This is a genomic window from Prevotella melaninogenica, assembly GCF_013267595.1.
Taxonomy (GTDB): Bacteria; Bacteroidota; Bacteroidia; order Bacteroidales; family Bacteroidaceae; genus Prevotella; species Prevotella melaninogenica_D.
On sequence record NZ_CP054011.1, the window covers coordinates 461,372 to 1,384,117 of the forward strand.

724 protein-coding genes, 15 tRNA genes, 3 rRNA genes, 2 other RNA genes, 33 pseudogenes and 2 riboswitches (2 of these 779 only partly in view) are annotated in these 922,746 nt (G+C 40.4%); of the genes and pseudogenes, 362 read left to right on the top strand and 415 right to left on the bottom strand.

Features of this window, described 5'->3' with window-relative positions; genetic code table 11:
* The 3 genes from gldE to serB all read left to right on the top strand — a co-directional run.
* Window positions 1-409 carry the 3' portion of a gliding motility-associated protein GldE gene (gene gldE, locus FIU21_RS07120; RefSeq protein WP_172891346.1) on the top strand. Its footprint begins 911 nt before the window's first position, so the window shows 409 of its 1,320 coding nt (coding positions 912-1,320); its start codon lies off the left edge, out of view; it ends in the stop codon at window positions 407-409.
* The gene (locus tag FIU21_RS07125; RefSeq protein ID WP_036886632.1) at window positions 390-896 is read left to right on the top strand and encodes a 4'-phosphopantetheinyl transferase family protein; all 507 of its coding nucleotides are present in this window, start codon (window positions 390-392) and stop codon (window positions 894-896) included. The genes gldE and FIU21_RS07125 overlap by 20 nt, the downstream gene beginning before the upstream one ends.
* 590 nt (window positions 897-1,486) lie before the next feature.
* Window positions 1,487-2,734, top strand: a complete 1,248-nt coding sequence (gene serB / locus FIU21_RS07130; protein WP_004360856.1) for a phosphoserine phosphatase SerB — start codon at window positions 1,487-1,489, stop codon at window positions 2,732-2,734.
* Window positions 2,735-3,111: 377 nt separating this feature from the next.
* On the opposite strand, the gene FIU21_RS07135 is transcribed toward serB, so the two are convergent.
* From FIU21_RS07135 to rfbA, 4 genes are all read right to left on the bottom strand, one after another.
* Window positions 3,112-4,992 carry an IS1634 family transposase gene (locus FIU21_RS07135; protein WP_172891347.1) on the bottom strand — a complete coding sequence of 627 codons (1,881 nt, stop codon included), beginning with the start codon at window positions 4,990-4,992 and terminating at the stop codon, window positions 3,112-3,114.
* Between the two features lie 357 nt (window positions 4,993-5,349).
* Window positions 5,350-5,775 (bottom strand): BT0820 family HAD-type phosphatase, encoded by a 426-nt coding sequence (locus FIU21_RS07140; RefSeq protein WP_004360857.1) that lies wholly within the window; start codon window positions 5,773-5,775, stop codon window positions 5,350-5,352.
* Between the two features lie 11 nt (window positions 5,776-5,786).
* Window positions 5,787-8,300 carry a GumC family protein gene (locus FIU21_RS07145; RefSeq protein ID WP_172891348.1) on the bottom strand — a complete coding sequence of 838 codons (2,514 nt, stop codon included), beginning with the start codon at window positions 8,298-8,300 and terminating at the stop codon, window positions 5,787-5,789.
* Window positions 8,301-8,333: 33 nt separating this feature from the next.
* Complete coding sequence (rfbA, locus tag FIU21_RS07150) at window positions 8,334-9,224, bottom strand: glucose-1-phosphate thymidylyltransferase RfbA (RefSeq protein ID WP_004360859.1); 891 nt, start codon at window positions 9,222-9,224, stop codon at window positions 8,334-8,336.
* Between the two features lie 380 nt (window positions 9,225-9,604).
* On the opposite strand from rfbA, the gene FIU21_RS07155 reads away from it, so the two are divergent.
* From FIU21_RS07155 to rny, 4 genes are all read left to right on the top strand, one after another.
* Entirely contained in the window at window positions 9,605-10,237 is a 633-nt protein-coding gene (locus FIU21_RS07155) for a DUF8491 family protein (protein WP_004360860.1), read from the top strand.
* A gap of 66 nt (window positions 10,238-10,303) precedes the next feature.
* Window positions 10,304-10,597 carry a coiled-coil domain-containing protein gene (locus FIU21_RS07160; protein ID WP_004360861.1) on the top strand — a complete coding sequence of 98 codons (294 nt, stop codon included), beginning with the start codon at window positions 10,304-10,306 and terminating at the stop codon, window positions 10,595-10,597.
* A gap of 11 nt (window positions 10,598-10,608) precedes the next feature.
* Window positions 10,609-10,899, top strand: a complete 291-nt coding sequence (locus FIU21_RS07165) for a cell division protein ZapA (RefSeq protein WP_004360862.1) — start codon at window positions 10,609-10,611, stop codon at window positions 10,897-10,899.
* Between the two features lie 37 nt (window positions 10,900-10,936).
* Window positions 10,937-12,478, top strand: a complete 1,542-nt coding sequence (gene rny, locus FIU21_RS07170) for a ribonuclease Y (RefSeq protein WP_004360863.1) — start codon at window positions 10,937-10,939, stop codon at window positions 12,476-12,478.
* Window positions 12,479-12,808: 330 nt separating this feature from the next.
* On the opposite strand, the gene FIU21_RS07175 is transcribed toward rny, so the two are convergent.
* Together FIU21_RS07175 and FIU21_RS07180 are read right to left on the bottom strand one after the other, a co-directional pair.
* Window positions 12,809-13,105: a hypothetical protein gene (locus tag FIU21_RS07175; RefSeq protein ID WP_004360864.1), complete on the bottom strand. Its 297-nt coding sequence runs from the start codon at window positions 13,103-13,105 to the stop codon at window positions 12,809-12,811.
* Between the two features lie 64 nt (window positions 13,106-13,169).
* Entirely contained in the window at window positions 13,170-13,400 is a 231-nt protein-coding gene (locus tag FIU21_RS07180) for a YecH family metal-binding protein (protein ID WP_004360865.1), read from the bottom strand.
* 266 nt (window positions 13,401-13,666) lie between these two features.
* On the opposite strand from FIU21_RS07180, the gene FIU21_RS07185 reads away from it, so the two are divergent.
* Complete coding sequence (locus tag FIU21_RS07185) at window positions 13,667-14,125, top strand: hypothetical protein (RefSeq protein WP_004360866.1); 459 nt, start codon at window positions 13,667-13,669, stop codon at window positions 14,123-14,125.
* Between the two features lie 285 nt (window positions 14,126-14,410).
* Here the strand turns inward: FIU21_RS07185 and FIU21_RS07190 are convergent.
* Together FIU21_RS07190 and FIU21_RS07195 are read right to left on the bottom strand one after the other, a co-directional pair.
* Window positions 14,411-14,481: transfer RNA gene (locus tag FIU21_RS07190), tRNA-Gly, on the bottom strand.
* Window positions 14,482-14,484: 3 nt separating this feature from the next.
* Window positions 14,485-14,560, bottom strand: a tRNA-Thr gene (locus FIU21_RS07195).
* Window positions 14,561-15,009: 449 nt separating this feature from the next.
* Between FIU21_RS07195 and FIU21_RS07200 the strand changes: the two genes are divergently transcribed.
* Window positions 15,010-16,311 carry a M64 family metallopeptidase gene (locus FIU21_RS07200; protein WP_004360867.1) on the top strand — a complete coding sequence of 434 codons (1,302 nt, stop codon included), beginning with the start codon at window positions 15,010-15,012 and terminating at the stop codon, window positions 16,309-16,311.
* Between the two features lie 403 nt (window positions 16,312-16,714).
* On the opposite strand, the gene glyA is transcribed toward FIU21_RS07200, so the two are convergent.
* Complete coding sequence (glyA, locus tag FIU21_RS07205; protein ID WP_004360868.1) at window positions 16,715-17,995, bottom strand: serine hydroxymethyltransferase; 1,281 nt, start codon at window positions 17,993-17,995, stop codon at window positions 16,715-16,717.
* Window positions 17,996-18,190: 195 nt separating this feature from the next.
* Here glyA and FIU21_RS07210 point away from each other — a divergent pair, with 195 nt between their 5' ends.
* Entirely contained in the window at window positions 18,191-18,571 is a 381-nt protein-coding gene (locus tag FIU21_RS07210) for a hypothetical protein (RefSeq protein WP_004360869.1), read from the top strand.
* 293 nt (window positions 18,572-18,864) lie between these two features.
* Here FIU21_RS07210 and FIU21_RS07215 read toward each other — a convergent pair whose 3' ends face one another.
* From FIU21_RS07215 to FIU21_RS07235, 5 genes and pseudogenes are all read right to left on the bottom strand, one after another.
* Window positions 18,865-19,188, bottom strand: a complete 324-nt coding sequence (locus tag FIU21_RS07215) for a cupin domain-containing protein (RefSeq protein ID WP_004360870.1) — start codon at window positions 19,186-19,188, stop codon at window positions 18,865-18,867.
* A 452-nt stretch (window positions 19,189-19,640) separates the two neighbouring features.
* Window positions 19,641-20,633, bottom strand: coding sequence for a tRNA epoxyqueuosine(34) reductase QueG (gene queG, locus FIU21_RS07220; protein WP_004360872.1), 993 nt, complete (start codon window positions 20,631-20,633; stop codon window positions 19,641-19,643).
* Window positions 20,634-20,749: 116 nt separating this feature from the next.
* On the bottom strand, window positions 20,750-21,382 hold the full coding sequence (locus FIU21_RS07225; protein ID WP_004360873.1) for a polysaccharide deacetylase family protein: 633 nt from the start codon (window positions 21,380-21,382) through the stop codon (window positions 20,750-20,752).
* Between the two features lie 205 nt (window positions 21,383-21,587).
* The gene (locus FIU21_RS07230) at window positions 21,588-24,908 is read right to left on the bottom strand and encodes a glycosyltransferase family 117 protein (protein WP_004360874.1); all 3,321 of its coding nucleotides are present in this window, start codon (window positions 24,906-24,908) and stop codon (window positions 21,588-21,590) included.
* A 697-nt stretch (window positions 24,909-25,605) separates the two neighbouring features.
* Window positions 25,606-25,880: pseudogene (locus FIU21_RS07235) on the bottom strand (RNA-binding protein); the annotation flags it as partial.
* 132 nt (window positions 25,881-26,012) lie between these two features.
* Between FIU21_RS07235 and FIU21_RS07240 the strand changes: the two are divergent.
* The gene (locus FIU21_RS07240) at window positions 26,013-26,369 is read left to right on the top strand and encodes a hypothetical protein (protein WP_004360875.1); all 357 of its coding nucleotides are present in this window, start codon (window positions 26,013-26,015) and stop codon (window positions 26,367-26,369) included.
* A gap of 823 nt (window positions 26,370-27,192) precedes the next feature.
* Here FIU21_RS07240 and FIU21_RS07245 read toward each other — a convergent pair.
* Both FIU21_RS07245 and nrdD read right to left on the bottom strand, forming a co-directional pair.
* Window positions 27,193-27,564: pseudogene (locus FIU21_RS07245) on the bottom strand (IS4 family transposase); the annotation flags it as partial.
* A gap of 350 nt (window positions 27,565-27,914) precedes the next feature.
* The gene (gene nrdD, locus FIU21_RS07250; RefSeq protein ID WP_036886637.1) at window positions 27,915-30,074 is read right to left on the bottom strand and encodes an anaerobic ribonucleoside-triphosphate reductase; all 2,160 of its coding nucleotides are present in this window, start codon (window positions 30,072-30,074) and stop codon (window positions 27,915-27,917) included.
* Window positions 30,075-30,614: 540 nt separating this feature from the next.
* Here nrdD and FIU21_RS07255 point away from each other — a divergent pair.
* Both FIU21_RS07255 and FIU21_RS07260 read left to right on the top strand, forming a co-directional pair.
* On the top strand, window positions 30,615-31,304 hold the full coding sequence (locus FIU21_RS07255) for an HAD family hydrolase (RefSeq protein ID WP_004360879.1): 690 nt from the start codon (window positions 30,615-30,617) through the stop codon (window positions 31,302-31,304).
* Window positions 31,305-31,429: 125 nt separating this feature from the next.
* Window positions 31,430-31,630 (top strand): hypothetical protein, encoded by a 201-nt coding sequence (locus FIU21_RS07260; protein ID WP_004360880.1) that lies wholly within the window; start codon window positions 31,430-31,432, stop codon window positions 31,628-31,630.
* A gap of 359 nt (window positions 31,631-31,989) precedes the next feature.
* Here FIU21_RS07260 and FIU21_RS07265 read toward each other — a convergent pair.
* A tRNA-Thr gene (locus tag FIU21_RS07265) sits at window positions 31,990-32,063 on the bottom strand.
* A 259-nt stretch (window positions 32,064-32,322) separates the two neighbouring features.
* On the opposite strand from FIU21_RS07265, the gene FIU21_RS07275 reads away from it, so the two are divergent.
* From FIU21_RS07275 to FIU21_RS07320, 10 genes are all read left to right on the top strand, one after another.
* Complete coding sequence (locus FIU21_RS07275) at window positions 32,323-32,862, top strand: DUF4199 domain-containing protein (RefSeq protein ID WP_004360881.1); 540 nt, start codon at window positions 32,323-32,325, stop codon at window positions 32,860-32,862.
* Between the two features lie 52 nt (window positions 32,863-32,914).
* Complete coding sequence (locus FIU21_RS07280; RefSeq protein ID WP_004360882.1) at window positions 32,915-33,868, top strand: glycosyltransferase family 2 protein; 954 nt, start codon at window positions 32,915-32,917, stop codon at window positions 33,866-33,868.
* 141 nt (window positions 33,869-34,009) lie between these two features.
* Window positions 34,010-34,513 (top strand): DUF6452 family protein, encoded by a 504-nt coding sequence (locus FIU21_RS07285; protein ID WP_036886639.1) that lies wholly within the window; start codon window positions 34,010-34,012, stop codon window positions 34,511-34,513.
* Window positions 34,467-35,159: a DUF6048 family protein gene (locus FIU21_RS07290; protein WP_155812514.1), complete on the top strand. Its 693-nt coding sequence runs from the start codon at window positions 34,467-34,469 to the stop codon at window positions 35,157-35,159. The genes FIU21_RS07285 and FIU21_RS07290 overlap by 47 nt, the downstream gene beginning before the upstream one ends.
* 150 nt (window positions 35,160-35,309) lie before the next feature.
* Window positions 35,310-36,326 carry an FAD:protein FMN transferase gene (locus FIU21_RS07295; protein WP_004360885.1) on the top strand — a complete coding sequence of 339 codons (1,017 nt, stop codon included), beginning with the start codon at window positions 35,310-35,312 and terminating at the stop codon, window positions 36,324-36,326.
* A 54-nt stretch (window positions 36,327-36,380) separates the two neighbouring features.
* Window positions 36,381-37,046 carry a Crp/Fnr family transcriptional regulator gene (locus FIU21_RS07300; protein WP_004360886.1) on the top strand — a complete coding sequence of 222 codons (666 nt, stop codon included), beginning with the start codon at window positions 36,381-36,383 and terminating at the stop codon, window positions 37,044-37,046.
* A 491-nt stretch (window positions 37,047-37,537) separates the two neighbouring features.
* Entirely contained in the window at window positions 37,538-39,625 is a 2,088-nt protein-coding gene (locus FIU21_RS07305; RefSeq protein WP_004360887.1) for a M3 family metallopeptidase, read from the top strand.
* Between the two features lie 85 nt (window positions 39,626-39,710).
* Complete coding sequence (locus FIU21_RS07310) at window positions 39,711-40,211, top strand: deoxycytidylate deaminase (protein ID WP_004360888.1); 501 nt, start codon at window positions 39,711-39,713, stop codon at window positions 40,209-40,211.
* A 159-nt stretch (window positions 40,212-40,370) separates the two neighbouring features.
* On the top strand, window positions 40,371-42,050 hold the full coding sequence (locus FIU21_RS07315) for a S41 family peptidase (RefSeq protein WP_004360889.1): 1,680 nt from the start codon (window positions 40,371-40,373) through the stop codon (window positions 42,048-42,050).
* Window positions 42,047-42,589, top strand: a complete 543-nt coding sequence (locus tag FIU21_RS07320) for a 5-formyltetrahydrofolate cyclo-ligase (RefSeq protein ID WP_004360890.1) — start codon at window positions 42,047-42,049, stop codon at window positions 42,587-42,589. The genes FIU21_RS07315 and FIU21_RS07320 overlap by 4 nt, the downstream gene beginning before the upstream one ends.
* Before the next feature lie 428 nt (window positions 42,590-43,017).
* On the opposite strand, the gene FIU21_RS07325 is transcribed toward FIU21_RS07320, so the two are convergent.
* The 3 genes from FIU21_RS07325 to FIU21_RS07335 all read right to left on the bottom strand — a co-directional run bounded on the left by FIU21_RS07325 (window position 43,018) and on the right by FIU21_RS07335 (window position 46,049).
* The gene (locus tag FIU21_RS07325; protein WP_004360891.1) at window positions 43,018-43,719 is read right to left on the bottom strand and encodes a hypothetical protein; all 702 of its coding nucleotides are present in this window, start codon (window positions 43,717-43,719) and stop codon (window positions 43,018-43,020) included.
* A 14-nt stretch (window positions 43,720-43,733) separates the two neighbouring features.
* Entirely contained in the window at window positions 43,734-44,786 is a 1,053-nt protein-coding gene (locus FIU21_RS07330) for a hypothetical protein (RefSeq protein WP_004360892.1), read from the bottom strand.
* A 114-nt stretch (window positions 44,787-44,900) separates the two neighbouring features.
* Window positions 44,901-46,049: a replication initiation protein gene (locus tag FIU21_RS07335; RefSeq protein ID WP_004360893.1), complete on the bottom strand. Its 1,149-nt coding sequence runs from the start codon at window positions 46,047-46,049 to the stop codon at window positions 44,901-44,903.
* Between the two features lie 474 nt (window positions 46,050-46,523).
* Here FIU21_RS07335 and FIU21_RS07340 point away from each other — a divergent pair, with 474 nt between their 5' ends.
* A complete protein-coding gene (locus FIU21_RS07340) occupies window positions 46,524-47,480 on the top strand; it encodes a LuxR C-terminal-related transcriptional regulator (protein WP_013264377.1) in 957 nt (318 codons plus the stop codon).
* Between the two features lie 53 nt (window positions 47,481-47,533).
* Window positions 47,534-48,148: a response regulator transcription factor gene (locus tag FIU21_RS07345; protein WP_036886645.1), complete on the top strand. Its 615-nt coding sequence runs from the start codon at window positions 47,534-47,536 to the stop codon at window positions 48,146-48,148.
* A gap of 27 nt (window positions 48,149-48,175) precedes the next feature.
* Here FIU21_RS07345 and FIU21_RS07350 read toward each other — a convergent pair whose 3' ends face one another.
* The 3 genes from FIU21_RS07350 to kdsA form a co-directional block, all read right to left on the bottom strand.
* Window positions 48,176-49,471: a phospholipase D-like domain-containing protein gene (locus FIU21_RS07350; RefSeq protein WP_155812516.1), complete on the bottom strand. Its 1,296-nt coding sequence runs from the start codon at window positions 49,469-49,471 to the stop codon at window positions 48,176-48,178.
* Between the two features lie 138 nt (window positions 49,472-49,609).
* On the bottom strand, window positions 49,610-50,581 hold the full coding sequence (locus FIU21_RS07355) for a KpsF/GutQ family sugar-phosphate isomerase (RefSeq protein WP_036886646.1): 972 nt from the start codon (window positions 50,579-50,581) through the stop codon (window positions 49,610-49,612).
* Window positions 50,578-51,336: a 3-deoxy-8-phosphooctulonate synthase gene (gene kdsA / locus FIU21_RS07360; RefSeq protein WP_004360898.1), complete on the bottom strand. Its 759-nt coding sequence runs from the start codon at window positions 51,334-51,336 to the stop codon at window positions 50,578-50,580. Before kdsA ends, FIU21_RS07355 begins: the two co-directional genes overlap by 4 nt.
* Window positions 51,337-51,604: 268 nt before the next feature.
* On the opposite strand from kdsA, the gene FIU21_RS07365 reads away from it, so the two are divergent.
* Window positions 51,605-52,156, top strand: a complete 552-nt coding sequence (locus FIU21_RS07365) for an outer membrane beta-barrel protein (RefSeq protein WP_004360899.1) — start codon at window positions 51,605-51,607, stop codon at window positions 52,154-52,156.
* A 723-nt stretch (window positions 52,157-52,879) separates the two neighbouring features.
* Window positions 52,880-53,797, top strand: a complete 918-nt coding sequence (locus FIU21_RS07370) for an IS982 family transposase (RefSeq protein ID WP_172891349.1) — start codon at window positions 52,880-52,882, stop codon at window positions 53,795-53,797.
* A gap of 116 nt (window positions 53,798-53,913) precedes the next feature.
* Here FIU21_RS07370 and FIU21_RS07375 read toward each other — a convergent pair whose 3' ends face one another.
* Window positions 53,914-56,277 (bottom strand): mechanosensitive ion channel family protein, encoded by a 2,364-nt coding sequence (locus FIU21_RS07375; protein WP_036886647.1) that lies wholly within the window; start codon window positions 56,275-56,277, stop codon window positions 53,914-53,916.
* A 184-nt stretch (window positions 56,278-56,461) separates the two neighbouring features.
* Here FIU21_RS07375 and FIU21_RS07380 point away from each other — a divergent pair, with 184 nt between their 5' ends.
* The 11 genes from FIU21_RS07380 to FIU21_RS07430 all read left to right on the top strand — a co-directional run bounded on the left by FIU21_RS07380 (window position 56,462) and on the right by FIU21_RS07430 (window position 68,071).
* Window positions 56,462-57,352: a hypothetical protein gene (locus tag FIU21_RS07380; protein WP_004360901.1), complete on the top strand. Its 891-nt coding sequence runs from the start codon at window positions 56,462-56,464 to the stop codon at window positions 57,350-57,352.
* A 281-nt stretch (window positions 57,353-57,633) separates the two neighbouring features.
* The gene (locus tag FIU21_RS07385; RefSeq protein WP_004360902.1) at window positions 57,634-57,984 is read left to right on the top strand and encodes an NADH-quinone oxidoreductase subunit A; all 351 of its coding nucleotides are present in this window, start codon (window positions 57,634-57,636) and stop codon (window positions 57,982-57,984) included.
* Window positions 57,975-58,901 carry an NADH-quinone oxidoreductase subunit B gene (locus tag FIU21_RS07390; RefSeq protein ID WP_004360903.1) on the top strand — a complete coding sequence of 309 codons (927 nt, stop codon included), beginning with the start codon at window positions 57,975-57,977 and terminating at the stop codon, window positions 58,899-58,901. Before FIU21_RS07385 ends, FIU21_RS07390 begins: the two co-directional genes overlap by 10 nt.
* A gap of 18 nt (window positions 58,902-58,919) precedes the next feature.
* Window positions 58,920-60,494 carry an NADH-quinone oxidoreductase subunit D-related protein gene (locus FIU21_RS07395; protein WP_004360904.1) on the top strand — a complete coding sequence of 525 codons (1,575 nt, stop codon included), beginning with the start codon at window positions 58,920-58,922 and terminating at the stop codon, window positions 60,492-60,494.
* Window positions 60,495-60,538: 44 nt separating this feature from the next.
* Window positions 60,539-61,630, top strand: coding sequence for an NADH-quinone oxidoreductase subunit NuoH (gene nuoH / locus FIU21_RS07400; RefSeq protein WP_004360905.1), 1,092 nt, complete (start codon window positions 60,539-60,541; stop codon window positions 61,628-61,630).
* 12 nt (window positions 61,631-61,642) lie between these two features.
* A complete protein-coding gene (locus tag FIU21_RS07405; RefSeq protein WP_004360906.1) occupies window positions 61,643-62,179 on the top strand; it encodes a 4Fe-4S dicluster domain-containing protein in 537 nt (178 codons plus the stop codon).
* A gap of 12 nt (window positions 62,180-62,191) precedes the next feature.
* Window positions 62,192-62,731: an NADH-quinone oxidoreductase subunit J family protein gene (locus tag FIU21_RS07410; protein WP_036886648.1), complete on the top strand. Its 540-nt coding sequence runs from the start codon at window positions 62,192-62,194 to the stop codon at window positions 62,729-62,731.
* Entirely contained in the window at window positions 62,728-63,036 is a 309-nt protein-coding gene (gene nuoK / locus FIU21_RS07415; protein ID WP_004360908.1) for an NADH-quinone oxidoreductase subunit NuoK, read from the top strand. The genes FIU21_RS07410 and nuoK overlap by 4 nt, the downstream gene beginning before the upstream one ends.
* 12 nt (window positions 63,037-63,048) lie before the next feature.
* Window positions 63,049-65,103 carry an NADH-quinone oxidoreductase subunit 5 family protein gene (locus FIU21_RS07420; protein ID WP_036886649.1) on the top strand — a complete coding sequence of 685 codons (2,055 nt, stop codon included), beginning with the start codon at window positions 63,049-63,051 and terminating at the stop codon, window positions 65,101-65,103.
* Window positions 65,104-65,107: 4 nt separating this feature from the next.
* Window positions 65,108-66,619 (top strand): complex I subunit 4 family protein, encoded by a 1,512-nt coding sequence (locus tag FIU21_RS07425; protein WP_036886650.1) that lies wholly within the window; start codon window positions 65,108-65,110, stop codon window positions 66,617-66,619.
* A 12-nt stretch (window positions 66,620-66,631) separates the two neighbouring features.
* The gene (locus FIU21_RS07430) at window positions 66,632-68,071 is read left to right on the top strand and encodes an NADH-quinone oxidoreductase subunit N (protein WP_004360914.1); all 1,440 of its coding nucleotides are present in this window, start codon (window positions 66,632-66,634) and stop codon (window positions 68,069-68,071) included.
* 633 nt (window positions 68,072-68,704) lie between these two features.
* On the opposite strand, the gene FIU21_RS07435 is transcribed toward FIU21_RS07430, so the two are convergent.
* Window positions 68,705-69,871, bottom strand: coding sequence for an IS4 family transposase (locus FIU21_RS07435; protein WP_254361451.1), 1,167 nt, complete (start codon window positions 69,869-69,871; stop codon window positions 68,705-68,707).
* A gap of 366 nt (window positions 69,872-70,237) precedes the next feature.
* On the opposite strand from FIU21_RS07435, the gene FIU21_RS07440 reads away from it, so the two are divergent.
* The gene (locus tag FIU21_RS07440) at window positions 70,238-70,588 is read left to right on the top strand and encodes a DNA glycosylase AlkZ-like family protein (RefSeq protein WP_496109403.1); all 351 of its coding nucleotides are present in this window, start codon (window positions 70,238-70,240) and stop codon (window positions 70,586-70,588) included.
* A 20-nt stretch (window positions 70,589-70,608) separates the two neighbouring features.
* Here FIU21_RS07440 and FIU21_RS07445 read toward each other — a convergent pair whose 3' ends face one another.
* The 5 genes from FIU21_RS07445 to FIU21_RS07465 are packed head-to-tail and all read right to left on the bottom strand — an operon-like array spanning window position 70,609 to window position 76,007.
* Window positions 70,609-72,306 carry a bifunctional alpha/beta hydrolase/class I SAM-dependent methyltransferase gene (locus tag FIU21_RS07445; protein ID WP_004360920.1) on the bottom strand — a complete coding sequence of 566 codons (1,698 nt, stop codon included), beginning with the start codon at window positions 72,304-72,306 and terminating at the stop codon, window positions 70,609-70,611.
* The gene (locus FIU21_RS07450) at window positions 72,287-73,579 is read right to left on the bottom strand and encodes a phosphatase (RefSeq protein ID WP_036886654.1); all 1,293 of its coding nucleotides are present in this window, start codon (window positions 73,577-73,579) and stop codon (window positions 72,287-72,289) included. The genes FIU21_RS07445 and FIU21_RS07450 overlap by 20 nt, the downstream gene beginning before the upstream one ends.
* Window positions 73,561-74,316 carry an SDR family NAD(P)-dependent oxidoreductase gene (locus tag FIU21_RS07455; protein WP_004360923.1) on the bottom strand — a complete coding sequence of 252 codons (756 nt, stop codon included), beginning with the start codon at window positions 74,314-74,316 and terminating at the stop codon, window positions 73,561-73,563. The genes FIU21_RS07450 and FIU21_RS07455 overlap by 19 nt, the downstream gene beginning before the upstream one ends.
* On the bottom strand, window positions 74,313-75,353 hold the full coding sequence (locus tag FIU21_RS07460; RefSeq protein WP_004360925.1) for a patatin-like phospholipase family protein: 1,041 nt from the start codon (window positions 75,351-75,353) through the stop codon (window positions 74,313-74,315). The genes FIU21_RS07455 and FIU21_RS07460 overlap by 4 nt, the downstream gene beginning before the upstream one ends.
* Window positions 75,354-75,380: 27 nt before the next feature.
* Window positions 75,381-76,007: a CDP-alcohol phosphatidyltransferase family protein gene (locus FIU21_RS07465; RefSeq protein ID WP_004360929.1), complete on the bottom strand. Its 627-nt coding sequence runs from the start codon at window positions 76,005-76,007 to the stop codon at window positions 75,381-75,383.
* A gap of 158 nt (window positions 76,008-76,165) precedes the next feature.
* On the opposite strand from FIU21_RS07465, the pseudogene FIU21_RS07470 reads away from it, so the two are divergent.
* Window positions 76,166-77,065: pseudogene (locus FIU21_RS07470) on the top strand (IS1380 family transposase); the annotation flags it as partial.
* Window positions 77,066-77,161: 96 nt separating this feature from the next.
* On the opposite strand, the gene FIU21_RS07475 reads toward FIU21_RS07470, so the two are convergent.
* On the bottom strand, window positions 77,162-78,394 hold the full coding sequence (locus tag FIU21_RS07475; protein WP_172891309.1) for an IS4 family transposase: 1,233 nt from the start codon (window positions 78,392-78,394) through the stop codon (window positions 77,162-77,164).
* A gap of 136 nt (window positions 78,395-78,530) precedes the next feature.
* Here FIU21_RS07475 and FIU21_RS13545 point away from each other — a divergent pair.
* A pseudogene (locus tag FIU21_RS13545) lies at window positions 78,531-78,746 on the top strand (hypothetical protein).
* Between the two features lie 126 nt (window positions 78,747-78,872).
* Here FIU21_RS13545 and FIU21_RS07480 read toward each other — a convergent pair.
* Window positions 78,873-79,274, bottom strand: coding sequence for a DUF3127 domain-containing protein (locus FIU21_RS07480; RefSeq protein WP_004360933.1), 402 nt, complete (start codon window positions 79,272-79,274; stop codon window positions 78,873-78,875).
* Window positions 79,275-79,486: 212 nt separating this feature from the next.
* Here FIU21_RS07480 and dnaN point away from each other — a divergent pair, with 212 nt between their 5' ends.
* The 19 genes and pseudogenes from dnaN (at window position 79,487) to FIU21_RS07570 (ending at window position 103,060) form a co-directional block, all read left to right on the top strand.
* Window positions 79,487-80,611 (top strand): DNA polymerase III subunit beta, encoded by a 1,125-nt coding sequence (gene dnaN, locus FIU21_RS07485; RefSeq protein ID WP_004360935.1) that lies wholly within the window; start codon window positions 79,487-79,489, stop codon window positions 80,609-80,611.
* A 95-nt stretch (window positions 80,612-80,706) separates the two neighbouring features.
* Window positions 80,707-81,561 (top strand): 3'-5' exonuclease, encoded by an 855-nt coding sequence (locus tag FIU21_RS07490; RefSeq protein WP_004360937.1) that lies wholly within the window; start codon window positions 80,707-80,709, stop codon window positions 81,559-81,561.
* 4 nt (window positions 81,562-81,565) lie between these two features.
* Entirely contained in the window at window positions 81,566-82,777 is a 1,212-nt protein-coding gene (coaBC, locus tag FIU21_RS07495; RefSeq protein ID WP_004360939.1) for a bifunctional phosphopantothenoylcysteine decarboxylase/phosphopantothenate--cysteine ligase CoaBC, read from the top strand.
* Entirely contained in the window at window positions 82,713-83,639 is a 927-nt protein-coding gene (porD, locus tag FIU21_RS07500) for a type IX secretion system protein PorD (protein WP_050759763.1), read from the top strand. The genes coaBC and porD overlap by 65 nt, the downstream gene beginning before the upstream one ends.
* Window positions 83,640-83,702: 63 nt before the next feature.
* Window positions 83,703-85,373: a DNA repair protein RecN gene (gene recN, locus FIU21_RS07505; RefSeq protein WP_004360943.1), complete on the top strand. Its 1,671-nt coding sequence runs from the start codon at window positions 83,703-83,705 to the stop codon at window positions 85,371-85,373.
* A 23-nt stretch (window positions 85,374-85,396) separates the two neighbouring features.
* Window positions 85,397-87,085: a tetratricopeptide repeat protein gene (locus FIU21_RS07510; RefSeq protein ID WP_004360944.1), complete on the top strand. Its 1,689-nt coding sequence runs from the start codon at window positions 85,397-85,399 to the stop codon at window positions 87,083-87,085.
* An 88-nt stretch (window positions 87,086-87,173) separates the two neighbouring features.
* Window positions 87,174-87,248 (top strand) — tRNA-Arg (locus FIU21_RS07515).
* An 880-nt stretch (window positions 87,249-88,128) separates the two neighbouring features.
* Window positions 88,129-88,527 carry a type VI secretion system tube protein TssD gene (gene tssD, locus FIU21_RS07520; RefSeq protein WP_004383461.1) on the top strand — a complete coding sequence of 133 codons (399 nt, stop codon included), beginning with the start codon at window positions 88,129-88,131 and terminating at the stop codon, window positions 88,525-88,527.
* Between the two features lie 175 nt (window positions 88,528-88,702).
* Complete coding sequence (locus FIU21_RS07525) at window positions 88,703-90,514, top strand: type VI secretion system Vgr family protein (protein WP_172891350.1); 1,812 nt, start codon at window positions 88,703-88,705, stop codon at window positions 90,512-90,514.
* Between the two features lie 7 nt (window positions 90,515-90,521).
* On the top strand, window positions 90,522-91,826 hold the full coding sequence (locus tag FIU21_RS07530) for a tetratricopeptide repeat protein (protein ID WP_172891351.1): 1,305 nt from the start codon (window positions 90,522-90,524) through the stop codon (window positions 91,824-91,826).
* Window positions 91,823-96,112 (top strand): RHS repeat-associated core domain-containing protein, encoded by a 4,290-nt coding sequence (locus FIU21_RS07535; protein ID WP_302051686.1) that lies wholly within the window; start codon window positions 91,823-91,825, stop codon window positions 96,110-96,112. Before FIU21_RS07530 ends, FIU21_RS07535 begins: the two co-directional genes overlap by 4 nt.
* Window positions 96,113-96,114: 2 nt before the next feature.
* On the top strand, window positions 96,115-96,579 hold the full coding sequence (locus FIU21_RS07540; protein WP_004360949.1) for a hypothetical protein: 465 nt from the start codon (window positions 96,115-96,117) through the stop codon (window positions 96,577-96,579).
* A 595-nt stretch (window positions 96,580-97,174) separates the two neighbouring features.
* A complete protein-coding gene (locus FIU21_RS13405; RefSeq protein WP_496109404.1) occupies window positions 97,175-98,467 on the top strand; it encodes an RHS repeat domain-containing protein in 1,293 nt (430 codons plus the stop codon).
* Window positions 98,468-98,469: 2 nt separating this feature from the next.
* A complete protein-coding gene (locus tag FIU21_RS07550) occupies window positions 98,470-99,027 on the top strand; it encodes a hypothetical protein (RefSeq protein ID WP_004360951.1) in 558 nt (185 codons plus the stop codon).
* A gap of 108 nt (window positions 99,028-99,135) precedes the next feature.
* Window positions 99,136-100,023: an RHS repeat-associated core domain-containing protein gene (locus FIU21_RS13410; RefSeq protein ID WP_004360952.1), complete on the top strand. Its 888-nt coding sequence runs from the start codon at window positions 99,136-99,138 to the stop codon at window positions 100,021-100,023.
* A 10-nt stretch (window positions 100,024-100,033) separates the two neighbouring features.
* Complete coding sequence (locus tag FIU21_RS07560) at window positions 100,034-100,453, top strand: SMI1/KNR4 family protein (RefSeq protein ID WP_036886665.1); 420 nt, start codon at window positions 100,034-100,036, stop codon at window positions 100,451-100,453.
* 250 nt (window positions 100,454-100,703) lie between these two features.
* A pseudogene (locus FIU21_RS13415) lies at window positions 100,704-100,754 on the top strand (hypothetical protein); the annotation flags it as partial.
* A gap of 18 nt (window positions 100,755-100,772) precedes the next feature.
* Window positions 100,773-101,027, top strand: a complete 255-nt coding sequence (locus FIU21_RS07565) for a hypothetical protein (RefSeq protein ID WP_254361452.1) — start codon at window positions 100,773-100,775, stop codon at window positions 101,025-101,027.
* A gap of 152 nt (window positions 101,028-101,179) precedes the next feature.
* Window positions 101,180-103,060: an IS1634 family transposase gene (locus tag FIU21_RS07570; protein ID WP_172891352.1), complete on the top strand. Its 1,881-nt coding sequence runs from the start codon at window positions 101,180-101,182 to the stop codon at window positions 103,058-103,060.
* A 427-nt stretch (window positions 103,061-103,487) separates the two neighbouring features.
* Here the strand turns inward: FIU21_RS07570 and FIU21_RS07575 are convergent, their stop codons facing one another.
* From FIU21_RS07575 to FIU21_RS07585, 3 genes are all read right to left on the bottom strand, one after another.
* The gene (locus FIU21_RS07575; RefSeq protein WP_436972088.1) at window positions 103,488-104,474 is read right to left on the bottom strand and encodes an ISAon1 family transposase; all 987 of its coding nucleotides are present in this window, start codon (window positions 104,472-104,474) and stop codon (window positions 103,488-103,490) included.
* A 1-nt stretch (window position 104,475) separates the two neighbouring features.
* The gene (locus FIU21_RS07580) at window positions 104,476-104,820 is read right to left on the bottom strand and encodes an ISAon1 family transposase N-terminal region protein (RefSeq protein WP_172891354.1); all 345 of its coding nucleotides are present in this window, start codon (window positions 104,818-104,820) and stop codon (window positions 104,476-104,478) included.
* Window positions 104,821-105,021: 201 nt separating this feature from the next.
* Window positions 105,022-105,094, bottom strand: a tRNA-Lys gene (locus FIU21_RS07585).
* A 1,014-nt stretch (window positions 105,095-106,108) separates the two neighbouring features.
* Between FIU21_RS07585 and FIU21_RS07590 the strand changes: the two genes are divergently transcribed.
* A complete protein-coding gene (locus tag FIU21_RS07590; RefSeq protein WP_004361076.1) occupies window positions 106,109-107,404 on the top strand; it encodes an alanine/glycine:cation symporter family protein in 1,296 nt (431 codons plus the stop codon).
* 556 nt (window positions 107,405-107,960) lie between these two features.
* Here the strand turns inward: FIU21_RS07590 and FIU21_RS07595 are convergent.
* The 8 genes from FIU21_RS07595 to sppA form a co-directional block, all read right to left on the bottom strand.
* On the bottom strand, window positions 107,961-109,523 hold the full coding sequence (locus FIU21_RS07595; RefSeq protein WP_004361077.1) for a sulfatase: 1,563 nt from the start codon (window positions 109,521-109,523) through the stop codon (window positions 107,961-107,963).
* 137 nt (window positions 109,524-109,660) lie between these two features.
* Complete coding sequence (locus FIU21_RS07600; protein ID WP_172891355.1) at window positions 109,661-111,541, bottom strand: IS1634 family transposase; 1,881 nt, start codon at window positions 111,539-111,541, stop codon at window positions 109,661-109,663.
* A gap of 395 nt (window positions 111,542-111,936) precedes the next feature.
* Window positions 111,937-114,018, bottom strand: coding sequence for a GDSL-type esterase/lipase family protein (locus FIU21_RS07605; RefSeq protein WP_004361078.1), 2,082 nt, complete (start codon window positions 114,016-114,018; stop codon window positions 111,937-111,939).
* Between the two features lie 789 nt (window positions 114,019-114,807).
* A tRNA-Phe gene (locus FIU21_RS07610) sits at window positions 114,808-114,880 on the bottom strand.
* 133 nt (window positions 114,881-115,013) lie between these two features.
* Window positions 115,014-116,123, bottom strand: coding sequence for a thiamine-phosphate kinase (locus FIU21_RS07615; RefSeq protein WP_004361079.1), 1,110 nt, complete (start codon window positions 116,121-116,123; stop codon window positions 115,014-115,016).
* A gap of 99 nt (window positions 116,124-116,222) precedes the next feature.
* Window positions 116,223-117,032, bottom strand: coding sequence for a purine-nucleoside phosphorylase (locus FIU21_RS07620; RefSeq protein ID WP_081439540.1), 810 nt, complete (start codon window positions 117,030-117,032; stop codon window positions 116,223-116,225).
* Window positions 116,914-118,095 (bottom strand): tetraacyldisaccharide 4'-kinase, encoded by a 1,182-nt coding sequence (gene lpxK, locus FIU21_RS07625; RefSeq protein ID WP_036886732.1) that lies wholly within the window; start codon window positions 118,093-118,095, stop codon window positions 116,914-116,916. Before lpxK ends, FIU21_RS07620 begins: the two co-directional genes overlap by 119 nt.
* 6 nt (window positions 118,096-118,101) lie before the next feature.
* The gene (gene sppA / locus FIU21_RS07630) at window positions 118,102-119,880 is read right to left on the bottom strand and encodes a signal peptide peptidase SppA (protein WP_004361082.1); all 1,779 of its coding nucleotides are present in this window, start codon (window positions 119,878-119,880) and stop codon (window positions 118,102-118,104) included.
* Window positions 119,881-119,975: 95 nt separating this feature from the next.
* On the opposite strand from sppA, the gene FIU21_RS07635 reads away from it, so the two are divergent.
* A complete protein-coding gene (locus FIU21_RS07635) occupies window positions 119,976-121,028 on the top strand; it encodes a glycerate kinase family protein (protein WP_004361083.1) in 1,053 nt (350 codons plus the stop codon).
* Window positions 121,029-121,163: 135 nt separating this feature from the next.
* Window positions 121,164-121,457 (top strand): annotated as a pseudogene (locus FIU21_RS13330) (helix-turn-helix domain-containing protein).
* A 388-nt stretch (window positions 121,458-121,845) separates the two neighbouring features.
* Here the strand turns inward: FIU21_RS13330 and FIU21_RS07640 are convergent.
* Window positions 121,846-122,559, bottom strand: a complete 714-nt coding sequence (locus FIU21_RS07640) for a hypothetical protein (RefSeq protein WP_155812522.1) — start codon at window positions 122,557-122,559, stop codon at window positions 121,846-121,848.
* A gap of 775 nt (window positions 122,560-123,334) precedes the next feature.
* On the opposite strand from FIU21_RS07640, the gene FIU21_RS07645 reads away from it, so the two are divergent.
* From FIU21_RS07645 to FIU21_RS07680, 8 genes are all read left to right on the top strand, one after another.
* Complete coding sequence (locus FIU21_RS07645; protein ID WP_013263860.1) at window positions 123,335-124,750, top strand: threonine/serine exporter family protein; 1,416 nt, start codon at window positions 123,335-123,337, stop codon at window positions 124,748-124,750.
* Between the two features lie 519 nt (window positions 124,751-125,269).
* A tRNA-Lys gene (locus FIU21_RS07650) sits at window positions 125,270-125,342 on the top strand.
* Window positions 125,343-125,381: 39 nt separating this feature from the next.
* Window positions 125,382-125,454, top strand: a tRNA-Lys gene (locus FIU21_RS07655).
* 97 nt (window positions 125,455-125,551) lie between these two features.
* Window positions 125,552-126,973, top strand: a complete 1,422-nt coding sequence (locus FIU21_RS07660; RefSeq protein ID WP_036886734.1) for a S8 family peptidase — start codon at window positions 125,552-125,554, stop codon at window positions 126,971-126,973.
* A 28-nt stretch (window positions 126,974-127,001) separates the two neighbouring features.
* Entirely contained in the window at window positions 127,002-128,306 is a 1,305-nt protein-coding gene (gene xseA, locus FIU21_RS07665) for an exodeoxyribonuclease VII large subunit (protein ID WP_004361087.1), read from the top strand.
* A gap of 40 nt (window positions 128,307-128,346) precedes the next feature.
* On the top strand, window positions 128,347-128,535 hold the full coding sequence (gene xseB, locus FIU21_RS07670; RefSeq protein WP_004361088.1) for an exodeoxyribonuclease VII small subunit: 189 nt from the start codon (window positions 128,347-128,349) through the stop codon (window positions 128,533-128,535).
* Between the two features lie 127 nt (window positions 128,536-128,662).
* Window positions 128,663-129,679 (top strand): branched-chain amino acid aminotransferase, encoded by a 1,017-nt coding sequence (locus FIU21_RS07675; protein WP_004361089.1) that lies wholly within the window; start codon window positions 128,663-128,665, stop codon window positions 129,677-129,679.
* Window positions 129,680-130,144: 465 nt separating this feature from the next.
* Window positions 130,145-130,630: a ferritin gene (locus FIU21_RS07680; RefSeq protein ID WP_004361090.1), complete on the top strand. Its 486-nt coding sequence runs from the start codon at window positions 130,145-130,147 to the stop codon at window positions 130,628-130,630.
* A 154-nt stretch (window positions 130,631-130,784) separates the two neighbouring features.
* Here the strand turns inward: FIU21_RS07680 and FIU21_RS07685 are convergent, their stop codons facing one another.
* The 8 genes from FIU21_RS07685 to FIU21_RS07720 all read right to left on the bottom strand — a co-directional run bounded on the left by FIU21_RS07685 (window position 130,785) and on the right by FIU21_RS07720 (window position 141,514).
* The gene (locus FIU21_RS07685; RefSeq protein ID WP_004361091.1) at window positions 130,785-131,318 is read right to left on the bottom strand and encodes a hypothetical protein; all 534 of its coding nucleotides are present in this window, start codon (window positions 131,316-131,318) and stop codon (window positions 130,785-130,787) included.
* Window positions 131,318-133,093: an ATP-dependent DNA helicase gene (locus FIU21_RS07690; RefSeq protein WP_004361092.1), complete on the bottom strand. Its 1,776-nt coding sequence runs from the start codon at window positions 133,091-133,093 to the stop codon at window positions 131,318-131,320. The genes FIU21_RS07685 and FIU21_RS07690 overlap by 1 nt, the downstream gene beginning before the upstream one ends.
* A gap of 297 nt (window positions 133,094-133,390) precedes the next feature.
* A complete protein-coding gene (locus tag FIU21_RS07695) occupies window positions 133,391-135,916 on the bottom strand; it encodes a transglycosylase domain-containing protein (protein ID WP_036886738.1) in 2,526 nt (841 codons plus the stop codon).
* Between the two features lie 77 nt (window positions 135,917-135,993).
* Window positions 135,994-136,905, bottom strand: a complete 912-nt coding sequence (miaA, locus tag FIU21_RS07700; RefSeq protein WP_004361094.1) for a tRNA (adenosine(37)-N6)-dimethylallyltransferase MiaA — start codon at window positions 136,903-136,905, stop codon at window positions 135,994-135,996.
* A 114-nt stretch (window positions 136,906-137,019) separates the two neighbouring features.
* Complete coding sequence (lpxA, locus tag FIU21_RS07705) at window positions 137,020-137,790, bottom strand: acyl-ACP--UDP-N-acetylglucosamine O-acyltransferase (protein ID WP_004361095.1); 771 nt, start codon at window positions 137,788-137,790, stop codon at window positions 137,020-137,022.
* 18 nt (window positions 137,791-137,808) lie between these two features.
* Window positions 137,809-139,197 (bottom strand): bifunctional UDP-3-O-[3-hydroxymyristoyl] N-acetylglucosamine deacetylase/3-hydroxyacyl-ACP dehydratase, encoded by a 1,389-nt coding sequence (locus tag FIU21_RS07710; protein ID WP_004361096.1) that lies wholly within the window; start codon window positions 139,195-139,197, stop codon window positions 137,809-137,811.
* Window positions 139,198-139,202: 5 nt separating this feature from the next.
* Window positions 139,203-140,243: a UDP-3-O-(3-hydroxymyristoyl)glucosamine N-acyltransferase gene (gene lpxD / locus FIU21_RS07715; RefSeq protein ID WP_004361097.1), complete on the bottom strand. Its 1,041-nt coding sequence runs from the start codon at window positions 140,241-140,243 to the stop codon at window positions 139,203-139,205.
* A 50-nt stretch (window positions 140,244-140,293) separates the two neighbouring features.
* On the bottom strand, window positions 140,294-141,514 hold the full coding sequence (locus FIU21_RS07720) for an HD domain-containing protein (RefSeq protein WP_004361098.1): 1,221 nt from the start codon (window positions 141,512-141,514) through the stop codon (window positions 140,294-140,296).
* A 250-nt stretch (window positions 141,515-141,764) separates the two neighbouring features.
* Between FIU21_RS07720 and FIU21_RS07725 the strand changes: the two genes are divergently transcribed.
* Window positions 141,765-141,974 (top strand): hypothetical protein, encoded by a 210-nt coding sequence (locus tag FIU21_RS07725; RefSeq protein WP_004361099.1) that lies wholly within the window; start codon window positions 141,765-141,767, stop codon window positions 141,972-141,974.
* A 123-nt stretch (window positions 141,975-142,097) separates the two neighbouring features.
* Window positions 142,098-143,639 (top strand): RapZ C-terminal domain-containing protein, encoded by a 1,542-nt coding sequence (locus FIU21_RS07730; RefSeq protein WP_004361100.1) that lies wholly within the window; start codon window positions 142,098-142,100, stop codon window positions 143,637-143,639.
* A 156-nt stretch (window positions 143,640-143,795) separates the two neighbouring features.
* On the opposite strand, the gene FIU21_RS07735 is transcribed toward FIU21_RS07730, so the two are convergent.
* Window positions 143,796-144,152 carry a MarR family transcriptional regulator gene (locus FIU21_RS07735; protein ID WP_004361101.1) on the bottom strand — a complete coding sequence of 119 codons (357 nt, stop codon included), beginning with the start codon at window positions 144,150-144,152 and terminating at the stop codon, window positions 143,796-143,798.
* 9 nt (window positions 144,153-144,161) lie between these two features.
* Entirely contained in the window at window positions 144,162-144,671 is a 510-nt protein-coding gene (trxA, locus tag FIU21_RS07740) for a thioredoxin (RefSeq protein ID WP_036886740.1), read from the bottom strand.
* Between the two features lie 782 nt (window positions 144,672-145,453).
* Between trxA and FIU21_RS07745 the strand changes: the two genes are divergently transcribed.
* The gene (locus FIU21_RS07745; protein WP_004361103.1) at window positions 145,454-146,656 is read left to right on the top strand and encodes an esterase; all 1,203 of its coding nucleotides are present in this window, start codon (window positions 145,454-145,456) and stop codon (window positions 146,654-146,656) included.
* Between the two features lie 242 nt (window positions 146,657-146,898).
* Here FIU21_RS07745 and sucD read toward each other — a convergent pair whose 3' ends face one another.
* The 4 genes from sucD to FIU21_RS07765 form a co-directional block, all read right to left on the bottom strand.
* Complete coding sequence (sucD, locus tag FIU21_RS07750) at window positions 146,899-147,771, bottom strand: succinate--CoA ligase subunit alpha (protein ID WP_004361104.1); 873 nt, start codon at window positions 147,769-147,771, stop codon at window positions 146,899-146,901.
* Between the two features lie 12 nt (window positions 147,772-147,783).
* Window positions 147,784-148,923, bottom strand: a complete 1,140-nt coding sequence (gene sucC / locus FIU21_RS07755) for an ADP-forming succinate--CoA ligase subunit beta (RefSeq protein ID WP_004361105.1) — start codon at window positions 148,921-148,923, stop codon at window positions 147,784-147,786.
* A 65-nt stretch (window positions 148,924-148,988) separates the two neighbouring features.
* A complete protein-coding gene (gene buk / locus FIU21_RS07760) occupies window positions 148,989-150,053 on the bottom strand; it encodes a butyrate kinase (RefSeq protein WP_004361106.1) in 1,065 nt (354 codons plus the stop codon).
* A gap of 30 nt (window positions 150,054-150,083) precedes the next feature.
* A complete protein-coding gene (locus tag FIU21_RS07765) occupies window positions 150,084-150,995 on the bottom strand; it encodes a phosphate acyltransferase (RefSeq protein WP_004361107.1) in 912 nt (303 codons plus the stop codon).
* A 149-nt stretch (window positions 150,996-151,144) separates the two neighbouring features.
* On the opposite strand from FIU21_RS07765, the gene FIU21_RS07770 reads away from it, so the two are divergent.
* The 3 genes from FIU21_RS07770 (at window position 151,145) to FIU21_RS07780 (ending at window position 155,774) form a co-directional block, all read left to right on the top strand.
* Window positions 151,145-152,527, top strand: a complete 1,383-nt coding sequence (locus tag FIU21_RS07770) for a toxin-antitoxin system YwqK family antitoxin (protein WP_004361108.1) — start codon at window positions 151,145-151,147, stop codon at window positions 152,525-152,527.
* Window positions 152,528-152,693: 166 nt separating this feature from the next.
* Window positions 152,694-154,610 carry a polysaccharide biosynthesis protein gene (locus FIU21_RS07775; protein WP_004361109.1) on the top strand — a complete coding sequence of 639 codons (1,917 nt, stop codon included), beginning with the start codon at window positions 152,694-152,696 and terminating at the stop codon, window positions 154,608-154,610.
* Window positions 154,611-154,646: 36 nt separating this feature from the next.
* Window positions 154,647-155,774: a nucleotidyltransferase family protein gene (locus FIU21_RS07780; protein WP_004361110.1), complete on the top strand. Its 1,128-nt coding sequence runs from the start codon at window positions 154,647-154,649 to the stop codon at window positions 155,772-155,774.
* A gap of 225 nt (window positions 155,775-155,999) precedes the next feature.
* Here FIU21_RS07780 and FIU21_RS07785 read toward each other — a convergent pair.
* The 4 genes and pseudogenes from FIU21_RS07785 to FIU21_RS07800 all read right to left on the bottom strand — a co-directional run bounded on the left by FIU21_RS07785 (window position 156,000) and on the right by FIU21_RS07800 (window position 160,282).
* Window positions 156,000-156,874 (bottom strand): annotated as a pseudogene (locus tag FIU21_RS07785) (endonuclease/exonuclease/phosphatase family protein).
* A gap of 169 nt (window positions 156,875-157,043) precedes the next feature.
* Window positions 157,044-158,402, bottom strand: coding sequence for a histidine--tRNA ligase (gene hisS, locus FIU21_RS07790; protein ID WP_004361112.1), 1,359 nt, complete (start codon window positions 158,400-158,402; stop codon window positions 157,044-157,046).
* 102 nt (window positions 158,403-158,504) lie between these two features.
* Window positions 158,505-159,779: an adenylosuccinate synthase gene (locus FIU21_RS07795; protein WP_004361113.1), complete on the bottom strand. Its 1,275-nt coding sequence runs from the start codon at window positions 159,777-159,779 to the stop codon at window positions 158,505-158,507.
* The gene (locus FIU21_RS07800) at window positions 159,776-160,282 is read right to left on the bottom strand and encodes a Fur family transcriptional regulator (RefSeq protein WP_013263943.1); all 507 of its coding nucleotides are present in this window, start codon (window positions 160,280-160,282) and stop codon (window positions 159,776-159,778) included. Before FIU21_RS07800 ends, FIU21_RS07795 begins: the two co-directional genes overlap by 4 nt.
* A 1,027-nt stretch (window positions 160,283-161,309) precedes the next feature.
* Between FIU21_RS07800 and nrfH the strand changes: the two genes are divergently transcribed.
* The 5 genes from nrfH to pncB all read left to right on the top strand — a co-directional run bounded on the left by nrfH (window position 161,310) and on the right by pncB (window position 167,156).
* A complete protein-coding gene (gene nrfH, locus FIU21_RS07805) occupies window positions 161,310-161,942 on the top strand; it encodes a cytochrome c nitrite reductase small subunit (RefSeq protein WP_036886741.1) in 633 nt (210 codons plus the stop codon).
* Window positions 161,943-161,961: 19 nt separating this feature from the next.
* Entirely contained in the window at window positions 161,962-163,458 is a 1,497-nt protein-coding gene (nrfA, locus tag FIU21_RS07810) for an ammonia-forming cytochrome c nitrite reductase (RefSeq protein ID WP_004361116.1), read from the top strand.
* 195 nt (window positions 163,459-163,653) lie between these two features.
* Complete coding sequence (locus FIU21_RS07815; RefSeq protein ID WP_004361117.1) at window positions 163,654-164,991, top strand: cytochrome c biogenesis ResB family protein; 1,338 nt, start codon at window positions 163,654-163,656, stop codon at window positions 164,989-164,991.
* The gene (gene ccsA / locus FIU21_RS07820; RefSeq protein ID WP_004361118.1) at window positions 164,988-165,776 is read left to right on the top strand and encodes a cytochrome c biogenesis protein CcsA; all 789 of its coding nucleotides are present in this window, start codon (window positions 164,988-164,990) and stop codon (window positions 165,774-165,776) included. Before FIU21_RS07815 ends, ccsA begins: the two co-directional genes overlap by 4 nt.
* Before the next feature lie 174 nt (window positions 165,777-165,950).
* Window positions 165,951-167,156 carry a nicotinate phosphoribosyltransferase gene (pncB, locus tag FIU21_RS07825; protein WP_004361119.1) on the top strand — a complete coding sequence of 402 codons (1,206 nt, stop codon included), beginning with the start codon at window positions 165,951-165,953 and terminating at the stop codon, window positions 167,154-167,156.
* A gap of 197 nt (window positions 167,157-167,353) precedes the next feature.
* Here the strand turns inward: pncB and FIU21_RS07830 are convergent, their stop codons facing one another.
* From FIU21_RS07830 to thiD, 8 genes are all read right to left on the bottom strand, one after another.
* Window positions 167,354-168,712, bottom strand: coding sequence for an MATE family efflux transporter (locus FIU21_RS07830; RefSeq protein WP_004361120.1), 1,359 nt, complete (start codon window positions 168,710-168,712; stop codon window positions 167,354-167,356).
* 444 nt (window positions 168,713-169,156) lie between these two features.
* A complete protein-coding gene (locus tag FIU21_RS07835; RefSeq protein WP_004361123.1) occupies window positions 169,157-169,732 on the bottom strand; it encodes a porin family protein in 576 nt (191 codons plus the stop codon).
* Window positions 169,733-170,039: 307 nt separating this feature from the next.
* The gene (locus FIU21_RS07840) at window positions 170,040-171,029 is read right to left on the bottom strand and encodes a 2-hydroxyacid dehydrogenase (RefSeq protein ID WP_004361125.1); all 990 of its coding nucleotides are present in this window, start codon (window positions 171,027-171,029) and stop codon (window positions 170,040-170,042) included.
* Between the two features lie 723 nt (window positions 171,030-171,752).
* On the bottom strand, window positions 171,753-172,340 hold the full coding sequence (locus FIU21_RS07845) for a thiamine phosphate synthase (protein WP_004361127.1): 588 nt from the start codon (window positions 172,338-172,340) through the stop codon (window positions 171,753-171,755).
* Between the two features lie 10 nt (window positions 172,341-172,350).
* A complete protein-coding gene (locus FIU21_RS07850) occupies window positions 172,351-173,124 on the bottom strand; it encodes a sulfide-dependent adenosine diphosphate thiazole synthase (RefSeq protein ID WP_004361129.1) in 774 nt (257 codons plus the stop codon).
* A 38-nt stretch (window positions 173,125-173,162) separates the two neighbouring features.
* Window positions 173,163-174,740, bottom strand: coding sequence for a phosphomethylpyrimidine synthase ThiC (gene thiC / locus FIU21_RS07855; RefSeq protein ID WP_004361131.1), 1,578 nt, complete (start codon window positions 174,738-174,740; stop codon window positions 173,163-173,165).
* Window positions 174,737-175,372, bottom strand: a complete 636-nt coding sequence (locus tag FIU21_RS07860) for a thiamine phosphate synthase (protein WP_036886745.1) — start codon at window positions 175,370-175,372, stop codon at window positions 174,737-174,739. The genes thiC and FIU21_RS07860 overlap by 4 nt, the downstream gene beginning before the upstream one ends.
* Complete coding sequence (thiD, locus tag FIU21_RS07865; protein WP_004361133.1) at window positions 175,369-176,184, bottom strand: bifunctional hydroxymethylpyrimidine kinase/phosphomethylpyrimidine kinase; 816 nt, start codon at window positions 176,182-176,184, stop codon at window positions 175,369-175,371. The genes FIU21_RS07860 and thiD overlap by 4 nt, the downstream gene beginning before the upstream one ends.
* 92 nt (window positions 176,185-176,276) lie before the next feature.
* Window positions 176,277-176,375, bottom strand: a riboswitch (TPP riboswitch).
* Window positions 176,376-176,735: 360 nt separating this feature from the next.
* On the opposite strand from thiD, the gene FIU21_RS07870 reads away from it, so the two are divergent.
* The 4 genes from FIU21_RS07870 to FIU21_RS07885 all read left to right on the top strand — a co-directional run bounded on the left by FIU21_RS07870 (window position 176,736) and on the right by FIU21_RS07885 (window position 180,074).
* Window positions 176,736-177,659, top strand: a complete 924-nt coding sequence (locus tag FIU21_RS07870) for a DMT family transporter (protein ID WP_036886749.1) — start codon at window positions 176,736-176,738, stop codon at window positions 177,657-177,659.
* Window positions 177,640-178,521, top strand: coding sequence for a DMT family transporter (locus FIU21_RS07875; RefSeq protein ID WP_004361137.1), 882 nt, complete (start codon window positions 177,640-177,642; stop codon window positions 178,519-178,521). Before FIU21_RS07870 ends, FIU21_RS07875 begins: the two co-directional genes overlap by 20 nt.
* A 115-nt stretch (window positions 178,522-178,636) precedes the next feature.
* On the top strand, window positions 178,637-179,401 hold the full coding sequence (locus FIU21_RS07880) for an SDR family oxidoreductase (protein WP_004361140.1): 765 nt from the start codon (window positions 178,637-178,639) through the stop codon (window positions 179,399-179,401).
* A 184-nt stretch (window positions 179,402-179,585) separates the two neighbouring features.
* Window positions 179,586-180,074: a hypothetical protein gene (locus FIU21_RS07885; RefSeq protein WP_004361142.1), complete on the top strand. Its 489-nt coding sequence runs from the start codon at window positions 179,586-179,588 to the stop codon at window positions 180,072-180,074.
* Between the two features lie 783 nt (window positions 180,075-180,857).
* Here FIU21_RS07885 and FIU21_RS07890 read toward each other — a convergent pair.
* The 5 genes from FIU21_RS07890 to FIU21_RS07910 all read right to left on the bottom strand — a co-directional run bounded on the left by FIU21_RS07890 (window position 180,858) and on the right by FIU21_RS07910 (window position 187,651).
* Window positions 180,858-181,949 carry a competence protein CoiA family protein gene (locus tag FIU21_RS07890; protein ID WP_004361144.1) on the bottom strand — a complete coding sequence of 364 codons (1,092 nt, stop codon included), beginning with the start codon at window positions 181,947-181,949 and terminating at the stop codon, window positions 180,858-180,860.
* A 131-nt stretch (window positions 181,950-182,080) separates the two neighbouring features.
* Window positions 182,081-183,379, bottom strand: a complete 1,299-nt coding sequence (locus FIU21_RS07895; RefSeq protein WP_050759766.1) for an ABC transporter permease — start codon at window positions 183,377-183,379, stop codon at window positions 182,081-182,083.
* Between the two features lie 155 nt (window positions 183,380-183,534).
* Window positions 183,535-184,716, bottom strand: a complete 1,182-nt coding sequence (locus FIU21_RS07900; protein ID WP_036886754.1) for an ABC transporter permease — start codon at window positions 184,714-184,716, stop codon at window positions 183,535-183,537.
* Between the two features lie 322 nt (window positions 184,717-185,038).
* Entirely contained in the window at window positions 185,039-186,025 is a 987-nt protein-coding gene (locus FIU21_RS07905) for an HlyD family secretion protein (RefSeq protein ID WP_004361150.1), read from the bottom strand.
* 120 nt (window positions 186,026-186,145) lie between these two features.
* Window positions 186,146-187,651 carry a TolC family protein gene (locus FIU21_RS07910; RefSeq protein WP_004361152.1) on the bottom strand — a complete coding sequence of 502 codons (1,506 nt, stop codon included), beginning with the start codon at window positions 187,649-187,651 and terminating at the stop codon, window positions 186,146-186,148.
* Window positions 187,652-187,844: 193 nt separating this feature from the next.
* On the opposite strand from FIU21_RS07910, the gene FIU21_RS07915 reads away from it, so the two are divergent.
* From FIU21_RS07915 to FIU21_RS07930, 4 genes are all read left to right on the top strand, one after another.
* The gene (locus FIU21_RS07915) at window positions 187,845-188,060 is read left to right on the top strand and encodes a DUF4492 domain-containing protein (protein ID WP_004361154.1); all 216 of its coding nucleotides are present in this window, start codon (window positions 187,845-187,847) and stop codon (window positions 188,058-188,060) included.
* A 79-nt stretch (window positions 188,061-188,139) separates the two neighbouring features.
* Window positions 188,140-189,675: a cytochrome ubiquinol oxidase subunit I gene (locus tag FIU21_RS07920; RefSeq protein WP_004361156.1), complete on the top strand. Its 1,536-nt coding sequence runs from the start codon at window positions 188,140-188,142 to the stop codon at window positions 189,673-189,675.
* A complete protein-coding gene (locus FIU21_RS07925) occupies window positions 189,672-190,814 on the top strand; it encodes a cytochrome d ubiquinol oxidase subunit II (RefSeq protein WP_004361158.1) in 1,143 nt (380 codons plus the stop codon). Before FIU21_RS07920 ends, FIU21_RS07925 begins: the two co-directional genes overlap by 4 nt.
* A gap of 861 nt (window positions 190,815-191,675) precedes the next feature.
* Entirely contained in the window at window positions 191,676-192,101 is a 426-nt protein-coding gene (locus tag FIU21_RS07930) for a hypothetical protein (RefSeq protein ID WP_254361453.1), read from the top strand.
* A 303-nt stretch (window positions 192,102-192,404) separates the two neighbouring features.
* Here the strand turns inward: FIU21_RS07930 and FIU21_RS07935 are convergent, their stop codons facing one another.
* The gene (locus tag FIU21_RS07935; RefSeq protein WP_004361160.1) at window positions 192,405-194,273 is read right to left on the bottom strand and encodes a DNA topoisomerase 3; all 1,869 of its coding nucleotides are present in this window, start codon (window positions 194,271-194,273) and stop codon (window positions 192,405-192,407) included.
* Window positions 194,274-194,442: 169 nt separating this feature from the next.
* Between FIU21_RS07935 and FIU21_RS07940 the strand changes: the two genes are divergently transcribed.
* From FIU21_RS07940 to eno, 4 genes are all read left to right on the top strand, one after another.
* Entirely contained in the window at window positions 194,443-195,174 is a 732-nt protein-coding gene (locus FIU21_RS07940) for a (Fe-S)-binding protein (protein ID WP_004361162.1), read from the top strand.
* A gap of 34 nt (window positions 195,175-195,208) precedes the next feature.
* Window positions 195,209-196,591 (top strand): lactate utilization protein B, encoded by a 1,383-nt coding sequence (locus FIU21_RS07945; protein ID WP_004361164.1) that lies wholly within the window; start codon window positions 195,209-195,211, stop codon window positions 196,589-196,591.
* Complete coding sequence (locus FIU21_RS07950) at window positions 196,584-197,159, top strand: LutC/YkgG family protein (protein ID WP_004361166.1); 576 nt, start codon at window positions 196,584-196,586, stop codon at window positions 197,157-197,159. Before FIU21_RS07945 ends, FIU21_RS07950 begins: the two co-directional genes overlap by 8 nt.
* Before the next feature lie 124 nt (window positions 197,160-197,283).
* Entirely contained in the window at window positions 197,284-198,591 is a 1,308-nt protein-coding gene (eno, locus tag FIU21_RS07955; protein ID WP_004361169.1) for a phosphopyruvate hydratase, read from the top strand.
* A 1,248-nt stretch (window positions 198,592-199,839) separates the two neighbouring features.
* Here eno and FIU21_RS07960 read toward each other — a convergent pair.
* The 4 genes and pseudogenes from FIU21_RS07960 to FIU21_RS07975 form a co-directional block, all read right to left on the bottom strand.
* Complete coding sequence (locus tag FIU21_RS07960; protein ID WP_004361171.1) at window positions 199,840-200,295, bottom strand: DIP1984 family protein; 456 nt, start codon at window positions 200,293-200,295, stop codon at window positions 199,840-199,842.
* 20 nt (window positions 200,296-200,315) lie between these two features.
* The gene (locus FIU21_RS07965) at window positions 200,316-201,710 is read right to left on the bottom strand and encodes a DUF2130 domain-containing protein (RefSeq protein WP_004361174.1); all 1,395 of its coding nucleotides are present in this window, start codon (window positions 201,708-201,710) and stop codon (window positions 200,316-200,318) included.
* A 517-nt stretch (window positions 201,711-202,227) separates the two neighbouring features.
* Window positions 202,228-203,436: an L-serine ammonia-lyase gene (locus FIU21_RS07970; protein ID WP_036886762.1), complete on the bottom strand. Its 1,209-nt coding sequence runs from the start codon at window positions 203,434-203,436 to the stop codon at window positions 202,228-202,230.
* 899 nt (window positions 203,437-204,335) lie between these two features.
* Window positions 204,336-206,213 (bottom strand): annotated as a pseudogene (locus FIU21_RS07975) (IS1634 family transposase).
* 319 nt (window positions 206,214-206,532) lie between these two features.
* Here FIU21_RS07975 and FIU21_RS07980 point away from each other — a divergent pair.
* Genes FIU21_RS07980 through FIU21_RS07990 form a run of 3 tightly spaced genes read left to right on the top strand, consistent with a single transcriptional unit; the run spans window position 206,533 to window position 209,299 of the window.
* Window positions 206,533-207,201, top strand: a complete 669-nt coding sequence (locus FIU21_RS07980; RefSeq protein WP_004361180.1) for a DUF4230 domain-containing protein — start codon at window positions 206,533-206,535, stop codon at window positions 207,199-207,201.
* Window positions 207,202-207,203: 2 nt separating this feature from the next.
* Window positions 207,204-207,881, top strand: a complete 678-nt coding sequence (locus tag FIU21_RS07985; RefSeq protein WP_004361183.1) for a DUF4230 domain-containing protein — start codon at window positions 207,204-207,206, stop codon at window positions 207,879-207,881.
* A 56-nt stretch (window positions 207,882-207,937) separates the two neighbouring features.
* A complete protein-coding gene (locus FIU21_RS07990; RefSeq protein WP_172891356.1) occupies window positions 207,938-209,299 on the top strand; it encodes an MATE family efflux transporter in 1,362 nt (453 codons plus the stop codon).
* Here FIU21_RS07990 and FIU21_RS07995 read toward each other — a convergent pair.
* Together FIU21_RS07995 and FIU21_RS08000 are read right to left on the bottom strand one after the other, a co-directional pair.
* Entirely contained in the window at window positions 209,279-209,527 is a 249-nt protein-coding gene (locus FIU21_RS07995) for a hypothetical protein (protein ID WP_004361186.1), read from the bottom strand. The two genes, FIU21_RS07990 and FIU21_RS07995, sit on opposite strands and share 21 nt — an antisense overlap.
* A 31-nt stretch (window positions 209,528-209,558) precedes the next feature.
* Window positions 209,559-210,125 carry an NUDIX hydrolase gene (locus tag FIU21_RS08000; protein WP_004361187.1) on the bottom strand — a complete coding sequence of 189 codons (567 nt, stop codon included), beginning with the start codon at window positions 210,123-210,125 and terminating at the stop codon, window positions 209,559-209,561.
* Window positions 210,126-210,956: 831 nt separating this feature from the next.
* Between FIU21_RS08000 and rplU the strand changes: the two genes are divergently transcribed.
* From rplU to FIU21_RS08015, 3 genes are all read left to right on the top strand, one after another.
* Window positions 210,957-211,274: a 50S ribosomal protein L21 gene (gene rplU / locus FIU21_RS08005; RefSeq protein ID WP_013263975.1), complete on the top strand. Its 318-nt coding sequence runs from the start codon at window positions 210,957-210,959 to the stop codon at window positions 211,272-211,274.
* Window positions 211,275-211,290: 16 nt separating this feature from the next.
* The gene (gene rpmA, locus FIU21_RS08010) at window positions 211,291-211,581 is read left to right on the top strand and encodes a 50S ribosomal protein L27 (RefSeq protein WP_004361192.1); all 291 of its coding nucleotides are present in this window, start codon (window positions 211,291-211,293) and stop codon (window positions 211,579-211,581) included.
* A 640-nt stretch (window positions 211,582-212,221) separates the two neighbouring features.
* Window positions 212,222-212,626, top strand: coding sequence for an OsmC family protein (locus tag FIU21_RS08015; RefSeq protein WP_004361193.1), 405 nt, complete (start codon window positions 212,222-212,224; stop codon window positions 212,624-212,626).
* A gap of 176 nt (window positions 212,627-212,802) precedes the next feature.
* Here FIU21_RS08015 and FIU21_RS08020 read toward each other — a convergent pair whose 3' ends face one another.
* Together FIU21_RS08020 and FIU21_RS08025 are read right to left on the bottom strand one after the other, a co-directional pair.
* A complete protein-coding gene (locus tag FIU21_RS08020; protein WP_004361194.1) occupies window positions 212,803-213,531 on the bottom strand; it encodes an HAD family hydrolase in 729 nt (242 codons plus the stop codon).
* Window positions 213,532-214,104: 573 nt separating this feature from the next.
* A pseudogene (locus FIU21_RS08025) lies at window positions 214,105-215,021 on the bottom strand (IS982 family transposase).
* A gap of 121 nt (window positions 215,022-215,142) precedes the next feature.
* Here FIU21_RS08025 and FIU21_RS08030 point away from each other — a divergent pair.
* The 7 genes and pseudogenes from FIU21_RS08030 to FIU21_RS08060 form a co-directional block, all read left to right on the top strand.
* On the top strand, window positions 215,143-216,684 hold the full coding sequence (locus FIU21_RS08030; RefSeq protein ID WP_004361195.1) for a sulfatase-like hydrolase/transferase: 1,542 nt from the start codon (window positions 215,143-215,145) through the stop codon (window positions 216,682-216,684).
* Between the two features lie 261 nt (window positions 216,685-216,945).
* Window positions 216,946-218,380: pseudogene (gene tnpC / locus FIU21_RS08035) on the top strand (IS66 family transposase).
* 293 nt (window positions 218,381-218,673) lie between these two features.
* Window positions 218,674-219,189: a HutD family protein gene (locus FIU21_RS08040; protein ID WP_004361198.1), complete on the top strand. Its 516-nt coding sequence runs from the start codon at window positions 218,674-218,676 to the stop codon at window positions 219,187-219,189.
* Between the two features lie 390 nt (window positions 219,190-219,579).
* Window positions 219,580-219,798, top strand: a pseudogene (locus FIU21_RS08045) (transposase); the annotation flags it as partial.
* A gap of 746 nt (window positions 219,799-220,544) precedes the next feature.
* Window positions 220,545-220,748 carry a hypothetical protein gene (locus FIU21_RS08050; RefSeq protein ID WP_004361199.1) on the top strand — a complete coding sequence of 68 codons (204 nt, stop codon included), beginning with the start codon at window positions 220,545-220,547 and terminating at the stop codon, window positions 220,746-220,748.
* Window positions 220,749-220,957: 209 nt separating this feature from the next.
* Complete coding sequence (locus FIU21_RS08055; RefSeq protein WP_254361455.1) at window positions 220,958-222,376, top strand: fimbrillin family protein; 1,419 nt, start codon at window positions 220,958-220,960, stop codon at window positions 222,374-222,376.
* Window positions 222,377-222,572: 196 nt separating this feature from the next.
* Window positions 222,573-222,775: pseudogene (locus tag FIU21_RS08060) on the top strand (HU family DNA-binding protein); the annotation flags it as partial.
* Window positions 222,776-222,812: 37 nt separating this feature from the next.
* Here the strand turns inward: FIU21_RS08060 and FIU21_RS08065 are convergent.
* The 4 genes and pseudogenes from FIU21_RS08065 to FIU21_RS08080 form a co-directional block, all read right to left on the bottom strand.
* Window positions 222,813-223,418, bottom strand: a pseudogene (locus tag FIU21_RS08065) (transposase); the annotation flags it as partial.
* A 104-nt stretch (window positions 223,419-223,522) separates the two neighbouring features.
* The gene (locus tag FIU21_RS08070) at window positions 223,523-225,403 is read right to left on the bottom strand and encodes an IS1634 family transposase (protein WP_172891357.1); all 1,881 of its coding nucleotides are present in this window, start codon (window positions 225,401-225,403) and stop codon (window positions 223,523-223,525) included.
* A gap of 327 nt (window positions 225,404-225,730) precedes the next feature.
* The gene (gene groL / locus FIU21_RS08075) at window positions 225,731-227,356 is read right to left on the bottom strand and encodes a chaperonin GroEL (RefSeq protein ID WP_004361203.1); all 1,626 of its coding nucleotides are present in this window, start codon (window positions 227,354-227,356) and stop codon (window positions 225,731-225,733) included.
* Window positions 227,357-227,508: 152 nt separating this feature from the next.
* Window positions 227,509-227,778, bottom strand: coding sequence for a co-chaperone GroES (locus tag FIU21_RS08080; RefSeq protein WP_004361204.1), 270 nt, complete (start codon window positions 227,776-227,778; stop codon window positions 227,509-227,511).
* A gap of 200 nt (window positions 227,779-227,978) precedes the next feature.
* Here FIU21_RS08080 and FIU21_RS08085 point away from each other — a divergent pair, with 200 nt between their 5' ends.
* From FIU21_RS08085 to FIU21_RS08110, 6 genes are all read left to right on the top strand, one after another.
* The gene (locus FIU21_RS08085; RefSeq protein ID WP_004361205.1) at window positions 227,979-228,686 is read left to right on the top strand and encodes a DNA alkylation repair protein; all 708 of its coding nucleotides are present in this window, start codon (window positions 227,979-227,981) and stop codon (window positions 228,684-228,686) included.
* A 650-nt stretch (window positions 228,687-229,336) separates the two neighbouring features.
* On the top strand, window positions 229,337-230,248 hold the full coding sequence (locus FIU21_RS08090) for a sugar phosphate nucleotidyltransferase (protein WP_004361206.1): 912 nt from the start codon (window positions 229,337-229,339) through the stop codon (window positions 230,246-230,248).
* 159 nt (window positions 230,249-230,407) lie between these two features.
* Window positions 230,408-231,445 (top strand): DHH family phosphoesterase, encoded by a 1,038-nt coding sequence (locus tag FIU21_RS08095; RefSeq protein ID WP_004361207.1) that lies wholly within the window; start codon window positions 230,408-230,410, stop codon window positions 231,443-231,445.
* A gap of 82 nt (window positions 231,446-231,527) precedes the next feature.
* On the top strand, window positions 231,528-232,037 hold the full coding sequence (locus FIU21_RS08100; RefSeq protein WP_004361208.1) for a nitroreductase family protein: 510 nt from the start codon (window positions 231,528-231,530) through the stop codon (window positions 232,035-232,037).
* 295 nt (window positions 232,038-232,332) lie between these two features.
* Window positions 232,333-232,710 carry a YccF domain-containing protein gene (locus FIU21_RS08105; RefSeq protein WP_004361209.1) on the top strand — a complete coding sequence of 126 codons (378 nt, stop codon included), beginning with the start codon at window positions 232,333-232,335 and terminating at the stop codon, window positions 232,708-232,710.
* Between the two features lie 113 nt (window positions 232,711-232,823).
* Window positions 232,824-233,489, top strand: a complete 666-nt coding sequence (locus tag FIU21_RS08110; RefSeq protein ID WP_004361210.1) for a hypothetical protein — start codon at window positions 232,824-232,826, stop codon at window positions 233,487-233,489.
* 64 nt (window positions 233,490-233,553) lie between these two features.
* On the opposite strand, the gene FIU21_RS08115 is transcribed toward FIU21_RS08110, so the two are convergent.
* On the bottom strand, window positions 233,554-233,958 hold the full coding sequence (locus tag FIU21_RS08115) for a hypothetical protein (protein WP_004361211.1): 405 nt from the start codon (window positions 233,956-233,958) through the stop codon (window positions 233,554-233,556).
* A gap of 153 nt (window positions 233,959-234,111) precedes the next feature.
* Between FIU21_RS08115 and uvrA (FIU21_RS08120) the strand changes: the two genes are divergently transcribed.
* Window positions 234,112-236,988 carry an excinuclease ABC subunit UvrA gene (gene uvrA, locus FIU21_RS08120; RefSeq protein ID WP_172891358.1) on the top strand — a complete coding sequence of 959 codons (2,877 nt, stop codon included), beginning with the start codon at window positions 234,112-234,114 and terminating at the stop codon, window positions 236,986-236,988.
* A 387-nt stretch (window positions 236,989-237,375) separates the two neighbouring features.
* Here uvrA (FIU21_RS08120) and FIU21_RS08125 read toward each other — a convergent pair whose 3' ends face one another.
* From FIU21_RS08125 to FIU21_RS08135, 3 genes are read right to left on the bottom strand one after another with little or no spacing between them, the layout of a single operon-like run.
* Entirely contained in the window at window positions 237,376-238,905 is a 1,530-nt protein-coding gene (locus FIU21_RS08125; protein WP_004361213.1) for a peptide MFS transporter, read from the bottom strand.
* Between the two features lie 24 nt (window positions 238,906-238,929).
* On the bottom strand, window positions 238,930-239,679 hold the full coding sequence (locus tag FIU21_RS08130) for a porin family protein (protein WP_036886785.1): 750 nt from the start codon (window positions 239,677-239,679) through the stop codon (window positions 238,930-238,932).
* A 26-nt stretch (window positions 239,680-239,705) separates the two neighbouring features.
* The gene (locus FIU21_RS08135; RefSeq protein ID WP_036886816.1) at window positions 239,706-241,097 is read right to left on the bottom strand and encodes an amino acid ABC transporter substrate-binding protein; all 1,392 of its coding nucleotides are present in this window, start codon (window positions 241,095-241,097) and stop codon (window positions 239,706-239,708) included.
* A 587-nt stretch (window positions 241,098-241,684) separates the two neighbouring features.
* Between FIU21_RS08135 and FIU21_RS08140 the strand changes: the two genes are divergently transcribed.
* From FIU21_RS08140 to FIU21_RS08150, 3 genes are all read left to right on the top strand, one after another.
* The gene (locus tag FIU21_RS08140) at window positions 241,685-242,368 is read left to right on the top strand and encodes a T9SS type B sorting domain-containing protein (protein ID WP_004361216.1); all 684 of its coding nucleotides are present in this window, start codon (window positions 241,685-241,687) and stop codon (window positions 242,366-242,368) included.
* Between the two features lie 178 nt (window positions 242,369-242,546).
* Window positions 242,547-245,375: an excinuclease ABC subunit UvrA gene (gene uvrA, locus FIU21_RS08145; RefSeq protein WP_004361218.1), complete on the top strand. Its 2,829-nt coding sequence runs from the start codon at window positions 242,547-242,549 to the stop codon at window positions 245,373-245,375.
* Window positions 245,376-245,554: 179 nt separating this feature from the next.
* Complete coding sequence (locus tag FIU21_RS08150; protein WP_004361219.1) at window positions 245,555-246,742, top strand: AGE family epimerase/isomerase; 1,188 nt, start codon at window positions 245,555-245,557, stop codon at window positions 246,740-246,742.
* Window positions 246,743-247,009: 267 nt separating this feature from the next.
* Here FIU21_RS08150 and FIU21_RS08155 read toward each other — a convergent pair whose 3' ends face one another.
* From FIU21_RS08155 to FIU21_RS08210, 12 genes are all read right to left on the bottom strand, one after another.
* Window positions 247,010-247,501 carry a low molecular weight protein-tyrosine-phosphatase gene (locus tag FIU21_RS08155; protein ID WP_036886788.1) on the bottom strand — a complete coding sequence of 164 codons (492 nt, stop codon included), beginning with the start codon at window positions 247,499-247,501 and terminating at the stop codon, window positions 247,010-247,012.
* A 107-nt stretch (window positions 247,502-247,608) separates the two neighbouring features.
* Window positions 247,609-248,784 carry a phospholipase D family protein gene (locus tag FIU21_RS08160; RefSeq protein WP_004361221.1) on the bottom strand — a complete coding sequence of 392 codons (1,176 nt, stop codon included), beginning with the start codon at window positions 248,782-248,784 and terminating at the stop codon, window positions 247,609-247,611.
* Window positions 248,785-248,814: 30 nt separating this feature from the next.
* Window positions 248,815-249,675, bottom strand: coding sequence for a patatin-like phospholipase family protein (locus tag FIU21_RS08165; RefSeq protein ID WP_004361222.1), 861 nt, complete (start codon window positions 249,673-249,675; stop codon window positions 248,815-248,817).
* 107 nt (window positions 249,676-249,782) lie between these two features.
* Window positions 249,783-250,370 (bottom strand): hypothetical protein, encoded by a 588-nt coding sequence (locus tag FIU21_RS08170; protein ID WP_004361223.1) that lies wholly within the window; start codon window positions 250,368-250,370, stop codon window positions 249,783-249,785.
* A gap of 167 nt (window positions 250,371-250,537) precedes the next feature.
* Window positions 250,538-253,762, bottom strand: a complete 3,225-nt coding sequence (gene carB, locus FIU21_RS08175) for a carbamoyl-phosphate synthase (glutamine-hydrolyzing) large subunit (RefSeq protein WP_004361224.1) — start codon at window positions 253,760-253,762, stop codon at window positions 250,538-250,540.
* Window positions 253,762-254,838 (bottom strand): glutamine-hydrolyzing carbamoyl-phosphate synthase small subunit, encoded by a 1,077-nt coding sequence (carA, locus tag FIU21_RS08180; protein ID WP_172891359.1) that lies wholly within the window; start codon window positions 254,836-254,838, stop codon window positions 253,762-253,764. Before carA ends, carB begins: the two co-directional genes overlap by 1 nt.
* Before the next feature lie 128 nt (window positions 254,839-254,966).
* Window positions 254,967-256,868, bottom strand: a complete 1,902-nt coding sequence (locus FIU21_RS08185; RefSeq protein ID WP_004361226.1) for an amidophosphoribosyltransferase — start codon at window positions 256,866-256,868, stop codon at window positions 254,967-254,969.
* Window positions 256,869-257,059: 191 nt separating this feature from the next.
* Window positions 257,060-258,907 (bottom strand): glutamine--fructose-6-phosphate transaminase (isomerizing), encoded by a 1,848-nt coding sequence (gene glmS, locus FIU21_RS08190; RefSeq protein ID WP_004361227.1) that lies wholly within the window; start codon window positions 258,905-258,907, stop codon window positions 257,060-257,062.
* A 168-nt stretch (window positions 258,908-259,075) separates the two neighbouring features.
* On the bottom strand, window positions 259,076-259,876 hold the full coding sequence (locus FIU21_RS08195; RefSeq protein WP_004361228.1) for a polysaccharide biosynthesis/export family protein: 801 nt from the start codon (window positions 259,874-259,876) through the stop codon (window positions 259,076-259,078).
* A 591-nt stretch (window positions 259,877-260,467) separates the two neighbouring features.
* The gene (locus tag FIU21_RS08200; RefSeq protein ID WP_004361229.1) at window positions 260,468-261,571 is read right to left on the bottom strand and encodes a metallophosphoesterase; all 1,104 of its coding nucleotides are present in this window, start codon (window positions 261,569-261,571) and stop codon (window positions 260,468-260,470) included.
* A 17-nt stretch (window positions 261,572-261,588) separates the two neighbouring features.
* Window positions 261,589-262,941, bottom strand: a complete 1,353-nt coding sequence (locus FIU21_RS08205) for an MATE family efflux transporter (protein ID WP_172891360.1) — start codon at window positions 262,939-262,941, stop codon at window positions 261,589-261,591.
* Between the two features lie 4 nt (window positions 262,942-262,945).
* The gene (locus FIU21_RS08210; RefSeq protein WP_004361231.1) at window positions 262,946-263,086 is read right to left on the bottom strand and encodes a hypothetical protein; all 141 of its coding nucleotides are present in this window, start codon (window positions 263,084-263,086) and stop codon (window positions 262,946-262,948) included.
* Window positions 263,087-263,202: 116 nt separating this feature from the next.
* Between FIU21_RS08210 and bamJ (FIU21_RS08215) the strand changes: the two genes are divergently transcribed.
* Both bamJ (FIU21_RS08215) and FIU21_RS08220 read left to right on the top strand, forming a co-directional pair.
* A complete protein-coding gene (gene bamJ, locus FIU21_RS08215) occupies window positions 263,203-263,604 on the top strand; it encodes a BamJ family beta-barrel-assembly machinery protein (protein WP_004361232.1) in 402 nt (133 codons plus the stop codon).
* 210 nt (window positions 263,605-263,814) lie between these two features.
* Window positions 263,815-265,071, top strand: a complete 1,257-nt coding sequence (locus FIU21_RS08220; protein ID WP_004361233.1) for a GTP-binding protein — start codon at window positions 263,815-263,817, stop codon at window positions 265,069-265,071.
* 573 nt (window positions 265,072-265,644) lie between these two features.
* Here FIU21_RS08220 and FIU21_RS08225 read toward each other — a convergent pair.
* Window positions 265,645-266,598 carry a glucosaminidase domain-containing protein gene (locus FIU21_RS08225; RefSeq protein WP_036886794.1) on the bottom strand — a complete coding sequence of 318 codons (954 nt, stop codon included), beginning with the start codon at window positions 266,596-266,598 and terminating at the stop codon, window positions 265,645-265,647.
* Window positions 266,599-266,712: 114 nt separating this feature from the next.
* On the opposite strand from FIU21_RS08225, the gene FIU21_RS08230 reads away from it, so the two are divergent.
* Window positions 266,713-267,039, top strand: coding sequence for a 2-amino-4-hydroxy-6-hydroxymethyldihydropteridine diphosphokinase (locus tag FIU21_RS08230; RefSeq protein WP_004361235.1), 327 nt, complete (start codon window positions 266,713-266,715; stop codon window positions 267,037-267,039).
* Window positions 267,030-267,812, top strand: a complete 783-nt coding sequence (locus tag FIU21_RS08235; protein WP_004361236.1) for a tetratricopeptide repeat protein — start codon at window positions 267,030-267,032, stop codon at window positions 267,810-267,812. Before FIU21_RS08230 ends, FIU21_RS08235 begins: the two co-directional genes overlap by 10 nt.
* A gap of 496 nt (window positions 267,813-268,308) precedes the next feature.
* On the opposite strand, the gene FIU21_RS08240 is transcribed toward FIU21_RS08235, so the two are convergent.
* From FIU21_RS08240 to FIU21_RS08315, 16 genes are all read right to left on the bottom strand, one after another.
* Complete coding sequence (locus tag FIU21_RS08240; protein ID WP_036886797.1) at window positions 268,309-269,670, bottom strand: aminotransferase class I/II-fold pyridoxal phosphate-dependent enzyme; 1,362 nt, start codon at window positions 269,668-269,670, stop codon at window positions 268,309-268,311.
* Window positions 269,671-269,678: 8 nt separating this feature from the next.
* Window positions 269,679-270,314, bottom strand: a complete 636-nt coding sequence (locus FIU21_RS08245) for a sugar transferase (RefSeq protein WP_004361238.1) — start codon at window positions 270,312-270,314, stop codon at window positions 269,679-269,681.
* Between the two features lie 58 nt (window positions 270,315-270,372).
* Window positions 270,373-271,008, bottom strand: coding sequence for a GNAT family N-acetyltransferase (locus FIU21_RS08250; protein WP_004361239.1), 636 nt, complete (start codon window positions 271,006-271,008; stop codon window positions 270,373-270,375).
* Complete coding sequence (locus tag FIU21_RS08255; protein ID WP_004361240.1) at window positions 270,998-272,110, bottom strand: glycosyltransferase family 4 protein; 1,113 nt, start codon at window positions 272,108-272,110, stop codon at window positions 270,998-271,000. Before FIU21_RS08255 ends, FIU21_RS08250 begins: the two co-directional genes overlap by 11 nt.
* 3 nt (window positions 272,111-272,113) lie before the next feature.
* Window positions 272,114-273,028, bottom strand: coding sequence for an O-fucosyltransferase family protein (locus FIU21_RS08260; RefSeq protein ID WP_050759768.1), 915 nt, complete (start codon window positions 273,026-273,028; stop codon window positions 272,114-272,116).
* Between the two features lie 164 nt (window positions 273,029-273,192).
* Entirely contained in the window at window positions 273,193-274,296 is a 1,104-nt protein-coding gene (locus FIU21_RS08265) for a glycosyltransferase family 4 protein (RefSeq protein WP_036886802.1), read from the bottom strand.
* A gap of 5 nt (window positions 274,297-274,301) precedes the next feature.
* Window positions 274,302-275,228 (bottom strand): glucosamine inositolphosphorylceramide transferase family protein, encoded by a 927-nt coding sequence (locus tag FIU21_RS08270; RefSeq protein ID WP_004361243.1) that lies wholly within the window; start codon window positions 275,226-275,228, stop codon window positions 274,302-274,304.
* A 211-nt stretch (window positions 275,229-275,439) separates the two neighbouring features.
* Window positions 275,440-276,309: a glycosyltransferase family A protein gene (locus tag FIU21_RS08275; RefSeq protein ID WP_036886804.1), complete on the bottom strand. Its 870-nt coding sequence runs from the start codon at window positions 276,307-276,309 to the stop codon at window positions 275,440-275,442.
* Window positions 276,309-277,454, bottom strand: a complete 1,146-nt coding sequence (locus FIU21_RS08280; protein WP_172891361.1) for an EpsG family protein — start codon at window positions 277,452-277,454, stop codon at window positions 276,309-276,311. Before FIU21_RS08280 ends, FIU21_RS08275 begins: the two co-directional genes overlap by 1 nt.
* A gap of 26 nt (window positions 277,455-277,480) precedes the next feature.
* Window positions 277,481-278,680 carry a glycosyltransferase gene (locus FIU21_RS08285; RefSeq protein ID WP_004361246.1) on the bottom strand — a complete coding sequence of 400 codons (1,200 nt, stop codon included), beginning with the start codon at window positions 278,678-278,680 and terminating at the stop codon, window positions 277,481-277,483.
* A gap of 33 nt (window positions 278,681-278,713) precedes the next feature.
* Window positions 278,714-279,703: a glycosyltransferase gene (locus tag FIU21_RS08290; protein ID WP_036886806.1), complete on the bottom strand. Its 990-nt coding sequence runs from the start codon at window positions 279,701-279,703 to the stop codon at window positions 278,714-278,716.
* Complete coding sequence (locus FIU21_RS08295) at window positions 279,690-280,964, bottom strand: nucleotide sugar dehydrogenase (protein WP_004361248.1); 1,275 nt, start codon at window positions 280,962-280,964, stop codon at window positions 279,690-279,692. Before FIU21_RS08295 ends, FIU21_RS08290 begins: the two co-directional genes overlap by 14 nt.
* 32 nt (window positions 280,965-280,996) lie before the next feature.
* Window positions 280,997-282,106: a glycosyltransferase WbsX family protein gene (locus tag FIU21_RS08300; RefSeq protein WP_004361249.1), complete on the bottom strand. Its 1,110-nt coding sequence runs from the start codon at window positions 282,104-282,106 to the stop codon at window positions 280,997-280,999.
* A gap of 27 nt (window positions 282,107-282,133) precedes the next feature.
* Window positions 282,134-283,648 (bottom strand): MATE family efflux transporter, encoded by a 1,515-nt coding sequence (locus tag FIU21_RS08305; protein ID WP_004361251.1) that lies wholly within the window; start codon window positions 283,646-283,648, stop codon window positions 282,134-282,136.
* Entirely contained in the window at window positions 283,635-284,618 is a 984-nt protein-coding gene (locus tag FIU21_RS08310) for an acyltransferase family protein (RefSeq protein ID WP_004361252.1), read from the bottom strand. The genes FIU21_RS08305 and FIU21_RS08310 overlap by 14 nt, the downstream gene beginning before the upstream one ends.
* A 193-nt stretch (window positions 284,619-284,811) precedes the next feature.
* Entirely contained in the window at window positions 284,812-285,273 is a 462-nt protein-coding gene (locus FIU21_RS08315; protein ID WP_004361254.1) for a DUF6078 family protein, read from the bottom strand.
* 778 nt (window positions 285,274-286,051) lie between these two features.
* On the opposite strand from FIU21_RS08315, the gene FIU21_RS08320 reads away from it, so the two are divergent.
* Both FIU21_RS08320 and FIU21_RS08325 read left to right on the top strand, forming a co-directional pair.
* Window positions 286,052-286,801: an outer membrane beta-barrel protein gene (locus tag FIU21_RS08320; protein WP_004361256.1), complete on the top strand. Its 750-nt coding sequence runs from the start codon at window positions 286,052-286,054 to the stop codon at window positions 286,799-286,801.
* A gap of 16 nt (window positions 286,802-286,817) precedes the next feature.
* Window positions 286,818-288,062, top strand: coding sequence for an acyloxyacyl hydrolase (locus FIU21_RS08325; protein WP_004361258.1), 1,245 nt, complete (start codon window positions 286,818-286,820; stop codon window positions 288,060-288,062).
* 270 nt (window positions 288,063-288,332) lie between these two features.
* Here FIU21_RS08325 and fmt read toward each other — a convergent pair whose 3' ends face one another.
* The 4 genes from fmt to FIU21_RS08345 all read right to left on the bottom strand — a co-directional run bounded on the left by fmt (window position 288,333) and on the right by FIU21_RS08345 (window position 293,397).
* Window positions 288,333-289,355, bottom strand: a complete 1,023-nt coding sequence (fmt, locus tag FIU21_RS08330) for a methionyl-tRNA formyltransferase (protein ID WP_004361260.1) — start codon at window positions 289,353-289,355, stop codon at window positions 288,333-288,335.
* 58 nt (window positions 289,356-289,413) lie between these two features.
* Window positions 289,414-291,210, bottom strand: coding sequence for a chloride channel protein (locus tag FIU21_RS08335; RefSeq protein ID WP_004361262.1), 1,797 nt, complete (start codon window positions 291,208-291,210; stop codon window positions 289,414-289,416).
* 12 nt (window positions 291,211-291,222) lie between these two features.
* The gene (locus FIU21_RS08340; RefSeq protein ID WP_004361264.1) at window positions 291,223-291,792 is read right to left on the bottom strand and encodes an L-threonylcarbamoyladenylate synthase; all 570 of its coding nucleotides are present in this window, start codon (window positions 291,790-291,792) and stop codon (window positions 291,223-291,225) included.
* 603 nt (window positions 291,793-292,395) lie between these two features.
* Window positions 292,396-293,397: an ROK family protein gene (locus FIU21_RS08345; protein WP_036886809.1), complete on the bottom strand. Its 1,002-nt coding sequence runs from the start codon at window positions 293,395-293,397 to the stop codon at window positions 292,396-292,398.
* Between the two features lie 131 nt (window positions 293,398-293,528).
* Between FIU21_RS08345 and FIU21_RS08350 the strand changes: the two genes are divergently transcribed.
* The 4 genes from FIU21_RS08350 (at window position 293,529) to FIU21_RS08365 (ending at window position 297,428) form a co-directional block, all read left to right on the top strand.
* Entirely contained in the window at window positions 293,529-294,215 is a 687-nt protein-coding gene (locus tag FIU21_RS08350) for a LysE family translocator (RefSeq protein ID WP_004361268.1), read from the top strand.
* Window positions 294,216-294,224: 9 nt separating this feature from the next.
* Window positions 294,225-294,833 (top strand): DUF4924 family protein, encoded by a 609-nt coding sequence (locus FIU21_RS08355; RefSeq protein ID WP_004361270.1) that lies wholly within the window; start codon window positions 294,225-294,227, stop codon window positions 294,831-294,833.
* A gap of 12 nt (window positions 294,834-294,845) precedes the next feature.
* The gene (gene rfbD, locus FIU21_RS08360; RefSeq protein WP_004361272.1) at window positions 294,846-295,730 is read left to right on the top strand and encodes a dTDP-4-dehydrorhamnose reductase; all 885 of its coding nucleotides are present in this window, start codon (window positions 294,846-294,848) and stop codon (window positions 295,728-295,730) included.
* Between the two features lie 129 nt (window positions 295,731-295,859).
* Entirely contained in the window at window positions 295,860-297,428 is a 1,569-nt protein-coding gene (locus FIU21_RS08365; protein WP_004361274.1) for a peptide chain release factor 3, read from the top strand.
* A 451-nt stretch (window positions 297,429-297,879) separates the two neighbouring features.
* Here FIU21_RS08365 and FIU21_RS13460 read toward each other — a convergent pair whose 3' ends face one another.
* Complete coding sequence (locus tag FIU21_RS13460) at window positions 297,880-298,143, bottom strand: hypothetical protein (protein ID WP_004361276.1); 264 nt, start codon at window positions 298,141-298,143, stop codon at window positions 297,880-297,882.
* 117 nt (window positions 298,144-298,260) lie between these two features.
* Window positions 298,261-298,449, bottom strand: coding sequence for a hypothetical protein (locus FIU21_RS13465; protein WP_004361278.1), 189 nt, complete (start codon window positions 298,447-298,449; stop codon window positions 298,261-298,263).
* Window positions 298,450-299,195: 746 nt separating this feature from the next.
* Between FIU21_RS13465 and FIU21_RS08375 the strand changes: the two genes are divergently transcribed.
* The gene (locus tag FIU21_RS08375) at window positions 299,196-299,681 is read left to right on the top strand and encodes a DUF6359 domain-containing protein (protein WP_004361279.1); all 486 of its coding nucleotides are present in this window, start codon (window positions 299,196-299,198) and stop codon (window positions 299,679-299,681) included.
* A gap of 120 nt (window positions 299,682-299,801) precedes the next feature.
* Window positions 299,802-300,398 carry a sigma-70 family RNA polymerase sigma factor gene (locus FIU21_RS08380; RefSeq protein WP_004361282.1) on the top strand — a complete coding sequence of 199 codons (597 nt, stop codon included), beginning with the start codon at window positions 299,802-299,804 and terminating at the stop codon, window positions 300,396-300,398.
* 96 nt (window positions 300,399-300,494) lie between these two features.
* Here the strand turns inward: FIU21_RS08380 and rpe are convergent, their stop codons facing one another.
* On the bottom strand, window positions 300,495-301,151 hold the full coding sequence (gene rpe / locus FIU21_RS08385; RefSeq protein ID WP_004361284.1) for a ribulose-phosphate 3-epimerase: 657 nt from the start codon (window positions 301,149-301,151) through the stop codon (window positions 300,495-300,497).
* 7 nt (window positions 301,152-301,158) lie between these two features.
* Window positions 301,159-301,287 carry a hypothetical protein gene (locus FIU21_RS13420; RefSeq protein ID WP_004361286.1) on the bottom strand — a complete coding sequence of 43 codons (129 nt, stop codon included), beginning with the start codon at window positions 301,285-301,287 and terminating at the stop codon, window positions 301,159-301,161.
* Between the two features lie 241 nt (window positions 301,288-301,528).
* On the opposite strand from FIU21_RS13420, the gene FIU21_RS08390 reads away from it, so the two are divergent.
* Genes FIU21_RS08390 through FIU21_RS08400 form a run of 3 tightly spaced genes read left to right on the top strand, consistent with a single transcriptional unit; the run spans window position 301,529 to window position 303,386 of the window.
* Window positions 301,529-302,194 (top strand): phosphoribosylanthranilate isomerase, encoded by a 666-nt coding sequence (locus FIU21_RS08390; RefSeq protein WP_036886812.1) that lies wholly within the window; start codon window positions 301,529-301,531, stop codon window positions 302,192-302,194.
* Window positions 302,195-302,222: 28 nt separating this feature from the next.
* Window positions 302,223-302,792, top strand: coding sequence for an anthranilate synthase component II (locus tag FIU21_RS08395; protein WP_004361290.1), 570 nt, complete (start codon window positions 302,223-302,225; stop codon window positions 302,790-302,792).
* A gap of 24 nt (window positions 302,793-302,816) precedes the next feature.
* Window positions 302,817-303,386 (top strand): UpxY family transcription antiterminator, encoded by a 570-nt coding sequence (locus FIU21_RS08400; protein WP_004361291.1) that lies wholly within the window; start codon window positions 302,817-302,819, stop codon window positions 303,384-303,386.
* Window positions 303,387-303,520: 134 nt separating this feature from the next.
* On the opposite strand, the gene FIU21_RS08405 is transcribed toward FIU21_RS08400, so the two are convergent.
* The 8 genes and pseudogenes from FIU21_RS08405 to gap all read right to left on the bottom strand — a co-directional run bounded on the left by FIU21_RS08405 (window position 303,521) and on the right by gap (window position 313,968).
* On the bottom strand, window positions 303,521-304,564 hold the full coding sequence (locus FIU21_RS08405) for an IS1595 family transposase (protein ID WP_004361292.1): 1,044 nt from the start codon (window positions 304,562-304,564) through the stop codon (window positions 303,521-303,523).
* A gap of 152 nt (window positions 304,565-304,716) precedes the next feature.
* A pseudogene (locus FIU21_RS08410) lies at window positions 304,717-304,935 on the bottom strand (transposase); the annotation flags it as partial.
* A 447-nt stretch (window positions 304,936-305,382) separates the two neighbouring features.
* Entirely contained in the window at window positions 305,383-306,828 is a 1,446-nt protein-coding gene (locus FIU21_RS08415; protein WP_004361293.1) for an alpha-amylase, read from the bottom strand.
* A 48-nt stretch (window positions 306,829-306,876) separates the two neighbouring features.
* Window positions 306,877-308,145 carry a glycosyltransferase family 4 protein gene (locus FIU21_RS08420; protein WP_004361294.1) on the bottom strand — a complete coding sequence of 423 codons (1,269 nt, stop codon included), beginning with the start codon at window positions 308,143-308,145 and terminating at the stop codon, window positions 306,877-306,879.
* 14 nt (window positions 308,146-308,159) lie between these two features.
* On the bottom strand, window positions 308,160-310,103 hold the full coding sequence (locus tag FIU21_RS08425) for a glycogen debranching enzyme N-terminal domain-containing protein (protein WP_004361295.1): 1,944 nt from the start codon (window positions 310,101-310,103) through the stop codon (window positions 308,160-308,162).
* Between the two features lie 825 nt (window positions 310,104-310,928).
* On the bottom strand, window positions 310,929-311,867 hold the full coding sequence (locus tag FIU21_RS08430) for a diacylglycerol/lipid kinase family protein (RefSeq protein ID WP_004361296.1): 939 nt from the start codon (window positions 311,865-311,867) through the stop codon (window positions 310,929-310,931).
* Window positions 311,861-312,829, bottom strand: a complete 969-nt coding sequence (gene miaA, locus FIU21_RS08435; RefSeq protein ID WP_081445999.1) for a tRNA (adenosine(37)-N6)-dimethylallyltransferase MiaA — start codon at window positions 312,827-312,829, stop codon at window positions 311,861-311,863. The genes FIU21_RS08430 and miaA (FIU21_RS08435) overlap by 7 nt, the downstream gene beginning before the upstream one ends.
* A 110-nt stretch (window positions 312,830-312,939) precedes the next feature.
* Entirely contained in the window at window positions 312,940-313,968 is a 1,029-nt protein-coding gene (gap, locus tag FIU21_RS08440) for a type I glyceraldehyde-3-phosphate dehydrogenase (protein ID WP_004361298.1), read from the bottom strand.
* A 275-nt stretch (window positions 313,969-314,243) separates the two neighbouring features.
* On the opposite strand from gap, the gene mscL reads away from it, so the two are divergent.
* Window positions 314,244-314,669: a large-conductance mechanosensitive channel protein MscL gene (gene mscL, locus FIU21_RS08445; protein WP_004361299.1), complete on the top strand. Its 426-nt coding sequence runs from the start codon at window positions 314,244-314,246 to the stop codon at window positions 314,667-314,669.
* A gap of 503 nt (window positions 314,670-315,172) precedes the next feature.
* On the opposite strand, the gene guaA is transcribed toward mscL, so the two are convergent.
* The 5 genes from guaA to FIU21_RS08470 form a co-directional block, all read right to left on the bottom strand.
* Entirely contained in the window at window positions 315,173-316,717 is a 1,545-nt protein-coding gene (gene guaA, locus FIU21_RS08450; protein WP_004361300.1) for a glutamine-hydrolyzing GMP synthase, read from the bottom strand.
* Window positions 316,718-316,740: 23 nt separating this feature from the next.
* Window positions 316,741-317,547, bottom strand: coding sequence for a nucleotidyltransferase family protein (locus tag FIU21_RS08455; RefSeq protein WP_036886814.1), 807 nt, complete (start codon window positions 317,545-317,547; stop codon window positions 316,741-316,743).
* A gap of 767 nt (window positions 317,548-318,314) precedes the next feature.
* Window positions 318,315-318,626: an MGMT family protein gene (locus FIU21_RS08460; protein ID WP_004361302.1), complete on the bottom strand. Its 312-nt coding sequence runs from the start codon at window positions 318,624-318,626 to the stop codon at window positions 318,315-318,317.
* Between the two features lie 186 nt (window positions 318,627-318,812).
* The gene (locus FIU21_RS08465) at window positions 318,813-319,361 is read right to left on the bottom strand and encodes a glutathione peroxidase (RefSeq protein WP_004361303.1); all 549 of its coding nucleotides are present in this window, start codon (window positions 319,359-319,361) and stop codon (window positions 318,813-318,815) included.
* 150 nt (window positions 319,362-319,511) lie between these two features.
* Window positions 319,512-319,937 carry a DoxX family protein gene (locus tag FIU21_RS08470; protein WP_004361304.1) on the bottom strand — a complete coding sequence of 142 codons (426 nt, stop codon included), beginning with the start codon at window positions 319,935-319,937 and terminating at the stop codon, window positions 319,512-319,514.
* Between the two features lie 650 nt (window positions 319,938-320,587).
* Here FIU21_RS08470 and FIU21_RS08475 point away from each other — a divergent pair.
* Window positions 320,588-321,775: a transposase gene (locus FIU21_RS08475; RefSeq protein WP_254361422.1), complete on the top strand. Its 1,188-nt coding sequence runs from the start codon at window positions 320,588-320,590 to the stop codon at window positions 321,773-321,775.
* Between the two features lie 185 nt (window positions 321,776-321,960).
* Here FIU21_RS08475 and FIU21_RS08480 read toward each other — a convergent pair whose 3' ends face one another.
* The gene (locus FIU21_RS08480; RefSeq protein WP_231291372.1) at window positions 321,961-323,085 is read right to left on the bottom strand and encodes an HNH endonuclease family protein; all 1,125 of its coding nucleotides are present in this window, start codon (window positions 323,083-323,085) and stop codon (window positions 321,961-321,963) included.
* Between the two features lie 54 nt (window positions 323,086-323,139).
* On the bottom strand, window positions 323,140-324,207 hold the full coding sequence (locus FIU21_RS08485; protein WP_004361306.1) for an adenine-specific methyltransferase EcoRI family protein: 1,068 nt from the start codon (window positions 324,205-324,207) through the stop codon (window positions 323,140-323,142).
* A gap of 805 nt (window positions 324,208-325,012) precedes the next feature.
* Between FIU21_RS08485 and rlmN the strand changes: the two genes are divergently transcribed.
* The 11 genes from rlmN (at window position 325,013) to FIU21_RS08540 (ending at window position 335,757) form a co-directional block, all read left to right on the top strand.
* Window positions 325,013-326,065: a dual-specificity RNA methyltransferase RlmN gene (gene rlmN / locus FIU21_RS08490; RefSeq protein ID WP_004361307.1), complete on the top strand. Its 1,053-nt coding sequence runs from the start codon at window positions 325,013-325,015 to the stop codon at window positions 326,063-326,065.
* A 95-nt stretch (window positions 326,066-326,160) separates the two neighbouring features.
* On the top strand, window positions 326,161-327,297 hold the full coding sequence (locus FIU21_RS08495) for a PdxA family dehydrogenase (protein ID WP_004361308.1): 1,137 nt from the start codon (window positions 326,161-326,163) through the stop codon (window positions 327,295-327,297).
* 46 nt (window positions 327,298-327,343) lie between these two features.
* The gene (locus tag FIU21_RS08500; RefSeq protein ID WP_004361309.1) at window positions 327,344-328,345 is read left to right on the top strand and encodes a lysylphosphatidylglycerol synthase transmembrane domain-containing protein; all 1,002 of its coding nucleotides are present in this window, start codon (window positions 327,344-327,346) and stop codon (window positions 328,343-328,345) included.
* Between the two features lie 186 nt (window positions 328,346-328,531).
* Window positions 328,532-329,773 (top strand): sigma-54 interaction domain-containing protein, encoded by a 1,242-nt coding sequence (locus tag FIU21_RS08505; protein ID WP_004361310.1) that lies wholly within the window; start codon window positions 328,532-328,534, stop codon window positions 329,771-329,773.
* Window positions 329,774-329,810: 37 nt separating this feature from the next.
* Window positions 329,811-330,347, top strand: a complete 537-nt coding sequence (locus FIU21_RS08510; protein WP_004361311.1) for an LptE family protein — start codon at window positions 329,811-329,813, stop codon at window positions 330,345-330,347.
* Window positions 330,348-330,417: 70 nt separating this feature from the next.
* Complete coding sequence (locus FIU21_RS08515) at window positions 330,418-331,182, top strand: DUF8458 domain-containing protein (protein WP_004361312.1); 765 nt, start codon at window positions 330,418-330,420, stop codon at window positions 331,180-331,182.
* 9 nt (window positions 331,183-331,191) lie between these two features.
* Window positions 331,192-331,572 (top strand): preprotein translocase subunit SecG, encoded by a 381-nt coding sequence (gene secG / locus FIU21_RS08520; protein ID WP_004361313.1) that lies wholly within the window; start codon window positions 331,192-331,194, stop codon window positions 331,570-331,572.
* An 89-nt stretch (window positions 331,573-331,661) separates the two neighbouring features.
* A tRNA-His gene (locus FIU21_RS08525) sits at window positions 331,662-331,735 on the top strand.
* 413 nt (window positions 331,736-332,148) lie between these two features.
* On the top strand, window positions 332,149-334,029 hold the full coding sequence (locus FIU21_RS08530) for an IS1634 family transposase (protein WP_172891362.1): 1,881 nt from the start codon (window positions 332,149-332,151) through the stop codon (window positions 334,027-334,029).
* Between the two features lie 292 nt (window positions 334,030-334,321).
* Window positions 334,322-335,449: a porin gene (locus FIU21_RS08535; RefSeq protein WP_004360224.1), complete on the top strand. Its 1,128-nt coding sequence runs from the start codon at window positions 334,322-334,324 to the stop codon at window positions 335,447-335,449.
* 146 nt (window positions 335,450-335,595) lie between these two features.
* Complete coding sequence (locus FIU21_RS08540) at window positions 335,596-335,757, top strand: hypothetical protein (RefSeq protein WP_155812492.1); 162 nt, start codon at window positions 335,596-335,598, stop codon at window positions 335,755-335,757.
* Between the two features lie 375 nt (window positions 335,758-336,132).
* Here FIU21_RS08540 and FIU21_RS08545 read toward each other — a convergent pair whose 3' ends face one another.
* Window positions 336,133-337,197: an ATP-grasp domain-containing protein gene (locus FIU21_RS08545; RefSeq protein WP_004360222.1), complete on the bottom strand. Its 1,065-nt coding sequence runs from the start codon at window positions 337,195-337,197 to the stop codon at window positions 336,133-336,135.
* Window positions 337,198-337,351: 154 nt separating this feature from the next.
* Here FIU21_RS08545 and FIU21_RS08550 point away from each other — a divergent pair, with 154 nt between their 5' ends.
* The 8 genes from FIU21_RS08550 (at window position 337,352) to FIU21_RS08585 (ending at window position 350,804) form a co-directional block, all read left to right on the top strand.
* The gene (locus FIU21_RS08550; RefSeq protein WP_004360220.1) at window positions 337,352-338,536 is read left to right on the top strand and encodes an ATP-binding protein; all 1,185 of its coding nucleotides are present in this window, start codon (window positions 337,352-337,354) and stop codon (window positions 338,534-338,536) included.
* Window positions 338,537-338,582: 46 nt separating this feature from the next.
* Window positions 338,583-342,158, top strand: a complete 3,576-nt coding sequence (gene nifJ / locus FIU21_RS08555; protein WP_004360218.1) for a pyruvate:ferredoxin (flavodoxin) oxidoreductase — start codon at window positions 338,583-338,585, stop codon at window positions 342,156-342,158.
* Between the two features lie 649 nt (window positions 342,159-342,807).
* Complete coding sequence (locus tag FIU21_RS08560) at window positions 342,808-343,224, top strand: DUF1648 domain-containing protein (protein WP_081445977.1); 417 nt, start codon at window positions 342,808-342,810, stop codon at window positions 343,222-343,224.
* A gap of 52 nt (window positions 343,225-343,276) precedes the next feature.
* Complete coding sequence (locus FIU21_RS08565; protein ID WP_004360215.1) at window positions 343,277-343,897, top strand: DUF6621 family protein; 621 nt, start codon at window positions 343,277-343,279, stop codon at window positions 343,895-343,897.
* A 111-nt stretch (window positions 343,898-344,008) separates the two neighbouring features.
* Window positions 344,009-345,247, top strand: a complete 1,239-nt coding sequence (locus FIU21_RS08570; RefSeq protein ID WP_036886222.1) for a saccharopine dehydrogenase family protein — start codon at window positions 344,009-344,011, stop codon at window positions 345,245-345,247.
* A gap of 4 nt (window positions 345,248-345,251) precedes the next feature.
* The gene (locus FIU21_RS08575) at window positions 345,252-345,572 is read left to right on the top strand and encodes a TfoX/Sxy family protein (RefSeq protein ID WP_004360211.1); all 321 of its coding nucleotides are present in this window, start codon (window positions 345,252-345,254) and stop codon (window positions 345,570-345,572) included.
* Between the two features lie 32 nt (window positions 345,573-345,604).
* Complete coding sequence (gene recA / locus FIU21_RS08580) at window positions 345,605-346,630, top strand: recombinase RecA (RefSeq protein ID WP_004360210.1); 1,026 nt, start codon at window positions 345,605-345,607, stop codon at window positions 346,628-346,630.
* 142 nt (window positions 346,631-346,772) lie between these two features.
* Window positions 346,773-350,804 carry a DEAD/DEAH box helicase gene (locus FIU21_RS08585; RefSeq protein WP_004360209.1) on the top strand — a complete coding sequence of 1,344 codons (4,032 nt, stop codon included), beginning with the start codon at window positions 346,773-346,775 and terminating at the stop codon, window positions 350,802-350,804.
* Between the two features lie 274 nt (window positions 350,805-351,078).
* Here FIU21_RS08585 and FIU21_RS08590 read toward each other — a convergent pair whose 3' ends face one another.
* Genes FIU21_RS08590 through FIU21_RS08605 form a run of 4 tightly spaced genes read right to left on the bottom strand, consistent with a single transcriptional unit; the run spans window position 351,079 to window position 353,981 of the window.
* The gene (locus FIU21_RS08590) at window positions 351,079-351,438 is read right to left on the bottom strand and encodes a GntR family transcriptional regulator (RefSeq protein WP_004360208.1); all 360 of its coding nucleotides are present in this window, start codon (window positions 351,436-351,438) and stop codon (window positions 351,079-351,081) included.
* A gap of 27 nt (window positions 351,439-351,465) precedes the next feature.
* Window positions 351,466-352,269, bottom strand: coding sequence for a hypothetical protein (locus FIU21_RS08595; protein WP_036886237.1), 804 nt, complete (start codon window positions 352,267-352,269; stop codon window positions 351,466-351,468).
* Between the two features lie 19 nt (window positions 352,270-352,288).
* Complete coding sequence (locus FIU21_RS08600; protein WP_004360206.1) at window positions 352,289-353,140, bottom strand: GIN domain-containing protein; 852 nt, start codon at window positions 353,138-353,140, stop codon at window positions 352,289-352,291.
* Between the two features lie 19 nt (window positions 353,141-353,159).
* Window positions 353,160-353,981, bottom strand: a complete 822-nt coding sequence (locus FIU21_RS08605; RefSeq protein ID WP_004360205.1) for an ABC transporter ATP-binding protein — start codon at window positions 353,979-353,981, stop codon at window positions 353,160-353,162.
* Window positions 353,982-354,809: 828 nt separating this feature from the next.
* On the opposite strand from FIU21_RS08605, the gene FIU21_RS08610 reads away from it, so the two are divergent.
* The 6 genes from FIU21_RS08610 to FIU21_RS08635 all read left to right on the top strand — a co-directional run bounded on the left by FIU21_RS08610 (window position 354,810) and on the right by FIU21_RS08635 (window position 362,598).
* Entirely contained in the window at window positions 354,810-355,694 is an 885-nt protein-coding gene (locus FIU21_RS08610) for a DNA/RNA non-specific endonuclease (protein ID WP_004360204.1), read from the top strand.
* Window positions 355,695-355,717: 23 nt separating this feature from the next.
* Window positions 355,718-357,250 (top strand): ATP-dependent DNA helicase, encoded by a 1,533-nt coding sequence (locus FIU21_RS08615; RefSeq protein WP_036886220.1) that lies wholly within the window; start codon window positions 355,718-355,720, stop codon window positions 357,248-357,250.
* Between the two features lie 629 nt (window positions 357,251-357,879).
* Window positions 357,880-358,461, top strand: a complete 582-nt coding sequence (locus FIU21_RS08620) for a hypothetical protein (RefSeq protein WP_004360202.1) — start codon at window positions 357,880-357,882, stop codon at window positions 358,459-358,461.
* Between the two features lie 119 nt (window positions 358,462-358,580).
* Window positions 358,581-359,150 (top strand): GNAT family N-acetyltransferase, encoded by a 570-nt coding sequence (locus FIU21_RS08625; protein ID WP_004360201.1) that lies wholly within the window; start codon window positions 358,581-358,583, stop codon window positions 359,148-359,150.
* 80 nt (window positions 359,151-359,230) lie between these two features.
* A riboswitch (cobalamin riboswitch) is annotated at window positions 359,231-359,421 on the top strand.
* A gap of 48 nt (window positions 359,422-359,469) precedes the next feature.
* Window positions 359,470-361,449 (top strand): TonB-dependent receptor plug domain-containing protein, encoded by a 1,980-nt coding sequence (locus tag FIU21_RS08630; protein ID WP_004360200.1) that lies wholly within the window; start codon window positions 359,470-359,472, stop codon window positions 361,447-361,449.
* A gap of 99 nt (window positions 361,450-361,548) precedes the next feature.
* A complete protein-coding gene (locus FIU21_RS08635) occupies window positions 361,549-362,598 on the top strand; it encodes a YncE family protein (RefSeq protein WP_004360199.1) in 1,050 nt (349 codons plus the stop codon).
* A gap of 735 nt (window positions 362,599-363,333) precedes the next feature.
* Here FIU21_RS08635 and nhaD read toward each other — a convergent pair.
* On the bottom strand, window positions 363,334-364,719 hold the full coding sequence (gene nhaD / locus FIU21_RS08640; protein ID WP_004360198.1) for a sodium:proton antiporter NhaD: 1,386 nt from the start codon (window positions 364,717-364,719) through the stop codon (window positions 363,334-363,336).
* A gap of 176 nt (window positions 364,720-364,895) precedes the next feature.
* On the opposite strand from nhaD, the gene FIU21_RS08645 reads away from it, so the two are divergent.
* Both FIU21_RS08645 and ligA read left to right on the top strand, forming a co-directional pair.
* On the top strand, window positions 364,896-365,291 hold the full coding sequence (locus FIU21_RS08645) for a (deoxy)nucleoside triphosphate pyrophosphohydrolase (RefSeq protein ID WP_004360197.1): 396 nt from the start codon (window positions 364,896-364,898) through the stop codon (window positions 365,289-365,291).
* Between the two features lie 79 nt (window positions 365,292-365,370).
* Window positions 365,371-367,392: an NAD-dependent DNA ligase LigA gene (ligA, locus tag FIU21_RS08650; RefSeq protein WP_004360196.1), complete on the top strand. Its 2,022-nt coding sequence runs from the start codon at window positions 365,371-365,373 to the stop codon at window positions 367,390-367,392.
* A gap of 197 nt (window positions 367,393-367,589) precedes the next feature.
* Here ligA and FIU21_RS08655 read toward each other — a convergent pair whose 3' ends face one another.
* Window positions 367,590-368,057, bottom strand: a complete 468-nt coding sequence (locus FIU21_RS08655) for an HU family DNA-binding protein (RefSeq protein ID WP_004360195.1) — start codon at window positions 368,055-368,057, stop codon at window positions 367,590-367,592.
* Between the two features lie 551 nt (window positions 368,058-368,608).
* Here FIU21_RS08655 and FIU21_RS08660 point away from each other — a divergent pair.
* Both FIU21_RS08660 and FIU21_RS08665 read left to right on the top strand, forming a co-directional pair.
* Window positions 368,609-369,274 (top strand): type II restriction-modification system restriction endonuclease, encoded by a 666-nt coding sequence (locus tag FIU21_RS08660; RefSeq protein ID WP_004360194.1) that lies wholly within the window; start codon window positions 368,609-368,611, stop codon window positions 369,272-369,274.
* On the top strand, window positions 369,261-370,934 hold the full coding sequence (locus FIU21_RS08665; RefSeq protein ID WP_004360193.1) for an N-6 DNA methylase family protein: 1,674 nt from the start codon (window positions 369,261-369,263) through the stop codon (window positions 370,932-370,934). Before FIU21_RS08660 ends, FIU21_RS08665 begins: the two co-directional genes overlap by 14 nt.
* Window positions 370,935-370,939: 5 nt before the next feature.
* On the opposite strand, the pseudogene FIU21_RS08670 reads toward FIU21_RS08665, so the two are convergent.
* Window positions 370,940-371,182 (bottom strand): annotated as a pseudogene (locus FIU21_RS08670) (molybdenum ABC transporter ATP-binding protein); the annotation flags it as partial.
* Window positions 371,183-371,431: 249 nt separating this feature from the next.
* On the bottom strand, window positions 371,432-372,181 hold the full coding sequence (locus FIU21_RS08675) for a nucleoside-specific channel-forming Tsx family protein (RefSeq protein WP_036886217.1): 750 nt from the start codon (window positions 372,179-372,181) through the stop codon (window positions 371,432-371,434).
* 98 nt (window positions 372,182-372,279) lie between these two features.
* Here FIU21_RS08675 and trmD point away from each other — a divergent pair, with 98 nt between their 5' ends.
* Window positions 372,280-372,966 carry a tRNA (guanosine(37)-N1)-methyltransferase TrmD gene (gene trmD, locus FIU21_RS08680; RefSeq protein ID WP_004360191.1) on the top strand — a complete coding sequence of 229 codons (687 nt, stop codon included), beginning with the start codon at window positions 372,280-372,282 and terminating at the stop codon, window positions 372,964-372,966.
* 284 nt (window positions 372,967-373,250) lie between these two features.
* Complete coding sequence (locus FIU21_RS08685; protein WP_004360190.1) at window positions 373,251-375,560, top strand: TonB-dependent siderophore receptor; 2,310 nt, start codon at window positions 373,251-373,253, stop codon at window positions 375,558-375,560.
* A 978-nt stretch (window positions 375,561-376,538) separates the two neighbouring features.
* Here the strand turns inward: FIU21_RS08685 and FIU21_RS08690 are convergent.
* The 4 genes from FIU21_RS08690 to FIU21_RS08705 form a co-directional block, all read right to left on the bottom strand.
* Complete coding sequence (locus FIU21_RS08690; RefSeq protein WP_036886212.1) at window positions 376,539-378,602, bottom strand: RagB/SusD family nutrient uptake outer membrane protein; 2,064 nt, start codon at window positions 378,600-378,602, stop codon at window positions 376,539-376,541.
* Window positions 378,603-378,614: 12 nt separating this feature from the next.
* On the bottom strand, window positions 378,615-381,842 hold the full coding sequence (locus FIU21_RS08695; protein ID WP_004360188.1) for a SusC/RagA family TonB-linked outer membrane protein: 3,228 nt from the start codon (window positions 381,840-381,842) through the stop codon (window positions 378,615-378,617).
* A 327-nt stretch (window positions 381,843-382,169) separates the two neighbouring features.
* Window positions 382,170-383,099, bottom strand: coding sequence for a hypothetical protein (locus FIU21_RS08700; protein WP_004360187.1), 930 nt, complete (start codon window positions 383,097-383,099; stop codon window positions 382,170-382,172).
* 47 nt (window positions 383,100-383,146) lie between these two features.
* Window positions 383,147-383,704, bottom strand: a complete 558-nt coding sequence (locus tag FIU21_RS08705) for a sugar O-acetyltransferase (protein WP_036886210.1) — start codon at window positions 383,702-383,704, stop codon at window positions 383,147-383,149.
* Between the two features lie 164 nt (window positions 383,705-383,868).
* On the opposite strand from FIU21_RS08705, the gene FIU21_RS08710 reads away from it, so the two are divergent.
* On the top strand, window positions 383,869-384,543 hold the full coding sequence (locus tag FIU21_RS08710; RefSeq protein WP_004360185.1) for an MgtC/SapB family protein: 675 nt from the start codon (window positions 383,869-383,871) through the stop codon (window positions 384,541-384,543).
* Window positions 384,544-385,165: 622 nt separating this feature from the next.
* On the opposite strand, the gene FIU21_RS08715 is transcribed toward FIU21_RS08710, so the two are convergent.
* Window positions 385,166-385,687 (bottom strand): GNAT family acetyltransferase, encoded by a 522-nt coding sequence (locus tag FIU21_RS08715; protein WP_036886208.1) that lies wholly within the window; start codon window positions 385,685-385,687, stop codon window positions 385,166-385,168.
* 215 nt (window positions 385,688-385,902) lie between these two features.
* Here FIU21_RS08715 and FIU21_RS08720 point away from each other — a divergent pair, with 215 nt between their 5' ends.
* From FIU21_RS08720 to FIU21_RS08735, 4 genes are all read left to right on the top strand, one after another.
* A complete protein-coding gene (locus tag FIU21_RS08720; RefSeq protein WP_004360183.1) occupies window positions 385,903-387,408 on the top strand; it encodes a glutamine synthetase family protein in 1,506 nt (501 codons plus the stop codon).
* Window positions 387,409-387,629: 221 nt separating this feature from the next.
* Window positions 387,630-388,355 (top strand): nitroreductase family protein, encoded by a 726-nt coding sequence (locus FIU21_RS08725; protein ID WP_004360182.1) that lies wholly within the window; start codon window positions 387,630-387,632, stop codon window positions 388,353-388,355.
* Window positions 388,356-388,511: 156 nt separating this feature from the next.
* A complete protein-coding gene (locus FIU21_RS08730; protein WP_004360181.1) occupies window positions 388,512-389,771 on the top strand; it encodes a nucleotide sugar dehydrogenase in 1,260 nt (419 codons plus the stop codon).
* A gap of 1,112 nt (window positions 389,772-390,883) precedes the next feature.
* Complete coding sequence (locus tag FIU21_RS08735) at window positions 390,884-391,378, top strand: hypothetical protein (RefSeq protein ID WP_004360180.1); 495 nt, start codon at window positions 390,884-390,886, stop codon at window positions 391,376-391,378.
* Between the two features lie 574 nt (window positions 391,379-391,952).
* Here the strand turns inward: FIU21_RS08735 and FIU21_RS08740 are convergent.
* From FIU21_RS08740 to FIU21_RS08755, 4 genes are all read right to left on the bottom strand, one after another.
* The gene (locus FIU21_RS08740) at window positions 391,953-392,312 is read right to left on the bottom strand and encodes a DUF2023 family protein (protein ID WP_004360179.1); all 360 of its coding nucleotides are present in this window, start codon (window positions 392,310-392,312) and stop codon (window positions 391,953-391,955) included.
* A 56-nt stretch (window positions 392,313-392,368) separates the two neighbouring features.
* The gene (fldA, locus tag FIU21_RS08745) at window positions 392,369-392,857 is read right to left on the bottom strand and encodes a flavodoxin FldA (RefSeq protein WP_004360178.1); all 489 of its coding nucleotides are present in this window, start codon (window positions 392,855-392,857) and stop codon (window positions 392,369-392,371) included.
* Between the two features lie 130 nt (window positions 392,858-392,987).
* Entirely contained in the window at window positions 392,988-395,075 is a 2,088-nt protein-coding gene (locus FIU21_RS08750) for a S8 family serine peptidase (protein ID WP_036886204.1), read from the bottom strand.
* Between the two features lie 660 nt (window positions 395,076-395,735).
* Entirely contained in the window at window positions 395,736-396,110 is a 375-nt protein-coding gene (locus FIU21_RS08755; protein ID WP_004360176.1) for a hypothetical protein, read from the bottom strand.
* A 336-nt stretch (window positions 396,111-396,446) separates the two neighbouring features.
* On the opposite strand from FIU21_RS08755, the gene FIU21_RS08760 reads away from it, so the two are divergent.
* Both FIU21_RS08760 and aroC read left to right on the top strand, forming a co-directional pair.
* Entirely contained in the window at window positions 396,447-397,049 is a 603-nt protein-coding gene (locus FIU21_RS08760; protein WP_004360175.1) for an FKBP-type peptidyl-prolyl cis-trans isomerase, read from the top strand.
* Between the two features lie 133 nt (window positions 397,050-397,182).
* Entirely contained in the window at window positions 397,183-398,271 is a 1,089-nt protein-coding gene (aroC, locus tag FIU21_RS08765; protein ID WP_004360174.1) for a chorismate synthase, read from the top strand.
* Between the two features lie 192 nt (window positions 398,272-398,463).
* Here the strand turns inward: aroC and FIU21_RS08770 are convergent, their stop codons facing one another.
* Together FIU21_RS08770 and FIU21_RS08775 are read right to left on the bottom strand one after the other, a co-directional pair.
* A complete protein-coding gene (locus FIU21_RS08770; RefSeq protein ID WP_004360173.1) occupies window positions 398,464-399,012 on the bottom strand; it encodes an isochorismatase family protein in 549 nt (182 codons plus the stop codon).
* Window positions 399,013-399,197: 185 nt separating this feature from the next.
* Window positions 399,198-399,907: pseudogene (locus FIU21_RS08775) on the bottom strand (DUF421 domain-containing protein).
* Window positions 399,908-400,216: 309 nt separating this feature from the next.
* Between FIU21_RS08775 and FIU21_RS08780 the strand changes: the two are divergent.
* The gene (locus tag FIU21_RS08780) at window positions 400,217-401,083 is read left to right on the top strand and encodes a DUF4339 domain-containing protein (protein ID WP_004360170.1); all 867 of its coding nucleotides are present in this window, start codon (window positions 400,217-400,219) and stop codon (window positions 401,081-401,083) included.
* A gap of 175 nt (window positions 401,084-401,258) precedes the next feature.
* Window positions 401,259-401,681, top strand: a complete 423-nt coding sequence (locus FIU21_RS08785) for a hypothetical protein (protein WP_004360168.1) — start codon at window positions 401,259-401,261, stop codon at window positions 401,679-401,681.
* A gap of 171 nt (window positions 401,682-401,852) precedes the next feature.
* Here FIU21_RS08785 and FIU21_RS08790 read toward each other — a convergent pair whose 3' ends face one another.
* From FIU21_RS08790 to FIU21_RS08815, 6 genes and pseudogenes are all read right to left on the bottom strand, one after another.
* Entirely contained in the window at window positions 401,853-402,827 is a 975-nt protein-coding gene (locus FIU21_RS08790; RefSeq protein ID WP_004360166.1) for an endonuclease/exonuclease/phosphatase family protein, read from the bottom strand.
* A 177-nt stretch (window positions 402,828-403,004) separates the two neighbouring features.
* Complete coding sequence (locus FIU21_RS08795; protein ID WP_036886231.1) at window positions 403,005-404,069, bottom strand: bifunctional 3-deoxy-7-phosphoheptulonate synthase/chorismate mutase type II; 1,065 nt, start codon at window positions 404,067-404,069, stop codon at window positions 403,005-403,007.
* Between the two features lie 74 nt (window positions 404,070-404,143).
* Window positions 404,144-404,308, bottom strand: a pseudogene (locus FIU21_RS08800) (aminotransferase); the annotation flags it as partial.
* Window positions 404,309-404,804: 496 nt separating this feature from the next.
* Window positions 404,805-406,196, bottom strand: a complete 1,392-nt coding sequence (gene glmM / locus FIU21_RS08805; RefSeq protein WP_004360161.1) for a phosphoglucosamine mutase — start codon at window positions 406,194-406,196, stop codon at window positions 404,805-404,807.
* A gap of 96 nt (window positions 406,197-406,292) precedes the next feature.
* On the bottom strand, window positions 406,293-406,931 hold the full coding sequence (gene bamK, locus FIU21_RS08810; RefSeq protein ID WP_004360160.1) for a BamK family beta-barrel-assembly machinery protein: 639 nt from the start codon (window positions 406,929-406,931) through the stop codon (window positions 406,293-406,295).
* Window positions 406,932-407,643: 712 nt separating this feature from the next.
* Window positions 407,644-408,510, bottom strand: coding sequence for a patatin-like phospholipase family protein (locus tag FIU21_RS08815; protein WP_004360158.1), 867 nt, complete (start codon window positions 408,508-408,510; stop codon window positions 407,644-407,646).
* A gap of 87 nt (window positions 408,511-408,597) precedes the next feature.
* Between FIU21_RS08815 and FIU21_RS08820 the strand changes: the two genes are divergently transcribed.
* The 4 genes from FIU21_RS08820 (at window position 408,598) to FIU21_RS08835 (ending at window position 415,340) form a co-directional block, all read left to right on the top strand.
* Window positions 408,598-410,001 (top strand): aminopeptidase P family protein, encoded by a 1,404-nt coding sequence (locus FIU21_RS08820; RefSeq protein ID WP_004360155.1) that lies wholly within the window; start codon window positions 408,598-408,600, stop codon window positions 409,999-410,001.
* A 90-nt stretch (window positions 410,002-410,091) separates the two neighbouring features.
* Window positions 410,092-411,294 carry a C1 family peptidase gene (locus FIU21_RS08825; RefSeq protein ID WP_004360154.1) on the top strand — a complete coding sequence of 401 codons (1,203 nt, stop codon included), beginning with the start codon at window positions 410,092-410,094 and terminating at the stop codon, window positions 411,292-411,294.
* Between the two features lie 246 nt (window positions 411,295-411,540).
* On the top strand, window positions 411,541-413,265 hold the full coding sequence (gene recJ / locus FIU21_RS08830; RefSeq protein ID WP_004360152.1) for a single-stranded-DNA-specific exonuclease RecJ: 1,725 nt from the start codon (window positions 411,541-411,543) through the stop codon (window positions 413,263-413,265).
* Window positions 413,266-413,447: 182 nt separating this feature from the next.
* Window positions 413,448-415,340 (top strand): RecQ family ATP-dependent DNA helicase, encoded by a 1,893-nt coding sequence (locus FIU21_RS08835; RefSeq protein ID WP_004360150.1) that lies wholly within the window; start codon window positions 413,448-413,450, stop codon window positions 415,338-415,340.
* A gap of 294 nt (window positions 415,341-415,634) precedes the next feature.
* Here the strand turns inward: FIU21_RS08835 and FIU21_RS08840 are convergent, their stop codons facing one another.
* The 12 genes from FIU21_RS08840 to FIU21_RS08895 form a co-directional block, all read right to left on the bottom strand.
* Window positions 415,635-416,399, bottom strand: a complete 765-nt coding sequence (locus FIU21_RS08840; protein WP_004360148.1) for an acyl-[acyl-carrier-protein] thioesterase — start codon at window positions 416,397-416,399, stop codon at window positions 415,635-415,637.
* 240 nt (window positions 416,400-416,639) lie between these two features.
* Window positions 416,640-417,788, bottom strand: a complete 1,149-nt coding sequence (locus FIU21_RS08845; protein ID WP_004360146.1) for an OmpA family protein — start codon at window positions 417,786-417,788, stop codon at window positions 416,640-416,642.
* A gap of 678 nt (window positions 417,789-418,466) precedes the next feature.
* Window positions 418,467-419,009, bottom strand: a complete 543-nt coding sequence (locus FIU21_RS08850) for a 2-oxoacid:ferredoxin oxidoreductase subunit gamma family protein (RefSeq protein WP_004360144.1) — start codon at window positions 419,007-419,009, stop codon at window positions 418,467-418,469.
* Between the two features lie 29 nt (window positions 419,010-419,038).
* Entirely contained in the window at window positions 419,039-419,806 is a 768-nt protein-coding gene (locus tag FIU21_RS08855; RefSeq protein WP_004360138.1) for a thiamine pyrophosphate-dependent enzyme, read from the bottom strand.
* Window positions 419,807-419,824: 18 nt separating this feature from the next.
* The gene (locus FIU21_RS08860) at window positions 419,825-420,910 is read right to left on the bottom strand and encodes a 3-methyl-2-oxobutanoate dehydrogenase subunit VorB (protein ID WP_004360127.1); all 1,086 of its coding nucleotides are present in this window, start codon (window positions 420,908-420,910) and stop codon (window positions 419,825-419,827) included.
* Window positions 420,911-420,912: 2 nt separating this feature from the next.
* Window positions 420,913-421,146, bottom strand: a complete 234-nt coding sequence (locus FIU21_RS08865; protein ID WP_004360126.1) for a 4Fe-4S dicluster domain-containing protein — start codon at window positions 421,144-421,146, stop codon at window positions 420,913-420,915.
* 12 nt (window positions 421,147-421,158) lie between these two features.
* Window positions 421,159-421,338, bottom strand: coding sequence for a tetratricopeptide repeat protein (locus tag FIU21_RS08870; RefSeq protein WP_004360124.1), 180 nt, complete (start codon window positions 421,336-421,338; stop codon window positions 421,159-421,161).
* Window positions 421,339-422,223 carry a bifunctional methylenetetrahydrofolate dehydrogenase/methenyltetrahydrofolate cyclohydrolase FolD gene (gene folD, locus FIU21_RS08875; RefSeq protein WP_004360121.1) on the bottom strand — a complete coding sequence of 295 codons (885 nt, stop codon included), beginning with the start codon at window positions 422,221-422,223 and terminating at the stop codon, window positions 421,339-421,341.
* Window positions 422,224-422,255: 32 nt separating this feature from the next.
* Window positions 422,256-423,608: a signal recognition particle protein gene (gene ffh, locus FIU21_RS08880; RefSeq protein ID WP_004360120.1), complete on the bottom strand. Its 1,353-nt coding sequence runs from the start codon at window positions 423,606-423,608 to the stop codon at window positions 422,256-422,258.
* Between the two features lie 707 nt (window positions 423,609-424,315).
* Complete coding sequence (locus tag FIU21_RS08885) at window positions 424,316-424,702, bottom strand: hypothetical protein (RefSeq protein ID WP_036886200.1); 387 nt, start codon at window positions 424,700-424,702, stop codon at window positions 424,316-424,318.
* A gap of 15 nt (window positions 424,703-424,717) precedes the next feature.
* Window positions 424,718-425,626: a dihydroorotate dehydrogenase gene (locus tag FIU21_RS08890; RefSeq protein ID WP_004360119.1), complete on the bottom strand. Its 909-nt coding sequence runs from the start codon at window positions 425,624-425,626 to the stop codon at window positions 424,718-424,720.
* A gap of 117 nt (window positions 425,627-425,743) precedes the next feature.
* Window positions 425,744-426,520, bottom strand: coding sequence for a dihydroorotate dehydrogenase electron transfer subunit (locus tag FIU21_RS08895; protein WP_004360118.1), 777 nt, complete (start codon window positions 426,518-426,520; stop codon window positions 425,744-425,746).
* 772 nt (window positions 426,521-427,292) lie between these two features.
* Between FIU21_RS08895 and FIU21_RS08900 the strand changes: the two genes are divergently transcribed.
* Together FIU21_RS08900 and FIU21_RS08905 are read left to right on the top strand one after the other, a co-directional pair.
* Complete coding sequence (locus FIU21_RS08900) at window positions 427,293-428,129, top strand: YwqG family protein (protein WP_036886198.1); 837 nt, start codon at window positions 427,293-427,295, stop codon at window positions 428,127-428,129.
* 287 nt (window positions 428,130-428,416) lie between these two features.
* Window positions 428,417-428,830, top strand: a complete 414-nt coding sequence (locus FIU21_RS08905) for a hypothetical protein (protein ID WP_004360116.1) — start codon at window positions 428,417-428,419, stop codon at window positions 428,828-428,830.
* An 894-nt stretch (window positions 428,831-429,724) separates the two neighbouring features.
* Here the strand turns inward: FIU21_RS08905 and FIU21_RS08910 are convergent.
* Window positions 429,725-430,195, bottom strand: a complete 471-nt coding sequence (locus FIU21_RS08910) for a helix-turn-helix domain-containing protein (RefSeq protein ID WP_172891363.1) — start codon at window positions 430,193-430,195, stop codon at window positions 429,725-429,727.
* Between the two features lie 837 nt (window positions 430,196-431,032).
* Window positions 431,033-432,058, bottom strand: a complete 1,026-nt coding sequence (gene holA, locus FIU21_RS08915) for a DNA polymerase III subunit delta (protein WP_004360114.1) — start codon at window positions 432,056-432,058, stop codon at window positions 431,033-431,035.
* 223 nt (window positions 432,059-432,281) lie between these two features.
* Between holA and FIU21_RS08920 the strand changes: the two genes are divergently transcribed.
* The 3 genes from FIU21_RS08920 (at window position 432,282) to FIU21_RS08930 (ending at window position 434,513) form a co-directional block, all read left to right on the top strand.
* Complete coding sequence (locus FIU21_RS08920; RefSeq protein ID WP_004360113.1) at window positions 432,282-432,731, top strand: type I restriction enzyme HsdR N-terminal domain-containing protein; 450 nt, start codon at window positions 432,282-432,284, stop codon at window positions 432,729-432,731.
* A gap of 138 nt (window positions 432,732-432,869) precedes the next feature.
* Window positions 432,870-433,679, top strand: coding sequence for a DnaJ domain-containing protein (locus FIU21_RS08925; protein ID WP_004360112.1), 810 nt, complete (start codon window positions 432,870-432,872; stop codon window positions 433,677-433,679).
* Between the two features lie 87 nt (window positions 433,680-433,766).
* The gene (locus FIU21_RS08930; protein WP_004360111.1) at window positions 433,767-434,513 is read left to right on the top strand and encodes a peptidylprolyl isomerase; all 747 of its coding nucleotides are present in this window, start codon (window positions 433,767-433,769) and stop codon (window positions 434,511-434,513) included.
* 105 nt (window positions 434,514-434,618) lie between these two features.
* Here the strand turns inward: FIU21_RS08930 and FIU21_RS08935 are convergent, their stop codons facing one another.
* From FIU21_RS08935 to FIU21_RS08945, 3 genes are read right to left on the bottom strand one after another with little or no spacing between them, the layout of a single operon-like run.
* Complete coding sequence (locus FIU21_RS08935) at window positions 434,619-434,960, bottom strand: TM2 domain-containing protein (RefSeq protein WP_004360110.1); 342 nt, start codon at window positions 434,958-434,960, stop codon at window positions 434,619-434,621.
* A gap of 60 nt (window positions 434,961-435,020) precedes the next feature.
* Window positions 435,021-435,401: a DUF2752 domain-containing protein gene (locus FIU21_RS13470; protein WP_316905116.1), complete on the bottom strand. Its 381-nt coding sequence runs from the start codon at window positions 435,399-435,401 to the stop codon at window positions 435,021-435,023.
* Between the two features lie 4 nt (window positions 435,402-435,405).
* A complete protein-coding gene (locus FIU21_RS08945) occupies window positions 435,406-435,684 on the bottom strand; it encodes a CD225/dispanin family protein (protein WP_004360109.1) in 279 nt (92 codons plus the stop codon).
* 950 nt (window positions 435,685-436,634) lie between these two features.
* Between FIU21_RS08945 and FIU21_RS08950 the strand changes: the two genes are divergently transcribed.
* Complete coding sequence (locus FIU21_RS08950; RefSeq protein ID WP_004360108.1) at window positions 436,635-437,702, top strand: agmatine deiminase family protein; 1,068 nt, start codon at window positions 436,635-436,637, stop codon at window positions 437,700-437,702.
* A gap of 87 nt (window positions 437,703-437,789) precedes the next feature.
* Entirely contained in the window at window positions 437,790-438,674 is an 885-nt protein-coding gene (locus FIU21_RS08955) for a carbon-nitrogen hydrolase (protein WP_004360107.1), read from the top strand.
* A gap of 207 nt (window positions 438,675-438,881) precedes the next feature.
* On the opposite strand, the gene FIU21_RS13425 is transcribed toward FIU21_RS08955, so the two are convergent.
* Together FIU21_RS13425 and asnA are read right to left on the bottom strand one after the other, a co-directional pair.
* Window positions 438,882-439,010 (bottom strand): hypothetical protein, encoded by a 129-nt coding sequence (locus tag FIU21_RS13425; protein WP_257880887.1) that lies wholly within the window; start codon window positions 439,008-439,010, stop codon window positions 438,882-438,884.
* Between the two features lie 165 nt (window positions 439,011-439,175).
* A complete protein-coding gene (gene asnA / locus FIU21_RS08960; RefSeq protein WP_004360106.1) occupies window positions 439,176-440,213 on the bottom strand; it encodes an aspartate--ammonia ligase in 1,038 nt (345 codons plus the stop codon).
* A gap of 280 nt (window positions 440,214-440,493) precedes the next feature.
* Between asnA and FIU21_RS08965 the strand changes: the two genes are divergently transcribed.
* From FIU21_RS08965 to FIU21_RS08980, 4 genes are all read left to right on the top strand, one after another.
* Window positions 440,494-440,567, top strand: a tRNA-Arg gene (locus FIU21_RS08965).
* Window positions 440,568-440,941: 374 nt separating this feature from the next.
* Window positions 440,942-442,129: a dicarboxylate/amino acid:cation symporter gene (locus tag FIU21_RS08970; protein WP_004360104.1), complete on the top strand. Its 1,188-nt coding sequence runs from the start codon at window positions 440,942-440,944 to the stop codon at window positions 442,127-442,129.
* 324 nt (window positions 442,130-442,453) lie between these two features.
* Window positions 442,454-443,677, top strand: coding sequence for a peptidase T (pepT, locus tag FIU21_RS08975; RefSeq protein WP_004360103.1), 1,224 nt, complete (start codon window positions 442,454-442,456; stop codon window positions 443,675-443,677).
* A gap of 217 nt (window positions 443,678-443,894) precedes the next feature.
* Window positions 443,895-446,165 (top strand): cation:proton antiporter domain-containing protein, encoded by a 2,271-nt coding sequence (locus FIU21_RS08980; RefSeq protein WP_004360102.1) that lies wholly within the window; start codon window positions 443,895-443,897, stop codon window positions 446,163-446,165.
* Window positions 446,166-446,435: 270 nt separating this feature from the next.
* Here the strand turns inward: FIU21_RS08980 and FIU21_RS08985 are convergent, their stop codons facing one another.
* Entirely contained in the window at window positions 446,436-449,150 is a 2,715-nt protein-coding gene (locus FIU21_RS08985; RefSeq protein WP_004360101.1) for an AAA domain-containing protein, read from the bottom strand.
* A 584-nt stretch (window positions 449,151-449,734) separates the two neighbouring features.
* Between FIU21_RS08985 and tnpC (FIU21_RS08990) the strand changes: the two genes are divergently transcribed.
* The 5 genes from tnpC (FIU21_RS08990) to FIU21_RS09010 all read left to right on the top strand — a co-directional run bounded on the left by tnpC (FIU21_RS08990) (window position 449,735) and on the right by FIU21_RS09010 (window position 455,148).
* Complete coding sequence (tnpC, locus tag FIU21_RS08990; protein ID WP_172891364.1) at window positions 449,735-451,168, top strand: IS66 family transposase; 1,434 nt, start codon at window positions 449,735-449,737, stop codon at window positions 451,166-451,168.
* A gap of 89 nt (window positions 451,169-451,257) precedes the next feature.
* Entirely contained in the window at window positions 451,258-452,205 is a 948-nt protein-coding gene (locus tag FIU21_RS08995) for a DUF4595 domain-containing protein (RefSeq protein WP_004360100.1), read from the top strand.
* Window positions 452,206-452,347: 142 nt separating this feature from the next.
* Complete coding sequence (locus FIU21_RS09000; protein WP_004360099.1) at window positions 452,348-453,256, top strand: Cbp1 family collagen-binding glycoprotein adhesin; 909 nt, start codon at window positions 452,348-452,350, stop codon at window positions 453,254-453,256.
* A gap of 86 nt (window positions 453,257-453,342) precedes the next feature.
* The gene (locus FIU21_RS09005) at window positions 453,343-454,158 is read left to right on the top strand and encodes a Nif3-like dinuclear metal center hexameric protein (RefSeq protein ID WP_036886190.1); all 816 of its coding nucleotides are present in this window, start codon (window positions 453,343-453,345) and stop codon (window positions 454,156-454,158) included.
* A 168-nt stretch (window positions 454,159-454,326) separates the two neighbouring features.
* Complete coding sequence (locus FIU21_RS09010; protein WP_004360097.1) at window positions 454,327-455,148, top strand: zinc ribbon domain-containing protein; 822 nt, start codon at window positions 454,327-454,329, stop codon at window positions 455,146-455,148.
* Between the two features lie 409 nt (window positions 455,149-455,557).
* Here FIU21_RS09010 and FIU21_RS09015 read toward each other — a convergent pair whose 3' ends face one another.
* The 4 genes from FIU21_RS09015 to FIU21_RS09030 form a co-directional block, all read right to left on the bottom strand.
* Complete coding sequence (locus FIU21_RS09015) at window positions 455,558-456,073, bottom strand: nitroreductase (RefSeq protein WP_004360096.1); 516 nt, start codon at window positions 456,071-456,073, stop codon at window positions 455,558-455,560.
* Window positions 456,074-456,085: 12 nt separating this feature from the next.
* Complete coding sequence (locus FIU21_RS09020) at window positions 456,086-457,267, bottom strand: MalY/PatB family protein (RefSeq protein ID WP_004360095.1); 1,182 nt, start codon at window positions 457,265-457,267, stop codon at window positions 456,086-456,088.
* Entirely contained in the window at window positions 457,264-458,439 is a 1,176-nt protein-coding gene (locus tag FIU21_RS09025) for a trans-sulfuration enzyme family protein (RefSeq protein WP_036886188.1), read from the bottom strand. Before FIU21_RS09025 ends, FIU21_RS09020 begins: the two co-directional genes overlap by 4 nt.
* 90 nt (window positions 458,440-458,529) lie before the next feature.
* Window positions 458,530-461,376 (bottom strand): putative LPS assembly protein LptD, encoded by a 2,847-nt coding sequence (locus FIU21_RS09030; RefSeq protein ID WP_036886186.1) that lies wholly within the window; start codon window positions 461,374-461,376, stop codon window positions 458,530-458,532.
* A gap of 557 nt (window positions 461,377-461,933) precedes the next feature.
* On the opposite strand from FIU21_RS09030, the pseudogene FIU21_RS13475 reads away from it, so the two are divergent.
* Window positions 461,934-462,638, top strand: a pseudogene (locus FIU21_RS13475) (transposase family protein).
* Window positions 462,639-463,301: 663 nt separating this feature from the next.
* On the opposite strand, the gene FIU21_RS09040 reads toward FIU21_RS13475, so the two are convergent.
* Together FIU21_RS09040 and FIU21_RS09045 are read right to left on the bottom strand one after the other, a co-directional pair.
* Entirely contained in the window at window positions 463,302-465,128 is a 1,827-nt protein-coding gene (locus tag FIU21_RS09040; RefSeq protein ID WP_004360091.1) for a P-loop NTPase fold protein, read from the bottom strand.
* Between the two features lie 18 nt (window positions 465,129-465,146).
* Window positions 465,147-467,036, bottom strand: a complete 1,890-nt coding sequence (locus FIU21_RS09045) for a hypothetical protein (protein WP_004360090.1) — start codon at window positions 467,034-467,036, stop codon at window positions 465,147-465,149.
* Window positions 467,037-467,224: 188 nt separating this feature from the next.
* Between FIU21_RS09045 and FIU21_RS09050 the strand changes: the two genes are divergently transcribed.
* Window positions 467,225-467,512, top strand: coding sequence for a hypothetical protein (locus tag FIU21_RS09050; RefSeq protein ID WP_004360089.1), 288 nt, complete (start codon window positions 467,225-467,227; stop codon window positions 467,510-467,512).
* 39 nt (window positions 467,513-467,551) lie between these two features.
* Here FIU21_RS09050 and FIU21_RS09055 read toward each other — a convergent pair whose 3' ends face one another.
* On the bottom strand, window positions 467,552-469,363 hold the full coding sequence (locus tag FIU21_RS09055; protein WP_004360088.1) for a DNA polymerase III subunit gamma/tau: 1,812 nt from the start codon (window positions 469,361-469,363) through the stop codon (window positions 467,552-467,554).
* A 155-nt stretch (window positions 469,364-469,518) separates the two neighbouring features.
* Between FIU21_RS09055 and FIU21_RS09060 the strand changes: the two genes are divergently transcribed.
* The 8 genes from FIU21_RS09060 (at window position 469,519) to FIU21_RS09095 (ending at window position 476,575) form a co-directional block, all read left to right on the top strand.
* Window positions 469,519-469,863, top strand: coding sequence for an FtsB family cell division protein (locus tag FIU21_RS09060; protein WP_036886228.1), 345 nt, complete (start codon window positions 469,519-469,521; stop codon window positions 469,861-469,863).
* A complete protein-coding gene (locus tag FIU21_RS09065; RefSeq protein ID WP_013264999.1) occupies window positions 469,847-470,281 on the top strand; it encodes a hypothetical protein in 435 nt (144 codons plus the stop codon). Before FIU21_RS09060 ends, FIU21_RS09065 begins: the two co-directional genes overlap by 17 nt.
* A 108-nt stretch (window positions 470,282-470,389) precedes the next feature.
* Window positions 470,390-471,238, top strand: coding sequence for a DUF4369 domain-containing protein (locus tag FIU21_RS09070; RefSeq protein WP_036886177.1), 849 nt, complete (start codon window positions 470,390-470,392; stop codon window positions 471,236-471,238).
* 327 nt (window positions 471,239-471,565) lie between these two features.
* A complete protein-coding gene (locus FIU21_RS09075) occupies window positions 471,566-472,915 on the top strand; it encodes a dihydroorotase (RefSeq protein ID WP_004360083.1) in 1,350 nt (449 codons plus the stop codon).
* A 6-nt stretch (window positions 472,916-472,921) separates the two neighbouring features.
* Window positions 472,922-473,761, top strand: a complete 840-nt coding sequence (locus FIU21_RS09080) for a vitamin B12 dependent-methionine synthase activation domain-containing protein (protein ID WP_004360082.1) — start codon at window positions 472,922-472,924, stop codon at window positions 473,759-473,761.
* Entirely contained in the window at window positions 473,758-474,930 is a 1,173-nt protein-coding gene (locus FIU21_RS09085; protein ID WP_036886174.1) for a metallophosphoesterase, read from the top strand. The genes FIU21_RS09080 and FIU21_RS09085 overlap by 4 nt, the downstream gene beginning before the upstream one ends.
* A 20-nt stretch (window positions 474,931-474,950) precedes the next feature.
* Window positions 474,951-475,763, top strand: coding sequence for a lysophospholipid acyltransferase family protein (locus FIU21_RS09090; RefSeq protein WP_172891365.1), 813 nt, complete (start codon window positions 474,951-474,953; stop codon window positions 475,761-475,763).
* A gap of 65 nt (window positions 475,764-475,828) precedes the next feature.
* On the top strand, window positions 475,829-476,575 hold the full coding sequence (locus tag FIU21_RS09095) for a polyprenol monophosphomannose synthase (RefSeq protein WP_004360078.1): 747 nt from the start codon (window positions 475,829-475,831) through the stop codon (window positions 476,573-476,575).
* 158 nt (window positions 476,576-476,733) lie between these two features.
* On the opposite strand, the gene FIU21_RS09100 is transcribed toward FIU21_RS09095, so the two are convergent.
* The 5 genes from FIU21_RS09100 to mfd all read right to left on the bottom strand — a co-directional run bounded on the left by FIU21_RS09100 (window position 476,734) and on the right by mfd (window position 483,542).
* Complete coding sequence (locus tag FIU21_RS09100) at window positions 476,734-477,090, bottom strand: hypothetical protein (RefSeq protein ID WP_004360077.1); 357 nt, start codon at window positions 477,088-477,090, stop codon at window positions 476,734-476,736.
* Between the two features lie 290 nt (window positions 477,091-477,380).
* Window positions 477,381-478,742, bottom strand: coding sequence for a dipeptidase (locus tag FIU21_RS09105; RefSeq protein ID WP_172891366.1), 1,362 nt, complete (start codon window positions 478,740-478,742; stop codon window positions 477,381-477,383).
* Window positions 478,743-478,773: 31 nt separating this feature from the next.
* The gene (locus tag FIU21_RS09110) at window positions 478,774-479,172 is read right to left on the bottom strand and encodes a HEPN domain-containing protein (protein ID WP_013264089.1); all 399 of its coding nucleotides are present in this window, start codon (window positions 479,170-479,172) and stop codon (window positions 478,774-478,776) included.
* The gene (locus tag FIU21_RS09115; protein ID WP_004360074.1) at window positions 479,166-479,495 is read right to left on the bottom strand and encodes a nucleotidyltransferase domain-containing protein; all 330 of its coding nucleotides are present in this window, start codon (window positions 479,493-479,495) and stop codon (window positions 479,166-479,168) included. Before FIU21_RS09115 ends, FIU21_RS09110 begins: the two co-directional genes overlap by 7 nt.
* 516 nt (window positions 479,496-480,011) lie before the next feature.
* A complete protein-coding gene (mfd, locus tag FIU21_RS09120) occupies window positions 480,012-483,542 on the bottom strand; it encodes a transcription-repair coupling factor (protein WP_172891367.1) in 3,531 nt (1,176 codons plus the stop codon).
* Between the two features lie 209 nt (window positions 483,543-483,751).
* Between mfd and ssrA (FIU21_RS09125) the strand changes: the two genes are divergently transcribed.
* The 10 genes and pseudogenes from ssrA (FIU21_RS09125) to FIU21_RS09170 all read left to right on the top strand — a co-directional run bounded on the left by ssrA (FIU21_RS09125) (window position 483,752) and on the right by FIU21_RS09170 (window position 490,286).
* Window positions 483,752-484,152: a transfer-messenger RNA gene (ssrA, locus tag FIU21_RS09125) on the top strand.
* A gap of 343 nt (window positions 484,153-484,495) precedes the next feature.
* Complete coding sequence (locus FIU21_RS09130) at window positions 484,496-485,782, top strand: site-specific integrase (protein ID WP_004362773.1); 1,287 nt, start codon at window positions 484,496-484,498, stop codon at window positions 485,780-485,782.
* 5 nt (window positions 485,783-485,787) lie between these two features.
* Window positions 485,788-486,255, top strand: a complete 468-nt coding sequence (locus FIU21_RS09135; RefSeq protein WP_004360071.1) for a DUF1896 domain-containing protein — start codon at window positions 485,788-485,790, stop codon at window positions 486,253-486,255.
* A gap of 139 nt (window positions 486,256-486,394) precedes the next feature.
* Window positions 486,395-486,742 carry a hypothetical protein gene (locus FIU21_RS13360; protein ID WP_004360070.1) on the top strand — a complete coding sequence of 116 codons (348 nt, stop codon included), beginning with the start codon at window positions 486,395-486,397 and terminating at the stop codon, window positions 486,740-486,742.
* 357 nt (window positions 486,743-487,099) lie between these two features.
* Window positions 487,100-487,531 carry a hypothetical protein gene (locus tag FIU21_RS09145; RefSeq protein ID WP_004362771.1) on the top strand — a complete coding sequence of 144 codons (432 nt, stop codon included), beginning with the start codon at window positions 487,100-487,102 and terminating at the stop codon, window positions 487,529-487,531.
* A 6-nt stretch (window positions 487,532-487,537) separates the two neighbouring features.
* Window positions 487,538-487,954, top strand: a complete 417-nt coding sequence (locus tag FIU21_RS09150) for a PcfK-like family protein (RefSeq protein ID WP_004360068.1) — start codon at window positions 487,538-487,540, stop codon at window positions 487,952-487,954.
* A 12-nt stretch (window positions 487,955-487,966) separates the two neighbouring features.
* A complete protein-coding gene (locus tag FIU21_RS09155; RefSeq protein WP_004360067.1) occupies window positions 487,967-488,497 on the top strand; it encodes an antirestriction protein ArdA in 531 nt (176 codons plus the stop codon).
* Between the two features lie 17 nt (window positions 488,498-488,514).
* The gene (locus FIU21_RS09160; RefSeq protein WP_004360066.1) at window positions 488,515-489,786 is read left to right on the top strand and encodes a PcfJ domain-containing protein; all 1,272 of its coding nucleotides are present in this window, start codon (window positions 488,515-488,517) and stop codon (window positions 489,784-489,786) included.
* A 23-nt stretch (window positions 489,787-489,809) separates the two neighbouring features.
* Entirely contained in the window at window positions 489,810-490,064 is a 255-nt protein-coding gene (locus FIU21_RS09165) for a DUF8466 domain-containing protein (RefSeq protein WP_004360065.1), read from the top strand.
* Between the two features lie 4 nt (window positions 490,065-490,068).
* Window positions 490,069-490,286, top strand: a pseudogene (locus FIU21_RS09170) (hypothetical protein).
* 117 nt (window positions 490,287-490,403) lie between these two features.
* Here the strand turns inward: FIU21_RS09170 and FIU21_RS09175 are convergent.
* On the bottom strand, window positions 490,404-491,510 hold the full coding sequence (locus tag FIU21_RS09175) for a PIN domain-containing protein (RefSeq protein ID WP_004360063.1): 1,107 nt from the start codon (window positions 491,508-491,510) through the stop codon (window positions 490,404-490,406).
* Between the two features lie 114 nt (window positions 491,511-491,624).
* A pseudogene (locus FIU21_RS13365) lies at window positions 491,625-491,982 on the bottom strand (glycoside hydrolase family protein).
* A 1,131-nt stretch (window positions 491,983-493,113) separates the two neighbouring features.
* On the opposite strand from FIU21_RS13365, the gene FIU21_RS09180 reads away from it, so the two are divergent.
* Window positions 493,114-493,815, top strand: coding sequence for a class I SAM-dependent methyltransferase (locus FIU21_RS09180; RefSeq protein WP_004360062.1), 702 nt, complete (start codon window positions 493,114-493,116; stop codon window positions 493,813-493,815).
* Window positions 493,816-494,076: 261 nt separating this feature from the next.
* Here FIU21_RS09180 and FIU21_RS09185 read toward each other — a convergent pair whose 3' ends face one another.
* The 16 genes from FIU21_RS09185 to FIU21_RS09260 all read right to left on the bottom strand — a co-directional run bounded on the left by FIU21_RS09185 (window position 494,077) and on the right by FIU21_RS09260 (window position 506,406).
* Window positions 494,077-494,586 carry a lysozyme gene (locus tag FIU21_RS09185; RefSeq protein WP_004360061.1) on the bottom strand — a complete coding sequence of 170 codons (510 nt, stop codon included), beginning with the start codon at window positions 494,584-494,586 and terminating at the stop codon, window positions 494,077-494,079.
* On the bottom strand, window positions 494,583-495,053 hold the full coding sequence (locus tag FIU21_RS09190) for a DUF3872 domain-containing protein (protein ID WP_004360060.1): 471 nt from the start codon (window positions 495,051-495,053) through the stop codon (window positions 494,583-494,585). The genes FIU21_RS09185 and FIU21_RS09190 overlap by 4 nt, the downstream gene beginning before the upstream one ends.
* A 12-nt stretch (window positions 495,054-495,065) precedes the next feature.
* Complete coding sequence (locus FIU21_RS09195) at window positions 495,066-495,644, bottom strand: conjugal transfer protein TraO (protein ID WP_004360059.1); 579 nt, start codon at window positions 495,642-495,644, stop codon at window positions 495,066-495,068.
* A complete protein-coding gene (traN, locus tag FIU21_RS09200; RefSeq protein WP_004360058.1) occupies window positions 495,638-496,588 on the bottom strand; it encodes a conjugative transposon protein TraN in 951 nt (316 codons plus the stop codon). The genes FIU21_RS09195 and traN overlap by 7 nt, the downstream gene beginning before the upstream one ends.
* Window positions 496,589-496,632: 44 nt before the next feature.
* Window positions 496,633-497,892: a conjugative transposon protein TraM gene (gene traM / locus FIU21_RS09205; RefSeq protein WP_036881604.1), complete on the bottom strand. Its 1,260-nt coding sequence runs from the start codon at window positions 497,890-497,892 to the stop codon at window positions 496,633-496,635.
* Window positions 497,885-498,175: a hypothetical protein gene (locus FIU21_RS13370; protein ID WP_139051427.1), complete on the bottom strand. Its 291-nt coding sequence runs from the start codon at window positions 498,173-498,175 to the stop codon at window positions 497,885-497,887. Before FIU21_RS13370 ends, traM begins: the two co-directional genes overlap by 8 nt.
* A 4-nt stretch (window positions 498,176-498,179) precedes the next feature.
* Window positions 498,180-498,803 (bottom strand): conjugative transposon protein TraK, encoded by a 624-nt coding sequence (traK, locus tag FIU21_RS09215; protein ID WP_004360055.1) that lies wholly within the window; start codon window positions 498,801-498,803, stop codon window positions 498,180-498,182.
* Between the two features lie 17 nt (window positions 498,804-498,820).
* Window positions 498,821-499,858 carry a conjugative transposon protein TraJ gene (gene traJ, locus FIU21_RS09220; RefSeq protein ID WP_004360054.1) on the bottom strand — a complete coding sequence of 346 codons (1,038 nt, stop codon included), beginning with the start codon at window positions 499,856-499,858 and terminating at the stop codon, window positions 498,821-498,823.
* A gap of 12 nt (window positions 499,859-499,870) precedes the next feature.
* The gene (locus FIU21_RS09225) at window positions 499,871-500,500 is read right to left on the bottom strand and encodes a DUF4141 domain-containing protein (protein ID WP_004360053.1); all 630 of its coding nucleotides are present in this window, start codon (window positions 500,498-500,500) and stop codon (window positions 499,871-499,873) included.
* Window positions 500,501-500,527: 27 nt separating this feature from the next.
* Window positions 500,528-503,050, bottom strand: coding sequence for a TraG family conjugative transposon ATPase (locus tag FIU21_RS09230; protein ID WP_004360052.1), 2,523 nt, complete (start codon window positions 503,048-503,050; stop codon window positions 500,528-500,530).
* On the bottom strand, window positions 503,050-503,382 hold the full coding sequence (locus tag FIU21_RS09235; RefSeq protein ID WP_004338355.1) for a DUF4133 domain-containing protein: 333 nt from the start codon (window positions 503,380-503,382) through the stop codon (window positions 503,050-503,052). The genes FIU21_RS09230 and FIU21_RS09235 overlap by 1 nt, the downstream gene beginning before the upstream one ends.
* Window positions 503,383-503,385: 3 nt before the next feature.
* On the bottom strand, window positions 503,386-503,688 hold the full coding sequence (locus tag FIU21_RS09240) for a DUF4134 domain-containing protein (protein ID WP_004352587.1): 303 nt from the start codon (window positions 503,686-503,688) through the stop codon (window positions 503,386-503,388).
* A 133-nt stretch (window positions 503,689-503,821) separates the two neighbouring features.
* Entirely contained in the window at window positions 503,822-504,601 is a 780-nt protein-coding gene (locus FIU21_RS09245; RefSeq protein WP_004360051.1) for a hypothetical protein, read from the bottom strand.
* Window positions 504,598-505,086, bottom strand: coding sequence for a DUF3408 domain-containing protein (locus tag FIU21_RS09250; RefSeq protein ID WP_004362764.1), 489 nt, complete (start codon window positions 505,084-505,086; stop codon window positions 504,598-504,600). The genes FIU21_RS09245 and FIU21_RS09250 overlap by 4 nt, the downstream gene beginning before the upstream one ends.
* 11 nt (window positions 505,087-505,097) lie before the next feature.
* Window positions 505,098-505,616: a DUF3408 domain-containing protein gene (locus FIU21_RS09255; protein WP_004352581.1), complete on the bottom strand. Its 519-nt coding sequence runs from the start codon at window positions 505,614-505,616 to the stop codon at window positions 505,098-505,100.
* Window positions 505,603-506,406 carry a ParA family protein gene (locus tag FIU21_RS09260; RefSeq protein ID WP_004360049.1) on the bottom strand — a complete coding sequence of 268 codons (804 nt, stop codon included), beginning with the start codon at window positions 506,404-506,406 and terminating at the stop codon, window positions 505,603-505,605. Before FIU21_RS09260 ends, FIU21_RS09255 begins: the two co-directional genes overlap by 14 nt.
* Window positions 506,407-506,995: 589 nt before the next feature.
* Between FIU21_RS09260 and FIU21_RS09265 the strand changes: the two genes are divergently transcribed.
* The 3 genes from FIU21_RS09265 (at window position 506,996) to mobC (ending at window position 510,832) form a co-directional block, all read left to right on the top strand.
* Window positions 506,996-507,409, top strand: coding sequence for a plasmid mobilization protein (locus tag FIU21_RS09265; RefSeq protein ID WP_004377575.1), 414 nt, complete (start codon window positions 506,996-506,998; stop codon window positions 507,407-507,409).
* Window positions 507,406-508,680, top strand: a complete 1,275-nt coding sequence (gene mobB / locus FIU21_RS09270) for a conjugal transfer protein MobB (RefSeq protein WP_004360047.1) — start codon at window positions 507,406-507,408, stop codon at window positions 508,678-508,680. Before FIU21_RS09265 ends, mobB begins: the two co-directional genes overlap by 4 nt.
* Window positions 508,681-508,828: 148 nt before the next feature.
* Complete coding sequence (gene mobC / locus FIU21_RS09275; RefSeq protein ID WP_004360046.1) at window positions 508,829-510,832, top strand: conjugal transfer protein MobC; 2,004 nt, start codon at window positions 508,829-508,831, stop codon at window positions 510,830-510,832.
* Window positions 510,833-510,853: 21 nt separating this feature from the next.
* Here the strand turns inward: mobC and FIU21_RS09280 are convergent, their stop codons facing one another.
* The 9 genes from FIU21_RS09280 to FIU21_RS09320 all read right to left on the bottom strand — a co-directional run bounded on the left by FIU21_RS09280 (window position 510,854) and on the right by FIU21_RS09320 (window position 524,350).
* Window positions 510,854-512,158 carry a DUF1302 family protein gene (locus FIU21_RS09280; protein ID WP_004362762.1) on the bottom strand — a complete coding sequence of 435 codons (1,305 nt, stop codon included), beginning with the start codon at window positions 512,156-512,158 and terminating at the stop codon, window positions 510,854-510,856.
* A gap of 2 nt (window positions 512,159-512,160) precedes the next feature.
* A complete protein-coding gene (locus FIU21_RS09285) occupies window positions 512,161-512,940 on the bottom strand; it encodes an outer membrane lipoprotein-sorting protein (RefSeq protein WP_004360044.1) in 780 nt (259 codons plus the stop codon).
* Between the two features lie 45 nt (window positions 512,941-512,985).
* Window positions 512,986-515,346 (bottom strand): efflux RND transporter permease subunit, encoded by a 2,361-nt coding sequence (locus FIU21_RS09290; RefSeq protein WP_004360043.1) that lies wholly within the window; start codon window positions 515,344-515,346, stop codon window positions 512,986-512,988.
* A gap of 6 nt (window positions 515,347-515,352) precedes the next feature.
* Window positions 515,353-517,086, bottom strand: a complete 1,734-nt coding sequence (locus tag FIU21_RS09295) for an ABC transporter ATP-binding protein (protein ID WP_004360042.1) — start codon at window positions 517,084-517,086, stop codon at window positions 515,353-515,355.
* Window positions 517,087-517,107: 21 nt separating this feature from the next.
* Window positions 517,108-518,862, bottom strand: coding sequence for an ABC transporter ATP-binding protein (locus FIU21_RS09300; protein ID WP_004360041.1), 1,755 nt, complete (start codon window positions 518,860-518,862; stop codon window positions 517,108-517,110).
* Between the two features lie 26 nt (window positions 518,863-518,888).
* Window positions 518,889-519,503, bottom strand: a complete 615-nt coding sequence (locus FIU21_RS09305) for a TetR/AcrR family transcriptional regulator (RefSeq protein ID WP_036886161.1) — start codon at window positions 519,501-519,503, stop codon at window positions 518,889-518,891.
* Between the two features lie 586 nt (window positions 519,504-520,089).
* Window positions 520,090-521,283, bottom strand: coding sequence for a YncE family protein (locus tag FIU21_RS09310; RefSeq protein WP_004360039.1), 1,194 nt, complete (start codon window positions 521,281-521,283; stop codon window positions 520,090-520,092).
* Window positions 521,284-521,316: 33 nt separating this feature from the next.
* Window positions 521,317-523,731 carry a TonB-dependent receptor gene (locus tag FIU21_RS09315; RefSeq protein ID WP_004360038.1) on the bottom strand — a complete coding sequence of 805 codons (2,415 nt, stop codon included), beginning with the start codon at window positions 523,729-523,731 and terminating at the stop codon, window positions 521,317-521,319.
* Between the two features lie 4 nt (window positions 523,732-523,735).
* The gene (locus FIU21_RS09320) at window positions 523,736-524,350 is read right to left on the bottom strand and encodes a TetR/AcrR family transcriptional regulator (protein WP_004360037.1); all 615 of its coding nucleotides are present in this window, start codon (window positions 524,348-524,350) and stop codon (window positions 523,736-523,738) included.
* Between the two features lie 340 nt (window positions 524,351-524,690).
* Here FIU21_RS09320 and FIU21_RS09325 point away from each other — a divergent pair, with 340 nt between their 5' ends.
* From FIU21_RS09325 to ssrA (FIU21_RS09340), 4 genes are all read left to right on the top strand, one after another.
* The gene (locus FIU21_RS09325; RefSeq protein WP_004360035.1) at window positions 524,691-526,091 is read left to right on the top strand and encodes a DUF3945 domain-containing protein; all 1,401 of its coding nucleotides are present in this window, start codon (window positions 524,691-524,693) and stop codon (window positions 526,089-526,091) included.
* A gap of 21 nt (window positions 526,092-526,112) precedes the next feature.
* Window positions 526,113-528,197 carry a type IA DNA topoisomerase gene (locus tag FIU21_RS09330; protein ID WP_004360034.1) on the top strand — a complete coding sequence of 695 codons (2,085 nt, stop codon included), beginning with the start codon at window positions 526,113-526,115 and terminating at the stop codon, window positions 528,195-528,197.
* A 111-nt stretch (window positions 528,198-528,308) separates the two neighbouring features.
* Complete coding sequence (locus FIU21_RS09335) at window positions 528,309-534,512, top strand: helicase-like domain-containing protein (protein WP_004360033.1); 6,204 nt, start codon at window positions 528,309-528,311, stop codon at window positions 534,510-534,512.
* Between the two features lie 85 nt (window positions 534,513-534,597).
* Window positions 534,598-534,996, top strand: a transfer-messenger RNA (tmRNA) gene (ssrA, locus tag FIU21_RS09340).
* A 221-nt stretch (window positions 534,997-535,217) separates the two neighbouring features.
* On the opposite strand, the gene FIU21_RS09345 is transcribed toward ssrA (FIU21_RS09340), so the two are convergent.
* The 7 genes and pseudogenes from FIU21_RS09345 to FIU21_RS09375 form a co-directional block, all read right to left on the bottom strand.
* Entirely contained in the window at window positions 535,218-536,129 is a 912-nt protein-coding gene (locus tag FIU21_RS09345) for a nucleotidyl transferase AbiEii/AbiGii toxin family protein (RefSeq protein WP_004360032.1), read from the bottom strand.
* Complete coding sequence (locus FIU21_RS09350; protein ID WP_004360031.1) at window positions 536,122-536,886, bottom strand: type IV toxin-antitoxin system AbiEi family antitoxin domain-containing protein; 765 nt, start codon at window positions 536,884-536,886, stop codon at window positions 536,122-536,124. Before FIU21_RS09350 ends, FIU21_RS09345 begins: the two co-directional genes overlap by 8 nt.
* A gap of 198 nt (window positions 536,887-537,084) precedes the next feature.
* Window positions 537,085-537,393: a helix-turn-helix domain-containing protein gene (locus FIU21_RS09355; protein WP_004360030.1), complete on the bottom strand. Its 309-nt coding sequence runs from the start codon at window positions 537,391-537,393 to the stop codon at window positions 537,085-537,087.
* Window positions 537,381-539,447 carry a bifunctional DNA primase/helicase gene (locus FIU21_RS09360; protein WP_004360029.1) on the bottom strand — a complete coding sequence of 689 codons (2,067 nt, stop codon included), beginning with the start codon at window positions 539,445-539,447 and terminating at the stop codon, window positions 537,381-537,383. Before FIU21_RS09360 ends, FIU21_RS09355 begins: the two co-directional genes overlap by 13 nt.
* Window positions 539,444-539,836 carry a hypothetical protein gene (locus FIU21_RS09365; protein WP_036881467.1) on the bottom strand — a complete coding sequence of 131 codons (393 nt, stop codon included), beginning with the start codon at window positions 539,834-539,836 and terminating at the stop codon, window positions 539,444-539,446. The genes FIU21_RS09360 and FIU21_RS09365 overlap by 4 nt, the downstream gene beginning before the upstream one ends.
* Window positions 539,823-540,302 (bottom strand): hypothetical protein, encoded by a 480-nt coding sequence (locus tag FIU21_RS09370; RefSeq protein WP_004361979.1) that lies wholly within the window; start codon window positions 540,300-540,302, stop codon window positions 539,823-539,825. The genes FIU21_RS09365 and FIU21_RS09370 overlap by 14 nt, the downstream gene beginning before the upstream one ends.
* 771 nt (window positions 540,303-541,073) lie before the next feature.
* Window positions 541,074-542,174 (bottom strand): annotated as a pseudogene (locus tag FIU21_RS09375) (BPL-N domain-containing protein).
* A gap of 449 nt (window positions 542,175-542,623) precedes the next feature.
* Here FIU21_RS09375 and FIU21_RS09380 point away from each other — a divergent pair.
* A complete protein-coding gene (locus FIU21_RS09380) occupies window positions 542,624-543,919 on the top strand; it encodes a histidine-type phosphatase (RefSeq protein WP_004360020.1) in 1,296 nt (431 codons plus the stop codon).
* Window positions 543,920-544,179: 260 nt separating this feature from the next.
* Here FIU21_RS09380 and queF read toward each other — a convergent pair whose 3' ends face one another.
* The gene (queF, locus tag FIU21_RS09385) at window positions 544,180-544,635 is read right to left on the bottom strand and encodes a preQ(1) synthase (RefSeq protein WP_036886226.1); all 456 of its coding nucleotides are present in this window, start codon (window positions 544,633-544,635) and stop codon (window positions 544,180-544,182) included.
* Window positions 544,636-544,721: 86 nt separating this feature from the next.
* Window positions 544,722-545,312: a helix-turn-helix domain-containing protein gene (locus FIU21_RS09390; protein WP_231291326.1), complete on the bottom strand. Its 591-nt coding sequence runs from the start codon at window positions 545,310-545,312 to the stop codon at window positions 544,722-544,724.
* A gap of 98 nt (window positions 545,313-545,410) precedes the next feature.
* Between FIU21_RS09390 and FIU21_RS09395 the strand changes: the two genes are divergently transcribed.
* The 13 genes and pseudogenes from FIU21_RS09395 to FIU21_RS09455 all read left to right on the top strand — a co-directional run bounded on the left by FIU21_RS09395 (window position 545,411) and on the right by FIU21_RS09455 (window position 556,485).
* Window positions 545,411-546,865, top strand: coding sequence for an IS4 family transposase (locus FIU21_RS09395; protein ID WP_036886159.1), 1,455 nt, complete (start codon window positions 545,411-545,413; stop codon window positions 546,863-546,865).
* Window positions 546,866-547,505: 640 nt separating this feature from the next.
* Window positions 547,506-547,809: pseudogene (locus tag FIU21_RS09405) on the top strand (IS30 family transposase); the annotation flags it as partial.
* Window positions 547,806-548,015: a hypothetical protein gene (locus FIU21_RS09410; protein WP_004360011.1), complete on the top strand. Its 210-nt coding sequence runs from the start codon at window positions 547,806-547,808 to the stop codon at window positions 548,013-548,015. The pseudogene FIU21_RS09405 and the gene FIU21_RS09410, both read left to right, overlap by 4 nt.
* Window positions 548,005-548,721, top strand: a complete 717-nt coding sequence (locus FIU21_RS09415) for a DUF8188 family protein (protein ID WP_004360009.1) — start codon at window positions 548,005-548,007, stop codon at window positions 548,719-548,721. The genes FIU21_RS09410 and FIU21_RS09415 overlap by 11 nt, the downstream gene beginning before the upstream one ends.
* Before the next feature lie 14 nt (window positions 548,722-548,735).
* Window positions 548,736-549,454 (top strand): annotated as a pseudogene (locus FIU21_RS13375) (DUF8188 family protein).
* 128 nt (window positions 549,455-549,582) lie between these two features.
* The gene (locus FIU21_RS09430) at window positions 549,583-550,164 is read left to right on the top strand and encodes a hypothetical protein (protein WP_231291325.1); all 582 of its coding nucleotides are present in this window, start codon (window positions 549,583-549,585) and stop codon (window positions 550,162-550,164) included.
* A 224-nt stretch (window positions 550,165-550,388) separates the two neighbouring features.
* A pseudogene (locus FIU21_RS09435) lies at window positions 550,389-550,931 on the top strand (IS1634 family transposase); the annotation flags it as partial.
* Between the two features lie 242 nt (window positions 550,932-551,173).
* Window positions 551,174-552,511 (top strand): annotated as a pseudogene (locus tag FIU21_RS09440) (IS1634 family transposase); the annotation flags it as partial.
* A 62-nt stretch (window positions 552,512-552,573) separates the two neighbouring features.
* A pseudogene (locus tag FIU21_RS09445) lies at window positions 552,574-553,077 on the top strand (IS982 family transposase); the annotation flags it as partial.
* A 126-nt stretch (window positions 553,078-553,203) separates the two neighbouring features.
* Entirely contained in the window at window positions 553,204-554,580 is a 1,377-nt protein-coding gene (locus tag FIU21_RS13380; RefSeq protein ID WP_254361439.1) for an efflux RND transporter permease subunit, read from the top strand.
* Window positions 554,577-554,765 carry an efflux RND transporter permease subunit gene (locus FIU21_RS13385; protein WP_254361440.1) on the top strand — a complete coding sequence of 63 codons (189 nt, stop codon included), beginning with the start codon at window positions 554,577-554,579 and terminating at the stop codon, window positions 554,763-554,765. Before FIU21_RS13380 ends, FIU21_RS13385 begins: the two co-directional genes overlap by 4 nt.
* Window positions 554,756-554,938 (top strand): hypothetical protein, encoded by a 183-nt coding sequence (locus tag FIU21_RS13390; protein WP_231291373.1) that lies wholly within the window; start codon window positions 554,756-554,758, stop codon window positions 554,936-554,938. The genes FIU21_RS13385 and FIU21_RS13390 overlap by 10 nt, the downstream gene beginning before the upstream one ends.
* A gap of 209 nt (window positions 554,939-555,147) precedes the next feature.
* Window positions 555,148-556,485 (top strand): TolC family protein, encoded by a 1,338-nt coding sequence (locus FIU21_RS09455; RefSeq protein ID WP_036886823.1) that lies wholly within the window; start codon window positions 555,148-555,150, stop codon window positions 556,483-556,485.
* A gap of 69 nt (window positions 556,486-556,554) precedes the next feature.
* On the opposite strand, the gene FIU21_RS09460 is transcribed toward FIU21_RS09455, so the two are convergent.
* The 3 genes from FIU21_RS09460 to FIU21_RS09470 all read right to left on the bottom strand — a co-directional run bounded on the left by FIU21_RS09460 (window position 556,555) and on the right by FIU21_RS09470 (window position 559,378).
* A complete protein-coding gene (locus tag FIU21_RS09460) occupies window positions 556,555-557,247 on the bottom strand; it encodes a queuosine precursor transporter (RefSeq protein ID WP_004361316.1) in 693 nt (230 codons plus the stop codon).
* A 229-nt stretch (window positions 557,248-557,476) separates the two neighbouring features.
* Window positions 557,477-557,689, bottom strand: a complete 213-nt coding sequence (locus tag FIU21_RS09465; RefSeq protein ID WP_004361317.1) for a hypothetical protein — start codon at window positions 557,687-557,689, stop codon at window positions 557,477-557,479.
* Window positions 557,690-557,704: 15 nt separating this feature from the next.
* A complete protein-coding gene (locus FIU21_RS09470; RefSeq protein ID WP_036886846.1) occupies window positions 557,705-559,378 on the bottom strand; it encodes a hypothetical protein in 1,674 nt (557 codons plus the stop codon).
* 395 nt (window positions 559,379-559,773) lie between these two features.
* On the opposite strand from FIU21_RS09470, the gene FIU21_RS09475 reads away from it, so the two are divergent.
* Window positions 559,774-560,610, top strand: a complete 837-nt coding sequence (locus tag FIU21_RS09475; RefSeq protein ID WP_036886849.1) for a peroxiredoxin family protein — start codon at window positions 559,774-559,776, stop codon at window positions 560,608-560,610.
* Between the two features lie 450 nt (window positions 560,611-561,060).
* Here FIU21_RS09475 and FIU21_RS09480 read toward each other — a convergent pair whose 3' ends face one another.
* Together FIU21_RS09480 and FIU21_RS09485 are read right to left on the bottom strand one after the other, a co-directional pair.
* A complete protein-coding gene (locus tag FIU21_RS09480; protein WP_004361320.1) occupies window positions 561,061-561,996 on the bottom strand; it encodes a calcium/sodium antiporter in 936 nt (311 codons plus the stop codon).
* A 49-nt stretch (window positions 561,997-562,045) separates the two neighbouring features.
* The gene (locus tag FIU21_RS09485) at window positions 562,046-562,717 is read right to left on the bottom strand and encodes a Crp/Fnr family transcriptional regulator (protein WP_217269415.1); all 672 of its coding nucleotides are present in this window, start codon (window positions 562,715-562,717) and stop codon (window positions 562,046-562,048) included.
* A gap of 145 nt (window positions 562,718-562,862) precedes the next feature.
* Here FIU21_RS09485 and FIU21_RS09490 point away from each other — a divergent pair, with 145 nt between their 5' ends.
* Together FIU21_RS09490 and FIU21_RS09495 are read left to right on the top strand one after the other, a co-directional pair.
* Entirely contained in the window at window positions 562,863-563,387 is a 525-nt protein-coding gene (locus tag FIU21_RS09490; protein ID WP_004361322.1) for a hemerythrin domain-containing protein, read from the top strand.
* 4 nt (window positions 563,388-563,391) lie between these two features.
* Window positions 563,392-563,733: a DUF488 domain-containing protein gene (locus FIU21_RS09495; RefSeq protein ID WP_004361323.1), complete on the top strand. Its 342-nt coding sequence runs from the start codon at window positions 563,392-563,394 to the stop codon at window positions 563,731-563,733.
* A 138-nt stretch (window positions 563,734-563,871) separates the two neighbouring features.
* Here the strand turns inward: FIU21_RS09495 and FIU21_RS09500 are convergent, their stop codons facing one another.
* On the bottom strand, window positions 563,872-566,712 hold the full coding sequence (locus FIU21_RS09500; protein ID WP_036886825.1) for a choice-of-anchor J domain-containing protein: 2,841 nt from the start codon (window positions 566,710-566,712) through the stop codon (window positions 563,872-563,874).
* 310 nt (window positions 566,713-567,022) lie between these two features.
* Between FIU21_RS09500 and FIU21_RS09505 the strand changes: the two genes are divergently transcribed.
* Together FIU21_RS09505 and FIU21_RS09510 are read left to right on the top strand one after the other, a co-directional pair.
* Entirely contained in the window at window positions 567,023-567,430 is a 408-nt protein-coding gene (locus FIU21_RS09505; protein WP_004361325.1) for an Hsp20/alpha crystallin family protein, read from the top strand.
* Window positions 567,431-568,099: 669 nt separating this feature from the next.
* Window positions 568,100-568,930, top strand: coding sequence for a DUF4846 domain-containing protein (locus FIU21_RS09510; protein ID WP_004361326.1), 831 nt, complete (start codon window positions 568,100-568,102; stop codon window positions 568,928-568,930).
* 95 nt (window positions 568,931-569,025) lie between these two features.
* Here the strand turns inward: FIU21_RS09510 and FIU21_RS09515 are convergent, their stop codons facing one another.
* The 5 genes from FIU21_RS09515 to nusB form a co-directional block, all read right to left on the bottom strand.
* The gene (locus FIU21_RS09515; RefSeq protein WP_004361327.1) at window positions 569,026-569,463 is read right to left on the bottom strand and encodes a DUF5606 family protein; all 438 of its coding nucleotides are present in this window, start codon (window positions 569,461-569,463) and stop codon (window positions 569,026-569,028) included.
* A 27-nt stretch (window positions 569,464-569,490) separates the two neighbouring features.
* Window positions 569,491-570,054, bottom strand: coding sequence for a dephospho-CoA kinase (gene coaE / locus FIU21_RS09520; RefSeq protein WP_004361328.1), 564 nt, complete (start codon window positions 570,052-570,054; stop codon window positions 569,491-569,493).
* On the bottom strand, window positions 570,051-571,061 hold the full coding sequence (locus FIU21_RS09525; protein WP_036886827.1) for a CdaR family protein: 1,011 nt from the start codon (window positions 571,059-571,061) through the stop codon (window positions 570,051-570,053). The genes coaE and FIU21_RS09525 overlap by 4 nt, the downstream gene beginning before the upstream one ends.
* A gap of 32 nt (window positions 571,062-571,093) precedes the next feature.
* The gene (gene yajC / locus FIU21_RS09530) at window positions 571,094-571,423 is read right to left on the bottom strand and encodes a preprotein translocase subunit YajC (protein ID WP_004361330.1); all 330 of its coding nucleotides are present in this window, start codon (window positions 571,421-571,423) and stop codon (window positions 571,094-571,096) included.
* A gap of 150 nt (window positions 571,424-571,573) precedes the next feature.
* Entirely contained in the window at window positions 571,574-572,650 is a 1,077-nt protein-coding gene (gene nusB / locus FIU21_RS09535; RefSeq protein WP_036886854.1) for a transcription antitermination factor NusB, read from the bottom strand.
* Window positions 572,651-572,913: 263 nt separating this feature from the next.
* Between nusB and FIU21_RS09540 the strand changes: the two genes are divergently transcribed.
* The 4 genes from FIU21_RS09540 to FIU21_RS09555 all read left to right on the top strand — a co-directional run bounded on the left by FIU21_RS09540 (window position 572,914) and on the right by FIU21_RS09555 (window position 575,829).
* Window positions 572,914-573,519: a 50S ribosomal protein L25/general stress protein Ctc gene (locus tag FIU21_RS09540; RefSeq protein WP_004361332.1), complete on the top strand. Its 606-nt coding sequence runs from the start codon at window positions 572,914-572,916 to the stop codon at window positions 573,517-573,519.
* A gap of 32 nt (window positions 573,520-573,551) precedes the next feature.
* Entirely contained in the window at window positions 573,552-574,124 is a 573-nt protein-coding gene (gene pth, locus FIU21_RS09545) for an aminoacyl-tRNA hydrolase (RefSeq protein WP_036886830.1), read from the top strand.
* Window positions 574,125-574,155: 31 nt separating this feature from the next.
* Window positions 574,156-574,578, top strand: coding sequence for an RNA-binding S4 domain-containing protein (locus tag FIU21_RS09550; protein ID WP_004361334.1), 423 nt, complete (start codon window positions 574,156-574,158; stop codon window positions 574,576-574,578).
* A 672-nt stretch (window positions 574,579-575,250) separates the two neighbouring features.
* The gene (locus tag FIU21_RS09555; RefSeq protein ID WP_004361335.1) at window positions 575,251-575,829 is read left to right on the top strand and encodes a hypothetical protein; all 579 of its coding nucleotides are present in this window, start codon (window positions 575,251-575,253) and stop codon (window positions 575,827-575,829) included.
* Window positions 575,830-575,905: 76 nt separating this feature from the next.
* Here the strand turns inward: FIU21_RS09555 and FIU21_RS09560 are convergent, their stop codons facing one another.
* From FIU21_RS09560 to FIU21_RS09570, 3 genes are all read right to left on the bottom strand, one after another.
* Window positions 575,906-576,772, bottom strand: coding sequence for a hypothetical protein (locus FIU21_RS09560; RefSeq protein WP_004361336.1), 867 nt, complete (start codon window positions 576,770-576,772; stop codon window positions 575,906-575,908).
* A 209-nt stretch (window positions 576,773-576,981) separates the two neighbouring features.
* Entirely contained in the window at window positions 576,982-578,436 is a 1,455-nt protein-coding gene (locus tag FIU21_RS09565; RefSeq protein ID WP_004361337.1) for an aminoacyl-histidine dipeptidase, read from the bottom strand.
* A 65-nt stretch (window positions 578,437-578,501) separates the two neighbouring features.
* Entirely contained in the window at window positions 578,502-579,530 is a 1,029-nt protein-coding gene (locus FIU21_RS09570; RefSeq protein WP_036886833.1) for a lysylphosphatidylglycerol synthase transmembrane domain-containing protein, read from the bottom strand.
* A gap of 78 nt (window positions 579,531-579,608) precedes the next feature.
* Between FIU21_RS09570 and rsmA the strand changes: the two genes are divergently transcribed.
* The 4 genes from rsmA to rsgA all read left to right on the top strand — a co-directional run bounded on the left by rsmA (window position 579,609) and on the right by rsgA (window position 582,677).
* Entirely contained in the window at window positions 579,609-580,412 is an 804-nt protein-coding gene (rsmA, locus tag FIU21_RS09575) for a 16S rRNA (adenine(1518)-N(6)/adenine(1519)-N(6))-dimethyltransferase RsmA (RefSeq protein WP_004361339.1), read from the top strand.
* 22 nt (window positions 580,413-580,434) lie between these two features.
* Window positions 580,435-580,914, top strand: a complete 480-nt coding sequence (locus tag FIU21_RS09580) for a GAF domain-containing protein (RefSeq protein ID WP_004361340.1) — start codon at window positions 580,435-580,437, stop codon at window positions 580,912-580,914.
* A gap of 103 nt (window positions 580,915-581,017) precedes the next feature.
* Entirely contained in the window at window positions 581,018-581,578 is a 561-nt protein-coding gene (frr, locus tag FIU21_RS09585) for a ribosome recycling factor (RefSeq protein WP_004361341.1), read from the top strand.
* A 154-nt stretch (window positions 581,579-581,732) separates the two neighbouring features.
* Window positions 581,733-582,677 carry a ribosome small subunit-dependent GTPase A gene (rsgA, locus tag FIU21_RS09590; RefSeq protein WP_004361342.1) on the top strand — a complete coding sequence of 315 codons (945 nt, stop codon included), beginning with the start codon at window positions 581,733-581,735 and terminating at the stop codon, window positions 582,675-582,677.
* A 349-nt stretch (window positions 582,678-583,026) separates the two neighbouring features.
* Here rsgA and FIU21_RS09595 read toward each other — a convergent pair whose 3' ends face one another.
* From FIU21_RS09595 to lysS, 6 genes are all read right to left on the bottom strand, one after another.
* On the bottom strand, window positions 583,027-584,598 hold the full coding sequence (locus FIU21_RS09595) for a fimbrillin family protein (RefSeq protein WP_004361343.1): 1,572 nt from the start codon (window positions 584,596-584,598) through the stop codon (window positions 583,027-583,029).
* A gap of 23 nt (window positions 584,599-584,621) precedes the next feature.
* Entirely contained in the window at window positions 584,622-584,834 is a 213-nt protein-coding gene (locus FIU21_RS09600) for a hypothetical protein (protein WP_004361344.1), read from the bottom strand.
* A gap of 541 nt (window positions 584,835-585,375) precedes the next feature.
* Window positions 585,376-586,110 carry an inorganic diphosphatase gene (locus FIU21_RS09605; RefSeq protein ID WP_004361345.1) on the bottom strand — a complete coding sequence of 245 codons (735 nt, stop codon included), beginning with the start codon at window positions 586,108-586,110 and terminating at the stop codon, window positions 585,376-585,378.
* Between the two features lie 212 nt (window positions 586,111-586,322).
* Window positions 586,323-587,678, bottom strand: coding sequence for a glucose-6-phosphate isomerase (locus FIU21_RS09610; protein WP_004361347.1), 1,356 nt, complete (start codon window positions 587,676-587,678; stop codon window positions 586,323-586,325).
* A 6-nt stretch (window positions 587,679-587,684) separates the two neighbouring features.
* Window positions 587,685-588,680 carry an NAD(P)H-dependent glycerol-3-phosphate dehydrogenase gene (locus FIU21_RS09615; protein ID WP_004361349.1) on the bottom strand — a complete coding sequence of 332 codons (996 nt, stop codon included), beginning with the start codon at window positions 588,678-588,680 and terminating at the stop codon, window positions 587,685-587,687.
* Between the two features lie 150 nt (window positions 588,681-588,830).
* A complete protein-coding gene (lysS, locus tag FIU21_RS09620; RefSeq protein ID WP_004361351.1) occupies window positions 588,831-590,567 on the bottom strand; it encodes a lysine--tRNA ligase in 1,737 nt (578 codons plus the stop codon).
* A 430-nt stretch (window positions 590,568-590,997) separates the two neighbouring features.
* Here lysS and FIU21_RS09625 point away from each other — a divergent pair, with 430 nt between their 5' ends.
* The 4 genes from FIU21_RS09625 to menB all read left to right on the top strand — a co-directional run bounded on the left by FIU21_RS09625 (window position 590,998) and on the right by menB (window position 595,172).
* Window positions 590,998-591,414, top strand: a complete 417-nt coding sequence (locus FIU21_RS09625) for a PaaI family thioesterase (RefSeq protein WP_004361353.1) — start codon at window positions 590,998-591,000, stop codon at window positions 591,412-591,414.
* Window positions 591,415-592,461 carry an isochorismate synthase gene (locus tag FIU21_RS09630; protein ID WP_004361355.1) on the top strand — a complete coding sequence of 349 codons (1,047 nt, stop codon included), beginning with the start codon at window positions 591,415-591,417 and terminating at the stop codon, window positions 592,459-592,461.
* Between the two features lie 94 nt (window positions 592,462-592,555).
* Window positions 592,556-594,217, top strand: coding sequence for a 2-succinyl-5-enolpyruvyl-6-hydroxy-3-cyclohexene-1-carboxylic-acid synthase (gene menD / locus FIU21_RS09635; RefSeq protein WP_004361357.1), 1,662 nt, complete (start codon window positions 592,556-592,558; stop codon window positions 594,215-594,217).
* Between the two features lie 127 nt (window positions 594,218-594,344).
* Window positions 594,345-595,172 (top strand): 1,4-dihydroxy-2-naphthoyl-CoA synthase, encoded by an 828-nt coding sequence (menB, locus tag FIU21_RS09640; protein WP_004361359.1) that lies wholly within the window; start codon window positions 594,345-594,347, stop codon window positions 595,170-595,172.
* Between the two features lie 353 nt (window positions 595,173-595,525).
* On the opposite strand, the gene FIU21_RS09645 is transcribed toward menB, so the two are convergent.
* Window positions 595,526-596,443 (bottom strand): IS982 family transposase, encoded by a 918-nt coding sequence (locus tag FIU21_RS09645; RefSeq protein WP_172891369.1) that lies wholly within the window; start codon window positions 596,441-596,443, stop codon window positions 595,526-595,528.
* 58 nt (window positions 596,444-596,501) lie between these two features.
* On the opposite strand from FIU21_RS09645, the gene FIU21_RS09650 reads away from it, so the two are divergent.
* The 5 genes from FIU21_RS09650 (at window position 596,502) to FIU21_RS09670 (ending at window position 602,674) form a co-directional block, all read left to right on the top strand.
* Entirely contained in the window at window positions 596,502-597,011 is a 510-nt protein-coding gene (locus tag FIU21_RS09650) for a four helix bundle suffix domain-containing protein (RefSeq protein ID WP_436972089.1), read from the top strand.
* A gap of 10 nt (window positions 597,012-597,021) precedes the next feature.
* On the top strand, window positions 597,022-598,059 hold the full coding sequence (locus tag FIU21_RS09655) for an o-succinylbenzoate synthase (RefSeq protein WP_004361363.1): 1,038 nt from the start codon (window positions 597,022-597,024) through the stop codon (window positions 598,057-598,059).
* 67 nt (window positions 598,060-598,126) lie between these two features.
* Window positions 598,127-599,158, top strand: a complete 1,032-nt coding sequence (locus FIU21_RS09660) for an AMP-binding protein (RefSeq protein WP_004361365.1) — start codon at window positions 598,127-598,129, stop codon at window positions 599,156-599,158.
* A 541-nt stretch (window positions 599,159-599,699) separates the two neighbouring features.
* Window positions 599,700-600,626, top strand: coding sequence for a magnesium transporter CorA family protein (locus FIU21_RS09665; RefSeq protein ID WP_004361368.1), 927 nt, complete (start codon window positions 599,700-599,702; stop codon window positions 600,624-600,626).
* A gap of 158 nt (window positions 600,627-600,784) precedes the next feature.
* Window positions 600,785-602,674, top strand: coding sequence for a DUF349 domain-containing protein (locus tag FIU21_RS09670; RefSeq protein WP_036886839.1), 1,890 nt, complete (start codon window positions 600,785-600,787; stop codon window positions 602,672-602,674).
* A 740-nt stretch (window positions 602,675-603,414) separates the two neighbouring features.
* Here FIU21_RS09670 and FIU21_RS09675 read toward each other — a convergent pair.
* Together FIU21_RS09675 and FIU21_RS09680 are read right to left on the bottom strand one after the other, a co-directional pair.
* Window positions 603,415-603,801, bottom strand: a complete 387-nt coding sequence (locus tag FIU21_RS09675; protein WP_004361372.1) for a rhodanese-like domain-containing protein — start codon at window positions 603,799-603,801, stop codon at window positions 603,415-603,417.
* A gap of 74 nt (window positions 603,802-603,875) precedes the next feature.
* Window positions 603,876-603,946, bottom strand: a tRNA-Gln gene (locus tag FIU21_RS09680).
* Between the two features lie 238 nt (window positions 603,947-604,184).
* Here FIU21_RS09680 and rsfS point away from each other — a divergent pair.
* The 4 genes from rsfS (at window position 604,185) to FIU21_RS09700 (ending at window position 608,240) form a co-directional block, all read left to right on the top strand.
* The gene (gene rsfS, locus FIU21_RS09685; protein ID WP_004361374.1) at window positions 604,185-604,544 is read left to right on the top strand and encodes a ribosome silencing factor; all 360 of its coding nucleotides are present in this window, start codon (window positions 604,185-604,187) and stop codon (window positions 604,542-604,544) included.
* Between the two features lie 48 nt (window positions 604,545-604,592).
* The gene (gene ftsH / locus FIU21_RS09690; RefSeq protein ID WP_004361376.1) at window positions 604,593-606,623 is read left to right on the top strand and encodes an ATP-dependent zinc metalloprotease FtsH; all 2,031 of its coding nucleotides are present in this window, start codon (window positions 604,593-604,595) and stop codon (window positions 606,621-606,623) included.
* 14 nt (window positions 606,624-606,637) lie between these two features.
* The gene (locus tag FIU21_RS09695) at window positions 606,638-607,504 is read left to right on the top strand and encodes a phosphatidate cytidylyltransferase (protein WP_004361378.1); all 867 of its coding nucleotides are present in this window, start codon (window positions 606,638-606,640) and stop codon (window positions 607,502-607,504) included.
* A gap of 88 nt (window positions 607,505-607,592) precedes the next feature.
* Window positions 607,593-608,240: a SprT-like domain-containing protein gene (locus FIU21_RS09700; protein WP_004361380.1), complete on the top strand. Its 648-nt coding sequence runs from the start codon at window positions 607,593-607,595 to the stop codon at window positions 608,238-608,240.
* Window positions 608,241-608,512: 272 nt separating this feature from the next.
* On the opposite strand, the gene FIU21_RS09705 is transcribed toward FIU21_RS09700, so the two are convergent.
* The 14 genes and pseudogenes from FIU21_RS09705 to FIU21_RS09770 all read right to left on the bottom strand — a co-directional run bounded on the left by FIU21_RS09705 (window position 608,513) and on the right by FIU21_RS09770 (window position 619,739).
* The gene (locus tag FIU21_RS09705) at window positions 608,513-608,677 is read right to left on the bottom strand and encodes a hypothetical protein (protein ID WP_231291375.1); all 165 of its coding nucleotides are present in this window, start codon (window positions 608,675-608,677) and stop codon (window positions 608,513-608,515) included.
* Window positions 608,678-608,711: 34 nt separating this feature from the next.
* Complete coding sequence (locus FIU21_RS09710; RefSeq protein ID WP_172891371.1) at window positions 608,712-609,332, bottom strand: DUF8188 family protein; 621 nt, start codon at window positions 609,330-609,332, stop codon at window positions 608,712-608,714.
* 2 nt (window positions 609,333-609,334) lie between these two features.
* Entirely contained in the window at window positions 609,335-609,757 is a 423-nt protein-coding gene (locus FIU21_RS09715) for a hypothetical protein (protein WP_172891372.1), read from the bottom strand.
* A pseudogene (locus tag FIU21_RS13550) lies at window positions 609,729-610,351 on the bottom strand (DUF8188 family protein). The gene FIU21_RS09715 and the pseudogene FIU21_RS13550 overlap by 29 nt, the downstream one beginning before the upstream one ends.
* Before the next feature lie 3 nt (window positions 610,352-610,354).
* Window positions 610,355-610,978, bottom strand: coding sequence for a DUF8188 family protein (locus FIU21_RS09725; protein WP_004361387.1), 624 nt, complete (start codon window positions 610,976-610,978; stop codon window positions 610,355-610,357).
* Window positions 610,979-610,981: 3 nt separating this feature from the next.
* Window positions 610,982-611,605 carry a DUF8188 family protein gene (locus FIU21_RS09730; protein WP_004361388.1) on the bottom strand — a complete coding sequence of 208 codons (624 nt, stop codon included), beginning with the start codon at window positions 611,603-611,605 and terminating at the stop codon, window positions 610,982-610,984.
* Window positions 611,602-611,928, bottom strand: a complete 327-nt coding sequence (locus tag FIU21_RS09735; RefSeq protein WP_004361389.1) for a hypothetical protein — start codon at window positions 611,926-611,928, stop codon at window positions 611,602-611,604. The genes FIU21_RS09730 and FIU21_RS09735 overlap by 4 nt, the downstream gene beginning before the upstream one ends.
* 64 nt (window positions 611,929-611,992) lie before the next feature.
* Window positions 611,993-612,613: a DUF8188 family protein gene (locus tag FIU21_RS09740; RefSeq protein ID WP_004361390.1), complete on the bottom strand. Its 621-nt coding sequence runs from the start codon at window positions 612,611-612,613 to the stop codon at window positions 611,993-611,995.
* Window positions 612,614-612,639: 26 nt separating this feature from the next.
* Window positions 612,640-613,038, bottom strand: coding sequence for a hypothetical protein (locus tag FIU21_RS09745; RefSeq protein WP_004361391.1), 399 nt, complete (start codon window positions 613,036-613,038; stop codon window positions 612,640-612,642).
* Window positions 613,010-613,630, bottom strand: a complete 621-nt coding sequence (locus tag FIU21_RS09750; protein WP_172891373.1) for a DUF8188 family protein — start codon at window positions 613,628-613,630, stop codon at window positions 613,010-613,012. Before FIU21_RS09750 ends, FIU21_RS09745 begins: the two co-directional genes overlap by 29 nt.
* A gap of 2 nt (window positions 613,631-613,632) precedes the next feature.
* Complete coding sequence (locus tag FIU21_RS09755) at window positions 613,633-614,922, bottom strand: PAAR-like protein (protein WP_172891374.1); 1,290 nt, start codon at window positions 614,920-614,922, stop codon at window positions 613,633-613,635.
* Window positions 614,923-614,924: 2 nt separating this feature from the next.
* Window positions 614,925-615,113 (bottom strand): hypothetical protein, encoded by a 189-nt coding sequence (locus FIU21_RS09760; protein ID WP_172891375.1) that lies wholly within the window; start codon window positions 615,111-615,113, stop codon window positions 614,925-614,927.
* 75 nt (window positions 615,114-615,188) lie between these two features.
* Window positions 615,189-615,842, bottom strand: coding sequence for a hypothetical protein (locus FIU21_RS09765; protein WP_172891376.1), 654 nt, complete (start codon window positions 615,840-615,842; stop codon window positions 615,189-615,191).
* Between the two features lie 729 nt (window positions 615,843-616,571).
* Window positions 616,572-619,739 carry a glycoside hydrolase family 2 TIM barrel-domain containing protein gene (locus FIU21_RS09770; protein WP_036886581.1) on the bottom strand — a complete coding sequence of 1,056 codons (3,168 nt, stop codon included), beginning with the start codon at window positions 619,737-619,739 and terminating at the stop codon, window positions 616,572-616,574.
* A gap of 169 nt (window positions 619,740-619,908) precedes the next feature.
* On the opposite strand from FIU21_RS09770, the gene FIU21_RS09775 reads away from it, so the two are divergent.
* Entirely contained in the window at window positions 619,909-622,644 is a 2,736-nt protein-coding gene (locus FIU21_RS09775; RefSeq protein WP_004360816.1) for a SusC/RagA family TonB-linked outer membrane protein, read from the top strand.
* 32 nt (window positions 622,645-622,676) lie between these two features.
* Window positions 622,677-624,296, top strand: a complete 1,620-nt coding sequence (locus tag FIU21_RS09780; protein ID WP_004360815.1) for a RagB/SusD family nutrient uptake outer membrane protein — start codon at window positions 622,677-622,679, stop codon at window positions 624,294-624,296.
* Window positions 624,297-625,002: 706 nt separating this feature from the next.
* Here FIU21_RS09780 and FIU21_RS09785 read toward each other — a convergent pair.
* Entirely contained in the window at window positions 625,003-626,406 is a 1,404-nt protein-coding gene (locus tag FIU21_RS09785; RefSeq protein ID WP_036886579.1) for a C1 family peptidase, read from the bottom strand.
* A gap of 474 nt (window positions 626,407-626,880) precedes the next feature.
* Here FIU21_RS09785 and FIU21_RS09790 point away from each other — a divergent pair, with 474 nt between their 5' ends.
* The 3 genes from FIU21_RS09790 (at window position 626,881) to FIU21_RS09800 (ending at window position 631,066) form a co-directional block, all read left to right on the top strand.
* Entirely contained in the window at window positions 626,881-629,478 is a 2,598-nt protein-coding gene (locus FIU21_RS09790) for a transglutaminase-like domain-containing protein (RefSeq protein WP_004360813.1), read from the top strand.
* Window positions 629,479-629,637: 159 nt separating this feature from the next.
* Complete coding sequence (locus FIU21_RS09795; RefSeq protein WP_004360812.1) at window positions 629,638-630,399, top strand: copper homeostasis protein CutC; 762 nt, start codon at window positions 629,638-629,640, stop codon at window positions 630,397-630,399.
* Window positions 630,400-630,484: 85 nt separating this feature from the next.
* Window positions 630,485-631,066 carry a DUF6642 family protein gene (locus tag FIU21_RS09800; RefSeq protein ID WP_004360811.1) on the top strand — a complete coding sequence of 194 codons (582 nt, stop codon included), beginning with the start codon at window positions 630,485-630,487 and terminating at the stop codon, window positions 631,064-631,066.
* 596 nt (window positions 631,067-631,662) lie between these two features.
* Here FIU21_RS09800 and FIU21_RS09805 read toward each other — a convergent pair.
* On the bottom strand, window positions 631,663-632,001 hold the full coding sequence (locus tag FIU21_RS09805) for a MerR family transcriptional regulator (RefSeq protein WP_004360810.1): 339 nt from the start codon (window positions 631,999-632,001) through the stop codon (window positions 631,663-631,665).
* 177 nt (window positions 632,002-632,178) lie between these two features.
* On the opposite strand from FIU21_RS09805, the gene alaS reads away from it, so the two are divergent.
* Entirely contained in the window at window positions 632,179-634,845 is a 2,667-nt protein-coding gene (alaS, locus tag FIU21_RS09810; RefSeq protein WP_036886577.1) for an alanine--tRNA ligase, read from the top strand.
* A gap of 317 nt (window positions 634,846-635,162) precedes the next feature.
* Here the strand turns inward: alaS and FIU21_RS09815 are convergent, their stop codons facing one another.
* The 3 genes from FIU21_RS09815 to surE all read right to left on the bottom strand — a co-directional run bounded on the left by FIU21_RS09815 (window position 635,163) and on the right by surE (window position 638,193).
* Window positions 635,163-636,080, bottom strand: coding sequence for an IS982 family transposase (locus FIU21_RS09815; protein ID WP_172891283.1), 918 nt, complete (start codon window positions 636,078-636,080; stop codon window positions 635,163-635,165).
* A 127-nt stretch (window positions 636,081-636,207) separates the two neighbouring features.
* Window positions 636,208-637,407, bottom strand: a complete 1,200-nt coding sequence (gene lpxB, locus FIU21_RS09820) for a lipid-A-disaccharide synthase (protein ID WP_004360808.1) — start codon at window positions 637,405-637,407, stop codon at window positions 636,208-636,210.
* Window positions 637,408-637,419: 12 nt separating this feature from the next.
* Window positions 637,420-638,193 carry a 5'/3'-nucleotidase SurE gene (gene surE, locus FIU21_RS09825; RefSeq protein ID WP_004360807.1) on the bottom strand — a complete coding sequence of 258 codons (774 nt, stop codon included), beginning with the start codon at window positions 638,191-638,193 and terminating at the stop codon, window positions 637,420-637,422.
* Window positions 638,194-638,307: 114 nt separating this feature from the next.
* On the opposite strand from surE, the gene FIU21_RS09830 reads away from it, so the two are divergent.
* The 14 genes from FIU21_RS09830 to FIU21_RS09895 all read left to right on the top strand — a co-directional run bounded on the left by FIU21_RS09830 (window position 638,308) and on the right by FIU21_RS09895 (window position 656,982).
* Window positions 638,308-639,075, top strand: coding sequence for a ParA family protein (locus FIU21_RS09830; protein WP_004360806.1), 768 nt, complete (start codon window positions 638,308-638,310; stop codon window positions 639,073-639,075).
* Window positions 639,076-639,284: 209 nt separating this feature from the next.
* Window positions 639,285-640,190, top strand: coding sequence for a ParB/RepB/Spo0J family partition protein (locus FIU21_RS09835; RefSeq protein WP_004360805.1), 906 nt, complete (start codon window positions 639,285-639,287; stop codon window positions 640,188-640,190).
* 170 nt (window positions 640,191-640,360) lie between these two features.
* The gene (locus FIU21_RS09840; RefSeq protein ID WP_036886575.1) at window positions 640,361-641,140 is read left to right on the top strand and encodes a DUF5683 domain-containing protein; all 780 of its coding nucleotides are present in this window, start codon (window positions 640,361-640,363) and stop codon (window positions 641,138-641,140) included.
* A 40-nt stretch (window positions 641,141-641,180) separates the two neighbouring features.
* Complete coding sequence (locus FIU21_RS09845) at window positions 641,181-642,317, top strand: lytic transglycosylase domain-containing protein (RefSeq protein WP_004360803.1); 1,137 nt, start codon at window positions 641,181-641,183, stop codon at window positions 642,315-642,317.
* Between the two features lie 40 nt (window positions 642,318-642,357).
* Window positions 642,358-644,652: a RelA/SpoT family protein gene (locus tag FIU21_RS09850; RefSeq protein WP_004360802.1), complete on the top strand. Its 2,295-nt coding sequence runs from the start codon at window positions 642,358-642,360 to the stop codon at window positions 644,650-644,652.
* A gap of 366 nt (window positions 644,653-645,018) precedes the next feature.
* The gene (locus FIU21_RS09855; RefSeq protein ID WP_004360801.1) at window positions 645,019-645,597 is read left to right on the top strand and encodes a hypothetical protein; all 579 of its coding nucleotides are present in this window, start codon (window positions 645,019-645,021) and stop codon (window positions 645,595-645,597) included.
* Between the two features lie 44 nt (window positions 645,598-645,641).
* Window positions 645,642-646,226 carry a hypothetical protein gene (locus FIU21_RS09860; RefSeq protein WP_004360800.1) on the top strand — a complete coding sequence of 195 codons (585 nt, stop codon included), beginning with the start codon at window positions 645,642-645,644 and terminating at the stop codon, window positions 646,224-646,226.
* Window positions 646,227-646,366: 140 nt separating this feature from the next.
* Window positions 646,367-646,933 carry a hypothetical protein gene (locus FIU21_RS09865; protein ID WP_172891377.1) on the top strand — a complete coding sequence of 189 codons (567 nt, stop codon included), beginning with the start codon at window positions 646,367-646,369 and terminating at the stop codon, window positions 646,931-646,933.
* A gap of 358 nt (window positions 646,934-647,291) precedes the next feature.
* Complete coding sequence (locus FIU21_RS09870) at window positions 647,292-650,246, top strand: TonB-dependent receptor (protein WP_004360798.1); 2,955 nt, start codon at window positions 647,292-647,294, stop codon at window positions 650,244-650,246.
* Window positions 650,246-650,626, top strand: a complete 381-nt coding sequence (locus FIU21_RS09875) for a hypothetical protein (RefSeq protein WP_004360797.1) — start codon at window positions 650,246-650,248, stop codon at window positions 650,624-650,626. The genes FIU21_RS09870 and FIU21_RS09875 overlap by 1 nt, the downstream gene beginning before the upstream one ends.
* A 38-nt stretch (window positions 650,627-650,664) precedes the next feature.
* Complete coding sequence (locus FIU21_RS09880; RefSeq protein ID WP_036886601.1) at window positions 650,665-651,180, top strand: T9SS type A sorting domain-containing protein; 516 nt, start codon at window positions 650,665-650,667, stop codon at window positions 651,178-651,180.
* A 31-nt stretch (window positions 651,181-651,211) separates the two neighbouring features.
* The gene (locus FIU21_RS09885) at window positions 651,212-652,333 is read left to right on the top strand and encodes a DUF4876 domain-containing protein (protein ID WP_004360795.1); all 1,122 of its coding nucleotides are present in this window, start codon (window positions 651,212-651,214) and stop codon (window positions 652,331-652,333) included.
* 45 nt (window positions 652,334-652,378) lie between these two features.
* Window positions 652,379-653,980 (top strand): DUF6850 family outer membrane beta-barrel protein, encoded by a 1,602-nt coding sequence (locus tag FIU21_RS09890; RefSeq protein WP_231291361.1) that lies wholly within the window; start codon window positions 652,379-652,381, stop codon window positions 653,978-653,980.
* 179 nt (window positions 653,981-654,159) lie between these two features.
* Complete coding sequence (locus FIU21_RS09895; RefSeq protein ID WP_004360791.1) at window positions 654,160-656,982, top strand: M16 family metallopeptidase; 2,823 nt, start codon at window positions 654,160-654,162, stop codon at window positions 656,980-656,982.
* A gap of 262 nt (window positions 656,983-657,244) precedes the next feature.
* On the opposite strand, the gene FIU21_RS09900 is transcribed toward FIU21_RS09895, so the two are convergent.
* The 4 genes from FIU21_RS09900 to FIU21_RS09915 form a co-directional block, all read right to left on the bottom strand.
* On the bottom strand, window positions 657,245-658,432 hold the full coding sequence (locus FIU21_RS09900; protein ID WP_254361422.1) for a transposase: 1,188 nt from the start codon (window positions 658,430-658,432) through the stop codon (window positions 657,245-657,247).
* A gap of 704 nt (window positions 658,433-659,136) precedes the next feature.
* The gene (locus tag FIU21_RS09905) at window positions 659,137-660,666 is read right to left on the bottom strand and encodes an ADP-ribosylglycohydrolase family protein (RefSeq protein ID WP_004360790.1); all 1,530 of its coding nucleotides are present in this window, start codon (window positions 660,664-660,666) and stop codon (window positions 659,137-659,139) included.
* Window positions 660,663-661,325 carry a DarT ssDNA thymidine ADP-ribosyltransferase family protein gene (locus FIU21_RS09910; RefSeq protein WP_004360788.1) on the bottom strand — a complete coding sequence of 221 codons (663 nt, stop codon included), beginning with the start codon at window positions 661,323-661,325 and terminating at the stop codon, window positions 660,663-660,665. The genes FIU21_RS09905 and FIU21_RS09910 overlap by 4 nt, the downstream gene beginning before the upstream one ends.
* Before the next feature lie 2 nt (window positions 661,326-661,327).
* Window positions 661,328-662,836, bottom strand: a complete 1,509-nt coding sequence (locus tag FIU21_RS09915) for a 3'-5' exonuclease (RefSeq protein ID WP_004360786.1) — start codon at window positions 662,834-662,836, stop codon at window positions 661,328-661,330.
* Between the two features lie 148 nt (window positions 662,837-662,984).
* Between FIU21_RS09915 and FIU21_RS09920 the strand changes: the two genes are divergently transcribed.
* The 9 genes from FIU21_RS09920 to FIU21_RS09965 all read left to right on the top strand — a co-directional run bounded on the left by FIU21_RS09920 (window position 662,985) and on the right by FIU21_RS09965 (window position 676,985).
* Window positions 662,985-664,286 carry an IS1380 family transposase gene (locus tag FIU21_RS09920; RefSeq protein ID WP_172891378.1) on the top strand — a complete coding sequence of 434 codons (1,302 nt, stop codon included), beginning with the start codon at window positions 662,985-662,987 and terminating at the stop codon, window positions 664,284-664,286.
* A gap of 336 nt (window positions 664,287-664,622) precedes the next feature.
* Window positions 664,623-665,690 carry a Fic family protein gene (locus FIU21_RS09925; RefSeq protein WP_004360780.1) on the top strand — a complete coding sequence of 356 codons (1,068 nt, stop codon included), beginning with the start codon at window positions 664,623-664,625 and terminating at the stop codon, window positions 665,688-665,690.
* 667 nt (window positions 665,691-666,357) lie between these two features.
* Entirely contained in the window at window positions 666,358-667,008 is a 651-nt protein-coding gene (locus tag FIU21_RS09935; RefSeq protein WP_254361441.1) for a transposase, read from the top strand.
* A 423-nt stretch (window positions 667,009-667,431) separates the two neighbouring features.
* Window positions 667,432-668,565 carry a hypothetical protein gene (locus FIU21_RS09940; protein WP_004360778.1) on the top strand — a complete coding sequence of 378 codons (1,134 nt, stop codon included), beginning with the start codon at window positions 667,432-667,434 and terminating at the stop codon, window positions 668,563-668,565.
* Between the two features lie 958 nt (window positions 668,566-669,523).
* Window positions 669,524-671,473, top strand: coding sequence for a DNA primase (dnaG, locus tag FIU21_RS09945; protein WP_172891379.1), 1,950 nt, complete (start codon window positions 669,524-669,526; stop codon window positions 671,471-671,473).
* A 5-nt stretch (window positions 671,474-671,478) separates the two neighbouring features.
* Window positions 671,479-673,149 carry a hypothetical protein gene (locus tag FIU21_RS09950; RefSeq protein WP_231291360.1) on the top strand — a complete coding sequence of 557 codons (1,671 nt, stop codon included), beginning with the start codon at window positions 671,479-671,481 and terminating at the stop codon, window positions 673,147-673,149.
* A 17-nt stretch (window positions 673,150-673,166) separates the two neighbouring features.
* Window positions 673,167-674,588 carry a cardiolipin synthase gene (cls, locus tag FIU21_RS09955; RefSeq protein WP_004360770.1) on the top strand — a complete coding sequence of 474 codons (1,422 nt, stop codon included), beginning with the start codon at window positions 673,167-673,169 and terminating at the stop codon, window positions 674,586-674,588.
* A 653-nt stretch (window positions 674,589-675,241) separates the two neighbouring features.
* Entirely contained in the window at window positions 675,242-675,379 is a 138-nt protein-coding gene (locus FIU21_RS13395) for a hypothetical protein (protein WP_254361442.1), read from the top strand.
* Between the two features lie 31 nt (window positions 675,380-675,410).
* The gene (locus FIU21_RS09965) at window positions 675,411-676,985 is read left to right on the top strand and encodes a hypothetical protein (RefSeq protein WP_004360766.1); all 1,575 of its coding nucleotides are present in this window, start codon (window positions 675,411-675,413) and stop codon (window positions 676,983-676,985) included.
* 458 nt (window positions 676,986-677,443) lie between these two features.
* Here the strand turns inward: FIU21_RS09965 and rsmD are convergent, their stop codons facing one another.
* Window positions 677,444-677,974, bottom strand: coding sequence for a 16S rRNA (guanine(966)-N(2))-methyltransferase RsmD (gene rsmD / locus FIU21_RS09970; RefSeq protein WP_004360765.1), 531 nt, complete (start codon window positions 677,972-677,974; stop codon window positions 677,444-677,446).
* A 127-nt stretch (window positions 677,975-678,101) separates the two neighbouring features.
* Window positions 678,102-678,914, bottom strand: coding sequence for a DUF3822 family protein (locus FIU21_RS09975; RefSeq protein ID WP_004360763.1), 813 nt, complete (start codon window positions 678,912-678,914; stop codon window positions 678,102-678,104).
* A gap of 225 nt (window positions 678,915-679,139) precedes the next feature.
* Here FIU21_RS09975 and FIU21_RS09980 point away from each other — a divergent pair, with 225 nt between their 5' ends.
* Together FIU21_RS09980 and FIU21_RS09985 are read left to right on the top strand one after the other, a co-directional pair.
* Window positions 679,140-679,643 carry a CidA/LrgA family protein gene (locus tag FIU21_RS09980; protein WP_004360760.1) on the top strand — a complete coding sequence of 168 codons (504 nt, stop codon included), beginning with the start codon at window positions 679,140-679,142 and terminating at the stop codon, window positions 679,641-679,643.
* Window positions 679,643-680,392: an LrgB family protein gene (locus FIU21_RS09985; RefSeq protein ID WP_004360757.1), complete on the top strand. Its 750-nt coding sequence runs from the start codon at window positions 679,643-679,645 to the stop codon at window positions 680,390-680,392. Before FIU21_RS09980 ends, FIU21_RS09985 begins: the two co-directional genes overlap by 1 nt.
* A gap of 287 nt (window positions 680,393-680,679) precedes the next feature.
* Here FIU21_RS09985 and tnpC (FIU21_RS09990) read toward each other — a convergent pair whose 3' ends face one another.
* Window positions 680,680-682,059, bottom strand: a complete 1,380-nt coding sequence (gene tnpC, locus FIU21_RS09990; protein WP_172891412.1) for an IS66 family transposase — start codon at window positions 682,057-682,059, stop codon at window positions 680,680-680,682.
* Between the two features lie 127 nt (window positions 682,060-682,186).
* Window positions 682,187-683,062 (bottom strand): DUF4135 domain-containing protein, encoded by an 876-nt coding sequence (locus FIU21_RS09995; RefSeq protein WP_172891413.1) that lies wholly within the window; start codon window positions 683,060-683,062, stop codon window positions 682,187-682,189.
* A gap of 296 nt (window positions 683,063-683,358) precedes the next feature.
* Between FIU21_RS09995 and FIU21_RS13200 the strand changes: the two are divergent.
* The 3 genes and pseudogenes from FIU21_RS13200 (at window position 683,359) to FIU21_RS10015 (ending at window position 687,188) form a co-directional block, all read left to right on the top strand.
* A pseudogene (locus tag FIU21_RS13200) lies at window positions 683,359-684,341 on the top strand (ISAon1 family transposase).
* A gap of 327 nt (window positions 684,342-684,668) precedes the next feature.
* Window positions 684,669-685,586: an IS982 family transposase gene (locus tag FIU21_RS10010; protein WP_172891381.1), complete on the top strand. Its 918-nt coding sequence runs from the start codon at window positions 684,669-684,671 to the stop codon at window positions 685,584-685,586.
* Window positions 685,587-685,949: 363 nt separating this feature from the next.
* Window positions 685,950-687,188: a TonB-dependent receptor gene (locus FIU21_RS10015; protein WP_231291359.1), complete on the top strand. Its 1,239-nt coding sequence runs from the start codon at window positions 685,950-685,952 to the stop codon at window positions 687,186-687,188.
* Window positions 687,189-687,201: 13 nt separating this feature from the next.
* Here FIU21_RS10015 and FIU21_RS10020 read toward each other — a convergent pair whose 3' ends face one another.
* The 3 genes from FIU21_RS10020 to FIU21_RS10030 all read right to left on the bottom strand — a co-directional run bounded on the left by FIU21_RS10020 (window position 687,202) and on the right by FIU21_RS10030 (window position 688,597).
* The gene (locus tag FIU21_RS10020; protein WP_172891415.1) at window positions 687,202-687,882 is read right to left on the bottom strand and encodes an IS630 family transposase; all 681 of its coding nucleotides are present in this window, start codon (window positions 687,880-687,882) and stop codon (window positions 687,202-687,204) included.
* On the bottom strand, window positions 687,798-688,241 hold the full coding sequence (locus tag FIU21_RS10025; RefSeq protein ID WP_231291358.1) for a helix-turn-helix domain-containing protein: 444 nt from the start codon (window positions 688,239-688,241) through the stop codon (window positions 687,798-687,800). Before FIU21_RS10025 ends, FIU21_RS10020 begins: the two co-directional genes overlap by 85 nt.
* Window positions 688,242-688,357: 116 nt before the next feature.
* On the bottom strand, window positions 688,358-688,597 hold the full coding sequence (locus tag FIU21_RS10030) for a hypothetical protein (RefSeq protein WP_004360750.1): 240 nt from the start codon (window positions 688,595-688,597) through the stop codon (window positions 688,358-688,360).
* A 342-nt stretch (window positions 688,598-688,939) separates the two neighbouring features.
* Between FIU21_RS10030 and FIU21_RS10035 the strand changes: the two genes are divergently transcribed.
* The 5 genes from FIU21_RS10035 to FIU21_RS10055 all read left to right on the top strand — a co-directional run bounded on the left by FIU21_RS10035 (window position 688,940) and on the right by FIU21_RS10055 (window position 694,133).
* The gene (locus FIU21_RS10035; RefSeq protein WP_004360749.1) at window positions 688,940-689,809 is read left to right on the top strand and encodes an electron transfer flavoprotein subunit beta/FixA family protein; all 870 of its coding nucleotides are present in this window, start codon (window positions 688,940-688,942) and stop codon (window positions 689,807-689,809) included.
* 266 nt (window positions 689,810-690,075) lie between these two features.
* Window positions 690,076-691,098: an electron transfer flavoprotein subunit alpha/FixB family protein gene (locus FIU21_RS10040; protein WP_004360748.1), complete on the top strand. Its 1,023-nt coding sequence runs from the start codon at window positions 690,076-690,078 to the stop codon at window positions 691,096-691,098.
* Between the two features lie 135 nt (window positions 691,099-691,233).
* Entirely contained in the window at window positions 691,234-691,629 is a 396-nt protein-coding gene (locus FIU21_RS10045; RefSeq protein ID WP_004360747.1) for an endonuclease domain-containing protein, read from the top strand.
* 92 nt (window positions 691,630-691,721) lie between these two features.
* Window positions 691,722-693,455, top strand: a complete 1,734-nt coding sequence (locus FIU21_RS10050) for an acyl-CoA dehydrogenase family protein (protein ID WP_004360746.1) — start codon at window positions 691,722-691,724, stop codon at window positions 693,453-693,455.
* A gap of 294 nt (window positions 693,456-693,749) precedes the next feature.
* On the top strand, window positions 693,750-694,133 hold the full coding sequence (locus tag FIU21_RS10055) for a hypothetical protein (protein WP_004360745.1): 384 nt from the start codon (window positions 693,750-693,752) through the stop codon (window positions 694,131-694,133).
* Window positions 694,134-694,280: 147 nt separating this feature from the next.
* Here FIU21_RS10055 and FIU21_RS10060 read toward each other — a convergent pair whose 3' ends face one another.
* From FIU21_RS10060 to FIU21_RS10080, 5 genes are all read right to left on the bottom strand, one after another.
* Window positions 694,281-694,802, bottom strand: coding sequence for a hypothetical protein (locus FIU21_RS10060; protein WP_036886566.1), 522 nt, complete (start codon window positions 694,800-694,802; stop codon window positions 694,281-694,283).
* Between the two features lie 479 nt (window positions 694,803-695,281).
* Window positions 695,282-696,487: a mechanosensitive ion channel family protein gene (locus tag FIU21_RS10065; RefSeq protein ID WP_004360743.1), complete on the bottom strand. Its 1,206-nt coding sequence runs from the start codon at window positions 696,485-696,487 to the stop codon at window positions 695,282-695,284.
* 94 nt (window positions 696,488-696,581) lie between these two features.
* Window positions 696,582-697,910, bottom strand: coding sequence for a D-alanyl-D-alanine carboxypeptidase/D-alanyl-D-alanine endopeptidase (gene dacB, locus FIU21_RS10070; RefSeq protein ID WP_036886563.1), 1,329 nt, complete (start codon window positions 697,908-697,910; stop codon window positions 696,582-696,584).
* Window positions 697,907-698,314, bottom strand: a complete 408-nt coding sequence (locus FIU21_RS10075) for a PH domain-containing protein (RefSeq protein WP_004360741.1) — start codon at window positions 698,312-698,314, stop codon at window positions 697,907-697,909. The genes dacB and FIU21_RS10075 overlap by 4 nt, the downstream gene beginning before the upstream one ends.
* 150 nt (window positions 698,315-698,464) lie before the next feature.
* Entirely contained in the window at window positions 698,465-699,364 is a 900-nt protein-coding gene (locus tag FIU21_RS10080; protein ID WP_004360740.1) for a diaminopimelate dehydrogenase, read from the bottom strand.
* Window positions 699,365-699,843: 479 nt separating this feature from the next.
* Here FIU21_RS10080 and ruvA point away from each other — a divergent pair, with 479 nt between their 5' ends.
* Complete coding sequence (gene ruvA / locus FIU21_RS10085; protein WP_004360739.1) at window positions 699,844-700,461, top strand: Holliday junction branch migration protein RuvA; 618 nt, start codon at window positions 699,844-699,846, stop codon at window positions 700,459-700,461.
* Between the two features lie 163 nt (window positions 700,462-700,624).
* Entirely contained in the window at window positions 700,625-708,187 is a 7,563-nt protein-coding gene (gene sov, locus FIU21_RS10090) for a T9SS outer membrane translocon Sov/SprA (protein ID WP_036886588.1), read from the top strand.
* A gap of 126 nt (window positions 708,188-708,313) precedes the next feature.
* Here sov and FIU21_RS10095 read toward each other — a convergent pair whose 3' ends face one another.
* Entirely contained in the window at window positions 708,314-709,501 is a 1,188-nt protein-coding gene (locus FIU21_RS10095; protein ID WP_254361444.1) for a transposase, read from the bottom strand.
* Between the two features lie 313 nt (window positions 709,502-709,814).
* Window positions 709,815-710,555, bottom strand: coding sequence for a hypothetical protein (locus tag FIU21_RS10100; RefSeq protein ID WP_004360737.1), 741 nt, complete (start codon window positions 710,553-710,555; stop codon window positions 709,815-709,817).
* A gap of 474 nt (window positions 710,556-711,029) precedes the next feature.
* Here FIU21_RS10100 and FIU21_RS10105 point away from each other — a divergent pair, with 474 nt between their 5' ends.
* Entirely contained in the window at window positions 711,030-711,281 is a 252-nt protein-coding gene (locus tag FIU21_RS10105; protein WP_302051688.1) for a DUF1016 N-terminal domain-containing protein, read from the top strand.
* A 337-nt stretch (window positions 711,282-711,618) separates the two neighbouring features.
* Here the strand turns inward: FIU21_RS10105 and cysK are convergent, their stop codons facing one another.
* Window positions 711,619-712,566 (bottom strand): cysteine synthase A, encoded by a 948-nt coding sequence (cysK, locus tag FIU21_RS10110; protein ID WP_004360736.1) that lies wholly within the window; start codon window positions 712,564-712,566, stop codon window positions 711,619-711,621.
* Between the two features lie 193 nt (window positions 712,567-712,759).
* Here cysK and FIU21_RS10115 point away from each other — a divergent pair, with 193 nt between their 5' ends.
* The 3 genes from FIU21_RS10115 (at window position 712,760) to FIU21_RS10125 (ending at window position 716,020) form a co-directional block, all read left to right on the top strand.
* Window positions 712,760-713,578 (top strand): AAA family ATPase, encoded by an 819-nt coding sequence (locus FIU21_RS10115; protein WP_004360735.1) that lies wholly within the window; start codon window positions 712,760-712,762, stop codon window positions 713,576-713,578.
* 19 nt (window positions 713,579-713,597) lie between these two features.
* Entirely contained in the window at window positions 713,598-714,611 is a 1,014-nt protein-coding gene (locus tag FIU21_RS10120) for a DUF4435 domain-containing protein (RefSeq protein WP_004360734.1), read from the top strand.
* A gap of 107 nt (window positions 714,612-714,718) precedes the next feature.
* Entirely contained in the window at window positions 714,719-716,020 is a 1,302-nt protein-coding gene (locus FIU21_RS10125) for an alpha-L-fucosidase (protein WP_004360733.1), read from the top strand.
* Window positions 716,021-716,228: 208 nt separating this feature from the next.
* Here FIU21_RS10125 and FIU21_RS10130 read toward each other — a convergent pair whose 3' ends face one another.
* The 18 genes from FIU21_RS10130 to FIU21_RS10215 all read right to left on the bottom strand — a co-directional run bounded on the left by FIU21_RS10130 (window position 716,229) and on the right by FIU21_RS10215 (window position 741,193).
* The gene (locus tag FIU21_RS10130; protein ID WP_036886561.1) at window positions 716,229-718,439 is read right to left on the bottom strand and encodes an AAA family ATPase; all 2,211 of its coding nucleotides are present in this window, start codon (window positions 718,437-718,439) and stop codon (window positions 716,229-716,231) included.
* A gap of 116 nt (window positions 718,440-718,555) precedes the next feature.
* Window positions 718,556-719,515 carry a Fic/DOC family protein gene (locus tag FIU21_RS10135; RefSeq protein WP_036886560.1) on the bottom strand — a complete coding sequence of 320 codons (960 nt, stop codon included), beginning with the start codon at window positions 719,513-719,515 and terminating at the stop codon, window positions 718,556-718,558.
* A gap of 6 nt (window positions 719,516-719,521) precedes the next feature.
* Window positions 719,522-719,812: a hypothetical protein gene (locus FIU21_RS10140; protein ID WP_004360730.1), complete on the bottom strand. Its 291-nt coding sequence runs from the start codon at window positions 719,810-719,812 to the stop codon at window positions 719,522-719,524.
* 14 nt (window positions 719,813-719,826) lie between these two features.
* Entirely contained in the window at window positions 719,827-720,906 is a 1,080-nt protein-coding gene (locus FIU21_RS10145) for a Fic family protein (RefSeq protein ID WP_004360729.1), read from the bottom strand.
* A 338-nt stretch (window positions 720,907-721,244) separates the two neighbouring features.
* A complete protein-coding gene (locus tag FIU21_RS10150; protein WP_004360728.1) occupies window positions 721,245-722,462 on the bottom strand; it encodes a VapE domain-containing protein in 1,218 nt (405 codons plus the stop codon).
* 531 nt (window positions 722,463-722,993) lie between these two features.
* The gene (locus FIU21_RS10155) at window positions 722,994-723,416 is read right to left on the bottom strand and encodes a DUF6078 family protein (RefSeq protein WP_004360727.1); all 423 of its coding nucleotides are present in this window, start codon (window positions 723,414-723,416) and stop codon (window positions 722,994-722,996) included.
* 525 nt (window positions 723,417-723,941) lie between these two features.
* The gene (locus FIU21_RS10160; RefSeq protein ID WP_004360726.1) at window positions 723,942-725,186 is read right to left on the bottom strand and encodes a PDDEXK-like family protein; all 1,245 of its coding nucleotides are present in this window, start codon (window positions 725,184-725,186) and stop codon (window positions 723,942-723,944) included.
* Window positions 725,187-725,468: 282 nt separating this feature from the next.
* On the bottom strand, window positions 725,469-726,266 hold the full coding sequence (locus tag FIU21_RS10165; RefSeq protein WP_004360725.1) for a RipA family octameric membrane protein: 798 nt from the start codon (window positions 726,264-726,266) through the stop codon (window positions 725,469-725,471).
* 67 nt (window positions 726,267-726,333) lie between these two features.
* On the bottom strand, window positions 726,334-728,238 hold the full coding sequence (gene dnaK, locus FIU21_RS10170) for a molecular chaperone DnaK (RefSeq protein WP_004360724.1): 1,905 nt from the start codon (window positions 728,236-728,238) through the stop codon (window positions 726,334-726,336).
* Between the two features lie 301 nt (window positions 728,239-728,539).
* Window positions 728,540-729,106 (bottom strand): hypothetical protein, encoded by a 567-nt coding sequence (locus tag FIU21_RS10175; protein WP_004360723.1) that lies wholly within the window; start codon window positions 729,104-729,106, stop codon window positions 728,540-728,542.
* A 330-nt stretch (window positions 729,107-729,436) separates the two neighbouring features.
* A complete protein-coding gene (locus FIU21_RS10180; protein WP_004360722.1) occupies window positions 729,437-730,054 on the bottom strand; it encodes a DUF4840 domain-containing protein in 618 nt (205 codons plus the stop codon).
* Between the two features lie 419 nt (window positions 730,055-730,473).
* Complete coding sequence (locus FIU21_RS10185) at window positions 730,474-731,931, bottom strand: TrkH family potassium uptake protein (protein WP_004360721.1); 1,458 nt, start codon at window positions 731,929-731,931, stop codon at window positions 730,474-730,476.
* 2 nt (window positions 731,932-731,933) lie between these two features.
* Window positions 731,934-733,274 carry a Trk system potassium transporter TrkA gene (gene trkA / locus FIU21_RS10190; RefSeq protein ID WP_004360720.1) on the bottom strand — a complete coding sequence of 447 codons (1,341 nt, stop codon included), beginning with the start codon at window positions 733,272-733,274 and terminating at the stop codon, window positions 731,934-731,936.
* A gap of 42 nt (window positions 733,275-733,316) precedes the next feature.
* Complete coding sequence (gene dxs, locus FIU21_RS10195) at window positions 733,317-735,236, bottom strand: 1-deoxy-D-xylulose-5-phosphate synthase (RefSeq protein ID WP_004360719.1); 1,920 nt, start codon at window positions 735,234-735,236, stop codon at window positions 733,317-733,319.
* A 271-nt stretch (window positions 735,237-735,507) separates the two neighbouring features.
* Window positions 735,508-736,590 carry an OmpA family protein gene (locus tag FIU21_RS10200; RefSeq protein ID WP_004360718.1) on the bottom strand — a complete coding sequence of 361 codons (1,083 nt, stop codon included), beginning with the start codon at window positions 736,588-736,590 and terminating at the stop codon, window positions 735,508-735,510.
* A 590-nt stretch (window positions 736,591-737,180) separates the two neighbouring features.
* Complete coding sequence (locus FIU21_RS10205) at window positions 737,181-738,602, bottom strand: MATE family efflux transporter (RefSeq protein WP_004360717.1); 1,422 nt, start codon at window positions 738,600-738,602, stop codon at window positions 737,181-737,183.
* 236 nt (window positions 738,603-738,838) lie between these two features.
* Window positions 738,839-739,534 (bottom strand): BamJ family beta-barrel-assembly machinery protein, encoded by a 696-nt coding sequence (bamJ, locus tag FIU21_RS10210; protein WP_081445990.1) that lies wholly within the window; start codon window positions 739,532-739,534, stop codon window positions 738,839-738,841.
* A gap of 111 nt (window positions 739,535-739,645) precedes the next feature.
* Entirely contained in the window at window positions 739,646-741,193 is a 1,548-nt protein-coding gene (locus FIU21_RS10215) for a glycine--tRNA ligase (protein WP_004360715.1), read from the bottom strand.
* A 493-nt stretch (window positions 741,194-741,686) separates the two neighbouring features.
* On the opposite strand from FIU21_RS10215, the gene FIU21_RS10220 reads away from it, so the two are divergent.
* The 3 genes from FIU21_RS10220 to FIU21_RS10230 all read left to right on the top strand — a co-directional run bounded on the left by FIU21_RS10220 (window position 741,687) and on the right by FIU21_RS10230 (window position 746,440).
* Window positions 741,687-744,413, top strand: a complete 2,727-nt coding sequence (locus tag FIU21_RS10220; protein ID WP_004360714.1) for a DNA gyrase/topoisomerase IV subunit A — start codon at window positions 741,687-741,689, stop codon at window positions 744,411-744,413.
* Window positions 744,414-744,569: 156 nt separating this feature from the next.
* A complete protein-coding gene (locus FIU21_RS10225) occupies window positions 744,570-745,406 on the top strand; it encodes a DUF3316 domain-containing protein (RefSeq protein WP_004360713.1) in 837 nt (278 codons plus the stop codon).
* Window positions 745,403-746,440: a S41 family peptidase gene (locus FIU21_RS10230; protein ID WP_004360712.1), complete on the top strand. Its 1,038-nt coding sequence runs from the start codon at window positions 745,403-745,405 to the stop codon at window positions 746,438-746,440. Before FIU21_RS10225 ends, FIU21_RS10230 begins: the two co-directional genes overlap by 4 nt.
* A gap of 37 nt (window positions 746,441-746,477) precedes the next feature.
* Here the strand turns inward: FIU21_RS10230 and FIU21_RS10235 are convergent, their stop codons facing one another.
* Window positions 746,478-746,975, bottom strand: coding sequence for a hypothetical protein (locus FIU21_RS10235; RefSeq protein ID WP_231291357.1), 498 nt, complete (start codon window positions 746,973-746,975; stop codon window positions 746,478-746,480).
* A gap of 292 nt (window positions 746,976-747,267) precedes the next feature.
* Between FIU21_RS10235 and FIU21_RS10240 the strand changes: the two genes are divergently transcribed.
* Window positions 747,268-747,349 (top strand) — tRNA-Leu (locus tag FIU21_RS10240).
* Window positions 747,350-747,421: 72 nt separating this feature from the next.
* A complete protein-coding gene (locus FIU21_RS10245; protein ID WP_004360710.1) occupies window positions 747,422-747,859 on the top strand; it encodes a hypothetical protein in 438 nt (145 codons plus the stop codon).
* A 140-nt stretch (window positions 747,860-747,999) separates the two neighbouring features.
* On the opposite strand, the gene FIU21_RS10250 is transcribed toward FIU21_RS10245, so the two are convergent.
* Both FIU21_RS10250 and FIU21_RS10255 read right to left on the bottom strand, forming a co-directional pair.
* Entirely contained in the window at window positions 748,000-748,488 is a 489-nt protein-coding gene (locus FIU21_RS10250) for a porin family protein (protein ID WP_004360709.1), read from the bottom strand.
* 549 nt (window positions 748,489-749,037) lie between these two features.
* Complete coding sequence (locus FIU21_RS10255) at window positions 749,038-749,472, bottom strand: HU family DNA-binding protein (protein ID WP_004360708.1); 435 nt, start codon at window positions 749,470-749,472, stop codon at window positions 749,038-749,040.
* Between the two features lie 975 nt (window positions 749,473-750,447).
* Between FIU21_RS10255 and FIU21_RS10260 the strand changes: the two genes are divergently transcribed.
* The 7 genes from FIU21_RS10260 (at window position 750,448) to FIU21_RS10290 (ending at window position 757,574) form a co-directional block, all read left to right on the top strand.
* Window positions 750,448-750,525, top strand: a tRNA-Val gene (locus tag FIU21_RS10260).
* Between the two features lie 46 nt (window positions 750,526-750,571).
* Window positions 750,572-750,646, top strand: a tRNA-Val gene (locus tag FIU21_RS10265).
* Window positions 750,647-750,803: 157 nt separating this feature from the next.
* Window positions 750,804-752,150, top strand: coding sequence for an adenylosuccinate lyase (gene purB, locus FIU21_RS10270; RefSeq protein WP_004360707.1), 1,347 nt, complete (start codon window positions 750,804-750,806; stop codon window positions 752,148-752,150).
* A 139-nt stretch (window positions 752,151-752,289) separates the two neighbouring features.
* On the top strand, window positions 752,290-753,834 hold the full coding sequence (locus FIU21_RS10275; RefSeq protein WP_004360706.1) for a pseudouridine synthase: 1,545 nt from the start codon (window positions 752,290-752,292) through the stop codon (window positions 753,832-753,834).
* Between the two features lie 140 nt (window positions 753,835-753,974).
* A complete protein-coding gene (gene asnS, locus FIU21_RS10280; RefSeq protein WP_004360705.1) occupies window positions 753,975-755,366 on the top strand; it encodes an asparagine--tRNA ligase in 1,392 nt (463 codons plus the stop codon).
* Between the two features lie 308 nt (window positions 755,367-755,674).
* On the top strand, window positions 755,675-756,346 hold the full coding sequence (locus FIU21_RS10285) for a YiiX/YebB-like N1pC/P60 family cysteine hydrolase (RefSeq protein ID WP_036886554.1): 672 nt from the start codon (window positions 755,675-755,677) through the stop codon (window positions 756,344-756,346).
* A gap of 682 nt (window positions 756,347-757,028) precedes the next feature.
* A complete protein-coding gene (locus FIU21_RS10290; RefSeq protein ID WP_231291356.1) occupies window positions 757,029-757,574 on the top strand; it encodes a hypothetical protein in 546 nt (181 codons plus the stop codon).
* A 535-nt stretch (window positions 757,575-758,109) separates the two neighbouring features.
* On the opposite strand, the gene FIU21_RS10295 is transcribed toward FIU21_RS10290, so the two are convergent.
* The 7 genes from FIU21_RS10295 to FIU21_RS10325 all read right to left on the bottom strand — a co-directional run bounded on the left by FIU21_RS10295 (window position 758,110) and on the right by FIU21_RS10325 (window position 765,462).
* On the bottom strand, window positions 758,110-759,138 hold the full coding sequence (locus FIU21_RS10295) for an Acg family FMN-binding oxidoreductase (RefSeq protein WP_036886552.1): 1,029 nt from the start codon (window positions 759,136-759,138) through the stop codon (window positions 758,110-758,112).
* Window positions 759,135-759,728: a TetR/AcrR family transcriptional regulator gene (locus tag FIU21_RS10300; protein ID WP_004360701.1), complete on the bottom strand. Its 594-nt coding sequence runs from the start codon at window positions 759,726-759,728 to the stop codon at window positions 759,135-759,137. The genes FIU21_RS10295 and FIU21_RS10300 overlap by 4 nt, the downstream gene beginning before the upstream one ends.
* 483 nt (window positions 759,729-760,211) lie before the next feature.
* Complete coding sequence (locus FIU21_RS10305) at window positions 760,212-761,096, bottom strand: tRNA threonylcarbamoyladenosine dehydratase (RefSeq protein ID WP_004360700.1); 885 nt, start codon at window positions 761,094-761,096, stop codon at window positions 760,212-760,214.
* Between the two features lie 66 nt (window positions 761,097-761,162).
* Window positions 761,163-762,023 carry a CvfB family protein gene (locus FIU21_RS10310; RefSeq protein WP_004360699.1) on the bottom strand — a complete coding sequence of 287 codons (861 nt, stop codon included), beginning with the start codon at window positions 762,021-762,023 and terminating at the stop codon, window positions 761,163-761,165.
* Window positions 762,024-762,117: 94 nt separating this feature from the next.
* Complete coding sequence (locus FIU21_RS10315) at window positions 762,118-762,501, bottom strand: GxxExxY protein (protein WP_004360698.1); 384 nt, start codon at window positions 762,499-762,501, stop codon at window positions 762,118-762,120.
* A gap of 102 nt (window positions 762,502-762,603) precedes the next feature.
* Window positions 762,604-763,278, bottom strand: a complete 675-nt coding sequence (locus tag FIU21_RS10320; protein WP_004360697.1) for an ABC transporter ATP-binding protein — start codon at window positions 763,276-763,278, stop codon at window positions 762,604-762,606.
* 66 nt (window positions 763,279-763,344) lie between these two features.
* A complete protein-coding gene (locus tag FIU21_RS10325; protein WP_004360696.1) occupies window positions 763,345-765,462 on the bottom strand; it encodes a cation:proton antiporter in 2,118 nt (705 codons plus the stop codon).
* 739 nt (window positions 765,463-766,201) lie between these two features.
* Between FIU21_RS10325 and FIU21_RS10330 the strand changes: the two genes are divergently transcribed.
* Window positions 766,202-767,215: an aspartate-semialdehyde dehydrogenase gene (locus FIU21_RS10330; RefSeq protein WP_004360695.1), complete on the top strand. Its 1,014-nt coding sequence runs from the start codon at window positions 766,202-766,204 to the stop codon at window positions 767,213-767,215.
* Between the two features lie 204 nt (window positions 767,216-767,419).
* On the opposite strand, the gene FIU21_RS10335 is transcribed toward FIU21_RS10330, so the two are convergent.
* A complete protein-coding gene (locus tag FIU21_RS10335; RefSeq protein WP_004360694.1) occupies window positions 767,420-767,704 on the bottom strand; it encodes a putative quinol monooxygenase in 285 nt (94 codons plus the stop codon).
* Window positions 767,705-767,732: 28 nt separating this feature from the next.
* Entirely contained in the window at window positions 767,733-768,140 is a 408-nt protein-coding gene (locus tag FIU21_RS10340; protein ID WP_004360692.1) for an FMN-binding protein, read from the bottom strand.
* A 222-nt stretch (window positions 768,141-768,362) separates the two neighbouring features.
* Between FIU21_RS10340 and lplA the strand changes: the two genes are divergently transcribed.
* Complete coding sequence (gene lplA, locus FIU21_RS10345; RefSeq protein ID WP_081445989.1) at window positions 768,363-770,186, top strand: bifunctional lipoate--protein ligase/lipoyl synthase; 1,824 nt, start codon at window positions 768,363-768,365, stop codon at window positions 770,184-770,186.
* Between the two features lie 174 nt (window positions 770,187-770,360).
* Here lplA and FIU21_RS10350 read toward each other — a convergent pair whose 3' ends face one another.
* From FIU21_RS10350 to FIU21_RS10370, 5 genes and pseudogenes are all read right to left on the bottom strand, one after another.
* Entirely contained in the window at window positions 770,361-771,524 is a 1,164-nt protein-coding gene (locus FIU21_RS10350; RefSeq protein ID WP_004360690.1) for an OmpA family protein, read from the bottom strand.
* Between the two features lie 1,120 nt (window positions 771,525-772,644).
* Window positions 772,645-773,259, bottom strand: a complete 615-nt coding sequence (locus tag FIU21_RS10355; RefSeq protein ID WP_004360689.1) for a DUF8188 family protein — start codon at window positions 773,257-773,259, stop codon at window positions 772,645-772,647.
* A gap of 68 nt (window positions 773,260-773,327) precedes the next feature.
* On the bottom strand, window positions 773,328-773,939 hold the full coding sequence (locus tag FIU21_RS10360; protein WP_004360687.1) for a DUF8188 family protein: 612 nt from the start codon (window positions 773,937-773,939) through the stop codon (window positions 773,328-773,330).
* Window positions 773,940-773,987: 48 nt separating this feature from the next.
* Window positions 773,988-774,593, bottom strand: coding sequence for a DUF8188 family protein (locus FIU21_RS10365; RefSeq protein ID WP_004360686.1), 606 nt, complete (start codon window positions 774,591-774,593; stop codon window positions 773,988-773,990).
* 68 nt (window positions 774,594-774,661) lie between these two features.
* Window positions 774,662-774,901: pseudogene (locus FIU21_RS10370) on the bottom strand (DUF8188 family protein); the annotation flags it as partial.
* A gap of 265 nt (window positions 774,902-775,166) precedes the next feature.
* On the opposite strand from FIU21_RS10370, the gene FIU21_RS10375 reads away from it, so the two are divergent.
* On the top strand, window positions 775,167-776,354 hold the full coding sequence (locus FIU21_RS10375; protein WP_254361422.1) for a transposase: 1,188 nt from the start codon (window positions 775,167-775,169) through the stop codon (window positions 776,352-776,354).
* Between the two features lie 3 nt (window positions 776,355-776,357).
* On the opposite strand, the gene FIU21_RS10380 is transcribed toward FIU21_RS10375, so the two are convergent.
* The 20 genes from FIU21_RS10380 to guaB all read right to left on the bottom strand — a co-directional run bounded on the left by FIU21_RS10380 (window position 776,358) and on the right by guaB (window position 794,956).
* Window positions 776,358-776,711, bottom strand: coding sequence for a DUF8188 family protein (locus tag FIU21_RS10380; protein WP_254361445.1), 354 nt, complete (start codon window positions 776,709-776,711; stop codon window positions 776,358-776,360).
* 68 nt (window positions 776,712-776,779) lie between these two features.
* The gene (locus FIU21_RS10385) at window positions 776,780-777,394 is read right to left on the bottom strand and encodes a DUF8188 family protein (protein ID WP_172891383.1); all 615 of its coding nucleotides are present in this window, start codon (window positions 777,392-777,394) and stop codon (window positions 776,780-776,782) included.
* 68 nt (window positions 777,395-777,462) lie between these two features.
* Window positions 777,463-778,077: a DUF8188 family protein gene (locus FIU21_RS10390; RefSeq protein WP_004361701.1), complete on the bottom strand. Its 615-nt coding sequence runs from the start codon at window positions 778,075-778,077 to the stop codon at window positions 777,463-777,465.
* 69 nt (window positions 778,078-778,146) lie between these two features.
* Window positions 778,147-778,761, bottom strand: coding sequence for a DUF8188 family protein (locus FIU21_RS10395; protein WP_172891384.1), 615 nt, complete (start codon window positions 778,759-778,761; stop codon window positions 778,147-778,149).
* Window positions 778,762-778,829: 68 nt separating this feature from the next.
* Window positions 778,830-779,444: a DUF8188 family protein gene (locus FIU21_RS10400; protein ID WP_172891385.1), complete on the bottom strand. Its 615-nt coding sequence runs from the start codon at window positions 779,442-779,444 to the stop codon at window positions 778,830-778,832.
* Between the two features lie 68 nt (window positions 779,445-779,512).
* Window positions 779,513-780,127, bottom strand: a complete 615-nt coding sequence (locus FIU21_RS10405) for a DUF8188 family protein (RefSeq protein ID WP_172891386.1) — start codon at window positions 780,125-780,127, stop codon at window positions 779,513-779,515.
* A gap of 68 nt (window positions 780,128-780,195) precedes the next feature.
* The gene (locus FIU21_RS10410) at window positions 780,196-780,819 is read right to left on the bottom strand and encodes a DUF8188 family protein (protein ID WP_004361525.1); all 624 of its coding nucleotides are present in this window, start codon (window positions 780,817-780,819) and stop codon (window positions 780,196-780,198) included.
* A 3-nt stretch (window positions 780,820-780,822) separates the two neighbouring features.
* Window positions 780,823-781,446, bottom strand: coding sequence for a DUF8188 family protein (locus FIU21_RS10415; RefSeq protein ID WP_036886929.1), 624 nt, complete (start codon window positions 781,444-781,446; stop codon window positions 780,823-780,825).
* Window positions 781,447-781,449: 3 nt separating this feature from the next.
* Window positions 781,450-782,073, bottom strand: coding sequence for a DUF8188 family protein (locus FIU21_RS10420; protein ID WP_004361527.1), 624 nt, complete (start codon window positions 782,071-782,073; stop codon window positions 781,450-781,452).
* Window positions 782,073-782,699 (bottom strand): DUF8188 family protein, encoded by a 627-nt coding sequence (locus FIU21_RS10425; RefSeq protein WP_004361528.1) that lies wholly within the window; start codon window positions 782,697-782,699, stop codon window positions 782,073-782,075. Before FIU21_RS10425 ends, FIU21_RS10420 begins: the two co-directional genes overlap by 1 nt.
* A 3-nt stretch (window positions 782,700-782,702) precedes the next feature.
* Window positions 782,703-783,326: a DUF8188 family protein gene (locus tag FIU21_RS10430; RefSeq protein ID WP_004361529.1), complete on the bottom strand. Its 624-nt coding sequence runs from the start codon at window positions 783,324-783,326 to the stop codon at window positions 782,703-782,705.
* Between the two features lie 3 nt (window positions 783,327-783,329).
* Window positions 783,330-783,944, bottom strand: coding sequence for a DUF8188 family protein (locus FIU21_RS10435; protein WP_004361530.1), 615 nt, complete (start codon window positions 783,942-783,944; stop codon window positions 783,330-783,332).
* A complete protein-coding gene (locus FIU21_RS10440; RefSeq protein WP_172891387.1) occupies window positions 783,941-785,143 on the bottom strand; it encodes a DUF4280 domain-containing protein in 1,203 nt (400 codons plus the stop codon). Before FIU21_RS10440 ends, FIU21_RS10435 begins: the two co-directional genes overlap by 4 nt.
* A gap of 2 nt (window positions 785,144-785,145) precedes the next feature.
* Window positions 785,146-785,862: a hypothetical protein gene (locus tag FIU21_RS10445; protein WP_172891388.1), complete on the bottom strand. Its 717-nt coding sequence runs from the start codon at window positions 785,860-785,862 to the stop codon at window positions 785,146-785,148.
* Between the two features lie 468 nt (window positions 785,863-786,330).
* Window positions 786,331-788,223, bottom strand: coding sequence for a DNA mismatch repair endonuclease MutL (mutL, locus tag FIU21_RS10450; protein WP_004361532.1), 1,893 nt, complete (start codon window positions 788,221-788,223; stop codon window positions 786,331-786,333).
* An 8-nt stretch (window positions 788,224-788,231) separates the two neighbouring features.
* A complete protein-coding gene (locus tag FIU21_RS10455; protein WP_004361533.1) occupies window positions 788,232-788,522 on the bottom strand; it encodes a hypothetical protein in 291 nt (96 codons plus the stop codon).
* A 62-nt stretch (window positions 788,523-788,584) separates the two neighbouring features.
* Window positions 788,585-790,459: an OstA-like protein gene (locus FIU21_RS10460; protein WP_004361534.1), complete on the bottom strand. Its 1,875-nt coding sequence runs from the start codon at window positions 790,457-790,459 to the stop codon at window positions 788,585-788,587.
* A 53-nt stretch (window positions 790,460-790,512) separates the two neighbouring features.
* Window positions 790,513-791,955, bottom strand: a complete 1,443-nt coding sequence (locus FIU21_RS10465) for a peptidylprolyl isomerase (protein WP_036886932.1) — start codon at window positions 791,953-791,955, stop codon at window positions 790,513-790,515.
* A gap of 17 nt (window positions 791,956-791,972) precedes the next feature.
* The gene (locus FIU21_RS10470; RefSeq protein ID WP_036886934.1) at window positions 791,973-793,397 is read right to left on the bottom strand and encodes a peptidylprolyl isomerase; all 1,425 of its coding nucleotides are present in this window, start codon (window positions 793,395-793,397) and stop codon (window positions 791,973-791,975) included.
* Between the two features lie 74 nt (window positions 793,398-793,471).
* Window positions 793,472-794,956, bottom strand: a complete 1,485-nt coding sequence (guaB, locus tag FIU21_RS10475; protein ID WP_004361537.1) for an IMP dehydrogenase — start codon at window positions 794,954-794,956, stop codon at window positions 793,472-793,474.
* Window positions 794,957-795,288: 332 nt separating this feature from the next.
* On the opposite strand from guaB, the gene FIU21_RS10480 reads away from it, so the two are divergent.
* Entirely contained in the window at window positions 795,289-795,777 is a 489-nt protein-coding gene (locus FIU21_RS10480; protein ID WP_004361538.1) for a Dps family protein, read from the top strand.
* A 421-nt stretch (window positions 795,778-796,198) separates the two neighbouring features.
* On the opposite strand, the gene FIU21_RS10485 is transcribed toward FIU21_RS10480, so the two are convergent.
* The 8 genes from FIU21_RS10485 to FIU21_RS10520 all read right to left on the bottom strand — a co-directional run bounded on the left by FIU21_RS10485 (window position 796,199) and on the right by FIU21_RS10520 (window position 805,428).
* The gene (locus FIU21_RS10485; protein ID WP_004361539.1) at window positions 796,199-796,510 is read right to left on the bottom strand and encodes a helix-turn-helix domain-containing protein; all 312 of its coding nucleotides are present in this window, start codon (window positions 796,508-796,510) and stop codon (window positions 796,199-796,201) included.
* Window positions 796,497-796,856 carry a type II toxin-antitoxin system RelE/ParE family toxin gene (locus FIU21_RS10490; protein ID WP_036886937.1) on the bottom strand — a complete coding sequence of 120 codons (360 nt, stop codon included), beginning with the start codon at window positions 796,854-796,856 and terminating at the stop codon, window positions 796,497-796,499. Before FIU21_RS10490 ends, FIU21_RS10485 begins: the two co-directional genes overlap by 14 nt.
* Window positions 796,857-797,080: 224 nt before the next feature.
* Window positions 797,081-799,264: a DNA helicase RecQ gene (gene recQ / locus FIU21_RS10495; RefSeq protein WP_004361541.1), complete on the bottom strand. Its 2,184-nt coding sequence runs from the start codon at window positions 799,262-799,264 to the stop codon at window positions 797,081-797,083.
* A 102-nt stretch (window positions 799,265-799,366) separates the two neighbouring features.
* The gene (gene clpX / locus FIU21_RS10500; RefSeq protein ID WP_004361542.1) at window positions 799,367-800,605 is read right to left on the bottom strand and encodes an ATP-dependent Clp protease ATP-binding subunit ClpX; all 1,239 of its coding nucleotides are present in this window, start codon (window positions 800,603-800,605) and stop codon (window positions 799,367-799,369) included.
* Between the two features lie 9 nt (window positions 800,606-800,614).
* Complete coding sequence (gene clpP / locus FIU21_RS10505) at window positions 800,615-801,307, bottom strand: ATP-dependent Clp endopeptidase proteolytic subunit ClpP (protein ID WP_004361543.1); 693 nt, start codon at window positions 801,305-801,307, stop codon at window positions 800,615-800,617.
* Window positions 801,308-801,484: 177 nt separating this feature from the next.
* The gene (gene tig / locus FIU21_RS10510; protein WP_004361544.1) at window positions 801,485-802,849 is read right to left on the bottom strand and encodes a trigger factor; all 1,365 of its coding nucleotides are present in this window, start codon (window positions 802,847-802,849) and stop codon (window positions 801,485-801,487) included.
* A 441-nt stretch (window positions 802,850-803,290) separates the two neighbouring features.
* Window positions 803,291-804,118: an LPS export ABC transporter ATP-binding protein gene (lptB, locus tag FIU21_RS10515; RefSeq protein ID WP_004361545.1), complete on the bottom strand. Its 828-nt coding sequence runs from the start codon at window positions 804,116-804,118 to the stop codon at window positions 803,291-803,293.
* Between the two features lie 176 nt (window positions 804,119-804,294).
* Window positions 804,295-805,428, bottom strand: coding sequence for a transposase (locus FIU21_RS10520; RefSeq protein WP_036886940.1), 1,134 nt, complete (start codon window positions 805,426-805,428; stop codon window positions 804,295-804,297).
* A 187-nt stretch (window positions 805,429-805,615) separates the two neighbouring features.
* Between FIU21_RS10520 and FIU21_RS10525 the strand changes: the two genes are divergently transcribed.
* Together FIU21_RS10525 and FIU21_RS10530 are read left to right on the top strand one after the other, a co-directional pair.
* Complete coding sequence (locus FIU21_RS10525) at window positions 805,616-806,362, top strand: MlaE family ABC transporter permease (RefSeq protein WP_004361547.1); 747 nt, start codon at window positions 805,616-805,618, stop codon at window positions 806,360-806,362.
* A 146-nt stretch (window positions 806,363-806,508) separates the two neighbouring features.
* Window positions 806,509-807,279 carry an ABC transporter ATP-binding protein gene (locus FIU21_RS10530; protein ID WP_004361548.1) on the top strand — a complete coding sequence of 257 codons (771 nt, stop codon included), beginning with the start codon at window positions 806,509-806,511 and terminating at the stop codon, window positions 807,277-807,279.
* A 602-nt stretch (window positions 807,280-807,881) separates the two neighbouring features.
* On the opposite strand, the gene FIU21_RS10535 is transcribed toward FIU21_RS10530, so the two are convergent.
* The 14 genes from FIU21_RS10535 to FIU21_RS10600 all read right to left on the bottom strand — a co-directional run bounded on the left by FIU21_RS10535 (window position 807,882) and on the right by FIU21_RS10600 (window position 824,818).
* Window positions 807,882-809,132 carry a hypothetical protein gene (locus FIU21_RS10535; RefSeq protein WP_036886942.1) on the bottom strand — a complete coding sequence of 417 codons (1,251 nt, stop codon included), beginning with the start codon at window positions 809,130-809,132 and terminating at the stop codon, window positions 807,882-807,884.
* A gap of 148 nt (window positions 809,133-809,280) precedes the next feature.
* Window positions 809,281-809,670 (bottom strand): hypothetical protein, encoded by a 390-nt coding sequence (locus tag FIU21_RS10540; RefSeq protein WP_004361550.1) that lies wholly within the window; start codon window positions 809,668-809,670, stop codon window positions 809,281-809,283.
* Between the two features lie 29 nt (window positions 809,671-809,699).
* The gene (der, locus tag FIU21_RS10545) at window positions 809,700-811,013 is read right to left on the bottom strand and encodes a ribosome biogenesis GTPase Der (RefSeq protein ID WP_004361551.1); all 1,314 of its coding nucleotides are present in this window, start codon (window positions 811,011-811,013) and stop codon (window positions 809,700-809,702) included.
* Window positions 811,014-811,326: 313 nt separating this feature from the next.
* Window positions 811,327-812,208 (bottom strand): GTPase Era, encoded by an 882-nt coding sequence (gene era / locus FIU21_RS10550; RefSeq protein ID WP_004361552.1) that lies wholly within the window; start codon window positions 812,206-812,208, stop codon window positions 811,327-811,329.
* Window positions 812,209-812,395: 187 nt separating this feature from the next.
* On the bottom strand, window positions 812,396-813,415 hold the full coding sequence (locus FIU21_RS10555) for a beta-ketoacyl-ACP synthase III (RefSeq protein WP_004361553.1): 1,020 nt from the start codon (window positions 813,413-813,415) through the stop codon (window positions 812,396-812,398).
* Between the two features lie 2 nt (window positions 813,416-813,417).
* Entirely contained in the window at window positions 813,418-813,603 is a 186-nt protein-coding gene (gene rpmF / locus FIU21_RS10560) for a 50S ribosomal protein L32 (protein ID WP_004361554.1), read from the bottom strand.
* A gap of 22 nt (window positions 813,604-813,625) precedes the next feature.
* Window positions 813,626-814,144: a YceD family protein gene (locus FIU21_RS10565; protein WP_004361555.1), complete on the bottom strand. Its 519-nt coding sequence runs from the start codon at window positions 814,142-814,144 to the stop codon at window positions 813,626-813,628.
* A gap of 353 nt (window positions 814,145-814,497) precedes the next feature.
* Window positions 814,498-815,664, bottom strand: a complete 1,167-nt coding sequence (locus tag FIU21_RS10570; protein ID WP_004361556.1) for a sensor histidine kinase — start codon at window positions 815,662-815,664, stop codon at window positions 814,498-814,500.
* A gap of 246 nt (window positions 815,665-815,910) precedes the next feature.
* Window positions 815,911-816,023: ribosomal RNA gene (rrf, locus tag FIU21_RS10575) — 5S ribosomal RNA — on the bottom strand.
* Between the two features lie 290 nt (window positions 816,024-816,313).
* Window positions 816,314-819,215: ribosomal RNA gene (locus FIU21_RS10580) — 23S ribosomal RNA — on the bottom strand.
* A gap of 416 nt (window positions 819,216-819,631) precedes the next feature.
* Window positions 819,632-821,162 (bottom strand): 16S ribosomal RNA (locus tag FIU21_RS10585).
* The 16S, 23S and 5S rRNA genes sit together here, the layout of an rRNA operon.
* 488 nt (window positions 821,163-821,650) lie before the next feature.
* Complete coding sequence (locus tag FIU21_RS10590) at window positions 821,651-823,321, bottom strand: AMP-binding protein (protein ID WP_004361667.1); 1,671 nt, start codon at window positions 823,319-823,321, stop codon at window positions 821,651-821,653.
* A 140-nt stretch (window positions 823,322-823,461) separates the two neighbouring features.
* Window positions 823,462-824,016 (bottom strand): helix-turn-helix domain-containing protein, encoded by a 555-nt coding sequence (locus FIU21_RS10595; RefSeq protein ID WP_004361666.1) that lies wholly within the window; start codon window positions 824,014-824,016, stop codon window positions 823,462-823,464.
* 325 nt (window positions 824,017-824,341) lie between these two features.
* On the bottom strand, window positions 824,342-824,818 hold the full coding sequence (locus FIU21_RS10600) for an arginine repressor (RefSeq protein ID WP_004361664.1): 477 nt from the start codon (window positions 824,816-824,818) through the stop codon (window positions 824,342-824,344).
* 323 nt (window positions 824,819-825,141) lie between these two features.
* Here FIU21_RS10600 and FIU21_RS10605 point away from each other — a divergent pair, with 323 nt between their 5' ends.
* Both FIU21_RS10605 and FIU21_RS10610 read left to right on the top strand, forming a co-directional pair.
* The gene (locus tag FIU21_RS10605; protein ID WP_081446006.1) at window positions 825,142-825,870 is read left to right on the top strand and encodes a Bax inhibitor-1/YccA family protein; all 729 of its coding nucleotides are present in this window, start codon (window positions 825,142-825,144) and stop codon (window positions 825,868-825,870) included.
* Between the two features lie 454 nt (window positions 825,871-826,324).
* Window positions 826,325-827,296, top strand: coding sequence for a M48 family metallopeptidase (locus FIU21_RS10610; protein ID WP_004361660.1), 972 nt, complete (start codon window positions 826,325-826,327; stop codon window positions 827,294-827,296).
* Between the two features lie 123 nt (window positions 827,297-827,419).
* Here the strand turns inward: FIU21_RS10610 and FIU21_RS10615 are convergent, their stop codons facing one another.
* The 4 genes from FIU21_RS10615 to rpmH form a co-directional block, all read right to left on the bottom strand.
* Window positions 827,420-828,418, bottom strand: a complete 999-nt coding sequence (locus FIU21_RS10615; RefSeq protein ID WP_004361659.1) for a D-alanine--D-alanine ligase — start codon at window positions 828,416-828,418, stop codon at window positions 827,420-827,422.
* Window positions 828,419-828,589: 171 nt separating this feature from the next.
* Complete coding sequence (locus tag FIU21_RS10620; RefSeq protein ID WP_004361657.1) at window positions 828,590-829,687, bottom strand: RluA family pseudouridine synthase; 1,098 nt, start codon at window positions 829,685-829,687, stop codon at window positions 828,590-828,592.
* Between the two features lie 6 nt (window positions 829,688-829,693).
* Window positions 829,694-830,473: a PASTA domain-containing protein gene (locus FIU21_RS10625; RefSeq protein ID WP_004361655.1), complete on the bottom strand. Its 780-nt coding sequence runs from the start codon at window positions 830,471-830,473 to the stop codon at window positions 829,694-829,696.
* Between the two features lie 217 nt (window positions 830,474-830,690).
* Window positions 830,691-830,846: a 50S ribosomal protein L34 gene (gene rpmH / locus FIU21_RS10630; protein ID WP_004361653.1), complete on the bottom strand. Its 156-nt coding sequence runs from the start codon at window positions 830,844-830,846 to the stop codon at window positions 830,691-830,693.
* A gap of 217 nt (window positions 830,847-831,063) precedes the next feature.
* On the opposite strand from rpmH, the gene efp reads away from it, so the two are divergent.
* The 3 genes from efp to cdaA all read left to right on the top strand — a co-directional run bounded on the left by efp (window position 831,064) and on the right by cdaA (window position 833,926).
* Window positions 831,064-831,630, top strand: a complete 567-nt coding sequence (gene efp / locus FIU21_RS10635) for an elongation factor P (RefSeq protein ID WP_004361650.1) — start codon at window positions 831,064-831,066, stop codon at window positions 831,628-831,630.
* 556 nt (window positions 831,631-832,186) lie between these two features.
* Window positions 832,187-833,029, top strand: coding sequence for a dihydropteroate synthase (folP, locus tag FIU21_RS10640; protein ID WP_004361648.1), 843 nt, complete (start codon window positions 832,187-832,189; stop codon window positions 833,027-833,029).
* A 120-nt stretch (window positions 833,030-833,149) separates the two neighbouring features.
* Complete coding sequence (cdaA, locus tag FIU21_RS10645) at window positions 833,150-833,926, top strand: diadenylate cyclase CdaA (RefSeq protein WP_004361646.1); 777 nt, start codon at window positions 833,150-833,152, stop codon at window positions 833,924-833,926.
* A 382-nt stretch (window positions 833,927-834,308) separates the two neighbouring features.
* On the opposite strand, the gene FIU21_RS10650 is transcribed toward cdaA, so the two are convergent.
* Window positions 834,309-836,054, bottom strand: a complete 1,746-nt coding sequence (locus FIU21_RS10650; protein ID WP_004361644.1) for a GNAT family N-acetyltransferase — start codon at window positions 836,052-836,054, stop codon at window positions 834,309-834,311.
* Window positions 836,055-836,509: 455 nt separating this feature from the next.
* On the opposite strand from FIU21_RS10650, the gene pta reads away from it, so the two are divergent.
* On the top strand, window positions 836,510-837,553 hold the full coding sequence (gene pta / locus FIU21_RS10655; protein WP_036886971.1) for a phosphate acetyltransferase: 1,044 nt from the start codon (window positions 836,510-836,512) through the stop codon (window positions 837,551-837,553).
* A gap of 118 nt (window positions 837,554-837,671) precedes the next feature.
* Window positions 837,672-838,877 (top strand): acetate kinase, encoded by a 1,206-nt coding sequence (locus FIU21_RS10660; RefSeq protein WP_004361642.1) that lies wholly within the window; start codon window positions 837,672-837,674, stop codon window positions 838,875-838,877.
* 382 nt (window positions 838,878-839,259) lie between these two features.
* Here FIU21_RS10660 and FIU21_RS10665 read toward each other — a convergent pair whose 3' ends face one another.
* Window positions 839,260-840,024, bottom strand: coding sequence for a UDP-2,3-diacylglucosamine diphosphatase (locus tag FIU21_RS10665; protein WP_004361641.1), 765 nt, complete (start codon window positions 840,022-840,024; stop codon window positions 839,260-839,262).
* A 153-nt stretch (window positions 840,025-840,177) separates the two neighbouring features.
* Complete coding sequence (locus FIU21_RS10670) at window positions 840,178-840,498, bottom strand: metal-sulfur cluster assembly factor (RefSeq protein WP_004361640.1); 321 nt, start codon at window positions 840,496-840,498, stop codon at window positions 840,178-840,180.
* Window positions 840,499-840,712: 214 nt separating this feature from the next.
* Here FIU21_RS10670 and FIU21_RS10675 point away from each other — a divergent pair, with 214 nt between their 5' ends.
* Window positions 840,713-841,591 (top strand): hypothetical protein, encoded by an 879-nt coding sequence (locus tag FIU21_RS10675; protein WP_004361639.1) that lies wholly within the window; start codon window positions 840,713-840,715, stop codon window positions 841,589-841,591.
* A gap of 167 nt (window positions 841,592-841,758) precedes the next feature.
* Here the strand turns inward: FIU21_RS10675 and FIU21_RS10680 are convergent.
* The 5 genes and pseudogenes from FIU21_RS10680 to FIU21_RS10700 form a co-directional block, all read right to left on the bottom strand.
* Window positions 841,759-842,301, bottom strand: a pseudogene (locus FIU21_RS10680) (JAB domain-containing protein); the annotation flags it as partial.
* A gap of 60 nt (window positions 842,302-842,361) precedes the next feature.
* Window positions 842,362-844,242, bottom strand: a complete 1,881-nt coding sequence (locus FIU21_RS10685) for an IS1634 family transposase (RefSeq protein WP_172891330.1) — start codon at window positions 844,240-844,242, stop codon at window positions 842,362-842,364.
* Between the two features lie 164 nt (window positions 844,243-844,406).
* Window positions 844,407-844,565: pseudogene (locus tag FIU21_RS10690) on the bottom strand (UPF0758 domain-containing protein); the annotation flags it as partial.
* A 163-nt stretch (window positions 844,566-844,728) separates the two neighbouring features.
* A complete protein-coding gene (locus FIU21_RS10695) occupies window positions 844,729-845,115 on the bottom strand; it encodes a four helix bundle protein (RefSeq protein WP_004361393.1) in 387 nt (128 codons plus the stop codon).
* Window positions 845,116-845,250: 135 nt separating this feature from the next.
* Window positions 845,251-846,291, bottom strand: coding sequence for a glycosyltransferase family 2 protein (locus FIU21_RS10700; protein ID WP_004361394.1), 1,041 nt, complete (start codon window positions 846,289-846,291; stop codon window positions 845,251-845,253).
* Between the two features lie 881 nt (window positions 846,292-847,172).
* Here FIU21_RS10700 and FIU21_RS10705 point away from each other — a divergent pair.
* From FIU21_RS10705 to FIU21_RS10720, 4 genes are all read left to right on the top strand, one after another.
* Window positions 847,173-847,940, top strand: coding sequence for a DeoR/GlpR family DNA-binding transcription regulator (locus tag FIU21_RS10705; RefSeq protein WP_004361395.1), 768 nt, complete (start codon window positions 847,173-847,175; stop codon window positions 847,938-847,940).
* A 46-nt stretch (window positions 847,941-847,986) separates the two neighbouring features.
* A complete protein-coding gene (locus FIU21_RS10710; RefSeq protein ID WP_004361396.1) occupies window positions 847,987-849,186 on the top strand; it encodes a 1-acyl-sn-glycerol-3-phosphate acyltransferase in 1,200 nt (399 codons plus the stop codon).
* A 45-nt stretch (window positions 849,187-849,231) separates the two neighbouring features.
* Window positions 849,232-849,882, top strand: a complete 651-nt coding sequence (locus FIU21_RS10715; protein WP_004361397.1) for a NigD1/NigD2 family lipoprotein — start codon at window positions 849,232-849,234, stop codon at window positions 849,880-849,882.
* Between the two features lie 708 nt (window positions 849,883-850,590).
* The gene (locus tag FIU21_RS10720; protein WP_004361398.1) at window positions 850,591-853,233 is read left to right on the top strand and encodes a C10 family peptidase; all 2,643 of its coding nucleotides are present in this window, start codon (window positions 850,591-850,593) and stop codon (window positions 853,231-853,233) included.
* 165 nt (window positions 853,234-853,398) lie between these two features.
* Here FIU21_RS10720 and kbl read toward each other — a convergent pair whose 3' ends face one another.
* Window positions 853,399-854,586 carry a glycine C-acetyltransferase gene (kbl, locus tag FIU21_RS10725; RefSeq protein ID WP_004361399.1) on the bottom strand — a complete coding sequence of 396 codons (1,188 nt, stop codon included), beginning with the start codon at window positions 854,584-854,586 and terminating at the stop codon, window positions 853,399-853,401.
* Between the two features lie 179 nt (window positions 854,587-854,765).
* Between kbl and FIU21_RS10730 the strand changes: the two genes are divergently transcribed.
* On the top strand, window positions 854,766-855,719 hold the full coding sequence (locus tag FIU21_RS10730) for an NAD-dependent epimerase/dehydratase family protein (protein WP_004361400.1): 954 nt from the start codon (window positions 854,766-854,768) through the stop codon (window positions 855,717-855,719).
* Between the two features lie 478 nt (window positions 855,720-856,197).
* On the opposite strand, the gene FIU21_RS10735 is transcribed toward FIU21_RS10730, so the two are convergent.
* Together FIU21_RS10735 and FIU21_RS10740 are read right to left on the bottom strand one after the other, a co-directional pair.
* Window positions 856,198-856,578: a hypothetical protein gene (locus FIU21_RS10735; RefSeq protein ID WP_172891389.1), complete on the bottom strand. Its 381-nt coding sequence runs from the start codon at window positions 856,576-856,578 to the stop codon at window positions 856,198-856,200.
* Between the two features lie 45 nt (window positions 856,579-856,623).
* Window positions 856,624-857,457, bottom strand: a complete 834-nt coding sequence (locus FIU21_RS10740) for an SPFH domain-containing protein (RefSeq protein ID WP_004361401.1) — start codon at window positions 857,455-857,457, stop codon at window positions 856,624-856,626.
* Window positions 857,458-858,308: 851 nt separating this feature from the next.
* Between FIU21_RS10740 and glpA the strand changes: the two genes are divergently transcribed.
* From glpA to FIU21_RS10770, 6 genes are all read left to right on the top strand, one after another.
* Window positions 858,309-859,910 carry an anaerobic glycerol-3-phosphate dehydrogenase subunit A gene (gene glpA, locus FIU21_RS10745; RefSeq protein WP_004361402.1) on the top strand — a complete coding sequence of 534 codons (1,602 nt, stop codon included), beginning with the start codon at window positions 858,309-858,311 and terminating at the stop codon, window positions 859,908-859,910.
* Between the two features lie 113 nt (window positions 859,911-860,023).
* A complete protein-coding gene (glpB, locus tag FIU21_RS10750) occupies window positions 860,024-861,274 on the top strand; it encodes a glycerol-3-phosphate dehydrogenase subunit GlpB (RefSeq protein ID WP_004361403.1) in 1,251 nt (416 codons plus the stop codon).
* A 4-nt stretch (window positions 861,275-861,278) separates the two neighbouring features.
* Complete coding sequence (gene glpC, locus FIU21_RS10755; RefSeq protein ID WP_004361404.1) at window positions 861,279-862,535, top strand: anaerobic glycerol-3-phosphate dehydrogenase subunit GlpC; 1,257 nt, start codon at window positions 861,279-861,281, stop codon at window positions 862,533-862,535.
* A 65-nt stretch (window positions 862,536-862,600) separates the two neighbouring features.
* Window positions 862,601-864,091 (top strand): glycerol kinase GlpK, encoded by a 1,491-nt coding sequence (glpK, locus tag FIU21_RS10760; protein WP_004361405.1) that lies wholly within the window; start codon window positions 862,601-862,603, stop codon window positions 864,089-864,091.
* Window positions 864,092-864,127: 36 nt separating this feature from the next.
* The gene (locus tag FIU21_RS10765; RefSeq protein WP_036886869.1) at window positions 864,128-864,874 is read left to right on the top strand and encodes an MIP/aquaporin family protein; all 747 of its coding nucleotides are present in this window, start codon (window positions 864,128-864,130) and stop codon (window positions 864,872-864,874) included.
* Window positions 864,875-864,920: 46 nt separating this feature from the next.
* A complete protein-coding gene (locus tag FIU21_RS10770; RefSeq protein ID WP_036886871.1) occupies window positions 864,921-865,874 on the top strand; it encodes an HAD family hydrolase in 954 nt (317 codons plus the stop codon).
* Window positions 865,875-866,036: 162 nt separating this feature from the next.
* On the opposite strand, the gene FIU21_RS10775 is transcribed toward FIU21_RS10770, so the two are convergent.
* Window positions 866,037-866,939, bottom strand: coding sequence for a hydrogen peroxide-inducible genes activator (locus FIU21_RS10775; protein ID WP_004361408.1), 903 nt, complete (start codon window positions 866,937-866,939; stop codon window positions 866,037-866,039).
* A 647-nt stretch (window positions 866,940-867,586) separates the two neighbouring features.
* On the opposite strand from FIU21_RS10775, the gene ahpC reads away from it, so the two are divergent.
* On the top strand, window positions 867,587-868,153 hold the full coding sequence (ahpC, locus tag FIU21_RS10780) for an alkyl hydroperoxide reductase subunit C (protein ID WP_004361409.1): 567 nt from the start codon (window positions 867,587-867,589) through the stop codon (window positions 868,151-868,153).
* A 117-nt stretch (window positions 868,154-868,270) separates the two neighbouring features.
* Window positions 868,271-869,824: an alkyl hydroperoxide reductase subunit F gene (gene ahpF / locus FIU21_RS10785; RefSeq protein ID WP_004361410.1), complete on the top strand. Its 1,554-nt coding sequence runs from the start codon at window positions 868,271-868,273 to the stop codon at window positions 869,822-869,824.
* 258 nt (window positions 869,825-870,082) lie between these two features.
* Here the strand turns inward: ahpF and FIU21_RS10790 are convergent, their stop codons facing one another.
* The 7 genes from FIU21_RS10790 to FIU21_RS10820 all read right to left on the bottom strand — a co-directional run bounded on the left by FIU21_RS10790 (window position 870,083) and on the right by FIU21_RS10820 (window position 874,815).
* Complete coding sequence (locus FIU21_RS10790) at window positions 870,083-870,283, bottom strand: helix-turn-helix transcriptional regulator (RefSeq protein ID WP_004361411.1); 201 nt, start codon at window positions 870,281-870,283, stop codon at window positions 870,083-870,085.
* On the bottom strand, window positions 870,273-870,764 hold the full coding sequence (locus FIU21_RS10795; RefSeq protein WP_004361412.1) for a hypothetical protein: 492 nt from the start codon (window positions 870,762-870,764) through the stop codon (window positions 870,273-870,275). The genes FIU21_RS10790 and FIU21_RS10795 overlap by 11 nt, the downstream gene beginning before the upstream one ends.
* A gap of 136 nt (window positions 870,765-870,900) precedes the next feature.
* On the bottom strand, window positions 870,901-871,494 hold the full coding sequence (locus tag FIU21_RS10800; RefSeq protein ID WP_036886874.1) for a hypothetical protein: 594 nt from the start codon (window positions 871,492-871,494) through the stop codon (window positions 870,901-870,903).
* A 405-nt stretch (window positions 871,495-871,899) separates the two neighbouring features.
* Window positions 871,900-873,777, bottom strand: a complete 1,878-nt coding sequence (locus FIU21_RS10805) for a heavy metal translocating P-type ATPase (protein WP_004361414.1) — start codon at window positions 873,775-873,777, stop codon at window positions 871,900-871,902.
* A 113-nt stretch (window positions 873,778-873,890) separates the two neighbouring features.
* Window positions 873,891-874,127: a hypothetical protein gene (locus tag FIU21_RS10810; protein WP_004361415.1), complete on the bottom strand. Its 237-nt coding sequence runs from the start codon at window positions 874,125-874,127 to the stop codon at window positions 873,891-873,893.
* Window positions 874,127-874,600, bottom strand: coding sequence for a DUF3990 domain-containing protein (locus tag FIU21_RS10815; protein ID WP_004361416.1), 474 nt, complete (start codon window positions 874,598-874,600; stop codon window positions 874,127-874,129). The genes FIU21_RS10810 and FIU21_RS10815 overlap by 1 nt, the downstream gene beginning before the upstream one ends.
* Window positions 874,597-874,815, bottom strand: a complete 219-nt coding sequence (locus tag FIU21_RS10820) for a DUF3791 domain-containing protein (protein WP_004361417.1) — start codon at window positions 874,813-874,815, stop codon at window positions 874,597-874,599. The genes FIU21_RS10815 and FIU21_RS10820 overlap by 4 nt, the downstream gene beginning before the upstream one ends.
* Before the next feature lie 792 nt (window positions 874,816-875,607).
* Here FIU21_RS10820 and dusB point away from each other — a divergent pair.
* A complete protein-coding gene (dusB, locus tag FIU21_RS10825) occupies window positions 875,608-876,567 on the top strand; it encodes a tRNA dihydrouridine synthase DusB (RefSeq protein WP_004361418.1) in 960 nt (319 codons plus the stop codon).
* 95 nt (window positions 876,568-876,662) lie between these two features.
* On the opposite strand, the gene FIU21_RS10830 is transcribed toward dusB, so the two are convergent.
* From FIU21_RS10830 to FIU21_RS10845, 4 genes are all read right to left on the bottom strand, one after another.
* A tRNA-Pro gene (locus FIU21_RS10830) sits at window positions 876,663-876,735 on the bottom strand.
* Window positions 876,736-876,810: 75 nt separating this feature from the next.
* Window positions 876,811-878,133: a UDP-N-acetylmuramoyl-tripeptide--D-alanyl-D-alanine ligase gene (locus tag FIU21_RS10835; RefSeq protein ID WP_004361419.1), complete on the bottom strand. Its 1,323-nt coding sequence runs from the start codon at window positions 878,131-878,133 to the stop codon at window positions 876,811-876,813.
* Between the two features lie 266 nt (window positions 878,134-878,399).
* A complete protein-coding gene (locus tag FIU21_RS10840; RefSeq protein ID WP_036886876.1) occupies window positions 878,400-879,371 on the bottom strand; it encodes a ComEA family DNA-binding protein in 972 nt (323 codons plus the stop codon).
* Between the two features lie 239 nt (window positions 879,372-879,610).
* The gene (locus FIU21_RS10845; RefSeq protein ID WP_004361421.1) at window positions 879,611-880,972 is read right to left on the bottom strand and encodes a sodium-dependent transporter; all 1,362 of its coding nucleotides are present in this window, start codon (window positions 880,970-880,972) and stop codon (window positions 879,611-879,613) included.
* Between the two features lie 150 nt (window positions 880,973-881,122).
* Between FIU21_RS10845 and FIU21_RS10850 the strand changes: the two genes are divergently transcribed.
* Window positions 881,123-881,437 (top strand): VanZ family protein, encoded by a 315-nt coding sequence (locus tag FIU21_RS10850; RefSeq protein WP_308359116.1) that lies wholly within the window; start codon window positions 881,123-881,125, stop codon window positions 881,435-881,437.
* Here FIU21_RS10850 and FIU21_RS10855 read toward each other — a convergent pair.
* From FIU21_RS10855 to dut, 8 genes are all read right to left on the bottom strand, one after another.
* The gene (locus tag FIU21_RS10855) at window positions 881,397-881,894 is read right to left on the bottom strand and encodes a CYTH domain-containing protein (RefSeq protein WP_004361423.1); all 498 of its coding nucleotides are present in this window, start codon (window positions 881,892-881,894) and stop codon (window positions 881,397-881,399) included. The two genes, FIU21_RS10850 and FIU21_RS10855, sit on opposite strands and share 41 nt — an antisense overlap.
* 81 nt (window positions 881,895-881,975) lie before the next feature.
* On the bottom strand, window positions 881,976-882,113 hold the full coding sequence (locus tag FIU21_RS10860; protein WP_172891390.1) for a hypothetical protein: 138 nt from the start codon (window positions 882,111-882,113) through the stop codon (window positions 881,976-881,978).
* A 185-nt stretch (window positions 882,114-882,298) separates the two neighbouring features.
* The gene (gene prfB / locus FIU21_RS10865) at window positions 882,299-883,414 is read right to left on the bottom strand and encodes a peptide chain release factor 2 (protein WP_004361424.1); all 1,116 of its coding nucleotides are present in this window, start codon (window positions 883,412-883,414) and stop codon (window positions 882,299-882,301) included.
* A 171-nt stretch (window positions 883,415-883,585) separates the two neighbouring features.
* Entirely contained in the window at window positions 883,586-885,394 is a 1,809-nt protein-coding gene (locus tag FIU21_RS10870; RefSeq protein WP_004361425.1) for an AMP-dependent synthetase/ligase, read from the bottom strand.
* A 698-nt stretch (window positions 885,395-886,092) separates the two neighbouring features.
* Window positions 886,093-888,138, bottom strand: coding sequence for a murein hydrolase activator EnvC family protein (locus FIU21_RS10875; protein WP_036886878.1), 2,046 nt, complete (start codon window positions 888,136-888,138; stop codon window positions 886,093-886,095).
* Window positions 888,139-889,050 carry a lipoprotein insertase outer membrane protein LolB1 gene (lolB1, locus tag FIU21_RS10880; RefSeq protein ID WP_036886880.1) on the bottom strand — a complete coding sequence of 304 codons (912 nt, stop codon included), beginning with the start codon at window positions 889,048-889,050 and terminating at the stop codon, window positions 888,139-888,141.
* Complete coding sequence (locus FIU21_RS10885) at window positions 889,047-890,783, bottom strand: tetratricopeptide repeat protein (protein WP_004361428.1); 1,737 nt, start codon at window positions 890,781-890,783, stop codon at window positions 889,047-889,049. The genes lolB1 and FIU21_RS10885 overlap by 4 nt, the downstream gene beginning before the upstream one ends.
* 21 nt (window positions 890,784-890,804) lie before the next feature.
* Window positions 890,805-891,242: a dUTP diphosphatase gene (gene dut / locus FIU21_RS10890; protein ID WP_004361429.1), complete on the bottom strand. Its 438-nt coding sequence runs from the start codon at window positions 891,240-891,242 to the stop codon at window positions 890,805-890,807.
* 247 nt (window positions 891,243-891,489) lie between these two features.
* Here dut and dgt point away from each other — a divergent pair, with 247 nt between their 5' ends.
* From dgt to FIU21_RS10905, 3 genes are all read left to right on the top strand, one after another.
* Window positions 891,490-892,827 (top strand): dGTP triphosphohydrolase, encoded by a 1,338-nt coding sequence (gene dgt, locus FIU21_RS10895; RefSeq protein WP_004361430.1) that lies wholly within the window; start codon window positions 891,490-891,492, stop codon window positions 892,825-892,827.
* 274 nt (window positions 892,828-893,101) lie between these two features.
* The gene (locus FIU21_RS10900) at window positions 893,102-894,097 is read left to right on the top strand and encodes a YqiA/YcfP family alpha/beta fold hydrolase (protein ID WP_004361431.1); all 996 of its coding nucleotides are present in this window, start codon (window positions 893,102-893,104) and stop codon (window positions 894,095-894,097) included.
* A 266-nt stretch (window positions 894,098-894,363) separates the two neighbouring features.
* Window positions 894,364-897,813 (top strand): DEAD/DEAH box helicase, encoded by a 3,450-nt coding sequence (locus FIU21_RS10905; RefSeq protein WP_004361432.1) that lies wholly within the window; start codon window positions 894,364-894,366, stop codon window positions 897,811-897,813.
* A gap of 381 nt (window positions 897,814-898,194) precedes the next feature.
* Here FIU21_RS10905 and FIU21_RS10910 read toward each other — a convergent pair whose 3' ends face one another.
* The gene (locus FIU21_RS10910; RefSeq protein WP_004361433.1) at window positions 898,195-898,683 is read right to left on the bottom strand and encodes a hypothetical protein; all 489 of its coding nucleotides are present in this window, start codon (window positions 898,681-898,683) and stop codon (window positions 898,195-898,197) included.
* 621 nt (window positions 898,684-899,304) lie between these two features.
* Between FIU21_RS10910 and argS the strand changes: the two genes are divergently transcribed.
* Window positions 899,305-901,125 (top strand): arginine--tRNA ligase, encoded by a 1,821-nt coding sequence (argS, locus tag FIU21_RS10915; protein WP_004361434.1) that lies wholly within the window; start codon window positions 899,305-899,307, stop codon window positions 901,123-901,125.
* A 128-nt stretch (window positions 901,126-901,253) separates the two neighbouring features.
* Window positions 901,254-902,153 carry a DUF559 domain-containing protein gene (locus FIU21_RS10920; protein ID WP_172891391.1) on the top strand — a complete coding sequence of 300 codons (900 nt, stop codon included), beginning with the start codon at window positions 901,254-901,256 and terminating at the stop codon, window positions 902,151-902,153.
* A gap of 369 nt (window positions 902,154-902,522) precedes the next feature.
* Here FIU21_RS10920 and FIU21_RS10925 read toward each other — a convergent pair whose 3' ends face one another.
* Window positions 902,523-903,380 (bottom strand): enoyl-ACP reductase FabI, encoded by an 858-nt coding sequence (locus FIU21_RS10925; RefSeq protein WP_004361696.1) that lies wholly within the window; start codon window positions 903,378-903,380, stop codon window positions 902,523-902,525.
* Between the two features lie 499 nt (window positions 903,381-903,879).
* Between FIU21_RS10925 and FIU21_RS10930 the strand changes: the two are divergent.
* The 3 genes and pseudogenes from FIU21_RS10930 to FIU21_RS10940 form a co-directional block, all read left to right on the top strand.
* Window positions 903,880-904,188, top strand: a pseudogene (locus FIU21_RS10930) (IS4 family transposase); the annotation flags it as partial.
* A 162-nt stretch (window positions 904,189-904,350) separates the two neighbouring features.
* Window positions 904,351-906,231, top strand: a complete 1,881-nt coding sequence (locus FIU21_RS10935; protein WP_172891330.1) for an IS1634 family transposase — start codon at window positions 904,351-904,353, stop codon at window positions 906,229-906,231.
* A 155-nt stretch (window positions 906,232-906,386) separates the two neighbouring features.
* A complete protein-coding gene (locus tag FIU21_RS10940; RefSeq protein ID WP_172891393.1) occupies window positions 906,387-907,445 on the top strand; it encodes an IS4 family transposase in 1,059 nt (352 codons plus the stop codon).
* Window positions 907,446-907,586: 141 nt separating this feature from the next.
* On the opposite strand, the gene FIU21_RS10945 is transcribed toward FIU21_RS10940, so the two are convergent.
* Window positions 907,587-910,829, bottom strand: coding sequence for a sacsin N-terminal ATP-binding-like domain-containing protein (locus FIU21_RS10945; RefSeq protein ID WP_004360954.1), 3,243 nt, complete (start codon window positions 910,827-910,829; stop codon window positions 907,587-907,589).
* Window positions 910,830-911,133: 304 nt separating this feature from the next.
* A complete protein-coding gene (locus FIU21_RS10950) occupies window positions 911,134-911,754 on the bottom strand; it encodes a DUF2238 domain-containing protein (protein ID WP_004360955.1) in 621 nt (206 codons plus the stop codon).
* 453 nt (window positions 911,755-912,207) lie between these two features.
* Between FIU21_RS10950 and FIU21_RS10955 the strand changes: the two genes are divergently transcribed.
* The 6 genes and pseudogenes from FIU21_RS10955 to FIU21_RS10980 all read left to right on the top strand — a co-directional run.
* A complete protein-coding gene (locus tag FIU21_RS10955; protein ID WP_231291366.1) occupies window positions 912,208-915,633 on the top strand; it encodes a helicase-related protein in 3,426 nt (1,141 codons plus the stop codon).
* A 3-nt stretch (window positions 915,634-915,636) separates the two neighbouring features.
* Entirely contained in the window at window positions 915,637-918,921 is a 3,285-nt protein-coding gene (locus tag FIU21_RS10960; RefSeq protein WP_004360958.1) for an Eco57I restriction-modification methylase domain-containing protein, read from the top strand.
* Between the two features lie 15 nt (window positions 918,922-918,936).
* Window positions 918,937-919,590 carry a DUF4145 domain-containing protein gene (locus FIU21_RS10965; RefSeq protein WP_004360959.1) on the top strand — a complete coding sequence of 218 codons (654 nt, stop codon included), beginning with the start codon at window positions 918,937-918,939 and terminating at the stop codon, window positions 919,588-919,590.
* Between the two features lie 3 nt (window positions 919,591-919,593).
* On the top strand, window positions 919,594-921,348 hold the full coding sequence (locus tag FIU21_RS10970; RefSeq protein ID WP_004360960.1) for an RNA/DNA-binding domain-containing protein: 1,755 nt from the start codon (window positions 919,594-919,596) through the stop codon (window positions 921,346-921,348).
* A gap of 186 nt (window positions 921,349-921,534) precedes the next feature.
* Window positions 921,535-922,580: pseudogene (locus FIU21_RS10975) on the top strand (virulence RhuM family protein).
* Window positions 922,577-922,746: the 5' portion of a DNA-processing protein DprA gene (locus FIU21_RS10980; RefSeq protein WP_004360962.1), read on the top strand. 295 nt of this gene lie beyond the right edge of the window; only the first 170 of its 465 coding nucleotides appear in the window; its start codon is at window positions 922,577-922,579; the stop codon falls past the right edge of the window. The pseudogene FIU21_RS10975 and the gene FIU21_RS10980 overlap by 4 nt, the downstream one beginning before the upstream one ends.

Sequence of the window (922,746 nt, forward strand, 5' to 3'; positions counted from 1 at the left end):
TGACTTCCAAGAGAATAAAGTTCATATAGCTATTGTCGTTGATGAGTTTGGCGGTACGAGTGGTATTGTTACTTTAGAGGACATTCTTGAAGAAATTGTCGGAGAGATTAATGACGAGTTTGATGAAGAAGAGCGTAACTATACAAAGTTAGGTTCTAATATCTACATATTTGAGGGTAAAACTCTCTTGAAAGACTTCTCTAAGATTCTTAATCTCCCAGATGATGAGTTTGATGAGATAGAAGGCGATGCTGATTCTGTAGCAGGTTTACTATTAGAAATCAAGGGAGATTTCCCTGCAGTACATGAGATGCTGGACTATAAGAACTATAAGTTTGAAGTCTTAGCTATTGAAGAGCGTCGTATTAGTAAAGTTAAAGTTACTGTTTGTGGTAAGGATAACGAATGATGTTGAGGGTAAGGTCGTCATTGGTCTGTTGGAGATAGAGAAAGGAAGACAGGCTGAGAATGATGGGGTACATTATGTCTTAACGGAAATGTTGGGCTATGAGCCTTTAGTAGAACATAATGAGGATGGTAAACCAATGATAGAGGGCTATCATATAAGTATATCTCATACTCTTGGTTATGTTGCTGTTATTCTTTCTCGTGACTATGAAGTTGGTGTTGATATAGAATACGTTTCTGATAGAGTAAACCGTATATCATCACGTTTCCTAAGAGATGATGAGCTCTTTGCTGATACAAAAGATAAGCTTATTGTTTGGTGTGCCAAGGAAACTATGTATAAGCTCTTTTCTTCTGAACATTTAGCTTTAAAAGATATAAAAGTAGACCCGCAGTTAAGCTTAGTAACTAATATGAAGCGTAATATCACGCTTAAGTTTCAATGTGAGTGTTCTTCAAAGTACATTTTGACTTACACTTGGTATTAAGTATTATTTTATTTCTTCTTTACTGGTACATCTTAATCACAGATAATAGTTTTGATATCATAAATGAATATAATTGTATAAAAAATTCATTATGCAGTAAAAAATGTTTAAATAATTAATTAATTCAGTGTTTAACTTGCTTTTTATTTTCATTTTACCTATATTTGTATCAGTCATTTAGCGGATAACGTAATATATTTACCATTTAGTCTAATTAATAGGAGGTATAAACATGAAAGAAAGCAAAACACGAGAGTTCTTCGAAAATTATGATTTCGAGAATCAGAACAGTCAGGAACATACCGATGCGAATGAAACGCTTGGTGGTGAAATTTGGTACAACTAATGTTGTATGAGTTTAGATTATATATTTTATAATTGATTTTAGGAACGCACTTGCTCTATGAGTTTAAGTGCGTTTTTTTATTTTGTTTAAATGTTTCGTATTATCCCAATAGAGCAATTATACTGGTTTCATACTTATTTTAGTGATTCTTACTTATAGTAACCGGTAGCGTATGTATAAATGATAATTGCTATTTGTTTACTTCGTCAGAAATGATTACTTTTGTATCTGTAAAAAACATATTATGAACGAAGCAAACGTAAAAAGGGAGGAACTAATACTTATACGTATAACAGGACAAGATAGACCAGGATTGACAACAGCGGTGATGTCTATTCTGGCTTGTTATAATGCCCATGTTTTAGATATTGGTCAAGCTGATATCCATTCGACTTTATCACTTGGTATTCTTATTCGTATTAATGAGCAGGGTGCTGGGCAGGTAATGAAAGAACTGTTATTCAAGGCTACGGAACTTGGTGTAAATATCGGTTTTGCTCCTGTAACAGATGATGAATACGAAGATTGGGTTAATAGACAAGGGAAAAATCGTTATATTCTCACAATTATTGGTAGGTCTTTATCAGCTCGTAATATCGAGGAGGCTACTCGGGTGATTACAGAACAAGGTGTGAATATAGATTCTATTCTTCGCTTGACAGGGCGTCAGAGTATTCGCAAAAGTAATCAAAATGTCAGAGCATGTATAGAGTTTTCATTGCGTGGCACTCCTAAAGACTATAGACAGATGCAGGCTGACCTCATGCAGATGAGTCACGAGCAAGGAATTGATTTTTCTTTGCAGAAAGACAATATGTACAGGCGTATGCGCCGTCTAATATGTTTTGATATGGACTCTACACTTATTCAGACAGAATGTATTGACGAATTAGCAAAACGTGCTGGGGTAGGAGAGCAGGTTGCTGCTATTACTGAACGTGCAATGCGTGGTGAAATTGATTTTAAGAAAAGCTTTACAGATCGAGTTGCTTTGTTGAAGGGGCTCGATGCTGATGTCATGAAGGATATTGCCGAAACAATGCCTATAACAGAGGGCGTTGATCGCTTAATGACTGTTTTGAAGCAGTGTGGATATAAGATAGCCATATTAAGTGGTGGCTTTACTTATTTTGGAGAGTATCTACAGCGCAAGTATGGTATTGATTATGTATATGCTAATGAACTTGAGATAGATGAGAATAATAAACTTACAGGGCGCTATCTTGGTGATATTGTTGATGGTAAACGTAAGGCTGAGTTATTGAAGTTATTAGCACAAGTAGAGAAGGTTAATCTCGCTCAGACTATAGCTGTTGGTGATGGTGCTAACGATCTTCCTATGCTTTCTGAAGCTGGCTTGGGTATTGCCTTTCATGCTAAACCACGTGTACAAGCTAATGCTGAACAAAATATTACTACTATCGGTTTAGATGGTGTACTTTACTTTCTTGGTTTTAAGGATAGTTATTTGGGTGAAGCTGGTAAACTTTAATCAAAATAGGTTTATCAAAACCTGAACATATTCCAAAAAGGGATGTATCAAATATATTGTAATTCTATGAATATATTTGATACATCTTTTTTATTGAAACTTATTATTGTTTGGCAAGTTCTTACTGTATAGGCTTGGTTTAACCCAAATCGGTCATTAGACCACAATATGTATAATTCTTATTACTATGGTATTGTTTCCTAACATCTTTTATTTTCTTATCGGCATCTTGTCCGTCTTTTTAACTTGACGTAGCCCGCTACGCCTGCGTTATAAAGCCAAACAATCTGCTCGATAATAAAACAAAATATGTTTAGCCCAAGTTTAACACCCACCTTCGCCTAATTGTTACTGTTACCGTACTTTCCTCGTTTTTCTTATGGGCTCTGTGTCCTACAAATTTTATTCTTTTTGAATGGTGAGTGTTTTAAGTTCAACTTATCGTATATCTGTTTTGCTTGCTTCGAAGGACTACTACATTGGCGCATCTCGATGGTTTCACCTAATGGATTCTTCCCTTTTGTGGTGACGAGCTTTTGAGTGCTCATACGTCGTACTATCTCGGTCCAGTAACAGGATTCTCCTTCTCGTTTTAATTGACAACGGATAGTGTTTACCACCCAGTAGGCTAATAAACCGAAGAAGAGGTGTGCGTCGCTTCGCTCATCTTTCTGATGATAGATAGGACGGAGGTTGAGATCATTCTTTAGTTGTCTGTTCGTACATTCTATCTCACGAATGAGATTGTAGTATTCCCATGTTACACGCTCAGAAAGTGTCCTGACATTGCTGCGGAGGAAATAGACTCCATGCCCAGATTCCATTGCCGAGAGGTCTTTTATCTCCCAGTCTACACGTAGCATCTGCTTGGGTTTCTTCTCATTTTTTATGTAGCTTATCTGGTAGAACTTCGCTATAGAAGGGTACTTCTGTATGGCACGTCCTGTACGTTCAACAACCTTTTCATAGGTTTTTGTTCCGCCTTTCTTGGAGATTCCTTCGTTTATCCTCTGCAGTTCCATCTCAAAACGCTCTCTCCAAACCCTGTTCATGGACGACTCTGTCATAGCTTTCGAAGGAGATGTTATTTCGAGATAATAATCCTTATCATCCTCTGTCTTAACCTCTTTCAGCGTTATCTTTTGCCGACGGGCATCCATTACTGTAACACTCTTGTTATCATCACTGAGCGTATAGTCCTTCATTTTCGTACGGGATACGCAGAGATAATTGTAACCCTTTTTCTTTATTAGCTCCAAGTTCTCTTTCGTGGCAACACCTGCATCCATGACAACAAGCGTATCCTTGGTTCGTGAGGGATTCCTCTTTGCCAGCGTATCAATCATATTGGGTAGAGACTTGGGATCTGCTGTATTACCCTCCAAGATAGAAGAATAACGTATAAAACCTTCTTTATTGATACATAATGCAAGTACAAGTAGCTTACAGTCAGAGCGTTTTTCTTTTGAACGACCGAACTTGGCTTTATCGCTATTACGCTTACTACCCTCGAAATAGAAGTTGGTTAAGTCGAAGAGCATCAACTTGTTGTCTATATTAAAGAGATTGTCAGTAACGCTGCACAGATGACGCTCTAACTGTTCCTTTAGTTCATATAATTTGTCAGTGATTTTATACAGAGAATTGATTCCTGGTATCCAGCCAGGAACTCCACTATAAAGTTCAGCGGCAGCCGAGTTATCGCGCAAATAATAATAAGATGAACGTTCAGAAACTGCATATACCGTGCGAACAATCAATGCTGACAAAGCCGTGTGTATCGCATTTTCCGTCCACCCGTTTTTGCGCAGAAAATCCTCTAATTGCAGCTTGTCTATTGTCTGCTTGCAGAGCCACTCTGTACCAACATTCCTTGCGTCAGTATAGTTTGCCGTCTCAAGGTCTATGTAGTTCTCGTATTTTCTCAGCGACTTCTGCTCTTCCTTATTAAACCGATCGATTCCACCTTCTTTCTCCATACGGATCCACCATTCGTCAGCCTTTGCCTGTTCAATAGGAGTAAGTCCGTCAAGATGTTTTTTAAAAAGCGAGGGTGTACTTCTGTTTTTGAAGCGTTCGGTAAGAGCGTATGCAATTTTTCGAACCTGTACGGCAGTAAGTGAAGGTTCGAACCCGATGTTCAATAGAATTAGCGAATGTACATGACCCTGCACGTCACGATATGACTCCTTGATGCGATAATAAGGAGCCATGTCGCCTGTTGCAGGGTTGAATCGTGTCTGTACATTTGCGTGCATGAGTGCAAAGTAACAAAATAATTTTGATATGACGGTGTCCTACAAATCAGATTTTACTCCTCGTTACAATACCCTATGCTTGATTATCAATCATTTATAAAATTGATACTACACAAAGCATCCCGAAAATTTATGAAAAATAATTTTGCCGGTTAAACTTGGGTTAGGCTCTAATGACCGATTTGGGTTAATGTTTTCCAATATATTCTTTTGCTATAATGTCCCCCATAATTTGTTCTTTATGCATTGTGTTAATGCTCCGCACATGTTGTGCTGATGCTCCGCACACGTAGTGTTGTTGGTAAGTTATAGTACAAATAAAATAGGATACCCTTGTAGAGTATCCTATTTAATTTGTTAGAAATTCCACCAGTGCTTTTTCTTAGGTGGTTTATGATCTTCAAACGAACGATGCGCAAAGTTACGACTTTCCCATGTTTCGTTATTGGTAATCATTTGATAGATAGTTCCCCAGTCTGGTAAGCCACCAAGATTACGGTCATCGATAAACATTTCTACCTTTAGCTTTCTTGAAAAATGATTGTTCTTCTCTTTTTCTTCTTCAGGATAATCCTTGTTTACAGCCCAAAAATCTACCCCACGTTCATGGCACCAATCAACAGCCTCTTGGAGTAGTTCGCCTTCTCTGACGCTCCATAAGATAAGTTGGTGGCCATCTTTAATCAGCATTTTAAGCGTATCGGTAGCGAAAGGAATTTCGCTACCGATTTTAGGATATTTATGTTCTACGATGGTTCCATCGAAGTCAACTGCAATAATCATTGTCTGTTAGTTTATCGCTTTATAGAGTCATCGTGCTTATTGCCATAGTGGCTGTTAGCATAGTTACCATAATTGCCATAGTTTCCATACTGTCCATAGCTTGTACCGTAGCTTGCTCTACCATATCTACCATACTTGCCATAACCGCCATAGCCATAGTAATAGCTATATTTTCTCTTAGACATGTCAATACCATTGAGAACAATAGCCATGTTAGGGAACTTCTTCTCGTTTGTAAGTGCATTAATCAAGTTGAAGCTTGACTTTGGAGTATAGTCTGCACGACACATATAGATAGAAGCATCTGCAACGCGCGCAATCTGAAGAGTATCTGTAACAAGACCGACTGGTGCGGTATCAATCATGATATAATCATATTTCTCCTTCAAGAGATTAATGATAATATCTAATGAATTACGTGCAATAAGCTCTGCTGGATTTGGAGGAATTGGACCTGACATGAGGAGATCAAGATTCTTATTTACTCCTGAAGGCAAAATCTGCTCCTGTATATCTTCTATCGTTGGATTATCCTTTACAAGAAGGTTTGTAATACCATGCTTGTGATCGTTGATACCGAACAACTCTGCCAAACGTGGACGACGAATATCAAGACCAATCAAGATAACTTTCTTGCCTAAGAGACCGAAACTAACAGAAAGGTTTGCTGCGTTAAAGGTCTTACCCTCACCAGAAGTAGATGAAGTGAAGAGTACAACCTTCTGTCCTTCCTTAAGCATAAACTGAAGGTTGGTACGCATTGAACGGAAGATTTCTTCCATCTGGTTGTTCTGGTTTTCATGTACAACGATATCTGCTTTACCCTTCGCCTTATTACTTGCAATAGCAACGTCTGCAATGATTGGTAACTTGGTAAGGCGAGCAACATCGTCATGGCCCTCAATCTTATAACGGAAGAATTGTAAGATAAGGATTACCAATACTGGAAGTGCTAAGCCAATTAGTAAAGCAACAAGCATAATTGATGTTGACTTTGGACTAATCTTACCTAACAACTGTGGGTCATCAATAAGTTTACCTTTATCGGCTGTTGCTGCCAAAGAAATGTTGTTTTCCTCACGCTTTTGGAGTAACATCAGGTACAAACCAGACTTTACTTCCTGCTGACGGTCAATCTGTGTCAGCATTCGTTCCTGCTGTGGAGTCTCAGCAACCTGTTCATTAAACTTATTAACTTGTGACAAAACTGCATCACGTTGAATCTGTAGGTTCTGACGTGCAGCACCAATCGCACGACGAATGTTACCATTCAGCTCACGAATTTGTGCTGTAAGTGGCTCTACAACAGGAGAACTTTCTGAAGCACTACGGAGTAAACGATTACGCTCAAGTACTAACTCGTTATATTTGTTAATCAGAGATGTAGAACTTTGGTCATCCAAACCTACATTAGAAGGAATTACTTGAGAAAGATTACGAGATGAACTCTCGACCTCTCTTGCAATTGTATTGAACAATTCAATCTGTGTCTCAACCTCTGCAAGCTTTAATTCTGAGCTATTCTGATTTGCTACAGAGTTACCTGCATTCATTTTCAACTCTACAATACCATTTTGCTGTTTATAGTTCTGCAACTGACCTTCGGTCTTGCCCAGTTCGGTATTAATCTTACCCAAACGGTCATTGATGAACTTGTCTGTACGAAGTGCAATGGTATTCTTGTCCTCATTTGCTTGACGGTTATATACAATTGCTAACTGCTTCAAGTAATTAAGAGAACGCTGTGGTACTTCGTCTGTAAACTGCAGCTGCGCAATAGAGGTTGACTTTGCTGTCTGTGCAACTTGAAGTTCGTTGACATACTTATTAGATGCCATTCTTGGTGAGAGAATGCTTACATTAAGTACATCTGCATTCTTAAATGAATGTCCATAATTAGAACTAATAGTAATAATACCAGCACGAGTAGCTATTGTTGCAGGAAGGCTGGTGAACTTTCTATTAATAGAGTATGGGCCTTCATTTGAGTTGTCGTTAGTTGGTACATAGTAAGTTCCAGTAACAGTATATGTTAAACTGTCTCTTGTTATGCTCAAGTTAATGGGAGCATTCAATCTCTCAAGATGAGCCTGGTCTACATCAACGTTAAGAGGTTGATTGCGATAAAGAATAATGTCTTTTACTCTTCCCTTTGTTGAGTAGTTAACATATAACTTCAAGTCTCTAATAGCATCTTCAGCAATAGAGTGTGATGTCAGAATCTCCATCTCGTTATCAATACCTGTTGAGTTTGAGATAATACCAAGATTTGACATATTCTGTAAAGAGGAACCACGTCTATTGCTATTACTTTCGTCCTTAATCAGCAACTTTGCAGTAGACTGATACATTGGTGTGGCATATCTAAGATAGATTGCTCCTAAGCTCCCGAAAATAATTAATGACAGTACGAACCAGTACCAGTTGAGTACGATGGTTCGATACAAGGTGGCAAAATCAAAGGAGGAGTTACCTTCATTAACTTCAAGTTCCTTCCCTTGCTCTAATTTAGTTGTTTCTTCCATATTTATTACTTTTCTTATTATTCAGTAAGGAATTTATTTTGGGTTACTCTTCTCCTCAGCAAGCTGAAGGAGATATTTACCATAGTTGTTCTTAATCATTGGTTGTGCTTCTTCTCGAAGCTTTTCTGTGGTTATCCAGCCTTTTTTGTATGCTATTTCTTCCAAGCATGCAACCTTAAGTCCTTGTCGTTTCTCGATACATTCAATGAAAGTACTTGCCTCCGACAAACTGTTATGTGTCCCAGTGTCAAGCCATGCAAAACCACGTTGTAGAGTCTGTACCATTAAATTATCTTCTTTAAGATAGCACTGATTGACAGTTGTTATCTCTAACTCTCCTCGTGGAGATGGTTTAATATTCTTCGCAATCTCAACAACACTATTAGGGTAGAAGTAAAGTCCTACAACAGCGTAGTTACTCTTTGGATGTTCGGGCTTTTCTTCTATGCTAAGACATTTTCCAGTCTTATCAAATTCAGCAACACCATATCTCTCAGGATCATTTACATAATAGCCAAATACTGTAGCTTTGTTCTCTCTTTCAGCCATTTGTACGCTATTTTGTAATAATGAACTGAAGCCTGCTCCATAGAAAATATTATCTCCCAAGACCAAGCAAACAGAATCATTGCCAATAAACTTCTCGCCTATGATAAATGCTTGCGCAAGGCCATCTGGTGAAGGTTGTTCTGCGTATTCAAAGCGTACTCCAAAGCTACTTCCATCTCCTAAAAGACGTTTAAAGCCTGGTAAGTCAAATGGGGTAGAGATGATTAGAATCTCTTTAATTCCAGCCAGCATCAAAACTGATACTGGATAGTAAATCATTGGTTTATCGTAAATTGGTATAAGCTGCTTGCTTATTCCTTTTGTGATAGGGTAGAGGCGTGTGCCTGAACCGCCAGCGAGAACTATTCCTTTCATAATAGTGTATAATAGTGTGGTTTGATATCTGTTTTTAAATTAGTAGTTATTGTTTATCTTTATATGCTTTAACGCTAAATACCTATAGTCGTATCCTACCATATGTGCTTTAAGTGCAAATATGGGTGGTAATAGGACTGTACTCAATATGAACAAGTCATTGAGGACAACCAATCCTTTCGTTAAGTATTTGTCGTTACACGCTTTCATTTGCAATATTGCTATCTTGATTGCAAAGGTAATGAATTTAATTTAATTAAAAGCTGTGAAAATGAGAAATCATTTACTTAATAGGTGAATTTCATGTTTTTTTATTAACTTTGCAATCGAGTAAAAATTAAAAGTTCATCTTAATAACTTTAAAACTTTAAACAAAAGATATGGGATTCTTATCAAAACTCTTTGGGAAGAATGATGCTACACAGTCAAAGACTGGTGGTATGGAGGACTATATGACACTTGTTCGAGTTTATTTTCAAGCAGTGCTTGCAACTCGTTTGGGTATCAATAATTTAGCAATGCTTCCAGATTTACGTACCTACAAGCAGACTTTTCGTGTCCCTACGTTGAATAATAAGTTGGGACCTGGCGAAAAAGCAAGTGTGCGAAAGACTATGAAAAATATTTATAATGTTGATGATAACTTCTTTGATGAGATAGATGCAAGCATCAAAAAGAATTGTAAGAAGATGCAGGATATCCAGCCTTATCTTTATCAGTTCCAAGGTTTCACACAAGATTTGATGATGCTTGTGGGTAATTTGATGAAGTTTAAGTTGCGGGTTCCTGGCTTTTTCAAGAAAGCCATCTATACGATGACAGAGAAGACTGTAAATGACATATACGATAAGAATAGTTTCTCTGACCCAGGTGTTATAAAGGCTGTTATGTCTGTTCGTCAGTATAATCAGCGTCTTGGATTTAGTCGTAAATGGACTACAGACTTCGTTTATCAAGTAGTTTCACTTGCTAAGAAGGAACCTAAACCTGCAGAAGAGGCAGAGTCAAAATAATTAAGCATATATTTGCTTAAATAGAAACTTTAATGTAATTTTGTAGCCAAAACGAATAGATTAGCTATGAATGCAAATGAGAAGATTCTGAATACGTTTGCGACGCGTGTTCGTCAGATGATCCTTCAGTACGAAGCACTGAAGAAGGAAAATGACGAGTTATATGCACTTGTCGGCCAACGTGAACAGGATATAAAGCAATTGCAGGGTGAGTTATCTCAAGCAGAAGCTGATTATAACTCGTTGAAGATGGCTAAAATGCTTGAAGTTACGGATGGTGATATGGAAACTGCACAAAAGCGTGTTGCCAAACTTATCCGAGATGTAAATAAGTGTATTACACTTCTAAGTGAGAAATAAAACAGAATATAATGGCAGACGATAAGTTACATATAAGATTGCATGTCTATGATGCAGAACTCTCCGTAAACGTTCCACGAGAGGATGAGGAGTATTATCGTTCGGCAGCCAAGCTTATTACCGACACAATTAATACTTATTCAACTCTTTTTAAGGGTAAGAAGGGGGATAAGGACATTATATATATGGCTATGTTGGATATAGCATTGCGATATAAGAAAGAAGGTGTACGTAATGATACTGCTCCATTTAATGATATTCTCAGTAAACTCACTTCAGAAATTGAAGATGCACTGAAGTAATAGTGAGAATATTTAATTTAAATCATAAAAAGAATCAATGAGTCCAATAGTAACAGTTATAATAGCTGTGGTATGCCTTTCGGCAGGATGTGCTGGTGGATTTGCTATTTTCCGTTATATCTTAACTGGAAAATACAAAGATACAATGGATAAAGCAGAGAAAGCTGCAGAGGTAATTAAAGAAAAGAAACTTCTTGAAGTTAAGGAGAAGTTTCTTAATAAGAAAAGTGAACTCGAGAAAGAGGTTCAACAGCGCACATTGAAGATTCAGCAGGGTGAGAATCGCTTGAAGCAGCGTGAGGTTGCATTGAATCAACGTCAAGAAGAGATTAATCGTCGTAAGCAGGATGTTGATCAGCAGCAGCAGCGTGTTGATAATGAGAAGAAGCTACTGCAGATTAAGCAGCAGGATCTTGAGAAGATGCAGGAGCAGGAGCGAATGAAACTCGAGGAACTCTCTGGTCTTAGTTCTGAAGAAGCTAAGAAGCGTTTGATTGAAAGTTTGAAGGATCAAGCAAAGCTTGACGCAGCCTCATATATTAATGAGATTGTTGATGAAGCAAAGCTCAATGCTAATCAGCAGGCTAAGAGAATAGTCATCCAGACCATCCAGCGTGTTGCAACCGAAACAGCTATTGAGAATTCAGTAAGTGTTTTCCATATTGATAGTGATGAGGTTAAGGGACGTATTATTGGTCGTGAAGGTCGTAATATCCGTGCTTTGGAGGCTGCAACAGGTGTTGAGATTGTTGTTGATGATACTCCAGAAGCTATTGTTATTTCAGCTTTTGATCCTGTTCGTCGTGAGATTTGTCGTTTGGCACTTCATCAGCTTGTTGCTGATGGACGAATTCACCCAGCACGTATTGAAGAAGTTGTTGCTAAGGTTAAGAAACAACTTGATAATGAGATCATTGAAACAGGTAAGCGTACAGCTATTGACCTTGGAATTCATGGTCTTCATCCAGAGCTGATTCGTATTGTTGGTAAGATGAAATATCGTTCTTCATATGGTCAGAACCTTTTGCAGCATGCCCGTGAAACAGCAAATCTTTGTGCTGTTATGGCAAGTGAGTTAGGTTTGAATCCAAAGAAGGCAAAGCGTGCAGGCTTATTGCATGATATCGGTAAGGTACCAGACGAAGAGACTGATTTACCACATGCGCTTTATGGAGGTAAGATTGCTGAGAAGTATAAAGAGAAACCAGATATTTGCAATGCCATTGCAGCTCACCACGATGAGGTTGAGATGACTACACTTCTTGCACCAATCGTTCAGGTATGTGATGCCATCTCTGGTGCTCGTCCAGGTGCTCGTCGTGAGATTGTGGAAGCTTATATCAAGCGTCTGAATGATCTTGAAGCGATTGCAATGAGTTATCCAGGTGTAACAAAGACTTATGCTATTCAGGCTGGTCGCGAACTCCGTGTAATCGTTGGTGCTGATAAGATGGATGATGCAGAAAGCGAGAAGCTCAGTTCTGAGATTGCAGAGAAGATACAGAATGAAATGACCTATCCAGGACAGGTTAAGATTACGGTTATTCGTGAGATTCGTTCTGTTGCTTATGCAAAGTAAAGTTTGATTTTATTTGAATTATTATAGAAAGAGGGTGTGTCAAAATGCAAATTAATAACTTGACAACTTTCAATCTATAAGTAGGATTCTTCTAAAGGCAAAGAAAAGACCATTTCTTTACTCAAAATCGAGTATAGAAATGGTCATTTTTTATTGGATTGTTTCGAACTGTAAAATCATCAAAATGATATTTGCATTTTGACACACCCTCTTTTTTGTTTTACTATTCATATATTTGAAGTAATTTATATGAATAGCAAAGACCCTCGCAATGCATGGAGTTATTTCCATGGATTGTCGAGGGTTTTTATTCTATTTTTATCTACTCTATTAGCATCCAGAACCATCAAGGCGACAAGATGCTGCTGGAGCCTCATTAAGGTTGATACCTGCTTCTTCAGGTGACAGTGTTACAGTACCATCCTCAAGGACAAAGCAAGGAACTCCAGCATATCCGTGCTTCTTAGCTTCATCAAACACTACATTGTTATCACGAAGACGGAGGAATTCTTTAAGATACTTTATATGTGAGCCAATATCAATTACCTCGTAACGGTTGTCACCTTCTACATGCTTGTCAACTGCAATACAGTCTGGACAAGTATTCATTCCATATATTTTAATCATAATCAAATGTTTTTAGATTCAACTCTAAAGTTTATTATATTTTTTACCTCAATTTTTTACTGTCTTAGTGATTACAAATCTTAGTTGTATCAACAGTGAATCCCCCCTTAGCAGGCATAAACTTACCACGTTCTGTCAAGAAATCTACTAATTCCTCAGCGTTCATTCCGTCTACAGAACAAGTATGAAAACGCTCCTCTTCACCGAAGTGCTCTATAATTGCCTTTACTAAATCTTCTTTTGTTTCATAACTATTACCCTCCATCATATGGAGTACATCATGTCCATGTGCCATATTTTATTCTATTTTGTTAATAAATTCGTACATTGAATCATTCTTTGCACAATCTTATACAAGCAAAAGATGTGCCATGTGTTAAATTAACTAATTTTAATTGCTTAAAAGTGATAATATGACATAATTTAATTACTTTTGTCTTTGCTGACAGATATTATTGGTGAAATGTCAGTCACAATTGATGTAAAAACTACTTAAGTGACTCTTTCATATTCACTTAGAGAAGTATAGTGTTTATAAAAATATTTGATAGTAATTATATTATGATGAAGAAACTTTTGCTTGCTTTTGCAGCTACAATGTTGTTGTTATCTTCATGTGGCACTTCTAAAATGGGGGTAGAGAAATCTAATATTGTAAGTTATACAGAAGCTCGTAATTATTTTCATATTGGTAATGAGACCAAACCGATAATAAAGAAGATTACTTCACAGGAGACTCTTGTAAAAGAGTTTGGTGAGGCAGCTTTTATGGGTAAGGGCGGTGAACCAACCAAGATTGATTTTAATAAGAACTTTGCAATTGCTTATATTCTCCCGCAAACAAATCGGAAGACAGACTTGGCACCTCTTTCATTGACTTTAAAGAAGAAGCGTCTTGAATTGCAATACAAGTTAGAACAAGGAAAGGTACAAACTTACTTTACACAACCATTTTTCATTATCGTCGTTGATAAGAAATATGTTGATTATAATATTGTAGAAATTAAAGGTTGGGATTAGTAGTAGTGTCTAATGGAAGCAGCATGTTTTAACCAAAAATCACGGTTTAGCTGCTTCTGAATCTTATAATAATAAATAAGAGGGTGTGTCAAAATGCAAATTAATAACTTGACAACTTTCAATCTATAAGTAGGATTCTTTTAAAGGCAAAGAAAAGACCATTTCTTTACTCAAAATCGAGTATAGAAATGGTCATTTTTTATTGGATTGTTTCAAACTGTAAAATCATCAAAATGATATTTGCATTTTGACACACCCTCTTATTTTTATATCTAATAACCGGTGAGCGGAATACGGGAATCGAACCCGCCTCCCAGGCTTGGGAAGCCCGTGCACTACCGATGTGCTAATTCCGCAAATGGAGCCGATACCCGGACTCGAACCGGGGACCTACGCATTACGAATGCGTTGCTCTACCAACTGAGCCATATCGGCGGTATTGCGTTGCAAAGTTACATTAAAAAAAACAAACAGCCAAATTTTTAATTTATGTTTTTGTTATTAGTTTTGTAGTTAAGCGATATATATTTAGGTTATAAGGATAGTAAATTATATTATTAGTTTTTAAAGCCAAATCGCTTATTAGGTAACATACCATAGTAATAAGAACTATACATTTTGTGGCTAATGAACGATTTAGGTTAAATGCAGACTTTATTCTGGCTGAGACGGTTCTTTGTTGTTTATTGTTTTATAATTTATGTGTTTTTCAGTTGTGATTTATGGTATTTCGTTTTGACTTTTTCATTATTATTGATAACTTTGTATTCGATAATATATGGTATGATATTTATCTAATTGAGAATAGGTGTAAAGCTATTCAAATACCTGTTCATGATTGATGTAATAGATCATAATGTAGAAACCTAATTCATTATAACCTTATGAAAAAAATTATCACGCTCTTGTTCTTGGCTGTCACGCTAACTGCCGCAGCACAGGATTTTAATCATTACTTTGAGGATGCAACGCTTCGTCTTGATTACATTTTTTCAGGTAATGCTAAGCATCAAACCATTGCTGTAGACGAATTATCACGCATACCACGATGGTATGGTAAGCATGAACGATTGGCAGAGGTGCCTGTCGAAGGAAATGGTCAAGTTATTGTTCGTGACCATCGTACACAAAATGTTATTTATCGAAATTCATTCTCAACACTTTTTCAGGAATGGTTGACGTATGATGAGGCAAAGAAACCTTCTGGTAAAGCATTTGAAAATGTCTTTCTCGTTCCTTTCCCAAAGGATTCTGTAGATATAACAGTTGAACTAAGGAACAACCGTCGTGAGGTAACAGTATCTATGAGTCATACTGTTAATCCAAAGGATATTCTCATTCGTCACATTGGTGAACGTTCTGTAACACCTTACGAAACCTTGCAGAAGGCTGCAGACACGACACGCTGTATTCATATTGCTTATGTTGCAGAGGGATATACAGAGGTGGAGATGGCAAATTTTATAGAAGATTGTCGCACTGCTAACGAAGCCCTTTTTGCACATGAACCATTTAAGTCACTACGTCAACGCTTTAATGTTGTAGCTGTTAAGTCGCCATCTATGGAGAGTGGTACGTCTGAACCGTCAAAGGGTATTTGGAAAAATACAGCCCTTCACTCACATTTTGATACATTCTACAGTGACCGTTATCTGACAACGTTGCATCTGAAGGAATTACATGACTGGTTGGCTGGTACCCCTTATGAGCATATTATCGTACTTGTAAATACAGAGAAGTATGGTGGCGGTGGTATTCTGAATTCTTATAACCTTTCAATGGTGCGTAATCCTTATTTCAAGCCAGTTGTTGTACATGAGTTTGGACATTCCTTTGCTGGTCTGGGTGATGAATATGCATACGAAAAGGAGCAGATTAATATGTATCCAACTGACGTAGAACCTTGGGAGCCAAACCTTACAACTTTAGTTGACTTCCATGGAAAATGGGAGAATCTTATTAATAAGAAGACACCTATTCCAACTCCTCAACCAGCTGACCTTGATAAACCCAATGCGCGTTATGATAAGTGGAAGGTGGGAGTGTATGAACCTGCAGGCTATTCTCAGCATGGAGTTTATCGCGCATACCCAGACTGCCGTATGCGTACAAATATGCACCCAGAATTCTGTCCTGCTTGCAATTTAGGACTTACAAAACTTATTAAGTTCTATACGGGAGAGTAGGGGAATGTTAGTTTAGTTCACATTCCATTTAATTGGACTGTATTAATAAACTCATAAAATACGGCTTATGTATTACTTCAGTATTATTCTGAGAATACATAAGCCGTTTGGTATGTAAGAAGTTGCTTACATCGTGTATTGTGTTTAGCGCTTAGCACCATTGGTGTTTACCCACCGCACGACATGTGCTGGGCATCAACACGATGTGTGCTGAGCAATAGTATAATGATTGAAGATGGGAATTTAGGGGATATTATACCCGCTTTATTGAATATTGTAAAATACTAATGGATAATGTGGGATACTGAGAAACCTTAATTTCGGATATGGTAATTTTACGAATAGAGGTGTACCAAATGATTGGTACACCTCTATTGTATAATATCTTTTATAAATCTTGTGTTTAGTAAGCGAAGAGAGGATAGTCCTTCATCGTCTCATTCACTTTCTCACGTACACGCTTAATAACCTGCTCGTTCTCTGGGTCTGATAAGACCTCATCAATAAGGTCAGCACAGAGTAACATCATATCTTCCTTACAGCCACGTGTTGTCATTGCAGCTGTTCCAAGTCGCAAACCGCTGGTCTGGAACGCAGAACGCTCATCGTATGGTACCTTATTCTTATTGGCGGTGATGTCGGCAGCAACAAGTGCATTCTCAGCAACCTTACCAGTAAGGTCTGGATACTTCTGACGTAGGTCGAGCAGCATAGAATGGTTGTCTGTGCCACCGCTAACAATGCTGAAACCTTTCTCAACAAGTGCTTGAGCAAGAACAGAAGCATTCTTCTTCACCTGTGTTGCATATTCCTTCCAGCTTGGTAGGAGGTTCTCACCAAAGCCAACAGCCTTAGCTGCAATAACATGTTCCAATGGACCACCCTGGTTACCTGGGAATACAGCAGAATTGAAGAGCATAGACATTGGTTTCAAATCACCCTTCTTGGTTGTTAAACCCCAAGGATTATCGAAGTCCTTACCCATAAGGATAATACCGCCACGAGGACCACGGAGTGTCTTGTGAGTTGTAGTGGTAACAATATGAGCATATTTTACAGGGTTATCGAGCAGACTTGCAGCAATAAGACCAGCAGGATGAGCCATGTCAACCATTAACAAAGCGCCTACCTCGTCAGCAATCTTGCGCATGCGCTTATAATCCCACTCACGGCTGTAAGCAGAACCACCACCGATGATAAGCTTTGGCTTGTGCTCACGTGCGAGACGCTCCATCTCGTCATAGTCAACACGACCAGTCTCACGGTTCAATGTATAACCAACATGGTTATAAAGGATACCAGATGTATTTACCTCACTACCATGAGAGAGATGACCGCCTTGGTCAAGGTCAAGTCCCATGAATGTGTCGCCTGGTTTCAGCACGGCAAGCAACACAGCTTGGTTAGCCTGCGCACCAGAGTGAGGCTGCACATTGGCATATTCAGCACCAAAGAGTTGCTTTACGCGCTCAATGGCAAGTGTCTCAACTTGGTCAACCACTTGACAACCACCATAATAGCGTTTGCCTGGGTAACCTTCAGCATACTTGTTTGTTAGGTAAGATCCCATGGCCTGCATAACTTCGTCACTGACGAAATTCTCTGATGCAATCAGCTCCATACCTTTGAGCTGGCGTTTGTGTTCCATCTCAATAAGGTCAAAAATTTCTTGGTCTCTTCTCATGTGTATTGAATGTTTATGGGGAATCATTTTCTATAAATGACCCCCTGGTTAGTGATACGCTGCAAATATACGAATTAATGTTCTAACTTGCAAGTGTATCAAAAAAATAATGTAACTTTGCATTTATAATGGTTCGTCTGCATCATTGCAATGGTGTGTCGAAAGTATTAATTGATAATATATTACACATTATCTATGAAGCTAAAAGAGTTATTTCAAGCTTACGAGTTTGATGAAATTTATCCACAGATAGGACTTATGTTTCCTAAAGGTCGCCATTTGCGTGTGCAGTTTGGTAATGCATACAATTTATTGTTAACGCTTAACCCTGTTGCATCAAAGAAACAGATTCGTTATCAGTTAATGGAAGACCCAGATTCTAACGAGATGTTCTATGGAGCAGATGACCATGACTTTAATGGTCCGTGGGAAGTTCTTCTTGGTAAGGAAGTTAAGAAAGAACCTAAGGTTGACCTTACAAATGAAGAATTGGTTGCTAACTGTTTATTGAATACTGTTTTAATAGGTCGCCATCCTCGTTCATTTGAAAAGGATTTTCAAGCTATTGTGAAGTAGAAGATAGTTGACAATTTGATAAGTAGCGAGTGGACAAGTTAACAAGTAAACGAGTTGACAAGTTGTTTGATAGAAAGGATTCAATCCCCTTTAATCATTTCAACTTGCCAACTCGTTTTATTAACCAACTAAAAAGTTCTTATAAATTTTATTATTAAGTAACTTGTCAACTCATTGCCTATATCTTATCAAGCAACTTGTTTACTCGTTAACTTGTCAACTCGTCAACTAATTAACTATTCTATCAAGCAACTTGTTTACTCGTCAACTCGTTAACTGGTAAACTATCAACCCTACCCTCTAATCATTGTTATAATCATCTTGAATCGTTCAGGTGCGTTCACAGAGTGAGGTGCACCACTTGGAATGATAAAACTTTCGCCAGCGCTAATCACATGCTTTATGTTTTCAACGGTCAATTCCATTTTTCCATCAACAACCTGAATGAAAGCATCGAATGGTGCGGTATGCTCTGAAAGTCCTTGGCCAGCATCGAAGCTAAACAAGGTAACACTACCAGCATTGCTGTGTACCAATTCTTTACTTACTACGCCACCTTCTGCATAATCAATCACACTGTTTGAAGTGAAAACAATTCCTTTTTCTACTTTAGCCATGTTTGTATCTCCTTTATTTGATTTATAATATTTTGTTTTATTTCTCTATATTAAATGCTACAAAGTTGATGCCAAGTTAGAAAGTGGGAACAAATGTTACTATTAAAGTCGTTGGTGGTAGATATAATGGTAGCTTATTCTCTCTTGCTCACTTCTTTTGTGAGTTTTGCAAAATTCTTAATTGTTTTCGTATCCTTTTTCTTAAACTTTTGATAGCTCTGAAATAAGTAATACACTTTACCACTGAGTACTGATAAAAAGGTGTTTTTTCTTAAAACTAATTTTACTGTCACTTCTGTCATTCAATGTTGTCATATAATGCCTTGGCTTACAGTATAGATACATGAAGTGTTAAAAGTGACAGCAAATTAAAAATAAACTTATTCTTGTAGGAAGTATAGTAATATCTCTTGTTAGAGAGCCTTTGTTACTACATATATCTAAGGAATTATTTATTTTTCCTTTACCGTAATATTTCTTTTCAGACCCTCGTATTTAACTCGCTTAACAGCAGATCCTTTAAATAATCGTTGATAATCTTCAACGGTTAGATTATGCCACTTCTCTTTGCTCATACTGAGAAGCTCAGGCTTAGGTTGGAGAGCTGGTTCTGTATTTGGTGTTGCAAAGCGATTCCAAGGACATGCAGTTTGGCATCGATCACAGCCATATATTGTATCACCCATATGGCTTTTTGCTTCGTCAGATAGTTCTCCACGATTTTCAATCAGTTGATATGAAAGACATCGTTCGGCATGGAAATCTTCATCAGGGATGATTGCACGAGTAGGGCAGGCATCAATACAACGATGGCAACTTCCACATCGGTTTGATATTGCTTCATCGTATACATCAACATCAAAAGGTAAGAAAATCTCACCCAAAAAGAACATAGAACCTGCATGAGGAATGATGAGCTGATGATTGCGTCCTACCCATCCAAGTCCTGCCTTCTGTGCCCAATAGCGTTCAAGGACAGGAGCAGTGTCACAGAAGCAACGTACTGAGGGTTCTTCGCCTTCTTCTTGTTTGGGGAGTTGCCACCGTTCTATTATCTTTATCGCTAATTCCCTCATCTTTTGCTTCATTAGGTCATGATAATCTAAACCAAGTGCGTAAGCTGCTATTTGATACTCGCCTTTAGGTAGCTGTTGAGCTGGAGCATAGTTGAGAGCAAGTGAAATGATACTCCGTACACCAGGAACGAGAAGTCGTGGATCAAGTCGTTTCTCTAAGTAGTTTGTCATATATGCCATTGAAGCCTCTTCTCCATTCTCCAACCATTTACGATATTTCTGTGCTACTGCTTCATCAACAGGTGCTGCCTTTGCTATGCCACAAGCAAAGAATCCCATGGAGTGTGCTAAAGATTTTATTGTTGATGATTGGACAACAATTGAATCTTTCTTATTTACGTTAGGGCTTAAAGCATCTATTGATGACATATAATGAGTTTAAATTTCCTTATAGAAAGAAAGGGGGTAATTAGATGATAGTAAAAGGAGATACATGAACTAATACTGCAATATTTTTATTTTTTATACCATAGAGGAATGTGTGATTAAAAGGTTTCGGCAGGGTCATCAGGGAAGACTTTAAACTCATAACCTTGGTTTTTAAGCCATTGCAATGATTCTGGGAGTGCTGTACGAAGCTTGTCAATACTTTTGAGAGAGTCATGAAATGTGATGATAGACCCATTACGAGCATATCGCTTTACATTGTTTACAACATCTGCAGCTGATAACCATTTAGAATAATCACGTGTTACAAGGTCCCACATAACAACACGATAATTTTGTTTTACCCACCAATATACTGTATGGCGTAACCATCCGTGGGGTGGACGGAAATAAGGAGTGTTGAGAAGTGCATCTGCCTTAGTAACATCTACAGCATAGGTTAGTGTCCAGTGTCTGAAAGAACCAAGATGATGATAAGTATGATTTCCCACTTTATGTCCACGACGTATTACTTCCTCATAGATTTCTGGATGTTTTCTTACATTGTCAGCAACCATGAAGAACATTGCCTTTGCATTGAATTGGTCAAGTATGTCGAGAATAAATGGTGTTGCTTCGGGTATTGGTCCATCATCAAATGTGAGATAAACGGAGTGATCGTTCTTGTCCATACGCCAAAGAGCGTGTGGATAAAAGATACGTAGCCAGCGTGCAGGTTGTTCTATTAGCATATTATTGGATACTCCCTAAACTTTTTTCTCAATGACTGAGAAAGAATCTGTACTTTAATATTATTATCGTCTATTCAACTAAGAGCTTGTTTGTGTAAAGCTAAGAGTGGATAGTGTAAAGCAAAAAGCCAGAGTTTGGCTGTCTTTAAGGACAACCAGATTCTGGCTTTTAGTTTTGAATCTCTTTAATAGGATTATAGTAATCCTACATCAATGCACCACCTCTATTTTTGAATCTTACAAAAAGATTGTCAAGCTGGGTTGCATGTTTGTTTGCCCATTCACGATCAGCTTGTTCATTCTCGTTAACAAGATTCATCATAATCTGGAAATTCATCTTACATGAACTCTGAGACATATTGAAGAGACGAGGATTAAGACTCAAATAGTAGTTTACATACTGAAGTGAAATCTTCCACAAATCATCATACATCTGGCGTGCCTTTACTTTCTGACCAAGTAATGCGTATGCACGTGCCATATCTGATGAACCACTCATGTAGCTGATTGGCACGTTATAGCTTGGTATTTCCTTCTCAGCCTTCTGTAATACTTTCAACGCTTTAGCCTTCTCACCCTTTGCAATGAGGTGAAGTGCAAGGTCAGCCATCTCACGGCGATGTGTATAGCACATACGAGCTACAGTTTCATCGATGTAAAGTCCTGGCTTGCTAAGACCACCCCATTTGAAGCGATTCATCATGACATCATAAGTCTTCTCTGTATCGAAGTTACGCATATTGATGCCAGTAGAATTTGCATTGTCCATTGTAGAGAATGGAGTAATACGATTTACGAGACCTTCTTGAATGAAGTTTTCACCTAAGTTCATAAAGTTCTCAGCTCCAACGGTTACAGCTACATAGAGAGGACGTGTCCAGTTACAGTTAGCAATCATCTCAAGCATCATCAAGTCATTCTTGTATAAAGCTTGTTTTCCTGCCAATGAGATAACCATTCGATCTGGAATAGAATCACCTGGACGCATCATACCACTGCGACGAACAGCCTCCTTATCGATAGTCATGTAGATGGTATCAGTAGGGATAACATGGCTGTCAGCATTCTTTGAGCGTACCCAATACTTGAGAATATTCTTTAATTCAAATGGGTCGTCACCAAATTGTGCCTTTGCTGAAACAGGATCCTGCTTATAGAACTCTCGTATTTGTTCCTTGAATTCTGGTTGAATCTGTACATACTCATTTGTTCCACTTACATAATCAAGGCGTGGCCATGATATAGGTACACTTGGTGAGTTGTATGCTGGACGGCGCATTTGATCGATGTACCAGTCTGTCTGCAGATAAGAAAGGTTACAAACACGTGTATCTGTACGCACTCCCTCAACCTCTTGGTTATACCAAAGTGGGAAGGTATCGTTGTCACCATTCGTAAAGATAATAGGATTACCCTTCTGCTGTAATGAATTAAGATAGTTCTGACCAAAGTCACGGCAAGTATATCGACCTGAGCGATCGTGGTCATCCCATGTTTGAGATGCCATCTGGATAGGGACAAGCAGACAAACAAGTGAGATGACAGAGGCTGATAATACTGGTGCAACCTTGAGTTTACGTGCCCAGTCGTAGAGTGCCAATACTCCTAATCCACACCAGATAGCGTATGCATAGAATGAAGCAGCATAAGCATAGTCACGTTCACGTGGCTGACTTGGTGTCTGATTCAGGTAGATAACAATGGCAAGACCAGTCATAAAGAACAAGAAGAATACGACCCAGAACTGTTGTATACCACGTTTTCCACGCCATGCCTGCCAGAAAAGACCGATTAATCCGAGCAATAATGGTAGACAATAGAAGACGTTGTGTCCCTTGTTTGCTTTCAACTCATCTGGTAACAAGTTTTGGTCACCATAAAGCGAATTGTCAATGAATGATATACCTGTAATCCAGTTACCATGTTCTGGTTCACCGTTACCTTGAATATCGTTCTGTCGTCCTGCAAAGTTCCACATGAAGTAACGCCAGTACATGAAGTTACACTGGTAAGAAAGGAAGAACTTTAAGTTTTCCCATTGTGTAGGCATCTTTACGCCATCAACATCATGTCCAGTAATACCACCCATCCACTGTTCGTATAGACCAGCAGAACCAGGGTTGTACATACGTGGGAATAACATATTCTGTTCAAAAACCTGTGTTGCTTTATGACGAACAATGAAGTAAGAGTCTTTCTCGTCTTTAGACGCTTTCTCCTTACGTTCATAGACCGGAGCACCCTCATCAAACTTATAGTGCATACCGTCTTCTGCAACTGCAGGCTGACTTGAATATGCCTGTCCGTAGAGTAATGGATGGTCACCATACTGGTCACGACTCAGATAACTACCCAAAGTAAAGATATCCTCTGGTGAATTCTGATCCATTGGTGGATTGGCTGTTGAGCGTATAACGATTACAGCATATGAAGAGTAGCCGATAAACAACATCAGCATACAAAGCAAAGCTGTATTCTTTATGCGTGAAGAAACAAGTGCAACACGCTGCTTCTTGCCATCTTTGTTAAATGGACGCTGCCACTGAAGCAGTACGTAAACGAGTGCAAGTACGACAAGTCCAGTAAAGAATGCTGTCCATCCATAGCCATAGAATGGAATACCAATCAATCCCAGTGCTGCCAAGAATGCTATATTCTGACGGCGTGGGTTCTTATCCTGATATGTCTCATAAATGCCCCAAATAAAAGAAGCAATGAGTAAGGCAATATAAATAATGGTACCCGTGTTGAATGGCATGCCAAGTGTATTCGTGAAGAACAACTCAAACCAACCACCTACTGTGATAATACCTGGAACAACACCATACAGAACGGCTGCAACGAGGACTACAGAGAGGAGCAAGGCAAAGAGTGAACCCTTCAAGTTTGCATCTGGCACCTTCTTATAATAGTAAACCAGTGCAATGGCTGGAATACAAAGGAGGTTGAGTAGGTGCACACCAATAGACAGACCAGTCATATAGGTAATCAGTATCAACCAACGGTCAGAATGAGGTTTGTCTGCATTATCTTCCCATTTCAATATAAGCCAGAAAACAACAGCTGTAAACGCTGATGAATAGGCATATACCTCGCCCTCAACTGCTGAGAACCAGAAAGTGTCACTGAAAGTATAAATCAGTGCACCAACAAGGCCTGCACCTTCGATGGCGATATTTTTTGCAAGTGAAGGAGCTTCACCATCACGCACAATCAGTCTACGTGAGAGGTGGGTAATGGTCCAAAACAGGAACATGATACACGTTGCCGAAAGCAATGCGCTCATGGTGTTAACCATACGTGCTACCTCTGTTGGGTCGCTTGCAAAATGTGAGAAGAGATTGGCTGTAAGCATAAAGAATGGTGCCCCAGGAGGGTGTCCAATCTCCAGTTTATAGCCTGTTGTAATGAATTCGGGACAGTCCCAGAAACTGGCTGTCGGTTCAATTGTGGAACAGTAGACGAAGGCTGCAATAAAGAATGCAAGCCATCCGACGATGTTGTCCACCAGTCTGAATTGTTTCATTTATACGATTAGAATTTACTGTCTACTCATCTTTCTCGGATAAGCAGAGATATTTATTTCGAAATAATCACTGCAAAGATAATAATATTAATCAAAACAACATAAAGAGAGTGGAGAAATTATAATAAAATGTGATGAAAAGAACATGACTAACGTTTTGAATTGACTTTATTTGCTTGGGTTAAAGCATAAAGGTAAGATTATGTAAGTGTGTTTTTATGAAGTTTTACACTCGAATAGAAGGATTATTTTACACATCTTACAAGAGTATTTTTTATTTTAAGTTGCTGTCACTTTTAACATTTCATGTAATACCACTGTAAACTAATAAGTTATATGATGATTTTGGATGACAGTAGTGACAGCAAAATTATTTTTAGAGAAATACTTTGTTCTCTGAATACTGAAGTTGGGCGCATTAAAGTGCATTCGGTTAATATAGATATACCAATAAGTTTTAGGGAAGCACAAATGATTGTGTTTAAGAAGGATGACTAAACTATTCGAAAGTTTGATATGAGTATTCATTCTTTTTCATCTTGATATAAGTTTGCATATAGAAACTTTAAAATACTTGTAGTGTTGCTTAGCACATATTGTGCTGTTGGTAAGCACCATTGGTGCGAACTACTAACACCAATGGGATGGAGTACTTTTCACTTAGCTATAAGTTGTCAAATTGGACTGGAATGATAAAAAAAACAAAGGGTATGGTTGTCTTGCTGTCAAAGGATACACGAAGTAGCAGTTTGTTGCCCAATACACATCTGCCTCTTACATGATTGAAAACACGACTAATACCCTGCATTCTCACGCTATTCTCCCCAAGCATGGTGTCATCTATAATGAAAGGCGAGATAACAAGTGACTGATGCCAAACTTGCCAAAAAGATGAAATAAATCATCACTCATTCGAGTTTTAACATTCAAAAGTTTGGATAACTCGCTTATTTTCTTTATTTTTGCTTCCATAATAGTTTTATTGTTTTGTCTTTAAAATCAGTTCTTTAGCGATTACTAATTTACAAAGGAAATTCGACAAACTGTTTTTTCTATCTTATTTATTAGGGTGGGAAACTTTAGATAAGCAAACAAACAAATGCAATGCAAACAGCCAATGCTGCTGTTATAAATGCATTTACACCAGGTTCTATAGATTATAGCAATGGAGCAGATCAATGGGATGGTTCAGAACAAGCAATGATTCCTAAGGAGTTTCAGAATAAGCCATCAAATGGTACTTTTATGTATAAAATGAACGTCATGGGGTGGAGTATGCATGGGGTGGAGTATGCATCGTGGAAGAATGCTGTAAATAAAAAAAATGGTAATGGATTATTTAATGTTCCGCAGAAAAAAACTGCAGGATACAATTATGGAGGTATGAAGAATAAGGGAAGAATTAGGCTTACTTCCACTGCACAATATGGATTAACTATTTTTTGGAGGACTCTAAAATGATTTTATTTTCAAATTTATGGCTTCGAAGAGTATTTTTTTGCATTTTATTTTCTTCTTGTCTGGTAGATAATAAAGCTCAAAATGTCTGGAAACTTTATTACAATACAAAAGAAGTCCAGATTAGGAGTTATACATCTAAAGGACAGTTGAGACATCTTGTGCAAAGCGATAGCGATGGGAATAAGGCCGATTCTGTAATTTATAAAAAGAATATTTATGTTTATTCTTTTGCAAAAACAAAAGTGTACAAGAACTCTGATCTTCGTGTCATAAATTTCTATTCTAAATTTAAACTGCATAAGGAGACTTTTTTGTCTCCTTATGTTAAACATGCATTCCTATTAGAGGAGTATATTTCTGATTTGCAAGACATCTATGAATCCATTCTTCCGAATGGTGATGAAGTTTCAGATCATATATCGATTTCTATAAATAAAAATAGCACCCATATAACATTTCGTAATCTGAATTGTCGTTTTAATGTTTTATTTAGTCCTGTAATATTACAATCTTATTTGTCCTACGATATAATAAAAGACATAAAGCTATATACTAAATTCGGAAGGCTCTCGAAAATAAGTTATATTTTGGAAGGGCATATTCTCAATATCTTTTTTAATTATAAACATAATTCAATTAAGATAGTAATAGAATCATTATCATCCTATGATGATAGAAAAGATGAATATATTTATGAATGGAAAAGAGATACGTAGGGTCTTGCTAATTTAATATAACTAAAGTTTCCCACCCCTTAAAACACTAACTTTTCTCATTTTCCTTTGTCTGTCGTCCTTCATATCCATTGCCTTTTAACACATGACTAACTGAGGTTATGCAGTGTTCCATATACATCATCCCATTTTTCCAATGCTTCAGCCATTACAAGGATTTTGCTCAACTCTTTGTCGTTGCCGCTGATTGTAGGTATAAGGTGTTGGAGCGTCACCCCAAGCGTTTCTCCTAAAACACGAAGAATGTGTTCAATACAGGCAAGAGCTCTCTTCCATAACATGAGTGCCATGAGGTCGTCCTCCATATCTGAAAAGAGTTCGTCCATGGTTTGATATTCTGTGAATCTCTTTTCCAAAGCCATGACGGTATATGTAAGGTAACACAGCGTTGCGTCGGCTATCTGACCATTGAAGTCGCAACCTTGATAACCACCTAATCCGAGATACAGCTTAGTTTCCTTTTTCCCCTTTTTCTGATGCAGTGAAAAATCACAGGGGATGGTTGTCTTGCCGTCAAAGAAGCAGAAAGTAACAGTTTGTAGCCCAATACGAACCTGTCTTTTACATTGTCGAAAACTTTAGGTATGTGATTTTATTGGTAAGTAGGGCGAGTTTTTTAACAGCGTTGTGTGTCAAATATGTTTTGTGGATACTTAGATTTATTTTTGAATGTTGCAGCATGAAATCTATGAAGAATAATATAAACAAATACGGACACACATAAGCGTGTGTCCGTAAATGATTTTAAGGTGTTAGACGTGAAGTCTGTCAACCCTATTAGTAAGTTAAAGCGTTTTTACAATAATGTCTGTTATGCGTTCTTGGTTTCAGTAACCGTTTCTTTACATAACTTCTCATTTGTTGTATTAACTGTATATTTATCTTCTCCTGCATAGAAACGGCGGTGTGCTTCCTCTTGGCGAGGTACAGAGAAGTTACTAATACGTTTCATGTAACCAATGATGCGAGTGAGATAATCAACATTCTTAGAATGGCAATGTGGACATTCGTGCATATAACGTTTGTCGATATGACCGCAGTCATTGCAGATAGTGTTTGGAATGTTGAATGTGAAGTAGTTGCAACCTTCCTGTGCAGCGACACGCAACAACTGACGATACTGTGGCTCAGAGAGGTGCTCTTCGAGGTTCATGTGAAGTGCAGAACCACCAGTTAGATGTTCTATATAAGGTGCTCCGTGTAGTTTGAACTTGTCAAGAATCGTCAACGAGTTGTCCTCAACGCGATAGAAATAGCTGTTATAGCAATTGCGTGGAACAAAATACCCATCTTCAGAGTCCCATTTAGCATGTTTTACTCCGACATTCTCTGCAGGAATCATCTCGCAGTTGAACATAGCTTCCTTTGTACGGAAAGCCTTATTCTGTGTTTCTATCAATCCAAGTACAGTCTGTACGAACTTCTTATAATCTTCATTCGGTGTGATGTCAAGTCCCATGAATTCTGCTGCTTCTACAAGACCATTGATACCAATAGTGAGATACTGGCGATCAATGTTGATGTATCCAGCATCAAAGAGTGGAAGCATGTGATTACGCAGCAACTCCTTGAGGTTTTCATTGTATGCTAATTGTACCTTATGACATAACTCGATAATATGCGTCAGATACTCCTTGTAATCAAGGTTGTTGTTGACTGCATACTGAATACAGCGATTGAGGTTGATTGTCAATACACTCTTTGATCCAGTTGAGACACCACCAGCACCGAGTGTATAAGAGAAGCCGTTATCTTGAATCTCATTACGTAGACGGCAGCATGAACTGAGTGAGTCAGCATTATCGCTCATGTATGTGAAGAAACTATGTCCCTCAGAATACATCTTAGCGGCAAAGTCACCCCATTCCTTATCCTTGCAGTCACCATTCTCTGCTAACAAAGCCATTGTTTCTACAGGGAAGGTGAGAACAGTCTTTAGACGCTCTTGGTTAAACCAAATCATAAAGCGTTTCTGTAACCACGAAAGACTCTCCCAATCTGGCTGTGATCCATCTGGGAAATAGAAGTTTCCGAAGAGTGACTCGAAGTATGGGCGGTCATAATAAGAAATGTTCCAGAATACTGCTTGATAGTTGCGAGCACCTGTAGGCTGGTTCAGTGAATAAACTATCTGTTCAAAGTAATCAGTAATTACCTTATCAATCGTACGCTTTCTTAGGCTAAGATCAACAACTTCATCAGCACGCTCCCAGTAGTCTTTACCATATTCCTTTTGGATAAAGTAGTTCATGTACATCAAGAATTCTGGCGTAGCGCAAGCTCCAGCGAGCATAGATGACACCATGAATACCATATTAATAAAGCCACCACAGAAACTTTTCAGATTTGTTGGCGCTGTCGAATTGCCACCAATTGAATTTGTACCTCCAATAAGCCAAGGGTACATAGTGATGGATGCACAATAGTTGGCGAGGTTTGTCTCGTCATTCTTATATATAAAATGGTGGTTTAGAAGGTCAATGTACTCATCAGCCAAGTCCTTACCATACATCTTCTTAATACGATCAACAAGTAGTCTGCGGTTGAGACGAATAAATCCTTGCTTAGGAAGTTCGCCAATAAGTGTTGCAATGTTCTTATGTTCAACATTTGCATTGGCATCAAATTTTGACCCCGTAGCAGCATTTGATGCAACACAATAGTCAGAAAGAAACTTCATCTTTTCAAGAGTTTCACGGTCTTCTGTGTGTTGCTGACGATAGACGATGAAACTTTTTGCTACTTGATAATAGCCTTCTTTCATAAGTGCCAACTCAACCTGATTCTGGATGTCTTCTACCTTGATGTCGTTTTGAATATTCAAGTTAGCGATGATTTTTGATAAAGTACCCAAATCAGTAGGTTCGTTGACGCTTTCGAATGCCTTGAGAATAGCATTCATAATTTTGTCGAGGGAGAACCGATCCTTTGACCCATCACGTTTTGTGATTGTAAAGTTCTTCATTTCCATTGCTTATTTTATCTTTTTAGGTGTTTATAACTCTGTTGTTACTGTCTATCAGAAGGTGTAATTTTAATACACTATATTTGTGTGAAAGTTGTCAGTTTTGGATAACTTTTTTATTTTTTTTCTTCAAAAGTTTTCCATTTTGATAAACTTTCTGTTGCAAATTTATATAAAACTATTCATTTGGCAAAAATTATTTGGGCTAAAAAATATTGGATAAATTACTAATTTTCTGTACTTTTATGCTTGGAATCTTGGTGGAGAAAGGGATTGATGTTTATTTCATTTTGAAGAAATATTTTTTGAGGGAAGTATTCTAAAGTCTAAGAAAATAAAAGATGTTCGGAAACAATACCATAGTAATAAGAATTATACATATTGTAATCTAATGACCGATTTGGGTTTAAGTTAAGTCTATAATGATCTTTTTAGAATGACGCTTACATCATTAAGGTAGTTAGTTAAATATAGATATTATTTCGTGGCTGTTATTTGTGTTACACATATAAATAATGTAATTTTGCAGGTGGAAACAATAAAGTTATGAAAGATATATCATTAATAGCCTTTGATGCAGATGATACTCTGTGGGAGTGTCAAACTTATTTTGAGGCGGTAGAGAAAGAGTATTGTGAGCTATTAAAGTCATACGCCTCAGCCGATGAAATTTCTAAAGCTCTTTTTGCTGTTGAAACAGCAAATATGCCACTTCTGGGTTATGGGAGTAAGGCTTTCTTATTATCTTTATTGGAGAATGCAATAGAGGTAAGTGGGGGAAGGTTAAAAGCAGATGAGGTTGAGAAGATTATAAAATTAGGTAAAGAACTTCTCCAATTACCAGGCAAGCCAATGGATGGAGTTGAAGAAACTTTGAAGGTTTTACGTGAGAGAGGAGAATACCATTTAGTTGTCTTTACAAAAGGTGAACTGCTTGATCAAGAAAACAAGTTTCATCGTTCAGGCTTAAAGCCATATTTTGATGATATTATAGTTGTTTCAGATAAGACAGAGGCATCTTATTACCAATTGTGTGAGAGGTTTTCCATTAATGTTGAGCAGTTATTGATGGTAGGTAATTCTTTTCGTTCGGATATAGAACCCGTATTAAAACTTGGTGGTTGGGCAGCTCATATACCTTTTCATACAACATGGCAGCATGAAGTTGTAGAGGAGTATAAACACTCTCATTTGTTAAAGTTGGAGTATTTTACACAGTTGAAGCAAGTTTTGTAAACTTGTTTTGCTTTTACTTGCTGAAACTTTTGTAATTATTTCATTATATGTCGAATATTTTGTGTAAGTTTGCAGATCGATTATTATGAGGAGATAAAATACTTTTTAAACAAATAGTAAGTTAGATGTTAGCACCACAAATAGAATATTCAGACCGAGAAGAGCGAATTGAGTTTATTCAAGAACGTTTCCATTGTAAGGCACCTTCGTGTGGCGGTTGTGGCTCATGTAATCTTCCTGATGGTGTACCAGCAGCAGAATATTTTGCTGATTACATTGATGGTAAGGTTGAATTTATCAAACTCGCTGCGAAGATTTGGGAGTAGGGGGCTTTCTCCTACTTGACAATGTAATACCAAGATAAATATAGTCTTGATAGTTTAAGGTTCTTACAGAAGTCTTTTTAAATTATTTTAGAACCTCCATTAAAATCCAATTGACCATTAGAGCTAAACATGTTTTGTTCTTATCGAGCAAATTGTATGTCCTTTGGACGCAGGCGTAGCGGGCTACGTCAAGGCGCAAAGGCGGACAAGGCGTCGATAAGAAAATAAAAGATGATAGGAATAATGGGTCAGTCCTATTGTTGCCTAATTATCAGGAACTTCTTTTGTGCCTTATAATGCAAAAAAGGTATGCCTCACGACATACCTTCTTCTGTGTTCTTAGTCATTCTATTAATTTGAGCCTCTTGTCGGATTCGAACCAACGACCCCGAGATTACAAATCACGTGCTCTGGCCAACTGAGCTAAAGAGGCGGGGTGGACAAGCGATTCCTATCGCACCGCTACAACCTTCTGCCCTTGCTACGTTCCCGTCCTGGGGGATTCAAAGGGAGCTGGTCGTAAGAGACTTGCCCGTCTAATGCTTTACCATTGCTGTTAAAGCGGGTGCAAAGATACATAAATTATTTATTTCTGACAAAGAGAAATCAAAACTTTTTCTGTTTTTAACAAAAAAACATAAATTTGGCAGTGTACTACATTATTTATAATAAATATTCCGTACTTTTGTATCATGATTTACGAAGATTTTAAACAACTGACAGCTTATACCCGTTATGATGGTATTTATCTTGCTATCATTTGGGCAGCAAGTTTCGCATGCTTGTTGGGTATAACCATTCTGCCAGTTTTGGCACAATTTAGTTTTTTACTCTCTATTTCAACTCCTTTCTTTGTTGCTTATCGATTGAAGATTTTTCGTGAGGAGGGACGTAATGGAGTTATATCTTTTCGTTGTAGTCTTTTTTATTGTGTACGTGTTTTCTTTAATGCTGCAATTATCTTTAGCTTGCTGCAATGGCTTTATATGCACTATCTTGATAATGGGAAATTACTCATGATGGTTACTAATCTCTATTCCAGTAACGAGGGAAAAAGCACTCTCGCAGCTATAGGTGTTCCATATGACCAATTTATTGCAGCGTTGCCAGAGGCTTTTCAACCCTACTCGTTAGCCTCAAGCACTTTTGTTACTGCCGTAATGTTAGGTGGCTTATGCTCTCTATTTATTGCAGCTATTATGTCTAAGAAAGGCAAGAGACAGATGTCTTAAATTTAAACTTAATAAACTCCTCATTTCTAATAGAAAACTCCTAATACAGAATATGGATATATCAGTAATTATTCCTCTTTACAATGAGGAAGAAAGTTTACCAGAATTACACGCGTGGATTCAGCGCGTGATGAACGCTAATGGCTTCACGTATGAAATAATATTTATCAATGACGGCTCTAAAGATAAGAGCTGGGATGTCATAGAGGATTTACATCATAAAGATGAGGAACATGTTCATGCGATAAAGTTCCGTCGTAACTATGGTAAGAGTCCTGCGCTCTACTGTGGCTTTAATGCTGCTCAAGGTGATGTTGTTATTACGATGGATGCAGACTTGCAGGATTCTCCTGACGAGATACCAGAACTTTATCGTATGATAATGGAGGAGAAGTACGACCTTGTTAGTGGTTATAAGCAGAAACGTTATGATCCATTGACAAAGACTATACCAACAAAACTTTTCAATGCTACGGCACGTAAGATTAGTGGTGTACATAATTTGCATGACTTTAATTGTGGTTTGAAAGCCTATCGTCGTGATGTAGTGAAGAATATTGAGGTATATGGTGAGATGCACCGTTATATCCCTTATCTTGCAAAAGAGGTAGGCTTCGCACGTATAGGTGAGAAGGTTGTACAGCATCAAGCACGTAAATATGGTAAATCAAAGTTTGGAATTAATCGTTTCTTCAATGGTTATCTTGACTTATTGACACTCTGGTTTCTCACCAACTTTGGTAAGAAGCCAATGCATGTCTTTGGCTTGATGGGCTCGTTTATGTTCTTCATTGGTTTTATAGCATTCCTTTGGCTGATTGTAGAAAAGGTTATTATGCTTGTTAATGGTGTATATGGTGACCTACTCTCTGACCATGCTTCCTTCTTTATTGCTCTTGTTGCGATGGTAATGGGTACACAGCTTTTCCTTGCTGGTTTTATTGGCGACCTTATCAGTCGCAGTAATCCACGCAGAAATGATTATCAGATAGAGAAAGAAATGTAGGAGAAGTCTTCTTTTCTGTAGGTTTTGATAGATGTTTACAGCAACAGTCCCTTTATATGTCATACTTAATGGAGAACTGTGAGGATAAGTTTGAAAACTCTTATCAACTGACGTTACTTTATTTATAGAATTCAATAGGAAATGAACTATAGCAAGATTAAACATATAGTAAGTAAAACTCTCTTGATTACTCTTCTCTTTGGAGGAGCAATCTGGATGGGTTCTTGTTCCGACATAGACTGTCCTGTAACCAATGGTGTATGGGCTAATTATGTTGTACAGGGCGATACTTTACACGACACACTTACTATCTCGGCAATACGTGAGAACAAAACAGATACGATTTTGTTAAATAAACAAGTTAACACGACAAAGTTTAGTTTGCCAATGAGCTATAGTGGCGATAGTGACAAGTTACGTTTTGTCTTCACAAATAAGGCTGGGGTAACAACTGTTGATACTGTTACGGTGTCAAAGACGAATATAAGTCATTTTGAGAGTGTTGACTGTCCGCCAGCATGCTTTCATACCCTTACTGCCGTATCAGCAAAGGGTACACGAGTGAGTCAGGTTGAAATCAGTAATCCTAATGTTGATTATGATGGTACGAAAGAACATATACTTATCACTTTTACTAATCCTTAATGTATTATTCCTGTTGTGCCCAACTACAGCTAATGCGCAACACCGACCATCTTTGCCAAAGGTAAAGGAGGATAGTATTCCTTTCTTTAGGGGAGCAGCAGTGGGTGTAGATCTCGTTGGACCTGCTATGCGTTGGCTTGCATCATATGGTCAGTATGAAGCTTTGCTACGAGTAAATCTCAAGGATAGATATTTCCCTGTAGTTGAAGTAGGTGTAGGACAGGCTGATAAGACTGATGAAACAACAGGAACGAACTTTAAGACGAGTGCACCTTATGGACGAGTGGGCTGCGACTTTAATATGCTTAAGAATAAGCATGACGATTATCGCTTCATGGTGGGTGGTAGAGTAGGCTACACTTCGTTTAAGTATGATGTTCTTAGTCCAGGACTTGCTGACCCTATTTGGGGAACACAATCCTCTTATGGTGCTCTTGGTAATAAGGGAAGTCAACTTTGGGCAGAACTCGTTGGTAGTGTTGATGCTAAGATTTTAGGCCCTATTCGTATGGGTTGGAGTGTTCGTTATAAACTCCGTGTAGCTCATAAGATGGGAGAAATAGGTGAAGCTTGGTATGTTCCTGGCTATGGTCGTGGTGGGTCATCACAGCTTGGTGCCACCTTTAATGTACTTTTTGAACTATAATGAGATAGTTATTTAGAAGTCAGAGAAAACTTGTTGTTAGTTTCTCTAATAGTTTTTACTAATGGACGTACTGCCTGTGCGTCCTAACTGTAAAAGTTATTCCATTCTAAATCTAACTTTCTCTTAACTCTTAATAAATAAAAACATTATATGAATAAGAAAAAACTATATTGGCAAATTCCTTTTCTTCTTGTGTTGATAATCGGTTCAATAGCTATTGTTCGTTGTCAGCGTTCAATGCCATATCAGCATAACAAGGGATTTATCTTTGGTACAGTTTATAATATTACCTATCAAAGCAATGAAGATCTTCAGCCGCAGATAGAAGCAGAATTGAAGAAGGTAAATCAAACCTTCTCTACTTTTGAAGCTAATTCGTTGATTTCACAGATTAATCAAAACAAACCTGTGAAGGTGAATGAGATGTTTCGTGAGGTGTTTACACTCGCTGAGTCTATTTCTAAAGAAACTGATGGAGCTTTCGATGTCACAGTTGCTCCAATGGTAAATATGTGGGGCTTTGGTTTTAAGACTGGTCAGCATCCTTCTAAGCAGGCTATAGATAGCTTGCATCAGGTTGTAGGATATCATAAGGTGAAGCTTGTTGGTAACACAATTCAGAAGACAGATAAGCGTGTTATGCTTGATTGTTCTGCAATTGCTAAGGGCTATGGCTCTGATATTGTTGCTCGTTTCTTACGTCGTAATGGTATTAAAAACTTTATGGTGGAGATTGGTGGTGAGATTGTTACGATGGGTAATAGTGAACAGCGTCTGCCTTGGAAGATTGGTGTTACAAAGCCAACAGATGATAGCGTGAAGGTTAATCAAGAGATACAGACGGTATTGAATGTTACGGATAAGGCTATGGCAACGAGTGGTAACTACCGTAATTTCTATTATAAAGGTGGAAAGAAATATGCTCATACCATTGATCCAAAGACTGGATATCCTGTACAGCATTCACTCCTTTCTGCAACAGTCTTAGCTAAAAACTGTGCTACAGCTGATGCTTATGCTACTTCGTTTATGGTAATGGGTATCGAGAAAGCACGTAAATTACTCGAACGTCATCCAGAGTTGATGGCTTACTTCATCTATTCTGATGCGAAAGGTAATTTGCAAGTATGGTATAGCCCTTCAATGAAAGGAAAAGTTGTTAAATAAAAGTATAGCCGCTTTCTCTCTTGAGAAGGCGGCTATATATGTTTTTTTATTACTATGCTCCAACTCTACGATAAACTTCTCGAACTCCCACTTTTCATCGGTATTAGTACGGATGAATTGTCAGATATCGTAGGGCAAACAAAGTTTGGCTTTCATAAACTTATTGCAGACAAACCGCTTGTAAGCATGGATGATAAATGTACACAGCTATTCTTTCTAATGAATGGTACACTTCGTGTGATAAGTCATGCTGACAACCATCGTTATCGTATAGAGGAAGAATTGTCGGCACCAGCAGTTATTCAGCCCGAACACTTCTTCGGACTTATGCAACGCTATACAAAGGATTTTATAGCGCAGACAGATTGTAGTCTGCTTTCGTTGGATAAGTCAGAGGTGTTACGTCTACTTGATAATTATCTTATTTTCCGCCTTAATCTTCTCAATAGTATTTCTATGCAAGCACAGCGAATGAGTCATATCCCATGGAGGCAACAGCCCAGTGACATTCGCCAGCAGTTTGTTAATTTTTTACGTCTTCGCTGTCTTACACAAGCAGGTCGTAAAGTGTTAAGGATAACGATGGAAGACCTTGCTCAAGAGTTACATCAAAGTCGTCTTAATATCTCTCGTTTGCTCAATGCTTTACAATGTGATGGGCTGTTAACAATGAGTAGGGGAATTATTACTATTCCGCAGTTGGAAACCTTAAGAGGATAGATGTCTTCTCTTATATTATTTTACTAATATTTAATTTGATATTAGTACTATTCAGTTACTTTTTCTATATTAATTTGTTATTAATTCCTTATTGTTTAAGTGCAACAATGAGTTTCTTTTACTCCCTTTTTTACACGTGTTGATAATTAGCACATATGGTGCTGGGGCTTAGCACATCTCGTGCTGATGGTAAACACCAATCGTGTTGGGCGTTAATCAGCTTATTATTTCTTAATGTTTTTTATCATCTTGTCGGCATCTTGTATTGTCTTTGTAAATATGACGTAGCTCGCTATGCCTTCGTTACAAAGACAGACAAAAACAGAATCAGATTAGTTTCTAATGAGTCAATTTGGGTTTAAGTTGTAGAGACTTATTACTCTACATGTAATATAGAAACAAAATTGCGTTAAATTCCACCTCTTTATATAGTATATTTCCTTTTTTTGAGTTATCTTTGTAAATTAAATTAAGAGAAAGTAGAAAAAGAAATGATAGATAATATAACAGGGGAGAAAGAGCGTATAAATCCTTTCTTCCTACCTTATGATACACCGCATTACACGGTACCTTTCAACCGTATTACTCTTGCTGATTATGAAGAGGCAATGATGGAAGGTATTCGCCGTGAGGACGAGCAGATTGAGAAGATTATTAATAACCCCGATGAACCAACCTTTGAGAATACGATTATACCAGAGGATGAGGTTAAAGGACGTAAGCATTACTATGATCTTCTGAGTCGTGTGGAGAGTGTATTCTTTAATATGCTCAGTGCTGAAACAAATGATGAAATGGACGCTTTGGCACAGAAGATGAGTCCTATTCTCACTAAGCATGGTAATGATGTTAGTTTAAATCCTAAGATTTTCGAACGTGTCAAGTATGTCTATGAACATCATGGAGAGTTGACACCAGAGGAAAATTGTCTGTTGGAGAAAAGTTATGAGGGCTTCGTGCGTAGTGGTGCCTTGTTGGATGAAGCTGGAAAGGACCGTTTGCGCAAGCTTACTGAGGAAGCCTCAATGCTATCACTGCAGTTCTCACAGAATGTTTTGAAGGAGAATAAAGCATATACTCTGCACATTACTGATGAGCAACAGCTTGATGGACTTCCTAATACCGCACGTGAAGCGGCACACGAAGCTGCAAAAGAACATGGACTAAAAGGCTGGGTATTTACTTTGGATGCCCCAAGTTATGGCCCATTTATGATGTATAGTACTCAGCGTGAACTGCGTAAAGAGCTTTATATGGCGCGCAACACGCTCTGTATAAAAGACAACGACACAAACAACCTTGAACTTTGTAAGCGTCTGATAAATCTTCGTAGAGAGATGGCTCAACTTCTTGGTTATGATACCTTTGCTGACTATGTGATGAAACATCGCATGGCTACGAAGGTTGAGAATGTGTATAAACTTCTTAATGACCTTATTGAGGCTTATAAACCAAAGGCTATTGAGGAGCGTGAGGAAGTAGAAGCTTTAGCTAAGGAAGAAGAGGGTGCCGCCTTTAAGATGGAGCCTTGGGATTTAGCTTATTATAGTCAGTTACTGAAGAAGAAGAAATACGACCTTGATCCCGAGATGCTTCGCCCTTACTTGGAGTTAGGCAATGTAATCAAGGGAGTCTTTGGCTTGGCTACACGTCTTTATGGTATTACCTTCAAAGAGAACAAGGATATACCTGTTTATCATCCAGATGTAAAACCTTATGAGGTTTACGACAAGGACGGTAGTTATTTGGCTGTACTCTATGTTGACTTCCACCCACGTAAAGGAAAGCGTGATGGAGCATGGATGACAGAGTTCCAAGGTCAGTGGATTGAGCGTGATGGTACAAATGTACGCCCACATGCCTCTCTTGTTATGAACTTCTCTAAGCCTACAGAGGATAAGCCTGCATTGTTAAGATTAGGTGAGGTTGAGACCTTCTTGCATGAGTTTGGTCATTCGCTTCACGGTATATTTGCTAACACGCGTTTCGAGAGTCTATCAGGAACCAATGTTTGGTGGGACTTTGTAGAACTTCCTTCTCAGTTTATGGAGAACTTTGCTGTAGAAAAAGAATTCCTCCGTACCTTTGCTTTCCATTATCAGACAGGTGAACCAATGCCCGACGAGTTGATAGAAAAGGTAATAGCCAGCCGTAATTATGGAGTTGCAACAGCATGTTTGAGACAGGTAAGTTTCGGACTCTTAGATATGGCTTATTACACACACAAAGAAGAGTTCACCGAGGATATCATCTCCTTTGAGAAGAAAGCATGGGCACCAGCAATTATTGATGAGCAACGTATGGATACATGTATGACTGTACAATTCTCTCATATTATGGCAGGAGGTTATGCTGCTGGCTATTATAGCTATAAGTGGGCAGAGGTCCTTGATGCTGATGCTTTCAGTGTATTTAAGAAAGAAGGAATCTTTAATCAAGCTACTGCACAGCGTTTCCGAGATAATATTCTCTCACGTGGTGGTACAGAACATCCTATGACTCTCTACAAACGTTTCCGTGGACAAGAGCCAACTATTGATGCGTTGAAAGAGAGAGATGGACTTACGAAAGGGCTGTAATAGTTTTGAAAATCGGATAATAGATAAAGGATAATAGCTATTTTGCTGTTTGTTTCCATGTTTATTTATAAAATCTATCAATAGAATGAATAACGAACATATATCAAAACACTCATCAGCATCTTCTTCTTTAGAGGGAAGAGGTAAGGCTGCTGTTGACTATCGTTACCTTCGTATGGCACGTATTTGGGCTGAGAATTCTTATTGCAAACGACGTCAGGTTGGTGCCTTGGTTGTGAAGGATAAGATGATTATTAGCGATGGCTATAACGGTACACCGAGTGGTTTTGAAAATATATGTGAGGATGAATCTGGCGTAACAAAGCCATACGTCCTCCACGCTGAAGCCAATGCTATTACGAAACTTGCCCGAAGTGGTAATAATAGTGAAGGTTCAACGCTTTACGTAACAGCTTCTCCTTGTATTGAATGTGCAAAGCTCATTATTCAGGCAGGTATTCGACGAGTTGTTTATGCAGAGAAGTATCGTCTTACAGATGGTATAGACTTACTGACAAGAGCTGGAGTTGAAGTAGAGTATATAAGTCTTGAGGATGGCAGTAGTTCTTCTTCAGCGTCTTTATAAACAAGAATAAGAATTTGAGTAAACTGTTGGAGTATAATCAAATAGGTCTCATACCTAATATAGTTTATCCCCACTGTTAATAAAACAAAGTATAACAAGTATTTATCGAATCCCTCTTGGTGCTTTCATCTTATCTGGAAGAGTGGGGGTTAGGCTTTTATGAATCAGAGTAAAAACAATCATTTCATGCCGTTACTGATGGCACTATGTGTTGTCGTCGGTATTCTTATTGGTACTTTCTATGCCAATCATTTCTCAGGTAATCGTCTAAATATCATTAATAGTGGTAGTAGTCGACTTAGTAATCTGTTGCATATCATCGATGATCAGTATGTTGATTCTGTTAATATCGATGAACTTGTTGATAAGGCTATTCCTGAGATTCTGTCAGAGCTTGACCCACATTCTGTCTATATCAGTGCAAAGGATGTGCAGCTGGCTACGGATGACTTGAAGGGCTCTTTCTCAGGTGTTGGAATTGAATTTACTATTCGTCAAGATACATTGCGTATACAGAATGTTATCAAGGATGGACCTGCAGACAAGGCTGGTTTGTTAGCGGGTGACAAGGTTGTTAGTATCAATGGTAAATCGTTTGTTGGTAAAGATGTTACAAATGAGGAAGCTATGCACCGTCTTAAGGGTCCAAAGGATTCGAAGGTAAAGATTGGTGTTAAGCGATATGGTGAAAAGGGAGTAAAGATGTTCACGGTAACACGTGGTGATATTGCTGTGAAGAGTGTCTCTGCTGCATATATGCTTAATGATACAACAGGCTATATTCGTATCAAGAGTTTTGGTGAAAGAACTTATGCGGAGATGTTAGCAGCTTTGCAAACTCTCAATATTCGGGGTGCAGATCACTTGGTTATTGACCTTCGTGATAATGGAGGTGGTATCTTGGAGTCTGCTGTACAGATGGCTAATGAGTTCCTTCCAAAGAATCGTCTGATTGTATATACACAAGGTAGAAAGAGTCCTCGTGTTAATTATCGTAGTGATGGTAAGGGAAGCTATCAGCATATTCCAATGGTTGTACTTATCAATGAGGGTTCGGCTTCTGCTGCAGAGATCTTCGCTGGTGCTATGCAAGATAACGATCGTGCAACGATTGTTGGTCGTCGTTCCTTTGGTAAGGGATTGGTACAGCAGCAAATTCAGTTTAATGATGGCAGTTTGATTCGATTGACGATAGCACGTTATTATACTCCTTCAGGACGTTGTATCCAAAAGCCATTCAAGCCTGGTGATAATGCTGACTATGAGAATGATATTCTCACACGTTATCAGCATGGTGAGTTCTTCTCTCAGGATAGTATCAAACATGCGGGACCAGCTTATCATACAGTAAACGGACGCACCGTATATGGTGGCGGTGGTATTACGCCAGACATCTTTGTGCCAGAGGATACATCAAAGGTAACTTCTTATTATAAGGAAGCTGTGATGAGTGGACTTATCCTTCAGTATGCTTTCAATTATACTGATAGTAACAGGAAAAAACTCAGTAGCTTTGGGGAAATAAAACCATTGGCAAACTACTTGGAGCATCAGAACCTTGTAGGTGACTTCGTTAACTTTGCAGAAAAGAACGGATTGCGCAGACGTAATTTGATGATTATGCGTTCACACTCACTTCTGCAGGATTATCTTAACAGTCGCATCATTTATAATATACTTGATGAGCAGGCTTGGATAGAGTATGTGAACCGTGACGATGCAACTGTAAAAGAGGCTATCAGAGTGTTCCATATGCCTTCTCTACTTTTGCTTAAACCAAAGCAGAAGGCTCTGAAGCATTCAGATTCCCTACGTAAAACAATCCCTCTACGTCGATGATACAGTTTGATAAAAAGTCCTTACGGAAAGAAGTGAGGACACGAAAGAAACTGTTTTCTACAGAAGAGTTGATAAAGGAGTCACGTCCACTTATCCAGCGAGTACTCAATCACCCACGTCTTCAAAGTGCTAAGACAGTTCTTCTGTATAATTCGCTGCCTGATGAGGTTTATACTCATGACCTCATCAAGCAACTTCATAATGAAGGAAGGACTATTCTTCTTCCTGTTGTCATCAGTGATACCGAAATGGAACTTCGACTCTATCGTAATCCAAATTCCTTTGAAACGAGTAGTTATGGAATACTTGAGCCTATAGGTGAAGCTTTTACGGATTTCTCTTCTATAGAATTTGCGCTCATTCCAGGCATGGCTTTTGATAAGGAACGGAATCGTCTTGGACGTGGAAAAGGTTATTATGACCGTTTTCTTCCTTTGCTCACAAATGCATATAAGGTTGGTATCTGTTTTCCTTTTCAGTTCCTTCCAAACATACCAACTGAAGAGACAGATATAAAGGTAGATGAATGTATCTACTAAGATTATGAGAATCTGTGGAAAAATCACTTTACTATAAGTCAAAAAGATAGTGTATTGTATCTTTAGAATTTATAGATAATGTCAAAAAATATTCTTGCAATAAAAGTAGTTAGTGCTTAATTGGATTCCAATTAAGCACTAATTGTATTGTAAAAGGTGCCCTTTTGAGGTCTAACTAACGCCCTTTTGAAAGCCAACTAAGCACTTTTTCTTATGCTGCATTGTAAGATATTGAATTACAGTTGGTTACAGGTGTGTTAAAGAAAGCCGTTTTATATCGTCTTCTAACAGGCTTTGTAGAATAAAATGTAAAATAAATTCTAACTTTAAAAGCCGTAAAAGTGAGGTTGTATAGCTGCTTTATGGTGACAGATGATATAGTGTTTCAGTGCTACCTCTCTAAAGTCTTTGTTTCGAAAATATTTGTATTAAACCAAGTCTTCGTATGCTTGGTTCATTTCATTCATGAGATGTTCAAAGTTATCAGAGTTTAATGATACCTTTCTGAACATCATTTCCAAATTCTCCTCTTCAAACTTTACAGGCTCTTCATGCAGAAGTGTCATCATTCCAGCAATCATCAAACGGTATACAGTTGCCTGGTGCAATCCATTAATCTCTGTCTTTGCTTGTGTTACTCCAGCTGCATAGGCTTGCATTTGTACACGAACGATAGAGCGGATAGCCAGTGAAACAGGAACGTTGTTTTCATGTGCTAAAGTAGGGCAATCAGCAAAATAGTCTTCAGCAGACTGTAAATGTCCGTCAAGCAGAGCAAACATCTGTTTTTGATATTCGGCTGTTACAAGGTCATATAACTCCTTACTCCCACAGGCATAACGCAATAAAATCTTTGCAGAAGTTGTCTCAGAGAAATGACGTCGCTTCATATCTTCTGCCACAGTATCAAGGTCTGAGTAGTTCAGACGGATAAGGACAGGAAAGAGTACAGATACGAAATGACCTGAAAGGTTATCAAAATTGTTAACTAATAATTGCTTGTATTCCTTTGGTTCTAATCTTTTCTTCCCTGGATATAAGGCATCAGCCAGTCCCGAGAAGAAAGCATGAAAGTAGCCCCTGACCATTACAGAGGCTACTCTTGAGCGGTTTATTTCCGTTATTTTCATATATTATTTTTCTACTATCTATGTCCACCGAATCGACTATTATTCGTTGGTGCATCTGAACGGGTTGAACCTGATGATGACTGATTCGAATTCATTGGAACACTTGGTGCTGATGAGCGAGAAGCATTACCAAATGAAGACTGATTCGAATTCATTGGAGTACTTGGTACTGATGAACGAGAAGCACCGCCAAATGAAGACTGATTAGAGTTCATTGGAGCACTTGGTGCTGATGAACGAGAAGCACTTCCAAATGAAGACCTGCTACCTGATGGCTGTGGAGGAGTAGAATACTGCTGCTGTTGAGGTTGATAAGTCTGTCTTTCAGACTGTGGTATTGCTCCTCCAAATTGCTGGTTATAAGATCTACTTGGTGCAGTGTTCATATTCTCTCTTCTTGCATTACCAAAGCTGCTATAGCCATTATTCTGCTGAGGAGTATTCCATGAGCCACCATTCTGATAAACCTCTTGACTCGATCTTGTGCGGTTGGTTACCGTAGGTGGATTACGTCGAGCGCCAAAGCGTCCTGCGTAATAGCTGTCATTGTATCTGTTTCGTCCACCACGATAGGTGTAGTATTCTGCTGGGCGTGAGCGATAATAATAATTGCGGTCGATATAACGATTGTAAACCCTATAAGCATAATTATTATTGTACCAATAAACTGGACGGTAGAAGTAATCTTCACCTATGTAATAGTTATATTGGCGAGCATTCAATACATAGAACAAATCGCTGTTACGACGTGTCCAATAGTCTCCATAGAGTGACCGTTCACCCTGCATATTAAGGAGATAGTCAAGATTTATCTCATACACAGCTTGATACTGTGCGTCGCTCAATCCAAGTTCATAAGCCATCTTGTCTGATAAGAAGAGTGCCTGTCGTCGCGCCTCTTCATATCCAATTCTGCCGTATGTACTGCTGTATCCAATATTATATCCATCGTCATATACAGAAACAGGACTACCATATCCACCCCCTGCAGAGAGGTATGCACCACATGAAGAAAGTGAAAGGCTTAAACAACCTAAAGCGAATGTATATAAAATATTCTTTTTCATATCTGTAACCTTTAAAAATGACTACTTATGTTATATCTCTATTGCAAAAGTAGTCGTTTGGTTTCAAATATCCAATAGGTAAATTCCTATTCCGTAAGGGAAAGTTCCTATATGTTATTCCACTTCCTCTACTATGGTGTTGGGAACTTCCTTCGACTTCAACATTTCGTCAAGACTCTTGAAAGTATAGGCAGCTTTGTCCTTAACGAATGTCTTTGCAAAACGATCGCGTAGGCTCATTAGTTTCTGTACAGCCTCCTGGTAGGTTTCGGCTGTAATACGATCAGCCATTGCTTGCGCATTTACTGGTGTGAAGTCAAAGTATTGTACAAGGTATTGCTGGAACTGTCGACGCTGGTTCTGTGTCATTTCCTGCAATTGTACATTCATCTTATCCTTAGTGCGGTGTATGATGAAGATAAGTTCATCTGGCTCACCACCACGTTGACCATGGTCATACTTCTTCTCATACTCAAAGTGACAATCACAGAAACCTTTCTCTGCAAGCTCCTTTAATTCCTGCATGGCAGGGTCAAGAACACGACGACAGAAGTCTGAGAACTTCTTATAGTTGTTCTCCAAACGAAGCATCTTACGGAACTCCAATGTCTTAATGACAGTACGACCTTTGTCCACCCATGACTCTATAAACATATAGATACGCTGGGTGTAGCGGTTTTTACATGCAAAGACAATCTGTTTGCCTAAGCGATGATAACCGAAGTCTAACGATACAAGACGCTCTGCAACACTATGATCAAGCTTCAAAATAGCATATTTGTTATAAGAGCGATCCTCTGGAATATATACGTCACAAAGGTTGGTTGCCTTGGTGTACTTTCTTCCTTCAGCTGTCTTATAGGGTATTTCTACAGGAATAGAAGCAAGCATCTTCAGTGAATTTCTCAACTGAGGATAGTGATTTGGGTCGACACCTAATTCCTTGAATGGCAGTTTTATAGGCATACGTCCGTCCTCATCCAACTCATCAGTGTGGAATAAGTCGAGCTGAAATCCTCGTTTGTTATTTAAAATACCATGTAAGATAGATTGCAAACTCTCAACAATAGACACCAGAATCCTCACCTGGATGAGCGAATAGTCATGACGCATCATCGTCACGGCGATAGGCTGAAGAAGCCATGTTTCTTCTTCAATAGGGATAAGGTCATTCGAGATAGTACGACTTTTCAACGGTGCCTTCTGTGCTTTTGCTCCACGTTTACGAGTAACCTTTCTAATGGCTGTTTTATCTGTTGTCATATCAGTTGTCTTAGCTTATCATGTATTTTATAACACTTTAGAAGTTACAAAGATACCGCTTTTATTTGGAACAAACCACTAAATAAACAAAAATAGTTTCCCCTTTGTCGTTTATAGTGTATTATGCGAAACGATTTTAGTAGCAGGTTGTTCTTTTATTTACAACATATAGTAAGGTGTTTAGTAGTCAACACCATTAGTGTTAACCAACAACACCATTGGTGCTAAGCTATCGCACGATATGTGCGGGGCATAAACACATTAGTAAAAAGGTGAGAATTACCTGCCACTATCGAGATAAACACATCGTAAGATTATAGGTTTAGGAGAATATTAGATGATTAAGTAGCTCTTTTATAGTGTAATTTTTTAGGATGATAATTAATGATAAAAAACTAAATACTTGACAACAACTATTGCATTATTGACTTTTTTTTTGTTATTTTGCATACGATATCATTACAACGTGACAAGATGAAGAATCAGAAAATGTACGAGCCCGATGATAAGATGATTTATCTTATCAGAGATAATTACGACCTGTTACAGAGCTTAGGGAGCTTTGGTATCAGCTTGGGCTTTGGTGATAAAACCGTGAGAGAGGTTTGTGATGAACAGAATGTAGACACTTATACATTCCTGGCTGTAGTTAATTTTACTATAAACGGATATAAGGCTTTTGATGATGTAGACAGATTGTCTATTCCAACACTTATGCAATACTTACGAGCAAGCCATACTTATTATCTTGAATATAAGTTACCTTTCATACGTAAAGAGTTGTGTGCTTCTTTGGATGAAACGGATAATCTTGCCCGTCTTATTCTCCGCCTCTATGATGAGTATGCTCATTCTATCCATAATCACATGCAATATGAGGAGAAGAATGTGTTTCCATATGTTGATAGCCTGCTGAAGGGTGAGGCAAATGATACATACGATGTTGAGACTTATTCTAAGCATCATAGCCAAACAGACGTGAAGTTACGTGAATTGAAGAGTATTATCATCAAGTATTTGCCTTCCGATGCGCATCATAACAATCGTCTTACTGCTACATTATATGACATATATAACTGCGAAGCATGGCTTGAACAGCATGCTTTGGTAGAAGAAGAAATCTTTATTCCAGTAATCAGACGCTTAGAACAAAAGAGTAAGCAAAATGATGTAAGTGTAAAGATTTCGAACATGATTACGCAGAATCCTGTGTCAAACGAGGTTCTTAGTGATCGTGAAAAGGATGTAATTGTGGCAGTTGCACAAGGAATGACAAACAAGGAAATAGCTGACCATCTGTGTATTTCAACTAACACGGTGATTACGCATCGACGTAATATCGCTCGTAAGTTGCAAATACATTCACCAGCAGGATTGACAATCTATGCAATTGTTAATAATCTTGTGGATATCAGTAGCGTGAAACTTTAATAGAAATCTGTTAATATGGTGGGTAGTCACCCTATTACTCTATAAACAAAACGATGGAGCATCCAGTTAATATGAATATGGGACGTCCCAAGATTGCGATAGTTGATGCTAACACACTTGTTGTGTTAGGATTGAAGCAGCTATTACAGAATGTTATGCCTATCATGACTGTTGATTCTTTTTCAAGCTTCCAGGAGTTCGAAAAGGCACAGCCAAATTCGTATTATCATTATTTTGTGTCACAAGTAATTGTCTTAGAAAATAGACAATTCTTCTCTCAATGTATCCACAAGACCATTGTTCTGACTATTACTAAGGACCCAAATGCACAGCTTTCTGGTTTCCATAGTTTTTGTATTAATGTTCCAGAGGATGAACTTGTTAAAGCTATTCTGAAGATAGTACAGTATGGTCACTCTGGTGGTAAGAACTTACCGGAACTCCCTCAAGTATTAAAGAATAAGATCTTAAGCAATCGTGAGATAGAGGTTTTGTCTTTGATAGTTCAAGGATTGATTAACAAAGAGATTGCTGAGAAGTTGAATATCAGTCTTACAACAGTTATTACTCACCGCAAGAATATTATGGATAAGCTTGGAATGAAGAGTGTGTCTGCCTTAACTATCTATGCCGTGATGCATGGTTATATTGATATCAATAAGATTTAATATGGCTAATTTGCTATTTTCTATCCGTTATAGGAATGGAGATAGCAGATGAGCAAACCAGCCACGGAAACGTTGCCATGGCGTACGCCACTGTTTCCACTTTGCTTCTGTAAGCTTAAAACTATCTTTCTTTTGGGCTTCAAAGAGTTCATCTAACTCATGTGTTGTACAAGCATCAACTATTACTGCATTCTCTTCACGATCCCATCGTAGACTTCTTGCATTTAGATTGGCTGACCCAACAGTACAGAATTGTCCGTCTACAGTAATAATTTTTGTGTGATGAAAACCTTTTTCATACATCCAGATTGTACAACCTTTCTTCATTAATTGATGTGCATTATAGAATCCACAATCAGGAGTTAGTGGGATATCACTCTTTACACTCAGTAGGATTTCTACTTTTACACCTCGTTTTACGGCATTTCTTAATGCTTTTTTCAAGGCTCTGCTCAGTGTAAAATATGGGTTGATAAGTTTTATACTGTCCTTTGCATCATTGATAGCATTCACATAGAAATAACGGATAATATCCTTAGAAATGTGTGGTTCACGGTTAATAATACCCACCATTTTACTTCCTGCACTTCCACAAGTGTCAGGCTTCAAGCCTTTTATGTAATCAGCGTTAGAGATTCCACGATAATATTTAGCACCATGTATTCTCTGTCCAGATGCTAAAAACCACATATTAAGAAAGATGTTCTGCAATGTATTTACCTCGTTTCCTTCGATTCTACAATGCATATCATGCCATGAACCAACAACTTCAGTACCATTAATATAATAGTCAGCCACATTCATTCCACCCGTATATGCAACCTTTCCATCTATAACAACAATCTTACGGTGGTCACGATTGAATATATCATGTAGCCAAGGGAACTCCATTGGCTTAAACTCATATATCTCAATGCCCTTTTCACGAATCGCTTTCAGGTGGCGTTTCCTCATGGGACGATTGTTACTTGCATTGCCAAAGCCATCAAAAACAGCTCTAACTTCAACTCCTTCTTTCGCTTTTGCCGCTAAATGTTGTATGAGTTCGTCATTGATAGAATCATTGCGAAAGTTGAAGTATTCCAAGTGAATACTCGAACGTGCTTGATCAATAGCCTTAAATAGATCATTAAACTTATCTTTACCAGTCGTAAGTAAAGTTACTGAGTTGTTATGAGAGAAGTGTACATTCTTCTTGCGCAGCTGATTCACAATCATAGAATCGGCTCTATTCGCAAGTATCTCATGCCCTTTAGTCACAGTGCTTTCTGTCTCTGTTTGTGCTAAAAGGTATGTTGGAAATAGTATGTAACATAATACCATCACCCATGTAATAGCTTTTTTTGTATTAAAGTTCACTTTTCTTTCTCTCATTTTCGTCAATGGCAAACAATAACCTATGGCAAACAAAGGTTATGTTGCCCAATATAAATATCGTAGATAAGATAATAAAAACTATCTTTACAGCATACAACTATAATGGTCAACAACACCTAAGAAGTGTCTTTCCTCATCGCATACTAACACTGTGTGTACCTTATTCTGCTGCATAATCTGTTGAATCTCTGTAATCTTCGTAGTTGGTAAGACTATCTTTGGTTCTCTTGTCATTATATCACTGACTGTATGATCAAAGAACTCAGCCTGCCAACGTTCCATAGCTCTGCGGATATCACCATCCGTTATCAAGCCTATCACCTTTCCATTATCAAGCGATACACCCAAGCCAAGCTTGCCCTTACTAACATGTATGATAGCTTCTCCTAAGTGTATATCCTTTGGAATGATAGGAAGTTCATCTGAACGCATTACATCTTGTGCTGTAGTTAATAAGCGTTTTCCTAATTCTCCACCAGGGTGGAACTGTGCAAAGTCCTGTGGCTTAAAGTTACGAACACGCATAAGCGCTATCGCTAAGGCATCACCCATGACAAGGGCTGCCGTTGTTGAACTTGTTGGAGCAAGGTTAAGAGGGCATGCTTCTTTCTCAACCCAAACCTTCAAATGAGCTGTAGAATATTTTGCCAATAATGAATTCGGATTAGCACTCATTCCAATAATAGGAATATTCATGTGAAGTACCATTGGAATGAAGCGGAGTAGCTCGTCTGTCTGTCCTGAATTAGATAATGCTAATACAACATCATCCTTTGTCATCACACCCAAATCGCCATGATAAACGTCCAGAGGGTTAACAAAGAATGCAGGTGTACCCGTAGAAGAAAGGGTTGCAGCAATCTTAGCACCTATATTTCCACTTTTGCCAACACCAGTAACGATAACCTTACCAGTACAATGGAACATTAGGCTAACAGCCTTATCAAAGTTCTCATCTAACTGGTTTATCAGATTAAGTGTAGCTTCAGCTTCTTCTTTGATACACTGTGTTGCATATGCTCTGACCTGTGTCAATCTTTGTTCTGCTTCGTTCATACCAGTTTTCCTATTAATTCATCTAACTTCTCAAGTTCCAACATATTAGCTGCATCTGATAGTCCTGCGTCTGGAGTAGGGTGAACTTCAAAGAAGTAGCCTGTAGCACCAAAGGCTTTAGCTGCTAATGCCATCGAAGGTACAAACTTACGATCGCCAACTGTCTTACCATCTCCTGCACTTGGACGCTGTACACTATGTGTACAATCCATAATAACATTCGAAACGATTTCTTTCATATCAGGGATATTACGGAAGTCAACAACGAGGTTGTTATATCCAAAACTATTTCCACGCTCAGTCAACCACACATCCTTAGCCCCACTTTCGTGACACTTTTGTACAGGATAACGCATATCTCTACCACTAAGAAACTGTGCTTTCTTGATGTTTACAATCTTACCAGTCTTTGCTGCAGCCACTAATAAGTCAGTCTGACGACAAAGGAAAGCAGGAATCTGAATAACGTCAATAACTTCTCCAACAGCCTCAGCTTGATAGCTTTCATGAATATCGGTTAGCAATCGTAATCCGTACTTCTCCTTGATAGTTTGAAGCATCATAAGTCCTTTGTCAAGCCCTGGACCACGGAAAGAGTGTATGCTTGTACGATTAGCCTTATCAAAGCTTGCTTTAAAAATGATATCTATATCGTATTTCTTATTAAGCCTAACTAACTCTTCTGCAACCGTGTTGAGTAGTTCTTGGCTTTCAATAACGCAGGGACCTGCAATGAAAGTAGGTTTATTCATCATAATTCAATAGTATATAATGCTCCTGTTACTACAAAAATATTGATATATTCTCCCAAGAGTTACTGCAAAGTTATATATAATAAGGTGAACAGACAAATGATTAACGTTCATTTAGATGTTTAAAGTAAAACTTATGCATAAAATTTGGTTGTTTAATAGAAAACCTTTTACTTTGCACCCAGAAAACAACGCTTATTACCCCTTTATGGGTGGTATGTAGCATAAGGTAAATAGATTTAGTTCAATATTAATTTAAAAGTTTTCTATTATGAAAAAGATTTTATTGTCATTTGCTGTAGCATGTGTATCACTTGCAGCAAGTGCACAGGGTTATGTTGGTGGTAGCGTAGGTATTGCTTCATCAAAGACAGATGGTTCTGATGCTGTTACAACTTATCAGTTCCTCCCAGAGATTGGTGTTAATCTCGACGAGAACTGGTCAATCGGTACAGTAGTTGGTTGGGGTAAAGGTAATCCTGTTCAGTATGAGGGCGAATCTCGTAACTATTTCAAGATTGCACCATACGCACGTTACACATTTGTGCGTTCTAAGTATGTAAATGCTTTCGTAGAGGGTGGTTTTGGTTATACTCATTACAACCACGCTCACACTGGTGGCGCTTCTATTAATGAGTGGGAAGCAGGTTTGAGACCAGGTCTCGCAGTTAACCTCAGTCCAAAGGTAAGTTTTGTAACTCGTGTTGGTTTCGTTGGATGGAAGTCTGCTAAGTATGACGTAAGTGGTGCTAAGGCAAATAACGTTTGGGGTGCATCTCTTAACGGTAATGATATCACTTTCGGTGTTTACTACAACTTCTAAAGAGTTTATCTGAAGAAACTTAATATATAAAAAGAGGGATGCATCTTGCATCCCTCTTTTTATATGGTAATTGGAGTGTTTTTTGTTTTATACTTGTCAATATTTCTCCTCTTCATGACATCTAACCAATCTTTATTATATTTCAATCTTCTAAAAGATATTCTTTTGCTCTCTTACTAACACTCTTTTAAATGCTGAATAAGTATCTTCTTCTTCAATGAGATGTTGGACTATTGATATGTTGATAGTTACAAGTGTCTTAAGAAAACGTGTTTTTGTTTATTTTATTGAGAGTTATATTGTTGTTCTGCAATTACTTATCAATACAATAGCTGCTGATATTTATAGAAAAGCAAGTAATAACTTTGTTATCATGTACTTGTATTCACTGTTCCTAACGTCAAGTTACTTTCTTTTCAACAATATATAAGCTTAGTGTTTATGCTCCGCACCATCAGTGCTAAGGCTTAACACCACATGTGTTAAGCATCAACACGCTCGCAGGAGAGAGCAAAAAGGGCTTATTATTGTCATCATATTATGATGGAACAAGCCTTTTTTACTAAATGGAAGAGGACTTTTTTCGATTCTAATCATCTCAAAGCTAAATAAATAGACTAATAACCTGAACTCGGGATAAGAAATGTCTGTAAAAAGTTGGTAATCTCATTATATTTTTGTAACTTTATAGTTGAAAATCAATTATTTACAATAAACATAACGATGATTACCAAGGACAAAATTACTGAAATTTTCTGTATTGCAGATGATTTCTGCAAAGAGTTTGAGTTAGAAACTGATAAAATAGGTCTCTCAGAAAAGAATAAAGGATGTCATCGCCATCGCAGGTGGCGTATGAGTAAGTCTGAAATCATAACGATTTTAATTTGCTTTCACTTTAATTCCTATCGTAATTTTCGTCACTATTATACCTTTTTCGTAAAAGAGCATTTAGCAGATTTATTTCCAAATCAATTGTCTTATAATCGTTTTCTTGAATTAGAGGCAAGAGTCTCTGTAGAGATGATGATGTTCCTGCAGATATGTTGTTTTGGGAGGTGTACTGGTATTAGTTTTATTGACTCAACTTGTATTCCAGTTTGTCATAATAAACGTATTTGTCGCAATAAGGTTTTTAGAAATTATGCAACAAGGGGTAAGAGTACAATGGGATGGTATTTTGGATTCAAACTACATCTTATCTGTAATGAAAGAGGTGAGATTCTAAACTTTATGCTCACTAAAGCAAATGTTGATGACCGAGACGAAAATGTATTTAACAGGTTGACAGACAATGTATTTGGTAAATTGTTTGCAGACAAAGGGTACATTTCTCAAGGATTATTTGAGCGATTGTTCAATGATGGAATAAATTTAGTTACGGGCATTAGGAGTAACATGAAAAATAAACTGATGCCACTTTATGATAGACTTCTTTTAAGGAAAAGATCTGTAATAGAGACTATCAATGATGAGCTAAAGAATGTAGCTCAATTAGTGCATTCAAGGCATAGAAGCATATTTAATTTCGCAATGAATGTTCTCTCTGCTATTGCAGCCTACAGCTTCTTTGAGAAGAAGCCAGCAGTGAACATAGACTTTGCTATAGAGCAACATTCGGGACAGCTTACATTATTCTAAAGTAATCTGTTTTATTATTATCTTTAGACCCAATCAAAAGATTGAGTCTAAAGAGCCGTTGTACTAAACCAAACAGAAGAGTGATATGATACTTATCCCGAGTTCAGGTTAATACTTTAGATCTCTTGTTGATGCTTAATAGTAATCTCACGTTGTGGGAATGGGATTTCAATACCATTATTGTTTAACGTATCATAGATACATTCCATAATAACCGCAATGTCATTTCCCTGTGTTAATACATTTAGCCAAACAAGAATCTTCAGTGTGATACAGCTATCATCGAAGCTTTGAAGTCTGACAATAATATCCTTTTTTTCATTAGTGATACCAAGTTTAGCGATAGCATCTTTAAGAAGTTCTCTTACTTCTTTTACATTCGTACCATATGCAACACCAACTTGAATAGTTCCCACCTCATAACCATCATTCTTGGTCATGTTTTTATAGTTCTTAGTGAAGAGTTGTGAGTTTTGGAAAGCAATCGTAGAACCATCAAGTGCATCAATCACTGTCGAGGTATAGTTTATGGAACTTACCTTACCACGTATACCGTCACAGATGATATAATCGCCAATCTTAATACGTCCAGCCATCAAAGAAATACCATAATAGATGTTTTCAAGAATATCCTTCATGGCGAAACCGATACCCGTTGACAAGCCACCTGTCACAACAACTAACCATGTGCTGCTGACTTTGAAGAAGCCAAGGGTAATCAATAACCAAGCTCCCCATACGATTACTTGTAATACGTTGATATACATCGTAGCACGCGCCTCGGCTGTAGATGGGTCATTGCGTTTGAGATATAACTTGATAGCATCTCGAATCGTTAGATTCAGATAATTAAAGATGAACCATAGGATAGTTACCACAGCTATTGAGTAAACACTAATCTGTATCTTATCAGAATCAATAAAGTTGGCACGGAATAAGTTCCATGTCAATCCACTAAGATTAAAGACATCAGTTGCCCAATAAATAGCAAGGATAAATGATATTACCAAAGCTGTTGGAATGAGAACAATGTCAACAAAACGAAGAAGCCACACCTTTGCTGGTGATAGTTTCTTTATTGGATGTTTCTCCCTGTACTGGTTGAGGTAGTCTTTGAAGAAAGCAATTGTAAGAATACAAGCCAACTGCATTGACCACCAAATGATTACCTGAACGGCAAACATTGTGTATCCTATCGATGCACTTATAAGTGAGAAGATGAATACAAATTGAGAGATATATGCAAAGTTTAAGTCGTAATGAGGTACAAGCTTATGATATTTGTGTATCATTCTTGCCTGCCACAATGTGTCTATGAATAATAAAGGTGTGAAGAGAAGAGTTACGACTGAGCTTGGTAGCATCACGATACGAAACGCAATGACAAAGAAGCCAATCATAATCAAGGGATAGTAAATACGGTAAGCATTATGTGTCTGTGAACCTTCTACACGTAGAAGCAATGATGCAAAAATGACAGATAGCATCCATGTGTACTCCAAAAGTAGGCTGCAAGCCATGTGTACGAAGTTAGAAGGCGAGAACAATCGGATAATGATAAGTACAATACTGAATGTAATGACAGAAGCAAGCATAATGATACAAGTACGCTTGGCAAGGAAACTTTGACTCTTCTGCTCGAAACGATTTGTCTTCATAACTCGTGTTACAAGGAATCGAATACTCAGATAATTAATGATAATGGCTATCAAACCATAAATCAGAATCATACTGAAGAGTGTGATAATCCATTTTACATCCCATTGAGATACTACAACAGTGTTTGGGGTATATTTTTCAGAGAGTGTCGTGTTCATCTGACTAAGACGAAAACGAACCGATTTAAGAACCTTGAAGTAGCTATCTCCTGTGTTTGTAAAGATGCCTGACTGAATCTCGGCATAGCGTTTTTGGGCATAGGCATCAAGTGCCTGCAACTGATGCTGGCTGTAATTGTAGTATTGTATATATTCTTGATAAGAATCATTGCGCTCCTTTAACATTCTTCGAATACTTACAGCAAGAGTAAGACATACGTTTCGGTCGGTCTTCATTTTTTGAGTAAGACCGAAGGTATACATCGTACTAAGCACATTGACAAGGGAGTCATAGCGCGCTATTTCTTCGTTACTTTCCGTGATAAGGTCATGAAAAGGACGTGTCTTTGTTTGGAAATCTTTCCATAATTCAGTTGCTTGTTGGCAAGCATAGGTAAGGTCAAAGATGTTGTCCGTCTTCTGTGAATAAAGCATCAATGATACTTGAGCTGACTTATCACCAATTTCTTTTAACTGATTTGTCACTTGTTCAGTTATGAATCTTGAATTATTCAGCTGCTTTGTTTGTTCAAGATGCTGTGCAATCAATTCATGGCGTAGCACTTGGAGTGAGTTTTTCAGTGAGTCCTCCTGCAGTACAGCATTTGCAGGAAGGGTCAGGATGAACAGCAATATGGTGATAAAGAATAGCTTTTTGCGCATATCTATTTGTTGTAAAGAATAGTTTTTATGATTGTTTTAATGTCTACAAAGGTACGCAAAGTTTGTCATTTAGACTTATATCGGAATGTAAAATGATACTAAAGATGTCTTTGTATGTGCTTTTCTTGGGTTATAATTCATATAAATGGATAAAAAATAGTAAGTTTGCACAAAAAAATATACTATGATATTAATTGCTGATAGCGGAGGATCTAAGACTGACTGGGCATTGATTAGCTTGCCCACAGATACAAGTAAGTATGTTCTGAAAGTTCGTACACAAGGAGTAAATCCTTTTCATCAGTCGAAGGAAGTTATTTTGAAGATTTTAGAGCAGGAGCTAAAGCCTGTACTATACAAGGCTGCAGAGCAAAATGATAGCTTTTTACCAAAGAAAGATATAGCAGAATATGTCTCACAGATAGCTTTTTATGGAGCAGGCTGTACAAAGAATCTTTCTTCAGTTGTGAGTGAAGCACTTACGGTTTCATTTCCTTCAGCGTTGATAAAGGTGGAGAGTGACTTGTTAGGGGCTGCACATGCTGTCTGTGGATACGATGCGGGTATTGCTTGTATTTTAGGTACTGGTGCCAATAGCTGTCAGTATGATGGCGAGAATATTGTGGCAAATGTTCCGCCTTTAGGTTATATTTTAGGGGATGAAGGTAGTGGAGCAGTACTTGGCAAGTTGCTACTCAATGGTATTTTTAAGGGTGATTTATCTACAGAGATACGCGATTTATATTTAGAGTGGAGTGGTTTAACCTATCCAGAAATCATTGATAAAGTTTATCGTCAACCGCTTGCGAATCGCTACTTAGGAGGTATTTCTAAGTTTATTAAAGAGAACTTACAATATGCTGAATTAGAATCTTTAGTAAGATTTAACTTCGATAATTTCTTTAAGAAAAATATCTTGAAGTATACAACAACCTCAGTTCGTAAAATTTCTGCTGTTGGCGGTATTGCGGCTGCTTTTGAAGAACAGTTAAGAATGAGTGCCAGTACTTTTAATTTTAAAGTTGGTAAGGTGATAGCTTCACCAATAGATGGATTGATAGAATATTATTCTTAATTTGTTTTCTTTCATGTAAGCTGTCGATAAGATATTTTCATGGACAACTTCATTAGTAACCTAATTGTCGTAAGAAGTAAACATGTCGTATTTGATAGACTTCGTATTATCGTCTTGTAAATCTGCCAATACATCGTTTGTAAAGTGGAGTTTGCAAAAAGTGGTGTGTTTTTCTGCTTAATTTGCACACGTTCTCAAATATTTTTGTATCTTTGCACACGTTTTGAAACATGTTTTCTTAGAGCAAGATTGAACAATTAAATTATAGCTATATAAAGTTTATGTATTTCACACTTTTTGTTACCGTTTTGATAACGGCCGCATTCTTGGTAGTAGCAGCTTATGCTATTGCTAAATGGATTGGTCCGCGTTCATATAATCCGGCGAAGGGTGAGCCTTATGAGTGTGGTATCCCGACTTACGGAACCTCTTGGTTGCCAGTGCATATCGGTTACTACTTCTTTGCCATTCTTTTCTTGATGTTTGACGTGGAAACCGTATTCCTTTATCCTTGGGCTGTTGTTGTAAAAACATTTGGACCTCTCGCACTTGCTACGATTGGTTTCTTTATGTTGGTATTAGTATTTGGTCTTGCGTATGCTTGGCGGAAAGGAGCACTTGAATGGAAATAAGAAAGCCAAAAATCAAGTCTCTTCCATACGATGAATGGAAAGACAATGACACGCTTAGCAAAATGGCAAGCGAATTGAACGATGGTGGAACAAACCTCGTTCTCGGTAACTTGGATCAACTTATCAACTGGGGGCGTAGTAACTCTCTCTGGTCACTTACCTTTGCAACATCATGTTGTGGTATTGAGTTTATGTCTGTTGGATGTGCGCGTTATGACTTCTCACGTTTCGGTTTTGAGGTAACACGTAACTCTCCACGTCAGGCTGACTTGATAATGTGTGCTGGTACTATCACAAACAAGATGGCTCCAGCTTTAAAGCGTTTGTATGACCAGATGGCTGAGCCTAAGTATGTAATTGCTGTTGGTGGTTGTGCTATCTCTGGTGGTCCATTCAAGGATAGTTATCATGTGATGCGTGGTATCGATGAGATTATCCCTGTGGATGTTTATATCCCAGGTTGCCCTCCACGTCCAGAGGCTATTATCTATGGTATGATGCAGCTTCAACGTAAGGTGAAGGTTGAGAAATTCTTTGGTGGTGTAAACCACAAGCAGTCTACTGAGGAGCGTGAGTTGGGCAAGAGTAATGCCGAACTTATCTTTAGTGAGAAGTTAGGTATCAACCCTGAAGAGATTAAGGAGAAGCGTGAAGCAGCTTGGAATGAAGCTAAAAATCCTGCTCCAAAGCCTGCACGTCCTGTTGTGAAGCCTACAGCTGCCGCTGTGAAACCAGCTGATGTTTCTGCTAAACCTGCAGAAGCTGCTACTACTTCTTCTGAGCCTGTTGCTCCAAAGAAAGATACGATTGTCGTTAACCAGCCAGTGACACAAGAAGATGTTGAGAAGTTGGGCAAGGAAATCGATCAGATTGATGCAACAAGTAAGGCTGCAGATGAGACAGCTACTAACAATTAATATATAAGGTACGCGAGAATGAAATTAGAAAATAAAGAATTCGGTTTTGATAGCTTTGCTTCAGAAATGGCAAAGCTGAAGAATGAGAAGCATTTCGATTACCTTGTAACTGTTGTCGGCGAAGACTTTGGTGCAGAGGAAGGTCTTGGATGTATTTATATTCTTGAGAATACAAATACACACGAGCGTTGTTCTGTAAAGCAGCTTGCAAAGAAGGTAGGAGAGGAGCATGTTATTCCTTCTGTCTACAATATTTGGGCTGATGCTGACTTGTTAGAGCGCGAGGTCTATGACTTCTATGGTGTTAAGTTCCTTGGTCACCCAGACATGCGTCGTCTCTACTTGAGAAACGACTTTAAGGGTTATCCACTCCGTAAGGATTATAACATGGATCCTGCTAAGAACATGTATACTACGGAGGATGATGTAGAACTTGATACAACTACAGAGTGGAATCTTAATAACAATGGTGAACTTGTTGGTACACAGCGTCCGCTGTTTACTGATGATAACTTCGTTGTGAATATTGGCCCTCAGCACCCTTCTACACACGGTGTGCTTCGTCTGCAGACGGTGTTAGATGGTGAGACGGTAACCAAGATCTATCCACACTTGGGTTATATTCATCGTGGTATCGAGAAACTGTGTGAACAGTTCACATATCCTCAGACCTTGGCATTGACTGATCGTATGAACTATTTGTCAGCAATGATGCACCGTCATGCGCTCGTTGGCGTTATTGAGGAAGGTATGGGCATTGAATTGTCAGAACGCATCCTCTACATCCGTACAATTATGGATGAGTTGCAGCGTATTGATAATCACCTCCTTTATACATCTTGTTGTGCTCAGGACTTGGGTGCACTCACTGCTTTCCTATATGGTATGCGAGATCGTGAGCATGTCTTGAACGTTATGGAGGAGACAACAGGTGGTCGTCTGATTCAGAACTACTATAGAATAGGTGGTTTGCAGGCTGATATTGATCCAGACTTTGTTTCAAATGTTAAGGAACTCTGCAAGTACCTACGTCCAATGGTTCAAGAGTATCTTGATGTCTTTGGTGATAATGTCATTACCCATGAGCGTTTCCGTAATGTTGGTGTTATGGATGAGCAGGATTGTATCAGCTATGGTGTGACTGGTCCTGCTGGTAGAGCAAGTGGTTGGAAGAATGATGTTCGTAAGAATCATCCATATGCTATGTATGATAAGGTTAACTTTGAGCAGATTACCTTGACTCATGGTGATTCTATGGATCGTTACTATTGCCATATTCAGGAGATTTATCAGAGTCTCAATATTATTGAGCAGTTGATTGACAATATTCCTGAGGGTGAGTTCTATATTAAGCAGAAGCCAATCATCAAGGTTCCTGAGGGACAGTGGTACTTTGCTGTTGAGGGTGCAAGTGGTGAGTTTGGTGCTTATCTGGATTCACGTGGTGACAAGACTGCATATCGTTTGAAGTTCCGTCCTATGGGTTTGACACTTGTTGGTGCTATGGATAAGATGTTGCGTGGTCAGAAGATTGCCGACTTGGTGACTACTGGTGCTGCGCTTGACTTCGTTATTCCAGATATTGACCGCTAACAAGGTTATCATTAAAGTAATCAATTAAGAATTAAAATCATACTATGTTCGATTTTAGAATAGTAACAACATGGTTCGATGAGTTACTCCGCGTCACTTGTGGCTTGAGTAATTTCTGGACCGTTCTGATTGAGTGCGTTGCGGTGGGACTGGCAATACTTCTTGCTTATGCTTTGCTTGCAATTGTGCTTATCTTTATGGAGCGTAAGGTCTGCGCCTACTTCCAGTGCCGTATTGGTCCTGTCAGAGTAGGATGGTGGGGTACCTTACAGGTCTTTGCTGACGTATTGAAGATGTTGATTAAGGAAATCTTTGCTGTTGATAAGGCTGATAAACTGCTTTATTACTTGGCGCCATTCCTTGTAATTATTGCATCTGTCGGTACATTCTCTTTCCTTCCTTGGAATAAGGGAGCTCATATCCTTGATTTCAATGTCGGTATTTTCCTTGTAACAGCCATTAGCTCTATTGGTGTTATTGGTGTGTTTATTGCAGGATGGGGTAGTAACAACAAGTATTCTGTTCTTTCTGCTATGCGTGGTGCCGTACAGATGATATCATACGAGTTGTCATTAGGTATCTGTTTGATTTCAGCAGTTATTCTGACTGGTACTATGCAGATCTCAGGTATTGTTGAAGCACAGACAGGTCCTTTGCAGTGGTTGATCGTACAGGGACATGTTCCTGCTACTTTGGCTTTCCTCGTATTCTGTGTTGCTGGTAATGCAGAGGCTAACCGTGGTCCATTTGACTTGGCAGAAGCTGAGAGTGAGTTGACTGCAGGTTACCATACAGAGTATAGTGGTATGGGATTTGGTTTTTATTACTTGGCAGAGTACCTTAATCTATTTGTTGTAGCAGGTATTGCAACTACTGTATTCTTAGGTGGTTGGGCTCCTTTGAACATTGGATTAGATGGCTTTGATGCTATTATGAATTATATTCCAGGTCTTGTTTGGTTCCTTGGTAAGACATTCACAGTAGTATTCTTGCTGATGTGGATTAAGTGGACATTCCCACGTCTCCGTATCGATCAGATTCTGAAATTAGAGTGGAAGTATCTTATGCCACTATCATTGGTTATCCTTGTGTTGATGACGGTGTGTGTTGCATTCGGTTGGACGATTCACTATTAATGGTTAAAGAGAATGGAAGATAAAAAACAATCATATTTTGGTGAGGTCGGGAGCGCACTCAAGACACTTGCTACGGGTATGAAGGTGACCATGAAGGAATACTTCACACCAAAGTCTACCGAGCAGTATCCTGAGAATCGCAAGACAACCCTTCACGTAGCCAAGCGTCACCGTGGCCGTTTGGTCTTCAAGCGTGACGAAGAAAAGAATCACAAGTGTACTGCTTGTACAATGTGTGAGAAGGCTTGTCCTAATGGTACTATCAAGATTCTTTCTGAGATGGTTACCAACGAAGAGACAGGTAAGAAGAAGAAACAGCTCGTTGATTATGAGTATGACTTAGGCGATTGCATGTTCTGTGAGTTGTGTGTTAATGCCTGCAACTTCGATGCAATTGAGTTTACGAATGATTTCGAGAATGCTGTCTTCGACCGTTCTAAGTTAATCCTTCACCTTGACAAGGAAGTATATGAAGGAGGTTCACTGCCAGGTCTTATCGACGGTGGTGCAGACTGGAAGGTAGGAACATTCAATACTAAAAAGAAATAAAGGTTTAGAGATATGGCAAGATTAATTATGTTTGCGGTTCTCGCCGTTATTATACTGGCTTCAGCCGTATTCTGCGTGTCGACGAAGCGTATCATGCGAGCTGCAACAGCATTGCTGTTTGTGCTCTTTGGCGTTGCAGGTCTCTACTTCCTGCTCGATTACACATTCCTTGGTGCTGCCCAAATCAGTATTTATGCTGGTGGTATCACAATGATGTACATTTTCGCTATTCAGTTAGTAAGTAAGCGTACATTGCAGGGTCTTTCTGAGCGTTGGTTAGGAAAGCGTACTTTCCTTGCAGCCTTCATTGCTTTAGTTGGTTTTGGTACAGTAATCCTTGTTCTGTTAAAGAATCAAGTTCTGCGTCACACTGTAGTGAACGGTGATTCTTTATCAAATGAAGTTACAATGGAAACCATCGGTCGTAATTTGATGACAGCCAATAAGTATGGTTATGTTCTCCCATTTGAGTTCATCTCTGTATTCCTTTTGGCTTGTATCATTGGTGGCTTAGTTATATTGAATAACAAAAAGAAGGAGGAAAGCAAATGATACCAGTAGGATATTTCTTTGTCCTTAGTGGACTATTGTTCTTTATCGGAGTGTTTGGTTTTGTAACCCGTCGCAACCTTGTTGCAATGCTTATCTCCGTAGAGTTAGTTCTCAATAGCGTAGATATTAACTTTGCTGCGTTCAACCGTCTACTTTTCCCTGATGGATATGAGGGTATGTTTTTTACGCTCTTCTCTATCGGTGTAAGTGCTGCTGAATCAGCTGTTGCACTCGCTATTATCATCAATGTTTACCGTCATTTCCACAGCGATCAGGTGAACAGTATTGAAAATATGAAATTATAAAGAGAAACAAATATGTTTGATTACGCATTTTTGATACTTCTTCTCCCGTTCCTAAGCGCTGTTGTGCTTGGCTTGTTCGGTATGAAGATGCCTCGCAAGGTCGCTGGTATAATCGGCACCTGTATGTTGGGAACACTATTTGTGCTTAGCCTCTACACTGCTTACCATTATTTCTTCTATACTGGTGAGTATACAGCTATGGGCGAGACCTTCAATGTAACTGATGGTCGTTTGGCAAATGGTACATACCCAACTGTTACAGTCTTCAACATTACATGGTTGAAGTTTACTGAACTTTTGACTTTTAACATTGGTTTCCGTCTTTCTCCAATCAGTGTGATGATGTTAATCGTCATTACGACTGTCAGCTTGATGGTTCACATCTATTCATTCGGTTATATGGCTGAACGTGATGAGAATTATAAGTTTGAGGAGTATGAGCACGGCTTCCAGCGTTTCTATGCCTACCTATCACTCTTTACGATGTCAATGCTTGGCCTTGTAGTGGCAACTAATATTTTCCAGATGTATCTCTTCTGGGAGTTGGTAGGTGTATGTTCATATCTGTTGATTGGATTCTATTATCCAAAGCATACTGCAGTTCATGCCAGCAAGAAGGCTTTTATTGTCACACGTTTTGCTGACTTGTTCTTCTTGATTGGTATTTTGTTCTTCAGCTTCTATGTTGGCACATTCAACTATGATCTTAATGTTAATCCAGGTCTTGCTGAGACACTGAATGGCTTGGCTAAGAACCCACATTTGACTTGGGTACTCCCAACAGCTCTTTTCTTGATGTTCATTGGTGGTGCAGGTAAGTCAGCAATGTTCCCATTGCATATCTGGTTGCCAGATGCTATGGAGGGCCCAACACCTGTATCTGCATTGATTCACGCAGCTACGATGGTTGTTGCTGGTGTATTCCAGGTTGCATCATTGTTACCAATCTATGTACAGTTTGGTGCACAGGAGCAACTCCATTGGATTGCTTGGATTGCAGCATTTACAGCCTTCTATGCAGCAGCAGTAGCTTGTGCTCAGCGTGATATTAAGCGTGGTTTGGCATTCTCTACTATCTCACAGATTGCTTATATGCTTGTTGCGCTTGGTGTTTGCTTCTATGAGAAGGAGCACGGTTCATTCTATAGTGCAGAATATCTCCACCATGGTGGTCTCGGCTATATGGCAGCAATGTTCCACCTCTTCACTCATGCAATGTTCAAGGCTCTGCTCTTCCTTTGCTCTGGTGCTATTATTGTTATCATTGGTAGCAACTTCAAGGAGTATATGGGTGGATTACACAAATACATGCCAATTACGAATATCTGTTTCTTGATTGGTTGCTTGGCAATTGCAGGTATTCCTCCATTTGCAGGTTTCTTCTCTAAGGATGAGATTATCTCAGCATGTAATGCACTTCCTGGTGTAGAAGGACAGGCTTTAAAGTGGATTATGACACTTGTAGCTGGTATGACAGCATTCTACATGTTCCGTCTCTACTACGTAATCTTCTGGGGTGAGTCTTACTATGAGCAGGACCCAGAGAACCGTCGTCGTCCACAGGAAGTTCCTTTCGTTATGTGGGGTCCATTGGTATTCCTCGCAATTATTTCTATCACTGCAGGTTGGATTCCATTTGGTCACTTTGTAAGTGCTAACGGTCTCAACTACGATATCCACCTTGATTGGAGCATCGCAACTACCAGTATTATTGCAGCAGTTATCGGTATCGCACTTGCAACTTGGATGTACATGGGCAAGAAGCAGCCTGTTGCTGATGCTTTGCAGCGTACATTCCCACGTTTGCACAAGGCTGCCCTCAACAGATTCTATATTGATAATGCATGGCAGTTCTTTACACACAAGATCGTATTCCGTTGCTTCTCTATTCCAATCGCATGGTTCGACCGCCACGTTATCGATGGTACGTTTAACTTCATGGCTTGGGGTACACAGGAGGCTGGTGAGTCTATCCGTTCATGGCAGAGTGGCGATGTTCGTCAGTATGCCGTATGGTTCATCACTGGTACTGTAGCATTAACATTAGTATTACTTTGCTTGATTTAAAGAAATGAGTTGGATATTAACTGTATTTGTAATTATCCCCGTCCTGATGCTTTTCGCTCTTTGGGTAGCGAAGAATGATAATCAGGTACGCGGTGTGATGGTAGCCGGCTCTACGGCACTTTTGGTAGGTGCAATCTGGCTGACTGTTTATTTCGTTCAACAGCGCAACGCAGGTAATCATGATGCGATGCTGTTGACAAACTCCGTAATGTGGTTTAAGCCTCTAAATATTGCCTTCTCGGTAGGTGTAGATGGTATCTCTGTCGTAATGATTCTGCTTTCTGCAATCATTGTCTTCACAGGTACTTTTGCCAGCTGGCAGCTTGAACCAATGAAGAAAGAATACTTCCTTTGGTTTGTACTCTTGTCTTCAGGTGTATTTGGCTTCTTTATCTCTACGGATATGTTCACCATGTTCATGTTCTATGAGGTTGCGCTGATTCCAATGTACCTCCTCATCGGTGTATGGGGTACTGGTCCTAAGGAGTATTCAGCAATGAAGCTTACCTTGATGTTGATGGGTGGTTCTGCTCTCTTAGTACTCGGTATCCTTGGTATCTACTACTTTAGTGGTGCTACCACAATGGATGTAATGGAGTTAGCACGTATGCATGCTATGCCTAAGAACATTCAGAACATCTTCTTCCCATTGGTGTTTATTGGTTTTGGTGTACTCGGTGCATTGTTCCCATTCCACACATGGTCTCCTGACGGTCACGCTTCAGCGCCTACAGCAGTATCAATGCTCCACGCTGGTGTATTGATGAAACTTGGTGGCTACGGTTGTTTGCGTATTGCAATGTTCCTTATGCCTGATGCATTGGAGATGTGGGCACCAGTATTCCTTGTGTTGACAACAATCTCTGTAGTATATGGTGCACTTTCAGCTTGTGTACAGACTGACTTGAAGTATATCAATGCTTATTCTTCAGTTTCACACTGTGGTATGGTACTCTTTGCTTTGGTTATGACCACGCAGACAGCTATCACAGGTGCAATCCTCCAGATGCTTTCACACGGTTTGATGACAGCCTTGTTCTTTGCATGTATCGGTATGATTTATCACCGTGCAGGAACACGTGATGTTCGTTACCTTGGTGGTCTTATGAAGGTTATTCCATTCTTGGCTGTATCTTATGTAGTAGCAGGTCTTGCTAACCTTGGTTTGCCAGGTTTCTCAGGCTTTGTTGCCGAGATGACAATCTTCGTAGGTTCATTTGAGAATACAGGTACATTCCATCGTGTAGCAACAATCATTGCTTGTACAGCAATTGTAATCACAGCTGTTTACATCTTACGAGTGGTAGGAAAGATTCTCTTCCAGAAAATTCCAAACAAGAAGTTCTATGAGTTACATGATGCTACATGGGACGAGCGATTCGCTATCGGCTGTCTAATCTTCTGCGTTGCAGGTTTAGGTCTCTGCCCACTCTTCTTTGAGAATATGATTATGGACGCAGTTCATCCTATCTTTGATCACATCTTCACATATATACCAAATTTGGGTAATCTTTAATAAACTGGCGAAATGAATTATAGTGATTTCTTTAAGATGATTCCGGAGGCAAGTCTCATTGCCATCCTGATTGTTTTGTTCGTTGCTGACTTTGCAACGGCAAAGACTGAAGAACGCAAGTGGTTCAATCCGCTGGCTTCTGTACTCTTGCTTTTGAACACCTTCGTGTGTCTTTATCCTATGGGCACACAGAGTCTGTTCGGTGGTATGTATGAAACAACACCTGCTGTTGATGTGATGAAGGCTATCCTCTCTATGGGTACCTTTATTGTTGTCGTTCAGAGTCGTGTTTGGGCTGCAAAGAGCGGTAAGGAAGCTGAGTTCTATATGCTTATCGTTTCAACATTGCTCGGTATGTTTACCATGATGAGCGCAGGCAACTTCCTGATGTTCTTCCTTGGTCTTGAAATGGCATCTGTACCTTTGTCATGTACTGTTGCCTTCGATATGTATCGTAAGAACTCTGCAGAGGGTGCAGCTAAGTTTATCTTGACAGCAACCTTCTCAAGTGGTGTAATGCTCTATGGTATCAGCTTCCTCTATGGTCAGTTTGGTACTCTCTACTTCGATGATATCGCTACAAAGATGCAGGCAACCCCATTGGTAATCATGGGGCTTGTGTTCTTCTTCAGTGGTCTTGGCTTCAAGATTTCTCTTGTTCCATTCCACTTCTGGACAGCTGATACCTATCAAGGCGCACCAACAACTGTTACTGGTTATTTGAGCGTAATCTCAAAGGGTGCTGCAGCCTTCACATTGTTGAGTATTCTCTTCCATGTCTTTGATGGCATGATGGAGTATTGGCACGTGTTGCTGATGATTGTAGTTGTTCTTTCAATAACCATCGCCAACCTTTTTGCTGTACGTCAGAATGAGTTGAAGCGTTTCATGGCTTTCAGTTCAATCTCTCAGGCTGGTTATATTATGTTGGCAGCTATTGGTAATAATTGGGCAAATTCAGTTGCTGCACTTAGTTACTACGTTCTGATTTATGTTGTTGCTAACATGGCAGTCTTCACAATTATCTCTGTTGTAGAACAGAATAATGGTGGTAAGACCAATATTGATGATTACAATGGTTTCTATCAGACTAATCCACGTCTGAGCTTCTTGATGACCTTAGCGATGTTCTCACTCGGTGGTATTCCTCCGTTTGCAGGTATGTTCTCTAAGTTCTTCATCTTCATGTCAGGTGTTAATGGTGCTGACATCAACACCACAATGGGAGCATGGGCTTACGGAGTTGTATTCATCGCTTTGCTCAACACTGTTATCTCACTCTACTACTATCTTAAGATTGTAAAGGCTATGTATATTGTTCGTACAGACAATCCATTGCCAACCTTCAAGAGTGACTGTAACACTAAGTTCGCTTTGGCTATCTGCATGGCAGGTATCCTCCTCTTCGGTGTTTGCAGCTTTGTATATGAGTGGATTGCAGCAGCAGTTTAATAGGCTACAGACTTATTAAATAAGTATATAAATCGCCCAAGGGTTTCAATAAATCCTTGGGCGATTTTTGCTGATTATAGGTTTTAATGAGATGAGATATAATACCGCTTTTTGTATCAGTTAGTCATTAATCTCTTATTATATGATGATTATAATGCCCTTTCCCTCTCATCTTTTTCTGATGTATTATCCCAAATCGCTCATTAGATCCTAAACATATTTTGTTTTATTATCGAGTAGATTGTTTGACTTTGTAATGCAGGCGTAGCGGGCTACGTCAAGTTATAAAGACAGACAAGATGCCGATAAGAAAATAAAAGATCTTAGGAAACAATACCATAGTAATAAGAATTATACATATTGTGGTCTGATAACCGATTTGGGATTATTATTTAGCACATATCGTGTTTGTGCCCAGCACGTGTTGTGCTGATAGTAAACACAAATGGTGCTGAGTGCAAATTAGCTTGCAATAGGTTATCAATTGCTCGCAATAATGTTTACATTAATATAGTCTTATAAGCTTCAAAAAAGTAATATTGCTGTCCGATAAAACCTCTACATGCTGCAATACTCTCTCTCAATCCTGCTGAAATAGGCATGATTAGTTCTAATTTCAAATTCCAAGCCCCCCTAGAATAATGACAACTCTTCTGGTGGGGCTTTTACCTGGGTAATCAATCTATCCCAGTCTCTATGTGGCTGCTCAAAGAATCTTTGTATTGAGACATAACTCATAAGTAGAATTCTTATCATTGTTGCCAAGCCTGAGAAGCTCCAAGGTCTCTTTATTTTGTTCTTTATTAGTGTTATAAGCAGATTGGCTATAAGCGTAATCCATATTTGTATTTTTATAGTATTCGCACTCTCTCCATAGAAGTATCTTAGCGGGAAATTCTGTTTTATTTGTTTAAATAAGGTTTCTATTTGCCATCGTCTCTTATAGATAGCTATAATATCTTCTGTCGACATCTGAGAATCATTGGTCAGCAGAGATATTAATCTGATTTTCCCTTTCTTAGTCTTATCCTGATATGTGATTTTTCTTGCTTTATGGTAGATATCTTTTTCCTTTGTATGCTTATGAAAGATAATGGTTTCTACACGTACAGCTCCATAATCTGTTGTCATCTCATAATCTGTATCAGCAATTCTTTCAAAGCTAAGATTACTTTTCATCTTAGTTACATATATAACGCCTCTTTGCGTGAGTTCAGAGAACTTTTCATAGTTTATATAGGCTCTGTCAAAAGCAATCAGTTCCTCATTGGCGTATCGTTCTGGGATAAGTGCAAATTGATCATGACTAGCTGCAGATGTGAACTTGATATCGCTTGGAACATTCTCATTGGCAAATATCTCTGTATGTACTTTTATTCCACCCTTTTTCTTACCAGTTTTGGGATTACGTCCTACTCCTTTAAAGACCAGGTTAGAAAACAGACTTATTGTCGTAGAATCTATTATCTTTAGATTCTTCAGCCATTTGGGCTGTCCACAATTTCGGCTGTCCGAGTAAAGTTCATGGCGGTATTTCTCATATAAGTTCATATAGATTGAACCGAATATCTCGGAATCTCGACGTTTGTTTGCATCTGACAAGGTACTTCGATAAGGAAAATGCTTTAAACCAAGATGATTAAAGCGATTAACATTAGCAAAGAGAGAGGCCTTTATCTCACGCAGAGAGTCTAAACGCATCATTACTGCATAAAGCATGACGACAAGATGATGCCATGCATCAAACTTCTTTATATAGTGTTCACCTCCCTGAGCTTGGCTCAGAGATGCAAGTTCCAAAACGAAGTGCAATAAAAGAGTGTCCCTCTCCGAGCAGATGTACGACACCGCGAACCAGCATATCTATGACATGTTGAGCGGCGGAAAGAGCCTTGCCAAACAGCAAATTACAGAACGAATGGCTGAAAAAGGCTTACCTTCGGACACTGTTTTTATGAACCTTTTTTGGAGAATGCCGAATGCGAGGCACTCATTTGCAGCGGCCCTGAAGTGGGAAACGCACATACCTACATGCTCTTAGACGAGCGAGTAGCCCCTATACCCTTACCCACAAAAGACGAGGCGTTGAGCATATTGGCACGCAATTACTTTAGAAGTCATGCCCCAGCAACGTTAGACGACTTTTGTTGGTGATCGGGATTGTCAGTGAAAGAGGCGCGATTGGGCGTTGAAATTATTGAAAAAGAGTTTCAAAAGGTCGTTTTCAACGATAAAACTTATCTGCTGCACGAATCTTCTTCAATCGACATCAAAGAGAAAGAAAGATTTATCTTTCTGTCTGCTTACGACGAATACATCATTGCCTACAAGTATCGCGGCGATGTTTTGCAAGCTTCTCACAACAGCAAAGCATTTACTAACGGTGTTTTCTTTCCCCTTATCCTACAAAATGGTAGGGCGACGGGTAATTGGAAAATGACTTTGACACGCCGAAACATCTCCATCAACACGTCTTACTTTGATAACAACGCCCCCAACAAATTTGTCTGCGGCTGAAGAAAAAGCCCGTTTGCAACTTATTTCGTTCCATAACTAACGGTAAAGATACCGAAGTTATCGAGTTTCATGCCATATTTGGTTAAGCCATAAAAGGCGAAAAGACTGTCTAGTTCGCGTTGCGAACGCCGCCGCATAATCCAATCACGCTCTTGATGGTTGTTTAATACGAAAGCAATCATTTTTAACTGAGGGTGCCAAGGCTGACCAGTATAGACCAAAAAGCCGCCCGGTTGCAGTGCGGATAAAGCACCAGAGATGGCCTTACAAACAAGCTCGTTATCACCAAACAGCTCAAATATACCAGAAATAATAACAATATTAGGTTCAAAATTCAGCTGTCGATATGAGTCTTTATTAAAACAATCAAGACGAGTAAACCGTATATTTTGAAGTCCTTGCTGTTGTATCTGTGCCTCGCCGAAAGCAATATTTGCTTCCGAAAAGTCGTTTATAACCACTTCTATTTCCGGAAACTTGCGTTTGATGTCGAACAAATAATTACCCGTCCCACCGGCAATATCGAGTATTTTCACGGGTTCATTGCGCTGTTTAAACGTTTCAATACGCTCTTCTACGGCTGCGATGAGATGCTCTCGTCGTATTCTTACTCCTCGCCAACCAATGGCGTTAAGATAGCCTTTGTCTATCCATCGCCCAATTGGTCCGCATCCCTGTGCTTGGTTGCGATAAACATAATCCAGAGACATACCCGAATCAAAACCATATTTTAGTCCCACACGCATTCCTTTACTAAGAAATCCCAAGTGATGGAGCATCCATTTCTGCATCCGAAAGCCCCAACGTTCAATTCGGGGAAGCATATTCAAAGTCATTTTGTTATACTCGTCAACTGTAAATTTATCAGGCATACAGGTCGCCGGCGGTTGTTCGAGTGAGAAACAGCGGTTAATAAACTCAGCAATAGGATTGTAAACCTGCTCACGTTGCGTTTCAAACAATAGCCCGTGATAAAACCCTTTAAGCTTGACAAACCGCTTTTGGGTGGAGCTGATGTCAACAAAAAACCGCTTTTGCATATCGTCTTTCACCACGTAGTCTTTACCGGCAGAGAGCAATAGCGTCGGTATGGTTATGGCAGCAGCATCTTCTACTATACGCTTTCCTGCTTTCAGCAAATCCAAGAGATAGTGCGCATCAATTTCTCTAGTAATTAGCGGGTCGGTGTCGTACGCCTTTTGCTGTTCCACATCATGTGTCAACACCTTCGATTTTACATAACTGGGCACTGTTAGGTGTTTGAAGAGCCGCGCTGCCAACGCAATTCCCGTCTTTGCAAAAGGCACATATAACTTAATGGTAAACGCAGGAGCAAGAAGTGCCATACCAGCAATACGGGGCGCAAAGTCGTGACACCACGCCGAAACAATTACACCTGCAATGCTGTTAGCCACCACAAAGATGTCTCTCTCAACAATTCCATACTGCTCATAGAGGTATTTTACGAAAGCATCCAAGTCGCGTACATAGTCCATAAAATGGGGCGAAACGGATTGCGAAGTATGCCCCAGTCCACGCATATCAAAGCCAAAGATGTTGAAATGCACAAATTGCTCGTTCTCGGCAAAGGCTTGCAAACGTCCCGAATGTTCGTGCCCGCGATGCAATATCACAATGGTTTTCTGCGAAGGGTTGTAATTCCACACCCTATAAAAAATATCTGCGTTGTCAAAACTCTTAAATGTTCCTGTTTCCATTTTTATCTTTGGTTAAATTTTTACTTATCATTAACTGCACCGTTTCACCTATTCGGCGACTCCGAAAACGGCCCATTGCACAATGAATATATAGCTTTCGAGGCACATCTTCGGCTTTCATCTTCTCTAAAACCGTATTTACAATACGCTCCTCACAGGCTTTGGGGATAGTGGCAATATCCAAAAGCGGAAAGCAATGGTAATCTGCCGATGTGCGAAAGTAGGCGTTTTCGGGTAATTCGGCTGAAAGGTCGAACACCGAAACCTCTCCCAACATGGCGAATTTCCGAGCAGAACGGCATGAAAGCAAGCCTCCAACGAAGATGTTGGGTGCAATTTCTACAGGTGCCTGACGAGAAAACACCCACAATATGCGATACACTGCGATATAGGGAAAATAGAAAATATAACGCAAAAAACCGATGCAACCGTGGTCGTCTTTAAGAAAATGTCGATTAGAGCGATAATAAGCACGGCCCAATAAAAGCAAGACGAGTATGCCCCACAATAAAAAAATACTTCCTAAAACCGAATGTTCGATGGCAAACAATAACGCCGTCAACCCCACAGCGGCAACAAAAAAGTAAACCGTTGCTATTTGTTGGTTGCGCTTTTTACGGTAAGGAAACATCCATAACGTCAGAAAACCTGCCATCAAACCGGTAGTAATATCGATGAAATGGTGCTGATACACCAAAAGGGTAGACAGCATTAACAACACCAACCACATTCTCAGTAAGTTTCTGAACCTGCTATTTCGCACCCCACTCCAAAAGATGCAGGCATAACCTATATGTAAAGACGGGACCTGATTAAAAGGTGTATCGTACGTATTGATGAAAGAAAACAAGATATGGGCTGTTTCCGGACGTACAAAACTTTGTTTTAACGGAAAGATAATAAAACAAATTCCCGATAAAACGGTTATAAAAACGATGCGTTTACTTAATGTCGACAGCTGCCGAAAAGTATTGCAGAGGAAGAAAACCCATATAAAAAACACCACACTACTGCTATAAAAATAGATGGCAAAAGGTACAAACGGTATGGCTTTTTCAAACGAAAAGCAAAGCGAAGACACCTCTTTAAGCGATGCCGCATAGCTTGCAGCAAAAGTATAAACAGCATAGAATACACCCCAACAAATAACAAGGGCGATGTATTTGCTTACTTGCAAGCATTTGTTATCTATACCGCAACGCTGCATCAAACCGTTTGGCAAGGGCCGCTTACACGTCCATACAGTTTTGTTGTTTATTTGGGAATGCTCCATAATGTCTTTCGGTGCATAAAAGCCGATAACAAACAAGTGGGTAAAAGCGAAAGAAAAGCGATGGAAAGGCGCATTTTTGGCGGAAACACCACCTGTTCTTTGCGCTGCGCTATGGCTTTTGTCATTGTTTCAACAGCCCGATTTAAGGGCATGCAGAACGGACATTTGGAAAGGTTATTACGGTATATCTCTCTCAATCGTGGCGTGTCTATGTAGCCCGGAACAAGTGTTGTAACCGTTATTTGATAGTCGGCAAAACTTCGGCGATAAGCATCGGCTATCTGTATCAATGCTCTTTTGCACTTGGCATATACGCTTGCGCACGGATAATGCAACAATCCTGCCACCGAAGCAATCACTACCAAATGTCCGCCGGATGCATTCATTGCTTCTCGTGCCACTTCCATCGCATTCAATGCACCCGCGATATTAACCTTCAACATTTGTGAAGTCTGCTCAAAATCCACTTCTTCAGTAACGCCGTTACGGTAATATCCAGCAGCAACAATCATCATGTCCAACCCCTTATCGGCACAAAACACTTCTACGGCAACGGTTAATGCGTCCTTATCACACACATCCAGCTGGTATGCAAGCAACAGTTTGTTAACCTCATCACTCCTGTCTATTCGTGCCGTATTTCGTCCGCACACCCCCACCCGATGGCCTTTGGCAGCATAAAACCGCGCCAAGGCCAAGCCGATACCCGATGTTCCGCCCGTAATAAAGATGTTCATACCTGTTTGTTTTTAAAATGTTGGGCAACCCTATCGTATCCGTATTGCCATTGAAAGTTCATATCTTTTACAAACTGAGCATAGGTTTTGGGCAGTTTCAGTTCTACCTGGAGCTTCAGAAGATTGATGTTTTTTTCGATGTAATGGCCCGAAAGTGCCTGGTTCATGTCGGCCGTGTCTACCCAATAGTTCACCGAATGCGTCATCACTTCTTGCAATCGGCGGTTTCCACTATATCCAAATACGGCTCTAATAAGTGCCTCGTCGATGGTGCCAAACCCCTTTTTCTTCTCAAAGATAATTGTTTCGCCAAGTTGTTCGGCCAGTTCTATGGGCATCAAATCAATAATTCCGCCCGCAAAATAGGCACCTTTGTAATGCACGGGCTGAACGTAGAACATATCCGAAACAGATATTCGGGTGGCAATGGGTAAGGGAACATCTTGAAACAGCTCAACTTGCGAGTCGATGGCACTACCCTCATAGCTTTTAAAATTGCAGTTAACAGCCAGCAAATCGATGTTTCTAGCTGTCTCGGCATCGGTAAAAAGCACCTTCCGATAAAGTTTTCTTCCGTTTCTTTCTTTACCGATGTCAGCCCTGTCAAACAACAATCGGGCACCTACTACGATGGTGGGAAGGGTTGGTCGAACAGCCAACGAGGGCAAAAGCGGGCGTATGTCGGTGGGCATGTCTACGATAAATTTATCGAAAATATTTTCTATATAAGGAGCATAGAATGTGTTTCGCACCTTGCGCTGGCAATAGACACCTATCTTATACAGCATTTTGAAACGTGTCATTCGGGTGTTTTGCACAAAGCGATACAGCTCTTCCGACTGTATAAAGGCCTTTCGCTGCTCGTCGGTAGCAAACGAGTTGATGATGTTGGCAGCGATACTGCCACCGCAAGCGGCAATCAGCAGGTCGGGCTTTACACCATAATGTTGCATCGCCGCATACATGCCGAGATACAAAGCATAACGTGTACCACCGCCAGAAAAAACCGCAACCGTTGGATAAGGTTTCTTTTTCATACTCCACTGCTTATCAATACCATCGGTTTACTCAGGCGTTTGCGAATTCCTGGTTACTTTTAACGTCTTCTTTATCCTAATCCACGTGCTGAGTACAAGCAACAAATCGATAACCCCAAAGATGTAAACGGAATATCCTGAAAGGTTTATACCAAACAAACAGACCACCCCGTAGAGGCCGAGAACGAAAGCACGGTCGCTCTTGCCCATCGGACCATCATACCGTCGTTCTGCCGACAGCACCTTTCCCATCACTCCTGCGTATTCATTAATAATGCTGAGGGCAATGAAAGCCACAATAAAATAAAGACTTTCGGGATGATACTTCAACAGCGGAAAATAAATAATGGTGTCCGAAACGACATCACCCACTTCGTTTAACAGCTCTCCCTTTCGGGTTATTTGATTGTAACGACGAGCCATCATGCCGTCTAAGGCATTCAGGGCCATACGTATCAGCAGTCCCACAGGCAGGCAAAGGTAGAGCCATGTACCCACATCGCCCGCAAACCAAAACAAAATGCCGATGACAAGTGAGAGGACACAAGCCCACAAGGTGATTTGGTTGGCAGTAACTTTTGCACGATGCAACAACTCTAAAATAGGCGTTAACACCCGTTGAAACTGCGGTTTGATGGAATAGACAGATATCATAAGTACTTTGTTTTACATGAACATTCTTAATTCCGCAACACTATTATAAATTAAACTTTTTAAGTACCAGAGCAACAAAAAGTTGCTCAGGATTTTGCCATGTCAGAGTTTTCACTTATCTTAGTGTTGCAAAAAAACAAGAGAATCCGACGATGGACATGGCAAAGATACAAATTAAATCTGAGAGACTCACTCCTTTTGGGGTGTTATTTTCAATCATGGAGCAATTTGACTCCACACATTATCATCTGTAATCGACTCAACCCTCGGTCTAAGGTGTAGATCGTTCGGTTATCAGTACAGCGAAATCATTCGTTCTCTCATGAGTATCTACTTCTGTGGCGGATCATGTACCCCAGGATGTCACTACTCATTTGATGAACCACCTCTCGCTTCATCTGACACTTCGCACTTGTAGCTCTGATACTATCCTCAGAGCGATAAAGGAGTTGACGCAAGAAAACATTTCATACACATCAGATATGGGCAAGACCTACGATTTCAATACGGCTGACACTCTCAATACTTTATTGCTCAATTGTATATTTGCATCTGGCCAACTGAAAGGGAGTGAGATGTATGATGTTGATTTCGACCATCAGATCATAGAGATAGAGAAGTATGATGCAAAGCCTACATACAAGAAGTTCTTTGGTTATCGCCCTGGCGTGTCGGTTATTGGTGATTTGATAGTCGGTATAGAGAATAGCAATGGTAACACAAATGTTCGTTTCCATCAGAAGAACACGCAGAAGAGGTTCTTTGAGAGATTTGAACAGAATGGGCTCATTATCAATCGCTTCAGAACTGATTGTGGAGCATGCTCCAAGGAAATCGTGGAGGAAATAGAAAAACACAGCAAGTCCTTCTATATCCGTGCTAACCGCTGCAGTTCGATCTACAATGACACCTTTGCTCTCAAAGGCTGGAAAACAGAGGAAATCAATAGCATTGAGTTTGAATTGAACTCTATCCTTGTTGAGAAGTGGAAGGGTAAAGCATACCGACTTGTGATTCAAAGACAGAAACGGATGGATGGTATGCAGGATTTTTGGGAATTATTGCTGTCCGATAAAACCTCCATATACTGCAATATCCTCTCTCAATCCTGCTGAAATAGGCATGATTAGTTCTAATTTCAAATTCCAAGCCCCCTAGAATAATGACAACTCTTCTGGTGGGGCTTTTACTTGGGTAATCAATCTATCCCAGTCTCTATGTGGCTGCTCAAAGAAACTTTGTATTGCGACATAACTCATAAGTAAAATTCTTATCATTGTTGCCAAGCCTGAGAAGCTCCAAGGTCTCTTTATTTTGTTCTTCACTAGGGTTATAAGCAGATTGGCTATAAGCGTAATCCATATTTGTATTTTTATAGCATTCGCACTCTCTCCATAGAAGTATCTTAGCGGGAAATTCTGTTTTATTTGTTTAAATAAGGTTTCTATTTGCCATCGTCTCTTATAGATAGCTATAATATCTTCTGCCGACATCTGAAAATCATTGGTCAGCAGTGATATGAATCTGATTTTCCCTTTCTTGGTCTTATCCTGATATGTGATTTTTCTTGCTTTATGGTAAATATCTTTTTCCTTTGTATGCTTATGGAAGAGAATGGTTTCTACGCGTACAACTCCATAATCTGTAGTCATCTGGTAATCCGTATCAGCAATCCTTTCAAAGCTAAGATTATTTTTCATCTTAGTTACATATATAACGCCTCTTTGAGTCAGTTCAGAGAACTTTTCATAGTTTATATAGGCTCTGTCAAAAGCAATCAGTTCCTCATTGGCGTATCGTTCTGGGATAAGTGCAAATTGATCATGACTAGCTGCAGATGTGAACTTGATATCGCTTGGAACATTCTCATTGGCAAATATCTCTGTATGTACTTTTATTCCACCCTTCTTCTTACCAGTTTTGGGATTACGTCCTACTCCTTTAAAGACCAGGTTAGAAAACAGACTGATTGTCGTAGAATCTATTATCTTTAGATTCTTCAGCCATTTGGGCTGTCCACAATTTCGGCTGTCCGAGTAAAGTTCATGGCGATATTTCTCATATAAGTTCATATAGATCGAACCGAATATCTCGGAATCTCGGCGTTTGTTTGCATCTGACAAGGTACTTCGACAAGGAAAATGCTTTAAACCAAGATGATTAAAGCGATTAACATTAGCAAAGAGAGAGGCCTTTATCTCACGCAGAGAGTCTAAACGCATCATTACTGCATAAAGCATGACGACAAGATGATGCCATGCATCAAACTTCTTTATATAGTGTTCACCTCCCTGAGCTTGGCTCAGAGAGAGAATTTTATCACGATTAAAATAGTTTAACAGTTGAACATATAGTGGCTGTCCGATAAAATGTGTACTTTTGTTCATCTTATTTCATTGTTTTATTTTGACAACTACAAAGGAAATAAGAAGGGCTGAATGTGCAAAACAATCAGCCCGTTTTTTTTATTATTCTGAATTAAAAAGATATGAACGCAAAAAAAGTTTTATCGGACACCAATATTTGGGAATAATGCTGCGTATTGCCTCAAGTCACATTGTGGGGTAAGGGGATATTGTAGGCAGAAGTGGGTGTTTCAATTTCAAATTATCTGCAAATTCAGTAATGAGAGGATGTGTAAATGCAATAAGGATGTTGAAAGGCTTAGTTGCGGATTTGAGGTACTATAAATTTGATAATAGGTTTTGCTTTTATAGACATTGTGTTTACAACTCATAGTATCACCATATAATAAGGTATAAAGCTAAGATTTTTAGTAATAAGAATATCTGTTAAAACAAAAAGACAGACTCTACTAAATCAGAGAGCCTGTCTTTATCTATATCGGAAAATAGTGTAATTCTATTAGAATGGTAAGTCATCTGTAGAATTTTCCTCTGGCTGTGCAGGAGGGAATGGAGTAGCCTGTGGCGCAGCAGGAGCTGGCTGAGGAGTGACTGGAGCGGCAGCAACAGGCGTACCAGCCATAGCAGCTGTAGCGTCTACACGCTGAACGTTCCATGCACGAATATTGTTAAACCAACGGCCGTTGTACTCATGTGCATCAATGTCAAAACTTACATTGAGTTCATCACCAGCCTTAATAGCGAATTGCTCAATTCTATCAGCACCAAAAACATTGAAAACCATCTTCTTTGGGTACTGGTCGTGTGTCTCAATCACATACTCCTGTGACTTCCATGGTCCTCGAGCTGAAGTTCCCTCACGTGCAGGAAGAACAGCAATTACTTTTCCTTGTAAATCCATTTATCTTACTTGTTTTGGTTATTTTAATACTTTATTCTGTTTGCGAAATTACTAAAATAGTTCTAAAAAGCGAAACTTTTATACTTAATTTTTGTTTTTCACGTCCCTTTTTTGTATTTTTGTACGATGAAGTTGAAAGATGGTAATGGACTTGTTTCAGCCGTCTGGATATATAATAAGTGTAACAGAATATTAACTAAAATAAGATACTAATGAGATTTAACCTTTCAAGCACTGCATTGAGCAGCCGGTTGTTGACTCTCTCTCGAGTAATTAATAGTAAGAATTCTCTGCCTATCTTGGATTGCTTCTTGTTTGAAGTTCATGATGGTCAACTTACAATTACTGCTTCAGATAGTGAGAATGTCATGCGCGGAACATTGAATCTTGAGAGTTGTGAAGGCGAGGGCAATTTTGCAGTGAACAATCATACGATTCTTGATGCTGTGAAAGAACTCCCAGAGCAACCATTGACATTGGATGTTAATCTGGATGAAATGAAGATTTATGTTACCTATCAGAATGGTTCTTATAACTTCCCGATTCTTGGTGCAGATGAGTATCCAAAGGCGCAGTCTGTATCAGATAATGCAACGACAATTACGCTTCAAGCTGAGAAGTTATCAGATAGTCTGACACGTTCACTCTTTGCAACAGCACAGGATGAGCTCCGCCCAGTGATGAATGGTGTTTATTTCGATTTGAAGGAAGATGGGTTAGCAATAGTTGCCAGTGATGGTCATAAGCTTGTAAGAAACAAGATCTTCTCTATTAAGAGTGATTCTCCTGCATCATTTGTCCTTCCAAAGAAGCCAGCTTCATTGTTGAAGAATGTTCTTTCAAAGGATGGTGGCGATGTTATCATTCGTTTCGATGAGCGTTCTGCAGAGATTTCTTTTGCTGAAGGCAACCTCGCATGTCGTTTGATAGAAGGTAAATATCCTAATTATAACAGTGTAATCCCACAGGATAATCCTAATCAGGTTACGATTGATCGTAAGTCATTGATTGGTGCTTTGCGTCGTGTATTACCTTTTGCAAGTGATTCTTCACAGTTGATTCGTTTCCATGTGTCAGCAGGTTTGTTAGAGTTGAATGCTGAAGATATTGATTTTGCAACAAGTGCAAAGGAGAGTGTTACCTGTGAGTATGGTGGCAACCCTATGAGCATTGGCTTCAAGGGCTCAAGCATGCTTGACATATTGAACAACCTGGAAAGTGATGATGTTGTCATTCAGTTGGCTGATCCATCACGTGCTGGTGTAATCGTGCCAGGTACTCAGCCAGAGAATGAGGATATTCTCATGCTGATTATGCCGATGCTGTTGAACGATTAAGAAACAAGTGAAATAGATTTTATCGGGAGGATGGCTGTGTATCTTCTATATAGCCATTCTCCTTTATGATTATATATAGGGTTATACACAGACGTATGAAACTGAATTTGACAAAGCCTTTGATAGTTTTCGACTTGGAAACGACTGGGCTTGACCTTGTAAACGACCGTATTATCCAAATTTCTTTTATCAAGGTTCATCCTGATGGAAAGGAAGAAAGAGAAAATATATTTATTAATCCTGAAAAGCCAATACCTGCAGAAGTAACGCTATTGACTGGTATTTCTGATGCTGATGTGGCTGATGCGCCAACCTTCAAGCAGAAGGCTAAGGATTTATCAGATAAGTTTGCTGGTTGTGACTTTGCTGGGTACAATTCTAATCGTTTTGATGTGCCAATGTTGGCAGAAGAGTTTCTGCGTGCAGGTGTTGACTTTGATTTCTCAAAGTGTCGTCTGATTGATGCACAGAATATCTATCATAAGATGGAGCGTCGTAATCTTGCTGCTGCCTATAAGTTCTACTGTGGTAGGAAGATGGAGGACGACTTTGAAGCACATAAGGCGGATCAGGATACTGAAGCTACATGGCGTGTGCTACAGGGTGAACTTGATATGTATGCTCCCGGCAATCAGGAAGAAGAGGATCGTGTGTTGAATAACGACATGGATGAACTTGCAGAGTTCTCTCGTATGAATGACTTTGTAGACTTCGCTGGTCGTATAGTATGGCGTGACATGACTGATAAGGATGGTAACCAATTGTTGGATGCTACAGGAAAGCCACGCCGTCATGAAGTATTCAACTTTGGTAAGTATAAAGGTTGGGATGTTGCAGAGGTTCTGCGTAAAGATCCAGGTTATTACAGTTGGATGCTTGCAAGTGATTTTACTTATAATACAAAGCAGGTATTGACACGTATTCGCCTGAGAGAGTTTAATAATAAGTAAGGTAATGCTGAAAGGAAAGAAAATAGTTTTAGGCATAACAGGCTCTATTGCAGCATATAAGAGTTGTCTTATTATCCGTGAGCTGATAAAGAGTGGGGCAGAAGTGCAGGTGGTTATTACGCCTGCTGGTAAGGAGTTTATTACTCCTATCACATTGTCTGCATTAACACATAAACCTGTTGTAAGTGAGTTTTTCTCACAAAAGGATGGTATGTGGAACTCTCATGTAGACCTCGGACTATGGGCGGATGCAATGGTTATTGCTCCTTGTACAGCTGCTACGCTGGGTAAGATGGCAAATGGAGTAGCTGACAATATGCTTATTACTACTTATCTTTCAATGAAAGCACCTGTCTTCATTGCGCCTGCAATGGACTTAGATATGTATAAGCACCCATCAACACAGAAGAATATTGAGACGTTACGTAGCTTCGGGAATCATATTATTGAGCCAGGTAGCGGTTTTCTTGCCAGTGGTTTGGAGGGTAAGGGAAGAATGGAAGAACCAGAGAATATTGTTAAGGCTTTGGCGGATTTCTTCTCTACTTCATCGGAGTCGCCATCTTATACAGAAGATTTAAAAGATAAAAAGATTCTTATAACAGCTGGTCCTACATACGAAAAGATTGACCCAGTACGTTTTATAGGAAACTATTCATCTGGTAAAATGGGGTTTGCTTTGGCAGAAGAGTGCAGTCGACGTGGTGCAAAGGTTGTGCTTGTTGCTGGTCCAGTGAGCCTTACTTGCTCTGATTGTATTCAGCGAGTTGATGTTGAAAGTTGTAGGGAGATGTATGAAGCTGCAGTAGGGGAGTTCCCTAATTGTGATGCAGTAATCCTTTGTGCAGCTGTTGCTGACTTCCGTCCAGAGACGATTGCTGAGCAAAAGATTAAGCGAGTGGGTGATGAACTACTCTTAAAACTGAAGCCAACACAGGATATTGCTGCAACTATCGGTAGTATGAAAGGAGAAGGACAACGCATTGTTGCTTTTGCATTAGAAACAAATGAAGAAGAAAGCAATGCCCAAAGAAAGTTGGAAAAGAAAAATGCTGACTTCATTGTTTTGAACTCAACGAGAATTCCTGGTACGACTTTCCAAGCAGATGATAACCAAATAACGATTATCAACAAAGAAGGTAAGAAGAGTTATGCTAAGAAACCAAAGACAGAAGTGGCTCGTGATATTATTGACGAGCTTGTTTCTATTCTCTAATGGAGAATTATCTGCACAAGAGCTAAATGCAAAGGTAACCGTGAATCATAATCAGATTCAGGGTACAGATGCTTCTGTCTTTGAGAATCTACAACAGACTTTAGAACAGTTTATTAATACACGGCAATGGACTCATTATCAGTTTCAAAGAAATGAACGTATAAACTGCAACTTTAATATTACTGTTAGCAAATATGACCCAGGTAGCAACCTCTTTACTTGTTCTGCTTTGATACAAGCAAACCGCCCAGTTTATAATGCTGCTTATAGTTCTACACTCTATAATAATCAAGATGGTGACTTTAACTTCACCTTTGCTCAATTCGATCAGATTGAGTTTAATGAGGAGAATATAGATAACCAACTAACGGCTCTGATAGCTTACTATGCTTATCTTATCATAGGGTTAGATTTGGATTCTTTCTCTCCTATGGGTGGTGAAGATATCTTACAACGCTGCATGGTTTTGACGAATAATGCACAGAATCTTAACTTTACGGGATGGAAAGCTTTTGATAATTCACGCAACCGCTTTGCTATTATCAACGATTATCTTGATGGTGCTATGAAACCTTTTCGTCAATTGCAGTACGACTATTACCGAACAGGTTTGGATGAAATGGCTAACAATGTAGAACGTGGTCGTACAAATATCACATCAGCTTTGGAGAATGGATTAAAGAAGGCACATGAGAATCGTCCAATAAGCATGTTACCACAAATATGGACAGACTATAAGAAGGACGAGTTGGCTAATATATATAAAGGCAAAGGAACACAAAAAGAAAAGGAATTGGTCTACGATATCCTCTTTAGTATCAATGCCAGTCAGAATATTACATGGGATAAAATAAAACAATAGTAATCTTTTTGTAGGAAACAGTTATCCTCTGCCTTAACTTCAATTATTATAATTGACAAATATATGCTGAAACATCTATATATTAAAAACTACACGTTGATTGATCAACTGGATATTGCTTTTCATTCTGGTTTCTCGGTTATTACTGGTGAAACGGGAGCGGGAAAGAGTATTATCCTGGGGGCAATCGGTTTGTTATTGGGCAATAGGGCTGATAGCAAACAGATAAAGCAAGGAGAAAAGAAATGTACGATTGAGGCACATTTTGACCTTTCTAACTATGGGTTTGAATCCTTCTTCGAGGAACAAGATGTTGATTTTGAACCTGAAGATACAATTGTTCGCCGTGAACTAACGGCTACAGGAAAGTCACGTGCCTTTATCAATGATACACCTGTATCGTTACAAATGATGCGTGTATTGGGTGAACAACTTATAGATATTCATTCACAGCATCAGAATCTTTTGTTACAGAAGGATGACTTCCAGTTGAATGTTGTGGATATTATCGCTCAAGACACAAAAGAACTGGCTGCTTATCGTTCGGCATACCAAGACTATAAAGAAACAGAAAGGCGTCTTTCTGACATGAGAGAGCAGATCTCTAAAGCACAGGAAAATGAAGAATTCATGCGTTTTCAGTTCAATGAGTTAGACAATGCTAATCTAATTGAAGGCAGACAAGAAGAACTTGAGCAAGAAAGTGAAACGCTCTCTCATTCAGAAGATATCAAAACAGCTTTCTACGAGGCTGATAATCTGTTGAGTGATGATGACAACGGAGTTCTTCGAAAGCTGGGACAAAGTCTGGATAGTCTTGGAAATATAGAGAAAGTATATCCTAAAGCACAAGAACTCATACAGCGTTTGTCATCAGTACATATAGAACTGAAAGATATTGCAGGTGAGATTGGTAGTGAAGTTGAGAATATCGACTTTGACCCCTCTCGTCTGGATAGCATAAACCAGCAACTTGACTTGCTGAATACACTTGAACAGAAGTATCATGTTTCCACAGAGAAAGAACTCATCGAGATACGTGATAACATTGCTAATCAGCTAAAGAATATTGATAATAGTGATGAAGAACAGGAAATACTTGAGCAAGAAGTAAAGACAAAACTTTCTACTTGTGAAAAGCAAGCAGAAAAGTTGACTACACTTAGACGTAAGGCTGCAAAGATTGTTGAGGAACAGATGAGTAGTCGACTTATTCCTTTGGGTATTCCGAATGTTAGGTTTAAGGTTGATTTGTCCCCAAAGCCTTTGACAATGGACGGTGCAGATAAGATTCAATTTCTTTTCTCTGCCAATACAAGTACGGCTATGGAACCTGTTGCACAGGTAGCTTCTGGTGGTGAGATTGCTCGTGTAATGTTATCGTTAAAGGCTATGGTAAGTGGTGCCGTGAAGTTACCAACAATCATCTTTGACGAGATTGATACGGGTGTTAGTGGTAAAATTGCTCAGAAGATGGCACTCATCATGCAAGAAATGGGTAATAATAATCGTCAAGTTATCTCTATCACACACCTTCCACAGATTGCTGCTTTGGGTACTTCACACTATAAAGTAGAGAAGGAGGAGACTGCAGAAGGGACACGCAGTCACATGCGTGAGTTGACTCAAGAGCAGCGTGTGAATGAGATAGCACAGATGCTTTCGGGTGCCGATGTTTCTGATGCAGCTTTACAGAATGCTCGAGAACTATTAGATTTAAGTAAGAAGAAATAGTAATACCTTACTAAAAATATACAATGAAAGAAATAATGAATATGAAACTGAAAACTTTAATTTTGACCATTGCCCTCATATTGGGTGCTTCTACTAACATTTTTGCTCAACCTGGTGCCGTTAAGAAGGCTGCAGATGCAGCTTTTACATTGACAACCTTTAAGGCAGATGGAAGTATATTAGCAACATCTAATGGTGTATGTATTAGTACTGATGGTGATGGTGTTGCTGTAAGCCCTTGGAAACCCTTTATAGGAGCAGATAAAGCTGTTATTGTTGATGCTAAAGGACAGAAACACGAGGTGGAGTGCCTGCTTGGGGCCAATGAGATTTATGATATAGTCAAGTTTCAAGTGAGCGGTAAGACTATTGCTGCTCCTTTGGCAACAACAGTTTCTGTAGGTGATGAAGCATGGATTACACCAATGCCAAAGAGTGGTAATGCTGAGAAGGCTGATGTTTCAAGTGTTGAAAAATTCATGGATAAGTATAATTATACGATTCTGAAATCTTCAGCTACTGACAAGTTGAATGGTGCTCCTGTATTTAATGTTAAAGGACAGGTTATCGGTTTGTTCAATTCTGCTGGTGAATCACAGAGTTCAACGGATGTAAACTATGCCAAGGACTTTGTTGTTAAGGGACTTTCACAGAATGATATCACTCTTCGACAGAGCAATATTCGAATAGGTTTACCAAACACAGTAGAGGAGGCTGTTGTTGCATTGATGCTCTCTTCTGAGAAACCTACTAATATACACGAAGCTATTGTCAACGAATTTATTACAAAATTCCCACAAGCAAATGATGGTTATTATGCTTTAGCGAATATACAAGTTGCAAAAGGTGACTTTGCTAATGCGGATAAAACAATGCAAACAGCTATTAGTAAGGTGACTGCAAAGGATGAAGCACATTATAACTTTGCTCGTCTTATTTATCGTAATGCGCTTATTCCAGAGTTTGCAGAAAAGACAAAGTCTGTGGGATGGACATTGGATAAGGCTTTGGATGAGATCAAAAAGGCTGAAACTACTAAGGCAAACGATGCTTATCGTCACCTTCAGGCACAGATTATCTATGCGAAAGGCGATTATGCAAAAGCTTATACTGAGTTTGAAGCATTGACAAAGACTAAGTTTAATAATCCAGAACTTTACTTAGAGATGGCACAGAGTCGTCAGCATTTGGGAGCTAATGATCAGGAGATTCTCGATTTGCTTAATAAGAGTATCGAACTTTGCGACACACCATATGTTTCTACTTCTGCACCATATTTCTATACACGTGGTCAGCAATTAGAGAAGATGGGAGAATATAGAAAGGCTGTACAGGATTATTATACATATGAATATTTTAACCAAGGACGTCTTGGTGCTGCTTTCTATTATATGCGTGAACAGTGCGAGGTGAAAGGACGTATGTGGCAGCAAGCTTTGCAGGATATTCTTATTGCATCACAACTTGATCCTAAGGAAGCCTTATACCCAACAGAAGCAGGTAGCCTTTTGTTACGTCTAAACAAAGTTGATGCTGCTATCAGTGCTGCTCAACAGGCAATTCAACTTGACGGCTCTCAGCCTGATGCCCATCTTATTCTTGGTATTGCACAATGTGAAAGTAAACAGAAGGAAGAAGGTCTTAAGAATATTCAAAAGGCTAAGGAACTTGGCAATACACAAGCTGATACTTTCTTGCAGAAGTATAAATAAATTTACCAGATAAGTTTATTGTCACGAAATTTGGGGGAATGGAATTTGGTAGAATCGAATTAAATCTGTACCTTTGCACCCACATGATGGTTCCGTAGCTCAGTTGGATTAGAGCAACAGCCTTCTAAGCTGTGGGTCTTGGGTTCGAACCCCAACGGAATCACTGAATGTTATAAGAGGAATATTCGTAAGGATATTCCTCTTATTGTTTTGATTATCAGTGTATTATATCGCAATGAGCTAAGGGGTTAATATTGTTAATGATAGAAATTTGTTTCATTAATCTTGCGTTTTCCGACTGATAGTTACTTTTATTTACCGATATATAACGTACTTTAATTATCCCGTGCACCCATAGTGATACCACTTGTGATACCACTTTTTTATTAATTGTGTGATACCAAAATAACGATTGCTGTATTGATGCTGTCTGATAAACATCTCTTATAAGGATTAGGCATTTGTATCATAATATGTTCATTATAACTCCATTATATCCCTTTCTCACTATCTTTAGTCTAAGTGCTTATCCTTAACACATGTCGTGCTAAGGGTAAGCACCAATGGTGTTAAGTACTTTTTAGGTTCTTATAGATGTCTTTTCCTAAAGAATTACTTCTCCATTTCCATTGAGTTTCTTAATCGATAAACTTATAGAAATTATACATTAGTCTTACTCTTGACAAGGGAATATGTTGTTAGAGTAAAATATTACTTTATGATAAAGCTTTATACTGAGCACTGTTATAGATACAATCTCGATTTACAACTCAATTTAATCGTTGCTTGTATTAAAACTTAAATATCTGTTATATATTGTTTTTATATTTGTTGTAATGAAAATATATTTCTAATTTTGTCATTATTAAAAACAACAGATTGTGAATCATCCTCTTCTTTTCAAGAGCAAGACTGTTTAACAGCCGTACAGAGGGGACTTCAAGAAGTTGTTGAGGTTTTCTCTTTTTTGTTTTCTGGTTAAGGAGATGATAAGGGTGCCTCGTTTATCATTTTTTTTCTAACAACTTAAAAAATTATCAATTATGAGTTCATTTAGAGCAACTTTGGAATTAGGTGGTAAGGAGTATGACGTACTCTATTCTAACTACGAGTTCAGCCGTACAACTGACAAGAAGGGTCAGCCTGCATCAAGCATCTCTGGCGGTCGTATCAGTGTAACTATCGAGTCAACTGATGACACTTCTACTATCGAGGCTATGCTTAACAGCCAGTTCAAGCCTGTTGAGGGTAAGATCGTTTACAAGAAGAGCGAAGAGGATGCTAAGATGAAGGAGATTTCTTTCAAGAATGCTTACATCGTTCATTACAAGGAGACACTCGACGTTAACAACGAGGCTCCTATGACCATCGCTATGACTTTCTCTGCTGAGAATATCACCGTGGGTAATGCAGAGCTTGACAACCGTTGGCCTCGCACATAAGTTTAGGAAACATTTGGACTATGCTGAGCTTTCGTACTTGGCATAGTCCTTTTTCGTTTCTTACTCAAGTGAGGGGGAACTTTACTATCCTACATACTCCGATTGCTTTCCCTTGAGATTCTAAATGTAATGCCGTATAAGCCAATTAGCTTTTAATCTTCAAAACAAACAACCCATGTCAATTCCTTTCAACCCCATTACTATCAGCGTAGGAAAGAAGTCTCTTTCTTCTTTTATTTCTCTACAAATCGAACAAAACATAGGTAAACACCACCGATTCCAAATGTCTGTTGAATTGGAAACGGGTAGTAATAGATATGTACATAATATCAATAGCAGCAAGGAATGGCTCGGAGAAAGCATCGTTGTGAAGGCTGCAAATACTCCTATCTTTGTTGGTGTGGTGACAAATGTACAATTACACAGAGAAGGAAGTGACTTTGGATGTATCATCGTTTCTGGCTACTCTGCTACTTACAGACTGGAAACGGCACATAGCTGCTTCTCATGGAATGATAGAACCATTGGGGATGTAGTGAAAAAGCTGTGCGAACAAGCTAAGGTGCAATTAGAGTTGAATCCTGCATTCAAGGAAACCAAAGACTTTATCTGCCAGTATGAAGAGTCGGATTTCGACTTTATCCGTCGTCTTGCTCATCAGTATCAAGAGTGGATGTATTTCGATGGAACTAAACTCATCTTTGGTAAACCAAGGAAATTGGCTGACCCTATAAGATTAGAATATGGAACAACACTGTCTTCACTTGACATTGGTTTACAGACCCTCGCACGCTCTGAGGAGGTATTCTCTTACCACTCTGGTGCTGACCATGAGATGCAGCGTATGACACCAGACTTGGCCTATGGTCATGACAAACTTGCGGGCGATGCTTTCCGTGCATCATTAGGTATGTTCTCAAAACCCGCACGACAGCATGCACTGCCACGTATCAGCGATGAGTCGGAACTTATTAATTACATGGGGCGTAAGCAGGCGGCTGAGACGGCAGAAACACATTACATCACGGCTGAGAGTCAGGTGCCTACCCTGCGTGTCGGTTCTGTCGTAAGTCTCTACAGCTCATTCTTGGAACGTGTAGGAAACATATCAAAAGAGAGTTTGGGTAACTTTATCATTATCGAGATAACCCATGAGGTGAGCCAAGGCAGCTACTACAAAAACCGCTTCAAGGCTATCCCTGCAACAATAAAGGCACTGCCAAGTCCAAAGGTACGTATGCCATTAGCAGAGACACAGATGGCAACCGTGCTTAGTAATGCTGACCCACAGGGCAAGGGTCGTGTGCGCGTACGAATGAACTGGCAGACGGATGGTATGCAGACAGGCTGGGTGCGTGTAATGACACCAGATGGCGGTAGTAGTAAGGACGTAAAGAGCAACCGTGGTTTTGTATTTATCCCAGAGGTAGGCGACCAAGTCCTCCTCGGCTTCCGTCATGGAGACCCTGCAAGACCATACGTTATGGGTAGTCTCTTTAACGGAACAACAGGTGGTGGCGGTGGTCAGGGTAACAACTGCAAGAGCCTTACCACTCGAAGCGGTAGTTCCTTGAAACTTGATGATTCCAAAGGAAGTGTTACATTAGCTGATCCTGGGAAAACAAGCATTCACATGGACGGTGCTGGTAATGCCACATTTGATTCGTCTGACAAAATAATCATCTCCTGTGGTAGTGCTTCCATTGAGTTACACAATGATGGTACAATAAAGATAAACGGTAAGGAGATATCAGTTGGAGGCACGGATGTCTCCATAGCAGGTACATCAAGTATTGTAGCTGGCGTGGGGGAAGGTGAGACTCCAAGTACTGGTATTGGTATGTCAACAACAGAACTTAATATAAGTTCTTCGAAAACATATATTGATGGATCCAGTGAAACTAGTGTAAGTTCAAGTGGTGGAACAACCTCTGTTACTGCATCAAGTGAGGTGATTGTAGGCGGAAGCAAAGTAAAACTAAACTAATAGTGGTATGAATCCAGTACGATTGGAATTACTAAAGATAGACAGACAATGGTATGAGCAAGTAAAAGCACATACCGATAAACCACTATTTGTATGCTTAGGCGAGAAGCACACTCTAAACATGTTTGATGTTTATTTTAAGAGTCATGGTGCAGATGAGGTAGAAAGTGACGACGTTTTCCTTGTGAATTATAAACCATTTGAGGATGCACAGCGGTATGGCGCAGAGCTATTAGAAGAACTACATTTGGTTTATAACTTGTGGAGAGAACATAATCTGATTTCTGTTCCATGTAAAGAATGGAATACGGACATTGTCGTTCCTAATGATAAAGTAAAGACTGATGCAGGGAATACAGCTAAGGCGCTAATAGGACTATATGAATCTTTTCCACCACTACGTGGACACAAGATATTTATTCTCTTATCACCACAACAGATAAGTAGTATACCTTTATATGAACAGTGGCTGTTTGATTGGTGTGCTAATATGAATAGCAGTGATGTCAAGATTGTAGTTCTTGAAAAACATGAAGGTCGGCTGTTAAAGAATCTGCCTGAAAACAGACATGAATTTGTACTTACTGGTACTGACATTGCTTCTTTGATGAACAATGTGGCTGCCCAGACTGCTGCAGATCCTAATGATGAAGAAAATGTCCTGCAACAACAAATGTTATTGGCAAACGTTCACTTTAGCAGGCACGAGTTTGATAATGCTCATGTTGCTTTGGCTAAAGCTATTGGCATAGCCAGCCGACACAATCTTAAAGACGTGCTATGTACGGCTCACCTCTTAGATGCTTATGTATGGCTTACACAAAATGAACAGGAGAAAGCACATGACACATTCCGTACTTTATTGAGTCTTACTGGTGAAGGTACTTTATTGTCCGCTCAGATGCATGTGAATTATGGTGGTTTCTTGCTTGCTATACGAAGAAAGGAGGATGCAATAGATGCGTTTGAGAAATCAGCTGAGATTGCAAAGAATATAAAGAATCCATTATTGGAGATGGAGTGTTATCGTATTATGGGTCAAATACAAGATGGTACATTTACAGATTCACAAACCATTGCTTATTATGAGAAGTGTATAGAGATAGGTATGACTATGAACAATGAGGAAAGACAACAAAGTTCATTAGCTTACATAGCTACTCTATTACTAAAGAAATATGGAAACTCTAAAAAGACAGAAGAACTTTGTAAACAAATGGAGCAATATTTAGGTGCAGATTGGCAAACTAACATACAAGTCCCCAACATGGATGACCTATATCATTCACCCTTAACAAGTGTATCCTCATGAAGATAATAGCAAAGAAAGCCAATGTAGCGAGTACTGCCGTACAGCATGTGGCCAAACATTTTGATTTGGTATTAGGCATAGACATTCACTGGACAAAGCTACCTATGCCTCCTTTTCCTCTTCCCTTACCACACCCTTTCATAGGAATTGTCTTTGACCCCATGGAGTATGCAGACTTCAGCATACCAGTCCCTTCCTTGTTGCAAAAGATGTTCAATCTCCCAGAGAAGATCCCTATGGGAGCATCAGTGTTTGTTCATGGCCGTATTAAGGCAACAACTACTACATCTGTCTTTGGATTTGGTTGTAATATAAAACCTAAAGGTGGTGCTGCAAGTATGTTAGGAGCAGCTATGGTTGGGAATATTATACCTATCAAACATATAACAGGTGGTCTACCTTTCTATAAAATCTTCTTAGGAGACTTGGAAGGTCCGCATGATGGTGAAATCTATTTTGGTTCGGAAAGTGTCATTATCAATGGTAGTGAGTGCAGTGGATCATTCCCTCAGCAGGTTCTAACTTGTTGGGGCATACCTTTCGGACACCAATATTTTCCTCCGGCATGGCTTGCTCTCTACCAGCATATATTAACAATGTATGTGCAAATAAATATCAAGCCACCTGTGCTGGTGGGTGGAACTTTTATCCCTCATAAGTACACACTCTCTGACATTTTGATGCGTGCAGCAGCTGTACTCTTCATGAAAGCACTGGGAGCTATTGCCAAAAAAGGATTGACCAAATTTAATCATTTCCTTCAGGGTAAATTCGGTAAGAACCCTATATCTAAATCATTGTGTTTCTTCGGTTTGGAACCAGTGAACTTTGCTACAGGAGCAATGAATTTCTCTTGGGACGACTTTGAGCTATTGGGAGAGCATACCATTCGTTGGACAAGTGCGTGGCAGAGTGACATTACCTATTCTGGAATCATGGGTAATGGAGTGATATGTAACTATGACCTGTTCATTATTCCTCAGGATGCAGATGGGGTAGCAGCTTACAATAATCCAAATGAGAATCAAGTATTCCCAATACCAATACCAGAAATAGGAGGCAAAGAGGAGTATTATCGTTCTCTAAAGTTATGGCAGCATAGACCAAACAAATCTAAATGGATTGTAAGAACAGAGACTGAAATCCGCACCTATCGTGCCTTCTCTGACAAGGAGTATGGTACAATATATCTTGCTGAAAGGATAGACTATGTGGGAGGTGGTTTCCTATTGTTAGATTATAGTGGGCGTAAGCACTTGCTTTCTACTATAGAAGATCACCTTGGACGTCTTATAATCTTTGGACAGGATGAGGAACGAGGTCTTATCCGTTCAGCAATGTATAAACATGGCGATGTCATAGACCAATTGGTGGCATACGATTATGATGAAAGGAGTAATCTTATACGTGTACGTGATCGATTTGGTAAGAGTATTGAGTTTGAATATGATGATGCTAATAGAGTGGTTCTACGTCGTAACCGCAACAATATGACGTATACATGGGAGTATGACGCTGAAGGACGTGTTATCCATACTACTGGTGAAGGTGGTATACAGGAAGGATATATATCTTACCATGACGGATATAACGAAGTAAAATACTCTGCCACAGGGGCTACGGAACAGTATTATTATGACGAAAACAACCTTGTATATAAAAAGGTGGATGCCATGGGTGGTGAGACCTGGTATGGTTATAATTCTTGGCATGAGCGAACATTGGTAGGTACACCAGAGGGTAAGGTCGTAGGATATGATTATGATGACCGTGGTAACCTTATAAGATTGACGGCTGCTGACAGAGCTGAGACTGTTTATGAGTATGATGAGCATAATCGCCTAATAGCACGTACGGATGCTGCTGGTAATAGAGAAGAATGGGTCTATGATAAAGAGACAGCATTGTTGCTGAAACATAAGGAAGCGGATGGTACTGTTGTTACTTATACATACGAGAAGGATAAGCAGCAGCCTTCTGCTATTGAGTATGGTGAAGAACTACGTGCTGTTCTACAATATGACACTTTAGGATTAATCTCAAATATTACGGACGGGCATGGCGTTTGTGAAACATTCGCTTACGATGACTATGGCCGTCCACTGAAGCACAGGCATGCTGACGGGAATAGTACAGAATGGCAGCGTGACCGACTTGGCCGTGTTACTCGCTACGCAACTCCTGGACAGAGCGTGATGCGCATCTCCTACGATGCCTACGACCTGCCTGTTGAAGTTACCAGCGGCAATGAAGTGTGGACTATGGAGTACACTCCTATGGGTAACCTGCGCCGTCAGACACGACGGACGAGCAGTATGCGCATGGTCAGTGCGCTGAACTATGAGTATGATTCCTATGACCAACTGAAGTTTGTCGAGAACGAACACGGTGAACGCTACTTCTTTGAACGTAACCTTAATGGTGAGGTGATTTGTGAAAGGGGCTTTGATGGATTAGAACGTCATTATATCCGTGACCTTGACGGCACGGTGATTACTACACAGCTTCCTGATGGTACGGCTGTGCATCATCAGCATGACCAGGCTGGACGGCTTACCTATAACAAGTACACCGATGGTAGTTGGGAGGCTTGGGAGTACGATAAGGCAGGACGGCTCACCAAAGCGTACAACAGAGACAGCGTGACGGAGTTCGTGCGTAATGCTTTGGGGCAGGTTATAAAGGAAACGCAGGACGGGCGTACAGTGGAGCATAAGTATGATGAGCGTTCCCGACTATCAAATATCGTCAGTGCATTAGGAGGAAGTATTACCTACGGATATGATATAAAAGGCACTGTCAACCACATATCAGCTGGTATGTCAGGAAAGAGGAAGCCTTGGGAAGCGAATATAGCATACGATAGGTTCGGGCGTGAAACTTCACGCATAATGTCTGGTTGTGTAGAGAATACTATGCAATATGACAATGTCGGTCGTCCTGCACATCAGCGTGTCCAGCATAATGGGCGAACACTGCTTGACAAGTCATACCTCTGGGGTGACAATCTTCGTCTTCTACAGGCGCTTGACACAATAAACCGCAGAAGTGTCCGTTACGATTATGATACCTTCGGTTCTCTGTCAGGGGCTGTTTATGGTGACGGTAGTTGTCAGTGGCGTAACCCAGATGCAATGGGTAATGTGTATGATAGCCCCGACCGAACGGACAGGAGTTATGGTCGTGGTGGACAGCTGCGTGAGGACAAGAAGTGGCGGTATTATTATGACAGCCATGGCAACCTTGTGCTGAAGACCATGCGCAGGTCGGGACCATCCCTTGATGCTGGGATGCGGGATAAGTTCCTTCAATGGCAGAGCGGTGACTATGCCTATACGTGGCAGGGCAATGGTATGCTTAGAAGTGTAACACGGGCTGACGGCAAAACTGTAACGTTCAAGTATGACGCTTTAGGCAGACGCATTGAGAAGGTCTTTGACGGACGAGTATATCGCTACCTCTGGGATGGTGATGTCATTCTGCACGAGTGGGACTATGCCGAGGCTGACCGCCCGAACACGATTGTTACCGAGACTGGTGAGGTCACACTCGACAGGCCAGAACCAGTTGAGAATCTCATCACATGGGTTTACGACAGTGACAGCTATGTCCCTACAGCCAAGATTGTCGGCGACAGGCATTACAGCATCATCAGCGACTACATCGGTCGTCCTGTCCAAGCGTACGATGATAATGGTAATGTTGTCTGGCAGGCAGACTATGACATCTATGGTAATCTCCGCAATCTCCACGGCAGCAGGAAGTTCATTCCTTTCCGCCAGTTAGGACAGTATGAGGACGAGGAAACTGGGCTCTATTACAACAGATTTAGATATTATGATCCAAGGATTGGCAATTACATCAGTCAAGACCCGATAAGGCTGGCAGGAACAGGTTTTAACCTATATGCCTATTCTAAAGATAGTAATATTGATTTTGATATTCTCGGCTTAGAATGCTGGAGTACAGCAAGAAAAAAGTTTTGGCAGCAAGAGGCAAAAAATAATCCTCATTTGTACTCTTCGAATAACTTAGCAAGAATGGAAAAGGGGAAAGCCCCCAGAATGACAATACAGGTCTTGAATCCCAAGACAGGTAAGATAAGTGTGAAGGATGTTTCTATGGAGTTACATCACAAGTTTCTTCCCCAACGAGGCGGAGGTCAGGCTGCAAACAAAGCATGGAATTTGACAAAAGCAACCCCATGGGGACACGCTTCGATGGATTCCTATAGACATACTGGATATAAATTAATAAAAGTGATTAAAGGAACAAACTCTTGGTAAATATGAATAAGTTAAATGAATTTATTAACGGGGAAAAATATGAATTTCTCCTGAGGAACATACAAAAAAAAAGTAATATAGAGATTGATAGTACCATCCCTTTTGTATTGTTAGATTATGACAAAGAAATGTTAATAGCCGCACGAATTGAAATAGAAGATTTAGAATCTTTACTTAACTCATACATGACGGAAATAGTTTCTTTTGTTGAAAGAAAAATGAAATATGATTTTGAGGATGAGGATGAATATCCTGAAGGGGAAGAGCTAAGTGATGACGAAAAGCCTAAAACCATTATTGAACTACCCTACTATAAAAATTTTTTGATTGCTTATCTAATAGAGTACTATTTGCTTAAAAAGCAGCCTGCAGAATTAGGTAAATATTTAAAGAGGATACACATTTCGCATGCAACTAAATACGAAAGAGATTTGAAGGATATATGGAGAGAAACTTTGGAGAGTTGAAGCGACTTAACTGAAATAAAGGTTCTTCCGTTAAATACTTTGACTTATTTCGTATAGATTTAGCGGAGGAACCGAGGTTATGCGTTAAACAAACAGATAGCCAAGACAGTCTTGACTGTCTGTTTTATTTATCCTCCGACACAGAATACCTTACCATTTTAACGCTTCGAAAATTTGGAGATAAGACATTGAAAAGTCATGACATTATTTCGAATAAAACGTCTAAAATAAAGTGGAAAAACACGTATAAACAGCAAGATTGCAACCAACAGAAAATCAATTGGTTATGAAGTCGTACAAGAAAAGGTGCTTGGTAAGGGTTCAAAAGGGCGTTAGTAAGACCTCAAAAGGGCACCTATTGCAAGTCAATCAGGCGTCTTTTCAAAGCCAAAAGAGCATATATCGATTTTGAGTCGTATGAAAATAGTTTACAAGTATCGGTTAGTATAGGGATAAGTTGTTTGTAGAAGACAGAAAGATATGATAATGGGTAGACATAGTATTTATTATCTGGGGTGATAATCTTCGTCTTCTGCAGACGCTTGACACAATAAACCGCAGAAGTGTCCGTTACGATTATGATACCTTCGGTTCTCTGTCAGGGGCTGTATATGGTGACGGTAGTTGTCAGTGGCGTAACCCAGATGCAATGGGTAACGTGTATGATAGCCCTGACCGAACGGACAGGAGTTATGGTCGTGGTGGACAGCTGCGTGAGGACAAGAAGTGGCGGTATTATTATGACAGCCATGGCAACCTTGTGCTGAAGACCATGCGCAGGTCGGGACCATCCCTTGATGCTGGGATGCGGGATGAGTTCCTTGCTTGGCAGAGTGGTGATTATGCCTATACGTGGCAGGGCAATGGTATGCTTAGGAGTGTAACACGGACGGACGGCAAAACCGTTACTTTTAGGTATGACGCTTTAGGCAGACGTATTGAGAAGGTCTTTGACGGACGAGTATATCGCTACCTCTGGGATGGTGATGTCATCCTGCACGAGTGGGACTATGCCGAAGCTGACCGTCCTAACACGGTTGTTACCGAGACTGGTGAGGTCACACTTGACAGCCCAGAACCTGTTGAGAATCTCATCACGTGGGTTTACGACAGTGACAGCTATGTCCCTACAGCCAAGATAGTTGGTGACAGGCATTACAGCATCATCAGCGACTACATTGGTCGTCCTGTACAGGCATACGATGATAAAGGTAATGTTGTCTGGCAGGCAGACTATGATATCTATGGTAACGTCCGCAACATTCACCGCAGCAGGAACTTTATCCCCTTCCGCCAATTAGGTCAGTATGAGGACGAGGAGACTGGACTGTATTACAACAGGTTTAGGTATTACGACCCAGGTTCGGGTACTTATATCAGTCAAGACCCAATTGGGTTGTTGGGAAGTAACCCAACACTGTATGTACATGTTAAAGATGTAAATACACAAGTAGACTCCTGGGGATTATTAAATGAATTTGGGATTGCTGGATATGGAACTTCACCACATATAAAAGATGGATTAAGTGCCCACGAATTATTACAAAATGCCTGGCTAAGAAATAATGGTGTCATTACAAGTAGAGCATCAGGAATTGCAAAGAATAATCCTGCTATGGCACTACAAGAGAAAATGATGCATAAAATAATATCTAAATTACAGGCACAGTATGGATTACATAATCCAAATGTGTTAAAGAAACAAACAGCATTACAAAATATAAATAGAAACACAGCATTAACCAGAAGAGGTATTTATGAAGATCTCGTAAAAAATAGAGGTTGGGAACCTTATAATGCTAAACAATTCGCAACAGAAAAAGCTATGAAGTTGAGGGAAGAAGCTATAGAGTTTGCGAAACAAAATGGTTTAATTAAATATAATTAATTATGAACAAAGTCGCCAAAATCAGTTTAGACTCATCATCCACAGAAATAGGTAGAATAGGAGGAAATATACCGACTTGTTTTCTGGAGAAAAAGGAAAATATAGAGGGATTTAAATTTTATATGACAATTCAAAATCCTGATAATTCAGACGAATATATATCTATCTTTGTACCAGATAGCTACGATACAATGGTGGATGAAAATATTTATCCCAATTGTTCAATAAAGGTTTTTACCCATTCGTTTTCTGTAGAGAGTAGTAATAACTTTTATACATTGAAAGAGCTTCATAAATCATCCCTTATGGGATACAAAGAAGTAGAAAATGAGGAATTTGATTTTGTCACAAAAACTCAGCATCCTCAGTTAATCCAGTATGAGGATTATTATTTAAAAAAATTAGATGAAGATGGGTTCACATTCTATTTGCAAATCGATGAAGATTATTATCCGGAAAATCTTCTTTCTGGGAATTATATATTGGGGTATGGTGCACTATATTTATACAAACATAAAATCACAGGTAATATAATAGTTGGCTTTTGGCAATATTCATAATTCGTTTTAACGCTATGTGTAAAAGAATGATGTCTCCTAATAACAACACTGCCACATTTAACTACAAAACATTTAATCTGATGAGTCGAGAAGGTCTTTGACGGACGTGTGTATCGCTACCTTTGGGATGGTGATGTCATCCTGCACGAGTGGGACTATGCCAAAGCTGACCGCCCGAACACGATTGTTACCGAGACTGGTGAGGTCACACTCGATAGGCCTGAACCAGTTGAGAATCTCATCACGTGGGTTTACGACAGTGACAGCTATGTCCCTACAGCCAAGATAGTTGGTGACAGGCATTACAGTATCATCAGTGACTACATCGGTCGTCCCGTCCAAGCATACGATGACAAAGGTAATGTCGTTTGGCAGGCAGAATATGACATCTATGGCAACCTCCGTAATCTCCATGGCAGCAAGAAGTTTATTCCTTTCCGTCAGTTAGGTCAGTATGAGGAAGAGGAGACTGGTCTGTATTACAACAGGTTTAGGTATTATGACCCAAGGATTGGTAATTATATCAGCCAAGATCCGATAAGGTTGGCAGGAGGAAACCCTACGATTTACGGATACGTTAAAGATTTAAATTCGTGGGTGGATTCTTTTGGGCTAGAAAATATTATTTTTACATCTTCTGACGGATTTACTTTGGAAGTTAGAAATGTGCAAGATTTAAGTCATTTATCAAATCGTGAAATACTAGATATCTATCATGCCAATAATAATCCAAAAGGATATGGGAAATCTCCCAAACATGCAAATGGCGATACAATTATTTTGCATCATCAAAATCAAAATCATTTAGGGCCAGTGATAGAGATGCCAAATAGTGGTCATGTTCGAGGTCTTGGAAATAAAAAGATGCATCCATATTTTCCAAATCCACATCCAACTAATCCTGTAGATAGAGACGTATTCAACAATTGGAAAAAAGAATATTGGAAATACCGAGCAGAAACTGAGATTAAGAAAAGAGGTTTATCTTATAATTAAAAGTATTTTTATGAAAACAGAGTTAATTGAAAGAATAAATAGTTACTTAAACAAGTATCAATCATTCAATCCACAACCGGCAAATGATAAAGATATTAAACAAGCAGAGGTAATGTTAAATGTAGTCTTTGATTCAGATTATAAGCAATTCATAAAAACCTTTGGGGGATGCTATGTTGGGGTGGATATTTATGGAATCAGAAGTTCAAATGACTTAAAAGAGAAGACAGTTGTTGATCTAACTAAGTTATACAAAGAAGCTGGTTGGGCTATTGCAGATGATTGTTATATTATTTCATTTGATTCATCAGGCAATCCAATCATGATGAATAAATCGGGAGAGGTTGTTCTTTTTGATCATGACAACGGAGACTCTGTTATTTTAGCAAACTCTTTTGAGGAATTAATTGAAGACAATCTTCCTGATTAAAATAAGATTACAGGCGACATTGCTATTAGAGTAGGAGACTTTCGCATATACCTATCAAGATTATAACCAACGGAGAGATTTTCGTCTTCGTTTCCTACAACCTCGATATACCCTGCAGGCATTTAATAACAATGGCAAAAAGGGATGAGAGTAGGAACTTGACGCATTCGGCAGAAAGAGGAAAGGCAACAATAATTCCTCCTTCATTCCATTTAAATATTAGGGTCAGTATGAGGATGAGGAGACTGGGCTGTATTACAACAGGTTCAGGTATTACAATCCAAAGATTGGTAATTATATCAGCCAAGACCCTATAAGGTTGGCAGGAGGAAGCCCTACGCTGTATGGTTATGTTAGAGATGTTAATATAGGACAGGATATATATGGGCTTGATATCTCCTATAAAGGTGATGTTTTACCATATCAAATAAGATATAATCCAACTTGCCCAGGTCGGCCCGATCCTAGGTATTCAATTACTACTACTTTTGATGGTGGAACACCTACAGCAAAAGGAGGGTTGATAGACAATAAACAATTTTGGAAAAAATGGGAAAACTTAACCCAAGTTTAACCGGCAAAATTATTTTTCATAAATTTTCGGGATGTTTTGTGTAGTATCAATTTGATAAATGATTGATAATCAAGTATAGGGTATTGTAACGAGGAGTAAAATCTGATTTGTAGGACACAGCCATATCAAAAATATTTTGTTACTTTGCACTCATGCACGCAAATGTACAGACACGATTCAACCCTGCCACAGGCGACATGGCTCCTTATTATCGCATCAAGGAGTCATATCGTGACGTGCAGGGTCATGTACATTCGCTAATTCTGTTGAACATAGGTTTTGAACCTTCACTTACTGCTGTACAGGTTCGAAAAATTGCATACGCTCTTACCGAACGCTTCAAAACCAGAAGTACACCCTCGCTTTTCAAAGAACGCCTTGAGGGACTTACTCCTATTGAACAGGCAAAGGCTGACGAATGGTGGAGCCGTATGGAGAAAGAAGGTGGAATCGATCGGTTTAATAAGGAAGAGCAGAAGTCGCTGAGAAAATATGAGAACTACATTGACCTCGAGACGGCAAACTATACTGACGCAAGGAATGTTGGTGCAGAGTGGCTCTGCAAGCAGACGATAGACAAGCTGCAGTTAGAGGGTTTTCTGCGCAAAAACGGCTGGACGGAGAATGCGATACACACGGCTTTGTCAGCATTGATTGTTCGCACGGTATATGCAGTCTCTGAACGTTCATCTTATTATTATTTGCGCGATAACTCAGCTGCTGGCGAACTTTACAGTGGAGTTCCTGGCTGGACACCAGGGATCAATTCTCTGTATAAAATCACCGACAAGTTATATGAACTAAAGGAACAGTTAGAGCGTCATCTGTGCAGCGTTACTGACGATCTCTTTAATATAGACAACAAGTTGATGCTCTTCGACTTAACCAACTTCTATTTCGAGGGTAGTAAGCGTAATAGCGATAAAGCCAAGTTCGGTCGTTCAAAAGAAAAACGCTCTGACTGTAAGCTACTTGTACTTGCATTATGTATCAATAAAGAAGGTTTTATACGTTATTCTTCTATCTTGGAGGGTAATACAGCAGATCCCAAGTCTCTACCCAATATGATTGATACGCTGGCAAAGAGGAATCCATCACGAACCAAGGATACGCTCGTTATCATGGATGCAGGTGTTGCCACGGAAGAGAACTTGGAGTTAATAAAGAAAAAGGGTTACAATTATCTCTGCGTATCTCGTACGAAAATGAAAGACTATACGCTCAGTGATGATAACAAGAGCGTTACAGTAATGGATGCCCGTCGGCAGAAGATAACGCTGAAAGAGGTTAAGACAGAGGATGATGAGGATTATTATCTCGAAATAACATCTCCTTCGAAAGCTATGACAGAGTCGTCCATGAACAGGGTTTGGAGAGAGCGTTTTAAGATGGACCTGCAGAGGATAAACGAAGGAATCTCCAAGAAAGGTGGAACGAAAACCTATGAAAAGGTTGTTGAACGTACAGGACGTGCCATACAGAAGTACCCTTCTATAGCGAAGTTCTACCAGATAAGCTACATAAAAAATGAGAAGAAACCCAAGGAGATGCTACGTGTAGACTGGGAGATAAAAGACCTCTCGGCAATGGAATCTGGTCACGGAGTCTATTTCCTCCGCAGCAATGTCAGGACACTTTCTGAGCGTGTGACATGGGAATACTACAATCTCATTCGTGAAATAGAATGTACGAACAGACAACTAAAGAATGATCTCAACCTCCGTCCTATCTATCATCAGAAAGATGAGCGAAGCGACGCACACCTCTTCTTCGGTTTATTAGCCTACTGGGTGGTAAACACTATCCGTTGTCAATTAAAACGAGAAGGAGAATCCTGTTACTGGACCGAGATAGTACGACGTATGAGTACCCAAAAGCTCGTCACCACAAAAGGGAAGAATCCATTAGGTGAGAACACCGAGATGCGCCAATGTAGTAGTCCTTCAAAGCAAGCAAAACAGATATACGATAAGTTGAACTTAAAACACTCACCATTCAAAAAGAATAAAATTTGTAGGACACAGAGCCCATAAGAAAAATGAGGAAAGTACGGTAACAGTAACAATTAGGCGAAGCTGGGTGTTAAACTTGGGCTAAGTGTTATAAGAGGAATATTCGCAAGGATATTCCTCTTTTTATTTTGATTATCAATGTGATATAGCGTTATAAATTATATTTTTAATGGGTTAGTCCTAAAACCCAGTTGCAAGCCTATCCTCTTAAGCACACAATTTCATAAGTCTATATAAAAATATTGGTGTCCGATAAAACTTTTTTGGAGTTATCTGTGTTAGTTAAAATAGACTTAAACTTATGATTTCATTAATTTATCTGGTTATTATAGGGCTTTCCTTGTCAATATAAGCACATTTTATAATGCTTACAGTTTGAAACTGAAAACCAAGCCCCCTGGATAAGTAAAACGGCTGTAACACCGATGAGTAAAGAGATACAGAGCTTTCATTTTATTTTTACCGGACAGCAATAATATAAAAAGAAAGGAATATCTGTCACTCCTCTGAACTGTGCCCTGAATGCCTTAACTTTAGCATTGAATGACTCGGCATTTGCATTCGTAGCTCTGTTTACAAAGAAATTGAGTATGGTTTGATAATGATTTTCAAACGTGTCAATCACTGTGTAGAAATTGTCCACTCCTAATTCTTCTACCTCATTAAACCATTTTGCTAACTTCAGCCTTGCGGCATCCTTGATGCTCTTGATGTTATAAATATCGGTAAGTTTCATAGCCAAATCATACGCCTTTTTCAGTGTTGGATAATGTTCAAAGATGATTTGTGCTCTGTCTTTCTGTGTTTCAGTCCACTTACTCTTGTGCTTGGTCAATATGAACTTTGCTCTGGCGAGCAACTGCTTACGCGTGTCACCATTGCTGTATCTAAATGGTATATATTCCTTTCCCTTGCTTTTAGCTTCTTTTATCTCCTCGTTCTCTTTATCTCTTGCCATCCATCGGTAAGCAATACGCATGTCATCCAGAGCATCATAAAATAGTTTCTGTACATGAAACCTATCATTGGTAATAAGTGCTTTGGGAAAAACGGCACGGGCTATGCGCATCATAGAAGATGACAAGTCGAGTGTTATCTCCTTGACTGTCTTCCGTTTAGAAAGGTTTATCTTCTTGAGAACCTGAATAACATCCTCTGCTTTGGTCCCTTTAACCACAGCTATCAAAGTCCCTTTTCTGCCCTTTCCCGCCTTGTTGGTCAGAAAAGTATAAACCTCGCCACTGCTTAGACAGGTCTCATCGATACTTAGATTCTCACCTATGTTATCTTCAAACAATAGCCAGTCTTGAGCATGATCCAACTGATCCCAGCTACGGTAATCACTGAAATATTCCTTGTACTGTGTGGATAACAGCTTACCATTTACGCCATAGTGCGCACCGATACTTGCGATGCTCTCTGCAGTGGACTCAATTCTATTCTTTTAAAAAAGAAACGAACTCGGGGGATAATTTACTGCCCTCGGCCGTCAAGTCATCATATGAATAAGTAAATATCTCTCCGTTGGAACTGTCACGCCACTTGCGACGGCGAACATGGAGGTAAACTGCTTTGCCACGGAGGGGGAAGTCCTGAATTACACGCTCGCTGGTAAAACCATAACTGCTTACAGTGCCTAACTTATGGTCTGACTTTTCCATAAAGTTACGCTCGTCAAGCCAAAAGTCAAACTGGCAAGCACTCTCTTGAATATCGACAACATCAAAGTAGTCGGCAAGTACATCTGGAAATATGCAACGTAATAATTGGTGACTCTTCATGATGCAAAGGTAATAAATACTTATGAAATTATGCGCTTAAGAGTATAGGCTTGGAACTGGGTTTTAGGACTGCCCCATTTTTGTATGCCTAAAGGTACAAAAACTTTAGGAAATAGCAAAGCCCTGGCTTGAGAAAGTCGGGGCTTTGTGCATAAAAAAGAGGATGTGGACATTTTGACACACCCTCCTTGTTGTTCCAAGTGATTCGCATGGGGCTCGAACCCATGACCCCAACATTAAAAGTGTTGTGCTCTACCAACTGAGCTAGCGAATCTCCCTATGCTTTTATAAAGCGAGTGCAAAGGTAACAAGAATTTCTGATAATTCCAAATTATTTATAACTTTTCTTGTGCCTTTTTATTAATACATGGCTATTTGATGAAATCTTTTAGTGTGAGACATGATGATTTCCAGCAGGATAAGAGTTAACCCCAAATCGGTTATGTATAATTCTTATTACTATAGTGTTGTTTCTAAACATCTTTTATTTTCTTATCGCCATCTTGTGTGTCTTTGTAACTTGACGTAGCCCGTTACGCCTGCGTTACAACGACAGGCAATCTGCTCGATAAGAAAACAAAAACTGTTTAGGCTCTAATGACCGATTTGGGTTAAACTAACATAGCATGCGATACAATCTTAGTTAGAGTAGTTTATTTTCTGTTTATTTTATATTTGTAAAATATTTTGAGTTATCTCGTTATTAATATTTGCTCTTTTAGCATTCAATTAACGCCCAATAGGCTTTCAAAAGACGCCCTTTTGAGGTCTTACTAACGCCCTTTAAGAAGCCTATTAAGCATCTTTTGAAATGCCTTGACTTAAGTTGTTGATTCCCTGTTGGTTAGACAGATGATATTTACGTGTTTTTTTTGTCTTTATTTTAATAGGTTCATTTAGATTTATGTAAAGTCTTTTCAATGCGGTATGTATAGTTGAAGTATTTCATGATGAGATTTTCAATGTAGGCAGATGAGAGATATAAATGGATTTATGAATGATAATTACACCATTAATTAGATCATAAAATAGCATCAGATTGAGCTCTGCATGATGAAAATGTTAATACAAAAGTAATTCTGTGATTAACTCAAAAAGTTGCTTTTATAGTTGCTTTGTAAAAGATAAAATACTATATTTGTGGCGTAAGATTGATTATTTAATCTGTTACTAAACAATCTAATGTGGTATTATCCACTAATCTATTACTAATATCTAAACTATGTAGCCGATGAATGTATTAGACTATGTAAAAGCGTTCAATGAGTTTTTGTAGAATAGTTTTCTCATGTACGCATTGTTAGGAGTAGGCATTTTCTATACTGTCTACCTTGGTTTCCCACAGATTCGCCATCTAAATTTGGCGTTTAAGTATGCTTTTGGTCCAATATTCAAGAAGCGAAAGCCTGGTGAAACAAAAGTTAATTCATTCCAAGCATTAGCCACAGCTGTAGCCGCTCAAGTTGGTACTGGTAATATTGGTGGTGTGGCAACAGCTATTGCAAGTGGTGGTATGGGAGCTATTTTCTGGATGTGGGTATCTGCATTGTTAGGAATGAGCACCATTTTCTCTGAGGCAGTACTTGCCCAGAAGTATAAGAAAGAGTATCATGGCGAGACGGTTGGAGGCTCAGCCTATTATCTTTATTATGGACTTGGTAGTAAGTGGCTTGCTGTTTGTTTTTCTGTTGCTATTGTTCTTGCGTTGGGATTCGTTGGAAATATGGTACAAGCAAACTCTATTTCAATAGCTTTGAATAATGCTTTCCATATACCTTCTTATATTATAGGTGTTGTTTTAGCAGCTGTTGTGGGTGTAGTAATTATTGGAGGACAACGCCGAATCACCGCTATTGCCGAACTTTTAGTCCCTTTCATGGCGATTGTGTATATCTTGGGTTCGCTTGTTATCATTTATATGTTTGCAGATCAGTTGCCTCATGTTATCCGTACAATCTTCCAGGATGCTTTCTCTATGAAGTCAGCAGCAGGTGGAGCCGCTGGTACGGTGATGAAATATGCCATTCGCTATGGTGTTGCTCGTGGTCTGTTTTCGAATGAGGCTGGTATGGGTTCAACACCTCATGCTCACGCTTTGGCTGATGTTAAAGACCCTTCTGAGCAGGGATTTATAGCTATGGCAGGTGTTTTTGTTGATACCGTTCTTATCTGTACATCAACAGCTTTTGTCATTATGCTGACAGGTTCTTTCCAAAATCTAAGCTTAAAATCGGTTGCTATTACGCAAGAAAGTTTCGAGATAGCTTTTGGAAATGGTGGAATTATCTTCCTTGCCATCAGTCTAATCTTCTTTGCTTTCACAACAATTATTGGGTGGTATATGTTTGCTGAGATGAATATCAAGTTTATGTTTGGTAAGAAGGGCATTCTTTCTTATCGTGCACTTGTTGTTCTCTTTGTCTTTCTTGGCTGCCTCTTTGCAGCAGATATGGTATGGGAATTGGCTGATACCTTCAATGGTCTGATGGTAATTCCTAACCTTATTGGTATTATTTTCCTTGCACCTCAGGTAAAGAAAATATACAAGAACTTCTTGGCAAACAGAAAAGAAAATAATTCTTAAGCCTTTTGTCAACTTCTATTGTTATTTTCTTTTGATGTTTCTTCTTATTATGTTGAAACCAATCAATTGAAGAATAAATAGCTATTTTGAGCGGTGAGCTACATGTTGGTATGTGCTCACCGTTCTTATGAATCAGGTAAGTAGTTATATAGAGAAGTTTGGAGTAAAAGATAATAGAAGTACGAGCTTTACTGATAAAGAGAAGCAGACTTTATAGAATACGATAATACAATGCTTAATAATGATTATGTATCGATAAAGAGTCATTCCGCACATAGCGTGTTGATGCTCCGCACATATTGTGTTGTTGGTTAACACCAATTGTGTTGAGCGCTAAACATCTTGCAAAATGTCACCAAAGTAGGTTCAACTTATTGTTATAAACAAGTTGTACTACAAAGAACTTACTTAGCCTGTTGGGTTAGTAGCTTATTTCGTAAAGTTGATAAGATAGCACTTCAAGGAGATACTATTCTCTCTTTTATCCTATAAGAGTAGAATGATGCAGTTGAAATAAAATCAATGAATAACTTATATCTACTTAAACTAACCACTCTTATTTTCTTTTTTCACCCTCCACGATTGGTTTCTGTGCATTCATTTTGTGTAATTTAGATGTGAGATGTCTGTAAAGGCGAGCAACGAGTTGAGGATGCGAAGAGGCAAGGTCGTTCTTCTCAGACAGGTCGTTTGATAGATCATATAGTTCTTTTTGACCAGTGAGATACGAATAAATCAATTTCCATTGCCCTTCACGAATGGCACAATTAAGACTGATTCCCAATCCCTCTCCATCCCAAATGTTAGGATAGTTCCATATCAGTTGTCGCTTCTTATCACCTTGTTGTTTACCACGAAGAATAGGTGTAATGTCTTGTCCGTCTATTTTTTGTGGTACATGATAGTTCTTAATTCCAGCCATGGAGAGTAAGGTAGGGTAGAGATCCTCTATGATGATAGGTGCATGAGAGCGAGTATTTGGTTTTACAATATTATTCCATTTTACAATAAAGGGAACTCTTATACCTCCTTCATACAGAGAACCTTTACCACTCTTGAGTGGTGCATTCTGCGTGTAAAGTTCTCCATCCCGCCAATAGGATGATGAGGCGAGTCCTCCATTATCGCTCATAAAGATGATGATAGTCTCTCGCTTAAGTCCTGCCTTTGCGACCCAATCCATGAGATCTCCCAAACTTTTATCCATTCCTGCAATCAATGAAGCGTAAGCAGCTTCCTTTTCCGAAAGACCACGTGCACGATACGTAGGGTAAAAACGCATATCTCGATCGATTGGTACGTGCACAGCGTAATGAGACATATAGAGATAGAAAGGTTGGTCGTATTTTTTAGCCTTCTCTAATGATGCTATTGCCTCTTGTGTAAGGGCTTCTGTGGCAAAGATACCAGTACCCCAATAACGTTCCAAGCCTGGGATAGCGAATGGAGATGTGGGTTTGCCATCTTTTGTAAAACCGTAGTTACGTTCGCTTAAATAGGTAGCTAATCCACCAGCTGCCGTACCTGTAATGTTCACGTCAAAGCCAAAATGGCACGGATTCTCACCCGGAGTGTCAATAGCTCCCCAGTGAGCTTTTCCGCAATGTATGGTGTGATAGCCTGCATTTTTTAGGAGTTGTACAAAGGATATTGCTTTTGTAGTATGTGCTACATTACCGCTTTGCGCAATACCATTATAATTCCAATCAGGTAATGTTACGCCATCTCGTTTCCCATCCGTCATCTTATCGCGATGTAAAGTCCAATTTGTTACCCGATGGCGAGCCATATTCATACCTGTCATCAGACTACATCTGGAGGGCGAACTGATAGGAGTTGCATAAGCATCTGTGAACATCATCCCCTCGGAAGCAAGTCTTTCCATGTTAGGTGTATCGTATTTCCGATTATTGGCAGTAATCGAATCGGCAAAGGGAAGGGATGTGTCTTGCCATCCCATGTCGTCTACCATGAACAGGATGATATTGGGTTGTGTATTTACTTGTTGTGCTTTGGCTGGGAGGGACACGCCAAGAACAGCTATTGATGTTGTAATCAATAGGGTCGAAGAGTGCTTTGAATTATATAAGGTATAGTTATTCATTGTTGTATCAATCATTGATAGGGGTTTTTAGATAGAGTACAAAGTTAAAAAGAAAGTTGCTAATCACCACATAAATATGATGAAGTTCTTAACCCAAGTTTAACACCCACTTTCGCCTAATTGTTACTGTCACCGTACTTTTCTCGTTTTTCTTATGGGCTCTGTGTCCTACAAATTTTATTCTTTTTGAATGGTGAGTGTTTTAAGTTCAACTTATCGTATATCTGTTTTGCTTGCTTCGAAGGACTACTACATTGGCGCATCTCGATGGTTTCACCTAATGGATTCTTCCCTTTTGTGGTGACGAGCTTTTGGGTACTCATACGTCGTACTATCTCGGTCCAGTAACAGGATTCTCCTTCTCGTTTTAATTGACAACGGATAGTGTTTACCACCCAGTAGGCTAATAAACCGAAGAAGAGGTGTGCGTCGCTTCGCTCATCTTTCTGATGATAGATAGGACGGAGGTTGAGTTCATTCTTTAGTTGTCTGTTCGTACATTCTATCTCACGAATGAGATTGTAGTATTCCCATGTCACACGCTCAGAAAGTGTCCTGACATTGCTGCGGAGGAAATAGACTCCGTGACCAGATTCCATTGCCGAGAGGTCTTTTATCTCCCAGTCTACACGCAGCATCTCCTTGAGTTTCTTCTCATTTTTTATGTAGCTTATCTGGTAGAATTTCGCTATAGAAGGGTACTTCTGTATGGCACGTCCTGTACGTTCAACAACCTTTTCATAGGTCTTTGTTCCACCTTTCTTGGAGATTCCATCGTTTATCCTCTGCAGTTCCATCTCAAAACGCTCTTTCCAAACCCTGTTCATGGACGACTCTGTCATAGCTTTCGAAGGAGATGTTATTTCGAGATAATAATCCTTATCATCCTCTGTCTTAACCTCTTTCAGCGTTATCTTTTGCCGACGGGCATCCATTACCGTAACGCTCTTATTATCATCACTGAGCGTATAGTCCTTCATTTGCGTACGGGATACGCAGAGATAATTGTAACCCTTTTTCTTTATTAACTCCAAGTTCTCTTCCGTGGCAACACCTGGATCCATGATAACGAGCGTATCCTTGGTTCGTGATGGATTCCTCTTTGCCAGTGTATCAATCATATTGGGTAGAGACTTGGGATCTGCTGTATTACCCTCTAAGATAGAAGAATAACGTATAAAACCTTCTTTATTGATACATAATGCAAGTACAAGTAGCTTACAGTCAGAGCGTTTTTCTTTTGAACGACCGAACTTGGCTTTATCGCTATTACGCTTACTACCCTCGAAATAGAAGTTGGTTAAGTCGAAGAGCATCAACTTGTTGTCTATATTAAAGAGATCGTCAGTAACGCTGCACAAATGACGCTCTAACTGTTCCTTTAGTTCATATAATTTGTCAGTGATTTTATACAGAGAATTGATTCCTGGTGTCCAGCTAAGAGCTCCACTATAAAGTTCAGCAGCAGCCGAGTTATCGCGCAAATAATAATAAGATGAACGTTCAGAAACTGCATATACCTTGCGAACAATCAATGCTGACAAAGCCGTGTGTATCGCATTTTCCGTCCACCCGTTTTTGCGCAGAAAACCCTCTAATTGCAGCTTGTCTATTGTCTGCTTGCAGAGCCACTCTGCACCAACATTCCTTGCGTCAGTATAGTTTGCCGTCTCAAGGTCAATATAGTTCTCATATTTTCTCAGCGACTTCTGCTCTTCCTTATTAAACCGATCGATTCCACCTTCTTTCTCCATACGGCTCCACCATTCGTCAGCCTTTGCCTGTTCAATAGGAGTAAGTCCCTCAAGGCGTTCTTTGAAAAGCGAGGGTGTACTTCTATTTTTGAAGCGTTCGGTAAGAGCGTATGCAATTTTTCGGACCTGTACAGCAGTAAGTGAAGGTTCGAACCCGATATTCAACAGAATTAGCGAATGTACATGACCCTGCACGTCACGATATGACTCCTTGATGCGATAATAAGGAGCCATGTCGCCTGTGGCAGGGTTGAATCGTGTCTGTACATTTGCGTGCATGAGTGCAAAGTAACAAAATATTTTTGATATGGCTGTGTCCTACAAATCAGATTTTACTCCTCGTTACAATACCCTATACTTGATTATCAATCATTTATCAAATTGATACTACACAAAACATCCCGAAAATTTATGAAAAATAATTTTGCCGGTTAAACTTGGGTTAAATTCTTTTGCTATAAAGTTATTGAGAGTGTCCTATAGTAGATGCATGATATGGTTAAACTACCAAATATATAGGGATATATCAAGGGGCATAAAGGGAGAAATGCTATTTGTGTAATATAGTAAATAGGATTCTGTCTGGAATGGTCTTAATAAAAAAAGTCAGACTGCGGACAGTCTGACTTAATTGTATCTTTTTTCTAAACAAAGAACGATGGTTATAAACACCTTTATTTCTTTACTGCCCATTGGAATGTACTACATGGTAATCCTACCTCATTCACAAGGTTGGCACGTGTAAAAGGTTGCCATCCATAACGAACATAGAGTGGGCGTGTTACAGATGACGATCTAACAAGAATTGTGTTAGATGATGTTATTTGTGCTTCTGCTGGATAATAGATGCCATCTGCACCTGCTACCTCAAAGCCAATAAGGCGGCTGCCCTTAGCTGATAGTGACTTTGCGTGAATAAACTGTAATTCAATTCCATTGTCTTTTGCTGATACAGAATGACAGATAGGGCCATCAGATTCTATGTTGTAGTCATAACTATGGTGTAAAGCCTGTAAGCCAAGTCGCTCACCGACAGGCTTTTTGTTCGTGTAATGTACATCTAAGGAATCACCTACATCTGTTGTAACAGCCATCCAGGTATTACGTAGTCTTGATGCTATACGACGCTGAGAATCACGGAAACGTGGCCATGAAGGACGATTCAGGCTGGAGAGCTGTACGAAATAAAATGGTAGCTCTGGGTCATGGAAGAAGTTACGCCAACTCTTCTGTAACATCGGGAAGAGACGTTCGTGTAGTTCCATGTTATGTGCATTGGACTCACCTTGGTACCAAACAATTCCCTTGATACTATATCCTTTTAGTGGAAGCATACCAGTCTCGAACATATAGGCTGGTGCATAAGGATGACGTTGCAGTGGGTTCTTACTTACGCTGATGTTTTGCAATGCTCGCTCACGTGCCCATTTCATACCGAAATCTCCATAATACCAATCACGAAGAATAGCTGGCATACGTTGTTCTAACGTATGGCGGTCAATCCATGACTCTGTAGTGGTACCACCAACAGCATTACAGATGATACCTACTGGGACCTGCAAACTGTCTGCTAACTTCTTTCCAAAGTGATAAGCTACAGCTGAGAAGTCACCCAAAGATTCTCGAGAGCAGTTACGCCATGGTCCAATATGGAGGTACTGATGACGATTTACAGAGTCGCAAGCATTAGCAGACCATGCTACGGCAGTCGTTGGGTAGATAGCTGACATATTAAAAAGATGTAAGTGTGTCTGACTTTCAGCCTCATTCAAGTCTTGTGTCCTGCTCTGTACAGCATTTACAGGTAACTCCATGTTTGATTGTCCTGAGCAAAGCCACACTTCACCAACGTATATGTCTTTAATAGTAAGCTTTTCTTTCTTCGTACTTATTTGGGCTTTATAAGGTCCGCCAGCTTTCTCAGCAGGGAAGGTGATCTTCCATTTTCCTGCATCATTTGTTATAGCTGAAAGCATATGTCCATTGAAGTTGACCTTAACAGTCTCACCTACATTTGCTTTTCCACGGAAAACAATAGGTTTGTTGCGCTGAATAACCATACCATCGGTATACAATGGAGACAGGGCAAGCCCACCATAGTTGCCTGTCAAGGCTCCATAGACCGTCTCTGCAATTATCTTTGCGCCCTCAGCATTCGGGTGAATAGCATCGGCAAGAAGGTCGGGACGACTATATAGAGGTGTATTTAAGTCAATGAGTGGAACTCGTGTCGCAGTCGCCACTTGTCGTATATGTTTCTGAATCTGCGCATGCCAGTCGCGTGTACCACTCTCAAAACGTGGATGACGCTCAAAGATAGGGGTCGTAAGACAAATCCAAATCTTTGCTTTAGGATTCGCCTGACGGAAACTATCAATCAGACGGATGTAATCAGCATTAAATTCTTCACTGTACTCAGGCCAGTTTCGTGGGTCGGTATCATTGAGTCCAAGATGGATAATGACAAGGTCTGCCTTGAAGTTCAAAGCGTCTTGGTACTCTTGTTGGTCGACATAGGGACGATGTCCATGTTGTAGTAGTGTAGTTCCAGAGTGTCCGAAGTTTCTGACTTCATATTTATCTCCTAACATCTTCTGTAGTTGTGCTGGATAACAATTCTTTTCTCTATCGATAATTGTCATTCCCCATGTCACACTATTTCCTACACATGCTACCTTGATTTTGCCGCCAGCAACAGCAGTCAAAACCATAAGGAGCATTCCAAACAACACGATTGTTCTTTTCTTCATAATCATTTATAAATGTAGTAATGGAAGGTTTTGCTTTTACTTAATATTTAACTTATACATAAATTCTTTGCAAAGTTAATTATAATCTATGAATAAAGGAGACACTATGGATACCAAAAGCATTTTAATGGATAAATTATTATACAAAAGGATCGGTAGTGTGATGAAAAAGTATAGACGCACAACTATTCATATAGCATTACAAAAGGCTATTAATATACAAGTGGAATAACTTAAATTTCTGAACTTTTAAATAACAAAAAACCTTATGAAACATGAGGTTTGAGACTTATTTCGTTAAAAATAGATTTTGCATAAACATGTGTCCGCACACATCATTATAATAAAAAAATAATCTACTAAAAGTTTGCATGTGACGCGAAAATAATATATCTTTGTGACTGTTATCCTGAAAACAATCTTTTACCTTTAAAAGACTAATACCTATTGAGTAAAGAAAGCGATCACCTGTGAAGGTCATCGCTTTTTCTTTTTAACCCAAATAGTTCATTAGAGCCTAAACATATTGTGTTTTATTATCGAGCATCTTGTTTTTTTTTGCGCAGACGTAGCGGGCTATGTCAAGTTGTAAAGACAATTTCTACTGAGCCGTTTTGGTGATTCTTCATGATGCAAAGGTAATAAACACTTATGAAATTATGCGTTTAAGAGTATAGACTTGCAACTGGGTTTTAGGACTGATCCCTTTTTAGGACAGTCTCCTTATAAGGAGGTTATAATGAGTAATAAAAAAAGAGCGGCCTCTTGCGAGAACCGCCCTGATGAAAGGAGGAGTGGTACCACCAGGAATCGAACCGGGGACACAAGGATTTTCAGTCCTTTGCTCTACCAACTGAGCTATGGCACCATCGTTATTTGCAATCAATTTTTGTAGCGTTTGTGTTGCTTTCTTAATTGCGATGCAAAGGTAGTACTTTTATTTTATTCCTCCAAGTTTTTCTAAAAAAAAATGTTCCTATTCACATCCTTTAACAGATTGACTATTTCTCGTTTATAGGCCAACCTTGTGCCTTTAACTCAAACTCGTTACCATCACGAGCAATAAGGAATGTGCCCAAGCTTTCCTTTGTTATATAACCTATCTGTCTGATATTCTCCATCTTATCAATCTTCTCATGATCACCGATAGGTACTGTAAAAAGAAGTTCATAGTCTTCTCCACCATTCAAAGCTGCTGTTGTAAGGTTCATATTGAATTCTTCGCAGGTTGCTGCAGTTTGATAATCGATAGGAATATTCTTTTCATAAATTCTACAACCGCAGTGACTTTTTTCGCAAATATGTTTTAACTCACTTGCCAATCCATCTGAAATATCAATCATAGAGGTTGGGTGTATACCTGCTGTGCTCAGTTGATTGAGAACATCACCACGTGCTTCAGGTTTCAACTGGCGGTCAATAAGATATTCTTTACCCGCAAAATCAGGCTGAAAATCCTCAATGGCTGAACGTTCTTGGCGCAAAGCTTCAAGTCGTTTCTCATCTTTATTACTTTGTGCTTCTTTTACCTTATTATTATATTCCTGGACCTGCTGATAGTAGACTGTCTTTTCGCGTTCGAGAATCTGTAAGCCCATGTAGGCAGAACCAAGGTCACCGGTAACGCAGATAAGGTCGGTCTCATTTGCTCCACTACGATAGACGATATCATCTTTAGCAGCTTCACCAATACAAGTGAGGTTAATAGCAAGTCCCGTATATGAAGAAGTCGTGTCACCTCCAACAATATCTACATTCCATTTAGTACAAGCTTTGTTCAAACCAGCATAGAACTGATCAAGGTCTTCTACTTTGAAACGTTTTCCAAGTCCTAATGAAACGATGAGTTGCCGTGGTTGTCCGTTCATAGCGAAGATGTTACTCATAGCTATCATAGCCACCTTGTAGGCAAGATGTTCCATGTCTATGTAAGTTAAATCGAACTGTACACCCTCCATGAACATCTGTGAAGAGACAAGTGTTTCTTTATCTGGATAATGTAAAACAGCAGCATCATCACCCACGCCCATAATGGTAGAGTTGTTGATTGGTTGTATATCTTTTGTGAGACGGTTGATTAGTCCGAATTCACCAAGGTCTTTTATTTCCATTTACTTTATTAATAGCTTATTGATATAATGTCTAAGACGTCCTTTATCTATGAATTATAGAATAAAGAACGCCTTAGTTTCTTTTTATATTTATATGCCTTATGAGCGTTTAATCATCTCACGCATAATCTCAGTCATACGTGGCTGTGCAGCGTTTGCAGCCTCCTGAACCTCTTCATGGCTAACCTTTACAGGAACGTCAAAGCCGCCAAGGTCTGTGATTACACTGATGCCGAACACCTTAATACCACTATGGCGAGCAACGATAACCTCTGGTACGGTACTCATGCCAACAGCATCACCTCCCATCTTGTGGTACATACGGTATTCTGCAGGTGTTTCAAAGGTTGGTCCTTGTACGCCCATGTAAACTCCATGCTGAACTTCGATGTTCTTCTCCTTAGCAATAGAGTCTGCTAAATCAACCAATTTATGGTCGTATGCCTCGTGCATATCAGGAAAACGAGGGCCTGTAGGGAAGTTACGACCACGTAGCGGATGTTCTGGGAACATATTAATATGATCTGTAATAATCATGAGGTCACCAATCTTGAACGATGGATTCATACCACCAGAAGCATTTGAAACAAATAATGTTTCAATGCCTAACTCGTGCATTACACGAATTGGGAAGGTAACATCCTTCATGTTATATCCTTCATAGAAGTGGAAGCGACCTTTCATAGCCATGATATCTTTACCACCAAGTCTTCCAAAGATAAGGCTACCAGCATGACCTTCTACTGTTGAAACTGGAAAATTTGGTATATCTTGATAAGAAAATGAGTAGCTATCGGTTATCTCTGAAGCTAATTGTCCGAGGCCTGTGCCCAGAATGATGGCTGTCTTTGGACTTGTGGTCATCCTCTCTTTTAGCCAAGATGCTGTTTCTTGAATTTTTTCGTACATAGGATATTATTTTTTGATTGAATATCTCTTCCTTGTCAAGCATAAAGCTTACCTTGATAGGAAGCGCATAAATATTTTCTTTTACTTCGTCTGACAATTTATCAATATCAACAAGACGTGCCTTATCTTTCTCTGTTGTGACAATCAATTTAGGCTCAGGCATTTTAGCAAAGGTCTCGTTAATACGATGAATATCCTTTGTTGTGAATGCATGATGATCTGGGAACGAGAGTGTTGTCAGTGCATTGTTTCCTGTGAAAGAGTTCAAATCCAATTCTAACTGCTTTGGTGACATGATACCAGCAAGCAACAAGATGTTTTTTCCTCTTATCTCAGTGAGTGGTATATTTCTTCCCTTACTGAAGATAGGTTCCAAATCACAATAGTCTAACGTCGTAAAATAAAGCTGTTGGAAAGGGTAGAGCTCCATAGCTTTACTCAATACACGATAGTCTATTGGGTTTAGACTCTTAGGACACTTTGTGATAATCACAATATCTGCACGATTTTTTCCTGAGAGTGGTTCACGTAATCTACCAGCAGGAAGTAGTTTGTCATAGATGATAAGCCGATGATAATCAACTAACAGAATATTGATACCAGGATGTACATATCGGTGCTGAAAAGCATCATCTAAAAGGATTACATCTGTATCTTTTGTTTCCTCATCAGATGTTAATCGGTCTATTCCCTCACATCGCTTCTTATCAACTGCAACACGAATATCAGGGAACTTTGTCTTCATTTGATAGGGCTCATCACCAATCTCCCGCATAGGAGTATTCTCGTTTGCTAATACGTATCCACGACTCTTACGTTTATAGCCACGTGAGAGGACAGCCACCTTCATTTTATCCTTCAGTAATCGGATAAGATATTCTACGTGGGGAGTTTTGCCAGAACCACCCACGGTAATATTACCAACAGATATGACTGGAATGTCAAACTGTCGGGATTTGAGAATGTTCAGTTCAAATAACTCATTGCGCAGTCTTACTCCAAGCCCATAGAGCCAGCTGAAAGGCAATAGCCATTTGTTTATTTTGATGTGGTCTCCTTCCATATATGATTAATGGATATTAGGATAAAATGGCAAACGTGCCTGAATTGCACTCTGTTGATCGATGGTCTTTAAGAGTTTGAATGGCTCATAATAGTCTCCTAAGTTAACACGTAACTGTTGGCTGAGGTAATTATTAGGATTGGTTTGCTCCACCATTTGCTCCAAGAAGTTAGGCTCCTTTGGATAAGCACATGTTCTATAATTTGGTAGTTTAGCAAGTTGTGCAGCTTTTGCTACAGCAACATCCAATCCACCAAGCTGATCAACAAGTCCTATCTTTTGTGCATCTTGACCTGTAAACACATGTCCCTGTGCTACCTTCTCAACCTGTTCTTCAGTCATCTTACGTCCTTCTGCCACACGGTGACGGAAGAGTTTATAGCCACGATTTATATATTGGCTAAGATATGACATTTCCTCTTCTGTGAAAGGACGAGCGCGTGTGCCAAAGTCTGCATATTTGTTGGTTTTCACCTCATCAAACTTTAAACCCAATTTTTCTCTTAGCAGACCGCTAACATCGGCGAACATACCAAAGATACCTATAGACCCTGTGATTGTAGTAGGCTCAGCAACAATCCAGTTGGCTGGAGCTGACATATAATAGCCACCAGAAGCAGCCATTCCACCCATACTAACCACGACAGGTTTCAGCTTCTTCAGTTCCATAATCTGATGCCAGATTTGCTCTGATGCATAAGCATCACCACCGCCAGAGTTGACACGTACGACAACAGCCTTAACATCTTTATCTTTTGCCAGCTTCTCCAAATCCTTGCAAACAACTTGTGCGTCAATCTGATGATCCTGTGAAAAAAGACCTCCTACAACACCATCAACAATGTCACCATAAGCATAGTAGACTGCAACTTCATTATCCTTATCACCTTGGTTTTTGTCCTCAGTGTTCACCATGTCAGCAATTGTAACCTGATTGATGTCTTTGTCAGTCTCAATACCTAACTGTTTTTTCACGATTTCCTTTATCTGGTCTGTATAAACTAAGCCATCAACGAGCTTTAATTTTACATATTCTTGTGGGTCAGCAAAGGTTATCATACTATCAGCGTATGCGTTCAGTTGTGCTACTGACAAACTTCTGCTTGCGCCAACTTCCTTTGTAATATTGCCCCAAATACTGTTTAAATAGGCTGATGTTTGTTCACGATTAGCATCACTCATCTTGTCGCCAGTGAACATCTCGGTTGCGCTCTTGTAAGCACCAACCTTTACTACCTGCATCTTTACACCGAACTTCGCTAAGAGGTCCTTAATGAAAACTGGTTTAGAAGCCAATCCGTGCCAGTCAATCTGTCCTTGTGGATTAAGATAAACCTTATCAGCAACAGATGACAAGTAGTATGTACCCTGTGTATAGGTGTCAGCGTAAGCAATAATCCACTTTCTACTCTTCTTAAAATCGAGTAGTGCTTTACGCAATGCCTGCATAGAAGCATATGAATCAGACGCAAACGCACCAGCTTCTATGTATATACCCTTTATTTTATCGTTGTCTTTAGCTTTTCTAATCCCTTCAAGCATATCGTCAAGACCCAAACTATTTATTTGAGAACCTTGTAGCTGACTAAGAAAATTGTTTTCACTTCTCTCTGACATCTGTCCTGAAAGATTCAATACAAGTACTGAGTTGTCTTCAGGTTCTTTGGTTGTATCCTGCGATGCAATCATACCAGCAATAGTAAACAGTGCAAAGAGTCCTGTAACGATGCTAAACAACATCATTCCAAAGAAAGAAGCAAAAACAAATTTGAAAAATTGTTTCATAAAGAGGTATATAATTACAGTTTATCTTGCAAAGATATATATAATAGATGTAAAAACCAAATTATTCACGAATTCTTAATAACTTTGCAGTCAATATGAAGCATATTATTTTAGCTATTGATAGTTTTAAAGGTTGCTTATCTTCTGTTGAAGCAGAAGATGCAGTAGAGCAAGGACTTCGTGAACGGTGGCAGGAAGTTAAGGTTGTAAAGGTTCCTGTCACGGATGGAGGAGATGGAATGTTAGAAGTCTTTTTACAGTTATTCGACTGTAAGGAGATTACTATTAATTGCCACGATGCACTCATGCGTCCCATCCAAGCAAGCTATGCCATATGTGCAGATAATACGGTCGTCATAGAGACGGCTTTGTCGTGTGGTATAAATCTTCTTAAGCAACAGGAGTTGAACCCTTTACGAGCTACCACTTATGGATTAGGTGAACTCTTTGCAGATGCACTTCAAAGAGGGTTTAGAAAGTTTATTATCGGACTTGGAGGGTCGGCTACAAGCGATTGCGGACTTGGTATGTTAGCTGCTTTGAAAGACATTCTTGGGAAGAACTGGCGTGATAAATTTCTACGAGATTTAGATATAACCTTAGCTTCAGATGTAAATAATCCTCTCTTTGGTGAACGTGGTGCTGCTGTCATTTTTGGTCCACAGAAGGGAGCGACACCAGAAATGATAGCTTGTTTGGATCGTCGAGCACGTACTTTTGCACGTATGGCTACTGCTCAGTTAGGTTTTGATTGTTCTTTGAATAACGGTGCTGGAGCTGCAGGTGGATTGGGGTATGCTTTTATGCAGTTTATGAATGCCAAGATGATGTCTGGTGCAGATGTTCTTTTAGAAGCTGTCAATTTTAATTCACTTATAGAAGATGCAGATTTGATTATAACAGGGGAGGGTAGTGCAGATAGTCAGACATTAATGGGAAAGATACCGATAAGGGTTTTAGAATATGGCCTTCGCAAGAATGTTCCTGTTATGCTTATAGCTGGGAAGGTAAAGGATGCGGCAGCTTTACTTAAAGCAGGTTTCTCACAAGTTCAATGTATTACACCAACGGATATGATGCTTACAGAAGCAATGAAACCTACCGTTGCAAAAGAGAATATTCGAAAAGCTATTATACAGTTAAATTAAGGTTTCCGATATGCGGAGTAATAAAGCAGACTAAAGTTAGTGATATAAGCATTGTTGTTTTAATTTTATTTTGCTGTCACTTTTAACACTTCATATAAAGGTACTGCAAATCAATGATTTATAGGCTCTTTTTGGATGACATCAGTGACAGGAAAATATATTTTTAATAAATTGTTTTGTTCTGCAAACTTTATTCATCGTATCGATTAATTCATCGGCAATCCGCTCAATGCGGAGGGCTGGCTTGATAACGAAGATTCATGTAAGCGTTTGATTATCAGTAAGTGTACCTTGTAATCATACTGAAATGTGGGTAAAATTCCTTACTCAATGATTGGACACAAGTGTTATTATAAGAAGAGAGACATTACGGATTTACTGAACACTAAAATACCTGTTTATTCCCGAAATCAATGCCTCTTAAAATGAAGAAGATTCCGATAATCTCAAAGAGATAATCGAAGTCAACTACCGTGAAGTAAAACAATAAATACTATTGCTGTAGATTTTTAGATTAAACGAATCAAAAAAGAGTCAATGTTTAGTAATCTTACTAAAGCCCAATCGGTCATTAGACCACAATATGTATAATTCTTATTACTATGGTATTGTTTCCTAACATCTTTTATTTTCTTATCGGCATCTTGTGTATCTTTGTAACTTGACGTAGCCCGTTACGCCTGCGTTACAAAGCCAAACAATCTGCTCAATAATAAAATATGTTTAGTCTCTAATGATCGATGTGGGTTAAAGGATGATAAGTAATAATTGCTATAAAATGTATCTCTGATAAACTTGAAAAAAATATTGTATATTCTTATTTGTTTTTTGATGTTTTTGCAATACTATGCTTAAATTGTTTCCAATCCTTCTTATTAGTCCAAGCCCACCTTTTCTTTTTAATTGGGAACAAAGATGGAGAAGGAAGTGTTTTAGCTGGAATAAATTCAAATATCCTGTTCCGAACACAAGTATCGTTTTCATTTTTATTTCCAGATATATAAGTTTCATCTAAAAGTAGTAGATGGCTGCAATCAATGATTTTATACCTCAGTAATACCAGTTCTGTGCGTAGTAAATAAAATATATACGTCGTTACACAGATAGTATCTTCTTTTAGTTTATAATACCCACTCCTCATAAGATATATGTTATTCAAAGGAGTACACTCCTTATCCAATTCCATATTAGCTCTCTTATAATGCTCATTGGCAGAAAAATCCTTTTCTACAGCATTAAAAAGAATATTTCCGTATGTTCCGTCCTCATAAAGGATAAAAGGATTATACCCTGCAAGCGTCGACGTGCCACTCTTGTTAATGATGGAATAACTTCCTACAGCAGCAGAATTGGTGCTATCATTAACTAAAGAATAGTAGCCTTTTATGTTCACTTTTGTAGCTATCCCTGTATTGGTGTTTGCTCGAAAACCATTGTATACAAGAGTTTTCTCGTACCGATTAGGGAAGAAACTCAAGCAACTCGTTAAAGTTACAGATGCTATAATGGCAGTAAAAACATATTTTCTCATAACGATATGAGCAAAAGTATATAACATTCTTGAGAAATCCAAAGAAATCGGAATTTATTTTGAAGATTATTTGTTTTATTGTACATCTTGCATTTTATAATTATTTGAGAAGCTTTATTTTCATAGTTACAACACTCTATTAAAATCGATTTATCCTACAGAAAGGTTTTGGTTACCAGAATGTTGTCGGTATTAACACCTCGATGAAAAACTGCTTTGAAGTGATTCCCTAACGAAGATGTAAGAAACTCAATGTTTATAGTTCGGATTCTTCTCGTCCACTTCGTTTTCTACGAGAAAATTGTTATCGTTGCGGCATTGATAGAAGATTCTTTGGGGCATTGAAGAATAAGGAGAGGGAAAGAAACCCGTTTGTTTTTATTCATCGACTCTTTGATATATACCTTCTCAAACTTCTATTAAACCGTATTTTACTGTTTGTGAAATGATTTGGTGCAGAGGGACAGCACATATTGTGCGGAGGGTTAGCACATCTTGTGCGGGCGGTGAACACCAATGGTGCGGACGGTTACGATGTACAGATTTACTAAGCATAAGAAAACTTGTTTATTACGAATAGGTCTAAAAGAGAGTAGGGGTTTGCGTCGTAAAAATCTATAGTAGTATTACTCGAAAAGTCTGATGAGCTTTTTACTATTGAGAACAAAGTTCTATAATTATTAAGCTAAAGATTTGATTTTTAGCAGCGTAATTTTCCTATACGGATAATAAATTGTACCTTTGCAAAAGTTTTAAAGTTTAAAGATTGTTTTGTATGGACGAAAAACAGATGGATTGTTCCAAGAAAACCCTTCGTAGAAAACTCGATTTGCTCCTTCGTACAGGGCAAATTCTTATGGAAAGTTCTGCTGATACGAGTCGTGTGAAGCGAAATATGGAGCGTACAGCAGCTTATTTGGGACTTCCCAAAGAGAATCTGCACATGAACATTGATTATTATATGTTGCAGGTGAATGTTAGTGACGAATATCATAGTTTTTCTAAGATGCAGCGTTGTGATAAGCATGTAATTAATATGCTTGCTATTCAGGAAGTTTCAAAACTCTCATGGCGTGCTATTCAAAAGGACTATTCGTTAGACAAGTATGAAGAGGAACTTGAAAAGATTGCTAATGGTAAACACTATTACAAGGATTGGATAATTGCTATTGGTGCAGGACTTGCTTGTGGTGGATTCTGTATTCAGTTCGGTTGTGATTGGACAGCTTTCTTCTATGCTTCTATTGCTGCTATATTGGGTAATCGTCTTCGTATGTTCTTGAATCATTCTGGTTCTAATCTTTATGCTAACTTTGCTGTTGCGGCTTTTGTTAGTACAATTCTTGCATGGTTGTCGTCTTTTCTCTCTACACCTACCGTTCAAGCAGCGCTACCAGAGTTCCTTCGTCCAATTCTGTTTACAGAAACTCCTTGGCATCCACTCTTAGCTTGTGCCCTTTATATTGTTCCAGGAGTCCCTTTAATAAACGCTGTTAATGACTTGTTAGACAATCATATAAACACGGGATTAGTCCGTGCAATGAACACGCTTCTTATTGTCATAGCAATGTCATTTGGTATTATGTTGGCAATTAAATGTGGTAGCTTTGATGGTTTTGCAAAAGACCTCCCTACTATTCCTCATCACTCTTTCTATGTCTATGCTGTTGCTGCTGCAATTTCTGCTATGGGCTTTGCAACTATTTATAATATTCCATATCGTTTAATGCCTTGGATTGCGGTTGGAGGTATAATCTGTGTTTGTACGCGTAACTTCGTTTTCCTTGACCCTTCAACAGGAAATGCTGGTCTTGGACTTGGAATAGTTGTTGGTTCACTTTGTGGCTCGGCATTGATATCTATCATTAATATTAAGGCTGTCCATATTCTCCATACACCACATCAGTGTATCACTATTCCTGCTGTTATCCCTATCGTTCCAGGTGTGTTAATGTATCGTGCACTTTATGGTTTTATGGGGATGCAGGGTGTTGTTGGAGAAGTAACGCATGCTATGTCTTTTGCAATCAATGGTTCGTTAGTCTTAGTTTGTATTGCTCTTGGTGTTGCTATTCCTAACATTTTTGCGAAGAAATGGATTGCGCCACATCGCAAGGCAAAGCTACAACGTATGATTGATGAGCGTCGCCAGCGTGGTAAGTTCGTTGATTTGCATCAGTATAATATATAATAGAGAAATCATTATAAAACGATATTATGAGGATGAAACTGTTGTAAGTTTCATCCTCATTTTGTTTAACCCAAATCGGTCATTAGACCACAATGTTTCAGGAATTCTTGTTTTGTGTTGTTTCCTAACATCTTTTATTTTCTTATCGGCATCTTGTCCGTCTTTTTAACTTGACGTAGCCCGCTACGCCTGCGTTCCAAAGCCAAACAATCTGTTCGATAATAAAACAAAATATGTTTAGGCTCTAATGATCGAATTGGGTTAAATTATATAAGTTGATTAGGCTTCAAAGGCGTCTGAATTTACTTATCTGGAGCGAAAGATAATTATAAAGACATAAAAATAATTGCTTCCTTTTAGAACCATGTCATTTTGTAATTCTCATATTATCATGTAGTTATACTAAACTTTCAGCCTGATGGCATAATATTATCGACTGATTTATAACTAAAAAAAAGATAGAAAAGTTTGGTTAATTCGCAAAAAAGTAATACCTTTGCACTCGCAAAAACGAAATGAGCACCCTTAGCTCAGTTGGTAGAGCAACTGACTCTTAATCAGTGGGTCTAGGGTTCGAGTCCCTAAGGGTGTACAAGAATTGATTTCTAACCCAAGTCTTTTCGTTTAGCATGCACCCTTAGCTCAGTTGGTAGAGCAACTGACTCTTAATCAGTGGGTCTAGGGTTCGAATCCCTAAGGGTGTACAAGAAGGATTTCCTAATAAAGGAAATCCTTTTTATTTATCTAATTTCTTTTTATATCTGCGGTATAATTCAATTATTTTGTGTAAGTTTGCAGATTATGAAACAAACTTATCTCAGAAATTATATTATATTCCTATTTATACTGGTCAGCGCTACTTTATTAGCTTCTAATAAGAGTGGTGGCTTGATAAGTTACCCAGGAGGAAAGTGTTATATGTTCCGTGTTACTTTAAAAGATAAGAATGGGACACCTTATTCCTTGGATAAACCAGAGAAATTTCTCTCAAAAGCTTCTCTTCTTCGACGTGAACGTCAGGGATTAAAGCTTGATTCGACAGACCTACCGGTATCACCTGATTATATTCAACAGATAAAGAAGAGAGGTGGTAAGGTTGTTGCTGTGAGTAAATGGAATAACTCTGTTCTTGTGCGTGGCAATAATCGCCAAACGTTAGAAGACTTAAAAGTATTGTCTTTTGTGAAAGATAGTAAGCTGGTATTTGTCTCTCCAGACTCTATCCGTCCACTTTCTCAACGTGTTCGTTATAATTCTGAACTTCAATCTCTTGATTCTACGGTTCACGACTACTATGGTATGGGTAAGGGGCAAATTGAGAGTTTGAATGGTAGAAAGCTGCACAACCTTGGTTTTATGGGACAAGGCATGACTATCGCAGTGTTGGATGCAGGATTTATGAATGTGGATAAGATTGCTGCCTTTAGGAATCTCAATATAAAAGGTACACATAACTTTGTTGCAGGGTACGATAATGATGTCTATAAAGAGATGGATCATGGTACTAAAACTTTGTCAACAATAGCGATGAATCAGCCTACGGTGTTTGTGGGTACTGCTCCTAAAGCCGATTTCTGGTTGCTTCGTACGGAAGACTATTCGACAGAAAGCCTTGCAGAAGAAGATTTTTGGATAGCTGCAGTTGAGTTTTCTGATTCTGTAGGTGTTGATATCATTAGTTCATCTTTGGGTTATCACGGCTTTGATGACATATCTATGAACTATCGTTACTCAGATTTAAATGGGCGAACTGCAGCAATTTCTCAAGCAGCATCACGTTTGGCAAGTAAGGGAATGATACTTGTAAATAGTGCAGGTAATGATGGTATGGGAACTTGGAAGAAGATTAATGTTCCTGCTGATGCACATGATATTCTTACCGTGGGAGCAGTTTCTCTTGATGAAGTTAATGCCCCTTTTTCATCAATAGGGCCTACAGCTGATGGGCGTATTAAGCCAGATGTAATGGCTTACGGATGTCCAACAAATGTCGTATCGGGTAGGGGATATATCATACCAGACAATGGAACGTCGTTCGCTTGTCCACTTATTGCAGGTATGGTAGCCTGTTTGTGGCAGGCATGCCCTAATAAATCTGCAAAAGAGATAATAGATATTGTTCGTCAATCGGGAAATAATTGTCAATCTCCTGACAATATAATGGGATATGGTATACCTGACTTTTGGTCAGCCTATCAGTCAGCAACTCGTTATAATCAGTAGTGGTTAGTGAAACATATATTTCTAAAAGATGACCAAAGCACTTTCGTTATTTGAATTAAACAGTCTTGTTGCAGATGTGATAGATGCAACTCTGTCACGTTCTTATTGGGTGGAAGCAGAATTGTCTGAAGCCCGTGAGAATCGTGGACACTGTTATATGGAGCTGATTGAGAAGAATGAAGGGAGCAATGTACCTATAGCACGTGCTTCAGCAAAGTGTTGGAGCAACATTTGGACACTTATTAAGCCTGCTTTTGTTCGTATTACAGGTCAGGAAATACGAGCAGGAATGAAGGTAATGTTACAAGTTCATGCTCAATTTCATCCTCAGTATGGCTTCTCTTGGATAGTTGATGATATCAATCCTGAGTATACGATGGGTGATATGATGCGTAAGCGGCAAGAGATTATCCGTCAATTAAAGGCTGAAGGAGTCTTTGATTTGCAAAAAGAACTTTGTCTTCCGATGTTTGCTCAGCGTATAGCTGTAATCTCTTCTGAGACCGCTGCTGGTTATGGTGACTTCTGTAATCAGTTGGAAACTAATGAGTATGGACTCTATTTCCACGTAGAATTGTTTCCTGCTATTATGCAGGGCGACTCTGTTGAACAGAGTATAATAAACGCTTTGAATCAAATCAATAGTCGTGAAGAAGATTTCGACTGTGTTGTTATTATTCGTGGTGGTGGCGCAACAGCCGACCTTAGCGGTTTTGATACCTTGAATCTTGCTGAGAATGTGGCAAACTTTCCATTACCAATTATAACAGGTATTGGGCACGAACGTGATGAAAGCATCTTGGATATGGTATCGTTTCAACGTGTGAAAACACCAACTGCCGTCGCTGCTTATCTCATAGATTATCTTGCTTCAACGTTGATGAGAGTAGAAAACGCACAAGTTGCGATAGTTGATGGTGTCAAGAAAGCTTTAGAGGTTGAGAAAATGCGTATTCAACATATTGGTTCACATATTCCAGTATTGTTTTCTGTGGTTCGTACTAAGCAGGAGGCTTGGCTTGAGGGCTTATCTCAACGTCTGGTGATGAGAATGAATGAAACTATCAAACAGGCTGATTTTCATGTAAGCACGTTACAAAATCGTCTGTTACCCACACTGCAAAATAAGTTGTCCAGTGAGCATCATCGACTCGATATACTTGAACAGCGGGCAAGGTTGCTTGACCCTTCTTTACTTTTAAAGCGTGGGTACAGTATTACTTTGTGTAATGGTAAAACAATTCGTAACGCTAAAGATTTAAAGATAGGTGATACGATAACAACACGTTTTGAGGCTGGCGAGGTAGAGAGTAAGGTAGAGCATTTATCTTAAAAGAGCATATTATTCCATATATTATTAATGTAAAAAGGCAATGAAAGAAATAAAATACGAAGAAGCAGTTCATAAATTGGAAGCTATTGTAGATAAAATGGAACGTGGAGAACTTGATATAGACTCTATGGCTGCCCAATTAAAAGAAGCTCAAGAGTTAGTAAAGCTCTGTAAACAAAAACTTAAGCGTACCGACAACGAGATTCAGAAGCTTTTAGGAAAGCAATAATTCTCTATTTTCTTATTTAGAAAACGAAATGTAAGTTTAATTAACTTGTTATTTGGTTGCATGGTAAGAATATTTTGTTTACTTTTGTAGATAATTGTCATGAATAATAACTTAACACGAAAATAATATGAAGGATATAGAATGGTCAAGTTTATCATTTGGCTATATGCCAACTGATTATAATGTTCGCTGTTACTATCGCAATGGAAAGTGGGGTGAGGTAGAAGTCAGTTCAGATGAGTATCTTAAACTTCACATGGCAGCAACTTGTCTTCACTATGGTCAAGAGGCTTTTGAGGGATTGAAGGCATATCGTTGTCCAGATGGTAAAGTGCGTGTTTTTCGTGTAGAGGAAAATGCAAAACGTTTGCAGAATACAAGTCGTGGTATTGTGATGCCAGAAGTACCAACAGAGTTGTTTGCAGAAATGGTTAAGAAGGTTGTTCGTCTTAATCAAGAATATATTCCACCTTACGAGAGTGGTGCCTCACTCTATATTCGTCCGTTGTTAATTGGTACATCTGCTCAGGTGGGTGTTCGTCCAGCAGAGGAATATTGCTTCTTAATCTTTGTTACCCCTGTTGGTCCTTACTTTAAGGGTGGCTTCTGTGCTAATCCTTATGTTATTGTTCGTGATGTTGACCGTGCTGCCCCATTGGGAACTGGTATGTATAAGGTAGGTGGTAACTATGCTGCATCACTTAGAGCAAATCGTCGTGCACATGAGCAAGGTTATGCATCAGAGTTCTATTTGGATGCAAAGGAGAAGAAGTATGTTGACGAGTGTGGTGCAGCCAACTTCTTTGGTATCAAGGATGATACTTACGTTACTCCTAAGTCAAGTTCTATCTTGCCATCTATAACGAACAAGAGTCTGATGCAGATTGCTGAAGACCTTGGAATGAAGGTAGAGCGTCGTCCTATTTCAGAAGATGAATTGGATAGCTTTGAGGAAGCTGGTGCTTGTGGTACAGCAGCTGTTATCTCTCCGATATCACATCTTGATGATACGGAGACGGGTAAGGTTTATAGTTTTGGTGACAAACCAGGACCATGGTCTACCAAGCTTTATGAAACCCTCCGTGGTATTCAGTATGGCACGATAGAAGACAAGCATGGTTGGACAACTGTAGTAATTGAATAATCTTTTGTAGAACGAGAATGCGTTTATAAAGATAAGTATAGAAAACAAAGATTTGTATCAAAGTTCAGGTTTACTTTTAGTAACCGCTTTGATGCAAATCTTTTTTGACATATAAAAGTACGATGAAATACGTTTGTATTCCCGTTTGGGTGTAGACCTCATCCCAATAATATAAAAATACACTTTTTCATAACAATATATAGCAACTTAATTAGTGCTCAGCACCATTGGTGTTTATCATCAGTACGACATGTGCGGGGCAATAACACATCATCTAAAAAGGAGTATAAATATAGCTGGGATGATAAAATAGATGTGTGATATGAGTTTAATAAGCATGTGAAAAAATCATATTTTTGGGCTGATAATTTGGAAAAATAACAATAATGTTGTAATTTTGCAGTCGGAATTATTATTAGTGACTAACGAAGTAAGTAATTAATTACTAATTAAAAAGAACAAGAAATGAATATATCAAAGAAGATGCAGGATGCGTTCAATGCGCAGATTGCAGCAGAAATGTGGTCATCAAATCTCTATTTACAGATGTCATGCTGGTTCCGTAAGGAAGGCTGGAAGGGCTTCTCAGGCTGGATGTACAAGCAGGCTGAAGAGGAGAGACAGCACGCAATGGATATGGCTCAGTTTGTTCTTCATCGTGGTGGTGAGGTTATCCTTACCAGTATCGACGCTGTTAAGACAAGTTGGACAGACGCTAAGGAGGCTTTTGTTGATACATTTGCTCATGAGCAGAAGGTTACAGAACTTATCAACAAGTTGGCAGATGTTGCTGATGAGGAGAAGGACCGCGCATCACAGAACTTCATTGCAAAGTATATTGATGAGCAAGTAGAGGAAGAGAAGAATGTTAAGGATATTCTCGATTCATTCGCTCACTTGGAAAGCCATGCTATTGCACATATTGATAGCAAGCTTGAGCAGGCTCGTTAAGACTTAAAAAGGATATAAAAAGTGTCAAAGCTACTTGCTTTGACACTTTTTTTTATGCTTTTATGAGGCCCAAATCAGTCATCAGACCACAATATGTATAATTCTTATTATTTTGGTATTGTTCCCTAACATCATTAAGGGAGTATTGTGATATTTATTTGTTCGGCTTCGTTTGATTCGTATTTTTTATCATGTCTTTATTCAGATGAGTGACAAATATCTGCTGTCCACCTTTACTAAATACGACTTTATACACACCTCCAGCTTTATCTTTTCTTTCGTAAGTATAAGCAAATTTGTTAATATCCCAACACGTATCATGCTGTGCTGCAAGGTCTATTCTCTGATAAAACTCTTTATTTGGAATCGTATCAAGAAGTAGTGTTGCTGAATAGTTGCCACTTTCTACCGATTCTTCGTCAGCCGCTAAACTAACAGAATCGGGTATAAAAGGTATTGCTTTTGCTGTCTTATACTTAGGAAAGCGAATAGAGGTAATGCTCTGTAAATCAACATTTAGTTTACCATTCTCAACATGTGGCATAAACTCTTTTGCGGCAACAGTATCTCCATTGTTACTGCCTTCTATAGTTTTGCTTTGATTACAAGACACAATAGCAATAATGATGAAAACAATACCAAAAACGATTGTTGCTATAATTTTTGAAAGACTCTTTTTCTTCTCCATTATTTATTATCTTTTTCGGTTGAATGTTTTAATTTCTTCAATCTTTTCTGTGCTGTTGGATTATCAGGATAGAGTGCAATAGCCTTCTCATAATTGGCAATAGCTGCCTCATTCATTTCTTCACGCTCGCACTCTTTACCCATCATAACATATTCTACTGACAGCTCTTTGAGATACTCATTCTTCTTAGCTTGTTGTCGCTTAAGTTCCTCATTTTCATTACGTAGCTGGTTAATGAGGTTCAGTTTTCGTCTGATATACCGCTTGGCTGCTGGTCGTTCAATATCATAACGGCTATGAATAGCAAGAAAAAAGCTACACAGGAAAGCATCAAAGTCTCCCTTGTCGAAAGCACATACAGCATCGTAGTATTCTTTATCAGCCTTGCTCTGTTTGAGTACTGTCGATATAATATTATTATCGTTGTAGTGTCTGGCAAAATGTGTTACTTCACTTCTTACAAAGACCTCATTTCTACGCAGTGGTTCCTTAAGTGTAATACCTTCAAGACTGGTACAGCGTGATAGAGCAACATATGCCTGACCACCAGCAAAGACACCGCCTGTAAAATCAATATTTACGTTCTTGAAAGTTAGTCCCTGACTCTTATGTACAGTGATAGCCCAAGCCAACTTAATGGGGAATTGTATATAAGTACCTATTTGTTCCTCTTCAATTCGTTGTTCTTCCTCATTGAATCGGTACCTTATATTCTCCCACATCTCATGTTGCACCTGTAAGTCATCTCCCTCTTCTGTATGGACATAGAGGATTCCAGCTTCCTCATCAATACCGATAATAATACCTAAGGTTCCATTAACCCATTGTTTTTCAATGTCATTTTTGATAAACATGATATGTGCTCCCACCTTGAGGTTTAACTCAATAGGAGTAGGGAGGCTACTCTCAGGAAACTCTCCTTTGATTTCACCTAAGAACATCACAGGGTCTCCATCAAGGCTATCAAGTCCTTCATTGTTTATCCAGTCTACTGTATCTCGCTTAGTCGATAGGGTAATGGTGAAATCTCCTTCCGGCTTGTTTGTATTCTCCAAACTTGCACCAACACGTTCATTGATATGGTTGAAATCTGTGTCAGTAACCTGATTCGTACGGATATGGTCAAGAATAGAAATAAAGTGAGGGTCGTTTTGACGGTAGACTTTATTGAGTTCAATACTCACAAGTGGATAATCTTGGAACACCTTTGCATCAAAGAAGTAGCTACTTGGGTAATAGGGTTGTAGGAGTCGACGATCCTCTTCCTTTAGAACAGGTTCTAACTGATAAATGTCGCCTACCAAGAGAAGCTGTTTCCCACCGAATGGCTCGCGCATATTACGATTGTATATGCGCAGTACTTTGTCGATGAAGTCGATGATGTCAGCTCTAACCATACTAATCTCATCAATAATGATTAGTTCGACTTCCCGCAAAAGTTTACACTTGTCACCATTGTATTTCATTGTGCTGCGTAGATTACGAGCAGAATAACGTTTGTCAGTTGGGACAAGAGGATAGAATGGAAGTTTGAAGAAGCTATGCAGTGTACTACCACCTGCATTGATAGCAGCTATACCTGTGGGTGCAAGAATAATATGTTTTTTCTTTGTTGTCGCAGCAATGTAACGTAGAAATGTAGACTTTCCTGTTCCTGCTTTTCCAGTGAGGAATAGGGAATTGTTTGTAAACTGAATAATCTGAAGTGCTTTTTGCAACTCTGTATTATCCAAGTCAATCGTATTTACGTCTATGTTTACCTTCTTTTGTGACATTGATTGGGGGGCTTTAGTTCCCTTTGCAGTTGGTAGTTATGTTTGATACTAAGTTATATTTATGCCTTGCGCCTTTTCTGTATAATTACAACGACCTATTGTTAAGTTTACTGACAAGAGGCTATAGATAAAACAAAAACCTTCATATATACTCACAGAGGTAAAAGTCTCTGTGAATATATAGAAGTTTGTTGTTTGAGGAAGAGAATTGATAGTTATTAATCAATTACCAAAGTATTCTGATTTCTTTATCAACCAAAAGTAATCATAAGTTCCATTTTAAGAATTACGAATTACTTAAATTTCCATATCTTCACTGCGTGGCTTCTTCGCCTTCTTTATAATTTGAGGCGATTCATTATTAGAACTATTGCCCTGCCGTTCTGGAGTAGGTTGTGGAGCTGGTTCTAATATAAAGCCACCCTCGTCTGTATTTTCGTGTCCGTCGATAGGTTCTTCCTCTTCCTCCTGATGACGTCTATGTCCTGTTGTAAAGTCACGCAAAGAATCAGGAGCAGCACGCCGAACTACTGTAGGTTGACAGTTGTACATTGAAGGGTCGATATCCTCGTCTGGATCTAACTGCCACTTAGCATGATACTTTTGGAAAGCCTTGTCGCGCATTAAGCTGTAAATAAACTCTCCACAGATAGGTAGTGCAGTCTTTGAACCCTGTCCTAAGGCTCCTGTACGGAAGTGGATGGAGCGATATTCACCACCAACCCATGCACCAACGACAAGTTTAGGGCTGACTGCCATAAACCAAGCATCAGAGTGGTTATTACTTGTACCAGTTTTTCCTCCCCAGTCTGTATCCCCAAAAGTATAATGGCGTAATGCTTGACTTGTACCACCACCTTCGTTCACACCAGCCTTCAACATTTCCTGCATGAGGAATGCAGTCTTGTAAGGTAATGCTCTCTCGTGGTCTTTTGGTGCTACATATACCTCGTTTCCGTCTTTATCTAAGATACGTGTAACGACAACTGGAACATGATGTTCACCATCATTTGCTACAGTACTATAGGCATTTACCAATTCTAATAAGTTTACGTCGCTTGAACCGAGTGCCAATGAAGGCTCATCATCCAACGGACTCTTAATACCCATCTCCTGAGCTGTACGGATAATATTCTTGATGCCCATCTCCTGTCCTAAGCGTACAGCAATGGAATTTATACTGCGAGCAAAAGCACTCTTCAGTGTAATAGAATCATTAGAGAATCTACCATTGGCATTGTGTGGTGTCCAAGTCTTCATCTGACCAGTCTTCTTATCAAGAACCTGCATACTGATATATTCATCACGACGTTTATCACAAGGGGTCAGTCCTTGATTGAATGCCTCTGAGTAGACGAATAGTTTGAAGGTTGAACCTGGTTGACGCTGTGCAACAACCTTATCATATTTCCATGTTTTGAAATCAATGTCACCCACCCAAGCTCTTACCGCACCAGTCTCTGGTTCCATAGCAACCATAGCACAGTGCATGAATTTAACCATATAACGGATAGAGTCCATTGATGACATTTCTTTCTCAATATGCCCCTTTTCATAGTCGAAGAGAGTCACCTTATGCGGTTTGTTGAGATAATAGAGAACGCTATCAGGCTGGTTAGGGTATTTCTGTAATAGCTTCTTATAGAAAGGCTGACGTTCAGCAATGCCCTCAATAAAGCCAGGAATCTCATTTCCCTTTGCATCGCGCCAAGGCTGCATACCTCTCCAGTGGTTATCAAAAGTTTGTTGAACCTTTTCCATCTGCTTTGTTGCAGCTTGCTCAGCATACTTCTGCATACGAGTGTCAATGGTGGTATAGATTTTTAAACCACTGCTATAGAGGTCGTAACCATTGTCTTTCATCCAATCTTTGAAGTATTCTGATATATACTCACGGAAGTACTGGGCTTGACCATCATAGTTTTCTTCCACGTGTATATCCAGCTTCATAGGTTGCTTAGAGTATAGTGCGTACTCATCATGTGGTAATACATTATGTGTAACCATATTATACAGCACAGTGTTACGACGACGAATAGAATTCTTTGGGTGCAAGATTGGATTATAATAAGTAGTAGCTTTCAACATACCTACTAACGTTGCAGCTTGATCAATAGATAACTTTGAAGGACTTGTATTAAAATAAGTCTTAGCAGCTGTCTTTACACCAAAGGAATTGTTGCCAAAGTCAACGGTGTTGGCATACATTGTCAGGATTTCTTTCTTTGAATAGATTAACTCTAACTTCACAGCAATAATCCATTCCTTACTCTTCATAATAAGCATTCGCAAGCCTGGTACATGACCTAATAGACCTGAAGAATATTGCGTACGAACACGGAACATATTCTTCGCCAACTGCTGTGTGATGGTTGATGCACCACGACCTCCACTACCTGTTACGGCATCCTTGATGGCACCACCGATACCCATAAAGTCTATACCATTATGGCTATAGAAGCGCTCGTCCTCTGTGCTGATGAGTGCATTCCAGAATGCAGGGGTTACCTCCTCATACTTTACTGGTGTACGATTCTCTTTATAGAATCTACCAATGAGGACAGAGTCTGCACTATAAATCTCTGATGCAGCATAGGTTGGAGGAGTTTTTATATCAATAAAACCTGGTGACTTGCCAAAGAGCCAAAGGAAGTTAATGTCTACCATTCCTAAATAGAGGAAGATAGCTACAAAGAAAGATACTGTTCCGACAGCCATCTTCGTGTACCAAGCACGACCTTTATATAGTTTTGCGTACCATGGGAAGAAATTGAAAATTCCTCGGAATATACTTCTAATGAATTTAAATATTTTCTTTATCATTGATTGACAACCTTCAAGTTTTAAAGCTACTTGCCTATGTTTATAATATTGCTATAATATGTTTAATACAAAAGTACTTATTTACTTGTATTTGATATCATTGTATGGACATAATTTAAGATTTCTTCAATGTTATCGGGATTAAACCATTGAAAAGCGGTATCTTTTTTATACCATGTGAGCTGTTTGCGAGCATATCTTCGAGTATTACTCTGTATTTTAAATATGGCTTCATCAAGTGTTGTTAAGCCATCAAGGTATTCAAATAGCTCCTTATATCCAACCGTGTTGAGTGAATTCAGAGTTCGTTTAGGATAAACTTGTAGTGCTTCTTCTATCATTCCCTTTTCAATCATGTCTAATACTCGCTGATTGATTCTATTATAGAGTTCGTCTCTATCACGGTTTAATCCAACCTTGATGATATTAAAAGGACGATCTTTAATAGTATTGGAACGGAAAGATGTATATGTTTTTCCAGTTTGGATACATATCTCAAGGGCATGGATAACACGACGTGGATTATTTCTGTCAACTATCTTCCAGTGCTCAGGGTCCAGTTCTCGTAACAGATTACACATCTGTTCTAATCCCTCTGCTTCTAAGCGTTTCATCATTTTCTCTCGTATTTCAGGAAGAATCGTTGGGATATCATCAATACCATTACATACAGCGTCAATATACATCATTGAACCACCTGAGAGTAACGAGATAGGTGTGTGCTGGCTGTTAATAATATTAAGTACATCTTGTTCGTATAGGCTTGCTGAATAGTAATCTTCCAAATGATGATTACCAACAAAATAGTGTTGTACACGCAGCTGCTGTTCTGCCGTTGGTGCTGCTGTTCCTATAGGAATCTCAGAGAATATTTGTCGGGAGTCAGCATTGATAACAGGTACATTAAAATGCTCTGCAATACGGAGGGTGGCCTCTGTCTTGCCAACGCCTGTTGGGCCAGTGATGACTATTAATGTTTTGTTTTTCAAGCTGATAAATGATTATAAATAATATTTTCCAACTTATTTAAGTTGTGGAATACTCAAGCTATTCGTTCGCTTTTAAAGATTCCCCTCCCTTTTGAGAGGGGGAGGGGATAGTCTTTATTTAATGATACCACGTTCAGATGATTCAACGAAGTCTATAATCTTCTGAATCTCTGGCGTAATCTGTAGTTCGTTCTTAATCTTCTGAATGTTCTCGGCACGTGTACCTGTTCCATAAAGGATACGGTAAGCATTGTGGATAAGTTCAATGAGTTCATTTGAAAAACCACGACGGCGAAGACCAATGAGGTTAATTCCCATATAGCGGGCAGGCTCTTTACCTACAATGATATATGGTGGAATATCCATAGAGAAACGGCTTCCACCCTGTATCATAACGTATCCACCAATATGGCAGAACTGATGACAGAGAATATTGGCAGATATGATAGCGTTATCATCAACTGTCACTTCGCCTGCAAATTTGGTTGCATTACCAATAATGTCATCAGAACCAATAACACAATCATGTGCAATATGTACACATTCCATCAGTAGGTTGTTGCTACCAACCTTTGTTGTACCCTTTGAAGCCGTACCACGTGAAATAGTAACATTCTCACGAATAGAGTTGTTATCACCAATCTCACAAAGTGTTTCCTCATTTCTAAACTTTAAGTCTTGAGGTTTTGTAGAGATACTGGCACCTGGGAATATTTCGTTGTTATTGCCTAAACGTGCACCAACATGGATGGTTACGCTGTTTTGGAACATATTATTATCACCGATAACAGTATTCTTATCGATATAACAGAATGGACCAATTATATTGTTATCACCAAGTTTTGCCTCTGGATGAACAAAGGCCAATGGGCTTATCTGGTTCATAATTGTCTTGTGTAATTATTACTTGTTCTTTACAATTTGGGCTGTGAATGTAGCCTCAGCAACAACACGCTCTCCAACAAACATATAACCCTTCATAGAACTGATACCATGACGTACAGGACCAAGAAGTTCAACACGGAACATAAGCGTGTCACCAGGAATAACCTTCTGGCGGAACTTAACATCATCAATCTTCAAGAAGTAAGTTGACCAACGCTCAGGCTCTTCAACCTGAGAAAGTACTAAGAGACCACCACATTGAGCCATAGCCTCAACCTGTAACACTCCTGGCATAACAGGCTCCTGTGGGAAGTGACCTTGGAAGAATGGTTCGTTGCTGGTTACATTCTTAATACCAATGATACTTGTTGAACCCATTGCAATGACCTTATCAACCAACTGCATTGGATAGCGGTGTGGTAAAAGTTCGCGGATGCGAATGTTATCCATCAATGGTTCATCATTTGGATCATACATTGGTGCTTGTATCTCATGTTTACGTATTTCTTTACGCATCAAGCGAGCAAACTTATTGTTTACAGTATGACCTGGACGAGTCGCAATAATACGGCCTTTGATAGGTTTACCAATCAATGCCATATCACCGATGATATCAAGGAGCTTATGGCGTGTACATTCGTTATCCCACTGTAAAGGCTTATGCTGAATATAACCAATGTTATTTGCATCCATACGTGGAACCTTCAAGAGGTCTGCCAATTGGTCAAGTTTCTCTTGTGAAACCTGTTGCTCATAGATAACAATTGCATTATCCAAGTCACCACCCTTAATCAGGTTAGCCTGCAAGAGTGGCATAATGTCACGTACAAAAACGAATGTACGTGCTGGAGCAATCTCGGTTGCATAAGTATTGATATCATCCAATGTAGCAAATTGACTGCTAATAAACTTAGAGTCAAAGTTACACATCGCAGTGATAGAGAACTGCTCGTCAGGGAGAATCGTGATTACAGAGCCATTTTCATCCTTAATCTCAATCTTCTTGCGAATGATATAGTAATCCTTTGGAGCATTCTGGTCAACGATACCAACCTCGTTGATTTTATCAACATACATTGTTGCAGAACCATCGAGGATAGGGAATTCAGGACCATTAATCTGTATAAGACAGTTATCAATACCCATTGCATAAAGGGCTGACATACCATGTTCAATCGTACTAACACGTGCCTCACCCTTAGCCAATACTGTTCCACGCTGTGTATCAACAACATTCTCAGCAACAGCATCAATAATAGGCTGTCCATCAAGATCAATTCTTTGTATCTTATAGCCAGTATTTTCTGGGGCAGGGTTGAATGTTACAGTAAGACTCAATCCTGTATGAAGTCCCTTTCCGAAGAGGGAAAAACTTCCCTTTAAAGTTTTCTGCTTAACTGTTTCCATGTATGTTATTTATTCTTTTTCAATTCTTCAATTTCTTTCTGCAGTGCATTCAACTGCTTGTACATCTCTGGTAAACGCTGGAAAATAGCTTGTGACTTAAAGTATGGACGCTGCTCCATAGGAGGAGTTCCAATGAGTTGCTGATTACTCTTTAGGCTACCAGGAACACCTGACTGTGCACCGAGGAATACCTTATCACCGATAGTGATATGACCAGCTATACCCACCTGTCCGCCAAACATACACCATTGACCAACTTTGGTTGAGCCTGCAATACCTACCTGAGCAGACATTACTGTATTCTCACCAATATCATTGTTGTGTGCTATTTGAACAAGGTTGTCAAGTTTCACTCCCTTACGAACGTATGTACTGCCCATGGTTGAGCGGTCAATACAAGTGTTGGCACCAATCTCTACGTTATCTTCTATTGTTACAATACCAATCTGAGGTATTTTATCGTAACTATTAGTTTCTGGATTAGGTGCAAAACCGAAACCATCCGCACCAATTACACAACCAGAATGAAGGATAACATTTTTGCCAATCTTACAACCATGATAAATGCTTGCATTTGGATAGACAATACAATTATTTCCCAGCTGCACACCATCCATGATTGTTGCATGAGGATAAATCTGACAGCCGTCACCCAAAGTTACACCATCACCTATATATGCAAATGCACCGATATAGACATCCTTGCCAATTGTTGCTTTCGAAGAAACAAAAGCAAGAGAATCAATGCCTTGCTTCTTAGGTTTCATACTTTCATAGAGTTGCAACAACTTAGCAACGCAATCTCGTGCATTCTTTACACGGATAAGAGTAGGCTTTACCTCCTTGTCCAGTTGAATGTCTTCATCTATAAGTACAATGCTTGACTCTGTTTCAAAGAGATAGTGTATATATTTAGGGTTTGCCAGAAAAGAGATTGCTCCTTTCTTACCTTCTTCAATCTTGGCGAAGGTATTAATGGTTACGTTTTCGTCACCTTCAATATGACCTTGTATAAATTGCGATATTTGTTTCGCAGAGAATTCCATTTATATTGCCTTTTATTGATTATAATTTGTGCAAAGATAGGGATTTTTTATTAGAAACGTTGATAAGATAGGTAATATTTACATATTTTTTTCGAGAGTAATTCAATGTTCAAAATCTCTGATGCTTCAGTTATATCTTTCAATGTTCCGTCTTTGTATAGAATGCTAATATGGTCATCAAAAGGATTGTACATATCTTTCTGTACCCGATTTACTCCAATGAGGTAATCACAATCAGCGAGACTTATCTCATATCGTTCAGAAATCTGTTGTTTAAGTTGATTGATTTCCTCTGTTGTTGGTTCCTCTTCTCGCACCTCTACTTTGAAGATTTTTCGATTAATCATGTTTGAAGATAGAAGTGAGAGTATCTTATCTTCATGTTGTTGCCATACTTTAATAGCACTCCATATATCGTTGTCATCCAATGCTATATAATTATCTAACGCCTTGTTGTCTGTGTGGAAAGTTTCAGCTGTTATATCATTGTAAAGGAAGTAACGGAGAGCAGGTGAAGCAAAAAGTTCAACTCCTTCTTTTGCTAATTGTTTTGCTCTATGTAAAGCATTGATAAGAACATTCTCGCATCCAACGGTTGTCTTATGCAGATATACTTGCCAATACATAAGACGACGTGAGGTAAGATAATTCTCGATAGTATAAATACCATTTGATTCGACTACCAAAGCATCATCGACAACGTTAAGCATCTTGATAATACGTGCAGAGCCAATATTGCCTTCTGTCACTCCCGTAAAGAAACTATCACGGCGGAGATAGTCAAGCCTATCCATGTCAAGTTGGCTGGAAATTAGCTGATGAAGGTAGGATTTGGGGTATTCATCCTTAAAGATACTAATAGCAAGGTTGAGTGCTCCATGCATATCTTGGTTGATACGGTCCATCATCATCAGCGATATTTCTTCATGTGTAATACCACTAATCAGTGTGTTTTCCAGCACATGAGAAAAAGGAGCATGTCCGATGTCATGCATTAGGATGGCAGCTTGTACCGCTTCAGCCTCACTATCAAAGACAAACACACCTTTTTGTTGTAGCGATATAAGTGCCTCACTCATAAGATGAAAGGCACCTAAAGAATGTTGAAAACGTGTGTGTTGTGCACCTGGATAAACCTCTTGTGTCAATCCTAATTGCTTGATGCGTGTTAATCGCTGCATAAGTGGGTGGCGTACTATGTCAAGTAACAATCCACGTGGCACCTTTATAAATCCGAAAACAGGGTCATTAATTATCTTTGCATCTGTCATCTTATCTATGTTATCTTGCTCTTTTATCATTAAAATACAAAGATAGTATATTTCCTTTAGACGACAGCCCTTTAATATAAATAATTCTAAGTGTTGATGTAAGAAAGCCTCTTGTTTCGCCAAAATAGAATATATTTGACTATAAGACAGCTATATGGTGATAGCCAGAAAATAATAAGATTAGAATAATTAAAATAAAAACTTCTCTGTTTTCATTCCTTATCTGTAATCTTTTCGTTAACTTTGTAGCATGAAACAATTGATTAACTGGAAAGAATTTGCCGTGCTCTTCATCGTTATTGGAGGCATATATTATATTACAAGGTCATGGCTTATTACTGGTGGTGTTCTTGCACTTCTACTGTTGGTAGATGGCTTACTACGTCAGTATGACCACAAGAAGCGTGGTGAGAAACAAGCTGAAGAAATAAAGAAAAAGCTTGAGGAGCAAGACGACTAACTTTTACATATACTTTATTGCAGCTTTCTTCATGTAAAGTTGTGATTTCTTATGTCTCATTATGTAGTGTAAAAACTATGGTTTAATAGTAGTTTACAAAGCATCTACATAAGTTAAAGAATTATGGAGCAACTATTAGAACTATATAAGAATTGGAAGGGTAGTAACCCTTCAAACGTAGAAAAGTTAGCAGGAGCAGGTAGTAACCGTGAGTATTACCGGATGTTTGACGAAGAGGATGATACTGTCATTGGTGTTATAGGAACAAGTCGTGATGAAAATCATGCCTTTATCTATCTTGCTAAACATTTCGAGAAACGACGTTTGCCAGTACCACATATCTATGCTGTATCTGCTGATGAGTTATGTTACCTACAATCCGACCTTGGTAACACGTCACTCTTTGATGCTATACGTGGTGGACGTGAGGCTTGTGGACGCTATAATCTTGCTGAGCAGAAGTTGTTACGCAATACCATAAGAGAATTACCAAATATTCAGTTGCGTGGCGCAAGAGAACTTGATTTTTCTAATTGTTACCCACAACCAGAATTCAATCAAGAGAGTGTACTCTTTGATTTGAATTATTTTAAGTATTGCTTTCTCAAAGCAACCGAACTCGACTTCCATGAATTAAAGCTCGAAGCAAACTTCCGTATGTTTGCAAAAGACCTGACAGCAGAGCAGATGGATTCCTTCCTTTATCGTGATTTTCAAGCACGAAATATTATGTTAGATAAGGAAGGGAAACCATATTTTATTGATTTCCAAGGTGGAAGAAAAGGTCCTTTCTATTATGACCTTGCTTCGTTCTTATGGCAAGCAAGCGCAAAGTATTCTTTCAAATTGCGTCGTGAATTGGTGTTTGAATACTATCAGAGCCTTAAGAATTATACGGAGGTACCTTCTAAACGTCATTTTGTCAACCGCTTGTCATTGTTTGTTCTCTTCCGTACATTGCAAGTTTTAGGTGCTTATGGATTCCGTGGTTACTTTGAACGTAAGAAGCATTTTATCGATTCTATTCCTCCTGCTATACAAAATCTGCGTGATCTCTTGGCATTAGGTGATGATGTCTTCCCATATCCCTACATGATGGATATGTTGAAACGTCTCACATTATTACCACAGTTTGCGCATATTGAGAAGCCTGCAGCTAACAGAACAGATGGACTTAAAATAGCAGAGAAAGATATTTATGAGGCTAATCCTTTAGATGGTCCTGCAACTTTCTCTAAATATGATGGTAAGGGTCCATTGGTGGTGCGTGTCTTTAGTTTCTCATTTAAGAAGGGTATTCCTGAAGATACATCTGGTAATGGAGGCGGTTATGTCTTTGATTGTAGAAGTACGCATAACCCAGGTCGATACGAACCTTATAAAAAGATTACGGGCTTAGATGAGCCTGTCATCCGCTTCCTTGAAGATGATGGTGAGATACTTGAGTTCTTGAAGCCTGTTTATAAGCTTGCTGACCATCATGTAGAACGTTATATGCAACGTGGCTTTACTGATTTAATGTTCTCATTTGGTTGTACCGGTGGACAGCATCGCTCTGTTTATAGTGCACAGCATCTTGCTGAACATCTTAATGAGAAGTATGGAATTGAGGTGCATATAAAGCACAGAGAACAAGGTGTTGAGCAAATATTAAAGGCGAAGTAACTATCTTGACTTCAAAAGAATTGAAGTCTTAAGAAAATAGATAAACAATAGGGACGTATAGTTTGCGAGTTATTAAAATGCTAATTGGCAACTCACACGCTATACGTCCCTATCTTTATTTACCTTTGTCTATTATCAGAAAGATAGCGATATATCTTATATGATTTCTTTTAACTCCTCTGGAACAGCTATGGAATCACAATGCAAATGGTCTAACTTCTCTAAACCATGTTTTGTAATGTGAAACCTTTGGCAACGTCCATCCTCTGAACAAGCACGGCGACGAATAAGAGAAGCCTGCTCCAATGAGGCGATTACCTTTGAAGTATTCGAACGTGTCAAGCTCATCTCTTCAGCTATTTCACCAGCCAACATAGGTTTTTCACTTTCTGAGAGTAGACACAACAGCATTGCTTCATTGATGTTTAAGCCTATTTGCTGTTGTAATTCACATTCAAAAGCTGTGATGACACGAAATATCTCGCGAATCTTACTGATACAATGATTGTCCATTATATGTTCTTACTTCAACAAGACAGACTTAATAACCTCCTCAAACTGAGCTTTGTTCATAGCTCCGTTTTGCATTGTTGGTTCGCCAGTCTTAGGGATGAAGAGTATTGATGGGATTGAACGAATACCAAAGAGGGCTGCTAACTCACGCTGCTTGTCAACATCAACCTTATAAACGTCAATCTGGCCTGCATAATCACTTGCTACTTCCTCGAGAATTGGCGCTGTTGCTTTACATGGACCACACCATGTTGCATAAAAGTCAATAATAGCAGGCTTATCACCCTTAAAGTTCCAAGTCTTTGGATTATTCTTAAAATCCATTACTTTCTGCTGGAACATCTCTGAGTTCATTTCTGTTACATTCATCTTTGTTTCCTTTCCTTCATTTTGATTATTTACTTCTGTTTGTTCGGTTGTCATGACACTGTTATCCTGCTTTTTAGGATTGTTATCTGCCTTACAAGCAGTCAGTGTTAAAGCCATAATAGCCACTACAAGTGTTGCTGTACGTTTCATTATATATGTAAATTTTAATTTACCGAAGTTCTTTTACTACTCGGTTTTGTTAATGTTTATTTTGTTTCCTAAGGAAAACGTTGCAAAGATAACTATTATTTTATTTCCCACCAAATTTCCAATGGAAAATTATTCGTTGTACTTTAACTTTTTATTAGATTGTAAGATGATGAAACTTTGTACTGATAATGTTTCCCTTTTCCCATCTTTATTTGATGTGCTTTTAGCCAACACACATCGTGTTGATGGTTAACACCATTGGTGCTAAGGGCCCGCACCAATGGTGCGGAGCACTAAACACACTGCAAAACCTTACCGAGTAGTGTCAATTTGTTGTTAAACACAAATCTCTTTAGCGCCTAAATATATGTTTAATTATAGACAAGAGGAAATAGACTTAAAGGAAAGTGTATGTGTTGTAATGGGGCGTACAGATATTCTTTAATTACACATAGCTTTTAGTTTTTTTTGTTTATGAATTTGAATTTATATGTTTTTTAATTACCTTTGCCAATGAGTTGTGAAGTTCCCAAAGACATAAACTGATGAAACTATAAAACGATTTAGGATTTACTGATTCTATGTGGTATCATAAGTAAACGGTATCTAAGGAAGTGGAGGAGCAGTCTTCATTTTTTATCTAAAACCTTTCTTACGCATTGGTAATAATGTTTTGGACTCTACAAAGTATATAATCATAATCGAATAAGTGTTTACACTTCGAATATTGATTGCACATAGATTAAGAATCAAGTTAATGATATAAATTAAAATACGAAATCATGAAAAGGTTTATTCTGTTTTTTGCTTGCCTTACAAGCATTTCATTAGTAGCAGCTCAGGAGGTTCTTAATTGGAAAGATGACGAGATAGTGTCTCCTGTGGTAAATGCAGATAATACTTTAACTATCAGTCTTTTTGCACCAAATGCAAAGAAGGTTGAACTTACAGGTAATTTTCTCTATGCAGGAAAAGAAACTCCAGATAAGTATGCAGATGGTGATTGGAGTCCACTGTTGATGAATAAGGATACAAATGGGCGGTGGACACTGACAACTGCACCTTTAAAGCCTGAGTTTTATAGTTATAATCTCATTGTTGATGGTGTAAAGATAACAGATCCAAAGAACATATATACGGTGCGTGATATTGGTAATACATATAGTGTTGCGCTTGTTGGTGGCGGTGTAGATGGTTTGTATGCAGTAAAGAATGTACCCCATGGAACGGTTAGAAAGGTGTGGTATGATAGTCCAACCGCAGGGCTTAAACGTCGTATGACGGTTTATACGCCAGCTGGTTACGAAACAAACAAGCGAAGCTATCCTGTTCTTTATTTACTTCATGGTATGGGAGGCGATGAGAATGCATGGGAAGAATTGGGTCGTGCCACACAAATTTTGGATAACCTTATTGCTGAGGGGAAAGCAGAACCAATGGTTGTAGTAATGCCAAATGGTAATATTTCGCAGGAAGCAGCACCTGGTGAGGGGTCTCGTGGATTTGTTACTGCTGCAATGCGATACCCTAAAACAATGGATGGAAACTTTGAAACGGCATTTCCTGATATCATTCGGTTTGTAGAAAAGGTTTATCGTGTTAAGAACGACAAGGCAAACAGAGCAATTGCTGGACTGTCTATGGGCGGTTTTCATTCGATTTATACTGCATTGAATAATCCTGATGCCTTTGATTATATTGGCTTATTTTCTGCTGCATTTAATCAAATGGTAAAGGATGGTGATAGTCTTTCTCCTATTTATAAGAACATTGACGAGAAGTTTAAGACGCTGTGTAAGAAATCTCCTAAGCTTATATGGATCGGTATTGGCAAGGATGATTTTCTTTCACACGACGATGAAAACCTCCGTGCAGCATTGGATAAAAAATCTTATAAATACGCTTATCTTAAGACGAAAGGTGGGCATACTTGGAGAAACTGGAGAGAATATTTAGCAACATTTGCACAAAAGCTTTTCAAGTAAGAAGACTTGATAAAACTTTCTACTAATTTTCTACATGTATATTACTGCTTTGGGATGTTGCTTTTATTAAGTGCTTTTTTCGAAGTGAAATCGTATTAAGATACATATGGAGAATTATAGAGAATTAAACCCAAATTCGGTCATTAGACCACAATGTTTCAGGAATTATAAAAAAAATAGAGGAATACCCTGAGTGGATATTCCTCTAAATCTTATAGAAAGTGGTTTAAATACCAAGCCTTTTACTTCTTTAATTGCTTCTTAAGGAGTTCTGGTATTTCACTTGTCTCACGTGCAACAGGTACACCTACAGCCTCAAAAGCTGCAATCTTTTCGCTTGCAGAACCAGAGCCACTTGAGATGATAGCACCAGCGTGTCCCATCTGTTTACCCGGAGGAGCTTGCTGACCAGAGATGAATACTGCTACAGGCTTTGTAACATGCTCCTTAATAAACTTAGCAGCGCGCTCTTCGGCGTCACCGCCAATCTCTCCAATGAGTGCAATACTGTCTGTCTCTGGGTCATCCTGGAACATACGGAGAAGTTCCTCGAAATAAAGTCCAACGACTGGGTCACCACCAACACCAACTGCTGTTGATTGTCCTAAACCTGCTTGTGTGAGGTTATACACAACTTCATAGGTCAGTGTACCACTACGGCTGATAACACCCGTATGTCCCTTCTTGAAGATATTAGTTGGCATAATACCAGCCATACTCTCCTCTGGAGAAATAAGTCCTGGACAGTTTGGACCAATTACCTTTACACCCTTAATCTTTGCGTAACGCTGTGCCGCGACTGCATCGAGTGTTGGCACGCCTTCAGTGATACAAATAACGAGTTTCACACCACCATCAATTGCTTCAAGCATTGCGTCTTTTGCGAATGGGGCAGGGACGAAGATAATAGATGCGTTGGCACCAGTTGCTGCAACAGCGTCTTTAACTGTGTTGAATACTGGGATGCCACATACTTCCTGACCAGCCTTGCCAGGAGATGTTCCACCAACCACGTTGGTGCCATATTCCTTCATCTTTGAAGCGTGAAAACTACCATCACGACCAGTAATGCCCTGTACGATTAACTTTGTATCTTTATTGATTAGAATACTCATAACTCCTGTGTTTTAAAGTTTTTTGCTCAGTTCTACAGCTTTATGTCCAGCATCTGCCATACTTGTGCCGACAGTGAAGTGGGTTCCTTCGAGGATAGCTCTACCTTCAGCCTCGTTGGTTCCTGTCAAGCGGATGACAATAGGAATATCTGTTTCGATAACCTTGAATGCTTCCAAGAGTCCGTTTGCAACATCATCACAGCGGGTGATACCACCGAAGATATTGATTAACACTACCTTTACATGCTTATCACTCAAGAGAAGTTTCATAGCTTCAACTATCTTCTCAGGGTTAGAACTACCACCAATATCGAGGAAGTTAGCTGGTTCGCCACCATATAACTTAATCATATCCATGGTTGCCATTGCAAGACCAGCACCATTTACCATGCAGCCGATGCTTCCTCCAAGGTTCACATAGCTGAATCCCTTGTCTTTAGCTTCACGCTCCTTGCGTTCTTCCTCTGTAGGTTCAAAAAGTTCGGCTACATCTGGGTGACGGAAAAGGGCATTATCGTCGAAGGTCATCTTGGCATCAATGGCCTTCAAAGAACCATCCTTCAACATGACTAATGGGTTGATTTCAGCCAATGAGGCATCCTTCTCTGTAAAGAGTTTATAAATATTCTTGAAGATTGGTACAGCTTGTTTAACCTGTGCCATGTCATCGAAAAGCTTGAAGGCTGCCTCACGTGCGAGATAGTCGCTCATTCCGATAACTGGGTCGATGACAATCTTCTCAATCTTCTCTGGTGTCTCCTTTGCTACCTGCTCGATATCCATACCACCTGCACGGCTCAGCATTAACATAGGACACTTTGACTTACGGTCAACAAGGATACTCATATAGTACTCTGAAGCGATGTCAACAGCTTCGCTGACAAGTACTCTGTCTACAATGAACCCCTTGATGTCCATACCTAAGATAGCTTCAGCATGCTGACGAATCTCTGCTTCATTACAGCCAAGTTTCACGCCACCAGCCTTACCACGTCCACCCGTGTGAACCTGAGCTTTCACTACGGCTTTCTCAATACCTAATTGCTTGTAGGCTTCAACAGCTTCATCAGGAGTACGGCAAATAATATTGCGGTCTACTGGAAGCCCATAACTTGCAAAGAATTTCTTTGCTTGGTATTCATGTACCTTCATAAGATTTAGTTTTGATTTATAAACTATGTATTAATTGTTTAGGGTTCTTGTACTTGTAGGGGTATTTAATACTCCTTTGCTTCGCGTTCACCTCGAAGAACTGCCAGTGCATTCTCTGTCAATGCTTGCATCTCATCTTGACCCGGATAAACGTGAATCGGTGCAAGATAGGAGAGGCGTTTCTTGAGACGTTCAATAATATAGTCTGACTTTGCCATACCACCAGTCAGCAGAATTGCATCAATGTTGCCACATAGCACTGCTCCTTCTGCTGCTATATTCTTTGCAATATGCCAAATCATGGCAGAAACGACGAGTTCAGCATGTTTGTCACCAGCCTTAATCCAATTTGTTATCTCTCGTAAATCATTTGTTCCGAGATGAGCAATTAGACCAGCCTGGCCACTCACTTTCTCCAACAATTGTTCCTCAGTATACTTCCCACTGAAGCAAAGATGGATCAAGTCAACTGCAGGTAATGTTCCTGCACGTTCTGGAGAAAATGGTCCTTCACCATCCAATGCGTTATTAGCATCAATAGCTCTACCTTGTGAATGTGCTGCAATAGAGATTCCTCCGCCTAAATGACATATAATTAGGTTAAGCTTTTCATATGTTGTACCCATGTCTTTGGCAAATCGTCTACCAATAGCTTTTTGGTTCAGGGCGTGCCAAATACACATACGTGGCATAAGAGGAGAACCTGACAAACGCGCTTCTGGTTCCATTTCGTCTACCACACCTGGGTCTGCAATAAAACTCTTACATCCTGGAATCTCTCGTGCAATCTCATCAGCAATCATACAGCCAAGGTCACAAGCATGCTGGTGAATAGCTCGTTGCTGGTCAATTATCATCTGTTCTGTGATTGTAAACACACCACTTGACACTGGTTTTGCAAGTCCACCACGTCCGATGACGGCATCAAAATCCAAAGGAATGTTCCTATTCTTTAACTCCTCAATAACAACTTGTTTGCGGAAATGATACTGATCGGATATACGCTTGAATTTACTCAGTTCCTTTCTTGAGTGTGCAATGTCAGCAACGAAGACAGGCTGATCATCATTGGCAAGTGATATCTTAGTTGATGTTGATCCAGGGTTAATAGCTAAAATCTTGTAAGCCATAATGTTTTCTTTATATACCTTATATATATACTATCTGGAGATAAGACTTGCAAGTGCAAGACTATAGTACTTAGATTCAATTGTATCGCCACGACTTGGGAGCACTACTGGAGCCATGGTACCTTGAAGAATAGCTGCTGTTTCTGCATGACAGAAAAGGGTAACAGTTTTATAAAACAAATTACCAGCTTCAATGTCTGGGAAAATTAATGCATCAGCTTCTCCATTGATGGGAGAGTTTATTTGTTTGATTTTCATTGCTTCGACTGAACAAGAAGTTATCAAATCTAATGGTCCATCTATTGTACATTTACCAAAGGCACCAGTTTCAGCTTCTGCTTTTAGTGCTTTGTATGAAACTGTATATGGGAAATGACGTTCGTCCACTTTCTCAGAACAATGGATAAGAACAATTTTAGGACATTCTATTTCAAAGGCATGACAGAAGTCTACAATATATTGTACTTGCGCTCTTCGCTGTTTGTCATTTGGAGCAGGAATAACAGCTGCATCGGTAAAGAAAAGTAATTTCGGATACTCGGGTAACTTTGCTACGGTTATATGTGTTAATACAGTATCTTTCGGTAAAATTCCAACTTCTTTATCAAGTATAGCACGTAGAAGGACGTCCGTATTAAGAAAGCCTTTCATTACAATGTCAGCTTCACCTCTTCTAACTAATTCGACAGCTTTGCGGGCTGCATCCTCTGGTGATTCTGCAATAATACATTGAAAAGCATTCTTCTTGGCATAGTCTTCCATAGTTTGTTTAGAGCATACTAATATGGGCTCAATGAAACCATCGTGTACAGCTTTACACACAGCTTCTTGTGTATGGCTTTCTTCAGGCCAAACAACTACTGTTCGTTTACAAATCTTCCTTTCTTTAAGAAGATGAATGAGCAACTTAAAGTCATTGATAGTCTTTCTTTCTCCAGGCATAGTTAATCGATTTTCAGTTACAGTTTTATATTGTGACAAAGATAATACTTTGTTTTGAAATATGCCCGATATTTAAAGAAAAAAACAGAAGAAAATTCTTTTTTTTGTATTGGTTGGTGTATATTTGCAAAAGAATTAGAGAATTATATATGAAACGTTTGTACTTTGTCTTACTTGTAAGTACTTTATTTACAGTTGCTACAGCTCAACGTGTAGCGCGTAGTTATATTCCTCATGGTGCTTTTTTCTATGATAGTCAGTGGAAAGGAGTTAGCAGTGCTGATAAAGCTGCTTACTATAGAGTTTTGGCTATTGATGATAAAGGACAGAAAATGTTTTATGATTATTATATTACAGGACAACTTCAAGCAGAGAAGCATTATATAAGTATAAACAGACAAAATGATAGAAATACGGTCTTAAATGGCGTGTGTAGAACTTTCCATAAGTCCGGTAGAGTAGAGTCTGTTTTACAATATAAGAATGGTAAAGCAAATGGTCGTGCTTTGTCATTCTTTCCAAGTGGTAACATTGGAATGAAGTTGTCATATCGCAATGGATTACTTGACGGTCCTTGTTATACTTATACAGAGAATGGTCGTTTAGAATTTACTACTATCTGGCGCAATGGTTCTAAAGTCAATGAGATTAAAGGTGGAAAGGATCATTACATTGATAAAAACACTAATGAAGATGAATTCTGTGAACGATATCGTCATGATGAAGCGTTAATAATGGCACAATCAAAAAGTATCTATAAAGCAAGAGAAAATAAAGAGCAAAAGGTTGGGGTTAAAGCTACCAAGAAATTAAATAGTAATCCTACAACTGAATCTAAAGAAACTCAGCCCGCACATGATGATTTGGCAAAGAAGGGACGTACTAATTCTATTAATAAGGTAAAAGAGGTTGCGTCCAGTCAAACATCCAAGGAGGATAAATATCTTGCTAATATAAAGTATCCAGATACTCCAAATGAAAAAACTGGAACTGTTAGTGATAAGATGTCTTCAGATGACATAATACCACAGAAAGGAAGGTTTAATTTTACTTATCTTCATAGTTTGCTTAGTAAAGAAAATGAAAGGTCAAAGAGTATAGACGTGTTAACAGGCATTAGTCATAAATTTCAGTTAAATTCTTCACAAATAATAGATGGGTTTGGAGCTCAGAAGGAAGTTGTTTTTCATCATAATATGATTTATGATGTACAGAATAGCAAGGATAAAGTTACAGGTAGTAAGCCAAAGCAAATAGGCTTCTTCGGCACAATTACTGGGAATAATCTTCTTATAGATCGTATTAATATTTTCACTTGGTCAGAAGAAGAAATGTATCTCATCGCTCAAGAAGCTATCAAGGCTGGTTATAAAACTCTTGGAGGTATAGACTATAAGTCAGCAGATGGAAATTTTATTCTTGAGCCAAAGATGAAACCTATGGATTATGGTGAGCGTGAAGTTATTGTCACCTTCACTCATCAGTCAAACCTTTATGCAGGACTTTATCATATTCAAATGGATATAAAATGATGCAATTTTTTTTTAGATTTATTAAATCAAATATTACCCGATTGATGTATATCATTTAGTTTTTTTTGAGTATATTTGCATCATAAAATTAATTTTCTGCTAAGAAGAGAACGAACAAGTTCATTATTCATAATGAGCAATCACCTGTAAACTATTTAAAGTGATTATGAAAGTATTTGACAAACTGTTGGATTGGTATCTTTCGAGGAATGCATTACCATATTGGGTCATATTGGCTATAGACATTGTCATCTGTTATCTTTCAGGTATCTTTGTCTTTTGGTTATATTATCATGGTGCTGTATCCCCTCAGCATATTGTATTGTTAAGTAAAACAATCTTTATGTACATGATATTTAACCTTATTGGTTTTAGAATTTTTCGTACATATTCAGGGATTATTCGTTACTCTTCCTTTGTTGATTTGCAACGAGTAGTATTGGCTATGCTTCTCTCTCTTATTGTTGCAGAGGCAATGCATTATGTTGTTTATCATTGGGATCTTGAATTTGTTCGTCTTCAAGGAAGACAAATTGCAGCAATGTATCTTGTTGCGACCATTGGTATGATGGTCTTTCGTATATTAACAAAGTCAGTTTATGATGTCTTATTTAATACAGATAAAGGTATTCGCACTTTCATCTATGGTGTAAAGGATGGTGGTGTTGACTTGGCAAAAAGTATTAGAAGTAATGTTTCACGTAAGTTCTTATTGAAGGGATTTATTGCACATGACCCAGATATCAAAGGTCGAATTCTCATGGGTGAGAAGATTTATCTTGTAGATGATAATCTTGCAGAACATATCAAAGCATTGAGAATAAAGGCTGTTTTAGTATCTCCACTGCAGAATGAGCGTTTCCGTAATGATGCAAAGTTACAGGATATACTTTTAAGTCTTGGTGTACAAATCTTTATGAGTTCAGCGGAGAAAGAATGGACTCAAAATGAAGATTATACGAAGGTTCAACTTAAGGAGATTAGTATTGAAGACTTGCTTCCACGTGATCAAATTAATGTTGACATGGATTCCATTGGTAATCTTTTACGTAATAAGAAGATTATGATTACTGGTTCTGCTGGTAGTATTGGTTCTGAGATGGTACGTCAGATTGCTGTCTATAAACCTGCAGAGCTAAATCTTATTGATCAGGCAGAGACACCTCAACATAACATTCGCTTGATGATGCAATTTGAATGGCCTAATATTAAGGCACATACTATTGTTGCAAGCATCTCTAATCAGGAAAGAATGGAGAAGATTTTCCAAACTTATAAGCCTGATTATGTATTCCACGCAGCTGCGTATAAGCATGTACCGATGATGGAAAATAATCCGTCTGAAAGTATACAAAATAACGTTTGGGGAACAAAAATTATTGCAGACCTTAGTGTTAAGTATGGTGTTAAGAAATTTGTTATGGTTTCAACAGATAAAGCTGTAAACCCAACAAATGTTATGGGTTGCTCAAAGCGTATCTGTGAGATATACTGTCAAAGCCTTAACAAAATGATTAATGAGCAGGCAAATGGTAAACCTACTACACAATTTGTTACTACTCGTTTTGGTAATGTATTAGGTTCAAATGGTTCTGTTATTCCTTTGTTCGAGAAGCAGATAAAGGCTGGAGGACCTGTTACTGTTACAGATCCTAACATCATTCGATTCTTCATGTTGATTCCTGAAGCATGTAAATTGGTACTTGAAGCTGGTACACACGGAGGTGGTGGAGAAATCTTCGTGTTCGATATGGGTAAACCTGTTAGAATAGCTGATCTTGCCAAACGAATGATTAAGCTTTCTGGTGCTAAGAATATTGAAATTAAATATACAGGGTTGCGTGCTGGCGAGAAACTATATGAAGAGGTGTTGAGTACAACTGAAAATACACTTCCAAGTTTCCACGAGAAGATTCGTATCGCAGAGGTACGTGAGTACGATTTTAATGGGGTAAACAAGCAAATAGAATCACTTATAGCTTTGAGTCACACCTACGACGATATGGCTATTGTTGAAAAAATGAAAGAGATTGTACCAGAGTATGTAAGTAATAATAGTAAATACTCTGTACTCGATAAATAATTCATTGGTCGAGTAGTGGATTTTTAATTACACTTAATGGAATATAAAAAAGAAGATTCTTTTGTCCTTTTCTTTGAGTTTCTGCGTTTTTGCTTAAAGGAGGATGCTAAGGTACCTGCTAATTTAGTAGAGATGGATTGGGATGCACTCTATAAGTTTGGAAAAAAACAAGCTATTCTTGGTGTCTTATTTCATGGTATAAAGAAGTTGTCAGAATCTCCATATCGTCCTAATAAGGAGCAAATATTTAAGTGGTATGGTGCTTACTCTTATATAGAGCAAGCTAATAAACAAACTTATAAAGATGCAGATGCACTTACAACATTATTACGTGAAAAGTATGGTGTACGTAGTTGTGTTTTAAAAGGGCAAACTAATGCATTGATGTATCCTGATCCCTATATGCGTACATCAGGCGATATAGACCTATGGACTGATGCAAAAACGTTAGATATTATACGTATTTCTCGTGAGTTAGATAGTAAAGGAGAAATCGGATATCATCACATTGAACTGAGTTATTTTAAAACACCAGTAGAAATTCACTTTTTCCCTTCATTTATGGGAAATTTGTGGCATGAATATAAGTTACGTCGATACTTTGATCAATGCAAAGAAAACCAGTTTAAATATCTAACTGAGTTACCAGATGGTTTAGGAAAGATTTATACTGTAACGGATGATTTCAATCGTGTGTTTCAGTTGACTCATTTGATGCACCATTTCTTTTTTGAAGGTATTGGTTTAAGACAAATGATAGATTATTATTATTTGTTGCTACGTGGCTTTAGCGAGAAGGAGCGTAAAGAAACTCTTCATGTACTGAAAGATGTCGGGATGTGCAAATTCACAGCAGCTGTAATGTATGTAATGAAAGAGATATTTGGTTTACAAGACAAGTATTTACTCTTGGAGCCTAATGATAGAATAGGTAAGATGCTTGTTTCTGAAATATTGATGGCAGGTAATTTTGGTTTTCATGATCATCGTTATTCATTTGCTGGTAAATCAGTTTATTCCCAATATTTTTTAGAAATATATCGAAATCTTCATTTTGCGATAGACTTTCCATCTGAAACCGTATGGGGGCGTCCTATCTCAAGGTGGTGGCATATGATATACAAGGCATATTTGCGTCGCCAACTGCGTCGGAGTTCGAAATAAGAGCTTTATTAATATAGAATAGAACTCTTTCCGATTGAAAATATAAGGCTGAATAGTTGTGCTATACGTGAGCACCAATGGTGCTGTGCTTAAACACTAATGGTGTTCAGTACTAACACGATTGGTGTTTCAGTCTTTTTCTTGTATCATCAAAGTTGAAATCGCGCTTGAGTAATTAGGTAATCCAGTTTAACTTCTATTGTATTAGTATAAAGGAGGTGGGTATCACTTTGTAAGAGTCTTATCTTGCGCGAATATAAGTTTTACCATGACGGGATAATGGTCTGAGATATTGCGACGCGACTTACCAAGCCAATAGCTGTTGGTAAAGATAGCATAATGTGGAACTTTAAAATCAGAAGAAACGAAAATATGGTCAATTCGGGCTTTACTGCGACTATCCTGCATAAAGTCATTCCATGTTCCAGTAGGTGTCATGCGTTGTAGAGCGTTAGTGTAACAATCACGTAGAACCCCAGAGTTAGAGAAGATTTGATAGATTTCATCTGTTTGGTCTACATTAAAATCGCCCGTCAGAATTGTAGGTAACCCTTTTGATAACTGATTAATACGTTTTAAAATTAATCGAGCACTCTCTCTCCGTGTGCCACAGTACCCACATGGTCCATGTGAGTATTGAAGAAATAAAATTGCTTACCCGATACCTTGTCTTGAAATTTTCCCCATGTGCAAATACGAATACACGCTGCATCCCATCCCAAAGAAGCTCTTTCAGGAGTAGGAGAGAGCTAGAAATTACCACTATCTAATAATCTAAGTTGATTTTTTTTATAAAAGATTGCTGCGTATTCTCCTTTTTCTTTACCATCGTCTCGTCCAACACCAATATAACCGTAACTATCTAATCCTTTCATTAAATCATGTAGTTGGTCTACAAGTACCTCTTGTGTACCAAATATTTCTGGCTGTTCAAAATTGATGAAGTCACACAAATGTGAACAACGTTGTGTCCATGCATTGCCTTCTTTTTCATCATTTGGGTTGTTATAACGGATATTATAAGTGCCTACATAGAGTCGTTGAGCCGAAAGGCTACAGCTCAGTAGCAATGCAAGGAATAGTGTCGTTAGTTTATTCATGATTTAAGTTCTTTATTGTTCCACAATCTGTAATATACTTTTACATACAGTTTTATGTTCAGTGGTAATATAGTTAGCTTCTGCTTGTGGCTTACTTACTAAGCAGACTAATAAAAGGTATCAATAAAAAAGAAGTCCCCTCTCCTTAGCAGGGGGAGGGGAGTGTCTTCTAAAATCTACTAATAATCTCCTCTGGCTTTACAAGTTCCTGTTCGCCAGTAGTCATATTCTTTAGTGTTATCTTACCTTCTTGCATTTCAGTTTCACCTGCAAGGGCAACAAAACCAATGTTCTTTGCATTGGCATAGCTCATTTGTTTCTTCATTTTAGCCTTGTCAGGGAACATTTCAGTGCGAATACCAGCCCTACGTGCAGCTGCAACAATTGGCAGACAGTAGGCAGTTTCCTTCTCTCCGAAGTTAATAAAGAGAAGCTGTGTACCCTGTACGCTCTCCTTTGGATAGAGGTCGAGCGTATTAAGAACATCATAAATGCGGTCAGCACCAAAGCTAATTCCGACACCAGAGATACCTGGCATACCAAAGATACCAGTTAGGTTGTCATAACGTCCACCACCTGTGATAGAACCAATCTGTACATCAAGGGCCTTAACCTCAAAGATAGCACCTGTGTAATAGTTCAATCCACGTGCCAAAGTAAGGTCGAGCTGTATCTCATTGTTTAGTCCAGAACCCTTCAATGTTTCAAGGATAAAACGCGTTTCTTCAACACCTTTTAGTCCAGTTTCACTCTCCTTCAAGACTTCTGCAATAACATCAAGTTTCTCTTCATTGGTTCCTTCTAACTTAATGATAGGTTGCAACTTCTCTATTGCTTCTTCAGAGATTCCATTATTACGCAGTTCTTCGTTTACATTATCAAGTCCTATCTTATCAAGTTTGTCGATAGCAACTGTGATGTCAACAATTTTATCCTTCTCACCAATTACTTCAGCTATACCTGTGAGAATCTTTCTATTGTTAATCTTTATCTGTACGCGAATGCCAAACTCTGTAAATACAGTGTCAATAATCTGCATTAACTCCACCTCGTTTAGTAATGAGTCAGAGCCTACTACATCGGCATCACACTGATAGAACTCACGATAACGACCCTTCTGTGGACGGTCTGCACGCCAAACTGGCTGTATTTGGTAACGCTTGAAAGGTAGCTGCAACTCATCACGATGCATCACCACGTAGCGAGCAAAAGGTACTGTAAGGTCATAACGCAATCCCTTTTCGCAGAGTTTTGTCTGCATCTTTAGTGTATTGCGCTCCTTAAGTTCTTCATCGCTAACAGCCTTCAAGTAATCTCCTGAATTCAGTATCTTAAAAAGAAGTTTATCTCCTTCTTCACCATACTTACCCATCAACGTCTGTAAGGTCTCCATAGAAGGTGTCTCTATCTGCTGAAAGCCATAGAGAGCGTAAACACGCTTGATGGTATCAAATATGTAATTTCGTTTTGCCATCTCATCTGGACCGAAGTCACGGGTACCCTTTGGGATGGAAGGTTTGTTTGCCATTTGTCTTGTATTTTTGTTTTACGAATGAAAAATATTAGGCTGTGAGAAACGAATATAAGCTTTTCTGAATGCTTATAACCGCCAGTCACAGCCTAAACAAGATTATAAAACGATCGTTTGTTCGCGGTCAGGACCAACAGAGATAATACCAATGCGGGTCTCAAGATAGTTCTCAAGGAAAGCTACATACTCACGGAACTCCTCTGGGAATTCATCCTGTGACTTACATTTTGTCATATCTTTCTTCCAACCGCGGAAATCCTTGTAGATTGGTTTCACATTATCAATCTCGTAAGGGAAGTCCTTTGTCTCTGTACCATCTGGCAACTCGTATGCAACGCATGCCTTGATAGTTTCGAAGCTATCAAGAACATCACTCTTCATCATAATAAGCTCAGTCACACCATTTACCATTACAGAGTAGCGAAGCTGAACAAGGTCAATCCAACCACAACGGCGCTCACGTCCGGTAACAGCTCCATACTCATGGCCGAGATCACGAATCGTCTTTCCGGTCTCGTCAAATAATTCTGTTGGGAATGGACCAGAGCCGACACGAGTACAGTAAGCCTTCATGATACCATAGACATTACCCACCTTATTAGGACCAATACCAAGTCCAGTACAAGCACCTGCACAAATTGTATTTGAAGAAGTTACGAAAGGATAAGAACCAAAGTCTACGTCCAACATTGTTCCTTGCGCACCTTCGCAAAGAATATGCTTACTTTCACGAAGGAGGCGGTTGATTTCATTTTCAGAATCAACAAACTTAAACTCCTTCATATATGCTATGCCTTCCATCCAAAGCTTCTCAGTCTCTTCTAAGCCTTCAAAGTCTGTCCAACCAAGTGCTGCAAGCATTTTCATATGACGATCCTTATGAGCAGCATACTTTTGTTCGAAGTCACAGAGGATATCACCAACACGTAAACCATTTCGACTGATCTTATCAGTATAAGTAGGACCAATACCCTTGCCAGTAGTTCCAACCTTGTCTTTACCCTTTGCTGCTTCGTAAGCACGGTCAAGGATACGATGTGTTGGCATGATAAGGTGGGCTTTCTTTGAGATATGTAGACGCTCCTTTAGAGGATGTCCACTCTTCTCAAGGTCTTTTGCTTCACCCATAAAGAGATCTGGAGCTAAAACGACTCCATTGCCAATGATGTTAACTTTGCCACCTTGGAAGATGCCTGATGGTATAGAACGCAGCACGTATTTCTGACCTTCGAACTCAAGAGTGTGTCCTGCGTTCGGACCTCCTTGGAAACGAGCTACTACATCGTAGCGTGGTGTGAGCACGTCTACAACCTTACCTTTTCCTTCATCACCCCATTGGAGACCCAACAGGACGTCTACTTTACCTGTGTTCATTTGCTTTTATGTGAGTTTTTTACTTGTTTCTGTGTAAGAAACTTGCTTCTCTGACGCGACAAGGCGGCTTGACAGCGTGAACATATGCCATATATATATAAGGAGAAACCATCTCGGCGAAAGCGGTGGAACTTTGTGTTCTTTATAGCATCCGCAATCTCTGGGGAATCAACCTCTGTCACTGTTCCGCATAGCGTACAGATCTGATGGATATGATCTTCATTGTTATAGCATGCCTCATACTTGGTTTGACCGATGAACCGATGTCTGACTACGAGACGTAATTCAATGAAAAGACGCATCGTATTGTAAAGTGTGGCACGAGAAACTCGAAAATTATTCTTTTCAAGTGCTGCACCCAATTCATCTAAGGAGAAATGTTCTCCCATGTCATACACCGCATCCAAAATGGCATATCGCTCTGATGTCTTGCGATGATTGTTAGCTTCGAGGTATTCATCCAGAATGTCTCGAACTCTTTTTTTGACTATATCTTTAGTCACAACTTACTGATTAAATTTGCACAAAGTTACTATTTTTAAACGATATAACTACTATACAGTAATAAAAAAAAGTTAAAAACATTGTGCTTGTATAATGGTATAAAAGCTGTCTTGTGATTCTTTTTACATGTTTATTACACTATGGTATTATTCTTTATACAAGTACTATATCGAATAATTTTTATGAAAAAAGGTTCTTCCGCTAAATGCGTAGATTGTTAATAGAATGAGATTAATCCATATACCATGGTATGATTACCCCCAATTAGGGGGGGTAAAATGGGTCATGCGAGCCTCTAACATTGTGTGCAGTGGGTATGATTACCCCCAATTAGGGGGGTAAAACGGGAGATAAACTACATGACAAATATAATTAGGTGCGATGTCTATCGGTCTTTTACAAACAAACTTACTCCCTCATTAGTTGAGCTTTGTAAATTATTTTCATTCTATACAAAACCAATACATGCTCTTTTAGCTTCTAAAAGACGCCCAATTGACTTGCAAAAGGTGCCCTTTAAGCCCCTTACTAACACCCTTTTGAAGTCCAATTAAGCACCTTTTACTTTACTACTTTATAACTAATTGATTTCTATATGGTTATGAACCTACATTTTGTATGTGTTTTTACCGTTATTTATAGATGTCTTGCTTGAAATTATGTAATGATTTTTTAATCTATTGTCTATAGATTATCGAAGTCTTAAAATGAAAAGGTTTTCAATGAAGTGGATGATAAAAGGATAGATAGTTGACAGTCTTAGCCATGTTTTTGTTTAATGATTAACTTCGTTTTTTCCTTTATAGTAATACGAAAAGCGTCCACACATTTAACGGAAGAACCCCAAAAAACATTTATCTTCATCGAAATAAGTAATTCTTGTCATGGAACATAAATTCTTTTCTTCACGATAAAAATATATTAGATTTAGTCTAAATCATAATTTATGATGATTTTTTCTTTTTTCTTTACTTGTCTAATGAAAAATAATACATATCTTTGTGCACGAAACAAGATATAAATCCTATGAAATTAAAAACCATATCTACCAAATTGAAAAGTATGATAGATAAGTTTCTATCATGCATCTCATATCGGCAAAAGGTTACATTATCTATTTTGTGCGGTGTGATAGTAGGATTAACAGGGTTATTCTTTTATCTTCTACGTATGCATACCTATATAATAGGTGATGACCCAGCGGCATGTATTAATTGCCATATCATGTCACCTTATTATGCTACGTGGTCACACTCTGCACATGCTCGTAACACCACATGTAACGATTGTCACGTTCCTAATGATAACGTTGCTACACACTATGCTTTTAAAGGTATGGATGGAATGAAGCATGTAGCTTATTTTGTTACATTTAATGAATCGCAAACTATTCAGGCAGAATCAGCATCCGCAGAAGTGATAATGGATAACTGCATCCGCTGCCATAAACAATTAAATCAAGAGTTTGTTAATACAGGCAGAATAGATTACATGGAGGCTCAGCGTGGTGAAGGTAAAGCCTGCTGGGATTGTCATCGTGATGTAGCACACATGAAGATGAATTCTCTCTCAAGTACTCCTGGTGCAGAATATGTGGAACCAATGCCACCTTCTCCTGTTCCAGATTGGTTGCAAAAAATGTTAGGAAAGAAAAAATAAGAACTAAAAATCGATAATTATGGCAAAGACATTAAAGAAATGGCAAGGCTGGCTACTCTTTGGAGGAGCAATGGTTCTCGTGTTCATTCTTGGACTGCTCTGTTCTTCAATGCTTGAAAGAAGAGCTGAGGTTGTAAGTGTGTTCAACAACAGACGTACACCGATGACTGACTCCATTGTATCTCAGAATGAGAAATTTGCAGCTGATTTCCCACGTGAATATCAGACGTGGGCAATGACAGAAGACACAAGTTTCGTGAGTAAGTACAATTCTTCCCAGGAAGTAGATGTACTGGCTGAGAGACCCGAAATGGTTATCCTATGGGCTGGCTATTCTTTCTCAAGAGGGTATAATACACCACGTGGACACCGTCATTGTATTGATGACTTACGTAAGATTATGCGTACAGGAAGTCCAGGTGTTGATGGACAAGATGACATACAGCCAGGAACCTGTTGGACCTGCAAGGGTCCTGATGTTCCACGTCTAATGCGTGAGAAAGGAACTGATAAATTCTATGCTGCCAAGTGGAGCGACTGGGGACCAGAGGTCATGAACACCGTCGGTTGCTCAGACTGCCATGATGCAAGGACGATGGAACTTCGTCCCGCTCGTCCTGCTCTCTATGAGGCATGGGCTCGTGTCGGTAAAGACGTGAGAAAAGCCAGCCATCAAGAGATGCGTAGCCTGGTCTGCGCACAGTGCCACACGGAATACTACTTCGAGAAAGAGAATGGCAACTATCTACATTTCCCTCAAGAAAAGGGTATGACGTGTGAGGCAGCAGAGGAATACTACGATAGTATTGGATTCTATGATTACATTAATCCGTTATCAAAGGCGAAGATTCTAAAGGCACAGCACCCTGGTTATGAATTGTATTTACAGGGAATCCATGGACAGCGTGGTGTTTCATGTGCTGATTGTCATATGCCTTATATCTCTGAGGGTGGTGTAAAATATACAGATCATCATATTACAAGTCCATTAGCAAACATCAGTCGTACTTGCCAGACTTGTCACCGTCAAGATGCTGAAACACTTCGTCAGAATGTATATGAGCGTCAACAGAAGATTTATGACTTCCGTACTCATGTCGAAAGAGAACTTGCTGCAGCACATATTGAAGCTAAATTTGCATGGGAAAAGGGCGCAACTGAGGCTGAGATGGAGCCTGTTTTGAAAGACCTTCGTAAGGGGCAGTGGCGTTGGGACTATGCCGTTGCCAGCCACGGCGCTGCTTTCCATGCTCCACAAGAAGTAATGCGACTCCTTGGAAGTGCAATGGAATATGCAAAGGATGCACGCTTACAGATCGCACGTGTAGTTGCTCGTCACGGCTTTACAGGACAGATTCCTCTTCCTGACGTTTCTACTAAGGCTAAGGCACAGTCTTACATTGGCTTAGATATGACTAAGCTTAATGCACAAAAGAAGCAGTTCCTCGACACTATCGTTCCGAAGTGGATAGAGCAGGCACGCAAGAATAAGCGGTTTATAACTAAACCGATGTAAACAAACTACAAGCAGGATTCCTTCCCATTAGGGGAGGAATCTTGTTCAGTAAAATAGGAATACTCTATTTGAAGAATATTCTTGTATCCTAATATTTTATATATCAAAACGAAATCATTTATCTGCTCGTACTTCACAAACATAAAATAAAGTTTTTCAAGACCTTATTAATAGTGGGGGAGAGCCTCTTTTACTATGTGGAATAAACCTTATACACTTAGAGAAGGTACAGCAATAGTTGTTGGTTTATTGGTTACAGGTGGATTATTACAGGTAACAATAGGTCCCTTAGAGTGGGGTATCTTTGCTTGGCCAGCCAACATTATTACAGTAATCTTACTCGTACTGGCACTTATCATAGTCTATGCACTTCGTAAGCGGTCTTATTTCTGTCGTTTCATGTCAACCATGCAAGCGGCGATTCCAGCTATTGCTACAGCTGCAATACTCACTCTTCTTATGGGACTTACCAAACAAGTGGCAGAGGGGAAAGCTCCTATTGACCCACTTGGTCTAACAAAGATGCTTAATTTCTGGCCGTTTATCCTTGTTTACCTATGGATGACAGCCATTGTTGGTGAAGTCACTTTGAATCAAATAGCACATTTCTCTTGGCGTCGCTTGCCAACACTAACGAGTCATGTCGGACTGTTCCTTGTTCTTACATGTGGTACACTTGGTAGTGCAGATATGCTTCGAGTAAAGATGTTTTGCGAGCAAGGACAGGTTGAGTGGCGTGGTCTTGATGCTTTTAGTGCTGTTCATCACCTCCCTGTTGCAATTCAACTGGAGAAGTTTACCATTGATGAATATCCACCTAAGCTCATGCTTATTGACAATATGGGACTTCCGCTTCCTAAGGGAAAACCTGAGAACATTCTTTTAGATAAGAATGTAAAGTCAGGTCAACTGTTAGATTGTAAGATTGAGGTACTCAAGCGTATTGATAATGCTATGCCAGTTATGCTCAGTAAGATGGTTGGTAAGATGCCTGGTGGTATGATGAGCAATATCCGTATGGACTCTTTAGGACAGGCACGTAATAAGGATGGCTATATAGCTTCGGATGCAACAGGTACTGCTTGTGCGATATTGGTAAAGGTAACAACTGGTGTAGATGCTAATGGAAGCAGTGACTCTGGTTTAATTAAAGGTCATAAAAGTACTGTAACTGGTTGGCTCACTTGTGGAAGCTATCTTTTCCCTTATCAGTCTTTGAAACTTAGTGATGGTAGAAGATTGGTTATGCCAAATCGTGAGCCACGTCGTTTCGCTTCACTTGTTGACATCTATACACAGGATGGAAAAAATATTCACACCGAGATAGAGGTTAACAAACCTTTTAGTATTGATGGATGGAAAATCTATCAGCTAAGTTACAATGAACAAATGGGCAAGTGGAGTAATCTAAGTATCTTTGAGATTGTAACAGACCCTTGGATGCCAGTTGTCTATGTAGGTATATTCATGTTGTTATTTGGAGCTGTTGGAATGTTCTTGACAGCAAGTCGTAAGAAGGAGGTTAAGCTATGATTTGGAGTTATTTTATCATATTTGCAGTCGTATCAGTAGTTTTATGGGCTATAGGTGCATGGGCTGCATGGCGTAACCGTCGTATCTTAGCGTTTGGCGCAACAGGTCTTGGACTTGTAATCTTCTTTTCCTACATTCTTATTATGTGGATAACATTGGAGCGTCCACCACTTCGAACGATGGGAGAAACGCGTTTATGGTATAGTTTTTTCCTTCCTTTGGCAGGTATTATTGTCTTTAGTCGTTGGCAGTATAAATGGATATTGAGCTTTTCAACACTTCTTGCAACAGTGTTTGTATGTGTTAATATCTTTAAGCCTGAGATTCATTCCAAGACGCTTATGCCAGCCTTGCAGAGTCCATGGTTTGCTCCTCATGTAATTGTGTATATGATGGCATATGCACTTTTGGGTGCAGCAGTAGTCATGTCGGTCTATCTTCTTTTCTTTAAGAAGGGAACTGATACGGATAAAGAGATGGAGATAACTGATAACCTTGCCTACGTTGGACTATCATTTATGACACTTGGTATGCTTATGGGTGCTTTGTGGGCAAAAGAGGCATGGGGACATTATTGGTCATGGGACCCAAAGGAGACATGGGCAGCTATTACTTGGCTTTCTTATTTGGTCTATGTCCATTATCGTCAGTATCGTCCTCACATTGTTCGTCCAGCCTTATGGGTCCTCATTATAGCCTTCATCTTACTGCAGATGTGCTGGTGGGGCATCAATTATCTGCCGTCAGCACAAGGCATGAGTGTACATACATATAACTTAAGTTAAAACACTTTATTTCAAATCGGTTCATTAGAAGGTTATTTCTTAATTCTAATGAACCGATTTTGTTTTACTCATATATCTTCTCTTGATATTATCATTAAGTCATATTTTTGACAAAACCCTTTGTTCTTCCATATCTTTTTTATACTTTTGACGACTGAATTCAACAATAATAAGATGAGACAGATTATTAATCACTTTACAGACGATGACCTTTATAAGCTTACAATGTGCTGTGCTGTCATTGACAACTATCCACGTGCACATGTTTGCTATCAGTTTGTTGACCGTGACGATACGGTCTATCCAGAAGGCTTTGCACGTGAAGTGGAACATCAAATAGAGTTACTTGAGACGGTTGTTATTACCGACGAAGAAATAAATTTTCTTCGACAGAAGTGCAATTATCTTCCAGAATGGTTCTTGACATACCTCCGCGGCTTTCGCTTTTCACGTGAGTGGGTGAAGGTATGGCAGGATGAGGATAGGCATCTTCATATTGAGTTTGAAGGATTATGGGCTGATACTATTCTGTTAGAGGTAAAGGTTCTTGCCATTATTTCAGAGCTATTCTATATGTTTAACGACCAAGCTCAGGAGTTTGACTATCAAGAACTCTATGATAAGACTTACCATAAGACAGAGCGATTACTTGAAGCCGGATGTGTATTCTCAGACTTTGGTACACGTCGTCGTGCCAGCCTTACAGCAGAAGATACTGCTGTTCGTGCCATGAAGGATTGCTACGACAGTCGCGAATGGAAAGGACGCTTTGTTGGAACAAGCAATATTCATCTTGCCATGAAGTATAATCTTATGCCTGTTGGTACGATGGCGCATGAGTTTATTTGCGCTATTGGTGGTATGTTTGGACCTCAGATGGCAAACTATATGGCTATGGAAGCATGGCGTAGAACTTATCGAGGTGCTTTGGGAACTTACCTTTACGATTCCTTTGGGTGGGATATATTCTCTTATAACTTCTCTGAAGATTTTGCTAATCAGTTCAAGGGGTTGCGCATAGACTCTGGTGATAACTTTGAGCAATTAGAGAAGATCATTGCAAAATATAATTCTTTCGGTATCGATGCACGTGATAAGCAGGTGTTATTCTCAAATGCTTTAGATACGGATAAGGCTATTGAGATACAGCGTTATGCTGAGAACCGAGTGAAGCCTTCATTTGGTATTGGTACTCACTTTACCAATGATTTCCCACATGTAAAACCAATGAACATTGTTATTAAGTTGGTCGCTGTAAAGATTACGGAGTCATGGCCATTCTATAACGAGACCTGTAAGATCTCAGAAGACAAAGGTAAGCATACGGGTAAGCCAGAGGTTATCAAGCGATTCATGGAGGCAATTAATTATAAAGAGTAGATTTCTATCTAATTTTTACCTCGAATATTACAGAGGGGAAACGTCAAAAGGCGATAATAAGTTGATGAATTAATGTCATTACTTATTATCGCCTTTTGAAGTTATATTGCTCTTAATCTATTATGAAGGTCATATTTAAAAAATAGCAAATAATGATAATCATAATTATGAAGTGTAGTAGTAATCATAATTATGAATTATATCTTTGCTCCAGACTCTATCTTGTTCAATCCCTTCTGATAGTAGATATAGTAAAGTACGCCTGACAGTGTTAAACCAAATGGGAAGGCAAACCAGACACCGACCAGCTGATAGTTCATAACGACTCCAAAGAGATAGCCTAAAGGAAGAGAAACAATGAAGAAAGATACAAACGCAATCCAGATTAGCGGACGAACATTAGCTGTGCCGCGCATTGCATTGGCATAATTACACTGTAAGCCATCACCAAACTGATAAATCATAAATGGAATAATCGTCATAGATACCATTGAAATAACGTTTACATTATCAGTGAAAAGTCCACCAATGATATGACGGCAAATGAAGATTGGCACAGAAGTTAGTATGGCAAGCAAGAAGACTAAATGAATTCCAGCCGTTGCTGTTCTTCTTACAGCAAGATAGTCACGTTGTCCCATGAAGTTACTAATACGTACTGCTACCGCTGCTGCCAAGCCATAGTAGATCATGTAGCCTAACTGTGAAATCGTCAACATAACCTGATGAGCCGCTAAGGATTCTGTATCGAACCAGCCAACCATCAAACTTGAAAGGCTAAAGGCAGCAGTTTCCATACCCATTTGTAATGCTAAAGGAATACCAAGAACAATAATCTGCTTGAAGTCTGCATATTTCACCTGACCTAAACTCCATCCCTTCTTGTATTCTTTATATTTCTTACTAAAGAAGAAGATGCCTACCATAATGAAAGCCATCACGATACGTGAAATCATTGTAGATAGTCCTGCACCAACCAGTCCCATCTCTGGAAGTCCTAAATGGCCATAAATCAGTATCCAGTTACCAAAGATATTCATCACATTTCCAGCAACAAGAATCCACATTGCCACCTTTGTGTCAGTGATACCATCGGTAAACTGGCGGAAAGTATTAAACCAACATACAAATGGGAGAGACACAAGTTGGATAAGGAAGTAAGGGCGAATGAGTGGTAATAACTCTTCTGGCTGTCCCAAACGATGAATATTCAAGTACAGAACAATCATAATGGCAGATAAAAGTATTGCCATACAGGTGTTTGCTGCCGTAGCACTCTTCATTACCTCACCAATACGATGAGTCTTATCCTGTCCGTATAGGATACCAACAAGTGCTGTAATAGCATATGTAAAGCCAATAGCAAAAATAATGACCAACGTAAACATATTGTTGACAAATGCCGCTGCAGCCAATTCTTCTGTACTATGATGTCCAATCATAAGCGTATCGGCAAAGTTAAGAATAAGGTTTCCTAATTGTCCGATAATGATTGGAACGCCTAAATAAGTAAGGTTACGATAGTGTGTTTCGTACTTTGAAAATTGATATGACATACTAATTTTTGCTATTTATTATCCTAAGTGTGATGCAAAGGTACGAAAAAATATTGTATTTTCATACAATTTTCATAAATTACTTTATCTTAGTTTATGATAAAAAAGAGAGGTATAGAGTAAGAAAAGACTACTTTATCTATTCTTAGGCGGTTTATTTATCGGGTGAAAAGAGTTTTTTTACAGGTAAGATAGTACACCTTTATTATATAAGAAACATAAAATCAACCCAAAGTCTTTTCATGAAATAATTAGGAGTAAAGCCCTCTAATATTATCGCTTTACCCGAATCGGTTAGGAAACAAAACCATAGTAAGAAGAACTATACATTTTGTGGTCTAATGACCGATTCGGATTTAATCATATTGAGGACGATAATGCACAAACGAAAAGAGGAGCCCCCCTATGGTCTCCTCAAAACAATATAGTATTTGTTTTAATGATTTACAAGTCAAACTTGTAGCCCAAAGTAATCTGGAATACGCTGTTCTTAGCATCTGTCAATTTGAAAGCCTTGCTAACACCCCAATTGTAACGAGCATCAAGCTGGAAATTGTTGTATTCGTAAGAAAGACCTACTGGAATAGAAACATCTACAGACTGTGCCTTTGCTGGATTTTCAACTGCATCAAGATTATTTACCTTAATTTTGTTGCTAACATTAAATCCAGGCTGAACACCCAATTTAACAGCAAGACCTTTAACAACATAAACGTTTGCCATGATAGGAACGTTAATGTAATCAAGGCGGTTTGTTGCATCAACTAAATTAGCGAAATTAGCTTTTGCACCCTGCATAGAGTAGAGTACACCTGCACTTACAGAGAAGATGTCACTTGCCTGATACTCACCCTCAACACCAGCTACAAGACCTACACGAGGGTCTGAGCCCTTAACCTCTGTAAGATTAGCAATACTAACACCAACCTTTGGCTGAAGGTTGAATGAACCAACTGCATGCTGTGCGAATGTAGATACTGATGAAAGCATCAGTGCTGCTACAACTAAAATCTTTTTCATAACTCTTTGTTTTTTATTAAGTATATTTTATTCTATAGTTATCCTTTTATTATACTCCTCGTTTATAAGCCTTTTAAAGCCTCCAATAGAGAAGTTTTATATTGAATATTTCGTTAATTATGTGCGCAAAGTTAAACGAAACTAATGTTACTTCAAAGGTTTTTGCGTTAAATATTATTTATATGACACAACAACAAAGAAAATACATAGAAAAAGATGGATTGAAAAATATTTTTCTTTCAATCCACCTTATTGTATACCTAATACTGACCTTATAATCTTTATGAGGATTATAAGATTCTAATATTTACTTCACCTGGCAACTAAGTTCCTTACCCTCTGATAGTTCTTTTACACTGCTAAGGGTTGAAACAGCGATATTGTAGAGCGCTTCCTTTGTAAAGAATGCTTGATGAGAGGTCAATACAACGTTTGGAACCATCAGTAAGCGAGCCAATACGTCATCGTCAATCATCTTGTCGCTCTTATCCTCATAGAAGTACTCCTTCTCCTCTTCATAAACGTCAAGACCAGCTGAACCCACCTGCTTTGTACGCAAGCCTTCGATAAGGTCTTCTGTGTGGATAAGCTGACCACGACCAGTATTGATAATCATCACACCCTTCTTCATTTTCGCAATACTTTCCTTATTGATAAGGAACTTTGTGTCTGGTGTCAATGGGCAGTGGAGGGAGATGATATCACTATTCGCATAAAGTTCGTCAAGCTGAACAACCTTCACATTATACTGCTTTGCAAACTCTTGATCTGGATAGAGATCGTATGCCATAATATTCATACCAAAGCCGTGAAGAATCTTTATAAGCTCTTTGGCAATACGACCCATACCAACAACACCTGCTGTCTTACCATGCATGTCGAAGCCTAACAAACCATGTAATGTGAAGTCTCCATCACGTGTACGGTTCACAGCACGATAAATCTTACGGTTAAGACTTAGCATCAGTGCTACAGCATACTCAGCAACAGCATGTGGAGAGTAAGCAGGTACGTGTGTCACCTTAATACGACCTTCAGCAGCCTTAAGGTCAACATTATTGAAACCAGCACATCGAAGAGCTACAAGTTTTACACCATTGTTCACTAATTCATCAATAACTCTTGCATCGCACTCTGCATTTACGAAAATACAAACCACGTCTGCACCCTTTGCCAAAGGCACAGTACTAATACTGAGACGCTCTTGATAATAGCGAATATCGAAATTATAATCCTTGTTTACTTCGTTGAAAGACTCGATGTCATACGACTTTGCGTCGAAAAATGCTATCCTCATTGCTATTTACCTAATTTAATTATTATAAGTGCTATAGATAATCCTTTATACGGTAAAAGGATTTCTTTATTTTTTCTGATTCCTCAGGTAATCTTTAATGTGTAAGTTATCCAACTTACTTAAGGCAATGCAAAGGTACACATAATTTGTAATTCTTGCAAATAATTATTTTTATAGTTGTTCTTTCTGAGATAGAATAGTTTGCCATTTTGCAGAAATGAAAGCTATAATACTATGATAGTTTTAATTTTATTTTGCTGTCACTTTTAACAGTTCGTGTAGACTTGTTATAAACCAACAAGTTACAACCTATAATCTGATGATGGGAGTGACAGGAAATCTATTTTAAAGAATTTGTGATGTTATAAGAAAGTAGAAATTTGGAATGAATTGATGAGGTATGTATAATGGTTCTGAATTACTCATGGTTAAAAGTACAATTTAGTCACTCTCACCGTTGATAACTTCCCTTATCAACAAGTCTCTTTTCTTCGCTTAGAAAAGAGTCATTATAATTTTTCTCCTCTTTCCTTATCTATGTTTAAAGTCCCAACAGATATGGTGCGAAGGCACAGCACCAATGGTGCGGATGGTAAACACCAATAGTGCGAAAGGTGAAGAGTGAAACAAGATGAAAGGTATTTTTATTTATTAGAGGAATAATAAAAGGTCAATTGAAGAATCTTTTTTGTTGAGTTTGAATTCATATTAGTCTGAACTTAATTAAAGAAGTGTTCGAATATGCATCAGATATTCATCTACTTGTGGGTCTGACATACGCTTCCATATATCTCCTAATAACGCAACGCCACCAAAGTGCCATTCTTTGACAAGTGGAATGTTATTAGCAGTTATACCTCCCAAGGCAATTACTTTCTCGTCAATTACATTCTCGATAGCTGCCTGCTTAAGTAAGGTAGGGGAGAAGGCTGCATGATATCCAACCTTAGAAATACTATCGAAGATAGGACTCAAGAATACATAGTCTTTTGAGTCTTTTTGTGTTATAACTTCCTCTATTGTATGACAAGAGCAAGAGATGCTTCCATGATAAGCATTGGGGGCCACAGAATAGCGCCGATTCAAATGAATACCATGAAGCTTATATTCTTCTGCCAATTCGAAATGTTCGTGCAGAACGATTCTACTGTGCCACTGTTCGGGTATTTGAAGAAGAAGCTGCTTGTAGGCTTCTAATGATGCTTCTGGCTTACGCAGATGCAATAAGTCAAGCCCTTGTGAAAAGAGTTTACTTATGAAAGTAGCCTCTCCCGATAAGAATTCGGGAGAGGTAATGGTTATCCATTTCATTAGATGATATTTATTTCTTTAGTTTCTCTATAATCAAATCGGCTACCTTCTTGCCTGATAGTAACATACCACCAAATATTGGACCCATTCTTGGAGTTCCTGCTACGGCTGAAGAAGCCATGCCACATACATAGAGTCCAGGGTAAATTTCACGTGTTCCTTCAACGACCATGCGTTCACCTTCAGCCACATCTAAGGACTTTTCACCCACAACTCCGCCTGTAGCAGTGTCAAGTTGGATACCATTCTTACGTGCCACAACTTTACATATCTCGCTGTCGTGACCGGTACCATCAATCACACATTTAGACATGATGTTTAATGGGTCGACATGTAGTCCTTCTCGAAGGACTGGAGTCCAATTGACAACAACACCACTTACAACATCATTCTTGAAGACAACATCTTCAACAGAATAGCAGTTGAAGATTGTTGCTCCAACATGTGCTGCATGATAAAGCAAAGAGGAGGTACTTTCAACGGAGTCAATGGTATAAAGTTCGTTTTCATAAGGCTGATAGCTGATATTGAAGTCCTTAACAATGTGCAATGCTTCTTCCTGTATAACAATTTGGTTGAACATCATTGCGCCACCCCACATACCTCCGCCTGGCGACAGCTTACGATCGAACAGAGCAGTTCTAAGCCCTGCTTTCGCCAGATAATACGCTGCTACAATACCAGAAGGGCCACCACCAACGATGGCAACATCGAGATCTAAATTACGCTGAAGTTTGTCGAAATAGGTACTAATAATACCTTTTGATACTTGTGTTTCAATCATAATAAATTTATATTTATGGATAATTGTTATTCTTTTGTTTATTCCTCACAGTTCTTGAGAGAATGACTAATACGTGCAGCACAGAAATGTGGGCCGCACATTGTACAATAGTTCGCATCAATAGAGTTGCTTGCTTTGTAATATTCAAGCGCACGTTCTGGGTCGAGTGCTAAGTTAAACTGGTCTTTCCAACGGAAGTCGTAACGTGCTTTACTCAATGCATTATCACGGATAGAAGCACTCGGATGTCCCTTTGCAAGGTCTGCTGCGTGGGCAGCTATCTTATAAGTGATGACACCAATACGTACATCTTCTTTCTCAGGTAGGGCAAGATGTTCCTTTGGTGTTACATAACATAGCATGGCAGTACCATACCATCCTATGAGAGATGCACCAATAGCAGACGTGATATGATCGTAAGCTGGTGCAATATCTGTGACGAGTGGACCTAATGTATAGAATGGCGCGCCATGGCACTTATTAATCTGTCGTTCCATATTCTCCTTGATTTTATGCATTGGAACATGACCAGGTCCTTCAATAAAGACCTGCACATTCTTTGCCCATGCACGCTCAACCAGTTCACCCATCGTGTCAAGTTCGGCAAATTGAGCCACATCATTCGCATCGTGTGTACAACCAGGACGAAGTCCATCTCCCAACGATATAGCAACATCATACCTTGCACAGATATCACATATATCATCAAAATGCTCATAGAGAAAATTCTCTCTTTGATGTTCCTTGCACCATTTAGAGATAATACTACCACCACGACTTACGATACCTGTCAATCGATTGTCAGCAAGATGTATATTCTTTAATCGTATGCCACAATGAATTGTAAAGTAATCCACTCCTTGTTCGCACTGTTCAATCAAGGTATCACGGAAGATTTCCCAGTTAAGAGCATCAATCTTTCCATTAACTTTCTCAAAAGCTTGATACATAGGTACTGTCCCAACTGGTACAGGACAGTTGCGAAGAATTTGTTCTCGTGTTTCATGAATATCCTTACCTGTAGATAAATCCATTAATGTATCGCAACCCCATTTACAACTCCAAACCGCCTTTTCAATCTCTTGTTCGATACCAGAAGATGTGGAGGAATTGCCGATATTGGCGTTTATCTTCACAAGAAAGTTCGTCCCAATAATCATCGGTTCAGATTCTGGATGCTTTTTGTTAGCAGGTATTACAGCCCTCCCTTCGGCAATTTCCTTGCATACAAACGCTGGAGTGATACGCGTACTGATACCCAACTCCTCACAATTCATATTCTCTCTGATGGCAACATATTCCATCTCCTCAGTTATAATACCCTGTTTGGCGAAATACATTTGGGTCTGTCTTTCCTTACGTTTTATGACCCAAGACTGTCGTAGTTTAGGCAGTCCGCACTCTAAGTTGATATCAATATTAGGATCACTGTAAGCTCCACTGGTATCATATATATACACAGGAGCATTGTTTTCCTCACATCTTTCTCCTTTCTTGATAGTAACAGTAGGAGTAAGATGTACTTTACGCATACCCACTTTGATCTCAGGATAGAGTCTTCCACTTAGGTAAACCTTCTCAGAGGAAGGATAACTAAACTTGAATTCTGTTTTCATTTATTGCTTGATTTAAGTTTATTGATAAATCTTTTCATTGTGGTAACTGGGTTGTCATCATTGTTAGCATTAAGGATAGCACCACTAATAGCTACGCCACTTACCCCTGTCTGCATTATATCCGATACATCTTGTAGAAGTATACCACCAATAGCAATGACAGGGATATTAATCCCGTAAGCGGTCATTTGCTCAATGATACGTCTATAGCCATCTAACCCTAAGATAGGAGATAGCTTTTTCTTGGTAGTAGTAAAACGGAAAGGGCCGCAACCAATGTAGTCTGCTCCAGCAAAAAAAATACGTTTGACATCCTCAAAAGTATTTGCTGTACCACCAATGATTTTATCCTTTCCCAGAAGACGACGTGCTTCATCGATAGGCATATCGTCCTTACCAAGATGCACACCATCAGCTCCCGACCTTTCTACCAGCTCTACATAATCATCAAGAAGGAAGACTGCATCATATTGTCTGCATAGTTTTCTCGTACTTTCTGCAGTCTTTAGAACCTCCTCTTCTGAAGCATCCTTCATTCGAAGTTGAATCCATCGGCATCCTCCTTCAAGTGCCATTCGAACGCCATCTAAGTAATCATAGCGATCATTGGCATGCGTAATAAATTGTATCATAAAGTTATTAGTTTCTCAGGATTAAACAAATGGTTAACAGGTCCGTGTCCTTCGCCTATATGAATATCCTTACCTGCCGCCAATGCTTGAGAAAGATACTTCTTTGCAGCCGCTATAGCATCAACTAAATCCAGTCCACGTGCTATATAAGAAGTGATAGCAGAGGATAGAGTGCAACCTGTTCCATGTGTATTTCGGGTGGCTATTGTCTTATGAGTGAAAGTTTGTACGCCTCCATTAGCCATATAAAGTCTGTCAACCTTTTCACCTCCATCTATGTGTCCTCCTTTCATCAGAACCGCATTACAGCCTAAACTCATTATCTTTTGTGCTGCTATATCCATATCATCGATGGTTTTTATTTTCATGTTAGACAATATTTCTGTCTCAGGAAGATTAGGAGTCAGCAGAGTAGACATTGGAAGCAAAGAATGACAAAATAGTTCCAAAGCATCTGGTTTCATAAGATTAAAGCCGCTTGTTGACACCATTATAGGATCAATCACTATCGGACACTTCGGATAATGCTTTAAAGTATCAGCTATGGCGTGTATAGTAGCACAATCATTTACCATCCCAATCTTTACAGCATCAGGTTTTAGATCGTCCATAACCGCCTTAATCTGATCTGCAACGATAAGAGGATTCACTCCATGAACAGCCTGTACACCCTTCGTATTTTGCACAGTAATAGATGTAATAGCAGTTGCTGCATAGACGCCCAAGGCTGACATAGTCTTTATGTCTGCTTGTATTCCAGCTCCACCGCTACAGTCAGAGCCTGCAATTGTCAATACACAAATATACCTCATTCAATATATCGGTTTGTAGAGGTACGTCTATTGCAGTTTTTCAAAAGATAATACGAGATAGAAAACAGTCCCATTAATGACAAACAAAGTGTAAGTATAGAATGAGACAATCCCTGCGGCTGCATTATCAGCGTCAGGTTCTATGGGTATAATCTCAGCAACACAATTGTGAAGCACCCCTTGTTTCTTAATTTATTTATTGGTTGACAAAAGTAAATGTTATTACTTAAATAGGAAATAGTTACCTAAGATTTAACTTATATTTAACGTTTAGTACGCCATATTATATAGTTCTCTCCCCAATTAAAAGACTATGTTTGCCAAGGAGTTGATGCTCCGCACATGTGGTGCTAATGGTAAACACCAATGGTGTTGGGTGCTAAATGCCTTGCAATACTTAGCCAAAATGAAAGCTATTTATTGTTGCCATACCTCAGATATAGTCATTATTCTCTATTCTTGACCTTTTTATAGGAGTTTTCGGTACATATATTACAGAAAAATATGTAAATTTGCATTTATATTAGCGTTAAACAACACACATATAAATCGTGAATAATTCTTCCACTATAAAGGGTTATGGCTATGCCAGCCTTTCTGCAATTACGTTTGGTACTATCCCGTTTTTCTCCATTCCTGTAATGGAATCGGGAATGTTATTGCCGTCAGTGTTAATCTATCGTTTTGCCTTCGGTTGCCTTTTTATGATGGCGATCCTCTTATGGCGTAAGCAAAATCTGCATATACGATGGGGAGATGGACTCCGTATCACATTCCTTTCGATTCTGTATGCTGTGTCGGCTGTATGTCTTTTCAGTAGTTACGAATATATGCCTGGTGGTATAGCTACCACCCTGCTATTCTCTTATCCGGTATGGACGGAGATTCTTCTCATTCTTTTCTTTAACGAAAAACTTACAATTCGCATATCCTTAGCTATTTTACTTGCTATTGCCGGTGTGGCTTTTCTTGGTGGAATAGGGCATACAGACGGTATTAAGTCGATGTGGGGTGTTACACTTGCAATGTCTTCAGGACTGCTGTATGCTATCTATATGGTACTTTTCCCTAACATGCGTATTCGTAAGTTGCCGGCGTTGAAGGTTAATTTCTACATCTTTTTTATGGCAATGTTGCTACTCATTCTTTATGCAACATTTACAACAGGAGGCGTACAGCGAATCTCTAACGCAGACTCTTTCCTTTCATTGATACTATTAGGTTTGATTCCAACCACTATCAGTAATGTAACGTTGGTACGTTCACTCACCTTGATTGATTCTGCCAGTGTTGCTATCTTAGGAGCCTTTGAGCCTCTCACTGCAATGACGATTGGTATCACACTCATGGGCGAACCACTCACAACATCTATTATTATTGGTTGTGTACTTATCATTACTTCCGTAATAATTCTTATCACAAAGGGCAAAACTTTACCTAATCCTCTAAGGAAATATGCCAAACATCAAGAATAAAAACATACTATGGCATCTTCTTGCCATTGCTATTGTTGCCGTATGGGGCACTACTTTTGTAAACACAAAAGTGCTTTATAACAGTGGACTAACACCGTTAGAAATATTCTTTCTGCGGTTTGTTATTGCCTATATTTGTATATGGTTTATCTCGCCACGTCAGCTCTTTTCTCGTACATGGCGTGATGAATTAATTATGGTTTTATTAGGTATAACGGGAGGTTCGGTGTTCTTCCTTGCAGAAAACTATGCCGTGGGACTTACTTATGTCAATAATGTTAGTTTCATTGTTTGTACTGCACCACTGCTTACTGTGCTAATTGGTATTACCTTTGTGAAGAGTATTAAAGCAAGTTGGTCATTGATTCTCGGTTCATTAATAGCCTTAATGGGTGTTGCCATTGTCATTTTTAATGGTAGTTTTGTCTTACATCTGAATCCTTGGGGCGACCTTCTCACCTTGTTGGCATCACTATGTTGGGCTGTTTATTCCTTACTAATGAAGAAGATATCAAACAGTTATTCAGCTGTTTTTATAACACGTAAGATTTTCTTCTACGGACTTGTAACAGTATTGCCAGCCTTTCTTTTTGACCCATGGACGGCAACCACTTCCATGCTTCTCACACCAAAAGTAATCTTAAACCTATTGTTCCTTGGACTTGTAGCATCTTTCCTTTGCTTTGTTCTGTGGACATTAGTCATTGCGAAGATTGGTGCCATGACATCATCTAACTATCTATACCTTAACCCTATCACTACAGTAGCAACCAGTGCTATCTTCCTCAACGAGCCGATGACAGCCATAGCGTATGTCGGGAGTGCGTTGATATTAATAGGTGTGGCGGTGTCGAATAAATAAAAGTAATGTTTTGTAGATACCAACTATTAGATAAGAAACCGATAGGAGGGTAAACTCACCTTTCTATTAGTCCGACTTAAACTATATTGTCTTTAAATAATAACTTAGTCATAATATGAAAAAAATAGCATTAATTACTGGTGCTACCAGTGGAATTGGCGAAGCCTGCGCACGTAAGTTTGCGCAAGGAGGATATGATGTTATCATTACTGGGCGTAGAGCACAACTTCTTGCTAACCTAAAGAAAGAACTCGAAGCAGAAGGAGTAAGAGTGTTAGCACTTGCTTTTGACGTACGCAATCGTAATGCAGCAACCGCAGCTATCAATAGCCTACCACTTGAATGGCAGCAGATAGATGTCTTAATAAACAATGCTGGTTTGGCTCTTGGATTAGAACCAGAATATGAGGGCAGCTTTGAGGATTGGGAAACGATGATTGATACCAATATCAAAGGACTCTTAACCATGACACGCCTTGTTGTTCCAAGAATGGTAAAACGTGATAGCGGACATGTTATTAACATCGGTTCTGTAGCTGGTGACGCAGCTTATGCAGGCGGTAATGTCTATTGTGGTACAAAGGCAGCTGTTAAGACGATTACCGACGGACTTCGTATTGACCTTGCACATACCTCTGTACGTGTGACGAATGTAAAACCAGGATTGGTAGAGACCCACTTCTCTAACGTACGTTTCCATGGCGATGATGCTCGTGCTGAAAAGGTATATGAGGGTGTTAAGCCACTCACTGGCGCCGATATAGCTGAGGTTGTGTTCTATGCTGCTTCTGCACCAGCCCATGTCCAGATTGCCGAAGTGCTCGTTCTTGCTACGCATCAGGCAAATGGAAGTGTGCTACATAGAGACACATCAAAGTAAATATCAACTTTCTTCGGTCACCTTGGATAGCTTTTAGCACATAAACAAAGTGTTTTTATTAGCAAAAAAGAGAAATAAAAAGTAATTATAGCGTGAGGATACAGGTTTATACGTTTATTATAGTTGGTCAGAAATAGACGTATGAACTCGTATCTCTACTTACTTTACTAAATATGCAGAAGAAATGAAACTTGAATTTATTGACCATAATACATATAAAGAATTAGATTATGAAGCCATTTTTGATGACCTTCATAATGATGTTTATCGGAAATATGGAAAAATAATAAATGCCAACTCATATATAAAAATTGCATGGTCAAGCGACCTATTACTACCTCAGTTTTTAGATTTATCCTCGAAAATATATGCAATAGGGATTGACCAAAATTTTGCCATTTATGATTTTGAAAAGAAACACAGAATTATGTATTTGGACTTGATGTTTCTTTTTTGTGAAATGGTAAAGGTTAACCAAAAATTATTTATTGCAACTGAATTAGAAGTTATTGTTGTAGATTTAGAAGACTATAACATTATTGATACCATATCATTACCAGATATGTACGATAAAATTGAGATTAATTGTGATCAAATTGACATTAATTGTGATCAAATTGACATTAATTGTTTGGAGAATATTCTTATAAAGTATTACACAAGGGATGATTAAAATAAGCAACGCCTTTCTTGTTGTGAAACGATAAAGTTAACCCAATATCTATTTGTTTACACTAATAAATTAAAGTAATGGGATTATATAGTATATCTGGACTTCTGATTATATGTTTGTCTTGCTATCTCTTTTATTGTTTGAGACATTTTCAAAAGATAAACACTTTGATTTCTTCAGTTGCATATATTTCTTTATGTGTTATTTTTACCTTAGGTCTTATAGGATTGTTTAATAAAGTCTTAGAGGGAACAAACTATATAATAGTAGGGATCATTATGATATGGATATGTTCTAAGGCTCATCATTCTGGAGGAGGTGGCGAATATATGTATATAAGAGGGTGGATAGGTGCTATCATCTCGTTGGTATATGGGATTTTTAAAAAACTAAATATGATATAAATGGGATGAATCTCATGCAATAATTCTTATTATATACTGCCATAAAAATAATCATACTGTTGCGAAATATATTTACATCAACCCTTAGTCTACTTGTAAAAATTAGGTAAAAAAGTACCATTTTATTCGCCTTTGTAACTATCTTGTTATTAAGTTATTACAAGATTGCATGATAAGAGGTGCTTAATAGGACTTTAAAAGGGCGTTAGTAAGACTTCAAAAGGGCACCTTTTGCAAGCCATTTAAGCCTCAGTTGAAGCGCTATTAATCGTTATGCAAAACGGATTGTATGATTTTATTTTTACATATATGTAATCACTTTTTTGTGGGTATGATCCTATAAGAAATAAAATATTATCTAATAGCATTATCTATTTTATCATTTACGTTTGAAATTCTTGCATGTTTTCGCACATGTTGGGGGTGTTTTTTGAGGTACATTTAGACTTTTCCATGCTCCACAATTAGCATAACCATTTTTATTAGCCCAAACAAGATTTGAACGACATTCAAAACAAGTTCTATCTGAGGGATTGTGTAAGGATTCCATTTCCTCTCTTCTACGTTTTTCCTCTTCTTCCTTTCTTTTAATATTTTCAAGTTTTTCTTGCAAATCTTGTCCGTAATCACAATAATTGGACATGTTTACACTTATAGATAAATCTTTATCATTCTCTATATGTTTATGTAGTTTAGCACCCGAAAACTGAGAATTTAATTTTTCTATCCTTTTGTGTAACTCTTTTTGTTTACATAAACGATATTTTTTTCCACTATGCTCTATAACCAATAGATCTAAACTATTCTTTTGTTTAACACCACAGCAATAATATTTAATCTTACAATTTGCACAAATAGATTCCTCTACGACTTTTATCTTTTTGCCATTATTTCTATATTTCTCCTCAATGCCTTTAAAATATATTTGATTATTAAGCCATTTACGTTCCTTGTCTGACTCTAAAAGAAAAGATTCTAATGACTCAAGAGTTTGGTTGGTTATATCTATCTCGAGACAAGTAAGATTCTTATAATCAATTTTTTCTTTATGCTGGACCTTAGAATTAAAGGTAAACTCTATAAGGTATTGTTTCCCATCTTCTGTTATTGCAATTACATCTGGTTGTTTATCTTCTCTATTATAATAACTATCAATTTTCACATCTACAAAGTAAATATCTGTTGCTGGAAAAATATCATAGTATGATGAAGTATGTATTTTCTTCTTATTTTTAATAATTTGTTCTGCAAGCTTATATAAGGTAACTTCATAGCAAATATTAAGATTAGCTCCGCGATTATCACTATGGTGAGCAAACCCATGTTCTCTCACATCCCCATGCCGTGCAAGTAAATTCTCGTGACAGCGAGGACAAATACAACCACACTGTTGCCCTCTTGGTACACTATCTACATGTACCATTTCTCCATTCGAATTCTCTGCCCATGAAAATACGTAATTAATATTCATTTCCTTATCTGATAATATTTATGATTTCTCTATGTGCCTACAGCAACACACGTAAACTCAAATGTAGACACAAGTCCTATATTATTTACAAAGATATATTATAGTATTGCGCTCATATTTATACTCATGAGTTATTTATCCTTAGACTTCTTCTCACGAGCAGTCTTAATTCTATCTTGAATCATCTGATAGTGTGAGATAGCATGTTTACGAGCATTGATAATCTGGAACCTATAGACAAAGCAGGTTGTAACAAAATATACAGCTGCTTGTATCCATAAGGCACGAACTTCTGGCAATACATCATCAATGGTCGCACCCATAGAGGCTATTCGTAGGTATCCACGAACACCAAATGTAGAAGGAATAAGCCAACTAACACCCTGCCAGCCACCAGGAATACTGGTCTGTGGCCATGATGCACCCGTAAGGAAGAGGAATGGAATAGACGTGAAAACCACTAAAAGCATCACATTCTCACGATAACGCACAAGACATGAGATGGTCATACCGAAGAAGATAACCGCTAACAGATATGGCAAAAGAAGCCAAAAGAGGTCAGCAGGACGGGCAAGCATAGTGAAGTTAAACAAATGGGGTACAACCATTGTTACGTATGCTGCCATAACACAATAAATCATGAAATAGCAAGAGGACTTGCCAAGTACTATCTTCATAATTCCATTGTAGTGCTTACCGATAGGGACAAGGTCTTGGAAACGGTTGTTTTCACGTGCTGTACCTGCTGATAAGCCAATTCCGAGAAGTAATGTTTGCTGTAGAATAAGAATCAATACACCAGGAAGAATAGCATTACCATAACCTCCCGTTGTGTTAAAGATAGGCTCTGCATCTACTATCATTGGTTCGGTGCTAACCTCTTCGTCTCTTTCTGTAAACGATAGAGAATGTTCTTTCTTTATGTCAGTACCCATTTCCATTGATACTGCCAATGCAGTCTGATAGATAGCCTTATAGGTAAGCATCAGACTCATGTCACAATACACACCCACATGAGCCTTTTCACCACGGTGCAAAGTGCGTTCAAAGTCACTTGGAAAGTAGAGTACACCATGTACAGCCTGTTTCCCTACTAATGCTTCAGCCTCCTGCAGGTTATTACAATAGTAGGCAGCACGTACATCAGGTGATGCATCAAAGTCTTGAATAAACTCACGTGAAGTTGAAGAGTGAGATAAATCGACAATAGCGACAGGAACTTCACGCACCACCTCATTATTATATATCCATGAGTAAAGCAGTGGGTAAGCCAAAGGTACAAGGAGAAAGAATATTAATACTCCTTCGTCTTTAATCGTACTCTTCGTTTCCAACCACCATATATAACAAAGAGAAGATAGAAAACTCAGCAGTCCTGAGCTTGTTTTCTTTTTGTTAGTAGGCTTCGTTGTATTCTTTGTTTCTGACATAATTGATCGTTTGTTAAACCCTCTTCTTTGAGAGATTATTTAATCAGTGATGAGTAATACACAGAAATATAGCTCTTTATAGAACTTTTCCTTTGGTAGTATTCTGTAAATAAACTCATCCTTTATGACCGTTAATGGATGATACTTGTATATCTTTATGGTATATACACATATTCAACCATTGCTCGCTTAATATTTCTAATCACAAGGATTGGCAGTGAGGCAAAAGCCACCAGTGCTACGACATTCACCCACGCATTTATCAATGGATAACCATTGAAGATACAGATTTGATAAATCATATAGTAATGGCGCAGTGGAATAATCTGTGCTAAGGCTTCAATCATACCGTCCATAGTAAATAGTGGGAAGGTTGCACCACAAGCAGAGAAGCCTACCACCGCCCAAAGAGAACATATACTCATTGACATTCGCAGAGAAGGCATCAACCCAAAGACAAAAACACCGAATCCCTGAGAAGACAATACAGTAAGTATGGCAAGGAAGACAATCATACCCAGACCACCTGGGTGTGGAAAGTTCAAATAGCCATAGACATACCATTCATAACCTAAGAATATGGTTAAGAAAATGAGTGTCTGTGGTAATAGTTTACCTGTAAGGGCTAAAAAAATATTATTCCCTGCCATAGACATCCACTCATTAGCTCTACCAAATTTTAGCTCGGTACCAATAGAGTAGGCGGTAATGAGAAACATGAATAGCACCAGAATACCAGGAATCATAATACTACTCAAATAAACATTATAGTTCATCCAAGGATTACCAACCATGTGTACATCGAGACCTATTGGCTGAATGATTGTTTTAATCTCATCAGGTGTCTTTCCAAGCATCTGCAACTTGGCTGCACCAACAGCCGCAGAACTTAAAGTCGTTACCGTCTTGAGGTCTTTAAAAATCATACCGCCCGCAACGAGTGTCACATTACTATAATAGAAAGAAATCTCAGGCTGCCGCTGAGAAATAAGCTTAGCCGTTGTTCCTTCTGGGATATAGAGGAAACCATATATCTCATTGCGCTGTATGGCTTTACGTGCTTCAGATACATTATTGTAATGCCCTGCGACACGTGTACTTTGAAAACCATCCAACTGACGAATCATAGCACGTGTAACAGAAGTATTATCGTTGTCGACAACACCACAAGGGAGTTTCTCTGGCTGCCCAGTACTCATCAGAGATGTAAAGAAAAAGATGATAACAAGAGGAAAAACCACCATACAACAGATGTAGATGGGGTTATGTATCATTAATCCAACTTCACGAGCAGAGAGATTAACAATCCTTCTTATGTATAAGAGTAATTTCTTCATTATGATTAAAAAGTTTCCTCAACTCCCTCTATAAAGGGATATTATGTGAGGAGAACTGCCTTTAATTGTCTTTGTTAGATGGTCTTTAAATAATGATTTTTTAATAGCTTATTAGTAAAGTAAGCCCCTCAATCATTGGTGTTAAGCCTTAGCACCATTGGTGCTTGCCATCAGCACCATATGTGTTTACCCTCAACACATCTATAGAAGATGCTAAGAGGGTTTTTATTTTGCCATTATTCAATAACTGATTGTTACTTAAAAAACAACCAATTTTATCCCGTTAGGCAACTCCCCTCCTTTGGAGGGGCTGGGGGAGGTCCTACTTCTTTATTATCAACGACATACCAGGCTTTAAGCCTTCAACCTTCTTTGTTGGTTTTGCCTTAACTTGGAATGTCTTTAGATCATACTGTCCATTGGTCTTTGTAGCCTTCCATACAGCGTAAGAACCTTTATCCTTTAAGGAGGTTACACGCAGTTCGATATTCTTATCAAGCGCAGGAACATAGGCTTTTAGAACAGTGCCAACCTTCATATCCTTGAGTTGATCCTCACGAACATTAAAGGTTCCCCAAATATCATCAACCATTGAGATGCTCATAATCGGACTACCTAAGCCGACAAGTTCGCCAACCTTTGGATAGATTGTTTCAACCTCTCCATCTGCTGTTGCACGCTGTACGGTTTCTTTCAAGACAGAACGAACTACATCAACTGCAGAACGAGCAGCCTGCGCTTGCTTTCTTGCAGCCTCTTTAGTCTCACGCTGGGCACCATTCTTGGCAAGTTCCCACTGCGATTTAGCAACTTGTACACCAGCCTTTGTTGCTTCGTATGCTGCCATAGCCTCATCACGTTTCTGTGCACTCATCACTCCTTCGTCGTACAAACGTTGCATACGACCGTAGGTCTTTTCGGCAATATCATTTGCTGCAATAGCCTGCTGATAAACTTGATAAGCACTTTCTACAGTCTCACGACGTGTAGGACCTTCTGCCAAAGCACTCAAAGCATCTGTTGCACCAGCCGCAGCTTCAGCCACTTTCTCTTGTGTACTTGCCTCAGGAATAGCCAATGTTGCAAGGACGTCTCCCTTGTGAACAAAGTCACCTTCCTTCACTTTAATATCTGTGATACGTCCTGGGAACTTACAAGCTACACGATATTCACTTACTTCTACTTCTCCTTGTATGGTCTCTTCTGTGCGGTCAATGGTGAAATAACCAATAACAGCCACGATAACTACTACAGATACAAAGCCTATTACGGCTAAAAGTATGTTGTTATGTTGTGATTTTGCTGACATATTTTTGAGGTTTAATTTTTATGTATTAAGTATTTTATTCTTGTAATGTGAACCTTTAAGATATGAGTTTGTGACTTTCTAATGCTCCATGAAACGCAAGTCTCAAAGTTCAAACCTGTATTATAAACCGCCAAGAGCCTTTTGTAATCCTGTTTGTGCTAACTTTACGCTGATTTCTGCATCAATGATTGCCATGCGTGAAGTCTGCCAAGCAGTCTGAGCAGCCATGACTTCTGTAACCGTCATAACACCCTCTTTGAAGCCTACGTTAGCACAACGAAGGTTCTCTTCTGCTGCAGCCATATTCTTCTGAGAGGTAGCAAGTTGCTTGTTTGCATCCTTAAGACGGAGTCTGTTCTGCTCTATCTCCAAGTCAATCTTCTTACGTACGTCATCCATTTCTAACTGTGCTATAGTCGTAGCAGTCTTACTTGCGCGTACCTTATATTTGTTCTCTCCCCAATTCCATATTGGTACTTGAACTGTTACTCCAATGTTCCATAAATCTGTAAAACGTTTCTGGAAACCATTAAAGAGATTCGGATTCGATACGGAATAGCCAGCAGTAAGAAGTACATGAGGCATATAAAGTGAACGAATAAGTTTGGTATTCTGTATGCTCATATCAACTGTATTCTGCAAGAGACGTAGCTCTGGACGAGCTTCATTAAGCCCAGTTGTATCTGATGAAGAGACTGTATAGTTGTCAAACTGTGTTGATGGAGTAGGAGGGAGATCGGCATCACCTTCATCAGATAGAGGTATATCACCATTCAATTCAAGACCACAAAGTTCGCACAATGCCATCTTAGCCAATGATACACCACTTTGAATACGAGCAATTTGCATGTCAGCTGTATTAACAGCTACCTCAACCTTTAATCCATCAGCTCGAGTAGCTACACCCTCGCGTATCATCTTCTTAACATCCTCATTGAGCTTTTGAGCTAAATCACGATAGCGAGTTGCTAACGCTTCTTTCTTCTTTAAGGAGATAGCAAGCCAATACGCATTATCAACTCCATAGAGGACTAACTGTCGTTTAAGGCTGATATTGTTTTGTGCAACCTGCTCACCAATAGCTGCCATATCGTTAGCTGCTTTAATAGCACCTCCCATATAAATAGGTTGATTGACAACAATACCACCGGCATAGACGTTCTTTGTGTTTGAACGGAATGCGTCATTGATACTTTGTCCGATATTGTTTCCGACCTGAGTGAGTGGTGTCGCAACATTGCTAAAGAGCTGACCAAGCTGCTGAGCCATCTGTGGACTGAGGATACCTTGTTGTGCTAACGAGGTTAAGTTCTGTCCAATCTGACCACCTAACTGCCCAAAGGTATTTGTTCCAAGATTGCTAAATGCATTCTTTTGATCATCGCTGAGAAGTGAAATCTCTCGTGAAAAGTGTTGATAACCAGCAAGTGCATCAACACGTGGCAGATACTTTGTCTTAGCTGCCTTACGTGTGTTTTCTGCCACATCTACTGTCATACGCGAAACCTTTAGCTGACGATTGTTTTGTAAAGCCAGCTCACGACACTTCTGCAGAGAGTACACCTCCTGTGCATGAATGCCCAAGGTGACACCCAATAACATTGCTATGGTGAATAACTTTTTCATTGTTAAATGCCTCTAAAAATATCTTTTGCAAAAGTAGCCTTTTTATATTGATTAACAAGGAAAGGTAGGCTGATAATCATTAAAATACAAAAATATGCCTATTTTTAGGGAAATATAGAACAACTTTGGAAATAAATGTTTAACTTTGCAGGATAGGTTTGTATAAAATACAAGTACGAAAACATTTCATACAGTGAACAAAAACAATTTCTTTTATCGTGCGTTTGACCTCTATTATGACGGGTTTCGGCACATGACATTGGGTAAAACACTTTGGACAGTGATAATAGTTAAGTTGGCTATTATGTTCCTTGTGTTAAAGATTTTCTTCTTTCCAAACTTTCTAAAAGCGAATGCGGAAAAAGGAAAAGAGGGTGAATTCATTGAGCAACAACTGATGAAAAGATAACGAGCTTCAGTTATTATCATCATTTATTACCGATAGCAATATATTCAATTCATAACATTTTAATAAATAACAACAAACAATGGAAAACCTACTTTTAGCCATTGATCCAGGAACTGTTGACTGGTCACGTGCACAATTTGCACTGACAGCCATCTATCACTGGCTTTTCGTTCCCTTGACACTGGGCTTAGCTGTCGTAATGGGAATCATGGAGACTTGTTATTATCGCACCCGAAAGGAGTTTTGGCGTACTGCAACTCGTTTTTGGCAGCGATTGTTTGGTATTAATTTTGCCATGGGTGTTGCTACTGGTATCATCCTTGAGTTCGAGTTTGGAACTAATTGGAGCAATTATTCTTGGTTCGTTGGTGACATCTTTGGTGCACCACTTGCCATCGAAGGAATCTTGGCTTTCTTTATGGAGTCAACATTCGTTGCAGTGATGTTCTTCGGTTGGAACAAGGTTTCAGCGGGCTTCCACCTTGCATCAACATGGCTCACTGGATTGGGAGCAACGCTCTCAGCATGGTGGATTCTCGTGGCTAATGCGTGGATGCAGTATCCTATCGGTTGTACATTCAATCCTGATACGATGCGTAATGAGATGACCTCATTCTTCGATGTTGCACTGAGTCCATTTGCAATTGACAAGTTCACACATACCATTACTTCTTCTTGGATATTGGGCGCAGCATTCACAGTTGGTGTAAGCTGCTGGTATCTGCTTCGTAAGCGTCACATAGAGCTTGCAAAGGAGAGTATTAAGGTTGGTGCTGCTGTTGGTCTTGTAGCTTCTCTTTTAGCAGGTTCTACAGGTCATAACTCTGCTTATATGGTAGCGCAATCACAGCCAATGAAGCTTGCAGCCATGGAAGCTCTCTATGAAGGAGGTACTGATCAGAGTTTGACAGCAGTTGCTTGGGTGAACCCATTTGAGCAGCCTGATTACATGAACCAGTCTGAACCTCCTATGCGAATAGCTGTACCTAATATGCTTTCTATCCTTGCAACAAAGGATGCTCATGGCTATGTCCCTGGTGTAAAGGATATCATCCGTGGTTATAAGAAGACTGATGGCACAATGGAACCATCGTTGAAGGAGAAGCAGGAACGTGGTCGTAATGCTATCCAAGCACTTAAAGACTATCGTGCAGGAAAGGACAAAGAGTCTAATCTCAAAGTTCTTGAAAAGGATATGAAGTACTTTGGCTATGGATATATTAAGGATGCTAAGCAGGTTGTACCATTCATTCCTGTTAACTTCTGGTCATTCCGAATCATGGTTGGCCTTGGATGTTTCTTCATTCTTATCTTTGCAGTGATATTGTTTATTGTTTACAAGAAAGATATTACTCGTCCACGCTGGTTACAGAGAGTAGGTATTGCACTCATCCCATTAGCTTTTATTGCAAGTGAGTGTGGATGGCTTGTTGCCGAATTTGGCCGCCAGCCATGGACAATCCAGGATATGCTTCCAACATGGGCAGCAGTGAGCGACCTCTCAAGTGGTGGTATCGCATTCACCTTCTTCCTCTTCCTTGTTCTCTTTACTGCAATGTTGACAGTTGAAGTTAGTATTATGTGTAAGCAAATTAAGAAAGGACCAGAACTATGACATACGATTTTCTGCAACACTACTGGTGGTTCATCATCTCACTTTTAGGTGCGCTACTTGTCTTCCTGCTGTTCGTGCAGGGTGCAAACTCAATGATTTTCCAATTGGGTAAGACAGAAGAAGAGCGCCGCATGCTCATTAATTCAACTGGTCGTAAGTGGGAGTTCACCTTTACAACGCTCGTTACGTTCGGTGGAGCATTCTTTGCTTCTTTCCCACTGTTCTATAGTACCAGTTTTGGTGGTGCTTACTGGGTATGGGTATTGATTCTCTTCACCTTTATCATTCAGGCTATTAGTTATGAATTCCAGAACAAGGCAGGTAACCTCTTTGGTGTTCGTACCTTCCAGACTGGATTGATTATTAATGGTATTCTTGGTCCATTGCTCTTAGGTGGAGCTGTTGCAACCTTCTTTACAGGTTCTAACTTCATCGTAGAGAAAGGTAACATTACTGACTTCATGCAGCCTGTTATCTCTCATTGGGCAAATGGTTCACGTGGACTTGACGTACTGCTCAATCTTTGGGTAGTTATCTTTGGTATTTCTGTAGTATTCCTTGCACGTATCCTCGGTACACTCTATATTAATAATAATGTGAACGATGACATTATCCGTGGACGTGTTCGTAAGCAGTTGCTCGTTAACACTGTTCTTTTCTTACTGTTCTTCTTGCCTTTCCTTATTGTAACATTGGTAGGCGAGGGTTACGCAGTAAATGAAGCTGGCATTATCGTTATGGAACCAATGAAGTATCTGAACAACTTATTAGCAATGTGGCCATTAGCTATCATTCTGCTTGTAGGTGTTGTTCTCTTGCTTTTCGGAATCGTTAAGACTGTTCTTAAGCCAGAGTATGTACGTGGTATTTGGCCTGCAGGTATTGGTGTTGTATTGGTTGTTTTGGTTCTCTTCCTCATTGCAGGATGGAACAACACAGCTTACTATCCATCAACAGCCGACCAACAGAGCTCATTGACACTTCAGAACAGTTCTTCAAGTGAGTTCACATTGAAGGCTATGTTCTATGTTAGCTTCCTTGTTCCATTCGTTTTGGCATACATAGTTTATGCTTGGCGTGCAATCGACAAGAAGGCTATTGACCGTAAGGAAATTGCTGAGGACGACCACGCTTACTAAGTTTTAGTCTTCCTTTTCTATACAGATAAAAGCCTATGGGGGGTGAGAGAAGTTTCTATTTATGAGTTTCTCTCACCCCTTTCTTTTTATAGAAAGAAGTACTAAACTTGGTTTTAAATCAGTTTGTTTATTATTGCTGTCCGGTAAAAATAAACTGAAAGCTCTGTATCCCTTTACTCATCGGTGTTGCAGCCGTTTTACTTATTCAGGGGCTTGGTTTTCAGTTTCAAACTGTAAGCATTATAAAATGTGCTTATATTGACAAGGAAAGCCCTATAATAACCAGATAAATTAATGAAATCATAAGTTTAAGTCTATTTTAACTAACACAGATAACTCCAAAAAAGTTTTATCGGACACCAATATTTGTTTATTAGATAACAACACTCACTTATTTATTAAAAAAGATATTTTTACGATTGAAATATATTTACAAAAATCTCTATAAAAAGCACTTTTGAACTCAAGAAATGACCATCAAAAGCCATAGTTGCAACTATCAGTTAATCAATAGATAACAAAGTTGGAAAACAAAAGGTGCTTAATTAGCTTCTAACTAACGCCCTTTAAGGGTCCAATTAAGCCTTTGTTAGAGGTCAATTAAGCCTCAATTGAATCCTTATTGGGCGTCTTTTATTTTGTGTGTTTAGAATTATCTTTACAAAACAGCAGTTTTGTATCGTATCAATCAAATTGGAATTAAAAAAATAAAGTTCAAATTCCGGTTTATAGAATATGTTTTATATCTTTGCAGAAAATATGCTGCACTCGGCAAAGTGGAAGCAAGCTTCCTTTGCTCTCGTTTGCGTTATTTTTGCAGAAAATAGTTGTATGAATTTGAAGATAAAGATATTAGTTTTATTGATTACTCTATTTCTCTTTGGTGGTTGTTCTTCAGAAGTAAACTATAGTAGTCAAATAATAAACTACGATTTTAATCAATTAGATGGTGTCTTAATCTATAATAGAGATATTGACGTGACCATTTTTGAGCTATTTAGGGTAAAGGGGAGTGGTCTTGTGTTTGTAGATAACCAGTTGAGAATAACTAAAAAGCCAAAGAACTATCCCTTACAGGATAACGAGATAATTAAGTTTCTCAAGTCTTATAAGAAATTAAACCTATCGTATTGTTGCATAGATAATGGGAAGATAATAAGAGTGATTTCTAATGGCATTGACTATATAAAAATAAATAAAGACTATAATGACAAAAGATACCTTTTCGACTCGCATAAGCAAGAGTATGAATATATAGGCAATGATTGGTATGTAAAGAAGATGTAAATACCATAGACAAAAGAAAAATGAAACAGAGATTATTAATTTATACGGTATGGATTACCATTTTCCTATGCATATCGATTTTGATTCTTTTCATAACTGCCATAACACAAGGCTATTTCCCATATCTTAACTTGGTGATATACATACCATCTATCATACTCTCTTCTGCTTCATTTGCAGTTATATTTGAAGACAAATGGTGGGTAAGTCTAATTGAAGGTATGGTCACAAGTCTGCCAGCTCTTTACCTATTCTCTTTTATTTAAAGATCTTTAATTGTAGAAAAGTAAAAGAATATTCTTTCTACTTCTCTTTATCACCCTCTACTTCACCAATTTTTCGTGTAGAATTGTCAGCTAACACGTCGTTGACTATGTTCGTAAGTTGCTCTTTCAATTCGTTAATAAATTGAGAAGCATCATACTTTTTAGCTTCAATATCACGAAGTTTCTTCTCCCAGATACCCGTCAATTCGGCTGATGTAAGAAGTTTCTCGTGAATAGTATCAATCAGTGCAATACCAGTCTCAGTTGCTTCTATATTCTTTCTTTTACGACGAATATAATGGCGTTTAAAGAGCGTTTCAATAATTCCTGCACGTGATGAAGGGCGTCCGATACCATTCTCCTTCATAGCAGCACGCAGGGTTTCGTCTTCAACAAACTTACCAGCTGTTTCCATTGCACGAAGCAAAGAGGCCTCAGTGTAATGTTTTGGAGGGGTTGTTTGTTTTTCGGTAAGGGTAGGGGTGTGCGGTCCTGATTCCCCTTTCTTAAAGGTAGGAAGTAGAGGAGAGGTTGTAGCGGTTCCTTCTTGGCTATCATCCGATGGAGTAGAGGAGGAACCTGTAGGGGTATCAGTGCAAACTCTCCAACCCAAATCCAATATTTCTTTGCCAGAAACCTTAAACTCTATCTCGTCAACATTACCTAATACTGTTGTCGTAGAGAACTTGCAATCGGGATAGAAAGCAGCGATAAAACGACGTGCAATGAGGTCGTACACCTTTTGTTCAGCATCTGTCAGTCCTTGTGGTAGTACACCAGTTGGAATAATGGCATGGTGATCTGTCACCTTTGAGGAATCAAAGACACGTTTTGTCTTAGGCAATGGCTTGCCACCCAACGTCTTCACGATATCGGCATAAGGTTTTTTACCCGCAAATGTAGTCTGAAAGAGTCCGTTCATTATCTGTGGACACTTCGGATAGATATCATCAGAGAGGAACTGTGTGTCAACACGTGGATAAGTTGTAAGTTTACGTTCGTAGAGAGTTTGAATCGTATTGAGTGTCATCTCAGCAGAGAATCCAAACTTACGGTTACAATCTACCTGCAGAGAGGTGAGATCATAAAGTTGTTTAGGCTGTTCTGCCCCTTTCTTTTTTGCTACACTTGTTATTGTAAAAGGCTTTCCTTCAATCGTTGAGAAGGCTTTTTCGCCTTCTTCTTTAGAGGTGAATTTACCCTTTGTTGCCGTAAACTGCGTTTCACGATAAACTGTAGCTAATACCCAATAAGGCTCTGGCTTAAAGTTATCTATCTCTTTTTGTCGCTGTACGATGAGTGCCAAGGTTGGTGTCTGTACTCGACCAATTGACAGAACCTGACCTCTGCCATAACTATTGTTGCCATACTTTAATGTATAAAGGCGTGTAGCATTCATTCCTAATAGCCAGTCACCAATCGCGCGAGACAATCCTGCGAGGTAAAGTGGCTGATACTGCTCTTGTTCCTTTAAGTTGGCAAACCCCTCGCGAATAGCTTCATCCGTCATCGAAGATATCCAAAGACGCTTCACAGGACACTTTACACCTGCTTTTTGCATTACCCACCGCTGAATTAATTCACCTTCCTGACCAGCGTCACCACAGTTGATAATCATCTCTGCCGACTGGTAAAGCTGCTCAATAACAGCAAACTGCTTTTTGATACCTTCGTCTTCAATGAGCTTAATACCAAAGCGTGGAGGTATCATTGGCAATGCAGCGAGACTCCAATATTTCCAGTTCGTAAAATAATCATTAGGTTCCTTCAACTCACAAAGGTGGCCGAAGGTCCATGTTACTTGGTAATTATTGCCCTCCATATAGCCGTTACAAGCCTTGTTGGCACCAAGGATTCGAGCTATATCTTTAGCAACACTGGGTTTCTCTGCAATGCAAACTATCATACAATTTCTTCTTTGTTTTAAGCCATTTTACCTTTGCAAAGGTAAGAAAAATATTCTTTGTTAAGGATTAAACTTATTTTATTCCCTGTCTTTTTTGTGATTTTCCTATGCTATCTAAGTAATTTTATCTAAATTTGTAGCATAGAAACGAACAAGAAAAGATAAAATTATGAGAGTTGGTCTCTTTATTCCATGTTACGTCGATGCACTTTATCCACAAGTAGGCGTAGCAACTTATAAGCTTTTGAGAAAGCTAAAATTAGATGTAGTCTATCCCGAACATCAGACTTGTTGTGGTCAACCAATGGCAAATGGTGGCTTTCAGCGTATGTCAAATCACCTTGCTGGACGTTTTGAGGATAAGTTTAAAGACTTCGATTATATCGTAACACCTAGTGTATCTTGTGCTGCTTTTGTGCGGGTTAATTACCCACAAATACTCGATTATGAGTGTCAGACACCTAAGAAAACAATGGAGTTGGTAGAATTCTTACATGATGTTCTGAAGGTAAAGGAACTTCCTGGAAGTTTTCCTCATGTCGTGTCTGTTCATAACTCTTGTCATGGTGTACGTGAATTAACGCTTAGTACACCTTCTGAATTGCAAGAGAAGCCAGTAAATAAGATAGTTGAATTATTAAAACTCAAGGAAGGTATCACGGTTAAAGAACCTGAACGCAAGGATGAGTGTTGCGGTTTTGGTGGTATGTTTGCTGTTGAAGAACCTTATATCAGCACTGCTATGGGTAACGATAAAGTGAAACGTCATATGGATACGGGAGCTGAGTTTATCACTGGTTCGGATAGTTCATGCTTAATGCACATGCAGGGTGTGGCAGGAAAGAAACACTATCCTATCAAGTTCATGCATGTAGCTGAGATCTTAGCTGCGGGTTTATGATATTTATATAAAGGTTATAAAAGACAAAAGAGTTATGTCAACATATCATTCTAAAAAAGCAAAAGAGTTTCTGAAAGACCCTAAGAAGGTTGAACGACATGACCATACATTTTGGTCATTACGTCAGAAAAGAGATGCTGCAGCGGCAGAGCTACCAGAATGGGAGGATTTACGTGAACATGCAAGTCGAATAAAAGAGCATACAGCAACCCATTTAGCTGACTATTTAGAGCAATTTACTAATAGTTTGGAACGTAATGGTGTTATTGTTCATTTTGCTAAAGATGCACAGGAGTTCAACGAAATGGTTTATGGAATACTGGAGTCTCATAAAGTAAAGAAACTCGTTAAATCTAAATCAATGCTGACCGAGGAATGTGAGATGAATCCTTATCTGATAAAGAGAGGAATCAATGTCGTTGAATCCGACCTTGGTGAGCGTATTCTTCAACTCATGCATTTGAAGCCTGCGCATATTGTTATGCCTGCTATTCACTTGACTCGTGATGAGATTGGAGAGATGTTTGAAGAGAAAGGAATCTCTAAAGAGAAAGGAAATCATGACCCAACTTATCTTACACGTTGTGCACGTGAAGATTTGCGTGGTGATTTTATGGATGCTGATGCAGGACTTACAGGTTGTAACTTTGGTGTTGCTGCGACAGGAGATTGTGTTGTCTGCACTAATGAAGGTAATGCTGACATGTCAACTTCAGTACCTAAATTACATATTGTTGCCATGGGTATTGAGAAAGTTATTCCTGATTATGATTCGTTGGCAGTGTTCCAACGCTTATTAGCACGCAGTGGAACAGGACAACCATCAACTGCCTTTACCTCTCAATTCCGTAAGGCACGACCAGGAGGTGAGATGCATGTAATATTAGTAGACAATGGGCGTAGTGACATGATTGCAAATAAAGAACATTGGATGACATTGAAGTGTATTCGATGTGGTGCATGTATGAATACTTGCCCTGTCTATCGTCGTTCAGGAGGTTATTCATATAGTTACTTTATTCCAGGTCCTATTGGAGTTGACCTTGGTATGCTAAAGAATCCAAAACAGCACAGTGGTAATGTTTCTGCATGCTCATTATGTTTGAGTTGTGATTGTGTTTGCCCTGCAAAGGTAACTCCAGGTAGTCAGATATATCGATGGCGTCAAAGCCTTGAGAAATATGGTACAGAGAATAAAGAAAAGAAAGTGATGGCAGAAGGTATGAAAGTTGTTTACGAAAACTATCATATTTATGATGCTTTACTTCGTAATTCATCAGTTGCCAATCACATACCAGAATCGCTAATGGATATAAAGCTTAATCCATGGAGCATTGGTCATACAATGCCAAAGTTTGCGAAAAAGCCTTTCCATGTCATATTTAAGCACGCAATGGAGGAATTGAAGCATGAATAAAGAAGATTTATTTAGCAAATTACGACGTAATACAAAAGAACAGTTTGATATGCCCGAGAAGCCTATTGAGGGTATTAAATATCAAGATGTAGTACAGCAATTTATTGAGATAAGTCATATTGTAGGCTGTGAAGTCATTGAGGCTAAGGCAGAAGATGATATCAATGTACTGATACAAAAGGCTTATCCCGATGCTAAGGTATTGTCTTCAAGTGTAAAAGGAATAAAGGCAGACCTTAATCCTGACACTGTTTCAAAGGCACAAGACCTCAATGGAACAGATGTTGGAATCATTCAGGGAGAAATTGCTGTAGCAGAGAACGGATGTGTTTGGGTGCCACAAACAATGAAAGAAAGAGTTGTTTATTTCATCTCAGAAAACCTTGTAATCCTCGTTCAACGTAACAATATTGTCAATAATATGCATGAAGCATATAAAAAGATTAACATGACAGACTATGGTTACGGCTGTTTTATATCCGGTCCAAGCAAAACAGCCGATATTGAACAAGCACTTGTCATGGGAGCACAAGCAGCACGTGGGGTTACAGTTATCATAATGGGATAAACGTTAATTTTGTCAAAAACATAAATATAACGTATTGTTAGGAGAGGTTTACGACTTTTTTTATTAACTTTGCAAGGAGAAAAGAAAGTTAAAAATATAACTGATTTTAATAAACATATAAGTTATGAAGATTGAAAAAGTACATGCTCGCGAGATTATGGACTCACGTGGCAATCCTACAGTTGAAGTAGAGGTAACTCTCGAAAATGGTGTAATGGGTCGTGCAAGCGTTCCATCTGGTGCTTCTACCGGTGAGAACGAGGCTCTGGAGCTTCGTGATGGCGACAAGAACCGTTTCTTGGGTAAGGGTGTTCTCAAGGCTGTTGAGAATGTAAACAACCTTATCGCTCCAGCTTTGAAGGGTGACTGCGTGCTGAATCAGCGTGCTATTGACTACAAGATGCTTGAACTCGATGGTACTCCTACTAAGAGTAAGCTCGGTGCTAACGCTATTCTCGGTGTTTCTTTGGCTGTAGCTCAGACTGCTGCAAAGGCATTGAATATTCCATTGTATCGTTATATCGGTGGTGCAAATACTTATGTATTGCCAGTACCTATGATGAATATTATCAATGGTGGTGCTCACTCTGATGCTCCTATCGCATTCCAGGAGTTCATGATTCGTCCAGTAGGTGCTCCTTCTGAGAAGGAAGGTATCCGTATGGGTGCTGAGGTGTTCCACGCACTTGCTAAGCTTTTGAAGAAGCGCGGTCTTTCTACAGCAGTAGGTGATGAGGGTGGTTTCGCTCCTAAGTTCGATGGTATAGAGGATGCACTCGATTCAATCATTCAGGCTATCAAGGACGCAGGTTATGAGCCAGGCAAGGATGTTAAGATTGCTATGGACTGTGCTGCTTCTGAGTTCGCTGTATGCGAGGATGGTAAATGGTTCTATGACTATCGTCAGTTGAAGAATGGTATGCCAAAGGATCCTAATGGTAAGAAGCTTAGTGCTGATGAGCAGATTGCTTACCTCGAGCACCTTATCACAAAGTATCCTATCGACTCTATCGAGGATGGTCTTGATGAGAACGACTGGGAGAACTGGGTTAAGTTGACATCTGCTATCGGTGATCGTTGCCAGCTCGTTGGTGATGACTTGTTCGTAACTAACGTTAAGTTCCTCGAGAAGGGAATCAAGATGGGTGCAGCTAACTCTATCCTTATCAAGGTTAACCAGATAGGTTCTTTGACAGAGACTCTCGAGGCTATCGAGATGGCTCATCGTCATGGTTATACAACTGTAACTTCACACCGTTCTGGTGAGACTGAGGACACAACTATCGCTGACATCGCTGTTGCAACAAACTCTGGTCAGATTAAGACTGGTTCTATGTCTCGTACAGACCGTATGGCTAAGTACAACCAGCTCATCCGTATTGAGGAGGAACTTGGTGCTTGCGCTAAGTATGGTTACGCAAAGTTGAAGTAAATTATTTTATCACCTTGTGTGATTAAATGAATTTTATAGAGTAGGGGATAATTGCTTATAATAGTGATTATCTCCTATTTTTATTGTTTGTAGTTATGACAAATGCTATTGGGGTTCCCATAACATAAATAGATTTCTTCGTTATACAATAAATTATTAATGTATAATCCAACGTCTTATAGCAATAAAATAATTAGCATTTTAGTACTTTTACTGTGCGAAAAAATTTTACATTAATTCTTGAAAATAGTCATTTATAATGTTCAAAAATGCCATTTTGGACGTCCTTTGTAAGTGCTTAGACCTCAATAAGTTACAAAATAACAAAAGAAAAGGTGCTTAGTTGGACTCTAAAAGGGCGTTAATAAAGTTGCTGAAGGGCGTCTTTAGCAAGTCAATTAAGCCTTAATTCACATCTAATTTAGCCTCAATAAAAATGCAATAGACGAAAATTATTTACAAAGATATTTTTAATTAGGTTAATATGACATGATATTTAGAAACGATTTCTTTCTTAAGTTTTAAAGTTATTCATTTTAATTTGAAGCTGTTTTTCTGTTTCTTATTTTCTCATTTTAGCTTATTTGTATAGTTTCTGTTGTGCAAACAGACTTACTTTCTCTTTGATAACTAATTTTATAAGTAAGAATATAACTAACGCCTAATGGTTTTTAATATCTCTTTATATGCTTAATACATAATAGGCATTATGATAAATAGATAATTTGTAACTCACTGTCAAATTATAAAATCATATAAATCCCTACTTTATCATCTGATTCTAACTTTCAATGATTTATATTACTAACTTTCAATATATCATGAAATTAGAATGAAAGTTACCAAAACTGATTCTTAGAAAAGAGTGTAACTTTCTCTTATAGGTCAGCTAAAGGTATTGTAGCGTTCGTTTGTCTAATGTTATCATGAGATTTTTTGTTTTCTCAAAATTAGGAATCTATTGCTTTATGTTTAATCTTAGTATTTAAATTCAGCAATAACGCTTAAAAAAATTCCCTATCCCACCCTCGTCAAATATGTTATAGTTAGCTAATGGTAATGCTATATGCAAAATGCAAAGTACACCGTACCAGTCTTTTTAGACATTATATGCTGGGAAATGCAACCTGCAAATAAATCCTCAGAAACCCCGTACTCTGATGTAATGTTGTTTTTAGCTCACACCTACAACATAATAAGACTACACCTTAAAATGTCTCTTTAATCTTCTTACATTCTTTATAAAGATTACTCCATTAGTTCTGTTGTGAAGTTTAATGTTTGTATCTTCATATCAAGTTCGCGTAATTGCTTAGACAAGTCATCAATCTTCTTACCTAAAGGCTTGATATCTATGGTTGTTACCATTTTGATTTCAGAACGGCTGTAACGTTCCTGAGATTCTGACGCTTTATTAAAAATTTCTCGAAGTGACGTGATACGCATAGAGAGAATATCACGTTCTGCCATCATTTCTGTAATTGTACGCCCTTCACTAATAGTATTCATGTTAGTCTTGTTAATCTTGAAAATTAAAGCGAAAAGAGTATTCAGACAAGCATCCATCTCTTTCATCAACTCCTTAGGTTCTTCAGAAGGAGAATCTCCTTCCTGTACTCGAACATTATTCAGTATTCTACTTTTAAGCTGTTCTATTCTTTTTTGTGTATCTTTACGAATAGCTAATGCTTCTGCTAATTTCATTGCGATATGTATTTTTGTAATTATTCTGTTATATTCTGGTTATTCTTACGTGCTTCGTCAAACTTGGCTTTCATTGTAGGATTCATGTACGTTAGCCTACGTATAGTAAGATCGTCTGTGTCTTTATTAGCAAGACGAAGGTTGTTCTCACTACTTAAAAGTTCCTCACGTACCTTTTGAAGTTTTATAATTGTAGCATCAATATCCTTAATAGCATCATTAAATTTCTTAGATGCCATCTCATAATGTCGTCCAAACTTAGTTTTGAAGTCTTCTATCTTATTTTCAAAGTTGGTGACATCCACCTCTTTGCTTTGTGAAAGAATCAGTTGCTTCTTATATTCTAAACTCTTCTTTGACGTTTGTACAAGAAGATTGATAAATGGAACGAAGAACTGTGGTCGAATAACATACATCTTTGGGTACAGATGACTCTTGTTTACAATACCAGTATTATAAAGTTCATTATCAGCTTCAAGAAGACTGACTAAAACAGCAAACTCACAACCTTTCTTTTTACGGTCATCATCAAGCTTTTTCAAGAAGTCATTGTTTTTATGTTTAGTGGCAGTAGTATCCATTTCATTCTTCATTTCAAACATGATAGAGATATACTCCGTACCATCTTCTTCTGCACGAAAGATGAAGTCTCCCTTTGTACCATCGCTTGCATCATTGTCTTTCTCAAAGTATGCAGTAGGCATCATTGGTCGAATATATTGGTCAAACTCAATACTACAATGCTGTTCAAGCGTCTCACCAACCATTTTGGTAGACATCTTGGTTTTCAAATCTTTATAATAGTCGACTAAATCCTGCTTCATTCGAAGTTCATTCTCATGATGTTTGATGAGTGATGCCTCATGAAGTTGTGCTTCACGCTTCTCTAATTCTACTGCAGAACGAAGCTGAGAGATTTCTGTGTCCTTTGCTTGAACCTCCTTTTGAGCTTTACTACGTTCCTCCATGAGCACAAGTTGCAACTTATTATCATTCTGTTCTATGACAGAGTTAAGCTTAGATATTTGCTGTTCCTTCTCTGCCAAAGCAATCATCATCTCATTTTTCTTCTCAGTTGCAATGTTTTCTAACTGTGTTTTAAGCACCTCTATCTCAGCTGAGAATGAACTTTTTAGCCTCGTAAGTTCGCTTTCTTTCTCACTTTTCAGACGTTCAATCTCAGCATCTTTGGCACCAAGTTCAAGTTCTTTCTTAGAGAGTTGGTGCTGAAAGGTTTGTTCTGTCTTTGCAGTTGCTAAGGCTTGTTCTGCCTTGTGCTGCTCATGAAGCTCAGCTATACGACGGTTAACCTCCTCGTTAAACTCTGTATTCTTTACTTGATTAACGATGGAAGCATAGTCTGCTTCGTCAACAGTAAATGCCTTATGGCAGTTAGGGCATATTAATTCTTTCATAAATCTGATATCTTTAGATATTTGAAAAGTCTACTCACAGAATTCTGACCATAAATATTTCTATTGTTCTTCGTCATTCAATCTGCATCGATATTTATGTTAGCTATAAAATAAACAAGCCGAATGCGAATATACAAAATTAATTGCTCAATCTGAATGATTAAGCAAGAAAAATAGTAAATTGCTCGTTAAATTATTGGATTCACTATTATTACCTACAAAAATGACCCTATAAAGGAATGTTGATTATTGTTTAATAGCACCTCAAATTAGATTATCTGCAAATGAACAAGTCTAATAAAATGGCATAGTCTTTATCTTATTTCAATATGTCCATAGGTTTAAAAGACTCAAATATAAATAGGATAAAAAACAATTTGATTAACTTTCTTATTACAAGAATCAATGCTCAGTAATCGCTTTTACCAATATCTGGTAAAACGTTTACTGAGCATTAAGAACATCTATATATCTTCTTTAATAGGTATCAGACAGATGTAATACTGATAAATAAGCTTTACATCTGATAATCCTTTGCCAAACCTCCAGCACTTGTTTCCTTATAAAGAGACGGAATATCATGTCCAGTCTGCTTCATAACCTCTACAACACGGTCAAATGAAACGCGATGGCTACCATCACTGAAGGATGCATAAAGCTGAGCATCTAATGCTCGACAAGCTGCAAAAGCATTACGTTCGATACAAGGAATCTGTACTAAACCACACACGGGATCACATGTCATACCTAAATGGTGCTCCAAACCCATTTCTGCAGCATATTCAATCTGAGATGGACTACCACCAAACAACTGACAAGAAGCTGCTGATGCCATTGCACAAGCTACTCCAACTTCACCCTGACAACCAACTTCTGCACCTGAAATAGAAGCATTATATTTTACTATATTACCAAAAAGACCTGCTGTTGCAAGTGCATGCAATATCTTAGTTTCTGAAAAATCATGTCCCTTTGATAGGTGATACAGGACTGCAGGGACTACGCCACAGGCACCACAAGTAGGTGCGGTCACAATCGTACCACCAGAGGCATTCTCCTCACTAACTGCCAAAGCGTATGAATAAACCATTCCTCGACTCTGCAACGAAGGCTTATATCCACGTGCCTTTATATAATAATTAGGTGCTTTACGAGCAAGGTTCAATGGACCTGGTAAGGCTCCTTCACTGTCAAGACCACGCTCAACAGCAGCCTGCATTGTTTTCCAGACTTCACGCAGATAGTCCCATAAATCATCCTCCTCACAATGTTTTACATACTCCCAATAACCACGTCCATGATGCTCACACCATGTTTGGATATCTTTAAGTGTATGCAAATCATAGACAGACTCCTTATGGAAGTAGTCGTCTGTGGCCTTTCCTTCTGACAAAGCACCACCTCCAACACTGTATACAGTCCATTCGTCTAAGAGATCTTGACTGTTATTATAGGCACGAAACAACATGCCATTAGGATGATAAGGAAGGAAAACCGAAGGTTCCCATACTATTTCTACTGGTGCTATTTGCTTTAGTACGTCAATAATGGCCTTATCTGTCATGTGCCCCTTACCTGTGGCAGCCAAGCTTCCATACAAAGTAACTTCAAATCTTGCTGCTTCTGGATGACGTTCTGCAAAGATTATCGCTGCACGCTGTGGTCCCATCGTATGACTACTTGATGGACCCTTACCGATTCTAAATATCTCTCTTAATGATTCCATATATGGTTGTCCCAAATACTTTCTTATTTACTATTCTGCTGCAAATGTACGAAAAAAAACGTCAATTAAGTAGAAATGCATCTTATAAATTGTCGGATATGATTTTTTATTATCTAAAACCTATTCCTATAGGTTATATTTCTAATTTTCCTTTTAATCGATTATTCTAAGGAGAGGGTGCTATCAAATATTTATTTGTTGAAATAGAAATACCATGTCTATCCATTACCATGACTCTCGTATTCTGCAGGTTACCCTCCTATTAATTGTTATTTGTAAATAATTTTCGTGCAAGTTGAATCTAAAACATGCTCTTTTCGCTTCTAAAAGACGCCTAATAGGCTTGCAATAGGTGCCCTTTTGAGGTCTTATTAACGCCCTTTTGAAGTCCAATTAAGCACCTTTTCTTGTATGAGTTTATAACAACTTGATTTCCTGTTGGTTACAAATCCTCTCTTCATACGTATTTTTACCTTTATTTATTGATATGTTATTCGAAATTATGTCATGATTTTTCATAATACTCATAATATTTTCATAGTAATCAATATAACAAGGTTTTCTATATCAGAGAATGAAAAGAAAACAGGTAGTTAAACCCAAATCGGTCATTAGACCACAATATGTATAATTCTTCTTACTATGGTATTGTTTCCTAACATCTTTATTGTCTTATCGGTATCTTGTCCGTCTTTGTAACTTGACGTAGTTCCGCTATGCCTGCATTACAAAGCCAAACAATCTGCTCGATAAAAAACAAAATATGTTTAGGCTCTAATGACCGATTTGGGTTTAACAGCCTTGGCAATATATTTATTGCAATTCATATTGCAATCTTATCCCAAGTTTAACACCTATTGTCGTAGAATCTCGCTGTTACTTCACTTTTGAAGTTTTAGCTATGAACTCTGTGTCCTACAAATTTTTATTTTTCTGAATGGTGCATATTTTATTTTCAATTTATCGTATATAGCAGTTGCCTGTTTTGAGGGATTGCTGCATTGTCGCATCTGTACGATGTCTCCCAATGGGTTCCTGCCTTCTGTGGTTACGAGTTTCTGGGTGCTCATCCTCCGCACGATTTCGGTCCAATAGCAGGATTCGCCTTCTCTCTTCAACTGGCAACGGATGGTGTTTACCACCCAATAGGCAAGCAGGCCGAAGAAAAGGTGCGCATCGCTCCGGTCATCGGTCTGATGGTATATAGGACGGAGGTTCAGGTCGGTCTTCAACTGCCTGTTGGTACATTCGATTTCTCGTATGAGATTGTAATAGTCCCACGTGGTACACTCGTCGAGGGTCTCTACATTGGTCCGTAAGAAGTATACGCCATGTCCGGACTCAATGGCTGAGAGGTCTTTGAGCTTCCAGTCTACACGTAGCATTTCCTTTGGCTTTTCTTCGTTTCTAACGTAGTCTATCGCATAGTATTTTGCGATAGAGGGGTATTTCTGTATGGCTCGGCCCGTACGCTCTACAACCTTCTCGTAGAGTTTCGTTCCACCTTTCTTTGCAACACCATCATTTATCTTATTCAGCTCTGTTTCAAACCTTTCACGCCAGAGTTTGTTCATTGACGATTGGGTCATTGCCTTAGATGGAGAAGTTATTTCAAGGTAGTAGTCCTCACCTTCCGTGTGTACTTTGTTGAGCATTATCGTTTGCTTTCGGGCATCTTTCACCATCACGCTCTTGTGGTCCTCACTGAGCGTGTAATCTTTCAACTTGGTGCGGGATACGCAGAGATAGTTGTAGCCCTTTGCCTTGATAAGCTTCAGATTGTCTTCGGTTGCAATGCCTGCATCCATCACAATAAGCGACTTTTCTTTTTGTACAGGATTCCTGCCTGCCAGTGTATCTATCATATCTGGCAGTGATTTAGGGTCAGCCGTATTGCCTTCCAGGATAGAAGAATAGCGTATGAACCCCTCCTTATTGATACACAGGGCCAGGACGAGAAGTTTACAATCTGATCGCTTCTCCTTTGATCTACCGAACTGTGCCTTCTTGCTTTCACGCTTACTACCCTCAAAGTAGAAGTTAGTCAAATCAAAGAGCATCAGCTTGTTATCTATATTGAAAAGGTTATCTGTGACGTTGCACAGGTGACGTTCTATCTTTTCCTTGAGCTCATAAAGCTTGTCCGTTACCTTGTATAGGGCATTGATACCTGGAGTCCAGTCTTGCGAACCTGTGTAAAGCTCGGCGGCAGCCGAATTGTCCCTGAGATAATAATACGAGGAACGTTCAGACACGGCATACACTGTCCGGATAATAAGCGCAGAGAGTGCGGTGTGGATAGAATGGTTACTCCATCCTTGGTCACGCAGGAACTCTTCCAACCCCAGCTTGTCAATGGTCTGCTTACAGAGCCATTCTGCACCGACATTCCTTGCGTCAGTATGTTCTGCCGTATCAAGGTCAATATAACGTTCAGACTCCTTTATGGCCTTCTGTTCCTTCTTATCGAATCTATCAATGCCACCTTCCTCTTTCATCCGCTACCACCACTCATCTGCCTTTGTCTGTTCCAATGCGGTGAGTCCTTCCAGCGGCTTGCCAAATAAAGAATTAGTTCCTCTGTTCTTAAAACGCTCTGTCAGTGCAAAGGCAATCCTTCTGACCTGCAAGGCTGTGAGAGAAGGTTCAAAACCGATATTGAGCAGGATGAGCGAATGTACGTGTCCAGCCACGTCACGATAGGACTCTTTTAGTCTATAATAAAGAGCCTTCTCCCCAGTTGCTGGGTTGAAACGTGTCTGTACATTTGCGTGCATGGGTGCAAAGTAACAAAAAAAAAATTGATATGCTGGTGTCCTACAAATCAGATTTTGCCCATATTTAGAAAACGCTATGCCTGATTATTAAGCACTTAGCAAATCAGAAGCCTTCAAAATATACTGAAAATTTATGAAAAATAATTTTGCCCGTTAAACTTGAGTTAGAGGTTTGGTTTAAACGGATAAGCCTAAATAATTCTATTAAGTTCGATATTTTATCCCCCCTACTCTACCTTTTTGTTTCTTTTTATTAGTCAAGAAAGTGTTTTATCATGTGTTTTTTGTATCTTTGCGCAGATAATTATAAAGATTTAGAATGAAACATTTCGCCCTCATACTGTCGATTCTTTCATTGCTGACAGTGGCTTGTACTGATAAAAAAAGTACAGAAGAGCCAGTTGCAAAGGTTATTGATACGATTCCAATGTTGGTAACACAGGTACAGCAATGTTCACGACTTTACACAACAGAATACCGTATTCATAAGATTATCACTCATGATGATAAGATGAAACTGTCTGGCTCGTTCATGAAGCAAGACTTCAGTGTGACTTTACCATTAGGTGATCGTCGAATTGCAATTCCAATGGACGCTACATTGAAAGCCTACATAGACTTATCTGGTTTTAGTGATAAGAATATTCAACGCCAAGGAAAGGAACTTCTCATTACCCTACCCGATCCAAAGATTGTTCTTACTTCAACAAAGATTAATCATAAGGAGGTGAAGGAATATGTGGCACTGACACGTCATAACTTTACGGATGCTGAACTTACAAGTTATGAAGCACAAGGAAGAAAACAGATTATAGCTTCTATACCACAGATGGGTATCATCGAACAGGCACAAGAAAGTGCTGCACGACAGCTTGTTCCGATCTTTACTGCTATGGGGTATAAAGAATCTGACATAACTGTCTCATTCCGCAAAAAGTTTACTCTGAAGGATTTAGGACAGGTGATTGAAGTAAATAAAAAGGATTGAAAATGGAAACAAGAACACCTGAAAATATAATAACAGAGCAAAAGAAGAATGATATTAAGCCGAATAAGAAAGGACTTCTTAGTCGTTTCTTATCATTTAATAAAGGCTGTCTGCTGACCTTTTTAATCATCATTAGTATTTGTGTCGGTCTATTTTATTGGTTTAATTCATCCAATAAGATAAGTATATCTGCTGATCAGCGTATTGATATAACGCCAACACAGATACAACAAATACAAGATATAGGTCAGTGGGAATTTCTTGCAATCAATGATGAAGAACTCATAGATACGGTGAGTCGTGGCTTTTTCTCTGACTCAGAACTTGTGCGTATCTATTATGGTACGGTTCGTTTAGGTGTTGACTTGCATCAGACAGAACCTCATTGGCTTCGTGTTGAGAATGACAGTGTTATCGTTGCAAAGTTGCCACCTATTGGATTACTTGACACTAACTTTATCGACGAGGCTAAATCACGCTCATTTTTTGAGAAAGGAGACTGGACTTCGGCTGATCGTGAACAACTCTATAATCGTGCCTATAAAAAGATGTTAGCTCGTTGTATGACAACTGAGAATATTAGAATTGCTGAGAAAAATGCTAAACAACAGTTTACTCAGTTCCTCCGTTCTATGGGATATAAAAACATTAAGGTTGAGTTTGTCTCAAAGAAACAATAACAAACACAGTTATTAGGAAGTTTACAGTTTTATAATTGAGGGGTAATAAAAGGATAATGGCATCAGAAGAAACAACACAACATATAAAAAGCATGACAGAAGGCGCTCCTTCACGTGCTATCTTGAATTTTGCACTACCTCTCATTCTTGGTTATATATTGCAGCAAATGTATCTAATTATTGATGCTGCAATAGTAGGAAGATGGATAGGTGTAGAGGCTTTGGCTGCTGTAGGTGCGTCAAGTAGTATCATGTTTCTTATCATGGGCTTTTGTAATGGTTCATGCGCTGGTTTTGCTATACCTGTAGCTCAAGCGTTTGGAGCAAAGGACTACCATAAGATGCGTTGTTATGTTAGCAACGCTATGCGTATTGCTTTAGTATTAGCCATCGTCATTACGTTACTTTCCTGTTTTCTATGTGATAAGATTCTACAAATGGTTAACACGCCAGAAGATATTTTTCATGACGCTTATGTCTTTCTTTTTCTGCAGTTTTGCACTATCCCTTTTACTATTGCCTATAATCTCTTATCTGGTCAGATACGAGCATTAGGTAATTCCAAGCAGCCTTTTTACTTTCTTCTTGCATCCTCTTTCTTAAACATTTTTCTTGATATTTTTTTCATTCTGTTACTTGGAATGGGAGTTGAAGGAGCTGGTATAGCAACTTTTCTCAGCCAGGTTTTTGCATCATCATTATGTTGGTGGTTTATCAAACGACACATGACAATCCTCGTACCTATCGGTGATGAACGTCAGTTTGATAACAAAAGAATAAGTATTTTGCTGAACAATGGTATACCTATGGGGCTACAATTCTCAATTACCTCTATTGGTATTATTATGCTGCAAAGTGCAAATAATGCTTTAGGAACAGTTTATGTCGCTTCATTTACTGCAGCTATTCGTATTAAATACATATTCACCTGTGTACTTGAAAATATAGGTGTAGCCATGGCAACATACTGTGGACAAAACCTTGGTGCAAAGAGACTTCAGCGAATAAAAACTGGTTTGAATGATGCAATGTGGATAATGATGGCTTATTTCGTTCTTACAGTTATTATTATCTATCCTTTTGCAGACGAAATGATGATGATTTTTGTTAATGGAAAAGAGCAGGAAGTAATTGCAAATGCAGCACAATTGATGCGTATTTCAAACTGGTTCTATCCTTCATTGGGAGTTCTCGTCATACTTCGATACAGTATTCAAGGTCTTGGATATAGTAACTTGAGTATGATGAGTGGGGTTATGGAAATGATAGCACGCTGTGGTGTGAGTATTTGGTTAGTACCTGCTTTGGCATGGATAGGTGTTTGTTATGCTGACCCAGTAGCATGGATAATGGCAGATATATTCCTTATTCCAGCCTATATTTGGTTGATTAGAAGACTAAAGAGACAAATTGGATAGTTTTTTAATAGCCTCTTGCATATCTTCAGCAAATCTATTATGTGTCAAAAGAAACTCCTCTCGACCATTAGCTAACAATTTGTATAGTTCTGGACTCATCCCATCTACATATGAACTGATGGCATATTCGATGTCATCTTTCTGTCGTTCGCTGTTTGAGAATGCGTAAACTTGATACTTCTGATGGAAAAAGCAATAGGCTGACTCAATGCTATCTTTTGTAATCATGTTCTTATCTATTAGAATGTTTGAAATTAAATCAATCTTTGATGCTAAAGTATTTCCATAATGGAGCTACCATTAATGCTTGAATAAACTCACCACGTAATAACATTTGTTTTACTTCCTCCTTAGGACAAAGAAAAACATCTATGTCTTCTGTCTCATCAAGATGCTGCTTGCTTGTCTTTTTCACGCCACGAGCGTAGAAGCAATGACATAAGTTATCCATAACTCCTGGGTTAGGAGCTATGGTCATAATCTCTTCCCAATTACCACCAGTGTACCCAGTTTCTTCTTCTAATTCTCGTTGTGCTGCATGTAGCGGAACCTCTCCTTGTTCTACCACTCCTGCACAAATCTCTGTTGACACAACGCCAAGTCCGTGTCTATATTGACGCTCCAGGATAAGTTTCCCATCTTCTGTCTCAGCAATTACATTAATCCACTTTGGATATGAAAGTACATAATAGTCATCATAAATCTTTCCATTTGGTAACTGAACGGTATCACGACGAGCCTTCATCCAAGGTCGATTAATAAGTTGCTCGGATGCAAGTATACTCCATTTCATATCTTCATCGTTTCGTTGCTTATTCTTATCCATAACATCATAAAATGTGATTCAGTAGATACAAAGTTATTATATTCCAATTTAATGTGCAAATATAATGCTTGTCATTTACTTTTTATTACGTTTAGCTTTTAGTTATTTATGAAAGAGTTTTTTCCTTTTTACCCTACCTTAAACCTTTTCAAATAGAAAAAACAACAAAGAAAATCATTTTTGTTGACGAAACTATCAATTAAATTTTATATCTTTGTAAACAAGATAACAAGGACTTGCCGTATCCTAAATCAATTATAATCAGGGGTATGCTTTACGGCAGAGCTACTCTATGGAGGAATATTACTATGAAACGTAAACCAAAGATGCACAACGAACAAGAGTTTAACCTTGATAATGTTTATCAAGAGGATGAGCGTCAACTTGATAATTTAGACGATAACTCCTTTGATTTGAGATATAAATGACAATTACTAAGGCTTGTGACATCTATGGAGTTTCCTTGAACAGCGCTTGGTATACGTAGTAATGTTATAAGCTTTTGGCATTATCATATTCTACAAAACTTTCAATTAAACTTGAAAGTAGCTTCTTTTATGTGCGTATACTTGGGTATATTGACAAGAAATCATCAAGTTTAATTTTCATACATAATAGATCTAATTTTATTGACTGATTCTACTTCAAAGTAACTTTATGTGCTATAAATGCTCTAATTATTGTTAATTAAGCAAGAATTATCATCTATTATTATGTTACATAACATTAATTTTTAGTAACTTTGCAACCGATTATGCCGTTTTGGGCTCAGAATAAGTGCTGGATAGATGCTCAGCCGCCCAGCGGTACAAACCCGTTTACAATAAAAAAATGTACGCAATTGTAGAAATTAACGGTCAGCAGTTCAAGGCTGAGGAGGGCAAGAAGCTCTTCGTAAACCACATCAAAGATGCGGAAGAAGGCAAGGCTGTTGAGTTTGACAAGGTTCTGTTGGTTGATAACAACGGAACAGTCACAGTAGGCGCACCAACTGTTGAGGGCGCAAAGGTAGTAGCTGAGGTAGTAGCTCCTCTCGTAAAAGGCGACAAGGTAGTTGTCTTCAAGATGAAACGTCGTAAGGACTACAGAAAGAAGAACGGTCATCGTTCACACTTCACTCAGGTAGAAATTAAATCAATTAACGCTTAACAAGGAGGACTTAAGAATGGCACATAAAAAAGGTGTAGGTAGTTCTAAGAACGGTCGCGAATCAGCTTCAAAGCGTTTAGGTGTTAAGATCTGGGGTGGCCAGAAGATTATCGCAGGTAACATTATCGTTCGCCAGCGCGGTAATAAGCACTTCCCAGGCGAGAACGTTGCACAGGGTAAGGACGACACATTGTATGCACTTGCAGACGGTGTTGTTTACTTCCACAAGGGCAAGTACAACAAGAGTACTGTTTCTGTCCTTTCAGAGGAAGTTTACGCTGCTAAGACTGTAAAGCCAGAAGCTTAAAGCGAAACAAACAAACAACTATTCCAAACAAACAACATAATCCCGGTCTCCTTTTGGAGCCGGGATTCATGCTTTTATAGGAGTACTTTAACCCAAATCGGTCATTAGAGGCTAAATATATTTTGTTTTATTATCGAGCAGATTGTTTGGCTTTGTAACGCAGGCATAGCGGGCTACGTCAAGTTACAAAGACACACAAGATGCCGATAAGAAAATAAAAGATGTTAGGAAACAACACCATAGTAAGAAGAATTATACATATTGTGGTCTAATGACCGATTTGGGTTAAATATGACTCTTTCTATATTAGTTTGTTCTTGAATCAAGTTAATGATTAAATCTACTCACACTAAAACAAAGCCTACTTAAATCATAATGAATGATTTGAGCCCTTGTTCTTACTTCTTAATAAATAAAGTCGCATTATTATTTAACAACCACTTTTTTACACTACCATCAGAATACTTCACGATTTGTAACCCTTCTGTGTTGCATTGAGTATTTATGGTTTCCATATGCTTTTAAATCCGACAATAAATAATGGTCCTTTTAGTTGCTATTCTCAACATAATATATTATATTTGTCATATCAATTCAGTTATAAAGAATTATTTTGATTCACAATTAAAGAATATCTATTATGGTAGTAACTAATGCAATTTATCAAGGGAAGGGACGCGTTGAGGCAAAACACGTAAGATCGGGAGTTCTCGTAACAACAGATGCTGGAAAAGCAGTTGGTGGCCTTGGAGAAAATCAAAACCCTGTTCAACTATTAGGTAACGCATTATCTGCTTGTGTTCTAACTCTTATGGGTTTGCAAGCTGAGCGTGGAGGTGTAGACTTCACTGGCTGTTATGCTGAAGTTGGTGAGTGCGAAGAAGATATGCAAAAGTTCACAGTTACTCGTATTCCGATAACTTTTCATCTTAAGGCTTCATTTGATGAAAAACAGCGTAAGAAGTTTGAGTATATTGCTAACAAAGCATGTTTTGTGGGTAATACGTTAACTGCAGAAAAGGTTTTCACCTTTGTGTACGATTAAAAGCACTATTAATATGTCGACAATATAAGGTAATTAGCTGTCAAACTGCTTATCATCTGTTATATAAAGAAAAGTCCTGCCATAATTTATTAACTGATTATGACAGGACTTTATTCCTTCTATATGCTACTAATTAGTAACTTCCAAAAGAACTTCTTTTTAGCCAGAAGTCTACGTTATGAAAGCTTCCTCTCATCAATTAACCTGGAGTTAGGACTCAAGAAATTAGTCAGTTCTGCAAATCGTGATAACCTTATCAAATGTGGATGAATCTTATTAAGATATGATCTGTCCTCATTATCCATATAATTTGGAATATGAATCGCCCATCCTCCTATTTTTAATACTGGAGCTACATCTTCTGGATATGAATCTCCGACCGCCAATAGTTGCTCTGCTTTTACACCAAACTGCTTGCAAAGTCGTTTATAAGCATCTGGTGTTTTATCCGATACAATAACAATATCATCAAAATAGGGACGTAGTCCCGAGCGTTGAAACTTATTTTCCTGATCAAGCAGTTCTCCTTTTGTAAATACAACCATTCGATATCTACCAGTGTCATGCAGTTTTGCCAATGTTGTTTTAACACCATCGAAAGGATGACCTGGTAATCGCAACAATTCTTTGCTTACCTCGACAATCTGTCCGATATCGTAGCCTTTTACCTTTCCGTGACTGATTTTGACCGCATTCTCTATTAGTGATAGCATGAAAGCCTTACTTCCATAACCAAGGAGTGGTATGTTAGCCTTTTCAGTGGCGCGGAGAGTATGGGACACCTCATCTGCAGAAGCATACGGGGCAAGAATCTCACAGTACACTTTTTCCACTGTATTAAAGTAGGTCTGACTACCCCACAGTGTATCATCAGCATCAAATGCTATAAGTGAAATCTCCGTCATAAGCCTAAAAAATTAGATATTATTGTTATCGTGAACATTCTCTTCTTTATTGAACCTTGTCCAATAAAGGCTGGTCGTAGACGGTAAATAATAAAAATCCTTTCAAAAATAATAAATCCTCCTTTCCTTTCTTTTTGCAGCAAAGATAATCCTTTTTTTCGTCATTACAAGTTTTTTATCAATATTTTTATCAACAAAATTGTTAATTTTACTTTTATTAATTATGTGCAAATACATTGTATTTATCGACAAACCGTATATATGCGTTAATAAACGTATTTTATTTATGCGCTCTGTTAACATTGACAAGCCCTATTTCAACTACGATGTTGAGGTAATTAATACGTTGAAAAATTTGATTAATTCAAATATTTTTGCTTTCTTTGTGGTCGTTTAAATTTGGAAAGAAGATGTATATTTTGAATACTATTCTTTCATAAATTACATCTATAAAGTCCAAATATTTACCTAATTACCTGAACTCGGGATAAGTATCATATCACTCTTCTGTTTGGTTTAGTACAACGGCTCTTTAGACTCAATCTTTTGATTGAACCTAAAAAACAGATTACTTTAGAATAATGTAAGCTGTCCCGAATGTTGCTCTATAGCAAAGTCTATGTTCACTGCTGGCTTCTTCTCAAAGAAGCTGTAGGCTGCAATAGCAGAGAGAACATTCATTGCGAAATTAAATATGCTTCTATGCCTTGAATGCACTAATTGAGCTACATTCTTTAGCTCATCATTGATAGTCTCTATTACAGATCTTTTCCTTAGAAGAAGTCTATCATAAAGTGGCATTAGTTTGTTTTTCATGTTACTCCTAATGCCAGTAACTAAATTTATTCCATCATTGAACAATCGCTCAAATAATCCTTGAGAAATGTACCCTTTGTCTGCAAACAATTTACCAAATACATTGTCTGTCAATCTGTTAAATACATTTTCGTCTCGGTCATCAACATTTGCTTTAGTGAGCATAAAGTTTAGAATCTCACCTCTTTCATTACAGATAAGATGTAGTTTGAATCCAAAATACCATCCCATTGTACTCTTACCCTTGTTGCATAATTTCTAAAAACCTTATTGCGACAAATACGTTTATTATGGCAAACTGGAATACAAGTTGAGTCAATAAAACTAATACCAGTACACCTCCCAAAACAACATATCTGCAGGAACATCATCATCTCTACAGAGACTCTTGCCTCTAATTCAAGAAAACGATTATAAGACAATTGATTTGGAAATAAATCTGCTAAATGCTCTTTTACGAAAAAGGTATAATAGTGACGAAAATTACGATAGGAATTAAAGTGGAAGCAAATTAATATCGTTATGATTTCAGACTTACTCATACGCCACCTGCGATGGCGATGACATCCTTTATTCTTTTCTGAAAGAACTATTTTATCAGTTTCTAACTCAAATTCTTTGCAAAAGTCATCTGCAATACAGAAAATTTCAGTAATTTTGTCCTTGGTAATCATTGTTATATTTATTGTAATTGATTGATTTTCAACTATAAAGTTACAAAAATATAATGAGATTACCAACTTTTTGCAGACTTTTCTTATCCCGAGTTCAGGTTAATTGGAAACTAAAAACAAAATGGAACAAAAACTCTTGACAATAGCCTTAGTATCTTCTGCAATCGGAACAGGTCAGAAAGCTTTAGCTCAAACACGTGGAACAACTACAGATAAGCCAAATGTAATTATTATATTGGCTGATGATCTTGGCTATGGTGATTTAGAGTGTTATGGTGCCAAGAATGTTCAAACACCTAATATTAATAAGCTCGCACAGTCAGGTATACGTTTTACGAATGGACATGCTGTTGCGGCAACAAGTACTCCCTCTCGCTATTCGCTTCTTACTGGTGAATATGCTTGGCATCGAGAAGGTACAGATGTAGCTGCTGGTAATGCTGGTATGATTATAAAACCGAGTCAGTTTACGATGGCTGATATGTTTAAGAGTCGTGGATATGCTACCTGTGCTATAGGGAAGTGGCATCTTGGACTGGGTGACAAAAGTGGTGAACAAGACTGGAATGCACCTTTGCCAGAGTCATTAGGTGATCTTGGTTTTGATTATCATTATATTATGGCTGCTACTGCAGATCGCGTTCCATGTGTCTTTATAGAGAATGGTTCGGTTGCAAACTATGATCCAGCTCACCCAATAGAAGTATCCTATGTACGAAACTTTGAGGATGAACCTACAGGACGTAAGAATCCAGAACTCATTTATAATATGCGTTCGAGTCATGGACATGACATGTCTATCGTTAATGGAATCGGCAGAATTGGCTATATGAAAGGTGGTGGAAAGGCTCTTTGGAAGGATGAAAACCTTGCCGACTCAATACTTGCACACGCAGTGAAATTTATTGAAAACCATAAGAAAGAACCTTTCTTTATGTATTTCGCAACAAATGACGTTCATGTTCCTCGCTTCCCTCACAAGCGTTTCCGGGGAAAGAATACAATGGGAGTGAGAGGTGATGCTATCGTCCAGTTTGACTGGACTGTCGGACAGTTAATGAAGAAACTACATGAACTGAAGATAGATGACAATACACTCGTTATTCTTACAAGCGATAACGGACCTGTCGTTGATGATGGATATCAGGATTGTGCAGAAGAACTCCTCAATGGTCATAGCCCTGCTGGTCCTTTCCGTGGCAATAAATATAGTGCTTTTGAAGGCGGGACAGCTGTTCCATTAGTTATATCTTGGCCTCGTAAGATTAAGGGAGGAATGGTGTCTAAAGCACTTGTGAGTCAGATTGACCTTTTATCTTCTTTGGGTTCACTCGTTCAAGCAAGATTTCCAAAAGGTAGTGCACCTGACAGTCGTGACTACCTCCCTACCCTTCTTGGTAAAGACCTGAAGGGGCGCAACTATGTAATTGGACAATCTAACACACATGTCCTTTCAGTGCTTACCGCTCAATATCGGTACATTGAACCAAGTAACGGACCAAAAATGATTCAATGGGGACCAAAGATTGAAACAGGAAATCTTCCTTTTCCCCAACTTTATGATATGACTGTCAGTCCTTTCGAATCCAAAAATGTTGCTGATGAGCACCCTGATGAGGTTTCTCGTATGCAATTAATATTGAAAGAAGAGAGAAATAGATAGTACTATTAATTAATGTTTGATAGAAATTAAGACCTCCCATTCTTTCGATATAGCTAACAGTAAAACTATTCCATATCTTACAAGAATAGTTTTGTTTTGATTTGCTGTCACTTTTAACACTTCTTGTAATTCTTCTGTATACTAGTAACTATTCAGCGGTATTGATCAGTCTGTATTCTCTCCTGTAAAATCTTCGTATAAAGGCTATAAAGATACTTATTTTTCTTTCGTACTTCAGATTTTCTTTGTACCTTTATACTTATGAAAGAGCAGGTTACGGACATATCAAAAGTATTACAAGCCATGACGGAAGAGATGCGATTATTGCGTGCAACTGTCAATCAGCAGTATGCCGAGATTATTAAATTGAACCGTAACATAAATGCTTTGAACCTCCAAATTCGCAAGAAAGATACGGAACTTATAAAGTTACGGGAACGCTTGGCTAAGTATGAAAAACCTGACAAAAACTCTAATAATAAGCAGTACTCCGCCAAGCAAGGAGCGTATAAAGGATGAGGTTATCAGAAGAACAAGAAGCCTCCGTAAGCCAAGTGGTAAGAAGCCGGGAGGACAAAAGGGGCATGATGGGCATAAGTTGTCTTGTTCTTCCATACCTAACGAGACACTTGATGAGGTACCCAACTATTGCACTCGTTGCGGAGAATCTTTATCAGATACAGAACGTGTGCTTGATTATGTGACGCAGGTTATTTCCATTCCAGAGTTGAAGCCCGTAATCAAGGAAATCCGACACTATGTGATGGTATGCAAGAACTGTGGTGAACGTATTCGGACGGCACCAAGACGGCGATCAAACAACGTGGTATATGATTCAAGCATAAAGGTCTTAGTGGTTTATCTGAGTGTCGTGCAATTTCTTCCTTACGGTCGCATAGCAAGTTTTTTGCGTGAGGTATTTGGACTCACTCCAAGCGAAGGCTCGCTGGTGAACTGGGTAAATGAGGCAAAGAGAAATGCGCAACCTGTGATTGATAAGATTAAAGAATATATCAAGTCATCAGCAGTTGTTGGTTTCGATGAGAGCGGCTTGTACTGTAACAAAAGACTCGACTGGGCATGGATTGCACAGACTGTTTATTACACATTGCTTTTCCGTGCTGATGGAAGAGGATCGAAGGTATTAGCAGACAAATTTGGCGATAGCTTGGAACGAATGACTGCCGTTACCGACCGCCATAGCGCATACTTTGCACTCCATTTCCTCAACCATCAGGTATGCCTTGCTCACTTACTCCGCGAACTGCAATATCTCTCAGAGTTGAACACTGAGCAAGAGTGGTCTGGAAAAGTAACCAATCTGTTCCGTGAAGCTATTCACGAGCGAAATACCAATCCGAACGACGTTATAGACAAGGTGTCATGGACCCGACGTTTAGACAATCTGCTCAAACAGAATATAGAGAAGCTTGGTAAAAAGTTTATTACGTTCAGAAAAGGCTTGGTCAAATGCAGAGATTACATTTTCAATTTCCTCGAAAATCCGATGATACCATTTGACAATAATGGAAGCGAAAGAGAAATACGCAAGCTAAAAATCAAACTGAAAAACTCCTGTACATTTCGTTCAGACTTCGGAGCAGACGCTTTTCTTGAACTTCATTCGATTGTAGAAACAGCTAAGAAGCACGACAAAACTCCATATAATGTGATTCAAGCCTTATTTAAGGTTTGATAAATTGATATGCACTGTATATATCGGGTATCGCTGAATATTACAGTATTTTATTCTTCCCAAGCAAATTGTATCCAGCACTGAGGGTGTGTCAAAATGCAAATTAATAACTTGACAACTTTCAATCTATAAGTAGGAGTCTTCTAAAGGCAAAGAAAAGACCATTTCTTTACTCAAAATCGAGTATAGAAATTGTCATTTTTTATTGGATTGTTTCAAACTGTAAGATTATCAAAATGATATTTGCATTTTGACACACCCTCTTGGGGGGTGAGGCTTTTTTTTATTACATTATGACCACACTCCCCCAATCATCCTACAAGACTACCACATGGAAGGGTGGTGTCACACGTCAGATTTTTATCTCACCTGCTGACGGCGATTTGTCAGCAAGGCATTTCGATGTGCGTATCTCGTCTGCCATTATTGACGACGTGGCGAGCGATTTCTCAGATTTCACGGGTTTCACCCGCTATATCCTACCTTTGGAGGGAGAGATAACGCTGATAAAAGAGCGGCATCGTATCACTTTGTCTCACAATGCTTTGTATAAGTTTGAAGGTGACGAGAAAGTAAGTTCGGAGAATACGCAGGGAGCAGTTGATTTTAATATTATTGTGCGACACGGTATCAGCGTTGAGGTGGGAATTATGGTGGAAGCACAATTCACGGATAGCCGTCGAACGATTGTATTTGCCCTTGAAGATTGCAGTATTGAGGGTGAAACAATCCGTAAACATGATACGGCAATCCTCGAAAAACCTTTCCATCTAAAAGGAAAATCGGTCGTTGTTCGGCTTGAGGAATAGGGGAATATCGCTCTTATCGCCTCCGAGTCGTTCCCATGACTCTTCTTTTTCGTAAAAATAAAGTCATGCTTCTAAAATTTAAGATGCTTAGTAGCGATTGAATTAACGCCCAATTGGCTTGCAAAAGATGCCCTTTTAGACTTTAACTAACGCCCTTTTGAACCCTTACTAAGCACCTTTTGAAATGCATCTATACAACTAATTGATTATAAGAAAGTTACGATGGTTTTGAAAATGCAACCTTTTTGCTCTTTTTTAAGCCTTTCTTCAGCATATTATGTAATATTTTTTTTCTGTGTGGTGATGTTAGGACTAAAGAATGTTAATTTAAACAATCTTTCTTTATAAACATCTGTAATTCAATTTCTTTTGCAAGAAATGATGAACTTAATGTTACTTAAAGATTTCTTTCAAATATTTCCTGACGAAGAAAGCTGTATAGACTATTTTCGTCAGATTCGGGAAGATGTAGGAATTACCTGTCCTAAATGTGGCTATATTGAGCACAAATGGTTAGATGGTAGAAAAGCATTTCAATGTAAGACTTGTGGTTGTCGTACTCTCCTAACAAAGGGTACTGTTATGGAAAGAAGTCACATACCCCCTTATATGATTGTACCGCAAATTACACATCTGATATAAAGTGGAGAAACTATAATATAAGATATTAACATTTGTTAGTCCTAACATCACCACACAGAATAATTTTTCAAAGTTGTTAGAAACTTCACTCTCTCCAGTAAGTAATGGACTAATAAGAGATATTGGGCTAATGAGACTATTAGCTTAATAGGTAGTGTCCTAAAAAGATTAGAATGTAGTTGGGGAATATCATTCCTCATTACTACGGAATGACTACATACTACGTCAATGACATAAAAAGAATACGATTGCGATGTGGCAAATGTGCATTAGTTTGCGTACCATTTCCACATCTATTTCCGTTTTTTCTTGCAAGTTTCGGAAACTTTAACTATCTTTGCACCCGTATCTTAATTATCAGGCATTGAACGTATTAGAGAGACATAACCATTCATGGCAGGTTTCCTTATATAATAAAGGTATATGCGCAATACAGGAAAACCAAGGTTTTTCTGCAAGTTGTCGCGTGAAAAATGCCGTAAACTTATCGTTGGATTATTTGGCAGTTCCAAATAATTTGTTACTCTCTCACATAGGCGCTACTGGCGTAACGTCACCCCAAAACATTCTCGCATACGCGCCCGAGGCGACCCTGCGCAACCCCTTTAGGCAAAGGATTTCACGACGAATCCTCTGTCTGATTTTCCATGTCCTTTCGTCAACTTCTGAAAGGACGAAATAACAACAGAACATTCACATAAACAATTATAAAAATGAAACAGAAAGATTCAAAGAAACAGATGTATATCTGCCCGGCAATCGAGATTGTCGGTGTAGGAATTGAGTCTCTGATGGTAGAGGCAAGTGGCGACCACTCAGGTATCGGACAAGGAGGAACTGTTGGAGATGCCAAACGGTGGTATTTCTTAGAAGAAGACGAAGATGAACAGGAATTTCCCATAGGCAGGAATATGTAGGAAGATTGAATGAAAAAATGAGTATATAAAAAATTAAAGAATTGAGTATAAAAAAGAATATGAAATACAGAAATTTATTCCATATAGTATTGTTGTTTGTGGGTGTAGTACTCGCGGGGTGTTCCAACGATGAAACCTCGCAAACCGGAAACCGGCAGGACAAGGTGGCGGGCACTGCTACCACAGTCACATTCTCAACCGAAGAGAACGTGACACAAGCCAAGGTCATGACGCGTACCTCCATCAGCCACAACATTGACAATGGGGCTATACCCTATTGGTCGGAAGGAGATAAAATTTGGGTGAAGGATACTGGCGGAAACTTCCAGCAAAGTGGTGCAGGCACATTCAATGCGGACAGGACGCACGGAGTATTCACGTTGTCGGGGACTTTCAGCAATGGGTGTACTGTCAATTATACCGGTGCAAACGGCACAGCAGGCGACAAGGTGACCATCGCTGCTACACAGACCCAAACAGTTCCCAATGATTTTAGTCATGCTGGAGCTTCGGGTGACTGTGGCACCGCTACGGCTTCGGGCACTGGTAATTCGTTCAAGTTCAAGCTCGACCACAAGGCAAGTTACCTCTGCTTCCTGCCTCGCTCGTCGAACGACTATGTCCATCGAAGCAAACTCTTCAAGATTGAGGTGATTTCCGAGGATGCCATCGCCGGGACATACGATTTCTCTACAGGCACCCTTTCCGCAGAGCCTGTGTCAAACAGTTCGAAGTCCATCACTCTGACCACTGGCGGCGGATTCCCCGTCACCAATACGACAACCGATATTGATGCAAACGGTGCCTACATGGTCATCGCCCCAGGTACGCATAGCCTCACCGTGCGCTATTGGCTTAGGAACGAGACCGACAATCCTGACGGAACCATAGAGGGAACCGTCACCAAGTATGTGGACCTTACCTGCGAGGCAGGGAAAATCTACGATGTCACGGCTAATCTGAGTCCACAGGAGCTTTCTTCGGAATACTACATGTGGGATGCCAAGAAGGAGTATTGGTATGGATTCAAGAATGTGCAGCCTAAAGATGCTCTCGGCTATAATGATAATTATCCCAAAAGCCAGAATGCTGATCCGGACCGTTGGTATTATGTACCTTCAACTGGCGTCAACTGGGCTGCAAATACCGCAGCAAATTGCCCTACTGTCAACCAGATCATATGGTATACGCAAAAAGGAGACCCTCATTGGGATGGTACAGAACTCTGGACGCTGCTTGGACGTCTCCGTAAAGGCGGGATGTGGCTGAAAAAGCAAGAAGTGATTGCTGCTGAAAATCATACGACCCCTCAGAATATGTATGCTGCTTACAACGGATTCGATTACCGTCAAGCAACTTACGAGTTCCCTGAATATTCTTTCTCCAACAACAGTGTTGTCAATGGACGTCCTGAAAAATCAAAGATTGCTAACTATTTCTATCTCCCTGCTAAAGGCTTCTATAGAAATGGACAATTACAGTATGTCAGCGGATACGGATACTATTGGTCGGCTACAAGTTCAAAGCAGAACCCTAAGCGTTCTCTCAGTCTGAATTTTTCTTCCACATCGATATCTCTTGGTAGCAACTATCAATTCTATGGTTTTTCCGAAGAACTGAAATATTGATGGACGATTCTCAAGAAGAATGAGATATGTTCCGGCAATCAAAATCCAAACATTAACCAAGCTATCGGGCGGTGCAGATACATATTTTGACTAAATATACTTTAGTGGGATACTACTTATACTTTAGATGCCCACTACTTATACTTTAGTCGTTGTTAACATCTCCGCCGCCCGAAGGCACAAAATAATCAAAACTATCGCATTCTACAAGAAAATGAAGATGAGAGTGAATGGCAAGAGTATCCCAAGTCCGTTTTCGTGGGTTCTGCCATCACTACCGAGCAGGTAGCCAAGCGTGTGGCAGCTGAATCGACCGTAAGCCCTGCCGACGTGCGTGCCGCACTGACGGCATTGGGTGGCGTGATGGGCGACTACATGGCGCAAGGTCGTTCCGTAAAGAGTGTGTAAGTTCTCTCTTCTTTTCTTTGTTTTTTATTCATTCATTTTTCTTTCTTTTGTTTCCAGAATTTCTATTGATATTTTTTTTTGCATATATTGTTTTTGTTTCTTCCATGGCAACACTTGCTAATAGGAAAAGTACCGCCTTGTTTGATGGCATTGATGTTTTCATTTTTATCGTTCTCTTATATTTTCTATTGAGTCTTTCAATCCAATTGGTCGTATATATGTATTTTTGCACTTGCACTGGGAAGCCCATATATGTAAAGTAAGCGATGTTGCGTTCGACTTTATACTTTTTCAATATTGGATATTTCTTTTCCCATTTGGCTACAAAAGTAATAAATTGTTCATATCCCAACAAAGATTCCATCTCTTTGTTTTCTAAAGCAAAGACATCATTGAGTTCCTCAGCCAACTGCGGTTTGTCTTTATGTGAGACACAATTCAGTATCTGTCGCTTGAGATGAACTACGCAAAACTGATGGGCTGCCAGGGGAAAAGTTGCACAGACAGCTACTAAGTCTATCGGAATGACTCCCCGTTCTTTCAACGCTTTAACCTCTTCCTTCCAGCATATATCCCCTTCGCTGAGGTGATTGACAACACTTAACACCTTTCGGCTTCCATCTTCCAATACCCCCTAATTACCACTGCGGCTGCGTGGAATACGGAGAGAAAACTCAACCCAAGTTTAACACCCACTTTCGCCTAATTGTTGCTGTCACCGTACTTTCCTCGTTTTTCTTATGGGCTCTGTGTCCTACAAATTTTATTCTTTTTGAATGGTAAGTGTTTTAAGTTCAACTTATCGTATATCTGTTTTGCTTGCTTCGAAGGACTACTACATTGGCGCATCTCGATGGTTTCACCTAATGGATTCTTCCCTTTTGTGGTGACGAGCTTTTGGGTACTCATACGTCGTACTATCTCGGTCCAGTAACAGGATTCTCCTTCTCGTTTTAATTGACAACGGATAGTGTTTACCACCCAGTAGGCTAATAAACCAAAGAAAAGGTGTGCGTCGCTTCGCTCATCTTTCTGATGATAGATAGGACGGAGGTTGAGTTCATTCTTTAGTTGTCTGTTCGTACATTCTATCTCACGAATGAGATTGTAGTATTCCCATGTCACACGCTCAGAAAGTGTCCTGACATTGCTGCGGAGGAAATAGACTCCGTGACCAGATTCCATTGTCGAGAGGTCTTTTATCTCCCAGTCTACACGCAGCATCTCCTTGAGTTTCTTCTCATTTTTTATGTAGCTTATCTGGTAGAATTTCGCTATAGAAGGGTACTTCTGTATGGCACGTCCTATACGTTCAACAACCTTTTCATAGGTCTTTGTTCCACCTTTCTTGGAGATTCCATCGTTTATCCTCTGCAGTTCCATCTCAAAACGCTCTTTCCAAACCCTGTTCATGGACGACTCTGTCATAGCTTTCGAAGGAGATGTTATTTCGAGATAATAATCCTTATCATCCTCTGTCTTAACCTCTTTCAGCGTTATCTTTTGCCGACGGGCATCCATTACCGTAACGCTCTTATTATCATCACTGAGCGTATAGTCCTTCATTTGCGTACGGGATACGCAGAGATAATTGTAACCCTTTTTCTTTATTAACTCCAAGTTCTCTTCCGTGGCAACACCTGCATCCATGATAACGAGCGTATCCTTGGTTCGTGATGGATTCCTCTTTGCCAGTGTATCAATCATATTGGGTAGAGACTTGGGATCTGCTGTATTACCCTCTAAGATAGAAGAATAACGTATAAAACCTTCTTTATTGATACATAATGCAAGTACAAGTAGCTTACAGTCAGAGCGTTTTTCTTTTGAACGACCGAACTTGGCTTTATCGCTATTACGCTTACTACCCTCGAAATAGAAGTTGGTTAAGTCGAAGAGCATCAACTTGTTGTCTATATTAAAGAGATCGTCAGTAACGCTGCACAAATGACGCTCTAACTGTTCCTTTAGTTCATATAATTTGTCAGTGATTTTATACAGAGAATTGATTCCTGGTGTCCAGCCAGGAACTCCACTATAAAGTTCAGCGGCAGCCGAGTTATCGCGCAAATAATAATAAGATGAACGTTCAGAAACTGCATATACCTTGCGAACAATCAATGCTGACAAAGCCGTGTGTATCGCATTTTCCGTCCACCCGTTTTTGCGCAGAAAACCCTCTAATTGCAGCTTGTCTATTGTCTGCTTGCAGAGCCACTCTGCACCAACATTCCTTGCGTCAGTATAGTTTGCCGTCTCAAGGTCAATATAGTTCTCATATTTTCTCAGCGACTTCTGCTCTTCCTTATTAAACCGATCGATTCCACCTTCTTTCTCCATACGGCTCCACCATTCGTCAGCCTTTGCCTGTTCAATAGGAGTAAGACCGTCAAGGTGTTCTTTGAAAAGCGAGGGTGTACTTCTATTTTTGAAGCGTTCGGTAAGAGCGTATGCAATTTTTCGGACCTGTACAGCAGTAAGTGAAGGTTCGAACCCGATGTTCAACAGAATTAGCGAATGTACATGACCCTGCACATCACGATATGACTCCTTGATGCGATAATAAGGAGCCATGTCGCCTGTGGCAGGGTTGAATCGTGTCTGTACATTTGCGTGCATGAGTGCAAAGTAACAAAATAATTTTGATATGGCTGTGTCCTACAAATCAGATTTTACTCCTCGTTACAATACCCTATACTTGATTATCAATCATTTATCAAATTGATACTACACAAAACATCCCGAAAATTTATGAAAAATAATTTTGCCGGTTAAACTTGGGTTAGCGATAAGAAAGTGGAACTTTTAAGTATAAATAAAGGAACAGAACTCAGCTATAAATAGACAGCTAAAAAATAATAAAGAACACAACGTATTAATAAAAAATAAAAGGAAGACGCTATAAATGTCTTCCTTTTATTTTATAATATCTTGATAAAACGCTTATTACATCATACCACCCATACCTGGAGCAGCTGGCATAGTTGGAGTATCCTCAACCTTGTCTACAATAAGACACTCAGTTGTCAGGAACATACCTGCGATTGAAGCTGCATTCTCAAGTGCAACACGAGAAACCTTAGCTGGGTCGATAACACCTGCAGCACGAAGATCCTCGTAAACATCCTTGCGAGCATTGTAACCATAGTCACCCTTACCCTCACGAACTTTATTTACTACAACAGCACCTTCACCACCTGCATTAGCGATGATCTGACGGAGAGGCTCCTCAATAGCACGACAAACAATATTGATACCTGTCTGCTCGTCAGCATTCTCACCCTTAAGGTCCTTCAATGCTTCCTGAGCACGGATGTATGTGGTACCACCACCAACAACTACACCCTCCTCCATTGCAGCACGAGTAGCACAAAGAGCATCGTCAACGCGGTCCTTCTTCTCCTTCATCTCTACCTCAGAGTTAGCACCAACATAGAGAACAGCAACACCACCAGAGAGCTTAGCCAAACGCTCCTGCAACTTCTCCTTATCGTATGAGCTTGTTGAAGCTGCAATCTCGTTTTTAATTTGAGCCACACGATCCTTGATTACTTCCTTCTCACCAGCACCATCAACGATTGTTGTGTTGTCCTTAGAAATGGTAACCTTCTTAGCTGTTCCCAACATCTCAAGAGTTGCCTTATCAAGTGAAAGTCCCTTCTCCTCGCTGATTACCACACCACCTGTCAACACAGCAATATCCTCAAGCATTGCTTTGCGACGGTCGCCAAAGCCTGGAGCCTTAACAGCACAAATCTTCAAACCTGCACGAAGACGGTTTACAACCAATGTTGTCAATGCCTCTGAGTCAACATCCTCTGCAATGACCAACAATGGACGACCACTCTCAGCAGCTGGCTGGAGAATTGGAAGGAAGTCCTTAACGTTTGAAATCTTCTTATCATAGATGAGGATATATGGGTTCTCCATATCACACTCCATCTTATCTGTATCTGTTACGAAGTAACCAGAGAGGTAACCACGATCAAACTGCATACCCTCAACAACACCGATACTTGTCTCACGAGTCTTGCTCTCTTCGATAGTGATAACACCATCCTTAGACACCTTACGCATAGCATCTGCGAGCAACTTACCTATTTCAGGGTCGTTGTTAGCACTTACAGTAGCTACCTGCTCTATCTTGTCATAGTTGTCACCAACTACCTCTGCAGAAGCCTTAATATGATCAACAACCTTAGCTACAGCCTTGTCGATACCACGCTTAAGGTCCATTGGGTTTGCACCTGCTGTAACATTCTTCAATCCTTCAGTAACAATTGCCTGTGTGAGGATAGTAGCAGTTGTTGTACCGTCACCAGCATCATCACCAGTCTTGCTTGCAACACTCTTAACAAGCTGCGCACCTGCATTCTCAAAGTTATCCTCAAGCTCTACCTCCTTAGCAACGGTAACACCGTCCTTAGTAATCTGTGGAGCACCAAACTTCTTACCGATAACAACATTACGCCCCTTAGGACCGAGTGTTACCTTCACTGCATTTGCCAACTGATCAACACCACTCTTCAAGAGTTCACGTGCGTCTGAATTGAATTTTATCTCTTTTGCCATTTTCTTTATTCCTTATTTTGATTGTTTATTTATGCGTTGTTTGCTATTCTTTTTTATCTCTTATATGTATAACATCATTCTACAAGATATAACAGAATAGCCAAACTACAGCTATTTTAAGACCTTTCTATAAAGAGAGAATAGGAGAAGTGTTACTCAACAACTGCCAACACGTCGCTCTGACGCATCATCAAATACTTCTCACCCTCATTCTCAAGTTCAGTACCAGCGTACTTACCATAGAGAACCTCATCGCCAACCTTGAGAATCATCTCCTCATCCTTAGTACCATTACCAACGGCAACAACTTTACCACGCTGTGGTTTTTCCTTGGCTGTGTCTGGGATGATAATACCACCAACTTTCTCTTCTGCCTGTGCTGGAAGCACGAGGACTCTGTCTGCTAAAGGTTTAATTGTCATAATTGTATATGTTTTAAGATTTTATTTTTCATTCTGTATATGACCTGTCACCAAGTCATTTCGCCTTCAATTATACGAAAACTATGCCAAAAGGACTTACTGACAATCTGTCAGTTCTTCTTACCTATTCGACTAAAAACAAAAGAAAATAATTATCTTTGCATGAGAAAAGAAGTTGGTAAATTAATAAAGGGTTAACAATGAAGCAACTTACCAAGACTATAACAAATAAACTTCAAGCACTATCAGATGCGGAGAAGCGAGAGATTTTCCCGAGGTTCTTTAAGGCTGGCAAAGGAGAATATGGAGAAGGCGACCGTTTTTTAGGTGTCACCGTACCCAATATCAGAGCTATTGCCAAGTTACACAAAGACATATCCATAGAGGAGATACGGGAGCTGATACAGTCAGAATGGCATGAAGTGCGCCTTTGTGCCTTAATCATAATGGTAGAGAAAAGTAAGAAAAAAGACGAAGCTTTACGCAAAGAGCTATTCAATCTTTACCTTTCTCAAACTAAGCGAATCAATAACTGGGACCTTGTTGACCTATCTTGTCGCTTCATCATAGGCGAATACTTACTTGACAAATCACGTGACATTCTTTATCAGTTAGCTCAAAGTCCACTACTATGGGATAATCGTATCGCTATCGTATCAACATATGCATTCATTCGTAAAGGACAATTAGAAGACACCTATGCACTTAGCGACCTCATGATGCAACACCCACACGACCTCATGCACAAAGCTATTGGTTGGATGCTTCGCGAAGCTGGAAAGCGTAATCCTGAGCGACTTTATGATTACGTGATGAGCCATCGAGCAGACATGCCCCGTACCATGCTACGTTATGCAATTGAGAAGTTCTCACCCAAAGAGCGCGCTATTCTCATGAAACGTGCCTAACACTTCCCCACTCTATTACTTCCATTTGGATGCTAATCATACGGTCAGAGAAAGAGTAAAAACAACTCTTTTGTCATATTTTTTCATATACTCATTTTTAAAAGAGCACAAATTGCATTCAAATTAACGCCCAATTGACTTGCAAAAGATGCCCTTTTGAGGTCTTACTAACGCCCTTTTGAAAGCCAAGTAAGCACCTTTTAAAATCTAACCTTGTAACTAATTCATAACAAGAGAGTTACAAAAGCACTTAAAATAGTGTTTTTTGCTTATTTTTAAAGATGTAAAACAAGAAATAATGTAAACAAAATTCGAAACCCCGAGAACATTATTACCTTTCAGAAAACTTATAAATAAGGGCGCCTTTATATGACATAATACTTTGTAATATAGCGTTGTAGAGTATGAACAATTAGAAAGATAGACGAAATATTGATAAGAAAATGAAAGATAGTAATAAACAATACCATTCTAAATAAGAATGATAAATGTTAGGGTATAACGAGTGATTTGAATTAAACTTGAAAAAGTTAAAAACGAACAACATATTTAACTCTCATAATTCATAACATAAAATAATTATATATCCCATATTTTTCTTACCTTTGCATTCAGAACATAATATATAATTTAACGATATAAAAAAGAAAATGAAACCTACATTATTACTCCTTGCGGCAGGTATGGGAAGCCGCTACGGTGGGCTGAAGCAGCTCGACGAACTGGGTCCTAATGGTGAGACCATTATGGATTACTCTATCTATGATGCTATCCAAGCTGGATTTGGTAAGATTGTTTTTGTTATCCGTAAGGATTTCGAGGAGCAGTTCCGCAGCCAAGTTCTTTCAAAGTATGAGGGTCATATCCCTGCAGAACTTGTTTTCCAGAGTATCGATGCACTGCCAGAAGGATTCTCTGTACCTGAAGGTCGTGAGAAGCCATGGGGTACAAACCATGCGGTATTGATGGCAAAAGATGTTATCAAAGAGCCATTCTGCGTTATCAACTGTGACGACTTCTACAACCGCGACTGCTTCAAGGTTATTGGTAAGTTCCTTGCTGACCTCCCAGAGGGTGCAAGAGATAAGTATGCAATGGTTGGTTTCCGCGTAGGTAACACACTGAGCGAGAATGGTACTGTTGCTCGTGGTATTTGCTCTACGGATGCTGAAGGAAACTTGACAACTGTTGTTGAGCGTACAGAGATTGAGCGTCGCGATGGCGAAATCAAGTACAAAGACGACAATGGTGAGTGGGTTGCTGTAGGTGAGAACACTCCAGTATCTATGAATGTATGGGGCTTCACACCAGACTACTTCGAGTACAGCGAGGCATACTTCAAGGAGTTCCTCTCTGAACCAAAGAATATGGAGAATAAGAAGTCTGAATACTTCATCCCATTGATGGTAAACAAGCTCATCAACGATGGTACATCTACCGTGAAGGTGCTTGACACTACCAGCAAGTGGTTTGGCGTAACATACGCTGCCGATCGTCAGAGCGTGGTTGAAAAGATTCAGTCACTGGTTGATGATGGTACATATCCAGCAAAATTGTTCTAATTCATAACCCCTGCCTGGGTACTATCTCCGCATACATTCTTCGGTATTTCAAGATGTAAGACGGGTGTCCAGGCAGGGCTTTTTATTTCTCTCACCTCAATACATATCGGGTATAACACCCACACACCTTTCAAACACACACGAAAGTTTACAGCTATAATGGAATTAAACCTACTAAATCAAGAAGAGATTGCAACACTACGTAATCTTCTTTCCAATGCAACAAACATCGTAATCTGTGCTCATAAGTCACCAGATGGGGATGCAACAGGTTCGTCACTGGCATGGATGCACTATCTAAACCAGATTGGTAAGACCAATATCAAGGTATGTATGCCTGACGCAACACCCGACTTCCTGCATTGGCTTCCAGGACATAATTCCGTTATTCGTTATGACAGACGACCAAAGGAGGTTGAGAAGGCATTTAAGGAAGCAGACCTCGTTTGCTGTCTTGACTTCAACCAAAACTCACGTGTAGATGCTATGCAAGAGGTTTTGGAGTCTTCCACAGCCCCTCGCCTACTCATCGACCACCACTTAGAACCTGAAACAAACAACGCATTGACGGTTTCACATCCAGAAATGTCAAGTACCTGTGAGATTGTCTTCCGTCTGATTAGTCAGTTAGATGGCTACGAGAAGATGACAACTCAATGTGCGTCCTGCATTTATTGTGGTATGATGACAGACACAGGTGGCTTCACCTATAATTCGTCACGCCCAGAGATATTCTATATTATCGGTCAGCTTCTTGCAAAGAATATTGATAAGGACGAGATTTATAACCGTGTATTCCACAACTACTCTACCAATGCCCTCCGCCTCCGTGCACACATCATCCTCAACAAGATGAAGGTGATTGAGGAATTGCACGCATCCTATTATACCGTAACAAAAGAGGAGATGGCACAGTTCCATTTCATCAAGGGAGATATGGAGGGACTTGTTAATATTCCACAGCAGATTAAAGGACTTAAACTAAGTATCTCATTACGAGAAGATACAGAGAAGCCTAAGACCGTACTCGTGAGTCTTCGTTCTTGCAATGGCTTCCACTGTCAACCTATGGCAGCAAAGTTCTTCAATGGTGGTGGTCACGCTGACGCATCAGGTGGAAGACTAAATTGTACCATCGAGGAAGCTGAACAGATTGCTATCAAGGCAATACTATATTATAAAGAGGAGTTACAATAAGTAGAATCCTTTATAGCGAGGAGTATAAACAACAAAACACTTCATAGCTAAATCCACTTGGAAAGCTTAGATTTATCAGGTTATGAACATATTAGAATTATCCAAAAAACGCTTTTCTGTACGTAAGTATAGTGACACTCCTGTATCAGAAGAGGACTTACAATATATCCTTGAGGTGACACGTATGGCTCCATCAGCTGTCAATAAACAGCCATGGAAGTTTGTTGTTGTTAAATCAGATGCGGCACGCAAGCAGCTACAAGAATGCTACGACCGTGATTGGTTCAAGTCCGTACCGCTCTACATTATTTGTATGCGTGAGGTTGACAGCAACTGGATACGCAAAGAAGACAACAAGCAGCATGGCGATATTGATGTTGCCATTGCTACAGAACATCTTTGCTTGGCTGCAACAGAACGAGGCTTAGGTAGTTGTTGGGTATGTAATTTTAATGTAGCCAAACTAAAGGAGACCTTTCCATATACAGGTTTTGAGCCTGTTGCCATCATTCCTATCGGTCACATAGCTGACGACTGTCCAAGGAATGAGAAGAAACGAAAGACATTAGAGGAAATTTCAGACATCATATAATCTTTACAAACGATTTCTGTTGTCTATTCAACATATCCCACATAGGTTATTCATTAGCATCTTATACATATAATGTAACGACCATAACGAATCGTTCTTCTTATCTTCAACCGATGTGCTGACGCTCCGCACCAATGGTGCTAATGGTTCGCACTAATGGTGTTGACGCTCCGCACATCACAACACGATGCTGAAATGAAAGCAAGATGCTGGTAGAATCAGATTCGGAACTTACCTTATAACATTCAAGCAGAGGGATCCTCTGCACTTTAACATCTTAATTCAACAATCAATTATGCGTATTCTTGGGAACATTATTTGGTGGATATTCGGCGGATTAGAGGCTGCTATCGGTTATTTTACAGGTAGTTTAGCACTTGCCATCACCATTATCGGCATACCAGCTGCAGTACAAACATTCAAGCTCGGACTCTTGTGCCTATGGCCTTTTGGTGCAGAAGTGAAAGATGGAGAAAGTCTTTCAGGCTGTATCACCATTCCACTCAATATCATTTGGATTATCTTTGGCGGCTTATGGGCATGTTTGACCCATATTCTCTTTGGTATCCTCCTTGCCATTACGATTATAGGTATTCCTTTTGCAAAACAACACTTCAAAATGGCAGGACTGTCACTTGCGCCATTCGGCAAGGATGTTGAACTTCACCTTTAATCCAAAGACAAGAAATAAAAGCATTTGATAATCATTTGAATTAAATTCTTTTAAATCCTTGGTAGAACTATTAAAAGTCAGTATCTTTGGCAAAAACAAAGGAGAAAAAGCCCATGATTACGCAAGACAACTTCAACCAGGAATACGCTGACCCTATAGAGGAGCAGCAGATTCGCCATTTCGTGTGCATCGAAATGGGGCGACAGATACATAGATACATCAAAGCCATGCACGGCAGCAAACAACAGATGCTACGTTTTGAGGAGCATCTGAAAGACCTACCGATGAAAGAAAAGGAGGCTGCTATTGCACGATACATCGACTTGAACCGCAAGGTTATCAAAGGATTAGACATGAAGATTGTCTTAGCTCGTGCTATGGCAAACTACTCTGACACCTTCGATTACCTCGTAACATTGGTCAACGATAAACGAAAGATGGTGAAGTATCTGAACCTTATACGTGAGATTTACATTCAGTATCATGAGGTTATCGAACGAAAAGGGAAGTTTGGTATTCTCGATCACAGAGGACGTACACTCGTTGAACCGAAGTATGAGTTCCTTCGTACTTGTTATGTCTATGTTGACGACTTACGAACAATGCCGCTCATAGCCCAATTAGATGGTAAACTTGGCTTGATACTTCCTGACGGTAAGGATACTATTATTACACCTTTCATTTATGACAGTATATCGCTAAGAGATGAACCACCTTATTTCGAAGCAAAAAAAGGAAATAAAAAGATTCTGCTTAACACTGATGGTGAAGAGCAATAAAACAAAAAAGAACTGTAACTGCCAAAGCGGTTACAGCTCTTTTAATATTACAATATAATACGATTTAAATCTTCTTCAGCAAAGCAGCCAAACCTTCAAGCTGTTCCTGCCACATAGTAATCTTACTATTCACCTTGTCAAGATCAACACCCTGATTCAGTTCTGGTGAATCACGTTGCTGCTGCAACAAACTGATATACTGATTTACAAGTGCCATCTTAGCCTTGACTGTCTTCTTCTTTGGATAGCCACGCTTCTCAACCTCACGCTGGTACTGCTCAGATATTGCATTGATCTGACGACCACACTCTTCATACTGGCTCAACCATTGCTGGTAAGCTGCGCTATTCTGCTTGTTTTCAAACTGTGTAATGTTTGCAGATTCACCTATCTGCTCATATGAGCTTTGTGCCATACCCATCATTGGAAGGGCTAACAAAGCAATAACCAATAATTTCTTAACTCTCATAATTGTGTTCTTTTAAAATCAAATATCGCTTACAAATATAAAGTAAATATCAGAAAGAACCAAAGTTTTTTTTGTAATTTTGCATCTTGCGATTAATCCTTTAAATCTCTTTTAAGAGTATGTAAGGATAAATGTAGAATAAAGTTGAAAAATATGAATAAATATATTGAGGTAAAAGGAGCTAAGGTTAACAACCTAAAAAATATAGATGTAAGAATCCCTCAAGGTAAGTTTGTTGCCATTACTGGCGTATCAGGTTCGGGCAAGTCATCGCTTGCTTTCGACACACTCTACGCTGAAGGACAACGCCGATATGTGGAAAGTCTTTCTGCTTATGCCCGTCAGTTCTTAGGCAGAATGTCTAAACCTGAGGTCGACTTCATCAAAGGACTCCCCCCTGCTATCGCCATTGAGCAAAAGGTTATTTCACGTAATCCACGCTCAACGGTGGGTACTTCTACCGAAATATACGAATATCTCCGTCTTCTCTATGCCCGCATTGGTAGGACATTCAGCCCTATCTCTGGCGAAGAAGTGAAGCATCACTCTGTTGAAGACGTCATTGAGAAAGTCATGTCCTACTCAGAAGGGACCAAGTTCTGTATCCTTGCCCCACTCCACATTGTTGAAGGACGAAGCGTACAGAACCAACTTGAGATGGAGATGCAGGAAGGTTATGCACGTATCTATGTAGATAACGACTTTATCCGTATAGAAGATTGGCTTGAACAAAACCCTGCTGATGATGACAATAAAAGCACGGCAAAGGACAAAGCAAAGAATATCTATCTCGTTATTGACCGTTTATCAGTTGACAACTCCAAAGATACACTGACCCGACTCACTGACTCATGCGAGACCGCTTTTTATGAGGGCGACGGCAACATGCAGTTAATGATTCTGCCAGCCAAGCTTACTTACGATTTCTCTACACGCTTTGAAGCAGACGGCATACGCTTTGAAGAACCGAACGATAATATGTTTTCGTTCAATTCTCCCCTCGGTGCCTGTCCTACTTGTGAGGGTTTTGGTCGTGTCATCGGAATCGATGAGAAGTTAGTCATCCCTGACTCCTCTCTTTCTGTCTATGATGGTTGCGTACAATGTTGGCATGGTGAGAAGATGGCAACATGGAAAGATGAGTTCTGCAGACGTGCAGCAAAAGACAACTTCCCTATCTTTAAACCTTATTTCGAACTAACTAAAGCAGAGAAGGAAAGTCTTTGGGAGGGTCTACCAAGCGAAAGAAAGAAAGATATTCACGACCGTATCTGTATTGACACCTTCTTCCAAATGGTGAAAGAGAACCAATACAAGATTCAATACCGTGTCATGCTCAGCCGCTATCGTGGTAAGACTGTTTGTCCAGACTGCCATGGCACGAAGCTAAAGAAGGAAGCTACATGGGTGAAGATTGGAGGTATGGCTATCACCGAGCTCGTTGATATGCCAATCATCAACCTTAAACAATGGTTTGACAATCTAAAATTAACAGAGCATGAAAAGGAAGTCAGTAAGCGACTGATGACCGAGATAACAAGTCGTTTGCAGTTCCTTTTAGACGTAGGATTGGGCTACCTCACCCTTAACCGCCAATCTAACTCATTGAGTGGTGGTGAGAGTCAACGCATCAATCTCACAACTTCCCTTGGTTCTTCCCTCGTTGGCTCACTCTATATACTTGACGAACCTTCCATTGGTTTGCATAGTCGTGACACCGACCGTCTCATTCATGTACTGAAGGAACTTCAAGCATTAGGTAACACCGTGGTTGTCGTGGAACATGATGAGGAAATTATGCGTGCTGCTGATTACTTGATTGACGTTGGACCAGACGCAGGTAGACTTGGTGGAGAGATTGTATTCGAAGGTAAAGTATCTGATATCAAGCGAATAGAGGGAGATATTAAAGAAAAAAAGAATGCTCAATCACAGCAATTATTAGAGCAGTACCCTCGTTCATATACCATTAAATACCTCACAGGAACGGAAGTTATCGAAACACCTACAAGTCGTCGACCATGGAATATGGCGATAGAATTGAAGGGAGCACGCATGAATAATCTTAAGGGTGTTGACGTAAAGTTCCCTCTGAATGTCTTTACTGTAGTGACAGGAGTCAGTGGTAGCGGAAAGTCTTCCCTTGTGAAAGGTATACTCTACCCTGCCCTCAAACGCCATTTGGATGAGGTTGCCGACACACCAGGTGAATATTCTTCTCTTGGAGGTGACTGGAAGCAGATTAAACACGTTGAGTTTGTAGATCAGAACCCTATCGGTAAGAGTACACGCTCTAACCCTGCCACTTACGTAAAGGCATACGATGAAATAAGAAAGCTATTTGCAGACCAGCAGTTATCAAAGCAGATGGGCTTTACACCACAGTATTTCTCATTCAACACTGAGGGGGGACGCTGCGAAGAATGTAAGGGTGCAGGTGTCATTACAGTGGAGATGCAGTTTATGGCAGACCTTGTCTTAGAGTGCGAGGAGTGTCACGGACAACGCTTTAAGCGTGAGATTCTTGACGTACAGTTCCAAGGTAAGAATATCAACGACGTCTTGAACATGACTGTGTCTGAGGCTATCCAATTCTTCAGTGAGCACAAACGCAAAGCGATTGTCAACCGATTGAAGCCTTTAGAGGATGTTGGATTAGGCTACATCAAACTCGGACAAAGTTCTTCTACCCTCTCTGGTGGTGAGAACCAGCGTGTGAAACTTGCCTACTTCATTGGACAAGAACAGCAAGAGCCAACACTCTTCATCTTTGATGAGCCAACAACAGGTCTACACTTCCATGATATCGATCGTCTACTGCATGCTTTCAATGCGCTCATCGAACGTGGACATACGATATTAGTCATCGAACATAACCTTGATGTCATCAAGTGTGCTGACCATGTCATCGACCTTGGTCCTGATGGAGGTGATAAGGGTGGAAACCTCGTAATAGCTGCTACACCAGAAGAGGTGGCTCGCTGCAAGGAGAGTTTGACAGGTAAATATTTAGCTGAAAAGCTAAAGTAGATGAACTTCTATAACTTAGCGTAGCAAGCCCCTAATCAAATAAGCACTATGTGTTTAGGACTGTGTAGCCCTTTTTTGATAATAAATTACACACCTTCTAATAGATGGATTACAAGGCATTTAGTGCTTAGCACCATTAGTGCGAACGCTCCGCACAACATGTGCGGGGCGTTCGCACATTATGTTTTAGGCAACAATACGTTGATAAAAGGATAAAAAGAAGAAAGGATTATCACCCTTATAATAAGATAGCAAGACGCTAATCGACTCACTCATACGATAGAGATATTGGTCATTCAAATATGATTACATGATAAAAGGCTGAACACTTTATTTGAGTCCAGCCTTTTATTATATCATAAAATCTGATTCCGTGAATGGCTACTTTTATGCAACCTTCTCCAAACGCTTCATCATCAAGAACATGAAGCCAGCAGAGAGAAGACAAAGTACAATAAAGACAGACCATACAATTGTCAGAGGTATGTCATTCCATAAGAAACCACCGACACTAACAAGCAGGTTACCGATAGCTGTAGCAACAAACCATCCACCCATCATTGTACCCTTATACTTTGGAGGAGCAACCTTACTAACGAAGCTGATACCCATAGGACTAAGCAACAACTCACCAAAAGTAAGAATGAGATAGGTACCAATCAACCAGTTACCAGAAGCAAAAGGAACAGTCTCGCCTGCAGCCTTTGCTGCAGTCTGCTCGTTAGGAGTAAGCAAACCACGTGATGCCAAAACCATAAGCAAGTAAGCACTACCTGCGATAATCATACCGTAAGCAATCTTACGAGGCGCAGTTGGTTCCTTACCTTTAGCTGCTAAAGCACCAAAGATTGCCATACTGACAGGAGTCAAAGCTACTACATAGAATGGGTTAAACTGCTGGAAAATAGGAGCACTAACATCAACAGGACCACCAATATTATGATACTTATAAACCAATACTCCTACGGCTGCAAGGAATACAACAGTAGAAATCAGCTTAGCCTTAGAAGTTTTACTCTGGAAGAATGACATTAGACTGTAAATCATGAAGATAATCATCACAAGGTTGATTACATCAAATGCCATTGTTTGCACACCCTCTGACTTTGGACTAACAAACTCATCGGCGAAGAAAGTCAGTGTAAGACCATTCTGGTGGAACGACATCCAGAAGAAGATAACGACAGCAAAAACAAGACAAAGAGCAACAATACGCTCCTTAGTTTGCTGTGGAGTAAGTTCTTCCTCAGTACCAGCCGTGTCAGTTTTCTTGCTCTTACCTGCGCCAGCCTCAACATGTCTGAATGTGCTGCGGAAAGCATAATAAATCATCATAGAAACGATCAAAGAAACACAAGCAACTGCAAAAGAGAAGTGGTAAGCATCATTACCAGAATAGCCAAGCGAATGCTCAGCCCATTCCTTAATTCTCACAGCTGCTGTAGGAGCAAAGAGTGCACCAATGTTGATTGCCATGTAGAAGATAGAGAAACCTGAATCGCGCTTTGCTGACAGTTCTGGTGCATCATAAAGATTACCCACCATCACCTGTAGGTTACCCTTGAACAAGCCTGTTCCAAGACTAACAAGTAGCAAAGCACCAAACATTGCTGCATAGCCCATTACTCCTCCACCCAATGGGATAGACAAGAATAGATAGCCCGCAAACATGACGATAATACCAATAGTCACCATCTTTCCATAGCCAAACTTATCGGCCATGATACCACCGACCAATGGCAAGAAATAAACTAAGGCAAGGAAAACACCATAAATCACGCCAGCTGTATTACCAGATAACCCGAAATTGGCTCTTAAAAATAAAGAGAAAACAGCTATCATGGTATAATAGCCGAAACGCTCACCAGTATTGGCTAATGCCAATGCGTACAGTGCTTTAGGTTGGTTCTCAAACATAATGATAAAATTATAGGTTAATTATTACTTTGTTTTTACAATGTCAAAAAGGTATGTAGCCTTAACTACGATATTACCATAGTTAGACTTGCCAAAATAGTCTTTCTTTGAACTTCCATAAATATTGCCCAATCCATAGTAGTAACGGGCTTCAAGTAGGAAATGACCTACATGTCGGTTGCTATACTCTAAACCTAAGCCAGCTGCAATACCGTAGTCTAACTTCTTTTCTACTGGCATTGACTCCTGTGCTGTTACCGCATTGCTTCGCCCTGTACCATCATTGGCAAGGTTAGGAGTATCATAATTCTTAGAAGTTGACTCTCCCAAATAGAGTCCTAACTGTGGTCCTGCTTGGAAGAAGAAGTTAAAACCATTCTGTTCACGCCCCCATGCAAGGTGTGCGAAGACCGGAATCTGAATATAGTTAACAGTGCGTGAATACGCTTCAGCATCCCCATTAGAGTTGATAACAGGCTGATCAGTACCCGTCAGTATCTTCTCTTTCCATCCGATTGAGGCATAGTTCACCTCACCATAGATAGAACAAATAGTATTAAAGTACTTCTCGCACACATAACGCACACTCAATCCTCCAGTTACTCCACCATGCATAGATTGTCTTACACTCGGAGTGAAGCCCACATTAGAGAGTACGTAACCACCATTTACACCAATAGCAAAGTCGTTACGATGGTCTCCTATCTGCGCTGCAGCAGTCAACGGCAGCGCAAGTAGGACAACAACTAATAATCTTGAGATTCTATTCTTCATTTTTGAATAAGGTTCTCTACAACTGTTTAATAGACAAGATTCTCCATTGTCTGGTCTGTCTTGAAGTGAACCAGCTGGAAGTTATCATTGATATATCCGCCCTGTCCTACACGAACAAAGTCATAACGTGTCTGCAATGGACGATACTTAACCTCAGCAGCAGTACCCTTAAAGTTCTTTCCATTAGCCTTTAAGCCACGTACAAAGAACTGTGCTTGATCATAGCCAGTAATTGCCATACGTGGAATATACTGTCTTGACATAGGCTCACCATACTGCTCTGTGTACTTTGCTTCGAGCTCCTTTGTCTTATCCGCTGCCTTATTATAATAATAGGTAGATGGTATATAAGTGTTATACTTGAAGTATTGGTCAAGATAATAATCCTGATAAACAAACCACTGGTTATAACCATAAAGGCTAATCGCAATACCAGGGCGCGCTTTCTTCAACTGAGCCAGTTTATTAAACACCTCATTTAACTGTGGACTTTTCTCTGAATTAAGAATCACAACATTTGGACGAGTAGCATCAAAATGCTTTGAAAAGTCTGCATTCGATGACTTTAAACTTGTGAGATTATACTTGATTTTCTGTAAATCAAGCTGCTTTCTCAAGCTTGTTGTGAACTCACCCACCTGACTTGTCTCGTCCTTACAATTAATAAAGATTGGATGATGTGACTTCTGGAAACGCTCTAAGAAAGCTGCTATCGCCTTGTTTGTCAACGAAGCCTCTGTCTGATATACTTGGAAAATATTAGAATTTGTTTCAACATCATTGCCTGTTATAGAAAAAGGAATAACAAGTTTAATATCGTACGCACGGCAGAAGTCCGCCAATGGTTTTACCTGTTCTGAATAAAGAGGGCCAAAAATAACATCTAACTTTGAAGCATTTGGCTCAAGCAAGGTATTACGAATATCAGCACCCTTAGGTACATTCCAAGCGTGAACCTCTGTTGTAATTCCCTCACTCTTCAATTGATTAAGAGCCAACAAGATACCACGATAGTATTCAACCATACGTTTTCCATCTCCATCTTGATTGTGCAAAGGAAGCATAACACCAACTCGGATAGCATTAACAGCCTTTACTGGAGCCTGAGCAACAGTAGACTTTGCAGCAGCTTTCTTGTCCGTCTTACCTTTCACAGAACCATCTGGAAGGAAATCGCCCTCCTTTGAATATGGGACAAAGATTAAATCACCTTTCTTCAGTTCATAACCAGCCTGCTTCATTGCAGGATTAGCATCAAGAAGTTGTGGAATAGTAACACCATATTCTTTAGCAATACCAAAGATAGTTTCCTTACGTTTCACCTTATGTTGATCACGCCATTGAACACTTTGAGCCAACACGCTATAACTAAAAGTCATAGCCAAAAATAGCATAAGATATTTTAAATAATTTCTCATAAACATACTTTTGTTTTCAATCAGTAACAAATTACAACTGCAAATATACAAAAGAAATCTGTAATCAAAAGATGTAGAATGATAAAAAACACAAAAACGCTTACACCATTTCATTTATTATTACCAAATAAAGCATTCTTGTCTGAGTTTCCAATAATCTCTTAGCAGATATTATTTTACGACATCAATCACCCTTTCCTACCATTTTCTTTCATGATACTGATGCTCAACACCAGTGGTGCGAAGCATCAACACCAATGGTGCTAAGGCTAAGCACCAATGGTGCGGACTATTAAACACCTTACAAAATATTGTTAGAACTAAGCCACTTCGTTGTTAGAAAAAGAGTTAGAACACCCCACCCGAACATGACAGAATTGATATAAGCCTTCCTTTCTCAAAGAGAATACAATATTGTCAGTTCTTAAGAAGTGCCATAGCAAGAGAATATGCTATTTGAGTTTAGCAGATAGAAATACATATTATTATCCTATTCAGGCAGATAGATTTACTTGTTTGTATGGGAAAAATTGTGTAAATTTGCACGATTATACATTTTTCAAGGTAACATCAAACGAACTATTGGAATGAAACAATATAAATTTAGACTATTGGGGATGATGGTGTCTATGCTTTTCTCTTCTATAGCATGGGCACAAGATTGCCAACCCTCAGGTAAATATACCGATGCAAATGGTGAAACCAATACAATTGCCGCAGGTGACACTTATGTTGGTTCAGCTCCTTTGACGATTGAGTTCTCAGCCAATCCACCTACAACAAAGGACGCAGCAACCCATTACGAATGGCATTTCTTCAATCAACAGAATCCTCGCTCGGCTTTTCTTATCCGTTATGATGAGAATACCGAATACACCTTTACAGAGGCAGGAACAACGAGAGTAGTGCTTTATGAAATCCTGAATGGTGACACCACACGCTACAACGCTATTAGTTTCTCCATCAGTGAGAGTAGCCTACAGATGCCTAATGCTTTCTCACCCAATGGAGATGGTATCAATGATATCTATCGTGCAAAGCCTGGATATAAGAGTATTGTAGAGTTTAAAGCTATCATCTTTAACCGTTGGGGACAAAAGATATACGAATGGAACGACCCTGCTGGTGGCTGGGATGGTAAGTATAAAGGCAAAGATGTTGCCCAAGGGACTTACTTTGTCAATGTAACCGCCAAAGGAGCTGACGGCAAAGAGTTCCACATTCGACGAGATGTTAACCTCCTCAGAGGTTACACACAGTCGACGAGGTGATGTTGGATGGGTGATAGGTGGTGAGTGATGGGTGGTGATGAATAGTATTTTTCATCGGTGGTTATCATTAAAGAAATCATCAACATGGTGCTAATCCTCAACACCCATCAACACCCAACAATTCATCAACACCCAACATTCAACACCCATCACCCAACATTTAACACCCAACAACCCCATGAATGAGAAAATAGAAGTCTTCGGAGCCAGAGTACATAATCTGAAGAATGTAGACATAACCATCCCTCGTAACTCACTTACCGTCTTCACTGGACTATCTGGTTCAGGAAAGAGTTCGCTTGCATTCGATACTATCTTCGCCGAAGGTCAGCGTCGATACATTGAAACTTTCTCTGCTTACGCACGCAACTTCCTTGGAAACATGGAGCGTCCAGACGTAGATAAGATTACAGGACTATCCCCTGTCATCTCCATTGAACAGAAAACAACAAATAAAAACCCTCGCTCTACCGTTGGTACAACTACAGAGATATATGACTACCTCCGCCTTCTCTTTGCACGTGCAGGTGAGGCATACTCTTATATGAGCGGTGAAAAGATGGTGAAATACACTGAGGAAAAAGTGGTGGACATGATTATGTCTGATTATCAAGACCGCAAGATATATATTCTCTCGCCACTTGTTCGCAACCGTAAAGGTCATTATCGTGAGCTCTTTGAGCAGATGCGACGCAAGGGATACTTGTATATTCGTGTCGATGGAGAGATACAAGAGCTAACACGTGGTATGAAGGTTGATCGCTACAAGAACCATAATATCGAGGTTGTTATCGACAAGATGAAACTCGGTGGTACGGAGAATAACACGCTACGTGAGCGTTTGGCAAAGACCGTTTCAACGGCAATGAAGCAGGGAGAAGGCTTGATAATGATTCTTGATAACGAACGAGACGAAGCCAAGTACTTCTCTAAACGACTGATGGACCCTGTTACGGGCATCGCTTATAAAGACCCTGCACCAAACATCTTCTCATTCAACTCACCCGAAGGAGCCTGTCCACAGTGTAAAGGTTTGGGTGTGATTGATGAGATTGACTTGAAGAAAGTGATTCCTGATGACAAACAAGACATTTATAGTGGTGCAATAGTTCCTTTAGGGAAATACAAGAACCAGATGATTTTCTGGCAGATAGACGCTCTCTTAAAGAAGCATAATTGCGACCTTAAGACTCCAGTCAAGGATATACCAAAGGAAGCTATGGACGAGGTTTTGTATGGTTCTTTGGAAAAGTTGAAGATTGCTAAAGAGCTTGTACACACCACCTCCGATTACTTTGTGTCCTTTGATGGTATCATTAAGTATCTCCGTACGGTTATGGAGAACGATGATTCCTCAGCTGGAAAGAAGTGGGCTGACCAGTTCATAGCCGAAGCACAATGTCCAGAATGTCATGGTCATCGTTTAAATCGTGAGGCTCTATCCTATAAGATATGGGGTAAAAACATTGCTGACCTTGCTGAAATGGATATCAACGAGTTGAAAGACTGGGTTGATCATGTTGAGGAACACATGAGCGAGAAGCAGCGTACTATCGCCGTTGAAATCATAAAGGAGATTCGTAAACGTATAAACTTTCTACTCGATGTGGGCCTTGATTACCTTGCATTAAACCGTCAAAGTGCTACGCTTTCTGGTGGTGAGAGTCAACGTATTCGCCTTGCAACACAGATTGGTTCACAACTTGTTAACGTGCTCTACATTCTCGATGAGCCTTCTATTGGTCTTCATCAACGTGATAACGAGCGTCTCATAAACTCTCTGAAAGAGTTACGTGACATGGGAAATACGGTTATCGTTGTTGAACACGACGAAGACATGATGCGTGCTGCGGACTGGATTGTAGACATCGGACCAAAAGCTGGACGCAAAGGTGGTGAGGTTGTCTTCCAAGGGAAGCCTGCAGACATGCTCAAGACACACACACTCACAGCACAATACCTGAATGGTGAACGTGCCATTGAACTTCCTAAGGAGCGCAGAGAAGGAAATGGAAAGACCATACAACTCACAGGTTGTAAGGGTAATAACCTAAAAGACGTGAACGTTACCTTCCCACTTGGCGAACTAATTGTCGTCACTGGTGTGTCTGGTTCAGGAAAGAGTACACTCATCAATGAGACTTTACAGCCTATACTTTCACAACACTTCTATCGCTCTCTGAAACGTCCTATGCCTTACGGAAAGATTGAAGGCATTGACAACATTGATAAAGTGGTGAACGTTGACCAAAGTCCTATTGGTCGTACTCCACGCAGTAACCCTGCAACTTATACAGGCGTGTTCTCTGATATCCGCCAACTCTTCGTCAATCTTCCCGAAGCTAAGATTCGTGGTTATAAGCCTGGACGATTCTCTTTCAATGTAAAGGGGGGACGCTGTGAGACCTGTGGCGGTAATGGTTACAAAACCATCGAAATGAACTTCCTGCCTGATGTGATGGTACCTTGTGAGGTTTGCCACGGCAAACGCTATAACCGTGAAACCCTTGAAGTACGCTTCAAAGGTAAGTCTATTGCTGATGTGCTCGACATGACTGTCAACATGGCGGTAGAGTTCTTTGAGAACGTACCACAAATCCTGCCGAAGATCAAGGCATTACAGGATGTTGGCTTGGGCTATATCAAGCTTGGACAAAGTTCCACCACCCTCTCTGGTGGTGAGAGTCAGCGTGTCAAACTTGCAACCGAACTTGCAAAACGTGACACTGGTAAGACACTTTACATCCTTGATGAGCCTACTACAGGTCTTCACTTTGAAGATATACGTATCTTAATGGACGTATTACAGAAACTTGTTGACCGTGGCAACACCGTTATCATCATCGAACACAACCTCGATGTCATCAAACTTGCAGACTACATCATTGACATGGGACCAGAAGGTGGTCGTGGTGGCGGTCGCATGTTGAGCTGTGGTACACCAGAGGTTGTGGCAAAAAACAAAGAGAGCTACACTTCTCGCTTCCTTGCTAAAGTACTAAAGTAAGACATATTCTATAGGCAATAAAGAAAGAGTTTTCAATTCTTTTCTTTGGATAATTGATAAATTAGTCCTAATTTTGCCAAAGGACAGTAGTAAAGGACAGCTATACAACGGTACAGACTGGTCCTCCTTACTTTACAATCCATTAAGAAATTAACACATTGTCTATATCACCTAAAATTATGGATAAGAAAGAATACTTACGTTCATGGGCTGAAACCTACAAGAACGACCTAACAAACAACATTATGCCTTTCTGGTTGAACCATGGTTGGGACAAGGAGAATGGCGGTATATACACCTGCTTGGATCGTGATGGATCATTGATGGACACGACCAAGTCGGTGTGGTTTCAAGGACGATGGGCCTTCATCTGCGCTTTTGCATACAATAATGTAGAGAAGAATCAGGAATGGCTTGAGGCATCAAAGTCTGCCATTGACTTCATTGAGAAGCATTGCTTTGACGAGGATGGACACATGTATTTTGAGGTAACAGCAGAGGGTAAACCACTGCGTAAGCGTCGCTATGTTTTCTCAGAGACTTTCGCTGCAATAGCTTTTGCCGAATATTCTTTGGCTACAGGTGATAAGCATTATGCAGAAAGAGCGTTGCAGGTATTCCACGATGCACAGCGTTTCCTCTCTACCCCGGGCTTCCTTCCAGCTAAATATGAGGCAGGTGTAGAGATGCAGAGCCACTCTATCATTATGATTCTCATCAACGTTGGCTCACGTCTGCGTGCAGTGATTGACGACCCAACACTAACCCAGCAGATTGACGAGTCTATCTCGTTGCTCCGTCGCTACTTCATGCACCCAGAGTTTAAGGCATTACTTGAAACAGTCGGCCCAAAGGGAGAGTTCATTGATACTAATGCAACACGTACTATCAACCCTGGTCATTGTATTGAAACTGCATGGTTTATCATGGAGGAAGCTAAGTTGCGCAACTGGGATAAAGACTTACTCGACACCGCCCTCACTATCTTCGATTGGTCATGGGACTGGGGATGGGACAAGCAATATGGCGGTATCATCAACTTCAGAGACTGCCGTAACCTCCCACCACAGGACTACTCACAGGATATGAAGTTCTGGTGGCCACAGTGCGAGACAATCATTGCCTCCCTCTATGCTTACCTTGGAACAGGCGATGAGGAGTATCTCTATCGTCATCAGCGTATTAGCGAGTGGACATACGCTCACTTCCCTGACCAAGACTATCCTGAGTGGTACGGTTACCTACATCGTGACGGAACCGTTGCACAGCCTGCAAAGGGTAATATCTTCAAGGGTCCGTTCCACGTTCCACGTATGATGATTAAGGGCTATATGCTCTGTCAGGAGATATTGAAGACTATGGAATAGTCTGATATACCAAAAGATAAAATAAAAACTCCCATAACATTACCAGCAATGGCTTGTTATGGGAGTTTTTTATAATACTCATTATGACCTTTTTAGTCCATTGTCTACTGACGTATTAACGCCCAGCACACATCGTGCGGATGCTTAGCACCATATGTGCTAACGGCTAACACCAATGGTGCGGAGTACTTAATACCTAACAATAGGCTATTAAAATGAGTATTGTTTGTGGTTAGAGGAGAGCTTTCTGCCCTAAAATGGAAAGCCTTAGATAGTATTAAGAATACCCTCACAACCGTCTTCTATTAAATCAAGAGCTAAGTTAAAATCTTCAGCATCACCATAATAAGGATCAGGAACACAAGTAGCAGAAGGATGTTGAGTAAAGAAATCTGCCATTCGTACAACCTTTTCTCGTGCCGCTTCATTAGGTGCCTGAGACGTAATATTACGATAATTATCCTCGTCCATTACGACAATCTTATCGAATAGTTCAAAGTCTTTACGCGCATCGAATTGACGAGCACGGTGGTCAACACTATATCCACGCTGTCTACCATGTTCACGCATGCGCTTATCAGGTAACTGTCCAACGTGCCAATTACCAATTCCCGCAGAATCAATCATATATCGGTCTGCACAGCCTCGTTCCTCAACAAGATGTTGCATCACAGCATGCGCAGCCGGAGAGCGACAAATATTACCTAAGCAAATAAAAAGGATATTTATTTTATTACTGTCGTTCAATTGGTTATACATATATGTTTCTTTTTTAGTTTACATTACAGTTTACTCATTCTATACCAAAATCTTATTCCAAGATTCTCATACTACAAAGGTATTAAATATGGTGTTTTATCTATTATTCAATTATCTTTTTGATAGTAAATACTATCAAGCATTGCTGCCATATACTGACAAATTTCTTTTTCAGAATGAGATTTTGGACAGCTATCTTTATACCATACAGAAGTTTGTATTCGAGAAACGATTTCATCCCAATAAGAATCCATTGATAACGATGATTGAGAAATGGCAAATTCATTGCATAGTAACTTCCTATTACGGCTATTGATACATACAAATAAGTCAGGGCGTTTCATTGCAAGAAGGCGTGAAGCAAGTGCCACAGGTTCTTTAAATTCTTTCTTCCATATAGAACAATACTTCTTATACTGTTCAGCTGTAACCTCACCTTCTAAGGGTATAACATCAATAGCCTCAACAAGTTTTGTATTGTTATCAATGATAGCCTTCGTAAATATACCATTGCCAAAACAAGTACCAAAGAATCCCCAGTCTACATCTTCCATACCAGGTAGCTCACGTTGAATGCCCGCAACACATTTCCTTTCGTTATCTGGGAAATCCTTAAACGAACTATACTTGTTAAAAAACTCATGCGCTTTCTTCAGAATTTGACATCGAACTTCTACGCCATCTTTATCTTTCATCACCCTCCTAACATACTCTTCCCAACTAAGCGAATCTATGATTGCACCATACTTGGTAAGAGGAAACTTGTATTTGTCATAAAGATGCTCTTTCTTCTGTTTTTTAAATTTTGCTTTATACTTTTTAAAATCATCTGAGGTAAGCCGAGCTGATTGTTCCCAAACATTGTTGATATAGTCAGTACATTGCTTATAAAAGTCATTTTGTTTGTCTTCGCTGTTTATAAGAACGCATGCTTCCATGTTTAATCCAAATCCTCCCCCTGTGAAGTTTGAACTACCAATTATTAAACTCCAATCAGAAGAATTATTGTAGAAGAAGTAAAATTTAGGATGAAAAGTATGTGAACGTAATTCAAGGAAATGAACATTCTCATTAGACTTGAACCTGTTTATGAATTTTGGAGTTGTACGTGTGAAATTCAATCCGACAATCATCTTTTCTATCTTACTTTCATTCTGACATAGTACATCATACATGGAGCATTGGTCAGTTGCCCATGCTACAGCTATACAAACATGCTTAAATGAACAAATTAGTTTATTGAAATGCGCATTCAATGATGTTTCATTGGTTATTAATTCCATAAGATTCAATTTTAAAGAATAGTTAAAAACTTATTTTACCTCACTTACTCCAAACAATTCCTTTATCTCGTTTAGATGTTTTAAAGCTACTTCCCTACCCTGATAATAGGTAGTTTGCATCATTGCTGGGTCGTGTGAGAAATGTCCTATTGTTAGTTTTGCTTTAGGACGAAGCACTAAGGTATTAGGCTTCTTTTCTTCTTCACGAACGTATGCTAACTGCTCATTATACATGATATGGCGTTGCTCCAAAGCTTTTACGACACGGGGATGACGATGCAACCACATACGCATAAGAGGCATCAGTGAGTTTGGCTCTTTCACAAAGTCCTCTGGTTGAGTAAGAACAACCAAATTACGCTCATAGCCTTGCTCCTGAAAGAAGCGGAGAGGGATAGAATCAGCAATGCCACCATCCAAAAGTTTCTTACCTTCTACCGTCACAATACGAGCTGCAATAGGCATAGATGCAGAGGCACGAATATACTCTAAACAATTATTATCAACCTCCATCAGTCGCTTGTATTCAGCCTTGCCAGTCCCAACGTTTGTACATACAGCCCAAAACTCCATTGGATTCTCACGGAAGGTATCAACATCGAAGTAATCAATATGTCGAGGCATATAATGGTAAGCATATTCACCACCATAGTAATCACCTGTTGTTAAGAGTGAACGCAAAGAAGCATAACGCCAGTCGTTTGCCAACTTTTGATTGTATCTGAGCACTCGTCCTGCCTGCTTTGACTTCATATTACAACCAAAAGCCGCACCCGCTGAAACGCCAATAACGCCATCAGGCCATATGTTATTTTCCATCAGAACATCCATTACACCAGCAGAAAACAATCCACGCATGGCTCCTCCTTCTAATACAAGTCCTTTCTTCATAATGTTTTATCCTTTAAATACTGCCTTTTTATAATGTTATATTCTGATAATTAGAGATATAAACAATGCTATTGTAGTAAAAAAAAGGTTACAATAAAGGTAACACCTTACTTTTGTTTTCTCTTTGCCAATGCAGCAATAGCATCAAAACTGTAAACGAGTGTGCCACTGGTAAAAGTCGTTGTTTCAATCTTAAAAGAACGATATTTCCTAAGACATTCAACAAATGCTTCTGGAGTCTGAACGAAGGCAGAGTCAGTCTGCTTACTGATACCAGGCTTATAACTGAATCGTCCAATCTCCTCTCCATACGCATAGACACGAACATAGTTGGTTGTATCATAACTGTTACCCGCAAACTGTTCGCCATCACCAAGAATCATACATGCTTCAACACCTACACGTCCAAGATAACGTACACGAATGTTCATACGATTAGAAGGCGTTATCTGCGACTTCTTGTTTGGAGCACTCTGCATATTGGCTACTGCAGAATCGTTGAGATAGGTCCATGAAGAAACATACGTCCCATCGCCTGACAAATTACTATCAAGATCGACAGCCAACATAGTGTCGACCTGTGTTGTATCATAATGTCCTACTCCTCGCGAAGAACAGCCAGAGCAAGACATAAAAGCTACTGCAGAGATAGCCACAAAGACTAAGGGCAGTAACTTCATTGAATGTTGTTTCATCTTTAAGAAGCTAAAGGGGTTAAGGGAGTTAGAAGGAGTTTAGACATTATTTCCTAATCCTTGCTTTGGAAGTCAAGGGAGTTTAGTGAAAGGTATCAACCCCAACAATGATAATTGTTAACTAAACTCCTTCTAACTCCCTTAACTCCTTTAACCCCAGAAGACTATTAATATTCTCCCCATGCCTTAATATCAATGTCATCCAAGCTGACATTGCAGAAGGCAGAGATAAATGCACTTGCCAATCGGCTATTTGTAATCAATGGTACATTGAGGTCGATTGCTGCACGACGAACCTTATAACCATTGGTTAACTCACGCGGAGTAAGGTCCTTTGGCATGTTCACAACCATGTCTATCTTCTTCTCGTGTAAGAGATCGAGTGCCTGTGGATGTTGTCCTTCATCTGAAGGCATATACACACATGTATTCTCAATTCCGTTCTCTGCGAGATACTTTGACGTACCGACTGTTGCATAAAGTTCATAACCATGCTGCTTCAACATCTTTGCAGCATCAAGCATTTCAGCCTTCTGCTTTGCACCACCTGTTGACAACAAGATTGTCTTCTTTGGTATTCTAAGACCTACAGACAGCATAGACTTTAACAAAGCTGTAGAGGTATCATCACCCAAACAACCAACCTCACCTGTAGAACTCATATCAACACCCAATACTGGGTCAGCCTTCTGTAAGCGGTTGAAAGAGAACTGAGACGCCTTAATACCTACGTAATCAAGGTCGAAGAGATTCTTATTAGGCTTCTCAACAGGTGCTCCGAGCATAATCTTAGTAGCCAAGTCGATGAAGTTGAGCTTCAACACCTTACTAACGAATGGGAATGAACGGCTCGCACGGAGGTTACACTCAATAACGAGAATATCGTTATCACGTGCCATAAACTGAATGTTGAATGGTCCGTTGATGTGCAATTTCTTCGCAATCTGACGACTGATACGCTTAATACGGCGCATAGTTTCAACATAAAGTTTCTGAGGTGGGAACTGAATTGTAGCATCACCAGAGTGAACACCAGCAAACTCAATATGCTCAGAGATAGCGTATGCCAAAATCTCACCATCCTGTGCAACCGCATCCATCTCAATCTCCTTTGCATGTTCAATGAACTTACTTACCACAACAGGGTGGTCTTCGCTGACGTTGGCAGCCAACTGAAGGAAGCGAGTGAGCTCATCTCTATTAGAACAGATGTTCATTGCTGCACCAGAAAGTACGTAAGATGGACGTACAAGTACTGGGAAGCCAACACGGTCAACGAACTTATCAATATCGTCCATACTTGTCAATGCACTCCATTCTGGCTGATTGATACCATTCTCTGTGAGCATTGACGAGAACTTAGCACGGTCCTCAGCGTTATCAATATCCTTTGCTGATGTTCCAAGAATAGGCACATTCTCCTCATCAAGATACATCGCAAGGTTATTTGGAATCTGACCACCTGTTGATACAATCACACCATGTGGGTTCTCTGCATCAATGATATCCATAACACGTTCGAAGGTCAACTCATCGAAATAGAGACGATCACACATGTCATAATCCGTTGACACTGTCTCTGGATTATAGTTAATCATGATAGAACGATAACCCTGGCGACGAATTGTTTTCAATGCCTGAACACCACACCAGTCGAACTCTACAGAACTACCAATGCGGTAAGCACCTGAACCAAGTACGATAACCGAGTTGCGGTCATTAGGGAACGTAATATCAGAAGCTACACCAGCGTATGTAACATAGAGATAATTGGTCTGTGCAGGATATTCTGCAGCGAGCGTATCAATCTGCTTAACAACAGGAAGAATACCAAAGCTCTTACGTAAACGACGAACGATTCTCATAGCTTCGTGCATCTTCTTGCACTCTTCTTCCAGTCCAACAGCACGTGCGATTTGGAAGTCTGTAAAGCCATAAACCTTTGCAGTACGCAGAAGTTCCTTATCAAGTGTGTTGATATTCTTAGTCTTCAGTTCCTCATCAATATCTATAATATGCTTGAGTTTATTAAGGAACCAACGGTCTATCTTGGTTAGTTCGTGAATTTGGTCAACCGTATAGCCCTTGTGCATCGCCTTAGAAATAAGGAACACACGCTTGTCGGTAGGTTCACGCAACGCTGCATCAAGATCATCTATCTGCAATTCTTTGTTCTCAACAAAGCCATGCATGCCCTGTCCTATCATACGAAGACCCTTCTGAATGGCTTCCTCAAAGTTACGACCAATAGCCATTACCTCACCAACAGACTTCATACTTGAGCCTAACTCCCTATCCACACCACGGAACTTACTAAGGTCCCAACGTGGAATCTTGCAGACTACATAGTCAAGTGCTGGTTCAAAGAAAGCTGAAGTAGTCTTTGTAACAGAGTTCTTCAACTCAAAGAGTCCATATCCCATACCCAACTTAGCAGCAACGAAAGCAAGAGGATAACCAGTTGCCTTGCTGGCAAGAGCTGAAGAACGAGACAAACGAGCATTTACCTCAATAACTCGATAGTCTTCACTCTCTGGGTCGAAAGCATACTGAACATTACATTCACCAACAATACCAATATGACGTACTATCTTTATAGACAGTGCACGGAGCTTATGATACTCGCTGTTAGAAAGGGTCTGAGATGGTGCAATAACGATAGACTCACCTGTGTGAATACCCAGTGGGTCGAAGTTCTCCATGTTACAAACTGTGATACAGTTGTCATAACGGTCACGAACAACCTCGTACTCTATCTCTTTCCAACCCTTCAAACTCTTCTCTACCAAAACCTGGGGAGAGAATGAGAAAGCCTTCTCACAGAGTGTATTCAACTCATCCTCATTACCAGCAAAACCACTACCAAGACCACCTAATGCGTATGCAGCACGAACAATAACAGGATAACCGAGGTTCTTTGCAGCCACACGTGCCTGCTGAATATCCTCACATGCCTCACTCTTGATTGTCTTTACATCAATCTCGTCGAGTCGTTCTACGAAGAGTTCACGGTCTTCAGTATCCATAATTGCCTTAACAGGGGTACCTAAAACCTTTACATTATACTTCTTCAGAACACCTGTCTTATCCAACTCAACACCACAGTTTAGTGCTGTCTGGCCACCAAAAGACAGGAGAATTCCATCAGGACGTTCCTTCTCAATAACACGCTCAACAAAGTAAGGTTGAACTGGAAGGAAGTAGATTTGGTCTGCTACACCCTCAGATGTCTGTACGGTAGCAATGTTTGGGTTTATCAAAACCGTAGAAACACCCTCCTCGCGTAATGCCTTCAACGCCTGTGAACCAGAGTAATCAAACTCTCCTGCCTCACCAATCTTCAATGCGCCTGAACCAAGTATCAGGACTTTCTTTATTGACTCGTCTTTCATTATTTCAGTGTTTCTACAAATTTATCAAACATAAAGTAAGTATCAACCGGACCAGAGCAAGCCTCTGGGTGGAACTGTGAGGTAAACCAAGGATTCTCCTTATGGCGGATACCCTCATTACTTCCGTCATTCATGTTAACGAAGAGTTCCTGCCAATCCTTGTCTAATGTTGAAGCATCAACCGCATAACCATGATTCTGTGAGGTGATATAACACTTATCAGTACCTACCATACGAACAGGTTGATTATGTCCACGATGACCATATTTCAACTTATAAATCTTTGCTCCTGCAGCCTTTGAAAGCAACTGATTACCCATACAAATACCACAGATAGGTTTCTTACTCATGCTCATCTGCTTACGGATAATCTCAACTGCATCATTACACATATCAGGGTCACCCGGACCATTACCAAGGAAGAGACCATCATATTCCATACCTGTGTAATCATAGTTCCAAGGCACACGAATAACCTCAACTCCTCTGGTAATCAATGAACGGATAATATTGGCTTTCACACCGCAGTCAACAAGGACAACCTTCTTACCAGCGCCCTCGTTGTAGTGGATAATCTCTTTTGTTGAAACGCGATCAACAAAGTTTACTCCCTCGTAATCAGCCTCTGGGATATTATTAGGTTCATCATCAAAGAGAATCTTACCCATCATCACACCGTGCTCACGTAGAACCTTAGTAAGTTCACGTGTATCAATACCAGTAATACCTGGTACGTGTTCACGCTTCAGCCAGTCAGCCAAACTCTCCACAGCATTCCAATGTGAATGCTCTTCTGTATAGTCAGACACTATCAAGGCTGAGACATAGATTTTATCACTCTCCATGAAGGTTGGGATACCACTTTCCTCAATAGTAAAAGGTGGTACACCATAGTTACCTACCAATGGGAAGGTCATTGTTAGTAGCTGACCCGCATATGAAGGGTCAGTCAAGCTCTCTGGATAGCCCATCATCGCAGTGTTGAAGACCACCTCACCAGCTACTGGGGCATCGTATCCAAACGACTTTCCATGGAATTTTGTTCCGTCACTTAAGACTAAAGTTACGTTCCTCATTGCTTATAGTATTGTTGGATTGAAATTTCTTTTCATGAAAAGAATTATTTTTTATCGTGAAAAGAAATCTTTCTTTTCATGAAAATAATTCTTTTTTTTCATGATGATAATTTACAGACAAGCGGTTATTACGCTTTTACTGTATTTAGATGTTCACGCTCATAATAGCTTACGAAGGCCTCATTGACCAATCGCATACCACCTGGAGTTGGATAGTTTCCTGTAAAATACCAATCACCTGGATGATTAGGTATTGCATTATGTAACCCCTCCACACTCTGGAACACGAGTTCTACAGGTGTTGTCATGCCTTCTGGGCGCAGCATTTCAACTATCTTCTTATTAATCTCATCTACCGTAAAAGGCTTATAAACTGCACGTACAGCATTTGAAATGGTCTCTCCCTTAGGCTTTGCCAATTCTTTCTTACAATTCTCATAGACCTCACGAAGTAAGTCTTCCATACCACGTTCACGTATCAGTTCAATTACTGCACGGAAGACACAGAACTCTTCTGGATGTGGCATATCAATACCATAGTAATCCGGGAATCGAATCTGTGGCGCACTGGAGACAACAACAATCTTTTTAGGATGCAAGCGATCGAGAATACGAAGGATACTCTCCTTCAATGTTGTTCCACGAACGATAGAGTCATCAATAATGACAAGATTATCCTCATAAGGTTTAATACACTCGTATGTTACGTCATAAACATGAGATGCAAGGTCATTACGCGAGTTTCCTTCAGTGATAAAGGTACGCAACTTAATATCCTTCCATGCCACTTTCTCAGAGCGTACATCCTGATGTATAATGCGATAAACCTCCTCTGAAGAAGCATTAGAACCTAAAGCTGCGATCTGCTCAACCTTCTTCTTGTCAATCTGCTCCTTAAAGCCGTGAACAAGACCATAGAACGCAACCTCCGCAGTATTAGGGATATACGAGAGAACTGTATGCTCTGTATCATAGTCAACAGCCTTTAATACAGGCTCTGTCAACTGACGTCCCAATGTCTCACGTTCCTTATAAATATCACGATCTGAACCACGTGAGAAGTAAATACGCTCGAAAGAACAAGCTGCATTCTGCTTTGGTTCAAGTATTTGCTGTAGTGAACATTCACCACGCTTATTAACAATCAGTGCCTGACCAGGTTTCAACTCTTGGATATCATCACACTCAAGGTCGAATGTTGTCTGCAGAACAGGACGCTCACTTGCCAAAACAACAATCTCATCATTCTTATAATAGAAAGCTGGGCGAATCGACCATGGGTCACGAATAGAGAACATCTCGCCCGAACCTGTCAGTCCACAGATAACGTAGCCACCATCAAAGTGCTGCATCGTTGTCTTGAGAACATTACTCATCTGTACGTTCTCTTCAATATAGTTGGTGATAGCACGCTTCTCCAAACCTAACTTCTGCGCATCCACAAAGTTACGTTCAACCTCACGATCAAGTCTGTGTCCCATCAATTCCAAAAGAATGTTCGTATCACTATAGATACGTGGACACTGTCCCTGTTCAGTCAAAATCTCAAAGACATCTCCAATATTAGTCATATTAAAGTTACCACACATACAGAGATTCTTTGCTTTCCAGTTGTTGCGACGCAAGAAAGGATGAACATAAGAAAGGCCACTCTTGCCGGTAGTAGAGTACCGAAGGTGGCCCATATAAAGGTCTCCCGCAAAGGGGAGATTAGTTTTAGCAAAAGAAACATCAGACAACTGCTCCTGTGAAAGGTTCTTATAATGCTTATGAACATTAGCAAAGATCTCAGCGACAGCATTCTTACCCTCTGCACGCTCACGGAACATATATTCATTACCTGGCTCAGAATCCAGTTTTACAGAAGCCATACCAGCTCCCTCTTGACCACGGTTATGCTGTTTCTCCATCATCAGATAGAGTTTGTTCAGTGCATACATCCAGGTGCCATACTTCTCCTGATAATACTCAAGCGGCTTCAGCAATCGAATCATTGCAACACCGCAGTCTTCATGAATGTTCTTTTCCATTGATAAGGTTTTCTGTCTTTCTTTTACTTTTAAAATCGTATATCTATCTTCATATCTCCCTTAATAAAAAGGAAGATGAATATAAACTTCACTTTATTAGGAGTAACACAGTCTGCGCATTCGTTATATTCATTAAGAATAAATACACAGACTATGTCTTATAATGTCTGGCGTAAACCACTCACCTCCCCCTACTCTACTGTTACAGACTTAGCCAGATTTCTTGGCTGATCAACATCTTTGCCTTTACATACAGCAATATGATAAGCCAACAGCTGTAATGGAACCGTTGCTACTAATGGCTCAAGACATTCCATCATGTCTGGGAGTTCTATAACAGCATCTGCTATCTTAGAGATGGTTGTATCACCCTTTGAAACTAAAGCTATCACGCGTCCTTGGCGTGCCTTTATCTCTTGGATATTACTACGAACCTTCTCATACATTCCATTATGTGTTGCAATAGCTACGACAGGCATATCTGAATCTATCAAAGCTATTGGTCCATGTTTCATCTCTGCTGCTGGATAGCCTTCAGCATGTATATAGGATATCTCCTTCAACTTCAATGCGCCTTCAAGAGCTACCGGATAACTATATCCTCGACCCAGATAGAGGAAGTTACGGGCGTAAGTAAACGTACGTGCTAAGTCTGCTATCTGCTCATTTGACTTTAACACCTCTTCTATAATAGAAGGCATTTCAGCCAACTCTTTTATCACTTTCTTGTAATCTTCTTCGCTGATAGTTCCCTTTGCATTGGCAAGTGCAAGCGCAAACATTGTCAACACTGTAACCTGTCCTGTAAAAGCCTTCGTTGATGCTACACCAATCTCAGGTCCTACATGAATGTAAGTTCCTGTGTCTGTTGCACGTGGAATACTTGAACCAATGGCATTACAAATACCATAAATAAAAGCACCCTTTGATTTTGCAAGTTCTACTGCAGCAAGTGTATCTGCTGTTTCACCACTCTGTGAGATGGCTATTACAACATCACTATCACCAACCACAGGATTGCCATAACGGAATTCACTTGCATATTCGACCTGAACAGGAATACGACAATACTCCTCTATCAGCTGTTTACCAATTAGTCCTGCATGCCAACTTGTACCACAAGCAACAATAATTATACGCTTCGCATTCAACAACTTATCACGATGATCTATCAAGGCTCTCAATGTTACCTGAGTATGTTCTGGATGTACACGTCCACGCATACAATTCTTCAAACACTCTGGCTGTGCAAAAATCTCTTTGAGCATAAAGTGAGGGAAGCCTCCTTTCTCTATCTCTCCAAGATTAATATCTACTGTACGCACCTCTGGTGACAGTTCTTCATTTAGAATATTAACAACCTTCAGTTCTTCTCCTAACTTCATAACGGCGATATTGCCATCATCTAAGTATACTACCTTATCCGTATACTCTACAATAGGACTGGCATCCGAACCAAGGAAGAACTCCCCATCACCAATACCTACAACTAATGGGCTCTGCTTACGTGCCGCAATAATAGTGTCTGGATTGCGCTTGTCAAGTATAGCTATAGCATATGCACCAATGACTTGATGAAGTGCTAACTGAACAGCTTCCAGTAAACTGAGGTTTTTCTTTGTCTGTATATAATCAATCAATTGTACCAATACTTCCGTATCAGTTTCTGACTGAAATGTCATTCCTTTTTCCATGAGATTATGCTTAATTTCAGCATAGTTCTCAATAATGCCATTATGAATAATAGCAAGATTCTTCGACTGTGAATAATGCGGATGTGCATTTAATGAAGAAGGTTCACCATGTGTTGCCCAACGCGTATGAGCAATACCGATATTACCTGTTATGTCCTTATCTGAACAATACTCTTCCAGGTCAGCAACCTTTCCTTTTGTTTTATAAACATTCAGTTCCTTACCTTTATTTATCAATGCTACACCTGCACTGTCATATCCCCTATATTCAAGGCGCTGTAAGCCTTTAATTAAAATGGGATAGGCTTCACGCTTTGTTCCAATGTATCCTACAATTCCACACATAATCCTTATACAATCAGTTACCCCAAATTCAAAAAGAGAATACCTCTCACACCCTCTCTTTTTAGTAGTACCCTAAGGTCTACCCAAGACATGGATATCAAAGATATTCTCATTCCTATTATATTTTATCCTAAGAAAGGCTATAGACAAGCCTCTAAGGACAGTATTTTACTTTCTCAATACGTTTACAAGCAACGATGCCACTGATGTCACAATACCAATGAAAGAGAACCAGAGGGTAGTAGAACTACCGATACCAGAGTTCTTAGCCTTTACACTGTTTGGCTGAACATAGAGGACATCATTCTGCTGAAGATAATAGTAAGGTGAGTTAAGCAAGTTTGCATCATTAAGATTCAAACGTACAACATGCTTCTGACCTGTTGGATCTTCACGAATCAACATAATATTATCACGCTTTCCATAAACGCCAAGGTCGCCAGCTTGCGCAATTGCTTCCAAGACACTCATCTTCTCTGTTGATACAGGAATAACACCTGGATGACCAACTTCACCAAGAACGGTTATATGGTAACTGCTCATACGAACAGTAACGATAGGATTCTCAGTGCGTGCCAAATAAGGCTGAATCTTACTCTTGATGAGGTCTTCACACTCAGGCTTTGTCAAGCCACTTACATGAATCTTACCAATTACTGGGAAATTGATGAATCCAGAGTTGTCTACCAAGTAACCCTGCAAAGAGCCACCACCCGAAGCAACCTGCTTACCACTACCCAACTGATTACGCACCTGCAAATTGAAAGGAGCCGCAGCATCTGGGTCAGTAGTATTTACAGTAATCGTCAATTCATCTTTTGGCATGATGCGCGCATCATACAAGCCACGTGAAGCAGCAAGGCTAATAGAATCAGCGTTTTCTAAGTAAGTAAAGCCCTTACTTGAGCCACATCCCGTCATGGTCATAATCATAGCTGTAACTATGAGGGAGAAAATAATTTTTTTCATTTGAACAAATAACGTGTAGTCAACTATCAACATTAATTTTAGCAAAATAAAAACGAACGAAAACAAAGGAACTTCTTTCCTTATTTCATCGATCGAAATATATTCTTTGCAAAAATACAACTATTTTCTGATAACCGCAAACTAATATCTGTTTTTCTTTTTAGATTCTTCAACACATCGTAACAAACGACTTATCTTGTTAAAAAAACATTGGAACATCTTTAGAATTATTCTGTCTTAATCTCTCATCTGGTGATAGGCGATAATGAAGTCTTATTTCTTAATTAATCGTACAATTACCGATATTATCGTTTATATTTGGTTATATGATTCTTTTTCGAAAATGCATAGCCCCCTCTCAACAAAAAATAATAAAACATTAAACCATGAACACCAATGGTGCTTACGCCCCGCACCTATGGTGTTCATGCTCCGCACCACATGTGCGCAGCATGAACATTATAACAGATGATAAAGAATTCAACTTGTAAATATCATTTAATGATATAAATTAAGCCTCTAACAATAAGCATATTATGCTATAATTAGTTTATTAAAAATATTGTTCTAAACAAACTGAATGGTTAATTCCTACTTGATATCAGCTACTACATACTCGGACCTTGTTCCGATACGGAACTTACCACCCCAAATACCGATTCCAGAAGAAACATAATATTGTGTATTCCCTTTCTGTAAAGGTCCAAAAGCATCCTCATAAATAAGGTCTTCTATCCAGCTTACAGGCCATACCTGACCATAATGCGTGTGTCCAGAGAGTTGGAAGTCTATACCAGCTTGCTGTGCCTCTTCCAAGTGATAAGGCTGATGATCCATAAGAATCGTATAATACCCCTTTGGAGCAAACTTCATCAAATGCTGTAGGCTGGCACGCTTTTTATTCGTCCTATCATCACGTCCTACAACGAGAATTGAGTCACCACCTGCCAATGGCACCACGCAATGATTATCAATGAACAGATGAATCCCCGCATCTTGATAGAACTTCTTTGCACGAGGTTCACCACTTAGATACTCATGATTTCCTAAACAAACATAAACAGGAGCCTTCAGACGACGGAACTCAGCTGCCATATCTTGATCTATGAGCGCACGAATACTACCATCAATAATATCTCCTGCTATAAGAATAGCCTCTGGTTGTTCTTCATTCACCTTATCAACCCACTTTCTGAACTCATCTGTACGATTATGATAACCTAAATGTAGGTCGGTCATCATTACCAAACGATGCTGTTGTTTCATCGGTTTTGCTGACTGTAAAGTTAAGGGTACACGCTCTTTGTGCAAATAATTGAAATATCCATAAACGAACAATCCAATCATAATAACAACTACCGATACTGTACCTGTCCAACTATTATAAAGGGAGGAACGAGGAACAAGATGAAGTAATCTTCCCAAGTCAAGCACAAGGAAGAGTAACAACAGATACAACCCGATAAACACAGCAGAATTGCCAAGTTCATACAATGTAATAGCTATTGGCATTGGCTTATTATCCAAACCCAATATAAAATTGGTAAAGAAGCATACTATGCAAAGCAATAATGCTCCAACGATAATCCACTTACCTACTACAGCAAAGGGCAGTATCTGCCATACATGCCAACTTACATATCCACAGCCCAGCAAAAGGATCAAAAGAAACACGATTATCCAACCATAACCCATCTTACAATCTTGTTTTCTTAAATTATTACTAAATATCTACGTGCCCAGAGAATAGAGGCAAGTCCTCTCATTCCAAGAAACGATAGAAAAGCTATCCATAAGGCGTTATTTCCATAACTATTCCAAAACAAATAATAGACAACGAAGAAAGTTATCATTGCCATAGCTGTTGAGAATAACATTCCCTTAGTAGCTGTCAAGCCGATAAAGACTCCATCTAACACAAAAGCTGCCATTCCTACTATAGGAATAAGGTAAGCCCAAAAGAGATAGGGCTGTGCAGCTGTCACAACAGCCGTATCACTTGTGAGAAGACAAAGGAAACCTACACCGCCAAAGACGTAAACCGCAGTAAACATCAATGCCATAATGACTCCAAAACCAAAGAGTCGACGAACTATTATACGCAGTCCTTCTTTATCTCCTGCGCCATAATACTTACCACTAAGCGCCTCTCCTGCATATGCAAAACCATCCATCAGATAAGAGAAGAGCGTAAACAAGGTCATTAATAATGTATTCACAGCCAACATCATAGCTCCCTGTTTTCCTCCAGCCGACGTAAAGAAGAAGTTCACTGCCACCAAACAAAGTGTTCGCAAGAAGATATCTTTGTTTACACGGAAGAACTCACCCCATTCTCCTCTCATAATAAATACATGACGGAAGGTTGTCTGCAAGACTATACGACGTTCTTTCCCAAAAGTCAATCCTCGCTCTTTCCCAGATGTTATCCGCTTATATACAGCATATAAAGAGACTACAAAGCCCGCCCACTGAGCCAAAGCTGTACCTGCTGCAACACCACTGATTTTCCAGTCAAATACAAAAACGAAGAACAAAGAGGCAAGGATATTAACCACATTCTGCAACACAGCCACCACCATTGGTGTACGCGTATCTTGCATTCCGATAAACCATCCAGTCAGTCCGTAGAGTCCCAACATGGCAGGTGCACCCCATATAACAATCCTAAGGTAGGTAGCAACAAAGTGCCACGAAGGCTCTGGCGTATTCATCAGCCGAAGCATCCCCCACTCTATACCACGCTGTGCCACGATAAAGAGGACTCCCATTCCCACTCCTATTGTCAGTGTGCGCACAAGAATATTCATACATTCCTGCCCGTCTTGTCGTCCATATGCTTGTGATGTCATACCACTCGTTCCCATGCGTAGGAATCCTAATAGCCAGTACATCACATTGAATATCATCGAACCGACTGCTATCGCACTGATATAGGTTTCATTCCCAATATGTCCTACCACTGCCAAGTCAACAAGACCTAACAATGGAACAGTCACATTACTTATAATAGAGGGGATGGCAAGGCGTAAAATCTCCTTATTCCAGTTATCCAACAACTGCATTTCGCTACTCCCTTATGTAATCCTTAGCAACAAGGTCGTAATACAAAGCTTCCAACTCTGCCAATGACAATCGCTCTATTGAATGCTCCAACACGCGAATCAACTCTGCCCGACGTGTATCATTCTCTATTCTATCAAAATTCATATCGTACGTTTATAAGCTATAATACAAATACTATGCCGAGACAAAAGTAATTGAATTAATTGTGAAATCAAAAGATATTGGCTAATTTTGCGTGCATTAATGTAGAATTAAAATGTATGGGAAAGAAACAAGAATACAAATTAAAGAATGAAGAATACCTTAGAGAACTTAGTCAGAAGGAAGGTATCAAGAAACTTCCTAATGGTATTCTATACGAAGTAATAAAGGAAGGAAGCGGTGAAGGAAGAGTTACAGAACGTTCTATTGTCACCTGTCATTACCGTGGTAGTCTTATTAACGGCAATGTTTTCGATGATAGTTGGCAGAGGGGTATTCCAGAGGCATTCCGTGTAAACGAACTGATTACAGGATTTCAAACGGCACTCTGTGCGATGCATAAGGGTGACCATTGGCGTGTTCATATCCCCTATCAAGAGGGTTATGGCTCGAAACGCGATGGTGATATCCCTGCTTTTTCTACATTGATTTTTGAGATAGAACTATTTTCGATAGGATAAGTAGTTGGGGTTTCCCTTTGTCTATAAAGCGTATTAGAGTTCAATATACATCCCAAAAGAGTGGCTATGCGTTGATTGGCATAGCCACTCTTTTTCAATTAAGGAATAGGAAAAACTAAATTACACAATATTTCATCATACTGAAGACGTCACTTGGCATATTTTTTGTAACTTTGTAGTCTAAGAATTATAAAACAAAAGACACATAAGATGAATATAAAAGAGACTCCTGTCCTCCTGCTTACAGGTTATTTAGGCAGCGGTAAGACAACGTTAGTAAACAAGATTCTTGCCAACAAGAAAGGGATTAAGTTTGCCGTTATTGTCAACGATATCGGTGAAGTGAATATTGATGCTGACCTCATCGAGGCAGGTGGCGTTGTCGATCAGAAGGATGATTCGCTCGTTGCACTCCAAAATGGTTGTATTTGTTGTACGCTGAAGATGGACTTAGTGCAGCAGTTGAACGAAATTGTTTCACAGCAGAAGTTCGACTACATTGTTATCGAGGCAAGTGGTATCTGCGAGCCTGCCCCTATCGCACAGACTATCTGCGCATATCCACAAATGTATCCAGACCTTGCTAAGAAAGGTAAGGCAGTACTTGATTCTATTGTGACCGTTGTTGATGCACGTCGTATGTGTGATGAGTTCTCTGCTGGTAACGACCTTTTGAAGAAAGACTTGCAAGAAGATGACATTGAGAACTTACTTATCCAGCAGATTGAGTTCTGCAATATTATCCTTCTTAATAAGGTGGATGATGTCAGCAAAGAGGAATTAGGACTGGTGAAGAAGATTATCCGTTCACTTCAACCAAAGGCTGAGATTATCGAGTGTAATTATGGAGATGTTGACTTAGACAAAATCCTCAATACAGGAGACTTCAACTTTGATAAGGTTGCTACCTCTGCTTCATGGATTGCAGAGATAGAAGGTCACGATGATGAGGAGGATGAACATGACCACCATCACGACCATGATGAGCATGAGCACCACCACGATGAGCATGATGAGCATCATCACGAGCATCACCATCACCACCACTGCCACCATCATCACGGTTTGGAGAATGAAGAAAGCGGTGAAGCTTTGGAATATAACATCCAGACCTTCGTTTACTATGCACGCCGTCCATTCGACATCAATTTCTTTGATGACTTCGTAGCACGTCAGTGGCCTAAGCAGATTATTCGTTGTAAAGGTCTCTGCTATTTCTCTAATGAGAAGGATATCTGTTATGTCTTTGAGCAGGCTGGTAAGCAGGTGAGCCTTCGCAATGCAGGTCAATGGTATGCTACTATGCCACCATTCCAGTTGCGCGAGTTCCTTGAGAATAATCCTAAACTTAAGAAAGATTGGGAGGAGCCATACGGTGATAGAATGCAGAAACTCGTATTTATTGGTCAAGACCTCGACAAAGAGGCTATCACCAAAGCATTGGATACCTGTCTGACTGATTTCTAATCAGCTCTAAACCCTTGTTTGGTTATTAGAAACAGAACATATTTTGTTTTTCACATTGATTGTCTGTCTTTGTAACGGATGTGTAGTAGAATACACTAAGTTAGGAAGACAGACATTCTTAATTAATGATGATACAAATAGCAAATAGAGTCGAGAAGTGTATACGACTTAAATCGAACAAAGAGAAGCTGCCGCAGAAGCAAGAAATAAAAGCGCAGAACTTTGTCAAAAATATTCAAACACAGGAAATCACTTCATGCTTAAATACCTTTGAAAAGACGCCCAATTAGTTTCTTAAAGATGCCCTTTAGAGGTCTTACTAACGCCCTTTTGAAAGCTTATTAAGCACCTCTTCGTACACAACCTTGCAACTAACTTATAACAAGATAGTTACTACTGTGGCTAAAAGGGCGACTTTTCTACTCTTTTTCACAAAGGATTAAGAATGTGATGTAAATAATTTTTTGCACAACAAAAATCCCTTACTTACCTGAAAACAGACAAATAAGGGATTTTTATATGTGAGTTAATAAATCGTTTAAGCCTAATGAACCATATTGAACAAATATATGATTAGTATAATATCACTTCATCGCCAATTCTCAGACCACGCTCGGCAATCTTTTCGTTCTTCTTCACAAGACTCTTCAAACGAATACCATAACGTTGTGCAATATCGTACAAACTCTCTGACTTACGTACATAATATGGACGCTTCTTAAACTCCTTCGGACCTTTCTTTTGTTTCTTCTTCAACCAGATATACTCTCCAGGAATCAGACGTTCATGCTTATCACGTTCATTGTACTTAGCCAACTTACCTACACTAATTTCTAATTCTTTACTTAACGACTTAAAAGAATCTCCCTGTCTTACAATAACATAATAGTTGTCATTGTATTTATTGATAGGATGTGCACCCAAAACCTGAACAGGATTTGGACGACCATTTTCTATGCCACGAACAACAGAATTCTCACCACTATGATGAGCCATAAAGCGATCGTAACTTTTCGCCTTATCATACTCGTAAAGCTTATAAAGCTCAATAAGATTAATGAGACTCTGTGCATAGACAGGATTAGTAGCATAACCTGCTCGCTTCAACCCATACGCCCAACCACGGTAATCGGATCTATCCAAACTGAACAGACTTCTATAACGGGGACGGTCACGAAGAAACTTACAATGATCTTCGAAACTTTCTAACGCACTATCATACGCACGGAAACATTCTCCTTTTGCATCATCATCATGCGAAATTGTACGACCCAGCCAACCATGACATTTGATACCAAAGTGATTATTACCAAGAAGAACAAGTCTTCCACGCCCTGCCCCACTCTCGAGCAAACCTTGTGCTAACGTGATACTTGCAGGTACGCCATACTTCAGCATACCTTCAATAGCCATGTCTTTATACTGATCAATATAGGATTGATAAACTTGATTCCATCTTGCCTGTCCCGACGCTACGGTAGAAAACATATAGAGGAATGAGATAAAAAGGAAGATATATCGCTTCATAAAAAGTTCTTTTTAGATTATATAACTGCAAAAATACGGGTTTTATTATATAATACAAAGTGAATTATCTTAAATCTCACAAAGATTTCAAAACTTATACGTAACTTTGTATTCATGAAGACAATCATTGCACTTGGCTCAAATTCTAATCAGGAGGAGAATATTTTCAAAGCTCAGACACTGCTGAAACAACGTTTCGAGGGTGTCAAATTCTCTGATACACAATGGACTGAACCGATTGGAATAAAGTCTGACAAATTCTTGAATTGTATAGGAACTTTTGATACAATATTATCTCTCACCCAAGTAATACAATGCTTAAAGAAGATAGAACAAACTATGGGTGACTCTCACGAAAATCATCAAATAGGAAAAGTTCTGATTGATATTGACCTTGCACAATATGGCGAGAAGATTGTAAAAAAGATAATATGGCTATAAGAAGAACTGGAAAATTAATCATAACGCTTCTGCTATGCCTTACAACTTCTATCCCTGCATTTGCACAAAAGAGCAAGGATGCTGAAGAATTAGGGAAAGCACTGGAATACTTTACTTCAGCAAAGTATCATGAAGCCCTGCTTATCTTTCAGCGATTGGATAAAGAATATAAGCTTAATGAACGTTTTAAGGCTTATATAGGCCTTTGCTATTACCATGATTGGGATTATGAAGCATCAGTTAAATACTTAGAGGGTGTTATGCCTAAATTGGAAGTATTTGCGCCACATGAGCGGTCAGTCTACTATTATACAACTGCAGAAAGTAAGTTCAACTTAAAGCAATATAAGGAAGCTATCCCCTATTATGAGAAAACACTAACCGTATGTTATGAACGAGAAAAAGGAGATGTCTATTATCGGTTAGGGCTATGCAATATGTTTCTTCAATCATGGAAACCAGCATACGACCAATACATGAATGCTGAAAAGATTTATAACCAGTATAAACAGGAAGAAAATGTGCAGGGACGACTTGCACAGATAAAACGTATGGCTGCTGCTTGTTGGACAAATTATGAGGCTACATTGCCTAAGGATTCTTTGTCGAAAATAACAGACAGCACGACCAATAAAGATAATGAGACGACGCAATTAAAAAACATATCGACAATTATCAACTCATTGATTTCTACGATGTTATTACCATCTACAACGCCAGATAATGTAAAAGATATTATCAAAAAAGAAGAGAAAATAAAACTTGAAAAATAAGTACTAAATTTCTATTCTTTTCTTCGTTCGTTCAGTTTTTTTTCGTACTTTTGCGACACGTACATATCAAAAATGGCAGAAAAATCATGCCTTTTATCCACTTGACATACAAACCTAATAAAAATTGAGATTTTTATTTATTCATTTGATAATCCAACGGATTTTATGTATAGGATAAGAAGGCAAGGTAAATCAGATATTACCATAATCTAATATATGGAGAAACACAACAAGGGCTGGCACCGAAGACATTAAGATCTCCGACGTCAGCCCTTAATCCCAAATCGGGCATTAGATCCTAAACATATTTTGTTTTATTTTCGAGCAGATTGTTTGGATTTGTTACGCAGGCGTAGCGGGCTACGTCAAGTTACAAAGACGGACAAGATGCCGATAAGAAAATAAAAGATGTTAGGAAACAATACCATAATAAAAAGAAATATATATTGTGGTTTAATGACCGGTTTGGGTTAATATGGGTCATAAAAGAAGGTATTTATTCCATTGTCTCTTTTATCTTCTCCACAATATATTTCACATCATCATCTGTTACTAATGGTCCACTTGGTAAACACATACCTACTTTGAAAAGACTTTCGCTCACACCATTTACGTATGCTGGACAATCCTTATAACATGGCTGCTTGTGCATTGGCTTCCAAAGAGGACGGCTCTCAATATTGGCTTTATCAAGGAAGACACGCATAGCCTCAACATTAGCATTTGGTTCACAATCAGTATGTGCATTATCTACTGAATGAATAACACCAGCTGCACCACCAACTGCTCCCTGTACTGTAGTCTTATATGCATTCTCCTGACCTTTCACCTTAACAGAAGGGTCAAGAACCATTGTGTTCAGCCAGAAGTTAGAATCAAACTCTGGTGAGGGGTTTGCATGGAAGGTAATACCATCTATCTTACTGAAAGCCTCTTCATACAAATGAGCAATATGACGGTGATGAGCAATATGCTCATCCAAGACTGTCATCTGACCACGACCGATACCAGCACAAACATTACTCATACGATAGTTGAAACCAATCTTCTCATGCTGATAGTATGGATAACCCTCACGAGCCTGTGTTGCATAGAACATCACATTATTACGAACCTCTTCATTAGGACAAACAAGTGCACCACCACCTGATGTAGTAATCATCTTGTTTCCATTAAATGAGAGAACACCATACTCGCCAAAGGTACCACATACCTGTCTTTCGTATCTTGAACCTAAACCCTCTGCGGCATCCTCTACAACAGGGATATCATATTTATCTGCTACTGCAAGAATTTCTTTTATCTTTGCAGGCATACCATAAAGATAAACTACAATGATTGCTTTAGGTTTCTTACCGGTCTTAGCAATTCTATCCTTAATAGCTTCCTCCAAAAGTGCAGGGTCAAGATTCCATGTTTCCTTCTCTGAGTCAACAAACACAGGAGTTGCACCAAGATAAGTTACTGGATGTGAACTGGCACAGAAGGTAAAACTCTGGCAAATGACCTCATCGCCAGCTTTAACTCCCAATGCTACTAAAGCGAGGTGTACAGCAGAGGTACCAGAACAGAGTGCTACAATACGCTTATCCTCCAACCCTGGTAAAGACTCCTTCCAAAGATTATCAGGATTATCCTCATGCGCCATAATTGTCTGTGGATAGTCCTCTTTTTCAAGGAAGTTTCTTCTTTCATCTGAAGGACTTACAGAGGCTGAGAAACGTCTCAAGTCATCTTCAAAGCCATTGACATTTGGTCCCAATGGCACCACCCAATTGGTGTCAAACGCCTCTTGGATGTATCTCATCTCGTTACCACTCATGTGAGCGAGACAAAGTAAAACACGATTTCTTTCCATTTTACTAATTATATTTTTTCACCTGCATAGTCCATCTTTTTTCCGAGAACTGTACAGACAATCATTTGAATATCTTTTATAAAGGAATAGTTCTTTAAATAATAGAGGTTTAACTTGACTTTATCAGGGAAAATAACCTCATCATTATATTGAGCAGGATTCTCAACAGAAGCTAAGAGTTCTTCCTCATTTCTATATTTCAAGCTGGCTGGACCTGTTATTCCAGGCTTTAACTTCAAAATATCTCTTTCTTCTCCTTGCAACTGATCGGCATAACCAGGAACGTCTGGACGTGGACCGACAAAACTCATATCACCTTTGAGAACATTCCAGAGTTCTGGTAGCTCATCTAACTTATAACGTCTAAGTTTCTCGCCAAGTGGTGTGATGCGGCACTGTTCAGTTGAAGCAATAGAAGTTGCTTCTGAATCCCTACTTGCTACAGAAGCCTCTGCCTTGACAGTCATCGATCTGAACTTATATACAGTAAACAGTTTACCATACTGCCCCACTCTCTTCTGACAAAACAAAATAGGACCAGGCATCTTCACCTTGATTAGAATTGCTACTACCAATAATACCGGACTAAGGAATAGCAAACCAAACAAAGATGCGAGTTTATCAAATGACCATTTTAAAAACATAATTATACTGCAATATTAAGAATGATTTTTTCAGAATCTAAAAAAATAACCTTACAGATTAATCCTTTTTAGGTCTGTACTCTACATAGTAATCTCCATTAGGTAATCTTTCAATAATCTGAATATCATTAGCAGTCTGAGCAGATTTCATAGAAGCAATATTATCTGGCGCAATTGTTCCAAAAACCCTAAGACCTAACAATGAAGAAATCTCTGTTGCACATAGATTCATCATTTTATTGATTCCACGACGTTGCCAACGATAATCTGTCATATACCCACGAAAGGATTTCCCCCAAAAGAAACTCCGCTGGAAGAAATATCCAACACATATTTTTTGTTGAACAGCTCCTTCTGCAACAACGATATAAGCAAGAAAACTTTTATCTTTTGCTAACTTGTTCAATGATAGTTCATCGAAACCATGAGGTTTAAAGAAGTCAAAGGCTGACGCAGGCTGTTCTGCAAACATCTTTGCCAACATAGGAAGATTATCCTTACCAAGGCTCTCTATCCTATAGGAAAGTGCATTACCAGCCTCATCTGTAGTTTTAGTAAAATGAGAAAGAATATTCTGAACATTCTTCATTTTACTTCCATACCTTAATCCAAAAAGGAAGGAATTGATAATCCCTATAATATCCCAGATCCAAGGTAATTTGTCACGTAGGATATGTGCTATTTTATAAAGCATCGTAAAACTCTTTTAAAGCCTTCCAAATATCCTTCTGCTCATACCTTTCACGTATCATTGGACGTGCATTGCGTCCCATACGTTTAGCCTCTTCAGGATGCTCAATAAACCATTTCATAGTATTAAGCAAAGCCTGTTGCATAACTTCAGACCCTTCTTTAAGAGGGGCAGCTATAATTTTACCATTCAGACCATCTTTAATAATTTCATTACAGCCATTGATATTCGTAACAATAGAAGGCAATCCCATAGCACCAGCTTGCATTGGCACATTAGGGAATCCTTCACGATAACTTGGGAAGACAAGTGCATCAGCTTGAGCCAAGAAAGGACGAACATCACTTTGCCAGTCGACAAACTTCACCTTGTCAGAAGTTGTCAAAAACTCCTTATCTGATTCCGAAACGGCATTCTCCTCCTCAAAAGTACCAACCAATATTAACCGACAATTCAGTTGTCGCATACACTCCGTAAGCTCATGTATACCTTTATCTTTAACCATTCTTCCAATAAAGACGAAGCTAAAAGTATCTGACGTATCATTAGTATTCTCTACAGGCAAAAAGAACTCTGTATCAATACCATTAATATTTCCATTCCAAATCACCCGCAACGGCTTCTTTGTGATACAATCCTCTTGCAAGGCATGTAATACCCCTTGCCCTTCTGGAATTACATTTGTGGCAAAAAGACATGACAATCGTTCCATTGTCTTAAGAATCGTCCTCAACATGCCATGAGCACCCTGATAACGTAAGCCAGTAACGGTATATATCCTATGCGGAACACATGCAAACCACGCAGCAATCATTGCCAACAAACTTCCCTTAGGAGTATTAGCATGCACACACCATGGCTTCTCCTTACGAAACAGACGATACAAGAACCATAAACCCTTGATATCTTTCACTAAACTAATAGGACGTTCTAACGGAGCATCTACCACACGGATTCCCTCTCGCTCACTAACCTCCTTCAGAACACCAGTATCTTTTGCAACACCAACAACTTCAAAGTATTGGTTCAAAAACTTCAGCTGTCCTTCTAGTAAACTATTTAAGGATATGTCCGCAGTTGTAACGCGAATTAATTTCTTCTTCATGATTTAGAACTCGACACGTTCAAAATTCACATTTCCAATTCTTGCAGCATACTCAGGGAATGCACTCTTCCACATTCCTTCATGCCATAAGCTATATACCTTTTGCGCACCACTGATTAAATAATAATCAGTGAACATTTTGATATTCTCAGAATCATCTGTTTCTCCAGCAGTATCTATATGCTTTACTGTTCCAGGCACAATATACACATCAAGCTTTGCTTTTTTTATCTCTTCAATAAAGACCATAGAGTCCGAAGCGATAAGAATCCTTGTGTTAGGGTGCTGTTCAGATATCTTCTTTACTGCATTGATAGCTGCCTCTACCAATGCACTCTTTTGATTATCAGAACTTAACTCAGGGTTAATAGCCGTTTCCGTCTTATCACCCAAAAGATTCATAAAACGTGTATGAATTGCGATATAGTTAGCTCCAATCTCTGACCTATATTGGTCCAAATAACGTTGGAGATAATTTGTTGGGCGAAATAGCTCTCTATACAACTCCCCCCACTGGTAACTCGTACCAAAATGAGCATTCACCTTATCTAAGGAGTTATAGCCATAATAGAAATGTGTTTCAGACGAACGTTTCTTATATAAACGAGAAGGGTCTACTATCTCTCCGTAGGCTATAACATTATTATATGAAAGAAGACCAAAATTCATTTGGCTCTCATCAATTAGCCAATCATACTCATTTGGCTCAAGATACTTACTTAATACAAACGGATAAGTCCAATTCAATTTAAATGGTTTTCCCAAAGCTTTAGATATAGCATAAATGGTAATCAGACCTTTCAGCCTGTCAAACATTCCACCATGAGGAATTCTACCATCAACCATAAATACAAACGGATAACTATTACCCGTTGTGTACAAAGAGAACCCTTTCTCCTTCATTATCCTGAACTTCATCCGAGGTTCACGATAACAGCAATCTATAAGCTTAACTAAATTATTTCTTTCTATCATAAATTAAGACTTTCTTAATGTCCAAGTTATTGATATACAGAATGTAGTGCAGTAATAGTATCAAAACATGAAGTAAAAACTATAGAGAAAATATATAACACTCTTTTTTACAACACTACTGTTTCATATACAGAGTTATAGCCATTAACCGTTTTTGAAATATCAAACTCCAAGGCTCTATTATAACAGCGTTCTGCAATCTCGTTATAATAAGTTTCATCACTTGCTAATCGGTTAATTTCTTCTGCCAATGCCTTTGCATCCTCATGTGGGAAAAGAATACCATATCCCTTAGTTACTTCTTTCAAGCCATTAACATCAGAGGCTATAAAAGGCTTATGTGCACTCATTCCCTCTACATTACTAAGGCTCAACCCTTCCCAATGAGAAGACATCACGATAACATCTGCTGCTCTCAGGACATTTGGAATATCAGTACGTAAGCCTAAGAATCTAACTCGCTCACTTACACCAAGCGAATCTGCTAACTGCTTAACAATTTCTTGACGTATACCAACACCAGCAAACCAAACCTCAAAGTCACTGTTATTGAGTAATCCTAAAGCTTTAACAATCGTATCCTGATCTTTTGCATCTCGAAACCCAGCAACCATCAAAGCAGCCTTCCTTTTTCCCTTCAATAATAATAAATTATTATCAGGAGTAGCATTACTGATAGCTTTAACATCTACCCCATTATTAATTGTTGAGATTTGCTTATACTTGGGATTGACCTTATCCAACCAAGCACCTCCCATGTATTCTCGCAATTTTTCTTCAGCAATCTGACTTATACAGATAACATGATTATACTGTCCATACATCCAGCTCTCAATTGGTGCATACCATTTCCAATCACGTTTACGATTAGAAGTTGTATGCTCCGTAGAGACCAACTTTTGAGAACAAAATAAATTGGCGATTGCTACAAACAGTTGCGGTGAAGAATTATGCGTATGAATAATATCATAATTCTTCATTATCTTTACTAATTTAAATATATAGAGTGGATTATAAACCCCATGTCCTAACGCATATACCTTTGTCTGTGGACTCTCTTTCTTCAATCTATAGGTCAATGGTGTCTCTTTTCCATTAAAGATACATAAACCCACCGTATTCCCCAAAGCCTGCAACCTTGGTATCAAATTAACCACCAACGTTTCAGCGCCTCCCATATCCAAAGATGTTATGACTTGAAGTATTCTCATTGTTTTTATATTAAATTAAATCGCTTTAATATCTTACGTATCCACATCCTATCAAATCCTAAAGTATCTGTAACTATAATATTCTTATAAGAGTTAAACGTATGACTTCCGACATTCAAAATAGGATGTGTAGAATAAATCCTTCTAAGCTCTTTGAAACTGAAATTTCTTATATTTGTTTCTTGTAATGTGACTGCGTGCCCATACTGCAAATTACATTCTTGTGTCGGGCGTATAAGCTTATTATTATAATAAAAGAAAGCTCCAGACATACGAGCAACATTTTCCTTAAAAGAAACTGATTTCAAGAAAATAAACTTTTTTTCTTCAGAATGCCATTTATATATATATAGGATATTTCCATTAGGATTCTTTCTCGGAGTACAGAATAAAAAAGTTTGATTATCAATAAAGAAAGGAACAGCATCCTCAACACCTTCATCCAATACACTGTGTAAAAAATCGATTTTATTTGATAGTGGAAAATATCTATATATGCTTAAATGTCCACTTTCCCCATTTTCAGGTAAGATATATACATAAGGTTCATTAAAAGAATTTACATGAGTATCTATATCTCTAATAAAAAGAGACAAAGGGTCTTCTTGCCTTATGATAAAAGGAAAAGAAAGGTGTGTCGTTAAATCAAGGATTACATCACAACTCTGCAAGACGCTAGAAGCTTTATCTATTGTTAGCTTAGATATTCTACCTTTATTTGCTGGCTTAAAAAAATCTTCTACTAAAAGTTCTATTTTCTTTTCAGATACATCCAAAATAAATGGATCCGCAAACCATGAATTTTTATAATTATGTTTAACCCAATTCACTTTTAAAGGGAAATTATTCAATATGTCTTCTATAGAATTCTGAATAAAACCAACATTCCAACGTTCTTCTGTTAGTTTCTTAATTTTCTTTTTTAGAAACATAATATACACATCTAATGATTGAACAAAACGTTAATATTCATTTTACAATATATGAAGATAACTAGTTAAAGTTTATTTCTTCATTTTACATAACATTAAGATTATCTTTTATACTATCATTGCAAACCAATAAAAAACCAAGTAATATTCATTCATATTTTAGTTAAATAAAAGTATATTTTCTCATAATATTCATCTATTCTTATCAGTATTATTTATCTAAAAGATAAACATCCTTTATATGCATTCCCCAACCTATTAGTGACACAACATTCCATATCCCTCTTATTTTCGGAAAAGAACCTTTACCATGATAACAGTATCTAAATCGCCAATAATTTATTGCAGCTTTTAATTTATAAATATATGGGATATCGTTTTGTAAAATTTCTGCATAACACATCATAGAAGCAATAGGGCTTTGCATACGTATCTTTACTATTTTCGATGTTAGTCCTCCCTCTAAATAATCACGCAAATAGATAACATCATTAATAAATAGTAACTTAAATTTTTTTGCTATTCTATTTAAAACTAAATCTTCTGGGCAAAACCTTTCATTATCAAACTCCGGGAAAGGGAACTCTCGCAAAACATCTATTTTAAACACTTCACAAACATCTCCTACAAATCCATATTTATAACGCATTTCTATAGAACTTATATTTATCGGTAAAGAAACGTTCCGCTTTCCGATAACGGTCCCATCGTGATGGGCCATCAAACCACATATCCCCCCAATTAAAGGGTTATCTTTTATATCCAAATAATAACGCTGTATAATAGATAAAGAATTTTGAGGTAAACTATCATCACTATCAACAATAAGAATAAGTTCACCTTTTGCTTCTTTAACTCCTCTATTTAGGGCTTTATGCTTACCTCCATTAAGCTGCTGTATGTAAGTTATAACTATTTTCTGTTCTTTTATAAACTTATCTACGATATCTGTAGTAGTATCTGTTGAACCATCATCAACAATAACCCATTCAAAATCTTCAAAGTCCTGTTTTGTAAGACTTTGATATAAATTAATAAGTAAAGAAGCCCTATTATAAGTAGGTGTTAAAACTGTAATCATCAACGATAAAATTTATCTATAGAATATTTCTCATCATACTCGTATTTTTCGTAGATAGGATCATATTCACGTACACCATTTGTGAAGAATGTTTTATAAGGAGAAAGCAAAAAACCCCAATAATACACAATTCGGAAGAAAAGTAAGAAACAGATAATAGGAATAATTTTCCTCGTTAGATTATTACTCTTGATATTATTTGCAATCAAAGATAATGTACTTATTACTCCTATCAAATAATACCATCCTAATCGCCCACCATTAAGAGAAAGAACAAAAAGTAATAATATTGCACAGAATCCTAAAGATGTATTGAGTAGAACTATATTTTTTTTCGTAGTTGGGATTAAAGAATAATTCTTTAATATGAAATATAAAAAAACAAATGCTTCTATAATATATTCGTATCTAAAGCCAGTCTCTTGCTCCGCATAAGAATCTGTTCGATATTGCATATCTGTTACATCACCATATAATCTGAATAATGCAGAAGGACCACCAGACAAACCAAGAACCAAACATATACTCATAATAATAATAATACTTCGTTGACTAAAACGTTTGATTGGTAAGAAATATAATGGGAATAAAATTATAGCAGAATTGTGAAATGAGGCTGCAACCAATACGCATATTATGAATTTGTACAATTCTTTCTTATAAACATATCTAATAGCAAACCAAGCAATACCTACTCCCACCATTTGTCTAAAATAAGTGAATGTAAAGAAGAACATAAGTCCCATAAAAAGCATTATAGCAAATGGATAATTAATGCAATACTTCTTTAGGGAAAAATAATATAGGAAATAAATTATCAAAGTATACAGTAGAATAAATATATACCTATTACTTGTAATAAAAGAAATCAAGACATTACTCCCAATATAACCTATCTCAGATGGATATAATGTAAAAATACTAGCATCTTTATAATTTCCTCCTACTCTAGTAATATCAGCAATGTCATCAAATAAACTTGCATATATATATCTATCATATCCACCAAGCATGTCAGACAGACCTACAAAAACGGCCAATATCACAAGTGAGAAAAACAAGGCCCTATCGCGATTGTAATTATACTTGATGGCTAAACTGTTAATGAAAAGAACAAGAATAAAAATGAATAAATAGACTATCATGTGAGGATATTTTTAATTATAAATAACTACTTGAAGAGACAGAAAAGCTCTTTAGAAGTAGTCTCTCCGTTATGCTTCTGCAAAATATTTTCTCTACCACACTCAGCTATAGCCTCATACTTAGAAGGATTAAGGTGTATTTTCTTTAGAATGTTAACAACATCTTTTATCTCTTCATATTGTATACATGAAACATTATGCTCTACTGCTATATTTTCCAATGCATACCACGAACCAACAACCAATAAACCATTAGCAATTGCGTCTAGGACTTTTCCCTTAGTACCTGTACCTATACATATAGGTGTTACCTGAATATCATGTTTACAAATTTCTTCAATATAATCAGGGGCAAATTTTATATGATGAGTTTCATACCCTGCTTTATTAAGTCTCTCTACATGATTATCCCATCCCTTACCTAAAAAAGTATATACATAATGTTCTTTTAGTTCTGAGAGATCTTTAGATTTTATCAGACAATCTATCAGCATATCAGCATCCTGCTGCATATACAAGTTATACTGCCCTGCAAATAAAACCTTTATTTTTGGAGAATTAAAGGAAATAACCTTAGCAGGTTTTGCAACTTGATAATGAGGGTGACGAAGAAAATGAGCTTGAATTCCAGGACAAATCTCCTCAAGGAAATTAACATCCTCTTTACCTACCAAATGATAGTGAATATTTGAAGATGTATCAAACTGTTTCTCCATATTCAGATACTTAGGATACATAAACGCTGATCTCCAAAATCTTATTCTATTTCTTATTGCGAAACGCTTACCAAGCATCCTATAATAATAGAGAGATTCACAATCTGGCAATGTATGTATTCGCCTAAAATCCTTTAATTGACAACTGACACGAGATAACTCCTCGCCATAAATCCATATAGCATCAGGATAATCATTAATAATAGTATCTAATTGTGAAGAACTTAAGCTAATATAATTACCAATAGGATAATTCAATAATATTCTAAATGGTAAAAGAAATCTAAGGAAAAAATTATACCACCATGGTACTGGCAATAAACAAATCTTTATATTAAGTTCCTTTGCTACAGAATCAATCTGCTCTTTAGAAAGCCGATTTAAGTTATACGAATAAAGAATTACCTCTATACTTCTATCTCTACCAGCAAGTAAATGATAAGGCAATGCACTTGTACCACGGATATTTTCCGCAGCAGGCATCATCACAGAAATCATAGTGACTTTCATATTATTCTATACTTTTAAACGACTTGTGATAAATTATTTAATTAAACAAGGAATATTCAAAAACAACTTTACAAATAATGATTTCTTCAATGAATCAAAATGTCCCTTCATTGGATATAACTGTTCTTTTTTCATTTCATCTATAATAACAGAATTGATACCAAGCTTTCCCCATTCTTTTTTGTTTTTATATAAAGAGTATACCAAACCAAACAGCACATTCTGGCTTCGATTAAATATTACACTATATAACTGAGGGTTTATATCCTTAAAAGACAAAGCTAACCTACGGAAAGAATTTATAATATAAATATCATCCTTAATGTATTTTATCTTCTTCTCTGGTACCATAGACTTGCTGGTAGAATTTGGATGATATATATACAGATAAGGAGTTATATCGCTAAACACAACATTCGTTGCACACGGCATAAGTCTATATGTCAACTCAACATCTTGATGTGTAATTCCCTTCACAAAGAATATATTATTATCAATAAATAATTGCTTCTTTGTAATTAAAGCACAGATTGAAGAAGGATTATAACCAGAAAGAACTGCCTCTACACCAGATAAAACCTTATTGTGCTCAAGCGTAGGCTGACTACATTCAACATCTAAATACTGTCCTCCTTCTGTTACGTTCTGAAGTTGAATAGCCAAAATATCCAAATTTTTATATTCGTCTAAAGCTTCAATAATCTTTGGCAACAGCTCACTTATAACTTTATCATCAGCATCTACACACCAAACATATTCACCTTGACAAGTTTTTATTCCATAATTTCTCGCAGTACTCTGTCCTTGATTCTCTTGAGTTAAGTATGTTACATTAGAATATCTTAAAGCATAGTCTTGAGCTATCTCTGGGGATTTATCTTGTGACCCATCATTAACGATAACTATTTCATACTCCTCTTTTAGTAGATTGGAGCCAAGAATAGAGTCTAAGCAAATCCCAATGTACTTCTCTGCGTTATACATTGGGATTATTATGCTAAGTTTATATTTATAGTCGTCCATCAACAATATCTCTATTTAAGAAGCCTTTGACGTCATAAATAACACCATTCTCATTTAATTTCTCTCTCCAGTCCGTATCAGCAAACTGCTTATGAGAAACGGCAAGAATAATAGCATCATATTTCTTATCCTTAGGCAAAGACGCGACAGCATCAATCCCATATTCTTTCTTCACTCTTTCAACATTAGCCCATGGGTCTAAGACCGTAATGTTTGAAGTGTATTCCGACAATGTAGAATAGATATCAACAACCTTAGTATTACGTACATCAGGACAATTTTCCTTAAAGGTGATACCAAGTATCAAGATATTAGAATCCTTGACGAGTGCACCCTTCTTATTCATCATCTTGATTGTCTGATTTGCGACGTAATCTCCCATACCGTCATTCAATCTACGTGCTGCAGACATGATACGTGGCAAGACACCATAGACCTGTGCCTTTTGAATGAGATAATAAGGATCTACACTGATACAATGGCCACCAACTAAACCAGGATTCAACTTAATAAAATTCCACTTAGAAGCAGCAGCATCTATTACATCTCTTGTATCGATACCCATTGCATTAAAGATCTTAGCCAACTCATTCATAAACGCAATGTTAACGTCACGTTGAGAGTTCTCAATAATCTTTGAAGCTTCCGCTACTTTGATAGAAGGTGCTTTATGTGTTCCGTTAATAAGAACTGCATTATACACATTATCTACCAAATCAGCAATCTCAGGAGTAGAACCCGATGTTACCTTTTTAATTTTCTCTACAGTATGCTCCTTATCGCCTGGGTTTATACGCTCAGGAGAATAACCTGCAAAAAAGTCTTTATTGAATGTTAAGCCAGAAACTTTCTCTACTACAGGTAAACATTCTTCTTCCGTTACGCCTGGATAAACTGTTGACTCGTAGACAACAACATCTCCCTTAGAAATAACTTTACCAACCGTCTCACTTGCACCCCAAAGAGGTTTCAAGTCAGGACGATTGTTTACGTCAACTGGCGTTGGTACGGCAACAACATAAAAATTACAGTCTTTAATATCCTCAAGGTTAGTTGTACAGACAAATCCATTTTCCAAAGCAGATTGTAATAATTCATCTGATACTTCTAAAGTAGCATCATGACCAGCCATTAACGCATCAACACGACCCTGATTCATATCAAAACCAACAGTCTGAAACTTTGTTGAGAATAACCTAGCCAAAGGCAAGCCAACATAACCTAAGCCAATAACAGCTATTTTAATTTCTTTGCTTATCATATTATCTATCCTTTGTATTTAACTTAAAAATATCATTTAGAAACTTTATTTAAAGCTTTACGTAGAGCTTTGATATAACCATCGCCATTTGAGATATCTGGTTCCATATAATTTCCTTCTCCCCATTCATTCCATGATTTTAATATTAGAATTTGTTCGTCTTCAGACTTATCTTTTAATACTTCAAATGCATCTAAACAATGAAGATAAAAACTTTCTGGTGTCGAATTATAATATATCAAATCAGCCGCATGCTCACTCCTAGGACTGTGGTCCCATTGTGGAACAATCTGTGGAATAATTCTTCTATCTTTGTCTTGCTTAGTAATTAACTTTGGGAAATCCTTACTATAGTCTCTTGCACCTCGCGGACGTCCGGTAACCAGTTGCTTAAAGACACGATACATAGAAAAAAAGTTACGTTCCAATTTTCCCATTCTTCTTATTTTTTCAGCCCAAAGGGAAGAAAGACGCGCATAACTAACGGCATCATATCCTTTTTCAGTAAAGTAATTTGGAGATAATTCTATTTTATAGCTATTTGCTACAATGTATAAGTCAGGAAAACCAGCCTCTTTAGCGAATTTTCTAAAGTTTTCGATATATATATCAGGAAGAGTAAAAGGGTCGAAAATCAATAAGAAAGGTTTATTGTCCACCTTAATGTATCTTGGGTCTTTAAAGGCTCTAAGTAGGTATTGAAAGTGTTGTATTTGATCTTCTATACCTGGATATTCTTGCTTAACTAGTAACTTATTCGGTGTCGTTTTATCCCATGATTTTGCAAACCAAGAATGATTTGCCCACCCTAAACAAAAAGGGAAATCTGGCTGGCCAGAACTTAAGACTTCATCAAAAATTTCTGACAACATCTGCTTTCCATTTCCAAACCAATAGTGCCAATAACAAAAAGCAGTAACACCAGCCTTTCTTGCCAATTCTGCTTGTTGCTCGCGCACCACTGGCAGTCTCAAATCGTAATAACCTAATTCGGTAGGAACTCTTGGTTGGTCATGTCCTTTAAAAAGAGACTTAGCACGTCCAACATTAGTCCATTCGGTGAATCCTTTTCCCCACCACTCATCATTTTCTGGTGTTGGGTGATACTGAGGTAAATAAAATGCAATTATTTTAGGCTTCATAACTACTGAATAAAACTTATATTTTCACTAAAAAAAGGAGTATACTTTATTTACAATAAAAGACCTTTCATTTTTTGTTAACCCTAATACAAAGATTACCATTACTGATGAGAAAAATGATATCATTATGACAAAAAGGAAATTTAGAATTGGTGATAAAACAAATTTACCTAAAAATAATGGTAAAATTGGCGATAATAATGTAACAACAGAAAGAGGGAGTATTACTTTCCAAATATACTCTCTTCTACTATAATGAATCAATGGAAGTGTAATCCATGCACGAACTATTAGTCCAATAAGCGCTGATATTCCAACAACGATGAAAGCCCACGCAGGATCACCATTTAGAAATCTAAATATAAAATATAAAGAGGGTAGAACTAAAAACTGAATTATATTATCCCAAATCATATATTTTTTTAGTTTCCCTATAGCTAATATTGAAATCCACAACGGATTTGACAATGATGAGATTAAAGCCCCTACTAAGACTATACGTAAGAAGACGACAGTATGGCTAGGAACAGTTCCTAACCAACAATTTAGAATAAAAGGTGCTTCTAAGAAAACTGGTAAAGACATCAAGAATAAAAGGAAATAAGAAAATTTACTACTTAACATTAATAATTCTCCCATTCGCTTAAAATTTTCTTGTGAACAGGATTTAGTTATTTGAGGATTGATAGCAGTCTGGAAGTTAAGAACGAATTGTCCCATAACCCCTTGAACTTGCAGAGCAATACCTCGTGCAGCATTAACAACAGGTCCAAAAAAGACATTTAAAATAAGATTCACACCTTGTGTGTTAAGAATCCAAAATATATTACCACTTAAAGTCCACCCTGACATTGTTAGAATTTCTTTTAATTGCTTCTTATCTAATTTTGCGGGAGCACGTACTTCTTCGAAATGCTTACTGCAATAAACGGCATAAATAATCCTATCAATAATTTCTACAAGAAATAGTAATGTCGCATAAACTACCAATTTATCATAAGGTGTGATTTGTAAAAGAAGACATATCAACAATTTCAATATAGCGTCAAACAAAGATATATAGGCAAAAGCTGACATTCGCTCATGAGCTATTATCGCAGAATTATAGGGTACACAAATAAACCCTATAACAGTAGATAGTATAGAATATTGGAAAACCCAAAAAGCTGCAACCATTCTGTCTGAAGGAATAGTCATTTTTGTATATAGAAACCATAATCCGACTGTTTCCACTAGTAAAACAACCAATATGCATAGCAAATAATAGATATATTTAATTGTCCCAAAGGTTCGGTTGGTATATTCTTGATTACCCTGTCCAATAGCAATCGTTATAAATCTTGAGGTAGCATTACTAAGTGAGGAAGAGATAAAACCAAACATTGCAACAATTCCTCCTACAGCATTGTAAATACCAAAATCAGTAACTCCTAAAACGTGAAGTATGACACGCGAAGTATAAAGCCCTATACCCATCAAGAGTATAGCTCTCATATACAACATCAAAGTGTTTTTGGCTATCGTTTTGTTATTCCCTTCCATAACGACTTCTTCCTCCCATTACAATAGGAAAATATTTCTGAATCCAAATAATTGGATAATATAATAACAAAAGACTTATACTTGACAAAAGTAATTTGCCAGTGAATGTGAGAAATATGTAGTCTAAAGAGAATAAATCTTTAAATATAGTTTCCACATATAAGAAGACTATACCATGAAGCCCCATTATCACAATTGTCCCTATTGATAATATTGTAATAAACTTAAAATTGTACTTATCAAACATGAACGACAAGCTAATTAACATAAAGATTCCTGCAAATGCATAAGGATAATAAAGCAATGGATAATCGCCAAACAAACGTAAATATACATTTGAATAACCCATTATCATTGTCAATGACAACACAATGAGCAGTAAAATAAAAAAAGGTATCTTCGAAGAGAAAAAAGATAACTTGCTTTTTAGTTCATATCCTGCTATATAAAATGGTATAACCATAAACACAGTATCAATTCTCCAATATAAATGAAAAGGAAATAGATAAGCAATCAATATACAGAATAAGACAACTAACAAACGCCAAACAGGAGTCTTCCGTACTATAAAATATGATAAAAGTCGAACCTGAAAAAGGCATACTAAAAACCAAGTAGGACCAGGTTCTCCACGACCATCCGCTGTAATAAAATAAAACAACTGATCTATAGGCCAATGCCTTGCCAACACCCAAGTTGGAATAAGGAAGGCATTTCCTATCAAATTTAATAAAATATAAGGAACTAATAATGAGCGAAAAGAGCTTTTTAGGAAGTCGACAAAACCATTTTCTTTAATTCTAAAGAGGTACCCTGAGATAAAAAAGAAAAATGGCATGTGAAAAGAATATATAAAATTGAAGATATATCCTTCGCTTCCTGTTTTACTTAAGAGGTGTCCTAATGCTACTAAATATATAGCAAAAACCTTAGCCCAATCTATCCAATTAATACGCTGATTTAAAGTCATTATGTATCTATGTTAATAAATGATATTTTTAATTGTTTTGAGTATCTAAATATCATCGGACAAGTTGTCCGAAGCCTCTGGACAACATGTTCGGAGTAGTCGGAAAGACTGTCCGGAGCTGCCAGACAAAACTATAAGAGTATTTTTATCATGCTTAAATGAATAGAACATTAAATTAAGATAGTATCAATACCTACTCATAAAAGACTATTGACTTGAATGTCCGCTCGTATTTAGGTTCGTTATAGCCATACTCAATAAATAACGCTTTCACATCGTCCGCCATCGACTGTGTATAAAGATAGCCTCTTTCTGCATTGCCATAACGATAGAAATTACTACGACCACGAAAATAGGTATATACTTCTTTGCGGAGACTTGGTAAATCCTTACGGCGCACCTCATCGAAGAAGTGTGTAAAGCCCACATAACAAGTGACGAGCTTCTTCGCCTGATACATCCTGCAACAACCATTCACAAGGTTTTCAGGCATAAGTGCCGAGGGAAAGATTGCATCTCCCCATGTATTGGAGGTTGGTTGTAACTTGAAATATAAATGGTGAAGACAATCTTCTCTCACTGCACAATTCTCAAGGAAGCAAGCTTCATAACTCTTAGGGAAAGTTTCTAAGCTCAGCGATTCGTTTGTGTCCATTGGGTATTTATAATATTAAGATACTCTTAGATTAGATAAGGAAATGAGAACAAAACAAAGAAAAGAACACGCAGAGTAAGCAATTGAGGTTAAGAAAAGAAAACATCATCTCCTACCTACAAACAATGAATAGTTTGCAGGCTGACAACTATCACGGTTCCTCCACATAAGAACGAATGTGCAAAAATAAATAGACGTGGTACAGTAACAATCGTTAGTTAAACAACAAAAACTGTGCTGGTCAATTCAGTAGTTGCTTCGTTCGCAGAATCTTTCTGTTAATAGTTCTTATTCCCTTTGTTATGGGTACAAAATTAAATAAAAAAAATGAGAAAAGAAAGAATATTCATAGAATAATTGTAGGCACACGATATAAAAAAGAAAGAATGAGCAACAAGGCCTGACCCACCAACTGGCCCCTTCCCCAACCCCTCCCCCAAAGGGAGGGGAGTAATCACCAAGATACCCCGCACATATGATGACAAAGCTAAGACAGAATGACATAGAGACATAATTAATACTCCAACCACCTTTCTTGTATTGAATATGTCATTAAAAATGTCTTTATGTCATTATGGCTTAACATATTTATCCACACAGACTATATTGAATATGTCATTGAAAAATATGTATTTTTGTCATTCTGGCTTAACACTATCTATACTTTTATGTCATTCTGTATTGTATTCTGTATCTTTATATGTATGAAAAAGCCACAAGATATCAATGGTTTGAAGAAAAATCACTATCTTTGCAACAGAATCAGTTATCCTAAAAAATGAAAAAGATTATATTGATTGCTGCCATCCTTTTAGGGGCATTGACAAACGGACAGGCTCAGGTAATAAACAAGAACTACGCAAAGCGTATTGGACAAGCCGTTAAAGAAGGCTACCAGGACGTTAAAGAAGTTATTGTTCAAGATACCAAACCAACTGGTGAACATACGATTTGGGACATCTACGCAGCCCCAAAAGTGGGATTAAAATTATCAAACCTCTCTGGAATCGATGGGAAAATGAATATTGGATGTGTTGCAGGTGCTTCTTTTGAAGTATTTATTGCAAATAACATTGCCATTGACGCAGAGCTACTTTATAGCCACCAAGGTTCTTCTGGGGTCTATCGTAATATTGATACCACAGACGACTATGGGAACCCTGTTGTACAAGAGTATGGTCCATATAACTTTAACTTGCACTATTTCAATATGAACTATCTTGTACGTTGGTACCCTTGGGCTGATTTACCATGGAGCTTCACTACAGGAGTACATACAGGCTATCTTATCAGCGCACATGCTAAGCGTAAAAATGGAGAAGATATTAATTTAAAGAATAACATCTACAGAGGTGATGTATCTATTCCTTTTGGCGTCAGCTACGAGTGGAAGCAATGGCAGGTAGAAGCACGCTATAGCCTATCTCTCAGAAAATTAACTAAAAACGCTGAAGCAAAGGATTTATTAAAGAACGCTCGCAACAGCATGTTGGAAGTAACACTTGGCTACAGAATACAGGTGCTCTGATGCCGTTTGAAGACAAGTGAGAAAACTCCTTTTCATACCTTCTTTACTACTCTCTGTAGTTGCTTCTGCAGAAGAGTATGATTCTATAGCTATACCCAAAGTAGGTATAGAGGTGCATTATACGCCTGCACAAACTTTATGTATAGACAAGGAGCCACGTATCTGGACTAAGACGAAAGAAACGCATACCGTAGCTGCACAGCTAAATATCACACCATCAGAGAATGATTTTGCACGCGATTATAATTATCCAACATTCTCTGTTGGCCTGCGTTATAACTTCAACCATGGAACAACAATGCATAAAGACAATCCATGGGGAGAAGCACAGCCAGTAGACTACACCAGTAAATTAGGCAACTTCCTAACCCTATATGGTACATTTAACCGTCCACTTTATCGTAGTGAACACTGGCAGTGGGGCTATTACTTAGGTACTGGCGTTGGTTATACCTCGCTAAAATATAACCAGAAGAACAATATTGACAACGAATATATTGGTTCACACCTTAATATCTTCTTCACAGCAGGACTGTACGGACAATATAAGGTAGCAAAGGAATGGAACATAAAGGCTGGATTAGACTTCGCACACCATAGCAATGGGGCTATGGCACGCCCCAACAAAGGCGCAAACTATTTAGGTCCATTCCTTGGTATTGTATACGAACCAGAGAAGGAAACAACGAAGGTTGCAAAGGGTAACACACATCCTAAAGATCCCTTCCAAAAGTATTGGTTTACGGAATTTACCCTTGGAATAGGTGGTAAAACTTTACTTGAGGATTGGCAGCAGACACAATTTGAAACTCCACAAGGACATCCCGATTATCGTAGGGAGCAGTTTGCTTTCTACGGAGCCTATTCTTTCCATACTCACCTACTCTATCGTTATGCACATCGCTGGGCATCTGGCGTAGGCTTTGGTCTTTTCTATGGAGATTATGCCAACAGAGTTGCACAACATGATAAGGAACATGGATACACTGGAGAGAAGCATAGTCCGTGGTCACTTAGCATTGAAGGTCGTCACGAGATCTTTTATGGTAACATGTCTGTTCGTGTCAGCTTAGGCTATTACCTCTACCGACACATGGGGTATAAATCACGTAATGGATTGGAAAGACCTTATCATGAACAAGTTGGTGTGTTTTATAGTTTCCCTAAGCTAAAGAATCTTACTTTAGGCTTTAGCGTTAATGCACATGCAACGAAGGCAGACTTCACGGAACTACAAATAACAATGCCTGTGAGACTATAAAACAAGACAGAAAGACAAGAGTTTAGACAGAATGACAAATATTTAGCCAGAATGACATAAAGACATATTGCTTTAATGACATATTCTAAGGGAAGACTGAATGACATAAAAACATATTGCTTTAATGACATATTTTAATATGGGACGTGTAGGCTGTGAATTAAGATATCTTATATAGTTCTGTCTGATAGCCTATACTTAACTTCTTTCCAAACAACAAAATATGTCATTAAAGCAATATGTCTTTATGTCATTCTGTCTAAACTATCGTCATTCTGTCTGGAAGAGGTACTTCTCTATATCCTTAAACCCATTCAAGAATGAGCGAACATCCATTCGTTTCTTACCTGTCAACTGAATATCGAGAAGTTCCAAGAGGTTATCAGACGTATTGACATAGAGACGGGTCTTTTCTACAACGAGCGTACCAGGGGTACCTACAGATGTACGGTCAGACTTAGCCGTCTTATAAACCTTCATTACCAAAGGTTTTACTCCATTGTCTTCAATAGAACAGAGTGTACTCCAAGTGCCAGGATAAGGACTGAGTCCACGCACAAAATCATAAACTTTCTTAGCAGACTGATTCCAATTAATTTCGCATGTCTCCTTGAATATCTTCGGTGCATGATGTAATTCAGCATCTTCACACACCTGAGGAGCACTTATGCCATCAAGAACTGCAGAGAAATCAACATTATCCAAACTATCTTCAGGCAATTTAGATGCAATGAGATCAATTGTTTCCATAGCAATCTTTGCACCCAAATACATCAAGCCATCATAGACATACTCAACATCAGCAGTATCAGGAATAGCAAATGGTTTTTGAAGGATAATGCGACCAGTATCTATGTCTTTATCAAGGAAGAAGGTCGTCACACCTGTCTCGGTCTCACCATTGATAACCGCCCAGTTGATAGGAGCAGCACCACGGTACTGCGGAAGCAAGGCTGCATGTACATTAAACGTACCCAGGCGAGGCATACTCCACACCATCTCCGGCAACATACGAAAGGCTACAACCACCTGCATATCAGCTTTATAAGAACGCAATTCGTCTATAAAATCAGCATCCTTCATCTTTACAGGCTGCAAAACAGGCAAGTTATGTTCAAGTGCATAGAGTTTCACAGGTGATGGCTGCAGCTGTTCTTGATGACGTCCAACAGGTTTATCAGGCTGTGTGACTACAGCTACAACATTATATCCATTCTGAACTAATGTTTTCAACGACTCCACAGCAAACTCTGGAGTACCCATGAAAACAATACGTATATTTTCTTTTTTCATTATCTTTGGGAATTTAACAAGAGGTGAGATAATAAGTAAGAGACGGCAGACATCTATTTTACTCTGCACTAAAGTCTGCTACAAACTGACGATACATACTATAAAGGCGAGCTCGAGAGATATAGCCAACCAACTGGCTATCAATATTCACAACAGGTAAATACTGTGCACCCGTACGTTCAAAAGTCTTCATCACATCCTCCATTGGGTCGTTGACACCGAGCATTGCTGCTGGTGGTGACATCAACTGATTGACATGAAAACGGTGATAAAGTTCAGTACGGAAGATAATATGTCGTAGATTGTTAATATCAATCTCACCTAATAACTTACGAGACTCATCGAGCACAGGAATATAATCATTGCGACTTGAACTGATAGCATGAATAAGTTTTCCCATCTCCATATCCGGTTCGACAGATGTAAAGTCATGATCGATAATCTTATCCATGCTCATCAAAGTGAGGATAGACTTGTCTGTATGGTGTGTGAGGAGTTTACCTTGCTTTGCCAAACGAACAGCATAAATACTATGATGTTCGAAGATATTTATCGTAAGATAAGAACTGATAGTCACGATAATCAATGGAATGAAGAGTTGATAACCGCCTGTTAGTTCGGCAATCAGGAAGATACCCGTCAAAGGTGCATGCATCACAGCCGACATCACAGCTGCCATACCATAGAGCGTAAAGTTCTTCTCTGGAATATAAACACCAAGTTGCTCCATATTCCAAAAACGAGCAAAGAAGAAACCACCAAAGCCACCGATAAACAAAGAAGGCGCAAAGGTTCCACCACAACCGCCTGCACCATTTGTTGCACTGGTTGCAAAAACCTTCGTCATGACAACTAAGCCCACATAAAGCAGTAGGAAATTTGACTTCTCAGCAAACATAGATCCACTCATGATTTGCATCCAGTCAGCTTCTGTCTTTCCTTCTATAAACAATCTCAAACTATCATAGCCTTCACCATAGAGAGAGGGAAAGAGGAAAATAAGTGGAGAAAGCACCAAGCCACCCACAAGTAGTTTCAGATAAGGCTTAGAAGAAAGTTTCCCATAACCATTCTCACACCATGACATCAATCGCATGAAGTAGAGTGATACAAAACCGCAAGCAATACCTAACAAGATTGTCGGTGGTACACGGTCAAGTCCCCAAATGTTATCCATTTGGAAATGAAACATTGACGAACCACCTGTGAAGAAATAAGAGAAACACGTCGCCGTCACTGATGCAATCAATATCGGCAAAAGAGAAGCCATGGTCAAGTCGACCATCAACACTTCCAATGTAAATACCAATCCTGCTATTGGCGCCTTGAAAATACCAGATACAGCCGCCGTTGCGCCACAACCCACAAGAAGCATGAGTGTGCGATTATCTAAATTAAAGATACGTCCGAGGTTACTACCAATAGCTGAACCCGTCAATACAATAGGTGCCTCCGCTCCTACCGAACCACCAAAACCAATCGTAATAGCAGAAGCAACGATAGACGACCAAGTATTATGGGCTTTCAAACGAGATTGTTTCGTAGAAATAGCATAGAGAACCCGCGTAATACCATGCGAGATATTATCACGTACAACATACTTAACAAATAGACTTGTCAGCCAAATACCTACGATTGGATAGATGAGATAGAGCCAGTTAATCGTTGCAACATCGAAACCAGAGGTTACTAATTCTTCTATCAATTTGATAATAAAGTGAAGAATATATGCTGCCAATGAAGCAAGAAGACCAATAGCAAACGCCAGTACTAAGACTAACTCGCGATTGGACACATGATTCTTCCGCCAATTATCAAGTCGAGAAATAATCCCCTGACTACCTGATACTTTCATCTATCTATTCAATTATTTCCTTATAACTTTTACTTCGCCATCAGCAGCCAATTTGATAATGCTGGATGGGGTATGTGGTTTGTGTTCCTGACGTCTTGACTCACAAACATAATCAACACCATCAAGAATCTCCTGTGAGATATCACGATAATTCTGCGCAGCAGGTTCACCACTGACATTTGCCGAAGTACTTACAATAGCCTTCTGGAATCGATAGCATAACTCATGTGAGAAAGGCTCCTTTGTTATGCGAATACCAATAGACCCATCTTCTGCTATCAGATTTGGAGCAAGATTGACAGCACCATCAAGAATCAATGTTGTTGGTTTCTCAACAGCTTCTATCAACTGCCAAGCAACATCAGGAACATTACGAACATAACGCTGAAGACGATTATCAGAATCAACTAAGCAAATAAGAGCTTTGGAATCGTCTCTGCGTTTCAAGGCATATACTTTTGCTACAGCTTCTGCATTGGTAGCATCGCAACCTATACCCCACACAGTATCAGTTGGGTAAAGAATGATACCACCCTTTCTCATCACTTCAATCGCTTTCTTGATGTCGTCTTCCTGTTTCATCTTCTGTTATTGTTTTTTCTTTCTAAGTATTATAAGTATTCGCAAAGTTAGATTAAAAAAACGAGAACACAAAACAAAAACTATAAAAAGAAAGTCTACAAAGAGTTTTACTGTCTGATATAACTTTCAAACGAAGAATCTTCCATATGATTACTTTTGACTGAACAATTTTTTCCTAACACCAAGTTGCCTCTTTCTTGTCAATATTTAGTAAGGTATTCTACACTCAACACCATTGGTGCGAAGCATCAGCACAATATGTGCGGAATAGCAACGCATAGAAAGGATATGGGTAGAAAGATTCCTTTATATCACTATCAATATAGCAAGGCACACATAAGAATTTATTGGAAAACCGCTTTCTATCAACTTAGACACAGCGTACAGACATCATCATAAAAAGGAAATCATATAAAGTTAGTAATATAGATAAAACATAATAGGGACAAACAACCTCGCAAGTCAGTTCTTTTAATTATAAAAAGAACGTCTGACAAGGGTGTTTGTCCCTACTTTGAATATATAAGTTTTAGACTCTTTCAAGTAGACAAGCAGACAAACTGCACATATAACTCAAAAGAACTCTGGACTTTATATCATTAATTACAATTCCCAACCAATAGCTGAAGCACCAAGAACGGCTGCTGCAGCATCGTCAAGCGAACTTACCAAGAACTTTGGTTTGTCCTTGAAGATTTCCAAAGCATGCTCCTTATAAGAACGCATGATAGGTTCCATCAACAAGTCACCAGCCTTAGTTAGTCCACCAAAGAAGATGAAAGCCTCTGGAGAAGAGAAGGTTGCGAAGTCAGCACAAGCTTCACCTAACATATTACCAGTGAACTCGTAAACACGCTTAGCAAGTGCATCGCCACGACCAGCAGCAATAGAAACATCCAAAGAAGTGATATCTTCTGGCTTCATCTCACGCAACAAAGAGTCTTCCTTGCTATTCTGCAAGAACTCACGAGCTGTGCGAGCAACACCAGTTGCAGAGCAGTAAGTTTCCAAACAACCTCTACGACCACAACCACAAGTGCGACCCTTCTCTCCACGAACCATAATTATATGACCCAACTCACCAGCAAAGCCATCAGAACCATAGACCATCTGACCATTGATAACAATACCTGAGCCTACACCTGTACCAAGAGTAATCATGATGAAATCCTTCAAGCCGCGTGCTACACCATACTGCATCTCACCAATAGCAGCAGCATTCGCATCGTTGGTAAGACCAACAGGAATACCCAACTTCTTTGAGAACATTTCGCCCAATGGCACAACACCATCGTGTCCCCATGAGAGGTTTGGTGCGAACTCAATCGTGCCACGATAGAAGTTACCATTAGGTGCACCAATACCCATAGCACGGAACTGACCAATTCCACCATATTTAGCAACGAGAGGACGTATAGCCTCTACACCTGCTTCTACAAAATCGTCGACTGTCTTATAAGCCTGTGTCTTAATAGAATTGGTGGCAAGTACCTGACCACGCTGATCTACGACACCGAATACTGCGTTTGTTCCTCCTAAATCCAAGCCAATTACAAATGGCTTTTCCAATCCAGTTACAACTGGTTTCTGCTCTGTTACGTCCATAACATAATAAGTTTTTAGTTTGAATATACTATGGGCAAAGTTATGAAAAAAAGAGGAATGCCACAAAGTTTTGTTAGGTAAATTTGCTTATCTCGTATTATTTTTGCAATTTTGCACTCAAAATAACAAGCATGCAATTTCCGATTCAATTAGATATATTGGATTTCATCTTCAAGGGACTGCTTATTGGAATTATAGCATCGGCTCCCATGGGTCCAGTTGGAATATTATGTATACAACGAACTTTGAACAAGGGACGTTGGTATGGTTTTATAACAGGTATTGGAGCCGCTATCAGCGACACAATTTATGCACTTATCGTAGGGTTAGGTATGAGTTTCATTATGGGACCTTTAGAAAACCCTACATATAAGTTGATAGTACAGATTACAGGAAGTGTATTATTATTACTCTTTGGAATCTATTGCTTCAAGTCTGATCCGATGAAGAAAGCTCATCAGAGTGGTAAGGAGAAGGGGTCTCTCTTCCATAATGGCGTTACAGCCTTCTTGGTAACTCTTTCTAATCCAATGATTATCTTCCTCTTTATTGCAAGTTACGCACAATTCGCTTTCGTACAGCCCAATCGCCCATTAGAGATGATTATAGGTTTTGCCTGTATCCCTGCTGGTGCGTTACTTTGGTGGTATGGCTTATCATGGTTGATAGATAAGATTAGAGGAAAGTTTGATGTCAATGGTATTCTTATTATAAATAAGGTTATAGGTTCTGTTGTCATTCTGTTTTCTATCATTATGCTTGTGGGTACAGTATTTAATCTTTATCATCTGCCAACTATTGACGGATTAATGGAATAAGGATAATTTATGTTTGTAGCTAAGGAATTAAGAAAGAAGAGTATAGCAGAATATCTGCTTTATATGTGGCAGATAGAAGATACTATCCGTGCTTACGGTTGCTCATTGACACGAATCCGTAAAGAATATATCGACCAGTTCCAATACACCGAAGAACAAAAGGAGGAAGAGGAAGACTGGTTTGGCGACCTTGTACGCATGATGAATCAAGAAGGTTGTCGAGAAGGTGGACACCTACAGATTAACAAGGTGCTCATGCAGGACCTTACAGAGTTGCACGCACAGTTGCTGCAATCATCAAAGTTTCCGTTCTATTCTGCTGAATATTATCGTGTCTTACCATTCATTGTTGAGCTAAGAGGTAAGACAAAACGTACAGCAGACAAGATGGCACGTACAAATGATGAACGATTAAAGAGTGTTGCTGCGCAGTTAGGAAAGAGTGAGATTGAAACCTGTTTCGACCTTCTTTATGGAGTGATGATGCTTCGTTTGCAGAAGAAAGAGATTACCCCCGAGACAACTCGTGCGCTTAACGAGATAACAACTTTCATTGGTATGTTGTCAGACTACTACATAAAGGATAAGACTGAAGGCTTAAACTTCGGCGAAGAATAAAGGAGATAGCTTATGAATATTTTAGTTACTGGAGCTAACGGACAGCTTGGCAATGAGATACAGCTTGTATCTAAACAGAGTAAAGACCACTATATCTTCACGGACGTATGTGAGGGATATACGAAGTTAGACATTACTAATCTCGAAGACATCCGCAAGATGGTACAAGACAATAAGATTGAATGTATCATCAACTGCGCTGCGTGGACCAATGTGGACAAAGCAGAGACGGCGGGTGAGATTGTTGAATTACTCAATGCGACTGCACCAGAGAACCTTGCAAAGGCTATGAAAGAGGTTGGTGGCTTGCTTGTTCATGTCAGCACAGACTATGTCTTCGGTGGCGACCCATATAATACTCCTTGCAAAGAGGACATGAAGGGTACTCCTACTGGCGTTTATGGTTTAACAAAACTACATGGTGAGGAGAAGATTCAAGCTACTGGTGTAAACCATATTATTCTTCGTACAGCATGGCTTTACAGCGAGTTTGGTCATAACTTCGTTAAGACGATGATGAATCTCACAGCTACTAAGCCACAGCTGAAGGTTGTATTCGACCAGTGCGGAACACCAACCTATGCTGGCGACTTAGCAGATGCCATCTTCGATATCGTTGAGAACCGCAAGTATGAAGGAAATAGTGGCATCTACCACTTCTCTAATGAGGGTGTATGTAGCTGGTATGACTTCACTATAAAGATTGCAGAACTTGCAGGTAACACAGCATGTGACATCCAACCTTGCCACAGCGACGAGTTCCCTTCACCTGTTACACGTCCTGCCTACTCTGTCCTTGATAAGACAAAGATTAAGGAAACCTTTGGCATAAAGATTCCATATTGGGTTGATTCACTGAAGAAGTGCATGAAAGGCTTACAGGAACAAGACAAATAATAGGAGTTAAAAAGAAAGATTGTTAGACTTAGTTCAGCTATAAATTGATTTAAAAAATTATAAGCTAATTAGTTAGCTCCACTTCAACAACAGCTGACAAGGTTTTTACTCCCAAAGAATATAAAACAAATGAATGAAATAGAACGCAGGCGAACGTTCGCCATAATCTCTCACCCAGATGCTGGTAAGACTACTTTGACTGAGAAATTCCTTCTCTTCGGTGGTCAGATTCAGGTTGCTGGTGCGGTGAAGAGCAACAAGATACGTAAGACAGCTACATCCGATTGGATGGATATTGAGAAACAGCGTGGTATCTCTGTATCAACTTCTGTAATGGAGTTTGACTATAAAGATTATAAGGTAAATATCCTTGATACTCCTGGTCACCAAGACTTTGCAGAAGATACTTATCGCACACTGACGGCTGTTGACTCTGCTATCATCGTTGTTGACTCTGCCAAGGGTGTGGAAGCTCAGACACGTAAGTTGATGGAGGTGTGTCGTATGCGCAACACACCAGTTATCATCTTTATCAATAAGATGGACCGTGAAGGTCGTAATCCATTCGAGGTTTTAGACGAGTTGGAAGAAGAACTCAAGATTAGTGTACGTCCACTCTCATGGCCTATCGGCCAGGGCCAGCGCTTCAAGGGTGTATATAACATCTACGAACAGCAGTTGAACCTCTTTACACCTAACAAGCAGCGTGTGACAGAGAAAGTTGAAGTAGATATCAACTCAAATGATTTGGACGAGCAAGTAGGTGCTGACTTTGCTGAACAGCTACGCAACGACCTTGAGTTAGTCAATGGTGTTTACCCTGACTTTGATGTTGAAGCTTATCGCCGTGCAGAGGTTGCACCAGTGTTCTTCGGATCTGCATTGAATAACTTTGGTGTGCAAGAGTTGCTCGATTGTTTCGTTGAAATAGCACCAAGTCCACGTCCAACTAAGGCAGAAGAGCGTATGGTTGAGCCAAGTGAACCAAAGTTCACAGGCTTCATTTTCAAGATTACAGCCAATATCGACCCTAACCATCGTAGTTGTATTGCTTTCTGTAAGGTATGTTCTGGAAAGTTCCAGCGTAACCAGCCTTACCTCCACATTCGTAATGGAAAGACGATGCGCTTCTCCTCTCCTACTCAGTTTATGGCTCAACGCAAGAGTACAGTAGAAGAGGCTTACCCAGGTGACATCGTTGGTCTGCCTGATAGTGGTGGTGTATTTAAGATTGGTGACACACTAACTGAGGGAGAAAACATCCACTTCCGCGGCCTACCAAGCTTCTCACCAGAACTATTCAAATACATTGAGAACGATGACCCAATGAAGTCTAAGCAGTTCCAAAAAGGTATAGAGCAGTTGATGAATGAAGGTGTTGCACAGTCATTTGTAAATCAATTCAACAACCGTCGTATCGTGGGAACCGTTGGACAACTTCAGTTTGAGGTTATCCAGTATCGATTGGAGCATGAGTATAATGCCAAGTGTCGTTGGGAACCTGTACACCTCTATAAAGCTTGTTGGATTGAGGCTGACGACGAGAAAGAGTTAGAGAACTTCAAGAAGCGTAAATATCAGTATATGGCTAAGGATATTGAGGGACGTGACGTCTTCCTCGCTGACTCAGGTTATGTGCTAAGTATGGCACAGCAAGACTTTGAGAATATCCGTTTCCACTTTACAAGTGAATTCTAATCTAAGAACATGACATGATAAAAGCACCAAAGAAATATATCGTTTCTTTGGTGCTTTTTTATATGATTAGGCGTGCAAATAAGACTTTAACAACGCGCTCATTATAAACAAGTTAAGCTATCTGACAGAACTTAAACCCAAAGTTAACTCTCTGTTCATCGAAATATCGCTCTATCTTAAGAGAGATACACACGCTTCAAAACAGCAAACGACTTCTACCCGTCTATTATATTGTAATAGTGATTGCCCACAAAACGATGTCTATTTGCCAACCGCACTATATGTGCTAAGCATCCACACCACATGTGTTGGGCATCAACACAACATGTGCGGACGCTCAACACATCGGCTAAAGATTAGAAAACGTGTTCAGAAATGCCTGCATTTATATAATAAGACACTAATAACTATATTCAATGAGAGAGATTTACCAGACAACTCAATAAACTGTTTACTTCTTGATAAACTTCTTACCGTTCTGAATAACCACACCCTTGTAATCCTTACCTACACGCTGACCAGCAAGGTTATAGATAGGTGCATTCTCATTTACAGTACCATTGTTAACTTCCTTGATACCAGCAGGCTCATTCTTCAAAGTAACGGTGATCTTCTTAACACGTACCTGATGACCAGGAGTCTTGAACTCAACAGAGTTCTTATCGCCTGTCCATGTTACGTTAATTTTGTCAGCAGAAACAGTCAATCCTGCCATAGATGAATCAAAGCCATCACCTAAGAAACTCTTACCACCAGCTTTATATGTATCACATACAAAGACAACATTGGTAATGTTTGCTGCAGACGAAGTAATTGTTGTTGTAGCATCCTTCTACAAACGATAAGAAAACTTATCATCTACCTTACCTGCGCTGAGAGTAATAGTAACACCATCCTTTTCAACAGTCAAACCAGTTCCCTTATCCTTACCAGCTTCAAATGTAACTGTTTTCTGAGCAAAAGATAAAGAACTAACAGCAGCGAATGCTGCAAGAAAAGCAAAGCGTAGAATTTTATTCATAATAACTTTATTTAATTAATAAAAAGTTTAATCACGTTGCAAATTTTACTAATAATTATGATATATGCAATTATAAATCAATGTATAATCCTTATATGAATTCTTTTTAGCATGTACTCATGTATGCGCTCTCCAATAAACGACTACTGTTGGAATCATTCTTTTATATTGGCACATCTGTTTCACTACAAGCCCTTAGATTTCAATATAGTCATTGAATGCTCTCTGCATTGTCATTATCTCTTTCGTCTTATAACTAAATATAAAATAAGAAAAGCGATTACAGCAAAGCAATCCTCTCAAAAATAAAGTTCCTATCACTTCTGTCAGTCACTTCAAGAATATAACTTACTCATTTACAGCAGTATTACGCAAAGTGTTAAAAGTGACAGCAAAGTAAAAATAAAACTATTCGTATAAAGAGGTATTATCGTTTTACACCAAATATAGCGTCTTTATCACGGTATATTTCAGAAGAACCTATCGTTTCATATTTAGCCCATGTGTGCGCATACAATGTTAAAAACTTATTTTTTTGTTGATAAAATTTGTTTTATTCCACTATTTATCCTATATTTGCGATGTGTTTTTCACTGATTTAGATATTTTGCTAAATCATTTTCGAGGTTGGTAGCTTCCTGCACCAACCTCTTTTTTGTTAATCTACATTTCATAAAAACGAGTCCAACACTTGACTTATTGATAATCTTTACTTATCTTTGTATCAGATTATTAAACTTAATTCTATGAAGATAAACCAACTTTCCTTCTTACTTTTCACAGCTGTACTATTGTTTAGTTGTGGTAAAACAATTCTACCATCAGATGATGATAATGAAGACGAAACAGAAAAGCACTCACCTTCTCACTCCCCTAATGAAGCGAAGATCTATACTGTTTCGGAATTTATCAAAGGAGACTTTGGGAATAATGGAGTTTGGGTACATGGTTATATTGTTGGTGCTTGCAAACGAAGTATCAAGCAGGCTGAATGGGAAGCACCTTTCACGTTTGACTCTGCAATTCTATTAGCTGACGACCCAGAAGAGGCTGAGCCTGAGAATGTTATTTCCATCCAAATGGTTAACAAACAAATGAAAGAAGAAATAGGCTTAGCAGCCAATCCGCAAAACTATGGTAAACATATTGCCTTCTTCGGAATTAAACAAAAGTACTTGGGAATACCAGGGATGAAAAAACATATATTAGCAAGTGAATGGTTGGACGAATGACTTTTTATATAAAAGATTTGCTCTAAATAAGAAAAATGATTATATTTGCATTCCCAAATAATTATATAAGTTAGAAAAGCCTATCGATAAACTTCTACTTCATAAGAAAGAAAATTGAAAATGAAGAATCTGAATGAGATGACCGACGAGCAGTTGGCATTGTCATACATTGAAGGAAGCAACGATGCTTTCGATTTGTTGCTATCGCGCAATCAATCGAAACTTTTTTCGTATATTCTATTCGTTGTGCGTGATAGGGATGCTGCTGATGACTTGTTTCAAGAAACCTTCGTAAAGATTATCACGAAGTTGCAACAGGGAAGATACTCACCAACAGGTAAGTTCTCTGCATGGATTATGCGTATCGCTCATAATGTGATTATGGACTGGTATCGTGCGCAGCGTGCAGACAAGGTGATTGATGCCCCTAAGGATAATGACCTATCTAATGTTGGTGGTGATGATACTGTTATTGATAACATTGAGTGTCAATTCATTAACAGTCAGACACTCTCTGATGTAAAACGAATGATGAACCTTCTTCCTGCGACACAACGTGAAGTGGTATTTATGCGTTTCTATCAAGAGATGTCTTTTAAAGAGATTGCTGAAACAACAGGCGTTAGCATTAACACCAGCCTTGGGCGTATGCGTTATGCCATATTCAACTTGCGGAGAATGGTTCGTGAACACAAAGTAAGTTTGCAACTAACATAAGAACAAATAGTTCTTTTCTTAACGATATAAAACGCCCTCACTTATCTCTTAACTATTACGTTAAGAACAAGTGAGGGTATCTTTTATACCTTATAATTATCTATGTAATTGTTTGAGTGAATGGATAGTTGCCTTAGGATCTGCAGCCTTAAAGACATAACTGCCACTAACAAGAATGTCGACACCAGCTTCAACCAAACGAGGAGCCGTGTCAGCCTGTACACCGCCATCAACCTCTATCAGTGCATTACTACCTTCACGCTCAATCAACTGACGAAGGCGTTGTACTTTCTTGATACTGCTCTCTATGAATTTCTGTCCACCAAAACCAGGATTTACACTCATAAGCTGAACGATATCTACATCACCAATAATATCCTCAAGAACATTGACAGGTGTTGAAGGATTAAGCGTCACACCAGCTTTCATACCAGCAGCATGAATCGCTTGTATCGTTCGATGTAAATGAACACAAGCCTCATACTGAACATTCATGATAGCTGCACCAGTGTCAGCTGTCTGTTGAATATAGTTCTCTGGATGAACAATCATAAAGTGTACGTCCATTGGCTTCTTACATGCCTTACCTACTGCTTCAAGCACAGGAAAACCAAAAGAGATATTAGGGACAAAGACGCCATCCATTACATCCATGTGAAGCCAATCAGCCTCACTTTCATTAATCATTTCAATCTCCTTATCCAAATGAAGGAAGTCAGCGGAGAGCAGGGAAGGTGATACTATTATTTCCATATAAATATTAATTCAAACAGAAGGTTTGCATCTTCCCATTGATTTTAATGACACGATAGGTATAAGCTATCTGTCGGATAATATTAAGCGTCTTCTCAGACGGCTTAAGTTCTTCGGAAGTAAATATTCTAACCATAGGCCAAAAATAAGTTGTTGAGAGTTATATGTCATCTAAACGCTATATGGTAGATATTATTATATCTTCTTACAAGAATATTTTCACTTTATATGCATTAATTTTATAGGATACTCTTGTATTCTTCCTTTTAATTCATCATTCCTTTAAATAAAAGAGTTTTTCTTTATTTCACAAGCGTATAATTCGATAATTTTATGTAAGTTTGTAGCGTAAAAGTATTTGAGATTTTTATATCTATATGATTATAAAGGTATGCGGCATGCGTGATGCCCACAATATTCACGAAGTTTCTCAACTTGGCATAGACTGGGTAGGATTGGATTTCCAGCCTAAGAGCGAACGTTATGTTAGTCAGATATCGTCATGTGCTGGTATTATTCCCGATTATGGGACGCTGTCTGACTTATCGTCAGACGAATCATCTCTACAGCAACAAAGACCTACTCTTTGTGGAGTCTTTGCTGATGACATGCCACAGAATATTGTTACACGTGTTGTAAACTTCAATCTTGATTTCATCCAACTTAATGGAGAAGAGAGTATGGTGATGATTGATAATCTTCGCCGCACCCTTGACCCAGACATTCATGCTGGAATACAGATTATGAAACGCATTGTTATTACAAAGCGTGAGGACATTGAGAAATACAAGGAATATGCAGAAGGGGTTGATTATTTCCTCTTTGACATCCAAGATAATCTAAAGGATTGGAGCATTTTGAAAGCGTATGACGGGAAAGTTCCTTTCCTTGTAAGTGGAAATATTGGTACCGAAGATATTGAGAAGATTAAAGGTTTTTCTCACCCCAAGTTCTATGGTATCAGTGTGAACGAGAAGTTTGAGACAGCACCAGCGGTAAAGGATGTTGCTTTACTAAAGGACTTTCTTGAGAAGGTAAAGTAAGTCTATTGATTAGAAGGTTGATACACGAATGAAAACAAATTGTGTTATCATTGATAACTACGATTCTTTCACCTATAATCTTGTTCATCTCATAAAGGAATTAGGAGTTGATGTAACGGTTGTTCGCAACAATCAGTTCTCCCTTGAAGATTTGAATAACTACGATCGTATTGTTTTAAGTCCTGGCCCTGGGGTTCCTTCAGAAGCTGGCTTACTATTGGACGTTATTCATCGTTATGCTGGGGTAAAGCCTATCTTGGGTGTTTGCTTAGGACATCAAGCCATTGGTGAGGTATTCGGAGCAAAGTTGAAGAATTTGTCTGATGTCTTCCATGGTGTAACAACTGAAACCACACAAATCGTTGAAACGCCATTGTTTGCTGGTTTGCCTAAAAACTTTCTCGTGGGACGCTATCATAGTTGGGTCGTAGAGAGAACAAATTTCCCCGATTGCTTAGAAACAATAGCCGAAAGCAAAGAGGGACTAATCATGGCATTACGCCATAGAACGCATAACATCTATGGCATCCAATTCCACCCAGAGAGCGTTCTAACACCAGATGGGAAAAGGATTATGGCTAATTGGTTACACATCTAACAAATAATTATTCTTGTACAAACTATGACAACAGCAGCAAGCTATATAGACGGAGTCATTGATGATGGAACACCTTGGTATGCAGTGTGGCTATTCACACTGAAGCTTGAAGAAGTGAGAACCTACTTTACAAGTCATGGTTTGGAATGTTTCGTTCCAGAACAATATGTCGATGTAGAAGGGCGTGATGGTAAGCCTCACTCTGTTCTTCGTCCTGTTGTTCGTAATCTTATCTTTGTGAAAATGCCTGGAGAAGACATTTCATTTCAGAAGATTGTACAAGAAGCCAACTATAAGATTAGCGTTGTAAAGAAAGCTAAGGATTCACAAGAGTATGCACTTATCCCCCATGACCAGATGTATGAGTTCCGTTTGATGTGTAATCCAGAAATAATGATGCGTAAGTTCCTCTCTTCAGACGAGGCACAAATGAAAGCTGGGGACGAGGTTCTTGTTAAGTTTGGACCATTAAAGGGGATGACTGGGCGATTAGTTCGCTCAAGCAAGAAGTATTATCTCCTAAAAGAAATCCCAGGTATAGGTGTAATGCTCAAAGTTTCTCGCTGGTGCTGCGTTCCAATGGAGGAGAAATAAGTTCCATATTGGCTGTATCACTACCTATTTTTATTATCATTCTCAGACACAGAAAACTTTTTCTAAAATACTTCAAAGATTCAAATAAGGCTTTAAAAAATCATTCTGTGTGGTGATGTTCGGACTAATAAATGTTAATATCCTGTATTATAGTTTCTCCACTTTATATCAGATGTGTAATTTGCGGCAGTCCTTATGAGTTTATAAAACAAATCATACTTCGGCAGCTTACTGTCCCGGAAGAATCGACGATTGAACTTCCAACAATACTCGTTGAGATAGAGTTGGAGAAATCTTTGATCCACTTCCTTATGAATAGCCTCTATTGCACTACGACATTCTCCTGTTACTATATGTACCCACGGCAGAACCTTAGTCACCACCTCATGCACCTCCCCTTCCGTTTCCCTATAAGATTCATGACAGAACAACTCTCTCAGTCTTATAAGATTTGTTCCTCCGTCAGTAACAACTTTAGCAGTGGGACTCACAGCCTTTTCTACATATGGTTTTATGGAGGCATATTTACTATCGGGCATAGCGAACATCTTGATATAACGTACAACCTTCTTGACTTTCTGTGTAGAAGACCTCCTGAGAAGTTTTGATGCTTTGTTAACGTACTTGTTTTCAGTTATATTTGTAAGATACTCGCGCAATATTTCATCCACAGGCTTACTTTCTGCAATTACCAATACAGGCGTTTGTACCATTTTGGTCTCTTTCTCAATATCTTCGGATTCAGGATCTGTTATAACAGAGGTTTGAAAGTAAGATACATCCAGTTCTACCTGTGCTGATAAGCTATATTGTGCTTCTCTTTTACCCATGATATCACGGTACTTCATCATCATCAGCCATACGGAAGGGTAATCTTTTCGTTCTAATTGATATTGAATCTCTTTTGCAGAAAGGACTTGCTTGAATGAAGTCATCATGTGAGCTGTAAAGAACCAATCATATAAGGGTATGTGACTTCTTTCCATAACAGTACCCTTTGTTAGGGGAGTACGATAACCACAAGTCTTACATTGAAATGCTTTTCTACTATCTAACCATTTATGCTCAGTATAGCCACATTTAGGACAGGTAATTCCTACTTCTTCTCGAATCTGACGAAAATAGTCTATACAGCTTTCTTCGTCAGGAAATTTTTGAAAGAAATCTTTAAGTAACATTAAGTTCATCGTTTCTTGCAAAAGAAATTGAATTACAGATGTTTATAAAGAAAGATTGCCTAAATTAACATTCTTTAGTCCTAACAAATGTTAATATCTTATATTATAGTTTCTCCACTTTATATCAGATGTGTAATTTGCGGTACAATCATATAAGGGGGTATGTGACTTCTTTCCATAACAGTACCCTTTGTTAGGAGAGTACGACAACCACAAGTCTTACATTGAAATGCTTTTCTACCATCTAACCATTTGTGCTCAGTATAGCCACATTTAGGACAGGTAATTCCTACATCTTCCCGAATCTGACGAAAATAGTCTATACAGCTTTCTTCGTCAGGAAATGTTTGAAAGAAATCTTTAAGTAACATTAAGTTCATCATTTCTTGCAAAAGAAATTGAATTACAGATGTTTATAAAGAAAGATTGTTTAAATTAACATTCTTTAGTCCTAACATCACCACACAGAAAAAAATCATTACATAATTTCAGATAAAACCTCTATAAATAACAACAAAAACACATATCAAAAGCAGGTTTGTAACTAAAAGAAAATCAGTTGGTTACAAAGTAGCACAAGAAAAGATGCTCAATTGGACTTCAAAAGGGCGTTAGTTAGACCTCAAAAGGGCATCTTTTGCAAGCCTATTAGGCGTCTTTTAGAAGCCAAAAGAGTATGTATCGACTTTAAAGCATATAAAAAATAGTTTACAAAACCAATGACATGAAAATACGTTATTTGTAAAAAACGCTCATATAGCATAACTGATAGATTCACCAGTTTGCTATATGAGCGTTAGGCGTATGTTATAAAAGACTTACTTAGCTTTCACTTCTTCAGCAACAGCCTTTACAGCTTTTTTAGCAGAAGTTTTCTTTACAGGTTTCTTTGCTGCAGTCTTTGATGTAGTAGCCTTCTTCGCTGACGATTTCTTCTCTAACTGCGCACGAAGTTTATCACCTTCAACTTCCAATTTGTCAACCTTTGCTTGAAGATTACTAATATCATTAGTTCTCATTTCAATCTCATCGCCCTGGTTGCGGATAGTGGTAAGCAAGCTATTCAACTCCTCATTATCAATATCAGCAGGATAAAGCGTATTGACACGATTCAAGAAGTCGCCAAGAATATTCATATAATTGGTGAAGGCATCAAATGGACTATCATAGATACCACGATCCATTCCAACACGTGAAGGTTTGGTTGACATAAAACGGAAGTTATCACTTGCCTGCAAATAGTCCCAGTCTTGATTGATACGTGGGTCGTTAGCAATACGTACACGATCAGCAATACTATACAACTTGTTAAAAGCTTCACGCTGCATTGGATTACCCAACCATGTGCTGACATCACGTTCTTCATCCATCCAACTCAAGGTATCTGGCACATAGAGATTGTCAACACTCTTCAATTTCATGCAAATTTCAGTTGGAGTAGAGAAGGTAATACCCTGCTGCTTAGCACAAACTGGTAACGCTTTGAAGAACTCAAGAATATTACTTGACAATGGCTGTTCTATACCAAGTGCTGAAAGGTTCATAAAGATACCGATTACCTGCTCTTCATCTGGGAGTGCTGCAATCTGTGCCATATATGTATCAGCAAACAATGGATAGCCATCCCAATCTGAATTATTGAAACGCAATGAGATATCATCACTCAACTTCACATCACGCAACAGAAGTTTTAAGTTAGGAGCAAGAGCACAGTTATATACATAATGTGGACTCTTCCAACCCAAGACATGTTTTGCACCCTCTGTCAACATTCCCTTAAAGCCCATCTGAGAAGCTATCAAACCAATATCGTCACTATAAATAAGTGATGAGTTACGTAATATCTTTGGTGTCTGACCAAAGTATTCCTTAATCTTCTGAGCCTGACGCTTTACTTCAGACTTAAAGCTTTCCTCATTAGCTAATGATGCTAAACCATGAGAGTAAGGTTCTGCAAGAAATTCTACACAGCCTGTATTATTCAGTTCTTGCAGTTTGTCAAGCACCTGTGGAGCATGCATTTCAAGTTGCTCAATACCCACACCCGAAAGAGAGAAGGCTACCTTAAATGCTTTCCCATTGTCTTTAATCATCTGCAACAGCGTATCCAATGCTGGCATATAGCTTCTCTCAGCGATTTCTGATACAGAACGTTCGTTCTCAAAATCGTCATAATAATAATGGTCGGTACCAATATCAAAGAAGCGGTAACGTTTCAGATGAATTACCTGGTGTATCTCGAAATATAAACAGATTGTTTTCATTATCTTTTTGTTTTAGTTTTAAAAAGGTTATTAGTACTCTCATGGCTTTTATTGCCAACCCAAGGTACGAAGGTAAAGTTCACGAATCCACGCACCAACCTTCTCCCATGTTATCTGGTCCACTTCCCGCTTACCCTCTACAGAGAGATAATCGAAGAGGCTCTCATTATGACAAATGGAGTAAATAGCATCAGCAAGCGCATGAATATCCCAATAGTCTACCTTGATACAGTTGTTAAGAATTTCTGCACAACCGCTCTGTTTTGAAATGATACTCGGTGTACCACATTGCATTGCCTCCAAAGGAGAGATACCAAAAGGCTCACTGACAGACGGCATAACATAGACATCAGAGGCCTTCAAACACTCGTAAACCTGCTTCCCACGCATAAAACCAGGGAAATGGAAACGGTCCGCAATACCTCTTTCAGCAGCAAGATAAATCATCTGATCCATCATATCCCCTGAGCCTGCCATACAGAAACGAACGTTACGTGTACGATGTAACACCATATTGGCGGCCTCGACAAAGTATTCTGGCCCTTTCTGCATCGTCAAACGACCAAGAAAAGTAACAATCTTCTCCTTACCCTTATGGTCAGGACGTGGGATATCAACAATCTCCTGTGACAAAGGATAAACGGCATTATGAACCGTAAACACTTTACGTGGATCCTGATGATACTGATTAATTACCGTCTGGCGTGTAAGTTCTGACACACACATAATGCAATCAGCATTATCCATACCATCCTTTTCTATACCATATACGGTTGGATTAACCTTACCACGTGAACGGTCGAAGTCGGTTGCATGTACATGAATACACAAAGGCTTACCTGACACACGCTTGGCATGAATACCAGCAGGATAAGTCAACCAGTCATGTGCATGAATAATATCGAAATCATATGTACGTGCAACAACACCAGCAATAATCGAATAATTATTAATTTCCTCGTGCAGATTGGAAGGATAACCTCCAGCAAAATCCATTGCACCAAGGTCGTTGACGTTCATATAATTGAAGTCGGCATAAATATGCTCACGCAACTTGTAGTAAAGTTCTGGTGACATAATATTGCCAAGACGACTCTTTACATAATCATAACCCAATTCACGATAAGCGATAGGCACATGATTCATTGCTACAATCTCAGCATAAGTATGGTCTTCATCACCAAAAGGATGTGGCAAACAGAGAATCGTCTCAACATCACCCTGTGCATGCAGACCTTCTGAAATACCAAAGTTAGCAGTTGCTAAACCACCATATACATGAGGAGGATACTCCCATCCAAACATTAAAACTTTCATACCGGTTCCTCCTCTTAAAATTTATACTTTTCAAGTAATTCTAACGTACGAAGCACCTCAGCTACGTTCATGGCAAAGGAGATAGCCCCACGTCCATTAAACGGTGGATTACCGTCGAAGAGTTCGGGTAGTGTACTAAGACAATGATTAATCATCTCATCTTCATAACCTACTAACTGACGTTCTACAAAGCTCAGACGTGTCTGCTTATAAAGCTTCAAGCAGGCCTCAAGATAGAAGCCACCCAACCATGGCCAAGCTGTTCCTTGATGATAGGCAAGGTCACGCTGACTCTGTGGGCCAGTGTACATCGGGTTATATCCGCCACTCTTTGGAGAAAGCGAACGTAGTCCCTTTGGTGTGAGTAGCTCTCGTGTACAAACATCTAAGACTCCCCTCCTCTGCTTTTGGTCAAGTGGAGAATAATCAAGTGCTACAGCAAACACCATATTAGGGCGTACACTCCAGTCAACCATTCTACCATCAACATAGTCATAAAGGTAGCCATACTCATTGAGGAATGTTTCAACAAATGAAACCTTACATTTCTCTGCAAGTGCATCAAGTTCGTTTGCACGCTCCTCATTGCCACTCTCCATCTCCATTGCGGCTGTAAAGCGTAGTACATTGTACCAAAGCGCATTAAACTCTACGATATACCCAGAGCGTGGAACAACTGGTTGACCATTATTCATGGAGTTCATCCATGTTATCGCCTCTCCCTTTGCATCAGCATAGAGCAATCCATTCGTATCTAAAGTGAGGTTTGGATGCTTACTTGCTAAGAGATAATCAACGATATCACGAATCAAACCCATGTAGAGTTTTCTACAACGCTCCTTACCAGCCTCCTTTGCATACTGCTGGATTGACCACACACACCAAAGAGGAACGTCTGGTTTATCCATCTCGTATATCTTCACGCTGAGCGGCTTACCTTCCATAAACTCACGTAATCCCTTTGCAGCTGTCTCCATTACCAGTTCGAAGTAATCTTGTTCTTCGATACTCAAAGTAAGTCCTGGTAAAGCAATAAACTGGTCACGAGCACGACACTTGAACCAAGGATAGCCTGCAAGAATATAACGCTCATCGTTCTTTGTACGATTATGGAACTGATGAGCAGCATTGACAAGGCAATGGAAGAAGTTATCACGTGGACTACGTGACTCCACTTCCTTGTCAAACAGATTCTTCAAAGTTGATGTACGACATTCTGCCGTTGATGCTGCAAAGACAATACTTTCGCCCTTGCTGATATTCATCTCAAAAAAACCAGGAACATAAAGGTCCTCATTAGAAGCATAACCACGCTCCTGCTCCTTTGGATATTCCAATCCACGATACCAGTAGGGTTCAAAGTGAAACTCATTCTTCTTTGAGAACTGCATAAAGAGCGATGGATAACCAGCATACATACACATGCTGATACCATTATCTACAACCTCATACGAACGATTAGCAGCACCATTTTCATGAGTGAACTGGCGAACACTACGAAAAGCAAGGAATGGGCGGAACTGCAAAGTAGTCTTTGAGTGAGCCTCTAATAAAGTATAACGGATTAAAATACGGTCTTCATAATGCTGGAAGACAACCTCTTTTTTTAACAAGACACCACCTACCCTATAAAGCGTAGTTGGAACAGTATCACAGTCAAATTCACGAATATACTTATGTCCTTGTGGACTAAAGTTATTGCCCTGATACTTGTGCAAACCCAGATTGAAAGAGGCACCATGCTGAATGACGGTAGGGTCGAGCGAACTCAGCAGTACGTGATTCTCATCGTCCAGTTCAGGAACAGGAACAACAAGCAGTCCATGGTACTTGCGTGTGTTACAGTCAACAATCGTCGAACAAGAATAGGCACCAGAGCGATTCGTTCGTAACAGCTCTCTGGGAAGCGAATCTTGAAGATTGGTCATCAGAGCTTTTTCAAATTTTAAGTAGCTCATGTCTTTTAAGGTTTATTGTTTGGTTTTTATTTGTCCTTTGGTAGAAGTCCTTACAGACTTTGCCGTTCGGCTCTTCAAAGATACAAATATTTTTCATAATGGCATCATAAAGTAAGATAATATTTACAATTATTAGTGTACAATAAAACATTCCTCTACAAGTCTCCCATTCTCATCTTCGAAATATTCAGTTTTCTTGTGTTTGCTGTTATAAAACTTAATAGGATGAGAAGGGTAATATGGCTCTTATTACAAATTTAATTTTAATTTAATTTGCTGTCATTTTAACATTTCCATAGAACTAACTGTAAACTAATTTGTTAGCATCTCATATGAGATGACAGAAGTGACAGCAAATTTGATTTTTCTTTCAACTGGCTTATCAGTGCTTGAACAGATTTAAACTGAACAGAAAATATCATATTACTCTTAAACCCAAATCACTCATTAGACCACCATATGTATATTTCTTATTACCATGGTATCGTTTCCCAACCAAAAAAGAGCCTTTTTCAGAGTAAAATATAACGTTTTTCATAAAAACAATCTGCACTCATCCAAACAATAGATCGCAGAATATTTGGTACACAAGACCATGCGTGTTAAGTACCAACACCATGTGTGCGAAGCCTCCGCACATATTGTGCGGGGCAATAAAACCTTAGCAAAAAAGGTAAGAAGGGAGTACTACTATCTCTATAATAAGAGAGAGAATGCCAATAAAACCTACTTACATGAGAACCCTTTGCTGAACACTCATAACCTGCATTCAATATTTCTATAAGTAGTTTAGATAAAATCTATAACTATTTAAGAATAAAAAGGTTAATCGGGGATAAGGAAGTTAATAACTTCTTTCTCAACACCAATCGTAAACGTACCAATAGGCGTACCATTCAGGAGTCGACCATCAACACTGACTGGCGTGTGCTCAGCTATTTGTCCACTCAATTCCTGCGTTCTATATGGCATCACATTACGATGATTTAATATCTTATCTCGCAACAAGAGATACATTCCTTCCATTGCTTGCCACAGTTTTGGCTGAGAAACGATGGAAACATCGAGCAGACCATTATAAGGTACAGCATTCGGGGTCTGCCCATAACCCTGGGCATTACCAATACAAACAGTCATCAGACGCTGTTTTATACTATCTGCATTGATTTTCAGCGACATGAAATAATCCATACGCTGGAACATTAGTAGGAAGCAAGAGAGGATGAAGGAGATTGTGCGGGATATAAAAAGGTGGCGCAAACGGCGACGAAGACTCATAATATTTGCCACCATACCAATGTTTACACAGTTAAGGAAATATCGACGGCAACGCTCATTCTTCTTATTCTCGTAGCGAATACAGCCAACATCTACTCGTCTTACACGCTTCTGCTTGAGCCAAACAATCGTCTGTTCCAAGTGTGACTCATCGAAACCCCAGAAGTGTGCAAAGTCATTTAACACGCCATTCGGGATAACACCCAACGTAATACGCTCACGCTCTTCTGGTTCTAAGAGCATGAGATAGTTGACCGCATCATTTAACGCAGAGTCACCGCCATAGATAATAATAGTTTTATAACCATTACTAATCAGCATCCGCACGAGTCTATCCACACTACGTGGATTCTCACTTTGCACCATATCATACTGTATGTTGTGTGCTTGCAGACAGCGTTCAGCTTGTTCCCAACGCTTTACTGGATTACCAAGTAATCCTCCCTTCGGACAATAAATGATGCCCCATCTTCCTTCCTCTACCATAAGCTCAATATTTCTTCAACTTTATCTTCCATCTTTTGTGCAGCATTTACCCAATGAATCGTAAAGCCACGACGCTCCATACCACGAAACCACGTCATCTGTCGCTTAGCAAACTGATGAATGGCGATTTCTAACTGTCGGAACATCTCATTGTAAGACAGCCTACCTATGAGATACTCTGTCACAAACTTATATTCTAAACCATAATAGATAAGATCTTCTGCAGGTATACCCTGCTTCAGTAATCCTTCTATCTCGCCAACCATTCCTTCTTCAAGACGTGCTTTTAAGCGGTTGGTTATTTTCTTTCTTCGTGCTTCACGATCGATGTCTACACCTATTATTAATGAGTCAATTGGCGGACACCGCCGCTCTTCTGTTGGCTTTGTGAGATTATAGGTTTCTATCTCTATCGCACGAATAGCACGCTGACAAGAGTCAACATCCGTCTTGTTGTGCATGACGGAATGATTCTTTTTCTTCAGTTCAACCAACATTGCCGTCAATTCCTCAAGCGACTTTCCCTCTAACTCCTTACGCAATTCAGGATTCTGTGGCACTGGCGAAAGGCTATAACCCTTCAGCACAGCTTCAATATAAAGACCTGTACCGCCGCAGAGAATAGGCAACACTCCCCTACTCCGTATATCTTCATAACTATCAAGGAAATCCTGTTGATAGCGAAAAAGATTATACTTCGTACCTGGTTCACATATATCTATAAGGTGATAAGGTATTGCATGCCCCTCAACTGTGTAATCAGCCAAGTCTTTACCCGTACCAATATCCATGCCACGATAGACCTGACGGCTATCTGCACTGATGATTTCAGCGTTAAGCCGAGCAGCCAAATGTGCAGCAAGATCGGTCTTACCCGAAGCCGTAGGACCAAGAATGGTTATCATACGCTTGTCAAGAGCTATACCTGCAGCCGTACCCTCACCTATCTGTTCGTTCTTCATGTCGCAAAGATAACAAAAAAATCCCTGCCAGCAAGCTGACAGGGACTATTATTTTATCCGTCAATCACTCTCTACGCAAGAGAGGATTGCAGATGACCTTCCGGTTGGTATTACTTCAACTCTGCGAAGTACTTGATTGTACGAACCATCTGAGAAGTGTAAGAGTTCTCATTGTCGTACCAAGAAACAACCTGTACCTGGTAGCAATCATCGCTGATCTTGCTTACCATAGTCTGAGTTGCATCGAACAAAGAACCAAAACGCATACCGATGATATCAGAAGAAACAATCTGATCCTCAGTATAACCGAAGCTCTCAGTTGAAGCAGCCTTCATTGCAGCGTTGATACCCTCAACAGTTACGTCCTTACCCTTAACAACAGCAACGAGGATTGTTGTAGAACCTGTTGGAGTTGGAACGCGCTGTGCAGAACCGATCAACTTACCATTCAACTCTGGGATAACGAGACCGATAGCCTTAGCAGCACCAGTTGAGTTAGGAACGATGTTGCAAGCACCTGCACGTGAACGACGGAGGTCACCCTTGCGCTGTGGACCATCGAGAATCATCTGGTCGCCAGTGTAAGCGTGGATTGTTGACATGATACCTGACTGGATTGGAGCATATGCGTTCAACGCAGCTGCCATTGGAGCCAAGCAGTTTGTTGTACAAGAAGCTGCAGAAATAACAGTATCAGCTGCAGTCAAAGTCTTGTGGTTGGTATTGAAAACAACTGTTGGGAGATCGTTACCTGCAGGAGCAGAGATAACTACCTTCTTAGCACCAGCCTTGAGGTGAGCAGAAGCCTTCTCCTTAGATGTGTAGAAACCTGTACACTCGAGAACTACGTCTACGTTGTTAGCAGCCCATGGGCAGTTAGCAGCGTCCATCTCAGCAGAGATCTTAATCTCCTTACCATCAACGATAATAGAATTCTCAGTAGCCTCTACAGTGTGCTTACCCTCACCGAACTTGCCAGCGAAACCACCCTGAGCGGTATCATACTTCAACAGATGAGCAAGCATCTTAGGACTTGTCAAGTCGTTAATTGCAACAACCTCATAACCTTCAGCCTCGAACATCTGACGGAATGCGAGACGACCAATACGGCCAAAGCCGTTAATAGCTACATTTACCATTTTACTTTAAATTATTTATAAAAGTTTATAAAAACGAATTTCTTTTTACCTCCTTATAGAAGATTTTCTATCTTACGATTGCAAAGATACAATTTTTTTTTTATTTTTGCAGCCGCTTAGCGTATTAATTATTATAAAAAATAACTTGTTTCGCACACATAGGCAATTCTATGCAATCTAACAAACCAAGATTGCAAAGTCTATATAACAAAAGAAAGGGTATTAGTATAAAAACACAAGACAAACAAACAAACAAATTAACAACAAAAATAATTATGAGCAAACTTATTCAAGAATTCAAGGAATTTGCAGTAAAGGGTAATGCCGTTGATATGGCTGTCGGTGTAATCATCGGTGGTGCTTTCGGCAAGATTGTTTCATCTATCGTTGACGATATCATCATGCCTCCTATCGGATGGCTTATCGGTGGTGTTAACTTCTCAGACTTGAAATGGACACTGCCTGCTGTAGAGATACCTGGTGTAACTGCCCCTGCGCCAGCTACCATCAACTATGGTAACTTCTTACAGACATTGCTTGACTTCATTATCATCGCTTTCTGCGTATTCATGATGGTAAAGGGTATCAACAAGCTTTCTAAGAAGAAGGAAGAGGAACCAGTAGCTCCTGCACCTGACCCAGAGCCAACTAACGAGGAGAAACTTCTCTCTGAGATTCGCGATTTGCTGAAGAACAAGTAAGCAACTATCTGAAATACAGATACAATCAGTCCGAAGATTCTTAATGATTCTTCGGACTTTTGTATTGACATCAACACTAATCTCCTTTCATTGAGATTACCGAAAAACTTTGCATCCCACCTATCTTCTATTCTAATATCAGCCTTCTAATGCAACTAAAAACGATGCATCAAAACAATAAACCTTCCCCTTTATTCGGACAACAAAGTATTGTCCCCAAATTTTCTTCATGAAAGAAAAGAATTATTTTCATGAACATAAATATTTTTCTTCATGAAAAGAAATATTTTCTTTCACGTAAATAAATGAAATAAGATAGGTAACTGTAATATTATCAAGCTACTAAAACAAAGCTTTACGCTCTGATTATCAATGCTTCAAACGATATCTTACATCGTTTTAAAGCCCAACATAAATATCTCATCATTTCCTTTATAATATTATATAAAGAAAAATAGGGATGCACTTGCATCCCTACCCTTCTATTTTGTCTGTTTTCTTTCTTACTCCCACTCAATTGTTGAAGGTGGTTTTGAAGAGATATCGTAACATACGCGGTTAACTCCCTTCACCTTACGAATGATTTCATTAGAAACATCTGCCATGAAATCATAAGGGAGGTGAGCCCAGTCAGCTGTCATTGCGTCCATTGATGTAACGGCACGGAGAGCAACTGGATGCTCGTAAGTACGCTCATCACCCATCACTCCTACTGAACGAATCGTAGAGAGTAATACGGTACCAGCCTGCCAAACATGATCGTAAAGACTTGTACCATCTGGCATAGTATAGTCGTGCATCTTCTCAATATATATATCGTCAGCATCCTGAAGGATACGAACTTTATCACGAGTGATGTCACCCAAAATACGAACAGCAAGACCAGGACCAGGGAATGGATGACGCTTGATAAGGCGTTCTGGCATTCCAAGCTCATAACCTACACGGCGAACCTCGTCCTTGAAGAGCCAACGGAGTGGCTCACAAAGCTGAAGATGCATCTCCTCTGGAAGTCCACCTACGTTATGGTGACTCTTAATAACCATACCCGTAATACTCAGACTCTCTATGCGGTCTGGGTAAATAGTTCCCTGTGCAAGCCACTTAGCATCCGTAATCTTCTTAGCCTCAGCATTAAACACCTCAACGAAGTCACGCCCAATAATCTTGCGCTTCTGCTCTGGGTCGGTAACACCTTCCAAATCCTTAAAGAATTGCTCAGAAGCATCAACGCCGATAACGTTCAGTCCAAGTCCCTTATAAGCATCCATCACCTTTGTAAACTCGTTCTTACGGAGCATACCGTGGTCTACGAAGATACAAGTAAGGTTCTTACCGATAGCCTTATTGAGCAATACTGCACAAACAGAAGAGTCAACACCACCAGAAAGACCAAGGATAACACGGTCGTTACCCACCTGCTCACGAATCTCCTGAACAGCACTTTCTACAAATGAAGCTGCACTCCACTCCTGCTCGCTACCACAGATATTCACAACGAAGTTCTCCAACAACTTCTTACCCTGCAATGAGTGGTAAACCTCTGGGTGGAACTGTACTGCCCATACTGGCTGTGTCTTTGATGCAAAGGCAGCATACTTAACGTCACCTGTAGAAGCTATAATGTCGTAATCCTCTGGGATTGCTGTAATCGTATCACCATGACTCATCCATACCTGCGAACCTTTCTCAAAGCCTGCAAAAAGGCGGTTGTTAAGGTCGATACTCTCTAAGTTGGCACGACCATACTCACGTGTACCCGTCTGCTCAACCTTACCTCCATTTGAATAAGAGATGTACTGAGCACCATAACAGATACCGAGCACTGGAATCTTACCGATAAACTGACTGAGGTCTACCTTGAAAGCCTCTGGGTCATGTACGGAATAAGGTGAACCAGAAAGAATCACACCAATCACAGATGGGTCGTCCTTCGGGAACTTGTTGTAAGGGAGGATCTCGCAGAAGGTATCCAACTCACGTACACGACGGCCAATAAGCTGGGTTGTCTGTGAGCCGAAATCCAAAATGATAATCTTCTGTTGCATGTAAATGAATGTATTTAAAAATATCAGTTCTCCGTCTTGGAGTTTTGATACTCTGAATTTGCAATAAAGTCTTCAGCAGCCTGCAAGCTGTCGAGTTTGCCTACATCAAGTAGATGAAGGTCGGTTTGTAGTTCTCCTCGGATATCAAGTTTGTCGCAGTTGTTGAGATAGAACTCCATGATTGGGAACTTATCCTTATCAACAGCCTCAACAGCTTGTAGCGCAGAAGGAGCTAACACGTGTATACCAGAGAAGGCACAGAGGTAACAGTTGTTCTGATAATAAGAACTTTCTTCCTCTGTTGGTGAGACAAAATGCAACTGACGTATCTCGGCATGAGGTGAATTCACCTCACCTGTAGCCACATTTGTCCAGCCCACCAAGCGCATATTGCTATCGAATACTAAGTAACGCTGAGTGACACGACGGCTTACCAACAGCAGAGCATCTGCCTTTGTTTCTAAAGCATGGCGATAGAAAGCAGCTAAATCCACATTACTTAATATGTCAACATTGTGAATCAGCACTGGCTGATGCTGATCAAAAAGCGAAGCAGCTCGCTTGATACCACCACCGGTGTCAAGGAGCTGCTCTGTTTCATCAGACACATAGATATCCACACCATAGTTGTGTGCATCCAAATAGTCTATTATCTGGTTTGCAAAATGATGTACATTAACAACCATACGACTGCATCCAGCATCTATTAATCTCCTGATTACATGCTCAAGCAGTGGCGCACCTCCCACCCTTACCAACGCTTTTGGCATTGTGTCAGTAAGCGGTTTCAAACGGGTACCGAGTCCGGCTGCAAAAATCATTGCCTGCATTTGCTTTTCTTTTTATGCCTACAAAATTAATGCTTTTATTTCAGTCTACAAAGGAATGACGGACATAAATCAAAAAGAAAGGTTTTTACTTTGTATCTTATCGTTATAATATAGTCACAGAGTGAGGATAAAAAAGGTTCTACCGTTAAATGTGTAGAATGTTAATAGAATGAGATTAATCCACATACATGGTATGATTTGCTCTAATTAAATGGTTTTATGGAGAAGAATAAACAACATGATAAATGTATTTAGATGCAATGTCTATCTTTCTTCTACAAACAACTTATTCCCATGTTATATATTTTTTGTAAACTATTTTCGTACGGTTCAAAACTAATATATGCTCTTTCGGCTTCTAAAAGACGCCCAATTGACTTGCAAAAGGTGCCCTTTAAGACCCTTACTAACGCCCTTTTGAAGTCCAATTAAGCACCTTTTACTTTACTACTTTATAATAAATTGATTTCCTGTTAATTATAAACCTGCTTTTTGTATGTGATTTTGCCATTATTTATTGATGTCTTATTCAAAATTATGTAATGATTTTTCAAAACCTTTTCTACAAATTACCGAAGTCCTAATTGAAATGACTTTTAATGTCAGAGGATGATAATAGGACAGATAGTTGACTGTCGTAGTCATGTTTTTGTTTAGTGAGTAACTTCGATTCTCCCGATAACGCAATACGAAAAGCGTTCACACATTTAACCCAAATCGGTCATTAGGACACCACAATGTTTCAGGAATAAATGACTACAGAAACCTTACTCCTCCAGTTTCCATTGCCATTTTCTCATATCTACACAGCCATTTGCACGGAAGGTTATCCCTTCTGCTTCCAACAAACCGCGCTGTTCTTTCCAACAAGAGGCTGTACGTCCGTTACCATTAACGACTCGATGACATGGCAAATGTTCTACTTCAGAGACATCATGTAGTACTTTTCCAACCAAACGAGCATGACGAGGACAGCCTACAAGCCATGCTATCTGTCCATAACTCAGTACACGACCGCTCGGGATTGATGCCACAACGTTATAGACCTCTTTGCGAAATTCTTCTATATCTACAGCCATTCGTACTCCAAATTGTCTTAATAAAAAAGGAGCGAAGAAATTTAGTAAGGGTTAAGCCGATACCTTTCATATCCTTACACTGCTGCCCTCCGAAAAGAAACAGTAATGGCTTACCCCCACTAAAACCTTCAACTCCTAAACAATTGTCCCTCAAAGGACTATTAAAACTTACTTATCAGCTTTTGCTTAAAGCACAGCCTCAACAGCTTTCTGAACCTCCTTGAGGTCTACTGTAGGCTCGAAGCGTGCAACAACCTCACCATTGCGGTTAACGAGGAACTTTGTGAAGTTCCACTGGATGTCGTTCTGCTTGCGTGGCTCTGTGTTTGCCTTGTTGTAAAGGTCTTCCATGATAGCAGCCAACTTCTCCTCGTATGCACCGCCAGCATAGCCCTTCTCACTCTTCAACCATGTATAGAGAGGGAGCTCGTTAGCACCGTTCACATCGCTCTTCTTGAACTGTGGGAAGTCAGTACCAAACTTTGCTGTACAGAACTCGTGAATCTCCTCGTCTGTACCAGGAGCCTGATGACCGAACTGGTCACATGGAATATCGAGAATCTCAAGACCCTTCTCCTTCAGACTGCGATACATTGCCTCCAACTCCTCATACTGTGGAGTGAAGCCACAACCTGTCGCTGTATTTACGATAAGAAGTACCTTACCCTTATATGTCTCGAGACTTACCTCGTTACCTTTCTTATCTTTCAAATTGAAATCATAAACTGTTGCCATAATTCTTTACTCTTTATTAAATTCTACAATAATATTTTTTACGCCATAAAAGCGATATTTCAAACTCGTGTGTTTCGTCTATCATAGCCTTGAAAAGTATCAACCAAGGAAGTTTCTACCCTATCAAAGTTCTCTCTTAATCCTTACGACTTATTTTCTTAATCTCGACATCCACTGCTTGCAAACCTGCCAACCACCAGTAGACCACAATGCCCATGCTATCAGTACAGGCTGGAAGAATAGTCGGATAAGACGTGCAGTATCAGTATTCAAACCGAATGAATCAATATGATAGAAATATTGATTGAGGTTTCCAGGGAAGATGAGTACAAAGAAGAGGGCGAGCAACGCTCCTACAACCGCCTTATGCTTACACAAGAATAGCATACTCAATCCTAAAGCAATCTCTACTACGCCCGAAGAAAGTACCACAAAATCTGTAAACCCTTCTGAGAACCGAAGCCACATAGGCACCTGTGCCACAAACTTCAATCGGTTAAACGTTAGGTGAGAAACACCTGCATAAGTCATAAATGCTCCTAAAAGGAGGCGGAATATCATCTTCACTTTGTTCATCCTGTTTCTTTGTAAATGGGGGCGCATCACCCTCTCCCAGCGCTAACTGATATCAGTGTCGCACCCCCTAAAATACCTTTACTTACTAATCGTCTTTACAATCTTTTATTACTCGAATCTTTCTAAACCATTATTCTCAGTTGCAAAGTTATAAAAAGATACTTATATCGCAAGCGACTACACATTAGTTTTAACATTATTTTGCATCTATAACAGGCTTTCCTCCCACTAATAGACAGCCTTAACGGGAACTATAACCCCCTCCCTTGTTCTTTATTATCGTTGTATTAGTGCCGAGCACATATTGTGCTCATGGTAAGCACCAATAGTGCTAAGTCTCAACACCATGCAAAAAGGTGCTGAGGTAAACAACTCACGACTTTCATTAGAAAAGCATTTTACTATTAATGACAAGTCAACTTTATCAATAGTCCGTTAAATTTTCGCAGTTTGCGAAGCTTTTACCCAAAAGCCAACAGGAATTGTGGCAGAAAGAAAACATGATAAGTCTCTGAGAAAGAGATAATTAGGCAATAGAATATAACAAAGTATAACATAATAAAATCGGCTATCTCATTGAATTTCAGTAACTTTATAGATGTAAAAAGACAATAAAGTTTATGCTGATAACCAACTTGATTAGCCGATATATGAAGCTCTGCAAAGCAGCATTTAGTGCTGAAGATGGAGCAAAGTTAAACAAAAGTATTCAAACAAACGTCATGGAAATGCTTTTTCTTTTGATGGTCATCCCAAGGAAATGTAATTTTACGCAGATGGGACGCTATGGAAAGCGTGGCGAACAATGCTATCGGCAGACGGCAGAGCGCAGCGTGAACTGGCTCGAAATAAATATGTGGCTGAGTGCTTTCGCCTTCAAGCAGGGTAAAGGGCTCAATGCCATCGTTATTGATCCAAGCTTCATCAAGAAGGCTGGGAAGCATACCCCATACGTGGGTACGTTTTGGTCGGGCTGTGCAGGTGCGGTAAAGCACGGTCTTGAGATCCTCGGCATCGGTGTGATAGACGTGGACTTGCATGAGTGTATGATGCTCAAGGCTGTGCAGACCACATTGGAAAAAGGGGAGGAGAAAAAAGAGATGAGTCTATACGACTGGTATACCAAGGTGTTGGAGGACGACAAGGTAACTTTACAGCGTATTTGCAAGGTTCTTGTCGCTGACTCAGCCTTCTCCAAAAGACCTTTCATCGACAAGGTAATGAAGATGGGCTTCCATGTTGTGAGCCGCTTGCGTCATGACGCAGCCTTGTTCTACACATGGGATGGGGAACCCACGGGAAAGCCCGGCCGTCCTCGTATCAAAGGTGACAAGATTGACGTAAGGAACATCGACATATCCAAAGGCAATGAGCTTGATTTAGGAGAGACCAAAGGCAAAGCCTATGCGCTCAAGGCGTGGTGCAAGTCCTTGCATAGGGTCGTGTCGATTGTCATCCACGAGTTGCCCAACGGTGTCCGCCGTTTGTACTTCTCTACGGATGAGAGCATGAGTGGACGCGATGTGATGGAGTACTATACCACACGTTTCCAAGAGGAGTTTTGCTTTCGCGACGCAAAGCAATTCCTCGGTCTTACCGATTGTCAGGCACGCGACAAGAGAAAACTTGAATTTGCTTTCAACTCTTCATTCACAGCACTCAATGTGACCAAAATCATGTGCAAGGAACTTGGCACGTCCATCGGTCGACTTAAAGCGCAGATGGTCAATGCCTACTATGCACAACGAATTATTGACGTGTTCGAGAAGAACCCGAACACGCCATTAAATAAAGAAAGGATAAATGATATATTTAGTTTCGCTGCTGATGCAGCATAATATTTAACGGACTATTGCTTTATATAATCTGTAAAATAACTTGTCAAAAGACAATATAACGTTGTTACTTTAAAAGGCTTGTACATAAGGGAGTTTGCCATTTAAACTTTCGCTAATCAGATTCGTTGTCAACAAGTAAACGAGGCAAACAACCCTATTCCAAAGCCTTATAAGAAAAAGGATTCCTATCGTCCTCCTTTCCGCCTATTACACTCACGGCATAACATCTGACAGTTTTCTATCACAGTTCTTCCGCCTTCACGCCATGGAGTAATATGGTCACCCTCCATAAACTCATAATCAAACTCTTTTTGACAAGACGGACAAATATGATGTTGCTTTTCCCACACAGCACGTTTAATATCATCTGGAAAACAACGCAAATCAAGGTGACGCTCATCTCCTGTCAGCACATAAGGAATTATACCCACTTGTTTCTGTACATCACTATCAAGAATCAGTTTAGAAATTCTGCTGGCTAAGTCTGCTGTATCAAGAGTTGTACTGTGATATTTATCATAGTATAAAGCCCAATTAAGACCCTTCATAATCTTTTTAAACTTCTTCAAATCAAAGTTTGTTATAGTCCAATTGAGTACATTCTGAAAGTAAGTCCAAAGATTATTTGCATTTGGGTCATGCTGATGTTCCGCCATATAACCGACCACAGACTGCGGCTTTCCTTCTCTTGTTTCGTGTTCTGCCATCCATTCCAGTGCCTTCTTCAAGAACTCTTGCCGAATTGGCGTACCATTAACCAAGTCTTTTCCCAAACGATATGCACCACAGTTTGACTTAGAGAAATGGCGTTTAGCATCCGTAACAAACGGACCAGCATAGACAGCATTATTTATCTCCTGCTCGTTTAGGGGCTTACCAGCGATGTTTATTGTCTTGAACCATTCTAACTTCTCAGAGGGTTCACCCTCACAAAGGTAGATAGTCAACGGATAATCGAGGATAAGTTTCTGTATATCTGCTGGTTGATTGAAAAAGTTTTTGAAATCATAAGCAAACTTCCCGTCAACATACTCACAGAGTGAGAGCGTTCTTTGCTGACCATCCATCACTTCATAAGGGCATTCTGCATCCTCACTACGCCTTACCCAATACATTACATTCAGTGGGTAGCCTTTTAAGACTGTTGATATTACAGCTTGTTGTTCTTTCTCATTATATATAAACTCACGTTGATAAGGTGGGCGAATGTCCAATTGTCCACCATAACCACGCACACCCTGCTCCTCGCTATTAATGTAACCACGTGCTATATCACCTACTGTTACCTCTATTTGTTTGATTGTCATCATAAGACTTCTTATTGAATATATCCTTATTCTATGATAGTTTAAGACTGAAAATATTTAAAGACGTTTATTACGAATAATTATTCTACTATATTGCCGTTTACCATTAACGACTCCACAACCGCCTCGATCTTCTTTATGATTAGTATAACCCATTATTTCTAATACTTCCTTGGGAGCAGAAGCACGTGTATTCCCACTTGCTTGCCAAATAATTTCAAACTGATTTGGATTATACTTATCGAGAAAAGTTATAGGAACTCCCATTAACCCTTTATAATCCATGGGAATATCTTGAGTACGTCCAACATTAATAGCATCATAGTTATCATACTTTGGATACTCCTCTGGTGAATAGCGACATACTAAATCTAACTCTTCATTGCGCTTGGGTATTTCCAAGTTAGTAAACCAATTGACCCCAGACACACGTATTCGGTCTTCTTTATGATTACCAGCCGTCGCTGTATCTTCATACGGTGAATAGAAATGAGTTGCTCCTCCTTTGAATCCATAACCTAACCATAGCTTATTCTCTTTGATGAGTGGGAACACTTCCTTATACGTAATAGCATTCTGATGCCCCACAATAATAAACTTCTTATCGTAAGCCATTAACTGTCCTATATACTCTCGGAATAAAGAGAAAGGCGGATTAGAAACAACGATATCAGCTTCCTTTAAAAGAGCAACACACTCAGGTGAGCGGAAATCACCAGTCTGCAGAATAGACATCACATTCTTATCATTCATTAAAAGGTAGCGAACATCGGATAAATCAACTGCCCCATCCCCATTCATATCCTTCACTTCGGTTACTTCCATCTTATAAGCAACTTTCTGTGGCTCGGAGTCTGCATCATCAAAACGGAACACCAACTCGTTACCTTGCATTGGAGAGCCATTATAACAGGTGCAGATAAGTTTCTTTAATCCTAACTGATTAAAGCGTAAAGCAAAGTATTTAAAGAAGTTACTCTCGTAAGGGTCATCACAATTACAGAGCACTGTCTTTCCACGGAAGTGTTTCCAATAATGTTGTAATTCTCGTTCTATATCGCTCAACTGCGTATAAAACTCGTCTTTTTTAGCTGTCTTTGCAGCATTTAGGTTTTTATTTGCCATTATGAATGATAGTCTTATTGCATTACGACTATCAATCACGCCAAGACACAATAAAGGCGTGGATGCACCTTATTGCGTTCAGCTATGAGGCAGCGTAGGAAGGAAACCTCAGTCAACTAACAAGAATGCACCACGCCTATTGCGTGTGCATTGCTATTAATTAGTTGTCTGAAGCATACCATACGATACACTTGTCACATATTATTCATGTCACATTATTTCCAAGAAGTTTCCTACGCTTTTGGCTGAACGCGAATAATAGCGAATGCTTTATTTACCAACAATGTAATGGACTGGCTTAGCCAAATCCGCTTCAAAGATACAAAAAAGCTATGAAAAGCCAAAAACAACTGTAAGAAAAACGAAATAAAGCTTTAAAGACAGAGCCTTTTTACTTTTAATTCTTTTACTTCATATATTTATTACATTTACAGAAATATCTCCATACTACACGATACTACCCAACAAAACAAGCTGTGTAAACGAAACATAGTGTAGAAGTTTTAATGACGTGAAAAGGAATAGTTAGTAATTGACAAACGATTTCTCTAACACAAACTTTCCTGTCACTTCTGTCATTCAAGTTAGAAACGTAAAAGGTTGATTTCTAATACATTTACGCTAAATGTTAAAAATGACAGGAAAATGAAATCAAAAAAACTCTTGTATAATACGTGATAATTCCCTTCTTACTTTAGTAGACTTAACCACTCCATATTATCGAAGTGTGGCAAAAAAGAAAGGAAAACACTAATATTAGCTATTTTTTCGTTATCTTTGCAGCAACAAAACATTGAGAACGAGAATGGAAAGTGCAAAGAAGTATTTGTTGGGAATGACACTTGGAGAGTTGAAAGAGGTTGCCAAGTCGCTCGGAATGCCAGCTTTTACAGGCGGACAGATAGCCAAATGGCTCTATACACAGCATGTGAAAAGTATTGATGAGATGACGAACATCTCAAAAGCAAACAGAGAGAAACTCGCTGCTGAATATGCTATTGGCTGCAAAGAGCCTATCGATGCACAACATTCTAAAGACGGAACTATCAAATATCTCTTCCCTACTGACAGCGGTAAGTTTGTTGAAACGGTATATATTCCAGACGAAGACCATGCTACACTCTGTGTTTCTTCACAAGTAGGATGTAAGATGAACTGCCTCTTCTGCCAGACAGGAAAGCAGGGTTTCGAAGGTAGTCTTTCAGCTACAGATATTCTTAATCAGATTTATTCCCTCCCAGAACGTGATAAATTGACGAATATCGTCTTCATGGGTCAGGGTGAGCCAATGGATAACCTTGATAACGTACTGCGCACCACAGAGATTATGACTGCTGACTTTGGTTACGGATGGTCACCAAAGCGAATCACAGTAAGCAGTGTGGGTGTCAAAGGAAAGCTAAAACGATTCCTTGATGAGAGCGACTGCCACGTTGCTATCAGTATGCACACCCCTTTACACGAGCAACGTTCGGAGTTGATGCCAGCAGAAAAAGGAATGTCTATTGATAGTATTATCGAGTTACTCAGCAATTACGACTTCTCTCATCAGCGCCGTCTATCATTCGAATATATTGTCTTCAAGGATTTCAACGACAGCGAGGAACATGCCAAGGCTATCGTACAACTACTCAAAGGATTGGACTGCCGAATGAATCTTATTCGCTTCCATCCTATCCCTAATATCCCATTGCAGGGTGTTGATGACCACAGAATGGAGAAATTCAGAAACTATCTAACACAACATGGAGTCTTCACAACTATCCGTGCCAGTCGTGGACAGGATATCTTTGCAGCCTGCGGTCTGCTCTCAACAGCAAAGAAGATAGAAGAAGAAAGAGGGAGAGGGAAAAAGTAAAAAGGTAAAAAATAAGAACGCAAAAAGACTAACAGACTACACACAGAGAGCCAATAGGAAACTGAATATAACAAAACAATACAAGATATAAGTATATGAACGATAATAAAAGAGTCCGCGTAGCAATCACACACGGAGATACCAACGGCATTGGATATGAGCTTATCTTTAAGACCTTTGCCGAACCAGAGATGCTGGAGCTTTGTACGCCTATCATCTATGGTTCGCCTAAAGTAGCCACCTATCATCGTAATGCACTTGACATAGAAGCTAACTTCACTATCATCAAAGATGCATCAGAAGCACAGAACGGACGACTCAACCTGCTCCCTGTATTTGATGACGAAATTAAGGTTGATTTGGGCGTTGCCTCAGAGGAGTCTGGTATTGCTGGATTACGTGCTGTAGACAAGGCCTTAGAGGACTATCGCCAAGGACTATTTGACGTTCTCGTTACAGCTCCTATTGACAATAATGAGCACTTCCACTTCAGCGGTCAAAGCCGTTACATCGAAGATCACATGGAATCAGAGGAGCAAGGCTTATCAATCTTGATTAACGATGGATTGCGTGTTGCCCTTGCTACACGTAATCTCCCACTGCGCCAAGTAGCAGAATCAATATCAAAGGCAAGTATTGTTAATAATGCGAGTGCACTCTTTAAGAGTCTTCGCCGTGACTTCCGCCTTTCTTGTCCACGCATTGCAGTGCTTGGCTTGAACCCTAAAGCTGGCGACAACGGTTTGTTAGGCTCTGAAGAACATGAGATAATCTTGCCAGCTATTGACGAACTTGTTGAGAATGGCATACAAGCCTTTGGTCCTTACCCTGCCGATACATTCTTTGGGTGCAATAACACAGAGCATTTTGATGGTATCTTGGCAATGTATTACGAACAAGGGCTTGCTCCTTTCCGTACGCTTTCTGTATCTCATGGTATCATTTACACAGCAGGATTGCCACTCGTTCGCACCTCTGCAGAAATTCCTAATAGCCTTTCATTAGCAGGAAAGGGTACTATTGACGAACTACCATTCCGTCATGCAATCTACCTTGCTATCGACATCTTCCGCAATCGTGCAGAATATGATGCACCAATGGGCAATCCACTTCCAAAGCTTTACAAGGAAAGAAGGGACGAAAGCGACAAGGTGCGCTTTGCTATTCCACGTAAGCGTGAGGATCGCATACCAAACAATGGTGAAAACCGTAATACGAAAGAGACACACTAAGCGTGTCTTCCTTCATTCCTTACGACAAATATAAATAAGAAGACTTATGAACAAAAAGTTTCAGAACATCTTCTTCACTTTTGGCTTGGTTGTACTCTGTATTATGGTGTACAACCTTGACTTTGCTGATGCATGGCAGAAAATACAGCATGCAGGCTACTGGTTCTTTGCTGTAGTTGTACTATGGGTATTCTTATACATCTTTAATACTGCAGCTTGGTTTACAATTATACGTAGTCAGACACAAGACACTGAAGAGCGGAAGAAAGTATCATTCTTCTGGCTTTATAAGGTTACTGTATCAGGCTTTGCACTTAACTACGCTACTCCTGGAGGACTAATGGGTGGCGAACCATATCGTATCATGGAACTGACACCGAAGATTGGAGCAGAACGTGCTACATCTTCTGTCGTCCTTTATGCTATGACACACATCTTTAGTCATTTCTGGTTTTGGCTTATATCCATCTTCCTTTATATCTTCATGCAACCTATCAATCTCTTGATGGGTACGATGTTAGCTGTCGTCTTTGTTTTCTGCGTATCTGCAATTTGGTTTTTCCTCACTGGTTACAAAAAAGGACTGGCAGTCCGCGTAATGAACCTTGTTCGTCATATTCCTTTTGTTAAGAAATGGGCAGAACCTTTTGTTGCCAATCATAAGGAAGAACTTGACAGGATTGACACACAGATAGCATCATTGCACAACCAAAACCCACGTACCTTCCTCACCGTTGTTCTGCTTGAATTATCTTGCAGAGTTTGCAGTGCTTTAGAGATATTCTTCATCCTTTTGGTATTGCTACCTTCTGTCAATTACTTTGAATGCATTCTCATCCTTGCGTTCACCTCTCTCTTTGCTAATATGCTCTTCTTCATACCTCTACAATTAGGTGGTCGTGAAGGAGGTTTCCTGATGTCTGTTAAAGGCTTAGGACTCACGCTCGAAGCGGGCATTTTCGTGGCTCTACTTGTCCGTATCCGTGAACTTATTTGGACAGCTATTGGTTTGTTACTAATAAAGTTGAACAGGAAGAAAAACAAGTAATTAACACTCGATAGATTTATACACCGCAAATTATTTTCTCGTAAATAATTATTTTTTTTCATGAAAAGAATTCAGAAGAAGTTGCTTTTTTCCATCTGAAAATAGCTGAGAAAGACAGAAAGGAAGTTGTTAAAGTCTGCCAAAGTTGCAGCTTATTCAAATAAAATAGGTAAATTTGTCAGTTAAATGAATACAACAGAATTACAGAGGACCAAACAACGATATAACATTGTCGGAAACAACGACGGACTGAATCGTGCACTGGATGTTGCTTTACAGGTAGCACCCACTGATTTGTCTGTACTGATTATCGGTGAGAGCGGTGTTGGTAAGGAGATTATTCCACGTGTAATCCACGACAATTCTCCTCGTCGTCGCGAGAAATACTTTGCTATCAACTGTGGTTCTATCCCAGAAGGGACCATTGATAGTGAACTTTTCGGTCATGAGAAGGGTTCTTTCACAGGAGCTATTGGCGATAGTGAAGGTTATTTCGGTATAGCCAACAAAGGAACCATCTTCCTCGACGAGGTGGGTGAACTTCCTTTAGCAACACAAGCTCGATTACTTCGCGTTCTCGAAACAGGTGAATATATCCGTGTTGGTGGCCAGGAAATCCGTAAGACAGATGTACGTATCGTAGCTGCTACTAACATCAACATGCAGAAAGCTGTTAGCGAAGGTAAGTTCCGTGAAGATTTATACTATCGTCTTAACACTATTCCAATTCAGATGCCACCACTCCGTGATCGTGGCGAAGATATCGTTCTTCTCTTCCGCCTCTTTGCTATGCAGATGGCTGAGAAGTATTGTCTTCCAAAGATCACACTCACAGATGAAGCACGCCAGATTCTGTTACAGTACAAATGGCCTGGCAATGTTCGTCAATTAAAGAACATTACTGAGCAGATGTCTGTCCTAAGCGAGAAGCGTGAGATTGATGCAGAAACATTACTACATTTCATCCCACGTGACCAAGACAGCACACAGCTTGCTACGATACAAAGTGGGGGTTCACATAGCTATGAGAGTGAACGTGAGATTCTCTATAAAATTCTCTATGAGTTGAGAGGTAATGTAAGTGACTTACGACGTGACCTCAACAACGTTCGTAAGCAGTTGGAGGAAAGTAGACAACTCAATGGTGCAAGCGGTTTCCAGCCTACTCCGTCAACAGTTTCTAATCTTCCTGCTACCACAAACAAACAGCCTATCACTCCAACACGAACGATAGAACAGGTTGAAGACGCTGTGGCAGAAGAAATATCTGAACCAGAGACACTCAACCTCAACGACATTGGAAAGCAACTGGTGGAGAAAGCCTTAGAGCGTAACAATGGAAATCGTAAGAAAGCTGCTTTAGAGTTGGGCATCAGCGACCGCACACTCTATCGCCGAATCAGACAATACGGATTAGACAAAGATTAATCAATAGACACAAAAGGGACTACTCTCTTACAAAACAATGAAGATAGGAAAGAAATTCACATCTATCCGCCCATTGACATGGGGTGTGACAGCTATCTGCTTGCTCTTATTGGTAGCTTGTAGTGTATCCTATAAGTTTAATGGTGCAAGTATTGATTACAGTAAAGTACATACCATTCAGATTGCAGATTTCCCTATCCGCTCTACCTATGTATGGAGACCAATGGGACCAATGTTCAACAATCAATTGAAAGATGTCTTTGCTAACCACACACGCCTGCAGCAAGTAAAGCGTAATGGTGATATGAAGATTGAAGGTGAAATCACACAGTATCAGCAACGTAATAAAAGCGTATCAAGTGAAGGATATTCTGCACAAACAGAACTTTCCATCACTGTCAACGTGCGCTTCACAAACAATACAAACCATAGCCAAGACTTTGAACGACAGTTCACAGCTACTTCAAGCTATGAAACGGTACGTAGTCTGAATTCTGTACAGGAGGAACTCGTCACACAGATGGTGAAGGACCTTACCGACCAGATATTCAACGCAACTGTTGCAAACTGGTAGCCATTCCACATCAGTATTTTAATTTCATTGACTATTATTCTGATCACCCCACATAATCGCTTATCGTCCTATGGATATAGCCAATCTTATTAATCATCCGGAGAATCTAAACAAGGAGACCTTATACGATCTCCGGAGTATGCTTGCGCTCTATCCTTACTATCAGCCAGCTCGTATTCTGTTGTTGCAGAATCTCTTTCTGCTTCATGACCCCACCTTCGATGATGAGTTACGACGTGCAGCTGTATACATCTCTGACCGTCATATCCTCTTCAAGCTCGTTGAGGATGCCCATTATCAACTAATTCCAGAACAGAAAAAGGCAGAAAAGCAGTCAATAACTATCAACGCTGAAACGATTACAGAGGAAGACCGTACAACATCGCTTATCGATACATTCTTAGAACAGATTCCTGAAGAAGAAGATACAACACAGGAAACAGAAGGAAGGCGCAAGCCGACACCTGCTGATGCCACTGTGGACTACGTTGCCTACTTATTGGAAAGTGAAAGTAAGCAAAATGAGGATATCACTCCACAACTAAGAGGACAAGAACTTATCGACGATTTCATCTATAATGAAGGGGGTAAAATCACTTTACAAGACGAGACTGAGTACGAACCTGAAGAGAATGAACACAATGAAGCAGCTGAAAATGAAGATACTGGCTACTTTACTGAAACATTAGCAAGAATTTATATAAAACAAGGTCGATATTCTAAAGCATTGGAAATTATTAGGCGATTAAATTTGGTATATCCGAAAAAAAATCGTTACTTTGCAGACCAAATACGTTTTTTAGAGAAATTGATAATAAATAACAATAAAAAATAAGACAAGAAAATGTACACGTTATTCGTAATTCTTATCGTGATTGCAGCACTCTTGATGATTGGTGTCGTTCTGATTCAGGAATCAAAGGGCGGTGGTCTTTCATCAAACTTCTCATCATCTAATGCTATCATGGGTGTTCGCAAGACTACAGACTTTGTAGAGAAGACTACATGGGGCTTAGCTATCGCAATGGTTATTATCAGCGTAGCAAGTGCTTACGTTGCACCATCAGCAACCACAGACGCAAGTGTTGTTGAAAAAGCTGCATTAGATGACAATACAACAAACCCTAACAACTTGCCTAACTTCGGTGCAAGCCAGCAGAAGCAAGCTGCACCAGCAGCACAGGCACCTACTGCTCCAGCTGTACCGGCTGCACCAGCAAAATAAGAGAAAATAAGAAAAAAGTACGGGAAATATTTGGTCAGTCCAAATAAAACCCGTACCTTTGCACTCGCTAAAAAGAAATAGCCAATATGGTGGATGTAGTTCAGTTGGTTAGAGCGTCAGATTGTGGTTCTGAATGTCGTGGGTTCGAATCCCACCACCCACCCTTCAAGAATTAAGCGGAAGTCTTTTAAGGACCTCCGCTTTTTCTTTTGTACATCACTGCCACTATACCGATACTACAAGTAGTATATTTACTAATATTGGTGTCCGATAAAACTTTTGGAAGTTATCTGTGTTAGATAAAATAGGCTTAAACTTATGATTTCATTAATTTATTTGGCAAAAAAAGAATCAAAAAGAATATGAATTAAAGGGGTCAGTCCTAAAACCCAGTTGCAAGCCTATCCTCTTAACCCAAGTTTAACCAGCAAAATTATTTTTCATAAATTTTCGGGATGTTTTGTGTAGTATCAATTTTATAAATGATTGATAATCAAGCATAGGGTATTGTAACGAGGAGTAAAATCTGAATTGTAGGACACCGTCATATCAAAATTATTTTGTTACTTTGCACTCATGCACGCAAATGTACAGACACGATTCAACCCTGCAACAGGCGACATGGCTCCTTATTATCGCATCAAGGAGTCATATCGTGACGTGCAGGGTCATGTACATTCGCTAATTCTGTTGAACATCGGGTTCGAACCTTCACTTACTGCTGTACAGGTTCGAAAAATTGCATACGCTCTTACCGAACGCTTCAAAACCAGAAGTACACCCTCGCTTTTCAAAGAACACCTTGACGGTCTTACTCCTATTGAACAGGCAAAGGCTGACGAATGGTGGAGCCGTATGGAGAAAGAAGGTGGAATCGATCGGTTTAATAAGGAAGAGCAGAAGTCGCTGAGAAAATATGAGAACTACATAGACCTTGAGACGGCAAACTATACTGACGCAAGGAATGTTGGTGCAGAGTGGCTCTGCAAGCAGACAATAGACAAGCTGCAGTTAGAGGGTTTTCTGCGCAAAAATGGGTGGACGGAAAATGCGATACACACGGCTTTGTCAGCATTGATTGTTCGCACGGTATATGCTGTTTCTGAACGTTCATCTTATTATTATTTGCGCGATAACTCAGCTGCTGGCGAACTTTACAGTGGAGTTCCTGGCTGGACACCAGGGATCAATTCTCTGTATAAAATCACCGACAAGTTATATGAACTAAAGGAACAGTTAGAGCGTCATCTGTGCAGCGTTACTGACGATATCTTTAATATAGACAACAAGTTGATGCTCTTCGACTTAACCAACTTCTATTTCGAGGGTAGTAAGCGTAATAGCGATAAAGCCAAGTTCGGTCGTTCAAAAGAAAAACGCTCTGACTGTAAGCTACTTGTACTTGCATTATGTATCAATAAAGAAGGTTTTATACGTTATTCTTCTATCTTGGAGGGTAATACAGCAGATCCCAAGTCTCTACCCAATATGATTGATACGCTGGCAAAGAGGAATCCATCACGAACCAAGGATACGCTCGTTATCATGGATGCAGGTGTTGCCACGGAAGAGAACTTGGAGTTAATAAAGAAAAAGGGTTACAATTATCTCTGCGTATCTCGTACGAAAATGAAAGACTATACGCTCAGTGATGATAACAAGAGCGTTACAGTAATGGATGCCCGTCGGCAGAAGATAACGCTGAAAGAGGTTAAGACAGAGGATGATGAGGATTATTATCTCGAAATAACATCTCCTTCGAAAGCTATGACAGAGTCGTCCATGAACAGGGTTTGGAGAGAGCGTTTTAAGATGGACCTGCAGAGGATAAACGAAGGAATCTCCAAGAAAGGTGGAACGAAAACCTATGAAAAGGTTGTTGAACGTACAGGACGTGCCATACAGAAGTACCCTTCTATAGCGAAGTTCTACCAGATAAGCTACATAAAAAATGAGAAGAAACCCAAGGAGATGCTACGTGTAGACTGGGAGATAAAAGACCTCTCGGCAATGGAATCTGGTCATGGAGTCTATTTCCTCCGCAGCAATGTCAGGACACTTTCTGAGCGTGTGACATGGGAATACTACAATCTCATCCGTGAGATAGAATGTACGAACAGACAACTAAAGAATGATCTCAACCTCCGTCCTATTTATCATCAGAAAGATGAGCGAAGCGACGCACACCTTTTCTTCGGTTTATTAGCCTACTGGGTGGTAAACACCATCCGTTGTCAATTAAAACGAGAAGGAGAATCCTGTTACTGGACCGAGATAGTACGACGTATGAGCACCCAAAAGCTCGTCACCACAAAAGGGAAGAATCCATTAGGTGAAACCATCGAGATGCGCCAATGTGGTAGTCCTTCGAAGCAAGCAAAACAAATATACGATAAGTTGAACTTAAAACACTCACCATTCAAAAAGAATAAAATTTGTAGGACACAGAGTCCATAAGAAAAACGAGGAAAGTATGGTGACAGCAACAATTAGGCGAAGGTGGGTGTTAAACTTGGGTTAAAGATTGCCCACTATTCCAGCCTAAGGAGTTATCCTTTACAGCGACTGATATAGTGGGCAATTTCACCTTAATATATATAGAAAATCCTTATCCTCAAACTCGAACCAAGAAAAAGACACGACAAAAGCAGCATAACATTTTGTTATTATTTGATAAAATACTATCTTTGCATCATCAATAGCCGAGTTATCAACCTAAAATATTATCATTACCTAAATTCATAGAGTTATGAGAAAAACAATTATCCTATCAGCAATGATGCTATGCTCACTTCTCGGTAAAGCACAGGAAGCACCAAAGTGGATTAATAACGTAAAATTGTCTGGCTTCGGTATCGTTCAGTACCAATACAATGGTATGAACAACAACAAGTCAAATAGTTTCAACCTCCGCTTAGGCCGTGTATCACTTGATGGTCGTATCCTTGAAGATTGGGCTTGGAAAGCACAGTTACAGTTCAACGGAAACACATCTACATTGGGCGCATCACCACGATTAGTCGACCTCTTTATTGAATGGCAGAAGTATGATTTCTTCCGTGTTAAAGCAGGACAGTTCAAGAATCCATTCACTTTTGACAACCCTATCCATCCTATCGATCAGGGATTTATGAGTGTAGCACAAGGTGTTCAGAAATTAGCAAGTTTCTCAGACCGAGCTGGTGCACATCCATCTAACGGACGTGACATCGGTGTACAGATACAAGGCGATTTCCTAAAGACAGCCGCAGGTAGAAATCTTGTTCACTATCAGGTAGGTGTATTCGATGGTCAAGGTATCAACGTAAAAGATGTTGACCAACAGAAGAATATCATTGGTGGTGTATGGGTAATGCCTGTTGAAGGCATGCGCTTAGGCTGGTTCGGATGGACTGGTTCGTATGCTCGCAAGGGAACATGGCTTGATGATACTGGTGCAACACAAAAAGGTGTACGCAGTCTGCAACAACGACGCTATGCCTTCTCTGCAGAATACAAAGTTAACGATTGGACCATACGCTCTGAATACGTACACTCTACTGGTAACGCCTTCGCTAAAGCACTGAGCAACACAGATGCTTCGGCAGCTACAGACTGCAATCTTAGTGCAGATGGAGACAAAGCTCAGGGTGTTTATGCTTTAGTCATTGCGCCTATCATTCCTAAGAAGCTACATGCCAAGGCACGTTACGATATGTATCAGCCATCTGATGGTGCTGAAAAGCAGCGTACACAATACGACTTAGGACTTGACTACGAGTTCACCAAAAACCTTGCATTGAGTGGTATTTATTCTTATGTTCATGACCGCTCTATGAATAGTACAGGTAAACCAAACTATTCAATGTTTGACTTAGAATTAAGTTTCCGTTTTTAAAATGAATTAAACTAAAAATCACGGATGTTTTAAGGATATATCCGTGATCTTTGCTTCCTTTGCAACATTCAATATTAATATATGCATAACCTTGACGAAGGTTGTACTTCTGTTATGAAAAAACTCCTTCGTACAAGCTCAAGAAAATGAAAAAACAAAATCACATCAATCATCAGACAAGAGGTTTCAAAACGCCTTCTTCATCAGCATCACGCCGTAGACATTCTTTAAACAAGGTAATGAAGATTATTATGACATTCTTTGCCTTAGCAGTTGTTGGCTTGGCTTATTGGATGTATCACAACTAAGCCTATTAATTCTTTAACGAACAAAAGTTCAAACGCCTACGCCTTATTCAGCTATAAATAGCTGAATAAGGCTGAATTTGTAAGTAAAAACAAGTTCACAATATCATGGGAATGTTATTGTTAAATACCATTTCTTGGTAAACATTTCCCACATAAGATTGTCATTAACATCCTACTAAAGTGTAAATAATGACAATTGAGGTTTTCTATTCCTCTTTATTTAATGCTATCTGCAGCCCAACACATATCGTGCGAAGCGCTAACACTATTCGTGCGGAGGGTAAACACAAGTTGTGTTGAAGGCTAACATATCACAAATAAAGACCTGATATGACTTCACATACTCTTCTATAAGCAATTATTCAAGTACAGACATTATCTATCTTTGTGAACTATATGAAGATGATAATGAGAACCATCATAATCTATTCGCATCATTCTATTATGGAGTTCTTTCCAAGTAGATAAAGACAAGGCAACATGTCCCATCGTGCGTCTCAAGTTAATCTCAACTACAGGATGAAGCATAAAACTATCTTCTGCAGCAACAATCATCATATCAACGCCTAAAGGACCACTATAAACACCTCGCAAATGATTGGTTAGCAACTGTTCCAAAGATGAAATAGCTTCATGTAAAAGTTCATTCGATATATAAGTAGACAAAGTAGAATGTTTTTCAGCTTCGTCTGCAAGGCTATTACCTACATATGCACCGTTAACAGTATGGAATACAGACAGTCCTGCGTAATGAACACCATTCTCATTCGCATAAAATTCTACACCAAAATCCTTCACCTTATTGTAATAAGGCTCTATCATTATACCGCCTTGCGTCTTTATCACATTCTTAGACCAATTAGCCAATGCTACATCCAAGACAGTATCAACATAGCGCACTCCTCTCCCACTGCTACTCCACGGAGCCTTTATCACAGCCTTACCCAAACTCTGAAGAATAATTTCTAATTCTACAAGACTATCAACATAGGATGATTCTCCAAGTAAAATAGGATGAATAAAGCTCTCTTGTAGTTCCTTTAATACAGCAGAAGAAAACTGACGATTACTAAGCCTACGTACATTTGCAAGCACCTCATTATCAGGAAGTACAGATGGCTTAATCCCCATCTGGCCCAACTGAAACTTAATAGAAGAATCCCATCCCCATGGCACAACCTTGTCAATCTGTTCTAATAGACAATCTACACCTTTCTTATCAACAAAATTCACCTGTTTACCATAACGCTGAAGGCGAGAGGCATGCTGCTGAGCAGAACTCACGTTTTCCACAAGTACATAGTCACCTTCCTCTGCCCACAGAACAGGTAGGTAATCTAAATCATTGCGAAGCTGCCTACCTGCGTGCGGAGCCGTAAAGTACTTGTTATCATAAGCTAACGCTATATCATGTTCGGGGTTAAATACGTGTAATGTCATCGAAATCCTTTGTTAATGCTGTGCAAAGGTACATCAAACCAAATATAACACAAAATAAAAACAAAAAAATCATTTTTTGCTATCTATAGTTTGCAAATTAAAGAAATTAATAGTAACTTTGCATGTGGATAATATTATATATAACGGGAACAAGATGGACGCATTCTTTCGCACGCATACTTACTTGGTGGAGCATGTAAATGCCCCAGTGCGTCGTCGTCTCATGGATGAGATTAATTGGGACGACCGGCTCATTGGCATCAAGGGTACGCGAGGCGTAGGTAAAACGACCTTCCTCCTACAATATGCCAAAGAGCGCTATGGCGCTACTGATTGCCAATGCCTTTATGTAAATATGAATAACTTTTACTTCCAAGGCAGAGGTATAGCAGACTTCGCTGGCGAGTTTTATCGTCATGGCGGAAAAGTCTTGCTGATTGATCAAGTGTTCAAACAGCCTGATTGGAGTCATGAACTCCGTCAATGCTATGACAATTATCCTGAGTTGAAGATAGTTTTCACTGGCTCAAGTGTCATGAGACTGAAAGAAGAAAACCCTGAACTTAATGGCATTGTTAAGAGCTATAACCTGAGAGGTTTCTCTTTTCGCGAATACTTGAATTTACAAACAAACCAACAGTTTGAGCCTTACACATTAAAGGATATTATAAACAACCACGAGGAGATAACAAGATATATTCTCTCAAAGGTTAGCCTGATGAAGTACTTTGCAGACTATATTCACCACGGCTTTTATCCCTTCTTCTTAGAACATCGTAACTTCTCAGAGAATCTACTGAAGACGATGAATATGATGACAGAGGTAGATATCCTTCTCATCAAACAAATAGACTTGAAATATCTGACCAAGATTAAAAAGTTATTTTACCTTCTTGCCTTGGAAGGTCCTAAGGCTCCAAACATCAGCAACCTTGCTAAAGATATCAACACAAGCCGTGCTACGGTAATGAATTATATCAAGAATCTTGCTGATGCACGACTTATCAACCTTGTATATCCAGTAGGACAAGAGTTTCCTAAAAAGCCTGCAAAGGTTATGTTACAGAACTCTAACTTGATATATGCCATCTACCCCATCCAACTTGACGAACAGCAACTCATGGAGACATTCTTTGTAAATGCGTTACAAGAGGTATGCTCGGTAAATGAAGGTAATAAACAAGGCACATATATTATCAATCAAAAAGAAAAGTTTAAGGTATGTGATACTGGAAAGACTAAAAAGCGATTTAGCACAGACACAACCTATACTATATACAATACTGAGGTGGGAAAGGACAATCAAGTACCACTTTGGCTAATAGGTTTCCTATATTAGGCAAGACCAAAAACATTATAACAATATTCATTTAATAAATTTCAAAATGGCTAAAGAAAAGAAGTTTATCACTTGTGATGGTAACGAGGCCGCTGCTCACGTGAGCTACATGTTCTCTGAGGTAGCAGCTATCTATCCTATCACTCCATCATCTCCAATGGCTGAGCACGTAGACGAGTGGTCAGCACGTGGTCGTAAGAACCTTTGGGGTCAGACAGTAAGCGTTCAGGAGATGCAGTCAGAGGGTGGCGCAGCTGGTGCCGTACATGGTTCACTGCAGTCTGGTGCTCTCACGACAACCTTCACCGCATCACAGGGTCTTCTCTTGATGATTCCTAACATGTATAAGATTGCTGGTGAACTTTTGCCATGTGTATTCAACGTTTCAGCACGTACACTCGCAAGTCACGCTCTTTGTATCTTCGGTGACCACCAGGACGTAATGGCTTGCCGTCAGACAGGTTTCGCTATGTTCTGTTCAGGTTCTGTTCAGGAGGTTATGGACCTCTCTGCAGTTCCTCACCTTGCTTCATTGAAGACATCAGTACCATTCATCAACTTCTTCGATGGTTTCCGTACATCACACGAGTATCATAAGATTGAGTGCCTTGACCAGGAAGATATCCGTCCATTGGTTGACGAGGAAGATATTAAGCGTTTCCGCGATCGCGCAATGACTCCAGAGCGTCCAGTAGTTCGTGGTACAGCTGAGAACCCTGAGACATTCTTCACACATCGTGAGGCATCTAACAGTGCTTACGAGAATGTAGCAGAGGTTGTTGAGCACTATCTCGGCGAAATCTCAAAGATTACAGGCCGTGAGTATCACCTCTTCGATTACTATGGTGCTAAGGATGCAGAGAACATTATCATCTTGATGGGTTCAGCTACAGAGGCAGCTCGTGAGGCTATCGACTACTTGATGTCTCAGGGTAAGAAGGTTGGTATGATTGCTGTACACCTCTATCGTCCATTCTCAGTTAAGCACTTGCTCGCTGCAGTTCCAAAGTCTGTTAAGCGTATCGCAGTTCTTGACCGTACTAAGGAACCAGGAGCAGAGGGTGAGCCATTGTACCTCGATGTTAAGAGTGCATTCTATGATGTTGAGAATAAGCCATTGATCGTTGGTGGTCGTTATGGTCTCGGTTCTTCAGATACAACACCAGCTAAGATTATCGCTGTTTATGACAACCTCGAGTTACCAGAGCCAAAGAATCACTTCACTGTAGGTATCGTTGATGACGTAACCTTCACTTCTCTCCCAGAGGTTGAGGAGATTCCATTGGGTGGTGAAAGCACATACGAGGCTAAGTTCTATGGTCTTGGTGCTGACGGTACCGTTGGTGCTAACAAGAACTCAGTAAAGATTATCGGTGACAACACTAATAAGTACTGTCAGGCCTACTTCTCTTATGACTCTAAGAAGTCTGGTGGTTTCACTTGTTCTCACCTCCGCTTCGGTGATAATCCAATCCGTTCTACTTATCAGGTAAATACACCTAACTTCGTAGCTTGTCACGTTCAGGCTTACTTGAACATGTACGACGTTACACGTGGTTTGCGTAAGAATGGTACATTCTTGTTGAACACTATCTTTGATGGTGAGGAACTTGTACACTTCATTCCTAATAAGGTTAAGCGTTACTTCGCAAAGAACAATATCAGCGTTTACTATATCAACGCTACTAAGATTGCACAGGAAATTGGTCTTGGCAACCGTACCAATACTATCCTCCAGTCTGCATTCTTCCGTATTACTGAGGTAATTCCTCTCGACCTTGCTGTTGATCAGATGAAGAAGTTCATCGTTAAGAGTTACAGTAAGAAGGGTCAGGACGTTGTAGACAAGAACTTCGCTGCTGTTGACCGTGGTAACGAGTACAAGCAGTTAACTGTTGACCCAGCATGGGCTAACCTCTCTGATGACGATGCTAAGGTAGACGATGCACCAGCATTCGTTAAGGAACTTGTTCGTCCAATGAACGCACAGGCAGGTGACCTCTTGAAGGTTTCTGACTTCGTTAATCATGGTACTGTTGACGGTACATGGTCAGTAGGTACAGCAGCTTTCGACAAGCGCGGTGTTGCGACCTTCGTTCCAAAGTGGGATGCAGAGAACTGTATCCAGTGTAACAAGTGTTCATACGTTTGTCCTCATGCTTGTATCCGTCCATTCGTATTGGATGAGGCTGAGAAGGCTAACTTCAACGAAGAGACACTCGACGTCATCGCTCCAAAGCAGCTCAAGGGAATGCAGTTCCGTATTGAGGTGTCAGTTCTCGACTGTACAGGTTGTAGCAACTGTGCTGATGTATGTCCAGGTAAGAAGGGTAACAAGGCTCTCTCTATGACACAGTTCGTTGCTGGAGAGGAAGAGGCTAACCACCGTGCAGCTAACTGGGATTACCTCGTTAAGAACGTTAAAAGCAAGCAGAACTTGGTAGATATCAAGTCAAACGCTAAGAACTCTCAGTTTGCTCAGCCTTTGTTCGAGTTCTCAGGTGCTTGTGCTGGTTGTGGTGAGACTCCATACGTTAAGCTTGTTTCACAGCTCTTCGGTGATCGTGAGATGATTGCTAACGCTACAGGTTGTTCTTCAATCTACTCAGCTTCAGTACCTTCTACTCCATACACAACTAACGAGGAAGGTCATGGTCCTGCATTCAACAACTCACTGTTTGAGGACTTCTGTGAGTTCGGTATGGGTATGGCTATGGGTAACAAGAAGATGCGCGAGCGTATCGCTGTACTTCTTAACGATTCTATGGCTAACGACCATACACCTGCAGAATTCAAGGAGGCTGCTCAGGAATGGCTTGACAACATGAATGATGCTGATGCATCTAAGGTTGCTGCTGCTAAGCTGAAGCCATTGATCGCTGCTGGTGCTGAAAAGGGATGCCCTGTATGTGCAGAGCTGAAGACACTCGACCACTATCTCGTTAAGCGTAGCCAGTGGATTATTGGTGGTGACGGTGCTTCTTACGATATCGGTTACGGTGGTCTCGACCACGTTATCGCTTCTGGTGAGGACGTTAACATCTTGGTTCTTGATACTGAGGTTTACTCTAACACTGGTGGTCAGAGTTCTAAGTCTACTCCACTCGGTGCTATTGCTCAGTTCGCAGCTAAGGGTAAGCGTATCCGCAAGAAGGACCTCGGTCTGATGGCAACTACATACGGTTATGTTTATGTAGCTCAGATTGCTATGGGTGCTGACAATGCACAGACATTGAAGGCTATCCGTGAGGCTGAGGCATATCCAGGACCATCACTCATCATCGCTTACTCTCCATGTATCAACCATGGTTTGAAGGTGAAGGGCGGTATGGGTCGTAGCCAGGCTCAGGAAGCAAATGCTGTTGCTTGTGGTTACTGGCAGCTCTGGCGTTACAACCCACTGTTGGCTGAAGAGGGCAAGAACCCATTCTCACTCGATTCTAAGGAACCAGAATGGGATAAGTTCCAAGACTTCCTTCACAGTGAGGTTCGTTTCCTCTCTGTCCTCAAGGCTTATCCAAATGAGGGCGAGGAGCTCTTCAAGGCTTGTGAAGATATGGCTAAGCTCCGTTACAAGAGCTATGTTCGCAAGACTCAGGAAGACTGGAGCGAGGAGGCATAATCGCCTAACAAACAGATTAAAAAGATATAGTTAAAACACTATATAACATACGCAAAGGAGGGTGTGTCAAAATGCAAATACCATTTTGATAATCTAACAGTTTGAAACAATCCAATAAAGAATGACCATTTCTGTACGCGATTTTTAGTAAAGAAATGGTCTTTTCTTTGCCTTTAGAAGAACCCAACTTATAGATTGAAAGTTGTCAAGTTATTAATTTGCATTTTGACACACCCTCCTTTTTTTATACCTATTCGTACAGACTGCTATACCTTTCCCATATACGTATTAGCATCTTACGCCCGCATAATTATTATCTTAATGCTTCGCATTCTCCATCATTAACCGATGTATCACTATCCAACACATGTCGTGCTAAGGCTTAGCACCAATGGTGTTAATGATGAGCACCATTGGTGCGGAGTAATAAACACATTGAAATATACTACCGAAGTGGATTCAACTTGTTATTAAAAGCAGGCTATACTACTAAAAACAAGCTCAACTGATGTGTTCAGGACCTTGATCTTCAGAAGTAAATACAATATTGTGGCTTATATAAAAAAGGTTTATTTGCTTTGTATTTTTCAAAATAAATTGTATTTTTGTCATAAGAACTGAATCTTCTAACGTAAACAACAATCATAATATGAAAAGTAAAATCCTATCATTAGCCATTATCATTGCAATTACAGTAATTGCATTATATTGTATTCTGAGTGGACCTGAGACGATTATCCTACATTGGGATATTGGTGGAGAAGCAGAAAGCTATGGTTCTAAGTATCTTATACTGGTACTTCCAGTTATTTCATTAATCGTTTTCTTGCTGGTTATCAATCAAGAAAAGCATCCATACGACACAAGTCTTGTGAGCGGAAAAACTCGAAAGAACAGGAATCCGAAAGCACTTCGTGATATAATGCCAATCCTATTGTTGGTTATATTGTATCTTACAGCATGTTCTGTCCAAATAATTTCCATGTCATCAATAGTACCCTTCTCTCTTATTATTATTGCTATAATTCTCTTTATGTATAAATCACGCAAGTCGACAAAGCTATAAAAACGACCTTATTTATTTTGCATTTCACTTGATTTGATGTATCTTTGTAGCTATGAATGCACAAGAAGCACAGAACATTAAATGGAGTGAGAACATCATCATTGTTGATGGTGATTATATAAACCATGTCGCTTTCGATCTCATTGTCAATTTTGAGCGAATGCTGAACCGTCGTATTCCCGCTGCTGATTTCAGCCAGTGGGTTGTAAACATTGCCCTTGACGGACGTTTGAAGCCAGGAAATCACGAAACACAAGTGGTTCTTTTACATGATAAGAAGAATCCAAGACTTGAGAATTTTGCCCCAGCCGATTATCTAAAAGAACTGAATGGGCAAGCATTCAAAGATTCACAGCTTGGCGAATTTATTATCAATGCTATTGCTACAGGTGATGAAGTAGCCAAGAAAGACGATGTTCTTCTCGACCTCCTAAAGACTATTCTTAGTCATGAAGAGGTTAGACGTATTATGGTTGTATCAAACGCTGAGGACAGCCAATTGATGAGTACACTTCGTTCTACGCTTCGCGATGTAGATGATGAGCTAAAACATATTACCTTGTTTGCAATGCAACCACTCGAAGGAGGTAATTTCAAACAGCAAATTTTGGGTTACTCGCTTCTTAATGCAATGGGTATATCCGCTTCAGAGATTGAAAGTAAGATTAAGTAAGACATAAAAATAAAGTAATAATAATAAAATAAGAATTCTCAAAATAACATTCCGTAGCTCCCTTCTTTGGAGTGGAGAATAGAATGGGAATACAGAGAATTAAATTGAACTATGGGAAAAGTTTTAATGATTGGCGCAGGTGGCGTAGCTACTGTAGCCGCTTTTAAGATTGTCCAGAACCAGGACGTGTTTACGGAGTTCATGATTGCCAGCCGTCGTAAGGAGAAATGTGACGAACTGGTTAAGGCAATTCATGATAAGGGCTACAAGGCAGACATCAAGACTGCACAGGTTGATGCAGACGATGTTGAGCAGTTGAAAGAACTCTTCAATTCATTCAAGCCTGAGCTGGTTATCAATCTTGCACTACCCTATCAGGACCTCACCATCATGGATGCCTGCTTAGCTTGCGGTTGCAACTATCTTGACACCGCTAACTATGAGCCAAAAGATGAGGCACACTTCGAGTATAGCTGGCAGTGGGCTTACAAGGATAAGTTCGAGCAGGCTGGATTGACAGCTATCCTCGGTTGTGGTTTCGACCCTGGAGTGTCACAGGCTTATACCGCATATGCAGCAAAGCATCACTTTGATGAGATTCACTATCTTGATATTGTTGACTGTAACGCAGGTAACCACCACAAAGCATTTGCAACCAACTTCAACCCAGAAATCAATATCCGTGAGATTACCCAGAAGGGACTTTATTATGAGAATGGCAAATGGATTGAGACAGATCCATTGGTAGTACATCAAGATATTACCTATCCAAACATCGGTCCTCGAGACTCTTACTTGATGCACCACGAAGAGTTGGAGTCATTAGTCAAGAACTATCCAACAATCAAACGCGCTCGCTTCTGGATGACTTTTGGTCAGCAATACCTTACTTACCTTGATTGTATTCAGAATCTTGGTATGAGTCGTATCGATGAGATTGAGTATGAAGCACCATTGGCAGATGGGTCTGGCAAGACAGTTAAGGTTAATATCGTTCCTTTACAGTTCTTGAAGGCAGTGTTGCCTAATCCACAGGACCTCGGCGAGAACTATGATGGTGAGACCTCTATCGGCTGCCGTATTCGTGGTATCAAGGATGGTAAGGAACAGACTTACTACATCTATAACAACTGTAAGCATCAGGATGCCTATAATGAAACAGGTATGCAGGGCGTTAGCTATACTACTGGTGTACCAGCAATGGCTGGTGCAATGATGTTCTTCAAGGGACTTTGGAGAAAATCAGGTGTATGGAACGTGGAAGACTTCGATCCAGATCCATTCTTGGAGGTACTCAATAAGCAAGGTTTACCTTGGCACGAAGTGTTTGGTGGTGATTTAGAACTATAAGAAGATGGCTTGCTCTTTAGACTTTATTGAATTTGTTAGTAGTCAGATAGCTACTGCAGGGACTGTGAGATGTAGGAAGATGTTTGGTGGCTACATGGTTTATGTTGACGAAAAGCCTGTTATCATAGTTTGTGACAATATACCTTATGTCAAAGAACACGAGGCAATTAAGTCAATGATGCTATCTGCCGAACGTGGATTCCCTTATGAAGAAGCTAAGGAACACTACGTTTTAGATGTTTCAAGGTCTGATTTTGCTGTCAAGGTTGTTAAGGTCTTGGCAGAAGTGTTACCTTATCCAAAGAGTAGAAAAAAGAATAAATAATGTTTTATCAATCAAAAACAAGATAATAGTATATGGCAAAAGAAGATACAGGTACGACATCGGCAGCTGAAGGTAAACTGAAAGCTTTGCAGGCTGCAATGTCTAAGATAGAAAAAGACTTTGGTAAAGGGTCCATCATGCGTATGGGCGACGAACAAATAGAACAGGTAGAGGTTATCCCAACGGGTAGTGTTGCCCTCGACACAGCACTCGGCGTAGGTGGTTATCCACGTGGTAGAATTATTGAAATTTATGGTCCAGAAAGTTCTGGTAAGACTACATTGGCTATTCACGCTATTGCAGAGGCACAGAAGCAGGGCGGTATAGCAGCCTTCATTGATGCAGAGCATGCGTTCGATCGATTCTACGCAGAGAAGTTAGGTGTGGATGTTGATAATCTTTGGGTTTCACAGCCAGACAATGGTGAGCAGGCTTTAGAGATTGCAGATCAGCTGATTCGCTCTTCTGCTATTGACATCCTCGTTGTCGACTCAGTTGCAGCCTTGACTCCAAAGAAGGAGATTGAGGGTGACATGGGTGACTCTGCCGTAGGTCTGCAAGCACGACTGATGAGTCAGGCATTGCGTAAACTTACCTCAACAATCGCAAAAACTAATACTTGCTGCATCTTCATCAACCAGTTGCGTGAGAAGATTGGTATGATGTTTGGTAATCCAGAAACAACAACAGGTGGTAATGCACTAAAGTTCTATAGCTCTGTACGCCTTGACATCCGTCGTATTACATCTATCAAGGATGGCGATCAGGTTATTGGTAATCAGGTTCGTGTGAAGATAGTAAAGAACAAGGTTGCTCCTCCTTTCCGTAAGGCAGAGTTTGAGATTACCTTCGGTGAGGGTATTTCAAAGATTGGCGAGATTGTTGACTTGGGTGTTCAGTATGGTATCATTCAGAAGAGCGGTAGCTGGTTTAGCTATAATGGGACCAAACTTGCACAGGGTCGTGATGCAACCAAGGCTATGATCAAGGATAATCCAGAACTTGCAGAAGAGCTGGAGGGCTTGATTAAGAATGCTATCATCGAACAGACGAAGTAATAAGCACAAACCTATGGTAACTTGAATGTAACTCTTTCATATAAGTACATTCCTGATACCATAGGTTTTTTGTATACCCTAATTAACTTCCAGTCCTATAAGGTTTAACAAGGATACAACATTAATTATAAACTTTACTTCTATGCTTTCATTCTCTTCTCTTAATTCCAACGAGCGCACACTTCTTATGCTGATGGCTTATTTTTACAAATATGGTCAAACTAAGAAAAAACTATCAAACTTGTTGGAGAAGATAATGTTGCCATCTCTTTCCGATTTGGCTTTTAAAAGGTTAAAGACCGATGGTTTACTGGTAGAAGTAAATCTTCACTATTACGGAGGTGGAAAAGTATTATACATAAATAAGGATATGCTGATTCCTTCTCTCTTTGAACTTTTCAAAGAAGAAAACAGCCTATTATTACAGAATATACGCAGACTTTATAAGAAGACTTATAATAATGAAAAACCATCTCCTTTGGTGCGTTTGATAATATATTATATTGCACCAAATGCAGAGGAAGCAATATCGACTTCCTATGCGCAAGTCTTAGAATCGTTCAATGACTGTTGCCTTAACTTGATTGATGAAAGAGAATATGAGACTTTCTTTCTATCAATGCCCACAGAATTATTGTCTTTTGTGCTGAACGCAACTCTTCGTATGGCAATGGCTCGGGATAAAGTAATGGACTGGGAATATTTAAAAGGACTTGTTTTCAGTCGTAAAAAAATAGGCAATAGTATAGCAAGAAAAAGCGATTTAGAATCAGTCTTTGCTTATTATTACTATTTAGGTACGGGTAAAATCTGTATTAATCTCAAAACATCTGTAAGCAATATCTTTACACTTCAGATAGCAGCAATTGATGCATTGTATAAAGGAGATTACGCTTTAGCCTATAAGCTATATACCAAGGTGATGACGGCTAATAATAAGGTAGCTCCTATTAAGGGACTTTTCGTAAATCCTATTGCTAATTATTATTTCGCAATTGCAGCAATCTTTACCAACACAGAGACCTCTCTGAAGAAGTTAGAAACAATGATGAAGCGTAATGGGGATAGAGAATACACGCCTACATACTTCCTTGTACAACCGTTGAAGGCTTATTTTTATGATAAGTCTGATGCGAATATACGAAAAGAGTCTTATCTTGAATTGTGCAAGGAACCAGATATGCAGATGGTATCTTGGCTTACTTGGACGATGTATCCGTCTTTTGGCATACTTCCGACAAAGGCAACTAAACCTATTAATCCACCTAACTGGGCTTTCTTGCAACTGGAGACTGGCATTATGGAGAGTAGCTCTTCTGAAGAAATTTTGGTGAAAGACTTCGGTGGTACATCACTGTTGAGCCGATTAGAAGTAAAATCTCTTTGGCAGCTTCGACTTGAAACACTAATTGCGGAGAATCAAGCAGTAGGGAATCAAACAACAGAGACTGTTCGAGACACAATGCTCGTATATCTGTTGCGTTATGGAATTGTTGTTCCCATTCTTAAACGTAGGTTGAAAAATGGTAGTTGGTCTGTGGGTAAAGAGCTTTCTGTTCGTGAACTTATAAATCTGGATGTTCCGGGCTTAGACAGTGTTGATCAGCGTATTAAAGAAGGAATCTTTTCGTGGGAATATAGTGTCTATATTGAAAAGTATCTGTATCTTTTTGTTGATTGTGACCATATTTACACCGGTTCCACCTATGACTTGCAGCCTGTGAAGATTCATAAGGACAATCCACACCTTATCATAGATAAACGTTCGGATGGTTCTTTCAGTGTCTCTACGAATGTAAAAGAGTTACAAAGAGGTGAGAAGTCGTCTTTCTTTTATAAGAAGAATTCTGAAACAGACTATTCTGTCTTTACCCCATCTGAATTTGAATATAAGACTTATAAGGAAATTCTGGCGCAAGAGATTTATCCAGCTGAAGCCGAGACCTTGCTAATTCAGCTGATTAAGGCTGTAGGTGGAAAGACAGAAATCCACTCCAATATGGTGGCTGAGCTTGACGATTTACAGCGTGTTGATGTGCAACCTTGTATAACGCTCCGTGTTGTTTCCACTGCAAACAACTGTTTCCAACTTACTGCCTTGGTGCGTATCTCTGATAGTCTTTCCTTTGTTCCAGGAAAGGGAAATGTCACCACTATTGCAGAACAAGAGCATAAGAAAGTGCAATTAGTTCGTAACCTAAAGAAAGAGCGAGATTATCTTAAAGCGATTAATGAGGGGCTAATTGAGGTAGAGTTCTTTGATGAAGGCGAAGCATGGAAGCCTCAAAGTATTACGGATTCGATAACACTTCCTATCTACACAATGCTACCTTTCATTCAGTGGTGTAAAGAACACCGAGATATTTGCATGATGGAATGGGCTGAAGGTAGTAAGATAAAGTATTATCCAGGCATCAGCAGTAGTGCTGCTCATATTTCTTTTAAATCAAAGAATAACTGGTTTGAGGTCGAAGGTGATATTGAAATTAGTGAGGGGCAGGTCATTTCCCTTCAAAAGCTGCTCGGACTGATGCATCAGAGTGCTCATCAGAAGTATATTATTATCGGTGACAATGAATTTATTACGATAAGCACCCAGCTCTCACGCATACTTAAACGACTTGACACAGTAACGACCGAGAATCGTTCACATCTGCAGATAGCACCTGCTGCAGTCTCTTTGTTAGGCGACTTGCTGGATGACACATCCTTGAATATAAAGCGTAATGAGACTATGGATGCCTTACGTCAGCGCATTGAAGCGTGCAGTAAAAAGATTCCAGTTGTACCGAAGACCTTGCAGGCACAGCTACGTGACTATCAGGAAGAGGGATTTGAATGGATGTCAAGACTGACGGCATGGGGAGCAGGTGTCTGTTTGGCTGACGATATGGGATTGGGAAAGACCGTTCAGACCATCGCCCTACTTCTTGAACAGAGCGAAAACGGAGCTTCGCTGATTGTGGCACCATCCTCTGTCGTACCTAACTGGCGCAATGAACTTCAGCGATTTGCACCGACGTTGAATCTCACTATTCTCAATCAGAGTGAGGATCGTTCAAAAGATATTAAGGAGGCAAAGGCAGGAGATGTTATTATCACCACGTATGGTTTGTTGAATATTCAGCAGGATGACCTCACTGGGAGGGAATGGAACGTAGTCTGTCTTGATGAAGCACATACCATCAAAAATGCCAATACGAAGATGTCAAAGGCGGCTATGCTGTTGAAGGCACAGCACAAGGTTATCCTTACGGGTACTCCTATTCAAAACCATCTTGCAGAGTTGTGGAATCTCTTCCAGTTTATTAACCCCGGTCTTTTAGGAAGTGCAGAACAATTCAGGAAAAAGTTTATCCTGCCTATTGAAGGAGATAACGACAAAGCACGCCAAAGCCAGTTACGTCGTCTGATTTCTCCGTTCCTTTTGCGTAGAACGAAAGCAGAGGTTATTGACGAATTACCTGCAAAGAACGAAATAAAACTCCCTGTTGAACTATCATCGGAGGAGATGGCTATGTATGAGGTTAAAAGGCGAGAAACAGAGGCGAAGATTCTTGAAAATAAAGCTGACAAGGTAAGTACGTTGGCTGAGATTACTCATTTGCGCCAGATGGCGTGTAGCTGTTCGTTGGTTGACAAGAGATGGAAGCTACCAAGCAGCAAAGTGCTTGCGTTCATAGACTTGGCGGAGAGTCTCAATGACAGCGGTAATCGTGCGCTTGTTTTCAGTCAGTTTACCAGTTTCTTTGAGGAGATAAAGAAGGCTATGGAGACTGCAAAACTCCCTTATCTTTATCTTGACGGAAGTACACCAATGTCCATGCGTGAAAAGTTAGTTAAGGAGTTTCAGTCAGGGAAGTGTCCTTTCTTCCTCATTAGCCTAAAAGCTGGAGGATTGGGACTGAATCTTACGGGTGCGAACTATGTTATCCATCTTGATCCTTGGTGGAATCCTGCCATCGAACAACAGGCTACCGACCGTGCTTATCGTATCGGTCAAAAACAGGACGTAACAGTCTATCGTCTGATTAGCCAGCACACCATTGAGGAGAAAATACTACGTTTACATAAGACAAAGCGCAACCTTTCAGACTCACTTCTTGAGGGCTCTGATATCTCCCATGCACTGACACAGGAGGAATTGCTCGAGTTGTTGCAAGATAACAGATGAGATAGGAAAACGTGAGAACCTTGCACCTTATATCTATTATATGTTTAAAAATGGGTTACTGTCATTTTAACATTTACTTATAACAGACTTAGAGCCAGCCTCTTAATATTTTGTTTTGCATAATAGGAATGACAGCAAACACAAATTCTTAAACCTATATATCCGTAAGTATTGATAAAGTGAGGGATGCACCGCCTGTACATCCCTCACTTTTATTATCAGATACTGATAGAGAGAGACCCCTCTTACTTATTATCCATTTAGAAAGAGGCTGTCATCGTTGCGCCTTCTCCCACTCTTTCTCTATATCTTCTATTGTTATTCCTAATAGTTTCATCTCACGAAAGACTGAGGGAAGAGACTGGGTAAGGAATGTCTTGCGTCGAGCAGTCATGATTTGCTCACGTGCACCAGCTGAAACAAAGTAGCCAAGTCCACGCCGATTGTATATAATCTCCTCACGAGAGAGTAGCTCATAGGCCTTCACTGCAGTGTTCGTATTCACTTGCAGCATAACGGCATACTCCCGGACAGACGGTATTCGATCGTCAGCTTTATATGTTCCAGCTATAATCTCATCGCAAAGACGGTCTGCCATTTGCTCATAGATAGCCTTATTATTTTCGAAATTCATAAGCCTTAATATTTAATCCACGTCATGTTAAATATTTCTCCATCGGTTGTTGATAACCTGCAGACGTGTATAGAGTTTGTAAGAACTCCAGTACATCAAGACTGTTAATCCGATACAGATGAGGTTGCTTATAACAGTGGTGAGTGCATTATCATCTAAGACAAGCTCGTAGTCGGTGTACTCGTAAAGAAAATAGGCAAAAGTCGTGAGGCTTATTGCAATGCCGATAACGATGATAAATAAGCTGATTAGCGTCTTCAGCCATGCAACCTTGTGGAAGAACATTCCACCTAAAAGTGTGAATGAATTAGTAAGAAGAACTATTTCGACGTTAACCCATAATGGAGAACCTGTTCTTAAACTTTGACAGTATTCATACCACGTTGCGACCAAGGAAGCTCTTCCACCATAGAAAATAAGCATTGTTGTCAGCTGTTGCAATCCATCGGCAGCGATAAAGGCGATGGCAATAAGCAATGGATAAACCACAGAAACGAGTATGAAACGTGCCAAAAACTTCTCAATATTAGTTGCAGGCAGCATCATTTCATTTATACGTTGCTGACGTTTACCAAGGTCGCTGATAATGAATGTAGCTATAGTGAAGAATGACATTGCAAATACTAAATTGATAAAAGGTATATTTCCCCATAACCTAATTCTTATATCAGCATCTGACATAGGCTGTCTCTCAAAGAACGGAAAAAACATTATTGCAATAACAAAGAAACCTATGAGCAAGCCAGCAAAGAGTTTAATGATAGAGCGGCGGCGTATAAGGATGAGCCGACTCATTACTTTACAGAAGCGATTTATATCAAATTTTTTCATATTTATATCCTCCTTATGCTTATTTAATTCTTGTTGTTTCATTCTTGATAACGGCTTTACCCCCTTCTATCATTTGTATAGGCAGACGTGTTGTTCCCGTAATCTTGGCATCTGTATTACCCATTATATAGAAGGATGCCGTGTCTGTGCGGTTGAAGTTTACATCTAAGTCTGCATTCCCCGGAACAGCAAAGCGGGCTTTCTTAGCTGTCAGATTTCTGATTTTCAGGTCAGCATTACCTGCTATGGAGAAAGAGGTATTATCTATATACCCTGAGTTCAGTCTTATTTTACCATTCCCAGAGATATCAAAATTGGCTTGCTTAGCGGTTAGGCTCTTAATATTTATACCAATATCATCAGCTATGACAAAGTTCAATTGATTAATTCTCATCTTATTTATAGTAACATTACAACCAAAATCAGAATTAATTATCAAATTATCAAGTGTAATAGAGTCTGAGAAAATAATCGGGTTAGAGCCGTACAAATTTATGTGTGTTAAGGTGGGAGCAGTAATATAAATTTCAATATTGCTATTCACTTTCTCCATGCTATAGGGAAAGAATACCTGACCAAATACAGAATCTGGGTTCTTTATTTGTACTGTCAATTTGCCATCAATGACATCAAAATCCAAATATGAAAGCAATCTTTCCTGTCCTTTTACCTTTATACTGCATTTCTTGCCTTGTATGATATGAACTGGAACTAATGCTGCAACCTCTAATTCCTGGAACTTTTCAACAGAAATATTCTTGGTTACGACCTTACCAAAATCCCCTTTCTTGCGAATACAAGAACTGAAAAGGAATAGGCAAGCAGCGAAAACAAGGCTGAGATTAATGATTCTTGCAAATGTTGTCTTCATAATGATATTCCTCCTTCTTTTATTTTAGTTTACCTGTTGTTGCAGCATTGAACAACAATTCAAGGTTAATAGTTGTTTCGCTATCTCCCTCCTGACGTCGAGCAATCACATTATTGCCCTGTAGTGATGGTTCAGCATAGAGTACTTCGTCATCCATCTCATTGCTTTGACGGATGCCGAAGGTGTATTTTGCGGTGATATCCTCGGTTGAGGCGTTGATAAGCAACTGTGAATTATCAAGGATGATAATGTGATCAAGCAGTTGCTCAACATCATGCACCTGATGAGTAGAGATAATCAGCGATGCGTCTTCTGCCATATTGCCAGCAACTACTTTACGGAAAAGAGCCTTTGAAGGAATATCGAGTCCGTTAGTAGGTTCATCCATCAGAAGAATACGACAACCAGTAGCAAGTGCAAAGCTCATATACACCTTCTTTTTCTGTCCCATAGAGAGTTGCTTAAAGTCGAGATCAGAGGACATTTCAAAGTCTGACAAGCACTTTTCAAGAACCTCCTCGCTAAATCGAGGGTAGAAGTCTTCATGAATCTTTGCATACTTACTGAGTGACATATTGGGCAAGTCATACTCCTCAGGTACAATATACAGTTCCTCTAACATTTCTGGATAACGGCATGAAGTGGTATAACCATCAACGATAACACTACCCTTCTTCGGTTTCAGAAGTCCTGCTATAAGGTATAACAGCGTACTTTTTCCTGTTCCGTTCTTGCCTAACAGACCATAAATCCGGTTCTCATTGAGTTGTAGATTCAGCCCCTCAAACACGTTGTGCTTGCTTTTTGGGTAACTGAAAGTCAGTTCATTTACTTGAATCATAAGGCTTTTCTTTTTAATAGATTGTTTTCTTTGATTGCATTTTTTATTCTCATTTTTTTAACCTAATGTGTACTACTATAATAGTACACTGCAAATGTAAGATTAAAAATCAATACTTGCAAGTATTTTAGTAAAAAAGTGATGAAAAGATAATCATTTTCTTATGATCAACCTCAACTTAACAATCATACTCTATAGGCCTTCTAAGAAAAAAATAGCCACATATAAATAAGGTATAAATGGAATAGAGTAACAACTATAAAACACATTTTGTAATAAATTTTCCATTACTTCATTTTCAATTCATGCTTAATAGCATTTGAATTAAGCCTTAATTGGCTTTCTAAAGACGCCCTTTTGGGGTCTAACTAACGCCCTTTAGGAAGCCAATTAAGCACCTTTTAAAATCCAACTTTATAACCATCAGAATATAAGGAAGTTACAAAGACAATACAAAACTTACTTTTATACATATCAAAAGACTTAAAAGCGACAAATTATGTAAAGATATTTCGTAATTTAAAGGATAATACATTCTTTCAAAGAATAAGCCATTAACCACATGCAAAATCTCCCAAAAGCAAATAAAAGACTGCTTTTAGGTGAAGTCTTTAATGAAAAGCACCTATTAAATAACAAGAAAATAGTAACTTTGTAAACATAAACAATTTACCGCAAAGTTTGAAACTCAACTGGCAAATGCTGCCCTTCCCATATATTCTTAACCGATTATTTGAGACGAAAAGTTCTCAATTTCGCATTAGAAAAGGGGTAAACGAGGGAGAGGCGCAACTATCATAAATAGCATTAAATTCAAAACAACAATAAATGAAACATATATTCCTCAAAACAATCATACTTTCTCTGTCCCTATTGGCGGTTGCATGCAAAGGAGAGAAACAGAAGAGAGATTTCTCAACATTAGACAAACCCTTTGTAGAATCCTATAATTACAATAGGTCTAACGACACTAACACATCAAAGGGAAAGAAGAATGCGAACCAGAAAAACACATTTGAAGTAAAACAAGGCTTAGAAATTCCTATCGGTAAAGCTACTGTTCCGTCTCTCATACTCTATCGTGAGGGCTATACAACATCGTATAACGCAGAAACACGTACACCTAATTGGGTGGCATGGCACCTGACAGCAGCTCACACAAACGGACCTATTAAGCGCAAGGGTATCACCTTCCAAGCAGACGAAGAGATACCTGCACCACGTGTTGACACTTATGATTATATGCGTTCTGGCTACGACCGAGGACACATGTGTCCTGCTGGTGACAACCATTGGAGCCAAAAAGCAATGGAACAGAGTTTTCTGATGACGAATATTTGTCCACAAGAACCAGCCTTGAATAGTGGTTTGTGGAATACAGTAGAAAAGCTTTGTCGAACATGGGCAGAGCAATATGGCGATGTATATATTGTCTGTGGACCTATCTATTTCAATCGAAAACATAAGACAATTGGAAAGAATAAAGTGCAAGTGCCTGAAGCTTTCTTCAAAGTTGTCCTCCGACTGAAAGACGAACCGAAGGCTATTGGTTTTATCTGTAGGAACGCATCGGCTAAAGGACACAAGAAGACTGATTACGTCAATACAGTTGACGAGGTAGAACGTATCACTGGAATAGACTTCTTCTCACAACTTCCTGATAACATTGAACAGGTAATAGAAAGTCAAGCTAATATAAAAGAGTGGTATTAATAAGGAGTTAAAGACTTTAAGCGATGGTAAATGAGGAACTAAAGTATAGGATTTTACAGAACTTCGGATTTGCTCCTACTGCCGACCAGCTACATGCCGTAGAGGTCTTTGCACGCTTTATGACCGACCGTGATGAGCGTGCTGTAATGATTCTCAGAGGTAGTGCTGGTACGGGTAAGACCTCCTTAGCAGGTGCGATCGTGCGTACAATGCAGGAATTACGACAGAAGGTTACACTTTTGGCACCAACGGGTCGTGCCGCAAAAGTATTCTCACTGAATGCCAACCAGCCTGCAGCAACGATTCATCGATCTATCTATCGGGAAAAAGCATTTACAGGACTTGATGGGAAGTTTAATCTAAATGTCAATCTCTTTCATGACCGTTTGTTTATGGTTGATGAAGCATCTATGATTAGTTTGTCATCAAATAATAACACTTTCGGTAGCGGTTGCCTACTTGACGACCTTATCCAATATGTTTATAACGACCATCATTGCCGTATGTTGCTTGTTGGTGACAAGGCACAGCTCCCTCCTGTAGGTGAAGAAGAGAGTCCTGCGCTACGTTCAGATGTTCTCCGTGCTTATGGACTGACGGTCTTTGAGTGTGATTTAAACGAGGTTCTTCGTCAGAGTCAAGACTCAGGCATTCTCTATAACGCCACCGTTATTCGCCAAATGATAACCCATGATGAGGTAACGCAACTACCAAAGATTCGTTTCAATGGCTTTGCTGACATCTCCATCGTACCAGGTGATGAACTTATCGAACGACTGGCCTCCAGCTATTCAGAGGTGGGAATAGACGAAACAATGGTTATCACGCGATCCAATAAACGTGCTAATGTCTTCAATCAAGGTATTCGAAACATGGTTCTTGGACGTGAGGAAGAACTGACAACAGGCGACATGTTGATGGTTGTAAAGAATAAGTATAAGAACACCCCACCCCCATCACCTTCCCTCAATGGTAGCCTCAACAATGCTACAAATAATGTAAACAGCCTTACTACACAAGCGACAAGACAGGTTACGCACCTCCCTTCAGGAGGTGGAAAGGAGATAGAAAAACCCGTACTAACCTTCATTGCCAACGGCGACCGCGCTGTTGTGCGTCGTGTTCGCAATGTCCGCGAGTTCTATGGGTTCCGCTTTGCCAATGTATCACTGGAGTTTCCCGACTATAATAACGCTGAAGAGGAGATGACAGTTATCCTTGATGCACTGATGACGGAAGCCCCTGCCTTGACTCAAGAGCAGAACGAACAACTCTTCCAACATGTCTTGGAGGATTATGAAGACATCCCTCTAAAGGCAGACCGCATGAAAAAGGTGCGCGAAGATGAGTATTATAACGCCCTACAGGTAAAGTTCGGTTACGCTATCACCTGTCACAAAGCACAAGGCGGACAGTGGGCACACATCTATCTTGACCAAGGATATATGACAGATGAGATGCTCACACCCGACTATATCCATTGGCTTTACACCGCTTTCACTCGTGCTACTGAACATCTCTACCTTGTCAACTGGCCCAAAACACAAGTAGAATAAGCATTTGTAGCCGAAGTTTTAATCTCATTACATGGATAATAAACATTTCCATAAGACCTAAACAGCATAAAAAACACAATGGTGTGCATCATCTACAGAGGCTATTGACACAGAGTACACCTATGATGCAAAAGGAATATACTGCTCTTTTATCTTTATAATAAAACAATCTGGACTTAGCCTGAGTTGGTTTCATTTGTTCCTCCAAGCCTTTCCACATGATTAAACCCGATTTAACAATCAGAAGACACTTATCATAGACGCTTACAGAAAACATTCTAATATGTATCTATCTATCGATTACCACACCTCCCACTGCCCTCTTTTAGAATTGTGTTGATGCCCAGCACATGTGGTGCGCATGCCCCGCACCATTGGTGCGAAGGCTTAACACCAATAGTGTTGAACGCTTAATACAAGACGCTATGTTGTCAACAAGAAAACAAAATACCATTAGCATATATGAATACGACCATTAACAAATAACAATTGCTTGCTTAAACCAAAATCATTCAACCATACTCTTTTATAGTTAAAACATGCTAAAAATAAACCAACTAAACGAAATTATACTTATCTTTGGCAAATATAGTAGTTAAATTTTTTATTCACTAAAGCTTAAAAAGATTATGAAGAAAGTATTTATTATGGCTATTGCTGTAGCAGCAATGACCCTCGCAAGTTGTAACAACGGTAAGACTAATGCGCCAAAGGCTAATGCAGACTCAGACACAACAGAGTCAGTTGCAACTGATTCAGCAACAACTGCAGCAGCTCCAGCCTCAGCAGATCAGCTCATCGAGCAACTCAACGAGAAAGTAAAGGCTAAGGACGATAAGGGTGTAGCTGCATTGCTTACAGCAGCACAGACCAAAATGGCTGAATTGGCACAGAAAGATCCAAAAGAAGCACAGGCTTATGTTGCAAAACTTCAGCAGTGGATGCAGAGTAACTCTGAGAATATTAAGGCTGCCTTGAAGTCTTCTGGTAATGAAGCTGCCGCTAACGCAGTAGGTGCTGCTATCGACGCTGCATCAAAGGCTGATCCAAAGGCTATCACTGAAGGCATGTCAAAGGCTAAGGAAGCTATGCAATCAGCATCACCTGAGCAGGTAGAAGCTGCTAAGAAGGCTGCCAAGGAAGCTGCAGAAAAGATGCAGGGCAAGTCTGGTGAGGCTGCACAGAAGGCTATGAAAGACTTAGGTCTTTAATATCACCTACCCCACTTCCTTCACAGCTTGAAGGAAGTGGGAGATTATTCAAGCCGATACGATAAAGAAATCATCCAAGAGAAACACACAATCTCAAATAGTTTTCGTATCTTCGCACTATGATTAAGATTGAAGATGCACAAAAGAAGCAGGCTACAGTAATAGCCCGCTTGATTATGGAGGCTATGAACCACGAGTGTTGTCAGTGGTTTGCAGGTCCTAACCACACCTTAGAAGACTTTCATCTGCTAATGACAAGATTAGTGGAACGTGAAGACTCGCAATACTCCTATCTTAATACACTTGTAGCAATAACAGAAACAAATAAGATTGTTGGTATCTGTGTCAGCTACGATGGAGCCAAACTTAAAGAACTAAGAAAGGCTTTCATTGATGCTGCCTTGGAGGCTTTCGGTCGTGACTTTTCTGATATGGAGGACGAGACAACAGCTGGTGAACTATATATTGACTCACTTTGTGTTGACAATTCTTTCCGTGGACGAGGGCTTGCTAAGCAGCTACTTGAAGCTACAATAGAGAAAGGAAGAAAGATGAACCTCCCTACTGGATTACTTGTTGACATAGGAAACCCACAGGCAGAACGACTTTATCACTATGTAGGATTCGCATATATGGGTGATAATCAATGGGGAGGTCATAAGATGAAGCACCTACAAAAGTCACTCTAAAATCACATTTCAACAGGTGATAAGCATTATGCTGTAAGTAGAAAAGTACACCTTTATTTGCCTATCTCTCGCCTTTGTCGTATCTTTGCATATGCAATAGGTTCATTACTATCATGATTAAAAAGGGAAAGCGGTGTAATTCCGCTACTGTCCCGCAGCTGTAAGTTGTCTCTCATTGGTAAGCTGATACCACTGGTGAATATAAAACCGGGAAGGTGCTTACCTACATTGGATAACAAGTCAGAAGACCTGCCATTGCAAGTCATTGCATCCCTCGAGGAAGGGCACTGCATAGAACCATTTGATTACAGAATGAGATATGAGGCAATTGGCTTCTTTCTTACTTTTATTGTGCCCACTCGGTGCGATAGCACAGACTATTGAATCAGACACAACACAAACCATAGAAGAGGTTGTGGTCAATGGCTTTCGCATTTCTGGAAATGTATTGGCAAGTTCGCCAGTACAGACACTTTCACATGCTGATATGGAACGACTTGGCATCCACGATATGGGCGATGCCTTGAAACGCTTTGCAGGTGTACAAGTGAAAGACTATGGTGGTGTAGGCGGTATGAAGACGGTTAACATCCGTGGACTTGGAGCTGGTCATACGGGAGTCGTTTATGATGGTGTTCAGGTGGATGACTGTCAAAGCGGACAAGTAGACCTATCTCGCTTTACCCTCGATAATATCTCACTCATCAGTCTTCAAATTGGTCAAGACGACAATATTTATCAGAGTGCAAAGTCATATGCTTCTGCGGGAATGATTAATATTAATACACTGCAAGGCTATACAGACCGTAATAGCGAATCAACAAGAAAGAAGACAGAACTTTCCACAACCATCCGTACAGGTAGTTACGGTCTTTTCTCACCTTCCCTACTCTTCCACCAGCAGTTTTCACGGCTTGGCATTGGGGCATACGGAAGCTATGAAAGGGCTGATGGCGTTTACGCTTTCAAGTTGAAAAATGGTGTCAAGACTATCAATGAACGACGTAACAATAGTGACATTGAGACTTGGAGAGGAGAAATTAACCTTGATTATCAGTTCAATGATAAGCAAATACTGAAGTGGAAGACATACGGTTTCACCTCTCATCGAGGCTTACCGGGTGCAGTCATCTACGATAACACCTACTCTGCTGAACGATTAGTAGACAAAAATGTCTTTACACAACTATTCTATGAGAACCAATTTAGCCAGCATATCAAGTTGAAAGCAGCTGCTAAATGGAATTATTCATGGTCACGCTACTCAGATGTGCCTGCCAGTGGCTATAAAGAAGATATCTACCGACAGCAGGAAGCATACCTTACAGCTACTTTATGGACTGAACCATTGCAGGGGCTTCACCTCTCTTTGGCACAAGACTATGCACATAATCATCTCTCAATGTCGCTTTCACAGGCTGCAAACCCTACACGTAACTCCCTATGGACAGCATTGGCAGCAAACTATCGCATAGGTCAATTCACATTCAATACATCACTTCTTGCAACGAATATAACGGAACAAGTAAGATTTGGTAATGCCTCTGACGGCTTCCATCGTCTTTCGCCAGCCTTCAGTTTACAATGGAGAGCCTTACAAGACCTTCGTTTCCGCTTTGGATATAAGGATATCTTCCGCACGCCAACACTCAATGAACTTTACTATACAGGCATTGGCAATCGTCGATTAAACCCAGAGAAGTCACGTCTATGGAATCTTGGTGCAACCTATTCTCACACCTTCAATCACACCCTTCAGCTTTCGTTGACGGCAGATGGATACTTCGGTAATATCACAGATAAGATTATTGCAGTACCAAAGATGTTCTACTGGCAAATGATGAATGCTGGTAAGGTGCGACAATTAGGGCTGGACATCTCCGCTAATGCCGAGAAACGATGGGACAAAGACTGGACCCTCAGTGTGACAGGAAGCTATAGCATGCTCAATGCAACCGATAGAACTAATCCAACCGATATTTACTATGGACACCAGATAGCTTATACTCCACGCCATTCGGGTTCAATCAGTTCGCTGCTACATACCCCATGGCTGGACTTAAGCTATAATCTACTGTTAATGGGTGAACGTTATTCATTGGGATATAATATTCCTAATAACCGTATGGCAGCCTTTACTGACCATAGTATCACGATTTCAAAGAATATAAACTTCCTCAAACAGGAACTGCATCTACAGTTTGACTTACGCAACCTTGGTAATAAAAACTATGAGGTTGTACGCTTTTATCCTATGCCAGGAACAAACTGGCGACTCTCAGTAAGTTGGAAACTCTGAGGAAAAAGTGGCAAAAAAGCAAAAGAGGAATGTGCAAAAATAATAAGAAAGAGAACAAAACAAGATAACAATAAATTATAAACAAAACAACAAGAAAAAATGAAAAAGAATCTTCTTACACTTGGTGTTATTCTTATGTCAGCGCTTACATTTACGGCTTGTAGTGATGACAACGACTTTACTTACACACAGCCAGCAGTATCTAACACAGATGTATATGTTGCTTGTGCTGGTAACTGGAATCAAAACGATGGTACAGTGGGTATTCTCGACTATAACAGCGAGTCACGCCCAACTGCACCATACATCTACAGTGATGCTTATAGAACTCAGAATGGTAACGGAATCGGTGACGCACAAGACTTGATAGTCTTTGGCACTAAGCTTGTCGTTACTTGTACAACATCTTCAAAGGTTGAAGTTTTGGATCGAATGGGTAAGAAAGAACAAACAATTAAGTTGCACAATGCCAGCCCACGCTATTTGGCAACAGATGGTAATTATGTTTACTTCTCTGCTTACAATGGCAAGGTATACAAGATGAATCCTAACAACACACAGAAGGCATTGGTTGACTCTGTAGAAGTAGGCGATCACCCAGAGGCACTTTCTGTTACTAATGGTAAACTTTATGCAAACATCTCAGGTTATGGTAATGGGAATACTGTAGCTGTTGTTGACTGTAACTCATTTAAGAAGACAAAGACACTTACCGTAGGTAAAAATCCTTACAACCAGAGTATTGCTGTTGGTAGTGATATTTACTTTGTATCAATGTTCAACAATGATGATGCGCTTGTACAGAAGATTAATGCTAAAAACGATGAGGTTAAAAAGCTCTTCAAGGCAAGTTCAATTGCATACAGTGCTAAGAAGAACGCACTCGTATGCCTATATGCTACCTACTATGATACGAACAAGCGTTTCTTTATCTATGATCTCGCAACTGGAAAGGAAACCGACCTTGATATGACAGGCCTCAAGAATCCTTCACAGGTTAATGTTGACCGTTATGGTAATATCTATGTTATAGATACCCCAAGCTATACAGCACCAAGTGAAGTATTCTATTACTCTCCAGAGGGCAAACTCATTCAGGGAAAAATTGTAGTTGGATATAGCGCACAGAACGTTCGCTTTGCCAACTAAGATAAACTATACAGCCTGACTTTATGACTTAAGTAAAGCATCAAAATCATCATAAAGTTTTATACAAAACACAGACACTATAAGGTCAAGGCTGTATAAAATTCGCTATAAACGATAAATAGGAGGTGCATGACTTGTGCATCTCCTATAATTTTATCGTAGTAAAACACGATAATAGCTCTTCCCACCTTACAAATAACAGATTGATTTCAAAGCTATAAACCATCCTAATAATTGGTGTTAAGCCTGCGCACAATATGTGCTAAGCCTCCACACAATGATAAAGAAAGGGAAGAAAGCTTAATGATAGATTTCTTTTCATATAGAGAAATAAGCATAATGATAAGGCATGCTTTCAATGTAAAAGATAACCCTTAACACTATTCACCAAAGACAATTCTGTATTTGTAATATTATATCCTCTTTCATTCCGTTTCTCTGCTTTCTTATAACAAAGCAATTTCTACAAAATAAGTTTTCCTGTCATTCCTATCATCTAATTTAACCATGCAACCTACTGATTTACATCACATTTACACAAAGTGTTAAAAGTGACAGCAAAACAAAAATAAAACTACTTTGTTGTATTTTCGTAAGATGGAAAAGATTCTACTTCTTACTTTACCTCTCATTTCCTAAAGAATAGAATAAGCCCTCACCTATCCACATGATAATATTCAGATTGGACAGATGAGGGCTTATGCTACTAAAATATAGTATTTTAAGAGTTAGTGATTAAAGCGGAGTGGTAAAAATATATGTACGCATAATCCAGTATGAAAGGATACCAGCAATATAACCTAAGAAAGCAATCCACGTAATACGCTTCATATACCAACCGAAGGTAATCTTCTCAAGACCCATAACAACAACACCTGCTGCAGAACCAACGATGAGCATTGAACCGCCGACACCAGCACAATAAGCAAGCAACTGCCAGAAGATACCATCCACTGCCATATCTGGCTCTATTCCGATAGGATACATACCCATACTACCAGCTACGAGTGGGACGTTGTCAACAATAGCTGAAAGTACACCGATAATACCGGTCACAGCATAATGATTGCCATTGAAGGTTGTGTTCAGACCACTACCTAACTCCTTCAACACACCTACTTCCTCCAAACAAGCCACAGCCATCAAGATACCAAGGAAGAAAAGGATAGTAGACATATCAATACGACTCAACAAACTACTTACACGTTTAGAGAACTGAATCTCATCACCTCTTTTCTTATGAAGATTACGATAGAATACTTCTGTCACAGTCCATAAAATACCCAATACGAGCAAAATACCAGCAAAAGGAGGTAAATCAGTAAAGAAGTGGAACAAAGGAACAGAGCAAAGACCGCCTACACCGATTGCAAAGACAACCTTACGCTGGAATCCATTAAACTCCAAGACTTCGCGATCACCCGACATATCACTTGACATATCATCATACTGGATATTACCTTTCAAAAGCATCTGAAGCAAGAATGCTGGTATCAACATTGAAACTAATGAAGGAATAAATATCTCACTGAGTACACCACCTGCAGTTATCATACCTGCATTCCACAACATAATCGTAGTTACGTCACCAATTGGAGAGAAAGCTCCACCTGAATTAGCAGCAATAATAACTAACGAAGCGTAAATCATTCGGTCGTGCTTATCCTGTACAAGCTTACGCAAAATCATAACCATCACAATACTTGTCGTTAGGTTATCAAGGATAGCAGAAAGGAAGAAAGTCATAAAGGCAATCTTCCACAACAGACTACGCTTTGTCTTAGACTGCATTACATTCTTTACCCAGTTGAAACCACCGTTCTGATCAACGATTTCCACAATCGTCATAGCTCCCATAAGGAAGAAGAGTGTGGTAGCTGTATCGCCTAAATGCTCCGTTATCAAAGTATTTACAAACGACACAACCTTATCACCTGTTCCCATAAAGTCTGGGTGCATCAGCTGTACAAACGGTGCTGGATCAAACATGTAAAGTGTCCAGCAGAAAACAAACATCAATAAGGCAACTGCTGCCTTGTTAACCTTAGTAAGGCTCTCCATTGCAATGAGCGCATAGCCCAGCACGAAGACTACAATAATCGCAATTGTTAGTGTAGACATAAATGATTATAATTTCTAATATTTTATTAGTGTACAAAGATACGCAAAAGATATGAGTTGCCTATAAAGAATTGAAATTAATTCTAAGAAAGATAGACTTATTTGGCAAATTGTAGTATATTTGCAAATAAAGCAAGAAGTAAGAGGTCGAAAATAACCGAACGATAGATAAAATTATGGAAAAGAAACATCTCAACGTTGTCTGCGCTGTTATTCATGACGGAGATAAGATTCTATGTACACAGCGATTGCGTAAAGGTCCTAATTACATTGCTGAACATTGGGAGTTTCCTGGTGGTAAAGTCAATGAAGGAGAAAGTGATCATGAGGCTTTGCGTCGTGAAATACTTGAGGAAATGGACTGGGACATCTATGTCGGAGCAAAACTTGGGAGCGTTGAATATGACTATCCAGACTTTTCAATCTGCCTTACTGCCTATGACTGTATGGCACATGACAATGATTTCAAGTTGCTTGCACATATTGATTCCTGCTGGTTGAAACCAGAAGAGTTCTCAAGACTCGATTGGGCTGAGGCTGATGCGGCACTCATCAAACAGCTTTGGAAATAAACTCAACCACCTTTTCACAACCAACTTCTACTTATACTCATTTAGTACGATTTACCATCGTCTATCAACAAACAAAACAATGAACAAAGAGATACAATCACTTGTCAATCAACTTAATGCTGCATCCGACGCTTATTACAATGGTCGTGACGAACTTATGACAGACTATGAATGGGATGCAGCCTTTGATAAGCTAAAAAAGTTAGAAGAAGAAACAGGTATTATACTCCCCGATTCTCCAACACAAAATGTATCTGCCGATAATGTTGCCGGTAAAAAAGAAGTACATGAGTTCCCTGCACTATCCTTGGCAAAAACTAAGAAGGTAGAAGACCTTGCTAAATGGGCAGAGAATAGACCTATATGGCTCTCATGGAAGTTGGATGGATTGACACTTGTTGTTACATACGATAATGGTAAACTGACAAAGGTTGTCACACGTGGAAATGGTCATATTGGCACCAATATTACTCATCTTTCTACGGCTATTGATGGTATCTTGCAAACCATTCCCTATAAGGGACATCTTGTTATTCGTGGTGAAGCTGTCATCAGTTATCCTGACTTTGAACAGTTTAACATGGAAGCAGAGGAAGAATATGCCAACCCTCGCAACCTCGCATCAGGCTCACTCACACTGAAAGACATCAATGAAGTAAAAGCTCGCCACTTGCGTTGGATTCCCTTTACACTTGTTTATGCGGAGGAGGAGATAAACTCTTGGGGAGGACGTATGGAATGGCTTGAACACCAAGGTTTCAGAGTTGTCGACAGAGAACTCATCGAACAGCCTACTATTGCCAACATAAAGGCAGTCATACATCATTGGACAGAAAGGGTAACAGGCGCAAGTACATCACCTTTCCCCTACCCCGTTGATGGTTTAGTCATCACTTACGACGATACCGTCTACGCTGCAACAGGTTCTGTCACAGGCCATCATGCCACACGTGCAGGCTATGCCTTCAAATGGCAAGACGAGAGTGCTGAAACAGAATTAAACTATATAGAATGGTCATGTGCTGCTTCAACTATCTCTCCAGTAGCTGTTTTTCGTCCTGTAGACTTAGAAGGAACAACCGTTAAGCGTGCTTCCCTTTGTAATATCTCCGAATGTGAACGATTAGGGATTGGTGATAAAGGAACAAAGATAGCTGTTATAAAGGCAAATAAGATTATTCCGAAGGTTATTAACGTTATTGAAAGCGTTGGTACTTTCCATATTCCTGAGACTTGCCCAGTATGCCATTCTGCAACAGAAGTTAGCGAAAGCGAGGTTAGCGGAACACGCACACTACACTGTACCAATACACATTGTCCAGCTAAACAGCTGAAGAAGTTTGGTAGATTTGTATCAAAAGAAGGTGTAAACATTGACGGACTCTCTGAACAAACCGTGCAGAAATTTATTAACCTTGGCTGGGTTCGTGAATATGCTGACCTTTTCCATCTTACAGAACATGCCACAGAACTGCGTACAATGGAAGGTTTCGGAAATAAGAGTGTCACTAAATTATTGGCTGCTATTGAAAAGGCTCGTAATGTTGAAGCACGTCGTCTGCTCTTTGCTTTAAACATTCCCCTTGTTGGACAAGATGTTTGTAATCGTCTTTTATCAGCATATCCATTGGAGGAACTTATTAAAACGGCTACAGGAAGTGCTGCAGAAGATGTCTTCTCAACCATTGCTGGTATTGGACCTGAGAAGAGTGCAAGTTTTGTACGCTGGATAAAAGATACTGATAATCAGTCTATGCTACAGCATCTGTTAGTTGAGCTAAACGTTAGTCAACTTTCATCAGCACCAACTGGTAATAGTTGCCAGGGATTAACCTTCGTCGTTACAGGTGATGTTCATCATTATAAGAATCGTAACGAACTGAAAGCGTACATAGAAAGTCAAGGTGGTAAGGTAACTGGTTCTGTTTCTAAATCAACGAATTATCTCATCAACAATGATGTAGAAAGCTCTTCTGGAAAGAATCAGAAAGCAAAGGAACTCTCTATTCCGATTATCTCAGAAGATGAATTCATAGCTCGCTTTACACAAGTTACAGCACCAGAAACACCTTCACAACCAACAGAAGGAAGTCTATTCTAAGATATAGATTCTATAAACAAATAAAGAGGGTGTATCAAAATGCAAATGACCATTTCTATACTCGGTTTTGAGTAAAGAAATGGTCTTTTCTTTAACTTTAGAAGAATCTTACATATAGATTGAAAATGTCAAGTTAATGATTTGTGTTTTGACACATCCCCTATGTAAAGATTAGAAAGTCACAATCGTTCGTCCGCTTATGGCTCTGCAATCTCTGGTCCTGATTGAGAGTGATTCTTAGCTGGCTTCTTAGTTTCTTTGTCAGGTGCAGCAACACGCTCGTAGCTCACTCCAGTAAGTGTAAAATACTTCTTTGAGGGAGTGAGATGTACCACAGGTTTCGTGATATGAACCTTTGGGTTGAACTCTGCTTTTCCCTTCTCAACCAATTTACTCTGGAAAGAAGGTGTAAGTGTCCCGATGTCTCCGAAGTCTACAATGTCTCCGTTCTCAACGTGTTTTTTTGCTATCTCGGCTGCAAGTCTGAGAACAGCCTCAACTTCTGCACCTGTGAACGTTGTGGCGTATGCTACTTCATCACAGAAACTACGATGATCAACTCTCTTTCGTCCTGTAGGATGTGCCTGCACAACGATTTTCCCTTTCAAATTTCCAACTGTTCCTTTACGCTCCTTTAGCGTATAGGCAATAGGTCTGTTCGCCATAGTAATTAGTGTTGCCCCCGATTGTTAAGCCTTTGGAGGCTGGGGCTTTATCCTCCTCAACTTGTTCGTAGATTTATATCACAAAGGTAAGAAATTTCTTGACTATCTCCAAGAAAGGCACATACTTTTTTTGACACTTATCAACCCTTTTTCGCAAAAGGGTTCACCTAAATGAGTAAAACCATCTACCTATTATCAAAAAACCGTCTACCTTTTATCAGAAAACCGTCTACCTTTTATCAGAAAACCGTCTACCTTTTTCACCGAAAAGGTAGACCCTTTTTGAAGAAACTGGCAAACCTTTCTGTAAAGATACAATACAATTAACAGGTGTATGGGAGTCGTCTACTTTTATCAAACCTTCTTTCTCTATGCCAATCATAAATATAGTAAATAGCCTATGTTCTTAAAAAAATAGGTGATGTAAGAGGATATATCATAAAAATCTCATAACTTTGTACTGAATGATACTTAATCTAAGTATCATACCAAATTTAGATAAAATAAATTTTGCTTGATAATGCATATAAAAGGTAAATAACATACTGTATATGAAAAAATTAGACATAGAATCTCTTATTATTTCCGCTAAAGAATTTTGTAAAATTGAAAGCGAAATAGAACGTAAAGAATTATTTGGAGTAACCGATGGAAAAGCTATCGGTACTTTTGTAGAACATGCTTTCCAGAAATATCTTCTTGAGAGGTTTGATATGACGATAGGCTCGTCTGCAACAGGTCTTGACTTACCCTCCGTAGACTGTGATATAAAAGTAACATCAATTAAACAACCACAATCGAGTTGTCCTTATAGAGATAGTAAACAAAAGATTTATGGTTTGGGGTATAACCTTATAGTCTTCGTTTATAAAAAGCATGATAATCATCAAGCGAAAACAGGTAGTTTAGATTTCGTTTCGTGCTTTTTTATTGATAAATCAAGAACTGCTGATTTCCAGACAACCAGAGGTATTAATGATATTATTGATAGAGAAGGTAATCAAGATGATTTATTCGCTTTTTTAATAGAGAGGCATATTCCTGCAGATGAAGTAACATTGATGAGCATTGCTTCTGAACTTTTAGAAAATCCTCCACAGATAGGCTATCTGACAATTTCAAACGCTCTTCAATGGCGACTCCAGTATAGGAGAATCGTAGACTTAACAAAGCCAGTTGAGGGTATAAAATCTATTGTAAAATATGAATCTGAATGAGTATCTTAACACGCTGAAGGGGAAAAGTCTTGTTGAAGCTAATAAAGTTACTGAAGAATTATGTGGGATTATTGACTTCTTTGAATCAGAAGAGTATATTGTTGCAGAAAGCCTTATTCAAGAAAATAAAGTTGAGTATGGAGATTGGCAAACAAATTTTGAATTAGCATGTAGAGTATGCCTTCTCATCAAGGAGCAAGGCATTACTCCTGATATTATTATTGAACCAACATGTGGTACTGGCACTTTCATCCTTGCTTCTATTATAGTATTTGGAGATTCTGCCAAAAAAATTTATGGAATAGAAATATATAAGCCTTATTTGATTCATTCAAAATTTAGGCTTTTGGAATATGCTCTTAAAAACCCAGGTGTAATTACAAGCAAGATTCATCTTTTTCATCAAAGTATTTTTGGTTTTAATTTCGATGACTTACATATATCTCAGAAAAAAAATATCCTTATTATCGGTAATCCCCCATGGGTTACTAATAGCAAGTTGAGTGAGATTAATAGCAAGAATCTCCCTCAGAAATCTAATTTTAAGAAAATTAATGGAATCGAAGCTATTACAGGAAAAGCAAATTTTGATATTGCAGAATATATCTCGTATCAACTGTTAGATTATTTTCATAATCAAAATTCCTGTTTAGCTCTCTTGATAAAAAAATCAGTTGCAAAAAATATTGTATATGAGCAAAAGAAGGAGCGTTACAAAATTAAAAATATGACCTTATATAGCTTTAATGCGAAGAAAGAGTTTGATGTATCTGTCGCTGCATGTTTATTCATAGCAAAATTGGGCCAAGGCCGATCAAAGCAATGTAAGTGTATGGATTTATATAGTCTTGGACAGCCATGTTATTTTGGTTGGACGAAAGATTGTTTTGTTGCAGATATTTCTGATTATCAACATTATGCAAGCATAGATGGTAAATGTCAACTTACGTGGTGGTCGGGTATGAAGCATGATTGCTCAAAAGTAATGGAACTCTCTAAAAAAGAGGGCAAATTCTATAATAAGATGGGAGAAGTAGTAGATATTGAGCCCGACTTAATTTATCCAATACTAAAAAGTTCCGATTTAAAGGGAAATGAAATTAATTGTTTTAGGAGGTATATTATAGTTACGCAGAGGTGCACATCAGATAATACAGACATTATAAAAGACAACCAACCAAAGACTTATGAATATTTAGAAACTCATTCTGAATGGTTCAAAAAGCGTGGTAGCATCATATATAAAAATAGACCGAAATATTGTATTTTTGGAATAGGTCCGTACTCTTTCAAGAAATATAAGATTGCTATTGCTGGTTTGTATAATACAACTTTGTTTTCATTTGTTCAACCACTTGAAGGAAAGAATGTAATGCTTGATGATACGTGTTATCTTATGGGGTTTGACAATAGAGATGTTGCGAAATGTTTCTTAAAAATCTTGAATAGTGATATCGTTCAAAGATTCATGAAATCACTTGTTTTTCATGATGCCAAAAGAAGTATAAACAAAGACTTGTTGATGAGAATTGATTTAGAGAAAGCAGCCAAACTACTTTTTAACAAAAGCATTTTATCAAAGAAAGAATATGAATTATCTTCTAATTATCTGGCTACTTTTAGAAGAAGAAGTTCTAATAGGCAACTCGAACTATTTTGATATTGTTAATACTTGGGAATTTGCCTTTCACTTCGTCTACCGATTTTCAATTCTACCTTTTGATTGGTGCGCCTATATAAGTAGCCTCTTAGGCTTGTTCTGTCGGGTGCGTAATATTCTGTCCATTGTCCGTACAGATTGACAAGGTATTTCTTCAGCACGTTAAAGAAGTCAAAGTGATAGCTTTGTTGGAAAACGGCAGTGCAGAATTAGGTGTTAGAGTTCACAGCTTCACATAGTCCTTTTTTCGAGCAAAGCTTTCAACTACTTGTCTTCAGAGTTCATAAAAATAAAACAGGGGGTGTGTCAAAACACAAATAATTAACTTGATAACCTTCAATCTATAAGTAGGATTATTCTAAAGGAAAAGAAAAGACCATTCTTTTACTCAAAACCGAGTATAGAAATGGTCTTTTTATAGGATTATTTCTCACTGTAAGATTATCAAAATGATATTTGCATTTTGCCACATCTTCTGTTATATATAAATAAAGCTTTTAGAATGTCCACTTAGCTGCCACTGTAGGGATAGCGTAGAAACGATTATTCTGACCTTTGTCATTCCAAACGAAGTTATTGCTAATCTCAACCTCAGTACCCAGAGAGAGGTTTACATCTTTCATTCCCTTTAGCGTATTGAGATTAAACCAGAACTGAGGCTCAGAGAGAAGAATCATTTTACCATTAACATTTGGATCATACCAAAGATCACAGAACCCAGAGAATGTACAAAGACCCTTAGCAAAGGTTGTACCCCACACCTCTGTCAGCTGAAAACCATTGAAAGGATGTGCACCAGTGTGAGCATTCTTAAACTGATACTTATACATCAACTGAAGGCTAAACGTTTTTGAAAAGTCTTTTGAAGCCCAGTTCCATGCTCCACCAAGAAGAACAGCATGCTGATAACGGTTACCATAATAGCTATCCATTGTTTTACCAGAACCTAAACCACCGTCATACTCAACGTGTGCAGCCCACTGCTTATTCTTCGTAAGATTAAACTCACGCGAAATCTCCCAATAAGCACCCATCACACCATCGCTCTTGTAGTCAATATCAGTAAACATAAAAGTAGAACCCCAAGTGTCAGGCTTAAACATCTCGACGGTTGTTGTTACCGTCGTACGTGAACTAAGGTTCTTGTAAAGACTATGACCTAAGTCATAATGTAACTGAACGTTTTGTGCGTTTGCACAACAAAAAGCTGCTATCATACAGATAGCGAGGGAAAAGAATCTTTTCATAACTGTTCTTAGTTTATATATTAGAAACTGCAGCAAAGTTACAAAAAAATCCTAAACTATCAACGTAATAGCAAAAGATTAGTTAACTTTGTACCTATATGAGAATAGATATCATCACCGTATTACCAGAGATGCTGGAAGGATTCGTACACGAGAGCATCCTTGCCAGAGCAGAAAAGAAAGGATTGGCAGAGATCCGTCTGCACAATCTTCGTGACTACACTAAGGATAAATGGCGCCGTGTTGACGACTATCCTTTTGGTGGACAAGCTGGTATGGTCATGCAGATTGAGCCTATAGACCGTTGTATCGCTGCTTTGAAGGAAGAGCGGGAGTACGACGAAGTTATCTTTACATCACCTGATGGCGAACAATTCAATCAGAAGATAGCTAACGACCTCTCATTGGGAGGCAATTTCATTATTCTTGCAGGACATTATAAAGGTGTTGACCAACGTGTACGCGACCATCTTATTACACGTGAAATCTCTGTTGGTGACTTTGTTTTAACAGGTGGCGAACTACCAGCTGCCATCATTGCTGATGCTGTTGTACGACTGGTTCCAGGTGTTATCAGTGACGAACAGAGTGCACTCTCGGACTGTTTTATGGATGATATGCTCTCAGCACCTATCTACACTCGCCCTCGTAGTTATAATGGTTGGGATGTTCCTGAGATTCTACTCAGTGGAAACGAGGCTAAGATTAGACAATGGGAGTTTGATCAAGCAATGGAACGTACTAAACGCCTACGGCCTGACCTATTGAAAGAAAAAAACTACTAAGCGCTGTAATTAAATAAAACAATAATAACTAAGGCGCAGTTTTAAGATATACAAAAGAAGTTGCAGTAATAGATAGGTACGCAATCCATACTCCTATCCTCTATTGCAACTTCTTTTTTCGATACGCTACTATTACTTTAAGAAAGAGCAATTTAGGGTCAGTCCTAAAACCCAGTTGCAAGCCTATCCCGCAATTTACCCATTGTTAGGTATTGTAGCATTCTAATTTTATCTATACTTTTGCATTCAAATATTATATTTTCAGGATTTAAACATTTATCAACATGGGTAAAAGATTACACTCTTATATTTTATTGACAGGCACCTTATTATATTCAGCAGTTCTGCCAATAAATGCACAAGGGAACACTATGGGTAAAGTCCCAACAGACAGCCTTACACAAGACACATTGTTCTCAACACCTTATCTGCACGACCAAGTGTTGCAGACGGTAGAAGTAATTGGACGTAACGAACGTTCCTATAAGAATACCAACTCTTTCATCGGTACAAAGACAGAGACACCTTTGAAAGACATCCCACAATCTATCGGTTACGTAACAAAGGAGTTAGTGCGCGACCAAGGTGCAACCACAGTTAATGAGGTTGTAAAGAATATCAGTGGAGTAAACCAATATACCTTCTATAATGACTTCTCTATCCGTGGTTTCCGTACTACCGGTAACCGTAATTCTGGTAACCTTGTCAATGGTATGCGAGCACAGACAAGTCTTTGGAAACAGCAGTCATTGGCAAATATCGAGCGTGTTGAAGTTATCAAAGGTCCTGCTTCTGCCCTCTTCGGCAATGCTGCACCGGGTGGTGTTATTAATCGTGTAACTAAGAAGCCACTACCTTATCAGCGCAATACAGTATCAACAACCGTTGGTAGCTTCAACACACTGAACACCTACGGAGATTTTACTGGACCATTAGACCAAAAACACACCCTGCTCTATCGTCTTAATATCGGTTACGAACATACAGATTCTTACCGTGACCTACAGGAAAATACAAACTATATCGTTGCACCATCTTTCTCGTTTCTCCCAACACAAAGAACTCGTTTTAACGTCGACATCGTTTATCAGCGCACCGATGGCAAGGTTGACCGTGGTCAGCCTATCTTTGGAGATGGCGACCTCAATTCAGTACCAATTAGTCGTTCGCTCTCTGCAACAAATGACTATCTAAAGGAGAACCTCGTGAATATTACGCTTGGTGTAACTCATAAGTTCACGGATAACCTCTCTTTCAATGCTACCTATCTGAACTCTTCCTATGATGAAGACCTCCGTGAGCACAATCAGGCTAATGCGTATGTGAAGTTAGCCGATGGAACACAAAGTCCGTCACGCATTCTTATGCAGTGCCTTATACGCCAGCGTCACTTCCGCAACAATAGTTTCAACACCTATTTTAACTATAACGTAAGCACGGGTTCAGTCCATCATCGTATCCTCTTGGGCTATGACTATTTCCAGATGGCACAGCAAGCAGGCTCATCAGCAATGACTGCAGGAGGCTATTTGCTAAAAGACGGTACGACAACAACAGCTTTCAAGCCTGCAAACATTGCTAAATACGTACTCGACAAGGATGGTAATCCACGAACGAATGTGCCTTACTATGACTTGACAAGTAATAATAACAACATTGAGCGTGACTATTCGAAGTATATCTTTGTCTCAACAGCACTCTCTCCTTACCTGCAGTATTCTCATGGTATCTACCTTCAAGAGCAGATGGAAGTAGGACCAGTGAAGCTTCTCTTGGGTATTCGTCAGGAGATATTCACCGATGTACTAAATTATAAGACTAATAAGGAAAGCCGAACTACTCAACATGCGCTCATTCCACGTCTTGGTGCTGTCGTTGCTATCAACAAGAATCTGAATGTGTATGGTACATGGGTAAAAGGCTTTGAACCACAGAGTGCATCCGTACAGGGTAACCCTAACACAGGTGGACCATTCGACCCAGAATACAGCCAGTTGTTGGAGGCGGGCTTGAAAGGTGAATGGTTTGACAAACGACTTAGTACTACCCTTTCTTTCTTCCATCTTCAGAAACGCAATACACTCTATAATGCCAACGATGCAAATAATCCAGAGCTGCTGGAACAAGTGGGAGAAGAAACCTCAAAGGGTATTGAATTAGATGTAGCAGGTTTCATTCTTCCTAATTGGAGTATCGTTGCTAACTATGCCTACACCCATGCTGCTATCACAAAGACTGCAACCAACTCAGAGAAAGACTTTGGAATGCAGCGTCCTAACACACCACGTAACTCTTTCAACATTTGGTCGAAGTATATCATTCAGACAGGTGTGCTACGCAACTTTGGTTTCGGTCTGGGTTTCAATACAGTAACAAAGCGTTATGGACAAGTTGGAAGACGCGAGAATACCATAGTCTATCCTGGCTATGGACTCCTCAATGCAGCACTGTACTATCGACTTCGTAACTTGCAGGTTCAGCTAAATCTCGACAACGCAATGAACAAAGTTTATTGGGTGGGAGGTTACGACAAACTCCGTTCCTTCCCAGGTGCTCCACGTAACATAAAAACTACAGTGACTTACAAGTTCTAAAGAGCTAAAAAGCAGCCTAAATAAAAAGCCTTCATCCATCTACAGAGCTATAGCTTTTGTAAAAGGATGAGGGCTTTTTCTATAAGTAACACATGTTCATTAATAAATAGGCTAAATCCCACTTACCTTAGAAGCCATTTATTACACATCGGTATCATAGTTTTTTATTTTCAAGTTGCTGTCATTTTAACATTTAAAGAGAACTTACTGTGTAACAGCTCATTATCTCTTCACAAAAAATGACAGCAGTGACAGCAAAATTGATTTCAGGAAGAAATAGGTAAACAACCCAATATCACAATACAAAGTAGCTGAAGTGCATTGAAACAATGAAAGCCAAGAAAAACTTTATTCGTATAATCACGATTTCGAATAGCTTGAACCAGCGAGCAAATATAAATAACAATAAGAGGTATTGAAATAAACCAACTTCCAACAGCAAATATCATAATCCAAAAGTAACATTCGCCTGCATCATCACCTGCAAACGAAGCAAGTAACATTAAGAACAAAAAGGCAGTAACCAAAGCAAACGACAGCACACGTAGGGATATCCAAAAGAAGGAGATCCAGTTTTTTTTGTAAAGTGTATCTATTCTTACCGTTTCCCCACGCTTCGCACCATTATTCCAATGACTCACTAATAGTGATACACCAAGAGCAAGAATACAAATTAGTATAATGATAGTAAATGTAAACATAAATAATTTATTGTAGCAAAAACCTACGTATAAATATCATGAAAGATTTCTTGCAAAGATATCCTTTTATTCTCACATATACAAGTGAAGCATCTATAAACAAATGACTTCAACAACATATAAGGCTGTTTTATGAAATATATCTTGTTACTCGTCACACATGGTGTTGAGCATTAAACTCCTTACGACATACTATAGAAAGAGGGTGTATCAATCACTTGACACACCCTCTGACATTATTTGTAATCTATTTGATTATACTTTGTTCAGCATAAACTTACTTGATAGCTTCACCATTTGCCTCAACTGGCCAGTAGATATTCTGGTACAAGTTAGAGTTCTCTGCAGTACCATCAGGTGAACAGAGCTGCATCTCCTGATAAGAGAATGGATACAGATAGTGAGCCTGATAGAAAGTATAACCATTATAGAGAATATTGTTGTTCTTCTGAATCTGATAAGGATGGATATACTTTGAAATGTCCTTGGATGACATCGTAGCCTTATCACCACCATCAGAGATAATCAGACTATTTCCCTTTCCATCTACAAATGCAGAATTCTGATAGGTCTGATCCCAGAAGTTGATACCCTCAACCTGATAGTTCTTCACCTGATCCAAAGATGCCCAACGAATCAAGTCATCATTACGAAGACCTTCACCAGCAAACTCGCTACGACGTTCACGACGGATAGAATAGAGTGTTGCATCAACTGGCTTACCTGCAGAGAATGCTGCCCAATCGTAAGAAGGACGCTTAACATCAGCCTCCTTGGTCATATCAGTTGCAGCGATAGTAGTTGAGATTGGAGCAGTGATACCTGCACGTGCACGCAAAGCAGTCCAATAACCAGTAGCAGTTGCATCCAAAGAACCTGTACGGAGGTAAGAAGCCTCAATGTAGTTGAGCATAGCTTCTTCAACACGAATAATAATCTGACCATCAACATCTGAGAAGGTCTGACCCAATTGCATTGCTGGATCATAGTTGTAGAACTTACGCTGACGATAGCCAGTTACATCTCTACTTGCCTGGTCTGTTGCAAAGAGACCAGCAACATTGAACTTGATGTTGTCAATAGGTGCAGTACCGGCAGGACGCTTCTCGTTCACAAGGTCAATGCTCTTTTGGTCAATACCGAGTATATCAGACTCACCAAAGAGGAAGAGCTGCAGACGCTCGTCACGATCTTTCTTAACCATATCAATGGTGGTGTCACCATTATAACCAGAGCCAGAAGCGTAGATAGGCAAACCATTCTTCATAAGGAATGACTCAACGAGACCACGTGTCCAACCTGTTGCTGCACCACCACGAAGTTTATTTGAGGTAAGATGAGCCACGTTAATATCTGAATTGAACTGACGCCACAACAACACCTCCGGATACTTAGACAGGTCTGGGCTGGCAAACATATCGTAGTATGCATTCCATCCATTGTACAGTCCAACGATACTTGGATTCATTACATGACTGTTCTTAGTTTTCAATGGAACTGCATCGCAAACCTTCTTGGCAGCATCAATAGCCTGATCAAGGAAAAAGTTTACCTCATCATCCTGATTGATAGTGAAGTTCTTGTTCCACTCCTTGTTCTTACCTGGCCAGTTAGCATCACCTGGCACACGACCAGTTCCTCTGTGATACTTCTCGAATGTTGCCTCATAAAGTGCCATTCTTGATTTCATAGCCAGAGCTGCATACTTGTTGATACGTACCTTCTTGGCAAAATCCACCTGCAGCTTCTCAATCGCCTTGTCCATATCAGAGAGTATCTGACGGGCAACAAGGTTACGAGGCTGACGCTTATTCGGCGTAACAAGGTCATCTTCAACCTTAAGTTCTGTCAACTGAATAGGGAAGTCTCCATAAGTCTGGAGCTTATCGTAGTAGAGCATAGCCCTGATGAAGTATGCCTCACCCATATACTGGTTGATAAGATTCGCATCACCAGACACCTTGCCTTCAGCAATCTTCGGCTCATTCTCATTAATAAACTTATTGACGTTACGAATGTTGTTCATACCGATACCGCCAGATGTAGGAACTTTCCACTGATCCTGTAAGAACATTGAAGTGTTACCACCTCTTGCAGCCTGATTGTCTGTCCCATCATCAAATGTTGCTACACCAGCCCACCATCCACTGTTGTTTGGGAAAATAGAAGTATAGTAATTGATAGGGAATGTGCCTAACTGATCTGCTGTCAGATAATAAGAAGTGGGAGGTACTTGATCGAGTGGTGGTCTGTCAAGGAAATCGTTACATGACGTAACCGTCATGCCTAAGCAAAGAATAGGCAATCCTCCCTTCAATATATTTGATATAATATGTTTCATAATTGCTACGAATTAAAAATTAAGATTTAAACCGAAAGAAACTGTTCTCTGGAGTGGATAGATCTTACCTGGTCCCCAATCTCCACCAGTAGCCTCTGGATCAAAGATCTTGTTCATCTTTGTAAATGTTGCGAGATTCTCAGCAGAGAAGTAGAAACGAATGCGATTTGCACCAATCTTGCTTGCGATAGCAGTAGGGAGTGTATAACCAAGCTGGATATTCTTGATTCTCATGTAAGCTGCATTCTGCAAGTAACGGTCACTTGTCTGGAAGTTCTTAGAACCCTGACCGAAGAGAGGACGTGGGTAGTAAGCATTAGTGTTAGGACCTAAGTTGGTGTCTGTTGCTGGACGCCAGTAGTCAAGGTGATCCTTAAATGCTGCACTCTGCCACATACCTGTATTAGCACCAACGCTATAAGGAGAAGCATCCCAGAAGTCACGCTTACCAACACCCTGCATAAAGATGAGGAAGTCAAAGCCCTTCCAGTTAGCATCCAAAGTGATACCGAAACGATAACGTGGTAAAGAGTTACCAATCTTGGTCAAGTCACCCATATCATCGTATGTGCTCTTACCAGAGTTCACTTTCTTATCACCATTAAGGTCTTTGTACATAACGTCACCTGCAGCCCAGTTTGAACCCCATGAAGGCTTGTTATTAGCCAACCACTCGTTCATCTGTTCGTTTGACTGTGCAATACCCTCTACTAAGTATCCGTAAATATCACCCATGCGCTTGCCCTCGCACCACTGTGAAAGTAGACGATTAGGGTTGTAGTAACGTGTGATTGTCTGGTAGTCATCAGAGAGAACAAGCTTGATACCATAGCCAACCTGACCAATTCTATCACGCCATCTAACCTCTAAGTCCCAACCATTAGAACGCATATCACTATTATTCTCAGCTGGCTGTGTAGCACCCAAAATAGAAGGTTTGACAGGAGCAGGACCTACCATATCTTTCGTTGTACGAACGAAGTAGTCAAAAGTACCCTGCAGTCTGTTGTTGAACAAACCGAAGTCAAGACCTATGTTCCATGAGCGAACACTCTCCCAAGTTAGGTTAGGTGAAACCAGTCCTGGAACATTAGAGATATTCACACGCTCACCGTTAACAAGCCATGAAGATGCAGATGCACTTGCTGGCTGTTGCAAGAACCAAGGGTAGAGTGCTGTGATATTGGTGTTACCCAAAGCACCATAAGTAGCACGAAGTTTAAGTGTATTAACAGTCTTTGTCAATGGCTTGAAGAACTGCTCATTAGCAATATTCCAACCCAATGCGAATGATGGGAATGTACTCCATGTCTTATCACCAATAAAGCGTGAAGAACCATCACGACGGATAGAGAACTCTACAAGGTAACGTGAATCGTATGCATAGTTGATACGACCAAAAGCACCCATTGTTGCCCACTGAGTATTTGAGAAACTTGGTCTCACATCCTTATGAGTAGCATTGTTGAGTGATGGAACTAATGGGGATATCAAGTCTGCACGTGCTGCACCAAGAGAGGTATAACGGTTAGATTCCATATCCAGACCAGCCAAGAACTTAAAGTCATGCTTATCGTTCAATGTGAACATATACTCTGTGAAGAAACGACCATTATAATAGTTGTTTCTTGACATACTATCACCAACATCAGACTTACCAGCTGCATAGCCACCGCTCCATGCAGCTGCTATCGGTTTCTGCTTCTGATCATAGTAGTAGATTGGCAATACATCCCAATGGTTGTAGTAGTGAACGGTATTATAGTTACCCTCCAAACGAATCTTCCAACCCTTGAGTGGTCTGAACTCAAGTGCTAACTGCTGATAGAGCTTGTCTTGTTGTGTAGCATCAAGACCACCATTCTCCATCTGAAGAATCTCATTACCATGAACATAATGTCCGTTTGGATCGTAGACAGGGTTAGTTGGCCAACGACGAGCAATATTATGGAAGAAGAGACCTGTCATATAAGAAGGACGGCTATAGTCCTCACGTATCCACTTTGTATTATAGGTAACTGTAAACCAGTCTTTCAGGTTAGCAGTAATCTTGCCTGAGAAGTTGTAACGCTTGAGTTGGTCCTTACCATGACGAATCAAACCACGCTGGCTGAGAACTGCACCACTAAGATAGTAGTTCACCTTGCTTCCGCCACCACTGAGGGCTACATTATGCTCGGTAGACGGAACACCAGATTTGTACATCTCATCAAACCAGTTAACATTGTTCCAAGAACCAGTATACATACTCCAAGGCTCATTAGCTGCATAACCAGCCCATGTTGTTGTCGCCTCATCACCCGGTTTCGGAGTACCGTTTATATGATTCTTAATCTTATCCAGTATATCCTGCTTGAATGGGGCAGGTGCACCACTGTTAGCAGCAGCATCATTCCAATAGCGTGCGAAGTCATATGAGTTAGGCATCTCAGGAATCTGAGTTGCTGTAGAGAAACGTACGTTACCATTGTAAGATACGTTCATACGTGAATCCTTACCGCTCTTTGTAGTAACGAGGATTACACCGAAGGCTGCACGTGAACCGTAGATAGCACTTGAAGAAGCATCCTTCAATACAGAGATACTCTCAATGTCATTTGGAGAGATTGAGTACAAATCACCCTCAGAACCGTCGATAAGAACGAGAGGGGCAGCATTTGAACCAGAACCGATGGTACCAATACCACGGATGTTCATACTCATACGGCTGTTAAGTGAACCACCAGAATTGCCAACGCTGAAGTTCAAACCAGGAACCTCACCCTGCAATGCCTGTGCAACACTCGTTACAGGACGAGACTCAAGTTGCTTTGAGTTTACAACAGAGACAGCACCAGTAAGGTTAACCTTCTTCTGAGTACCATAGCCGACAACAACAACGTTCTCGAGCATCTCACTGTTCTCTTGGAGAGTAACCTTAAGGTCCTTACCACTCCAAGTTACCTGCTGGGTCTTGTAACCAACATAAGAAATAGTAAGTGATGAGCCAGAAGCAACGCCTGCAATCTCAAACTTACCATCAAGGTCAGTCACACTTCCCTTCTTCTGTCCATTACTTACGACAAAGACAGAGGCACCAACAACAGGGTCTCCATTATTGTCGACAACAGTTCCTTTACATACAGACTGCTGCTGAACAACAGCTGCATTCGCTTCGTACGTAATGTTGGCATGCAGTAAACTTGTACTGAACAAAGCCACCATCAATAAGCTCGTAGTCCTTTTTCTTTTTAGGTACATAGGCTTTAAGTATACTTTAGGTTAAAAAATGCTTTTAGGTTTATTAATCGCAAAGTTAAATCATTTTAAACGTCCATTCTACAATTACATGTATAAAAGATGTTAAATATGTGTTTTGTTTAGTTTATTGTAAAAAAAACAACCACAATTCATACATTCTTTTGCACTTTTCTACATTAAACAAGACCTGACAGCGACTCTTCCAGGCACATGGATAACATGCTATTCAACAAAGGAAGCTCAATCGAGTAAAAAGAGACTGATTCTACTACTATCAAAATTATACATTAATTAATAAACAAAGATGCTTTTCAAAACCACATAGAGCTATTTTAATAAATATAACTTGAATAGAGCTATCAGAGTTTCTTCCGTCAGTTCATCCTCTGTTACATTTATATAGTAATGCCCATAACTATATGAAAATCTTTTGTTCTTATCAGGTTTATCACGGCACACATTGATATATACACTCCTCGTGAAGTCTAATATATTTGAATTTAGGAACAACCACTTTGCAACTATCTGTGTCAAGTTCCCATATTTATTACTGAGTTCATCGGGCGTCATCGATGGTCGAAGAAAACACACATGAAATCCGTTATAGTGTGTAGATAATTGTGTACAAGGAAAACTATACGCATAACCCTCTGACGTAGAGACATTCCAACTCTCCGCCAACTCAAATGTCTTAAAGTGTTGTGTCAAAGAGTCAATTTGAGGGATGAGATGTTGAATAACTTCTGGCTTATTATTCTTCACAGCATTACATGATATTTCCAAAATATCAATCAAACTTCCTCGCCCAACATCCACCTTACATGAAGAGTATTCAGCCCCATCTTGCAAGTCAAAGAAAAAACAAGTCTTTAGTTGAATACCAAGCTTCTTACGTACAAAGGTTGTAGAAGAAAACACAGCATAACGCAGCAATGATGCTATTTTCATTTGACAAAGACTATCAGTGATTTCTTTCTTATTGCCTTTTAAATCCTTATAAGCAAGTATATATGTTCGTTCTGAGAAGTGCGTACCCTTGATTATTTGCAAGGCATACTTCTCAGACTCCCCGTCTACAACAATATACTGTTGTGAGGCGAGAGGATTATACAACTCCTTAAGTACAGGTGCATAGAGTTCATAATCCTGCTTATTACAAGGGGAAAGACGGTTCTGTGCCACCGATGCTATCGCCATAAAGAGTAGCAATAAAAGCAACAAAACCTTAATGACATAAGTACTATAAAATTCTTTCATATCTTCATCTTCATCTTTATGCTCTTGATCGTAATTAAGGAAGCACCTTACTCTTCCAGTTTCCGTATCACCCTACACGGATTACCAGCAGCCACGACACCACTTGGAATATCATGTGTAACGACAGAACCAGCACCAATCGTAGTATTATCGCCTATCGTCACACCCGGCACGACAACGACATTGCCACCTATCCACACATTATTCCCAACATGAATAGGTAGTGCATACTCTATCTTCTTATTACGCTGCTCAACATCAAGTGGATGACCAGCAGTATAGAAGGCGCAATTAGGTGCAATAAAAACATTATCGCCGAATGTCACCTTAGCCTCATCGAGAATCACACAATTAGTATTGACAAAGAAATTCTCACCGACTTCAATGTTATAACCATAGTCACAGAAGAACGGGGCAACAATAAACATTCCCTTGCCTGCCTTACCAAACAAGTTTCTAAGGCGTTCCATGCGTTCCTCCCTACGTGAAGGAGGAATCTGATTGATTTCAAAACATTCATTCTCACAGTAGTATAAGTCTTTTAAAACTTCTGGGTTATTTGCTTGATAAAGCATCCCTTTCTGCTGTTTCTCCTTCTCTGTCATAATCTTGACTTTAGCGTTTATATGCACAAAGATACAAATCAATTTCTAAGAAACAGAGAATTTCATTCATGAAAAAATAATTTTAGGGAAGAAAAGAGTGAGATGCGTGAAGTTTTTTGTATTTTTGCGACAACGATTTATTCATTACATAATAAAGAAAGAACATGAACATGATAACTTATGAATTTGTACTGAGACTATTCGTAGCTGCAATGTTAGGTGGTGTAATTGGCTTGGAGCGTGAGTATCGTGCAAAGGAGGCTGGTTTCCGAACCCACTTCCTTGTAGCATTAGGTAGTGGTTTGTTTATGATTCTATCACAGTTTGGCTTTGATGATGTACTCGCCCATTACGAGCGAGTGTCACTCGACCCCAGTCGTATAGCCTCACAAGTAGTAACGGGTATTGGTTTCATTGGTGCGGGAACAATTATCTTTCAAAAGCATGTGGTACGCGGACTGACAACTGCAGCAGGTCTATGGGTAACATCGGCTATTGGTATGACTGCAGGTGCAGGAATGTATGTACTCTCTATTGCAACAACTGTCCTTGTCTTGCTCTGTTTGGAAGCACTTTATTTTATACTCCAACACTTTGGCACACGCAATATAACCGTTACTTTTAGTACTCCAAAAGAAGAAAACATTCAACCGGTCTTGCAACGATTACGCGATAAGGAGATTATTATTGACTCCTACGAGATGATACGCAAAGACACTTCTTCAGGTCATTACTTCGTTGTAACGATGGAAATGAAGTTCAAACGGAAACGTTATAAGAATCATCTCCTTAACTTTATGGCTGAATTTGAAAACGTAACTGTTGAAACTATGGAGTAAATAGGAACTGAAAAAAATAGTTCTTCTATTAAGAACCAAATCGATATTTAATCGCTAATGACCGATTTTGGTTTAACACATAGATTGAAAATAGAATAAAGACCGATACATTTGCATAGTAAGACTATCCTAAATAGATAGTCTTACAAAGAAGACAAACTAAAAGATAAAATGCAAATAGATACTATGTCTTTCTGTATTCTACAAATAGCTTATTCCCACATCATTGATATTTGTAAACTATTTTCATGCAACTCAAAACCAACACATGCCCTTTTGGCTTCTTATAGACGCCCTTTAAGCTTGCAAAAGGTGCCCTTTAAGACCCTTACTAACGCCCTTTTGAAGTCCAATTAAGCATCTTTTCTTATACAACTTCATAACCAACTGATTTACTGTTAGTTACAAACCTACTTTTTACACTTGTTTTTGCTGTTATTTATAGATACTTTACAAGAAAATATGTAATGATTTTTCAAAGCTATATCAACAAAATTTTCTTCATATAAATGATTTATTCTTTTTACATATTGCTCAGAAATAGGACTTAGCTGCCCCAAAATTGCTAAAATGAAGGGGTAAGATTTAGACGTCAAAGGAGTAGATAACCACTAACAAAATACTAAAAGACGCACTGAAAAGCTAATCTGCTATCTCCATTCTCAACATAGATAATACCACAATAAACGAAACCTAAACGAATCAAAGAAGCCTGCATCGGGCGATTATCTGCATGGGTATCTATACGAATAGAAGAGGTAAATGCCGAACAATAGTTGATTATGTCAGCCATTACACCATGTACACCTTCCTCAGAAGCCACACGATGGATAACATAATAAGGTTGGTCATCAAGCCAACTTCCATTATCAATACGGTGGTAATTAGGTTCTGGACCTGCCTTAGCTACAAATGTTGCAATAGGTTTCCCACACTCATAAAGGAGATAACAATCACCTTGTGCAATGTCACGCCTTATAGTACTTTCAGCAGGATAATTTGCTGACCATTGATTAGGATTACCAGCTTTAAACATCTTTGCTTTCCCCTGCTCAATTAGGTTCGATACTATAGTAAAATCATCTGTTGATGTTTTGCGGATAGTACGATTAGATGACAGATTTATTGTTTTCTCCTTTGTCATAAGATTTATACTTTTCTATTTCTAACGAGGCAAAAATACGAAGAAAAACTAACATCAAGTTCCTAATATAAAAGAAAGTTGTACAAAACGAAAAATAAAGAATACCACACTGATAATAAATAGAGAAAAATAGTATGAAAAATAATTGCGAATAAAGAAATTAATATGTATTTTTGTCCTCATAATCAAATACTAATCTTATAAAAACTACGACAATGGAGAATAACCTTTTTAAGCATTCAGCAAATAGACTGGAAGCACACTTGGGCAAAGACTCACATGAATTTACAAAAGATGATATCAAGCAAGTTGTCAGTGACTTGAACATCAGAATGGTAAACTTCATGTATCCTGCTGGTGACGGACGATTGAAAACACTAAACTTCATGCTTCACACACCCGACTACTTGGAGACAATACTTACAAGTGGCGAGCGCGTTGATGGTTCTTCACTCTTCAACTTTATTGCAGCTGGTAGTAGTGACCTCTATGTAATGCCACGCTTCTCTACAGCGTTCATCGATCCTTTCTCAGAGATTCCAACACTTTGCATGCTCTGTTCTTTCTTCGATCGAGATGGTAATCCATTAGCTTCATCTCCAGAATATACACTCCGCAAGGCTATGAATGCCTTTAAGAAAGTAACTGGTATGGAGTTCCATGCTATGGGTGAGTTAGAATACTACGTTATCCGAGAGGATGAAGGTGTATTCCCTGCTGACGACCAACATGGTTATCACGAGAGTTCTCCTTTCTCAAAAGGCAATGACTTCCGTATGCGTTCTATGCAGTTGATTGCTGAATGTGGCGGTAAGATTAAGTATGGACATTCTGAGGTAGGTAATTTCATTGAGAATGGACGCTGCTACGAACAGAATGAGATTGAGTTCTTGCCTGTTCCAGCAAACGAATGTGCTGAACAGTTACTCATTGCTAAATGGGTGATTCGTAGCTTAGGTTACGAAGAAGGACTTGATATTACCTTCGCTCCAAAGATTACTGTGGGTAAGGCTGGTTCTGGTATGCATATTCACATGCGTATAATGAAGGACGGAAAGAACATGATGCTCGAAGGAGGAAAACTTTCTAAGGATGCTCGTCGTGCTATTGCTGGTATGATGGACTTAGCTGAGAGTATCACAGCCTTTGGCAATAAGAACCCAACATCATACTTCCGTCTCGTTCCACATCAGGAAGCGCCTACAAATGTATGCTGGGGTATGAGTAACCGTTCTGTGCTTGTTCGTGTACCATTAGGTTGGACCTCTGGCGAGGATATGTGCCACAAAGCTAATAATATAGAACCACTTACAGCGCGTGACTACTCTATCAAGCAGACTGTTGAGATGCGTTCTCCAGATGCTTCAGCTGATATCTATCAGCTTTTAGCAGGTCTTTGTGTGGCTTGTCGTCATGGTTTTGAGATGGCAAACGCTGAGGCAGAAGCAGAGAGAACCTTTGCAGACGGTGATATCCATGACCCAAAGAATGCAGAACGCTATGCTACCTTGGCTCAGTTGCCTGATAGCTGCGCTGCTTCGGCAGACTGCTTGGAACGTCAGCGTAAGGTTTATGAAGAGTATGATGTGTTCTCTCCTGCAATGATTGATGGTATTATCAAACAGCTTCGCTCATACAATGACCGTACACTACGTCAAGAAATAGAAGGCAAGGAGATGATGATGGAGAAACTTGTTCGCCAATACTTCCACTGCGGATAAAACAAAACATCATTCTAAAACGTGACAAATATTAGTCCAAAGATAAAATCCCAGGCAACGATAAGGTTGTCTGGGATTTTTCAAACAGAGATGTTTTACTTAGTACCATCTTTCTATCACTTTGTTTAACATATTGTTACAAGACTATCATACAAACCTATCAGAAGAGAAATAATGGCATACACTTTGCTCCTTTTACATCTATTAAAGATTAAGAAATTATGAGTTTACAAGAAATATTAGACCATAGAAGGGCTGTCAGACATTTCGATCCTAACAAACCACTCGATAGCACAGTTGTAAAGAAATGTATTGAACAAGCGACTTTAGCTCCAACAAGCTCAAACTTACAACTTTGGGAGGCTTATCATGTTACTGATAAGAAGGTTTTGGAGAAGTTGGCACCAGCATGCTTAAACCAGTTGACAGCACGTTCTGCACAACAGATTGTTGTGTTTGTGACTCGACAGGACCTCTATAAGAAACATGCACAGGCGACACTTGCATTTGAAAAGGAGAACATCAACAAGTATAGTCCAACAGAGAAGAAGGAAAAGCGCATAAAGAAGTTAGAACTATATTATGCAAAAGTAATGCCGTTTCTCTATTCACGTTGCTTTGGCTTGTGGGGACTTGTTCGTAAGGCTTTAGCACAAACGATTGGACTTTTCCGCCCAATCATGCGTCAAGTAAGTGAGGGTGACATGCGAGTTAGTGTACACAAGAGTTGTGCCTTGGCTGTTCAGACATTTATGTTAGCAATGAGTGAGGCTGGCTATGACACTTGTCCACTTGAAGGTTTTGATAGTCTGTTGGTAAAGAAGGCACTGAATCTACCTTACAATACAGAAATAAACATGGTTATAACCTGTGGCATTCGTATGCCAGATGGTGTTTGGGGAGATCGTTATCGCCGTCCATTTGAGGAAACCTATCATTTGGTTTAAGCCCAATTTAGGTAAATAATCCTTACTGAACAAGCAATAGGAAAAGAAGATAGAAAGTAAAAAAGAGATAAGAAAGATTTTAGTAAGGATTTTGTTCTTATCCATTGTCTTATTCAAATAGAAATACGTATCTTTGCAAAGAATCTGAACAAGACAATGGATAAGGATATTAAAGATTTAAAAATAGCTGTAGCCGGAACGGGCTATGTAGGTCTCAGCATTGCAACACTGCTGAGTCAACACCATCATGTAACGGCTGTTGACGTAGTAAAAGAAAAGGTTGACCTCATAAACAACAGACGTTCGCCTATTCAAGATGATTATATTGAACAGTATTTGGCAGAGAAGGATTTAGATCTTACTGCCACATTGGATGCAGAGACTGCTTATAGGGATGCGGACTTTGTAGTCATCGCTACGCCAACTAATTATGATCCTGTGAAGAACTACTTTGACACACGACGTGTTGAGGAAGTTATAGAAATCGTAATGAAGGCGAATCCTGATGCTATCATGATTGTTAAGTCTACGATTCCAGTTGGTTACACTGAGCATATTAGAGCAAAATACAAGTGTAATAACATTCTCTTTGCTCCAGAATTCCTACGTGAAAGCAAGGCGCTTTATGACAATCTTTATCCAAGTCGCATTATCATTGGTCGTCCTGAAGGTGACGAACGCTTGGAACAAGCAGCGCAGCTATTTGCCCAATTACTACAAGAAGGAGCAATAAAGGAGAATATCCCTACACTATTTATGGGATTAACAGAGGCAGAAGCGGTGAAACTCTTTGCTAATACTTACCTTGCACTACGCGTAAGTTACTTCAATGAGTTAGACACCTACGCTGAGGTAAAAGGTCTTGATACATCTAACATCATTCAAGGTGTATGTCTTGACCCACGTATTGGCTCCTTCTACAACAATCCTTCTTTCGGTTATGGTGGCTATTGTCTGCCTAAGGACACTAAGCAACTGCTTGCTAACTATGCCGATGTACCTGAGAATCTTATCCAGGCTATCGTTGAGAGTAACCGTACACGCAAGGATTTTATAGCCGACCAAGTGTTGCATAAAGCTGGATATTACGACTATTACGACCGTGGTGACTATAGCCCAGAAGATGAGAAAGAGTGCGTCATTGGTGTCTATCGACTTACTATGAAATCTAATAGTGATAACTTCCGCCAAAGTTCAATTCAAGGAGTAATGAAGCGTATTAAGGCAAAGGGTGCGCAAGTCATCATCTATGAGCCTACACTTGAAGACGGGGCGACCTTCTTCGGCAGTCTTGTTGTCAATAATCTTGAAGATTTCAAACAGCGTTGTCATGCCATTATCGCCAACAGATACGATAAATGCCTTGATGATGTAAAGGAAAAAGTGTACACAAGAGATATATTTAGAAGGGATTAATATAATCCCAAATGCGGTCATTAGACCACAAAAGTATAGCTCTTATTACTATAGTTTTGTTTCCTAACATCTTTTATTTCCTTATCGGCATCTTGTCTGTCTTTGTAACTTGGCGTAGCCCGCTACGCCTGTGTTCCAAAGCCAAACAATCTACTCGATAATAAAACAAAATATGTTTAGGCTCTAATGACGGATTTGGGATAATCCCATTCTCCCCCCTCAGCCAATGTATTCATACTCATCACTCATGGTGCTAACAGTAAACACCATGAGTGCTAATGATATACACCTTCCGAAAAGTAGATAGGAAGACCTTTACCCATTTGTTAGTAAATGAGACTTACACCACCAAGAGAGAGTATTTATTACTTGGTTATATTGAGAAATACCCCTCCCAAGTAAACACAAAATTACCTATATAAAAGAGAGTCCTCAGCGAATTATATACTAACAAAATACTGTTAATATTAGCCTTCGTCCTTTCATTTAGAATCTTCTATTGCCCTCTATAAACAAAACATCACTATATCAACTTTTAGGTAAAACTATTTTTCCTGTCATATCTGTCACATCTTATATACTCATAACCCTTTTATCGTCAATAAAATACGGCAAATGTTAAAAGTGACAGCAACGTACATTTAAACTAAATATGGTGTTATTCACATATAAACATCTCAAAATAACAAGATATTGATATAATGATAAAAAGCAGATACAAATAATTTCACTAAGAATGTATTTTCTTGAAGGAATAAAACATTTTATAAGAAAAATTATCTATCTTTGTATCCGAATTCCAGTGTACCTATATAAAAGTGTGCACTATAAAGAGTTCTATCTTTTAAAAGAGCGTTTGAAATCATCTTCTGCACGTAATCTGGACAATTACATTCACCGAGGATGGCGGCAATACGCTCATGCTTGGGATTATTGTACCCTTTTCCAAAGGGAATGATATACCTCAATGCGTGGGCTATTGTTTGTTATTCGGTGAAAAGCAGTCCAGAGCTTCGTGTAGAATAACATTCAATAGTTCCCACGCTTTTTCTATTTACTTAATTAATAAACCGCTTACTTTTGGGAATCAAGTTTGCATAAAACAAAAAACTATGAGAAAGTTTTTATTTACGCTCGTTATGAGCTTAGTGTATGTATCTGTCTTTGCACAGAAAGAAGTTCAGTTAAAAGCTGGAACAATTATCCCATTAAGAGCAACTAACACAGTAGCTGCTGCTGATGTAAAAGCTGGAGACAAAGTATTGTTTACAGTAGCTCGCGACATCAACATCGATGGTGTAACTGCTATCCCTTACGGAACCTCTGTTTCAGGTATAATCACATTAGCAAAGAGGTCTTCGTGGTGGGGTACCAAAGGAAGATTAAGCTTTAATGTTACAGAAATGGTTATGCCAAATGGTACTGTTATACCACTACAAAATGGCATGGTGCAGATTCAAGGTAAAAATAGAACTGCCTTGTCTGTCGTTTTATTTGCCCTTGTTGTATGGCCAGCTTGTTTTATTTGCGGATCAAAAGCAGAAATGCAAGCTGGATATGAAATACAAGTAAATGTTGCTGCAAATACAGCATTAAAGGTAGAATAATAAAATAGCATAAAAAAGGGTGTGTCAAAATATAAATTTACAGTTTGACAAGCTTTAGAACTATTAGCAGGATTCTCCGAAAAGAAAAGACTATTTCTTTACTATAAAACGACTATTGAAATGATCTTTTTTGATTGGTTTATTTCAAATTATAATATTACCGAAAGATATTTGTATTTTTACACACCTACTTTTATTTAACCCAAATCGATCATTAGACGATAATATTCATCATTTCTACTTTGCATATTGTTTCTTAACTTCTTTCATTTATTTGTCAATCAAATTAGACAGTCTTAGTCACTAATAAACGACATGAGTTTAAAGTTACTATCACTACTATCATCCTAACATAAACACTTTATAATATGCATATTACGAGAAATATTAAAAGTGACAGCAACTGAAAACAAAATCTGTTTAGCTTCTAATGACCAATCTGAGTTTTATGTTTCAGCAAGTAAGAACCGTATAAAAGATAAAAAGGCTTGTCTCCCGACAAGCCTATTTATAATACAAAAACATTATGAAATAATTTATTTCGCGAACAAGATTATCATTTAATAATTCTGGCTTATGTCGCACATTTACAAGTGCGGCACTTGCGTTCACAGTACCGCTCGCACTGTACGCGAATGTCATATCCCAACATTGCACCGAGAATAAAATCCTCTTCTGGCGTTAGTTGGTTAAGAGGTTTGGTAATCATCAGCCGGATGGCATCAAGACACTCCTGACGACCAAAGAACAGGTTCATACGGTCACGACCCACCGGCTGGATGATATATGGGATATTCTGATGCTCGAGACGGAGCGTAGCGAATGACTCATACTTCTTATTACAAGTATACAAGACCATCTGTCGAACACCCTTCTTGTACTCATAGATGTGATTCATCAACACCTTCATGTCGGCGGTCATCATATCTGTCATCATAGTTATCCCTTCGTGTGAATAGTTATAATGTAAGCACTAAGTTTCAATTTACCTTACAATGCTGGCTTGATAGCCTCCAACCATGCATCAATACGGCTTTCAGTCTGATCCTCTTCGTTTACATCATCCAAAGCAAGACCTACGAACTTACCATCAACAACAGCCTCGCTGTCATCAAAAGTATAGCCATCTGTTGATACACCAGGGAGAATATTTGCACCCTGTGCTGCATCATAAATCTCCTTCATTGCACTACAGAAAGTATCTGAATAGCTCTCGCTATCACCGCAACCGAAGATTGCAACAGTCTTACCAGAGAGGTCAGCACCCTTCAGTACGTTAATACCATCATACCAATCATCCTGCAACTCACCTGCGCCCCATGTTGAAGAGCCAAGGATAAGGTTGTCATTCTCTGCTACAACTTCTGCAGAGAAATCTGATACGTTAATAGCTTCAACGCCGAGCTTCTCAGCGATGGTATTTGCAATGCTTTCGCATGTACCGGTTGATGAACCGTAAACAACAATAGTCTTCTTCATATTTTGTTACTGATTTAATTTCTGATTTTATTAATCTTTACGGTTGCAAAGATACAATGAAAAACTATTACCTGCAATACCTAAAAATGATGGTTTGTGCAAAATACCTACTTTTAGTGAGTACTTTCTTTTACTTTACAAACTTCTTTCCGTTTCTTATATATATACCTTTAGGTAGATTCGCATCAGAAGTTCCTACATAACGACCATCTAAGAGGTAAATACGGTTATCATATTGCTCTGATACCTTCTTTTGACCAATCGTATTAATACCCAAAGCCTTTCTACGTAAAACTTCTCTCAGTCCTGCAGCAACGTCAATCTGCCCATATCCATAAAGATTATTAGGATAACTGAGTGACGTATCATAATGAGAACAAGTCTTAGCGAATATCTCCAGACAATCAGCTGGCGTCAACGTTGGATCAGCTTGTAACCAAAGTGCTATCGCACCCGTCACAACTGGTGCAGACATTGACGTTCCTGCATTAGCATTCCAAGCATAGGTACGACCATTATATTCAAAATGACGCACATCACTTTTTACAGAAGCATTTACATTCTTTGGATTATTGATAAAGAAGGTACTATAAGATGAGATGATATTCTGACCTGGTGCCATTACGTCTGGTTTTATACGCCCATCCAATGTTGGTCCCATAGCTGAGAAAGAAGAACGGATGCCCTTTTGTCCACTATCATACACCTTTTTTTCTCCTAAATAATTGATAAACTGTGTACGATAGCTTGTCGATCCAACACATATCACATCTGGCGAACTGGATGGTGAGAAGATTGTATATCTACAATCTCCTGCATCCAACACGGGGTCAAGTGAATGTGGAAACATATAGCCCGACATACGGTAAAGTTCTATATCAGCATCCCTGCCTATAACTTGTAGTGAAACTTGCGGACTATCTCCAAGCTTCGATGGGCTACTAATTTGAAAATCATAAGCCGTCTCGCGTGCATCATAACTATTCGGATATGCCAACACACGCCATATATATTTCTTTCCACCTATTAATAAGGAATCGGTAAGTAGTGAGTCTTGAGCATTACAAACATTAACCGTTGAGATATCAACGATTTGAGGAGAAGCCACGTTATCATATACACTTACTCGAAAAGTAAAAGTCTGCTTAGACTTTGCCGTACAACTAAAGCGTTTCTCGTTACCCATGATAAAAGCTCCAGCTCGCTCTTTTCCTATATTCTTATGTATATACGAATTTCTTGCTCCATCGTTACCAGCAGAAGAAACAATGATTCGTCCTGGTCCTATTAGTTTAGCAAGTAGCTCATAATATAATTGGTCATAGCCATGAAAATCCTGCGAACTACCCTCACTAAAATTGATGACACACGGTTGATGCATACGTTCCGCATAATCGAATATATACTTAAAACCAAGTGCATCTGTGGCATAGGTAAACTTATAATAATCTTTTGGATCTATCAAAGATGCATTATCTGCAGCATTATCAACCAATACCAAGTCGGCATCACAAGCCATACCACGATAAGGAGAAACGACTCCATTCCTTTCTGCCCCACTACCGGCAGCAATGCCAGCTGTATGTGTTCCGTGTGTCTGTGTCTCACCATCAATAGGATGTCCTAATTTTAACAAGGCATCACGACCTACATAATCACGACCTACATATAATGTTGAACCGATCGTATCGCGCGACAACTGGTCCCATAAAGCTTTGATACGATACCGGCTCATATCAGCTGAATAAAAATTAGGATGCGTCAAATCAAAACCAATATCTTGTACACCAACAACGACACCATGTCCAGTATAACTCTGCGATAGTCCTTCACCCGTATAAACTTTTTCAGCATTAACAACTAATCGAGTAGTATCCATTTGTATGCTGCATCGTCTTCCTGTCTCTATTCGCTTCACTTGTCTGCCACACGACAATGCCCCGAGGTTACTAAGAGGGATGGCTGCTATACTAATATCCCCCACACGTGCCAACTCCTTACAGCCATACAGCCTTAGAACTTCTGCCGCATTACCATCAATACGTACAAAAGCAGTCAACAATCTATCATCACTCTGACTACGAGTAAACTGCTTCGTTGCCAGTGCCGATGCCATTGCTTCGCGAACAAATGGCGACATCTTCTCATAACGAGGACGCTGAGCAATAATACCAAGAGAGGTAAATATAAAGAGTAGAAAAACTATTAAACGATTCATTTCTTTATGGGCTAATTACAAATAATGTATTATAAGTAATGTATTCTGCCACAAAGGAACAAAAAAAAACTGACATATGCAAGATGTATTAGCCTCAGTACCATATGTACGAAGCATCAACATGGCCCTTCTACAAACAACTTATTCCCATATCATTGATTTTTGTAAACTATTTTTGTGTAGCTCAAAACCAATACATGCTCTTTTGGCTTCTAAAAGATGCTCAATTGACTTGCAAAAGACGCCCTTTAAGACCCTTACTAACGCCCTTTTGAAGTCCTATTAAGCATCTTTTACTTTACCACTTTATAACTGATTGATTTACTTATGGTTACAAACCTACTTCGTATATCTGTTTTTACCATTAGTTATAGATATTTTCCTTGAATATATGTAATGATTTTTCAAAGTCTTATCTACAGATTTTCGAAGTTTAAAAAGAAATGATTTTCAATGTCAGAGGATGATAATAGGATAGATAGACGACTGCTTTAGCCATATTTTTGTTTAGTGAGTAACCTTGGTTGTTTCGTTAAAGCAATACGAAAAGCATCCACATATTTAACGGAAGAACCAAAAAAAGGCTATAAGTCAGAATCTGACTCATAGCCTTCCATTTACATATATGAAACCTTCTCTACATGAGAATATGTTGATTTCTTACTTGTTCAAGCCACGGTTGTTCAGTGTAACGTTGAGAAGCTTTACATACTCACGATACTGACGGTCGTTCAAAACATAACGCATATAAGAAAGATCCTTCTTAATAGCACTCTGAACCTTAGCGTCACGCTCTGAGTTATCAGCAACAGAAGCATTCATCATCTCTGTAGCAAAAGTGCAATTAATGTCTTCAACAACATCAACCTGATCATAATTAAGATTCAACGCACGACTAAGAGCGTATGTGCTTACATTGAACTTGTATGCGTTAGCATTTGTTGTTGTGTTGTTGTTATCGTTCTCACCTGCTGCAAAAGCCATTGTCATACTCATCACTGCTGCTACTGTCAATACAATCTTCTTCATATTCATTATCCTTTCTTAATTATTTAAAGTCTTATTAAAAGACTTATCATTATCTTTTATTCTGTAATTAATTTCCTTATTACGAATGCAAAGTTACAAGATTATTCAGACTCAATATAACTATTCGTTACTTATCATTGATTTTTGCTTATATTTTTGACACACATCAATGCATTTGATTTATATCAGTTACAAAAACATAGATACGACCCTACCCTTCCTAATAAACCATATATAATAGTAGTACGAAAAGGAAAAAACAGTAACTAAGCAGATTTTATTCCGTTTTAAATCATTACCTTTGCAAATACGTATAATAAATATCGATTAATAAAAATAACAATGGAGAATAATAAACATCGACTCGTTGTAGTCAGTTACGAACTATATAGTATCGAAAATGGTGAGGAGCAATTCCTCGAAAAGACAGAAGATATGCAGCCTATGCAGCTCTATACAGGTTGCGACATGGCGTTACCAGCCTTTGAGCAGGAGATTGTTAAGTTTGAAAAAGACGCTGACTTCAAGTTCTCTCTCACTAAGGAGCAGGCTTATGGGGAGCATGACGACAACAGTGTTTTAGCTCTCGACAAGGCTACCTTCTCACCTAACGGAGTTTTTGATACTGAGAACATCTATAAAGATGCAGTTGTTCCTTTGCAGAACGAAAATGGTCAGCGCTTCTTAGGAAAGGTTTTGGACATATCAGACGATAAAGTAACCATCGACCTCAACCACCCTCTTGCAGGAAAGGACCTTGTTTTCTATGGTCATGTCTTCGAGAATCGTGAGGCAAGTGAAGAAGAAGTAAAAGACTTCTTTGAACAAATGAATCAGCATCACTGTGGTGGTGGATGTGGCGGAGGCTGCGGTAACGACAACGGAGGTGGCTGTGGATGCGGAGGCCATGAGGAAGGTGAAGGAGGCTGCTGCGGCTGTCATTAAGATAAATTCCCCCTCTCCCGTCCAGCTATTTACAATGGAACATATAAAGAGAAGGAGATGATAGGAAAGTCTACAACATACTTTTCTTTCCTATCAATCACGCATCACGATTATCATTCATAGGAACTTTGGCATGAATACATTCGGAAAGCTCTTCACACTTACCACCTTCGGTGAAAGCCACGGAGTTGCCGTGGGTGGTATAGTTGATGGTATGCCAGCTGGTGTAACCATTGACACAGACTTCATTCAGCGTGAGTTGACACGTCGCCGACCAGGTCAAAGCCATATCACAACGGACAGAAAGGAAGCAGACCAAATAGAACTGCTGAGCGGTGTGTTTGAGGGAAAGTCAACAGGTGCGCCTATTGGCTTTCTTGTCCGCAATACCAATCAACATTCAAAGGACTATGATAATATCCGTGACTTATTCCGTCCTTCGCATGCCGATTATACTTATTATAGTAAGTATGGTATTCGTGACCATCGTGGAGGCGGTCGGGCGTCTGCTCGCATTACACTTTCACGTGTCGTAGCAGGTGCTTTAGCCAAACTTGTGTTGCGCCAACAGGGTATCAGTATCTCTGCCTACACTTCACAAGTGGGCGACATTCTACTTGAGAAAGATTATCATAAATATGATTTAAATCTCATTGAGTCAAACCCAGTTCGCTGTCCCGACCCATTAAAAGCAAAGGAGATGGAGGACCTAATAGCACAGGTAAAGCGCGAAGGAGACACTATCGGTGGCGTTATTTCTTGCGTTATCAAAGGCTGTCCAGTGGGCTTAGGCGAACCAGAATTTGGAAAACTTCATGCACAATTAGGTGCGGCTATGCTTAGTATCAATGCTGTGAAGGGCTTTGAATATGGTGAAGGGTTTGCTGGTTCTTCATGGAGAGGGAGTCAACAGAATGATACCTTCCTACCTGCTGGTGATAGTATGCAATATCCAATATGCAATGTAGAAACCAACCATAGTGGTGGTATACAAGGTGGTATCAGTAACGGAGAGGATATTTACTTCCGTGTTGCATTCAAACCTGTCGCAACTCTGCTTATGGAACAGCAAACGGTGAACATGGAGGGTGAAGCAACAACAATGGATGTACGTGGCCGACATGACCCTTGTGTCTTACCTCGTGCAGTCCCTATTGTTGAGGCTATGGCTGCAATGACCATACTTGACGCATTGCTGATAAGTAAGACTAACAGACTTTAGACAATTATCTTTCGTCAGGACTTACTTCTCACAGCAGTAAAAAACAATATATTAGAAGGAGTTAAATCCTATCTTCGCACGCTAACATTCTATAGATAGTAGCGGAGACAGACATGGACTTAACTCCTTCTAATTTGTTTTAGCTCTATTTCCTTTTAAGAAAACAGAACAAATCAATCATCGTCTCGTTTGTTATAGGCTTGCAATAAAAGCACTTAAAGCCGTTCCACCATCCAAAGAAGGCGAATAATCTTCAAGTACATTAAGCTTTGCACTGCCAATAACATCCTTTAAATCCTTTGCAGTATTTAGAACGCATATATCTCCAGCCAAGCCACAAACATCTATTTGTTCTATCCTCAAAGCCTTAATCAACTGGCTGAGAACACCCGCAGAAGATTCATTTTGCATGATAGAATACTCATCCTTTTCTATGCTATCACCCTTATATAATAAGGTAAAGCCGCCCTTTGATTCATTAAGAGCAACCAATAATGATTCCCAAATAGCTGCACCAATAGAATGCTGCACACAATGGCGTGGCCACACTCCACCCTCATCAGCAAACGAACTATGATGATAAGGATGCCAATCTGCTGTAACTATCTTCACAGTATATTCATTACCATGCTCTTTTACATACGTTGCCAGCGCATCCATTGCTTCTGCTGCGCCTGCTACAGGAAGTGTTCCTGTAATAAAGTCGATTTGTGGATCGACTATTAACAATAGCTTTTTCATATTTTATTGTCCCTTTAAACAATAAGACCAAATAGTTTCATTATCTATATTACAAAGCTAACAGAATATAAATCGTAGCTTTATAATATCAACGTTAATACGCTACAGATATTTTCTGAACACACCAAAATTAATATAAAAATAGTGATACATAAGCCATGTACCACTATTTTTATTTTAAGTTTCTATACTTGTGCGTTGTCTGGTTCAATCTCTTGAGCATCTACTTCTACCACTCCACGCTTAACGCGACCATCGTAAGTAACGAAGTAAATACCCTTACCTGGTGTCCACTCCATACAGAAGAGTTCTCCAGGGCTATTAAATCCATTCTTCTTGATAACGCGTAATGCCCATGCCTGTGAACGACCGCTCTGCATAAGACCACTCGCTACGAACTCACCATTATTTACCAATAAAAAAGACTCTGATGTCTTACCGGTTGGTAGAACTGTCACTGCACCATTTGCTTCAAACAAAACATCCTCAACTTCAAACATAGAGAAGATTCCCTTTTGTCTTAATAGCAAACGGAACTGCTCCATTTCAAGGCTATTACGCTTAAAATTCTTAAAGTTAATAACGCCATTCTTCACCAGAAAAACGCTCTCTCCTTTGATAATATGACGTAGACGAGCAGAACGCATAGCAAAACGAACAAGCATATTAAAGCCCGTCCACACTGCCAAAGCAAAAAGAATATGCCACATAGACATATCTGGATTATACAAGACACCACCGACTAATGCACCAATCACAAAGGCACTCACGGTATCAAGTGGCGTAAGCTGTGCCATCTGGGCTTTTCCTGTAATACGCAGAAAAGCCAAGATACCAATCATACCCGTAACAAGTTTCAAGGTAATCCTACATAAGGCTGAATAAATTCAATCATTTCTTGTTGTCTTAAGACATTATTATAAATTCAATTTTTATTCTTTTTGATGCTACAAAAATACGTCTTTTATACTTAACTCGCAAATAACATGACTAAAAATACACTACGAAACGATTAATTCTATTTACAGAAAGCCTAAAAACAAGTCTTATATAGCTATAAAGCCACCTGTAGAATTAAAAAAGAAAGCAACTCCTTTGCCAGTTCAGAAATAATATTTAACTTCGCACCGAACAAACTGGTAGAGTGATTAATAGATGCCTAAATAAGAGGATTCTTCCCCTTTACCATAAAATAAAGATAAGAATGGAATACTATATCAAGATTAATGAAGAAAAAAGAGGTCCTTATAGCCTCAACGAATTAGCTGAACGTAAGTTGGATGAAACGTCATTGGTTATGCCAACAGATGGTGTAGAATGGGTTCCTGCCAACCAGATAGAGGAACTTCGCACACTCTTTGAGAGCAAAGATTCAACTGATAATCCTGTTAAAACAGAAGAGATACCTTTTGTTGAAGCCAGACCAATCATACAAGCTGCACCACAAGAAGCAGTTCAGCAGCCACAACCAGCACCTAAGAAGAAGAGTCACACTGGCTGCCTTATCAGTATTTTGCTCACACTCGTAGTCTTGGTTGCAGTAATGGTTGTTACTTGTCCTAAGACGGAACAACACAAGGAAGTTCTCTCTACCGTTATCACCACGACTGTGAACAATGCTGTAAATGACAACGATAATCTTACAGGCAACACTTTCATCGACAACGCTTTCAAAACAGTCAGCAATGCCTTTGCAGGTAAGGTGATTGAGACTGCTGTTGATAACCTCGTCACTGTTGATAACTATGTTGTATGTTCATTAGGTAAGGTACACTACGATGGAAAAGATCATATTGTATCATTAGGTGTGTTCGGGCATATCTTTACCGTAGATGAAGATGACCTTCGAGAAGCTGCAGAGCTGTATTACAAGAAGGAGGAAATCAACATGAAGGAACAACTTAAGAAGAAAGCACAGAAGATGTTGCAGGAAAACATCATTGCACCTGCAACCTCAGCCATCGAAGGACTCTTGGGAAGTGCTATGGATGGTCTTCTGGATGAAATCGGCTTAGACAATCAACCCTCAAAACAAAGTAAGAAAAAGACATTGGAAGCTGATTCTATCTAAGTAAAGATTAGGCTTTCAGATAACAAGAGAACTGACTTATAGATGGATAATAACGCAAAAGATAGTTGTTAAAAAACAATATTTCTACATAAAAGGAAAGGTTTTACATATTATCTTTTGCATATAAACAATATTTTATATACATTTGCACAATTAATTTAAATAGAATACAAAGATGAAGAGATTATTTTTTTTAGGGTTAATAACGTTGTTTTTTGTATCTTGTGCCTCTTCTTTAAATAGTGAAAAGATTGACACTCTGAAAGAACAGCAGAAGGTGCTCAAGATGACTACAGAGTTGAACAAACTGCAGTTAGATTACGAAAAAGAGAAGGCAAACAATGTCGAACTCAGCAAGAAAGCTGCTGACATCAATGTTGAAGCAAATATAGCAACAACAGAATTCAACACAACCAACGCATCAAACACTGTTAAGGATGCAAAGACCACTATCAAGCGTCTGAAGGAAGCTAAGTCTATCAACAAGAAGTTGGCTAAGAGTCAGAAGACCCTTACAAAGATGGAAAAGAAGATTGCTAAGGTTAAGGCAAAGATTGATGACTGTAACAAACGCATCAAGTTTGTTAATAACCAATAGTCGAAGACTGCACTAATTCATAAATTTAAACACTACCTTTCCTATCGAGAAAGGTAGTGTTTTCTTTTTTTATTCACGAAGATAAATATTTATTTTCATGAAAGTAAATGTTTATTTTCATGAAGAAAAATATTTTTTTTCATGAAAATAATTCGGAAAGAAGTGCAAATATCAATGCTGGAGACGCAGAACAAGTGGAAGATGGTCACTAAATCCATTATTAAAACGCATACCATTATAATTGCGGCGGGGCTTTACTCCGCCGTATTTCGTATCTTCTTCTAACAGAAATCGAGCATCATTAATACGGCAGTCTATCATCCATGAACGTAGATTTTTACTCACAAGTATCTGATCCAGGCTTCCCCATGCTCCATGATAGCGATAAGTTCCCTTTGCTCCATTACACCCATGCGCTTCCGCAGACACATTTATCAATCCATGTTCGTACGCAAGTTGTAGTGAAGGACTATCTGCATAATCATTAAAGTCACCCATCACCAACAATTTAGGTTCAACATACTGCCTACGAAGAGAATCTATTACATTACATAACTGTTCCATCACGTGCTTTCTAAAAGGACGAGAATAAAGTTCACCACCCATTCGACTTGGTGCATGAAGTAGGAAGACGTGCAGCGTATCACCGCTTTCTATTTCACCTTCTACATGTAGAATATCTCGAGTTGGGCGCATTTCCTTCATGGGTATGACACGTATTGTATCGGCTTTTATCAATCGGAAAGAAAAAGGAGAATATAACAACGCCACATCAATACCACGCGCATCATTCGAGGCTGTCATCACATATTCATAACGGGCCTTACGCAACAAAGATCGACGAGTAAGGTCAAAGAGCACACTATCGTTCTCTACCTCGCATAAACCTACAATATCAGGCAGCGTCCAACCACTACTATCTTCGCCACAAGCAATGATTGTCTGTCCTATTCTATTCAGTTTCTGCCAATACTTCGTACGTGTCCAATGTCGAGGAGAGTCTGGTAAGAATTCATAATCATTCTTCAAAGTATCGTGCCGAGTATCAAACAAGTTCTCAGTATTGAGTTCAACAATCGTCAAACGAGTTTGAGCTACTGATAAAAAAGAACTCAACAAGAACAAAAAGGTTAACAATATACGCATAAATTTCAGGTTTATAGATAAGTAAGTTATTATTTCTTTATCTCAATGTCTTGTGCCACATGATTACATATTTTAGCCTAATACGCCTCATGTCAGCAGTATCCTTTTCATCAATATCTACATAAAACCATAATAACCTCCTTCATCACTATTCATCTACACTCACCACCTATCACCCTACTTATTCACAACCTCCAACTGCTGACGTACACTCTCCTCATGTATTAATTCAAATACCTGAGCAGCAAAGTTGGCATCCATACCGCATAGGCTTGCTTGTGCGCCACGCTTTTCGAGGATTTCACCATATCTACCAGCTTGAAGAATGGTCATATTATGCGCTTTTTTAAAGGCTCCGATCTCACGACAAATGCGGAAACGCTTGGCAAGAAGTCCCATTAAAGAGTTATCAAGCTCGTCTATTTGAGCACGAAGAAATCTAAGTCCTTCAGTTGTAGAGCTGTGATCGCGTACTACCAAAAGCGAAAGAATATAATCAAGGATATCAGGAGTTACCTGCTGTTCTGCATCGCTCCACGCCTTCTCTGGCGTACAATGACTCTCTACTATCAAACCATCAAAGCCTAAGTCCATAGCCTGCTGACATAATGGAGCTATCAAATCGCGGCGACCACCGATATGACTTGGGTCACAGATGATAGGAAGTCCTGGTATTCTTCTACGCAACTCTATAGGAATCTGCCACATAGGGGCATTTCGATAAATTTTCTTTTCATAGCTTGAGAAACCTCGATGAATAACTCCTAAACGTTTCAAGCCGGCTTGATTAAGTCTTTGAAGTGCACCAATCCACAGTTCAAGGTCAGGATTCACAGGATTCTTTACCAATACAGGGATGTCTATTCCTTGCAAAGCATCAGCCAAAGCTTGCATAGCAAAAGGATTGGCAGATGTTCTTGCACCTACCCAAAGAATGTCCATACCATATTTCAGAGCCACTTCGACATGCTCAGGTGTCGCCACCTCGGTTGAAATCATCATGCCTGTCTCTTCCTTTACACGCTGCATCCATGGTAAAGCCATCTCTCCATTGCCCTCAAAACCACCCGGTTTCGTACGCGGTTTCCATACACCTGCACGGAAAATATGACATCCCTTGGCAGCAAGACTATGTGCCGTAGACATCACCTGTTCTTCTGTTTCTGCCGAACAAGGCCCTGCAATCACTAACGGACGTTCTTTATCGCTCGGAAGTCGCAAAGGCTCTAACTCTAACTCCATAATCATATATCTTTTATTCCTTATTTACTTAATTGTTCCCCAAAGGTAATACAAATGATGCATAAAACCTTATTTTACCATTCTAAAGATGCAATTCGGTCGCGTGCTTTCATCATTAGCTCGTCTTTTGCACATAGGGAGATGCGCACATAACGCCGACCATTGCTTCCAAAAATGAAGCCTGGCGCAATAAACACACGTGCCTCATACAACACACGCTCTGTCAACTGTTCCACATCGGGTCAGTCCTAAAACCCAGTTGCAAGCCTATCCTCTTAAGCACATAACGATTACACATATTACAAGGATATTTTTATTTTAGTTTGCTGTCACTTTTAACATTTCGTATAACCTCACTGATAATTAAATATATTGGTGTCCGATAAAACTTTTTTGGAGTTATCTGTGTTAGTTAAAATAGACTTAAACTTATGATTTCATTAATTTATCTGGTTATTATAGGGCTTTCCTTGTCAATATAAGCACATTTTATAATGCTTAACCAAGCCCCCTGGATAAGTAAAACGGCTGAAACACCGATGAGTAAAGAGATACAGAGCTTTCAGTTTATTTTTACTGGACAGCAATAATAGACAATACTGAAACGATTTCGAAACATAAAACAAAAGACAGATAAAGGCGGTGATGAAATATTATATAAAACGGCTATCAATGAAAAAGGATGCTTTAGAGAAACCTCAAAAGCATCCTTTTCTTTTATATGATAAGGTTATTTTACTGCATATCGTAAACTACCTGCATCAACTTCTTGCCCAATGCGTCAGCAGCCTCCATGGTGTTAGCCTCGCTGTAAACACGAATAATAGGTTCTGTATTTGACTTACGGAGATGAACCCAAGCATCAGGAAAGTCGAGCTTAACGCCATCAATATCAGTTACTTGTACATCCTTCTCCTGTCCATAAAGTTCTTTCACACGCACAAGGATTGCATCAACATCTGTATCAGGAGTAAGGTCGATACGATTCTTGGCGATGAAATACTCAGGGAAAGTCTTGCGAAGTTCGCTTGCCTTCAGTCCCTTCTGTGCCAAAGAACTAAGGAAGAGCGCAATACCAACAAGGGCATCACGACCATAATGGCTTTCTGGATAGATAACACCACCATTACCTTCACCACCAATAACAGCACCGACTTCCTTCATCTTTGTGGTAACATTCACCTCACCAACAGCAGAAGCATAATACTTACCGCCATGCTTCTCTGTCACGTCACGCAAAGCACGAGTTGAAGAGAGGTTACTAACAGTGTTACCCTTCACATGCTCGAGGATATAGTCTGCTACTGTGACGAGTGTGTACTCCTCACCATACATCTTACCATCCTCCTGAATGAATGCCAAACGGTCTACATCAGGGTCAACAACGATACCCAAATCATAACCACCCTTGGCTACCTCGTCCATAATGCCTGTGAGGTTTGCTGCGATTGGCTCTGGATTGTGAGCAAAGTCGCCTGTAGCATCACCATTAAGAAACTTATATTCAACACCTAAACGATCGAGAAGCTTAGGCAGGATAACACCACCAACAGAATTGATAGAATCAACTACAACACGGAACTTACGATTCTTAACAGCCTCAAGGTCAAGCAATTCAAGGTTCATCACCTCTTCTATATGGCGCTCATCAAATGAATCGTCATCAGTATAACTACCCAAACCATCTACATCTGCATAATCAAAGTCCTCACGCTCAGCGATATCAAGTACCTCAGCACCATCAGCTGCAGTAAGAAACTCACCCTCCTCATTCAGAAGTTTTAAGGCGTTCCAATGGCGTGGATTATGAGAAGCGGTGATGATGATACCACCATCTGCACCACTCATGCGTACCGCTAACTCTGTTGTAGGTGTTGTAGCCAAACCAATGTTCACAACATCTGCACCAATACCCATCAGCGTACCGCATACAACATTCTTAACCATTGGACCAGAGATACGTGCATCACGACCAACAACAATCTTCAGCTTCTTCTCTGGGTGCTTACGTGCAATGAACGTAGCGTATGCAGAAACGAATTTAACGATGTCCAGCGGGTTCAGCGTATCGCCCGCACGACCTCCGATAGTTCCACGGATGCCGGAAATAGATTTAATAAGCGTCATACTTAAAATATGTTTGAAGGGTATTCCCCTTATTGTTCTCTTGTTTTATTAATTTTTCTCGCTCTATTCTTTTACTTCTTCTTTCTTCACCGCCTATTAAAGACCTCTCTGGAAAGTAAGGTCATAATAGCAAGGATAGACTGCCTTTGAAGCATTAAGCTGTCCCTGCTGTGAAGGAACGATAAGTCTCACGTGTGACAACTTAGATGAAGCATTTACCAGTCTACCAAGAGCAATATAAGGCATTGGAACCAACCAACCTGCTGGAACAGAAGTACTCTTGTAGATGTCAGCCATCACACTGGAAGTAGGGTCAAATGAAGCGGTGTATGTTCCACTTGTGTTTGTTACAGACATCTTGTCAACCTTAGGACCAAAGACGAGGAACTGATTAGATAACTGCAGCGTATCTGTAATAAGGTTGCGCTCGCTAAAACGGCAGAGGACAGTGGCTGTCTCGCCTTTCTTAATTACTTCGCCAGTTCCTTTTTCAACAATCTGCATGTAAACACCAGTATTTGGGAAAAGAACATACTGATTCTTCGTTATATCTGTAGTATTCCCTTGTTTTGCAAACTGCTCTTCGCTAATTACATTTATACGCTTCTTGACTATAAATGAGTTAATCGCTTCTGTCTCTCGCTCCAACTGATCAGCATAAGTCTCAGTCTTATTACATGAACTAAACGCCAACATTGCAGCTAATACAACAAGGAGAAAATTTATCTTCTTCATTCGTTTTCTTATTTTAATATGTTGTGCAAAGATAAGAAAAAGTATTTAGAAAGGGAAAATAAGAAGTAAGAAAATATATTAAGGTAGGTTGTAAAAAGAAACTTTATAGTAGTTTTATCACTTAGAATCCCTATTTTCAGGTTCTTCTGTTAAACCCAAATCGGTTATTAGACCACAATATGTATAATTCTTATTAGTTGGGCTCACAAAGGAGGATAACTGCACAATAAAAGACAAATAGATATTATCGCTATCCTTAATCTACAAATAACTTATGCTCATATCATTATCTCTTTGTAAATTATTTTCACGTAACTCAAAACCAATACATACTCTTTTGGCTTCTAAAAGATGCCTAATTGACTTGCAAAAGGTGCCCTTTAAGACCCTTACTAACGCCCTTTTGAAGTCCAATTAAGCACCTTTTACGTTACCACTTTATAACTAATTGATATTATGCTTGTTACAAAACTATCACTTGTTTGTACTTTTGGCGTTATTTATGAATGTTTTATTTGAAATTATGTAATAAATTTTCAAGGTGTTGTCGGTGACTTTTCGAGTATTAAAAAGGATATAATGGAAGATGCGCTTATGGTTACAAAGAAAGGAATCAGCTAAATTACAATAAAAATGGGAGCTATCTACCAAAACTATAGACAGCTCCTATTCTTCTACATATTCCTTTGTACAATAGATATTTACATCATTTTTAGAGAAGATGAGGAAGATGCTCCTTCACAAATTGTTCACCTAATCGGAAACCTTCCTCATAGAGATGCTCAAGCTTATCAACATCTTTCTCCATTCGTCCTACAACAATAGGTTCTTCTGGACGAATAACAAGTATCTTACCTTGTTCCTCCAACTCATCCACCAAGTCGAGTTGCCGATTATATGCTTCTATTCTACGACTCAATGCAACACGTAAACGTGGATAGTTGCGATAGATAAACTTGGGTTGTTTATGGTCACGTCCAGTATCTCTCCAACCTTTGTTACGCGTACTGATGACCACATTTGCCTCGTGTCCAGTCTCTATAGAACGCAGTATAGGAATAGAGTCGACAATACCACCATCCAATAACTCCTTACCATCCACCTCAACAATCTTACTAACGTAAGGAAGACTTGAAGAAGCACGTGCCAATACATTAAGACGATGCGTATCACCTGACGATTCTGAGAGATATTCTGCAAAACCAGTCTGACAGTTTGTCACCACCATCTCAAAGATATATCCATTCCTACAATTACGGAAATACTCTTCATAATCAAAAGGAATAAGCTCGTAAGGGAAACGATGATAAAGTAAATCTGGGTCGAAAATACATCCCTGCGTAACGAGATGGCGCAAGCCTATGTAATCATATTTGGCAAGCATATCAATATTAGAAATACGAGCACGACGTGGTTGACGACTGGCATACGACAAACCATTACACGCTCCTGCAGATACTGCAACAATGTAATGAAAATAGAGCTTATATTTCATAAAAGCATCTAAAACACCAGAGGTAAATACACCACGCATCCCTCCTCCTTCCAACACTAAACCCGTATTCCTATCTATTTGCATAAAATCTCGTTAAAAAACAACTGCAAAGTTAATAACTTTCAAACAAAAATAACTATCTTTGCATTCAAACCAACTAATAATTGAAATATGTTTAACAAAGAAACCTATGTAAAGCGCCGTGCAGAGCTTAAGAAACTTGTTGGAGAGGGTATTATTATTCTCTTTGGCAACAATGAGTCGCCTGCAAACTTCCCTGCGAATGGATATTATCCTTTCCGTCAGGATTCATCATTCCTCTATTATTTTGGTCAGAAACGTGACGGATTAGTTGGTGTTATTGATATTGACAATGACACAGAAACACTTGTTGGCGATGACATTGATATCGACGACATTGTATGGTACGGTAGCGTTGACTCTGTAAAAGATATGGCTGATGCCGTTGGTGTAGCCAACACTGTCAACATGAAGGGTCTAAAGACCATTTGTAACAATGCGTTGCGAGAGCATCGTAAGGTTCATTTCCTACCTCCTTATCGTGCTGATATTAAGATTCAAATATTCGACCTCTTTGGTATTCATCCTAATCAACAGAAAGAGTCAGCAAGTATGGAACTTATCCGTGCGGTTGTTAAGATGCGTTCTGTAAAGACACAGGAAGAAATTGAGGAGTTGGAGCGTGCTGCTGTTATTGGCTACAAGATGCACACAACTGCTATGATATTGGGTAAGCCAGGTGTAACTGAGCAGTTCGTTGGTGGTCAGGTTAGCGGTATCGCTAACTCATATGGTTCCATGGTATCATTCCCAACCATCTTCTCTCAGCATGGTGAGATTATGCATGGCAATCCTTCGATGGCAGTATTGGAGGCTGGTCGCCTTGCTCTCTGTGACTGTGGTGCTGAGACCGTCAACCACTACTGTTCTGATAACACCCGTACATTCCCTGTAAGTGGTAAATTTACTCAGAAACAATTGGAGATTTACAAGGTCGTAGAAGAGTGCCACGATGCTGCATTAAAGCTTTCTAAGCCGGGTGTTAAGTATATGGACGTTCACTTTGCCATTTGCCGTATTATCTTTGATCGTATGAAAGAACTTGGATTGGCTAAGGGCGACACTGATGCAGCTGTAGCTGCAGGTGCACATGCTATGTTCCTGCCTCATGGACTTGGCCATATGATGGGTATGGATGTTCACGATATGGAGTCTTTCGATCAAATTAATGTTGGCTTCGACGAAGAGACACGTCCTAACCTTGAGCAGTTTGGTACTAACTGCTTACGTATGGGTCGTCGCTTGGAAGAGGGCTTTGTCGTTACTGATGAACCGGGTATCTATTTTATCCCAGCATTGATTGACGAGTGGCGTGCAAAGAAACATTGTGCCGACTTCCTCAACTTCGATAAGTTAGATGAGTACAAGGACTTCGGAGGTATCCGTCTTGAAGACGATCTTCTCATCACCAAGGATGGTTGCCGATTCATAGGCAAGGATATTATTCCTTATCATCCACAAGATGTCGAAGACTTCATTGCCGCAAACCGATAAGTAATAGAACTTTTTAATAATTAATATTTACATCAAGGTTGCCGCAAGAGTATCACTCACAACGGCAACCCGATTTATAAGAAAAAACTTATGAGAAAAACTTTTGTTGTAGCATTGCTCGCTTTGTTTGCGATAGGCGCTAATGCCGCAGACAAGAAAGAGGGTGCAACCTCTAACAAGCCTGTTTTTACTGTAGTAAAGCAGATTCCAATTACAAGTATTAAGGACCAGAACCGTTCAGGCACATGCTGGGACTATTCAACTCTTAGCTACTTCGAGGCTGAGATTTTGAAGAAGACTGGTAAGACATACGACCTCTGTGAGAGTTTCGTTGCTAACAAGACATACATGGAGCGCGCTATTCAGGTTGTTCGCTTCCATGGTGATTGCCAGTTTGCTCAAGGTGGTTCTGCATACGATGTATTGCACACCCTTGAGACTTATGGTATTTGTCCAGAAAGTGCTATGCCATTCCCAGGCTCACTCTATGGCGATTCATTGAACAACTTCAATGAGTTCTTCTCTTTGTTAGAGCCATATGTAAATGGTATTGCACGCAACAAGGCAAACAAGATTTCTGGTCAATGGAAGCAGGGCTTGCAGGGTATCCTCGATGCTTATCTTGGCAAGTGTCCAGAGACATTCACTTACGAAGGCAAGCAGTACACTCCAAAGAGCTTCGCTGCAAGCCTTGGTTTGAACTGGAGTGACTATGTAACTATTACTTCTTACACACATCACCCATTCTACTCACAGTTTGCTGTTGAGGTACAGGACAACTGGCGTTTCCCATTGTCTTATAACCTCCCAATGGATGAGATGATGCGTATCATTGATAACGCTGTCATGAATGGCTACACAGTAGCATGGGGTGGCGACGTTAGCGAGCCAGGTTTCACTCGTAAGGGTTTGGCTTACATGGTTGACGGTAAGAAGGTTGAAAGCATGAAGGGTAGTGATATGGCTCACTGGCTTGGTCTTTCTGCTGCAAAGAAGAAGGATATCATCGATTCACTCGGTGTAAACGTACCAGAGGTTGTTCCTACACAGCAGCAGCGTCAGGAGCGCTTTGACAACTGGGAACTTACTGATGATCATGGTATGCTTATCTTCGGTATTGCTAAAGACCAGAATGGTAAGGAGTATTATATGGTAAAGAATTCATGGGGTGAGACTGGTGACTACAAAGGTATCTGGTATATGACCAAGAACTTTATTGCAGCTAACACCATGGACTACATGGTAAACAAGAACGCTATTCCTAAGGACATCCGCAAGAAGATGGGTCTCTAAAAGAATAAGACAAGTTGAATTGATAATAAAGAACAAGCCTTTCTGACATCATCATTTCAACAATCTATAAATCATAAACAATCCCGCTCTAATGATTTGGAGCGGGATTGTTGTTGTATTATCAATTGGGCTAATTAGGCTAATGGGGCTAATATCATAAAAAACAGAACCAAATAATACGCCACATAACATACTCATTTGCCATTTTTTTTGTACCTTTACGGACAGAAATAAAAACAATTTAAAATGCAATTTAAATGGAACTACACTCCACCTGCAGATACTCAGGTCAATGCGGCTAAAGACTTAGGGGAGAAATTGGGGATTAGTCCCATTCTCGCTTCGCTGCTCATTCGTCGTGGTATAACGACGGAGAGTGCGGCTAAACGGTTCTTCCGCCCACAATTAGCAGACCTCATCAATCCTTTCTTAATGAAGGATATGGATGCTGCTGTTGATCGACTCAATGATGCTATGGGTCATAAGGAGCGCATTCTTGTCTACGGAGACTATGACGTAGACGGCTGTACGGCTGTAGCGTTGGTGTATAAATTCTTACGCCAGTTCTATTCAAATATCGACTACTACATTCCCGATCGTTATGACGAAGGATATGGAGTTAGTAAGAAAGGAATAGACTTTGCTAAAGAGACAGGAGTAAAACTTATCATCATCCTCGATTGTGGAATCAAAGCAATTGAAGAGATAACCTATGCTAAAGAGCAAGGAATAGACTTCATCATCTGTGACCATCATGTTCCTGACGAGGTAATGCCGCCCGCTGTGGCAATCCTTAACCCTAAACGACCAGACGACTCTTATCCTTTTAAAAACCTTTGCGGATGCGGTGTAGGCTTTAAGTTCATGCAGGCATTTGCAAAGAACAATAATATTCCGTTCTCTCGTCTCGTTCCCCTACTCGACTTCTGTGCTGTCAGCATTGCAGCAGATTTGGTTCCTGTGGTGGATGAGAACCGTATTCTTACCTTCCACGGACTAAAGCAGTTGAATCAAAATCCAAGCCTTGGACTGAAAGCTATTGTAGATATTTGCGGTCTGAATAGTCGTGAGTTGTCAATGAGCGATATTATCTTCAAGATTGGACCACGTATCAACGCCAGCGGACGTATGGAGAATGGTAAGAAGAGTGTTGACTTACTTGTTGAAAGAGAATACAGTTTAGCTCTCGATCAAGCAAAGCATATTGACGAATACAACGAACAGCGAAAGGATGTAGACCGTCAGATGACAGAAGAAGCTAACCAGATTGTGGCTCGCTTGGAAAGTCAGAAGCATCAGTCGAGCATTGTTCTCTATGATGAGCATTGGAAAAAAGGTGTCATAGGAATCGTAGCCTCTCGCCTGACAGAAATCTATTTCCGTCCGACAGTAGTCTTGACACGTGACGAGAACCTTGCAACAGGCTCTGCACGTAGCGTAGCGGGATTTGACGTATATGCAGCTATTAAGAGCTGTCGTGACCTCTTATTAAACTTCGGTGGACACACTTATGCTGCTGGACTAACCATGAAGTGGGCAGATGTAAAGGAGTTTCGTAAACGATTCCAAGCATATGTGGAAGAGCATATTGAACCAGAACAACGTGAAGCGATCTTGGATATTGATGCTGTTATTGACTTTAAGGATATCACAAAGAAACTGCATACTGATTTGAAACGCTTCGCACCATTTGGTCCTGGAAACCCAAAGCCTCTCTTCTGTACGTTAGATGTCTACGATTTCGGAACCAGCAAGGTTGTTGGACGTGAGCAAGAGCATATCAAGTTAGAACTGGTCGATTCTAAATCCAATAACGTAATGAATGGTATAGCCTTTGGACAGAGTGCCTCTGCCCGCTATATCAAGTCGAAACGCTCGTTTGACATAGCATACACCATTGAGGATAATGTCTTTAAGCGTGGAGCAGTACAATTACAGATAGAGGATATTAGACCAACTGAGGAGTCTTGACGGTTGATTGAATTTTATTAGTAGTACTCGAACGAATAGGCTTCCTTCAAGTCCTAAAGTTCAAAGTTCAAACCTCAAAGTTCAAACCTCAAAGTTCAAACCTCAAAGTTCAAACCTCAAAGTTCAAACCTCAAAGTTCAAACCTCAAAGTTCAAACCTCAAAGTTCAAACCTCAAAGTCTAATGTCCTACCTTGACATTCTTCATCAATATTGGGGCTATCCTGACTTTCGCGGTATACAGAAAGATATTATCGAAAGTATCGGTTCAGGAAAGGATACCTTAGGACTAATGCCAACAGGAGGAGGAAAGTCTCTCACCTTCCAAGTGCCAGCATTAGCCCAAGAGGGAGTATGCTTAGTCATTACTCCTCTTATTGCATTAATGAAGGATCAGGTTGACCATCTTCGTCATCAAGGGATCACGGCTGCTGCGATTTATTCAGGTATGCGCCATGATGACATCATTACTACTTTAGAGAACTGTACCTTTGGAGGGATAAAACTACTTTATATTTCTCCTGAGCGTATAGGTTCTGATATCTTTCAGGCTAAATTAAGACATATAAAAGTGAGTTTCATCACTGTTGATGAAGCCCACTGTATCAGCCAATGGGGATACGACTTTCGACCTTCTTACCTGCAGATTGCAGACATTCGAAAGTTAGTTCCCAATGCACCTATCCTCGCTTTAACAGCAACTGCCACACCAGAAGTTGTTGATGATATCCAAGACCGTTTAGGTTTTAAAGAGAAGAATGTCTTCCGAATGAGCTTTGAGCGTAAGAACTTAGCTTATGTCGTACGCCAGACTGAGGACAAAGAGGCAGAGATGGTACATATCCTGCAATCTATACCCAAGACAGCTATCGTCTATTGCCATAGCAGAAAACGCACGAAGGAGATTGCACAAATGCTCACAGAACAGGGGATTTCAGCTACATGGTATCATGCAGGCTTAGAACCTGGTGTCAAAGACCAACGCCAAAATGACTGGCAGAATGACAAGATACGTGTTATGGTTGCTACAAATGCTTTTGGTATGGGTATCGACAAACCTAATGTACGTGTGGTTATTCATATCGATAGTCCAAGTTCCTTGGAGGCTTACTTCCAAGAGGCGGGACGTGCGGGACGTGATGGCAATAAGGCATATGCTGTACTCCTTTATAATGGGCACGACAACCGTACGTTGCAAAAACGCATTGAAGATACCTTCCCTCCTAAAGACTATATCCAGACAGTATACGAACACTTAGCCTACTTCTATCAGATAGGTGTTGGAAGTGGCTATGGATGTATCTTCGAGTTTCCTATTGACAAGTTCTGCAACACCTTTAAACATTTTCCAATACGTGTAAATGCTGCGCTAACAATTCTTCAACGAGCTGGCTATATTGATTATGAGCAGAATCCAGACACTAAGGCACGTGTTCGTTTCCTGTTGAATAGAGATGACCTCTACCGACTGGACTCACTTACTGACAAGGAGAATGATGTCGTCACTGCCCTACTCCGTAACTATGGCGGTTTATTTTCTGACAGTGGATATATTGATGAAAGCTATATTGCACAAGAAGCTGGACTCGACAGAAACCAAACCTATATGGTATTGGTTAATCTAAGCAAGAAGCGTATTATCAACTTCATTCTACGTAAGAACACACCACTAATCAGCTACACACAAGACCGTGTTGATGGTGTTGACGTTATCCTTAACAAGAGTGTGTATGAGGACAGAAAGGAGCAATTCATAAAGCGTATCAATTCTGTTATTAATTATGCACAGAATGAACGAGTATGTCGCAGCAGACAACTACTATCTTACTTCGGGGAAACGAAGTCAAAAGACTGTGAGCAATGTGATGTCTGCCTTTCACATACCAAAGAGGATGATACGGACGAGAAAGAGCTTATCAGAGAACAGCTACTAACTTTCTTAGCAGATGGCCAAAAACACCCTATAACAGAGATTCGACAATTAAATGACGACTGGGATCTTGTACAACAAGTAATGCGAGAAATGGTTTTGGAAGAGGAAATCCTTATGGATGGAAGTTTCTTACTTCTACCCTAAACTAATTTTATTCTTTCAAAGACAGATATCATGATTATTAAAATATTCATCAACTCATTAAAGTTTGAACTGATCAAGCTTATAACAAGAACAGAAACACTACACTTCTAACAAGTTTATTTTAAATTACGTTTGCTGTCATTTTAACATATAGAGATAACTCATTATAAAACAAGTAATTATACATCTATAATAAGTGACACGAGTGACAGCAACTCTTAAAGCCAAATTTTATTAGATTACAACACGTATAATTCTGTACTGTAGGTATTGTTTCCTAACGACCAATACGAGTTAAACAAATTGTACCCTACAACGACACACTTCCGTCTCTTCTCTTTCCACATTACTCTTTGTTATTCTTACATTGAAGTCGGTCTCCGTTTCTCGCTGCTCCCGATAGAAGTGAAGTTTATCACCTTGATGTGATTCAGCAACATAAGCTATCTCAAAACGTTTGATACGATGTTGCTTATACCAAGCCACGTCCCACAAGTCTAACATATGCTCGATATATTTGACTGAGTTAATATGTCCATTGATATCAACATCATTATAATAAGTGTCTATTGAACGAACAGGAGTGGCATCAGCAGACATCTTCACACGTGATGACTTCTCTATTGGACAAGAATATTCTGTTTCTATATACTCGGTTATCAAACCACCGCGAACAGCAAGAATGTCTGCAGGCTGACGTGTGTCAAGGTCTATCATTGCCCAGACACTCTTACCATAGCCATAAACATGCCCTGTCTCACCAATAACCTTAAAGTTACGGCTTGTAAAGGATTTCAAAGCACTATCGACCCAAGTCTCTACAAAGAACTTATCATATGCCTTCGGCATTTCTTCCATCTCAATAGCCAAGCGGCTCAACACCCATGTCTTATTAACTGTATTGAGATAGTTCATACCATAACCGCGGTCGTTGCTATGAAAATCGGCTGCATTCAACATATGATTGCCTAAATGCCCCATAAATAAATGGTTAGAGAAGTCGCAATGAAACGGCTCCGCCAAAAACTCATATCTACCTATCTTTGATAACTTTTCCATATAACTCTTTTTACACTAACAAGTTATTACAAGCAGTTATACCACTTTGCTTATTTTATATAACGGAGAATCAGTAAGATTATTCTATTATTTGCAAGGAAAACTCAAATGTCATCCTTATTAATAAACCTTATTAAGAAAAACTACACATAGAAAGAAAACAAAAGAGGATGCACCTAAAAGATGCATCCCCAATATTTATTGTTCGAAGGATAACCCTTCTTAACCTATTCGGTTAGATTACTTTACGTAAACAACTGCAAGACGGTTAGAAGTTACACCCTGTACACCCTTACCAGTTGCCTCGTCAACGATAACACCACGACCCTTGAGGTAGTTAGCAACTACGTCAGCACGAGCCTGTGAGAGACGATCGTTAAGTTCCTTAGAACCCTCTGGAGAAGCTGTACCAACAACCTGAACGTGAACACCCTCCTTAACGTTGTTAAGAGCAGCCTTAGCGTCGTTTGTAAGAGCAGACTTACCCTGAGCGAATGTTACGAATACGAGGTCAGATACGGTGAACTCCTTAACCTTAACAGAAGGAACTTCCTTAACTACCTCCTTAGTGATAACCTCTGGCTTACGGTTGCGGAGCTCGTTGATCTGAGCGTTCAAAGCATCGATCTCAGCCTGGTCACGTGGAGTAACGATTGTGAAGTTGTGTGTACCGTTAGAGTTAGCAAACTTGTAAATGAAACCAGCGTTCAACTGAACAAATGAGTTGTTGATGTTGTAAGCTGGCTGACCTGCCTGTGAAGCTGCCTTGTAACCATACTCCTGATGATCAGCTAAAGCTACTGGAGCCAAAGCATTACCAGTTGCAACAAGTTCCTTGCTCTTTGACTGACCCAAGAATGCGAAGTTAATAGAAGGCTCTACATAGAACTGGAACTGCTTTGCTGAACCAAAGTTGAAAGCAAAGTCAAGAGCAGCCTTAGAAGTCATACGATTACGCTGATTCTCAGTAGCAGCCTTAACAAGCTTGTTGTTTGTAAATACGTGCATCCAACCAAGACCATAGAGTGCGCTAACCTCGAATGTACGTGGCTCACCCTTGTAACCACCGAACCAGTTGCTAAGGTTTACAGTACCGAGCAAGCTTGCGTTAGTAGCGCGAACTACTGTACCTGTAGAACCCCAAGGCTTGTTTGAGAAGTATGCGTTACCCTCTACAGCAAGACCGAATACTGGAGTGAAGTAACGACCGATACGGATACCAGCGTTTGGATCGAGGTCGCTCAACCACTTATGACCAGTTGTCTTTGTTGCAACACCACCGTTAATACCAACGTAGATGTTATCAAATGTCTTGCTCTCTGCTACTGTCTGAGCAGAAACAGATGCTGCCATAGAAGCAGCAGCCAACATTAAAACTAACTTTTTCATTGTTTTCTCTGAATTAATTAATATTTGTAAAATCTATAATGTCAATGTTTTAAACTCGGTGCAAAGTAATAAAAAAATAATGAAACAACCAAATTTTTTAGAGGAAAAATCTGCACAGCACCCTATATTATGAGCAAAAGCAACCACAAAGAAGGAAATAAAGAACAATGTTTATATTTTTTTCGACTTAATAACACAATAATATATAAGGAAATAAAGCAAAACTGAGCCTTGTAGGGACTTTCTTCTGCGCTATTTATAGAGTTATTGTTGCCCTATAAAGATTAAATTGCATATCCTTTCTCATTAAGGAACAGCTTTGAAATAGATAACATTTGGTTACCTTTTATAAAAGTAAGAAAACATATCATATAAATTAGCTTGTTTGTTACGACCGAACACCTCTTTTTAATAAAAAGCAAATGAGCCTGCCCTCTATCTTATATAGCAAGCAACTTAATGCTCAGCACAATTCGTGTTTACCATCAGCACGACATGTGCGAAGCAATAACACCACACGTGCGAAGCAATAATACGTTGAAATGCCATTACCTATAAGCAAAGAAAAAAGGGACCCGTAGCATCACTGCTTAGGTCCCTTTAACAAATTAGAGAGTTATAAAAAATCAGGTTCACTTTCATCATTACCACAGAGGATTCTGCGGTAATGCGATTCGATTACTGCTGAGCAATAATCTTCATACCCTCCTCCACTGCTTCCATATTCAGTGGAATGAGTTTATGATGGCGTTCTGGCAGGCTCTTGAAGAGCGCCTTCTTGAGTCCATCAGTGCTGACTACAGGACAAACCTTAAGCAGACCACCTAAGACAATCATATTAAACACCTTTGCATTCTTCATCTCAGCAGCCTTATCCATTGCATTGATGCGATAGACTGTGATGTCCTTACGAGTAGGTGGATTGAAGACTCCATAACCATCATAGATAAGTAAACCGCCTGGCTTAACTTTTGGTTCGAACTTATCCAATGAAGGCTGGTTCAAAACAATCGCTACATCATACTTGCTGAGAATAGGAGAAGAGATACGGTCATCGCTTATAATAACAGTAACATTGGCTGTACCACCACGCTGTTCTGGACCATAAGCTGGCATCCATGTTATCTCCTTATCTTCCATTAGTCCCGAATAAGCCAGAATCTTACCCATAGAGAGTACGCCCTGACCACCGAAGCCACTAATTATTATCTCTTTTTTCATATTACACCTTAATTTATATGGGAGACGACTTAAAGACCTGTAGTGTCTTTCAAATCTCCCTTTTCATATTCAGGGAACATATTCTCGCGCATCCACTCGTTGGCTTTTACAGGAGTAAGTTTCCAACCACTATTACAGGTTGCAACAATCTCTACTAACGAGCTTCCCTTTCCTTGCATACTTGCTTCAAACGCTTTGCGTATAGCACGCTTTGCTTTATTGATTGAAGCAACGGTGTCAACACTCTGACGAGTAACATAGCAGGTTCCTTTCAGATGACTTGCCAACTCCGTAATGTTCAGATTATAGCCATGCAATTCTGGCTCACGACCGTATGGACAAGTTGCTGTCTTCTGACCCATAAGCGTTGTAGGCGCCATCTGTCCACCTGTCATACCATAAATGGCATTATTAATAAAGATGATAGAAATATTCTCACCACGGTTCAAAGCATGGATTGTCTCTGCTGTACCAATACAAGCAAGGTCGCCATCACCTTGATAAGTGAAGACCAAACGGTCTTCCCAAAGGCGCTTAATACCCGTTGCTACAGCCGGAGCACGACCATGAGGAGCCTCCTGCCAGTCGATATCAAGATAGCGATAAGCAAACACGGCACAGCCAACAGGGCATACACCAATCGCCTTATCACTCATTCCCATCTCTTCGATTACTTCTGCAACTAATTTATGAACCACACCATGTGAACAACCCGGACAATAGTGCATTGTCGTATCGTTCATCAAAGTAGGCTTCTTATACACCAGATTCTCAGGTGAAATGATATCATTTGCCATAATATACGTCCTCCCTTCTTACTTTACTAACTTTTCCTTGAGTGCCTTAACAATCTCTTCAGGGTCAGGAACGATACCACCTAAGCGACCAAAATGTTCTACTGGTAAAGCTCCGTTGATAGCCAAACGAACATCCTGTACCATCTGACCAGCATTAATTTCGCTTACCAACACACCCTTCTTCCCCATGCACAGTTCGGCAAGTTGCTTGCTTGGGAAAGGCCATAAAGTGATTGGACGGAACAAACCGACCTTTAATCCTGCCTCACGAGCTAACTCAACAGCCTTCTCACCGATACGTGCAGCACTACCGAAACTAACGATAATATAATCTGCATCTTCGCACTGCTGGGTCTCAAAGCGTACCTCATTCTCACGAATCTGACGATACTTCTCCTGTAAGTGGAGGTTTCTTTCTTCCATTATCTCTGGCTTCAATTCCAAAGAGGTAATGATATTAGGATTGCGATCAGCTGTATGACCCATTGAAGCCCAAGGACACTCCTTACGGATTTCCTCCTCTGTACGACGTGGTTTCTGTGGAGGAAGGACAACCTTCTCCATCATCTGACCAATCACACCGTCAGAAAGAATCATTGCAGGGTTACGATACTTGAATGCTAACTCGAAAGCCAAGTCAACAAAATCAGCCATCTCCTGTACAGAATTTGGCGCCAATACAATCACATTGTAATCACCATTACCACCTCCACGTGTTGCTTGGAAGTAGTCACTCTGACTTGGCTGGATAGTTCCAAGACCTGGACCACCACGCTGAACGTTAACAAAGACGCCTGGAAGTTCTGCACCAGCCATATAGCTGATACCCTCCTGCATCAAAGCTACACCAGGTGATGAGGAACTTGTCAGCACACGCTTACCAGCGCCAGCACCACCATAAATCATATTGATAGAAGCCACCTCGCTCTCAGCCTGAAGAACAACCATACCCGTTGTCTCCCATGGCTTCAATGCTGCAAGTGTCTCAATTATCTCACTCTGAGGAGTGATAGGGTAACCGAAATAGCCATCAGTACCGCAGCGTATAGCTGCATGAGCGATAGCCTCATTACCCTTCATTAGTTTTACATCTTGTTCTGCCATAATTATTCCTCCACTTTTTTACGATAGACTGTGATACAGCCATCAGGACAAACCGTAGCACAAGCAGCACAACCAATGCAATCATCTGGTCGTGCAGACTCTGTATACGGATAGCCGTGGACATTTACCTTTTTCTGAGCCAATGCAATAACATCTTTCGGACACGCAACGATACACAACTGGCATCCTTTGCATCGATCTGTGTTTACTACAATGGCACCTTTCATCTTGCTCATAGTTTTTGTATTTTAAGGATTATACGCATCCTTGTTATAGAAGTTGAGAATATTCTCCACCATCTCTTTTGCGATTACTGCTGGAGAATTAGGGTCCAACTCGATAGCCTCCATATAATTAGCTAAGGCCTCTTGCCAGTCGCCTCTCTGTCGGCACTCATTACCTCGTTGGAAATATTCTTCTGCTGTCATCTACTTATAATATTCTTTCTTGCCTGCAGCAAGTGTATTTTTCATCAGTGAACAGATGGTCATTGGACCAACACCACCTGGGACAGGCGTAATGAAAGAGCAGTGAGGAGCAACCTCATCAAATTTCACGTCACCACATAGTCTGAAGCCGCTCTTGCGTGTCTTGTCTTCAACACGTGTCGTACCGACGTCAATAACCACTGCACCTGGCCTCACCATATCAGCTGTTACAAACTCTGGTCTACCAATAGCTGCGATAATGATATCTGCCTCCTGACACTCTTTCTTCAAATCCTTTGAACGAGAGTGACATACTGTTACAGTTGAATCGCCATACTGTTTTTGCATCATCAACTGCGCCATAGGCTTACCAACAATATTGCTACGACCTAAGATAACACACTTCTTACCAGAAGTCTCAATATGATAATGCTGCAACAAGGTGAGGATACCCAATGGAGTAGCCGAGATAAAGCAAGGTAGACCGATAGCCATACGACCCACATTGATAGGATGGAAACCATCCACGTCCTTGCGATAGTCAACAGCCATAATAATCTTCTGCTCATCGATATGCTTTGGCAAAGGAAGCTGAACAATGAAGCCATCAACGTCTTCATCCTTATTCAGCTTATCCACACAAGCCAAAAGCTCTTCTTCTGTCACATCAGCCTCAAAACGAATGAGCGTAGACTTGAACCCACATTGCTCACAAGCAATTACCTTATTCTTAACATAGGTTTCACTTCCGCCATCATGTCCCACCAAAACGGCAGCCAGATGAGGTTGTTTACCACCTGCGGCAACAATCGCCTTCACTTCTTCGGCAATCTCCTGCTTTATCGCAGTTGCTGTTGCCTTTCCGTCTATTAACTGATATTCCATAGTAATGATATTATTTGATGAATATGTGTCTTTTACATCTTCGGCATATTTGGCATTCCCGGCATACCCTTCATCTTGCTCATCATACCAGCCATCTTCGAGCCAGTAACCATCTTCATCATCTTACGAGTCTGGTCGAATTGCTTAATGAGTCGGTTCACCTCTTGTATATTGGTGCCGGAACCCTTAGCAATACGCTGACGACGAGAATTATTAAGCAATTCTGGATTCGTGCGCTCTTTCGGTGTCATACTCTGGATAATAGCCTCAATACCCTTGAAAGCATTATCGTCAATATCGACATCACGGATAGCCTTGCCTACTCCAGGAATCATAGAAGCGAGGTCCTTTAAGTTACCCATCTTCTTGATTTGCTGTATCTGATTATAGAAATCATTGAAATCAAACTGGTTCTTCTGAATCTTCTTCTGCAGACGCTTTGCTTCTTCCTCGTCGAACTGCTCCTGTGCACGCTCAACAAGCGAAACAACGTCACCCATACCCAAGATACGGTCTGCCATACGACCTGGATGGAACACATCAATAGCCTCCATCTTCTCGCCCGTACCAATGAACTTAATAGGCTTTGTAACGACTGTACGGATTGACAATGCCGCACCACCACGTGTATCACCATCAAGCTTTGTGAGAACAACACCATTGAAATCCAAACGATCATTGAACTCCTTAGCAGTGTTAACAGCATCCTGACCCGTCATTGAATCAACAACGAACAATGTCTCGTCAGGATGAACATGATTCTTGAGACTCTCAATCTCGTTCATCATCTCTTCATCAACCGCCAGACGTCCAGCTGTATCGATGATGACAATATCGTGACCCTTTGCCTTTGCCTCAGCAAGTGCGTGATCAGCAATCTCATTCACATTCTTGTTCTCAGGCTCGCTATAGACAGCTACACCTACCTGTTCACCAACAACCTTCAACTGGTCGATAGCTGCAGGACGATAGACGTCACAAGCAACCAACAAAGGATTCTTATGCTCCTTTGTCTTGAGCATGTTTGCCAGTTTACCAGAGAATGTTGTCTTACCAGAACCTTGTAAACCACTCATAAGAATGATAGAAGGACGACCTGATAAATTCAGACCGACAGCCTCACCACCCATCAACTCAGCCAACTCATCATGTACAATCTTAACCATGAGTTGTCCAGGCTTAACGGCTGTGAGTACATTCATACCTAATGCCTTTTGCTTTACGGTATCAGTAAAGGTTTTTGCAACTTTATAGTTAACATCGGCATCAAGAAGCGCTCTGCGCACGTCCTTCAGGGTTTCTGCTACATTTATCTCTGTAATCTTTCCCTCTCCCTTGAGAATCTTAAAGGAGCGTTCAAGACGATCACTTAAATTTTCAAACATTGCTTTTAAAAGTAAACTTACTATTTTCTTATTCTATCTTACAAAGATAATAAAAAGGAAAATAATACCGCAAGCGAACGACCTTTATTTTAATGTATTTTAAAACACAAACCTTATAATAATGCGCAAGTAAATATAGTTTGTGCAAAAAAATGTAAAATAAAACAGCCTCAACCCCTACTTTTCCATTATCACAAGGATATGTAAAAACAAAACGCATCAGAAACTCTTAGATTATTAGGTTGAAATTTAGCACTTAAATTTTCCACTTGAAGTTAGCATCTAAGTTATCCTAAAACCGAATGAATGATGTTACACTATTTACCCGCCCATCAATCGATGGCGAATTAAGACAAAACTTTGTAATGTTTTTTCACGGACTACTTCTTATTTGATGCTTATTTGGCTTCGAAAAGATGCCTAATTAGCTTGCAAAAGATGCTCTTTTGAGGTCTTACTAACACCCTTTTGAACCCGTACTAAGCACCTTTTCTTGCACAGCTTTATAACTAACTGATATAATAACAGTTACAAGCACCCAAAAAACAACTCTTTATATGCCTTTATAGAAGGATAAGAAGCCTTAAAGATGTAAACATTTTTCTAAGCAGGAAACAAAAAAGAAGTGCCGACATCACTCTCTGAAAAGAGGAAAACGATGTCGGCACTTCCCTATTAATCAAAATACTGAATTCATAAAACCTTGTTTATTCTACAACATTTATGAGCAGCAATAACAATATATTAGGAATAATCATCCAAGCAAAGAAAACAAACAAAAGCGTAGGCGGACTATCATAAATAGATCCCCGATAATGAGTCATTACACGACTATGATGTCCTCGCACCTGATATATATAATATACAATGATATACGATAAAAGTATAGGTACACTGATTACAGTTTTTTCTTTCCATCCAGTAAAATGAAGCAGTGTGATATTCAGCAAATTTAAGCAATACCCCAAAAGGAACATAATCCCTAAAGGTATTAGTAACACTCCATCAATACTACGACGCCCTGGGAAAAGCTGATGTAACCGCTCTCCAACAAAGTAAACCAAGTCGAAAAAATAAAACTTTCTCTTACCCATTCTTGCTTTAAAAGTCTATACAAGACAGTTGATGATTTCCGTAACCGACTTACAGCCATGACGGTCGAGCCAGTCATTAATACCATCACGCACCTTTATCGTAACCTGTGAGTCAATGAAATTCGCTGTTCCTATCTGAATTGCTGTTGCTCCTGCCATGAGGAATTCAATAGCATCTTCAGCAGTAGAAATACCACCCAAACCGATAATAGGTATCTTAACAGCCTTTGCAACATCATTAACCATTCGGACAGCTACAGGCTTTACAGCTGGTCCACTCAATCCTCCCGTACGAATACTCAACTTCGGACGACGATGCTCAATATCAATCGCCATTCCCATCAACGTGTTAATCAGTGATACCGAGTCAGCACCTTCATCTTCGCAGGCACGTGCAATGCTGGCAACATCTGTAACATTAGGTGAAAGCTTCACAATCATCGTCTTGTGATAATGCTGGCGCACAGCCTTCACGATAGAAGCAGCACCAGAACAGGTGACACCAAACGACATACCGCCTTCTTTCACGTTAGGGCATGAGATATTTACCTCGATAGCTGGAATACCTTCCAATGCATCAAGTTTCTCTGCGGTTTCTGCATACGATTCTGGCGAATTTCCACTCACATTGACAATCATATTCGTGTCGATATCCTTTATCTGAGGATAGATATGTTCGATGAAGTAGTCTACTCCCTTATTTTGCAAACCTACGCAGTTAAGCATTCCCTGAGGTGTTTCTACCATACGTGGATAGTCATTTCCCTCACGTGGTTCCAGTGTCGTACCCTTGACGATAATACCTCCAATTTCCTCTAATGGAACGAAATCAGCAAACTCCAAACCATAGCCAAAGGTGCCACTGGCTGTCATTACTGGATTCTTGAGCTGTAAGTCACTTATCTTTACACTTAAATCAGCCATATTATAATCATCTATTTTTACAAAACTATGTGATTGTATGCTTCCTCTTCCTATATAGTACTATTAATATAATAGGTATAATAAAAGGAAACTAAGCTTCAACCACTCTTTTCTGATTTATTCTCCCCACATCAATCTACGTGTATCGAAGACTGGGCCCTCTGTACAAACACAGAGATTTCCCCCTGTCGTTTTCTCTACACAGCACAGACAAGCACCAACACCGCACGCCATCATATTCTCTAACGATGCCTCGCAAGGAATTGATGCCTTATGAGCATAACGTGCCACTGCCATCATCATGGGCTTAGGGCCACATGTAGAAATACGGTCAAAACGCTCTGTGGACAGGATAGAGTGATTTGTGACAAACCCTTTCTCACCTGCAGAACCATCCTCTGTAGTGATACATACCTTTCCATACTTCTCGAAAAGCGATACCTCTGCTAAATCGGCTGCTGTACGAGCTCCCAACAAAAAGACAGGCAAACCACCAGCATCCTTTATCTGCTTACCGAAATAAAGCAACGGAGCAACGCCTACACCACCGCCTACAAGCAATACACGTTCTGACGAACGTGCCAAAGGTGCAAACGTATTACCCAAAGGAAGAACGCAGTTTAACCTATCGCCTTCACGCAGACGTGCAAGCGTACGCGTACCTTCTCCTACAGTTGCAACAAGCAGCCACAATTCATTACGCTCTTTATCAACAAAATTAATAGAAATAGGACGGCGAAGAAAGGTAGAAGGCGAGCCGTCCACTCTCACCTCTACAAACTGACCAGGCAGCATCTCTGGAAGCGGTTTCTCATCTGTCAGCTTAATAAGGACATTCCTTGCATTGACACGATCCACAGAAGATACCTTCAAGTCGAGGACATACTTCTTCATCTTTGCTTTGCTTTTTAAAACTATGCAAATATAGATAAAATATCCCGATTATAGACTGATTAAAGAAAAAAACAGAAAGAAATCCTTTCAAAATAAGAATTAGCAAGTTATTTATCCATCAAGGACTCAGGATATTTGTTGCTTTCAGACCATCAATATAACAAGAACGCCTGGCTTACAACATAGAAATGTATTTACCTGAAACTGTATGAGGAACTGCCTTATGCTTTCATCTACAAATTATTACGCTGAAATGAACTTATAAAAAAAATAATATGTATCTTTGTCCTGTCTCCTATTATAGGAGGAGTATTCACTTTATTTTTAACCTAAAGATAATAACACTTCTCTATGAGTAAGAATAAAAACTGATCTCAACTATGTGACAAACAGGATATTCAAGAATTCCTAAAGTCATTATAATGTTTAGTGAGTTTAATTTCCAAAAGGACACATATACCAATCATTCAGCTATCCTGAAATATGGTTTATAGGCAAGAGGGTCGAAAGTTTTATATACATGTTATAAATAGAGAATAAATGATGAAGAACGATAACAAAACGAAAAGAGAAGAAACTCTTATGATCTGAGAGCACCTCAAAATATCGAAGTTCGAGAAATCATATTTAAACTATTGGGGTAGATGCCTGTTCGGATTATCAAGGAAATTTAGAGTTGTCCAAACAATAGATCCCGTGCAGCCCATAGACTCTTTTATATTTATCAGAGTGATTTTAAAGAGGAATTATATTGGAAAAAACAGACAAAATTATGAAGGAAAAAATAGATGCCTTTGTGGCAGAATTTAAACAAGAAGCATTGCTTGATGCTATTCGGATAAAGTTATCTCCCAGTACGGCTCTGGAACTTACCCAGAGCAAGGTTGGAGGACTTTTCTACTTGCCCAAAACGGCAGAGATTCCAACCAACAGCAAGGGTGAGCAACTGCTGTTTCTGGCACAGATAAACTGTGAGGAACTGCCAGAGAATACCATCTATCCAGAGAAAGGGATTATGCAGTTTTGGATTTTTGGTGGCAATTATGATATGGGGAACGACTATGACAACCCTTGTTCTGATGAGAACAAGCGGGTAATTTATTATCCTATGATAGAAGAACATTATGGTTCAGGAGAGTTAGCGGCTATTTATAAGCCTCAGAGGGACGAGGACGAAGAACTGATTACTCCTATCTATATAGACAAACCTTTATCTATGTCATTTCAACTTGAAAAACAATGGAGAACAATATCAGATTACCGTTTTCAAGATGCCTTCATAGAAAAATGGAATGCATACTTCCCTGAAAAGCAGACACAGAACTTGTGGCAGTTAGACGAAGACCTTGCTGAACTTGTATATGAAATGCTGGATATCACAGAAAACACCCAGATTGGCGGATATGGTTATTTTACACAAACTGACCCACGTACCTACGATTCATTGTTTGAATATACAGAAATCCTATTTCAACTGGATTCGTATGAAGACAATAACGGATGCGAAATTATGTGGGGCGACTGCGGTGTAGGAAACTTCTTTGCGACAAAAGAACAACTGAAAAAGCTCGACTTCACGAATTGCCTGTATAATTGGGATTGTTGCTGATAGCTTTCTCTCGCTTATACGATAGCATAGGCGAGAGAAGTCCTTAACTTCAAATCAGTCATTAGAGATATCGGAGAGCAAAGTGTAATAAATTAGAATTGATTATTGAAAAAACATATCACTTATGTCATTATAATTACTACACATCTGCTTTTTCTGACAAAATGAAAGCAAAATTTTCTGATGTCCGATTTGGGCTAAATCCATTCATAGAACAATGAATATCATTTAGGTTGATACAAAGATTTGATTAAGCTGTATGTTTTCACACTAAAACAGAAAAGAATATGAAGATTATCAGGGATTTTGGTGAATATTTCAAGTATTCGCTTCACGATGCACACATCAACAGAATTGAACATAAACAAGACAATTTGGTTTTGTATTTTAATTATATTTTTTCGTATAATGGAAAAACAGAGCAAACCCATAAAGCAAAGATTATTTTTGAACATACAGATATTGATGACATCAATGTACTTGTGTTCAACAAAAGATGGTTAGATGATTTTCAAGGTAAATGTATCGATTTAGAGACATACCAAAAGAAATATAAGAACTATGAGTTTGAGGTTATTGACGAGAGTTATAACTGGGGAAAGGCTGTATATCAAGGCTGGCTTTGGGTACAAGAGACACCCGTATACTGCATAATGAATATATTTTTTAAGGGCAAAATGATATATGTAATTGATGAATAGATAGTTGCTTATCAAATAACTACACATCAGAAATGGAGAACAACATTTATGGTATGACTGATAACAAAGATAGTTTGCCCCTAATCACAGTTTTGTAGAAAAAAGGTGCTTTATTTCTTCAAGAAGAAACGTTGAGTACGCGCAAATAGTTAGCTGTCCATACACATTTAAGACAACAAAAGAACAGTTTATCCGTGTTTGATAACGTAAGTCCCTGAATAACAACTATTCGCAAACGTCACATTCTAATGACGGTCATTAGATATCATTTAACCTCGATAGGATAACTTATTCGTAGTTAATATCGTAAGACATTGACTATCAATCAGTATCAAACTTTATTTTCTAATAACTATTATTAGATATTATTCAAATTTTCTGTTTTAGTACCCAGAAGACTGATTTGAGACAAATAACTCACCATCAAAATATTCTTTATCAAATTACACTTTACTGTCATTACTGTCATCCAAAGAGAGTGTATAACTAATTAGTTTATAAGGAGTTTGTGCTAAATGTTAAAATGACAGCAAACTAAATCGAAAATAGTTTTGTAAGTAAATGCTTAAATTTAAGTCTAACGTAGCACTTCAAAACTCTATATAGACATAATAAAAACGTAAGAACCCTGTAGTATAAATAAGAGAAAAGACCTTTGTGGGCTTAAAGTTCGTTTGCATGCTATAAACACCTATTTCTTTATAGTAAGAACAAATACATCAAAATAGAAACAAAGGCTTGTATGAAAGACTACATAGATTCTTATAGAATAATGTACGCTACTTAGAAATTGTTTTAAGAGATATCTAATGTAACTTTGCACTCGGAAGTTAACGAATACATTTACAAACTCCGAGTGCTATTCTTTAAATATCAATTTCGCATTCCGAAGACTTACTTCTTTGGTACAAAAGTCTCCCATGTTTGGTCATCAAAGAAGATACGAATCTCCGTGATACGACGTTGCGGTTTGTCAATATACTTTACCTCTGTACGAGATGGACTTTTATACATACTATCACTATATGGAGAGCTTATCTGTTCTGTCTCTGGCTGTGAGGATGGAGTAGGATAAGGAAAGTCAAGCATACCCTCAGAGGCTCCAGGAGATACCATCTCGGCTTCTCCAGTTGAAGAATTAGGTTCAGTAACCTGATCCTTAAACATAGGTCCTTGTCCGTACAGAAGCCAATCAAGATTAATCTTTGTGAACTTACTCTTGATAGCTTCAACTGTATTTAGAGTCGGTTTTGTTCTTCCAGTAAAAATACTACTGAGAGATGCTGATGAGATTCCTATGAAATCTGAGAAAGTTTGTTGAGTCATATGCTGACTCTCCATAAGCTGTCTGATTCGATCTTTCATATCCAAATTCTATCGTTCGTTAGCAAATAGAGGAGTTTTTAAGCTGATTAGGCACCTCTTTAATAACTTTACAAAGGTAAACATAATATTTTAAATATCAAAATAATGAACTGAGGATATTTCATTTGTATATCTTACTTTTGATATTTACATTTCACAAATATAAATAGCTAAACATGTGCACTTCTAATATACATTTATAAAATGATATATACAAATCTATATGATATCAAAGGAATAAATAAGCATAAAACTCTAAATTACTGGCTATAAACAACCTTTATTGACGTATACAAACCTAAAATAGCAAAATATGCAATAAAAAGGGAGATAACAAGAGTTTAAGCTGATAAAAGTATCAATACATTATAATAAATGACTGATTAACAACGAATTATCTATTAGAACTACTTAATGTATAAAAATACATATTGATTTATAAACACAAATATTCTAATTTTAATTTGCAAATACGTTTTTGTATGTGCAGTTTTTAATACAAAAATCATTCCTATCTCTCAACATATACAAATATAAAGTAGGAAAATATATGTTTTCTATTTTAGAAAACTAAAACCAAAAGAATGTGAAATATAAATCAGCTATTACGAAAAAATGCCATTTTTTGCGTGCTTAAAGTATTTACGAACAAGGATAAAGAAGACAAAAAATACGCGAAAAATGAAGAGGGTAAAATGAGCTAACCACCCTATTACTCAATAGAAAACATAAAAAAAGCACTCTTTTCAGAGTGCTCCTTTTAGCTTAAAAAATTATGATTTCTGATAAAAACAGGAGATTTTTATGCTTCAAAAGCATCAAAAAGCCTTCTATTTTTTAGTGAAGTATGAAGAAAATTAGCTCTTTCATCAAATCTCCTGCACCAGTATTAGGATTATCTAATCCTTTACTCTTTCCATCGATATCTCGAATCTTAGAAATTATGTCCATCGTTTTGCGAGCAGAATAATTCTTTTGCCCTATTACAAAATCTTTAGCTCCCCATGTATTACGCAAATCTAAAGCAGCAGCAATATCTTGTTCCGTATTTTTTCGAGGAGAATAATGAACTATCATCAAACTTTGGAAATAAGAAAAGAGTAATGGAAGGAAAGAATAAAGAGAACCAGCTTTTGGATTATTGTCAAAATATTTCACAATCTGATTTGCTTTAAAACAATCCTTCTGTACAATCGCATTTCTAAGTTCAAAAGCATTGAAGTCTTTACTGACACCTATCTCCTTCTCCACTACTTCTGGGGTGACACGAAGATTATCTGCAGGAAGAGAGATAAGCACCTTATCCAACTCAGAAGTAAGACGACTAAGATCTGCACCAATATGATCAGCTATTATCTGACATGCCTTTGAATCGATACTAACTTTTCTCTCCTTCAAATAACTTTGGATAAAATCTGGTAGCTGATAGTCGCGCAACTTCTTACTTTCAAAAACGACACCGACAGCCTGTGCCAATCCTACAGCTTTTTTACGTGCGTCAATTTTCCCGTTTTTATGGCACCATACAAGGATGGTTGATTTTACGGGATTTTTGAGGTACTTCTCCAATGCTTCCAAAGAACGAATATTCTGTGCCTCTTTGACGATTATCACTTGATACTCCGCCATCATAGGATATCGTCGTGCCATATCAGCTACCTGTACAGCTGTAACATCTGATCCAAAACAGATAGTCTGATTAAAATCTCGTTCTTCTGGAGAAAGAACATGCTCTGCTATATAGCCAGAAATCTGATCGATATAATAAGACTCTTCCCCCATCAGCATATAGATGGGAGCAAACTTCTTATTCTTCAGATCCTGCATAATACTCTGAAATGTTGGTCCTTGCTTTGCTGGCATTTACTTTTTTATTAACTTTGCATAAAAGATAAACCATATATAGAGGCAAGAAGACTGAGATTATAAGTCCTATATTGATAGAAAACTATCTTAGGAAACATATCTCCCTATATCTTGCAGTATGGTCTTTCATGCAAAGTTAATAGAAAAGAGATAGAAAACAAAATTTTCATTTGACTTTCACTATACACCTTAAACCTTATTATATATAAGATATTTAGATATGATGCATCTTAACCTCCCTCCTTATCAGATTAGAGTAAGAGAGGTAAACGGACGAAAGCAGATTTTTGATGTACTTCGCAGGAAGTATATAGCACTCACGCCAGAGGAATGGGTGCGCCAACACTTTATTCATTATCTCATTGAACATAAGAGCTACCCTGTTACCCTACTTGCTAACGAGGTTCCACTACAAGTTGGCGAGAAGAAAGTCCGTGCTGATAGTGTGCTTTACGATAATCAGCTTCGTCCGAGGATGATTATTGAATACAAAGCACCTAACATACCATTAACACAGAAAGTATTTGAACAGATATCCGTTTACAACCTCCTACTTCATGTTGATTATCTGATCGTATCAAATGGCTTAGATACTTATATCTGTAAAATGGATTATGAGAATCAAACATACGCTTTCCTTGAGACAATTCCAGACTATCAAAACATTTAACAATGCAATTGCATAATCCTCATATAGTCTTCTTATTAATCTTTACAATCAATAAGCCAACATATTTTGGCACTATCTTTGTTTATAGGTCAATATGAAACTATAAACAGGTGTTATTTCATATAAATAGAAGATAATATGGCAATAGGCAAATGGATTGGTGGCGCATTAGGCTGGATACTTAGCGGAAATATGCTGGGTGGTTTAGTTGGCTATTGTATAGGAACAATGCTTGACGAAGCATTTGCAGGCGATAATAGAGGTGGTGATAGGCAGAACGGATATGGCGAGCAAAGTCATTTTGGAGGCACGCGTCCGTTTGAAGAAGACCGCAACTCCTTTTTGTTCTCTATGCTTGTCCTTTCCTCTTACATTATAAAAGCCGATGGAAAGATAATGCACTCTGAGATGGAATATGTACGCCAATTCCTTCGTCATAACTTCGGCGAGCAGGCTGTAAGCCAAGGAGAATCAATTCTGCTAAAGTTATTTGATTTACAGAAGCAACAAGGCCCTTACCAATTTAAAGAAACAATCCGTAAGAGCTGTGTTGAAATACGTTTTCATACAAGTGTCAGTCAACGACTACAATTACTAAATTACCTTGTCATCATAGCAAAAGCAGATGGCATAGTAAGCCCAGAAGAAGTTGTTGCACTGAAAGAGATTGCCTTATATCTTGGTCTTTCTGCGCAAGACATAGAGTCCATGCTCAACTTAGAAAGTGGAGCAAAAGCAAGTAGTAACATTGAAGATGCCTATAAAGTATTAGGGGTATCTCCATCAGCAACAGACGATGAGGTCAAGGCTGCTTACCGCAAGATGGCACTTAAACATCATCCAGACCGTGTTTCTACACTTGGAGACGATATCCGAAAGGCTGCTGAAAAGAAGTTCCAGGAGATTAATGACGCCAAAGAAAGAATCTATAAGGCAAGAGGACTGTGAGGAAAGTGGACAGGTTTATAATTGACAAGTAAATGCTAATCAATTCACAACAAACATCTTCATTAAGAAACAATCATAAATTGCACTATGGCAACAAGACTTAAAATAAAAACAACAGAAGGCGATATCATTATTCGCCTTTATGACGAGACTCCAAAACATCGTGATAACTTTTTAAAGCTTGCAAAGGAAGGGTATTTCAATGGTACGCTCTTCCACCGAGTAATAAAGGACTTTATGATACAAGGTGGTGATCCAGATAGTAAGAATGCTCCAAAGGGTAAGATGTTAGGTACAGGTGGACCAGACTATACCATTCCTGCTGAATTTGTGTATCCACAATACTTTCACAAACGTGGTGCCTTGAGTGCAGCCCGCACAGGTGATGAAGTTAACCTTGAGAAAGAAAGCAGTGGTAGTCAGTTTTACATTGTATGGGGAAAGACCTTTAAGCCTGCAGAACTGAAGCAAATGGAGCATCAGATGGCAATGCAACAAGAGCAGCAGGTATTCAATCAGCTTACAAGAGAACATCACGAGGAGATAATGAATTTAAGACGTAATCGTGACCGTGTAGGACTGCAAGAGCTACAAGACAAACTGATAGAACAAACAAAAACAACTTGTAAGCAACAAGGTAAGCCTTCCTTTACAGAAGAACAAATAGAGGTTTATACTAATGTTGGTGGTACTCCTTTCCTCGATAATCAGTACACCGTCTTCGGTGAGGTGGAGGAAGGTCTTGACATCGTTGAACGTATACAAAACTGCGATACAGACCGCAACGACCGTCCAACAGAAGATGTTAAGATAGAAACTGTAGCCTTATTGTAAGCCTACATAATGAAACATAAAATGACATAATATCCTCGTATAGTTATTCCAGCAAGAAATAACTATACAAGGATATCTTATTTAACCCAGCAGGTTTAATCTTTCTTAGCGAAGATAGTATGACAACTGCTCTAAATTCTTCTGCTTAGTTGCGTCCGTTATCAAAAAGATATCTATAAGCCACCAGATACCACAACCACCAGCTGTCAACAACTTACCAATACCTAAACCAACATCTCCAATATAGAAGCGATCAATACCAAGTGATCCTATAAATATTGACAAAAGAATTGATAGCAAAGGATCTTTCATCTGAGACTGGAGAGCCAATATCTCTGACTCACTAATATCAGTGTTTTCCAATCTTGTACGAACACTCGGAATACTTCCTGCAGGGATTTTTGATGAAAGCATCATCAATATATGATTCACCTTATCTGATTCCATAATGATTACCTTAGGTTTAATAATTTATATAACTTTACATGTTCCCCAAACCTATATCCACTATATCTTTAGGATATTTCTCACAATAAACCAAATGAAAAAGAGAATTATATACAACCATATAAGCCGCTTATCTTCTATTACCTTTGTGAGACTATCCTTAGCCTTCCCTTTTGGAAGTAAGGCGCGTACTCCAAATGATAAGATGTATGGTCCAGAAAATAAAAGAAAATAATTATAGTGGATTGCTTCTGAAAACCGCCCTTGCAATAAAGCATGCAACGCACGTTGAATGCCACAACCAGGACATTGTAACCCTGTTGCGACCTTAAGGAGACATTTAGGCGCCCATAAAGTCGTAACAGGGTTATAGAAATAATATAGAATTAATAGGGAGGCTCCCAAACAGAGCCAACCTATACACTTTATAGTACGTTTCAAGGATTTAGTGAGATCCAGCCATTGTGCTCAATGCAGCCAAACCACCAAAGCAAACAAAGTAAAGGATAGTGCCAATCACACCTGCAACAATACCAATAATACTCCACTTTTTAGCGTCATTAGCAGCTAAAACAGCTTCATCGTATTGCTTCATCATATAAAGCTCATTCACCTTCATAGCGCGAATGATTGCATAAATACCTGCTGGCAAGCAGCAACATACAGTTGTAAAAATCGCAAGAGCCAAATTGTTATTTGGCTTAGGAGTATTCATTTCTTCCATAACTTTTTTGAGCCGACTCCCCAGGGCATTCTTTTTTTGTTTTATTATTTGAACCACGTTGCTACTATGGTGGGGAAGTCTTAAGTGACACCTCTTCACAAACAGGTTATTGTTTTCATCTATTACTTAACCGAGGACAAATTTAAGTAATTTAGATTAAATATACAAGCTAAAGAAAAACTTTTCTTTCTATCATAAACAAAAACATTACATTTTAAACAAATATAACATTTACAAATAAACCAAGAAAAGCGAGTAAACCTATATTAGTTCATCTATCCACAAATACATCAGGGATTCTTTAACATGTTAAAACAATCACAAAACTTTATACATTCTTCCCTAAGTTCATAAACAAAGTCAAATAAATCGAGAAACTTCCATAAACAATAATCGGATTAAAGTCAATTGACTCTAACCCGATTCTTTTTTATATTCTCTCAATTATTCTTCTTTACTACATGCGAATCGCGCAAGAATAAGTCTGTTTCTGATTTATGCCAAACAGTTTACACGACCTATATTGTATTCACGGATGACATTTGTCATATAATGAAACATCTTACGCATAACACTCATATTCTTTACTTTCTCTTTCATAACGTTTCCTTTCCTCTATTGAGTTATACAATCTTTTACCTATGTCCCTATTGAGACTGAAGCCCTTTCAGTGGCTACCTCTTTGTTATCCTATTGAGGTGCCGTTTGTGTTGTTTTGTGCTTGCAAAGTTAGTACACTTTCCAAAATCTCACAAAGGAAACTTACACTTTCACTTTGTTTTTCTATTAAATTTTGACCTGCGTCAATAAGATTGACACGTATCAATCCCGCTATTTGACATATATCAACCCATGCGTGCCTTTATATCAACATCCTCTAAACGAATATATTATAATAAAAAAGAAGACGGAAAGACAAGTATCACATTTTCTTTTCTTATCTTTGCACTATGAACACAAACGAAAATCATAGCTTTCGATTACCTGCAGAGTGGGAACCACAAAGCGGAGTTATACTGATATGGCCGCATGAAGATACTGATTGGCATCCTTATCTTGAGGAGATTACTGAAGTTTATCTCCAGATGGCAGATGCCATTACCCGATACGAGGCATTGCTTATCACAGCACGTGATACAGAAATGGTAAGTTCCTTACTGAAAGGAAGGCTGACAGAGGAACAGATGAAACGTGTAACGCTCTTTACTTGTGACAATAATGACACTTGGGCACGAGACGTTGCACCGATTTCGCTCATAGCAAACAAAGCATCGAAAGATAGTTCCCAGCCCCTTCGCCTACTTGACTTCTGTTTCAATGGATGGGGTGAGAAGTTTGCAGCAGAAAAGGATAATAGAATCAATCGACAACTTTACAAAGCTGGACTCCTCCAAGGAGTATTAGAAAGCCACAAGGATTTTGTACTGGAAGGTGGTTCTATAGAGAGTGATGGAGAGCGAACACTCTTTACAACAACGAGTTGTCTGATGGCACCACATCGTAATCAACCTCTCACACAAGAGGATATAGACAAGCAATTACGCCTTTTCTTCCCAAATGTAGAGCGAGTTATATGGTTAGATTATGGTCAGTTAGCAGGCGATGATACAGACGGACATATTGACACCATCGTACGTATTGCACCCAATAACACCTTATTATATATAGGGTGTGACGATAAGGAAGATGAGCATTATGAGGATTTCCGTCTCTTAGAGGAACAGCTAAAACAGCTTCGCACACTGGATGGTAAGCCTTATCGCCTACTCCGTCTTCCTATGCCTGATGCTATCTATGATGATGACGAGCGTTTGCCTGCAACACATGCAAACTTCCTTATCATCAACGGAGCAGTACTTGTTCCAACCTACAACCAACCCGAAAAGGACAAAGTAGCATTGGACACAATTCAAGAGGCTTTCCCTGATCGTAAAATCATCGGTATTGACAGCCGTACTATCATCAGACAGCATGGTTCAATACACTGTCTGACAATGCAGCTGCCAGCAAACGGATAAAACCACCTATCGTTTGAGTTGATAAAAGATGGAATAGTAATAAAAGAATACAGAACAATAAACATAAACAGGGCAATCACCTTTATTATGAGAGAACTTAAAATAGGCTTCCTACAACAACATAAAGTTGAGGATATCAAAAACAATATAGAGCGATTGGCTGAGGGAATTACAAACTTAGCACAACGTGGTGCGGAACTTGTTATCCTCCAAGAACTGCACAATTCACTTTACTTCTGTCAGACAGAGGACGTGAATAAGTTTGACTTGGCTGAGACTATACCGGGTCCCTCTACTGGCTTTTATGGTGAGCTGGCACGCGAACTGGGTATTGTCATTGTGACATCACTTTTTGAAAAACGTGCACCAGGACTTTATCATAACACAGCCGTAGTGATAGAGAAGGATGGTAGTATTGCTGGTAAATATCGTAAGATGCATATTCCAGACGACCCAGCTTACTATGAGAAGTTCTACTTCACACCAGGCGACCTCGGATTTCATCCAATTGATACAAGCGTAGGACGTCTTGGTGTACTTGTTTGCTGGGATCAGTGGTATCCTGAAGCAGCCCGCCTTATGGCATTGCAAGGTGCAGATATGCTTATCTACCCTACAGCTATTGGTTATGAAAGTAGTGATACTGACGAGGAAAAACAGCGTCAGCGTGAAGCTTGGACAACAGTCATGCGTGGTCATGCCGTTGCTAACGGTTTGCCAGTAATCGCTGTAAACCGTGTCGGTCATGAACCTGACCCAAGCGAGCAAACTCAAGGTATTCAGTTCTGGGGAAGTAGCTTTGTTGCTGGACCACAGGGAGAACTACTCTATCGCGCTTGTGACAACGATGAGGACAGTGTTATTCTCAGCATCAACCTCGACCATAGTGAGAATGTACGCCGTTGGTGGCCTTTCCTACGTGACAGACGAATCGATGAGTATGGAGAAATAACAAAGAGGTTTATTGACTAAAAACCTCCCCTAACCCCTCCAAAGGAGGGGAATTCCCCCTGCTCCTCGCCTAAACCAACAGTCATTGACCAAAGGGGAGTTGGGAGAGAGGGAGTCCTAACAGAATAAGAGATTCACGCTTTATTAATGATTACTGCTCGATAGGACTTAAACAACACCTCTTTCCATACGGAATATGATAATAAATAGAGCCTATCCGATAAGATATTAGAACTTAATATGCCATCCGCACCATTGGTGTTTACCATGAACACCACACGTGCTGAGCACCAACACATAGGCTGGATATGGATTGAGCGTTGCATTGTAATACCCAAAGAGCCATACCAAACTCATTCTTAGAGTTTGATATGGCTCTTTTTCCTTTATCAACATGATTAGCCGCTTACGCCCATTGTTGGTTTGACCATCTTTTCCTACAAAACAGATAATCCGCCCATTACTTCCCTTCGTTCTGTAACCACAGATTCAAGAGAGGAGTCGAGGGGGGGGGGTAAGGCTTTAGATCAACGGCATTCCTGCCTCTTCGCACTCTCTTCTCATTTCTTCTGGCCAGATACTTGCTTGTATCTCACCAATATGCGCCTTGTGCAACATTATCATACAAAGACGGCTCTGTCCGATACCGCCACCAATACATAACGGCAGCTTGTCTGAGAGTAACTGCTGATGAAAGAAGAGTTGCTGACGTTCTTCTTGCTTCTCTATAGCCAACTGACGAAGTAAGGCTGTCTTATCCACACGAACACCCATAGACGAAAGTTCTATGCTACGACCTAAGATAGGATACCAAATGAGGATATCACCATTCAAGCCAGTCTTACCATCTTCTGCAATAGTTGACCAATCATCGTAATCGGCAGCACGGCCATCATGCTTCTCGCCATTACTTAATCTGCAACCAATACCCTCAATAAACACCGCACCATACTTCTTACAAATAATGTCTTCACGTTCTTTTGCTGTCATTGTAGGATACATATCCAACAAATCTTGTGCATGAATAAAATGAATCGTCTGTGGAAGGAAGGGTTCCAACTGAGGATAGGTCTCACAAGCAAGGAACTCTGTACGAAGGATAGCAGCATAAATACGACGAACGACATTCTCTAAAAAGCTACGTGTTCTATCGCCTTCGGTGATAACCGCTTCCCAATCCCATTGGTCAACATAAAGTGAATGAAGGTTGTCTAATTCTTCATCGGCTCGAATAGCATTCATATCTGTATAGATACCATAGCCCGGTTGAATGTCATAGTCAGCCAACGTCAGTCGTTTCCACTTTGCCAGAGAGTGTACTACCTCAGCCTCAGCTTCTCCCAAGTCCTTAATCGGAAAGGAAACAGGACGCTCAACACCATTCAAGTCATCATTGATACCTAATCCTTTCAACACGAACAACGGTGCCGTAACACGACTTAGTCGTAATTCGGTAGCTAAGTTCTGCTGAAAAAACTCCTTTATAAGTTTGATACCCTGCTCGGTTTGACGTTTGCCAAGTACTGCTTTATATCCTTTTAGTTTTATCAGTTGACTCATTATGGTTCCTTTCTTTTTATGGTTTATCAGTTGTTTCAATTGCACACAAAGGTATATATTTATTATCAAACTGAGAAACAAACATTGCCTTAATCTTACAAAATAACACATTTCGTCTACTAATTACAACTTTATGATAGCCTACATCTGATATTCCCACTTGTTATAAAGGATATTACTAAGTTTTGAAAACATCACTTCTATATCATAAACTTTAACAAGAATGTTTACTGTTCGTTTGGAATTATGCAAACTTTACTGTATCTTTGCACAATCATTAGGCTCCGTAGCTTAGCTGAATAGAGCGTCAGATTCCGGTTCTGAAGGTCTTGGGTTTGAATCCCAACGGAGTCACTAAAAAGTGGCAAAACTCCCTAATAAAGTCACTAAAAAGTGACGAGCCTCTGATGACATTTAGCTGAATGAGGTCAGAAAAATGTTCTGAAGGTCTTGGGTTTGAATCCCAACGGAGTCACAAAAAAGAAAGAAAGACTCCCAACGGAGTCACGAAAAGTGACGGTTCTTTGATGACATTTAGCCGAATGAGGTCAGAAAAATGTTCTGAAGGTCTTGGGAGTGAATCCCAACGGAGTCACAAAAAGAAGAAACAGAACTCCCGATGGAGTCATAGATTGTAACAAAGGATGTATGGTTGTTTACTGTTCATCCTTTTTTTGTTCAACCGCGTTAGCTCAGAAATCGAATAATTCATATTAAAAGAATAGAGTATGCAAAAGAAAATCAAAATTGGACTACTACCACGTGTTATCATTGCCATACTACTTGGCCTATTCCTTGGCTATTATCTCCCAGACCCAGCAGTAAGGGCATTTTTGACATTCAATAGTATCTTCAGTCAGTTCCTTGGCTTTATGATACCACTGATTATCATTGGATTGGTAACGCCTGCTATTGCTGGAATTGGAAAAGGAGTGGGTAAGTTATTGCTTGCAACAGTAGCGATAGCCTATATAGACACGATTGTAGCAGGCGGCTTGTCCTACGGAACAGGAACATGGTTATTCCCCTCTATGATTGCTTCTACAGGAGGAGCAATACCACATATTGACAAGGCAACAGAACTTACACCTTACTTTACTATCAATATTCCTGCAATGGTTGACGTGATGAGTAGTTTAGTTTTCTCATTCATTGCTGGATTGGGTATCGCATACGGTGGTTTGCGCACAATGGAGAACCTCTTTAATGAGTTTAAGACCATTATTGAGAAAGTGATAGAGAAGACCATTATCCCTCTCCTACCCCTTTATATCTTTGGAGTCTTCCTCAGTATGACCCATAACGGACAGGCGCGACAGGTGCTCTTGGTGTTCTCACAGATTATCATTGTTATCCTCGTCCTTCATGTTCTCATCCTTATCTATGAGTTCTGTATTGCAGGTGCTATCGTTAAGCATAATCCTTTCAGACTACTGTGGAACATGTTGCCAGCTTACCTGACTGCATTAGGTACAAGTTCGTCTGCAGCAACAATTCCTGTAACACTGAAGCAAACAGTGAAGAATGGTGTCAGCGAAGAGGTAGCAGGATTTGTCGTACCACTTTGTGCAACAATTCACCTCAGTGGTAGTGCAATGAAGATCACAGCTTGTGCTTTGACAATCTGTATGTTAACAGACCTACCACACGACCCAGGACTATTCATTTACTTTATCCTCATGCTTGCCATTATTATGGTAGCAGCCCCTGGTGTACCTGGTGGAGCTATTATGGCAGCCTTAGCACCTTTATCAAGTATCTTGGGCTTTAACGAAGAGGCACAAGCATTAATGATTGCCTTGTACATAGCTATGGACAGCTTCGGTACAGCTTGCAACGTAACAGGCGATGGAGCTATAGCCCTTGCAGTCAATAAATTCTTTGGAAAGAAAAAAGAAACAACTGTTCTTTCTTAAGGAATGCAATAGCTTGTGAGGTTTAGGACATGAAACTATATAAAACAGGAGTTGCTGTCACTTCTGTCAGTCGCGACAAAGATATAACTAATTAGTTTACAACAAGTTCACGCCAAATGTTAAAATGACAGCAAAGGGAATAAAAACTAAACTCATGGAATGTATAGTAATATCCTATTCAGCATAATAAGAAATCCTAAAAAGAAACAGCAGATGTTCTATCATTAGGCATTCTCAAAATTAAATAGTATCTTTGCAAATGACAGACTGCAATTAGCAGCACTGACACAGCAAAAAGATATACAACTAAATATCCGTAACATCATGGAAATAGTAGAAAGATTTATCAACTACACCAAGTTTGACACACAGTCGGCTGAAGATTCAGAGACAGTGCCAAGTACACCGAAGCAACTCATCTTTGCGAAATATCTCAAGGAGGAACTTGAGCGTGAAGGATTGAAAGATGTAGAAATGGACGAGATGGGCTATATCTACGCCACTCTCCCAGCCAATACAAAGAAGAAGATTCCAACCATCGGTTTCATTTCTCACTACGACACAGCACTTGATGCCAGTGGTGCTAATGTGAACGCTCGTATCGTAGAGAACTACGATGGCGGTGATATACAACTGAATCCTAATATGGTCAGCTCTCCACGAATGTTCCCAGAGCTTTTAGAACATAAGGGAGAAGATCTCATCGTAACAGACGGTACAACCTTATTGGGTGCCGATGATAAAGCAGGTATTGCAGAGATTGTACAAGCGATGTGCTTCCTCCGCGACCATGATGAGATTGAGCATGGTGACATCCGTATTGCTTTCAACCCAGACGAAGAGATTGGTATGGGTGCACATCACTTTGATGTAGAGAAGTTTGGTTGCGAATGGGGCTATACCATTGATGGTGGCGACCTCGGTGAGCTTGAATATGAGAACTTCAATGCAGCTGGTGCTAAAGTGTTTATCCATGGCGTAAGCGTTCATACAGGTTATGCTAAGGGGAAGATGGTAAACGCCAGTCGTTTAGCATGCGAGTTCAATAACATGATTCCAGAGACAGAGATTCCAGAAGAGACTGAAGGTTATCAAGGTTTCTATCACCTCATCGGTATTGAGAGTCGCTGTGAAGAAGCTAAACTCAGCTATATCATCCGTGACCACGACCGTGAGCATTTCGAAGACCGCAAGCGTTTCATGGAGAACTGCGTGAAGAAGATGAATGAGAAGTATGGTGAAGGAACTGTTGAACTGAAGATGAACGACCAGTACTATAACATGAAGGAGAAGATTGATCCTAACATGCATGTTATAGAGTTAGTTCTTCAGGCTATGCAGCAGGCAAATGTAGCTCCAAAGGTACAGCCTATCCGTGGTGGTACGGACGGTGCACAGCTTTCATTCAAGGGCCTTCCTTGTCCAAACATCTTTGCAGGTGGCGTAAACTTCCATGGTCCTTACGAATTTGTTTCAGTTCAGGTAATGGAGAAAGCGATGCAGGTTATCATTAACATCTGCCGACTAACGGCTGAGTTTAATGATTAACTAAAGAAAATCAATTAGTTAAAAATATCATACCGGAGTTAAACCAACACTTTTATGAACTATATATTTATGTTGGTTTAACTCCTTTTCTTTTAACTATGAGATTTTCAACTATAACCCACCTCTCCCACAAACAACACATACAAGATTACTCATAATAAGGTATTGGTTTAACATCCAACTACCCCACTAACTCCTCTAACTCCATAGAATATTTATGTCAGAACTACCCGAATTGGTAAAAGACCTTGCTCTTATTCTCGTTGTAGCAGGATTTGTAACACTTATTTTCAAGAAACTCAAACAACCATTGGTATTAGGATATATTGTGGCAGGTTTCCTCGTATCACCTCACATGCCTTATACCATGAGTGTTGTCGACCAAGGCGACATACAAACATGGGCGGATATTGGTGTCATCTTCTTATTGTTCTCATTGGGATTAGATTTCTCCATTAAGAAGATTCTCAAGATGGGAGCCTCCCCCATCATAGCCGCTTGTACCATCATTTTCTGTATGTTGGCTTTAGGTGTCATTGTAGGATATAGCTTCGGATGGAAAGAGATGGATTGCATCTTCCTCGGAGGTATGGTTGCAATGAGTTCCACAACCATTATATACAAAGCCTTCTCAGATATGGGACTCACACAGCAAGGCTTCGCTTCTACCGTGATGAGCGTACTTATCTTAGAGGATATCCTTGCCATTGTGATGATGGTAATGCTCAGTACCGTTGCCAGTGGTAACAGCCCTGATGGCGTACAACTTCTTGGAAGCATCATGAAGATTGGATTCTTCCTCGTTTTATGGTTTGTTGTCGGTCTTTTTGCCATTCCACTCTTCCTTCGTTCTGTCCGTAAAATCCTTAACAGTGAGACCCTGCTTATTGTGTCATTAGGCTTCTGTTGTCTTATGGCTGTTATATCAACACAGGTAGGTTTCAGTGCAGCCTTTGGTGCTTTCGTCATGGGAAGTATCTTAGCAGAGACGATTGAGGCTGATAAAATTATCCGACTTGTAGATCCGGTAAAGAATCTCTTTGGAGCTATCTTCTTCGTCTCTGTTGGTATGTTGGTAAAGCCTGATGTTATTGTACAATATGCTATACCAATCCTCTTACTTGTTATAACAATCCTCGTCGGACAGGCGCTGTTTGGAACCTTAGGCTATCTTCTCGGTGGACAGACCCTCAAGAATGCTATGCGCTGTGGATTCTCAATGGCACAAGTTGGTGAGTTTGCCTTTATTATTGCAACATTAGGAAAGTCCTTAGGTGTTATCAGCGAATTCCTTTATCCTGTTGTCGTAGCCGTATCAGTTATCACAACCTTCCTCACTCCGTATATGATTCGTGCGGCAGAACCATGCTATAACGTCCTCGTTAAGCATCTTCCAAAAAGATGGGTGCGTCGTCTAACACATATTCAAACAAACAATGCAGGAGAGAGTGCATCGACTAATAATCTATGGAAGGTTCTAATGAAGAAGATGATACTCAACACCCTTATTTATGGTATTCTCTCTGCAGCTGTCATCGCAATCATGTTCTCTGCTACCCTACCTATCTGTAGAAACTTATCTATAAAATGGACGGGCAGTCACTGGATTGGAAATGCTGTGTGTGGATTCCTTACAATCCTCTTCATCGCACCATTCCTACGTTCTATTGTAATGAAACAGAATCACTCAGAAGCGTTTAAGGCACTTTGGACAGACCGCCGTATCAATCGTCTACCTCTCACTGCAACCATTCTTGCACGTGTTCTTATTGCACTTAGTTTCATCTTCTACATATGTAACTATCTCACACGCTTCAAGAATGCACTGATGATTGCCATTGCGGTGGGTATATTGATATTGATGCTACTATCTCGTTGGCTCAAGAAACGAAGTATTACATTGGAACGTCTCTTTATCCAGAACCTTCAAAGCCGTGACATCGAAGCACAAAAACAAGGAAAGAAGAAACCACTCTTTGCCGACCATCTGATAGACCGAGATATTCATATCACCAACCTTGAACTGCCCGATGATTCTCTGTGGGCTGGTAAGACATTGTATAGTTTGAGACTCCGAAATCGCTTTGGTGTGCATATCAGTAGTATTCTTCGTGGCTCCAAGCATATCAATATTCCGAATGGCGGCACGATTCTCTTCCCTGGCGACAAGCTGCAAGCCATTGGTAATGATGAGCAGCTAACAAAACTTTCTAAGGCAATGAAGGCTGAACTACAGCCAACGATTACGGACATAGAGAAACATGAAATGAAACTCCGCAGTTTCGCTATCTCCAAAACAAGTCCTTTCATAGGAAAGACCCTTAAAGACAGCGGTATCCGTGATGAATACAACTGTATGGTTGTGGGTGTTGATGAAGGACAAAAGAACCTCACACTCATCACTCCTTCCCGATGCCTGCAGGCAGGCGACGTTCTATGGGTAGTAGGTGAAGAAAAAGACTTAGAACGTATCCTTGCATTAGGATAAAGCCCTTCAGGCTTATTAGCCCTTGTTACTGAATTAAGTAATTGGACTAATAAGCCTGAATTTTATAAAGACACGAAGCCACAGAAAGTCATACTATTACATTTCTCACAGACAGTAGACTAAAAGGACTTTGAGTAATAAGAAATACACACCTACTCCTACCTTCTTACAAAGAAGAGCTATCAACAGGCTTGCTTCATCATATTTTACATTCAATAAAAGCGTAAATAAGTTCAGATCTATGATATCACATCAAATAATCAACCTAAATTAAAGAGAAGCAAAAATCTCCTTCAAACCTTCTGAAGTAATAGTATCAGTTGTAGAAATACGATAAGGAGATAGGGAATACTTTTCCAGTATTTGATTTTTGAGCCTATCTCTATATTGCTGTACGACTTTATCATTATGATAATGCCACCCATCCACCTCAATTGCCATCATAGGCTGTTTTGTCAGAGAATTATAAATAAGAAAGTCAATGTGTGTCAGAGCATTTTTTGCGTAATCCTTTTCTTGACTCGTTAATAACGACCAATCAGATATTATTTTAGCCAAAGGATAATGACACACTACCGAAAGATTCTTCCAACTTAACTCATCAAGGACTTTAACAAGTAAATCATATACAAGATTTTCAGACATATAATTAGAAACCTTAGCATGTTCTGCCTGATATGCTAGTCGTTCTACAGTGTACTGTTGGTATAGTAAATCAAAGACCGAATGTATCTTACTATCTTTAACTGCAAAATTGTTATACCTTGCATAGGATATTAACTGTGCTATATTCGTATCTTCTGGCATTTCATTACCAGAGGTTACTATGTAAAGTTGACTTTTAGCACGTGAAATAGCCACATTTAGAAGATTCTTATCATCTGAGAAAGAAGTCGGCAAGTTATCAACCATACTCATGATAATAGTATCACACTCGCGACCTTGATATTTATGTACAGTACTTGCAATATCCTTTCCTAACACACGATTAATTGCCTCAGCTTGTGTCCGATAAGGAGTTATTATTCCTACAGAGCCTTTATCTTCACATAATGGCATAACTTCCTGTACTATCACATCTATCTCACGCTGATTGAAATGCTCTCGTGCATGATTTCCTTTTACAGTTCGAATTACTTGCAGAACATCTTTTTCTCCAGAATCCTTAGTCATAGCAATAAGTTCTCCCCCATAAAAACGATGATTGCAAAACTGAATTATCTTTGGATGACAGCGGTAATGTTCACGCAAAAGAGTACTTGGAGCATCTTTCAACACTTCTGCACATGATCTCAAGAAGCTATGTGTTACAGCATTATATCGTTCATCTACATTATATGTCTCCTTAATAGCGTTAAGCGCTTTTTCCTCCTCTGCACTTACGACATTAGGTAATTGCATATCATCACCCACTATAACAACGTTCAAAGCGCATGACAGGGCAAGTGCACCCGTTTTTATATCTACCTGAGATGCTTCGTCCATGATAATGTAATCAAAAACAAAATCATTACTGATACAACTCTTAGCAGAATAAGTCGTACTGAGAACTATAGGATACTCCTTTAGGAACTCTTCCGTTTTAGCCTTTATATCCTTTCTTGTAAATATAAATCTTCTCCCAGCACCGTAACGCTCAGCGATCTCTTGTTTTAACATCTGAAGTGAAGACAGTCGCAGTTCTTCCGCACTTTCTTTAACATCTACAGACGATAATTGCGGTTCAATTACATCTATGTCCTGTTCTATCTCAAGCTTTCTGGCTACATAATAAGCACTTTCCAACCGCTCTATTACAACTGAAAGATTATTTTTAAGCAATGAATATGTACGAAAATCTAATAAAAATGCCCACTTTAAACAGAACCACAGATTTGGAGATATCCCTTGTTCTTGCATCATTTTACAAAGATTAAGTAACTTCATTATTTTAAATGAATGCTTTGTACTAAGCCATTCATTATCTAAACCAACAGCCACTTTAAGCATTTCGTCATACTTTTTCTCTGTAATCAGTGCATCGTATTCAGCGTTTAATTGTGCCAATCTTGTTTGCCCAGTAAAGCCCAAGGAAACAGCAGCAAGCGACTCTTTAGCTAGCTTTCTAACTTCTTTTGAGTTATCTAAATGCCATTCCTCCATATTAGGATAACAACCAGTCTGAAGCTTTACGAATCTTTCCTTATTCCTTACACTTCCCAGTTGGGCTACCAGAAATCCTAATCCTTCTTTTTCTAACTTTTCTGCAACATTTTCAACGGCAGAGTTGTTATTAGAAACAACAAGAATTGACTTTTTCTGTACTAACAAATTAGATACAATATTAAGAATGGTTTGTGTTTTCCCAGTTCCTGGAGGACCTTGTATAATACTTGCCTGATGTGTCAAAGCTGCTTCAACAGCCTTCTTCTGACTTGCATTACAACCAAAAGGATAATATACCAATTGTGGCAACCGATAAGTAGCCAACTTAGTTTTATTACCTAAGTACTGAGCCAGTGGTACATTATCTCTTTTCAAATCAATAAGTTCATACTGCTTGGAAAGAATACTCTCCTCATCTTCTGTTAGCAAACCAGTTTCGTCAGCTAGTTTTCGTACATAATCCCATGTTGAGCCACCACACACGTCAATTGGTGTACGTGTCACATAAACATTTCTTCCATCAAGATTTTCTGAGTATCCATTACAATATGTCACACGATAGAAAGTGTGCTGTTTGTCTGAAAATTTAAGTAATTCCACAGCATCTGTTATACGTTTATTTCCAACATATAGCCCTTTTTCATGAAGATTAATCGATTCTCCATATGTAAGATAAAGTATACGTGCTCTATTATATTGAAATATACGAGGAGAATTTGAAAAGCGAATTATCCAATTTCCATTATCAACTCTCTTTATAGAAGCAACTTGCTCTGTGATGAACATATTCTTATCACCACGTCGTTCTAAATCAACAATCATGCATTGTTTAGCATCCATATTTATATTTCCTTAGGTAAAAAAGCTATTCTCGTTACAATAGTTCTACGTCATTCCTATTTGAAAGTGCAAATATACTATAAGTATCTTAAAACAAAGTCGTAAAGTTTATTTTTATTTTTAAGTAAAATTATTGTTGTTCTATCTGTGTAATAAAATATCTACAAAGCATATAATATGAACTTTTTTTCATATAAGTCAGCTTTTGTAATAAATTAAAAACAAACAAAGGTGAACTATGTTCATGATAAGAAATCATATATATTAGTTCGTTCATCAATTCTCCAGCAGAGTTAGGAAAGCAAAGGAAGCTTTGCGATCCTTGTTTTGCCCCCTACTTCAAGGAGCATAACTATCAGATAAGTTAGGGTCATTGGATGCTACAAGAAACATTAAATTTCTATTGGTTTTAATTTAATAGTCAACAGACTCTTATTTAACGTTTTTTATTAACTTTGCAATTGATAGTAACTATTCAGCGATATTGTTCAGTCTGTATTCTCTCCTGTGAAATCTTCGTATAAAGGCTATAAAGATACTTATTTTTCTTTCGTACTTCAGATTTTCTTTGTACCTTTACGACTATGAAAGAGCAAGTTACGGACATATCAAAAGTATTACAAGACATGACAGAAGAGATGCGATTGTTGCGTGAAACTGTCAATCAGCAGTATGCCGAGATTATGAAATTGAACCGTAACATAAATGCTCTGAACCTCCAAATCCGTAAGAAAGATACGGAACTTACAAACTTACGGGAACGCTTAGCTAAATATGAAAACCCAGACAAGAACTCTAATAACAGCAGTACTCCGCCAAGCAAGGAGCGTATGAATGATGAGGTTATCAGAAGAACAAGAAGCCTCCGTAAGCCAAGTGGTAAGAAGCCGGGAGGACAAAAGGGGCATGATGGGCATAAGTTGTCTTGCTCTTCCATACCTGACGAGATAATCGATGAGGTACCCAACTATTGCACTCGTTGCGGAGAATCTTTATCAGATGCAGAACGTGTGCTTGATTATGTGACACAGGTTATTTCCATTCCAGAGTTGAAGCCCGTAATCAAGGAAATCCGACACTATGTGATGGTATGCAAGAACTGTGGTGAACGTATTCGGACGGCACCAAGAAGGCGGTCAAATAACGTGGTATATGCTTCAAGCGTAAAGACTTTAGTGGTTTATCTGAGTGTCGTGCAATTTCTTCCATACGGTCGTATAGCAAGTTTTTTGCGTGAGGTATTCAGTCTCACTCCAAGCGAAGGCTCGCTGGTGAACTGGGTGAATGAGGCAAAGAGAAATGCGCAACCTGTGATTGATAAGATTAAAGAATATATCAAGTCATCAGCAGTTGTTGGTTTCGATGAGAGCGGCTTGTACTGTAACAAAAGACTCGACTGGGCATGGATTGCACAGACTGTTTATTACACATTGCTTTTCCGTGCTGATGGAAGAGGATCGAAGGTATTAGCAGACAAATTTGGCGATAGCTTGGAACGAATGACTGCCGTTACCGACCGCCATAGCGCATACTTTGCACTCCATTTCCTCAACCATCAGGTATGCCTTGCTCACTTACTCCGCGAACTGCAATATCTCTCAGAGTTGAACACTGAGCAAGAGTGGTCTGGAAAAGTAACCAATCTGTTCCGTGAAGCTATTCACGAGCGAAATACCAATCCGAACGACGTTATAGACAAGGTGTCATGGACCCGACGTTTAGACAATCTGCTCAAACAGAGTATAGAGAAGCTTGGTAAAAAGTTTATTACGTTCAGAAAAGGCTTGGTCAAATGCAGAGATTACATTTTCAATTTCCTCGAAAATCCGATGATACCATTTGACAATAATGGAAGCGAAAGGGGAATACGCAAGCTAAAAATCAAACTGAAGAACTCCTGTACATTTCGTTCAGACTTCGGAGCAGACGCTTTCCTTGAACTTCATTCGATTGTAGAAACAGCTAAGAAGCACGACAAAACTCCATATAATGCGATTCAAGCCTTATTTAAGGTTTGAGAAATTGATATGCACTTATATATCTATTATCGCTGAATAGTTACAATTGATAAAAGAATGACTATTTATAAATTTTAATTATATTGTATATGAAGAGAATCTACTTATTACTTATTACCCTCATTGTGTTTGGTCAGACCATCAGTGCACAGAACGACAGAAAGTTATTAAAGATGACCGACGGCAAATCTTACTTTGAATTTAAGTATGATGAAAAAGGAAGAATCATAGAGTCTGTTGAATATATTGCTGACGACGACTTAAAACGTAGTAGCAAGTATACGTATAGTAATGACAAGGTCGTTCAAACATTCTATGAGAATGAAAATATCAAAAATAAAGACATCCGAACAACTGTTCTCCAGAATAATAGAGTTGTTTCAGAAAAAATAAACTTAATTCCGTATGAAGGAGAACCAGAATATTGGGCAGACTATAACTATACATATAATACAGCTGGGGAACTGACAAAGATTGTAATAACAAATAATGAACGTACAGGCACAGAGTATAAATTAACATGGACAGACGGAGATATTACACTCGTAGAGCATTTTCGGGATAACAAAAAAGTAGGACAGGTAGCTTATGAATACAACAAAAGCATTACCAACAAATATTTTTCTCTAATTGTTAATCCAATTACCTCAATTGCCGATTATGAAGGCATCTCACCATACGGACAACTTTTAGCAGGATACTTTGGAAAAGTTTTCCAACATCCAGTGGCTGCTGTGCGCTATACGGTGATAGATAAACACTATTTTGACTGGACAAGTGATGATGATCTCACTATTACGTATAACCAGAATGCAAGTGGTATTGTAGAAAATATCAAACAATCAGGAGGAGAAGGAGTGACAACAACGCTTATTTGGGAAAAAGACAATCCAACAGGTATTAGCGTTTATAAGCAGCAGAAGGAAGGCACAAAAACGATTTATGACCTATCAGGTAAACGTCTTGAAAATATACAACATGGTGTGAATATTATCAAAGAAACGAATGGCAAGACACATAAGGTTATTGTAAGATAATATTCTACTGTTTTTTAAAGAAATAGCATAATAAAAGGAGGAGCTGCATAAGTTTCTCCTTTTATTAGTATTTTTAATATTTAATCTGACGTTTCCTCGCATAATTAGAGTATCTTTGCATTGTCATTCGATGATTATACAGATGAAACGTAATAAATTAACAGCTCTGATAGCATTTGTAGGTGTTGTAGCCTTCACATCTTGTGAGGATGTGAAACGTCCAACCCCTGTCAGAGAACGTATCAATGTAACTCCTCCATCCAGAGAGGCTGAGGCGATAAGTCAGCTGACAGCATCTATAGATGAGATCTCAACTAACCTTGATGCCATCTCTTCTCAAGAGGCAATGCTCTGTAAGACTACAGAGCACGCAAATAAGAAGTCGAAGATTATTCAGCAGATAAGGGGGCTCGGTGCGCTGCTCAAAGAGAAGCAGAACCAGATTGACAAACTTCTAAACGAAAAGGTTAAGAAAGTGGATGCTCCAGCAGCATCTAATCCTACAATAGATAATCTTTACAAGGTAATAGAGTTCCTTTCATCACAGCTGAAGGAGAAAGGGGATCGTGTAACCCAATTAGAGCAGGTTGCAAGTCGTAAGGATGTCACTGTAGACCAGCTTAAATACATCGTTATGAACCAAACTAACAGCGTTGATGCAATGCGTTACAGGTTCAACATGGCAGCTTTGGAGCGCGAATATGCTCAACTGAAAACTAAAGAGAAGCAAAGAATTAAAGAAGATAAGGAGTCAGACAAAGTCTACTATATCATTGCTAACAAAGAAACTCTGAAGGAGAAAGGTCTTTTGAAGACATCACTTTTCTCTAAGAAAGTGGATAATAACAATGTAACAAAAGATCTGTTTACAGAGGCTAACAGCAAAGAACTGAAGACACTGACAATTAACTCATCGAGTCCAAAGCTCTTATCCCAGAACCCAGAAGGTAGTTATACACTCACGCAGAATGAAGACAGAACGACAACACTCACCATTACAGACCCAGAGAAGTTTTGGAATGTGTCGCGCTATCTGATCATCCAAGAGTAAATCTACTTTGAAATAGAAAGAAAATAAATTAGGCTGCAAAGGTTGTGAAAATCGAATAATTTTCTTATCTTTGCAGCCTAAAACTTATGCGTAGCGTGAAAATAAAGGAAGTAATTGATGCCCTTGAACGATTCGCGCCTTTGCCCTTGCAGGAAAGCTATGATAATGCTGGCCTACAAGTTGGATTGACAGAGGCGGAAGTATCAGGGGCTTTATTGTGTCTTGACGTGACTGAGAAGGTGGTAGATGAAGCTATCCGTCGGGGGTGTAACTTGATTGTTGCGCACCATCCACTCATCTTCCGTAAATTAGCACAAGTGACAGACGCCAACTACGTGCAGCGCACAGTGATAAAGGCTATTAAGAACGATATCGTCATCGCTGCTATGCACACAAACTTAGACTCAGCTGTGGGCGGTGTTAACTACAAGATAGCTGAGAAGTTAGGACTTAAGAACCTACGTTTCTTTGGCCGAAGCAAGCAAGTTGTGAATCCACAGACCGGCGAATCCGTAACAGGTGGCGATGGTGTTATCGGTGAGTTTGAGGAGCCTTTGGCAGCAGACGATTTGATTCTGTTATTGAAGAAGAAGTTTGATGCAGAGTGTGTTCAAACCAATGAGTTACTACGTCGTGAGATTCGTACCATTGCTCTCTGTGGAGGTTCGGGGTCATTCCTCTTGCAGGATGCTATTGCAGCAGGCGCAGATGCCTTCATGACAGGTGAGATGAGCTATCACGAATACTTTGGTCATGAGCAAGAGATACAGATTTGTGTCATCGGACATTATCAGAGTGAACAATTCACCACAGAGGTATTACGTGACGTTATCGAAAAAGAATGCCCTGACGTAAAGTGCTACTTGTCTGAGATTAACACGAATCCTATAGGGTATTTTTAGTGGACGAGTTGACAAGTTGGACAAGTAAACAAGTTAATTGTTAAGAAGTTGGACGAATGGAGTCTGTGGTGTTGTCTTAACTCCTCTCACTCCTAAACTCCTAAAACAACAGTAATCATAATTATGAATTTTGAATTCTGAATTTTGAATTAAACAAACATAAGAACTATGGCAAAGAAAGATCCAAAAGAGTTACCAGTAGAGGAGAAGTTGAAAGCCCTTTTCCAGTTACAGACGACCCTGTCAGGAATCGACGAGAAGCGTGCATTGCGTGGTGAGTTACCACTTGAGGTACGCGACTTGGAAGATGAGTTGGAAGGTCTGCACATTCGTATTGAGAAAATTGAGCAGGACATTAAGGATTATCAGAATGCTATTACCCAGAAGAAGGGTAACATCGTTGACGCTCAAGCAAGTTTGGAGCGTTACAACAAGCAGTTGGACTCTGTTGCAAACAACCGTGAGTACGACACATTGACAAAGGAAATCGAGTTCCAGACACTTGAGATTGAGCTTTGCAATAAGAAGATTAAAGAGGCTCAGATTAAGGTTGAAGAGAAGCGTAAGGACTTGGAAGCCAACCGTGCATTGCTCGAGGATCGTCAGCACGCCTTAGAAGAGAAGCGTAACGAGCTCGACGAGATTATGCAGGAGACACGTGAGGAGGAAGGTTTGCTCAAAGAGAAGGCTGCAGAGCTTGAGACTAAGATTGAACCAGGATTGCTCCGTAGCTTCAAGCGTATTCGTCGTGGTGCCCGCAATGGTTTGGGTATTGTTTACGTACAGCGTGATGCTTGTGGTGGTTGTTTCAATAAGATTCCACCTCAGCGCCAGTTGGATGTAAAGATGCACAAAAAGATTATCGTTTGTGAGTACTGTGGTCGTATTCTTATCGACCCAGAGTTGGCTGGTGTAAAGGTTGACAAGACCGAGGAGAAGCCAAAGAAGCGTAGAACTACTCGCAAGAAGAAGGAAGAGGAGGGAGAGTAATCAATCCCCTTTATTCCCATTGAGCAATAAGCTCTTTCAACTTTGAAAGATAAAAAGAATAGCCTCAATACATTTGAAATGCAAATAAAGCATTCTTATGTATTGAGGCTACTTTTTATTATCTCACTATTAATACTATTCAACGAAACACGAATAACATCGTCTTCCTAACAGAAACTAACCAATAATAGCACACTTATTAACGGCATATAGCAAGGCTTTAAATAGTCAACACAATATGTGCGGAGCATCAGCACCAATAGTACTTACCATGAGTACAATATGTGCGGAGCGTTAACACATCGTTTAATGACGTAAAAGAAAAGTCTGCTTCACCTTATTATATATTGCAAGTCAAGGATGATTAACTTACACAGGCATGTTAACCCAATAGTGATAAGTCAGATCCTTACTTCACATAGAAGATACGATTTGCCTTACGTGGTGCAGTCTTACCCGCCTTTGTAGCATAACCAAGAATACAGAAACCGATACCCTCATAATCGCCTTCTATACCCCACTCTTTCAGCATCTGCTTACCGTCTTCACGCTCAAAAATTTGCTTGGCACGATTAATCCAACAACTGCCCAAGCCTAAAGCATGAGCAGCGTTCATAAGATTACCCATCATCAACGCACCATCATAGACATGATTAGGGCTACTCTTATCCGCTAACACAGCAAGGACTACGGGTGCACCATAAAAAGGGTCGCTCGTTACGCCCATTATCTCACCATTAATCACCGATAAGCGGTCGCGTACTTCCTTATTGGTCACTTCGACAATGATAGCAGTCTGCATATTCTTTCCGCTTGCCGCGTAAAGACCAGCCTCCATTACCTTATCTATCAAGTCCTGTTCAGGCATACGCTCATCATAAGCACGTACGCTACGACGTGTTAACAATGCTTCTAATGCTTCCATAACAATTCCTTTTTATAATTCATTCACCGCTTCAGCCAACTGTTCCAACGCCTGACGAAGAATAGAACGCGGTGTACCAACATTCAAACGCATAAAGCCTTCTCCACCAATACCAAACATCCTACCATCGTTCAACGCAAGATGAGCCTTATCAATAAAGAGATTCAATAGCTCTTTATGCTTCAATCCCAATCCATGACAATCCAACCAAACAAGGAAACTTGCCTGCGGACGGAGTGGGTGAATACCAGGAATATGCTCACGACAGAAGTCTTCTACAAAGCGAACATTCTCTTCTACATACGCCAACATCTGTTTACGCCACTCTTCTCCCTTCCGATAAGCAGCTATCGTGGCTATTGGTGCAAAGAGTGTAGGCTCATCTAATTCGTTAGCCTTCAACCAACCATAGAAGCGATTACGCAGTTCTTCGTTTGGAACGATAGCAAATGAACTGACAATACCTGCCATATTGAAGGTCTTTGTTGGAGCTGCAAATGTGATACTGATTTGTGCTGCACGCTCTGACACACTGGCAAACGGAATATGACGATTACCAAAAAGTGCCATATCACTGTGAATCTCGTCGCTGACAACGATAATATTATGCTCGTAACAGAAGTCTGCCAAGCGACGTAATGTATCTTCTGACCAACACAATCCTGCAGGGTTATGAGGATTGGAGAGTACCAGTACACGGCATTTATCATCGCAAACCTCTGCAAGATTATCAAAGTCCATGTCATAATATCCGTCCTCACGACGACGAAGCGGATTGAAGACCACCTTACGATGATTAGCCTCTGGCGTCAAACGGAATGGATGATAGACAGGTGGTTGTATAATAACCTTTTCGTCAAGTTCCGTAAATACATTCACCACAAAGCCGATACCCCTAACAATACCAGGAATAAAACTCAACCACTCTGGCTTTACTTCCCAATCATGATGAGCACGTATCCAGTCGATGATAGCAGGACGGAAGTCTTCTGGTTCGACTGTATAGCCAAAGATAGGATGAGAAAGACGATCCTTGAGAGCCTCCACAACAAAGTCAGGGCAAGCAAAATCCATATCAGCTACCCACAGAGGCAGTAGGTCATTACGTCCCCAACGTGGAAGAAGTGCCTCATGCTTCAAGTCACCACTTCCCGAACGATCGATTATCTCGTCAAAATTATAAGTCTTCATCATGCTTCCAAAGCCTGCTTAATATCATCGAATAGGTCATCAACACTTTCCAAACCAATACTGAGACGTATGGTAGTGTCTTGCACATCCATTGCTGCACGCTCCCCAGCGGTGAAAAGTCCGAAGATAGTACTTGCTGGGTGGATAGCCAAGGTACGATTATCAAAGAGGTTAGTTGCCCGATGAATGAGTTCCAAGTTATCGAGCATTCTGAAGCAAGCCTCTTGACTCTCTAAGTCTATTGTGACCATTGCTCCTGCAGTTTCTCCATACTGGCTCACTGCCAACTGATGATAAGGATTATCCTCCAAACCCACATAATTCACCTTACAAATAGGTTTGAGCGTACGTAGTCTTTGTGCCAACTCCAAGGCATTACCTGCTTGAACACGATAGCGTACATCCAAAGTCTCTAAGCCTAAGGTCTGCATATAGGCAACCTGTGGCGTCATATAAGCCCCAAGATTAAAAAGCATCTCATTCAAGAGGCGCTTACCAATAGAAGGATAAGTACCATAATCAATAACAAGACCACCCAAAGAGGTAGCACCGCCACTGATATACTTCGTACTTGAAACGACCTCCAAGTCAATTCCTAAGTCCTTTGCAGAGAACTGTGTGAATGGGATAAGCGTTGTATCAGCGATAACAGCGATACTATGTCGGTGTGCTATAGCTGACAAAGCACGTACATCAACCACCTCAAGTTGAGGGTTTGTCATTACCTCGAGGAACAAACAGCACGTTTTATCATCTATCAAGCGCTCTACAGTCTCAACATCTGTGAGGTCGCACAGTCTTGCTTCAACGCCCAATCTGCTCAATGTTGATGTAAGCAAAGAATAGGTATTGCCAAAGAGATGACGTGACGTAATAACGTTCTTACCCTGTTCAACAATAGAAAACAACGTATTGCTGATAGCAGCCATACCCGAGTTGAGAGCAATAACATTCTCGGCACCAGTCAAAGCCTTAACACGCTGTTCGAGATTAGTCACTGTTGGGTTCTCCACACGTGAATAATCAGGCGCATCAATACGTCCACAAAAGGCATCAGCCATCACTTCCGCATTGTCAAACTCAAAAGCAACAGCATTATAGACTGGCATACTTAACGCATCGTAAGCATCCCTACGCTTGTAAGCCTGATGAATAGCCAGTGTTTGCTTCTTCATATCTTTCAAACAGTTGTGTTGTTTATAAAGGATTCATAAATCAAGGACGGACGGGAGAACCGTCCGTCTTATGAAGTGCATTTTATCTTATTAATACCACTGTACAGCATTTGTAATACCACTTCTCTTATCATACTTCAACGCATCTGTCAGTGTTGCAGCATTACAACGGAAGGTAAAGTTGTAAGATGTATATGGTGCTAAAACTACAGAAGCACTCATATTAAAACAGTGGAGGTCACGTGACAGGCTGGCTGTTGTCATACTCATCGCATGGTTTTCAAAGTCGTAACCACTTGAGAAGTTAATGTTCCAGCCATCACTGATACGAATATTACCAGAGAAGTTCAACGTCTGTGTGAACTTATAAGGGTAACGCATCGTCTTAGTATTGAACCTACCCGCTGTATTCTCACGCATCGTAATACCATAACCGATTGTCAATGACCATGGCATATTGAAGCTCATGTAACCATCGTCATCCGTCTCAGCAATATTACCACGCTTCTTCTTAGCAGCATATTTTCCCTTTTCAAGGTCATCATCCATGTTTGATTCGATGTTAGTATCTGGGCCATCGCTATCTACTGACACCTTATCATCATCTTTATCATCCTTGCGTCCGAACCACTTCTTCAACTTCTCTGGATTCAAAGTGAATGAGAAGTTCTGCGACATATCTTGGAAACGAGGTAAACGACCATATCCCCACTCTGTATGATTACCTACGTAAGGCTTACCATTAGCATCAAGTTCGTAAGCATAAGTAGCAAACTGTGCATTCATTGAGAAGGTATAATTCTTCCACCACTTCAAACGTAGACGCATACTAAGGTCACTCCAACGATGATAATCTGCTGCAGCATTGTAAGACATACTTGCTCCTAACTCATCAATGATACTTATCTTCTTATAACCAGTAGTATCCTTATCGCTCTTGATTTTCATTTCGAGGTTATTGCTAACATCCCAACTAATCATCTCAGTCTTGTACTTACCCGGCACACTATAAAGCTCATCTTGATAAGGTGAGTACTCAACAAGTTTCACGTTACCACTTGCATCTGTATACTGATAGCTGTCATAGTAGCCATAACGGCGTGCACCGAAGTTTGGTGAGTAAGAGAAAGAAACCTGTGGCGTGATGACATGACGGATAGCCTGAATCTTATCACCAAACAATTTTCTATTAGGTACCCAGAAACCATATAATTTCGTGCTAGCTCCCACACTCATACTCCAGTTGTAAACATTATGGAAACCATAGGTAGTATCTCTTACCACCTCTTTCTGAAGAGTATTATCCCATCCACGTGTCACCTTCTTAGAATACATACGATCCGTAAAATTGAAAGATGGCGTCACATTGATATAATTAAACAAGGTGAAGTTTGCCTGTACAGGAATTGTATGTTGGAAAGCATTCTTCCAGTCTTTAATCAGATTAGAGTGTAAGAGCTTGTCTTCCTTCGTTGATATAGAATTAGCCAACTGGCCCGTATAGCTCATCGAAATCTTCTCATACCAACGTTCCTTACCCACAAGATGCTTACGCTTGAAAGGGTAGAATCGGCTCAAACTAATGTTCAAGTCTGGCAACGTTATCTGAATAGAAGAATCACGCATATTCTGCGAAAGGTTAGTTGTTGCACTCAAAGAGAGTCCAATACTTGAGAAACCTGTGCTCCAGCTAACAGAAGAAGTTCTCGTAGACTGTGTGAGTGTCTGCGGATTATACATACTATTGAGGTTGTTACGCTCATAGCTTGATGTCGCAAAGTTCACACTTGCCGAGAGAGAGCTGTAAGGATTAGCCTTTGGATCTTGGCGATGATTCCATTGAATCTTGAAACTCTCCTGCTCTGCAAAGTCTGGCAATCCCTTGTCACCAGTCTTTGAATCCTGATAACTAAAGAGGAATGAGCCTGAATATCTGTAACGCTTGCGGTAGTTGCTGGCTGCAGACACACCCCAAGAACCCTTGGTATAGATTTCTCCCAAGAGTTTTAAGTCCCACTTATCACTAATTGCAAAGTAGTAACCACCATCACGAAGGTAGAAACCACGGTCGCTTTCATCACCATAACTTGGCATAATGAAACCGCTCGAATACTTCTTAGAGAATGGGAAGAAACCGTATGGAATTGCCAATGGTAAAGGAACGTCCGCCACAACGAGGTAAGCTGGTCCAAAGACAACATCCTTACCCGGACGAACCTTTGCACGAGAAAGGGCAATATAAAAATCAGGATGGGCTTTATCACATGTGGTATAACGTCCATGCTGCAGATAAACAGAACCCGTAGAATCACGCTTTCCTACTTCTCCACTAAGGAAACCATCTTGCTGTTCGGTATAAATACCCTTAATCAAGCCTTTCTTTGACTTAAAGTTGAAAGCCATTGTGTCACTCTTATATTCATCTTTACCCATTGTAAAGACAGGCTTTCCCTTGATACCACCCTCTGCTGTAGAATCGACTGTACCTGTTGCACGCACAGTACTTTTATCAAGATTCATATGTACCTTGTCACTCGTAAGCTTCATATTCTCATAATCAACCTTCGAGTTACCATACAGATACGCTGTACCCGACTCTGCATCATAAACGAGAGAGTCCTCTGCAGAATACTTAACAGGTGCATCAATTCCATTCGAACGTGCACGCATCATGCTATCGGCACGAATAGAATCGTCTATGGCTTTATTATGATGATAGATAGCCAACTGAAGAGAATCCATCTTCGCGGTATCTGGAATATTCTTATCGACTGCCTTACTATCCTTTGGACTTTGTCCTTTCAATAGCGTATCAACCACAACAGCACTTGCCTTAGCCTTCTTGGTTTTCTTACCTTGAGGCACAGGCATATTGACACCTGCCATTGCAAAAACAACAACAAAGGATAATAGGAATATAATGCTCTTATTTCTCATTGCCTAAATAACGTGCAAAAATACTGAAATAATGCCGAATAGAACTACCATTACGCTATTTTAACTTTTATAATAATGTACGTATATGCTAAGTGAAAAGATTTAATTCTTATTTTGCCGTACAATAGAACCAGAATAGTGTACCCTCAATACAGAATGTCATTGATAATTATAGCACCCTAAAATACTTAGAAACGCAGCACTTTTACCTCCCAATAAGATTAGTGTTTACCATCAGCACAACATGTGCGAAGTATCAACACCAAACGTGCGAAGCATCAACACAACAACTTAAAACCAACCGTAAGCCCTTTTTAAGCCTTTCTATTCCTGCAAAAAACACTAACTTCTTATTTATCTGTAAGACTTTAACTCCGCAGCATAAATTCTTGTGAGAACTCCAAGTGTCTGAGAAACAAAGTTCTCAAAACACTTGGATATGTCAGAAATTTCACCTATCTTAGTGCTACCAACAAAAAAACAAATAAAATATCTGACATAGCAAAGATAGCTATAAAAACGAGAATATCACTTCTTTCGGTGGAATTTATCATATTATGGACGTTTTCTCAAAGTTGGGTTTTGAAAAACTTACCGAATCTGTATTGGGCAAACGTGGAAGTAGCGGTAAAGCATTCTGTTATGGAAGTATTTTTGGCTCTCTCTTCTTCAGTTACCTTTGTGGTGGAGAATGCCTTGAGGACATCAATGCGCCTATTGGGCAGTTCAAGCAGAGACCTGATACACTGTTACCCGGTGCCGACACTGTGGGGCGCGGACTAAAGGAGCTTACCGAGAAAAATATTGTCTATAAGAGCGAGACCTCCGACAAGTCGTATAGTTTCAACACAGCAGAAAAGTTGAATACCTTACTTTTACAGATGATACGAAGAATGGGGCTTATAAAGGTGGGCAGTCATGTTGACTTAGATTTTGATTATCAGTTTATTCCAGCCCACAAGTTCGATGCAAAGTATTCTTACAAGCAGGATTTTGGCTATTCCCCTGGTTGAGCTTCCATTGGGGGAATCATTGTCGGAAGTGAGAATCGTGGCGGAGTTACCGCCATGCTGAAGAACTTCCATCTCTATCTCATCCGTCATGTCAGCGATAAGGTCAAGCCATTGAAAAAGACAAGCAGGCTGAAAGCCTTTATCCTGCATTTTGTCAGCGTGCCAGCAAAATGGGTGCGCACTGGAAGGCAGAACGTTCTGAACCTATATACAAATAAGACCTACTACGCTGGAGTCTTCATTGAATAAACATCATTTTTTTGTGGTTTTTCATACTTCCCCATTGATTTGGGTGGGGGATTTCATGATTATGCAAGAACCAAGAACCCCAGAAAATCCCCATATCATTGGATAAACCCCAAAAATGTCACTTCAATATATAAAAGTACCTCACAAGGAATAATGCTGCGGAATTGAGGTAAAAGATAAAATAAAGTGCTTTTGGATTTTTGTATACCCATATCACGAAGTAGATTCTTAATAGTGTTTGGCAAAAGTTCTCTATAAAAGAGTTTTCTCTCTCTTGAATCCTTCTTTACTTGACAAACAATGAAAAATGTTGGTTCATGCAAATATGCCTTCAGATCTTCTTTTTCTAACTTGAACTTCCACTTCTTGGTTTGAAATTTTGATACTTCTGTACCCTTCACCTGTACAGGCACTCTACCAAGGAGGTGTTCTTTATCTCTTTTATCTCCAGAATAAAGATACAAATGTCCATCCCAACATGGTTCTTTATCATTGTCGGAAATGAACTAAGAAATAACGCTACTATCTTCTATAAACATTTTCAGATAGTTCAATGCCTTTTCCTCCGTTTTTTTGTGTCTGTATTTTTCTTCTGCCATAGTTGATTACGTTGAATTTTCTAAACGGTAAGAATGATACTATATCGGTATTGTGGGCATTTGCTTATGCAGTAGTTTCATTCTTTAAGACCTTAAGTAAGTGTTCACAATATTTGCGCGAAGGGGAAGGTTTCACGTTTCTATCTGAAAGATAGGCATCCATGGTCTTTGTTAACTCCGAAATAAACGCCGAATCATGATCTCGATGTGACTGACATTCATACCGTTTTTCCATAAAATCATTGACATCTCGCTTGCGACTATTATGACAACTAATAAAACTATCCAGGAAATCCTTCGCTGATATTTCGGAAAAGATGTTTACCGGCAAATTCCAAAATTGTTTTAAATCCGCGCCAGCATCAAGATGAAGTATAGCTTCCTTAAATGCATCTCCATGCTCTTCATTTCGCATAGAGTTATTGATATCATATACTTTCTCCGCTAATTCCGAAAACTCAGAAGTCGCTCCATCCGTATTCTGGTATATTCCATTCAGTTGCTCTACATATCCATTTTTCGGACATTCTTCTATAGCCTTCAAAAATAGTTTCTTCAACTCAGGAACAGAATACCCAGTTTCTCCGAAACCAAATTTCTGCAGTCTTTGAAGTCTAAGAAAATAATTAGGATAATAGGCCATAGGGAAGCGCATTTGCTTGGTTCCATCAATAACATCCGTTATTGCTTTTTCCATTTCGTTATCATCAACATCCCAGAAATTACCCAGTTTTAACATCAACTTTTGATCATCAGTTTGGAAATAATGCTGTGCCTCTATCGCCATGTTTGAAACCTCATTTTTCAACATTCCCTCATCAAGTTTCCCAGTTTGTATATACTCAAGCAACGACTTACTTACACCATATATAAATGTGTTCTTAAAATATCTATTTCGGATATCACGAAGATATTTTTCATCCTCGGACAAACCCTTTTGCTTTTTATCTTCATTCCATAAAGAATGAGACACAGATAGATTTTCTATAAAGGAAATATGATTCACCCATGATTGAGATAAATTCAAGAATAAATCGATTTGAGAATTATCTGCCTTTTTACGACTCTCTATGGAATAAGCCATTGTGAGTAAGAGTACATACTCTCTTACATTCCATTCTACTTTGCCCATATTTGCTTGAACGATAGGATAAATGCGTTCCATTATGTTCAAGTTAAAAATTAACGTGCGGATATTATTGCACTCTGCTCGCTTATAGACATTGCCTATCGATTCTGAATTTGTTTTGATAAAGTCAGAGTAGTTCTTCTCCTTTCCTTCTATAGAAGATCTTACTATTAATGATATGTCTGGTTCAATCTTGCATGTGAAACGAACTAACTTCTCTTTATATTCAGCATAGCCTGGTACTTCATTCTTATCACCATTGCAAATCAAAATTACTTTGATATGGTGCTCTTCGATTAGCGAGTTAATGTATCCTAGCACGTCCATCATAATATTGGGATTGAGCCTTTCCAGATCATCAAAGCAAAATACACGATGTTTAATATTTATAGGTAGAACTGACATCACAGATGCCAAGACCTTCTTGTTATCTTGTAAGCCTATCTTTTTTGCAATAAAGCTAAGAGCATGGCCACCAAGTTCAGTCCATTTCTTCTTTTTCACATTCTTATCCGCAAGGAACGGAGCATATATTTCGACTTTCAAGTCATCTATACTTTGGATGCCAAAGAGAGAGATTTTTACAGCTTTATAATGCTCGTTATCTGCGAACGTCAACGCTTCTATCATTGGCTTAGCCGTATGTCTCCAGTAAAATGACTTTCCAGCACCCCATTGCCCATCAATCATGATTGCATAATCAGTATCTGGGGCTTTTACATAATCAAGAATTACATTATCTATGTGATTCATAATCTCCATTCTGTTATCAATAGTATTTTACTCTTCATACCCAATAGGGTGAATTTCCGAATCGGCCACCTTTACATAATACCCGTCGTTACCAGATGGTACCATGTAATAGGCATATGTGAATATTCTCTCACAGTCAATCATTTTATCCAAATTGCACTTCTCGAAAGGAGAACCGAGTCTTTGTTTTGCCATTAGTGGCTCAATAGCATGCAACGATTCCTCATATAAGAAATCTCGCAAATCGTTATGGAAAGCAAAAGATGTAAGAGACCCATTCTCTTCTGTTTCCATGTTAATGTACGTCCAGAATGTAGGTATGTAAAACACAGCATCATATGAATATTTGAAATACGGCACTTTATCGGTAGTGTCGTTCACATCAACCGACATTCTAACGCTTACTTGACAATTAACAGGATCAACGACAAATGCTGGACCTCCAATGTGCTGTGTCAAGTCTCTTAGGTCATTATCTGTTATCGCTCCGTTATAGATAGAATCAAACTTGACCTTATTTGCTTTGTTGAAGACTATACCATCTTTTGAGAATGACGGCATATCTATATTAGGAAGCTCCATCTTTGTCTTCAAACATTCCTCAAAGATTGGATCCGATTTTGGTAGTACATAGATATTCGGAAGGGATAAGTCCACATCCCAATTTACCCATGGCGTTGATTGACGAAAATTATTAGTGTCCTGTGGTTGCCAATGATAAATGCCTATTAAGTTCGACATCTTTAGCCAATGAGTATTAAGGTCTTTGTCGTATTTATATTGGCCAGCATCTGCATCAACAAACGGCATCACAAACATATATGCTATATCATATATCCAAAGAATAGCAGTACAATAAGGAGAGTTGGGCATATTCCCTTTGTTGTTCAAGAAAATATCAAGGACCGGTTGAGGATATACCACCTTATCCGTAGGCAGTACCGTTAACAAAGTCGATGGAAGTGAATCTGGTGCCCAATTTCCATTTGAATAAATCCATTTTATGCAATTCTCAAAATGAGATAGTTCTGTGGAAGGTAGCATATCAATAACCATCTTACAAAGAGCCTTATACATATCCTCATTGATCATCGGATCCTTTAGTTCCAAATGCATCAAAAATCGCTTTGACCTATCTGTTCCTTTTGGTATAGCTTCATCCATTATGAACAATTCAGGCAGTCCGTTAGAATCTGGTTTGATGATAAAAGATTTACCAACAACCTTTGGTGCTGCTGTAGTACCTTTCCTCGGAATGTGATATATTGCCCTGCGAAAGTCCATTATCTTTCTGAAGTTATCTTCAATAGGCGCCAAGTCATGGTTACAGGTATCGCATTCTTCGTAACAGAACAGCAGTTTGTTGCCTAAAGCATCCTGCACAGCATGAGCCACCTTCTCAAAACTTACCGTAGGATATGATTTACCACAAAATCTGCATGTCCTTCTATTAACATCTTCTTCTCCTATCCATTGCTCAATACCATCATAACCATATGACAGAAATTGAAAACAAATATCAAGCATACTGTAATGATGAAATGCTTTGTCGTGTATCAAAGTAAATGGTATATAAAGGAACCTTAAACAATCACATGCAGTTCTTCGTTCAACTACAGAAGCCTTTTCCTCATTGAAATAATAAAAGACATCTCCATCTGCAAATTTTGAAATAAATCCATATAGCTTTCTTATGTGCCATCTAGTTGCCTGATCATACTTTGTTTCTAAAGCCTTCAAAGCGTTTTTTGTCTTGTCAGACACGATAATCCTTGCCCATGCAGAATTTCTGTGTTCAACTTCACACGCTGAAAAATAAGTATTTTCAATCTCAGAAGTCATAACTCCATCTGCATCTTGATAGACTACTCGCTGGCTTTTTTGTGTAGAGTATAGTATGATTTTCAATATTGCCATATAGACATTTGTTTTACGATGTACCTTAATTCCGCAACCAATTACGTAATTAATCACCTTAATTCCGCAGCATAAATTCTTGTAAGGACTCCAAGTGCCTGAGAAACAAAGTTCTCGAAACACTTGGATATGTCAGAAATTTCATCTATCTTGGTGCTGCAAACATAACAAGTAAGCAAAAAACTGACATGGCAAAGGTAGCAATTAAAAACGAGAATATCACTTCTTACGGTGGAATTTATTACATTATGGACGTTTTCTCAAAATTGGGCTTTGAAAAACTTACCGAATCTGTATTGGGCAAACGTGGAAGTAGCTATCATACTTCCCCATTGGTTTGGGTGGGGATTTTATGCTTAGAAAAGACCCAAGAAACACCGAAGCATCTCATATCAACATATAGAGCCCAAAAAGACATCTCAACATATAAAATTTTCTCACAAGAAAAATACTGCGGAATTAAGGTAAGATATTAATAGCCAACATCTGCCGTAACAGGACAGACGCAGAGTTATTTAATCCAAGCACAAACCTAATGTATCGATAAGTTTCTTTACAGGATGATTCGTTTCCAAAAGTTTACTCAAAGACTCACGAGGTGTAAGCATAGGCTTGATTTCCTCATGTTTAGCAAGACGAATCTCTACTTCGATCTGCCCATTACGCAATTCCTTTGCCAAAGTAGCACGAATACGCGACTTGATAGCGAGCATTTCGTTGAGCTGAATATTATTATCAGCAAGTACCAAGATTGCTGGATACTCTGTAATAGTAGGCGTGATATTCTTCATGCGTTGCGACAAAGCTTGCATACGCTCTGGCATTCGTGAACACATAGCACGCCAACTCACAACAAGGTCTTGCTGTGTAAAGCCTTCATGTTCATCCTTATTAGTTATTTCAACTTCCTCATCCTGCTTTTTCTTCTTATCGGTCTTGAGTAGATTGTCAAATGACATCGTCAATGAACCGAGATTAACAGAATTCGGAAGACCAGAAGATACATTCACCTTAGGGCGTACACCAGACGTTTCTGTGATGGGTTTTTCTGGTGAAGACACGACCTCTACAGACACTACTTCGCTATCATTAGAACCACGAGCAGCAGCATCATCACGCTTTAGACTCCCGACCACCTGCGGAGTCGGTTTCTGTTGAGCCTTCAGAACAAGATTCTTGAACAGGGATTTTAATCGCTTAGGGCTACGCCCCGAGGCTGGGACATCATCATCCTTCTGCGTAATTTGCGCTACTTGAATGAGCGTCAGTTCCACCAACAAACGTTTATTAGAACTCTGACGATATTCCACATCACAGCGATTCATAATCTGCAAAGCCGTATAAAGGAAGTTGACAGGACATTTTTGTGCCTGCAACTGATAGCGATTACGCAGTTGTTCGCTTACTTCAAGCAGAGGAAGTGTTTGTACATCCTTTGCCATCAACACATTACGAACATGAGATGCCAAGCCATTCACAAGGTGTCCTCCATCAAATCCCTTATTGATAACGCTGTTCAAAAGAACCATTATCTCACTCACTTTATTCTCTAAAGCAAGGTCGATGATATTAAAATAATTCTCTGCATCGAGTACATTCAAGTCCTCAATCACCTTCTGATAAGTGATATTTCCTTGTGAGAAACTTGCAGCCTGATCGAATATTGAGAGCGCATCACGCATTCCACCATCCGCTTTCTCAGCAATAACGTTCAGAGCCTCTTCATCAAATTGAATGTTCTCCTTCTCAGCAACACGCTTAAGATGGTTGATGATATTAGGAACCGTCATACGCTCGAAGTCGTAAATCTGACAGCGAGAGAGAATCGTTGGGAGAATCTTATGTTTTTCTGTTGTTGCAAGGATGAAGATAACGTGTGCAGGTGGTTCCTCCAAAGTCTTTAGAAAAGCATTGAAGGCAGCTGTAGAGAGCATATGCACCTCATCAATGATAAAGACCTTATAACGACCAACCTGTGGCGGAATACGAGTCTGGTCCATCAATGACTTGATGTTCTCAACAGAGTTATTGCTGGCAGCATCTAATTCGAAGATATTATAGCTTCTTCCTTCTCCGAACGCCTTACAACTCTCACACTCGTTACAAGCCTCACCATCAGCTGTTGGATGTTCACAGTTGATAGCCTTCGCAAAAATACGAGCACAAGTAGTCTTGCCCACACCTCGTGGACCGCAGAAAAGGTAGGCATGAGCCAGCTTACCACTCTTCACAGCATTCTTCAGCGTAGTAGTCAACGCCTGTTGTCCAACAACAGAATCAAAGGACATCGGACGATACTTTCGCGCCGAAACAATATATTCATCCATAGTTTCAAATTCTAATTGTATATGCAAAGGTAATAAAAGTTAAGAAAAGAGGAGGAAGGAGGAAAGAATTAAATTGTTAATTTGCTAAAAATATGTATGTTTCATGCTCCGATATGCAATCTTTTCCTTACTTTTGCAAAAAAGAATGTAAAGAAGTGAGTAAGATTACCGGACATATTTACAATTTTTTCAGCCGATTTAAGTTTCATATCGTCATCATCTTGGGCGTACTCATTGTAGGCGTCGTGGATGAGAACAGTTTTATGAGACGTATAGAGTATGCTTATCAGATTGAAGACTTAAAAACTGAAATCCGAAAGTATGACAGCCAATATCAGCATGACATGCAACAGCTCAAGGAACTAAAGACAGACCCAAAGGCTATTGCACGCGTTGCCCGAGAGCGTTACTTCATGAAGGCTGACAACGAAGATATCTTCGTGTTGAGCGATGATGAGCATCAAACTGAAAACACAGCTAAAAATGAGACAACTGAATAAACTCGAATCAATTATTTACCTTTTGGGAGGAATCATAATGGTTATAGGTGCAGGCTTGTACGCTTTCCTTTTGATTCAACCAATAGCTTGTTGGCTAATGCTTGCTGGTGCGGTTGCATTTTCTCTTATGCAGTCACGTCAGCGATACCTTGGAACATCTCTTTCAATTCGTCGTTTACGTAAGATTATGTCACTTGCAGGATGGGGATTCATTCTTGCAGGATTCTTTATGGTAGAAGACTCCTACCATTTTCTTCGTCCTGTTTTTGCAGGTTCATTAGATAGCTATAGCAGCTATGTAAGTATTTTCCACCACAATTGGGTTATACTCCTACTTATTTCTGCTATCATAGAGATGTATACTACTCATCGTATCAGCTACGAACTAAAGAAGGAAAGCGAAAGTCCAAGTACCTAAAAAAAGCTAAAAGCTTAGAGATAGTTTTAATTTGAATAAAAAAGTTTCTCGGCTTCAATTATAGAATGTAATTTTGTCTGAGAAGAAATAGAACCAGTTTAATTATCTATGAATAAAATTCTTTACGCACTTCTAACACTTATCGTGTTTACGTCATGTGCCAACTCATTCAATATACAGGGAACATCCAACGTATCAAGCTTGGATGGAAGAAAGTTATACCTAAAAACAGACCAAGCTGACTCACTGATTAACTTAGATTCATGTGACGTCGTTCATGGTCAGTTTGCTTTCCATGGTACCGTTGACTCTACTAAGGTCGCACAGATATTCATGGATGATATCAACTTACAATTCCCAGTAGTTATTGAAAAGGGAGATATTGCAGTTAAACTGGACAACACACAGCAGCGTGTCAGTGGCACGCCGCTGAATGACAAGCTAAATGATTTCTGGACGAAGTTTACACAACTCCGCAATCAATATGCAGAAATAGATCATGAGGAAAGTGCTGCCATTATGAATGGTCATGATGAGGAAACAGTGAATGCTCAACTTATCAAGAAGGCATTGAACGTTTATGACAAGGGTGACAAACTCTTTACGAAGTTCATTACAGAGAACTTCAACAACATTCTTGGCCCATGGTGTTTCCTTACACGTATCAGCTACGAGACAACACCTAATGCTTACCCTGTATGGATGAATGATTATATGTATACCAATGCTATTAATCAGTTGCCTTCATGGATAGAATACATTATGTCAAAGGCTACAGATACCTTTAAGCAGAATCCTCAGGTAAAAGCATTCTATACCGACTTCCTACAAGCACAAAAGGAGATGAATGGTATGGTTGACCCTGCAGGAACCAATGATGCTGCGGGAACAACTCCTAATGCTGCTGTAGCACCTCCAACTCCTGCACAGATGGCTGGTGACTCTATTCCAAAGTAAGGTATGGGTCCCTACTATCGTGTGTTCTAAGCTCTACGCTGACAGAACGATTGCATGATAAGATTCTATAGGAGTGTTTTGAAGTTCGGATAAAGAGTTCATAGACAACAAACTATTTATTCTAAACGAAGGTTGCTGTCACTTCTGTCACTCAATATTGTTATTTAACCGATTGGTTTATAGAACGTTGAAGCGATATGTTAAAATGACAGCAAAAGAAAATAAAACTACTAACAGTAATATATCCCTTCTTACTTTAGTAGAATTCTCTCACTTCCTATCTCGGAAGAATCAACAGACAACCTCTAACAATAAAGAATATAACATATGAGGAGACTCATTCAAGGTGGAACTATCGTCAATGAAGGGCGAAGCTTTATTGGTTCGCTCATCATAGAGGACGATTGTATCATAGAGATTATAGAAAATAACGAAACACCCCGTGGAGAATTTGACGAAATCGTCAACGCCACGGGGTGCTTTGTACTACCTGGTGTTATTGATGATCACGTTCACTTTCGTGAGCCGGGACTAACGGAAAAGGCTGACATTGAAAGTGAAAGTCGTGCTGCTGCATATGGTGGTGTCACCTCTTATTTTGAGATGCCAAACACTAATCCACAGACAACAACATTAGAAGTTTTACAAGACAAGTGGGAACGAGCAAAACACTCAAGTCATGTCAACTATAGCTTCTTTATTGGTGCTACAAATACAAATCAGACACTATTCCCTCAATTAGATATCCACACTATTCCTGGAATAAAACTCTTTATGGGAGCCTCAACAGGGAATATGCTTGTTGATCGACGAGAAGCATTAGAAATGACTTTCCGTACTGCAGCAGAGTTGAATCTGCCAGTGATGACACACTGTGAGGATTCTGGTATTATCAACAAGAATATGAAAGTTGCCAAAGAACAATTTGGCGACGACCCAGACATTACACATCATTGGGAAATACGCAGTGCTGAGGCATGCTGGGCTTCCTCGCTCTTAGCTGTGGAATTGGCACGAAAGTACAAAACACAACTGCACATTGCTCATATCTCTACAGCAAAAGAATTATCATTGGCTAATCACCCAGAAGATGAAGGAAGGATTACTTTAGAAGCTGTTATTGCACATATTGCTTTCTCTAACGAAGATTATCTTACAAAGAAAGCGCTTATTAAATGTAATCCTTCAGTCAAGACGGTAGCTGATAGAGATGCTATTCGTCAGGCACTCACGGATGGACGCATTACAGTCATTGGTACTGATCATGCTCCTCACCTATGGGCACAGAAGCAAGGTGGCTGCTCTAAGGCAGCATCAGGTATGCCGATGGTTCAGTTCTCACTCGTCACCATGCTTGAATTGGTAGACAAAGGTGTTCTTACAATAGAACAGATGGTTAACCTAATGTCACACGCACCGGCTCAACTTTTCCGTATTGACCAACGAGGTTTCCTACGTAAAGGTTATAAAGCCGATATTACTATCGTTGCACCAAACCAGCCGTGGACAGTGAACGAAGATTATATTCAGAGTAAATGCAAGTGGAGTCCAATGATGGGACACACCTATCAATGGCGTGTCTTACATACCTTCTGTAATGGAAACCACCTGTTAAATAAGGAAGAGTTTGATAACACCATACATGGTGAAAGGATTACTTTTCGAAATGATAACTAAGTCATAATGATTGAAAATAAAGTAGATAACAAAAGTAAGATAATAACATACAATATCAGCGAAATAGTTCCTTACATCAACTGGGCATACTTCTTTTATGCTTGGTCAATGAATGGTAAGGCAAAAGATGCACAACTGAAACTACGTTCAGAAGCTGAGAAATTATTGGCTGACATGGAAGGGAGATATCACACACGTGCTGTCTTTGCGCTATGTGAAGCCAATAGTGAAGGTGATGATATCATTATCAATGGCACACGTGTTCCAATGTTGCGCCAGCAGAAAGTTATTCCAGGCAAACCAAATCTCTGTTTGGCAGATTTCATACGTCCTGCTTCTTCAGGTATCAAAGATGCAATTGGACTCTTTGCTACTTCTGTTGATGCTGCCTTTACAAGCAACAATGAGGAAGATCCCTACCAACGTATGCTTTCTCAGACCTTAGCTGACCGATTAGCTGAGGCTACAGCAGAGAAGTTTCACGAGGATGTACGCAAGAAGTATTGGGGGTATGCTGCTGATGAGCAACTGACTATAAAAGACCTTCTTGCAGAGAGATATCAAGGCATACGCCCTGCTGTGGGCTATCCATCCATTCCAGACACAAGTATGAATTTTCTTTTGTACGAGCTATTGGATATGAAGGGCATTGGTATCAACCTTACAGAAAGTGGGATGATGGTACCGCATGCCAGCGTATCGGGATTTATGTTTGCACATCCTCAAAGCCGATATTTCGACTTAGGAAAAATTGATGACGACCAATTAGAAGACTATGCACGTCGTCGTAATAAGCCTGTTGAAGAGCTAAGGAAGTATCTTGCTTCTACCTTATTGAAGAAATGATAGCCAGAATCGTTATATATCTTATATTAATAATAGTGTTGTCTGACCTCTATATAGACATGCACTATTTCCGCAAACGTTACCCCATTGCTTGGTGGCAACGCCTATTATGGTGGTTACCTTCTATCGGTATGGTCATCTATACCTGTGCTATGGCTTCCATACGCGACTTTGCGCCTAACAACCTCACCTGGCTGAATACATATATATTCCTTCTCGGTTTGCTTGTTGGCCCTAAGGCTATCTTTGCACTCACCTCCTTCTTGGGTTCAATCATTCGGAAATATATCATCCGCACAAATCGAAACTGGGGACATTATATAGGTATACTCCTTGGTTGTTTTGCCGTTGGAACATTTATATATGGGCTTACATATGGAGTTTCTAACATACAAGTAAAGCATGTAGACCTCTATTTTAAGGATTTACCAAAGTCTTTTGATGGCTATCGGATTGTGCATGTATCTGACTTACACCTCGGCACCTTCAATGGATGGCGCAGTAAGATTCTGAAAGCAGAGATGGATAGCATTGAAAAGCAGAAAGCTAACCTCATTTGCTTTACTGGTGATTTACAAAATATACGCCCTGAAGAGGTTGAGAAAATGGCTTCAGTAATCCGTCAGCCTATGAAAGGGACTATCTCTGTCTTAGGAAACCATGACTATACGGAATACATCAAAGGTGATGCTAAAGAGAAGGCTGCAGAGGAAGTACGCTTAATAAAAGCAGAAGAAAAAATCTTAAAATGGACTCTTCTACGCAATCAAAACACAGAAATCACATCACCAGCAGAAGAGTCTATCTATGTTTGTGGTACAGAAAACGACGGAAGACCACCATTCCCGAACTATTCCAACTATAGGAAAGCGATGCAAGGAGTAGAACCAAATTCATTTGTGATTATGTTACAACATGATCCATCAGCGTGGAAACGTTCTATTCTTCCTAAAACCACAGCACAGCTTACATTAAGCGGACATACACACGGTGGACAGATGCAAATCTTTGGATGGCGACCAACAAGTATCCGCCAACAGGAGGATTATGGACTTTATGAACAGAACGGACGCTATCTATATATTACAGCTGGATTGGGTGGACTGGTACCCTTCCGCCTCAATATGCCTAACGAAATAGCGGTGATAACATTACATGTTAAGAAATAAAATTAAAAAAGGATACATCTATGAGTAATACTGCAACACAACAACAAAGGCAATCCTCAATAACCATGCTGGTTATTACATTTTTTTATAGAATTTACATGCTATTCATTGCCTTCCCGCTCTTCCTCTTTGCTTCTATACTAACAGCATTAACAACAACTATTGGCTGTCAAATAGGTAATGGACATTTCTGGGGATACTACCCAGGGAAATGGTGGTCATGGTTTACCATCCGAATACTCTTTCTTCCTGTAAAAATTGAAGGACGTGAGAATCTTGATCCTAAGCAAAGCTATGTCTTTGTAAGCAATCATCAAGGTGCTTTCGACATCTTTCTGATTTACGGTTTTCTCGGTCGTAATTTCAAGTGGATGATGAAAAAAGCTATCCGTAAGATACCTTTGGTAGGATTAGCATGCGAGAAAGCACATCATATTTATGTGGATAAGAGTGGTGCAAGTAAAATCAAAAAAACATACGACACTGCACGTGAAACCCTTCGTGAAGGAATGTCTGTCGTCGTATTCCCAGAAGGTGCACGTAGTTTTACTGGTCACATGGGTAAGTTCCGTCGTGGAGCTTTCATGTTAGCTGATGAGCTTCAGCTACCAGTATGTCCACTTACCATCAATGGTTCCTTCGACGTTATGCCTCGTACTAAGGACTGGCATTTCCCTGTATGGCATCGACTTAGCCTCACTATTCACAAACCAATCTTCCCAAAAGGAAAAGGTGCTGAATTCGAGAAGCAAACGCTAAATGAAGCATACGATTCTGTTATGGCTGGTCTTTCTCCCGAATACCAAGGTTTCGTAGAGAATCCAGACCAATAAAAATAGACAAAAACTTGTTAGTATCATATTTTTATACTACATTTGTCCTATAAAAACAAAAATCTATGACAAGCGATAGCATTGTAATTATACCGACATACAACGAAAAGGAGAATATAGAGAAGATAATCCGAGCGGTATTCCGATTGGAGAAACTTTTTCACATTCTGGTAATTGACGATGGTAGCCCTGATGGAACGGCACAAATCGTACATAATCTGATTAAGACGGAATTCTCTGACCGCCTCTTTATCATTGAGCGTTCTGGTAAATTAGGTTTGGGTACAGCCTATATCACTGGCTTCAAGTGGGCTTTAGAACATGGCTACGAATACATTATTGAGATGGATGCTGACTTTAGCCACGACCCTAACGACCTTCCTCGCCTTTATGCTGCAACCCATGACGAAGGTTACGATGTTGCAGTTGGTTCACGTTATGTCAGTGGAGTAAACGTTGTAAATTGGCCTATCGGACGTGTATTAATGAGTTACTTTGCCAGCAAGTATGTTCGTGCAGTAACAGGTTTTCACGTGCATGATACGACAGCGGGGTTCGTATGCTATCGTCGTCGTGTTCTTGAGACAATTCCATTAGACATGATTCGTTTTAAGGGGTATGCCTTCCAAATCGAGATGAAATACACCTCTTTCAAGATTGGTTTCAAAATTAAGGAAGTACCTGTCATCTTCGTAAATCGTCGTGAGGGAACAAGCAAGATGAGTGGTGGCATCTTCTCCGAAGCCTTCTTCGGTGTCATCCGACTCCGTATGGATGGTTGGTTCAGAAAGTATCCTAAGATAAAGAACTAAGATTTAAACCAAATAACAGTAACAGCCATAACCTTAGTAGGTTATGGCCGTTACTATTTACACAAGTGACTTTGTCTTTATACAACTTAGAAACTATTGTAGTACAAATCAATTGTAGATAAACATTAGAAAATAAATACGGGAGATTCAAGTTTAATTTACTTTTTACTAATTAAACTAACAAACTTATATCTATATCCATACAAATCTTGCATCTCATAACGTGGACCATATACTTTTACTATGATAAGGTATTCGTGTCCCTCTTCATAGATACTATCAAATCCATCAATATGAGATACAACAGATTTTCTCATATCTTTGTCTACTATAACATAGCCTTTATTTTTCGATTTAATAGATGTACCTGGATAGAAGTAGTCTTCTTTATGTGATAATACGCTTATCGTATCTGTCTTAACATACTTGTAGTAGTCATCTGCATCTTCTTCCTTTGTACATCCCACAAAGAGAAATAACATTAAAGATGCTATAATGTATAGATGTTTAATCATAATAATATGAATTTAAAAATTATTTTATCATTACCAAACTCACTTAAATGAGACTGTTACTATAGAGGACATCCTTTCTCTACTTTATTTTGACACAGTCTACTCTATTTTAGTCCAGCCCATTCCTACCAACACAACCAACGTGTATGTACACAATATTTTGATAAAAGTAAAAGGAACATCATTCCCTGCAATAAAAGCCTTTAGACAAAAGAATCTGTTACTACGGAAAACAATGTTCCTTTATTACTATGTCTTAACACACCTTACAGTGTGTCTTATTACCAAATTTACGCCTCCTTATCGTACTCGAGGTGGAAGTTTATGATTGTCTCAATTCCCTTCAACCAGAGATCTACTGGCATATTCTCGTTCGGAGAGTGAATAGCATTTGACTCCAAGCCGAAGCCCATGAGAACAGTCTTCACACCGAGCAACTTCTCGAAAGTAGAGATAATTGGAATACTACCACCGATACGTACTGGTAATGGGCGCTTACCGAATACTGTCTCAAAGCCACGCTCAGCAGCCTTATAAGCAGGGAAGTCAATTGGACAAACATAACCATGACCACCGTGATGCTTCTCTACCTTAACTGTAACATAATCAGGAGCAACACTGTTGAAATAATCCACTACCAACTGGCTGATCTTTGTATGATCCTGATGTGGAACAAGACGTGAAGAAAGCTTTGCGTATGCCTTTGATGGAATAACGGTCTTCGCACCATCCCCCGTGTAACCACCCCAGATACCGCATACATCAAATGTTGGGCGATAACCAGTGCGTTCGATTGTACTGTAACCTTCTTCTCCGAAGAGTGCCTTAACACCAAGAGACTTCTTATATTCCTCCTCATCGAAAGGAATAGATGCAACGAGTTTACGCTCCTCATCAGAAGCCTCCTCAACATCAGCATAGAAACCAGGGATACGAATCTTACCATCAGGACCAGTTACATCAGCTATCAACTTACAAAGAACATTGATTGGGTTAGCTACAGCACCGCCGAAGGTTCCTGAGTGAAGGTCACGGTTAGGACCAGTCACCTCTATCTGCCAATAAGACAAACCACGCAAACCTGTTGTGATAGAAGGAGTATCAGGACCGATAAGACCAGTATCTGAAACGAGGATTACATCGCAAGCCAAGAGTTCCTTGTGTTCCTCAATAAATGGACCGAGGCTACCAGAACCAATCTCTTCCTCACCTTCAAAGATGAACTTCATATTATGCTTCAGCAAATCATTCTTGTTAAGATACTCGAATGCCTTTGCCTGCATGAATGACTGACCCTTATCATCATCAGCACCACGAGCCCAGATATGACCATCCTTAATAACAGGCTCAAATGGTTCGGTCTTCCAAAGTTCAAATGGCTCTGCTGGCATCACATCATAGTGACCATAAACCAATACAGTCTTTGCATTAGGGTCAACCATTCTCTCTGCATAAACCATTGGATTACCCTTTGATGGCATCACCTCAGCTTTGTCAACACCTGCCTCAAGCAGCAATTCCTTCCAACGTTCAGCACAGCGTACCATGTCCTCCTTATGAGCAGGTTGTGCACTTACGCTTGGTATGCGTATCAGACTGAACAACTCCTCGAGCATTCTGTCTTTATTCTCTTCTACATATTTCTTAATCATAATTCTTTATTTATTGTGATTATCTTCTTTATTATTTGAAAGTAATCAATGCTTCCATTTCATTGATAAATTTCTCAATCTGAATAAAATAAGGCATAACTTCTTCCTCCGTAGCATCAAACATATCATCATAGTCACCAGATTGGCGCAACTCGTATAAACGGGAGAACAATCTCCCATAAGTTTTGTCGATAAGTCCAACAGAGATAAACTGCTGTCCTATAATATGAATAGTTCCTGCATGTGTCTTTGCAGATAATCCTTTATCAAGGAGTAAAGCCTGTGCCATATGATAGACAGCATAATATAAACGATTCCCAACAAGGCTCCAATGGCCTAAACGAGCGTTGTCACGTGCTTCTACTAACACCGCTTTTGCTTTCTCAATGCGGTATGCTACAAGTGCTTTTCGTTCTTCACTTGTCAACATAACAAAATTCCCTCTGATTCAACATTGTTATGAAAAGGAGAGTGAATTCGATTAGCCCACTCCTGCAAGGTATAGATGATAGGATGTATCATTGCATTAATTTTCCATCCAAGTTCCCAGAAAGGATAGGTGAACTTATCATGATCAGATTCTTCTATTCTATCCTTATCAAGAAGAATGAGAATATCCCAGTCTGACAGTTCACTTGCATCACCACGCGCCTGAGAGCCGAAAAGAATTATCTTTCCGTTTTCAGGTTTTAACTCCATCGCAATGCTGCTAATAGCCTTCAACACATCATTATGTCTTACTTCTTTCATCATCTGTTCGCAAATTTAAGCATGATTTATGACTTTTGCAAGTTTTTCTGTGCTTTTATTATTGTTTACATGACGGAAACGACATAATCGGATATATTTACATACGATATCAATAAACTTACAGATTGATTGAGATTGAGCGTTAACTAATAAATAAAGCTATAAGATTTATCATTGAATCAACCTTATCTTAATTACAATAAGGAAGTTATCAATAAATTATTTTCATGAAAAGAAAGAATGATTATCGTGAAGAAAAATAATTATTATCATGAGAATAAATATTTATTTTCATGACAATAATTTGGATTCAGTGGTAAATAGCATCTATCCAATAGGTTACTAAACACTTTAAGTAGCGATCATTCAACCTCACAATAGAACTTATAAGATCAGAATATACAATGTATACCTCCATTGATAGACAGCTAATCAATCACACTCCCTACCCCAGTACACCATTTTAGTCAATAGTTATTAGATAAACGAGAGAACAATAAAGCAATCCTCTGTCAAGTGTTACGACTGAGGATGCTCTATATCACGTAGAATCATTACTCCCTCTCCTACCGTCTTCACATCACTGACTACCATAGAACGTTTGCCATTTCGTTCCTTCAGATTGCAACGACGAGGATGATAACCGATATAGTTGAGTACCTTATCAAAGGCAGCACTCTGATAGTAGACACTATTAGGGTTAGAAACAAACTGCATCTGCATACGTCCCTGCTTAAGGATAATCTTCTCACAACCCAATCGCTTACCCACACGACGAAGTGCAACGACCTGCATCAGTTCCTCACCTTGACGTGGAACAGGACCGAAACGGTCTTGTAGACGTTTACGATAAGCATCGAGATCCTCGTCTTTTTCAATATTATCAAGCTCACGATAAAGCAGCATACGCTCTGAACTACCCGGCACGTAGTTATCAGGGAAGTACATTTCAAGGTCGCTCTCTACGGCACAATCATCAATAAAGTCATCACCCGTAATCTGCTTTCCTTCGTCCATCTCCTCTTCATACAAATCTTGGAACTCATCATTTTTTAGTTCCATCACCGCCTGATTGAGGATTTTCTGATAGGTTTCATATCCCAAATCCTCCATAAATCCGCTCTGCTCAGAGCCTAAGAGATTACCAGCACCACGGATATCAAGGTCCTGCATCGCAAGATTAAATCCACTACCGAGGTCGGAGAAGGTCTCCAAAGCCTCCAGCCGACGACGTGCCTCTGGGTTTAATGCAGCCAAAGGAGGAGCAAGAAGATAACAGAAAGCCTTTTTATTAGAACGCCCCACACGACCACGCATCTGGTGCAGGTCGGAGAGTCCGAAACGATGCGCATCGTTGATGATGATAGTATTGGCGTTGGAAATATCAATACCATTCTCAACAATCGTTGTTGAAAGCAGTACGTCATAGTCATAGTTCATAAAGCCCATCACTATCTCCTCCAATTCTTCAGGCTTCATCTGCCCGTGTCCGATAGCAATACGGCAGTCTGGCACATACTTTTTAATAAGATTTGCTATCTCTGGAAGATTGCTGATGCGGTCATTTACAAAGTAAACCTGTCCATTACGGCTCATCTCAAAGTTGATTGCATCTGCTATTACTTCATGCGAGAAAGAAGCTATCTCGGTCTGAATAGGATAACGGTTAGGTGGCGGTGTACGCATAATACTCATATCACGTGCACCCATCAGTGAAAACTGTAGCGTACGTGGGATCGGAGTTGCCGACATCGTAAGGGTGTCAACATTTGTTTTTAATTGGCGAAGTTTCTCCTTTGTCGACACACCGAACTTCTGTTCTTCATCAATGATAAGTAGTCCGAGGTCATGCCACTTCACCGACTTCCCTATCAACTTATGCGTACCAACAAGAATATCTATCTTTCCCTCTGCCAAATCCTCCAACACCTGTTTTGTTTGTTTAGCACTACGAGCACGTGAGAGGTAATCAACACGTACAGGCATATCCTTCAATCGCTTCTTAAAAGTTTGGTAATGTTGGAAGGCTAACACGGTTGTAGGTACTAATACAGCCACCTGCTTATTATCCACAGCAGCCTTGAAAGCAGCACGGATAGCCACCTCCGTCTTACCAAATCCCACATCACCACAAACCAGACGATCCATCGGACGTGCGCTTTCCATATCTTGTTTGAGTTCTTGTGTAGCCTTCAACTGGTCGGGCGTATCCTCATAAAGGAATGAAGCCTCCAATTCGTGCTGCATAAACGAGTCTGGAGAAAAGGCAAATCCTTTTTCACGACGTCGCTTAGCATAGAGTTTTATGAGGTCGCGAGCAATATCCTTAATACGCTTCTTCGCCCTTTCTTTCAAGCGATCCCAAGCACCTGAACCAAGAACAGACAATCGTGGTGGTTCACCACTATCACCACGACGATACTTACTAATCTTATAGAGCGAGTGAATAGACACGTCCACAATATCATTATGCTGATAAACAAGACGTATCATCTCTTGATAAGAGTCGCCAGCAGGCACACGAACCAGACCAGCAAACTTACCTATACCAAAGTCTACATGCACTAAGAAGTCACCAGGTTCCATCTCTTGCAGCTCTTTCATCGTCAAAGCCATCTTACCTTGACGTGCCTTGTCTGACTTGAGGTTATACTTATGGAAACGGTCGAAAATCTGATGATCGGTAAAGAAACATACTTTCAGCGTACTATCAACAAAACCTTCATGCAACGTTCGGTTGACAGGTGTAAAAGGTAAAGCTCCCACCGTCGCGTCCTGCCCCTCCCCAGACAGTTCAGCTACAGACAGATTCTCAGAGTCAGGTGAGACATTTGTATCTGCCAATGAATCGAAGATATCCCTCAAACGTATAGTCTGCTTCTCGCTATCTGCAAAGATATAGAGTTTATAACCTTGCAGAAGATAGTCACGAAGGGTCTTAGACAGTAAGTCAAAGTTCTTGTGGAAGAGTGGTTGTGGTGACGTACTGAAGTTTATCGTAGCCCGTGAACCATCCTTCTTCTTTGCTTGATCAGAGGTAGAATGATTCATACCAAACTCTATACGACGGAAATCAAGTGCATCGTTCATCCAACGTGAGGCTGGCACCAGTTGTCCTTCCTTACGGAAAGCCACTTCCAATTCGCGCTGTTCTAACTCCGTTTTACCCTCTAACTTCTCCGTCAAAGCTTGATTAGTAAAGCCTTCTTGATAGATATTATCAATCGCATCACGCACATAGAGGAAGTCCTTGAATGCCAATACGGCATCTTCTGGTAAGAACTGAAGGAAAGGCACCTTCTCTTCTGACATCGTTGTCAGCTCTGGAACAATCTCAACACGTGTCAGCTTCTCTGTAGACAACTGCGTCTCCACTTCAAAGTTGCGAATGGTTTCAATATCATCACCAAAGAAATCGATACGAAAAGGAAGTTCATTTGAGAAGGAATAGACGTCTATAATACTACCACGCACAGCAAACTGACCTGGTTCATAGACATAATCAGTCTCCGTAAAACCAAAAGAACGTAAGGTTTTCTCCACCTCTACAATATCAATATGCTGGTCAACTGTCAATGTCAAACGACGTTCATCCAACTGCTTTTTTGATACAACAAGTTCTGATAGCGCTGATGGCTCAGTGACAATATAAAGCGGTAGAGCGTTGTCAGCACACGAGGCAAGGGCAGAAAGACGTGTCAGCACCTCTGTACGCAGGATTTCATTACCCGCATCACGCTGTCCATATTTCACTGCACGACGATAAGACGATGGAAAAAACAGCACCTCTGCTACCTTCCCCTCACCATCAACAGGCATAGCAATTGTCTTGAGGTCATTGTAGAAATAACCCGCCTCGTCATTGTCATTCAACACGAAAACAGTCGTTGTCTTCCATCGTTCAGCTATTGAAGCAAAGAACATCGGAGCAGCTGAAGCCACGAGTCCTTGCAGAAAAACAGTTCTTATCGACTTATCTTTCTGTATCTTCTGTATCGCTCCTGCCTGTGGCAGCATAGCGTATAGTTTCTGTATGTCTTGTATCTTCATCGCAAATGCGTTGTGCTTGCAAAGTTACAACAAATTTCAGACAGAGGGCAATTATCTATGAAATTAAGCAGAAAAGTACTTAAAGATTTGGTAGTTTCGTGAACTCTCCTTATATTTGCAATCTGATTCAGTGGAAACAGAAGAGGATAAACATAGGGATAAAGGCGAATAACATCGACTAAAACCCATAAAAGTCCTCATTGTACTATGGGCTTGTTTGGATTTGACGGCAAGACGAGATGGTACGTAAGCACGCGGAGCATCGTTAACTGGCTCCTAAATCTCAGTTATCGAAAAATTAATTGGCGAAAACAATTACGCTCTCGCTGCCTAACCGAAGTACAGTAGGTTACTGGCTTTATCCGACTATTAGATAGTTGGACGAGACATCGCTCCGAGGATGTTGTTCCGAATCCAGAGAGTAAGCGATGCAGGTTCAATCGGAAATAGTCAGTGTATGCCTCGCTGCACTGATGAAGATTTAGAGGATAAGATGTCGGTTGGTGGTCCAGGTCTTGCCGACATACGAAAATCGAAGACTGGAATAAACGTGTAGAAAGCGTATGGTTTCCTTGTGCGGACGTGGGTTCGACTCCCACCAGCTCCACTTTACGTACTCTGAACAAGAGATTACAAGAAAATGATTAAATCAGATAATCGCCGTAACTTCAACGAGTTACGGCGATTATTCGTTTATAGAACTCTCTGTTTGGGAGTACATACAGATACCGCCGAAACGCTCAAGATACTCCCAACTGGCTACAATATGGCTACAGAAAAAATCGACTTTGTAAAATTGTAGCCACTGATACCGTACAGAGTACACACAGATACCGCATACTTCATTGTTATTCAAATAATTATGTCGAACTTTGCAGCTGTAAAGATAACGCGTAACTCACCCTTAAACGGGTCGAAAACACGATTTACTTCTGCACTAAAAACTTGTAAGTATGAAGAGTATTTTCAGAACAAGCTTCTATCTGCGAAGCAATTATTTGAACAAAGAAGGAAAAGCATCGGTTATGATGCGTATCCATCTTAATGGAGAAAGAATGGCACTTGGCACAACAGGAGTTTGCGTCGATCCCGAAATGTGGGACAGCACACTGGGTAAAGTACGGGGACGAACCAAGGAGGCTTTGGTTACTAATGCTCAACTGACGAGTATCAGCACAGACCTTCAGATGATATTCCAACGATTAGAGTTTTCGGAAGAACTTAGCCTTGAACGCATCAAATCGGAATATCTTGGCAAACGTGAGGATATGGAGACCGTTCTTTCATTGTTTACCAAGTATAATAATGATATGTATGCACAGATTGGCTGTGGAGTTACAAAAGCAAATTATCGCAAGTTTGATATTTGCAAGCGTCACTTTGCCAAGTTCCTTGAAGAAAAGTATGCACGCACTGACCTCAATATCATTGAGCTTACCCCTATCGTCATTCACGATTTCGACGTCTATCTTAAAACCGTAGTTGGTCAATGCTTTAACACGGCCATCAAGACCTTAAAGACTTTTAAGACGGTTATCATATTTGGTCGAAAGGCTGGAGTGTTTAATCACGACCCATTCCTCAATATCCACTTCAAGACCAAAAGAGTTGATCGTGGCTTTTTGACAGACGAAGAAGTGGACACCATCATGCACAAGGAATTTGCAACGCAACGATTGGTAAATGTTCGCGACATCTTCTTGTTCTCTTGCTTTACAGGACTGGCTTACGTTGATGTAGCCAATCTTACGCCCGACAATATCATAACGATGGACGGCAAGCAGTGGATTGTAACAGCACGTCAGAAAACCGATACACTAAGCCATATCCTCTTGCTCGACATTCCGAAGATTATTATCAAGAAGTATGAGGGCAAAGCTAAAAATGGTAGATTGATACCCATTCTCAGCAACCAGCGTATGAACTCTTATTTGAAAGAGATAGCCGATGTTTGCGGTATCAACAAGAACTTGACCTTTCACATGGCTCGACATACCTTTGCCACGATGATGCTCACAAAGGGAGTTCCTGTGGAGTCTGTATCCAAGATGTTAGGACATACAAGTATAACTACAACTCAGCTTTATGCCCGCATAACGAACAAGAAGATAGAGAACGATATGCTTGCTGTATCCAAGAAATTGGATAAGTTCGACTTCGCAAGTGCTCCACCAGCAAAGGCTACCAAGCGACGTTATACTAAGAAGATTGATACACCTATTATAATAACAAACCATTAAGACTTATGACAACAACAAAGAAAGAACTTTCCTACTTCCGTCTGAAGTTGGAAACGTATCTCGGAGAGCATTTTCCTGAGAGAATGAATGATAATGCGTTTGTAACCGCTCGCGCAGACGAGGCATTGACGGCTTACTGCGATGCCGTGGCGCAAGGATTTTCCTTTCCCGAAGCAGAGACGATGGCAAGCGAGGTGCTGTACCACGACTTGCACTTCTCAAAGTATGACACCCTTGTTTCCGTGTTGGAGCAAGAGTTTGAAAAGGAGCTACCAAGTCCGCTCCCCGAAAGGTTAGCACCAATCCTGCTGAACAACAAGGCAATTCAAGCGGTATTTGCCAAGTACGAACTCACAGACAACTTTGCGGCAGGTACAGAATACGACAAACTGTACACCGAACTGACTGGTACAATCGTGCTGCTCATCGAGGTCAATGGTCTTCCGACGATAGGCGGTGAGAATATGACTTGACACTTCACCATCGGGGGCTTTTGCAGTGTCAAGAGCCAAGATAAACGCTCCACTCCACACGTCAAGAGTTTTGCAAACACTTGTCTTTGGGTCGTTAGAGCATCTTGTTATCGCTCTTGAACTATTAAAAGCCCCGATTATGAAAACAATCATCATGAATCAAGACATTCACACACCTGCCTTCATCAAGGCAGACGCATCGAACAAAACCGATAAGAACAGGCAGCCGCCGACTTCTCCCAAGCAAGTCCGCCACTTCGGTTGGACACGCTTCATCGAACTCGCCGTTCTGCTTTCCATCGTTATCGGTGCGGTTTACCTTATCTCGAAGATGGTTACACCACAAGTCGTAACCGCCGTTTCGGTTATTCTCAGCTTCCTGATACTACGCTTCATTGTCAGAGTTATTCTGCAAGTAACCTTTACAATCCTGTGTTGGCTGTTCTGGCTTGCCGTCATCGTGGCAATCCTGCTCTGTATGCTCTGAGCGCACAAGGAAAGATATTCTTCGATTCATTCTTCTTTATGGGTGGTTATCTCACGTAAGGTAGCCACCTTTTTCGTTTTCCATACAGGCGTTGCACTTTCGCTTCTCACATCCATCTATTCCACTTTGATGTGCCATAAATCGGTGCTGATTTCTTTTTATTCGCAAAGGTAGTAAGGGGCTACGGCTTGCACAAGGTCTGTGCCTTTGGTTTGTACGGAAAATCTCCACACCTCCATTTCATTTCGGGTAGTATTTTCCTGCAAAACCTTGTGCCGGCTGCGCCCCCTACCTTCTTATTGCTACAAAAAGGAATCAGCATACTCCGATCTTTGGACGCATAAAAAAAATGTCATTATGGAACAGCAGAAAGTAAATATCACATCTTCGATGAAAGAAAAAGGATATAGCTCCTCCTCTCATTACCGCATAAGTTCGGTGGTTGATAAAAGTGAGCGTTTGGTGGCGACTAAGTTTGTGCAGTGGGACGTTGAGCCATTGGACAGATTGAGTGGCAGTAAGGTGTATCTCCTGCGTGTGAAACTCAATCGTGGGGAGCGAATGAGCCGTGAGGAAAAGAACTGGCTTGCCGAAGCGGTGAACACCAACACCTACTTCCGTACAGCCGTTCCCCTAATGGGTTATCGGTTTGACTTCTTCGATGTGCTGAAGAAATACCTTGTCAATCAATACGGACATTGGGCAGAGTATTACGCACCCGACCGCACCAGCCTAAGAGCCTATTTGTATGGTTGTGTCAATCAAATTGTAGAAATCCCCAAACATTAAACGACTATGAAAGGAACAGAACATTTTACGAGAACAATAGCCGAGTATCTCAACGGACGTGCAGCGACAGACCCTTTGTTTGCTCTCAACTTGATGAAGCCTAACAAGAGCATCGAGGAGTGTGTAACCTACATCTTGAACCAAGTGCAGGCGAGTGGGTGCAATGGCTTTGAGGACGATGAAATCTACTCAATGGCAGTCCACTACTATGACGAGGACGAAATCAAGGTGGGTAAGGCTATCACTTGCAGAGTGGCAGTAAACCATATTGTGGAACTCACAGAGGAGGAGAAAGCTGAAGCACGGCAGGAAGCCATTAAGCAGTACCAACGTGAGGAACTTGCCAAGATACAGAGCCGTAACGCAAGACCTCAAAAAAAAGAAACGGCAGAGGTGGTACAACCTTCATTGTTTGACTTCTAAAAAGGAAAAACTATGGAACGATACGATTTAAGCGAAGCACGCATCTATGTAGGCACATATGCCAAGTATAACGAAGGCTCACTAAGAGGTAAGTGGATAGACCTTTCTGAGTGTTTCGACCAAGACGAGTTTATGGAGGTATGCCACGAACTTCACCAAGACGAGGATGAACCCGAATTGATGTTCCAAGATTGGGAGAACATTCCCGAAGAACTCATTGACGAGGGGCATTTGCACGAAAACTTTTTCGAGTTGAGGGACGAGTTGGAGAATTTGGACGGTATGAATGTGAGTGCCTTTTGGATATGGGTAGAGAATACCGGCAAGGATTTAACCGAGTCCGTCTATTACCTAATGAGGCAATTCAATTCCGCTTTTGTAGGCAGATATGTGAACAAAGAAGAGTTTGCAAGGGAAATGGTAGGTATGGAACATGAACTATCCGAGTTTGCAGAGAGATATTTCAATTATGAAAAGTATGCGGAAGAACTCTTTGACGAGGGATATTGGTTTGAGGACGGATATGTATTCCGTGACGAGTAAAACAAGGAGGACAGAAAATGAAACCAAGAAATAAATTTCAGAAGCAAGTGGCGGAGTTGGCAATCCAACTTCCCACCATTACCGACAAGCAAAGTCAGTGGGCATATACGCACCTTTTTGAACATATTGCCAAGCGCAACACGAAAGGCGAACACACTTGTTTGGAGTGTGGACACCAATGGACGGACACACGGCATAAAGGCAAGACCACAATTTGCCCCCATTGCGGAACGAAACTCACCATACATACAGAACGGCAGAGGGTATTTAAGGATATTGCATACTATTGCGTACTCACCACCTTCAAAGGCTACCAAGTGATACGTTACTTCTATATGGAGGTGTACCGCAAGCAAGGACAACCGATAAGACGATTTTGTTCTGAGGTGGTTGAGCGTTGGATGGCACCCAACGGCAAAAGCGCAGTATTGGCACGACTTCGCCCGATGAGTTGTTGGTATGACACGTGGCAGTTTGGCAGTGCTTTGGAAATCCGCCCCGACAAGCCTTTGTACGACATACTTCCACACGGCATTTACCCACGTTATGGAGTGATGAAGGACATTAGGCGCAACGGATTTAAGGGAGCGTTCCACGACCTTACCCCCTTTGAGTTGTTTCATTCCATTCTTACGGACAACAAGGCGGAAACCTTATTGAAGTCTGGACAATTCTCCCTACTTTGCCACTTCATTAGGGACAGATATGCCAAAATTGACAAGTATTGGGCATCTATCCGTATCTGTTTGCGCAATGGCTACCAAGTGGAGGACGGCAATTTGTGGTGCGATATGGTTGATACGCTTGCGACACTCAACAAGGACATACGCAGTCCGAAGTATATTTGCCCCACCGACCTAAGAGCAGCGCACGACCATTACCAAGCCAAGCGCAGGGCAAGGCAGGAGCGTGAGAACATTATCAAAAAGCGCAAGGAAGCGATGGAAGCCGAACAAGCATACAAGCAACTCAAAGCAAAATTCTTTGGCATAGAGTTTACTGACGGCATTATCCGCATCCACGTTTTGGAGAGTGTGCAGGAGCATTTAGAGGAAGGCACGGCAATGCACCATTGCGTATATGACGCACACTATTACAGCAAACCGCAGTCGCTTATCTTCTCTGCCACAAAGGACGGAGAGCGCATCGAGACCATCGAGGTATCATTGGAAACGATGAAAGTGGTGCAAAGTCGTGGCGTGTGCAACAAGAACACCGAGTACCACGAGCAGATACTCGCCTTGATGCAGAAGAATATGAGAATGATAGCGCAGAGAGCAACCGCATAACACAATCCATAAAACAAAGCAATATGAAAGTACAGATAGAAGGCTTTATTCGCAGTTGGGCAGACGAAATCCCCAACATCATCGTGAGAGTTATCAATGCCATAAGCATAGCCGAGAACAAGGAGGAGTTGCAGACAGCACTCCTCCAAATTTCCCAAGAAACCGAGTTGGACAAATACTTCGTTTATGGTTACGGCGCGCACCATTTTTGGCTCACTCACCGCAGGTTATCGAATGGCGAGCCGATGGAACACAGATTACTAATCGCTGAATTTTGAAAATATGGAAAGGAAAGTTTACAGAGTACGCACCCAATACGTTTTTGAAGGTGTGTTTGAGGTTGTAGCCACAGACCGAGAGGAAGCCGAGCGGAAAATCCTTGAAGATTGTGGAATGGTAATGGGCAGAGGAATACACAGCACCTGCCCGATGAACAAATCAATTGGGCTTTTGATACCCACCCCGAAGAACGGATAATCGAAACAACCGAAAAGCCCTAATACAAATGAGCCACGCAACCTCAAAAATTGCGTGGCTTCTTTTCTTTTTCTTTGAACAAGCAGGCGACCAAAGAAAAGAAGCAAAAGAAAGTCGCAGGAAATATCTTTTAAAGTCCTTTAATTTTGATAGTCGGCATTATCTATTATTTCAATATCATCTGACAACACTTTTGTAAATGAATTATCTACAATTAAGAAAATTTTCAGATTTATTGTAGCTGTGTCAGATGCCGCCATATAATGCTTATTCCAATCATTGTCCCAAACCTGAGGTAATTCTTCTTCATCCATGCACATTGCATCTGCCTTAAATAAAAAGACATCAAAAGTACATTCTACATTGACAGTATACTCAATTACAACTTCATTTTCTGATATTTGTCGTACTTCATCTAATTTAATTTCAGGCTTTCCTATTTCTACCACAGAGGGATTTTCAAATTCCTGCCTAAACGGACTATTCTCGTAATCAAATTGTCGATATAATAAAAATTTATCTAAACGCTGTTCAGTTTCATGAATAATATTAATATCTGCATAGCTACCATAGGATTGAAAAGCATCTTTGATTTTTTGAAGGATTTTTTGTTTGGGCTTAGCAAACTTCTTAATGAACACATCAATATCCTCTACAACTTCAACATGATCTTCATTTATATTTAATTTAGACAAATCTTCTCGCAAATCAGGATGTAGATCACCTTCTAAGCAAAAGTCCTTATGATTCTTGTTTATAAACACCACTTGTGGCATATCGAACAGATCATTAGGTTTAGTGCATATTGTAAGGAGACTCTCCCATATAAGAGCATCTCGATACCCTTTCCCACTTTCTTGAAAAGGCCTTTTACGAGCAAGGTCGCGACTTACTAAATCTTTGTGAGAAGTAGAAGGATATGGTATAATATTTATATTTAGACGCCTAATTTGAGCATTAAAAAATTTGGCATATTCTTCTTTTTCTTTTGTGATAACATCAATTGATTTTTGAGACAAATTCACTTTTTTGTCAGTCAATCTTTCAAAGTCGGAAAAAACTTTATCTATTTTCGTTTTACAATCTTGTATTTTTTCGCAATATTTATTTATAGACTCATCTATAACTACTGCAGGAATGTAAATTGTAGCCCCTATAGATTTTGCTGATTCGCATAAATCTTTAATTTTAGCTCCATTTAAATGAAAATCGCTAAAAATAATATTTGTATCTAATACTACTTTCATAAACTATATTTTCTACAAAGTTACTACTTTTAGGGGAACTAATAGCATTTTATGTTTAATTCCTAATTATCTAATATACAAAAGATGAAGTTCAACATATCGTCACCTTACCAATTATCGTAACACCTTGCCTTTATATTGACAGAAAAAGATAAATTCACGGTAGAAACTTCTGTTGCCCGAGTCTATTTTCCGTAGCAATCTACTCTTAGGATGTTTGCTATATCCCAGCATCCTGCCCGCTCCAACGTTGTAGGATAAGGCGGCAAGTAATAGGGTATCTTTGTCATATTTTTGAAATACTCAAAGTATTTCAAAAGGTCAGCACGAAGCAGTGAGTCTGCTTACCGTTCCGACATATTAGGAGAGAAGCATTCACCAGACAAAAGCTGATGACCATACCCGACGTAAGGGTGATCCTTCTTACCGTGCTTCCCTCAAAATATTTGATGCAGACCACCGCCCGTTCAATTGCAAATCGGTGGCCGTGCCGTGCGCGGTTTGTCGGACGTGGACATCGAGTGGGAAGAATGGAAAGGCAAGCTCGATGCAGAAGATTCTGGTACTTCTGGAGGCGGAACTAACCCCTATCCATAACCGAAAGAATTTTATAACTCTCTAATTTTTTAGGAGCCGGTCGCAGTGATGCGGTCGGCTCCCTTAATTGTTTCGGCTCAAAGGAACAAGTGCAGAACGAACAAGCCTCTCAACACATACTTGATAACGGAAAAGATAAATTTATACCATTTCAGTTTCATACACGTCTGCTGGTAGACTGACATTTTCTTACCCGGCTTCGAGCCCTTTTCTTCTTTATCATAGCAGATAAATATACCCTGCCACGAAATTGACAAACGTAATTTATACATAAGCATAAATTTTTGCTTGTATCTTCATGGCTCAGAGGCTCTCGAAAAACACAAAAGTTAATATTATAAAAACATCTTAGTACTGGCTCAAAGTGGCTCGACCTAAAATTCGATGCAAAGATACAACGTTTTAGAGAGAAGGCAAAATATCTATCGTTTATTTTACTACTTGAAAGCACATTTTTATAAACACCTATCAGAATACCATTTAACCCAAATCGGTCATTAGAAAATTTGAAGTCGTGGTCGTGTTTGTAAATCATTGAAAACAAATTGTTTATGCAATGTGTTTTCTAATGGCAGTCATTAGAAAACGACGAAATGACGTGGAAAATAGCCTAATGACCGATTGGGGGCTAATCAAAGCAAGGTAAACTCCACTTGCCTTTGCTTTACCAATCTTCGCATTATTTTACCCCTTGTATTTGAAAAGATGCTGCAAGATTCTTGTAAAGAATTTGTTACTTTGCTTCTATCTTGTATAGTAGCAGATTTTTAGGATTCTTTCCATTACTCAATATACACACCATGCCTGACTTTATATGACAGCAAAGCATCTTTCTCATTTTTCTTGAAAACAAAAATCACTATTTTTGGCGATTGCAGGGACAAAGCGAATGTCATACTTTTGCAAAGGTAGTGCCAGTGAGCGCTAAGAAAGCTCGCTTTCAATTTGCCGAGCGCAGCCTATCTTTTGCAAAATAAGAAGATAACATCTATTAAAAAGAAAAACAATGGGACACAAGCAGAGCAATTCCTACAAGAGAATGATGGAGCATTACGACGACGTGCTGACCGGACGAAAGTGGTGGTCGAGGATGTATATGCGACTGGTATGGAAAGAAGATGGTAATCTCTTGGCTCGGAAGGTGTTTGATTTCATACCGGACGATTTCCACGGACGACTGCTTGACGTACCCGTCGGTACTGCCATTTTCACCGCCGGGAAGTATCGCCGAATGAAAGCAGCCGAGATTGTAGGCTTGGACTATTCTGAAGAAATGATAGCCATTGCGACTCTGCAGAAGGAGACTGAGGATATAGACAACCTGTCTTTGGTACAAGGCGATGTCGGAGAGCTGCCTTATACAGACGAGAGCTTCGATTATGTGCTGTCCATGAACGGCTTTCAGGCTTTCCCTGACAAGGACAAAGCCTTTGCCGAAATCTTCCGCGTGTTGAAACCCAGAGGTTGCTTTTGTGGCTGCTTTTATGTCAGGGGTGAACGCCGATTAGGTGACGTCCTTGTTAAGAAAGTCTTGGAAAGAAAGGGATTCTTCCACCCTCCATACGACACTTTTGCTGAAGCTGATAGCCGGCTTAGGAGTATGTATGGCGATGACGTACAGACAGAGAAAATGGAATCCGTCTGCTTGTTTCGCTGCGTGAAGCCGCAAAAAACATCATCGAAAAAGAACAATAACCCCAAAACATAAGATTATGAGCGTAACTACTATCATCGACGAAGAAAACATCACCCTTGTACAAGGTGTCAATGGGATTCTATTGCACAAGGAAGGCTGGATGAAAGAGAAACAGGAAGGAAAAGACTAAACAATCCCTCTTCTCTCTGTATTAGCAGTTGTATCCTTCCACCTATTACAGTCGTTTTAATCTTCATTGTGAAGAAGGAAGAAAAACAACAAGAAAACGCCCCTTGCGGAGCATAAAAATGTCGCAAGAGGTGTATTTGATAATCAGGGTATATAAAACAAGGCAAACTCCACCTTTCGTCGTTTGACAAGCCCTCGCAGGACTTTGCCTTTGTATCGGCAGAAAGAGACAAATTCACGGTAATAGTTCCTGTCGCCCGACTCTATCTTTCGTATTAGTCGGCTTTTGGGATGATTACCGTAACCGAGCAAACGACCAACGCCCACATTGTAGGCAAGCAAAGTAAGCAGTAGTGCATCTTTGCCATAGCCCTTGAAATGTTCAAAGCATTTCCAAAGGTCGGCACGAAGCAGCGAGTCCGCCTGCCGTTCCGTCATTGCTGCCGTGAAGTGCTCGCCCGGCAAGAGCTGATGACCATAGCCGACGTATGGATAATCCTTCTTGCCGTGCATTCCCTCAAAATACCTGATGCAGACCACCGCCCGCTCAAAGGGCGGAAGATCGGCAAGCCGTCTCCGCTTACTCTGAGCTGACAATGGTTGGAAACCAATCAAAATCAAGCTGAATAGAATTATAATCCTACTGAAAATCATTGTCGTATCGGTACTTTTTCTATCGCTTTGGGCGTGTCCTCATTCTTCTCGTTGTTGAAGTTGAACGATAGCTTGACGATCTGCCCGAAGTTGTCCTCCACATACATATCAATGGTTTGTCGGTCTGTGGAAGCAGAGGTGTAGTAGAGTCGGAACACTTCCTTGGTGAGCGGATAGCGGTCGTTGGGCTTGAATGCCGTCCCGTTGTCCATTCTTAGCGTCCCTTTCCCGTCCGGTTGGAAATATCGGATGGTGTAGCGAGTATCGGCAAAATTGCCTTCACGTTTGAGCGTACACCTGATTTCTGCCGTCTGTCCCTTGACAATGTCTTTCTGAACAGGCATCGTCTCGACAGTGAACGGGTAAGACTGCTGAACATCCAGTTCCCTATCACAAGCAGATAAACAAAACACGGCAAGGGCAAGCACTCCCATTACCCATATCGAACTCATTATTTTATTCTTCATTGTTCCTTGATGTTAGAAGTTAAACTTAAAACCTGCCGACAACGCAGGACGAAACCGATGCACATCCGTGCCGAACAACACTCGTCCCTGACCTTTGAGAAGCAAGAGAACATTGTCCGTCAGGAAACATTCCACGGAAAGATGCAGCGCACCGCCATAGACAAAGCGTGAGCGGTCGAGCAGTTTTGCCCCATCGGGCAGGAACGGCTTATCCTCCCCCAATTCCTCATAGCCGCCCAAAGCGGAGATACCGCCATAGAGCAACACGTTCTTGCCATTGTCCGAGAATAGCGGGTGCATATAGCCCAAATGCAAAAGTGCATCTTTGAGTTTTACGCCATAGTCCCGATACGGCATATTCTGCTGTTCGTACTCCAATCCCATAAAGGTATAGTTCTCACGCTTCAAGTAGCGAGTGAGCGACAAGCTCAGACCGAAGTTATCCTTTGCAAAAAGTTTTTCACCCTTGATAATCGGCAGACTGCCCACGACTTCTATTCCTTTCTGCTTCGAAATCAGTCTCTGCGCTTGTGCCGGCAGCATCATCGCCACCACACAAGCCAATAAAAAGAGAACCTTTTTCATTACCATTTGAGTTTAAGGTTGTCAATCTTCTGTGCCAACAAGAGGTCTTCCTGCTCGACATAGAACGTCAGCGTCCGCCCTCCGTTACGCTCGTAAAGCGTTACTTCAAGCTGTTTGTCCTCCGAGAGCGAGAATTGGTCGAGTACGAAGACGGAATGCTCGCTTCCCTTGCCACGCACTTGCAGCACCTGATGATAGGCACGGAGCGGTTGCAGCACCTGCTCCTGAATAGCGGTACGTTTTGCCACCTTTTTGTCCACCACCTTGAACGTAACGAAGTCCACCGAGTACGGCATATTCGTCTCGTTCTCCATTCGAGTGTGGAAGTAGAGCAAGCCATTGTGCGCATACAGTCCACGCAGCAGGAATTTCATTCCGAACTGTCGGGCCCCGATGTGCTTGATGGTTCGCTTGTCATTCTGATAGATGGTCTGCATCATCAGTTTGACAAGCACGGGCGACTCGTTGCCGAGTTCCTTGAAATAGATATCCGCACGATTGCTCGGCAAACGTCCCTCGACGGGCGAAAGAAAGTCTTTCATCTCCACGCTCAGCTTCTCCGGCTCATCGGCATACTTCACGTTGAAAGCATAGAACGAGCCGTCCTCGCAAATCACGCTCATATTGGTCTCCGTCTCAAAATCCTTGACGGCAGCCTTTACACGCAGCACGTTTTCCGCATCCTCCGCCTTGCCGGCGATGATGTTCTGTGAACCTAAATCGACATAGCGGACAGGCGCAGGGAAAATCAGATGCACCGTCTTTTCAAAAGTAACTTCCAAGCCGTAAGGCAGGACGATGCGTCCGTTCGGAATTGCCTTGCTCATACCTTGAAAGAGTTCTCCCGATGAGAGCGGACGGTCGGGCATAAGCGTTGAAGTCGTTGTCTGTGCAGTGGCTGACGCTCCCATCGTGGCAAGCAGGACAGCCGAAAAAATCCATTTTTTCATTGTTGTTGTTATTTTGTTATTGCTATTTTTATTGATTGATATGCTTATTTTGACTGAACCAAGAACAGGCGGTAGCCCCCTTTAAGTGTTACCTTGACGGTGCGGAGCTTCTTTTGGAGCAGTTGACTTGCGCCCTGCATCACCCCACGTGCCGCCTCCGAGATAATCTGGTCTTTGGCGGAGGAAGCAAAGGTGAAGGAAGTTCCCATCGAACCACCGATGTTCGCACCCACCTCTTTGAGGGCGTTGATGTCCTCCGAACCGGGAATGAACACTCCCTCCTGTCCGTCCGTGTCGTATGCCGAGAGCTTCACGGCAATAATCCGTCCCTCCACCTCAATGCTCTTAACGAGCAGGTGCAGGCGGTTGCCCTCAATTTTAGCCCTCGCAATGAGTCGGCTTTGTCGGGGAATGCGCAAGCCTTGCACTTGGGCAGTTTCGAGCAGGCGCAACGCCACATTGTCGCCCTCTTTGAGTGTTACCGTCCTGTCCACCACCACGCTGAGCGTGTTACGGGGCACGGCAGCAACCGCACTCGTGAGCGAATGAAAGCCCATATTGCGTGGCTTCGTGCCATATTGCTGAACAAAGTCGGCATCTGTCATCGGCTGGTTGAGCGAAGACACCACCTGCTTACGTTCTGCCAATACCTCCATTGCCGGGAGAGAACCCGTTGAAGATGCTTGTTTTGTTGCCGATGTTTCCAAAGTACCTTTTCCCTTTGCGGGTGTAAAAGCGTTGGTAGTAGCGGTAGTCGAAGAAGACTGTGGCAGATACTTCGCCGCCATTTGGTAACTCTTTTCCATCAAGGCGAGCTGTCGCTTCTCCTCCGCATCCTCATTCTCGTTCTTGGATGCCAGTTCCTTTTTGAGATTGTCCAACTCCGAGCGTAGTGCCTCACGTTCCTGCTCATTGGGGTCGGGCGCATAAAAGGAGTTCAGCAGGCGGTTGTTCTCCTCATAGCGGTGCATCGAGCTTTCAATCTTTGCCGTCGAAGCGGCTGCTTCCGCACGTTCGCTTTCCGAGGGAGCGGTATTACTGTCAAAGTAATCCGAAAGCCTGCCCATTTCCTCGCGTGTCTGTTCGTCCTGACGGCTCTTGTCGCCCAATTCATAGGCTTTGAGTTTGTTGCCCGTCAGCTGTTCGGTGGTCGCCTGCGGTATGCTGTCGTTCAGTCCCTGCTGAGCAGCGCTCTTGTCCTTACCCGACGGGGCAAAGATGAACCACATCGAGAGGGCGAAAAGCAGTCCCAGCCCACCGAAGACCAGTCCTTTTTTCAGTTGTTCTTTTTGTTTATTATCCATTTTCATTGCTATTGGTTGAATATCGTTGATAAAGTTGTATAAACACACTGTCTGTATGGATGTCGCTGTCTATTATCATTCCTTTGGGGATAGGCAGCCTTTCCTCCTCGTGAGGCAGGAAAAACTGCGCTATCATCCAGATGGAACAGACAAAATAGACAAAGCTCAGGGAGAAAACAATCAGCTTGCGCTGCCTTGCCGTGAGCCTGTCGCACCGATGGCGGAGCCACAAGTGCGCCCTCAGATAGTGGCGTGCGAATGAGAATCCTCTTGTCCTTTCCATCGTGCTATCGTTTATAGGTTTGGAGGTCTTGATTCTGTCGCACCATAAACTGTTCCATCAGAAAGCCCTGCGGATTGTTGTCCGAGCGGACGGAGTTCTGCAAGGTGCAGGTCGTAATCAGGTTACGCTCCGTGATGTTGCTCGGTCGCACGATGAACTGACGGGCGTAGGTCGTTACCTCGTAGGGATAGACCTCAAAGTTGCAGCGGATGGAGTCCACCTCGATACGCTGATTGACATTGCCCGAAATGGCACGGTTGTAATAGCCCTTTTCCGCCAAGTCCTTGTAGTAGTTGAAAGCCGACTTGTCGCAGAGCAGGAAGGCACGCTCCATGTTCTTCTCGATGGCATCCTTATCGGGCGCGATGGTGAAGAACAGTTCATGGAAACGGCGGACGTGTTCCCTCGCTTCCACAGGGCGGTTCTTGCTTGCATCCTGACTCAGTGCGAGCATCAAGGATTTTCCTTGGTCAAGCACATAGATTTTCTCCCTTTGCTCTTTGGCAAAGCCATACGAGGCATAGACGGCATAGCCGCTGACCGCCACGCAGACGATGGCGAAGACAAAGGCATAGAGCCTGATTTGACGGAATGAGGTCTCGATATTGGTGAGTGATTTGAATTCCATTGTTTTTTCGTTTTTTGTTATTTACCTTTGAGTAATGCACCCTTGATACGTCCGCCCACATTGCCGATAACAGAACCTGCACCAGCTGCGGCATATCGTCCGCCCGTGTATGCACCCTGTGCCCCACGCTGAGCCGTCTGATTGACGTTGCGACCATAAGAGCCGATACCGCCACCTGCTTCGATAATCCAGCCTGCCACCGTCGGTACGCAGAAGTAGCCCACGATGCCGATGAGGAAAAAGACGATGTAATACCAAGTACCGGAATCCGGGAGATAGTTCGGGTCGCTGAGTGCCTCTATGTCTTTCTGCACCATCAAGACCTGTATCTTGGTGAGCAAGGCTGTGAGAATACTGCTGACGGGCAACCACAGATACACAGAAATGTACCGAGAGAACCAAGCCGTGAGAGACCCTGCCAGTCCGTCCCATACGGCAATGCCGAATACGATGGGGCCAAGAATGGAGAGCACAATCAGGATGAACGTGCGGAGGGTGTCAATAATCAGACCTGCGGCATGGAACAACAGCTCCATCAGGTCGTGTACCATCTTCATCACCCACTGCTTGGTCTGGTAGGCAGCCCGCTCGGCATACATGCCTGCAATCGTTACGGCATCCTCCGGACCAATAATCCCCATTTCCTCGATTTTCTCGTCAAACTTCTCGTTCGACACCAAATAAGCCGTCTCGGGATTGCGCAGATAGGCATCCTCCTGCAGCTTGTTCCGCTTGGCGGTCAGTTCCGCCAAATTGTTCTCCTGCCGATTGACCATCTTCTCCGTGCCCTGCACCACCGGAGAGAGGACGGCGTTCATTGTTCCGAGTACGAAAGTCGGGAAGAACATGATGCAGAAGCCCAAGACGAAGGGGCGTAACAGCGGAAACACGTCGATAGCTTCGGCACGGGCGATGGAAGCCCACACCCTCAGCGCGATATAGAAGAGTGCGCCCAATCCTGCCACTCCTTTGGCGATGCCCGTCATCTCCGAGCAGAGGGGCATCATCTCGTCATAGGTGGAGCGCAGCAGTTCGTGTAAACTCGTAAAATCCATAGCGCAGCGAGTTTACCAATAGCGACTGGCAGTATTGCCGTACAATGCCCTCACCGAAGCGAGGTCGTTCTTCTCCCTCGCACGCACATAGCTCACGGAGATGTTCTTGCGGGTGTAGTAGGAAACGAGGGAGCGGTATTCCCTGAGCGTGGTGTAAATGCGGTCGATAGCCTGCATGCGCTCGTGGTCGTTCATGGAGAACACCCCCGATTTGGCAACGGACTTCAACTCCTTCAGACTCTCTCCGCTCTGCTCCAATAGCTTGGTGTAGCCCGAAGCCATCGCAGCGAGTTCGGAGGGACGGAAGTTCTTGTCGGAGAGCATCTTCTTGTACGAGGTAACGTAAATCTCCGAGATATCGCCCACCATCAGGATGCACTCCTTGACTTTGTAGGCATCGCCGATGAGGTTGTTCACCTTCTTCAGCGCATCGTAATACTTCTTGGTGTCGTTGTAGAGTTTCTCCACCTCCTTGAATCCGTCCAAGGTATTCTTCACCGTCTTCGAGGCGGTGGCAATTTCCTTGACCGTATTGGCGATGTTGCCCGCAAAGTTGGTCGGGTCGCTCACTACCCACTGTGCGTGAGCTTTGGGAATAGAAAGGCTCAATCCTAAGAGAGCCATAAATAAAAACTTTTTCATTGTTACTACTATTTTGATGGTTCGTATTTATTTCTTCTTATTGTTTATTTTCTCATTGGCGAGTAGCCTGATGGCGGTTTCAATATCGCCACCGAGTTGCTCCGCACGCTGCATCACCTCCACCTTTTCCGTTTCCTCGGTGGTATAGGTAAGGTATTCCTCCATACTCACCTCCGTGGCATAGACGGCACTCTGCATACCGCCCAGACCAATCCATACCTCTTTGTATAGTCGGTTGGGGTCGTTGTTTTGGTTGATGGAAAGAATCTGGCTCTTCTCCTTTTCGGAGAGTCCGAGCATGGCTTGTATGCCGTCGAACTTGGTCATGTACTTGCGCTGGTCGAGCAGGATTTTGCAGTCGGAGTTGTTGATGATACTCTCCTTGACAATGGGCGACTGGATGATGTCGTCCACCTCCTGCGTTACGACAATGGCTTCACCGAAATACTTTCTGACCGTCTTATATAAATATTTTATATAGTCTGCCATATTAGCGGATGCAATCGCCTTCCACGCCTCTTCAATGAGTATCATTTTTCTTATACCCTTGAGTCTTCGCATCTTGTTAATGAAGGCTTCCATGATGATGATCGTCACCACAGGAAACAAATCCTTGTTGTCCTTCACTTGGTCGATTTCAAAGACGATGAAGCGTTTGGAGAGCAGGTCGATGTTCTTGTCCGAGTTCAGCAGGAAGTCATAGCGTCCACCTTTATAATACTGCTTGAGTGTCGTTAGGAGGTTGTTAATATTGAAGTCAGAGAGCGTTACCTTAATGTCCCGATGCTCCATATCCTCACGATACACATCACGCAGGTACTCATAGAAGGTATTGAAACAGGGCGTAACGCTATGGTCAGCACATATCAGCTCGATATAGGAGTTTACGGCTGAACCAAGTTCACCAGCTTCCGTCTTAGTGATATGCTCATCGGCACTCTTCCAGAGCGTGAGCAGCAGCGTACAGATACTCTCCCTTTTCTCCACGTCGAAGAAGTAATCATCCGTATAGAAAGGGTTGAAGGAAATCGGACTTTCATTGGTATAGGTGAAATACACGCCGTCCTCGCCCTTGGTCTTGCGGTGGATAAGTTCACACAAGCCTTGATATGAGTTACCCGTATCGACCAAGAGGACATGCGCCCCCTGCTCGTAATACTGACGTACCATGTGGTTGGTGAAGAAACTCTTGCCACTGCCCGAAGGACCCAAGATAAACTTGTTGCGGTTAGTGATGACTCCCTTTTTCATTGGCAAATCCGATATATCCAGATGAACAGGTTTTCCAGAAAGGCGGTCAGCCATCTTGATGCCGAAGGGAGAGAGCGAATCCTTGTAGTTTGTTTCTGCCGTAAAGAAGCAGAGGGCAGGCTCGATGAAAGTATAGAACGACTCTTCTGCAGGAAAGTCTGCCGCATTGCCGGGTATGCCTGCCCAGTAGAGCGTTGCCGCATCAATGGTGTTGTGGCGTGGTCGGCATTCCATCAAGACAAGAGCAGAGCCGACATCGTTCTTGATTTGGCGGAGTTCCTCCTTGTCGCTGCTCCATGCCAGCACATTGAAATGGGAACGGATGGATGTCAGTCCCTGTGAGTGGGCAATGTTGAGATACTCCTGTATCCACTCCTCGTTGATTTGGTTGCTACGGCTGTAGCGTGCCAGCGAGTGCATGTTGCGTGCCTGCTTCTCAAACCTTTGCAGGTTATCATCGCTGTCCTCGATGAAGAGGTACTGATTGTAGATGTGGTTACAGGGCAGCATCAAGCTGGCGGGAGCGGCAAAGGACAGTCGGCAGTCGCTTCTGTCGGTCGATAGTCGCTCATAGCGTGTGTCGGTGGAAACACTTGTGGGCAGATCGTCCGTGTCTGACAGCGTATGCAGGCAAAGGCGGTTGTCCCCGACACGCACAAGGTCGGAACCCAAGCGGATGTCCTCCAAAGAAGCGTGTCCGTCTTCTGAAAGGGAGAAGTATCGGTCCAATAGTCCACCTTGCTCGGCTGTACCCACCAAATCCTCCTCCGTCATACGGGTGAGCCGAATTTGCTCCGTGTCGTTGATAATGCGCTCGAACTGGTCCACGGCTTCCATAAACTTGATCACTTCCTCCTTGTCGGTAATCTCCTTGGGGAGCAGGTGTCCGCGGCAGAGTGATGAAAAGTTGCTCTGTCGCTGCATACGCTGCTTGTTGGTCTTAGTCAGGAAGAGATAGACCGAATGGTGCAGGTAAGGACGCTCGTTGAAGTGTCGCTCTGAACTTTTGGCAAGAAAGCTAAGTCCAGAGCCTTGCTGACTATTCATTTTGGCTTGGTAGTTCTCTTTGATAAACCAGTCCTGCTTATGCACGATGGTATAGTTGGGCAGCACCTTGATTGCCTTGTGCCATGCCGAGTGCATCGCCTCGTATTCGGCAGAGGTGACGGTGAAGAGTTCGGGCAGCTCCACACGGAAAGCCACCGTGATGTCGGCATCCTTGCTCACCATGCAACCCTGCTCGATGGAGAGCAGCGGGAACTTCGCTTCCAAGGTCGTGATTTTACTGTTGTTTCTCATTATGCCTTGCGTTTGGGTTTGAGGTTACGGATAAGGTGAAAGACGGTACGGCGGTTCAAGAGGTAGCGCGGGTGCATCTTAATGGCTCCCTGCTTCATCAGTCCGTATCTGCCGTACTTGCGGTTCATGGCAAACGTTTGCCACACGACGAGTGTTGCACCCACTAAGCCAAGACCGAGGCAGACTATCTGGTCGATGCCACAGAGATAGAGCACCACCACGAGAAAGAAGACCGCCAGCAGTCCCCCAGCAAAGAGGAAGAGATATTGCGCCTTCAAGCCCTTGAACTCTACCGTCCGACCTACACCTTTATTGATTTCCCATTGTGCCATCGTTTACAGGAAGAAGGAACGTAAGATGGTGGCAGCCACAATCAGGAAGATACACGCACCGAACCAAGAGGCTGCTGTCTTGCTCGTATCGGGGTCGCCTGAGCTAAACTTGTTATACACCTTGATACCGCCAATCAAGCCGACCACGGCACCGATGGCATAGATGAGTTTCGTACCCGGGTCGAAGTAGGAGGTTACCATTTTTGTGGCTTCATTGATACCTGCCATACCGTTTCCCTGTGCATACGCTCCTGCGGTGGTCAGTGCCGTCAGGAGCAGCATCATTGTGATTTTCTTTTTGTTCATTTGTATTTGATAATTTTAAATATGAAATAATAATCTCCTTTGGTGAAGGAAAGGGAAAGAGCGGCACATATGATAATGAAGAAACCAATTCGCAGATAATGAACCGACTTCTTTCCCTGCCTTCGTTGATTGTTTACAGATAGTATGAAAGTGGCTTTTCGTCAGCATCACCCGAAGAGGTGTCAGATACGTCAGAAACAGGTGGTGTTGAGTTTCGAGAAGATGGCATTGCTTGTTGATTGCTCTGTTCTTCCTTTTCTTCCGCCCTGCGGATTTTCTCCAATAGCGAGGCTTGTTCGCCCTGCATCTTGGCGATGTTTTCCTTGTACTTATCCAACAGTTCGGAGTCTTGAAGTTGTCGAACGGTCTCTTTGACCTCTTCCTCATCAGCCTCCTCACAGTTTTTTGTCCACTTTTGCAGGCGGACTAAGTCACGTGCAAGGATGGACTGCCCCGATACCTCGGCTTCGCCCGATGTGGACTCGATGGGCAGGCTTAATTCCTCACGGGCAACTTCATCTTCGTCCACCCTCTCCATCTCGAAATCAACGTCCATCTCGTTGTCCTCTTCGTTCACATCTTCCTCCTTTTCGGAGTTCTGCGGTGCAAAATTATTGCTATTTCGCTCTGGTTTTTCAGATGATGAAATAGAGGGCATTTGTGGGATAATTGGGGAAATGGAACGACTTTTTCCAATCAGTACAAACTCGGTTTGTTCATTTGCACCTTGCCCTTTCAGTACGTCTTTTTCCTTCGCTGCTTCGTTCTTATTGGTATCTTCATGACTCTTTCCCTTTTTCTTGATGATGAAGTCATACGGAGATACATACCGCATATAGAAATATAGGATACCAAGCATCATCCAAATGATGATGAGTACTAGTATAAAACTGAAAAGTATTGTTTCCATCATAAGTTCAATGTTTTGTACCGCTTATGTGCCGAAGCGGCTTCATTCAACAATTCCTCATAAGTACGAAGATGCCACATGAGAATATTCTCGATATATGCAGTGAGTGTGGATTCCGATTTTGTGTTCCAAAGGACATCGCGCAACATCTGAAGTATCTCTCGGTTGATGGTAAAGCCTGATTTTGCACTCTGTGGAGTGGGCTTGAAATATATGGATTCATAAAGATGCCACAGATCTTCCGTAGACTTTGGAGCGGATGTCGAGGTGTGAAAATCGTCTCGACTGGTGTTTTCTCTTTCATCGTCGTCTATATTCCTTGCTGGTTCATGGAGCATTGATAATTCGTCCGTCTCAGCCGCCTGTGTTAGGTCATTCATTGGTCTCCTTGTTTTTTGATGAAGCACCATTGCATAAGTGCAGAGCACCGATGTGATGATGAGGTTAAAAAACACGAGTGTCAGGATAATTACATTTATTGTTGTCATGATTGTATGGTTTATAATGTTATTGTTGTCTTGCGCCTTTGCTTTGCAGCCGCACTGTTGAGCAGTTCCAGATGTTCTCGCAGGTGCTCCCGAAGGATGTTATCTATGTATGCGGCTATGGAGACACGCTCCCCCAAGTCCTGCAACACGTTGCGCAGGTTCTGTAATGTCTCCAAATTGATGGAGAAAGCTGTCCGCATTTGCGAACGTACGGGATGAAAGTATAGGGAACGGTATTCCTCTATGGAAAGGGACGACCTGCCGGACTTTTCCATTCTTGGCTTCCTTTCTCTTTTCGGTTCAGTGTTTCCGGTTGCCCCACCTTCTGTTTCATCTGCCGGTTTTTCGTTTGTTGGTTTCGTTTCTTCCGGACTTTCGTCTTCCTCTCGTAATGTTGCAGGGGAAGGTTCTGTGTCCTCAGAAGGATCGAAGGGGTTGGGGACCGTGACAGGTTTCACCACGACATTGTCCTCTGCCATTTTCTTCAGCTTCTTTTCCAGTTGCTGCTTTCTTTCCTCAATCGTTGCCATTTTCTGTTTTCGTTTTTAGTTTGAGACGTTGAATTATCTCGGAGACGAGTTCATCCAGCCCTGTGCCCGTTCGTAATCCCCTTGCAGGAGGCTGATAGGTGGAACGGAATACGCCTCGTAGCCCGTATGTGGAAAGTTCGTGGGAGAAACGGTGTGTGGCATATACATAGCCGGGCAGGAGCGTGAGTTCGTGTCCTTGGATAAGTTTTGTGTATTCGTCGATGATGACGTTCCTTACCCTTCTGTCCACCTTGTTCCAGAACAGGATAATGTCCTTTATTCGTGAGTCGGACATTGAAACACCAATATCCGTAATGGTCTTGGCGTATGCCATACAGGAGACGAGTGACTGTATGTCGGCTTCAAGCGGAGACAGGATATAGTCCATCTGAAGGGACAGTTCCATCAACTCTGTGGTCCCTGCATGACCGGGGAAGTCGAACACGACCAACTGGTACGTCTCATTGTTGATAGTGTCGATTTTATTCCGTGCAGTCCTGACAGCTTCTTTGGGGCTGGACTTATAAATTCTGTATGCCTTTTTGCCGAGGTGGTGAAAGTATTCCTCCATGGACTTGGAAAGCTCTTCGCTTTCCTGAACGACACTTTTCTCGCGTTCCCTCAGTTTGTAAAAGGAGTCCTGCGACAGGTCGCAGTCCATCACGAAGAGGTTGATGCCCTGTTCGTAGTACAATATGCTGCTCACAATTTCGGCAAGCGTGCTTTTTCCTACTCCTCCCTTTTGTGAGGAGAACCCCAGAAAGAGGGGGCGTTGTTGTTTGTTCTCCATAATGATAATTTCTTAGTTCATATTACTTGTCTATTTGCTGTTTGGATGTTCTCTCATTCTTGAGAGTAATCAGCAGACAGTTAATTCTGACTGCGTATGATTCGTGCGATAGTCTGAAAGGACGATTTATAGTTCTTGCAATCTGTTGTATTGACAATAGTTTGTCATGACAACAAATTGTCATGAATATGTTTCGTTTCTTCTTTGCATCTTTGGTGCAAGCCAACGGTAATACGATGTGTCTTTTGCTTGTGTCGTCATACCATAGTTCGCTCGTTTTGGCTGCAAAATAAATGATATTTTGGTTGATTTTATTACACCGATGAAACACAGGGAAACACAAGGGAAAAGAGTGAATGTCGCTGATAATGAGTTATTTGAAAACTCGCCGTAACTTTGCAGACGAGAATAATACATGGAGGTAATATCCCGAAGCAGACACCCCAAAAGGGTGGATACTTCAATCGTATCATTTCTTGATATTGGCAAGGTGTGTCTTTGTAACACAAACCTCCGTTTGTACCACAAAGACCCTTGCCCCAAAAGGGGATTAAATCACTCCGAAGTCGTAATTAGAAACCAAAGCGATATGAATAAAGATGCAGAACATCGTTCAGAACGAAAAAGAATAGAAAAGCCCCGCTGGGACAACTGGCATGTACGTTTGCCCGATCCAAAAGATCAGCAGCGTGCCATAGAATTATTTCATAAATCAGGAGCAGAAACAAAGTCGGATTTCGTGCGTGCTCGTATACTTGGCGAGAGTTTCAAGGTGATTACAGTGGATAAATCCGCCGTAGAATACTACCGAAAGCTCTCTGAATTGACGGCACAAATCCATAAGATTGGCGTACTCTATAATCAAGCGGTGCGTGCCATCAACTCCTATCACAGCGTGAAAACCGCACATATTCTGCTTGAAAAGTTGGAGAAACTGTCTATTCAGATTATCGAACTTCAAAGGAAAGCGGTTGCCTTAACCATTGATTATCGTAGTAAATGATAGCCAAAATATCATCGACAGCAAACCTTGGAAGAGCTTTGGGCTATAACTTCAAAAAGGTAAGGCAGGAGGAAGCAACTATTCTGCTTGCCGGTGGTCTGTACCAAAATCAAGATGGCAGATACGCTATGGAGCAGGTGCTATCCGATATGCAGCAACTTATCCCGAATAAGTGCAGGACAAAGAATACTGTCTTTCATTGCTCGCTCAATCCGCACCCGGATGAGAAACTCTCCGATGAACAACTAACACAGATAGCCAAAGAATATATGGAAGAGCTTGGATATGGCAATCAGCCTTATATTATATTCAAGCACAACGACATTGCCCGTGAGCATATACATATTGTTTCGCTCCGCATTGATGGAAATGGCAGGAAAATCAATGACAGGTTCGAGAAGCGAAGAAGCAAGAAAATTACCGATGCCTTGGAAAGAAAGTACAGTTTGATACCAAGCTCTCTGAAAAAAGAGAATAACGGCCAAATCTGTGATAAAGTAGATATAGGCAAAGGCGACATCAAGCAGCAGGTCAGCTCGATTGTCCGTGCCGTCCTAAAGCATTATACATTCTGTTCTTTGGGTGAGTTGAACGCCATACTCTCCCGGTATAATCTCGCTGTGGAGGAAGTGAAGGCGGAGTATAGGGGTAAACGATATGACGGGCTGGTATATGTTCCTGCCGACAATAAAGGTAATAAGGTGAGCACACCTATCCATGCCTCGGACATCGGTCGTGGTGTGGGGTATACTGCCGTACAGAATAAAATGCTAAAATCCAAGCAGTCAATCAAAGCGTATATTCCGCGGATGCGAAAAAAGGTGTTGGAGGTTATGCGAACTTCTCCCATGACAGAAGCCGAGCTACTTGATAACTTGAACAAACAATGTTTGCGCACTGTTATTCGCAAGAACGAGAGCGGACGCATCTATGGTATTACATTCATTGATGATGAAAAAGGCATTGCGCTCAATGGCTCCAGATTGGGTAAAGGATATGCTGCCAATTTATTCAACGCATATCTATCTAATCCAGCACACAATTCATTCTTGGATGAATCGCTCTATGGTAAGATTAATACCACCTTACAGCAACAGATGTGGACAACACTGCCCGAAGAACAAGCAAGCGACAATCTTGTCGATGAACTTATCGACGATATGGTGGGAGAATCCTTCTCTTCATCGGGCAATGATGATTGGAAAGAAGCGGCATGGCAACGTAAACTCCGTAAACAAAACAAGGTAAATCTTAAACGCAGGAAGCGTTAAGTGCACCGTTCAAATAGTATTCAACCACAATATTATGCACCGCCCGAAAATTGTCTTATAGGAGAATTAAAATTGTCCTATAAGACAATTTGAAAAGTCTTATAAGACAATTTTAAGCACAAGGGCGATTACTAACAAATTTAAGATTATGGCACAAGAAGATGATTTAAGGGCATTGGGTAAAGTTATGGACTTTATGCGGGGTATATCGGTGATATTCCTCCTGATTAACTGTTACTGGTTCTGCTACGAGGCATTTCAAGAATGGCACTTCACACTCGGTATCATCAACAAGATACTGATGAACTTTCAACGCACCACGGGATTATTTTCATCTATCCTATGGACGAAACTCTTTTGTGTGGTTTTCCTTGCGCTCTCCTGCTTGGGCACAAAAGGCGTGAAGGAGGAGAAAATCACATGGTCAAAGATTTGGACGGTGCTTTTCGCAGGTTTTGTGTTCTTTTTTCTGAATTGGTGGCTGTTGGCATTGCCCATTGGTAAGGTGGGTGCTGCTTCGCTCTATATCTTCACCTTGTCTGTGGGCTATATCTGTCTGCTGATGGCAGGTGTGTGGATGAGCCGACTGCTCAAAAATAACTTGATGGATGACGTATTCAATACCGAGAATGAGAGTTTTATGCAGGAGACGCGACTGATGGAGAACGAATACTCCGTCAATTTGCCCAGTCGTTTCTACTACAAAAAGAAGTGGAACAACGGCTGGATCAACATTGTCAATCCGTTTCGCGCATCAATGGTGTTGGGTACTCCCGGCTCAGGAAAGTCGTATGCCATCGTGAACAACTACATCAAACAGCAGATTGAGAAGGGCTTTGCAATGTATATTTACGACTATAAGTTTCCCGACCTTTCGGAAATTGCCTATAACCATTTACTCAACCACCTTGATGCTTACCAAGTAAAGCCGCAATTCTTTGTGATTAACTTCGACGACCCACGCAAGTCGCACCGCTGCAATCCCATCAATCCGTCTTTTATGACGGATATTTCGGATGCCTACGAGAGTGCCTACACGATTATGCTCAATCTCAACCGCTCGTGGATTCAGAAGCAAGGAGACTTCTTTGTGGAGTCGCCCATTATCCTTTTGGCTGCCATCATTTGGTTTCTGAAGATATACGAGGACGGCAAGTACTGTACATTCCCTCATGCCATTGAGTTTTTGAATCGTCCTTATGCGCAGATATTCCCCATACTCACTGCCTATGATGAATTGGCTAACTACCTTTCTCCCTTTATGGATGCATGGGAGGGTGGAGCACAAGACCAGTTGCAGGGACAGATAGCCAGTGCCAAGATACCACTTTCACGAATGATCTCACCTGCCCTTTATTGGGTGATGACGGGTGACGATTTCTCACTTGATATCAATAATCCCAATGAGCCGAAAGTGTTGGTCGTGGGAAACAACCCCGACCGTCAGAATATCTACTCGGCAGCACTCGGACTTTATAACAGCCGTATCGTGAAGCTCATCAACAAGAAGAAGCAGCTCAAATCCTCAGTAATCATCGACGAGTTACCGACCATCTACTTCCGTGGGCTTGACAATCTTATCGCCACAGCCCGAAGCAATAAAGTGGCAGTTTGTTTGGGCTTTCAGGACTTCTCACAGCTTACCCGCGACTATGGGGATAAGGAGAGCAAGGTGATACAGAATACCGTGGGCAATGTTTTTAGTGGTCAGGTGGTAGGAGAAACAGCTAAGACTCTATCAGAACGTTTTGGTAAAGTGCTACAGCAACGTCAATCAATGACCATTAACCGTAACGACAAATCAACCTCTATCTCCACACAGATGGATAGTCTTATCCCTGCATCGAAAATCAGCAACCTTACCCAAGGTATGTTCGTGGGAGCAGTATCCGACAACTTTGACGAGCGCATTGACCAAAAGATTTTCCATGCTGAAATAGTGGTGGATAGTGCTAAAGTCTCTGCCGAAATGAAGCAATACCAGTCCATTCCTGAAATCAATGCGTTTCAAAACGAAGATGGCTCCGATAATCTCAAAGAGACTATCGAAGCCAACTATAAATGTGTTAAGCGGGAAATAATTGTTTTGATTGAAAAAGAAATAAAAAGGATAAAAGAAGATCCTTCTCTTTGTCATCTTATAAAAGAATGAGACGCAATGTCTTTATGTCATTCAAAAACTATATTTCATCTTTGCCCATATTTCAGAGTTTCGGTCATACATCTGAAACTTGCCTTTGTCGGCATGGAAGAAATCGTATCCGGCAGTGAGTTCGATTTGGTCGTTCAAGGCGTAGGATGCAGAGAAACGGTTGAAAACGCCGCCATTGGCTACATCTATATAGGCGAATGTTGAAAGTTTCAGCATATTCCGCAGTAGTTCTTTCGATATTCTTGCCGTGGCAAGTCCGGCATTGCGATAAACGGAAAGACCGTCAAGGTTCCCTGCCGTATATTTATGGCAGTATTGCGCGCTGAAGTTCCAATCGTTGCCCGGATACCAGTCCACACCGGCAAGGATATTGTACGTATTTCGGCATACCACATCTTTTCCTACACCTCTGCTTTGCGCCTCATCGAAATAGCAAGCAGCCTCGCTGCGAAGGACAAACTGTCCGACAGGCAGAGAGCAGTCGGCTCCGAGCATCGTCATCCGGCGGTATTCCCCTTTGGCTAAAAGCGACTTTCCATCGTTGGACACAGCAAGGGAAAGAGCGGGCGTCTTGTTCCATGTCCGCAGGGCGCTCAGGGAGAAATCTATCCCGCTGAGATTGGTCGTTATCCGCCCGCCGTACTCCATATTCCTAAGTCTTTTCTCCGGTTTTCCACTTTCCAAATCTATGGTATAGGGAAGAGGGGCTGACGGCAGAGTCAGTGCCCACGGATTGCGTCGGTCGGTGGGAAGGATGAAGAAATCCGCCACGGGATTACATATCGCCTCGAATGTTACCGAATGCCATGTGTATTTTGCACGCAGGGCATTGACGGGCATACGAATGTCATCGTAGTCCTGCGCAAGGAACTCGGTATAGTCGAACGGCGACACGCAGTCCGTAACGCGCAATGCGTCTGCCACTCCCCATACCACAATCTGCCGCCCCACCCGAAGGTCAAGGTTTCCTTTGGTGTATGCAAGATATGCCTCACGCAGTTCCAGTCCCGTGCGGTCTTTCAGTATGCCGTTGTAGGTGGCGTTCATGGAAACAAAAAGGGAAGCTGCTCCTTTTTCAAGTTTCACCTCTCCGCGCGCACGGGTTCTCGAAGCCATCCACTCGTTCCTGCCTCCTGTCCTGACGGCATGGTATGTGTCGAGGAAACCTCTTACCTGAACACGCAAGGCGTTGTCATCCGTTTCTTCCTCTTGCATATATTCCGCATCGGCAGAATCATTCTCCACCGTCAGCGTATCAATCTGGGCAAATGCCTGTGCCGAGAACATCGGCACAAGCAACAGCGTCCATAATCGCAGTATTTTCATGATCAGAGTCCTTTTTCCAGTTTGGAGACAGTGAAGAGATTGGGCGCAATCTTGACGTTGAACCTCTGATTGTCCATCTTGATGATGGTCTTATGCCCCGTCTGTACATTCTCCATCTGCATGAGGTGCATCGTCCAGAATCCCTGTACCTTGTCAATATTTGAGATGGTAAGGCTGCGATGCAGTTTATTGAGCTTATCGTAGTAATCCGCCTTGATTGCCATCAGACAGTCCTGCCTGATCCATGTGATGCGCTTTGAGTATATTTCTCCCTTGTCCTTAGGCACGGACTGCACCACCCAGCATTTGTGTCCGCTTACCACTTCCTCACGCAGCAGCGTGTGTGTTTCCTCGTCCACGCTGCGTGTACTCATGTCGTCGTATGTAAAATCGCTGCCCATGAAGTAATCGGTCTTCGATGACTTTCCACTAATGCGCCTTGTCTTTTTCATGGCAGGGAGATAGAGCCATTTGTCGTCTGTCTTGCCGGGATTGTCATAGTCCCAAGTGAGAAATCCCGTGCCCTTCACGTCGCCGGGATAGGTGAAGAACATGATTTTCTTTGTGTCCTTACCTTCGTCCATTGCCCACGATTCAATTTTTCGCACACGCTTATGCCCACTTTTTTGAATAAGTGTCATTTCCACGGTGGCATAGCGTGTATCGCCATCGGCACGGTTCTTTACTTTTTGCATAATGTCTCTTCCGGTGAGACCAGCTGCTTGTGCAACACTCATTGTCATCAAGGCAATAAGGGATAAAATAAAATGTCTTGTTTTCATTTTCTTTATATTTTATGATTGAATATTTTAACCTTACTTGTTTGTTTAACTATTTGTTTTTGAACCTTTTTCCTTTCCGAACACCCGCAAATATTTGAAAAGTATCGGCGTGAGGAACAAGTCTGCCAACAATGCCGACACCATACCTGCTACAGCCAGCAAGCCCCAGTTTTTCGTCTGCGTGGCGTCCGACGACATGAAGCCGGCAAATGTAGCCGAGATGATGACCGTTGACATCACGATGGCCAGTCCCTCCGTGCGGAAAGTCTTGCGGATAGCCATGTTATAGTCATTATAACGATTATACGCCACATGGCAATGGTTGATGAAGTGGATGGTGTCATCGACGGCAATACCCAAAACCATAGGAATGAGCGAGGCTGTCATCATGTCGAGCGGATAGCCCAGCCAGCCCATCATTCCCCCCACGATAATGGCGGGGGCAATGTTCGGTATCATTCCCACCAGTCCCACTTTCCAACTTCTGAACAGGAGTATGAGTATCACGCCAATGACCAGCACCGAGAGCAGCATCGACCACATCTGTCCACGCTCCACATACTGCTGCATCACCGTAAACTGCGGTATATTGCCCACTACCGATACATGTGCGCCGGGAAAGAGCCTGCGCGCTTCGGTTTGGAGCAGATCCATTTCTTTTTCCGCCTCGTTGGAGTTGTAGCTCTTCAACTCGATTTGCAGGCGCAGCCGCTGATAGTCATAGTCCATCCAGTATTCCGACTCCGTACCTCCGGCATTCTCATAGAGTAGCAAGAGCTGAGCCACCATGTCGGCATTGTCGGGAATGCGGTATTCCTTCAGATTGTTGCCGTTGAGCGTGCAGTTCATGTCCTTCACAATGTCCGTGACAGAATTGTGCCGCTTGGTCAGCGGATAGCTTTCCGTGATGGTTGCCAGTCGGTCGAGTCGTTTCAGGTTTTCGGGCTTCTTCGCGTCGTCGGCATGCGGCAGTGTAATCATCAGGTCGTAGGAGTACATGCTTCCTAATTCCGTGTCGCAGAGGTCGAGGAATTTCTTTACATATTCCACCTTCCGTCCCATAGTCTTCTCAATGTCGAATGCCGGTTCAATGGAGAACATGCCGATGCCGCAAAAAAGCGTGATGGCTACCGAGACAATGAATATCGGGCGGTGGCGACGCAGGACGAAACTACCAAACTGCTCAAACCGTCCGCCGACGTATCCTTCGAGACTCTTAGATACGTCTATGCTTGGCTTGCGGTCTTTTCCGAATGAGAGTATTACAGGGGTAACAATCAGACAGGTAATCAATACCGAAAGCAGGCACAGCGAGGTGTTCACGCCGATAGCCTGCATGGGGACTATCTTCATGGATAGGAAAGTCATCATAGCCGCTATGGTAGTCAATCCTGACAACAAAACACCCCATCCGGTCTCGCCTACAGCATCGGTGATGGAAGCCTTGCGCCTGCCCGTTTCCACAAACCGTGTCTTGAAGAAGTTGTACAGGTGAATGTTGTAGGCAATGGAACAGGCAAAGGCCAGTATGACCGCTATCATGGCGGTAGTCATATCTATATACAGTCCGGTCCAGCCTATCACACCAAAACTTATCAGAAGACCAAACACCGACGTGAGCAACGGGGCGATGACTCCCCGCAATGAACGGGTTACGACAATCATCACCACAATGGAAACAAGGAAAGCTATGAGGAACAGCCGCCCCATTTCATGTTTCAGATAAACCACTTTTTCGTAGCTCAAGTAGGGCATTCCCGCAGCAGCAGGCGACAGTTCTGCGTATTTCGCCTTGCCGATGATGTGTCCGGCTTCTTTGCCCGTGAGCATATCCGGGGCAATATCGCTCGTCTTCTTCCACACGCTGTCCTCCGGGAAGGGACGCAGTTTCACCATGATCCATGTCATCGTGCCGTCCTTCGACACCAGTTTCTTTGAGAGATAGGGCTTGCTGTATGCCTTGCGTCTGATTTCTTTCAGTGAGGCTACGTCCGAGGGAATATCGTCGGGCACAATCTGCTCTATGGTCATTCCCTCCTCGGTGCCGACGGTGAATTCAAGGTCGGTGAGCGATGTAACCTTGTCGGCATACGACAGGCTGTCCTTCAGCTCCTCGCTCAACTCACGGATAAGTGTCAGGCTGCGCTTGGAGAAGACGTCCTTGTTCTTCACTAATACCGCCACGTAGTAGTCGTTTCCGAAGATGGACTTAAACTCGTTTGTCTTGAGCAGCATCGGGTCATCGCTCACGAAATAGTCGTCGAACGATGTTTTCATGACGATTCGCTTTGTACCCACGAATGAGAAAGCGATAAGCAGGGCAAACAGCCCCATTACCAACAGTCGGTGGCGTAATATCCACACCGACAACTGCCTGAATTTACGGTTAATGTTTTCGATTTTCATTGCTATTTATTTTTCATTATTGTTTTCCTGTTGAAGTTTTACCATCCGCGCAAATTCTCCACCTTTAGCCATGAGGTCTTCGGGCGCACCCTGCTCGATGACTGTTCCGCCTCCAAGCACCACGATGTGATCGGCATTGCGGACGGTGCGCATGCGGTGGGCGATGATGATGACGGTCTTACCCTGCACCAATTCTGAGATGCCTGCCTGAATCTTCGTCTCGTTCTCGGCATCAAGGCTGGCGGTAGCTTCGTCCAAGAGAATGACGGGAGCGTCTTTCAGAAGCGCACGGGCAATGGAGATACGCTGCCGCTCACCGCCAGAAAGGGTTTCGCCGTTCTCGCCGATAATGGTGTTGTATCCATTCGGCATACGGCTGATGAAATCATCACATTGTGCCAGCCGTGCCACACACCGCACTTCCTCATCGGTGGCGTCACGCTTGCCGATGCGGATGTTGTCGGCGACAGAGGCGTTGAAGAGCAGCACGTCCTGAAACACCACGGCATAGTTGCGGAGCAGTGTCTCCGGGTCGATGTGGGCGATGTCGTTTCCGCCTAATAGAATCTTTCCGCCGTCAATGTCCCAGAAGCGTGCGGCGAGTTTGGCGGTGGTGCTCTTTCCGCCTCCCGACGGACCGACGAGTGCCGTCACTTCTCCCTGCTTTGCTGTAAAGGAAACATTGTGCAATACCTGTTTTTCGGTCTCGTAGGCAAAGCTCACATTGCGGAACTCGATGTCGTAATTGTCCATCGCCACATCCTTGTTTCCTTTCTGTTCCGGCATAGCCTCCATTTCTTTCATGCGATTGATGCGCACGTCGAGAAAAGCGAGGATGGCAAGATTGTTGCACACATCCTGAATGGGATTATAAACCATGGCTGAAATAAGGAGAAATGCCAGATAGACGAAAATAGACACGTCCCCATGCTGTAGCATCCATGCGCCTGCGACAATGACGGTGGGCATACCTAATTTCAGAAGCATGGCAGAGAGATTGACAAACGAACCTGCCACCAACTCACCATTGACCAATTCCTTCTCATAGGCTTTCAAACGGTTGTCAAAGCTGCGGTTGTATTCCGCTTCGCCATTGTACGACTTGATTTCTTGAATACACTCCAGCCCCTCCTGCACCTGTTCGGTTACGCTGCGCTTGACGCGGTAATTCTGCTTGAAAGATCTGTCCATCATACGTCTTGCTAAGAGCAGAGTTGCCAACGCCAGCGGCACCACCCAGAAAAGGGCGGCAGCCAGTCGCCAGTCATAGAAGAACAGGCTTACGGCAATGATAAGCATGCTCAGCACCGACGCGAACAATTGGGGAACAGCATGCGAGAAGATTTGCTCCAACGAGGTGCAGTCTTCCATAATGGTAGAAGTCAGGTCTGACAGGTTCCGCTCTCCGAAAAATGCTAACGGCAGGCGGCGCAGTTTCTCCGCAAGACCGATGCGACGCTGCGCGCTCTCGTTGTAAATGGTGGTATAGGTGCTGTCATACTGCCATCGGCTGATGAAGAACATCACGCACATCAGCACAACTGCCAACAACACGTAAAACCACAAGGTGTGCTGACCGATGCGGGAATCGGCTTCCAAGTATTCCATGAGGAACAGGAACAGATAGGATGGCGGCAACATCAGCGCAAGGTTGAGCAGCGTTGAGAAAGCTATCCCCCTCCGCAAGTCCTTTGCTCCTTTTTCCGAAAGGGCGAAACGGTTTTGAAAATATTTAATCATATGGGTGTCTCCTTAGAATGTTTATAGTTTCCATGCCACTGCTTTCTGGTATTCGTTCCACATATTATAATAGTGTCCCCGCTTAGCCATCAGTTCCTTGTGCGTACCCTGTTCGGCAATCTGTCCATTGTCCAGCACCACGATGTTGTCGGCATCCTGCACGGTGGTCAGGCGGTGGGCAATCATGAGGACGGTCTTCCCGTTGGTGAGATGTACCAGTGCCTTTCGGATGAGATGCTCGTTCTCCGGGTCGGCAAAGGCGGTAGCCTCGTCGAGCACCACGATGGGCGCGTCTTTCAGAATGGCACGCGCGAGGACAATGCGCTGCTGTTCGCCACCGGAAAGATACGTGCCCTCCGCTCCAATGACGGTTTCCAAACCTCGGGGCAGACGGTCGATGATTTCACGGCTTTGCGAGAGGTCTATCGCCCGGTCTATCTGTTCTGCCGTTGCTTCGGGATTGCCGTAACGCAGGTTCTCTATTAGTGAAGTTTTGAACAGGTGAGTGTTCTGGAATACGAAAGACACGCTGCGCATCAGCTCCGACTTGTCCATCTGTCGGACATCCACCCCGCCGATGCTCACGCTGCCCTCACGCACGTCCCAGAAACGGGGAATGAGCCGTGCCATCGTTGTCTTTCCACTGCCGGAAGCTCCCACAAGCGCCACTGTCCGGCCTTCGGGAATGGTGAGATTGACGTGACAGAGGGCATCCTTTTCTGTGCCTTCATATCTGAACGAGACATTTTCAAAGCGTATGTCGCAGGCTTGTGGCTTCCGGATATTGTCGCTTTCGGGCAGCGGGGAGGCATCGGTCAGTTTCTCCAATCTATCGACAGCCTCGTTTGCCAAGAAAAGATTCTGACTGAGATACATCATCTTCATCACATTGGTTGCGATGACCGGTGTAATGACAACAAAGAGAAAGAGGTCGGCAATGACCACCGCCACACTTCCCCCGTGCCCGATCAGGATGATGCCCACCGGCACGAGGAAGAAGGCAAAGGCATTGATGGCAACTGTATATGCCGACATCGGCGAACGCCACAACAGCGTGTACAGAATGACAAGGTCACGATAGCGGATGATGCTGTCGTGGAACCGCTTGAACGAGAAGACGGTCTGCTGGAAAACCTTCACCACCGGGATGCCGCGTACATACTCCACAGCCTCGCCGCTCATCTTCTCCTGCGCATCGAGATATTGCTTTTGGAAGTTGTTGTTTCTCGGGTTCATCATATAGCCCATGATGCCGAAGGCACAGATGATTGGCAACATAGCCGCCAAGCCCAATTGCCAGTCCACTGTCAGTAGCAGAACGATGACGCCAACGGGGGCGACGATGCTCCCCGCCACATCGGGCAGGATGTGCGCCACGAAGGTGTGGGTCTGCGCTGAGTCCTCGTCAATGATTTTGCGCATGCGTCCTGTGTTCTGCGTATCGAAAAATCCCAGCGGTACGCGCATGAGCCGTTGCATTGCCCTGCGGCGCATGTTGGTCTCTACACGGAACGCGGCGAGATGTGAGAACATGAGTGCGGCAAAGTAGAGCAGCACGTTTGCCACCGACACGATGAAGGCGGCAAGGGCATAATCCCATACGGGTGCGTCGGCAAGGTTGCCCTCTGCGGTGAGCAGCGCACGCACCACGAGCCACAAAAGAACGAACGGGACGAGCGAGAGCAGTCCGTTGATTGCCGACAGCCCGACGGAGCAGGGCAGCAACCACTTGCGCCCTCCCATGTAAGCTCCTAATCGTTTGAGTGTTTTGAACATATCATTATTGTTTTTTGAATGTTATCCTATGGTTTCATCAGCTCTTTCCAGCCTGCCGTTCCAAAGGTGATATATTGCATGAGTGCTTGTTTGACTTCCTCCTCACTATATTCCTCGTGTTCCACCAATTCGCAGAAGAGTGTCGTCCAAGCCGAACTGGTGAGGTGAATCAGAAACGGGGAGATGTTGGTGTTGATGTGCGGGTATCGTTCCTTCATCAGCCGGAGGTATTCCATACCGACCTTCATCTGGTAGTCGATGATTTTGTTCTTATATCCCTCCAACGAAGTTCCCTCAGCATTGAAGAGTAACAGCCGCAGTTCGGGGCGGAACTGTTTGACAAGAGTGAGCATCGCCATGATGTGATTGATTTGCTGTTGCCGCAAATCGAACACGTCGAGCGAGAGAAATTCCTCATCATTATGCGAGAGGATATAGCGGTCAAGCGCGGTGAGCAATGGCTGCAATACCGCACAAAATAGTGTATCCTTACTGTCAAAATAATGATACAGGTTTCCCACAGTCACGCCAGCCTTACGCGCCACGTTTCTAATGCACGTACGCTGCACACCATTTTTGATAAACTCTCTATGGGCAACTTGCAATATGCGTTGCTTTATGTCTGTCTTCAATGTCTGCATAGTCAAAGATGAATAATGAACATGGTTCTAATTTGTTCACAAAAAAAGCGCACCATTCTATGATGAATGATGCGCTACTTTGTTGTTTCAATATTGAAACCCTTTGTATGTGGTATTTATCCTTTGTCATAAACTTTTTTAGATACTGCAAAGATAGAAAGAATGCTATTTCCATACAATACCCAAATATAGTGATTTCTTGCGAAAACGCATCATTCAATTGATTAAAGCGACAAGGGCATAATCTCATATGGATGCGTTGGTAAGATTTCAAAGTTGGATAGGTAATTGCATAATACAGTCTTTCTGGCATTGATTATTCTATATCTTGCTTATGGTTATTGTATCTTGTATTGAAGGCATGATAATATACCCATACCTTATCTGGAGGATATTATCAAATATTGTAATAAACGCACCACTTATGATACTTGAGACGGCGATGATATCTAATATTTTTTTCTTCATTTTGTATCCTCTATAAATAAAGTGTCAAAAAACAAAAGATTCTCATCCTGTTATTTTTTTATGGATAGGAGAACAATTTCCTTGTCGAAATATTTTACTTTCGACAAGGAAATTCATATTATTTCAGACTACTAATCATATATGGTGCTCCAGAAGTTTTTACTTTTACATTTTCATAGCTTCCATCATTCATATGATAGACAGAGTAGCCCACACCTTGGTCAGTCGCCATGCCGAAGATAATATCATTATTTGATTTGCAAATAGATGCCGCCCAGCCTGTAGTTCCTGCAAAATCCATCTTTTTGCAAGTCTTATTGTAGAGATTAATCTCAAAGGCCTGGAATGATTTGTCATGAACGTAGTCTGGTGGATTGCTTGCGGCTCCGGGAATATTAAGATATCCGTAAACCTTTCCGTTTCCACCATACACCTTATTATATGCATACGATGTTTTGTTTCCCTTGACTCCTTCTAACTTTACATCTGCAAGAGTGAAACAATATGATTTATCAAAGTTCTGTTCTCCTTTCTTAATTCGCAGGAATCCTTCCTTGACTCCAGGCTGATATCCAAACATGGCAACGCAATAGAAGTAGAGGTCACCCTTCTCGTCCACGAATGGATCCCCAGCAGGAGTCATACATGAGGACATTGTGGCACGAGGGTCACTAATCATTTTGATGGGCTTATCGGTCTTGGTATCTATCAAGGCTATGTATGCTCCCTCCTCGCATGAGTAGGCAGACTTCAACTGGCAGAGGGTAACGTATAAGATGCCGTCCCTGATGATAGAGGCACATGGCTCAGGATTGTTGTCTCCAGCCGACTTCCCCAAAGAATAGTCAGATAAATCTATCTCTCCTGTCTTCGTCATAGAAACAGGGTCTATTATCCAGACCTTTCCTAATCCAAGGCAAGAAACATAGGCTTTCTTCTCGGATACGAACGTAATGTATGTAGCCTTTGCGCCACTTGGAAACACCATGGTCTGCCCTTCCTGAACAAGTTTGCCATCCTTAGGCGTATATTTATAGAGGTGTTCAGTGTCAGTTACATACACCTTACCTTTATGTACAAAGGTAAATGCACCTTTGGCTAACACTAACGCATTGTCCGTGTTAAGTGAGCCGACAGTCAAGTCCTTAAACAGGCTGACATAAGTGTTCTCTCCTATATTCACGCTGTGTACAAATCCCGATTCTGTCTTTGTCGGAGGCATTGGAGGAACATCTGGTGAGTCTTTTCCACATGAGGAAAGACCTGTTGATACAAGCAGCGCTACGGCTGCAACTAAGAAATAATGTTTCATTTTGAATTAAATATTAAAAATAATAATAAGAATTTACATACTCATAGCTCCCCCGGAGACTTTATCTCGGAACAGATTAAAACGCAATTTCATTTTAAAAGTACGCCCTTGCAGTGGCATTTTGAATTCCATGTAGTTTTCTTTATCAAAGATATTCTCAACCTCAAAACTCAGTGAAATGTTGTTGTGCCAAAAGGACTGTTGAAGACCTATGGTAAACACATCATTGGAGGGGATGAGCCATTTCTTGCGCTGGTCGGGCAGTGTACTCATTTGCCATCCCCAATCAAATTCTCCGACATGGGAAACGTCTACATAAACTCTGGACAATTCCTTCTTTCCTAGCAAACCTTCAACGTGGTATTCCATACCATAATTGTAATAGAATGAAGGTATGTTGGGCACATGCTTGTCATACGTTGGGTTATCTGTTCCCTTCTCATCGTTTAACCATTTTTGTCGGTCTCGAATGTCCTGCAATGTAAGATTAAAGTAAGCATAGATGTTGGGAGTCACATCCACCTTTATGTCTGTATCGAACCCAAGCGTGCTCGTCTTTCCTAAATTTGTATATATGGAACGAGTATCTGCAGGGAAAAGTCTTATCATATTCTTCATATACATATAATAAAAGTTTGTTTCCCATTGCACACGAGTAAGTCCACACAGATTTCTTCGATCTATGATAATACCTACATTCAGATTATTCCCAACTTCTGGCTGAAGGTTTACTGATGGCTTTATACTTATCCCATTACCAAACAACTCTCCCGTATCTGGAATCCTTACATTGTGTGAAAACGAGATTTTCCCCCTCACACCTTTCCAAAACTCATAGCTTACCCCCTCACTAAACCCGTAATATGTTTTGTTCACGCTTGTCTGCTTGGGAGCTGCCACATCCTCCGCATGGTCTTTTGACAGAGCATCGCTTGTTCTGAAAATCTTTGACTTGAGATAATAGATGCTCATTGTCAAGGAGTTTTGAAAGCGATTATCGGAAGATACGTACAAATGACTGAACCCGATGTTGTTTGAAATCATCTTGCTGGGAAACGAACTGGGATCAAAGCCAAGATATTCATTCATACGTTCATCCTTGGGCCTATAGTCTGAGAGTACGAATTGGTCGTTCAGGTTGAAAGAATGTCGTCCAAGCATATATTTCAAGTTTAATTTGTTTCGCAACTCAAATTGTCGGTTATGCGATTCGTTGAATAGGTTGTCCTCTGTTTCCCCAATAGCTTGTGTGACAGTTCCATCCCATTGCGTCTTTGTTGTTGCGGTATCCGTCATGTTCGAACGTATGATGGGAGCAACAAGTGTATTTCTCATATCCAACCCCTTGAAGATAAAATTATTTTTCTCCAAGTCCAAAGTAGGCATGATATTAAGACTTTTCGTATAGGCATGTCTCGAGTCAAAGTTAAGAGACTGTATACCTTTCTTGTTTCTGTAAAAGGCACATTCCAGATCCAGTTTGTCGAAGTATAGTTTCCTAAATCCTATGCCCACATGATAGAAGTCTGCGTCATAGTAGTCATTGTTTCGTCTCACCTTTCTGTATTCAGAAGCAGGTAGATTAGTCTCAAACACTGGCCATGACATCATATAATTGTTCTTGGACTTGTTCTTGAAGAAAGCAACATTGAACAATATTCCAGGTTTTGCAAAAAGTTTCTGGGCACTTGCAAGTGTCTTGAATGTTCCAAATGAAGCCAATTCTTGTGTGAATCCAACTAAATCACATTCATCTTCTCTGGTCACAATGTTGATAGCTCCTCCCAATCCGTCGCCTCCATATTCGGCAGGAACGATACCCTTGTACACTTCTATGTACTTGATGACATCAATCGGAATATCATTAATATCGAAAGAACCATCAGGGCTATTTAAAGGAAATCCATTGATATAGACTGCGACTCGCTTTCCCTCCAACCCATGCACAGATATGCGAGATGCACTTCCTAATCCGCCAGTTTTTCTCACTTTAATGCCAGACGTTCTTGTGAGAATTTCTTCTATACCGCTTGAACGTCCCCGTAACTTTTCTCCGTCTACAACTGTTACTGCCATAGGACTTTGCCGAATACGGTTTATTTCTGCCTGCTGGGAAGACCCCCTAACCACAACTTCGCTAAGGACGTTCGCTGATGATTCTAAGAAAAAGTCTTTTGTGATATTGCCGTTTAACACAATGACTTGCCTTACTCGTTTATATCCAACAAATGAAACCTCAACAATATATGTTCCATTTGAGGGTATGTCAATTTGATAATTGCCTGTCTTGTCAGAAACTGTTTTCTTTTTTGTATTTTTGATTGATATGTATGCCCCAGATATGGGAAGTTTTGTATCCTTATCCATGACTTTCCCACTTAATGTATTTTGAGCAGCCAAAATCGTTGGACATAAACACAATATCGCTACGATGAATAATCTGTTCATAATCTTATTGGTTAATGAGTGCTTGCCATCCTGTCGTGTTATAGCGTATATATTCAGACAAAGTCTGTTTTGCCTCTTCCTTGCCGATTTCTGCATTTGAAACAATTTCTTCTATAATTGTTACCCATATAAAAGAGGAAATCCGAAAGAATAGTGGTGAAACATTTGTTTGAAGTTGTGGATATACTTTTTGCATGTGGTCAATATATTCTTTACTTATTGCTACTTGTTCGTCGATAAAATTCTCACGGAAAACTTCCAAAGAAGTGTCTTTTGACTCAAAGAGCAACAACTTTAATTCTTCTTTATACAAGAAAATTATTTTAAGCGTTTCTCTTAGCAAATCTTTTTGGCCTTGCATCGAGAAACCAACTTTGTCTATTTTGTCTTTTTCTATGTGATAGGAAGCCATTCTTTCATGTAAGACGGCAAGTAAAGGTTTGAGAACAGCATAAAAAATATCATCTTTTGTCTTAAAATAATTGTAGATATTACCTAAGACAATTCCTGACTTTGCAGAAATCGTGCGCATCGACGTTTTTTTAAAGCCATTTTTAATAAACTCATTGCGAGCAGCCATGACAATTCGGCTTCTTATTTCTTCTTTTAATATTTTCATCGCTATTTTATTAACGGACGTTTTTCTGTTTTGTTCACAAAAAAAGCGCACCATTCTATGATGAATGATGCGCTTCTATGCTGTTTCAATTCAGAAACTCTTTGTATATGATATTTATCCTTTGTCATAAACTTTTTTTAGATGTTGCAAAGTTAGAAATAATGACATTTCTCCACAATACCCAAAAATAGTGATTTCTTATAAAATGCATCACTCAATAATGGGAGATTTCCTTTCTTTTCTCACGAGTTCCCTCCTTTTCTTTAATTCAAAATCTATAATATTATTGCTTTAATTTTGCTGTTCGATAATGATTTATTCATCTTAAAAACAATGATTTATGGAATCGAACAACAATGACAACTATGTGCTGGTATTGGAAGACCGCACGGAAGTGAAGAATGCAAACGAAACGGGTAAGCTCTCCGTAGTTTCAGGTATTGACGATAAGGGCAAACTCCAAACAACCGAAGCCAAGGACGTGCATCAGGCAGCCTTTTTGAAATTCAACAACAAAGACGGCTTGCTGAAGAACTTCATGACCAATTTCCTCAAACAGTTCAACGAACCATCCCGTTTCGGACTCTACAAGGTAGTGGCTAACAATGTGGAGCAAGGTGTAGCATCGCTCCACACCATGCTTCAGAACCGTGAGAAGCCTGAGAACAAGCAGCAGTTGGCAGACAGTCAGGTGCGCTTTGATGATTTCTTGCCCAAGCAGAAGAATGCCACTGCCATTGACGAGTCGAAGATTGATTGGAAGCAGCTCGACAACCTAGGACTTACCCGTGAGCGGTTGGAGCAGAGCGGAGAATTGGTAAAGATGCTTGGCTGGCAGAAGAGCAATCTTATAACGATAGCCATACCTATTGGTGATACCACCATCTACACCGATGCCCGTTTGGCATTCCGTACAGATGGCGAGGGTAACATCGGATTGGCAGTTCACCCGCTTCGCAAGGAGCCACAGCTCGACTTCCCCTATATGGGACACAAGTTCTCTAATGAAGAGAAAGAACTACTCCTTGCAACGGGCAACCTTGGCAAGACCATCGAGATTACGCCCAAGAATGGTGACCCATTTGCCGCATACGTTTCCATAGACCCACAGACCAATGAACTTATTGCCCTGCGTGCCGACCGTGTGAATATCCCAAAAGAAATCAAGGGTGTTACACTTTCTGATGCGCAGTACAAAGGCCTTGTAGAGGGCAAAGCCGTGAAAGTGGAAGGAATGACCGCCAAGAGTGGTAAGTCCTTCAATGCCACTCTGCAAGTCAATGCTGAGAAGAAAGGCATCGAGTTTATCTTCGAGAACAAGCAAGGCTTGAAGGAGCGACAGCAGCACACGCAGCAACAAGGCGCACCACGCAAGCTCTGTGGTTTGGAACTCTCCGACAAGCAGCGTGAAGCATTAGACAGCGGTCGCACGCTTTATCTGAAGAATATGGTGGACAAGGAAGGGCAACCTTTTAATGCCTATGTCAAGATGGACAAGGAACAGAACCGCCCACGTTTCTACAAGTGGAACCCTGACAAGAAGCAGGAAACCGGCAAGGAAAAGGTGGTAGCCGTAGCCGAAGAACACAAAACACAGGTTGCAGTGAACAACCAAGGCAAGACCAACGAAGCCACCAAGAACGTGAACGAGCCCTTAAAGTCCGGGCAGACACAGCCCACTGCCGCCCAAAAGCAGAAGCAGGACGAGAAGAAACAGCAGCGCCGTGGACGTAAGATGTAACCCTTAAAACCAAACCTAACTATGATTACTTGTATTATTGCCGAGAAACCCTCGGTAGCCAGAGATATAGCCCGTATCGTAGGGGCAAATGGCAAGCAGGACGGATACTTGGAAGGTAACGGCTATCTTGTTACTTGGGCAATAGGACACCTCATTACCCTTGCCATGCCCGAAGCCTACGGTTTTGCAGCCTATAAAGCCGAAGACCTGCCCATCCGTCCCAATCCCTTCCAACTTATCGTTCGTCAAGTACGCAAGGATAAGGAGTACACATCAGACCCCGCAGCACTCAAGCAGCTCAAAGCCATTCGTGGTTGCTTCGACAGTGCAGACCGCATCATCGTAGCTACCGATGCAGGGCGAGAAGGTGAACTTATCTTTCGCTATATCTATCACCATTTGAACTGCCACAAGCCTTTTGAAAGACTTTGGATTTCCTCGCTTACGGACAAAGCCATCCGTGATGGGCTTGCTCATCTCAAAGCAGGAAGTGCGTATGACAATCTCTATCACTCCGCTAAGGCGAGAAGCGAAGCCGACTGGCTCGTGGGCATCAATGCCAGCCGTGCCCTGTCCATCGCTCGCAAAGGCGGTTACTCTTTGGGAAGGGTACAGACCCCGACACTCGCTATGGTTTGCCGTCGGCACATAGAAAATCGCGATTTTTCTTCCGTCCCTTATTGGAAACTCTCCGTAGCAGGAGAGAAAGAGGGCATATCTCTGAAAGCCGTGAGCAGTAGTGCATTTGACAATGAAGCCGATGCACAGTCCGCTCTCGCCATGCTTCGCGAACAGAGCCGGCTTACCGTGACTTCGGTCGCAAGAAAGGTGGGACATACGTCGCCACCCCTCTTGTACGACCTCACCGCCCTACAAAAGGAAGCCAACCGAAAGCACGGCTTTTCAGCAGATAAAACCCTCTCAATAGCTCAGAGCCTCTATGAGAAGAAAATCACGACCTATCCCCGCACAGGCAGCCGATACATCAGCGAAGACGTCTTCGAGGAAATACCCGTCTTGCTTGGCAAGATAGGACAAAGATTCTCTTTCCCACTTAACCGCCACTCTGTGGACAACGACAAGGTAACCGACCACCATGCCATCATCCCTACGGGTGAAACTCCATCGGGACTATCAGCAGATGAAACAGCCATCTACCAAATGGTAGTCCATCGTTTTATCGAAGCCTTTTCTCCCGACTCAGAGGAAGAGCGGATGCAGGTGGAACTGACCGACGGTACAAACACCTACATTTGGAAGGCGTGCCGAAGTATCGCCTTGGGTTGGAAAACCGTACAGCACAGTACCGGCACGAACGATGAAAAAGGTAAGGAGGATGAAGAACAGACTTTATCCGTCCTACCCACCCTAACAGAAAACGAGATGTTACCGCTGCTATCTTCAGAGGTTGCCGAGTACAAGACCAAGCCAAAGCCGCTTTATACTGAAGCAACCTTGCTTTCCGCGATGGAGAATGCTGGCAAAGAGGTCGCAGATGCAGAAAGCAAAAAAGCAATGGCAGAATGTGGCATCGGTACACCTGCCACCCGCGCCAACATCATCGAGACACTTATCCTGCGAGACTATATCCGAAGAGAAAAGAAAACGGTAGTCCCGACAGAGAAAGGCTTGGCAGTCTATGAGATTGTCAAGGACAAACGAATTGCCAATGCAGAGATGACAGGCTCGTGGGAACTGACCCTTGCCGCCATCGAAGCAGGACAGATGCCGCCCGAGAAATTCGCGCAAGGCATCAACTCCTACGTGGAGACTATTTGCGAGGAACTCCTTGCCCTTGCTCCACAGGTGCAGAAATCCTATCCCACCTACCGCTGCCCCAAATGTGGCAACGAAAGTGTGGGCATCTACGCCAAGATTGCCAAATGCAGGCACGAGGGATGCGACTTCCACATCTTCCGTGAAGTCTGCGGCACGTTCCTTTCCGAAGACAATATCCGTGATTTGATAACCACAGGGCGAACGTCCATCCTTAAAGGCTTGACGAGCAAGGCTGGCAAGAAGTTCAACGCTCGTCTTGTTCTGGGGGAAGATCATACCACCTCCTTTGAGTTTGAGGGTAAGAAAGGAAAAGCACGAGGGAGATAGTTATCACAAGCTCGGAGAGGAAATAAATTAGTTGGGAGATAGTAAAAAGAACTATACGTCAGAAATGACCTCCCGACTAATATTCTCTCTCCATCTTAAAACAGAAAAACTATGGCATACAATAAGAAAGCTGTCTTGGAGGGCAACACGGAAGCCATCCGTGTAATCCTCCGATTAGAGAAAGAACGCCGCGAAGCCACCGAAGCCGAGAAAGTCTTGCTTAGAGGCTATCAAGGTTTCGGTGGTCTGAAATGCGTCTTGAACCGTTGTGATAATCCCGATGACCTCCGCTATTGGAGCGCATCGGAGCAAAACCTGTTTGCGCCTACCCAAAGGCTCAAACAGATGATTTACCGTGATGCCGTCGATGCCAACACCGCCAAACGCTATTGGGAGAGCATCAAGGCAAGCGTACTGACCTCTTTCTATACCGACACCCGTATCGTCTCCGCCATTGCCGATGCCCTAAGTGCCACCGATGTGCAAGTAAGACGATGCCTGGACCCTTCCGCAGGTATGGGAGCCTTTACCGAAACCTTTGCCAAAAGTGCCGGTATGGTCGATGCTATGGAAAAAGACCTGCTGACGGCACGCATCACACAAGCCCTTCATCCTTATGGTAAGGACAATATCTTTGTTCGGCAAGAACCCTTTGAAGCCATCGGGGAACTGGAAGGGAAGGACAAATACGACCTTATCACCAGCAACATCCCCTTTGGTGACTTTATGGTCTATGACCGTAGTTATAGCAAGGGGGAGAATATCCTTAAACGGGAATCCACCAGAACCATTCACAATTATTTCTTTGTGAAAGGGCTAGACACTATCAAAGAAGGCGGACTTCTTGCATTTATTACCTCGCAGGGCGTATTGGACAGCCCCAAGAATGAAGCTATCCGCCGTTACCTCATGCAGAACAGCCGACTTATCTCCGCTATCCGTTTGCCTTCGGGTATGTTCTCCGAGAATGCAGGTACGGATGTGGGCAGCGACCTCATTGTCCTGCAAAAACAGTCGGGCAAGGAAATTGGTGAGGGCATCGAACAGCAGTTTGTACAAACCGCCTCTGTTCCTAAAGGCGACGGCTTTTCTATTGCGTTCAACCACAACTCACTCTTCGAGGGCGAATGGAAGGATATTTCCCACCGTACGATTGCCACAGACAGACAAATGGGTACAGACCCTTACGGTAAGCCTGCTTGGGAATATACGTTTGACGGCAGTATCGAGGATATGGCTGACAGCCTGCGTACACAGCTCTCTTTGGAAGTAGAGCAGCGTTTCGATCGTAAACTCTATGAAACCGGCATACCCATGACCGAGGAGGAATGGCAGGTACACGTGGACAAGATGGTGCAAAAAGTACAAGAAAACATAAAAACGGAAGGAATACCTCAAGAACAGGAAATCAAGGATAAGGAGGAAAAGAAAGAGGATAAGGAAAATGAAAAAGAAGAAGAAAATGCTTACAATTTGATGCCCGACAGCACTAAGAAGCAACTTCCCAAACTCTATGCAACGGAAAAGCAGCTCATCGGCGACCGCATTGCCTACGCTCGCTATTTCTTCCCAATGGGAGCCTATACAGCCTATATGCTGGAATACGACCCCAAGGAACGCATCGGCTTCGGAGCCGTTACGATGGGCTACGGCTGGGAACTTGGGTATATGTCCCTTAAAGAAATGGAGGAAGTAAAGGTCAAAGGCTTGGGTATTGAGCGGGACTTATACTTCAAACCCACAAAGTTGCACGAGATTGCGGAACTGGAAGAGATTGTCAGAGGACAATACACCAAAGAACCTATCATTGAGGAAGGCAAGGATGAAAGCCGTCAGGAAGTTCTGAGACCCGTGCAGGAAGGCACTCAACCCCAAGAGAATATCGAAGAAGGTAATAAGATAGTGGGAGATGAAGCAAGAGATGGAGCAAGAGACGAAGCAGAGACAAAAAAAGAAGCACAAGCTGCACAGGTACTTCCAACAATAGAGCCTGAAAACGAACCTGCTCCCGAAGGTGTCCCCGTAATCACCCTTCAAAGACAATACGAACAAGAAAGCCGTGAAATTCGCACGGACGTGGAAGCCCCACGTGAAATGAACGGACAGACGGTATTCTTTGATGAAGACCATCATCCGATTATGGACAGCACCATCGAAACAGAAACAACGGAGCAACTCTTGTTTGTCCCAGAAGAGTATAGTCTTTGGACACAAGATGTAGCCCGTGTAAATAATGAAATCAAAGAGGCTGCTCAACAAAAGAAGGTCAGCGATAACCAACCGTTTTCTGCAAGCCGACTGTCTAAACCGACAAGAAGTACACCCACCAGTCCCCGCAGAAACAAGAAAACTGCATCGACTCCCGTCAGAGAACCCTCACTCTTTGACTTTATGGAGGAAGCCGAGCCTCGCAAGCCACAGCCCATAGCAGAGGTCAAGAAAGAGTTTGACGCTTCACCGCGTCCCTTTCTCTCATCGCCCGACTCTCATCTGAGGGACGGCTCTATTGTCGTGCAGAAAGGACAGGTCGGTTTTCTCTCTGACTTGAAACGACATCCTACCTTCAACCCGATGGACTTGCCCTTTGCCCAGCTCTCACGGCTGAAAGCATACATTGAGATTAGAGAAAGTTATCACCGACTCTATGATTATGAGGCGAACAACCAAGCGGAGGACAAGGAAGAGCGTGAGAAACTCAACCGGCTTTATGACGGCTATGTAGGTCGTTGGGGGTACTTTAACCAGAAGGGAAACACCGATATCATCAAGATGGATGCCACCGGAGTGGAAATGCTGTTTTTGGAACGCTCCGAGAACGGCAAATACATCAAGGCGGACATCTTCGACCATCCGACGGCTTTCTCCACCTCCGAGCTTTCCATTGCCGCAGACCCGATGGAGGCATTGGGCGCATCACTCAACAAGTACGGTACGGTGGAACTTGATTATATGAGCTCCCTGCTTCCCGATATGGAAGAGAGTGATATGCTTTCCGCCTTGGAAGGTCGCATCTTCTTTAATCCCGAAGAGGACGGCTATGAGGTAGCCGACAAGTTCATTTCAGGCAATGTGATTGAAAAGGCGGAGCGTATCGAGTCGTGGCTCTTGGAGCATCCAGAGCATGAGGAAGCGAAACAGAGTCTGACTGCCCTGCGTGCCGCCACGCCAACGCCCATTCCCTTTGCTGATTTGGACTTCAATCTCGGTGAACGCTGGATACCTGCTAAAGTCTATGGTAGGTTTGCCTCGGAGTTTTTCGGGACGGATATTAGCGTATCCTACCATTCCAACATGGACGAGTACAGCATTGTCTGCGACCGAAAGAATGCCAATATCTGGCATAAGTATGCCGTACAGGGAGAATTTCGCCGTTATGACGGCATCAACCTGATGAAGCACGCACTTCACAATACCATTCCCGACATCAACAAGAGTAAGGAGGTGACGGATAAGATCACAGGAGAAACCAAGACCATTAAAGTACGGGACGGGCACGCCATACAGATGGCGAACGCCAAGATTGAGGAAATCAGACAAGGCTTTGTAGATTGGCTCGGACAGACACCTGACACGTTCAAAGAGCAGCTCTCTGACCGTTACAATCGTCTTTTCAACTGCTTTGTGCGTCCCAATTTTGACGGTACACACCAGTCGTTTCCCGACCTTGACCTTAAAAGATTGGGCATATCAGACCTTTATAAGAGTCAGAAAGATGCCGTATGGATGCTCAAAACCAATGGCGGAGGTATCTGTGACCATGAAGTAGGCGCGGGCAAGACGCTTATCATGTGTACGGCAGCCTACGAGATGAAGCGGTTGGGATTGGCCAACAAGCCGATGATTATCGGACTGAAGGCAAATGTATTCGATATTGCCGATACTTTTCGCAAGGCGTATCCCAATGCCAAGATACTCTATCCGGGAAAGAACGACTTCAGTAAGCAAAATCGCCAGCGCATCTTCAATGACATCAAGAACAACGATTGGGATTGCATTATCCTTACGCATGAGCAGTTTAGCATGATACCGCAGGCTTTGGAGATACAAGAAGCGATTTTGCAGAAAGAAAAAGATTCTGTGGAGGAAAACCTTGAAGTACTCCGTATGCAGGGAGCGGACATTTCCCGTGCTATGCTCAAAGGTTTAGAGAAGCGAAAGCAGACTTTGAAAGCCAAGTTGCAGGGCATTCAAGATAGTATAGCCGAGCGCAAGGACGATGCCGTGGACTTCAAGATGATGGGCATTGACCACCTTTTTGTAGATGAAAGTCATCAATTCAAGAACTTGATGTTCAACACTCGCCACGATAGAGTGTCGGGCTTGGGCAATCCTGATGGCTCACAGCGTGCGCTCAATATGCTCTTTGCCATTCGCACCATACAGGAACGGTCAGGCAAGGACTTGGGCGCAACATTCCTTTCAGGAACTACTATCAGTAATTCGCTGACGGAATTATACTTACTCTTCAAATACTTGCGCCCGCAAGCCTTGGAAAAGCAGGGAATCAACAGTTTTGACGCATGGGCAGCGGTCTTTGCCAAGAAGTCCACCGACTATGAGTTTTCCATCACGAATGAGATTATTCAGAAGGAACGCTTCAGAACCTTTATTAAGGTGCCGGAACTTGCCTCGTTCTATGCGGAAATTTGCGACTTCCGTACAGCAAAGGACATCGGTATCGACCGCCCTGAGAAGAACGAGATACTGCATAACATACCGCCAACTCCCGAACAGGAGGAGTTTATTGGAAAACTGATGGAGTTTGCCAAAACTGGCAATGCCACCCTTTTAGGGCGTGCGCCATTAACCGAAAAGGAGGAAAAGGCAAAGATGCTGATTGCAACTGATTACGCCCGTAAGATGAGCCTTGATTTACGCATGATTGATGAAAATGCGTACTCAGATCATATTGACAACAAGGCAAGTCATTGTGCGAAACTCTTGAATGACTATTATCAGAAGTACGATGCACAGAAAGGAACGCAGTTTGTTTTCTCTGATTTGGGGACTTACAAGCCTGGTGGAGACTTCAACATCTATTCGGAAATCAAAAGAAAGTTGGTGGAAGACTACCATATCCCAGCATACGAGATACGCTTCATTCAGGAATGCAAGAATGAGAAGGCAAAGAAAGCAATGGTGGATGCCATGAATCGGGGCGACATCCGTATTATCTTCGGTTCTACTTCCATGCTTGGAACGGGTGTCAACGCCCAGCAGCGAGCGGTGGCTATTCATCATTTGGACACGCCTTGGCGACCTTCAGATTTGGAGCAACGTAACGGGCGAGCCGTGCGCATGGGCAATGTGATAGCCAAAGAATTTGCAGACAACAAGGTCGACGTGATTATCTATGCCGTGGAACGGTCTTTGGACAGTTATAAATTCAACCTTCTGCATAACAAGCAACTCTTCATCAATCAGCTGAAGACGAATACGCTCGGCAGTCGTACCATTGACGAGGGTTCAATGGACGAGGACAGCGGTATGAACTTCTCTGAATACGTGGCAGTACTTTCGGGCAATACCGACCTTTTGGAAAAAGCAAGGCTTGACAAGAAAATCACCACCTTGGAGTCAGAGCGCAAAAACTTCCTCCGTGAACGTGACGCCGCAACGGGCAAGTTGGCTGAGATTGAGAGTTCCGTGTCTTTCCATTCAGACAAGATTAAGGAAGCTAAGGAAGATTTGGCGTGCTTTGAGAAGCGCGTGGAACGTGATACAGAGGGCAATCCCATCAACAAACTGGTCATCAAAGGCGTGGAGGACAGTACGGACATCAAAGTCATTGCTGCACGTCTGCAGGAGATTAACGACAAGGCACGCACCAAGGGCGAGTACAATAAAATCGGTGAGATTTATGGATTTTCCATTATGGTGAAGACGGAGAGTACCTCAAAAGATTTGTTTGACTGCTCCGTGAACCGTTTCTTTGTCAAGGGGCAGGAGAGTATCTACTATACCTATAATAATGGTAAGTTGGCTACGGACCCGAAACTTGCGTGTGAGAACTTCTTGGGTGCGCTGGGGCGAATCCCCAAGGTGATAGAATCGCATGAAAAGGAGAAAGAGAAGGTTGCTGCCAATAAGGAAATCTACACTGCTATTGCTAATGGGACGTGGAAGAAAGAGGACGAACTTCGCTCGCTCAAAGGGCAGTCGGCAGAGCTGGACAGAAAAATCACTTTGACGATTACTGCGGACAAAGAAGGAGATGAAGAACTCTCCCCAAAATCAGACTTGCAAAATCCTCCTGATACAGTTTCAGAACACAGTGCAAAAGAGACAATAGTACGTCATAAAGTAAGATTTTGAATCTAAAAGAATAAATTTGCAACAAAATTATCGAATCTCATTCAGCAAATTCAGAAATAATATGTAACTTTGCAGAACATACCGAGGGCTTGTATGGATTTGACGGCAAGATGAGATGGTATGTAAGCATGCGGAGGCTCGACGGCTACCTCCTAAATCTGAGTGGTCAAAAAATTAATTGGCGAAAACAATTACGCTCTCGCTGCCTAATCGAAGCATAGTAGATTACTGGCTTTATTGCGTCACCAGGTGATGCGACGAGACACTGCTCCAAGGATGTTGTTCCGAATCTAAGGGTCAAGCGGTGCAGGTAAATCGGAAATAGTTTGTGTATGCCTCGATGCATAGATGAAATTTAGAGGATAAGGTGTTGGTTGGTGGTTCAGGTCTTGCCAACACTCGAAAACAGAAGGCTGAAATAAGCATGTAGAAAGCATATGGTTTCCTTGTGCGGACCGGAGTTCGACTCTCCGCAAGTCCACTAAAAGAGAGGACTATTAATTGTTTTTAAGCAGCTGATAGTCTTCTTTCTTATTATGCTCTATTCAGAGATCCATAAGATTTTGAAGTTTTAATACACCGAAAAGGGACTGTATCGACAAAGTACACAGCCCCATTTCCCCTTTTTAGAGTGCTAATAAAGCGACAAAAGTCCTTATCGGCACTATTTACGTTGCAAAGGTAGTGTTTATATTCGGATTATACCTACATCATTTTTTCAAAAAAAGTTTTGAGTTTATCAATTCCTTCTTGAAACTTCTTTTGATTTTGCTTTTTTAGTTTCTCGATATTGAGCAGTTTCCACTGTACGGATGGGTATTTGCTCAAATCACCAGCACAACATAGTTCCCATTGCGGGGAGCCTTCTTCAAAAGAAATGATGAAGTCTTTGTCCTCATCGGTAAGGCAGGCATTTACCTTTCTGATAATGTCGTTACGCGAGGACTCATAATCCTTGTAAGTGAAAGGAATATCGGTCATTCCTTTGAACTGATGTTCAAGAGCCTCCTCCTGATTAATGTCATTAGGACAAAGTGATTCTATGATGGGTTTGTCGCTTCCCAGTAAGCACAGAAACAAACCGTCTTTTACTTCATCCAATGTTTCGTCTTTCATGTACTTGCAATCAAACAAATCACGTGGGTGTTGGCGACTGAGAGCAGCCGCTATCTTACCTCCATATAGTTGTGGATAAGGTACGATGCGTGCCTTACAGTTAGCTTGAAACTCATCTTTCGCCTTTGGGCAGAGGTTCATTACTTCCGCTTCTCCAAGTATGCCACGTTTGGTGCCATTCACTTCGATTTTCACCGTAGTGCCATTGTATGTGCATTGCAGTTTCCATACATCAGTTTTATGTACCACATGTATTCCCGGTACGGCTCGTTCGATGCTCGTTTTCAAGTCTTGAAGATTCAGATTGATATGTTCCAAGCTCGTTGAACGTGCCTCCAAGGGAATATAGGTAAGATCTATATCCACAGAATACCGTGGCATGTTCTGATGAAACAAGTTGATAGCCGTACCACCATGTACGGCAAAATCTTTGATTCTATAAACCAAGGGCATGATGCGTACCAATAGTGCCACTTGACTTTTATACTGATGATTATTCATAGTCGTTCAATTCTTTGGGGATTGTCATTTTATACTTACTGAGATATACCCCCGACTTTACCAACTGCAATTTTGTAGTTCCCAAATCTATCCTAGATAAGTCTAATTCTTCAAACCAATAATGGTTTGCTTTTTCTGCCATATATAAGAATAGGCGCTTCATCTTATAGTTCTTGGTTGTTTCCAATAACGATTGGACAACCTCTGAACGCAATGTTGTTAGCTGTTCCATTATATAGTACAAGTCCATGTAGTTGTATTGCCGCGGCGATAGTAACAAGCATTCCATAAAAGCCTGTTCTGGAGTAGACGCGAGTAAATTCCAATCTAAATAAGACAAAGTCGTTATTTGTGCTTGCATAAATGCGTCTGTTTTGAAAAAATGAAAATCACGGTCGAATACGTTAAGCTTCATCCATTGAGGCATTCTCTCATTGGTAGCAGTTATCACTAGCAATGGCTTACCCATTGGCACATAATGATTGAAGCCCCATAACTCTAATGCAGAATGAGCAGCTATACGGAACTTCTTTCCTAACTGTTCATTAAACGACTGCAATGCACCATAGGCAGATAGGTTATCCCCAGTACGGTACATTACACCTCTACATAGAGGTGTTAACCATCCCGATATGCGGTATCTTTTCAATAGCTGACTGGAATATCCTCGTCCTGTTAGCCATTGAGCAAACAACAATCCGTTTTTTTGTCCTAATTGGAGCATTTGGTTGATTTTGTTACCTGTAGATACACTCATAGTTTACTTGCTTGTATTTATTTCAACTGCAAAGATAAGCAAATCATTTCAAATAATAGCTTATTGGTTGAAAATAATTCCCACAAATAAACTAATAGTTGATTTACTGTCCTAAAATTTAACTATCTTCTTCATATTCATGTCTATTTTAAGATGTGCCATAAGTTAGAATTCGGCAATAAACAAATTGCTTGTTGATCACCAACATTCTCGTTTATGAAGCATATCGTCTATCTCGTCACGAAGAAACAGCAGTCTACCATTCGCTTTGAGATATGGGATCTTTCCTGCCCATACCCAATTGTAAATGGTTTTCTGCTCTACTTTGAGAATCTTCGACACGTCGATTATGTCAAGATACTCTGGTTTAAGAGGCGGATGAATAGTTGTGTCAACAGATTGCTCTTTCATCACAAGCAGTTGGTCGAGTTTGCTCTCGATAGTTCTCAAGCTGTCAAACAATCGCTTGCACCAATCGTTCTCTGTTGTCTGTTCTAAGTATGGCATAGCTCACCCTTTTGATAGTTACCACTTGCGTCCTGCGACAATATACACTGCTCTTTCATATAGGCAATGTACTTCTTTGCCGTTCGGTCTTTGATTTCCATTTCACGCATCAATACGTCACATAGTTCTTGATATGAGAGTCTTAGCTTGGTATGGAAAGCTGATTTTACAACAGCCAAAAGTTCATCCGTCTTACGCTTTTCTTTATCCTCTTTCGACTTCTCTCCACGATAGACGTGCATATCTGCATCTTTGTCCCAGCCGAAAAGCATCATCGGCACATCGAGCGGACTGCCGTCACGCACCTTCAGAGCTTTTACAACCGAATATTCAGGGTTATCGTCTTTCTCTATGGAGAGAATACCTGCCGCCTTGCGCTGTAATTCGGAACCAATATGTCCACGCAACTTAATACCGTTAGGGACAAAATGGAGCACACAGATGATGCAGGTATTATAGATTCCTGCCAAACGATAGAGTTCATCCACAATGGCTATACTCTCCGTTTCGTCATTGGCAGATCGTATCAAGTCTGCAATGCCGTCAATTACCACAAGATGTATTCCTCCGTGCTTATGGTGAAACAAGTCCATACTCTCACGAATAATTTTCAATCTATCTTTACGAGAAAGTGAAGCCAAATAAAGAGAATGGTAGAACTCTGGTACAGACGTGACTCCTGCCCGACGAAGTGTCTTCCCCAAATTCTTATGCAACTGTGCTTCTGATTGCTCTGTATCGTAATGGAGTACAGCTAATCTTTTGGGGTTGGCGGTTACCTCCAATCCCAAAGTTTGTTCTGGTTGTAAGCGTTCTGCACCAAGAGTACCGGCAAGAATGGCAGCAATGTAATTGCTTTTGCCTGTTCCTTCTCCGCCAGTGATGCAGAACAGATTATCCTGTGTACCGAGGGGTACGCCGTTTACTGCTACCACCGACTTCGAGGCATCGGGAGGATTGTCATAGTCTATTTCACAAGATTGCAATATCATCATCGTCTGTGCATACATTTGGGTAAACATATCAGAAAGCAGTGCCTTTAAACCTTCCGAACCATTGCCTAAGGCAAAGTAATCGGAAATATCCTTTTCTGTTTTTGTGCCTTGTAAGGGCAACGTTAAGTGAAGCACCTTAAACTTGGATAGAGCTTCGACTTGTCGTTTAGTTTCTCTTAATCCTGTTTCATCCGTATCATACAATATGATTAGATGTCGAAAACGGAGTAATAGTCCCTCAATGATATTTTCTGGTATCTGTGCTGTCTCGCTGTTGAAACAGATGGCATTGAATCCATGAGCCGAGAGTGAAAGCACATCCTTCTCTCCCCCCGTAATGAATATCATATCGCCTTTGCAGGGCAACTGCTCAAAACCAAACACATAGTCATCCACCTCCTTGCCTCCATAGAGGAAGCGCAATTTACTATTGGGACGATAAACTTTCACAAACCTGCCAAGGCAATAAGCAAACATAGGCTCTTCTTGCGTAGAAACAAGTGAGAATGGCTTGCCCTGACTTGAAACGGATTCATAGCGTGCTAATGATTTAACATGGAAGCGTTGCAAAGTCCTGGTATCAATGCCGTATCGTCGCCAATAATTTCGTTCCTCTTCTCCAAGGGGCTGCTCAATATATGTAAACCACTTCTCGTTTGTCATGGAAGTATTAAGGTCGGGTGGAGGTAATATAGGCTGCTTTGAAGGTTTAATTAAGACAGGTCGCTGATTACCGTATTCTTTTCTTTCTTCAAGACTAATATTGAGTTGTAAATCTCTGATGATTGTTTCAAGAACATTCATAAAATCTTTTCTCACGTCCAAACCGAGCATAGTTGCTGCAAACCAGAAACAATCACCTGAGTAGGCATCATTTCCAAAATCTTTCATGCGGTAGCAGCCTGACTTATTGTCGAGGTAGATATTGCACGATGCACGTCTGTCATCATAAAGTGGATTACGGAAGTTGCGTTTGGGTACAAAGTTGATGGGCATGTAGAAGCAGAACACCTCCAGTCCTTTGTTAGTCCGACTTAGTATTTCTTCTTTGATGTTCATAATTCTTCAAATAAGGTTTGAGAATCCCCCATGTAGCCTTTAAGGACACCATCTTTGTAGGCGTTCAGACGTTGTAATGCCTCCAAGCGGCGAAAGCCCTTGAATGTAGCCCTGCCTGTCTTTACAGAAAGATAGAGCCCCTTGAATGGATAGACCACATGATTGCTTGATACATACCGATAAGGAATAGAGTTGGCTTCCCGCCATCTAGCAAGGGAAGCCTTTGATATACCAAGCAGATGCAAGACATCTGACGTACTCAATTCAATCTTCTCTTCTAATACAGAGTAGTCACGCTTTAGCTCTCTGATAAAGCATGCTATCTGTCTGAACTCTTCGCGAAGAGTTTGAAGCTCATTCATTAGGGAGCGTGTTTCATGGTTTTCCATCATCATTAAGTAAGTTTTGGCAAAGTTCTACAATAGCTGACATAAATGGTTTCATCAGGTTCTCCTTGTCATGTCTTGTTAGATGCCCTTTGAACTCTTTCATGAAGTTCACTATCTTCATTCCATCACTTGGCATAACCTTCATTAAAACTTTGATAAGTTCATCCAGTTCAATTGTTTCATAAAGATTCTTCACATGGGCTTTTGGTTTGGTCATCGACTCTATAGTCCCCAAAGGCAGATGGACGATTAGAACTTCTTTTCCCAAACCTGCCGCACATTTCCGATATGTGCTGAGCCTGATGTCTTTTCCCATCTTGCAAGCCTTTAGGAAATTTGAATACTCGATACTACTTGCATGAGCAGCATCTTTTGCATTGACGCATGAAAGAGCTAAAGTTTCAAGCGTAGGACAACCGATGTACAGGTGCCCCTTTAGTTCTGAGTTGCTGTTTTTGTTTGCCATAATACATTGGACTATAATGATTATGGCTGCAAAGTTCCTAATGAAATGAGCTTTTAACGGAATATCAAAATACCATTGTCTGGTAATATAATACCATTTTATATATTGATTATCAGCTGTATATCACATGTGGCAAGGCTCTTCAGTGCACGGTGCAAGCCTATATATAGATAGGTCTTGCACCGTGCACTGAAAAATTGTAGCCACAAGCTTTCTAAAACATTTTTACTCAAACATTTGGAAGATGTATCATCTTTTTGTAACTTTGAACCCGAAAACAAGAAGTCTATGCAACTTCTGTGCGTTCTCTCAAAAATATCTGAAATGGCTACAGATTGGCTACAGTAAAAATTGAGGTTCGGCTAAATTTCTGAATATCAAGGACTGATATAGGTAAGTTCATTTACCACCAGGTCCACTTTTTAATTCTAAAAGGGATTCTCTAAAAATTAAAAGGCAGTATCAAATTAAGCTTTGATGCTGCCTTTTTTTATTTATCATCATTGAACTGAACTATGAATCTTCCAAGAAGTGAAGTAAACAAACCTACAAAAACAAAGAGAAGTTATTACTTCTATTACCACAATAAGTTTAATTTCGTTTTGCTGTCACTTTTAACATTTCTCATAACAGCATTGTTTATCAACGCATTAACCTGTCCCTTTGAATGACAAGAATGACAGGAAAATTTATTTTCAAGTAATATCTCCTTCGAGACAGTGCCCAAGTCTAATCCATTTCCACCCTATAATAGACTCTACAAGATGAGGGTTATTTATGTGGCAATAATGCTTTCAGATGCTCAAAGTGCCTCATCATACTTTGTTTCGTTTGCTCATCACGTTCTACCCGACACGCCGCTTCTAAGTCAGATAAGAAGGGAAGATAGTCAGTCTCAGCAATAAAGCGAGCCGCACGTTCTCTTACCGCAGGACTATTGTCAAAGAGTAAGCCTTGCACCCAACGCTTAGCATCCCATGACCGACATGCCTGCAACCAGTCGAGTGCAGCTATCTTCTCCTTAGGCGAACCGTATAAGAATGTTCTATAATATCCACGTTCCTTTCTCAAATCATCTTTCGTCATGAGAATCTCACGATTGTATAAATCGGGATTAACGACTCGCTTCGAATATGCTACGACTGGCATGCGTAAGGTCCAACGCACCATGCGTGGTATCATCCACATCATTCCTGGTGTTGCCTCTGGGTGCGAGATACTACTAAAGACACGCCCTTTCCCATATTCATTGGCGATAAAGAAAGGTCGATTATTCGTCATGTTAGCTGGGGCATTACCCTCTTCATGCACATCGGTTTCCATTATCGCCATAGTCGTATAAGGAAGTGGAATATTGTCACTTTTTACAAGGACAGGACCTTCGTAATACATGACGTATGACTTATCACGCTTAGCAAGCTCAGGGAATAGTTTTTTACCTTCTGCCGTGAGGGAGAAGGCTGATATACCATGTCCACGATTATCATGCTCAATATCAATTGCCTTTCCACCATTAATGTGCATACAAGCATATCCTGGTGTGTCTGTAAAGAGATAGGCACCAGCACAGATACCCACAGCACCTTTTCCAGAACGAATAAAGTTTCTTATTCGTTCCATGTTTTCCTCTCCAAGATTCATATACTGCGTCGCTCCCTCACCTCCTGGGATAATGATAGCATCCAAATCCTTCAAAACGCCATTCGCAATATCACCCATAGTGATAGTTCGGACCGTCATATCAGGATCCAATTATATGGATGCAATCGTCTCCCAAATACACGTTTGTGCACCGCCATTACCTTGGAAAACACCCACACGTACCTTGTTTCCTACTCCCATACTCCATGCACTCAGTCCTACCAAGCACATGGCAATGATGAAAAACGTTTTTCATAGCATAATTGTTTATGTTAGTTTGTAATTCTTTTATAGTCAAGTTTGCGCATAGTCAACCTACTATGAACGAAACAAAGATAGTATTTATCTTTGATATTTACATGTATACAAAAGTGTTTTAAGTATTTTTAGACTATCGTTTAGTACCTTATTCCACACACTTATAGGTTCCGACAGACCTATCCTACCCTTCCCTACCGAAGTATAGATACCCAACACCATTGGTGCTAATGCTCAGCACATATAGTGCGGAGGGTGAGCACCATTAGTGCGGAGGGCATAAACAACACCAGCAATACCATAAGAATGGGATAAAGCAGTATAGACATTTACATGGAATGAGCCTTTAACTTACACTCTATTACGTATGTTTATAGAAAATGATTACCTTTGCACAGTAGTTTAGATCAAATCACACAGATATGAAGAAACAACTTATCTTGCTTTGTGCGTTAGCCTTCTCCGCATCGTTACACGTCACAGCACAATCATTTAGAAAGCAAATCAGTGAGCATCCTGAGCTTTCTGCCAACAATTACCTTGCCTACCCAGCACCTTCGGGTAGGCTAACGCCTGCTCCTTCAGGCTATCTTCCTGTATATCTATCGCATTATGGGCGACATGGGTCACGCTATCTCATTCATGAGCAACAATATCTCCGTCCTATAGAAACCCTTCAGCAAGCTGATTCAGCTGGTGTGTTGACCAATGAAGGAAAGGACATCTTGAAGAAATTATGCCTCATGTATGCAGAGTCTTATAAACGATGGGGAGAGTTGACACCATTAGGAGCACAGCAGCATCAGCAGATTGCACGAAGAATGTATCGTCGTTTCCCATCTGTATTCCGTGATTCGGTATGGGTGGATGCCAAGTCGACGGATGTTATCCGCTGTATTCTATCCATGGAGAACGAACTGCAGGAACTGATTCGACATAATCCTCGGTTGAGAATTAGACATGATGCGAGCGCACATGACATGTATTTTATGAAGCAGCCAGACGAGAAACTCTCTCATCAAAGGGATAGCAGTGCTGTAAAGAATACGATTGACGAGTGGGGTAAACGCAATATTGACACAAAACCATTGATGGCTCGTCTCTTTAAGGATAAGGAATACGTGACAAAGAAGGTGGATGCAGGACAGCTTACTTTCGACCTTTTCAGTCTGGCAAGTATTGTTCAGAACTCAGAGATTCGCCATTCGCTCTCGCTATACAACCTCTTTACGACTGATGAGTTATATCAACTATGGCAGAGGAGCAATGCTTGGTGGTACTTACGTTATACCAGTGCACCACAAAGCGGAGGTAATCAACCCTTCTCACAGCGTAATCTCTTGCGCAAGATTATCACAGATGCTGATTCTTGTCTTGCCCTCCCTCATCCAGGCGCAACCCTTCGTTTCGGTCATGACACGATGGTTATGCCATTGACGTGCCTACTGAATCTTAATAATAATGACATCAAGGTTTCAGATATAGATAGTCTTACCCTGAAGGGTTGGAGTTCTACACGCATTGTCCCTATGGCTGCTAACATCCAGTTTGTTTTCTATAAGAATCCGAAGAATCCAAAAGCTGATGTTCTCGTGAAGGTTTTACTCAACGAGGAGGAAGCGACGCTGCCCCTTCCAAAGACCTCTACACCATATTACTATCGATGGAGCGACTTTAAGAAGTTCTATCTTTCGAAGCTAAATAGCTATCGTGAATAAGGAGCTATGCCCTTGGTTGTTATCATAGCTATATGCTCTTCCCCCTTAACAAGACGCCCTTCTCGATGTGAAAAGGGCGTCTTGCCGTTAGGAGATACAACTCCTATCATATAGTACAGAAAGCAGAAAAGGTTGAACTACCAATGGTTAGTCCAACCTTTTCTGTCTTATTATTAGGATGTGAAGTAAGAAGATAAAATATACAATCCGCTTAGTTGTCATAACAATCAGCATTTGTTACGAACAAGGAACATACTTCTTTATTCGTGCGTGATAAATCGTTGTTCGGCTAACTGCTCGTACTTCGTACCCTTACGACCATAGTTAGCATATGGATAGATACTGATACCACCACGTGGAGTAAAGATTCCAGTAACCTCGATGTACTTAGGATCCATCAACTTGATAAGGTCCTTCATAATCGTATTTACACAATCCTCATGAAAGTCACCGTGGTTACGGAAACTAAAAAGATATAACTTCAAACTCTTACTCTCAACCATTCGTACGTCTGGGATGTATGAAATACGAATCTCTGCAAAGTCTGGTTGACCTGTAATAGGACATAAACTGGTAAACTCAGGACAGTTAAAGCGTACCCAATAGTCATTATCAGGATGCTTGTTTACAAATGATTCCAACACCTCTGGTGCATAATCCATCTTGTATTGGGTTTTTGAACCTAATGACTTTAACCCTTCTTTTTCTCTTTCCATAATCATTTATATTGTTTTACTTGCAAAGGTAATACATTGTTAGTAAACTACAAACACCTTCACAAGATATTACCAAGGAAGCTGACCTACCTCTCCTTCTGTTGTCTTCGATATTCAAGAGGAGTGCAACCCAGCCGATCCCGCACATACCTCCCAAAGAAGCTTGTATTAGGGAAGCCCAATAAGTTACTAATCTCTTTCACACTCATATCCGTTGTGCGTAGGTAGTTGGTAATAGCAGACAACTTATACTCTTGTATCCATTCATTCGCTGTCTTCCCAGAGTTCTTTTTGCAGATTATAGTAAGATACTTCGCTGATATACATAATTGCTCTGCATAATAGTCTACGGTGTGATGCTTTTCCGTTGTGGTTTGTAGTAGTTCAAGGAATCGATTAAAGAGTGAGACATTCTGTTTCGTCTCAGTGCTTCCACCAAATTGTTTATGCACACCATAACAGAAACCAACAAGCACCATACTGATTAGCCCTTTGATAATATCAGTCTTATATTTCACCTCAATAGCATCTGTAACATTACGTGAGAGCCACTCTCGCAAGAGATTATATACATTCGTGTAGAGTCCTCTATCAGCCTCGCCCAACTTTAGTATGCGTATTTTCTGAATATATACAAGTTGATTCCACGTATTAATATATTCACTAAAGTTTCCCACCCTAATAAATAGATAGAAAAATAACAGTTTGTCGAATTTTCTTTGTAAATTAGTAATCGCTAAACAACTGATTTTAAAGACAAGACAACAAAACTGTTATGGAAGCAAAAATAGAGAAAATAAGTGAGTTATCCAAACTTTTGAGTGTTAAAACTCGAATGAGTGATGATTTATTTCATCTTTTTGGCAAGTTTGGCATCGGACACCTGTTATCTCGCCTGTCATTAGAGAAACATGACGGAGTTTCCGCTTCGGAGTTGATCCTTTCTCTTTGCCTCTTCCGTATTGTTGGTAAGAGCATCCACAGTATATGCAAGCATAAGATATATGAGCTTTCAAATCATGGCAAGAACTGTTTCTATCGCATGATGATTCGCCCGCAGATGGATTGGAGACGCTTGATGAACCACTTTGTACTGCGTTATATGTGCCTCCTACGTAAGTATGGCGAAGCTCCTCAATCCAATACCACTACATGTTTCATTATAGATGACACAGTGCTTGAGAAGAGTGGTGTGAGAATGGAGGGTATCAGTCGTGTTTTCGACCATGTAAAAGGTAGGTGCGTATTGGGCTACAAGTTGTTACTTTGTGCCTTCTTTGACGGCAAGACAACCATACCCTTTGATTTTTCACTACATCAAGAAAAGGGGAAGCAAGGCAACTGCGGGCTGACAAGACAGCAACTCAAAAAGGCGTATCACACCAAGAGGAACATCGACAATCCTGATTATAAGCGCTTTCAAGAGCGTAAGATGTCTAAGTTAGAAGTTGCCATGGATATGCTTCGCCGTGGATGGAAGATGGGATTACATGCGAAGTATGTGATTACCGATAGTTGGTTCACTTGCGAGCAACTTATGGCTTGTGTTAGAAGCATAGGTAAAGGGGCGATGCACTTTGTTGGACTTGCTAAAATGGGAAAGACGAAATACACTGTATCAGGCAAAAAGAAAAATGCTGCAGAACTCATTGCTACCTATGAACGTGAACGTGGAAAGAACTGTCGTAAGTACAAATGTCGATATATTCAACTCAACGGCAACTTAGGAGATATACCTGTTAGAATCTTCCTTATCAAAAATGGTAGAAACTCCACATGGAATGTCCTGCTCACCACGGATACTACGATGTCTTTCATAAAAGCCTTTGAAGTGTATCAGATCAGATGGAACATAGAAGTGATGAACAAGGATACTAAGCAATATCTCGGATTAGGAGGTTATCAAGGTTGCGACTTCAATAGTCAGATAGCCGACGCAACGCTGTGTTACCTTACATATACCGTCATGGCTTTGGAAAAGCGGTTCACAGAATATCAAACCATGGGCGAACTCTTTTCGGATATGGAGGACGATCTCATGGCACTCACGTTATGGAAACGAATTCTTACCTGTATCGAACGCATTCTTCGCATTTTAGGAGAAACACTTGGGATAACGCCCCAACACCTTATGGCTACGATCAGCGGCAACGACAAAGAGTTGAGCAAAATCCTTGTAATGGCTGAAGCATTAGAAAAATGGGATGAAGTATATGGGCACACTGCATAACTTCAGTTAGTCATATGTTAAAAGTCAATGAATATGGGGAACGATAGGCAAAGTGAAATGAGAAAAGACAGTGTTTGAAGGGGTGGGAAACTTTAGAATGTAATTAGGTGCGATGTCTATCTGTCTTCTACAAACAATTTATTCCCATGTCATTGATTTCTGTAAACTATTTTCACGCTCTTCAAAACTAACACATGCTCTTTTGGCTTCTAAAAGACACCTAATTGCCTTGCAATAGGTGCCCTTTAAGAGCCTTACTAACGCCCTTTTGAAATCCAATTAAGCACCTTTTATTCTGCTGCTTTATAACTAATTGATTTCCTGTTGATTGCAGACCTGCGTTTTGTATGTAATCTTGTCGTTATTTATTGATGTCTTGCTTGAAATTATGTAATTATTTTTCAAACCCTTGTCTACAGAATTTGAAGTCATAAATGAAAAGGTTTTCAATGTCAGAGGATGATAAGAGGATAGATAGTTGATTGTCTTAGCTATGTTTTTGTTTAATGAGTAACTTCGGTCCTTCCTTTTAAAGCAATGCGAAAAGCGTCCACACATTTAACAGAAGAACCCAAATTTTTGCCTTACTCCAAAAGAAAACAGCGAGAAAAGAAATTGCCGACATCGTCGGTATTAGTCAGTCAACACTATTACAACAGATAACGGACCTGAATTTGCGGTACATAAGGACAGCACCAAATACTTAGGCGTGCCCGTGTACTTCGCTGACCCATATTGTTCATGGCATAAGGGAACTGTTGAGAATACAAATAAATTAATCAGGCAGTATATACCTAAAAAGGATTCGTTTGATAACTATACGGACAAGAGAATTATGTCCATACAAAAGAAATTGAACGAAAGACCAAGAGAAAAATTAAACTTTTCTACTCCAAAGTGCAAGTTCTTTAAACATCTTTTGTAATTTTGCACTTGCTGGTTGACTCTGCGGGTTCAACAAGCAAAAGGAAAGTTTATTGGAGGATTAATTGGCTTTGGAATGGGTGTTGGTGGAGCTGCGATTAATATGCTTATTGACAGTAAATTCAAAGAAGAAGAGTATAATATGACAAAAAGTACTGTTTCGAATATAGAAAGAATACATCTTTTAGATAAAGAAAAATCAAAAATAGTATCAGATGGGAAATAATAAAGGAAATTGGGGAAGATACGGATTACAAGCATTTGGAATTTCAGTGCTTGGTCCCCTCTTGTTTTATCTTATTAATCCTATCATTGATCATTTTAAGGGAAATCGTGATGCTGTAGCATATACAAAGACATACGTAAGTCAGTGGGATAGTATAAAACTTGTATTACCAGACAATCTGTTTGATCAAACATTACAAGGAGGAACTAATCACAGTAAAACTCTTATACTAAATAAGAAAAAGAAAATAAGAATATCAGCTGCTATTAAAAAATACTATATTCCGCAATATAAAAAATTCTTTGAGTTAATATGGATACGTGGAGTAGATGAAATTGTTGGACTTTACAATCGTCATCATGATGCAGCAGGTGTTCAAAATGGCTTAATGCGTCCAAACATGGTGCTATCAGTCTATGTCAATCGTAAACAATGGAAGGATACATCATACGGAACAAAAGAAAAGCCTATGCCAGTATTTGTACATAGAATTATCTCAGGTGATGATATAGAAGAGCGGAATAAGAATGCGTTAAGGCAAGATAGTCTTTTCCCTGGAGAAATTATGGTATATTTTTATCTCCCACCCAAGGCTGTTCAACGTATGCGCAACACGCCAGACTCTGTTAACTATAAGTTTGCAGAATATTACTTGCGTTATCTTCTACCAGAAGACGAGTTCGAAAGGCTGTTTGAAGAGGAATAATCTAAAAATTTATAATGATGGGAAATAGCAAAGGGAATTGGGGAAGATATGGATTACAAGCATTTGGAATTTCAGTGCTTGGCCCCCTCTTGTTTTATCTTATTAATCCTATCATTGAACATTTTAAGGGGAATCGTGATGCTGTAGCATATACAAAGACATACGTAGGTCAGTGGGATAGTATAAAACTCATACTACCTAATGACTTATTAGAACAATCGATAAAGGAAGGTTCAAGTCATATTAAAATGTTATCTTCCTACAAAGACAAAAAAAACGAATAGTTGCCGCAAATGAAATATATTATATCCCACAATATAAGAAATATTTTGAGTTAATTTGGATAGAGGGTGTTGATGTATTTGTTGGATTTTATAACCGCCGTTATGATGCAGCAGGTGTTCAACATGACTTAATACGTCCAAATATGGTGTTATCAGTCTATGTCAATCGTAAACAATGGAAGGATAAATCATACGGAACGAAAGAAAAGCCTATGCCAGTCTTTCTACATAGAATTATCTCAGGTGATGATATAGAAGAGCGGAATAAGAATGCATTAAGGAAAGATAGACGTTTTCCTGGAGAAATTATGATAGATTTTTATCTCCCACCCAAGGCTGTCCAACGTATGCGTAACACGCCAGATTCTGTTAACTATAAGTTTGCAGAGTATTACCTGCGTTATCTCCTACCTGAAGACGAGTTTGAAAGATTGTTTGAAGAGGAATAATTATGCTTCCGCAAATTATTTATACACTTATTCAATTCTTGGCAAATGTGCTTCCGCCTAACAAAAGAGAAGAAAATAGGAAATACCTATGGAAATGAATTATATAAAATATTATGTTTCATCACAGTATGAAGAAACAGATCTTTAATTTCTATGCCACCCCCTTGAACATATGGTCCATAGTAGGCTTTATGTTTCTTGCAATGATTTGTAGTGGAATCATTTACGAAGTTTTCTTTGCTCCTGCATATGGAATAGAATCAACATCACGTTTTATTAGTATCACAGGATTGGTGACAGGGGGTATCTTCCTTTTTTTAATCATTGCAACCATTCGAAAGAAAAGCATTGAGGTAACTGACGATAATCTATTTAAGTATTATTCGGGAGGAAAGTTAATATATACAAACACCATGGATAATCTGTATTATATTGAGGCTGTGGATATAAGCAGAGGAATAATTGGAGAAATGGCCTTCTGTTTTAATGATAAGAAAATCAGAATCAGTATGCCCTCCCATCTACCCCATTTCTACGAACCAGGAAAATATGAATGGATATTTTCATTCTTTGTTAAAAGTCTAAATCTTAAGAAAATGCATCATCATACGCTATTTGGAAAGTCTAAATATGTCTTTGCCTATTGGAACCCTGTGAGAAATGCAAATTATGAAATATATAGCAAGTCAAGAGGACAACGATTCCTTTAAAAAGGGGAATGGATATCCTTGTTTAATAGAATCTCTATCGTGACAATGAAAATCTATTTAACCCAAGTTTAACACGCAAAATTATTTTTCATAAATTTTGGGGATATTTTGTGTAGTATCAATTTTATAAATGATTGATAATCAAGCATAGGGTATTGTAACGAGGAGTAAAATCTGAATTGTAGGACACCGTCATATCAAAATTATTTTGTTACTTTGCACTCATGCACGCAAATGTACAGACACGATTCAACCCTGCAACAGGCGACATGGCTCCTTATTATCGCATCAAGGAGTCATATCGTGACGTGCAGGGTCATGTACATTCGCTAATTCTGTTGAACATCGGGTTCGAACCTTCACTTACTGCTGTACAGGTTCGAAAAATTGCATACGCTCTTACCGAACGCTTCAAAACCAGAAGTACACCCTCGCTTTTCAAAGAACACCTTGACGGTCTTACTCCTATTGAACAGGCAAAGGCTGACGAATGGTGGAGCCGTATGGAGAAAGAAGGTGGAATCGATCGGTTTAATAAGGAAGAGCAGAAGTCGCTGAGAAAATATGAGAACTACATAGACCTTGAGACGGCAAACTATACTGACGCAAGGAATGTTGGTGCAGAGTGGCTCTGCAAGCAGACAATAGACAAGCTGCAGTTAGAGGGTTTTCTGCGCAAAAATGGGTGGACGGAAAATGCGATACACACGGCTTTGTCAGCATTGATTGTTCGCACGGTATATGCTGTTTCTGAACGTTCATCTTATTATTATTTATTGCTGTCCGGTAAAAATAAACTGAAAGCTCTGTATCTCTTTATCCATCGGTGTTGCAGCCGTTTTACTTATCCATGGGCTTGGTTTTCAGTTTTAAACTGTAAGCATTATAAAATGTGCTATTTTGACAAGGAAAGCCCTATAATAACCAAATAAATTAATGAAATCATAAGTTTAAGTCTATTTTATCTAACACAGATAACCAAAAAAAAGTTTTATCGGACACCAATAATTATTATTTGCGCGATAACTCGGCTGCCGCTGAACTTTACAGTGGAGTTCCTGGCTGGACACCAGGAATCAATTCTCTGTATAAAATCACAGACAAGTTATATAAACTAAAGGAACAGTTAGAGCGTCATCTGTGCAGCGTTACTGACGATTTCTTTAATATAGACAACAAGTTGATGCTCTTCGACTTAACCAACTTCTATTTCGAGGGTAGTAAGCGTAATAGCGATAAAGCCAAGTTCGGTCGTTCAAAAGAAAAACGCTCTGACTGTAAGCTACTTGTACTTGCATTATGTATCAATCAAGAAGGTTTTATACGTTATTCTTCTATCTTAGAGGGTAATACAGCAGATCCCAAGTCTCTACCCAATATGATTGATACACTGGCAAAGAGGAATCCATCACGAACCAAGGATACGCTCGTTATCATGGATGCAGGTGTTGCCACGGAAGAGAACTTGGAGTTAATAAAGAAAAAGGGTTACAATTATCTCTGCGTATCCCGTACGCAAATGAAGGACTATACGCTCAGTGATGATAATAAGAGCGTTACGGTAATGGATGCCCGTCGGCAAAAGATAACGCTGAAAGAGGTTAAGACAGAGGATGATAAGGATTATTATCTCGAAATAACATCTCCTTCGAAAGCTATGACAGAGTCGTCCATGAACAGGGTTTGGAAAGAGCGTTTTGAGATGGAACTGCAGAGGATAAACGATGGAATCTCCAAGAAAGGTGGAACAAAGACCTATGAAAAGGTTGTTGAACGTATAGGACGTGCCATACAGAAGTACCCTTCTATAGCGAAATTCTACCAGATAAGCTACATAAAAAATGAGAAGAAACTCAAGGAGATGCTGCGTGTAGACTGGGAGATAAAAGACCTCTCGACAATGGAATCTGGTCACGGAGTCTATTTCCTCCGCAGCAATGTCAGGACACTTTCTGAGCGTGTGACATGGGAATACTACAATCTCATTCGTGAGATAGAATGTACGAACAGACAACTAAAGAATGAACTCAACCTCCGTCCTATCTATCATCAGAAAGATGAGCGAAGCGACGCACACCTTTTCTTTGGTTTATTAGCCTACTGGGTGGTAAACACTATCCGTTGTCAATTAAAACGAGAAGGAGAATCCTGTTACTGGACCGAGATAGTACGACGTATGAGTACCCAAAAGCTCGTCACCACAAAAGGGAAGAATCCATTAGGTGAAACCATCGAGATGCGCCAATGTAGTAGTCCTTCGAAGCAAGCAAAACAGATATACGATAAGTTGAACTTAAAACACTCACCATTCAAAAAGAATAAAATTTGTAGGACACAGAGCCCATAAGAAAAACGAGGAAAGTACGGTGACAGTAACAATTAGGCGAAAGTGGGTGTTAAACTTGGGTTAGAAATTATGCAACAAGGGGTAAGAGTACAATGGGATGGTATTTTGGATTCAAACTACATCTTATCTGTAATGAAAGAGGTGAGATTCTAAACTTTATGCTCACTAAAGCAAATGTTGATGACCGAGACGAAAATGTATTTAACAGGTTGACAGACAATGTATTTGGTAAATTGTTTGCAGACAAAGGGTACATTTCTCAAGGATTATTTGAGCGATTGTTCAATGATGGAATAAATTTAGTTACTGGCATTAGGAGTAATATGAAAAACAAACTAATGCCACTTTATGATAGACTTCTTCTAAGGAAAAGATCTGTAATAGAGACTATCAATGATGAGCTAAAGAATGTAGCTCAATTAGTGCATTCAAGGCATAGAAGCATATTTAATTTCGCAATGAATGTTCTCTCTGCTATTGCAGCCTACAGCTTCTTTGAGAAAAAGCCAGCAGTGAACATAGACTTTGCTATAGAGCAACATTCGGGACAGCTTACATTGTTCTAAAGTAATCTGTTTTATTATTATCTTTAGACCCAATCAAAAGATTGAGTCTAAAGAGCCGTTGTACTAAACCAAACAGAAGAGTGGGATGATACTTATCCCGAGTTCAGGTTATTAACAACAACAGGAATGTATCATGACTTCCTTTTGCTCTTCCCTTGGGGTATTCTTATCGTGTTGCTCGTATCACTTGTGGTAGCTGAGCTACTGACTCCTTTCCTACAATTCTACTTCATTCGTGAGCCAATAAAGGAACGCATGGGCAAAGATGGAAAGCCACACTTCTCTTTCTTAAACCTCATACAGAAGTATTACAATAAGCTCATCGACTTCTGTTTCCGCCATCCGTACGGTGTTGTTGGTGTAGCTGTTGTATCGGTCTTAGCTGGTATCGGACTCATGGCTATCCTTCCTCAGAAGATGATGCCTACTGCCGAACGCAACCAGTTTGCCGTTGAGATATATCTTCCAACAGGTACACAACTCGATAGGACGAAGGCTGTAGCAGACTCTTTAGAACATATCTTACGCAAAGACAAGCGTGTTGTGTCTATCGCATCATTTAAGGGTTCTGCCTCACCACGCTTCCAAACATCATACGCTCCACAGTTCGGTGGGAAGAACTATGCCCAGTTTATCGTCAACACAAAGGATAGCAAGGCTACTGAGGAGGTATTGCACGATTATCGTATGAAGTATGTTAATGCTTTTCCAGATGCCTACGTACGATTCAAGCAACTCAATTATAGTGCAGAAGGAAACTCTATCGAACTAAGATTGACGGGTGACAACTGGGCACAACTGAAGCAGACCGCCGACAGCATAACCGCTCTCTTCCGTGAAAACAACGACCTTATCCTTATACGTAACGATGTGAATGAACCGTTATTGGCAACGAACATCAAATTAGACGAGGAGAAGGCAAACCGTATTGGGGCTAATAACTCACTCGTAGAGTTGACCATGGCGACCCGATATAATAATGGTGGAATACCTGTTACGACGGTATGGGACGGCGATTATGGAATGCCTGTCGCCTTAAAGAGTAGTAAGGCTGACAATGCAAGTGTAGCAGACATTGCCAATGAACCTATCCCTGTTGCTGGCGAACTGAAGACTGTTCCATTGCGACAGATTGCAAAGGTGGAACCAAGATGGGAAGATGAACAGATTTGTCACCGTAATGGTAGACGAACGATTACCGTCATGGCTGATGTTGTTGATGGCGTAAACGTGATGAATGTCACTACTAAACTACAGAAGCAGATAGATACCGACAAACTACCACAGGGTGTTTCAGCTGAATGGGGAGGCGAGTACGAACAAGCTAACGAAGCCAATCCACAAATCATAGGTGGATTAATGATTAGCATTGTCATCATCTTCTTCCTCATGTTAGGGCACTTCCGCAAGATTAGTACAGCCATTTTGCTACTGGGTTCACTCTCGTTAGTAGTCTTGGGAACAGCCTTAGGCGTATTGATACCAAGTGGGAGTTCTCCATGACGTGTTATCTTGGTGTTGTCTCTCTGATGGATATCCTTGTTCGTAACGCTATCATCATGTACGATTATGCAGAAGACCTGCGTAAGACAGAACACCTGACGGCTCACGAAGCCATACAACTGAGTGCGAAGCGCCGTATGCGTCCAATCTTCCTCACCTCAGCAGAGCAGCCTCAATGGGTGTAGCACCAATGATGTTAGGTGGCTCTGGTCTATGGGCTCCGATGGGTAATGTCATCTTCTTCGGTACAATGATTACGATGTTATTCATCCTCACCGTCATGCCAATCAGCTATTGGCTTGTAATGAGTGGATCGACAAAGAAGCGTGAAAGAAGCCTCATGCTTGAAAACCAATAAGCCTTCATGAAGTTAGAACAGATGCATGTAAGAGCAGTTTCAGTCGTATGGAACTAAAGTTTCAGTTATCTGAAACTACAATTTCAGTCAAGTGAAACTACAGTTTCAGTCGTATAAAACTACTCTTACTCACTGATATCTTATCTGAAAATAGGCAATGTAAAACTTATAAGTAATCGTTTTATCAACTTTAAGAAGGTAAGCAAACAATGAAAAAGAACATTATATTAGGACTCTCACTCGTAATGAGTCTCACCGCAAATGCCCAACAAACACTCACGCTTCAGCAAGTTAAGGAGCGTGCTGTGGCACATAATATCAGTATGAGAACGGCTGATAATGCTATTCTCCAAGCTCGCGAACAGAAGAAGGAAGCCTTTATGAACTACTTTCCGCAGGTAAATGCTGTTGGCTTAGGGCTCAAGTCTACAACGGATATGATGAAGACTGAGGTTAAAGTATCAGAACTCTTACCTTCGTCTATCGCATCAGCATTACCAAGTAGTATGGCTTCAATGATACCCTCTACTATTCCTTTCTCAGCAGTTAACAAAGGACTCATCGCTGGTGTGTCTGCTATTCAACCAGTATTTGCTGGTGGACAGATTGTTAATGGTAACAAACTGGCTAAAATAGGGGTTGATGTTGCTGAATTGCAAAAGCACGTATCTGCCAATACAGTGGAACTTACAGCCGAGCAATACTACTGGCAAATCATCTCACTAAAGGAGAAACAGAAAACAATCAATGCGGTGAGCGACATGCTAAAAAACCTTGAGAAAGATGCAGATGCAGCTGTGAAAGCTGGCGTGGGGATGCGTAATGACCTCCTACAGGTGCAGTTGAAGGAGAATGAACTTGAGAGTAACAAACTGAAACTCGAGAATGGTTTGAAGCTCGCACGTATGGTCTTGGCACAATACATCGGTGCGGAAGGTGAGATAGATGTGACTGCGACGATAGACCCCTCAGTACTTCCACCCTATCCTACAATGAAGGTTGACCACAAGGCTGCCGTTGCAACAACATCTGAATATCAGTTGTTAGAGAAGAACGTTGAGGCTACAACGTTACAACGCAAGATGGAAGAAGGCAAACGACTACCAACAGTTGGAGTGGGTGTAGGGTATAACTACTATAACTTAGGGAGTGGAATGAAGAATAACTTCGGGGCTGTCTTCGCTACAGTGTCTATCCCTATCTCTCAATGGTGGAGCGGTTCACATGCTATCAAACCTAAGAAGTTAGCAGAAGAGAATGCTCGCCAGCAATTATCCGACAACTCACAACTGCTCGCTATCCGTATGCAGAAGAACTGGAACGATGTTGATGATACTTATAAACAGTTAGTCTTAGCAAAGAAGAGTATCGAACAGAGTGAGGAGAACCTTCGACTCAATCGTAACTTCTATCATGCTGGCACGGTGACAATGAACGACCTATTGGATGCACAACAGAAATATCAGCAATGTCACGATAAGTACACTGAGGCATACGCAACACTACAAACTAAGATTGTGGAGTACGAACAAAGCATTGGAAAGTAAACAGAGGAAGGGGATGTGTCTATTGATTGACACATCCCCTTCCTCATTTACTCCTTTGTTCCTTTATGTTTATTGCAAAGAGAAAATCTTCCAAATGCTATAGTTCACACCATTGTCATAAACATCTTCGCCTTCATGTTGCTTTAACTTCTTCACTACACGAATAGTGATAGGCAAAGCTATTACCTCGTAAAGCGTCTTTAAGACCACCTGCCAGAGCATTAGTTTTGGCAATTCAGGAGTTGGAACAACGCCACCCAACGCCAAAGGGAAGAAGATGAGAGAGTCAAGACTCTCACCAGCAATGGTACTCAAGATGGCACGCCATGAGAAATGACGACCTCCATCACGTAGTTTCATCTTACTCATGACGTAGGCATTAGCAAATGAACCCACGATGAAAGCTATGAAAGAAGCCGCTGCCACACGTGGAGCAAGACCAAAGATAGCATGGAAACCCGCTTCATTCGTCCAATAAGAGGCACCAGGTATCCAGTCACATAACGCTCCCATTGCCACAAAAAAGAAGTTCATCGCAAAACCCGTCCATATCAACAGACGTGCCTTCTGAAAGCCCCAAACCTCACAGACACAATCGTTGATGATGTAAGAGATTGGGAAGACGATGAGTCCACCTGTCAATGAGATACCTAACACAGAGATTTGCTTTGTCTCGAGGATGTTTGCCGCAATAAGGCAAACACAAAAGAGGATACTGAAAAGCATAAACAGCACACTCACTTGTTGTTTACTTTTTGTCATTGTCTTGTTTTGTTAAAGGGGGTTGATCAAGTACCCCTATTTAATTAAGTGGCTACAAAGGTACACATTTTTATCCAAATAGCCTTAACTTCTGTGGAAAAAGAAAAGTGTATTAAAACACTGAACTACAAGAACAGACGCTCTGCCTGCCGATAGAATCAGTATTCTAACACACTTAAATTATACAATATAAGTTTAGACGTAGCTAAAACTATATTACTTATTTAGCTTAATCTTCCCAAGGAGTGAATGCAATTTCGCCCCATTCGTTTTCTTTCGCTTCAAAACCATCTACTCCACCTGTTTCACCTCTGTCACCAGGTTTAGGATTAGTTGGCTCTACTGGTACACCACTATGGTTACCAAAATGATTGTCAAGAATGTCACCATTAACATTCAGCACTACCTTCTCACTCTGAGGAGCTATATATATCTTCTTCATAATTGTACTCCCTTCTTACTTAATTACAACCTTCTTACCATTCACGATATAGACACCACGAGTTGGGTTCTCTACATGACGACCCTGTAAGTCATAGTAAACGCCATCCTCTGTGCTATGCCTTGAGTTTTCGATAGTCTCAATACCAGTTGTACCACCGTCCTCGAACTCTAAGACAAAGCCCTTAGCTTGTGCCTCAGCATTGGTAAGTACAAGGAAAGCCTTGTTACCTGGGATTGTTGTCACAGTATTATTCAGTTTATAGAAACCAATTGGGTTTCTGCTATCAGCGGTGTTGATATTGAAAGCACGGATATTATCACGTGTTACATTGCGTTCTGCTCCAGTACCATCCTTTACGGTCAAGCCATTGATAGCCTCTCCAAAGAATGTTCCGCAAAGACGGTTATTGCTTGTCTCAGGTTTTTCATCACCTGTAGGTAACAACTGATTATCAGCAGGATTTGTTGAGTTACACTCCAATACGACAGCAGTCTGAGCTGGAACGATATCGCCTTGTTGAGCAAGTTTCTTCACTTTTGCGAAATAATAACCCTCTGCATTCTTAGCATTAACACCCTCTATAGTATAAGCAACTACGTCACCTTTAATCTCAAATGGGAAGTCTACATAGAGTGTAGTATAATATTTACCATCTCTACCTTTCATATTAGTAGAAGGCTTTACACCAAAGTAATTTGTGTCGTCAACCTTTTCAAGAATCCACATAGCAGCATCTCCAGTTACAGGAAGCTCTGGACCATACCACTGATCAGTGGTATTATTATTTACAAAGTCAAACTTTGGTGCAGCTCCATCATATTCATTATGAGATGTACCTGTTGGATTTGCTGGATCATATGCCTTATTAGCAACTGTAATCTTCTTCAGTCCACCAGACATTAGATAGTAAGTCTGTCCTTGATTAATACGATCAGCATTAATATATCGCTTAACAACGTTTGCTATATCAGTACCTGCGTATGGGCTACTTTCTATCTTTGCCAATGCAAGTTTCAAGACCTCATCCCATACTTTATCTGGGTTATTTGCTTCTAAAGCATTGTACAAACCCATTGATACACCTTTCACTGCTGTCTTAACAGAAGGACCAAAAAGTAGCCCCAAGGCTCCTGTTGTATAATTTTTATAGAAAGAACAAACTGGCTCCATTGATGGAACTGTCGCAAAAGCATAGTAAGCAGTACGTCCATCAGATGTGGTAACAGGCTTCATATGCATCTCCAAATCCCACTGTCCAATAACCTCTGAATTAATAGCCGTATAAGCTAATTCGCCCTTTAACACTCCAAGCTTTGTCTTTAACTTATTCTCCAAAGCTTTCTTTACTTGGTCAATGGCAGGGTTCAAATAAGCATTAATCACATCAACACCCTGTGAACGTAGTGTTGTTACATCAAGCCAATCAGCATTAGTTCTGCTTGTAGCCGTCTTGAGGTGAATAACTGTACCAGGCAATGTGGTTGCATCAGCCTTAGTGGCATTAGGCTGCGCCGCAATCTTACCAGTTACAAAAACATACTGCTTGCCATCGGTACGCTGACGAGCATTTACAATACGATAATAACCATCATTTGGTTTTGTTACAGCAGCTGGTCCTTGAGCTGACGCAGCTACAGAAAAGAATCCTAACACAAATATCAGGACTGAATGTAAATGTTTAACCATAAAGTTTATATTATATAAGAGTTTTTTAGCTGATAAGTCCATCCTCTCTAATTCAGCCATGCAAAAATAACACTTTATGCAAAAAATAATACAAAAAAGTATGTATTATTAATAAATATTCAACATAACATAACCTTCATACCTCGTATTTTTAATATCTTTGCAATACTTTTATAGACAGAACTTTTTAATACAGATATTAACGACCTATATTTATATTTACAAAAAATTCACTTATTATAACCATATGAAAGCATCATTAAACTCGCACTCATGGCATATTCAACATTCCAAATTATATGTAAAAAGGTCGTAAACGCATAAAAAAACATAATTTACCATTGTGATAAGCAGAAATTCATTACTTTTGTAGCCTTATCAAAAGAATGATTAACATGAAGAAGATTATTTTAATGACAGCGTTGGCTACAACTGTTTTCACTGCAAATGCGCAGGACATCAAGCCATACGAAGAGAAAATGTCTCAGATAGAGACACAGTATAAATCACTTGAGGCAGCCTATCAGGCTTTCGGCAAGAAAGACCCTACAACCTTCACAGAGGCAGATAAAGCTAAGTTAAACGAAATCATGGTGAAAGCCGACTCGCTTTACAATGTACAGAAGAATACTGCTTTAGAGATTGCAAGGAAGTTTAAAGATACAAAGTTCCCAGCAAAATACGTTGCTAAAATCATGTATGACCTTGAGTTTGATGAACTAAAAGAACTTTGCGATCCTAACACAGGCTACTACAATGAGGCAGAAATGACAAAGCCAAAGCAGTTATTCGAGTCTTACAAGTTGCGTCAGCCAGGTTCTATGTATAAAGACCTCACAATGCAAGACCTCAATGGTAAGCAGGTAAAGCTTAGCGATTGGGTTGGTAAAGGCAAGTATGTATTGGTAGATTTCTGGGCAAGTTGGTGTGGTCCATGCCGTGCAGAAATGCCAAACGTTGTAGCAGCTTACAAGCGTTTTAAGGACAAAGGTCTGGAGATTATTGGCATCAGTTTCGACAACAAGAAACTGCAATGGTCAGCTGCCGTTGAGAAATTAGGTATGACTTGGCCTCAGATGTCAGACCTCAAGGGCTGGGAGTCGAGTGCAGCAGCTGTCTATGGTATCCGCAGTATTCCTTCTAACATCCTCGTCGACCCACAGGGTAAGATTGTAGCAATGGACCTCCGTGAGAACAGATTGCAGGAAGTATTGGCTGAGAAGTTGAAATAAGAGAAAAGTAATGGTGTGAAAAACAAAAGCCTAAAAGTATAAAAGCTTTTGTAAACTCACTCGAGGAAGTGGCAAGTTTGTGCCGGACACTCCGAAATTTCACATCATATAGACATAAAAGAAGAGTCATATCTAACTCTAATCATGAGTTCAGATATGACTCTTTTTCTTGAATTAAGTATATTGTACTCCAATAAGTCTTTTCTACATAATGCTTATACAGCGCTTTACTAATAAGAAGTTGACTCCACCATAACAATCTTTTGCCTGACAATTAACGCTAAACACTATCCGTGTTAACCATTAGCACAACACGTGCTGAGCATCAACACAACACGTGCTGTGCATCAACACATCCGAAAAAGATGGGTAGTTACTGATAAGTCAATAGTATCTTGTTTCTTTGCTTTAGCTCAAAAGCAACCTTCTAAGCTAAAGCAAAGGAATAAATTATAGTAAGGAATAGATATAACCTACAAACACAGCCGTAAGCACAGCTCCCTCCCATCGTTCAATCTTATACTTCGTAAACGAGAAAAGCCATACAAGCATGATTGAGATAACCAGTATAGAAAGGTCTATATAAGTAATACCTTTCAATGTCATTGGGGTTATCATACCCGTAATACCAAGGATAGCAAGAATGTTAAACACATTAGAACCAAGTGCATTTCCTATTGCAATACCGCTATTCCCTTTACGAGCTGAAACAACACTTGTAGCCAATTCCGGAAGAGAAGTTCCTCCTGCCACGATTGTTAAACCTATCACAGCCTCTGACACACCAAGATTTGTTGCAACAGCCGTAGCCCCTTCTACAAACAAGTTACTACCTCCTATCAAACAAAGTAGCCCGACAAGAATCCATACAACAGACAACCAAGTTGCCATCGGCTTCTTTCCTTCACCCTCTATAGCCTCTTCAGCATCCGCTCCTTGCTTCTTAGCACCTTTAAGTGTCATATACATAAATATGAGGAACATCGCAAAGAGAATACCTGCATCAATCCTACTAATATTCCCGTCAAGGCACATTATCAATAGCAAAGCTGATGCTACAAGCGCAAAAGGAATATCCTTTCTTACTGTTGTCTCCATAATCGTCATCGGTGCCACCAATGCCGACACACCAACTATAAGTAAAGCATTAAAGATGTTCGAGCCAACAATATTACCTACAGCCAAGTCTGACGTTCCCTTCAAGGCAGAAATAAAACTTACACAGAACTCAGGCATACTTGTACCCATTGCAACAATTGTCAATCCTATCACTATCTGCGGCATCTTCATCTTCTCAGCTACAGCCACAGCACCATCTGTCAAGCGGTCAGCACCCCATAGAACGAGGGCTACACCCACGACAATAAATAAAATGTTCAGTAACATTAATTCTTAAAATATAGAATAAATAAAATACACTTAAGGGATAGAACGCTTACTTCAACATCTTCCTACGATCCAGAATCTTGATTGTTCGTCCATGAATCTCTATCGCCCCCTCTTTCTCAAAGTCAGATAGAACACGAAGCAATGAGAACTTCTGAATGCCAAACGAGTCTGCTATCTCCTGACGTGAACGCTCCAAATGTACCTCATTGCTGCCCTGCTCTCCTGCACGTTCCATCAAAAGATAAGCCACCTTCTCACGTACAGTAAACAGACTGAGCACCTTCATCTTCTGCGTCAAGAACACATCAATATTTGAGAGAATACGAATATAGTTCATACGAAGCGTCTCATCCAAATCTATTAGACGCTTCAACTCCTCTGGACGCATGCGAAATAGCTGTACTTTACCATCTGTTTCGACACTGACAGGTAGACTCCTGTCCTTAGAAAAGATAAAAGCAGGAGCTACCATATTGCCACTGTGCAACCGACTCACCTCTACCTGTTTGCCCGATAAAGCTGCCATACGACAGATAAGCTTACCACTTACAACAATATCAACATACTTGCAAGGCATACCCGCTAAGGCATATACCTCATGTGAAGGCAGAGATACAAGTTGATAACTAATATTTCCTAATGTTAGGTCTATTTCAATCTCACTCATTCCTGCAAAAAGTGGACAGGAACGGAGTGCTTTCATTACATTATTTTCCATGGTCACAAAGTTACGAAGATTCTCTTGATTACTACAAATTTAACTCGATTTAACTCAACTTGGACACATATGTTACCCTACTTTCTCCTCGATTATATATAAATTTGCACACAAATAAAACGAACAAGATAAAATAAAGATAACAATGACACAAACATTTTCTCAAAGCACTATCCCTTTTAAAGCATGGGACCTCGACCTACTTGTAGACTATGTACTGAAGTTTCATCATCGTTACATTCGCAAGCAGGGTGAGGAACTTGCTATCAGACTAAACTCACTTGCAGCTAATCATCCTGAACTCGACCGTGTAATAGATCACTTCCGCAACAGTGTTGCCGACCTCGACCTCCACTGTCAGAAGGAAGAGAATATTCTCTTTCCATACATTATCGACATTTTCAATGCAGCTGAGTATGGTCAAGAGCATGCTCCTTTCCATTGTGGTACAATCCAGCATCCTATCAATGCAATGATGGCTGACCACAACGACGAGATAGAACGTCATGAGCGGATAGCAGAACTAACAAATGATTACACAGCTCCTGAGGGTGCTGAGCCAGAATATGTGAAGGCACTTGCAGACCTTCGTCAGTTCCGTGATAACCTCCTCGAACATATCTTCGTAGAAAACGAGATAATGTTCCCACGGGCATTAATGATGGAATAAGATAATGAAAATCAAACGTGCTTACGCGCCGGTTGAAGAAACCGACGGTTATCGAATCCTCGTTGACCGATTATGGCCGCGAGGCATCAGTAAAGAAAAGGCACAAATCGACCTTTGGTTGAAATCTGTTGCGCCAAGTAATGAACTGCGTAAGTGGTTCGGTCATGACCCCGACCGGTTTGCAGAGTTCTCTGAACGATATCGTGCAGAGTTAACTGCAAGTGGAGCCTTAGACGAACTGCGTGCTGTCCTCAAGGAACATCCTACCGCTACCCTACTCTTTGCGGCACATGATGAGGAACATAACAACGCAGTCGTATTGCAACATCTGCTTGAAACGGAATAATCCTTTATCCTTTTAAAACAGGAGTAGCAAAAGAAACAAAGTGAAAAAGCAAAACAAAAGGGGACAGACATCGACGTCTGTCTCCTTTCTTGTTGCTCTTTTCTGATACACACACTCAAGGTATCAGAAGCTGATTCCTTAACGCTTTAAGGTGAAAGACTTTACGCCTTTATCGGTGTTAAGCTTCAAGACAAATACCTTTGGCTGAACACCAGACAAGTCAATACGTTGCTGATAACCGCCTTGCTGCAAGAGACTACCGTCTGTTGAGAAAAGCTGATACGTCTGATACTTACCGTTAATGGTCAGTTCTGAACCGCTAACAATTGGTAACAGTGCATCATCATCACCACCAGCAACATTGCTGATACCTGCTGTGATAGGTTGCGCAAGCAACTTCACGATGATAGGTTCTGCCCCACGTGTCTGGACAAGCAGTGCAGCAGCATGCGTCTTTGAGTCATTACTTTTGAAGCCAACGGCAATCGAACCACCTTCAAGTGGCAACTTCTCATGTGAAAGTTTGAAATACTTCTTCTGAGCAGAAGGTGCCAAGGTGATTGTTACAGGTGCCGTTGTACGATCACTATATATATTAAGTGGCTGAGGTGTCATCTCTTGTCCCGGACGGAATACAAACTGAATGAAGTCATTGTCAACACTCAGTTCAGGAAGGTCAGTACGTCCGAAGGTTACATCATCAATCATAAAGTTCAGGGAAGTAGCATTACCCCCCACAGGACTATAGTAAGAAAAAGCCACATGGAACTTATCATCTATTGCAAGTCCTTCTACCTTAGAAAGGTCTATACGATAATCAAACCACATATCAGGCTCCAACTTAACCCCTACTGGGACATATTGAGATATATCTAAGAAGTAAGGTGTAGCCTTACCATCCTTCTCTGTGATGATATAAAAGCCGAACAGTTCTTCGCCGTTAGTAGTCTGATTACGATACATCAAACTGAATGTTAAATCCTTACTTTGTGCATTCTTATAAGATAGGGTTGGAGAAATAAGCCAGCTTTCATGCTCACGTCTATCCTCAACACCATATTTCAAGAAAGAAATCTGTGCTACTTCATTCTCTACAACCGACTGATCAGCATTCTTCTGTTGCCATGCATAGAATGGACGTTCACCACATATAGTGAGGTTCTGCCAATCCTTCAAGCCGAGAATACGTGTATGGCGTAAGTCTGAGAAAGTTTCGTTAAGGACAGCTAAAGGTTTGCTATCCGCATCCTTCAGCATTGCTTCTTCAATCTTATCGAATGCTTCCCGTTCATCTACAGTATTTGGACTGATAGTAACACGCTGAACTTCTACACTCTCTGAAGATACAAAGCGTACGAGGGTAGGACGATGCGTACCCACAACATATTTACCATCTGCATCGCCTACTGTAAGTGATTTCCAGTGACCACCACCATCAATAGAATATTCGACAGTACACTTTGCAGCACTACTTACTGGAGATAGCTGAAGTGTATTAACTCCATTGGCAACCAATTCATCATAGTAGAGTGTATCCTTTGCTGCCAACGTAACATTACTTTTACTATTCCACTTTCCATTAAGTTTCCAATAACCTAAGTCAAACTTATGATAACCCTTCCACGCATCACCAGTAAAGCGACTGTCCATCACACGATTATCCGTGAAATTCTCAACTAAATCAGCTGAAGTAGCTGCTTCAGAAACACCCTTAAGTTTGATAACCAACGTATCTGCCAAGACACTTGAAACCCTCAACTCTGCCTCATAGACTCCTGCTTTACGTGGTGCGAAGGTCACCTTTACAGGACGATGATAGAGCTTACCAGAACTTGTCGCATAGTAATACTGTCCCACATCAATGCGGAAAGGAGAACTTGCATCATGCTTCAGAGCAAGGTTAACATTCGTAATAACATCCTTTATATCAAAATCAAGTAACTGTTCGTCAGTCTTGTTAGGTGCTGCACTCATCTCACGAACCTGTCCCGACTTAAGTTTTATCGTTGGAGTAGTACCTGCTTTCTTAAAATAACCAGTCAAATTGAGTGAACCACTGTTTTCTGTATCAGCACCAGAGAAGCGGAGTTTATAGGTATTACTACCCACATAAACGCCTGCTACCTGTGGCGTAATTGTCAGATTAGCTTTAATAGTACTATTCTTTGGTAATTTCTCAACATCTAACTTCATTACAGAAGAAGACTTAGTACCCCCGAAGTTTGGTGTCTGATCAGCACTAAGGTGCATTCCCTGTAAGGCGATTGGGAAGGTTGTAGGTTGTCCGACCTCACCCATCATCGTACGATACTGTGGAAGAATGGCTACAAGCGGAGTCTTATCCTTGTCTGACAAACGTAATACACTGAAGTCGTCCATGCGTACCAGACTTCCTGGAGCTACCAAAAGAGCAAACTCTAACTTCGCTGCACCAGCTGGACAAACCGTACGGAACTTCAAATCACCATACGCTTTCATACGTCCAAAGTAGATATCAGGATTATTAATAAAGTCTTTTTCGGTAGAAACGAGTTCGTTACCAGCAGTATCCAACCAACGCAAAGCAAGGCGGAATGGACCTTCCCTGCGCTTGCTCTCTATCGTACTATAATGTACAAGACATTCTAACTCATCGCCTTGCACTACCTCCTTTCCCGCACGATTAAGGTCAATCACCTGCTTAAGGTATCCCTCCACATTAGCAGTAGTCTCAATACCAACACCGAAACCAGTATCACTACTGTATCGATCACCAGCCTTCAATTGAGTAACAGTTCCTGCAGTAACCCAATGCATAGGCTTACCATTATCAAATGAATAGAAAAAAGGATCATCTAACAACTCTACCGTTGCCTTCTCAGTAGCCTGATCCAAAGGTATAACTACTTGAGGTGCTTCATTCTGAGCGTACGCTGTATTTGTAAAACCAGCTAAACAAAGGCTTACAAACAGCTTTGCAAATAAGTAAAAATTCTTCATTGACATCTAAATTTTGATTAACATACCGCAAATATAAAAAATATAGACATAAAAAGCAAGTTAAATTACATTTTATTTCATTTTAAGTATATAAAGATTTCATATCAAACTAAAAAGTGTATAATATCCCATTAATTATAAGTAAACGGTGGTTTTATTAAGCTTATCAGCCCTATAAGCCCAACATGGCTTATAGGTCAAATTGTCAGAAAGAACAGACAAAATGTCATAAAGGCTCTAATGGTATGCTCCTTGCATAATAGTCAGTACAAAACATTAACAAACAAATTAAAGTAAAGGAGATAAAATTATGTATAGAAATTCATGGTTACCAGAGGTTTTCAATGATTTTTTGAACACTACAAATATGCCTAAGGCAAATCCAACAGCACCAGCTATCAACGTACTGGAGTCTGAAAAAGATTATATCGTAGAACTTGCAGCACCAGGTCTGAGCAAGGAGGACTTCGATGTGAATATCAACAGCGATGGCGACTTGACCATCAAGATGGAAAAGAAAGCCGAGGAGAGCGAGCAAAAGGCTCATTACCTCCGTCGCGAGTTCGCATATAGCAAGTATGAGCAGACACTGATTCTACCTGATGATGTTCAGAAGGAAAGTATTGCTGCACGTGTTGCAAATGGTGTACTCACCATTACCTTGCCTAAGATTAAGGTTGAAGAGCAGAAGGTTGCACGCCAGATTACAGTGGGCTAAACGCTCCACTACTCCCTGATGAAAGGTTTTTGTTCTGACGCTATAAGCTGAAGAACCTTGATAAAATGGATTAGTTATTGGTGAATATGCCCCTAAACAGAATATGTTTGGGGGCTTTTTTGATTCTTCCGATAACTGTTTATTCCCTTACCATCCAATGTATGTAAATTATTTTCATGCAACTCAAAACAAAAACATGCTCTTTTGGCTTCTAAAAGACGCTTAATTGACTTGCAAAAGGTGCCCTTTTAAGGTCCAACTAACGCCCTTTTGAAGTCCTATTAAGCACCTTTTACTTTACGGCTTTGTAACCAATTGATTTCCTGTTAGTTACAAACTTGCTTTTCACACGTGTTTTGTCCTTATTTATAGCTGTTTTATTCGAAATTATGTAATGATTTTTCAAGTCCTCATCTACAACTTTGATGGCTTAAAACAAAAAGGGTTTCTGTGTCGAAGGGTAATAATAAAATAGGTGGTTTGACCGTCTTAACTATATTTCTGTTTTATCCTTAACTTTTGTTCTTTCGCTAAAGCTATATGAAAAACACCTATACTCACCCTTAAAACAAGAAGACATACAACACTTTTTATAACAATAACTTGACAAGTTAGCAGATTATACGTATATTTGCGAGTGAAGACAATAATATTCATATAAGGAAGACAATGAAGACAACACATACTATCCCCATTATATTGGCAGCTTGCTTACTCTCATGTACAGGAAAGACTAACGGACAATCACAACAATCAGCAGAGAAGACTCCTGCTGTTGAGCAAACAGCCACTACTAAAAAACAACGTTTGGCACCTCCTCCTAACTACGAGAGAGTAAAACTCACTGAGGGTACATTTGGTTCATTCCTACGAAATCTACCACTAAAGCCTGCTGGAAGTGACTTACATTATTATAATGGTAGTATCAAACGGCGAAATTATGCTGGTGCGGTGGTAGACATCGACTTTGGCCATGGAGAGGTAGAACAGTGTGCTGATGCTGTTATCTACCTCAGAGCCTTATGGCTTTGGCAGACAAAACAGTATGACAAGATTCACTTCAACTTCACCAATGGCTTCAGGGCAGATTACGCTCGTTGGGCAAAAGGAGAGCGTATCCACATTGATAAGAAGACATGGCGGTGCTGGTATAGCAAGGACACTGCTACAGACTATTCTTATAAGACATTCCGTAAGTACTTAAATCTCGTCTTTATGTATGCAGGAACAGCCTCACTTGAAAAGGAGTTAACTACGATTACAGGCAAAGAACTGCAGGTTGGCGATGTGATTATCAATGGTGGTCATCCCGGACATACTGTCATTGTTGTAGACAAAGCAGTCAACAAGAAAGGAGAAGCTGTCTACCTACTTGCACAAGGCTATACACCAGCGCAAGAAATTGAGATTTTTAACCAGTGGTTCAGCATAAATCCACAGATAAAATACCTTGACACTCCAGACTGGTATTTCCGTGGTAACTATGCAAAACGATTTTAGTTAGTCGTCAATTACCCTTAGAATAGGCAAGAAAAAAGCACTGTGACCGAACTCACAGTGCTTTTATTGCTTTGTTTTCTGACTTGAAAGTAATATTACAATCTGTCATCAATGTTATCACCCTCTGTTGGCTTCATATCCTCTTCAAAGTTGGTAATACCAGCCTTAACAAGAATTTCATACCACTGAAGGAGCTTCTTGATATCGCTTGTGTGTACACGATCACGGTCGAAGTCAGGAAGAACCTCTGCAAAGTAGTTCTGCAACTCCTTAGCTGAAGCCTTGCGCCAGTTCAGAGAAGCCACCTTGCCCTCTTCCTTGTCGCGCAACTTTGCCAAGACTTCACCCAATGGAACATCGTCAGACTCAGTGAACATAGCAATATCAGCAAGACTCGTCACACGGTCTGTGCCGAATGCAGGCTGACGCTTGTGGCTCTCATCAAGCGACTCAACAATAAGATTCATTTTACCACGGCTTACCAGCTTATAAAGACCTGGCTTACCTGCGATTGAAAGGATTGTCTGTAACATTTTAATCTATTCTTGTTTATAATTTAATTATTCTGAAATAATGGAAAGCAAGTGGTCTACCTGTGGAGCGAGAGGGCATATACCATCGTTGATGATTTCATAATCACTACGTCTTAATACTTCCTCTTGCGGTAGTTGACGTGCTATCCACTCAAGGGTCTTTTCCCTACTAATACCATCACGTGTCATCACACGACGAATACGTACTTCTTCTGGAGCCGTAACGCAAACTACCTTATCTATATGGGTACGCTTATCAAAACCACTATCAAAGAGTATCGCACTTTCAAGCCACGATTGACCCGATTGCTCAAAATCATGAGCTACAGCAGGATGTATCACGGCATTAACCGCCTGTACATGCGTCTCACTCTGTAAGAGATAGGCTGCAAGAATGGCTTTTTGCAAGACACCATCACGGAAGACACCCTCACCGACAAGTGCAGAAAGCTGTTGTTGTAGTGGTTGAGAGGTGCGCATCAATTCCTTTGCGTGCGCATCACAATCGTAAACAGAGATACCTCGCTCCGCAAGAAGCTTACAGACGTAAGACTTTCCGCTACCAATACCACCAGTCAACGCTACTATCATCGCTGCTCAATGAGATAATCAACCGTATTTACTTCTGGTCGTACGTTGCGTACACCATTAGGAGAACTTATCACATAGATAGGACATTTCTCGCTATTATTTTTCTCTATATCTTCGTAGTTGACTACAACACGGAAGCCTACAGGGAGAAGTTCCTTTGTCTCCGCATTCTTTGGCATCGAACGCATACGATAGGCACCTACCACAAACTTCACTTTTATCTTGCTTGGGAAGGTACGCATGACCTTATTGTCAGGCATATTGACAGCTTCAATTGGTACCTCAACCGTCTCCTCTGTAAGTACATCCGGATAGAGTTTCATCTTTACTCTGGAAGGAACACACTTGGCATTCGTAAACTTTCGGAGGTCTACAGTCAACTCCTTGACATCTGTGAAATTGGTAATATACTGTCGCTCTGTATAGACTGTTTGAATACTATCCAACACATTACGCGCTGCATAAACCTGAACGCTATCTGGAGTAAAGTCTACACGAGCAAGATAATAATTATCACCAGGTGTTACTGTCCCCAAAAGGCGTACAGGTACCTTTTTATGACGACCAAAGTTAAATGAGAAAGAGAACTTGCCAGCCTTAACAGAAGCTATCTTTGAACTCTTTGACAGTTGAAGATAAATCTGACGTTGAAGGTCTGCAATGGGTACATCTCCCTTACTTCGTCCGTCACTATGAACTTTGTAGTCGACATAGATAGGGCGGAATGTATCATCAAGACCATAATACGCAATCATATATCCCTTGTCTCGCACAGTAAAACGGACAACAGAATCAAGGTCACTGGTAATAACCACATTACGAGGAACACCCGTCATGCGAAGTGGTATACTGAATTCACCCTCATAAGTTTCGTTCAGTGTCATTATCAACCAGAACCCTCCACTCAATACCAAGAAAAACAAAAAAATCAGAAACTCCTTGTTGAAGATCCTCAACAAGAAGTTCCTGAAGGTACTGAATGTATGAAGCGATTTGCTTGTTTTCATCAAATGCTTTCCTTCTTTTCTACCAATAAGGTTTACTTACTCTGACCCTGCTGAGAAGCCTGTACGTTTGCGAATACGTAGTTCTTATCAACAGTGATAACAACACCACGTGCAATCTCAACTTCAACCTTATTGGTTGTCATATCAATATGCTTTACTGTGCCATAGATTCCACCACCAGTCACAACAGAATCACCTGCTGAGAGAGCATTCTGGAAAGCACGAATCTCCTTCTGCTTCTTCTGCTGTGGACGAATCATGAAAAACCACATGATGGCGAAGATAGCTACCATCATGATAATCATAGGCATTGGGCTGCCTTGACCTGCAGCCTGTGCTGCGAGGATTAATGTTGTATTCATTATTTATCAGTTATTATGTTCTTAATTTATGAGCGTGAAAAGGAGGCTATAGACAAGCATAACGTCTGAGAGACTTTTATAAACACTCATCATTATAATGCTGAACAAGCCTTTTTCATTACGGCTCTTAATAGCTTCCCGCCTATGTCTTTATTCCTTATTCTCCGCCTGATCAGTTGCTTGCTGCTGACGATAAGCCACACGCTGAGCAGAAGTTTGCGCAATCGTTGGGCGACGTCCCTCACGACGTGGTACTCTTTCCTCTTGGCAATCATTGCGAGGACGATGTTGACGAGGCTCAGGCATTGTCTTCATCATCTTACCAGTCTGTATGAGATGACGTGCAATTGTATCAAGCATACCATTGATATATCCACCACTTCTCGGTGTACTATACAATTTAGCCAAGTCAACATACTCGTTGATGGTCACCGTTACTGGGATATTAGGGAATGTAAGCATCTCTGCAATAGCTATCTGCATGATGACAACATCCATATAAGCCAAACGAGAGAAATCCCAGTTACGACTTGACTCACTCATATAACGCTGATAATCGTCTGCATTAAGGATAGTTGAACGGAAGAGTTTAAGTGCAAAGTCACGGTCCTCTTCGTCACGATATTCTGGCAGAAGTTCTTGATCAGCACCGTTAGCAGGGTCGAATCGTTTGATAGTCTTGATAACGAAGGTATCAACAACTTCCTTATCATCATTCCAATAAAGACTCTTCTCTTCCAACACAGCGTCCAAATCAGGATTCTCCTGTATGAGAGTACGATATATCTTACGCCACACCTCACGGTCTGCCTCGTACGAATCATCATCACTTGCCATGTACTCTTGGTAGATAGTGCTCTGTTCAATCTGATCACAGAGTTTACGCACAGCCTCCATATCATCTTCCCAACGACGTTTTTGTGATTCCATGAAAAGGTTAAGCTGCTTATTCTCTTCCAACTGCACAGCGAACTTATTGGTTGCAAAACGACTTGAGGGAGCCTCTGTCCCCTCACGGTTAGCACGAGTAGCAGCAATCTCCACGCGATGGCGCTCCTCTTGCGTGACTGATACGATTAAGGCCAAGAGGTAATTGTAGAGGTCATACGCTTTCGCCAAGCTGAAAAGAAGTTCCTTCTCAGCATTGTCCATATTCCTGTTACCGTTCTGATAGTATGCATAGGTTAACTGGACAATCTTAATTCTTATTAATTCCCTATTGATCATTGTCTTTTCTAAAAGATTGTGTTTCGTATTGAATACTTTATTTTGCAAATGTAGGAAATTTCCTTCGTACATGCAAGCATTAGTATCTTTTTCTATGTTTTTTTAGAGAATACTTGCTCAATCCATTGAAAAGAAGTAACTTTGCAACGCTTTTTGCAAATTGAGGATTGAAAGTTGTGATATTCATTAGATTTCCAATTCCTTAGTCTCTCAGTGTGTGATGGCGAATTAAAGTTCGTATTAATTTAGAGTAACACAGAATTATGAAAGAAATTAAAGTAACAGGTCAGAAGCGTACAGACCTTGGAAAGAAAGCTTCTAAGCAGCTCCGTAAGGAGGGTTTGATTCCATGTAACCTCTATGGTGAGGCACAGCAGGATGGCAAGCCAGTAGCATTCTCATTCACAGCTCCTATGTCAGAGTTGCGTAAGTTGGTTTACACACCACACATCTACGTTGTAGAGTTGATTATTGATGGTGAGAGACGTACTGCAGTTCTTAAGGAGCTCCAGTTCCACCCAGTAACAGACGCTCTGCTTCACGTAGACTTCTATGAGGTGAACGACCAGAAGCCAATCGTTATGGGTGTACCAGTTAAGCTCGTAGGTTTGGCACAGGGTGTTCGCGATGGTGGTCGTATGAACATGTCTATCCGTAAGATTAATGTTAAGGCTCCTTATCAGCAGATTCCAGAGCACCTCGATATCAACGTTACTGAGCTTCGTCTTGGTAAGAGTATCAAGGTTGGCGAGTTGAGCTTCGAGGGTCTTGAGTTGGTAACTCCAAAGGAGGTTGTAGTTTGCTCTATCAAGGCTACACGTAACTCTATCCAAGCTGCGCAGGCTGCAGCAGCTGCTGGGGCAGAGTAATCTCTACGACAATAATTAATTCAATATAAGAATTGGACAAGTATTTGATTTGTGGATTGGGTAACCCTGGTTATGAATACGAGGGAACCAGACACAATACAGGATTTATGGTATTGGACGCTTTCGCTAAAGCGTCCAATATTGTTTTTGAGGATAAGCGTTATGGTTTCGTTGCTGAGACAACGGTCAAGGGGCGAAAGATTATTCTTTTGAAGCCTACGACATTCATGAATCTCTCTGGAAATGCCGTGCGCTACTGGCTCAACAAGGAGAATATCGACCAGAGTAGACTCTTGGTTGTCTCTGACGATGTTGCCCTTCCATTAGGTGCTTTCCGCTTGAAAGGAAACGGATCTAATGGTGGTCACAATGGCTTAGGACATATCCAGCAACTCATCGGACAGAACTATGCTCGTCTACGTATGGGTGTTGGTAACGACTATCCACGTGGTGGACAGGTAGACTGGGTATTGGGTCGCTACTCTGACGAGGAGATGAAAGAACTTCAGCCAGCTATCGACTTGGGCGTAGACATTATCAAGAGTTTTGCCCTTGCTGGTATCGACATCACAATGAACCAGTTTAATAAACTCGGAAAGAAGTAATCGAGCATCCTCTTTAACACATTATGAGACTATGAACGATATTGCAAGAATTGACAAATGGCTATGGGCTGCCCGCATCTATAAGACCCGCTCCATTGCTGCAGACGCCTGCAAGAATGGTCGTGTCACAATAAAAGGTATCAACGTAAAACCTTCCCACACAATCAAGGCGGGTGAAGTGGTGAGTGTTAAGAAGTCGCCTATCACCTATTCGTTCAAGGTTCTCAAACCAATTGAACAACGTGTTGGTGCAAAACTCATCCCTGAAGTCTACGAGAATGTGACAGATGCTAAGCAGTACGAACTCTTAGAGATGAGCCGGATCAGTGGGTTCGTTGACAGAGCACGTGGTACAGGACGCCCAACAAAGAAGGACCGCCGTCAGATGGATGCTTTCGTCGACCCTGCCCTATTTGGTTTTGATGAGGACGATGATGAGGATGAAACATTCTAAAATCGTTGTCTGATAGGTTAAAACAAACTGATAGACAGCATGACAAAGACTATATCCCGCTGACATTGCAACAAAGGCTATTGTAAAAATATAGGAATGCACGACTCATACTCCGCTAATAATAATTATAAACGGATGTAAGAGCCGTGCATTCTTATATAAAAACAGCTCATTATCTTAACTTAAAAACATATTCTACCTACAACGTAAAGCCTGCGAAATATTATTACAAAAGCTTCACGTTATATTGTCTAAAAAGGATTGAAAAGCCCCTTTTCACACACATCTATAACTTTCAATAAATCAACCGATTACAAAACAACATTTTAAAAGATGCCTAATTGGACTTCAAAAGGGCGTTAGTAAGACTTCAAAAGGGCACCTTCTGCAAGCTAAAAGAGCGTCTTTTAGAAGCCAATTAAGCATCAATAAAAATAGAGGGCGTGAAATTTTATTACAAAACATACGAATATAAACATCCTTATCCGACTCCCTTTACATCTATAAAAACTCACACAACGACTACATACTTATCCCAATTCTATAAAACCTCAGCATACTGTTTGTTTTTGTTAGTTTTTTTTATACCTTTGCAACAAAGAATCATATATAGCTAAAAGAATGAAGAAATTACTAATTTTCGCACTGTTTCTTGGCTTGCACACAGCAGTTATGGCACAGGAATCTAATGGATTGGAAAAGAACAAGTCCGTTTACTTGGAAGTGTTGGGTCCGTCAAATCTTGCAGGTATCAACTATGATGCACGTTTCAACGACCACACACGCTTTGGTTGGAGAGCCGGATTGAGCTTCGGTTATGGTCATAATTCCAGCATTTTCTGGGAAGGTTCAGACGTACGTGGCTATGCTGTACCATTGGAAGTTAACTATCTCTTGGGTAGCCAAAAGAACAACCTTGAGGTTGGTGTGGGTGCCAGTGTGGGTATATACAATATACACGGCATCTTTGTGGAGTCTGTAGATGGTCCTAAGTCTTCGTTGTCAGCTGACCAGCAGAAGCATGCTATAGGAGAATATAACACTCCAGAAGGAACAAAGACCTGGCTGGCTTACAATGAGAGTCGTAACAAATTCGGCTACTATTTCTTTGGAAACATCGGCTATCGTCACGTATCAAACAAGGGTTTCCTGTTCCGTGCAGGTTTCAGTCCTTCTTTTACTATTGGGGAGAAGAATGCAGTTAAGAAAGCGTTCTTCTATCCATACCTCGGCTTCGGTTGGGCATTTTAATTAAGAAACAGATAATAACAAAAGCAGGGACGTACGTAGCGTGCGCCCCTGCTTTGTGTTTACAAACACTGAGAAATTAGTGAATCACCTTATCAATCATATAGTCACATATCTTGACCTGACGCTCCTTCAACACAACACGTATTGAATCAAAAGGCTGGGTATTATCGTATGAAGTAGAGAATCTTACCAGACAACCACCCTTCACAAGTTCAACTTCTGGAACTACTTTCATATCCTTTCGAGCAAGCACCTTTGCGGGTAAGACAACATCCACCCCTTCCTTTGTCAGCTGTTCCACAAACTTAGGAGAGCCATAATCACGGGCAAGTTTCAATAGTGAAGCCTTATCCACTGGCTTCTGCTGCAACTCATGAATGTACTTTACATAAAAAGATGTTACCATGTCTGACTCGTCCAATGCCAGAGGAACAGGATAAACCTTACTACTTCCATCTTTAGACAACGCCAACCAGACGGTAAAACCATCATCCGTTTCTGGATAACAGATAGAAACTGGCAAATAAACAGAAGTGTTAGTTATGTCGGGAACAAAAACAGCATAAACCTGAAACTCCTCGTTCGCACCTTTACAAAAGTCTTCTCGTGTAAAGACTTTCTTATCAAACAAGACTTTACCACCCTTTGAAATCGTCACGACCACCTTCTTTACAAACTCATCAGAATTCTTCACCTTAGTCTTACTATCAACAGTGTCAACCCGAACATGCCAGTCTCCATAGACTGTATCTATCATCACATTCTCGTTAGAGATATCTTCCTTCTTCAAGGTTTTATCCTCTTGAACAGCAGATGTATCCTCAACAGGAGCTACTGCAGGGGCTTTCCGAACTCCCGGTGCACAACAAGCAGACAGAAGACTCATACCCAAAGCGATAAGTAACAAAGCTTTAAAAGACTTTTTATTTCTATTCTTTCTCATCGTATTTCTTGTTTATAATTAGCAACAAATCTGTTTTTTTGATTTACCCACAAAAGTAAACAAAAAGTTTAAATTTGCAAGTTTATACCTTAAATAATATAGATAAAAAAAAACTGCTTCCCATCTTCATATAAAAAGACGGAAAGCAGTTCTATTATCTATCCTTTTATTTATCCTCTATTCAGCTGTTTGTCACAGCCTCGTTGGCTCTACTTGACAGGAATCTCCTCTAAAGTCTGAACGAGAAGTTTCCAGAAAGGCTCAACAGTTGCTATCTCAAGACGCTCCTTCGCTGTATGTGGACTGCGGAGAGTTGGGCCAAGACTTACAACATCCATACCTGGATACTTACCGAGGATAACTGAACATTCAAGACCAGCGTGGTCTACCTGTACAATACCCTCTACACCGTTCTGCTCCTTATAAACCTTCTTCAAGAGGTTAAGGATTTCACTGTCTGGGTTTGGATCCCAACCACCATATTGACCACTGAAGACTGTCTTCATGCCAGCCATGTTAAAGCAGCTTTCCAACTGAGTAGAGATGTAATCTCTCATGTCCTCACGGCTTGAACGAGCAAGAATCATAATCGTTGCCTTAGTTGGCTCAATATGTATAATTGCAAGGTTTGACGAAGTCTCAACAACATCAGGATAAGAAGGAATCATACGCAAAACGCCATTATGACAGGCATAGATAGCATTGATTAACTTCTCCTGAACATCTGCAGGAACAAGGTTTGCTGGCTTCTCTACATCCTCTACAAAGAACTCTACATTTGGCTCAATACCCTTGAATTCGTCTTCGAGGAGTGCCTTCTGACGAGCAACCATATCCTTTAAAGCTGGAACTTTGCTCTGTGGCAATGCCAAAACAACTTCAGCCTTGAATGGAATAGCATTGCGCATATTACCACCTTCCCAAGAAGCCAAGCGTGCACCGAGTTCGGTAACGGCATTGCGTACAAAGCGGACCATCTCCTTATTAGCATTGGCACGCCCCTCATTGATTTCCAGACCAGAGTGACCACCACGTAAGCCCTTCAAAGTTACCTTAACAGCAGCTTCTTGATTATTTGCAACTTCCTTATACGCTATGGTTGAAGTAATGTCAACACCACCTGCAGAACCAATAACAAACTTACCCCATGTCTCAGAGTCAAGGTTCATAAGGATATCACTGTGCAACTCACCACTTGGCATCTCATTAACACCATACATACCCGTTTCCTCATCACGAGTAATCAATGCCTCTACAACACCGTGCTTCAAAGTTTTATCTTCCATGACAGCCATGATAGCAGCAACACCGATACCATCGTCAGCACCAAGTGTAGTGTTGTTTGCATATACCCATCCATCCACGATATGTGTCACGATAGGGTCTGTTTCAAAGTTATGATTACTATCTGGAGCCTTCTGTGGAACCATGTCCATGTGCGCCTGCAACAGAACTGTCTTACGGTTTTCATATCCCGGTGTGGCAGGCTTGCGCATTACAACATTGCCACCAGCATCTACGTATGATTCAACACCTACCCTTGCAGCAAAGTCTAACAAGAACTTCTGTACTTTCTCTGGTAATCCCGAAGGACGTGGGACCTGTGTCAGATCATCAAAGTTTCTCCAAAGGCCTTCTGGCTTAAGATTTCTGATTTCACTCATAATGTTGATTTTAAAAGGTTATTATCATTGTTTATTGATTCGCTCAAAACTATCTTCTTCTACAATTACTTTGCAGGGCGAGTAAGTTCTGCAGGACCACCCAACGCCACTGGTGTCTTCGTAAAACTTAGTGCTATCCATGCGTAAACACCTAAAAGAATCACCAGCAAGGTTTGAATGGTATGCACAATCAGTACAAAATAAAGTGCCTGATTGTCTGCCACACCATAAAGTATTAACATTGTCTTGACAGCAAAGTGCCATGGTCCTGCTCCGTTAGGCGTTGGCACAATAACAGCTACCGAGCCAACAACAAAGCTAACAAGCGCACAAGAAAGACCGAGGTTTGCTGTTGCATCAAAGCAATAGAATGTCAAGTAATAATGAAGGAAGTAACTTCCCCATATCGCCAGACTGTAGAAGATAAACAAAGGAATATTCTTTACTTTACGCAAAGAACTTATTCCCTGCCATATACCACCTAACATCTCCTTCACTTTCTTATAGAAAGATAGGTGACGTAGCACATAATAGAAGAGGATAATTGATGCAACACCACAGATAGCCGTTACCAGCCAGCCCGTTGGTGAGAACATACCGAAGACATCATCAATACGTGTACCTGTCCTTGAAAAGAAGTTCGTAAAAACTCTTATCTGCATCAAAAAGGCTGTGGCACTTATGAGTAATACAATAAGCGTATCTACTGCACGCTCAGTTACTACTGTACCAATAGCTTTGGGGAAGGCAATCTTATCATATCTATTCAACACTCCACAACGAGCAAACTCACCAATGCGGGGAATAAGCAGACTGACAGCGTAAGAAAGAAAGATAGAGTTAACACAGACCGATGCACGCGGATGCTCACCGATAGGCTCAAGACTCTGCTTCCATCTCCACCCACGAAAAGCCTGCGCCAGTATGCCGAAAGGGAGTGAGAGAATCATCCAGGTCCAGTTCATCTCATGTAGCAGTACATGTTTGATACTGGAGAAGTCGAATCCCCTATACATCCAATATAGGATTGCACTTCCAAGTAGTAACGGCAATGCAATCTTCACAGTATTGTTGAACAGTTTCTTCGTCCTCATATAATGGAGCAAAGATAATTAAAATGTTTTTTAATGCAAAATAAAATGAGTATCTTTGTAGGCAAATAAAGAAAAATTATGAAATTAGTCAAGCCAAAGAAGAATTTGGGTCAGCACTTCCTCACTGACTTAAGCATAGCCCGTCAGATTGCTGACACCGTTGATGCCTGTCCTGATATCCCTGTATTAGAGATAGGACCGGGTATGGGTGTCCTTACTCAATATCTTGTTGAGAAGCCACGTGAAGTGAAAGCTGTAGAGATAGACTCGGAAAGTGTTGCCTTCCTCTACGAGAAATTCCCTAAGTTACGTGAGAATATTCTTGGACAAGACTTCCTCCGCATGGATTTAAATGAAGTCTTTGATGGTAGACAGTTTGTGTTGACAGGCAACTATCCTTACGACATCTCGTCTCAAATTTTCTTTAAGATGCTTGAGTATAAAGACCTTATCCCTTGCTGTACGGGTATGATACAACGTGAGGTTGCACAGCGTATGGCTGCTGGACCTGGCTCAAAGACGTATGGTATCTTATCCGTCTTGATGCAAGCGTGGTATAATGTAGAATATCTCTTTACCGTAGATGAGAATGTCTTCAACCCTCCTCCAAAGGTTAAGAGTGCCGTTATCCGTATGACACGCAACGAAGTGACGGACATTGGCTGTGATCAGGTACTCTTTAAACGTGTGGTGAAGACTGTGTTCAACCAGCGTCGTAAGATGTTACGGGTGAGCTTACGACAGATATTCAATGCGGTTAAACCTACTGATGGTTTCTATGAGCAAGACATTATGACCAAACGTCCAGAGCAACTATCTATCGCTCAGTTTGTTGAACTAACGAACATGGTTGAGGAACAGTTGAAGATTATTGGACAATAAATAGGAAGAAATATAACTCTTAATGACAAGAAAAGAACAATATAACCAACTCATACTACAGATTGCCGGACTTATTAAGGATGAAACAAACCTTGTGGGTATCTTAGCAAATGTGTCAGCAGCACTGCATGACACCTTTCCAGAGCGTTTCTTTTGGGTAGGCTTTTATCTCCAAGAGAATGGAAATATGTTGAGATTAGGTCCTTTTCAGGGGTCAGTAGCCTGCTACGTCATCCCATTCGGTAAGGGTGTCTGTGGGAAGGCATGGGAAGAAGGATGCACCCTCATTGTTCCCGATGTAGAGAAATTCCCTGGGCACATTGCTTGTAGTAGTCTTTCCCGCAGCGAGATTGTTGTTCCGATGTATGATGATTCACATACTTTTCGTGGTGTACTTGACATTGATAGTACTCGTCTCAACGACTTCAACGAAGACGATAAAGAAGGTTTGGAACGTATCATCGAACTTCTAATGGTAGAAACACAAGACCTCTTCCAATAGAAAGGATAGAAAACCTTGTTTTGACAAAAAAGTAAAGTAAAATCTTGTGCATATCCGAATTAATACCTATTTTTGTAAAGTAGAAATTTAATATTACGAATATATGTTAGACGTTAAGCAGACATTAAATGATGCCAGCGAGCGCATGGAAATGGCAACGATGTATCTCGGTGATGAGTTGCAGCGCATCCGTGCTGGCCGTGCAAACGTAGCCATCCTCGATGGTGTACGAGTAGAATCTTACGGTTCAAAGGTTCCTTTGAATCAGGTTGCCTCAGTCATGGTGCCTGACGCACGTACCATTGCTATCAAGCCATGGGATAAAAAAGCTATCAAAGATATTGAAAAGGCTATCATGGACTCAGATGTTGGTATCACACCAGAGAACAATGGTGAGCTGATTCGTCTGAACTTGCCCCAGCCAACAGAGGAGCGTCGTCGTGACTTGGTAAAGCAGTGTAACAAGATTGGTGAACGTACAAAGGTTGAGATTCGCAATGTTCGTTCTGACATCAAGGAGAAACTGAAGAAAGCTATCAAGGACGGCCTTTCTGAAGACAACGAGAAGGATGCTGAAGAAAGCTTGCAGAAGATTCACGATAAGTTCATCAAGCAAGTTGACACGCTGTTAGAGGATAAGCAGAAAGAGATTATGACCGTTTAATAAAGCACACAACGGCCCCTCCCCCTTACCCCTCCCCCAAAGGGAGGGGAGTAATATGTACCGACTATCACAATTCTATTCAAATTAATAGCGGTGACTACTCCCCTCCCTTTGGGGGAGGGGTAAGGGGGAGGGACCACTCTTTTTTATTTTTATGCGCGGCTTAGTAATAAAGAACACAGGTAGCTGGTACACGGTGAAAACCGAGGAAGGCAAGACAATAGATAGCAAGATAAAGGGCAACTTCCGCCTAAAGGGAATTCGCTCTACTAATCCTGTGGCTGTTGGTGACCATGTTGTCATCACGCCTAATCAGGAGGGAACGGCTTTCATCACTGAAATAGAAGACCGTAGGAATTATATCATCCGAAAGTCACCTAACCTCTCTAAGCAGAGCCATATCATTGCTGCAAACATCGACCAAGCGTTCTTGATTGTTACGACAAACTATCCGGAGACGTCTACTACCTTCATCGATCGCTTCCTTGCCAGTGCCGAAGCTTACCGCATCCCAGTAACACTCGTCTTCAATAAGCACGACTTGTTGGATGAGGACGAACTGCGTTATCAGCATGCTGTAATGAATCTCTATGAAACAATCGGTTATCAGTGTATAGAGATACAAGCAAGTGCAGAGTCTGACAATGAGTTTAGCGTAGAGAAAATGAAGCCGTTATTAGCAGGAAAAGTAACTCTTTTGAGTGGTAATAGTGGCGTAGGAAAATCGACGATTATCAATGCTCTCCTACCCCATGTCAACCTCCGTACGGCTGAGATTTCTGATGTACATAACACGGGTATGCACACTACTACATTCAGTGAGATGTTAGAGTTGCCAATGGGTGGATATCTTATTGACACACCGGGTATCAAGGGATTCGGAACCTTTGATATAGAACGTGAAGAGCTTACGAGCTACTTCCGTGAAATTTTCAAGTTCTCAAAGGATTGTAGATTCTCAAACTGTACGCACACACATGAGCCTGGCTGTGCTGTAAGAAAGGCTGTAGAAGACCATTACATAGCAGAAAGTCGATATAATAGTTACCTATCAATGCTCGAAGACAAGGATGAGAATAAATATCGTGAGGCTTTTTAGCTTTACGATTTTTTTTGTTGCAAATCATTTTCATGAGAAAATAGGATTATTTGCCCAATAGAAGAAAAGTAATGAGATAGGCACTCAGAGAGCTAATGATAAAAAACTTCCCGTGTATGATAAGCATTTTCAAATAAGTGATATATTATCATAGAAAACAAGAGTATAGTTTCATTTCCGTTTGCTGTCATTTTTAACATTTCACATATCTCTCTGTAAACCAATAAATTGAGCATCTACTCCAAATGACAGGAATGACAGTAAGCATCCACGCATTCAAGAGAGGAAAAAATTAAGGTGTATCAAATTTAACATTTGACACACCTTAATCTTAAGATACTACAATATATTATTCAGGCCACAAGCAATGTGCATTTGTTCGGTCACCATATCCGACATGCACCCTGTCTCTCTGGACATACAGATTGTAAGCATTTAAACCTCCATCTTGACGTGGCGTACTTGACCAATAATATCCCCTATTTCCAACACGTTGTAATTTTCCATCACCAGCATGGTAGAAACCAGTAGTTGGCAAGAATATATAGTCAGACGAGTTGGTTGGCTTACCCAATATAACACTCATGTTGTCTTTAACATATAAATCATATATTTTGAAAGAAAGAGGATAAGCTTTTGTATAATCTGTCCCACCAGGAGCAGCATCCTTAAGCTGTTGCAAAGTCTTATGCTGATCTGCTGCAATGACACTACGTTTCTTCAGCCACATACCACCATCATACAAATGCTTCATAGTTGACCAAATAGAAGAATCCCAATGAGGATCACCATACATGCAGTACCATAACATTTCGTTGGCATTAGGACAATCTTTTGCCGAACGAGAGGCTTTAGCAGGGATCAGAGCTGGATTATACCATCGTGCATCAGTACTTACAGTAGGGTAATGACTGTCCACACCTTCATTAAGGATAGGCTGATAGTTTTCGTAATTCTTCCATGCATTTTGCCCTACAGCCGCATCCCACATATAGAATCTATCTTTCGAATAGTTCGGGACCTGCAAATCAGCTACCACTTTCTTATTCTGTCCCGCGTGGAAAGTAAGCTGACCATAATTCTTTGAGACGGTTCCATAAACCAATGTTTTTTGATCGTAGAGTCTATATTCCACTGTGAAATTGTGATAAGTGCCTGGAGCAAGTACCATTATTGCAGCATTCTTAGTATAATCGGGGCTGATTGGAATTGTGAATCCATTGTTGGTGCCACCATTTAACTCAAGCGTAATGCTCTTTCCTGGATTCACTACGGTAGTACGTGACGCAAGGTCAAGCCCATTATCATCGAATTTAAACTCTCCTGCGAGTACCTCGTCAGCGGTTACTTTGATTTGTGTAACCTTTACATCCTCTGCAAATTCATAACTGTAGTAAGGCATAAATGTTATGTATGACGCTTTGTGAGAAAGTGTGAATCCGTACTTCCCATCAGCACCTCTTGTAGCCGTTGCCGTACCACAATCACCATCTGTTCCAATATGTGAGCCATCATTGGGAGTAGCTTGTTTCTGTTCGGCCTTTATCGTTACCTTGTCGCCTGCATTGCTTCCCTTTCCGGTATAACGTACAGGGTAACTAGATGCATTGTATGTACCTGTAAAATAGAACTTGGCAGTAGCAGCCTTGCCTGTGATATCATCATCTGAACTTTGAACTAGAGACGAAGTATTGTTAATCCACAACTTGTCGCCTTGTGTCCAATAAAAGTCTATACCCAAACCACTATAAACACCCATGGTTCGGGTTGTAGCCTCCTTTACAGCGAACTCTGTCATTCCTGCAGGTGTTCCTTTCTGCTTTCCATTGTTCTCTTGTGCAGTGTCGTCATTGGAACAACTTGCTAATGTAAATAGGGCTAAAACTGGCAAAGCCCACAAATATTGGCATTTCATTTTCATTTTGCTTTGTCTTAATTTACTTCTTACTTTCTCTTCTCAGTAGTCTCACTTGTATAATTATCTTCTTCATCACTAAAGAAATTAAAGCCTTTCGCATGCAGCGTTTCGTCATCACCAGCAGAAACGTGTCCGCCTTCTGCTGTTGTTCCTGATGCTGCCATAATACACTCATTTTCAATTACATCTACTAATGTAGTCAGCGGCTTAATATAAGCTTTCTCTTGTTTTTTATTCATATTGTGAAAATTTAATTAATGATTAATATCTTGACTATATAAACTATTTTTTATCACTTACTTAATATAGTTATTGTTATGTTTATAAATTTATATGATTCTAAGTAAAAGTACGAAGAAATAACACTGAAAATCCTAAAAGTTCTTTGTTTACTAAGAAAAAGTAAACTTGAACCAGTGCATGAGAGTATGCAATTGTTAATCTATCAAATAATTAATTCACTATCTTTCTCTAATTTTATTAAAGAATTGAGTGAAGTAACGAATGTGTTTACATCCTTATATAAATAAGGAGGAAACATTGGACTTATCAAAAGTTTTTGTTTTTAACATCATTGCTAATAAGTTAATCCTTGCAGAACGGATGCAAAGGTAATAAAAAAATATGGAATGCAAAAAAAAACAATAAAAAACAAAAACTTACCTCTTTTCCTCTTCAAATCAACAGTCACTGCCTAATGGGAAGTTGTGGAAAGAGAGTAGAATGTACAGACTGTTATCCTACGCTTCGCAGCAGTAGGAGTTAAGTAAAAGTCGGTACTTAATACTTGAAGAAGCTATTTAAGAACAGTTTCCAATAATCAGCAAACTCTCGAATGGTAGGGAAAAGGATGTCGGCACCTTCATTCAAAAGAACTGAATCATCCAATGGACCGCTATTAATAGCCACCGTATAGCAACCAGCAGCAGCACCCGCATGAACACCAAGCGGTGCATTCTCAACGACAATACCCTCTGTTGGTAGATAATTACCCGCCTTCTGCAACCCCATGAGGTAAGGATCGGGATTAGGTTTACCTCGTTTCACATCGTAAGCCGTTGTTATCTGATCAGCAGAAACATAGTCACCAAAATCACGAGTAACACGCTTAATCAATGGGAGTTGCGCACTACCTGTCACAATACCTATCTTCAATCCGCTCGCCTTAATCTTCTGCATAAGATCAATCACACCGTCAAACACCTTTGCTTCAGGCATTTCGTGGAAGTAATGTGCCTTCACATCATAAACCTTCTGTGCCTCTTCCTCCGTTAGTTCCTTACCGAGTTGCTCCTTCGCATACTTACGAATCGTATCAACACCACGTGCCCCTTCTGTTGCGTAAGAATCTTCAAGCGTAAAATGAATACCAAACTCCTTCATTGCACGCTGCCATGCAACACCATGGTTGGGCATTGAATCGTAAAGGACACCATCCATATCAAAGAGGACAACTTTTGGATTTCTCCGTGTACCCTCTACGGACTGTATGTTTTGTTGAGATTGAGACGACATAGCTGTTTTCTTCACCTTATTATATATTATTATCCTCAAGTTCCTCTACACAATGTGAAGAACTTGAGGATACATTAAGAATATTATAAAATAGTACTCCCCTTGAAACCTATCCACGCGACCTCTAACTATATTCCGCTAAGTACTCCTCCCCTTTCGGGGAGGTTGGGTGGGGCTTCCCTCCCCTCCTTTGGAAGGGTTGGGGGAGGTTCTTATTCTTTAGTCAGTCTTTCCTGAATAGCCTTGCTCTCAGCCTCGTAACCTGGCTTATTGAGAAGAGCAAACATATTCTTCTTATAAGCCTCAACACCTGGCTGATTGAAAGGATTCACTTCCTGAATAAGACCGCTGATACCGCAAGCCTTCTCGAAGAAGTAGATGAGCTGACCGAGGTAGTACTCGTTCAATGTAGGAACGCTAACACGGATGTTAGGAACACCACCATCAACGTGAGCCAAACGTGTACCGAGCTCTGCCATCTTGTTAACCTCATCAACACGCTTACCTGCGAGGAAGTTCAAGCCATCGAGGTTCTCCTCATCATGTGGGAAGAGTACCTTTGCATTTGGCTCCTCAACAGAGATAACAGTCTCGAAAATAGAACGCTCACCTTCCTGAATCCACTGACCCATTGAGTGAAGGTCGGTTGTGAAGTCACAAGCTGCAGGGAAGATACCCTTGCGATCCTTACCCTCGCTCTCTCCGTAGAGCTGCTTCCACCACTCAGCAAAGAAGTGAAGCTTTGGCTGGAAGTTAGCAACAATCTCTATCTTCTTGCCTGCCTCAGAGTAAAGACCCTGACGAACAGCAGCATAACGAGCAGCAATATTATTTGCGAAAGGAACGTCAGCAGAAGTCTCCTTCTCCATTACCTGTGCACCCTCAACAAGCTTCTGTACATCGAAACCTGCGACTGCGATTGGCAACAAACCTACTGGAGTGAGAACAGAGAAACGACCACCAACATTGTCAGGAATGATAAATGTCTTGTAACCTTCCTTAGTTGCGGCAGCACGTGCAGCGCCCTTATGCTCATCAGTGATAGCAACAATCACATCCTTTGCAGCCTCCTTACCCAACTGATCCTCACACTGCTTCTTCAAAAGGCGGAATGCGAGTGCTGTCTCTGTTGTTGTACCAGACTTAGAAATATTGATAACACCAAACTTCTTATCCTTCAAATAGTCTGTCAACTCAGCGAGATAGTCCTCACCGATGTTGTTACCTGCAAAGAGAATCGTTGGATTCTTCTTGTCATTTACAAGCCAAGCGAAGCTGTTACCCAAAGCCTCGATGACAGCGCGAGCACCGAGGTAAGAACCACCGATACCAGCAACGACAACCACCTCACACTTCTCACGGAGTGTATTGGCAACCGCCTGAATCTCATTAAGGAACGCTGGAGTAATGCTTGATGGCAAATGCAACCATCCAAGGAAGTCATTACCAGGACAAGTAGCTTTCTCCAAAGCGTCCTGAGCTGCAGCTACCTGAGGAGCATAAGCCTCTACTGCGCCCGGATTCAAAAACTGGGCGGCTTTTGTGATGTCTAACTTAATACTTTCCATTTGTGTTTATCTAAATGAATCTGTTAATAATTTTATTTCTATTTGTGGACTGATACGCTCGTAGAGGATATTATATACAGCATCGAGGATCGGCATATTGACGTGCAGACGGCGATTAATCTCCTTCATACACTTTGTACCAAAATATCCTTCAGCTACCATCTCCATTTCAATCTGTGCCGACTTAACGCTGTATCCCTTTCCAATCATTGTTCCAAAGGTATGGTTACGCGAGAATTTACTATATCCCGTCACCAACTGGTCACCAAGATATACACTGTCAATGATGGACCGTTGAATAGGATTGATAGTATTAAGGAAGCGTTCCATCTCCTGCATTGCATTCGACATCAACACTGCTTGGAAGTTATCACCATACTTCAAGCCTGAACAAATACCAGCAGAGATAGCATAAACGTTCTTCAAGACAGAAGCATACTCTATACCGAGGACGTCCGGAGAGGTCTTAGTCTTGACATAGTTTGATGCTAACACCTCCGTAAAGGCACGTGCCTTCTCAAGATCTGAACAACCAACAGTAAGATAGGTGAGTCGTTCCATCGCCACTTCTTCCGCATGAGACGGTCCACCAATAACAGCAAGATTATCGTATGGAACACCGTATGCCTCATGAAAATACTCTGAACAAACAAGGTTCTCATCAGGAACAATACCCTTGATAGCCGTTAAGATTAGCTTTGTATGAAGCTTTGTCTTCAGTTTCTTCAGTAAAGCTTTCAGATAAGGAGAAGGAGTAACAAACACCAAAGTGTCATACTCCTGCACTATCTTATTGATATCCGAAGAGAGCATCACCTCATTCATGTTAAACTTTACACTTGTGAGGTAAGAAGGATTGTGTCCTCTCCGCTTAAATTCTTCTATCTTATCGTCACGTCGGAAGTACCAACCAATATGATGCGTATGCTCCACAACAATCTTAGCGATAGCCGTTGCCCAGCTACCGCTTCCTATGATTGCTATTTTACCGATGTCGAACATAGACGTTAAGAATAAGAGTAAAAAGGGAAAAAGTAGAGAAAGTGAAAAATATCAGCATTGTATTATGACCTTATACCATTGCTATAGTTATACTTCTCTTTTAGTTATTCATCCTACTTTCTACCCTTTTACTTTTCTCTCATTTACTTTTTACTTTTCGTTAGCTCCGTCAATCCACTGCTGAATAGCCTCAACAGAAGGCTTCTCATAACCGAGCTTGTACTTCTTGTTGATTTCCCCGAGCTTCTGCTGCAAGCCCTGTGCCTTCTCCTCTCTGATGTCAGAGATGAGGTTGAAGCCTGCCTTGCGCAAAACATATACCCACTCTTCAGCAACACCAAGTTCAGCCCATTCCTTAACAGAAGACTGTGGAATCTTTGGTTCTGGCTTCATCTGTGGGAAGAGCAATACTTCCTGGATGTATTCCTTACCAGTCATCAGCATTACCAAACGGTCAATACCAATACCGATACCAGAGGTTGGAGGCATACCATACTGCAAAGAGCGGAGGAAGTCTTGATCGATAATCATCGCCTCATCGTCACCCTTGTCTGCCAAACGCATCTGTTCAATGAAACGTTCTTCCTGATCAATTGGGTCATTCAGCTCTGAATAAGCATTAGCTAACTCTTTTCCATTTACCATCAACTCAAAACGCTCTGTCAGTCCTGGCTTAGAACGGTGCATCTTTGTCAGTGGTGACATCTCAACTGGATAGTCAGTGATAAAGGTTGGTTGGATATATGTACCCTCACAGAACTCACCAAAGATTTCATCTATGAGCTTACCCTTACCGAAGCTCTCATCAATTTCTTCGAGTTTCAACTCGTTAACAGCAATATTACGGATTTCCTCCTCTGTCTTACCATAGAGATCGAAACCTGTCTTCTCCTTGATTGCATCGAGGATAGGCAGACGACGGAATGGAGCCTTGAAGCTGATAACCTTGTCACCAACCTGTACCTCTGGCTTACCATTTACCTCTATACAAATCTTCTCAAGAAGTTTCTCTGTGAAAGACATCATCCAGTTGTAGTCCTTGTATTGTACATAAAGTTCCATACAAGTAAACTCTGGATTGTGGAAACGGTCCATACCCTCGTTACGGAAGTTCTTACCGATTTCATATACACCCTCGAAACCACCAACAATCAGACGCTTCAAATAAAGCTCTGTTGCGATACGCATATACATATCAACGTTGAGAGCATTGAAGTGAGTAATGAATGGGCGCGCACTTGCACCACCAGCAATACTCTGTAAGGTAGGAGTTTCTACCTCTGTATAACCAGCCTCATCGAAGAACTTACGCATGGTACGCAATACGATAGCACGCTTCAAGAAGGTATCTTTCACACCCTCATTCACAACGAGGTCAACATAACGCTGACGATAACGCTGCTCTGGGTCTTCAAACTTATCGTATGCCTCACCGTCCTTATACTTAACAACAGGCAGTGGCTTCAAGCTCTTAGACAAAACGGTAATCTCCTTAGCATGAACAGAGATTTCTCCCATCTGTGTCTTGAACACTTCACCCTTCACCCCGATGAAGTCACCAATATCGAGTAACTTCTTGAAGACCTTATTATAAAATTCTTTATCCTCACCCGGACAGATGTCATCACGAGTGATATAAACCTGGATTCTACCCTTGCTATCCTGTAACTCAGCGAAGGAAGCCTTGCCCATGACACGGCGTCCCATCATACGACCAGCGATTACAACCTCACGCTGTTCGTCCTCCTTGAACTGCTCTTTAATATCAGTAGAGTAAGCATTCGTTGGAAACTCTGCTGCTGGATAGGGATCAATCCCCATCTCACGCAATTCTTGCAGGCTTTGGCGGCGACCAATCTCCTGCTCAGATAATTCTAAAACGTTCATATTTATAATTAAATCGAATATATTCTTATAGTTTGCAAATTTACTAAATAATTCGCAAACTATAGCTGCTTTTTCCTTTTTTATGGCATTGGAATATTCTTAAACCCCAATCATGGTGTCGCTTATTATGTCTGTATCGTTACTGCATCTCAACAGTTACCCCTTTCTTGACTGTTTATTGCAATCTATTTAGCCGTTCGCACATAGGGTGCTAACCAACAGCACCACATGTGCGAAGCATTTACACGACTATTGAAAACGGAAACATAACCTTTTACAGGTCCATAGGTTAGTTTAAAGATGTCTATAGCTAAGCTCGAAAGCATCAAAACATGACCTTTGTCTATACTTATCTACCTATTAAACCTATTATGATTTTGTTATCTATCCAACTTTTATTATCTTTGCATTACATTAAGTTGATTAGGTTATGAACGTAGAAAACATCATAAAAAGTATTCATCAGGAAGACGGACTGAGCCGCACACTCGGTATGGAATTTATTTCTACACCCGAGGACGACACATTGAAGGCAAGAATGGCGGTCGACGACCGTAACAAACAGCCTTTCGGATTCCTCGCTGGCGGTGCTTCATTGGCGCTTGCGGAGAATCTTGCTGGTGTCGGTTCGATGGCGTTATGCCCCGGAAAGATGGCTATGGGTATTAATGTTCACGGCAATCACGTCAAGGCGATGCCATATGGTGGAACAGTTACGGCTTACGGAAAACTGATTCACAGGGGCCATACACTACACGTATGGAACATTGACATCAAGAATGGTGAAGACGAACTCATCTCAAGCGTACAGGTTACCAACTACGTCATAGCCCCACAAGAGAAGTAAATGGATTCTTTCTTTATCTATCGTGAACCTTTCGAAAAGGTTTGTCATTGCTATTCACAACCAGAGAAGCCAACGGCTATTTCCTCGCTTACTGAACTTAATGGGCGTAAGGGATTTGTCATTGCTCCTTTCTATTGCGATGATAGTAAATCACTTTACTTGCTGGATGGTCAGAAGGGGTGTTCTATTACTCTGCCATTAGATGGTAGTAAGGGTTTTGATGCTATTCCCGACTGGCAGGACGAGGCAGTACTTACTAACGAAACACCATCTCTTCGCGAGGCTTATCACAACGATTTCTGTCGTTTCCATAAAGAGTTAGAACACAATAGATTCCGCAAGTTAGTTCTGGCGCGCTCGATTGTTGAAACAAAAGACGAGCGTGCGACTCCTCGAAGCATTTTCCTTAAGGCTTGTGAGAAGTATCCACGCTCTTATATTTCACTTTTCTATACTGCAGAGACAGGTATGTGGCTTATTGCAAGTCCTGAGATTCTACTTCGTGGTGATGCTGAGGGGTATCAGACAATGGCGTTAGCTGGTACGATGAAGTATGAAGGTGAGGATATGAAGTGGTCTACTAAGAATCAAGAAGAACAACAACTCGTTGCTGATTATATCCGTGCTTGCTTGCAACCGTTTGCTGCTGAGATTACTGAAAGTAAGCCTTACACTACACGTGCAGCACATTTGGCGCATCTTCGCACAGACTTCACTTTCCGACTTAAAGACACACAGCGAGTCGGAACATTCCTTACAGCCTTCCACCCTACCCCTGCCGTATGCGGTATGCCAAAGGATGAGGCACAGCAGTTTATCCTTCATAATGAGCAACTAAACCGCAGTTATTACAGTGGTTTCAGTGGACTACTTGGCGAGAAGGGTGCGGCAAAACTTTATGTCACCCTTCGCTGCATGCAACTCTCTCGTTCTACGTGTCGCCTTTATGCTGGTGGCGGACTCTTAAAGGAAAGTATTGAAGAGAATGAATGGCAGGAAACAGAAGCCAAACTTGACACTATGCGCCAGTTGTTGAATCACAATTAGTTTTTTAGGAAGATTGGGCTTATGAGCCTTATTAGCCCTATTAGCCCAATATCCCTAACCCTCAACACCCAACATTCACCACCCAACACCCACAATGTACAGCAACAAAGAAAACGTAAACATTCTTACAGCCCTGCTCGTAAAGAAAAAAATAACGAAAGCCGTTGTATGTCCTGGTTCTCGTAACTCACCTATCGTACACAATCTCTGTGCTTGTCCCGAGATTGAGTGCTATCCTGTTACCGACGAACGTTCGGCAGGATTCGTAGCGTTAGGAATGACTTTAGCAGACAATGAGCCAGTTGCAGTATGCGTTACATCGGGTTCAGCTTTGCTCAACTTGGCACCTGCTGTAGCTGAAGCGTTCTATCAGAAACGTCCACTGATTATTATTTCAGCTGATAGGCCAGCGCAGTGGATTGACCAACAGGATGGACAAACACTTCAACAACATCGTGCATTGGAGCCAAATGTTCGCAAGAGTGTGACACTACCAGAGCCTCATAACGAAGAGGAACGCTGGTATTGCAATCGATTAGTCAACGAAGCGCTGAATGCAGTACGAATGAACGATGGCAGTCCTGTGCATATCAATGTTCCTATCAGCGAACCCCTCTTTGAATATAACGTTCCTCAACTTCCTGACGAACGCAATATTTTCCTGATGTATGCAGCAACGAATGAGGTTTGTGTCTATGAAATGGCAGCTGATTTCTTCCGTGGCAAGAAACTGATGGTTGTTCTTGGTCAGCTGACACCTGAGGTTGTGGGCAATTCGCTTGAGGCAATTGAGGCATTAAAGAAGGTTGCTGTCGTTCTTCAAGAGAAGTTAGCTGATGACGATATTGGACCAGCACAACCTATTGATGAAGTATTGAAGATGATTGGGGAGGATGAATCTTATCGCCCTGACCACCTTATATATATAGGAGGAACGATTGTCAGCAAACGACTCCGTCAGTTCTTACGTAAGTGTGAGTGCAAGATGTCAATCGTTGTGAATGGGATTGATGAGTTTTGTGACACTTTTATGCACACCACTGATATGATTCAAGGTTTACCAGAGGATGTTATCGGAATCTTTGCCAATGAGACAGAAGGCGTTAAAAAGAGTGACTTTGTAACGCTATGGGACAAGGCTTTCGATAAAGCCTTAGCCATCCGCAAGACCTTCAAACCACGCTTCTCACAAATGTTGGCTGTTAAGGCTTTCCATGAGAAAATGAGAGAGGAGGCTGTCGATGGTGAATTGTTCTATGGAAATAGCTCGGCTGTGCGCCTTGGCAACATCTTCTCTGATCAATATATCTATGTTAATCGAGGTGTGAATGGTATTGAAGGATCGTTATCTACGGCTGTTGGCTATGCTATTGCACATCAGGAAGAAGATGATGTGTACTGCGTTATTGGTGACTTGAGTTTCTTCTATGATCAGAACGCACTATGGAACGAGTCCCTTCCTCCTAATCTTTCTATCCTCTTACTTAACAATGGCGGTGGAGGAATCTTCCGTCAGCTGCCAGGTTTGGAGCGTTCACCTTATCGGGATAGTGCTATTGCTGCCCAACATACAACCACTGCGGAAGGAATCTGTCAGACACATGACATCGTTTACCTCTCTGCTCGCAACGAAGAAGAGCTTTACAAGAATCTTGACAAACTCTTTAACTCGGAGGAAGGACCAGTACTTTTAGAAGTATTCACCAATGCTGAGGAAGATACACAGGCTTTGAAGGATTATTATCAAGTCTTTTAATGACCCTCAACGTATCAACTTTCGGTTTATATATCCATCATAAATAATAATAACCTGCCTCTGTCTATCCCCCTTTTAGGAACGACTTGGCAGGCTCCCTATAATCAATCAAAAACGAAAAGACCTTATGGAGAAAAGAGAATGGAAGCCTATTGAAGGCTTCAACTTTGAGGAAATCCTCTTTGAAGAGTATAACCACATAGCAAAAGTAACCATTAATCGTCCTCGCTATCGTAATGCTTTCACCCCGAAAACAGTATGGGAAATGTCACAGGCATTCAACTACTGTCGTGAAGCCATTGACATCCGCGTGGTCATTCTGACTGGTGCTGGCGACAAAGCATTCTGCTCTGGCGGTGATATGCACGTAAAGGGACATGGCGGATACATAGGTACTGATGGTATTCCACGCCTCAACGTACTTGACTTGCAGATGCAGATTCGACGCCTTCCAAAGCCAGTCATCGCTATGGTTAATGGTTATGCCATTGGTGGTGGACACGTCCTTCATGTGGTATGCGACCTCTCAATAGCATCAGACAATGCCATCTTCGGGCAGACTGGACCAAAGGTTGGTTCCTTTGATGCTGGTTTCGGCGCATCTTATTTAGCACGTGTCGTAGGTCAGAAGAAGGCTCGTGAGATATGGTTCTTGTGTCGTCAGTACTCTGCTGTAGAAGCTGAACGAATGGGATTGGTCAATAAGGTGGTTCCTTTCGACCGTCTCGAAGACGAGTGTATAGAATGGGCTGAAACAATGATAGAGCGTTCTCCATTGGCACTCCGTATGATGAAGGCTGGCTTTAACGCTGAACTTGATGGTCAGGCAGGTATTCAGGAGCTTGCAGGTGACGCCACCATGCTCTACTATACACTTGACGAAGCACAGGAAGGTGCCAAGGCTTTCCTTGAGAAACGTAAGCCAGACTTTGATAAGTATCCGCAGTTCCCATAATTAGTTATTGGACTTATTGGCCTAATTAGGCTAATAAGCCCAATAAACCATAGAACAAATAGTGACTACAAAACAATATCACCTATTAGGCTAATTAGGCCAATAAGCCCAATAAACCTAACTGACTCACCATTACAAATAGCCCATAACCAATCATGGAAACACCTTTCTTGCCACAAAAGGGCAACTATCGCAATCTGATAGCTTATCAAAAGGCAGAATGTATTTATGACATCACCTATTAACCTGAACTCGGGATAAGTATCATCCCACTCTTCTGTTTGGTTTAGTACAACGGCTCTTTAGACTCAATCTTTTGATTGGGTCTAAAGATAATAATAAAACAGATTACTTTAGAACAATGTAAGCTGTCCCGAATGTTGCTCTATAGCAAAGTCTATGTTCACTGCTGGCTTTTTCTCAAAGAAGCAGTAGGCTGCAATAGCAGAGAGAACATTCATTGCGAAATTAAATATGCTTCTATGCCTTGAATGCACTAATTGAGCTACATTCTTTAGCTCATCATTGATAGTCTCTATTACAGATCTTTTCCTTAGAAGAAGTCTATCATAAAGTGGCATTAGTTTGTTTTTCATATTACTCCTAATGCCAGTAACTAAATTTATTCCATCATTGAACAATCGCTCAAATAATCCTTGAGAAATGTACCCTTTGTCTGCAAACAATTTACCAAATACATTGTCTGTCAACCTGTTAAATACATTTTCGTCTCGGTCATCAACATTTGCTTTAGTGAGCATAAAGTTTAGAATCTCACCTCTTTCATTACAGATAAGATGTAGTTTGAATCCAAAATACCATCCCATTGTACTCTTACCCCTTGTTGCATAATTTCTAAAAACCTTATTGCGACAAATACGTTTATTATGGCAAACTGGAATACAAGTTGAGTCAATAAAACTAATACCAGTACACCTCCCAAAACAACATATTTGCAGGAACATCATCATCTCTACAGAGACTCTTGCCTCTAATTCAAGAAAACGATTATAAGACAATTGATTTGGAAATAAATCTGCTAAATGCTCTTTTACGAAAAAGGTATAATAGTGACGAAAATTACGATAGGAATTAAAGTGGAAGCAAATTAATATCGTTATGATTTCAGACTTACTCATACGCCACTTGCGATGGCGATGACACCCTTTACTCTTTTCTGAGAGACCTATTTTATCAGTTTCTAACTCAAATTCTTTGCAAAAGTCATCTGCAATACAGAAAATTTCAGTAATTTTGTCCTTGGTAATCATCGTTATGTTTATTGTAAATAATTGATTTTCAACTATAAAGTTACAAAAATATAATGAGATTACCAACTTTTTGCAGACTTTTCTTATCCCGAGTTCAGGTTATTATTTTGCCCATCACTTTCTGGATAGAAGTGACAGAACGATAGACCAAATGGTACAAGCAGCCCGCTCGGGGAAACAGAACATTGCAGAAGGGTGTGCCGCCTCGACAACCTCTGCAGAAACGGAAATAAAGTTAGTGAATGTAGCACGTGCCAGTCTACAGGAACTATTAATTGATTATGAAGATTATCTACGTGTCCGAGATCTTACCAAATGGGAAATAAATGACAGGAGAGCTATCGTAGCACGACACGTATGCGCCAAGCATAATGAGTCCTCTTTTTATCGTAATGCCATACAAGTACGCACAGATGAAACAATAGCAAACATAGCCATTACATTGATTTATCAAGAAGATGTAATACTTAGAAAGTATTTAGACCATATCAAAGAGGATTTCATTAAACATGGTGGAATACGTGAGCAGATGACAAGAGCAAGAATTGAATATAGAAACAAACAATAAAGAACTTATAATGTACAAGATAAACATCTCCTCCCGCACCCTCCACTTCCTCCTCCCTGCAGGTACTTCACGCGGTGTCTACACAACAAGGAAGAGCTATTATGTCACACTCTCTGACACGAATCAGCTTGACGTAGTGGGTATTGGGGAATGCGCAACACTCCCCGACCTGTCTTACGATGCCATGACTGACGAGGAATATGAGCAGAAGCTCCGTAGTTTCTGTGATGACTTTTGCCACACAGGAGTTATTGACATCGATGCCATGCGCCCTTACCCTTCAATGCTCTTTGGGTTAGAAACAGCTAAGGCACAGTTGGATGCCAAGGGAAGCATCAACTTCTTTAACACTGCTTTTGGACGCGGAGAAGAAGGAATCACCATCAACGGACTCGTGTGGATGGGAACTTTCGATGAGATGTATCAGCGATTGGAAACGAAACTCAAGGCTGGCTTCCATTGTGTAAAGTTGAAGATTGGTGCAATTGACTTTGAGAAAGAACTCGACCTTATACGCCATATCCGTCAAACTTTCACACGTGAACAGGTGGAACTACGCGTTGATGCGAATGGTGCCTTTGCTCCAGAAGATGCCATGCAACGATTAGAAACTTTGGCACAATATGATATCCACTCCATCGAACAACCTATCCGACAGCACCAATGGCAGGAGATGGCACGCTTATGTGCTGACTCTCCCCTACCGATAGCCCTTGACGAGGAACTTATCGGTGTCAATAACCCTGCAGAAAAAGTGCTTTTACTCGATACGATTCGTCCACAATATATCATCCTAAAGCCAAGTCTACATGGTGGTATGACTGGAACAAAAGAATGGATTACAATAGCAAGAGAACGTAACATTGATTCATGGATAACTTCAGCACTTGAGAGTAACATCGGACTGAATGCTATCGCCCAGCTAACAGCTGACATCTACGGTCCAAACATCACCACTCCACAAGGCTTAGGTACGGGACAACTCTTCACCGATAATATCCCAATGCCATTAGAGATAAGGGGCGATCAGCTTTGGATCAGCGATTAAGAAGATTATTATTAGCCCTATTTGGCTTATTAGCCCCATTCGCCCAATAAGATAAAACCAAACAACAATGACACTACAAGACTTCCTCTCAGAATGGCATAATGATAATCCACAACTCCTTGTGCATACCAGTGGTTCAACTGGAAAGCCAAAACCGCTGTGGGTAGAGAAGCAACGTATGCTCAATTCAGCCCACATCACTTGTGATTTCTTGGGATTAAAGGCAGGCGACACCGCCCTACTCTGTATGCCACTCGACTACATTGCAGGAAAGATGGTAGTGGTAAGAAGTATTGAGCGTAACCTACGCCTGCTGAACGTAACACCGTCTGGACACCCTCTCTCTGATCATTCTTTATCTGAAGCAGGTATCCCGAACGAGGAGATAACCTTTGCTGCAATGGTACCACTGCAGGTCTATAACTCTCTACAAGTACCTAAAGAGCGTGAGCGTTTGCGCCGTATCCACCACCTTATTATAGGCGGTGGTGCTGTTGATGATAAACTGTCAGCTGCTTTACAGGATTTCCCTAACGCCGTTTGGAGTACCTACGGGATGACGGAAACGCTCTCACATATTGCGCTCCGACGTCTGAATGGACCTGACGCCAGTGAGTGGTACAAACCCTTTGACGGTGTGAAAGTATGGCTCAATGAAGAAGGTTGCCTTGTTATTGATGCCCCTGCTGTTTGCGCTCACCCTTTAGTAACCAACGACAGAGCTGAAATTCGCACTACGGACACGAAGGAAGGACTTAATACTCCTTATTTCCGCATCCTTGGACGAAAAGATAATGTAATTGATTCTGGCGGTATTAAGATTCAGATTGAGGAAGTAGAACACCTACTGAAATCCTCTCTTACAGCCGATTTTGCTATAACAAGCTGCCCTGACGAGCGTTTTGGAGAAGCTGTGGTCTTACTCACTACACAAGACGATACCGATTCTATTAAAACACTCTGCCAACAATGCCTCCCAAAGTTTTGGCAACCTCGTTTCATCTTCCACGTCCCTTCCCTTCCCCAAACAGGTAATGGAAAACCAGCAAGAGCAGAGATTAAGGCTTTGGCACGCCAGTTATGTAATTCAAAAGCATAACATTGCCCTCAATCCAACTACATTCTGCATCCTATTTAGTACTCAGCACCAATGGTGCGGACCATCAGCACCATGTGTGTGAACTATCAGCACCACACGTGCGGACCATCAACACATCTATTAAAAGACGTAAGAAAGATTCGTCATTGCCAACTCAATCAATGGTAGAATATAACAAGTAAAAGCTAACTTAGACATAAGTTGCTTAGAAAAAAGCACAAGACGAGAATATATAACATAAAGTTAAGGAGATATATCATACTATTAGCAAAAAAGATGCACGTAGTTACAAATAAAATTAGCCCTTGCAACTTTTCTTCATCTCATCTCCAGACACATCTTCGCAGCCCCTCCCAAACAATGAAAAACTTAATCTTTTGTTTGCCACAACCGATTTTTTTAGCTAATTTTGCAGTCACAAAACCAATACGTAATTTTTAAATGGACGATTATCACGCGGAGAATTTCAAACTGTAAGCGTGAGGATTACAACAAGAAGTTGCTAATCCCCACACTATTATTTAACTATGGAGATTAGCTAATGAAGACATATTGGAACATTAACGGAACCCTGAATACCATTAAAGAATGGCAGCCTAACTGCTGGATTCAGGTAACTTGCCCAACAGAGCAGGATCAACAAGAACTCGAAGACACTTTTCATATTCCAGACTACTTCTTATCGGATATCAGCGATACCGATGAGCGAGCACGCTATGAGTATGATGATGGTTGGATGCTGATAATCCTCCGTATCCCTTACGTGAAGGAAATTCGCTCACGAACCCCATACACAACAGTACCATTAGGTATCATTCACAAGAAAGATGTAACTATCACGGTTTGCAATTTCGAGACAAATATGATGCTCGACTTCGTCAGCTATCAGCAAAAGAGAAATGAGGGATTTACTGACTATGTAGACCTTATCTTCCGTCTCTTTCTTTCTTCCGCTGTGTGGTATCTAAAACGACTGAAGCAAATCAATACTTTGATTGAAAAGGCTAAGCGTAACTTGGACAAAGGTGTAGACAACGAAAGCTTGATTGGACTAAGTCGTCTGCAGGATTCGCTTACCTACTTCATCACATCCATTCGTGGCAACGAGAACCTTTTGGCTAAGTTGAAGTTTAAGTTGCAGATTGACGAGTTGGATGCCGACCTGATTGAAGACGTAAATATTGAGATGTCACAGGCACGAGAAACAACGAGTATCTACTCTGACATTCTTGAATCCACCATGGACACCTACTCAAGCATTATCAACAACAACATGAACACCGTGATGCGTACGCTCACCTCGGTGTCAATTGTTATGATGTTGCCAACACTTATATCCTCCCTCTTCGGTATGAACCTTGTCAATGGAATGGAAACAAATCCATGGGGATTCCCTGTTGCAATGTTCTTATCAGTCGTCGTTTCTGCTGCATCATGGTGGTTGCTACGCCGTAAACGCCTACTTTAGAAGAGAGAAATTAAAAAAAAACAACTTAAAATTAGGTACTTTCAAACTTTTTATCTAAGTTTGCAGTTGATATATTAGTGGTAGAAGACTACCGTGCATCTATGCAATGGTCTGAAACCTTAAATGTGGAAAAACCCAAATCACAAACAAAAAGTGAAATGATGGACTCTCAAGAAAATGCCCTGAATCAGGGTACAGAAGAAGTTAAGCTGTCTGAAGAAGTTGCAGCCAATGCTACAACGGAGAATTCCGAAGTGCAGAATGTTAATACTGATGCTGTAGAAGAAAACCTCAATCAACCAGTTGAAACGAAGTCAGAGAGCGAGAAGGAAAATCTCGCTGCTAAGACTTATAGTTCAAAAAAGGAGATTATTGAGCGCCTGAAAGCTATCGTTGACAGTAACGAAACACCAGAGAAAGCTGAAGTAGAGCACCTGAAAACGGTATTCTACAAGTTACATTTTGTTGAACGCGAAGCACAGCAGAAGGCTTATCTCGAGAATGGCGGTGACCCAGAAAAATATCAGGTATTGCCTGATGAGGATGAAGAAATCTTCAAGGCAGAGATGACCATCATTAAGGAAAAACGCCAAAAGGCTTTCCTCGCACTTGAAGAGGAGAAGCAGCAGAACCTCAAGAAGAAAGAAACTATCATCGAACAGATTAAGGCGATGGCTACTACTCCTGAAGAGGCTAACAAGAACTTTGACCAGTTCAAGAAGCTTCAGCACGAGTGGAAAGAAATCAAGATGGTTCCTGCTGAGAAGGCTAACGAACTTTGGCGCAACTATCAACTCTATGTTGAGCAGTTCTATGACTTGTTAAACCTCAATCGTGAGGCACGCGAATACGACTTCAAGAAGAATCTTGAGAAGAAGACTAAACTCTGTGAAGCAGCTGAGAAGTTGGCGGAAGAAACAGATGTTATCAGCGCATTCCACCAGTTACAGGAACTTCATCAAGAATATCGTGAGACAGGTCCTGTTGCTAAGGAACTTCGCGAGCAGATTTGGGCACGCTTTAAAGCAGCCAGCACTGTTATCAACAAGCGTCATCAACAGCACTTCGAAACACTCCGAACACGTGAGGAGGAGAATCTAACAAAGAAGACTGCACTCTGCGAAAAGGCTGAAGAACTTGCAAAACAAGAGAATAAGTCTTCTGCTGATTGGGAGAAACGCACTAAGGAGATTATTGCTATCCAGCAGGAATGGAAGACCATTGGTTTTGCTCCACAGAAGATGAACGTGAAGATTTTTGAACGTTTCCGTGCAGCATGTGACGACTTCTTTGGTCGTAAAGGCGAATTCTTCAAGCAGTTGAAAGAGCAGTTTGCTGAGAATACAGAAAAGAAAAAGGCACTTGTTGAAAAGGCTCAAGCATTGAGTGAGTCTACCGATTGGAAGGCAACATCTGATAAGCTCATCGCTTTACAGAAAGAGTGGAAGACCATCGGAATGGTTCCTAAGAAGATTGGTGACCAGTTGTGGAATGATTTCCTTGCTGCTTGCAACCGTTTCTTCGAGGCTCGCAATGCTGTTCACGCTGACTCCCGCAATGAGGAACATGAGAACTTAAACAAGAAACGTGATATCATCAGCCAGCTGAAAGAACTCGTTGAACAGACAGGTGAGAACTTACAAGAGAAGGTACAGAAGCTGACTGAGCAATATAATAAGGTGGGTCACGTTCCTTATAAAGAGAAAGATAAACTCTACAAGGAATACCACGAGGTATTGGATAAGATTTATAAAGACCTCCATATCTCTGCAGCACGTAAACGAGTTGACAACTTCCGCAATAACCTCAAGAAGGTTGCTGACCGCGGTGTTGATGCACTCGACAACGAGCGTGGTCGTCTGCTCCGTCGCTTTGAACAGTTAAAGCAGGAGGTAAACACTTACGAGAACAATCTCGGTTTCCTCAACATCAGTTCAAAGAAGGGCAACAGTCTTATTGACGAAATGAATCGTCGCATCCAGAAACTCAAAGATGATATGGATGAAGTGAAGCAGAAGATTAAGGCTATCGATGCTGAAAATAAATAAAAAGGACATTCTTATCTATTCAGTTTCATAATAATACAAGAGTAGATTGAAGGAAATAGAACCAAGAAAAGGGGTAATTCTTTGCAGAATTGCCCCTTTTCTTATCATCTATAACACAATTATTTCTCTCACAACAAAGTTTTATTGTCGAATTATTTTCGTAAAAAGAATTCGTAACAGCTACGAATTTCCCAAGAGAGAGATAGAAAGAGTACCTGTCAACCATAAAACATTCCCTAAAAGTAAGTTCATCCGTTAACTCCAAATCAGTCATTAGAAACTAAATATATTTTGTTTTTATCGCAAAGCCATAATTTTTATACTTATGAAACCCGACATATAGTATTTCGAAAAATCATTACATACTTTCAAATAAAATACCAATAAATAATGGTGATTATACATGTAAAATGTAAGTTTGTAGTCAACATAAAATCAGATAGTTACAAAGCAGTATAAGAAAAGATGCTTAATTGGACTTCAAAAGGGCGTTAGTAAGACTCCAAAAGAGCATCTTTTACAAGTCAATTAGGCGTCTTTTAGAAGCCAAAAGACCATGTATTACCTTCGATACACATGAAAATAGTTTACAAACATCTATAATATCAGTCTTTGTAACTTGACGTAGCCCGCTACACCTGCGTTACAAAGCCAAACAATCTGCTCGATAATAAAACAAAATATGTTTAGCCTCTACTGACCGATTTGGATTTAAAGGAAGAACCTAAAAGCTGACTTATTTATTCCTTTACTGTCTTCTTCTTTGCCTCAGTCCATGCAATGATACCACCTAAAAGGTTGGTAACGGTGTATCCTTCTTTGGCAAGAAGAGTCGCTGCTATAGCAGAACGCTTACCAGAACGACAATAAACGGCACAAGGACGTTTCTTATCAAGCTTAGCGAGAGCATTAGAAAGGAAAGAAGGAGTCAACACATCAATATGTATTGCACCTGGAATATGCCCTTCTGTAAACTCATCAAGTTTACGAACATCCACCAACTGAACAGAGTCAGACTTAATAATCTGTTCAAAACGATTAACGTCTACATCCTCATAAAGATTCTGCGCACATGCTCCCATACCTATTCCCAATACTGCCAAAATGGCTGTAAATAACTTTTTCATCTTTTAATCAGGTAAATATTTAAGTTACTAATTGAAATAAAAAAGAGAGTTGAAAACTCAACTCTCTCACTTTGTTGGGATACCCGGACTCGAACCAGGAATGACAGGACCAGAATCTGTAGTGTTACCATTACACCATATCCCATTGACTTTACAATTCATTTCCAAATTGCGAGTGCAAAGTTAGCACTTTTTCTTGAACTACCAAAACTTCTACCAACTTTTTTCATGAAAAGAGATAAAAATATTCTCAAAGACAGTTTTTCGTTGCTAAATAGCCCAAATAAGCTCAACAGGAACAAATTGCTAAATAAAATGAAATTTATTTTGTGCTTCATTCCTTTTGCGCTACCTTTGCATCTCGTATATTATAATGTTATTTAATGGATAAGACAAAGAATTTAGTAGAATTAATTACGAAGGGAATTCAAGATAAAAAAGGACATGGCATAGTTATTGCAGACCTATCAGAGATCGATGGTACTATCTGCCGCTATTTCGTTATATGCCAAGGTAACTCGACACAACAGGTAGAAGCTATTGCTGGATCAGTGAGCGATTATGTTCGCGAAACGATTGGTGAGAAGCCTATCAACTGCGTAGGACTTGGTAATGCACAGTGGGTGGCGATTGATTATGCGGACGTTATCGTCCACATCTTCACCCCAGAGACACGTGAATTCTATGACATAGAACACCTTTGGGAGGACGCCAAGTTGACCACTCTGCCAGATTTAGACTGATAAAGTAACCTGGTAATCGCCTTTTTATATAAAAAATCAGACTTCAAAATGGACAATTCAAATCCAAAGAACAAGCCGAATATGCCTAAATTCAATATGAATTGGCTCTACATATTCGTTATTATTGCCCTCGGAGTAGTATTCTTTGCTGGGGGAAATGGGCTTTTTCCGTCAAGTGCAGGTATAGACAAGGACTATACCACGTTCAAACAATACGTTGCTAAAGGCTATGCAACAAAGGTAATTGTCAATCGAAATGACAATACCCTACGCATGTATGTAAGCCCAAACCATATCCGTGACATCTTTAAGAAGGGTACACAAGAAGTGGGTACAGCCCCTTATGTTACCGTGGAGATTGGTTCGGTTGATAAGGTAGAAACGTTCCTCGATCAAGCTGTAGCTCAAAAGAAAATCGTAAGCTATAGTTATGAGAACAAAACAAGCAACACGATTCTCGATATCCTTGGTTCTATTGCACCATGGATATTCTTCTTTGGCATCTGGTACTTCCTCATGCGCCGTATGGGCGGAGGTGCCAGCGGAGGTGGTGGAGTATTCAGCGTTGGAAAATCTAAGGCAAAACTCTATGAGAAAGCCAACGAAATGGGTATCACCTTCAAGGATGTTGCTGGTCAGACAGGTGCAAAACAGGAGGTACAAGAGATTGTTGAGTTCTTGAAGAATCCTAAGAAATATACCGATTTAGGTGGTAAAATCCCTAAGGGTGCACTGCTTGTTGGTCCTCCGGGAACAGGTAAAACCCTCTTAGCTAAGGCTGTTGCAGGTGAGGCTGGTGTACCATTCTTCTCTATGAGTGGCTCAGACTTCGTTGAAATGTTCGTCGGAGTTGGTGCGAGCCGAGTACGTGATGTATTCCATCAGGCTAAAGAGAAGTCACCTTGTATCATCTTTATTGACGAGATTGATGCCGTTGGACGTGCTCGTTCAAAGAACCCAGCTATGGGCGGAAACGATGAGCGTGAAAACACACTCAACGCCCTTCTAACCGAGATGGACGGCTTCGGAACGAACTCAGGCGTTATCGTTCTTGCAGCAACTAATCGTGTTGACATGCTCGATAAGGCACTCCTTCGTGCCGGACGATTCGACCGTCAGATACACGTTGACCTACCAGACTTGCCTGAACGTAAGGAAATATTCCTCGTTCATATGCGCAATTTGAAGTTAGAGAAGAACCTCGATATTGATCTCCTTGCACGTCAGACCCCAGGTTTCTCAGGTGCAGATATTGCCAACGTATGTAATGAGGCAGCCCTTATCGCAGCCCGTCACAATAGCAAAGAAGTTACAAAGCAAGACTTCCTTGATGCTGTTGACCGTATCATCGGTGGTTTAGAGAAGAAAACAAAGATAATGACAGCTGATGAGAAGCGCACTATTGCCCTTCACGAAGCAGGTCACGCAACCATCAGTTGGTTCTGTGAGCATGCCAACCCATTGGTAAAGGTGAGCATCGTACCACGTGGTCAGGCACTCGGTGCAGCATGGTATCTGCCAGAAGAGCGCCCTATCACAACAAAGGAACAAATGCTTGACGAGATGTGTTCATTGCTCGGTGGACGTGCTGCAGAGGAACTCTTCACTGGTCATATCTCAACAGGTGCAATGAATGACCTCGAACGTGCAACCAAGAGTGCATACGGTATGATAGCCTATGCAGGTATGAGTGACAAGTTGCCAAACATCTGTTATTATAACAATGATGAATATAACTTCCAGAAGCCATACTCTGACACGACGGCTAAGACCATCGATGAGGAGGTACTAAAGATGATTAACAGCCAGTATGAGCGTGCAAAACAGATTCTGACAGAGCACAAAGAGGGTCATAACCGTTTGGCACAGATTCTCATTGAACGTGAGGTAATCATGGCAGAAGACGTTGAGGAAATCTTCGGAAAGCGTCCTTGGGTAAGCCGTACACAGGAATTGCTTGAGCAGGAAGAGAAGTCTCAGCCTAAATTAGAGGACATGCCAGAGGAGGTTAAGCAGGCACAAGCAGAGCACGAAGCAAGAATCGCAAAAGAAGGCAGCGACAACGCAAGTGATTTATAAACAAACATACAGTTATGAGTGATAAACTAAAGAACCTGATTGTCAGAGCCGTTACAGGCGTATTCTTCGTCACCGTGATGGTGTTGGGTATCCTTCATCCTCACGCACTGATTGCTCTTTTCGCATTCATCACGGGTCTTTCCATTTGGGAATACACAGGATTGGTAAACAATATCAAAGGAGTAAGGGTAAACCGCTTTATCTCAACCATAGCGGGAGTCTATTTCTTCCTGTCGGTTGCAGGACTACGTCTGACACCAGTTGAGGGCTTCGTTATCTTTGTACCCTACATTCTGACAATTCTCTACCTGTTGGTTTCAGAGCTGTATCTGAAGAATGAGAACCCTATCAACAGCTGGGCATACACGATGTTAGGACAGATGTATATCGCATTGCCTTTCTCAATGATTAACGTATTAGCTTTCCAGCAGGGTGAGATGGGACAGATAACCTTTGATTTCCTTCTTCCATTGAGTATCTTCATCTTCCTTTGGACAAATGATACAGGTGCTTATCTCTGCGGTTCGCTCTTCGGCAAGCACAAACTCTTCCCACGTATCAGTCCTAAGAAGAGTTGGGAAGGAAGCATTGGTGGCGGTATTCTTGTTCTCATTGTGGCAGGCGTCATCGGCTACTTTGCAAACATCGGTGCTACACCTCACATGCTGAGCATTCCTGCATGGGTAGGTCTTGGACTCGTCGTAGTGGTCTTCGGAACATGGGGCGACCTTGTTGAGAGTCTTCTCAAGCGTACACTCGGTGTCAAGGATAGCGGTAATATGCTGCCTGGACATGGTGGTATGCTCGACCGCTTTGACTCATCACTCTTAGCAATACCAGCTGCTGTCGTGTATCTCTATACATTGACATTCTTCTATTAAACTATAATAAAAAAAGAAATAACAGACGTATAGGGACAGACGGGGCCGTCTGTCCCTATGTTGTTTATAATCTTGCCCTATTCCGACAATGAACGCAGACCTCACCATAGATTATCTTCGACAAGCTTTTGAACATTATAACAACCTCATCTTTGACGGTAAACTACCCGTACCAAATCTGAAGTGGTCGCGTGCTAAGACTCGTTTAGGGCAGATGGCATGTAAAAGAAAGATGAGTTGGGGGCGTACAAAGTTTTATGACTTTAGTATTTCTATTTCTAACTATTATAAACTGACAACAGAACAGATAGACGATGTGCTCATTCATGAGATGATACACTACTCTATTGCCTATACAGGACTGAAAGACACATCATCACACGGCATTGTATTTCGTGGTATGATGGACAAGATTAACCGTAGCTTTGGTAGACACATCACAATCTCCGTACGCACACGTAACCTACAACCACGTACGTTACAACAGCATAAAGACCATCTCATATTAGCTTTAGAAACGAAAGATGGTAAGTATTTTCTTTCTTCTGTCAATCCCTCTGCCGCAGGTAAGTTGGCAATCTCCCTTGCTCGTGCCCGTGAGATAGCACATTATGCATGGTATCAATCACAAGACGAATACTTCCACAACATGCCACGCGTTCGCTCTTTGCGTGGCAGACCAGTATCTAAAGAGGTTTATACAACGATGATTGAGAAGATGATACTCCTAAGATAAGAAACAGACGAAGATATATTTGTAAACTATTTTCATGCAACTCAAAACCAACACATGCTCTTTTAGCTTCTTAAAGACGCCTAATTGGCTTGCAAAAGGTGCCCTTTAAGACCCTTACTAACGCCCTTTTGAAGTCCAATTAAGCACCTTTTACTTTACGACTTTATAACCAACTGATTTCTTGCCTATTACGAACCTACTTTTTACACGTATTTTTACCTTCAGTTATAGATGTTTTGTTAGAAATTATGTAAATATTTTTCAAACCCTCATTAACATCTGGTTTTACATAACCATATTCCTTTCCTAAATTCATGAGGAATATCGCCCATACCCTTCTGTGCACCATAAGCCAAATCACTTGCCCACATTGCATGCCCTGCACCAGCCATATCTCCTTTCAACATATATTCTAAAGCTCTCTCGTTAAAGCTCATTGTTTCTTTGCCAAATTGCTTATTACCGTAGGCTTCATTCTTTGTTCTTAAACCGCCTTTCAAATTCCTCCTTTGGCATCTTATACTTTAAGTAGTTAATGACATTGTTCCGATAGAATTTATCCATAAAGACAGAGTCAGTATCCTTTCCACTAAACCATATCGGCTCACTCACACCAACTGCTTTCAGTACGGGTACAGGATTGTCTTTTGTCCCATACTCGGGGTTATTCATATCGTCACGATTGACAGTAAGGTAAAGTTCCTTCTCTACATAACTCCCATTGACATCCACAAATGCAATAATATTCATATACTTTTTATACTCCTTACAATAGAAAGAAGTGTAATCAGCACTTGGGTTATTAAAATAATTACGGGAATCATTGGTTGTATCAAACCTTTCATATAGAGGATACTTTTCTCTATCAACATTATGTAAATATAGTTTAGAATCCGCATTAGGCATAGATACTTTTATAATATAGCTATTATCTTTATATTGCTTATAGAACATAACTGTATTTTTATTATACTTTTCTTTATAATAAAATTTATCTATTAAATTTGACACCATAGGCACTATGAAAACTGTCCCAATAAGACTACCAATAAAGACCCAAGGGAAAAAAACTGCATATTTCAATAATTTCATTATTATAATGTATTTGCTATAACAGTAATATTTTTCTTATTATCTCTACGACTCTTTATAATTTCTTTTACTATATCCTCGTACATTTTATTCTCTTCTTTATTATCCCCCCATTCTATCTGATTACTAACTATCGAACTCAGAATACCAATTCCGATACCACCAAGTGTAAACCATTTGTTTGATACATTCCATTTGAAAGCCTTAGTTTTACCTGACCATATTCCTTTCCAAAATTCATGAGGAATATCGCCCATACCTTTCTGTGCACCATACGCCAAATCACTTGCCCACATTGCATGCCCTGCACCAGCCATGTCGCCTTTCAACATATATTCTAAAGCTCTCTCGTTAAAGCTCATTGCTTCTTTGCCAAGTTGCTTATTACCGTAGGCTTCATTCTTTGTTCTTAAACCGTCTTTCAAATTCCTCCTTTGGCATCTTATATTTCAAATAGTTAATAACATTATTCCGATAGAAATTATCCATAAAAACAGAATCAGTATCCTTACCACTAAACCATATCGGTTCACTCACACCAACTGCTTTCAGTACTGGTACAGGGTTATCTTTTGTACCATACTCGGGGTTATTCATATCATCACGATTGACAGTAAGGTAAAGTTCTTTCTCTATATAACTCCCATTAACCCTGTAAAAAGTAATAATATTTAGGTATTTCTTGTAGTCAAGACTATAAAATGTGGTATAATAAGCTTTGGGAAACAAAAAATACTGTTTAGAGTCATAAGTGGTATCAAATCTCTCACTTAAAGGGAACTTTTCTTCATCTACATTGTTTAAATAATATTTTGAATCTGCAGGAGGCATTGTCACATTTATAATAATAGACTTTTCTATATACTGCTTATAAAACATTATTGCATCGGTATTGTACTTATTTTTATAATACAGTGCATTAACTATTTTGGGCATCATAGGAATTATAAAAATGAGCCTATAATACTACCGATTGTTACCCAAGGGATAAAACTTATAAATTTCATTTTAGACATCACTATCTATTTTTTAGTCTTGAACCGCCTTTCAAACTCTTCTTTTGGCATCTTATACTTCAAATAGTTAATGACATTGTTCCGATAAAACTTATCCATAAAGACTGAATCAGTATCCTTTCCACTAAACCATATTGGTTCACTCACACCAACAGCTTTTAGCACGGGTACAGGATTGTCCTTTGTCCCATACGAAGGGTTATTCATATCGTCACGATTTATAGTTAGGTAAACTGTTTTATTTCCATAACTCCCTTGTACATTTTGGAAAGCAATAATATTCAAATATTTCTTATACTCTTTACTATAGAAAATGCGATAATCAGCACTTGGGTTACTAAAGTATTTTTTTGAGTCGTAGGTTGTTATAAATGTTTCGCCCAAGGAATGAAGATCATTATCACTATTATGTAAGAATAGTTTTGAGTCAAAGTCTGGTATTACTACTTTTACGCAAACACTATCTTCTATATATTTCTTATAAAATTTTGATGCATCATTATTATATTTGTCCTTATAATACAATGCATCAACTATCTTGGGCATCATAGGTACAATAAATAGTGAACCAATAACACTTCCGATAGTTACCCAAGGGATAAAACTTATAAATTTGACCTTTGTCATCACGTTCTACTTTCCTTTCTTGAATCGTCTTTCAAACTCCTCCTTTGGCATCTTATATTTCAAGTAGCGTATGATATTGTTATAATAGAAACTGTCCATATATGCTTGGTCATAATCTCTGTCATTGTCTCTAATGGATTCATGAACTCCCACCATCTTTAGAACAGGAACAGGATTGTCTTTGGTACCATACGCTGGATTATTCATATCATCCTTATTTACAGTCATAAACACCTCTTTGTTATAAAATCCCCATGTAGTAAAATATCCCATGAATATAATATTAAAGAACTTTTTATATTCCGTAGAATAAAAAGGAACATACTCCGCAGAGGGTCTATCAAAGTAATTACTCTTCGACTTTATTTTGAATCTTTCGTGTGTAACAACTTTATCATCTACATTTTCTAAATAATATTTTGAATCCTCATCAGGCATCCTACATTTTATAACATAAGAATTCTCCATATATCTTTTATATACAGATTTTACATTCTCATCAGACTCATACTTCTCTGAGTAGTAGACTTTATCGAAAAGGTAATATCCCAAAGGAATAACAACTAATGTTCCAAGTATTTGTCCAATAAGGACCCATGGAATGAAACTTAAATATTTTGTGATATTCATACTAATGAAGCTCTTATATTTATTCCTATGTTACCTTTTCTATTCTTCTGAATTTCTCTTACCATGCTTTCATATAAATCATTTTCTTCCTCATTATCCCCCCATTCTATCTGATTACTAACTATCGAACTCAGAATACCAATTCCGATACCACCAAGTGTAAACCATTTGTTTGATACATTCCATTTGAAAGCCTTAGTTTTACCTGACCATATTCCTTTCCAAAATTCATGAGGAATATCGCCCATACCTTTCTGTGTACCATAAGCCAAATCACTTGCCCACATTGCATGCCCTGCACCAGCCATGTCGCCTTTCAACATATATTATAAAGCTCTCTCGTTAAAGCTCATTGCTTCTTTGCCAAGTTGCTTATTACCGTAGGCTTCATTCTTTATTCTTAAACCGTCTTTCAAATTCCTCCTTTGGCATCTTATACTTTAAGTAGTTAATGACATTGTTCCGATAGAAATTATCCATAAAGACAGAATCAGTATCCTTACCACTAAACCATATCGGTTCACTCACACCGACTGCTTTCAGTACAGGCACAGGATTATCTTTTGTCCCATACTCGGGATTATTCATATCATCACGGTTAACGGTTAAAACAACCTCCTTTCCCCAATAATTCCCATCTACATTTTGAAAAGAAATAATGTTCATACATTTCTGATATTCTGAGCAGAAAAAGATACAGTAGTCGGCACTTGGATAACTAAAAAATTTTTTTGAATCGTAGGTTACCTTAAAACTCTCGCCCAAAGGATATCTTTCTTTATCACAATTATGTAAGACTTTATCAGATTTATATGACGGCATTACTACTTTAATAGTAATACAACTATCAATGTATTTTTGGTAAACCTCAGAAGCTCTGTTGTTATATTTATCCTTATAAAATAGGACATCCATTATTTTAGGTATCATTGGAACAATAAACATAGAACCTATTAAACTTCCTACGAACACCCAAGGAAATAATCCCAGAAAATTTATACTTTTCATAACTTTACGAACTAATAGCAGTAATATTAATTCCCCCTACTTTTGCTTTTCGTGCATCTATAATCTCTCATCATCTTTTCATACAAAAGGTTTTCTTCTGCATTATCCCCCCATTCTATCTGATTACTAACTATCGAACTCAGAATACCAATTCCGATACCACCAAGTGTAAACCATTTGTTTGATACATTCCATTTGAAAGCCTTAGTTTTACCTGACCATATTCCTTTCCAAAATTCATGAGGAATATCGCCCATACCCTTCTGTGCACCATAAGCCAAATCACTTGCCCACATTGCATGCCCTGCACCAGCCATATCTCCTTTCAACATATATTCTAAAGCTCTCTCGTTAAAGCTCATTGCTTCTTTGCCAAGTTGCTTATTACCGTAGGCTTCATTCTTTGTTCTTAAACCGTCTTTCAAATTCCCCCTTTGGCATCTTATATTTCAAGTAGTTAATAACATTGTTCCGATAGAATTTATCCATAAAGACAGAGTCAGTATCCTTTCCACTAAACCATATCGGCTCACTCACACCAACTGCTTTCAGTACGGGTACAGGATTGTCTTTTGTACCATACTCGGGATTATTCATATCATCACGATTGACAGTAAGGTAAAGTTCCTTCTCTACATAACTCCCATTGACATCCACAAATGCAATAATATTCATATACTTTTTATACTCCTTACAATAGAAAGAAGTGTAATCAGCACTTGGGTTATTAAAAAAATTACGAGAGTCATAAGTTGTATCAAAAACTTCACTTAAAGGATACTTTTCATCATCAATGTTATTTAGATATAACTGTGACTCTTCCGGTGGCATTATTACCTTTATTCTATAACATTTATCCATATACTGTTTATAAAATATTACAGCTTCGTTGTTATATTTATTCTTATAGCATAATGCATCAATAACCTTAGGCATCATCGGTACTATAAAACATGAACCTATCAGACTCCCGATAAGCACCCATGGAATAAAATGCGTATATTCTGTTATTTTCATATTTATAAACTATTTGCTAAGATTGAAATTTTAGTTTTATTATTTTTCCTTGCTTTCTTTATTTTATCAATCATACTTTTATATAACAGATTCTCTTCTTTATTATCCCCCCATTCTATCTGATTACTAACTATTGAACTCAGAATACCAATCCCGATACCACCAAGTGTAAACCATTTGTTTGATACATTCCATTTGAAAGCCTTAGTTTTACCTGACCATATTCCTTTCCAAAATTCATGAGGAATATCGCCCATACCTTTCTGTGCACCATAAGCCAAATCACTTGCCCACATTGCATGCCCTGCACCAGCCATATCCCCTTTCAACATATATTCTAAGGCTCTCTCGTTAAAGCTCATTGCTTCTTTGCCAAGTTGCTTATTACCTGCTATAATACCCATAACAGTCTCTGCACCAGAATATCCTGTCCCCACTGCAGTGCCTGTACCAGAATTCTTCATATCATCATCAGTTAAGATATCATGCTTCGTATTAATAGATACTTTGTCATCATCTGTCTCAAGTGCTAACTTAGCATACTTGTTTTGCAAAACGACATTGTCGTCACGATAACTACCATTGCCACCTTTCAGATAATCATACACAGATAAACCCGAGCCAAGAATAAGACCAACAACAGCTCCACCTGCCTGCCCCTCAAAACCTCCAAGCAAAGCATTTGCACCATTACCTATGACACCCTGAAAAAACTTTGACCACATGTTTTTACTTGCTATTTTATCATTAGTCTTACTAATCATTTTTGCAAGTTCTACAGCCTTTGCATGATCCATAACCAAGGAAACTACACCACCTTTGGAACAAGTAAGTATCGAACGTTCCAAAAGAGCATTACTTTTCTCCAGATAAACCTTACGATGAAACAAACTCCACTCCCCTTCAAGAGAACTATCACATTCATTAGCCAAGTATCTGTAAGTTGCCGATGCTCCTGTGGCAACTGCTGCCGATGTCGTTAACACTGCTGTAGCTCCCATTGCAGCTATAATTATAGGGGTAGCAGCACCCGCCGTTATTACAACTAATGTCACAGCTAAAGCTCCAAGTGCAAGACCTGTAAGCAATCCTGCAAGTCCTGAAAAGAAAGACTGTTTGATACGACATTGTAACGAGCAACTCAACTTCTTGTCACAAGTATTTAGCAAAGGCTTTTTTTCTTTGCCATACAAAACTTTAGCCTCACGTGTCAATCCTAATTGTGCTGGTTCGCCTCCTGTCATCTCCGTACAGATAACATCTGTGCCAGCAGGTATATATGATTGTGCCATAGTTATTTCAGTCTGTGAATACGATAAGTTACCAATATCTCAATATTATTCTTTACCTCCTCGATGATATTCACCTTGATTTCCTGAGGAAGTCCGTCATCTGCAAGGAGGATATCATGATAGAACTCATAATTATACTGCGTAAAGCTATACTTGATAATTGGCTGATAGCGTTCCTTATAGGTCTTCATGATGCCATACTCATTGACGAACTTCGTACGCTGGTCGTCAGCAGAGATATAGCGTGATATCTTCTTCAGTCCCGTCTATTCATCAGTGCTTAACTCTTGCGTAAGAGAAGTCTTAATAGGAGTTTGGTCAAAGAGGAAAGAATAAAAGGTTTGCTCGAACTTCTCATCTTCCAGCTTTCTCCCTAAAAGATACTTATCAAAGAAAACATCATAAAACAACTTACTTGAGAGTTCTGTTCTAAAAGTTGGTTCATCAACGAACTGCTTGTCAATAAGGTCAGTAAACTTCACCACCTGCTTGCCTTCATCAGAGCCTTGCCCCATTGTAGAATTGATAGTATAGAACATCTCCGCACGGTATTCCTCCCATCGTTTCTTGATTTCTTCAAAGTTCACCACCCTGTTAATCTTACCAGTCATCGTGTCAACCGTAACCTCTGCACGACACTTGATACTATCAATCTTATCCAATAACTCCAGAGCCGCCATCATGTTTTCTGGTCGTATCTTGACAAAACTCTCCGTCACTTCACCTTTAAACCTGTTGTTTTTCAGTTTGGAGTCATACTGCAAAGATATTTCACGCCGTGTATCAGAATGACTTGTTATCATTCCGTCTATACGGTTCAACACTTTCTGTTCACACCTGTATTTGACAGTCTTGTCAAACAAGTCTGCCTGTTCATTCAGATTACGCCATGGGCTACCTTCTTCTCCCCAATCTATCATATCGGTTTATATAGAATTAGTAAATATTGTTATAGAATTTGTAGGAAAAGAGGAAGAGGACTACAATCCTATTTGTCAAGTGCAAATATAAAGAAAAAGCATTAGAATAACAAATAAAAAGCCTGACAAAAGTTAGGTTCTTCCAAGGTATGGAGGGGTAAAGTCAGTGTTAGCAGTGAAAGCACTTAGATCTATTTACTCCTCCAAGAGAGAAGATCGGACTTCTTACTTTTGAGAAAGTTTTAAATTTGCTGTCATTACTATCACTTATAGACACCACCTAACTCTTTCATTTACAGCAGTATTACACGAAATGTTAAATGTGACAGCAAAATGAATTTAAACTCGTAATAGTGTATTCAGCTTACTTTGTAGGCTTTATCACTCGTTGGTTCAGAAGAATATTAAAGCCAAATCAGTCATTAGACCACAATGTTCAAACTTCATGTTTATGTGTTGTTTCCTAACATTTTGCCTGTCTTTCTAACTTGACGTAACCCAATACGCCTACGATACAAAAAACAGCAAATCTGTTCGACTGTAAAAAACAAAATCTGTTTAGGCACTAATGACCGACCGATATGGGTTTAACAAAACAAACTTACTGTCACAAAAATAATTTGAAGTCAACCATCAATACGGATTCTTACAGTACGAAAAATCAACAAAAAATGCCTTTGCAGGAGTTCTGCAAAGGCGTTCTTTATCTTATAGTTTGTGCCTATGAGCTTAGAACACTGGCACAATCCAGAAGTGCATAGCTCGGTTTTCAGCTGGCAACTGATACTTCTTCAGAGGTTCTGAACCCCAACTATCAATACCGCCCACACCCATCATTGCAGCATCCAACGTGAGGTTAGTGTACTTAGACAATGGTACCTGATAACTGTGACGCTGATGCTTCTCACTTCCCTCATCAAGGTCAGAAATGTTATAGTGCAATGCACTCGCAGAGAAAGCAGCCTCATCAAACAATACTCGAAATCCACGACCGCTGTTGTCAGTCTGCTGCCACCAGCGAATGTCGCTCTTCGTACCTGTTTCCTGTGGACGAATGTAAGGGAAGAACTGCTTGTCGGCAGTCTGCTCATAACATCCGATGCGCTGTGAAAGCTTACGATCAACATAGTTCTCGATAGGTCCACGACCGTAGAACACCGACTTATCCATATTATAAGGCAACTGCATCAACATTCCGAAACGTGGAAGTTGAGGAGCCTTGCTGCCCTCCTTCATTTCCATATCCATACTTACATGGAGCGCACCATCAGCTGCAACATGGTAAACAAGGCACAACTGCCCACCTACCTGTGGCATATCATATTCTGCTGTGAGGCGATTCATCTTTTTATCAACCTCTAATGACTTCAATGTCATTGTAGGATTCTTCCATACAGACAGGCGATTTTGGAAGTTAGTACCCATATCATTGTCTGTCATAGCACGCCAGAAGTTAGGTTTCAAGCTACCACCTTCGCCCAAGAAGTTACGACCATCAACCTGATAACTGCTAAGGAAACCTGTCTTGCGATCGAATACGAGGTCGAAGTTGTTGCCTGCAAAGCGTACAACTCCTTCTTTCACATTGTCACTTACCTTCACCTTATTCTTTGCAACAGGCTCCATCTTTGGCATTGGCTGCCAAGGCTGTACCTCCATCTGCATTTCTGCTACAGTCTGACCAGCTGCCATCAATGGCTCAGCAGTTTTCAACTTAAAGTCGATATTCAAGAGAACTTCACCATCAAACTCCTTACCAGCTATTGGCAATGTGTATTCAACTGTCTGCTGTGGTGCAACATTCAGTTCTTCAATTGCACCCTTCTCAACAACCTTACCCTCGTTAACAAGGCTCCATTCCATACGATAGTTGCTTAGATCACGGAAGAAGTATTCGTTGTGAACAGCTATCTTGCCCTGCTTGAGGTCAACTGGTCGAGCCCAGATATTCTGATATTCATAGGCAACCTCATAAGCATGTGGATTCAACTGACGGTCAGGACCAATCATACCATTGCAGTTGAAGTTGTTGTCTGATGGGTCAGTCTTATTATAGTCACCACCGTATGTGTATTCCGTCTTCACATCAACCGCATCAGCCGCACGCTCATAGTCTTCCAACCTACGAGAAGCATCAAACTTAGGATTGCGGTGTAAGCCTTGATCTACAAAGTCCCAATCAAATCCACCTTGGAACTTAGGATACTTACGAACAAGGTCCCAGTACTCCTTCAAGTTACCACCAGAGTTACCCATCGTATGGTTATACTCGCACTGGATAAGTGGACGAGTGTATTGAGCGTTCTTTGAGTAATCCTCACAAGCTTTTGGAGAATAGTACATTGGGCAGAAAATATCCGTAGCATAGCCATTCAACTCTGCACGCTCATACTGCACAGGGCGGCTCTGGTCTTGCGACCTAATCCAATCATATGCATCATCGAAGTTCTTGCTGTAGCAAGTCTCGTTACCAAGACTCCAGAAAATGACACTTGGATGATTGAACTTCGTTCCAACATTATGCTGATTACGCTCCATAATCTGCTTAGCAAAGAGCGGACTACCCGATACTGCATCCTTATTATAGCCAAAACCGTGGCTCTCTTGATTAGCCTCAGCAACCACATAGAGTCCATACTCGTCGCATAGATTATACCAAATAGGGTCGTCAGGATAGTGACAAGTACGCACAGCATTGACATTCAAACGTTTCATCAGTTTGATATCCTGAATCATACGCTCACGTGTCACAACGTAACCACCATCTGGATCCATCTCATGACGGTTAGCTCCCTTGAAGAGAACAGGCTGACCATTGACCAACACTTGCGAGTTTTTGATTTCAACCTTGCGGAAACCAACTTTGAGAGGGATTGTCTCAATAGCCTTACCAGTCTTGGCATCCTCAACATTCACATAGAGATTATAAAGATAAGGAGTCTCTGCTGTCCACTTCTTAGGGTTTCTCAGCTCCATAAAAGCCTTAGTTTGCCCCGCTTTATCTGCCGTAACGACTGTCTTTGCAGCAAGATTATTATCAGCATCCTCCAAGATTAAGAAAGCCTTTGTATTACCCGCTAACTGGAGATTGACGCTGAGCGTACCGTCTTTGTAATCATTTACGAGGTCAGGCGTTATACGAATATCTTTCAAATGCTGCTTTGCATCACGCGCATAGAGATAACTTTCGCGAGCAACACCACTGAGACGCCAGAAGTCTTGGTCCTCACAATAGCTGCCATCTGACCAACGGAATACTTGGAAAGCAATCTGGTTATCCCCTTTCTTGAGGAACTTCGTTACGTCAAACTCTGGTCCAATCTTAGAGTCTTCACTATAGCCAACGAACTTACCGTTCACCCATAGATATACACAAGATGTCACCGAACCGAAATGAGCAATAACTTGTTTACCATCCCAGTTGTCTGGTATGCGGATAGTACGACGATAAGAGCCAACATGGTTCTCCTTAATTGGAACCTCTGGAGGATTGTTCTTGAAGTTACCACGCCATGCAAAACCAATGTTAACATAAACAGGGTCGCCATAACCATTCACCTCCCAGATACCAGGAACAGGGAATGTCTTCCACTGAGAGTCATCGAAATCGGTACGGAAGAAATCTGTTGGACGTTGATCAGCATTCTCAACCCAATTAAACTTCCAGTTTCCATCAAGGGAAAGATAGTTAGCCGACTTCTTCTTATCATACTTTGTTCCACTCAGATTTTCATTTGGAGCAAAGGCAAAAAAGTCTGTATGCGTTTCAAAACGATTGACAGCATTCACCTGAAGGTCATGCCACTCGGTGAAAGTAGGCTCAATAACGGCTTTCTGTGCATGGAGACCAGACACAGACATGCCCATCAGCAAAGCCGTTAGAAAAAGCTTTTCCATATTGATAATAATTTAGGTTTCTATCTTTAAGTTCCTCAACTCACAAAGAGTATATAAAAGGATAACACAACAAAATTAGCAAAAAAAACTGTAATTATCGACTTATGTCACGAAAAATATGTATATTTGCTTAGATAATCAGTATAAACAACATTTATTACATCCTGATATGGCCAGACAACACTTCCTAACCCATTCACTTGTTTGCTGCCTTTTACTAATTGGCTCTACAGATATTGCAAATGCGCAAAGAAGACCTAAAGCCATTACTACAAAACAAAAGCAGCCGTTATTCCTCATGAGTGACACCCTACCTATCATCGGTTCAATGGCAAAGGTAGGTGAGAAACAGATGAATAAAGGTTTGGTAAACTCTGCAATTAATGCGCTTTCCGGACAAGCTGTTGGTGTAAATGTCGTTACGAATGGGCAGGATCGTATGGCAATGCTGACCAGTGTGCGTGTTCGTGGCACAACATCGCTTACTGGTGGTAATGACCCTCTGGTCCTTATAGATGGTGTTTCATCTGATTTATCTACCCTATCCACCATTTATCCTGCTGATATCGAAAGATTTACAATCCTCAAGAATGCTTCAGAAACGTCTAAGTATGGTTCACGAGGAGCATCGGGTGTTATCGAAGTAAAGACAAAGCGAGGCAATGGTAGTAAGTTCCAGATCTACTATGACGGAACTGCTGGATTCGACGTTGTATACAAACGACTTCGAATGCTCAATGCTACGGAGTATGTTAGTGCTGCAAAAGCATTGGGATTAGACTATGTTGACAAAGGTTATGACACTAACTTTCAGAAAGAAATCGTACGAACAGGTTTCGTAAACTCACACCACGTGGCTTTTAGTGGAGGCAGCGAGAAGTCTAACTATCGTGCCTCATTAGGCTATGTGCGCGGTCAAACGGTTATTAAAAACAAGGATTACAATAACTTCGTGGCTAAGTTAGACATCTCACAGCTTGCCTTTGACGAGAGACTAAAGATAGACTTTGGTGCCTTCGGTTCATCTCAACAAGATGAAAAAATATTTGATATTCAAGCACTTTCCTACTCTACTGCTGCGATGAATCCAACACTCCCATTCCACAAAACAGGAAACGGATGGCAGAGGAATGGCAACGCATCACAAATAGGACCGACAGAACCACTGCTGTTTGAGCGTAACGATGAAAAGAATCTTACGTTCAATTCACATCTGCAGTTGTCCTTACAGCTAACACATAACCTTCAGTTAGCAGCCTTAGGTTCCTATTCTTACACCTCAACGGAGAACGGACGATTTGCTCCGACATGGGTATGGGCACAAGGATTAGCATATAGAGGAGAACGAAAGACCGAGGATATGTTAGGTAACATCTCTCTTGATTGGAAACATCATTGGGGGGCTAACAATCTATCTGCCACCATTCTTGCTGAATATCAGAAGAAGAAGATAGCAGCTTTTTGGACACAAGTAAAGGGATTAACCAACAATTACTTTGGTTATGACAATCTTGGGGCTGCTTCTGACCGTCCTTATGGAGGAACTGGCAGTAGTTATGCCGACCCAAGTCTTGCCTCTTTTATGGGTACACTTACCTACACACTGCTCGACCGATACACACTTAATCTGACAACACGTGTAGATGGTTCGTCAATGGTTGGCAAAGACCATACGTGGGGTATCTTCCCTTCTATCTCAGCAACCTGGGATATGAAGAAAGAAAGTTTCCTACGCAACAATAAGAGCATTAGTCTTATGAACCTTCGAACTGGTTATGGTCGGTCTGGAAACCTTGGTGGAATCAGTTCTTATTTGACCTTAAGGCAATATATCCCTGTAGGTTTAATCTCGTACAATGGTACACCAACAGTCACTATGGGTACCTTACGCAATAGTAACCCTGACCTACGTTGGGAAACGCGCAGCACCTTTAATATTGGTACTGACCTTGGATTGTTCAACAATCGTCTGCTCCTTACAGCAGAGTATTACTATTCCAAGACTACCGATATGCTTTACGAATATGACGTACCTGTACCAACTTTCGCCTTCGACAAGCTATTGGCAAACATCGGTTCTATGTCTAACAGTGGTTTTGAGTTGGGTATTGGCGTCGTTCCTATATCAAAGAAAGACATGGAACTCAATGTCAATGTCAATATGGCATGGCAAAAGAACAAACTCCTTTCTCTCAATGGTAAACATAATGGAAGGCAGATGACAGCATCAGACATAACGCCAATTGGCGGTATGAATGGCGCAGGTTTCCATGGTGGATATAATGATATTATCTATCAGATTGTAGGTCAACCTTTAGGTGTTTTCTATCTTCCTCACTGCAAAGGAATCGTAGACAACGGACATGGACACAATAAATACGACATTGCTGATTTGAACAATGACAATGTAATCGACCTCAGCGACCATGGCGACCGATATATCGCAGGACAAGCAACACCTAAGATGACCTTGGGTTCTAACATAAGTTTCAGATACAAAGCATTCGACATTTCCTTACAGATGAATGGTGCTTTCGGACATAAGATATTTAACGGAACAACTCTTTCTTTCCTGAACATGTCAAACTTCCCAGACTATAATGTCCTTGCAGAAGCTCCTACACGGAATATCGTTGACCAGAATGTGACAGATTATTGGTTGGAAAAAGGCGATTATCTAAACTTTGATTATCTTACGATAGGTTGGAATACGCCGGTTAAAAACAAATATATCAAATCACTACGTATGTCTTTTAGCATCAATAACCTTGCAACAATAACAAGTTATAGTGGCTTAACACCGATTATTAATAGTTATGTAGTAGATAACACCTTAGGTATTGATGACAAACGTACCTATCCTCCTTATCGCACTTACTCTATCGGTGTGAGTATTAAGTTCTAAGTAATTTAACACAACATAAACAACTGTCAAGTATGAAATACTTACTTCGCCCACTCTTTTTTCTAACTATCCTCACATTAACAGGTTGTCTGGACGAGAATAGTAAAGACAGCCTCGATGAACAACATACCTACACGACAGAAAGAGATGTATATGTCAATGCTGTCGCTACTTTGTATAACTACATAGGAAGTGATAAAGACAGTGAGGGTCTACAAGGTACTTATCGTGGTGTATATGATTATAATACGTTTACAACCGATGAAGCAATCATACCTGTCCGTGGTGGAGACTGGTATGATGGAGGCTTTTGGGCTGATTTATATACACATAACTGGGCAGAAGACAGCAAACCTCTCTACGATACATGGAAGTATCTCTATAAAGTAATTGTATTCAGTAATGATGCACTTACAACTATCGACAAACATAAACAACTACTTACAGATGAGCAGTACAAGGCTTATAGGGCTGAGGTTAGGGCTATCCGTGTCTTATACTACTATTACCTTATGGATATGTTTGGAAATATACCATTAGTAACTACGGCTGGCGAAAGTACTGAAAACGTAGAACAAGCAAGTCGCCCTGAGATATATCGGTTTATTGTAAAAGAACTACAAGAAGTCACCCCACTGCTTCCTACAGGTCATAGTAACCTTCTTGGCAAGAACTATGGACGTGTCACACGTTCTGTAGCCAACTTCCTTCTTGCTAAGTTAATGCTGAATGGTGAGGTTTATTCTGATGCTGATTGGACAGATAATCAACAACCTAATGGTAAGCAAACCTACTTTACCATCAATGGTCAGCAGATGAATATATGGCAAGCCTGCAAATATTACTGCGATAAGGTGACTGCTGATGGCTTTACCTTAGCAGATGATTATCTCAGCAACTTCTCTGTTAACAACGAGAATTCACCAGAGAATATCTTTACTATCCCGCTCGACAAACACCTTTACAAGAGCCAATTCCAGTATCTCTTCCGCTCTCGTCACTACTCACATGGCGGTGCCTTCGGTACAAGCTCTGAAAATGGAGCCTGCGCAACTATTTCAATAGTGAAGACTTTCGGCTATGGTACTAAAAATGTTGACAAGCGATATGCTTATAACCTCTACTCTGACACTGTTCGGGTAGATGGAAATATCATATATTTAGAGAATGGCAAACCACTTGTTTATATGCCACTTGCTGTAGAGTTAAATCTCACCAACAGCCCATATATCAAGACGGCAGGGGCAAGAATGGCTAAATATGAGGTGGACCGCAACGCCTTTAACGATGGTAAAAGTCCTGACAATGACATTGTTCTCTTCCGTTATGCCGATGTATTGCTAATGAAGGCTGAAGCTGCAGTACGCAACGGAGAGAATGGTAATACTGAACTGAACCTCATTCGCAGCCGCAGTGGTATGGGAAATAGAACTGCTACATTAGATAACATTCTTGCTGAACGCCTGATGGAACTAATGTGGGAGGGCTGGCGTCGTAATGATCTCATCCGTTTCAATCGTTTCCATCAGTCCTACGACCTTCGCACTGCACCCGAAACAGAAGCCGACCGTCATACTATCGTCTTCCCTATCCCATCACGTGCATTAGACCTCAACGAAAAACTGAAACAGAATAAAGGTTATAAACGCTAAATAAAACCTCTGGCAGCTCCATGCCTCTGTGTGAGGTTCAATACTGCAAGATTAAGAAATATATTGACAAAATATTCGAGGAAAAGGTAGAGAAATGCCTTAAAAGCGAGTTGTTTCCTCACCTTCGTAAGTTACTTGTTATCAATTAGTTGTAAAAAGAGATTTTAAAAGGTGCTTAATAAGGTTCCAAAAGGGCGTTAGTAAGACCTCAAAAGGGCACCTTTTGCAAGCCAATTGGGCGTTAATTGCAAGCCATTTGGTGGTCTTTACAAAATCGATATATGAAAAATCCGAACAAATATAGAGAAGTTTGGAGTGATAAGGTTTGCATTTTACGCTTAGAACCTTAAGAAATATCACACAGCGAGACTCTAAGTTTGTAGCAAGAAACTTAGAGTTGCTCTGTGTGTCTTATTATATAATAGATTTAAACTATCACTTCGTAATTTGGAAGAATCAATAAACTAAAGGGTTTCATCCTACCCTACAAAGATAAGCATTTTTCATGATTTTCAGACGAAAGGTTCTAAAAGATAAAGAAAGCAGGGATAGACGAAGCCGCCTACCCCTGCTTTCTTCTCATATGGCTTGCATAGCTAATATAGCATTCCAAGGTTTCCTATAAAACATAAAGTCAGTATTTATCTAAGAAATCTATCGCCACCAGCCTATCTTTTCCTCCCCTCCTTTGGAGGGGTCGGGGGCTTTACATATCCTCTTGGAACAATGGGTCCTCAGGAACAACCATAATTGGCTTCTGCTGAGCAGCCTTCATGATATTCTCTGGTACGTACTTATTATCAACAACCAGACGGAAGGTGTATTCATTGAACCAAGGATTACTCATAATCAAGTAACCATTCTGACCATAAGAGGCACTCCAAGAGTTCTCTACCTTCCATTTCTTTGGCTGACCATTCTCATCTAAGTCTACTGCTGTAAGTGTCATCGCATGGGTTGAACCACTGTCAAAGGTTGCAATACGCTCAGCCTTGTTCATTGGGAAGGTTGTTCCAAAAAGTGTTGCATAGTCATAGTTGTCCAAGTCAAGATAACCACGCTTACGGTCGAGCTGCTTACCAACATCATAACTGGTGTACATCTTCGTTGAATCTTTCAGTGAAGCAATAGCCATCTTCGCAATATCTTCCATTGGAAGGTTCACATACTTCCAGTTATGACCATCGTAGGTATGACGGTCATATTCTATCTCGTAAGTCTTATAGTAAGGACGACGAGGGTCGTTCATTGCCATAATAAAGGTTCCATTGAGTGGACCTCCCACCGTCTCCTTATAGAATTCCTGTGGTGTATAGGTCTTAGCCTTACCAATCTGCTTACCATTCTTATCCTTGAAAGCAAAGGTGAACGTCTTCACTGGCTCACCCAAAGAAAGTGAGAGTATATGATAGATATTACCCAACATCTCTGTCTTGCGTGCCTTGATAGCTGCCTTTGACTTCTTGTCAGCTACCATCTTACGCAGTTCCAGACCATACTCACGTAGTTTTGATGACACAATCCTTGCCATGCGAGAGGTATTTTCAGCTGAATAGGTTTCTTGCATAGCTTCCATTGGTACAACACCATACTTCTCAACCAAGTCAGATACACCGCAGAACGTACCACCATCACTGATAGGATTCTTAAAGAAGAACTGCACACGTGGGTCGTCTAATGACTTACCAGCATTGTCTATCACACCTTGCAGCATCAAGTTTGCTTTCTCTAATTGGTCATAGAAAGAGAGATAAACGTGAGAATATTCCACTCTCAATGTATCCTTATGGCGACGTGCAAAGTTAGCACGCAAAACATTCAGTCCAGTAAAGAGCCAGCAACGACCTGAACTTTTCTGATCTTGGATATTCTGTTTCGGTGTCTCCACGCTGAAGTAGGTATCTACAGGACCAGAATTACGGAAGTTACGAGCAAGATCATCAATAGAATTTGTGGCGATTGCATTCGATAAAGCACGGTCAGATGTTGTCAATCCAGACTTCTGAATCTGCTGCAACATCTGTGTATCAATACTACCATCTTTCGTCTGTGCCTGAAGTGTAAGCACACAACTTAGCAAGCCACAGGCTATAAACATATTCTTTCTCATTGTTTTTTTAATAATATTAAGGTAAAGGGTTATTAAAAACTTATTTTCTACAAAGATACTATTTATTTCCCATTGTTGTTGTAATAATGTGTAAAAATCAACATTGATATTGATAAATTCTACTTAAAAGGGAAAAGGTATCAATTTCTTTTTATGATGAAACAGAATTATCGTCATGAACAAAAAGAATTATTTGCATGAAAAGAATTCGAGAATAAGGGTAAATCGCGAAGTCGAAAAGGGTTAAATAGTAGAATATAACCCTACTTTATCTCCTTCACTCGGCATTCTTTTGTTCGTAAGTTTTCCTTGAATAAAAACCTGTACATGACAAAGAAGGCTTCCTATCCTATTACTTTGACCAAGCTTTCAGGCATTTTCTATGTAAAACATTTGCGTATATTGTTTTTTTTTACGAATATTGCATACGCAAATTAGCGGCTGATAAAAGTCGCATAAACTAAAAACAAATCTATGAAGAAAATCTTATTGAGCCTGTTTCTTGCTGCTGTCAGCCTTTCAAGTTATGCACAGCACTTTATAACAGACCCGAATTTCAGACAAAAAGTAGAAAATGCATTCCAAGCCAAGATGAAGGTTATTGGCAAGAAGTTCTATAACACAAAGGGACTTCGGGTGTCTCCTGAGGAGGAGGAAGCCTTACGTTTCTTGTATGCTTATATGCCAATTGCCGATGCAACAGACTATCCAACAGCCTACCACCTTAAAAACATACGCACCGCTTTGCAAACACGAAAGTCGATGGCATGGGGAAAGGATGTCCCTGAATTGCTTTTCAGACATTTCGTTCTGCCAATGCGTGTGAACAATGAGCCACTTGATAGTTCTCGTGCTATTTTCTATCGTGAACTGAGTGAGCGTGTAAAAGGACTCCCTATGAAGGATGCTATCCTTGAAGTGAACCACTGGTGTCATGAACGAGTTACCTATGAACCTTCTGATGCCCGCACTTCTTCACCACTACAGTCTATCCGTACAGGTCGTGGACGCTGTGGCGAAGAGAGCACCTTTACGGTAGCTGCACTTCGTTCTATCGGTATTCCAGCTCGTCAGGTCTATACTCCTCGCTGGGCACATACGGACGACAACCATGCTTGGGTAGAAGCTTGGGCGGATGGTAAATGGTATTTCTTAGGTGCTTGTGAACCAGAACCAGTACTCAACCTTGCTTGGTTTAACGAACCTGCATCACGTGCTATGCTCATGCACACACGTGCTTTCGGTGATTATGAGGGTCCAGAGGAGGTGATGCTACGTACCAATAACTTCACCGAGATTAATCTCATCGACAACTATGGTAGTACATCTAAGATTGATTTTAAGATTGTCGACAAGGATGGTAAGCCTGTTGACAACGCAAAGGTAGACTTCAAGATCTATAATTATGCCGAGTTCTATACAGCTGTGTCTAAGTACACTGGTACTGATGGAACGACCTTCCTCTCTGCTGGTAAGGGTGATATGATTGTCTGGGCATCAAAGGATGGACAGTTTGGCTTTGCTAAAGCTACCTTTGGAAAGGATAAGTCAATCACCATCAAACTGGATTATAACGAGCAAAATATGCCTAAGGAGGCTGATCTCGACATCGTTCCACCTGCATCTAATACTACATTACCTGCCGTTACCAAGGCACAGCGGGATGAGAATACGCGTCATTTGACCTATGAGGATTCTATCCGTCATGCTTACATTGCCACCTTCCCTACTGCAGAATCAATGAAGGATTATCGTTATTCAGCTGCCACACCTTATATTATTAAGGCACGTGGAAATTGGAAGACTATTCAAACGTTTGTTGAGAAGTATGCTAATCAGCAAGATCGTGCACTAAAGCTGCTCAGTACTTTGAGCGACAAGGACCTTCGTGACATGCCAATGTATATCTTAGAGGATAACATGAAGGCTAAGAGCAGCCAACTCTCTCCACGTGTTGAGAGTGAAATGATTCTCACACCATTCAAACAATTCTTTGAGAAAGCCTTTGCAAAGGAGGCTGCAAGCTTCCGTAAGAACCCAGCTTTGTTGGTTGAATGGATTAGAAAGAATATCCGTATGAACCCTGATAGTCGTGCGATGAGAATCCCACAGACCCCAAGAAGTGTATGGGAGAGCCGTATTACCGATAGCCGTAGCCGTGATATCTTCTTCGTAGATGTAGCACGCAGTCTTGGTATTGAAGCTCGTATGGACCCTGTGGCATGGAAGATTCAGTATAAGCAGAATGGGAAATGGGTGGATGTTGACTTTGATGCAGCAGCTCAGCAGACTGCAAAGACTGGTAAATTAGTACTGACATTCACCCCTGATGGCTTCCTCGATGATCCTAAGTATTATAGCCATTTCAGCATTAGTAAGATTGTTTACGGACAGACATGGCTGATGAACTTTGACGAAGGACAGGTAGATATGGGTGGCGGTGCTACATGGTCAAACACCTTTAAGAATGGGGCTACACTCGATGAGGGTACCTACATCCTCGTGACTGGTCAGCGAATGGCGGATGGTAGTGTACTTGCACACAGCCGTTTCTTCCAGATTAAACCAGGCGAGACAACCACTCTCCCACTCGATGTACGCCAAGAAAGCGAAGGTGTGAAGGTGATTGGTAGCTTCAACAGTGAAGACTTGTTTGACAAAGATGGGCAGAGTGTTTCTATCCTGAGCCAGACGGGACGTGGCTATTACGTTCTCGGCGTATTGGGTATCGGTCAGGAGCCAACTAACCACGCACTCCATGATATTGAGAAGATGAAGGATAAACTCGATAAATGGGGTCGTCCATTCGTCTTACTCTTCAAGAACGAGGTGGAAGCTAAGAAGTTCCAAGCACAGAAGGGTGAGTTCCCTAACCTCCCTGCGAAGACTATCTTCGGTATTGATAAGGATGGGACCATCCAGCAGGAGATAGTGAAAGAGATGAAACTCCGCAATACAGAACAGCTGCCAATATTCATCATCGCTGATACCTTCAACCGTATTGTCTTCCTTTCTCAAGGATATACAATCGGATTGGGTGAGCAGCTCGTTAAAACAAGTAGTAAACTTTAATTAAGGAGGGAGAGGAGTTAAGGAGTGAAAGGGAGTTAAGACAATACTTTTATAGCTGTAATATATCAGACAATAAACGGTCATATATCACACTAACAGATAGTGTTGTCTTAACTCCCTTTCACTCCTTAACTCCTTTAACTCCTCTAATAATCCAACATGAACCGAACTGATTTTGAGATAGAGATATGTGCTAATAGCGTTGAAAGCTGCATAGAAGCACAGAAAGGTGGAGCCAATCGTGTAGAACTCTGCATGGGTATTCCCGAAGGTGGCACCACACCATCGTATGGTGAAATAAAAATGGCGAGAGAAGTGTTGACTGATACTCGCCTACATGTTATCATCCGCAACCGTGGAGGCGACTTCCTTTATACTAAACAAGAACTTCAGCGCATGGCTATGGACATTGATCTCTGCCGTGACTTAGGTGTGGATGGCGTTGTCTTTGGCTGCCTGACGGCTGAAGGAGATATCGATTTGGCTGCTAATGAATATCTGATGTCTCACGCAAAAGGGATGAGTGTCACCTTCCATCGTGCCTTTGACCGCTGCCGAGAACCAGAGAAAGCCTTGGAACAGCTCATTGCACTCGGCTTTGAGAGAGTACTTACATCGGGACAGCAACCCACTGCCGAGAAGGGTATTCCCCTACTCCAGCGATTAAACCAGTTGGCAAATGGTCGTATAAAAATCATGGCGGGTTGTGATGTGAACGAAAAGAACATTGCTCGCATACGCCAAGAAACAGGCGTACCTGCCTTCCACTTCTCTGCCCGTGAGCCACAAACAAGTCGCATGACCTACTCTAATCCATCCGTCTATATGGGTACTGAAAGTGCCGATGAAGACACTATCATGTTAACAACAGAGCGCAGAGTAAGAAATACTATTGACGCTTTGATGGGAAAGAAGGCGTGAGGTAATGCCATTAAGTAGCAGATCTCTTATATTGCAGAAAACACAAAAATAAATATAGTAGATTCGTCAATCGAAATAAACAGGTATGGTAAATAAAGTTTTTTGTTTAGAAACGGAGTGGGAACAGAGTGTATATGATTTGAAATATGATTCTCAGGCAAAGCCTCTGTTAGAGTTTTTAAGTAACTCCTGTGGTGTAAACTTTTCTTTTAGGCAAGTTGCAACTCCATCAGATTTCAAATACTATATAAGTCATTTAAAGCAGGCTTCATATAAGGATTTTTCTATTGTGTATTTATGCTTTCATGGCGAAAAGGGTATTATTGCATTTGCTGGGTCAGATAATAAGGCTAAGTGCTCAATATGTAGTTTGATAGATTTCGCTAACGAAAATGAAGGAATCTTTAGAGGAAAGTTTGTTCATTTTGGAAGTTGCAGAACTTTTAAGATGAATGATAGTGAGATTAAGCAGTTCAAGAGACTGACAGGTGCAATAGTGGTCTCTGGCTATGAGAGGAGTGTTGAAATAACCACAAGTTTCATCTTTGAAGCATGGTTGTTAAACACTTTATATCGTTATCCGAACTTGAGAGCGACGTCACTGATGAATAGGGCACAGAAAGAAATGCCTTATTTTGTAGATAAGTTTAAATTTATGGCATTATAATTATGGAGGAAATTGTTATTTCTGCTTATTACAAGGGGTAATTCAGGTGTAAAAGGAGTTTGGAGCAGTATAAGGAATTAATACAATAGTCTGTTGGCAGATGTTCTTCTTTGGTGTTTACCAGTAGCACACCTCGTGTTTGCTATTGGCACGGTTTGAGTTGGACTGTAACACAAAGGAAAACGGAGACGTGAAGCAGTGGCTTGAAGGTGATTAAAGCTGAAAATAAACACAGGCGGTAGACGCCTCTAATCTTTTTCAGCTATTTTATTAGCTGTGAACCGAATCCCAGAGTAAATTTCCTTCGTACTGGATAGCATATCCGTTTGTGAAATAAGGCAGGCTGAAGACGAATGGCAGCTCATGCTCAAAACATAAGATAGAGTAGGGAACTGTATGGAGGTGGTTTGAAAGTTGCTGTCACTCCTATCACAACAAACCACACTATAAGTGACTTATTATAAGCTCTTTATCGCAAATGTTAAAAATGATAGCAACTAAAAATAAAATAAGGGGAATAAGAATACAAAAGTCCTCTCTATGACTGCTAATTGGTGTGACATATCTCCGAAGGCATCTCCCCTTGATATGCCCGTCTATACTAAACCGTCTAACTGCTTCTTAAGTTCTTTCAGCTGGTCGCGCACAGAGAAAAGGGTTTCCATTACCTTCTGACTTTTGTCAGCACCACTTCTGTTCTCCTGCAACATCTTACGAGCTGCAGCAATCTTAAAGCCACGCACCTTGACAAGGTTGTAAATAACCTTGATCTGTTCAATGTCCTTCTCCGTATATTGGCGTACACGATTACCCGTCGTCTTAGGACGAAGGTGTGGAAACTCAGTTTCCCAGTATCGCAACAGACTCTCCGTAACGTTAATCTGCTGTGCCACTTCCTTGATAGAATAATACAGTTTGCGCGGATTCTCTGCCATGTCTTAGTAACTTTTATATCAATTATTTACACAATCTTAGGTCTGAATAAGAAGACTATGTCCACCTCTAAAAGAAGTTTTTACGTATTCAGCAGCCTAATTGTTTGCAAAAATACTCAAAAGTCAGTATCTTTGCAACACTTTTAGGTAGAAAAATTGAATTAAAATAAAATAAAGATGATGACAGCAAACGAAATCCGCGACTCTTACTTGAAATTCTTTGAGTCGAAGGGACACGTTATCGTACCGTCTGCCCCTATGGTTATTAAGGACGACCCTACGCTGATGTTCACTAATGCTGGTATGAACCAGTGGAAAGATATTATCCTCGGAACAAAGGATCCAGAGCCTCGCCGCCGCACTGACTCACAGAAATGTCTGCGTGTTAGTGGTAAACACAATGACTTGGAAGAGGTTGGTCGTGATGCAGCTCTCAGCCACCACACGATGTTTGAGATGTTAGGTAACTGGAGTTTCGGTAACTATTTTAAAGAAGGAGCAATTGATTACGCCTACGAATACCTTGTAGACGTACTCCACCTTGATCCAAAAGACCTCTACGTAACTGTCTTTGAGGGTGATAAGGCAGAGGGAATATCACGTGATGATGAGGCAGCAAGCTACTGGGAGAAGCATTTCCCAAAGAATCATATCGTCAACGGAAACAAGCACGACAACTTCTGGGAGATGGGTGACACTGGTCCTTGTGGTCCTTGTTCAGAGATTCATATTGACTTCCGTTCAGAGGAAGAGAAGGCAAAGGTGCCTGGTGAGGAACTTGTAAACAAGGATCATCCACAGGTTATTGAGATTTGGAACATCGTGTTCATGCAGTTTAATCGTAAGGCTGATGGCAGTCTTGACCCATTGAAGATGCATGTTATCGATACTGGCATGGGCTTTGAACGTCTCGTTCGTCTCATGCAGGACAAGAACTCTAACTACGATACAGATATCTTTGCACCAGTTATTGCAGAGATTGAGAAGATTTCAGGCAAGAAGTATAACCACACCTTCCCAGAGGGTGATAATGGTGAAGGCATCAATGAAGAGCAGAAGGTAGACATCGCTATGCGTGTTGTAGCCGATCACCTTCGTGCTGTTGCCTTCTCTATTGCTGACGGTCAGTTACCAAGCAACGCTAAAGCAGGTTACGTTATTCGTCGAATCCTTCGCCGTGCCGTTCGTTACGCTTATACTTTCCTTGGTCAGAAGGAAGCTTTCATGTATAAGTTGCTCAACGTGTTGGTACGTGAGATGGGTACTGCATACCCAGAACTCACTGCACAGCGTGAGCTGATTGGTCGCGTAATGAAGGAAGAGGAAGACTCATTCCTTCGCACATTGGAAAAGGGTATCATGCTCCTTAACGGTGCAATGGACGAGCTGAAGGCACATGGTCAGACTCAACTCGATGGTAAGGAGGCTTTCCGCCTCTTCGATACCTACGGTTTCCCACTCGACCTCACCGAACTTATCTGCGCAGAGAACGGATATACTGTTGACGAGAAGCAGTTCAACGAGGAGATGGAACAGCAGAAAGCACGTGCGCGCAATGCTGCCGCTGTAGAGAATGGTGACTGGGAAGTACTGCGTGAAGGCGAACAGGAGTTTGTTGGTTACGACTACACAGAATATGAGTGCCACATCCTCCGTTACCGCAAGGTGACTCAGAAGAAGAACAGTTTCTATGAACTTGTACTCGACTATACTCCTTTCTATGGTGAGATGGGTGGTCAGGTAGGTGACCAAGGTGTACTTGTTAGCGAGGACGAAACAATCAGCATCATCGACACCAAGCGTGAGAATAACCAGAGCGTACACATCGTTAAGGAACTTCCAAAGAACCTTGAGGCAGACTTTATGGCTTGCGTAGACACTGAAAAGCGTGATGCTTCAGCTGCTAATCATACAGCAACCCACCTTCTCGACTATGCTTTGAAGCAGGTTCTTGGTGAGCATGCAGAGCAGAAGGGTTCATACGTAAGTCCTGACACCCTCCGTTTTGACGTTTCTCACTTCCAGAAGATTACCGATGAGGAACTTCGTCAGGTTGAGAAGCTTGTCAATGAGATGATTCGTAAGGATTATCCAATGGACGAGCATCGTGATACGCCAATGGAGGAGGCAAAGAAGATGGGTGCCGTAGCCCTCTTCGGTGAGAAGTATGGCGACAAGGTTCGTGTTGTTCGCTTCGGTCCAAGCTGTGAGTTCTGTGGTGGTATTCATGCCACCTCAACAGGTCGTATCGGTTTCTTTAAGATTGTCGGTGAGAGTAGTGTAGCAGCTGGTGTACGCCGTATTGAGGCTATGACAGGTGAAACTTGTGAGAACGCCATCTACGCTCTTGAAGATACTTTGCGTGATTTGAGATCAATGTTCAACAATGCGAAGGACCTCAAAGCAGTTCTTACAAAGTTTGTTGAAGAGAACGACAGTATTAAGAAGGAGCTTGAGAGTTTCCGTACCCAAGCTGTTAGCCGTGCTGCAAAGAACATGGTTGAGCATGCTGAGACCGTAAATGGCGTGCATGTCGTAAAAACTGTGCTGCCGATCGACCCAGCTTCTGCCAAGGACATCGTCTTCAAGGTACGTGAAGCATTGCCAGAGAAACTTGTTTGCGTACTCGGCTCTGTATACGAGAATCGTCCTCTCTTATCAATCATGCTTAGTGATGACATGGTGAAAGATTATAATCTGAACGCTGGTAAGATTATTCGCGAGGCTGCTAAACTCATCCAAGGTGGCGGTGGTGGTCAGCCACACTACGCTCAGGCTGGTGGTAAGAATGCAGATGGCATCAGATCAGCTGTGGATAAAGTGATTGAATTAATTAGCTTATAAGGCTATAAAATACAAGGAATAAGGAGAGCTTTCGGCTCTCCTTATTTTTTTTATTTACCTATTTCTCTCAAATTATTTACATGAAAAGAAATAATTATTTACGCGACAATAAATATTTTTATTCATGAAAAAAAATCTTTTTGTTCGTGAAAATAATTCGAAATAAATAGATTTATTTGACTAAAACAAATGTACAACTTTACTAATAACCTGAACTCGGGATAAGTATCATCCCACTCTTCTGTTTGGTTTAGTACAACGGCTCTTTAGACTCAATCTTTTGATTGGGCCTAAAGATAATAATAAAACAGATTACTTTAGAATAATGTAAGCTGTCCCGAATGTTGCTCTATAGCAAAGTCTATGTTCACTGCTGGCTTCTTCTCAAAGAAGCTGTAGGCTGCAATAGCAGAGAGAACATTCATTGCGAAATTAAATATGCTTCTATGCCTTGAATGCACTAATTGAGCTACATTCTTTAGCTCATCATTGATAGTCTCTATTACAGATCTTTTCCTTAGAAGAAGTCTATCATAAAGTGGCATTAGTTTGTTTTTCATGTTACTCCTAATGCCCGTAACTAAATTTATTCCATCATTGAACAATCGCTCAAATAATCCTTGAGAAATGTACCCTTTGTCTGCAAACAATTTACCAAATACATTGTCTGTCAACCTGTTAAATACATTTTCGTCTCGGTCATCAACATTTGCTTTAGTGAGCATAAAGTTTAGAATCTCACCTCTTTCATTACAGATAAGATGTAGTTTGAATCCAAAATACCATCCCATTGTACTCTTACCCCTTGTTGCATAATTTCTAAAAACCTTATTGCGACAAATACGTTTATTATGGCAAACTGGAATACAAGTTGAGTCAATAAAACTAATACCAGTACACCTCCCAAAACAACATATTTGCAGGAACATCATCATCTCTACAGAGACTCTTGCCTCTAATTCAAGAAAACGATTATAAGACAATTGATTTGGAAATAAATCTGCTAAATGCTCTTTTACGAAAAAGGTATAATAGTGACGAAAATTACGATAGGAATTAAAGTGGAAGCAAATTAATATCGTTATGATTTCAGACTTACTCATACGCCACTTGCGATGGCGATGACACCCTTTACTCTTTTCTGAGAGACCTATTTTATCAGTTTCTAACTCAAATTCTTTGCAAAAGTCATCTGCAATACAGAAAATTTCAGTAATTTTGTCCTTGGTAATCATCGTTATGTTTATTGTAAATAATTGATTTTCAACTATAAAGTTACAAAAATATAATGAGATTACCAACTTTTTGCAGACTTTTCTTATCCCGAGTTCAGGTTAATACACATGGTTTCAAGCAGTCTACTTATTCATAAGTTTGCTCACTTACAAACTCTTTTTCAGGTTCATATGACAGCTCATAAACCTGCCTACCCGATAGTTTTTCGACCATAATCCTCGCCGCATTATCAGGTGCTACCTCGTTTCCTAAACGGTCACGAACAAGCTGGTAATCCGCCAACATACGTTCACGCGAAGGCTGACCAGGAAGGATGCGATACAACTCGTTGGCAATGTTGCGAATAGAGAAACGATCAGCAAGCAGTTCTTGCACAATCTCTTTATCTGCAATAAGGTTGACAAGAGAGATAAAACGCACCTTAATAATATGCTTAAAAGCAAAACGAATCAACTTTGGAACAGGTGTTTCGTAGCAGACAACCTGTGGAACATTCAGCAAAGCTGTCTCAAGCGTTGCTGTACCACTGGTAACAAGTGCTACTGTAGCATGACTCAGAAGTTCGTAAGTCTGTGTCTTTACCATCTTTGCTTCACTATCACCTAAATACTTCTTATAATAGCTTTCAGCAATAGAAGGTGCTGCAGCAACCACCATCTGATAATCTTCAAAATGACGTGCAGCCTCCAACATTGAAGGCAGATTATCCTTTATCTCCTGTTTACGACTACCAGCAAGAAGAGCAATGATAGGCTTAGAAGACAAGCCATTACGCTGACAGAACTCGTCTTTTGACTCCGAATAAACATGACGGAAATTATCAACCTCCTCGGCAGTAGGGTTACCAACGTAATGTATTTTGTAATTATGTTTCTTCTCATAGAAAGGAACTTCAAACGGAAGAATAGAGAACATTTCTTTTACATCACGCTTGATTGCTTTGATACGCCACTCCTTCCATGCCCATATCTTTGGGGAGATATAGTAATAGACAGGAATATTGGTATTCTTCTTTACAAACTTTGCAATACTAAGATTAAACCCTGGATAGTCGACGAGGATAACCGCATCAGGCTTCCAACGCATAATATCCTCCTTACACATCTTCATATTCTTAAAGATGGTAGGTAGGTGTAGCAATACAGGAACAAAACCCATATAGGCAAGTTCACGATAATGCTTCACACGTGTACCCCCCACTTTCGCCATCAGGTCACCACCAAAGAAGCGAAACTCAGCCTCTGGATCATACTGCATCAACGACTGCATAAGGCGTGAGGCATGTAAGTCGCCAGATGCTTCACCAACTATCAGGTAATACTTCATAATATCAAAGAATTAAAGAGACTCCCACGATTTCATCTTATCGAGCACTTCATAATCTGTCACGTCAATCTTCGATGGCGTAACAGTTACATATCCATGCGCTAAAGCCCACTGATCATTATCGGTTGCATCAGACTCATCGTTACGATAATGCCCTGTCATCCAATAATAATCAAAGCCACGAGGATGCTTGCAAGCCTCAACTTCCCTCGTCCAACTACCCCAACCCATACGGCACACCTTCAGTCCTGCAAACTTCTCGACCTTAGGAAAGTTCACATTCAGACAGACACCTTTTGGCAGACCATCAGCAAGAACTTTCTTGACAATAAGTCTTACGTAATCACGTAGGTAAGACAGGTCGGCATTAGAATCATAATCACAACTTGAAAAAGCGATAGAAGGGATATATTTCATACAACCCTCATACGCAATACCCATCGTACCACTGTAATGATTATTCACAGAGGAATTATCTCCATGATTGATACCTCCCAAGATAAGTTCAGGCTTTCGGTCAACAAGAATCTGGTCTAACGCTAACTTCACACAGTCAACAGGCGTACCTGTACATGACCACACCTCACAGTCAGGAATGTTATGACGTTTCTTTAACAGCAGATAATCAACCACTGAGAAAGCACGTGAAAAACCCGAACGTGCAGCCTCTGGAGCACAGACAATGATTTCCGCAAAGTCTGAGAGGAATGAAACGAGCATACGAATACCATTTGAATGGTAACCGTCATCGTTGGATATAAGTATGAGTGGTTTCTTAGAATTCATAAATTTCACTTTGATTTCAGTGCAAAAGTACGAAAAAAGGTTTATAAAGCCCTGCAATCTCATATAAAATATGTATCTTTGTAGCCTAATAAATGTATAGGATTAAATAGAAAAATGGGAAAGATTATCGCACTTGCCAACCAAAAAGGCGGCGTCGGAAAGACGACTACCACCATTAACTTGGCGGCTTCTTTAGCAACGCTTGAGAAGTCTGTACTGGTGATTGATGCCGATCCGCAGGCGAATGCCTCCAGCGGTTTGGGCGTGGATATCAAAGAGGTGGATTGTTCGCTTTACGAATGTATCATTGACCATGCCGACATAAAAGACGCTATCTACACAACTGACATAGAAGGATTGGACATTGTTCCGAGCCATATCGACCTTGTTGGAGCTGAAATAGAGATGTTAAAGCTTAATGGTCGTGAGAAGGTTATGAGCAGTTTGCTTGCTCCAATCCGTGACGATTACGATTACATCCTTATAGACTGTAGTCCGTCACTCGGTTTGATTACTGTCAATGCATTGACAGCAGCTGACTCTGTCATCATTCCTGTGCAGTGTGAATACTTTGCATTGGAGGGTATCAGCAAGTTGTTGAACACCATTAAGATTATCAAGAGCAAGCTAAATCCGAAGTTGGAGATAGAGGGCTTCCTGCTGACGATGTACGACAGTCGTCTGCGTCTTGCCCGTCAGATTTACGATGAGGTGAAGCGCCACTTCCAAGAGTTAGTATTCAAGGCTGTTATCCAGCGTAACGTGAAACTCTCTGAGAGTCCGAGTCATGGTTTACCCGTTATCCTCTATGATGCTGACTCTACAGGTGCAAAGAATCATCTTAGCCTTGCAAAGGAAATCATTGAAAAGAATAAGAAATAAAAAAGGGAAAGATACGGAGTGTAAAGGTATGCTTTGAGATTCACAGATGTATCGTTTTCTGGTTGTAGAACTAATGTTTTTATCACAGATATATTAGCTGCAGGAAACAAAGAAACAAAGGACTGGAAACGAAGAGCATCGTAATATCGGGCAAAACAACCGCTAACTCCACCAAACTCCTTAACTCCATTAACTCCCAAACAAAGACTATGGCTGTACAAAAGAAATATAATCGAAACGCAAAGACCAATGCCCTCGGCCGTGGTCTGGATGCCTTAATATCTACTGAAGCTGTCAGTACACAAGGAAGTTCTACCATCAACGAGGTTGCCTTAGACCAAATTGAAGCGAATCCTAACCAACCTCGTCGAGAATTCGACCCTGTTGCGTTGGAAGAGTTGGCTAACAGTATTCGTGAATTAGGACTCGTTCAGCCAATTACCTTACGTCAGGTAGACGATAACCGTTTCCAGATTATTGCTGGTGAGCGCCGTTGGCGTGCCAGTCAGTTGGCAGGCTTGAAAGCTGTTCCAGCCTATATCCGTACGATTAAGGACGAGAATGTAATGGAGTTGGCGCTGGTTGAGAATATCCAGCGTGAGGACTTGAATGCGATTGAGATTGCTTTGGCTTACGAACATCTGCTTGAAAAGAGCGGAATGACACAGGAGCGTGTAGCAGAGCGTGTGGGTAAAAGCCGTGCTGCTATTGCTAACTACCTTCGTTTGTTGAAGCTTCCTGCATTGGTACAGATGGGTCTGCAAAAGAAAGAAATAGACATGGGACACGCTCGTGCATTGCTTTCTTTGGATAGTCCTTCACTGCAATTGAAACTCTATCGTGAGATTTTAAAGAACGGATATAGTGTTCGCAAGGTTGAAGAACTGTGTCAGCAACTCAATAACGGAGAAGATATCCAGAGTGCAAAGAAGAAGATTTCTGCTCGAACTCGCCTTCCAGAGGAGTTTAATATCCTCAAGCAGCGACTCTCATCATTCTTCGATACGAAGGTACAGATGAGTTGTAATGCTGATGGAAAGGGGAAGATTAGTATTCCGTTCGCATCAGAAGAGGAATTACTTCACATCATGGAAGTGATGGATAAGATGAAGTAATACTTCCCATACGGAAAGATTAAGGTATTAGTAAGTATAAGATAAGCAAGTATTCTGGTTTAGAAAAACTATTCACAAGCATTAGGAAGCCTCAACAAATGGCTGACTACAAAGCAAAGAATAAGTAAAAAACCTTCAAACCAGTAACTTAAGCAAGACAAAGGGTAGTGATGAAGATGAAGAATAGAATCCTCAAAGGACTGTTGATAGCCGGAATGCTCACCAGTGTTACGGTCATGCAGGCACAAGATCTGCCCCATGACACGTTAAAGGTTATGTATCCAGGCGACTCTACGGTCGTTGAGATACCGAGTTCGCAGGATAAATATATAGAAGAGAAGGCAATCCTCACACCAGATGATGAGGGAAAACTCACTTCTGTTCTGCGAAAGGATAGTGTCGGCATGGTGAAGAAACAGGGACGAGACTGGTCTAAGTGGCGCCCTAATCCTAAGCGTGCTTTGTGGCTTGCACTCGTCATCCCTGGTGCTGGACAGGTCTACAACCGTAAGTACTGGAAACTACCAATCTTCTACGGAGGCTTTGTTGGCTGCGTTTATGCCATGACATGGAACAACCAGATGTACCATGATTATGCGCAGGCTTATATGGACATCATGGATAATGACCCAACAACGCAGAGTTATAATAACTTCCTACACCTCGGAGCTACGATTACCCCTGCCAATGAAGAGCGTTATAAGAACATCTTCAAACAGCGCAAGGACCGCTATCGTAGATGGCGTGACCTAAGTATCTTTACTACTATTGCAGTTTATGCCTTATCAGTTATTGATGCTTACGTAGACGCTTCCTTATCCGACTTTGACATATCAGATGACCTCTCACTGCATATTGCACCAACGGTCATATCAAATAAGAGTATCGCTACACCTAACAATCCTTTCCGTTCATCGGCAATAGGTATTGGATGTAGTCTGACATTCTAAGCAGCAGCGCACTGTATTTGCGCTAACTAACTAAGAAATAATGAGTAGAAAGAGATATATAGTTTCCTTCCTTATTACAATGGGAGCAACCTGCGGAATCTATGCACAACAGCAAACTGTCGTTGATAGCCGTGGTAAAGCTGTGAGTGTGATGATTCCTGATGCATCAGAAACGATGGCAGGATATGTTGATGTAGACTATGTAGATGACAAGTTCTATAATAGTGGCATACAAACAGGGTTCGAAAACACACCCTCTACAAACGCAACAGAGCCAGAAAACAGTATGGAAGTCATCGATCGTAAGATACGCAATCTATCGAATGTGATGACAATGACCTGTAATGAGGAAGTTAAGAAATATATCGATCGCTACACAAAGGCAGGACGCCAATCAACTTCTTATCTCTTAGGACGTGCACGTTATTACAACCCTATCTTTGAAGAAGCACTGCGTTTCTATGGTTTACCATTAGAGCTGAAGTATCTTCCTGTGATAGAGTCGGGCTTAAACCCTAATGCTACCTCACGTGTGGGAGCAGCAGGACTATGGCAATTCATGGCAACAACCGGTAAACAATATGACCTTCAGATTGACAGTTATATTGATGAACGCCGCGACCCAGAGAAGTCTTCCTACGCTGCAGCACGTATGCTGAGCGACCTTTACAAACGATTTGGCGACTGGACATTGGCACTTGCTGCCTATAACTGTGGACCGGGACGTGTTAGCAGTGCTATCACAAAGGCTGGTGGTGGTGCTGACTTCTGGGCTGTCTATCAGCATTTACCGAAGGAGACACGCGGCTATGTTCCCGCTTTCATCGCAGCAAATTATGTGATGAACTACTATGCTGATTACAACATCACACCTCTGTCAACAGGTCTGCCTAACTGCTGCGACACGATTATTATAGAGAAGGACGTTACACTTGCCAAGATTGCCAACGTATTAGGTATGAATGTGGATGATTTGAAAGTACTTAACCCACAGTATCGACAGGGTTTTATCAAGGCTTTTGCTACCAATGGTGTTGCTAAGCTACGCCTACCTTCTGAAATGATTGAGAAGTTCAAAGGTTACAAAGATCTAATTTACCAAAACGAAACACCAAACGAAGAACCAAGCATGACTATCGCGGCTACTAATACAAGCCAAGGAACCATGCCATACTAACAAGATTCTTTTACCTTATTATATAAAGGGAGGATACACAATGGACAAGGACAATATTGAAGTTAAGGAGATTGACTATGAGAAGATGGTAGATGATGCCTTTCAGCATCTTATTGATACCTATCTTGCTTCACGTCATCGAAAAAAGGTTGATATCATTACCAAGGCTTTCAACTTCGCACGCCAAGCGCATAAGGGTGTGCGCCGACTCTCGGGCGAACCTTATATCATGCACCCTATTGCCGTTGCCCAGATTGCTTGTGAAGAGATGGGACTTGGAGCAACGAGTATCTGTGCAGCCCTCTTACATGATGTCGTAGAAGATACCGACTATACAGTGGAAGATATGGAAAATATTTTCGGTCCTAAGATTGCACAAATCGTTGACGGACTAACCAAGATTTCTGGTGGTATCTTTGGCGAACAGGCTTCAGCACAAGCTGAGAATTTCAAGAAGCTTTTGCTTACTATGAGCGACGACATTCGCGTTATCCTTATCAAGATATGCGACCGTCTGCATAACATGCGTACGCTCGCTTCTCAGCCTGCCAGCAAACAATATAAGATTGCAGGTGAAACGCTCTATATCTATGCACCACTTGCAAACCGATTGGGACTTAATAAGATTAAGACTGAGTTAGAAGACCTTAGCTTCCGATACGAACATCCTGATGCTTATGCTTCTATTGAGAAGAAACTCGCTTCAACACAGGCGCAGCGTGACACCCTCTTTGAACAGTTCACAGCACCTATCCGTGCCGAACTTGACAAGATGGGCTTTGAATATGAACTTAAAGCACGTGTAAAGAGTCCTTATTCTATTTGGAATAAGATGCAGAACAAACACGTCACTTTTGAAGAAATATACGATATCCTTGCCGTACGTATCATCTATAAACCGAAGTCACCTGATGAGGAAATCAACAACTGTTTCCAAATTTATGTGGCTATCAGTCAGATTTATAAGAGTCATCCTGATCGTCTGCGCGACTGGGTGAACCATCCTAAGGCTAATGGTTATCAGGCATTGCACGTAACTCTCATATCTGCTAAGGGCCGTTGGATTGAGGTTCAGATACGTTCTGAACACATGAACGAATTAGCTGAACAGGGCTTTGCTGCACATTGGAAATATAAGGATGGCGGTGAGATTACTGAGGATGAAGGCGAATTGAACGAGTGGCTCAGTACGATAAAAGAGATTCTCGACGACCCACAGCCAGATGCTATGGACTTTCTCGATGCTATCAAACTCAACCTCTTTGCCTCTGAAATCTTTGTATTTACACCAAAGGGAGAGATTAAGACAATGCCTGCAGGCTGTACAGCACTCGACTTTGCTTTCCAAATCCATACCTTCCTTGGTAGCCACTGTATCGGTGCAAAGGTCAACCATAAGCTTGTCCCATTGAGCCATAAACTCAATAGTGGTGACCAAGTAGAAATCCTGACTTCGATGTCGCAACACGTCAATCCATCATGGATTAACTTTGTGTCTACAGCGAAGGCGAAGGCAAAGATACAAGCTATCTTGCGACGTGAGAGCCGTGAGTTACAGAAGGCAGGTGAAGAGCAGCTATCGAAGTGGCTAAAGGCACACGACCTTGAAATGACGACTGCCACCTTAGATAAGCTTTGCGAGCTGCACGACCTACACAAGCATGACAGCCTTTTCCTTGCCGTTGGTGATAAGACCGTAATCCTTGGCGATACCGACTTAAACGAACTTCGTGGGAAATCAAAGTCAGAAAAGACTGTTACCTCACGTGGCTGGCGTCGTTATGTTCCTTTCTTAAAGTCAAATGGCAAGAAGACGACAGAGTCTGTAGAGGCTAAGGACACAGAGAATACTGAAGGCTTAATCGTTGTAACGAAAGAACTCAACAGAAAGAAGCCTATCTTCATTAACGAAGAAAACATACATCGCTATCTCTTCCCACACTGCTGCCATGCTATCCCTGGTGATGACATCCTCGGATATATTGACAACAAGAACCACATCGAGATTCATAAACGTGCCTGCCCTGTAGCTGCAAAGTTGAAAGCAAGCTACGGCGGTAGAATCTTAGATGCCAAATGGGATATGCACCGTCGATTGTTCTTCGATGCAACGATTGAGATTCGCGGTATTGACCGTAGTGGTATGCTGCACGACATCTCTGATGTCCTCTCCGACCAGTTAGGTATTAATATCCGTAAGATAACGATTTCCAGCGATAATGGAATCTTTGAGGGAACGATTGAGATGCAAGTTCACGACCGCAAGGATGTACAGTTTATCGTTGAAAGTATGAAGAATATCAAGGATGTACAAGAGGTTTTAGAGGTCCTTTAGTACTCTGAAGAACTATATAACCTCAAGATAAAGCGTCCTTCCAATCTACCGAGTGACAAAGCCCCAACAAGACTAAAACTATTACACAGCTTACAAGAATAGTTTTATTTTAAGTTGCTGTCATTTTTAACATTTCATGTAATCCTACTGTAAACTAATCAGTTAGGACACAACATTGGATGACAGAAATGACAGCAAAATTTATTTTAAGTGAATTACTTTAGAATTGACATACAAAGGTAGAGCATATAGTGAGTATCTAATTATTACGGATATACTAAAAGGGTTAGGGAGAATCTCAAGAGCTATGCAATAGGTTATATCACTCGAGAAATGGATGATTCATAAATATAATGGGAAGATAAAATGAATATTGGAAAGAAACTTTTACCATTAAGAAGTTATTTCATTTCACACCAAGTCTTAACAAGCTGTATTGCAATTATCTTTATATTATGTGGGCTCTGTGTATTAACATTGGCATTATATAACACCTATGAAGTTTACAAACACCTCAATTGCAAAACAGGTGTTGTTTCTTATTGGGAGCGTACAGGAGGAAAATATAATACTGCGACCATGAATATAAAATATGATAGTAACACTTATACGACAGAGAGGTTTGGTGGTTGGCTATGCTTACAACATAGTGGTAAGCAGGGAGAAAAAGTTATTTTCTATACTAACGAAAAGATAAAAAGAAATAATAAAAACCAAATACGCTATTTTGGACTGAGTACAATAGACTCTCCTCGCCACACCTTTTGGGTATTTATGGATATTCTAAGCTATATATTTGAATCAAATATTCTTTTATTCATCCCTTTCATGGTTGGATGCCTCTATTTTAATATGACAACCGTAAAAGACAAGATTATCAGAACAGCTTCTTGGACACTCCCATTTCTGACATTATTTCTTATAGGCTTGGCTACAACATCTTAATTTGACCAAAGAACAAGAAGCCTCAAAATGGCAATAAATAATATATGAACATAAATATCTCCCTAATAGAAAAAAAGGCTAAAAGTTTCTTTCTCAGCCATAGGAAAACATCTTATACTATCGGTTTGTTTTTCATCTGCTGCTGTTTATATGTTGACTTTGTTACGATAAGTAACACATATCACAAAATAGACAACCTTGAGTATAAAGAAGGAGTTGTTTCCTATTGGGATCATACAGGTGGAGAGTTTAACGATGCTACTCTAAAAATTAATAATGACACTAATATGTATATAACTCAACGTTATGATGGCTGGCTATGTTTTCAACATAATGGGAAAAAGGGTGAAACTGTTGCTTTCTATACTGTTAAGAATGAAGTAAAAAATGAGAAAGAAGGAATACCTTACTATGGATTATGCGAGAAAGATAACCCACGAACTTCATTTTGGTTATTCTTTGATGTGCTTTTTCCTTGCTATAAGCCCATTCTTATTTGGTGGGCTCTTGGTATCATCGGAATAATCCTTTTTAACTTTCAAATAATCCGAGACCGTTTTGTCCTACCTTTAAGCATTGTGGTTTTTGGTGTAAGTTTTCTTATGTTTATCATAGCCTCTATATCATGACAATACTACTAAATATAAAATTATCAGAACAGCTTCTTGGATACTCCCATTTCTGACATTATTTCTTATAGGCTTGGCTACAACATCTTAATTTGACCAAAGAACAAAGAGCCTCAACATGGCAACAAATCAAAATAAAGATGAGAACAGAAGAAAAATCATTATTATTAAAGCATCAGACAATTTCAAGATTCATGGCGATAGTGTTTATCATTTTTAGCCTTTGTATTAATTATTATGTCATAAAAAGAGCTACATCTGATTACAAACACCTGCAACAGAAAGAGGGTGTTGTAGATATGTGGTATAGTACAAGCATGAAAACAACAAAAGCTTGCTTAAAAATAGAAGGAGATACAACTATCTATTCAACAAGCAGACCTGGCTGGTGGATGACATTACAACACGATAGGAAAAAGGGGGAGAAAGTTATTTTCTACACACTAAATAATGAAAATAACGCAACCACCAAACAAACTAACCGTTATTTTGGTTTAAGCAAATTAAACAATCCTCGCTCCTCGTTCTGGATATTTCTTGATGTTATATTTTATTCTTATAAAAAAGTATTTATCTTCTTCTTACTTAGCGTTATAGGACTCGTCCTTTTTAATGGGAGTATCGTTAAAGACCGCATAATTAGGTTTACATCCGTCGCTTTAGGCATCTTATTTATTCTTTTTTGGGGTGTAGCATCTATTTCTTAGATGATTATCCCTTACAAGAAATGATAAAGCTTACTTCTGCAAAAGGAACTTCAATATAACAGATACAATTTCTTATCAAACGTGCGGAGGCTCCGCACACATGGTGCGGACGGTAAACACCAATAGTGCGGAGGCTTAACACCACTCTTTTGGGCAGTTTATATCCTTACAAAAATATACTACTCATAAAGTGTTAGATATCGTTTCTTCTCACACATTGGGCTGCCCCTTATCATTCCATATATCAGAAGGAGCTTATCTAATATGATAAAATCAATTTCTATTCATAAAGAAAAGCAAATAAATACCTATTTTTGAGTATTGTAGAGTTTGTTAAATCGTCTTATCTTTGCAAGTCATGGACTTCACGAATAGGATAATAGCGTCTATTGTATTTTGCGGACTAAGTATCAATGGTATAGCCCAGACACTGACAGGTTGTGTTGTTGGCAAAGATGATCGTAAGCCTATAGCCTACGCATCAGTCACATTGAAGGAAAATCGCTTATACACTTTTACGGACGAAAAAGGTTGTTTCACGATAAAAAACGTACCGAAAGGAAAGTGTACAACGCTGATATCTTGTCTTGGTTATGCAGAACAAACAATAGTTGTCACCATTAATGCTGATGGTGCCACGCTCAACGTGCGCCTTGCCGAAGACAACCTTCAACTCGATGAAGTACAGGTTGTTGCGCATCGAAAGAAAGACGAGATAACAACTTCTTACACCATTGACCGTAAGACATTAGACAATCAACAGATAATGACTTTGGGTGATATTGCCCAACTCCTGCCGGGCGGTAAGAGTGTGAACCCTTCTTTGATGAATGATAGCAAATTGACTTTGCGAAGCGGTTCATCAGAGCGAGGCAATGCGTCGTTTGGTACAGCTATTGAAGTGGATGGTGTTCGTCTGAACAACAATGCTATGATGGGTGAAACAGCTGGTGTGAGCACACGGGGGGTAAGTGCTTCTAACATTGAAAGTGTGGAGGTAGTACCCGGTATTGCCTCTGTAGAATACGGCGACCTCACCAATGGTGTTGTAAAAGTGAAGACCCGTAGAGGCAGTTCGCCTTTCATCTTGGAAGGAAGCATCAACCAACACACCCGCCAGATAGCCCTTCACAAAGGATTAGACTTGGGCAAGAATACAGGACTCATCAACTTCTCCCTTGAGCATGCACGCTCTTTCTCGGATGCAGCATCGCCTTACACTGCTTATCAGCGCAATGTGCTATCACTGCACTATATGAATGTCTTTATGAAAAAGACACAGCCTCTGACGTTGGATATAGGGCTGAATGGTGGCGTGGGAGGTTATGATTCAAAGGCTGACCCAGACCGCAACTTGGACAGTTATTATAAGGTTAAGGACAATAATGTGGGTGGTAATGTGCGCCTTGACTGGTTGCTGAACAAGTCATGGATAACCAACCTTAATTTTACAGCAGCCTCCACCTACGCTGACAAACGCTCAGAAAGTTATAGCAACGAAAGCAGTAGTTCTACACAACCATATATCCACACCTTGACGGAAGGATATAACATTGCTGAAGACTACGATAAGAACCCTTCTGCCAATATCATCCTTGGTCCTACGGGTTATTGGTATCTGCGCGGTTTTGGCGACTCAAAGCCATTCACCTATAGTTTGAAGCTAAAGGCTAATTGGAACAAATCATTTGGAAAGTTCCGCAATCGCCTACTTGTTGGTGCAGAATGGACCAGCAGTAGGAATAAGGGAAAGGGTACACACTACGAAGATATGCGCTACGCACCGACATGGCGTGAATATCGTTTTGATGCCCTACCCGCTTTGAACAATATGGCACTCTATGCCGAGGATAAGCTCTCAATGGCTATCGATACCAAACAGAATGTTGAACTGACAGCAGGTGTGCGTGAGGATATCACCTCGATTCCCGGCTCAGAGTATGGAACAGTGGGTAGTCTTTCACCACGACTGAATATGCGCTATATGCTTCGCTTCGGACAAGAAATTTGGGTGAACAGTCTTAGCGTGCACTCAGGATGGGGAAAGAGCGTGAAGCTTCCGAGTTTCCAAGTACTCTACCCTTCTCCATCTTATCGTGATATGTTGGCATTCTCATCTACCAGTGATGCTAATAATCGCTCTTATTACGCCTATTACACTCACCCTTCAAAGGCACGATACAATGCTGACTTGAAATGGCAATATGCCAACCAGTGGGATTTAGGTGTGGAGATGAGAACGAAGATAGCGGACATCAACCTTTCATTCTTCCATAGTAAGACTTTCAATCCTTACATGGCAACAAACACTTACACACCTTTCACCTATAAGTACACATCACCTGCTAAACTTCAAGCGAGCGGTATTGATGCGGCTAATCGACTCTTTGCGATTGACCCACAGACAGGTATTGTGACTGTGAGTGATGCCAGTGGCGTGAAAACTCCAGTCGTTCTCGGTTATGACGAACGTAACACCTACGTCACCAACACAAAATATGTGAATGCTGACCCATTGAGTCGCTATGGCTTAGAATGGATTGTAGACTTCAAACAGATTAAGTTGCTCCGCACACAGGTGCGTGTAGATGGTAAGTATTATCATTATAAGGCACAGGACGAAACACTCTTTGCGGATGTACCTGTAGGTCTGAACACACGCCAATCAGACGGAAAGCTCTATCAGTATATTGGTTATTATCGTGGTGGTGCAGCTACTTCAACCAACTATACCGCCAATGCTTCACCATCAAATGGCTCTGTTAGTGGGCAGGTGGATGTGAATGTCACATTGACGACACATATACCAAAGATTCGACTCATCATTGCTTTGCGTATGGAAAGTTCACTTTATACTTACAGCAGAGCCACCAGCAGTAGAGGATATGTTGTGAATAGTGGCAATGAATACTTTGGTGAGGCATACAATGGTAAGACAGAGAATCAGACGGTTATCGTCTATCCAGAGTATTACAGCACATGGGATGCACCAGAGACATTGGTTCCTTTTGCAGAGAAATTACGTTGGGCAGCAACGAATGACAGAGGATTATACAACGACTTAGCACAGTTGGTTGTACGAACAAACTATCCTTACACATTGAATCCGAATAAGTTGAGTGCGTTCTGGTCGGCCAACTTGAGTGTAACAAAGGAAATAGGTAAGCACATATCTATATCTTTTTATGCCAATAACTTCTTCAACACGCTTGCTCAAGTACACTCATCACAGACGGGACTTGAGACAAGTCTCTTTGGTAGTGGATATGTTCCGAGCTTCTATTATGGACTTTCATTAAGATTAAAGATATAATGAAAAAGATATTTAGTTTACTTGTAGTATGCGTGATGACGATGTTAATCTCGTGTGCTGATTATGAGGAGGGCATTAAGGTAGTCAACTTCGATGTGAAGTTGGAGTTCCCCAGCACTTATGACGGTTCTTATGAAGGCTTACGCGTAGAGTTACAAGATGCCGTGGCAAGCACCTTCATTGATAGTACAGACGCTGAGGGAGTAGCGCATTTCAGTGTTCCTTCAGGTTTGTATAAGGTCAGCAGCTCTGCAAGAAAGGAGACCACAGACTATCGCTACTTCTTCAATGGTGCCAAGTCACAGGTGGTTGTTGCAGTAGACTCTCCTCGCGTAGTAACCCTACCATTAGTTATGTCGAAGAAACGAATTGTAAATTAAAAGAAAAATAAAGATAGTATAAATTAAAAACAATGTTTATGAAGAAAATAAGTTTTATAGGGCTTATCGCTTTGACACTGTCGTTCATACCCCTTAGTGGCTTTGCACAGACAGTACAAGAGAAGATAATCACCTACCTTGTCTTGACCGAAACGAATGGTACAAAGACCGAGTTTGCTTTGAATTCATACCCTGTTGTAACAATAGAGGGTAACGACCTTGTTATTACTTGTGAGGGTAAGAAGTTATCAACAGCACTAACAGGAGTGCAGGACTACCACTTCATTGAGAAAAAGGTTACAACAAGCATCAGTAGCTTTCCTGCAAATGACCCAAAAGATGAGACAGCAACTCCAAGTTTCTCATTCAATAATGCTGAGGTAAGTGGGTTGAAAGCAGGTGCAAAAGTGGCTATTTACAATCTTAATGGTACACAAATCAGTTCTGTAACAGCAGATGGAGAGGGACGAGTTGCTCTTGATTTCTCGTCTTTACCAAAGGGTGTCTACATCCTTCGCACACCTACAAAGAGCTTTAAGTTTATGAATAAGTAAGAATAACATTAGAAATTAAATAGAAAAAGATATGAAGAAAATATTACTTCTCCTTGTTGCCATGTTCGCTTTCATTGGCAATATCAACGCACAAACATGGAATATGGTTGTGACACATAAAGATGGTACCGTACAAGTCATCAAAGCATCAGATGTAAAGAACGTTACTTTTCAATTGCCTGATCAGAATGCAGACCAAGTTATCATCAAGGAATTGTACACGACAGGTGTACCAATTGAAAACGATCCCAAGAATTTCTTCCAGATGGACAAGGGTTTTATCCTCTATAACAATGGTGGTAAGACTGCGGTAATCAGCAACTTGGCTATTGGAATGTTAGACCCATACAATGCTCATTCTGGTGCAAACGCATGGTACAGCACAGGAGCGACAGAGCCTTCTTACGTTTCACAGGGCTGGGTTCCAGCAGCTTGTGGTATATGGTACTTCCCTAATTCATTGATTATCGAGCCTTATTCACAGGTTGTTATCTGCTGTATGGGGGCAATAGATAATACTAAGACCTACCCACAGAGTATCAACTATGCCAATAAAGACTACTATACTATGTACGACCCAGAGTCTGGTTTTAAAAATCCAAAATACTATCCAACACCAGCAGACGTTATCCCTACCAACCAATACCTTAAGGCAGTAGAATATGGACAGGGTAATGCTTGGCCACTTAGTGTAACTTCTCCTGGCTTCTTTATCTTCCAAACAAAGAACACAACGCCTGCTACTTTCGCAAACGATGCAAGTAATATCACATACGCACCAGGCAAAGCTCTGAACAAAATAAATGCTGTATTGAAGGTCCCAACAGACTGGATTATTGACGGTGTTGAGGTTTATGAGAAAATTAATGAGAGCAAGAGTAAGAAGCGTTTCGGCTCTGACGTAGATGCTGGTTATGTGAAGCAGACTATCAAACTTGGTCACAGTGTATATCGTAACGTGGATGCTGAAGCGACAAAGAAGATTGAAGGCAATACTGCTAAATTGGTTTATAACTACAAGTATGGTACAGACCCAAGTGGTATCGATGCTGAAGCATCTATGAAGAATGGAGCAAAGATTGTCTACATGGACACAAACAACTCTACTTCTGACTTCCACGAGCGCAAACAGTTCTCACTTAGAGACAAGTAAAATAGATGATAAAAGAACATAACCTGTAAGATGAGATATAGGTTCATGACACTTATACTGGCAGGAGCATCCCTCTCTGCCAGCCTCAGCGCACAGGAGCAGGCTAAAGATAGTCTGCTCCATCGTGATTTTAGCTTCGTTGCCAACAGCGATGCATGGCTGAGAAGTGACAATGCTGCAGCCTTAGCACGATTTAAGACAAAGAACATTTCTTTGGCTGAAGTGTATGTGCAGTATGGCAAGGGTGGCTTTGTCAACTATGACGAGTCGCCACGTACCGTACAGGCAGGTGCCAACGTGTCTTCATTCTATCGTTTGACGGATAGGATTGTCCTATTGGGAAGTATGCGTTATGACAACTTCTCTGGTCGCAACATGACTGGTTCAGCATTCATACAGACCCAGCGATTGCCCTTTGATATCGTAGAAGACTCGCTAAACCATGCTGGCACAAAACATCGTGACACCTATAACCTTATGGGCGCATTGTCTTGGGAGCTATACAAAGGGATTGCTCTTGGAGCCAAAGTAGACTTCACCGCAGCAAACGCTGCCAAGTATAAGGATTTAAGACACAAGACAAAGCTGATGAACTTAGCCCTTACAACTGGCGTTTATGTGCCACTACGGTCTGTTAGTCTTGGTCTTAACTATACTTATCGACGTAACACGGAGAGTGTAGTTTTCAGTACTTACGCTTCAAATGCACAAGAGTTTTCGTCTTATATCAACTATGGGCCGTGGATTGGCAAGACCGAACAATTCAGCAGTTCAGGCTTTACTGATAGCAATAGGGAGCAACCAATGCTCAATGAATACCATGGTTTAGGACTGCAATTTAGCTGGGACATCCTACCTAATCTCTCATGGTTTAACAACTTTGGCGGTGCATATCGCAAAGGTTATTACGGCAGGAAGTCACCCTATACGATTGTTCACACCAATCATCATAGCAACATCTATGACTATCAATCACGCCTATCTTTGAAACTCGACAAGCAGGTACATCATCTTGACTTCAGCTTTTCAAGCGAGAATCTTGTCAACGAGATGAATGCTTATCGTTCTAACAAAAACGAACAAGGGGCATACTTCTATCAGTATCTTGACCCTGTGAAGAGTGCTAACAAGGCTTGGAACGATGTGCATCTTGGCTATACAGGCTATTATGGTGTGACACACGAATTACCTCTCTGGACGATTGAAGCAGGCACTAACTTCTCTCATCGCAAGCAGACGGGCTACAGCTACCCTTACTTCCGACGTCAGGACATCCACACAACAGAGGCTTATACAAGTCTTACACGTAACCTCCTTTTCCGAAAGGGAGTACTTTCACTACAAGCAGGCTTTGCTTATAAGAAGGGAAAGGGTGATGCTTTCGAGGATGGAACATTGGCAAAACCTTCTGACAAGCAGAATGGCTTCCCTATGATGGACGTACTGATGTATCGTGAGTATAAGTATCTTACAGACCCGCAATACTCCCTTCAACTTGGAGTTAAGTATGCCTTTGTCCTTCCGGGGACAAAGATGAAGACCTACACCGCCTTAGACTTCACCCATCGCCACACCAATGACGGCAATGCTTACCTTGTAGGTAGGAACTATTCAACGGGCAGACTGACCATTGGTTGCACCTTCTAACTGTCATGTTGGTGGTCCGCACAAGTGGTGTTGAGCCTCCGCACCACTCGTGCGGAGCACTTAAAAAGGTGCAAGTTGCTGTTAAGACGAAAGCAACTCATCAATAGGAAGACATTATCCTATAAAGAATAAAAATCAGACAGACATAAAAGAATTATAAAAGGAATCAATCACATATTATGTTAATAAACAAAAGAATTATCAATGCGCTTGTGCTCCTGCTCCTCGTAACAGGTGCTATGGCGCAGAATGTCTGTACCGACAACAGCTTCCGTATAGGTAAGTTGAAGAATGGGATGACCTATTACATACGCCACAATGCTAAGGAGAAAGGGATTGCCGACTTCTACATTGCACAGCGTGTGGGAAGTATTCTTGAAGAACCAAACCAAAGAGGATTGGCTCACTTCCTTGAGCACATGGCTTTCAATGGAAGTAAAAACTTCAAAAATACACCTTCTTCACCAAGTATCGTACATTGGTGTGAGGCACATGGTATTAAGTTCGGTACTAATCTCAACGCCTACACCTCCGTTGACGAGACCGTTTACAACGTCAGTTCAGTACCTGTAAAGCAGGAATCAACCATCGACTCTACCCTACTTATCCTCCACGACTGGAGTCACTACTTGGACCTTGAGGACAAAGAGATAGACAAGGAACGTGGTGTTATTCACGAAGAGTGGCGTACTCGTCGTGCTGGTATGGCTTCACAGCGCTTGATGGAGGAGGCTTTGCCGATTATCTATCGCGGTACGAAGTATGAAGACTGTCTGCCAATCGGTAAGATGGAGATTGTAGACAACTTCCCTTACAAGGCACTTCGTGACTATTACCACAAGTGGTATCGCCCAGATTTGCAGGCTATCATCGTTGTGGGTGATATTGATGTAGACAAGATAGAGAAGAAGATTCAGTCTGTCTTCTCTGCTATTCCAATGCCCGAGAATGCTGCTCATCGTGAATACTTCCCAGTAAGCGACAACGACAAGATGATTGTGGCATCACTAAAGGATTCAGAACAACCTATCATGCTCGTTACACTTTATATGAAGCGTAAGGCTACACCAGATGCAGAGAAGTCTACTGTGAAGTATCAGCGAGACGGATATGTTGACGACTTGGTTTCTTATATGATTGGCGAACGCCTCAACGAGATGCAGGACAAGAATCCAAAACCTTGTTTGAGTGCTTCTGCACGATTGGGGCAGTTCTTGATTAGCCGTACAAAAGATGCCTTTGTTCTTTCTTTCGGTGCTCGTCAGGAAGATGTAAAGGGTTCGTTTGATGCAACTGTGGGAACAATTGAGCAGATTCGCCAGCATGGGTTTACTCCTTCAGAACTCACTCGTGCCAAAGCCTTCCGCCAGAAGGTGATTGACCGCCAATATAATGAGCGTAACGACCGTCGCAACGCTTATTATGTGCGCCGCGCTAAGCAGAACTTCCTCGATAACGAACCAATAACCACCGAAGCTTACGACAAGCAATTGGATGACCAATTCTTTAACGAGGTGACACTCGACGAGGTGAATGCTGCTATGCGTGAAGCTATCACGAATAAGAATCAGGTGCTTGTTATATATTCTCCCGACAAAGCTGGCGTAAATGTTCCCTCAGATGCGCAGTTTGAGCAGATGGTTCTCGATGCACAGGCAAAGACCTATCCTAAGTATGTTGAGAAGAAGTTAGACGATAAGCTGATTGAGACACTTCCTAAGAAAGGACGTATCAAGAGCGAGAAAGCTGGCTTGCATGGAACAACAGAAATCACTCTGAGCAATGGTGTAAAAGTATATTTCAAGAAGACCGACTATCAGAAGGATGCCGTAACACTGAATTTCTTTGCAGAAGGTGGTTCATCCCTCTATCCTGCTAAGGACTTGATTAACACACAGTTTATCTCAGCAGCTGTAAAGGAAGGTGGCGTTGGTCGTTTCAGCGCAACAGAACTTAATAAGTTCTTAGCTGGCAAGACCGTTCGCATCAACGCAGGTGTAGGCAATGAAACGCAGTCTATCAGCGGTAACTCATCTATCAAGGATATCCGCACACTGTTTGAACTTACTTACTTGTATTTTACCAACCTCCGTCGTGATGATCAGGCGTTCCAGTCAGAAGTTAACCGTATGCGCTCTTTCCTCACCAACCGTGAGGCAAGTCCTAACGTTAGCTACAACGACTCTATCGCTGCCATCGTTTATGGAAACTCGCCACGTGTACAACCACTTAAGGCTGCATCGCTTGACAAGGTAAGCTATGACCGTGTTCTCGAGATTTATAAGGAGCGTTTCAGCAATGCCTCTAACTTCAAGATGATCGTCATGGGTAACATTGACATCGCTCAGTTGCGCCCTCTCTTGGAGCAATACATTGCTTCGCTGCCATCAACAGGCAAGAAGGAAACCTTTGCAAAGACTTATCCTGACGTGCGCAACTGCAACGAGACCCACCGCTTTGAAAAGAAGATGAAGACGCCATTGGCGCGTGTAACCGTCTTCTACACATGGGACGAACCTTACACAGCTAAGTCTGATTTAGAACTCGACGTATTCAAGCGTGTATTGTCTATCCCCTATACCGACTCTGTCCGCGAAGAGAAAGGTGGAGTGTATGGTGTGAAACTACAGCAGAGTCTAAGTAAGTCAAGCAACCCTCACGCCATGTTGAAGATTGCCTTTGATACCGACCCAGAAAAGTATAACATGGTTATGCCTATCATCACAAAGCAGATTGAGCATATTGCCAACAAGGGGCCAGAGGCAGTAAGTCTGCAGAAGGTGAAGGAATACCTCTTAAAACAGTATGACCAGTCTTCTGTTACCAACGACTACTGGCTCTACGTGATATACAACCATCTGCGCCATGGAGTTGACTTTGACAAGGACTACAAGGCTATCGTGCACAACATCACAGCTTCCGACATCCAGCGTATTGCCCGCAACCTTATCAACAGCAACCGCCGAATAGAAGTGACAATGCAGTCTGAAAAGGGAATGTAAGCCGTTCTATATTATAGGTTGCACAAAAGTAATCATACTTAAAACAGCCATATCGAAGCAGGAGTGCTTTGATATGGCTGTTCTTCTTTACTATTGGTGTTCGAGAGATTTGGTACTGTCCTATAAAAGTGTGTAAGCTATTCTTCTCTTTTATCCTTGTTATTTTCATTTTTCTTTATTTTCTTCCAACTTTTAAATTGGTATATTTTTCTTTTGTAAGCACTTTTTGGTACTGTCCTATAAAACAATAGTCCGTTAAATATTATGCTGCATCAGCAGCGAAACTAAATATATCATTTATCCTTTCTTTATTTAATGGCGTGTTCGGGTTCTTCTCGAACACGTCAATAATTCGTTGTGCATAGTAGGCATTGACCATCTGCGCTTTAAGTCGACCGATGGACGTGCCAAGTTCCTTGCACATGATTTTGGTCACATTGAGTGCTGTGAATGAAGAGTTGAAAGCAAATTCAAGTTTTCTCTTGTCGCGTGCCTGACAATCGGTAAGACCGAGGAATTGCTTTGCGTCGCGAAAGCAAAACTCCTCTTGGAAACGTGTGGTATAGTACTCCATCACATCGCGTCCACTCATGCTCTCATCCGTAGAGAAGTACAAACGGCGGACACCGTTGGGCAACTCGTGGATGACAATCGACACGACCCTATGCAAGGACTTGCACCACGCCTTGAGCGCATAGGCTTTGCCTTTGGTCTCTCCTAAATCAAGCTCATTGCCTTTGGATATGTCGATGTTCCTTACGTCAATCTTGTCACCTTTGATACGAGGACGGCCGGGCTTTCCCGTGGGTTCCCCATCCCATGTGTAGAACAAGGCTGCGTCATGACGCAAGCGGCTCACAACATGGAAGCCCATCTTCATTACCTTGTCGATGAAAGGTCTTTTGGAGAAGGCTGAGTCAGCGACAAGAACCTTGCAAATACGCTGTAAGGTTACCTTGTCGTCCTCCAACACCTTGGTATACCAGTCGTATAGACTCATCTCTTTTTTCTCCTCCCCTTTTTCCAATGTGGTCTGCACAGCCTTGAGCATCATACACTCATGCAAGTCCACGTCTATCACACCGATGCCGAGGATCTCAAGACCGTGCTTTACCGCACCTGCACAGCCCGACCAAAACGTACCCACGTATGGGGTATGCTTCCCAGCCTTCTTGATGAAGCTTGGATCAATAACGATGGCATTGAGCCCTTTACCCTGCTTGAAGGCGAAAGCACTCAGCCACATATTTATTTCGAGCCAGTTCACGCTGCGCTCTGCCGTCTGCCGATAGCATTGTTCGCCACGCTTTCCATAGCGTCCCATCTGCGTAAAATTACATTTCCTTGGGATGACCATCAAAAGAAAAAGCATTTCCATGACGTTTGTTTGAATACTTTTGTTTAACTTTGCTCCATCTTCAGCACTAAATGCTGCTTTGCAGAGCTTCATATATCGGCTAATCAAGTTGGTTATCAGCATAAACTTTATTGTCTTTTTACATCTATAAAGTTACTGAAATTCAATGAGATAGCCGATTTTATTATGTTATACTTTGTTATATTCTATTGCCTAATTATCTCTTTCTCAGAGACTTATCATGTTTTCTTTCTGCCACAATTCCTGTTGGCTTTTGGGTAAAAGCTTCGCAAACTGCGAAAATTTAACGGACTATTGATAAAAGTGTGTAAGCCCATATTTTTATTATCTTTGTATTTGGATATAAACTAAGATAAAAAATTATTGCTGTCCGGTAAAAATAAACTGAAAGTTCTGTATCTCTTTATTCATCGGTGTTGCAGCCGTTTTACTTATCCAGGGGCTTGGTTTTTAGTTTTAAACTGTAAGCATTATAAAATGCGCTTATATTGACAAGGAAAGCCCTATAATAACCAAATAAATTAATGAAATCATAAGTTTAAGCCTATTTTATCTAACACAGATAACTCCAAAAAAGTTTTATCGGACACCAATAATAAAAAATGGAACTTACACACTTTTATAGGACAGTACCGAGTAACAAAGAAACAAGGCGAAGAATGTTTTAATCCTGATCTTCGCCTTGTTTAAAATCCATATCAATGATGACCATTACGAATTTTGTCCATTAATGCAATAGTCGCTAACACAGAAATTATAAACACAAGACAAATTAGTTAATCATCATATTCTAGTTGAATCAAAGTTAGAATATCATTAAAGTGTTTCTGCTGTTCTTGATTTAACTCTCTCATAAAAAGGTCTATGCAATTTTGAGTCTCCGAGGAGAATACCTTTATTTGATGCTTTTTATCTTGAAAATCAGAACATGTAGAGCTTGGGAGGGTTTTATGTCCTTTATTCATTAACTTAGCAAACCTGCAACTCTGCCCCAAATCAAATTCAACATCAATCAACAGATTATACTTCCCTTTAGTTAAAGTATTTTGCCTATCAATATGTACTATCTTTCCTCTGCCAAGAGGCTCGAAATAAATAGATTCATTTAAGTCAAAGTTATCATCAGTTATAGTATTGATTGATTTTAAGCCCAGATAATTTTGAACTTTCTCTTTTACTACACGATTCTCAGATATTTTCAAAAGTCTAACAGCAACCTTGTCAAGGTAATCAGAATCTTGAATTAATTTATATCTATCAGGAATAATAGAAGTACCGTGTAGTGAACCTATTAATCCACCTACGAAAGCAGCAATGCTATCAGTGTCAGTTCCAATCAAGTTAACAGCTTGTTCTATACCCCTTATCGGTTCATTATGATATTTACAACAAAGAAAAATACCAGCAATTACAGTAGAAGTTCCTGAACCCTTTGTATCCAAATTATAGCAACCTAATATGCGGAGAGCTGTTTCGTCATCTATATTATGATTCAGGCATTTGTAAATATTGCGCAAATACTGTTGTGTCTCGTCAAGTACTACTTGGTATTGATCTGTGAATGATATTTGGGCTTTACTATTCCATTCATTTTCCCAACTATCAAAATCATGTTCCTTAATAAAAGGGATTGAAAGCTTTTGATGAATGTTTTTTCCAAGCTCAGTTAAGTATGTTTTATAAGAAAAGTGTTCAGGAAGAAATTTTAGAATTGTATGAACTGCATAGCCATAAAGCATTGCACCAATAATCGCCCTTGGGTGACCATGTGTCACAATACTGTTTGCAAAAATTTCTTTCTTGATTTTATCAATGTCTCCAAAATTTGCAAGAGCAATAGGAAGAATACGCATTGCTGCTCCATTTGCACCACTTTCTCTGTAGTCAATCGTTATGGTGCCAGCCTTATAGGTGAAAAAATTATTATTCCATTTCGCTGATTTCCGTTCAATTTTTCTCGCGGCATTTTTTATGGTTCTACCTGCTCCACGAGCATACAAAATCCAACTTGGTAATTCTACTTTAGAAAAATATTCACGATCAATAGCACCATTTCCCATAATAGACCTCGCTACAGAAAGCATTAGTTGGGTATCGTCGGAATATGACCCTTTTTTTAATTTATCTATGTATCCATTGAACTTTCCACCAACTTTCTTTTCCCAATCATAAAAATTAGAAACATGAACTGTCCCGTATTTTGACTTTAAGGTATCAGAGTTCCTTTCAAATTCTGTTATCCAGCCAAGGGCATCCCCAATTGCAGCAAGTTTTATTGCTCCTTTATATTTGGTTTCAAGTTTCATAATGTTCTATTTGGTGAAAAAATCTCCATATCAACAACAAAATTACTTGTATCAAACTCTGACAATGCAGCTTTAGCAGATGCAAAACTTTCTATAGAATTAAAACATACTTCAATAATACTCTCAACAGGTATATCCTTTTTTACCAGAACCTCAGCTTGGACATTCGTTGGGTACTTTGAATTAATTTTGCCACGAATGCCATAGGGTATATTAATACTATTTGCAAATAGCATTTTAAATTTATCCAGGTCTCCCGTTACCCCTATAGCCTTTGCAACATTTGATGCAGCATTTGTTACTGAAAATTTCGTTTCCTTTTCATAGATATATTTTGGATCAATTTTCAAGATGCACCAATCTATCGTCATATCATCTTTAGTTCTCTCCTGAAATTTTGAAAAGAGGAACGTATTTGGTCCCGAAATGGATAAATTGATAAAGCCTTTATCATCGCATCTAACGTTATCAGTAAATTGGGCATAGTCCAATATGTCGAATTGCTCAATATCTAAATTTTCGAGAGTTTTTCTTGACATCAGCTTGCCTTGTTCTAGTATACTATAAAGATTAATAGTTGGTGTAAAGTGTATCAGAAACTCTATTCCTCGTTTTGATATTTCTTCTTGAAAATATATGTAGTCCGCTTTTTTATCCATAACTAGAAAGGTAAGTAATCATCGTTTAAAGCACATTCTGAAGGAAGTGTTGATACTTTATTTAGAAAATTTGCATCAATTTCGGCAATGTATCTTGATGGATTATTCTTATCACCTATTAGAAAGAGAATATTTCTTGCTCTAGTCATACAGGTGTATAATAGCCTCCTTTCAGTAGAAATATGAAATTCGTCATCTGTCTCGATAAATCCTGAAGGATAAGGAATTATTTCATCTGTCAAATCCATAATAAACACATTATCAAATTCCAACCCCTTCACGGAGGACATAGTGCTGATTTTAATACTATCACTTTCGTATCTTACGGGCTGGTTTGATCTTACACGTTCTGTTTGAAAGCCATTAGTGTTAAGATAATGTTGAATTCTATTTACACCATCATTTGTTCTGTGCAAAACTATTGTGCTAATTATTTTCCCTGTATTTTTTAGGTTTTGCAGCTCATCTTTCAAATAAGCAAGTTGTTCCTCAAAACTTCCTAAAAGGGATAATGTAGGTTTTTCACCACCTGAAAGAGCTGTTTCAACTACTGTGAATTCCGATTTGTCTTCTTCATTTTCCAATAAAGAAAGCGCAGCCCTTGCAATGTGTACAGAATTCCTGTAATTCTTTTTAAATTCTATAGTTCTACCACCACGAACATTTAGACCAACTTCAGACCAAGTAAAGCCACTTTTATAAATTCTTTGAGCAGCATCTGCTATGATTGATATACTCTCTGTTTCTTGAGAGACCAACTTCGAAATAACTAGAATTTGAGCTTTGTTTAAATCTTGAGCTTCATCAATAATTATATGAGTGAATGGCGGCTCCCAAGATGAATCGTTTTCAATTTTTTGTAAACTAATTATCGCATAATCATCAAAATCTTTTTTTCCTCTATTTTTCAACTCTTCACTGTACATTGTGTAAATACTCCATATTGTTTCTTTATCACTTGCAGTAACTCTGTCTGATATACCTCTTCCAATACGCTTTGCTTCTAAGTACTCCGTTCTCGAATTGAAAAGTTTACCCTTTATCCACGAAATCTCTTCTAGAAAAAAATCTGAGCTTTTATTTAGTAGGTTTGAGTTTATTACTTTCCCCGATCTTTTTATATTCTCTATAATATTGATTTGTTCTGGTTTCAGAATAGTGGTATCGTATCCAATTCCAGCAAAGCGATAAGCCCAACTGTGGAAATTCACAATGGTAACATTTAACCCATCTGGAGTTTTAGGATTTATTTCGTCAGTGTCTTTTTGATATCCACCATTTATATAAGGACTTACTGCTTTTATGTAGGCTGCTAATGTCTTGTTAAAAGTAAAAATAGCTATCTTTGCTTCTTTAAAAAGTGTATTTTGAGTTTCTAATAGGTGCTTTGCTCTGTATAGAGCGACTGTAGTCTTACCACTGCCTGCTACACCTTTTATTTGAATGGGCTTTGTCGGAGGAAGAAACAAAACTCTTTTCTGCTCTCCTTTTAGGATAATCTTTTTTAGCATTCTAATTACTTTTAAACCTTAATTCCGCAGCATAAATTCTTGTAAGAACTCCAAGTGTCTGAGAAACAAAGTTCTCAAAACACTTGGATATGTCAGAAATTTCACCTATCTTGGTGCTACAAACATAACAAGTAAGCAAAAAACTGACATGACAAAGGTAGCAATTAAAAACGAGAATATCACTTCTTTCGGTGGAATTTATCATATCATGGACGTTTTCTCAAAGCTGGGCTTTGAAAAACTTACCAAATCTGTATTGGGCAGACGTGGAAGTAGTGGCAAAGCATTCAGCCATGGAAGTATTTTCGGCTCTCTCTCCTTCAGCTACCTTTGTGGTGGAGAATGCCTTGAGGACATCAATGTGCTTATAGGGCAGTTCAGACAGAGACCTGATACGCTATTACCCGGTGCCGACACTGTAGGGCGCGGACTAAAGGAGCTTGCCGAGAAGAATATTGTCTATAAGAGCGAGACCTCCGACAAGTCGTATAGTTTCAACACGGCAGAAAAGTTGAATACCTTACTTTTACGAGTGATACGGAGGATGGGGCTTATAAAGGTGGGCAGTCATGTTGACTTAGACTTTGACCATCAGTTTATTCCAGCCCACAAGTTCGATGCAAAGTATTCCTACAAGCAGGATTTTGGCTATTTCCCTGGTTGGGCTTCCATTGGGGGAATCATAGTCGGAGGTGAGAATCGTGACGGAAACACCAATGTGAGATTCCATCAAGAAGACACGCTCTGTCGCATTATGGACCGTGTAACCTCAGAACTTGGTGTGGTAATAGAGCGTTTCCTTGCTGATTGTGGGTCGTTCTCAAAGGAAATCATCCAAACCGTAGAGCAGCGCTGCAACACGTTCTATATACGTGCTGCCAACTGTGGCAGCCGATGCGAGGACTTCCACCAGCTGAAAGAATGGAAGAGCGTTGAGGTTGGTTATGAGAGATGCGATGTCACATCCATCAGCATGGACAACCTCATCGAAGGAAAGTCATACAGGCTTGTCGTACAGCGAAGTCCTTTGAAAGACAAGGATGGCAGGGAGCAGACGGATATGTTCGGAGTAATATACACATACCGCTGTATCCTTACCAACAACTGGACATCTACTGAGAAAGACATCATTACATTTTATAATGAGCGTGGAGCAAGCGAAAAGAACTTCGACATACAGAACAATGACTTCGGCTGGTCGCATCTGCCCTTTTCCTTTATGGCTGAGAACATGGTTTTCATGATGGTTACCGCCATGCTGAAGAACTTCTATCTCTATCTCATCCGTCATATCAGCGAAAAGGTCAAGCCATTGAAAAAGACAAGCAGACAGAAAGCCTTTATCCTACATTTTGTCAGCGTGCCAGCAAAATGGGTGCGAACTGGAAGGCAGAACGTTCTGAACCTATATACAAATAAAACATACTACTCTGAGGTCTTCCTTGAATAAACAGCATTTTTTTGTGGTTTTTCATACTTCCCCATTGGTTTGGGTGGGGGATTTCATGACTATGCAAGAACCAAGAACCCCAGAAAATTCCCATATCAATGGATAAATCCCAAAAATGTCACTTCAATATATAAAAGTACCTCACAAGGAATAATGCTGCGGAATTGAGGGTGTGTATAAATTCCACACGACCTAACATTTAGACGATAAACTAACGGCTTATATTATATACGAAAAGACAAAAACAGCAAAAATCAACAAAAAGGTTGTAGCACTACAACCTTTTCTCAAACATTTTTCATAATTTTGCGATATATTTAAAATAAATATGTCAGTATGAAGTATCTAAATATAAAGAAGGCATTGGCTGCTTGGCGCGATATTCAGCCATTGTCAGAGAAGGACAGGGATAGGCTCAGCCGCCGCTTCACCGTGGACTTCAACTATAATAGCAACCACATTGAGGGCAACACACTGACTTATGGTCAGACCGAGATTCTTCTGCTATTCGGCAAGGTGATTGGCGAGGCTGACATAAGGGACGTGCACGAGATGACGGCAAGCAACGTGGGGCTGCAAATGATGACAGAAGAGGCTGCTGTCAAAGAAAAGCCTTTGACACAAAACTTCATCCGCACACTGCACAGAACACTGCTTCGTGAAAACTACACCGTTTACCGCAATCTGCCTGGTGGTGTGCAGACAAATTATGTGATACACGCAGGTCAGTATAAGACGCGCCCCAATAGTGTGATAACAAGGTATGGCGACCGCTTTGAGTACGCTTCGCCCGAAGAAACGCCGGGGCTGATGTTTGACTTGGTGAATTGGTACAATGAAGCCGAGAAGAAAGGGGAACTTTCAGCTATCGAACTGGCGGCATTGTTCCACTATCGTTATATACGCATTCACCCCTTTGAGGATGGCAATGGACGTATCGCCCGTTTGATGATCAACTTCATTCTCACACGCCACAATTATCCGATGATTGTTGTGCGCAGCCGCAAGAAGAGCGAGTATCTGGAAGCGTTGCATCAGTCTGACCTTGAAGTCGGCCCTGTGCCGAGCGACGGAGCACACGCCAACATTGGCGATATTCGTCCATTCCTCAAATATTTCAATGAGCTTGTGGCAACAGAGGTTTATAACGATGTGCTCTTCATCAGCGAAAAGAATGAAAATATTTGGTGGTATGACGGCGAAAGAATTTCTTTCCGCTCGCCTAACTACACCAAAATATTGAACGCCATGCGCACACAGCCTACGTTGACTCTGAACGACATGAAAGAGGAAACAGGTATTAGTGTGTCAGCTATCCAAAAACTGTTGGATAAACTGCTTTCTAAAAAGTATGTGGAGCGTGGTGAGAAAGATGGAAGCTGGAGAGTCTTTCTTACCCAGTAAACACGCAAAAAGGTTGCATCACTACAACCTTTTCTCAAACATTTAGTCTGCTACTGGGTAGAACACTCCTTTGATTAACTGCGACATTCCGTTTTCTGTGAATGTCGCAGTTAGCTTCTCGCAGATGTAACTTTTGCCTCTTATTATCCCAAGTTAACCAGCAAAAATATTTTTCATAAACTTTCGGGATGCTTTGTGTAGTATCAACTTTATAAATGATTGATAACCAAGTATAGGGTATTGTAATATTGGTTAGTATAGGGATAAGTTGTTTGTAGAATACGGAGAGATATGGTAATGATAGGTATAATATGTGTTTGTCTTTCCTACATACTATGTCCTCTTTGTTAGACCATTGATCCAGGAAAGTCATACCATGTAAGCAATAAGCCTTTATTCAGTTTCCTATCTATGCATTTAACGGAAGAACCAAAGCATTTCCCAGTGAAAACAATTTTGCTGTCACTAGTGTCACCCTAATTCATTAGTTAACTTATTATGTAACAGTAGGATTACACGAAATGTTAAATGTGACAGCAAAACGAAATTAAAATTATTCGTGGAATAGTGTGTATAAATTCCACACGACCTAACATTTAGACGATAAACTAACGGCTTATAAGTAGATGTTGAAAATTAGTTTATATAATACTTTTTGTGTATCTTTGTGCGGACATATAAAAGAAGTACAACTATCGGAAAGATTAAAATTATAGAACTGACAGACAAAGAGCGTCTTCAGTTGGAGGAGGGCTTCCGTCGTGGTAAGAGTCAGAAGCTGCAAGAACTCGTACAACAGGAAAAGAACGGTCTCATAGCCCTTTACTATGGTGATGAGAGTCATGTCTGCACGGATGGGTATGTGCCATACGTTTGGCAGTTCTGCGGTGAAGATGTCTACATCCCCTCTGAGAAAGATCTCCGGCTCAATATATTCGGTATGATAGACCGCAGGAATAGATATGAGGGATTCACTACGACAGAGAACATGACTGCAGATAAGGTCGCTAACTTTCTTGACCGTATGTCTCTCCGTATCAGCAAAAGAACCTTTGTAGTCCTTGACAACGCAAGTGTACACAGATGCAGGCTTATGCGGGAGCTTCGTCCCCTATGGGAGAAGCGGGGGCTGTTTCTTTTCTTTCTCCCTCCTTATAGCCCACATCTTAATATTGCCGAGACTCTTTGGCGCATCCTCAAGGGGAAATGGCTCAGACCTGTGGATTATCTCTATACAGATGCCCTGCTCTATGCCACCAACAGAGCCTTGGCGGCAATCGAGTCTGGACTCAAAATCAATTTTAAACATGTAGCTTAGTATAAATTAATTCTTACGACCTACTTATAAGAAGATTATATTGTGTGTACTTTTCTTTTTTGGTCTTCCGGAATTTGGAGTGATGGTTTTATGTTTTTCAGGTTTCTTAATGATAAATAAGTATTGTAAACTCTTAAATATAAGCTCTTTGTAGTGTGGATGTCCCATGTTAGCTAAGTATAGATTTTGTAGTCTTTATTTTAGCACTTTACATTCTTTAGTATTCAGTAAATAAAGGGATGTAAAAGAATAGAACTCCCAAAAAGGTGTTGATAATCAGATATTAACGATATCACTCCAAATTCCGGAAGAACCTCTTTTTTCATACCTTTGCGTGGTGAGTTCTAACCCTTTTGAAGTTTTGATACTTGCAGTTCCTTGAAGATAAAAGAATTTTGCAGATAAATAAAGTTAATATAGCAAATGAATAAACGTACTATCGTTAGCATTGTCTTTTTATGTCTTTCTGTGACTTCATTTGCGCAGAAGGCGTTCGTTATTTGGGATAAAGCAAATAATATCCCAGTGAGCAGAGCAAGTGTATATACCACCTACATGGGGAAAGTGAGGAGTACGTTTAGCGACCAACAAGGGAGAGTTGTTGTGGATTTTGCTTTTGATAATCTGATGATCTCGCATATAAACTATCAGAAAGAAAGCGTGAAAGTATTGTCTGATACACTGTTTATGGAGCAAAGTATGCAGTTGCTTTCGGAAGTTGTCGTGAGTCCTACAGGCGAGCCAGTATGGATTAAACCCATGTTGATGGATTTTATTAAGACGAAAGCAAAGAGGTATGAAGGTAATGGAATACTACGATATGAGTATCAGACACAGAATGTGGGCGATACGGTGTTATATCGCTTTGTAAGTAATGGACTGATAAGAAAGAAGAGATACTTTGAAATCTCTCCCTTGGAGAATGTTATCACCTTTAAGGATAAGTCAGCTGGTTGTGACTATAGTAACCTTAAAAATACGCTTTACCATGACTTTGTTTCTGATATGGATGAGAACTTTGTGAAGGAACATCGGTTCTATGTGGATAATGAGTCTGAAAGCTTGGGTGTCAATGTGGTAAGACTCCTATTCAAGTCGAAAAAAGATTGGAAAGATTCGGGTTATTTATGTATAGATACCCTACAAAATGTCATCCTCAGAGCAAAACGTTCTACGGGATTGGCTTATAATGTGCAGCACCGTACTAATGCACTTGTGCGCTCAACAATCAATGCTATATACGGACATCAATATAAGGACTGGCAGATTGATGTTGAGGCAGAGTATCGCTCATTGGATAACTCCTTTTACCTAAGTAGTTGTCGCTATTCTAATTATATTCAGGAAGAGTTTGACGGAAAGAAGAAAAAAGGTGTTGAAGTTTATAATGTTACCTCAATTTATGAGGCACAACCTTGTCAGAAAAATAAGATGAGTGAAGGAACAGAATTTCTTTTATTGCCCCAACCTTTTGCAATGAAGATTATTATGAGCAAAAAAGAAAGAAGACAAGAGGAGTCATTGCAGGATGTGAAGAAAGAATATAACGTTTATTGAATCCAGTGTGAGAATTTATTAAGGGCTCCATAGGGCAATAAAAGAAAGATGTAACGATTCAGGGATATGGCGTATAAATTATAGTTGATTATCAGTATGTTAGATAAATAGATACATGCGAATTCTGGTAAAGCATGTCATTTCGGACTTTTTGGGGGTTCTTCCGTTAAACGCATAGACATTTTTTCGTATAGCTTTAATGGTAAACCAAAGATATAGATTAAACAAATAGACAACCAAGATAGTCTTGGCTGTCTATTTTATTCACTCTTCGACACTGATAACCATTTCTTTTTAAAACGTCAAAAATTTGTAGATAGGATGTTGAAAAATCATTACATAAATTCATATAAAACACCTAAAAGAAAGCAGAAAAATACGTGTAAAAAGCGAGATTGCAATCAACAGTAAATCAATTAGTTATGAAGTGGTGTAAGAAAAGGTGCTTAATTAGACTTCAAAAGGGCGTTAATAAGGCGCTTAAAGGGCATCTTTTGCAAGCTTAAAGGGCGTCTTCAAGAAGTCAAAAGAGCACATATTGATTTTGAGTCGTGGGAAAATAGTTTACAAATATCAGCTAATAAGGGAAAGGTTGTTTGTGTAAGACAGGTAGACGTCGCACCTAATTAGATTAATCATGTAGATTATCCCCCATTCTAAAACCATCTAATTGGGAGTAATCATACCTTCATTATAGATTTACCCCAAATTTCTGAAGAGCTATAAGAAGACCTTTAAGTTATGTTTCCTGTCATATCTGTCATTTTGTGTTGGTGCTTAACTCGTTGGTTTATAATATAGTTGCGTGAAATGTTAAATGTGACAGCAACTAAAAACAAAACTATTTTCATAATAAATAGGTGTTTTTTTATTCATGAAGATAATTTGGTGAAGTAGAAGTGTCTTTTTCTTGTTCTAACTTTGCTATCTCATTGGTTTGTGTTATCTTTGTAGCATAATGATAGATAGACCGACTGTAGATAGGATTATGAATGCGTCGAATATCGTTGAGGTAGTCAGCGATTTCGTTTCTTTACGCAAGACGGGAACAAGCTATAAAGGTTTGTGCCCTTTTCATGATGACCGTACACCATCGTTTTCCGTTAGTCCTGTGAAAGGTGTTTATAAATGCTTTTCGTGTGGTGCGGCGGGTAATGCTGTGAAGTTTATCATGGAGCATGAGCAGATGACTTATCCTGAAGCCTTGAAGTGGCTTGCGAATAAGTATCATATTGAGGTGCATGAACGAGAACTGACGAATGAGGAAAAGCAGCAGGAGAATGAACGAGAATCAATGTTCTTGGTCAATGAGTGGGCTGCAAAGTACTTTAATGATATCTTGCACAACGATGTTGATGGTATGGCTATTGGTATGCAGTATTTTCGCAGCCGTGGTTTTAGAGATGATATCATTCGTAAGTTTCAGTTAGGTTTCTGTCTGTCGAGCCGTCATGCCTTTGCTGATGCAGCCTTAAAGGCAGGTTTTCAAAGAGATTTTCTTATAAAGACAGGTCTTTGCTTCGAGCGTGAGAATGGAGAACTTATCGACCGCTTCAATGGACGTGTGATGTTCCCATGGGTGAGTGTGAGCGGTAAGGTGACAGCCTTTGGTGGTCGTCTGCTGGATTCTCGTACAAAGGGCGTTAGTCAGAAGTATGTCAATTCTCCCGATAGCGTTATCTATCATAAAGAGAGAGAACTCTATGGTATCTTCCAAGCAAAGAAAGCTATTGCCAAGCACGACCTTGTTTATATGGTAGAGGGATATACAGACGTTGTCTCTATGCACCAGTGTGGTATTGAGAATGTCGTAGCCAATAGTGGTACGGCGTTGTCTGTACATCAGATTCGACTCTTGCGTCGCTTCACTTCCAATATCGTTTTGCTCTATGATGGTGACGAAGCTGGTCAGCATGCCGCCCTTCGCGGTACGGATATGCTATTGGCAGAGGGGATGAATGTGAAAGTGTTGTTGCTTCCTGACGGTAAAGACCCTGATGAGTTCGCACGTAGTTATAGTGCGGATGATTTCAGAAAATATATTGAAGATAATCAGACAGACTTCATCGTCTTTAAGATTAACGTACTATTAAAGGGTGTCACTGATCCGATTAAGCGTTCAGAGGCAGTTGGCTCAATAGTGCAAAGTATTTCTGTTATCAAAGACCCGATACTTCGTGATACCTATATCCGTGAGTGTGCGAATCGTACAGGTGTGTCAGAGCGTACATTGATGGAACAGATGAATCGTAATATCTATTCCAATCGTGAACAGCAGACACGTGAACAACAGACACGTGAACAACAGCAACATCGTACAGTAGTCATAGAGGAGCAACAGAGAGAAGAGGAGGTGGATACATCTACTCAATTGGCATCAAAGGTAGAAGAGATGCTTATTCAGGCTGTTATCAAGGATGGCGAGAAGGTTATCTTCCGTGATGTGAAAGATGAGAATAGCGGAGAGACATATAACTTGACCGTAGCACAATACATTGCTTATGACCTTGGAAGCGATAATCTTGGTTTCTCAAATGAACTTTATACTAAGATACTGCAGGAGGCTGTAGAGCATTGTGGTGAAGAAGGTTTCAAGGCTGAAGAGTATTTTACACAGCATGCAGACATCAATATTGCATCTGTAGCAGTGAGATTGAGCGTAGATCGTTTCCAACTTGCAGAGAGTCTGCAAGTGAAAGAAACAGAACAAACACTGCGTGACCGTGTCATACATCTTGTAGCTGATTTCCGTTTAGAATATGTTTCTTCCCACTTGAAAGAATTGAATGAACGACTTCTGCAGGTGAAAGATCCGCAAGAGATGCAAGAAGTTATGAGTGAGATAATGAGGACACAGAACCTTCGTAATGAATTAGCAAAAAAAACAGGAGGTAATATTCTGGTATGATGAATATGATAAGAAACTTATTCAAACCATCACTTCGTCTCTCAGACCTTGATTTAGGTGAGAATAGAAGGATTGTCTCAAAGGCATTGAAGGCACTCAACTGTACTGGGGAATGGAGAAAAGAGGGTGAAGCTGCAATTGTTCGTTATACATTTCAGAGTGGACATTTTGGTATTCGTATTATCGGTAATTGTCCACAAGTGGAATTGTCATACCTCTTCTTTGCTGAGGCTGAGATGAAAGATATAAATATTGTACGCCATGTGTGCAATCACTTTAATCTTAATTCTACCGGTCCACGTTTTAGTTATACTATCAATGAGGAAACAAATGTCATAGACTTGCATATCCTGACGGCTCTTCTATTAGATGAAGACCGTGCCCAAGATATTCTTTCTTCGGCTATGGTCGATATGTTTTTATGGCAGAATTCTTTTATTAGAAGTCTGACTGATGTGAAGAAGGAAGCAAAAAGTTCGGCTACGAGTGATTTGGAATGGTCTGAGAAGGAAGTTGCGCGTGATTTCTTTCTCCTTCGAGAACAGGAATTAAGACATCAGAAGAAAGGTGCAGAGTGGCGTCAGAATGATAAGGAAGCTGCAACTTTGAAGCAGTGGATGGATAAGGTTTTTGGTTTGGTGGATGTTGTCTTCTCTGAGTTGACTGTGGTAACAGATACCGTAACAGTTATCAACGACCGTGAATCTATAGCATCCTATAATCTGTCCGACACTCTGATAGTAGATGGAGCGTTTGTTCGACAGAAGGCAATGCTCGACCTTGTATTCTTCCTCCCAGCTCATCCGACGACTCGTCGTCGTATGACTTTTAGTATTCAGCAGGCTGATGGTTGTGAAGATGTGCTTTACTATCAGGTAGTTGCTACATTGTTGCCATTGCCATCAGGGATTGGTAGACCCCTTCATTCGAAGGAAGTACAGGTGCAGTCGCACTCTGTCTTGTTGGCATACGACCTTCGCTCAACAAAGCAGTTGCAGGATGAGTTCGTTTATATGTGGAAGGAGGCTAAGAGTAAGGTAGCTAATGGTGAGGAGAACCAACTAACCGAAGAGCAACGATTGATTGCCAATGTAGAGAGTGTGGATGCTGCTCGCTTTGTTTATCGTAGTCGGACTCTTCATCGTCAGAAGCGTTACTATGAAGCGATTTCTTGTTTGGAGAACGCTTACCGCCTTTTGAATTCTAATATAGATAAAAAGAGTCTGGAAGAACGGAACCTCTTCTTAGAGGTCTGCTATATGTTAGGCTTCTGCTATAATGAGTTGCAACAGTATGATAGGGCTTATTACTACCTTACGTTTGTAACAGGAGTTAATCGTACTCTTTATGCTGAGGAGTATGTTAACTGTATGATTTATTTGGGTGATTATCGTTCGCTGATGACCATAGACGGAATCTTGGAAGACTTACATAATTCTATTGTTGAAGATGAAGAAGGCGAAGTCGAGCAATCGGTGCACACTTTTCTACAGTTTCTTTACCGACGAAAGGCTTATGTGTTGGTAGAGTTGCATAGGTTTGATGAGGCGGAAGAAATGCTTCGTCAGATGATTGATGACCCGGAGTCAGGTGACTTTGCATTAGACGAGTTAGCGTATATTCAGCAGTTACGAGAGAAGGATAAGACTGGCGGAACAGTCGAATCGAATAGTTAGTGGAAAGGAGAATATAGATGATTTATGTTCATTGGGCATTCTTAGCAGTCTACGTTGTTGTCATCATTATAGTGATGGTACGCGTATTGATGGATAACCGACAGCCAGCCAAGACAATGGCGTGGATGTTGGTGCTAACGTTTATCCCAATGTTAGGTATCATTCTTTACTTCTTCTTCGGTCAGACTACACGTAAAGAACGTAAGATATGGCAGTATAGTATGGACCAGCTGACAAAGCATTCCATGTTGGAGTTTGTAGAACAGAAGCGTCTTCATCTGCCTAATGAGTACCGAGAACTCATCAAACTCTTCATGAATCAGAACTGGGTCTTACCATTTAAGAATAACGAAACAGAGATTTATACTTCTGGATACGAGTTCTTTCCTTCTTTGTTAATGGAGATTGGTAAGGCTGAACATCATATCCATTTAGATACCTTTATTATTGCCAGTGACCCCTTGGGGCAGATTGTTGCTGATGCTTTGATTGATAAAGCACGACAAGGAGTTGAGGTACGTGTTATCTATGATGATGTAGGTTCTTGGAAAACAAAGAATCGTTTCTTTGACCGTATGCGTGCTGAGGGAATAGAAGTATATGCCTTCATGCCTGTACGCTTCCCAATCTTTACCAGTAAGGTGAACTATCGTAATCATAGAAAGATATGTGTCATAGATGGTGAAGTTGGTTTTATCGGTGGTATGAATATCGCCAATCGCTATGTGAAAGGGATAAAGAAATTAGCTTGGCGTGATACACATGTTAAGATAACTGGTGCTGCGGTATATGGTTTGCAACGTGCCTTCTTGGTAGATTGGTTCTTTGTGAGTCGTGAGTTGATAACCGACCATGTTTATTATCCGGTCAGTAAGGTTGCTGAGAATGATAGTCTTATTCAGATTGTCACCAGTAGTCCAACAAGTTTATGGCCAGAGATTGAGCAAGGATACGTAAGAGTACTTACCAGTGCGAAGCAATATGTCTATATGGAAACACCTTACTTCCTGCCTACTGACCCAATCCTCTTTGCTATGCGTACTGCAGCCTTGTCGGGAGTAGATGTAAGACTGATGATTCCTTACGAGACAGACACTAAGATAGTGGAATGGGCTTCACGCACTTATGTCTTAGCAACGGTGAAAGCGGGAGTAAAAGTTTATTTATATAAGGCTGGCTTTAATCATTCAAAACTTCTTGTTGCCGATGATAGTATAGCAACGATTGGTTCTACTAATGTTGACTTCCGTAGCTTTGAGAATGACTTTGAAGCAAATGCTTTCTTCTATGATAAGAAAATAGCATTAGAAGTAAAGGATATCTTCTTAACAGATCAAGAAGAGTGTGTTGCTTTGGAAGATGTACGAAACCTTACACATCGTTCCTTCTTACAACGCCTTTGGGAATCAATGGTAAGACTTTTGAGCCCACTGTTTTAAAAGGGGCAAAGGGTTTACAGTTATAATTCTTCCTTTTTAAAAACAGTATCTTTACACCTCTTCTTTGTAGAAAGGCGACTGAAGATGAGATAGTTTTCTTTCAATTTATTCTTTTATTCTACTTTTTCTTTTTACCTTTGTGCCGTGAAACAATTAGCAATGACATATCCAGCCAATTCAGCGCAGCAAAGAAACTTTGATTTCTTTGCCTTTTTTAGTGCTTTATATTTGGTAGTTTCAGATATTTTGCTAACGCACACGCACACAGGCGCTACTAGCGTTTAATCATTCTTTTTTTCTTCCATTCTACGCGCGCGCGAAGCGTGGTGTAACCCTTGTAAACAAAGGACTTCTAGGAGTTTCCTTTGTTCGCTTTTTTGTGTCTTTTTGTCAAGAAGCAAAGAAGCAAAATAAGATTGGAAGATTTATGCTGATTTCGTATTTATGGTTATTCTTTTGCTATATTTTTCTGCAAATTTTGTGATGGGCGTTTGCCAATAATAGTAATAACTCAATAGAAAGATAGTTTCTTATTTTTGTAGCAATACAATATATTTTTTAATGAATCAATTATGGAGAAAAAACAATTAAAAAAGAAAAAGTATGAAAGTCCTAGGATTGGGATATTTCATTATGTATCGGACACTTCTCTCATGGAAACGTCATTTCCAAATGATGGTGGTCATACCAAAGCTGGTGACGACGGTCAGTCTCTTAATGCTAAACAAGCATTATTCTTTGAGGAAGATACAAAGGAAAGTGAAACCCATAATCAGTGGGATTCTAATTAATCAGAAAGTTTAGAATTTAACAAACAAAAAGATGAAGTTAAAAACATTATTATTATTAGCTTTTGTAGCTCTGATTTCCTTTACGGGATGTGCTGGAGATGAGGTTACAGCGAATCAGGATGAAAAACAGGGTATGACAGCATTTGTAGTTGAAGAGAATGCCTCTCCTGTCACACGTACTACTGCGGAATATGACGGTAGTGGAATTAATTTTTTCTGGACACCCTATGATTTCATTTGGGTTAATAACTCAGCAGCTTCACCAGCTTTACAAATGAATGCTCGGAATGACATTCCGTCTACTGGTAAGGCTGCTAAAGCGAAGTTCTGGTTCAATGGAAATTTTACGGCTAGCAGTTATCCTCTCCGTTATACTACAGGAACTGGTAAGGGAGACGAGGTCAGAATATCTTCCTATCAGATACAAAAAGAACCGAATGATGCTTCGCATTTTGGGTCCTCTGGAAATTGCGGAACAGCAACTGCGCATAATGCCAATGGGGTCTACAAGTTTATATTAGATCATAAAGCATCTTACATTACTTTCCTACCTTATTCAACTGATGGATCTATTAAGGAGACGATTATACAAAAGATAAAGGTAGAGGCAAATAAGGCTATTGCTGGTACCTATTCCTTTGATGACAATGGATTAGATACTACGTCGCCCACGGGTTCTTCAAATGATATAACTTTAATGCTGAAGGTTAATTATTATGATGGATTTCCAGTACCATCATCTCCGTCTGCTACCACAAATGCAGCATTGATGGTTATTGCTCCAGGTACTTATAGTAGCCTGAAAGTGACTTATACAATCTATGATCCCGAAACTACGGTGAGCGGAGATATTGTAAAAGAGTATAGTAATGTCACATTTATAGCCGGGAAGAACAAAAAGATTAGTACTGATCTTAAGGTGCCAATAATGGGAGACGATTTCTATATGTGGGATGCACAGCAGGAAGCTTGGGCTGGATTTAAAATGTATCAGTCATTTAAGAAGAATGCACCGGATAGTCATTATCCATCAAGTAAGACAAGCGACCCTCTACGTTGGTATAATGATGCAGCTGGTAATCCTGTGGCTGCAAACACGGCAAAAGACTGTCCTAACTTCAATGAAACCCTGTGGTATATCTTGAAGGGTGATCCTCACTTAGTAAGTGGTCTTTGCTCCATGAGAGGTCATTTGTTTTATATGGATGGTGTATGGTTCAAGAAGAAAGCAAATATTCCTGGATTCCGTTCTGATGAGGGACCTGCTCCTTATAACTATGACTATAGGTTATCATCTAACGAACTAGGGAGTACAATGGACCACCCTGCAACATTGGGAGAACCTTCCAACAAGGCTGATTATTTCTTTGTAGCCGCTCCTCGTTTTGGCTATTCATACAGCGATGGAGGAATAGCTTCGTCTTTAGGAGGATTTGGAACCAATGATGGAAATCCAACCATTTGGGGTACTGTCTTCTGGACAAGTACGGGTAACAGCAATTTTGGTCCTCGAGCCTATGGTATCATGCTGAATCCTTCTGTTCCTTCTGTTCGTACGGAAACTTGGGGTCGCGGTAATGCTGCCTCTATATGGAAGGGAGAGTAGGATTGGATTTCTGTATTTCGTAGTCTTTTAAGATGACGGAATATTAAGTATATTGTATTTTCAACGGAGTGTAACATACAGATTACGCTCCGTTTTGTTGTTAGAATACCTATCTTGACAAAAGTACATTTCGTGGAGGACGAAAGTATATTTCGTGAGGTACGAAAGTATATTTTGTCAATGATAGAAGCAAGTTGAATTTTAAGGAGAACAATTTGTTGAAAATAGAGTGCGGAGAGAGGAAAATTTATATGCGGTTGCAAGAAAATTTCTAACCCGTTAGAAATTTACGGGGAACGTGTTAGCGAGAAATTTCTAACGGGTTAGAAATTTTCTTCCGACCCGTTAGAAATTTTGCTCTGACCTGTTGCATTTTAAAACCTTCGCATTATATCGATTTTCCAAGCTTTGCGAAGGTTTTATTTTTTCTTGAATATTGGAGAATCCAGAGGGGAAATCTATCTGAGCAACGTGAAGTTTACGCTACCATAACTCCTATGTTCAATGAAGTGTGGGTGAGCGGAGAAATCATTGGTTTTACCATGTTCAAAGACAAGTAGACCATCTTCCTTCAATAGGTCATATTGGAAGATGAGGTCAGGAATAGTATCTAATTCTGGCAATGCGTAGGGAGGGTCGGCAAAGATGAGGTCAAACTTCTGGTGACAACTTTTTAGAAAACGGAACACATCTCCTTTTATCAATATATGCTCGTCTGTGCCAAGTTTCTCCATACATTGACTGATAAAGCGGGCATGGTCACGGTCTTTCTCTACGCTTATCACTTGTTGGCAACCACGTGATAAGAGTTCTAAGGATATACTTCCCGTACCTGCAAAGAGGTCGAGTGCGGTTGTTTCTTCCCAATCCACGTATGCATTGATAACATTAAAGATGTTTTCTTTAGCAAAGTCTGTTGTTGGGCGTGCCTTGAAGGTGCGTGGAATATCAAAATGTCTGCCTTTATACTTTCCTGTTATGATTCGCATAGTTTCTATTTTTAGGAGTGAAGGGGTGAAATGGAGTTAAGGAGTGAAATGGAGTTAAGACATTAGTCTTTTATCGAAGATGTGAGTGGTTTAACTTATTCTATACCTTGATCTTCCTCTATTTCTTTTATTCCAGATAGATAGTTTTCATGTCGTAGGGAATATCTGTACGTTTAGCCAACTGGCTATTATTGAAGTAAACCTCCTGATTGATAACCCTACAGAACTTCAAATGCTGTTTTACTTTATCAATGAGCCAGTCTTGGTAATGTATGTCACCGACAATATATAACTCATCTTTCTCTACATCCATTCCTGTTAGCTTCCATATATAAAGGAGGTAATACAAAGCATCATGCTCATTGGTTGCTTCGTATGAATTACTGAAGCGGAATCTATTTTGTTGGAAACTGAAAACCTCCATACGCTTCTCATGGAAATAAGCATAAAGCTTTCTACGTGGACCAGCGTAAGAACGACGATAGAGATGCGTCCATACCGACTGCATAAGCGGTTGTATACGAATGTCCTTGAAATGGTCGTCGATAACGAGTTTGAGGTCTTTGTTAATTGCAAAGACAGCAATCGCATTCAAGTCAGGTAGGATACTCGATAGAATCTCCTCGTTACCTTGTCTATGATAAGTATGATGATAAAGTGTCTCGATATCCTGTGTACCAAAGTCGTCAATAGGCATGAGCATCACAGGGGTATCAATCTCTGCTAACAAACGTTTGTATCCACTCTGCAGCAATTCAGAAACCTTGAAGGCTTCGCGTAGATTGGCAGCAACAGAGATACCCATATTCATCTCGTAGGGTTCATAAACGAGCATACCATTCTCTTGTGGGTCACCCACAGCAAATGCCATATTGTTCCTGCTAAATCTGATAGTAAGTCGCAGTTTTTTATCGGATATATTATTGTCTGTTTCTGTCATTACGAACGTTGTATAGCTTTTATCACCTGCAAACTTACACATTTTTTCCGATTTCATTGGTTATCTGCTTGATAAATATCATCGAATGGTATTCTTTAAAGTATTAAAAAAGGGAAAATTAGCGTTTGATACTTAAAAAAGATATAACTTTGCACTCGCTTATTAAATGCTATAACTATTCAAACGATCATGTTTGATGGTGGTGTTGAATAATAACTTTTTTACATGGCAAGACAGTTCTTTGTTATCTTCGGATGCTTAGCATTAGGAGAGTTTATTGTTTGGGCTACAGGAATAAAACTGCCGTCCAGTATCATTGGAATGCTTCTTCTTACACTTTTTCTAAAGTTAGGATGGGTGAAGTTAGCTTGGGTGGAGCGATTATCACAGCTTCTGATAGCAAATCTCGGCTTCTTCTTTGTACCGCCTGGGGTGGCTCTTATTCTCTATCTTGATCTTATTAAGGCTCAATGGTTCCCTATTGTTACTGCAACAGTAGTCAGTACTCTTTTGGTATTGGTTGTTACAGGACAGATGCATCAACTTGTCATAAAGTTTGAACGTCGGTTGATGGCTATGGACTTACTTCATCATCGTGCTCATGCGCAGAAGATGAAGAAGATGCTGGAGGAAACCGAAGAGGTTGAAGCCATGGAAGAAGCTGAAAGAATAGAACTTGACAAAGCGTTACTCGGACAGGATAAGATAACTAAAACGGAGGAAAAATAATGGATTCGTGGGATGAAACAATCGGTCAGACTATTGACCTTATACAGGATGGTAAAGATATCTTTTCCAATCAGTATGTTATTTTGGCATTGACTTTTGCTGCCTTCTTTTACATCAAACGTCTACAGCAGCGTACTGGTTGGATGTTACTCAACCCTATCTTGATAGCTATCGTACTTATTATTGTCTATCTCAAGATAACTGGTGTTTCTTTTGCAGTCTATAAGCAAGGTGCCCAATTGATTGACTTCTGGCTTAAACCAGCAGTTGTAGCCTTAGGCGTACCACTTTATTTACAGCTTGATGCCATAAAGCGTCTGTGGTTACCAATCGTTCTGTCACAGTTTGTTGGCTGTTTGGTTGGTATTGTGAGTGTTGTTTTCGTAGCACAGCTTTGTGGCGCACCTGATATTATTGTCCTCTCAATGGCAAGTAAATCAGTAACAACACCTATTGCAATGGAGGTGACACAGAGCCTTGGAGGTATTCCTTCTCTTACTGCTGCCGTGGTGGTTGTCACTGGTATTATTGGTGCTTTGGTAGGCTTTAAGATGTTGTCCTATGGTCATGTAAATAGTCCTATCGCACAAGGTCTCTCTATGGGTGCCGCCTCTCATGCCGTTGGAGCATCAACCGCAATGGCATATAGCAGTAAGTATGGGGCTTTTGCGAGTTTAGGTATTACGCTGAACGGCATCTTCACTGCCCTGCTTACCCCAACGGTACTCCGCCTAATGGGAATTATTTAGGGCGTCTTTGTGTAATAGCGTGATAAAGTCTACTAAATGTAAGTAGAAAATCATACACGCTATTACACGAATAGTTTTAATTTCATTTTGCTGTCATATTTAACATTTTATATAATCCTACTGTTACATAGCAAGTTAGATAATGAATTAGGGTGACAGTAGTGACAGCAAAATCTCAACTTTTATCTCTGTAACATCAAGTGTGTGAGTATTTACTTATTGTTTAGTATCTTATAATAATTCGTAACTATTCAGCGATAATAGATATATAAGTGCATCTCAATTTCTCAAACCTTAAATAAGGCTTGAATCGCATTATATGGAGTTTTGTCGTGCTTCTTAGCTGTTTCTACAATCGAATGAAGTTCAAGAAAAGCGTCTGCTCCGAAGTCTGAACGAAATGTACAGGAGTTCTTCAGTTTGATTTTTAGCTTGCGTATTCCACGTTCGCTTCCATTATTGTCAAATGGTATCATCGGATTTTCAAGGAAATTGAAAATGTAATCTCTGCATTTGACTAGGGCTTTTTTGAACGTAATAAACTTTTTACCAAACTCCTCTATATTCTGTTTGAGCAGATTGTCTAAACGTCGGGTCCATGACACCTTGTCTATAACGTCGTTCGGATTGCTATTCCGCTCGTGAATGGCTTCACGGAACAGATTGGTTACTTTCCCAGACCACTCTTGCTCAGTGTTCAACTCTGATAGATATTGCAGTTTGCGGAGTAAGTGAGCAAGGCATACCTGGTGATTGAGGAAATGGAGTGCAAAGTATGCGCTATGGCGGTCGGTAACGGCAGTCATTCGTTCCAAGCTATCGCCAAATTTGTCTACTAATACCTTCGATCCTCTTCCATCAGCACGGAAAAGCAGTGTGTAATAAACGGTTTGTGCAATCCATGCCCAGTCGAGTCTTTTCTTACAGTACAAGCCGCTCTCATCGAAACCAACAACTGCTGATGACTTGATATATTCTTTAATTTTATCAATCACAGGTTGCGCATTTCTCTTTGCCTCATTTACCCAGTTCACCAGCGAGCCTTCGCTTGGAGTGAGTCCAAATACCTCACGCAAAAAAGTTGCTATGCGACCATAAGGAAGAAATTGCACGACACTCAGATAAACCACTAAGGTCTTTACGCTTGAATCATATACCACGTTGTTTGACCGCCGTCTCGGTGCTGTCCGAATACGTTCACCACAGTTCTTGCATACCATCACATAGTGTCGGATTTCCTTGATTACGGGCTTCAACTCTGGAATGGAAATAACCTGCGTCACATAATCAAGCACACGTTCCGTATCTGATAAAGATTCTCCGCAACGAGTGCAATAGTTGGGTACCTCATCGATTATCTCGTCAGGTATGGAAGAGCAAGACAACTTATGCCCATCATGCCCCTTTTGTCCTCCCGGCTTCTTACCACTTGGCTTACGGAGGCTTCTTATTTTTCTGATAACCTCATCCTTTATACGCTCCTTGCTTGGCGGAGTGCTGCTGTTATTAGAGTTTTTGTCAGGTTTTTCATACTTAGCCAAGCGTTCCCGTAAGTTTATAAGTTCCGTATCTTTCTTGCGAATTTCAAGGTTCAGAGCATTTATGTTACGATTCAATTTAATAATCTCGGCATACTGCTGATTGACAGTTGCACGCAATAATCGCATCTCTTCCGTCATGGCTTGTAATACTTTTGATATGTCCGTAACCTGCTCTTTTATAGGTATAAAGGTACAAATAAAATCTGAAATACGCAAGAAAAATAAGTATCTTTATAGCCTTTATACGAAGATTTTAGAGGAGAGAATACAGACTGAACAATACCGCTGAATAGTTACCATTAAAGTTATATGCATTAAAGAAATCTAAAATTAGTTCTTTGTGTTTAAGCATCAAGTCATAGGCATATTTGAATCCAGCTAAAAAGAAAGAAGACAATTCTCGTGATATTGGTAAACATTCTTGTTTATATCGTGGCAGGTGGAGATTTTCTGTGTTAAATTTAAACAAGACTGAAGAAATTCTATTTCCTTCTTCAATTTTGCTAAACATCCAATCTGGTAGAATACCTGTTCTAATAACAGAATTTTGTATGTATTGTACAAGTGGTGTTGTATCCTGATACGGAATAGGACTGTTAATTAATGCTTCACAATCAAGAATGCAGGGTTGGTTGTCTGAAAACAAAATGTTATCAGGGATAATATCTTGCGAATTTAGAAAGTAGAATGCACATAAAAGTACACCCCAATTATGATAATATGTAGTTAAGTCAGACCGATCGTTTAGTTCTGAGCCATATGTTTTGTGTATATGCCAAGAGTGATCTTTGTAATTCTTGAACTCAGGGATCCTAAGCTTAATCTTCAACCCCAAAGTAGATAAGAAACGAATATAATCTACTAAAAATTGTTCGTTGTCTGCATTCCTCGGCTTATAATAAAGTCTCTTCCCACAATCAAAATCCACCGCCATAACACATTTGCCAAAGTGAATGTCTCTTGAGAACATTTTAACCTTCTCTATATTTGACTCTTCTAATTCAAAGAAATCATTTAATTGAGACTTCTCTTCCTCAAATTTGTGGGAGAAAGAAGTAACATAATTAATAATCCTGTAAGTGTAGGTTTCTAACAGATGGATAAGATTAGGATATTTCTCAAAAAAAATATTTTATCCATTCATCATTTCGTGACAAAGTGTTTATAAAAAAAAACTCCTTCTCTTTTTGATTAGCCCCTTTTGCCAAATTGTAGTTTATAGCTAATTTTAACTCGTATTTGTAAACTGAGTCCATATAATTTGAATAAGCATACCTTACAATTTAATATGCAACATCGTTTATGCACTCTTTATTTAGGCATTGAGCATCTTTTAGCGAGAGTGAAATTAATTTGACTACTAATACATAATATGACGCACAAAAACATCCCTCATACATTGCAGAAGGTGTACAGGAAAGAGAGTTGTTACGGACTGCAGAGAGCATCGCAAGCATTGGTGCGCACTATGGCGTAAATGGTAAGCTGTTATCCACACAGTACAAGGAATATTTCAGTGATTATCGTAGCTGGGATCAGTTGGATCATGCTCAAGACTGGCTATTGTTTGAAGATAACATAGGAGAGAATCTAAGTATCGATGAGACCTGTTTAAGCAGTGGCGAGGTTTATACTTTTCTAACCAACAAGGCGGGAAAGGGCAGAAAAGGGACTTTGGTAGCTGTGGTTAAAGGGACCAAGGCAGAGGACGTTATTCAGGTTCTCAAGAAGATAAACCTTTCTAAACGGAAGACTGTCAAGGAGATAACGCTCGATTTGTCATCTTCTATGATGCGCATAGCCCGCTCTGTTTTTCCCAAAGCACTTATTACCAATGATAGATTTCATGTACAGAAACTATATTATGATGCTCTGGATGACATGCGTATTGCTTACCGATGGATGGCAAGAGATAAAGAGAACGAGGAGATAAAAGAAGCTAAAAGTAAGGGAAAGGAATATATACCATTTAGATACAGCAATGGTGACACCGTAAGCAGTTGCTCGCCAGAGCAAAGTTCATATTGACCAAGCACAAGACCAAGTGGACTGAAACACAGAAAGACAGAGCACAAATCATCTTTGAACATTATCCGACACTGAAAAAGGCGTATGATTTGGCTATGAAACTTACCGATATTTATAACATCAAGAGCATCAAGGATGCTGCAAGGCTGAAGCTGGCTAAATGGTTTAATGAGGTAGAAGAGTTGGGAGTGGACAATTTCTACACAGTGATTGACACGTTTGAAAATCATTATCAAACCATACTCAATTTCTTTGTAAACAGAGCTACGAATGCAAATGCCGAGTCATTCAATGCTAAAGTTAAGGCATTCAGGGCACAGTTCAGAGGAGTCACAGATATTCCTTTCTTTTTATATAGGCTTATGAAATTGTGTGCTTAAGAGGATAGGCTTGCAACTGGGTTTTAGGACTGACCCGTTGTTACATAAGAGCAACCTGGTTATAAAAGTGTCATTTTCGTCATTAAACATACCCACCACTATATACGATTAATAATTACTTATATGTTGCGAACCTAACTAATTTTTCTTGATTTTGCAAATATTTACTTCTAAAAAATTCACACTGGACTATTTTTAACATTTCGATGTGCCAAAATATTGTATATACCTGAACTCGGGATAAGAAAAGTCTGCAAAAAGTTGGTAATCTCATTATATTTTTGTAACTTTATAGTTGAAAATCAATCAATTACAATAAATATAACAATGATTACCAAGGACAAAATTACTGAAATTTTCTGTATTGCAGATGACTTTTGCAAAGAATTTGAGTTAGAAACTGATAAAATAGGTCTCTCCGAAAGGAATAAAGGATGTCATCGCCATCGCAGGTGGCGTATGAGTAAGTCTGAAATCATAACGATATTAATTTGCTTCCACTTTAATTCCTATCGTAATTTTCGTCACTATTATACCTTTTTCGTAAAAGAGCATTTAGCAGATTTATTTCCAAATCAATTGTCTTATAATCGTTTTCTTGAATTAGAGGCAAGAGTCTCTGTAGAGATGATGATGTTCCTGCAGATATGTTGTTTTGGGAGGTGTACTGGTATTAGTTTTATTGACTCAACTTGTATTCCAGTTTGTCATAATAAACGTATTTGTCGCAATAAGGTTTTTAGAAATTATGCAACAAGGGGTAAGAGTACAATGGGATGGTATTTTGGATTCAAACTACATCTTATCTGTAATGAAAGAGGTGAGATTCTAAACTTTATGCTCACTAAAGCAAATGTTGATGACCGAGACGAAAATGTATTTAACAGGTTGACAGAAAATGTGTTTGGTAAATTGTTTGCAGACAAAGGGTACATTTCTCAAGGATTATTTGAGCGATTGTTCAATGATGGAATAAATTTAGTTACTGGCATTAGGAGTAACATGAAAAACAAACTAATGCCACTTTATGATAGACTTCTTCTAAGGAAAAGATCTGTAATAGAGACTATCAATGATGAGCTAAAGAATGTAGCTCAATTAGTGCATTCAAGGCATAGAAGCATATTTAATTTCGCAATGAATGTTCTCTCTGCTATTGCAGCCTACTGCTTCTTTGAGAAAAAGCCAGCAGTGAACATAGACTTTGCTATAGAGCAACATTCGGGACAGCTTACATTATTCTAAAGTAATCTGTTTTATTATTATCTTTAGACCCAATCAAAAGATTGAGTCTAAAGAGCCGTTGTACTAAACCAAACAGAAGAGTCGTATGATACTTAGCCCGAGTTCAGGTGTATATTTCATCATTTTTTCTGAATTCTCTTACTTCATGTGCCGAGGTATTCCTTAGAATTCTTGGATTGTTGGGAATAAATTACTACCTTTACCCCATCAATTAAAGTGTTCTTTGAGGCAATGCAGAATAAAGAAAGGGAAAGAAACTCGCTCGTTTCCATCTCGTAACCCATTTACCCTTTATTCTTTCTTAGTTTTCTGATTATCTGAAAGATACAATATTCTTGAATCTTTTTCTGGCATATAATGTTTATGAAAAAGAAAATTCTCACGTTGCTCATGTCTGGCTGCTATGGTATTCTTGCTGCACAAACTACGGGAACGGTCGTAGATGAAAACAAGCAACCATTACCAGCTGCAACGGTTTCGTTGTTTCGTGAAAGCGAAAATAAGATGATTAGTGGAGTAGTAACTGATATGAATGGTAGCTTTGAGCTGAATACGCATGAAGGAGAGAGCTATAAAATAAGGATATCCTTTGTAGGATATTCTACACAGGAAATTAAATGCCAAAACATCTCTAAGCATCTATCGGTGGGTACAATCGTGTTGGAGCCAGAGAGTAAGCAGCTTAATGACGTTACAGTGACCACCAACAACGTAATACAAAAAGCTGACCGACAAATAATTATCCCTAATCTGCTTCAGCAAAAAACATCAGGCAATGGTTTAAGTTTGTTGCAGCATCTTCAGCTTTCACGAATCTCTGTAAATACTCTCGACAGTAAGGTGACTACCACTATGGGGGATGCCGTAGAGTTACGTATTAATGGTGTAAAGGCAGAGATACAGGAGGTGAAGGCTCTCTTGCCAGCAGACGTATTGAGAATAGAATATCATGATAATCCTGGTCTAAGATACGGAAATATAGCTGCCGTAATTGACATTATCTTAAAAGAAAAGAAGAATGGTGGAAGCATCTCCGGAGAGTTTATGAACACTATCAATCCCTTAGGTATAGGAGATTATCAGTTATCGGGTAATTATCATGTAGGTAAGTCAAACTTTAAGACGTCTATAAACTGGAATCGGCGTGATATAAACTGGTTACGTGAAAACATGGAGGCTTTCCATGCAACGACCCCCAGTATCAGTAACTATGAGATAGGGCAAAAGACAAAGGCACGATATGATAACATCAATCTATCCATAGGATACGATTACATAAATAGCGGAAACATATTGAGTGTTACTTTTCGTGATTTATATAACAATACACCTCATGCGGTATTTGATAGAAATTCCAAACTTATTCAGAATAGCAACACATTCGATATCATGGACCGCACCAAGTCAAGGAGCAACAATCCATCGTTAGATATTTATTATCAACATGAGTTTACCAAGGATAAGCATCTTTTCTTTGACCTGATAGGAACATATATCAATACTAAGAACGACCGTTTATATCGCCAATCTCAGGGAAATTCTGTACAAGAAATATCTTCCCATGTTGATGGTAATAAATATTCAGCTATAAGTAGGTCGTAAGAATTAATTTATACTAAGCTACATGTTTAAAATTGATTTTGAGTCCAGACCCGATTGCCGCCAAAGCTCTGTTGGTGGCATAGAGCAGGGCGTCTGTATAGAGATAATCCACAGGTCTGAGCCATTTCCCCTTGAGAATACGCCAAAGAGTCTCGGCAATATTAAGATGTGGGCTATAAGGAGGGAGAAAGAAAAGAAACAGCCCCCGCTTCTCCCATAGGGGACGAAGCTCCCGCATAAGCCTGCATCTGTGTACACTTGCGTTGTCAAGGACTACAAAGGTTCTTTTGCTGATACGGAGCGACATACGGTCAAGAAAGTTAGCGACCTTATCTGCAGTCATGTTCTCTGTCGTAGTGAATCTCTCATATCTATTCCTGCGGTCTATCATACCGAATATATTGAGCCGGAGATCTTTCTCAGAGGGGATGTAGACATCTTCACCGCAGAACTGCCAAACGTATGGCACATACCCATCCGTGCAGACATGACTCTCATCATCATAGTAAAGGGCTATGAGACCGTTCTTTTCCTGTTGTACGAGTTCTTGCAGCTTCTGGCTCTTGTAGGCATAGAGCTGCGGCGAGGGTCTCCCCTTGGGACGTTTCCTTATACGTCTATATCTCGCGCCAATGCGGATAAAAAAGCCCGGAAGGTACTTTCGCTTGCTTTCTTGCCAGAAGCCTGCTGCCAGGCTTCCTTCGCTTTCTTCACGCTCTGCCTGTCGTTCTCGATGGCTCTGCGTACCGTATCTTCGTCTGAACTGTTCATTATCGGCTTCCGACCCCGCCCGGGACGTGCATCCAGACCCGTGACACCTTCACACTCGAAACGTTTCACCCATGAGTTCACTGATATGTCTGTCATTTCTGTTTGAATACCGACGTCTTTTGATGTTAGACCATTGGATTTCAACAGTATCGCACGGCAACGCATACGGAAGGAATGACTCTTGCCACGACGGAAGCCCTCCTCCAACTGAAGACGCTCTTTGTCTGTCAGTTCTATAATTTTAATCTTTCCGATAGTTGTACTTCTTTTATATGTCCGCACAAAGATACACAAAAAGTATTATATAAACTAATTTTCAACATCTACTTATTCCTCTACTAAGATCTATTAATAAATCAATAGCGAATATATGTCCGAAAGGATTTATTCTTTTTTTTTTAATCTGAACCAAGTCCTTTGCCAATATTATAATCCTTACCTGTTTTAAGAGTATACTCTTCTTTCATGTAATATGCACCTGTAGATTGTGTAAGTTTGTCTGTTGACGAAATCTTTTCTATTGATTTAGTACTCGTAGCTTTATATTTCCAGTTGGCTTTTTCTTCGACCGTTTCCCAACTCTTTTCCTCAATGTATCCCTTGGTCGTGCTTAAATATCCTTCACGTTCATAACTCATCTTTTCATAAGATGTAATAGAATAGCTTTTCCATTGAAATTAAGGGTTTTAAATAGTAAAGGAAATATTATCATCCACCAACCTCCGCATCATTTCTATGCTATACACTTAAGTTCAAATCGGTTATTAGAGCTTTACTTCCGCAAAACAAATGAGGGTACAACTCTCTTAAACTACAACACCTCCTCTAACTCCAACAAAACAGCTCATAGAATAGCTCCCAACAAACATAAACACAGTTAAGCGGTTTTTGTGCAACTTTTTTTGTTTATGTTACAAAAAAACTGTACTTTTGCCCTCAACCAAAACAATTGAATATTTAAATAACACATTATTATATTTATGAGTTTGAAAATTGTAGTACTTGCTAAGCAGGTACCTGACACAAGAAATGTGGGAAAAGATGCCATGACAGCCGAAGGAACGGTAAACCGTGCCGCACTGCCTGCCATCTTCAACCCTGAAGACCTAAACGCTTTAGAGCAGGCTCTGCGACTGAAGGATCAGAATCCGGGCTCTACTGTAGGAATCTTAACCATGGGACCTCCACGTGCCGGAGAGATTATCCGACAAGGACTCTATCGTGGTGCTGATACCGGCTGGCTACTTACTGACCGTAAGTTTGCTGGCGCTGACACACTCGCTACTTCTTATGCTTTAGCGACAGCTGTACAGAAAATCGGTGATGTAGACATTATCATCGGTGGACGACAGGCTATCGATGGTGATACCGCACAGGTAGGACCACAGGTTGCACAGAAATTAGGACTCAACCAAGTTACATACGCAGAGGAAATCCTAAAGATTGAGGATGGTAAGGCTACTATCCGCCGTCATATTGATGGTGGTGTAGAGACGGTTGCTGCTCCATTGCCAGTTCTTGTCACAGTGAACGGTACTGCTGCTCCTGCACGTCCTTGCAATGCTAAACTCGTGATGAAGTACAAGTATGCTACTTGTCCTATGGAGCGCAAAGGCGATGAACCTTGGACACAACTCTACGAGGAGCGTCCTTACCTCACACTGAACCAGTGGTCAGTTGCCGATGTTGACGGTGACGAGGAGCAGTGTGGTTTGAGTGGTTCGCCAACAAAGGTGAAGTCTGTTCAGAACATCATCTTCCAAGCTAAGGAGAGCAAGACCCTCACTGGCTCAGACGAGGATGTAGAAGGACTTATCAAGGAACTGTTAGGAGAGAAGATTATTGGTTAAAAACGACAGAACAACTAACCAACAAAACAAGCGACTGGCCCCTCCCCCTTACCCCTCCCCCAGAGGGAGGGGCGTAGAATGTCCTGATGCTTTTTATTAGCTACAGACATTATAGGGGAAAGAAATTTTATGAACAACCTTCTAATAAGCCAGTTACCCTACAGCAAGTGACACATTTCACTCCCCTCCCTCTGGGGGAGGGGTAAGGGGGAGGGGGCCAGTTGGGGGCAGTTAGTTGGATTAGTGCTTGGTCGAAGATTTTATTTATGAACAACGTATTTGTATATTGCGAAATAGAGGAAACCACCGTACAGGAGGTTTCACAGGAGCTGTTGACCAAGGGTCGCAAGCTCGCAAATGAGTTAGGTGTGGAACTCCATGCCATCGCTGCCGGTAGTGGCATCAAAGGAAAGGTAGAAGACCAAATCCTACCATACGGTGTAGACAAACTCTTTGTCTTTGATGGTGAGGGACTCTTCCCTTACACATCAGCACCACACACAGACATTCTTGTCAACCTCTTCACTGAGGAGAAGCCACAGATCTGTTTGATGGGTGCTACTGTTATTGGTCGTGACCTCGGTCCACGTGTGTCATCATCCCTGACAAGTGGTCTTACCGCCGATTGTACTCAACTTGAGATTGGTGACTACGAAGATAAGAAAGCAGGTAAGCGTTATGAGAACCTGCTCTATCAGATTCGTCCTGCCTTCGGTGGTAACATCGTAGCAACCATCGTCAACCCTGACCATCGTCCACAGATGGCTACCGTACGCTCTGGCGTTATGCAGAAAGCTATCTACGAAGGCGAAGCAAAGAATGAGGTCGTCTATCCAGATGTAGCGAAGTATGTCCCAGAGGTTGACTATGTCGTAAAGGTCATCGACCGTCATGTTAAGCCAGCACAGAACAACCTGAAGGAGGCTTCAATCGTTATCGCAGGTGGCTATGGTGTTGGCTCTAAAGAGGGTTTCGACTTACTCTTCAAGTTAGCTAAAGAGCTTCATGGAGAGGTTGGTGCCAGCCGTGCCGCTGTTGATGCAGGTTGGGTAGACCACGATCGTCAGATTGGTCAGACTGGTGTTACCGTCCATCCAAAGGTTTACATCGCTTGTGGTATCTCTGGACAGATTCAGCACATTGCTGGTATGCAGGACAGTGGTATCGTCATCTCTATCAACAACGATCCAGACGCTCCTATCAATGCCATCGCTGACTATATCATCAATGGCACCGTTGAAGAGGTTGTTCCGAAGTTGATAAAGTATTATAAGCAGAATAGTAAGTAACAAAGAAGTGGCCCCTCCCCCTTACCCCTCCCCCGAAGGGAGGGGAGTAAAATGCGAGAAGGGAGTCATGGTATGCTACTGCTATATGCTTACTACCACAAAATCAAAACCAGTATATTGACTAACTACCAACCTATGACTAAAGAAAATAGAAAGAAATGCACCTACAAGACAGCTTCACCTGACAGGTACCACATTCTAAAGGACTTTGCAAAGGAGAATCGAAACGAGATGACTTTGGCAGAAAAAATTCTTTGGAACGAACTGAAAGGAATGAGAGGCGACTGTCATTTCAGAAGACAGCATCCTATAGGTGACTTTATTGTAGACTTTATATGCCTTTCACAGAACTTAGTCATAGAAGTAGACGGAACTTACCATAAGCAACCACAACAAGAGGTAGACGATGAAACAAGAACAGAATACCTCAATGAAATGGGCTTTAATGTTCTTAGATTCACCAACGAAGAGATATACACGGACATAGACAATGTGATAGAACAAATAACCGAATTTATAAACAACGAATAAAAAGAGTACCCTAACCGTAAGAATCAGTACATTCTACTCCCCTCCCTTCGGGGGAGGGGCAAGGGGGAGGGGCCGCTTTTACATTTTTTATCATGGCAAATTATTATACTGACCACCCAGAAATAGCGTTTCACTTGGAGCATCCATTGATGAAACGCATCGTAGAACTGAAAGAGCGTAACTATGCTGATGCTGCTACACATGCTGATGCACCGGTAAACTTTGAGGATGCAATCGAAAACTACAAGCGCATCTTAGATATCACTGGTGACATTACAGCAAACATTATTGCACCTAACTCGGAGTCTGTTGACCTCGAAGGTCCACATCTCATTGACAACCGTATGCACTATGCCAGCAAGACCTTAGAGAACATTGAGGCGACTCGTCAGGCTGGATTGTGGGGCGTTTCTATGCCTCGCCGATATGGTGGACTGAACCTTCCAAACGTTGTCTTCTCTATGATGTCTGAGTTGATTGCTGCTGCTGATGCTGGTTTCCAGAACATCTGGTCATTGCAGTCTTGTATCGACACACTCTATGAGTTTGGTGACGAGGAGCAGCGTCAGAAGTTTATCCCACGTATCTGTGAAGGAGAGATGATGTCAATGGACCTCACCGAGCCTGATGCAGGTTCTGACCTCCAGCGTGTAATGCTCAAAGCTACCTTCGACGAGAAGGAGAACTGCTGGCGATTGAATGGTGTGAAGCGTTTTATCACCAATGGCGACTCAGACATCCACCTTGTTCTTGCGCGTTCAGAAGAGGGTACACGTGATGGTCGTGGACTTTCAATGTTCATCTATGACAAGCGTGATGGCGGTGTTGACGTACGCCATATTGAGCATAAACTTGGTATCCACGGCTCTCCTACCTGCGAACTTGTTTACAAGAATGCAAAGGCAGAGCTCTGTGGTAGCAGCCGAATGGGTCTTATCAAGTACGTAATGGCATTGATGAATGGTGCTCGTCTTGGTATCGCAGCACAGTCTGTTGGTCTTGAGCAGGAGGCTTACAACGAGGGCTTGGCTTATGCTAAGGATCGTGCACAGTTCGGCAAGAAGATTGTCAACTTCCCTGCTGTCTACGATATGCTCTCTCGTATGAAGGCAAAACTCGATGCTGGTCGTTCTCTCTTGTATCAGACTGCCCGCTACGTCGATATCTACAAGGCTTTGGAAGATATTGCACGTGACCAGAAGCTCACCCCTGAGGAGCGTCAGGAGATGAAGAAGTACACTCGCCTTGCTGATGCTTTCACACCATTGGCAAAGGGTATCAACTCTGAGTATGCTAACCAGACAGCCTACGACTCTATCTCTATCCATGGTGGTTCTGGTTTCATCATGGAGTATAAGTGTCAGCGTCTATATCGTGATGCACGTATCTTCTCTATCTATGAGGGTACAACACAGCTGCAGGTTGTTGCTGCCGTGCGTTACATCACTAACGGCACTTACCTTTCTATCATGAAGGAAATGCTTGAGGGCGAACTCTCTTGCGACTGCATGAAGGGGCTGCGCGACCGTGTTGCAAAGCTTGTTCAGCTCTATGAAGAGGCTGTTGAGAAGGTTAACGCAAGCGAAAACCAGGATGTTCACGACTTCCTTGCACGCCGTCTTTACAACATGACAGCCGACATCATCGGTTCTCTCCTCCTTATCGAAGATGCTGCTAAGGCACCAGAACTCTTCAAGAAGTCTGCCCATGTCTTTGTTCGCATGGCAGAGGAAGAAGTTATTGGTCACACTGCTTATATCAAAGCCTTCAACCCAGAAGACCTTGAGCAGTTCAAGGCTGTGGAAGAAGATTCTGAAGAAGCATAATCCTTTGTTAGGATTAATCTCATATAAAAGCAACCGAGCGCAATGCTTGGTTGCTTTTTTCATTACAGAATCAGCTCTGATACATTTAGTGTCCCTGTGGTCTACATACTTTAACCCAACCTCCTTCTACTCCATATCTCTGTGTGCAAAAAAACTATCCCCTCACCAAATACTCTCATTTGCAAAGATAATATGCAGAACGGGGAGAAAGAAAACTGAAATAATTATAAATCTTAGTAGTTATCTGCCTATTTATAACTATCTTTGTCACTGTTATTAAAAGGAGAAAACAAGATGAAGAAATATTTTAAAGCAAGTATGTTGCTGATGGGCTTATTGTTCATCCAGTCAACAACAGCACCCGCACAATGCCCAATCAAGGAACAGATAATGAATGGTGACGATAACGGCGAAGGGCTGGAAAAGGCAAAACGCGAACGCGAAAAGACCCCTGTTAGCCACACTTTGATTATCTTCTACGACAAGAAGACAGGCAACAAACCATTGCTAAAAGCCGTCAAGAAGCAGGGCTGCACCCTACTCTATAAATACAAGGAATTCAGTGGTGTAGCGGTCAAGGTTGACGAGAAACACGACGTTGATAAAGCTATCGCTGATTTCAAGAAAGTAAAGGGCGTGACGAGTGTCAACAAAGACGGCATTATGCAGTTGCAATAACAACCCTTCCTGCTACTTCCAACCCTATAAACTATAGGAAAGATGCTATCAAGAAAGAATAAAGAGGAATACACAGACCGTGCATTCCTCTTTAATTTATAAGTGACAAGAAATATAAAATTATACTTGTACTATCAGTTCCGAGTCCTATCGCCTCATTGTCAGCACAACTTCTTTTCCTTTCTCCAGATTTACAGTTCCACTATAAACCATATTGCCCTTGCTGATTTGTTTGTCAGCGGTAGTATGATATACTTCCAGTTGATAATTACCAGAAACGATATTCTGCATTTTGAAGTCGACATCATAGCGACAGAGGCAGTTTGTCATCATATCCTTGTCAGGATACAGGACGAGGATAATCTTCCCCTCACTGCTGCTTACTCCTACATGGAACAGGTCTATAGCACAGTTATCCATAAAGTCTGCAAAGCGTGCATTGACAATATTATCCTCACCGAGTGAGAGGCGCAACACAGACTTCTGTCCTACAAAACTATTATAGTACTCAGGACGAGAATCCAACAAGGAAGCAGAAGCCTTGCAGCCTGACGACTTTACATCACTTACTCCAATACTTCCAACAACAGCGTTTTCCGTTGAACAAGATAACATCAACACTGATAGGCAGAATATAGCCAAACAATTAATAGATCTCCAATGTTTCATTCTTATTTCTATTTAAAAGTTAGTTAATCAAGATAATACACGGCAAATATATAAAAAAAACTTCAAGTCTCCAAGCAATAGACTATAAAATTTAGAAACCTTGGAGAAGAGTTAATCTAAATATAACGAAATCTTATTCTTTGTCCGCTGAGGAATTTATAAAACAAAGACAGCATAATGCAGTTGCAATAGGACAGACGCAATTCATAATTCATAATTCAAAGTTCATAATTATGATTACCGTTGTCTGCTGTATTTATAACTGTGGATGAAGATAGGAATTCATAATTATGATTACCGTTGTCTGCTGTATTTATTACTGTGGATGAAGATAGGGTAACTCTAAGAGAAAACAGAAAGCAAACTTTATGAATGGAACTAAGCCTTCGCACGATATGTGCGGAGCCTCCGCACATGTTGTGTTGATGCTCCGCACATATTTTGTTGAGGGTTTAAACGTAAGCTCTCTACCCACTCTTTTACTGCACAGGGGCTTGTGCATAGACCTTCAAGCCGAACTCATTGGCATAGGCATAGACGTGTTCGAGGATGTCTGCCATGGCATGCTCGTAAGGAATCCAGTCTTTCTGACGTAGGAAGAAGTAAAGTTCCATAGGGATACCCGCCTGTGTTGCCTCCAATTGACGTACGAGGAGAGGCATCTTCGTATTGACATCCTCACGCTTGGCAAGGTAATGCTCCATATAACGACGGAAGAGAGCAGTCGTCACAACCTCACCCTTTAGGTTGTCCGCCTTAGCAAGTCCCTTATCAATTAGCTGTTGTTTGAGTCCATCGTCAGCAATACGAATGCTGCGAACATCAAAATAAATCATCTTCTTGACCCTTTGTCCCTCTACATCTTCCACTCCTTTCCAGTTTTGGAACATTCCACTAACTAATGTAAGAGGCGGTACGGTGGTAATCGTATTATCTGATTGACGAATCTTTACAGTTGTGAGTGTGATATCAATGACCGTTCCATCCACGAAGCCGCCAGGTAGAGTAATACGGTCACCAATATGTATCATCTCGTTACTCGTCAGTCGGACACCAGCAACAAGACCATCAATCGTGTCCTTAAAGACTAACATAAGAACGGCAGAGGTTGCTCCTAAGCCAGCCAACAACGTCATCGGACTACGATTAATAAGGATTCCAACCACCACAATCACAGCAATAAAGATAGCAAGAATCTTCAATACGCCACAGAAAGACTTAAGATAAAGGCTCGTCGAGTCACCGGGTTTTGTGTTGAGATAGCGCAGGCGGTCGATGAGTTTCGTCACGAGTCGCGTCGTTGCTACGGTAAGATAGACAGCAGTTATTCGTGTCAAAGCCACCTGAACAACATGGTACTGATAGAAGACAAGCGGCATCAACTGCCATATCACCAAGGCAGGGACAATGTGGCAGGCTGTGCGCAGCACTTGATGGTCAAGGACTACATCGTCCCATCGAGCTTGCGTACGCTTTACCAGACGAAGAACAAGGGGAACGAATAAGTATTTACAGATTCGTTCGGCAATAAAAGCCAACAAGATTGCTACTAATGTCAATAAGACATGACGCAATACAGGAACGGTATGACCATGTACACCGATTGACTCAATAATATTCTCGACGAAGATTCTTATCTCTTCAAGAATGTCCTCAAGAAGATGATGGGGAAGCTTTGGTATCATAAATTCTTTTCTTTTTAAAGGGTTATTGGACTTATTGGGCTAATAAGGCTAATTGGGCTAATTGGGCTAATAAGGCTAATTAGCCTAATAAGCCTTATTGACACAACGCCACACAAATCTTGTTTTGGAAATTGCGCATTGGTCCATTGCTGAGTCCACCATTATTAATAATAGAGAAACAAAGCAAATGACCGTTGGAAGCAGTGAGATAACCCGCAAGTGAGCTGACACCCTTCACCGTACCAGTCTTTGCACGTACGTTGCCAGCTGCTGCCGTACCACGCATTCGGTTCCTCAAAGTTCCGTCTACACCAGCTATCGGCTGTGCTTCAAGATAGGCACTATAGATATCAGGGTGCTGATAAGCGTAGCGCAAGAGCTTTGTTTCGAGTTCGGCACTGACATAATTGTATAAAGACAAACCAGAACCGTCAGCAACATTATAATCACGAGGATTCAGTCCGATACGGCTAAAGAGTGCGTTCTCATACTGGCGAGCAGACTTTGCACCTGCCCATCGTGTACCACCATTAGCAGCCAACTGATAGAACATAGACTCAGCATAGAGGTTGTCACTCACCTTCATCATACGATGGAGAACCTGACGAATAGAGTGTGTACGTGTCGTTAGCAACTGTGCATCAGTTGGTAGCTGACGTTCGCCAGTAGAACCATTCACCGACACACCCATATCTTCTAACTTACGAGAGAAACGATAGGTGAATTCGTCCTTACCATCAACCAACAAAGGGGAGAGATTAGGATTCTTATCATCCCAACACCACCCCTCGCCCAAACGGTCACGATCCTTAAAAGAGAGGTCGGCATAGACACTGCCTTCTATCGTCTTGATACCTAAGTCACGTACGGCACGTGCCATCTCTGTCACATCCGAAGAAGAGAGCATTGGGTCCATACCACCAACACAATAGAGGTCGCCACGCAATACTTGCGTAGAGTCGTCGATTACACCCGTATAGTAAAGGTTTGTCTTAAAGTCATAATCAGCCCCGAGTTTATCCAATGTTGCAATAGCAGTAACACACTTCATCGTAGAAGCTGGGCGCATGTGAAGACGTTCACGGAACTGATAGACAGGTACATCATCCGTCAAATCCCATACCATCACACTTGTTTGCACCGTTTCTAAAAGCGGACTTCGGAGTATAACATCCAATCGGGCAGTGATATTCTCCTTCCAACTAAGACGACTATCAGTGGTAAAAGCAGGGATAATACTATCGGTATCTTCCTCTTCTTCGCTGACATCATTAGCAGTAGAAGTCACCTTAGGTTGAACAGCTGTAACTGCTTTCGGATGGAGTATATTCGCAACCTCCGTACTATCTAAATATACCTGTGCCTGTGTAGGCAGACTCAATACGACACCAAAGATCAATGCCGATAAGTATTTTAATTTCATACCTCGTTATCTTTCTTTTCTAATCGTTTTTTCAGTGCTGACAAAAAGTTATCAACATTATCAGGCTGTACGCTGACAACACTGCCATTCATCATCTCTAACAATGCATAATAACCGAGACGAAAGGCAAACGGCCGTTTCTCAATAGTCTTCACATCACTGAGCAAAACACGCTTTGTCAGTCCAACTCGTCCTGTCTTCACCAACAGAACACCATCATCAGTCAATACATATTTAGTATGAATGGCACGATCAACGGCTCTTATCGTCACAACAATAAGCAAGAAGCCTAATACAACCATCAGACTATTCGTACGATGCCAAAGACAGAAGAAGGCAGCAAGGGCAAAAACCACGATGGCTCCCATGTCATTTATCGTCACTTTATGTTGGAAAGTTCTCATATTAACTGCAAAAGTACAAAAAAAAGCCTTTGTACGTCAATATATTACATAAAAAGATAATGGCAACCAACGAGTGGTTGCCATTATTAAGGGGAGGGAATTGGGCTTATTAGCCTAATTGGACTAATAAGGCTAATAAGACTAATAGCCTTAAACCAAAGTTGCAATAATATCCTCGCGGTTACCTGGAAGCATATCAATGACTGGAATCTCAGGCATTGTATAGCATCCAGGAGCAAGGCGCATACTTGCACGTGCCACGTTAACAAGCACCTGTGCTGTGAGCGCAGGGTTATTGATAGACATATCGAAAGAGAAGTGCTGGTTGTGGGTCTTACCACTCACACCCTTACGAGTCATGTGAACGCCATGACCAACATCGTTCAAAGCTGCAACGCTTGGTACTGCAAATACGTGTAGCTCGTCGTGTGCAAAGTAGTCGTCAGCCTTAAGTTCCTTTGTTACGTCCTCAAGCTTAGCACCCTCTTCTAACTCAACATAGACCATACGACGGTGGATTCCCTCACCGAGAGGGATAGTCATTGACAATGCCTCCTTAACGCCCTTCTTGCTACGAGCCACTACAGAGTGACCCATTGAACGACCTGGACCAAAGTTGGTATAAGAAAGACCTTCTGGTGCGAGGCTCTCTAACAAGATACGAACGATAGAGTCTGAACCTGGATCCCAACCTGCAGAGATAACACTAACGGTATTAGTGCGCTTGTTGTTCTCCATCTGCTTGGTGCGATAGTCAAGGATTGAACCGTGAATATCAAAAGAGTCTACAGTATTAATACCCAATGCAGAAATCTTCTCAGCATATTCTGGACAGCTACGAGTTGGTGCAGCGAGAATAGCCACATCAACATCTTTCAACTTTGTTATATCATCAACAACCTCGTATGGGGTCAGTTCCAATGGTTTATCCTTGTCACCCTGACGGCGAACGATACCTGCAATCTCAAAATCCTTTGCTGCTTCAAGTGCCTGAACACTGTAAACACCAATGTTACCATAGCCAACGACGGCTGCTCTAATCTTTTTCATATTCTTTACCTTTAACAGTTTAGTTCTCGTTATCTCCTGCAAAAGTAACGTTTTATTTAAAGAAAGTATAACACAAAAAGTATTTTAACATAATTATGTAGAAGCCTCACCCCCGACCCCTCTCCAAAAGGAGAGGGGAGTAAACACTAAGATTCCCCTTGTAATCAGCCTACAAGTGGCAAAATTACGAGTTATCAGGTTTGTTACCTGCTATTTACGTATTTAACACTTTCTTATCTTTTATATTCATACAATTCGACTCATTATTAGACTATTACACAACATATTAAGCAACTTGAATAACGCCTCTCGCAAGCAATCGGCAAGCATATAGTACATTTTACTCCCCTCTCCTTTTGGAGAGGGGTTGGGGGTGAGGCTGCTTTTTACACATCATACGCAATAAACTTTTATTTGTTACGTTATTAATTCTGTATATACAAAACCCCTTACCACGGTAAGGATTATTTTATTAGATTATGATTGAATACATCAGGGGCGAATTAGCTGACCTGACACCTGCTTTGGCTGTTGTCGAGGCACATGGTGTGGGTTATGCACTGAACATTTCGCTTAATACTTATAGTGCCATACAGGGTAAGACTGCTGTGAAACTCTATGTGCACGAGGCTATTATGACAGGTGGACGCGACGATAACTATACGCTCTATGGCTTTGCCAATAAGCAGGAACGCTCGCTCTATCGACTGTTGATTACCGTTTCGGGGGTAGGTGCAAACACCGCACGTATGATTCTCTCATCACTGACACCTGCAGAACTCTGCAATGTCATTGCCAACGGTGATGAGAAGATGCTGAAGACGGTGAAAGGTATCGGACTCCGTACAGCACAACGTATCATCGTTGACTTGAAGGACAAGATTATGCAGAGCGGTATTGCAGACGAACTACATGTTAGCAGCCAGCCTAACACTCCAACTGTCAACACTGCTATCAAGGACGAAGCGGTCAGTGCATTGACAATGCTGGGCTTCTCTCCTGCCCCATCAGCAAAGGTTGTTGTAAGCATCCTCGCTGAACAGCCAGACCTACCAGTGGAACAGGTTGTTAAGTTGGCGTTGAAGATGATTAAGTAGAACCTCACCCCCGACCCCTCTCCAAAAGAGAGGGGAGAGTGATTACCGCCTACAACTGCACTTTACTGTATGTTAAGGCTTACCATTGGTTAGAACTATCCACCTTCTCCAACATATCCCCTCCTTTGGAGGGGCTTGGGGAGGTATAGAACCACTTATCTTCTTGAAAAGAAAGTATTACATATCCATCCTTATTATCACACTTCTCGGCAGTATCGGACTGTTGAGCTGGGGACGCTCGGTATTTGGTTTTGCACCAATTGCAAAACTCGTCTATATGGTGGCACCACCAGATACGGTTAAGAAAGCGAAGCCTATTGAAGTGGAGATTGATGAGGAGACTATTCCTGACTCCTTGCTACACCCTCGTTGGAAGGTGCAGCGCACAACCCCGATTACATACGACGACCTCAAGGAGAACTCTACCGACCTTATCCGACCAGAGAATATGCGACAGACTGTGGAGTATAATGATTCGCTCGACCGCTATATCATTGGTTATAAAATTGGTAAGACTTACGTGATGGCGCCGATTATGATGACGCCAGAGGAATATCGGAAGTGGACAGAGAAGCGTAGCTTTGCTGATTATTACCGCTCAAAGAATCAAGAAATACTAAAGGAGAAAGGTAAGGATAAGTTTGACTTTACTGATATGCACTTCTCATTGGGGCCTGCTGAAAAGATATTCGGTCCTGGTGGTGTACGTATTAAGACACAGGGTTCGGCTGAGTTGAAGTTCGGCGCAAACATCAAGAACATTGATAACCCATCACTGCCTATCCGTAATCGTAAGACAACGGCAATGGACTTTGATGAGAAAATCAATGTCAACGTGAATGGTAAAGTGGGTGACAAGGTGAACATGAACCTTAACTACAACACTGATGCTACCTTCGACTTTGATACACAGAACTTTAAACTAAGATATGAAGGTAAGGAAGACGAGATTATCAAACTCGTTGAGGGCGGTAATGTTACCTTCCCTTCAAACAACTCTCTCGTACAGGGAGCATCTGCCCTCTTCGGTATTCGTACCGATATGCAGTTTGGTAAACTGAAGTTACAGACCGTATTATCACAGAAAAAGAGTTCTAACAAGAGCGTTAGTTCACGTGGTGGCAAACAGCTTACACCATTTGAGATTGATGCTGCTGACTATGAAGAGAATCATCACTTCTTCCTCTCACAATATTTCCGCGACAACTATGACGCGGCTATGAAGTCATTGCCTAACCTCAAGACAGGTGTGACGATCAATCGTGTGGAGGTGTGGGTGACGAATAAGACTGGAACAACCAGTAACACGCGAAACATTGTTGCACTTACCGACCTCGGTGAAAACAAGAAGATTAGCCGTACCGACCTATGGGAAACGGGTACTGGAACAGTCCCTACGAACAATGCCAATACAGAATACACCACTATTACACAGACCTACCCTGCTGCTCGTAACATAGACCAAGTGACGAGTATTCTTGATGGTGCAGGTCTTGTGGGTGGTAACGACTATGAAAAGTTAGCAAATGCCCGACTGCTCAATAGTTCTGAATACACGGTCAACAATACCTTGGGTTATATATCACTGAAAAGCGGTCTACAGACTGACCAAGTATTGGCAATTGCCTACGAATATACCTATGGTGGCGTTACCTATCAGGTGGGTGAGTTTGCCAGCGACCGTACCAATATCAACGAGGCTCTCTTCGTCAAGTCATTGAAGAACACCAGCAATAATCCTAAGCAAGGAAACTGGGACTTGATGATGAAAAACGTGTATTATCTCGCTTCTAACATTGAGCGCGATAAGTTCCGCCTTGACGTGAAGTATCAGAGTGATACGACAGGTGTCTATCTGTCATACATTCCAGAACCGCAAGTAAAGAACCAAACGCTCATCAAACTTCTCAATGCTGACCGATTGGATAACAATAACAATCCACATTCCAATGGTTATTTTGATTACGTTGAGGGATATACTATCAGCAACGGACGTGTGTTCTTCCCTATGGCTGAACCTTTCGGTAATGGACTTCGGAAAGCATTGACAGATAAGGGTGTTACTACAGCTATTGCAAATAAATACGTTTTCGAGCAACTCTATGATTCTACAAAGACTATCGCTAAGCAGATTGCCGAGAAGGATAAGTTCATACTCGTTGGCCAGTATCGTGGCTCAGCGGCAAATGTTATCTCCCTTGGAGCCTATAACGTTCCACAGGGTTCAGTAATAGTAACTGCGGGCGGTGTGACCTTGAATGAGGGTTCTGACTATAGCGTTGATTACAGTGCTGGTGAGGTGACAATCCTTAATCAGAGTATTATCGATGCAGGTACAGCAGTCAATGTATCATTAGAAAGCCAGAGTGCTTATCAACAGGAGCGTAAAACGATGATTGGTGTAAACTGGGAGTACGACTTCTCGAAGGACTTCCAGATTGGTGGTACCTTCATGCACCTCTCTGAACAACCGTTGACAACTAAGGTGAATATGGGTTCTGAACCTCTCAACAACACCATTTGGGGATTGAACATCAATTGGAAGAAAGAGAGTCAGTGGCTTACAAATATGCTCAACAGGATTCCATTCCTGCACGTAACCCAGCCTTCTTACATCACCTTCTCTGCTGAGTTTGCACAGTTATTGGCTGGCCAGAGCAAGGGAACACAGGACAACGCTTCTTATCTCGATGATTTTGAGGGATCGAAGACAACCATCGACGTAAGTCAGCCTACCTCTTGGATTATCTCCAGTGTACCATCAGACTTCCCTGAGTATTCAGATAAGACAAGCCTTCGCAGCGGCTTCAACCGAAGTCTTTTGGCATGGTACACTATCGACCCACTCTTCACTCGTCGTAGTAGTTCGCTGACTCCAGGACACATCAAGAGTGACCTCGAACAGCTCTCTAATCACTATGTACGCGAGATCCCAGTCAGCGAATTATTCCCAATTCGGGACCGAAACTACAGTGGTTCTACCTCAACATTGAATATTCTAAATCTCGCTTACTACCCTTCTGAGCGTGGACCTTATAACTTCAATCCAAATATTAACGTTAACGGACACCTCACGAATCCTACTGGAACATGGGGCGGTATGATGCGTAAGTTGGATACAAACGACTTCCAGACTGCTAACATCGAATATATAGAGTTCTGGATGCTCGACCCATTCATCTACTCCAACCGACTACCAAATGCAAACCAGTATGGTGGTGACTTCTATATCAACCTTGGAGAGGTGTCTGAAGACGTACTGAAAGATGGTAAGAAGTTCTATGAGAGTGGTATGCCTGTAGATGGCAGCCACTCATGGACAACCACGCAATGGGGTAAAATACCAACACAAAGTACGATTACTTACGCCTTCGCAACCTCAAAGGGTAGTCGTGCAAAGCAGGATGTCGGCTTTAATGGATTGACTGATGAGGAAGAACAACAGTTTGCTTCTTATCAGAACTTCCTTACAGCTGCTCGTGCTAATACTAATCAGGCTGTCTTCGACTCGATATGGGCAGACCCTGCCAATGATGACTACCACTACTTCCGTGGTTCTGATTGGGATGCTAAGCAGGCTTCTATCCTTGAACGATATAAGCGCATCAACAACCCACAGGGTAACTCACCAGACAATGACAACAACAACGAGCGTTACGATACCTCGTATAAAACAACGCCTGATGTAGAGGATATCAATCAGGACTATACGCTGAACGAATATGAGAAATACTACCAGTACCATATTAGTATTCGTCCACAAGACCTTGTCGTAGGTCAGAACTTCATTGTTGACAAGCGTGTAGCCTCAGCCTCACTGCGTAAGGGTGGTTCTGAACCTGTCACATGGTATCAGTTCCGTATTCCTTTAGAGGAGTTCCAAAAGCGTGTGGGTAATATCAGTGACTTTACCAGCATCCGCTTTATGCGTATGTTCCTCACTGGTTTTGCAAAGCCTATCGTACTCCGCTTTGGTACCTTCGACCTTGTAAGTGGTAAGTGGCGTCAGTATCAGCAGAACCTTACCAACTCTGCAAGTAATTCGGGTACAATGTCAGTGAGCGCTGTGAGCCTTGAAGAAAACAATGATAAGACTCCTGTAAACTATGTAATACCTCCAGGCATTGAACGTGGAAAGGATCCTAACCAGCCACAGTTGGTTGAGGAGAACGAACAGGCACTCTCTATGGTCGTTAATAATCTTGGAACAGGCGAGTCAAAGGCTGTCTATAAGAACACAACTCTCGACCTTCGTCAGTACAAGCGTCTGCAGATGTTCGTACATGCAAACGCTTTTGAACAGAATACAACTAACCTTACGGATAACCAGTTGGCAGTGTTCATCCGTCTGGGTTCTGATTACAAGAACAACTACTACGAGTATGAAATTCCTTTGAAGCTGTCAGCTCCAGGTCATTACGATACAAACACAGGGAAAGAGCGACGTATTGTATGGCCAGAGGAGAACATGCTCGACATACCTTTGAAGCTCCTCACCTCCGTAAAGAAGCAACGTAATCAAGCACGTGGAGCAGGTACAGCAAGCTATAACCGTGCTTTCTCTATATACGACACCGATCATCCTGCTAACAAAGTAACGGTGATGGGTAACCCAACCCTTGGTGAAGTAAAGACGATGATTATTGGTGTTCGCAACCTTTCCAGCAGTCAGAAGAGTGGAGAGGTGTGGGTGAATGAGCTACGTCTACGAGAGTTTAACAACGAAGGTGGATGGGCAGCAAGAGGTCAGCTCAACCTACAGTTGTCTGACTTCGGTACTGTGGATGTCAATGCCAGTCACAGCACTGACGGCTTCGGTGGTTTGGAACAGGGCGTTAACGAACGACAGCAGGAGTCTAAGACGGATGTTTCTGTTACCACAAGCCTTGAATTAGGAAAGTTCTTCCCAGACAAAGCAAAGGTATCAGCACCATTATATTACAGCGTAACCAAGAGCGAGAGTCGTCCTAAATACAACCCTCTCGACACGGATATGGAATTGAAGGATGCCCTTGATGGTACTGCTAACCGTCAAGAGCTTGATTCTATTGAGTCTATTGCCGTTACAAAACGACTGACAACGAACTTTTCTTTGTCGAATGTACGTGTTGGTATTCAGACGAAGAACCATCCTATGCCATACGACCCTGCCAACTTCTCATTCTCTTATAGCCACTCTCACTCTCACACATCGGGTGAGACAACGGTCTATGAGAATGAAGACAACTGGCGTGGAGCATTGAACTATAACTGGACCCCAGTATATAAGTCTTGGGAACCTTTCAAGCGTCTTATCAAGAGTAGGTCGAAATGGTTTGAAATCCTCAAACGCTTCGGACTGAACTGGCTACCACAGAACGTAACCTTCAACACTGAAATGGTGCGCAACTACTACGAGTTGCAGGAGCGTGATATGGAATCAACAGAGAACAGTCTGCTACCTCTTACCTTCAGCGAGCAGTTCCTTTGGAATCGTGACTTCGCTCTACGTTGGGACTTGACACGCAATCTCCACATGAACTTCCAAAGTGCGACACACGCTGAGATTGAAGAACCTTACACTCCTATTAATAAAGACCTCTATGCCGACCGTTATCAGGCATGGAAAGACTCGGTATGGACAAGCATTAAACACTTCGGTACTCCACTCGACTACCAACAGAACTTCACGCTTTCTTATCAGCTTCCACTCAATCTGCTACCTATCTTTGATTGGGTAAATGCTGATGCAAATTATACTGCATCTTACACTTGGGTGCGTGGAACGAGTCTTGATAATGGTACTTCGCTCGGTAATACCATCACAAGTAACCGTACTTTGAACATCAATAGTAGCTTCAACTTTGAACGACTCTATAATCATATTCCTTTCTTAAAGAAGACTAACGAACGCTTCAACCATACTCGCCCAACTCGTCCTAAGCTGACAGCAGAACAGAAGAAGGCGGAGAGAGAAAAGAAAGAAAAAGAAAGGAAGGAGAAAGATAAAGACCACGACAAGAAGAAAGCACTGCCAAAGAACCAGAGGAGCTTTGAAAAGGAAATCGTTATCAATGCCGATTCTGCTATCCTTGTTTCACATGGTAAGAACACAAAACGCCTTATCATCTCGGCTAAAGACGAAAGAGGAAAGGCTATCAAGATTAAGTATCGTAAGGTAGGTGATACGCAGTTGAAAGTTTTTAATCGTACAGACTCTGCTATCCGCATGAAGCTTACCGTAACGCCTAAAGAACCACTCGATAATAAGGGTTGGTATAAGACAGCACAATGTGTGGCACGTGCACTGATGATGGTACGTTCGGCAAGTATTTCTTATCGTGATCAATATGCAATGGCACTGCCTGGATTTATGCCAACGGTGGGTGATGCCTTTGGACAGACACGTGGAACAGGTGCCTTATCACCAGGTCTTGACTTTGCTTTCGGTCTTATTGATGATGATTATATCGGTAAGGCACGTGATAACAACTGGTTGCTTATGAACGATAGTGTGGCTACACCTGCTGTCACTAACCATACAGAAGACTTGCAGATTCGCATGACACTTGAACCATTCAAGGACTTCAAGGTTGACCTTACTGCCAGTCGTATGCAGACTACCTCACGAAGCATCCAATATATGTACACGGGTACGCCTACAACACAGAGCGGTTCACTTACCATGACAACCCTATCATTAGGTACTGCATTCGAAAGTCAGGGCAATGCCAACAACGGCTATCATAGTCCAACGTTTAATCGTTTCGTACAGTCACTTGATAGTTATCGCAATCGTGTCGAGGCACAATATAACAATGCAACCTACCCTGCTTCGTTTGGTGGCGGACACTTCACTCCTGCAGTAGGTTCTGTTAATAAATATAGTGCAGATGTTATGGTTCCTGCTTTCCTCAATGCCTACACCAGCATGAGTGGAAACGGACTCAACATCTTCCCTTCTCTGCGCAGTTTATTACCTAACTGGTCTATCCGTTACAGTGGTCTTTCACGTTTGCCATTCTTTGAACAGTTCTTCAAGAGTGTTAACATCAATCATGCTTACCGCAGTATTTTTGCTATCGGTTCGTATCAGAGCTATAGTACATGGCAGGAATACATGAACGGACTCGGTTTCATTACTGATGCAACTACGGGTAACCCTATCCCAAGTTCGATGTATAACATCTCACAAGTGAGTATCAACGAGGCTTTCTCACCTCTGTTAGGTGTTGATGTAACTCTTCAGAACAACCTCACTGCACGCTTGGAATATCGCCAGACACGTGTATTATCACTCTCGATGACCAGTGTACAGTTGAATGAAGCCTCATCAAAAGACTGGGTTATCGGTATTGGTTATAGAATCAACGACTTCAATCTTTTCAACAATGGTACACGACGTGTGGCTAAGAGTAAGAAGAAAAAGACATCAGACTCCTCACAGCAAGACAACAGCTCGTCTCGTCAGAACAACGGATTGAACCGTGACCTCAACCTACGCCTTGACATGAGCTATCGCCAACAGGCATCGCTCACACGTGACATTGCTTCGCTCACATCGGCAGCTTCAAGTGGTAATACTGCTTTCAAGTTCTCTTTCTTGAGCGACTATACCTTGAGCCGTTTGGTTACAGCCAGCCTCTACTACGACTTACAGATTAATACTCCACTCCTCTCGTCAGGCAGTTACCCTACAACCACCCACGACTTTGGTGTGAGCCTGAGACTTAGTCTGACAAGGTAAACTAAGAGATTACAATTTTACAATTTTGCAATCACGATTGCAAAATATAACTTGAATATTCGTTTTATTCCAAGAAACATGAAAAGGTGTACTATTTTCTCACTTTAAGCAATAGTCCGTTAAATATTATGCTGCATCAGCAGCGAAACTAAATATATCATTTATCCTTTCTTTATTTAATGGCGTGTTCGGGTTCTTCTCGAACACGTCAATAATTCGTTGTGCATAGTAGGCATTGACCATCTGCGCTTTAAGTCGACCGATGGACGTGCCAAGTTCCTTGCACATGATTTTGGTCACATTGAGTACTGTGAATGAAGAGTTGAAAGCAAATTCAAGTTTTCTCTTGTCGCGTGCCTGACAATCGGTAAGACCGAGGAATTGCTTTGCGTCGCGAAAGCAAAACTCCTCTTGGAAACGTGTGGTATAGTACTCCATCACATCGCGTCCACTCATGCTCTCATCCGTAGAGAAGTACAAACGGCGGACACCGTTGGGCAACTCGTGGATGACAATCGACACGACCCTATGCAAGGACTTGCACCACGCCTTGAGCGCATAGGCTTTGCCTTTGGTCTCTCCTAAATCAAGCTCATTGCCTTTGGATATGTCGATGTTCCTTACGTCAATCTTGTCACCTTTGATACGAGGACGGCCGGGCTTTCCCGTGGGTTCCCCATCCCATGTGTAGAACAAGGCTGCGTCATGACGCAAGCGGCTCACAACATGGAAGCCCATCTTCATTATCTTGTCGATGAAAGGTCTTTTGGAGAAGGCTGAGTCAGCGACAAGAACCTTGCAAATACGCTGTAAGGTTACCTTGTCGTCCTCCAACACCTTGGTATACCAGTCGTATAGACTCATCTCTTTTTTCTCCTCCCCTTTTTCCAATGTGGTCTGCACAGCCTTGAGCATCATACACTCATGCAAGTCCACGTCTATCACACCGATGCCGAGGATCTCAAGACCGTGCTTTACCGCACCTGCACAGCCCGACCAAAACGTACCCACGTATGGGGTATGCTTCCCAGCCTTCTTGATGAAGCTTGGATCAATAACGATGGCATTGAGCCCTTTACCCTGCTTGAAGGCGAAAGCACTCAGCCACATATTTATTTCGAGCCAGTTCACGCTGCGCTCTGCCGTCTGCCGATAGCATTGTTCGCCACGCTTTCCATAGCGTCCCATCTGCGTAAAATTACATTTCCTTGGGATGACCATCAAAAGAAAAAGCATTTCCATGACGTTTGTTTGAATACTTTTGTTTAACTTTGCTCCATCTTCAGCACTAAATGCTGCTTTGCAGAGCTTCATATATCGGCTAATCAAGTTGGTTATCAGCATAAACTTTATTGTCTTTTTACATCTATAAAGTTACTGAAATTCAATGAGATAGCCGATTTTATTATGTTATACTTTGTTATATTCTATTGCCTAATTATCTCTTTCTCAGAGACTTATCATGTTTTCTTTCTGCCACAATTCCTGTTGGCTTTTGGGTAAAAGCTTCGCAAACTGCGAAAATTTAACGGACTATTGTTTAAGTACACCTTGTAATTAATTAATTTGTTCTCTGTTTTTCTATATAGAACCATCCAAAGAATGTCATTCTAAGACCAATATAAAGCTATTTTATTGCAAACTCTCTAACGCTCCTCTCAGAATCATACCAATCTAAGATGAGTTTAAGAATCCTTGAGGTAGGACGTTCTGCAATTGGCGTATATTGATTTATATGCTTTGTAAATAGAACAAAGGTCCCTTCCAGTTGCGTATCTTTAAATTCTGGGGCTATGCGTCCTTCACACTCTCTTAAGCCAATAATACGACAAAGTTCTCCACATTCCATATCCAGAATATGCTCAAATTCATAACCCATCCATACCCATCCTTTCTCATCAAAGAGTTTCCCAAAATAAGCTTGTGACTCCTTATTCTTCACAACAAGCAATTTAGGTTTTACAACTTCCTCAATAATGTGCATCGTAAGATTTAATTGGTCAACAATGAATTTTATACCATCAGATGTCTTTAATATTTGGGTTTTCAAAATATTCTGCTCCCTCTCCTTAAAATAGAAAATATCAAGATAATCAGACTTATCTCTTAAATCTATATCTTCGTCAAAAAGCATCTTCTTTACTGGACTCCAATAATTATCATATTGTTGCCCATACCAGATTTCTTTTATTGGTCCATGAATAATCCCACTATCTTCATTATTGCGAAACGATGGATTAATTCCTGTTACTAAAATCTCACTTTGAACATTGTCTGCATAAGTATAACCTCTGCTAATAATCTCATTGGGAAGTGAAGCAATGTATTCCTCATTCCAAATCTCAGCTAATCTTTTTCCTATATCCATAATTGAAATTCTATAATAGCTTTCTTATTTTATTTATCGACACAAATTTAACATTTTTATTTTATCCTTAGATAAAAATTAAGAATAAATATATGATAAACATAAAACATTTATCTAACCAGCTGTATAAAAGCAAAGACTATAGAAATATATCCAACAAACAAGTTTATATATCTTACCAATAGAAACATTTGCAATTAATAAAAAACATTGCAAGTTCATCGAAATACAATCAAAATCACATTCCATCGAGTGAGGTTAAAGCTCAATGGAGAAACCGTTTCGATGTACCCAGCACTCTAAGTGATACTGGTGTATTTCTTTATATGACATAAATCTCTTTTGTTTTCTTTGTACTAAACCAGCTACCCTACATTTAACAACACTGTGTGTCATTACCATCCTTTTAGTGTTATGACTTCTGCACGTTAATAAAAAATAGAAAGTTCTTATCTTCTTATTGATGACTATGAGATTTGGAAATCGCGATTTCCAAATCTCACTTGGACACATATTTTCAAGGTTCTACGCATAGACGACGAGACTGCTATGCGATGGTATCTTGAAACAGCATCAAAGGAAATGTGGAGCGTCCGAACACTTGACAGACACAAACCTTCCTATTACAAAAATAATAAAGGAACCTCTTCTCCACTCTCTCCAGAAGGAAAGAATGGAGAAGAGATTTGTCTAAAATGTAATAACTTTTCCACTCCTCGTTTTTAATCAAGCACCTTCTGCATTCGAATTAACGTCCTTTTGGCTTGCAAAAGATGCCCTTTTGAGGTGTTACTAACGCCCTTTAAGAAGCCAATTAAGCACCTTTTCTTTTACGAGTTTGCAATCAACTGATAATCTGAACGTTAGAAAGAGGGAAACTAAAGCATTATTTTACAGTATCAATAGGAATTAAAGTTCCATTTGTGTAAAACATTTTCAAAAATCAAAATAGTATTTATCAAACTATAAAAGCATTATCTACCTACTTAAAAATAAAAACAGACTGCCGTGTCTTAAAGACAAAAGCAGTCTGTTGGGAAAGTATTTTAGAATTTGAAAACTATTAAAGAGGATACTCGTCAAAGGCGTAAAGCACTGTTGAGAGATAACGCTCACCTGTATCTGGCAGCAAGGTTACGATGGTCTTACCTGCATTCTCAGGACGCTTAGCAATCTCAGTAGCAGCAAAAGCTGCTGCACCAGATGAGATACCAACCAACAAACCTTCTTGTTGCGCCAACTGACGACCTGCAAGGATTGCTTGATCATTCTCTACTTGGAAAATCTCATCAACATACTTATTATTATAAGTATTTGGTACAAAGCCTGCACCAATTCCCTGAATCTTATGTGGTCCACTCTCGCCACCACTCAATACAGGAGATGAAGTTGGCTCAACAGCAATAACCTTCACATCAGGGTTCTGCTCCTTGAGGTAGCGACCGATACCACTCACCGTACCGCCAGTACCTACACCAGCTACAAACACATCAACCTTACCATCTGTATCGCGCCAAATCTCAGGGCCAGTAGTAAGATTGTGACGTTCTGGATTAGCCTGATTCTCAAACTGCTGAAGGATAATACTACCTGGAATAGAATCTCTCAACTCCTCAGCAGCCTTGATAGCACCCTTCATACCATCCTTTCCACTTGTCAACTTCACGGTAGCACCATAAGCCTTTACAAGGTTGCGACGCTCCACACTCATGGTTTCTGGCATCGTGAGAATAAGCTTATAACCCTTCACTGCAGACACCAAAGCCAAGCCAACGCCTGTATTTCCACTGGTTGGCTCAATGATTGTAGCTCCTGGCTTCAAGAGTCCCTTAGCCTCAGCATCCTCTATCATAGCCAATGCTATACGATCCTTCACACTACCACCAGGATTGAAATACTCAACCTTTGCAAGAACAGGAGTTTTGAGTCCTCTTTCTGCAGAGAATTTATTAAGTGCTAACAGTGGTGTATTACCGATAAGTTCTGTGAGTTTGTTTACTACCTTTGCCATATTCTTTGGGATTTAATTTCTTACTTAATGTTTACGGATGCAAAGGTACGGACATTTGCCAACATGTGAAATACTCTCTTTATGTTATTTAGCATACCACAAACGTGGTATTTACATTAAAATAAGGCTTTCTTATTGCCATTAAAGCAAAATTCCTTATATTTGCACTACGATTGTCACTATATCTACGAGTATGCAGAAATACGCAGATTACATAGAAGAGATTGAGATTGACTCGCTTTGGAGCGGGAAGAAACACATCCGTTGGACACTGGACCGACAGGTGAATATCCTAAGTGGTATCAATGGTGTCGGGAAGAGTACCATACTTAATAAGGTGGTACGCAGTCTGTCGCAAGGTGGTGAATTCCCCAGCCATTCACTGAAGGGTGTCCGACTAAAGGTAAGTCCTAATGATGCACGGTGGATACGTTATGATATTATCCGCTCGTTTGACCGTCCACTGATGAACTCGGATAGTATCAGCAAGATTAACGTCGATCTTGTTACAGAACTTGATTGGCAGCTTTTCCAACTTCAACGTAAGTATCTTGACTATCAAGTGAACATCGGTAACCGTATTATCGAGACCTTACAAAGTGGTGAGGCAGATGCTGCCGAGAAGGCGCAGCAGATTTCTCAACCTAAGAAACGTTTTCAAGATATCTTAGACGACCTCTTCACGGAGACGGGAAAGAAGATTATTCGCTCGGAGAATGAGATAAAGTTCTCATCACTCGGTGAGGAACTGGCTCCCTATCAGCTGTCAAGTGGCGAGAAGCAGATTTTGGTTATCCTGCTGACCGTATTGGTAGAAGACAATGAACATTACGTTCTCTTTATGGACGAGCCAGAAGTGAGTCTGCATATAGAGTGGCAGAAACGCTTAATCGACCTCATCTTAGAACTGAATCCGAATGTTCAGATTATCCTCACGACCCACAGTCCAGCTGTCATCATGAACGGATGGATTGACCGTGTAACAGAGGTTACGGACATAACCGATAAATGATTGTCTGAAGGAGGGAGCAATGGGAAAAAGACTGAGCGACAACCTGTCATCGGCTTATATTGATGCAGCGAACCGATTGAATGGTAAGCGGGCACGGAGAAAGATTATCGCATATGTGGAAGCGTATGACGATATCTTCTTTTGGCGCACTGTCTTAAGCGGTTTTGAGAACGAGGAGCGTTACTTTGAAGTAATGTTACCATCGCGATTGAACCTTACCAAGGGCAAACGGTCGGTATTGATGAACCTTGTTTCGCAGAATATTGGTGAGAACATGATTGCTTGCGTAGATGCTGATTATGACTATCTACTGCAAGGAACTACCCCACTATCCGATGAAGTAAACAACAATCCATACGTTTTCCATACGTATGCTTATGCCATTGAAAACCTACAATGCTATGCACCGAGCCTACATGATGTGACAGTAGCAGTAACGCTCAACGACCATTCTATCTTTAATTTCGAAGAGTTCCTGAAACTTTACAGCGAAAGTATACACCCACTCTTTGTCTGGAGCATATGGCATTATCGAAAAGGCTATCATCGAAAGTTTACTATCTCTGACTTTAATCGAGTTGTGGAACTTGGTAACTTCTCCCTAAAAGGGGCTGTTGAAAGCCTTCAACGGCTACGCCATAAAGTACAAATGCGTGTACGACAACTACAACGAGAACACCCGAACGCAAAAGAAAGCTATCTAAAACTAAAGGAAGAACTGCATGCCTTAGGCGTTACACCCTCAACCACCTATCTGTATATTCAAGGGCATCATCTCTTTGACAACATCATCGTACCAGTCTTGAAGCGGGTCTGCGACCGACTGGTCCGTGAGCGGGAAGACGAGATAAACCGTAATGCAGTACACGACACCCAACGGCGCAACGAGCTATCAAGCTATGGCCATAGTACGGAAGCGATTATCCCCATGCTCCGCCGTAATGTGGGCTATACTAATGCAGCTCCTTTCTTAAGACTTAAGGAAGACATCAGAAGGTTCCTAAATCCTCCTTCAGGGCACTCGATAGAATAATAAGACGTATGTCTATCCCCGCATGAATATTAAAGAAAGCAGAAGACTATTATCTGCTTAACTTTCATTATCTTTGCACTTAGAAATCTAAACAACAAAAATCATAAATGAAGAAGACTCTACTTTTGATCCTAACACTGCTGACAAGTTACGTCGGTATGGCACAAGAGACTTACCATCCAACGGCTGAGAATCTTAAAGCACGCGAACAGTTCCAAGACGAGAAGTTTGGAATTTTCCTACATTGGGGACTCTACTCAATGATGGGTACTACCGAATGGATTATGACCAACAGGGATATCAACTATAAAGAATATCCTAAATTGGCAAAGACGTTCTATCCTTCAGAGTTCGATGCGGATGCTTGGGTGAAAGCTATCAAGGCTGCTGGTGCAAAGTATATCACTATTACGACACGCCACCACGATGGATTCTCACTCTTTAAGACTGCTACCAGCTCGTATAATTCCGTTGATGGTACTCCTTTCAAACGTGACATCATTAGAGAAATAGCTGATGCCTGCAAACGACACGACATAAAGCTGCATCTTTATTATTCACACCTCGACTGGGGACGTGAGGACTATCCTGTGGGTAGAACGGGAACAGGAACGGGTCGACCCAAAGAGAAGGCTAACTGGGCAAGCTATTACAAGTTCATGAACACACAGCTGACAGAATTGCTCACAAACTATGGAAAGGTGGGTGCAATCTGGTTTGATGGTTGGTGGGATCATGACAGTGATGCCAAGCCTTTCGACTGGCAGTTAGAAGAGCAGTATGCTTTGATTCATAAGCTACAGCCACAATGTCTCATTGGTAACAACCATCACCAGACTCCTTTCGCTGGTGAGGATATTCAGATCTTTGAGCGTGACCTACCGGGTGAGAACAAGGCTGGACTGTCTGGACAGAGCATCAGCCGTCTACCATTGGAGTCATGCCAGACTATCAACGAGCATTGGGGGTACAACATCACCGATACTCTCTACAAATCACCAAAGGAACTGATTCAGATGCTTGTTCGTGCTGCAGGAAAGAATGCTAACCTCCTACTCAACATCGGTCCAGAGCCAGGTGGTGCTCTCCCTGCTCTTGCCCTCGACCGCCTTCAGGCTATCGGTGAATGGCTGAACAAATATGGTGAAACCATCTATGGCACTCGTGGCGGCATCGTTACTCCACACGAATGGGGAGTAAGTACACAGCGTGGTAACAAACTCTACATCCACATCCTAAACTGTATGGACTCCAGCCTCTTCATCCCTACTGGCAACCACAAAATCAAGTCCGCCACCGTCTTTGGCACCAACAAGCGTGTCAACTTCACAAAGACAGGCAACGGCATCACCCTCAACTTCGACACCGTCCCCACTGACATTGATTATATCGTTGAGTTGACGTTGTAAGATAGGCTTTCATAAGCTAACATCTTTAAAAAACAACCTGCAGTAACCGTTTGGTTACTGTGGGTTTTCTTTATATGTATGAATAGCTTTCTTCCTCAAAAGTATTTGCTATTGATTATCAATAACTTATATTTACACGATACAAATAAGATTCCTCAATTTAAGTAATATCGATTAGAAACCATCTTAAATGTTACTTCTTAACTTTTTATTTCATCATTTTCTTATAATGCGTTTCATATCCTTCTATTTCAAATAATAGCCTAAATGCTTCTAGAAAATTATCATAATTAAATTCCTTAAAGTCATATATATTCTGTCCAAGAGAATGAGATTCTCTATTTATATATCGATTAAAAGCTTGAAATCTAATATCTTTTAATTTTTCTGAATTGAATGTATTATTTAGATCTCTCTTCTCAACGAAATTAAAAAAATACTCAATAATATTTCTCATGCAATTTGCAATAAGAGCAGGTGCAGAATCTCTATTCTTGATGATAGACCAATATGCCTGATAGTCACTTTGAATTTCTTCGTAGCTCATCGATTTTATATGGCTTCCTTGACGATCTTTATATAACCTTATTAAAGTTTGGGAAGCATGTCTCTTCTCTCTATTCATTTCCGTCATTTCATAGAAGAAGTAAAAGCTATGTGTTAATATAAACACCTGTTCGCAACGGGTTCTAATATCTAATCCCCCATCATTGTTCCTTTGAAAAGTTGGATAAAATCTTTCTTTAATAAGTCTTCCTACATTAAAGACATGGATATGAGAAAGACTAGAAACAGGATCATCTATTACAATAATCCGTTTTTTTATAGCGTCATTAGCTAATTTACGACCTTTACATTGTTCGGTAAAATAAAGAAAGCTTATTATCATTTTTTCTCCTTCACTTAGGGATTTAAAAATCTCCTCTTCTGTTTGATCTCCTCTCGTTATGCGATATAATCCTTCTTCTTCGTGTTTGATAATCTTAAAATCGGTAATTCCTAAGTCTAGCAAAAGAGCATTTATATTCTCTATTGCTTCATCAATATTGATTACATTTTTCTGCTCAGAAGTAATTATTCCCTTTTGCTCCTGTATTTGAGTAGTATATTCTTTATACTCATGTTCGATTTCATTAATCGCTTGTTTATGAGAATTCAAAGTGGTGGTGTACAAAGAAACAGTCTGATCATATTTGAATCTTTGTATCTCCCAGAAAGTATCCTTGATATGGTCTATCTCTTGTTGCTTATTCTGTAATTTTGTATTATATTCTTCTATAATCTTATTTGCATTAGATATGATCTCATTTAGCCTGTCTAATAGTTCTTGATGAGATTCAATTACAACTTTTGTTCCAGGAGATTTACATTTTTCTTCCATCCTCAAAAGGTTATTTCTAATCACATTCATAAATTTATTAAATGCAATTTCATAGTCTTTCTTAAAACGATTGAGGATAGAAATGTTATCAAAAGTATCAATCTTCTGAGTGTTTTCAACCTCTTCCTTATACTTATCTTTTAAATCTGTTAGATTTTGTAATATGTCATTGTATGTTTTATCAAAGTAACCTTTTAGGTCTTCTATAATCTTACTTGTTATTCCTTGTTGGCAAAAGGGGCATTGATTTGTATTTAAATTTAAATATGATAATCCATCTTTCACCCAATCTGCATTAGCTAAGTTATCAATTAACTCAGATACTTTGCTTCCCTTATTTCCTGTAATAACTTCTCCAAATATTGTATATTTCTCTATTGGTTCACCATTGAAAACCATTAAAGGAATTCTTGGAATTTCTACAGCATCTTGTTTATTTAAATTGTTTACTTCATTCTTTAGTTCTTCAATGGTCTTTGTCGGTTCTATCGTAGGCTTTTTCATATTCAATAGATGATTAAATAGATTCTCTTTGCTACTTTGGACCCCTTGAAGACAATATTGTAGAACTCTATCTCCTCCAGAATATTGTCTTTTGATTTCCCAGATTTTATTTTGAAACCCTTCTACTTTTTTGTTCCATTGTTCGTCTTCTTTTTTTCTTTTCTCTTCAGCTTCCTTTTGCTGTTTATATAGTTGTTCTAAAAATTTATTTGCAGAATCAATCTTAGTTTTAGCCTCTTTATTTTCTTTGGATAAGGTAAAGATACCTTTAATATTGTTCTCAGTGTAAAAGGTTTCTTCAATAAATTGCTTATTGTATACAAGAATTTCCTCTATCTGCATATCTAAATTAGGATTTATAGAGCAATCACTAAAATTAGAACATTCTGGAAACGAATGTAAATAGGAAGCAATAGTACTTTTACCAGTTCCATTTAGACCGTATATAAGAACTACATTCTTATTGTTTGTGTCCAATATAGTTTCGCCTTTATAGCATGATTTTTCTTTCTTTAATTTTATACTTTTTATCATAATGGGAATATCAATATTTATAATCTAAAATAGTTTTACATACTTGATAAAGAATTTTTACTCCAAAAAGTTTGTATGTTTCTAGTAATATGAAAGGATAATCATTGATATAGAATTTAATCATTTTGTTCGTAACAATATGAATAATCTATACATTTCATAAACATTTCTCGGTCATCAATCTTAGCGGTTAATGCGGGCTTTACTAATGCCTTGATGTGTGTATTGTCTGACACGCTCTCACGCATAGCTGCCAAATAGTCGTTTTTGTTTATTTGGCTCCAATCTACACATCGTTTGAGAGAACGTTTCAGCATGAGGTCTAGCCAAATGCGAGTGCTGCGACCATTACCCTCCATAAAAGGATGGGCTACGTTGCATAAATTCGGCTGCACTCGACCATTTGTGAACGAGTTCACATGGTGCTCATTGGCACGAATTTTCATTTCCACATATTTGTCCATAATCTCATCAAAAGTTGTTTCTGGCATTCGTTCTATTGTTTGCAGCGTTGCAGGGAAGTGCATATAATTAGCGAAAGTAAAACCTCCTTTGGATATATTCTTAGTTCGGATTTGTCCAGCAAAGTCATACAGTCCTCCAAAGAGATAAGCGTGTATTTGTTGCAGACACTTTACACTTCTCGGTTCTGCCGTTTGCAAGATGCCACTTTCAAAAAGCTGATAAGCCTTTTTCTTGCTCTGTCCGTCAATAGTGTTATCACTATAGAGGAACCAGTCAAGAAAGCTTGTTGCCTTGGTATTGTTGATATGCTTTGCCAAAAGGGTTACACCCTCTGCATCAAACGTATCTGTCTTATAAGACTTCCCGTCAGAGGCTTTTAGCTTCAGTTGGTTAGTAGCACTAACCAACTGACTGTTTTCTTTTCTTAGTTTGGTTTTGAGATACTTCCAATAGTTCCTCGTCTTTTGGTAATCATCTTGCTCGTTAATCGCAGCAATGATGTCCAGTACAGAGAACCACCACTTACTGTGTTCCTCGTCCCATACCGCCCTCACTTCACGGTCGTTGAAGAAGCGGATTGATTTCTTATATTGTTCTTTATCTTCTGCCATAAATGCTCATGTTTTATCAGAACAAAGCAATTTTTCAACATCATTAATAATGCTAGTATTTATTTCTTGTGGTGAGAAACTTACCTTGTGAGTATTGGGATCAAATATCAAATGAATGGAATCACTATTTGGTAAACAATTTGCAGAGATTGCAAATTTTCTTATAAGGTCAGCTTTTTCCTTAAAGCTGATAACAAGAATATCAAAATCTTTTTCGTTATACTGTACACGACGATTATAATTACCATCATGTAGCTGTAATTCTATTTCTTTTATTTTAAGTGAATAGCGTTTCATAAATAAATTGGATTTTAGTTGTTTAGTTCTTTGCTTTTAATCTCCCAATAGCCATTGCGCTTACCATTTTTGCGTTCAATAATGCCACGTTTTGACAAACGCGTTGTCATACGTTTTACGGTTCGCTCAGACTTACCTATATGCACAGCAATTTCCTTTTGCGTTGCTTGTGGTTTCTCCTTGACAAACTTTATAAGTGCTACTTCTTCCAAAGTGCAATCCAAAGTGTCATTATGGCTCTTTGGAACTTCCAAACTGGCACTTTGAACCAAATGCTTTGGTGCTTCTATATGTAGAAGTCTGTTCTTTAGTTCATTCTGCTCACCTAATATCAAATTGCGAAAGAATGCTTCAAGGTATTGCGTTGTAGCAAAGATGCCTTTAGGCATATTGTTATAGTTGGCTCGAACCAGTGCGTTACGAAAATACCACGAATAGTTAGCAAAGGTTTCGTTGCTGATGTCGAAACCAAATGTACGCAGATACTTAATGGTAAAAACAGCCGTTGTACGGGTATTGCCCTCCCCGAACGGATGAATTTGCCAAAGGTCAGAAACAAATTGTGAGATATGGCTCACAGCTTCTGCTATATCATGATGCTTATAATCGTATTCTTTTTCACGGGCAAAGTCGTAATCCAGTGTTTCACGGATACTATCAGCACCAGCATATAGTACTGTTTCTCCATTCAACACCCATTCCTTTTTCGTAATGTTATAATCTCTTATCTTTCCTGCATGCTCATAGATGCCTTCAAACAAACGACGATGAATTGAAATATATTCCAATGGCGAGAACGTAAAGCTCTGTTCAGATAGCAATTCTGTAATACGAGCCGAAACTTTATCAGCCTCTTCCGTTCTATTCCCGCCCCCCTTACGAGCAGACTTTGACTCATAATAGCTATTGACGAGCTGCTTCACCTCCTCAATCGTGATGTCACCCTCAATATGCTGGCGAGCAGTTTCACGCAAATAATCTGAAGTCTTCAAGCCATCAACAGCCTGCAAACCAATAGCCGTTTGCCACGCATAACCTTTTTCACGTTTATGCGGCTCGCTCTGTCGGATATACTCTTCAAAGTCGGTTATCATACTCTTTATGAATTAAAATCGAATTGATTTCTTACTGTGCTCTTTATGTTCTTCCATAAAACAGGTTCTTAGTCACTACGCCTATTAGATAGTGTCTTACAAAGGTAGCAAAAAAATCTATATAAAGAATAATGACGAGGCTTTTTTATAAAGAATACTTTTCTTGCAGAATGTCAATAAAGCTAACATAGTTTTGTTTTTAGTTGCTGTCACTTTTAACACTTCACGCAACAAACAGATTATAAACTACTTATAACGCATCAAGGAGTGACAGCAGTGACAGCAACTTTGAAAGTTTATTCGGAGGGCAACTAACGATTTAAGATGGAAGAGGCAGACTAACCAAGACTGCTACATACTGCCACCAAATACTCTGTGCCATGCGAAGAATGTTTACTGTGGAGGTTCGGGATGTTTGCAAGAACACGACCGAAATGGGAGAGGCTTGTCAGGTGTAGCTGACTGCCGTATCGCTGGCGGAGAAGACTGAAGATAGAGGCAGCTGTCATATAGGCACCCTTCGTCAAGTCCTTAGGAATGGAAAAGCACTCGAAGAAGAGAGCCTCGGCAGGGGTGCGCTGTTGATACTGCACGTTGTTTGCCATAATCTCTTGGGTGTCAGCCTCATCAAACCAGTAACGTCTACCAGCATCAAGTTCGGCAACTGCCTGCGCATAGAGCTGCTCATAGTCTATGTGATCGGGCAAGCGGATAGGACCAGTCAGTGTGACTGCTATAAAACGACGGCAGCCACTGGGATCGCTAAAGACATCCGAAACGTTTGCCGTAGCAATGAAAGAGGCAACACGTGGTAACGTAAGCTGCTGCTGACGATAAGGCTGACGGAGTTTGATGCTTACAAGCTGCATGACATTCTTCAAAAAACCGTCTTGCGTCTTAGCCGACAGGGCATTAAACTCATCAATATTTATCAGCAGTGACTGGCTCATTGCCCGCAGCGTATTCTGTTTCTCACTCATGATAAGATTATCGTTATATCCCCACTGCAACGCCTCAGGCAGAAGGCGTTTGCAGAAGGTTGACTTCCGATAACCCTGTCGGGAGATGAGCAGCGGAGCCACACTGTTACCGTGCGAGACGTCCAACCCCATCCATTGTGCCACCATTGCCAGAAACCACGTGTGGAACCATTCTGCCCACCGTGCATTATCATTAGGAACACAGTCTGCCAGCGCCTCAATATGATTCTTTCCATCCCATCGTCCTTGCAGTCCTTTGAGAAAATCGTCCACAGGATTAAAAGCCTTGACAAAGCCCGACTCCGTATATCGTCGGATGTCTTTGTCCCACGCATCAATCCCATCAAGACGCGCCTTGATAGCGATTGTGTTGCGCATCCGTTCATCCGCAGGCATAAAAGATTCATCACTCCCAGCCTTTCGGATTTCCGTACACCCTAAGGCGGTGTTATATCTCATTTCATACTTCCGCTCAAGATAGTTGAGCAAACGACGAGTAATATCATTTTTAAGTCTTTCAGACTGTCGGTTACGCTGATTTTCAGCTTTAATATTCTTAAGATTCTTGTATTGCATGTCGTAAAAGTTCTAAAGTTTACAAGTTGACGAGTTAACAAGTTGCTTGCGAGAAAGGAGAAAGAGTGTAAAGGTTAAGCCGTAGTTCTCACACAGAGTGCACAGAGAAACGGAGGACAATATCAGTACAGAGAAACCTAAAGGTTTAAGGAGTAAACAGAGACATAGAAAAACATATATCTCTTTCATCTGACCTTATGTCATTATGGCTGTCATTAAGTCTACCACAGAATAAGTTAAACTCTTACTTTGTCTTTTCCCTCTGACCTTATGTCATTATGTCTACTGGAACACAGAATAAGTTAACATGTTACTATGTCTTTTATTATCCTGTCCACCAGCACCACACGTGCGGAGCATCAGCACATGATGTGCGGAGCGTTAGCACCACAGAAACAAGATCTCAATAACAAATCATTAACTCCACTTCGTAACGCAAAGATTACCTTCTCTTTCTCATATAAAACGTACTAATGTCTTAACTCCTACCACTCCCTTTCACTCCTTTACTCCTTCCCGAAAGCACTACTATTATTTCCAGCACGTCTGGTAGTTATCATAAACACGTGGGGCAGCATAGCCATAACGCTGGAAGAGTTCGTCAACCCATTGCTGTTCGCCCTCACTCAGTTTATTAATTCCTCGATGATAACGATAATAAACAAAGCGACTTCCGAAATGACTCTCCATAGTACTACGCAGAGAGCGGTAGTCACTGTGCTTCACATCATCGAAAAGGTGCGAGAATCCCCACGCCAGTCGTTCTGTTTCCATAGCGTGAAACGCCTTACAGCTATTGCCAGAACGAGTAGAGGGAAGAACCGTCAATGCCGAATGTTGGCTAATAGAGAGTGTCTTAGCCGCATAATAACGTAGGCACTGCTCCTTGAGAATACAATCGTGCATAAAGCACACTGCCCAGTCTTTGGGCATGTTAGAAAAATCTGTACACATAAATAGAATGATTTAAGAAAAATAAATTCAAAAAGGAAGATGCGGTTAGTTTGTAGGAAATCATGCTTAACGTGTCGTTGATCTTCCTTATTTCTGCTTGCAAAGATACAACACAGAGATACCCCTTGTCAAGTTTTTCACGGATTATTTTTATTTTGCTGTCATTCCTGTCAGCCTTTCACCTATTATAATACACTGACAAACAAGCATCTACAGCAAATGTTAAAAATGACAGCAAACGATTTTCAAACTTTGTGTAGTAGATAAAACAATGCTACGGATATACTGCTCTCCTTATATATCCGTAAATGCTCAGTCAATTAAAGAAATAAAGAGTAATAAGATTAACCATTTTCCTGTCGTCAGGAAAATGGTATAAAAGGGGAGATTAGAAGGATTTTTCTGAGGTAATGTATAACTACCTAATTATAGCGTTATGCCATATTAAAAGTAATTATTTTTGTGAACATACCAATCCTATTAAGCATTAATAGAAAATAATTCATAGTTCTATAAAATATATATTTACATAGTTATACCTTCTGTCAAATTCATTAAGTCCTGCACGCGTTCTTTTATCTCTTTTTGAATATCCTTGTTAAACAGTTTTCTATATACATATTCTCGTCTCCAGTCATTATATTCAAAATCTTTTATATAAGCCCACCATTCTTCAGAACGTCCATCATGAATCTTTTCTTGGATTATCTGTTTAATATTTTCATTATCTTCTCTCGTTTTTGGACTATTATACCTTATCCCATAGCTTAGCTTATTGAAATTAGCATTCTTAAATTCAAAGCATATCTTTGCATAGTTCCATTCCTTCTTCCAAAGAAGGAAGTGACTGTACTGCTGTTGCCAATAACCGTCCTCTGTCCGAAACTCTAATTCCAGCCTCAACTCGTTGGCTATTTCCTCAACTTGCTTTCTTAACTCTACACCAATAACCTTATTGAGGATTCGATTATAGTTATCATGTATTCGGATTGCAGTAAAGATATTCTCGGAGTTCGCAAGTAATTCTATCAACTCCTTCTGTTTTTGCTCGTCCATATTCTGATACGTTAATAATGATAATAAGTTCCTATATTGTATAATTGTCTCTCTTACTAAGGGCTTATCAAAAGCCTTCTCGGTACACTTCTGAAGCCACGGACGTATAAAATCTCTATAAGAAATACAAAAGTAATCTTCGTTCTTCTTCATCTTCCTACTGCTTCCGGTAACGGATATATCATGAGGAGAATGTCCATCTAAGGTCAGATATAAAATTAGGGAATTCTCCAAACCATACTTTTGCTTAGCAAATTGATAATACCTATAGAGTTGTTTAGTTTGATCGCTGGCATAAATCTTATTTTCTATGATAATAGCTTTTGACTTATCGCCTTGTACCGTGCCTGATTCTATCAGAATATCCATTCTTCCACCTTCTTCTTTATCCCTCGAGATACCACCTATCGACTTTTCAAAATTTACAGTAGCATTGGTTGAATCAAAAACAAAGTTAGAGTATTTACTATCGCAAACGAAGTTTTGGAGTTGCTGGCAAAACAACTCTAAGAATGCTGTTCCACAACTGTGCGTACCTTTTGGGTCCATCAATGCTGCAAGCATAGCTGAGTGCGTACGAACCTCATCACTTTCAACGTGCATTATCTTAAAAACATTAAAGTCTTCTCCACGCTTACTTTTTTCTTTCTTCAAGATTTCATCTTCATCTATAAACCTTCGAATCTTATGCAATAGTTCTTTAATATCTTCCATAAATTATTGTTTTTCTTTATAATCTAAATCAGACCCACATGTCATCATAGCTTCGTGATATTTCCTCATGAAAAATGTTCCTTACAAACTGATTTAAAGAGCTGATAAAATTGGAAGTTCGTAATCACTTTTAAGTTTACTATCATATACTACTATCTTCTACCCATTTATCACATCGTATAGACTGTATGTTACAAACACTGGCTGGCTTTCTCGCAGTGAGTGCCAGCACTGTGTGCGTAGTCGTAGGGTAGTTGATTGTATTGTTCAATGGTCATAGAACTATCGCTTAAATATTCCGCATATTTTTCTTAAGAATGAAGTGATATTTTGGAGTTCATTGCATACACCTAACTTATCTTCTTGTCTAATCTCGGTTCTATCATAATTATAAAAATAGTACACCTTCTCTTTGTTGTTTTTACTAGTATCACTAGACTCTACTATATTTACATTAGTAACAAAACTTCTACAAGAGCTAAGTATAATGTAAGACAGTATAAAGTCTAAAACACCTACCCCTACTTTTGCTATATCCCAGACGATAGAACTATTATTTTCAAATTTAAGAAAGACTCCTAAATCTTTTAATAAGATTAGTAACCAACTAAATGTAATGATTAAACTAACCATTTGATTCACCTTCGAGACAGAAAAAGGATACGATTTATTAAATTGTTTCGGATTGTAAATAGTATACTCGTTAATTTTTATAATGCCAAAAATAGGTTTTCTTAATTTTATACTTAAATCTTCAATATGAGCTTCCCAATTTTCCTGCCAAAATTTACTTCCTCTGTTTGCCATATACCATAAGAGGGATAACAAGAAACCTAAAGAAGAAAGAAGTAGAAGTAGCCATTCTTTTTCACTACCAGATGGTCCACTTATTGGCAACACTTTATAGTATCCGACAAAAACAGCACCAATAAAAAGCACGAAGTAGCCTGTGCGCTTCCAATATAACTCTATCTCAAATTTTCTTGTATCAAGTGCTATTTGGAATGCCTCTTCTAATTTCTTTTCATCAAAGTTATTGATATAATCTTCCTTTGATATTCCGCCTTTATTCTCTTTCATAGTGTTTGATTAATCTAAAAAGCCCCAATAGTATTTCTACCATTGGGGCACGTTTATAATCATTATTTTACTTCACTTCCTCAAAGTCTGCATCTTGGATGGTGTCATCCTGCTTTGGCTGCTCCTGCTGACCAGCATCTGCGCCTGGCTGAGGACCTGCCTGTGCACCTGCTTGGCTATACATCTGCTGTGATGCTGCCTGCATAACGGTGTTGAGGTTGTTAATAGCTGTGTCGATGGCTGCAACATCAGCTGACTTGTGAGCATCACGGAGCTGCTGAAGAGCAGACTCGATACCTGACTTCTGGTCGGCTGGAATCTTGTCACCATTGTCCTTCAAGAAGTTTTCGGTAGTGAAAATCATTGAGTCAGCCTGATTCAGCTTGTCAATCTTCTCACGCTCTGCCTTGTCGGCTGCTGCATTCTGCTCAGCTTCAGCCTTCATACGGTTGATTTCCTCCTCGCTCAAACCACTTGAAGCCTCGATGCGGATGCTCTGCTCCTTACCAGTTGCCTTGTCCTTAGCAGATACGTTAAGGATACCGTTAGCGTCAATATCGAATGTTACCTCAATCTGTGGCACACCACGACGAGCTGGAGCAATACCTGTCAAGTTGAACTGACCGATAGACTTGTTCTGTGCTGCCATTGGACGCTCACCCTGCAGAACGTGGATAGTAACCTCTGTCTGGTTATCAGCTGCAGTAGAGAACACCTCGCTCTTCTTGCAAGGGATAGTAGAGTTAGCATCGATAAGCTTTGTCATCACACCACCCATTGTCTCAATACCGAGGGTAAGAGGAGTTACGTCAAGCAATACGATGTCGCCCACACCGCTCTCCTTATTAAGGATAGCACCCTGGATAGCTGCACCAACAGCAACCACCTCATCAGGGTTAACACCCTTTGAAGGCTCCTTACCGAAGTAGTTCTTAACCAATGTCTGCACTGCAGGGATACGGCTTGAACCACCTACGAGGATAACCTCATCGATATCTGATGTCTGCAACTTAGCATCACGGATAGCATTCTGACAAGGAACGAGACAAGCCTGAATGAGGTTGTGTGCCAACTGCTCGAACTGTGAACGAGTCAAGGTCTTAACCAAGTGCTTTGGAACGCCACCCTCAGCTGTGATATAAGGTAAGTTAATCTCAGTAGAAGAAGAGCTTGACAACTCAATCTTAGCCTTCTCTGCAGCTTCCTTCAAACGCTGCATTGCCATTGGGTCCTTTCTCAAATCGATACCCTCCTCAGCCTTGAAGCCATCAGCGAGCCAGTCGATGATTACCTGATCGAAGTCGTCACCACCAAGGTGAGTATCACCATTCGTAGAAAGTACCTCGAACACACCACCACCGAACTCAAGGATAGAGATATCGAAAGTACCACCACCAAGGTCGAATACAGCAATCTTCATATCCTTATTAGCCTTGTCAACACCATAAGCAAGTGCTGCAGCAGTAGGCTCATTCACAATACGCTGTACGTTAAGACCTGCAATCTGACCAGCTTCCTTTGTTGCTTGACGCTGTGAGTCAGAGAAGTAAGCAGGTACGGTGATAACTGCATCAGTTACTTCTTGACCGAGATAGTCCTCAGCGGTCTTCTTCATCTTCTGCAGAATCATTGCAGAAATCTCCTGTGGAGTATATTTGCGGTCGTCAATCTGTACACGTGGATAACCACCCTCATTAACAACCTTGAATGGAACACGCTCAGCCTCTTTCTGACACTGTGCGTAAGTCTCACCCATGAAACGCTTAATAGAGTAAATCGTCTTCTCTGGGTTTGTGATAGCCTGACGCTTAGCAGGGTCACCCACCTTACGCTCGCCGCCTTCAACGAAGCCCACGATAGAAGGTGTAGTACGCTTACCCTCGCTGTTAGCGATTACCACTGGCTCATTACCTTCAAATACAGCAACACAAGAGTTTGTTGTTCCTAAGTCAATTCCAATAATCTTTCCCATAATTGTATATTTTTTATTATTATTCGTATTCAGTTATTGACAACTGTCCATCACAGTATCATCAGACTTATATCGTCTGTAACTGTTACTAACAGCGTCATTCGCCAATTATTAGACAAATGATGTGCCAACAGAGTCAGACTGACAGAATGGCAGAATTAGCGACAACATATACAATTATTCCCGCGTAATTATATCCTTTAAGTATGATAAATCCTACTTAATCAAGAAATAAAAAGGCTGTGCCAACACTCATTACAAGAATGTTGACACAGCCACATTATATCCAAATACAACAGCCTTATTTTACACTGAAGGTTGTTATTTTCATATCATTCTTTTCATTTCGTTTGTCAGGATCACCCAAAGAGATACCATACTCACCTGGTTTTAGATTCTCAATAACGATATAGTAAGAACTCTGTCTATATTTCTTGGCCTTAAAAGAAATCTGTCCGAGAGAGTTTGTCTTGGTCGCAGACAGTGTTCCAGCTTCAGCCAACTGCGCTCTACGTTCCTTACCCTTCACCTCGAATGGGAAAATATTAATAAATGACTCTGGATCGGTTGAGTTATTTGCAGCCTTAATAATAAGGCGGACATCCTTACCAGCAGGTACTGTTACAGATGAAGTAGGACCACTCAAAGTAATACGTGTTTTTACTTTTCCAATACCAACAAGATACAACGAAGCACCAGCCTTACTTTTAATAATACCTGACTCACGTGGTAACTTCTGATACTCTGTGTCGGAAGTAAGCAGGTAAGTCTGGTCTGCAAACTCTGGCTCTGGAACAGATACTTTTTGTGCAAAAGATGTTGTCATACCTAACAGCAGGAACAACATTGTAAAAATAGACTTTTTCATATGATTAAATTATTATTAGTTCTCAAATTTACAAATTAAAGTTGACAAAATATAAAAACATACTTTAATTTTATCATAAATTAACGGTAACTATCCAGCGATAATAAACGTTGAATATCAAGAACTTATGAACTTAATATTGTGGCAAAAAGGCTCGAAAAGACATTATTTATTAGAATTTGTCTGTGTCTATTTATGTAACTTACTGATAATCAATAATAGTTTATACATCTTATCGCTGAATAGTTACGATTAGCCATTATAGAAAACAAAAGTCCGAGAATCTCTGAAAAAAAATTCCAGACTTTCGTTTATTCTATTATATACATATTATACTCTTGGTTCAGAAGCAAGAAAGAAATAGTCAACACCCTTACTAACAGACTTGTCGAAGACACCATCAACAACCATTCCTGCCTCTAAAAGGCGAGCACCAACCACCTTACGATCTGCATCATAACCGCCATAGGTATAATTATTCTTGAAAAGGAAAGCTATAGCTACATCATGAGTTTTACCCCCATAAGTAATCTTGCCTAAATCCAAACGATAAGGAGCAATATAAAAGAGGATTGGTTTCACGTTGAACACGCTAATAGCACATTTGATTTCCTGATTTGGCAAAGCCTCAATAGCTTGCTTCAAGTCAGTATCAATAATACTTGCTGTCAACATCTTAGTTGGGATATTTTTGATAATAAGTGTTGTGTCATCTTTGATTTCCCAAGTCGTATTCACAGAATCTTTCCTTTCAAGTTGTTCCCGTTCATTTAGGCCATATCTTGAAAGTTTACCACGATAAAGGCCTTGAATAGTATGGCTTGCAGCCCTCAATTCTTCTACTGATGGCAATTTAGCCTTGCTCTCATAATCGTCGTTAAGACAAGAGGCTAATGAGAATGTTGCAAAGAATGCAATTACTAAAAAAAATAAGTTCTTTCTTTTCATTATAGTGCGTTTTGGTTATTATATTTAAGTTTATTGGTCACAAATTTACACATTATCAACTTATTTCCAACACAATTACTGTTAAAAGAGTAATAAGAAAGTTGCATGATTCGTTTATGTTATTTATTTTAAAGAATTTACCCCTGTTTGTAGACAAAATAAAGTGCTTTTGATAACATATAATACGCTATATAACTAAAAGAGAAGTTAGGGGAGATAGAAAGCATGCTCAGCTATCAACACTTTACTTTCACGATAATAAACATTTTTCTTCATGAAAAGAAATATTTTCTTTCGTGAAAATAATTATTTATTTTCATGAAAATAATTCACCAACGTTGGAAATGAAGGAATGCTAAAAGCCTTTAGAAGGTATCAATATAGATAGAACTATAACTCAAACTCAGGCTTTTACTACCTTAGTTTTCCTTCCAGAAAGCTGGGGAAAAGAGTACTAAGACCGTAAAAAGTTCCAAACGACCTACGAGCATGAGGAAGGAACAAATCCACTTTGCCAAGTCTGGTAGCTGTGCCCAAGACATTGTAGGACCAATTTCCATACCCAAAGTAGGGCCAACATTACCTAAAGAACTCAACGTAATCGTGATAGCATTCGTGTTATCAATACCAACCGCGATCATCGTAAAGGCACAGAAGAGTGTCAAAATAAGATAAAGTCCGATGAAACCTAAAAGTGTTACACGCTTTGACTGTGGTATATTCACTCCATCAACCTTCATTGGTAAGACAGCATTAGGGTGGAGTATCTGACGGAACTCATTGCGCACCACCTTTAATAACATCACACCACGAATACTCTTGATACCACCACTGGTAGAACCAGAACAGCCGCCAAAGAACATACATGCAGCCAAGACAACCCATGTTACATGAGGCCACTTGGCAGCATCATCGCTGAAAAGTCCTGTCGTTGTTATAAAGGAAACAACTTGGAAGAGCGCACTACGGAAGGCATGCTCTATCTCATAATGATTGCGATAAACAAGTTCAAAGGAGATAAAAATAGTAAACGAGAGTACCATTATGGTATAGAAACGGAACTCACTATTCTTTAATAACTTCTTGATATCCAATCCTACCACTGAGGCATACAACAATGTGAAGTTGACACCAGAAAGGAAGCAGAACAATGCACAGACATATTCTTCCGCTGGAGAGTGAAAGGTTGCTATAGAACCGCTCTCTGTTGAGAATCCACCCGTTGCCGTACTGGTCATGGAATAATTGAAAGCATCAAACCATCCCATACCACAGACCTTATAAGAAAGGATACAAGAAATGGTAAGCACTAAATAAACCACCCATATCCACTTAGCGCTTGTACTTAGTCGTGGGTGTAACTTACTCTTTATAGGACCTGTTGCCTCAGCCGCAAAGACTTTTACCGAGCCGCCCACCATAGAAGGAAGGATGGCTATGGTAAAGAATACAATACCTAAGCCACCAATCCATTGTGTTAGCGAACGCCAGAAAAGAATACCTTTAGGCAGATGTTCTGGATAGTCTATAATTGTAGCACCAGTTGTAGTAAAACCTGACATTGCTTCGAAAAAAGCATCAGTAAAACTCCCTATATAGCCACCAATCATAAAAGGAAGTGTTCCAAAAACCGTAAAGAGTATCCAAGATATCGTTACTACAAAATAAGCATCACGCCGTCCCAAAAGATTGTCTGCATTCCGACCTAACAATCGAAAGGCTGTTCCAGCAACTATTGTGATAAGAATACTCCAGACAAGGGGCATTATATCAATGCTATGATAAAATAATGCGACAAATAGACTACTGAGCATCAGTACGCCTTCTATCCATAACAAGGAACCAAGAATCTTGGAAATGAGTTTCAGATTGAGCATAGTTAAATAAACAATTTCTCCACCTTTTTCATATCAACATTATAACAGAAGACAACAACGGAGTCGCCAGCTTCAATCAGTGTATTACCAGAAACGAGCATACCTTCTCCATTCCTTACAAGTCCTCCAATAGTCATTCCTTTCGGAAGGTTTAGTTCTCTTACAACCTTTCTCGTAATCTTTGAATCAAGACTTGGCACAAACTCTGCCACATCAGAATTAATAGACATAAGAAACTTCACATTTGCTACATTTGCATCCAGCATCATCTGATAGATATGACTGGCAGCAAGAGCCTTCTTATTGATAATCGTACCAATGTCAAGTCCATCAGCTGTATTCACGTAATCAAAGTTCTCTACCGATGCAACAGTTTTGCGAACACCCAGTCGCTTAGCAGTCAGACAAGCCAAAATATTTGTTTCAGCATTAGAGGTCAAAGCCACAAAGGCTTGTGTATGACGAATACCTTCTTCTTGCAACAATCCAATATCACGTCCATCACCATTAATGACCAATCTATCTTCGCTAAAGGCATCGTTCAGAACCTCACAACGAGCAGGGTTCAACTCGATAATCTTCGCATTCATATATTCAGGCAGCATCTTTACGGCACGTGCAGCAGTCTTACCACCGCCCATAAAGATAACATTCTGTACATCAACATATTGTTCCTTACCGACAATCTTACGAATATACGGAATATACTGCTTTGTGGTCATAAAATAAGCCAAGTCATATAACTGCAAGGTATCATTACCACCAGGGATAATTGTCTCATCATTACGCTTGATAGCAACGACATGATAAGGATCATCTGGTCCACAGATATCCTTCAAAGGTCGGTCGAGTATCTCACAAGTCTCACGCAGTTTAATACCCAACATCACCAATGCACCATCATGCACATCCCAACGTTGGCGTACCCATGACATCTTCAAACCATTGATGATATCTTTTGCAGCAAGTATCTCTGGATAAATAATATCACTAATACCCATCTGACGGAACAATTCCTTATTATGTTCTTCAACATACTCAGGATTGTCCACACGTGCAACAGTCTTCTTAGCACCCAACTGATGTGCCATAACACAAGATGCGATATTAGCTGATTCACTTGGAGTAACAGCAATAAAGAGGTCGGTATGTTCCACACCAGCTTCTTTTAGTCCCTTTATATTTGTGGGTGAACATTCCATAGTTAGCAAGTCATACTCACTACTGATTTTCTCCAGATTCTCTGGATCCTCATCCATGAGTACAATATCTTGCATATTACGAGAAAGTAGCTTTGCCAAATAGGTTCCTATGGCGTATGCTCCTGCTATAATAATTTTCATTTCTTCTTCTTTTTCGTTTGAATGATGATGAGTGATAATATATCATTTAGCCTTAATTAGCTCTTTCTTGATACTCTCAATATCTATTCCACAGATTTCACGCAACTGCTGTACCGTCCCCTGCTCTACAAAATGGTCAGGCATACCCATACGAGTTATCTGTGGTGTATAGCCATGATCGCTCATCCACTCTGTTACAGCAGAACCTAATCCACCATTACGTACACCATCCTCTATCGTTATGATACGTGAGAAACGACTTGCAACCTCCTCAAGAAGTTTATCGTCTAATGGTTTCAAGAAACGCATATCATAGTGTGCGATTGATGGACAATGACCTTCTGTTTTTGGAGATTCAGCACTCTCTATCAGTTTAATAGCCTTTTCAACATCATTACCAATAGGTCCGATACTCAAGATAGCTACATCCCAACCATCATGAAGACGACGTCCTGTTCCTACCTCTATCTCTTTCAGCGGACACTCCCAATCAGTTAAAACACCATTACCACGTGGATAACGAATCACAAAAGTTCCCTTATCAGGCAACTGTGCCGTGTACATCAATCTACGAAGTTCACGTTCGTCCATCGGAGAGGCAATGGTAAGATTAGGAATTGGACGCAAAAAAGCCATATCGAAAGCACCATGATGTGTTGCACCGTCTTCACCCACCAAGCCTGCACGGTCTAAACAAAGGACAACAGGAAGGTTAAGTATAGCTGCATCGTGGATAATACTATCATATGCACGCTGTGAGAAGGCACTATAGATGTTACAGAAAGGCTGCAAACCATCCTTTGCCATACCAGCAGAGAAGGTGACTGCATGCGCTTCCGCAATACCCACATCAAAGGTACGGTCAGGCATAGCATCCATCATTATATTCATAGAACAACCCGTTGGCATAGCTGGCGTGACACCTACAATGCGAGGATTCTTCTTTGCAAGTTCTAACAATGTCTTTCCAAATACATCTTGAAACTTAGGTGGTTCATTACTGCAATCTTGCACTATACGCTTACCTGTCTCTGGATCAAACTTACCTGGAGCATGCCATACCGTCGCACTCTTCTCAGCAGGTTCATATCCCTTACCCTTCTTGGTGTGTAAATGGAGTAGTTTTGGTCCCTTCATATCCTTCAACTGACGAAGAATACGAACCAACTCTTCAACATTATTCCCATCAAAAGGTCCGAAGTAACGAATATTCATACCTTCGAACATATTCTGCTGATGTGCTAAGGCTGACTTAAGAGCATTGTTAAAACGCAGTAAACCCTTTCGACGTTCATCATTCAATAAGCCTTTATCATGCAACCATTGTGACGCCTTGAAGCGTAAACGATTGTATGTCTCGTTGGTATCAAGCTTCAACAAGTACTGTTCCATACCACCCACTGCCCTATCAATAGACATATCATTGTCATTAAGAATGATAAGTAAGTCATTAGGTTGGCTGGAAACATTGTTCAGACCCTCGAAAGCCAAACCACCACTCATGGCTCCATCGCCAATAATAGCAACGACATGACGATGCTGCTTCGTAAGGTTAGAAGCAACAGCCATGCCCAAGGCAGCAGAGATAGAGTTAGAGGCATGTCCACAAGTAAAGGTATCATACTCACTCTCAAAAGGAGAAGGGAATGGCATCAAACCATTTAACTTACGGTTATTACAGAAGCTCTCACGACGACCCGTCAAAATCTTATGGCCGTATGCTTGATGACCGACATCCCATACGATACGATCTTCTGGAGTATTAAAAACATAGTGGCACGCCACCGTTATTTCAGTTGCACCTAAGCTGGAGCCAAGATGACCTGGATTAACGGCAACCTCTTCTATGATATCCTTCCGCAACTGCTGACATAACTTTGGCAAATCATCCAAAGAAAGCTTACGCAAGTCTGCAGGCGATTGTATTTTATTTAAAAGGCCGAATCTATTTTCCTTTGACATTATCAAATAACATGAAATCAATGCAAAGGTACGCTAAATAGATTAAAGGGCAAAATAAAACAGAGAGGTATTCTATTATTTATGGTCTAATTTACAAATGAAGCTCTGTTTCACAGCTCGATATATTTTTTCTTACACAGATAAATAAAGTATAATTAGGTAAGAAACGAATAAAATAAGACATAAAAAACAGGGACAAACCTTAAAGATTCATCCCTGTTTATTATTTCAGTCAACCAACCTTATTAAGGTTAGCTAATTGGTAGCTTAATTACTTAACGTAAACAACAGCCAAACGGTTAGAAGTTACGCCCTGTACACCCTGACCCTTAGCTTCATCAACGATGACACCACGGCTCTGGAGATACTTAGCAACAACGTCTGCACGGTTCTGAGAGAGGCGATCGTTGAGTGCCTTTGGACCCTCTGGAGAAGCTGTACCTACGATCTGTACGTGACGGCCTGCCTTAACATCATCAAGAGCCTTCTTAGCCTCGTTTGTGAGGAAGTACTTACCCTGAGCGAATGTTACGAATACCAAGTTGTCAATGCAGAGAGTCTGAGTTGTCTGTACAGGAACCTCCTTAACAACTTCCTTAACAACCTCCTTAACAACCTCCTTTGGCTTAGCGTTAAGCTGATCACGGAGAGAGTTAATCTCATCGTTCAACTGACCAACATTCCAAACCTTGAAGTTGTGTGTACCGTTAGAAGTCTTGAACTTGTAGTTAAGACCTACGAAAAGACCGAGCTGAGCTGCGTGCTTACCGAACTGAATAGCATCGCCAGGACCGTGTGTAAGATTCCAGAGGATAGCTGGCTCTACATAAAGCTGCCAAGCTCTCTTCTCACCGAGGTTGTAAGCGAAAGTAAGACCAGTCTTAGCTGTCAACTCTGTATCATCACCAGTGTTATTAGTCTGAATGATGTGCTTGTCACCGTAAGTAATCCAATAACCGATACCTGCCTCAGCACCTACCTCGAAACGACGATCTGGGTTGTACTCGCAGAAAAGGTTTGTGAAGTTGATAGTACCGTTCAAACCAAGGTTGATGGCACGAACAATTGTGTGACTGTTAGAGAAACCTAAAGAACCTGTCTGCCAACGGTTATCACCGAAGAATGCAAGACCCTCGAGGTTTGCACCATAAACTGGGCTAAACTGCTTACCGAGCTTAAGACCAGCTGCTGCGTTAAGAGGAGTTACGCGACTAAAATCAAGAGGAGCAGCAACACCACCCTCTACACCGAGGTAAACGTTGTCAAATGCCTTAGCCTTCTCGTAAGCTACCTGAGCCTGTGTACTTGTGATACCCATAGCGAGCATCGAAAGTGCAATCAAAAACTTTTTCATAAATGCTTAATATTAATTCTGTTAATTTTAGCGACTTAATTATATTCGGTTTGCAAAGATAGCACTTTTTTTGAATAGACTACATCATTTCATAGAAAAAATCTAATTTTTAGGTAAAAAAGTGGTTTTTCAATATCTTTTTAACTATTTTGGGCAATAAAATATCCCTAAAGAGGTAAATTTGCATTTTAACATTCCCTTTTAAAATAGGATCAAAAACACTTATTCTACACCATATTTTATTGCTGTTTTAACCCAAATCGGTTATAGCTGGATTACTTCACCTTATTATATATATAGAAGAAACTAATATGCAAAGATTCGCATATTCCACACAGATTAGAGATGAAATCAGTAGGTTTTTACCAAGCATTTTCATGAAGTATGGGGTATGTAACCTTTATTTTTACCATCATAAGTAATTTACAGTCATGAAAACAATAAATTATTAACCTGAAAAGAAATATTTTTCTTCATGAAAATAATTATTTCTTTTCATGAAGAAAAATCGCAATCCTTCACTTTTATAAAAAGAGAAAAGACTTTATAAGAAAGACTACTACCCATCTTTATCCCTCATCCTATGATAGTTATGTTCGTCGAAGACGCTTGAAAAGATAGAAGATAAACATCATTCCACGGAGAGAGAGTTCAACAGCCATAGCAAACCAGACACCACGAAGACCGTACTGCGTTGCCAGTGCATAAGCCAAGGTCAGACGGATAAGCCACATACTACCCAAGTTTATTAAGGATGGCTTCAGCGTATCGCCTGCTCCTATACAGACACTATAAGCAACAATAGCTGCAGCAAAGAATGGTTCGGCGAAGGCTTCAATACGAAGAACAGAAGTTCCCAAAACCTGGATGTCAGCCACAGGAGACAATAAGCCAATCATTTCTGGAGCAAAGATATACATCACAACACCCATAAATGCCATAACTACCATACCAAGCGACACTGTCATCCATGCAAAACTACGATGAAGATCACGCCTATCTGCCCCAACACTCTGCCCCACCAATGTTGTGGCAGCCTCACTAATACCATGTCCTGGCATGTAGCAGAGACTCTCTGCGGTAATAGCAAACGAATGAGCAGCAATAGCGATATTACCCAAAGGAGCTACAATCATTGTCGAAACAAGTTGCGCACCATTCATCAGAAGATATTGTAATGCCATCGGTGCACCAATCTTCATTGCATTCCATATATATTGCCAACGCCAGACAAAACGTTCGACATCCTGTTTCCAAGCTAAGATAGGACTGCGAAAGATTGCATAATAAGCCAATGGAAGTGCTACACAAACGAAAGATAAAAGACTTCCAAGCGCTGCACCAGCCACACCTTCACCCAAACCCGGCATCGTCACCTCTACTCCAAAAAGAGAAATTGTGCGTGTAGGAAAAATAAAGAAGTAATTGAAAATCACATCCAACACACACATTAATATCGCCATAAAACTCGGACGACGCATATCACCCGACACCTTCAGCATAGCTGCTGACATATATTCAATAAGGTGGAAGGGAATAATTAGAGAGAAGATAAGGAAGTAAACAGTTGCATCATGTTGGATGTCAGCACCACCACCCAACCATACAGGAAGGCGAGAACCGATAAGAAAAGTTATCAGCAATAAAAGCAATGCAAAGCATAGTCCGAAAATATAACCATGACGCATCACCGCACGCGCCTTTGCAAAGTCGTTAGCGCCAATAAAGTGAGCTACCTGAACTGAAAAACCCATTGTCACTGCACTCACTAAAGAGAAGAAAAGCCATGTCGCTGGTTCAACAAGTCCAATAGCTGCTGATGGTTCAGCACCCAACGAACCCACCATTCCCGCATCAATATAGAACATTAGAACTGTTGTCACCTGCGCTAAGATAGATGGGATACTGAGTTGGATAATGAGATTAAACTTCTCATTCCTGCTCATCATCTCACCACTACGAATCTTGGCAAGAAGACTTTCAGTAACAGACTTACTAAAGGATATACGCACGGGAAACTATAATTTGGAATAAATGAGAAACTGAATAATAAATAATGAGAGCTTAAAGAGAGATAGTAAACAAAAGCCTCTCGCTAAGAATATCGAATTATTAAAAGTAAAATAGGGACCTTGCTCCCGTCTGTCCACTGCTATAATTGAGTCGAACACACGGGAACTTGTGTCCCTACCTATAAGACTAAAGGTCATTCAGACCTTTCAAAAAGGCTATGACAATACACCTTAATTTATGAATCCTTCAACTTTGTACCAGGGTGAGAGAAATCAACCAATCGTAAGTCGAAGATAAGCGTTGAGTAAGCTGGCACTATACCCGAAGCACTCGCACCATAACCCAACTGATAAGGGATATATACTGTCCAATGGTCACCACGATGCATTGACATCAAAGCTGTCGTAAATCCATCTACAAGACTTATCGGTTTCCCCTTAGAATCATAACTAAGACCTATGTAACTATGATTCGGACGAGATGTTGCAGCATTAAAAGTATCGCTTGACCATGACTTATCAAAGATAAGCCCCGATGTATAAGTCATAGATGGAATCAAACGATCCATATAGTGCATAGACACAGAATCAGAATACAACGGACTTGCTGTGCCTGCTCCAGCCTGCTCTACATGTGCAATGATATAATCCTCAGGACTATAAGTAAGTGCAGAACCAGAAGTCTGTTTCTGATTTTGGAAAGTATAATTAAGTATTATCTTCCAAGAGGTGTCCCCACTTTTAATTTTCTGTTGCGTTGTAGTATAAAGCTTATTCCAATAAGTTTCGTTCTTCGACTGCCAATTAGTAAACTCCTCTACAGTGTTATCTTTCTCCGTACAAGAGGTAAAGAGACCTGCAGAAAGCAGCATTCCGCCCAAGCAGAGAGCACCTGTTGCACGACGAATAAGCATCTTTATTTTCTTTGTCATAGTCTTTTATTTAAATCAGAAAGGGATAGCGGAGTGGGGTTATTAGAAACGATAGAGAACTTTGATACTCTATTAGCTTCTAAAAAGCCTACTCTGCTATCCTTCTTTTAATTAGTCAATATCAATCTTCTTCAACAGAGCAGTGATAGATACGCGATCTTCAATAATCTCACGCAGCTTCTCAACTGGTACACGCTCCTGCTTCATAGAGTCACGATAACGCAATGTAACTGTGTTGTCTGTCAAAGTATCGCCATCTACTGTCACACAGAAAGGAGTACCAATAGCATCCTGACGACGGTAACGCTTACCAATAGAATCCTTAGCCTCCATGTGTGTATTGAAATGGAACTTCAGACTATTCACAATCTCCTGCGCCTTCTCTGGCAGACCATCCTTGTTAACCAAAGGAAGAACTGCACACTTAACAGGTGCCAATGGCTCTGGCAACTTCAAGACAACACGACTTGAACCGTTCTCCAATGCCTCCTCTGTATAGCTGTGACACATAACAGAAAGGAACATACGGTCAACACCGATAGATGTTTCTACTACGTATGGAGTGTAGTTCTCATTGCGTTCTGGGTCGAAGTACTTTACCTGACGGCCAGAGTACTTCTCATGCTGAGAAAGGTCAAAGTTAGTACGTGAGTGAATACCCTCAACCTCCTTGAAACCGAATGGCATATGGAACTCAATATCTGTTGCTGCATTAGCATAGTGAGCCAACTTCTCGTGATCGTGGAAACGATAGTTTTCATCACCCATACCAAGACCCTCATGCCATGCCAAACGATGCTTCTTCCAGTATTCAAACCACTTCATCTCGGTTCCTGGCTGGCAGAAGAACTGCATCTCCATCTGTTCAAACTCACGCATACGGAAGACAAACTGACGTGCAACAATCTCGTTACGGAAGGCCTTACCAATCTGACAGATACCGAAAGGCAACTTCATACGACCAGTCTTCTGTACGTTGAGGAAGTTTACGAAGATACCCTGTGCTGTCTCTGGACGCAGATAAATCTTGTTAGTAGCATCGGCAGACGCACCCATCTCAGTAGAGAACATAAGATTGAACTGACGAACGTCTGTCCAGTTAGTTGTACCACTGATTGGGTCTACTATACCCTCGTCAAGAATAATCTGCTTCAAAGCCTCCAAGTCTGGTCCTTGCATAGCTTCGGTATAGCGTGCATGAAGATCGTCACGCTTCTTCTGATTTTCAAGAACGCGTGGGTTAGTCTCACGGAACTTAGCCTCATCGAAAGACTCGCCGAACTTCTTAGCAGCCTTAGCTACTTCCTTCTCTATCTTCTCCTCATATTTACCAATCTGATCCTCGATAAGGTTATCAGCACGATAACGCTTCTTTGAATCGCGGTTGTCAATCAATGGGTCGTTGAAAGCATCAACGTGGCCACTTGCTTTCCATACTGTAGGGTGCATAAAGATAGAGGCATCGATACCAACAATATTGCTATGCAGCAATACCATTGACTGCCACCAATACTGCTTGATATTGTTTTTCAGCTCAACACCATTCTGACCGTAGTCATAAACAGCTGCTAAACCATCATAAATATCACTACTTGGGAAGACGAAACCATACTCTTTACAGTGGCTTACAATCTTCTTGAAAACATCCTCTTGTGCCATAATTATCTATTTATACCTTAATTTTTACCGCAAAGTTACGCTTTTTTAGCCGAATAAGAACAGGTTTATCACGAAACTTTATCCTAAATCGATTATTCATGAGTCTGTCCTTTGATTTACTTGAGGTTATGCTATCTCGTAAATAACACCTCACGATATAGTAATGTGCCGACAACCACGAACTTTTCTTACATTTCCAACAGACTTATTAATGCCCAACACGAATGGTGTTAAGCCTCCGCACCATGCGTGCTAACGCCCCACACCAATGGTGCGGAGGCTCAGTTCAATCATTGAGAGAGCTTATCTATTCAGATGATAACAACCCATTTGGATTGAAAAAAGGGCTATGATGCGAGAGGAACAAGAACAGACTACAAACAGAAAACCAAATCCAACACTTGAATAAGTTATAATTTGCCTATTTACTTTTTTTTTCGTACATTTGCAGTCTTATGAAGCTTGCTTCTTTAAGTGATAAAACAAGAACTATATGGATGACGAAATAAAAGACTTGGATGGACAGACTCCTGAGGAAGAGACTCAGGAACAGGATTCCCATTCCGATTATAAACCTGCCGATAGGTTTGATGCCTCTGCCGTACATCATCTCTCTGGCATGTACAAAAACTGGTTCTTAGATTACGCCAGCTACGTAATCTTGGAACGTGCCGTACCTCATATCGAGGACGGCTTGAAGCCTGTACAACGCCGTATTCTCCATTCTATGAAACGAATGGATGATGGACGATACAATAAGGTTGCAAACATCGTAGGTCATACGATGCAATTTCACCCACATGGTGATGCCTCTATTGGTGACGCCTTGGTGCAGTTAGGACAGAAAGACCTACTCATCGACATGCAGGGTAACTGGGGAAACATTCTCACTGGCGACCGTGCTGCTGCGCCACGATACATTGAGGCGCGCCTATCAAAGTTTGCCTTAGAGACTGTATTCAATCCTAAGACAACAGAATGGCAACTTTCTTATGACGGCAGAAACAAAGAGCCGATTACGCTCCCTGTAAAGTTCCCACTGCTTTTGGCACAGGGTGCTGAAGGTATCGCTGTAGGCTTGTCATCCAAGATTCTTCCACATAACCTCAACGATATCTGTGATGCAGCTATCAGCTATCTGCGTGGTGAGGAGTTTAACCTCTATCCGGACTTCCCAACAGGCGGTAGCATTGATGTATCGAAGTATAATGATGGTCAGCGTGGTGGCGTTCTGAAGGTGCGTGCAAAGGTAGAGAAGCTCGATAATAAAACCCTCGTCATCCGTGAGGTTCCTTTTACAAAGACCGCTAACACGCTTCAAGAGTCTATTACGAAGGCTGTTGAGAAAGGCAAACTAAAGATTCGAAGAGTAGAGGACATGACAGCTTCGGAGGTGGAGATTCAACTTCATCTTACACCGGGTACGTCAAGTGACAAGACTATTGATGCCCTCTATGCTTTCACTGATTGCGAGATAAACATTTCGCCCAACTGCTGTGTCATCCGAGACAACAAACCAGAGTTCTTGACGATATCAGATGTATTGCGCAATTCTGCCGAACATACGAAGGCTTTATTGAAGTTAGAGTTAGAGATTCGCAAGCATGAATTAGAGGAACAGTTGTTCTACAACTCGCTTGAACGTATCTTCATCGAGGACCGTATCTATAAGGAGCGTAAGTTCGAGACGGCTAAGGATATTGATGAAGTCGTTGCTTTCGTCGACTCCAAACTCGAACCTTATAAGAAGACCTTTATCCGTGAGGTGACACGTGACGACATCATCCGCCTTTTGGAAATCAAGATGCAACGTATTTTGAAGTTCAATAAGGATAAGGCTGACGAATTGATTCAGAAGATTAAGGCAGAGATTGCCGAGATTGACAAGGACCTTAACGAGATGGTTCGCGTCACTATCGAATGGTTCACACACCTGAAAGAGAAATACGGAGGCGACCATCCACGTCGTACAGAGATTAAGAGCTTCGATACGATTGTTGCTGCTAAGGTGGTAGATGCCAACGAGAAATTATATATTGACCGTCAGGAAGGTTTCATTGGTACAGGTCTTAAGAAGGCAGAGTTCGTTCAGAACTGCTCTGACCTCGATGATGTGATTATCTTCTACCGTGATGGTAAGTATAAGGTTATCCGAATTGCCGACAAGGTGTTTGTGGGTAAGGGCGTACTTCACGTACAGGTGTTTAAGAAGAACGACAAGCGTACGATTTATAACGTTGTTTATCGTGACGGAAAGACGGGACCTTACTATATCAAACGCTTCAATGTGACTTCTATCACACGCGATAAGGAATATGACGTAACTCTCGGTACGCCTGGTTCAAAGATTAACTACTTCACAGCCAACCCTAATGGCGAGGCTGAGTTGATAAAGATTACACTCGATCCGAATCCAGATAAGAAGAAGCAAAACATCTTCATGGAGCGTGACTTTGCAAGTATTCTTATCAAGGGTCGCGCTGCAAAGGGTAATCTGCTGACCAAAGAGAGTATTCACCGCATCTCACTCAAGAGCCACGGACACTCTACATTGGGTGGACGAAAGGTGTGGTTCGACCCAGATGTCAACCGTATCAACTACGAAGACCATGGTCGTTACCTTGGAGAGTTCTCTGATCAAGACAGCATCCTTGTGATACTTAAGAACGGAGAGTTCTATATCACCAACTTCGATTCATCCAACCATTACGAAGATAACATTCTCCGTATAGAGAAGTTTGATGCTGATAAGCCTTGGACAGCTGTCATCTTCGATGCCGACAATCAAGGTTATCCTTACTTGAAGCGATTCCAGATGGAAGCAAGTAAGCGTCATCAGAACTTTATTGGTGATAATCCTAATTCGCAGATGGTACTGCTGACTGATGTTGCCTTCCCTCGCATACAGATTACTTATGGTGGTGCTGATGCGGCACGTGGCACTGAGGAGATTGATGCAGAGCAGTTTGTTGGTGTGAAGGGATTCAAGGCAAAGGGTAAACGATTGACAACTTGGACAGTTGACAAGATTGAAGAGTTAGAGCCAACACGCTTCCCTGAAGAGGAGAAAGGAGATGACGAGAGCAATGAAGATGATGTACAAGATGAGAACTCTGCAGCTGTAGAAAAGGAAGAGAACCTTGATCCGGATGCAGGTAAGTCTCAACAGCAGGTCATCGATGAGATTACTGGTCAGCTAAACCTCTTCGACAATGAATAAACAACACGATAAATAACGAATTGAAAAAGGGGACATACCGCCCGTATGTCCCCTCCTTCAAAGACTATTTATAAACGCTTGGGACCTTATCACCCAAAGGTTAACACCAAACATCTATTTGACTTACACTTTTATTGATACTTTTCCATTACGCCTATGAACATAAAAAAATCCTTATTTCGCTGTTTCTCCCTTTCAGCAATAATTCTTTTCGCTTTATCATCACCTACACTTGCACAGGATACACTGCGTAGTAACAAGGTGATTACCAATATACAGATGTTGGGAATAGGTGCTGTAAACACTCTTGACACCTACCTTTCGCCCGAAGAATATACAGGGACAGAGTTTCGTTATATCTCTCATTCTGTGCGTGAGAACGGAACCAAGCTATCAAGAGAACTCATTCACCAAGCACAGATACTATCAGTACATAATAGAAAGGAGAATAACAATGAATTAGGTGCCTTCTACAACTTCCAATACAACTGGCAATATGCCTTAGGACAATGGAACGTTGGAGAGGGAGAACTACGCTTAAAGGCAGGTGGAGGAATTGATACACGACTCGGATTCCTCTACAATATGCGTAATTCTAACAACCCTGCACAGGCTTACGCACAGCTAAATATTTCACCGAATACCGTTGCTGCTTATCGCTTCCGCCTTCGAAACATTCCTTTCCAATTACGTTATGAGGTACAAGCTCCACTTCTCGGACTAACATTCTCACCTAATTACGGACAGAGTTATTACGAGATTTTTACCCGCGACAACTACGATCATAACCTTGTTGTCACAACACCTGTGTCAGCCCCATCACTCCGCCAGATGCTAACTCTCGACTTTACGCTTCGCCATACGACATTCCGCGTTGGCTACCTTGGCGATTATCAGCAAGCAAAAGTGAACCAATTGCGCCAGCATGTATGGAGTAATCTCTTCGTATTCGGTATTGTTCGTAAATTCTCAATCAACAAGTTCATCCCATGAGAAAACTATATCATTTCCTCCTTAACTTACTGATTCCAGCACTGACCCTACTCAGTACTGTGACAAGTTGCGTCACCAACGATCAGCAATCAGATAGTCCTCAAGGCAACTTTGAAGCTTTGTGGCGAATTATCGATGAGCATTACTGTTTCTTCTCACAGAAAGGGATAGACTGGCAAGAGGTACACAGCCGTTATGCACGCCAGTTTGACAACTCTATGACAGCCAAACAACAGTTCGAAGTAATGACTAATATGCTCTCAGAACTAAAGGACGGACACGTCAATTTATATACCTCTTTCAACGTAGGTCGCTATTGGTCATGGCATGAAGATTATCCAAAGAACTACTCTGATTCACTTCAACGTCTTTATCTTAAGACTGATTACCTCATTGCAAGCGGCTTAGACTATACTGTCCTTGATGATAACATCGGCTATATACGCTGTGAAACCTTCCAAAATGTGATTGGCGCTGGTAACCTTGACGATATATTCATTCATCTTCAACCTTGTAACGGACTGATTATCGATGTGCGTAACAATGGTGGTGGTAATCTTACAAACGCCGAAGCATTTGCTGCACGTTTCACAAACGAGGAACGACTCGTTGGCTACATACAGCATAAAACGGGAAAAGGTCATAACGATTTCTCTGCATTACAACCTGAATATCTCAAGCCTGGAAAGGGTATCCGATGGCAAAAGCCAGTTATCGTACTGACCAATCGTAGCGTTTTCTCTGCTGCCAACGAGTTTGTAAAGTATATGAAGTGTTGCCCAAATGTTACCATTGTGGGCGACCGTACGGGTGGCGGTGCTGGCCTACCCTTCTCTTCCGAGCTTCCTAATGGATGGTCAGTCCGCTTCTCGGCTTGTCCAATGTACGACCGTGACAAACAAATGACGGAGTTCGGTATTGACCCAGACTATAAAGTTTCCCTCACTTCCGACGACTTCGCACGAGGCAAGGACTCTATTATAGAGTTTGCAAGGAAGATGATAAAGACCTTTCCCAAGCCCCAATCCCTCTAAAAGGAGGGACTGGGAAGTTCTGAAGAAACTCTAAGTTTTATATTTTACCTTGTTTAATCTCGTCAAATAACAGTTTATTACCAACCTTGATGACCTTTACTTTATTGGTACATTTTAAACCCATATCCAAGAAGGTGTACTGATACCAGTTGTTACCAAGGCTCACAACACGCAGAACCTTATGTGCATTAGACGGTCCATCTTGAGCACCAGAACGGAACACCCATCCTGCATAAGCATCTGGTTGTGCATCATATTCATAATCATACGTAGCCTTCAACAACTTCAGTAACTTCTTCGTACAGTGCCTCTTCAGGTATGCAGTATTATCAAAGCCTTTTGTGTTATACATAGACGTAATAAGTGAGATAGCTGCACGCTCATCCTTACTCAAAGCATTCTTGGTAGGAGTAACCTTAACGGAGACTGTATTCTGACTCATCATTACGCCAGTCCCACCAGCACCATTGTAAACTACAGAAGCAGATGCATACAAAGCTCCCATACATAAAACAGTTAATAATGTCTTTCTCATTGTCAATCGTTAGTTAGTTAAAGAAATAATATTGTTAAATACATAGTCGGTTATTTGCAAAACCAGACCTTTCATGCTCATAAGGAATCGTGATAACATTAGAACTCAAGGAGATATTTTACTCAGCAACCAAACCTTCTTCGCAAAGATATATATTTAATTTCACTCATAAACAAATAGTATAAGATTATTTACTAACAAAAATCATATAGGCAGAAAAGGTGTATAAGAGAAAAGAAATTCCCAAACATTTGGCTATATCCAAAACATTGCGTATCTTTGCAGTCGTTATGCGCCTGTGGCGGAATTGGTAGACGCGCTAGACTTAGGATCTAGTAACTTACGTTGTGCAGGTTCGAGTCCTGTTAGGCGCACTGAAATAAGAACCGGATAATTAGTAATCAATTATCCGGTTCTTTCTTTTATAAAATCTTATTCAATACGAGATGGTATATAAACAAAGCCTTCTGGAGTGGATAGACAGTTTTCAGACAGCTGATGTTCACACTACCGACCGCCACATTACAGACTTCTCAAAACAGGAGATATACAAAAAAGAATGGATAAAGAAGGGCTTTCTTATAGCTGAAAGCTGTATTGAATATATCAGGAGTACAGACTATCGCATATTCGTTTACATTGGTTTTGCCCTGAAAAACAGACGTAAACCTTTTATTCCAGACACATTAAGTTTAGGAACAATGGACAAATGGACGCCTCCTTTCATCATCCTTTCCAAGACGAGAATGGAAAATGAAGAAAGCTATACTACCTCCAACATACTCAGCAAAATCCTACAAAGAAAAGTATTCTATTGGCAATATAAAGATAAAGGACTATATCTTTCAAATGTCTATATTGCTATAGAAAAGCCAAAAGCATAAAAACTTACCCCTCTATGGGTAAGAAAAACCACCACCGTAGTTTATCTTAAACTAAACAGACAGGCCCTAAAAGCCCATCCGTTGACCTTAGCCAAGAGGCTATAGCCTAACACGGAGCTTTTAGGACCTGCCTTATATCTTTAGAACTTACAAGCTACACCTACACCAAGTACCAATTGGTTGTAGTTGCTGATAATCTGATACTTCAACTCGGCGTTTACGCTCAAGTCCTTAGTAAGTTCATACTCAGCACCACCACCGAGGTTAACAGCAAGACGACCATCTGAACCCTCAACTACAGGGAGACCAGGAAACTCATACTTATAAGACCAGTTTGTATAACCAAGACCTGCAAGTGGATATACCTTAACCTTGTTTGCTACATCAAAGAGGTAGTGAACATTTGCATTGATATCCCACATTGAGATACCCTTATTCTTGAGGAAGTAGTCAAAAGAACCCTCACCTCTAATCTGGTCTGTGAAGTAGTACTGACCCTTAACACCAACACCGATGCTGTTTGTCTCAGAACCAAATACGAGCTGTGCACCAAGTGCCTTATCACCTGCCTGCGCTGAAGCTGAAAGACTCATAACTGCAGCACATACTAAAAGTAAAAGTTTTTTCATTTCTAATAATTGTTATGTTAAAAAAATAAGTTTATTTAGATTGAGGACATCTTACAAAAAGAATGGTTATAAAAACCTATCAGCTTATTATTTCTGATTAACAGAATAACTAAAATCGAAAAAATGTCCTTATATAAAACGAATCTTAGAGTATTATCCCTAATAGTCTTAAGTTTCTTATTATATCCGCGATAAACAAATTCTAACCTTATACACACTCTATTCCAATCGTATGTATAGAGGAAGTATTATATTACCGAGTGCAAATATATACAAAATACTTTTAATATCAAAGAAAAACAGTACAAATCTTACGAAAACAAGAATAACAAAGAGGGAATGTCAAATATTTTGGAGACTAAATGATAGATATCATCTTTCAGTTTGCTTATTATCTACATAAACGAAAGACGAATATCCAAAAGTATAACAAGCTTCTGCCTAATCCCTTTATCACTGGAGAAAACAAAAACTCTTGACTTTATACATAAAGCCAAGAGAAATCTTATAAAAATGCAAGTTAACCCCAAAACATTTTATAGAAGGGGATTAATCATCGTCTTCATCATCATATTCTGGCTCTGCCCACTCCACACGTGCACCATAAGCAAGGGTCTGATTTTTCTTTCCTGTACGCGCATTTCGTGTACTGGTAGGAACGAAACGACACTTTACATTCTTAACATGTTTCTTAATATCGAAGTCGTCAGGATTGTCAACGGGTTCACTCTCTACTGTCAGATGGAATCGACCCAAGCCTTCAAGTGCTACAGTCTCGCCCTGACGAAGACGATAAGAGATTTCGTCAATCAAAGCTATAACAAGTCCTCGCACATCACCACGTGAGAACGAGGTATTCTCCTGAATAGAATCGGCAAGGTCATCGGTCGTTGCAACTCCAGTGCTAACAGTACGAGCATACCATTTACCAGCTCCTTTCTTATCCTTGAACTTACTCTGTTCCAATCTTATTTCTACTGACATAATCTTCTACTTTTCGTTCCTTATTATATAACACAATGCAAATATAATCAAAATAAACAATTCACGCAAAACAAAATAAACTATTTTATGAAAACAACATATGCCTTCTACCATCAAAACAAACAATCATATCATAAGTAAAAATAGATTCTTCCGTTAAATGTGTGGATGCTTTTCGTAGTTTATTAACGGAAAATCTAAAGTTACTCATTAATAAAAATCATAGCTAAGACTATCAAACTACCTATCTTATTATCACTTTCTGACATAGAAAACCCTTTTATTTTAACACCTCAAATACATAGACAAGACTTTGAAAAATTATTACATAATTCAAATAAAACATCTATAAATAAGGATAAAAACGCGTATAAAAGGCAAGTTTGCAACCAACAGGAAATCAATTAGTTATAAAACAGAGAAATGAAAGGTGCCTAATTGGACTTCAAAAGGGCGTTAGTAAGAGCCCAAAAGGGCACCTTTAGCAAGTCTATTAGGCGTCTTTAAGAAGCCAAAAGAGCATATATTGGTTTTGAGTTGTATGAAAAGAGTTTACAAATAGTAAACAATAAGGGAATAAGCTGTTCGTAGAAGACAAATAAAATAGTATCAATTTGCATTTATCGCCAACTTTATCCTCCTTTGAAAGTCTGTATAATTTGATATAGTAATACCATGCAAGTGTATAAGTCTTTATCCTCCCAACACGCTATATATTTAAAGAAAGAACCGGAAAAGCAACCAACAGCCAACCCATTCATAAGAGAATCTACCAAATTATAAAGTACATTACCGACACAACAAGCCATTACCATCAATTTATTTCCATGAAAATAATTCATTAGATATAAATGAATTGAATAAGAAAGTCTCTTTACAGCAAGCTAAAATGAGATTTTCAACTAAATTATTTGCCATTTGTTTGCGAGAATAAAAAACTTTCCTTACCTTTGCACTCGCCTTACAAAAAGTAAGGGGCGTTTAGCTCAGCTGGTTTAGAGCATCTGCCTTACAAGCAGAGGGTCGGCGGTTCGAATCCGTCAACGCCCACCAAGGGGTGTTTCCCTGTAATCTCTTGGGGTTGCAGGGGATTTTTAAAGGGCGTTTAGCTCAGCTGGTTTAGAGCATCTGCCTTACAAGCAGAGGGTCGGCGGTTCGAATCCGTCAACGCCCACCTTTAAAACTTGAAATGGATGACTTTGCAACATTGTTGTGAAGTCTTTTTTGTTTTATTCAGCTTTTATCTGCATCCTTTTTGATATTATTATTATTATTATTTGCGCTATTACTGATTTTATTGCTAAATTTGCACCATATTAATAAATAAGATTATGACCCTTGACGCATTAACAGCCGTATCACCTATTGACGGACGATATAGAAGCAAAACGGAATGTCTTGCTGACTATTTTTCAGAGTATGCACTTATCCGTTATCGTGTTCGCGTAGAAATAGAATATTTCATCACACTTTGCGAATTACCTTTACCACAACTGAAAAGCTTTAACAGCGCACTTTTTGAACAGTTACGCGACATCTATCGCAACTTCGATGAGGCTGCAGCAGCACGTGTGAAGGAGATTGAGAGTATTACCAATCACGACGTAAAGGCAGTTGAATACTTCATCAAAGAGGAGTTTGATAAGATTGGCGGACTCGATGACTACAAGGAGTTCATCCACTTCGGACTAACTTCACAGGACATCAACAACACAAGTGTGCCATTGTCTGTAAAGGAAACCCTCGAAGAAGTATTCTATCCACAGGTTGAGGAACTGATTGCGCAACTGAAGGAATACGCTGAAGCATGGAAGGACGTACCAATGTTGGCAAAGACACACGGTCAGCCAGCCTCTCCTACTCGATTGGGCAAGGAGGTTGAGGTATATGTTTATCGTCTCAGCGAGCAGCTCGCAACTTTGCGTAGCTGCAAGATGACAGCTAAGTTTGGTGGTGCTACAGGCAACTTTAATGCACATCACGTAGCTTATCCACAGCACGATTGGCGTGTCTTTGGCAATCGCTTTGTCAGTGAGAAATTAGGGTTAGAACGTGAGCAGTGGACTACACAGATTAGCAACTACGACCACTTAGGTAGTGTGTTTGATGCGATTCGCCGAATCAATACCATCATCATCGATCTCGACCGCGACTTCTGGATGTATATCTCAATGGAGTATTTCAAACAGAAGATTAAGGCAGGAGAGGTTGGTTCAAGTGCAATGCCACACAAGGTAAACCCAATCGACTTCGAAAACAGTGAGGGTAACCTCGGTATAGCAAACGCAATCTTACAGTTCTTGGCACAGAAGTTGCCAGTAAGTCGCCTGCAGCGTGACCTTACAGACTCAACAGTTTTGCGTAATGTTGGCGTTCCTGTTGGACATAGCGTTATTGCAATACAGAGTACATTGAAGGGTCTTCGCAAACTCATCCTCAACGAAGAGAAGTTGAGAGAGGACCTTGAAAACACATGGGCAGTTGTGGCAGAAGCCATTCAAACCATCTTACGCCGTGAAGCCTATCCACATCCTTACGAGGCATTGAAGGCACTCACTCGCACAAACGAGAAGATGACAGAGGAGAGAATACACGCATTCGTGCAGACACTCAACGTCAGCGACAGCGTGAAAGCTGAACTGATGGCTATCACTCCATACAACTATACGGGAATTTAACGACTCCTATAGAGTCAAAGAAGAAGAATTTTAACTGAGTATCTCCATCAAACGGAGTTCGATATTTTAATAAAACAACAACAAAGTAATAACAAATTGGCCGTGAGGCTGGTAGTATCAAATTAAAAGTAAAACAATTATGGCAGAAGAATTCGAGAACAAAGAAGTTCAGTCTGAGCAGAATGAGAACAGCCGCGACGGCTATTCAGCAGCCGAACAAGGCAGCTATCAAAGAGAGTACCGTGGCACAGGACGTACACAACGTCCACGTATTCACAGCCAGCGCGCTTATAGTAGCGACAAGGCTAATAGCAGCAATGACGAAGGCGGATTCCGTCCTGAGGGCTTCGGCTCTGGCTTACAGAGTGCAGGTCGTCCACAACAGGGTGGCTATCGTCCACGTCAGAATAGCTATAGTGGCGGATATAACAACAATCGTGGCGGTTATCAGAGCCGTCCACAGCAGGGTGGTTATCGTCCACGTTACAACAGTAATGGTGAGGAAGGCGGTTACCAGCCACGCCAGCAGGGTGGATACAACCGTGGTGGATACCAAAGTCGTCCACAGCAGGGTGGCTATCGTCCACGTTACAACAATGATGAGAATGGCTATCAGTCACAGGCTTATCGTCCACGCTACAATGCCAACAATGGTGCTGAGGGCGAGGAGAAAACAAACTATCAGGCAAATCAGGGCGGTTATCAGCCACGTCAGGGTGGATACCAGCCTCGTCAGCAGGGTGGTTATCAGAGCCGTGGTGGATACAACAATAACCGTGGTGGATATAATAACAATCGCGGTGGATACCAAAGCCGTGGTGGATACAACAATAATCGTGGAGGTTACAACAGCCGTGGCGGATACAACCAGGGTGGTTACCGTCAACACAGTGCTGATTATGATCCAAATGCAAAGTATTCACTCAAGAAGCGCATTGAATACAAGGAGGAGAACTTCGATCCTAATGAGCCAATCCGCTTGAACAAGTACCTTGCTAACGCTGGTGTTTGCTCACGTCGTGAGGCAGATGAATTCATCCTTTCTGGTGCAGTAACCGTAAATGGCGAGGTTGTTAAGGAACTCGGTAGCAAGGTTCTGCGTACTGATGAGGTATATTTCCAGGACAAGTTGGTTTCATTGGAGAAGAAGGTTTATGTCCTTCTGAACAAACCAAAGGATTATGTTACCACAAGCGACGACCCACAGCAGCGTAAGACTGTTATGGACCTTGTAAAGGGCGCTTGTCCAGAGCGTATCTATCCAGTTGGTCGTCTCGACCGTAACACAACAGGTGTACTGCTCCTTACTAACGATGGCGACCTTGCTTCAAAGCTTACTCACCCTAAGTTCTTGAAGAAGAAGGTATATCACGTATTCCTTGATAAGGCTGTTACAGCTAATGACTTGCAGAAGATTTCTGACGGTATTGAGTTGGAAGATGGCGAAATCAAGGCTGACGCAATCGAATATGCTGACCCACAGGATCAGACTCAGGTTGGTATTGAGATTCATAGTGGCAAAAACCGTATCGTACGTCGTATCTTCGAGAGCCTCGGCTATCGCGTCGTAAAACTCGACCGTGTACAGTTTGCTGGTTTGACAAAGAAGAACGTACGTCGTGGTGACTGGCGCTTCCTCACTGAGAAGGAGGTTGACATGCTGCGTATGGGTGCGTTTGAATAAAATAGAAACCTCCCCAAACCTCTCAAAAGAAGTGGATGTGAGAGACCATGCAATGCTATTATTAAAGCATTAAACAGATTGGCAAACAACATTCCTCTCCTTTTGAAAGACTTGGGGAGTACCTAATTACAATATAACAAATGAAAAGAACAAAAATCGTCGATGCACTTGCTTGCACCGATTTTGGTAAGGATATCAACGTAAAGGGATGGGTTCGTTCTCATAGAAGCAGCAAGGCTGTTGACTTCATCGCCTTGAATGATGGTTCTACGATTAAGAACATCCAGGTTGTTGTTGACCCTTCGACTATCGATGCAGAAGAGCTGAAAAGCATCACAACGGGTGCTTGTATCAGCGTTGTTGGTACGCTCGTAGAGAGTCAGGGTGCTGGTCAGACCTCAGAGATTCAGTGTAAGGAGATTGAAATCTACGGTCTCTGCCCAAGCGACTACCCAATGCAGAAGAAGGGACAGAGTTTTGAGTACATGCGCAAGTATGGTCACATGCGTCTTCGTACCAATACCTTCGGTGCTGTATTCCGTATTCGTCACAATATGGCAATCGCTATCCATCAGTATTTCCATGAGCATGGTTTCTATTATTTCCATACTCCACTGATTACAGGTAGTGATGCTGAGGGTGCAGGTAACATGTTCCAGGTGACTACACTCGACCTTGACCGCATTGCAAAGGGTGGCGAGGTTGATTATAGTGCTGATTTCTTCGGAAAGCGTACAAACCTTACTGTATCAGGACAGTTAGAGGGAGAGTTAGGTGCTACTGCACTCGGTGCTATCTACACCTTCGGTCCAACCTTCCGTGCTGAGAATTCAAATACTCCACGCCACTTGGCTGAGTTCTGGATGGTTGAGCCTGAGGTTGCTTTCATCGACAAGAACGAACTGATGGATCTTGAGGAAGACTTCATCAAGTACTGTGTTCGTTGGGCATTGGAGCACTGTAAGGACGACCTTGAGTTCCTCAATATGAGGATTGACAAGGGACTGATTGCTCGCTTGGAGGGTGTACTCAAGGAAGAGTTTGTTCGCCTAACTTACACAGAAGGTATAGAGATTCTTCAGAAAGCAGTTGCTGATGGTGTGAAGTTCGAGTTCCCTATTACTGGTTGGGGAATGGATCTCAGCAGTGAGCATGAGCGCTATCTCGTAGAGGAACACTTCAAGCGTCCTGTTATCATGACCGACTATCCAAGCGAAATCAAGTCGTTCTATATGAAGAAGAACCCTGATGGCAAGACAATGCAGGGAACAGACGTTCTCTTCCCACATATCGGTGAGATTATTGGCGGCTCTGTCCGTGAAGAGAATTACGACAAGTTACTTGCAGAGATCGATAATCGTGGTATGAAACGTGAGGTTTACGACTGGTATCTCGATACTCGCAAGTACGGTACCTGCCCACATGGTGGTTTCGGTCTCGGTTTCGAGCGTCTCATCCTCTTCGTTACTGGTATGCAAAACATCCGTGACGTAATCCCATTCGCACGTACTCCTAAGAACGCAGAGTTCTAAACATAAGAACAAAAGGCGGCTATCCACACAGATAGTCGCCTTTTTATTTACCTATAAGAACACTCCCGACGAAACTTAAAACCCGAATCAGTCATTAGAGCCTAAACATATTTTGTTTTATTATCGAACAGATTGTTTGGCTTTGCAACGCAGGCGTAGCGGGCTACGTCAAGTTACAAAGACGGACAAGATGCCGATAAGAAAATAAAAGATGTTAGGAAACAATACCATAGTAATAAAAACTATACATTTTGTGGTCTAATGAACGATTTGGGTTAAACATAACACACACATAAAAATAAATTATCATGAAACTTAAGAAAATCCTATCAAACCTCATCTTACTGTGCCTTATTTTCTTAGTTGGCTGCTCTACAGATTCCTTACAAGATGAAGACATATCGTTACGTAACTTACACGAAGGCGACCTCATGTTCGTTGTGAAGGAGACAAGCAACCCTATCACAGATGCAACACAAGGTATTAATGGACTAAAGATTGACCACGTAGCTATCTTCCATCATACGGATAGTGCCGATTATGCTTTAGAAGCCTACGGCAAAGCGGTGTCACTTACTCCTCTTACCAACTTCCTCAATCGTGCCAAAGGAAAAGAAGGAAAGCCACTCATTGCAGTAGGCAGAGTCATCGTTGATTGTGACATGAATACTTCTACGAAGCGAGCATTAAGCTACCTTGGTCGACCATACGATCGTTTCTACATGCCTGATGACAAAGAAATCTATTGTAGCGAATTGATTCAGAAATCATTTGTCGAACACCATGGTCTTCCTATTTTTTCAACAATCCCAATGTCTTTCCACGATAATAACGGAAAAATCTTAGATGCGTGGACTCAATTCTATGCCTTCTATCATCGTGAAGTACCAGAAGGAGAACCAGGAACCAACCCAGGACAACTGTCTCGTGACAAAGCCGTAAAGGTTACTTACGAATTCGAAACTCCATCTGCAAGATAAATTATTCGTTGGGAGTGTTCTTCGTTATACCATAATACTATCACAGAGTTAAGCTTTAACCCAAATATAAGTATAATTTCGTTTGCTGTCATTTTAACATTTCTCATTAAAATCCTATATATCAAGAATTTAAGAACTCATAGAGAGTGGCAGGAATGACAGCAAACTTATTCACATGCAAACTCATCTAATCTACGTATCACTTACCTATCGACAACCGAACTTCGTTAAAAAAAGATTATTCCGAAATATAGAGTGATAAACTAAAAGTCTATATAATAGGCACACGGAGTCACGGAGGGGACGGAGGTAAACGTAATGGCACGGAGGTGCCGACGGCACAAAGAGGGACGGAGGTGTAGCGTACAGATTCCTGATAACTCTGTTGGGATAAACGCTTTGTATATAAATTGCTAATAGAATTGGCAAACAAGCTCCGTCGCTCCAAGTACCGAAGGTGCCTCCGTGACTTCTATTGCTTTGTTTTAATAATCCTCCGTCCTCTCCTTTTCTCCGTGTGACATTGCTTCAAACCCTAAACACAAGTGGCAAACCTTATCACTCCAAAATCCAGAAGACCCTAAAAAATCTTTCAAACTTTATCTCCAAAAAGACTTGACATGAAACATTATATTTTCTATTTTTGTAACGAGTATTAATTATTTAATTAAATCCAGTTACAATGAGAAAACTATCTTACGCAGAGTTCCTTGTTTCGAAAACGAAACAAAGACTTGTCTTTCTTTTCCTATTACTAATTCCAATAGCAGCATTCTCACAGAAAGGGACATTTAGGACCTTAATGCAGGTTCAAGGAACAGGACTTTCTAAAGAATTTAAGCCCTACGAACTCTGTTGCGACTTAGGTTATAATATTACCGATAACCTATATGCAGACCTTAGATATGAGAACGCTATCGCCCTCTTTAAAGAAAATAGTGTAAAAGACTATGCTCATAGTCACATTGTAGGTTTAAATCTTGGCTACGTAGTCTATCACACAGAGAATTGTAATATTGGTGCACAAATCGGATATGGCAGTAATATGAAACGAAAAAATAGTGACTGGAAATATGACTACTATGAGGCAATGGCATTCACCGACTTAGGAACATGCAAAATCAAGCCAAGATTCGGATTGGGCGTCCGCCATTACAACTCACGAACAAATCTCTACAAAGACCGAACTGTCATCTTTGCAAGTATCGGATTTGGAATTAACTGGTAATAACATCCATAATAATTACCCTTCAGTTTCACTGAAGACACAGGTTATTCTATAAGTTACTCCCTATCACAAAGAGCCATTTGCATAGGGAGTTTATCCTCCGCACCATTGGTGCTAAGCATCCGCACAATATGTGCTGGGCATTAACACCACAAGTGCTGAGCATTAACACGCAACTTATAAGTTCGTATTATAGCTCTTTGTCATTGGCATACAGCGTTTTTATTAACATTGTACTATTCTACAAATTAGAGATATGAAGGAGGAGGTTAACAAGACAACATTATAAAATAAAAGTTTGATGTCATTCCTATCAGTCTATTATTGGTTATAAAGTACTGATAATAAACACAGTACCAAGAGTGTTAAATATGACAGCAAACTAAATAAAAAAAATAATTGGGAATTACCTTGATTATAAATACAAGCGTGATAGACAAATGTTAGGCAGACAATCCTAACCTACTAAATATCCACCACGCCAAAGATTTTGATGATTCACCTATATCAAAAACTTACTTCATGCTTCTTGACTTTAATCTGCAGGAAGAATACATGCCCTATAATCGCGTCTTAGCGAATAAGGCATTTTCTTTCCATAGCCTAACCTTATAAGAATAGTCGGGTACTCGTTAGAGATTTGAAGTTGCTTTACCATTTCTTTTGTAATATCATTTTCCTCATTAGGCTGATTGAGATAAGCATTTGCAATACCCATCTGCGTTGAACGCAGTAATATCCGTTCCAAGGTTCTGCCAAGTGCAACCCACTGTTCAACTGTATTATCTTTTGTTGTGAAAAGTACAAAATGAGATGCTGAAGCTATCTTTTTCCGATCACCTTTATTCTGCGTTTTCGCGTTGATAGCCTTTGACATGATAAACTTTGCCAAGAATAGAGGAACATTTGGTGCACCAAAAGTAGCATAACTCAATCCATCTCTTGTATTATTCTGATGTTTCTTATTATAACGCATCCACTTTGTCAGCTCTGATTTAAAAGCTTCATTATTCATTTGTAAGCTATTCCCAGCATAAACCATATTAGCAATCTTTTCATAATCAACAGTTCCCCTTTTGTAAAAATAAATAGAAATAGAGGGGTCATTAGAAGTGGCTTTAAGTAGATTAATGCTATCTTTAGGAATTTCTTTTCCATCATAAACACTTCTATTTGTTTGTCTTACTGCGATTTGAGAGAACAATGAAGAATCAAATTGCTTTTTCTTATCTTTTGTAAGTAGAACTCGAATAAAGGAGTCCTTAATAACTTTAACTTCGGTCTGATATCCCTTTTCTTGAGCAGCAATACAAAGATTCTCTGTCGCGCAGCCTAAACTAACAAATAACTCTCGATGACTTGAGTCGACGACAGGTAACTCTTTTGACAAATCAGGGTATATATCAATTTCTGACTCTCTGATTTTAAACAACCAAGGCTGTGTGTTATGCCCAGAAGGAGCCTTGCAAGCATTCTCAATCATAAACAGATAGTCTGGATTCTGTGCCATTATATTTTCCATAAATCCCATAAAAATAACAAATACAATAATTAATTTTCTCATTCCTGAATACTTTTTATCCATAAGTCAACTATCATTTCGACCCCTTTCATTATCTCGTCCCAGCCCTTATCAGTTTGCAAAGAAATACCGTTATATGACAAACATTGGTCTTCAATCAAAGCTAAATAGCTGATAGCAGCCGAGAGTATACTGGCTAAAGAGGCAACCTCTGTATTAGGACAACCTGTTAATGTACTTACCAGTTTGATTAGACTGCATCCATTTTCTTCACGTTTATCTCTAAGCTGCTCAATGCTTGTGTTGTTACAGGACAGTTCCCACCTACACAAACGTCGTAGAGTTACATCGTTTCGTAATTGCTCGATCTGCTTACGGAACATATTCTTTATACTGTCTCCTACAGATTGAGGATTGATAATAACAGTACCTGTATTAGCCCAATAATCCTTCTGCATTATAAACTGTGCAATTAACTCTTCAAGTCCACCAAAATACCTATATATAAGCATCTTCGAAACATTAGCTTTTGAAGCTATTGTATTGATACCAAGCTTCTCGAATCCTTCGCTTTCTACGATACTTGCGACAGCTTCGAGTATTCTACTTTCTGTTTGTTCTCGATTCTTCATTCTATTATTTGTTTATGTTACCAATTGGTAACCGCAAAGGTAAGTTACCCAACGGTAACATCGTAATAATCTTCAAGTTATCATTACTTTTTTCGTGTTATTTAACAATAAGGTTGATAAAATAACAATTTTATAGACAACACTATTATCAATTTAGGTGGTAAAACAAAGTTGTGAGTTTACAAAACAGGATCTTGAATTCAAATCAGTTCTTAACTACTAAAATAGCAAACTTATAAAACATAACGATAACTCTCACTCATAGGTATTCAGGGGTTCATTAACATAGCATGATTATAAATGAAGCTAGATTTTAAAAAGACAACATTATAAAATAAAAGTTTGCTGTCATTTCTATCACTCTATTATTAGATATAAAGTACTGATAATAAACACAGTACCAAGAGTGTTAAAAATGACAGCAAACTAAATAAAAAAAACTCTAACTTATGGAGCTATTTTCTACGCCAATTTCATAAAACATTACTTATCTGCTGCAGCCTTCTCAGCCTTAAGGCGTTTATGTTCCTCCAGCATCTTTGCAGCACGCTCATGGGCGATACGAGCAGGCTCGCTTGTAGCCTCATCTTCAGGACGGATACGCATAGTGTTGGCAAGATTGACAAGATCTTTCACTGCTTCTCCACCTGCAATAAGTCCAGCCGCAGCTGGTACCCACGCATTAGAACTTGGAATAGTATGCCGGTCAGTACACTTACGCATATCCTTATCGGGACAGATACAGTGAAAACGACAAGAGATCTCTGGTTGTTCGATACTTTCAAGCGGTTCTTCAGGACTGTATACTACTTTAAGATGCTTAATCTTTGTTTTACGGAGTTTCTTACGAATCACCTTTGCCAATGGATCGTTGATAGTCTTGAAGATGTCAGTCACACGGAACTGTGTGGCATCAAGTTTATAAGCAGCACCCATACAAGAAAGCAATGGGATATTTATTTCATGACAACGATAGATAAGATCAAGCTTAGCTGTTACAGTATCAATACAATCAATGACATAATCATAATGAGAGAAATCGAACTGATCGGCGTTATCAGGCAAATAGAATGTCTGGTATTTCCGCACGATACATCGTGGATTGATTGAGTGAATGCGCTCTTCAGCGACATCTACTTTATGCTTTCCCACTGTTCGAGTGGTAGCAAGGAGTTGTCGATTGACATTCGTTAGACAAACACGGTCGTCATCAATAACATCAATAGCTCCCACGCCACTACGTGCCAATACTTCTACTGCATATCCACCAACACCTCCTACACCGAAGACAGCGACACGACTACCATTAAGTGTATCGATAGCGGGCTTGCCAAGAAGAAGTTGGGTTCTTGAAAATTGATTCTGCATCGTATTTTATTATACTTTATTTATACTGCAAAGATACAATAAAAAAATGATTTAAGAGAGAGAACCTTATTTTACTAAGCGTATTGACAGGGGGTCAACCGTAATCAAATGACGTTTATAGAGGTCGCCAACAGCGCGTTTATACACCTTTTTCGACACCTGAAAACGACGTTTAATATCCTCTGCTTCACTCTTATCACCAAGATCACATACTCCACCATTATCTTTCAGATATTGAAGCAGGACCTCTGCAAAGCCTTCCGCATGCTGTTGTCCTGTTGGTTGAAGTGTACAATCAATCTTACCATCACGACGAACCGTTGAGATATAACCCTTTAAGCGGTCACCAGTATGAACATATTGGAACACCTGATCCTCATAGATAAGACCCGGATACTGATTATCAACAATAACTTTGAAGCCAAGGTCCGTCTTCTGCCATATTAACAAGTCAACTTCCTGTCCATGCTTATAACCTCGTGGCTGTTCGTCAAGATAATGCTCTACCTTTGCAGAGGCAACAAGGCGATAGCTCTCTTCATCAAGATGAATATAAACGATATAGCTATTGCCAATAGTCATACGCTTCTTCTGTTCACGGAAAGGACAGAAGAGGTCTTTCATCACACCCCAAGAGAGGAATGCACCATACTCATTTACCCATGAACACTCCAAGTAAGCGAAGTCGCCTACCTGCGCCAAAGGTTCCTCAGTAGTAGCAATCGGGCGTTCATCCTGGTCGAGATAAACGAATACTTCCAGTTCATCCCCAATCTCTGTTCCCTCTGGCACATACTTCTGAGGCATGAGTATCTCACCAGCCGGTCCACCATCAAGGTAGATTCCGAATGGATCACCATTGCCTTCACGTAAGGCAACCTTCTGTACTGTGAGCGTATTGTATGCTCCAAGTTTTATTTTAGACATATTCCTATTTTTAAGTTGTCTGAAGCCAGAATGACATAAAGACATATTCTTTCAATGACATATTTTCTTATCGAGCTTTCGCTCGATTTACCTTTTAGTTATGAGGGTTATAAACCCTATACTTACGTTTAATCTCCAGCCGTTCAGTCGAGCCAAAATTTATAAGCAGCCCATTATCTATTCCAGACACAGAGAGATAGTTTACAAGCTGAATTGCGTGTGCTGGTAATAACTGAGCAACAGCTTTTAGTTCTATGATAACACATTTATCCACGACAATATCTACACGAAAAACACCTATCACATGACCTTTATACGTCACAGGCATCTCAACCTCTTCCTCTACTATCAATCCGGCTTCTCTAAGTTCTATCAGCAGTGCTTTTTTATAAACACTCTCTAAATACCCAGCAACAAAATGGCTCCGCACCTCATAGGCTTTATTGATTATCAGCTTTATAACTTCTTCTATATTCATCAGGCTATTAGTAATTATTAAGTTAATCGTCTACAAACATACTCTATAAAGAATATGTCATTAAAAAATATGTCTTTATGTCATTCTGGCTTTCAACAAACATCATTTTGTCTCTTGACAAACGTCATTCTGTATCAAGCCATCTTTAAGATGTATCGTTCTATCTGTTATATGTGCAAGCCCCTCATCGTGTGTAACGATAACGAAAGTCTGACCGAACTTATCACGGAGATCGAAGAAGAGTTGGTGCAGTTCCTGCTTGTTCTTACTATCCAAACTACCCGAAGGCTCATCAGCAAGGATGACAGCAGGGTTGTTCACCAACGCACGAGCTACAGCTACACGCTGCTTCTCACCACCAGAAAGTTCATTAGGCTTATGATTAGCACGATCGCTCAAGCCCATAAATTCCAATAATTCTTCGGCACGTTGGCGTGCTTCTTTTGTCTTTCTGCCAGCAATATAAGCCGGAATCATAATGTTCTCAAGAGCTGTAAACTCAGGAAGAAGCTGATGGAACTGGAAGACAAAGCCCAAGTGCTGGTTGCGGAAATCACTCAACTTACCAGCTGACAGGCTACCCACGTCAATACCATCCACAACAACAGAGCCACTATCGGGCTTGTCCAGCGTTCCAAGTATCTGTAACAAGGTGGTTTTACCAGCTCCAGATGGACCAACAATACTGACAACCTCTCCCTTTTCAATACGAAGGTCAATACCCTTCAACACTTGAAGCGAGCCAAAGCTTTTAGTTATGTTCTTAATATCTATCATATTCTATTCTTTTATTGGGGCTATTAGGCTTATTAGCCATCTTAGCCTAATTGGCCTAATAACCTCTTACACCTTATTATGAATCCACTCTCTTACAGCCTCATAAGCACTGCGTTCCTCCGTATGCTGTGGCTGAGCAAAGGTCATATCATCCATCTCACTACCATACTGATCTGGGAAGATAATCATGATTGTCTTACCTTTAATAAATTTATTCAGTTCTTCAGGAAGTCTTTCCATTGCCGTCTTATAAGATATCGTACCCTTACGTGCTGTCACTATGACAAAGAGGTGGTCCTCTCGAACCTGCGAACCAAGCGTTGGCAATTCCTTCCAATGCGCCATCTCTTCATATTCAGCCCTAACACTTGGGAAGCGATTGCGAATAAATTCATTGACAAGTTGCAACGTTTCGTTACGTCCATGGAATGCTATACGACACTCCAAGTTGCCTGCCATACGTGCCAATCGTTCCAACCAACGATAAAAACCAGGTTCAAACTCAGCCCGAGAAGGGATTGCCACCTGTATTCTGCGAATTGTATTCAGTGGTTGTAAGATACGTGTCACAATAATCTGACGACTTAAACCATTGTATAGACTTCGCGTAAATTCTCCCCAAAAACTACGATTAATCTCCTTATGGAAGTGTAATCCCATCAAAATTTCTGATGCCTGAAACTCCTTAAAAGCATGCTTAATACCATTGGCAATATTTGCTGCAACACGTACCTGCGTCACCATCGGTACATCTGATGCACTCGCTAAATGGCAAAGATGGTCCAACAAACGCTGTCCCTCCGCCTGATTATGGCGCATATTCACGTCATCATAAACCACATTCAACGCCACCAACTCTCGTTTCAAACGTGGGTTGCGCATCAGTGTAGCCATGGTTACAAGGTTATCAGAATACTCTGGATACTTCACTGGAATCAGAATCTTCTCATCATCGAGATTCTTCATCATGTCATGTCCCTCTTTCTCCTGCAGACGAAGCCGTTGTGCTGCCCGCTCTGTGATGACAGTTGAGATGATACAGGTGAAGAGAATCATTATCACAATTCCGTTCAAAACCTCGTCACCAAAGAGGTATTCACCCGGTGCTACCTGCAACCTACGTCCTACCATCACCATCGCAATAGCTCCAGCAGCATGGGCACTGGTCAAACCAAACATCATGTGACCAGCCAACCAAGACATACGGAAGATACGAGCTGCCAAATAAGCTGCTACAGCCTTACCCAAAGTACCGAAGAAGACGATACAGAATACAACCCAAAGTATCTTACTTCCTGCAAAAAGCAAGCGTACATTAATCAGCATTCCTACTCCGATAAGGAAGTAAGGAATAAAGAGTGCATTTCCAGTAAACTCTATACGGTTCATCAATGGAGACACCTTTGGCACAAATCGGTTCAATATCAAACCTGACATGAACGCTCCAAAGATTCCTTCTAAACCCACAGCATCTGACAATGCTGCCGAGAGAAACACCACTGCAAGGATGAAGATAAACTGCATCACAGCGTCTGAATATCGACGAAGGAACCAACGTGTCACACGTGGTATCACCATAATCAAGCCCACACAATAAGCCACAAACTTCAGAATGAATAGTAGCCAAAAGAGTATACCGCCATTGCCATAAAACGAATTGACGATGGAAGCCATGACTATCAAAGCCATAAAGAGAGCCATCATAGATGAACCCACACTCAGCGTCGAGCTCGTATGTCGTGTCAATCCGTATCGTCCCACTATCGGATAGGCTATCAACGTGTTAGAAGCCATGATTGCCGCAAGTAGAAGCGATGCCAAAGGAAGATAGCCCAAAAGACTGACACCCATCAAATAGGTCATTGCAAAGGGGACAAGGAAGGTCAACATACCGAAGACCATCACCCTATTACGGTTTTTCTTCAGTCCCTCCATATCCATTTCCAGACCTGCAAGGAACATGATATAGTACAGTCCTACACGTCCAAAAAGTTCAAACGAGGCATCACGCCCAAGAATATTCAGTCCATATTTTCCAACAAGGACACCTGCCAACACCATACCAATGATATGTGGAATGCGCAGTCGTCCCATGATGATAGGCGAAAGCAATATCATCAGCAAAACAACAAAGAAAATCAATGTCGGGTCGGTTATCGGGAAATATTGAGATAAATTCAGCATGCGTATCTATAAAATTACTGTCTGCAAAGTTACGAAAAAACTTTGGCAACCACCTAATAATACCTCTCTAATAAGAGTTCTTTCGTTGAAGCTATAGGAAAAGCGTCCACTCATTTAGTGAAAGAACCGAGGTTACTCATTTAACAAGAACATAGCTAAGACTCTCAACTTCCTTCTATATTATCGTCCTCCGACACAGAAAACCTTTTCATCTAAATCCGTCAAAAACACAGAAAAGACTCTGAAAAATCATTACATTAACTCGATTAAACTTCCTTCAAAATCAAGTAAAAAGCCACATAGAAAGCGACTTTACAACCAACAGAGAATCAAATAGTTATAAAGCAGCAAAGTAAAAGGTGCTTAATTGGACTTCAAAAGGGCGTTAGTAAGGGTCTTAAAGGGCACCTCTTGCAAGTCAATTAGGCGTCTTTAAGAAGCCAAAAGAGCATGTATTGGTTTTAAGTCACGCGAAAATAGTTTACAAACACCAAAGATGTGAAAACAAGTGGTATTGTCTTTAAAAAGTGTATAAACCTTTATTCTATTCCTATCTATGCCTTTAATGGAAGAATCCTAATAAACCTATATAATCCTCACAAAATGACAGAAAACAACGATACACAACAGATTATATCTATCGAAACAGAAAAAAGACTAACATACCGTTGTTTGTCTTAGGGAAAAATAGTATATTTGCAACAACGAATAGGTTCGTAAACAATTAAAGATAAAAGATATGAAAGTAGCAATTGTTGGTGCCAGTGGTGCCGTAGGTCAGGAATTCCTACGCATCTTAGCTGAGAGAAATTTCCCAATAGACGACCTCGTTCTCTTTGGTTCAGAGCGTTCAGCGAGTAAGAAATACACATTCAAGGGTAAGGAATACGAAGTAAAACTGCTCCAGCATAACGATGATTTCAAGGATGTAGATATCGCCTTCACAAGTGCAGGTGGTGGTACATCAGCCGAGTTTGCTGAAACCATCACCAAATATGGTGCTGTGATGATTGACAACTCAAGCCAGTTCCGTCAGGATAATGACGTACCATTGGTTGTTCCTGAAATCAATGCTGAGGATGCTTTGAACCGTCCACGTGGCATCATTGCCAACCCTAACTGTACTACCATTATGATGGTTGTCGTATTAAATCCTATCGATAAGCTCAGCCATATCAAGAAAATACATGTCAGCAGTTATCAGAGTGCTTCTGGTGCAGGTGCTGCTGCTATGGCAGAGTTGCAACAACAGTACAAGGAACTTGTTGAGACTGGCGAAGTGAAGACCATCGAGAAGTTCCCACATCAGTTGGCATACAATGTCATTCCACAGATTGACAAGATGACAGAGAACGACTATACAAAGGAAGAGGTGAAGATGTTTAACGAGACACGTAAGATTATGCACTCTGATGTTCGCACTTCTGCTACCTGCGTTCGCGTGTCTTCTCTCCGTAGTCATTCAGAGGCAGTATGGTTCGAGACCGAGCGTCCACTCTCTGTTGAGGAGATTCGTGAGGCTTTGAAGGCTGCTCCTGGTGTTACGGTTGTTGACGATCCACAGAACTATGTCTACCCTATGCCACTCGAGAGTGCTGGTCACGATGACATCTATGTGGGTCGTATCCGTAAGGACCTTGCCGATGACAATGGTAATACACTCTGGCTCACTGGCGACCAAATCCGTAAGGGTGCTGCATTGAATGCAGTACAGATTGCGGAGTATTTGATTAAGGTTGGGGATGTAAAGTAAGGACCGGTTCCTCTCCAAGGACTTCTCTCCTAAAGGGAGAAGAGTAGATTCCGAAAGGGGAAAGGGTTTGCTAAACATAAAGAAAGAGCGTATCGAGAAGATTAAAGACTCCTTGATACGCTCTTTTAATTTAGTTTCTTTACCCCACTCTTCGACTAAATAGTCAACGACTAAAGAATAATGAAGAGAGAAGATTATTTGTGATTAGCGCTCAAACTGCTCAATGCTTAAGCCACCATCTGTCAACTTTTCTAATTCAGGAACAATACGAGTAAAATGTTCTGAACGAGCATGACGAGTTAAACAAGCCTTGTCCGCCCATGATTCACAGAACAGGAAAACACCTGGTTGGGTTGTACTCTCAAACAAGTCGTAACCCTTATTTCCTTCATCTTTACGTGAAAGTTCTACTAATTCATCTGTAAGAGCCTTCACTTGGGCAGTTGTTACACCAGCCTTTACCTTGAAAAAAGCATTTAATCTAATCATATCTTCTATGTTAATAGTTAACTAACTCTTACTTATTCTTCTTATAGTAAGCTACGGCAGCAGCTATATTCTCCTTCACAGCACGTGATGTATAGGTAGCTCCGGTTACACCATCAAGACTCTCTGCCTTTGCAGCTTTTGACACTTTCATGCCATTGAACATTGGGAAAAGTCCCTGCTTCACCTTATCATAGAACTTAGGACCCTCACGATTTGGCAAAGCCTCAACCTTGATAACCTTATTATTCTTGATATAAACCTCTACAGGTGTTGCACCCTTAAATCCCTTCACATTTGAACAGAGGCTGGTCGTATTGACAACGTAGGTGCCATCTGCCTGCTTATACATCACCTTATCCTGCTGCACTGCAGCAAAAGCAACGCCTGTAGTTAATACGGCTACGGCTGCTACTGATACGAATTGTTTTTTTAACATAACCTATTACCTTTATTTTTAACTGATAAATTCGACTACAAATGTACGAAAAAGTATAAGAGTAATGATTGCTTTTTGTATTTTTTAAGAGTTGCTTATTAGCCTTATTGGACCAATAAGGCTAATAAGACAAATAGTTCCCTCCTCACTATTTTCCCAACTTTCTTCTCTCTTTAATTATTTTATTTGTACATTTGTTCCCATAAACAATCAATACCAACGATGAAATATATACTACTACCTAAACCAGATACCATTCATCAACTGCCCTTCTACTTTGCAGTAGAAGAATATGTAGCACGGCATTATACCAATGACGACTACTTTATGGGCTGGCGTGTGAACCCCACGGTGATGTTAGGACGCAATCAGTTGATTGATAATGAGGTCAATACAGACTACTGTAAAGAACACAAGATTAATATTTTCAGACGGAAAAGTGGTGGCGGATGTATCTATGCCGACAAGGGTTGCATACAATTTTCTTATATTTCACGTGCCGTCAATGCCAATGAAGCCTTTGCTGCTTATATGCAACGAATGGCAGACTTACTAAAAGGACTGAAGATTGACGCACAGTTATCGGGTCGAAATGATATTCTCATTAACGGAACAAAAGTATCGGGTTGTGCTTTCTATCAACTATCTAACCGTAGTGTTCTGCACAACTCCCTACTCTTTGACACCCAACTTGACCACCTGTCTAATGCACTCACTCCTGCAAAAGAGAAACTACAAAGCAAGGGTGTAGCGTCTGTCAGACAAAGAGTAACGAATGTTGCGACCTATATACAGTTAGATATCTTGGCTTTTATGGACTATGTACGACAGGAAATGTGTGGTACTGAGGTGCTCGAGCTAACGGAAGAAGACATGAAAGAAGTTGTAGAGATAGAGAAAGAACTGGCTTCTGACGACTTTGTTTATGGTAAAAATCCCAAATACTCCCTCATCCGAAAGCATCGTTTTGAAGGTGTCGGAACACTGGAAGCACATATCGAACTGAAGAACAACATCATTGGGAGTATCAATATAGTGGGTGATTACTTCCTTCTTGGCGATATCGACCATGATTTCCTCACCCTACTAAAAGGCTGTGAGTTCACGAGAGAGGCGGTAGAAGAGAGGTTGGAAAACATAGATCTATCCACTATTATCCGCGGTTTGAAGCTGCGACAGTTCCTCCGCCTGCTCTTCGGACGTGAACCCCACGTGATGAAACCAGACTGGTTAAAGATTGACCTTACATCGAAGAAGTCGACAGGAGAGACAGCTGGTATCCTTGCCAAGCATCATATGAACACTATCTGTACGAGTGGACTCTGCCCAAATCGCTCGGAATGTTGGATGGCTCGTACGGCAACTTTGATGATTGGCGGTGACATCTGTACTCGAAAGTGCCGTTTCTGTAACACGTTAAGTGGCAGACCCAGACTGCTCAACCCTGACGAGCCACGTCGTGTAGCTGAGTCAGTGAAAGCTCTTAAGCTGCGTTATGCCGTCATTACTTCCGTTGATCGTGACGATCTACCCGACTATGGTGCAGCCCACTGGATAAAGACTATCGAAGAGATACGCCGTTTGAACCCCGACACAAAGATAGAACTACTTATCCCAGACTTTATGGGAAAGGCTGAACTCATACGTCAAGTCATGGCAACACACCCCCACGTAGCAGGACACAACATGGAGACAGTACGTCGCCTCACACCATCCGTACGCTCCGTGGCACGCTATGAACGTAGTTTAGAAGTACTACGAGAGATTGCCAACTGTGGCATCACTGCCAAAACAGGTTTTATGCTCGGCTTAGGTGAAACCCACGACGAAATCTTAGAGACCATGGACGATATTCTTTCAACAGGTTGCCAACGCCTCACACTCGGTCAATATCTCCAACCTACTGCCGAACACCTGCCCGTTAAAGCCTATATCACACCCGAAATGTTTGCTGAATATAAACGGATAGCCTTAGAGAAAGGTTTTAAGCATGTAGTCAGTGGCCCGCTTGTCCGTTCGTCTTATCATGCTGCTGAAGGAGTTTAAGCCATAACTTACACAATGAAGGGTACAAAGGATCAATAACAAATGAACTGGTATTGGGCTTATTAGCCCCATAAGCCTAATAAGCCCAATTACTCCTATCATCATAACAAAAAGTAGGGATGCACGCTCGTGTATCCCTACTTGCATTTAAGAAATATCTTGATAGAACTTATCTTATTCCGTAATCTGAACCGTTGCACGACGGTTGAAAGAGATTGGAGACAAGGTTTCTACTCCACCCTTACCAACAGTCGTAATCTTATTGTTCTCAATGCCCATCTTAACAAGTTCGTTGGCAACTACTGTTGCACGACGCTCAGACAACTTCTGGTTGTAATCAGCAGAACCCGTTGCGCTGTCAGCATAACCTGTCACAAGGAGATTGTTATTATTGTCCTTAGCATACTTCGCCAATGCCTGTACGTTTACGAGGTCTTTCTGAGAAGCAATTGTAGACTGGTTGATTTCGAAGAAGACTGAAACAGGAGTTGTCACCAACTGCTTCACAGACTCCGACACGGTCTCAACAGGCTTCTGATTAGCCAATTCATTACGAAGACGTGCATTCTCTTCCTCTGCATCCTGAAGGCGTGCATTCAGTGCATCGAGAGCCGCCTGATGCTGTGTATTGATTGCTTCCATATCTGGACTCTTCTTCCAAGTACCCTTACCAATATTGAAGTTCAAACCAATTTCTGCATAAAGATTATTATCGTGTGACTCCCATCCACGACGCTCATTGTTTGCGTATGCAGCACCATCAAGGTCGCCTTCATAACGGTTCCAACCAGCTTCAAGATAGACACGCATTCCTTTGCTCACCTTCCAAGAAGATTGAAGACCTGCGCTCAATCCCATAGCATAATGATTAGCTGACATCGAACGGCCAACACCAGCACCAGCAAAAGGAATCAGATTCCAAACACGGTTCTCATTGTAACCGCAAAGGAGGTTGCTCAAATTGAACATCACCTGCTCCTGTGCAATCCAATACTTGTTGCTGTTATCGAGCTGAGAAGCAGGATTGCTGTCAGCACCTACACGCTTGCCCCAGATACCCTGTATCTTTGTACGAAGACCGATACCGGGTGTTAACCACTTACCAATAGCGAAAGCTGCGCCCGGCTTTGAACGGAAGTCCTTCAACGGACTGATTGCTGCATCACGACCATGCTCTTGGTTAGAATACCATGCGTTCCAGTCTGCACCAAGTTGTACAAACCAGTTGCTCCAAAACGAGTTGGTAGCAACGCTATACTTCTCAGTGAGCACCTCATCTTGGGCAAAACTGGTCATAGACACACCAGCTAATGCCAAAACTATCAATAACTTTTTCATAATCTTATTATTTAACGATCTTAACCTATTCTGCTCCTTTATTGCTGACTGTGATTCCCTGCAATACTAAGTTTGTTCACAAAGATAATAATTAAAATTTATCAGGGTCGGTTTTTTCTAAAAAATACTATTTATTTAACGTTGGATTATTAAACCAAGATTGCTCATTAGAGCCTAAACAGATTTTGTTTTATTATCGAGCAGATTGTTAGTCTTTGTAACGCAGTCGTAGCGGGCTACGTCAAGTTACAAAGACTAACAAGATACCGATAAGAAAATAAAGGATGTTAGGAAACAATACCATAGTAAGAAGAATTATACATATTGTGGTCTAATGACCGATTAGGGGTTAATATACTAAAGATTTTTATTTTTAATTTGCTGTCATTTTTAACAATTCGCATAACTGACTGTAAATCTATCATTTAAATAGCATCTAATAATGACAGCAGTGACAGGAAATTTACTTTTGATAGAAAAATTACTCTTATAACTCCTTATCTTAATTCACAATGATTAAACCCAAATCATAGAGGCTTAAGAGATGATACGTATTATGGTCTAATAATTGATTCATCAGAAATTTGAAGTGATAAGGGTGCCGGATAAGTTTAGGACTTTAACGAAATGTCACACAGAGAAATGGAGAATACGGAGGATTATTAAAAACACAACGCTGAGAGGCACGGAGGCACTGTTGTGCGTGGAGCAACGGAGGTTGTTTACCAGTTATATTAGACACTTTCTTTTCAAAGTATTTATCTCAAAAATTATCAGGAAGCTGTACGCTACACCTCTTTCGTTCTTTCTATCGCCGACTCCTCCGTGACAACATGTTTAGCTCCGTCCTCGTTGAACCTCCGTGTGCCTTACTATTAAGAGCGTTAGTATTTCACTCCATATTTTGGAAGAACCTAATAAAGGGTATTAAACGCTTAGCACATGATGTGCGTATGCCCCGCACATCTTGTGTTGACGCTCCACACATATTGTGCGGATGGTGTATCACCTTAATGAACGAAGTCCATTCACATACATATAAAGCCTACAAAGGTCTTACAATCAATCGATTCCTTGAGCCACTCGTACTAATATCCCTGTAAGTCATTTTAGAATATTATCATTCCCCATTCTTAAACCGTTTCTTAAACTCACTTTTGGGCATCTTATACTTCAAATAACGTATGACATTCTCACGATAGAAGCTATCCATATACGCCTTATCATAGTCCTTTTCATAATCTCGGATGGATTCATCTACGCCAATATCCTTCAAAACTGGCACGGGGTTCTCCTTTGTTCCATACTCTGGATTATTCATATCATCCCTGTTGACAGTTAGGATAACCTTCATGTCACAAGGCCAATGCATTTCAGTAGGGCCAAGGAAACACATAATACTAAAATATTTTTTAAATTCTTTGGAATAGAAAGGATAATATTGTCCCTGTGGGTTAGCAAAAAAATTATTATCCATTCTTATTCTGAAAGTCTCTGATGTCTTAACATTCTCGTCTTGATTTTCTAAATAACACTGAGATTTCTCTTCGGGCATAGTAACCTCTATATCATAAGAATTATTCATATACTCTTTGTAATACTGTTCTGCATCATCATTATACTTATTTGAATAATAAAATATATTGATAAGGAAACACAGCAAAGGGAAAGCAACAACGGTACCTAAGATTTGTCCTAAGGTAACCATTGGAATATACTTGAAGATATTTCTCATAACTGATGTACTTGGACTTTTACTCCACTCTACTTGCTAAACCGATTCTTACTCATTGCAGAATAACCTTACTCTTTATTCTTGAAGCGTCTTTTAAACTCCTCCTTTGGCATCTTATATTTCAAGTAACGTATGACATTGTTATGATAGAAACTGTCCATATATGCTTGATCATAATCTCTGTCATTGTCTCTAATGGATTCATGAGCTCCCACCATCTTTAGAACAGGAACAGGATTGTCCTTAATACCATACGCTGGGTTGCTCATTTCATCCTCATTTACTGTCAAGTATACTTCTTTATTGTCATAACCATAGACTTTAGGAAAATCAAAATACATAATACTGAAATATTTCTTATACTCAGGACTATAGAAAGGGATGTAACGTGCTTCAGGATTAGCAAAATAATTACCATCCATCTTCACCATAAAGGTCTCTAATGTTTTTGTTTCTGGCTCAAGATTAGACAAATACATCTTAGAATCATAGTCATTCATATAAACCTTGATACGCCTTGATTTTTTTATATATTCTTCAGCATAAACTTCGACATTATCATTATATTTATATGGAAAATACAATTTATTGATAAGGAAGTATATCAAAGGGACAACCAACACTCCTCCTATAATTTGCCCTGCCAATACCATTGGAATATGTTTAAAGCTTCTTTTCATAAATAACGAGTAAACAGATTTCTACCAACAAAACAGCAAATCCATATATTATTCATTGCCACTAAATCGCCTTTCAAACTCATCTTTGGGCATTCTGTATTTAAGATATTGAATGACATTATAGACATAAAACTTATCCATATAACTTTTATCGAAATCTAAATTATTTACTCGAATAGATTTATCTATTCCTTTTATTTGCAAAATAGGTATAGGGTTATCTTTCGTTCCATATTGTAGATTTAGCATCTCATCCTTATTAACACATATAAAAACTCTCTCGTTTTCCCAATCATCAATACTATAATCTTTAAAGCAAATCACTATAAAATACTTTTGATACTTATCACAAAAGAAAGTGATTGTATTTGCTATTAAAGTATTACTCAATCCATCACTTTGAGCATTTAACGCATACGAGAGATGCCCAACCAAATGCTTCCCAATATACTTTCCAGAATCGTAAGCGGGCATAGTAATTTCTTTAATCACAGATCTCTTTATATACGCATCAGCATTTTGTTCTGTAACATCGTTATACTTATTTGAAAAATAAAATATATTGATAAGGAAAATCAGCAAAGGGAAAGCAACAGCGGTACCTAAGATTTGTCCTAAGGTAACCATTGGAATATATTTAAAAATATTTCTCATAACTGATGTGCTTGGATTTTCATTCTCCCCTACTTGCTGATACGAATCCTACTCATTGCAGAATGACCTTACTCTTTATTCTTAAATCGTCTTTTAAACTCACTTTTGGACATCTTATATTTCAAATAACGTACGACATTCTCACGATAGAAGCTGTCCATATACGCCTTATCATAATCCTTATCATAATCTCGGATGGACTCGTCCACACCAACATCCTTCAATACTGGTACAGGATTCTCCTTTGTGCCATACTCAGGATTATTCATATCATCCATGTTGACAGTTAGGGTAACCTTCCGTCCATAAAGGCAGTACATCTGACTTATATCAACAAAATACATTATACAATAGTCCGTTAAATTTTCGCAGTTTGCGAAGCTTTTACCCAAAAGCCAACAGGAATTGTGGCAGAAAGAAAACATGATAAGTCTCTGAGAAAGAGATAATTAGGCAATAGAATATAACAAAGTATAACATAATAAAATCGGCTATCTCATTGAATTTCAGTAACTTTATAGATGTAAAAAGACAATAAAGTTTATGCTGATAACCAACTTGATTAGCCGATATATGAAGCTCTGCAAAGCAGCATTTAGTGCTGAAGATGGAGCAAAGTTAAACAAAAGTATTCAAACAAACGTCATGGAAATGCTTTTTCTTTTGATGGTCATCCCAAGGAAATGTAATTTTACGCAGATGGGACGCTATGGAAAGCGTGGCGAACAATGCTATCGGCAGACGGCAGAGCGCAGCGTGAACTGGCTCGAAATAAATATGTGGCTGAGTGCTTTCGCCTTCAAGCAGGGTAAAGGGCTCAATGCCATCGTTATTGATCCAAGCTTCATCAAGAAGGCTGGGAAGCATACCCCATACGTGGGTACGTTTTGGTCGGGCTGTGCAGGTGCGGTAAAGCACGGTCTTGAGATCCTCGGCATCGGTGTGATAGACGTGGACTTGCATGAGTGTATGATGCTCAAGGCTGTGCAGACCACATTGGAAAAAGGGGAGGAGAAAAAAGAGATGAGTCTATACGACTGGTATACCAAGGTGTTGGAGGACGACAAGGTAACCTTACAGCGTATTTGCAAGGTTCTTGTCGCTGACTCAGCCTTCTCCAAAAGACCTTTCATCGACAAGGTAATGAAGATGGGCTTCCATGTTGTGAGCCGCTTGCGTCATGACGCAGCCTTGTTCTACACATGGGATGGGGAACCCACGGGAAAGCCCGGCCGTCCTCGTATCAAAGGTGACAAGATTGACGTAAGGAACATCGACATATCCAAAGGCAATGAGCTTGATTTAGGAGAGACCAAAGGCAAAGCCTATGCGCTCAAGGCGTGGTGCAAGTCCTTGCATAGGGTCGTGTCGATTGTCATCCACGAGTTGCCCAACGGTGTCCGCCGTTTGTACTTCTCTACGGATGAGAGCATGAGTGGACGCGATGTGATGGAGTACTATACCACACGTTTCCAAGAGGAGTTTTGCTTTCGCGACGCAAAGCAATTCCTCGGTCTTACCGATTGTCAGGCACGCGACAAGAGAAAACTTGAATTTGCTTTCAACTCTTCATTCACAGCACTCAATGTGACCAAAATCATGTGCAAGGAACTTGGCACGTCCATCGGTCGACTTAAAGCGCAGATGGTCAATGCCTACTATGCACAACGAATTATTGACGTGTTCGAGAAGAACCCGAACACGCCATTAAATAAAGAAAGGATAAATGATATATTTAGTTTCGCTGCTGATGCAGCATAATATTTAACGGACTATTGTTATACTTAAAAACTTCTTATATTCTACAGAATAGAATGGAATATACCATCCTCTTGGATTTGCGAAATAATTACCATCGATTTTTTTTGTAAAGGTTTCCACCGTCTTGACATCCTCATCTTGATTCTCCAAATAATATTTAGAGTTATCTTCTGGCATAGTAACCTCTATGTCATAAGAATTATTCATATACTCTTTGCAATATTGTTCTGCATCATCGTTATACTTATTTGAATAATAAAATATATTGATAAGGAAACACAGCAAAGGGAAAGCAACAACGGTACCTAAGATTTGTCCTAAGGTAACCATTGGAATATATTTGAAGATATTTCTCATAACTAATGTGCTTGGATTTTCATTCTTCCCTACTTGCTGATACGAATCCTACTCATTGCAAAATGACCTTACTCTTTATTCTTAAATCGTCTTTTAAACTCACTTTTGGACATCTTATATTTCAAATAACGTACGACATTCTCACGATAGAAGCTGTCCATATACGCCTTATCATAATCCTTATCATAATCTCGGATGGACTCGTCCACACCAACATCCTTCAATACTGGCACAGGGTTCTCCTTTGTTCCATACTCAGGATTGTTCGTATCATCCCTGTTGACTGTTAGGATAACCTTCATGCCATAAGGCCACCACATATCTTGAAGCCCAAGAAAACACATAATACTAAAATATTTCTTATATTTCCCAGAATAAAAAGGCATATAAACACCATCAGGATTAGAAAAATAATTATTATCTATTCTTGTTCTGAAAGTCTCCGATGTTAGAGCATCTTCATCTTGATTCTTAAGATAACACTGAGATTTCTCTTCAGGCATAGCAACCTCTATATCATAAGAATTATTCATATACTTTTTGTAGTACTGTTCTGCATCATCGTTATACTTATTTGAATAATAAAATATATTGATAAGGAAACACAGTAAGGGGAAACCAACTACGGTACCTAATATCTGACCTAATGTTACCATTGGAATATATTTAAAAATATTTCTCATAACTGATATACTTAGGGTTTCACTCTCCTCTACTTGCAAAACCGATTCTTACTCATTGCAGAATAACCTTACTCTTTATTCTTAAATCGTCTTTTAAACTCACTTTTTGGCATCTTATATTTCAAATAACGTATGACATTCTCACGATAGAAGCTATCCATATATGCCTTATCATAATCTTGGTCGTTGTCTCGGATAGACTCGTCTACGCCAATATCCTTCAATACTGGCACAGGGTTCTCCTTTGTTCCATACGCTGGATTGTTCATATCATCCTTGTTTACTGTCAAGAAAACCTTCATACCATAAGGCCACCACAAATCCTTAGAGCCCAAGAAATACATAATATTGAAATACTTCTTATACTCTACAGAATAGAATGGAATATAAACTGCTCGAGGGTTAGAAAAGTAATTTTTGTCCATTTTTGTAATGAAAGTCTCTGACATGCGAAATTCGTCATCTTGATTCTCCAAATAATACTGGGATTTTTCTTCAGGCATTGAAATCTCTATGTTATAAGAATTATTCATATAATCTTCGCAATACTGTTCTGCATCATCATTATACTTGTTGGAATAATAAAACTGATTTATAAGGAAAATCAGTAAAGGGAAACCGACAACAGTACCTAAAATTTGTCCTAAGGTGACCATTGGAATATATTTGAAGATATTTCTCATAACTGATGTACTTGGATTTTCACTCTCCCCCTACTTGCTAAACCGATTCTTACTCATTACAGAATAACCTTACTCTTTATTCTTAAACCGTTTCTTAAACTCACTTTTTGGCATCTTGTATTTCAAATAACGTATGACATTCTCACGATAGAAGCTATCCATATACGCCTTATCATAATCCTTATCATAATCTCGGATGGACTCGTCCACACCAACATCCTTCAAGACTGGCACAGGGTTCTCCTTTGTTCCATACGCTGGATTGTTCATATCATCCCTGTTGACTGTTAGGATAACCTTCATGCCATAAGGCCACCACATATCTTGAAGCCCAAGAAAACACATAATACTAAAATATTTCTTATATTTCCCAGAATAAAAAGGCATATAAACACCATCGGGATTAGAAAAATAATTATTATCTATTCTTGTTCTGAAAGTCTCCGATGTTAGAGCGTCTTCATCTTGATTCTTAAGATAACACTGAGATTTCTCTTCAGGCATAGCAACCTCTATATCATAAGAATTATTCATATACTTTTTGTAGTACTGTTCTGCATCATCGTTATACTTATTTGAATAATAAAATATATTGATAAGGAAACACAGTAAGGGGAAACCAACTACGGTACCTAAGATTTGTCCTAAGGTAACCATTGGAATATATTTGAAGATATTTCTCATAACTAATGTGCTTGGATTTTCATTCTCCCCTACTTGCTGATACGATTCCTACTCATTGCAAAATGACCTTACTCTTTATTCTTGAATCGTCTTTTAAACTCCTCCTTTGGCATCTTGTATTTCAAATAACGTATGACATTCTCACGATAGAAACTATCCATATATGCCTTATCATAATCTTGGTCGTTGTCTCGGATAGATTCATCTACGCCAATATCCTTCAATACTGGCACAGGGTTTTCCTTTGTTCCATACGCTGGATTGTTCATATCATCCCTGTTCACCGTCAGGATAACTTTCATTCCATAAGGCCACCACATATCCCTTGAACTCAGGAAACACATAATACTAAAATATTTCTTATATTCTACAGAATAAAATGGGATATAGGTACCTCCTGGATTAGAAAAATAATTATTATCCATTTTTGTTCTGAAGGTCTCCGATGTTAGAGCGTCTTCATCTTGATTCTTAAGATAACACTGAGATTTCTCTTCAGGCATAGCAACCTCTATATCATAAGAATTATTCATATACTTTTTGTAGTACTGTTCTGCATCATCATTATACTTATTTGAATAATAAAATATATTGATAAGGAAACACAGCAAAGGGAAACCGACAACGGTACCTAAGATTTGTCCTAAGATAACCATTGGAATATATTTGAAGATATTTCTCATAACTGATGTACTTGGATTTTCATTCTCCCCTACTTGCTGATACAAATCCTACTCATTGCAGAATAACCTTACTCTTTATTCTTAAATCGTCTTTTAAACTCACTTTTGGGCATCTTATATTTCAAATAACGTATGACATTCTCACGATAGAAGCTATCCATATACGCCTTATCATAATCCTTATCATAATCTCGGATAGACTCGTCCACACCAACATCCTTCAACACTGGCACAGGATTCTCCTTTGTGCCATACGCTGGACTATTCATATCATCCCTGTTGACTGTCAGGATAACCTTCCGTCCATAAGGCCAATGCATCTGACTTATATTAACAAAATACATTATACTTAAAAACTTCTTATATTCTACAGAATAAAAGGGATTATACGATCCACTTGGATTTGCAAAATAATTACCATCGATTTTTGTCGTAAAGGTTTCCATTGTCTCTACATCTTCGTCTTGATTCTCCAAATAATATTTAGAGTTATCTTCTGGCATAGTAACCTCTATGTCATAAGAATTATTCATATACTCTTTGTAATACTGTTCTGCATCATCATTATACTTATTTGAATAATAAAATATATTGATAAGGAAACACAGCAAAGGGAAACCGACAACGGTACCTAAGATTTGTCCTAAGGTAACCATTGGAATATACTTGAAGATATTTCTCATAACTGGTGTGCTTGGATTTTCATTCTCCCCTACTTGCTGAAACGAATCTTACTCATTGCAGAATAACCTTACTCTTTATTCTTGAAACGTCTTTCAAACTCCTCCTTTGGCATCTTATATTTCAAGTAGTTAATGACATTGTTCCGATAGAATTTATCCATAAAGACAGAGTCAGTATCCTTGCCACTAAACCATATCGGTTCACTCACACCTACTGCTTTCAGTACAGGCACAGGATTATCTTTTGTACCATACTCGGGGTTATTCATATCGTCACGGTTGACTGTAAGGTAAAGTTCTTTCTCTCCATAGCTTCCATTAACATCCTTAAATGCAATAATATTCATATACTTTTTATACTCCTTACAATAGAAAGAAGTGTAATCAGTACTTGGGTTATTGAAAAAATTACGAGAGTCATAAGTTGTATCAAAAACTTCACTTAAAGGATACTTTTCATCATCAGTGTTATTTAGATACAACTGTGAATCTTCCGGTGGCATTATTACCTTTATTCTATAATATTTATCCATATACTGTTTATAAAATATTACAGCTTCGTTGTTATATTTATTCTTATAGCATAATGCATCAATAACCTTAGGCATCATTGGTACAACAAAAAATGAACCAATAACACTTCCGATCGTTACCCAAGGGATAAAACTTATAAATTTGACCTTTGTCATCACGTTCTACTTTCCTTTCTTGAATCGTCTTTCAAACTCCTCCTTTGGCATTTTATATTTCAAGTAGTTAATGACATTGTTCCGATAGAAATTATCCATAAAGACAGAATCAGTATCCTTTCCACTAAACCATATCGGTTCACTCACACCGACTGCTTTCAGTACTGGTACTGGGTTATCTTTTGTACCATATTCGGGATTATTCATATCGTCACGGTTGACAGTTAATACAACCTCCTTTCCCCAATAATTCCCATCTACATTTTGAAAAGAAATAATGTTCATACACTTTCTATACTCCAAACAATAAAAGATACAATAAACGGCCTTTGGGTAACTAAAATATTTATTCGAATCATAGGTGACTTTAAACCTTTCACTTAAAGGGAATTTCTTATTATCAACATTATTTAAAAAATCCTTAGAATCGTATGTAGGCATTATTATTTTAATATTATAGCTGCTATCAATGTATTTCTGATAAACATGTGATGCATCGTTATTATACTTATCCTTATAATATAATGCGTCAACTATCTTAGGCATCATAGGAATTATAAAAAATGAGCCTATAATACTGCCGATCGTTACCCAAGGGATAAAACTTATAAATTTCATTTTAGACATCACTATCTATTTTTTAGTCTTAAACCGCCTTTCAAACTCTTCCTTTGGCATCTTATACTTTAAGTAGTTAATGACATTGTTCCGATAGAACTTATCCATAAAGATAGAATCTGTATCCTTTCCACTAAACCATATCGGTTCGCTCACACCGACTGCTTTCAGTACAGGTACAGGATTCTCTTTTGTACCATACTCGGGATTATTCATATCATCACGATTAACTGTAAGGTAAAGTTCTTTGTTCCCGTAATTTCCATTGACATCTTTAAACGTAATTATATTCATATATTTTTTGTATTCACGACAATAGAAAAAAGTATATTCGGCACAAGGATTATTAAAATAATTTTGTGAATTATAAGTAGTATCAAACCTTTCAAAAAGAGGGTATCTCTCCTTGTCTACATTATATAGAAAATACTTAGAATTACCAGAAGGCATTGCTACCTTGAGAGTATAACTTGAGTCTATATACTGTTGAAAACAATAAATAGCATCATTATTGTACTTATTTTTATAATAGAGCTTATCTACGAGTTTTGATATCATAGGTACTATAAATACTGAACCAATAAGACTACCAATAAACACCCAAGGAATAAAACTTATAAATTTCATTTTAGACATCACTATCTATTTTTAGTCTTAAACCGTCTTTCAAATTCCTCCTTTGGCATCTTATACTTTAAGTAGTTAATGACATTGTTCCGATAGAAATTATCCATAAAGACAGAATCAGTATCCTTGCCGCTAAACCATATCGGTTCACTCACACCGACTGCTTTCAGTACAGGCACAGGATTATCTTTTGTACCATACTCGGGATTATTCATATCGTCACGGTTGATAGTTAATACAACCTCCTTTCCCCAATAATTCCCATCTACATTTTGAAAAGAAATAATGTTCATACATTTATTATATTCTGAGCAGAAAAAGATACAATAGTCAGCACTCGGATTACTAAAATACTTTTTTGAATCGTAGGTTACCTTAAATCTCTCGCCCAAAGGAAATCTTTCTTTATCACAATTATGTAAAACTTTATCAGATTTATATGACGGCATTACTACTTTAATCGTAAAACAACTATCAATGTATTTTTGGTAGACTTGTGAGGCATCATTATTATATTTGTCCTTATAATACAGCGCATCAACTATCTTGGGCATCATCGGTACAATAAATAGTGAACCGATAATACCTCCGATAGTTACCCAAGGGATAAAACCTATAAACTTGACCTTTGTCATCACGTTCTACTTCCCTTTCTTAAATCGTCTTTCAAACTCCTCCTTTGGCATCTTATATTTCAAGTAGTTAATGACATTGTTCCGATAGAATTTATCCATAAAGACAGAATCAGTATCCTTGCCACTAAACCATATCGGTTCACTCACACCTACTGCTTTCAGCACGGGTACAGGATTTTCCTTTGTTCCATACTCGGGATTATTCATATCGTCACGATTGACTGTAAGGTAAAGTTCTTTCTCTCCATAACTCCCATTAACATCCTTGAATGCTATAATATTCATATATTTTTTACACTCCTTACAATAGAAAGAAGTGTAATCAGCACTTGGGTTATTGAAAAAATTACGAGAGTCATAAGTTGTATCAAATACTTCACAAAGAGGATACTTTTCTCTATCAACATTATGTAAATAAAGCTTAGAATCTGCGTTAGGCATTACTATTTTGATATTATAGCTGCTATCAATGTATCTTTGATAAGCTTGTGAAGCATCATTATTATATTTGTTCTTATAATACAATGCATCAACTATCTTGGGCATCATCGGTACAATAAATAGTGAACCAATAAGACTCCCGATAGTTACCCAAGGGATAAAACCTATAAACTTAACCTTTGTCATCACGTTCTACTTTCCTTTCTTGAATCGTCTTTCAAACTCCTCCTTTGACATCTTATATTTCAAATAACGTATGACATTCTCACGATAGAAGCTATCCATATACGCCTTATCATAGTCCTTTTCATAATCTCGGATAGACTCATCCACACCAATATCCTTCAACACTGGTACAGGATTATCCTTTGTGCCATACTCAGGATTATTCATATCATCCCTGTTAACTGTCAGGATAACCTTCATACCATAAGGCCAACGCATCTGGTTTATATCAACAAAGTACATTATACTAAAATACTTTTTGTACTCCGTAGAATAAAAAGGATTATACCATGCCTCAGGATTAGAAAAATCATTACCATTCATCTTTACTCGAAAGACTTCTAATGTTTTATAATCTTTATCTACATTCTTAATATAATTCTTAGAGTTTTTAGGAGGCGTTGTCACTTGTACATTATATGAACGCTTAATATAAGCTACATAATATTTCTCAGCTTCATTATTGTACTTATGGGCATAATACAAATTATTAATAAGAAAAACAATGATAGGTATTACAATGCAAGAACCTACTATCTGTCCTAAAAAAGCCATTGGTATGTTTTTTATGATATTCTTCATAATAATTGTGCTAAAATATTAGATGTATTTATACCCTTTTCGCCACGGAGAGAATTTATTTCTTGCATCATACTTCTATATAAATCATTTTCATCTTTATTTGAACTCCATTCTATACCATTACTGATAACAGAAGATACTATTCCAAAACCCAACTTTTGCACATTATTTATTGTAAATAATTCTCCACCTATTTCTTTACTAATATCTTTTGCTTTTTGTCCGGCAAAATATCTCCAAAAAGCACGAGTAAGCCCATTACCTTTTGTCATTTCGTCCCTAAACCAAAGACACATGGTCTTGAGAGTTTCACGATTACTATCTATCACAGGCATAACACCTTCGAATGTCGTTTGGTAAATTGATAGACCTGTATCACGAGTATTTTCACTTGTCCACAGTTCACCATCTGCCAATAATTCTGCTTGCCGATTAGAGAGTGTCTCATAAGCATATTTTTGTTGATTTTTGGTATTATCATCCTTATAACCATGTTTAACATGGTCATAAATAGCAAGGCTTGAACTAATAATAAGACCACAGACATCTGAAAGACCTTCTGCTTTGAAAGCATTTGCTGCTGCTCCTATAAATCCTTGAGTAAATTTAGAACAAGTATTAATAGTCAAAATACTATTATTAGCATCACTAATCATCTTAGCTAACTCTACAGCCTTTGCATGATCCATGACCAATGAAACGACACCACCTTTATTACAAGGCAGTATCGAACGTTCCAAAAGAGCTTTATACTTTTCTATCTTAACTCTCTCATGCACCATTTCCCATTCCTTACTGAATGATTTGTTGCACTCGTTCGCTAAATTTTTAGATATAATAAATGAAGCAACTCCTCCTGCTATCAGAACACCTGATGTATAATAAGCTGTAGTTGCTGCTGCAGTTGCTGCTGCAGCAACAAGAGGCGCAGCAGCACCTGCTGTAGCTATTACCAAACCAACAGCCAATGCTCCTAGTGCAAGACCAGCAAGCAGTCCTCCAAGTCCAGAAAAGAAAGATTGCTTAATACGGCACTGAAACTGACAGCTTAAATTCTTGTCGCAAGTATTGAGTAATGCTTTACTTTCCTTACCATACAAGACTTTAGCTTCTCTCTCCGTAATGATTTGGCTGGGCAATGTAGACAACATCTCCGTACAGATAACATCTGTGCCAGCAGGTATATATGATTGTGCCATAGTTATTTCAGTCTGTGAATACGATAAGTTACCAATATCTCAATATTATTCTTTACCTCCTCAATGATATTCACTTTGATTTCTTGAGGTAGTCCGTCATCTGCAAGGAGGACGTCATGATAGAACTCATAATTATATTGCGTAAAGCTATACTTGATAATCGGCTGGTAGCGTTCCTTATAGGTCTTCATGATACCATACTCATTGACAAACTTTGTACGCTGGTCGTCGGCTGAGATATAACGTGATATCTTTTTCAGCCCCGACTCTTCATCAGTGCTTAACTCTTGCGTAAGAGAAGTTTTAATCGGAGTTTGGTCAAAGAGGAAAGAATAGAAGGTTTGCTCGAACTTCTCATCTTCCAGCTTTCTCCCTAAAAGATACTTATCAAAGAAAACATCATAAAACAACTTACTTGAGAGTTCTTTTCTGAAAGTCGGTTCATCAATGAACTGCTTGTCGATAAGGTCAGTAAACTTCTCTACCTGCTTACCTTCATCAGAACCTTGTTCCATTGTAGAATTGATAGTATAGAACATCTCCGCACGGTATTCCTCCCATCGTTTCTTGATTTCTTCAAAGTTCACCACCCTGTTAATCTTACCAGTCATCGTGTCAACCGTAACCTCTGCACGACACTTGATACTATCAATCTTATCCAATAACTCCAGAGCCGCCATCATGTTTTCTGGTCGTATCTTGACAAAACTCTCCGTCACTTCACCTTTAAACCTGTTATTTTTCAGTTTGGAGTCATACTGCAAAGATAATAATTAAAATCTATCAGGGTCGATTTTTTCTAAAAAAATACTATTTATTTAACGTTGAACATTAATGTAAGTTACTGCTGTATTATAAAGATAAGGTAGTAGATTCTTCTTACTCAGTCGTTTTTTAAAAAGAAAGAATATCGTATTGAGTTAATAAAACTAACAACAAACTGACTCCATTTTAGCGATATTTAGAAAGATTCCTACCATCAGCACCATTGGTGTTAACCAACAGCACGACATGTGCGGGGCATCAACACGTAGGCTAAAGATAGGAAGAATGGGGCATTAGACTCATCATTATGAAGAGAGTAAAATGCTAATGAATAAACAGTTTACCTATTAACACAAACAACAAGCCCTATTAGTCCGATTGGGCTAATAGGGCTTATAAGACAAACAGTCATAAAAAGACTATCAACTATCGAAAAGATGCTCAATATCCTGCTGCTTCATAATCGCAATTACTGGTTCGCCAGAAGGGGTGTAATTGACATTACTACAAGCAAAGAGTTCGTTGACAATATTATCCATTTCCATACTACTCAGCACCTGACCTTGCGGTATGGCTGCATTACGTGCAAGACTCAATGCCAAAGCTTGGTCGATTTCTTCCTTCGCACTCGTTCCGCTCTCCATTGCCGAAGCTACCATGTCATTGATAAGCGCAACGACATTCAGTCCTTCTATACCTGCAGGAACTCCATTAACAGCATAACTACCCCCACCAAGGCTATCGAGTTGGAAGCCCATCTCTGCCATTTCTGGTAGAATCTGGTCGAGAACCACTTGGTCGGAGACGGAGAACTGAACCATCTCGGGGAAGAGTACTTTCTGGGAATGTACTTTATGTTCAGACAACTGGCGCAAATACTCCTCATAAAGAATACGAATATGTGCACGATGTTGGTCAATAATCATAAGTCCAGACTTCACAGCTGTCATGATATAACAGCCCTTATACTGATAATGAGAGGGTGCCTTGTCTTCTATCAACGACTCTGCTGCGGACTGTGTTGCTGCTGAAGGGATGATAGTCCCTTCTTCAACGGTATCGTTTACAGAACTCAAGCTACTGCTTATCATCTCATCCTCACGCTGTTCAACAAGTTTTGACTGACGAATTTCACCACCAGTACCCAAGTCAGCATAGAGTTCTTCCCATCCATCTGGAACTGAAGGCTTAGCAGGTTGAGATGTCTGCTTGAAAGGGTTATAAGCAGGATTGAAGTCTACCTTTGGTGCGGACATTCCGACATTGGGATTGAACACAGGAATATCAGGTTTCCCCTCCGTATCAAAGTCAATAGCAGGAATATCATTAAAGCGTCCTACAGCCTCCTTTACAGCAGCAAGCAAAATCTGCCAAATAGCCTGTTCGTTCTCAAACTTTATCTCAGTCTTTGTCGGATGAATATTCACATCGATATTCTCTGCTGGTACATCAAAGTAAAGGAAGTAGGGTACCTGTTCTCCCTGAGGTATCAATCGGTCAAAAGCCGTAATGACAGCCTTATGAAAATATGGATGTTTCATATAGCGGTCGTTGACGAAGAAATACTGATGAGGTGCTTTCTTACGTGCAGACTCTGGCTTACCAACAAAGCCATGGATATGACAAAGGCTCGTATCAACATCTATCGGCAGAAGATCCTGATTGAGACGCTTACCAAAAACCTCCACAATTCGCTGACGATAGCTACAAGCACGCAGACTAAAAAGTTCTGTACCATTGCTGTGCAGCGTGAAAGATATCTGTGGATAAACCAATACGATGCGCTCAAAGGCAGTAATGATATTATTGAGTTCGGTAGTATTCGACTTTAAAAACTTACGTCGAGCAGGTACGTTGAAGAAGAGATTCTCTACCAAGAAATTACTTCCCACAGGACAAGAGCAAGGCTCCTGACCCATAAAGCGACTGCCAGCAATAGACAAATGTGTACCCAAATCCTCGCTCTCCATACGAGTCTTTAACTCTATCTGAGCCACCGCAGCAATAGAAGCCAACGCCTCTCCACGGAAACCCATCGTACGAAGAGAGAAGAGATCGTCAGCCTTACGAATCTTAGAAGTGGCATGACGTTCGAAGGAAAGGCGTGCATCCGTCTCTGACATACCCTTTCCATCATCGATTACCTGAATAGAAGTGCGACCAGCATCTACCACCAACACATCAATATGCGTTGCCCCAGCATCAATGGCATTCTCCACCAACTCCTTAATAACAGAGGCAGGACGTTGAATAACCTCACCGGCTGCAATCTGGTTGGCTACACTGTCTGGTAAAAGTTGTATGATATCACTCATGAAGGATTCTATAAAGCAATAAATAAAAATAAGGTAAGAAGAGCTATGACACCTGCTGAAAGAATCAACGACACCCACATTGCCGTAAAACGATTACCTCTATGGCGCAACACTTCAGGCTTCAGCGAACCACTGATTTTGCGCTGTAGTTCCTCCCGATACTTACCCTCAGGCACCTCTTCACCATTCAATTCACGCCGAGCACGCTGCTCTATATCATTGAGCAGTTCCTTGCGTTCGTCCACATACATATATTCATGATGGAAACGACGGGGGCGTGATGAGTGGAAGAATAGCATTGTTATTGTAGGATGTTATCTTACTAAAAACCTGACGAGGCTGTATATGACACCTATCAACGTCACTCTATTTGTTGACGTGGTGGTAATGATACTCGTGAATTACGTACGGTTGCACTCGTCTTACGTGGTGCAAGGCGGAATATATCATTCTTATCCTTAGGTCTTACCTCTTCGAAAAGTTCAAAGCGAGGCAGTGTCAACTTGTCGGGTGGTATCTGTGTCATCGGACTGATAACGCCATTCGACTTTGACATCCATATCTTCTGTAGCTTTCGAACAGGTGAGATAAACATCCGAAGCGTATCTGTTTCTGTATAATTATGCCCAATGAGCGTACTATCCTTATCGGTATGATAGAAGACTACTTCAACATTTCCCCACGCATCAACACGACGAACAGCACCATTGACAAAATCAGCACGCATGTCATTAGAGGATATCTGGTTGTAGTATTTGGGTTCAGGAAGCTTTTCAATAGAGAAAGCATTGCCATACACAAACGCCTGACGGATGGTTGAGTCGTTCATATATGCCTTAATAGAATCGCCCACCAACTGACGTGTACCACTCCATACGATTGGATAATCATACATCGTTAGACAAGAATCCTTGGTGTTAGCTACCATAAAACCACATACCGCCTGCACGTCTGTACGATAGGCACGAACATTATTCACACCATATATCTCACGATACATCTGTGGAGTATTCATATGAAATCCCTTCATACTAATAGTATCAGCATGAACAAAGAGCGTATCACCTTGTGAGAAATCCTTTGCTACCGGGCCCGGATTACCACCAAAGGCTATCGCTGCGGAATCAGTATAATGAAGATAATCGCCATAGAAAGCGTGCTTACCCTTATAGTCAATGTAGTAAACGTTGCCTTCACCAGTTCCCTCATGTGTATTACTATTGTAGGTAAGGTCACGACCAGTTATGGTGCGCTGCTTTAACTTGTCTACAATCTTCACATTGCCACGTCCTGCACTATAACCAGTCTTGGCATTGTAAGTCACTTCATCACCTGTAATAACACGCTGTGCCTTACGGTCATCTATCTTAACATTACCACGTGCGTTACTATGACCAGTCTTCTCGTTATAGAACACATCCTGACCGATGATAGTGCGATTGTTTGCTTTATCCACAATCTTCACATTACCATGACCTTCTGCTTCTCCTGTTGAACTGTTATAGACAATATTATCGCCTTCAACATCCTGCTTTGGGGAAGTGATAGTAGAACGTCCATTAAGCTCCATCTGGTCGGTCTTGCTATTATAAGTACCATCATTGGTATGCACAACTTCGCCCTTGGCAGTCTTGATAACCGACTTACCAACAACATGAACAAGACCAGTTTCCGTGTTACCATGTGCCTCTGGTGTTGTAATACGATACTTAGGCGTAAACATCACAACGTTACCAAAGAAGTTGGCATCATGCGTTTCCGTATTGTAATCACCCTGATCGGCAACAACTGTGTTACCATTATAAACCAATGTACCACGTCCACCAAAGTAATTAGCTACCTTAGAGGCTGTGTTATAGTCCAAGCTATCACAACGGAGAGATCGACCAGGTTCTCTTACTACCACCTTACCGCGTGCATGAACCATTTGTCCAAAGCCATCATAATGTAAGCGTTGGCAGTCAAGGTTCACTCCGCCAGGGCGAGTGATATGTACACGGCTGAAAGCTTTGAACCAATTAGACTTTTCATTGAAATAAGCACTATCACACTTAAGTGTCATACCCTTATATCGGAAACGAACATCGCCTTTAGCAATCATCACATCAGGCATTTCCAACTGGTTATGACGCAGATTGTCGGCATGGTCAATATAGAACTTATCTCCTTTCTTCTCCGTTGCATTCTGTGCTCGGAGCGACTGGGATTGCCATAGCCCAAACAGGCATAGAATCATAGTAATCAAGATTCTATGCCCGCAAAATATGTTTTTATACTTGTTGTTTATTGTCATTTAAGCCAACCTTCGTATTGGAAATTACAACTTCTATAACGAGGATTAATCCTCACATAGGTTTCCTTTACCTTCTTTACAACCCAATCATGCAGTACTTCCTTTCTGCGTTTAGCTGTAACAATATCGCGCATCGTCTGGAAGTCTTCTGTTATCGTAGCTCGATGTTCTGGTACACGTGCCTTCAACTTTACGATAGCACAAACAACCTTACCACGAGCATTAACCATTTGGAATGGCATAGAGACCTCGCCAACCTTCATCGTATCAACGACACGAGCCACCTCTGTTGGCAGTTCCTTCATCTTAAAGCGTGAAGTACGACTGTTCTCTACAGAGTTAACCATCAATCCATGATTGTTCTTCGTATCTTTATCATCTGAAAGATAAGCCGTTGCATCCTCGAATGTAAACTTACCACTCTTGATATCCTTACCAATAGAATCCAAACGCTCCTTAGCTGCATCGATAGAAGCTATTGAAACATTTGGCTTCAAGAGGATATGACGGACATTAACCTTATCACCACGACGGTCAATAAGTTGGATAATGTGGTAGCCAAACTCACTCTCAACAACCTTTGAAATCTTCTTTGGGTCAGTAAGATTAAAGGCTGCAGCAGCAAATGCAGGGTCGAGTACACCACGTCCCATATAACCTAACTCGCCACCTTGACGAGCAGAGCCTGGGTCTTCTGAGTAGAGACGTGCCAATGTAGCAAAAGAAGTCTCGCCCTTCGTCACACGGTCAGTATAGTCACGCAGTTGGTTCTTAATACGATTTATCTCCTCTGTCTCAATCTTTGGAGTCTGCGTAAGTATCTCTACTTCAACCGTTGTTGGAATCATTGGAATACTATCCACTGGCAACTTCTTAAAGTATTCGCGTACCTCAGCAGGCGAAACAGCCACGTCATTAACCAGATTCTGCTGTACCTTCTGTACAAGCAAACGGTTCTTATAATCGTCATGCAGGTCTTGGCGAATCTGAGTCATACTCTTATTCTGGAACGCCTCGAGCTTCTCCTTTGAGCCAATCTGTGGAAGAGAAATCCAGTAATTAATCTGATCATCTATACCACGTGCAATCTCTGACTCGCTCACCTCAACACTGTCGAGGGCTGCCTGATGGAGGAAAAGCTTTTGAACAGCTATCTGTTCAGGTAGAATACATTCAGGGTCGCCATTCCATTTCGTACCTTCAGCCTCGCTTTGCAGTCTCATTATTTCAACTTCAGACTTCAAGATAGGTTCATCACCGACTACCCAAATAACTTCATCAACAACGCTATTTGGCTTATCTACGGCAGCTGTCTCAGTCTTTACAGAGTCTGACAGAGCAACAGGACCGCTTGCACGGAATGCGCCAGCATGCAAACCCATTGCTGTAAGAACTGTTCCTGCAAGCAGGACTATTGTCTTTCCTTTATTTATTTTCATTGAAATGCTGTATTATCTTAATGCTTATTGACTGTTGAAAGAACCTTCTTATCAACAACTACTTTATACTTTTTGCGCAATGCTTCTACCCATGCCTTCTCAAGGTCCTCCTGATAGTTGGAAACAACAAGATCGCGCACATCTTCCATACCTTCAGGAGCCTTTATCTTCTTACCGAACACGGCATCAATAGGATATCCATTAACTGGTTTTACAGTCGTCTTCGCACCGAAAACATCACGGTCTACCAGCGCATTATCACCCTTTCGGAAGATACCCTTCTCCACACGAATACGGATAGTATTGTCAGCATTGAACTTATCACGCAGTTTCTCTGCCCACTGATTGAAAGGAACATCCCTCACACATGCTTTCACAGCCTCAACATCTTCCTTTGTTTTCACGTGATAGGCAATACCCTTAAAACGTGGTTCAGTCCACTTATATTGTTTTTTATGCTTACGGAAATAAGCTTCAAGTGCCTTTTCATCCTTAGCAGCCTTATCCCAAACCTCACGGTTACTCATTTCAATCATCAGTAAACCATCATGATACTCACGGATAAGATTCTTCATGCTTGCATCTTTCTCCTCCAAAGAAGCGAGTTTTCTATCAAGCAGTTGATCCTGTGTGACCGTCTTGCCCTCACTCTCTACAATAGAATCGAGTTTCTGATCAATAATCTGCTCACGCAAACCTTGCATCTCGATATACTGCATGATCTCTGGACGAAGAGTTTCATAAGTTGGGAAACTCTCACGACCACCCATCTTAATGATATGATAACCAAAAGGAGAAAGTACAGGAGCACTTATCTCACCTGGCTTCAAAGCAAACAGAGCCTTCTCAAACTCAGGTACTGTCTGTCCTTTCTGAAGATGTAACAACTGCCCACCATTCATGGCAGAGTTAACATCTGTAGAATATTTCTTAGCAAGTTCAGCAAAATCTGCTCCACCACGAAGAGCGTTATAGAGAGAGTCTGCCAACTGCTTTGCTGCTTCTGCAGCTTCCTTATCAGCATTCTGATATAAACCGATGAGGATATGTGCGCAGTTCCACATACCACCATTAGCCTCGACCTGCTGCTGAGCTTCACGATAAAGTTTATGTCCTTCCGCCTCAACGTCAGCATCTGTGATGAAAGTTGGGCGCACCTGCTGGTTGCGATAACTAAGGAACTCCTTTTTGAAAGAGCTGAGCGTATCAAGATGCGCATCGAGTGCAGCCTGTACCTTCAATTTGTAATTGATAAAGAGATCAACATACTCATCCACACTCTTCTTATCAATCACACCTTCAGCGTTATTCTTATTATACGAATACTCAAATTCCGAACGGCTCACTGGCTGTCCGTTAATAGTCATTATTGTTGGGTCAGTCTGCCCATATGCCATTGTCGTTGAAAGCAAGAGGGCTGACAGAATTACTTTGAATTTCATTGTTATTCTTTTAACGCAGGGACCCTCTCCCCTGAAAAACAGGAAAGAGGGCGAATGATTTATCGTCTTTTATATTATTCTGGACGCGAATAGTTTGGTGCCTCACTGGTAATTGAAATATCATGTGGATGACTCTCCAATACACCAGCATTGGTGATACGAGTAAACTTAGCATTATGCAAGTCTTCGATAGAAGCTGCACCACAATATCCCATACCTGAGCGAAGACCACCGACAAGCTGATAGATAACTTCCTGAACAGTTCCCTTGTAAGGAACACGACCAGCGATACCCTCTGGAACGAGCTTCTTAACATCGCCTACATCATTCTGGAAGTAACGGTCACGTGAACCATTCTTCTGTTCCATTGCCTCCAATGAGCCCATACCACGATAGCTCTTGAACTTACGTCCATTGAAGATAATTGTATCACCAGGAGACTCTTCTGTACCAGCAACCAATGAACCTACCATCACACTGCTGCCACCAGCTGCCAATGCCTTAACAACATCGCCTGAGTAACGCAAGCCACCATCAGCAATCAATGGCACACCTGTACCTTCCAATGCCTTGCAAACATCATATATAGCACTCAACTGTGGAACGCCAACACCTGCAACAACACGTGTTGTACAGATAGAACCAGGTCCGATACCTACCTTAACAGCATCAGCACCATTGTCAACCAAGAACTTAGCAGCCTCACCAGTTGCAATGTTACCCACAACGACGTCAAGGTTAGGGAAGGCACTCTTCACATCATGCAGCTTACCAATCACACCAGCAGAGTGTCCGTGAGCAGTATCAATAACGATAGCATCAACACCAGCAGTAACAAGTGCCTGTGCACGCTCCATTGTATCAGCAGTCACACCAACACCAGCCGCAACACGAAGACGACCCTTCTCGTCCTTACATGCCATTGGCTTGTCCTTGGCTTTGGTAATATCTTTATAAGTAATCAAACCAACGAGACGATTCTCACGGTCGACTACTGGTAATTTCTCAATCTTATTCTCTTGCAAAATATGCGCAGCTGCAGTAAGATCAGTTTGCTGATGAGTTGTTACAAGGTTCTCCTTGGTCATCACATCATCAATGAGTTTATCCAAATGACGCTCAAAACGGAGGTCACGATTGGTAACAATACCCACGAGATGATTCTCTTCATCTACTACAGGAATACCACCGATATGGTAGTCTGCCATCATCTCAAGTGCATCCTTCACTGTACGACCCTTAAGGATAGTAACAGGATCGTAAATCATACCATTCTCAGCTCGCTTCACAATAGCCACCTGGCGTGCCTGGTCTTCGATGCTCATATTCTTATGAATCACACCGATACCACCTTCACGCGCAATCGCAATCGCCATAGAACTCTCTGTAACGGTGTCCATAGCTGCTGTAACGAAAGGCACATTAAGATCAATGTTACGTGAAAACTTGGTTTTCAAGACTACCTCTTTAGGCAGTACTTCTGAATAAGCTGGAATTAAAAGGACGTCATCGTAGGTTAAGCCGTCCATCGTGATTTTGTCTGCAACAAATGATGACATAATTGTATTTTAGAAATTTATTGCATGCAAATTTAGCAATTTAAAATCAAACAGACTGGCTTTTTCCAGTTTTTCTCACACCTTATTAAAAGTATTTAATATTTATTCCTCAACATATTCCCTGCTTTTCGCCAGTAACTATAAAACACTAAGTACAAATCCACACTTTACAAAAGTCTATACATCGACAATAATCTCCTCATTATCAATCAATAATAAGCAAATATAGATTATATCAATTAGTACATAGATTTTATCTGTTGTGGTAGATTGAAAAACCCACTAACTTTGCACTCGTAAACAAGAAACAACAACTTAAAAACATATTCAAGATGAAAAAATTAGAAGTATTAGGATTAAACGAAAAGAAAGTAGAGAACATAGTAAATGAACTTTCAGTTTTGCTGGCAGATTTTCAGGTATTCTACAGCAACCTCCGTAATTTCCACTGGAACGTAAAGGGACATGGTTTCTTTGTATTGCATAGCAAGTATGAGGAACTTTACAACGATGCAGCAGAGAAGGTTGATGAGGTAGCAGAGCGTATCCTTCAGTTGGGCAGTACACCAGAGAGCCGTTTCAGTGTATATCTGCAAACATCTGAAATCAAAGAGGCTGACGTTGTTAGTTGCAGCAAAGAAGCTCTCGACTTGCTTCTCGATTACTACAAGACACTGATTGCTCGTGAGCGTAGAATCATTGACCTTGCTACTGAGGCACACGATGACACAACAGTTTCATTGATGAATGACTTCCTCGTTGGCCAGGAAAAGACTGTTTGGATGCTCGTTGCTGTTAGCTCACAGAACTGCGCAGAATAATACAAAAACGTTGAATAAATAGCCAAGAGGCTGAATCAGAAGTAGAAATGCACGCCATAGGCATTTGTCAGAAGGCTTAATCGAAGAATTGACTAAACTCGTACCACTCTTCATTAACCACTAACCACTTTCTGATTCAGCCTCTTTATTGATTTAGCTACATGGAAAACAAAAAGATATTTTAAAAACTTTCTGGTAAACACTTCCCATGTTAGTTTGCCATCATCGTCTTAAAATATTCGTTATACTGACCATTAGCACTCTATATTCCCATCTTCAGATAACATATTATTGCTCCGCACATATCGTGCTGACGCCCCGCACACATCGTGCTGTTGGTAAACACCATTAGTGCTGAGTGCTAAACACCTTGCAATATATTGCCGAAACGAACTCAACTTGCTACTTTTCACCAGCGTAACTACCCTATCACCAAGGCAAATCGAAGTCCTAAAGCATTCGCAATTTGCATAAAAGTAGAAAGCTGCATATCACTGTTTCCACGCTCAATATTTGAGATATACTCTCGCTTCTTACCTATCTTATCAGCCAACTGTTGCTGGGTCATCTTCTGCTGCTTGCGCTGTTCCTTAAGCAGTTCTGCATAATAGTAAGCCTTGGCACGTGCCTCAAACTCGGTACGCTCCGGAGAATCCTCACATCCAACTTCTTCATTAAGAATATCATCGAATGATTTTAAACGTTTCCACTTTTCTTCATTAATCTTCTTCATACTCAATTCTCCATTCTTCTAATAGCTTTACAGCTTTGTTGATTTCACTTCTATATTGCTTCGTATCTTTCTTTAGAAAAGAATTCAACAGAAGCACCTTAGTCGCAGAGATTATATTTACTGCATCAATTGAAAATACAATTGTTCTATACTCATTTGATGAAAGAGAAACTCTCATCTCATATAAGTTCGTATTCTCTAAATGCTTGATAAACTTTTCACTAACAACTGATTCTGTTTTAAGAACCTGTATCACATATAGATACTTTTTTCTTACTTTTGGCTCTAAGGATTTTAGGAACTCTACAAAAGTTTCCGTCATCCTTATATCACGATCAACTTTCATAAGCAAAGGTAACAAATAGATTACATATATCCAAATAAATGGAATGAATTAATTACATTATTAAGATTTATAATAGAATTACGGTTAACAATAAATAGATTAAGAATCAGAGCTTTGTATTCAGACATAGATTAAGAAGATTTCTATTATATGCTGTAGGGACACACGAGCTGTGTATCCCTACAGATAAAGAGCTATACACCTATTAATAATGATGTATTGTATTAGTTAGCCATTTCTGACAAGAACTTAATGCGTACAAGACGAATTTCTTCTTCGCTATAGTCGCTATCTAATTCTTCCATTGCGGCATCGAGACTATCTGTCTCGCTATCCATAAAGTAGTCGTAGATATCATCTATCTGGTCCTCATCATACACATCCTCAAGGAAGTAGCCTATATTGAGTTTTGTTCCACTATAGACAATCTCTTCAATCTTCGTCAGTAGGTCATCGAAATCAAGTCCCTCTGCTGTGGCAATATCATCAAGCGGTAACTTTCGATCGATACTCTGAATTATCTTTACCTTCTGCATAGACTTTTTTGCAACTGTTCTAACGCGTAGTTCTTCTGGTCGCTCAATGTTATTCTCTTCGCAATGTTGCTTTATCAACTCACAAAACTCTTTACCATAACGCTTTGCCTTGCCAGCACCAACGCCTTGGATATTTTGTAATTCTTGTTCATTGATAGGATACATCATTGCCATCTGCTCCAAAGAAACATCTTGGAAAATAATATAAGGAGGAATCTCTAACTTGTGTGCTATCTTCTTACGAAGGTTCTTCAGCATGGAGAAGAGTTCTGGATCGAGGACCGCTGTACCCATCATTGGCTCATCATCCTCGTCCTCCTCCTTAAATTCAGTATCCATGACTATCATAAACGACTCTGGCGACTTTAAGAAACGTTTACCAGCAGCAGTCAGTTTTAGCAAACCGTAGTTCTCTACATCCTTCTTAAGATAACCTGCTAAGAGTGCTTGACGTACGACTGGGTTCCAAATCTTTGGATTCTCGTCTTCACCCTCTCCGAAATCATCTAACTCATCATGCTTATAATCTTTCTGATCATCGGTCGCTCTGCCACGTACAAAGTCAATAACATACTCTTGGCGGAAATTCTCCTTCAATGTTTTCACTGCTTGGAGAATAATAAGAAGTTGCTTCTGTGCTTCAATCTTCGTCTTTGGATGAAGGCAATTATCGCACATAGCACAGTTACACTTTGGATAATCCTCACCAAAGTAATGTAGCAACATCTTTCTACGACAGACAGATGACTCTGCATAGGCTTCTGTTTCTTGTAACAACTGACGTCCAATATCCTGTTCTGCAACTGGCTTACCCTCCATAAACTTCTCCAGTTTATTGAGGTCTTTCTTAGAATAGAACACAATACAGATTCCTTCCTCTCCATCACGTCCTGCTCGTCCTGTTTCCTGATAATAACCTTCAAGACTCTTCGGGATATCATAATGTATTACAAAACGTACGTCTGGTTTGTCAATACCCATACCAAAAGCTATGGTTGCCACAATAATATCCAACTCTTCCATGAGGAAGTCGTCCTGCGTCTTAGAGCGTGTCTCAGAATCAAGTCCTGCATGATAAGGAGCTGCCTTGATATCATTAGCTTGCAAGATAGCCGCCAACTCTTCCACCTTCTTACGTGAAAGACAATAGATAATACCACTCTTACCGGTATGCTGTTTGATAAACTTGATGATCTGCTTATTCGTATCGTCATCACTCTTCTTCGGACGTACCTCATAATAAAGGTTCGGACGATTGAAAGAGCTTTTGAACTCGGCACAATCCTCAATACCTAAGCTACGTACAATGTCCGTACGCACCTTATCGGTAGCCGTTGCTGTCAAAGCAATGACAGGAGCAGTGCCAATCGTTTCGATAGCACAACGAATCTTACGATACTCTGGGCGGAAATCATGTCCCCATTCCGAGATACAATGTGCTTCATCGATAGCGTAGAAACTAATCTTCACTGACTTCAAGAACTCCATATTCTCTTCCTTGTTCAAGGACTCTGGAGCCACATAGAGCAGTTTTGTACGACCAGAAACGATGTCTGCACGTACCTGATCGATTTCAGCTTTCTTCAAGGAAGAGTTGAGGTAATGTGCTACACCATCCTCCTCACTAATTCCATTGATGACGTCCACTTGGTTCTTCATCAATGCAATGAGCGGAGAAACGACAATCGCCGTTCCCTCCATAATCAATGAAGGAAGTTGATAGCAAAGACTCTTTCCACCACCTGTAGGCATCAGTACGAAAGTATCGTGTCCGTCAAGAAGATTACGGATAATAGCCTCCTGGTCGCCTTTGAATTTATCAAAGCCAAAATAGTGTTTTAGTTTTTCGGTAAGATTGACTTCTTGTGTCATGTTAATAGCTGGGTATTTTCCGATTCTTTACGGTTTCTGTAGAAATTACACAGCCTACTGACGCGAAGGATTCCTCACATCAGTAGGCTGTATATATAGGTTTTATGAGACTGTATTCGATTTCTGAATATGAGCCTTATCAAGTTGTTGACGAACGTATTCTTCCGTCACCTCAAATGACTTTATGCGTCGTGAAGGTACGTCGAACATAGCATCCATCATCACAGCCTCAACGATTGAACGCAATCCACGGGCTCCAAGTTTATACTCTACACCCTTATCTACGATGTAATCAAGTGCTGCTTCAGTGAAAGTTAGCTCAATGCCATCCATCTTGAACAACTTAATATACTGCTTCACGATAGAGTTCTTAGGCTCAACAAGAATCTTACGCAATGCCTCACGATCAAGTGGATTAAGATAGGTAAGCACTGGCAAACGACCAATAATCTCAGGAATAAGACCGAATGACTTCAAGTCTTGAGGAAGGACATACTTCATCAAGTCGTTCTTATCTATCTTTGCAACGTTCTGCACAGAGTTGTAACCAACCGTGTGCGTATTCATTCGCTGCGCTATCTTACGCTCGATACCATCGAATGCACCGCCACAGATGAAGAGGATATTGCGAGTATCAACGTGAATGTAATCTTGATCAGGATGCTTACGACCACCCTTTGGCGGTACGTTAACCATTGTTCCCTCCAAGAGTTTCAGTAAACCCTGCTGTACACCCTCACCGCTTACATCACGAGTAATGCTTGGATTATCACTCTTACGCGCAATCTTATCAATCTCGTCGATAAAGACAATACCACGCTCAGCCGCTGGCACGTCATAATTAGCCACCTGCAAGAGACGTGAGAGAATACTCTCCACGTCCTCGCCTACGTATCCAGCTTCTGTGAATACGGTTGCATCAACTATCGTGAAAGGCACATCAAGGAGCTTTGCTATGGTGCGAGCAAGCAATGTCTTACCCGTACCTGTAGAACCAACCATGATGATATTGCTCTTCTCAATCTCTACACCATCATCATCCTTTGGCTGTTGTAAACGCTTATAATGGTTATAAACAGCCACAGAAAGATAGCGTTTCGCCTCATCCTGACCAATGATATATTCGTCAAGATACTGCTTGATTTCCTTTGGTTTAGGAACCTTCTTAAGTTTGAAAGCCTCATCATCGCCATTCTGTTCCTGTGCCAACGCACCAGTCTGCATGACAATATTGTAAGCCTGCTGTGAACATTCCTCACAGATATAGCCGTTCAAGCCAGTGATAAGGAGTTTTACTTCCTTCTCACCACGACCACAAAAACTACATTTCTTTTGGGGCATTATTATCCTTTACTTTACTTCTTCTGAAGCGTTACTTACTGGTTTTCTCATCAAAACCTCATCAATCATACCGTACTCCTTAGCCTCTTCTGAAGTCATCCAGTAGTTACGGTCACTATCATTCCAAACCTTATCGAATGGTTGATGAGAATGTTCGCTAATGATAGTATAGAGTTCTTTCTTGAACTTCTGAATCTCACGTGCTTCAATCTCAATGTCAGATGCCTGACCTTGTACACCACCCAATGGCTGGTGAATCATCACACGACTATGTTTCAAGGCAGAACGCTTGCCCTCCTTACCCGCAACGAGCAATACGGCAGCCATGGATGCAGCCATACCTGTACAGAGTGTAGCAACATCACTGGAGATAAACTGCATGGTATCATAGATACCTAAGCCCGCAGTAACGCTTCCACCAGGAGAGTTAATATAAATAGATATATCCTTACCTGGGTCAACAGAGTCCAAGTAAAGCAGCTGTGCCTGAATTGTATTGGCTGAATAGTCATCTACCTGAGTCCCGAGGAAGATAATTCTCTCCATCATCAGACGTGAGAAGACATCCATCTGAGTCACATTCAACTGACGCTCCTCAAGGATATATGGGTTCAGATACTGCGCCTGTGCTCTCATCACGTCATCAAGCACCATACCATTCATCCCAAGATGCCCTGTAGCATACCTTCTAAAATCGTTCATTATTTTCCTTTCTTATAATTTATATATGACAAAAAATAGAGGTTATCGACCTCCCTTATCATTGTCATCTATACAAACACCATGCCACTCAGTGCGACACTTGCCTGCATATCTAAAGCAAAGATAAGCAAAAAAATCGATAACCTCTATATATAAAGGAAGATTTTTCTAAAAATATTACTCGCTTACAAGTTTGTTGAATTCCTCAAGACTTACTGTCTTAACGTTCAATTTAACAACCTCCTTAATAGCCTCAGCAAGCTTACGATCGAGAGCTGCCTCAACGAATGAATCTACATTCTCACGCTTCTTCAGCATCTCATCAGCATAACCATTCAAGTAATCCTCTGGTACGTTGGTCATACCATACTGAGCAAACTGTGCACGTGCCATCTGGCGAGCGCTCTCACGAACATCATTGTCATCAACTTTGATGTTGTGATCCTTAGCCAACTGCTCCTTAATCAAGTGCCATGTCAACTCCTTGATGCTCTGTGCATAGTTCTTCTCTACGAACTCCTCACCCTTATCCTGATTGTTTGCCAACATGATGCGCTTTAAGATAGCGTCTGGGTAAGTCAAATCACCTACCTTCTTCTCGCAGTAAGTGCGGAGATCCTGAATGAACTTGTAGTTAGAATCACCCTTCAACTGCTCTGTCAAACCGTCAGCGATAGCCTTACGGAAAGCTGCCTCATCCTTGATATCAGCATCCTCACCATAAACACTCTTCCAAAGCTCAGCGTTGTTCTCAGCCTTAACGAAGCGTGAAATCTCTGTAATCTGATAAGAGAAGTTACCCTTGTGCTCAGCAACCTCCTCCTTCTTAATCTTCAAGAGTGAAGAAACCTCGATATCATTATCAGGGTAAGCTGCTGTTGGGTTGAAGGTAATGATATCACCAAGCTTAGCACCATCGAAAAGCTTCTTCTGATCCTCAACCTTGATATACTGTGGCATCAATGATGCACCCTCAACGGTGATACCACCCTCGAGTGTATTTCCATTCTCATCCAACTCACGGAGGTCACCCTTCAACAAGTCACGCTGCTCTGGATCGAATACCTCAGCCTGCTCATAGTGACCAGAACGGCTCTGGAACATCTCAACCTGCTGATCGATCAACTTATCATCAACAGCAATCTCGTAGTAGTCAATCTTGTTCTTACCATTCAGTTCAATCTTGAACTCTGGAGCAACAGCAATATCAAACTTGAACTCGTAAGGAGCTGGTTTCTCCAAGTCTACTGCCTCTTGAGACTCAGAACCCATTGGCTGACCCAACATCTGAATCTTGTTATCAGCGATATATTTCTGGAGGCTCTCACCAAGAATCTTATTAATAGCATCCATCTTTACCTGTGGACCATACTGACGCTTAATCAGACCTACAGGCACCTGACCCTGACGGAAACCAGGAACGTTGGCACGCTTGCGATAATCCTTGAGAGTTTTCTCTACCTCATCCTTGTAATCAGCTTCCTCAACAGTGATGGTCATCAAGCCATTCACTTTGTCGGGATTCTCAAATGAAATTTTCATCTTTGATGTTATATATTTATGTTTATTATTATTTATCAAAAGTATAAGTTCACAAGAGGGCGCAATTACCCCTTATAGACTTTGAAGTGCAAAGATACTTAAAAAATCGCATAACCTTATAATATATAAGTGGAAATTTGTTTTTTTAACCAAGATAATTGGCTAAAGAAGTCTACAATAGGGGTTAACTTTTAATAAACAAAGCTACTTACAACAAACTCTTATATTGAGTTTTACCGTAAACAGCTTTTTATTTTGCACTTACTCTTTATATCTGAAAAGCTCCTTTCTCGAATTATTTTCATGAAGAAAAATATTTTTCTTCATGAAAATAATTCGCAACTTACTTACTCTTGCATAAACAAAGGCGCAAAGAATACTTTATCTTTGCGCCTTTCTGACGGCTAATATAGCCTATCTAAAAGAGAGGATATATTCCTCTTATAAACCATTCGCCTCTTCCTGCGCACGTTTACGCTGATCGAGCAACTGGAAGTCTTTCTTCTGAAGGACGAAATCTGTACCGAGGTATTTCTCCTTCACAATCTTATTGGCTGCCAACTCTTCTGGAGTACCCTTAAAGAGGATGCGTCCCTCAAAAAGAAGATAGGCGCGATCGGTAATATTCAACGTCTCATGTACATTGTGATCGGTAATAAGAATACCAATATTACGGAACTTCAAACGCCAAACGATGTGCTGAATATCCTCTACAGCAATAGGGTCTACGCCCGCAAAAGGCTCATCAAGCATGATAAACTTTGGGTCAATAGCCAAACAACGAGCAATCTCACAACGACGACGCTCACCACCAGAAAGTCGGTCTCCAAGATTCTTACGTACCTTTTCCAATCGGAATTCGCGAATCAGACTCTCCATATTATCAATGCGCTCCTGCTTTGACAGCTTTGTCATCTCCAAGACACTCATAATATTATCTTCCACACTCATCTTACGGAAGACACTCGCCTCCTGTGGAAGATAGCCAATACCTGCACGAGCACGCTTATAAACAGGGAAGTTGGTAATTTCCTGATCGTCAATATATACATGTCCCTCATTAGGAACCACCAATCCCGTTGTCATATAAAACGACGTGGTTTTTCCTGCACCATTTGGTCCGAGCAGTCCCACAATCTCACCCTGCTTCACATTGATGCTCACACCATTGGCTACCGTACGCTTTCCGTATCGCTTCACCAGTTTATCTGTACGAAGAATACTTCCCTCGCCTTCTGGGCGCACAACAATATTATCTGATTCTGACATAGTTTTCTCTTTTAAGCTATCGCTGCAAAATTACGAAATAAAAAGCAGATAGCAATCATAAAGACGTGAAAAGAAACAAAAGAACAATACAGATAAGTGTATAGCTACGTGTGTACGCTTCTATTAAAAGACATTCTCACGAAGGTTCTCTGCCCTGTTTACTTGGTGGCTATTCCTTATTCTTCGCCAGAAGTATATCTTAACAGCTCCTGCTCGAATGCCGTCGTCCATACTTCATTACTAAGTGCTGCCGACATTGAATTAAGGGCTTGACACTGCTCTCGCAAGATAGTCCTGCGTTCGTGATGATATGCCCATGGAGCCAACATAAGGAGTCGCCCTTCACAACAAGCATCAAAGTACTTCCCAGGCGGTTTATAGAGAGGCGGAAAACCGTTTTCCAGCAAGACTATAAGCGGGAGTTTCTCCTCCAATGCAGCACGTGCTATTTCTTTTTCTCCAGCCGATATACAGGGGCTAACAAGTACTCCTCCCTCTCGTCCTCGTGCAAAGAAGTATTCCTTTTGCAAGGCTATAAGGCGCAGATTCTCTGGTGTCTTATTATTATGACAACGCACCTGCAGTCTTATTGGGTGCTCCAGTAACCACTGATTTCCTATAGCAGAGAAAGTTCTTTCACCCACCTTCAAACTATTCACGACACGAAAGAGTTGCGGATTATCCCGCTTCATCGCCAGCCGTCGTGGGTTATCAGCAATATATCTGAACATATTCTCCAGCTGTCCCTTCCCCCTTAGCACGCTGTCATGATAGCCCAGCGCAAAGAGCATGCCATGCTCTGGGTGCTTACAGCCTCGCTGTTTCGCCCCTTCTCCGCTGCCAGCCAGCCTCTGCCTTCCTATTCTGTCCTCCTGTTCCTGCTTCTGAGGCATTGCCTCAGAACTCCCCAACACCAACCGCCGATACGCCCGATTACAGCCTACCTTGAACCCATTAATAACCTTCCCCAGGTGTACAGCCATCTCATGCGTCACAAAGAGGATGCCGTGTATATGATCCGGCATAACCTGAAAGGCAAGCACACTCACCTCTGGATAATGCTTAGGAATCTCTCTCCAACAACGCTCAACCTCACTCCCCAGCTCTGTTGGCTCAACATAGGCGGATGCTACAGCTGCCGTCCTTCGCATAAGCCTCCCCAACAATGGTTGCCTTCCTTCCGTACAGAGCGTTATCATATAGATACACCGCCCTTGATAGTCATGCCCTTTAAGCCTCCGTAGCAGCGACGCCACACGCTCACGACGCCAACCTACCCCTTCCACATATATTGCAGGATTACTTTTCATAGCTTTCAACTCATAGTTTGTTACGCACAAAGATACAAATATAATCCTAAAAGAACTATACAACAGTGGCAAAGATACTATTTACAAAAAGCGAAAGTAGCCTTCATGACTATTAAATAATGTCTTTCTTTTCTCTTTCTGTGATATTTTGGTTAAATTTGCATTTTGAACATCAAATAGAAAGAACATGCTTTTATTCAAATGGCTGACAACATTCGGTAATTATCTTATATTGATGGGACGCTCATTCAGTCGTCCTGAACGAATGAGAATGTTCCTAAAGCGATATGTTAAAGAGATGTCCCAGTTGGGTGTAGACTCAATCGGTATCGTATTACTCATCTCTTTCTTTATTGGAGCAGTTATATGTATACAGATTAAACTTAACGTGCAGAGCCCTTGGATGCCACATTGGGTGTCAGGTTATGTGACGAGAGAGATCATGCTTTTGGAGTTCTCCAGCAGTATCATGTGTCTGATCCTATCAGGTAAGGTTGGGTCAAACATTGCTTCAGAGTTAGGAACCATGCGTGTGACACAGCAGATAGATGCCTTAGAGATTATGGGTATCAACTCTGCCAGCTACCTCATCTTACCAAAGATTATGGGACTCATCACAATCATGCCATTCCTTGTTATCTTTTCTGCAGCAACAGGTATCATTGGAGCATACGCCACAGCCTACCTTGCACATATCATCACACCAGTAGATTTGACTGCTGGTTTGCAACATGATTTCAATCCGTGGTTTATGTGGATGAGTATCATCAAGGGATTCTTCTTTGCCTTTATCATTTCAAGTGTATCGTCTTATATGGGCTACACGGTGAAGGGCGGAAGTGTTGAGGTCGGTAAGGCATCTACAGATGCTGTAGTCTGCTCAAGCGTACTGATTCTCTTCAGTGACGTTTTCCTCACACAGATGTTGAGTTAAACCTCCCCCAACCCCTCCAAAGGAGGGGAGATTAGAGAGAACAAATCAACTCCTGAAAGTTAATACTAACTAATTAATAAGCCCATCTTCCCCCACAAGTAAGCAGATTGGGCTCCCCTCCCTTCGGAGGGGTCGGGGGAGGCTCTATGATTGAAGTAAAACATCTATTCAAATCTTTCGGCGACAAGGAAGTGCTGAAGGATATAAACATCGTTTTTGAAGACGGAAAAACAAACCTCATCATCGGACAAAGTGGTGCAGGTAAGACCGTTCTCATGCGTTCGCTCACCGGACTGCTTGACCCAACCAAGGGTGAAGTACTTTATGACGGACGTAACTTTGTCAACATGACAAAGAAAGACCAGATTCTCATGCGTCGTGAGATGGGTATGATTTTCCAAGGTGCTGCCCTCTTTGACTCGCTCACTGTACTGGAGAATGTTCGTTTCCCATTGGACATGTTTTCGGACATGACAGCTCAGGAACGTGACAAAAGAGCTATGGAATGTCTTGATCGTGTGAACCTGACAGGAGCTGAACAGAAGTTTCCTGGTGAGATTTCGGGTGGTATGCAAAAGCGTGTAGCTATTGCCCGCGCCATCGTTATGAACCCAAAATATCTCTTCTGCGATGAGCCAAACTCTGGTCTTGACCCTAAGACATCACTGGTCATAGACGAACTTCTAACGAGTATCACGCGTGAGTTCAATATGACTACCATCATCAACACTCATGATATGAACTCCGTCTTGGGTATTGGTGAGAATATCGTTTTCATTGCAGATGGTAGAAAAGAATGGCAAGGCGACAAAGAGACTGTCATCACTTCACATAACCAGAAACTTAACGACCTCGTCTTTGCTTCTGACCTCTTTAAGAAAGTCAAGAGCATAGAAGAAAACAAGACTACATTATAAGGAAACTCAGCAACTTATCAGTTCTGAAATATACAGAAAGAAGCCCTTATCCTTCCTGCTGAACAGGGGGGATAAGGGCTTATCGATTTCTGTTGTTGTCCGATAAAGCCAACCGCAAACCAATCATTTGAGCCTGAACAGGTTTTGTTTTATTGTCGAGCAGATTGTCTGTCTTTGTAACGAAGGCGTATCAGCTACGTAAAGTTAGAAGGACAAGAGGAGACTATACCCAGCATAGATAGGGTTTTGAAAAATCATTACATAATTTCAAATAAATCATCTGCAAACAAAGGAAAAACATATGTAAAAAGCAAGTTTACAACCAGCAGTAAATCAATTAGTTACAAAGTCGTGTGAAAAAGGTGCTTAATTGGACTTCAATTAAGCCTTAATTGAGCTTCAATTAACGCCCTTTTGAACCGCAATTAAGCCTTAATTGAAGTGCAAGAGAGCGTAGATTGAAAATGAAGGAAAGAAAAAACAGGACAAAAACGATTCTCCCATAAGACCGGCACAGACGCAAAGTCCCACATACTTAGAAAGAATCGGGTTCACAATTCTGTCAACAAAAGCAAATGGAAAGATTACCATTTTCACTCATCTTAGTTTGCTTCATTCTTCACAGCCACATCATACTCCTCATAAACCTTGTCACATAGTGCTTCAAAACCAGGAAGACTAAAATAATGCCGGCTATCAATATAGTTGCGGAAAGAATCGTTGTAATAGAGCTCGTGCCCCAAGAGAGAAGTATCCTCTCGGTCATACTTCTTACTGAACTTATAGAGATAATAACAAAGATAGGCTGCAACCTTATAGCATTCTTCCTTCGTAAATTCAGTCATCCACATAGGAAGTTTTTGCTCCTCTATATTCAACAGATAGTCTATATAATCATTGAAGAGCCTTATCCACTCCATATTTTCTTCTGTTGCAGGTAGTTTCAAGATGCTTTTCAAAAGTCCTTTTCTGATTTCAACTTTTGCGTGCTTCGCCTTTCTTTTACTGGCTAAAGTATTGTCAAGAATCCAAGGGGCATTAACGTCAGTATATTCTTTCAACATGTTAGCCATTACTAACTTATTTATTTCTTCGTTCTTGTCATATCCATACTCACGCAGCAGGTCTATAAGAAACGCAGCTTCGTTCTTCTTCAACCATTCAAGAGCGTCTTTACTATCATAGAAGATAAAATTGTTTTCGTTGAAAAATATGCTATCATTGAAGTTAAAATAGAGTTTTCCACGTTTTATTACTTTCCTGTGATTTTTACCTATGGCATCATCAGGCAGTCCCTCTATCTTTACCGCACTGTCAATTGTGGGGGAAGTAATGATGTAATTGTAGTTTGGCACATAGACAAGTCTGTTCCAGAAATACTCTTGTTCGCCGAAACTGTCACCACCCATCGACTTTTCCTGCTTAGCCCGTTCTGTTGCACTACCATTCTTAAAGATGTACGTTCTGAAACCTCTCGTCAATTGAATATCATTACTTTGGTTTACATCAACACCAAAATATTTCAAAATGGCTTCTCTGGCCCTCTCGTTATCAACGGGTTTATAGCCCTTGCGACGGATTGCTTCATCAATCAGTTCGACAGCAATATCAGTGTATTCCACTTGAGCCTTCTGCGGAAAAGAAAGGATTCCTCCATCCGACACTTTTGTCAAGTCCAGATAATAGGCTCTGATCTGCTTATCATACTGACTTAGCAGGTCTTTCTTGACCGCAACAACCGTATCAGCAGTATTCTCCTGCTGCGGAACCTTACGCTGATTATCACAGCTGCTTCCCAAGACCATGAGCAGCAGCGTCAAAAGGAGATACTTGCTTTGTTTCATCTTTTTCATTCTCTACTTCAAGAAATCCGTCCGACAATAAGACCCAGCTCAGGCGAAAGAATCTAAGAGTAAACCGACTTTCTATCGCCAGGACTACCCGTAATATCCATTAGTACAAACAGCCTTAAAGGTAAACATGCCATTATCCACACAATGCCTATCGCATCATCCACACTCCGTGCTTCTTTAGCATTGGTACAACAACCTGCTCCGTTGTCTTGTCGCCATAATGAAACAACAGAAAGGCACTGACTGTACTATCCTTTTCAGAGAAAACAGATGAACCCAATGACACAGAATCAATCCCTTCATGCTCCTTCTTCTGTTGCTCAATAAACTGACGAAGGTTTGTTAAGAGTTGCTTTCGATAACTATCAGGTAACTTCTCTGAACGATTCTCACCTCCTAAAAAGGCTTCATACTGACCTTTCAACAGTTGTTCGTAGTAGAGTTTGGCTGCACGACCAGCCAACTCTCCTTGGTCTACCTCCTTTTTCTTACTGCAAGCCATCAATAAAAATGGCAAAGCAAAAAGAAGGGGAAACATTATTCTCTTCATAGGCATACCTCCTACGACTACTTCTGACGAATGAATATATTGATTGGACAGCCATGCAGGTTCCAGTTCTCACGTATCTTGTTCTCCAAGAAACGACGATACTGCTCCTTAACATACTGTGGCAGGTTCGCATAGAACACGAAAGAAGGAATCTGTGTGTTTGGAAGCTGTGAGCAATACTTAATCTTGATGTACTTACCCTTCACTGACTGTGGTGGCGTTGCCTCAATGATAGGAAGCATCACCTCATTCAACTTCGTTGTACCGATATGCATTGTGCGGTTCTGATATACCTCTTTCGCTGTTTCCAAAACCTTAAAGATACGCTGCTTTGTCAGTGCTGAAGCAAAGATGATTGGGAAGTCAACGAATGGAGCCATACGCTTACGAATAGCATTCTCAAAGGTATCAATAACCTTCTGGTTCTTGTCTTCAACCAAATCCCACTTATTCACAACGACAACAAGACTCTTGTTATTACGCTGTATGAGCTGGAAGATATTCATATCCTGCGCCTCGATACCACGTGTTGCATCCAACATCAGAATACAAACTTCAGAGTTCTCAATGCTTCGGATAGAACGCATAACGCTATAGAACTCCAAGTCTTCGCTCACCTTGTTCTTACGACGGATACCGGCAGTATCAACAAGATAGAAATCAAAACCAAACTTCGTATAGCGAGTATAGATACTATCGCGCGTTGTACCAGCAATCTCGGTCACAATATTACGATCCTCACCAATGAAGGCATTGATAATACTTGACTTACCAGCATTAGGACGACCTACGACAGCAAAACGAGGGATATCCTGATCAACTGCTTCCTCTGGTACATCCTTCAAGTTCTCAAGCAGAATATCAAGCAAATCACCTGTTCCGCCACCTGTAGCAGCACTAATACAGATAGGCTCTCCCAAACCGAGTTTATAAAACTCGGCTGCCTGATAATACTCACCGCTGTTGTCAACCTTATTCGCAACAAGGAGTACAGGGAGCTTAGTGCGACGAAGAATCAATGCTACATCCTCATCCCAGTCGGTGATACCCGTTTCAGTATCAACAACAAAGAGGACGAGATCAGCTTCTTCCGTTGCCACAAGCACCTGCTTGCGAATTGCATCTTCAAAAATATCGTCTGATTTAACAACCCATCCACCAGTGTCAACAATAGAAAATTCGCGTCCGTTCCACTGACACTTACCATACTGACGGTCGCGTGTTGTACCAGCAGTATCGCTCACAATCGCATGACGTGTCTGAGTTAATCGATTGAAAAGTGTGGACTTACCTACGTTTGGACGTCCCACAATAGCTACTAAATTTGCCATTAATATTGGTCTTTTCCCTCCTCATAATTCAGTGCTAACACTGTTGAAAAATTATGAAAAGGCGCCGGATGTGGTCAGGCATCCGATGAATATTTGCCGAGGATGACCATTCCCCAGCCCTCGCATTGTGCGAGAGTGTGCCCTACTAAGCAGTCAGGGCGATTTATTTTCTTATTATCAAGGAAGCTATTAGCTTTGTATTAGCCCAATGAGCCTTTTTAGCTTTATCAGCCCAATAAGGCTAATAAAATCTCTCCCCAGCCTATCCTGTTGGGCTCTCCCCTCCCTTCGGAGGGGCTGGGGGAGGTCCCCCTTACTCTGGACTATAGCCAAAGTGTTTCAATTCTTTCTGTGAGTTGCGCCAGTCCTTATCCACTTTCACGAAAGTCTCAAGGAATATCTTCTTATCGAAGAAACGTTCCAAGCTCTTACGTGCTTCGGTAGACACCTTCTTAAGTGCCATACCCTGATGGCCAATAATAATTCCTTTCTGGCTGCTACGTTCCACATAAATGATAGCACTGATGTGAATCTGGCGGTCATCTTCCTTGAAACGTTCAATAACAACCTCAACAGAATAAGGGATTTCCTTATCATAATAGCGCAGAATCTTCTCACGAATAATCTCTGATACGAAGAACTTTGCTGGCTTATCTGTCAACTGGTCTTTATCAAAGAATGCCGGACTCTCTGGTAACAGTTCGTGAACACGCCTCAAAAGAATATCTACGCCAAACTTATTCTTAGCAGAAATAGGGAGTATCTCTGCATTAGGCAACAATCCATGCCACTTTGTTACAAGATTACCAAGTGTCTTCTGATCGCTCTCATCAATCTTATTAATAAGAAGGATGACAGGAATTGACATCTTAGAAACCTTCTCCAAGAAGTCCATATTCTTCTCTGGATCTTCAACAACGTCTGTTACATAAAGTAAGATATCGGCATCTGCCAAAGCTGACTCAGAGAACTGGAGCATCATCTCCTGCATCTTATAGTTTGGTTTCAGCACACCTGGTGTGTCTGAAAATACTATCTGGGTGTCCTCTGTGTTAACAATTCCCATAATACGATGGCGCGTTGTCTGTGCCTTAAACGTGGCAATACTGAGCTTCTCACCGACGAGTTGATTCATCAGCGTACTCTTTCCGACATTCGGATTACCAACGATATTTACAAATCCAGCTTTATGCATATAATCTATTTACCCACTATTTCCTTCCACAGGAAGGAATGTTTGAAAAGTTCTGTTATAATTATAAGAGGAGAAAGGGGAGGTAGAAAAGTCCTACCATGCCACTCTCCTAATCCCTTTAACGAAAAAACGCACCTATCTTATAAGAAAAGAAAGATGCGCTTTTTTATATGATAACTTAAAGTCTTTATTTCTTAACCGCAGCAGCGTCACCGTCATAAGCCCACTTAAAGTAAGATGCGCCATTAACGAAACCTGCACCAAAGCCAGTGAAAATGATATTATCACCCTTCTTCAGCTGTGACTCAAAATCCCAAAGAACAAGTGGCATACAAGCAGCACTGGTATTACCATAACGCTGAATGTTAACCAATACCTTCTCCATTGGAACTCCAATGCGTTTTGCAACAGCCTCGATGATACGAAGGTTTGCCTGATGACAAACTACGTAATCAACATCATCTTGAGTCAAGCCATTGCGCTCCAAAAGTGCAGCACAGTCGTCACCCATCGCTGTAACAGCATAACGGAAGACGGTGCGTCCCTCTTGGTAAGTGTAATGCAAACGATGATCAATTGTAAAGCTTGAAGAAGGACATACAGAACCACCTGCCTTGATATGGAGGAATGGAAGTCCCTTACCGTCTGTGCGATGATAAGAATCAATCATACCAACGCCTTCCTCGGTTGTACCCTCTAACATCACAGCACCTGCACCATCACCGAAAAGTGGACAAGTTGCGCGATCACGATAATCAGTAATAGCTGACATCTTATCAGCACCAATAACAATGATACGCTTGTGACGACCACTTTGGATCATATTGCAGGCAACATCAAGTGCATACATGAAGCCACAACATGCAGCAGCTAAGTCAAATGCGAAGGCATTCTTCAATCCTAACTTTCCTAATACGATAGAAGCTGTTGAAGGATGCGGATAGTCAGGAGTCGATGTAGCAACAACAACAGCATCAATACTGTCTGGATCAGCACCTGTCTTTGTCATCAGGAGCTTTGCTGCCTTGCGGGCCATATAGGATGTACCGAGTCCCTCTTCGGTGAGGATTCGGCGTTCCTTGATACCTGTACGAGTGGTAATCCACTCATCGTTAGTATCAACCATGCGAGACAATTCCTCATTGTTGAGGACATAGTCTGGCACGTAACCTGCGACACCTGTTATAATCGCATTAATCTTACTCATGCTTACTCAGCTGTTTCCTTTACGACAGCAACCTTACCACGATAGTTACCACAAGTTGGGCAAACTGTGTGATAAACATAATAAGCACCACAGTTAGGGCATAAAGCCAATGTAGGAGCTACTGCCTTATCATGAGTTCTTCTCTTGAGTGTACGAGTCTTTGACTGTCTTCTTTTTGGATGTGCCATAATTCTTTAAACGTTTAATATTTTATTTTTTCAATTTTAATAGAGCTTCCCAGCGCGGATCCATCGCCTGCTCATCTTCCTCACCGCTTCGGGCGGCAGAATACTCCTCAAGAGCTCGTACCATAGCAGGGTTGCATTTTCCAGGTGCATGCACATGCTTGATAGGGATTGCGAGAGCTATGAATTCGTAGAGGTACCATGCAACATCGAGTATTCCTTCGTCCTCGGCCACCGTCACAAGGTCGTCCTCTTCTGAGTTTTCTTTTCCTAACTTAACTTCGAGACGTTGTGTTGTCTCTATTGGCTGCTCTACTGGGTCGAGACATATATCACACGGTACCATTACCGTACCTGCCTCATGGAAATCAAGGGTAAAGGAATCATCTCCTGTGCGCACAATATCAAGAGATATATGCACACGTCCTTGACTCACTTCAGGAGCGTCAACTGCCTTAAAGTAAGCGTCATCCAGGTCGAACTCAAGGTGATTTACACCTTCTTCCAGACCCTTCAAATCTATTTTAAGGGTTTCTAAGTCCATAATTGGGTTGCAAAGTTACGAATATTTTTCTGATTATAAGCAAATTATAAGTAAAAAAAGTGAGAACACCCTTTGTTAGAGGATTTATGCTCTATTTCTTCTACATAATATGAAATGGGGTCTTACATTGCACTATCATTAAAAAAATAAGGCATTGCTAAACGTGTTGAGCATATAAACAACGTTGTTTTCTTCACTCATCTGATGCTCTATTAGTAATAAAATCAGAAATATATGATTATAAAAGCTAAATTATTTTCACGTAAATAAATAATTTTCTTCATGAACGGAAATATTTATTTTCATGAAGAAAAATAATTATTCTCATGAAAAGAAATCCACCAAATTGACCTTTACGCTTTGCGAAGTTCTATGCGAAAAGTTGTCCCCTTCCCTACTTCCGAACTTTTCACATATATCTTACCATGATGATATTCCTCAACAATACGCTTTGCAAGACTCAAACCTAAGCCCCAACCTCGTTCCTTAGTAGTAAAGCCTGGACGAAAAACGTTTCTTATGTCTTTCTTTTTAATGCCCTTTCCTGTATCGCTCACCTCTACAATAGCGCGCTTGTCTGTCTCTTCTAAACGAAGTGTAATACTACCTATCTTTCCTCCCATCGCATCAACAGCATTCTTACAGAGGTTCTCAATTACCCACTCAAAGAGTGAGGCATTCATATTAATGATTATATCATCAGCTGGCAACTCCGTCTTCATCTCTATCTTCTTTGATGTACGACGGTCCATATAATCGACAACATGATTGAGAACATCATTAAGACTGGATGGGACTGGCTCTGGAACGGAACCAATCTTTGAGAAGCGATCAGCAATAAGCTGTAAACGTTTCACATCTTTATCCATTTCTGGTAGAAGTTCATCGTCGGGATATGTCTCCTTCAAAATTGTTGTCCATGCCATAAGCGAGGAGATAGGAGTACCTAACTGGTGTGCCGTTTCCTTACTTAATCCAACCCATACTTTGTTTTGTTCTGCACGCTTTGATGTCAATAAGGCGAAAATAGCTACAATAACAAATAACATAACAACACCTAATTGTACATAGGGATAAAGCGCAATACGCTTTAACATCAATGAATCATCATAGCATACATCTATATAATCATTATGATTCTTACTCAAAGAGATACGAATAACCTGACCTGAGGCTTTCAGTTGTTGACCCAAAGAAGTAACGTAATTAACGCTATCCTTTGTATTACGTGCTTTAATAACAATATTACGGTATTCTGTTACAACCCCGTTATTATCCAAAACAACAACAGGTATAGTGTGATTCTCATCTAACACCTTCAAAACAAGACTAAGATCGGTGTTCTCATCCGCAGCACTAAGCGATTTCATTGCTTCCGCCCATACTTGCATTTTACTCCTTTCCTGATCTGACAAATCATGAGTCAAAGAGTGAGAAACAAGTAAGGAAGCCACAGCAATAAGAATTGCTGCAACCACCAGAAATATCTTTACCTGACGAATTCTATCAGTCCACTGCATATAAAGATATAACGAAACGAAAAAAAAAATATTGTAAAGTATCAGCCCCTTATTACTTTATTAGCCAAATAAAACCTATTTGCCCAATAAAGTACTATTAGCCTTTGAGCGCTATTAGCCTTATCAGCCCAATTAGCCCAATATAATATTGCAGCTTCTGTCCTACCAACACTTCATCAACAACCAACACCCATCACCCAACAACAAAAAAGAGCCTTGAAGATTTCTCTTCAAGGCTCTCGTAAAAGAAGGCGGCCACCTACTCTCCCGCATTGCATTGCAGTACCATCGGCGCAAACGGGCTTAACTTCTCTGTTCGGAATGGGAAGAGGTGGGACCCCGCCGCAATAACCACCTGATATTTCTTTCGGATGACCAATTCACAGTAGAAAAGTTGACTAGATATTCGTCTTTATTCCTGTCTTCTTTCTGTCTTCTTATCAGTAAATCCGTTATTAAATAATGTCACGAGAACTAATAACTTGTTAACTCGTTAACTTATCAACTCGTCTACTGACTTGTCAGCCGTATAAGGTGACGTATTTCCACAAGCAAAACATATAGAACTTTTCTTCTTACGTTAGAAGAATACACAGCTCAAAGTCTGAGTCACTGGTCCCCGCACTCCAAAATTTGGAGGCGGGAGACCCGAAGAAAGTTTCGGGCAATTAGTAGTGCTCGGCTTTGACGTCACCGTCTTTACACCTACACCCTATCAACGTCATCGTCTATGACGACCCTTATGAGGAGTTCTCATCTTGCGGCTGGCTTCGCACTTAGATGCTTTCAGCGCTTATCCAATCCAGACTCAGATACCCAGCGGTGCACCTGGCGGCACAACTGGTAAACCGGAGGTCTGTCCAACACGGTCCTCTCGTACTAGTGTCAGCACCACGCAAAACTCCAACGCCCACGATAGATAGAGACCGAACTGTCTCACGACGTTCTGAACCCAGCTCGCGTGCCACTTTAATGGGCGAACAGCCCAACCCTTGGGACCTTCTCCAGCCCCAGGATGTGACGAGCCGACATCGAGGTGCCAAACCACCCCGTCGATATGAGCTCTTGGGGGGGATCAGCCTGTTATCCCCGGAGTACCTTTTATCCTTTGAGCGACGGAGTTTCCATACACGTCCGCCGGATCACTATGCCCCAGTTTCCTGCCTGCTCGGCATGTCTGCCTCCCAGTCAAGCGCCCTTATGCCATTGCACTCTATAAGGCCGGTTACCAATCGGCCCGAGGGCACCTTTGGAAGCCTCCGTTACGCTTTTGGAGGCGACCACCCCAGTCAAACTACCCACCAAGCAGTGTCCGCACCTCAGGCGCGTTAGACCTCAGACAGCCAAAGGGCCGTATTTCAAGGATGGCTCCACGAATGCTGGCGCACCCGCTTCGAAGCCTCCGGCCTATCCTACACATCGGATGACCAAGGTCAATGCTAAGCTGTAGTAAAGGTTCACGGGGTCTTTTCGTCCCATCGCGGGTAATCGGCATCTTCACCGATACTACAATTTCACTGAGCTCATGGTTGAGACAGCGTCCAGATCATTACACCATTCGTGCAGGTCGGAACTTACCCGACAAGGAATTTCGCTACCTTAGGACCGTTATAGTTACGGCCGCCGTTTACCGGGGCTTCAATTCAATGCTTCCCATTGCTGGTGACATCTCCTCTTAACCTTCCGGCACCGGGCAGGTGTCAGGCTGTATACCTCATCTTTCGAGTTTGCACAGCCCTGTGTTTTTGTTAAACAGTTGCCTGGACCGATTCTCTGCGCCTCATATTGCTATGAGGACCCCTTATCCCGAAGTTACGGGGTCAATTTGCCTAGTTCCTTAACCATGAATCTCTCAACGCCTTAGTATATTCTACCCGACCACGTGTGTCCGTTTGCGGTACGGGTCGCACATACATTAAGTTTAGCGGATTTTCTCGGAAGTATGATTACCTGCACTCAAGTTATCCCGAAGGATTACCTGTACTTTCATGGTTCAACTCGGAAGGTGGATTTGCCTGCCTCCCTCATAGCCTACGCACTTAAACGCCCTATTCCGTCAGGGCGCGGCAGTGTCACTGCTCCGTCTCCACATCACTGTATATGCGAGTTGCGGAATATTAACCGCATCTGCCATCGCCTTCGCCGTTCGGCTGAGACTTAGGACCCGACTAACCCCGGGCTGATTGGCATCGCCCGGGAAACCTCGGTCTTTCGGCGAAAGGGAATCTCACCCTTTTTATCGTTACTTATACCTACATTTGCTTTTCCATAAACTCCAGGATCGGTTACCCTCACCATTCAACGCCAATGGAATGCTCCCCTACCGATACTTTTAATATACATTACTATCCCGCGCCTTCGGTATCTGACTTATACCCGATTATTATCCATGCCCGGACCCTCGACTAGTGAGCTGTTACGCACTCTTTGAATGAATGGCTGCTTCCAAGCCAACATCCTAGCTGTCACGGGGACCAGACTTCGTTAGACTAACTTAGACAGAATTTCGGGACCTTAGACGGCGGTCTGGATTCTTCTCCTCTCGGGGACGGACCTTAGCACCCGCCCCCTTACTGCACGACTGCAGTCCATAAGCATTCGGAGTTCGTCAGGTCTCGATAGGCGGTGAAGCCCTCTTGACCTATCGGTCGCTCTACCTCTTATGGAGATCGTCGCACGCGGCACCTAAATGCCTTTCGGGGAGTACGAGCTATCTCCAAGTTTGATTGGCCTTTCACTCCTACACTCACCTCATCGGGAAGCTTTTCAACGCTTATCCGTGCGGTCCTCCATCCGGTGTTACCCGGACTTCAACCTGGGCAAGTGTAGATCACTTGGTTTCGCGTCTACCCCATCTGACTCGACGCCCTTTTCAGGCTCGCTTTCACTGCGGATGCGCGTCTCATGACGCTTATCCTTGCCAGACATGGTAACTCGTAGGTTCATTATGCAAAAGGCACGCCGTCACCGCTTACGCGGCTCCGACCGCTTGTAGGCGCATGGTTTCAGGAACTATTTCACTCTCCTCATCGGAGTGCTTTTCACCTTTCCTTCACAGTACTCGTTCACTATCGGTCTCACGGGAGTATTTAGCCTTACCGGATGGTCCCGGCGGATTCGCGCAGAATTTCACGTGTTCCGCGTTACTCAGGATACCACTACGTCTCGTCATGCTTCGAATACGGGATTATCACCCTCTATGATTGTTCTTTCCAGAACATTCTTCTCACAATCTAAGTACGACAGCGTGGTCCTACAACCCCTGCTAAGCGTTGCCACAAAGCAGGTTTAGGCTCCTCCCCGTTCGCTCGCCACTACTAGGGGAATCATTATTTATTTTCTCTTCCTAAAGGTACTAAGATGTTTCAGTTCCCTTCGTTCGCCTCACTACGTCTGTAGTGATAACAGGTCTTCAACCTGTTGGGTTGTCCCATTCGGAAATCCTTGAATCAAAGGTTATTTGCACCTACCCAAGGCTTATCGCAGCTTATCACGTCCTTCATCGCCTCCGTGAGCCAAGGCATCCGCCATGCGCCCTTTCTTACTTTCTTCGCCTTCTATGTAATTGCTTACAGAGAATGTAGCTCATACTTTCAGCTGTTGTGTGATTCTAAAGAATTTGAAGTTGTTTCTTCAATAATTAGAATACTAATTCTTCCTTTTTAAAGAAAGAATAGTTCTACATTACAGTCTTGCTTGTGTCAATATGTCAAAGATCTTGTGCTGTTGTTCTGTGTGTTCTGAGGCAATGCCTCAGAAGCATAGAACAGCGTGGTGGAGGATAAGGGCTTGAACCTTTATGTGAGCCTTAAACTCTAAACTCCTACATTTATATAATACAGAGTGCAGTGAGTACAAGAAGAAAAACGAACCAAAGGTTCTTTTATTTATCTTGATTACCGTTAACTTGTTGACTTGTATACTTAAATACTTATCAACTAAATCAACGAATAAGCGAACTCTCCAGAAAGGAGGTGTTCCAGCCGCACCTTCCGGTACGGCTACCTTGTTACGACTTAGCCCCAATCACCAGTTTTGCCCTAGGCCGATCCTTGCGGTCACGGACTTCAGGCACCCCCGGCTTTCATGGCTTGACGGGCGGTGTGTACAAGGCCCGGGAACGTATTCACCGCGCCATGGCTGATGCGCGATTACTAGCGAATCCAGCTTCGTGGGGTCGGGTTGCAGACCCCAGTCCGAACTGGGACCGGCTTTCAAGATTTGATGCAATTTGCATTACACCATCCCTCTGTACCGGCCATTGTAACACGTGTGTAGCCCCGGACGTAAGGGCCGTGCTGATTTGACGTCATCCCCACCTTCCTCACACCTTACGGTGGCAGTGTCTCCAGAGTGCCCAGCATAACCTGATGGCAACTGAAGAGAGGGGTTGCGCTCGTTATGGCACTTAAGCCGACACCTCACGGCACGAGCTGACGACAACCATGCAGCACCTTCACAGAGACCCCGAAGGGCGTCATTATCTCTAAATCCTTCCTCTGCAATTCAAGCCCGGGTAAGGTTCCTCGCGTATCATCGAATTAAACCACATGTTCCTCCGCTTGTGCGGGCCCCCGTCAATTCCTTTGAGTTTCACCGTTGCCGGCGTACTCCCCAGGTGGGATGCTTAATGCTTTCGCTTAGCCGCTGATACCAGGTACCAACAGCGGGCATCCATCGTTTACTGTGCGGACTACCAGGGTATCTAATCCTGTTTGATACCCGCACCTTCGAGCTTAAGCGTCAGTTGCGCTCCCGTCAGCTGCCTTCGCAATCGGAGTTCTTCGTCATATCTAAGCATTTCACCGCTACACGACGAATTCCGCCAACGTTGTGCGTACTCAAGGAAACCAGTATGCGCTGCAAGTCAGACGTTGAGCGTCTACATTTCACAACACACTTAATATCCAGCCTACGCTCCCTTTAAACCCAATAAATCCGGATAACGCCTGGACCTTCCGTATTACCGCGGCTGCTGGCACGGAATTAGCCGGTCCTTATTCGTATGGTACCTGCAAATAGGGACACGTCCCTAACTTTATCCCCATACAAAAGCAGTTTACAACCCATAGGGCCGTCATCCTGCACGCTACTTGGCTGGTTCAGACTTACGTCCATTGACCAATATTCCTCACTGCTGCCTCCCGTAGGAGTTTGGACCGTGTCTCAGTTCCAATGTGGGGGACCTTCCTCTCAGAACCCCTACTGATCGTTGCCTTGGTGGGCCGTTACCCCGCCAACAAGCTAATCAGACGCATCCCCATCCATTACCGATAAATCTTTACTTCAAATCTGATGCCGTCATCGAAGACTATGCGGTATTAGTCTGCCTTTCGGCAGGTTATCCCACAGTAATGGGAAGGTTGGATACGCGTTACTCACCCGTGCGCCGGTCGACGTCCAAAGAGTGCAAGCACTCAATGCCGTTTCCCCTCGACTTGCATGTGTTAAGCCTGTAGCTAGCGTTCATCCTGAGCCAGGATCAAACTCTCCATTGTAAAATATGTTTTGGTGATAAGTGATGAATGTTGGGTGATAACGAATACCACACTACTTCAAAAACCTCACCGAGTAATCTCTGTTTCAGAACGCTTATCCTAAAAGTATCAAGTAAAAAGCACCTTTTCTTTTGTTCCTTAATTGTTTTGAAACGATGTCTCAAAAGTAGGAACAACGAATTGATCGGTTCGTTTCTTTTACCCATCCATTTGATATAAAACCAAACAGACGCTTCTTGTACTACTTCTCTGTTTATGTAAATCTTTTCAAAGAACTCTTTCTTAAATGCTTTAAGTAACTTGCCAGGTGGCTTGTTTTGTAAAGCGAGTGCAAAGGTATACAGAAATTCCGTTACCACCAAATGTTTTGAAGAAAAACTTTCAAAAAATTGCATTTTTCTTCTTTATACCACATTTTAAAGCCCCAAATTATGCACTACACATTATATAATATAAAGACATGCTTAAAAAGACAACAAATCTATCTACTACTTATCACGTTCACGAATTTCCACACGTCGAATCTTTCCAGAGATTGTTTTCGGTAACGCATCAACAAATTCTATGATACGTGGATACTTGTAGGGAGCTGTCACACGCTTCACATGATTTTGCAATTCCTTCACAAATGCATCATCAGCCTTACCCTTCCAATCATTGGCAAGGACAACAGTTGCCTTTACAATCATACCACGTATCTCATCCGGCACACCCGTTACTGCACACTCAACAACTGCAGGATGAGTCATCAGTGCACTCTCTACCTCAAACGGCCCAATACGATAACCCGAACTCTTTATAACATCATCAGCACGACCTACAAACCAATAATATCCTTCTTCATCACGCCATGCCAAATCACCAGTATGATAAAGATTATCATTCCAAACTTTCTCTGTCAGTTCAGTATCACGATAATATCCCTTAAAGAGTCCTATCACCTTCCCAGCACTGGTATCTATACAGATTTCACCCTTTTCACCATCTTCACACGGAGAGCCGTCCGACTTCAATAACTTAACATCATACTGCGGATTCGGTTTACCCATACTGCCCGGCTTAGGTTTAACCCAAGGGAAAGTACCCAAAGTCATTGTCGTTTCCGTTTGTCCAAAACCTTCCATCATCTTGACTCCCACAAACTCATAAAACTTCTGGAAGACAACTGGTTCAAGAGCTTCTCCAGCCGTAGTGCAATACTTCAGCGCAGAAAGATCATACTGTGAGAAGTCTTCTTGCAACATAAAACGGTAGATAGTTGGAGGTGCGCAGAACGAAGTAATACGATATTTCTCCATCATACGCATAATTTTCTCTGCCGAAAATTTCTCATGATCATACACGAAGACCGTTGCACCCGCAAACCATTGTCCGTAAAGTTTACCCCACACAGCCTTTCCCCATCCCGTGTCAGCCACAGTTAGATGGATACTATCCTCATCAAGGTTATGCCAGAAAACACCTGTTACTAAATGTCCTAACGCATAGAGATAATCATGCGCCACCATCTTCGGTTCACCGCTGGTACCACTTGTGAAATACATCAACATCGTATCTTCATTTACATTCACTTCCTCTGGACGCACAAAGGCTGGCGCTTTCTCCCATTCAGCAAACCAATCATGAAATCCCTCTGCTACAGGACAACCCTTCTGTGCCAATGAGTTAACCGCAACAAGTACCTCTACCGTTGGACTCTCGGACATAGCCTCTCGAACCTGCGTAGTCACATATTCATCATTGACACATATTATAGCTTTTACAGACGCACGCTGATTTCGATAAACGATATCACTTGCCGTCAACATATGGGTTGCAGGAATTGCCACAGCACCTATCTTGCACAGCGCCATCATCGAAATCCACCATTGATAATGACGTTTCAATATCAGCATAACCTTGTCTCCACGTCGAATACCAAGACTAAGGAAGTAAGCTGCTGCCTGGTCGGTTTGCTCTTTAAACTCGGCATACGTTGCCCTCAACTCCTCTCCACGTTCACTGGTCCACAGCAAAGCTAACTTATCTGGTGCAACCTTCGCCCACTCATCCATGACATCATACGCAAAGTTAAATGTCTCAGGAACTACGAAATGTAGGTTGTCACGAAAATATTCCTCTGAAGTAAAATGTGTTTGTATTAAATATCTTTCTATCATTTTATTCTTTTGAATTAACATTATGCTTTATAGGTTTTCCTATATCACACAAAATAAACATATTAAAAGACTATACCCCTCTCTAAAGTACACGATATACCATCGTCACTATTCCTTTAGAGGTTATGAATAAACTAAACCTAAAATATAATAGCCAAGAAGCGCATTGGCACATTGTCCAAAGCGCGCATACAATGGGGCTGATTAGCATCAAAATAAATACAATCGCCTGGTTCTAAAATAAATTTCTTATCGCCTATTCGCAGATCCATACGCCCTTCCCAAACCATATTAAACTCTTGTCCAGGGTGTATATCCATATTTACAGGGGCATCTTCAGGCTTTGGCTCTACCGTCACAAGGAAGGGATCCGCCCTACGACCACTGAATCCACTTGCTAAACTCTGATATTTATAGGCATACTTACGCTCTACGCTCATACCCTTCCCCCTACGTGTAAGGAAATAAGAACACATGTGTGGCTCCTCACCAAACATCAAAGCATCCAACGCAATACCATACTTTTGAGACAACTTATATAGTCTACTAACCGACAAGTCGCTCTCTCCTGCTTCCATTTTTAGATATTTCTCATCCGTGACACCACAGGTTTCTGCCATTTCTTCTACTGAGATATCCAAAGACTCACGTAAGCCTTTTAATCTTTCGCCTATTAATTTTATCGCTTCTTCCATAATCCTATATACAACTTTATTCTTCGCAAAAGTAAGAAATAAAATTAAATACACATCGGAAAGTGATAACTTTTCAGTAATTTGTATATTAAATAAACAAATTTATACACACCTATAGGTGAGTTGTGCATATAAATATCAAATTTAGATGGCAATAAATACAAACAACTTATCCTACAAAGAAAAGGAAACATTGGGAATAAAACATACAAAAAACTCGTTTCATAAATCCACTTCTATAGAATTTATAAAACGAGTTTTTAAAAGACTTACACCTTATATATTAATATCAAAAGTCGATACTTGATGTAAGTACGCACGATTTCTATCCAATCTCAGGAATTACATACGACAATGCCTCTAACACTTGACCACGTGAAGTACCCTCACGAAGCGCAATGAAGATAGTATCATCGCCCGCAATTGAACCTAATATATAAGGTGAATCAGAGTTATCAATATCGTATGCAAGCGCACTGGCATAACCTGGACGTGTCTTAACAATAGCCAACTGCCCCGAGATATTTACCGAGATATACCCACTTCGCTGCATCATCTCCGTTGCTTTACGAGGAGTCGTCACACGACGATACATTGTCTCATTTGGCAGAACATATACATACTTTCCGTTCATAGAAGCAGCCTTTGCCACTTTCAACTGCTTGAGATCACGACTCAATGTTGCTTGAGTCAGTTTGAATCCTTCTTTCTCTAAAACCTTTAATACTTCTTCCTGGGAACTAAGTTCCATACTTGAAATTAACATCTTCAATGCTTCAAGTCTACTGTTTTTTACCTTCATAGCTGTATATATATTCTGATTCGCTTGCAAAAGTATGCAAATATTTCTATTTATGCAAATAAAAATACAATAAAATACAAAATAAAGTATTAATATACCAATTATCATGCATAAAGCATATAAAAATCAGGCAGAGGTTTATCATAAATCGAATCTTATAAAATTAATCAAAAAGAAACCTTATATTTGTCAGTGTCCAATTTTTCCTTTATATTTGCAACTGAATGGCATAGCATTTGCATAACAAACAAATATAAAGCAATTATGCCACAGAGCCAAAAATAAGGTGGCAATAGAGAACAGATAACAAACAGAGAAAGATTATGAATATGAATTTTGACAATTTCACAAACGTGACAAGTAGCCAAGAGCGCGACTTAGAAATGTCACGTGTATTTCCATCACTGATGCGTAAGGTATATGTATGGATGGCTATGGCACTTGCTATCACTGGCGTTATTGCCTATGGTGCTGGCAATTCTCCTGCCCTCATCCAATTCCTCTATATGGGACGTGGTCCACTGCTTGTGGCAGGTTTGGTTGAAGTAGGTATTGTATGGTACCTTTCTTCACGCATCGATAGACTGTCACTCGTTGCTGCAACAATATGGTTCATTGCCTTTGCTGCTCTCAACGGACTGACATTAGGTTGGATTTTCGCTGCCTTTTCTTCAGCAGCCATCGCTAAAACCTTCTTTATTACAGCAGGAACTTTCGGAGCTATGGCTTTGATAGGTTCTACAACAAAGAAGGATTTAACCAAGATGGGCGGTATACTCTTTATGGCACTGATTGGTCTTATCATTGCTGGATTGGTAAACATCTTCTTAAAGAGTAGTATGTTCGACTTAATCGTTAGTGGCATCGGTGTTCTTGTCTTCACAGGTCTTACCGCTTGGGATGCACAGAAGATTAAACAAAACTTGCGAATGGCACCAGATGCCGGCGAGGGAGCACAGAAGGTTGCACTTCTTGGTTCATTGAGTCTTTATCTTGACTTTATCAACCTCTTCCTTTATCTCCTCCGTTTCCTCGGAAACAACCGAAACTAATAAAGGAAGATTCAAACATACAAGGACAATCCAATCGGGTTGTCCTTTTTTATTGATGAACTTTTCTATTTTTATTGATGAATATTTCTACTTTCATTGATAAAGATTTCTACCTTCATTGATAAATATTTCTACCGAGTAAGATTTATGAGAATAGTATTACCTTATAGAAGTTAACATCGCTTTTAGCCCAAATAACACCCTTTCTAAGTACCTATAGCATAGTATTGAGTGCTTCGCACCATTGGTGCTAAGCGCCAACACCATTCGTGCTAAGCCTCAACACAACAACAAAAGATGGTATATCAGATTACTTCTTACCATTATTATTAATAGTAAGAGGGGACATTAAAATACTAATTACTAATAATAGAAAAGGGAAAATAGTCTTGAATATTTAAAAAATTATATATAAATTTGCAAGTGAAAGTTATCATTAATAAAACAATTTCTTATGAGAAAAAGTATCTACGGCGTATGTATGAGCGCCTTCCTCCTCTTAGGAACCTTACCAATGAAGGCTCAGTTCAATATTGGCAAAGCTGCAGGAGGTGCCACAAAAGTACTTAAAGCAGCCACATTAACAGATGCCGACATGGCAAAATACGTAAAAGAGTATATTGCGTGGATGGATGAGCACAACCATGTTTGTGATGCAAAAAGTCCTTACACAAAGCGTCTGAACAGACTCACCCAGGGACTGACATCGGTTGAAGGTATTCCTTTGAACTTTAAAGTATATTATGTTACTGACGTAAACGCTTTCGCTTGCCCAGATGGTAGCGTACGTGTGTTCTCTTCTTTGATGGATGCAATGACTGATGAAGAGCTATTAGGTGTTATCGGACATGAACTTGGACACGTTGCACATAAGGACTCTAAGAAAGGTTTCCGTACCGCATTGCTAACCTCTGCTTTGAAAGATGGAATCGCATCAACCAATGGAGCTGCTGCTGCACTAAGCGAGTCACAGCTCGGTAGCCTTGGAGAGTCACTTCTCAACGCCACCTACTCACAGAAGCAGGAAAGCAAGGCTGATGGCTATGGTTATGAGTTCCTCAAGAAGAATGGTAAGAACCCTTGGGCTATGGCACTTGCATTCGAGCGTCTCAAGAAGTTAGAAGAGGATGCTGGTGTCCAAAAAGATAGCAAGTGGCAGCGTATGTTCTCATCACACCCTGACCTCGACAAGCGTATCAAGACTATGAGTAAGCGTGCTGAGAAGGATGGTTTTGCTCGTCCAGAGAATAAGATGCCTGAAAGAATTGTACATGAGGAACCTGTTACAACCAACCAGACCTCTAACGCTCAGTCTTCTAATAAGAGAACAGTTGGTAATCGCCCAGCAGCAAAGAAGAATGTTGGTAAGAAGCCAGTTGGCAAGCGTCCAGTTGGTAAGCGTCCAGCAACTACTCGCAGAAGATAATAACAAAATCTCGCAAATAATCAGCGAACAAACATAAAAAGAGAGGGTATCAGAAGCCTGTCATAAAGACAATGGCAATTCTGATACCCTCTTTTACTTTTCCGAAAGACTTATTCTGTCAGTTTACTTAAATTGATTCTCAACAATATCACTCAGAACGTTCTTAATATCTAAGCCTGCTGCACGTACCTGCTGTGGAATAAAGCTGGTGACGGTCATACCTGGTGTGGTATTGATTTCAAGCATATTGATAACATCCTTACCATCCTTATCCTTTGAGATAATATAGTCGATACGAATGATACCATTAGCATGCAGAATATCATAGATACGACTTGTCTCAGCTGCAACACGCTTAGCGGTCTCATCTGACATACGAGCAGGTGTAATCTCCTCTACCTGACCATTGTACTTAGCGTTATAGTCAAAGAACTCATTGCTTGTCACAACCTCAGTAGCAGGGAAGACAACCGCCTTATCCTTTGTCTTATAAACACCCTGAGAGATTTCCATACCATCCATGAAAGCCTCAATCATAACCTCATCGCTCTGCATAAAAGCGACACGAAGAGCTGGTGCAAGCTGGTCAATATTCTTCACCTTTGATACACCAAAGCTACTACCATCAGACGCTGGCTTCACAAAGCAAGGCATGCCAAGTCGTTTCTCAATCTCAGCCTCATCATATTCTTCACCACGACGAAGCAGAATACTGTCGGCAACCTTTATACCAAAGCCACGCAGATAGTTGTTAAGAACATACTTATCAAAGGTCAATGCCTCAACCAACACGCCGCCTGTTGAGTATGGTAGTTGGATAAGATCAAAGTAACCTTGCATCACACCGTTCTCACCAGGCTGACCATGGATTGTAATATAAGCATAATCGAATTCTACACGCTCACCGTTCATGACAAATGAGAAGTCATTCTTATCAATTGGTGCCAAACTACCATCAGGCAATTCTACATTCCAATCGATACCCTTTACATCAACTATATATATATTGTAACGCTCCTTGTCAAAGAAAGAGTATAATCCCTGTCCTGAACGCATAGAAACATCATGTTCTGAAGAATCGCCACCACAGACGATAGCGATTGTACGCTTTGAATCTTTCATTGTGTCTTTTTTTATGTTTTATTCCCTCATCTCCCTCACTAAGAGCTATCTTTTAAATGTCTTCGGAGGCTTATACGGGATATTATTTATTTTTTTTGAATGTACTACTTTTCCAACAAACCTTAGCACCAATAATCAAGTGCCTCGCCAACTCATTCTCTCGTCAACTCGTTAGCTGACAACCTCGTCAGCTCGTCCATTTACAAAACCTCTCCACTTTTCAATCAGTGCAGAAAGATCGGCAGGCAGTTCACTGGTAAAGTCCATCTGCTCACCTGTAACGGGATGAACAAAGCCTAAGGTTCGTGCATGAAGTGCTTGACGGTTGCAGAGTGCAAGACAATTACGGATAAAAGCCTTGTAAGTACTTGACCGCTGACCACGCAGAATCTCTGTTCCACCATAACGCTCATCGCCAAACAAAGGGTGCCCAATATGTTTCATATGTGCACGAATCTGATGAGTACGTCCAGTTTCAAGGATACATTCGATGAGTGTTGTATAACCGAAACGTTCAATGACACGATAGTGTGTAACTGCAGGCTTACCAACCTCTGAGTCTGGAGGGAATACCGTCATGCGTAATCTGTCTTTCGGATCACGTGCAATATTCCCTTCGATGCGCCCTTCATCTTCTGTCATGTTCCCCCAAACGATAGCATTATAGCTGCGATGAGTGGTCTTATTGAAGAATTGCTTACCCAATGCCGTTTTAGCATCAGGTGTTTTCGCAATCACCAAGAGCCCACTCGTATCCTTATCTATTCTATGTACCAATCCAACCTCTGGGTCATTAGGGTCAAAGGAAGGCATATCTTTCAAATGCCAAGCAATAGCATTAATCAGTGTACCATGAAAATTACCTGCTCCGGGATGTACGACAAGACCCGCGGGTTTATTGACAACCATCAGAATGTCGTCTTCATAGACAACATCTAAAGGTATATCCTCAGCTTCTATCGTATTGTCATGCTTCGGGCGGTCGAGCATCAAGGTAATAACGTCCTCTGGACGTACCTTATAATTACTCTTCACTGGCGCATTATTCACATGGATATAGCCTGCATCGGCAGCCTTCTGGATACGATTACGACTGGAGTGTTGCATTCGTTCAAAGAGGAACTTATCAATACGAACAGGCTCCTGACCTTTATCAACAATGACACGGAAGTGCTCATACAACTCTCCCTCTCCCCCCTCGTTAGACGCAGTGGGAAGGAAGTCATCGTTAAGGTCATCGTCAAATATCGTTTCTTCTTCTGTTATCATTGCACTTTATTCTTTTGGTCTAACCGAAGAGGGATCAGCAGGCAAGCCCGACTGTGAAGAAGAACCCGAACTACCAGCGTTCGTCTTTCCATGTCCATCTTTTATCTCGTTGCCATTCTCGTCAACTGGTACTTCCACATATTCCTCAACCTCATCGTACTTAGGAACCTTCTCTACGACTTCTACTTCTTCATATTCAGGCTCTTTCAAACCTGATGTATCAGAAATCTGACGCGTACCATCACCCACCTGCAACACAATCACAGCATCTGATGGAACACGGTTACCTGCTTGAACATGCTTACCCTTGACTAAGATACCATAAATCCAGTCTTTCTCTCCTGGTATATATTCAGGTTCACCCACCTTGAAACCCATAGAGAGCAACTGCGCCTGCGCCTCTCGAAGTGAGTTATTGTCAATAATATCAGGGATTACAAGTGATGGAGCACTTGCCGCATTGATGGTTACATAAACTACGTGAGTAGACTTAATACGCTTACCACCAACTGGCGATTGCTCAAGAATACAGTCTGGAGGAAGTTCCTTCACATATCCAGTATCGGTCACCTCAATTGTCAGTCCAACCTTATCCATAATATCCACAGCCTCATCATACTGCTTATGAATCACATTTGGCACAACGATAGACTCACCATGAAGTGTGTAGTAGTCAAGCCCAAACCTAACTCCTATACACAGCATCGACACAAGAATAACGATAGCCAGGATATTACCCCAGATATATGTGCTGTTAAATTTATGGAAGATTTCTCTTGCTGTCATTCAACTTGTTTTCTTTTCTTCTACCTTATCAACCTGCTAACTCATTAACTCGTCAACTCCTAATATAAGCAATAACTTGTCAACCTGTTAACTTGTCAACCCGTCAACTGAACATTATACTTGGCAAAGGTAGATAAAAAAACGGAAAGAAGCAAAGAATAGTCTCTACTTCTTTCCGTTTTCGCACTAATTCCCTCTAAAGGAAACAGCGTACTTTTTACTTTCCGTGATGTTCGTCAGAAACAGTTAACTTCTTACGACCCTTGGCACGACGAGCAGCCAATACACGACGGCCGTTTTTTGTTGCCATTCTCTCGCGGAAACCGTGCTTGTTTACACGACGACGGTTGTGCGGCTGAAATGTTCTTTTCATTTTCTTATCCTATTTTATTGTTATTATGCAAATTATAAGAGCAACAGGATAAAACCTGCCATTATGGGCTGCAAAATTACTTAATCTTTTTGAATTAACCAAGAAAACAATGATTTTTACGCCCTTTATTTATGTTTTTTTCCATATTTTCTGTAACTTTGCACCGCATTAGTGAGATATCAACGTATAAAAATAATAAATTAGATATTAACAGATTATGATTAATTCACAGGAAATCAAGATTGGAACATGTATTCGTCTTGATGGTAAAATTTGGACTTGCATCGACTTCCAGCACCGTAAGCCAGGCAAGGGTAACACCGTTATGATTACAAAGTTGAAGAATGTTGCTGACGGCCGTGTGCTTGAGCGTACCTTCCAGGTTGGTTTCAAGCTTGAGGATGTTCGTGTTGAGCGTCGTCCTTATCAGTACCTTTATGAGGATTCAACTGGTTACATCTTCATGAATCAGGAGACTTTCGAGCAGATTCCTATCTCTAAGCACCAAATCACTGGTTCTGACTACATGAAGGAAGGTGACGTTGTAGAAGTTGTTACAGATACTTCTGACGGTACAATCCTCCTCGCTGAGATGCCTGTTAAGACTACGCTGACTATTACACACAGTGAGCCAGGCGTAAAGGGTAACACTGCAACAAACGCAACAAAGCCTGCTACGCTTGAAACTGGTGCTGTTGTTCGCGTTCCTCTCTTCATCAACGAGGGTGAGGTTATCCAGATTGACACTCGCGATGGTAGCTACTTGGGACGTGTAAACGCCTAAGTCCTCCCTATCAACAGACAGACAATCATAAAACAGTATATAAATAGGATATGTCGGACAACTGACATATCCTATTTTTTATTTGCATCAATCCAAAAGAAGCTGTCATAAAATAACATAGTAAAGCTATAAAAACATTTTTATAAAGAACTAATCTACATTATTATAATAGTATTCAATAACTATCTTTACTGCCATCAAGACAATAGAGCAGACCGAACTCCAAATTATTTTCACGACAAAAAAGATTTATTTTCACGAACAAAAATATTTTTCTTCATGAAAAGAAATATTTTTTTTCATGAAAATAATTCGTATCTTACCTGTTAATCATACCGAAATACCCACTAAGCTGCAACACAATAAGGCTAAATCTTCTATACAAATAACGCCCCATTCCATGTTATTCCTAATCTTTTGTTCTTCTGTTACTATGTCTCAACACATCCCCTACTCCCCTGTTACCCTATCTTAAGATTACCCTGTCTCCCCCACCATATCAAATTTCTTAATTCAAAATTCACATATATGCTACTTTTACATTACCTTTGCGGATATGGAAAATATGAATCTTGGGGCAGACGTGAAGCCCGTTAACTATACTATCAACGTAAGGGGACAGCTCCTCGACTTGAGTCATCCGCTCGTTATGGGTATCATGAACGTGACACCAGACTCTTTCTTTGCTGGCAGTCGGGTACAGACAGAGGAGGCTATTCGCCAACGTACGCATGAGATTGTGGCTGAAGGGGCAAAGATTATTGACGTTGGAGCTTGCTCTACTCGTCCCGACAGTGACCCTGTCAGTGCCGAAGAGGAGATGAACCGATTAGCTTTTGCCCTTCCAATTATCCGTGAAGCAGAGCCAGAAGCCATCATCTCTATTGATACCTTTCATGCTTCAATAGCTCGCCGCACCGTTGAAGAGTTTGGAGCCGACATCATCAACGATGTTGAAGAAGGTAAAGACCCAGAGATGTTCCCTACTGTCGCCGAATTAGGTACACCTTATATATTAATGTCTACGGCAGCCAACCTACACGATATGCTCATTAATTTCTCACGTGAAGTACAAAAGTTGCGTGCCTTAGGACAGAAAGATATTATCCTCGACCCAGGCTTTGGCTTTGGCAAAGGAGCCGTAGATGGTAATTATACCTTGTTGAGTGTGATGGAACGACTGCAAGTAATGGAACTTCCCCTACTCGTTGGCATCAGCCGTAAGCGTATGATTCACCAACTTTTGGGCATCACAGCAGATGAAAGTCTTAACGGCACAACGGTTCTGAACACTATCGCCCTCATGAAAGGAGCCAATATTCTGCGTGTTCACGACGTTCGTCCTGCTGTTGAAGCGGTGAAAATCGTTGAAGCAATGCGCCAAAATGCTGAGCAATAAGCGTTATTTAACATATTAATTATCAACCAATAGATAACCCACACCTCACCCAATATTAGCATACCGACTCAACCTATTGTCAGAAGTTGCGATTGCGAAACTGGGAGTTGCTCTACTTTTATGTTTTTCCCATTTGGAATAAAAGATGTAATCGACATCGTGCTGGTAGCACTGATGCTCTACTATATTTACCGATTGATGAAGGAGTCACGCTCGCTGAATATCTTTATCGGTATTATGGTATTCGTTATCGTATGGCTCATAGTGAGTCAAGTGTTGGAGATGCGCCTCTTAGGTAGTATCATGGACAAACTTGTTTCGGTGGGAGTCATCGGTCTGATTGTCCTCTTCCAAGAAGATATACGCCACTTCCTTTATAGCCTTGGTGCACACAGAAAGATAAACAACATTATGAAGTTGTTCACCAAGAAAGGAAGCAAAGAAGAAGTTGACAAGGAAACAATTATGCCTATCGTTATGGCTTGTATGAGTATGAGCCGTGGAAAGGTCGGTGCACTGATTGTTATTGAGCGTGGTGTAAAGTTAGAAGATATCGTTGAGACGGGCGACTTGATCGATGCTCGTATTGATCAACGACTCATTGAAAACATCTTCTTTAAGAATTCTCCACTCCATGATGGCGCAATGGTAATCTCAAAACGTCGTATCAAGGCTGCAGGTTGTATTCTTCCAGTGAGCCACAAGCAAGATATTCCAAAGGAACTTGGTTTGCGACACCGTGCTGCAATGGGTATCTCTCAAGACTCTGATGCCTTGGCTGTCATCGTATCAGAGGAAACAGGCCGTATCAGTGTTGCCCTACGTGGCGAGTTCCAACTCCGCCTTTCTGCCGAACAATTGGAAAGTATCTTGACGAAAGAGATGGGGAATGGGTGATAGGTGATAGGTGATGAATGTTAGGTGTTGAGGAATACTATGATTAGGTGATGGATGTTGGGTGTTAGGTGTTGATGAATACTTATAAAGGGTATATGATTTAGGTGTTAATGTATAGTCATAAGCTTGCTATTCATTAACACCCAATTTATTTACCTACATGTTCCCTCAGATGCGCCAAACTTTAACATATCATCAACACCTAACATTCAACACCTAACACCCTTTTAACCAACATGTTCCCCCAGATGCGCCAAACTTTAACACATCATTAACAACTAACACTTAACACCCAACACCCATTTAACAAACATGTTCCCTCAGATGCGCCAAACTTTAACACATCATCAACACCTAACACTTAACAACCAACACCTAACACCTAATTCAGCATTAAATTCATCTCAAGGTTATCATCCTTAAAGATGTAATCAGCTAATTCAGTGATTGTTAATGAACGGGTATCAGGCAAAGGATGATTGGTTCTGACTACGTGTCCATACTTGATTTCGAAGTAGATATTATTCATTGGGATATCCGAATCATTGTACACTCGGATGTTTTCCGTATGCTCTGGATGGCGCTTTGCATAAAGTTGCAACGCCTTTTCAGCATTGATAATACGTATCATTCCTGGGATATCCTTCGTTTCTACGCAAGCATCTGGCTCAATAGACTGTGATATACGATAATCTTCCTTGATAATTTCAAAACCTTCTTCGTCATGTAAAAGTACACAATCCTTTGCACGTTGCCAGCTATCGAAGGTTGAAAAGTCCATGTTGTCAACATCAGCAGGAGGCGGTGTACAAGTAATGTTACGTGTATAACCACAACGACTATACCAATCGTAAAGCCATTCTTCAGCAGGTATCAACAATGCAAAAACCACATCCTTATGATAAAGACGGAAGTGAGCCTGCGACATTAGGTTATTACCCATATTTTGTTTGCGGAACTCTTCTCGTACACTCACACCACTAATATAAGCCGTATGCACCTCTTCATTATAATATTTCATTGTATAAGGGAGGGCCTGAAGGGCAGCTACTGTATGTTGTTCGACCTGACAGATAATATTATATTCAGGTTTAAAGACACGTGAGAAATAGAGTTGAATAAAGGGTTCTGCGTCATGGAAGGTGTCACGCCACAAAGCGATGGTCTCCTCTTTAATCTGTTCTTGTGTTTCCTCCTGCGCCAAAGGATATTTCTCCATGACAACACTCTTTTCTAAAAGAATGTCTGGTTTATAGGAAAGTTTCGCATAACGGAGTCCTTCTAAACCAAGGTCTTCCTCACGATTCATATATTCATACTGCTCTGGAAGATGCTGTGCAAACTCCTGGTTGATAATAGAAAACGCTCCTTCGTATGCAGTATCAGCCTTTTCCACACAAACATCGAACACCTTATCCGTGATAGGACAGCCGAAAGTAAAGGCGATCAGCTTCCCATCAACCCATATCGTACCACCAATGGCACCAATCTCATCCCACAAATCGAAGACACGTGTCATAGAACGAAGTTCTTCAGAAAGTTCTTCCGTATCTTCATTATCCTCCTTTGTGACAGCCCTCCAGTTCTCTTCTACAGCGATACACTCGGGTATCATCTCCTTTGTAAGCGGACGATACTCATAGTTAGGATAGCTCTTACGGAACTTATTACAATGATTTCGTTTGCCTTGAAGTTTCTTACCAGACAATGTTGCCAACTTTTCACGGGTGTAGATGTAATCAAAATGGTCGCGATCGGACTTAACAAAGAAAGTATCAGGGAAAGTTTCCTCCAAAACACTAACCATATAAGAACAAACACCCAACAATAAGAAGGGATGACCCAAGGTGATTGCATCATCTCGCATCTGTCTAATAACAGCTGCAAAACGCTCACGCATAGCCTCATCCCACTTACATTTCCACACTGGAGCCATATAGGCAAGATGATGTCCCGTATAAAAACGGAACACTAAAAAGCCGTCAACCTCAGCTATTTGCGTATTATATAAGAAACGCCATGAAATTATATTCGCAAAGCTTAAATCGCAATTCATGCGATCACCACATAGCGTATAACTTTGTATTAATTCACGGTCGGTTGTCTTTACATCATGAAATTTTATCATAACATTATCTGCTTTGTTTATAATACAAAGATATACAGAAAACTCAAAACTCCCAAAGAGTAGGCTGTTTTTGTTGCTATCCAATAGCACTTCATTTGCATATTTGGGTAGTACAAGCCTTTCCTAACAACAAATTGCCCTCAGACTAATAATATATTACAAGCCATTTAACCCTCAGCACAATTGGTGTTTACCATGAGCACCACATGTGCGGAGCATTAGCACCATATGTGCGGAACGTCAACACATCGCTAAAAAATACGAAGAAAAAGACATCTTTGTCCCTATTATATATAGAAGATACTCACAACGAAAGTAGATGGAAAATGATTGCCAACCTGTATAAACCTATTTTATAGGAGAAAACGATAATTATGTTTGGAATTACAACTTTCTTTTGCTATCTTTGCATAGCAAAAACAGAATTTATAATAATTACATTTTAAAAGACATATATGGACTTATTAGAGCAAATCGTTGCACGTGCTAAAGCCGATAAGCAACGTATCGTGCTCCCCGAGGCAGAAGAGGAGCGTACCCTTAGGGCAGCTGACAGAGTGTTAGCTGATGACATCGCCAATCTGATCCTCATTGGAAACCCAGCCAACATCCATAAGCTTGCCGAAGAATGGGGGCTTAAGAACATTGACAAGGCTACCATTGTTGACCCAGAGAATAACCCACAGAGCGAAGACTATGCCGAGAAATTGGCTGAATTACGCCAGAAGAAGGGTATGACCTTAGAGCAAGCTCGCGAACTGGTTACCAAGAACAATCTTTACCTTGGTTGCATGATTATTAAGACAGGAGGTGCTGACGGACAGATTTCTGGCGCCCTCTCTACAACTGGCGACACACTTCGTCCTGCTTTGCAGATTATTAAGTGTGCACCAGGTATCAGCTGTGTGAGTGGTGCTATGCTGATTCTTACACATGAGGAGCAGTATGGTGAGAACGGTATTGTCGTTATGGGCGACGTTGCTGTTACTCCAAACCCAACTGCTGACCAATTGGCACAGATTGCATATACCACTGCAGAGACTGCAAAGAGTGTTGCAGGCTTCCAGAATCCATACGTAGCTATGCTGAGCTTCTCAACAAAGGGCTCTGCACAGGATGCTAAGGACCGTGAGACTGGTAAGAGTGTTTATATCATTGATAAGGTAGTTGAGGCTACAAAGATTGCCAAGGAGAAGTTCCCTGAACTGAAGGTTGATGGCGAGTTGCAAGCTGATGCAGCATTGGTTCCAGCCGTTGCAGCTAAGAAGGCACCAGGTTCTAACATCGCAGGTAAGGCAAATGTACTTGTTGTTCCTAACCTTGAAGTTGGTAACATCGGCTACAAACTGATTGAACGACTTGGTGGTGCGAAGGCTATTGGCCCAATCCTCCAGGGTATTGCACGTCCTGTAAACGATCTTTCTCGTGGTTGTTGCATTGATGATATCTATTATATGGTAGCTATCACAGCCTGCCAAGCACAGGATTCTAAGAAATAATAGTAGAATTGGAAATGATGATTTAGGGGTTCTGAGAGCGTTTTAGAAATGCGCAAAGAGCAATAAGACGCTTATAAAACAACCCCTATAGCATCCTTCTAAAATAATAATTCTTTATATGAAGATATTAGTTTTAAACTGCGGTAGTAGTTCCATTAAGTACAAACTGTACGATATGGCAGATGAGTCTGTATTGGCTCAGGGTATTGTTGAGCGTATCGGACTTGACGAGGCATTTATTAAGGTAAAACTTAATAATGGTGAGAAGAAGCAGATTATGGCTGACCTTCCAACCCACAAGGAAGGTGTAGCACTCGTATTCAAGGTGCTTCTCGACCCTGAACTTGGTGCGCTTAAAAGCCTTGACGAAATTGGAGCAGTTGGTCATCGTATCGTACAGGGTGGCGACCTCTTTGAGAAGAGTTGCATCGTAACCAAGGAAGTAGAGGCAGGTATTGAGAGTCTTATCGACCTTGCACCTGTTCATAACGCTGGTCACTTGCGTGGTTTACGTGCTGTTGATGCTTTAATGCCTCACACTCCACAGGTAGTTGTATTCGACAATGCTTTCCACAGCACAATGCCAGACTACGCTTACCTCTACGCAGTACCTTATGATCTTTACAAGAAATACCATGTTCGCCGCTATGGTTTCCACGGTACGAGTCATCGCTACGTATCACATCGTGTTTGCGAGATGCTTGGTGTTGACATTAAGACACAGAAGATTATCACTTGTCACATTGGTAATGGTGCCTCTATCGCAGCTATCAAGGGTGGTAAGGTTATCGATACTTCAATGGGTCTGACTCCATTGGCAGGTTTAATGATGGGTTCTCGCTCTGGTGATATCGACCCTTCAGCAGTTACCTATCTGATGGAGAAGCTCGGAAAGAAGCCACAGGAGATGGCAGACTTCCTTAACAAGGAGTGTGGTGTACTTGGTATTACAGGTATCAGCTCTGATATGCGCGACATTGAGAACGCTGACAACGCAGGTGATAAGATGGCTCATTTAGCATTGCAGATGTACACTTATCGTATTAAGAAGTACATTGGTGCATACGCTGCAGCAATGAATGGTGTTGACATCATCGTTTGGACAGCTGGTGTTGGTGAGAATCAGACTGGTCTTCGTTGGGATGCTTGCCAGGACATGGAGTATCTTGGTATTAAACTTGACAAAGAACGCAATATGTGTCGTGGTGAGGAACAGATTCTCTCTACCGATGACTCAAAGGTTAAGGTGGTACTTGTTCCTACCGATGAGGAGATTGTCATTGCACGTGACACGCAGGAACTCGTTAAAGACTTGAAGAAGTAACAAAGATAATTATAGGCGTTATAGGTGATGTTATGTTCTCATAAAAAACCTATTAACGCCTATAATTGTATTCTGACACGAATAAACAGCGATAAAACTCCATAAAAAGCGAAAGGTAGTTGTCTCACGACAACTACCTTTCTTTTGACTAAACTTAATCTACAAACCTGAGTTTTAATTTTATATTATGAATGTCTTAAATCAAAATTTAGGGCTAAAGCCACTATCATCTTATCTCGGTAATGAATCATCATCCATTCCTCTTAAAGACAATGCAAAGATACATTTTTGTTTCGTAACCTCCAAATTCTTTTGCGTAATTTTACTTTTTATACTCAAAAAATCCCATTTTGTCTTTACAAATAGGATATTTTTACTTTTATTAAGGCTTGCTTTCACCTTCAACATACTCTTCGAGGAACATATGTTCACCATCGAAAACAGCGTAAGTAAACTGCCATATCCAGTCACCAAGAATCAATAGACGAGCTTTCCGCGACAAGGTGAGATCGAGTTCAATATGTCGATGCCCGTAAATATAATAGTCTATATCTTTATGTGTGGACATATACTCCTTCGTGTATTGCACAAGATACTCCTTGTCTTCTCCCAAATAGGGGACTTCCTTCCCATCCTTACGCTTCAATCTACTCCTTTTAGCCCAATTCAAACCTAACTGCATTCCCCACCAAGGGTGAAAGAAGTTGAGTAATCGTTGGCAGAAACGATTATGAAAAACCTTACGCAGAAAACGAAACATTGGGTCGGGGTCACCTAACCCATCCCCATGTGCAAGATAAAACACCTTATCGTATATCTCAGTTGTTATCGGTTTACGGTGAAGGATAACGCCACACTCCTTTTCTAAATAGCCATAAGTCCAGAGGTCATGATTACCAGTAAAGAAATGAACTTCCACCCCCATATCCGTTAATTCTGATATCTTACCAAGGAAACGAGTAAAACCTTTAGGAACAACATACTTATATTCATTCCAAAAGTCGAACATATCGCCCAGCAAATAGACTGCCGCAGCCTTATGCTTAATGCTATCCAAGAAGCGTACAAGGCGACGTTCATGTGTGCGACGGTGCTCTATAGCGAGTGAACCGAGGTGTGCATCGGAAAGGAAATAGATATTCTTCATGTCACTGGGTAATGGGTGAAGGGTGGTAAGGGGTGATGATTACTCCCTATATTCTGAGGCAATGCCGCAGAAGCTGGGACAGAATGGCAGAGACAAAGCTGCTAATTAGACAGAAACTTAGCTGCCATATTGAAAAAGAGGGCGGAAACGGCCTTACTCGAAGCCTAATTCAACGCGTGCCTCTTCAGTCATCATACTTTGATCCCATACTGGCTCAAAGACAAGGTTGATGTTTGCTGTCTTGACACCTTCTACACTTTCCACCTTTGTACGTACGTCTTCAAGGATGAAATCTGCAGCAGGGCATGATGGAGAGGTAAAGGTCATATCCATATCAAGATTGCCTTCGTCATCTACATCAATCTTGTAAATCATACCAAGATCATAGATATTCACTGGTATCTCTGGGTCGTAAACGGTCTTCAACACGTCAACGATTCTTTCTTCTATCTTTGTTTTCTCTTCTATTGTCATAATTAGTGATTCTTTTAATGAATTATTCTTTTATCAAAGACAGGCACAGCAAACACTATAAAAACTTGCTTTCGAATAGTCAAGCGTAACCTATCATGTGCAAAGATAGTAATTAAAAACTATAATTACAATAATTCATTGCAGAAAGGTTACGTTCTTTAGTGTGATTGCATACAGAAAGTAGTATATTTGCAGTGTATAAAATAATAGAAAGATGAACAGTCTTGATGAAGAAGTGCGACAGTTGCTACGTGAAGGAAAGGATATTGAAGCAGTACGACTGGTTCATAACGGCAAAGGAGTAACACTTTTAGAGGCTAAAAAGTATATTGACAAACTCAAAGCTGATGATTGCAGCTGGGAGAAAACCAGTAACATCCGCAGTTGGAACATCGAATATAAAGACGGAAAGCCTGAACACATTACTTTTACGGATGCCACTGGGACTCATACAGCTGAACCTAATAGTCCTGAATGGATAGATATTTTGAAGGAGGCTACGCAGGAAGGCAGTGGAAAAGCTAACCAAACAAAGGCTGATGACAAGAAGACTCTATTGCAAAGAATCTTTGCCAGCCAGTTCGTATGGCTTTTCATATCTCTTGCATGGCTTTGCTTATTAACGCTATTTATCCTTTATATTTATCCCAGCTACTTTGGACTTCATACCAGAGAAGGCTATTGGGGTTTATTCTTACATATCACCACAATTCTTTTATCTGTGTGTATGGCATATCTTTGCTATATTTGGATGCGCCAGAAAAAGGAACGATGGTATTCTCGTTTGAAGTATTTGGTGATGGGGCTTGTTCTAATTTTTGTTGTTGGAATATGGGGATACGACCTGACATTAGACCTTATAGAACATGATGTGAGAAGTTACGAAGGGACATTCTCACTGAGAGTATATACTCATTATAAGAGGTCTAATGACTATACCATAACATGGGAAGGTGACACTTTGTCTTCTGATAGACAACATAATATTAGCTATGCTCATTTTAAAGAGCTGGAACAATACCGTACAGTACGTGTTACTTATTGGCGGCACACGGGTCTTGTGTGGAGCATAGAGCCTTTAGAAAAGAAGTGAAAGGCTGATTTAATTCCCTCTTATGATACAGAAGATGCTATTTAGTACTCAACACCATTGGTGCGGAGCATCAACACAACACGTGCGGAGCATCAACACAACACGTGCGGAGTATCAGCACCATATGTGCGGAGTAACAAAACAGAGCCTTTTCAGAGCCTTTTCGGCTATAACTTTCCCTCCTCTCGATATGAGAAATACCCTCCATCGGTGAGTATTACATGGTCTGCAAAATGAATATGCAGCAATTCGCAGGCTTTATGAATATGCGATGTCAGTATATCATCATCCCTACTTGGGTTCGTACTTCCACTCGGGTGATTGTGACAAAAAGCCAAAACGGTTGTATTCTTCAACAAAACTTCCTTCATCATCAATCGGATATCAACAGGTGCCATAGTAAGTCCACCCACCGAAATGCGCTTGGCTTCGATGAGTCGGAAGTTCTGTTTCATCATTAAAACCCAGCCTTCTTCGATATCAAGGTCTTGTATCGCCGTGTGCATAAACTGGTAGATATTCTCAGCACTATTGAGTATCGGTGCCTCTTCCACTGTCGCTTTCTGCCGTCTTTTACCTAATTCACAAGCAGCAAGAATAGTGATTGCCTTTGCCGAACCGATGCCCTTGTATTGCTCTAAGTCGCGAATAGAAAGTTTCCCAAGTGTTTTCAGATTATTATTACAGTCATTGAGAATACGCTTCATTAGCCCAAGTTTAACACCCACCTTCGCCTAATTGTTGCTGTCACCATACTTTCCTCGTTTTTCTTATGGACTCTGTGTCCTACAAATTTTATTCTTTTTGAATGGTGAGTGTTTTAAGTTCAACTTATCGTATATTTGTTTTGCTTGCTTCGAAGGACTACCACATTGGCGCATCTCGATGGTTTCACCTAATGGATTCTTCCCTTTTGTGGTGACGAGCTTTTGGGTGCTCATACGTCGTACTATCTCGGTCCAGTAACAGGATTCTCCTTCTCGTTTTAATTGACAACGGATGGTGTTTACCACCCAGTAGGCTAATAAACCGAAGAAAAGGTGTGCGTCGCTTCGCTCATCTTTCTGATGATAAATAGGACGGAGGTTGAGATCATTCTTTAGTTGTCTGTTCGTACATTCTATCTCACGGATGAGATTGTAGTATTCCCATGTCACACGCTCAGAAAGTGTCCTGACATTGCTGCGGAGGAAATAGACTCCATGACCAGATTCCATTGCCGAGAGGTCTTTTATCTCCCAGTCTACACGTAGCATCTCCTTGGGTTTCTTCTCATTTTTTATGTAGCTTATCTGGTAGAACTTCGCTATAGAAGGGTACTTCTGTATGGCACGTCCTGTACGTTCAACAACCTTTTCATAGGTTTTTGTTCCACCTTTCTTGGAGATTCCTTCGTTTATCCTCTGCAGTTCCATCTCAAAACGCTCTTTCCAAACCCTGTTCATGGACGACTCTGTCATAGCTTTCGAAGGAGATGTTATTTCGAGATAATAATCCTCATCATCCTCTGTCTTAACCTCTTTCAGCGTTATCTTCTGCCGACGGGCATCCATTACCGTAACACTCTTGTTATCATCACTGAGCGTATAGTCTTTCATTTTCGTACGGGATACGCAGAGATAATTGTAACCCTTTTTCTTTATTAGCTCCAAGTTCTCTTCCGTGGCAACACCTGCATCCATGACAACAAGCGTATCCTTGGTTCGTGATGGATTCCTCTTTGCCAGCGTATCAATCATATTGGGTAGAGACTTGGGATCTGCTGTATTACCCTCTAAGATAGAAGAATAACGTATAAAACCTTCTTGATTGATACATAATGCAAGTACAAGTAGCTTACAGTCAGAGCGTTTTTCTTTTGAACGACCGAACTTGGCTTTATCGCTATTACGCTTACTACCCTCGAAATAGAAGTTGGTTAAGTCGAAGAGCATCAACTTGTTGTCTATATTAAAGATATCGTCAGTAACGCTGCACAGATGACGCTCTAACTGTTCCTTTAGTTCATACAACTTGTCAGTGATTTTATACAGAGAATTGATCCCTGGTGTCCAGCCAGGAACTCCACTGTAAAGTTCGCCAGCAGCTGAGTTATCGCGCAAATAATAATAAGATGAACGTTCAGAGACTGCATATACCGTGCGAACAATCAATGCTGACAAAGCCGTGTGTATCGCATTCTCCGTCCAGCCGTTTTTGCGCAGAAAACCCTCTAACTGCAGCTTGTCTATCGTCTGCTTGCAGAGCCACTCTGCACCAACATTCCTTGCGTCAGTATAGTTTGCCGTCTCGAGGTCAATGTAGTTCTCATATTTTCTCAGCGACTTCTGCTCTTCCTTATTAAACCGATCGATTCCACCTTCTTTCTCCATACGGCTCCACCATTCGTCAGCCTTTGCCTGTTCAATAGGAGTAAGTCCCTCAAGGCGTTCTTTGAAAAGCGAGGGTGTACTTCTGGTTTTGAAGCGTTCGGTAAGAGCGTATGCAATTTTTCGAACCTGTACAGCAGTAAGTGAAGGTTCAAAACCTATGTTCAACAGAATTAGCGAATGTACATGACCCTGCACGTCACGATATGACTCCTTGATGCGATAATAAGGAGCCATGTCGCCTGTGGCAGGGTTGAATCGTGTCTGTACATTTGCGTGCATGAGTGCAAAGTAACAAAATATTTTTGATATGGCTGTGTCCTACAAATCAGATTTTACTCCTCGTTACAATACCCTATACTTGATTATCAATCATTTATCAAATTGATACTACACAAAACATCCCGAAAATTTATGAAAAATAATTTTGCCGGTTAAACTTGGGTTAGGTCTACCGCACTCTCTTTTGGTGTGCCAGAACCAATCAGAATAGCCAGTAATTCAGCATCACTGAGCGCAGCAGCCCCCAGTCTTTCAAGTTTTTCGCGTGGGCGGTCAGCCTCAGCCCAGTGAGTGATAGTGAGTTTTGGAAATTCATAATTCATAATTCAAAATTCATAATTATGATTACCATTAATTCAAAATTCGTAATTCAGAATTCAGAATTATAATTACTTGTCTTTCATTTTTCATACTTCAACATTTGCATTTTTGATTAAGCATTATCATTTAGGTGAATATTCCGCTTATTTAATGTGGTTCATCTGTCTAATATTTGACATCGAGTCCACTTCTCATATTCCTCTTTTTCGTAACAATAATAGAAGTTAATAACTTGATTATCTCTATATTATCGTTACTCATAGACTGATATCCGATATCATTGATATACTCTCCTATCAAGAGTTTTTCAAGCCAATAATGAGTTTCCTTAGCCTCTTTAAGAGCTACCTCAAGTTTGTGTATGAAATCAGCAGAGCTTTGTGCACTCTGACTTTCGGCTATATTCGCACCTATACTTGTTCCACTTCTAAGGAGCTGTTTGGACAAAATAAACTCCTTTTCTACGTCCTTAAGATATTTATATAGGCGTATTATCCTATTGCTATAAGCATCGACCTTCGTCAATAGAATATTGTTCTCACGTTTAAGCATAATATCAGATGGTTTGTAATTAAGTTCAGGTCTAAGAGTATAACGGCTCAATTAACTATAAAAGAGCCGTCAATAGTTTCCATTTCAGTTCACATCGGTAATCATAATTATGAATTTTGAATTATGAATTCTGAATTACTTATAGAAGTTTTTTTCATACGCAGCGAACTCATCCATGCCACATACGCAGCGTTTCCACCATGCACTGATGAAGCCACAACCGTAGCCGGTAAGTTGAATGAAGGCTGCTTCGATACTGAGAAGACCAATGTTAAGACTGTTGTTTTGCAGGGTTGAATCCACACAGATAATGACGCTATATAGCACCAATGGCATTAAGCCCATCATGATAAGGAGACTTCCAAAGACATTGATTATTGGGAATAACTGCAAGAAGAGTCCAAAGAGAATCATCAAAACCAATAAAGCCGTTCCTACGGTGAATACCATCGGTAAGAGATGGACAAGTTTCAGAGACTCAGGATACTTCTTATAGAGATTGATTCGGGCGATACCAGAATTGTAAACCTGCTTCCAGAACTTGCGGAAGTCCGTACGACGCTTGTGCCAAACCCATGCCTCAGGGAACAGTCGGCAACGTTTTCCAGCCTTAAAGATACGAATCGAGAAGTCGATATCCTCGCCAAAACGCATCTTTGAAAAACCTCCCAACTCCTGATAGACATCACGACGGATACCCATATTGAATGAACGAGGATAGAACTTGTCAAGTTTCTTTTTACCACCACGTATTCCTCCCGTCGTAAAAAACGAAGTCATTGAATAAGAAATAGCCTTCTGTGTATCGGTGAAAGACTCATGTGCACAGTCAGGTCCGCCAAAAGCGTCGGCTGGCTCACGTTTTAGCTCCTCACTCACAGCACGAATATAACCCTTCGGAAGTACAACATCGGAGTCGAGAATGAGCAGATACTCACCCTTCGCACGCTCAGCACCATAGTTACGGCTCTGTCCTGGACCCGAATTTTCTTTGCTATAATAATGCAGGTCGAGCTTATCAGCGTACTTATCGCACACCTCCTTACACGGAATTTGTGAGCCGTCTTCAACGATAACGACCTCAAAATCCTTCTCCTCCTGGCTAAGCAGGCTCTCCAATAGTTCTTCAACCTCATCCGGACGATTGAAAACAGGAACAATGATGCTGTACTTCATAATGTTGCAAAGATAACACTTTGTTCGTGAATGACAAGTAATTTGATAAATTATTCTCTCAAAATAACATTCTTTCTCTCTGCCCTTTGCATGTATGAAATAGCAAAGCACATCTAAACACACCAATAGATCCGGGTCTTCCGTTAAATACGTAGATTGTTAATAGAATGAGATTAATCCACATACATGCTATGATTAGCTCCCATTAAATGGTTTTAGAATGGGAGATAAACTACATGACCAATATAATTAGATACAATCTCTACCTGCCTTCTACAACAACTTACTACTTCATTAGTTGATGTTTGTAAATTATTTTCGTACGGCTCAAAACCTATACATGCTCTTTTGGCTTCTTAAAGACGCCCTTTTGGCTTGCAAAAGATGCCCTTTAAGACGCTTACTAACGCCCTTTTGAAGTCCTATTAAGCACCTTTTACTTTACCACTTTATAACTAATTGATTTCCTTTAGGTTACAAGTCTGTCTTTTACACGTGCTTTTATCCTTATTTATAGCTATTTTGTTTGAAATTATGTAATGATTTTTCAAACTCTTGTCTGCAGATTTTCGAAGTCTTAAATGAAATGTTTTTCTATGAAAGAGGATGATGAGAGGATAGATATTCGACTGTCTTAGTTATGTTTTTGTTTAATAAGTAACCTCGGTTCTTCCTTTAAAGCAATACGAAAAGCGTACATACATTTAATGGAAGAACCAATAGATTTACTGCAGACAGTCGTAAACAATTGTTAATCTTCTGTTAAACGAGGGCTTCACCTTTAGCCATTGATTTATTTTAACTATATTTGTACAAAACTATTCTTATACGGTAAAGCGTGATAGACATCTGCTGAAAGCTACCAAAAACCGATGCAAAATATGACAAAAGAAGACAGGCAAAATGCCATTCTCGACCAGCTTCTGACACAGGAGTCTGTATTGGTTTCCGATTTGGCAACCTCCTTGGATGTGTCATTAGTAACGATACGTAAAGACCTAACCGAACTTGAAAAGGCTGGAAAGCTCTATCGAAGTCATGGTAAGGCGATTCTTATCAATCCGTTTACCAACAACCGTTCAGTAAACGAGAAGGAAAAGCTAAAAGCGGAAGAGAAACAACTCATCGGAGCAGAGGCTGTCAAGCTACTTGTGAAAGACGATTCTATCATTCTTGCATCAGGAACAACCATCCATGCATTGGCTTGTAATATCCATGCTGAGAGCAGACTGACGATTGTTTCAGCCAGTCTTCAAGCTACAATGACCTTAGCAGCCAACGATAATATTGACATTATCCAACTTGGTGGCATGGTTCGCCACAGCAGTGTGTCGGTTGTCGGACAATATAGCATGGAGATACTGCGTGGATGTTCGTTTACAAAACTCTTCTTGGGTGTGGATGGTATCGACCTTGACTTTGGTATCTCAACAACAGACATGCGTGAAGCTGAACTGAACAGAAGTATGATGAACGCTGCACAGAAGACCATTGTCTTAGCTGATTCAAGTAAGTTTGGCCGTCGTGGATTCGCAAAGATTAGTGGACTTGAGGATGTTGACATCATCATTACCGATGCTAAAATACCACAGTTTGTAGCCAACAAGATTGAAGAAATGGGCATAGAACTAATCATTGCAGGTTCTTAGGACATGCAATAAGACATAAAATAGAAACAAATTAATTTTTACGATTATGAAAATACCATCAGAGTTTGACCCTATCCGTCCGTTTGAGCCGGAAGAATTACCGGCAGTCTATGATAGGATTCTTGCTGATAAGCAGTTTCAAATGGTGCTGGCGTATCTCTACCCTGATGTTCCAGCTGAGGCGATAGCAAAGAAGATGCACGCCTGCAAGACAAATCTTGAATTCCAAAAAACATTCTGCTACCCTTTCCTCCAGCGTCTTGTCACGGAGTTGAGCTTAGGCTGTAGCATGGATGCAGTCAATATCGATACACGCAAACGCTATACCTTTGTCAGCAACCATCGCGACATTGTGCTCGATTCTGCTTTCCTCGACAAGCTTCTCATGGATGTTGGCTTTACCACTACTTGTGAGATTGCTATCGGCGACAACCTCCTTTCGCAGGATTGGGTGCGTGACTTGGTGCGTATCAACAAGTCATTTACTGTAGAGCGTGCCCTCCATTCGGTTGAGATGCTCCGTGCAAGCAAGCGTATGTCAGAGTATATCCACTTCGCTATTGCCGAGAAGAATGACAATGTATGGATTGCTCAACGACAGGGAAGAGCGAAGAATTCAAACGACCTTACCCAACCTGCGATCCTGAAGATGATGGCTATGGGCGGCGAAGGTACTATCATCGAACGTCTAAAACAGCTCCACATCGTGCCTTTATCTATCTCTTACGAGTACGATCCATGCGATTACCTCAAGGCACGTGAGTATCAATTGCGTCGTGATTTACCTTATTGGAAGAAGACCGCAGAGGACGATCTCGAGAGTATGTTAGTAGGAATCAAGGGCTACAAGGGACATATCTTCTACAAATGTGCACCATGTATTGACGAATGGCTTGACACAGTAGATGAGGAACTGCCAAAGAACAAACTCTTCGATACGATTGCAGCACATATCGATCACCAAATCCACAGTAACTACAAACTCTATCCTATCAACTACGTGGCATTAGATATGATTCAGGATACACGTGTTTACGAAGAGTATTATACAGTGGAAGACTACCAGAACTTCAACACTTACCTCGATGGTCAGATTGAGAAGATTGACATTGAGAACCGTGATGATAAGTTCTTACGCACTTGTCTCTTGACACAGTATGCTTATCCTGCAAAGAATTACATTGCTGCGTCATCAGAAAGCGGCAGATTTAAATCACTTCTGAATCGTCTCACCTTTAAGAAATAACACAACGTGGACTGGTTCAGAAATACTTTCTACAGACTATTGACTATGGTAACGGCAGTCATGTCGTTACTCATAGTCAGTGCCTGTGAGCATGACTTCTATGAGACAGGCGACAGCGAACTGTCTTATCTACATACCGACTTTGTTGAAGCAAGGACCAACGAGCTATCAGCTTTCGCTTCTGCAACTACTGATGACGGAACACAACTGACCTTAAAACCTGCAGTAAAAGAACAATGGGCAAAAAGACCCGACACAACTTACCGTGCCTTACTCTATTATAATAAGGTGGAAAATGGCATAACATCGTCTTTTGCCATTAGTCCTGTTGCAGTCTTACGCCCTCGTTTGGCACTTGACTTACCCATTGTGTACACCGACCCGGTTGGTTTTGAAAGCGTCTGGATAAGCAAGAATCATAAGTATTTGAATCTTACACTTAACTTAAAGACTGGAAAGACAGAAGACGAAAAGGCTGTTCAGACCTTAGCTATCGTCTGTGATTCCGTAAAAAACCTACCTAATGGCGGTCGAGTGTTTTATCTTCGACTACATCATCATCAAAATGGAGTACCCGAATACTATAGCAGACGTGTCTTTACAAGTATTCCTTTGAATGGTTTTAAGCAGCAGGATTCCATCTATTTAAGTATCAACACGTATAAAGGAAAGATTAATAAGCAGATTACTTTCTAACGCTATCAACTGAATTCGATTTGCATTTATGTTTTACTGTGTTTTCATCTGCAATAAAACATAAACAACAAACCTATATAAAACCATAGGCAAGACCATCAACTATCTATTCTTTTCTCATCTTCCGACACAAAAACCTTTTCTTTTTAATACTCGAAAATCCCGCCGATAACGATTTGAAAAATCATTACATAATTTCAAACAAGACAGCTATAAATAAGGATAAAAGCACGTGTAAAAGACAGGTTTGTAACCAAAAGGGAATCAGTTAGTTACAAAGTAGTAACGTGAAAGGTGCTTAATTGGACTTCAAAAGGGCGTTAGTAAGGAGCTTAAAGGGCACCTTTTGCAAGCCAATCGGGCGTCTTTTAGAGGCTTAAAGAGCATGTATTTAAAATCACTATGTGAAAAATTATGACAAAACCATAAACTATTAGCGCAATTAGCCCTATCGGTCTAATTAACCTAATTAGGCTAATAGGAATAAGTTATTTGTAGATTGCGGATTGACATAGTATCACTTTAGGAGAGACCTACTATGCAGGTGTATAAGTCTTAACACCTGATTACACATTAATATCAACCCTATATCAATATATTAAGGTCCAATCCATTCCTACATTTATATAGAAAACATCGAAAAAATAGGGCTTATATGACAAAAATAGTGTAACTTTGTAGTCTATAATTCATTGGTATAAACCTGATATGACATATTCAATATTTCAAATTAATAGCAAAAAGACTGTGTTTTCAGCACATAACAACCTATTGAGAAGAAGTTTTCTCATTCTTTCCCTCCTACTTTCTGTATCAGCAAACTATGCTGACAATGTTGATTTCAACACTGCTTTAAGCATAGCAAGAACGTATGTAAATGTCAGCAAGAAGGCTGCCCTAAACGTAAAAACACGTGCTGCAGCAACGGCAACACATCAACCTTACTACGTTTTCAACGATGATGCAGGCAAAGGTTTTGTAGTTATTGCAGGCGATGACAAGATGGGTAAGGTGTTAGCTTATAGTCATGAGGCATCAATAGACATGGCTAACCTCAATCCCGAAGCACGTTATCTCTTCGATTCCTATCGACAGGTGTATGAGGAGTTGGGCAAGAATAAGACGCTTACCACACGTGCAGGAGCAGCAACAAAAGCAGCTGATGCTGTGCAACCTTTGCTAAAAAGCAAGTGGGGACAGGACTATCCTTACAGCAAGCAGACCCAATATGTAACGGGGTGTGTAGCTACTGCGGTTGCACAGGTAATGTATTACCATAAATGGCCAGCACAAGGTAAGGGACAAGAAAGCTACACGGTGAAGTTTGATAACACTGTTCGGTCAGCCGATTTCACAAAATCACACTACGACTGGGACAATATGTTGCCTGATTATAACCGCAGAAACGTTACTACAAAGCAGGAAGATGCTGTGGCTTTGTTGATGAATGATGTGGGTATTGCAACCAATATGCAATACACGGATAGGGCAAGCGGCACACAGAGTTATATGGCTGAGCGTGCATTGCGCAATTACTTCGACTATGATGCCTCAATGGTAACAAGAGCAAACGAGGGTGTTGATAACTTTATCGAGATTGTAAAGAAAGAACTCCGCAATGGTTTCCCACTCTACATATCTGGTGATTCGAAGACTGGAGGTGGTCATGCGTGGGTTTGCGATGGCTTTGATGAAGAGGATAGGTTCCACATGAACTTTGGATGGAATGGTCAAGCAAATGGCTATTACTCACTTGCTACCTTGAGTGTAACGTCTACAGGTAGTGAGTTTAACGGCGCACAGCATAGCTTCAACCTTAGACTTCATGTCATTGCAATACATCCCAACAAACCTAATACGCCTAAGATTGATGATGATATAGCGTATCAGTCGCCTAATATCAAGTTTAACAACGATGGTATGATGGCGTTCGTAGGGGATGCTCCTACCACAACATCCGATGCATCAAAGGTGATGTATACAGGGTTTATCAACCAGGCTAATGCTGTTCTTGTGGGCGACATCGGTTTAGGTATCTATGACCAAGAGGGCAAACTGGTAAAGGTAACACCTTACGGACAGGACGGAAGGAAGATATTCAGCAAAGAGCGTTTTGTCTTTAACGATGGTGAGTGGGTTTCTGGAGGTGTGATTAATGATAAGGTAACCTTCACACTCGACTTTAAGTCATTGACTAATGGCACCTATTCACTCTATCCTATTGCTGCACGAATGCTGGAAGATGGCAAGTTAGGCGCTTGGGCAAGAATGAAGACTGCCCCTCGTATCGTGATGAAGGTCGAGAACAGTAAGATAACTTACTTAGAGTTGCCAACGGAAAAGCCAGTCTTCCAACTCACTGCCGAGCCTAAGTTAGACAACAAAGTGATGTTAGGTGAGCCGAATGTACTCCGTCTGGACATTCGCAAGCTGGATGCTAATATCTTCTATGGAACCGTAAAGGTGGAACTAATTAACAATGATAATAAGGTAGTATATACCACTGAAACTGCAGGAACAATAGACTTTGATACCTTCACAACCAAGCGTGTTAGACTGCCGTTCAACCTTCCTTACGACATTGCCTCGGGTACTTATCACTTACGCACGACCATCACTAATACCGACAATATAAGCTATCCAGTGCGTGAGATGCCTTCACAAGAACCTTATACACTGACGATTGAGGAAAAGAGTCAGGCTGGTATCTTCTCAAAAGCGACTGTTTATACGCAAGATAACCAGGAAGGAAGTGTCCCAATGGAGAACTTTGATGTATCAAAAAGTCCAACCTTCAGAGTCGCATGTATTGCCACTCTTGCAGAGAACGTACATTACAAGGGTGGTCTGACGCTCTATCTTATCGACACTGTGACAGGTATGTCTATCCAAGTGACAAAGAATCCGATACAGGTAGACCTCGCACAGGCTGATAATATGGCAATAATAAACAGTGACTGGATTAATCCAAAGACCGAGAAACTCATCAATAACCGACGCTATCGAGTGGCATTGTTTGGTGTGGTGGATGGTAGGAATGTCGACTTATTACCAATTTCGACAACGTCACCTTACCTTTCCCTCATCAATGGACCGTATGACAAATATCCTGAGGGAGGAACAAATGGTGTGGGAGAAGTGAGCATCAAACCTACACTGCAGTTCGTTGATGGACGCTTACACGTACAACAGCAGGGCTTGAAGCGTGTGGAGGTATATGGCATGAATGGTATGTTGGTAGCAAGCGGTACTGCGAGTGGCACCGACAATCTGACCCTCTCCGTTCCAAAGGGAACCTACGTGGTACACATCATCACACAAAGTGGTCGTTACACAAGAGTTATCCGCTAAGCAACTATCCTATAATAAAGAGCGAGTACCTATTCCGGCACTCGCTCTTTTTCTATCTTTTAATAATCTATTACTACTCCGCACATATGGCGCTTACCAACAGCACCACACGTGCTAACGCCGAGCACCTATGGTGCTGACTACTAATCAGTGTCTACAAGTAGACTATTTCAACACACCAAGTTCCTTACCAATCTTGATGAAAGCGTTAATACACTTGTCAAGTTGCTCACGATTGTGACCAGCTGAAAGCTGAACACGGATACGAGCCTCGCCCTTTGGTACCACAGGATAATAGAAACCAGTTACATAGATACCCTCTTCAAGGAGCTTAGCTGCATATACCTGAGACAACTTAGCATCGTAAAGCATTACCGCACATATAGCACTCTGGGTTGGTTTAATATCAAAACCAGCAGCCATCATCTTATCGCGGAAGTAGTTAACGTTCTCAACCAACTTGTCATGAAGTTCATTGCTCTCCTTCAATATCTTAAATACTTCAATGCTGGCACCAATGATACAAGGTGCAAGTGAGTTAGAGAAGAGGTATGGGCGACTACGCTGACGAAGCATGTCAATGATTTCCTTGCGACCAGTAGTAAATCCTCCGAGTGCACCACCAAATGCTTTACCGAGTGTACCAGTGTAGATATCCACACGATCATAGGTCTTACAGAGTTCGCTTACACCATGACCAGTAGCACCAACGACACCGGCAGAGTGAGACTCATCAACCATCACGAGAGCATTATACTTCTCAGCGAGGTCGCAGATCTTATCAACTGGAGCAACGTTACCATCCATTGAGAACACACCATCAGTAACGATGATACGGAAACGCTGTTCCTGTGACTCTTGTAGACAACGCTCAAGGTCTGCCATATCGGCATTTGCATAGCGATAACGCTTCGCTTTACAAAGGCGTACACCATCAATAATAGAGGCGTGGTTGAGTGCGTCAGAGATAATAGCATCCTGATCTGTGAGCAATGGCTCAAAGACTCCACCATTAGCGTCAAAGCAAGCAGCATAGAGAATCGTGTCTTCAGTCTTGAAGTAATCTGAGATTGCAGCTTCAAGCTCCTTGTGGCTGTCCTGTGTTCCACAGATAAAACGAACAGAGGACATACCGAATCCTCGTTTGTCCATCATCTTCTTAGCACCTTCTATCAAACGTGGATGATTAGAAAGACCAAGATAATTGTTTGCACAGAAGTTCAAAACTTCCTTACCTTTTACTTCGATTGCTGCACTTTGAGGACTCTCAATGATTCTTTCTTCTTTGTAAAGTCCTGCTTCTTTAATCTCAGCAAGTGCATTACTGAGATGTTCTTTCATATTACCGTACATAACATTAGATTTTATTTATTAGTAGGCAAAGTAACTTATAAAAAATGAGAAAAAGGACGTTAAGGAGTTTTTTTTTACGTGATGACTTAATTTTTTAATAATTTTAATACCTAATAGTGTGTTATCAACAAAAAATATGCTTACTTTGCAACCAGTTATATTTAAGCTTAACAATATTTATGAAAAATGTATTGGTCATAGGCTCTACAGGTCAAATAGGCTCAGAGCTTACCCGAGAACTTAGAAAACGTTATGGAAACGACAGCATTGTTGCTGGTTACATTAAAGGAGCAGAACCTAAAGGTGAACTGAAAGAAAGCGGTCCATCAGCAGAGGCCGACGTTACTAACCCAGAGATGATTGCCGATGTTGTTAAGAAATACAACATTGACACCATCTACAACCTTGCCGCATTACTCTCTGTAGTAGCAGAAAAGAAGCCGCAACTGGCTTGGAAAATCGGTATTGACGGTCTGTGGAACATCTTGGAAGTAGCACGTGAGGACAACTGTGCGGTCTTTACTCCAAGTTCTATCGGCTCATTCGGTTTGAGTACACCTCACACACAGACGCCACAGGACACTGTTCAACGTCCTGGTACAATCTATGGTGTGTCAAAGGTTACCACAGAGTTGCTCAGCGACTACTACTTTAAGAAGTATGGTGTTGATACCCGTTCAGTACGTTTCCCAGGTTTGATTTCCTATGTAACACCTCCAGGTGGTGGTACTACTGACTATGCAGTTGACATCTATTACGCTGCTGTTCGTGGTGAGAAGTTCGTGTGTCCTATCAAGAAGGGAACACTGATGGACATGATGTACATGCCAGATGGTTTGCACGCAGCTATCTCATTGATGGAAGCTGACCCAACTCGTTTGGTTCATCGCAATGGTTTCAACATTGCTTCAATGAGCTTCGACCCTGAAGAAATCTTCAATGCTATCAAGCGTTACAAGCCAGACTTTGAGATGGAATACGACGTAGACCCACTCAAGCAGGGTATTGCTGACAGTTGGCCAGACAGTCTTGACGATAGTTGTGCACGCGCTGAGTGGGATTGGAAACCTCAGTATGACCTCGATGCGATGACTGTTGACATGCTGAAGAACCTTGAAGCTAAGCTGAAATAAGTCTATAACACGAAAAGATAGATTAGCATAAGCTTGAATATAGTACGTATTAAACTACTCTATCAGGCTATAATCTAAATAGTATAAAGAAACAAAGAGGTGGTTACCAACATGGCAATCACCTCTTTTTATTTATTAAACATGTTCCCTCAGATGCGCACTTCATCATCATCACCTAACAATCAACACCCAACACCCAAGCCAAACATGTTCCCTCGGATGCGCACTTTACATCATCATCTAACAATTAACACCCAACACCCAGACCAAACATGTTCCCTCGGATGCGCACTTTACATCATCACCTAACAATCAACACCCAACACCCAAGCCAAACATGTTCCCTCAGATGCGCACTTTACATCATCACCCAACAATCATCACCCAACAACCAACAACCAAACATGTTCCCTCGGATGCGCACTTTACATCATCACCTAACAATCAACACCCAATACCCAACAGCCATGAGCGTGATTCAATAGATTTCTCCATCAAACTCACTTGCTAATAGTTCTTCTCGAAGACGTTGAAGTTCTCGCATTGGAGAGGTCCCACCGATGAAGAGCGTGACACGTTTCCCATCCTTTGTTTCCACAACAACTGGAAATCTACCATTGAAAGATATACTCTGATTAAGCTTTATCCTAACAATATCTTTTATACAGATAGGCTGAGGCAGCTTAATCAGTGCGACATGTCCCTGTTGACAACGGGCATAAAGATTGCCATCAACTATAGTAAAACTCTTTATAATGTTCTTTGGAGGATTGAGGACAACTCGAACAACAAAGAAAATAACCACCAATATAAAAAGTTGGATGGAAAGTACCACAAGATAGATTTCACCTTTTGTCATAGATCTAAGCGTTCTTACTTTATTTACAATCGGTGAAGACGAAGCCTATCTGCGGATATTCCACATCGGTGTTTCGCCTCCTCCAAAGAGAACATCTATGTTAGCACCATTCTTCTTTTCGATGACATCCCATGCACGCAACTGTATGAACTGTGCTGGAGAGAGGTTTAGTTCGGTCATATAAGCCTTATCAGCCACCGCCTTATTCCGCTCAGCCTTAGCACGTGCAAGTTCCATTTCGGCACGCTTCTCTTGTGTTTGCTTTGCCTGAATACTTGCAGCAGTCTTGTTCATCTCTTCCAACTGCTCCTTGTTAGGCATCACACGGTCGGTAATTACCTGTTGAATATCAATAGGGAAGTTTGCCTTTCGTGACAAAGAGGCTACATACTGGCGCATAGACTGCTTAATACGGTCATCGAACTTTGCAAGAACTTCACGATTACTCATCAAGTCGAATGGCGAACAAGAGGATACATACTCACGCACTTTATTGCGGAAATAAGGTTCGATGAAGTTCTCAAACCAGTTTTCTCCATAGTTTCTCAGCAAGTCAGGGGTCTGTCCTTTCTTCACTTGGATAATCATATACATATTCACATCAAGTGGAGTATTGTCGTTTGAAAGCAAATCATCAAATTGGAACTGCATCTTCTGTGGCAGGATATTAAAGTAGACAGCGGTCGTTGTTGGTGCAATCAGTGTAATTGAATTTACTGGTTCATCAGCAACACGCGTACTACCAAAGAAGATAGGCTTCATCTTTAATGCCGCTTCTTGGTCGTAAGAAGGATTTACAAACGAGAAGAAAGCAAGACCAATAACACAAAAAGTGACTACAAGAGCTACTGGAAGCAATATTTTTTTAGGATTATTCATACCAAAGAAATCTTTAAGATTAAAAATTGAATACTGTTGGTTAGCTTGTCTTGAATTGAAATTCATATCAAATGAGGTTATAATTGTATATGCTAAAATAGGTATCTTATCATTGCAAAGATAATAAAAAATATAATATGTGACAAACAAAACATTGTATAAGTAGTACCTATAGAATGTTTTAAAAGAACTTACAATACATTTGTAAGCTATACAAGAAATGCAAATAGATACTATATTGATATTATCCTCTACAAACAACTTATTCCTATTAGCCTAATTAGGCTAATTAGGCTAATAGGTCCAATTGGACTAATTGCCTATTATTTTGTCCTATTTTTTCACATCATGATTTTGAATACATGCTCTTTTGGTTTCTTAAAGACGCCTAATTGACTTGCAAAAGGTGCCCTTTTGAAGTCCAACTAACGCCCTTTTGAAGTCTTATTAAGCACCTTTTCTTTTACTACTTTATAACTAACTGATTCCCTGTTGGTTACAAACCCACTTTTTACAAGTGTTTTTATCCTTACTTATAGATGTTTTACTCAAAAATATGTAATGATTTTTCAAAACGTTATCTACAAACTTAATCAGAAGAAAAGAGTGTTTAGCTTCAGTAAAAACATCATGACAAAGAAATAAAAAGATAATAAAACGAAAGCGACTATCTTTCTAAACGAAAGAAAAGATATAAAAGTTGTTAAGACTTTTTGGAACTTTCATCTATTTTATTTAACTTTGCTGCGGAATGAAATATAAAAGGTTTTGAACGACAGCTTGCGCACTTAACCAAACTTTCGTTACGAAACTTTGCGAACAACTTTTGACCGATTAGAACTACCTATACAATGAGCAGAGTATTAAACAAGGATTACGATGTGATTATCATCGGAGGAGGTGTTACAGGCGCCGGTACAGCACGTGACTGTGCTATGCGTGGACTACGTGTGCTTCTTGTAGAGAAGTACGACTTCAGTAATGGTGCCACGGGTCGCAATCATGGCTTACTCCATAGTGGAGCACGCTATGCAGTGACCGACCCAGAGTCGGCCTCCGAGTGCATCAAGGAGAATATGATACTCCGCCGGATTGCTCATCATTGCATAGAAGCAACTGATGGACTGTTTATTACACTGCCAGAAGATGACATACAATACCAGAAAACATTCGTTGAGTCCTGCCAGGAAGCAGGTATAAGTGCTAACATTATTTCACCTGAAGAAGCACGTCGCATAGAGCCATCGGTCAATCCTGACTTGATTGGCGCTGTGCGCGTGCCAGATGCTTCCATTGACCCTTTCCATCTCACGACGGCAAATATCCTTGATGCACGTCGCTATGGTGCTGAAATTCTAACCTATCAACAGGTAGTAGGACTCGTTTTAAGCAATGGTCGTGTGGAAGGCGTTCGCCTCCGCAATAATCATACAGGCGAAGAAAGCGAAGTTCGCAGTCGTATCGTTATCAATGCGGCTGGAATTTGGGGGCATGACATTGTCAAGATGGCAGGTATCAAGGTTAATATGTTTCCTGCGAAAGGTACGCTTCTCATCTTCGGTCATCGCGTTAACAACATGGTTATCAATCGTTGCCGTAAGCCTGCAAACGCTGACATCCTCGTTCCAGACGATGCTGTATGCGTCATTGGAACAACCAGTGACCGCGTAGCTTATGACACAATTGACGACCTAAAGATTACACAAGAAGAAGTAGACGTGTTGATAAAGGAGGGAGAAAAACTTGCTCCGAGCCTTGCAACGACACGTATTCTTCGTGCTTACGCTGGTGTCCGACCACTTGTTGCTGCCGACAACGACCCATCAGGGCGTAGTATTAGCCGTGGTATCATCTGCTTAGATCATGAAACAAGAGATGGGTTAGCAGGACTTATCACGATTACTGGTGGTAAGATGATGACCTATCGACTCATGGCTGAGATAGCAACCGACCTCGCTTGTAAGAAATTAGGTGTAGAAGCTGTATGCCAAACAGCTACCCTTCCGCTCCCAGGAAGCGAAGGACAAGACACTGATAACAAGCATCATACCTATTCAACTGCCCACTATGCGGCTAAAGGTAGACAAGGTTATCGTGTGCAGGAAATACCCGATCAGAGTGCAGAAGACCGCTCCTTGGTTTGCGAATGTGAGGAAGTGAGTGTCGGCGAAGTAAAATATGCAATGGAGAAGTTGCACGTTCATGACCTTCTCAACCTGCGCCGCCGTACCCGAGTGGGTATGGGAACCTGTCAAGGAGAACTTTGTGCGTGTCGAGCAGCTGGTGTTATGTGTGACGCTGGAGACGAGGCTGAGAAGACGTTAACCGACCTTCACAACTTTATCAATGAGCGTTGGAAAGGAATGAAACCAGTTGCTTGGGGCAGTACACTCGATGAAGCACAGCTTACAGCAGCTATCTATCAGGGCTTGTTGGGACTGGACAATGAATAGAAGGCTTTTGAAAGAAGGAGAAATCCTTAGCAATCTAAATCATATAGACGCCTAAATGGCTCTATAAAAACCAACGATTTCAAACAATCTATCACAATCAAAGACAATCGACAATGAGATATGATACTATTATAATAGGTGGCGGACTGAGCGGACTCACTGCTGGTATCACACTGGCAAGCGCAGGCAAACGTGTTTGCATCGTGTCAGCGGGACAGAGTAGTCTGCACTTTAATTCGGGTTCGTTCGACTTACTGGGCTATGATAACAATGGAAAGGTGGTTGAACATCCGTTGGAAACGATTGCATCACTGAACGACCAGCATCCTTACAAGAAGATTGGCACAGAGAAAATTGCGCTCCTTGCTAATAAGGCGAAGGCTTTATTGAATGAAGCTGGCGTAAAAACGACTGGCGATAGCGCACAGAATCATTATCGTTTCACCCCCTTAGGAACCACAAAACCTGCATGGTTGACTACGGAAGGCTATGCTATAAGCCAGCAGAAAGACTCCCTCCCTTGGAAAAGTGTAGAACTCTTGAACATCCAAGGCTTCTTAGATTTACCCACAGCCTTCATCGCTGCGAACCTTAAGAAGAGTGGAGTGACTTGTCAAGTGAAGTCTTTTACAACCGACGAGTTGAGCCATGTGAGGAAAAGTCCTACTGAGATGCGCGCCACTAACATAGCTAAAGTATTGTCAGACAAGGTTGCTTTGCGCAAAGTTGCTGACCGTATCAATGCTATCAGTGGAGAGACAGAAGTGCTCTTGTTACCTGCTGTCTTAGGTTTCAATGACAACGAGAGCCTCAACGAACTGAAGGCTATGGTGAAGAAGCCTATTGAGTATCTCGCAACACTTCCTCCATCAGTATCGGGTGTTCGCACAACTCACCTCTTGAAACAACTCTTCGGCCGTTTAGGTGGAACGATATTGGTGGGTGATACAGCCAATAATGGTGTCTTTGAGGGCAACCGTCTCGTGTCTATCACAACCGAAAACCTCCCTAATGAGTCCCTTTATGCAGACGAATTCATCCTCGCTTCTGGTTCTTTCATGAGCCACGGACTGCAGAGTAATTATCAACATGTATTCGAACCCGTATTCAATCTTAATGTTGATGCTACTGAAGCACGAAGCGAATGGACAAAGGATGATGCGTTCACAGCACAGCCTTATATGGAATATGGTGTGCAGACAGACAAAGACTTCCACGCTATAAAAGACGGAAAAACTATCAGCAACCTCTTTGTCATTGGTTCCCTCTTGAGCGGACATAATAACATTAAACTCGCTGATGGTACTGGTGTTTCACTCTTGACTGCCCTTCAGGTAGCCGAAATAATAACAGAAAGGAAATAAGGTCATGCCAGAAGGAATACAACTAAAGAATATCAGCGGTAATAACTTGGAACAATGCTTAAAGTGTTCCATCTGTACTGCCTACTGTCCAGTGTCTGCAGTGGAGCCAGAATACCCCGGTCCGAAACATTCAGGACCTGATTTGGAACGCTACCGCCTCAAGGATAAGAAGTTCTTTGACAATGCGTTAAAGATGTGTCTGAACTGTAAACGCTGCGAAGTTGCCTGTCCTTCAGGTGTTCGCATTGCTGACATCATTCAGGCTTCACGCATCAAATACAGCACACATGGACCTATCCTGCGTGATAGAATGTTGGCAAATACCGACTTCGTGGGTACGATGGCGAATATGGTCGCACCGATTGTCAACACCACCTTGGGACTGAAGCCTGTCAAGGCTGTGCTCCACAGTGTGATGGGTGTTGACAAACATCGCAGCTTCCCAGCCTATAGCAGTCAGAAGTTTGAGACATGGTACAAGCGTAATGCAGCCAAAGAACAAGACAATTATAAGAAACACGTAAGCTACTTCCACGGCTGTTACGTCAATTATAACTTCCCACAGTTGGGCAAAGACCTTGTAAAGATTATGAATGCGGTAGGTTATGGTGTCCACCTGTTAGAGAAAGAGAAATGTTGTGGCGTAGCATTGATTGCTAACGGACTCAGTAATCAGGCGCGAAAGCAGGGAGAAGTGAACATCAACTCAATCCGTCAGGCAGCAAAGCAGAACCGAGTTGTCCTCACAACAAGCTCTACCTGTACCTTTACGATGCGTGACGAATATGAGCATCTATTAGATATAAAGGTCGATGATGTGAAGGAAAACATCACACTTGCTACCCGATTCCTCTATCGTCTGATAGAAAGTGGCGACGTAAAGCTTGCTTTCCGCAAGGATTTCAAGATGCATGCAGCCTACCATTCAGCTTGTCATATGGAGAAGATGGGCTGGGTTATCTACAGTACAGAGCTACTGAAGATGATTCCGGGACTGAAACTTACAATGCTCAACTCCCAATGTTGCGGTATTGCAGGTACTTACGGATTCAAGAAAGAGAACTATGAACGCTCACAGCAGATTGGTTCTGGGGTCTTCAAACAGATAAAGGAAATAAACCCAGACTACGTTACTACCGACTGTGAAACCTGTAAATGGCAGATTGAAATGTCAACAGGATATGATGTAAAGAATCCTATCTCTATCCTTGCCGAAGCCTTGGATGTTGAGAAAACAAGGAAGTTAAACGGCATAGAATAGGCAGATTCTACTAATAACAACGATAAAATAAAAACAAAATAACAACCTTATAAAATACAACCAGCATGGAGAAGAAATTCATCTTAGCCCTCGATCAAGGAACAACAAGTTCAAGAGCCATCGTCTTTGACCACAACGGACACATAAAGTCTGTAGCACAGAAAGAGTTTACACAGTACTTTCCACAACCTGGATGGGTAGAACATAACCCCAACGAAATATGGTCTTCGCAGGCTTCTGTTATCGCTGAGGCTATCTCTGCCATAGATATTAACGGCCTTGACATCGCAGGTATAGGTATTACTAACCAGCGCGAAACTACGATTGTGTGGGATGTTGACACCGAAGAACCTATCTATAACGCCATTGTATGGCAAGACCGCCGCACTTCAGAGTTCTGTGATGAGTTGAAAGCACAGGGCTTGACGGATAAGATTCATGAGAAAACTGGTCTTATTATTGATGCTTATTTCAGCGGAACAAAGATTAAGTGGATTCTTGATAACGTACCAGGAGCACGCAAACGTGCAGAGATGGGCAAGCTCCGCTTCGGTAATGTAGACTCATGGTTGGTATGGCGATTGACACGAGGAGAGGTACACGTGACCGACGTTACGAATGCTTCTCGTACCATGCTCTTCAATATTCACGATCTAAAATGGGATGAAGAACTGATGAAGTTACTGGATATTCCAATGTCCATGATGCCAGAAGTGAAGTCAAGTTCAGAGGTTTATGGTCATACTAAGACTACTATCTTCGCTCATGAAGTGCCTATCTCTGGTATTGCCGGCGACCAGCAGGCAGCCCTCTTCGGTCAGATGTGTATCGAGCCGGGCTCTATCAAGAATACATACGGTACTGGTTGCTTCGTAATGTTGAACACCGGCAACAAGCCTGTTATGTCTAAGAATAACCTACTGACCACTATTGCGTGGAAGATTGGCAATCAGGTTGTCTACGCTTTGGAGGGTTCTATCTATGTAGGAGGCTCTGTTGTACAGTGGTTGCGTGATGGATTGGGCTTCATCACCTCATCATCAGAGATAGAAGACTTAGCCTCAACCGTGCCAGACAGCGGTGGCGTTTACTTCGTTCCAGCCTTAACAGGCCTTGCAGCTCCCTACTGGGACCAGTATGCTCGTGGTACAATTATTGGCATAACACGTGGAACAACACGTGCACATATCGCCCGTGCTGCCCTTGATGGTATTGCTTTCCAGACTTACGACATTGCTCAAGCAATGGCAAAGGATATGAATGCTTCGCTTACTGAGTTAAAAGTCGATGGTGGTGCATCACGCAATAACCTTTTGATGCAGACTCAAGCAGACCTTCTTGGCATTAAGGTTGTTCGTCCACGTATCACCGAGACAACCGCTTTAGGTGCTGCTTATCTTGCAGGTCTGGCTGTTGGCTTCTGGAAGAATATCAACGATACTAAGAACCAATGGCAGGTTGAACGTTGCTTTGAACCTATTGCTGACAGCGATACTGTCGAAGCAGCTAAAGCAGGTTGGGCTGATGCCGTTGACAGAACACTGACCAAAAGATAAGACCTAACATACAATAACAACCACAATTCAATCCTTATGGAATATTCAATGACAACACAGTTCTTCATGGAACTATTAGGAACACTGATTCTGGTGCTTTTCGGAGATGGTGTTTGTGCTTGTGTAACGCTGAACAAGAGTAAAGGACAGAACTCGGGATGGATTGTTATCACCATTGCGTGGGGTCTCGCAGTATGTATGGGTGTGCTTGTTGCAGGTCCTTATACGGGTGCTCACCTTAACCCAGCAGTATCAGCTGGCTTAGCTGCAGCTGGTATGTTCCCTTGGAGTTCAGTACCAATCTATGCTGCTGGACAAATGATTGGCGGTGTCTTAGGTGCTATCCTCGTGTGGATTTTCTACAAAGACCACTACGATGCAACAGACAATGATGCTGCGAAGCTTGGTACATTCTGCACCGCTCCAGCCATCCGCAACTATAAATTGAACTTCCTCTGTGAGGTAATTGCGACATTAGTACTTGTCTTTATCATCATCAGTTTCAGTTCAAAGGGTAACTGCTGTGACCCTAAAAACTTCAAGTTCGGGCTTGCTGCTTTGGGTCCAATCCCTGTTACGCTGCTAATTATTGCACTCGGAATGTCACTCGGTGGTCCAACTGGATATGCTATGAATCCTGCTCGTGACCTATCACCACGTATCGCACATGCGCTTTGCATGAAGGGTGACAATGACTGGGCATACGCGTGGGTACCCGTTCTCGGTCCTATGGTTGGCGGTATTATTGCAGGACTTTGCGGTGCTGCCCTCCACCAATTATAATCCACTTGGCAATAAAAAATTATCAATAACTAAAAACAATACTATTATGAAGAATTTTAAAAGAACCCTTCAACTCGTAGCTGTATTCCTTTTCATTGGTGCAATACAGCTTTCAGCACAGACCTACAAGTATCAGAAGATTGTAGGATTCACTGATGCTACCAACGCAAAACTTGAGGCTTTCCTCCAATCAACTATCTCAATGAACATCCGTAAGGTGGCTGTCTTCGATTGTGACGGAACCCTCTTCGGTCAGGTTCCTTACTATCTTGCAGAGGAAGCGCTCTACGAATATGCTCGTCGCAACTATGCTGGCAAGAAGGATGCTAAGTCTGTTGAGAAGTTCAAGTTAGTTGACAAGATGATAAAAGAGGATGCTATCAGTCGTGAGCGCGACCGTATTAAGTTCCTCAGTGGTCTTACTCCAGAAGAGGTACAGCGCATTGGCGACGATTGTTTCCACGAGAAGTATCAGAATAAGTTCTATCCTCAGATGAAGGCATTGCTTGCCAACCTTCGCAACTATGGTTTCGAGACATGGGTTATCTCTGCTTCTCCAGAGTTACTCTACCAGCGTTTCTGTGTTGAAGAGCTCGGATTCCAAGAAGATCGTGTAATTGGTGTGAAGTCACTCGTCACCATGGGCGGTGTCGTTACTGACCAGATTGTATTCCCTTCACCACAAGACGAGGGTAAGGCTGAGGTTATAAGAACCTTTATCAAGACTCGCCCACTCTTTGCTGCAGGCAACAGTCGCGGCGATATGGAGATGATGAACACTTCAGTGGGTCTGAAACTCATTCTTAATCCTGATGACAAGACACCACAGAAGGTGATGGGTGGCAAGACTGTTAAGCAATATTGGGCAGCTGACCCTAACTGTATTACTGAGTACACACGCGACGTTGTCGAGGGCAACTATAACTGGGCATGTGACGAATACAACGTAAAACAGAATGCTGCTACTGATGTTTCAAACCCTGCTGTAGTCATCTATTAAAACACAAGTCTCTCTATATATGTAATTTAATTTTAGTATACAGGTTCTATCATTTAATTCACAAGATTGTTTTAAGGATTACAATGAGCCCCAGCCACTGTGAAAGTAGCTGGGGTTCACTATTCTTATTCCTATTACTTCCCAAAGGAAAGCTATTAAGATTTAACTTTGTAAATCATCAGGTAAGGACTCTTTAATCCTTTCTGCAAGCATATGGAGCAATGTATGACGAATGAAGTTTGGCGATGTCATCAGTATTATCTCACGAGAAGGAACAGGATGGGCGAAAGGACGTACCAAACGATGCTGCTCCGTTGTGAGCTGTGAGAGTGCAAGCTGGGGTATAAAGGTTACTCCCTTACCCTTCTCTACGATACGCATAAAGGTCTCTATGCTTCCTAAATTATAACTCTTCTTGCTTAACGCAGCCGATTTCAGCTGGCAGAACTTCACCAACTGGTCACGGAAACAATGTCCTTCGTCCAGCAACCACAAGTACTCTCCCGACAAGTCAGCAGGACGAATAAACTCCTTTTCAAACAATGGGTCGCCTTCTGCTACATAACCGAAGAACTGTTCACGATAAAGCGGTGTACACGACATCTCCTCAAGTCCGTCGACACGTGCCAAGATACCAGCATCTATATCACCCCTGCGAAGTGCCCTGCGCATATCCTCGGTTTTCATCTCCGTTATCCTCACATCCATCTCGGGATGTTCATTCATCAACTGTGGGAAGAAGCGCGGAATAAGATAAGGTGCTATCGTCGGTAGCACACCCACCTCAAAGGTACCGGTCAGCACCTGCCGTTCCTCGTCGATTATCTGCTTGAGTTTCTTTGCACGATTAAGCACCTTCCAAGCCTCCTCAATCACCTTCATACCCGCTTGTGTAGGCTGTATCGGTTGACGCTTACGGTCAAAGATTTTCACACCTAATTCGTCTTCTAACTTTTGAATCATCGAACTAAGTGTAGGCTGTGTAACATTGCAGTCATCGGCTGCCTTTGCAAAATGCTTGAGCCGATAAACTGCCATTACATATTCTAATTGTTGTAGTGTCATTCTTATAATACCATGTATAGACTATGACAAAAATAGATAAAAAAAGCCAAATAGCCGTCTTATCATCCTGTTTTTATGCTTTATACTCGTCTTTTTCATCCTTTATAGTGAGTGTATACACCTCCAATCACTATAAATAAGTATTATTCTTCACCACCTTATAAGTTTCATATCAGTATTCTTCAACACCTAACAACCATCACCCAACAACCAACAAGCCACCACCCACCAAGTGTGTTAACGCCCCGCACATGTGGTGCGGAGGCTGAACACCAAGCGTGCGGAGGCTGAACACCAAGCATATTAAAGGTTAACAACCTTATTATATATGATTCTATTGACAACAACTTGTTATGAAGTAAGAATTGTTCTTTTCTTATTCATCTTGCTTTTCAAAGGCAACACGAGCGTTTTCGATTCAATATTGAAGTGCATAAGTAATTGTTTGATATATTTTTTAGTTGAAGGTAATCTTTTAATTTAGCAAACAATCAAACATAACTTACTGATAATCAACACTGGTAATAAGTCCGATAGATTTTATTAATCAGCATATAGATTTTATCTATTGGCTGTAACAATTACAAATACTAACTTTGCATTGCAAAACAAAAAGATTTAATCACATAAATAGTTTTAAGTAAGATATGGAACCAATTATTAATGCACACGCACCAGAGTTTACCGTTCAGGCTTTCCAGGACGGACAGTTTAAGACCGTTTCAAGCAAGGATATCGAGGGCAAATGGGCACTCTTCTTCTTCTATCCAGCTGACTTCACTTTCGTATGTCCTACAGAGTTGGAGGATTTGGCTGACAAGTACGAGCAGCTCAAGAGTCTTGGCGTAGAGGTATTCTCAGTAAGTACTGATACTCACTTCGTACACAAGGCATGGCACGATGCTTCTGATAGAATCAAGAAGATTAAGTACACTATGCTTGCTGACCCAACTGGCGTATTGAGCCGTGGCTTCGGTGTATACAAAGAGGACGAGGGTTTAGCTTACCGTGGTACATTCCTCGTAAACCCAGAGGGTCTCGTTAAGATTGCTGAAATCCAAGATAACAGCATCGGTCGTAACGCTGATGAGTTGGTACGTAAGGTTGAAGCTGCGTTGTTCGTTGCTTCTCACGAGGGTGAGGTTTGCCCAGCTAAGTGGAAGCAGGGCGGCGAAACATTGAAGCCAAGCATCGACCTTGTTGGTAAGCTCTAAGACTTAGTTTCTGTAATAACAGACATAAAAGTGTCATAGAAGTTATGGTGGAGAGATAAGTCTTCGGACTTTGTCTCTCCATTTTTTTTATAATATATAGAGAAATTTACAAGCCCCATGTTAGATTCAAGCATACTCGAACAGGTGAAGGGCGTCTTTGCTTCGCTCTCATCTAATATAACCCTTAGCGTTACTCGCAATAGTAATGATGAGAACTCAGCAGAGTTTTCGTCTTTCGTAGAGGATATTGCCTCTACTTCTGACAAGATAAAGACAGTTTATCTGGAAGGAGAACAGTTCTCCTTCAGTATTCTTCGCAATGGTGAAGAGACTGGTATCAGCTTCCGTGGTATACCAAATGGTCACGAGTTTACCTCGTTGCTCCTTGCTATTCTTAACTCTGACGGACAGGGTAAGAACCTTCCTGACGAGGCAATAGCTGCACGTATCAAGTCGCTAAAGGGTGAAATCCGCCTTCAGACCTACGTATCACTCACCTGTACAAACTGTCCTGACGTTGTTCAGGCACTCAACGTAATGGCGCTTATCAACCCAAATATTAGCAATGAGATGGTTGATGGCGGTCTTTGTCAGGATGAAATACAACGTTTGAACATACAAGGCGTACCTTCTGTGTACGTTAATGGGGAGCCATTGCACACTGGTCGTGGTGATCTTGGAATCCTTCTGCAGGAGTTGGAGGACAAAGTTGGTACCGATCATGATGAAAATGCGGTGCAAACAGTACGCGAATATGATGTTATCGTACTCGGTGGTGGTCCTGCTGGAGCATCTTCTGCTATCTACTCTGCCCGCAAAGGCTTGCGCGTAGCTATCGTTGCGGAGCGCATTGGAGGACAGGTAAACGACACAACAGGTATCGAGAACCTTATTTCTGTCACAAAGACAACTGGTACACAGCTTGCTGCTGACCTCCGCACCCATATCAATGAATATTCAATAGATGTATTCGACAATCGTAAGGTGGTATCAACCAACTTGAAAGAGGCTATTAAGACTGTTTCTGTTCGTGGTGGTGAGACCTTTACCGCACCTGCTATCGTAATCGCAACAGGTGCAAGCTGGCGCCGTCTTGGTCTGCCAGATGAGGAGAAATACATCGGTCATGGTGAGCATTTCTGCCCTCATTGCGATGGTCCTTTCTACAAAGGTAAGGACGTAGCAGTCATCGGTGGTGGTAACTCTGGTATCGAAGCAGCCATTGACTTGGCTGGTATCTGCCGCCACGTGACCGTACTTGAGTTTGCTGATGCTATGCGTGCTGATGAGGTTCTACAGCAGAAAGTAGCCAGTCTGCCTAATGTTGAGGTGTTCCTTTCTACCCAGACAACAGCCCTCTTGGGTGATGGTCAGAAGCTATCGGGTATCAGAGTGAAGGACCGCACCAATGATGAGGAGCGCGAAATTGCCTTAGATGGTGTCTTTGTTCAGATTGGCTTGTCGCCAAACAGCGATGCTTTCAAGGATCAAGTAGAGGTTACTCCTCGCAATGAGATTATCGTTGATGCAACCAACCGCACAAGTCTGAGTGGCGTATATGCTGCTGGTGACGTTACGACGGTGCCTTACAAACAGATTACAATCGCTATGGGAGAAGGTGCTAAGGCTGCCCTTTCAGCCTTTGACGACCGTATCCGTGGCGTGATATAATAGTAAAATTTTCTCTGACTTGAGTATATGTTGAGCCCGATGAGGCAAGTGTGATATTTCTTCACCTTGTCCATCGGACCTTTTTCGGTTAATTCTAAATTCACAATTCAGAATTCATAATTATGATTACTTTGGTAATTCATAATGCATAATTCAAATTTCATAATTATGATTAGCCTTAATTCAAAATTCATAATTCAAAATTCATAATTATGATTACTGATGATATCGAAAAAGAGGGAGTATAAATACAAGACTTTAATCGCTTTTTTCAAGTTCAAAAATATCATCTACACGCTTATCGAAAACACGTGCAATCTTCAGACTGAGAACTGTTGAGGGAACATACTTCTCGCTTTCAATAGCGACAATCGTTTGACGGGACACCCCTATAAGTTCTGCTAATTGCGCTTGGGTCATACGCTTTATTGCCCGCTCTACTCTTATACTATTCTTCATTATCTATTCTCCTTTTATGTAATTCGTAAAGAAAACGGAAGTGAAACAGCAGAAATATGCTGAACATTGATAGCATTAACAAAGTGATGTAAACCATTCCAAAGCAGAACCACGTGAAGATTACAAAGAAAATCGTATTTACTTTCAGTGCCCATACTAATGAACGCATACGGAGATGTTCAACATATTCATCCTCAACTCTTTCCTTTGAAAATGCTATCATATATAGAGAGATAAAGGTCAAGCAGTAAACAAGTTCAGAAAACATGTCTTCCTGCGCAAAATAGAAGAAAGAACGTCCCTCTTGTTCTGGAGCAAAGAAATTCAGGTTTCCAATGTGTAAGGTAATAAAACTCAGTCTGTCATCATTAAACCAGTCATTAATACCTAACCAAGAAACCATAATCATGACACTACAAGGGATAAAAATAAACCAACCAACCTTCCTAAAGATGTGGGGTAAAAGATAATCTGTTTTCATAAAGTAGCTTTTTTAATTAATAAGTAAAGATATCTATCACACCACAAAAGTAACACTTACTTTTCTAAAAGTCAAGTAAACTATACAAAAAGATTGCTTTAACAGCCTCGCAATTAACCTATATTCACATTAAAAGCTATTTCTTCAGTTCTTTTTGCTCATTCTTTTTCTGGATAGAATCAGCTTTTAGTTCCAACTGTGTCTGTCGATAGGCCTTGAGGATAGGGTCTTCCTTATCCTCTAAACCGTCCATTTTCTTGAAAACTTCACGTAGCTTCTCAACATGCTTACGGTCTCTACGTAACCGTTTATCAAGCATAAGCCCAACATCAAACTCTAATAGGGAATGGGCTGGCTTCTTTTCTAAGATGTCTCGCTTCGGCATCTTCTTCAACAGTTCACGCCCATCAACAACTTGCTTTCCTATTACCACTACCTCATCCAAATAATGTTCTGCAGGGAAAAGGAAGACAGTATCACGCAAAACCTCACTCCGAAACAACTTCTCTGGTGCATAACCTTTCTTTTTAAAGGTAGCTGTTTGGAATGAATCAGGTAGGTTAATGATTCCTTGCCATGTAGTTAGTCCCACATTCTTCCCATCCACACTGACCAACACATCACGTATCGGAAAGTGCGTAGCCCCATCACATACCAGCACTTTTTGTGCCTGAACTGACGAGAATGGTAGCAAAAGCCACAAAAAAAATAGAACAAGTCGTATCTGCATAACTATCACTTCGACACAGCAAACTTACACAAAAGTTTTCTCATTTAGCTTCCTCCGTAATTATTTTTATCATAAAAGCAGATGGTTGTAACATTGTTTAAGAGTGAAAGAGCCCATGTTTTATCAACGTGCGAAGGGCCAGCACCAATGGTGCGGATGGTGAATACATACGGAGTCATTAAACACAAGAAAACCTATTGGTCACGAAGAAGCCTAAAGAAGAGCAGAACTTTATGCCATAAAGTTCAATAGTAGTATCACTCGGAATGTCGGATAAGCAGAAAGAGAACAGTCTATTGCTTTATCAAATTATGCTTTTCAAACTATTAAAAAAGGCATCTGCGTAGCTACTTTACGACAGATGCCAAATTATGTTCATGAAAATAAATCGAGTGGAACGCCTTTCTATCTTGCTCTCATCGCATTAAGAACGGCAAGAACCATCACACCGACATCAGCAAAAACGGCTAATCCCATGCTTGCCATTCCAAAGGTGGCAAGAAGAAGGACTGCAACCTTAATACCGATAGCGAACCATGCGTTCTCCTTTGCTATGAAAATAGTACGGCATGAGAGTTCTATGGCAAGTGCTATCTTCGAAGGTTTATCGTCCATCAGTACGACATCGGCTGCCTCGATAGCAGCATCACTGCCCAAAGCACCCATAGCAATGCCCACATCAGCACGTGCTAACACTGGTGCATCATTGATTCCATCACCGACGAAGGCAATTGTTTCATCTGCATTTTTCTCTGCAATGAGACGCTCAACATGCTTTACTTTGTCAGTAGGGAGCAGTTCTGCATAGTATTCCGTCACCTTTGTCTGCTCGGCAACTTGCTCAACAACTTCCCTCTTGTCGCCGCTCAGCATAACAGTCTTACTAACCCCCAACTGCTTCAGAGACTCTATAGCCTTCACAGCATCAGCCTTCAGCTGGTCAGAAATTACGATATGACCTGCATATTCACCATCAATCGCAACGTGAACAATAGTACCCGCATGGCTCGTACAACGCTTACAGGTAGGGATTGTAATACCTAATGTTGCCATTAAACGGCTGTTACCAACACTTACTTTCTGATTATTAACAGTGGCAGTAATGCCCTGTCCCGCTGTTTCTTGTATATCTTCAACAGTGCAATTATCCTTTTCATTCGCATATGCCATACGGAGAGCAAGGGCGATTGGATGGGTAGAATAACGTTCAACATGAGCTGCTAAATGAAGTAACTCATGCTCAGAGAGACTCTCTGGGTGGATAGCCTCAACATCAAAAGTACCACGTGTCAATGTTCCTGTCTTATCGAATACTACCGTAGAGAGCTTTGACAAAGCATCCATATAGTTACCACCCTTAATAAGGATTCCCTTATGAGAAGCCCCACCGATACCCGCAAAGAAGGTAAGAGGAATAGAAATAACCAAAGCACATGGGCAACTTACAACCAAGAAGGTCAATGCACGATAGAGCCAAACACCAAAGGCTGGTGCGTAACTATCATAGAAGAACGGAGGAATAACAGCCAAAGCAAGGGCGGAAATTACCACGATAGGCGTATAGACACGTGCAAAACGACGAATGAATGACTCACTACGTGACTTGTTATCACCTGCCTCTTCAACGAGTTGGATAATCTTTGCAGCGGTAGACTCGCTATATGGCTTTTCAACTTGTACCTTCAACACACCCGAAAGGTTAACACAACCAGAGATAACCTCCATGCCTGCACTTACATCACGTGGTATACTTTCACCCGTAAGGGCTACGGTATTAAGACTGGAGGCACCCTCAAGCACCCTTCCATCTAATGGAATCTTCTCTCCCGGCTTAACAATCACAGTCTCACCAATCATCACTTCCTCTGGACTTACGCTCGCTACCACTCCGTTTCGCTCCACATTGGCTACATCTGGACGAATATCCATCAGTTCAGAGATGGAGTCGCGCGCCTTATCTTCCGCATAATGCTCAAAGAGTTCGCCTAACTGGAAGAACAACATCACGAAGACTCCTTCGATAAACTGTGGTTCGGCACCGGGTAGGAAACCGATGAGCAATGCTCCGATAGTCGCAATACTCATAAGGAAGTTCTCATCAAAAGGATCGCCTTCCATGATTCCCTCAACCGCTTCACCTAATACATCATAACTGATAACCAGATAAGGAACCAAATAAACAAGCAGCACCTGCCACATTGGAAGTGCTGCGAAATGCTCTACTAACCATGCTCCTACAAGGAGTACAGCCGTAAGAATGATTCTTATAAGTTTCTTTTTCATAATCTAAAACCTGTTACTGCATTAATATTCTGCTGCAAAGATAAAGATTATGTTTTGCAACTCGGTTGCAAAGATGGCTGTAAATTAAATTTAGATAATCGTTTTAATAAAGATTAGTTGACTTGTGGCAATTGCCCAGTCTTATACTCATGCTTGAGCAAATGATACACATAGCCTGGACTTTGGTCATAAAGTCCAGTCCGTTTGTTCTGCAAAAGTTCAAGTGTCTTTGAAGAATAAACAATATCCAAAGCTTCTGCAGTATCCAAATGAAAGTCTTTTATAAGATAAGTTGTCAGCTCATCAATCGTGAAATTGACAAGGTGTTTAAATCTTTCTTGTTGAGTCATTACTTTATTCTTCTTAATAATTTTACAGCCTTTTTAGTTCCAAAGAAATACTGATTACTGAGCTTCTTAAACTTAAGCATCCTTGTAAACTGTGCTAAAGTGACTGCTCCCGTAGTGTACAGGTTAATAAGAAAGGCTACTCCATCATCTGCTATAGGTCCGACAACGATATCATAATCATGCTGATAGTTTTTGTTTCTTGACCTATTATTAAAGATAAATGTTGCCCATTCAGGGGTAGTTCCTTCAAAAATCAGCACTTTCAAATCACCTTTATGTAAGGCACTCTCCTCGAATTCATATTCTTGTACAATGGCTTTACCCCCCAACGCTTGTTGCTTTCGTTTCGCCATTCGTTCTGCCTGCTCACGTATCGTCGTCAAGTAAAAGCCTTGTCCAAAGTCTTTTAGAGGGAAAGACTTTGCAAGATCAATCTCTGAAAAATCAGTATTAGTACCATGATAGAGTCTCATGCCAATTCTCCTCCATTCTTTTGACAAACTTTGATAAGGTCATCTACCGTATCTTCTATAGACAATGTATGTTCCACGTCATAATACTCTAAAAGAAATCGTATTCCTTTAAAGTTATAAAGATAGCGGAAAGATTGCTGCACCGTCAAGTTAAAACGCTCACCAAACGTTCTGATAACAGCGTTCAAATAGGGGATTTTATACTGATCATCCATAATACGTGAACTTTATATTGCAAAAATACTACATATTTTGTGTAGTACAAAATATTTAAGATTGAAAAACATCATTCCCTCTTTCTTCCCTTTCCTTTTCATTTCCCTACCCTATTAGCGTTTAAAAGCAGTTCTTCCGTTAAATGCGTAGATTGTTAATAGAATGAGATTCATCCAAAAACATGGTATGATTACCTCCAATTAGATGGTTTTACAAAGAGGGATAAACTACATGATAAACGCAATTAGGTGCAATGTCTATCTGTCTTCTACTATCAACATATTCCCTTACTATATGAAGTTTGTAAATTATTTTCGTGCAACTCAAAACCAATACATGCTCTTTTAGCTTCTTAAAGACGCCTAATTGACTTGCAAAAGGTGCCCTTTAAGACCCTTACTAACGCCCTTTTGAAGCCCAATTAAGCACCTTTTATTTTACTACTTGATAACCAATTGATTCTCTGTTGATTACAAACATGCTTTTTGTATGTGGTTTTGCCGTTATTTATTGATGTCTTATTCGAAATTATGTAATGATTTTTCAAACCCTTATCTACCTATTTTCGAAGTCTAAAAAGAAATGATTTTCAATGTCAGAGGATGAGAATAGGATAGATAGTTGACAGTCTTAGCCATATTTTTGTTTAATGAGCAACCTCGGCTCTTACGTTAAAGCAATACGAAAAGCATCCAAACATTGAACGGAAGAGCCTTAAAACTTTTCCTCCTTTTGCTTTTTTGCCTTCTTACTCCTTTACTATTCAAAGCCTTTTCGTTACCTTTGCACCTATGAAAATAGGAACAATAGATTTGGGGGAACGCCCACTATTCTTGGCTCCAATGGAAGATGTGACAGATATTGGCTTCCGAAAGATGTGTAAACGCTTCGGTGCAGCCATGGTATATACGGAGTTTGTGTCGGCTGATGCCGTCATCCGTAGTATCAAGTCGACACTTTCAAAATTAGTCATTGACGATAGTGAGCGTCCTGTAGGAATACAGATATATGGCAGGGATGTAGCTTCAATGGTTGAAGCAGCTAAGATTGTAGAACAGGTAAAGCCCGATGTGATTGACATTAACTTTGGTTGTCCAGTGAAGAAGGTGGCAAACAAGGGTGCTGGCTCTGGTATGTTGAAGAACATCCCACTGCTACTTGACATCACAAGAGAGGTAGTGAAGGCTGTCAACACACCAGTCACAGTAAAGACTCGATTAGGTTGGGACAACGATAACTTGATTATTACCGACCTTGCAGAACAGCTACAAGACTGTGGTATACAGGCATTAACCATTCATGGACGCACTCGCGCACAGATGTACACAGGCGAAGCTGACTGGACATTGATTGGTGAGGTGAAGAACAATCCACGCATTCATATCCCCATCATAGGCAATGGTGATGTTACAAGTATTGAAGAAGCGCACGAGAAGTTCGACCATTATGGTGTTGATGCGGTGATGATTGGTCGTGCTACCTTTGGTTGTCCGTGGCTCTTTAATCAAGGTGAGAAGCAGCTAACAATAGATGACAAAATAGACATTCTTGAAGAGATGCTGCGCATAAATGTGGATCGTATCGATGAGCATCGTGGTATCTTGCATACACGTCGACACTTAGCTGCATCGCCAATCTTCAAAGGAATCCCTGATTTTAAGAAGACACGCATCGCTATGTTGCGCACAACAAAGATGGATGAGTTGATGGCTATCCTTGAAGATTGCAGGGAAAAACTAAGGGAAGAATGAACAATTAGGCTAATTAGCCCAATAAGCCTAATTAGGCTAATTAGCCCAATAAAACAAAAAAGGGAAGAAACCAAACGGCTTCTTCCCTTTTTCTGTCGGGATGACCAGAGTCGAACTGGCGACCCCTACGTCCCGAACGTAGTGCGCTACCAACTGCGCTACATCCCGATAGCTTAAAAGCAAGTGCAAAGTTAACTATTTTCTCGGAACTAACACAAACTTTATCGCCGTTTTTCTTTCTTGTTATAGCAAGGCTGGAAGCTCAAAAAGCTTGATGCCATTACTACCTTTTATCAAGATATAATGATCTTCTGGACGATGAAGAGCTATCTCCTTTTTCACCTCATCAATGTCGCGGAACTTGAGGAAATCGGTTTGTGTCTTACCAAACTCCTCTCCAACAAGCCATACATTACGAATGTCTGTAGCCTTAAGCAATTCCACAACCTTCTGATGTTCTTCTGCAGACGCATCTCCAAGTTCACGCATATCACCGAGGATAGCCATCTTATTCTCAACCTCCATCAGTTGGAAGTTCTCTATCGCAGCAGCCATACTGGATGGATTAGCATTGTAAGCATCCACAATAAGCTTGTTATGTGCTGTCTCAGTCAACTGCGAACGATTGTTATGAGGCACATAGTTCTCCAGAGCATAGTTGATTTGCTGTGGCGTAACACCAAAGTGAAGACCAATAGCTATGGCTGCCAACATATTATCTAAGTTGTAAGAACCAATGAGATGGGTTTGTACTTCATAGATAGTAGGTGCTGGCTGGTGGGTGTTGAGACTTGACGACTGCCACTCAAACTTCAAACACGGAGCGCAGCTAACAACATAACCTTGCACATCAGCAGTTTCATCTTGTCCGTAAGTTATGATACGATCAAACGCTCGCTGTTCTGCCATTTCCGTCAAATCGGGATTGCTCTCGTTGAGGAACAGTAAACAACCATGAGCTTTAAGGAAATCATAAAGTTCACCCTTGGTCTTCTTTACGCCCTCAAAACTACCAAAACCCTGAAGATGTGCACGACCGACATTAGTAATCAAACCACAAGTTGGCTCTACGTATGTTACCAATTTTTCAATGTCACCAGGGTGAGAAGCACCCATCTCGATAACCGCAATCTCATGTTCTGGCCGAATACCTAACAACGTACGAGGTACACCTACATCGTTGTTATAGTTCGCCTCCGTATGATGTACATTAAACTTCTCAGCCAATACGGCAGAGATAAGTTCTTTACTTGTCGTCTTTCCGTTTGTTCCTGTAATACCAATCACAGGGATTGAGAACTGACGACGATGCTCGCGTGCCAATTCTTTATAAGTTACAAGGGCGTCATCAACGAGGATATAACGCTCGTCTCCTGCCTTTGCATATTCCTTTTCGTCAATGATTGCATAGCTACAGCCCTTTTCTAAGGCAGCTTCTGCAAACTTATTACCATCGAATGATGCTCCCTTCAATGCCACGAAAATACTTCCTTCAGGACAGTTACGGCTGTCTGTGGTCACAACAGGGTGCGCTTGGTAAATCTTGTAAATCTCCTGTATATCCATTGCGTTTACTTTATTCTTTGTGCAAAGGTAATCTAAATGAAAGACAATGCAAAGCAATGAATGTCTTTTTTTATTATCAGAAATCATCTTCAAGCTGTTGGAGTGATTGCTATTAGATTCCACACAACGATAGATAGCAAGGGAACTAACGCCCCGCACCATTGGTGTTAAGCCTCCGCACCAATGGTGCGGAGCATCAACACAACAAAAAAAGATGGTAAAGAGTTTCTATCAGAACCCTATAATCTCTTATAAAACATGACTACTTAAAACGCAACATACGGACGCAGACGTTCGATTGCTTCGGGCGTAAAGTCCTTTAACAAGTGGAGTTGTGAGAGACTGGTTAGTTTCCCCTTCAATCGCCTATAGTCGCAAATAGCCTTAGCCTGATAGAAATTCACATAAGGATGCTTACGAAGTTGTGCGAGAGTTGCAGTATTTAGGTTTATCTTCTCTGTCTGTGGGTTAGCGATAGAGAAGTAAGGTAGGCTTTCTTCTGGGAATCCTTCAATCTCTTGCAGTTGTCCCACAGCAACGTATCCACCTAATCGTTTACCGTAGTTAAGAATGGCACGTGCCCACCCTGAGCCTATACCGGGGACTTTCTTTAGCTGGGTTGTATCAGCAGTAACGAGATTGATATGTTCACCAACTTTTAGCTTCAATGGATAGCGAAGGGTGTCACGGTCATTCCCTCTGTTAGGTTTATACGTGTTTTGTGCCTTATAGGCCTCATAAGCTGCATGAGCAGCCTGCTTATCAGCTTCTTTTTGAGCAATATAAGCTTGTACAGAGGCGAGCGTGGAGGCTGGTTCGTAATCATCACCAATCGTTATATAGGGTTCTAACGCTCGATACTGTTTGCGCGTAAGACCATAGAGGCGGGCAAAGTCCATCGGTGAATGATAGACTCCTCCTTTAGAACGATACTTGATGATATTACGTACTTGGAAAGGAGCTAAACCTAACTGCTGCAGCTGCTCGGCTGTAGCTGTATTTGGATCGAAAGGAAATAGGTGTTTACCTTCAGCTGTTTCAACTATAGGAAGTTGCTCTTTACGGGAGAAAGAAGTGGGTTTATTCTTACTTATACTATCGCTTTTCACAGCAGAAGTTTCCGTTGTTTGATTGCCAACAAAGATAATCAAACCAATGCTACCAACGATAAACAGCAAGAGTAGCAACAGCACTTTTCGATCGGAACGATGGAGATAGAAAATTGATTTTAGGTTCATAGTATACAATGTTTAAACTCTGATGAATCCTTCAAAAGAAGAAATCATTATATATATAAGGGAGGGTTAGAGGATTATTAAGTATTAGTTGGTGATAATAGGTTGTAAATTAATGTTGGAAGTTAATACTTCGTTTTTTCTTACCCATCCCCTCTCCTATTGGAGAAGGGGTGGTATAGGATTTCTTCTCATACTTTTCAAGGATAGAGAAGATAGAGGAAAAATGCGTACCTAATGGCTTAGAAAACTCCTAACTGATGTAGGAAGATTGCGAGAATAGCCAATGGACAAACAAAACGAATGAGGAAGTAATAGGCACCAAAGAAGATACCACGTGTGGTTCCCCAGTTGGTAAACTCGTCCTTCACCAGTTTCTTTGGTACATACCAGCCTATGAATAGGCAGGTGAGAAGTCCTCCTATAGGTAGGAAGATTTGTCCTGTCACAAAGTCGAAGAGGTCGAAGAGATCGACACCTGCCACTTTGAGGAAACTCCACTCGCCCAATGATAACGAGCAGACTGCACCGATAAGCGAACAAGCAGCCGTAACAATCATTGCAGCACGTGGACGACTGATATGCAACTCCTCTTGGAAAAAGGCTGTACTCACTTCGTGTAGGGATATCAAAGAGGTCAACGCTGCCATCGAAAGCAGCAGATAGAATGCCATCGAAATGATATAACCAACTATAGGCATACTCGCAAAAGCCTGCTCAAAGACATTTGGAAGGGTAATGAAGATAAGAGATGGTCCACTATCAGGACTTACTCCCACAGAGAATGCAGCTGGGAAAATCATCAAACCTGCAAGAATAGCAACGCAGGTGTCAATGACGCCAATCTGTACTGCTGAGTTCAACAACTTTGTATGACGACTATAATAAGAGGCATATGTACAGATACATCCCATCGCAATACTCATCGAATAGAATGACTGACCTAAAGCACCAAGGAAGACATCGCCTGTCACCTTACTGAAGTCGGGCTTCAATAGGAATTCTACGCCCTTACTTGCGCCTGGAAGAAGGCAAGATGCAACGACAATAGCCACCAAAAGCACAAAGAGGGCTGGCATCATAATCTTTGATGCACGCTCAATACCATTCCTAACACCATGAATAATAATGTAGTGGGCGAGAAACAGAATAGCTACGGTCCATAAAACAGGCTTCCAAGGATTGGTAGAGAAGTCTGTAAAATAAGACTTGAAATAATCTGGTGTACCATGCAGATGATTCATTACGGAGGCTACTCCATATTGCAAACACCAACCCGAAACAACAGCGTAATAGCCCGTAATGAGGAAACCAGTGAGCACTCCTAAGTAACCAACCCACTTCCAAGCACTCCCATTAGATAACTTTGTATAGGCTCGTGCCGTATTTGAGGCTGCATGACGACCGATAATGAACTCGCTAATCATACAAGGCAAGCCCAATAACAAGATACAACCAATATAAATAAGAATGAAAGCAGCACCACCATTCTGACCTGTCATATAAGGGAAACGCCATACATTACCCAAACCAACAGCACCGCCTGCAGTGGCAAGAATCATACCTAACTTGCTTCCAAACTTCGCTCTTTTTTGTTCACTCATAGAAATTTGATTTGAATATATGCGCAAATTTACGAAAAAATATCTACTTTTGTGTCAAATTAGAAGTAAAATATGAGCATAACAAAACACATCTTAACTAAATACCCATTTAGTTGTATTATTGTAATCGGAACTTGGATATTGTGTTTTATGACTATTCCAGAAACGCCACTGAGCTCTGTTCGGTTTATAGATAAGTGGACACATAGTCTTATTTACTTAGTTTTAGGCCTAAGTATAAGCCTCGAATACTTACGCAATACAAAGCAGCCCAGCCCCAAATTCATCATTGTATGGGTCTGGTTGATGCCTATTATCATGGGAGGACTCATTGAAGTTCTTCAATCCTACTGTACGAATGGGAATCGAAGTGGTGAATGGCTCGACTTCTTCGCAGATGCTATTGGCTCGACAATAGCCGTGCTTATCGGTATTCTTCTGGTACGATATCGCGCCAAAGCTTAAATGGATTGCGACGCATCTGGGAATTATAGAAGTGGCGATTACCCGTAATTTCTAAGCCAATAAAGTCTGGCTTATCAAACGATTCATCCTCACTTCCTAACTCCACTTCAGCCAAGACGAGTCCATCATTATCACCATGAAACTCATCTATCTCAAAGGTATGACCTTCAAAAGGTACAAGATAGCGATGCTTATCAATCACACCTGGCTCGCATAAAAGCATTAATTGCTGTGCTTCTTCCAGTGTAATCTCTTTTTCAAACTCATAACGTGATAGCCCACCTGTACGTGATGGACCTTTGATTGTCAGATATCCCTTATCGTCCCTGATACGAACACGAACGGTATTAACAGCTGCAAAATATCCTTGTTGTATGTGACTACAACTACTTGCAAGGCTTTTCCAGTCCATATTCTTATGAACTAAGAACTTTCTTTCAATCTCTAATCCACTCATGAGACCCCTATTGTTAATATAATAAGCGACTGTCACGATCTAAGAGATAACAGTCGCGTATCATTTATGTCCTGTTTACTATTAGCTATTTGATGCTATAATGATTGTAAGAACGCCCAAAGCGACTAAAATCACAGCCAACCAAGCAACGACACGATTAGCCTGCTTTTCTTGTTTAAGTTCTCTTTCCTTACGATTTACTTTACTTCTTTCACTCATAGTTATATTATTTTAAAAGGTTGTATATCATTATTAATAAGGGAAGAAACCTCCCTAAGTTCCGCAAAAGGAGGAGAAATATTGGATTACAGTGGGATAATCGCAGGTTTTTCTTTCGATAATCTATACCCAATCCACTTTTCCTTAGGCGCTTTCCTCCCCTCAGAGAAGACAGAAAAAGCTTTCTATTCCTCCGTTGGAAACTCCATCAGATAAGCTTTGATGAAGTCATCAATCTTACCATCCATCACACCATCCACATCAGAAGTCTGATAATTAGTGCGGTGATCCTTCACACGACGGTCATCAAAGACGTAACTTCGAATCTGACTTCCCCACTCAATCTTCTTCTTACCAGCCTCAATCTTAGCCTGTTCTTCCATGCGTTTCTTCATTGCACGGTCATACAACTGCGACTTCAAGAGCTGCATAGCCTTAGCACGGTTCTTCGGTTGGTCGCGAGTTTCCGTATTTTCAATGAGGATTTCCTCCTGTTCTCCAGTGTCAGGATCTTCATATTGATAGCGCAAACGTACACCTGACTCCACCTTGTTGACGTTCTGTCCACCCGCACCACTCGAACGGAAGGTGTCCCAACTGACGCGAGCAGGGTCAACATATACCTCTATCGTATCATCAACCAATGGCGTAACGAAGACGCTGGCAAAGCTTGTCATACGCTTACCTTGGGCATTGAACGGACTAACACGTACTAAACGATGCACACCATTCTCACTCTTCAAGTAGCCATAAGCATATTCTCCACCCTCAAACTTCATTGTCACACTCTTAATACCAGCCTCATCGCCTTCCTGTATATCAGAGATAGTAACTCTATATCCCTGTGCTTCACCCCAACGCATATACATACGCATCAGCATAGAAGCCCAGTCTTGACTCTCCGTACCGCCCGCTCCAGAGTTAATTTTCATCACACACTCCATCGGATCTTCCTCCTGACGTAGCATATTCTTAAGCTCTAATCCTTCGATTACCTTAAGAACCTTAGCGTATGCGGTATCAACTTCCTCCTCAGTGACAAGTTCATCTTTATAGAAATCGAACGCCAACTGTACTTCATCAGCCAACGCACGTGCCTTATCATAGTCTTTAACCCATTTCTCGATATCCTTAACTTTCTTCATCTGCTCCTGTGCACGAGCTGGGTCATCCCAAAAATCTGGGGCTTGTGTACGGAGTTGTTCCTCCTCAAACTCTATTCGTTTCTTGTCAATGTCAAGATAACGGTGCAACGCTTCAGTGCGTTCTTGGATATCTTTTAGCTGATCTGCTGTTATCATCTTTGTTCTTTTATCGTTGGAATGGGGTTAGAAGAACTGGTAGAACGAGTAAGACTATCAAAAATAGCAAGCCGAGTGAAACTATTAAAGCTGATAAAACACAGCCTAATTCGTCTGAACAACTAACCTGTCAACTCTTCAACACGTCTACCCATCAACTCATTTACTTCCCTACTCCTCGTACATCTTTTCTATCACATCATGATAGCGGCGGTTTACAACCGAACGCTTTAGCTTCAACGTATTCGTTAGCTCTCCGTTTTCCATTGAGAAATGGTGAGCGAGAAGGGTGAAACGTTTAATCTTCTCGTATGATGCCAAACGCTGCTGTAAGGTTTCGATACGCTCACGCATCATATCGTTTACACGCTTATCTTGGCATAACTCCTCACGATCTTTGAACTCTATGTGATTCTCTCTTGCCCACTCTTCCAATACAGAATACTCTGGAACAATCAGAGCAGAAACAAACTTACGCTGGTCAGCAATCACTGAAACCTGCTCAATAAACTTATCTACTAACAGCATCGCCTCCACCATCTGTGGTGCAATATACTTACCATTAGAAGTCTTGAAGAGGTCCTTGATACGCTCTTTTAAGAATAACTCACCGTCCTTCATATAACCGGCATCACCAGTATGGAAGTAACCATCCTTATCAAATGCCTCTGCATTAGCAGTATCACGACGGAAGTAACCTGGCATAATCGTTGGACCCTTCAGCATTACTTCACCCTCATCGCTAATCTTTATATCAATACCCTCAAGCGGTCTACCCACAGAACCAACAGTATAAGGCTGTCCTACATGGTCGCAGGTAACGGTTGCCAAACTCTCAGTCAAGCCATAACCAACAATCATGGTAATACCGATGCTATGTACAAACTCCTCTACCTCTGGAGATACATAGGCTCCAGCTGTCGGGAAGAGATGTGGATTTTCCAAGCCTAACTGTTTGCGAACAAGACTCAAAACAGTCTTATTAACAAACTTATACTCCATCTCCAATGCCAAAGGAACACGCTTTCCACGTGCAAGATACTGTATATTGCGCTTTCTTCCAACATTCAAAGCATGATAGAAAAGCTTACGCTGAACGACGCTTGACTTATCCATGCGCTCCTTTACAGCCACATAAACCTTCTCCCAGAAACGAGGTACGGAAGCCATACTTGTTGGATGCGTCTCACGCATACTCTGCTGAATCTCCTTTGGATAAGTGTTTACAATCAATTCTGCACCCGCAGCGAGAGACAAACAAGCCCAACCACGCTCGAAGACATGACTGAAAGGCAGGAAGTTGATAACACGGTCTTTTTCATTTACAGGCACACTCTTCCTATTCGCATCCATAGCAGCCTGATACATCTTATAAGTCAAGATAACTCCCTTGCTCTCACCAGTAGTACCACTTGTGTAAAGAATATTACAAATATCATCATAGTTAGCATGCGCCCAACGCTCTTTTACCTCTGCTTCACGTGGGAAACCTTCACCTAACTTTAAGAAGTCTGCGAAATAGATAGAGTTTGGATCATGCTGACTAAGGCGTACACTTGAGTCAAAGACAATTATACGTTCCAATGTAGGGCAAAGGGATTGAATACGACGCGCCTTGTCATATTGCTCCTGTTCGCCAACGAAAAGAAACCTTACATTGGCATCTTGAATCATATATTGTATCTGCTGTTCTGAACTTGTTGCATAGAACGGAATGCTAATCACGCGTACTCCGTATGCACCATAATCTGTATACAGATGATGGATACAGTTTTGTGAAAACACAGCAATAGTCTCTTGTGGCTTCATTCCGAGGTTCAAGAGCGCATTTGACACTTCCTTTACGCGCATTGAGAACTGGTTCCATGACACTGTCTTCCAGTCCAGACTGCCAAAGTTACGGAAAGTGATTGCTGGTTTTGCTCCGTATTTTTTTGCTTGTTCGTGAATAAGAACAGAGAGATGTCCGATTGTCTGCATTGTTTCCTAATTTATCTTCGACCAATCAGCACATATAAAAAAGCCTGAAAGTCTTTTATTCAAATAGCTGATTGTACTTTATTTTCTGCAAATATAAACATTTATCCGCAAAGCAAAAAATAAATTAGATATTAAATTGCAATTTTACCCTTTTGCTTTTCCTCTACCAAACAGAGAAGAATAGGACAATTATTTTCTTTTATAGAACAAAACAAATTCCGCATGAGTACCTATTAGAAAGCTAAAAGTCGACGATAAGAATCCACAATAATATCTTCTATGCAATTTTCATCAATTAGTTGAGTCCATTTACATAACATATTTCAATGTGTTTAGCACTCCGCACAATTGGTGTTTACCATTCGCACAATATGTGCGAAGCCTTAGCACGATATGTGCGAAGCATCAACACATCAGCTAAAGATGAGAAGAAAGGGGCATTAAACCCATTATAACAAGGGGAATAAGAGGCAAATAGCTAACTAATAGAAGGAAAAGATTTACCTGACAGCTGCCGAAGAAGGTTTTTCTTCATGATAAAAAAGAATTATCTTCATGAAAAGAAATATTCCTTCTCATGAAGATAATTTAGTTATAACGTACTTATTAAACTTGGAAAGACGCTAAAACACAAAGCGAATTATCGTCACTTTCAACTCAATAAGCCCACATTATTAATATATAAGATAGGATGCTTATTAACGCAACCACTGCTCTGGATTCAGTTTAGCTGTCTCCTTACGCAACTGGAACTGAAGAATACCAGTCCTACCAACGGTTCCGATGGTCTGACCCGTACCGACCTTCTGTCCCTTGCTGACACCGACAGAACCCAAATTAGCATAAACAGTGATGTAAATACCATGACGAATCATCACGACACTCATACCGCCTGCCATGAAGACACCGCTCACCTCGCCCATAAAGACACTGCGAACAGCACTACCAGGAGCACCCTTGATATTGATACCATCATTGTTCAAGCGAATATTTGACATACCAGCCACATTGTACTGACCAAAGTGGCTAACTATCTGACCCGACAATGGCATTGGCAATCTGCCACGGTTGTTGGCAAAGTTACCTGTTATTGCACGATCGGCTGAACTGAGCATATCATTGCTTTCAGCAGCAGAAGCTCTTGCAGCTTCAGCCTCACGAGCAGCACGCTCACGGTCGGCATCAGCCTTGCGTTCGGCAGCCACACGATTTGCTTCAGCCTCACGAGCCATCTGATCAGCACGAGCCTTCTCGGCAGCAGCACGAGCCTCAGCCTTTTCCTGTGCAGCCTTAGCAGCAGCTTCCTGCTCTTCTGCCTTACGGATAGCACGATCACGAGCAGCAGCACGCTCCTTCTGCAAAGCCTCTTGACGTGCCTTTTCTGCAGCAGCTCTGGCTGCAGCAGCACGAGCAGCAGCTTCCTGACGAGCCTTCTCGGCAGCCTCAGCAGCAGCACGAGCGGCAGCCTTTGCCTTTGCTTCACGCTCTTTCGCCTCTGCAATACGGCGCGCATTCTCTCGGGCGGCAACCTCTGCAGCGGCTTTCTTACGTGCCAATTCTTCTGCACGCTTCTTAGCAGCAGCGGCACGAGCGGCAGCCTGTGCCTTTGCTTCTGCAATAGCACGTTCACGCGCCTTCTGTATTTCAATCTGAATAAGTCGGTCAATCTGCGCATTCAGAGCCTGTTGCTGTTGACGACGCTGTGCGATAACACCCTGCAATACCTTCTGGTCATTCTGCAGAGAGTTTACAACCGTCTGCTGTTCAACACGCTTACGCTCCATCTGAGCATGTACCAGACGGTCTTTATAGAGAAGATTACTCTTATTGACACGTACCTGTTTCAGCTGTGTATGCTTCTCATCTACCTGCATCTGCTTTGCCTTGAGCTGTTCACCCTGCGCACGCTGATAGGCAGCATACTCACGTACGAAACGAAGACGACGATACATCTGGGTCAAGTTCTTTGCCGAGAAGACGAACATCAACTTGTCTTGAATACTACGATGACGTGCCATGTAACGCATAGAGCGGATAAAACGAGCACGACGTTCACCCAACTGTGACTCAAGAGAAGCTAACTGACCTTTCAGAATACCGATATTCGAATCCAATCCTTTGATATCTGTGGCGATTGTATCAATTGTTCTTTGGTGCTGACCGATTTCAGTATCAAGGCGTACAATCTTCTGCAGACGGTCGTCAACGTCCTTCTGCTTTACTTTCATTTCCTCTTCGTGCTCTGAAATCTCTTTTTGCAACTTCAAGTTTTGCTGTTGTAAACCTTTGATTTCCTCTGTCGTCACGTATGCAGGACCCTTTGCACCCTTCTTACCAACATGAGCGTTGCGTACAGCAGCCTTACCACGGACAACTTGCTGACCCTTCACTTGAGCAGGTTGACCCTTGAGTTGAGGTTGTTGTCCCTTCACTTGAGGTTGCTGTCCCTTGAGTTGTTGCTGGTGTTGTAACTTATCCTGCTGCTGTTTGCCCTTCGGTTGGGGTTGAGTTTGTAGTTTCTCAACTATTGGCTTCTGACCTTTTACAGGAGTAGCAGGTGCTACAGCGTGGTTGTTATTAATCGCATTTATAGCTTTCTTACCCTTACCTTTTACGGTAGTTTGGGGTTCTACGGATTGAGCCACAGCTGCTTTTTGCTGTTTCCTATGCTTTCGTGAATGCTGAGCAGAAACACTCAGCATACACATTATTGACAATATGAATAATAAAGAAAGACGTTTCATTTAAAAGTTCATTAGTTTGCCGAGGATATCCTCTACGCTTACTTTTGTATACTTATCAGATGGTGTGGTAAAAACTTCCCAATCACTGGCATCGCTGAAGCTCTCAAGATCAAAGCTTGCCTTAAGTGTCTTTGCTGGCTTCTGTCCAAACTTTGGTGTATTGATTGTCAACATCTGACTTGCAGGGAAGAGCTTTGAGCCAAATGCTTTAAAGTCATCATAACTCCATGAGAGCTTTGAAGCACCATGTGTATTGCTATTATAAGTAACAGTTGTTAGGACAATCTGATTGCTCTTAGGATTAACTGACCACTTATAATCCATCTTTCCGTCTTTAAGACTTATCAGGGTTGAGCCCTCTGTCTGTGCTTTGCTCTCATCAACAGCAAACTGTGAGAGGTCTGCTTCGCTCACCTTTTGCTGGCGAGGGATGAACACTTGATTCCAGAAAAGCGACTGGAGTGAATAGAAGTTGATTCCATTATCACGCAAGAAACCTACCTCATCGTAGCTTGCTTTTACATACTGCTTATGGATGCGATCGATGAAGAGGACATAATCCTTTGCAAACTCGATGCGTCCCACCTCACTACGAAGAATTGGAATTAGCAACTGTAGACGGATAACTTCATCTTTACGCATACGCAGAATACCTGGTACGGTAATATCTTTATGCCCATCGTTGAGCGTAAAAGTAAGATTTGAAACAAGGTTCTTTTGGTAAAGTGCATTGTCAGCAACACGCTGCATGACAACAACACTCTGCATCTTGCTATCCTTTGTAGCAGGTGCTGTCTGCTGTGCAACCTTGTTATCCTGCACAGGTTTCTGTTGAATCACAGCTTTCTTTGTACCACATGATGCCAACAGCAGGACAGTCATGCTTACAAGTAATATCTTAGTTTTTTTCATTCTGCTATGTATTTCTTTAGTTCTATCTTCTTTCTCAATGTCGCATTCTCCTTATTTCCTTCGAGAGCCTTCCTCCAGAACTCAAGAGCTTTCTCTATATCGCCTGTCTGTGCATAGATATCACCAGCGTGTTCTTTGACTACGTTGCTCAGTGTAGAGTCATTACGAATCGCTTGTTCGATATATATCTTTGCCTCTTCGTAGCGCTTTTGCTGGAAAAGAATCCATGCGTAGGTGTCAAGATAAGTACTATTATTTGGCTCAGCCTTAATAGTCTTATAGCTCATCTGCTCTGCCTTTGTGAGGTTTTCATTCGCCTCACTGAGGTAATAGGCATAGTTATTCAACGCAGCCACATTGTCTGCTTTCCACTGCAAACAGCTGTCATAGGCTTGAAAAGCTTCTTTATTCCGACCCTTCTCATGCAGGATATCACCCATGATAGCGTAAAAGTCTGAAACAATACTTGGATCACTGTCTGGCTTTATCTGCCCAACTCCCTTGCGGAAGGTCTCCAGTGCCGCGTCACCGTCGTGCTTTTGGAACTGAGCCATACCTTGGAAATAATAGAATGCCATCTCATCTGGGTTGTATTCTATGGCTGGTCGGCAAATAGCGATAACCTTATCGTAGTCTTGTGTGTCCCAAATATTCTGTATCAATGCTATTCTTGCACGCGAATTATCGGGTTCTACCTCAAGAGCTTGCTCATAAACACGATTGACTGCACCCTTTGGTTGCTTACGAAGTGTCATATATGCGGCTTTAAGCATATAGATATCAGCATCTTCTTGAGGAACAGCTAAGGCTACAGAGAAGAGCCTCATCACCTCAGTACTATCTGGAGTATTATCTTTCTGACTGCTTGTAATGACCTGACGGAGTAACTCTAACTTCGCTTCCTTTTCTGTTTTTGGCGATTGCAAGAGTTCCTGTAGGATTGTTTTTACAGTAGCCTTGTCTCCAATATTATTATAATAATCCATCATGGAAAGCTTGGCAAGCGAGTTATCAGGGTCTTCTTTCAGTACATCACGATACTTTTGAAGTGCTTCCTTCTTCTTTCCATTCTGCAAAAGCCAGTTTCCGAACATCACACGATAGTTGAGATCGAGTGGATGACTATCAACGAGTGACTTCAATTCATCATACTCCTTGCGCTTTTCTCCCATCTGTTCGTAGAGTTGCATCTTACTAAGTGAAATCTGCTCGTTGGTTCCTTCCAATACTTCCAGACGTTCCAAGCATTTGATCATCATCTTGTCATCATCCTGGGAAGCGTAAAGCTGATAGAGAAGTTGCAACACATCAGAACGCGTTTTATTGGATTCATAAAGGCGTTCGAAGGCTTTTATTGCATTAGGATAGTCTTTTTGTGATACGTAGAGCTTTCCTAACTTCTCCTGATAAGCTGAGTTTTCGGGGTCAAGACTTGCTGCCTTCTCGAAGTATTCACGTGCCACCGCATCCTTCTTCATATCCACATAAAAAGCAGCCAGATGATAATAAACCTCTGGCGCTTGTGGATTGAGCTCGCGTGCATGGCGCAGAAGGTCGAAGGCAGCCGTAAGGTTGCCCATATCCTGCTGTCGTATTGCCTCAAGGAAGAAGTAATTATAGCTTTGAAGGCTATCCTTTCGATCTGCATACATCGCCAAAGAACCACCCAACAAAGCAAGAGCAAGGAGGGTACGGCGCATCATTGTGACTTTCAATATAACGTTATTGAACATTTATCGTTTCTTTCTTTGTCTTTACTTCACACCCGTATGGCCATATCCGCCTTCACCGCGTTCGGTCTCATCGAGTTCTTCTACCTCAACAAACTCTGCTTGTTCGTGACGTGCAATGACCATCTGCGCAATGCGTTCACCGTCATTGATGGTAAAAGGTTCATCTGAGAAGTTAATGAGTAGTACCATGATTTCACCACGATAGTCGGCATCAATCGTACCAGGAGAGTTGAGAACAGTCAGTCCATGCTTCAAAGCAAGACCGCTACGGGGGCGCACCTGTGCTTCAAAACCTACTGGAAGTGCGATATGAAGACCTGTAGGAATGAGTCTTCTCTCCATGGGTCGCAGTACGATAGGTGCATCGATATTAGCGCGAAGGTCCATCCCCGCACTCTGTGAAGTAGCATAAGCAGGAAGCTGCTGATGCCCTTTATTAATTACTTTTATCTGTATCATTGCCATATAATAAGGTACAAAATTAAGCATTTAAAGCCACATTCATACATTTTATGAAGTAAAAAACTTGTTTTTAGCCAATTTTAATTACTTTTGTGTGTAGCTTTCAAGCCCCCAATAAATCATAAACAGAATTCATCAACACCCAATATTCAACATCCATCACCCAATATTCAGCACCCAGCAAGTAATAAACAGAAATCATCAACACCAAATATTCAACACCCATCACCCAACAACTCCCGCAATGAACTGGCAACAACTCATATCCAACAAGCGTCTCGGACAGGAAGAGCGTCACGCCCTTCGACACGATGATCGCTCTGAATTCAAGCGTGACAGCGACCGATTGATTTACTCTGCACCGTTCCGACGACTACAGAACAAAACCCAGGTGTTCCCTCTACCAGGCAGTGTCTTTGTGCACAACCGCCTAACTCATTCTTTAGAGGTGGCTTCCTTGGGTAAATCTCTGGGTGATGACGTTGCAAGAAGACTCATCGAAATACACCCAGAGTTGCGGGGTACGCTCTTTGAAGAGATTGGAACCATCGTACAGACAGCTTGTTATGCACACGACATGGGTAATCCTCCCTTCGGGCATAGTGGCGAAAAGGCTATGCAGGCATTCTTCACAGAGGGTTCAGGAATTAGCTTGAAGGACAAAGTTAGCCCTCATTTCTGGGAAGATATTACCCATTTTGAGGGCAATGCCAATGCTTTCCGCTTACTGACCCATCGTTTCTTAGGCCGAAGAGAAGGTGGTTTCGTAATGACTTATAGCACTTTAGCGAGTATCGTAAAGTATCCTTTCAGTTCCACTTATGCCAGCAAACACGGCAAGTTCGGTTTCTTTGCAACGGAAGAAGAAACCTATAAGAAGATTGCTGATGAATTAGGTATCATACAAAAGGATAGCTCTGAGGCTGGTATCTGTTATGTTCGTCATCCGTTGACCTATCTTATGGAGGCTGCAGATGATATCTGTTACGAGATTATGGATATCGAAGACTCCCACAAACTCAAGCTCCTCTCATTTGAAGAGACTGCCGATTTGCTCCTTGGCTTCTTCGATGAAGAAACCAGAAAGAGCATTAGAAAGCGCATAGAAGAAGAGGGTGTGACCGACCAAAACGAACAAGTCGTTTACTTCCGTGCCTGTGCTGTAGGATTATTGGAGGCAGAATGTGTCAATGTCTTTGTAGAACACGAAGAGGAGATACTCAATGGAACCTTCGAAGGGTCGCTCATCAAACATATTTCCGAGCTTCCCCGACAGGCTTACAAACGCTGTACAGAGGTTTCAGTGGATAGGATTTACCGCAGTAAAGCAGTCCTCGACGTTGAGTTATCAGGCTATAAGATTATGGAAACACTGATGGAAGCACTCATCGGTGCTGCCGTTGAGCCTGAACACTTCCACAGTAAACAACTCATCCGACGCTTTTCAAGCCAGTATGACATCCAAAGTCCTTGCCTTGAAACACGTATCATGGCAGTACTCGACTTCATCAGTGGAATGACAGATATCTATGCACTCGACATCTATCAGAAGATAAATGGTATCAGTTTGCCACTGATATAAAAGCCTCCCCCGACCCCTCCGAAGGGAGGGGAGGCAAAGAGGGAAAAAAGGGATGCTATTCTCACACTATTATCTCAGTTATTCACTCTTTCAGAGGGACTTAAAGAAATTCTCTGGGAGGAAATTTAGAAACGCTTTTAATATGAGAGATCAATACAAAGGCATCCCACAACACATTTGTCTTAACTCCATTTCACTTCTTTAACTCCTTTAACTCCAGATTCATCTCCCTCCATTTCACTCCTTCAACTCCTTTAACTCCTAAAAAGAAACAATGGAAAATCAATATAAAAAGACCTTTCCTGACCTTATGGTAGGAAAGAAGATTATCTACGTTCACGGCTTTATGTCAGCCGGTTCAAGTCATACGGTACAGATACTGAGGGACTATATGCCCGAAGCAACAGTCATTGCGCCCGACCTCCCCATACACCCTGAGGAGGCAATGGAACTATTGCGCAACCTCGTTGATAGCGAAAAGCCCGACCTAATCATTGGTACTTCAATGGGAGGTATGTACACCGAGATGCTTTATGGTGTCGATCGTATCTGCGTGAATCCTGCCTTTCAGATGGGAACAACCATCAGCGAGACGAATATGATGGGCAAACAGGTGTTCCAAAATCCACGACAAGATGGCGTACAAGAGGTTATCGTAACCAAAGCATTGGTAAAGGAATACAAAGAAATAACTGAAAAGTGTTTCTCACAAGTGACAGAGGAAGAGCAGCAACGCGTCTTCGGACTCTTTGGTGATGCAGACCCTGTTGTCCACACCTTCGATCTTTTCCACGAACATTACCCTCAGGCAATTCGTTTTCATGGTGAACACAGACTCATCGAGAAAGCTGTTTTCCATTACCTCATGCCTGTTATCCGATGGATTGACGACCGACAGGAAGGGCGAGAGCGTCGTACGGCACTCATTGATCAGAACACACTCGCCGATGGATACGGCAAACCGAAATCAAGTTTGAACAAAGCTTACGAGTTCTTACTTGATAACTACAACGTATTCTTTGTGTGTCCTGCACCAACCAACTATCCGTCAACCATCACTGAACAGCAGGCATGGATAGAAGATGCCTTCAGCGCACCAGCATGGAACCATACGATCTTCACCAACCAGCCTCACCTTCTCTATGGCGACTACTTCATCAGTAGTACTGAACACGACGACTTCCTCGGCACAAGCCTACTTTTCGGTAGCGAAGAGTTCAAGACTTGGGAGGAAATTATCACTTTCTTTGAACGCTTGGGAGGACAGTAAGCGGGTGAAAAGACGCTTTCCGTTGAATTATTTTCATGAAAAGAAATATTTTTCATCGTGAAAAGAAATATTTATTTTCATGAAAATAAATTCTTCTCTTCATGAAAATAATTCACACTAATGGGCTTTCTGTAACAAAGAGAACTCACAACCAACTGACGAAAAAGCAATAACACGCACTCAAAACATAACCCAACGAATTAGTCCCCACGCATAGTATAAAAACAATTTTTCTTTATTAAGAGGACTAGGGAAACATTATCATAATGGCACACGAACTATTCTCACGTATTGCTGACATCCTTTCGGCACCATCTGAAGCACAGGCACTCATCATGCACGAGACGCTCGTCATTGCTTGTCATGAAGGATTAAAGAATACCCGACATGGTTTCGGCAACCTTTCTTCGCAGGTGGAGTCGCTCTGTAGGCAGCATAACATTGCCCCACAGGATATTGTGGCGATTCAGAAAATGCGTCGGCACAGTAACTCTTACGCCCCGATTCTCCCTGAAGACGTGGCTTACGACTGTCGTGCCTTAGCTATCTTCGTGTCTGCTGTTGTGCAGGAGGCTATCCCTTCGTTCCTTGTTGGGAAAATTCCTGCACACGGACGTATCACTGAGAACATCCAGATTACGAATTATCGTTACATTCGTTGTATCGTAAGAGAGTGGGACGAAAGTACTATTCAGGTAGCTGTAACCAATCAAGACAGTAGCGAAGAACTCTTGCTGGTTGACTATATGAACACACCAGACTACATTGATTTCAGCTACTTACGCCCGATGCTACGCGAAGGGATGCAGCTAAATCTTCTTGACTGTACTGTCACCCGAAAGAAGGTCGTACCACGCCTTATCGTCGTTGAGCCAGACTATCTGATAGATATCTCTACCATAGCAAATTGTTTTGAAACATACGGACACCATCCATTGCTTTTCACCGTCAACAGACTTACTCCTCGCCTGAGCAATAAACACATTGTATTAGGTAACTTCGCTGGTTCTGCACTTGATGATATCATCAATCATCCAGCAGAATACGACATCAAAGATACCTTCCGTTCTAACTTCAAAGAGAAGGCTTTGGACTATGCGACCTGTCCTGACTTTGATGCAGCATCTTTCAAACAAGATGCAGAACGACAGGTGGAGAACATCAAGGGGATTGTTGACGAAATCTTCCAAACTTTCGACCGTGAGAAAGCGATTCTTGAACCTTCCTTTGTATGCGAACGATTGGGCATACAGGGTCGTGTTGACTTGATGACAACCGACTTAAAACTACTTGTTGAGCAGAAGTCGGGCAAGAATACTTTTATTGAACGCAAATACAAAAATTCACATGGCTCACTCCATGTTGAGAAACACTACGTGCAGGTGTTGCTCTACTACGGTATCTTGCAATATAACTTCCAACTCAGTCCGAAGAATGCACACATCCAACTGTTGTATTCTAAATATCCCCTACCCGACGGACTCCTCGAAGTGGAGCCACTGCAAAAGCTGATTCGTGAAGCTATCCGCTTCCGTAATCAAGCCGTAGCAACGGAGTTCTGGATGGCTGATAATGGCTTTGATAGGATGTTGCCATTGCTCACACCGCAGACACTGAACACCGAGAAGCAAAACGATAACTTCTACAATAGATACCTCTTACCACAACTCACTGAGACACTGGCACCACTTCACCAGCTCAACGACCTCGAACGTGCTTATTTCACACGTATGATGACCTTTGTTATCAAGGAACAATTAGTGTCAAAAGTGGGTGTACAGGAAGGTGTTGGAAACAGTAATGCTGACCTATGGAACATGCCGCTTGCAGAGAAAAAAGAGACAGGAAACATCTATACAGAACTGACAATCACAGAGAAAGAGCGTAGCAACTCGTTCAACGGCTACGATACAATAACGCTATCTGTACCCCAGCAGGGCGAAGATTTCCTCCCTAACTTTCGTCGAGGAGATATGATTTACCTCTATGCGTACAAAAAGAACGAGGCACCTGACGTGAGAATGAGCATTCTTTTCAAAGGTTCACTACAAGAGATACATGGCGACAGACTTGTTGTACACCTCAATGACGGACAGCAAAACCCTGACCTTATCAGCGGAGATTACTTCGCTATTGAGCATGCTGGTAGTGACATCGGTGGTACATCAGCCATCCGTAGCCTCTATACCTTCATCACTTCGCCTGAAGAACGTCGTCAGTTGCTCTTGGGACAGCGTGCCCCACGCTCTGACAAGTCGCTGACCCTATCTCGTAGCTACCATCCCGATTATGACGAAATCATCTTGAAAGCTAAGCAGGCGCAGGACTATTTCCTTCTTATCGGTCCTCCCGGCACTGGCAAAACCTCGCAGGCTCTACAATTCCTTGTGCGTGAACAGTTGGCAGGGAACATCTATTCACAACCATCTTCAGCCTATTCAGCAGAAGATTCTAAGCACAACAAACTTTCAGAAACCATCAACACCCAACACCCAACACCCAACACCCAGACCTCAATCCTCCTCTTAGCCTATACAAATCGCGCTGTTGATGAGATTTGTAATATGCTAACAGAGAACGAACTTGATTATATCCGCATTGGTAATGAGTTCAGTTGTGACCCGAAATATAGTGACCATTTGTTGAAGGAAGTGTTAGATGACAACGCAACCCTCAACAGCATAAAGTCTACCTTAGCAGATGCGCGCATCGTTGTAGCCACAACCTCTACAATGAACAGCAATGCTGCTCTCTTTAATATCAAGCATTTCGACCTCGCCATCATTGATGAAGCGAGTCAGATATTGGAACCAAATATCATTGGATTACTATCTACCCGACATGCAGAAAGGCGTGCGATAAAACGGTTTATATTGATAGGCGACCATAAACAATTGCCTGCTGTGGTGCAACAACAGGACACTTTAGAAACGGAAGAAACCAATACTTTCCTCAAAAATATCCACCTTTTATCATGTGCCAACTCCCTCTTTGAACGCCTTATCCTCACCGAGCGGACTGCAGGTCGTACAGATTTTATTGGTACACTGCACAAACAAGGGCGAATGCATCCGGATATTGCTGACTTTGCTAATCGTAAGTTTTACGCACGTGAACAACTTGAATGTGTGCCATTAGCCCACCAGATGGAGCAGACCTTAGCTTACAACGAAACGAGCGAAGACGAAACAGACGACCTTTTGAAGGCTCATCGTATGATTTTCATCCCTTCAAAGCCGTGCCGACAACTGAATATTTCAGAGAAGGTTAACACGGAAGAGGCACGTATCATTACCGACCTGCTAAGACGTCTACACCGACAACTCGGCAACAACTTTGATTCGCAAAAGTCTGTTGGTGTCATTGTGCCTTACCGCAATCAGATTGCAATGATTAGAAAGGAGATTGAGAAGCTTGGTATTCCCGAATTAGAGGAAATCAGTATTGATACCGTTGAACGTTATCAGGGTAGCCAGCGTGACATCATCCTCTACTCCTTCACCATTCAAAGTCGTTATCAACTCGACTTCCTCACCGCCAACACGTTCTATGAAGACGGTCAACCCATCGACCGTAAACTGAATGTTGCCATCACAAGAGCCCGCAAACAGCTGATTCTTACTGGTAACGAGCCAACATTAAGACAAAATCAAATCTTCGCAGAACTCATTGATTATATCAAAGAAAAGGGTGGATATTATGCAGAAAAGGCATAGTCTGAACAAGAGGGAATTTACAAACAAGACACACGTTTTCATCTTTTCTCCCTTATCATCTCTTTAATGCGCAGTAGGAGAAAGCAAAAAATAAAAGGAGATTGTACCAGAAGTATCATTGGTAAAACCTGATACTCTGGTACAATCTCCTTTTATGATTTCTTTTGAAAAAGCTAATTAGACTTTAACCCAAATCGGTTATTAGAGCCTAAACATATTTTGTTTTATTATCGAGCAGATTGTTTGGCTTTGCAACGCAGGCGTAGCGGGCTACGTCAAGGTACAAAGACAGACAAGATGCCGATAAGAAAATAAAAGATGTTAGGAAAAAATGCCATAGTTAAGAATTATACATATTGTGGTCTAATAACCGATTTGGGTTTAATACAAGCCCTGCCTATGTGCCCAATCAATCGCACCTTGATGCGTTGTCATCTTTACGTTCTTATAGTTTCCCTCTATTGTACGAGTTGCTGTACCTTCTTTCCAAATATATTTATAACGGAGTTCTATCTCATTTGCACCCGTCTTGAGAAGATAAACATAACTTCCTTTCTGGAAAAGATGATCACCATAGCTGTATAGACCACCAACTGCAGAACCACCAGCAACCCAATCACCGCCCTTTGTTAAGTCAACAATCTGTCCAGCCTGACTCTTAGGAATAAAGAAAGAAACCATTTTACCCGAAATATCCAATGAATAGTTAACACCGATTCTACCTCCAAAATCACTGTAAAGAACAGGACTTATCCCATTGTTTACATCATTGTCATCATCACTACCACAAGCACTAAGGCTAAAACACATTACCAATGCAAAAACACTGGATACAAGGACATAAGTCCACTTCTGAATACTTTTACGCATATGATCTATTTTTTTATAGTTAATCTAATTGCAAAGATAGCGCAAATATTGCAAATAAACAAGACATAAACTACTTTTAAACAGAACTCAACACACATAAATATAAGACTTTATAACTAAAAGTGAGCATTATAGCCGATAAAACTTAAATCATACGTTCTCTATTAGATCGTATTACCCTTAAGCAAGTAAGCGCCTACATCGAATAACCATTAATTACTTTTTGACAGTATGACTCTTTTTTAACAACAAGTTGATATCTCCCCCATCATATATTGCATGGCGATTAGCGCTCAACACCATTGGTGCTTACCAACAACACCACTCGTGCTGAGCATCAACACCACCGCAAAACACTACTAACAAGCATACACAAGAATGTTTATCAGACAGCACAAAAGGCAATCACAATTACAATTGACAAACAATAAAATTATAAAGTATGAGATATAAATTTTGAATCAAAACTAATCATAATTATGAATTATGGTTTATAAATTGAGAGTTAAAACTAATCATAATTATGAATTATGAATTATGAATTATGAATTAACCCCTCTCCTCCTTCCGTTATTTGGCTGATTTTCCGTAACTTTGCAGACAGATAAAAAGAAACAAAAGATGAAGATAGAAGAGCAAATTACCGTTGCTGCACTTGCAGCTGTAAAGGAATTGTATGGAACAGAAGTTCCTGAAAAGATGATTCAGCTGCAGAAGACACGCAGCGACTTTGAGGGTAACCTCACACTCGTCACCTTCCCATTGCTGAAGACTTCACACAAGAAGCCTGAAGATACGGCACAGGATTTAGGTGAATACCTAAAGAAGAACTGTAAGGCTGTAGCCGACTTCAACGTTGTAAAGGGCTTCCTCAACCTCGTTATTGCACAAGCTGCATGGACAGGTCTGTTGAATGATATCAACGCTGACGAGAAGTTTGGCGAGAAGCGTGTGACAGACGAGAGTCCATTGGTGATGATTGAATACTCTTCACCTAACACAAATAAGCCACTTCACCTTGGTCACGTACGTAACAACCTCCTCGGTTGGTCGTTAGCACAGATTATGGAGGCTAACGGTAACAAGGTGGTAAAGACGAATATCGTTAATGACCGTGGTATCCACATCTGTAAGTCAATGCTGGCTTGGCAGAAGTGGGGCAATGGTATCACACCAGAGCAGGCTGGCAAGAAGGGCGACCACTTGATTGGTGATTTCTACGTACTCTTCGACAAGCACTACAAAGAGGAGTGCAAGCAACTGCAGGAGCAGTATGAGAAAGAGGGTATGACAGCCGATGAGGCAAAGAAAAAGGCTGAACATGAGGCTCCGTTGATTAAGGAGGCACACGACATGCTCGTGAAGTGGGAAGCTAACGATCCAGAGATTCGCGCTTTGTGGGAGAAGATGAACAACTGGGTATATGCTGGTTTCGACGAGACTTACAAGGCTATGGGCGTTGGATTCGATAAGATTTACTACGAATCAAACACTTATCTTGTTGGTAAGAAGAAGGTGGAAGAAGGTCTTGAGAAGGGACTCTTCATCCGTAAGGAAGACAACTCAGTATGGGCTGACCTCACAAATGAGGGTTTGGACCAGAAACTTCTGCTACGTAAGGACGGTACATCGGTTTATATGACACAGGATATTGGTACTGCAGAGATGCGTTTCAATGACTACCCTATCGACAAGATGATTTATGTTGTTGGTAACGAGCAGAACTATCACTTCCAAGTTCTTTCTATCCTCTTGGACCGTTTAGGCTTCAAGTGGGGTAAAGACCTCGTACACTTCTCATACGGTATGGTTGAATTGCCAAACGGTAAGATGAAGAGCCGCGAGGGAACAGTGGTTGATGCAGATGACCTTGTTGCTTCAATGATTGAGAATGCGAAGAGTCTTAGCGAGGATAAAGTGAACAAGTTGGAAGGTATCACTGAGGAAGAGAAGAACGAGATTGCACGTATCGTGGGTATGGGTGCCTTGAAATATTTCATCCTTAAGGTCGATGCGCGCAAGAATATGCTCTTCAACCCTGAGGAGTCTATCGACTTCAATGGTAACACAGGACCATTCATTCAGTACACTTACGCACGTATTCGCAGTATTCTCCGTAAGGCTGAGGCACAGAATATCACCTTGCCAGCGACACTTAACGACGATGCTCCACTGAACGAGAAGGAGATTGCACTCATCCAAAAGCTCAACGACTTTGGTGCTGCTGTCGCTCAAGCTGGTATTGACTATAGTCCAAGTGGTATTGCTAACTACTGCTATGAGCTGACAAAGGAGTTCAACCAGTTCTATCATGACTACAGCATCCTCAACGCTGACACCGAAGCAGAGAAGATTGCCCGTCTGATGATTGCCAAGAATGTGGCTAAGGTCATCAAGAACGGTATGGCATTGCTCGGTATTGAAGTGCCTGAGAGGATGTAGCCCCACCCCGACCCTCCCCGAAAGGGGAGGGAGGCAAATAGGATAAGAAAGGTCATAGTAGCCCTTTTTGAAGAGATGGGAGGGAAACTAATTGGACAAGAGGGATAAAAGTAAGACTTGATTAGACTATGTATATCTACGAAACGGCTGATGAGATAGAGTATGAATTGCTGAAAGCAAATGCTATAAAAAACAGGCAGCACTCTACACAAGCAGAAAACCTACTTTGGTTATACCTAAAAGGAAAACAAAGTGGTCACAAGTTTCGTAGACAACATATCATCGGACAATATATTGCTGACTTCATCAACCTTAAGTATAAACTTATTGTTGAAATTGATGGTAAGTATCATTTTAATGATGAACAGATTATAAAGGATGAGGAACGGACTCGTGACCTTGAGCAATGGGGTTATACTGTCATCCGGTTCACTAATGAAGAAGTCTTCAACCATCGGGAAGAAGTTATCCAGAAGATTAAAGAAACTATAATGGCAATAGACTCACATAATACAACCCAAACAGGTGATTCTCTAATAAATACTCCATCGAATTCTCAAACAAACACTCAGTCAGCTATCCGACCACAGCAGACTGGGGCTTCCCCCCTTTCGGGGGGATTGAGGGGGGCTGGGGCTTGGGCTGTTGACGCAGCTTGTTCTGGCAATCCAGGACCTATGGAGTATCAATGTGTCGACCTACAAACAGGGGCGAGAGTATTCCATTTTGGTCCGGTAATAGGAACAAACAATATTGGTGAGTTCCTCGCTATTGTTCATGCTTTGGCACTGATGGAGAAGCAAGGTATCAAGGATAAGGTTATTTATAGCGACTCTTATAATGCTATCTTATGGGTGAATAAAAAACGTTGTAAAACCACACTTGTCCGCAATGCAAATACCGAACAACTTCATCAAGTCATTTCTCGCGCGGAACATTGGCTCCAAACGCATAAGGTTACAACACCTATTATAAAGTGGGAAACTAAGCAGTGGGGGGAGATTCCTGCCGACTTCGGAAGGAAATAAAGCCCCACCCCGACCCTCCCCGAAAGGGGGAGGGAGACAAATTAGCGTATGGTTTGCTATGGAAACTGATTTGAGGGAGGAAAGTTTGCCTATGGTTTGCTATAGAAAAAAGATTTGAGGGAGACAAACTTGCTTAAGATTTGGTACAATAAGTTATTTCGAGAATAACAATAGAAATAAAAAACTCCAGTAAGTTCTCACTTACTGGAGTTTTTTATTATTTCTCTTATAACCTTCCTCAACAAGCGTATAAAGAGGAGTTACATTAAATAGTAGTAGAGAATTACATCTATAAAGACAATCCCCTTTATCCTACCCATCCTCTATTTGCACTCCCCTCCCTTCGGAGGGGTTGGGGGAGGCTTTTCACTATCCGTAGATAATATTACCGTTCTCGTCCTTATACTCATCGAGACCCTTCTCGTATGTAGCCATAGCGCGGAGGCTCATACCTACATTTGAGAAACCACCATCGTGGTAAAGGTTCTGCATTGTCACCTTACGGGTGAGGTCAGAGAACATTACGATACAATAATCAGCACACTCATCAGCACTTGCGTTGCCCAATGGAGACATACGATCAGCAAAGTCGAAGAGCTTATCCATACCCTTCACACCTGAACCAGCAGTTGTCATTGTTGGTGACTGAGAAATAGTATTGATACGTACGTGCTTCTCACGACCATAAATATAACCAAAGCTACGACCGATACTCTCCAACAATGCCTTAGCATCAGCCATATCATTGTAACCGTAGAAGGTACGCTGAGCAGCTACGTAAGAGAGTGCAAGGATTGAACCATAGTCGTTGATAGCATCAAGTTTCTTAGCACTCTGAATCATCTTGTGGAATGAAACAGCTGAGATATCGAGTGTACTGTCAAGCATCTTATAGTCCAAGTCATCGTATGTACGGTGCTTACGCACGTTTGGTGACATACCGATAGAGTGCAGAACAAAGTCAATCTTACCACCCAAGACCTCCATTGAGCGCTTGAATACGTTCTCCAAGTCCTCAACGTTTGTTGCGTCAGCAGGAATAACCTCGCAGTTTAACTTCTCTGACAGTGCATTTACTGTACCCATTCTTACTGCGATAGGAGTATTTGATAAAGTGATCATTGCACCTTCCTCAACTGCTCTTTCAGCAACTTTCCATGCGATTGACATCTCGTTGAGGGCTCCAAAAATAACACCTCTTTTACCTTTTAATAAGTTGTAACTCATAATCTTCGTTATTCAAATTTGGTGTAAAGGTAAACAAAAAAGGTTGATTTGCCAAGAAAATACACAGAAATTACATCTAAATGCTATCCATAAGTGACAATTTGCACCTTTTCACATTCCCTCACAAGCCAAACTAAGCAAAACACATCACCCTCTTTTCAAACAATCCTAAGCCTATTTTCAACTTCTCAGAACTATCAATATTCAAAAGACTATCCCCCTTTTTTCATCATCAGAATTATCCTTTCTCAAATTATTTTCATGAAAAGAAATAATTATTTTTCTTCATGAACATAAATATTTCTTTTCATGAAAATAAATTCTTCTTGTCGTGAAAATAATTCCGAAGTGATAATTATCTGTAGTTACACAGCAATGCTTTCTAACTAAAGTTTCCCACCCTCAAAAAGTTGGCTTAAAATAACAGTTTCTCAATAATTATTGGTAACTTTGTAGTGCTTTATTACATTGATTATCAACAAATTAAAGAGTAACTGTTATGGATGCAAAATTAGACAATTTAAGCGAGATATCCAAGCTTTTAAGTGTTAAAAGTAAGATGAGTAGCGATATTCTCTCACTTTTCTCAAAATTTGGTTTTGGACGTCTGCTCTGTAGGCTTTCTTTGGAGAAACACGATGGTATCTCTGCTGTTCAACAGATTCTTTCCCTTTGTCTTTTCCGTATTAATGGTGAGACGATACACTCCATATACAAGAAGAATTTCTACCATCTTCTCACCACTGGAAAGAACTGCTATTATCGTATGATGGTCAGGCAGGCAATGAATTGGCGTCGTTTGCTTAGCCCAAGTTTAACCGGCAAAATTATTTTTCATAAATTTTCGGGATGTTTTGTGTAGTATCAATTTGATAAATGATTGATAATCAAGTATAGGGTATTGTAACGAGGAGTAAAATCTGATTTGTAGGACACAGCCATATCAAAAATATTTTGTTACTTTGCACTCATGCACGCAAATGTACAGACACGATTCAACCCTGCCACAGGCGACATGGCTCCTTATTATCGCATCAAGGAGTCATATCGTGACGTGCAGGGTCATGTACATTCGCTAATTCTGTTGAACATAGGTTTTGAACCTTCACTTACTGCTGTACAGGTTCGAAAAATTGCATACGCTCTTACCGAACGCTTCAAAACCAGAAGTACACCCTCGCTTTTCAAAGAACGCCTTGAGGGACTTACTCCTATTGAACAGGCAAAGGCTGACGAATGGTGGAGCCGTATGGAGAAAGAAGGTGGAATCGATCGGTTTAATAAGGAAGAGCAGAAGTCGCTGAGAAAATATGAGAACTACATTGACCTCGAGACGGCAAACTATACTGACGCAAGGAATGTTGGTGCAGAGTGGCTCTGCAAGCAGACGATAGACAAGCTGCAGTTAGAGGGTTTTCTGCGCAAAAACGGCTGGACGGAGAATGCGATACACACGGCTTTGTCAGCATTGATTGTTCGCACGGTATATGCAGTCTCTGAACGTTCATCTTATTATTATTTGCGCGATAACTCAGCTGCTGGCGAACTTTACAGTGGAGTTCCTGGCTGGACACCAGGGATCAATTCTCTGTATAAAATCACTGACAAGTTGTATGAACTAAAGGAACAGTTAGAGCGTCATCTGTGCAGCGTTACTGACGATATCTTTAATATAGACAACAAGTTGATGCTCTTCGACTTAACCAACTTCTATTTCGAGGGTAGTAAGCGTAATAGCGATAAAGCCAAGTTCGGTCGTTCAAAAGAAAAACGCTCTGACTGTAAGCTACTTGTACTTGCATTATGTATCAATCAAGAAGGTTTTATACGTTATTCTTCTATCTTAGAGGGTAATACAGCAGATCCCAAGTCTCTACCCAATATGATTGATACGCTGGCAAAGAGGAATCCATCACGAACCAAGGATACGCTTGTTGTCATGGATGCAGGTGTTGCCACGGAAGAGAACTTGGAGCTAATAAAGAAAAAGGGTTACAATTATCTCTGCGTATCCCGTACGAAAATGAAAGACTATACGCTCAGTGATGATAACAAGAGTGTTACGGTAATGGATGCCCGTCGGCAGAAGATAACGCTGAAAGAGGTTAAGACAGAGGATGATGAGGATTATTATCTCGAAATAACATCTCCTTCGAAAGCTATGACAGAGTCGTCCATGAACAGGGTTTGGAAAGAGCGTTTTGAGATGGAACTGCAGAGGATAAACGAAGGAATCTCCAAGAAAGGTGGAACAAAAACCTATGAAAAGGTTGTTGAACGTACAGGACGTGCCATACAGAAGTACCCTTCTATAGCGAAGTTCTACCAGATAAGCTACATAAAAAATGAGAAGAAACCCAAGGAGATGCTACGTGTAGACTGGGAGATAAAAGACCTCTCGGCAATGGAATCTGGTCATGGAGTCTATTTCCTCCGCAGCAATGTCAGGACACTTTCTGAGCGTGTGACATGGGAATACTACAATCTCATCCGTGAGATAGAATGTACGAACAGACAACTAAAGAATGATCTCAACCTCCGTCCTATTTATCATCAGAAAGATGAGCGAAGCGACGCACACCTTTTCTTCGGTTTATTAGCCTACTGGGTGGTAAACACCATCCGTTGTCAATTAAAACGAGAAGGAGAATCCTGTTACTGGACCGAGATAGTACGACGTATGAGCACCCAAAAGCTCGTCACCACAAAAGGGAAGAATCCATTAGGTGAAACCATCGAGATGCGCCAATGTGGTAGTCCTTCGAAGCAAGCAAAACAAATATACGATAAGTTGAACTTAAAACACTCACCATTCAAAAAGAATAAAATTTGTAGGACACAGAGTCCATAAGAAAAACGAGGAAAGTATGGTGACAGCAACAATTAGGCGAAGGTGGGTGTTAAACTTGGGTTAGCTATACTGTTCTTCGTTTTGAATGCATTCTCCGTAAGAATGGCATTCAGACAGAGAGCGAGAACTCCTGTGTTATATTTGACGATACAACCTTGGAAAAGACTGGTAGGAAGTTTGAGCATATTACCAAGGTTTTCGACCATGTACGAATGAACTATGTCTTAGGCTACAAGCTTCTTTTGTGCCTGTTCTTCGATGGTAAGTCCTCTCTGCCGTTCGACTTCTCCATCCATGAGGAATTAGGAAAGAAAGGGGACGGCGGACTTGGCAAGAAGGCACTCCGCAGCAGATTCTCCAAGAGACGCATGAAAGAGAGCCCAGCGTATGAGCGGAATCAAGAATGCGGTATGAGCAAGATGGACTCCGCCATAAGGATGCTCCAGCGCATGTGGAAGAGAGGTATTCATCCCCATTATGCCTTGGCGGATAGTTGGTTTGCCTGTGAGAAGTTCATTGAGGAAATCAGGAGAGTAGGCAACGGAGCTATACACTACATTGGTCTTGCAAAGATGGGAAAGACAAAGTACTTTGTGGAGAATAAGCGACACAATGCTGCTGAGCTCGTAGCAATGTATGCAAGACGTACCAAATGCTGCCGGAAGTACAAGTGTCAGTACATTGAGTTGAGGGGCTGTCTGGGGAATATACCAGTCAGGATATACCTGATTAAATATGGGCGTCGACAGACTTGGAACATCATGCTTAGTACGGATCTATCGATGAGCTTTGTGCGTGCCTTCGAGTTATACCAGATACGATGGAACATTGAAGTGGTCAACAAGGAGACAAAAGGACATCTCGGACTCGGCTCATACATGGGGAGAGACTTTGATGGTCAGATTGCTGATGCAACGCTCTGCTACATTACATATATCGTGATGTCGTTAGAAAAACGGATGTCAGAGTATGAGACCATGGGTGAATTGTTTGCTGACATGGAAGATGATGTCATGGCACTTACGTTATGGCATCGTGTGCTGAATTGCATAGAGAGATTGCTTGCTGCTCTTTGTGACGTTCTTGGGTTCTCTGTTAGTGAGATAGGGCAGTTAATAGTCACCGACTCAGCAATGCGGAACAACTTTGAGATTATGGTCCAAGCATTGGAAGACAGGCAACAAGAAAAGCTCACAACCGTAAACATATTTTAGACAAGTGTTAACGGCTCACGTTCATGGGTATTCGCAAAGCAGTTTGGTTGAAATACCCATGAAATAGAGGGGTGGGAAACTTTAGTTTCTAATTAATCCAAGGCGTAAAATCTATTTTATTTTAGTATTAAAGTATACTTTTCATAATAAATTAATCTTGTTTAAAATCTCCTTAACCAATTCTTCAAATGGTTTTCCACTTTGGAATGCTCGCTTAGTGATATTGCTACGGTATCCACCAATGCGCATTTTAAGTTCTGTTTTGTCATTTTCGGCTGCAATAATAGGAGTCATAATGTCGGACAATTCTTCACCAATTTTTAGATGAACACGAGTGTTGGCTATAATGTCTTGAATATGTTCCTTGACATAACCCTCGCCAGAATCTGGTGGCAGATTTATCTTTTCTCGGTCAGTCAAGTCAACACAACAGAGTGCATAACAATCAGGATGTTCAGCTGCCATTTTTAACTGATTAGTACTCATGTGTGCATACTTGTCTACTTCAAAATTCCACTTAGCTTTGACCTCAATAAAATATATATTTTTCTCTTCGTTACCATGCTTAACTTTAACTATAATATCCTGACCATTTTGAATATCATCTACTGTCAAATTTTCATCAATTCTTTTTCTAGTCACAACGCTGACAAGCTGTTCCTCCAATGAAGAACGAATCTCATTCTCAATATACTTGCCAATTTGTAAACAAAAATTAAACTTTGATGTGCGTTCATCATCCAGTTCCTTCATACGTTCCATATTGTCAAGTAGTTCACTCATGCTAACTTTATCTTTCAGTGTTGCAAGGCGCTCAAGGTCGTTATCACTTAAATCCATCAAAGCAAAAAGGTGTTCTTGTGATTCACCACTCTTCATGCTAAACGTGTAGGTTGCCTTCTTTTCATTGATCTGACCAAACCACGATTCCCATTTCTTATCTCTATTGATTTTCAATATAATTTCTCTGACTACTTTTTGAAACTTACGCTCGTTTATGTTTTCTTGCCTCATATCTTCCACAAGTGCCTTCTCTATCTTATTGGCAATATCTTCTGGCTTATCCTCAAAAAGAGTTACAATAGACTCAAAGTTCGAATCAATCCAATCATTCTTCAAATCTTTATTAAAAATAGTCCTGTATATATCTACCAATTCCTCTGATCCGGCATTCTTTCTCAGGTCAGATATTAGGCACAATTCGTTATTTTGGTTAGGTAGAACACCATAATCATTCAATTTCTTTTTGCGATCTTCATTCTTATTTGGTGCATATTCTGTAAGGAATTCTTGAAGCCATGACTTGTTATTTTTTACCCAAGTAGAATTCTTCTGGCTAATTATATTTAGGGTGTAATCAAGCAAGAAGTTCATCGCTGCTTTGTAGAATTCTTCTTCTTCCTCTTCTCGGAACTTATCCGTAAGTATCATCGAGAAGGGTCTGTCATAGAATTGGCAAAGTATAGGCATCATACGTCCACGCTGATTATTGAAAGCTTCCTGATGACTTGCAGAGCAAAAATTTATTAATGCCGTTAGTTCTTCACCTGTCAACACATGATTTTCAGTATTTAATGTTTGTTTACGTAGATTGCCAATATTTGCTGTAATATCTTTCTGTAAGTCTGCCCTTGAATACGGATTAACGTTTGTTATATCCAAAAAAGATTTATCATATATTTTCTTGGCTTCATCACCCATGACACCAGATACCAGATTATAGACTTCATCAGACATGAATTCACCATGATATAGCATTTTTTTTATGCGCAATTCCCCCTTTCTATTAGGCAGCAAAGCATAGGCATCCATTACTGTCTCATTTTTGCTGTCTTTCATTAACTTCAAGAATTTATGGAGGTCCTGACCTTTAGTCTTAATTGTTTCACATACATCTTTAACTGTTATAAAGAACTCGTTGTCACGATTACAGCCCCATCTATTTACAGTTTCTGACCATGCAATCAAATCTTCAGATGGCATCAGATATGAATTACCATCTGAATTCTTAGGTAGCAATGCGTAAGATGCCAAGGTTTGTTCATATTCTACTTTCTGCTCTTCTGTCAATCTTTCGAAAAAATCTGGATGAAGCAATTTGACCCGTGTATCACTGATGCAAACAAATTGCCCCCCTACAGGGATTGATTTCCAATAAGGTACTTGTGCAATCCATAACGCCTGCATGTCTTGATAGAATTTCTGTGTCTCTTCATCATCATTTGCTACAGGGAACGCTACTTTACACATACTTCTAGAAAGCATCTTTGCATTCTCTGGGTTACCGTAATAGTCGAAAATCATATTCATCATTTCAACTAAAACCTCACGGTTTAGTCCACCTTTTTCTTGCTTTATTCCTGTAGAGCCAGGAAGCATGATATTGTTTCGCTTCTCAACTGGATAGAAGCGTTCTGAATGGAAAATAAAATTTACTCCAAAATTCTCCGTCCCAAGAAGAGGGAACCAAAGGAAGAGACTTGGAATATTTTCTATACTACCACAAGATGAAGGAAATGGAGGGATAATAATAATATCGCCCTTTTCAGAACGTAAACTTTTACAACAAAAAGAAGAAACTTGGCTGCTATCATTCAGGTATACAATATCAGTATGTTCTTTCCAAACCTTGTCCTTTAATAACTTAGGATTTGGATCGGTTTCCTTCGTATAGACATACCGTTTGTTGCTATGATAGTCAATCACTTCTACTTGGGTAATGTTACTGTTGATAACCATAACAAAAGGAAGCAGACTAATAGCATTTGATAGTTGAGCAGACACCTGCCCAATCTGTTTTCTAGTTAATTCATAACGAAAAGATGTTGTATCATTTATGATTGAATTAAGTAGCTCTTGTTTACAAAAATCTTCAACTATATCTAACTGTTCTTTCATTTTATAAGGACCTTCAACAGTATCAACCATCGTTCTATCAAGATGAAAATTCTCAATTTGAAAATAGCCACTTATATCATCTTTACCTCTCTTTACGATATATGGTGCAGTGACATGCACAAGCCTGTTAAAAGCATGAGTAGTCATAAAGCCTGTACCATACTTACCTACTTGTTTTGCTCCCTTTCTGTCTTTAGAACTATCTTGTTTGACAAGTGCACGAAATGAAGTATAGTCAAATGGCTTCCCATGATGAGAAAAAATAAGTTCAGATTCAGTTAACTCAATTTTTATTAAAACATCTGCATCTTCATTAAGTCTTTGGTCACGAGCATTCTGAATAAGTTCCCATAGAGCACGCTCACCACTATTCTCGTCCAGTTCTTCTAAACCTTGGATAATCTTGTTACAATAATTTTCATATTCAAGACGATCCTTCTCATTTCTTTGCCAACGTTCTTCTGGCGATAGATTTTCTTCAATCATAATATGTATTTTAATCTGTAAGCCGTAGCATTACATATTTAATTTTATTAGAATTTTATATTCTCAATAGGATTTGATAATTTGCTTTTAATAATTGAAAGTTCAAAGGTTTATAAATTTCTGTAGGCTTGGTGTTTAGCGACTTTCGTAACCCTTAGCTGTTGACATATATAGTATACAAATAATAATCGCTTAAATAACCAAATTACAAAAATACAAAAATATTCTGTTTAGCAGAAGATTTCTACAAGTAATTTATGCCCATAAGCCTATGTAGCGATGTAACCTTTCATCTCAGTTTGTCCTATTTGCCCCTTCTAATAAGGCTACGAACCGCATATACCATGAACATTCCAGTAGAGCCAACCAGTGCCAAAGCCATATCTTTCTGTGCATCCCACATATCACCTTGCTGGCCATTATAATAGTCAGCCTCCTCAGCAGTCATGACTATCGTCAGTAACCATTCAAACAGTTCGTAAATTAAACTACCCGTTTGAATCATCATCCATGCCATCACAATAGCTACAAACGATTGCTGTTTTACCCATTTCCTACAAAGATAGACGAAGTAAGGGAACAACAACGCACCAAAAGAGAAATGTACTAACCGATCATAATGATTGCGTGGGTCATGGAAAAAACCTTTTTCAACCAAACCTAACGATACAGCCCACTCTTTATAAGGCACGTATGAATAAATATAACGTGCGCCAATAACATGAAGCAACGTAAAACCAACGATACCAATAAATGCCGACATTGGAAGTTGTTTTCTAAAGACATCCATCGTCAGCGGTATCAGCAACAGCACTGTACCGATATGCTGCAGCGTCTGTTCATTCGGATAGATTGGATGAATACAAGTAATGACCGTCACAATCACTACCAACAGAACAAGCATCAGTTTCGTTTTATCTATCATTTTGCAATTTTATTCTATACAATATCTGAAGGACAAAGATAATTCTTTTTTTTAAAACATAGCCATTTCTTGTACAAGCTTATGTCTTTCATCAGACACTTTCGCCTCTTTCCCGCCCTCTACCGCTTCTCTTATCTCGTATTGTGTTCGTGAGAATAATTTCTTCTTATCGTAAAAGTAATTCCAAAATGATAGTAAAACCATACCTTACAGATATAAAGCATAAACAATTTTCTGCTCAGTCGTCTCTCTACCAGCCATAAGATTCTCCCCCTATGGTTCAAATCTTATTAGCAAACTCATCATACTATGGAATTGCCTAAACAAACTACAACTTAAAGAATCATCCCCCTCATACTCTACTCCTTTCCCGAAAAGAATTTAAACTGAAGATATTATTTTTGATTATAAACAAACAATTTTTCACATATAACACATATAGTTTAAGAAATAATGAGTAATTTTATAGCGTCAAATATCATCAAACAACAAGACATCTATATGGCACGCATATACGATAATATAAAAACAAAATTTACAGAAGGGCTACAAGGTATCATTACCAATGTTGGAGTAAAACGAGTAGACTTCTGCGTAGGATACTTCAACCTACGCGGTTGGAATCTTGTCGTTGACCAAATGGATACACTTACAGGTGACTATGTTTATGAGAATGATAAACATACATTTCGTAAATGTAGGTTATTAATAGGTATGCATCGCCCAACAGAGGAATTAATACGTCAATTGTATACAGACCAACCTTTGCCAGATGCAAATTATGTCAGTCAATGTAAATTGGAAATTGCCCGTGATTTTAGACGCCAATTACAATTAGGCTTCCCTACAAAACAGGATGAGTTTACACTTCGACGTCTTTCTGCACAAATGAAAGAGGAAAAAGTATGTGTTAAATTATATCTACGCGAACCACTTCATGCAAAGCTATATCTTGCTTATCGCCCTGACGATAATTTTAACAAGATTCAAGCTATAATGGGTAGTAGTAACCTCACTTATTCAGGATTAACCAAACAAGGAGAGTTGAATGCTGAATTTGGAGATAGTGATAGTGCTGAAAAATTAGCATATTGGTTTGATGAACGTTGGGAAGATAAGTTTTGTCTCGACATAACTAAAGAGTTAATAGAAATTATTGATAATAGCTGGGCTGGTGATAAAGACATTTCACCTTACTACATCTATCTCAAAACAGCATATCACTTAAGTGAAGAAGCACGTTCGGGAATTAAAGAGTTTACGATTCCTGCAGAATTTAAGAATTGCCTTTTTGACTTTCAACAGACAGCTGTTAAGATTGCAGCCCGCCATCTTAACAATGAGAAACGCGGTGGAGCAATGATAGGAGATGTCGTTGGATTAGGAAAAACCATAACAGCGTGTGCTATTGCAAAGATGTATGAAAACACCTTTGGTAGTAATACGTTGATTATTTGTCCTGCCAACTTACAAGATATGTGGGAAAAATACCGCAAGCAATATGACATGAAGGCTGACATTATGTCCATGGCAAAACCCATCGACGTTGATAATGCTCGCTATTACAAGCTTATTATTGTGGATGAAAGTCATAACCTACGTAACAGCCAAGGTGTACGCTACCGTAATATAAAAGACCTCATTCAGAAACAAGATTGTAAGGTATTACTATTGACTGCAACTCCTTACAATAAACAATACAAAGACCTTAGCAGTCAGCTACGCCTCTTTATCGATGACGATACAGACTTAGGCATTCGACCTGAAGCTTATATTCGCTCTATCGGGGGTGAGCGGAAATTTGCAGAAAAGCACGAAGACTTTATTAGAAGTATCAAAGCGTTTGAACGTAGCGAATTTCAAGAAGATTGGCAAGAGCTGATGAAACTTTTTTTAATTCGCCGTACACGTACATTCATTAAAGAGAATTATGCTAAAACAGATTCTAAGAATGGACGGAAATATCTGGAATTCAAAGACGGACATAAGTCTTATTTCCCAGACCGTATTCCTAAGGCTATCAAGTTTCAGACTACAGAAGGCGACCAATATAGTCGGCTCTATTCAGAGGAAATGGTATCTCTTATGGAATCACTAAAATTACCTCGTTATGGTCTGATACATTATTTAGATGAAAAGAAAGCAGAAACAGCTTCTAAATATGAAGGCAACTTGATTGATAATCTTTCACGCGCAGGTGAACGAATGATGGGTTTCTGTAAGAGCACCTTCTTCAAACGTGTGGATAGCAGTGGTTATGCTTTCCTATTGACTCTGTATCGCCATATCCTACGCAATGCAGTGTATCTCTATGCCATTGACAATAAACTAAAATTGCCTGTTAGTGACGAGAATACATTCCCTGAGGATTTTATTGAAGATGCCGATATCAACAAAATTACTGCCGATTCAGATGATAATAAAGAGTTTCTTTCAAATAAAAGTCTTCTGACTATTCCTAAAAAAATGAAGGACTACATGGAAAGAGCTGAAACATATTACAATAGTCTGATAGGAAAGAACAATGTACAATGGATTGACTCTAAATACTTCAAACGCACACTAAAACAAGGGTTAAAAAAGGACTGTGACCAACTCATTGCAATGATTAATCTATGTGATGATTGGAATCCACAGACTGACCAGAAACTCAACGAATTAGAAAAGCTATTAAGTAATACTCACAAAGATGATAAAATAATCATATTCACTCAATACTCTGACACTGCTGTGTATGTGTACAAGCAGCTACAAAAGAGAGGAATCAAGTATATTGAGAAAGTAACCGGTGATACGAAGAATCCAACCGCTATTGTCGAACGCTTTTCACCAATCAGTAACAGAGCAGATATAACAAAAGAGAACGAACTACGCATACTGATAGCAACTGACGTGTTGAGTGAAGGACAGAATCTCCAAGATGCTCATATCATCATCAACTATGATTTACCATGGGCTATCATTCGACTCATCCAACGTGCAGGACGTGTTGACCGTATTGACCAGAGTTCTGAGCAAATCTATTGTTATTCTTTCTTCCCTGCCGACAAAGTAGAGGAAATTATTCGCTTACGCACACGCCTTAACGAACGAATTAACGAAAATGCAGGTATCGTAGGTAGTGACGAGGTCTTCTTTGAAGGCAACGAACAGAACCTACGTGATATGTATAATGAGAATAGTAGTAGCTTAGACGAAGATGAAGATGATATAGAGGTCGACCTTGGCTCACAAGCTTATCAGATATGGAAAAATGCAACTGATGCCAACCCTGACTTAAAACGTATTATTCCAGCTATACCAAACATCGCTTATTCTACAAAGGCTGCAAATAATATAAACGAGGATGGTGTTATTACCTACGCCCGCACTTATAATGACTTTGACGTACTTACGTGGTATAATTCCAAAGGAGATATTGTTAGTCAGTCGCAAAAGCGTATCCTACAAACAATGGCATGCACCATTAAAGAGCCTTGTCTACCTGCACAGAATGTTCATCTGTCATTGGTTGAGAAAGCGGTAAAAAGTATTAAGAACGAGAACACTAATGTTGGAGGTATCCTTGGTAGTCGATTCAGCACTAAGCGTAAAATCTATGAGTTGCTAAATCACTATTATGAGCAGCCTTTAAATCTTTTTAATACACAAGAGAAGAAAGATATATTAAAGTTTGCTATCGACCAAGTATACAACTACCCGTTATTGGAAAACTCTAAATTCATCCTTGGTAGAATGATGCGTACAGGCAATACACATGACGATATTGTCGATACAGTCATTGAAATGTATGAGAATGCAAACCTTTGTCGTGTAGACGAAGATAAAATTAAACATAAAGATCCTGTTATCATCTGTTCCATGGGACTAAAATCCTAAAAAATGAAAAGAAATATTTTTAATCAGTATATAACTGTATCAGACTTTAAAGGATTGTTCGTCAGCGAAATGCTTTGGAACAATCCTACAGGTGCCACACAATTACCTGAGATAAATATAGACAACACAACCTTTCACATAGAGCAGATTGCTGAACGAAAGGGCTTTCAAATCTTGCATTGCCACGTCGAACAAATACCATCATCTGCCATCTGCAAGAAGATTGACCATAAAATTCGCAAAAATGCAGAGAACTATATTTGTATCTTCATACTGCCAGAAACGCTCCATCATCTATGGGTAGCTCCTGTAAAGAAAGTGGAGAAAAGAGACGTTGTCTTAGTTGAATATGACTCTCTTGACAAGGCAGCTTTCCTGTTTGAAAAGATAGAAAGCCTCTCGTTCTCGCTTGATGATAACCTTACAATCCTCGACATCATAGAAAAGGTACAGTCTGCCTTCCTCATTAATTCAGAGAAAATAACAAAAGACTTCTATGCTGGATTTAAAAAAGAGCATAGCAACTTTGCTAAATTTATTACTGGCATTGATGACCATATTGATGAAAAGGAGAATAAGAATAAACAGTGGTATGCTTCTGTCATGCTCAACCGATTGATGTTCTGCTACTTCATTCAGAAGAAAGAGTTTCTCGATGGCGACGTGAATTATCTGCGTCATAAATTAGAGTGGACTCGCAATCAGGAAGGAGAAGACCGCTTCTTTAATAAATTCTATAAGGGCTTCCTTGTCAATCTTTTCCACGATGGACTTAACACTCCTAAACACAATCATGAATTTGAAAAGATTTATGGACGCATCCCTTATCTGAATGGCGGAATGTTTGATGTGCACCAAATAGAAAGAGAATATGCTAATTTAGATATTGCTGATGAGGCTTTTATCAGTCTCTTCGACTTCTTTGATAAATGGCATTGGCATTTAGACGATCGTATGACAGCCTCTGGACGTGATATCAATCCTGATGTCTTAGGATATATTTTTGAACAATATATCAACGATCGTGCTCAAATGGGAGCTTACTACACAAAGGAGGATATTACTGAATATATCGGGCGTAACACTATTGTTCCATACCTAATGGACGCTGTGAAACGTAAAGACGAAAAGCATTTCCGTGCAAACAGCGAACTATGGCTGTATCTGAAAGAGAGCGGTGATAAGTATATCTTCGATGCTATGAAGAAAGGAGTTGACCAAACTATTCCTGAGGAAATAGCAACAGGACTTGACACCACAAAGCCGAACCTTCTGGAACGTCGTTGCCATTGGAACGAGCGCACACCTGAAGCATTTGCTCTGCCTACAGAGATTTGGCGTGAGACCATTGAGCGACTACAACGTTACAACAACATTAAAGAGAAAATTGTAAAGGGAGAAATCACTAACGTCAATGACTTTATCACTTACAACCTCAACATACGGCAGTTTGTAACTGATTATCTTGCAAACACACAAGATCATCTGTTTGTAAAGCATTTCTATCATGCATTGCAGCATGTTACAATACTCGACCCTACCTGCGGATCGGGGGCTTTCCTCTTTGCTGCGCTCAACATCCTTGAGCCGCTCTATGAGGTATGTATCAATCGTATGCAGGAATTCAATGCAAAGAACCCTCTACTCTTCAAACGAGAGCTACAGGAGATTGAACATAAATATCGTTCTAACATACAATACTTCATCTATAAGAGCATCATTCTCCGCAATCTCTATGGTGTCGACATTATGGTCGAAGCGACAGAGATAGCCAAGCTACGTTTGTTCCTAAAGATGGTAGCAGTAGTTGAAGTAGACAAACATGACCCAAATTTAGGACTCGACCCACTACCAGATATTGACTTCAATATTCGCTGTGGCAATACGCTTGTGGGCTATGCAACGCAAGAGGAATTAGAACGCGACTTGATAGAAGGAGATATGTTTGCCCGTAAAGAGTTTAAGGCAAAAGTAAACGATGAGATGGATAAGGTGTCACGTACCTACGAAATCTTTAAGAATGTTCAGCTCCATCAAGCTGAAGATATGGCAGCCTTTAAGAAAGCAAAGAGTGAACTATATCAACGCCTTAACACGCTTAACGACTTATTAAACCACAAGATGTATGGTGCAGTAGAATCAACCAAGGGTTATGACGCTTGGTACCAAACTCACCAACCTTTCCACTGGCTTGCTGAATTCTACGAAATTATCAATGAACACGGAGGATTCGACGTGATTATTGGTAATCCTCCGTATGTGGAGTACAATAAAAAAGTTAAAGGAGTAGCTGTATCTGACCTTTACAAATTAGTTGGATACAAAACTCTTTCATGCGGAAACTTATATGCTTATGTACTTGAGCGGTCTAAAAATATAATGAGGCAAGAAGGCTACATCAGTATGATTGTTCCATTGAGTGGGCACAGCACAGAGCGAATGGCTCCACTTGTAACGAATTTCTATGAGAAATTCCGTTTGCATCTGCACTTAAACTTAAGTGCAGATGCAAACCCTCAAAAACTTTTTGAGGGTGTGAAGTTCCGTTTGGTTATATTTACTGCAACCAATAATGGAGTTGGGAAATATTCAACCAAATATACACGTTGGTTGGCTGATGAACGCAAGAACCTTTTTAACGCTTTAGTACGTTATAACAGCATTGAAGATTATACTTATCAAAATATTATTCCAAAAATAGCAAGTCCGCTATTTATCAGCATTGCAAGAAAGATAAAGGAAGAAAAGGCGCAATATTTTGTTGGTATTGGGAATGAGCAGTGCTTGTATCATAATGCCCCCGTAAACTGGATTCGTTCACATACTTTTGTTCCTTACTTTTGCAGTGATAGGGATGGCGAAGGTATAACAACGCAACTTAAATCTGTATCATTTGATAATACAAAACAAGTAAAAGTAGGAAGTTGTATTTTGAATAGTTCACTATTCTTTATATGGTGGATTACTAATTCTGATTGCTATCATCTCAACAAACCTGAAATTGTTAATTTTAGATACCAATATGACAAAGGTATTGAAAAAGAAATATGCTCTGTTGCTGATAGGTTAGCAATAGACATGAAAAAGAAATGCATACGACGCATATATAATTACAAAACAACGGGACGAGTTGAATATGATGAGTTCTATATGAAGCTCTCTAAACCTATCATAGACGAAATAGATAAGTTCCTTGCCCGTCATTATGATTTTACAGAGGAAGAGTTAGATTTCATCATCAACTACGACATTAAATATCGTATGGGTGATGAATTAAATGAAGAATAACTAATACAAAGGAATATGAATCAGAAATATGTAACTCCGGCACGTGATAAGGACGCATTTACGTGTCCGCATTGTCATACGCTATCTTTAATGAAATTTAGATGGCATAGACATGATGAAGATGTTCATTTTGTTACTCAAAGAGTGGGATATGGTGAATATTTGAACCAACTTTTCATTGCAAGATGTGTGAACTGTGGAAAGAAGATAATCTGGATAAATGATGATTACATTTATCCAGACATCGTTGCAGAGGATCCTAACGTTGATATGCCAGAAAGCGTGAAACAGCTATATAACGAAGCAGGAACGATTTACAATAAGTCTCCAAGGGCAGCCTGCGCACTATTGCGATTGGCAATAGACAGATTGTGTAATGAATTGGGAGAAACAGATCGGGATATAAATAAAAATATAGGTATCCTTGTTAAGAAAGGGCTACCACAAGCAGTTCAGCAAGCGTTAGACGTTGTACGCGTTGTAGGTAACAAGGCTGTCCACCCGGGTGTTATTTCATTTGATGTTGATGATAAAGGAACAGCAACCATGCTTATGCACCTTCTGAATATCATTACCGAGCGCATGATTACCGAACCAAAAGAGATAGAGTCCTTATACGAAGGACTCCCCGAAACGGTGAAAGAATCCATAACTAAAAGAGATAAGTAAATTATGAGTAAACTCACAATAGAACACTTGAAAACTCTGAGAGAGTCTGAAGATAAGGTTGAATTTAAGCGGGCTGCACAAGGCAATTTCGCTTATGATGGTGGCTCTAAACCCAATCCTAAGGACAGAAGAAAGTGTATCTTAGGTTATGTTACTGCTCTTTGTAATGAAGGTGGTGGATATTTAGTGCTTGGAATGGAAGATGCCTATCCACATCAGGTGGTGGGTACAAAACAGAATAAAGGGGCTATTGGAGAATTGGAAAGCTATATTTATAGAGATACATCAATCCGCCCGAGTATTTATGAACTCTATGAAGATGAAACTACGAAGGAAGGACGTGTATTAGTGATAGATGTTCCAGGACGACCTATCGGAAAGCTTTTTAGATTTGAAGATGTCCCATTGATGCGAGTCGGAGAAGAATTGAAGCCTATGTCTGATGAGGAAATCTTTAAGATTCTACAGGAACAAGAACCAGACTTTTCTTCCGAGATATGTAGCACGGTTTCCATTAATGATTTGGATACAGAAGCGATTCGGATTCTGAAACAGAAGTATGCAACAAAACAGAAAAATCCTAATTTCTTAACACTACCTGACGAGCAGGTCTTAAGTGACTTGCAACTTATGAAAGAAGGTAAAGTTACTTATGCAGCATTGATTCTTGTTGGCAAACGAGAGAAACTCATTGAATTATTACCCCAGGCCTCCGTAATATTGGAATATCGTAAATCCGAGAACTTGGTTCCATATGACAATAGGTATACTTACAGTGAACCATTCTATAAAATGATAGACATGCTATGGCATGATATTAATTTGAGGAATGACAAGATTGATGTGAATGATAATTCCTATATATTCAATATTCCCTTCTTTAATGAAGATGTGATTCGTGAAGCCATTAATAATGCTATTGCTCATAGAGACTACAGGCGTACAAGCGAAACTGTAATTAAGCAATACCCACAAAAATTAATTGTAATGAATGCTGGAGGTTTCCCTTTAGGTGTAAGTATTGATAATTTATTAAGAGTTCAAAGTACTCCAAGAAACAGACTATTGGCAGACGTGTTAGAAAAAACAGGTATTGTGGAACGATCGGGGCAAGGTATAGATAAAATATTTAAGAACACATTGTCAGAAGGAAAAGATAGCCCAGATTATTCTCATAGTGACTCTTTTCGAGTGGAGTTACATCTTTCAGCGGTCATCAAGGATAAGGCTTTTGCTATGTTTTTAGAATCGGAACAAAGAGATTTAGCAGAAGAAGATAGACTATCCGTTTTTGACGTGATATCCTTAAATGAAGTAAGACAAGGAAAATCGCAGAGTGTTGAAAAAGATAGTATAGAGAAATTATTAAGTTGCGGACTAATAGAGAAACGTGGCAGGACAAGAGGTACATACTATATTTTATCTAAAAGCTATTACGAATTTAGCGGTCAAGAAGGAGAATACAGCCAAAAAGACGACTGGGGAATAAATCAAGTAATGTCGGTAATCATGCCTCACCTTACAAAGTTTGGTAAAGCCAAAATGAAGGACTTTGCAAAGTTATTAGATGGTCATCTGACACGTCGTCAAGTAAGGACTGTTATTGATAAATTAGTTGCTTATCAACTCTTAATCAAAGAAGGAGAGGGGGCTTCTACCACATATAAGATAGCAGAAAAATATATTAAAAACTCAGCTTTGGTTGCTCGTGCCTTTGATTTAGGAATAAAAGAAATGAAAAAACGCGGGGAGATATGATAAGTAAAATGTCCAAAAGTGGTCCAATCTTCTACTTTATTTTGTCATTTACGAAGTGTTTTTTTTTATAACTTGTTGGCAATAAATTGGTTATAAATGTCCAAGAATGGTAATAGAAAATCCAACACTCCTATTTAATGAAGGTAAAGTGTTTACTGAGAGGAACAATAATTTAATAAAAGAATAATGGAAGCAGACAACAACGACAATATGCTCATCTACCAGTCGGCAGATGGAAATATAAAGATAGATGTTCGGTTTGAAAAGGAAACCGTGTGGCTGTCGTTAGACCAGATGGCAACACTCTTCGGGCGTGATAAATCTACTATCTCACGACATGTGAAGAATGTGTTCGAAGAGGGAGAGTTATCTCCAGAAGCAACTGTTGCAAATTTTGCAACAGTTCAAGCGGAAGGAAATAGGGAGGTTACCAGAAATATAGATTATTATAACCTTGATGTTATCATTTCGGTGGGCTACAGAGTGAAGTCACAGCAAGGCACGCAGTTCCGCATTTGGGCTACTCAGCGACTAAAGGAATATATCATCAAAGGCTTTGCACTAAACGATGAGCGATTCAAAACCGGTTCATCTTACAATTATTTCAAAGAACTCTTAGACCGCATTAGTGACATACGCCTTTCTGAGAAGGTTTTTTATCAGCAGATAAAGGATATATACAAAACAAGTTTCGACTATAACCCATCTGCTGAAATGACATTGGCTTTCTTCAAGGAAATACAAAACAAACTACTCTGGGCTGTCAGTGGAAAGACTGCTGCCGAGCTTATCTATTATCGTGCCAATGCTTCACTGCCTATGATGGGACTTACTTCTACGGAAAAGAAGGAAAAGTTACCAAGGATGATGTCTTGATTGGTAAGAACTACCTGAATGAGAAAGAGATTAGTCAACTAAAACTTATCGTAGAACAGTTCCTTGCCTATGCTGAGGCACAGGCATTAGCGGAAAAACCAATGTTCATGCGCGACTGGATACAGAAACTGCGACTTGTACTCACCATGAATGAGAAGAATATTCTTGAACACGCAGGTAAGATTTCTCACAAGGTGGCTGTAGATAAAGCTACAAAAGAATATGTTGCTTACAAAGAACAACAACGGCAAATAGAACACTTTGATAGTATTAAACAACTCGATCAAGACCTAAAGCGTATTGCACCACGAAAGAGCAATAAAACGAAAAAAGACGACAGAGAGAATAATCGATGATAGTCACCACAGAATATATTGGCAATCAGGAACTGCTGAAACTACAAAAGACAGCTTTCCTCGCATCAAGCAATATCGCTACCGAAACGGTGTTGCAAGTATATGATTGGGCTACGGAAATGCGTAGTCGGGGAGACTGTATCATCAGTGGCTTTAATAGTAAATT

What these genes read in the sequence shown, in the direction of transcription:
- serB (WP_004360856.1), top strand. Translation starts at nt 1,487, where the DNA reads ATGAACGAAGCAAACGTAAAAAGGGAGGAACTAATACTTATACGTATA.
- FIU21_RS07135 (WP_172891347.1), bottom strand. Translation starts at nt 4,992, where the DNA reads ATGCACGCAAATGTACAGACACGATTCAACCCTGCAACAGGCGACATG.
- FIU21_RS07140 (WP_004360857.1), bottom strand. Translation starts at nt 5,775, where the DNA reads ATGATTATTGCAGTTGACTTCGATGGAACCATCGTAGAACATAAATAT.
- FIU21_RS07145 (WP_172891348.1), bottom strand. Translation starts at nt 8,300, where the DNA reads ATGGAAGAAACAACTAAATTAGAGCAAGGGAAGGAACTTGAAGTTAAT.
- rfbA (WP_004360859.1), bottom strand. Translation starts at nt 9,224, where the DNA reads ATGAAAGGAATAGTTCTCGCTGGCGGTTCAGGCACACGCCTCTACCCT.
- FIU21_RS07155 (WP_004360860.1), top strand. Translation starts at nt 9,605, where the DNA reads ATGGGATTCTTATCAAAACTCTTTGGGAAGAATGATGCTACACAGTCA.
- FIU21_RS07160 (WP_004360861.1), top strand. Translation starts at nt 10,304, where the DNA reads ATGAATGCAAATGAGAAGATTCTGAATACGTTTGCGACGCGTGTTCGT.
- FIU21_RS07165 (WP_004360862.1), top strand. Translation starts at nt 10,609, where the DNA reads ATGGCAGACGATAAGTTACATATAAGATTGCATGTCTATGATGCAGAA.
- rny (WP_004360863.1), top strand. Translation starts at nt 10,937, where the DNA reads ATGAGTCCAATAGTAACAGTTATAATAGCTGTGGTATGCCTTTCGGCA.
- FIU21_RS07175 (WP_004360864.1), bottom strand. Translation starts at nt 13,105, where the DNA reads ATGATTAAAATATATGGAATGAATACTTGTCCAGACTGTATTGCAGTT.
- FIU21_RS07180 (WP_004360865.1), bottom strand. Translation starts at nt 13,400, where the DNA reads ATGGCACATGGACATGATGTACTCCATATGATGGAGGGTAATAGTTAT.
- FIU21_RS07185 (WP_004360866.1), top strand. Translation starts at nt 13,667, where the DNA reads ATGATGAAGAAACTTTTGCTTGCTTTTGCAGCTACAATGTTGTTGTTA.
- FIU21_RS07200 (WP_004360867.1), top strand. Translation starts at nt 15,010, where the DNA reads ATGAAAAAAATTATCACGCTCTTGTTCTTGGCTGTCACGCTAACTGCC.
- glyA (WP_004360868.1), bottom strand. Translation starts at nt 17,995, where the DNA reads ATGAGAAGAGACCAAGAAATTTTTGACCTTATTGAGATGGAACACAAA.
- FIU21_RS07210 (WP_004360869.1), top strand. Translation starts at nt 18,191, where the DNA reads ATGAAGCTAAAAGAGTTATTTCAAGCTTACGAGTTTGATGAAATTTAT.
- FIU21_RS07215 (WP_004360870.1), bottom strand. Translation starts at nt 19,188, where the DNA reads ATGGCTAAAGTAGAAAAAGGAATTGTTTTCACTTCAAACAGTGTGATT.
- queG (WP_004360872.1), bottom strand. Translation starts at nt 20,633, where the DNA reads ATGTCATCAATAGATGCTTTAAGCCCTAACGTAAATAAGAAAGATTCA.
- FIU21_RS07225 (WP_004360873.1), bottom strand. Translation starts at nt 21,382, where the DNA reads ATGCTAATAGAACAACCTGCACGCTGGCTACGTATCTTTTATCCACAC.
- FIU21_RS07230 (WP_004360874.1), bottom strand. Translation starts at nt 24,908, where the DNA reads ATGAAACAATTCAGACTGGTGGACAACATCGTCGGATGGCTTGCATTC.
- FIU21_RS07240 (WP_004360875.1), top strand. Translation starts at nt 26,013, where the DNA reads ATGCAAACAGCCAATGCTGCTGTTATAAATGCATTTACACCAGGTTCT.
- nrdD (WP_036886637.1), bottom strand. Translation starts at nt 30,074, where the DNA reads ATGGAAATGAAGAACTTTACAATCACAAAACGTGATGGGTCAAAGGAT.
- FIU21_RS07255 (WP_004360879.1), top strand. Translation starts at nt 30,615, where the DNA reads ATGAAAGATATATCATTAATAGCCTTTGATGCAGATGATACTCTGTGG.
- FIU21_RS07260 (WP_004360880.1), top strand. Translation starts at nt 31,430, where the DNA reads ATGTTAGCACCACAAATAGAATATTCAGACCGAGAAGAGCGAATTGAG.
- FIU21_RS07275 (WP_004360881.1), top strand. Translation starts at nt 32,323, where the DNA reads ATGATTTACGAAGATTTTAAACAACTGACAGCTTATACCCGTTATGAT.
- FIU21_RS07280 (WP_004360882.1), top strand. Translation starts at nt 32,915, where the DNA reads ATGGATATATCAGTAATTATTCCTCTTTACAATGAGGAAGAAAGTTTA.
- FIU21_RS07285 (WP_036886639.1), top strand. Translation starts at nt 34,010, where the DNA reads ATGAACTATAGCAAGATTAAACATATAGTAAGTAAAACTCTCTTGATT.
- FIU21_RS07290 (WP_155812514.1), top strand. Translation starts at nt 34,467, where the DNA reads ATGATGGTACGAAAGAACATATACTTATCACTTTTACTAATCCTTAAT.
- FIU21_RS07295 (WP_004360885.1), top strand. Translation starts at nt 35,310, where the DNA reads ATGAATAAGAAAAAACTATATTGGCAAATTCCTTTTCTTCTTGTGTTG.
- FIU21_RS07300 (WP_004360886.1), top strand. Translation starts at nt 36,381, where the DNA reads ATGCTCCAACTCTACGATAAACTTCTCGAACTCCCACTTTTCATCGGT.
- FIU21_RS07305 (WP_004360887.1), top strand. Translation starts at nt 37,538, where the DNA reads ATGATAGATAATATAACAGGGGAGAAAGAGCGTATAAATCCTTTCTTC.
- FIU21_RS07310 (WP_004360888.1), top strand. Translation starts at nt 39,711, where the DNA reads ATGAATAACGAACATATATCAAAACACTCATCAGCATCTTCTTCTTTA.
- FIU21_RS07315 (WP_004360889.1), top strand. Translation starts at nt 40,371, where the DNA reads ATGAATCAGAGTAAAAACAATCATTTCATGCCGTTACTGATGGCACTA.
- FIU21_RS07320 (WP_004360890.1), top strand. Translation starts at nt 42,047, where the DNA reads ATGATACAGTTTGATAAAAAGTCCTTACGGAAAGAAGTGAGGACACGA.
- FIU21_RS07325 (WP_004360891.1), bottom strand. Translation starts at nt 43,719, where the DNA reads ATGAAAATAACGGAAATAAACCGCTCAAGAGTAGCCTCTGTAATGGTC.
- FIU21_RS07330 (WP_004360892.1), bottom strand. Translation starts at nt 44,786, where the DNA reads ATGAAAAAGAATATTTTATATACATTCGCTTTAGGTTGTTTAAGCCTT.
- FIU21_RS07335 (WP_004360893.1), bottom strand. Translation starts at nt 46,049, where the DNA reads ATGACAACAGATAAAACAGCCATTAGAAAGGTTACTCGTAAACGTGGA.
- FIU21_RS07340 (WP_013264377.1), top strand. Translation starts at nt 46,524, where the DNA reads ATGAAGAATCAGAAAATGTACGAGCCCGATGATAAGATGATTTATCTT.
- FIU21_RS07345 (WP_036886645.1), top strand. Translation starts at nt 47,534, where the DNA reads ATGGAGCATCCAGTTAATATGAATATGGGACGTCCCAAGATTGCGATA.
- FIU21_RS07350 (WP_155812516.1), bottom strand. Translation starts at nt 49,471, where the DNA reads ATGGTATTATGTTACATACTATTTCCAACATACCTTTTAGCACAAACA.
- FIU21_RS07355 (WP_036886646.1), bottom strand. Translation starts at nt 50,581, where the DNA reads ATGAACGAAGCAGAACAAAGATTGACACAGGTCAGAGCATATGCAACA.
- kdsA (WP_004360898.1), bottom strand. Translation starts at nt 51,336, where the DNA reads ATGATGAATAAACCTACTTTCATTGCAGGTCCCTGCGTTATTGAAAGC.
- FIU21_RS07365 (WP_004360899.1), top strand. Translation starts at nt 51,605, where the DNA reads ATGAAAAAGATTTTATTGTCATTTGCTGTAGCATGTGTATCACTTGCA.
- FIU21_RS07370 (WP_172891349.1), top strand. Translation starts at nt 52,880, where the DNA reads ATGATTACCAAGGACAAAATTACTGAAATTTTCTGTATTGCAGATGAT.
- FIU21_RS07375 (WP_036886647.1), bottom strand. Translation starts at nt 56,277, where the DNA reads ATGCGCAAAAAGCTATTCTTTATCACCATATTGCTGTTCATCCTGACC.
- FIU21_RS07380 (WP_004360901.1), top strand. Translation starts at nt 56,462, where the DNA reads ATGATATTAATTGCTGATAGCGGAGGATCTAAGACTGACTGGGCATTG.
- FIU21_RS07385 (WP_004360902.1), top strand. Translation starts at nt 57,634, where the DNA reads ATGTATTTCACACTTTTTGTTACCGTTTTGATAACGGCCGCATTCTTG.
- FIU21_RS07390 (WP_004360903.1), top strand. Translation starts at nt 57,975, where the DNA reads ATGGAAATAAGAAAGCCAAAAATCAAGTCTCTTCCATACGATGAATGG.
- FIU21_RS07395 (WP_004360904.1), top strand. Translation starts at nt 58,920, where the DNA reads ATGAAATTAGAAAATAAAGAATTCGGTTTTGATAGCTTTGCTTCAGAA.
- nuoH (WP_004360905.1), top strand. Translation starts at nt 60,539, where the DNA reads ATGTTCGATTTTAGAATAGTAACAACATGGTTCGATGAGTTACTCCGC.
- FIU21_RS07405 (WP_004360906.1), top strand. Translation starts at nt 61,643, where the DNA reads ATGGAAGATAAAAAACAATCATATTTTGGTGAGGTCGGGAGCGCACTC.
- FIU21_RS07410 (WP_036886648.1), top strand. Translation starts at nt 62,192, where the DNA reads ATGGCAAGATTAATTATGTTTGCGGTTCTCGCCGTTATTATACTGGCT.
- nuoK (WP_004360908.1), top strand. Translation starts at nt 62,728, where the DNA reads ATGATACCAGTAGGATATTTCTTTGTCCTTAGTGGACTATTGTTCTTT.
- FIU21_RS07420 (WP_036886649.1), top strand. Translation starts at nt 63,049, where the DNA reads ATGTTTGATTACGCATTTTTGATACTTCTTCTCCCGTTCCTAAGCGCT.
- FIU21_RS07425 (WP_036886650.1), top strand. Translation starts at nt 65,108, where the DNA reads ATGAGTTGGATATTAACTGTATTTGTAATTATCCCCGTCCTGATGCTT.
- FIU21_RS07430 (WP_004360914.1), top strand. Translation starts at nt 66,632, where the DNA reads ATGAATTATAGTGATTTCTTTAAGATGATTCCGGAGGCAAGTCTCATT.
- FIU21_RS07445 (WP_004360920.1), bottom strand. Translation starts at nt 72,306, where the DNA reads ATGGAAACAGGAACATTTAAGAGTTTTGACAACGCAGATATTTTTTAT.
- FIU21_RS07450 (WP_036886654.1), bottom strand. Translation starts at nt 73,579, where the DNA reads ATGGAGCATTCCCAAATAAACAACAAAACTGTATGGACGTGTAAGCGG.
- FIU21_RS07455 (WP_004360923.1), bottom strand. Translation starts at nt 74,316, where the DNA reads ATGAACATCTTTATTACGGGCGGAACATCGGGTATCGGCTTGGCCTTG.
- FIU21_RS07460 (WP_004360925.1), bottom strand. Translation starts at nt 75,353, where the DNA reads ATGAAAAAGAAACCTTATCCAACGGTTGCGGTTTTTTCTGGCGGTGGT.
- FIU21_RS07465 (WP_004360929.1), bottom strand. Translation starts at nt 76,007, where the DNA reads ATGATATCTGTCTATTCCATCAAACCGCAGTTTCAACGGGTGTTAACG.
- FIU21_RS07475 (WP_172891309.1), bottom strand. Translation starts at nt 78,394, where the DNA reads ATGAACAAAAGTACACATTTTATCGGACAGCCACTATATGTTCAACTG.
- FIU21_RS07480 (WP_004360933.1), bottom strand. Translation starts at nt 79,274, where the DNA reads ATGGATTTACAAGGAAAAGTAATTGCTGTTCTTCCTGCACGTGAGGGA.
- dnaN (WP_004360935.1), top strand. Translation starts at nt 79,487, where the DNA reads ATGAGATTTAACCTTTCAAGCACTGCATTGAGCAGCCGGTTGTTGACT.
- FIU21_RS07490 (WP_004360937.1), top strand. Translation starts at nt 80,707, where the DNA reads ATGAAACTGAATTTGACAAAGCCTTTGATAGTTTTCGACTTGGAAACG.
- coaBC (WP_004360939.1), top strand. Translation starts at nt 81,566, where the DNA reads ATGCTGAAAGGAAAGAAAATAGTTTTAGGCATAACAGGCTCTATTGCA.
- porD (WP_050759763.1), top strand. Translation starts at nt 82,713, where the DNA reads ATGCTAAGAAACCAAAGACAGAAGTGGCTCGTGATATTATTGACGAGC.
- recN (WP_004360943.1), top strand. Translation starts at nt 83,703, where the DNA reads ATGCTGAAACATCTATATATTAAAAACTACACGTTGATTGATCAACTG.
- FIU21_RS07510 (WP_004360944.1), top strand. Translation starts at nt 85,397, where the DNA reads ATGAAAGAAATAATGAATATGAAACTGAAAACTTTAATTTTGACCATT.
- tssD (WP_004383461.1), top strand. Translation starts at nt 88,129, where the DNA reads ATGAGTTCATTTAGAGCAACTTTGGAATTAGGTGGTAAGGAGTATGAC.
- FIU21_RS07525 (WP_172891350.1), top strand. Translation starts at nt 88,703, where the DNA reads ATGTCAATTCCTTTCAACCCCATTACTATCAGCGTAGGAAAGAAGTCT.
- FIU21_RS07530 (WP_172891351.1), top strand. Translation starts at nt 90,522, where the DNA reads ATGAATCCAGTACGATTGGAATTACTAAAGATAGACAGACAATGGTAT.
- FIU21_RS07535 (WP_302051686.1), top strand. Translation starts at nt 91,823, where the DNA reads ATGAAGATAATAGCAAAGAAAGCCAATGTAGCGAGTACTGCCGTACAG.
- FIU21_RS07540 (WP_004360949.1), top strand. Translation starts at nt 96,115, where the DNA reads ATGAATAAGTTAAATGAATTTATTAACGGGGAAAAATATGAATTTCTC.
- FIU21_RS07550 (WP_004360951.1), top strand. Translation starts at nt 98,470, where the DNA reads ATGAACAAAGTCGCCAAAATCAGTTTAGACTCATCATCCACAGAAATA.
- FIU21_RS07560 (WP_036886665.1), top strand. Translation starts at nt 100,034, where the DNA reads ATGAAAACAGAGTTAATTGAAAGAATAAATAGTTACTTAAACAAGTAT.
- FIU21_RS07570 (WP_172891352.1), top strand. Translation starts at nt 101,180, where the DNA reads ATGCACGCAAATGTACAGACACGATTCAACCCTGCCACAGGCGACATG.
- FIU21_RS07580 (WP_172891354.1), bottom strand. Translation starts at nt 104,820, where the DNA reads ATGAAGAGTCACCAATTATTACGTTGCATATTTCCAGATGTACTTGCC.
- FIU21_RS07590 (WP_004361076.1), top strand. Translation starts at nt 106,109, where the DNA reads ATGTACGCATTGTTAGGAGTAGGCATTTTCTATACTGTCTACCTTGGT.
- FIU21_RS07595 (WP_004361077.1), bottom strand. Translation starts at nt 109,523, where the DNA reads ATGATTGATACAACAATGAATAACTATACCTTATATAATTCAAAGCAC.
- FIU21_RS07600 (WP_172891355.1), bottom strand. Translation starts at nt 111,541, where the DNA reads ATGCACGCAAATGTACAGACACGATTCAACCCTGCCACAGGCGACATG.
- FIU21_RS07605 (WP_004361078.1), bottom strand. Translation starts at nt 114,018, where the DNA reads ATGATTATGAAGAAAAGAACAATCGTGTTGTTTGGAATGCTCCTTATG.
- FIU21_RS07615 (WP_004361079.1), bottom strand. Translation starts at nt 116,123, where the DNA reads ATGGAAATAAAAGACCTTGGTGAATTCGGACTAATCAACCGTCTCACA.
- FIU21_RS07620 (WP_081439540.1), bottom strand. Translation starts at nt 117,032, where the DNA reads ATGTACGAAAAAATTCAAGAAACAGCATCTTGGCTAAAAGAGAGGATG.
- lpxK (WP_036886732.1), bottom strand. Translation starts at nt 118,095, where the DNA reads ATGGAAGGAGACCACATCAAAATAAACAAATGGCTATTGCCTTTCAGC.
- sppA (WP_004361082.1), bottom strand. Translation starts at nt 119,880, where the DNA reads ATGAAACAATTTTTCAAATTTGTTTTTGCTTCTTTCTTTGGAATGATG.
- FIU21_RS07635 (WP_004361083.1), top strand. Translation starts at nt 119,976, where the DNA reads ATGAAGCATATTATTTTAGCTATTGATAGTTTTAAAGGTTGCTTATCT.
- FIU21_RS07640 (WP_155812522.1), bottom strand. Translation starts at nt 122,559, where the DNA reads ATGAGAAAATATGTTTTTACTGCCATTATAGCATCTGTAACTTTAACG.
- FIU21_RS07645 (WP_013263860.1), top strand. Translation starts at nt 123,335, where the DNA reads ATGGACGAAAAACAGATGGATTGTTCCAAGAAAACCCTTCGTAGAAAA.
- FIU21_RS07660 (WP_036886734.1), top strand. Translation starts at nt 125,552, where the DNA reads ATGAAACAAACTTATCTCAGAAATTATATTATATTCCTATTTATACTG.
- xseA (WP_004361087.1), top strand. Translation starts at nt 127,002, where the DNA reads ATGACCAAAGCACTTTCGTTATTTGAATTAAACAGTCTTGTTGCAGAT.
- xseB (WP_004361088.1), top strand. Translation starts at nt 128,347, where the DNA reads ATGAAAGAAATAAAATACGAAGAAGCAGTTCATAAATTGGAAGCTATT.
- FIU21_RS07675 (WP_004361089.1), top strand. Translation starts at nt 128,663, where the DNA reads ATGAAGGATATAGAATGGTCAAGTTTATCATTTGGCTATATGCCAACT.
- FIU21_RS07680 (WP_004361090.1), top strand. Translation starts at nt 130,145, where the DNA reads ATGAATATATCAAAGAAGATGCAGGATGCGTTCAATGCGCAGATTGCA.
- FIU21_RS07685 (WP_004361091.1), bottom strand. Translation starts at nt 131,318, where the DNA reads ATGGAGAAGAAAAAGAGTCTTTCAAAAATTATAGCAACAATCGTTTTT.
- FIU21_RS07690 (WP_004361092.1), bottom strand. Translation starts at nt 133,093, where the DNA reads ATGTCACAAAAGAAGGTAAACATAGACGTAAATACGATTGACTTGGAT.
- FIU21_RS07695 (WP_036886738.1), bottom strand. Translation starts at nt 135,916, where the DNA reads ATGATAAAGAAAATATTTAAATTCATTAGAAGTATATTCCGAGGAATT.
- lpxA (WP_004361095.1), bottom strand. Translation starts at nt 137,790, where the DNA reads ATGAACCAGATAAGCCCATTGGCCTTTGTTCATCCAGAGGCAAAACTT.
- FIU21_RS07710 (WP_004361096.1), bottom strand. Translation starts at nt 139,197, where the DNA reads ATGGAAACAGTTAAGCAGAAAACTTTAAAGGGAAGTTTTTCCCTCTTC.
- lpxD (WP_004361097.1), bottom strand. Translation starts at nt 140,243, where the DNA reads ATGGAATTCTCTGCGAAACAAATATCGCAATTTATACAAGGTCATATT.
- FIU21_RS07720 (WP_004361098.1), bottom strand. Translation starts at nt 141,514, where the DNA reads ATGACAGATGCAAAGATAATTAATGACCCTGTTTTCGGATTTATAAAG.
- FIU21_RS07725 (WP_004361099.1), top strand. Translation starts at nt 141,765, where the DNA reads ATGAAACAATTGATTAACTGGAAAGAATTTGCCGTGCTCTTCATCGTT.
- FIU21_RS07730 (WP_004361100.1), top strand. Translation starts at nt 142,098, where the DNA reads ATGGAGCAACTATTAGAACTATATAAGAATTGGAAGGGTAGTAACCCT.
- FIU21_RS07735 (WP_004361101.1), bottom strand. Translation starts at nt 144,152, where the DNA reads ATGGACAATCATTGTATCAGTAAGATTCGCGAGATATTTCGTGTCATC.
- trxA (WP_036886740.1), bottom strand. Translation starts at nt 144,671, where the DNA reads ATGAAACGTACAGCAACACTTGTAGTGGCTATTATGGCTTTAACACTG.
- FIU21_RS07745 (WP_004361103.1), top strand. Translation starts at nt 145,454, where the DNA reads ATGAAAAGGTTTATTCTGTTTTTTGCTTGCCTTACAAGCATTTCATTA.
- sucD (WP_004361104.1), bottom strand. Translation starts at nt 147,771, where the DNA reads ATGAGTATTCTAATCAATAAAGATACAAAGTTAATCGTACAGGGCATT.
- sucC (WP_004361105.1), bottom strand. Translation starts at nt 148,923, where the DNA reads ATGAAGGTACATGAATACCAAGCAAAGAAATTCTTTGCAAGTTATGGG.
- buk (WP_004361106.1), bottom strand. Translation starts at nt 150,053, where the DNA reads ATGGCTTACAAGATTTTAGCTATTAACCCTGGATCAACATCAACTAAG.
- FIU21_RS07765 (WP_004361107.1), bottom strand. Translation starts at nt 150,995, where the DNA reads ATGCCTGGAGAAAGAAAGACTATCAATGACTTTAAGTTGCTCATTCAT.
- FIU21_RS07770 (WP_004361108.1), top strand. Translation starts at nt 151,145, where the DNA reads ATGAAACGTTTGTACTTTGTCTTACTTGTAAGTACTTTATTTACAGTT.
- FIU21_RS07775 (WP_004361109.1), top strand. Translation starts at nt 152,694, where the DNA reads ATGAAAGTATTTGACAAACTGTTGGATTGGTATCTTTCGAGGAATGCA.
- FIU21_RS07780 (WP_004361110.1), top strand. Translation starts at nt 154,647, where the DNA reads ATGGAATATAAAAAAGAAGATTCTTTTGTCCTTTTCTTTGAGTTTCTG.
- hisS (WP_004361112.1), bottom strand. Translation starts at nt 158,402, where the DNA reads ATGGCAAACAAACCTTCCATCCCAAAGGGTACCCGTGACTTCGGTCCA.
- FIU21_RS07795 (WP_004361113.1), bottom strand. Translation starts at nt 159,779, where the DNA reads ATGAACACAGGTAAAGTAGACGTCCTGTTGGGTCTCCAATGGGGTGAT.
- nrfH (WP_036886741.1), top strand. Translation starts at nt 161,310, where the DNA reads ATGAAATTAAAAACCATATCTACCAAATTGAAAAGTATGATAGATAAG.
- nrfA (WP_004361116.1), top strand. Translation starts at nt 161,962, where the DNA reads ATGGCAAAGACATTAAAGAAATGGCAAGGCTGGCTACTCTTTGGAGGA.
- FIU21_RS07815 (WP_004361117.1), top strand. Translation starts at nt 163,654, where the DNA reads ATGTGGAATAAACCTTATACACTTAGAGAAGGTACAGCAATAGTTGTT.
- ccsA (WP_004361118.1), top strand. Translation starts at nt 164,988, where the DNA reads ATGATTTGGAGTTATTTTATCATATTTGCAGTCGTATCAGTAGTTTTA.
- pncB (WP_004361119.1), top strand. Translation starts at nt 165,951, where the DNA reads ATGAGACAGATTATTAATCACTTTACAGACGATGACCTTTATAAGCTT.
- FIU21_RS07830 (WP_004361120.1), bottom strand. Translation starts at nt 168,712, where the DNA reads ATGTCATATCAATTTTCAAAGTACGAAACACACTATCGTAACCTTACT.
- FIU21_RS07835 (WP_004361123.1), bottom strand. Translation starts at nt 169,732, where the DNA reads ATGAAAAAGATTTTAGTTGTAGCAGCACTGATGCTTTCATCAGTATCT.
- FIU21_RS07840 (WP_004361125.1), bottom strand. Translation starts at nt 171,029, where the DNA reads ATGAGGATAGCATTTTTCGACGCAAAGTCGTATGACATCGAGTCTTTC.
- FIU21_RS07845 (WP_004361127.1), bottom strand. Translation starts at nt 172,340, where the DNA reads ATGAAATGGATAACCATTACCTCTCCCGAATTCTTATCGGGAGAGGCT.
- FIU21_RS07850 (WP_004361129.1), bottom strand. Translation starts at nt 173,124, where the DNA reads ATGATTGAAACACAAGTATCAAAAGGTATTATTAGTACCTATTTCGAC.
- thiC (WP_004361131.1), bottom strand. Translation starts at nt 174,740, where the DNA reads ATGAAAACAGAATTCAAGTTTAGTTATCCTTCCTCTGAGAAGGTTTAC.
- FIU21_RS07860 (WP_036886745.1), bottom strand. Translation starts at nt 175,372, where the DNA reads ATGATACAATTTATTACGCATGCCAATGATCGCTATGATTACTTAGAT.
- thiD (WP_004361133.1), bottom strand. Translation starts at nt 176,184, where the DNA reads ATGAGGTATATTTGTGTATTGACAATTGCAGGCTCTGACTGTAGCGGT.
- FIU21_RS07875 (WP_004361137.1), top strand. Translation starts at nt 177,640, where the DNA reads ATGCCAAACATCAAGAATAAAAACATACTATGGCATCTTCTTGCCATT.
- FIU21_RS07880 (WP_004361140.1), top strand. Translation starts at nt 178,637, where the DNA reads ATGAAAAAAATAGCATTAATTACTGGTGCTACCAGTGGAATTGGCGAA.
- FIU21_RS07885 (WP_004361142.1), top strand. Translation starts at nt 179,586, where the DNA reads ATGAAACTTGAATTTATTGACCATAATACATATAAAGAATTAGATTAT.
- FIU21_RS07890 (WP_004361144.1), bottom strand. Translation starts at nt 181,949, where the DNA reads ATGAATATTAATTACGTATTTTCATGGGCAGAGAATTCGAATGGAGAA.
- FIU21_RS07895 (WP_050759766.1), bottom strand. Translation starts at nt 183,379, where the DNA reads ATGTCAGAAACAAAGAATACAACGAAGCCTACTAACAAAAAGAAAACA.
- FIU21_RS07900 (WP_036886754.1), bottom strand. Translation starts at nt 184,716, where the DNA reads ATGAAGAAATTACTCTTATACATAAGAAGGATTGTTAATCTCTCTGCT.
- FIU21_RS07905 (WP_004361150.1), bottom strand. Translation starts at nt 186,025, where the DNA reads ATGTCAGCAAAATCACAACATAACAACATACTTTTAGCCGTAATAGGC.
- FIU21_RS07910 (WP_004361152.1), bottom strand. Translation starts at nt 187,651, where the DNA reads ATGAAAAAGTTATTCACCATAGCAATGTTATTGGGTGTCACCTTGGGC.
- FIU21_RS07920 (WP_004361156.1), top strand. Translation starts at nt 188,140, where the DNA reads ATGGAAAACCTACTTTTAGCCATTGATCCAGGAACTGTTGACTGGTCA.
- FIU21_RS07925 (WP_004361158.1), top strand. Translation starts at nt 189,672, where the DNA reads ATGACATACGATTTTCTGCAACACTACTGGTGGTTCATCATCTCACTT.
- FIU21_RS07935 (WP_004361160.1), bottom strand. Translation starts at nt 194,273, where the DNA reads ATGATAGTTTGCATTGCAGAGAAACCCAGTGTTGCTAAAGATATAGCT.
- FIU21_RS07940 (WP_004361162.1), top strand. Translation starts at nt 194,443, where the DNA reads ATGAGAGTTGGTCTCTTTATTCCATGTTACGTCGATGCACTTTATCCA.
- FIU21_RS07945 (WP_004361164.1), top strand. Translation starts at nt 195,209, where the DNA reads ATGTCAACATATCATTCTAAAAAAGCAAAAGAGTTTCTGAAAGACCCT.
- FIU21_RS07950 (WP_004361166.1), top strand. Translation starts at nt 196,584, where the DNA reads ATGAATAAAGAAGATTTATTTAGCAAATTACGACGTAATACAAAAGAA.
- eno (WP_004361169.1), top strand. Translation starts at nt 197,284, where the DNA reads ATGAAGATTGAAAAAGTACATGCTCGCGAGATTATGGACTCACGTGGC.
- FIU21_RS07960 (WP_004361171.1), bottom strand. Translation starts at nt 200,295, where the DNA reads ATGAAATTAGCAGAAGCATTAGCTATTCGTAAAGATACACAAAAAAGA.
- FIU21_RS07965 (WP_004361174.1), bottom strand. Translation starts at nt 201,710, where the DNA reads ATGAAAGAATTAATATGCCCTAACTGCCATAAGGCATTTACTGTTGAC.
- FIU21_RS07970 (WP_036886762.1), bottom strand. Translation starts at nt 203,436, where the DNA reads ATGGAATCATTAAGAGAGATATTTAGAATCGGTAAGGGTCCATCAAGT.
- FIU21_RS07980 (WP_004361180.1), top strand. Translation starts at nt 206,533, where the DNA reads ATGAAACATTTCGCCCTCATACTGTCGATTCTTTCATTGCTGACAGTG.
- FIU21_RS07985 (WP_004361183.1), top strand. Translation starts at nt 207,204, where the DNA reads ATGGAAACAAGAACACCTGAAAATATAATAACAGAGCAAAAGAAGAAT.
- FIU21_RS07990 (WP_172891356.1), top strand. Translation starts at nt 207,938, where the DNA reads ATGGCATCAGAAGAAACAACACAACATATAAAAAGCATGACAGAAGGC.
- FIU21_RS07995 (WP_004361186.1), bottom strand. Translation starts at nt 209,527, where the DNA reads ATGATTACAAAAGATAGCATTGAGTCAGCCTATTGCTTTTTCCATCAG.
- FIU21_RS08000 (WP_004361187.1), bottom strand. Translation starts at nt 210,125, where the DNA reads ATGGATAAGAATAAGCAACGAAACGATGAAGATATGAAATGGAGTATA.
- rplU (WP_013263975.1), top strand. Translation starts at nt 210,957, where the DNA reads ATGTACGCAATTGTAGAAATTAACGGTCAGCAGTTCAAGGCTGAGGAG.
- rpmA (WP_004361192.1), top strand. Translation starts at nt 211,291, where the DNA reads ATGGCACATAAAAAAGGTGTAGGTAGTTCTAAGAACGGTCGCGAATCA.
- FIU21_RS08015 (WP_004361193.1), top strand. Translation starts at nt 212,222, where the DNA reads ATGGTAGTAACTAATGCAATTTATCAAGGGAAGGGACGCGTTGAGGCA.
- FIU21_RS08020 (WP_004361194.1), bottom strand. Translation starts at nt 213,531, where the DNA reads ATGACGGAGATTTCACTTATAGCATTTGATGCTGATGATACACTGTGG.
- FIU21_RS08030 (WP_004361195.1), top strand. Translation starts at nt 215,143, where the DNA reads ATGGAACAAAAACTCTTGACAATAGCCTTAGTATCTTCTGCAATCGGA.
- FIU21_RS08040 (WP_004361198.1), top strand. Translation starts at nt 218,674, where the DNA reads ATGACCACACTCCCCCAATCATCCTACAAGACTACCACATGGAAGGGT.
- FIU21_RS08050 (WP_004361199.1), top strand. Translation starts at nt 220,545, where the DNA reads ATGAAACAGAAAGATTCAAAGAAACAGATGTATATCTGCCCGGCAATC.
- FIU21_RS08070 (WP_172891357.1), bottom strand. Translation starts at nt 225,403, where the DNA reads ATGCACGCAAATGTACAGACACGATTCAACCCTGCCACAGGCGACATG.
- groL (WP_004361203.1), bottom strand. Translation starts at nt 227,356, where the DNA reads ATGGCAAAAGAGATAAAATTCAATTCAGACGCACGTGAACTCTTGAAG.
- FIU21_RS08080 (WP_004361204.1), bottom strand. Translation starts at nt 227,778, where the DNA reads ATGACAATTAAACCTTTAGCAGACAGAGTCCTCGTGCTTCCAGCACAG.
- FIU21_RS08085 (WP_004361205.1), top strand. Translation starts at nt 227,979, where the DNA reads ATGAAGCAACTTACCAAGACTATAACAAATAAACTTCAAGCACTATCA.
- FIU21_RS08090 (WP_004361206.1), top strand. Translation starts at nt 229,337, where the DNA reads ATGAAACCTACATTATTACTCCTTGCGGCAGGTATGGGAAGCCGCTAC.
- FIU21_RS08095 (WP_004361207.1), top strand. Translation starts at nt 230,408, where the DNA reads ATGGAATTAAACCTACTAAATCAAGAAGAGATTGCAACACTACGTAAT.
- FIU21_RS08100 (WP_004361208.1), top strand. Translation starts at nt 231,528, where the DNA reads ATGAACATATTAGAATTATCCAAAAAACGCTTTTCTGTACGTAAGTAT.
- FIU21_RS08105 (WP_004361209.1), top strand. Translation starts at nt 232,333, where the DNA reads ATGCGTATTCTTGGGAACATTATTTGGTGGATATTCGGCGGATTAGAG.
- FIU21_RS08110 (WP_004361210.1), top strand. Translation starts at nt 232,824, where the DNA reads ATGATTACGCAAGACAACTTCAACCAGGAATACGCTGACCCTATAGAG.
- FIU21_RS08115 (WP_004361211.1), bottom strand. Translation starts at nt 233,958, where the DNA reads ATGAGAGTTAAGAAATTATTGGTTATTGCTTTGTTAGCCCTTCCAATG.
- uvrA (WP_172891358.1), top strand. Translation starts at nt 234,112, where the DNA reads ATGAATAAATATATTGAGGTAAAAGGAGCTAAGGTTAACAACCTAAAA.
- FIU21_RS08125 (WP_004361213.1), bottom strand. Translation starts at nt 238,905, where the DNA reads ATGTTTGAGAACCAACCTAAAGCACTGTACGCATTGGCATTAGCCAAT.
- FIU21_RS08130 (WP_036886785.1), bottom strand. Translation starts at nt 239,679, where the DNA reads ATGAAGAATAGAATCTCAAGATTATTAGTTGTTGTCCTACTTGCGCTG.
- FIU21_RS08135 (WP_036886816.1), bottom strand. Translation starts at nt 241,097, where the DNA reads ATGAGAAATTATTTAAAATATCTTATGCTATTTTTGGCTATGACTTTT.
- FIU21_RS08140 (WP_004361216.1), top strand. Translation starts at nt 241,685, where the DNA reads ATGAAACAATATAAATTTAGACTATTGGGGATGATGGTGTCTATGCTT.
- uvrA (WP_004361218.1), top strand. Translation starts at nt 242,547, where the DNA reads ATGAATGAGAAAATAGAAGTCTTCGGAGCCAGAGTACATAATCTGAAG.
- FIU21_RS08150 (WP_004361219.1), top strand. Translation starts at nt 245,555, where the DNA reads ATGGATAAGAAAGAATACTTACGTTCATGGGCTGAAACCTACAAGAAC.
- FIU21_RS08155 (WP_036886788.1), bottom strand. Translation starts at nt 247,501, where the DNA reads ATGTATAACCAATTGAACGACAGTAATAAAATAAATATCCTTTTTATT.
- FIU21_RS08160 (WP_004361221.1), bottom strand. Translation starts at nt 248,784, where the DNA reads ATGGAATTAATAACCAATGAAACATCATTGAATGCGCATTTCAATAAA.
- FIU21_RS08165 (WP_004361222.1), bottom strand. Translation starts at nt 249,675, where the DNA reads ATGAAGAAAGGACTTGTATTAGAAGGAGGAGCCATGCGTGGATTGTTT.
- FIU21_RS08170 (WP_004361223.1), bottom strand. Translation starts at nt 250,370, where the DNA reads ATGAAACAACATTCAATGAAGTTACTGCCCTTAGTCTTTGTGGCTATC.
- carB (WP_004361224.1), bottom strand. Translation starts at nt 253,762, where the DNA reads ATGAAAGACGAGTCAATAAAGAAAGTCCTGATACTTGGTTCAGGCGCA.
- carA (WP_172891359.1), bottom strand. Translation starts at nt 254,838, where the DNA reads ATGAGGAACGTAACTTTAGTCTTAAGTGACGGAACAAAATTCCATGGA.
- FIU21_RS08185 (WP_004361226.1), bottom strand. Translation starts at nt 256,868, where the DNA reads ATGGAAAAGAACATTCATGAAGACTGCGGTGTTGCAATGATTCGATTG.
- glmS (WP_004361227.1), bottom strand. Translation starts at nt 258,907, where the DNA reads ATGTGTGGAATTGTAGGATACATTGGAACAAAGCGTGAAGCCTATCCC.
- FIU21_RS08195 (WP_004361228.1), bottom strand. Translation starts at nt 259,876, where the DNA reads ATGAAAAAAATTATTTTCTCCCTCATAGTTACAGCTATGATTATGACC.
- FIU21_RS08200 (WP_004361229.1), bottom strand. Translation starts at nt 261,571, where the DNA reads ATGGGTTATGGTTGGATAATCGTGTTTCTTTTGATCCTTTTGCTGGGC.
- FIU21_RS08205 (WP_172891360.1), bottom strand. Translation starts at nt 262,941, where the DNA reads ATGCAGTTGTTGGATAACTGGAATAAGGAGATTTTACGCCTTGCCATC.
- FIU21_RS08210 (WP_004361231.1), bottom strand. Translation starts at nt 263,086, where the DNA reads ATGAATTTTGATAGAATAGAGAATGATACACGTCGGGCAGAGTTGATT.
- bamJ (WP_004361232.1), top strand. Translation starts at nt 263,203, where the DNA reads ATGGGAAAGAAACAAGAATACAAATTAAAGAATGAAGAATACCTTAGA.
- FIU21_RS08220 (WP_004361233.1), top strand. Translation starts at nt 263,815, where the DNA reads ATGAATATAAAAGAGACTCCTGTCCTCCTGCTTACAGGTTATTTAGGC.
- FIU21_RS08225 (WP_036886794.1), bottom strand. Translation starts at nt 266,598, where the DNA reads ATGAAGCGATATATCTTCCTTTTTATCTCATTCCTCTATATGTTTTCT.
- FIU21_RS08230 (WP_004361235.1), top strand. Translation starts at nt 266,713, where the DNA reads ATGAAGACAATCATTGCACTTGGCTCAAATTCTAATCAGGAGGAGAAT.
- FIU21_RS08235 (WP_004361236.1), top strand. Translation starts at nt 267,030, where the DNA reads ATGGCTATAAGAAGAACTGGAAAATTAATCATAACGCTTCTGCTATGC.
- FIU21_RS08240 (WP_036886797.1), bottom strand. Translation starts at nt 269,670, where the DNA reads ATGGAAAGAAATCGTGTTTTACTTTGTCTCGCTCACATGAGTGGTAAC.
- FIU21_RS08245 (WP_004361238.1), bottom strand. Translation starts at nt 270,314, where the DNA reads ATGTTTTTAAAATGGTCATTTGATAAACTCGCATCTTTGTTTGGTTTG.
- FIU21_RS08250 (WP_004361239.1), bottom strand. Translation starts at nt 271,008, where the DNA reads ATGCTTTATAAAATAGCACATATCCTACGTGACAAATTACCTTGGATC.
- FIU21_RS08255 (WP_004361240.1), bottom strand. Translation starts at nt 272,110, where the DNA reads ATGAAGAAGAAATTAATTCGCGTTACAACTGCGGACATATCCTTAAAT.
- FIU21_RS08260 (WP_050759768.1), bottom strand. Translation starts at nt 273,028, where the DNA reads ATGAAGTTCAGGATAATGAAGGAGAAAGGGTTCTCTTTGTACACAACG.
- FIU21_RS08265 (WP_036886802.1), bottom strand. Translation starts at nt 274,296, where the DNA reads ATGAGAATACTTCAAGTCATAACATCTTTGGATATGGGAGGCGCTGAA.
- FIU21_RS08270 (WP_004361243.1), bottom strand. Translation starts at nt 275,228, where the DNA reads ATGTTTCTAAAAAAGAAAATTAAGAAACTAACAGAAGAACGTTGGAAT.
- FIU21_RS08275 (WP_036886804.1), bottom strand. Translation starts at nt 276,309, where the DNA reads ATGATTACAGTTTTAACACCTACTTATAATAGGGCTTCTTTACTTATT.
- FIU21_RS08280 (WP_172891361.1), bottom strand. Translation starts at nt 277,454, where the DNA reads ATGATAGTCTATTTATTCATTTTTATTCTTGTTCTTTTCATTAACAGT.
- FIU21_RS08285 (WP_004361246.1), bottom strand. Translation starts at nt 278,680, where the DNA reads ATGAAAGTCACTATGATTTCTGTGATGATGCCTGCTGCGGAAAATATC.
- FIU21_RS08290 (WP_036886806.1), bottom strand. Translation starts at nt 279,703, where the DNA reads ATGGACGACTATAAATATAAACTTAGCATAATAATCCCAATGTATAAC.
- FIU21_RS08295 (WP_004361248.1), bottom strand. Translation starts at nt 280,964, where the DNA reads ATGATAAGCAAAGAAATTAAAATAGCTGTTATTGGCTTAGGTTATGTT.
- FIU21_RS08300 (WP_004361249.1), bottom strand. Translation starts at nt 282,106, where the DNA reads ATGAAGCCTAAAATAATTGCATTTTATTTACCTCAGTATCACCCAACA.
- FIU21_RS08305 (WP_004361251.1), bottom strand. Translation starts at nt 283,648, where the DNA reads ATGGAAGGGAATAACAAAACGATAGCCAAAAACACTTTGATGTTGTAT.
- FIU21_RS08310 (WP_004361252.1), bottom strand. Translation starts at nt 284,618, where the DNA reads ATGACTTTAAATCAGCGTATTAATTGGATAGATTGGGCTAAGGTTTTT.
- FIU21_RS08315 (WP_004361254.1), bottom strand. Translation starts at nt 285,273, where the DNA reads ATGGACACAAACGAATCGCTGAGCTTAGAAACTTTCCCTAAGAGTTAT.
- FIU21_RS08320 (WP_004361256.1), top strand. Translation starts at nt 286,052, where the DNA reads ATGAAAAAGATTATATTGATTGCTGCCATCCTTTTAGGGGCATTGACA.
- fmt (WP_004361260.1), bottom strand. Translation starts at nt 289,355, where the DNA reads ATGAAAAAAGAAAATATACGTATTGTTTTCATGGGTACTCCAGAGTTT.
- FIU21_RS08335 (WP_004361262.1), bottom strand. Translation starts at nt 291,210, where the DNA reads ATGAAAGTATCAGGTAGTCAGGGGATTATTTCTCGACTTGATAATTGG.
- FIU21_RS08340 (WP_004361264.1), bottom strand. Translation starts at nt 291,792, where the DNA reads ATGAAACAGGAAGACGACATCAAGAAAGCGATTGAAGTGATGAGAAAG.
- FIU21_RS08345 (WP_036886809.1), bottom strand. Translation starts at nt 293,397, where the DNA reads ATGGACGTAACAGAGCAGAAACCAGTTGTAACTGGATTGGAAAAGCCA.
- FIU21_RS08350 (WP_004361268.1), top strand. Translation starts at nt 293,529, where the DNA reads ATGCAATTTCCGATTCAATTAGATATATTGGATTTCATCTTCAAGGGA.
- FIU21_RS08355 (WP_004361270.1), top strand. Translation starts at nt 294,225, where the DNA reads ATGTTTGTAGCTAAGGAATTAAGAAAGAAGAGTATAGCAGAATATCTG.
- rfbD (WP_004361272.1), top strand. Translation starts at nt 294,846, where the DNA reads ATGAATATTTTAGTTACTGGAGCTAACGGACAGCTTGGCAATGAGATA.
- FIU21_RS08365 (WP_004361274.1), top strand. Translation starts at nt 295,860, where the DNA reads ATGAATGAAATAGAACGCAGGCGAACGTTCGCCATAATCTCTCACCCA.
- FIU21_RS13460 (WP_004361276.1), bottom strand. Translation starts at nt 298,143, where the DNA reads ATGGCAGGATTGACTGTTTCTGCTGACAAAATTAACGTAACATGGACA.
- FIU21_RS13465 (WP_004361278.1), bottom strand. Translation starts at nt 298,449, where the DNA reads ATGAATAAAATTCTACGCTTTGCTTTTCTTGCAGCATTCGCTGCTGTT.
- FIU21_RS08375 (WP_004361279.1), top strand. Translation starts at nt 299,196, where the DNA reads ATGAAGATAAACCAACTTTCCTTCTTACTTTTCACAGCTGTACTATTG.
- FIU21_RS08380 (WP_004361282.1), top strand. Translation starts at nt 299,802, where the DNA reads ATGAAGAATCTGAATGAGATGACCGACGAGCAGTTGGCATTGTCATAC.
- rpe (WP_004361284.1), bottom strand. Translation starts at nt 301,151, where the DNA reads ATGGAAATAATAGTATCACCTTCCCTGCTCTCCGCTGACTTCCTTCAT.
- FIU21_RS13420 (WP_004361286.1), bottom strand. Translation starts at nt 301,287, where the DNA reads ATGGTTAGAATATTTACTTCCGAAGAACTTAAGCCGTCTGAGAAGACG.
- FIU21_RS08390 (WP_036886812.1), top strand. Translation starts at nt 301,529, where the DNA reads ATGATTATAAAGGTATGCGGCATGCGTGATGCCCACAATATTCACGAA.
- FIU21_RS08395 (WP_004361290.1), top strand. Translation starts at nt 302,223, where the DNA reads ATGAAAACAAATTGTGTTATCATTGATAACTACGATTCTTTCACCTAT.
- FIU21_RS08400 (WP_004361291.1), top strand. Translation starts at nt 302,817, where the DNA reads ATGACAACAGCAGCAAGCTATATAGACGGAGTCATTGATGATGGAACA.
- FIU21_RS08405 (WP_004361292.1), bottom strand. Translation starts at nt 304,564, where the DNA reads ATGTTACTTAAAGATTTCTTTCAAAAATTTCCTGACGAAGAAAGCTGT.
- FIU21_RS08415 (WP_004361293.1), bottom strand. Translation starts at nt 306,828, where the DNA reads ATGAAAACAATCTGTTTATATTTCGAGATACACCAGGTAATTCATCTG.
- FIU21_RS08420 (WP_004361294.1), bottom strand. Translation starts at nt 308,145, where the DNA reads ATGAAAGTTTTAATGTTTGGATGGGAGTATCCTCCTCATGTATATGGT.
- FIU21_RS08425 (WP_004361295.1), bottom strand. Translation starts at nt 310,103, where the DNA reads ATGAGCTACTTAAAATTTGAAAAAGCTCTGATGACCAATCTTCAAGAT.
- FIU21_RS08430 (WP_004361296.1), bottom strand. Translation starts at nt 311,867, where the DNA reads ATGGTAGAGGAAGGAAGATGGGGCATCATTTATTGTCCGAAGGGAGGA.
- miaA (WP_081445999.1), bottom strand. Translation starts at nt 312,829, where the DNA reads ATGAAGAACGAACAGATAGGTGAGGGTACGGCTGCAGGTATAGCTCTT.
- gap (WP_004361298.1), bottom strand. Translation starts at nt 313,968, where the DNA reads ATGGTAAATGTAGCTATTAACGGCTTTGGCCGTATTGGTCGTCTCGCA.
- mscL (WP_004361299.1), top strand. Translation starts at nt 314,244, where the DNA reads ATGAGCAAACTTATTCAAGAATTCAAGGAATTTGCAGTAAAGGGTAAT.
- guaA (WP_004361300.1), bottom strand. Translation starts at nt 316,717, where the DNA reads ATGCAACAGAAGATTATCATTTTGGATTTCGGCTCACAGACAACCCAG.
- FIU21_RS08455 (WP_036886814.1), bottom strand. Translation starts at nt 317,547, where the DNA reads ATGCAGGCAATGATTTTTGCAGCCGGACTCGGTACCCGTTTGAAACCG.
- FIU21_RS08460 (WP_004361302.1), bottom strand. Translation starts at nt 318,626, where the DNA reads ATGGCTGTAGATATAGAAGAATTTCGCAAAGAGGTCTATAACGTTGTG.
- FIU21_RS08465 (WP_004361303.1), bottom strand. Translation starts at nt 319,361, where the DNA reads ATGGCAACAGTTTATGATTTCAATTTGAAAGATAAGAAAGGTAACGAG.
- FIU21_RS08470 (WP_004361304.1), bottom strand. Translation starts at nt 319,937, where the DNA reads ATGAACAAAGTGAAGATGATATTCCGCCTCCTTTTAGGAGCATTTATG.
- FIU21_RS08475 (WP_254361422.1), top strand. Translation starts at nt 320,588, where the DNA reads ATGAAGCTCTGCAAAGCAGCATTTAGTGCTGAAGATGGAGCAAAGTTA.
- FIU21_RS08480 (WP_231291372.1), bottom strand. Translation starts at nt 323,085, where the DNA reads ATGATGACAATCAAACAAATAGAGGTAACAGTAGGTGATATAGCACGT.
- FIU21_RS08485 (WP_004361306.1), bottom strand. Translation starts at nt 324,207, where the DNA reads ATGGCAAATAAAAACCTAAATGCTGCAAAGACAGCTAAAAAAGACGAG.
- rlmN (WP_004361307.1), top strand. Translation starts at nt 325,013, where the DNA reads ATGGAAAGTGCAAAGAAGTATTTGTTGGGAATGACACTTGGAGAGTTG.
- FIU21_RS08495 (WP_004361308.1), top strand. Translation starts at nt 326,161, where the DNA reads ATGAACGATAATAAAAGAGTCCGCGTAGCAATCACACACGGAGATACC.
- FIU21_RS08500 (WP_004361309.1), top strand. Translation starts at nt 327,344, where the DNA reads ATGAACAAAAAGTTTCAGAACATCTTCTTCACTTTTGGCTTGGTTGTA.
- FIU21_RS08505 (WP_004361310.1), top strand. Translation starts at nt 328,532, where the DNA reads ATGAATACAACAGAATTACAGAGGACCAAACAACGATATAACATTGTC.
- FIU21_RS08510 (WP_004361311.1), top strand. Translation starts at nt 329,811, where the DNA reads ATGAAGATAGGAAAGAAATTCACATCTATCCGCCCATTGACATGGGGT.
- FIU21_RS08515 (WP_004361312.1), top strand. Translation starts at nt 330,418, where the DNA reads ATGGATATAGCCAATCTTATTAATCATCCGGAGAATCTAAACAAGGAG.
- secG (WP_004361313.1), top strand. Translation starts at nt 331,192, where the DNA reads ATGTACACGTTATTCGTAATTCTTATCGTGATTGCAGCACTCTTGATG.
- FIU21_RS08530 (WP_172891362.1), top strand. Translation starts at nt 332,149, where the DNA reads ATGCACGCAAATGTACAGACACGATTCAACCCTGCAACAGGCGACATG.
- FIU21_RS08535 (WP_004360224.1), top strand. Translation starts at nt 334,322, where the DNA reads ATGAGAAAAACAATTATCCTATCAGCAATGATGCTATGCTCACTTCTC.
- FIU21_RS08540 (WP_155812492.1), top strand. Translation starts at nt 335,596, where the DNA reads ATGAAAAAACAAAATCACATCAATCATCAGACAAGAGGTTTCAAAACG.
- FIU21_RS08545 (WP_004360222.1), bottom strand. Translation starts at nt 337,197, where the DNA reads ATGACATTACACGTATTTAACCCCGAACATGATATAGCGTTAGCTTAT.
- FIU21_RS08550 (WP_004360220.1), top strand. Translation starts at nt 337,352, where the DNA reads ATGGACGCATTCTTTCGCACGCATACTTACTTGGTGGAGCATGTAAAT.
- nifJ (WP_004360218.1), top strand. Translation starts at nt 338,583, where the DNA reads ATGGCTAAAGAAAAGAAGTTTATCACTTGTGATGGTAACGAGGCCGCT.
- FIU21_RS08560 (WP_081445977.1), top strand. Translation starts at nt 342,808, where the DNA reads ATGAAAAGTAAAATCCTATCATTAGCCATTATCATTGCAATTACAGTA.
- FIU21_RS08565 (WP_004360215.1), top strand. Translation starts at nt 343,277, where the DNA reads ATGAATGCACAAGAAGCACAGAACATTAAATGGAGTGAGAACATCATC.
- FIU21_RS08570 (WP_036886222.1), top strand. Translation starts at nt 344,009, where the DNA reads ATGGGAAAAGTTTTAATGATTGGCGCAGGTGGCGTAGCTACTGTAGCC.
- FIU21_RS08575 (WP_004360211.1), top strand. Translation starts at nt 345,252, where the DNA reads ATGGCTTGCTCTTTAGACTTTATTGAATTTGTTAGTAGTCAGATAGCT.
- recA (WP_004360210.1), top strand. Translation starts at nt 345,605, where the DNA reads ATGGCAAAAGAAGATACAGGTACGACATCGGCAGCTGAAGGTAAACTG.
- FIU21_RS08585 (WP_004360209.1), top strand. Translation starts at nt 346,773, where the DNA reads ATGCTTTCATTCTCTTCTCTTAATTCCAACGAGCGCACACTTCTTATG.
- FIU21_RS08590 (WP_004360208.1), bottom strand. Translation starts at nt 351,438, where the DNA reads ATGAATTTCGAAAATAATAAGGCTATCTATGAGCAAATGGCAGACCGT.
- FIU21_RS08595 (WP_036886237.1), bottom strand. Translation starts at nt 352,269, where the DNA reads ATGAAAAAATTTGATATAAATCGCTTCTGTAAAGTAATGAGTCGGCTC.
- FIU21_RS08600 (WP_004360206.1), bottom strand. Translation starts at nt 353,140, where the DNA reads ATGAAGACAACATTTGCAAGAATCATTAATCTCAGCCTTGTTTTCGCT.
- FIU21_RS08605 (WP_004360205.1), bottom strand. Translation starts at nt 353,981, where the DNA reads ATGATTCAAGTAAATGAACTGACTTTCAGTTACCCAAAAAGCAAGCAC.
- FIU21_RS08610 (WP_004360204.1), top strand. Translation starts at nt 354,810, where the DNA reads ATGAAACATATATTCCTCAAAACAATCATACTTTCTCTGTCCCTATTG.
- FIU21_RS08615 (WP_036886220.1), top strand. Translation starts at nt 355,718, where the DNA reads ATGGTAAATGAGGAACTAAAGTATAGGATTTTACAGAACTTCGGATTT.
- FIU21_RS08620 (WP_004360202.1), top strand. Translation starts at nt 357,880, where the DNA reads ATGAAGAAAGTATTTATTATGGCTATTGCTGTAGCAGCAATGACCCTC.
- FIU21_RS08625 (WP_004360201.1), top strand. Translation starts at nt 358,581, where the DNA reads ATGATTAAGATTGAAGATGCACAAAAGAAGCAGGCTACAGTAATAGCC.
- FIU21_RS08630 (WP_004360200.1), top strand. Translation starts at nt 359,470, where the DNA reads ATGAGGCAATTGGCTTCTTTCTTACTTTTATTGTGCCCACTCGGTGCG.
- FIU21_RS08635 (WP_004360199.1), top strand. Translation starts at nt 361,549, where the DNA reads ATGAAAAAGAATCTTCTTACACTTGGTGTTATTCTTATGTCAGCGCTT.
- nhaD (WP_004360198.1), bottom strand. Translation starts at nt 364,719, where the DNA reads ATGTCTACACTAACAATTGCGATTATTGTAGTCTTCGTGCTGGGCTAT.
- FIU21_RS08645 (WP_004360197.1), top strand. Translation starts at nt 364,896, where the DNA reads ATGGAAAAGAAACATCTCAACGTTGTCTGCGCTGTTATTCATGACGGA.
- ligA (WP_004360196.1), top strand. Translation starts at nt 365,371, where the DNA reads ATGAACAAAGAGATACAATCACTTGTCAATCAACTTAATGCTGCATCC.
- FIU21_RS08655 (WP_004360195.1), bottom strand. Translation starts at nt 368,057, where the DNA reads ATGGCGAACAGACCTATTGCCTATACGCTAAAGGAGCGTAAAGGAACA.
- FIU21_RS08660 (WP_004360194.1), top strand. Translation starts at nt 368,609, where the DNA reads ATGAAAAAATTAGACATAGAATCTCTTATTATTTCCGCTAAAGAATTT.
- FIU21_RS08665 (WP_004360193.1), top strand. Translation starts at nt 369,261, where the DNA reads ATGAATCTGAATGAGTATCTTAACACGCTGAAGGGGAAAAGTCTTGTT.
- FIU21_RS08675 (WP_036886217.1), bottom strand. Translation starts at nt 372,181, where the DNA reads ATGAAAAGATTCTTTTCCCTCGCTATCTGTATGATAGCAGCTTTTTGT.
- trmD (WP_004360191.1), top strand. Translation starts at nt 372,280, where the DNA reads ATGAGAATAGATATCATCACCGTATTACCAGAGATGCTGGAAGGATTC.
- FIU21_RS08685 (WP_004360190.1), top strand. Translation starts at nt 373,251, where the DNA reads ATGGGTAAAAGATTACACTCTTATATTTTATTGACAGGCACCTTATTA.
- FIU21_RS08690 (WP_036886212.1), bottom strand. Translation starts at nt 378,602, where the DNA reads ATGAAACATATTATATCAAATATATTGAAGGGAGGATTGCCTATTCTT.
- FIU21_RS08695 (WP_004360188.1), bottom strand. Translation starts at nt 381,842, where the DNA reads ATGTACCTAAAAAGAAAAAGGACTACGAGCTTATTGATGGTGGCTTTG.
- FIU21_RS08700 (WP_004360187.1), bottom strand. Translation starts at nt 383,099, where the DNA reads ATGAAAGAATTTTATAGTACTTATGTCATTAAGGTTTTGTTGCTTTTA.
- FIU21_RS08705 (WP_036886210.1), bottom strand. Translation starts at nt 383,704, where the DNA reads ATGACAGAGAAGGAGAAACAGCAGAAAGGGATGCTTTATCAAGCAAAT.
- FIU21_RS08710 (WP_004360185.1), top strand. Translation starts at nt 383,869, where the DNA reads ATGAACATGATAACTTATGAATTTGTACTGAGACTATTCGTAGCTGCA.
- FIU21_RS08715 (WP_036886208.1), bottom strand. Translation starts at nt 385,687, where the DNA reads ATGACAAAGGAGAAAACAATAAATCTGTCATCTAATCGTACTATCCGC.
- FIU21_RS08720 (WP_004360183.1), top strand. Translation starts at nt 385,903, where the DNA reads ATGGAGAATAACCTTTTTAAGCATTCAGCAAATAGACTGGAAGCACAC.
- FIU21_RS08725 (WP_004360182.1), top strand. Translation starts at nt 387,630, where the DNA reads ATGAGTTTACAAGAAATATTAGACCATAGAAGGGCTGTCAGACATTTC.
- FIU21_RS08730 (WP_004360181.1), top strand. Translation starts at nt 388,512, where the DNA reads ATGGATAAGGATATTAAAGATTTAAAAATAGCTGTAGCCGGAACGGGC.
- FIU21_RS08735 (WP_004360180.1), top strand. Translation starts at nt 390,884, where the DNA reads ATGAGAAAGTTTTTATTTACGCTCGTTATGAGCTTAGTGTATGTATCT.
- FIU21_RS08740 (WP_004360179.1), bottom strand. Translation starts at nt 392,312, where the DNA reads ATGACAGATATGATGACCGCCGACATGAAGGTGTTGATGAATCACATC.
- fldA (WP_004360178.1), bottom strand. Translation starts at nt 392,857, where the DNA reads ATGAAGAAGACTATTGTTGTTTACGGTTCATCAACCGGTACATGCGAA.
- FIU21_RS08750 (WP_036886204.1), bottom strand. Translation starts at nt 395,075, where the DNA reads ATGAATCGTTTAATAGTTTTTCTACTCTTTATATTTACCTCTCTTGGT.
- FIU21_RS08755 (WP_004360176.1), bottom strand. Translation starts at nt 396,110, where the DNA reads ATGAATATGAAGAAGATTGTATTGACAGTAGCAGCAGTGATGAGTATG.
- FIU21_RS08760 (WP_004360175.1), top strand. Translation starts at nt 396,447, where the DNA reads ATGGAGAATAATAAACATCGACTCGTTGTAGTCAGTTACGAACTATAT.
- aroC (WP_004360174.1), top strand. Translation starts at nt 397,183, where the DNA reads ATGAATACATTCGGAAAGCTCTTCACACTTACCACCTTCGGTGAAAGC.
- FIU21_RS08770 (WP_004360173.1), bottom strand. Translation starts at nt 399,012, where the DNA reads ATGAAAAAGCTATTGTTAATAGTCGATCCACAAATCGACTTTATTACA.
- FIU21_RS08780 (WP_004360170.1), top strand. Translation starts at nt 400,217, where the DNA reads ATGGAATACTATATCAAGATTAATGAAGAAAAAAGAGGTCCTTATAGC.
- FIU21_RS08785 (WP_004360168.1), top strand. Translation starts at nt 401,259, where the DNA reads ATGAAGAGATTATTTTTTTTAGGGTTAATAACGTTGTTTTTTGTATCT.
- FIU21_RS08790 (WP_004360166.1), bottom strand. Translation starts at nt 402,827, where the DNA reads ATGCGTATATTGTTAACCTTTTTGTTCTTGTTGAGTTCTTTTTTATCA.
- FIU21_RS08795 (WP_036886231.1), bottom strand. Translation starts at nt 404,069, where the DNA reads ATGGAGTTAGAGTTAGAGCCTTTGCGACTTCCGAGCGATAAAGAACGT.
- glmM (WP_004360161.1), bottom strand. Translation starts at nt 406,196, where the DNA reads ATGACGCTTATTAAATCTATTTCCGGCATCCGTGGAACTATCGGAGGT.
- bamK (WP_004360160.1), bottom strand. Translation starts at nt 406,931, where the DNA reads ATGAAGAAGATAAATTTTCTCCTTGTTGTATTAGCTGCAATGTTGGCG.
- FIU21_RS08815 (WP_004360158.1), bottom strand. Translation starts at nt 408,510, where the DNA reads ATGCAAATAGATAGGAATACGGGTTTAGTGTTGGAAGGAGGAGGGATG.
- FIU21_RS08820 (WP_004360155.1), top strand. Translation starts at nt 408,598, where the DNA reads ATGTTTAACAAAGAAACCTATGTAAAGCGCCGTGCAGAGCTTAAGAAA.
- FIU21_RS08825 (WP_004360154.1), top strand. Translation starts at nt 410,092, where the DNA reads ATGAGAAAAACTTTTGTTGTAGCATTGCTCGCTTTGTTTGCGATAGGC.
- recJ (WP_004360152.1), top strand. Translation starts at nt 411,541, where the DNA reads ATGCAATTTAAATGGAACTACACTCCACCTGCAGATACTCAGGTCAAT.
- FIU21_RS08835 (WP_004360150.1), top strand. Translation starts at nt 413,448, where the DNA reads ATGTCCTACCTTGACATTCTTCATCAATATTGGGGCTATCCTGACTTT.
- FIU21_RS08840 (WP_004360148.1), bottom strand. Translation starts at nt 416,399, where the DNA reads ATGGAAAAGTTATCAAAGATAGGTAGATATGAGTTTTTGGCGGAGCCG.
- FIU21_RS08845 (WP_004360146.1), bottom strand. Translation starts at nt 417,788, where the DNA reads ATGAAAAAGTTAGTTTTAATGTTGGCTGCTGCTTCTATGGCAGCATCT.
- FIU21_RS08850 (WP_004360144.1), bottom strand. Translation starts at nt 419,009, where the DNA reads ATGAAAAAAGAGATAATAATTAGTGGCTTCGGTGGTCAGGGCGTACTC.
- FIU21_RS08855 (WP_004360138.1), bottom strand. Translation starts at nt 419,806, where the DNA reads ATGGCAAATGATATCATTTCACCTGAGAATCTGGTGTATAAGAAGCCT.
- FIU21_RS08860 (WP_004360127.1), bottom strand. Translation starts at nt 420,910, where the DNA reads ATGGCAGAACAAGATGTAAAACTAATGAAGGGTAATGAGGCTATCGCT.
- FIU21_RS08865 (WP_004360126.1), bottom strand. Translation starts at nt 421,146, where the DNA reads ATGAGCAAGATGAAAGGTGCCATTGTAGTAAACACAGATCGATGCAAA.
- FIU21_RS08870 (WP_004360124.1), bottom strand. Translation starts at nt 421,338, where the DNA reads ATGACAGCAGAAGAATATTTCCAACGAGGTAATGAGTGCCGACAGAGA.
- folD (WP_004360121.1), bottom strand. Translation starts at nt 422,223, where the DNA reads ATGGAATATCAGTTAATAGACGGAAAGGCAACAGCAACTGCGATAAAG.
- ffh (WP_004360120.1), bottom strand. Translation starts at nt 423,608, where the DNA reads ATGTTTGAAAATTTAAGTGATCGTCTTGAACGCTCCTTTAAGATTCTC.
- FIU21_RS08885 (WP_036886200.1), bottom strand. Translation starts at nt 424,702, where the DNA reads ATGGGTAAGAGAAAGTTTTATTTTTTCGACTTGGTTTACTTTGTTGGA.
- FIU21_RS08890 (WP_004360119.1), bottom strand. Translation starts at nt 425,626, where the DNA reads ATGGCTGATTTAAGTGTAAAGATAAGTGACTTACAGCTCAAGAATCCA.
- FIU21_RS08895 (WP_004360118.1), bottom strand. Translation starts at nt 426,520, where the DNA reads ATGAAGAAGTATGTCCTCGACTTGAAGGTATCTTCTGTGGATCGTGTC.
- FIU21_RS08900 (WP_036886198.1), top strand. Translation starts at nt 427,293, where the DNA reads ATGAAGGAAAAAATAGATGCCTTTGTGGCAGAATTTAAACAAGAAGCA.
- FIU21_RS08905 (WP_004360116.1), top strand. Translation starts at nt 428,417, where the DNA reads ATGAAGATTATCAGGGATTTTGGTGAATATTTCAAGTATTCGCTTCAC.
- FIU21_RS08910 (WP_172891363.1), bottom strand. Translation starts at nt 430,195, where the DNA reads ATGAAAGATCGAATCAGACAGCTTATGGAGAGTCAGCATATGACTCAA.
- holA (WP_004360114.1), bottom strand. Translation starts at nt 432,058, where the DNA reads ATGCCAGCAAAGCAAGGACCAACATTTCAGAGTATTATGCAGGATCTG.
- FIU21_RS08920 (WP_004360113.1), top strand. Translation starts at nt 432,282, where the DNA reads ATGATGCATCTTAACCTCCCTCCTTATCAGATTAGAGTAAGAGAGGTA.
- FIU21_RS08925 (WP_004360112.1), top strand. Translation starts at nt 432,870, where the DNA reads ATGGCAATAGGCAAATGGATTGGTGGCGCATTAGGCTGGATACTTAGC.
- FIU21_RS08930 (WP_004360111.1), top strand. Translation starts at nt 433,767, where the DNA reads ATGGCAACAAGACTTAAAATAAAAACAACAGAAGGCGATATCATTATT.
- FIU21_RS08935 (WP_004360110.1), bottom strand. Translation starts at nt 434,960, where the DNA reads ATGGAATCAGATAAGGTGAATCATATATTGATGATGCTTTCATCAAAA.
- FIU21_RS08945 (WP_004360109.1), bottom strand. Translation starts at nt 435,684, where the DNA reads ATGGAAGAAATGAATACTCCTAAGCCAAATAACAATTTGGCTCTTGCG.
- FIU21_RS08950 (WP_004360108.1), top strand. Translation starts at nt 436,635, where the DNA reads ATGAACACAAACGAAAATCATAGCTTTCGATTACCTGCAGAGTGGGAA.
- FIU21_RS08955 (WP_004360107.1), top strand. Translation starts at nt 437,790, where the DNA reads ATGAGAGAACTTAAAATAGGCTTCCTACAACAACATAAAGTTGAGGAT.
- FIU21_RS13425 (WP_257880887.1), bottom strand. Translation starts at nt 439,010, where the DNA reads ATGAGTTTGGTATGGCTCTTTGGGTATTACAATGCAACGCTCAATCCA.
- asnA (WP_004360106.1), bottom strand. Translation starts at nt 440,213, where the DNA reads ATGAGTCAACTGATAAAACTAAAAGGATATAAAGCAGTACTTGGCAAA.
- FIU21_RS08970 (WP_004360104.1), top strand. Translation starts at nt 440,942, where the DNA reads ATGCAAAAGAAAATCAAAATTGGACTACTACCACGTGTTATCATTGCC.
- pepT (WP_004360103.1), top strand. Translation starts at nt 442,454, where the DNA reads ATGGAAATAGTAGAAAGATTTATCAACTACACCAAGTTTGACACACAG.
- FIU21_RS08980 (WP_004360102.1), top strand. Translation starts at nt 443,895, where the DNA reads ATGTCAGAACTACCCGAATTGGTAAAAGACCTTGCTCTTATTCTCGTT.
- FIU21_RS08985 (WP_004360101.1), bottom strand. Translation starts at nt 449,150, where the DNA reads ATGGATGCTAAACAATGCATGATTGTTGATTTAGAACGACGTGGTGAT.
- tnpC (WP_172891364.1), top strand. Translation starts at nt 449,735, where the DNA reads ATGAAAGAGCAAGTTACGGACATATCAAAAGTATTACAAGACATGACA.
- FIU21_RS08995 (WP_004360100.1), top strand. Translation starts at nt 451,258, where the DNA reads ATGAAGAGAATCTACTTATTACTTATTACCCTCATTGTGTTTGGTCAG.
- FIU21_RS09000 (WP_004360099.1), top strand. Translation starts at nt 452,348, where the DNA reads ATGAAACGTAATAAATTAACAGCTCTGATAGCATTTGTAGGTGTTGTA.
- FIU21_RS09005 (WP_036886190.1), top strand. Translation starts at nt 453,343, where the DNA reads ATGCGTAGCGTGAAAATAAAGGAAGTAATTGATGCCCTTGAACGATTC.
- FIU21_RS09010 (WP_004360097.1), top strand. Translation starts at nt 454,327, where the DNA reads ATGGCAAAGAAAGATCCAAAAGAGTTACCAGTAGAGGAGAAGTTGAAA.
- FIU21_RS09015 (WP_004360096.1), bottom strand. Translation starts at nt 456,073, where the DNA reads ATGGAAGCATTAGAAGCATTGTTAACACGTCGTAGCGTACGTGCTTAT.
- FIU21_RS09020 (WP_004360095.1), bottom strand. Translation starts at nt 457,267, where the DNA reads ATGATGAAGACTTATAATTTTGACGAGATAATCGATCGTTCGGGAAGT.
- FIU21_RS09025 (WP_036886188.1), bottom strand. Translation starts at nt 458,439, where the DNA reads ATGAAGAAGCAAACACTGGCTATTCATCAGGCTTACAAGCGTAGGGAT.
- FIU21_RS09030 (WP_036886186.1), bottom strand. Translation starts at nt 461,376, where the DNA reads ATGAGAAATAAGAGCATTATATTCCTATTATCCTTTGTTGTTGTTTTT.
- FIU21_RS09040 (WP_004360091.1), bottom strand. Translation starts at nt 465,128, where the DNA reads ATGGAGATTATGAATCACATAGATAATGTAATTCTTGATTATGTAAAA.
- FIU21_RS09045 (WP_004360090.1), bottom strand. Translation starts at nt 467,036, where the DNA reads ATGGCAATATTGAAAATCATACTATACTCTACACAAAAAAGCCAGCGA.
- FIU21_RS09050 (WP_004360089.1), top strand. Translation starts at nt 467,225, where the DNA reads ATGGCAAAGGTAGCAATTAAAAACGAGAATATCACTTCTTACGGTGGA.
- FIU21_RS09055 (WP_004360088.1), bottom strand. Translation starts at nt 469,363, where the DNA reads ATGGATGAATATATTGTTTCGGCGCGAAAGTATCGTCCGATGTCCTTT.
- FIU21_RS09065 (WP_013264999.1), top strand. Translation starts at nt 469,847, where the DNA reads ATGAGACAACTGAATAAACTCGAATCAATTATTTACCTTTTGGGAGGA.
- FIU21_RS09070 (WP_036886177.1), top strand. Translation starts at nt 470,390, where the DNA reads ATGAATAAAATTCTTTACGCACTTCTAACACTTATCGTGTTTACGTCA.
- FIU21_RS09075 (WP_004360083.1), top strand. Translation starts at nt 471,566, where the DNA reads ATGAGGAGACTCATTCAAGGTGGAACTATCGTCAATGAAGGGCGAAGC.
- FIU21_RS09080 (WP_004360082.1), top strand. Translation starts at nt 472,922, where the DNA reads ATGATTGAAAATAAAGTAGATAACAAAAGTAAGATAATAACATACAAT.
- FIU21_RS09085 (WP_036886174.1), top strand. Translation starts at nt 473,758, where the DNA reads ATGATAGCCAGAATCGTTATATATCTTATATTAATAATAGTGTTGTCT.
- FIU21_RS09090 (WP_172891365.1), top strand. Translation starts at nt 474,951, where the DNA reads ATGAGTAATACTGCAACACAACAACAAAGGCAATCCTCAATAACCATG.
- FIU21_RS09095 (WP_004360078.1), top strand. Translation starts at nt 475,829, where the DNA reads ATGACAAGCGATAGCATTGTAATTATACCGACATACAACGAAAAGGAG.
- FIU21_RS09100 (WP_004360077.1), bottom strand. Translation starts at nt 477,090, where the DNA reads ATGATTAAACATCTATACATTATAGCATCTTTAATGTTATTTCTCTTT.
- FIU21_RS09105 (WP_172891366.1), bottom strand. Translation starts at nt 478,742, where the DNA reads ATGATTAAGAAATATGTAGAAGAGAATAAAGACAGAATGCTCGAGGAG.
- FIU21_RS09110 (WP_013264089.1), bottom strand. Translation starts at nt 479,172, where the DNA reads ATGTTGACAAGTGAAGAACGAAAAGCACTTGTAGCATACCGCATTGAG.
- FIU21_RS09115 (WP_004360074.1), bottom strand. Translation starts at nt 479,495, where the DNA reads ATGATGAAAGAAGTAAGACATAATGATGTGTTGAAGGCTATTAGCAGC.
- mfd (WP_172891367.1), bottom strand. Translation starts at nt 483,542, where the DNA reads ATGAAGATACAAGACATACAGAAACTATACGCTATGCTGCCACAGGCA.
- FIU21_RS09130 (WP_004362773.1), top strand. Translation starts at nt 484,496, where the DNA reads ATGAAGAGTATTTTCAGAACAAGCTTCTATCTGCGAAGCAATTATTTG.
- FIU21_RS09135 (WP_004360071.1), top strand. Translation starts at nt 485,788, where the DNA reads ATGACAACAACAAAGAAAGAACTTTCCTACTTCCGTCTGAAGTTGGAA.
- FIU21_RS13360 (WP_004360070.1), top strand. Translation starts at nt 486,395, where the DNA reads ATGAAAACAATCATCATGAATCAAGACATTCACACACCTGCCTTCATC.
- FIU21_RS09145 (WP_004362771.1), top strand. Translation starts at nt 487,100, where the DNA reads ATGGAACAGCAGAAAGTAAATATCACATCTTCGATGAAAGAAAAAGGA.
- FIU21_RS09150 (WP_004360068.1), top strand. Translation starts at nt 487,538, where the DNA reads ATGAAAGGAACAGAACATTTTACGAGAACAATAGCCGAGTATCTCAAC.
- FIU21_RS09155 (WP_004360067.1), top strand. Translation starts at nt 487,967, where the DNA reads ATGGAACGATACGATTTAAGCGAAGCACGCATCTATGTAGGCACATAT.
- FIU21_RS09160 (WP_004360066.1), top strand. Translation starts at nt 488,515, where the DNA reads ATGAAACCAAGAAATAAATTTCAGAAGCAAGTGGCGGAGTTGGCAATC.
- FIU21_RS09165 (WP_004360065.1), top strand. Translation starts at nt 489,810, where the DNA reads ATGAAAGTACAGATAGAAGGCTTTATTCGCAGTTGGGCAGACGAAATC.
- FIU21_RS09175 (WP_004360063.1), bottom strand. Translation starts at nt 491,510, where the DNA reads ATGAAAGTAGTATTAGATACAAATATTATTTTTAGCGATTTTCATTTA.
- FIU21_RS09180 (WP_004360062.1), top strand. Translation starts at nt 493,114, where the DNA reads ATGGGACACAAGCAGAGCAATTCCTACAAGAGAATGATGGAGCATTAC.
- FIU21_RS09185 (WP_004360061.1), bottom strand. Translation starts at nt 494,586, where the DNA reads ATGATTTTCAGTAGGATTATAATTCTATTCAGCTTGATTTTGATTGGT.
- FIU21_RS09190 (WP_004360060.1), bottom strand. Translation starts at nt 495,053, where the DNA reads ATGAAGAATAAAATAATGAGTTCGATATGGGTAATGGGAGTGCTTGCC.
- FIU21_RS09195 (WP_004360059.1), bottom strand. Translation starts at nt 495,644, where the DNA reads ATGGTAATGAAAAAGGTTCTCTTTTTATTGGCTTGTGTGGTGGCGATG.
- traN (WP_004360058.1), bottom strand. Translation starts at nt 496,588, where the DNA reads ATGAAAAAATGGATTTTTTCGGCTGTCCTGCTTGCCACGATGGGAGCG.
- traM (WP_036881604.1), bottom strand. Translation starts at nt 497,892, where the DNA reads ATGGATAATAAACAAAAAGAACAACTGAAAAAAGGACTGGTCTTCGGT.
- FIU21_RS13370 (WP_139051427.1), bottom strand. Translation starts at nt 498,175, where the DNA reads ATGGAAAGGACAAGAGGATTCTCATTCGCACGCCACTATCTGAGGGCG.
- traK (WP_004360055.1), bottom strand. Translation starts at nt 498,803, where the DNA reads ATGGAATTCAAATCACTCACCAATATCGAGACCTCATTCCGTCAAATC.
- traJ (WP_004360054.1), bottom strand. Translation starts at nt 499,858, where the DNA reads ATGGATTTTACGAGTTTACACGAACTGCTGCGCTCCACCTATGACGAG.
- FIU21_RS09225 (WP_004360053.1), bottom strand. Translation starts at nt 500,500, where the DNA reads ATGAAAAAGTTTTTATTTATGGCTCTCTTAGGATTGAGCCTTTCTATT.
- FIU21_RS09230 (WP_004360052.1), bottom strand. Translation starts at nt 503,050, where the DNA reads ATGAGAAACAACAGTAAAATCACGACCTTGGAAGCGAAGTTCCCGCTG.
- FIU21_RS09235 (WP_004338355.1), bottom strand. Translation starts at nt 503,382, where the DNA reads ATGGCACAATGGGAAATCAATAAAGGTGTAGGTCGGACGGTAGAGTTC.
- FIU21_RS09240 (WP_004352587.1), bottom strand. Translation starts at nt 503,688, where the DNA reads ATGAACAAAAAGAAAATCACAATGATGCTGCTCCTGACGGCACTGACC.
- FIU21_RS09245 (WP_004360051.1), bottom strand. Translation starts at nt 504,601, where the DNA reads ATGATGGAAACAATACTTTTCAGTTTTATACTAGTACTCATCATCATT.
- FIU21_RS09250 (WP_004362764.1), bottom strand. Translation starts at nt 505,086, where the DNA reads ATGACAACAATAAATGTAATTATCCTGACACTCGTGTTTTTTAACCTC.
- FIU21_RS09255 (WP_004352581.1), bottom strand. Translation starts at nt 505,616, where the DNA reads ATGGCAACGATTGAGGAAAGAAAGCAGCAACTGGAAAAGAAGCTGAAG.
- FIU21_RS09260 (WP_004360049.1), bottom strand. Translation starts at nt 506,406, where the DNA reads ATGGAGAACAAACAACAACGCCCCCTCTTTCTGGGGTTCTCCTCACAA.
- FIU21_RS09265 (WP_004377575.1), top strand. Translation starts at nt 506,996, where the DNA reads ATGAATAAAGATGCAGAACATCGTTCAGAACGAAAAAGAATAGAAAAG.
- mobB (WP_004360047.1), top strand. Translation starts at nt 507,406, where the DNA reads ATGATAGCCAAAATATCATCGACAGCAAACCTTGGAAGAGCTTTGGGC.
- mobC (WP_004360046.1), top strand. Translation starts at nt 508,829, where the DNA reads ATGGCACAAGAAGATGATTTAAGGGCATTGGGTAAAGTTATGGACTTT.
- FIU21_RS09280 (WP_004362762.1), bottom strand. Translation starts at nt 512,158, where the DNA reads ATGAAAATACTGCGATTATGGACGCTGTTGCTTGTGCCGATGTTCTCG.
- FIU21_RS09285 (WP_004360044.1), bottom strand. Translation starts at nt 512,940, where the DNA reads ATGAAAACAAGACATTTTATTTTATCCCTTATTGCCTTGATGACAATG.
- FIU21_RS09290 (WP_004360043.1), bottom strand. Translation starts at nt 515,346, where the DNA reads ATGAAAATCGAAAACATTAACCGTAAATTCAGGCAGTTGTCGGTGTGG.
- FIU21_RS09295 (WP_004360042.1), bottom strand. Translation starts at nt 517,086, where the DNA reads ATGATTAAATATTTTCAAAACCGTTTCGCCCTTTCGGAAAAAGGAGCA.
- FIU21_RS09300 (WP_004360041.1), bottom strand. Translation starts at nt 518,862, where the DNA reads ATGTTCAAAACACTCAAACGATTAGGAGCTTACATGGGAGGGCGCAAG.
- FIU21_RS09305 (WP_036886161.1), bottom strand. Translation starts at nt 519,503, where the DNA reads ATGCAGACATTGAAGACAGACATAAAGCAACGCATATTGCAAGTTGCC.
- FIU21_RS09310 (WP_004360039.1), bottom strand. Translation starts at nt 521,283, where the DNA reads ATGAAACATTATTTCTTAGTTGCAGCCGTAGCGCTGCTTGTATCAACA.
- FIU21_RS09315 (WP_004360038.1), bottom strand. Translation starts at nt 523,731, where the DNA reads ATGAACAGATTATTCATCGTAGCGATATTGTGTTTATGTCCAACGATT.
- FIU21_RS09320 (WP_004360037.1), bottom strand. Translation starts at nt 524,350, where the DNA reads ATGAAAATATTAAAAGAAGAAATAAGAAGCCGAATTGTCATGGCTGCT.
- FIU21_RS09325 (WP_004360035.1), top strand. Translation starts at nt 524,691, where the DNA reads ATGGAATCGAACAACAATGACAACTATGTGCTGGTATTGGAAGACCGC.
- FIU21_RS09330 (WP_004360034.1), top strand. Translation starts at nt 526,113, where the DNA reads ATGATTACTTGTATTATTGCCGAGAAACCCTCGGTAGCCAGAGATATA.
- FIU21_RS09335 (WP_004360033.1), top strand. Translation starts at nt 528,309, where the DNA reads ATGGCATACAATAAGAAAGCTGTCTTGGAGGGCAACACGGAAGCCATC.
- FIU21_RS09345 (WP_004360032.1), bottom strand. Translation starts at nt 536,129, where the DNA reads ATGAATAATCATCAGTATAAAAGTCAAGTGGCACTATTGGTACGCATC.
- FIU21_RS09350 (WP_004360031.1), bottom strand. Translation starts at nt 536,886, where the DNA reads ATGAGTGTATCTACAGGTAACAAAATCAACCAAATGCTCCAATTAGGA.
- FIU21_RS09355 (WP_004360030.1), bottom strand. Translation starts at nt 537,393, where the DNA reads ATGCCATACTTAGAACAGACAACAGAGAACGATTGGTGCAAGCGATTG.
- FIU21_RS09360 (WP_004360029.1), bottom strand. Translation starts at nt 539,447, where the DNA reads ATGAACATCAAAGAAGAAATACTAAGTCGGACTAACAAAGGACTGGAG.
- FIU21_RS09365 (WP_036881467.1), bottom strand. Translation starts at nt 539,836, where the DNA reads ATGGAAAACCATGAAACACGCTCCCTAATGAATGAGCTTCAAACTCTT.
- FIU21_RS09370 (WP_004361979.1), bottom strand. Translation starts at nt 540,302, where the DNA reads ATGGCAAACAAAAACAGCAACTCAGAACTAAAGGGGCACCTGTACATC.
- FIU21_RS09380 (WP_004360020.1), top strand. Translation starts at nt 542,624, where the DNA reads ATGAAGAAACAACTTATCTTGCTTTGTGCGTTAGCCTTCTCCGCATCG.
- queF (WP_036886226.1), bottom strand. Translation starts at nt 544,635, where the DNA reads ATGGAAAGAGAAAAAGAAGGGTTAAAGTCATTAGGTTCAAAAACCCAA.
- FIU21_RS09395 (WP_036886159.1), top strand. Translation starts at nt 545,411, where the DNA reads ATGGAAGCAAAAATAGAGAAAATAAGTGAGTTATCCAAACTTTTGAGT.
- FIU21_RS09415 (WP_004360009.1), top strand. Translation starts at nt 548,005, where the DNA reads ATGGGAAATAATAAAGGAAATTGGGGAAGATACGGATTACAAGCATTT.
- FIU21_RS09430 (WP_231291325.1), top strand. Translation starts at nt 549,583, where the DNA reads ATGAAGAAACAGATCTTTAATTTCTATGCCACCCCCTTGAACATATGG.
- FIU21_RS13380 (WP_254361439.1), top strand. Translation starts at nt 553,204, where the DNA reads ATGTATCATGACTTCCTTTTGCTCTTCCCTTGGGGTATTCTTATCGTG.
- FIU21_RS13385 (WP_254361440.1), top strand. Translation starts at nt 554,577, where the DNA reads ATGACGTGTTATCTTGGTGTTGTCTCTCTGATGGATATCCTTGTTCGT.
- FIU21_RS13390 (WP_231291373.1), top strand. Translation starts at nt 554,756, where the DNA reads ATGGGTGTAGCACCAATGATGTTAGGTGGCTCTGGTCTATGGGCTCCG.
- FIU21_RS09455 (WP_036886823.1), top strand. Translation starts at nt 555,148, where the DNA reads ATGAAAAAGAACATTATATTAGGACTCTCACTCGTAATGAGTCTCACC.
- FIU21_RS09460 (WP_004361316.1), bottom strand. Translation starts at nt 557,247, where the DNA reads ATGACAAAAAGTAAACAACAAGTGAGTGTGCTGTTTATGCTTTTCAGT.
- FIU21_RS09465 (WP_004361317.1), bottom strand. Translation starts at nt 557,689, where the DNA reads ATGAAGAAGATATATATAGCTCCTCAGAGTGAGAAGGTAGTGCTGAAT.
- FIU21_RS09470 (WP_036886846.1), bottom strand. Translation starts at nt 559,378, where the DNA reads ATGGTTAAACATTTACATTCAGTCCTGATATTTGTGTTAGGATTCTTT.
- FIU21_RS09475 (WP_036886849.1), top strand. Translation starts at nt 559,774, where the DNA reads ATGAAGAAGATTATTTTAATGACAGCGTTGGCTACAACTGTTTTCACT.
- FIU21_RS09480 (WP_004361320.1), bottom strand. Translation starts at nt 561,996, where the DNA reads ATGTTACTGAACATTTTATTTATTGTCGTGGGTGTAGCCCTCGTTCTA.
- FIU21_RS09485 (WP_217269415.1), bottom strand. Translation starts at nt 562,717, where the DNA reads ATGGAAAATAATGTAATGAAAGCACTCCGTTCCTGTCCACTTTTTGCA.
- FIU21_RS09490 (WP_004361322.1), top strand. Translation starts at nt 562,863, where the DNA reads ATGACACAAACATTTTCTCAAAGCACTATCCCTTTTAAAGCATGGGAC.
- FIU21_RS09495 (WP_004361323.1), top strand. Translation starts at nt 563,392, where the DNA reads ATGAAAATCAAACGTGCTTACGCGCCGGTTGAAGAAACCGACGGTTAT.
- FIU21_RS09500 (WP_036886825.1), bottom strand. Translation starts at nt 566,712, where the DNA reads ATGAAGAATTTTTACTTATTTGCAAAGCTGTTTGTAAGCCTTTGTTTA.
- FIU21_RS09505 (WP_004361325.1), top strand. Translation starts at nt 567,023, where the DNA reads ATGTATAGAAATTCATGGTTACCAGAGGTTTTCAATGATTTTTTGAAC.
- FIU21_RS09510 (WP_004361326.1), top strand. Translation starts at nt 568,100, where the DNA reads ATGAAGACAACACATACTATCCCCATTATATTGGCAGCTTGCTTACTC.
- FIU21_RS09515 (WP_004361327.1), bottom strand. Translation starts at nt 569,463, where the DNA reads ATGTTACAGACAATCCTTTCAATCGCAGGTAAGCCAGGTCTTTATAAG.
- coaE (WP_004361328.1), bottom strand. Translation starts at nt 570,054, where the DNA reads ATGATAGTAGCGTTGACTGGTGGTATTGGTAGCGGAAAGTCTTACGTC.
- FIU21_RS09525 (WP_036886827.1), bottom strand. Translation starts at nt 571,061, where the DNA reads ATGAAAACAAGCAAATCGCTTCATACATTCAGTACCTTCAGGAACTTC.
- yajC (WP_004361330.1), bottom strand. Translation starts at nt 571,423, where the DNA reads ATGAATACAACATTAATCCTCGCAGCACAGGCTGCAGGTCAAGGCAGC.
- nusB (WP_036886854.1), bottom strand. Translation starts at nt 572,650, where the DNA reads ATGATCAATAGGGAATTAATAAGAATTAAGATTGTCCAGTTAACCTAT.
- FIU21_RS09540 (WP_004361332.1), top strand. Translation starts at nt 572,914, where the DNA reads ATGAAAGAAATTAAAGTAACAGGTCAGAAGCGTACAGACCTTGGAAAG.
- FIU21_RS09550 (WP_004361334.1), top strand. Translation starts at nt 574,156, where the DNA reads ATGAACGATATTGCAAGAATTGACAAATGGCTATGGGCTGCCCGCATC.
- FIU21_RS09555 (WP_004361335.1), top strand. Translation starts at nt 575,251, where the DNA reads ATGGCACAGGAATCTAATGGATTGGAAAAGAACAAGTCCGTTTACTTG.
- FIU21_RS09560 (WP_004361336.1), bottom strand. Translation starts at nt 576,772, where the DNA reads ATGAGAAAGAATAGAAATAAAAAGTCTTTTAAAGCTTTGTTACTTATC.
- FIU21_RS09565 (WP_004361337.1), bottom strand. Translation starts at nt 578,436, where the DNA reads ATGAGTGAAATCAGAAATCTTAAGCCAGAAGGCCTTTGGAGAAACTTT.
- FIU21_RS09570 (WP_036886833.1), bottom strand. Translation starts at nt 579,530, where the DNA reads ATGAGGACGAAGAAACTGTTCAACAATACTGTGAAGATTGCATTGCCG.
- rsmA (WP_004361339.1), top strand. Translation starts at nt 579,609, where the DNA reads ATGAAATTAGTCAAGCCAAAGAAGAATTTGGGTCAGCACTTCCTCACT.
- FIU21_RS09580 (WP_004361340.1), top strand. Translation starts at nt 580,435, where the DNA reads ATGACAAGAAAAGAACAATATAACCAACTCATACTACAGATTGCCGGA.
- frr (WP_004361341.1), top strand. Translation starts at nt 581,018, where the DNA reads ATGTTAGACGTTAAGCAGACATTAAATGATGCCAGCGAGCGCATGGAA.
- rsgA (WP_004361342.1), top strand. Translation starts at nt 581,733, where the DNA reads ATGCGCGGCTTAGTAATAAAGAACACAGGTAGCTGGTACACGGTGAAA.
- FIU21_RS09595 (WP_004361343.1), bottom strand. Translation starts at nt 584,598, where the DNA reads ATGAAAATGAAATGCCAATATTTGTGGGCTTTGCCAGTTTTAGCCCTA.
- FIU21_RS09600 (WP_004361344.1), bottom strand. Translation starts at nt 584,834, where the DNA reads ATGAATAAAAAACAAGAGAAAGCTTATATTAAGCCGCTGACTACATTA.
- FIU21_RS09605 (WP_004361345.1), bottom strand. Translation starts at nt 586,110, where the DNA reads ATGTCGTCTCAATCTCAACAAAACATACAGTCCGTAGAGGGTACACGG.
- FIU21_RS09610 (WP_004361347.1), bottom strand. Translation starts at nt 587,678, where the DNA reads ATGGAAAGTATTAAGTTAGACATCACAAAAGCCGCCCAGTTTTTGAAT.
- FIU21_RS09615 (WP_004361349.1), bottom strand. Translation starts at nt 588,680, where the DNA reads ATGTTCGACATCGGTAAAATAGCAATCATAGGAAGCGGTAGCTGGGCA.
- lysS (WP_004361351.1), bottom strand. Translation starts at nt 590,567, where the DNA reads ATGAACGTTTTAGAATTATCTGAGCAGGAGATTGGTCGCCGCCAAAGC.
- FIU21_RS09625 (WP_004361353.1), top strand. Translation starts at nt 590,998, where the DNA reads ATGAACGTAGAAAACATCATAAAAAGTATTCATCAGGAAGACGGACTG.
- FIU21_RS09630 (WP_004361355.1), top strand. Translation starts at nt 591,415, where the DNA reads ATGGATTCTTTCTTTATCTATCGTGAACCTTTCGAAAAGGTTTGTCAT.
- menD (WP_004361357.1), top strand. Translation starts at nt 592,556, where the DNA reads ATGTACAGCAACAAAGAAAACGTAAACATTCTTACAGCCCTGCTCGTA.
- menB (WP_004361359.1), top strand. Translation starts at nt 594,345, where the DNA reads ATGGAGAAAAGAGAATGGAAGCCTATTGAAGGCTTCAACTTTGAGGAA.
- FIU21_RS09645 (WP_172891369.1), bottom strand. Translation starts at nt 596,443, where the DNA reads ATGATTACCAAGGACAAAATTACTGAAATTTTCTGTATTGCAGATGAC.
- FIU21_RS09655 (WP_004361363.1), top strand. Translation starts at nt 597,022, where the DNA reads ATGTACAAGATAAACATCTCCTCCCGCACCCTCCACTTCCTCCTCCCT.
- FIU21_RS09660 (WP_004361365.1), top strand. Translation starts at nt 598,127, where the DNA reads ATGACACTACAAGACTTCCTCTCAGAATGGCATAATGATAATCCACAA.
- FIU21_RS09665 (WP_004361368.1), top strand. Translation starts at nt 599,700, where the DNA reads ATGAAGACATATTGGAACATTAACGGAACCCTGAATACCATTAAAGAA.
- FIU21_RS09670 (WP_036886839.1), top strand. Translation starts at nt 600,785, where the DNA reads ATGATGGACTCTCAAGAAAATGCCCTGAATCAGGGTACAGAAGAAGTT.
- FIU21_RS09675 (WP_004361372.1), bottom strand. Translation starts at nt 603,801, where the DNA reads ATGAAAAAGTTATTTACAGCCATTTTGGCAGTATTGGGAATAGGTATG.
- rsfS (WP_004361374.1), top strand. Translation starts at nt 604,185, where the DNA reads ATGGATAAGACAAAGAATTTAGTAGAATTAATTACGAAGGGAATTCAA.
- ftsH (WP_004361376.1), top strand. Translation starts at nt 604,593, where the DNA reads ATGGACAATTCAAATCCAAAGAACAAGCCGAATATGCCTAAATTCAAT.
- FIU21_RS09695 (WP_004361378.1), top strand. Translation starts at nt 606,638, where the DNA reads ATGAGTGATAAACTAAAGAACCTGATTGTCAGAGCCGTTACAGGCGTA.
- FIU21_RS09700 (WP_004361380.1), top strand. Translation starts at nt 607,593, where the DNA reads ATGAACGCAGACCTCACCATAGATTATCTTCGACAAGCTTTTGAACAT.
- FIU21_RS09705 (WP_231291375.1), bottom strand. Translation starts at nt 608,677, where the DNA reads ATGAGCTTTAACGAGAGAGCTTTAGAATATATGTTGAAAGGAGATATG.
- FIU21_RS09710 (WP_172891371.1), bottom strand. Translation starts at nt 609,332, where the DNA reads ATGAAATTATTGAAATATGCAGTTTTTTTCCCTTGGGTCTTTATTGGT.
- FIU21_RS09730 (WP_004361388.1), bottom strand. Translation starts at nt 611,605, where the DNA reads ATGAATATCACAAAATATTTAAGTTTCATTCCATGGGTCCTTATTGGA.
- FIU21_RS09735 (WP_004361389.1), bottom strand. Translation starts at nt 611,928, where the DNA reads ATGTTGAAAGGCGACATGGCTGGTGCAGGGCATGCAATGTGGGCAAGT.
- FIU21_RS09740 (WP_004361390.1), bottom strand. Translation starts at nt 612,613, where the DNA reads ATGAAAAGTATAAATTTTCTGGGATTATTTCCTTGGGTGTTCGTAGGA.
- FIU21_RS09750 (WP_172891373.1), bottom strand. Translation starts at nt 613,630, where the DNA reads ATGAAAATAACAGAATATACGCATTTTATTCCATGGGTGCTTATCGGG.
- FIU21_RS09755 (WP_172891374.1), bottom strand. Translation starts at nt 614,922, where the DNA reads ATGGCACAATCATATATACCTGCTGGCACAGATGTTATCTGTACGGAG.
- FIU21_RS09760 (WP_172891375.1), bottom strand. Translation starts at nt 615,113, where the DNA reads ATGAAGACCTATAAGGAACGCTATCAGCCAATTATCAAGTATAGCTTT.
- FIU21_RS09765 (WP_172891376.1), bottom strand. Translation starts at nt 615,842, where the DNA reads ATGATAGATTGGGGAGAAGAAGGTAGCCCATGGCGTAATCTGAATGAA.
- FIU21_RS09770 (WP_036886581.1), bottom strand. Translation starts at nt 619,739, where the DNA reads ATGGAAAAGCTTTTTCTAACGGCTTTGCTGATGGGCATGTCTGTGTCT.
- FIU21_RS09775 (WP_004360816.1), top strand. Translation starts at nt 619,909, where the DNA reads ATGGCCAGACAACACTTCCTAACCCATTCACTTGTTTGCTGCCTTTTA.
- FIU21_RS09780 (WP_004360815.1), top strand. Translation starts at nt 622,677, where the DNA reads ATGAAATACTTACTTCGCCCACTCTTTTTTCTAACTATCCTCACATTA.
- FIU21_RS09785 (WP_036886579.1), bottom strand. Translation starts at nt 626,406, where the DNA reads ATGAGAAAGAATATGTTTATAGCCTGTGGCTTGCTAAGTTGTGTGCTT.
- FIU21_RS09790 (WP_004360813.1), top strand. Translation starts at nt 626,881, where the DNA reads ATGAAGAAAATCTTATTGAGCCTGTTTCTTGCTGCTGTCAGCCTTTCA.
- FIU21_RS09795 (WP_004360812.1), top strand. Translation starts at nt 629,638, where the DNA reads ATGAACCGAACTGATTTTGAGATAGAGATATGTGCTAATAGCGTTGAA.
- FIU21_RS09800 (WP_004360811.1), top strand. Translation starts at nt 630,485, where the DNA reads ATGGTAAATAAAGTTTTTTGTTTAGAAACGGAGTGGGAACAGAGTGTA.
- FIU21_RS09805 (WP_004360810.1), bottom strand. Translation starts at nt 632,001, where the DNA reads ATGGCAGAGAATCCGCGCAAACTGTATTATTCTATCAAGGAAGTGGCA.
- alaS (WP_036886577.1), top strand. Translation starts at nt 632,179, where the DNA reads ATGATGACAGCAAACGAAATCCGCGACTCTTACTTGAAATTCTTTGAG.
- FIU21_RS09815 (WP_172891283.1), bottom strand. Translation starts at nt 636,080, where the DNA reads ATGATTACCAAGGACAAAATTACTGAAATTTTCTGTATTGCAGATGAC.
- lpxB (WP_004360808.1), bottom strand. Translation starts at nt 637,407, where the DNA reads ATGAAGTATTACCTGATAGTTGGTGAAGCATCTGGCGACTTACATGCC.
- surE (WP_004360807.1), bottom strand. Translation starts at nt 638,193, where the DNA reads ATGAATTCTAAGAAACCACTCATACTTATATCCAACGATGACGGTTAC.
- FIU21_RS09830 (WP_004360806.1), top strand. Translation starts at nt 638,308, where the DNA reads ATGGGAAAGATTATCGCACTTGCCAACCAAAAAGGCGGCGTCGGAAAG.
- FIU21_RS09835 (WP_004360805.1), top strand. Translation starts at nt 639,285, where the DNA reads ATGGCTGTACAAAAGAAATATAATCGAAACGCAAAGACCAATGCCCTC.
- FIU21_RS09840 (WP_036886575.1), top strand. Translation starts at nt 640,361, where the DNA reads ATGAAGATGAAGAATAGAATCCTCAAAGGACTGTTGATAGCCGGAATG.
- FIU21_RS09845 (WP_004360803.1), top strand. Translation starts at nt 641,181, where the DNA reads ATGAGTAGAAAGAGATATATAGTTTCCTTCCTTATTACAATGGGAGCA.
- FIU21_RS09850 (WP_004360802.1), top strand. Translation starts at nt 642,358, where the DNA reads ATGGACAAGGACAATATTGAAGTTAAGGAGATTGACTATGAGAAGATG.
- FIU21_RS09855 (WP_004360801.1), top strand. Translation starts at nt 645,019, where the DNA reads ATGAATATTGGAAAGAAACTTTTACCATTAAGAAGTTATTTCATTTCA.
- FIU21_RS09860 (WP_004360800.1), top strand. Translation starts at nt 645,642, where the DNA reads ATGAACATAAATATCTCCCTAATAGAAAAAAAGGCTAAAAGTTTCTTT.
- FIU21_RS09865 (WP_172891377.1), top strand. Translation starts at nt 646,367, where the DNA reads ATGAGAACAGAAGAAAAATCATTATTATTAAAGCATCAGACAATTTCA.
- FIU21_RS09870 (WP_004360798.1), top strand. Translation starts at nt 647,292, where the DNA reads ATGGACTTCACGAATAGGATAATAGCGTCTATTGTATTTTGCGGACTA.
- FIU21_RS09875 (WP_004360797.1), top strand. Translation starts at nt 650,246, where the DNA reads ATGAAAAAGATATTTAGTTTACTTGTAGTATGCGTGATGACGATGTTA.
- FIU21_RS09880 (WP_036886601.1), top strand. Translation starts at nt 650,665, where the DNA reads ATGAAGAAAATAAGTTTTATAGGGCTTATCGCTTTGACACTGTCGTTC.
- FIU21_RS09885 (WP_004360795.1), top strand. Translation starts at nt 651,212, where the DNA reads ATGAAGAAAATATTACTTCTCCTTGTTGCCATGTTCGCTTTCATTGGC.
- FIU21_RS09890 (WP_231291361.1), top strand. Translation starts at nt 652,379, where the DNA reads ATGACACTTATACTGGCAGGAGCATCCCTCTCTGCCAGCCTCAGCGCA.
- FIU21_RS09895 (WP_004360791.1), top strand. Translation starts at nt 654,160, where the DNA reads ATGTTAATAAACAAAAGAATTATCAATGCGCTTGTGCTCCTGCTCCTC.
- FIU21_RS09900 (WP_254361422.1), bottom strand. Translation starts at nt 658,432, where the DNA reads ATGAAGCTCTGCAAAGCAGCATTTAGTGCTGAAGATGGAGCAAAGTTA.
- FIU21_RS09905 (WP_004360790.1), bottom strand. Translation starts at nt 660,666, where the DNA reads ATGAAACTTGAAACCAAATATAAAGGAGCAATAAAACTTGCTGCAATT.
- FIU21_RS09910 (WP_004360788.1), bottom strand. Translation starts at nt 661,325, where the DNA reads ATGGATAAAAAAGCGGACTACATATATTTTCAAGAAGAAATATCAAAA.
- FIU21_RS09915 (WP_004360786.1), bottom strand. Translation starts at nt 662,836, where the DNA reads ATGCTAAAAAAGATTATCCTAAAAGGAGAGCAGAAAAGAGTTTTGTTT.
- FIU21_RS09920 (WP_172891378.1), top strand. Translation starts at nt 662,985, where the DNA reads ATGACAAAGGTAGCAATTAAAAACGAGAATATCACTTCTTTCGGTGGA.
- FIU21_RS09925 (WP_004360780.1), top strand. Translation starts at nt 664,623, where the DNA reads ATGAAGTATCTAAATATAAAGAAGGCATTGGCTGCTTGGCGCGATATT.
- FIU21_RS09940 (WP_004360778.1), top strand. Translation starts at nt 667,432, where the DNA reads ATGAATAAACGTACTATCGTTAGCATTGTCTTTTTATGTCTTTCTGTG.
- dnaG (WP_172891379.1), top strand. Translation starts at nt 669,524, where the DNA reads ATGATAGATAGACCGACTGTAGATAGGATTATGAATGCGTCGAATATC.
- FIU21_RS09950 (WP_231291360.1), top strand. Translation starts at nt 671,479, where the DNA reads ATGATAAGAAACTTATTCAAACCATCACTTCGTCTCTCAGACCTTGAT.
- cls (WP_004360770.1), top strand. Translation starts at nt 673,167, where the DNA reads ATGATTTATGTTCATTGGGCATTCTTAGCAGTCTACGTTGTTGTCATC.
- FIU21_RS13395 (WP_254361442.1), top strand. Translation starts at nt 675,242, where the DNA reads ATGGAAACGTCATTTCCAAATGATGGTGGTCATACCAAAGCTGGTGAC.
- FIU21_RS09965 (WP_004360766.1), top strand. Translation starts at nt 675,411, where the DNA reads ATGAAGTTAAAAACATTATTATTATTAGCTTTTGTAGCTCTGATTTCC.
- rsmD (WP_004360765.1), bottom strand. Translation starts at nt 677,974, where the DNA reads ATGCGAATCATAACAGGAAAGTATAAAGGCAGACATTTTGATATTCCA.
- FIU21_RS09975 (WP_004360763.1), bottom strand. Translation starts at nt 678,914, where the DNA reads ATGACAGAAACAGACAATAATATATCCGATAAAAAACTGCGACTTACT.
- FIU21_RS09980 (WP_004360760.1), top strand. Translation starts at nt 679,140, where the DNA reads ATGGCAAGACAGTTCTTTGTTATCTTCGGATGCTTAGCATTAGGAGAG.
- FIU21_RS09985 (WP_004360757.1), top strand. Translation starts at nt 679,643, where the DNA reads ATGGATTCGTGGGATGAAACAATCGGTCAGACTATTGACCTTATACAG.
- tnpC (WP_172891412.1), bottom strand. Translation starts at nt 682,059, where the DNA reads ATGCGATTATTGCGTGCAACTGTCAATCAGCAGTATGCCGAGATTATT.
- FIU21_RS10010 (WP_172891381.1), top strand. Translation starts at nt 684,669, where the DNA reads ATGATTACCAAGGACAAAATTACTGAAATTTTCTGTATTGCAGATGAC.
- FIU21_RS10015 (WP_231291359.1), top strand. Translation starts at nt 685,950, where the DNA reads ATGAAAAAGAAAATTCTCACGTTGCTCATGTCTGGCTGCTATGGTATT.
- FIU21_RS10030 (WP_004360750.1), bottom strand. Translation starts at nt 688,597, where the DNA reads ATGAGTTATGAACGTGAAGGATATTTAAGCACGACCAAGGGATACATT.
- FIU21_RS10035 (WP_004360749.1), top strand. Translation starts at nt 688,940, where the DNA reads ATGAGTTTGAAAATTGTAGTACTTGCTAAGCAGGTACCTGACACAAGA.
- FIU21_RS10040 (WP_004360748.1), top strand. Translation starts at nt 690,076, where the DNA reads ATGAACAACGTATTTGTATATTGCGAAATAGAGGAAACCACCGTACAG.
- FIU21_RS10045 (WP_004360747.1), top strand. Translation starts at nt 691,234, where the DNA reads ATGACTAAAGAAAATAGAAAGAAATGCACCTACAAGACAGCTTCACCT.
- FIU21_RS10050 (WP_004360746.1), top strand. Translation starts at nt 691,722, where the DNA reads ATGGCAAATTATTATACTGACCACCCAGAAATAGCGTTTCACTTGGAG.
- FIU21_RS10055 (WP_004360745.1), top strand. Translation starts at nt 693,750, where the DNA reads ATGAAGAAATATTTTAAAGCAAGTATGTTGCTGATGGGCTTATTGTTC.
- FIU21_RS10060 (WP_036886566.1), bottom strand. Translation starts at nt 694,802, where the DNA reads ATGAAACATTGGAGATCTATTAATTGTTTGGCTATATTCTGCCTATCA.
- FIU21_RS10065 (WP_004360743.1), bottom strand. Translation starts at nt 696,487, where the DNA reads ATGATACCAAAGCTTCCCCATCATCTTCTTGAGGACATTCTTGAAGAG.
- dacB (WP_036886563.1), bottom strand. Translation starts at nt 697,910, where the DNA reads ATGAAATTAAAATACTTATCGGCATTGATCTTTGGTGTCGTATTGAGT.
- FIU21_RS10075 (WP_004360741.1), bottom strand. Translation starts at nt 698,314, where the DNA reads ATGAGAACTTTCCAACATAAAGTGACGATAAATGACATGGGAGCCATC.
- FIU21_RS10080 (WP_004360740.1), bottom strand. Translation starts at nt 699,364, where the DNA reads ATGAAAAAGATTAGAGCAGCCGTCGTTGGCTATGGTAACATTGGTGTT.
- ruvA (WP_004360739.1), top strand. Translation starts at nt 699,844, where the DNA reads ATGATTGAATACATCAGGGGCGAATTAGCTGACCTGACACCTGCTTTG.
- FIU21_RS10095 (WP_254361444.1), bottom strand. Translation starts at nt 709,501, where the DNA reads ATGAAGCTCTGCAAAGCAGCATTTAGTGCTGAAGATGGAGCAAAGTTA.
- FIU21_RS10100 (WP_004360737.1), bottom strand. Translation starts at nt 710,555, where the DNA reads ATGGATATAGGAAAAAGATTAGCTGAGATTTGGAATGAGGAATACATT.
- cysK (WP_004360736.1), bottom strand. Translation starts at nt 712,566, where the DNA reads ATGGCAAAGGTAGTAAACAAACTCACAGAACTTATCGGTAATACACCA.
- FIU21_RS10115 (WP_004360735.1), top strand. Translation starts at nt 712,760, where the DNA reads ATGCAGAAATACGCAGATTACATAGAAGAGATTGAGATTGACTCGCTT.
- FIU21_RS10120 (WP_004360734.1), top strand. Translation starts at nt 713,598, where the DNA reads ATGGGAAAAAGACTGAGCGACAACCTGTCATCGGCTTATATTGATGCA.
- FIU21_RS10125 (WP_004360733.1), top strand. Translation starts at nt 714,719, where the DNA reads ATGAAGAAGACTCTACTTTTGATCCTAACACTGCTGACAAGTTACGTC.
- FIU21_RS10130 (WP_036886561.1), bottom strand. Translation starts at nt 718,439, where the DNA reads ATGATAAAAAGTATAAAATTAAAGAAAGAAAAATCATGCTATAAAGGC.
- FIU21_RS10135 (WP_036886560.1), bottom strand. Translation starts at nt 719,515, where the DNA reads ATGGCAGAAGATAAAGAACAATATAAGAAATCAATCCGCTTCTTCAAC.
- FIU21_RS10140 (WP_004360730.1), bottom strand. Translation starts at nt 719,812, where the DNA reads ATGAAACGCTATTCACTTAAAATAAAAGAAATAGAATTACAGCTACAT.
- FIU21_RS10145 (WP_004360729.1), bottom strand. Translation starts at nt 720,906, where the DNA reads ATGATAACCGACTTTGAAGAGTATATCCGACAGAGCGAGCCGCATAAA.
- FIU21_RS10150 (WP_004360728.1), bottom strand. Translation starts at nt 722,462, where the DNA reads ATGCAATACAAGAATCTTAAGAATATTAAAGCTGAAAATCAGCGTAAC.
- FIU21_RS10155 (WP_004360727.1), bottom strand. Translation starts at nt 723,416, where the DNA reads ATGTGTACAGATTTTTCTAACATGCCCAAAGACTGGGCAGTGTGCTTT.
- FIU21_RS10160 (WP_004360726.1), bottom strand. Translation starts at nt 725,186, where the DNA reads ATGGAAGATATTAAAGAACTATTGCATAAGATTCGAAGGTTTATAGAT.
- FIU21_RS10165 (WP_004360725.1), bottom strand. Translation starts at nt 726,266, where the DNA reads ATGAAAGAGAATAAAGGCGGAATATCAAAGGAAGATTATATCAATAAC.
- dnaK (WP_004360724.1), bottom strand. Translation starts at nt 728,238, where the DNA reads ATGGGAAAGATTATTGGAATTGACTTAGGAACAACAAACTCTTGTGTT.
- FIU21_RS10175 (WP_004360723.1), bottom strand. Translation starts at nt 729,106, where the DNA reads ATGAAAAAGTCTATTTTTACAATGTTGTTCCTGCTGTTAGGTATGACA.
- FIU21_RS10180 (WP_004360722.1), bottom strand. Translation starts at nt 730,054, where the DNA reads ATGAAAAGAAAGAACTTATTTTTTTTAGTAATTGCATTCTTTGCAACA.
- FIU21_RS10185 (WP_004360721.1), bottom strand. Translation starts at nt 731,931, where the DNA reads ATGCTCAATCTGAAACTCATTTCCAAGATTCTTGGTTCCTTGTTATGG.
- trkA (WP_004360720.1), bottom strand. Translation starts at nt 733,274, where the DNA reads ATGAAAATTATTATAGCAGGAGCATACGCCATAGGAACCTATTTGGCA.
- dxs (WP_004360719.1), bottom strand. Translation starts at nt 735,236, where the DNA reads ATGTCAAAGGAAAATAGATTCGGCCTTTTAAATAAAATACAATCGCCT.
- FIU21_RS10200 (WP_004360718.1), bottom strand. Translation starts at nt 736,590, where the DNA reads ATGAAAAAGTTTTTGATTGCACTTTCGATGCTCGCTATGGGTATCACA.
- bamJ (WP_081445990.1), bottom strand. Translation starts at nt 739,534, where the DNA reads ATGACAAAGAAAATAAAGATGCTTATTCGTCGTGCAACAGGTGCTCTC.
- FIU21_RS10215 (WP_004360715.1), bottom strand. Translation starts at nt 741,193, where the DNA reads ATGGCACAAGAGGATGTTTTCAAGAAGATTGTAAGCCACTGTAAAGAG.
- FIU21_RS10220 (WP_004360714.1), top strand. Translation starts at nt 741,687, where the DNA reads ATGGATGACGAAATAAAAGACTTGGATGGACAGACTCCTGAGGAAGAG.
- FIU21_RS10225 (WP_004360713.1), top strand. Translation starts at nt 744,570, where the DNA reads ATGAACATAAAAAAATCCTTATTTCGCTGTTTCTCCCTTTCAGCAATA.
- FIU21_RS10230 (WP_004360712.1), top strand. Translation starts at nt 745,403, where the DNA reads ATGAGAAAACTATATCATTTCCTCCTTAACTTACTGATTCCAGCACTG.
- FIU21_RS10235 (WP_231291357.1), bottom strand. Translation starts at nt 746,975, where the DNA reads ATGAGAAAGACATTATTAACTGTTTTATGTATGGGAGCTTTGTATGCA.
- FIU21_RS10245 (WP_004360710.1), top strand. Translation starts at nt 747,422, where the DNA reads ATGGTATATAAACAAAGCCTTCTGGAGTGGATAGACAGTTTTCAGACA.
- FIU21_RS10250 (WP_004360709.1), bottom strand. Translation starts at nt 748,488, where the DNA reads ATGAAAAAACTTTTACTTTTAGTATGTGCTGCAGTTATGAGTCTTTCA.
- FIU21_RS10255 (WP_004360708.1), bottom strand. Translation starts at nt 749,472, where the DNA reads ATGTCAGTAGAAATAAGATTGGAACAGAGTAAGTTCAAGGATAAGAAA.
- purB (WP_004360707.1), top strand. Translation starts at nt 750,804, where the DNA reads ATGACCCTTGACGCATTAACAGCCGTATCACCTATTGACGGACGATAT.
- FIU21_RS10275 (WP_004360706.1), top strand. Translation starts at nt 752,290, where the DNA reads ATGGCAGAAGAATTCGAGAACAAAGAAGTTCAGTCTGAGCAGAATGAG.
- asnS (WP_004360705.1), top strand. Translation starts at nt 753,975, where the DNA reads ATGAAAAGAACAAAAATCGTCGATGCACTTGCTTGCACCGATTTTGGT.
- FIU21_RS10285 (WP_036886554.1), top strand. Translation starts at nt 755,675, where the DNA reads ATGAAACTTAAGAAAATCCTATCAAACCTCATCTTACTGTGCCTTATT.
- FIU21_RS10290 (WP_231291356.1), top strand. Translation starts at nt 757,029, where the DNA reads ATGAGAAAACTATCTTACGCAGAGTTCCTTGTTTCGAAAACGAAACAA.
- FIU21_RS10295 (WP_036886552.1), bottom strand. Translation starts at nt 759,138, where the DNA reads ATGAGAAAATTAATTATTGTATTTGTTATTTTTATGGGATTTATGGAA.
- FIU21_RS10300 (WP_004360701.1), bottom strand. Translation starts at nt 759,728, where the DNA reads ATGAAGAATCGAGAACAAACAGAAAGTAGAATACTCGAAGCTGTCGCA.
- FIU21_RS10305 (WP_004360700.1), bottom strand. Translation starts at nt 761,096, where the DNA reads ATGCAGAATCAATTTTCAAGAACCCAACTTCTTCTTGGCAAGCCCGCT.
- FIU21_RS10310 (WP_004360699.1), bottom strand. Translation starts at nt 762,023, where the DNA reads ATGTCTAAAATAAAACTTGGAGCATACAATACGCTCACAGTACAGAAG.
- FIU21_RS10315 (WP_004360698.1), bottom strand. Translation starts at nt 762,501, where the DNA reads ATGAATATAGAAGAAGTTATAAAGCTGATAATCAATAAAGCCTATGAG.
- FIU21_RS10320 (WP_004360697.1), bottom strand. Translation starts at nt 763,278, where the DNA reads ATGATAGATATTAAGAACATAACTAAAAGCTTTGGCTCGCTTCAAGTG.
- FIU21_RS10325 (WP_004360696.1), bottom strand. Translation starts at nt 765,462, where the DNA reads ATGCTGAATTTATCTCAATATTTCCCGATAACCGACCCGACATTGATT.
- FIU21_RS10330 (WP_004360695.1), top strand. Translation starts at nt 766,202, where the DNA reads ATGAAAGTAGCAATTGTTGGTGCCAGTGGTGCCGTAGGTCAGGAATTC.
- FIU21_RS10335 (WP_004360694.1), bottom strand. Translation starts at nt 767,704, where the DNA reads ATGATTAGATTAAATGCTTTTTTCAAGGTAAAGGCTGGTGTAACAACT.
- FIU21_RS10340 (WP_004360692.1), bottom strand. Translation starts at nt 768,140, where the DNA reads ATGTTAAAAAAACAATTCGTATCAGTAGCAGCCGTAGCCGTATTAACT.
- lplA (WP_081445989.1), top strand. Translation starts at nt 768,363, where the DNA reads ATGAAATATATACTACTACCTAAACCAGATACCATTCATCAACTGCCC.
- FIU21_RS10350 (WP_004360690.1), bottom strand. Translation starts at nt 771,524, where the DNA reads ATGAAAAAGTTATTGATAGTTTTGGCATTAGCTGGTGTGTCTATGACC.
- FIU21_RS10355 (WP_004360689.1), bottom strand. Translation starts at nt 773,259, where the DNA reads ATGAGAAATATCTTCAAGTATATTCCAATGGTTACCTTAGGACAAATC.
- FIU21_RS10360 (WP_004360687.1), bottom strand. Translation starts at nt 773,939, where the DNA reads ATGAAAAGAAGCTTTAAACATATTCCAATGGTATTGGCAGGGCAAATT.
- FIU21_RS10365 (WP_004360686.1), bottom strand. Translation starts at nt 774,593, where the DNA reads ATGAGAAATATTTTTAAATATATTCCAATGGTTACCTTAGGACAAATC.
- FIU21_RS10375 (WP_254361422.1), top strand. Translation starts at nt 775,167, where the DNA reads ATGAAGCTCTGCAAAGCAGCATTTAGTGCTGAAGATGGAGCAAAGTTA.
- FIU21_RS10380 (WP_254361445.1), bottom strand. Translation starts at nt 776,711, where the DNA reads ATGAGAAATATCTTCAAATATATTCCAATGGTTACCTTAGGACAAATC.
- FIU21_RS10385 (WP_172891383.1), bottom strand. Translation starts at nt 777,394, where the DNA reads ATGAGAAATATTTTTAAATATATTCCAATGGTAACATTAGGTCAGATA.
- FIU21_RS10390 (WP_004361701.1), bottom strand. Translation starts at nt 778,077, where the DNA reads ATGAGAAATATCTTCAAATATATTCCAATGGTCACCTTAGGACAAATT.
- FIU21_RS10395 (WP_172891384.1), bottom strand. Translation starts at nt 778,761, where the DNA reads ATGAGAAATATCTTCAAATATATTCCAATGGTTACCTTAGGACAAATC.
- FIU21_RS10400 (WP_172891385.1), bottom strand. Translation starts at nt 779,444, where the DNA reads ATGAGAAATATCTTCAAATATATTCCAATGGTTATCTTAGGACAAATC.
- FIU21_RS10405 (WP_172891386.1), bottom strand. Translation starts at nt 780,127, where the DNA reads ATGAGAAATATCTTCAAGTATATTCCAATGGTTACCTTAGGACAAATC.
- FIU21_RS10435 (WP_004361530.1), bottom strand. Translation starts at nt 783,944, where the DNA reads ATGAAGAATATCATAAAAAACATACCAATGGCTTTTTTAGGACAGATA.
- FIU21_RS10440 (WP_172891387.1), bottom strand. Translation starts at nt 785,143, where the DNA reads ATGGCACAATCATATATACCTGCTGGCACAGATGTTATCTGTACGGAG.
- mutL (WP_004361532.1), bottom strand. Translation starts at nt 788,223, where the DNA reads ATGAGTGATATCATACAACTTTTACCAGACAGTGTAGCCAACCAGATT.
- FIU21_RS10455 (WP_004361533.1), bottom strand. Translation starts at nt 788,522, where the DNA reads ATGCTATTCTTCCACTCATCACGCCCCCGTCGTTTCCATCATGAATAT.
- FIU21_RS10460 (WP_004361534.1), bottom strand. Translation starts at nt 790,459, where the DNA reads ATGATTCTATGCCTGTTTGGGCTATGGCAATCCCAGTCGCTCCGAGCA.
- FIU21_RS10465 (WP_036886932.1), bottom strand. Translation starts at nt 791,955, where the DNA reads ATGAAAATAAATAAAGGAAAGACAATAGTCCTGCTTGCAGGAACAGTT.
- FIU21_RS10470 (WP_036886934.1), bottom strand. Translation starts at nt 793,397, where the DNA reads ATGAAATTCAAAGTAATTCTGTCAGCCCTCTTGCTTTCAACGACAATG.
- guaB (WP_004361537.1), bottom strand. Translation starts at nt 794,956, where the DNA reads ATGTCATCATTTGTTGCAGACAAAATCACGATGGACGGCTTAACCTAC.
- FIU21_RS10480 (WP_004361538.1), top strand. Translation starts at nt 795,289, where the DNA reads ATGAAAAAATTAGAAGTATTAGGATTAAACGAAAAGAAAGTAGAGAAC.
- FIU21_RS10485 (WP_004361539.1), bottom strand. Translation starts at nt 796,510, where the DNA reads ATGAAGAAGATTAATGAAGAAAAGTGGAAACGTTTAAAATCATTCGAT.
- FIU21_RS10490 (WP_036886937.1), bottom strand. Translation starts at nt 796,856, where the DNA reads ATGAAAGTTGATCGTGATATAAGGATGACGGAAACTTTTGTAGAGTTC.
- recQ (WP_004361541.1), bottom strand. Translation starts at nt 799,264, where the DNA reads ATGACACAAGAAGTCAATCTTACCGAAAAACTAAAACACTATTTTGGC.
- clpX (WP_004361542.1), bottom strand. Translation starts at nt 800,605, where the DNA reads ATGCCCCAAAAGAAATGTAGTTTTTGTGGTCGTGGTGAGAAGGAAGTA.
- clpP (WP_004361543.1), bottom strand. Translation starts at nt 801,307, where the DNA reads ATGAACGATTTTAGAAGGTATGCTACAGGGCATCTTGGGATGAATGGT.
- tig (WP_004361544.1), bottom strand. Translation starts at nt 802,849, where the DNA reads ATGAAAATTTCATTTGAGAATCCCGACAAAGTGAATGGCTTGATGACC.
- lptB (WP_004361545.1), bottom strand. Translation starts at nt 804,118, where the DNA reads ATGTCAGAATCAGATAATATTGTTGTGCGCCCAGAAGGCGAGGGAAGT.
- FIU21_RS10520 (WP_036886940.1), bottom strand. Translation starts at nt 805,428, where the DNA reads ATGAAAAGTAATCCTGCAATATATGTGGAAGGGGTAGGTTGGCGTCGT.
- FIU21_RS10525 (WP_004361547.1), top strand. Translation starts at nt 805,616, where the DNA reads ATGCTTTTATTCAAATGGCTGACAACATTCGGTAATTATCTTATATTG.
- FIU21_RS10530 (WP_004361548.1), top strand. Translation starts at nt 806,509, where the DNA reads ATGATTGAAGTAAAACATCTATTCAAATCTTTCGGCGACAAGGAAGTG.
- FIU21_RS10535 (WP_036886942.1), bottom strand. Translation starts at nt 809,132, where the DNA reads ATGAAAAAGATGAAACAAAGCAAGTATCTCCTTTTGACGCTGCTGCTC.
- FIU21_RS10540 (WP_004361550.1), bottom strand. Translation starts at nt 809,670, where the DNA reads ATGTTTCCCCTTCTTTTTGCTTTGCCATTTTTATTGATGGCTTGCAGT.
- der (WP_004361551.1), bottom strand. Translation starts at nt 811,013, where the DNA reads ATGGCAAATTTAGTAGCTATTGTGGGACGTCCAAACGTAGGTAAGTCC.
- era (WP_004361552.1), bottom strand. Translation starts at nt 812,208, where the DNA reads ATGCATAAAGCTGGATTTGTAAATATCGTTGGTAATCCGAATGTCGGA.
- FIU21_RS10555 (WP_004361553.1), bottom strand. Translation starts at nt 813,415, where the DNA reads ATGAGTAAGATTAATGCGATTATAACAGGTGTCGCAGGTTACGTGCCA.
- rpmF (WP_004361554.1), bottom strand. Translation starts at nt 813,603, where the DNA reads ATGGCACATCCAAAAAGAAGACAGTCAAAGACTCGTACACTCAAGAGA.
- FIU21_RS10565 (WP_004361555.1), bottom strand. Translation starts at nt 814,144, where the DNA reads ATGGACTTAGAAACCCTTAAAATAGATTTGAAGGGTCTGGAAGAAGGT.
- FIU21_RS10570 (WP_004361556.1), bottom strand. Translation starts at nt 815,664, where the DNA reads ATGCAGTGGACTGATAGAATTCGTCAGGTAAAGATATTTCTGGTGGTT.
- FIU21_RS10590 (WP_004361667.1), bottom strand. Translation starts at nt 823,321, where the DNA reads ATGATAGAAAGATATTTAATACAAACACATTTTACTTCAGAGGAATAT.
- FIU21_RS10595 (WP_004361666.1), bottom strand. Translation starts at nt 824,016, where the DNA reads ATGGAAGAAGCGATAAAATTAATAGGCGAAAGATTAAAAGGCTTACGT.
- FIU21_RS10600 (WP_004361664.1), bottom strand. Translation starts at nt 824,818, where the DNA reads ATGAAGGTAAAAAACAGTAGACTTGAAGCATTGAAGATGTTAATTTCA.
- FIU21_RS10605 (WP_081446006.1), top strand. Translation starts at nt 825,142, where the DNA reads ATGAATATGAATTTTGACAATTTCACAAACGTGACAAGTAGCCAAGAG.
- FIU21_RS10610 (WP_004361660.1), top strand. Translation starts at nt 826,325, where the DNA reads ATGAGAAAAAGTATCTACGGCGTATGTATGAGCGCCTTCCTCCTCTTA.
- FIU21_RS10615 (WP_004361659.1), bottom strand. Translation starts at nt 828,418, where the DNA reads ATGAAAGATTCAAAGCGTACAATCGCTATCGTCTGTGGTGGCGATTCT.
- FIU21_RS10620 (WP_004361657.1), bottom strand. Translation starts at nt 829,687, where the DNA reads ATGATAACAGAAGAAGAAACGATATTTGACGATGACCTTAACGATGAC.
- FIU21_RS10625 (WP_004361655.1), bottom strand. Translation starts at nt 830,473, where the DNA reads ATGACAGCAAGAGAAATCTTCCATAAATTTAACAGCACATATATCTGG.
- rpmH (WP_004361653.1), bottom strand. Translation starts at nt 830,846, where the DNA reads ATGAAAAGAACATTTCAGCCGCACAACCGTCGTCGTGTAAACAAGCAC.
- efp (WP_004361650.1), top strand. Translation starts at nt 831,064, where the DNA reads ATGATTAATTCACAGGAAATCAAGATTGGAACATGTATTCGTCTTGAT.
- folP (WP_004361648.1), top strand. Translation starts at nt 832,187, where the DNA reads ATGGAAAATATGAATCTTGGGGCAGACGTGAAGCCCGTTAACTATACT.
- cdaA (WP_004361646.1), top strand. Translation starts at nt 833,150, where the DNA reads ATGTTTTTCCCATTTGGAATAAAAGATGTAATCGACATCGTGCTGGTA.
- FIU21_RS10650 (WP_004361644.1), bottom strand. Translation starts at nt 836,054, where the DNA reads ATGATAAAATTTCATGATGTAAAGACAACCGACCGTGAATTAATACAA.
- pta (WP_036886971.1), top strand. Translation starts at nt 836,510, where the DNA reads ATGGACTTATTAGAGCAAATCGTTGCACGTGCTAAAGCCGATAAGCAA.
- FIU21_RS10660 (WP_004361642.1), top strand. Translation starts at nt 837,672, where the DNA reads ATGAAGATATTAGTTTTAAACTGCGGTAGTAGTTCCATTAAGTACAAA.
- FIU21_RS10665 (WP_004361641.1), bottom strand. Translation starts at nt 840,024, where the DNA reads ATGAAGAATATCTATTTCCTTTCCGATGCACACCTCGGTTCACTCGCT.
- FIU21_RS10670 (WP_004361640.1), bottom strand. Translation starts at nt 840,498, where the DNA reads ATGACAATAGAAGAGAAAACAAAGATAGAAGAAAGAATCGTTGACGTG.
- FIU21_RS10675 (WP_004361639.1), top strand. Translation starts at nt 840,713, where the DNA reads ATGAACAGTCTTGATGAAGAAGTGCGACAGTTGCTACGTGAAGGAAAG.
- FIU21_RS10685 (WP_172891330.1), bottom strand. Translation starts at nt 844,242, where the DNA reads ATGCACGCAAATGTACAGACACGATTCAACCCTGCCACAGGCGACATG.
- FIU21_RS10695 (WP_004361393.1), bottom strand. Translation starts at nt 845,115, where the DNA reads ATGCTTAAACGTGAGAACAATATTCTATTGACGAAGGTCGATGCTTAT.
- FIU21_RS10700 (WP_004361394.1), bottom strand. Translation starts at nt 846,291, where the DNA reads ATGAAGTACAGCATCATTGTTCCTGTTTTCAATCGTCCGGATGAGGTT.
- FIU21_RS10705 (WP_004361395.1), top strand. Translation starts at nt 847,173, where the DNA reads ATGACAAAAGAAGACAGGCAAAATGCCATTCTCGACCAGCTTCTGACA.
- FIU21_RS10710 (WP_004361396.1), top strand. Translation starts at nt 847,987, where the DNA reads ATGAAAATACCATCAGAGTTTGACCCTATCCGTCCGTTTGAGCCGGAA.
- FIU21_RS10715 (WP_004361397.1), top strand. Translation starts at nt 849,232, where the DNA reads ATGGTAACGGCAGTCATGTCGTTACTCATAGTCAGTGCCTGTGAGCAT.
- FIU21_RS10720 (WP_004361398.1), top strand. Translation starts at nt 850,591, where the DNA reads ATGACATATTCAATATTTCAAATTAATAGCAAAAAGACTGTGTTTTCA.
- kbl (WP_004361399.1), bottom strand. Translation starts at nt 854,586, where the DNA reads ATGTACGGTAATATGAAAGAACATCTCAGTAATGCACTTGCTGAGATT.
- FIU21_RS10730 (WP_004361400.1), top strand. Translation starts at nt 854,766, where the DNA reads ATGAAAAATGTATTGGTCATAGGCTCTACAGGTCAAATAGGCTCAGAG.
- FIU21_RS10735 (WP_172891389.1), bottom strand. Translation starts at nt 856,578, where the DNA reads ATGACAAAAGGTGAAATCTATCTTGTGGTACTTTCCATCCAACTTTTT.
- FIU21_RS10740 (WP_004361401.1), bottom strand. Translation starts at nt 857,457, where the DNA reads ATGAATAATCCTAAAAAAATATTGCTTCCAGTAGCTCTTGTAGTCACT.
- glpA (WP_004361402.1), top strand. Translation starts at nt 858,309, where the DNA reads ATGAGCAGAGTATTAAACAAGGATTACGATGTGATTATCATCGGAGGA.
- glpB (WP_004361403.1), top strand. Translation starts at nt 860,024, where the DNA reads ATGAGATATGATACTATTATAATAGGTGGCGGACTGAGCGGACTCACT.
- glpC (WP_004361404.1), top strand. Translation starts at nt 861,279, where the DNA reads ATGCCAGAAGGAATACAACTAAAGAATATCAGCGGTAATAACTTGGAA.
- glpK (WP_004361405.1), top strand. Translation starts at nt 862,601, where the DNA reads ATGGAGAAGAAATTCATCTTAGCCCTCGATCAAGGAACAACAAGTTCA.
- FIU21_RS10765 (WP_036886869.1), top strand. Translation starts at nt 864,128, where the DNA reads ATGGAATATTCAATGACAACACAGTTCTTCATGGAACTATTAGGAACA.
- FIU21_RS10770 (WP_036886871.1), top strand. Translation starts at nt 864,921, where the DNA reads ATGAAGAATTTTAAAAGAACCCTTCAACTCGTAGCTGTATTCCTTTTC.
- FIU21_RS10775 (WP_004361408.1), bottom strand. Translation starts at nt 866,939, where the DNA reads ATGACACTACAACAATTAGAATATGTAATGGCAGTTTATCGGCTCAAG.
- ahpC (WP_004361409.1), top strand. Translation starts at nt 867,587, where the DNA reads ATGGAACCAATTATTAATGCACACGCACCAGAGTTTACCGTTCAGGCT.
- ahpF (WP_004361410.1), top strand. Translation starts at nt 868,271, where the DNA reads ATGTTAGATTCAAGCATACTCGAACAGGTGAAGGGCGTCTTTGCTTCG.
- FIU21_RS10790 (WP_004361411.1), bottom strand. Translation starts at nt 870,283, where the DNA reads ATGAAGAATAGTATAAGAGTAGAGCGGGCAATAAAGCGTATGACCCAA.
- FIU21_RS10795 (WP_004361412.1), bottom strand. Translation starts at nt 870,764, where the DNA reads ATGAAAACAGATTATCTTTTACCCCACATCTTTAGGAAGGTTGGTTGG.
- FIU21_RS10800 (WP_036886874.1), bottom strand. Translation starts at nt 871,494, where the DNA reads ATGCAGATACGACTTGTTCTATTTTTTTTGTGGCTTTTGCTACCATTC.
- FIU21_RS10805 (WP_004361414.1), bottom strand. Translation starts at nt 873,777, where the DNA reads ATGAAAAAGAAACTTATAAGAATCATTCTTACGGCTGTACTCCTTGTA.
- FIU21_RS10810 (WP_004361415.1), bottom strand. Translation starts at nt 874,127, where the DNA reads ATGACTCAACAAGAAAGATTTAAACACCTTGTCAATTTCACGATTGAT.
- FIU21_RS10815 (WP_004361416.1), bottom strand. Translation starts at nt 874,600, where the DNA reads ATGAGACTCTATCATGGTACTAATACTGATTTTTCAGAGATTGATCTT.
- FIU21_RS10820 (WP_004361417.1), bottom strand. Translation starts at nt 874,815, where the DNA reads ATGGATGATCAGTATAAAATCCCCTATTTGAACGCTGTTATCAGAACG.
- dusB (WP_004361418.1), top strand. Translation starts at nt 875,608, where the DNA reads ATGAAAATAGGAACAATAGATTTGGGGGAACGCCCACTATTCTTGGCT.
- FIU21_RS10835 (WP_004361419.1), bottom strand. Translation starts at nt 878,133, where the DNA reads ATGGATATACAGGAGATTTACAAGATTTACCAAGCGCACCCTGTTGTG.
- FIU21_RS10840 (WP_036886876.1), bottom strand. Translation starts at nt 879,371, where the DNA reads ATGAACCTAAAATCAATTTTCTATCTCCATCGTTCCGATCGAAAAGTG.
- FIU21_RS10845 (WP_004361421.1), bottom strand. Translation starts at nt 880,972, where the DNA reads ATGAGTGAACAAAAAAGAGCGAAGTTTGGAAGCAAGTTAGGTATGATT.
- FIU21_RS10850 (WP_308359116.1), top strand. Translation starts at nt 881,123, where the DNA reads ATGACTATTCCAGAAACGCCACTGAGCTCTGTTCGGTTTATAGATAAG.
- FIU21_RS10855 (WP_004361423.1), bottom strand. Translation starts at nt 881,894, where the DNA reads ATGAGTGGATTAGAGATTGAAAGAAAGTTCTTAGTTCATAAGAATATG.
- FIU21_RS10860 (WP_172891390.1), bottom strand. Translation starts at nt 882,113, where the DNA reads ATGAGTGAAAGAAGTAAAGTAAATCGTAAGGAAAGAGAACTTAAACAA.
- prfB (WP_004361424.1), bottom strand. Translation starts at nt 883,414, where the DNA reads ATGATAACAGCAGATCAGCTAAAAGATATCCAAGAACGCACTGAAGCG.
- FIU21_RS10870 (WP_004361425.1), bottom strand. Translation starts at nt 885,394, where the DNA reads ATGCAGACAATCGGACATCTCTCTGTTCTTATTCACGAACAAGCAAAA.
- FIU21_RS10875 (WP_036886878.1), bottom strand. Translation starts at nt 888,138, where the DNA reads ATGAAACGTCTTTCTTTATTATTCATATTGTCAATAATGTGTATGCTG.
- lolB1 (WP_036886880.1), bottom strand. Translation starts at nt 889,050, where the DNA reads ATGAAAAAAACTAAGATATTACTTGTAAGCATGACTGTCCTGCTGTTG.
- FIU21_RS10885 (WP_004361428.1), bottom strand. Translation starts at nt 890,783, where the DNA reads ATGTTCAATAACGTTATATTGAAAGTCACAATGATGCGCCGTACCCTC.
- dut (WP_004361429.1), bottom strand. Translation starts at nt 891,242, where the DNA reads ATGATACAGATAAAAGTAATTAATAAAGGGCATCAGCAGCTTCCTGCT.
- dgt (WP_004361430.1), top strand. Translation starts at nt 891,490, where the DNA reads ATGAACTGGCAACAACTCATATCCAACAAGCGTCTCGGACAGGAAGAG.
- FIU21_RS10900 (WP_004361431.1), top strand. Translation starts at nt 893,102, where the DNA reads ATGGAAAATCAATATAAAAAGACCTTTCCTGACCTTATGGTAGGAAAG.
- FIU21_RS10905 (WP_004361432.1), top strand. Translation starts at nt 894,364, where the DNA reads ATGGCACACGAACTATTCTCACGTATTGCTGACATCCTTTCGGCACCA.
- FIU21_RS10910 (WP_004361433.1), bottom strand. Translation starts at nt 898,683, where the DNA reads ATGCGTAAAAGTATTCAGAAGTGGACTTATGTCCTTGTATCCAGTGTT.
- argS (WP_004361434.1), top strand. Translation starts at nt 899,305, where the DNA reads ATGAAGATAGAAGAGCAAATTACCGTTGCTGCACTTGCAGCTGTAAAG.
- FIU21_RS10920 (WP_172891391.1), top strand. Translation starts at nt 901,254, where the DNA reads ATGTATATCTACGAAACGGCTGATGAGATAGAGTATGAATTGCTGAAA.
- FIU21_RS10925 (WP_004361696.1), bottom strand. Translation starts at nt 903,380, where the DNA reads ATGAGTTACAACTTATTAAAAGGTAAAAGAGGTGTTATTTTTGGAGCC.
- FIU21_RS10935 (WP_172891330.1), top strand. Translation starts at nt 904,351, where the DNA reads ATGCACGCAAATGTACAGACACGATTCAACCCTGCCACAGGCGACATG.
- FIU21_RS10945 (WP_004360954.1), bottom strand. Translation starts at nt 910,829, where the DNA reads ATGATTGAAGAAAATCTATCGCCAGAAGAACGTTGGCAAAGAAATGAG.
- FIU21_RS10950 (WP_004360955.1), bottom strand. Translation starts at nt 911,754, where the DNA reads ATGATAGATAAAACGAAACTGATGCTTGTTCTGTTGGTAGTGATTGTG.
- FIU21_RS10955 (WP_231291366.1), top strand. Translation starts at nt 912,208, where the DNA reads ATGAGTAATTTTATAGCGTCAAATATCATCAAACAACAAGACATCTAT.
- FIU21_RS10960 (WP_004360958.1), top strand. Translation starts at nt 915,637, where the DNA reads ATGAAAAGAAATATTTTTAATCAGTATATAACTGTATCAGACTTTAAA.
- FIU21_RS10965 (WP_004360959.1), top strand. Translation starts at nt 918,937, where the DNA reads ATGAATCAGAAATATGTAACTCCGGCACGTGATAAGGACGCATTTACG.
- FIU21_RS10970 (WP_004360960.1), top strand. Translation starts at nt 919,594, where the DNA reads ATGAGTAAACTCACAATAGAACACTTGAAAACTCTGAGAGAGTCTGAA.